This is a genomic window from Gloeothece verrucosa PCC 7822 (assembly GCF_000147335.1).
Classification (GTDB): Bacteria; Cyanobacteriota; Cyanobacteriia; order Cyanobacteriales; family Microcystaceae; genus Gloeothece; species Gloeothece verrucosa.
Genome location: NC_014501.1, coordinates 2,550,245 through 3,472,990, shown reverse-complemented (window position 1 = coordinate 3,472,990; position 922,746 = coordinate 2,550,245). Strand labels below are relative to the sequence as shown.

Genomic DNA, 922,746 nt, shown 5'->3' with positions numbered 1-922,746 from the left:
TTTCTCAGCAAGACATGGAAGAAAGTGCTAAACTGATTCCATGTCTTACATTAGATAAAAAAAAGTCAAAAAGACGGACTATGTAAAAAGACAATATATGCGAAATTGGCGAAAAATAGAGACTAAAATAGCCGCCGTAAATGTCGATGCAGATCATAAAAAAATTATTCTTTCATTAAATTATAAAATATTTAAAGCCGAGGAACCAAAGTTTAGTTAACTAAGAAAATACGCTATCAGGCAAGAGGCTATAGGTAACCTTGAAAGGGTTTGGGACTGTTGACATTCCCCTCTCCCTTGCCTGAACTTTATTGATGTCCAGGTACTTACTCCCTGTTATATTTATTGTTGTGTCTGTACTTAACCATTAAATAAAGTCTGTGTTTTTCAGCATCGTCATTCCTACTTATAACCGTAAACCGATTCTAGAAAAATGTCTGATCGCTTTGGAACATCAGCAATTGAGTGATCATAAAGTCCAAGGATATGAAATCGTTTTGGTGGATGATGGATCTACTGATGGGACACTCTTATGGTTAGCTGACCATAAAGATCAATTTCCCCATGTGCGATCTTTGTGTCAAGATCACCAAGGACCCGCAGCCGCCCGAAATTTAGGTGTAAACGAGTCTTTAGGTGATACGATTATTTTTATCGATAGTGATTTGGTCGTGACAGAACAATTCCTTCAGTCTCATGCAGATGCCCTCATTGAAGCAGAAAAAAAATTAGGCAGTGATCGCCTTTTTACCTACGGATGGGTAATTAATACTTGTAACTTTGACGATCCTACCTCTGAACCTTACAAAATTACCGATTTTTCTGCCGCCTATTTTGCCACAGGAAACGTAGCCATAGCCAAAAAATGGCTGTTAATGGCCGGATTATTTGATACCCGTTTTCAACTTTATGGGTGGGAAGATTTAGAATTAGGAGTAAGGCTCAAAAAATTACAACTCACATTAATCAAATGTCCTGCCGCCGTTGGCTATCATTGGCATCCTCCTTTTAAACTAGACCAAATCCCAGCTTTGATCGACAAAGAAATACAACGGGGACGAATGGGAGTATTATTCTATCAAAAGCATCCCCATTGGGAGGTTCGCTTAATGATTCAGATGACTTGGCTACATCGAATATTATGGGGGGTGTTGTCAGTGGGAGGACGACTCAATGAGCATACCATGGCCCCTTTGCTACAATGGTTAATCAACCAAGGAAAACCTCAGTTAGCTTTAGAGATAGCCAGAATTTTCCTGAATTGGTATAACGTTCAGGGAGTTTACGCTGCTTATAAGGAGATGCAACAGCAATCCTAAATCGTAAACATTTCTTGACATAAATCTAAAGATTTTCCTTATATTTACCTTCTCAGTTTACATTCTGCCAATATGGAAAATATACGGGCAGACGTGAACAGAGGTAAATAGTAACATCAATTAATTAAATCACCTGATATATAACTTGCACAATTTGGGCATATTAAAGACGAAATCATTATGAGGAGGCACTCATGAGTATAGAAATTGCGTTAATGTTAATAGGCGTACTTATCGGCGGCGCAGTCATAGGATATTTAATTCAAGGCAATAAGGTAAAGAAAACCAAAGAACAATTAGAACAAGCTAAACAAGCGTTGGATGAAGCTGAAGCTGACGTTCAAGATAAACAATCTCTTCTTCGAGAACTACAGCAAGGCCAAGATAATCAAAAAGTTCAATTAGAAGCTATCTATTCAGAGCAAATTAGAGAATTAGAAGCAGAGTATCAGGCAAAAATCAAGGATTTAGAGCAATCACCAGTTGATCAGCCAAATTTAGAGGAAATCAAAGCTCAACTTCAAGCTGAAATAGAAGCATCCTATCAAACAACAATAACAGAAAGAGAAAGCTCATATCAAGCAAAAATTGAGGAAATATTGCAGTCTCAAAGAGAAGTTCAAGATCTAGAGCGGCTCAAAGCTGAATTTCAAGAGCAATTAGAACAATCTTATCGAGGTCAAATAGAAGAAATTGAACAGTCTTACCAAGCTCAAATTCAACAGCTAAAAGATCTCCATCAAGAAGAAATTTTACAGTTACAAGGATCTTATCAAGCTCAGTTACAAGAAATTGAACAAGCTAATCAAGTTGTTATTGAAGAGTTACAAGCGGACCATCAGGCCCAGTTACAAGAAATTGAGCAAGCTTATCAAACCCGAATACAAGAATTTCAAATTCCACAACCATTAGAATCTCTCGATTTTGAAGCAGAAGAGTCCATAGCACCCCTAGACGAACCATTCGGGGAAATGCCGGCACAAGCAGCCGAAAACTTGTTAGCATCAGAAGCGGCTTTCGATTTTGAACCAGAAGAGGCTATACCAACTATAGAGGAGTCATTCGGGGAAACCCCAGCCAGTCTCGAAGAAGATTTCTTAGAATCATTAAGCCCACAAAGCACTCTCGATTTTGAAGCAGAAGAGTCCATAGCACCCCTAGACGAACCATTCGGGGAAATGCCGGCACAAGCAGCCGAAAACTTGTTAGCATCAGAAGCGGCTTTTGATTTTGAACCAGAAGAGGCTATACCAACTATAGAGGAGTCATTCGGAGAAACCCCAGCCAGTCTCCAAGAAGATTTCTTAGAATCATTAAGCCCACAAGCGGGTTTCGATTTTGAAGCACAAGAGTCCATAGCGCCCCTAGACGAACCATTCGGGGAAATGCCGGCACAAGCAGCCGAAAACTTGTTAGCATCAGAAGCGGCTTTCGATTTTGAAGCACAAGAGGCTATACCGACTATAGAGGAGTCATTCGGGGAAACCCCAGCCAGTCTCGAAGAAGATTTCTTAGAATCATTCAGCCCACAAAGCACTCTCGATTTTGAAGCAGAAGAGTCCATAGCACCCCTAGACGAACCATTCGGGGAAATGCCGGCACAAGCAGCCGAAAACTTGTTAGCATCAGAAGCGGCTTTCGATTTTGAAGCACAAGAGGCTATACCAACTATAGAGGAGTCATTCGGGGAAACCCCAGCCAGTCTCGAAGAAGATTTCTTAGAATCATTCAGCCCACAAAGCACTCTCGATTTTGAAGCAGAAGAGTCCATAGCACCCCTAGACGAACCATTCGGGGAAATGCCGGCACAAGCAGCCGAAAACTTGTTAGCATCAGAAGCGGCTTTCGATTTTGAAGCACAAGAGGCTATACCGACTATAGAGGAGTCATTCGGGGAAACCCCAGCCAGTCTCGAAGAAGATTTCTTAGAATCATTCAGCCCACAAAGCACTCTCGATTTTGAAGCAGAAGAGTCCATAGCACCCCTAGACGAACCATTCGGGGAAATGCCGGCACAAGCAGCCGAAAACTTGTTAGCATCAGAAGCGGTTTTTGATTTTGAAGCACAAGAGGCTATACCAACTATAGAGGAGTCATTCGGGGAAACCCCAGCCAGTCTCGAAGAAGATTTCTTAGAATCATTAAGCCCACAAGCGGGTTTCGATTTTGAAGCAGAAGAGGCTATACCGACTATAGAGGAGTCATTCGGAGAAACCTCAGCCAGTCTCGAAGAAGATTTCTTAGAATCACTAACCCCAGAAAGCACTCTCGATTTTGATTCACAAAGTCCCATCACCGCTCTTGATGAACCACTATGGCAACAACCAGCCAGCCTCGAAGAAGACTTCTTAGAATCATTAACCCCAGAAAGCGCTCTTGATTTTGATTCACAAAGTCCCATCACCGCTCTTGATGAACCACTATGGCAACAAGCAGCCACCCGCGACATAGAAGAGTTATTTGGAACAGATGAACAAGCAGTAGAATCTGACTTGCTCGAGATTATAGAAGCAACCCACGAAACAGAAGCAGAAATTTTCGCTCTAGAGGAGTTAAAGGAAACTGAAGAATTGTTCAACCACCCATCACCTCCTGATGCTGAGTTGCTCGATATGTGGCAAATAGAAGAAGAAAGCCAACAAGAATCGGCTCAATTTGAAGATTTAGCCAATTTTGCTGAAAATTTAGATGATTCTCAAAACCTAGATGCCGATTTAGATTTGCTCGATCCTTTTAAAATAGATGAATCCTACTCTAATCAATCAGAGGTTCTTAAAACGGCTTCTAACAATGGTGCTAAACAAGGTTCCAACTTAAGCCTAGATGATTCCGAAGGCATTGATCCTTCAGTAGACTTGTGGTTGGAAACTGAAGAAAAACATACCTCGAAATTGCCTGAAAATCAATCACAAGAAGCTTTCGATGACCTCTTTGAGTCAGGAATTTTTGACGAGGAAAATGCTCTGAAAATCGAACAGGCAGAAAAGAAAGCTTAAAAGTCAGTTCGTTGCTTATGAGCATAAAACCTAAATTAAGCTGCTTAGGTGAGAAGTTACAGGTGAGACTCTATCTTTAACCCGCCTTACTTTTCATCCTTATTACTAACCACCTAAGCCGCTATATTTGTATGATTAAAGCCTACCGTCCTAGATGAGAGCTAACTAGGGTAAGTAGTCGGACATAAATAAAGCACTCTATATAAAGAATTGTAAAATGGCTACAATTACCCGACACCCGACACCCTACGATGCTCCGCGCTACGCACAGTCGCTTGTGCTAGGAGGTCACCCTAACCTCACAGTCGGGAACTCGTTCCCGACCCCAGTTAACTTTATTTTTGTCCAGGTACTTAGGATGTTTATTTCCGCTTCTTAATGATAGGCAATTTACCCAAGTTGGACGGGAGACAGAAAAACCATTTTCGTGAGCAAAAAAAACTCAGACAAAAAACAAGACTCGTCCTAAAATTAGACGTTATTGTCAAAGTTTCAATCACCAACGAGCCACTAGAAGAGGCAAGACAACAGGCAATTGGCAACAGTCCAAAAGTAACTGTTTAAACTTATTCAGATCTTTCTAAAAACTATACTATCTTGGGACGGAAGTAGTTATCATTAATAGAACCGAAAATATAGCAACCGCTAAAGCGGCAACTTAAGTCAGTTAATCCGTTGCTCAAGAGCAAGAGCAATCCACTTAAGAGGGGCAATCTAAAAAAGAGGGGTTTGGCTTGTACTCACCCAAAAGCGGAGCAACGGCGTAGACTACACCATTAGTCTAACTGGGTATAAGTCTTAGACTCACTCAAACGCTCGCTGTCAAAATTATTTTTAATTAATTGCCAAATAATACTAAAAGTGATTAACATGACTAAACAACAAAAAATTGTGATCTATCTGTAGAAGAGGGGAAACAATCAATTATACTGGTAGTCTTAATAGTCGCGATATAACCATCGCCCTTTAACCAGCGAAGATACCCCTATTTACTCAACTATTAGACCTCCTAGCTCGTTCGTGGTAACAGGAATTCGGTTGCCTAATCACGATAGCTCAATATAGCTGTTGAGGATTTAAACAACTGCCTACGCCTGAAAAGTATAGAGTTTAACCAACTCATGCAAAAGGCCAAACAAACCATCAACATCTAGTTGTCAAGAGACTATGGGATCTGATAGCCTCATTCATGCTTTCGACCTTTAATAACATGACTGCTGTGCCCATTTACCGCCAGCCATCCTCCAATACAAGTGCGACTGACAGTAATAAACCTGCTGACACCAAACCGGTTTTGGCCTTAAAAGAACTGGTCGCTAGTTTGTATCGAGAACAAAATAAGATACAAAACCTTTTAAGTTCTTTGGGCTTTGCCTTACGTAGTTTTAATAACTTAAACCAGTTTTTAGAACTAACCCCCCTAATGGCAGCAAGGGTAACAGACGCAGATGGAGGAGCGCTGATTTTATTTAAATCGAATGGACGAATATCTCTAGAACAATTACATTGTCAGGATAATCAGGTAACAGGACAACTGCGACGAGAACTAGAACAGATCGTTCGCCAGTTAAATGTCTCAGATCATCAAATTTCCGATAATTTTCCCCTATCTTTGCCCGAGTATCTTGATCGTCAAATCCGGCAAGCTTTGGGCACGACCATTCAACTTTACAGCACACCAGTATTAGTCAAAAATACAGAACGAGGGCGACTCTATGTTTTTAGTAGTGATCCAGAATATATTTGGACACAAACTCGGCGGAAATTACTTCAATTAGTGGCTGATCAAACAGCCGTAGCGATCGCCAACAATGAATTGACGATTGAACTACGCTCTAAAGAACGCCAAGATCGAGAACTAGAGATTGCTTCAGAAATTCAGTTACGTCTATTACCCCGAAAATGTCCTTTAATTAAAGGGGTAGACTTAGCCGCCAGTTGTAAAACGGCCAATCGAGTCGGGGGAGATTATTATGACTTTATTCCCACCAATTACGATCAACTGAGTCAAACTACTGAAGGGAAGGTAGAATCCCCGGCGGCTTGTGTTCCTTGGAGTATTGTAATCGGAGATGTGATGGGAAAAGGCGTTCCTGCCGGTCTAATCATGACCATGACCCGGGGAATGCTTAGAGCAGAAGTTCTTAACCGTCACACACCCGCTCAAATCCTAGAACATCTCAATCGTGTCATGTTCGCGGATTTAGAAAATTCTCATCGTTTCGTAACTTTATTTTACTCAGAATATGATCCCCAAAGCCGAATTCTATCCTATAGTAATGCGGCACATCATCCTCCCCTATTATGGCAAGCATCTACTGGTGTGATTCAACGACTCGATACCGAAGGCGGAATGCTCATCGGATTAGATCCTGAATCTCAGTATGAAAATGCTCAGATTGAGTTAGCTCCAGGAGATACAATTATTTATTATACCGATGGCTTTACCGATGCGGTCAACCAAAGTGGGGAGCGCTTCGATGAAGAAAATCTTATTCGGGTGTTTCAGCAAGCTTGTCAGAATTACGAGCATCCTCAAGCCATATTGGATGATCTATTTGACAAAGTTAATGCCTTTACCGGTTCAGACAAGACTAATAGCGATGATATGACTTTAGTCGTTATGAAGGTAAAATCTCAGGAGTAAGTGATTAGAAAAGCCAAAACTCATGAGTCAACTACCCCAACAAATCTTTTCTGAACTGTTGCCACCTGAACAAATAGTTAGCAGTTTGAGGGATACTATACCCTCATTAATGTTCTGGTTGGCCAGATTAGACCCTAAAGATACTGATGTAATCGCTCAATTTCAACAGTCCTTTAAGCATTTTGTCCAAAGTGGACAAGTTTGGGCATTGTTGATCGGGGTAGTCATTGGTTATTTATTTCGAGGTTTTACCTCCTATTAGTTTGACTATTGATTGTTTACTATTTTGGATTAATTGTTAATCGTGGCAGACAAGAAGACTTGGAGCGATCGCTTTGAAGGAAGCTTACATCCTGCGATCGCCCTATTCAATGCTAGTATCGGATTTGACATCGAACTGATTGAATATGACCTCACCGGTTCGATCGCCCATGCTAAAATGTTGGCTCATACCGGCATTATTTCGGACAGCGAAGCACAACAATTAGTAAGCGGATTAGAACAAATTCGCAGTGAATATCGAGAAGGAAACTTTAACCCGGGTATTGACCAAGAAGATGTTCATTTTGCTGTAGAACGGCGGTTAACGGAAATTGTCGGCGATGTGGGCAAAAAACTACATACCGCTCGCTCTCGTAATGACCAAGTAGGCACAGATATCCGTCTTTATCTACGGGATCAAATCGAGCAAATCCGAGTCCAAATCCGAGAATTCCAGCAAGTGTTGCTCTTTCATGCTGAAAACCACGTTGAAACTCTAATTCCGGGTTATACTCATCTACAAAGGGCCCAACCCGTGAGTTTAGCCCATCATCTATTAGCCTATTTTCAAATGGCTCAACGGGACTGGGAACGCCTCGGAGAAATTAAAAAAAGAACCAATATTTCTCCTTTAGGAAGCGGGGCCCTAGCGGGAACAACCTTTCCCATTGATCGCCATTACAGCGCGAAATTATTGGAATTTGAAGGAGTGTATATTAATAGTCTCGACGGCGTGAGCGATCGAGATTTTGCCATTGAATTCCTTAATGCGGCTAGTCTAATTATGGTTCATCTGTCCCGCCTCAGCGAAGAAATGATCTTGTGGTCTTCTCAAGAATTCAGCTTTATTAGTCTGACGGATAGCTGTGCCACCGGCTCTAGCATTATGCCCCAAAAGAAAAATCCTGATGTGCCTGAACTGATCCGAGGTAAAACCGGGCGGGTTTTTGGGCATTTACAGGGCTTGCTGGTGTTAATGAAGGGATTACCCCTGGCCTATAACAAAGACCTACAGGAAGACAAGGAAGCCCTCTTTGACGCGGTAAAAACGGTTAAGGCCTGTTTAGAAGCTATGACGATTCTCTTACAAGAGGGGATCAAATTCCGCACAGAACGTCTAGCTCAAGCGGTGGCTGAAGATTTCTCCAATGCAACCGATGTGGCTGATTATTTAGCGGCTCGAGGGGTGCCCTTCCGAGAAGCTTATAATTTAGTGGGCAAAGTGGTTAAAACCAGTTTGGCAGCCGGTAAATTACTCAAAGACTTAACCTTAGAAGAGTGGAAACAACTTCATCCGGCTTTTGAAGCTGATATTTATGCGGCGATCGCTCCATCTCAAGTGGTAGCGGCTCGTAATAGCTATGGAGGGACAGGATTTGAACAAGTTCGCCGTGCCATAGAAACCGCCAAATCTCAGCTTGAGGAGCCTTAAGGACTCCCAAAAGGCGGGCAAATTTAATCAAGACCCCGTCTTTGGCGGGGTTTAAGTTTCAATCAAGCCCTAAAATCTTGCGCTTATTTGTGTATAATAAAACTTTGCCGTAACTATTGATCATCTATAATTTAGACACACGAGGAGGAGTTGAACGCAAATCAAACAACCCTCTGCTAAAATCTTCTCTGTTATGATTATCTTTAATCCTTCATCCCTTAAAGGCTGATTATGTTTCGTGCCTGGCAATTTTTAACAACTGTAATTGGTGTGATCTTTCGTCATCCGGTGACGGGAACAACGATTATCCCTATTTTACCTGATGGTCGTATTGTTTTAGTACGACGACAAGACACGGGGCAATGGGGTTTGCCAGGAGGAATCATAGATTGGGGTGAAGAGATTTCCACCACAGTACGGCGGGAGTTAGCCGAAGAAACAGGCTTAGAATTACTAAAAATTTGCCGTTTAGTAGGAGTTTATTCCTCTCCTGAGCGAGATCCGAGACTGCATTCAATTTCTATTTTAGTGGAAGCCGAAGTTCAAGGAGCGTTAGGGGTTAAAGATAATTTAGAAATATCTGAAGCTAGAGCATTTGCTCGAGATGAGTTACCTTTGGGCAATTTGTCTCATGATCATGACCGGCAATTACAAGATTATCTAAAAGGATTAACCGTTGTGGCTTAAAAGCCCGAATAAGATTCTATATCGTCACCTTGTCTTCCCCCAAAAGGATTATTTATAATAGGAGAAACCAATAAAATTATCTAACCTTTCTTTAACCATCAAAATTCAATGAGCTTCTTTAACAGCACTGAGCCGATTTTACGACGCAAGCAACAAGCTTTAGATTATCAAGACATCAAAGGATTATTACAAATAGATTGGAAAATTAGCAACCGAAGGCTGTTTTCAGGTTTTTATACCAGAATTGATCAGGCTTTTGTGCTGTGGGGATTAATTTCTGCTGTGATTTTTCTGACGGCTCAGTTCGCTCCCATTAGTTGGATTACTCAAGCAATTTTTTGGACAATTTTGACCGTTTTAGGCACCATCGCTATGATGGGATTAACTCAGTTTTGGGTGAGGGTAGAACGATTAGAATGGGTTCTCTACTGTTGGGGATTTTTAATGATCTTGGGGGTAGTGATAACTGACTGTGGCATCTTTTTAGGGTGGAGTTCGGTGTTACTGCATTTATCTCATCTGTGGTTAGGATTGAGTGGTTTGGGGTATTTATGTACTGCCTTGGGACTGCGTTCTCGTGCTTTTTTACTGTCTGGGATTTTTCATCTATTAGGCATAGCGGTTCTTCCTTATGTGATGGGTTGGCAGTTTTTAACAACGGGTTTATTGATAGTCGTTAATCTTTTTCTGTTAGCGGAAACTCAATGGGATATGTGTCCGCCCATTCATAATTATGCTCTGTTGACGGTAGAACAATGCGAATTTAATCAACAACAACACCGCTTGCGTCAACTTGAACACTAACCTTAATCTGTGGACTTTGATCAAAAGAAGATAAAATACAGTGGGCAACCCCCCTCTAAAATTTAGGCATTTGTAAGGAGAAAAAAATGCTTCAGTCTTCTTACATCAATGATCAAGAACTGATGTTACTTAGCCGCCAAAATCCTCAATTTCGTTTTGAGCGCAATGCAGACGGAACTTTAAAAACCATGACCCCCACCGGCAAAATTTCTGGTAATAGGGAAGCAAAAGCTATCGCTTATCTATTAACCTGGGTAGAAAAGAATAACTTAGGAGAAGTTTTTAGCTCAAGTTGTGGGGTAAAACTGCCCAATGGAGCGATAAGATCAGCAGATGCAATTTTTGTAGCTAGAGAACGTTTACCCGAGGGTTGGGACCAAGGAGAAGATGAATTTTTAAATATTGTCCCGGATTTTGTCATCGAAATTCGTTCTAAAAGTGATAATTTAGAAGACTTAAAAACTAAGATGCAGGAGTATATAGAAAATGGCGTTAAATTAGGGTGGTTAATAGACCGAAAAAATAAACAAGCTTTAGTTTATCGTGCTGATGGTTCAATGACTCAGTATCCAGAGGATAGTCTTTTAAGCGGCGAAGGGGTTGTACCTGGGTTCACATTATCCTTGCGGTCTATGCTTTAATAGCCGCCATAAACTACACTATAAAGAACAGCTACTAGGTTTAAATCAGCATTATCTTTCGTCAGATAACATCGTGGCATCAGCAACCCCCGAAATTCAACAGCGAGTCGAACAACTGCGATCCGAACTGCAAAAAGCCAGTTATGCTTATTACGTCCTCGATAATCCGATTATGGAGGATGCAGTTTATGATCAACTGTATCGAGAACTGGAAAACCTAGAAACTCAATACCCCGAATTAATCACCCCAGATAGTCCGACGCAACGGGTAGGGGATAAACTCTCTGAACAGTTTACCTCGGTTAAACACCATATCCCTCTTTACAGTTTAGAAAATGCCTTTAACCTAGAAGAGTTTACCCGTTGGCAAGAAAGATGGCAACGTATTGCCCCAGAAACGAAGCAATTTGAATATGTTTGTGAGTTAAAAATTGATGGATCAGCCATCGCCTTAACCTATGAAAATGGTCTTTTAGTGCGGGGAGTAACCCGAGGTGATGGAGTAGTGGGAGAAGAAATCACCCAAAATATTAAAACCATTCGTTCCATTCCCCTACGCTTACAATCGGATCATCCTCCTGCTAGAGTAGAAGTGCGAGGAGAAGCTTTTTTACCGGTGGAAGAATTTGAAAGAATTAATCAAGAAAAAGCCGCCACCGGTGAATCCCTATTTGCTAACCCTCGTAACGCCGCCGCCGGAACCCTACGCCAACTCGATCCAAAAATCGTTGATCGCAGGCGCTTACAATTTTTTGCCTATACGCTTTATATTGTTGATACTGAAAATCAGTCCTATCCTCAAACTCAATGGGAGTCGTTAGAATTTCTACAAAAAATCGGATTTTTAGTCAACCCTAACCGCAAACTCTGTCAATCTCTAGAAGATGTAGAACAATATTATCAACATTGGGATACCCGAAGACGAAACTTACCCTATATGACGGATGGGGTAGTGGTCAAAATTAACGACTATGATCTGCAAAAACAATTAGGGTTTACGCAAAAATTTCCCCGATGGGCGATCGCCTTAAAATATGCCGCCGAAGAAGCGCCCACAAGAGTGAAAAATATTACTGTGAATGTGGGAAGAACTGGTGCCGTGACACCGATGGCGATCATGGAACCGGTACAATTAGCCGGCACCACCGTACAAAAAGCGACGCTTCATAATAGTGATCGCGTGGCCCAATTAGATATCCGGGTAGGGGATACTGTCATTATCCGCAAAGCCGGAGAAATTATTCCCGAAGTAGTGCGAGTGATCAGCGAATTACGCCCTGCTAATACTCAACCCTATCAAATGCCTACCCATTGTCCCGAATGTAACTCTACCCTAGTTCGTCCAAAAGGAGAGGCGGTGACGCGCTGTGTGAATAGTTCTTGTCCGGCCATTTTACGGGGTAGCTTAGTACATTGGTGTTCTCGAGACGCGCTGGATATTCGAGGGTTAGGGGAAAAGGTTGTTATCTTACTGATTGAAAATGAGTTAGTTAAATCTATTGTAGATTTATATGGTTTAAAAGCCGAACAAATTGCCAGCTTAGAACGCATGGGCACAAAATCGGCTAATAATTTAGTCAATGCTATTAATAAAAGTAAGCAGCAACCTTGGTCACGGGTTTTGTATGGTTTAGGAATTCGTTATGTGGGTAATGTGACGGCGAAAATTTTAACCGATAATTTTCCGACTGTAGAGCAATTATCTCGGGCTTCTTTTGCATCGTTAGAATCCGTTTATGGCATTGGCTCAGAAATCGCTCAATCTGTTTCTGATTGGTTTAAAATTGAAGCGAACCTAACTCTAGTTAAGCAGTTACAGCAAGCGGGTTTACAGTTTGAAACAGCTACCGTTACCAAAAATACCTCTGAGTCTACACCAACTCCCTTAAAGGGTAAAACCTTTGTGATCACCGGCACTTTACCGAGTTTAAAACGAAATGAGGCGCAACAATTAATTGAAGAAGCCGGCGGAAAAGTTACCGGTTCAGTCAGTGCGAAAACCGATTATCTGGTGGTAGGAGAAGACGCAGGATCTAAATTAGCGAAAGCACAACAGTTAGGAATTATTCAACTGAGTGAAGAAGCACTTTTAGCGATGATCCAGGGAAAAAATCCCCCATAAGTTAACTCTTCTTGTGAGGGAAAAGAGAATTATTTCTCAATCTGTAAAGCCGCCATAGCCGCCTTAATCAACTGATAATAATGAGGTTGAGTCACATCAATCTTTTGAGCATTATCTCGACGGGTTCCTAATAACCCTATTCTCTGACCTTTATTAACCGCTAAAACCTTCCCCTGCTCATTTCTAATTCTCAACTCATTTAACGACTCCCAAAAACTACAAGCATAAGACCTTCCGTTAATTTCAAAAACAGCTTTTTTGGTCGCTTGTGCGGCTACCGGCACTCTTACCCCCACTAATTCTAACTCAATATTAGTATTACCATTCCAATGATTCTCCTTTAACTTATAAGCCACATCTAGACACATGGGTAAAGGAAAATACTGACTCCAACGCCAGGCAATCGCTTTTATTTCTGTTCCATCTTCTTGTGCTAAAATCAGCTTAAGATGCTTTTGTCCTACTACTTTTTGCTCAATTACTCTAACATTAGGAGTCCAAAAAATCGGGAAATCATTACCAATTCCCCAAGGTTGTAAACCGTCTATTTGCCCATACAAATAAGGGTTTAACTGATTAAAATCTGCTTGAGCATCAATCTTAACCAAAGGCTTCAAAAATTCAGGCTTAAGACATTGATGGGCAAAGGTACTCAAACGCTGTTTAAAGGCTTCTAAATTCTTGGCAGGGAAACTAAACCCACCGGCGGCTTTATGTCCCCCGTATTTTCCCAATAAATCATGACAAAATTCTAACGCTTCAAATACATGAAACTCTTCTATTCCTCTTGCTGAACCTCGAATTTTATCGGGTTCTTCTTCTTCATAAGTGCCAATAAAAACCGGAGCGCCGTAACGTTCCACTAAACGAGATGCTACAATTCCAATTACCCCATGATGCCAGTGAGGTTGAACAATGATTAATACCCGGTCTTGCTGCCAATTAATGGGAATTGTTTCTATTAAATTAACCGCTTCTTCTTCTATTTTACTACATAATTGTTGCCGCTTTTGATTAATTTGTTCACACTGCATAGCTCTTTCTAAGGCTAAACCTTCATCCTCAGTAGTCAGCAATTCAATCACCACTTGAGGATCACCAATTCGTCCCACCGCATTAATCCTGGGTCCCAATCTAAAGCCAATATCATCCGGTTTTAATTCCTTTTGCTCATCACTCACTCCCGACATTTGAATTAAGGCTTGCACCCCCGCTAATTGAGATTTAGGCAGCTTGCGGAGTCCTCGTTTTAACCAACGACGGTTAACCCCAATTAAAGGCGCTAAATCAGCAATAGTTCCTAATGTAAATAATTCCAATAATTGATCGGTTAACCCCTTTAATAAACCCATATTTTGAGCCGTCGTAACTGCTAAAATATAGGCAACTCCTACCCCGGCTAATCCTCGATAGGGAGAAGATGAGGGAAGTAATTTAGGATTAAGAATAGCATCAGCCGGCGGCAACTTTTCGGGTAAGTCGTGATGATCTGTAATAATGACACTGAGTCCTAAATCTATGGCTCTAGCAATAGGTTCATAGGCAGAAATTCCATTATCAACCGTTAAAATTAATCCTACCCCTGACTTAGCAAAATCTTCCACAATACGGGTATTAATCCCATAACCCTCTTTCATACGAGAAGGGATAGCATAGTCCACATCTGCCCCTAAATGCCTTAAAGCGCGTAATAATAGGGCAGTGCTAGTCATTCCATCAGCATCATAATCCCCACAGATGGCGATTTTATCTCCAGATGAGATGGCTTCTTCAAGTAATTCTACACTGACAGCTAAATCGGAAAATTCTTCTAGGGGTGAAGGAAGTAATAAAGATTCGGGTTCAAGATAAACTTGTGCTAATTCGGGAGTATTAATCTCTCGATTAATTAATACTTGAGCCATTATAGGTAACAGTCCGGTAGTTTCTACCAGTTGCTCAACAATTTCAGGCGCAGAAGAGGAAATTAGCCACCGTTGATTAGGCAGTCTCATAATAGGGTGTAGGGTGTAGGGTGTGGGGTGTGGGGTGTGGGGTGTAGGGGGAAAGGGGAATGACTAATGATTAATGACTATTGACTAATGACTAATTAGGCCAATTTTGATGGTCATTAAGAGAATTGAGAGCCACAGAATATTGATTAAATTTATCAAAGCCGCCTACTTCTGCTAGGGTGTATAGGGGTCTTCCTTTAATTTCTTCATAAATACGTCCGATATATTCTCCTAAAATTCCTAAACAAATCAATTGCACTGAACCCAGAAAGAAAATAGCAATCATAATTGTAGCTAATCCGGTCACCGGAGAATGGGGTTCATATAAACGCCAGTACAGCACTAAAATAGCCATCAACAGTGCAACGCCTGCGGAAAGTAAACCCAGATAACTCGAAAGACGTAAAGGAACTTTAGAAAAAGAAATTAAGCTATTAATCGCCAAAGATAAAGACTTACTAAATGTATATTTTACCTCTCCAGCAAAGCGCGGCTCTCGTTCAAAGGCAATGGCGGTCTGACGAAACCCTACCCATGCTCTTAAGCCTCTAATATAGCGGTTTCGTTCTGGCATGGCATTGAGTAAATCTACCACTTGCCTATCCATTAAACAAAAATCTCCCGTATCGGCTGGTATGTCAACATCGGCTAAGCGTCTCAGCAGTCGGTAAAAAATATAAGCACTCAAGCGCTTAAACCAACTTTCTTGTTTTCGCTTCACTCGTTGAGCATAAACCACTTGATACCCTTGTTGCCACTTCTCTATCATTTTGGGGATCAACTCGGGTGGGTCTTGAAGGTCAGCATCGAGAATAACCACCACTTGTCCGCGAGCAAAATTTAAACCGGCTGTTACTGCGATCTGATGTCCAAAATTACGAGCAAAGCTTAAATAACAGACTCTAGGATCACACAGGTGTAATTCCCGCATCAGGTTTAGGGAGTTATCCCGGCTTCCATCATTGATTAAAACTAATTCAACTGTATCATCTAGCCTTTCCATCACTGCACTGACGCGACGATACATTTCTGAAATAATTTCTTCTTCGTTATAGATAGGGATGATCAGGGAGTATTTAACACTACCATTTCGGCTATTCACGGGTTTAACTTATCCGTTGTTGAAGAATTTTTAAATTTATTATGGACGATTTTGGCCTGATTGTGATTTTTATTACAATTGAGATGCTTGAGTTTCTTTTGAGTGCTTTTGTTGCCAATCTTTTCCAAGCTGAATTGTCACATCTGAGGCTAAATTGCCGGTACTTTCCACTAAAACTTCTCCAACCCCTAAGTTAGCGCGTAATTGTGCCGCACCGGAGTCATCTCCTTTTTGTGCCACAATTCGAGTTACCGTTAAAGGTTCTGGCCACTGCTCACTGACATAAATTCTCCTAAACCCCTTTTCTTGTAAATAACGCACCATAGCTTGTACGGCTTCAGGGTCACCTGTGCTATCTTGAATAGCTATCCTCAAAGAAGTAGGGTCATTGACCACTGGCTGCTCCTCGTTATAGCCATGATCAAAGTATTGAGCTACCATCGTTTTAATCTGACGCTCGTAGGGTATCCAATAGCTTACTTCTTTTTTCCCATCGCCGCTAAATCCACCGGGTAACATTAACATTTGTATTTTTGAGCGTTGAGTTTGTCCGGCAAATCCGGCTAAGGCTACCAGTTCTTCTACAGATAAATTGGTATCAATATTAGATTGAATTACAGAAACAATATCGGGGATTTTTAAGAGAGTTTGAGGTTTAAGTGCCTGCTCAATTAAAGCTCGGAGTAGCATTTGTTGCCGTTGAATTCGCCCAATGTCGCCATATTCATCATAACGAAAACGCAAAAATTGAGCCGCTTGTTCACCATTGAGATGTTGTTCCCCTTTTTTAAGATTGACGTAAAAGTGCTGACTGTCGTCTCTATATTTCATATCTTTAGGAACATAAACTGTCACTCCACCTAAAGCATCAATCAGCTTTTCTACGCCTTGAATATTCACTCTAACATAACGGTCAATGGGCACTCCATCGAGCAAATTACTTACTGTTTGTGCTGTTAGGGCCGGACCTCCATAATAGTTCGCTTCATTAATTTTTTTCAAGCCATGTCCTTCGATTAAAGTTTGAGTATCGCGAGGAATAGAAAGGACGGCTAATTTTTCTTGAGTGGGTTCAAACCTCAATAAGAGCATGGTATCCGTCAATCCATGAAAGGAATTGACTAAGGCTTGATAGCCTAAATCTTTTTGATTTTCAGGAGGATTATCCAGGTCAGAGGTTAATACTTTTGTTCCTAATATTAAAATATTAACGGGGCGGCTCAACTCGGGTAAGTGTAAATTTTTATAGGCTACTGTCTCATCTTGATTAAAAACCGCTTGTTCTTGGGGAGATAATTTAGCTTGCCTGAGAGGAGTTGTAGACAAAGAAACAGCAAGAAGGGCACCTGCTGTAGCTGAAACAAGGGCGACTCCGGTTAATCCTAAGCCCACGAATAACCATTGGGCAAAGAATTTTTTAGGGCGGGGCTTTTTTTTGACGGGTTGTTTTTCTTCCACTGGTTGACTTTTTGGATAAGTCTTAAATTTTGACACAGGCTCCTCACACGTCCAAACAGTTGATTTTTTGTACTAAGCTCTCAGGAGCTTCCTTTAATTCCATTAAAACAGGCAGAAGGATTTTTCTGCCATGCTCAGGATTATTTTAATGAGTATTTTTCATTTTATATCCCAAATCTCTCATGCTGACAAGCTATTTTTCCCTATCTGCGCTTTTTATCATAGGCAACTGTTATACTACATTGGTTTGGGTTTCTTTTTAATAATTAATCAAAGGAATCCATTCATAACTATCGATAATTCCCTGAAAATAGGAGTTTATGGTGTCTCTTGAGTAGGGGACTTTGCCATTTTGCCCAAACCAGCGCTCATAGATAGCGACAGAGGACATTTGATCGCTGACAATACCTTCCATATACTGTACTAAACTATAATTAACTAAATCCCGCCATTGAGATTCGTCTTGAGGAATTACGCAAGCATAGGATTCATACATATAGGGATATTCGGGAACGATTTCTAGACTATTGCCATTCTTGACTGTTCGTTTTAATCCTTGTAAAACGATTCCATCACTCGCAAAGCCGTCTATTTCTCCTTTTTCTAATTTTTGTAATCCTTCAAAACGATCTTTAACGGTGACTAATTGTGCCGCCGGTTGTTGTAGTTTAATAGCTCTTTCGTTGGTGGTGTTGGGAATTACCCCGATTTTCATTCCTGCTAAGGATTCAATGGTTCCTAAATTACTGCCTTTTTTTACTAATAGTTGTGTGCCTGATGCAAAATAACTGACTGAAAAATCCACTTCTTTATCTCTAGCCCAAGTGACAGTTGTTGAGCCGCATTCAATATCAATACTTTGGTCTTTAATTTTTGCAAAGCGATTTTCGGGGGTGACTTCTACTAATTGAAGTTTGATCGGTTTTCCTAATTGTTTTTCGGTTTGTTGTCGAATGAGTTCTAATATATCGAGGGAGTATCCTACCCATTGTCCTTTCTCATTGACATAGCCAAAGGGAATAGCATCTTTTCTAGCGCCTGCGGTGATGACACCAGTTTGTCGAATTTTATCTAAGACTCTGCCGGCTAAACTTGGGGTTTGGCTGGTTATGGTTAATAATAGGGTTATGGCGGTTATGGCAAGTTGTTTGTACATAAGTACCTGGACAAAATTAAAGTTAACTGCGAGTTTGGGGAATGGGCAATGGGGAATGGGCAATGGAGAAGGGTTGTAGGCGTTTTACAATTCTTGACACAGTGGACTTTATTTATGTCCGACTACTTAGCTTCTCACACTTGTTACCTCTGCCTTAAGACTGATTGATGAGGAGTTGGGTTTCAATTGAAGCAAAGAGTGCCGCCCATAAGACAAAAATTAAAAATGCAATTGTTAATTCAGTTAAAAGACTCAAGGTTATTTGATGTTGTAAAGACAGAATAGAAAAAATAGAAAGGGAACTGTTAACTCAGCTAAAATTATTCCTACTGCTATTTCCCATTGTTTAAGTATTAATAAAATTATGGCTGCTGGTAAGGTCAAAAATGAGGTATAACTTAGAGTAAAAATACTAAATATACTTAAAATTGATAAAAGCCAAGGAGGAAGAAAATCCAAGTGAATAGATGAATATAAAGATATAGCAGCAGATCCAGATTCAGAATAAAGAATGATATTTATTGTTATAATAATTAAATAAGTCAAAAATATTTTTGTTAGACTCGATTTATAATTGTTCATTTGAGTTAATTTAATGAGTTAAAAGAGCGAAAATTATCCAAGCACGCCCCCACACAATAAAGCACCTAAAAATAACATTGTCAAATCAGCTAAGATTATTCCTACAGCTATTTCCCATTTTCGTAAAAATAATAATATTAAAGAGGCGGGTAAGAGAATAAACGATTGAGCAAATGCTAGAGTTACTAAAAAGGCAAATGGAACATATTTTGTTCCAACAAATATATTTTTTGAATCATTAATTATTGAAAATGAACTGTTTTTAATTTGATAAATTACAGTTATAATAATACTTATAATTAAATCAACTGCAATAACTATCAAATAACTCTTAAAGATTTTCTTAACGCCTGGGGGTACTCTTTCCATATCTTTAATTTCTATAAAAAATATTGTAAGTATCAAAGGGAATAATTCTTCCGTCAGGGTGAGCAATATGAATACAAGAGCGCTTAACCGAACGAACATCAAAATTATAAGGATCGAGAAATTGAACAATCAAAACTCGAAAAATATTTTCATAAGTTAACCCATCGGGAACTTTAACAAGCGGCAAACAACAAAGTAGCTGTTTTAAGGAAGCGGTAGCAGATTTAGGAGAATGAGCCGTAGAAAAAAGGTCAAAAAAATGCTTTTTAAACTCAACATTTTGCTCAAATTGAATACTATTGGGGATAAGTTTAATATAGTCTTCTGAAGAAATTAACCCCGTTAACGGGATAACTTTACCATTTAGTTTAAGCGCATAGCCCATCGCTAAACAGTCAGGATGACAAGGAATAGGTAAAATGTCTTCAGGTTTAAAATAAGGACTTTGAGTTAAAATATCTCGCCGCACCTCGGTTAAAGTATAGCGATCTCGTTTGACATCATAATTGTCTAATCTGCCAGCTATTTGAACCGGTTGAAAAGTTACTCCTCTAACACATTTTTGCTGTAAAGCATACTCAATAATATCACCAATCTCATGATTATTAAGTCCTTTTTTTAGAGTGACAACTAGAGTTGTAGAAATATTAAATTTATTGAGATTAGCAATCGCTTGAGAGCGAATGGTTTTTAAATCCACTCCTCGTAATACTTTTAACGCTTCTGAATTTAAACTGTCAAACTGAAGATATATTTCAAAATTAGGCATATAGTTAGACAGCCGCTCACAGAATTCTAAATCTTTGGCAATTTTAATCCCATTAGTATTAATCATTAAATGTTTAATAGGTTTACTTTTAGCCAAATCTAATATTTTAAAAAATTCTGGATGTATAGTCGGTTCGCCCCCACTAATTTGCACGACTTGAGGTTCTCCTTCATTGGCAACAATCGCATCTAACATAGTTTCTATTTGTGCTAAACTACGATGTACCCTAGGAAGATCCGAGCCAGTAAAAAATTCTTCTGTTCCTGATTCTGCATAACAAATTGGACAGGAAAGGTTACATTTATCTGTCACTTCTAAAAGGGTTACACAGCTATGTTGCTCATGATCCGGACATAAACCACAATCATAAGGACAACCGAATTTAATCGGAGTATTAAAGCGTTTTGGTAAGTCTCCAGGTTTAATAAATTCTAGAGATTTCTTATAATATTCGATATCATCAGCGATTAAAACTTCTTGGTTTCCATGTTCTGAACAATGCTTATGTAAATAAACTTTATCATCTCTAAAAATAATTTTTGCTTCAACTTTTTTAAGACAGTGAGAGCAGATGCTATTCGTCAGACTGTAAAAAAGATAATTTCGAGTAGTCATGATTTTTTGAGAATAGTTTCATGTTGATGAAATTCAAATAGACGCGGCATACTACGAAAATAATAAATTAATCCTAATAAACAGGCAATTTGAATACTACTTAAGCCTAAAACAGACAAAAAAGTCGGTTTAATAAAATCGATGAACAAACGAAAACCGAGATAACTAATCATAAAAAAATTAAATCTATCTCCTTGGCGGATTTTATACTGTTGGCGAACGAATAAAAACACCATTAAAACTATTAAAAAAGCAATTTCATAAAGTTGGGTAGGATGGCGAAGAATTCCATCACCAAAGTCAATTCCCCAAGGTAAATTAGTGGGCAGTCCATAAGTGCCATCTTCTAAACCCGTTAAAAAACAGCCAATTCTACCAATAGTCATTCCGACAATTAAGGGATAAACAAAAGCATCACCCGTTGAACACTTGACTGCTAAAATTTTTTTGGTTAATTCGACTCCAATTAATCCGCCTAGTAAACTGCCAACTAGCGTTTTACCAGGACTAACAAATAATAATTGTAATTTTTCTGGATTTTGAAGATAGACATCTAAATACTGAAATACTACTAAAATTTTTGTCCCTATTAAAGCACCAAACATTGCACCAATAGCAATAAAACTACGTTCTTTTAGGGGAATAACATCATTTTGTAAATTATGATAAAATAAAAGGCGAAAACTCACTATATAGGCAATTAACTCGAATACCAAGTGAGGATGAAGCTTAACGTTTCCAATTTCAAGATAAACAGGAAATTGCATGGCTTAAACTCTATTAAGTATTTTTGTTAATTCTAGCCTAGTGTATTATTAATCAACTATTAAATTTTGATAAGTTCAAGATTACCGAAAGAAATAACATCTTTAGACGCGCCTACTGTAATGACACCGGTTTGTTGAATTTGCTCTAAAACTCTCCTTATCGGGTTTGGGGTTTGGCTTGTTACTGTTAATATTAGGGTTATGGTCACTATGACAAGTGATTGATACAGGTAAAAATGTCAATGTTACACAGCAAAAAAAAATTTATACTCGCATGGTGTTACTTAAGAGCTTGATTTGGGAATTCTATAAATAGTCGATTCGGGACTGCCTATTACTCAATCAATTGTCCGGAGGGAGAATCAACTAATTCTTAATTTCAGTCTATAAATATGGAAGAAACAGTTCACGACAACTTCTTCAAAAATTTTACTGTGGTAACAGCAACTCGATCCGCGGCCGATTATCTTCCTGAAAAGTCGGGTGTTTATGCTTTCTATCATGCGTTTGATTTTTTAGAAGATGATTTGTTTAGCCAGATAAACACTCGCCTGCAAAATACGGTATTCAGAACCAAGTTTTCTGAGGAAAATAATAAAAGTAAGTTTATTATCGATACTTGTGGAGAATCAGTAGGTTTATCCCCAAAAATGGCTCAATTTATCAAAGCTGTTTCTCAGCCTAAAGAACGAAGAATTTTAAAAAATCTGCTAATTTCATGTAGTCTTTTTCAAAGCCCAGATTACATAGGCACTGCCAGCAATTTAAGAGATAGGTTTGTTCAGCATTTGGAGCGAGAAGATGGTTTTTTTTCAAAATACGGAAACTCAAGACTAAATGATGAATTTTTATTCGTTTCTTTCCCCTGTCCCAAAAATATTGCTAGAGAGTTAGAAAGCCTATTAATTCAACTATGTCAACCGAAATTTAATACCCAGAGGAGTTAGCAAATGGAATTAGATAATCAGTCTCCAGAGATTATTGAATATAAGGCCATTACTGGTACTTTTGGTGAGGTTAGGTACTTTCTAACAACTCTCGATCAAAGTGATGCTGTTGAAAACATTCAATTTGCTGATGAAATTCAAAACAGTTGGAGCTTCTCAGAACGAGTTCAGAGAAAACTAGATGAAAATAGAGCAAATATAGAGATATTTTCTTACCTAGCGCGAGATGGTATTCGTTTTTTTAATTCAATTGTAGTTGTGCTTTTACCCAACTCTAATACGCAAACAGAGTTTTGGGACTTTTCAGAAGTTAAAAGTCAGGGAAAACCGATAGAAAAATGGGTCAATTTAAAGCTCTATAAAAATGTATCTAGAATTGTAATTGATGGTCAACATAGACTTCTTGCTTTAAAAACATATTGGAATGCCCATACTGGAAAAGAGCCTTTAAGCCCTCAACAAATCAATGATAATTTTAATTGCTCAGAAACCTTTGATATACCAGTGGTTTATTTAGTATTTCGTGATTTGGGCAGGGTTGGATATGCAGACTCAAGCACAACGGTAAGAGATGAAATAATTCAAGCAACTCGCAATATCTTTACAGTTATAAACAAGACTGCTAAATCAATCGATAAACAAACTCAACTATTACTTGATGACAGTAAGGTATCAGCATTAATTCCTAGAAAACTTTTAGAGGAAAAAATGCTTGAAGAAAAATTCATTAGATGGTCTTCCCCCTCATCAAGCTTGACCCAATCAGAACCTTACCTAACGAATTTAGATTTGGTTAGTCAATGTATTAAGGAACTATTAAAAGATTATAAAAAAGAAGCTTTAGATAAATCATTTAATTCACCAATTGACCGTAATAAAGCTTTGAAAGATTATTATGAGTCTCATCCTAAACTTCCTCAAATAGGCACGAAAGAATTGCTTAAGTGGTTTTTCACTGAACTTCAGCCATTCAAAGATTGGATATCACAGATTGACTACCTAGGTATAGATATTCCTGTTCAACCCAAACAACCTCGATTAAGTGCAAGTCAAAAAAAAAGTATAAAGGAGTTACGCCATTCTAGTATTTTATATACTATTCTAGGACAAAAAATTCTTTTTTGTGCTGTTTCAAGGTTCTTGCTTAGGATACACGCAGAGTACCGTATTCCAGAAACTCTTAACGCCATTTCTGATAGTATTACCAAAATGGATCAAGATAGCTTTTTTAACCGAGATCAATCTCATTGGTCTTATGTTTTAGTCGAGCCAAATGCAAAACTAACCATGATAACTAAAGGCTCCGGGTCAGAAAAATGTATAGAGCTTGTCAAAATGATATTGCTTAATTCCTCTGAGGGCGTGAGAGAGTTGATAAGGCGTACTAAAGAAGAGGTCAATAATGATGTCAACTGGACTGAAACTTTAATTTCTAATTGGAGAAAAGAGTTTCATGTAAAATTCCCTGAAGTTGAATTGATTGATGAGCAGATCAAGGAATCTTCTGAATCAGATGACTTGTTTAGTGAAGTTCGAAAACAGCTTGACTTTTTGGAAGAAGATGAAGATGAATCTTCTGAAATTGAAGATGATGAGGGTATTTTTGAAGAAATCGAGGAAGTAACAGATTAAAGATAAAACAGTAAAATGATAATATGGGTAAAAATATCGATCAATTTACTGAAGATAGACCCGATGATTAAATAAATATTCTGTTTTTACATAATTTACTTTCATCGGGTTCAAGATTATAAAAACCCGCCTAATTATAAACTAAGGATGAAAGCTTATTACACCTCCATCCTTTATCTTTACACGATTATTCCCACTCGATCGTCCCAGGCGGCTTAGAAGTAATGTCATAAACCACACGATTTACTCCCCTTACTTCGTTGACAATTCGGTTAGAAATCGTTTCTAATAAATCATAAGGAACTCTTGCCCAATCAGCCGTCATTCCATCTTCACTGGTGATTAATCTTAAAACAATCGGATGAGCATAAGTACGCTGATCTCCCATGACTCCCACACTCCGCACGGGTAATAAAACCGCGAAAGCTTGCCAGAAATCGTGATACATTCCCTGCTTGCTAATTTCATCCCGAACAATAAAATCTGCATCCCGCAAAATTTTTAGCCGCTCAGAAGTCACTTCTCCGATAATGCGAATCGCTAAACCCGGACCAGGGAAAGGATGACGACGGACAATTTCTTCGGGTAACCCAATAGCACGCGCTAATTTACGCACTTCATCTTTAAACAGTTTCCGCAAGGGTTCAACCAGCTTAAAGCGTAGATTTTTCGGGAGTCCGCCCACGTTGTGATGGCTTTTAATTTTAACAGCCACTCGTTCTCCGGTTTGCGGATCAACATTACTATCAGCCGACTCGATCACATCCGGATAGAGTGTACCTTGGGCTAAATAATCAAAAGGCCCAAGACGATTAGATTCTTCTTCAAATACTTTGATAAACTCATGACCAATGAGACGGCGTTTTTCTTCTGGATCGGTTACGCCTTTGAGTTGCGTTAAAAAGCGTTCACGACTGTTAACATAGACCACCGGAATGTGAAACTGCTGATCAAAAATTTGTACCAGGCGTTCGGGTTCTCCTTTTCGCATGAACCCCTGATCAATAAACATACAAGTCAGTTGATCGCCGATGGCGCGATGTAATAAAAAGGCTAGGGTTGAAGAGTCTACCCCACCTGATAAAGCTAATAATACCCGTTTATCCCCGACTTTAGCTCGTATTTCTCGCACCGATTCTTCGACGAAGGCTTCGGTTGTCCAAGTGGGTTCACATTTACAAATATGATAAACAAAGTTACGGATCAGAGCAATTCCGCCCACAGAATGCACCACTTCTGGGTGAAATTGTACGCCAAACAGTTTCTTCTCATGATGGGCGATGGCGGCACAGGCGGTGTTTTCTGTGTGAGCGAGGTTTTCAAACCCTTGTGGCAATTCAATACAAGAGTCACCATGACTCATCCAAGCGGTAGAACCATTTTCTACATTCGTTAATAAATCTGTGGGATCATCAATATATAAGGCGGCTTTTCCGTATTCGGCCCGTTTGGCTCGTTCTACTTTACCCCCCAGTTGTTGTACCATCAACTGCATCCCGTAGCACACGCCTAAGATGGGAATGCCTAGCTCCCAGATGGCTCGATCACAGTGGGGGGCATTGGGGTCATAAACTGAGTTAGGACCGCCTGAAAGGATAATGCCTTTTGGGGCCAGTTGCCGCAGTTGTTCGGCAGTGGTGCGATAGGATAGAACTTCTGAGTAAACGTTTGTTTCTCGGATGCGGCGAGCAATTAATTCTGAATACTGGGAGCCAAAGTCAAGAATAACGAGCATTTGGCGATTAATTTTCTCTTTTAAAGACTCGTCGCTCATAGCCTCTAAAGAGCTTGGTTTTGATGGTATTTGTGTAGCCACTATCGGAGTCCTTTTTGATCAGGTAGAACTTGTAAACATTCGTTAAGATTACAGGGCTTTTTCTTTATCTTCTATTCGGGATGGAATAAAATAAAAAAGCCTTTTATTGTTTTTGATTCCTTTCAAAGATTCTGACTATTTTAGCACAATTTTTCGAATGGGTCTGAAGTTAACCTCAGACTGATGCTACGGTTTATCGTCTATGCTAACCCTTGGGGTGGGAAATGATGAAAGATTTCACGATTATTTAACGGTTTTCAATAGTATTAATGTTCTCAATCCCCCCGAGAGAAGTCGAGCCGAGGCTAATGGTAGCCAAGCCCGAAAAGGTTTGGCTAAATCCGCTAATGGCTTTCTCTAAAGCTGGTGACAAGATTTGAACTTGCGACCGGCTGATTACAAATCAGCTGCTCTACCACTGAGCTACACCAGCACTATTGCTAGAATAACAAATTTTGCCTCTTTTAGAACAAAATTTATGACTTTTTTTTCAACGTTTTTAAAAAATTGGACATAACTCATATAGAGTATATCACAAGTTGATGTCCAATCACCTTTAATATTGGCAAAATTTTAAGCCATCTTACTTTCAATTGCCCAACGGGCTAACTCGGTTCGGTTATGAAGATTGGTTTTGTTAAGCATATTAGAAACATGGCTTTCGATGGTGCGCTGGCTAACGTTGAGTTTGTCAGCAATGTCCCGGTTAGCCATTCCTTGGGCCACTAATTGAATAACTTTTAATTCAGTGGGGGTTAATTCTACATGACTCGGGACTTGAATGGTTGGACCACTCGTCGTTGAAAGTGATGGCGGAACTACTCGACTCAGACAAGCCTCTACTTGGGCAACCAGTTCTTCAGGTTCAAAAGGCTTGATCATATATACATCGGCTCCTGTTCTTAGCCCCTTAATGCGATCTTGGCTTTGACCTTTGGCCGAAAGAAATAAAAAGGGAATCCAACTGGTGCGGGCATCATCTCTTAGCTTTTCGACAAAAGCATAACCATCCATTTCTGGCATCATCACATCACAGATAATCATGTCAGGAATCTGCTGCTGCTCTAAAATGTCGAGAGCTTCTCGGCCATTTTCAGCCGTGATCACTTCGTAGCCTCTAAACTCTAAATAATCTTTTACTAACAATATTAAGTTGGGGTCATCATCTATAAGCAATAGTTTTTTGCCTTCTTTGCTGGTGTTGTCTTTCATCTGCAATACTTATTATCCGAGTGTCGGGTTAACGTTGGTTAAGCTTAATGTCTTTCTATTTTATCCCTAAGCCACAGATGCCAAACAGAATAGGGAACTTGATTCTGTAAAGAAGCTAACAATAGGGTAATTCATTGAATAAGATTTATGCTCTAAAATCTCATAAAAGTTTATTGTGTCGCTTCGGGTACTATTTCTGTTGTTAGTGGGGTTTGGGTTGGGTGGCTCAATTCCCAAGAAATTGAGCTAGGCTCTAACTCGGAGCTTGTCTCTGGCAAAGCATGAGTTAGAAAGGCATACTCTTCTACTATTTTATTACCAATTAGATGTTCTTGGATAATTCTCTCAATTACTTCTGGGGTGGCGTGGCGATACCAAACACCATCCGGATAAACCAATAAAATTGGTCCGTCCGTACAAACTCTTAAACAATTGGCTTTGGTACGGAAAATACAGCTAGGATTATCTTCTGTCGGCTGATCTAGCTTAAGTTCTTTTAAGCGACCTTTGAGATATTCCCAAGCTTCTAAGCCAACGAGTTTAGGACAACATTTAGGTTTAGTTTGATCGCTACACAAAAATACGTGACGCTGAATTTGTCTTAATCCTAAATTCTCGATGCTTTCCCTTAGAGGATCTTTACTTTGAGAGATAATAGCATTTTGTTCGTGAGACAATAGGGGTTGATTTTCGCCGCTTAATTCGTTCATAGAAGATTTAATCGCTCTAAGATCAGACCACATTCATAACTATAAACTCTTGTCAAAGAGATCAACTTTTTTTAATCGCACTACAATTTGAACAAGTTTTCCAGCCGGCAAACTATTGATCATCTTTTTTGCTTATATTAACACATTTTTGGGCTTTCCCCCTGAACCTTTCCTTTTTTTCCCTACTTTTTATTCCCCCTTAACGGTTAGCAAAAACCCCCCTGAGCCCAGGAGGGTAAGATAGACTTAGTAATATATGGCCTTTTTACAAATCGCCATTGCGAAAAGCTAACAAAAAGATGACTGCCGGACCGGCAAGCATAATCAAGGATACAAAGGTCAATTGAAAAATAGGTTCTAAATTGAGTGCGAATAAATACATATATTCTCCTAACTGTGCCCCGTCAATAAAAAGGCTAAACACCAAAAAAACCATTGTATATAATACCTGGGAACGAGAACCTAATTCTCAGTAAAGTTACAAAAATATATAAAGAATTGTTACAAAAATAGGGAGCGGCTTAACTTATGGCAACTTGGCGATGTGTAAAACAGTGTGGGGCTTGCTGTCATCTGGCTCCGGAGGAGCGTCCAGAATTAGATGAGTATTTATCTCCAGAGGAATTAAACCATTATCTAAGCCTGGTGGGGGAAGGAGGATGGTGTATACATTTTGACCATGAGACTCGAGAATGTAAAATTTATGAACAGCGCCCGATATTCTGTCGTGTCACCCCCGACAACTTTGAGCGGATGTATGGAGTCTGTGGCGAGGAATTTAATGAATTTGCCATAGAGTGCTGTCAGGAGCAGATAGAGGCTGTCTATGGAGCAGACAGTGCGGAAATGGATCGCTATAATCAATCCCTAGCTTAACAATTGACAAGGAAAGAGCGGCTCTCGACTTAGCTGTGCCCTTCGCTATAGTTTGTCGTCTAGAAATTTTACCAATCATCAACTCCGTCTAAGCTCTGTTGGAAGTCGGCACAAAAAATGATAGAATTATGAAAACTTAGCTTAGTTAGAAGTGCCAATGACAGCAACTCAGCCTCGTATCGGCAAACCCCAAGAACTGTCTCAGTTTTCAGGGACCCCTAAAACCGAACCAACCCAAGCCGCATTAACTACTGCCCATCAGACAAAAGACAAAAGTGAGCCTTCATGGAGTTTCTTTTCAGTATTTAGTTCAACATTTCTAACGATTTTTTTGGCTGAGATGGGAGACAAAACCCAACTAGCTACGCTATTAATGAGCGCACAATCCCAGTCTCCTTGGATGGTGTTTGCCGGTGCGGCTACCGCCTTAATAGGGACCAGTTTATTAGGAGTGGTGATCGGATACTGGATCTCCAGACGCTTATCCCCAAAAACTCTAGATTTTGCCGTCGCTATCCTCTTACTGGTGATTACCGGTTTGCTGATGGGCGACGTATTAGCCTCTTAAAATTATTGTAAATTTTTCTAAAAAAAAATGGATTGGCAACTTTTTGGACTAAGTTTTATCACCGTATTTTTAGCCGAAATTGGCGATAAAAGTCAATTAGCGGCCATCGCCCTAGGAGGCAGTGCGAAATCCCCTCGTGCTGTTTTTGTAGGAAGCATCACCGCTTTAATATTAGCCAGTTTTTTAGGCGTGATTGCCGGGGGAAGTATGGCTCAACTATTACCCACCAAAGTGTTAAAAGCGCTCGCCGCCATTGGTTTTGCTGTCATGGCTTTAAAAATCTTATGGCCACAGGAGGAAGATTCCCAACAAGATTAAAACAAACAGACGTTCAACCTAAGCTGATCAGGTAGGTATATTAAAATCAAAAGTCCTAGATCAAAAATAGGATTAAATTCGACTGGCCAGAGATTTTAACCTCCATGCCTACCTACACCGGAATTTCAAGCAATGCCTTTAGACATCCCCTAGATCAACAAGCCGAAGCCAGCTTGCGGAGTCTTCCGGGCTTTGATATTTTAGCCAAAAGCTTTTCTCAATATCTTTACGAACGTCCTCAACACATTTTTTTGTTGGGTAACAACATCAAAGTCACTTCCCGCCAATACCCTACCCTTTACGGAATCTATACTGACTGTATTAAAGATTTAGATATTGCGCCGGAACCCATTCTCTATGTGGGTCAAAGCCCCTATGTTAACGCCTATTCTCTCGGCAATGAACGGCCTTATATTGTCATTGACACAGCTTTACTGGATTTACTGCAAGAAGATGAAATCCGCACCGTTTTAGCTCATGAATTAGGGCATATCAAATGTGACCATAGCCTATTGACACAGATGGCCTTATGGGTAATGGGAGCCGCTTCTATGTTAGGAGATTTAACCCTGGGACTAGGAAAATTAATCACCACCGGCATGATTTATGCCTTCTATGAATGGCGGCGCAAAGCCGAATTATCCGCCGATCGAGCCGCTTTGCTGGTGATGGACGACCTTAACCCCATCATGAGAACCATGATGAAACTCGCCGGAGGCACTCAAAAATATGGCTCTGAGTGTAGTCTCGAAGAATTTATTCGCCAAGCCGATGAATATCAGAACTTAGATCAAGATAGCTTAAATCAACTGTATAAATTTCTGATCTATAACGGAGGTCAAGGCAGGTTTCTTACCCATCCCTTTGCAGTAGAACGAGTACACTATTTGCGACAATGGGCACAATCAGAACAATATTATCAGATCCGTCAAGGCAATTATGCTCGCTCACAAACCAACACCACAACTCCTGTAGAAACCCAACCCGATAACAGCGAAGTAGAAACCTTACGGCGACAAATAGAAGAACTACAAGCAGAAATAGAACGAGTTAAATCCGAAAACTCTCCTGAATAAAAAATTTGAGCCGCCTAGTGCCTAACTGTGCCACAAATAGCTAAAAGGTTCTCGGCAATTCCCGAAAAAATTTGTAAAGATCTAAGAAGATGCTATTTGGATGAACGATTATGTTTCCCTTTTTTGGCAATCCTTGCTGCACCAATGAATCCATATCTCGGAAAACTTATCAAGAACGTAAGCTTAAGTTTCTTAAAGGCATACGAGATGACCTCGAAGCCAGATTAGCCGGACTAAACGCCTCCATTGAAACCATCGAGCGTCAACTGTCTCAAGAAGAAGGCTAATCTCGCTCGAGATTACCATTAAACCCAAGGGGAAAAGGGCTGTCCATCGCTTTTTCCCCTAATTTTTTCTCGGGTCAAACCTTCCTTAGATCGCGTTAGCTTTCGAGAATCACTACCATTTGGCAAAAAAAGAGGTAATAATAGAATGTGATTAGGGGCTTGACTCTTGGCCAAATTCTAGTAAGCTACTAATCAATCCTAAAATACAACTAACCGATTAATGCCAATAGATCGGTTTTAACCTTTTGGAGTGAGGAAGTAACATCGCCGTGTCGTCTAGCGCCATTGGACAAAAACAAAAAAAGGAACAACCGGTTTCCCCAAGTTCCCAATTTAAACAAGGTGTGTTTAAAATAGCAGGAGGAACGGTTCTGGGATTTACCATGATCGCAAGTTCGGTGGTAGCTGGAGGACTGGTGGGTCTAGCCATAAGCTTTCGCAATCTCCCAGATGTTAGAGTATTAAAAGACTACGTACCAACGGAAACCAGTTATATCTATGATATGAAAGGAACCGTCCTCAGTAGTCTTCACGGAGAAGCAAACCGCAAAGTGATTAAACTTAATGAAGTTTCTCCAGAAATGAAACGCGCTGTAATGGCGATTGAGGATAGCCACTTCTATATCCACAAAGGGATCAATCCCAATAGTATTGGTCGGGCAATTTTAGCTAACTTAAAAAATGGAGAAGTGGTAGAAGGCGCTTCAACCCTGACAATGCAGTTAGTTAAAAATATTTTTCTTTCCCATCAACGGACCGTCAGCCGCAAACTTGCAGAAACCGTATTAGCGATCCGTGTAGAACAAGTTTTTAAAAAAGATGAAATTCTAGAAATGTACCTCAATAATATTTATTGGGGTCACAATAATTATGGCGTACAAACCGCCGCCGAAAGTTATTTTAATAAACCCGCGTCTAAACTCAATCTGGCTGAATCAGCCATGATGGCCGGCCTGATCCAAGCCCCTGAATCCTATAGCCCCTTTATCAACTACAAAGAGGCGAAAAAACGTCAGGAAATGGTATTAGACCGAATGGTAGAACTCGGATGGATCACCAAAGAAGAAGGGCAAAAAGCCAAAAAACAAGCTTTAAAAGTGGGAAAACCCACCTCTTGGCGCGGCAGTAAACTACCTTATGTGACCGATACAGTTATTCAAGAGTTAAATGAACGCTTCGGCAAAGAGACAGTCATTAAAGGGGGAATGCGAGTCCAAACGACCGTAGATTATAGAGTCCAAAAAGCGGCAGAAGAAACCGTACAAAATGCTTATAATGTTCTTAGAGGACGCGGCTTGTATACCCGAGAGTTACAAGTGGCTCTAGTATCAGTTGATCCGAGAACTCACTTCATTAAAGCGATCGTCGGGGGAGTGGATTACAAGAAAAGCCAGTTAAATCGCGCGATTCAATCTCACCGTCCGCCTGGATCGACTTTTAAACCCTATGTGTATTACACAGCGTTTGCCAGTGGCAAATATACCCCTGATTCCGTCGTGGTAGATGGTCCGATCAGCTTCCGAGATGGAAGCGGCTGGTATACGCCGAAAAACTACGGCGGTGGCTATTCTGGTGCCATGTCGATTCGCACCGCTTTAGCCCAATCTCGCAACGTTCCTGCGGTTATTGTGGGCAATAAAGTCGGCACGAGCAAAATTATTGAAACCTGTCGCACCTTGGGCATAAAAAGCCCCTTACAAGCAGTTACTTCTCTACCTTTGGGCGCGATTGGGGTTACGCCTTTAGAAATGGCCGGTGCTTATGCAACCTTTGCCAGTAATGGTTGGCAATCTAATACTACTATTATTGCTCGCATCACCGATAGCCGAGGCAATGTCTTGCTCGATAATACTCCTAAACCGCAACTGGTGCTAGACCCTTGGGCGGCAGCCTCTCTCACCAGTGTTTTAAAAGGAGTTATTGCCGGTGGAACCGGCACAGCCGCTAATATTGGTCGTCCCGCAGCCGGTAAAACCGGAACAACCGATAATGAGCGCAATGTCTGGTTTGTGGGTTATGTTCCTCAGTTAGCAACGGCTGTCTGGATCGGAGATGATGCTAACCGTCCTTTAGGAAAAGGGGTAACCGGTGGAGGTTTTGCGGCTCCCATCTGGAAGAATTTTATGCTACAAGCTCTTAACAATGAACCTGTGATGGATTTTCCCGCCGCGTCTAATTTCCCTCGTCCTAAGGCGAAATAACAGGGCGCTCCTCGGTGACAAAATTCTTGCCATAATTGACCACAGTGGCACCCACATAAGGAGCATATTGGTTGATCTTCTCTTGTCTAGCTAGTCTAGTAGGACTGTAGAATAGTTCTCCTACCCCAAGGCTTGAAACGATCACCGCCGTCATAGCAATGAGGTAGTTGCGGATCATTTGTTTATTAATGGTAGCTATTTCCATAAGTAAAAAATACTACTATTACTAATGACATACTACATAACCACTACAAAAACAGCAACCATCAATGGAGCGATCTCTGCTTCAGCCTAAAGTCGGGCTACTGTCTTTGGGTGTATCTAGTTGGACTGATACCAAGAACAGCAGATAGTTGTAAAATGTGTTATTAAGTAGTTGGACTTTAATTATTTATAGCCGTTAAGAATAATCACGCAATTCAGGACGAGTTAGAGAATTTGAAATTGATTCATGAGCGTAATCTTTATTGATGTCCAATGACTTAAAACCCTGAAATTTTCCAAGCATATTTATATTTCTTAAAAAGATGAAATTAGATCGCGATATTATTAGGCAATGGGCAAATTTTACCGCTATTTTAGCAGCCTTTGGAGTTAATGTTTACTCGAATTTATCTCCTCCTAACGGCTTGTCTATCGGCGCAATTTCTAATACTTATTTTAAAGAAGTTTTAATTATTCCCGCTAATTATGCTTTTGCCATTTGGGGACTCATCTATTTAGGATTAATTAGTTTAGCTATTTATCAAGTTTTGCCGGCCAATAAAAATGTGCCTCATCTTGAGCAAATGGGTTATTTTATTACTCTGAGTAGTCTAGCTCAAATAGTTTGGGTTTTTCTATTTCAGTATCAACTCTTTGCTCTTTCAGGAGTGGCTATGGTGGGAATTTTATTATCGTTAATAGCTCTCTACCTGCATTTAAAAATTGCTAAAAAGCCGGTTTCTAGACAACTTAAATGGTTGGTAAACTTTCCCATTAGTATTTATTTTGCTTGGATTAGTATAGCCACTATTGTGAATATGGCTATTATCCTCTATCGTGCAGGCTGGAATGGCTGGGGGCATCCGGTTGCTTGGACGGTGATCATGATGATGGTAGGAACAATTATTGCCCTCATCATTACCCTGGAACGTAGAGACTTAGCCTATGGTGGAGTATTTATCTGGGCGTTAGTCGCCATAGGCATTCGCAATTTAAATCAGATTTTTATAGCAGGAGTTGCAGTGGTATTAGTCATTTTACTGGTTTTAGCCATTGGTACATCCCTCAAACGGCGTAAACAGTTAACAGGCAACAGGCAACCGGCAACCGGCGAAAAGCAACAGGTAACTCATGACTCCTGACTAAATGACTAACCAAGTCGCCAGCCCTCCAAAAGGCACAAATCGAAGCCATCGAAATTTATGAGGAGCAGGGATGACTGCACCAAGGAGAATCACTTGAAAAACCCAGAAAAGCACAATATCAACCACAAAAGCAATGGTTAAACGATCACTGCTTAATAAAGCTAAAAAATATTGTCCTCTTTGAGCAAGATTCCCCGAGTCGGGAAAAGCGATCAATGTCCATACTACAGATATAGCCGCCACAGTAATAGCGATCCAACCCAATGACCTCTCGAGTAAACCTTTGTGATGGGGTAAAAGCTGAACGTCCGAGACAGAAGGACTTCGCAAAGCCATATAGGGAATTAGAAACACATTCGTGAGAAACATTGCCAAACCCCACAAACCCACTTTAGGCAGCTTACTTCCTGCCGGATCAGCTAACATCAGTGGCAGAAACATTAACATCCAAGCTTCAGCAAAGTTAAAAAGTCCTTGAGAGACAGGATGCACCAGAGGAGCAATCATTACATTGATCCCTAATGCGTTGAGAAAAGGCAAAATAAAAAAATAATTCGTAGATTCGTTTAGCGCTTCTTGTATCGTGTGAGGTTGAATTGCCCAAACCGGTTCTCCTCCTATAATCTGACCAGTGGGCGAGAACAAAAGAATATAAACATAGACTACCCAAAGAACCCATAACCCTATACTGGTAGTTGATAATCCTTTTTTCTCTTCAATCGGCTGTTGTAATAATGACTCAGAAAGGGGGTCTTTATCCCTCTGGGGCTTCAATTTTTCGCTTGCCATTGGAGCATAATTTTTTATTAAAAAATAGTTATTGAATTTCTAATTTCATCCGGTCTAGGGTCATCCGCATCTGATCAAACATTTGCTGAGGAGTCATGCCAAATTGACCTAACTGAGTTTTCAATTGCTGTATAGTCATTTGCGCCATAAAGTCCTCAGATAGCTCAAAACGTTTCATAAAGATTTTATAACGGTCCATGAGTTCCTCCATCTTATCGATGAAGATCTTTTTTCCCTCACGGTCAAATTTCCCGTACTCACTCCCCAACTGCATCAGGGATTGATAATCTTCAAATAGCTGTTTAGCTTCTTGCTGTACTACTTCAGAATCAAAGAAACCCATATCTCTCCTGCTTAACACTCATGCGATAAAGGCTTATCCCCTATTGTAAAGGAGCCTAAAGTTTAAGGGAAATACGGATTTCCGTAACAAGGAACTCCCAGGATCGCTCCTTGGTCAAAAAGGTTAAAGTGAGAATATAAAAATACTCTAATTAAGAGCCGCTTGACATCGAAGCATAATGTTTTGGGATTTATTTAAGTTACCTAAAAACCGTAAAATAGCCGTTTTCCTAGCTTTATTAGGAAGTATACTCGCTTTGCCTATTCCGATTGCTGGTATCCATAAGTTTTATTTAGGACAACCCTTGTGGGGAATTATTTACCTGTTATTGTGGAATACTCCTATCCCGAGAATTGCCTCTGCTATTGATGCGGTTTGGTATTTGGTGCAAGATTCTCAGCAATTTGAGAGCCGTTTTCAGGAGAATTCGGCTTTTACCTCGGTTAATTCTGCCACAATCGATCCCTCTCGCGTTAGTGCGATCGCCTCGGCTTTGCGGGAGTTAGATCAATTACGAGCCGATGGATTACTATCAGAATATGAATTTGAACAAAAACGCCGCCAATTATTAGAATGATCCGCTTCCAATGGTTATCTAATGCTAGAGAGTTTACCCAAAAACTCAACCCACATCATCAGGCAATTCGCCAAAAAATCAAAAATGATCCATACTATCGTTTTCAGTCGCTAGAAGAAATTGCCATTGCTGCCCAATTAGGACTTAAAATAGATGTTAATCAAGCTAGTGTCGATGATTGGCTAAAATTACCCGGAATTTCCATCAATCAAGCTCGGATTTTAGTACAACTTGTCGCCCAGGGGGTTGCGTTCCTCTCTATTGAAGATGTAGCCGCAGCCATTAGCGTTCCTACCCGACGACTCAAACCCCTAGAACCGATTCTCGATTTTTGTTACTATGACCCTGAGAGTCTTTTGGCTCCTCAACGGGTTAATCCCAATACAGCTACTTTAAAACAACTTGAACAAATTCCTTTTTTAGTTCCTACATTAGCCGCAAAAATCCTGAGTGAGCGTCAACAAAATGGCAATTATCAAAATTTAGTTGACTTTCAGCAGCGCCTTAACCTAAGCGGTGAATTTATTGCTCAAGTCATGCACTATTTAATATTTTAAGTAAAATAAAGTTAAAATAAATTTATGTTGAAATTTGAATATTCCAGTTTAATTAATGCACCAGTGGACATCGTTTGGAATTTTCACGAAAGAAAAGATATTTTAAAATTGCTAACGCCTCCTTGGCAACCGGTGCAAATTGTTCGAAGAGAAGGAGGATTAAAAGTAGGCGCAATTACTGAATTTAGGATTTTTCTCGGTCTTATTCCCGTGACTTGGATCGCGCGTCATATTGCCTGCGAACCCTATCAGCTTTTTACTGATCAGCAAATTCAAGGCCCGATGGAATCGTGGATACATCGCCATCAATTTTCTTCTCAAAATGGTCAAACGCGACTGACCGATTATATTACTTATGAACTTCCCGGGGGATTATTGGCTGAGTTGCTGTTAGGCTGGTGGGTCAATTCTCGTTTACAAGATATGTTTCACTATCGTCATCTTGTGACTAAACAAGAATGTGAAAAGTTAGCTAATTATCAATATAATTAAAGTAATTTATGAACAATATAATAATTTTTATTAGTAATCTTATAAATTTTTTGATAATAAAAATCAATAAAAACCTGAGTTAAATGAAGTGAAAATATCTTCAGTGTCCTAAAAAAGCAGAGAAGGCATTAAATTATAATTGAGAAAGACTTTTGTTTAACTATTAAGATTTGATACTATCGGCTCTTTTTAGGGGTTTTAGTCTGATATAACTAAAAAAATAAGTCAGTTGTCCTCAGACAATGCTACTTTAAATAAATCTCTACAAATAAATAGACCAGAAAAGGGCCTGTAAGGAGAAGTGATATGACATCAGAACTCATTTATGAAATAATCGGTTTTAGCGTGATTGTGGTAGGAACATTTAGCTATTTACAACTTAATAGCAGTAAAAGTAAACTAAAACAAGAAATGCTGACTTTACAGCAAAAATTAGCAGAAGATAAGGATTCGTTACAAAAGCGGCTAACTGAGGCTGATGAAACTAATCAATCTCTAACTGAAGAAAAAACGCAACTAGAAGCTAAAATTGAGCAGTTAGTAGCGAATCTAAAGGAAGCACAGCAAGCGGCTACCTCCCAAGAACAGGCAAAAAATGCTCTTGCACAAAATTTACAAGAGGAAAAAAGCCAAGTTTCATTACTGACAACTCAATTGCAACAGTTTGACCGCGAAAAACAAGATTTACACCAACGACTCAACCAGTCAGAGCAAGAAATATCTCAGGTTAAAACCCAACTGCAAAAACTCACCGCAGAAAAACAAGACTCGCTTCAACAACTCCAAAACGCTCAAGCACAACTTTATTCAGAACAAAGCCAAACTCAACAATTAACCCTCCAAAAACAAGATTTACAATCACAACTCGGCGAAATACAACAATCACTCCAACAACTAACCGGCGAAAAAGAACATTTAAACCAACAACTAGAACAAGCTTTAGCCCAAGTTTCAACACAAGAAACACAAGCTCAACAATTAACCCTCCAAAAACAAGATTTACAATCACAACTCGGCGAAATACAACAATCACTCCAACAACTAACCGGCGAAAAAGAACATTTAAACCAACAACTAGAACAAGCTTTAGCCCAAGTTTCAACACAAGAAACACAAGCTCAAGAATTAACCAGCGAAAAACAAGATTTACAATCGCAACTGGCCGAAGTTCAACAATCACTCCAACAACTGAGCAACGAAAAAGAACATTTAAATCAACAACTAGAACAAGCTTTAGCCCAAGTTTCAGCACAAGAAACACAAGCTCAACAATTAACCAGCGAAAAACAAGATTTACAATCGCAACTGGCCGAAGTTCAACAATCAATCCAACAACTGAGCAACGAAAAAGAACATTTAAACCAACAACTAGAACAAGCTTTAGCCCAAGTTTCAGCACAAGAAACACAAGCTCAAGAATTAACCAGCGAAAAACAAGATTTACAATCGCAACTGGGCGAAATACAACAATCACTCCAACAACTAACCGGCGAAAAAGAACATTTAAACCAACAACTAGAACAAGCTTTAGCCCAAGTTTCAGCACAAGAAACACAAGCTCAACAATTAACCAGCGAAAAACAAGATTTACAATCGCAACTGGCTGAAGTTCAACAATCACTCCAACAACTGAGCAACGAAAAAGAACATTTAAATCAACAACTAGAACAAGCTTTAGCCCAAGTTTCAGCACAAGAAACACAAGCTCAACAATTAACCAGCGAAAAAAAAGATTTACAATCGCAACTGGGCGAAATACAACAATCACTCCAACAACTAACCGGCGAAAAAGAACATTTAAACCAACAACTAGAACAAGCTTTAGCCCAAGTTTCGGCACAAGAAACACAAGCTCAACAATTAACCAGCGAAAAACAAGATTTACAATCCCAACTGGCTGAAGTTCAACAATCACTCCAACAACTGAGCAACGAAAAAGCCCATTTAAATCAACAACTAGAACAAGCTTTAGCCCAAGTTTCAGCACAAGAAACACAAGCTCAACAATTAACCAGCGAAAAAAAAGATTTACAATCCCAACTGGCCGAAGTTCAACAATCAATCCAACAACTGAGCAACGAAAAAGAACATTTAAATCAACAACTAGAAGCGGCTAAAATACAAACTCCTTCACCAGAAACACAAGCTCAAGAATTAACTCAAGAAAAAGAAGAGTTACCATCACCAATCGAAGCAACTGAAGCAGAAACCGTTACAGATTCAAAAACCGAAGAGGAAAACAAATCAGAGCCAGAAAAATTAGCTCAACCTGTCGCTGAAGATACCCAAGAAATAGAAGATAAAAAAGCCACTCCGCCCCAAAATCTATTAAAAGGGAAAAAATTTGTGATTGTGGGAACCTTATCCAAATTAAACCGAGATCAAGTGAAATCTATTATTCAAGAAGCAGGAGGACAGCTAACCAGTTCACCGAGTTCTAAAACTGACTATATTTTAGTGGGTAAAGCCCCTGGTACAAAAGCGAAAAAAGCTCAAAAAAATCGCGCGGCTACCCTTTCAGAATTACAGTTTATAGAGTTATTGAAAAATTCCGGCATATCTATTTAAGAAAAAACTTAGATAAGGAGGCTTGAAACCTTGCTGGTGGTAGAGGGACTTAAGTCTTACTTAGCTATCTGCTTCACCTTAGCCTATTGAGATCGACTTAGGTAATAATAAATAAACAGTAAGCGAGTAAGCTTTCTCGAGTAACCAAGATGATAGAAGTTGAACACCTCAGCAAAATCTACGGCTCAACAGCAGCAATACAAGATGTAGATTTCTCGGTTCAAGCCGGTGAAATTGTCGGATTTCTCGGCCCCAACGGCGCAGGAAAAACCACCACCATGCGAATTTTATCCGGATATATACCCGCTACCACCGGAACAGCACGCATCGCCGGTTATGATGTCCATGAACAGTCCATGCAAGTGAGACGGAGTATAGGGTATTTACCGGAAAATCCCCCCCTGTATCCCGAGATGACAGTAGAGGCATTTTTGGATTTTGTCGCTCGCATTAAAGGCGTTGCGGCTGGTGAGCGCAAAACTCGAGTAGATTGGGCCATTAAACGCTGTCAATTAACCGAAAAGCGCAAAGTGATCATCCGCAAACTCTCGAAAGGATATAAACAACGGGTAGGGATCGCTCACGCCATCGTTCACAATCCGCCGGTGATTATCTTGGATGAACCGACAGTAGGACTAGACCCTAAACAAATTACAGAAGTTCGTGATTTAATTAAAAGTTTAGCCGGAGAACATACCGTTATCCTGTCTACTCATATTTTGCCTGAAGTGAGTATGACCTGTGATCGCGTCATCATTATTAACAAAGGTAAAGTAATCGTGACTGATACCCCAGATAATCTTATGTCTCAACTAACGGGTAATGGGGGTTATGAACTAGATGTAGCAGGCGATATAACTTTAATTGAGCCAATATTACCGACAATTGCGGGTATTTTGAAGGTAGAAGTGGCGGATCATAGCCTAAATAGTAATCGCTATCTCATTCACATTACCACTGAATCAGACTTAGAATTAGGACAAGACCTTGCTAATTTAATTGTCACTCAAGGACTTGGATTATATGAAATGCGGCGCATCCGTCCTACACTAGAAGATGTCTTTATTGAATTGATTACAGAAGAAGCCCCGAATGAGTGAGCCGTAAAAACAATGATTATTGCGAATATAATTGCTATTTACCGCAAAGAATTACAAAGTTATTTTTTTTCTCCCTTATCTTATCTAATAGCCGCTTTTTTTTGGTTAATTTCCGGAGTATTCCTCAGTTTAATTCTTGACAATATCATTCAGAGTATTGCCAGTGCAGAACAACAGGGAATGACAGCACCGGTTGATGTAGCTGATACCTTTCTAAATGCTTTTTTAGGCGTAGTGGCTTCTCTGTTATTAGTTCTATTACCCGCTCTTTCTATGGGACTGTATGCCGAAGAACGCAAGCGAGGAACCTTAGAACTTTTGGCCACTTCTCCCCTGACTAACTGGGGAGTCGCTGTAGGAAAACTTTTAGGAGTCAGTACATTTTTTACGGTCTTATTAATTCCCCTAGTTATTTACGAAGCCATCGCTTTTAGTGCTTCTAACCCCCCGGTTCAACTGCCAGGAATTTTAGTCGCTCATGGAGCCTTAGTTTTACTAGCCGCTTCGATTCTATCATTAGGAATGTTCATTTCTTCTTTAACAGATAGTGTAATTTTGTCCTATATTTTAACCTTTATTTTGTCCGTTTTTCTCTGGATTATTGATGCCGTAGCCGAAAAAGCCGGCGGCGTGTTTGGACAAGTTTTGTCTCATTTTTCTTTGTTTAATAATTTTAATGATTTAGTGAGAGGAATATTTAACACCAGTAGTATAGTTTTATTTGTCAGTTATATTATCCTCGGAATTTTTCTAACAGCACAATCTATAGAAGCGTTAAGATTTCAGCGTTCTTAAGCAAAATGACAGCCAAAAAACTCTTAAAATATTTATTTATACCTGGATTAATTCTCATCACTGCCGGTATCACAGTCAGATTAACTATTACCACATTATTAAATTTAGCCACCGGCTTAATGATTGGAGGAGGAATTCTTCTCATTATTTGGATAGTATGGCTCTTAATTTCAGCCCAAGGATTTTGGGCAAAACGTTCCACTCAAGTAGGGACAAATGCCATCATTTCTACTTTATCCGTTATCGCCATTTTAGGAATTATTAACTTTTTAGCGGTTCGCTACTCGACCAAAATAGATTTAACTGAAAATCAACTTTTTACTCTCTCTCCTCAATCCCAAGAAATTGTTAAAAATCTAAAAGAACCCGTCAAAATTTGGTTATTTGATAATGACCCTAGCCCAAATGATAAAGAACTTTTAGAAAATTATCGTCGTTATAGCCCTAACTTTCAATATGAATATGTTAATCCGGATCAAAATCCAGGATTAGTTAGAAAAATAGGCGCTAAAGCTTTAGGAGATGTTTATCTTCAGTATAAAGATAAAAAACAGCAAATACAAACTTTAATCACCTTTGGCACCAGAGAACCTCTTTCAGAAATTAAACTCACCAATGGAATCGAAAAAATCTTAAGTGATCGCATTAGAACCGTTTATTTTCTTCAAGGACACGGCGAACACTCCTTAGATGCGGCTGAAGGAGGAATATCTCAGGCCGTAACCAGTTTGAGAGAAAAAGGCTATCAAGTCGAACCCCTTAATCTAGCTCAAAGTTCGGGAATTCCCAAAGATGCAGATGTCATTGTCATTGCAGGACCTAAACGGGATTTATTTAAACAAGAAGTAGAAGCCTTAGAAAACTATACGGCTAATGGCGGCAATCTGTTTATTTTACTCGATCCTACAGTTAATGCAGGGTTAACTCCTTTGTTAAAACAATGGGGAGTCGCACTTGATGAGCGTATCGTTATTGATGGTTCCGGTGCAGGAGAGTCAGTGGGGTTAGGTCCTGCTACGCCTATCATTACCACTTATGGGAATCATCCCATTACCAAAGATTTTAAAAACCAAATGTCTTTTTATCCTTTAGCACGAGCGATTGACACATTACAAACTAAAGGAGTCAATGCTGTGGCGCTATTAGTCACCAATAACCAAATGTGGGCCGAAAGCGACCTCACTGCTGATAACATTGCTTTTGATAAAACTAAAGATATTCCGGGGCCGTTTGACTTAGGGGTGGCACTCACTCGGACTTTCTCTTCCTCATCTCCTACAAAACCCGATGCTAACTCTTCATCCCCCTCTGAGAGCGAAAAACAACCCTTCCCTCAAACCACTCCTTCGCCTTCTACTACCCCCCTTGAGCAAGAAAAATCGCCAACCACAGGCGTTACACCTTCGCCGAATTCTCCACAAAAACAATCCACAAAGGTGACTCCTTCGCCTAACTCTCCACAAAAAGAATTAGCAGGCGTTATCTCTTTCCCTTATGAAATTGCCGCACAACCCGAGGCCCCAACACAAGCGGCTAAACCCTCTCCTTCCGAAAGTTCCCAGAAAAAACAACAAACCAAACAAAATCAACAACAGACAAAGGAAACCCCTTTACCCGATGTTCAAACTCCTCAAAGTCCCTCTCCTACCTCGTCTCCTCCCTCTAATTTCATCAATCCCGATCAAGAAATCTATGTCTCACCCTCAGCAAGTTCTCAAAGCGCTTCTCCTTCTGTAACCCCTCAAACCAACAAACAAGAGCAAAAACCCTCTCCTTCTCCCTCTGTTTCTCCCTCACCTTCTGCGGTAGTTTCTCCGTCGCCTTCTGCGGGAGTTTCTCCGTCACCTTCTGCGGGAGTTTCTCCGTCACCTTCTGCGGTAGTTTCTCCGTCACCTTCTGCGGTAGTTTCTCCGTCACCTTCTGCGGCGGTTTCTCCTTCTCCTACAAACACTAATAGAGTACCTTCAGACAAACCTATAGAAGCCAAAATGGTAGTGATTGGTAACTCCTCTTTTGCTACCAATGGGTTATTTGATCAACAATTAAATGGAGATATTTTTCTAAATTCTGTTCAATGGTTAGCTAATGGGAATGAACAACCTTTATCTATTCGTCCTAGAGAACCTCAAAACCGCCGGATTGTGCTTTCTAAATTGCAAGCGGGTTCAATTTTTTGGCTATCGATTATCGTGTTTCCCTTGCTCGGTTTTCTCCTAGCCGCAATTACCTGGTGGAAAAAAAGGTAAAAAAAGGGTAAATACCCAAATTTTCGCTTAATTATTAGTGATTAGTTAGCCGTGAAGCGCCGCTTATAAACCGATGAAATTACAAAAAACCACTTTGGGATTGTTAACTGTTGCCGTTCTTTTAGGTGCAGGGGTATCCTTTTATGAAATTGTTGGCAAACCCCATCAGCAAGAAGTTCAAGAAAAGCAAAAACAAATTTATACCTTTAAGGAAGAGGATGTTCAAACTTTAACGGTTGAAAAGGGCGGAAAAACTCTAAAATTTGAACGAACTAAGGATAATACTCAAGTTTGGCGCATGAAGCAACCCGAAGATACTAATGCAAGTGATGCGGCTGTCTCTTTTTTGTTAGACTTATTAGTCGAAAGACCACGAGATCGCACCATCACTGTCCCCATGCAACAACTCAAAGATTATGGATTAAACCCCCCTTTAGCGACGATTACCGTTCAATTAGCCAATCAGGAAACTCATAAACTCGTATTAGGTAATCCGAACTTAGAAAATTTGTATATTTATGGTCAAATTGATCCGCCTGAAAATGCCAAAGAAGTAGAAGTTGTCTTAATTCCTAAAGAGTTTCAATATGCTGTAGAACGAGATTTGGCAGAATGGAAACAACCTCAAGAAAAAGAAACTGATCAACCATCTCCTCAATCTTCTAGTCAATAACATTTTTTGAGGTCAAGGCAGAAAAATTTTATTAAAATAAATTTAAACCTTTTTGAATTTTAAAATCAAAAAAATTCTACGAGGGGCTAGATTTTGTGCGAATAATCGCTTTAGCAATACTCTATGCTGTCACCGCTAAACTCGGGCAAATTTTCTCTTTAGTGGGGGGTAGCGTCACGCTGATTTGGTTACCTGCCGGCATTGCCTTGGCGGCTATTTTAATCTTTGGTTATCGTCTTTGGCCTGGGATTTTTTTAGGAGTATTGATAGCCAATTTTAACCTTCCCATTCCCCTGTTATCGGTGTTAGGTATGGCTACAGGCTCATCTTTAGGAGCTATAGTGGGAGCTTACCTGACTAAAAAAGGAAATTTTCACAACAACCTCGATCGTATTGAAGATGTCTTTAGTTTAATTGTACGAGGAGCAATAATTAGTCCGGTAATTAGCTCCTTAATTGACGTGCCGAGTTTATTTTTAGGCGGCGTTATTCCCCCCAATCAATTATCATTATTCTGGTTCCAATTTTGCATGGGGGATGCTCTGGGAGTATTGGTAATTACTCCTGTGTGTTTAACTTGGATATCTCCTATTAAATGGACGTATAAGCAAAAAATAGAGGCGTTTATTTTCTTTTTATTATTGTTGTTGATCTCGGGAATTGTCTTTAACGGATGGTTAATTAAAGAGCAAGACTTGTTGCCGGCTTTTATTATTTATCCCTTTCTAGTTTTAGCTCCTTTACGTTTTGGTTCAAAAGGTGCGGCTACGGCCTTATTACTGGTTTCTATCATGGCGTTATTGGGTTTGGTTCATGATACTGGGCCATTTGTCGCCAGTTCACCGCTCAAAACCTTGGTTCTTCTCTGGTTATTTGTTAATGTAGCTGCGGTGGTAGGGTTAGTGTTGGCTGCCTCAATTTCTCAGCTAATTCAAGCTAAACAACATCTTGAGCAAATGGCTTTATATGATTCTTTGACGGGTCTTGATAATAGAATATTATTAACCGATAAAATTACAGCCGCTTTAGCACGAGCAAAACGTTATCAAAATTATGCTGTGGTGCTTTATTTAGACCTAGATGGCTTTAAACTCATTAACGATACAATGGGACATGATATGGGCGATCAGGTATTAATTGAGGTTGCCAAACGTCTTAAAATGTGTGTGCGACAGACTGATGCGGTTGCTCGCATTGGAGGCGATGAATTTGTCGTATTGCTGCAAGATGTGAATCATATACAAGGTGCAGAAAGAGTCGCACAAGAAATTATTCAGATAATTAGCCGCCCCATCCAGTTGCACAACAAACAAATGCACATCGGCGTGAGTATTGGGGTTGCAGTTGCTCCTGGTAATGGTACTAATTTAAATCAATTGCTCAGAAATGCCGATCATGCGATGTATCATGCTAAACAGAGCGGCAAAAATACCTATAAATTTTATTCAGTTCACGAATTTAGAGAATCTAGGTAAATTTTTTAACCTAATAGCAGCAATCCTAGCACTCCCGCCATAGCGGCTAACAGAAAACGCCAGAAACGATGATAACTATTAACAGTGGTATAAGAGTTTTTTAAGCGAATTAAATCCAAGCAAGGCACTAAACCTCTGTGAAACCACCCCACCGTTTTGACTTGTAATCCTATCAGTTGATCGACTTGTTTCCAACCAAATAAAAAGTTACCAATGGGGCCTAAACGAGAAGCATAACGGGCAAAAATCATCCCTGTAGAATCCTGGAGTTTTAACTCCGAACCAAAGCGATATCCTGCATCACCTCGACCGATTAATTCGCATTCGAGACGCACAGGTTTGCCTCTTAAAGGACTGGCATAAGGGTCTCTCATGAGAGTTAAAATATCGGTTTGGGGAGCTTGCCCAAAATTCGGATACATAATCAAAGTTTGTGCGATCATTCCGATGCCAAATCCCCACAAAGGGAAAGTAATTAATAAAGCATACATTCCGGTAGGAGGAGCCAAAATTGCCCCCAGAATAAAACCAATGATTACCCCAAGCCAAGGAGCATTAAGCAGTATCACATCTAGAAAGAAAGTTCCATAAAGTTTAGTTTTATTTAAACGTCGTCCTTCTCTAACCACTAAAGCCATATCAAATTCGGTCTCTAGTCCCAGGTGTTCGGCATAGGTGGTTAAAGCGCGAATTCGTTTGCCGGTTAAGGGGTGAGTTGAATTTAATTCCATCCACCATCCCCAAGGGTTGAACATATCCCATAAAAATACTTGTCCCACTTCACGAGGATTAGAGGCAATGCGATAAGCGGTTCCTGTAGAAGATGCCGCTTTAGGGTCGGCAATTCCTAGGGCCCGAGTTCCTTGAATCAGTTGACTCGGTTGTGCTGTGCGTTTTCCTTCTTCGACGATGCCATAAGCAATTTTTACTAAAGCGCGAGATAATCCATTAGGATTTCCTGTGGTTTCTGCCGCAAAGTGATCGGCATAATATTCCCGAGTACGGGATAAGTAAAGAATAAGGTAAGTTCCAATCAGATAAAAGATATAAGCCGCTAAAGCCGCTTGTCCTGCCGCCGATTTAATTTTGTTGTGACCGCCTCCCCGGCTGATGCGATTTAAAAACACATAAATTAAATAAGTAATTTGTACCAGAGTCGAAGCAACCGTCATCACGGCAAAATCCCAATGAACAATATGCCCTAATTCATGAGCATATACGGTGGCGGCTTCATCATCATCGAGGTAGGTAAATAATCCCTCACTGACTACTAAACGGGCATTATTGGGTAACGAACCATAGGTAAAAGCGGTAGGATTTTGGTCATCAATAATCCCTAAACGAGGTTGTTTGAGATTTTTTTCTTGGCAAACTCGCTCAATAACTTCTGCACTTTCTTTACTGTAGTGACGTAATTCTGTTAAAGATACCCAACGGGTACCATAGAGTCCTGCTTGAACCCAGTCCATGATCACAGGAGAGAGGAAAAAAGAGACTAGACTAAAAACAATGGTTAAAGTGATGGAAATAATTAATCCCAGTGCAGGATCGTTACTTTCTAAAATAAATATTAAGCTTAGACTGGTGACAAACAGCATCCCAAACAGTAAGGAGATGGTAACGGTAGAAGCAAGGGCAAGACCGCCCGCAAAGCCTTTCATCGTTAGTTTTATGCCTGTCTGAGCGGCTCTACCGGCTTTTTGAGCTATTTTTTTGGGATTAGCTTGTGGATTGTTTTTAGGGGTTAATCCCTTGAGAAATTCTTGCGCCCATTGACTCACTTGGGAATCAAGGTGATGGGTTAATTCTTCAGCTAGGGCTATCGCTTTGTCGGTTTGTCCATTGCTGTAATAAGCTTTGATCAGTGCCATTTGCCCTTGGCTTAAGGTGGGATCGTTAGCATTAGCGGCTTGTGTACAGAATTCTTCTAGTAATTCAACGGCTTGTGAGTAGCGTTGTTCTCTCAGTGCCGTTAATCCATCTTGAAGTAACATTTATTTGCCTCCGACGGTTAAAAATAATTGGTTTCTACAACGGTTTTTGATTGTCTCTAGGTATACTCACTCGGTAAATGCAAGTTTATGAATCAGTGAACAAACTTAAGCCTTGTAATGGCGGGATCTACTAGCATTCTGTTTTCAGTATGCCCATTTTAGAAGCAAAATTTTCTCATAAAATGCTTTTTTTCGAGTCCAATAGTAGACTCATTACTTGAACCTATTTTTATCGCGTCGCTTAACAATTTTTAAAAAACTTGGGAATTAGGAGGACAAGATTCAAGGTTCTTGCCCCCTATTGCCGATTTTCTCTTGCCTGTTCCCTTAACTGAGATCTTGCACCAATTTATTTAAAACCTTGTCAAATCGGGGAAAGGTTAAAGGGGAAGGGACAAAGGCTATTTTATCCTTTACCCATTCCCCATTCCCCATTCCCCAAGAAAGCGTGGATATCGAACTGCTGCAAGATGTGAGCTTAAGCTTCTGTTTCAATCAAAACAGTCACAGCCGCATTAGCAATTAACATTTCATCATTTTTATCCTTCAGTTCTGGGATGGCCCGCCCTTGAACAATCATTCCTCCGTCTGAGACGGTAAGGCTTTTTTTCCCAAAAGGTAAAACCGCTAAAACCTCGTCTTTTCGGACTTGTTCAGCATAGGGAACAGCCACTTGTACCTGTACAATCATTTGATCAGGATGACTTAGTCCGGCCACTTCCCAAACACCAGGCAAAGCATTATGAGCGATGGCATTTCGTACCGCTCTAGCGGCAGCAACGGTTGGGTCTTGGCCATGTTGGTCTATGCCCATTCCCATCTCAATAATTAAACGTTTTTGTACCACAAGCTTGCTCTGTGTAGAAATGAGGACAAGACCATTTTATCAAGTTAGATAAATTTATGTTAAATAATAATAAGTTGCTTTATCTATCTTGATAGAAACCATCGATCTAGACCGCTTACAATAAAAGCAGAAGCGATTAAGGAAGGCAATTGTTATGCCCAGTGCTAGTTCTGTCGAGCAAGTATATGCTGATCTAGATAAGATTGAGCAAGTGGATTCTGTGACCGGTGCTGTTTATCGAGAACGGGCACAGGATATTTTAGCCACACCAAGCATTGCGTTGCAACTGAGAAAAGCGATCGCGGATCGTCTTTGTCAGATCAATCAATTGCTGATGTTTAAAACGGTTGATGGAGAAGATAGTTATTAATGCTCATTAGTCATCAGTCATTAGTCATCAGTCATCAGTGAACTAGACTCAATCAACAAAAAATTGATCACGAATAACCTATAACCTATGACTAATAACTAATGACTCATGACTAATAACGAATGGCTAAAATTAAAGCCAATTCCCGAGTAAGACATAAGGGGCCCAATAAAAAGGATGTTGGTAACGCGGATTTTCTAGTAAATTTAATTGAGCTTGTTTGAAAGCCCCGGCTTTATTGAGGGTTTTAGAAGACAATTTTTGATAAAATTGCTGCATAAATTCGGCTGTAGCTTCGTCATTAACTGACCATAGCGTAGCTAAAGTGCTTCTAGCGCCTGAACGCACTGCCATACCAGCTAACCCTAAAGCCGCTCGTTTATCTCCTGATGCGGTCTCACAGGCACTTAAAACCAGAAGTTCGATCGCTGCTTGTCCTATATGGGTTTTTTGTTGTAAAAGACTTTCCAACTGAAGAATATTAAGTCTTTCATTCCAAGTTAAAATAAAAGTGTCTTCAAAGCGTGAACTAAATTGGCCATGAGTCGCTAAATGTAGAATAGAAAAATTATTATTTTCTAGATTTTGGTTTAAATCTTTTACGGTAAACTCTTGATTAAGAAGAATTCTACTAGGAACATAAGTCTTAATTTGCTCTAACTCTTGCGCGACAAAACGTAAAGGAGGAAAGCCAATTTTTGCTTGAGTTAAGCCGCCCGCTAAAGTGAATAGTTTTGTCTCTTTCAAAGGCAGAGGATTTAAAAGCTGTAATCCAGAGGTAATAGCAATATTGTAATTTTTCTGGATCAAATATTGTTGATTTGCACCATCATATAAAGCACTGATAGGAATATTTTGTAGCGCAGAACCCGAAACAAATACCAGAGTTTTCACACCGGATGCTTCTAAATCAGCTTCTATTGGTTGGATTATCCACTGATAAAGCTGTTGTCCGACCGTGAAAAATTCGCGTTGACTTCGAATAACTAGATTATAACGAAATAGAGCAATAACTCTTTCTAATTCTTGTGCTTTCACCCAACTAGCATAGTAACGTAGAGGTTGTTTAGGAAGACTGAGAATTATAGCCAGACGAGTGGGTAAGATAATCGTATAGACGACGGCGGCTTGGGGATCTATATCATCAATTTTTTTGGGATTACTCACTATACAGGATTGTTGAAAGAAATTATCTAATTCAGCTATTCTTAATAATTCAATTACATCTCTAGCTCTAGATAAGTTCTCTTGAGGAATGATTCCTTGCTGGTTAGGTTGTAACAATAGATCCACTAATTCTCGATAGACCGGTTCGACTTCTTCTTGAAAACTATATTGAATTTCTTGGCTATTGGCTACTAAATCATTTTTAATTAATTCTAGGGTCTTCACCGCATTCTCATAAGTATTAATAGCGGCTTGTTGTTGATTTTGCGCTCGATAAAGTCTACCTAATTGCCACTGCCAACGATAGGTAATTTCTGGAGCATTAATGGACTGAGCAATGATGAGAGCTTGTTCGGTTAAGTTCTGAGCGGTTGACCATTGTTGAGTGTGTTGATAAATTTTTCCTAACGTTCCTAAGCCGTAACTTTCTGTGCGTTTATCTCCTAAGTTTCTCGCTTTTTGAATCACCTGACCCACTAACTCAGCTATTGCTGACCAAGAAGGGAGATTGAGGGATAAATTTGAGTTTATCTCAGCTTCTTTGAGGATAATTAGATTATTGAGAAAATTGATCTGAGCGTAAAGATCAGTGTGATTAGTCGGTAATAGATGGAAAGTGGTTTCTATGCTAGGAACGAGAGCGGCGGCAGTTTTCCATTGTTCAGTTAATACTAAGACTCCTAAGAGCGCGAGTTGACTTTGAATTTTTGTTCTTACGCTTAAGGCTTTTTCAGTGGATTGTTGATAAAAATTTAAGGCCTTGTCTAAATTTTTTTGAGTTTGTTCTAGTTTACCTAAACTTAACAGGATACCCGCTTGGTCTTCTGGGGATGTTAGCCGCGACAAAATTGATTCTAAAATGCTTTGAGCTTCTTTGATTCTACCATTTACCCGTAAAATATTAGCCAGTCTGCGCCATCCTATTACTTGCATTTCATCAAGTTTTGGCGACAAAGCCGCGAGTTTTTGTTGAAGAATTTCTTGGTTTTGTATTTCCTGTTGTGTAGTTTCTATTTTGCGATTTTGGCAACTAAAAGGAGATAAGGCTAAAGCTTGGATGAGCAAATCACAGGCCCGGGGATATAAACCTAAGCTTTGTAAAGCTAAAGATTGATTGAGTTGAGCGCGTAAAATCCCGGTAGGGTCTTGAAGAGTTTTATAGGCGGTTTCAGCTTGTTCCCAGTAGTCAAAGGCGGTTTGATCCTCTCCTTTAGCAAATTCTAGCAGTCCTCTATTATTGAGAATTTGTCCGTAAACTCGTAGATTTTCTTTAGAAGAGGAAGGAGGTGGGAGAACTGAGAGACTTTCTGTAATGGCCTGTTGTGCTTGAGTGGATAATCCTACCTGCTGATAGGTTAAGGCAAGTTGACTTAAAATACTGGCTAAATTGAGCCATTTTTTCTGATTTCGGTAAGTGAGAGCGGCTTGTTGCCAAATCTCGATGGCTTCTTCAATTTTACCCTGTTGAAAAAATTCTTGGCCCTGTTGTTCTAATTGAGCAGGATCAATGGTGTTTTGAGCAATTGGCGCAACAATAGGAGTGTAGGCTATGGTGGGAGAAAGACTGGCAAATGATAAAGTTAGGCTGGCTAAAAAGCCAATCAATACTAAGATGGCTAGGGAAACAAAACGATGGAACATAGAGGTAGATTAAAAAGCTAATTTCTTAGCCATTGCTCATTATGACCTATCAGGGACGAGTTTTGCATAAAAGTTATTTATTTTAAGGCTGAGGGGTGTTATCTAAATATCTAAAAGTCAACTATTTCTTATATTATATAGCCCGCGTAGGCGGGCGAAGTTCCTTGTAGCTTAAGGCTGAAAGCCTGTAATAAATTTGCTAAACCTTTAATACTTCCTTTCCTTCGGCTCAAACATGGTAATTACCACAGGCATATAATTAATATCAATCCCTGATGGTGAATAATAAGCCAAAGTATGTTGTAAGAAATTGCCATCATCTCGAGAAGGATAATCTTCTCTTGAATGAGCGCCGCGACTTTCCTTGCGATTTAAGGCAGAAGTTAAAATCAACTCTCCGACCACCATAATACTCTGCAATTCCATCGCCTCAATTAACTCTGTATTCCAACAACTCTCCTGATCATCGATAAAAATTTGGGAATAGAGTTGCTTTAATTCCTGTAACTTAGCTATTCCTTGGGTCATCACTTCTTCTGTGCGGAAAACTCCACAATGTTCGCTCATGCAGTCTTGAAAATCTTGGCGTAATTTGGCGATGCGAATGGTTCCCTTTTGCGCCAATAAATTTTGGATACGTTCTTGAGCTTTATTAAGATATTTTTGAGCATCAAACTCCGGAAAATTTCGCTTTTGGACATATTGGGAAATACTTCTGCCGGTGCGTCGTCCATAAACTACACATTCTAACAGCGAATTACTCCCTAAACGGTTAGCACCATGCACTGACACACAGGCGCATTCACCAGCCGCAAAGAATCCTTCGACCAAACTATCTGCACTGCGCCGGACCTGTCCATCGGTATTGACTGGAATTCCTCCCATACAATAATGAACGGTTGGGCGTACCGGCATCGGTTCATTGACTGCGTCTACTCCTACGAGTCGATGCGCTTCTTCCCAACAAAAAGGAACCCGACTCATGATCTTTTCTTTCCCCATGTGGCGGAGGTCCAGATGAACAAAAGGACCGCCGGCAGTTCCATCCGCATGAATACCCCGTCCGGCACGAATTTCTAAAGAAATGGCGCGAGAAGTGATATCTCGGGGGGCAAGTTCCATCTGTTTAGGCGCGTAATGCTCCATAAATCGTTCTCCGTTACTGTTTCGCAGGTAAGCACCCTCGCCGCGCACCGCTTCGGAGATCAAAACTCCTACCGGATATAACCCAGTGGGATGAAATTGCACAAACTCCATATCTTCTAGGGGAACGCCGGCCAAAGCGGACATGGCTAACCCATCCCCAGTAGAAGCATAATCATTAGAGGTGGTATTGAAGACGCGACCATATCCCCCTGTAGCAAACATCACCACTTTAGCGCGAATAATTTCCAGTTGTCCGTCTCTGATGCGGTACATCACGACACCTTTTGCTTCTCCTTCTTCGAGGATCAATTGCATCACATACCACTCATCATAGATATTTACCTCGTGACGGCGTAAATTATTGACCAATTCGTGTAGCATCGCATGGCCGGTTTTATCGGCGGCGTAACAGGTGCGTTTATGGGAATGTCCCCCAAAGGCGCGTTGCGCTATTTTTCCATCTTCGAGACGGGAGAAAAGAACTCCCATGTGTTCTAAGTCAATGATGACCTCGGGTGCTTCTTTGGTGAGATATTCCACCGCATCTTGATCCGCTAAGTAGTCTGATCCTTTTACGGTATCGAAGGCGTGTGCTTCCCAAGAGTCTTCCGGGTCTACGTTTTGTAGAGTGGCGGCGATTCCTCCCTGTGCGGCGACTGAGTGAGAACGAATCGGGTGAGTTTTGGCAATAACAGCAACATCAATATTAGGGGTAAGGCGTTTAATTTCTAAGGCGGCGCGACATCCCGCTAAACCACCGCCAATTATAACGACATCATGTTGTAGCATTTTATATTTCAGTCAGGATAAGGGCTTCTTTTATATATGGTGACGCAACGGATAACTCTCTTGGGTAAAATTATTGAACTTCTTAACAGTTGGTTTCAGATTGCTTTCACAATTAGATTAAGACATATAACGAAGAATTGCCGGAACCCCTAAGATCTTTACCAGTTATTGGTCGAGCTATTCCCAAATTTCAGCAAATTACCCAAAATAAAAATAATTGATTTTAAAAAAAAATAGTGATCTGATATCAAGTTTAATGCTATCAATTCCCTTTCATTCCACAAAATTCTACTTAACTCTCTTTGTAACTCTCGTACCCAAAGAACAATATCTATATAATATGGGACTGACATAAACCCATGAAGAGACTTAAACTAAAACTATCAAGAAAACCTCAGTTAAGAGCTTTTTTGGCTTAAACTGGCGCTATCTTTAACCATCTACCTTAGAGAAGGATAAATTGCCTTGCTTGAGGAAGGGTACAGAAAAGTAAGATAACTTTTCCAACTCTTCCTCTATTTTATTGATAGACCTGATCAATAAATTGAAACACCGGCTCTAACTGTCCATCCCAAAAGCGATAATCATGGCCTGCACCCGCCACAGGATGATAAACTACCACCACCCGATTTTGATGATATTGTTTAATCGCATTATAAAACAAACGACTTTGAGACTCTGGCACAATCTTATCTGCCGTACCATGAGCTAAATATAACGGCATTTTCCACTCCCGCGCCCTAGCTTGAGGATTATCTTTTCCTTTCCAGCGCTCAGGAAACTGTTGATAAGCACCATAAACCGCCGTCATCAAGCGATCACTTTTCATATTTTCCTGACTAAAATCTCCTGAAAGACTGGCACCGGCCACAAATAACCCCGGATTTTCCAAAGCAATTAAAGCAACTCCTCGGCCTCCCGTCGATAACCCCAATAAAGTATTATGCTGTCCAGAAACAAGTAAATGATGTCGCTGCTGCATTTGTTCAATAAATAGCTTAATAAATTGCCCCCCCGGCATCGGATTCCATTTCATCGTTGTTTGGGGATAATAGCTACTTTCATAGAGAGTTTTTCCCATTTCTGGCAAAATTAAAGCATAGCCGTATTTATCCGCGTATTGGACTAATTTAGAATTTTCTATCCAGCTAGTGCGCTTAAAATTCCAACCCGGCAGCACTAGCACACAAGGTAAAATTCGATTAGGTCGACTGTTCGAGTTGGGAGGGATATAAAGATCGTAGCTAACATTATTAACCATCAAGTTTTTGTTCCATCCCACAGTAGCATTAGTCACTTTCCCAGCATTAGAAGAACGCTTGATGGGTTCTGAAGTTAATAAAAAAGATGATTGTTCTGGCCGTTGGACTAAATTATTTGATACCGTAGAATTGGATGTTATCGGCAACAATTGACCAGTCACTAGCACTCCTCCGGTTAGACAATACCTAACCCAGCTTAACCACAGCCTAGTTTTCATTTCCTTTCTCCCTAAATTCTCTCACACTAAAGCTGATCCAAGTAAACGTGAAAAAAAGGTTACTTTTAATCATACTTCCCTGTTTGGGAAGCTTGACTTTAATAGCTCTGAGCTATGGCAAAGAGCGAATTATTAACCCGGTTTCAGTAGCCACTGTCTCTCAAAAAAATCATCAGACTGAAAGTTTAAAAAATAGTATAGCTCAAGAGGAGAAAATTGACTCCGACATTAGCAATATAGTCAGAAAAGCGCTCGAACTAGGCTATTATCATTATGCTCGACAACAGATTAAACTGGTTGAGGATTTACCTCTTCAAGTGCAACTGCTGCGAGAATTGACTGATGCTTACCTTGCAGTGGGACAAACTGAAGAAGCTTATTCAATTGTTAATCAAGCGGTGACATTAGACAAGGAAAGCGGCTCTTTTGATCCTCTCACCTGGTGCAAAGATTGGCTATTAACTGGCCAGGAAGAAAGAGTCAAAGACCTTATTCAGAATTTAGATAAAACATCCGAACAAGCGGCGCAAATTCGTTTAAGTTTAGCTCAAAGTTATTTCCAAGTGGGAAACATCGCTAAAGCTTTTCAATTAGTCCAATTAATTCCGGTTGATACGGTCTTTGTTCCTGATGATTATCCGAATCCTATAAATGAGCTTTTACAAGGGATTATCGACCAAGCACTGCAAGAGAATAATAAGGATTTAGCCGCTCAGGTAGCTCTCAGTTTTCCCGGAAAAATTGAACAAGTTATTGCTTTAAGAAAAATTGCTCATCAGTATTTTCAAGAAAAAAATTGGACAAAGGGAAAAGAAAAATTATCTCAAGCTTTGACCATTGCTAAAACGATTGATGCGATTCCCGTCATTCAAGACCGCCATAGTTTTTGGAGTGAACCTAATGCTAATCTATTGTTACAACTAGCTCAAGATTATTACGAATTAGGAGAGCGGCAAAAAGCTTTAGAAATTTTAGCTCTAGCCCAAGAATCTATCCAAAATTTTAAAACTCAATTTACCTTTGATGTTGTGGTTTGGAACCGCAGTAAAGCCCTACAAGAATTAGCTGCCTATTATTTAAATTTTGGAGAAAATCGTCAAGCACTTGCTATCTTAGATTTAGCCACTGAAGAAGCCAAAAAATTTAGAAGAAAGCGAGAAGTTTTAATTCAAGAATTGCTGACTATTGCTACGACTTATGTTCAAATAGGTCAAAAAAATAAAGCTGAGTTACTTTGGCAAGATGCTTTTTATAAATTAGAGATTATTGACCCTAAATCGGCGGAATTGGTTTTAAAAACTGCCCGTGTAGCCATTTTAGTTGGGCATAAAGAAGAAGGCATAAAACTTGTGGAACAAACTCAATCTTTTTTGATGCAATTAGAAATAGCTGCCTTAGCTGAAGAAGAAAAATCAATGGAAAAGTTAGCCGAAAAAAAATTACAAGAAATTAATCAATTACCGTTTAATGATGATAAAATCATTAGTTTAGAGCAAGTAGCTTTAAGTCTAGCAGAAAATCCTAAAATCGCCTTGAAGTTTTCAGGAAAGATTAAAAATCCTCTTGATCAAGCCTATCTATTAGTGGCAATTGCTAAAAACTATGCTCAAAAAAATAATTGGAATATAGCCAATAATCTATTAAAGCAAGCTGTGGCGGCGGCTGAAACTATACCAGAACAACAACAGCGAGAAGAATGGTTTATAGAAACTACTAATAGACTCATTGCAATTAATCAGGTAGATGAGCATCTGGTTGATGAAGCACAAGGAACTATTCCTCTATGGCAATTACAAGTTGCTCAAAAAATTGTCGAAAAAAGTAATTTATCAACCCTGAGAGCTAAAGTTAATTTAAAATTACTTCAAACAAAAATGATGGATAATAATGAAGAATCTGCTTTAAATTCACTGAAAAAAAACCTGAAATATTTTCAGAAAGCTTCATTAAAAAAAGAGTTTAATAAAGAGTTTTTAAATTTATTTAAATTGGCGATTAAGTCGAATAAAAATGATGTGGCTTTATTTTTAGCTGAAAATATTTTTGACAAGGATTATAAAATTGTCGCCTTACGTCAAGCGGCTCAAAAATATGCTGTCAATGGTAACAAAGAAAAAGCTAAAAAGATTTTATCTGAAGTGATGAAAATCGCTCAAACCATCAATGATAGTAGTAGAAATCAAGAATTAATCAAAGGCATAACAGAGCAACAGGAGAAAATTGCCGGTCAGAGGCAACAGAGAACATAAGTAATAAGTAATAAGTAATAACTAATAACTAATGACTAATAACTAATTAGTGAAAAATCTATTTCTCCCATTAGCTTTAGCCTTATATAAAGCTTTATCAGCCAGAGAAATTAACTCTTCATAAGATAAATTAGGCCCAGGAATCATGGTTGCAATTCCCATACTGAGGCTAACATATTTTTCTAACCCTAAACCCTGATGAGGCAATTTGAGTTGAGCAATAGCCTGTTGAATCTGCTTGACAACATGAATCGCTCCGTCAAGATCAGTATTCGGTAAAATGACTGCGAATTCTTCTCCACCGTAACGAGTAACCAGATCGGCTGAACGTTTTAGATTGCTGGCGATCCCTTGAGCCACTTGCTTAAGGCACAAATCCCCTTGAGGATGTCCATAAAAATCATTATATTGCTTAAAATGATCAATATCACATAAAACTAAAGATAAAGGAAGTTGCTGTCGTCTTAATCTAAACCATTCTCGTTTAATTGTTAGGTCAAATTGACGACGATTAGGAATTTGGGTAAGACTGTCAAGATAAGCAATGCGTTCGAGTTCTTGGTTAGCGGTTTTGAGTTCTTGATAAAGTTTAGATTGTTGAATAGCGATGGCAGTTTGTTTGCTCAGTTGAGTGATAAATTGAGTTTCTTCCTCTTTCCACTGGTGAGAAGATTGACAATGATGAACGATTAAAACGCCCCAAAGCTTTTCTTGTTCGATTAAAGGACTAATAATTTGAGCTTTGACTTGCCAAGCCGCAAGGGCTTTGAGTTGTGATGAGGGAAGATTCGCTTCATTAATGTTGTCTATCAACTGAAATTGTGAGGATAAGTCTAAACTTTTATCTAATTCAATCCAAAACAAATCAAGGATTTTCTCTCTTAATAAAGGCTGCCAATTTCCCCTAAGAGATTCGGCGACAATTTCCCCCTCTTTTTGAGCATTAAAACGACAAATAGTCACTCGATCAGCGTCTAATAAATCCCGGATTCCCGAAACAGCATTGTTAAGAATCTGTTCTAAATTTGAATAGCTGAGAATCTTTTCGGTGAGATCGTTGATCAGATGCTCTTGTTGCACTTGATGGTTGAGGCAATCGCTATAATGTTTCAGTTGAAGATGAGTTTTAATTCTCGCTAATAACTCCGCTTTATTAAAAGGCTTATTGATGTAATCTACTGCTCCCTGTTCAAACGCATAAGTTAAGTGTTCTTCTTCTTGACTTGCCGTTAAAAAAATAATTGGAATATCCTGATACATCGGATTGCTATAGAGGGCTTGACATACCTGTAATCCATCCATATCTGGCATCATCAAATCTAATAGAATCAGAGCCGGTCTAACCCGCTCCACTCGTTCTAAGGTTTGTTTGCCACTGGTAGCAAAGGTAAGCTCATAGCCAATCGGCTCTAAAATTCCTCGTAACACTTTGAGGTTACTTGGGACATCATCCACAACTAAAATGAGAAAATCTTTGGGATTAATGAGTTGACGCATTATTGATTAATTGTTCAAGAGATTGCTGAATCACTAAAAAGTTTTCAATGGTTTGAGGAATTTTTTCCCAATCATACTCATCAAGCTGTTGTTGTAAAGACTTGGCATAATCTAATATTAGCTGAGAATTATATTCTTGGCCCCAGGCTTGTAAACGTTCAGTAAATTCTTCTAACTGGCCGATGGTCATTTTTTTACGCAATAGCGGCAAAGTATTTTCGGCTTCCTCACGAAGTAAACCGAGCAACTGTAGCAGCGATTCTCCAACAGGAGATTCTCTCAATGGCATTAGATTGTCTTGCTTATTGTCTGTTGGCAGTGCCTCATGGGTTTTCTCTTCAGGGACAACTGAGAGTTTTAAGACTTTTTTTAAGGCTTTCACCAGTTGGGCACGACTGACCGGTTTACGAATGAATCCTGCACAGATTTTTCGTAATTCCATTTCTTCTTGAATTTCCGAGGAAGCAGTGACAATAATAACCGGAATATTAGCAGTTTTTTCATCTTGTTTTAGGAGTTGGGCCGTTTCTTGACCATCTAAATTAGGCATCCGCAGATCGAGCAAAATTAAGTCCGGATGATCATTATGGGCAAGTCGAAGGGCTTGATGTCCTTCTTCGGCAAAAAGGAGTTTATGGGTTGTTGCCGCAAAGTATCCCGCAATTAAATTGCGATTTGAGGCCACATCATCCACCACTAAGATAGTTGAGGTGACAAACTGATCTAAATTCTCATCTAGGGCAACTTTAAGCATCTCTGGCGCTAATTGATTGACCGCTACCACCTTGGGAAAATAGAAAGTAAATTTACTGCCTTGTCCTTGCTGACTTTGTAAATGAACGGTTCCTCCCATCATTTGAACTAACCTTTGGGTAATGGCAAGACCTAAACCGGTTCCTCCATATTTACGATTACTTTGACCTTCGCTTTGAGTAAAGGCATTAAAGATTTTTGTTTGATTGTCGGGGGAAATGCCAATACCTGTGTCTTCAACCGAAATTTTGAGATCGATTTTCTCGCTGTGTTCGGGGTTGGCGCGACAGTTTACCGTAATTTTGATCTGTCCTGTGTCGGTAAATTTAAAAGCATTTCCTACCACATTTAAAAGAATTTGCCGCAGACGCACTTCATCAAGTTCAACCCCACAAGGCAGCTTAGGATCAATCTCGGACTTGAGGTTTAATCCTTTTTCTGTGGCCTGATGCCGAAAAATTTGCTCAATTTCTGCTATCAATATCCGTAGGTTAATCGGTTCATAGTGTAGTGTTAATTTGCCTGCCTCGATTTTTGAGAGATCCAAAATATCATTGATCAGTCTTAATAAGGTTTTTCCACTAGCACTAATCGCTTCTAAATACTCTTTGGCTTCGGGTTCAGTGATAATGTCCTGTAACAAATCGCTAAACCCTAAAACCGCATTCATGGGGGTGCGGATTTCATGACTCATGTTAGCGAGAAACTCGCTTTTAGCTTTGTTGGCGATGTCTGCTTCTTTTTTGGCACGGCCCAAGGCTTTATTTTTTTCTGAGAGTTGTTTTAAGCGGCGTTTTTCCCCTTCTAAAAGGCGAGCATGAGCGATGGCAATTCCTAACTGAGCGGCTACTGCCTCGATTAACTCTATTTCGTCTTTTGTCCAAGGACGATACCCATCGCATTGGTGCAAGCTAATGATTCCATTCGGCTTTCCTTGATAAAATGTGCCTACGGCTAACATGGATTTGAGTCCCATCCGACGACAAAGGGGTTGAATATTTTGCAGCAGGGGGTCTTCATCCACATAATCCGAAGCAATGGCCGTTTCTTGCTCGAGTAACTTCATGATATGAGGGTTATCAGCTACAGAAATTTCTACAGATAAAATCGACGGATATCCACCCCACAAGTATTCGGCCACCACAGGAACTTGATTCACAGAAGATTGGGTATAGGTGTGCAATAGACAACGGTTGACTTGAAAGGCTTCTCCTATCTGCCGCGCTGCTGTTTGAAAAATTTCTTTAGGATCAAGACTTTGACGAATCTTATCGGTAATTTTTTGTAGCAGGAGGGTTTTGTTTAATTGATGTTGCAGGGCATCTTCTGCGAGTTTTCGGGCTGTAATATCTTCAGCAAATCCCGGAAAGCGATAGATTTGTCCTTTTTTATCATAAGTGGGAAAAGACTGAGCATGAATCCAACGGATTTCTTCATTTAGTCCAATAATTCGGTAAATTTCATCAAATGGCTCTCCTTTTTTGATTTGAGCATCTAAGGCGGTGGCCACTCTTGATAAATCTTCGGGGTGAATCGATACTAGCCAGGAACCGGGGTCTTGATAAAGGCTTTCACAAGTCTTACCCCAAATGGCTTGATAGGCAGGAGATATATAAATTATTTCGCCATTTTTTCCCATTAAATAAAAGACTTGAGCAATACTTTCTGTTAATTCTCTAAATTTAGCTTCACTCTGTTGCAGGGCGGCTTCGGCCTGTTTACGCTCTGTTAGGTCTGCCGCTAAACCGACGTAGTGCTGCAATTGCCCTAGATCATTATAAATGGGAAAGGCACGACTTAAAATCCAGCGAACCTCTCCATCGGGGCGTATGATGCGATATTCTTCTTGAAAGGGTTCTCCCTGTTGTTGCCGCGCAATAGCCATTTCTACGTTTTGACGATCATCAGGATGCAAAGCGTCAAACCAAGTGCCAGGATTATCGTATAAACTCTGACAAGTTCTGCCCCAAATTTTCTCATAGGCAGGACTAATATAAATGATCTCACTGACATCGGCAGAATTAATAAAGAAAACTTCTTCAATATTTTCGGCAATTTGTCGGAAACGGGCCTCACTGGTAATTAGAGCGGCTTCGGCTTTTTGTTGTGCTGTAATATCCACCGCCATTCCTCCTATCCAAGGGTCTTGCTCTTCTAAAAAAATGGGAAATTTACGGACAAGATAATTTTTTGGGCTTCCATCTGGCTGTATAGCCGATTCAAGGGTTTCTAAAATTTCTCCTGTGCGGGCGACATAAGCGTTGTTGTCTTGATACTTTTGAGCGAATTCTTGCGGAAATAATTCTTGAAGAGTATGAGCGATCACCTCTTGCTCCGATTTGTCTAACAGGTTGAGCAAAGCTTGATTAGCATAAATCATCTTTCCTTCTAAACTGTTGATCCAGGCCAGCAGAGGGGCATTCTTCATAAAAGCTTGGAAACGAGCCTTAGTTTCTCTCAGTGCGGTTTCTGTGCGTTGGCGTTCTTCTAACTCTTGTTGTAGGCGTTGATTGGCTTGTTGAAGTTGTCTTGTTTGTTGGGCAACTTGGGCTTCTAGATGCTGCTGCACTTGCTGAACTAGGGTGGCTTGTCCAATGGCAATCTCTAGGTGAATGGCTAAATTTTCTAAAAAATTGACTTCTGTAGCCAGCCATTGACGTTTACTGCTGCAATGATGAATCCCTATGAATCCCCATAGTTTTTCTTTTCCTTTGATGGGGATAATTAAATTGGCTTTAATGTCAAATTGCTCTAAAAATTTAAGGTAACATGGATCTAAATTGGACTGATAAATATCATGAATGACTCGAGTTTGATGATATTGATTTGGGTTGATTCGCGCTTGAGCTAAGCAGGGATCTTCTATTAGGTAATCTAACATTGACCACTCGGATTTTTCTACCGATTCCACGATAACTTTTCCCTTTTTTTCGGTTTCAAAGCGATAAATAATCACCCGATCACTTTGCAGAAATTGACGAACTTCTTGAGTTGTTGTCGCTAAGATGGTTTCTAAATTGAGAGATGAGCGAATTCTGAGAACCGTATCGAATAGTAATTTTTCTTGTTGATTTAAAATATTGAGTTGGGTGTTTTTTTGAGCAACTTCCTGTTGTAAATCTTGATTGACACGCTTGAGCAGTTTAAGGTTTTCTTGTTGAAGATTCTCTAATTGATTTTGTAAAAGCAATATCAGTCGATTGAGTTCATGAGGATCAATCGCTTGTAGCAGCGTGGTTTGAGTTAAAATTCCCCTCAGTTCACCTTTTGAATTGACTACCACTAGCCGCCTTACGTGATGTTGCTCCATTTTCTGATGACCTGACCAAAGGGTTTCTTCTGGCTGAATCAGCAAGAGGGGGCGACTCATAATTTCCTCGGCTCGTAAATCTTGACTATTCAGTCTTTGCGCCTGAAATGTGACAATATCCCTTTCTGTAACCATTCCTACGGGGATAATCGAGCCTGTGGGGGTGGATTCTGCAATGACTACACAACTAACCCGATGATCGCTCATTAAGCGAGCTAAAGATAATACATCTGCATTGGGAGAAGCCTGAATAACATTTTCACTCATTACCTCAGCAACGCGACGATATTTTAATAAGTCTGTCGGTTGTAAACTCGCTCGAATGCTTTGGGGAGTGATGATGCCAACCGGGCGTTGTGCGAGGTCCACAATGGGTAAATGGCGAACCTGATGCTGCTGCATAAAATGAATCAGTTCACAACAGTCGCCAATTTCGGATTCAAGACGGGTGATTAAGTTTCGGGTCATGACATCCGCTACGCAGGTGTCTAGCGGTAATTGAGCGGCTGTTAATTTTACCGCATCTCTTTCTGTGAATAAACCGATTAACTTTTCCCCCTCTTGGACTAAAGCACAACTAACTTTTTTTTTCGGGGTGTTTTTTGGGTTGGTGTTTGGTGGTGGAGTCACGAGATAATTACCTGGGCTTTCCCCTCCACTCATTTGTTCAAGCACTTGCCCGACTAGCGTTTCTGGGGTTACGGTAAGAAAGTCTCGCTCAATATAGTTTTTAAGAATTGGCAAAGGTTCTTGTTCTAACATCAAAAACCATTACGGGAATAACTATTTTAATTTTACTAGGGAAAAGCCTGCTGTAGAAAACTTATACATCCCTAGACCTCTCTCTATATTTACACTTAATGAAAGCCCACCTACTGATATTTTTCATGATCGTTAAGAAAGTTCTTGATAAATTTTAACCATCGACAGCGCGATAGCATCCCAACTATAATTCTCCTCTACTAATTTTCGCGCATTGATTCCTCGTTGTTTTCTGCCTTGTTCATCCTGTAATACCCCCCTTAAGGTTTGAGTCAACCCCTCAACGCTGCAAGATGTCACCCAACCGGCGGCGGCTTTTTCTACTTCATCCCAAATATAAACCTGATTAGAAATGACCACAGGAGTGCCTATCGCCATTGCCTCTGCTACAGCAATGCCAAAATTTTCATAATAGGAGGGTAAAATAAACAAATCTGCGTCTGTGAGTAATTCGAATTTGTTTTCCCCTTGCACAAAACCTGTAATCGTGGTTCTTTCTCCTAATTTTGAGCTTTGTATTTTTTCTCGGATTTGCTGTTCATAAGCCGGCTCTTGAGGGTTACTCCCAGCTAAGACAAAATGAAAATCGAATCCCTCGCCTAACAAAATTTCTAAGGACGGAATTAATAAATCTAATCCCTTTTTCTGATCAATACGAGACATAAATAATAATAGCGGTTGTTCTTGGCTAATCCCCCATCGCAAGCGGCTTTTTCCTAATTCGGGTAATTTCTGTGGCAATTCTACCCCTAAAGGAATGACTAAATCATGGGTTTTCACACCATAACGTGAGGAAACTTTAGCTTCTTGTTCACTGGTAAAATGAATAGCGGCTGCCCCAGCTAAGTTAGGTTTTTCTAACAGTAACCCATAAATTTTTTTCAGGGTTTTTTTCTTTTCTAAATCGGCTGGGTCGAGAGTTCCCAGAGGACGTAAAATATAGGGTAATTGACAAGCCCTGGCCATCATGGCGGCTGCGGTACTCACCGGCGAAAATAAGGCATGAATATGGGCTAGATCATAGTTTTTTGCCTGATGAGCTAACCAACTCAATAAAGCTAGAGAAAATTTATAACGTCGAAAAGGGGAACAGCGAAAATAAATGATTTCATAGCCATCCTGTTTTACGGGTTGTCCGATGGGAACATTTAGCGGTGGTTGTCCCACATCTCCGTTAGAATCAGTCGTCACAATGGTGACTTCAACTCCTGATTTGGCTAAGGCCTTGGATAGTCCTAATACCATTTGAGATGGACCACCATACACTAAAGATATAGAGGGAATAATTTGCAGGACTTTCATTTTTTGATTGCTCGGCTATTGGGGGCTGAAATTAATTCCTGATAAAATTCTAATTGCTGTTTAGCTAAAGCTTTATTAGTATATTTTTCGATGACTCTTTCATAACCAGACTGAGCTAATTTTTGAGCGAATTCGGGTTGGGTAATGACTTGACGTAAACAAGTTTCTAGGGCGGCACTATCTCCTTCAGGAAAAATTAAGCCAGCTTCTCCAATGACATAGGGAATTTCTCCGGAATTTGACCCAATCACAGGCACTTGACAAGCCATAGCCTCAATTAAAACATGTCCGAATTGTTCTTTCCATCCAACGGCTGTTAAGGTTTTTACCTGATAATTTGTTTCCGAGGGTAACACCAGAACATTCATTAAATTAATATATCGAGGGACTGCGTCATGAGGGACACTTTCTGTGAGAATTAATCGGTCTTGAATTTCGTTTTCTCTCGCTTCTTTTAAAAGATTTTCTTTCAGTTCTCCTCGCCCTAAAAGCAATAGTTTCCACGACAATTCTTTTAAACCTGACAATGCTTTAATTAAGGTTAGTATTCCTTTTTCAGGCACAAAGCGACCAACAAAACCGATCACAAAATCATCGGATTTAATTCCTAATTCTGAGGCTAATTCGGCTTGCTGTTGCGCCTTAAATAAGTTTTCATCGACTCCTAATTGAGGCATCACTTTGACGGCCCCTGTGTAACCATGCTCTCTAAGAATATCTTCTGCATCTTGATTGCCGGCAATTAATCCGTCGGTATGACGAAGATTATAATTTTCCAGCCAAGAAATAGGAAATTTATTTTGATAGGGAAGATTCCACCAAGTAAAAAAACAGTTTTTGGCCTTGAGGTTTAATAGACGGTTAAGGGTAATTAACTGGGCATAGCCTAGAGATTTCGCTCCTTGTTCTACTTGAATAACATTTGGCTTAAATTCTTGCAATAAGCTTATTATCTCAGTGCCAAAACTTAATAAAGGTTGATTATTTTGACTTAAATTAGCAATAGGAATAACCCGAAAAGTACCATCGTACCAGGGTTGAGCTTTAATGATTTTATTTTGCACGCCTCCGGGTTTCCAACGTTGAGGAACAACAACTGTTACCTCTATTCCGTCTGCCAAATTGGCCAGAGTTCGCAGTTTTTCACAATTGAGTTCAACGATATAAGTATGACTAGCTACTAATATTTTCATGGTTTTTCTTTTCTTTCAACTCATCAGGGTTTGGGTTGGAGTCGGGAACTTGTTCCTCACGGCTGTAAATTTGTCCGTCATTCCATAAAGACATAATTTGAGTTTTCAACGCATCGAGAAAACCGAGACTATAAAAAATCCCTCGGCTGAAAACTTTGATAGGAGAACCGCTTTTATTACAGGGAGGATTTCCCAACACATGACAATCAAATAACTTAGCATAAAGACGCAATTGCTCATTAAAGGTTAAATTTTTCAGAGCCATCAGGAAATGATTGTGATAAAAGGTCAGTTGGTATTGAAGAGAGCGGGTACTGATATCATGACAGCCGCCGCTTTCTTCTCCTAAATGCACTAAATAAGCTTGTGGATCGTACCAGATTTTATAGCCGCTTTTTCTTATTCTTAAGCATAAATCCGATTCTTCTCTGACGGCATTTCCTCGAAATCGTTCATCAAACCCAATGCCGTATTTGGTAAATATTTCCCGTCGGAAAGACATATTACAACCTCGGGCTGAAATAACTTGTTGAGGTTTAATGGTATGGACTAAATCTATATAATACCAAGCGATGCCGGGGTCCATAGCTTGAGGGGGTAAATCTTCAATCACATAAGGAGAATCCGAAGAATTAACTTTTTGAGAATCTGCTAATTTCATGCGATCAAAAACTCGTCCTGCTACCCCTCCAATATCGGCATTTGAGAGATAGTTACGAGCGTGAGCATTTAAATATCCTTCGGGCAGTTGTACATCATCATCAATAAAGAGAATAATTTCGCCTTGAGCTTGTCTGATTCCGTAGTTACGGGCGCCCGGTAAACTCGCCCAATTGACTCGAAACCATCGAATTTTCTGATGGTTTGATAGCTGTTCTAAATAGGTTTGAATGTCGGGGGTATGGGTGGGAGTTTGATCCACTACTAGCACCTCAAAAGCTGGATAATCTTGTTTGAGAAGATCGCTGAGGGTATCTTTTAAGGGTTCTTCCCGTCTATAAGTGGGTACAATTACAGAAATATAGGGATAAGTCATAAAAAATTCGATTTTAGCTGTCAAAAATTTTAAGTCCAGGAAATTTTTTTTCTTTTAAATTTTAATTTTTTGCCTTGAGAATTTTCCTTGTCGGGTAGGGGAAGTTCAAGTTTATCAATTTCTGGTAACTTTAAAATTACTCCTGCAAAAAACCAATAATAGACTCCTACTGGATCAGTATCCATAGGATACCAGTAAGGCAAATAAGTAATGATCACCATAAATACCCAAAAGCTTGCACCATAACTGGCAATTCCTGGGTTGCGAACTGAACGATAAGCTTTAAAAGTTAGCATCAGTAAATGGGTTAAGAAACCCATAAAAGCGAAAAATCCTACCACGCCTATTTCATATATAATTTTAGCGTGATAAGTTTCGAGAAAATATATGTCGCCCAGAAAACGGGCTGAGGATGTGGCTTCTCCTAAACCTTTGCCGAAAATCCTACTATTATCTAAAACAAGATTGATTTGTTCAGACATAAAGTCTAAAGGGTTAGAAGCTGCCCAACGACTTAGAAAGCTCTCATAACGCTCTTGTATAAAGTCCGGGTTAAAAAATGAAAGTGCGGCGACTCCTCCTATAATGATAAATACTCCCACTCCGATCAGAACCGGAATCAGATGTTTAAGTTTAAGAAACAATTGTTTGAGATTGGAACCTTGGGCTGTTGAAAGGAGTAAAAAACTTAAAATGAGTAAAACAAGATAAATACTTGGCACTAAAATAAACGCCAGTCTTTGACCACAAATAATAGCATTAATTAAAACTAATATCATACTGATTAAGCCTGCAATTCCCCAAAATAGAGAGGTTTTTTGCAAGTTTTCTCGAAAAGAATTAATCATTTCACTAAAAGTAACCGTATAACTAATAGCCGCATGGGCAACGAGAAACCAACCCCAATGCCAAGGCGATACAAAAGTTCCAGGTAAACGAATTTGTCCAAACTCTGGGCTATATAATAAAGAGCCGCCGATAAAACATCTTGCCTCTAAACTGGCTTTATATAACTGAACACCTGATTCATTGCGTGTGCCCAGACATCGGCCACTTTTGAGCATCCAGTATTGGACTAATCCGAGGAGACAGCAGATAATTGTTAATACGACTAACAGCCGCCCGAGAAAAAACAACTTTTTTTTATCTTCGATTAAATAATAAGCACATAAGGCTAAAGGAAAATAACCGAGCAATACTTTCAAGCCAAATAATCCTTGTAAAAACGTTAGCCCTTTTCGACAGGGTGCTTTAATCAGTTCTCCTGTCAGGGGACTCTGAATTAAAACCGGGTTAGTTTCATCACAAACGGGAAGAAATTGCTGTAGTGTATTGACAGTCATGAGCGTCAGGAAACAGCATATTAGTAAAATTGTTAAGGTGGGCTTAATTTTTTTGGGGATTAATATTGGTAGTCTTTTGCGGCTACGTTCTTGGATAATTTTGATTAGGGCAGGAATATAAAAAACATCTTTTACAAGCTGTAAAACGACACTTCCACCACCGATTGAGTAAGTTATTGTTCCTCCAAAAGGTATATAAATTAAAAATACCCACAGGGCTTGACGAGGATATTTATAGCTGAGAAACAGTATAGGAATTCCTATTCCCACCATGATTCCTTCTTTCACTCCCACCGTAAGCATCAGGGGTATTCCGAACACAATCAAACAAAAAATCGAGGAAAATATGGCTCCCAGCAAATTTTTTCGAGCTTCTCTCGCCTGTCTTTTCTGGGCGATTTTTGTTTTGAAGTCCACCTGCTCGGCTTGATTTTTCGGATTTTTAGAAGAAGTTTTGCGTTTTTTCTTTTTTAGGGGTGCCATAACTAACGATTCAGCTAAAAATTGCGGCGAAAAATTAAGTAGGTGGAAGTGCTTTGCCCTGTTGGTTGGGGTTTTCCATGTTTGTTAGTTCGAATAGTTGAGATAAATAATTTTTAACTTTTGGGGGGTTCGATGCCCCTAAGACGGGCAATAATCTAACAAGCTCACGGATAACATCTGTCTTTGTCCTTTTAGTTTTTTGGCAATACCTTGAGAGCATTTTCATTTCTTCAGTCGAAAGTCTTACGTGCAAATCTTTTTCAGTCATATCTGTACCAATATGGTACAATAATTCTATCAGCTAACCACTGACCAGATTGAGAGTGAAAGGTAGGCGAAAGTCGGAACCTCCAAATTCTGGGGACGGTACAGTACCTTGACAACTCAAGTTATGGGGTTCCAAGCAGGAAACAAAACCAATGGTTGGTTTGCGGTGCTTGGGGAAAAACTTGACCGTAATTAGGTCTAAGTCTTCCAAAAAAAGATTGGTAGCCAGTACCCAGGGACTCTGGGGAAGCAAAACGTCTATGCAGTCGGGCTGTCGGGGTAACACTGTTGGGAGAAACATCTCTTTTCGTCTGTACCAAGAACTACTAGATAAGTGGCGAAAAACCCTAAAAAGGAAGTAACTAGAAATGCCTGATGCCGAAGGCACTGCGCTAGCGCAGACCGTGAGGTTGGGAAGCCCGCGCTGTACCCGATAGGGTCAGCGTCGGGAGGATGTCACTATAGGTGAATCCAGATTACCTTTAATAGAGATTATGACTGCCTTGAGGCAGCCGCCAAAAAGTTCGCGCCCCGAGTTAACCTAAGTTCCACAGAGCAACATTTGCCCTTGAGGAAAACCCAACCAGAGAAACGGGCAGGAGTGAACCTTGACTCCAATTTAACATAGAGTTTTGCTAGGCAGACTGTTTCTACCTAGCGTTAATAAAAATCAATAAAATTCTCGAGTGATCAAGTGAAATGGTGTTGAACCACCTTGACTAAGTGTTCTGTCCAATAGTTAGCTGATTGGGCACACTGGGATTCTACCATAACTCGAATTAACGGTTCAGTTCCTGAAGCCCGGACTAATACTCGTCCTTGTGTTCCCATTTCGGTTTCGGCAAGAGTGATCGCCTTTTGCAAGGGTTCACACTCTTTCCATTTAGAGCGGCGTTCTCTATCTTCTACCCGCACATTGCGAAGAATTTGAGGATACGGCTGAAAACTTTGTTCTACTAAGGCGGCTAAAGAGTTACCCGACTGATGGACTAAAGCCGCCAGATGTAAAGCGGTTTGAATTCCATCTCCTGAAACACCGTGATGATGACAAATAATGTGTCCAGATTGTTCGCCGCCTAACATGGCTCCAGTTTCCCACATTTGGGCTTGAACGTGCTGATCGCCCACCGCCGTGCGAATTAATTGACCCCCAAGAGAGCGCCAAGCGTTTTCAAAGCCTAAATTGGCCATCACTGTAGCGATAATTAAATTATCTGGCAATTGTTTTTGCGCTTTAAGGGTTTGACCCCAAAAATAGAGAATATAATCACCATCTACCACTCGCCCTAGGGAGTCTACTGCTAAAACCCTATCCGCGTCTCCATCAAACGCTACCCCTAAGTCGGCCTGATATTCTTTGACAGCTTGTTGTAATAACTCGAGATGGGTAGAACCACAGTTAACATTAATGCGATCGCCGTCGGGTTTTTCATGTAAACAGATCACTTCGGCTCCTAAAGCGCGAAACAGAGCAGGGGCAATTTCTACTGATGCTCCCCAAGCTAGGTCTAGCACTATTCGCATTCCTTGTAAATCTACCCCTACCGGCAAAGATTGCCTCAAGGTCTGCAAGTAATCTTGTATTAATTCGCGGCGTTGATAATGTTTTCCCCATCCTAAATGAGTTTGTGTTAACCCGTTTTGAGAATCAATAGAATTGTTTAAAAGAAGGTTTTCAATTTGTTGAGCTAAATCTTTAGGCAGTTTTAATCCTTGATGATCAAAAAATTTAATTCCGTTATCTTCAGGAGGGTTGTGAGAAGCCGAAATCATAATGCCGCCCATCGTCTCTAAGGTGCGCGTTAAGTAAGCCACACAGGGAGTAGGACATAATCCCAAATGCCACACTTCGACTCCGGCAGAGGTTAACCCGGCTGCCATGGCCATAGCCAACATATCGCTAGAATTGCGGGAATCTTGCCCTATAATAATGGGTTTTGTCTCTTTTACCGAGGCTTTTAAAACTTGCGCCGCACAAAATCCCAACTGTAGGGCAAAAGGGGCATTTAAAAGCTCACCCACTTTTCCTCTAATCCCATCGGTTCCAAAAAGGGGAATTTTTGGCAGCACTGAAAGATGATTGAGGGATTTAACTTTTCCGGGATCTTGGCTGGCCGCATTTAGACGACCATTTCCGTTATGATATATAGAAGTTACCATATTAAGTTTTCCTCACACGACGTATTTACCATCTAAGAATATATCTTTATTTCAGAGTTGGGATAAAAAATCTACTCTTTGGCACAATTAAACTTAGCGATTCTTTTGCCTCAGACGCTAAGTTGTGTCAAGAGTTCCTCCATTTGCGCTAGAGAGAGTCCGGCTTGGATATAACGAGGATTATTGGGATTATAAGGGCTTAGAAGACGGTCAATGCTGATAATTTCCGCCGTTTCAGGAATCAGAGGAACATCGGCATCGGCAGCCGTAGCACCCATTAAAGAACTGGAAAATCCTTTAAAGATTAAAATTTGGTCTTTTTCCTCAAGAATCTGAATATTGACTAGCAAAATTTCTTGAGGACGTTTAAGGGTGTATTGTTCTAGCCGCTTTTCAAGGGAATTATTCATTGTTCAAGAGCAATACGTCCCTGTTTGGCTAAACGAATAAAAACAAAATAGACAAAGTAAAGTAAATAAACCACTAATCCGAGCAAACCGAAAAAGCCTAACACTTCGGCCTCGGTATTAGGATGAAAAAATTCCCTAAATTGCCAGGGCGCTTCTAGCCAAACTCGACAGAAGGGGGTATCGACGGCTTTTTCATTAAAGGCACAAGAGAGAAAAGGAATCATGGCACTCGCACCTAAAGTAGTGTAAATAGTGATCGCCCAACGCCAAGAGGTGAGAGTGGTTTTTAATTTACTGGGTGGCAAATCTTTAATTTCATCATTTAAATCCACCCAAAACCACAAAGAAATAGGAATCAGAACCCGTGCGGCAAAACCGGTTATATAACTCACTTGCCAACCGGGAATCATCAAATACACAGTAATTAATAATAAACTCGCTACTCGCCAGTAAATAATTAATAATCTAGAAATCGATTCGAGTTTTTCTCTCCAAGACCAGATTAAAAGAATAATTGGCAGGATAAGCGTTAATAATACTGCCAAGCGATAATCAGTCCAAACTAAAGATTTAAACCAAACGTCTTGCATTTTTTTCGGCTAAATTCTTGAAAATTCATAATAAAAGCCTGCTGGAGCAGGCTCGTCTGTTCAGTGACAGATCAAAAAGTTAGAAGTATTAGTCATCATACATACGGCATTCATCCGCATCGGGGTTAGCATCACAGTATTGTTGAAAGTAAGTTTGCTGAGGATGCTTTTGACGCTGATGAGCGGCTTCTGCTTGTACTTCTTCTACTGCATCCCAGGCAGCAGCGCACTCAGCCGAGTTGGCCCCTTCAGTGCTGCATACGGCTCTAGCGTTTTCGCGTTCTTGATCGATTTGTTCTTGAATATTACTCATGTTTCCTCTAATGAATTTAATAATGCCGTGTCACACATTTTATCAATGTTAGTCGGTTTTGACCTTCCCTCGTCAGAACTGGCTCTACATTACACCCTACTTCTAGCTTCTAGACTGGCGTTTAAGTCATGAAATCCTGACAAGGGGAACTAGCGGCTCTAATGACCAAGCGGAGTGCCATGATAGCTGTTGAGCAAGGGAAAAGGTTCACTTCTCGACAAGACTATTTAACCATGCGACAATAGATATAGCTTAGATCAAAAAACCCTTATTGTCTGACTCGAAAATTTACGACAATTCATTCTAGAAAACCGTGCATCAGCAACTAGCTCTGGCTAATCGGTGAGTAAATGAGCCACCAGCAACCCCCAGCCGCGCTATAACTCCCGCATCTGGGATAAAACTCAAGCTACAGAAGATATGACTAAGCCAATGCAGTGGGCCAACGCTTTATCAACACGTCCTTCTTTAGAAGCCGCTATTACTGAAGTTGTGGAGAAGGTTACTCAATCCATAACTAATCCAAATATAGGGATAGTTTTTATTTCTTCAGCTTATGCGAGTGACTATCCTAGGGTACTTCCTCTAATTTTAGATAAACTTCCGCTACCGATTTTAATTGGCTGTGGAGGAGGTGGAATTATTGGGGTCAACTCAGGAGACGTTCTAGAAATAGAAGGTACACCCGCTTTAAGTCTCAGTGTGGCGGCTCTGCCGGGGGTGCAGATGCAGCCGTTTTACCTAGAAGGAGAGAATTTACCCGACTTGGATGCTCCACCTAAAGCTTGGATCGATTTGATCGGCGTTTCACCCGAACAAAATCCTCAATTTATCTTACTGTGCGATCCCTTCACCTCTAAGATTAGTGATCTGCTTGAGGGACTCGATTTTGCTTATCCAGGCGCGATAAAAATTGGTGGGTTAGCTAGTTCTGCCACTATGGGACTTCAACAGGCCTTGTTTTATCATCACTCAAAGGATAACAATACTTCTGTTTATCGAGAGGGAACGGTCGGCTTAGCTTTGTGGGGGGACATTATTCTAGAAACTATTGTCGCTCAAGGCTGTCGCCCGATAGGCTCTCCCTATCGGATTAGTCAATGTGAACGAAATATTATTGTTGAATTAACTGATACAGACGATGAATCAACATCTCGTCCGCCTCTAGCGATTTTACAAGATTTAATTCAAACTTTAAGTGAGCAAGACCGGCTCTTAGCCCAACAATCTCTATTTATCGGTATTGCTCGGGATGAGTTTAAGCTTAAACTCAATCATGGCGATTTTTTAATTCGTAATTTATTAGGTGTCGATCCCAGACAAGGGGCTATTGCTATCGCGGATCGGGTTCGCAATGGTCAACGCATTCAGTTTCACCTACGAGATGCTCAAACTTCGGCCACAGATTTAGAAATTCTTCTACAAGCTTACCAACGCGAAGCCGCTCAGTCTAGTCCGGCAGTAGGGGCCTTAATGTTTTCCTGTTTAGGGCGGGGAGAAGGGCTTTATGGAAAGCCAAATTTTGATTCTAGACTGCTGCGAAACTATCTGCCCAAGATTAGTATTGGCGGGTTTTTCTGCAACGGGGAAATTGGACCGGTAGGCGGCAGAACCTTTTTACATGGCTATACCTCAGCTTTTGCCATTTTTCGCCAACCTTGAGGCCGAATCTGATGAAAACAAGAGCTAATGTTTGGTGGAATTCTTTGCTGTGTTTATGTTTATGTATTAGCCTCTTGGTTTTATTTTCTCTTCCCTTTGATATTTTTCAATCGCCTCGCCATCTGTCGGCCTCCTCTAATACCCCAGAAGTCAGAGGAGTATGGCTAACTAATGTGGCCAGTGGGGTGTTTTTTGCTCCTTGGAGTATTAACCGCGCTATTACCAGTCTATCCCGTCTCAATTTTAATACTCTTTATCCTGTGGTTTGGAATCGGGGTCATACCTTTTACCCTAGTCAAATTGCTCTTAAAGAGACAGGACAATTAGAAGACCCTTTACTGCGGACTCTGCGAGCGGGTTCTGATGTTTTGGCAGAAATTATTGAAGTGGCTCATCGAGAGGGCTTAACCGTTTTACCCTGGTTTGAGTATGGGTTTATTGTGCCGGCTGATTCTGCCTTGGCGAAACGTCATCGCTCTTGGTTAACTCAAAATCAACAGGGACAATATTATCCTAAAAGTTCTAAAACCGATGAAGTGTTACAAGATGATGTTTCTTATCAACAAAAAAATATTTTATCAAAATGGTTATTCCAGAGCTATCAACAACGAGTCAAAAATTTTGTTTGGTTGAATCCTAATCATCCAGAAGTGCAAAAATTTATTAAAGACCTGATTGTCGAAGTGGTGACTAATTATGATGTTGATGGTATTCAGTTAGATGATCATTTTGGCTTACCGGTTGAGTTAGGCTATGATCCGCTAACGATTAAACTTTATCAGAAAGACCATCAAGGCAAAAAGCCGCCCCGGAATTTTCGGGATGGGGAGTGGATGCGCTGGCGAGCCGCTAAGTTGACAAATTTTATGGAAGATTTAGTCAAAACGGTGAGAATAATTCGGCCCGATGTCCGCATTTCTCTGTCTCCTAATTCTCATTATTTTTCTTATCAGAATTATCTACAAGATTGGAAGACTTGGGTAAAACGGGGTTTGGTCGATGAGCTAGTGTTACAAGTTTACCGTAGTAATTTACAGGATTTTCAAGCCCAATTGTCACAAGCGGCGGTGCAGTTCTCTCGCCAACGTATTCCGGTCAGTGTGGGCATTTTAACTGGGACTTGGCGTAGTCCTGTCAGCATCTTAAAAATTGAACAGCAGGTTAAAATTGTCCGCGAGCGTGGTTTTGCTGGTGTATCGTTTTTTTATTGGGAAACCCTATGGGGATATTTTACGCCAGAATCACCCCGTAAACGTCGACAAGTTTTTGAGAAAATTTTTGCTCAACCGGCTTTGCGTCCTGAAGTTGCCGCACTCACGAATTATTAGTTATTAGTCATTAGTCATTAGTTATTAGTTATTAGTCTTTAGTTATTAGCAATTCTCTAAATTATGAGCTATTTAAAATTTGATATTTTTAAACTTTATCGGTTTTTTCATTCGGGTTTTTGTCTCAAGTGGACTGGGGCGACTTTTAGCGGCTTTTTGTTTAGTTTGTTATTCATTGAAATCGGGCAAAGAGGAGAACTGAAAACTGTTGATGCCATGATCGGCGGCACAATTATCGGTTTAACTCAAGGGTTAGTTCTAAGCCAATTTTTTCCTAATACTTGGTTATGGATTTTTGTTAATTTGATGGCTTGGGGCTTATTGGCAGGAAGCCATATAGGGGTGATGGGTTGGGTGGCCCCTAATAGTATGTTTTTAAATGTTCGTTTGATGTACGGTGCAATTTTTGGGGCGATGGTTGGTCTTTGGTTGGGGTTATGGCAATGGATTATTTTACGAAATTATTTTTATCAAGCTTGGCATTGGCTTTGGATCATGTTAATAAGTTGGGGGTTAGGGTTATCTATAGGATGGGGTTTAGGGGGAATATTACGCTCCCTAACGCGGCTTTTTATTGGTGAGGTCATTGGTTTATCAGTTACTTGGCTTATTGTGGGTTTGATAACAGCGTTAGGAATGATTGCATTATCACAAACCAATTTATCTATTGATTAGTTATTAGTTATTAGTCATTAGTCATTAGTTATTAGTTATTAGTCATTAGTTATTAGTTATTAGTTATTAGTCAAACTAAATCCGTTTAGTTTAAATCTGCCAAATAGGTTGTAAATCTAAGTAACTATTAATCGATAAAAATAGAGACGTTAGCAACAACGCCTCTACAAAAATAGGTTTTTTTTAAATTCCGGCATGACCTAACGCTAGTCCTGCCACAAGCATACCCAAAACGAGAAAAGGTTGAGCGCTGGCTTGATATTTGACATCATTTTCCAACGGAGAGCGCAGGAAGTACATATCTTGGAAGGTAATCTGAGGAATCACCAGCAAGAGTAAAATCGTGGCATAGAGGTTTTCATGAATACTGATCAGATATCCAGCAATTCCGGCTTGAAAAACATCGATCATGATTACACAAATCCAAGCCGCCGTGCTTACCCCAAACATAACCGGTAGAGATTTTAATCCCAGTTGGCGGTCACCTTCAACACTTTTAAAGTCATTGACAACGGCAATGCCTAAGCCGGCTAAGCTATAAATCAAGGTCAATATGATAATTGTCAGGTTTAACTCTCCAAATAGAGCATGACCGGCCCACCAAGGTAGCGCAATATAGGAAGCACCTAGGGCATAATTGCCTAACCAGCCATTTTTTTTCAGTTTTAGGGGTGGGGCAGAATAAATATAGGCCAGAAATGAGCCGAATAGGGCTAGACAGGTGATATTGGGGAATTCATGACCGGCCCAAACATCTAAGCCATAAGCTACCCCATACCCAGCAAACAGAAGCACTAAAATTTGAGTGATGACTTGCGGAATGGAAATGGCTCCGGAAGGGATGGGGCGATAGGGTTCGTTGATAGCATCAATGTCGCGGTCATAAAAATCATTGATGGTTTGGGTATAACCGGCTAACAGGGGACCCGATAAAAGCATACAGGCAGCCGCTTTAAGGAGATTTTCTAGGGTCCAGGTATATCCTCCCGAAGAAGCCGCACCACAAACAACGCCCCAGATTAGAGGAATCCAAGTGATGGGTTTCATCAGTTGTAGGCGAATTTTCCAAATCGAGGTTTCTCCTGGAGAGGCTCCTTTCATTCCTAACAGTTGCCGGGTTTTGGAACTGCGATCGCTGTTGGCGGCTGTTGTTGATTCGCTGTTTTCTGACATAGGAGGATTAGACATCGATTATTTCACTGTGTAGTTAACCTATCTAGAAGGAGATAATTAAATAGCCCTCTAGAAATTTTGCTCCTTTTACTGGTTTTCCTCGCAAGGATTCTGGTACATCTATATTACGTCGTTGGTCGCCGGCTTCTATGGTTAGTTCCGGTCCGGATTGGGTTAGTTTAACTTGATTTTTGGCCAATCCTGGTAGAAAGACTCGGACTTGATTGCTGGCGATTTCTATGGTTAGAGGTTTGGGGGCGTTTACCCCTTCTTGGAAATTGGGTAAGGCATTGATCACCGCTTGCCAATCTTCTCCTATGCGGCTGGGAACACTCGTTAAGGATAAGGGGGCAAATTCGGCGGCTAGGGTGTCTGTTAGCTCGCTTTGATTGAGGATGACTCCTGCTACAGTTAAACCTATTTGTTGAGCACTGCCCCAAAGATATTTAGCTTGGGTGACGGCGACTGGATCGTCAGTAGTGACTAAATAGGCTCGAATTCGGTTAGGATTGGCTAAAGCTTTCCTTCCCTGGTCTAAAATATCGTTAGCTTCGTTAGAGGGTTTATTGACTAAATCATCTGCTGTCCAACTGACGTTGAGGATAGCCGAGGTGATGGGTTGAATAAAGGGAGATAGGATTTTCCCGATGTCTGATTCTGTCAATACTTGACGAAAACGGCGTATATACCAACTAAATACTTCTGGGATACCGAAGGTTCTTAAGGTTGCTAAGTCTCCGGAGCCATCATAGATAATGACATCATAGTCACCGGTTTTGTCGTATTCTCGGATGCTATTAAGGGCTAAAGCTTGATCCATCCCCGGCAATACCCCTAACTCTTGACCATAAATGTTTTTTAAGGTGGGGGAGCGCAGGTATTGTGATTCTAAGTCTTTGATTTCGTCCCAACTTCGCTCTAGTAATAGGGTGGTTTGCTGTTGAACCACGCTTAAATTAGCCGCGATTTGAACGGGAGAGGGACTAGGAGATGCTCCCACTAGCATCCCCCAAGAGGGACTAGGGTCTTGTCCGATTAAGAGAACTTTTGACCCGCTACTTGCCATTTTTTTGGCGGCTGCGAGCGCTATGGTAGTGCGACCACTGCCTCCTTTACCTAGAAAGGTTAGAATTAAAGACATTGTAATTTTTTTTCCTCTTTCCTCTCGCCACTTATATCTATATCTATTCTAGGGGTTTGAGTTCGTCTTCAAAAAACCAGGTCGCTGAACGGTCTTCAAATTGAACAAATGCGCCTACACCACTGCCATCAGTCATTTTGAAGGCGGTGATGATTCCAATTTTACCGAGTTTACTGACGACTGCTGGTGATACGCGGTCTCTTAGACGATAGACTTTTACTTTTTGCCCGATTTCCATTCCTGCTTTCGCTTTATAACTATGATCAACGCTTTCCCAGTTTACTACAACTTGGTTCTTTTCCCTTGAGCGGGCAATATTTCCCAGGGCTATTTCATTCTTTTGAAACACTCACAGGCTGAAGCCTGGAGCTATACGAACCAAGCCTGCCTACGCAGGCTAAAAGGATCATAATTCGTCAGATAGCCCGCGCCGGCGGGCTTTGTTCGTGTAGCCCAACCCTTCAGGGTTAGGGTGTTTGAGAGAATGAAATAGCCCTGAATATTTCCCGAGGCGGCAATTTTTTAAAGTCTCATGGGAGCAATTAAGTACAATTGTTCTGCTTGAGGATTTTTTCGCTGGCGACTGGAACTCTTAAAATTTTAAACGAGTCTTTTTCTGAAGATACAGATAGTTTAGGAGCATTTTAAGCTAATCGACATAGACAAAGAGAGTAAATTTAGTCTAAAATATTGCCTTAAACACTGGAAGTCTTTTACTTCTTTGTTATGACAATCACCCTAAAAAACAATTTCAAAACCACCCAGCGATATTTTTCCTTTCAGCGTTATTACGAGTTGCTCTCGGTTTTAGTAGAGCGCAATTTGAAAGGGCGATATAGAGGCTCATTCTTAGGAATTTATTGGTCTATGTTAAATCCTCTGATTATGACGGGGATTTATACTTCGATTTTTGGGACAGTTTTTGCTAAATATTATAATCATTCTACTTTAAATTATGTATTAGCCGCTTTTACGGGGTTGGTTGTCATTAATTTTTTTAGCGCCGCTACTAACCAAGCTTTGCCCAGTGTGGTGTCTAATGGTGGGCTTCTCAATAAGCTGAAGTTGCCTATGAGCGTTTTTCCGGTTTCTCTGGTAATGGCTAATCTTTTTCAATTTTTGTTCGGGGCCTTTCCCATTTTAGCTGTAGTAACGCTGTTTAATTCTAAAAATTTATGGAATGTATTAGCTTTAGGATTTCCTATTGTGGCGTTGATTTTAGTTAGTGCTGGGATTGGTTTTTTGGTCAGCACGCTCTATGTATTTTTCCGAGATTTGCCTTATTTTTACGAAATTGTTTGTTTTGTTTTGTGGATGACCAGTCCGATTTTTTATCCGGCTGAGATTGTCCCGCCATCGGTAAAGCCTTTTATTAGTCTTAATCCCCTACTTCCCATTATCGAAAGTATTCGACAAATTTCGTTATCAGGAGCCTTGCCGGATTTTCATCTGATTGGTCAGGCTTTTCTGAGTGGTATAATTTTTGTAGCTTTAGGGTGGAGTGTTTTTCGGTGGTCGCAACCCCTGTTTATGGATTTGCTGTAAATGACAGAAGTGATTCGACTTGATCAAGTATCTCTATGGCGAAGGACTCAAGAAGAGTTTTCTTATGACCTTAAGAAGACTATTTTCTCGGTTCTAGAGGGCAAATACACTCAACCAGCGAGAAAGTTGGTTTTAAATAATATTAATTTTAGTGTGAATGCCGGTGAGAAGGTGGGGATTATTGGGGCTAATGGTTCTGGTAAGTCTACTTTGTTAAAGGTCATTTGTGGCATTCTTCAACCCACTGAGGGCCAAGCTTGGGTGAGGGGACAAATTGCGCCTTTGATTGAGCTTGGTGCGGGTTTTGAGCCGGATTTGCCGGTGGTGGATAATATTGTTTTGTATGGGGTGATGTTGGGTTTTTCTCGCCAACATATGAGGAGTATTGTTGATTCGATTTTGGATTTTGCTGAGTTGAAAGATTATTTACAGGCTCCGGTGAAGTCTTTGTCTTCGGGTATGGTGGCGAGGTTGGGGTTTGCTATTGCTACTGAGGTGCAGCCGGATATTTTGATTTTAGATGAGGTTCTCTCGGTGGGTGATGAGAGTTTTAAGAATAAGTGTAAGCGTAGAATGCGCCGCTTTTGGGAAGCGAATGTGACGATTTTGGTCGTTTCTCATGATTTGAATTTGATTGAGGATTCTTGTGAGCGGGCAATTTGGCTCGATAAGGGTGTTATTAAGATGAGCGGCAAGGCGGATGAGATAGTGGACTTTTATTTGAGTTCTGTCGCTAGTCAAACTTGATTAATATTAAGTCCAGGTATTTACTGACACCCTGAAGGGTGCAGCTACACGAGCAAAGCCCGCCTGCGCGGGCTAAATTCTTTGTTTTTACGCAAGAGGTCTAATGAAGCCTGCGTAGGCAGGCTTAGTCCGTATAGCCCAACCCTTCAGGGTTAGGGAATTTGAGAGAACGAAATAGCCCTGCCCCGGGAGGGGGGTTGGGGGGATTCTACTTGTAACAAAGATTTAAAGAATTGGTATAAATTCAAGGTGTACCTCATTAATCTGAGAAAGGCTATAGGATTAATTTAATTTTTTGAGCCGCTTTTGTCCTGATGTACTATTTTAGGACTTACGCACCGTAACCAAATCATTAGGGTTTGAGATTGTCCGAGATCCTTCGCTGTCGCTCAGGATGACATAAAATCGTTGTTTTTAATTGGGAGTGCGTAACTCCTATATTTGATGTACTCACCCGCGCACCATTTTTTCACAGCCGCAAATGGCTCAAACTTTATCTAGGGAAGCTTTCAGGCGGCTTGTCACCCCGTCCTTGAGGAAATGGATGAGCAGATAAAAAAGGAAAAAGGAAGCCTTTTAAAACTTCCTTTTTTGATGTTTGTTAAATTTTTTCTGCTACTTAGAAAGTGCTGGAAATTACACTTTCTAAAACCTTTTTCCTACTTTTGAAAGAGATTTGAAAGGCTCTTTCTACTAGGCTAAGGGAGCGGCAACAATGACATCGCCAGCAGCTAGTGTAGCATTACCAATGTTGATCAGTATATCGGTCGTCTGAATACCGATGTTCTGGTCGTTAATTAAAACGTAATTACCACCAACGCTACCAGTTACATTTATCTGAGCAATTCGTATGTTGCCAGCACCTGTAGCTGAAGCAGCAATACCAGTAGCTGCATTACCCAAAGTAGTTGCCGCAAGTTGAGTGTACAAATCAGCGAAACTATTAGCGGTAACGGTAGTACCTGTTACTAAAGTTGCAGTAGTGCCGGCAGCAAACGTCACAGTATTAAAGACATCATTTGCTGTTGTGGATAAAACGATTTTATCAGCTTCATTACCTGCTTTAAAGTCTGTAATGGTATCCACATTATCGGCTCCACTTACTGCTGAAGCGGCGGCACCTTGATAATAGAATCCGTCAGCACCAGCACTACCAGTTAGGGTATCTTGACCCTGTAAGCCTACTATGCTGTCATCGCCGTCTCCACCGATTATACTATCATTACCTAAATTACCGAAAATAATATCAATGCCGGCTCCACCATCAATCGTATCAGCAAGGTCACCGGTTTGGTCTGCGGCCGCAGCCGAAGCCGAAAAACCGCCAAACAGGGTGTCTGCTCCGTCACCACCTGTGATGTTATCACCACCTGCGCCCCCGAAGATGCTATCATCACCTGCGTTACCAAATAAACTATCATCACCCAAATTCCCGTAGATAGTGTCATTGCCGCCTGCACCATCGATCGTATCAGCCGTGTCACCGGTTTGATCTGCACCGGTAGGCGACAAACCTCCAATCAGGCTGTCTGCTCCACTACCACCTGTAATACTATCAGCACCTGCGCCACCGAAAACGAGTTGATTGACACCCGCAGCCGGGTCATTAGGATTTATGGTATCATTGCCTGCGCCACCGTCGATGGTGTCACTACCTGCACCTCCAGTTAAATTATCATTACCCTCATTACCGAAAATGCTGTCATTGCCGTCTCCACCGAGAATACTGTCATCACCTAAATTTCCGTAGATAGTGTCATCGCCGCCTGCACCATCGATCGTATCAGCCGTGTCACCGGCTTGGTCTGCGGTTTCCAAACCTCCAAACAGGCTGTCTGCTCCACTACCACCTGTAATACTATCAGCACCTGCGCCACCGTAAACGAGTTGATTGACACCCGCAGCCGGATCATTAGGATTTATGGTATCATTGCCTGCGCCACCGTTGATGGTGTCACTATCTGTACCTCCAGTTAAATTATCATTACCTTCATTACCGAAGATGCTGTCATTGCCGGCTCCACCGAAAATACTGTCATCACCTAAGTTTCCGTAGATAGTGTCATTGCCGGCTCCACCATCGATCGTATCAGCAATGTCACCGGTTTGGTCTGCACCGGCAGCCGACAAACCTCCAATCAGGGTGTCTGCTCCACTACCACCTAGGATACTATCAGCACCTGCGCCACCGAAAACGAGTTCATTGCCAGCCGCAGCCGCGTCATTAGTATTGATAGTATCGTTGCCTACGCCACCGTCGATACTGTCATTATCTGTACCTCCAGTTAAATTATCATTACCTTCATTACCGAAGATGCTGTCGTTGCCGGCATTACCAAATAGACTGTCATCACCTAAATTGCCGTAGATAGCGTCAGCACCGCCTGCACCATCGATCGTATCAGCAAGGTCATCGGTTTGAGTAGCACCCGTAGCCGACAAACCTCCAATCAGGCTGTCTGCTCCAACACCACCTAAAATACTATCAGCACCTGCACCACCGAGAACGGTATCACCAGCCCCAGCACTAGCGTTTAGACTATCGTTGCCTGTACCACCGTCGAGGTAGTTAGTTCCTGTACCACCAAATAGACTGTCATCACCTAAATTTCCGTAGATAGTGTCAGCACCGGCTCCACCATCGATCGTATCAGCAAGGTCATCGGTTTGAGTAGCACCCGTAGCCGACAAACCTCCAATCAGGCTGTCTGCTCCAGCACCACCTAAAATACTATCAGCACCTGCACCACCGAGAACGGTATCACCAGCCCCAGCACTAGCGTTTAGAATATCGTTGCCTGTACCACCGTCGAGGTAGTTATTCCCTGCATCACCAACTAAAGTATCAACACCATCATTACCGAAGAGACTGTCATTGCCGGCTCCACCAAACAGACTGTCATTACCTGCATTACCGAAGAGACTGTCATTGCCGGCTCCACCATCGATCGTATCAGCCAAGTCACCGGTTTGATCGGTTGTTTGCAATCCTCCGAAAATGGTGTCGTTTCCATCACCACCTAAGAGCGTATCTGAGGCTTCTCCACCCACGAGGGAGTCATCACCATCCCCACCATTGATCGTATCGGCTTCTCTTCCGCCCAATATGGTGTCATTTCCCACATCCCCGACGAGAGTATCAGAACCTAAATTACCGAAGATTACGTCATTGCCGGCTCCACCATTGATCGTATCAGCCGTGTCACCGGTTTGATCAGTGGTTTGCAATCCTCCCACAAGGGTGTCGTTTCCATCACCGCCTAAGAGCGTATCGGTGCCTTCTCCACCCACGATGGAGTCATTGTCTGCCCCACCATCGATTACATCAGCCTCTCTTCCACCGAAGATGGTGTCATTTCCGGCATCCCCAAGGATACTATCAGAACCTAAATTTCCGAAGATTTGGTCATTGCCGGCTCCACCACTAATCGTATCAGCCGTGTCACCGCTTTGGTCTCCTGATTGCAAACCTCCGAAAATGGTGTCGTTTCCATCACCGCCTGTGATCGTATCGGTGCCTTCTCCACCCACGAGGGAGTCATCGCCATCTCCACCGATGATGATATCATTATCTCTTCCGCCGAGGAGCGTATCAGCACCTGTGCCTGTAGAGGTAGCATTGTCGCCACCCACAAGACTATCAGCACCTAAATTACCGAAGATTACGTCATCGCCGGTTCCACCACTAATCGTATCAGCCGTATCACCGCTTTGGTCGCCGCTTTGCACACCTCCCACAAGGGTGTCGTTTTCAGTACCTCCGTTGATCGTATCGGAGCCTTCTCCACCCACGACAGAGTCATTTTCTGACCCACCACTTAAGACATCATTATCTTTTCCACCAAAGATCGTGTCAGATCCGGCATCCCCAGTGATGGTATCATTGCCTAAATTTCCGAAGATTACGTCATTTCCGTCCAGACCCGTTAAACTATCTGCGGTATCACCGGTTTGATCGCTGGTTTGTAATCCTCCCAAAATGGTGTCGTTTCCTTCACCACCTGTGATCGTATCGGTGCCTTCTCCACCTACCAGGGAGTCAGCATCTGACCCACCATCTATAAAATCATTATCTCTTCCGCCGAAGATGGTGTCACTTCCTATATCTCCGAGGATAGTATCATTGCCTAAATTTCCGTAGATTACGTCATTACCGCCGCCCCCGTTGAGGGAATCAGCCGTATCACCAGTTTGATCGCTGGTTTGCAAACCTCCCAAAATGGTGTCGTTTCCTTCATCCCCTGAGATCGTATCGCCGGCTTCTCCACCTACTAGGGAGTCATTGCCTCCGGCACCACTAATAGTATCAGCGTCTTGTCCACCGAAAACTGAGTCATTTCCTGTGCCGCCAAGGAGAGTATCAGCACCTAAATTTCCGAAGATTTGGTCATTACCGGTGCCACCGTCAATAGAATCAGCCCCATCACCGCTTTGAGAAACGCCGCTTTGCAATCCTCCAAAAAGAAAATCATCTCCTCCACTGCCTACGATCGTATCAGTGCCTTCACTTCCATAGATCGTATCGCTGAAGTTACCGCCGATGAGAGTATCATTACCTTGTCCACCATAGGCTTCAATTGTAGTGGGAAAACCTCCAGCAGTGGAGACGAGGTCATCTCCTTGGTTAGCAAAGATGGTTTGAACCCCGGTAACCGCCCCACCTAGGGCCTGTATTGTATCGTTTCCCCCATTCCCATTAATTGTTCCGTCAATGCCTACACCAAACGACAGTAGGTCAGCATCACTCGTTCCGTCGAGAACACCGCCGTCAGTAGTTAACGTTAAAACAGCCATCGTTCACTCCTACGAAAAATTTAATTAAATTCAGAGTTAATCATAGCATAACTCTTAAGAAAGAAAGCTACCAACTGCCTGTCATAAAAACTATATATTTCTTAATTTTCCTTTATTTAAACATTGAATCATCAGGAACTTTTAGCCACTTTGCTCATCAATTCTATATGCTGAGAAAGTAATTGCTGAAGAGAGTATTTCTCAACAATTGTTTGACGAGCTTGAAGCCGTATATCCGCCATGCGAGTAGGATGCTTGATAACTTCTTCTACTCGTTCGGCGATTTCTTTAGGTGAAAAGAAATCAACTAATAAGCCATTTACACCATCTTGGATTACTTCTTTTACTGGGGGAGTATCTGACCCAATAATCAAGCAACCTGTGGACATGGCTTCTAACATTGACCATGATAAAACAAAGGGACGAGTCAAATAAATATGGGCAGTAGAAGCTTGAATGACTTTTAAATATTGCCCATAAGGTAAAGAGCCAACAAAATGAACTCTTGAGAGATCAAGCGGCACTTTTTCTAACATATATTGTTTGTAGGTTTTTCCATCCGGTAAAGACTTTCCATAAGCCACCCGATCTGAACCTACAATAACCACATGACAATTAGGAAGACGTTCTTGGATATAAGCCAGAGATTCAATCATTTGGGGAAAACCCCGATAAGGCTCCATTCCCCGAGCCACATAGGTTACAATCTCATCAACATGAGAGAGATCTAACTGCGGCAAGATTAATTTAGCTCCTGGATTGGGCTTAAAATATTCAACGTCAATCCCATCATGGACGACACTAATTTTAGGATGAAATGTATGAGGAAATTGAGAACGCTGCCAGTGAGTAGGAGAGACACCGTGATCGCAATGAACCAAATCCATTAAGATAGCGGCATTCTTGGTGCGAATCCTTAAATAATCATCCACTGATAGAGGATCACTCGGATCAAAATCGGCATCTGCCCCATAGGCATTATAATACCATTCAAAATAACACATCAAGGGAGTATGTGGAAAAATATCTTTCATATATAACGTCCCTCCCCAACCTGAGTGACCATAAATAATATCGGGGATAAAACCTTGTTTTTTTAACTGTTCTGCGGTGCGAAAAGCCGCTTGTCCCTGTAACACGGCCTCTTCAGAATTTCTTAAATAATGATGAGTTTCTCGGTTAGGCTGACGATGCGGCGCGTACATAGCACGGGTAACTCCGGGGATTTTCCATTCAGGATTTTCATTTTTAGTGGCGAAAATCACTTGATTTTGAGAATTACTGCCAAATGCTCTAGCTAAATGACGAAACTGAGCAGGAAAATTGGGATGGATAAATAAAACTCGCATTACTTGACCGTGAAGATAAATAAGGCTATTCTTAAAACTACATTTTAGATTATCTTATAACCTTACACTGCCCCACCCCTTTTTTGTTCCCTGTTTTGAGTTCCTTGCCCACCCAAGTTCAATTAAAAATTGTAATTAGTGACCTTAAAACCTTGACAACGGGAACAATTTTGATCTACAGCACTCATGGAAATTACTGGGGGAATAAATCTATGAGAACGTGGCTCAAACCACAAACAGGGATTAGGAAGTTCCTCTGCCTTTTAAACCAGGAGCTAATCTTGCTAACTCAGTCGTCAAGTCTTTATGGAATTTTCTATGTCAAGTTTTCAACAGCCGATTTTGATCATTACTGGAATGCATCGTTCAGGAACTTCCTTGACAGCCTCTCTATTGCAAAGTGCAGGACTAGATATTGGGAATATCTTAACTGAAGTAGCTCAAGGAAATATCAAAGGGCATTTTGAAAGTCAAGCTTTTTTGAAATATCATCAAACGGTTCTTGAAAGTGTGGGAATAACTCCCGACGGTTGGACAACTCAAAAGAATATTTATCCCCCTGAATATTATGTAGAAAAAGCCAAAGAATTAGTAGCAACTCAAGCCTCAGCCATCAGTCCTTGGGGATGGAAAGACCCTAGAACCACCCTATTTTTAAACTTCTGGTGCGAGCTTTTACCAGCCGCCAAATTTTTGTTCCTCTATCGTTCACCTTGGGAAGTGGTTGATTCTCTATATCGAAGAGGTTCAAGTAACGATAAAATTTTTCATCATAATCCAGAATTAGCCCTAAAAGTCTGGATGAACTATAATCAACAAATTTTAGAATTTATCCAAAAAAATCCCGAAAAAAGTTTACTAATCCATATTGATAAAGTCACGGAAAATCCCGAAGAATTAACAGCTAAAATCGTAAAAGACTGGGAAATGCCGCTCAACAGTCCAGACTGCACTATATATGAGAGTTCATTATTAAAAAGACAATCCTCCACTTCTGAGCGCCCAATTTTAATTAAACGCTTTTTCCCTGAAGTCTTTGATTTATACGGAAAATTAAATTTTGCCTCAGAATTCAAAGATGAAGTCATAGAGGAATTAGAATCGAAAAATTTATCCACAGCTTGGATTTTACAAGATTGGCTCAATTCACGGTTATTAACTAATGAATTAAAAATCGCTACAAAGCAAATAGACACCTATCAAAACGAGTTAGAGTATGTTCACGATGAGTTGCAGGTCGCTCATAAAGAATTACACCATGTGCATGATGAGTTACAAGTCGCTCATAAAGAATTACACCAGGTGCATGATGAGTTACAGCAGGCACATAGCGAATTACAGCACGCTCATAGCGAATTACAGCACGCTCATAGCGAATTACAGCACACCCATAGTGAATTAGACAACGTTAGACATGAGTGGTTACAAACACAATCTCAACTAGAACATTGTCAAAACCATCAGCGACAAACTCAACAAGACTTAGAATCTACCCAAGAGCAGTTGCGTCAGACTCAATTAGCTTTAGAATCCTCCCAAGGGCAATTACGAGGAACTCAAGGAGAACTAGAAACTTGCCAACGACAGTTGCGTCAGACTCAAGAAGAACTAGAAACCTCTCAGATAAACCTAAAAGAAGCCTATGAACAATGGGAACACACGCAAAATCAGTTAGAACAAGCCTTAGAAAAATGGGAAAACGCCCACACCATCATTCAAGCGATGGAAACCAGTAAATTTTGGAAAATGCGTCAATTGTGGTTTAAAATAAAACCATTTTCACCGACAAAAGCTTAACGGAGGAATTAATAGAGGAAATCGCTCATGATGATTGTTGACAGAAAAACTAACTTATTTACCAAAAGCCAACAGTTAAATAACTATCAAAATCGACTACTAAAAATTCAACATCAACTCGAACAAGAACATTTTATTCAAAATCAAGCAGACAACTCAGCTATAAACTCCCATACTCTGATTGAAAAGCTAAAACTATTGACACCCAAACGAGTGTTAAAAATTTGTTATTGGCTGATCACGCTACAATTCAAGCAAAGACTGCAAAGGCGAAAGACAGCACTCCTAATCATAGAAAGCGGCTTATTTCAGACCGGCTACTATTGGCAACAAAACCCAGAAGTAGAAAAAGCAGGGATTGATCCTTTAGGTCATTACTTAGATTATGGCGCGGCACAAGGACGCAAACCGAACCCATTATTTGATACTGCCTATTATTTACAGCAAAATCCCGAGGTTGCTCAGTCGGGCGTTAATCCTTTAGCTCATTACTATCAAAATGGGGCACGAGAGGGACGTAAACCGAACCCATTATTTGATACTAGCTATTATTTAGAGCAAAACCCCGATGTCGCCGAGTCGGGGCTGAATCCTTTAGTGCATTATCTTCAAGAAGGAGGCTATCAGGGACGCAAACCGAATCCATTATTTAATAGCGGCTATTATTTACAGCAAAATCCCGAGGTAGCGCAGTCAGGCGTTAATCCCTTGGTTCATTACTTAGAATGCGGGGCACAAGAAGGACGCAAACCGAACCCATTATTTGATAGCGGCTATTATTTACAGCAAAATCCCGAGGTAGCGCACTCGGGCCTTAATCCCTTAGCTCATTACTTAGAATGCGGGGCACGAGAGGGACGCAAACCGAACTCATTATTTGATAGTGCCTATTATTTAGCGCAAAATCCCGAGGTAGCGCAGTCGGGCCTTAATCCCTTAGCTCATTACTTAGAATGCGGGGCACGAGAGGGACGCAAACCGAATCCATTCTTTGATGGTGATTATTATTTAGAACAAAATCCCGATGTCGCTGAATGGGGAGATAACCCACTAGCTCATTACATAGACTATGGTGCTTATCAAGGGCGTTTAGCTTGGTCATTACCAAACGTAATGAGGATCATACAAGAAGAAAGCTCTGTCTTATCTCAAACTCAGAAACTAATTAATCAAACCCCAAATAGAGCCTTAATTTTTTCTAGCTATCGTTCTCATCCTAAAGTCGGAATTTATTGCAGTTCCATCGGTAATTATTTTATGGCAGAGATGGCTGACTTACTAGCAGCCGCCTTTGAAAAAATCGGACTAGAGGCGATTCGGCTCTCAGAATTCGATGTCTTTCGCAAGGAACTAGACTATGAAATTTTGATGGCTCCACAGGAATTTTTCTATTTAGGAGAAGGTCAAGCCTTAGCCAGACATAAATCTTGGTTATCAAAATTAGCCATTATTAATGTAGATCAGCCTCACTCGACATTTTTTTCCAAGAGTTTTCACTTTTTAAGACAGGCTCGGTTGATTCTGGATATTAATTTTAAATCGGCTGAATTTTTGGATCGTCTGGGATTTCCGGCTTATTTTTTACCGTTAGGATACTTAAGGAATTATGCCCCTTTTGAATTTTGTCAGACTAAACCCGACTTATTAATCCTAAAAAGTATCTCGGAAAAACACTGGAATCAAGTCTCAACTATTCATGATTTTAAAAACCGACCCATAGATATATTTTTTATTGGCACCTTGAGTGAAAAGCGAGAACTCTTTTTTGCTAACAGTGCTAAATGGCTAAGTCAGTATCGATGTTTTTTACATATTCCTCCCCTTGATGGAACCTTTATACAAGGACAAGGAAATGCCTTAACCACAGAAGCGGCTATGGGTTTAAGTCAGCGAAGTAAAATTCTTCTGAATATACATCGAGATGAATTACCTTATTTTGAGTGGCATAGATTAGTCCTTCAGGGTTTATGGCAAAAAACTTTAGTGCTAACAGAACCGTCTAATCCCATACCCGGCATCGTTCCCGGCGAACATTATCTCGAATGTGAGGCTAAAGCTATGCCTGAGATGATTGAATGGCTTTTAAAAACCGAAGAAGGTCAAGCACTGGCACAAAAAGTTAGGTTAGCTGGATATAATGTTTTGGCTGATTTATTTAATCTGGAAAAAATAGCCCTAAACATTATACAAATCTTGAAGGAAAAGACGAAAAATTAATCAGAAATTAATCATGCTCAAAATACAACCTTTTATAAAGATTTTTGAAAAAACCAGTGACTTAACGGCTAAAGTAACTGTCTGTATTAGCCTTTATAACTATGAAAACTATATTGTAGAAACTCTCGAGTCTGTAGCGGGCCAAACCCTAGAACTAATCGATTTAATAGTGGTAGATGATTGTTCGAAAGACCGTTCCCTAACAGTAACTTTATCTTGGCTAGAAAAAAACAATCAAAGGTTTAACAACGTCCAATTAATTAAGCATAAAAATAACCAGGGATTAGCTTATTCACGAAATACAGCCATAGGATTAGCGAAAACTCCCTACGTTTTTATTCTGGATGCTGATAATTTACTCTATCCGCGCTGTCTCATTCAATGTGTAGAGGCACTAGAATCATCTCAGGCAGCATTTGCCTATCCAATTATTGAAAAATTTGGTGCTGTTCAAGAAATTATGGGCAATCAAATTTGGGATCAGGATAAACTAGCTCATGGAAACTATATAGACGCAATGGCACTCATTGACAAAACATCCCTTGAGGCAGTAAGCGGCTATTCACACATTCAGTATGGCTGGGAAGATTACGACTTATGGTGTAAATTTTCCGAAAAAAATTTTTATGGAGTTCTTGTACCAGAAATTCTTGTGCGCTATCGTGTGCATCCTGAGTCGATGACCAAAACTATCACACAACAAAAACTAACATTAATTTTTCAAGAGTTAAAACAACGGCATCCTTGGCTAAAATTTGTCTAAGTTTTTTAATTTAAGTTTTTAATTTAAGTGTGCTTGTTAGGAGTGTTTTAAATGCTTGATCCCCACCGAACGACTCGATTAAAAAATAAAAACTTACAGTTAGATAATCGTTGTAATCAGTTATTAAATATTCAGTCAAATTTAGAAAATATATACTGTGTGAGCCTTCTCGGGAAAATTCTTTAAACAATTTATCTAGCTTTAAAAGTAATAATAATTTCAATAAAATTGTTAATAAAATAAAAATTAATCAAATTTTGAAAGTGGGATACTGGATTTTAACTTTCCAGCTAAAGGAACGTCTTCAACGTCGGAAAATAGCCCAATTAATCATTCATAGTAACTTATTTGACTCAGATTATTATTGCGAAAAAAATCCCGAAGTAAAAAAGTATAAAATTGATCCATTAGGGCATTATATCGATATTGGCTCTAGGGAAGGCAGAAACCCTCATCCCCTTTTTGATAGTGCCTATTATATAGAAAATAATCCAGATGTTGCTAAATCGGGAATTCCTCCTCTAATTCATTTCATTTATCATGGAGCTAGAGAGAAACGTAATCCCCATCCATTATTTAACACAGAGTTTTATTTAAAACAAATTAAAACGGATCTAGGGCAACAAAATCCCCTGGGACATTTTTGTCAGGTGGGTATTTTTGAAGGGCTAGATCCTCATCCTCTTTTTGATACCTCATATTATCTAAATCGATATTCAAAACAATTACCCCAAAACATTAATCCTCTGGTGCATTATTTACAAGAGGGGGCTAAACTCGGATATGATCCTCATCCATTGTTTGATACCTCTTTTTATTTAGAACAAAATCCCCAAATTTTAGCATCAGATATTAATCCCCTAATTTACTATATTAATAATGGGGTTAAAGAGGAACTTAATCCTCATCCCTTATTTGATACAAATTTTTATATCAAACAAATTAAATTAGATTTAGAAAAAACCCTGAATCCTTTAATTCATTTTCTTCAAATTGGCAGTTTTCAAGGGTTAGATCCTCATTCGCTTTTTCATACCTCACATTATCTAGAAAACAATCCGGGTTTAGATATGAATCCCCTGGTTCATTTTATCCAGTGGGGAGCGAGGGAAAAACAAGACCCTTTTTGTTATGCAAAACTTTTTCCAGAAAGGGAAAATGAGGATCAAAGCTTAAATAATTCACCAGATTTCTCTTGTCCCAAAAGCCTCGACTCAAATTATCAACAATGGCTACAGAAAAACTACCCGACAACTTGGGAATTGGAAAAAAAAGCTTACCTAGCAACTTGTTTTAATTATCAGCCGCTTATTAGTATCATCATGCCCGTTTACAATACGCCTGAAAAATACTTAAGGGAAGCGATTCAATCAGTTTTAAATCAGGTATATTCTAACTGGGAGCTTTGTATTGCTGATGATGCTTCTAGCCAACCTCATATAAAATTAGTTTTAGAAGAATATCTCAAGCAAGATTCAAGAATTAAAGTAGTTTTTAGAGAGAGTAATGGTCATATTTCTAACGCTTCTAATTCAGCACTTTCAATAGCCACAGGAGAATTTATTGCCTTACTCGATCATGATGATATATTAACTCCTCATGCTTTATATGAAGTCGCTTCACTGCTTAATAGTCATCCAGAAGCTGACATGATTTACTCAGATGAAGATTTTATAGATGATGATGGCCAGTTAAGTCATCCTTATTTTAAACCTGATTGGTGTCCCGATACTTTTTTGGCTAATATGTATATCTGCCATTTAGGCGTGTATCGACATTCAATTGTTAAAGAAATTGGCGGTTTTCGAGTTGGGTTTGAAGGCAGCCAAGACTATGATTTGGTCTTAAGATTTACTGAAAAAACCGAACAAATTTTTCATATTGCTGATATTTTATATCATTGGCGAACTCATGCGGCTTCAACCAATATCAATCCCAGTGCAAAATCTTATGCTTTTGTTGCCGCTCGCAAAGCCTTATCCGAAGCTCTCATTCGCCGAAAAGAACCCGGATTTGTCCTTGACGTTCCTAATTATCCCGGTTGTTATGTAATCCGATATGACATCAAAGAGCCGGATTTAGTCAGTATTATTATTCCTACAAAAAACCTAGGAGAAATGCTTGACAAATGTCTAACCTCTATCTTTGAAAATACAACTTATCCCAATTATGAAGTAATTTTAATTGATCATGGTAGTCGAGAAGCAGAAGCCATTGAAATCATTAATAAATGGAAAAAGCAAGAAGTTAAACGGTTAAAATATTATGATTTAGATATCCCTTTGAATTATTCAAAAATAAATAATTTTGGCGTAGAGAAATCTAGAGGAAAATATCTTTTATTTCTCAATAATGATACAAAAGTTATTACTGATGATTGGATTGAAAAAATGGTTGAACAAGCCCAAAGAGCTTCCATCGGAGCCGTAGGGGCATTATTGTTATATCCTGATAATAGGGTTCAACACGCCGGAGTATTATGGGGTATTAATGGCAGTGTAGGTCATACCCACAAACATGAGAAATATGGGACTTCAGGTTACTTTGGCCGACTGATATATGTTCATAATTATCTAGCGGTTACGGGTGCTTGTTTAATGTGTAGAAGAGAAGTATTTGAAGAAGTAGGAGGATTTGAAGAAAAGCTTGCCGTCAACTTTAACGACATTGATTTCTGTTTAAAGCTAATTGATAAAGGTTATCGCAATCTATGTCTCCCTCATGTGCTTTTATATCACTATGAATCTCAAAGTAGAGGCCATGACACTCAAGAATCCGCCAAATTTGCCCGATTCATTTGTGAAGAAAAGTATATCTTCAAAAAATGGCAAAAAATGATCAAACACGATCCCTGTTACAATCCTAACTTGACATCAGAAAAAGAAGATTTTAGCCTTAAAATATAGAAGACATAAAGCTCGGCAAATAATACTTAAAGGAAAATTTTAGCCGCTAAACCTTGCTGAATTTCCCTAGGTTGATGTCAGCCCAGATAAATCGGCTCATTTTCCCCCAAATAGCGGCAAGCGTAGCCATAAATCAGCAAATTTTCTCACTATTCCTCTTTCAGGCTCTAGATATGATATAAGGAGAAAAGTTGACAGTTCGTGCAACAATCAATAACAACCAGATGACTTATTGTTTAGGAATTATTAATCGCTTCGGCATTGTGATGGGGGCTGACTCTCGCACCAATGCAGGAGTCGACTACACTTCAGCCTATCGAAAATTGTTTGATTTTTCTCTTCCAGGTGATCGCGTCATCGTTATTTGCTCCTCTGGGAATCTGTCAGTCACTCAAGGGGTAATCATCGGACTACAGCGAGACATAAAAAACGGCGAGAACACCAACCTTTATACCCTCTCGAGTATGTATGATGTTGCTCACTACATCGGTAATAAAAGCCGCCAAATACAAGACCGGGACCGTGCCTGGTTAGAAAAAGACAAAATTAGCTACCAATGCAATTTCCTATTAGGGGGACAAATTAAAGGGGAACCGCCCGAATTATATATGATTTATCCTCAAGGGAATTACATTCAAGCCACTAAAGAGACTCCGTTTTTACAAATTGGAGAAACCAAATACGGCAAACCGCTTTTAGATCGAACGATTACCTATGATACCCCTCTAGAAGCTATGGCTAAATGCGCCCTCTTATCCATTGACTCCACGATGAAGTCTAATCTTTCGGTGGGCCCCCCCATTCATTTAGTCATGTATGAAACAGATAGTTTTCTTCTGCGTCATAAGTTAGAACTACGCTTAGGTGATCCCTATTTGGCCAAAATGCGTAAGCAATGGGAAGAATATGTCCGTCAATCTTTTGAAGCCATGCCTAACATACAATGGCAATACGAGGAACAACAAAGCCAAGAAGATATTCTAATTGATTAGTCATTAGTTGTTAGTCATTAGTTGTTAAGTACCTGGACAAAATTAAAGTTAACTGTTTGGTAAGGGAACACCGGATCTGGGAACAGGGAACAGGCGCATGCTTTCAAGGCTTTTACATTTCTTAACATAATCAACTTTATTTATGTCCAGGTACTTAGTCGTTAGTTGTTAGTCATTAGTGAATAATAACAGGTTAGGGATTATTGATTATTTATTTACTGGTTGACTATTGACCAATGACTATTGACTATTGACTAATGACTATTGACTAGCTTTAACGCAACACTCGTATTCTTACAGGAACTCGTCCTCCTCTTAAAGAACCGATTTGTCTATAGGCGGCTTGAGACAAATCAATACTGCACCGACAGCGATCAACAATTCGGACAATAACACTTTTTCCTGTTTTGGGATTGATCACTTTAACCCTTGTACCAAAAGGAAGATAGGGATGGGCGGCTACATGCTGATGTTGACTAAATCTTGCTCCTGATGCTGTTGTTCTACCATGATGACCAGAACTATAAAAAGTTGCTGTTTGTGCTGTTGCAGGGACTTCAGTTAACGCTATCATCAAAGTAGCTAGGATGAGTTTCTTAATCAAAACAACACTCCTCACGCTGGGTAAACACATCTAGGTTAATATACTCACTTATTTTCAATTTGTCTACCTTGGCACAAAAATTTTTTTCGGCTCAGTTGCTTCTAAGCTAACCAGAGAGGGGCTTTCCCCCACTAAAATTTTTCTTCTCACCTACAGGCTGCTAACAAGCCTAATTTTGATATGAGTTTAAAAATGTCCTGTCAAATCATCTATCTTGGTTATCGTTCTCGTTTAATTGTGTTGAGTCTGGTATTGGTGGGGATCACAGGAATCATGGCCTGTAATAGCTCGTCATCTTCCTTGTCTAATTCTCAAAGCAATAGTTCCCTAGTTTCAGCGAACTCGGTTGACTGGGTTGAACAAGGAGTTAATAATACTCAAGCTGGCAATTATCAACAAGCTTTAGAAAATTTTAACAAAGCTTTGAAGCTTGATCCCAATAATGTAGATGCCTATTACAATCGAGGTTTTGTTTATAGCTATTTAAAAGATTTTCCCAAAGCTCTAGAAGATTTTCAAAAAGCTCTCCAACTTGAACCGGATTTAGTAGAAGCTTATATTAATCGAGGTAATGTGTATTTAGAATTAGGAGAATATCAAAAAGCTATCGCTGATTATACAGCCGCTCTCAAATTTAATCCGAATGAGGCTTTTGCTCATAATAATATCGGACTTGCCTATCTAAACCTAGGCGAGCCAGTACGTGCTACATTAGAATTAACTAAAGCCGTTGAACTTGATCCCAACTATGGCGAAGCTTATTACAATCGAGGTTTAGCTTTTTCGGATGTGGGGGATCAACAAAAAGCCCGCAGCGATTTTCAAAAAGCCGCACAACTTTGGCGGCTAGACGGCAATGAATTTGGTGTTGAATCTGCCCAGCAACAGATTCGTTTACTTAAATAAGCATCAGCCAAGAAAATTTCTCTAAAATCCCTTTAAGGCTAACGATGAAAACTGCTTTTCTCACCCATAAATTCCTTTCATTATTTTTTAAGAAAAAGACGCCGCATGGGTTTACTCCATTAGGATTTTTAGTTCGAGTTTTTCTGTATAGTGGAGTTATAATCACCCTTGTTCTACCCTCTTCTGATATACTTGTATTGGCAAATTACGATCCAAGGGACCCACAACCTAAAAATCATTTGGGAGCCTTCAACCGCGCTCAACAGGCTTTCCATTTGGAAAATGGACAGTTTGCGGATTCTTTAACACAACTACAACTTTATCGGTTGGATCAAATTGATCAAAATTACCAATATCATTGGCTATCGTCGATGATTCCCGGCGATAATAATAACAATGACCGTAAATTTATTCACAGCAAATTTATGATGGCTCAACCAGTCCCTGAATGGTCTGGATATCACAAAACTTATATAGGCGCAGTTTTTTTTGACACCAATAAAGAGGAGTTTGTGACGGGTATTTGTGGCATGGATCAAGTGAAAACCTTACCCAAAACAGTTCCTATATTGAACAGCGATAAAACAATTCAATGCCCGGCGGGATCAACGCTAATTAGATAAAACAGTCACGTTTTTTTGAAGCACTTTTTGGTCATCTAGAACAAAAACAAATTGCCACTCTCCGGGTTGATCCTCTGTGGGATTAAATTGATAATTACAATCAGTCGTTACATGACCGCTCGATGTTTTCAGAACAGATTCACCCACAGCCGCTAATCTTCCTTGGGGATCAAACAGTTGACAGACCCCTACATAGTTAGATTTATCTAAACTCGACAAGCTTATTCTAAAATTAATCGCTTTTTGTCTTATAGAAATTTGATTGGGATTATCATAATCAGATAAAATACTAAGCCGCACTAAACCCTGAGAGGGCGTAACTTCTGTTAGTTGTGACTGAAAATATCGCCAACCCACAGGGATAAAAATCCCGACACTAGCTGCGGTAATTCCTAACTTCATCCATAAGCTTTTTGCCGTTTTAGGGCGAGGACGCAACACCTCTAAGGGAATAAGCTTTTCTAAAGCTTCCTCGGCATTGGCATAACGATTTTTATAATTAGGTTCTACGATTTTTTCTAACCATTGAATAAATTCTTCGCTCAGATGAGGGACTTTGGCTTTAAAGTTAATCTTACCTTGATCATCGATTAAACTACCGACTTCTGTAGATTTGATCTGAGTCAGTAAACAAATTAAAGTCGCCCCTAAACTATAAAGATCTGATGCGGCACTCAGTTGACGACCAAACATTTGTTCGGGCGGCATAAACCCTAATGTTCCTTTCACCACACTACTCACCGCCACTTCTCCTCCACCCATACGGGCAAAGCCAAAATCCACTAAACTAACATTGAGTTTGTCATCGACTAAAATATTCTCGGGTTTTAAGTCTCGGTGAATCACTGGAGGAATACGGTTTTGTAAATATTTGAGAATTTCTAAGACGGCGATGGCAATATGTTTAACTTGATGCGGTTTCCAGGGTTTGGGAATGACCAGAGAGGGAGCATTTTTATACTCCTGAATCATGCAGAAACCTGAAGGCGTTTGAAAAGAGTCGAGATAACGCGGAATACTGGGATGATCCAATCCTTTTAAGATTTCGATTTCTCGTTGATAAGCGTCATAGTCTGACCAACTTGAACCAGTACGGGCAAATTGAAATTGCTTGACAACAACGCTGGTTTGTGTATTAATTTCAGTGGCTTTGTAAGTAATACGTCCTCCGGCCCGGTTGTGGCCGAGTTCAGAGATGATTTGATAACCGTAGTTGCTAAAGTCTGGGTGAGTCATGAGTTTTTATTTTTAGGTTTTTTATTGGGCGTTGATTTTATATTTCCCTCTAAAACGCCAATTAGCTGCCTAGGGTTGAATGAATTTCAGCTTAGATTTTTGATAATGGGCAAAAATTTTATTGTGTTTTTTAGGAATAGCAATAGCCTGTTTATACCAAAGATAAAATAAAGTTCCCCCAGAAGCAATTGCCATCGCCGACATCCAAACCACCGCAAAAGAAAGGTTTAAATGATTGAAGACATTTCCTTGTAGTATTTGTATAATCAGCACTAACCAAATTCCTGATACTACCCCTACACCGCCAGTTAACAGAGCGATCATTCTTGATCTGATAGGTTCAATGCCTCGACTTTGTTGCACATCAGCGACAGGTAAAAATATCCCGGGTAGCAACAGAGCAATGGTTAGTGAAGTGATGCAATAGGGTAAAAAGATAATCCCTAAAATTATTTTACCTAAAAGGGTTTTCCAATCCTCCATTTTTTCAAACTCTTGAAGACGATTAATGCCTAACATCGCACCGCCTAAAATTCCCGACATAACCAAAATTATCCTGATGCCTATCCCACTTTGTCCCGACAAAAACAATCTCCCAAAAAATACAGTACAGATCGTTCCTGCAATGATACTACCCAAAACCGCAGATATAATTGCTGTAAAGGGATTTTTCTTGATCCCAGATTCAGTGCTTGACAGTAGCAAATCTACCACAGCGACTCCCGGTAAACCCAAAAAGAGTATCCACCAACTAATATTGAGTAGAGTCAACCCCGCCCCGGCACAACAGCAAAAAATATATAAAAACCACAGAGAACTATAATTTAATGATTGCCGTTTGGGTAAAATTCCTGTTTCAACTTCTAGGGAAATGATCTTAGTTTCTTCGGATGAATTGCTGTGTAAAATGAGTTGACGTTGATAAGTGACTGACGACAATAACTGAGCCGTATCTACCGTGATTTGACAGGCCACCTGATTTCCTTCAAACTTTTGGGGAGAAAAAGAAATCCAACTATGATCATAAGGCGTATGCGGCGGATCTGATGGATGGGGAGCCACTTCCCATCTTCCCGATAAAACTGTTTTTGGAATCGGGTTAGTGATGGTGATGGTTTCGGTTAGTTTTTCGGGCCATTGATTAGCTTTCAATAAGAGGCTATCCTGAGAAATTCTCACTTTGGGTAATTGATGTACATCAATGGGTTTTAAAGCCGCTAACGCCTCTTTTGCTGAAGAAAAACGCTCTTTAGGTAGGGGTTGTACCATCTTTTCTAACCAATTAATCCAACCCCTTTGTAAAGGCGGCACTAAATGACGGAAATGAATTTGGTAATCTGCATCAATTAAAGTGCCAATATCGTTAGATTTAACTCCGGTTAAAAGACAAACTAAAGTGGCTCCTAAACCATATAAATCTGAAGCCGCCGTTAACTCTCGGTTAAATAACTGTTCAGGCGGCATAAACCCCATCGTGCCTTTTACCACACTACTAACCGTCACTTCTCCCCCGCCTTGACGAGCAAAACCAAAGTCAATCAAATATGCTTTTAAATCTTCATCAACTAAAATATTTTCGGGTTTAATATCTCGATGAATGAAAGGCGGATTTTGCGACTGAAGATAAACTAAAATTCTTAATAAATTAAGGGCAATTTTTTTAATTTTTTCTAACTTAAATGACCGACTGGTGGCTAAAGATTGTGCTTCAATATATTGTTGAACTAAACAGAATCCTTGCTCGGTTTCAAAATTATCTAAATAACGAGGAATCCCCGGATGAGACAACCGCCGTAAAATTTGTGATTCTTGTTCATAAGCTTCATATTCTGTCTCTTTCCAAGTGCTACCTAAAAACTGAAACTGTTTAATCACAACTGTCTCATTGGTGGGGATATGAGTCGCTTTGTAAGTTACTCGTCCTCCGCTTAAGTTGTGACCGAGTTCTTCTAAAATTTTATAGCCATGCTTTTCTAAATCTTGAAAATTCATTTGCTCTAAAGTGATTAGTGGTTAGTCATTAGTGGTTAGTCATTAGTCACCTGTTAGAACTTATAACTGATTACTGTTAACTGTTGTCTACTCCCTGTTCACTCAGTAATTGCCCATAAATCAAGCCGGCGTTTGTTAATAAATGTAAACGAGCTACTAGCATCAGTCTCCTCCTATTGTTTAAGGCGCAAGCAAGAGCTACCCTATACTTCCTATCTTCACAGTTAACTTGATTTTTGTCCACCTAATACCCATTGGAGAATGTCGCCGCCTTAAAGAGGTTCTCGCCTTTGGCCTGTTGGCTACCGACTTAGGAGCAAATAGACTATACTAAAAAGCGATTATTAGCCATAGCGTTGTTAATTGTTCATCAGAAAGTACATGAATCCAGAAGAAAATTATATCCTACTCAACCAGCGAATTGCTGAACTAGAATCTCAAGTTGAATCTTTAAGTAAACTTTTCCCCTTAGTCGAAAAAATCGCTCAACTCGAGAAAATACAAGAGTCAATTAATAAAATTGAAAGCAATTTTACCCTGATAGAAGATATTGATAGATACTCCCCACTGCGAAATTTATTAAGCGTCGGAGACTTTAAAGCGGCAGATCTCGAAACCACTAGAGTCTTACTAGAAATAGCGGGTGAAGACCGCCAGTCTCTCACTCCTGATGATATAAGAAAATTTCCTTGTAGTGCAATTCGTGTTATTGATCGCTTATGGAAAATTTATAGTGATGACCGTTTTGGATTTAGTATTCAATTACAAATTTATCAAGAAATAGGGGGCACTCGTGAAAGTTTAATTGCTCAGGACATGGGCTTATTGATTAAATTTGGTGACCAAGTTGGTTGGCGAGAGAATGGAGAATGGCAAGGTTCTACTTACGAACAATGGAATTTTAGTTTATCAGCGCCTAAAGGCTGTTTCCCGGTTAAGTGGTGGAGTTCACCTTATGGAGCAAAAATGGTGAATTTTTTCTTTGTTCGATTATTAGAATGTCAAGTTTAACCCACAAGCCTTTTTAATTGTACGGTAATCCCGTCTTACTTGAGGAGAATTGAGGTCTTAATAAGAATTAACAATTAAGTGAACTTAACTATAGCTTAACGTCTTTAGGCTAATTGTCTAAGGGGATCAATCAAGATATGATCAGCTAAAAATTGACCATCTGAACCGGTTGAGCGTCATCCGATCATTAGCAATGTTATGAAAATAATACCTAAACAACACTGGCATCACTTGCCAATTTCAGAATTATTAAATCTTTTAGAAACCGATTCTCAACAAGGATTACACCCCTTAGAAGTAGAAAACCGTCAGCAACGATATGGGCCAAACGCCCTAACCCAAAAAGAAGGCAAAAGCCCCGTAGTTATATTTCTAGAACAATTTAATCAACCTTTAATCTATATATTAATGGCCGCCGGTGTCATTACAGGACTCCTCAGAGAATGGGTAGATATGGGGGTCATTTTCGCTGTAGTATTGCTCAATGCCATTGTGGGATTCGTACAAGAAGCTAAAGCCGTTGAAGCGATGGAAGCTTTAGCTAAAACCATGCAAAGCGAAGCTACGGTGGTGCGTGGCGGTGAAAAACAACGAATTTCCGCCGATGAATTAGTGCCTGGAGACCTCGTATTTCTTCAGTCGGGCGATAAAGTTCCGGCTGACTTGCGATTAATACAAACCCGAGATTTACAAATTGATGAATCTGCCTTAACTGGTGAATCTCTCCCAGTGGAAAAAGAATCTATTGATCAACTCTCTTCAGATATAGTTTTAGCAGACCGAAATAATATGGCCCATTCTTCAACCCTGGTGACCTATGGTACCGGCACGGGAGTAGTGGTGGCCACCGGAGACAAAACAGAAATCGGCCAAATCAATGAAATGATCGCTTCAGCCGAAGTTTTAGAAACCCCTTTAACCGCACAAATAGAACAGTTTAGCCTCACCCTCATGAAGGTGATTCTTTCCATTGCTGCGCTAACCTTCTTTGCGGGATTATTGCGGAGTCAAGTGGTCGATCGTGAAACCTTAAAAGAAGCGTTTTTAGAAGTGGTGGCCTTGGCTGTGGGAGCAGTTCCGGAAGGATTACCGGTGGTTGTTACCATTACCCTCGCTATTGGTGTGTCTCGCATGGCAAAACGCCAAGCCATCATCCGCAAATTGCCGGCAGTGGAAACTTTAGGGAGTACGACGGTGATTTGTTCCGATAAAACCGGTACCTTAACCCAAAATGCCATGACGGTTCAGGATATCTTCGCCGGTGATCAAGACTATCAAGTTTCTGGCATTGGTTATGGGTTGGAAGGAGAACTGACTCAACAAGGAATTAAAGCTGATTTTAACGCCAATTATGCTCTCAAAGAATGTTTAATTGCTGGACTACTCTGTAACGATACCCGTCTAGTCTTTAAAGAACAAAAGTGGCGTGTGGAAGGGGACCCCACAGAAGCGGCTTTAATTACTTCAGCCACTAAAGCTGGATTATCTAAAGAAACCCTAGAACAAGAATTGCCCAGAGTGGATACTCTTCCCTTTGAATCTCAACATCAATACATGGCCACTTTACACCAATTAGCCCCCGATCAGCCCCCGATCGCTTATATCAAAGGCTCAGTAGAAAAAATCCTAACTCGTTGTCATGATGGTTATAGTACCCAGGGGGAAAAAATCCCCTTAAATGCTGACCTCATCCATGCAAAAGTCGATGAAATGGCTCATCAGGGCTTACGGGTTTTAGCTTTTGCCCGGGCCGAATTTCCCCTTGATACGTTCTCCATTACCCATGAAAGTATTGAAAGCCGCTTAACCTTTCTCGGTTTACAGGCCATGATTGATCCGGCACGTCCTGAAGCTATTGAAGCGGTCAAAAATTGTCAGCGAGCCGGTATCCAAGTCAAAATGATTACAGGAGACCATATAGGAACCGCTACAGCAATCGGGCGTAAACTAGGACTCAATAACTCAATGGGTGAAGTCTTAACCATTAGTGGCAAAGAAATCTCAGAATTTACTGATGAAGAATTAATTGGCGTGGTAGATCGGGTTTCCGTCTTCGCGCGAGTCGCCCCAGAACAAAAACTCCGTTTAGTTAAAGCTTTACAAGCTAGGAAAAATGTGGTCGCTATGACCGGAGACGGGGTAAATGATGCGCCCGCCCTACGACAAGCTGATATTGGGACAGCAATGGGAATCACCGGCACAGAAGTAGCGAAAGAAGCCGCCGATATGGTTTTATTAGACGATAATTTTGCCACCATTCGCGCCGCAGTGGAAGAAGGCCGCCGCATTTACGACAATATTATTAAAAGTATTATTTGGTTACTGCCCACCAATGCCAGTTTAGGGCTAATTATCGTGGTTTCCTCGTTCTTTAACCTAGGGATGCCGGTTACTCCCCTACACATTCTCTGGATTAATACCGTAGCCGCCGTTTTACTCGGCACGACTCTAGCCTTTGAAGTGGCTGAACCCGGCATTATGGAACGTCCTCCCCGTCCTCCTCAAATGCCCCTGCTGCAAAGATCGACGGTTAGCCGCATTATCTTAGTGGGATGTATACTCTGTGTCATGGCTTTTGCCGTTTATTTCCTAGAAAAAACCAATACGGCCACTTCCCAGGCCTCCGCCCAAACCGCCGCCGCTAATGCGATCGTTTTCGGTCAAATTTTTCTTCTATTTAACTGCCGTTCTCGACGTTACACCATGTTTAGAGTCGGCGCTTTTTCTAACCGTTGGTTAATTGCCGGTGTCATCTCAATGATTATTGCCCAATTACTCTTTACTTATACTCCAATCATGAATGAAATCTTTACAACCGCTCCCATTGGCGTGACAGAATGGGCACTCATCCTAGGTTCTTCTGTTGGACTTTATATCTTTATAGAATTAATTAAACGAGGATTACGTAAACAAGAAAAAGCCAAACGAGCCAATAGTTAACTCATTTTTAGACGGCGTTGCTTTGACACATCCTCAGATCAGGCAACGCACCAAAATATTAATTAGGTGAAAGCGAGTTAAACTTAACTGTCAGCTACGATGAAAAGCGCAAGTTCAGGGTTTTTACATTTCGTAACACCCTGTGCTTTATTAGACCTCTTGCACAAATCATCATTTTTAAAGAAAACGAATAAAGGAGCAAGCCTTTCCCCTTTCCCCTTTTCCCGACTTCTGCAAGAAGTCTATTGATATCCAGCTACTTACCTATAGAAAGGGTTCTCAACCATACAGAAAAATTGTTGAGAAATATTAAACCTAATATTCCCCACTATTATTATACTTCTTTCCCCAACAGGTCATATTAAAAAAAGATAAGAAAAGCTCACGAAACGAAGTTTTTATTCAATGATCAAAGAGGGGGGAACTTGACTCTCTTCCCTGGCAAAAATCCTAAAAAAGCTTATGCTTCAAGGATTAAATGCTCAATGGCTACCGAAAAAAAACCAGAAAAAAAACAATCTTGTTGCTAAAGTTAAAGGAGTAAAAAGCCCGTTGCAAAATTGATTGTTAAGTTAGTTAAATTTATAAAGTTACAAAGGAGTACAAGTGAGTAGGGACAATCCCTAGGTGGTTGTCCAAGCGGAGTGTGAATTGAGATTAACGTAAAGTCCCTAAAAAAACCGAATGATTGAGGGAAAACATGAATACTAGAAATTATGCAACTATAGACGGAAATGAAGCAGTAGCCCGAGTAGCCTATCGTCTCAGTGAAGTTATTGCCATTTATCCGATCACCCCGTCATCACCGATGGGGGAATGGGCAGACAGTTGGGCCAGTGAAGGAAAACCCAACTTATGGGGCACAATTCCCTCTGTGGTAGAGATGCAGAGTGAAGGCGGAGCAGCCGGAGCGATTCACGGAGCCTTACAAACTGGCTCTTTAACCACCACATTTACCGCCTCTCAAGGGTTACTACTGATGCTCCCCAACTTCTACAAAATTGCCGGGGAGTTGACATCAGCAGTGATCCATGTAGCCGCCCGTTCTTTAGCGGCTCAAGGATTATCAATTTTTGGCGATCATGCGGACGTAATGGCAGCAAGAGGAACCGGATTTTCGTTATTATCCTCAGCGTCAGTACAGGAAGCACAAGATTTAGCCGCCATCGCCACAGCCACCACCCTACAAAGCCGCGTCCCCGTACTGCACTATTTTGATGGGTTCCGCACCTCTCACGAAGTGCAAAAAGTGGAATTACTGCCTGATGAAGTGCTGCGGAATTTAATTAAAGATGAATGGGTGATCCAACACCGTCAACGCGCTTTAACCCCAGATCGCCCCGTATTACGAGGAACCGCCCAAAACCCTGATGTCTATTTCCAAGCCAGGGAAACCGTAAATCCTTTCTATGAGCAATGTCCGGAACTTACTCAACAGGTAATGGATCATTTTGCCCAATTGACCGGGCGGCATTATCATCTCTTTGACTATCATGGACACCCAGAAGCCGAACAGATCATTATTTTAATGGGTTCTGGCTGTGAAACCGTTCACGAAACCGTAGACTATTTAACCGCCCAAGGGGAAAAAGTCGGCGTGATTAAAGTGCGGCTATATCGCCCCTTTGACAACAAGCGCTTTATTGAAAGCTTACCCGCCACAACCCGAGCGATCACCGTATTAGACCGTACCAAAGAACCTGGCAGCAGTGGAGAACCCTTATATTTAGATATCGTTACTGCGGTCCAAGAAACCCTCCTAGCCGGTAGTAGCGAACTTAAAGCGAAATTACAAAATCTTAAAGCCCTTGTAGGCGGACGCTATGGGCTATCCTCCAAAGAATTCACACCAGCTATGGTGAAAGGCGTATTTGATAACCTCAAAGCCGACACACCGAAAAATCATTTTACCATCGGCATCAATGATGACCTCAGTCATAGCAGTTTACCCTATGATCCTTACTTTTCTACTGAAGCGGATAATGTCGTCCGAGCGGTATTTTATGGCTTAGGTTCAGATGGAACTGTAGGAGCCAATAAAAACTCGATTAAAATTATTGGAGAAGATACCGATAACTACGCTCAAGGGTATTTCGTCTATGACTCCAAAAAATCCGGCTCAGTAACGGTTTCTCACCTACGCTTCGGTCCGAACCTGATCCGCTCAACTTATTTAATTACTGTTGCCAACTTTATCGCCTGTCATTTGTGGGGATTTTTAGACCAATTTGACGTACTAGAAACCGCCATCCCCGGGGCAACCTTCTTGATCAATAGTCCTTATGGACCTGACGAAGTTTGGCAACATTTACCCCGCCCCATTCAAGCAGAAATTATTGCTAAACAACTGAAAGTTTATGTGATTAATGCCTATCAAGTGGCCAGAGAAGCCGGTATGGGGGGACGGATCAATACCGTAATGCAAGTGTGCTTCTTTGCTCTATCAGGGGTATTACCACGAGAACAAGCGATCGAACAAATTAAAAAATCTATTCGCAAAACCTACGGCAAAAAAGGCGAAGATATCGTCAAGATGAATATGTTGGCGGTAGACTCCACTTTAGATCATCTCTATCAGGTGACAATCCCCGATACAGTGAGTGAAGATGCCGCCGAATGGAAACCCCTTATTCCTGATACAGCCCCCGAATTTGTGCGGGATGTATTGGGTAAAATGATAGCCCGCAAAGGCGACGAATTGCCGGTTTCTGCCCTTCCCTGTGATGGAACATTTCCCACCGGCACCACCAAATGGGAAAAACGCAACATTGCCCAAGACATTCCCGTTTGGGACCCCAATGTCTGTGTACAGTGCGGCAAATGCGTCATGGTCTGCCCTCATGCGGTCATTCGTTCTAAAGTGTATGAAGAACAAGAATTAGCCAACGCGCCGGACACCTTTAAGAGTACACAAGCCAAAGACCATGATTGGAAAGCCTTGAAATTTACCATCCAAGTAGCCGCCGAAGATTGCACCGGCTGCGGAATTTGTGTGGATGTTTGTCCGGCCAAGAATAAATCGCAACCGAAACTCAAAGCGATTAATATGGAACCTCAGTTACCCTTGCGGGAACAAGAGCGAGAAAATTGGGACTTCTTTAATCAATTACCTTGGCCAAATCGGCAGGATTTAAACCTCAAGAAAATCTCCCATCAACAAATGCAAGAACCCTTGTTTGAATTCTCCGGTGCTTGTGGAGGATGTGGAGAAACCCCTTATGTTAAATTAGTCAGTCAGTTATTTGGCGACCGCATGGTAGTGGCCAATGCGACCGGATGTTCTTCGATTTACGGCGGCAACTTACCGACGACCCCCTGGACCCAAAACGCAGACCACCGAGGACCCGCTTGGTCGAATTCCCTATTTGAAGATAATGCGGAATTTGGCTTAGGCTTCCGGGTATCCATCGATAAACAGAGCGAATTTGCCGTAGAGTTGTTACAATCCTTAGCCTCAGAAGTGGGAGATAACTTAGTTAATGACCTCCTCCACACCACCCAAAAAGATGAGGCAGAAATTTATGAGCAACGTCAACGGGTAGCACTTCTCAAAGCACGTTTAGCCGAATTAGCGGCGGGAAATTTAGACGAAACCGTGCGCTCGAAAGTGATCATGCTAGAATCACTCGCGGATTATTTGGTCAAGAAGAGTGTCTGGATCGTCGGTGGCGATGGTTGGGCCTATGATATCGGTTATGGCGGCTTAGATCACGTCTTGGCTAGTGGGCGAAATGTAAATATCTTGGTTATGGATACAGAAGTGTATTCTAATACCGGTGGACAAGCTTCTAAAGCAACTCCTCGGGGTGCAGTGGCTAAGTTTGCCGCAGGAGGAAAACCCGCAGCGAAAAAAGATTTAGGATTAATGGCCATGACTTATGGCACCGTATATGTGGCCAGTGTGGCGATGGGAGCGAAAAACGAGCAAACTATCCGGGCATTTTTAGAAGCAGAAGCTTATAATGGCCCATCGATTATTATTGCTTACTCTCACTGTATTGCTCATGGTATTGATATGAAGACCGCCATGACTCATCAGAAAGAAATCGTTGAGAGTGGACGTTGGTTGCTCTATCGCTATAATCCTGAGTTAGCAGTCGTCGGAAAGAACCCCTTACAGCTAGATATGCACCAGCCGAAACTGCCGGTAGAAGACACCATGTATAGCGAAAACCGCTTCAAGATGTTAGCTCGCAGTAAACCCCTTGAAGCTAAAGCCTTGTTAGAGTTGGCTCAAAAGGATGTCAATACTCGCTGGCAGATGTATCAATATTTAGCTGCCCGGCACTTGCAAAGCAACGGCGAAGGAAATGACGGTAATCAACCCCATCATCCTGAATTGAGACAGTCATCGCCTCGCTAAAAACTCAAGAGTCAATAGTCATTAGCCAATAGTCAATAGTTATTCAAGAGTTTTCATCATTTAAACAATTCCAGATATAACTCACAACTAATGACTATTGACTAACCACTCACAACTAATGACTATTGACTATTGACGAATAACTAATAACTAATGACTGATAACTGATAACTAATAACTAAAAAAGGAGAACATAACATGGATATAAGTACAACATATTTGGGCTTGAATTTGCGCTCGCCGTTAATCGTTGGGTCTGCCGGTCCCTTAACCGAAGATATCAATAATATTAAGCGCATCGAAGAGGCCGGAGCGGCGGCGGTAGTTCTCCATTCTTTTTTTGAGGAACAATTACGAGTCGAACAATTAGAATTACACCATCATTTAACTCACGGAACGGAAAGTTTTGCCGAAGCCTTAACTTATTTTCCCGAACCGGAAATCTTTCATGTAGGAGCCGAGGAATATCTTAACCATATTCGCCAAGCTAAAGAACAGGTTAAGATTCCCATTATTGCCTCTCTCAATGGCGTTTCTACAGGGGGATGGTTGGAATATGCCCGAAAAATTGAACAAGCCGGGGCTGATGCGTTAGAGTTAAATGTTTACTACCTACCTAATGATTTAGAGATGAGTGGGGCACAGGTAGAGCAAAATTATGTCGATATTCTTAGAATCATTAAATCTGAAATATCGATTCCGGTAGCGATGAAACTCAGTCCTTATTTCAGCAATATGGCTAATATGGCTAAACAATTAGCTGAAGCTGGAGCAGACGGATTAGTGTTATTTAACCGCTTCTATCAGCCGGATATTGAACTGGAACATTTAGAAGTCATTCCCAATGTCTTATTAAGTACACCCCAGGCGATGCGCCTACCGATGCACTGGATCGGGATGCTTTATGGCCGAGTTAATGTAGACTTTGCTGCTATTAGCGGCATTCATACTTCGCTAGATGTGCTAAAAATGCTGATGGTAGGCGCAAAAGCGACTATGCTGGTTAGCGTTTTGTTACGTCATGGTATTAATGAAATTCGCAAAATTGAGCAAAACTTAATTCATTGGCTTCAAGAGCATGAATATGAATCAGTTAAGCAACTGCAAGGCAGTATGAGTCAGATGAACTGTCCCGATCCAACAGTATTTGAACGGGTGCAATATATGAAGGCGATCCAAAGTTATGAACCGGTTTGGAAGCGTTTCCCTAATTTAGAGTCTCGTCAATCAATTCGATAAAACTTATTAGTTATTAGTCATTAGTTATTGGTCATTAGTCATTGGTCATTCGTCATTAGTACAGGTCTGTCTACTGACTAGGGTGACTCCTCACTACTCGCTACTAAGAACTGACCACTGAGTATCAATATTAAAGGTAATAGGAAAATGACAAAGAAAAAACGAGTTGGTATATTAACAAGTGGTGGCGATTGTCCAGGGTTAAATGCCATTATTAGGGCTGTGGTTAAGGCGGCTAATCGGAAAAATTGGGAAGTTTATGGCTTGCCCTACGGAACCGATGGATTTATTCACCTAGCCAAAGGAATTCGCACCCCAGAAGAATTGAAACTGGGTGAACATGGTTATGATCTGCCAGGACATTTACAGGGGTTAGATATTCTTCAGTTTCTCAGTGGCAGTATTTTGGGATCGCTGAGTAAGGGAAATCCTGAAGATCCAGAAGTCGCTCAGACAATTTTGGAAGGCTATAAACTATTACAATTAGATGCTCTGATTGCCATCGGCGGAGACGGGAGTTTAGACATTATCTATCAATTAGCTCAACAAGGTAATTGGAATTTCGTCGGTATTCCCAAAACCATTGATAATGATGTCCCTTTTACTGAACGCGCCGTCGGATTTGATACAGCCGTTGACACAGTGACCAATGCGTTGTATAATCTTACATTCACGGCGGCTTCCCATGAACGAGTCATGATTGCTCAAGTGATGGGACGTGATGCCGGACATTTAGCCCTTCATGCAGGAATTGCCGGCGGGGCAGATGTGATTCTGATTCCCGAATTAGCACCTCATCTATCAGATATGGTTGTGGATGGCTGTTGCCGCCAAATCGCTCATATTCGCGCATCGGGTCGTCAGTTTGCCCTGATTGTCATTGCTGAAGGGGTGAGAAATGATCATAACGAAAAAGAAAAGTATATCGGGGACTATTTAGCCCAAAGAATTGAACAGCACAGCCAAAAATTGTGTGAAACTGGACATAAAGAGTTCTGTCCTCTGAGTGCTATTGATGTACGGGTGACGGTCTTAGGACACTTACAACGCAGTGGAACTCCTTCCAGTAGCGATCGCTTGATTGGAACGGCTTTTGGGATTAAAGCTATAGAATTGATTGAACAGGAGGCTTATTCTCGCCTGGTAGTCTGGCAACATGGGGGAGTTTACAGCCAACCGTTGGATCAAGTGATTGCTGTGATTCGGCAATGTCATCGGGAAAACCGTTGCGCCTATCCAGTTGATCCTGATGGGTTTATGGTACAAACAGCAAGGTCATTGGGCATCTATCTAGGAGATCACAATTTGCCTTTAGATCATATCGACTCTAAACCCACTGTCGAGTTATCGATCTAATTATTTACCGAGATAGAAGACACCCAGACAGGAGACAGATAAACTTATTGTTCGTTTCCTGTCCCCGACTAATGACTAATGACTAACGACTAACATCTTAATTAATTAAGCATTAAGAATTAATAAATTCTCTCAGATAATCAGTTAATTTTGTAGGAAGAGATAAAAATCTTCCAGCTATGCTTTTTAACCCCAAAAAATCCTTTAAGGCATTAAAAGCGAAAGGGATCTGCCTAAAAAGCTCTAGATCGCCTTTTGAACGTTCTGTAATTGAGCAAATAGTGCTGAAATTATGGGGGCGCAATCAACTGCGTCAATATAAAGACAAAATTTATTTTCGGGTAGAAATTATCCACTACACAAGGAGCCAAAGGGTTTCAACGTCTTGGATTGCTTAAGTTCTGTTCCCTAGACAATCTATCAATTAGGATAAGAACAGAGATCGGAAAAAGGAGACAGACTGGCCTTGATCGCTTTGTAAAGATTAAAATCTGAAAGGGCGAGATAAGAACTTCTCAGACTTAGAGTCACACCCATCAAAAAAACTTATCCAATATATTTGGTCAGCTAAACCACAAGTAACCAATCACAAACAAGTAACCATGAAATTTGTCGATGAATACCGGAACGCGGCTCTAGCTAAACAATATGCACGGGCGATCGCCAAGCGAGTAACTCAACCTTGGACGATTATGGAAATTTGTGGGGGACAAACCCATTCTATTGTTAAATACGGCATCGATGAACTCTTGCCACCAGAAATTACCTTAATTCATGGGCCTGGATGTCCGGTGTGTGTGACTCCTATCCGCTTGATCGATCAGGCGATCGCCATTGCGGCTTTACCCGATGTGATTTTTTGTTCTTTTGGGGATATGTTACGAGTCCCGGGAACCCAAAAAGATTTACTCACGGTTAAAGCGGCTGGAGGAGATGTTCGTATTGTTTACTCTCCGCTAGATTGTCTCAAACTGGCTCAAGCTAACCCCGATAAGCAAGTGGTGTTTTTTGCGGTAGGCTTTGAAACCACTGCCCCGGCGACGGCGATGGCGGCTTATCAAGCTTATCAGCAAGAGATCGAGAATTTTTCTATGGTGGTTTCTCATGTGTTAGTGCCGCCGGCAATGGAGGCTTTACTGTCTTCTCCTGATTGTCTAGTACAAGGGTTTTTAGCGGCGGGTCATGTCTGTACGGTGATGGGATATGCTGAATATGAACCCATTGCCCAAAAATATCAGGTTCCGGTCATCGTCACGGGGTTTGAACCGATTGATATTTTACAAGGGATTTATTTGTGTGTTAAACAGTTGGAAGCACGACAGGCTTTTTGTGAAAATCAATATACCCGTTCTGTACAACCTAAAGGCAATTTAACCGCACAGCAGTTATTACAAGAAGTTTTTGAAGTGGTGCCCCGTCAGTGGAGAGGTATTGGCGAAATTTCGGGCAGTGGGTTGGGTTTACGGGAAAAATATGCGAAAATAGATGCTTTAAAACGGTTTTATCCCCTTAATTATTCTTCTCCTGAGTCGGGTTGTTCTCCTTGTATTAGTGGTCAGATTATGTTGGGGCATAAGAAACCTCATGATTGTCCGGCTTTTGGCACTTTGTGTAAGCCAGAACATCCTCTCGGTGCGCCGATGGTTTCTTCTGAGGGCGCTTGTGCGGCTTATTATCGTTATCGGAGTCAGCTTATTGCTAGTTAAAGATGACCTCTCCCCCAACCCCTCTCCTACAAGGAGAGGGGAGACGAGTTTAAATTTAAGCATTTGTAGGGTGGGTAAGGTCGCTTAAACCTAGAAACCTTGGCGGTTTAATTAATGATCTACCTTGCTCACCATTATTGAGTGTCCGCAGATAAACACAGGTAATATTTTCAAATTAGCTGAAAAATCTACAGATTAATTCCCCTGCTCCGTTAGCCTCGAATGGTACTAAAGTTCCATCTTTGGTGATTTTGATGCGATCGCGGCAGTTGTATTTTTCGATGGGGGTGGCGACTCCGTTAATCTTTACTGATGCTCTATACTCCCAATAGTATTTGGCACTCCGCTTGATGTAGGTGATACATATTTGTTTTCCCTCTAGGGTTCGACATAAGGCGGCTTGTGCAGGGCGTGTGATGCTTAAGCTTATGATGAGCAACAGTAGTAAGATAATGGGTTTCACTTCTGGATCGGTGGTGGATTACTGTTAGATTTTACATGATTATGGGGTTAAGTCTCGCGAAAGCCGCAAAGGACGCAAATAAGCCCGCAAAGAGGTTATTTGTCAGAAAATTCAATAATTGTAGCTTGGTTAAGGAACGAAACCCAACACCGATCATGTTTTCATCATTTATATGGTGTGTATTATATTTATGATAAATACCTTGACAATTAAACTTAATCTACATAAGATTTAAATTAATTTGTGATAAAATAAAAATTATAGAAAAGCCCTGCCTCATAGAGACAGAGCCTAATTCAAGGTTAATGAAATAAAATGTATTTCCTGCGTTAACTCATAAAGAGCCTAACGTAGTGTATCGCCAAAATGACATGGCCTAATGCAAACAAAGCATAAGCTATGCTCAATAACACAAAAATCACCTCCTGTATGGATCAATAATATTATCCATTATGGCATAACTTTAGCCTAACACAGCTAATGAGGTGTAATTTTTCATAACTATTTATTTTTCCAACCGCCTGCTCTTGAAACTAGCTCACGAGTGCCAACTACTCCGCAGCCACAAAAGCCGTTAATAATTTGTTTAAATAAATTATGCTCTCGATCGAAGAATTGATGCAAGAAGCCTTATCTTTACCTAGTGCCGAAAGAGCATTGTTAGCTGAGAAATTAGTTGAAAGTCTTGTGTTTGATGTCGATGGCAAAATTGAAACCCTTTGGACAACTGAAGCTAAAAGGCGGCGAGATGAAATTCGTAACGGTACAGTTGAGGTAATTTCGGGAGAACAAGCTTTAGCCGCGATAAAAAAAATTGTAAAAGAAACACTTCAAGAAGAAATTTCTAAGCTTGACTCTCAAAAAACAGAAAAATTTTTAGAAACTTTTGGCAGTTAGGAAGATAGCCGCACAGCCGACGAAATTATAGAGGAAATTTATTCAAGTCGTGGTGTAAATAACAATAAATTGTAAAAAATTATCTGTAGAAAATCACATGAGTACCTTACAAAACCAAAAAGAAATAATAAACAATGAAACAATGGCTACAGCAAACTTGTATGAAGAAGATTATTTACTTTGGTTAGAAACAACCGCTAATTTTTTAAAAGAAAAAAACTTTGCTCAACTAGACTTAATTAATTTGATAGAGGAGATAGAAGCATTGGGACGTGAGGAACGAAGAAAACTAGAAATTTATTTACGACAACTGCTAAAACACCTTCTTTTCTATCAATACTGGATTGTTCCAGACTGTAAACATCATTGGGCGACAGAAATTGCAAATTTTAGATTAGAACTTAAAAAGTTAATCAAATCAAAAACGCTTTATAATTATCTAATTCAAGTTATGGACGAAGTTTATAGCGAGGCTTTAATCCTAGCTAAAAAGAAAAGCGAATTAAAAAGTTTCCCTGAAAAATGCCCTTACACCATTGAGCAAATTTTAGACATAGATTATTATCCTGAAATAGAAAGTTAAATTATAAATAGTAAGAAGTTTTAGGTGGGCGATGCCTATCCTACTTTTGCATGAGTGCCTCTTGCCTATTTAATATTATGTGGCAAATCGACAAAATCCAACCCGAAGAACGGCAACAATGGCTAATAATGAGACATCAACTTTGGCCAGACAGTGACTTTACAGAACTCCAACAAGAAACCGAAGAAATCATCAAACAACCCGATATATTACCCGTATTCGTAGCCCGTAACTCAGAAAAAGAATTAATAGGATTTTTAGAAGCCGCCTTTAGAGACTATGTAGACGGATGTAACAGCACACCAGTACCTTATATAGAAGGACTTTACGTCAAACCCGAATATCGAAATCAAGGCATAGCAAAAGCCCTAATTCAAACAATGGAAAACTGGGCCAAACAACAAGGATATACAGAAATCGCTTCCGACACAACTCTTGAGAATATAATAAGCCAAACCTTGCATCAGCAACTAGGATTTGAAGCCGTAGAACGGATTATAATCTGGCGAAAATCCATTTAAAGCCGCCCTTCTTCCCCATCGCCTTGTAAAATAGATGGGCAGCAACACCCACCTCATTAAAAAACAAAATTAACATGGACGTAAAAGCCGCTATCGCCTTTGAAGCCGCCAAACCCCTCACCGTAGAAACCGTACAACTCGAAGGCCCTAAAGAGGGAGAAGTCTTAGTGGAAATAAAAGCCACAGGAGTCTGTCACACCGACGCTTATACCCTATCTGGCAAAGACCCAGAAGGCTTATTTCCCGCTATACTTGGTCATGAAGGAGCCGGAATCGTCGTAGAAGTAGGCCAAGGCGTAAAAAGCCTCAAACCGGGCGATCATGTTATTCCCCTTTATACCCCAGAATGCCGCCAGTGTGAATACTGCTTAAGTCAAAAAACCAACCTCTGTCAAGCCATCCGACAAACCCAAGGCCAAGGACTTATGCCCGATGGCACTAGCCGCTTTTCTGTAAACGGTGAGATGATACATCACTATATGGGAACCTCAACCTTTGCTAACTATACCGTACTCCCAGAAATCGCCCTCGCTAAAATTCGGGAAGATGCCCCCTTTGATAAAGTATGTTACATTGGCTGCGGAGTCACCACAGGAATTGGCGCAGTTATTAATACCGCTAAAGTAGAAGCCGGTGCCAATGTCGTCGTATTTGGGTTAGGAGGAATCGGTTTAAACGTCATTCAAGGCGCTCGCATGGTAGGGGCTAATATGATAGTAGGAGTAGATATTAATCCTGCTAAACGTCCCCTGGCCGAAAAATTCGGCATGACTCACTTCGTCAACCCTCATGAAATAGACGGAGATATTGTTAAATATATCGTAGATTTAACGCGAGGCGGAGCCGATTATAGTTTTGAATGTGTGGGTAATGTTAACTTAATGCGGCAAGCCTTAGAATGCTGTCATAAAGGATGGGGAGTTTGTACCATTATCGGAGTTGCCGGTGGCGGCGAAGAAATCCGAACTCGCCCCTTTCAACTGGTAACCGGAAGAGTTTGGAAAGGTAGCGCTTTTGGGGGAGCCAGAGGACGGACAGATGTGCCTAAAATTGTTGATTGGTATATGGAAGGTAAAATCAATATTGATGATTTAATCACTCATGTTATGCCGCTAGAAAAAATCAACGATGCTTTAGACTTAATGCATAAAGGTGAATCTATCCGCAGCGTGATTACATTTTAAATAATTTACGACTAATCACTAAAGAGTAATCTATAATACGCAAAAATTCTAGCCGCAAGCAGAGTAAGAAATATAAACCAAACCAGTAAGCTGACTAAAGACTCTATCCAAAACAGCAATGAATGAACATTTACATTCTTGATTTACTGGTTATAGGCTTACTTTTATTAGGGGTTAGTTTAGGTTCTCGGTGGATTGCTCGTTTACCTCTATCTTTTTCCTTAATCTATCTTATTTTTGGCTTTGCTTTAGGGCGCTATGGCTTAAAGCTATTTAATATCCGTCCCGATGCCGAAATTTTAGAAAGACTCTCAGAATTAGTGGTTATTATTTCCGTCTATGGCTGTGGGTTAAAAATGAATCGTCCCCTTAAATTTTGGGCTTGGAGAAGCACAGCAAGATTGATAGGGTTATTAATGCCGATTTCAATTTTTGGGTTGGCTGTAGCCGCTCATTTTATCTTAAAAATGAACTGGGGAAGTGCGATTTTATTAGGGGCAATTTTATCTCCTACAGATCCCGTTTTAGCTTCAGAAGTACAACTAGCTCACGTTGAAGATAAAGACGAATTACGCTTTGCTTTGACCTCTGAGGGAGGATTAAATGATGCTTTAGCCTTTCCCTTTGTCTATTTTGGCATTTACTGGCTGGAAAAGGGAGATTTAAATAACTGGTTGGCTCAATGGGTAGCCGTTGATTTCATCTGGGCGATCACGGCTGGTATTGTCATGGGAATTATCAGCGCTAAAATTGTAGTCTATCTAGAGCGAAGATGGCCTAGGCCAAAACAAGAATCTGAAGAAGATATTAGAGAAAACTTTCTCGGGTTAAGTACAATTTTGATTACCTATGCAATAACCGAGTTAGTTAATGGTTATGGGTTTTTAGCGGTGTTTGTCGCTGGAGTGGGAGTTTACAAAAGTTACAATTCTAAGCGTGACTCCCAAAAACACCTCGAGCAACTTGAATTTGCCGATCAACTGGAAAAATTGCTCGAAATAGGCATGATTTTGGTACTAGGTTCCCTAGTGCTGATGAAACCTTTGATTCATTACTCAGGTCAAGCTTTATGGATCAGTGGTTTGTTATTCTTTGTGATTCGGCCTGTGGGAACTCTTGTTAGCACGCTTGGCAGTTCTTTACCCATCAGTAACCGTTTGCTACTCGGGTGGTTCGGAATTCGTGGCGTGGGTTCTTTATATTATTTGGCTTATGCTTTGGGTCAAGGATTAGACAATAATATTCTCGAACAAATTTCCTGGATTACCATCACAACCATGATCCTTTCCATTATTGTACATGGGATTAGTGCTACCCCTTTGATGAATTTATATGAAAATAATTTAACTAAAGCCAATAAATTGGAGTAATTTTTTAAGATTTTTTTAAACTTCTTGCTTTTCACTTTTTGTTGTATTGTTGTATACTTAAATGAAATTTCAAAGTTAGTTTAAGTGAGAGTTTCTTAAAATTCTGAGTTCCTGAGAAACCCCGTTAATATTTATTAACAATTTCTGGAAAGATTGCCCAATCTAAGCTGGAGTATCCTGTACATACGAAGAAATCAAAGAATTCATCCCCTGTGTATAGAATAAAGCTATCATATTTATAGGTTTTATTGATTTAACTTTGTGGTGTCAAGAGTAGGACATAAGTATGCCTTATAAATCATCAAATCCCGTTCAAGTTGACGGCTATCTCTTGTGGTGGCGGTTCAGACAAGTTTTTTTGATAAGCTCATTTGTTGCTGTATTGGCTGTTGTTCTTTCAGGGATTATGTATTACCGTTTTCACAAACTACACCTCAACTATGAAACCTCTATTAAAGAAGTTTCAGGCAACATGGATAAGTAAAAAAGTTTTACATTTTAAACAGAAAATAAAAGCTAGTCAACTGCAATGGAAAAACAGCAAGAAAGCGAATTAGCAAATTTTCGGCTCTGGCTGTTTTTTTTCTTTGGCTTTAAGAATCTAACATTTAGCTAGGGGAGTGAATTCTGGGAAGTTCAAGACGAGGGAAAGTTTAATCAGTTGATTACCAAACGTTTACCTAAAAAGTGTAAAGTAGTAGCTGAATTAATGCTCATTAATCAAGCTGGAAGACTTGCTGAGATATGCTGCTTACTGAAAATGCAACTCAATTCCTTGCCAAGGATCAATTAAGTGATGGGCGTCGGCTACATTATTATGACAAAGGAGACAATATTCCCTTAGTAGAAGAAGGTGTGTGGCAAGTCTATCGAGGAGTCGCTCAACTCAGCCAAATTTGTACAAGCGGAGAAGAAGTTTTATTAGGTTGGGTTCAACCTTTTACTTTTTTTGGTTTGTGGCTAACTCACATTGAATCTTATCAAGTCAAAGCTTTAAGCGATCTCTACTTAAGATGGTATGCGCTCAATGAGATCGAAAATACCCCTCAATTATCCCAAGTGATGTTAAATCAGTTAGCGCGGCGGATGCGGCAGACAGAAGCCCTCTTGGCGATCGCGGGATTAAAACGGGTAGAAGAAAGATTACAGCAATTATTAATTTTACTCAAACAAGAACTCGGTCAACCGGGAGACAAAGGAACTCGCATAGGAGTACGTTTAACCCATCAAAACATCGCTAATGCCATTGGAACCACAAGAGTTACTGTCACTCGCTTACTAGGAGACTTTCAACGTCAAGGGATAATTACTCTCGATAGTGAGCGCCATTTCATTATTAAATAAAAACCGTCCTTGTTGTAAAACCGAGTAAAAAACGTCAAATTTTTCCACTAGGGGTCATTACTGATAGCGGTAAAATTATTAATATTAATTAATATTACTGGGATTTTACCACTATCAAGTATTTTTTCTCTTTCTGAAGAATTAGATGAATGGAAACGAAACTATTTAAATAGTTTAATACAAGACTATTTACCTCTATCTTGAGTAAGAGTAATATTGAGTAATTCTAGCTACAAAAAAGGCTAACAATTATTTCTAAAGTTTGAAGAAATCCTCAAAGTTTTATTGATAATTTAAGAGTATGAGAAGCTCATTAAAAGATTACTGGATGGGGGTTTTACCGTTGTGAACCATTGCTATTTGCCGAAGGAGAGCGACGACAAGCAAATAGACAGTAATCCGAGACGAGAAAAAATTTTAGACGGTGTGGAGTTTTTGTCGCTTCCTCCACTTAATCGTGACCCTAGGGAGGCTAAACCCTTTATCAGAACGGTCTAAGGTCATAAACGTCTCAATCTTTTTTCTTATGGTTTATAAAAATATTTTTTTAACCCTAGAGGTAATGATAAATGTTACTCGAAAAATTAGTGCGAGGGGGTTACTTAGCTAAAGGAATTATTTATGGACTCATAGGAATTTTAGCGATATTAGCCGCCTTTAATTCAGGGGGGAAAACCACAGATGCTAAAGGCGTACTGAATACCATTGCGGGTCAACCTTTTGGAAAATTTTTATTAATTTTACTGGCCATTGGTTTAATTGGCTATGCTCTTTGGCGTTTTCTCCAAGTCGCACTCGATCCAGAACAGGAAAATCGAGATAAAAAGGCTAACAGTATTTTACATCGCCTCAGCTATGGACTCAGTGGCCTTATTTATGCCGGATTAGGAATTCAAGCCATTCGATTAGTTGCTAATGCCGCTAATCAAAGTAGTGGTAACAAAAGGGCTGTAGATACCACCGCGCGGTTGCTCTCACAACCCTATGGTCAATGGTTAGTAGGTGTAATCGGAGCGATAATTATTGGAATGGGTTTTTACCAATTTTACCGAGCTTACAAAGCCAAATTTCGCTATAAACTTGATTTAAGACCCTTAAGACCACAGCAACAAAAATGGGTCATTCGAATAGGTCAAATGGGCATGAGTGCCAGAGGAATTGTATTTATGATCATCGGCTTTTTCCTAATACAAGCCGCTCGCCAGTATGATCCCCAACAAGCAAAAGGCCTCGATGGAGCATTACAAACTCTAGCACAACAGCCTTTCGGGAAGGTTGTCTTAGGGTTAGTGGCACTAGGGTTAGTCGCTTACGGAAGTTATGCCATCATTCAATCGCGCTATCGTCGCATAGGGGTGCCGTTGGTTTCACCTCATCTTCGTGTGTAATCAGATTGGATTACAGTTGATTAAGAGCCGGCTTGAGCATTATGTCTTGTTTTTTCCGATATAACCAGGCCACACTTTCCCTTGGTATATATTACACTGTTATCTGAACACAAAAAGCAACACCGGAAATAGGATAATAAAAATAGAATGAGTAAAATCTAGATTAATTATCTAGAGATCTCTTTCAAAAACCCCGTTCGTCTAGTGTTGCCTATTATCCGCAGCACTTCTAGAACCGAGGGGTAAAACCACACCAAAGTCAAAGTCGTTGCTGTTTTTCCGGTTCACTTCACAGAAGTTATGATTACAGTTCTTATCGTCGATGATAGTCCGAGTCTGCGACAAATTCTCATAGAGCTTCTCCAAAAACGAGGAATTAATGTCCTAGAAGCAGCTAGTGGCATGGAAGCTCAAGAACAAATTCAAAAAGAGGTTCCTGATTTAGTGATCACTGATTTGATCATGCCTCAGATGAACGGCTACGAGTTGTGTCGTTGGATTAAAAATAATCCATCTACCCAAGATGTCCCCGTGTTAATTTGTTCGACTAAAAGCGAAGAATTTGACCGTTACTGGGGAATGAAACAAGGCGCAGATGCTTATATTACTAAGCCTTTTCAACCAGCCGAAATGCTGCAAACGATCAAATTTTTGTTGCAAAATCGTCGAAAAAGTTAGTTAAATCCCTTTAAAATTGCCGCTATCCTTATGAATTAACTTAGGGATAGGTAAGCTTTATATTTATTTTCTGGGAAAGGGCGGTACTCTGCGCTCCTTACGTCATTTTTCCGGACCGAAAAGAAAACGTTTTCGGTTCAATTCAACTACACCAGTTGAGGAATTTTTCCGGATTCTCAGGACATTTTTGAGCATAAATCTATTAAAAATGATGAAATATTACCGCTATCTACCTTTGCTACTAACCCTAAGTAGTTTATCACTGGGCACAGACTTAGCCGCTCAAGGAGAAATTAGCCCCCCGTTGATCATAGCTCAGAGTGCGAGTTATCAAGGAATTGTTAAACAAGTGGATGATATTGCCCAACAAATTACCGTTAGAATAGATGGAACAAGCGGCAATGGTTCAGGGGTAATCATTGCTAAAAATGGGCAAACTTATTATGTGTTAACTGCCGCTCATGTGGTGAGCAACCCCGATACTTATCAAATTATTACCCCAGATGGTCAAAAATATCCCCTAAATAAGGCTAATATAACTATCCTGGAGGGAACAGATTTAGCAGTCATCTCATTTAATTCCAAACAAACTTATACAGCCGCTAAATTAGCTAATTATGACTTGAAACGGTCTTGGATTTTTGTGTCTGGTTTTCCCGCCACGAATAAACCGCCACAGCGACGTTTAACCGGAGGCAAAAACCGCACCATACAAGAATCCGATTTTCAAGTTAAAGATATTTATTCAGTTCAAGGTCAAGGTTTAGTTTATACCAATGTTTCTCAAGGGGGAATGAGTGGAGGACCCGTTTTAGATAGAAATGGGCGAGTAGTGGGCATTAATACAGGGGCAGAAAATGAATTGGTTTTTGAAAAAAATCAAAATTATGTTGAACTGAATTTAGGATTTAGTTTAGGGGTTCCTATAGCTACTTTTATCAAGTTGCTCAATAAAACAGGAATACAACCTCAATGGATAACCCTAGAAACCTCTTCAGCCGCCGCCTTAACTGAAACCGAAGTTAATTCTATTAGAAATCAACTATTTAACTTATATGTTCCTATTAAAAAAGAGGATGCTTTAGCTTGGATAAATTATGGTAATCAACTGTTTCGCTTAGAAGAATTTGAAAAAGCGATAACGGCTTTTGATCAAGCTATTACTGTTCTGAAATCAACACCTAATCCTTCTTCCCAGACTAAACAGGATTTAGCTAAAGCTTATTATGCCAAGGGATTAACTTTATGGTTTACGAGAGATTTATCACAATCTGCTCAGGAATTTATTCATGCAATACAGCAAGATGATCAGTTTTATTCGGCTTGGCGTTGGCTCGGGTATGATCTATTTTTAATGAGAAATTATACAGACGCTCTAAAAGTCTATAATAAACTTTTTGAAATGAATCCTAAAGGGGATTTTGTTTTATATACAGAACGAGGAAGTGTTTTAGCTTATTCAGGACATTATCAAGAAGCCATTGCTGATTATAACAAAGCGATTGAACTTAAACCCCATCCTTGGGCGTATAATAAACGAGGACTTGCTTATTCAGAACTAGAAGAATATCAAAAAGCCATTGCTGATTTTAATAAAACCATTGAGCTTGAACCCGATGCCGATTACGCTTATAATAATCGAGGAAATGTTTATAAGGACTTAAAGGACTATGATAAAGCTTTAGCTGACTATAATAAAGCGATTAGTTATAATTATGTCGGTGCTTATAATAATAGAGGTAATCTTTATTTAGATTTAAAAGAGTATCAAAAAGCCTTAGCAGATTTTAATAAAGGCATTGAGATAGATTCGGAAAATTCTCTTTTGTATGGTAATAGAGGGCGAGTTTATTCGGAGTTAAAAGACTATAAAAAAGCTTTTGATGATTACAGTAAAGCCATTGAAATAAATCCTAATCAATCTTTTTATTACACTCTTCGGGCGCGGGTTTCTCAGGATTTAAAAGATTACAATACAGTGATAAAGGATTATACAAAAGTTATTGAACTTAAGCCAGAGCAGGAAAAGATTGTTGAGGCTTATGCTAATCGAGCAGGAGCTTATCAAAATTTAAAAGAATTTCAAAAAGCCCTAGATGATGCTAATAAAGTTATTGAATTAGTTCCTGATCAATTCTATGGATACGTGGTCAGAGGAGGAATTTATGCTGAGTCTGGAGACTATCAAAAAACCGTTGATGATTATACAAAATCTATTGAAATTTATCCGAAATGGTTTGTTCTTTATAATAGAAGAGGACAGGCTTATTTTAACTTAAAACAATATCAAAATGCTTTAGCTGATTATACAAAATCCGTAGAAATTGAACCTAATATTGATGGGTATTTTGGTCGGGCAATAATTTATCATAAGCAGGGGAATTATGAGGCAGCAGTACAAGACTATAAACAAATTCTCAATTTAGATCAAAATAATCTTGCTACTTGGAATAATCTTGGATTAATTCTTTATGAAACCGGAGATATAGCCAATGCCATAAAACCTTGGACAGTGATAGTAGAAAGTAAAGCACCAATTGCCGAAACTCAACTCGCTTTAGCAGTAGCACTTTATAACCAAGGGGAACAAGAAAAAGGACTGGCTTTAGCTGAAAATGCTTTAACATTGGATAGAAGATATAGTGATGTCAAATATCTTCAAGAAAACTTGTGGGGGCAAAAATTAATTGCTGATACCCAAAAACTTTTAAAGCATCCTCGAATTCAAGCCTTTTTATCCCAGAAAAAATAAATGAGTTTTATTACTTAAATAAATCCCCACTTCTTGGGCGGCTTGGCGCGATAAATAACCCTTTAAAATTCCTAGAAAGGAACTTCATCAATTTCATCAATAGATTTCAAAATAATTTTTTCTGGCTTAAATCTCGATTCAAAAGCCGAATAATAAGGGCAACTGGTTTGACAACTAGAAAAATGAGGAAAATCCTTACCCTTATTAAAATAATTTTCTAACCATTGCTCTAATTGAGTTAACAAATAATTTAAATCTTGACGAGTTTTTTCATGTAGAATCTGACTATAAGAAAAAGTCAAACTTTCAGGGCGAGTGGGAAGCTTGACAAACCAATAAGTCATCGACAGTTGTTCAGGAAGATAATTAGTAGTTTCCGCTAAAACATATAAATATAGACGAGTTTGCCAGTTTTGAGCTAATTTGTGCGGGTTTTCGGGTTGTAAATAAGTTTTCCAATCTAAAATTTTTGCCTGAGAATTCCCTAAAATGAGCAAATCATAAACCACCGTCAATAAATAATTTTTAAAACCAAGAGTGCGAGAATGTTCCGCCTCTCGCCAAATATTTTGCTCACTTTGCCAAAGTTCTGGCGCAGTTTCTCTTAAAGCGATGATAGCCTGTTGCAGTTCTTGATCTTGTTCTAGGAGAGGATCAATAGGAAGTCCTAGTTCCTTCTGCTGCATTAACTGGTGAAATTGACTCCCCCAACGGAGTTTTAGATGTTGTTCGTATTGGAGGGGGGTTGTCAACTGTTCTAGGTAAATGCGTTGAAACTGTGGAGGACAGGTTTCTAGTAAATTGAGTTGTCCTTGAGACAAACGTATCAGAGGAGTTTTGATAGGGTGTTGAGGCAACGGTAGTTGTGTCATCACGATACAATTGAGATATAAATCAAGCTTAGATCACAAAGATTATGACCGCTAAGGTAGAAATTTATACTTGGAGTACCTGTCCTTTCTGTATTCGTGCTAAAGGTTTGCTCGATAAAAAAGGAGTAGACTTTACTGAATATTGTATCGATGGGGATGAAGAAGCGAGAGCAAAGATGGCACAACGATCTCATGGACGTAGAAGTTTACCCCAAATTTTTATCGATGATCAACATATTGGTGGATGTGATGATTTATATGCTTTAGATAGACAAGGAAAATTAGATCCTTTGCTTGGATAGTTATTAGTCATTAGTCATTAGTCATTAGTCATTAGTCATTAGTTATTAGTCATTTTTAAACGGCAAATAATGACCCCGAAAACTACTAACTACTGACCACACACCACTCACTCCTAACCCGTGATTAAGTTATGAAATTTGCCTTGATCATTGACCCATTAGCGAAATTAGACCCAGGCCATGATACCAGTGTAGCTCTAATGGAAGCCGCTCAAGCTTTAGGCCATGAAGTTTGGGTAAGTGAAGTTCATCAACTATGTGTTATTAATGGTAAAGCCTACGCTATTTTACAAAAAATTGAGTTAACACCGGTTGAATTAGGGGAAAATCGTTGGGTTGCTGTGCCTAATTGGTATCATGTCGGTGAAGGGATGCTGACTAACCTAGAAGAGATGGACGCGGTGTTTATGCGTAAAGATCCTCCCGTTACCATTCAATATCTTTATGCCACTTACATCCTAACTCTCATTGATGAAAACAAAACCCTAGTCATTAATTCTCCTCGTGGGTTACGGGAAGCGAATGAGAAAATGTATACTTTGCAGTTTCATCAGGTGATGCCGGAAACGGTGGTTAGTTTGGATAAAAAAATTATTCGACGCTTTGTAGAAGAGAAGGGCGCGGCAGTTTTAAAACCTTTAGGGGGGAAAGCCGGTGAAGGAATTTTGTTTTTAGAACCCGGTGATCGCAATTTTAATTCAATCATTGAAGTGAGTACCAAACAGGGACAAGAACCGGTTATGGTACAAGATTATTTGCCGGCGGCAAAAGAGGGAGATAAACGTATTATTTTATTAAATGGTGAACCCATCGGTGCAGTCAATAGAGTGCCTACCGGAGCAGAATTTCGCGGCAATATGGCGGTAGGAGGAAGAGTAGAAAAAACCGAAATAACCCCCAGAGAACAGGAAATTTGTGCCGTAGTGGGGCCAAAATTACGGGAAGATGGCTTATATTTTGTGGGATTAGATGTGATTGGGGGATATTTAACCGAAGTCAATGTTACCAGTCCTACGGGGGTTAGAGAAATTGATCGCCTCAATAATGTTAGTTTGGGTAAACAAGTGATTCAATGGTTAGAAAATTCTCGCTAAATTTCTAGTCCTGTAGGGGACTGAGAAAATCTAAGCACAAAAACCTAGTCCGTCAAAAAAGAGCCTACTCTTTTAGAGAGAATTGTTAACGTTTGGTTACTCGTCCAAGAATCTACTTTTGGGTAGACACTGAGTCCAGATGAGTACATAAAATACCTGACCCTAGCCGCTCCTTGAGAAGCGATAATCAAGAAATAGCAAAGGTTTCAAGGATTATCATCTGCCGGCAAAAGCGGCTTTTCCTCTTGCTAAGGGAAGCAAAATTACTTCCCCCGGTACAGGAGTGAGAAAAGATTTTAATCTAATTTTTACAAGCAGAGGCAAAAGATCGAGCTAACCTAAAAACAAATCGGATCTTCAAGTTGGTAAGTTCTTATGAAACGAACCTTTGGCGTAATTGGTTTAGCAGTAATGGGTGAAAACCTGGCCCTCAACGTAGAAAGTCGCGGGTTCCCCATCGCTGTATATAATCGTACCTACGAGAAAACAGAAGAATTCATGAATACTCGGGGTAAGGGTAAAGATATCGTAGGCCCCCGTACCCTCGAAGAATTTGTTCAAGCTTTGGAACGCCCCCGCAAAATCCTAGTCATGGTTAAAGCAGGCGGGCCTGTAGATGCCGTCATTCAGCAACTAAAGCCCCTCCTAGACGAAGGAGATATGATTATCGATGGCGGGAATTCTCTTTATGATGATACCGAAAGACGCACCAAAGAATTAGAACCCACCGGACTGGGTTTCGTGGGAATGGGTGTTAGCGGTGGTGAAGAAGGTGCTTTACACGGGCCCAGTTTAATGCCGGGTGGTACTGAGTTCGCTTATAGAGACCTAGAACCCATCTTAAAGGCAATTGCGGCTCAAGTGGATGATGGCCCTTGTGTAACCTATATCGGCCCTGGTGGTGCGGGTCACTATGTGAAAATGGTTCACAACGGTATTGAGTACGGCGATATGCAGCTAATTGCCGAAGCCTATGATATCCTGAGATACGGCTTAGGTCTCTCTAACGAACAGTTGCACCAAATTTTCGCCGAGTGGAACACTACTGATGAATTAAATTCTTACTTAATTGAAATTACTGCTGATATCTTTAAACAGAAAGACCCTGGTACAAATGAGTATCTAGTAGATTTAATTCTCGACTCGGCCGGACAAAAAGGAACTGGGCGCTGGACAGTGCTAAGTTCTCTAGAATTAGGCGTTCCTATCCCCACTATCTATGCGGCGGTAAATGCGCGGGTAATGTCTGCTTATAAGGCTGAACGGGTAGCCGCTTCTAAAGAATTAAATGGTCGTCCGATTCGTTACGATGGAGATACTGCCGGCTTTGTCAATAAAGTTCGCGATGCTCTCTATTGTTCTAAGATGTGTTCTTATGCTCAAGGGATGGCCTTAATTGCTAAAGCCTCCGCCGAGTTTAAGTACAATATTAATCTGCCAGAAACCGCTCGTATTTGGAAAGGCGGCTGTATTATTCGCGCTGGTTTCTTAGATAAGATTAAGAAGGCTTATCTAGAAAATCCCAATTTACCTAACCTGTTACTGGCTCCTGAGTTTAAGCAATCTATCTTAGACCGTCAGGAAGCTTGGCGAGATGTGTTAATCTTAGCCAATAAGATTGGTATTGGTGTTCCTGCTTTCAGCGCCTCTTTAGACTACTTCGATAGCTATCGTCGTTCTCGCCTACCCCAAAACCTCACTCAGGCACAACGCGACTACTTTGGCGCTCATACCTATGAACGTATCGATAAGCCTCTGGGTGAATTCTTCCATACCGAGTGGGCAGGCGTTTCATAGTTGTTGATTTGATTCATTAAAGCTGAATTAATCCTTCGGGTGGGCAATAGCCCACCTTAATTGATGGTTTGACCTTTATTTGTCAGTAGGGAGACATCAATCAAGCTTACTCGGTTAAAAAATGTAAAATACCTGAAACTCTTTTAAGAAAGTCTATGGCCTAGGCGTAAGCAAGAGCTAACCTAAACACTGAACTTGACTTTTGTCGGCGGTACTTAGGAAAGGGGTTAGAGAGAGGTCAAAATTCAGGAATTTTACGGTTGTAAAAAAGCGCATATTGTTAAAATTTTCATAGAATTACTGAGGTCAAATAAAACTTTTATGACCTATGATCCAAGGGTCAATTATTAGAGGTTTATTTATGTCCCTCTATTTTACAGCTATTAATAATCAAGACAAACTCATTACAAAAATTTTCCAAAAACTTGAAGAAGAAAATAATATTTATATAGATAAATTTGTTGATACAAACGGGAATATTTATTATGAAGTATTGGATCAAGAAGAAGTTTATTTCATTGACCTGGTAAAACATTTAGAAAAAATGGTAGAGCATTTTTATCAAATGCCCGTGTTAAAAATTAAAGCAAGCCTAAAGAAATAAAGCAAGGATAGCAAGCGGCAAAGACTAATAACTATAGGAGTTACGCACTCCTGATTAAAAACGACGATTTTATGTCCTAAGCGAGCCTTGCGAAGGATCACGAAGAATCTCAAACCCTTATAATTTGGTTACGGTGCGTAAGTCCTAGACTAATGACCAATGACTAATGATTAATGACCAATGACTAATGACCAATGACTAATGACTACTGACCATTAACTCTTAAGAATAGCAAGAGATTGTTCTAACCTAACAGCCGCATCTTGCATCGCTTCGATTTCTGCAAGGGTCCAAAATTTGACCCCTTGACAATGATGGGCAATTAATAAACCCCATAAACCTTGACGATTTAACAAAGGAACCACTAAATTCGCTCTAACCTTTAAACTTCTTAAAAAATCCCGATGGCATACCGCTATGGATTCGTTTTCAATATCACTAATCGCCCGGAATCTGCCGGCTTGATACCAATCCGCATATTCTTGATTAAAACACTCATCCGGCCCTGCCATGCCCATAATGGAAAATTCCGGCTGACTGAGGGCTTCAAAAGTTACCTGTCCTTTCCAGCAACTGTAAAAATAGTACAAAACGACCCGATCCACCTCTAGCCGCTTTCTCAACTCATTCACTGTTTGTTGAACGAGGATATCTCTTTCTAAACTCTCGGTTAATCGTTGAATGAACTGTTCACGAGAAGGAGAACTTGACAACCGCCGAATGACAAAATATATTTGTTCATCTTGAGCCAAATGCCAGTGAGAAACATGGGTTTTATAAATTTTTTGACGATACTGTCTAAAATAGTTTCTAATGGTTTGTCTAGCTTCCTCGGGCGGCAAGGTATAGGTTTCTTCTACCCAAATCATTGAAGGCTGCTTTTCTGGTTTTTTCACTCTCGAGTTGAAAAATAAAAATGAGCAATCTAGTTATTTCCTGGATCTTAACCTTTAATCCCCAGCAGGCCAAGTAAAATATACAGTTGTGCCTTTACCATCTTGAGATTGAATAGAAATCTTGCCTTTTTCACTTTCAACGATTTTTTTCACTAGCGTTAACCCGATACCGGTATTTTCTATCTTCCCTTTGGATTTTAGCGTTTGAAACATCCCAAACACTTTTTCATGATATTCCGGTGCAATCCCTGGACCATCATCCGACACGGCAAACTCATAAAACTTCCCTTTTCTTTCGGCTTGAATTTTAATCGTTCCTTCGGGAAGATGATGATGTTTAATCGCATTTCCAATTAAATTAGTAAAAACTTGCTCTAATAGCACTCGTATTGTAGATATAGTTGGCAGATCAGGTTCAATTTCAATCATAAAGCCAGGAGGTGGATCTAAAGCAATAATCACTTCTTTTAATAATCCGTGTATCTCTACATTTTCTAAGTCCATTTTAACTCGTCCGACACGATAATAATGTAGAAGACCATTAATCAGTTTTTCCATTCGCAAGACTCGCCCTTGCATCAGTTCCAATTGATGTTGAGTTTCTTCGTTTAACTTATCTTCAAGGTCTTCGGCCAACCATTGAGAAATATTAGCAATGGCTCTTAGAGGAGATTTAAGGTCATGAGAAGCCACATAAACAAATTGATCAAGTTCTTGATTCCGCTTTTCTAAGGTTATATTGGTCTGAGTTAAAACTGTAGTCAACCTTGCTAATTCTTCTGTTTGTGCCCTCAAAGCTTCTTCGGCTTTCTTGCTTTCGGTGATATCAATCATCAAGCCGCGTAATTTTTGCACAATCCCTTGATCATTGTAAACCGGATAAACCTTATCACGAAACCAAATTATTTCTCCGGACGCAGTAATACAGCGATACTCAAACTCACGCCCTTTATTTGGATAATTTGTTTGAGAAGAATTTAGAGACGTGGTATGTAAAGTCTGTACTAAATTTCGATCATCTGGATGAAGAATATTAGTCCAAAAATCCGATTCTGATAGCCAACGTTCTACGGAATAGCCGAGTAAAAATTCGGCACTTTGGCTGACAAAAGTAAATTGAAAATTTTCTGCATCGGCTTCCCAAAAAATTACATGACCTAAGCCGTTAATTAAATCTCGAAAACGCTGCTCGGCTGATTCAGCTTTAATTCTAGCTAGTTTTTCTTTTTTAAATAATTCGTCTTTTTGCCGATTAGCCGCTTCTAATTGGGCCGTTCTTTCTATGACTCGTTGCTCTAATTTAGTATTGAGTAGCGCAATTTCTTCGGCTTGTTGTTTGACTTGGGCTGTTTTTTTAAATAACTCAACAAACACACTCACTTTAGCCAGTAAAACTTCTGATTCTACCGGTTTAACTAAATAGTCCACTGCTCCCAAAGAATAGCCCTTGAATGCTTGAGTCTCATTTTTACTATAAGCGGTCAAGAAAATAATGGGAACGTGACGCGAGCGCTCTCTTTCTCGAATCAGCATAGCGGTTTCAAATCCATCCATTCCTGGCATTTTTACGTCAAGGAGAATGACCGCAAAATCTTGTTGTAATAAACGTCTGAGAGCATCTTCTCCGGATGTTGCCCTGACAAGATTTTGACCGAGGCTATTGAGTATAGCTTCTAGAGCCAGTAAATTATTGGGATTGTCGTCTACCAAGAGGATATTAACTTTTGGTTCTGGCTGCATAGATTTTTACCATAAAAAATAAAAGGATTAAAAATGGAATTATAGTTATCTGCTGAACGGGAATTTTTTATAGATTAGTGATTAAAAAATGATGTCAACCGGCTCGATTTTTCACCTCTTTACTGGGAAAGCCGCTAGGAGTCAGAAAACTGATGTTATTCGTTGATTATGGGCAGGCAAATGGTTATAGTGGTTCCCTGTCCCACAACACTATCAGCAGTAATTTTCCCTCCGTGAAGTTCTACAAGACGCTTGCTAATGGCAAGACCTAAGCCTGTGCCTTCGCTGTGACGAGAGGAGTCAGAGCGGTAAAATTCTTCAAAAATGTGAGACAGGTCTTCTTGGCTAATCCCCATGCCGCTATCAGTAATTTTTATTAGCATTTGGTTTCCTGCGATATAGCCGCTAATGGCAATTTTAGGAGGATAACGTGAGTATTTAATAGCATTTTCTAAAATATTTAAAAGAGCTTGCAAAAGTCTTTCTGAGTCAACCTGTAATTGGAGATCAGGAATATCATTATCAATTTTTAGCCTCAAAGGAAATGTCCTTAACTCCATCGTTTGTACAGCCCGGTTAATCAAAGAACGAATACTCACAGACTGTTTTTCTAGCGGAGTAACCCCGGCCTCAACGCTTCCTAAATAGAGTAAATCTTGAACCAGCCGCGAGAGACGGTTAATTTCCTGTTGTGCTGTTTGAATAAAGCGATCACATAATTCGGGTTCAGAGATCGCCCCTCTTTCGAGAGCTTCTAGGGTTACTTTAACGTTACTTACCGGAGTCCGCAATTCATGAGAAACATTAGCCAGAAATGTTCGCCTTTTGCGATCTACCGAAGCCAGTAACTCACTCATTCGGTTCAATTCATCTGCTAATTGTCCTAGTTCGTCTTTCCTCAAGATATTTAATTTTTCTCCTAAATGACCATTGCCAAGACGGACTGCGAAATTACGCATCGCTAAAATGGGCTGTGCTAGACTATTAGCCAAGCAAGCACTAATAAAAGCACACAGGACAAAGGTTAGCAACACTGTCGCTAAAATCGTTATCCACAGAGAACGAAACTGACGCTGAAATTGCCCTAGAGTGAAAGACATCCGAATAATTCCCACACGACGACCATTCTCGATGATTGGACGTACAGTATATAGTCTGTCTTCGTCAGAGAGAACCCCTTTAGCCACTCCATTAACTGTTTGATTTGAAAGAGCTATTTTCATTCCTGGAATGTCTGACCAATTTTTTACTTGCCTATCTATGTCAGGAGCAGAAGTCGCCAATAGATGACCGTTAGCACTAAAAATCCGTAAGGTAATGGTGTCTGGTGCGCCATAGCGCCGGACTAAAGCGTCTATTTTGACAATATTATTCTTTCTAATTGCCTCCGTCACATCTTGAGTAAAATTAGTAGTCCAAATTTCTAACTCTGCCTGTTTCATTTTCATAAAAAACATATAAAAAGACCATAACAAATACCCACCGAGAAGGAATGTACCTAGTCCAATTAACACTAGATAAGTCGCTAGTAGTTTGGCATGAATAGAATTCCATCTTAAGGGCATTGATTTATATCTTTTAAAGGTCATTGGTCATTAGTCGTTAGTCGTTAGTCATTAGTTATTAGTCGTTAGTCGTTAGTCAGAGCGTTTTTCCGGTTTACTCTTTACAGTTTCTTTAGGGGACAAGCTTTGCGCCCCTATCTCCGGGTTCGCAATTTCTTTTATGGGTACGTCTGAGAATCGCTTCAATTCTTGCAATCAGTTCTCGGGTGCTAAAAGGTTTGGTTACATAATCATCTGCGCCAGATTTTAAGCCCCACACTTTATCCGCTTCATGATCTTTAGCTGTCAGCATTAAAATTGGTACATCAGAAAAAGCTCTAATACGCCAAAACAATTCTATTCCGTCCATCTCCGGCAATAATAAATCTAAAATAATCAGGTCTGGCATATTTTTAGCAATTAGTTTTAAAGCCGTTATTCCGTCGGCGGCTGTGGTTACTTTGTAGCCTTCTTTAATCAAATAAAAAGATAGACTTGCCAGCAAGGGTTCCTCATCATCAATTAATAAAATATGAAACATAAAATAGTTAGCTGTTATGAATTAACACTCATTATTGTTCAGTTAACAGTCATCAGTTATCAAGGGTTATAAATTGTTAACTAATAAGCTGTTAACTGTTAAATATTCAAGAGAGCCAAACCCGCAGGATGGAAAGTAATTGCTCGGTATCTACAGGTTTAGTGATGTAGTCTGAAGCCCCGGCATCGAGACATTTATCTCGGTCACCTTTCATGGCTTTAGCCGTTAGGGCAATGATGGGGAGTGAGTGAAATTGAGGAATTTTTCGGATAGTTTTCATGGTTTCATAACCATCCATTCCAGGCATCATCACGTCCATTAATACAAGGTCTATATCCGGTGTGTTTTGTAAATAAGCAATACCAGCCGCTCCATTTTCGGCGGGAATAACCTGCATTCTATGCCGCTCTAATAAACTGGTTAAAGCGAAAATATTGCGAACATCATCATCAACCACTAACACTTTTTTGTCAGCCAAAATATTGCCTATAGTATTGTGTAATTGTTTGAGGATGACTTGCCCTTGTTCGGGTAAATCCGACTGTTTTCGATGTAACAATAGAGCCGTTTCATAGAAAAGACTCATCTGAGAATCGGCAACTTTAATGTGAAGTGTATGACTTAAACGCTCGATGGCTAATTTTTGCGGCTCATTTAACTGGTTATTTTGAGCATAAATAACAATGGGTAATTCTCGGTTTTTCAAGCTTTGTAACTGTTCTTCAAAAACGGCTAAATTATCCATCGCAGGTAATTTCGCATCCAAGACAACACAATCTATTTTGTCTTGAGTATTAGAAATCCGTTCAATGCCTGCGGCTATAGTATTAGCGGTGTCAATTCTCACATCAGAACTGCCAATAATGTCCCGCAGGTCTGTTAAAAGTCCCTCATCATTGCTCACAAGGAAAAGATTCTTAACTGTCCGCTCAATAAATTGTTTGAGGTCAACAATAATTTGAGTGAGCTTTTCTTTAATCATGGGTTTTTGGTAATAACGGTAAGCCCCTAATTTTTGACCGCGATACCGTTCATCTTTAACCGACATAATAATAGCGGGAATATGTCGGCTATAAGGGTCATGTTTAATGCGATCAAGTACCGTCCAGCCACTATCCCCAGGCAGACAAATATCGAGAATTACAGCACAGGGGTGATGTTTTTGGATCATGGCTAATCCACTCGAACAACGCATGGCAATTAACCCTTTAAATCCTTGCTCCCGAACCACTTCTAATAACAGCCGCGCAAAATTGATATCGTCTTCTAAAATCACAATCGTGCGATCGCCAGGCGCAATATTGCTGCGGTCATCACTCCAAGCGAGTCCAACACTAGGTGCATTGATGAGGGGTTCTTCAGTAAATACTAAGTGTTCTCTGTATTGTGTCCCCCCGTTTCCGTCCCGCGTTTGGGGATCAATTTGAGGTACTGTAACCGTAGTAGCCACTGTCTCTACAGTGATGGGTGGATTGGGGTTGACGGGTTGTTTCAGCAGTGGGTTAAGCGAGGGAGCAATCAGAGGGGTTTGTGATATATTCTCTTGCTCTTGATTTTTAGCGAGATTGTTACTCGGTAAGGTGTGAGAAATCCCCAGATAAGTTTGAGGTAAATACAGGGTAAAGGTACTACCATAACCGAGGCGGCTAATTACCGTTATTTCACCTCCTAAGAGTCGGGCAATTTCTCGGCTGATAGAAAGTCCTAACCCTGTCCCGCCATATTGGCGGCTAGTGGTGCCGTCTGCTTGTTGGAAGGCTTCAAAAATGAGCTTCTGTTTTTCGGGTGCAATGCCTATGCCGGTATCTGTCACCGCAAAAGCTAACACTAACTCGGCTGAGTTTAAAATCTCATTATCTAAACTCCACCCTCTGATAGCCGGTTCTAACGATAAGCTTACCTGGCCTTTCGCGGTAAATTTAAAGGCATTAGAGAGTAGATTTTTCAAGACCTGTTGTAGGCGTTTTGAATCGGTATAAATCGATGAGGGCAGTCTTGGGTCAAAAATAATACTAAATTCGAGTCCTTTATCATGAGCAATTTGTCGAAAACTGCGCTCAATTTGATGTCTGAGGTCTTCGAGTTGCATTTGCTCCACTTCAATCGACATGGTACCCGATTCAATCTTCGCCAGGTCTAAAATATCGTTGATCAATCCCAACAAATCGCTACCCGAAGAGTAAATAGTGGCGGCGTATTCTACTTGTTTTGGAGTCAGGTTATTTTCAATATTATCGGCTAAGAGTTTCGCCAAAATTAACAAACTGTTGAGCGGCGTTCTCAACTCATGAGACATATTGGCTAAGAATTCTGATTTATAGCGAGAGGTAAGGGCTAACTGTTCGGCTTTTTCTTCTAGGCTGCGTCTTGCCTGTTCTATTTCGGCGTTTTTGCGTTCAACTTCTTCATTTTGTAACGACAGTAAACGCGCTTTTTCTTCCAGGGCTTCGTTCGTTTGTTGTAGTTGTTCTTGTTGTTTTTTGAGCAGTTCTTCGGAAGCTTTTAAAGACTGCGCTTGTTGTTCTAGACGCTGATTGGTTTCTCGCAGTTCTCCCTGTTGGGTTTGCAGTTCTTCGGCTAAAGATTGAGACTGTTTGAGGAGTTCTTCAGTTCTCATGGAGGCGGCGATCGTGTTAAGAACAATGGCGATACTTTCTGAGAGTTGATCAAAGAAGGTCAGATGAATTTCCGAGAATCTCTGGAACGAGGCCAACTCAATGACTGCCGTCACTTGTCCTTCAAATAATACCGGTAGCACCACCACATTATTAGGACTTGCATCGCCTAATCCGGAACTAATTTTAATGTAATCTTCGGGGACAGAAGTGAGTAAAATTCGTTCTTTTTCTAGGGCACATTGTCCCACTAATCCTTCTCCTAAATAGAAGCGGTTTGAGAGATTTTTTCGTTCTCGATAAGCATAGCTAGAAAGGAGTTTGAGATAAGTTCCTCGTCCGTCTCGTTCATCCATCAAGAAGAATACCCCATGCTGTGCCCCCACTAAAGAAGCGAGTTCCGAGAGAATTAATTTAGAGACGGTTTCTAAATCTCGTTGACCTTGCAGCATTCGGGTAAATTTCGCTAGATTCGTCTTCAACCAGTCTTGCTCGGTGTTTTTCTGGGTGGTTTCTCTTAGGTTAGCAATCATCTGGTTGATGTTATCTTTCAAGACGGCTAATTCTCCCTCAGCTTGTACCGAAATGGATCGGGTTAAGTCCCCTTTAGCTACCGCGATGGCTACCTCGGCGATCGCTCTTACCTGAGTGGTTAAATTAGCGGCTAATTCATTTACGTTATCTGTCAGGTGTCGCCACGTTCCCGACGCGCCCGGAACCTTAGCTTGTCCCCCTAATTTTCCTTCTATTCCCACCTCTCGCGCTACAGTAGTGACCTGATCGGCAAAGGTTGCTAGGGTATCAATCATCTCATTAATGGTATCTGCTAGGGTTTCAATTTCTCCCTTAGCATCTAGCATTAATTTTCGTTTTAAGTCCCCATTTGCCACCGCCGTCACCACTCGCGCGATCCCTCGTACTTGTGCGGTTAAATTCCCCGCCATCGAGTTGACATTATCGGTTAAATCTTTCCAAATACCGGCAACTCCAGTGACTTGTGCCTGTCCGCCGAGTTTTCCTTCGGTTCCCACTTCTCTTGCTACCCGGGTTACCTCAGAGGCAAAGGAAGAAAGTTGATCCACCATCGTATTAATGGTATTTTTTAACTCTAAGATTTCCCCTTTTACATCTACGGTAATCTTCTTCGATAAGTCTCCACTCGCCACTGCTTTTGTTACTTCGGCAATGTTTCTTACCTGCGCGGTAAGATTTCCGGCCATCGAGTTGACATTATCGGTTAAATCTTTCCAGGTTCCCGCTACCCCTTTGACATAAGCTTGAACCCCTAATTTTCCTTCGGTTCCTACCTCCCTTGCTACCCGGGTTACCTCAGACGCAAAGGAGTTAAGTTGATCCACCATCGTATTGATGGTATTTTTTAACTCTAAGATTTCCCCTTTTACATCTACGGTAATCTTCCTCGATAAGTCGCCATTTGCCACCGCCGTCGTCACTTCGGCAATATTCCTCACCTGTGCGGTTAATGAACTCGCCATAGAATTGACACTATCCGTCAAGTCTTTCCAGGTTCCGGCTACTCCTCGGACTTCTGCTTGAACCCCTAATTTTCCTTCGGTTCCCACTTCCCTTGCTACCCGGGTTACCTCAGAGGCAAAGGAGTTAAGTTGATCCACCATCGTATTAATGGTGTTTTTTAACTCTAAGATTTCCCCTTTTACATCTACAGTAATCTTCTTGGATAAGTCGCCATTTGCCACCGCCGTCGTCACTTCAGCAATGTTTCTCACCTGTGCGGTTAACGAACCCGCCATAAAATTGACACTATCGGTTAAATCTTTCCAGGTTCCGGCAACGCCTCGAACTTCTGCTTGTCCGCCTAATTTTCCTTCTGCGCCGACTTCACGAGCTACCCTAGTTACCTCACTTGCAAAGGAGTTAAGTTGATCCACCATGATGTTGATGGTGTTTTTCAATTCAAAAATCTCGCCTTTTACATCTACGGTAATCTTCTTAGATAAATCACCCGATGCAATTGCTGTTGCTACCTCAGCAATATTTCTCACCTGTGCGGTTAAATTCCCCGCCATCGAGTTGACACTATCGGTTAAGTCTTTCCAGGTTCCGGCTACTCCTCGGACTTCTGCTTGAACCCCTAATTTTCCTTCGGTTCCCACTTCCCTTGCTACCCGGGTTACCTCACCCGCAAAGGAGTTAAGTTGATCCACCATCGTATTAATGGTGTTTTTTAACTCTAAGATTTCCCCTTTTACATCTACGGTTATCTTCTTAGATAAGTCGCCATTTGCCACCGCCGTCGTCACTTCGGCAATGTTTCTCACTTGTGCGGTTAACGAACCCGCCATAAAATTGACACTATCGGTTAAATCTTTCCAGGTTCCGGCAACGCCTCGAACTTCTGCTTGTCCGCCTAATTTTCCTTCTGCGCCTACTTCACGAGCTACCCTTGTTACCTCACTGGCAAAGGAGTTAAGCTGGTCTACCATTGTATTAACCGTGTTTTTAAGTTCTAAAATTTCTCCTTTTACATCTGCTGTAACTTTTTTGGATAAATCTCCCATCGCTACGGCGGTGGTTACTTCGGCAATGTTTCTCACTTGTGCGGTAAGGTTTCCCGCCATCAGGTTTACACTATCGGTTAAATCTTTCCACGTACCCGCTACCCCTGGAACTTCTGCTTGTACGCCTAATTTCCCTTCGGTTCCTACTTCCCTTGCTACCCTTGTTACCTCACTTGCAAAAGAGTTAAGTTGATCCACCATCGTATTAACGGTGTTTTTTAACTCTAAGATTTCTCCTTTGACATTAACCGTAATTTTTTTCGATAAATCTCCTAATGCAATTGCTGTTGCTACCTCAGCAATATTCCTCACCTGGGCAGTTAAATTCCCCGCCATTTGGTTCACCGAGTCGGTTAAATCTTTCCAGGTTCCCGCCACGCCGGTGACTTCTGCTTGTACGCCTAATTTCCCTTCGGTTCCCACTTCTCTTGCGACTCTTGTTACCTCACTTGCAAACGAACTCAACTGAGCCACCATTGTATTAACGACGGTAGCTGTAGCCAGGAATTCGCCTTTTAGGGGTCGTCCTTCGATTTCAGTGGCGATGGTTTGGGAGAGATCGCCGTTAGCTACTGCGCGGATCACTTTAGCGGTTTCGGCGGTGGGTTGCACTAAGTCGCTAATGAGATGGTTAACCGAGTCAATACAAGCGGACCACGAACCCGACGCATTCCCTACATCGGCTCTTTGAGCGAGTTGTCCTTCTTTTCCTACGACGGTACTGATACGTTCTAGTTCTGCCGCCATTTTTTCGTTCATCTCAATAATTTCATTGAGAGTATCGGCAACTTTTCCCGCCATGCCGGTGTGATCGATGGGAAGACGTGCAGAAAAGTCTCCTTTTTTGACAGCCACTAGGGTTTTGAGAAGTTCTTGGAGATCTAACGTATCGTTGTTGTAGGTTTGCTGTGAATTAGACATTGCTGTTTTCGGCGCGAAGCTTACAGAGAAAGGTTGGGAGGAATAAAGAAGCAGATGATAGTCAATAAGGGCGAGTTATAAAAATTGAAGAATTAGGACACGCTCGTTAATCAAAAGGCACTCAGGCAAAAGGCAAGAGGAAAACGTCTTGAGCCTTATTTTGTTACTTGCCTACCCCTCGCGGTGTCGAAGGAACCAGCCTTTGCTGCCACTGCTATAAATCCAGATTTAACCCAAATTTTTTGGCCGATTTTTTGGCTTTCAAGTGCCTGCATTAGCCGCACTCGTTTACCTCTTTAGTTTGGGTTAGTAAAAAGGTTATAGCCTTTTTTTATAATGTTTCCTACTTTTGTAAAAAGGTTTAAAACTTGATTACAGTAGGGACTGGTTTATTATAACCTGTCTTTATCGACAAATAGTCACCATAACTGTTTGCCGTTTTTGTCATCTCTCTTGAGAAATGTTTACTACTTTTTTATATCTATCTATAGGAATAGTTATTATTGATAAGTCGTTAGTCGGTAGGTAACTACGCTTATCACCCATGAGTCATCATGTTACTTTTTGCCAGAGGGTCTATTCCCTATTTCCTATGCCGTGATAATTTCTTATCGGAATACCGGTACGGTTTTTAACATCGATTAGGGAACGATAAAACCCATTTTTAGCTCTTTCCGAGACGATTTTTTGAGCAATTTCGGGATGGATTCCACATTCTATTAATTCCGTTTCTGAATAAGCATTTAATCGTCTCCAAGAGCTATCTACTTCTTTGTGTAGATAATAGCCAAAACTAATTAACGGTTCGATTTTATATAAATAATTTTCTGGTATACCAGCGATTTCATGCAATTCTTCTAAATGAGTAAACATATAGCCTTCTTGACGAGCGGCTTCAATATCATTAGCATAAACAATGGGTAAACCCAGTTCATAAACCAACTCATCTTTAGAACAAGTATTAATATCAATTTGACCTTTTTTACTGGCGATTAAAGCGGCGGTTTTTCGATCTGCAATAGCATAACCCCTCGAAGACTCAGAAGAATTCGCTAGGGAGTGTGTTTGTTGGTTTAAATAAAAAGCTGTAGCTATTTGGGCTAACCAAATCACTAAAACTAACTGGGTTGAAGAACAAACTATAGCGGCTGCTGTAAATCCTATCCCTAACCCTATCAAATTTTGATTATTAATTTTTTTGCCTCCGTAGGCAATTGCTAATCCTCCAAAAATTGGGATTATAGATAACCACATCCAACCAGGCATTTTATAAGGGGAAAGATTAGACATTGTTTTTATATAAAATATTTTTTTATAAAGAATCTAAAAATTTACGTCTTTTTTGTTCATATTCTTCAGCCGTAATTATCCCAGAATCATACAGCTTTTTTAGGTCAGCCAAAGCCGAGATTTTATCTTTTGATGATTCGTTATTGTTGCCCGCACTATCACTCGGGGTTAAATACTGAGCATTATACTGAGCATTAAAGGCTTGATCTGACATAAATAATAGGAAGAAAAATTCAAAAAAGGCAATAATTCCTGGAATCATTGTCCAACAAAAAAGTAAATAAAAGACACCTGCCACATTTTGCCCTAAATAAAATTTATGGATACCGAACCAGCCGCCAAACCAGGCTAATACAATCGCTACCGCTCTATTTCTCATGGTTTTTTTCTCCCTACTTCATTTCTCTTTACATTTAGCTTTTTAGCTACTGGTTACTTTAGGAATTTTACGTTTATTTCTATTTATTATTTTAGCAACAAGAAAATAAATCAGCACTAAGCCAAAAGAAGATTCTAGTAAGACTAAGTATCCCCGCAAAAAGTAATTGAGATCAGTCTGTGAGTTACTAATAAAAACAAATGTACCCACTAGCAGGTAAGGAAGGAGACGTAACCACTGGTTTATTTTATTGCTCATGAGTTTATCACTGGTCTTTATTCTTGTTGGTAATCGATAATTTTTATTTTGTCAAGTTATTTAGCAAATTTTAATTAAAATTAACATGATTTAACTAGAAGCACTGGTGTAAAACCGTAAAGCAAAATTCCAGAAATACTTAGCGGCTAAAAATAAGCAAATCGCTAAAACTGCGGCTCCAATTATCCAAATAAATTGACTTCTTCCTAACATGGCTTCGGCTGGAATTGTCGTCAAAAACGCTACAGGAATAACAAAAGTAAAAAAGAAACGATAGGCAGCAGGATAGGCAACCATCGGATAACGTCCGGCTTCTAATAAACCGCGTAAAACTTCTGTTACATTATAAATTTTAACAAACCAAATGCTAGTTGCTCCCAGCATAAACCAGAGGCTATAAAGAATAATAATTCCCCAAAAAATTGGAATAGCACTCAATAAATAATTACTCAAGGTCAAGTGTAAGCGCGAACCCGCATAAAAAATCATAATTCCTCCAAAAAATAAATCCGGAAAACCCCAAGGAGAAATCATGCGAGTGGACAACCAAAACTGACTACTAATCGGCTTTAGTAAAACAAAATCGAGGGTTCCTTGTTGAACTTGATCGACAATTTTATTTAAATTAGGCACCAAAAAACTTGCTGATACACCTTGTAAAAAGGTAAACATTCCTAAGACAATTAAGGCCTCTTGCCAAGACCAACCCTCAAAAGTATAGCCGGTACGATAAAACAAAAATAAGCCGAACAAACTGCCGCACAAATTAGCTAAACTCGTAAGAGTAGCAATTAAAAAATTGAGACGATACTCTAATTCAGCAGCAATGGCGGTACTCCAAAACAGTTTTAAGATTTTAAAATATCGCTTCATTTTTGATTTTTAAAGGTTGACTGTTTAATTTTATTAGGCATCCATTCAAAAACAATACTCGCGCGAGTTTGTTTATCTTCTCTTGTATTTTGTTGCTCAATATCAGCCGCTAATCGAAAATTAGAAGTCAAAGCATACCCAGCACTAAAAGTCGTCCTACCTACCTCATTATAACCACCAGGAGAAACAAAACTTTGAGTCAGAGATAGATCTGCCGCACCATTGCGCGATAAAGGAAGCATCAGTTTTAAGCCTACGTTCACGCCATCGGTAGAATAATCATTATTTTGTACATAACGATAACCCACCACAGGAGCAATATTGACATAGCTACCGAGCGGCAAGACATAATATTGTACATCGGCTCCCACTGATTCCCAAGCTTCATTAAACGATGTTTGATAGTTTCCACTGACAGTTAAACCCGTATGGCCGATAAAAACATCCTCCACACCCAAATTAATGCCGCCTGAATCATCGTCGCCTTGAAATTGGGAATATCCTACCCGTAAACGAGTGCGAAAACTGGGGTCATGGCGAATATCATGGAGGACATTAGGAATTTTTTTTAGCCAGCGCTGTAAAACCGGACTATCCTTAATCGTTTGTGGACTAACATCTATAGAGTCTGGCGGCGGGGGTTCATTGGCTCGTACAGGAGTGATGAGCGTTAAACTAGAAGCGAAAACCCAGAATATCAAATAATGGGGTAATTTTATCATGATAAAGCTTTTTTAAATCTTAAAATTCGGCAACAGTTATTATTTTTAGCAATAAGTAGGCCCAGATAAATCAACTTTATCATGAATTAATTGTCTGACAGATTTAACAAGAAACTCTGACCATAAGGAGCTACAAGGAGCCGTGTTCATGTAACAATTTATGGAAGACCACTAAGAAACTGTTATCGCAAACGATTATGGCAGGTAAGATAAAGAAAGGTGCTTTGGTTCGTGTTGTTCGGGAAAAATTAGAAAACAGCCTGGAGGCGAAAGCGAGTGATAGCCGTTTTCCCTCGTACATCTTTGACAGTAAAGGTGAAATAGTGGATATAAAAGACGAGTATGCTTTACTCAGGTTTTATACCCCGACACCGAACGTCTGGTTACGCATCGATCAAATAGAACTTGTCGAATGAGCATTGGCTCATAGATAGAAACCATGACTAATTTATATGATTCGCTCCCTACTTGTCGCTCTCCCCAAGTTACTATCGTTGGTGCTGGTAACGTGGGGCGAACTCTAGCCCAGCGTGTCGCGGAAAAAAATCTGGCCGATGTTGTTCTTATTGATATTGTTGAAGGTTTACCTCAAGGGGTAGCTTTAGACTTAATAGAGGCCCAAGGAATAGAATCACACGATAGTCAGATTATCGGCACTAATAACTACGAAGATACAGCCGGTTCTGATATTGTCGTGATTACCGCCGGTTTAGCTCGTAAACCCGGCATGAGTCGGGATGATTTATTACAAGTTAACGCCAAAATTGTCTACGAAGCCGCTCAAAAAGCGGTTAAACAGTCTCCTAATGCCGTGTTTATCGTCATCACTAACCCCTTAGACGTGATGACCTACTTAACTTGGAAAGCCACCGGACTACCCCATCAACGAGTTATGGGAATGGCAGGAGTGCTTGACTCCTCGCGTTTGCAAACCTTCATTGCTATGGAGTTAAAAGTCTCTACTGCCGATGTCACCACAATGGTTTTGGGGGGTCATGGAGATTTAATGTTGCCGTTGCCTCGTTATTGTACCGTTAGCGGGGTTCCTATCACTGAATTGATGGATGCGGCAACCATTGAGCGCTTAGTAGACAGAACTCGCAACGGTGGCGCAGAAATCGTTAAATTGCTGCAAACTGGCGGGGCTTATTATGCGCCGGCTTCTTCGGCTTCTCTGATGGTTGAGTCTATTATACGCAATCAATCTCGTCTACTCCCCACAGCCGCCTATTTACAAGGACAATATGGGTTAAATGATATTTATCTGGGTGTTCCTTGTCACTTGGGATGTCGAGGTGTAGAAAAAATCTTTGAAGTGAATTTAACCGAGGAAGAAAGAAGCGCTTTACACGTCTCGGCTGAATCAGTTCGCGAGAATTTAAAAATAGCCTTAGCTGGTGTAGGGCTAACTCCAACAACGGTTGGATAATTTAACAGATTAGATAATCTACAATAGGTAATGGGGAATCATTTTTCGCTCATTACCTATTATTTTATTAACTCGGTTTTTTATAAAACTAATATTGACAAAAACTGAAGGCTGATGTTACTTAAATATGACCCACGCCTATGTTTACCCTCTGCGGAGGATTTACCCGACTCCGATGATACGCCTGTGGATAACGAACTGCAAGACCTAATTCCGGGTTTATTAAAAGCCATCTTAGCCCTACTTTGGCCAGATCGAATGGATTGGTTTTTTGGGGTGGACATGGGCATCTATTACGATCCAGAAGAACCCGCCATCGTTCCTGATGGGTTTCTAAGTATCGATGTTCCTCGTTTTATTGATGAGGACTTACGTCTGAGTTATGTTCTTTGGGAAGAACAAAAAATTCCTATTTTTATTTTAGAGGTCGTCTCTCACAAGCGGCGAGGAGAGTATTCTAAAAAGAAACTGTTTTATGCTGAGATGGGGGTACTGTATTATGTCATTTATAATCCCCAAAGACGCAAAAAACAAACCCTAGAAGTTTATCGCCTAGAAAATGGGCAATATAGTTTACAGTCAGGTCAACCGGTTTGGATGCCAGAAATAGGGTTAGCCATAGGGGCAGAAAGAGGCACTTATCAAGGGATGACCCGAGAATGGTTATACTGGTATGATGCCGCCCGAAGCCGCTATCTCACCCCAGAAGAACGAATACAACAAGGAAGACAACAAGGAAGACAACAAGGAAGACAAGAATTGATTTTACAGCAGTTGCGGCTAAAACTCGGTCAACTTGAGTCATCCCAAGAAGAACGCATCAAACAATTGAATATTAGCCAGTTAGATCATTTAGGTATAGCACTCTTAAACTTTTCAACTGTTGAAGATTTAGGAGATTGGTTAAACACGGGAAAATAGACATTAGTCATTAGTTATTAGTCATTAGTCAATTTTTTATTCCCTACTTTTTATTTTCACCGTTAACTTTATTTAAAAAAGACCCGCTTAGATAATGCAGATCATTAACAAAATTCTTGAAATTGAAACTGATGACAACATTGGGATTTACAATGTTACTCCTCAAATAAAAGATCTTCTAGCCGAGACAGGAATAAAAAACGGTCAAGTCTTAGTGAGTTCTCGTCATACCACTACTGCATTAACCATCAATGAGTATGAAATCAGATTGCTAGAAGATATTAAAGCTTATCTGAGAAAATTAGCCCCAGAAAATGAGCAATATTTACACAATGATTTGCATTTAAGAGTTGTGCCGCCTGATGAACCGATCAATGCACATTCTCATCTAATGGCTATGACAATGGGCAATAGTGAAGTGATTCCTATAGTCGAGGGAAAATTGGGGTTAGGGACTTGGCAATCTGTGTTATTTTTGGAGTTAGATGGCCCAAGAAAACGAACTTTAAGCGTTCAATTAATGGGAATATAAAAGAGAAATTGAGCTTAAAATTTTGATGGGCATTTGCCCACCGGATAATTAAATTGTTCCTAAGCGATTTAACGGCCAAAAACGCCAAACGGCACGGCCAATCACGTTAGTTTCTGGGAGAAAGCCCCAAACATGAGAATCGTTACTATTATTACGGTTATCTCCCATAACTAATAATTTGCCTTCAGGAACTTTTACCGGCAACAAATTATAGTGGGGGGGTTCAAAAATATAATCTTCTTTAAGCGGCTGATCATCGATATAAACTACCCCTTGTTGCACCGCAATAATATGGCCCGGCGTGCCAATAACTCGCTTAATAAAAGCTTGTCCTTGATCATAACCTTGTTGTTGTAATACTTGAGGCGGTTCAAAAACGACAATATCGCCGCTTTGAGGCGGATGAAAACGATAAGAAACCTTTTCTACCACTAAGCGATCACCGGTTTCTAGGGTAGGAAACATGGAGTCGGAAGGAATATATCTCGGTTCAGCGATATAAGCCCGAATAGCAAAAGCTAAAACTAAGGCTATGATTACAATCTGCACATTTTCCCAAGTTGATTTCCAAAATTGAGATTTTTCTGGGGGCTGAATTTTAGGTTCGCTTTTGGTTTCTTTTAAGTTTTTTTCCTGAGTCATGTTAATTAGATAGGGGATAAGGCTTGACAAATTGTCAGTAGAAAGACAATTCAATGATTTAGCTGTGCTTTTGCCTGTTTCCAAAAAGCTTCCAACTCTTCTAAGTTATATTCGTTTAGAGGGCGTTTTGCCAAGGCTTCTACCTTTGAAAAGCGTCGAATAAAGCGATGATTGGTTTCCTCTAAGGCTTCAGAGGGATCTAAGCCATACCAACGCGCGATATTAATTAAAGTAAACAACAAATCACCTAACTCGGCACTCTGATGAGTTTTATCATCGCTTTGTAATGCTTCTTTAAATTCGCCTAATTCTTCTGAGAATTTTTCCCACACACCCTCTACATTTTCCCATTCAAACCCGACGGCGGCGGCGGAATGAGAAATTTTACTTGCTGCCATCAAAGGCGGTAAACTACGGGCATAACGACTGAGTTGGCTACTCACTAACTGAGACTGTTGAGGGGTTTCTCCTTTTTCGGCGGCTTTAATTTTTTCCCAATTCTGGCGAACAGCTTCAGCATCCTCGAGTTGTACCTCTCCAAAGACATGAGGATGGCGGCGAATGAGTTTTTGAGTAATTCCTTGCGCTACATCTTGAAGGCTAAAGTGTCCGTATTCGCTGGCAATTTGCGCTTGTAACACCACTTGTAAGAGTAAGTCCCCTAATTCTTCGGCGATGCGGGTTTGATCTTCGCTTTTGATCGCATCAACCACTTCATAAGCTTCTTCTATGACGTAAGGGATAAGGGTTTGGGGGGTTTGGGCGAGGTCCCAAGGACATCCACCATCCGGTGATCTTAATTTGGCTACGACTTCGATCAAATGATTTAATGCTTCTAATATGGCTTGGTAAGTCTGATTTGTCGTTCCTTGGGAATGGGACATATCAATCAAAATACAACAGTTAATGGTTATCCTGATTGTATTCTATTTCTCGTTGACCCAGACGAGCGACAGCCGCAACTCTCCTGTATAGGATAACCCCTTATCCGCCTTTAAATCAATTAATCAAGCAATCATAGTCTATTTTTGGGTTTTTTTGGGGGGCTTTTTCCGCTCTTTTTGCCCTTATTTTTCCTCTTAGCCTGATTCATGCGTTTATAAGCCGAACCCAACCAATCACTGATAGAATGACTCATTGCTCCTAATTCTAGCCCAACGAATAGGGCGATCACTTCTTGGGAATATTCCCCTTTAACCGAATAAATAACCTTTTGAACGAATATGTGCCAATTCCAATCAAACCCTAAGAATAATTGAGTGATCGCCACTGCTGGTATAGCGATTAATAAAATTAAAGTGAGTAAATAGATAAGTCTTACCACAGTCCCAAGCAAGAAGCCATGAGAAAATAGGGAACGATGGCGCAAGCATTTCTGATAGGGAAGCCAGATAATACTCAATTTACCCCAACGTTGAAATTGTCTTGAGTAAATATCGAGATCAGGCCCAAACATTAACCCACTGAAGAGAAACCCACTAGCGGCGATCAGGGTTAATTCTCCGTTACCCGTCAGCAGGTAAGAAAGTCCGATGATCCAGGGGAGACACCAAAGAGTAATGCGATCGTGAGTCCGACCAGAAGGCATGAAAAAAAATGTTTGCTTTTTTTTTAGTTTGTGTTATTATACATAAACGTGAGAACAAACGGGCGGTTAGCTCAGTGGTAGAGCGCCTGCCTTACAAGCAGGATGTCATAAGTTCGACCCTTATACCGCCCATTTTCAAGAAAAGCATAAATTTCGACCATTCTAGAACTAAGCTTCTAGAAATTTTTTTAAATCGCGCTTGACTTGGCTATAGTTTAAAATCCTTACAGGATAAACAAGTAGAAATTTATCGGCCCTTACAAGCGGCTGAAGTGTTAAAGTCTCCTCAAACCCTATCGGGCGAAAGTGTTTTACCAGGGTGGGTTTTAGATTTAGAAATGATTTGGTAAACGGGTTTTACTCGTTGATAATTTCTTCAAGAGAAAAGGGGGGTGTCTCGGGTATTCTGTTAATAGGAAAATTATCCATAGCTGCTAAAATTTTTACGCTACTTTTATAACAACTCAAAAACACTTCATCTAGATAAGACCGTAAACTAGGGCTATCTTGTAATAATACTAAAAGTTGATATTTTTGTTCTGTGACCGTTATCTTCCAGCCTCTTTGGTTGTATTCTCTTTCTTCATCCCAAAACATTAATTTCAACAAATGTTCGATGATAACAACTAATCTAGTTTTTAATTCACGTTTTTCACTTCTCCCCATAGCGGCTATCTCTTCTAATAAATTTTCTAAGTCTAATTCATCGAATTTTCTATTTTTAAGGAGTTCATGAGTTTCTTCTATCCATAAATAAAAATCTTGATCGTATAGCTGTGCCATAATTAGATGTCCTATACTAGAATTAATGTATATTATAGCTAAAAAAAGAAAGATGAAACCCCTTTATGAGCAAGATTTTTTACTTTGGCTAGAAAAAACAGCTTATTTACTAAACCATAAACAATTTGAAGAATTAGATATAAAGAATTTAGTAGAAGAAATTGAAAGCATGGGGAGAAGTGAAAAACAAGAACTAGAAAGCCGCTTAACAACGATTATTGAACATTTATTAAAATTGATTTATTGGACTGAGGAACTAGAGTATAATTCCAGAGGTTGGCGAGGTACAGTGATTGAACAAAGGCGGCAGCTTAAACGGTTGTTGAAAAAAAGTCCTAGTCTTCAATCTTATTTAAATGAAATGTTTTTGGAGTGTTATCAAGATGCCAGAGAAGATACATTACAAAAATATGAGTTACCTCAAGAAATGTTTCCTACTGTTCCAGCTTTTACGGTTGAAGATATTTTGAATTCTGAATATCTGCCGCCTAAAAGTTGAATAACGCCTGCCGCCCGCACCCTGAAGGGTGAGGCTATACGAACAAAGCCTGCCTACGCAGGCTTTAATAGTGTATAATATTATGTTTAGGTATTAATTAGCTATTACCTATCTGTAGGGTTAAGTTATAAAAATAACAAGAATGGCAAATAAAGACATTATTGAACTAATCAGTGTTTTGGGATTTCAGCTACAAGAAAATTCACAATCTATTTATATAAAAAAATATCCTCAACATAAAAATTATTTTCTCAAGCTAGATTTTGAGCAAAAAAAAATAGATTATGGCAATAAAATTAAAAAAGGTGATGAGACTACTTCCAATTTTAGTCAACCTGAAAATTTTATTGTTTTAGAATGTGTTGATCGATTATTAACAAAAGGTTATGCTCCCGAATCTTTATTTCTTGAGAAAAAATGGTCTTTAGGTCGAACTGCTAAGGGAGGTAAGGCAGACATTACAGTTTTTGATCGAGAAGAGAAAGTTTTATTAATAATTGAATGTAAAACTTATAAAAGTGAATATGAAAAAGAAAAAAATAACATGATAACTAATGGTGGACAATTATTTTCTTATTTACAGCAGGATAGAAATACAAGATTTTTGTGTTTATATACTTCAACCTTAAAAGATGGAAGTATCATTTATGAAAATGCAATTGTTCAAATAAAAGATAGAGAAGAAACTTTAAGATTATTAGAAGAAGATAACAAGCAGATAAAAACCTATAAAACCGCGAAAACTAAGGAAGAACTCTATGAAGTTTGGCAAGAAAATTTTAACTGTTATTTTGCCCCTAATGGAATTTTTGATCATGAAATACAGGCATATAACCCTGAGTTTATAGCTATTAAAAGCAAAGATTTGAAACCTTTTAATGAAGGAGAAGGGCGTAAATTTTTCAATTTATTTGAAGAAATATTAAGACATAATAATATTTCTGATAAATCTAATGCTTTTAACCGCATTATGTCTCTCATTCTCTGTAAATTAGCAGATGAAAAAAGAGGTAAAGATGAGGTAACAGACTTTCAAATTATTGAAGGAAAAGATACACCAGAAAGCATACAAGAACGTTTGCAAAGTTTATATGCCAAAGGAATGAAAGAATTTTTAAAAGAAGAAATTGTCAACTATTCTGAAGAAGATATTGATGAAATTGTTAAACGCTTTCCTAGACAACAAGCACAAGAAGAAATTAAACACATTTTGAAAGCATTAAAGTTTTATAGTAATAATGAATTTGCTTTTAAAGAAGTTCATAATGAAAAATTATTTTTAGAAAATGCTAAAGTTTTGAATGAAATTATTAGCCTTTTACAGTTTAAACGCTTTCGCTATAATTACAAAGATAATTATGAAGCTAAGTTGCAAAAACGTTATTTAGGAGATTTTTTTGAATTATTATTAGATGCAGGCTATAAACAAACAGCAGGACAGTTTTTTACCCCTTTACCTATAGCTAGATTCATTGTTAAATGCCTCCCTCTAGAAAAAATTGTCATTCAAAAATTAAAAAATAGAGAATCCAATTTTTTACCCTACATTATTGATTTTGCTTGTGGAAGCGGTCATTTTTTAACAGAAGTCATCGAAGAAATTCAACTTATTCTTGATAGATTAAAACCTGAATATGATGAAGAAACAAACGCCATGATTGAAATAGCCCAAAAAAGTACACAATGGACTGGTGAATATATTTATGGCATTGAAAAAGATTATCGTCTAGCACGTACTGCCAAAGTAGCTTGTTTTATGAATGGGGATGGTGAAGCAAATATTATTTTTGTTGATGGTTTAGAAGCTTATAATAATTCTGAGAAACGTTTAGCAAAAAGTTATGATTTTGTTATAGCTAATCCTCCCTATTCTATACATGGGTTTAAACCTCATTTAAAAAAACTTGCTGATCAATATAGTTTGTTTCAATATTTAACGGATACTTCATCAGAAATTGAAGTTTTATTTATTGAAAGAACTCTAGATTTGTTAAATGTAGGAGGAATTGCAGGTATTATTTTACCAAGTTCGATTCTCAGCAATCCAGGTATTTATACAAAAGCAAGAGAGTTAATTTTAGAAAATTTTTTGATTAAAGCAATTGTTGAATTAGGCTCAAATACTTTTATGGCTACGGGGACAAATACTATCATTTTATTTATGCAAAAACGCGATTCCCGCTATCAAAAAGATTACCGTTATGTAGCTGAAGATTATCTAATAAATAATACTTTTAGAAAAGATGATTTTGAGGATACGTTAATTTTATTTCAGGCTTATGTATCACACTTGAATTTAGAATTTACTGATTATCAAAGCCTAGTTAATCTTTAGTAGTCCTATTTAAACGCGGCTATATTATTAAAGGAATTAATTTGGTCGGTGATATACTGCTTCTTACTCCTCATAACTTATCCTCGGAGGGTATTCAATTAGATAATGTTCGTTATCTGTCGTTAGATGAACATCAAAAATTAGAAGCTACCCAACTTAATAAAGGTGATGTAATAGTTAGTCTTCTCCAACGTTCCACCCTGGCGGCTGTTTATAATCTTGAGCCACCAGCGAATATTAATAATTATTTAGTTAAATTACAACTAAAATCAGAAATAGATTCAGATTATTTGGTTGATTATTTAAATTCTGAAATTGGACAGTCTTTGTTTAACTCGATAAAATCAGGAACGACAATTCCCATCATTACTTTAACTCATTTAATGGAAATTCCTATTATTCTTCCTCCTTTAGAGAAACAAAAAGAAATCATCAAGCCATCATGAACAATATCAACCCTAGTTTAATATCATCAAATCCCTTTCTAGACCTTCCTTATCGGTTGCGTTATCAAGCTTCTTTTCAAGGTTCACCCGGAGAATTGCTAATGGTTATTAAAAAATTGTTAGATGAGCTTGAGGTTAAGTATATTGATGCAGTCCAAGAAAATTATTTTAATCCGGCTTATGAACGATATGAATTAGAATGATTAATTAATTTAGACATTGAATTACTTATTAAAATCTATTGGCAAAAAAAACCTTGGGATAATTGGCAACTCACTTTTGAGCTTGACAGTCCAATTCCCATTGATAATAACTGTCCTGATGCTTTATTTAGTCCGAGCGCAAAATCTTACTTTCCTTCTCTAAAACTTGTCTATAATTTCTTACATTCTCCTAGTATTGCTACAGGGCTATTTCATTCTTTTGAAACACTCACAGGCTGAAGCCGCTAGCTCTACGAACCAAGCCTGCCTACGCAGGCTAAAAGGCTCATAATTCGTCAGATAGCCCGCGCAGGCGGGCTTTGTTCGTGAGCAACTACCCTTCAGGGTTAGGGTGTTTGAGAGAATGAAATAGCCCTAGTATTGCTAAACTCGCAGGGTTTACGCCAGAGCAAACTATTGAAGAGAGTAAGTTATATATCCGAGGAATAAATATGTCTGGCAGTTTAACCCGATTGAATATTAATTTACTAGCCCAAGAAGGACAAGATTTAACAGTTGATTCAACGGTTTTTATTCCTGATGATAATTTTAGCGATATTTGGAATAATTTATTTAATTGTTCAGTATTAGGTTTAGGAGGTTTTTTAGAACGTTTTCGCTTTGCGATTGATTTTGGTTATGATAGAGATATCTTTTATTTTGGTTCACTATAATCTAATTTTCACTTATTTAGTTGATCCGTAAATTGTCGTGCTTGCTTAGGAGAAAAAACCCCCATTGCTCACCCTACAATAACTTTTTCTCTCCTCTCCTTGTAAAAGAGGGGTTAGGGGAGAAGTCTAACCTCATTGATGTTAAGAAATATTACAGCCTTTCCAACTCTAAAAATAGGTTACGGAAAAAAGGTTAGGATTTCCGTACATGATTCGGCAGATCTGATAATTTCCTTAAGATCTGCATAGTACAAGCTTGACTCGTTAGAAAATTTGACTATCTGGAGTTAATTGCTTTTGTATCTCTAGACAATAATACCATACCTTCTTAACCACTAGACTAGAGTAGGCCCATAAGAATGAACAACGATAAATTACAAATCAAACAAGGCCTATACGATCCACAGTTCGAGCATGATGCCTGCGGTGTGGGCTTCATCGTACACATGAAGGGGAAGAAATCACATGAGATCGTCGAGCAAGCACTGACGATTTTATTGAATCTCGACCACCGGGGTGCGTGCGGTTGTGAAACCAACACCGGCGACGGAGCAGGGATCTTGATGCAAGTGCCGCATAAATTCCTTAAGAAGGTAGCTGCGGCTTGTGACATCTCTTTGCCCGAACCGGGTCAGTATGGCGTAGGAATGATTTACACTTCCCCAGATCCTGCTGTAAGAGAAAAAAGCCGCCACGTTTTTGAAGAAGTGGTGGCCCAAGAGGGCCTTAAGGTGATCGGTTGGCGCGATGTTCCCACCAATAACGCTTCTTTGGGCAATACGGCGGTGGCGGCTGAACCCTTTATGCAGCAGGTATTCATCGCCCGTAACCCAGAATTAACCGATGACCTGGCTTTTGAGCGGAAACTCTATGTGATCCGCAAGCTTTCTCATAATGCTATCCGTAAACCCAAAATAGATAATTTTTGGTATCCCTCGAGTATCTCCTGCCGCACCATTGTCTATAAAGGGATGTTGATGCCGGTTCAGGTGGGAGACTATTACCCCGAACTCCATGACCCCGATATGGAAAGCGCCCTGGCGTTGGTACACTCTCGCTTTAGTACCAATACATTCCCGTCGTGGGAGAGGGCACACCCCTATCGCTACATTGCCCACAACGGCGAAATTAACACCATGCGGGGCAATATCAACTGGATGCACGCCCGACAGTCTTTGTTTGAGTGTGACAAGTTCGGCGAAGATATGAAAAAAGTTCAGCCGGTCATCAATATCGAGGGGAGTGACTCTACTATCTTTGATAATGCCCTAGAATTACTGGTTCTGTCTGGGCGATCGCTGCCTCATGCGGTGATGATGATGATCCCTGAACCTTGGTCAGGCCACGAGTCGATGAGTGATGAGAAAAAGGCTTTTTATGAATATCACTCTTGTTTGATGGAACCTTGGGACGGTCCGGCGAGTATCGCTTTTACCGATGGGACGATGATGGGGGCGGTACTAGATAGAAACGGGTTGCGCCCTTCTCGTTATTATGTGACTAAAGATGATCTGGTCATTATGGCAAGTGAAGCCGGAGTCTTACCCATTGCACCGGAACGAGTGGCCCTTAAAGGTCGCTTACAACCGGGTCGGATGTTCCTCGTCAATATGGAAGAGGGACGCATTATCAGCGATGAGGAGATTAAAAACCAAATTGTTGGAGAACATCCCTACCGAGAATGGTTAAATCAACATTTGGTTAAACTGGCAGACCTCAAACCGGGTGCAGAAATCCCCCAAAGCGAACCGATGACGTTAAAAGCGCGTCAGATGACCTTCGGTTATACTTTTGAAGACCTACGCTTGCTGTTAACCCCGATGGCGCGAGATGGGGTTGAGGCCGTCGGTTCGATGGGGACTGATACCCCCCTGGCGGTGTTGAGCGATCGCCCCAAACTGCTTTATGATTACTTTCAGCAGTTATTTGCTCAGGTCACTAATCCGCCGATTGATTCTATTCGCGAAGAGATTATTACTTCTGCGACTACCACGATCGGTAGTGAGCGAAATCTCCTCAAACCGGAACCGGAAAGCTGTCATTTAATTGAGTTAAAAACCCCGATTTTGACAGATGAAGAGTTAGCGAAACTGAAAAATATTTCAGAAGGCTCTTTTAAATCTATTACTATTCCGATTCTCTTTAATGCTAAAGAGGGGGTAAAGGGTTTAGAAACCCGAATGGAAGAGATTTTTGAAGCGGCCAATAAAGCTATCACGGAAGGAATTAGTATTATTATCCTCAGTGATCGCAGCGTTAGCACAGAAAAAGCCCCTATTCCGGCATTACTGGCGGTGTCAGGACTGCACCATCATTTAATCCGCAAAGGAACCCGTACCCGGGTCGGCATTGTCCTAGAATCCGGTGAACCGAAAGAAGTTCATCATTTTGCCACTCTCATCGGTTATGGTTGTGGTGCGATTAATCCCTATTTGGCGTTTGAAACTCTCGAGGAAATGATTCAGGAGGGTTTATTGGTCAATGTGGACCACAAAACCGCTATCAAGAATTTTATTAAAGCGGCTACTAAAGGGGTGGTTAAAGTCGCCAGCAAGATTGGTATTTCCACCATCCAAAGCTATCGCGGGGCGCAGGTTTTTGAATCGATTGGCTTAAATCGTTCTGTGGTGGATAAATACTTCACTTGGACGGCTTCTCGGATTGAAGGGGCAGATTTAGAAGTTATTGCGGCTGAAACTATCCAACGTCATACCCATGCTTATCCGGACCGTCAAGTGAATGGTCATGTTCTCGATGTGGGTGGGGAATATCAATGGAGAAAGGCCGGAGAAGCGCATTTATTTAGTCCTGAAGCGATTCATGCGCTACAAAAAGCGGTGAGAACGGCGAATTATGAAGCCTTTAAGCAATATGCTAAGCTGATTAATGAGCAGAATAAAAAGTTCTTTACCCTGCGGGGACTGCTAGAGTTTAAGCCGCGTGAAGCGGTACCCCTTGAGGAAGTGGAACCTGTAAGCGCGATCATGCGGCGCTTTAAGACAGGGGCCATGAGTTACGGGTCTATTTCTAAGGAAGCTCATGAAACTTTGGCGATCGCCATGAACCGCATCGGGGGTAAATCCAACACCGGGGAAGGCGGAGAAGACCCAGATCGCTATACTTGGACCAATGAGAAGGGCGACTCGAAAAATAGCGCCATTAAACAGGTGGCATCGGGACGTTTTGGGGTAACGAGTTTATATTTGTCTCAAGCGAAGGAACTGCAAATTAAGATGGCCCAAGGTGCAAAACCGGGTGAAGGCGGTCAACTGCCTGGGCGAAAGGTGTATCCTTGGATCGCTAAAGTGCGGCACTCAACTCCTGGAGTGGGTTTAATTTCACCCCCACCTCACCACGATATTTACTCTATTGAAGATTTAGCCCAGTTAATTCATGACCTCAAGAATGCTAACCGTTCTGCCCGAATTAACGTTAAGCTGGTGTCTGAGGTAGGAGTGGGAACGATCGCGGCGGGTGTGGCCAAAGCTCACGCGGATGTGGTGTTAATTTCGGGTTTTGATGGCGGAACGGGCGCATCTCCCCAAACGTCTATTAAACACGCGGGTTTACCTTGGGAATTAGGACTGGCGGAAACCCATCAAACCCTAGTGTTAAATAACCTCCGTTCTCGCATTGTGGTAGAGACAGACGGACAGTTAAAGACGGGGCGCGATGTGGTCATTGCGGCTTTGTTGGGTGCTGAAGAGTTCGGTTTTTCCACTGCTCCTTTGGTCACGTTGGGCTGTATTATGATGCGGGTGTGTCATCTCAATACCTGTCCGGCGGGAATTGCTACCCAAAACCCAGAACTTCGGGAAAAGTTTGTGGGAGATCCGGAACATACCGTCAATTTTATGAAGTTTATCGCCACCGAAGCGCGGGAATTAATGGCGCAACTGGGTTTCCGCTCCCTCGATGAAATGGTGGGACGGACGGATGTGTTAGAACCCAAAAAAGCGGTGGATCATTGGAAAGCGAAAGGGCTAGATTTTTCTAAGATTCTCTATCAGCCGGAAGTGGGACCGGAAGTGGGGCGTTATTGCCAAATTCCCCAAGATCACGGATTGGAAAAATCCTTAGATATGACGGTATTACTGGATTTGTGTAAGCCGGCCATTGAAAGAGGGGAAAAAGTGAGCGCGACTTTACCGATTAAAAATATTAACCGCACAGTGGGGACAATTTTGGGCAATGAAATCACTAAGAATTTCTGGAATGGGTTGCCGCAAAATACAGTACAATTGCACTTTGTTGGCAGTGCTGGTCAAAGTTTCGGGGCGTTTGTGCCTGCGGGTGTCACCCTGGAATTAGAAGGGGATGCTAATGATTATTTAGGTAAGGGTCTGAGTGGCGGCAAGATCATCCTTTATCCTCCTGTAGAGTCTACCTTTGTCGCTGAAGAAAACATCATCGCGGGGAATGTGGCGCTGTATGGGGCGACTTCTGGTGAGGTGTATATTCGCGGCATAGCGGGTGAACGCTTTGCTGTGCGGAATTCTGGCGTGAATACAGTAGTGGAAGCGATAGGCGATCATGGTTGTGAGTATATGACTGGCGGTAAGGTGATCGTCTTGGGAGCAACCGGACGAAACTTTGCGGCAGGAATGAGCGGCGGTGTTGCCTATATCCTCGATGAAACGGGAGATTTTGCAACGCGATGTAATACTCAGATGGTAGGACTGGAAACCTTAGAAGATCCTCAAGAGATTAGTGAGGTTTATCAGTTGATTAAAAATCATGCTGAGTATACTAAGAGTACAAAAGCGGCTTCTGTTTTGGCGAACTGGGTGGATATGTTGCCCCTTTTTGTTAAGGTCATGCCGAAAGATTACAAGCGGGTGCAGGAGTGTATTAAAAATGCTGTGGCATCTGGTTTGAGTGGCGATGAGGCGCTTTCGGCGGCCTTTGAAGAAAATTCCCGTGATGTTGCCCGGATTGGTGGCGGCTAGGGTTTAGTTTTTCTTACCAAGAGGCTTAAGAAGAAAAAAGTCAATTTGGGAATGATTGTTAAAATGATATTGCCGAATGATTTTCTACTTCTCAAAGCCTCTTATTATTCCTTTTTTGAAAAGAAAAATTGAAAACGAGAGCAATGAATAAACCATAAATTTTGTCAGATAAAATCAAAAAAATAAGCTTGTTTTGGCGGCGTTGGAGGGCAATCATAAATGATACAGACACCATCTAAAACTATAACATTAGAAGAGTTTCTAAAACTACCAGAAACCAAACCAGCTAGTGAGTATATTGACGGTCAAATAATTCAGAAACCAATGCCACAGGGAAAACACAGCACAATTCAAGGTGAACTTACAGCCGCACTCAACGCTATTTTGAAGCCTAAAAAAATTGCTCGTGCTTTTCCTGAACTTCGCTGCACTTTTGGAGGAAGCTCAACTGTACCTGATGTGTCTGTATTTCTCTGGGAGAGACTTCCTAGGGATGAAAACGGTGAGATTGCCAATACATTTCTGATTGCTCCTGATTGGACAATAGAAATTTTATCACCAGAACAAAGACATACAAAAGTCACAAAAAATATTCTTCATAGCCTAAATTATAATACTCAAATGGGCTGGCTTATTGATCCAGATGAGAGTGCAGTTATTATCTATCAACCTAATCAACAAATAGAATTATTTGATGAACCAGAAGCTATGCTTCCTGTGCCATCTTTTGCCAGTGAAGTTAAACTGACAATAAAAAATGTATTTGATTGGCTATTGGAGTAAAAGTAAAAGATGGACTATAATTTTAATGATAGTAAGAAAAATATTCGGTTTTTATTAAAAAAATTATGATTAATTAATTGATAAAGACTACAAGGAAAAGTTAGCCTATAAAAAATAGAAAGTCAAGCTAAATAATCACAGTCAATCAATTAATCAAATAAATCATAGTTATTAACGATTTTCAATTATCACAACTGAGAGGAACACTAATGGGAAAACCAACTGGCTTTATAGAATTTGTTCGTGAATTACCCTCTGAACTCGCCCCCCTAGATCGCATCCGCAATTGGGACGAATTTCATCTCCCCATGCCGGATGACAAACTCCGTATCCAAGGCGCTAGGTGTATGGACTGCGGCACACCTTTCTGTCACACCGGAACCCTGATCAGTGGGATGGCAAGCGGCTGTCCGATCAATAATTTAATCCCCGAATGGAACGACCTGATCTATCGTGGACTTTGGCGTGAAGCCCTGGATCGCCTCCATAAAACCAACAATTTCCCAGAATTTACTGGCCGGGTTTGTCCCGCACCTTGTGAAGGTTCCTGTGTGTTGGGTATCCATAACCCCCCCGTAACCATCAAAAACATTGAATGTTCCATCGTTGATAAAGGGTGGGATGAAGGCTGGATCACCCCCGAACCCCCCACCAAACGCACCGGTAAAAAAGTGGCCATTATCGGATCGGGACCTGCTGGACTTTCTGCGGCGGCACAACTAAACAAAGCCGGTCATACTGTAACGGTATTTGAACGGGCGGATCGTCCAGGCGGCTTGCTGATGTATGGTATCCCTAACATGAAACTGGATAAAGAGCAAGTGGTTCTGCGGCGAATTAAACTCCTTGAACAAGAAGGGGTAAAATTTGTCTGTAACACCGAAGTCGGGAAAGATTTACCGGGCGAAACCCTCTTAAAAGAATTTGACGCAACAGTTCTCTGTGTTGGTGCAACCAAACCTCGTGACCTTCCTATTGAAGGAAGAGAATTAAAAGGTATTCACTTCGCGATGGAGTTTCTAACCGCCAATACCAAGTCGGTACTAGATGGGCACAAAAATGGCGATTTTATCTCTGCTGAAGGCAAAGACGTGATTATTATTGGTGGCGGTGATACGGGAACTGACTGCGTAGGGACATCTCTGCGTCATGGATGCAACAGCGTTGTACAGTTAGAAATTATGCCCAAACCCCCAGAAACCCGGGCGACTGATAACCCCTGGCCAGAATGGCCGAAAATTTACCGCATGGACTACGGACAGGAAGAAGCGGCGGCTAAATTTGGCTCAGATCCTCGGGTTTATTTGACTACAGCAACTAAGTTTGAAGGCGATGAAAACGGACATATAAAAGCCGTTCATACGGTAGAAGTGAAATGGGAGAGAAACGAAAAAGGTCAGTTTATTCCTCAACATATCCCCGGCACGGAAAAAGTTAGACCCGCACAACTCGTCTTGCTGGCGATGGGATTTCTCGGACCTGAACAACCTTTACTCGACTCGCTTGGACTGGAAAAAGACCCTCGCAGTAATGTAAAAGCTGACTATGGTAAGTATTCTACTAGCATTCCCGGGGTTTTTGCGGCGGGTGACTGTCGTCGCGGTCAAAGTCTTGTGGTTTGGGCCTTTAATGAGGGTCGTGGTGCGGCTCGTGAATGCGACCTCTATCTGATGGGTAGTACAGAGCTACCGTAATGGGGTGTTCTTGATCCCTAAATAGAGACCTACCAAGGCTTACCCCTCGCGGTGTTGAAGGGGTTCAGCTACAGGAACTCGGCCCGCCTGTGCGGGCTTGAATATTTATACAATTATTTTCTTAGATGAGATGGGAGTTCAATTTCTGGTAAAATAGAACGCAAATCATCCACCGAAACCGTCCCAAAATTAAGGATAGTCGGGGTAGGTAATGTACAATCAATTAAAGTCCCTTTAGAATCATATTTACAGTCTCCTCCGTCAACAATAAGCGGCACTTGTCCGTCAAAAAGTTCTATAGCTGTGCGGTACTTTCTCGCTTTATACTCATCAGAAAAACCCGCCGTTGTACAGACCATAGGAAAAGGAATCTGAGCGACTAAATTGTAAATAAATTCATCGGGACAAGAAATAAATAAAGCCGAATGTTGAGCGGTAATTGTATCAGGAATAGTATTTTTTTTGGGAATAATTAGGGTGATGGGATAAGGGAAGTGATTGATTAATTTTTGAGAAGCGGCACTAACCACCCCAAACTCTTCTACTTTTTCGCGTCGAGTCAATAATACCAGTGGTTGAGGCGCATTCCACCGCTTGAGTTGAGCAATTTTACGGATAGCTCGGGGTTTGAAAGCATGAGCAACTATGATATAGGAAACTTCTGTCGGTACAATGACTAACTCCCCAGATTCTAGAATATTTTGAATATTATTGACTAGCTTAGGAGAGCGTTGTGCCGTTTGTGTAGCCATCATGTAGGTCACTTGAATACATCTTTTTCAAAATATACGGATTTCCTGACATTGGCATCATCCCTTTGATATATAAGCTGTCAGGCACTTAAGAGGGCGGGGTTTTAAGCTGTGACGCATCATCAACTTTTACCTCTTGTGCCTCCTTTTGTAACAGTTCTTGACAAACCTACTAAATCAAGTGGGACTCAGTGGTAGGATTCCCTAAAACACCTTGTTTTAAAAACGCAATCCTATGACAGAACTTTCTGGAAAACCCCCTAAATTTGGTGGTAGCACCGGTGGCTTACTCTCGAAAGCTAATCTAGAAGAGAAATACGCCATCACCTGGACCAGCCCCAAAGAGCAAGTATTTGAACTGCCCACAGGTGGCGCGGCTATCATGAATGAAGGCGACAACCTCCTTTATTTAGCTCGTAAAGAGCAATGTATCGCCCTAGGTGGTCAATTTCGCTCTAAATTTAAGCCGAAAATCGACAACTACAAAATCTATCGCATTTTCCCCAATGGAGAAATCGAATATCTCCATCCTGCTGATGGCGTATTCCCCGAAAAAGTTAACGAAGGACGCGCTTACAACGGCAAGAAAGATAGAAGCATCGGCAAAAACCCCGAACCGGCTACCCTCAAATTCTCAGGTAAGAAACCTTACGACGTTTAATTAAAATTTTGTTGTAAGGATGACCAGTAACTGGTATAGGGTAAAGAGTAAGCTATACTCCTAGAAGGCTCAAAGCTTGCCCGATTATCCAACCGGTAACTGGTCATTACATTTGTTGCATTGTTTGTAGTAAAAACTTTAACTATGATCTCGCCAACCTTTACAGAATTCGAAGCCCTAGCCAAACAAGGGAATTTTGTACCAGTCTATCAAGAATGGGTCGCTGATTTAGAAACGCCCGTTTCGGCTTGGTATAAAGTGTGTGCCGGACAGCCCTATAGTTTTCTCCTAGAATCAGTGGACGGAGGAGAAAGACTTGGACGCTACAGTTTTTTAGGCTGTGAACCGGTCTGGGTGTTAGAAGCAAAAGGCAATAAGACGACTCAAAGCTATCGAGATGGAACGACTGAACAATTTGAGGGCAATCCCTTCGATATTTTAGCCCGTTGTTTAGAACCCATTCATCCGGTGAAATTACCCCAACTGCCTCCTGGAATTGGCGGCTTATTTGGTTATTGGGGTTATGAGTTAATTCGCTGGATTGAACCACGAGTCCCCATCCATAGCGCTACAGAAGACGACTTGCCGGATGGAATCTGGATGCAAGTAGATCATTTAATTATTTTTGATCAGGTAAAACGGAAAATTTGGGCAGTGGCCTATGCCGACTTACGGAATGAAAATGTTAACTTAGAAGATGCCTATCAACAAGCCTGTGATCGTGTCACCAAATTAGTCTTAAAGCTACAATTGCCCTTACCGAATGAAGCAAAAACCCTAGAATTATCTACTGGGGCAAAAACGGAATCTGCCAAATTACTCTATCAAAGTAATACCTCTCAAGAACAATTTTGTGCCAATGTCCTCAAAGCTAAAGAATATATCCGGGCCGGAGATATCTTTCAAGTGGTGCTATCCCAACGCCTCAGCGCCCCCTATAAAGGTTATCCCTTCGATTTATACCGTTCTTTGCGGCTGATTAACCCTTCGCCCTATATGGGATTTTATCAATTCAAAGATTGGCAAATTATCGGGTCATCTCCTGAAGTAATGGTCAAAGCAGAACTCAATGAAGACAGTACCCTCAAAGCCACCTTACGGCCCATTGCCGGCACAAGACCCAGAGGAAAAACGCCCACAGAAGATAATGCCTTTGAGGAAGATTTATTACAAGACCCTAAAGAAATTGCTGAACACGTAATGTTAGTGGATTTAGGACGCAATGATTTAGGGCGGGTTTGTGTAGAAGGAACGGTTAAAGTCGATGAATTAATGGTTATTGAAAGATATTCTCATGTGATGCACATTGTTAGTAATGTGGTGGGACAACTAGCACCCAATAAGAGCGCATGGGATTTATTAAAAGCTTGTTTTCCGGCGGGAACCGTGAGCGGGGCCCCCAAAATACGGGCCATGGAGATTATTCAAGAACTAGAACCCTCACGCAGAGGGCCTTATTCAGGGGTTTATGGCTATTACGATTTTGAAGGGCAACTCAACAGCGCTATCGCCATTCGCACGATGATTGTACGGCCTGACAATCTTAATCAATATCTAGTCTCTGTGCAAGCCGGAGCCGGACTGGTGGCTGATTCCATCCCAGAGAAAGAATACGAAGAAACACTGAATAAAGCCAGAGGATTACTAGAAGCGATTCGGTGTTTAAGCTGAGATCAGAGATAGATTAATTAATATGAGTATAAACTCCACCGAGATTCTCAGGAATTTTGCGACACAGTATTACTTTGTTTTGAAAAAAAGGTTATTTTAGAAAACAAAGGAGAAGGGAAAAAGACAAAACGTCTTGCTCAAGTCAATGACAATCTCCTCATGTTCCTACGCACCCAAATAACCTTTAACTTGATATGACCACTTCCTCCACCGAAAAAACTAAACCTCTGGGTCTAATTTTACAGGAAGCTGATTTAATCTCAGTTCCACAAATCGAATTAGCCTTAAAAGATCAAGCTCAATTTAAGTATTTACGAATAGGAGAAATTTTAGCCTTACGTGGATGGATCAAGCAACAAACGGCTGACTTTTTTGCCGAAGAATGGCCGAAACTGTTAGCTAACCCAACTTCAAAACGCCAGCCCATCGGTTATTATCTTCAAGCCGCAGCATTGTTAAATGAGCAACAAATTGATAATATCCTGATTGACCAACAACTATTGGGCACGAAATTTGCCTCAACGGCTATTCTCAAAGGTTGGATCAGACAAAAAACCATGAATTTTTTTCTCAAAAATCTACACCGTAGGCCAGAAAAGAATAATTTGTCTCAATTAATTGAATATTCAGAAGATTTTCGCACAGAAAACCCAAAAACTAACAAAATTATTTACGCTGGCGAACCTCATATCACCACCCCCGAAACTTGTATAAGCGTTTGTGATGAATTAGATTTTGAATGGATTGAACTTTAACAAAATTAAATCCATTTGAGTAATTGGGCTATTTGTTCGGCTATCGAAAGAGGATTAAACGGTTTAACCAGTACCCCGGCTACTCCTAACTGGGAAAATAGGGCGGTTTCAGAAGGTTGAACTCTAGCAGTTAATAAAACCACAGGAATAGATTTTGTGGCGGGATTTTCTTGCAGCTTTTGCCAAGTTTCTATTCCATCCATCCCCGGCATAGAAACATCGAGTAAAATTCCATCAAAAAACTCAGAAGCCGCAATTTGTAAGCCTTGTTCTCCAGAACCTGCTGTAACCACTTCCCACTGCGCTAATTCTTCTAGACAACCCTGTACAACTTCCTGTATCGCCTCATCATCATCAATAACTAAAATTTTTTTGGGTTTCATATAATTGCAAGGTAAAATAAAAACTACTTCCTTCTCCTAATACACTCTCTGCCCAAATTTGACCTCCCTGTTGCTCAATAATTAGACGACAAATAGCTAACCCTAAGCCGGCTCCTCCCTTATCTCGAGAATCCGTTGCATCAACTTGTTGAAATTTTTCAAAAATGAGTTCTAATTGATTGCGGGGAATACCTCTACCTTGATCTTTAACTTGAAATAAAACATAAGGAACAGACAAGGAAGCGAGAGAGGGCCTTTTTTGTTGCCATATTGCTATTTTATCATGCGAACTTATCAATTCTGCATTAACTGAAATGGTGCTTTTAGGGAGAGAAAATTTGATGGCGTTGCTTAATAAGTTAGTCAAGGTTTGCATAATAGAATCAAAATCTGCCCAGACTTGAACATCTATAGGGGTAACCGACAAGGTAATTTGGTTCTCTGCCGCTTTTGGGCGCATCAGTTCTGCGGCTTGTTCTAGTAATTGGGCGACTTCACAAGGTTGTATCACTAAGTGCAGTTTGCCAGATTCTAAGCGCCCTAAATCGAGAATATCATTGACTAATTTAACCAATCGTTCCGTTTGAGTAGCAGCAATTTGAAGCATTTTTTTTCCCTTTTCAGGTTTGTTGTCATAGACTCCAGCCGCTAATAATCCTAGAGAACCATGAATAGCCGTTAAGGGAATCCTTAATTCATGACTGACAACAGAAATAAAATCTTTTTTCATCTGTTCGATCAATCGGCGTTCGGTAATATCTTCTACTGTTCCCACAAAACCAGTTAATTGACCTCTCTCTGTAAAAATTGCGGCTGTATGAACCTGTGTATAGCGGATCTCAGTATTTTTATGACAATAACGCACTTGTGGATAAAAACTGTTCTTTTGTTTTTCTAGATGAGTCAACCATTCAGATACAATATTTTCCAGGTCTTCTGGATGAATAAATTGCTTCCAACCTTCTCCTAATACTTCCTCGGCTGTACCCCCGACTATTTCTTGATAACGAGGGTTAGTATAAAGCACTCTGCCATGAGTATCAGTTAAAAAGATGCCGATGGGAGAAGATTCACTCAGCGAACGAAATTTAGCTTCATTATCCTGTAAGGCTTCTTCGGCTCGTTTGCGAAGCGTAATATCATTGTTAATCTCTAAAATTTTGCTCGGGTTGCCGGCTTTATCCCGTTGTAATACCCAACGACTAGCAACGATAATCTCTGTTCCGTCTAGCTTTTGATGACGCAGTTCTCCTTCCCAATAGTCTTGAGCAAATAATTGGCTTAAAATTTGGCTGTAGGGTTCAGGAAATACCGTATTTAACAAAACATTGCTATGTTGACCGACGGCCTCCAGCGATGAAAAGCCATACATTTTTTCGGCCCCTTGATTCCAAAATAGAATTGTCCCTTCTAAGTCTCGCGTCAGAATGGTATCATGCGCTAAGTCCAACAGTTGAGCTTGTTCAGCCAAGATTTTTTGAGTTTGTAGTTTTTCAGAGAGTTCTTGTAGCAGTTGTTCATTAGCCTGTTGTAGTTCTGTGGTGCGTGCGGCAACCCGAATCTCTAGGTTTTGTTTAGCTTGTTTTAACTGTAGTTCTACCTTTTTACGTTCAGTCACATCTAAAGCGGTACTAATCACAGTGCGGCGACCATCAGAAAGCCTCCCTAAACCAGTAGAGTAAAATTCCCAAATTCGAGTTACTCCGTTTTTTGTCGTGATGATATATTCTCCCTCCGCAATGGGTTCAGTTAAACCGTAGAGGCGTTCAACATTGGCTTGAATCTTTTGTTGGTTAGTGCGGTAAGCTTTTTCTATCCAATCTGCAACGGTAGGAATATCTTCTAAGGTATAACCAGTAATATCGCTCCAAGCGCGACTAATTTGCAACACTGTCCCATCTTCAGCATGTATGGCTATGGGTACAGGCGCATTCAGTACCGCTTGACGGAAGCGTTCTTCACTTTGGCTGAGGGCCAATTCTGCTTCTTTTAGGGTGGAGATGTCGGTAATGGTGCCAATATAACCTAGCACTTCTCCTGATGGGGTGATTTGTGGAATTGCTTGACCCACGACCCAAGTAATCTTTCCATTAGGATTCTGAAAGCGATACTCTAGGTAAAAAGCCGTATTTTTGGCTACAGCACGAATCCAAGTGGCTGTTACTCGCTGTTGGTCTTCTGAATGCAAGGCTTTTAGCCAACCGGTGCCCATCGCTTCAGCCGTGCTTAAGCCAGTGATCGCACACCAATGTTGATTAATATAAATACAATTGCCCTCAGAATCGGTATGAAAAATTCCCACAGGGGCCAATTCTGTTAAAGTCGCATAGCGGGCTTCACTGGCTTGGAGGGCCATTTCGGCTTCTTTGCGCTGGGTAACATCAAGGGCCATGGTAATTCGCACTCGGCGACCATCTGATAAGGTTTTTAAAGGAGCAGAATAATAATCCCAAATTAGGGTTTTTCCTTGACGATTGATGAGAGTATGTTCTCCTTCATTCACCCGTTGATTTAACTGGAATAATTGACGAATATAGTTTCTAAATCTTTCATAATTATCGCCATAAACTTTTTGAACCCAAGCGGAAAGGGTAGGGATTTCTTGGGGTTGATAGCCAGAAATTTCTGACCAAGCCCAGTTAATTTGTAAGATCTCTCCGTCTTCTGCATGAATTAAAATCGGCAAAGGAGCCTCATAAATTGCCTGGCGAAAGCGTTCTTCACTTTCCCGCAGCAATTGTTCTAGCTGTTTACGGTCTTCTATTTCATTTTCTAGATTAATATTTAACTGAGTTAACTGTGCAGTTCGCTGTTGAATTCGGGCTTCTAATTGTTCATTAGTTTGTTGTAAATCCTCTTCTGCTTGATAGCGAGCTTTTATTTCTTGCTTGATTTGCCGATAAATAGTTAACAAAAGAAGAAAACTTAAAAAATAGCCAATCCCCACTAACAAGCTAATAGAATGCAAGCTCTTTGATGCTTCCTGTTGCCGCTTTTTCAGCAACCCTCGTTCTATTTCCTCTATTTGCTTTAATTTGACTTCTATTGGCTCTTGAAATTGTTTTACTTGATGGGTTATGGAAATTTTAATTTGTGGGTTTGATGGATTTTGCTGTAATAACTTTAGAGAGTTTTCAAGAAGTGAGAAATGTTGGTAAAGGGAATTTATTAAAACTTTAATTTGCTTTTGTTGTTCGGGATTCTCTTTCGTCATCTTCTCTAGCTTTTGGACAGCCGCGTGAGCGTGATCAAAACCTTTAGTATAAGTGGAGATATAATTCTGGTCTTGGCTGATCATATAACCTCTGTGTCCCCATTCAGCCTGACTAATTTCATATAATGTATCGTCAATTTGCTCTAAGACTTTATAGGTATGCTCCACCAAGTTCTGCTTTTCTTTTACTTGTTCAATACCGACATAAAACCCAAGTGTTGCCCCAAATAATAATAACAAAGCTAATCCAAAACCACAGTTGATTAGTCGATTATTCAATCTCCTTTTCCTTAAGGGCTTAGATGGCACTTGTGGCTCTTGAGAGTGCCCTTGCTTCTTTTCAGCAATAGATTCTCGTGTGGTTGTGTCTTGATCTAATGGCTCGATTGAATTGTTGCTCATGGGAATAAATGGCTTTTAATCGGTTTCATGAGAGCTTTAATCGTCGGATAATGTGATTGATTAAGTCTGTGTGATCACTCTGTTTACTAATATAGTCGTCTGCTCCGGCGGCAAACATTTGCTGTATCATTTCTTCATCAGTATATATTGATAAAAAGAGAATCGGTAGGTCGTTCCAAGTGGGGTCTTGACGAACCACTTGACACAATTCTAGCCCGTTAAATTGCGGCATTTCCAGGTCTAGCACTAATAGATTAGGATGATAAGTGGTGAGCATTTCCCAAAATTGGTTAGGGTTATGACAAGTTATTACTTCTATATTCAAGGGTTTTAACAAGTTAACCAAAGTGGTTAGCGTGAGGAGATCGTCATCTACTATCATGACGCGATTTTTTGAGCATAAAGGATTTTCATGTAAGATATCCGTTACGGTTTTTAGAATTTGATGAGCCGCTAGAGGTTTATGTAAAAAAGCTTTGGCTCCCAGACGGGCTACCTTAATGCGATCGTTTAAACTTTCTCGTCCAGTAAAGATAATGATCGGTAAGTTAGGCCGACTTTGGTTAAGTTCTTCTAAAAGCGTAAATCCATCTTCGCTGGCACTGTCAAAGTTAAGGTCTAAAATAATAATTGCTGGTGTTTTTTGCAAGATAATCTGCCGAGCAACGGTCAAATCTGTCGCTATTTCTAAGTTTAAATTCCACGTCTGTGCCTCTATTCTAACTCGTTCGGCTAAGGCTAAATCATCATCAATCATCAAAATCGATGCTGTTTGACTGAGTTCCGTAACCAGTTCCCCACTCTTGCTCATCGGTGGAAGCCCTGAAAAAATTCCTGACTCGGATGATAGACTTGTTGGGTTTTCTGAGAGAGGATTAGGAGAAGCTTGTTCTATTTCTTTTCTTAATTGAGTGAGCAATTCCGTTAGTTTTTGATAGTTTTTTTGGGGTATTTTTGTTTCTAATTCTAAGAGTTCCTCGAGTTTTTTAGCTATTCTGGAACCCTTGTGTAAACCAAATACTCCTAAAGAGCCTGCTAATTTATGAGCATTGTCTGCGGCTTTTTTACTCAAGTCTTTCTGCCCGATGTTTTTTTCTATATCGAGAATTAATTGCTCTAATGCTTCTATTTGCTCCTGGTATTTTTGTTTAAATTTATCCCAGGTTTTTAAAGTGGATTTAACGACTTTTTTTTGTTTGTTTTTTAAGGTTTGTTGTTCTTTTTGCTTGAGCTTTGTTTGGGTAGATAAGTTGGGAGAAGTGTCAATCTCATCAGCTTTTCTCAGACGATATCCTAAGCCATAAACGGTTTCAATTGGGTCGCTCACTCCGGCATTTTTAAGTTTTTGGCGTAAACATTTGATATGAGTGCTGACTGTTTCTTCCCCCGGAGACTCGCCAATATCCCAGAGCCGCTCTAAAATAACACGACGATTAAAAATTCGCTTAGGATTCACCAAAAAAAGCTCTAATAGAGCATATTCTTTCGCGGTTAAATGGATTGGTTCATTTTCACAGTTTACTTCACAGTTACTCAAGTTTAACTGTAAATTTCCCCATTCAATAACTGATGATAATGAGGCATTTTTCCGCCGTAATAAAGCTCGAATTCGAGCCATTAAAGTCTCTAAATTAACGGGTTTAATAATATAATCATCGGCTCCAGCATCTAAACCAATGATTTGATCACTACTACTATCCTTGGCAGTCAGTAAAACAATCGGCTCTTGTAATCCCTGAGAACGAAGCTGTTGACAGACGCTAATTCCATCCAATACAGGCACAACCACATCTAATAGAAATAAATCATAGTTGTAAGTTTGAGCTAGTTGTAACCCCGATTTTCCGTCTTTGGCTACATCAACATTGTAATGATGATTACTCAAAGTTTGAGTCAAGACAGTCCTGGTCAGGGGATCATCTTCCATTAGTAAAATTCTCATCATCTCTGCTGGAATATTGTATTTCTATTGTCACATTTTTTTTTTAGCAAATTTACAAATTATTTTGATAGGCCATTTCCTGAACATCTCCCTTCTTGAGAAAGAAGATGGATAATTGATCCAGGGGGTTTAATAGCTGTATTAAGTATTCTCACTCAGAAGCCGGAAAAAAATAGATGAGACTTAGACAAACAAATTTAAAGCCATTTCAACTCCTGCACTGTAAGAAACAATTTTTGCCTGAGCGAGCGCCTAAAGTAACTCTTAGAAGGCTAAATCCACAGAAACGATGGCTAGTTTACCTAGTGCTAGGGGTATTTTCTGCCCTCATTAGCACGATGCCGGTCACGGCGGCAGAACGGATTTATTTTATTTATAGTCCTCTAAGTTTATCGCTGCGAGTGCAGTCTTTAGAACTGTTTGCTAAACAAGGAGAAGTCAATCAAGATTTGCAGTTTTATTTTGATCGCATCGGAACATCCCAACAGGAGCAAGAAGCATTTCGTCAGGCCTTATTGGAAAAAGCCCAGCTAGAGCCGGTTTTATTATCTCGCTTGTTCAATAGCGATATCGGAGAAGCACTTTTAGACAATTTCGGCAAGATTATTAATATTCAAGGGGGAAGAAACGGAAAATATGCCTTGCGAGCGGCTTTGATTCAGGCGGCTTTTGAGCCTGAAGGGCTAACCTTGCTCAATTTTCTGAAAAAGCTACCTGTAAATATGCAGATTGATCTATCTCAGGCTCGGGCTTTGTCTAAGGCGTTTAAGACGGTTGTTCGGGCCACCACAGAATTTACCGCAGATATTGCTGAACTTTCTCAACAAGAAGCTCTTGCTACCCCGGCGCTCAATTTCTCGACCCTAACAGACCTTCGCCAGCCCGGCAGTTACGGAGTACAAAAAAAGGAAACTTGGCAGCTATTTGATCAAAGCCGCAACCGGCATTTTTATGTCGATGTCTATAAACCTCAACGCTGGCTACCAGGTAAAACCCCTGTGGTGATTTTTTCTCACGGGTTAGCGTCAAGACCTGAAGATTATGCCGCACAAGCTCAACATCTGGCTTCTTATGGCTATGTGATTGCCCTTCCGGACCATCCAGGGAGTGATTATAACCGGGTTACAGCTTTAATCGAAGGTTATCAGAGCGATATATTTGACAAAAATGAATTTATTGATCGCCCCAAAGATATCAGCTATGTGATTGATGAATTACAGAGGCGTAATTTATCAGAGTTTGGCGGCAGACTAAACTTAGATGCTGTGGGAGTCGCTGGACATTCTTTTGGCGGTTATACGGCTTTAGCGGTAGCAGGAGCAACCTTTGACTTTAAGTATCTCAGACACGAGTGTCAAGCTCAGTTTAGCTATCTCAATATCTCCCTTTTACTGCAATGTCAGGCCCTAAAGTTGCCTCAAATTGATTATAATTTTCGAGATGAGCGAGTTAAAGCGGTCTTTGTGGCTAATCCAGTCAACAGTGGCGTTTTTGGCCCCCAAGGGCTGGCAAAAATCGCTATTCCTGTGTTTCTGGCTGCTGGAACTTATGATCCAGCCACTCCCGTCATCTTTGAACAAGCTCGTTCTTTCCCCTGGCTCTTGGTTTCTCAGAAATATTTTCTGGTGATTGAAGGCCAAGCCCATGTGGATTTTTCTCAATTGGATGCTGGAATTACCGATCTGATCGAGTCTGTTGAAAATCTGACTTTACCTTCTCCTTATTTAATTAATAGCTATGCTAACGCCATGTTTACCGCCTTTTTTGAAGTTTATTTACAAAATAATTCCTCTTATCTTCCTTACCTCCAATCGGATTATTGCCGCTATTTGAGTGAGGGAGAGCAGTTTAAATGTTATCTAATTACGGCTGCTTCATCCAAGATATTAGCTAAGGAAATTGAGCAATTTTATGCTAAAAATTCCTTTTTAAACGGGTTACAACTCCGGTAAAGTCGGGATTTTTTCCCTAAAAACATAATATTCGTGATCATCCATGAGGAGACAGGATTCTCAAGTAAGAAATAGCTCACTCAAGTATTTGTTTCTTGCCCTATTCAGCTTATTAATAACGATCTTTCCGCTTCAAGCCGCAGAGCGAGTTTATTTTTCCAATAATTCCTTAAGATTATCTTTGGGAGTTGAAGCTTTAGAAATTTTTGCTCAAGATGGAACTATTAATAAAGAACTAGAGTTTTATCTACAGGGAATTAGTGCTGAAGAACGAGATAAGTTTCGTCAAGCTCTGACTAAATCTTATAAATTTAATCCTGTTCAATTGTCTCGCTTTTTCCGGACTCCTACCGGAGAAGCTATCTTAAAAAAAATTGGTACGATGATTCAAATTCAAGGGGGACAAAATGGTCAATATGCTATTCGAGGAGCCTTAATTCAAGCGGCTAGTGATCCCCAAGGATTAACCATTCTTAATTTTATCCGTAAGTTTCCTACAGATTTACAGCTAGATACTAACAAAATCTTGCAGGCTTTTAACTGGATTGAAGAATTAGTTAAGGCTAATCAACTGATGGTGGAAGCCTTAGATAAATTATCGGATAAACAAGCGGCTACCGAAAAATTTATCGATTATTCTACTTTGCCAGATATGGATAAACCTGGGCAATGGGGTTATCAGTACCAAAGATTAACCCTCCAAGATCAAAGCCGCCATCGAAGTTTTTATGTGGATTTATATTATCCTCAACAATGGCCAACGGGAAAGGTTTCTGTGATTATTATGTCTCATGGGTTAGCCTCTAGGCCCGAAGATTATGATTCATTAGCAAAACATTTGGCTTCTTATGGCTATTTGGTGGCCCTTCCTCAACATCCAGGCAGCGATTTTTACCAAGTTCAAGCTATGTTAGAAGGCTATTCTAAGGAATTGTTTAATCTGGAAGAATTTATTAATCGACCTAGAGATATTAGCTTTCTGTTGGATGAACTAGGAAGACTTAATCAATCTCTTTTTGGAGGACGGCTAAATCTGGAAACGGTAGGAGCGATCGGACATTCTTTTGGGGGTTATACGGTTTTGGCTTTAGCGGGAGCTACCATTGATTTTGAAAATTTACAGAGAGAATGTAATCGCACTCTTTGGAATCCTAATCTTTCTTTATTAATTCAATGTCGAGCCTTGGATTTACCTCAACAAGTTTATGATTTAAGAGATCCACGTATTAAAGCCGTAATCGCTGTTAATCCTTTTAATAGTGGAATCTTGGGAGAGAAAGGTCTCAGTCAGATTTCTATTCCCGTTTTTATTGTGGCTGGAAGTCAAGATCCGGCCGCGCCTTTAGTTCTTGAACAAGGACAAGCCTTTGTTTGGCTAAAAACACCAGAAAAATATTTAGGCTTGGTCAAAGGACAGGCTCATATTAATTTTTCTAAATTAGATGCAGGGACTCAATCTCTAATTAATTCTTTTACTGATCTCACTATTGCTGATCAGCGATTAATTGATAAATATGATAATGCTATAATGCTCTCTTTTTTTGAGGTCTATTTAGATAAGAATCCTCAATATAAAGTCTATCTTCAGTCTTCTTATGCTGATTATATTAGTCAAAAACCTTTTGAATTTTACCTTGTTAATGCTTCTTCATCCATCGCTTTGAAAAAGATTCTACAAGAGTTGAAGTTGAATTTTTAAAGTTGACTAATCTGGGCTTAATTTATGTTTGGGGAGAAGTGAGAGTTAGGATATTAATATCTTAATAACTCCACTTATGCTAAATCAATATAACGTCGAACAATTGCGTCTATTTTCGTTTTCGGAATAATGACTAAAACCTGCGGTTTACTCCAATTTTTTTGATTTTGGTTAGAGATTGTTTTAGATTTATATATCATGATTATGCTCCTTACAGTTGAACTTCGATAACATTATTATTAGAAAGATAGATCATGATATCTTCAATTTCAGTAAAAAGATTGTCGTTTGGCTCTATTGTATATTTTTCTTTAGCCAAGGCTGATAAATCTTCCAATGAAACAAATTCTGACATCATCGATAATAACCATGTAGCTGTTTGATTGACAATATAACAAGTTTCTTTTTTGTTGTCAATGACTATACCTAAATCCTCGATTCTCACAATTTTTACATCTGAACGACATTTAAATAGCATGATATTTTTGAAAACAATGTCTAAAAACAGGTGAATCCTATTTGGCTTTTTCTAACTTAAATAATTGTTGTTTTTAAGCTAAAAGCCAAATTTTTCTTGCATTATATTTATTATCTAAGATAGATGTTACTTATCATGATATTGTTTGTATAACATCTTGCTGTTTTTCGTATAACTTAATGTTTGTTTTTGTTTTAAGATAATACCTATGTTCTGATTGTGTCCAGAAATTAAAATTTTATAAAATGAGGCAAGGGAAAAGCCAAAAATCTTAAATCATCCCGAGGGGTAAAATTTTTTGGAGACCTGGAACTGATACAATAGAATAAAGTCCCCCAGCTAAAAGCGGCTTTGTACGTCGCCATCTACAATTGATCGCGTGAGGATACGCAGATTATCAAGACAATGGCTTCTACAGAAGCCAGCAATATTTGTAGTATATTGAAGTCATGCAAGGGAAAAATTAGCCAGTATGCCACAGTCACACATAGCAGACGCTCTCACAGCACGCCTAGAAGTCACTAGCAACCCAGATATTAACCAACGTTACAAAGGCGATCAACAGGCGCAACCCCTTCATCAAGAGCGAGAATCTGTGCTAAAGCCTCAAAAGAGCCAACTAAATTTAGATTTAGCGGCAGTTAATGAGCAATTCAACAATGCCAGTGCCCAGCAATTAGTCGAATGGGCCGCACAAACTTTTGGCGATGGGTTAGTGATGAGTACCAGTTTTGGCATCCAAGCCGCCGTTATGCTTCATTTAGTGAGTGAAATTATTCCCGATATTCCGATTATTTGGGTGGACACAGGCTATTTACCCGCAGAAACCTACCGCTTTGCCGAAGACTTAACACGACGCTTAAATCTCAATCTCAAAGTTTATCAGTCTTCTGTGAGTCCTGCTCGGATGGAAGCTCTTTATGGCAGGCTTTGGGACCAAAAAAATGTAGAAGCGCTCAATCAGTATGATAAACTCCGAAAAGTTGAGCCTATGCAGCGTGCTTTGCGAGAATTAAAGGCGACGGCTTGGTTAGCTGGACTTCGCCAAGATCAAACGGATCACCGCAAAAATTTACAACGAGTCGCCCTACAAAACCCCTATTATAAAGTACACCCGATTCTATATTGGAACTCTAGAGATGTCTATCAGTATCTAACCAATCATGATCTCCCTTATCATCCTTACTTTGATCAGGGATATGTGACAGTGGGAGATTGGCATTCAAGTCGTCCTTTAACAGCCGACGATGAAAGTGAGCGTGATACTCGTTTTCATGGTCTCAAGCAAGAATGTGGTATTCATCTATCTATGACTCCAGCAGAAGCTAAGAGTTTAGATTCTAGTACATTGTAATTTAATGAACAGTTAACAGTGAGCAGTTATTCGCTGTTCTCTGTTCCCTGTTCGGGTGTTTCCTTTTTCCTTTACAAAGGAGCCACTTGAATTTCAATTTCAGCCGTTACCTCTGGATGTAGCTTAACTTGAGCTTTGTAGAATCCGGTTTGGCTGATTTCGGGTAAAGTAATGCCGCGACGATCTACCTCTTGTGAAGTATTTTGCTTGATAATATCAGCCACTTCTTGAGTGGTAACGGTACCAAAAATGGCCTCTCCTTCCCCAACTTGTTTACGGATCACAAAGCGCCCAATAGTTTGTAGTGCAACTTTGCGAGATTCGGCTTCTTGTTTTTCGGCTAGGAGACGTTGGCGTTCTTTTTCTTTTCTCTGTTCCACTTGTCTAAGGATGCCTGGGGTAGCTATAGCCGCTATGCCTTGAGGCAGTAAATAATTACGAGCATAACCCGGAGCAACATCCACCACATCTCCGGTTTTTCCTAACTTATTGACCGTCTTACTGAGGACAACTTGTATTCGTTTTGCCATTGTGTCTCCTATTCGAATGACGCTAGATTCTTTAGAAATTTAAATAGTCCAGAATTATCTATAATACAATGTTTTGTGTTGTCTGAGCAATGAGGATGTCTAGTCGACTTATGAGTATTCAATCATCAGATCAAATCGGTGTAGCAGTAATTGGCACAGGATTTGGAGAAAAGATTCATATTCCGGGATTTCAACATCATCCCCGTACAGAAGTGGTGGCCGTTTATCACCGAGATTTAGAGAAAGCTAAAGCGATCGCCCTGCGTCATAACATCCCCATTGCTGATAACCGCTTAGAAAACATTCTCTCATTAAAAGAGGTTGCAGGTGTTAGCATTGCCACGCCGCCATTTTTACGCTACGAGATAGCCAAGTTGGCCATCGCTGCCGGCAAACATCTGCTTTTAGAAAAACCCCTCAATCTGCGTGCCCAAGAAACGAAGGAACTGTATCATCTGGTACAGCAAAAAAACTTAATAGCTATTGCAGACTTTGAATTTCGCTTTATTCCTGCTTGGCAACTGTTAGCCCAATACTTACAACAAGACTATGTGGGTAAGATTCGTCTAATTAAAATAGATTGGTTAGTGGCGAGTCGGGCGAACCCCGAACGAGAATGGAATTGGTACTCTCGCCAAGAGATGGGAGGCGGTGCTTTAGGGGCAGTGGGTTCTCATGCTTTTGATTATATTAGCTGGTTATTCGGCCCGATTAAGCGGCTAGTTGCTCATTTAAGCTGTGCCATTCCCCAACGCCCTGATCCTAATTCGGGTGGGGCGTTAAAATCTGTAGATGCCGATGATACGGCTATGCTTTTGTTAGAGTTGGCTGATGGAACACCCATTCAGTTGTCGATTAGTTCAGTAACTTATGGAGGAAGAGGACACTGGGTAGAAGTCTATGGAGACAAAGGCACATTAGTTTTAGGAAGTGATAATTTAAAAGATTATGTGCATGGATTTCGCTTAATGGCAGCCCCAGCCGCTAAAGCTTTTTCAGAAATAGAAATTCCCAAAAGTTTAGCCTTTCCTCAAGTCTTTACGGATGGACGGTTAGCGCCTTTTATTCGAGTGGTAGATCGTTGGGTAGAAGCGATCGATAAAAATCAATCTTTAGTGCCTTGTTTACGAGAAGGGGTGTATTCTCAATTACTCATGGATTTAACTCATCAATCTAATGACAATAAATGTTGGGTAGAGGTTCCAGATTTAGACGAATTTTTGGCGAGTCAATAGGTTTTTAAGTTGTTTGGGTTTTGACTCTTAAACGACAATTAATCTTGAAAGGAAAACCGTCAAAAATTTTTACATAGACTAATTATTTGAAACTATAATGGGAAACGAATATAGAGACACTTATTAGTCCAATGAAAAATCTTTTAAAACTGGCTTCTATTTCCCTCAGTGCTACTTTGATCGGGGGAGCATTGACTGTTAAACCGGTACAAGCGGCGATCGTGGGTGGTGGAACATTCACCTATACCGCAACGCCTTTCCAAGGGATTTATGCAGGAGGACTCCCACCCGAGTTTAATATATACTATTTTCCCGATCCTTATAATCCTCCTGAATATATCTATGATCCTCTTTATGGGAATGTGAGTTTTAGTGATTATGAATCAGATTTTATCTTCCCTAGTGAAAATAAACGCCTAGTAACTAACTTAGACATTTATATTTTAGGGAACCAAATTTTTGCTGATTACGAGGATCGATTTTGGACTCCTCCTGAAGGAAATTCTGGAGGGAGAGGAAGTTTATACCAAATAAGTACAGGAGATCCCAGAGATCCAGGTTTTTACAGTTTTGATCAGTGGTTTTTTGGCGAGGTATTTGATTCTTATTTGTTCATGGCAAGTGACGGTTATTTCGAGTTTGTATCAGGAGTTGGAGATTATATAACCGGACAATGGAGTATTGAAAAAATCTCTAATACAACAGCCGCAATAACTTTTAATAGCGATGCTCCTATCTTTGTTCCTGAGCCTTTAACCTTTCTCGGCGTAGGTACAACCCTAGCTTTTGGCAGCTTCTTCAAGCGAAAATCTTCTCGTTCAGCACTCAAAAAAGCTAAATAAGCTGGGGGACCGAACGAGTTCCGCACTCGTAATTTACTAGATGCTTAAGAATAATTATAATGATCCTCAAGGTGAGAAATATTCTCACTTTTTTTTATTTATTTAACTGGTTAAGCTCTAAATGAAACTTTTTATCAAAAGCCTTGGAAAATCAACTAATCAAATAGCTAATTCTTCTCAATAGGTATAGATGAGCTTATAATTAATCAATCTTTTTTTGAGAAAGTTATATAAAATAAAAACAGATTAACTCTTTATTATTTAAGTTCCGTGCTACAAGATAATCGTTCCGAAGTCCGCAAAGTTTTACTGATCACCCTATTTCTGAATCTCTTGGTGATGGGACTAAAAGCAGGAGTAGGAATAAAAATTGGTTCTTTAAGTCTACAGGCAGATGCTCTACATAGTGTAACTGATAGCGCTAATAATATTTTAGGTTTAATTGCTAATCGCTTCTCTTCACCCCATCCTGATCGAGAACATCCCTATGGACATCAAAAATATCAAGCGGTGGGCGCTTTAGGAATTGCCGCTTTTTTAGCGATCGCTTGTTTTGAAATTATCCAGGGGGCAATAGAGCGTATTTGGCGAGGGGGTAAACCGGTTGAAGTATCAGGACCTGAGTTATGGATCATTTTAATGGTTTTGGGCATTAATATTTTTGTCGCTTATTATGAACGAAGTGTAGGAAAACGCCTGGGGAGTCCGATTTTAATTGCAGACGCTTACCATACCATGAGTGATATTTGGATTACTATTACTGTGATGGTGGGATTGATAGGCATTTGGCAAGGAAATATTTGGCATTTGCCGCAATTACAATGGTTAGATGTGATTTTAGCTTTTCCGGTTGCCTTTCTAGTTTTTTATAGTGGGCGAGAAGTCATTAAAGAAAACTTACCCTGGTTAGTGGATGAAATGGCAATTGATCCAGAAAAAATTCATCAAATTGTGATGGAAGTTCCTGGTGTAATTAACTGTCATGATATAGCTTCTCGAGGGGTATTAGGGCGACAAGTTTTTATGGAAATGCACCTAATTGTAGATGCTAAAGATGTAGACAGTGCCCACATCATCACTGAACAAGTAGAAAGTCGTTTAGAAAAGCAGTTTAGTCCTGTACGGATTATCATCCATGTGGAACCGCCAGATTATCAATCTGATCATATTAGTTTTGAGGCAGAACCATCTTAAGACTTGCCTTTTGCCTTGTCAAACCGTCCATGTTCACGGGTTTTGCCCTAGTTAATATTCTTGTCCTCGATAGCGAAGTTTCTTTTTTCCAGGTGGATTATAATTCATATTATCAGGGTTTTCTTGTGGTATTTCTGCTCCTCTATATTTAGTCGGTTTTCGATTAATTATTGGCGAATTTTCTTGAGAAAAATCTGAAATATTTTTTTCAATCTCTACCCCTCTATATTTACTAACTACGGGTTTTGCGTCAGAAGAATTTTCCGTTAAAACTTTTTTAATTTTTCCATTAATTACGGTAAGTTGGTCTTCTTGAAAAAGCTGTTTTAACGTCACCCAATTCTCTTCTGGATGTTCATTAAACCAGTTTTTCACTATTGTTATAGCTTGTAATGGCTGAAGATTAAACCGCATTAAAAAAATACAATAAACAGCTTCTTCGTTAGTCATTGGAGATTAAGTTCTGATCTTAAAGGACTCAATTTGGGATTTTATCTATTTTTTTTATAACTATATTTTTATCAGTCGGATGTGACCTAAATCTTAATGTTAAGTGATTCAAGTCACATCAACTATTATAAAGGCTCAGGCCTTTTAATGGTTGTTTTTAGCATGAAGAATGTCAAGCAGAGCTAAATTGCTGTCAGCTAATAATGATAACTTACGAGCTAACTCAGAATGATTGGGATTAGGCTGTTTTAAAAGAGTATCTATATTTACTAAATAACTATTAATTTCTCGGTAGGCTTCAGGAGAGGTTTTCTGAACAGGATGTTTAATTTGCTGCCAATTTTTTTGGAGTTGGGCAAACTCTTGTTGAGCCGTCTTGAAATCGCCAGAGTGAACAGCACTTAAAGTATTACCTGCCTGGGTTGACATTTCCTCAAGTTGAGTCTTAAGGGTTATGACATCATTGACGACTTTTGAAGCAGATTTAGCAGTTTTATTGGCTTGCTCCAAAACGGCTTCCATCTTCTGAGAGGCTTTTTCGGTGGCTAATTGAGCTTTATCCAAGGCCGATTGAATATTTTTTGTGGTTTTTTCGGCAGTGGATATAGATTCATCGGTTTTTTGTGCTTCAGATGATTCAGTGATAGAATTCTCAGTATTAGAAACTGTGGGATTGCTACAAGCACTAAATAGAACACAGATACTAATAACCGGAATTAAATACAAGCGAAGCATGATTTTTTACCTTTCTAAACAGCTAAAGAGAGAGTGGTGCGGAACTCGTTCGGTCCCCCAGTCAATTGTTCATGGCTTGACGAAACTATCTTTATTTTTTATCCCAGAGCCAATCTTTGCTGTTAAGAATGTACCCATTTAACAAAAATCCCCGCCCTTTCGGCAAGCCTTGAGGACGAGGAAAACTATTAATTCAGGTTAACTTAAACTATTTGATCAGGTGCCCAACAATCTCTGCACTCGCTCTCACTTAAGCTTGTTGCATTTGACGCTGTAACTCTTGTTTCGCTTGTTTGAAGCGGCTTGCCAGTTGTTCTTGCTGCTCAGTGGACAAGTTGTCTCGAATAGAGGCAAACAAGGAATTTTCCTCTTCACGAGTATGCTCATTAACCAAATTTTTCGCTTCTTGAAGTTTAGCCTTAAAATCTGAGGACCCAGGGCTGTAAGACTTCAATTGTTCGAGAACAGATTTTAGTTGAGCTTGTTCGTCATAGAGTTCTTGGGTGTCTTGTTCGCCGTAGTAAGGGCGTAATTCTGGATAAACAGTTTGCTCTTCTGCTTCAGAGTGAACCAGTAAATCAGCATACAGTTGAGAGAAATACTCCCGAATCTTTTGCTCGTCATTGGTTCCTTCAATTTCAGCGAATAAAGTTTTCGCTTTTTGATGATCCATGCGGATAACATCTTGAATATTCATATCCGACTTGTCGGAACTTTGGGTAACGGCACTACCCACTACACCCGTGATAGCACCGACGGCATCCACGACTCGTGCCCATACGCTTTGATCAGCTTTTTGACCGGTTAGTTCTAGAGTTCCTAAGACTTCTAGAATACCTTTGAGTTGCTCTTGATGAGCGCGGTTTTCAAAATTAACAGTATGTAAGGGAGCGATCGCCGCTTCTACGTCTGCTCCGACGAGTTGTCCGGCTTTATGAACGATCAACCCAGACATCACTTGTCCATGTTTAAGGAGTTCGTGTTGAGCGACTTTTTCGTACATATTCAGTTCTGAACCTTGCATCATCTGCTGCACTTGCTCAATCAATTTTTTAACTGTTTCTTTAGGTTCAGCTTGAATACCATATTGAGTGATGGCAGTTTCGAGAACGCCCAGGTTTTTTTGGTCATCTTCGAGCATATCTCTAAAACGTTTATTTATCTCTTCGTCGTTGCCTTCAGAGATAAACTGCTGCTCATTGGCAATCAGTATGTTTTGAATAGCTTTCATAGCAGCTAATTTTTCGGCGATGGCTTGCCGCTTTTGATCAGGAACAGTAGAAACCATTCTTTGTTCTCCTCTAATTAGAATTTTAATTTTAATAGGTGTGAACTGATAGGAATTAAAAAACAGGCAAATGTTTGCCCCAGTAGAGCTTGACTGAAAAAAATTATTTCATGCTACTGAAATCGACATAATCGCAAAAAACATCAATTTCATCTCATTTTGTTTGAGTTTTACTCAAGGCTTGTTTAAGACCTGCTATCTAAAAACAGAGACTAAAACCCAATTGCCTATTTAAAACTCCTATTCGGTCACTCTTCTAATTAAAAAACTTAACACGTTGGCTAAATTAGCTTGATCACTCTAAAGACTGAAAGTAAATATTGAAGGATTTGTTCCTCTAGATGTAAGTTTTTGAGCATTTTGTTTTGTATATTGTTTTTATAAGAATTTTGGCTAAAGAATAACTTAAAATAACTTAATCTTTTGCTAAAATTTTGTTGACTAAAATAGAATTTTGTGTATTAAAGGGAAAATTTTGGCATTGTACTGCCTAGAGGGAAAAAGTTCTTGATCTGCCGTTGGGCGTAAGTATTTTTTCTCAAAGATCTAACATTTTTTAGAAATTTACGCTAGATTAAATGTTGAGTTACAGATCAACCCACCCATTGACAAAATACCCATGACCGGACAAGAACTACACCAATTGTTACTCAACAAATGGGGACGTTCCTACGATGTGCAGCTAAGGCAGATTAAGGGACGAATCTTCGTCCAGGTAATGTGGAAGTATTTAGAACAGGCTTCTTTTCCCCTTTCAGAACAAGAATATTTAGAACATCTCAATGGAGTGGCCAGCTATCTCAATGCCTGGGGAGGCGAGTCGCAGATCAAAATGTTTCTTGCAAAAACTCGGGAACGGCCTAGAGTGGGTAAAGCGGTGAGTATTCCCCTAGATTTAGGAGAAGTGGCATCCGAATGGATTTTAGATGACATTTGAGCTTTTATTAGAGAAAAAACGTAACGAGCAACATAATACTAGCGGGAGCGAGCAAAAATCTAAGTCCATAATAAATGGATAAAGATGAAGATAACCTGCCAATGAGATAAGGAAAAATGGTGGCTCCTCCCATGCCTACCGAAGCCAGTAGAGTATATATATTACCTGACAAAGCCGCATCAAACTTAGCAAAAATTATTGAGATCAGGGTTGGAAAAATGGGGGCACAACAAAATCCTAAAACAAAGACAGATAGAATGCTACTCCAGGGAGTAATCAAGCTAGTCATGAAGATCAATGTCATCATTAAAAGCACAATAGCGACCTGAATAACTAAGGCTCCATTATCGAGAGTCACTACAGTTCCAGCGAATAATCGACCTAACATTAAGGCTAACCAGAAAAAGGTCACAAGACTTGATGCTTTTATCTCATTCCAACCCGCAGATTTTAAATAAGTAGTTGTCCAGATCGCTAGAGAACTTTCTATTCCAATATGACAAAAAGAAGCGATTAAAGCTAACCCGATGGTTTGATTCCCAGAAAGAACTATCGGTTTTGTAGAACCTGATAAAGTGGTAGATTCTGGATAAATTGCTGTCAGAGCGGCTCCTGTAGGAATGAGCAGGATAACAGCAATGATTTTTAATGCCTTTCTCCAGCCAAAATTTTTCAGTAAATAAGTAAAGAGAATTGGCAAAACTAGCGCACCAAAACCGTAAGAAGCATGAGCTAAATTGGTAATGGAAGTAGGGTTATTATGGTTCAGAACAGGCAAGAGCGCATTACTGCCAGCATTGAGAAAACTTCCCCCTAATCCTAAACCAGAGAAAGCTAGAGCAAAGGCTAAATATTTTGGCTCGGTTCCGATTAACCAAATCGAAACAATAATCATTAAAAAACCTGAGCCGAGAACCAGTTTATAATGTGTCGAGAAAAACCCCGAACCAGCGATCACTAATCCGATTAAACAGGAGAACTGATTTAGGGAGAATAACTGAGCCATTCTAGCATCATTTAAAGAGAGCTTGTCAGCTATATAAAGTTTAGCCGCTCCCAAAAATGCCACCACAATTCCAAAAATAAAGAGCGCAACAAATACATTGATGAATGCTAGATTCATAAAAATAGTTAGTTTTGTTCTTAATGCTAGTTAAGGTTAGCATTACATAATTATGGGCAACTCATCCGCATCGGTCATCACCTATTCCTCCTTGCCCCGATTGATTAGTAAAACTTATAATTGATAAAAGTAAAAATATTGTTAAAGTTCTTTACAAACCGTTACAAAGTCACTAAGATAGAAACATCATAAACAAGCAGCAATCGGCGAAAGCTGAAAGCCGCAAGGCGAAAGCCAAACATTATATCTGTACCTAGAAAACAACATAGCAATCATCTCTCACATGACTACTACATTACAGCAACGCGAAAGCGTTTCCGTATGGGAACAGTTCTGTCAGTGGATCACCAGCACCAACAACCGTTTATATATCGGCTGGTTCGGTGTCATCATGATCCCTACTCTGTTAACCGCAACCACTTGCTTCATCATCGCCTTCATCGCCGCTCCCCCTGTGGACATTGATGGAATTCGTGAACCCGTCGCTGGTTCTTTACTTTATGGAAACAACATCATCTCTGGTGCAGTTGTTCCTTCTTCCAACGCTATCGGTTTACACTTCTATCCCATCTGGGAAGCCGCAAGCCTTGATGAGTGGCTGTACAATGGTGGCCCTTACCAGTTAGTAGTATTCCACTTCTTACTCGGAGTGTTCTGCTACATGGGTCGTCAGTGGGAATTAAGCTATCGTTTAGGGATGCGTCCTTGGATCTGTGTAGCTTACTCTGCACCCGTATCCGCAGCTACCGCAGTATTCTTAATCTACCCCATCGGACAAGGTTCCTTCTCTGATGGTATGCCTTTAGGAATCTCTGGTACTTTCAACTTCATGTTCGTATTCCAAGCAGAACACAACATCTTAATGCACCCCTTCCATATGTTGGGAGTAGCTGGTGTATTCGGTGGAAGCTTATTCTCTGCAATGCACGGAAGCTTAGTAACCTCTTCTTTAGTTCGTGAAACAACTGAAGTTGAGTCTCAAAACTATGGTTACAAGTTCGGACAAGAAGAAGAAACCTACAACATCGTAGCCGCTCACGGATACTTCGGACGTTTAATCTTCCAATATGCGTCCTTCAACAACAGCCGCAGCTTACACTTCTTCCTCGGTGCATGGCCTGTAATCGGTATCTGGTTCACCGCAATGGGAATCTCTACCATGGCCTTCAACCTCAACGGATTCAACTTCAACCAGTCTATCCTTGATTCTCAAGGTCGTGTAATTAGCACCTGGGCTGATGTATTAAACCGCGCTAACTTAGGTTTCGAAGTAATGCACGAGCGCAACGCTCACAACTTCCCCTTAGACTTAGCTAGTGCAGAGCAGATGATTGCTCCTTCTATCAATGGCTAAGGTTCCAAAAACTGAATAATTACTAAAAAGCGTCCTCTGCAATATGGGGGCGCTTTTGGCTTTTATAGCAAAACTTAAACATAGGAAACTAAAGAATGCTTTTTCATCCATTGATAAGCGACAATATTAAGAATTAAGCCAATGCCAAATAGAATAGCCATTAAAGCAATTTGATACCAAGCAATGGGAGTAACAAACAAATCCATAACTAAATGAGTCAAGTTCAAGACTGAATAAATAACGGTTAACCCAAAATGGACAACTCGATATCTATGGGATTCATTGAAGATACAACCTATCATAGCCAGCATAGGCAAGAGAAAAAATAACAACATTAACCACAAAATCCAAGATATAGAACCCGCTTCATGGCTGTGGACTATAGTTTGACCATGAAAGAGCGGCATTAATCCAAGTTGGGTATGAAACAAAGTCCCTAGTAAAAAAATCGTCCATAAAGTAACAATTTTATTTTGTAACTTAGCCATTTTATTTATTCCTTTTAGTTGAAAAAATGAACGAATGAGCCTAATTAAAAAAAAGTTAATAAAAAAAATCAATCCTCGTCCCAGGTTTCTGACTCGACTAAATCTGCAATGGAATCTCTAAGTAAAAAATCATTTCTTTCCAACTCACATTCAAGTTCTACCCACTCACGACAAGGAATGTATTCACACAAACATAAAAGAGGCTTTCGACGCTCTAAGCAGCCGGTAGCGATGAGAAAACGGGCTTCTTCTTTAATAGATTCCAAACTCAAGGAAGTGGTTAATTTTTTCATAAAGCTCACCTCCTGATCAGCCTAATATTTTTTGGCTTAAGCTTTTGCCTATTTTTATTATTACTCAAAAAAATCCGATCAAATCTTTCTAGTCAAGTTATTTTAACAAATCTTAATTTTAAATCCCGTGTAATCTTCTGTGATCCGAAAACGAAGAGAGCAGTTAAAAAAATAATAATAAGCGTAATATAATTTAATTATCCCTGTATCGAGAGGATAGCATTTTTAAATTTTGGTTATGCGATTAATCCACAGGGGCCTCCTTTTTCGTAATAAATCAATAAAGCTTTAAAAATATCTTCTGGCCAAATCTGAATAATTTTTCCTCCAATTTCATCATATTCAGAATGATTTTTTTTTCGCCATATAGGCTGAACTTTAATAATAACTTCTGGGATGTTGTCAGCATGAGTAGGTTTAAGAATTACAAAAAAATTTATTTCTGATGAAAAGGAATTAGGAAGGCTTAGGCAAATTCCTTCCAAGGTTAAATCAAAAGTAATTCCTAAAAAATTATGGTCTAAATCTAGAACTTGACAAAAGGCTACAGTTCGTTTTACTATACGCCTTTCAGAGGTAGAATTCATAAATTTACTAAAATAATAATTCCATCATTCTAGAATAAGCTAGTGCTACTACTAAATGGTGTGATTTAAATCATCATCCTATAGTGACTTGACGACTGCTGCACAGCCGCGAAATTTAGCTCAGAATAAAAAGCATCCCAATTGGCGCTGCAATATGCTAAGAACAGTAAACACAGGAAAAAAGGCTTAAGGAGAAAGGGGTGCATGGTTACATAATCTTGCCTTGCCGACTTACCCCTTGCCCTTTATTCTAACTAATTTCTTTTAACAACTCCTGGAACAAGAGACGGGTAACATAAAACAGTAATCGAGTTTGAATGTCATTCCCCCTGACCCCAGCGCGGTAAATCTTTAGAGTCTTCTTTGCGATCATGTTCCCTAATTCTCCTTTAATGTTGGGATACTCAATAGTAAATTCGTCAATCTCGTCATTAGTCAATTTAGGATCGTCGATCAGGTCTTGGTAATTTGTTTTAAAACCCTTAAGAACTACGCTCGTTACCCACATAAAGAGCTTTGCTCTACACATGGACGAACCGTGAAACTTTTTCTTATTCTTGTCCCCTGACTGCTCATAACTATAAGCCAATCCCAAGTAAGCTTGGAATTGCCTTAAGCTATGGTTTACCTTTTTTCTTTTCCATTTACCATCCTTTTCATGCTCTATCCACTCAATCCACTGTTTACCCTCGATTAGAAATTTCTTGAATGGGTAGCACTGAATTAATAACAATATGCAATTGTCAAAGCCGAAACTAAAAAGATTGAAAACTTTTAGGCAATCTTGAAACTCTTGATTATTATTCAATTGCTCTTTCAGTTCACTTAAGTTGTGTGTGATGATTAACTCTAAATCGGTGATGTGTTTCGCCTTGAGGCGACTTAGTCTTGAAATGGGAATACCCAGCCTCTTAGCACTACTCTCCTCATATCTTCTGTTAGCCCAAGTATAGGAGTAATCCCCAGCCAGCCAACCCCAGAAAGGGGAAAAGCCTTTTTTTTCGGAAATTTCTATCCGTTGGTCTGAAGCTTCGGGAAATTCTAGTGATAGTCGCTGGCGGTTCCCGTTGACGTTAGCCGTGCGGAGTTTTTCACATTGAAGGATATCAAGGTATAGACGACGGATGGTCAATATTTCCGAAGTGTAGAAAGTCAACCACTTCTTTCGGTCAAACTCATCGATCCAGGTCGGGTCAAAATACACGGACGCTAAGGTCAGTGCATCATGTTCATCGCTTTTATTGGTAAACCCATAATGTCCCCTTGACTTACTTAGATCGGCATGACCCACCCAGTAAACCGGGATGTGATAATAGTTTGCCCAGGCGACCCAAATGCTTGAGTACCACATTCCCGTCGGCTCTAGTACAATCCCGTCAATTGTTAGCTGCTCTAAATAATTAAAATCCTTAAATCCTTTCTCAATAAGCTTTTGAGATAGATGGGATACGGGTTTAAGCCGCATAAAGTCTTTACGATGCTGATTGAAATAGCGTTTAATGTTATTAGGGAATTCGGTCAAAATTATGCCCACAGCAAAATTTCGACCAACATCTAAACCCAAAATGTTGACCATAAAATTTCCTTAACTTTTTGAGGGAGATAACCACGCTAAGCTAAAACCCTTCTCGGTATGCTTACAAATCTCCCGGAAGCCCTCACAACGGACATCTCACGGTGAGCCGTGCGACGGCTCACTCGTGTCCTCCTCAAGGGGGCTTAATTTATTCTGGAAGCTTTTAGAAGGGGGGCTGCTCCTAGATTGAAAAGGCTTAGGCTTATAAAGAGCAAAAGGCGATAAGAGCCTACTTTAGTTTCGAAGCCACTAGCCTATCTAAGAGCGGGAATGATAGCTAATCACTCCCCTATGCTCACCGATATTTCTATCAGTAAGCATCGGGGAATGATTAATTACACATCGTTGTTATCATTATCATAATAATATTCAGGTTCTTCAACCTCTTGTTCTTGATTGTCAACAACAAGTGTGGGAATTTGGGCAGCCGCCAAATAACCGGCAATGGGATTTTGGACATGAGGTAAATCGGGAAATTCAGCAAAATCTTTTTTGATTCCCGCAGCTTTGCAAAAGGTCACCAATCTTTCATATTCTATTTTTGCCTCGCTGTAGTATTTACTCATTTTTTCCATAGCGTATTTTGCCTTCCGGTAATCTTCTTCCCACCGTTCTACATCCTCTCTACTTTTTAAGCGAAAGTGAACTTTTTTTTGAAGTAGTGTTAGGGCGACTTCGGGGTCTTCATCTTCAGCTACTACGGCTTTTAACTCAATCGTATGGTTGGCATACTCGTAAGTTGGAACCGTCGCACTGTATTTGATTTCTGTGATTTTTACCATTAGTTATTACCTTTATGTATTAATGGGAGCTAATCACCCCCCTATGCTCACCGATATTTCTATCAGTAAGCATCGGGGAGAGACTAACAGTATTTCGCTTGTGCCTCTACTAGGGCTTTAAGAATCTCTTTGGCCTGGTTCCCTCGATAGGCTTTAGATTTTCCGTTGACAAAAGTGACGAATACTATGTCATCTTTTTCTTCTTGGTTACACTCAACCGTTAAGACATTAGCTAAATTAATCCAGGTAGAGTGACTACCAGTAGTTTGAGGTAGATGAACGGGGTACATTGCTATTTTCGTCTGTACGATAGTGGTCATGGTATGATGATTTAAAATGCGTTATTGGTTTTGAAACACCTTGAGGGGTGTTTTTTTTGCTGCTATTTTTCTGTCAGTCACAGATCTCTAGAGGCTCCAAGAATTTTCTCTCATAGAAGTTTTTAAACTTCCTAATGTTTTTGACACACTCAGGATCTATGGAAACTCCTCTCGCTCCATCCGCTATTTCAGCCATCGTCATGTCATAGGAAATGATTGACGGGATAACTTGACATAGTTTAAAGATGAGCAGGTTTACATCAACCCCGTTTGCGGTGAGGGAAAATTGGATCTCTGATGCCGCACGGATGGTTATGTCAAAATAAGTTAAATTATTTTTACTTGGAGCCACACATTTTTTAAGTGAAATCAATTCACTTGCTATATTTTCCATGATTACCTATCCTTGTTAAAGCTAACAATAAGTTGTCTATCAACAAAGAATTTCAAGACATTTTGTAAATCTTCTACACGAGACTCGTAAGAAGATTTTTCGTTGGTCGCCAACCCTAAACCACGACCCTCCATAGCCTTAGCAATAGCGATGGCTTGTCTTAATATTTCAATCAACTCGGTTAGTTGTTGGTCTGTTTTATCCATTGTTCTTCCTCATTTTCTGGTGGAATTAAAACTTGATACCCTAACAGGGTTGAACCGCAGCTATAGCAATATTTTTGTATTTCTCTAAGGGTTGGAGATAAAATAGTAAATTCTACAATTTCAACTTTATCTGACCCGCAGTTGCCACACCTTCCTTTATAATCTGCCTTATCGTTCATGTTATCCGAGATTCAAAGTTGGTTTTTGAGGATGATACATCTTGGGGAAATCCTTAAACAGTTCCTGATAAATTTCCTCAAGCTCAGGCGCGACATGAAGGAGTCTTTGAGCGATGTTCTGGGCGATCATTAAATGCCTATGTTTGGCATCAAGCGGAACTTCTTCAAAAGTGCATAAGCATAACATGGAACTAACACACATATGTAGGTATTCAATAGGGACAATGGCAAAAGACGCTTCATGTTCCTCCATAATCTCTTTGGTAATCTCTAGGAGATATCGGGCTTTATTTGCTGCTTCATTGTTCATAAGCTTCTAACCATTTTTGAAAATCAATCAACTGCTGATGAGTGAGCATGGATAAATAGGGGAGTGAGTAGCGTTGGTTTAGGATCACTGATACATTTTTAATCCCCTTGGCTCGGGCTAATTGGGCACATTCCCCGATTAAGTTTAAGAGGTCTTTTTGTCCCATTATTACGAACTCCATCCTTGAGATTCCAGATTTTTCCAACCGCCATTAAGCCAGCAAAAAAAGTCTCTAGCTTCATCAGAAGGAAAATCAATTAAACTTTCATCACCAAAAGGGAAATACTCACTAATTGAAGCCCCTAGACAAAATAACTGAAGTCTTTGTAATGAGGTGATTTCATGGGGGGCAAATACCCCACACCCCTCGGAATATTCCCGCCAAAATTCAAAGCGGATTAAGAGCCAATGACCCAACGGTTTTCCTCGGTATTCAAAATTCATTGTTTACACTCCAAGAAACTTGTCATAGATACGATAGCTTGTTCTAGAGCCGCATCAATATCATCAAGATGAAGGGTTTCTAATTTAGATGAAGCGACAATCGTCAAGATTCTCTTCTTCATTTCGGTTAATAGTTCAATGTCTTTTTTGATTTGTTCTGTGTGGTTCATAGTGTAATTACTCCTCAATAACAACTACACCTTTTTTGAGCAACTCCTCTATGAGATATCGGTGATAAGAAAAGACAAAAACCAGTTCCCCTATGGTGAGTTCGCCGCCGTGATGTCGCAGCATCTCAACTATTGGTCGTTCTTCTCGCTCTAAATTATTAACGGATTGGGCTATTAAAGTAACTTTTTGTTGGTATTTTAGGGAGGCTTGATGCGCCTCTTGCCCGATTTCTTGAAAAAGAATTTGAGTTTTAGTCAAACGAGTTTCTGTTTTCATGATTCCTCCTCATCAAAATCATCATCAAAGTAATAATCATCATCGTCATATTTTTTACCTGGGTCGAGCGAGACATAATCCTCGTGACCACAGTTTTGACAGTATCCATATCCTTCGAATGAGTTGCTTTTAGACAACACAAAGTTATTTGAGTGACAATTTGGACATTGCATTTTTAATCTTTAGTGAGTAGTGAAGCCTGGGTAATCCCAGGCATGAAATTATCCTGATCAACAATTATTTGAGTTGTAGTCTCTAAGAATGGTTGTCTAGGGAGAGCAACTATTAAGTGCCCGCTAAGGATGGTGTTATAGAGCCACGACGGGCGAGAAGTTTTCTTGATGAAGCCCTGGAAGAAACGCGCACGGGTTTGTACAAGAGACTTTGAAGAGTTCAATGTCGACATCGATGACCTAACTGATAAAAGCATCCAGCTTGAATTGCCTATTGGGGAAAAAGAAGCTGTGCCGCCCGATGGCCACCTACCTGATGGATGGACAATCAGCGAGAAGGAGTGCCCCGTTAGGGCACCGGACGAGATTAAACGACAAATGCTCCAGGGGAAAAAACAAACCCTACAGAAACGAATACTCAACTATAACCAGCAAATCAAAGGCAAGCTGCCGCCCTACCCATCAGAGGCTACTAAGAAAAAAATTGATGCCAATATCAAGCAATGTCGAGACCTGATAAAGGAAATTGACCAAAAACTAGCCGCCTACATCGAGGTAGCTGTAGGGAACGACGAGCCGCCAACCCCATTCCCTACACAAAACTCTGTAGGGAATGACGAGCCGCCAACCCCATTCCCTACACAAAACTCTGTAGGGAATGACGAGCCGCCAACCCCATTCCCTACACAAAACTCTGTAGGGAATGACGAGCCGCCAACCCCATTCCCTACACAAAACTCTGTAGGGAATGATGAGCCGCTAACCCCATTCCCTACACAAAACTCTGTAGGGAATGACGAGCCGCCAACCTCATTCCCTACACAGAATTCTGTAGGGAACGACGAGCCGCCAACCCCATTCCCTACACAAAACTCTGTAGGGAATCCCCCTGGGACTAAGCGATTCCCTACAGGAGAAGTGATCCAGATCCCATCCTCGGATGATGGAATGGATTGCTTTCTCGTGAGCGTGAGTTTAGATGAACTGCCAAACCTATTCCCCAAAGCTACTATTGACGAGCTTTACGAGTCCCTCGAGGGATTGCCCCTGGACTATCTAAGGAAGCTAAGTCAAGCTGTTAACGTGCGCCTTTCTGAGATGGAAGATGATAGCGTTCTTGGTGGTGATGATGGTGATGATGATGAGCCGCCGTCGGAAATTCCCGAACTCTACATCGAAGCAAAAAAACTGCCTTACACAAACAAGCAAGGACTCAAGTCTTATAGAGGCCCTTACTACTACCTGATCACCAAAGAGGGGAAGCGCAAAAGCTCAAAATACCTCGCCTCCAAGCGGGAAGGGATTCCCGAGCAATATCAAGGGTTGCCCATTTACGGGGAGAAGCTTCCATTTTAACCAGGAAAAACATACTACAAATTTTTGCATACTACAAAGATGTCAACAGAATTCCAAGGGTTTGAACCCTTAGCCGGCCGGAAGATCTGGCGAAAAGTTGTAGTATTCTCTAGTCCGAATATTTGATAATTTTCATAAGTAAGCTCCCTCGAGGGCGAGTCTGCATCTGTGTGGATTAGAATCAGCATAGCGAATAACATTTTGGATTGAAGAGTGTCCGGTGATAGCCTGAACGGTTCTCAAGTCAACCCCGTTACTAATCAGATTACTAATTAATGAGCGCCTGCCCGAATGAGTTTTGATGGCCTTGTGGGATAATCCCGCATTGGTCGCACACTTCATCAAATAATCCCTAACCGCTTCATAAGACAGGTGACCGCTACTGGTTCGGTCACTGGGAAAAAGATAACCATCTGTTGGGGGCTTGTAAGCCGCGAGGTAAGAGTGAAGAGCGTTAGTAACAGGGACGCTATGATTTTTATCCTTTCCTTTGCGGGTTTCTTTTCGGTAAAGGATATAGTCGAAAGGCCTTCCATTATTATCATAGACATCTGAAACTTTTAAATTTAAAACCTCATTGACCCTTGCTCCCGTAAAACGAAGCAAAGCCCAAATTAATTTGTGTAAATCGCTCTGGCAATGTTTTTCTAACTTTGCCCAATCTGAATTACTTAAACTAGCCGCTTGTCCTGTCATAGTTTCCAGCTTTTAAAATAACTACAGAATTTATTTGCTATTAATATAAATTCTGTAGTGGTCAACATTGGTTGATAACTCCTATGACTCAAGAATAGCTCAGGGGGTGGGTTTGACTCATCCGAATAACGACAGAAAATATCTATTTTCTGTCGTTGCGACTGTTAATTTTTTAAGAGATTCTAGATATATAGAGATTTATTTAGCAAAGGGAATAAGTGCTTATGGCTGTCTATGATCAATTTCCTAGCTCGTGTAATACAGTTGCCCGCTCTACTGATTTTGCTTGCCGCTATTATCACAGAATGTACAAGCACGTAAAGATAGACACGGCTGATGATAAGGGGATAAATTTATTGTTCCCACTCGTACAAATGGATGGAGACTCGAATGATGCCTATGGGAATGTTTGGGATAAGTTCGTTATCATGATTCCCAAGACTTCGGACTCGGTCTCTGGAGGAAATAAACCTTGGACATACGTAACTAACCCAGATAGCACAGTATCTTCTACAATTAGCGGCGAAACCTGGCTAGTTTCGTCCTCACCCCAAAGCACTTTCGCTATTCCAAATACTGTTGATACTCCCGCTAAAGCCTGTGATTTTTGGTGTCGGCTTTATCGTCAGATGTTCAGCTATAGAAAAATCTGCCTCCTCGATACCGCAGGGGAACGCCCTTTTTCGATAGCAACGCAAAACAGTGAAGCGCAGGACAACAATGGGAAAAACTACGACCTCTTTTATATTTATATCCCCAAAGATGTAAGCGTTCTTGCTGGAGGCGCGAACCAATGGACATACGCCACCAGTCCGGCCACCGTCGATGTTCCCCCTGGATACTTTAACTAGGAATAAAATTTATGTTTATTGGATTTGTGGGGTTTCCCCCAATCATTGCCCCACCGCCCAGTGCGATAGGGCATATTCCAGGCGCTCCTAACGGAACCGTTCAACCGCCGAATAACCCCCCGCCTGGAGGATATAAGCCATCAGGGGGGGGAGGAGCCTGGCGAGCAGGAGCAAACGCAGCCGCCGTTGCTGCCGGCAGTTATTTGGGCTGGCAGGCTTCTAAATGGCTACTGAAGAAATTCTTCAATCAGTCCTCGGAGATCACCCCCGAGGCTCAAGAGCGAGCCGCGATCGCTAAAGCGAGGGCTGCCCAGAATCAGGGGGGGATTCAGGACGGGCCCCGCGAAATTTCGCCCCCTGAATATCCTTTTAGGGGAGGGCAATCAGCCGGAGTTGCCTATAATATTGAATTTTTGCGGAATGACAACGGCGCAACGACTGGCTCTCCCTATATACCTGGCTCAACCTGGGTCTATGGTCCCGTCAAGCTAATTGCCCAGCCTGCCGGTGGGGTTGACCCAACATACGGCAGACTATATTTGGGTTACATCAACAACCGAGATATTATTTATTTTTACGAAAAGGTTGGATTGGGGGGAGCAATACAGATAACTAAAGTCACCCGCGCCGACGGGTTGCCTGATACTGGAGGAGATCCCGAACCGACAAACCCACCCTCAAAATATTCCCCTAATCAACTTTTTTTTCCACCACCGGAGGGGGCAACTCCATCTGTACCAGAAAATCCACCTTCTCAAAATAAATCTCCTAACCCAACAATCAACCCTAGCAATTTTCAAAACCCAACTATTACCCCAATCCCTACCATTACCCCTACCCCAACAATAAACCCGAGCAAAAAACCAGCAAAAAAGCCGACCGAAGACCCAGAGCGAAAGCCGACCAAAAACCCTGATCTTCCCCCAATCATCCCCAACCCCCAGCCAAGAATCCCCACTATTAGACCAAGTAACGCGGTGGCTGCCCCACCGGCCCCGGAATCTCCCACTGCACCGGGGCGAACAACAACCCGCAACCCTAACCCGAATCCCAACCCCAAACCCAATCCAGACCCAACCCCTGAACCCCCTATTCCTGATGCCCAATGCGACATCATGAACCAATGCTCAGCGCCTATTAAAAAGGGGATTGAAGATAACAGCAAAAAACTTGATGGACTAGCCGCCGGTTTATCAGGATTAGGAGATTTAGGAATAGCCGATGTGTTGGCTCAAATAGAGGCTTTAAAAAGCTTGATTACAGGGAAATTTACTAAATTATTTCAACACCGAATAGTCGATAGAGCCTTAGCCACATTTAATTTTATTCTAGCTCTCCATAACGCCGCCCAATTATCAGCCAATTTATCTCAAAGTCTTGGACAAACTCTTGATACTGTTATATCCATCTTTTTTAAGGATGTTGACGGGAACCCCTTCCCCGTCTCGCAAATTATTGGACAGACTTTTACAAGTTGGATTAAGGCATTAATCGGCGAACACAATTACCAAACCTGTGCCACTGGCTTTATCAAAGCTAACAGGATATTAACAGCTACTACAAATTTATTTGATTCCGTAAAAGCAATGCAGAGCGCAGTTCAAGACGGATTAGAAACTATTGGGGGATGGGTTGGAAAACTCAATAATGATTTAGTTCGGGAAGGTATCCTATCAGAAGGCGTGGGCTACCATGACGAATCCCCCCATTTTAGGAATCATCTAGGACGCGCTCAAGAGGTTTTAGAAAGTTTAACAGAGGCAACGGAATCAATAAATCAATTAGCCTCTGCCGTTGTCGAAACTCAAGAGTCAGTTACCCAAATTAAGCAAAATTGGGAAACCCTCAAAACTGAAATTTCAACCAATGAAAATACCAAAAAAACCGAGGAGGAACAAAAGACAACTGAATCTAGTACAAAGGCAGATATTACACCCGTGGATTTAGTAGAAGGAAGACAAAACAATGGCAGTTAGTAAAGAGTGGGATTTTTTAAAAAGTTTCTTACACAAAACCTATAATCACGAGGTAAACAAATTTTTTAATGATATTCCCGACGAGGTTCTAGAAGAGATTGACGAGCCTCGAAAAGCGGCAAAAAGAGCCTGTCTGATTCTGCCCAAAGAAACAATGATTAGGGCTTTACATAAACGAATGAATTTTTATTATATTTGCCAAAGAGTTCAAGATAGACCCGACTACGTGGGCGGCAAACCCAAGCAAGAGATGGACGATTCTTACCCTTATGCCCCTCACGTTTATTTATTTTTTAAGCAAGATAAAGACGCATCACCAGAAGGATTTGAACCCTTAGAAATTGAATGTAGTTTTGTTTTAACAGATGAGACTTCAGAAACTATAACTGAAGCAAATCTTAAAACATTAGCAAATAAAATCAAAGCTGAATTTGCTACTAACGATGGGTATCTGTGGAAAAAAGGTTCGTATTTATACACTTATAAAGACCTTAAAAAAGGACTAAATTTACAGATATATTCCATTAGTGAAGCGGAAGCGAAAGAAGTAATACACAAATTATGCTCAATTGTAGGTGCGACATACGACGATGAAAAGCTAACAGAGCATAACCCCAAAAAATCAACCGTAAACAATCCCCCAACACGCCATATACTAGGCGAATCAAGAAAAGGACGACGCTACAGACCTACTGGAAACTGCCGATTTAGAAACGCGAAAATTAGCATTAATGGCATCCCTCGTCTAATGACCCTAGTCGACTTGTCGGGACGCAAAAACAGCTTAGTCTAAGATCCTTGATTCATCTTGGTTGCAAATTTCTTTTAATCTGTGGCCGACTTGGGGAACCTATATAGGTTCCAGGCTGCCGGCGATAGTCCGAATCGGTGCCAAGATTAAGATAACAACTGTAAAACATCAACTGAGTACAAATGGCAACAGTTTCTCGAAAAATTCTTAAGCCTCATAGCTTTACCGAGGGAAATCAAACCTACCTAATTAGGTTGCCCGATATTTACGACGGCAATGGAAGCACAATAGGGGCGGCACTTGGGATTAAAAAACTTGCAGATAACTATGAACCTAAAGCTGGAGACATTTCCATATCTGTTTGCGAAGGACAAAAACAAGGAAAGCTTGTCAAAATGAGAATTTCTTATCTCCAAGGGACAAAGAAAAAAAATTCTATAATTACCTGCCCTGTTGACAAGGCGGCTACCGCAGTAACTCAAATTCTCAGCAAAAATTTTGAGGGCAATAACATCGTGGGGGCTGGCTTTCCGCGCCGCCGCCGCCGAGGATAAAAAGATTTGAATAAAGGATAAAAAGATTTAAATAAAGGAGAAATAGCAAAAAATGGCAAGAATTTTAGTCAAGCACAAAATCACCGTTAGCGACCCCGCCGACAATAGTAAAACGATGATTTTGGCATTTTATGCTCCCCCTGATGCTTACACAGGCATCGAAACAGAAACAGGAGTAAAAGCGCCCGCATCTGATAAGCCAGATGAATTCGGTGATTTCCCCGCTTGCAGCGTTGAGGAACTTCTCTCTACTGGTACGGCTGTTCGCAAAGTGGTGGATGTTCTTAAGGGGGGAAAAACTTACCGACATAAAATTATTGTGGCTGATGTCAAGGCGGCCGCGTTCGATAATGCCGTTAAAGCAAAAACTTATAGAGGCGGAACTATCAAAAAAGTTGTCAACCCCTTAGATGACATTTTCTCATGATAAGTGACGGTAACTGGCAATTGGTAGCCGAGGGGGTAAGTCCCCCGGGCTACTACGGATGGGAGCTTAATTTTTTAATAGAAAATGCGGCTGACTACGCGCTTATTTCCTTAAAAATACCTTCCCGTCCTGACTGGGTAAACATCGGTTGGTTTAGGCAGATAACTTTAGGAACATCCCCCTATGTTTTGACTCGTCGGAAACTCTATCAAGAAGGAAGATTGATTAGGTTAGAGCCGATTGATTTAAGCCAGTTTTCTTTTAAAGCTCTGTCCTATATTTCTGATTATCAGTTTAATATACAGGTCAGGTATCTATGAATCGGATTGAATATTTAGACCTTTTAAGAAATTCTTCAGTTAAATTGGCAATTCCTATAATTGCCCTCCAGTATGCCTTGGAGCTTACTGTTGACAAAGCCATGAGCGAGCAAAATCCTTATTTAAGAGGGTTTTACCTTGCGAATGCTCAAACACTTTTACATTCTATGGTTGCTCAAGTTCCTGAAATAGAAACCTATTTTAAAGAACAGCAAAACCCTTTAGTAACCGCTTTGCTAGAAGTTAATTTGCAACCTTATGAGGTAGTGAAGTGATGATTATTATCTCAGTTGATGAGCGATGGACAACTGTCCGAAAATTCACTAAGGAAGAAATCTCTAAAATTTTGCAAAGCTTACCCAAAGACTTTGATATCTCCATCAAAAACCGATTGCTACAAGTAATTAACTCTTAAGTAGTAAGCCCCCAACTAGGGGGCTGGTATTCTCTTCTATGAACAAGTATAAATCATCTCTATTGGTGGTTGTTTTTCTGACTGCCGTATTTTTCAGTGTTTTTTTTTCGCCAAAAGATGTGATGGCCGAGAGCCGGTCGTTGACAGCCATTATCTCTACTACGGCTTACAAGCCAGACGGCTCTAGAACTTTATCTGTGTCCAGGGGCAAAACCTACGGGGTCAACTTGGTCGCCAACGCCGGCGATTATTGGATAGTAGATCTTGCTGGCGGCGCGGGTCGATGGAAATTTAAAAAAGCTGACATAGACTTTCACATGGGCGCTTATCCTCTAACCTTAAGCAACTTTAAGGGAGGAGATAGGGTCGCCACCATTAAAGCGATCGTAAGCGAATGTCATCGGTTTGGTTTACTAAAAAATCAATGCGCCTATGTTCTGGCAACGGCCGAACATGAATCAAACTTTCAGCCCATAAAGGAAGCTTGGTGGATGGGGGAAAACTGGCGGCGGCAAAACCTTAGATACTGGCCTTGGTATGGGCGTGGCTACGGTCAGATGACCTGGGATTTTAATTACCGTCTCTATGAGCGTCTGACCGGCATCAAGCTTACTAAAAACCCAGACTTGGCATTACAGCCCAACCTAGCTTTATACATTCTGGTACACGGGATGAAAAGCGGCGCTTTTACTGGTTACTCGCTGGAGAATTGGATCAACTCCAAACAAACTAATTTTTATAAAGCACGGATGATAGTTAATGGCTTGGACTGCGCTGGTCAAATAGCGGGCAGGGCATCTTATTGGTACCGGCAGCTAACCGTTTATTGAATTTGTAGGGAATAGGTTTTGCCGCTCAAGCGTTCCCTACACAAAATTACCCCTCAACCATTGAGGGGTTTCTCTGTAGATTTTAGTGCTTTAATGCAAATGTCCGTACTACTGAATTAGTTGGGGATTTAGTTTAGCTAAAACCTATTACAGAGATGAGCAAATTAGAGAATTAATGAATAACGAGAGTCTAAACTAACATCTAGGTTTTTTATCGCCTAATAGATTAACTCCAAGAGCAAATCCAAAAATTAGGTACGGAGCGGCCACAAAAAGCATCCATTCTAGAGGTGTCATGGTTATAAATCCTAATTTTCAAATGGGTGTGAGGAAAAAAAATTGATACTTTTAACTACAAAGAGAGAGAAAATTTTACGAAATTTTTTTCAAATAATCTCAGCTAGTTCGAATACAAGATCAGTGAGCCAATGTTCAATTCTTACTAACTTTGACTCTTTTTTGTAGCATAAATCTTCCTGAAGGCGGATGTCAGTCCCAGAAAATATGGAAATTATGAGATTTTAGGCCAGATGAGACAGGGAATTAAGTGGAAAATGAGAGAAAAAAAGAGGAATGTTTCGGATTTCTTCGAGGGCAGTCAAAGAATTTGCTATCATTTAGAGTAAATAAGGCTAGGAAAAACTTACCCGTCTGCGTCACTATGCTGTGTTTAACTTCTCAAGAAATCAGTCAATATCGTTCCCAACTCGCAGATTATCCCGAAGCTATAATTGCTCTATCAGAAATTGAAAACTGTGAGGGAGACGTAGAAGATGCTACCCTTAATCTCGGGATTCGAGTAGGACAACAGCCTGATCGAACAGATTGGTTACTGGGATTAGCGAAACGTTGCCGGGTCGAGATTTGCCAAGATAACCTTCAACAAGAATTAGAAAACGGTAATTTAATTGCCGTAGTGGATGCGCTGATCAAAGCTAAAATCTGTCACCCGGTTTTAGTGACTCCGGTGGCGCTTTATGTAATGAAACAAGGGGTGAGAGAGTTTTGTGAACCCCTTAACTATAAAATCGATTTGTCTTTAACCGATGAACAGGGATGAGTGTTAAGAAGGGGAGGAGATAGGGCAAGAATCCTCATAAATCATACAGGGTAATCCTAAATCACTTAATTCGGGTAAGGTCGGTATGGGAGGAAATAAAGCCACCACATGAGGAACCGGGCGAGGAGTAAAAGGAACAACAGACTCTCCTTTGTAAGCTAGAGAGGTACTCGCGCCAGAATCTACCATAACTGCGTCTCGTAATCCCAATTGTTGTAAAATTTTTCCTAATGAAACAGAATCAATCATCGTTTTACTCACTCCCACTACAGGTTGTCCCGCTTGATTAATCCCCCAAAATGCCCGATTACGAGCAATATCGAAACTATATAAATTGCCAAACGCTTCTGGCGGCTGGGCTTCATTATCCTTGACTAACCAGGCTGCCGCGACAAAAGCATCTGTGATGGTTTCTCCATTGGCGGCTTCTGACATAATTCCGTCAAGGGTATTATGTTTATCTGAGTTAAAGGGGATAAATTTTACCCAATTAGCAGTAATTAAAACTAAAGGACGACCTTTAATGATGGGAATTTCCCACCCACTCCCGGGAATAAATTTTCCGGTATTGTGACTTAAAACAGGACCAATCATCACGTTAGAATTGAGAGATTCTAAAGAGAAAAAGCCGCCATCCACTGCCGCTTCGGCCCCGGTGCCGGCGATAATCTCTGGCACTTGATAGCGACTGTCTGCATGAAAAGTGGTAGGTCGTCCGCCGCTAATCAGAGTTAACTGATGATTATCTACCGTAAAGTCTTGTTTATGAATGGGACTATTAAAATTAAAGCCGCCATCTGTTCTAGGTAAGGGACTACCCCCCCAAGCCACTTCAATAACTTCTGATAAACGAGACTGTCCAAAACGTCCAATCGTCAGTAAATCCGGAGATTCTCCGGCAAAATGTTCATCAAGGTCATTCATCGATAATGCACCTCGATAACCGGCGGCAATCACCCACTGTTTCACCCTAGCATCGGCTTTCCCTTCTGGATAGGTAAAGTAATCAATGGGAATGCCTAATTCTTTTTCTAAAATGTGTTTTGAATCGATAATTTCTGTGCGTAACTCATCGTCAGATAATACTGTTAAATCCCTCGGATGAGTGACACTATGAGAGACGATGGTCACTAAAGGATCGCTGGCCATTTCTTTTAACTGTTCCCAAGTAACGCTTGTGCGTCCGGTTTTTCCCTCCATTTTTTTGATATAAATGGAAAAAATAGCCGGGTAGCCGTATTTTTTCATCAAGGGATAAACATATTGATAATGTCCTCCATAACCATCATCAAAGGTCAGTAAAATTGGCTTTTCGGGTAAGGGAATGCCACTTCTCAAGTGAGCAATTAATAAATTTAAACTAATGGGTGTTAGTCCCTGGTCTTGGATTAATTGAAAATGGGCTTCGAGTTCTTCGGGAGTAACATCAAAAAAGACTTCTTTTTGGGGCAAAATGTCATGATACATAATCACTGGCACTTTGGCTAACCTAGCGTTAGCATTAATTTCTGGCCAAGGACTCAATTGAAGGGTTGTCTGGTCTTGCCAAGTTTTAAGAGTAATATCGATTAGATCTAGGGGTTGGTTTGACTCGGTGTTAGCATTAATAAATTCTTGTTGCTGTCGATAAAATTCTGAACAGAGGATGTTTTTGGTGTTGGTTCCCGACTGTTGTGTCTCAGTTTTTAGGGATGGGGTAGATGACTGTACTTCAGCATTACAAAATTGCTGTAAATGACTAAAGCTTGGGGCTAAAGGAAATTGTGAATAGATGGCCGATGACGCTTGCTGCGCTTCTGAAGTTACTGATTTATTGAGGAGTATCACACTAGCGGCAATTACCACTATAATCGCCACAAACCCGAAAAATTTAGATTTATAAGCATTTTTTTGGCTAAATATCGTTTTCATAATTTTAATCACCTTGTCCTCACACAACCTACATAAATTATATAGACTGAGTTTTAAGAAATATAGCAGAATTCAGGAGACACCGAGTAAAATAAGCTTAGTATCTAACTTTAAGAATAAAGCAAAAAAAGCGCCATTCAAGCCAGAGTATCTGTTTAGGCTTAAATGACACGATTACTGTTGTTCAAAAAAACATTAACCCCAACAACAGCTATGGGCACAAAGTAGCATCAAATTTTGAAGATTTTTTGAAGACGGGATTTTTTGTTCCGACAGTCAGCGAAGTATACTTTTACGAACTATGATTGATCCAGTAAACTGAGCAATCACCGAGCAGATGATGAACTTGTTTAAGTTAGATATTGGCTATATACCCTGTCATCCCACCATTGTCTCCGCCATGCTAGATTTAGCAGAAATTACCAAAGATGATGTACTTTATGATTTAGGCTGTGGCGATGGGCGTATCGTGATTACAGCCGCACAAAAGTATCATATTCCTGCTGTGGGAATTGATCTTGATCCCCAACGCATAGCAGACGCTAGGAACAATGCCATACAAGCTGGAGTCAGCCATCAAGTTAATTTTTTGTCTCAAAATCTATTTGAGAGTGATTTTAGTCAAGCAACGGTTATTACCCTTTACTTACTCCCACATCTTAATTTAAAACTTCGCCCCCTTTTATGGCAACAGCTTAAACCGGGTTCTCGGATTATTTCTCGGGATTTTGATATGGAAGATTGGCCACCGTCGAAAATTGTGGATTTACAAGTCGAGGAAGAGGATATCAAGCTTTATTCTTGGGTTGTTTCCTAATAGGAATTTAAATTATTCTCAAGAATAATGAGCCACTACCTTTTGAATTTTTCCCGAGTAACTAATTTCCATATATTCGGCTGTTTGAGTTCCTTTGTAATTAATATAATAAATTACTAGACTGTTGATTCCGGTTAAAAATTCTAGAAGTTTAAAGGTTAAATTAGGACAAGTTTGTAACCCTTTTAAAAAATAATCTCTAACCTTTTCTTTTCCTTTAATTTTTCCCGCTTCATCTCCTAATAATTCCACAATAATAGGAGAAATAAATTGGACATCATCCTCATAATGAATCATTATTTTGTCAATATCATGGTCATTCCAGGCATCAATCCATTCTTGAGCTATTTTTTGAGCTTCTTGTTTATCAAGCATTTTTTCTAACTATTAACCCTTAAAAGTCTGGCTCTTCCTCTAATTTTTCAATCAACAAATTCATGCGCTCTTTTCCTTGATTGAGAAACTCTTCACATTGTTGCAGACGTTCGACAGCAACCTCAAACTGTTTAAAGACTTCCTCTAACGGCAAAGAACCCAATTCTATTTGCTGAATAATTCCCTCAACTTCAGCAACCGTTTCTTCATAATTCCAATTTTTAGGACGTTTAGAACGAGAAGGCATAGATAATTAAAAATTATTTCCTGAATTAGGATAAAATATCAGTGACTTTAACCTTGAAAAACCCTTGACCTAACTGTATTGTCAATTCTTGCTCTGGGTGTAACTCGTCAGTAGAACGAACAATCTGAGCATCGGTTTTTCTCACCACAGCATAACCTCGTTTTAGCACAGCTTGAGGGTCAAGTGCTATTAATTTTTGTTGCAGAAGTTGACATTTAGCCGTAACTTGTGCTAGGGAACGAGAGGTAGAAGGAAGAAGCGTTAAACGAGTGCGTAATTGTTCTACATAAGTTAATTCCCCTTGCAATCTTTCTTTAACAGCCTCCACCACCCTATTAACGCGCTCTCTGTGTTCTAAGACTAATTGATGATAATCTGGAACCACTCGTTCTGCGGCGGCGGTTGGGGTATGAACACTGACATCAGCAACTAAGTCCGCTAAAGACTCATCCCGTTGATGACCAATACCCGTGATCACCGGAATCTGACTGAGGGCGATCGCTCTAACCACTCGTTCATCATTAAAACAAGATAAATCTTCTACAGAACCACCTCCCCTAGCTAAAATGATCACCTGTGCCCGGCCATCGCGATTAACTCGTTCCATTGCTGCCACAATAGACATAGGAGCCTCCTCACCCTGTACGGTTGCCGGCGATAACAAAAGATGTAACCCCGGATAGCGTTGTGATAGGGTTCGTTGAATATCTCCCCAAGCCGCCGCCGTCGGAGAAGTGACAACCGCGATAGTTTGGGGATGAAGAGGAAGAGGGCGCTTTCTCTGTGCGTCAAATAACCCTTCGGCTTGTAAACGGGAGCGCAATTGTTGATAACGTAGAGCTTGTAACCCTTCTCCTACGGCTAAAACTTGAAAAACCGTTAATCGATATTCACCCCGTTTAGCATAGATCCGAATACTGCCTAAAACTAATAGTTGTTCTCCGGCTTTGGGTTCAGTTACCAGCCGCAAACGTTGAGAATTCCAGACGACACAACTAATAGCGGCATCCACTTGAGGATCACTGAGGGTAAAAAATAAGCCTTTAGGATGATCGTGAAGACTAGAGACTTCCCCAGTCACCCAAACCTGTTGTAATTGTTCGTCTCCCTCTAATAAGTCTTGGATATAGGTGGTTAAACCCGAAACTGATAGCGCTGTCTCAGAAAAAGTGATGCTCATGAACTGAAAAACATAAAAAATAGTGAGCGAGGGTTAGCCATCCGTTTTAACGGGTGGCTGTCGAGCGAACGGAGGGGTTTTAACAAGAGCGTATCTATTTACCCCTCTGGGTTTCAATATATCTCTTGACGGTTTCAGTCGATACATTGCCGGCGGTGCTTACAAAATAGCTCGGAGTCCACAGAGTAGGAATTTTTAATAGCTCAGGAAATTCTTTTCTTAAGATATGAGATGAACGTCCTTTGACCTTCTTCATGATAGCACTCGGAGCATGAGTCGGATCTGTGTTAAGGAAAAGATGAACATGATCTGGCATTATTTCTAGTGCTATCAACCTCCAATCATTTTCTTGACATAACCCAAAAATAACATCCTGCAATCTTCTAGCAACATCTCCCACTAGCACCGGCTTCCGCCTCTTGGGACAGAAGACGAAATGATAATTGATAAGGCTTACCGAATGAGGGTTTCGCCTATACTCTTCTTTTTTGTCATAGGTTGCCATTTGTTTCTAAATAATGTATAATAGACTAATTTTAATACACTTTACTATGTACGGATGCCAACAAGTTTTAATTAACTCACCTCCCGATGTGATGGCAGTTTTAGAATATGTTTGCTCGGAAGCCAATAAACTCTATAACTGTGGACTTTATTACGCGAGGCAAATATATTTCAAAACCCATCAATATATCGGCAAATACACGCTAGATAAACAACTCAAATCAAATCTACACTTTAAAGCCTTGCGTTCTTGTGTGGCTCAACAGACGCTTAGAAGCGTCTATGAAGCATTTGTGTCTTATTGGAAACTTCTGTCAATGTGGAAAAGAGGCGAGTTACCCGATAAACCCAGAATTCCTAAATACAGAAAAAAGGGATTTTATCAATTTGTTTACCCGAAGCAATGGCTTAAGTTAATCGGTAACGAGATTAAATTCTCGCTAGGAAAGCAGGTAAAAACATGGTTTAAATTAGATAGTTTTTCTCTCCCAATGCCATCTAATTTACGCTTTGAAAATATCAAAGAAGTTAGAATCATCCCTAGAAATCGATGTTTTTATGCTGAATTTGTTTATCAATTAGAAATCCAAGATCAAGGTTTAAATCAAGACAATGCACTCGGTATAGATCCAGGATTGAATAATTGGTTAACTTGCGTTTCTAATGTAGGCACATCTTTTATTCTTGATGGTAAGCATTTAAAATCAGTTAACCGTTGGTATAACAAGCAGGTATCAACAATTAAAGAAGGAAAGCCTCAAGGATTATGGTCTAATAGATTAGCTAAAATAACCGAGAAGCGCAATAGACAGATGAGGGATGCTGTCAACAAAGCAGCGAGAATAGTGGTTAATCATTGTTTAGATAACCACATTGGTACTATTGTTTTTGGTTGGAATGATGAGGTTAAAAAGGAGATAAATCTAGGTAAGAAAAATAATCAGTCTTTTGTCTCAATTCCCACTGCTAGACTCAAGAATAGAATCGCTCAACTGTGTGAACTATACGGTATTAGGTTTATTGAGACAGAAGAAAGCTATACCAGTAAAGCAAGTTTTTTAGATGGTGACATTATTCCCGTTCACGGTGCAAAACCCGAAGGTTGGAAGTCATCAGGTAAAAGAACAAAAAGAGGATTATTTCGCACTGGTAATAATTGGTATATCAATGCTGACTGTAACGGTGCGGCGAACATTATCCGAAAAGTAGCCACAACGCTCAATTTAGATTTGAGTCCAGTGAATAGGGGCGTTTTGACTCGTCCCCAGAAACTAAAATTCTGGTCAGCTAAGAAGACGCTTCGCAACGGTGTTTTAACCCGTTGCGAAGCATCCGCTTAGAATCCGCGTTGTTTTAACACGCGGAGAAGTCAATTATAGCTTATTATTATTTTATATCTCGCGCCAAGTCGAGGCCGCGCGGTCTTGGGGGAACACCCAGTAGAGCGACTCCCGTGCAAAGGACGCAAAGAAGTGTAGGTTAGGTTGAGGCAAGGAAACCCAACACAGGGGATAATAGCAAATCTGGGTTACCTACTGCGTGAGCGATAACAGTATTTCATCGATGTTGCCTGCTTTTGTCTCTTCCGTTGGGAGGTTATTAAATTTTAGGATTTTCTATTTAGCAATTACTTGATAGGTAATGGCATGAGGATAGGTTTGTGTGTTAGGGTCAGAGGAAGCAAAAATTTCTAGTTGATAAGTTCCTGGATAAGGCAATTTCGCTGTTACCCTAATGTATTCGTCTTGTCGTTGTACTCGGGTATAAGTATCTTTTAAAATCCTTCCTTCGGAGCTAAGTCTTGCTATCACTCTTGTCGAGTTGGGAGCTTGTAAAATTACTTCGGTGTTTCCTTGTGCCAGGATAGTGTTGTTTGTTTGATTAACCAATTTTAGTCCATCTTTAAAAAATTCTGGAGAAACTTGCGGTAAGGAATCAAACTGTTCTTTTGTATAGGGACTACTGAGGAGTTGCCAGACAGATTCAGCCGGCAAATGATCATAAATAAATTCGGCTGGAGATGTGGCAAAATAGTGAGGTGTAAACTGAGGTAAAAATTGAGTCCCGTTTACGGTTCCTGCTCCCCAAGTGGAGTCGACTAAATACCAAGCCTTGTCAATTTTTACAGCATTCCAGGCATGATTAATTTGGCTAGACTCACCGACAATATAATTCAATCCTTTGGCATAACCTTCAATTACTACTGTTTCTAATCCCATTGCTTTTGCTAAAGCTTGGTAAAGATTGGCATATCCCGAACAAACTCCTCTGCGGTTTTTTAGAACTCCTTGTGCAGATACATCTCCATAGTCGCCACTGAAGTAAGCAGAAACATCATAAGCAATATTATGAGTAATCCAAGCATAAATAATTCTAGCTTTTTCGGCTTGGGTAGTAGCATACTGAGAGAGAATAGCGGCTAATTCAGATACAGATGAGCCGTCATAACTGATAGAAAAAGCACTTTGATCTATTGTGTCGTAGTTAAGAGCATTGACGGTCTGACTTGAACCCGCAATAACATGATTATATTGTCGTTGCTTGTGAGTATGAATCAGTACAGGTTGAAGCGAAACTGATGAATAACCTTTTGATTGATAATCTTTCCAACTAATCCAGGCTGATAAAATAATTAATGCTAATGACAACATGAAAGGAAAATTATTTCTATTTCTTCGGCGACGAAAGCGAGGAGATTTTTTTTGTTTGCGTTGCCACTCTCTAAATTCACGCTCAGTAGGCATAAAAATTCTTATATTAGGGATTTGAAGTTACAGTTCTATATTTCCCGTTTTTTTGCCTAAAATTAACACAAAATAACTAATAAATTTGATTATACTCCTCTGAGAGAGCAAAAAAAGAATCTTCCGCTTTTCCCCCTCAAGTAGGAGAGGGGGTAGACGGAGAAGTCAAATTACGCCTAATCATCCCTTAAAAAAGCCGCATCCTCTTCGGGTATGGAGGGGTTAATACTAATACCAGCCCCCAATTCAAACCCTGCCGGTGTAGTTAAACGAGGTAATATTTGACAATACCAGTGTAGCTGAGGTTCTTCGCCTTTGTAGCGGGAGGCTGTATTAATCACATAATTGTAAGCCGGGTTATCCAGTTTCCGATAAAGTCGACATAAAATACTCTGAAAAATCACGGCAAAATCGGCTTTTTCTAGTTCAGAAATATTACCAAAATCTGCCTTATGCTGTTTAGGCATGATCCAAACTTCACAAGGAACTTGGGCGGCATAAGGAACAAAGGCTACAAAAGAGTCATTTTCCTCAATAACCCGTTTGCCTTCTTCGCTTTCATAAGCCAACATATCGCAATATACACAACGATGCCAACGATCAAAATAGCGTAACGCTTCTTCTTCTTGCCAGCGACGATGACGAGGCACAAAACTGGTGGCAATAATTTGGGAATGAGGATGGGGTTGAGAAGCTCCTGCTTCTTTTTTATGATTACGAAAAATGATCGCCATCATCGTTTTAGGGTCTGCCATCAGGGCTAAATAACGTTGATGATAAGTTTCAATAATAGCGGCGACTTCTTCAACAGTCATGGTACCAGGGGTTTGATCGTGATCGGGACTTTCGATAACTACCTCATGCTTCCCATAACCCTGCATCGACAAATAAATGCCTTGAGAAATTCGCTCAGTGTTGCCGCAAGGCATTAAGACCGGATATTTATTCGGGATCACTCGGGTTAGCCAGCCGCTTTTGGAGGGGTGAGGCAAATCAAAAATCACCGGTTCAGAGTAGTTTCCGTTGTCACAAAAAGGGCAAGCCTGCGAAATAGAAGGATTTTGTTGAGTCTGTTGACAAAGTTCTTGAGGACGTTTGCGCCGAGTGGGGGCATAAATAACCCATTCTCCAGTAGCGGTATTTAAGCGAAGTTGACCTGATGACATTATTGATCTCCTCAAACTGATTTGATTTTTTAGAGCTTAAAAATTATGTATTTATCCCCTAAATTATCCTCCTGAAATACTTATATTTTCCCGAATCCAACGGCGAAAGTTTTTTAAGGTGGCCGTGTCCCCATCGCTTAAGCTTTGTTGAATCAATTGAGGAATTTGCTTTAAGTCTAACCAAGAAAAAATCCTGCTATTTTTAGATTGATGGTAAGTTAGAGTAACCTTATCTAATATAAAAACATTTAATTGATTGCCATTATATCGCCAAATTTCTGTTACTCCTAAAGCCCCATAGATGGGCAATTTATCTAAAGAGCCGCTAGTAATATCAATTTCTAGAACTAAATCTGGAGCCGGATCTATATTTAAATCGATAGTTTGTTTATTTCTGACTAGGGGTTCATTTTTTAAATAATAGCAAGAATCGGGTTCTACTCCCTGTTTAATATTATCTTTTTTTAAGGTTAGGGAACCCATTTTTTTAAGATTTAAGTTTAATTCATCGGCAATTGCCCGAATTAAGTCATCAATAAAACGGTTATTATGTTCATGTTCTCCCAGAGGAGTCATAATCTCAATAATGCCTTGATAATAAGCTAAACGGCTTGCTCTTTGATTGCCTAAATCATTTAAAAGGTGATTAAAAGTCTCCCAGCTTACAGGATTTAAAATGACTCGGTTTTCGGCTATAGATTGATTAAGGGTTTTCATAATTTCTAGTTTTAAGAGGCCGGGTTTGATTTAATTGTAAGTGTTAGGATTGAATATAAACGGCTAAGATTTATCGATGAAAGACCAAACCGATAGGGGAGATCTAATCTCAAACACTCCCATCTATAGTTAGTAGACGAGGAGGTCAAGGCATAGCTTAAGATAAAGGATAACCAAAACTTGGCTTGCAGTTGGTTTAGTTTGTTGCATTTTGAGGTCCCTTATGTCATCTCCCCGTGTTCTCTGTTTAGGTGAAATTCTCTTTGATTTGTTGGCAGATCAACCGGACCGCAATGTAGATCAAGTGGAGTCATGGCAAGCCTATCCAGGGGGTGCGCCGGCTAATGTAGCCTGTGGACTGGTAAAGTTAGGAACATCGGCGGCTTTTATCGGTTGTGTGGGGCAAGATGCGCCAGGAAATGAGTTAGTATCTTTATTAAATGAGATTGGGGTGGATACTTCGGGAGTTCAACGACATCCAACTGCCCCCACTCGACAAGTTTATGTTACCCGTACCGCATCAGGGGAACGTCAATTTGCCGGGTTTGGGAATATGGCTACAGACAAGTTTGCGGATACTCGGTTATCAGCCGAAAAGCTACCAGAGTCTTTATTTATTGGTGCAGATTATTTGGTCACGGGAACCCTAGAACTCGCTTATCCCGCCTCCCAAAAAGCGATTGATCGGGCTTTAGAATTGGCGAAAAAACATGGGGTAAAAGTGTTAGTGGATATCAATTGGCGGCCCGTGTTTTGGCTGGAGCAAAATTTAGCCCCTTCTCTCATTTTAGACCTATTAAAACAAGCGGCATTAATCAAGTGTTCTGATGAGGAAGCACAATGGTTATTTAAAACTGATAATCCTGAAGAAATCTATCAACAATTCGACTCTGTTAAAGGGGTTTTAGTCACAGGCGGCGAAAAGGGGTGTAGTTATTGTTTAGGAAAATCAACGGGTAAATTAGCGGTTTTTCCAGTAAAAGTCATCGATACAACCGGGGCTGGTGATAGTTTTGTTGCTGGTTTCCTACATCAGTGCTGTCTTAATGGAGAGCAGATTTTTGTAGATGAAAAAACCTCATATTTTGCTGTAAAATATGCCAGTGCGGCAGGTGCATTAACGACTACAAAACCTGGGGCAATCGCTGCTCAACCTACTGCTCAAGAGATTAATGATTTTTTAGAACATAACTAAAATTACTAATAAATTTTGTGTGAATTTTTTTTAAAAGCAGATTTGTTTTAACTACTGTGTTGGCTCACCAAAAAGATAAGTGGGTGGGCATAAATAAACGTATAATTATTAACTCTTAAAAATGGGGGAAACTTTTACTTCTTCCCTGTTGCAAGAGTGTATTTTTCCATTTTCAACTTAATTATGCCTACCTCTACCTGCTTAGATCCTTGAATTGACTGATATTTTTGTAACCCAATCAGAAAAAAATTCAAAGATTTATAAATATTTTAAAACAAGTTAACTTGGCCAAAATTAACAGAGGATTAATACTTTAATATGACACTTCTGGTTCCATCACAATCAGCATTACCAGTAGTAGCAGAAACTTGACCAAAATTAGGTGTAACACCTGCATTAGAGTTTAGACTTTCTTCTCTACAAATAACCTGAGAGAACTCACCATTTATAGTTAGTCCAACAGCAGCACCGTAATCTAAAATATCATTTTCATATTCGGTTTTAGCTTGTGTCCAGTAGGCAACGCCTTTTATGAGAGAAGTCGCTGAATCGCTTCCTGGACCAGGAGATAAAGTATAATATTGCATATTATCAAGCTTTATGGGAAGGTTGGTGAGTACCTTAGTAAACCTTAAATATTCTAGACGATAACTCTGTTCGGCGCGGTTCAATGCCCCCAAATTATTTATTGCCTCAGCTTGTCTAGCTTTAGCCACTTGTCCTAATAAATTAGGTACAGCGATCGCCGCTAAAACACCGATAATAATAACTACTACTAATAGTTCGATTAAGGTAAAGCCTCGATGGGCTTTGTGGTTGTGGATATATTGGAGAAATTTAATTTTAAATTTACTATTCATAAGTTTTGCCTTGTCCTGGTGGTTCGATAGAATTTAATACCTCACAAATAAAACATACCCATCTGAGTCAAAAAAACTATCATCTGTACACCCTACAGGCAGAAGAGATAAAATTGAGCAAGATGCACTCTCTATAGAATGTAAGTGACTGGGGTATAGAAGTTGCCTCAGCACTAAGCTACTGTAGCAAGACCGCTATAAATTTCTTGGGGCACTCGCTTTTTAATCCAATGCTGAATAGAAAATGATAGACTCTTTTGCTTCCAAGTCTTCTGATGCCGTCATTTGGAAAGGCCAATGGCTAGGATGGCTAGTCTTAGGGATACTTGTTCTTTTTACTTGGCTACCGAACAACTATTATCTGGTAGTCGCTTGGCCTTGGATCGTGGTTTGGCAAACAGGCTTTTTATTGCTAGGTGTCTGGTTAATTTGGATGCTACGGCAGTTTCAAATCCCTTTTAGATGCGTCGGGTATGGGTTTGATGGGTTTGTTGTATGGACGGCAATAACCCTGATCTTATCAGCAATTTTTTCTCAATTTGTTGGGGTGGCGGCTTGGAATGTCAGCATAGGTATCTATTACGGGGTGTTACTTTATGTTCTCCGTAACTGGTTAGGAAAGGGTCAACTGAGTTTAAGTCGCCTCTGGATAGGATTATCTTTCACTGGGGTGATAGCGAGTGTCATCGGTTTAATGGTTTGGTGGCAAAATTATACCCCAGAAGATCCCCGTAATGGCTGGCCTATAGGACACCCGAATTTTTTAGCGGGCTATCTGTTATTAGTTTTACCCCTAACTTTTTATTGGGGCGTTGATCAAAAAGGATGGCGGCGACTAGCCGCATGGGGAGCGAGTTTACTGTTATTATTCGTGCTTTATACCACCAGTTCTAGGGGTGGGTTTTTAGGTTTGTTCGTCTTGATAGTGGTGAGTATCCTGTTTTGGCTCCTTCAAAGTCACCCCAGTCAAAGAATACGGCGTTTGCTAATGGTAGGTGTGGCTCTAGTTGCGGTGGTGGTAATCCTTTTAAGTAATCCTAGAGTACAACAAATTATTCATCTTTCTTCTCCTCAAAATACCCCGGCTGTGCAAGTTACAGTGGATGGAGAAAGTCAAGAACGTCTGTATATGTGGCGATCAGCTTGGCAGATTTTTAAAGCACATCCTCTTTTGGGGATTGGTCCCGGCAATATGGCCAGGGTTTACGATCTTTATCGTCCCGTTGAAGCCGGTTTACTGCTCATCAATTTACAAGAGTTACATAGCACTCCTATACACATTACCGGAGAATTGGGGCTGATGGGATTGGCGGCTTATCTGCTCTTTTTAGGCTGTTGTACTCGATTATGGATTCGTTTATATCGTCATTGCACGGAACCGAAAAACCGTTATTTGCTTTATGGTATCGGGAGTAGTTTATTGGCTTATACGGTTTCTAGTTTGACCGATTATCAACTCGATAATATAGCCATCTGTGTGACGTTAATCGCCTTAATTGCACTGTTAATCAGATTGGCAGATCTTCATCAGTTGTCTATTAGTAAAGAATTTACTTCCTTGAGTCGGCGTTGGTACAGTTTAGGGGCAATAACGGTGATGGTAATCTCTATTATTCTTTGGATACCGGTTAGTAGAGCGATGAGTTTAGCGGTTGCCTCAGAGCGCAATTTTAATGCGGGAAAGATTGAGGAAGCTTATCAACAAGCATCTTTAGCCGCTACCTTAGTGCCTTGGGACCCTATTTATCATCTGCAAGCTGCCTATGAAGTTCTTAAGGTTCGAGATACCATTCAGGATGGTAAACTCTATCGAGATTTAACTGAAGATGCTATTAATAATTTTCAAAATTTGATTAATCAAGCGGCTCCTAATGATATTGCTTTTAACCAAGTTTTAGGAATGCTCTACCGAGATGTTAATAAGAGTGATCAAGCTATTAAATATCTGAGTAGAGGAGTTCAATTATTACCCCGTAGCCCCCTTTATACTTACTATTTATTAGGCAGAGAGTATCTCCAGTTGCAACAACGAGAAAAAGCGATTACTGCCTTAGCTTTACAAGGACTAATTCAACCGTCTTTTTTCTTTTATCCTTTATGGAATCAACCCGGTTTATCTGAAGTTAAAAAACCGGTAGCCGAAGAAACTATCCGATTATTTTCAATCCTCAAACAAAAAACGGATTCTCCAGATATTACTCAACAGATTGATGAAATTATTACTTTGATTAAATGGGATTCAAATTTTCCCTTAGAAAAAGCCGAAAAAAAACACCTAAATCCGTTAGTCAAAGCTTTATTATTGGCCAATTCTTCTCCTGAAGAATCCTTAACTATATTAAATCAAGCTCTTAAAGCCGAGCCAACTGCTGAACCTTTATTATTACTGCGGGCATGGATTGACCCAAAACAGTATTTAGGAGCTTATTTTCAGCAATTTTCTAATCAGTTAACAACAAGAGATAAAGAATTTTTAGAAAATAGTATTTATCGAAACCGAGACATTAAAACTTGGTTATCTAGTTTGCTACAACAACCCAAATCGGCTCCCAAAATTGCTTTAATATTAACCTATCGAAATTATCAGGGACGGAATTTAGCTTATATTCCTTTGCCTTCAGAATTACAAATTCCTATTATTGTGAATAAATTAAGTTTATTTCCGGAATTTTCTCGACTATATCCTCAACTAGATGAATTAATTAATCAAGTGAAAACTGAGCGGCTTAATCTTCCACATCCTCCTGATAATAAATACCAGTTACTATCAGTTATATTTCCCCCTTACCCTTATCCTAATCTTCTTTCGGAGCGGTAGCGGTTACTCTTCCATCAGCATATAGCGTTAATTTTCCGCCTAAATTTTCAATTTTATTTTTAGCAAATATTTTGGTTTTGAGATCTGAACTATTAACAAAAACCATAAACCAAGCCCCAACTTGAGCCGTTTTACTATCAGGCTTTTTGCTTAAAAAATTAACCGTATTTTCTGCTGATAGTGCTATACGTTCATCTCCAGCAATTTTAGCCCAGTTAGCCGCCATCTGATAAGACTGTTTAGCGGCTTTTGTATCTCCTAAAAATAAAAGTTCATCTACACCTTTATAAAGCCAGACTAAATAAGCCTCTGGAATATTAGGATTAAGGGATTTTAAACCTTCATTCATAATAGCAATAGTACGGTCTGGACGACCAGCATTAATAGAAGAAGCCGGAGAGATTCTCAGATAAGCCTGACTAAATTTAGGGTCATTCTGACTAATAATTTCTAGATAGTCAGGGCTTAAACTATATCCCGTGACTTTTCTAGCATCTTCATCACCGTAATACTGAATAAATTGTAAGAGACTCCAATCGGCTAATAAATTATCAAAACCCAAAGCGGGTAATTTTTTTAAAATATCTAATTTAACTTTTTCTAATCCTTCGGCTTGTTGATAATCAGATGCACTTAATCCAGATTTAGTCAAGGCTTGGAGTTTAGGTTGTTGGAGAGAGGTAATGCCGAAAAGACAACCGAGAATAACTACCGCTAATGTTAGATAGCTTTGAATTTCTTTAAAGTTTTGTAAAAGTCGGAAGTCGAAAGTCAAAGAGCGGGAATTGGTGATCCTTTTGCTGCCGGCAGTTGGTATTGGAGTTTGAAGTTGTCGGTACTCCTCACTTCCTTTGTCCGTGCTGAAGTTGAAAATCGGAAGTTTCATTGTTTTAATTTTTTAGTTATTATTACTAAAACTTTTTCAACTTAAAAAATTTTTCCCCCCTTGAGGCAAGAGGAGAATAGAGTAGGTTAAAAACCATCGCAAAATCATCTGGCCAACTTGCCTTAGCTTTTATTTAATGGCTTTGGTATCAGTAGGACAAGCGGCTTGAGCAGTGGCTGTACCAGCAGTAGCATCACCAGGAGTAGCAGCACTAGGATTAGTGGTTTGTTCGCAAATAACAGCACTAAATGTACCATCACTCATTTGACCTACAGCCGATTTGTAATCGAGAATATCGTTGTCGTAAGCGGTTTTGGCACTAGCTTTTTGGTTTGCACCAGTGGCACTCGCAGCAGTAGCTCCATCAGAAAAATCATAATATTGCCCTGTAACTTTGATGGGTAAGTTGCTTAGAGCCCCAAAAGTCGCTTCTTCTAAACGGTAAGCTTGTTGAGCGCGGTTGATAGCACCGAGGTTGTTTTTAGCTTCAGCTTGTCTGCCTTTAGCTACTTGTCCTAATAAGTTGGGTAATGCAATAGCGGCAAGAACACCGATGATAATAACAACAACCAATAATTCAATTAATGTAAAACCTTTATTATTTTTTTTGTTGAGGTGGTTAAGAAATTTAATTTTGAATTGAGAGTTCATACGCTTTTCCTTGGGGGCAGAAATAAAATTTTTTGGTTCTACATAGAACATACCCACTTTGGGAAAATTTCATATCACTTTATTTAAATTTTATCTAAACTTAATATTTTTCCCGAAAATATACTTAAGCTAAGCCCCTGAACATCAATAATAAATAATCAAAACTACCGTTTAGTTATTCCCTTTAAGAGAAAAGTTTGGGAGGGGTGGAGGAGTGTAGTCTTTTAATTTGAATAATGATAAAAATATATCTCCCCTTGAGGCAAGAGGAGAATAGAGTAGGTCAAAAACCATTGCAAGATTGTTTGTCTAACTTGCCTTAGCTTTTATTTAATGGCTTTGGTATTAGTAGGACAAGCGGCTTGAGCAGCGGCTGTACCAGCAGTAGCATCACCAGGAGTAGTGGCGCTAGGATTAGTGGTTTGTTCGCAAATAACAGCACTAAATGTACCATCACTCATTTGACCTACAGCCGATTTGTAATCGAGAATATCGTTGTCGTAAGCGGTTTTGGCACTAGCTTTTTGGTTTGCACCAGTGGCACTCGCAGCAGTAGCTCCATCAGAAAAATCATAATATTGCCCTGTAACTTTGAGGGGTAAGTTGCTTAGAGCCCCAAAAGTCGCTTCTTCTAAACGGTAAGCTTGTTGAGCGCGGTTGATAGCACCGAGGTTATTTTTAGCTTCAGCTTGTCTGCCTTTAGCTACTTGTCCTAATAAGTTGGGTAATGCAATAGCGGCAAGAACACCGATGATAATAACAACAACCAATAATTCAATTAATGTAAAACCTTTATTATTTTTTTTGTTGAGGTGGTTAAGAAATTTAATTTTGAATTGAGAGTTCATACGCTTTTCCTTGTGGTAGGGGTTAATTTTTTTCTTCTAGATAGAACATACCCACCTTACTCAACTTTCATATCACTTCTGAAAAATTTTTTTTTATTAAGAACTTCAGGTCGTTTTCCGAAAATATACTGAAGTTATGAAAAGACAGAAAGAAAAGCCCTCCCAGACTCACGAATAGCCGCTTAAGTTTACTATAGATATAGAGACAGCCTCTCAACAAATATAGGCTATGGTTAATTCATCAGTGATATTGGACAAATTAAAATGATTTGGCATCCACAGGCATATCAATCTCTCATCAATGGTGACTACAGTTTAGTACAGCAGTTTTATGAACAATTAATAGAAGCTGAACCCGAAAACGCCTCTCATTACTGGTATTTAGGGTTAGCTTATTTACTGACTCGACAAGAACCCGAGGCGCAAGCTACTTGGCTACTGGCCATGAGTCAAGGAGAAGAACAAGAACAACAAGAGTGGACAAGCCAATTAATAGAGATTTTGGATAGCGAAGCCCAACGGCAGCAGGAGCAAGAAAATTATCAGTTAAGTTGGCTAATTCGGGCACACCTTCGAGAAATAGTGCCGACGCTAATCAATAATTTATTAAACCTGATTCACCTTGAAATTTGCCTGAACTGCTACAGTCCAAAACACTTAGAAGATTGGGATGTGGTAGAAATTTTACAGTCAACTCCGACGGAGACACTCAACACAGACTTACTCTTGCAGGTATTATCGGAAGTTTTAGAATTTCCTGCCTTGCTCACTGTGGCATTTGTCAAAGCCAGTCAGCATCACATTCGTAAGTTTGATATATTTTTTACCACTGTCAATCAGGTGGTGCTTAAAATAGCATACGATCGTTTACAAGCCGCCTATGCGGCTGATCTCACTGAAATATGTTTAGAAGCACAACCAGACAATATATATTTAGTTGATCAACTTTTTTGGTTTAATTTCATGGCTAAACGATATCCTCAAGCTAGAAAAGCGGCCGAAAAATTTTATCAGCAAGCCGAATCCTTGTCTTTAAAGGTTTTTGGACAATATAAATTGTTACAAATTTTATTGCATAGTGGAGCTTGGCTAGAAACACAGTCAATGACAAAAGACTATATAGCTTCACTGCAACAGATGCTTAAAGCTGGGCTTGAGTCTATTGATTCAGTGGTGAAAGCCGCTCTACAAGGCATGGCCATGCCTTTATATTATCTTCAAGATAATCCAAGGGAAAATCGCGCTTTACAAAATCAACTCTCTCGTCTTTTTCAAGACAATGTGCAGAATTTGCAGGGGATGCCCAATCGAATTGAGGTTAAAAGACTTCAACCCCATCGTTTAAAAATTGGTTATATCGCCCACACCCTTAGAAGACATTCTGTCGGTTGGTTAAGTCGCTGGCTACTGCACTATCGAAATCGAGACTCTTTCGAGGTAGCACTTTATCTAGTCAATCAACCAGAGGATGAATTAACCGAGGCTTGGTTTCGTCAAAAAGCGGACCTGACCTATAATTTTTCTAACGAACGAGCAATCGCTCTCCAGATTGAAAAAGATGAGATTGATATTCTCGTTGACCTCGACAGTATTACCAATGTTATCACTTGTCAAGTCATGGCCTTAAAGCCCGCACCCCTACAAGTGACTTGGCTTGGGTTAGATGGTTCGGGGGTACCGGCGATCGATTATTACATCGCCGATGATTATGTTTTGCCCCAGGAAGCGCAAGACTACTATCACGAAAAGATTTGGCGTTTACCTCATTGTTATCTGGCTGTGGATGGGTTTGAAAGTGGAGTTCCTACTCTTCGACGAGAACATTTAAATATTCCTAGTGAGGCGATCATTTATTTAAGCGTCCAAACCGGGCTTAAACGTCATCCCGATACGATCCGCTTACAGATGAAAGTCCTCAAGGAAGTTCCCAATAGCTATCTGTTGGTTAAAGGAGCAGGACAAACCGAAAAAATTGAACAATTATTTCTTAGTATTGCTTCAGAAGAAGGAGTTTCACCAAACCGAATCAGATTTTTATCTACTGTTGCCAGCGAAGAAATTCATCGAGCTAATTTAACCATTGCTGATGTGGTTTTAGACACCTTTCCCTATAATGGAGCAACCACCACCTTAGAAGTTTTGTGGATGGGAATACCTTTAGTGACCCGTGTCGGTCAACAATTTGCCGCCCGCAACAGTTATACTTTTATGATTCACGCCGGGTTAACTGAGGGCATTGCTTGGACTGATGAAGAATATATACAATGGGGAATAAAACTGGGAACTGATGAAAGGTTACGACAACAGATTGCTTGGAAATTGAAAAACGGCAGAAAAACCGCTCCTTTATGGAATGCTCAACAATTTACTCGAGATATGGAGAATGCTTATCAGCAAATGTGGGCTAAATTTAATACATAAGTAATAGGGGGTAGGAAAATGAGTTGGCATCCACAAGCATATCAATCTCTGATCGCAGGTGACTACCTATCAGTACAAAATTGTTATGAACAATTGGTAGAAACTGAACCCTCTGAACCTTCTCATTATTGGTATTTAGGACTAAGCTATTTACTGACAACAGAAGAAGAACAAGCACAAACCACATGGCTACTGGCTATGAGTCAAGGAGAAGAAGAAGAAATACAGCAGTGGACAAGGCGATTAATTGAGATTTTAGAGACCGAAGCTCAACGTCAGCAAGAGCAAGAAAATTATGAGTTAAGCTGGTTAATTCGGGCACACATTCGAGAGATTGAACCGAGTTTAATTAATAACCTGCTAGAGCTTATTGATTTAGAAATTGAGTTAAATCGTTTTAGCCCGGAATTGTTAGAAGAATGGGAAATTGTCGAAGGGTTGCTACAAAGCCGCCCAGATTTAGTTAATACGGAATTACTTTTAAAAGTTCTTGCTAAAATTCTCTATTTTCCCGCTCAACAAATTATCGCTTTCACCAGAGCCTGTGGCCATCAGATCAAAAATACTGACGACTTGATCAAGATAGTTATGTCAGTAGCTAACCTGATGGCTCATGAAAATAAACGCCCTTCTTATGCTGTCGATCTTACCAAAATTTGTTTAGAATTAAAACCTCAAAGTCTCGACCTACTCGACCATCTTTTCTGGTTTTATAATATTGCTGAACGTTTTTCCGAGGCTCTAAATTTAGCCTATCAGTCTTATGAAATGGTTAGCACTGTTGGGTTGAAATTGTATAATAATTATAAAATTTTATCGATTCTTTTGCAGACAGGTGCTTGGCTCGAAATCGATGATATCGCTCAACGTCATAAGCAATTACTTAGAGATTTTATTCAAACTCAACCAAAGTCTCTAGAGCCGCTCGTCAGTGATTTTTTGCAAAATATCACGATGCCTTTATTTTATTTAGAAGATAACCCTTCAGAAAATCGTAGTTTAATTAATAAAATTTCCCAACTCTTCTCAAGAAATTTAGAAAATAGTTTGGCGACTTCTCAGCCCTTATCTCCTAAAATTGCTTCTGGACTATCTCAAAAATTAAAAATTGGTTACATTGGGCATACTTTTAGAAGGCATTCTGTAGGCTGGTTATGTCGCTGGTTATTCAATTATTATAACCGAGAAAATTTTGAATTTATTATTTATTCTCTTAGCAAACAAGAAGATAACTTAACCCTACAGTGGTTTAAACCTAATGCAAAATTAATCTGTTTTAGCTCACCAAATCCTCAAGCTATTGCTCATATAATTGAAAAAGATAAAATAGATATTTTAGTAGATTTAGATAGCTTAACTCATAATATCACTTGTCAAGTTATGGCTTTAAAACCGGCACCTGTACAAGTAACTTGGTTGGGATTAGATGGATCTGGACTACCGACTATTGATTATTTTATTGCTGATCCTTATGTATTACCGCCAGATGCTCAAAACTATTATCAAGAAAAAATTTTCCGTTTGCCAACCACTTATTTAGCTGTTAGTGGATTTGAAGTCGGCGTGTCAACTCTAAAACGCCAACAGTTAGACATTCCTGACGGAGCTTTTGTCTACTTAAGTGTGCAAACGGGGTTAAAACGTCATCCTGATACGATCCGCTTACAGATGAAAATCCTTAAAGCCGTTCCTGATAGCTATTTGTTGATTAAAGGAGCAGGAAATTTCGAAAAAATTCAACAATTATTTGTTAGTATTGCTTCAGAAGAAGACGTTTCTCCAAACCGTTTAAGATTTTTATCACAAGCTCCCACAGAAGAGATTCATCGAGCTAATTTAGCCATTGCTGATGTGGTTTTAGACACCTATCCCTATAATGGAGCAACCACCACCTTAGAAGTTTTGTGGATGGGAATACCTTTAGTGACCCGAGTTGGTGAACAATTTGCCGCCCGCAACAGTTATACTTTTATGATTAATGCTGGCTTAACTGAGGGCATTGCTTGGACTGATGAAGAATATATACAATGGGGGGTAAAACTGGGAACTGATGAAAGGTTACGACAACAGATTTCTTGGAAATTGAAAAACGGCAGAAAAACCGCTCCTTTATGGAATGCCCAACAATTTACTCTAGATATGGAGAATGCTTATCAGCAAATGTGGAGAACATATTTAGAAAATAATAGTTAACTTTTTGAACAAAAAATAATTTAAATTTTAGGGGTTGAAACAGTAGGATTGACAGGAAGAACTACTGTAAAAGTTGTTCCTTGATGCAGTATACTTTCCACAGTAATTTGTCCGTGATGATTTTCCACAATAGCACGAGCGATGGCTAATCCTAATCCCGTGCCACCATTCATGCCATTTTGATTGTGATAACGGGATGGATCGACGCGATAGAAGCGATCAAAAATATGAGCTAAAGCCGAGTCAGGAATTCCATTTCCCGTATCTTTAACCTTAACTTGTAAGTAAGTTTGGCGCTCACGTTTCACCTGTTTTAATTGTATTTCAACCGAAGGGCTTTGTAAATTTTCCCTTGTATTTTTTTGTTCTTGCTCAGGCTGAAAGTTTAAGTCAGAATTTTTTTTAGCATTAGAGCCAGTATGTTCTAACGCATTACTAATTAAATTAGTAAATAAACGCGCTAACTGATCCCAATCTCCCTGTAAAGTAAATACCTCATCTGTAACATGAAGCGCTCTATCTTGAGGTTCCACTAAATGTAAAGATAAGAAAATTTCCTTTTGTTGGGCATAAATCCGTTGTTCTTCAATTACCTCAATCAACAAAGCATCGAGAGGCACCGGCTTATAATTGGGTTGAATGATCCCACTATCAGAACGCGCCAAAAATAACAAATCATTGACTAAATTTCCTAATCGTTGTGTCAGACGTTCTATCACTCTCAATTGTCGTTGCTGTAATTGAGGTTCAGCTTCAGGATAGGCTAATGCCATCTCAACATTGGTTTGAATCATAGCGATAGGATTTCTTAATTCATGGGAAGCATCAGCCGTAAATTGTTTCAAACTTTGATAAGATTCTATGACGGGTTGAATAGCAATTCCTGATAGAAACCATCCCATTGCTGCCACACAAATTACCATTAAACTTGTGCCAATCGTTAAATCTAAAAATAATTGGCGAATCGGTTTAGTGACTTCAAACCAAGGATGACTGACTCGAAGATATCCTAAAACATGATGATTAATTTCTACGCGCTCTGTTACCTGCCGCAATAGGTGATCTCGAGATAAATAAACAGTTTTTCCATTGCGGTTAGGGTGAAGAGGAATACTCAAGGGTTCGGAAAAAGTTGACCAAATTAACTGCCCTTGTGAGTCAAACCATTCTAAGTCAATATGGTCATCTTCTACTGCACTAGCATTATCATGAAAACTGGCTTCTACATTGACCCAATAACGTCCTTCAGACACAGGAACTTGTTGAATGACTAAAGAACGGTTGACCACTTCTATCACGTGATTGAGGGTATCATCAATTCGATCAATGAGGGTAGTCCGAACATATAGATAAACGCCCGTAGCAAATACCAGCAGTAAAATTGCTGTAATGGTGGTGTACCACAAAGCTAAACGCCGGCGAGTGGCTTGAAACATAAGCTTAATTAATAATTGATCATTGACTAAGTCCCACCGACTTAATGACTAACGAGTAATGACTAATGACTCAAGTTGAGACAGGCAAAGCCTATCTTAGTTTTCTTCTTGAGAAATTCCCGCATTTTTGAGTAATTCTTGCAGTCTGACTATTTCTTGTTGAGCGATTTCCGCCCGTTGACGTTCTTGTTCGGCCCGTTGATGTTCTTGTTCGGCCCGTTGACGTTCTTGTTCGGCTTTAACTTCAGCTTGCTGAATTCGTTGTTGATCTTGGGCAATGCGTTCAGGTCCCCATAATAATAGATTTCCCTGTTCATCCCACCACCTTAACCAATGGGTAGTTAAATTTAATCGTGTTCCATGCCAAACCCCTAAATATAATCCTATCGACTCGATAAAATATCGTCCTTGACCATCAGGAGATTGTATTTCATAGTCTTGTTGTCCGAGTTGCCGGACTTCGAGTCTTCCGGAATCTGGCTCAAAAATGACATAAGTTGGCACTTTGATAATTTTTTCATAAAACCACAATTTGCCATAAGGGTAAATGGGTCGAATCGAATATTCTCCCCCTTCGGTTTCTGAAAGAAATTCCATGACAATAGCGGGAACTTCTCCCTCTGTATGAGGAGTATAACTACGGCGAATTGTCCCATCTGCTACTGGGAAGACTCGAGGCACAAAAAACCAATCAGGGGCTTTCAGTACAATTTTACTGTCTACCTTCACACAAATGCCCATGTTAACTGCAATGAGCATTTCAGGGGTAACCAGTCCAGATAATTCGAGCGCTTCTGTGAGAGCAGATGCCAGCAGAGGTTGACTAATATTATCCACAGGGTCATCCGGTAAGATGTAGTCATCTGGTAGCTTTTCCCAGATAATTCTTGGTGTTTTTTGTAATTCTACCGTTGATGTCATTGTGTTTTTCGCTACTCATCTTTTTTTTAGCTTAACCGATGGTAGCCCACTGGGTTATGACCTTACCCTCTGGTCAGATGAATTTTCTCTTGCCAAAATAGAAGTAAAAAGAGGCTTAAAAATTCTTAGGAGACAGCTAGTATGAAAGGAAATTTAATTATCGGGGGTATTGTCTTAGCTGTAGTGGGTATTGTCATGGGAGTCACCAACCCTAAACCCTCAGCTTACAAGGAATATATATCTGAAAAATTGCTTCTTGAAGGAGAAAAAGCTCTTTGTAAGCAAACCGAGGTTTGTCACGACCAATCAACTCCAGCTATCTTAAATCCTTTGATAAAAAGGGTTAAAGATAAAATCGCCAAGCCAGCTATAGAAAAAGTGATCGAAGAAACAACGACTCGTCAAAATTTAATCTTTTTTAGTATTTACACAACAGAAATATCCGATATAGAAACCATAAAAACCCTAGGAGCTTTTAATTATTTTTTGACTTATTCAAGTTAAATATCTTTAAATTTACTGTTTTTTTTAAAATAAAGTAAATTGATTATTTTTAACTGAATTAAATATCCATAAATATGAGGATTTACTTGTTTATTTATTTGCCAATAATAATATTATAGTTATTGAATAAAAAAGGGTATTTGTTCTTAATTATTTTGCCGGAGGATAAGCTCCTAGGAGTGCCTTTTTTACCGAGAACTGGTGAATTGTACAACCAGTTTAGTTTTTCTACTCATCTGCTGAGTCCCCCGGCCGGAAGCTTGGGGAAAAGTTAGAGACAATAATTTTTTAACAATTGAGATCAAGGTGATCCCCAACTCTGATAGACTTTTGACTGAAGTAGAAGACCACTCAGCCGAAAATTCGTGACTCATTTGGGAGGAAAAATCCGTGGAAAATACGCTAGGTTTAGAGATTATAGAAGTTGTCGAACAAGCGGCGATCGCTTCGGCAAAATGGATGGGCAAGGGCGAAAAAAACACTGCTGACCACGTAGCTGTAGAAGCTATGCGGGAGCGGATGAATAAAATTCATATGCGGGGACGCATTGTCATTGGAGAAGGGGAACGGGATGAAGCTCCCATGCTCTATATTGGCGAAGAAGTAGGGATCTGTACCCGAGAAGATGCCAAAGACTATTGTAACCCCGATGAATTAGTGGAAATTGACATTGCTGTTGACCCCTGTGAAGGAACAAACCTAGTTGCTTACGGACAAAACGGTTCAATGGCTGTTTTAGCCATCTCCGAAAAAGGGGGATTGTTTGCGGCTCCTGACTTTTATATGAAAAAATTAGCGGCTCCCCCAGTCGCTAAAGGTCATGTCGATATTAATAAATCCGCTACCGAAAACCTGAAAATCCTTTCTGATTGCATGAATCGCTCCATTGAGGAGTTAGTAGTGGTGGTGATGGACCGTCCCCGTCACAAAGAACTGATTCAAGAAATTCGTCAAGCCGGGGCCCGAGTTCGACTGATCAGTGATGGGGATGTGTCTGCTGCTATTTCCTGCGCTTTTTCCGGGACAAATATTCATGCTTTAATGGGAATAGGGGCTGCTCCTGAAGGGGTGATTTCTGCGGCGGCTATGCGCTGTCTGGGGGGTCATTTCCAAGGACAGTTAATCTATGATCCCGAAGTCGTGAAAACAGGCTTGATCGGCGAAAGCAAAGAGGGTAATATTGCTCGACTCAAAGAGATGGGCATTAACAATCCTGACCGGGTTTACAATTGTGAAGAGTTAGCCAGTGGAGAAACAGTTCTGTTTGCCGCTTGTGGGATCACTCCTGGAACTTTGATGGAAGGAGTCCGTTTCTTTCACGGTGGAGCCAGAACCCAAAGTTTAGTTATCTCTACCCAATCTAAAACGGCTCGCTTTGTTGACACAGTACATTTGTTCGACGAACCCAAGACCCTACAATTACGATAGAAGATAGTCATAAGTCATTAGTCGTTAGTCTTGCACTAATGGCTACTGACTTGTCTCTCAAGAGTATATAAAATTTTTTTTATAAAGTTTGTTTGCGAAACCTTTTTTTAAGAACCGATTGCGTCTAAATTGCAACAATTAGAGACATCAGCAATTATCTCGTGCATGTAATTTTTATTACCTTACATTAGAAGACAAGAAACGTTAGGAGAACACAATGAATATTGTTGTAGTGGGCCTGAGCCATAAAACAGCCCCGGTCGAAGTCCGTGAAAAATTGAGCATTCCAGAAGCCAAGCTCGAAGAAGCCTTGGCTCATTTACGTAGCTATCCCCATATCACTGAAGTTGCTATCCTCAGTACCTGTAACCGTCTAGAAATTTATGCGGTGATTAGCGAAACGGAACAGGGTGTTATAGAAATTAGTCAGTTTTTATCAGAGAAAGGCCACATTCCTCTTCATCATCTGCGCCGACATCTGTTTATCTTGCTGCACCAAGACGCGGTGAGACATTTAATGCGAGTAGCCGCCGGACTAGAAAGTTTAGTCTTAGGCGAAGGACAAATTTTAGCCCAAGTGAAAAATACTCACAAGCTGGCTCAAAAATATCAAGGGATAGGACGACTTTTAGACCGTCTGTTTAAACAAGCGATGACGGCCGGCAAACGGGTTCGTACTGAAACCAGTATTGGCACTGGGGCAGTTTCTATCAGTTCGGCGGCAGTAGAATTGGCTCAAATGAAGGTGATTGATATCTGTCTTTGTCGGGTGGTGATTATTGGGGCCGGTAAAATGTCCCGTCTGTTGGTCAAGCATTTGTTGTCAAAAGGGGTAACAAAAATTGCCATCGTTAACCGCTCTCTACGACGAGCAGAAGAGTTGGCCAGTTTGTTTCCTGAAGCACAACTACAGCTACACCCCCTAGAAGAGATGATTAGTGCTGTTTCCGTGTCGGATATCGTTTTTACCAGTACAGGGGCAACAGAACCCATTCTCAACCGCGCTCTTTTAGAACCGGTGATCGAGATCAATCAGTCTTTAATGCTAGTGGATATCTCTGTCCCTCGTAACGTGGATGCAGATGTTCATGGCTTAGAGCCTATTCAGGCTTATAATGTTGATGATTTAAAGGCAGTGGTGGCGGCTAACCAGGAAAGTCGCCGTCGCCTAGCTCAAGAGGCTGAAGGGTTGTTAGAAGAAGAAGTAGAATCATTTGAATTGTGGTGGCGATCGCTTGATACCGTCCCCACGATTAGTTGTTTACGAGATAAGGTGGAGACGATCAGAGAACAGGAATTAGAAAAAGCACTCTCCCGTTTAGGGACAGAATTTGCTGAGAAACATCAAGAGGTTATAGAAGCGCTCACCCGAGGGATTGTCAATAAAATTCTTCATGAACCAATGGTACAATTGAGGGCGCAGCAAGATATAGAGGCTCGCAAACGATGTTTACAGTCGTTGCAAATGTTGTTTGATTTGGATGTAGAAGAACAATATATCTAGAAAAAATTTAGAACAGATGTAGAGACGTTGCATAGAGCGTCTCTACTAGAGTTATGGGTTTAGATGCTACAACTGTCATCCACCATCTGTATATTTTTATTAATCAATTTGCCAAAGATTGCCGCTTTTGTGTTAATTTTTTTCCCAAGCTATTCTATTATAGATCTTGCTAATCCTACCCTGATTGACAATATCCGTATAATTATCCGCCTATACAGGTATTAATTTATACCTGAGAAAGCTCTTAAAATTCGGATGGAAAAATTACCCGGGTCTGTTATTCTGTAATACGTGTACCTCTCTACACACATTTCATCTTTACTGTGTCACAGTTAAACGTCTGCTTCTGCTTATTGAATGAGTGTTACGGCTCAAGATTTTTAGATTAACTCCCTAGCTCAAAGTCAGGGTCAGTATTTTTTCTGAAACCGAGAGCGTAATCTCACATAAATTCAGTGATTTTGCTCACACCATTTTTTCTTAATTGGAGTGATCATAATAAAGTAACGAAACATGAATCGCTGTTGCTATTTGAGCCACCGCTAATCCTAGGTTAATTCGTGTAGCTCATCATCATTCATCTCTTGGCCTAATCGTGCCACTTGTTCCTCAAAGGAGGTGTTAATACGCTCATAAGGATCAGTCATAGCAACAGACTCAGGTATGCACTCTAAAAGCGCTCCTTTTCGGAAAATGGGCTGTGCAATTTGTAGATACAGATTAAGCACCTGTGTCTAGCCCTCTTAGAAAGTCAGAAAAATCATGGATGTAACTTATTATACCATAAAACACCTAATTCTCTGCGATTGGTTTGAATCTCCCTCTAAAGATAGAGTAAAGGCCGTTAAAAAAATCCCTTTTTGGAAAAAGTTGACTCCTTTGAAATGGCTTCGAGTCCGTATTGATCAGATTCAAGTGTCTGATCCCGCCTTAGCTCATCGAATCTGTCAATTAATTCCGGCTCAGTGCCCTTTTGCTCGTGATCTTAAGTGGTTTGGACAGACTTTAGTCACCATTCCTCCACTATGTAAGATTAATCCTCTTTATGAGGAGTTAATGGCACTGCGTTGGCGTGCATTGTGTTATTTAGCTGATGAATGTGGTCAAGATATCAGTGCTTACTGCTAAGATGGTAAGTCTACCTTTCTGATTCAACGAGAGGGACAAGCCTCAATTATGGCAATTATTGCACTGAAAGCCTGGTATCTACCCGACTACGAACCCATCACAGAAGTTATTAAACGTCCTCACGATTTACGCTTGAGTCGTAGTAGTTTGCTCAAGTCAGGATTACGGGCTGATATCTTAGATGATAATCAACTCATCCGAGAGTCAACTTGGTTTCAACGTTACCTTGAAGGAGAAAGCGTTGAATTTTATATCGAGGGAAGTGGCGGCTATGTTGTTTCTAACTTGGATTTAATTTCTCAGGAAGTTTATTTGACCAAACTCGATTTTAGTGCCATATTAGACCCGGTTATTTATTTTAGTCCCCAAAGCCAATATCCTGAATCGAGTGAAATTTTACGGGAAGTTTTAACGGAAGTTATCAGCACCCTCAATAAGAAATCCCGTTTACCCCTCACTCTAGAAGAAACGCCACGTCCGAGTGAGACTCCAGTACGCTTAAGTGATGCTCAACTGCGGAAAATTCGTAAGAGTTTGTTGTTTATTGCTGATGGAACCGCTATTAATGAGGTAGAATCAGTTTTATTGCTCAGTTCGAATGTTTGTGTAGAATTAGGTTATGCTTTAGGTTGTAAGCGTTCAGCCCAAATTTTATGGGTTTATCAAGAGCGGCAACAAATTAGTGGACAATTGCCTTTTGATTTATCTCAACATCAACAACTCCCCTTTACAACCAAAGCGCAGTTAAATAAAGTTCTGCCTGATGTAATCAAAAATTTATTGCAACGGTTTAAGTTGTTCTCCTAGTGGCAGATAATAGGGAAAGATTTAAAAGGATTATAGAGCTATGGCTAGAAAACCCGACGAATACGCAATATATTTATTTTTATCCAGTGGTCATCGAGAAGAGGTCCGGTTTCCGACTATTCAAGATTTTCAAAAATGGTATACGAGTGAGATAGTTCCGAAAGCCGAGTCTAAAGATTTTATTAATGTTCCCATCAAAAATATTCAGGGTGAGTATATGGTTGTTCGCCCTGCTAATATTGTAGCCATTCGGGTAGAACCTGTCTATTTTGGCAGTGTAGATCGAGAACCGGATCTGTAATTAAGCTGGCACGCATAAAAATTCTCTATTGAGACAAGGGAACACCGGCTCTGGGATCGGCAAGCAGGGAAGGAATTTGAGCTTTAGAAGGCGTGAGGGGGAAATAAGAGCTTAAATATTTTATAAGTCTCTTATTTTTAGTTGAATTAACTAAACCAAAAAACGGCTGTATTACCTGCATCTAAGTTAGAACTAATATTAGCGGCACTAAATCCAGTAGTTGAATTTAAAGTAACTAAAAGTGTGCCTGTACCAAAACCCGTATTGCCGCTAATTCCATCACCCACACGGAATAATGTCTTAGTGCCAGAGGTAACAACATCAATGTTAGCAATATTCGTAAAACTCAGTTGATCACCACCAGTGCGGGAAAATTGATTGACGGTATCGCTGCCATCACCTGAGTTATAGCTAATGAGATCAAAAGCATTATCACTATTGCCTAAATTGAGAAGATCATTACCCGTACCGCCAATTAAAGTATCACTACCCAAGTCGCCGCTAAGAGTATCATTCCCCCCATCACCTTTGAGTATGTCATTACCTGTAGCGCCGTTTAGGATATCATTCCCTGCACCACCGCTTAGCGTGTCATTCCCCGTACCACCAGTTAGAGTATCATTCCCTGTGCCGCCCGTAAGATTGAGACTAGCTCCAAATTCAAAGGCCCCGCTATCTATGCGCCCGTCTGCGCGAAAAGCCCCCCTTCCATCCGTCGTTAAGCCGGTATTTACCCCATTATTGATCGCTGGACTGTTAGTCAGCAAGGCACGGGTTAAAAAGCCGCCGCCATTATCTTGCAATGCTCCCAATAGAGGATCAGCGAGAGTGACACTGTTGGTAACATTTAAATCACTCGGATCATTAGGATTTTTAGGCGGCCATTGAAAATTGCCGCCACCATCAGAAAATTGTGCCCCTGTATGGTTTTTAATATTCCAGTTATTACCGCCATTAGCCGCCGTATTATAGGCAACAATGGTATTGGTAAGCTTGGTACTAGCACCACCACCCCAAAAAGCTCCTCCCTGAAAACCCGCTTGATTATTAGCAAAAGTGCTATTAATAATATTAACGGGATTAGAACCATTAATCAGGGCAGCCGCACCCCCTAAACCGCCGCCTAAACCATCATCGGCTTTGTTATCAGAAAAAGTGCTATTGATAATACTACCGGGTGAGGTTTCTCCAACCCATAAACCCCCCCCTTGACTCAAGGCTAAATTGTTAGCAAATGTCGTATTGCTAATAGTAAATTGACCATTTCCGAGCCGTAACCCACCACCTAAAGCGTCTCCTTTACCATCCTTAATCACCTGATTATTAATAATTTGGGAACGGTCAATAAATATCTTATCTGGGGCATAAGTAAAGAGAAATAATCCTCCTCCTTGTCCTGCGCCTTTATTCCCTTCAAAGCGGCTGTTAGTAATAGTAATATTGCCGCCGATAGAATCATTAGTATAAGCACTCGCTCCATCAGTATAAATAGCCCCACCATAACCCTTAGTTCCGTTACCTGAAGCACCGGCAGTTGTATCATTATTCGTGAAGGTAGAATCAGTGACCGTTAATGAACCTAAAAGACTATTAATTGCTCCTCCATTAATTCCTTTATTATTAATAAATTGGGAACTTGTAACCGTCAAACTGCCTTCACTTTTAGTGGCTATCGCGCCGCCGCCTCGTTCGCTACCAGCCGATGTGCCGTCATTGGCATTAAATGTACTATTAATGACTGTGGTATTGCTGCGCCATCCCGTAAAAATGCCCCCACCAAAGGCGGCAACATTGTTATTAATTTTGCAATTCTCTACCGTTAAAGTGGTGTAGGTTGCTGTTTTAATGCCTGCTCCTGCGCTAGACTCGTTGTTGGGGTCTGTTCCGTTCAGTTTGCCGTTAGCAATGGTTAAGTTCTTAAATTTTACATTTGTTGCTTGATAGTTCGCGTCGTTGAATACCTCAAAAACGCGGCTAGTATTATTGCCACTGATAATTAAATTGGCAGCTTGTGTTCCGTCAATGATTATATTTTTATTAATGTTTAATTGTCCACTCGTTAGGCTGATAGTTTTATTAGCTAAAGTCGAGGAGAATGCAATGGTATCTCCGGCTTTAGCATCTGCTATAGCTTGCCTTAATGAACCGACTCCACTATCTGCATTATTGGTTACTGTAATGATTGACATGACTCAAGAATAGTTGTAATTCTATCTGGATTATATGATAAAATTTTACTCGATAAAAAATCAAAATTCACAGCAGTAAACCTACTAAATTTATTAAAAAAAATTATTGTTTTTGTATTTTTTTGAGAAAAAACCTATTTAAATTTGAACTCTATATAGCGGATTTTATAGCAAACCGAGTTTGACATTGCCTGACGAGTAGAGACATGGCAGTCAAAGCCTTTACAGGGATGTGGTATGGTCCGCATTTTCATGAATCGTGATCCGTATTTACTCTCTTGAATAAAAGTCGCAAGAGTCAGGTATTGATAGTAATATTGTTTTAAATAAATCTTAAATTATTGACTCAAAAAAAATCTATTTTTAATTCATTAAAAATATTTGAGGAACAATTAATGATAAAAGTTAATCATAGCTTATAATGATGTGAGTTTTCAGTTAATCTTTTAATTGAGATTAGGACGGATGAAAAATAAAATAATTGCTTCTCTTTTTTGCTTAGGAATCCTTGGTTTACCGGCTAGTCTAATGATGGCTCAAAATATCAGCTTGTTCCCAGTGGAACAGGTGACAGATATGACATTAGGACTCGATGAGCAACTGTGGAACAATATCGGTAAACCTGGAGATAAACAGGCACTATTAGCGGCAGTCGATCATAGTTTAAGATATCTCAATACCCCTAGTGCAGAGAAAGCTTATGCTAATTATCCCGTCCCTGGAATTACCCGCGATCGCGTCCGTCGTTCTTTGATTCGTTTTCGCACCTTATTAGTGAATTCTAGAACTCCTCAAGAGCTACAAGCCGCCGTACAACGGGAGTTTATATTATATCAATCAGTGGGCAATAATAGCCAAGGAACGGTACATTTTACAGGGTATTTTGAACCCATTTATCGAGCCAGTCGTGTCCCGACTGCTGAATATCGCTATCCGCTTTATCGTAAACCCTCTAATTTTAATAGTTGGAAGAAGCCCCATCCTACTCGTTTAGAGTTAGAAGGAGAAGACGGATTATTAGGTAAAAAAAGTCCTCTGTCTGGGTATGAATTAGTTTGGTTAAAAGATCGTTTAGAAGCCTATTTAGTACAGGTTCAGGGTTCAGCTAAGTTAATTCTTCCTGATGGAAAAATGATGACAGTGGGATATGATGGGATTACTGATTATCCTTATGTGAGTCTGGGAAAAGAGTTAATTAATGATGGGATTTTTCAGCCTGATGAGTTGAGTTTACCGGTATTAATTGATTACTTACAAAAAAATCCTGAGAAACTGAATGTTTATATACCGCGTAATAACCGTTATATCTTTTTTAGGGAAACAAATGGCGCACCCGCACAAGGGAGTATCGGAGTTCCAGTAACAGCAGAGCGATCAATTGCTACTGATAAATCTATCATGCCGCCTGGAGCATTAGCTTTAATAAATACTCGTATTCCTTATTTAAATAATGGGGTAATGGAGACTCGCCAAGTCAGTCGTTATGTATTGGATCAGGATACCGGAGGCGCGATAAAAGGAGCCGGAAGAGTTGATATTTTTATGGGTACTGGAAAACAAGCCGGAGATAGAGCAGGTTTAATTAGTAATACAGGGGAGTTGTATTATTTGTTGTTGAAGAATTAAAACCTCGAGCTTCTTGTTTTTTTACGCTTTTATTAGATGAGTTTTAGCAATATAGTTGTGGCTAAGTCCCGATGGCTAGAAGCAAAAGTTATCAACCGGATTTATCAAATATTTAACGATTTACAAAAGTGTCCTTTCATAGTACCCTAGTTGGTTTCCTATTACAAACGTAGAGGACTGGATTAATGTTATTCGAGGAGATTTGAAACAACATACAACAGCACCAATTGTTAGATTTGATTATAGCGATTTAATTTATGACAATGCTTGGGAACCTCAAATTGTATATTCCAGCTTAACAGATATAAAAATTAATTTTTGTAAAAATTTGGCTCATTCTTCTTTTATTATTGCGGAAAACCTCTATAAATGTAAAGAAACGACCGTTTTTTTATTCCCTAGAATAACAAGAAGGACATTGCATAGTTCCTATGCTGCCATTGATTAGTTCATTAAGCAAGGTAATAAAACATAAGTACCGACCGCTTCTAGCTTTTTTGCTGGCCATTGTCCTCGTGGTTCTGCCAGCTTTTCCCCTCCGGAGTCAATCTGAGAAACTTACTCCTAATCCGGCGAACCCCTCGGTCGTGGCGGATGGTAGTACCTACAAAGTTGTGCCCTGCGACCAGTTGAGCAAAATTCCCGGTGAGGACAAAAAAGACGACCTACTGACTCAGATCCTAGGTGACAATCTCTTTGCTTCAGGGAATCAAGAAGGCAAGGACTATGAATGTGGCTATCTGACCGTACCGGAAGTCCACAGCCAGCCTGGGGGCAAAACCCTCCAAGTGGCTATCGCAATCATCAAAAGTACCAACCCAAAGCCCGGTGAGCCGTTGATTCTGTTTCAGGGCGGACCGGGTGGGTCGAGTCTGGATTTGTTTCCCCGTCTGTTTACCTTAAAGGGCGATGAATCGGTGCAAAAGCTCCGGGCACAGAGGGACTTGATCGCCTTTGAAAAGCGGGGGAATCACTATTCTAAACCGAGATTAAACTGTCCAGAATACAAGGAATCCCAGACCGCAGGGACACCAGAGGAACAAGCCAAGGAACGGGCCGGTCTACAAGCCTGTCGGGATCGTCTGACCCGTCAAGGAGTCAATGTTGCCGCTTTTAACAGTGTCGAAAGTGCCCATGATGTAGCCGCTTTAGCAAAAGCATTAGGGTACAAACAGATCAACCTCTATGGCGTGTCCTACGGAACCGAGTTAGTACAGCACGTTATGCGGCAACATCCCGAAATCATCCGCAGCGTGATTCTAGATGGAATTGTGCCTGCCGAGCCGGCTATCGAATCGCAAACGGCGGTCATTTTGGATCGGCTGATTACCCAAGTCGATGTTGCCTGTGCCGCCGACTCCGACTGCAAAGCCCTTTACCCTGATGTTAAGGGCACTTTTGCTGCCACCTATGATCGCTTGAATCAGACACCGGGGTCGGTCAAATTACTGAATTCAAAGAAACAAATAGAGACTCAGAAGGTCACTGCCGATGACCTCGCCTCAACCATTTTTTTGATGGCCTACGATAGTGGTGCGCCCTTTGTCCTCCCGGCTCTGATTTATCAGGCAAGTGAGGGGAACTTTACGTTGATGGCTCCGTATGTTTACTTAGCGATGCTCTCCGGCGATAGCATCACCCAAGGCACTTACTTTTCCGTAAAATGCTCCGAAGATGTTCCTTTTGCAAAGGGCTTGGAGGTGAACGGAGTTGCCCCTTACGCCAAGCAGTGGGGAGGCAAAATCTATGAGGAAATGGTGGCAAAATGTAAGGTCTGGAACGTGCCCGCCATTGCTCAGTCCGCACACAAACCCGTCGTCAACGACATTCCGGCGTTGCTGCTCAACGGTCACTTTGACCCCATTACCCCGCCGATCTTTGGCCGGACGGTAGCTAAAGGCTTACGTCACCATTTCTTTGTCGAGTTTCCCGCTAATGGACACGGGGCGATCGGTACTCTCTGCGCGACTAGCATCATGGCCCAGTTTTTGGCTAATCCTCAACAAACTCCGAATACCTCCTGCACCAATGAGCAAACGGTGAAGTTTATTACCGAGAAAAACACGCTGATAGCACCCGGAACCCGTTGGTTGGGCAAATCTCTATTCGATCTAAGCTGGCAGACGATTTTTCGGCGACTGGTTCTGCTGGGACTGCTGATCCTATTTCCTTTTGTCTGGCTGGTGATGACGCTTGCGACTACTTTGAGCGGCTCGAGAAAATCCTCTCTTGAAATCAAGTCCGGCGCACGTTGGGCCCCAGTGTTGGGGATTTTATTGGCGGTTTTCAGTGTGGCTTGGCTAGGGGTGCAGGTGTATGAAGTGGGCGCAACGCTCCTATCGTTCGGGTATGGCAGCTATAGCTTCGCTCAACTTCTCGTTGGTGTCGATCGTCAGTATGCTTGGATCTATTTCTTCCCCATTGCGATCGCACTTGTCTCCATCGGAATGCTGCTCTTCGCGGTTCTCTCCTGGAAACATTCTTACTGGGGTAAAGCTCGTCGATTCTATTACTCCTTTACGGCGGGGGTGGCGCTCGTCTATAGTCTGTTCCTAGCAACGGCGGGACAATTAACCGTGTTCTTCTCAGATATGATCCTTTGAAATTTGATAATAGGAGTCTACAATTATGGAAGTCGAGTTAATGTATCAATCTGCCTACACAATTGGGCGACTGCGCCTCGTTGGGGGCGAACAGGTGCGGGTAGAGTCCGGTTCGATGGTGGGTATGTCTGCCGGAGTTACTCTGGAAACCACCACGACTGGAGGGTTTATGCAATCTCTGCGGCGATCGCTATTGGGTGGCGAGAGCTTTTTCCAAAATGTTTTCACCGCTCCGGCTCAAGGGGGCGAGGTGCTGGTTGCCCCCTCCCTACCTGGAGATTTAAAGGTATTGGACATGAGCGAACCGATGCTATTACAGTCAGGCTGCTACGTAGCTTCCGACATGGGCATCGCCCTTGATTCAAAATGGGGTGGATCGAAGTCGTTCTTTGGTACCGGGGGAGGACTGTTTATGCTGCGAGCCGAGGGACAGGGGCAGATAGTGGTATCTTCCTACGGGGCAATTCATGAGATCACCCTCGACAGGGGTGAATCCTACACGGTGGATACTGGGCATCTGGTAGCCCTGAGCGAATCGATGCCCTTTAAGACTCGCTCCATTGGGGGTATGAAGACCTTTATGTTCAGTGGCGAAGGCTTTGTGATAGATCTGACCGGTCCGGGTAAGTTTTTGGTGCAAACGCGGTCACAGGATCAATTTTTGTCCTGGCTAATTCCCAAGCTGCCCAAATCTAGCAGCAGTAGTTAATGCAACCCTCGGCACGACTAAGCTGCTACGCAGCTAAACTGCATAAACAGAATTTCCTTTATTTTTAATCTTGCGTCTCCATTTAATAATAAGTTCTCCTTGATTTAATAATTGATCTAATAAAAGTTTTAATTGTTCAACCGACTCAAATAATTTATTAGCAATATATTCCTTAGTCGAATGCCACACTAATTCAATTAAATTATAATCTGGACTATAAGGAGGCAAAAACTCTAAGGTTATATTGGGCATTTCAATTTTTATTCTCTTTAAAATTTCTTTTTTTTTATGAAAAGAAGCATTATCAAGAACAATAATAATTTTTGGACCTAGTTGATTAAAGTTTAAACCTTGATTTCCTTGTTCAATCCATTCATTTAAAATAAAATTATTTAAAGCCGCTAGTTGTTCATAAAAGCTAATAGCATTTCCTCTCTCAATAAAATAAACTAATCTTTTTTTGTCGGTATAGCGTAATCCTCCCATTACATTTACTCTACCTCTTCTTCTGTGCCCTGTGACTTTTTTTCTTGTTCCTTTTTTAGACCATTGTTTCCTTCGTATAACTCGTAAACTAAATCCGGCTTCATCCCAAAACCATACTTGGCAACAGTTAGGATTTGTTTGAGCTATTTCTATATATTCGTCCAATTTTTTTTTAAACGCTTCTCTTAGAAGAGGATTTTGTTTATCTTCTAAGCTATATTTAGCCCAAAGGTAAACGTATTTTTTTTTTCTAATATCCGCCTTACTTGTGAGCCGCTTAACGAAATTCCCGTTTCTATTTCTAAATAATTAGCTAATCTTGCTGCTGTCCAGCGACCAAATTCATAGCCGAATTCTCCAGGACTTTTTTCAATCACTTCTAAAAGCAAATTAATATATTTATCGGTAACTTTTTTTAAATTTCCTTGATTTCTTTTATCAATAAAACTTTCTAGATTATCGGGATCGCCATGCACAGCCCAGTAAGCTACTGTTCGATAAGCTAGTCCTAAAAATTCACTAATTTCTTGATAAGTCTTACCGTCATTCATTAATAATATGATCAACACTCGTTCTCTCACATGATAACATTGACTTTCTCGTAAAGTTTTTTGTAGCTGCTCTTTTTGTTCAAAAGATAAAAATTTTTTCACTGGCACTTACGGCTCTCCATTGGCTATCGTTATTATCTGACTACCTCTATTATATGCTACTAAGCTGCGTAGCAGCTTATCTTCCAGCGCATTTATAGTTTAGCAGTGGAATCGCAGCATTAGCCGCATTTGTCATCATCATAGTAGCGATCACCAAAGAGCTAGTTAATAATTTTTTCATCTGTTGATATTTTTGAGTCAATGAAATTATCGTCTATAAGTATATAAGTATCTGGACATAAATAAAGATCACTATGTTGGCGTAAAAGTAGCCAAGCTACTATGAGCCGCCACAAAGTTCTTAAAACTACTGTTGTAAAAGCATTACAGAAAAAATTACAGTTTTGGAAACACGCGCAAAATTTTAATCTAAGGGCACAATTTAATAGTGAGAGCTTGCACCTCGCAGAGCCGAAGTGTTCCCTGTTCCCTATTCCCTTGACAAACCGTTAACTTTAATGAAAGTCCAGGTACTTAGAACAAGCTTTAGATGAAGATTGGCTTCCTAGCACTAATAATAGATAAAATACTAATATTAATTATCAACGATTGCTTATGCTAGACATTTCAAAAGTTCCTAAATCTCTATATGATGCTGACTTTAACCGATGGGTTGAAGAAACGGTTAAGCAATTACAAGCGAAAAATTATGAGGCAATAGACTGGGACAATTTAATTGAAGAGGTAGCAGATTTGAGTGGACGGGATAAAGATAAATTAATGAGTCTGTTAACTCGACTGTTTGAACACTTATTAAAAGTAGCTTACTGGGAATCTGAAAGAGAGTATAATCTAAATCATTGGAATGGTGAGATTCAAAACTTTCGGATTCAGATTTTAAGATTGCTAAAAAAAAGCCCCAGTCTTAAACCTTATTTAATTGAAGTATTTGACGAGTGCTATCAAGATGCCCGAGAAATAATGATTAAAAAAACAGGATTAAATTCGGGACTTTTGCCAACTGAAGTAATAGCTACTGTAGAGGAAGTTTTAGATAAAGATTGGTTTCCTATAGTATCTAATGAATAATAGACTTAATGAAAAAGCAAGTTATTAACCTTATGATAGACAAAACTCAAATATCTCAAAAATCCTCGATCCAAAAAACTCCTGGAGTTTGTGGAGGAAATGCTCGGATTCGTGATACAAGGATTCCTGTATGGACGTTAGTTTCTTTTCGTGAGCAAGGAGTATCCGAGGAAGAATTGCTCAAAAACTACCCAGAGTTAAATCAAGAAGACTTAGAAGCGGCTTGGACTTATTACGCTAATAATAAAGCGGAAATTGCTCAAATTATTGAGGCTGAACATTCTAAATCTTTATATGATTCTGACTTTAATCTATGGGTTGAAGAAACGGTTAAGCAATTGCAAGCGAAAAATTATGAGATGATAGACTGGGATAATTTAATTGAAGAGGTAGCGGATTTGAGCCGAAGCGAAAAGAGAGCCTTGAAAAGCTTATTAACGAGACTTTTGGAACACTTATTATTAATAGCTTACTGGGACTCTGAAAGAGATTACAATCTAGGGCATTGGGCTGGGGAAATTCAAAATTTTCGTAATGATATTTTAGAATTACTGGCAACAAGCCCCAGTCTCAAGCCTTATTTAATTGAAGTATTTGACGATTGCTACCAAAACGCTCGAAAATTTGTTATTAAAAAAACAAGATTAGCTCCTAAAGTTTTCCCAACTGAAGCAATAGCCACCGTAGAACAAGCTTTAGATGAAGATTGGCTTCCTATAGGATCTCATGAATAACATTATTAATTAAAAAGCAATTTACTAATTTTATGATAGACAAAACTCAAATAACTCAAAGCTCATTCATCCAAAAAACTCCTGGAGTCTGTGGAGGAGATGCTCGTATTCGTGATACAAGGATTCCTGTATGGAGGTTAGTTTCTTTTCGTGAACAAGGAATATCCGAGGAAGAATTGCTAAAAAACTACCCAGAGTTAAATCAAGAAGACTTAGAAGCGGCTTGGACTTATTACGCTAATAATAAAGCGGAAATTGCTCAAATTATTGAGGCTGAACATTGTAAATCTTTATATGATGCTGACTATAACCTATGGGTTGAAGAAACGGTTAAGCAATTACAAGCGAAAAATTATGAGATGATAGACTGGGACAATTTAATTGAAGAGGTAGGAGATTTGGGCAGAAGTGAAAAGAGGGCATTAAAAAGTTTATTAACTAGACTCTTTGAACACTTACTAAAAGTTGTCTACTGGGAATCTGAAAGAGAGTATAACTTAGATCATTGGAACGGTGAGATTCAAAACTTTCGGATTCAGATCTTAGAATTGCTTAAAACAAGCCCTAGTCTCAAACCTTATTTAATTGAAGTTTTTGAGGAGTGTTATCAAAACGCACGAGAAATTATGATTCAAAAAACAAGATTAGAACCGAAAACTTTTCCAGATGAAGCGATAGCTAGTGTAGAGGAAGTATTAGATAAAAATTGGTTTCCAAGGCTAAAAGATGGATAAAAAAATATCACTGTGTTAAGAAAAGTTAAACGGCTGAAATCCTTTGCTGTTCCTAGAGCCGTGTTCCCCTGCGCTGCGCGCCACTCCGTGTGCAGCAGTTTCTTTATTAAGGGCGCACTACGTTGGCGGACCTCGCCAACAGAACTGCTTCACCTGTTTCCATGTCACACAGTTAACTAGACTTTTATCCACCTACTTAGCAATATATAGCAATATAAACTATCAAACATCTAAAAAGTTTTTTAGCCTTAACGTGGTTTTTGTTACTCTTGCTATTCAAACGCCAATAAGTAATATAATACTATAGGTATTATGTATTTATTTTATAGCAGAGATGGCACGTAATGCAACAACCAACAGACTCTCCTAATCAAGAGCCGCACTTAGCTCGTTCCAAAATTATTAATTCTTACCTTACAACAATTGAGGATAGTTTTCTAGAAAACCGTTCCCAACTCAAACTGATTAATTATGGTACAGGCTCAGGAAAGACTCACCAACTGTTTGAAGCAATATGTAAAACGATTAAAGAGCATCCACAAAAGTGGTTTTAAAGCAATGGTTGAGGAAGAAGTATCACTTTGTGAGGCAATCCGACAAGAGCGTGAAGCAAAGCCAAAGCGGCAGATTACTATAGATTTTTTCAACGAAAATTTATCATCTCTTCCCAATCAAGAAACTAAAGAAGTTGCAGAACAATTTGAAAAAAATATTTTAAAAAATTTTATAAAATCTTCGGATGTACCTTGGTTGAATGCTTACAAAAAACAAGAGTTAAACAATTTTATTCGTTTCTTGTTTTACCTTTTTGAAGATAACCAAATTCAAGAAACTATTGCTTTTACTCAAACTCTAAGCTGGATTAAAAAATTGATCGATAATTGCCAAAAAAATGAAAATTTTGTATTTGAGGCATCACCCGCTCATCCAAATATATATTATGTAAAACTAAACCATAAAAAATATCAGAGTAAGATTCGTGTTAAACTCATTTTATATAAGGCAGATTTTAATAACGACTACAAAGATAAAACAAGCCAGAAAACATATCTAGATGAGCTTGTTGAAGAAGAAGGACAGAAAATTTTCTTTATATCCGCTTATCAGTCAGCCTCAAAAGGATTAAATCCTATTATAAAAAGTCGCAATGGCGAGGATAAAGATTTTGACTCTTTGGTTTTGTTAATGGACAGTTACTATACAGTAATGAAACGACAAAATAAAAAGTCAAATGATTCTGAAAAATCTACTACACTTTATCATTTCGCATTAATGAAAAGTATTGTAAATGTGAGTGACTCTAATCTTGAGATCAAAGATTTTAATAAATACCTGAACCAACCTGAAGCATTAGCATTTCGAGAACAGCAACACCAAATTTTATTAGGCAAAGCAATTTTACAAGCTATTGGCAGATCTGAAAGACGTGATTTTCCTAACCAAATGGTAAAGATTTTTATCAATGAAGAAACCCGAAAAAATTTAGTCAATTTTTACAGATATTTAAATCGGGAAGAACCGAAGGAAATTCGCAAACTTTCCGTCAACAACCACAAAGTTTATTTAAAGGTTCAAGAGGAAGAGAATAAACGAGCGATTAATCATTATGAAAATCATGTCTATGATGAGATCGATGCTTATTTTGCTTTTCAAAATTTTAGAGACAAAATGTTAAATGATATTGAAAATTTTCACCAGAATAAAAAGGCTTTTGCAATCACAAAAGCGTGGGAAGCATTACGTGATCCTGTGGTTTTTAAAGAGCCAGAAACTTATTTGGAAGAGTTACGAAAATCCAAGTTATTTCCTGATAATTTTATTGAGTCATTATTTTATCATAAATCGGAACAATCTAAATTTACACCATATTTAAAATTAGAAGAAGAAGATGGCAAAAAATTCCTGATTATCAGCGATAGTATACATGGCGATACTATCTATTCTTACCAGAATCGATTATATCCTGAATCTCTAAAAGCAAATTCTGGAGGCTATGACTTGGAAGGCAATGAAATTAGCTTACTAGATCCTAAAACTGATTCAATCTACAAATTATACAATCAGTTGCTCCCAGAACCAGAAATTTTTAATACTTATATTCCACGTCGGGATTTCTTTTATGATGTTTTATATCCATCACTCGCTGAAAATTTTGTAGCGCGTTGGATTCGAGATATAATTTTTGAAGGCAAAGACTGGAAAGCGATAAAGACTTTCTATGGTTTTGAGCGGTTGTTAGATTTCAAAAAATATAACAAACTATATGAACGGTTTGACTTGTACTATATCAAAGGCAATACCTTATTATGTATTGATGTTAAAGCATGGAGTAAAACTTCAGGAAATCGCCTTTCCAAGGAGACGGTTGAAAAAAGCAAAGACAAGTTGAATATCATTGTTTCAGACTATCCAGAGTTTAGCAATGTAAGAGGGTTACTTCTAAATTTGCACGCCAGACAAGAAAAAGATAACCAATACCCGCCAATGTTATATTCTGGAAATTTAATTTACTTTGATAATCATAATTTTCCCGTTGAATCAGATACACTCAGAAATTTTTTGTTTCAAAAGGAGAAATAAAAAGATGGATAAAATGATTAAAGCATTATCAGATATATCAAGAACAAACCAGCTAAAGATATTACCAACTTTAGAAGATGAATATGAGGACAAGAAGATAGTGAACAATGGGAAAGTTTCTGCAATAAATACAAGATTAAAATTTCACCAGAATTTCAGAAAATTTTGATTGAACTAGGAATTAAAAGCTGGGTCAGAAAAAGTCTTGTAAATCCTAACTTTGGCTTGCCTATTACTCCTCAATCATTTACTGAAAAAGAATTCTTTACTATATATGTACGCAGTCCTAAAAATGAGGAAGCTAAAGCAGTGGCGATAAAATTTCTTTATAAAGAGGGTTATATATATATTAAAAATGTCATGCGTGATACACAAGAGATTAGAAAACAATTTAAGTTTTTAAAACAAAGAAGAAATCTCACTCAAAATGTTTTAAAGATCAGTGATAATAGTCAATCATCCTTACTACAAAAAGCCGCAAAGGTATTAATTGAAAATTGAGCAACAGGCTTGTGTTAAATAAGTAATACCACTTCCATCTTTTTCCGCCCAGGTCCCAAATTGCACCGCTAAATTAAAATAATGAAAGAACAAGTATCGTAAAGTATGCCAACAACTGCCATTAGGCTACAGTTAAAACCAGGCCAAAAAGTGACCCTACAACCCGTTTCTTGGCAAGGGTTTGAAGAAATTATGACTGATTTAGGAGAGCGGCGCTCGTCTCGAATTGCTTATGCTAACGGGATTATGGAAATTATGACACCCCTACCAGAACACGAGAGAGCAAAAATTTCCCTAGCAGATTGGGTCAAAACTCTACTGAGAATCCAGAAACGTCGATGGGAACCTCTTGGCTCTACTACCTTTAAAAGAGAGGACATGGCGGCAGGAATCGAACCGGATGAATGCTTCTATATCCAAAACTACAAGGCTGTAATTGGTAAGGAGCGATTGGATTTGACGGTAGATCCACCTCCAGATCTAGCAATTGAAACCGATCTCACCTCGAAGACTGAACTTGCCGCTTATGAAGCCTTAAGAGTACCAGAAGTCTGGATCTACGAGAGAGGCAATCTAAAAATCAATGTTCTGCAAGGAAATAGCTATGTTGAGTCCCAAGATAGCCCCACATTTCCCAACATAGCCGTTGTAGAGATTATTCCCGAATTTATGCAACGAGTTAGAGAGGTTGGAGTCAGCCAAGCTTTGGAAGAGTTTGAGATATTTATGGGGGAAATAATAAAAAAATAAAAGAAACGGCAAGCAAATTTGTTAAGAGAATCTACACTGAAAACCCCACACCCAAAAAGGGCGGGGGCGAGAAATCTACCAAATTAGTAGAACTTAGAAACGACCAGTGTTAGGCTTGTGAACGATAAAGCTCATGGTTTGACATTGTTTGATATTGTCAAATCCAATCACGCGAATGTAGTAGCTAGGATACTCAGAACGACATTCCCGAACTTCAGCTAAAACATCTTGAGGAGTAGAAGCGCTAAATAAAGGCAGCTTCCACAGAGTCCAGTAGTGATCAGTAGGCTTGGGATTTTCTTCAAATTCAACGGCAGGAATAAACCCTTGATCCAAAATATATTGGATTTGCTTAACGATTTGCTGATCGGTTAGAGGGGGTAAGTAAGAGAGAGTTTCGTAACGACGCTCTTTAGGTAAAGTTTTCATGGGTTTTATCTTCCTGTCAAATGAATGCTGTATCAGTTATGGGGATTATCAAGGTCTAATTCAGACTCAGATGTCTCGACTTGAGGGGTAGAATTTGCGGGTTGGGACTGGGTAAGACGTTCTAACAGTTGGCGGCGGTGTCCTATATTAGCCTGAGTTATTCCTGTCTTGACCATCTCCGGCAAGAAATCCAGCACCGTTTCCGCAAGATGTTCTCTTACCGTCATGATCCTCAGCACTAATTCTTTATTCTCTGCCATTAACTCTTCTAAGTAAGCTTCTCCATCCTGTATTCTATGGGTTGAAGTATACTGAGTCAGCCAAATAGCCTGAGTCGGATTAGTTTCTGATAATTGATCAATGATGGTGCGGACAGCCTGATAAGTCAGGTAACTTTGTAAAACCTTAGCCGTATCTGCTGCTATCTTTTTTGGGTACATTTATACCTACCTGTCCCAACTGGAACAATGTTGTTAGTTTATTAAGTGTTTTTGCTTACCCTCCAAACTAACAACTCGCCACAAATTACAGTGTATCCATTGCCTCAAACTCGAACTTAATTTCTTTCCACAGTTCACAAGCTGCGGCTAATTCAGGACTCCAGCGAGCGGCTTCGCGGATAACTTCGTTACCTTCACGAGCGAGGGAGCGACCTTCGTTACGAGCTTGGATACAAGCTTCGAGAGCGACACGGTTAGCAGTTGCACCAGGAGCATTACCCCAGGGGTGTCCGAGTGTACCACCACCGAACTGTAAGCAAGAATCATCGCCGAAGATTTCAACGAGGGCGGGCATATGCCATACGTGGATACCGCCAGAAGCAACGGGCATTACACCAGGCATAGAAGCCCAGTCTTGGGTGAAGAAAATACCGCGTGCGCGATCTTCTTCAACGTAGTCCTCACGCATGAGGTCAACGAATCCCATCGTGATACCGCGTTCACCTTCGAGCTTACCGACAACGGTTCCAGAGTGGAGGTGGTCACCACCAGACATCCGTAAACATTTCGCTAAGACACGGAAGTGGATACCGTGATTCTTTTGACGGTCGATAACGGCGTGCATCGCGCGGTGGATGTGGAGTAATAGGCCGTTGTCACGACAGAATTTTGCCAGAGTGGTGTTAGCGGTAAAACCACCCGTCAGGTAGTCGTGCATGATGATGGGGGTTTTGATTTCTTTAGCGAATTCAGCCCGCTTCATCATTTCTTCGAGAGTACCGGCAGTTACGTTGAGGTAGTGCCCTTTGATCTCGTTGGTTTCAGCTTGTGCTTTTTCGATCGCTTCTTGTACGAAGAGGAAACGATCGCGCCAGCGCATGAAAGGCTGAGAGTTAATATTTTCGTCGTCTTTGGTGAAGTCTAAACCACCACGAAGACACTCATAAACTGCACGACCGTAGTTTTTAGCGGATAAACCGAGTTTGGGTTTGATGGTACAGCCGAGTAAAGGACGACCATATTTGTTTAATTTATCGCGTTCAACGGTAATCCCGTGAGGAGGTCCTTGGAAGGTCTTGAGAAGTGCAACGGGGAAGCGGATATCTTCTAAACGCAGTGCCCGCAGAGCCTTGAACCCGAAAACGTTACCCACAATAGAGGTGAGAATGTTGGTAACAGATCCTTCTTCAAATAGATCTAGAGGATAAGCAACAAAACAGAAATATTGATTATCTTCGTTGGGAACTGGTTCGATGTCGTAGCAACGTCCTTTGTAACGATCTAAGTCGGTTAACCCGTCTGTCCAAACGGTGGTCCAGGTTCCTGTAGAAGATTCAGCCGCTACTGCTGCGCCAGCTTCTTCAGGAGGAACACCGGGCTGAGGTGTTACGCGGAAGCAAGCGAGAAGGTCGGTATCTTTGGGGGTATAGTCGGGGGTGTAGTAGGTTAGGCGGTAGTCCTTAACTCCAGCCTGAAACCCTCCTTTAGCTTTAGATTGCACCATCTGGTCATTCCTCCATTAACTGTTTGATTATTTGCTCACATCGGTAAGCTAGAGAGTTTTAACCCTCGAATTCTGTTTGTGCTAGAAGCTTATTTATAATTTCATCTGCCTCTAGATAGTTCAGAAGCTGATCGTCTTATGTGACTATCTGTTTTTTCGAGTTTTCATCTTAACCTAAATCTTATATTATCCCGTTACATTTTTTTCGTTTTTTTTCTCTATCGAAAGATTTATTTTTTTATTCTACTATATTAATTTTTCTAATCTGTATTTTCTTTAAAAAATTGAAAGCAAAATTTGAACAAGACTCTTTTAAATCTTGCTCAATTTTAGTAGTTAATTTTGAGTAAAACCCTTATATAGCTTGAGTCTGATGGCTTTTATGGCTCTAAAATTATTCCGACTAAAGCTAGTTTCATGGGTTAGTTAAATAAGTCTAATTACTCAATTCAATTCAAAATTTTTCCTCCTAATTTTGGGATTTTTTCATGAATCAATGACCTATTAATTTTGGCCATTGGCTTTCGAGTTGAGCCGACTTAAACTGAATTGAGTAAAAATTTTTCACCCCTCACGAAATTACTGTGAGTTTTCCTCGGAATGTAAAGATTGATTTTTTTGGTCAAGATTTTGAAAAAACCGACGTTCTGGAAACAAGGTCAACAAAAGTTGATTGATATAGATTTGACCGACGACCGGCGCTTGTTTTGACTGTTCAGTAGGTTCGAGATCTGGCGGTTGGGGTGTGACCTCAACTCGTGTTTCGGTTGCCGGTTCAGGTTCATGGACTTGAGTATTACTCAATACACTATCAGATTTTGACGACGATTGATCATCATCTATAGGATCTATAGTCCAAGGATCAGATTCAAGTTCTACAACTGATGGATGTTCTTTGGGTGGTGATGCCACTATTGGGGGTAATTCTTCCTGTATCTTTTCTGGTCGGTTGAGCTTAGAAAAGTCGGGTTGTTTTGCTCCATTACCATTAGTTGTTTCGGGTTCAGGAGTAAAGGATCGAGTTGTGTCTCCTATCAGTGAACCAGCAGTAATGACCGCCATTGGTTCAATTGAACTATTTAAAAGGGTGGTCAAAGAACCCACACAGGCATTTTTACCGATTTTTCCGGTTCCAAGGATTAAAACGCCTGACCCTAAAACAGCACCACTTTCGATTTCGATCTCCCCTCGGTAAGCATTTAAGACGACTCCCATACCGATACAAGCACCTGCTCCTATGACAATACGGCTATTGGGGGCGGCTTGTAAAATGGTTCCTGGAGCTACTACCGCACTGTCATGAATGATCACATCACCACTCACATAAATTTCGGAAACGCTAACAGGTTGAACAGGCGGTAAGTGCATAATTTAGTTAACCGTTAAAAATTATCAGTGAACAGTTCGGGTGCTTTTGCTGGGGTGCGGAACGAGTTCCGCACTTGCGCCCGTTATCAGTTGTTAACTGTTCACTGTTTCCTATGCCTAGGGGCGTTGAATAATAGTTTCTATGACTCGCCGTTTGGCTTGGGCATCAATCCCTAATAAACGGACATATTCTCCTTCATGTTCTTGTAAACAAGCTTCTAAGGCAGCTAAGACTTCTGATTCTCGGTTGCTGTCAATGGGGCTGCAAGATTGCCAAGATTTGGTCTTAAAGCGACGCTTATCAGCGTGTTCTGTGCCAATGGTTAAACCTTGGGAGATAATCGAGCGCACTTGGCTAATAATGTCAGAACTTAGGCTGCTATTGCTCGATTTAGCCGCACTACTGGGCTGACTGGCTGTGGAAGAATAGGGAGAGTAAGTGCTTTGAGTGGCGGCGGGTTTTGTCGCATTTTGGGTTTTATCCCCCGGACGTTGAATGATGGTTTCTACTACCCGCCGTTTAGCCTGGGCATCAATTCCTAATAAACGGACATATTCTCCTTCATGTTCATTCAAACAATCTTGGAGAGCCGCTAAAACTTGTGATTCGTTGCGGCTATCAATGGGGCTACAGGTGTGCCAAGATTTAGTTTTAAAGCGACGTTGATCAGCGTGTTCTGTGCCGATGGTTAAGCCTTGGGCGAGCAGGGAGCGCACTTGGGCAATGACTTCAGGCGTTAAGCCGCCACTGCTAACGGTTGCACTCGCTTGTCTTCCGTTGCTTGAAGGAGCGGTTTTCGCTTTTCCATTACCGTTTCCATTGCCATTGGTGTGAACTGTTGTATCTCCGTCTGGGCGTTGGATAATGGTTTCCATAATGCGGCGTTTTCCTGTCGGATCAACGGCGATCAGACGAACATATTCTCCTCTGTGATCAGCGAGAACGGATTCGATTTCTTGTAGTGCTACAGTGTCTTTTTGGGTTTCAATCGCGGGACCCGTGATCCAAGATTTAGTGCGAAAACGGCGCTCATTGGCAAATTCTGTGCCGATTTTATAGCCTTGTTTGAGGATTGAGCGTATTTGACCGACTAGCTCTGTGCCAATATCACTCTGACTGTTAGAAGCGGGTTTACTGTAGCTCACCGTTGCTCGAGCCGCACTGGGGGCAGCTTGAACGGGGGTGTCGCTGGGGCGTTGAATAATGGTTTCACTAACCCGCCGTTTAGCATGAGCATCAACTCCAATTAAACGGACGTATTCCCCTTGATATTCTTGTAACCAAGCGTCGATTTCTCGTAGCACTTGGTCTTCTCGATTTGAGTTAATTTGTCCGCAACTGAGCCAAGATTTGGTTTTAAAACGACGCTGATCTGCGTGTTCGGCTCCAATGATACAGCCTTGAGACAGCAGAGAACGGACTTGAGATCTAATGTCTGGATTTACACTCATAGTTTCCACCGAATTTTTATAGTTAGTCTCTTTAATGCCTTCTGTAACTTCGTTGAGATTTTCTCGAATGGGATTAATACAGGCTAAATCCTCGGCACATCGATAGCCGGCCCTTAAAGCTTCATTGATTTCTACGACATGATTGGCAAAAGCGCGATCGCTCTCGTTCACATCGGGAAGACGGTCTGCCTGTTGTTGGTTGGTAATAATTGCTCCTGAAGGAACATATTTTCCGGGCGGGATTTCTACATCTTGAATTAAGGCGTGCATCATAATAATGCAGCCTCGTCCGACTCGAGCGTTAAATACGGTTGAGCGAAAGCCGATGAAGCATTCATCCCCGATATAAGCTGGTCCATGAATCAGGGCCAGATGGGTAATACAACTCTGTTTCCCGATCCAGACCGAATATTCTTTGCTATCATCCCCGACTACCCGACCTTTTTCTAACCCATGAATGACCACCCCATCTTGAATATTGGTACTTTCTCCGATGTAGAAGGGTGTTCCTTCATCTGCACGGATCGAAGTTCCTGGGGCGATCAGGACATTTGGGCCAACTTTAACGTCGCCAATGAGGTTTGAAAAAGAATGTACATAAGCACTCTCATCAATTTGCGGTTCGGCTAAGTTTTTTGACCAGGGAGTCGGAGGAGCCGCTATGGTGCGGACTGCCATTTTCTTTAACCCTCCTGTATTTTTCTGGCTAATTAGGTCGATATTCGTCTTTTTTGCTATATAGCAAACGATTATCAACGTTGATAGTATCTATAATCCCCACGACCATAGCATCTAGGGGTTTTTCGCCTTGGCCGCTTTCTACACGGGCGGCTCCACCTCTAGAAACTAGCACCCATTCATTGACCCCCGCTCCGACTGTATCGCCGGCTACCTCATATTTGGGCATTAATTCTCCTTCAGCATTAATATACTGAACGAGTAAAAATTTTACCCCTGTGAGACTGCGGGATTTGTGGGTGCTAACAACTGTGCCTCGAACTTTGGCAATTTGCATGGACTGGTTTATTTAATCCTTAGATTCTTCTTAGGGGTTGGGGGTTTACGCTTTCCCGAAATTGTTCAACCGCTTCTGTATATCGAATGGGCAGTACATATTCTAGGTTTTCGTGGGGACGGGCAATGATATGGGTTGACAGAACTTTTCCTCCGTTGACTCGTCCGGCGTTAGCGATACCGGCGGCTACGGATGCCTGTACTTCTGATACATCTCCTCGCACAATTACGGTAACACGTCCGGTACCGATTTTTTCATAGCCCACTAGGGTTACTCGTGCGGCTTTTACCATCGCATCTGCCGCTTCTACTACGGCAGGGAACCCTAATGTTTCTACCATTCCTACTGCAATTGACATATAATAAACTCCTAGGCAGTTTTACTCAATTTACTCTTGTTTTAGTTCTTAGTTTTTAGGGATGTTGTTGTGTCAACAGCTATCACTAATCACTAAGGGCTTTTTGTTTTAGTAAGCTCGGAATTGTTCTACTTCTTCGGTGTAGCGAATGGGTAGTACATATTCTAGATTTTCATGAGGGCGAGCAATAATATGAGTTGACAGCACTTGACCTCCGTTCACTCTTGCCACGTTTTCTACACCGGCGGCTACGGATGCCTGTACTTCTGATACATCTCCTCGCACAATTACGGTAACTCGTCCACTGCCGATTTTTTCATAGCCCACTAGGGTTACTCGTGCGGCTTTTACCATCGCATCTGCCGCTTCTACTACGGCAGGGAACCCTAATGTTTCTACCATTCCTACTGCAATTGACATATAATAGACTCCTAAGCAGTTTTACTTAAATGACTTTTTTTCTAGTAAGCTCGGAATTGTTCTACTTCTTCGGTGTAGCGAATGGGCAGTACATATTCTAGGTTTTCGTGAGGGCGAGCAATAATATGAGTTGACAGCACTTGACCTCCATTAACTCGGTTGGCTGCTTCTATGCCCGCAGATACTGAAGCTTGTACTTCAGAAACATCGCCCCGGACAATTACGGTAACTCGTCCACTGCCGATTTTTTCATAGCCCACTAGGGTTACTCGTGCGGCTTTTACCATAGCATCCGCCGCTTCTACAACAGCCGGAAAACCCAGGGTTTCTATCATTCCTACTGCAATTGGCATATTTGATTTCCTCGCTTGTCAAGGCCTTTGATTTAGTGTGTTTTGAAAGATTTAGTCCAATTCCTTTCTGCGAAAGTCCTCTCGCTTTTAATTTAAGTGAACTGTTGGCTCTCAGGATCGCGGTAGACCATTCCGTATTTTACCTCGAGAGTGTCCCCTCTCATTCACTCAATTTTGAACATTAGCAAGATGGGTTTCTTTTTTTGACGAGAGTGGCTAATTTAACTCACCCTAAAAAATAGCATAGGAAACCTTGGCCCCTTTGACAATATAAAACATGATGATGATTTTTTATCTTAGAGTTAACGAAAATTAATGCGTTAAGCGAACGGCTAACTAAAATCTGTCTGGGAGTTCTTAGCGAGAGAGGTTCACACTGTTTTATAATCTTTTCATACTATTGTTTGATGACGAAGCTAAACCGATGGGAACTTCTGAGCAGAAGCTTTACTGATGAGCCGTCAACTTTCGCTAAAAGTCAGATTCTACTTTGGTTTCATGGACTAAAAAAGAATTTGACGGATCAATGCTCTTGTTGGCTAAAAGTCAATCAGTCAATCGACTGCAAAAGCTCTCTTTGGGCTAAAAGGTCATCTCTGTGTTGCTCAAATTCCCCGTTAAATATTAGGAGCTTGACTGGCTCAATTAAAACTTACAAAAGCAGAACCCGAGGGCGAGAGCCTCCGTTGGAGTCTCAAAAAATCAACTCAACTCTTAAGGGAAATTTTTCAGTCTCCTATTAGCAGTTGCTAGTGATGGGGGGACTTGGTTTAAGATAACTGTAAATTAAAGGTCAACTATAAATGAGTGCTTTTTTTCTACAAAGCTGTTGGATTATTCCATTCTACGGCTTATTTGGCTCATTATTGAGTCTTCCTTGGGCTTTAGGGATTATTCGACGAACAGGACCTAGACCAGCCGCTTACATTAATTTGTTGATGACTGTCATCAGTCTGATTCATGGTTCGATTGCTTTTAGTGCGATTTGGCAACGACAAACTCAACAACAGGTGTTTCATTGGGTCACAGTGGCTGATCTAGACTTATATTTATCCATCGAACTTTCGCCGGTCTCACTAGGGGGACTCGCTTTAATCACGGGGATTAGTTTACTGGCCCAACTTTATGCCCTAGGATACATGGAAAAAGACTGGTCTTTAGCTAGATTCTACGGACTAATGGGAGTCTTTGAAGCGGCACTAGGGGGAATTGCGCTGAGTGATTCTTTATTACTGAGTTATGGACTCCTAGAAATTCTAACCCTATCAACTTATTTGTTAGTTGGATTCTGGTATGCTCAACCTTTAGTGGTAACGGCGGCTAGAGATGCTTTCTTAACTAAGCGGGTTGGAGATATTATTCTCCTGATGGGGTTAGTGGCTTTATCGAGTTATGGAGCCGGATTAACTTTTTCTCAGTTAGAATCTTGGGCAGGAACCTTTCCTTTGCCTCCTTTGACCTCAGCCTTATTAGGATTATCCCTGATTGCAGGTCCGACGGGTAAATGTGCCCAATTCCCTCTTAATCTGTGGTTGGATGAGGCGATGGAAGGCCCCAACCCTGCGGGGATTATGCGAAACTCCATTGTGGTTTCTGCCGGGGCTTATGTTCTGATTAAATTACAGCCAGTTTTTAGCCTCTCTCCGGTCTCTTCTGATGCGTTAATTATTCTGGGGAGTGTAACGGTGATTGGCACTTCTCTGATGGCCTTGGCTCAAATTGATATTAAACGGACTTTATCTCATTCCACCAGTGCCTATTTAGGATTAGTCTTTATTGCGGTTGGATTAGGACACGTTGATATCGCTTTTCTATTACTGTTTAGTCATGCTATCGCTAAAGCTCTCTTATTCATGAGTGCGGGCGCAATTATTACCACCACCAGTAACCAAAATATTACCGAAATGGGCGGATTATGGTCAAGAATGCCAGCGACTACCACCTCCTTTGTGGTGGGTTCTGCTGGATTAATTGCTTTAATGCCGATGGGTATGTTTTGGACTTTTCAGCGTTGGTTTAATGGTTCTTGGGCAGTAGACTGGTGGTTACTGGCTATTGTGATCTTTGTTAATTTCCTCAGTGCCTTAAATTTAACTCGGGTGTTCCGTTTAGTATTTCTGGGACAACATCAAAGTAAAACCCGTAGAACGCCGGAAGTTCCTTGGCCGATGGCTTTTCCGATGGTCAGTTTGATCATTGTGACTTTAATTATTCCCATCGCACCGATTAAATGGCCCTTGTGGCTGAGTCCCACTGCTCCTTTATTGGATAATAATAGTCTGGTGATTCAATGGGCAGTTCCCCTTTTAATCGTTTCTGGGTTATTGGGTTGTATTATAGGGGCAACGGTAGGATTACGACGGGCCTGGGCAAGACCAACCTTACTTTCTTTAAGATTTTTACAGGACTTATTTGCCTACGATTTTTATCTAGACAAAATCTATCAATACACGGTGGTTGCGGTAGTGGCCAGTCTATCTAAATTGGCTTCTTGGTTTGATCGCTATATTATTGATGGGCTGGTAAATTTGATCAGTTTAGCCACCATTTTTAGTGGCAATGCTCTTAAATATAATGTTTCTGGTCAATCCCAGTTTTATCTTCTCACCATTATTTTTGGTGTGGGTTTTCTAATTTGGTTTGCCCTTAATGGTCAGTGGTCAATTGTAACTAATTATTGGTCATCATTAATCGGTCAATAATTTATCGTCATTAGTCATTAGTCGTTAGTCAATAGTCTTTAGCAATTCGAGGGTCTGTCAAGGGAGTTAATGCCAAAAAATATCCCCATTAACTATTATCAATCATGAGTTATCAAGGAGAAATAATAACGGTTTTTCAAGCTCTGACTAATGACTAATGACTAATAACTAATGACTAATGACTAATAATTCATTTAATTTATGTAAGGAGCTAAAAATTTAATGATGCTCAGTGCTTTTGTCTGGGTTCCTTTCTTAGCAGCGATTGCCATTGCCTTTTTACCGATGAAAGTCGATGGAAGTCAAACTCGTTTAATCACTTTAGTGATTGCTGGTGGGATTTTATTGCTAAATATCATCTTGGGATTTCAATTTGACCCAACCAACCTACAATCGCAATTTTCAGAAAATATCCCCTGGATTAGTAGTTTAGGCTTGAACTATCATCTAGGAATTGATGGTCTATCTTTTCCTCTGCTGTTTATTAATAGTCTGTTGACCTTGATCGCTATTTATAGCAGCAGTCAATCCCTTGAGCGACCTCGTTTTTATTATGCTTTATTGTTGATCCTCAATGGTGGGGTATCAGGGGCATTTTTAGCTCAGGATTTGTTACTGTTTTTCCTGTTTTATGAACTGGAAATTATTCCTTTATATTTTTTAATCGCTATTTGGGGAGGACAACGACGCGGTTATGCGGCAATGAAATTTTTGCTGTATACTGCCCTTTCAGGCATTCTCGTTTTAGTATCTTTTTTAGGCTTGGTGTGGTTGAGCGGCGCTTCAAGTTTTGATTATGAACCTTTGCGTTCTCATACTTTACCGGTTGAAACTCAAATTATACTGTTAATTCCTCTGTTGATTGGGTTGGGAATTAAAATTCCTATCTTTCCTTTTCATACTTGGTTGCCGGATGCTCACGTAGAGGCTTCTACTCCAATTTCGGTCTTATTAGCGGGTGTTTTGTTGAAATTGGGAACTTATGGCTTATTACGCTTTGGAATAGGCTTATTCTTAGAAGGTTGGGTAGCGATTGCTCCCTGGATGGCCACATTAGCCGCCATTAGTGCTTTGTATGGGGCTTCCTGTGCTATTGCTCAAAAGGATATGAAGAAGGTGGTGGCCTATTCTTCCATTGCTCACATGGCCTATATTTTATTGGCGGCTGCCGCATCTACCCGCTTGAGTATTCTGGCAGCAATTTATCAAATGATTAGTCATGGCTTAATTTCTGCGATGTTGTTTTTGTTGGTGGGGGTAGTGTACAAGAAAACAGGTAGCCGCGATGTCAATTATTTACAGGGTTTGTTAAACCCAGAAAGAGGGTTACCCGTTACAGGTACTTTAATGATTTTAGGGGTGATGGCTAGTGCCGGAATTCCGGGAATGATCGGATTTATTGCTGAATTTCTGGTTTTCCGAGGAAGCTTTCCTATATTTCCCCTACAAACTTTATTCTGTTTAATTGGGAGTGGATTAACGGCTGTTTATTTCTTGTTAATGGTTAACCGCGTCTTTTTTGGTCGTCTGACGGCTGAATTATCGAAATTACCTCGGGTTTTGTGGTCTGAACGAACTCCGGCTATGGTTTTGGCAATATTAATTATCCTTTTAGGAATACAACCCAATTGGATGGTTCGTTGGAGTGAACCGAGTGCGGCGATGTTACTCACCGGCAATGATGAGATAGCTTTAGTGAGTCATTAGTTATTGGTCTTTAGTCCTTAGTTCTTAGTGAGTAGTAAACTTTACTCAAATAACAAACCATCGAAAACTGATAATAAATAACATAAAACTATTCGCTAATAACTCGGTGACTAATGACCAATAACCAATCACCAATGACTAATAACTAATGACCAATAGCAATTAAAATTATGGTAAGCACAAAAATCGATCAATCTAAACATTCTTTAGCGGCGTTCATTTACCGCTTAGAAAAAGGAGAGGCACTCTTGAAAGATTCTCCTGAGAATGTCACCGAGGTGGTGGGTATTCTCAAAAGTTACGGTGTGGTTTTAGATGCCTACTCTCGGAATTTAATTTACATTGCAGACAATCAATTTTTAGTTTTGTTTCCCTTTTTTAAATATTTTAATGGCAAAATTTCCTTTCAACAATTGCTGAAACATTGGTGGCATGACCGCATTAATTTTGAGTATGCGGAATATTGCATGAAAACGATGTTTTGGCATGGGGGAGGAGGGTTAGATAATTATTTGGATTCTCCTGAATTTGACCACTTAGTAGAAAAGGCGATTCAAGCTAAGTTAAAAGGCAATATTTTGATGTTGGGGTTACATAAAGCTTTCCCTAACTTTTTACCAGAACAGGTAAGACAGTCGGCTTATTACAGTGGACTAGGGCAATTTTGGCGAGTGATGGCGGATATTTTTCTCAGTTTATCTGACCGTTATGACCGAGGAGAAATTAAGACAATTCCCCAAGTTGTGCAGCATATCTTAGATGGGTTGGTTGCCGATGCTAATCGTCCCATTACTTATCAGGTAAAAATTAAAAATCAGATTTATGAAATCATTCCTAAATCTGTGGGTTTAACCTTTTTAATGGATACTGCTGTACCGTATGTTGAGGCGGTTTTCTTTCGAGGTACGCCCTTTTTGGGGACGGTTTCTTATAATGCTCAAGCTTATCAAATTCCCTATGATCAGGCGATGTTTACCTATGGGGCATTATATGCAGATCCTTTACCGGTAGGAGGTGCTGGTATTCCCCCAACCCTTTTAATGCAAGATATGCGACATTTCCTTCCTGAATATTTGCATGATATTTATCGCAAAAGTTTTCGACAAGAAGATGATTTGTTAGTGCAAATATGTGAAAGCTTTCAAAAGTCTATGTTTTGTGTGACAACTGCGGCGATAAAAGGATTAGCCCCCTATCCTTTAGATAGTACAGACCCTGAACAGAAAAAAGCCAATAGAATCTATTTAGAAAAATGGATGAATCGCTTTACAACATCTCGTTTAGTTGAGGTGAATCAGTAGTTTTTATGGGTGCGTTTATGTCTGCGTAACGCACCTTTTTATTAATCATTTATTAAACGAGTTTTAAACATAGATTTTTATCAACAATTAATATAGAAATAAAAAAAAGTGAGGCAGTAAATAGTTCTGCCTCAATAGTATTGATAGAAAACTGTCACCAACTCGAAGATTATTCTGACTGAGATTGTTGTTTAGCTTCGGCTGTTTTATCTCGGTCCAACTTAAGCACCAATACCGCCAAAGGAGGTAAGCACAAATCAAGAGAATAAGGTAACCCATGAAATGACCATTCATCAGTCCACTTACCACCTAAATTCCCCATATTGCTGCCGCCATATTTTTTAGCATCACTATTAAACAACTCCGTATAGAATCCGGATTCAGGGACTCCTATACGATAATGACTGTGGGGTTGCGGGGTAAAATTACAAATTACCACGACAAAATCAGTGGGGTCTTTTGCTCGACGAATAAAAGAAACGACGCTATGACGATTATCGCTACAGTCAACCCATTGGAACCCTTCCTGCTCAAAATCTCGTTCATAAAGGGCAGGCTGACTCTTATAAAGAGCATTAACATCACTAAAGAACTGTTTTAACCTTTGGTGGGGTTCATACTGCAAGAGATGCCATTCTAAATCACCCCAAACATTCCACTCACTCCATTGTCCTATTTCCATGCTCATAAACATGGTCTTTTTACCGGGGTGAGTAAACATATAGGCGAATAAAGTGCGGACGTTAGCATATTTTTGCCATTCATCCCCAGGCATTTTGCCCATGATACTACTCTTACCATGAACCACCTCATCATGGGAAAGAGCCAGCATATAGTTCTCACTGTGGTGATACCACATACTGAAAGTAATATTATTTTGGTGGAACTGGCGGAACCAAGGGTCCATACTGAAATAGTCCAGCATATCGTGCATCCAACCCATATTCCACTTGAGATTAAATCCTAATCCCCCCATATAAGTTGGCCAAGAAACCATCGGCCAAGCGGTGGACTCTTCAGCGATGGATAATGCTCCCGGATGATACCCAAACAATACACTATTGACTTGACGTAAAAAATCAGCCGCGTCTAAATTTTCCCGTCCGCCGTACTCATTAGCTACCCATTCTCCTTCTTTACGAGCATAATCGAGATAGAGCATAGAGGCTACGGCATCGACTCGAATTCCATCAATATGATATTTATCGAACCAGAAGAGAACATTAGCCACTAAAAAGTTTCGGACTTCATTGCGTCCATAATTAAAGACTAGAGTTCCCCATTCTTTATGTTCTCCCTTGCGAGGATCGGCATGTTCATAGAGATGAGTTCCATCAAAAAAGGCTAACCCATGACCATCTTTAGGAAAATGACCGGGTACCCAGTCGACTAAAACGCCAATGCCATTTTGATGACACTGATCCACAAAATACATGAAATCTTCGGGAGTTCCATAACGGGAGGTGGGCGCATAATACCCAGTCACTTGATAACCCCAAGAACCATCAAAAGGATGTTCTGCAATGGGTAATAATTCTATATGGGTGTAGCCTAGTTCTTTAACATAGGGGATGAGTTTGTGGGCTAACTCGTAATAGCTTAAAAACCGGGCTTGGGTATTCCATTCTGATACTTGAACCGGTTCTGACTCTCCACTGAGTAATTGTGTCTTTTCGGCTGAGGAAGCATGAAGCCAAGACCCCAAATGCACCTCATAAACAGAAATAGGTTGGCTCAGAGGGTTACTATGGCGGCGTTTTTCTAACCATTCGTCATCGTGCCACTGATAGCTATTGAGATCAGCGACGATCGAGGCCGTTTTAGGACGAACTTCTTGCTGAAAACCATAGGGGTCAGATTTTTCATAAATATGACCTTCCCAATTTTTGATCTCGTATTTATAACTGCTGCCAACGCCAATGTCAGGAATAAACAGTTCCCAGACACTATTATCGCGTTTCCGCATTTGATGAAGTCTGCCGTCCCACTGGTTAAAATCTCCTAATACAGAGACATTACGAGCATTTGGGGCCCAAACGGCAAAATAAACGCCTTTGACTCCGTCTATTTCTACGGGATGGCTCCCGAGTTTTTCATAAATCCGATGGTGATTTCCTTCTCCGAATAAATGTATATCGAAATCCGTTAAGATTGCGGAACGAAAAGCATAAGGGTCATGAATAACTTGTTCATGTTCTCCGGAGCGAATACGTAATTGATAATTGGCTAGTTCTGGTGTATCAATTAGACATTCAAAAAAGTTGGGATGATGCACCGCTTGCATGGGGTATTCTTTCCGGTCTGTAGGGAAAACGACCCAGGCTTCTTGTGCTTTAGGTAAGTAGGCGCGGACAACCCATTGCTTAATTTTTCCGTTATCTTCTACTGGATGGCCCCCGAGGATTTCAAAGGGGTCATGGTGGAGGTTATAAACAATTTGATTGACTTGTTCTGGAGATATGGTTGTGGACATTCGGCTATCAGCTTTATATTAATACCGAAGGCAGAAGCGCCTTTATTAACTTATACACATTATTTAAGATTTCTTACATATTTAAGCAGATAGGAATCAAATAGGGAATAGTCTCTAGGTATAAAGACTACTCACCAATGGGTAGAAAAGAGAGATATTTTTACAAAATCGGGATAAATGTCTTTAACAACTTACGCACCCGCAACAGAAAAATTAACTGTTGTACTTTAGGTGTTAATTGTGGTGGGTAGGGGCTTTGAGCTAATTGTTGCTCGAGTTGTAAATACTCAGAAGCGGTCAGAGGTTGTCCATTGACTGGCGAGCGCCCTTCTAAAATGATTTCTGTCCTTAATACCTCTTCTGGTATATCTTTTGGCGGCGGTAAAGCGAGACTGAGTTGGGTTCCACTCACCGTTAATCCTACTCCCAGATAAATTCCCAATTTGAATAATCTGCTGTTCATGGTGAATTGGCTAATGAGTATTATTTTAGAGTTAATGGTATCAAAAAGTTAAAAATCACTCGGGAAAGGCACAAGGGGCCGACAACAGGTGTTAAGAAAAATTCTCACAATAGGTTTTGAGAATTGTGATACAATTAAGAATTGCCCCTAAATGAGCAATTTCATAACCATGTGTATTTTGGGTGGGAAACCCTAAACAAGCCGCTCGAGAAATATGACCAAACTTCATGGCGATGGAGGCATCACTCCCAAAGCCGCTAATCACCGCTAATTGTATCGTTATATCCGCCTTTTCGGCAGCTTGTAATAAGTCTCTATTCAAATACTCGTCATAAATTCCGTAACCATCCTGAGACAATAAGACGGGCGCTTCTCCATCTTCGATAGTATACTCCGAAGATAACGGACAAATTTCTAAAGCAATTAAAGCATCTAAGTTATTATTTTGAGTAAAATAAAGTGCCCCCACTGCCCCGACTTCTTCTTTAGCTGAAGCGACTAAATAGACATCTATTTTGGGCTGTTTTAATTGTTGTGCTAAGGCGAGTAAAATGGCTACAGACGCTTTGTTATCTAGGGTATAGCTGGCAATATAATCTTTGAGGCGGAGCGGACGTTTACGGTGTTTTCCTACGACTACCCGAGTTCCTGGACGTATTCCAGCCGCTTTTAATTCTTCTGGGGTTAATTTAGTTTCTACCCAAACATCTTCCCAAACTAGAGGTTTTTTTTCTTGCTGGGCTTTTTGCGGCGACTCGTGGGAGACATGACGAGAACCAAAAGAGAGGATGCCGCTTAGCGTTTTTTGATCTCCTAAAATATCTACCACTCCCTCCCCGTAAACCCAAGGAAATGCGCCTCCTAATTTTCGCACTTGTAAACGGCCATTATCCTCCATTGACTTGACAATTGCCCCAATTTCATCTTTATGTCCAGTAATGGCGATTTTTCTGGTGGAGTCAAGGCCCGGAATTTTAGCAATAATATTTCCTGCCGCATCTTGCCAAGTTTCTAAACCTGTCTCATGGAAGCGAGTCAGAAGGAAGCTATCAATTTCTTGTTCCATTCCACTTGGGGAATGATGTAAAACTAACTCTTCAATAGTTTGAAATAAATCGTCATAATTCATGGGCTACGGGCAAATTCAATTATTCCAGAATTACTCAGAGCTTACCATAAATTATTTATAAGAGTGGAAACCAAGGCGTTTGACCTGTTTAAAACCTCGCCTTAAAGTAGAGACTCTACCTACCATGTCTCTACTTTTAACCTCTGCTTTTAAGTACGGTTCATTAGTCCCCAGAGATAGATAGCAATAATGGCTCCAATTACTGCTACAAATATGCCCGGAATACTCAGACTTGCTCCCGTTAGCAAAAATCTGCCGGTTTGAAGCAAAGTGACGATAGTTCCTCCAATAAAAGCGCCGATAATTCCCAACAAAGTTGTGGCAAAGATTCCTCCTCCTTGACGACCCGGATAGATAGCTTTAGCAATCGCTCCGGCAATTAATCCTAAAATAAGCCAAGCAATAATGTTAATCATTGGTTCTTTCCTGATATATGGTCTTGCGTATCTCTTGACTATGCTATCAAGAATGCCCCTTTTTCTACATCTGCCTTTCAACAGTATTGATGAGCCAAAATGAATGTTAAGATTTTTCTCTGTCTTTAATCACTATTGTTGTCTATTTTTTGCGATTCTTTCTTAATCTTTTTTAAAGAAAAATTCGGTCGCTCAATAGGTTAAATTTTGTTTATCATTATATCAAGAAGTTTTGGGCGACAGAGTATTTGTACTTAAGGTAAAATTTCTGGCCAGAAAACTTAACATTTCTTAAAGATTTTCGTTATAGTTTTAAATACACCTAATTTTCAGGAGGTTGAGGTGGCTTTATACGCAGATTTGCATCGTCATTTAGGAGGATCAGTTGTACCAAGAATTCTCTGGCGCTATTTCCAACGGCATGATGACCATTTGGCTCAACGGTTTCCAAAATATAATGAATTTGAGGAATTTTATACTCGGGAACGAAGTAGTTTAGATGAATATTTAGAATTACACACATTAGTAGAAAGTGTCCAAACAGCCAAGACACTACCCTATTTTATCTACCGTTTAATTCGCGGAGCTTATATTTTTGAAAATTTAGCCTATTTAGAACTACGGTACACACCTTATTATCGAACGGCTGAACATTTGAGTGAATTTGAACGCATTGAACAAATGGCGGAAATTGTAGAAATTGTGGGGAAAGCATCTCAAGTTAAAGAGTACCCCATGATTACCTCACAAATTCTCTGTATGCACACCCGTTTACCCTATCAAGTCAATAAAGCTATCGTAGACCTAGCGGCTAGTCGGCCGGATTATGTTTGTGCGATTGATGTCGCTGGGGGAGATTCTCATCTAGCGCAACGGTTAGATGAATTTGTGAGTTTGTATAAATATGCTCGTTCTCTAGGGATTAAAACCACCGGACATCTGTTTGAAACGACTAACGGTTGTTACCCAGAACTTTTGCCTTATTTGATGCGTATTGGACATGGGATTCAAATTCCGCTAAAATATCCCGAATTATTAAAAGAAGTCGCTCAACTTCAGCAATGTCTAGAAATTTGCCCGACGACTTATTTTAAAACGGGGACGTTAGAAGAGATCTCTCAACTGAAAATCGTCTTTGATCGTTGTTTTGAGGCGGGAGTAGATATCGCTATCTGTACTGATAACGCTGGACTCCATAATGTTCGTTTACCTTTTGAATATGAAAATTTATTGACTCAAGATGTGATTGATTTTGCTCAACTAGAAAGTTGCCAGGATGCGGCTTTCCGTCATGCTTTTGCTTGGCCATACCAACAAAGACCGGCTTCTTTGTTAACGGGTTTGCTCAAAGAAACCTATCCAGATGAGCAATTAGTTAATAGTCATTAGTCAGAGCGCCTGTTCTCTTCTGTTTCTTTACACAAAGTTATAAAAAATGAGTAGGCCCTTGACGACAAGTAAACTTTAATAACAATTAGTCTTTATGTCAGCAAAAAATGATAAATTAATAATTGAAGCTAAATAAGCTTCCCTGGCAGAAAAAACAGCCATGTTCACAATAGTCAAAAAAGAAGAGGTAAATCTAGCTGTTTAACTTAATATCTGTCTCGCTATCTAAGGCTATCACCCGAACCGAAAACGAACAATTCCTATCAGTAGATTAGCCGGGAGTTAAACCAACGAATAAACATCTTGAACAAGATGGTTGGCACTCTGAGTAAGCTCAAGAAAAGCAGGAATTAAAACGCGACTAGGGCTTGGGTGATATAGTCTTGAGCATAAGTTTTAAGGCATGGGTGATCAATTTTCAATTCAGGCACTAAAATAGAAAAAAGTGAAGGAAAAGCAGAAGATTGAACAACTCAATGCCAGAAACTCAATCTAGCCAGGGAAAAAAAGCACCAAGACCAGAAAAAATTCAAAAAGATTTGTTGAGTAAACAGGTCGCTCAACAAAAAGCTTTATTAGGGGTTGTGACAAAAATTCGAGAATCTCTAGACCTAGACAGTATTTTTAACTCTACCGTGACAGAAGTTCGTCAACTTCTAGAGAGTGATAGAGTGGGAATTTATCGGTTTGAATCGCAATCCAATGGCAGCGAGGGAAAATATGTCGCCGAATCAGTGCTAATTCCCTATCAATCCATGCAGGAAATAAAGATCGATAATAAATGTTTTGAACACCACTGTAAGGTTTACTCTCAACAAGGGAAAATTTGGACGGTAGATGACTTTGACAAAACCTCGAACCGAGAATGTTCTGATTGCATCTTAGAAGCTCTAAACATTAAAGCCTCCTTAGCTGTTCCTTTGCACCAAGGAAAAGAATTATGGGGCTTATTACTGATTGATCAATGTAGTCATCCGCGTCGCTGGAGTAAACAAGAAATAGAATTTGCTGATCAGATCGCCGTTCATTTAAGCATCGCCATACAGCAAGCTCAACTATTAGTTCAACAAGAACAACAAACAGATATTCTAGCCACCACCATTGAACAAATAATCAAAAGGGAACAAGCGGTAGCGGCTATTATTGATAAAATTCGGCGTTCACTAGACCTCAATAGCATTTTCAAAACAAGTACAGCAGAAGTTCGCCAACTATTACAAGCTGATCGGGTAGCCATCTATCGTTTTAATCCTGATTGGAGTGGTCAGTTTATTATAGAATCAGTAACCCATCCCTGGAATTGTTTAATTGAACAACAACTATCAATCCCTGAAATTAAGCAAAACATCAGTCGATGTAGCGTCAGAGAATTAAAAAATCCTCAAATCACAGATACTTATCTAGAAGAGACTGAGGGAAAAATATTTAGTAAACAAAATCTCTATAAAGTTTGTGATGATATTTATGAACAGAAATTTTCTCAATGTTATATCAATATTCTAGAACACTATCAAGTTAGAGCCTACATCATTGTCGCTATTTATGAAGGAGAAAAACTCTGGGGATTATTAGCGGCTTACCAAAATTCAGCACCCCGCCAATGGTCAAAAAATGAAATTAATTTCTTAACTCAAGTGGGCGTTCATTTGGGAGTTGCACTGCAACAAGCAGAATTATTAGCCAAAACACAGCAACGTCAAGACGAACTGCAAACCGCATTAACCCTTGAACTGGAAAAAAGGGCGCAAGAGTTCACTAAAGAAGCCCGAAGAGAACGTTCTTTATCTCTAGTGATTGATAAAATTCGTCGCACCCTAGACATTAATACAATATTTCAAACAGCCGCCCTAGAAATTCAAAAACTCCTAGCAGCAGAACAGGTCTGTATTTATAAATTTGGAACTGAGGGAGCGGGTCATTTTATTTGTGAATCTAATCCCCTCAATTTTTCTTCTTTATTAAAATATCAATGGAAAGATGAAGAGTTGAAAGCGGCTTTTGGGGCAAATTTAGAGCAATTTAAGCCCTACATTTTGGATAAAATTATCGATCCAAAAAAAATTGAGCAACCTTTTCTGATTAGCTTAAATAACATAGGCATTAAATCAGCCGTGTTTGTTCCCCTTGTGCAACGAGAAACCCTTTGGGGAGTATTAACTGTTTTTCAAAACAGTGCTTACAGAGAGTGGACTGCCGATGAAATCAATTTACTGCAAAAATTAGCCACACAACTCGAAGTCGGGTTACAACAGACAGACTATTTAAAACAAATTCAAATATCTGTGGAACAACAAGCCAATGCTGTAGAACAACAGAAAGCCTTATCTCAAGTCATTGATAAAATTCGGCGTACCTTAGATTTAGAAATAATTTTTCAAACAACAGTCACAGAAGTGCGTCAACTGCTCAAAGTGGATCGGGTAGCCGTTTTTCAATTTGAACCAGACTCTAATCATACAACCGGAAAATTCATCTGCGAAGATGTTTCATCCTCGTTTGAATCAGTCTTATCAGCGAAAATTAAAGATAGTTGTTTTGCCGAAAATTATGCTAGGGACTATCAACAAGGAAAAATCGGAGCCGTAGCTAATATTTATGAGGCGGGATTTTCAGAATGTCATATTGCGCTGTTGGCCAGATTTCAGATCAAGGCTAATTTAATTGCTCCCCTATTAAAAGGCGATCAATTGTGGGGGTTTTTGTGTATTCATCAATGTGTTGATTTTCGGGAATGGAAAGAATCGGAGATCGAGTTTGTCAGCAAAATAGCCGCTAATTTAGGAGTAGCGATTCAACAGACTCAATTATTAGTTCAAGCTGAAAAACGTTCTAGTGAATTACAACAGGCATTAGCACAAGTTCAGTTTCAAAAAGAACAACAGGCAACGGTAGCCGAACAAGAAAGAGCTTTATCTCAAGTCATTGATAAAATACGTCGTACCTTAGATATTAATACAATTTTTCAAACGGCGGCTGTAGAAGTGCGGCAACTCTTACAAGCGGATCGGGTAGCCGTTTTTCAATTTAACCGAGAGACTGAATATATAGAGGGAAAATTTATCTCAGAAGATGTTAAAAGTGAATTTGAATCCGCATTAGCTGTTAAAATCTCTGATCACTGCTTTGGAGAAGTTTATGCCAACCAATATCAGCAGGGAAAAATTCTGGCTATTGCTGATATTTATCAAAGTCAATTACAATCTTGTCATCTAGAACTGTTGGCACGCTTTGAAATTCGAGCGAATTTAATTATTCCCTTGCTTAAAGGAGAACAACTCTGGGGGCTGTTGTGTATTCATCAATGTCGCGGCGCTCGTCAATGGCAAGATGCGGAGATAGAATTTTCTCGAAAAATTGCGATCCATTTAGGAGTAGCCCTACAACAGGCAGAATTGCTAGAGCGAGCCAACCAACGCTCAGAACAACTACAAGTCGCACTCGCCGAAGTTCGCGCTCAGAAAGAGTTACAAGCTCGCATTGCCGAACAAGAAAAAGCCCTATTTCAAGTGATTGAAAAAATTCGTCTTACCCTCGATTTAAAGACGATTTTTCAGACTACGGCTACCGAAGTTCGTCAACTGTTGCAAGCGGATCGAGTCGCTATTTTTAAGTTTGATATTAAAAGTAGTTATACCCAAGGGACATTCGTCTCAGAAGACGTTTTGCCCGATTTTGATTCCGCTATGGAGGCGAAAGTTGAAGATAGCTGTTTTGGCAAACAATATGCCACTTATTATCAACAGGGTCGAATATTTTCCCTTGAAGATATCGACAAAGCGGAAATATTAGATTGTCATCGCCAAATTTTAAGTCGCTTTCAGATTAAAGCTAATTTAGTGGCTCCTCTGCTCAAAGGACAAGAATTGTGGGGATTATTGTGTATTCATCAGTGTAGTGTTTCTCGTCAGTGGAATGATTTAGATAAACAATTTGTCAGCAAAATTGCTGTTAATTTAGGCGTGGCGTTGCAACAGGCAGACTTATTAGCCCAAAGTGAAAAACGTTCCAGCGAACTGCAAATTGCTTTAGCTCAAGTGCAGGCACAAAAAGAACATTTAGCTCAAGTGGCGGCTCAAGAAAAGGCTTTAGCACGAGTCATAGAACGAATTCGGCAAACCCTCGATCTCGAAACAATTTTTCGCACCACCACTCAAGAAGTCCGAGAAATTCTCAAATGTGATCGCGTCGTCGTCTATCGTTTTTATGGCGACTGGAGTGGTGAGTTTATGTATGAATCTGTAGCCCCCGGTTGGAAGTCTTTAACCTGGAAAAAAGGCGTAAAAACAGTTTGGGAAGATACCTTTTTACAAGAAAATAAAGGAGGACGCTATCGCTATCATGAAATTTTCGCCATTGATGATATCCACCAAGCCGGATTAACAGACTGCCATGTAGAAATTTTAGAACATTTTCAAGTCAAAGCTTTTGTCGTTGTTCCCGTTTTTGTTGGGGAGCAATTATGGGGATTGTTAGGCGCTTATCAAAATTCTCAAGCCCGTCATTGGGAACAGCGAGAAATTAACTTACTCACTCAAGCCGGTAATCAGTTAGGAGTAGGCGTTTATCAAGCTCAACTGCTCGAGCAAACTCAGCAACAATCGAATATTTTACAGACTACCTTAGCTGACTTGAACGCCATTGTGGACAATTTAGCGGATGGCTTATTAGTAACCGATATTCACGGTTTTATTACTCGTTTTAATCCCGCTTTGCTCTCTATGTTTAATTTAACAGACAATCTCAAAGGCAAGCATCTATCTGAAGTATTATCTCTAGACTTGGCCAACTTAGTTAGAAAAATAGGACGACAACAAAAAGAAATCGTAACTGCTGAGGTAGAATTAGGAAGTGGTCGCTCAGGACAAGCTTTAGTCAGCAGTATTTTTCAAGAAAATTTTGGGGATGAAGAAGAGCCATGTCTCGGTTCAGTAATTTTAATCCGAGATGTGACCAGTGAGCGAGAAGTTGATCGGATGAAAACGGAATTTTTGGCGACAGTTTCTCATGAACTGCGGACTCCCCTCACTTCAGTGTTAGGGTTTACTTCTTTAATTCAAGAAAAGTTAGAAGAAGTGATTTTTCCGGCCATTAGCAGCGATGAGACGAGAGTTAAAAAAGCGAGAAAAAAGGTTGGACAAAATATTAAGATTATTATCTCCGAAGCCGAACGACTTACGGCTTTGATTAATGATGTCTTAGATATTGCTAAAATGGAAGCAGGACGAATGGAATGGAATATTAAGTCTACTTCTGTTGTGGAGATTTTAGAAACAGCGAGCGCCGCAACCTATCCTCTCTTTGACAAGAAAAAAATCGACTTAATTAAAGACTTTCCCTTAAATTTACCCAATATTTGGGTTGATAAAAATCGGATGATCCAGGTAGTGATTAATCTTTTGTCCAATGCTGTGAAATTTACTGATGAAGGATCGGTTACCTGTTGCGCTAAATTAGAAGATGATCAATTAGTGATCAGCATTACTGACACAGGAATAGGAATCGCCGAAAATGAGCAGAGTAAAATTTTTGAACGCTTTCAACAAGGCGGAAATATTCTCACCGATAAACCCACAGGAACCGGCTTAGGTTTGCCGATTTGTAAACAAATAGTAGAGTATCATGGCGGAAAAATTTGGGTAATCAGCGCCCCTCATCAAGGGAGTACCTTCTTTTTTAGTCTACCCCTCTCTGGGCAGGAACATGAGCCGCTTGAAAAAAGTAACGAAGGTTAATTAGTCATTTGGAGAAATAAATGAATAAAAAAATTTTAATCGTTGATGATGAGCCAAATATTTTAATTTTGATGGAGCAGGTTTTGGAAAAACTGGAGGATGATTATCAAGTAGAATTATTAACGGCAAATGACGGAAAAAAAGCTTTAGAAATTATCCAAGAGGAAAAACCCAATTTAGTTTTTTTAGATGTAATGATGCCTAAAATGAGTGGTTTAGAAGTGTGTCAATTTGTTAAAACTAATCCTGAAATTAACAATGTTTATATTATTATGCTAACAGCCAAAGGACAGGAATTTGAGAAAAAAACTGGCATGGCGGTGGGAGCAGACTTATATATGACAAAACCTTTTAAACCGAAAGAAATTCTGATAAAAGCAATGGAAATTCTTGAAATAGAAATATAGAGAATGGTGAAATTAAGCCTAAAAAAAATATTAGCAAAGCCAGACTTATTATTGATGTTAGAAAACTGGATAAATGGCTTGCATATTTCTATTAATATTCTAGATAAAGAAGAAAAAATAATCATGGGAGATGGTGGCTTTCTCTCCTCAAAAAGACATCCGATTCAAGCTGGACTCGAGGTTATTGGTTGGGTAGAAGGAGATGAAAAAGCCGCTATTATTGCAGAAAGTTTAAGTTATATAGCTTATCAAGAGTTAGAAAAAAAATTACTAGCCATTGAAACCTTAGATAAATATGAAGAAATTAATTTTTTATATGATTTATCTGCTAAAATTTCTACCTGCTTATCCATTGAAGAACTGGGAAGTTTAGTAATCAATGAAGTAAAAAATTTAGTAGAAGCTGAGCAAATTTGGTTAATGTTAATCAATCACAAAAACGGTCGATTAAAAATCGTAGCCGATTCTCATTACCCCTCAAATCAAAAATTATCTAACTCCCTTATCATTAGTCATGTACTGAAGACAGGCAAAGCAGAAATTCTTAATGATGTTTGGGAAAATATTGCAGATGGAGAAGGAAATCAAAGGATTTGTTCTTTGATTTGTCTGCCTTTAACCATACAAAATAAAACCATTGGAGTGGTTAATATTACTCACTCAAAACCCATCAACTATAGCGCCGAAGATTTAAAACTTTTGACGGCTCTAACTGCTCAAACGGCGGCGGCTATTCAAGTAGCTCAATATTACGATAAACTTAAAGAATATTCTTATACCCTAGAACAAAAAGTAGCTGAAAGAACGCGAGACTTAGAAAAAGCTAAACAAAAATTAGAAAAACTCGCCACCACTGACCAACTAACTCAATTAGCAAACCGTCGCAAATTTGATCAATATTTACAATATGAATGGCGACGCTCCATTCGAGAAAAAATTCCTATATCATTAATATTATGTGATGTCGATCATTTTAAACTTTATAACGATTGCTATGGGCATTTAGCCGGAGATAAATGTTTAAAAAGAGTAGCAAAAGTTATGGAAACAATCGTCAAACGTTCAGCCGATTTAGTGGCACGTTATGGAGGCGAAGAATTTGCGATTGTACTATCTAATACTAATCTTGAAGGAGCGCAAAAAGTGGCTGAAGATATCCGTCTAGCGGTAGCCAAGCGAAAAATTCCTCATGGTGTATCGGGCGCTAATCCATATGTGACAGTCAGCTTAGGCATCTCTACCACGATCCCGAGTCTCGAGAGTTCTTCCAAAACTTTAATCAATACAGCCGATAAAGCTTTATATCAAGCTAAAGAGCGTGGCCGCAATTGTTGTTGTGTTCTTTGATTACAGTAACTCAAGAGATTTTTCTTGTATTCTAAGGGAAGATTAGGTTTGAGCGATTAAAATAAACGAAAAAAGCGTTAAAATGTATCCCCTGTTACTTTATCCTAGATCCCTATATGAGCCAACCCACTCCCAACCCTTTACTTAATCTTGACTACGAAACAGCTATAGAAGACTTAGGAAACGACTATTATGATGAAGTCGCCGCAGCCGAGTTTCCTAAGCATATTTTACGGTTTCGTAATGATTCATTGCTCCCGTTATTAGGGTTGAATCCCAACTCGGTCAGCGATGACCATTTTCGCGAAGCCTTTGGTAAATTTCAGGGAATTCGTCCCTTTTTAGCACTACGCTATCATGGTTATCAGTTTGGAGAATACAACCCTTATCTAGGAGATGGCCGTGGGTTTCTTTATGGGCAAGTACGGGGAATTGATGGAAAATTGTATGATTTTGGCACAAAAGGGTCGGGAAGAACCCCTTATTCTCGCAATGCTGACGGAAGATTAACCCTCAAAGGCGGCATCAGAGAAGTTTTAGCCGCAGAAGCTTTACATTATCTCGGGGTTAAAACCTCTCGCTGTTTGAGTTTAATTGAAACCGGAGAGTCTCTGTGGCGCAATGATGAACCCTCACCTACCCGTTCATCGGTGATGATACGTTTAAGTTCCTCTCATATTCGCTTTGGGACTTTGGAAAGACTACATTATATTAAGCGCACAGATTTACTAAAAAAATTGCTAGACCACGTTATTAATTGTTATTATCCTGAAATCAAACTGGGTGAAGACGCTTATTTTCAATTTTATGCCCAATTGGTCAAGCGGGTTGCAAGCTTAGTGGCCCAGTGGATGGCAGCCGGTTTTTGTCATGGCGTTCTCAATACCGATAATATGTCCATCACTGGGGAAAGTTTTGATTATGGTCCTTATGCTTTCATAACCAATTATAATCCTAATTTTATCTCGGCTTATTTTGATTATGGGGGACGCTATAGTTATGGAAATCAACCCTTTATCTGTCGGTTGAATTTAGAGATGTTACACTTACCTCTGAGTTTGCTGATTTCGGTTTTTGATTTAGAAACAGCACTCTCTCAGTTTGATGATTGTTATTATTCAAACTATTATCGCTTAATGCTGAAAAAGCTGGGCTTTGAAGTTGAAAAATTATCCTCGACTCAAGGGATAGATTTAGTCGATAAAACCCTTCAACTATTCCAAGAAACTGGCATCGGTTATCATCAATTTTTTGCGGATTTAGCCGCCGAGTTTAATTGGGGATGGCGAGAAGAACCATCAACCATTTTAGAAAATAGTGAGCTACCTAAAGGAGATTGGGAAACTTTTAGACAACTTTATCATAAACTTTTAAATCAGTTGCCGCTTGAAGAGATGGAAAAAGTGCCTCTCCGTTTAGAATTTTATAATCCTAAAACCGCATTACTCAGACCCTTGATTGAGTCGGTTTGGGAACCGATTGCTTATGATGATAACTGGCAGCCTTTCCAGGAATTAATTCAAAAAATTCAAACTAAACAGTAAGTAGCAACAGACAAGAGGAAATAGAGCATCAATCTTTCACTGGACCATATTTAGTGGGATCAGCCTCATAACGAGGTGCAAAAATCTTAATGCCTGCTTCCGTGCAACAAGTTCTAATATTTTCGTGTAATTGTGAGCGAGCTTCCTCAAACTCTTTTAAACTTTTATTCTGCTCACACTGTCGAATTACAAAAATGGGATGCTCCCTTATAAATTGAACTTCTTTCTTGGAATTTTAAATTACTTTCGCCAACAAAGTCATATCGTCCGCGAATCACAGATCCCGTGAAAAGTAAGATAAGCCGAGGGAGTCATATTAGTCTTCCGACGATGGATTCTTGCCGATCGCAGCGCGTAAGGAATTAGAGAGTTGATCGGCCGTCCGCGCAGCTATCAATCCCGAAAGAGTAGCGACCCCGACCGTCGCGAGGCAAGTTAGCGTGGCACCAGCCGGGCCACCGACCCCCAGCACCATCGCCATGGCTGTCAGAGGTAGGCGATAGCCACCGGCGATACCGGCCGCTGCCCCGGCCGCCCCCGCCAGATCCGATGGCACCCCGAAGGGGGCTGCGAACACCCGGCCTCCCAAATCACCGATCGCTAGGAAAGGTACAAACACACCACCACACCCCCCCGCCACAACGGTGGCCGTGGTGGATGCCGCTCGGAGCAAAGATACGGCCAGGAGGTGGTAAGGGGTCGGATCGACGGTTTCGGCCCAGACGATGGCCGCTCCCCCCGGGCCGAAAGCGGCCGCCGGAGACGCGATCCCCGCTATCACGCTCGCCAGCACCAGCATGGCCGTACCCCCGAACAGCAGACGAACGGCCGGACGGGTCTGTAACCCTCTAGCCCAGTAGATCGCCTCGCCCGATAGCGATGTAATAACACCCGCGAGCGCTCCGATGAATAACGCGGCCGCCACCGCGTCCCACAAGTCATCGGGTGGAACCCTAGGCACGACCAGGCGGATCAGACTGAGATTGAAGACAAAGTTGACCCCCCAACCCATCAGTCCCCCCGCTAACATCGCGGCCGCCCGCTCCGGGGTAAGGGGAATTTTCCGACGCCGACTCAACTCGAACATGAAGAAGCTACCTACCAGAGGGATACCCATTAAGGCTGACACCGCCGCCGCACCACCACCGATCGCGGCGGGACGTACCAGCCAGCCTAGTGCTGGATTTCGGCTACCCAGCCAGACTCCTGTCGCGACACCGATATGGGCCGCCGGGGATTCGGTTCCCATCGCCGCTCCCAACCCGACCGAGGACAGGATAGCGAGGGCGCGCAACGGTGCCCGCTTCCAGGGGAACCGCTCCTCTGCTCCGGCCGTGTTCACCACGTCACCGGTCAGATCGGCCCGGGCAACGTCATGAGGGAAAGTGTACCAACTCAGTTTAGGCCTGTGATCGAGATTTTCGTCCCTTAGCGGGGCTAAGGTTTGTACGGGCGCGCCCTTACCCAGTACATACAGTACCAGTACCGCTAACGTAACACCGAGCAATGGCAGGAGTAGCATCCAGAGGCTACCCAGCCCGGAGACGAAATCAAGAACTTGCTTGATCCCCTGAGTCAGCATCACCGCAGTCAGGGAGCCGACCAACCCTCCGAGCGAACCACCGAGCGCCCACGTGCCGACTCCTGTCAACAGGGGTAGTAATTTACCATTTGCCATCGTGTTCAATCCTTATATAAACGTTGAAAAACTTATCCGTTCCGATTCCCCGAATTAATTCCAAAGGTCGGCGTTTGATAATCCTTCGGTAGATAATTTTCGGGAATTGTCGAATGATTGCCATCTCGTAGAGCTAAGTAATTGGGAGACAGGATCTCGATCCCCACTTCGTTACATTTATCCTGCATATTCTGATGTAGTTCCGAATAGATAATTGGAAACAATCGCGGTTGATCGGTGTACGCGTTTAACTGATAAGCCACCGAGAAATCATCAAGGCTCGATTGCAGGACGAAAGGAGCGGGATCGGCGAGAATATGTTCTGTCGCTAGTGCCGCGTCGATGAGGACAGCGTGAACCTTTCGCCACGGCACATCGTAGCCTAGAGTTATCGTGGTTTGGAGGATTAGGGGTTGATCGAACTCTCGATACGATACGCTCAAATTCACCACGTTGGTATTTAAAAGAGCCGAATTCGGGATCGTGATAATTCGATTCGTAGGGGTACGGATTCGGGTGACTAATAAAGTCTTCTCGATCACGTCTCCCGTCACATCGCCGATCGAGATAACATCCCGCAGTTGAAACGCGCGGGTATAGATTAAAATCACTCCCCCGACGATATTGGCGATGGCCGAAGTGGAACCGAGGGAAAATAAAACCCCGAGAAAAACCGATATCCCTTGAAACGCCGGAGAATAAAACCCCGGCAAGTAGGGAAACGCGAGGATCGCGGCTAGCGCTATGATGAGTAATTTCAAAATATTATAGGTCGCCCCCGCCCAGTCGGGATAAAAACCCTGCACCCGAAGATTTCCTCGCTCGATCGCCGTAAAAAACGGTCGGATCGTTTTCAGAAGATAATAAGTAATCGCGGCGATGATGGCGACGATGAAAAGATTGGGAAGATAGAGCGCGATCTGTTTAGCTACCAGATCCATCGTGTCGAGAAAAGTCGTTAGAAACTTATCGCCGAATTGCCGCGTCCACGGAAATAAGCGGAGAACGAAAGTTAAATAGAAAAAAACTAGCGTTAAAATTACCAATAAACGCAGAAATTTAAAAATCCATAGGAAAATATTCTCGATTCTGACCGGCGAGAGTATTTCAAAACTCTGAATCCGCCACCCTGGAATCAGCGAGACGATCATCCGTCTGAGCGCGGGAACAATTCGCCTGGATAGCAACACGATCACCGCGATCGTGACGAACAAAATTACCGTGGCGATCGCCGTAGAGATCGCGTTCCGTAATAAATTATCGGGTTGTCGATCGATACGGTAGCGATCAATCGCCGTTTTAATTTCCTGTAAGGTGAGTTTCGCCTCGTCGATCTGGGTTCTCCGATAGAGTTTGGCATCTTGGGGGGTAACGGTGAGGATCACCTTATCTCCTAAAACGATCGAGGGGGAGCGATCATCCGGATCGACTCGAATCGTCAGATCTTTCGTGGAAAGACTTTCATCTCTAGCGATTCTCTCGATCCGATCCGTGATCGCCCGCGCTCTGACCTCCGGCGTAAAAGAACCGATGCCGTGACGCGCGAGAAAAAGAACGCGTCCGTCGAGGGTTACCGGAAAACCTTCGCCGAGGGTTTCTAGGGTATCCCCTGGTGACGGGCTAGGATTCGGGGTTTCTTGCCGCGCGTATCCCGTTATCGAAAGACCCAGTACGAGGAAAAAAGCGAGACAAAAACCGATAAGAACGTCGCGGAATCTTTTCATGGCCTAGTGAAGTAGGGGGTGACGATTGATCGGCAGGAACGACAACAAGGCAAAAAGCGACGACAAACCACGGGAGAAAGACCCGTAGAATTTTCTTCATTCGGAAAAACTATTATTTATTAATATAAGCGATTGTCGTCGGTAAAATGATTAATACTTTGTAAAACTCTCGGTTTTCCAAGTTGAAGTATGCTAACTGACCCCAGGGCAAACGCATCTAAATTTTATTGATAAAATGTAATTAATGTGCATTGATTTTCCCTAGCGTTCTGAGGATCTTTTTCATGGCTTTTTAGTTTTTCACGCTTACCTCAAATCTAATTGGCGTAGTCGGGTTTCTAAAAACAGTTTCCCTTGTTTTTCTCCATCGTCAATTAGCCGCTTAAGACTTTCAGGACAGCGATCAAGTTTACTTTCATAGTTGAGGCTATCGGCCAACTCTTTAGACATTTCGATCATCGGAATGTAATAATCTCTGTCAGGATCATCAGCAAAAGATTTGGGAATTTTGATCGGTTCTCTAAGTTCGGTTTCTGCCAGAAACTCGTCTTTAAAAGCGTTTCTGAGAAACAGATCATTGATCAACTCCACTTGATCTAGACTTTGAAATAAGGAGACATTTCCTTCTACTTCATTGCGACGATCAGCAATATCATCGGGTTTTTCTGGGATTTTATCAGTTGCAGTGGGATTAATTTTAATTACCCAAATTTCCTGGGGGATATTCTCAAGTCCGACAAATTTGGGCCTGATCAAAGAACGAATGGGCGGGTTATCAGAAAATAATCCATCCCAATAGGCCATTTCTTCAATAGATACGGCCGGAAAAATATTGGGCACACAGGCAGAAGCGAGAAGATGTTCAACTTTAATTGATTCTAGACGGGAGACAAATTTATGCAATTTGCCGGTAATGATGTTACAAGACCCTAAAACTAAAATAGGTGCTTCTAGTTGGGGTCCCCAAGTTTTTAATTCTGAGAAATCAATATGAGTTTCTAGTAATTCCTTTAAATCGGTAAATCGGCTCCGTAAACCTTGCGTAGCAAAGGAAAACCAGATTTTAGCCGCAGGAGAATAGGGGCTGAGAGCATATTGGGGCAGTAGTCCTTTGCTTACCCATTCCAGGGACTTAATGACAAAATCGTTGAAAAATCTTTCTTGATAAGTTTGGGCGCTATTATCCTGCCAAAAATCTATCATTCTTTTCCAGATAATCTCATCGCCTTTTTTGAGAGAATACCAGATGAGAAAAGCACAGATCGCTCCCCCAGAAGTGCCGCTTAGGCTGACGATATTAAAATAGTCCTGAACCTTATTTTCAAATAGGGCTTTTAAAACACCAGCCGTAAAAGCGGTTTGGCTGCCTCCTCCCTGACAAGCGATGGCAATTTTCGGTTTCATAAGATCTTTTTCTCCTAAACAGGTTAATTCTATCTTGTATTCAACCTATTTTTCACTATTTAAGCAAATAATAATAACCGAAAAAAATCTTAAAAAACCTTAAATTTTTGTTGATGAAAAATCGAGCAATTTAAGTAAAATTTAAACTATTTTTAATATTAATCACTATTATTTGTGCTAAAATATTATATGTTAATTATAATTTTTGACTCAAACTATCAAGTCAAAAAAGTTAAAAATTATTGCTCTAAAGAAATAGAATTTTTTTCGATCTTTTCAGGGTTTTTCCCGTTTATTGAGGTGTTATCAGCAAGCTTAGTTAATTTCTTTTAGTTAAGAAATAATCAGGTTTTTTGGCTTGTAGAGACAATTTTTGATGAATTGAGAAGCCCCAACCGGATAGCTTGCGCTTAGTTGGGGGAGTTCTCCGCTTAATTCAAGCTAAAGCCGCCGCCACTTGTGACCAACGACCCACAGCTTTACCCACTACGGCTAATTCTTGGACAAGACGCTCAAAGCGTTCAGGCGTGAGGGACTGAGGTCCATCAGAAAGTGCCTTAGCCGGATTGGGATGCACTTCAATCATCAACGAATCAGCCCCACCGGCAAGAGCGGCTTTAGCCATTGTGGGGACATATTCCGCCCGACCTGTTCCATGAGAAGGATCAATCATGACCGGGAGATGAGTCAAGGTTTGAAGCACGGCTAAAACCGATAAATCTAGGGTATTACGGGTATATTGACTATCAAAGGTGCGAATTCCCCGTTCACAGAGAATCACATTCTGATTTCCCGCCGCCAAAACATATTCTGCCGCCATCAACCATTCATCAATAGTGGCCGACATTCCACGCTTAAGCAGAACGGGTTTATTTTGGGCCCCGACTTTTTTGAGCAGAGAAAAATTCTGCATATTTCTCGCACCCACTTGAATCACATCAGCCACCTCGGCGATTTTTTCCAGGTCAGCCGCATCCATCACTTCAGTAATAATGCCTAAGCCGCTTGCCTCTCTAGCCGCCGCCAGTAATCCTAAAGCGCTTTCTCCGTGGCCTTGAAACGCATAGGGAGAGGTACGGGGTTTATAGGCCCCGCCGCGTAGAAAATGGGCACCGGCTGCTTTAACCCGTTTAGCGGTTTCCACGATCATCTGTTCATTTTCCACCGAACAGGGCCCTGCCACTAGCACTACGGGATGATTACGTCCAAAAGTCACGAAACCTTCTGGGGTAGAAACAGCTACCTCACTGTATTCTCCATGACGGTATTCAAGACTGGCTCGTTTAAATGGTTTTTCTACCCTTAGCACTGTTTCAATCCAAGGACTCACTTCCTGTATTTGTAACGGATCTAGAGCGGCTGTATCACCTACTAATCCAATCACGACTTTATGTTTCCCGACGATTTTTTCTGGTGCTAGTCCCCAGTCCTTGAATTCTTGACTAACGCGGACAATTTCCTCCTCTGGGGAACCAACCCTCATTACAATAATCATGTCAAAGTTCCTCGAGCGATTTAGTTATCTATATAGCGAACAAGATTAATTTCCTTTAGCTTCTTTAGCTGCTTTGCGAGCCTCTTTCCAAGCCTCGGTTGTTCTGGCAAAATTGACTTTAATCTCTTCAATACCTAGCCAACTCCCGGTTCTTTCTTCATCCCATGAGGTGGAGAAGATGCCAAAGCTTAATCCTAAAACCCCTAGTCCAAACAATCCCAGACTTACCGCTAAAACGACATAAGTGGGAATTTTCACCCAATCATGGCTCACTATCCAGTAAAAGATAAAAAAGGAGGACATTCCCAAGGCTGTAGGAATGCCGCTAAATAGGGCCATCCGGCGGATCATTCGTTTACTGACTACATCGGGTATAGCACTTGATTGACGCTCTTTTGTTGTGGCGGCTTCAGTTGTTTTACGAGGTAAAGGAGGCTGTTTTAGCGGTTTTTTCTTTTTTTGGCGGGGTTCAAAGGGGAGGTTTTCCCGAGACTTAGATGAAGGCATAGTTCGTGAAGAAAGTTATGTTTAACGGCGAATACCCAGACGTGCAATTAATGCTTGATAACGGGGATAGTCTTTCTTTTGAATATAAGCTAATAAGCGGCGGCGGCGACCAATTAATTGTAGAAGTCCCCGTCTTGAGGCATGATCTTTGGGATTGGCTTGTAGATGGGTTGTCAATTGATTAATACGTTCTGTCAGTAGGGCTACTTGTAAGTCGGCTGAACCGGTATCGGTGCCGTGAGCCTGGTATTGATTGATGATTTCCTGTTTTTCGGTTTGTGTTAGAGTCATTGCTTGTTACTTAATCTATATTTACGTTGCAGACTACTATGTTACCATTTTTATCCGAGGTGATGAGTAGATTTGATTTGAGGTTAATGATTCCTTGATGCTCGGGTTTTTGTATTCGTTCCACCCTTCCCAAGCGAGGATACAGATGCTCAACCAAATTAAACCCACTGCATAACCGGCTAACACATCTGTGGGCCAATGGACTCCTAGATAAAGCCGACTAAAACCGATTCCAAGGATTAAAATCAGGCTTACTGTGTAAATTTGTCGCCGCCATTGAGGGTATTGCCTTCCTAAAAGATAGCCTAGTAACCCGTAAGTGATCATGGACATCATGGCGTGACCGGAAGGAAAACTGTGGTGACTGACGTTAATGAGTCGCTCCCATAGTGCAGGACGTATGCGGCCAAATAGCACTTTTAACCAATAATTTAAGCCGATTCCTCCGAGAGTGGCTATGCCTAACGTTGTGGCTTTTTGGGAGCGTTTCCATTGGCGGCTGGGACTGATAATTATTCCCATACAAATCAATAATATGACTACAGGTTCACCCAAAAATGTCAACCCTAACATGATGCGATCTAGAAGGGGTGTGTGTAGTTTTTGAATCAGCAATAATATTGTCTTATCGAGTCCTCTAACATATAATAAGGAGCTTGCTATGCCCAGAAGAGAAACTGCTGCCCATACCGAGATGAGCGGCTGACTAGCTCGCTGAATTTGTTTGTCTAGAAGCATCTTCATTACAAGCCATGAAGCGGCTTTATTTTGTCCATTGGCTACTGATAAGTGAGCCGGTGTGGGGTTGGTCGGGTTAGGGTTTAAAATAGGGATTAATGGGGCTTGTTCTTTGACTTGTGAGAGGGAAGCGGCTTGGGGGTGAGGATAATTTAAAACAATCTCTTTGAGAACTAAAGTTAGTCTTTCATGACTCCACTTTTTTGAAAAAGTAATTAAAATATTGCCGCTCCAGGGATTAGCCCGAACCTGTTTAATTCCTTCGGTTTGTGAGAGTTGGTCTTCTAAATAGGTTTTGAGGGATTTTGAATGATAGAGCTTAGGGATTTTATATCTTGCTCTACCTTTGATGGCGGTATGTAGTGACTGAACTAAAAGATTTTCCTGAGATTGTATTTTAAAATAGTTGATCATTAGTCTATAAGGACGAGGCACTGCCAAGGCAATTCGATAAAAAGTTTGTCGTAGGGATGAGCACCAATCCCCACTCGAATTTTAAGTTTATTATACCTCGCCCTTGAGACGGGTAGGCTTGTCTCATTTAAGGGGTTTATCTTGAGGGGGAGCCGCTTTTGGCAAAATTGAACTATCTTTATCTAGGGTTTGCTTAGGTAAACCTAAATGTTGTCTGGCCTGTTCTTCAGCGATTTGCTGGTCTTGCTCTGTTTCAAACTGACTTTCATCTAATAAATTTGTCTCCCGTGCGGAAACATCTCGATTCGGCGGTCTGCCATTTTTCCATTTATATTTAAAGTCCATAAGCGGGGGCAGCTTCTGTGCTGTTTTATTGATACAATTTTCATCTTAAGCATGAATAAATCTTTTAGACTCTATCCAAAGTTCAAATCCGAAAATTTTCAGTAAGACTGATGTTTTGATTGATGATTTGAAGACTAAATTGGTCTTCGGGTTCTCCTCGGAAGTAAGGTAAGACCAGCAAAGTTTCCTTTTGTTTACAAGCTAATTCCCGTAAAATTTCGCCATTTCCATTAATTAAGCGAATTTTCAAAGATTCTGGTAATAGGGTTTCTGGGACTATGGGCAACACCTGCACTTGACAGCCGATTTTACCATTAGTTTCTTCGGTAATAGCCACCAATAAAGCTAATAATTCAGGATGCTTAGGAGTACCTACATTAAGGGTTTTAAATCGCTTAATAATATTGTCACTCCTGAGATAATAAAAGCTCCGCAATTTAGATAAGCAATGTTTAGCAGGTCTCAGCAATATATCTAAAGATTGCCAGCCCTGTTCAAAGTTTTGCTCAAACCATTGACTTAATTTAACCGCTTTGGGATGATTTGGGCTTAAATCAATAATCTCTTCTGATACAGATATGGGGTAGTTTTTGCGCGATTTTTTTCGGCTTTTACTGCTCAGTTGTTCGATCAGTTTTTCAATCATTAACTCTTGGATAAAACCATTGATTTTAAATAATGAGTTGCCGTCAAACTCGCTGATTTCTATTAGAGATCGTTCTTTTAAAGACACCATTACTTCGAGTATTTCCGCTTCACATATTGGGTATTTAAGCCGATTGATTAAATTTAAAAATGACAGGGCTTCTGGTTCAATGGCTAACCCGTATAAAACCTCTTTTTCCCTTTCAGATAATCTGTTTATCAAAGGATCTAAGAGCTTATTGATATCACTTAAAACCTGACATTCTTGGGATAAAAATTCATGAACATTCCCGTTAAAGACTTCCCCAATCAGTTTTGCAACAATTCTTAAGGCTTCTGGATGACCATGATAATTCTCGATTAAGATTGACCAACTCTCGGCATCTTTCAGCGCATCAGATTGCAATAAAGCATAAGCATGGGGTTTTTCTAATCCCCATAAAACAAGAGAACGAACTGAAGAGACAGCACCGGTTTTTAGAATAATTTCTTTGGGAATTTCTACCCCTGTAACTAACAAACAACTTTGATGAGATTGCTCGGCGATGCTTTTAAATAAATCTGCATAATCTTGATAGCTTTCTCGATATTTACCCACCAATTCACCGGTTTGTAAAATTGTCTCTATTCCATCGAGAACCAGCAAACAGCGTTTTTCTCGTAATAGTTTGATGATGTTGGACAAAGAACAGTGATTGTCGCAATTTAACCCAGGAGAAAGCGTGTTAAGCCAGTTGTCCAATAAGATCTTTATAGGAGGAGCCGATCTTAGGGAACGCCAGATGATCTGATCAAACTCTTGACCAATCTCTTGAACTAGCTTACCGGCCAGAGCCGTTTTTCCTATGCCACAAATGCCTTGTAATGCCACGATGCGACAATTATCGTTTAAAATCCATTGTTTTAAGGTAGTTAATTCAACACTACGGCCATAAAATTCCGATAGATCAGGAATTGCTTCCCAGTCGGGAACCAGTTGGCGACCCCACTCTAAATGGAGATTTAAGGAACTAATTAATGTGTCGGGTTGTTCTTGAATAAGGGTCAGGTTATGGCTTGTGTTTTGATGCAGGGGTGACTCGATTTCTGAGGTTTGAAGATTTAATTGGGACATTTCCCAAGGAGAAGACAAATAATATTTTTCCGAGAGTGTTCGTCTCTCTAAAACTCCTCTAAAGTTAGTTTTACCAATTTCTTCTCCTAACACTCCTGATAGTAGTCTCCACAAACGCGGACCGATATCACGCATTAGATAGTTTAGGCTGTATGGAGAACTTTCTGCCATCTGATCGTATGTGATACCCTCCCAAGTTCCTCGCAAAATAATTATTTCTGGAGAACTTAGATGTCTTCCTTCCTGATTTAATACGACTCGATCAAGTAATGCGATGACTTCTTGAAAGTTCATAGTCATTTGGGGATTTTAAAAATAGAGATTTTTAATAAGTTTTTTAATTTATTTTTAGCCTAACTAATTTTCCCTAATTGTATTAATAATTTATGCTGTCTAAAATTAAGTTTTATTAAGCTTAAGACCATTTTGCGCTCAAGTGCCCTAAAAATAGGCTTGTCCCGAGAACAGGTTAAAGGGTTTATATCCATTATGCTTTAGCCGTTTATCCTTTACCTAAGAGAGCGATTTGTCGTTTTAATTGCTCAAATTCCTGTCACACCTGTTTAAATTTTTGTCAAAAAGCCGCCTAGACAACCCCTTAGCATGAATTAAAATCTGTTAGAAATCCGGCTGATGTATTAATAATATTAATCTGACGGAACTAATTAGGATTTCGACGAATATTAAAACAACACCAGTCTTGACGTTTCCATAAAGCCGCCACCACCCAATCATGTTGTTCTAGGGTATCAGCAATAGGTTTAGCCTGCTCTAAAAGAATGCCACTTAAAATTGCCCAACATTGAGGTTTAGCTAAAGCACTAAATTGAGGAATCATCTCAATAATAACTTCTGCTAAAATATTACAGACAAATCCATCAACTCCTTGGGGAACCAGTTCTAATAACTCTTCAATACTGCCTTGATTAATCACTAGATTCGCTGGATCAATCTGATTGAGTTGACGATTACTTCGAGCCGCTTTAACGGCCAAGGGATCATTGTCAACTGCGTAAACTTGTGGCGCTCCCAGTAAAACAGCCCCAATAGATAAAATCCCCGAACCACAGCCAATATCAGCAATCACCCGACTATTAGCATCGGTTTCCAAACGCATTTCTAACGATTCTAGGCATAATTGGGTAGTAGGGTGGGTGCCAGTGCCAAAAGCCATACCCGGATCGAGACGGAGAATAATTTTATCATCATCACTTGCAGGCGTTAACCAAGCGGGGTAAATAATAAAGCGATCTCCTATGCTAGTGGGTTCCCAGTGTTGTTTCCAACTACTAGCCCAATCTTCTTCATCAATTAAACGCCAACGAGTAACTGGATGGGATAAATTCAGGAGCAGGGCATCTTGAACTAACCACAGGGATAGAGCCGCTAAATCTAATAATTGTGCTTTAATTTGGGGAATATAGGCTCGAATTAAAGAAGATTGCCCTTTAATCTCTGTTGCCGTTCCCGAACAACCAAACTTATCCAGCCGCCAAAAGATCGACTCTTCCAAATCTGGATCACAAAGCACTCGAATTTCCCACCAACTATTTGCCATCCAAAACCTCGAGAAAGGAAACACCGGAGCGGGGAACAGGGAATAATAGGCAAACCTAATACTTTATAATTAATTCCCTGTCCTCTATTCCTAATATTTATAGTTTGACAGTATAGGCATCCCGAATGCCAGCAACTTTAGTAATTTCCGATAGTATCCCTTCTGGTAAAGGATCATCTAAACTAAGAGCCATGACAGCATCTCCGCGAACAATTTTTCGGCCTACCTGCATACTGGCAATATTGACGTTAAAACTACCCAGTAATGAGCCAATTTTTCCAATAATCCCCGGCATATCCCGGTGTAAGGTAAACAGCATATAGTTACTGGGAGGAACGTTAATAGGAAACTCATCTAGATCGGTGATGCGAATTTCTCCGTTACCCAAGAGGGCACCAGTTACGGAATGTTCTCCCATTGAGCCTTTAGCTTCTAGGTGTAGAGAGCCTGAATAACCTCTTACTGAAGCATCTTTAGTTTCAATAATGCGAATCCCTCGTTCTTTAGCCTCAATCGCCGCATTAACATAATTGACTCGTTCTCGTAGAGCTTGGGATAATAATCCTTTAATAGCCGCCACCACGATCGGTTGAGTTTCGTTACTGGCTAAATCTCCCTGAAGTCTGATGGTTAACTGTTCAATTCTCCCACCGGCCAATTGAGCGACTAAATTCCCCAAGGTTTCGGCTAATTGTAGATAGGGTCGCAGTTTTTCCATCACATCCGGCGTTAAACCTGGAATATTAACGGCCGATCTCGCGGGAAGTCCGAGTAATACATCGCGAATTTGTTCAGCTACATCAATGGCCACATTCACTTGTGCTTCGGCGGTAGATGCTCCCAAATGAGGGGTTAAAATGATATTGGTGAGTTCTCTAAGTTTAGATTCTCCTAAAGGTTCCTGTTCAAAAACATCTAAAGCCGCACCGCCAATTTTACCGGCTGCTAAAAATTCGGCCAAAGCATCTTCATCGATGACACCCCCTCTAGCACAATTAATAATGCGGACGGTGGGTTTCATTTTCGCTAAAGCTTCTCGGTTGATTAAATGAGCCGTTTCTTGGGTTTTGGGTATATGGAGTGTAATATAATCAGCTTCCGAGAAGAGTAAATCGAGGTCTACTAGGGTACAGCCTAACTGATCTGCCCGTTCTTTGGAAATGAACGGATCATAAGCCAGCAATTTCATGCCTAATGCTTTCCCGACACTGGCAACATGAGAGCCAATTTTACCTAAACCAACAACTCCCAAGGTCTTTTTATAAACTTCTGTGCCGATAAACCGTTTACGGTCCCATTTGTTTTCTTTGATAGACAGGTTCGCATCAGGAATGTGGCGAGATAGGGATAACATCATGGCTAGTGCGTGTTCAGCCGCAGCAATGGTGTTACCTTCCGGAGAGTTAACCACGACAATTCCCTGGCGAGTGGCGGCTGGCACATCAATATTATCTACCCCTACGCCGGCTCGTCCAATAATTTTCAGGTTTGTACCGGCCTCAACCACTTCTTTCGTTACCTTAGTTTCAGAACGAAGCATTAAAGCATCATATTCAGGGATAATTTTGATCAGTTCTTCGGGGGGTAGCTTTGTTTTAACATCAACTTGGGCAACTTGAGAGAGAATATCAATGCCTACTTGATCAATTGGATCGGATACAAGAACTTTTGCCATAGTCTTTATCGTAGAAGGTCAACAGTGGGGCAAAACTGATTGTTTTGTCTTGCTCAGATTTTTACAGTTTGCCGGCGTGTCTCTAGTGCAGAGCTTATTGTAACGGATAATGTACCTCGAGGCTTGGAATTCCCTATAGATTTTAAGATTAGTCATTAGTCATTAGTTAGTAGTCAACAGTCATTAGTTAGTAGTCAACAGTCATTAGTTAGTAGTCAACAGTCATTAGTTAGTAGTCAACAGTCATTAGTCATTCCCCCACCCCGCCCCTGTTACCTGTTCAGGTGTTTCCTGTACTAAGATGGTTGATGAGTGTTAAAAGTGGCTGATAATAAATATGAACTATTTGATTGCGGTACTGTCTGATCGCCTACAAGCAGAAGAAGCTTATACCGCCCTAGAAAAAGAGGGAATTCCTCTGGCTCAAATTACCATTCTGGGGAAAGGGTATAAAAGTGCTGATGAGTTTGGACTGATTGATCCCAATGAGCAAGCCAAAAAAAGAGCGATTTGGATGGCTTATTGGTTAGTTCCTTTTGGCTTTGGTGCGGGTTATGTATTTAATGCTATCACTGGTCTAGATACCTTTGATTGGGCAGGAACTCCTTGGAATCATGTTCTCGGGGGTTTTGCTGGTGCTATCGCTGGTGCGATGGGGAGTTTGTTTGTCGGTGGCGGTGTCGGGTTATCGAGTGGTAGTGGAGACGCTTTACCTTATCGTAACCGTCTTAATGCGGGTAAGTATTTGATTGTGGTTCAAGGTTCTGAGTTAATCAAAAACCGAGCAACCGCTATCCTAAGTCAGCTTAATCCCGAAAATCTCCAAGGTTATGTCCAAGAAATTAACCGTTAGCCTAGACTCTAACTAATGACTATTGACTAATGACCGATGACTATTGACTAATGATCAACCATGTTACCAAGAGAAGAATTATTAAAAGGAGTTGAGAATCGAGAAGAAATTGCTCGAATCATTGATAAAGCCGAAACCGCCATGAGAACATGGGAAGTCACTTTAACAGATTTTCTTTCCCCCCCTGTTCTCGCTGAAGTTCAACGGATTTTTCAACGGTTGACAGAAGTCGATTTAATTCCTTGGGGGGGTTATCCTCAAGCTGAACGTCAACGCTTAGGAATATCTCGTTCTGAGGTTCCTTTTGATCTGTCTGGTGTAGCTGTGGCGGCTGTGGATATTGCCGGCAATTTTCTCTTTGATGCGGCTAATCATCGAGATTTTTTAGGCGCTATGTTGGGGACGGGCCTTGTTAGAGAAAAGGTGGGAGATATTATTGTTTTAGGGGAACGGGGAGCGCAGGCCATCGTTGTGCCTGAGTTGGTGGAATTTTTAGAAACCTCTTTAGTACAAGTGCGCTCTGTACCGGTGAAAACAGAACGAATTGAGTTAACTGATTTAAAAGTGCGTCCTCCTCAGAAAAAGGAAATGACCACAGTAGAAGCATCGATGCGTTTGGATGCCATTGCATCAGCAGGGTTTGGGATGTCTCGCTCGAAAATGGCTGAGGCCATTTCTTCTGGAGATGTTCGGGTCAATTGGAAGGAAATTACCCAGGCGAGTCACAATGTCTCTAGCGGCGATTTAATTTCTATGCGGGGAAAAGGGCGTTTAGAAGTGGGAGAAGTCGCTGTTACTAAAAAGGAACGCTATCGAGTTCAGCTTACCAGATATATTTAACTCGTCCCTCCACTGAACTAAAAGCCATTCTCAGCCAAAGTGATCTCCTCCACAATACGCGCAAGCAGTTCGCTTTGGCTCAACATGACATGGGGAGAACAATTATGAACCTCTAGGTCGGCTTACATTTGGTGTTCCCACTAAGCGATACGAAGGCTTAGACTACCAATGTTTTTTCTTCACCGAGATACCCCGGACGACCCACGTATCTGTAGAGAACTCGACAACAGATACTTTACTCAGGTTTACGAGACTCGCGCTGTTCTCTGTCCTACTGCTTAATTGTTTACTCCTGAGTTCGCGATGTGCCTTTGCGTTTTCGGACTATAATAAGTGTATCAATATGGTACACATTATGTCAAGAGACGAACAGTTAAAAGTTAGACTAACTAAAGAAGAAATGGAACGTCTAGAAGCTTACGCAAAGTCTAAAGGATATTCAAAATCAGAGATTATTCGAGATTACATCAAACGTTTACCAAAGCTTGACGGCTAATTTATTAGCCGAGTCGTGCTTCCTCCCTGGTTTAAAAACACAGGGCACACCAAGCTCCCGTATTGCCTACGGTGAAAGTAGAAAACAAACGGTCAAGCCGCTCTCTACTCTATAACCTCACAGTTAAATTTATTGAAACTCTACCTACTTATAAGTAAATATTGTGCTTCCTAGTTAACCTGAAAAGCGGCAAACTATGCCAGTTTAACTCCCTTAATTGGTGAGATTAACTTTAAGAATTTACTTATTTTATTGTGCATATAATCACTTTAAGGCTGTTGAGTTAAAGAAAAAAATATCTGAAATAAAAGAAAAATCTTATTGTATTAATTATAGCCTTGACTTATAATCAACATTGCTACTCGTTTACAGCTAATTACAATCTACTCCTTTTTTTTAATAAGGATAATTTAACTATGGCTATTCACAAAACTTTAGCAACAGTTGCGACTCTTTCTTTAGTTCCCTTTCTTCTGGTAAGTTTTCCTTCGTTTGCAGGAACAACAACAACACACAAAAATCAAAGCTCAACACTTCAAGCTTCCTCACCGTCGCCCTCACCTAGTAGCAGCCCAAGCCATTCTAAAAAGAAAAAACCATCCGCCAGTCCAAGTCCAAGTCCTAGCTCAACGATGAGTCCACACTCAGGTTCTAGTAGTGGCTCACACACAGGTTCAGGTTCAACTCAAAAGAAATAGATGATCAAACACATCGATAGATAGGAACACAATGATGATATGGGTTGTTGAAACCGGTAGGTAATTTGTCAGGTGAGCAAGGAAGATAATTGTTTCTCAGCGTTATGTTGAAAACTTTAAAAAACCCTGCTCACCCTTACTACGATCCGAAGATTTTAATGAGTAAAATAGCAATCAAAATATAGATTAGGATTATCCATTACTCGAAGTTTCTTGTTATCAAATTTTCCAATCGTCCCAAGTGCGGCTAATTCTCCTTTTAACCCACAAGCAAAAAACCGCAAATTCGCGTATATCGATTTTCTCTTCAAGCCTTAAAATAGGAGAATGCGCTTCTTTGGCACTCAAGACATGATGTACCAGTTAAACAGCCTCGAAACAGCCCTAAAACAGTATTTTGGCTATGATAACTTTCGTCCAGGACAACGGCAAATTATCGAAGAAGCCTTACAGAATCGAGATTTACTGGTCATTATGCCCACTGGTGGCGGAAAATCTCTCTGCTTTCAACTCCCCGCTTTACTCAAACCCGGATTAACTGTAGTCGTCTCTCCTCTAATTTCCCTGATGCAAGATCAAGTGGACGCGCTACTCGATAACGGCATAGGAGCCACTTTTCTTAACAGTAGTCTCGGCCTCTCTGAAATCCGTTCCCGGGAAATGGCCATTCTCAAAAATAAAATTAAACTGCTTTATGTGGCCCCAGAACGGCTACTGAGTGAAAAATTTACGCCTTTTCTCGATAAAATAGCTCTTGATGTCGGGATTTCAGCCTTTGCTATTGATGAAGCCCACTGTGTCTCAGAATGGGGTCACGACTTCCGGCCCGAATATCGTCAACTGCGACAGCTAAGACAACGTTATCCTAGCGTTCCGATGTTTGGTCTAACCGCCACAGCAACCAAACGGGTACAAGAAGATATTATTGTACAACTCGGATTAAAAAACCCTGGGGTACACATCGCCAGTTTTAACCGTCCTAACCTTTATTATGATGTCCGTCCCAAACAACAACGCAGTTATGACCAATTACTAAAATATATTCGCACCCAAAAAGGATCAGGGATCGTTTACTGTCTCAGTCGCCGCAATGTAGATGAAATTGCTTTTCGTCTCCAAAAAGATGGGATTTCAGCTTTACCTTACCATGCTGGCATGACAGATGAAGCCAGAACCCTCAATCAAACCCGTTTTATTCGGGATGATGCACAGGTAATGGTAGCGACGATCGCCTTTGGTATGGGAATTAATAAACTAGATGTACGGTTTGTGGTGCATTTTGATCTTCCCCGTAACCTGGAAAGTTATTATCAGGAGTCAGGAAGGGCCGGCAGAGACGGAGAACCGGCAAAATGTACTATATTTTTGGGTTTCGGGGATTTAAAAAAAATTGAATATATTATCGAGCAAAAATCTAACCCCCAAGAAAAAAAAATTGCCCAGCAACAGTTAAGACAAGTGATCAATTATGCTGAAGGAACAGAATGCCGGCGCACCATTGTTTTAAGATATTTTGGGGAAAGATTTCAGGGAAATTGTGATAATTGTGATAATTGTCGTCATCCTCAGCCGGTTGAAGATTGGACCATTGAAGCCCAAAAATTTCTCTCTTGTGTTGCTCGCTGTCGAGAAAGATTTGGCATGAGCTATATTATTGATGTCTTACGAGGCTCTAATAGCCGCAGAATCGAACAAAATGGTCATCATTTATTATCCACTTATGGCATCGGCAAAGACCGCACCAAAGAGGAGTGGAAAAATTTAGGCCGTTCTTTAATTCATCAAGGATTAGTGGATGAAACCAGCGATGGCTTACCTGTATTAAAACTCAATAGCCGCAGTTGGGAAATTTTACGCAAACAACGGTCAGTGCAAATTGCTATTGCTCAAAAATCGGCTGAAAATGTCTTAGGAAAATATAATCCGAGAAAAGCGGAAACAGAACTGCTTCTGGAAAGACTGCGACAGCTACGAAAATATATTGCTGATGCTAATTCGGTTGCTCCTTACGTCATTTTTCCGGATTCTACTCTGAGATTAATGGCAGAAAAAAAGCCACAAACTCGAGAGAGTTTTGCCAAGATTTCTGGGGTGACAGACTATAAAATCAACCAGTACGGGGATCAGTTTATTTCGGAAATTCGGGATTTTTGTCAAGAGCAAGAATTGCCGATAGCTTTACCAAAACACACTCAAATGATCACCTTACAACTCTATCAGCAGGGGTTATCAGTAGAAGAAATTGCCAAAGAAAGGAGCCTTAAAGCCAGTACCATTTATGAACATTTGAGTAATTTAATTGCCACTCATCAACCGGTAGATATTAATGAATTTGTCTTGCCAGTCAAGCAAGATTTAATTGTTCAAGCTATTCAAAAACATGGAGCTAATTCTTTAAAAACGTTGAAAGAAAATTTAGGAGAGAATTTTAGTTATGAGGAAATTAAATTAGTGGTTGGCTGGTGGAGAAGAGAAAATTAACTTAAAAACCCGATTCCCTCATGGTCATCCTTTCGCTGTTCTCCTGACTCCTTGGCAAAACCAACTAATTGCTTACATTCATGTCAGGTTTTATTAAAATCCTTTTCAAAAAGAGCAAAATAGGCTATTTTATGCTAATCAACCAATGTAGTGACGACTTCGATGAAAAATCTAACTCTACTATCAGCTACCGCCTTTGTGACTACATCCGGATTAGTTTTCGGGGCAATGAAACCTGCCTCGGCTTTAATTTGGAACTGGAGTTACTCGGGTCCTGGCTTAGTGGCAAGCGGCACTTTGACCACCAACGACATTCCTGATGATTTGGGTTTTTACCTGATTACTGGCATTACTGGGACAAGAAATGGTGAAACTATTACAGGTTTGCAACCTGCGGGAACTCCCATACCCGGCAACGAACCTTTCGAAGTTGACAATTTAATTAGCCTTAATGCCATACAGTTAACCGGTGATGGTTTTGGCTATTCTACTGCTAGTGGTAGCTATGCTAGTCCGTTTTATGCTAATTTTTTGTCAACTCCGGGTTATTTAGAACTTTTTTCTGCGCCCCCATTGACAGAAGGCTTTACAAATTTGGGACCCGAAGATAGTGAGTTACTGATTACTTTTTCTGCAACTCCAGTTCCTGAACCCCTGACTATTTTAGGGTCAGTTACTGTCTTAGGATTTGGAACTTTCTTTAAGCGCAAACGGAAGCCAATTAATCACCTATGCTCATCGATAGAAAAAATTTAGCTGGTATTTCCTAGGACCAATTAAAGTTTTGAAGATTAGCTAATTTTATCCGGGAGCCTCTCAATGGAAGCTCCCAAGTGATGCTTCCCTAACCGGTGTTTTTTAATGCCGGTTCTCGAGTTTGCGCCTCTAAACTGGTAATTTAGAGGTGAAAGCAGTTTATCTTTTTCGTTTAAGATAACTCAACAACCTGGAAAAGGAGCATTAATGGACGCGATTAAAATTACAGAAATTAAATGTTATGGCTATACCGGCTACTTACCCGAAGAACAAATTCTCGGACAATGGTTCGAAGTCAGCCTTACCCTTTGGCTAGATTTAACCGAGGCGGGGAGTAGTGATGACATCGAAAAGACTTTAGACTATCGTCAAGCGATCAGCATTGTAAAAAACTTAATAAAAAATTCTAAATTTGCCCTCATTGAAAAATTAGCCACCGTCATCGCTGATGAACTTTTGCAACTTCCGAGAGTCCAACAAGTGCGAGTAGAACTCTCTAAGCCGGCTGCCCCTATTCCTGACTTTGGAGGCAACATTACCATCGATATTACTCGCCCCTTTAGTCATGAAAAATAAAAAATTAATGCGAAAAAATTGGTAAATCTTGAAGTTATGTCAAAGATTACGAAAATTTGTAATCTTTATCAAAATTTCCAAATCGGCGTAATCACTTACCTGGCGGAATCAAGCAGCAAATCTTCAGTAAATATGACTAGAATAATCCCCCCTAAATTTGGCAAATTATTAGTAGGAGGCTACTCCTCACACGAGTCTAAATTTTGGGACTTGATGAAATAGTCTAGTCTAACCTTTACCTTTCCCTGGAGATTGTCTACTTATGATGTGGAAAATAAGACATTTTTGCTTCGCCTTCTGGCTCTATCTAAACCAGCCTCTAGAAGGGAGCGAATCTCAATCAGTCTGGCACATGAGTCGGTTTTGGTATCTATACAAAATCCAATTTTTAGAAACTTGCTTAGAAAAAGACATTAATTCAGAAAGCCATTATACTCAATGATTAGGACTATTTAACCCTGATCGATGAATCTAGAATCTGAAATCAGCCGTTTACTTGATCTAATGCCCGCCTCTGGGCGAATGTTAACTAAGCTTGTTAGCAAACCACAACAGGCTAAAGTGATTGATACCCCTTTTCCTTTGCCTTGGAAGCAAGGCAGCCGCTATATATATATTAATTTTGATTTATGGCGACGGTTGTCGAGACCTCAACGAGATTTAATTTTGTTACGAGCGGTTAGTCTCTTAACCAATGTTCAATGGTTTAAACCAGATTTATATCAAGGGGTAACTCTAGCCGCTTTGCTAGGATTAACCCTAGAATTGATGCAGGCTGATGCTATTGGTATTGTAATAGCGGGAGGATTGACAACCTTAGCGGCACGCCAAATCTGGCGTAATAATCGTAGTGTACAACGTGAAATAGATGCCGATGAGGGAGCGATTAAAGTTGCCACCAGACGCGGCTATACAGAAACAGAAGCGGCTAAACACTTGTTATCGGGTATAGAAACTGTTGCCCAAATTGAGGGACGTTCCAGTTTAAATTTTACTGAGTTAATCCGTTGTCAAAACCTCAGAGCGATGGCTAATATTTCCCCTGTAGGGGTTCCTGATAGCGTTAAACAAGAATAATTCCCTCACGGGGTGACAACGGTGCTTAAAAAAGAATCCCCATCCCTGTTAGGGTGGGGTGACTCAAAAGAGTAGATGATTATCTCTGCTCAATCAGGGGATTGGCATCTCCTTCTATCTTTATTTCCTCACGGCGTAGATACTCTTCTGCCGTTACTAAGCCGCGCTCTACTACTTTTTTAACGGTTACTTGACCACTGACGAAAGCTTCTTTACGTATATTGGCTGTTTCTTCAAAAATTTCTATATAAAGTTCACCTTCACCGAAGTTAGCTTGATACTCAGGCACAGTTTGTCCGCTTTCACTCAGACGACTGTGTTCAATAATGGCTCGTTCTTTTTCTACAGGAACAGAAACACGAGCTACTTCTGTGATTACTGATTTGCCAATCTTGACTTCTCCGACTTTCTGACGATTTTTTTCAGCTAATAAGCGTTCTCCGTAAAGGTTAATTGAGCTATAATCTACTTCTCGAATACCATAAAGTTCGGGTTCGCTTTCGTAGCTGTAGTTAGTACGATCATAAGGTGTAATTTGTCCGCCATCAGTTCGATAATTTGACCTGACGCTTTCTTCATAATTGTAGTCTACCACTAGATCATCAGTATATTCGGGAAGAAGTTTGACCTGCTCTTTGGTTAAATCAAGAGCATAGATCCGTTGATTGCTATAGTCAATGCGGGAACGACCAATAGGGAGCAAGACTTTTTTATCAAATCCCCAGGATTTAGCATCAATCACTAAATAACGTAATTGTCCCGATTCATCAACTAAAATGGCATAAATTGTACCAACTTTTTCATGATTTTTGCTTTCATAAACTGAAAAACTTTCGATAGAGTTTCCTCGAAATATTTCATTTTTGTAATTAGAATTATACTTTTCTATTTTTAAAAGAGGCATGACAAAAACCCTCGAATGACTTTGCTTTTAACTTTAATAAATGACCATTATTGTTTGCATCTCTCCCGAGATATACTTGTCAAAAATAATGATTTACTGTGATCTAAAATACGTTAAAAATTATAACTTTCTCATAAATTAATTTTATTAAAATCGCCTATTTTTTAATATTAAACAGCATAATCAAACAAGATTGACGACTTTTGATTTGACTATGCTGCCTTGAATTTATCAATTAGATTATTTGGCAGAAACCGGAAATTCCTCTAGTTTAGCTAAGGAAGGAAATTCTTCTAGCTTTGGTGAGGGGTGGGATTTCGGCTTGGGTTTTTGAATGCCGTTATTCTGTCCTTGCAAGAAATCAAAATAGTTATCCCAAAATCTCTTTTGAGCATCTAAACTCCTTTCAACCGATTTTTCTTCAACTTCTAGAAATGACTGAACCAATTTTTCTTGAATAGCCAGCGATTGTTTAGTAAAGTTTCCTCCAAATATCGGAAATTGTGACCAAATATCAGACCAATTTCCCCATAAACTTCGTTGCCAATTTAGCCACAGGTAGGGGGAACCAAAAATCCAACTTGAGTAAGAAGGTAGCTTGTTAGTGGTCTTCATTAAAATTCGCTCCTTTGGCTATATTTTTTCGTTAAAAACTCATGATAAATTTTAAGTTATTGTCTGAACTGCCGCTTTTGTCTACTGCCTGATTTAAAAATTTAATAAGCGGCATACTCAGCTAATTTTAGACTTTAATAATTTTTGCTTTCTCTCTCCTGAGACAGAAAAAATGAATTGCTTGATACAAAATTATTTTTTTTTATCAGAAATCCTTAAATTGAGTTAAGTCAAGTTAATAAAAAAATTAAAGGTTGCTGAAAAAGCTTAAAATAGGTTAAACTTCGCCCAAGGATATTAAAATCATCTAAAAGACCTAATTAATAACTAATAACTAATGACTACTGACTAATGACTACTAACTAATGACTAATGACTAATAACTGCTTTAGCATCAAATCACTTAAAATAAAAAAGAATATTGAGATAAAGTAGCCAATTGAAGGTCCTGTGAGCAGCCAAATAGAAGCCGTCGAAGCGATTTTACAGCAAGCCAAACAAGGAATTGATCTATCACTTGCAGAAGGAGTCATCTTACTGCATCAAAATGAACCCGAAGCGATCGCACTGATCCGAGATACGGCTGATCATCTTCGCTTTAAACGGGTAGGAGACACGGTGACCTATGTCATCAACCGAAATATTAACTTTACTAACATTTGTGAGCAACATTGTAACTTTTGTGCATTTCGTCGAGATGAAGGACAAGAAGGAGCTTTTTGGCTCAATACAGAGCAAATTTTCGCAAAAACAGCCGAGGCAGTGCAACGAGGAGCAACGGAAATTTGTATGCAGGGAGGGTTAAACCCCAAAGCTAAACTGAAGGGGTCTTCTTTAGCTTATTATTTAAACTTGGTCAAAACTATTAAAGATCAATTTCCCCAAGTGCATCTTCATGCTTTTTCTCCTCAAGAAGTGCAGTTTATCGCTAGGGAAGATCAAAGGAGTTATACAGATGTTATTATCGCTCTTCGAGATGCCGGATTGGGGTCTATGCCCGGAACGGCGGCAGAAGTATTAGATGATCAAGTAAGACGGGTGATCTGTCCTGAAAAAATTAATACAGAGACTTGGTTAGACATTGTTAGCACTGCCCATCGGTTGGGTGTACCGACTACCAGTACCCTGTTATGTGGGCATATTGAAACCCCTATTCAACAGATTAGACATTTAGAACAACTGCGTTCACTTCAAAAAACTGCCATTGAAAAAGGGTACCCTGCCAAAATTACAGAATTTATTCTCCTTCCCTTTGTGGGACAACAGGCCCCCCCATCTTTACGTAAACGAGTCGGACGCGATCAACCGGTATTAGAGGATACTTTACTTTTAACCGCCGTGGCCCGTATTTATTTAGATCAATGGATAGCTAACCATCAACCGAGTTGGGTAAAACTGGGATTAAAAGGCGCAACTGTTGCCTTGACATGGGGATGTAATGATATTGGAGGAACATTAATGGAAGAACATATTACCACTATGGCCGGGGCGCAAGGAGGCACTTGTATGGAAGTAGAAACCCTACAAGAAGCGATTTTATCCCTAGGTCGTTCCTATCAAGAACGAGGGACGCTATATTCAAGCTTATCTTCTTCAAAAAATTAATTTCAAAAAATAATAAAATGAAAAGAGGCGGCTAGATTAGTTACTAGCCACCCTTGCTACTCTTGGCATTCAGATGCTGTTCAACCAGGGCATCTAGGAGGTTAAGCAGTGCCTCCGGTCAATAACCTTAATTATATATTACTAAAAATATCAAAAATAAAATCTTAAATTTTAGTCAATTTTATGTAAAGCTACGCACTTTTTTTAAAGATTTGATAAATTTTTAGAAAAAACTGATTATGGAGCCGTGAAATTGAGTAGAGTTACAAAAAATTTATACTATCAATACTAAGAAATAATTGAAAAAATATCATTACACCTTGAGCTTTTTTAGACCTAGAAATTTTTTTTCTGAAGGCTTTTTCCTGACAATGGCTTAGGGATGATCCTTAGCTTAGATCGATCATTGAGCAAAGCGGCACACTAATTTGTCTTGCTCCTAAGCTTTAAACTATCTCGGTTTCTCTGTCAATAAATACACACTTTAGATAAATTGTCAAACAAATAATTGTAAATATTTATAAATAATTTTTGAAGTAAACACTCACAAAAAATGTTAATATTTGTAACATAATTTTTCATCATTCTTTGCAAATTGTGTCAAAACCAAGAGTAAACGCTCATGGTAGGGTCATTTTCTGATACCTTCCACAAAGGAGCGATTATTCACCAGACAGTTATTAGCGACTGTGCCTAAGCTGTTACCGCAATTATTTAAGGAGATACACCATATATGTTCACTCACGTCAAGTCCACCATCCGCCATATTGTTCCGCATGACCTCAATGGGCGCTCATTGTTAAAGGTGGTCTATGTCGTGCTAGAACCTCAGTATCAGAGTGCATTGTCCGCCGCCGTCAAAAGCATTAACCAAAATAACCCGAAAATAGCGGTAGAAATAAGCGGCTATCTTATAGAGGAACTGCGCGATCCAGAAAATTACGAAGATTTTAAACGAGATATAGCCCAAGCCAACATTTTTATCGCTTCTTTGATTTTTATCGAAGATTTAGCCGATAAAGTGGTGGCAGCAGTGCAACCGGAACGGGATAGACTAGGGTGCATCGTGGTCTTTCCCTCTATGCCCCAAGTCATGCGCTTAAATAAAATGGGCAGTTTTTCGATGGCGCAACTGGGTCAGTCAAAAAGCGTAATAGCATCTTTCATGAAAAAGCGCAAGCAAAACTCAGGCGCAGGTTTCCAAGATGCGATGCTGAAGTTATTGCGAACCCTTCCCCAAGTTTTAAAATACTTGCCGGTCGAAAAAGCCCAAGATGCCCGTAATTTTATGCTCAGTTTCCAATATTGGCTAGGGGGATCTTCCGATAATTTGGAAAACTTTCTGCTAATGTTGGCGGATAGATATGTCTTTAAGTCAGAAAACAAAACCCAAAAGTCCGAAGGAATAGACTATGCTGAACCGGTTGTCTATCCTGACTTGGGAATTTGGCATCCTCTATCTTTAAAAATGTTTGAAGATGTCAAAGAGTATCTCAACTGGTACAACAGTAGGACTGATATCTCAGATGACTTAAAAGATCCTTTAGCCCCTTGTGTTGGTTTAATTTTACAACGGACTCACTTAGTCACCGGCGATGATGCCCATTATGTCGCTATGGTACAAGAATTAGAAGCTATGGGCGCAAGAGTGTTACCGGTTTTTGCCGGCGGGTTAGACTTTTCTAAACCCGTAGATGCTTATTTCTATGATCGCACTCTCAAAGGGGTTGAACCGGTTCCTATTGTGGATACGGCGGTATCTTTAACGGGGTTTGCTTTGGTGGGAGGACCCGCAAGACAAGACCATCCAAAAGCGATCGAGGCCTTAAAACGGTTAAACCGTCCCTATATGTGTGCTTTACCCCTGGTATTCCAAACGACACAGGAATGGGAAGAAAGCGACTTAGGGTTACATCCGATCCAAGTAGCATTACAGATCGCTATTCCCGAATTAGACGGGGCCATAGAACCTATTATTCTATCAGGACGCGATGGCACCACCGGTAAAGCGATCGCCCTACAAGACCGGATCGAAGCGATCGCCCAACGCGCCTTAAAATGGGCTACCCTACGTAAAAAACCTAAATTAGATAAAAAAGTTGCCATAACTGTCTTTAGTTTCCCTCCCGATAAAGGAAATGTGGGAACTGCCGCTTACCTCGATGTTTTCGGATCGATCTACGAAGTGATGAAAGCATTAAAAGGTAACGGGTATGATGTACTAGACTTACCCGAGTCTCCTAAAGACTTGATGGAAGCAGTCATTCATGATGCCCAAGCACAGTATCATAGTCCTGAGTTAAACATCGCCTATCGGATGTCGGTGGAAGAGTATGAACGTCTTACTCCCTATTCTGAAAGATTAGAAGAAAATTGGGGACCGCCGCCAGGACATCTCAACAGCGATGGACAAAATTTACTGATATATGGGAAAGCGTTTGGCAATGTCTTTATCGGAGTTCAACCCACTTTCGGATATGAAGGTGATCCCATGCGGTTACTCTTCTCACGGTCCGCTAGTCCTCATCACGGGTTCGCCGCTTACTATACTTATTTAAACCAAGTTTGGCAAGCAGATGCGGTTCTTCATTTTGGGACTCATGGATCGTTGGAATTTATGCCCGGTAAACAGATGGGAATGTCTGGGGAATGTTATCCAGATAACCTCATTGGCAATATTCCTAACCTCTATTACTATGCCGCTAATAACCCCAGTGAGGCCACTATTGCTAAACGCCGCAGTTATGCAGAAACTATTTCTTACTTAACTCCTCCGGCTGAAAATGCCGGGTTATATAAAGGGTTGAAAGAGTTAAGCGAGTTGATCGGATCTTATCAAACCCTCAAAGATAGCGGACGGGGTATTCCTATCGTGAATACGATCGTCGATAAATGTCGCTTGGTAAACTTAGATAAAGATATCGAGTTACCCGAAACAGATGCGGCTAATTTAACCTCAGAAGAACGAGATAATATTGTCGGGTTAGTCTATCGCAAGCTGATGGAAATTGAGTCACGCTTGTTACCCTGTGGACTTCATGTCATCGGACAACCTCCCACTGCTGAAGAAGCGATCGCAACTCTCGTTAATATAGCCGGTTTAGATCGAGAAGAAGAAGAGATCTTATCGTTACCTCGGATCATCGCCAATAGTATTGGACGTAATATCGAGGAGATCTACAAAAATAGTGACAAAGGCGTATTAGAAGACGTTGAGTTACTGCAAAAGATCACCCTAGCAACTCGCGCGGCAGTATCTGCTTTAGTGAAAGCACAAGTAGATGCAGATGGTCGAGTTTCCATGATCTCTAAACTGAACTTCTTTAACATCGGTAAAAAAGCGCCTTGGATCGAAGCATTACACAATGAAGGTTACACCAAGGTAGATCCAGATGCTTTAAAACCCCTGTTTGAATATCTCGAGTTCTGTTTAGAACAAGTTTGTGCTGATAATGAATTAGGGGCACTCCTAAAAGCATTAGAGGGAGAATATGTCTTACCTGGGCCAGGTGGCGATCCGATCCGCAACCCCGATGTATTACCCACCGGTAAAAATATTCATGCCTTAGATCCCCAGTCTATCCCCACGACTGCCGCCGTACAGTCAGCTAAGATCGTTGTAGATCGCTTACTGGCGCGTCAAATGATGGAAAATGGCGGTAAATATCCCGAAACCATCGCCTGTGTCTTGTGGGGAACCGATAATATCAAGACTTATGGGGAGTCCCTCGCGCAAATTATGTGGATGGTGGGGGTTAAACCGGTTCCCGATGCGTTAGGACGGGTAAATAAGTTAGAATTGATTCCTTTAGAAGAGTTAGGACGGCCTCGCGTCGATGTTGTGGTTAACTGTTCGGGGGTATTCCGCGACTTATTTATTAACCAAATGAACCTCTTAGATCAAGCGGTGAAACTTGCGGCAGAAGCAGATGAACCCGTTGAGATGAATTATGTCCGCAAACACGCTTTACAACAAGCGGAAGAAATGGGTATTAACCTCCGTCAAGCGGCAACTCGGATCTTTTCTAATGCTTCTGGTTCCTATTCTTCTAACGTCAATTTAGCGGTAGAGAATAGCAGTTGGGAAGAAGAAAAAGAGTTACAGGAAATGTATCTCAAACGGAAATCTTTCGCCTTTAATTCGGATAACCCCGGTATTATGAATGACAGTCGGGAAGTGTTTGAAGCGGCGTTAAAAACGGCTGAGGTAACCTTTCAAAATTTAGATTCTTCGGAAATTAGTTTAACTGATGTTTCTCATTATTTTGACTCTGATCCGACGAAAGTGATCTCGAGTTTAAAAGGAGATGGAACCAAACCGGCGGCATATATTGCGGATACAACTACCGCTAATGCACAGGTTCGGACGCTTTCGGAAACCGTTCGTTTAGATGCCCGTACAAAATTACTTAACCCGAAATGGTATGAGGGAATGTTGCGGCATGGTTATGAAGGGGTACGAGAGTTATCTAAGCGCCTCGTCAATACAATGGGATGGAGTGCAACTGCTGATGCGGTAGATAATTGGGTTTATGAAGATGTGAACACGACCTTTATTAAAGATGAGGAAATGTGTAAGCGCTTGATGAATTTAAACCCGAATTCTTTCCGTAAGATAGTGGGTACTTTGTTGGAAGTAAATGGCCGAGGTTATTGGGAAACTTCTGAGGAGAATTTAGAACGGTTACAAGAGTTGTATCAGGAGGTTGAGGATCGCATCGAAGGAATTGAGTAGAATAGAAGGATAAGCTTGGGAGACTGGTGTTATGCCAGTCTCTTAGGTTTAAGGGGAAAAGATGAAATATAGCTTTTGGGGGTTAATATGGGCAAGCTTTTGGGAAATTCAAACCTTTTGGATAGGATTTCTCTCATTGTCATTAACTATTCTTTTTTCGTTTTTGGCAGGAAAAACACCCATTCCTTTATATTGGGTTTTAATTTTTGGAACTATAGCTTTATTATTAATAGCTACTCTTGTGAAGGCGGTTAATACAGCTTTTAAAGAATATCAAAACCTTAAAACTTTTGTAATTCCTCGAATTTTAGCAACCAAGAAAAAATCAACTGCAACCGGATTACAAATAGAGTTTTTATTAGATGCTTCTAATTTATTTGCTAATGATATGTATGTCTCATTTTATTATATAGATGATTATGGCTATGAATTATTTATAGGACTAGGTTATATTTTAACAATACAGAGTAATGGAAAAATACAAGCTTTACTTGAGCAACCTAATCTAGTTTATCAAGAAATTTTAGAAAAATTAGCAAATAATAATTCTGTCATTCGAGAAAAAACTGTAGTCAAGCCTAGTTTTACCCGAAATATTTTAACTATTTAACTATTGTTCAAGAGGTTAACTTATGGAAAATACAACAGAAGATTTTATAGGAACTCGTAAAGGAACATTTCCCGCCAGTGTAGCAGAAATTATTGATGATTATAAGCTAGTGATTAATAAAGGAGAAAAAGATGGTATAAGGAAAGGCCAAAGAATGCTAGTTTATCGGGTAAGTGAAGAAGATATTAAAGATCCGGAAACCGGGGAATCTTTAGGATATCTGGAACTCGTTAGAGGAACAGGTAAAATTATTTATATTCAAGAAAAAATGTCTATTCTTGAATCTGATAAAACTCCAATTAATTCTTATTGGTCAGCTTTTCCATCGCAATTAGATAAGTATATTGAAAAACTTTTAGAAGGTAAATTATTACCTTTTGAAAATCCTCAAATTGGAGATAAAGTAAAACCTATTTAATAGAGTTAATTTTGTAACACCATCGCTTTTTTGTAAGATGGATGAGTTTATAGGAGTTGTCTCAGGAGGTTGAGGATTGTACTCAATTCTTGAGTACACCGTGTAAATACCGTTGATCTAGAAACAATCTCAGTATAATTAAGTATATCTTTTTTATTTTTTAAATATTTCTATCATCAAATATGCGTAAAATTACTGTGGCTTAAGTATTATTAGTAATACTATTATTCTAAGTAAATTAGTTCGTTCTATTTGTATGACAAAACCTTCCGCCGATCAAAATCCGGAGTCGAATAATCCTTTGCAACAAGAAGTTAACCAAGATGTTCAAATCAGTGAAGGAGATTTACAATGTTCAACTGCTGTAAACAATGTTAGTAATATTAATCTGAGACTAGAAATTATATTTATTAGTTTTGTTTTTATTTGTAATTTATTTTTAAGTATTTATTTTCCTTTAACTGTTATTATATTATTAAGTATAATTTTAGGTATAATTTTAGTCATCTATTTGAGATTGAGATGGAAATGGAGAAATTTTAGAAAAAAAATACTATCTGTTTCATTAATCTTGTTAATAGTTTTTATCTTTTTATTGTTTTTAATAGATAATTTTTACAAAGACATAGATCAAGAAGAAAAAAAATATTTAGTTTATATGCTTGATAATTCTGGTAGTATGGGATGCTATGAAGAGCGACTTAAAAATCCTACACTAATAGATCCATCGACAAAATTGTGTAAACATAGTGCAAAAACAACATATAAAATAGACGAGGTTAAAAATTTTATCAAAAAAGATCTAAGAAATCGCTATTATAACGGAAAAAGACCAGATTTTGGTGCAATATATGAGATTGGAGGGGCAACTTTAAAAACAGGAGTTTGTCAAAAAAGATTTGTAAATCCGAAGAAAATGCAAGCAAAAAGCCTTGAAGAGTTTGAAAAAGACATAGATAGAATACAAGCAAATGTAAATGGTGCAAGCGATCTTGGAAATGCGATAATTGATGTTATTAAAGAGCTTCCCAATCCTCAAAAATATCCTGATAGAAAACCTGAAATTATTTTAATTACAGATGGGGATGATAACTGTAATAAACCTGGTAATACATTTAGGGATGTAATAGAAAAACTAGACGAAGGAAAAATTTTAAAGCCTGAGACTCAAAAAGATTATAGTAATTTAGTGGAATATTTAACTCATGTTACCATAGTTTCTACAAACAATTCTTGCGATAGTTTTGATTTTTTAACTCAGAGAAAAGCAAAATGTATTGAAAGCAATTATTATTTTATAATTTTGTCTATTATTTTTCCTCTTCGTCACACTATCATATCATTAATTATTCTATTATTAATAATAGTAATTTATAATGGGTTGTGTTTGTTGAAAAAGTTAAACAAACTTCTCTGAAAGTTAAAGAAGTCTGTAAACGTGCTGATGCTGTAATTTCAATCTTAGATGATTTAATTGCCGAATTAGATCAGCAAATTAGAACTTCATCTTTGTATCATTATCGATTAAATAAGGCAAAAAATTTATTAAACATTAGCGAATAGGCTCAAAATAAGTTGCGTTTAAGTTCTTTTGAAGACACTCCGAGATCTCTACCTGTTAAATAATCTTGCCACGCCGCATCACTTTGAGCTATTTCTTGTGGTGAGATAATTTCCTCATCTCCTTCTACTTCTACAGGTTGACTTACCAGTGCTTTCAACTCATCTAACAATCTGAGTTTATCTGTAAGAGTAAGAGATTGAACTTGATGCGCGTACCTCATTATAAGTCGTCATATTGATGCTTAGATTGTATTACCCAAGGTCTAACCTACATTATATAATCAAAAAAAGAAGGAAAAAATATTATGAGTATTTCACCGAAGCGGCTTGCTGGAAATTAATGATATTCCCGATGAAGCAATTGACACCTCCGATATTCCAGAATTTGTTTTTAATTTAGAATCCATTTTGTAATACTATTGTTCTTTCTGCCCTTGTGATAGTAGGAGAGCCGGTTAGAGAAAGAGACAAAATTTTTGACAGTATGCTTGTATTAAAGGCAACTTATATAAGTTAATCTTATCGAAAGAGAGCGCAAGCCTGGCGCTACAGTAGAGACATTTTCCCATCATGTCGGTTGCGGTAAAAATGTAACAAGAGCAAAAATTTTACCCATGATATCGAGAGAGTCTTAATGCGAGAAACACTAGCCGCTAGATATCCATCAATTAAAAAAATGGCTGGGTTAGAAAAACTCAGTCATCATTTAGAGTACAAAAGTTTTAAAATTTTTATGATTGAGGTTTTATTGCCTATAAGCCCCCCAAATCACTAAATAAATAAAAACCGCAAGGCTCAACCAGATTATAAAACAGGCACGAGTCAATTTTAGGGCTTGATCAATAGTCTCAGGAGTAATCAGCGATATGGGGTCACCCAGCAAAGGCTTTTTTTTAATTATACCTTTATATATATTGGTTCCTCCCAACTGAACTCCTAGGATAGCCGCATAAATACACTCACTCCATCCAGAATTAGGACTAGGATCAACAGGGGCATCTCGACGACAGATTGATAAAACTTCTCTTGGTTTTCCGGAAATTAATGCTAAAGTTAATACGGTTAAACGACAGGGAAGCCATGTTAAACGATCTTCTAATTGGGCACTAAACCATCCTATATCACTGTAAGGTTCTCGGTGATAACCGATCATCGAATCTAAGGTACTAGCCGCTTTATACCCTAAAGTAAGCGGGACAATTCCTATTCCTGGTAATAATCCCCCAACAATAGCATAAAATAAGGGGGCGGTGACTCCATCTGTCGTATTTTCGGCCACCGTTTCTAATACTGCCCGCAGAATTTCTTGCTCAGAAAGATTGTCTGTATCTCGTCCTACATATAAACTTAATTGATGGCGAGCGAGTTCTATCTCTTGAGAGGCTAATGGTTGTAAAACATCTTCGGCTGCTTTTCTTAAACTTCGCCCAGCAAAACAACTGGCTAAGAGGATGATCTCTAGCCCCATACTTAGCAAGAAATTAATCTGACTGCTAAGGGAGATAATTAACCATCCTACCCCCCCACTAGCGATAATTAATCCTAGACCTAAAATGACTCCCCCAAGACGACGAAGCCAACTTTTTTGATAGTAATTGAGAATCACCTCAGTTAAATGAGAAATCCACCAACCCATCACTTGCACAGGATGAAGCCAACCCCAAGGATCACCGATGAGATAATCTAAAGTGGCGGCTAGAAGTAACGCGATCGCTTCTCTTGAAAAACCGGTAATATCCCCCACTGATCTTTACTCAAAATAAGATACAATAACCCTAAAAAATTGCTCACTCTTGCCTAAGTTCATCGATGTTTTTCTCCCAATTGGCCCCATCAAAATCCTTGATATCAAAGCGCTCTAGCACATCTTCATCGAGAGTACGGACGTTAACATCGAACCAGCCAGGATGAGAACGGGGATGATAAAAAGGGTGTATTCCACAGATGCGGCAAAAAGTATGTTTAGCAGTACCTGTATTAAAGGTATAGGTCGTTAACTCATTACCTCCTTTCAATAAAGTAAATTGTTCAGGAGGAACAATCAAGTGTATAAAGCCTTTTTTACGACAAATCGAGCAATTACAATTGATCGCTTCAGGTTTATTAACTCGAACTCGAAAGCGGACAGCACCACAGTGACAACCCCCTTCATAAATAGCCGATTCGCTCTTGTTTGTCATCAAAATTCTCCTCAATTAAACAACAAAACTGCTTTGTTCTCCTTGAGCGGCTTCCCAGCTACGGGCATCATAGTAAAGATCAGCTAAAGTAATGCTATGGAGAGCGTCTTTGAGTTTAAAGTGAAGCCGTTTCCATAAACTAAATGTTACCCAATCTTCGGCTTGTTGTGCAACGGGATTATAACCCGGTAAAGGTTGAATAGTTTCTCCCACTGCTTCTAAAATTTGTCCTAGAGAAATTTGACTCGGTTGATAGGCTAATTGATATCCACCAAGACATCCTCTGACTGACTTAACTAAACCGGCTCGACGCATTTCAATCAACAGTTTTTCTAGATAAGGTGCCGGTAGATCTTGTCGAGTTGCGATCGCTTTTACTGAAGTCGGACCATAACCCGGCTGTAAACTTAGATCTAACAATGCTTTAACGCTATAGTGACCTCGGGTTGTTAGCAACATTTAACTGATGTTTTTGCTTAGACAGTTTGATTGTAGGTAGCTCAATTAAGTTAGAGTGCCTCTCCATCAGATGTTACAACACTTACAAGCATAACGAAGATCACCAACCCCCAAACCTTTGTAAACTTTTTAAAGAATATTCGAGTATAGATGCCCAAGAATCAGTTAAGATTGATCTCATAAAAAAGTGAATATTTTTTGCTTTTTTTATGTAAGATAAGGATAGAGACCAATAGCAACCTAAAATTTTTTTGCCAAGCGCACTATCCCGCTTCGGCCAAGAACCTGTAAACTGTTGAATCATTAGTAAGCGAAAAAAGTAAATGAGTAAAGCTTTAACTGGAACAGACTTACTTGAAAAAGTTAGAGAACTAGGCAACCTCAGCAAAGAGGAAAAAGCTAGAGCCTGTGGTTACTATACCGTTACAAAAAACGGGATCGAACGGGTTAATATGATGAAATTCCTCAATGCTTTAATTGATGCTGAGGGAATTGAGTTAGATAGCACTTCCGATGGACAAGGACGTGGTGGACGTTCAGCCAGCTATCGCATTAGTGTACAGTCTAATGGAAATTTGTTGATTGGATCAGCCTATACGAAAAAGATGGGCTTACAACCCGGAGATGAATTTGAAATTACTTTAGGAAGAAAACATATTCATCTCAAACAAGTTGGTGCCTTAGATGATGAAGATTAGAGGATCGGCCTACCCGAAGCCTTTTGGCTAGAAAAAAATTTGTCCTCTCCTCTGTTTGAGAGTCTCTATTGACTATCATTAAGGTTTTTGGGGTTTATCCTCGAAAGAAATAGGCTTTGTTTAGTTTAAAACTAGGCAATGCCAAATTCTCATAACTATTTAAGTGGTCATTAAAGGACATTGATGGAGTCGAGATTAACGCTCGACTCTGAGCAAATTTTCTCAGGCATAAAGCCGCCTTGCTCCATTCCTAGATTAAGAATGAGTAGCCTGGGGTTTAGGGTGAGGAGGATGAGAAGGATTTAATTTCAGAGTAATTAAATACCAATCTCCAGAGGGAGCTAATTTTTGACGAGAAGCTAGAGTCACTTGATGAGCAAGCGGCTGAAGTTCCTTTTGAAAGGTCTGCCAAGTTTTTCTATCTAATAAATAAACTTGTTTACCTTCCCGTAAAGGATTTTTTTGCCAATGCTCCACTAAATTGTTAGCATCAACTGGAATAATGCGACGCTCACTGTAAAAATTTAAAGAAGGACGTTCATAAGGAAAAGAAGTATAGACAAATTGTTGAGGGGGAAGGTCTAATTTTTGAATCATTTGAGCAACCGGCTTAACTGGATAAGCCTCATTTAACTCCCAGATCCAATAGGGAGAACTACAAAAAACAAGCATTGACACATACATTCCCCAAAAAAGAATCGAAATAAATTCTTCAGAACGTCGTGCCATTAAAATAGAGGTGACGGCAAAAGTTAAAATTAAAGAAATTAAAATGAGCCATAAAGAAGCATGGGGAGGTTGCGCCCAGTGAATTAAACCATAGTAAAGACTTAAGAAAATAACAGCCATTACCACCGTAGATAACCCTAAGAGAATCATCCAAGAGCGAGGATAAGGGCGTGAACGCGGAGAATTACGAACCTCAGCTAAAATTGCTCCCCCGGCAAGTGCTAAAGCCGGATAAATAGGCATAATATACCAGGGCAGTTTAGTCGCCATCAGGGAAATAATGGCAAAATAAGCCCCACTCCAGACTAAAACCAATTTAGCCCAACTATAACTGCGTTCATTCCAGGCTAAACGTAGTCCATAAAAACTAAATAATAACCAGGGCCATGAATATTTGAGAATTTCTCCTAAATAATACCAGAAAGGCTCTTGATGATTATCTAGAGAAGTGCCAATGCGCTCAACCTGTTGATCCATTAAAGAAAAAAGAAACTGATTGCCATAATGTAACCCTTGTGCCGCATACCAGGCTACAGCCGGTAGACTTCCTAATAACCAACCCGACCAAAAATAGCCAGAGGTTAACAATCTTGGCGTATCCCAAGCCAAAAAAGCTAAGGTGATCCCCGCCAAAAGTAAGCCCATAATCCCTTTGGTTAAACAAATTAAAGCAAACCCTAGCCCTGCCCCTAAAGACCAGCGCAAATCTCGACGAGAACGCAAAGCACAACCGATCATCAAAATTTCAAAACAGAGTACAGCGCCATCCAACATGGCTAACCGTCCGTGACGAATCACAGGCAAAAGCGTTAAATAAATCAAAGCGGCAAATAATGACGGCAGACGACAGGGAAAAATTTCTCGCCCAAGAAGATACAATAAGGGAACCGAACAAGCCGTTAAAAAAGCTCCAGGCAAGCGAGCCGTCCATTCATTAACACCACCCACAGCAAAAGACAAAGCCATTAAATCATGCACCAGAGGAGGCTTATTGAGGTAAGGTTCTCCCCAGAGAGTAGGAAATAACCATCGACTATCATGAAGAGAATTTTGCCAAATTTCTCTGGCCACTTGAGCCACTGTGCCTTCATCCCAGTCTCGAAGGGGCAAATTGCCTAAATTCAAAGTTAATAAAACCATTGCGGCCAAAAACAACCCTACCAGGCACAGGAATTGAGTCCATTGTTCTTCAGTCCGCAGTTGATTTCCCGAGCGACCCCAAGTAAACGTTTGACGATTCATCTTTTTTGAATTAACCTTAACTTTATGGTATTAGTTATTTCCCCTCATGCTGTGGAGATTTCTTAAACTGGTTCTCAACCCCCAACTGACGAGTTGGCGGATATAGATGCTAAAATACGCATGCACGAGTATAACTTTTATGATTTCAGGAATCTCCTTGTAAAACTGATTTTCTTAAACTCTTTTTTGCTCAATAGGATGCTACTGTCCTGTCTATGACAGCCTCCGGTAATCCCATTGCTCATGCTGATGTCCCTCTTACTTCACTCTTTATGAATTATATAAGTATTGTTAAAAATCTTAACGACTTATCCAGTCTTCTGAGGAATTTTCCGAGAAATTTTCTTGGCAGGAGTTTAAGACGATTGAGATAAATAGGGGAAAAATCTTATTGAAGTAGGAGGGTACGACAGATGCAATTAGTCCACAAATATATCATTAACACAAATCATCCTGACTGGTCTAAGTTTGACCAGCAACCTTTTGTGTCCAATCATTTTTTTTATTGGGCTGAGGCTGAGATCACACAGCCATTCTTTAAAAGAATAATAATGAAATTTACGCCTTGTGCCCTGAAACTCCCATCAGAACTCAAAAAAATTGATGAGGTCAGGTATTCTCCGAATAGCCAAGTAAGAGCAAGCCTATGGAAGGATCTTTTGAATTAACCTTGCAGATAGTCATTACCGTGATTGCAGGTATTAGCGCCCAAGTCATCGCTGAATATCTTAAAGTTCCCAGTATTGTGTTTTTGCTAGTGTTTGGCATAACTCTGGGTCCCGATGGCTTAAATTATTTGCATCCCCATCATCTCGGGGTAGGTTTAGAGGTGATGGTCGCCCTTTCGGTCGCTATTATTTTGTTTGAAGGAGGACTTAATTTAGGGTTACGAGATTTGGGGCGAGTGTCTGGGAGTTTACGAAATCTCGTGACAGTGGGGACACTCATTACCTTAATTGGCGGTGGGATGTCTGCTCACTGGCTGGCAGAATTTCCTTGGTCGATCGCTTTTCTTTATGCCTCTTTAGTGGTAGTGACCGGACCAACCGTGATCGGACCCTTACTTAAACAAGTTCATGTGGACCGACAAGTGGCAACGTTGCTGGAAGGGGAAGGGGTGCTGATCGATCCGGTGGGGGCCATTTTAGCCGTCGTGGTCTTGGATACGATTATCAATAGTCATGCGAGTCCAGTAGAAATCGTCAACGGCCTGATGTTACGCTTGGGAATCGGAACCCTTATCGGGGCCGGGTGCGGCTGGTTACTAAGTCTGTTTCTCAAACGCGCCACCTTTGTTTCAGAAGACCTGAAAAATTTAGTCGTGCTGGCTGGGGTTTGGGGACTGTTTGGATTATCCCAAATGATTCGCAGTGAATCGGGGTTAATGGCCACTGTGGTGGCGGGAATTGTCCTAAGAGCCTCGGCTGTTCCCGAAGAACGCCTATTAAGACGATTTAAGGGACAGTTAACTATTTTGTGTGTTTCGGTTTTATTCATTCTCCTATCGGCTGATCTGTCCATCGCCAGTGTTTTTGCTTTGGGATGGGGTAGTGTACTCGCTGTGGGGGTATTGATGTTCGTGGTTCGTCCCCTTAGTGTAGCTTTCTGTACCCTCAAGAGCAGTTTAAACTGGCGACAGAAGCTATTTGTGGCCTGGGTAGCTCCCAGAGGGATTGTCTCGGCTTCTGTGGCTTCTCTGTTTGCGATTTTATTGACCAGTGCGGGGATCAATGGTGGAGATTCCATTAAAGCGATGGTCTTTTTGACGATTATGATGACGGTGTTTATTGAAGGATTAACCGCGAGATGGGTAGCTCGCTGCTTAAAGATTACCTCAGATCAAGCTACCGGAGCCGTGATTATTGGCTGTAATCCCTTGGGACGTTTGATTGCTCGTCTGTTCCAAGAACGCGGAGAATCTGTGGTTCTCATTGACACAGATCCTGAAGCTTGCCAAAAAGCGAGTGAAGAAAACTTACCCGTCTATCAAAGTAGTGGATTAGATGCAAATGTATTAGAAGAAGCGGGTATTAGCTCTATGGGAACTTTTATGGCTTTGACCAGTAATGGTGAGGTAAATTTAGTCTTAGCCCAAAGAGCCGTTGAAGAATTTGAACCGCCTCGGGTTTTAGCGGTATTTCCTCAAAACTCCAGTAGCAGCCCTACCAATAATAAAACTAAGGTCAACCAAGCTTTTATTGAACAAGCTTCGATTAAAACTTGGAATCAGTATTTAACTGAAGGACAAATCAAATTAGGAAAAACAGTGCTTAAAGAGCCGGAATTGTCTCTACAACAAGCTCATTTACAAGCTTTAATTCGCGCCGGGGAATTGTTACCTTTATTGCTCAAACGGGAAAATAATCTTCTCGTGGTTACCCCTTCAGAATCCTGGCAACCGAAAGATGAACTGATTTATCTGCTGCACGACCCTAGACCTAAACTGCTCAAGCGGCTTGGGGGTGGCCTTCAATCCTCTCGTTTAGCTTTAGAAGAGCTTCCTGAAGTGGAAGAGTTACCCATTGCGGCTCCTTCTGCCCCCTCGGAGTTAAAAACCATCACAGAAACAGCAAAAAGATAAATAAACCGGCAGACTTATCTCAAGAATCGCTCGTAGGCTTCTGGCTTTTATTCCTGATCGGGAATCGGCTTTTTTTCCTTTAACCGTAAATTTTGCTATAAGTATAGTAACGAGACGTTTGATCGAGGAGTAACCTCTGTTATGGATGCCAAAATAGTCATGATCATTTTAACTGGGTTGTTTATCATTTCTTGCCTGTTCTTCGGCACGAAAAATGGCTTTTATGATTCGGACAACTATCATGGAAACGGTTCTGCTCACTAACTTGATGACTCTTTCACCGATTTGTTAACAGCTATCCATGACCATTCACTAATGACTAATGGGGCACTGTGCAAGCCACTCATCTGTTGTGCTTTAGTCCCTTAATTCACCCCCTTGACCCGCCTTGACCCATTAGAAGCGGGTTGCCTTTGTTGAACTAACTGGTAAAACTTTGCCGCCTTAAAACTCCCCACTGACCCCTGACCCTTGAGCATGAGTCAATCTCGTCGAGCATCTTCTGAGCATCAAAACCCATTATTCTGTTTTCCCTACGGTGTTGGGCATGAGAATGAAGGAATTTGTTTATCTGTTGATATGGGTCCTTACCGTATTCTTCTTGACTGCGGTTTAAGGGATATCCAACCCCTACAAACAGATGCTACTCCACCCGCTCATCTGGTATTTTGTAGTCATGCTCATGGAGATCATGCTCGAGGTTTGCTTTCATTACACCAGGCTTTTCCTCAAATGCCTATCTATGCCAGTGAAGTGACGCTTGAGCTATTGCCTCTCAATTGGTTAGACCATTCACATACTTCAATTCCTGCTTTTTGTCAAGGGCTTCAATGGCGTACCCCGATTAATTTGTTTAAAGACCTCAGTGCAGAAATTTTTCCGGCTGGTCATTTACCGGGTGCGGCAGCTATTTTACTGACCTATAAAACCGCTAAACGAACTTATAAAGTGTTTTATACAGGAGATTTTTCGCTGTCGAATTTCCAGTTAGTTGAGGGGTTATCGGTAGAACTGCTGCGGGGATTGGCACCAGATGTTTTAATTATTGAGGGAACTTATGGAACGATGCGGCATCCCCACCGCCGTCAACAAGAGAAAAATTTGATGCTGAGAATTCATCAAGCTCTTGCCAATGATCAGAGTGTTCTTTTGCCGGTGCCAACCCTAGGTTTGGGTCAAGAAATTTTGAAGCTTTTACGCTCTCATCATCAGTTTACCGGTAAAGATTTAGATATTTGGGTAGATGGAAATGTGGGAGCGGCTTGTGATGTTTATCTTCAGCTATTGTCGGAGTTTCCTCCATCAGTACAAAATTTTGCCAAACATCAATCGTTATTTTGGGATGAGCGTATCTGTCCACGAATGCGCCGTCTGACAAGTCTTGAAGAGTTAGCCAACAGTCCTGCTGTGGTGGTGACAGATAAATTTGATGAACTCGGCCAATATTGTCTTGATCATCAGCGCTCGTGGTTGATTTTAGTGGCTAATTATGGCCGGAATCGCCTTGAGCAACCCCCTCTTAAAGATTTAAAACGTTTTCCGAACATTAGCCTTGAAACATATCTGTTAGCCGAACACAGCGATAGCCGCAACACCACTCAACTAATTCATAATTTACGCCCACAGCACGTAATTTTTGTTCATGGATCTCCCACTTATTTGGCAGACTTGACGAGCCTAGAGGAATTACAAAACCGTTATCAACTGCATTCTCCTCGGGTGGGAACAGGAGTGGAATTACCGATGGTGGATAAATTTATTCAACCGGCCGCCCCCACTCCCAGCCAATACGAAGGAGAGTTAAATGAACAGGGGACTTCTGTGACGATTAGTTTATCTGATGCTATTACACAAGACCCTCGCTGGAGCCATTTTGCCGATACGGGCTTAGTTGAGGCTCGTTGGCAAGGTGAAGAATTGTTATTGCGCGGCTTATCCCAGCGAGAGCTTTTAAGTCAGACTAATGCGGCTAAACGCTCAAGTGATATTGACTGTTGTGGAACTTGCTGCCATTACAAAAGTCAGCGTTGTTGGAATCCCGCTTCTCCTTTGTATGGCTTTAAGGTAACACCGGAGGGATATTGCCCCGTCTTTGAACCTCAACCTTTTTCACAGTGAATTTTTTAACTTTAGCTAGAAAAGACCGCAGTCAAATCAAGCGGATGGACGATTTATTCCTGATTAGAATCCGGTGAGCGAGGGCGAATTTGTTCGGCTTCCGGACAATCATCAGCGACCAAAATTTCAGAATTGACTCGGGAGACAGAGGCCAGTTTTTGACTGACAGCGCCGATACTTTCAAGGCGAACCATCTCTTCCCAAGAACTAATTTCATCATCTTCTTCGGTTTCATAGCGGATGGTGACTAAATCACCTTCTAGAGCAACGATCCGAGCATTATCGATCCAGCGTTGCTGATCCCGCAAGAAAATACTAACTTCACGACCATCTGTACAGAGTTGATAAATCTTGCGGTGTAACATGGGCTTCTCCTCGGCAGATAACTCGTTCTAACAGGTTTATCAAGGTTCAGTAAGGTTTGAAAAAATTAAGATGTATTTTACCATTCCCAGAAAGCACAACTTTTAATTAACTAATTGTGATACCCAAGGAAACTATGTAACTCAATTAGTTGAAGCTTGCTCATGGTGTGATCGCTTCGGAATTTTGCGGAGCCGGCCCGCATCCGACTACAGTAAACAAGTAAGAACCATTAACATAATTACAGAAAACTAACAAATTTTTGAGGTCAAGTTGGACAGAAGGCAGAAACAGTTCCGCACTACTTGCTATTGTGACATACTTTTTCCCAGAAGACGATTCCCCATTAATCAGTCCCCCTTAACTATGATTGAGCAAAATCTCAATGATTTTGTCTACTACGATTTCGGGTTGTTCTAGCATGGATAGATGCCCACAATTGGGAATTTCAATGACATTGTTTCCATTCAAATCAAAAGAGGGATGAAAACTGGCTAAATGACGAACATATTTAGATTCCATGACTCGGTCTTGACTACCGGCTAGAAAATACAGAGGTTGCTTGAGTCGGGAGACGACTTGAGGCAACAAATGAACTTCCGCTTCTGTAGTCGACTCTAGTAAAGACCCTAGGGCGGCTTTTCCATCAGCTTTGACAAAATCAATGACTCGTTGCTTTCCCCAGTGAGGCTCCAAAGGACGAGCAACCATCATTCTAGCAAAAATCCAATCAATTAGAGGAACATTGGGCAGCCAACGGGGTCGTTGTTTAATTAACTGCTGTCCTAGGTTTCTAAATCTTTCAAATTCTTCTTTGAGATAAATGCCTCCTCCAGAGTTTAAACAAATGACTCCTCTAATCCGTTCACTACATCCGTCTGCCCCTCGGATGGCTATACTTCCCCCTAGAGAATGACCAATGACCCAAGCTTGTTCTATTTCGAGTTTTTGTAACAAAATTTTCAAGTCATTGGCATAAGCGGCCAAGGTATAGCTAGAATAACAATTATTCTCATCACACTCATGATGAGCATTAAACAGTTCTTCAGGTTGGTTTATCGCTTGTTTCCCTTGAGGGGCTACTGACTGAGAATCACCAAATCCCCTTAAATCATAAATTAGACATCGATAATTTAGGGATAGGGGTTCAATCAGGGGTTGCCAATAGTGACGGCTCAACAACCAGCCATGAATAAATACCAGGACAGGATTAGAAGATACGGGAGATTGAGCAATTAACTCGTAAGTATGTGGGACTCCCAAAATATCAATGGTTGGCATATTTTGATCCTATCCTAAAAAGATGCAATTTGCGATTGTAAAATAGATTAAGTCAAAAAATTATGTTAAAAGTTAATCTCTAGACAAATAAATCTGACTATACCCAGTATAAATTACTGAACAACATCAAGGGTGATCCCTATAGGCATGGTTTTCTGGAAAAAATTCTTCAATAGTTCTGATGTCCCGTCAAGCACTCCTTCTCCGATATTTCCTGGAGAAGCCTTAGAAATTAGCCGTGATTCTCATGGACAGTTTCGCATTTTTTTTAGCACAGAGCGAGAGATCGATCTGTACGAGTTAGAAGAACTTTGTGATGCTGTCGGATGGGCCCGTCGTCCTTTACGTAAAGTCAAGAAAGCGCTTGAACATAGCTTTTTAGTGGTTTCTATGTGGGAAGTTCGAGGAAATAGACGACGATTAATTGGTTTTGCACGTGCTACTTCAGATTACGCCTTTAATGCCACTATTTGGGATGTGGTGGTTCATCCCAGTTTTCAAAATCAGGGACTAGGTAAGGCGTTAATGAAGTATATGATTAAAAAATTACGGTCTGAAGATATCAGTAATATTACTCTGTTTGCCGATCCGCAGGTGATAGATTTTTATCGCCGTCTGGGCTTTGTCTTAGATCCGGAGGGGATTAAGGGAATGTTTTGGTATCCTGATTAATCTTATCTCTATTTCTCACCACTGGAGAGCTAGAAGCGAAGGAGATCAGATCATTCGCCATATGGTTGACATTTACGTGTTGTTTTGATAAGTTAGTTAATAACTATGGAAAATGAATAAAAAATACTAACTCGAAAACGGGATGTAGCGCAGCTTGGTAGCGCGCCTGCTTTGGGAGCAGGATGTCGCAGGTTCAAATCCTGTCATCCCGATTCAAAAAATTGGCTATTAAGCATAAGCAAGAGCAATGGCGGTAATTTTACAATTCGTTAGATCTCAAGGGCTTTGAGGTTTGACGATTGATCTCAAATAGCGTATTCAGTATTACAGCAACTGCCTTGGAGATGAGTGCATGAGTGCCTCTTACTACACCTGTTAAATCTGCTGCGGGACCTTGATTGTTTGCTATTCTATAAGAAAAATTATCAAGCTAGGGAAGTAAGGTCTTAGTTAAACAACTTTAATGAAGTAATGTAAAGGATCATGATGCTCAACTCTTTAATTCGCAGGGGGATTAGGATCGCATTAGCGGTAGGGATTACAGTTTCATCTTGGCTAGGATTTTATCAGTCATCTTTGGCCTTACCCGAACCACAAGTTCTTCAAAAGCTTGAACAAATTCCTATGTTTCTTATTGTTGCTCAAGATGGAAATTTAGTTTTAATTAACACTCAAACTCCCCAAGGATCTGATACTTCCTCCGGTAGACTTGTCATATTTGGAGCTTATAGTGATGCCGCCAAAATGTTAGACCTTCTCCAAAAGAATAGCTCGGACTTAGCGGGAAAAATAAAAATTATTCCTCTGGCTTTTAGTCGAGTTTATGAAATGCTCAAGAAAATGAGTCAAGAGGAAAAGAAGATGCCTCCTATTACTTTTTTTTCTCAAGAAGAAGATATGAAAGCCGCCACAGATATCCTGCAACAAAGTGGAAAAAAAGTCGATAATCTCCAAAAATTTGGCATTCCTTTGTTTTTTGTTACCATTGGAAAAAATGAAGAATTCATCGTCAAAAAAAATGATCAAGGCAATACCTTTATTCCTTTTTACATGACTTTAAAGGATGCTCAAGCTGAGCTAGAGGAATATAAAAAACAATTTCCTGACCGCAAGCCAGAAGAAATTAAAATAGGAGTAGTCCCTTTATTAGAATTGGTTCAAGTGCTACTCCAAAAAGATGAAGAAGCCTTAAAAATAATGCAAATTATTCCTTCAGAACAACAAATTAATGAGGCGAATAGATTATTGCAAAATACCAAGGCGAATGGGTCTCAGTGAAACGGGTTAAAACCCCTCAAAAAATTAACTCCAAAAAATAAAATATTTTTTAGGACATTAATTAAAATGATTAAAAGTTTAAATAAAAACCTATTGACTTTAACAATCATTACTCAAGTGTTTCTCTTGTCAGGATTAACTTCAAACAGAAAAATTTTAGCATTATCTCAAGAAGAAGTTCTGCAAAAATTAGCCCCGATAACCCTGTTTACCATTGGCAATCAGAAAGGAGATTTAATATTTATTCAAACCCCCAACAAGCCCGACGTGGCTTTACTATATATTAGTCAGCAGCAAGCGCAAAGAGCCGCTCAACAACTTAACCAAACAAAACCCGGAAATTCTTATCAAGTTATTCCTGTATCTTTAGCGGATATGTATAAATTTTTTAAAGAAAAGAGCGGACAACCAAATGCTCCTGTATTGCAGCTAGTGCCTGTGCAACAAGAAGTTGAGGCGGCCAAGGGAATATTAAGTCAACAAAATCAAGTGGTTAAGGATTTTCCCGGTGTGCCTTTGTTTTATATAACTTATGAACAAGATAAGAAAGAAGTGTTTTTAACAGCTAAAAATGGGACAGAAAATATAATTCCGCTATCTTTTGAAAAAGATTTTGTGCAAAATCAGATTCAAATAGCTAAACAGCAACAACCGGACCTGGCTGGCACATTTAAAATCCGAGTGATGACATTACAAAGTTTAATTCTTCTTTTTGAACAGAAAGATAACGACGGTATCCGAAAAATGGTGGTGATTCCCTCTCAAGAAACAATAGAATTTAGCCGCCAACTTCAACAACAGCAAAAATCGCCATAAACTAACTCTGGCTCAAATGACTCAGATGAGAGGCTGAGGTAACCTTGCAAAACCCCATATAGCGGCGATGACAGGGAACTTAGAACCGACCACAAGAGTCATGAAAAATCGAGCAAGTATAAGCGTTAGCAAAAGCCTAAACTCCAATTAAAGCTTAGGCGAAGGTAAAAATTTTAGTCATATCAGTAAAAAAGATGTTAACTTACATCAAAGTAAGTTAAATCAAATAACAGAGAATATAACTAAAATTACATAAGAACTCTAGAGGTGTAAAAGTAACCATGATGAAATTATTTCGCCGGACTGCTATTGTTGGATTAGTTGGAAGCACTATCTTCGCCTCTGGACTAGGGGGAAATTTCAGAGCATTAGCGTTACCCGAACAACAGATTCTCGAAAAACTACAGCCAATTCCCGTGTTCACTGTTGCTGACGATCAAGGTGTGCCGCTAGTAGAAGTGGTAGAAAACGATAAAAAAGTAACAGGGGTATTTATCAGCCGCCAAGATGCTCAAGCCTATTTGGCTCAAGTTCAAAAACAAAACCCCGAAATTGGTAAAAAAGTCAAAGTACAACCTGTATCTTTAGGACAAGTTTACAAGCTGCAACAATCTCAAAAAGAACCCAATGCGTTAATTGTAGATTATGTGCCCACCCAGACAGAAGTAGAATCAGCCAAAAAACTCTTAACCGACAATGGGCAAGAATATAAGGGAGGAGTTCCTTTGTTTGTTGCCAAAGCTGGAAAAGAAGAAGGTTATCTGATGATCAATCAAAATAACCAGCCGGTTATTCCTATGTTTTTTGAAAAATCAGCCGCTACAGCACTAGCTGAAGAATATAAAAAACAAAAGCCTGAACTAGCATCAACGGTGAAAATAGAAGTTGTGCCTTTAGAAGGTGTCATTGGCGCTTTAAAAGAGAGTAACGATCAAATGTTAACTAAAATTGTTTTAGTTCCTTCTAAAGACACCTTAGACTTCATCCGGGCTAATCTTCCCAAGCAGGCTCCCCAGCAGGCTCCCCAACAGGCTCCCCAACAACAACCCAAAAAATAAGGAAAGGGTGAAAACTCTGAAAAATTTTTGAGTTTTAGCCGACAAAAAATTTCCTGAAAATTATAGCTCAAAGCAGACTTGTTAGGGGATCTCTGTGTATAAATAGAGCTACGGCTGGTCAAACCAGCCTATTTTTATGGGCCCGGCCAACTTGTTCCCGACTAGGCCCAACAATAACCAATTTTTCAGAATTTAAGAGACTTTAGCCGTAGCCGCAATAGTTTTAAGATATTCAGTATTAACGCCAGATTCTCTAACTAGGGCAACTTTGCCGGTACGGGCAATTTCTTTAATGCCAAATTTGTTAAGCATTTGGACGATGGCCACCATTTTACCCGGATCGCCTACCACTTCCAAAGTTAAAGTATCTTCAGAAATATCCACAACTCTAGCCCGAAAAACTTGAGCTAACTCAATGACTTCTGCTCGAAAAGCCGCACTCGCATTAACTTTCACCAACATTAATTCTCGTTCTACGCAGGGAATTTGGGTGATATCTTGGACTTTTAGAACATTGATCAGCTTGTAGAGTTGCTTAGTAATTTGCTCAATGATGCCATCATCTCCAGGAACAACCATCGTAATTCGAGAAATACCTGGTTGTTCAGCAGGACCGACGGCTAAACTTTCGATATTAAAACCACGACGGGCAAATAATCCAGCAATTCGGGTTAAAACCCCGGCTTCATCTTCGACTAAAACGGAAAGGGTGTGTTTCATGATGAGCTTACCAACTCAGTTGATTTGCTTTTTGCTATTAGTTTAAAGGACTGATGACCTCGATCAAACAGTTAACAATAAATACTTAAGCTTTCCATCTTATCACACTCATTCCTCTTCATGGAGACCGGCTTCTAACTCCGCCCGAGGTCAAATAAATTTTAAGTCCTAATGATCTGAAGAACTTCTGCCACAAGTTGCTCAGGTTCAATGGGTTTTGAAAGGTAGATTTGAAAACCTGCCGACAAAGCGCGGTTTTTTTCTTCTTCACTGACATAAGCCGTCAGAGCAATGATTTTTAAATCGAGATTATCTGTTGCTTGAAGCCGCTTAAGCAGTTCATATCCATTCATCCCAGGCATCGCCAAATCGCTGATCACTAAGTTAGGATTCCAATGATTAATAAGTGTAAATGCTTTTTCGGCAGTGTCTACTGCCATGACATCAGAACCATAAGCTTTAAGAGTCACTTCAGCGAGTTTAAGGGTGTCCGGCTCATCGTCTACAATTAAAATTCGATATCCTTTAAGGGCATCTTTGACCACTTGAATTGATAATAAATTGCTCTCTGAAAAAATCTTAGAAATTGGTTTAGACTGTACGAGAGGAAGCAATACAGTAAAGGTAGCTCCTTTTCCCTCCCCCAAACTTTCAGCAATGACTTGACCTTGGTGTAACTCCACTAAACGATGAACGATCGATAGTCCTATTCCTAACCCTCCTGCCATGCGTTGGCTAGAACTATCTGCTTGCCAAAAACGGTCAAAAACAAAGGGTAACAGTGCAGGTTTAATGCCAATTCCCGTGTCAGTTATGGTTATTTTTGCCTGCTCCTGTTCTCTTTGAAGCTTAATCGTAATTAAGCCGCCCGCTTCAGTAAACTTAATCGAATTGGAGACAAGATTCCAGAAAATTTGTTGTAATCTTCGTTCATCTCCCAAGACCTTAAGTTTTGGTGATTCGATCATGATATTAATGGGAATTTCTTTAGCTTCGGCTGTCAGTAAAAGTGAATCTACTGTCAGTTTAATTAGAGATTCTAGATAAACAATATCCTTTTTAAGCTTGAATTTATCGGTTAAAATCTTGGTTATATCTAGCAAATCATCAATTAATTGAGATTCTAACTTAGCATTTCGTTCAATAGTTTCAATAGCTTTTTGGCAAGAATTTTGCTCATGAATTAAGCGTTTTTTCAGCAGTTGTGACCAGCCCAAAATAGCCGTTAAAGGAGTTCGAAGTTCATGAGACAGCATCATCACAAACTCATCTTTGATGCGGTTCAATTGTTCGGCTTCTTGGCGTGCTTCTCGCTCTTTGAGCAAAAGTTGATTTCTTTCTTCGTCCATTTTTTGCCGCTCGATGGCAATGGCGGTTAAACTTTGCGCTACTTCTATTAATTGAAGGTCATATTCACTGGGATGACTCGGCTGTCGATAATAGAAGGCAAAAGTTCCGAGGACTTCTTTTTTACTGCTGAAAATGGGTACAGAAGTACAAGCTCTTAGTTCATATTTTAAAGCCAGATTTCGGGCAGAATGCCAAAGGGGATCACGAGCAATATCGGTTACAATAACCATTTCTCCTCTATGTACTGCCGTTCCACAAGAGCCATTACAAGCGCCTACTTTTAGTCCATCTACATTTCTGTTATAGTCTTCAGGAAGACTAGGCGCAGACCCCCAACGCAGTTGAGTCCCATCTTTTTCAAGCAAAAGCACTGAACAGAGTGCCAAGCCTGATTCTTTTTCCATAAAATTAATAATATTATCCAGTATCTCTAATAATGGTCTTCCAGAGGCGATCATTTTGAGAATTTGGTTTTGCTGTGTTAAAAGAACTTCACTGCGTCCTGACCAAGAAGACTGTAAAGATTGCTTATTTATATCAGATGAAGAAGAGTAATAGTGGTTCATAGCCTACTTATCTTTTTCGGGATTGATTTAAATTTGAGTCGGGTTTTAAGTAGGTAGTTCTCAATAATTATAATTTCTCTATTTCTATTTATTATAGATTTTTCATAAATTGTCATCTATCTTAGGAGATTTTTTTAACAATATTCATGAAGTTTTCTACAGATTTGCTCAACGCTTTAGTGGAGATGTCTGGGGCCAAGAGGTCAACTGTTCGCCTCTTTAAACGCCCCATCCCACTTAACTCATCTAAACTGCGCCTGTCAAGCCAAGGGGCGGGGTCTGTATTAATAATAACTTCCCGTCTTACGGTGATGCACAGCAGTTATGCCATCGTGTAATACTTTACCTCGTTGAGCAATGGCATAAATCACCCAATGATCGCCACATTCCATGCGGTCATTGACCTCACATTCGACATAAGCTAAAGCATCTTTTAAAATGGGAGAACCATTTTCTGCCTCTTCGGTTTCTATCCCCTGAAAACGTTCTTCTCCCGGTTCAAAAGGCTTAAGAAAATGTTTCATTAAGGCTGAATGTTTACCTTCTTGTAGGATATTCAGCACAAACGAATTGCCGCTATGTAATAAAGACTCGACGGCGCGTTCTTTGGCGACTGCTATGGTTAACCCAGGCGGCGCAAAGGTTGCTTGAGATACCCAAGAGGCTAACATTCCCCCCCTGACTTCGCCTTTTTTCGTGGTGAGGACGCATAGAGAACCGACAATTCGTCCTAAAGCTTGTTCTGTGCGGTCTGTCTGAGACTGGGTTACAGTAGCTTTTGGTTTGCGAGATTTAGCCGCTTTTTTAACCGCTTGAGCAAAATCTGTACCGGCTTCCTCACAGGTTTTGAGAACCATATCAGTGGGTTTAAATTTAACCCGAATGGGGTCAAACCCTAAACGATATCCAGCATCGGTGAATTTACTTTCGAGTAAGTCGATGGCTTCCCCACTCCAACCATAAGACCCAAATACACCCGCTAGTTTAGTTTTATCCGCATTGGCTAAGGTAATTCCTAGGGCAGTTTGAATAGGGGTAGGCGCGTGTCCGCCAAGGGTAGGAGAACCAAAAATAAACCCAGAACATTGATCAATAGCGGTTTTAATTTCTTCAGGGTCAGCAAATTCGGCGTTAATTGATTCTACAGCTACGCCGGCTTTGGTTATGCCGCGTGCGATCGCTTGAGCCAATATACCTGTATTGCCATAAGCCGAGGCATAAATTAAGGCCACATTGAGGGCTTGAGATTGTTGAGCGTTGAGCCATTGCTGATAGGATGTGGTTAATTCGGTTAAGCCATATTTGACTAGAGGCCCATGACCGGTGCCATAAATTTTAGCCGGTTTGTCTTTGAGTTTTTCGATGGCGTTAGCGACTTGTTTGGCATAGGGAGCAATGACACAATCAAAATAGTAGCGACGGTCTTCGGCGTAAATTTTCCATCCCTCATCAAATACTTGATCGCCACAAACATGAGCCACAAATAGTTTATCAGTATAGAGGATCTCGGTTTTGGTGTCGTAGGTACAGAGTTGATCCGGAAAACGGGGGTTAGGAGTGAGGATAAATTCCAACTGATGACCAATTCCTAGATCGAGGGTATCTTCTCCTTTAACAATTTTTGTATTGAGGTTTTGGCGGTCTAATATTTTGCATAAGGAAATTACACCCGGGTTAGAACAAACAAAAACAATTTGAGGGGCAATTTCTAGTAAGGCGCTGAGGGTAACACAACGGTTTGGGTTAACGTGGCCTAGGATAACGTAGTCGATGGTTTTGGGGTCAATTCTTTGAGTTAAAGTATGAAGGAAAATTTCTCTAAAGGACTCCCCTGGAGGGTCGATCAGGGCAATGTTATCCCCTCTAATTAGATAAGTATTGGCAGTAGTTCCTTTTTGCAGGCCGTATTCAATCTCAAATTTGAGTCTATCCCAGGTACGGGACCGATAGACGGTGGTTTCGGGTGCAATGGGGTAAACTTGTACGTCACGGGGTTTGATCATTGCTGTTATTCAGTTGATGGGGTGTATGGTTAGGAGTCGAGTCTATAACTATGATTTTAATGATTAAATGACTGCTATGATTGACTGTTATGATTGACTTCCCTGTTTCCAAATTTTGATAGTGTTGTCATTGCTTCCACTGACGCGAGCGCTTATTTGGGTAATACTGGTAACTGGGTGAGTATCACCATCTACTGTGGTAATTGTATATTGTCCTTGGATGTTAACTGGGCACTGCCCACCCTACTCAGGAAGATAATCAATATCTAAAGTTTGTTCAAAAGTAAAAGGACATTGTTCAGGAATTGTATTTTTAGGTAATCCGGTTTTTAGTAAGAATAGTTTTTTGGCTTTTTCATAAGCGCTATCGAAACAAGTTTGAGCATAGTTATAGAGAGTTTTAGATTCTAATAATAAATTCAACTCATCTCTAAAGTTAAATATTTCTTCTTTCCAGCCATTGGCACAATAGGCTTTTTCCGATTCCCAATAACTATACATCAGTAAATGTTTTAGCAATTGTTTTAAATAACTCGCTACTTTGTGCTTTTGTTCATTTCCCAAGGTTTCTATTTCCTCGATTAAATGTTGCCAATCTAAGTTATTTATGTCTTTTTCTTGGATTTGCTTAAGAGTGGTTTGTAGCCATAAATAATAATCGGTTTCATAAAGGAAAGGTTTAGCTAATTTAATGTTCATAGTTTTAACATTGCCGGCTATAATATTAAAATTAATCTTGTTCCTGTTCAATATATTTTTGTAAAGCTTTATTGATTAACTCATGATCATCGCCTCCTCCTTGTTCATTAACTTTAGCACGAAACCAATCAAGAATATCTTTATCAAGAGGTAAATTCACTCGTATTTGATCGGGAAAAATAGGAACTACAGCACCTCGTTTACCTTGAGAAAAATCATAATTATCTTTCATAAGCTTTGATTTAGATATTGTTGACACTCACGTTTATTAGCTTTTCTGGCTGAGATAATCCTGTATTTATTATGTCGTAAGGTATAGACAACTACAAGAATTTGATTAAAATCATTTATTCCAATAGTAATATATCTATCTTCATATTAAATAAAATAAAAAATTTAGCCCGCGCAGGCGGGCAAAGTTCCGTGTAGCTGCACCCCTTCGATAAGCTCAGGGCAAGCCTTCAGGGTGTTAGCTTATTAATAATAATTCCCCACTTTGCGATGATGAACCGCCGTCAAACCATCAAGGTTAGATACACGACCATTGGTCACTTTGCTATAAACGACCCAATGATCGCTACATTCCATGCGGCTAACCACCTCACATTCTAAGTAGGCTAGAGACTCGGTTAAAATCTTAGCTCCATTGCTGGCCGGTTGCGTTTTAACACCCTCAAAACGATCTGCACCCGGGGGGAATCGTTTGAGAAAATGCTTCATTAAAGGCTGATATTTGCTCTCTTCCAGCACATTTAAGACAAAGGTATCCCCAACGTGCATTAAAGACTCGATCGCCCGGTCTTTTGCCACTGCGATGGTGAAACCAGGTGGTTCAAAACTGGCTTGAGATACCCAAGAGGCTAACATCGCCCCTGATAAATCTCCTTTAGTGGCCGTGATAATATATAAACCGCCGCTAATACGTCCTATTGCCTTATCCAAATCACTATCTAAAGACTTTCGTTGTTTGATCTTGGTATCCTGAGATAAAATTTGCCCTAAGTCTGTGCCGGACTCTTCACAGAGTTGATAAGTTGCTTCTGTGGGTGTATCTTTAATGCGGATAGAGGTAAACCCTTTAATTAAGCCAATTTCTCGGAACTTGGTTAATAATGGGTCGATGGGTTCATCATTGCCCCCATAAGACTCAAAAAACCCAACATATTGCTTCTCATGGGCGGCAGCAATAAGGGTTCCTAAACTGGTGGTAATACCCTTGTTACTACTTCCGGATAACGGAGGCATCCCGATGACAAGCGCCGCCGCACGGTTGACTAATTCTTGCACATCTTGAGGGTCAGCCGTTTTTAGGTCCACCATTTCTACTGCGATACCGGTTTTCGTGATCCCTCTAGCTATGGCTTGAGAAAGGCGATCACTATATCCATAGTCAGAGATATAAAATACGGCGGCGGTTTTTTCAGCTTGGGCTTGCGCCTGTGACCAACTGCGATAACGTTCTAATAATTCATTGACATTGTAACGTAACAGAGGCCCGTGACCATTAGCTACCATCGTGATTTCGGCTAATTGATCCATCCGTTTCATGGCGGCTAGGACAGACCGAGCATTAGGACCCATCAAACACTCATAATAGAAGTGATAGTCTTTTTCGATGGCGGCTAAATCTTCATCAAACAGGTGATCGCCACAGTAGTGCATCCCAAACACATCACAAGTAAAAAGGGTGCCGGTTCCGCGATCATAAGTCAACATGGTATCAGGCCAATGTAAATTCGGGGCGCTGACGAATTCTAAAACATGGCCTTTCCCTAAGTCTAGCGTATCTCCATTTTTAACCTGTAACCGTTCAAAAGGTTGATGCACAAAGTTTTCTAGAAACTGGATCGCGACTTTTGAACCTACGACGATCGCTTGGGGTGCCAGACTGAGAACGTCTTTGACTAACCCACTATGATCGGGTTCAGTATGACTAATAATCAGATAATCGATCTCTTTAGGGTCAATTAGCCCCAACAGAGTATCCAGATATAGCTGACGGAATTTTTCATGAGAGGTATCGACAAGGGCGATTTTTTCCCCGCGAATGATGTAAGAGTTGTAGGTTGTTCCGTTTTGTAGTCCAAACTCAATATCAAAACGATCTCGGTCCCAGTCTAGGGAACGGATGGCGGTGGTATCTACTGTAATCTCGGATGTTTGTATAGTGAGACGTTTTTCAGTTTTTACGGGCGTTGCTACCATCACCCCTCCCTTTTAAGATTTTTTTATGTTTTGTTTCTTTTATTTTGACACGGCTCGCCCGTTGTGATAAGAAAAAGTTCTCCGCTTTCTCTAGGGTCGTTGTTTACAGAAAAAAAGGATTTTAGGACACTATGGTCGCTGTGTTTTCTGTTGAAGTCGTGCTGTTATCTTCTGATGTTATCCATTCACTCACCTGAGTAAGAGAGTATAAATTCCCGCACAGTAACAAGTGATCGCCCCCTTGGATATCCTTACTACCCTCGGGAAATCGAATATATTTTCCTTCTCGTCTAATGGCTTGGATCAATACCCCAAAGCGTTGAGGAATATCGAGTTCGGCTAAGGTCTTACCAATAACAGGACTGTTTTTTGAGACTAATAGCCACAGACAACAAGCATTTTCCGTAGGAATCGCCACATCTCCTTTAGCTAAGTCCTCAAATCCGGCTAGTTCGTCTGGTTCTCCCACTAGCAAGAGATTATCGCCTTCGTTGATCACGGTTTGGCTATTAGGATAATCCATCTTTTCCCCGCTTGAGCGCTCGATCGCCATCAGACTCACCCCCGTTAAATGACGAAGGTCAGTTTCTTGCAAGGTCATACCCACCAGAGGCGAATTGGCCGGCAAGGGATACCACTTGCTGTTGAGTTCTTGAGCCGCTTTTTGTAGCTCCCGGGACACTTGACCCGCAGACAGTTCAGGACGTAGGGTTAAATAGTGAGAATAGCGTATTTTTTGGATTTCTTCTTGTATACCGAGTAAGGGAAGTCCGAGTCCGACAAACAGATGGGCACAAAGTTCTAGACTCGCTTCAAACTCCGGCTGCACCACTTCTTTAGCCCCAAGTTGATACAGGAGTTCGATGTCTTTGTCTTGATTGGCTCGTACTACAATATCTAGTTCCGGACTCAGTTCTAAGGATCGCTTCAGACAGAGGCGGGTACTCATGGGATCGGGAAGGACAATAGCCATCCCTTTTGCTTGGCTGATTTCTGCCTTTTCTAGCACTTGTAAACTGGCAGCATTGCCATAGATATAGGGAATTTTGGCTTCTCTTAGCTTTTGAATCTGCTGTTCCGACTGATCGATCACTAGCACTGAATAACCGTATTCCCGCAACAGCCGCACAATATTGCGTCCTACTCGTCCATAACCACATACTATGACATGGTCCCGAGAAGGGATATCCTCTGCTATTTCTAGTGGCACATTTCCTTGATCAAGCCAGGATTTCAGCCAGGGTAAAGACTCTGCCCAAACAAAGATCACCGGTAATAATCGTAGTACAAAAGGGGTAAACAGTAGAGTAACTGCTGTGGTACCTAATATCAGTGAGTAAACTTTTTGGGAAACTAAGCCTAATTGTTGCCCTTCACTGGCCAGCACAAAGGAAAATTCCCCGATTTGGGCGAGTCCTAAACCGGCTATTAAAGAGGTTTTCAGAGGATAGCGAAATAGTGCCACTAGCGGCGTAATAATCAGGAACTTTCCCACAAACACCAACGCCACTAATCCTAAGATTAGTTCTAGATGATTCCACAGAAAGAGCGGATCTATTAACATCCCGATGGCGGCAAAAAACAGCGCCGCACAAAGGTCGCGTAAGGGTTCTACATAAGCGAGGGTTTGGTCAGCATATTCTACCTCTGAAATAGTTAGCCCTGCTACGAAGGCTCCCATTTCGATCGATAGTCCCATCCATCCGGTTAGTACGGCAATGCCTAGACAGAGGGCGACTACTCCTAATAAAAAAAGTTCGCGGCTTTCTGTTCGCGCCAGCAACCGCAATAGGGGAGGAATTAACCATTTACCCACTAATATGGCTCCTAGGGCAAATATGCCGATTTGGAGCAAGGCTATCCCCACGCTTAAACCGATTTCTTCTAGGGGTTTATTCAAAGCCGGCAATACCGCCAACATCAAGCCCAAGGCTAGGTCTTGTACAATTAATATTCCTAGCATGACTTGCCCGTGAGGGGTTGCAGTTTCATTGCGTTCCATTAAGGCTTTAAATACTACTGCGGTTGACGAGAGAGAGAGAATTGCTCCCAAAAATATGCCTTGAGTGGGAGAACTTACCCATCCCATCGTCAGAGAAACCAGAACGGTCATTAAAATCGTTAGGATGATTTGTAGTGCCCCTCCTCCCAAACTGATAACCTTGACTTTTTGCAGTTCGGAAAAGGAAAACTCTACTCCCAGGGTAAACAGTAAAAAGGCTACCCCTAATTGCGCTAATGTCTCTACTTGAACCAGTTCTTTTATTAATCCTAGTCCAAAGGGTCCGATAATGATACCTGCCAGCAAGTAGCCTAAAAGAATTGGCTGCCTTAATAAAGCCGCTAACACACCTCCGATACCTGCTGCTGTCAAAACTGATACTAAATCGATAATTAATCTATAGTCTTCCTGCACAGAAATTACTCAATCTCTAAACTTAAACGGCTCTAGAACGGTTGTTAACTGTGCATTTTACTGCATTCTTAAAAATGATGCAGGGGGAAGTAACTAAATTTTCCCGAATCATGTATTATACTTGTAATATGTTAACCGAGGCGGGATGTTCCCTATTCACCATTTGCCCACTAGGGACGAAGAATGAGGGTTATCGTTGGATTACGCACAGCAATGTGTTAGTGGGTTCGATCCCCACTCCCGCCGCTTACCGTCTTCTACCTTGTAGTTTGCGGTAAACGTCCCGTAATTCTACTTTATGATGAGCTAAAGCCACCAAAGTATGATAAAATAGGTCGGCAACTTCTCCGGCAATAGCATCAGGGTCATCATCTTTACAAGCCATGACTACTTCTGCGGCTTCTTCGCCGATTTTCTTGAGGATTTTATTATCGCCGCCTTCGAGTAATTTACAGGTGTAAGAACCTTCAGTAGGGTTATCTCGGCGATCTTTTATAACATCAAATACTCCCGATAAAGTGTCTGCGGGTGGGGCGATTTTTGTGGAGTCTACCTGATGGAAACAACTTCTTTGTCCGGTGTGACAGGCAATGTCGCCAATTTGTTCTACTGTGACTAAGAGCGCGTCACTATCACAATCATAGCGAATGGATTTAACTTTTTGAATATGACCCGAGGTTGCGCCTTTATTCCATAATTCCTCTCTTGAGCGGCTCCAATACCAAGTTTCTCCGGTTTCTAGGGTTTTTTGCAGAGATTCTCGGTTCATCCATGCCATCATTAAGACTGTCCCATCTAGGTAGTCTTGAGCGATCGCCGGGACTAACCCCTGTTCATTGTAGCGGATTTGATCGAGTGGGATGGCATCGATGAGAGATGATACAGACATAGCTAGTTTATGATTTACCAACAATACAGATGATGAGACTTACCATTTTATATTTTACTGTAGTATTGCCTTCGAATCTCTGAGTTAAGAGCTTGATCAGCTATGCAAAAATTTAATCAAGTCTTTTTTTCAGAAAAATTACCAAATTAACTCAAGATTTAAAATCAAGCCAGGTAAAATATTTTCTCCTGATAAAGTTGTAGGATTATCTAAAATTTCTACATCTTGATTTTGACGATAAATTTCTATTTTGCGGTCTTGACGATTGATTAACCAAGCTAAACGAGTTCCATTATTTAGATACTCTTGCATTTTTTTTTGAGTGGCTGATAAACTATCACTTGGCGAGCGTAATTCAACCACAAAATCCGGACATAAGGGCAGAAACTTTTCTTGTTCAGTTGAGGTTAAATTATTCCATTTTTCTAAGGGTATCCAGGCGGCATCAGGAGAACGGTCAGCACCATTAGGAAGGGTAAATCCTGTTGAAGAATCAAAGGCTATTCCAGTTCCGTCAAGATCTGACCAATTAAACAACTGTTGGGTTAGTCTTCCGTTACGATTCCCCGATGCTCCGCCAACTGGGGGCATGATAATTATATCTCCATTCGTATTGCGTTCAATTCTTAAGTCTCGGTTATCTTGGCAAAATTGAAAAAATTGCTCATCACTCAGATTAATAGAATCAGCGTTGATTGTTATAGCAGTCATATCTAAAACTTATTGATATCTCTCTATATTTTCTACAGTAACACCGAGTAGCAGCCATAAATAAGATTAGGGTGAGCATCGCCCACCCGATAATTTTAAATTCTTCTATAGATATTGAATAACTTCTTCAATTGGATAACGAACTTTTGGCAGAACAGCGTACTTGTCATCACTCGCCCGATAGCCGGCAGGACAAACCACAACTGAAGCATATCCTAGTGGTGTCAATCCTAAAATTTCATCATATTTAGGCGGATTAAATCCTTCCATCGGACAAGTATCAATTCCTAATACAGCCGCACTGGTCATAAATTGTCCTAGGGCAATATACACTTGTCGGGTTGACCATTCATTAAGATTGAGAGGATAGGGAGGTTGCTTTAAAAAGTTTTTAACAACATTGCTAAAACCTTCTAAGCTTTCTACACTTTGCTCTCGCACTTGGGCCATTCTTTTTATATAACGATCTACATCGTCGTCGTTGATGTCTTTTTTAATGGTTAGTACCACTAAATGAGACGCTTCTACAACTTGTTTTTGTCCCCAGGAATGCTCTAGTAATTGTTGACGAGTTTCTGGGTTGGTGACGACAAAAAATTTCCAAGGCTGTAGACCAAAGGATGAAGGACTCAGCACTAAACTCTGTTCTAATACGTTCCAAATTTCGGCAGGAATCTTTTTGGTGCTGTCAAACTTTTTAGTAGCATATCGCCACTGAAGTTGTTCGAGCAGTTGAGGGGTTGAAAGTACAGAGCTATTCATGCTGTATTGTTTGTTAATTGGTGTTTAATTACTGATATTATCTCTTAATTGTCGGCCATTGGGAATAGGGAGTAAACAATAGAAAAAAGGGGAAAGGCAAAGCTAGAAAGGGAATAGGCATTAGACTTGATCAATTAGGGATTTAAACAAAAAAATTTATTGATCCAAGAGATATGATTATTAAAATCCTGTAGAGATGTTGCGGAGAACACCTCTACAAAGCCCGAAGAATTAACTTTCAGCTACGTAAGGATGTACCATCTTACTTGGGTCAACAATGCGATCATATTCTTCCTCAGTGATTTCCTGACACAGTTTTAATGTGGCATCTTTTAAGGTTAAATCGTGATCTAAAGCATAATGAGCCACATAACCTGCTTTATCATAGCCAATTACCGGACTCAAAGCCGTTACTAACATTAATGATCGCTGCAAGAAATAATCAATTTGTTTAGTATTCGGTTGAGTTCCTTCTACTAAGAATTGGCGGAAATTATGACAGCCATCTTGCAGTAAGCGGATAGATTTAAGAATGTTAAAAATCATCAACGGTTTATAAACATTCATCTCTAAATAGCCGCCACCGCCGCCAAATGTCACAGCCAGATCATTAGCCATAACCTGCACCGCCAACATTGATAAAGCTTCGCACTGAGTCGGGTTAACCTTACCCGGCATAATTGATGAACCGGGTTCATTTTCGGGAATATGCAGTTCATTAAACCCGCAACGCGGACCACAACTTAACAAACGAATATCATTAGCAATTTTGTACAAAGAAGCGGCAAGGGTTTTTAAAACACCACTGAGCATCACTAAAGCATCATGGGAACCTTGCACGGTAAACTTATTAGGAGCAGTGACGAAAGGCAGTCCGCTAATTTCTGCAATGGCGGCAGCCGCTTCCACATCAAAACCCGGAGCCGCATTAATACCAGTTCCTACTGCTGTCCCTCCTAATGCTAATTGATAAACCCCTTGTAGACTGTTTTCAAGCCGCTCGAGATTATCATCTAACATCCCCACATAACCAGAAAACTCTTGTCCCAAAGTTAGGGGGGTAGCATCCTGCATATGGGTACGCCCAATTTTAATAATATCTGCCCATGCCTGTGCTTTAGCATCCAGGGCATCCCGTAACTGTTGAATACTGGGGATAAGCCGCTCTTTGACTCCTTGTGCTGCGGCGATGCACATGGCAGCCGGAAAAGAATCATTCGTAGACATAGCACAGTTAACATGATCGTTGGGATGCACGGGTTTTTTACTGCCGATGGGTGTCCCGGCTATCTGACAACATCGGTTAGAGATGACCTCATTAACATTCATGTTAAACTGAGTACCACTGCCGGTCATCCAAACTTTGAGGGGAAATTGATCTTGATGTTGTCCAGCTAAAATCTCATCACAAACCTGACAGATGAGGTCTTTTTGCTCGTCTCCAAGACGACCACCCCGATGATTAACGATCGCGGATGCTTTTTTGAGGATAACATAGGCGGTAATCATTTCTCGCGGCATGAGATCATCGCCAATGTTAAAGTATTCTAAAGATCTCTGGGTTTGCGCTCCCCAGAGTTTATCGGCAGGAACTTTAACTTCTCCGAGACTATCGGTTTCAATTCGAAATTGGTCCATAAACTTTCGGCTACCTTATACTAGCAAACATCAAGATTCTTTATGAAGGGGCTTCAGTCTAACTGATCATTCATAGGATAATAAACAAGCAACACACTATTCACTCAGACTAACGCTTAACAAATAAAAATCACCCACAACCATAATTATAGGCAAGGAGACAATATTGGTTAGCACAACTTCCTTTACAACCACTAAATCTGAAGAAATCTTTACGGCTGCTCAAAAGTTAATGCCCGGCGGGGTAAGCTCTCCAGTACGTGCTTTTAAATCTGTTGGCGGACAACCCATTGTTTTTGATCACGTTAAAGGGGCTTATATTTGGGATGTCGATGGCAATGAGTATATTGATTATGTAGGAACTTGGGGACCGGCAATTTGTGGTCATGCTCATCCGAATGTGATCGCCGCTCTCCATGAAGCTTTGGAAAAGGGAACCAGTTTTGGCGCACCCTCTCTACAAGAAAATTTGCTCGCCCAAATGGTCATTGATGCGGTTCCGAGTATTGAAATGGTGCGCTTTGTCAATTCGGGAACCGAAGCTTGTATGTCTGTGTTGCGGCTGATGCGGGCTTTCACTAATCGGGAAAAGATTATTAAGTTTGAAGGCTGTTATCATGGTCACGCGGATATGTTTCTGGTTAAGGCCGGTTCAGGGGTAGCCACCTTGGGTTTACCCGACTCTCCAGGGGTTCCCAAAACTACTACCAGCAACACGTTAACGGCTCCCTATAACGATTTAGAGGCGGTTAAGGCACTTTTTGAGGAAAATCCCGATCAGATTGCTGGCGTGATTTTAGAGCCTGTGGTGGGCAATGCGGGGTTTATTCCGCCGGATGCGGGTTTTCTGGAAGGGTTACGGGAGATAACCAAAGAACATAAGGCACTATTGGTTTTTGATGAAGTGATGACCGGTTTCCGCATTGCTTACGGTGGGGCGCAAGAAAAGTTCGGCGTAACTCCAGATTTAACCACTTTGGGTAAGGTTATCGGTGGCGGGTTGCCGGTGGGAGCTTATGGGGGTCGTAAGGATATTATGGCTTTAGTTGCCCCAAGTGGCCCCATGTATCAAGCAGGGACGCTTTCCGGAAATCCTCTGGCGATGACAGCCGGTATTAAGACTCTGGAGTTGTTGCAAAAGCCGGGCACTTATGATTATTTGGACCGAGTAACTAAGAAACTGACTCAAGGTCTGTTATCTTTGGCCAAAGAAGCCGGTCATGCTGTCTATGGCGGCAGTATTAGCGGGATGTTTGGTTTCTTTTTTACGGGGGAAACGGTTCATAATTATGAGGATGCAAAGAAATCCGATGTCGCTAAATTTGGTCGTTTTCATCGGGGGATGTTAGAAAGAGGGGTTTATCTGGCTCCTTCTCAGTTTGAAGCGGGCTTTACTTCTTTGGCTCATACGGATGAAGATATTGATAAGACTCTAGAAGCGGCTAAAGAAGTGTTTTCTAGTTTGTAATCATTAAGCCCCCCTTATCAAAGAAGGTTTGGGGGATCAAAATTACCGTCACCCTGAAGGGTTCGGCTATAAGTCCAAAGCCTGCCTACGCAGGCTAATTAATATGTAGGGTGCTATCTTGCGGTTTCTTAGTCTTCTGTATTTATTGTTTGCATAAACCAATGTAAAATTTGTTCGCCTACCATTCGGCTAACACTTAAAACCTGATTATTGCGTTCTGTACAGTAGGTTGTATGAATACAAGCGGGGCAGCCATCATCATCGTGGCATATTCGCTCTTCTTCTTGTTGAGTATTTACGTGACGCTCTGCTTCTGCTTCTTGTACAATTCTAACAATAAGCTCATGATCTTCTGCTAAACCCCAACGTTGAGCTAGTTCGGAGCATAGCTGCTCAGGTGATGTCCAGTTGGGATTTTCTGCTAAATCTACAGGACAAAGGACAGACGCTAATAATTCTTGATAAACTTCCACTGCATTAGTCCTTAAGGTATTTTCAAAGACCTCGGAAATTCCTGCGCCTCCTTCGTAGCGCTCCCAAACTATTACTTCATGATTGGGGATATCACACCAGTATTCTAATTCTTGTTCGTTAACACCACTAATAGAAGCGATCGCTCTATGTAAAATATGAGCGGCAGTGTGTAAGATTAGTTCCTCATTTAGATTTTTATGTTGACCATTAATAACAGGTTGCTCTACTTGTTGACGTAAACTATTGTCCTGTAATAACTGCTCAACAATTCCTGTTAAACTCCAAACAATTCCTTTAGTGGGAATACTATATCGAACAGGGATGTCGTATAAAGCATTAAAATTATAAGCTTGAGTATGGCGTTGAGGTCTGTAACAGCCATCTTGAGGATGCCAAAATAGCCGTTTAGCTACAACTGAAGAGCCTCTTACAGTTGTCGTTCCTTGCATTTTTTCTAGAATATTAAAACTTGCTCTAATTTGCCGAGGTTCTACTAAAGCTTCATAGCTTCGTTCAACAATTGGTTCAGCATAAAGCTTAACTGCTTGTAAGTCTTGGTGGCAGCTACATCGACTACGACTTATACTATAAATTGCATAACATTGAGGGCAAAACTTAACTGTTTGATTACCTTGTTCATCACTATATAGGGGCTTTACATAAACTTTTTTAGGAAATTGAAAATTTTCTTGTTTGACTCCTTCACAATTAAGGCGAACCGTTACAGTTTGTCTATCATCGCTCACCCAATTAGGATGATGTTCGATATCCAAAACAGATAAAAAAGGGGCAGGGTGATAACGATAAACAGTTTTATAAGGAATGAAAGTCGTTGATAATTCCGTCAAACTTTCTTGATGTAAATCAGGAGTACGCTTATTTTCTTCAGCATCTTTAATTTGAGCAGTTAACCTACCCGCCATATCTAGAGAATCAGAGAAAACAATAGCACGGTCATCATTAGATAAAACACCATGCCCCATTGCCATAACACTTTGAATTAAAGTTGATGCTGCTCCTATATTCAATTCTTCGGGAGATTGCAAAAAGTAAAGAACTTCTAAACCAGCAGGTTCTTGTTCATAATTACTAGCATCGTGAACCAATACAGAATTATGGGAATTTCCGTAGAAAAAGTTCCTGATAAAACCTCCTGGGTCAGAAATTGTAGCACTCGAAGCGATTCGAGTTAAGCACTGACCATTTTTTAACTCTTCAAGGCGACGAACAAGATGATAGATATGAACACCATAAACAGAGTGATATAAATGGACTTCATCAAAAACGATACCTGTTAGTTGTCGTAGATAGTTCTCAAAGTCTGGTTTTGGATTGAGATAAAGACGATCTAATGATTCAGCCGTAGTAACTAAAATATGAGGGCGAGTTATTGCATGATCATTTTTAGAAATGGAGGTGCGAAACGTTGCCATACACTCAGAATTATCACAGTAAAGCAGTGTAACCCCACTGGGTAAATTTCTTGAGTGCTTTCGTCTGCGATCTCTGCCGGCTTTTAGTTGACCTTGATTACAAATAGGACAGCGATCTAAAATTTTGAAAGAACCGTTTTCCTCAAAAATATCTCGATTATTTAAAGTATCAGGGGTGGCAGAACAAATTCCACCTCAAGAATAGGTTTATTAACTCTAGTGTTCGGTTCTAAGTACCTTAAAGATTTAGCCTCTTGAATATAGGTGCTAGAATCAAAAGTATCTATTCCTAAATAAGCCAAAATAGGAATCAGAGTACCTGTTATACCAAATACATGAATAGGAATATTAGAACGCTGCTTATGAGGAATATTTTCTTTTAATCCTCTAATTAAATTGATTATTATTTCATATTTATGTGCCCCACGCAAAGGAACTAAAGAACCAACTGCTAAACCAAAACGATAATCTTTTAATTTTTTTTTTCTCTTAAATTTTTCAAATATTTGCTGAACATAATCGCCTATACTTTCACGAGTTTGTCCGTGTACAGCCACATATAAAAAAGGCGACCAATCTTGATTTTTTTGAAGTGTATAAGCAGATTTAACAGCATTCTCTAAGCTTCTATTCATGCGATCTTCTGCTTCAGATTTAATTAATTTTGGGGGAAGAGGATAATCTAAAGTAGCTATTATATCGCCGCCAAATTCCTCCTGTAAGCGCAAAATTGATTGATAACCCTTGCTGCCTTCAAGAGATAAATTATAAGCAGATAAATCTATGCTTTTTTTTGAAAGCAATTGAAAACCTCCTGAATCAAGAAATAAGGGTGCTTCGTACTTGATTTGAGGCACAACATCTTCAAAGTAACGTTGCTTGATCCCTAGCTTACGCCATTTTTCCACTGATTTAAAATTGTTAGGAGCAAAATCTAAAAAATGAAGAACTTGAGACATAACTGGCAAATTACGGCGCAATAAACCATTAGCCTGATCAGCTTGTAGAACATATTTCCACAAACCTCCTCCTCTTGCTGTTGTTCCAGTTACTAGACAAACTACTGGAAACAGAAGAGGAGTAGAAAAGTTTTTTTCCTTGTTAGTAAGTTGTCCTATACGTCCATATTCTGAAGATTTAATTACTGAAAACATATTAGAGAGAAAAAATTTGGGGATATCGTTAATCAAGACATCTTTTGAGCAAGTTTTTCTAGAAAGTAAGTAATCTTATAAAAGTGCCAAATGCAATTTGATAGCACTATCTACTGACTGCATTAATTGCTCACTTAAACTACCCACTACATCACCTTGAATACGCTGTTTGGAAATTGTTCGTATCTGTTGCGCCTGAACTTTAGACGGTTTTGGTAAATTACTGTCTGATGGCAATACTAACACCTCAAACGGATAAACTCTCTCTACATTTGAGGTCATTGGTAAAATCGTTACTGTAGAAGCCGCACGGTTATTAATATCATTACTAATTATTAATACTGGACGATTTTTAGCAATTTCTGAACCGATAACCGGACTAAGGTTAGCATAATAGATTTCACCACGTCTCATCTTTTAGCCCATCCCCTACCGTTACCTCCCAAGCATCCTCAACTTCAAAAGACGCTTCTCGATAAGCTTGTTCTAATTCTCTTTCCTGTAATAATTCCAATGCCTCTAAGATAACTTGAGAGCGAGATTGACATCCTTTTGCTACTTTATAATCCTCAATAAATGTCAGTAAAGAAGGTGGCAAAGAAATTGATATTTTTTGCGACTGCATGGTATGACTAGAAACTCATACTTATAATATACCCTGTTATGCTTGGAATAAAAATTGATGATACTAAATCTTGAGCAAAGGTTGTCTACATTGCCCACCCTACTACTTCCACTTTTTCCCCTTCTGTAGAATAGGGGTAGGGGGAGAGGTCTATTTTTTAAGAATTATCTGAAGTAGATGCGGCTTTTTGTGCTTCTTGTTGTACCACCTCTACAGGCAACTGTAACACTCTAGCAATTTGTTCGATACTTAAACCTTCCTTGACTAAGCCGCCTATCAGTTCCAGTTTAGCGGCTTGCTGTCCTTCTTGATAGCCATCTTGATAAACTCTAGTTTGTTTTAACTCTTCTAACCCAAACATAGCTTTAACTTCCTCCCAAGTTTTACCAGGTAATTTGTAAACTAAAATTGTTTCAACTAAATCAATAAAATTGCGTTTAACCGCTTCCTCGGTTAACTGTTGTTTAGCTTGTTGGACTAACGCCCTAGCCTTTTGCCCCAAGTTTTCCTCAGATTCTATTACTAGCTTAACAACTCCTACCCCTAAAGATGATTCTGCGGCTTCTCCGAGTTCATCTAAATAAATACGCTTAACTCTATTCCTGAAATAAACGATAAAAAATACTGTCAGTTTTCATATTTTTATGATTAATTTTACCCCAATTATAGGATTTTGGTGGGCAATATCAGATGCTCCTAAATCTTGAACAAAGGTTATCACTTCGGCTATAGTATCTATATACTAATTCCGCCGAGAATATATGCTGCATATAACAAATGGTGATTGCGCCGCCAATCTAATCAAACAAACCGGCTTACCTGGAGACATTTTAGCTTGGCGAGATATGCTCTATGAAGGGCCTGTTCCTGCCGCCTTATCATCCTTTGAACTGCTTAATGTTAGAGCAGAATTTCTTGCTCAGTGGAACGGTTGGGTAACAAAAGAAGAGGTTTTAACTCAGTTTATCACTAGAGATGAAACCTTAGCCAATTTTCACAAATACTCTCATATAATTCTTTGGTTTGAACATGATTTATATGACCAACTACAACTGATTCAAATCCTAAATTGGTTTCAAAAACAAAGTTTAGACTCAACCGAACTGAGTTTAATTTGTATTAATCATTTTCCAGGTATTGAATCATTCAAAGGTTTAGGACAGTTAAATCCTGAACAGATGCGCTCTCTTTACGAAACCCGACAACCCGTATCAACCGAACAATTATTATTAGCCGCTTCTGCTTGGGTGGCTTTTTGTTCACCGAATCCCAGTGCTATTGAAGAGTTTCTTAAAAGAGATATTAATGCTTTACCTTTTTTGAGAAATGCCCTCACGAGATATTTAGAAGATTTCCCCTCAATATTTAATGGACTTTCCCGAACTCAAAAACAAATTCTTTCTGCTGTAGAAACAGGAATTAAATCTTTTTCAGAAATATTTAGGCAAAATATCGATATTGAAGATTATTTTTTTCCGGGTGATATTGATGTTTGGAATTATCTTTATCAATTATCCTCAAGTGATGACCCTTTATTAATAGGAGTTGATAGAGAATTGCTTGCTTTTCCTTGGCAATGTCCAACAAAAGAAGAATTTTTAAGACAAAAAGTTCAGTTAACTTCTAGCGGACGTAATGTTTTAAAAGGTCAAACTGATTGGATTAATATTAATGGGATAGATTGCTGGAAAGGAGGGGTACATTTACAAAATAAAACCCATCTATGGCGATGGGATGAACAAAATCATCAATTAAAATCTGATTAGACCATAATGAATAGATTTGGTAGGCAATAATAGATACTCTTATTATCTTTATCAAAGGTGATCTACATTGCCCACCCTACCGAATAAGTCTAATTTAACCCCCTAAGCCATTATCGGAAATGGGGTTGCGTTTCTTAATTAAAGAAATAGTACGAGTAACCGTTTCGGGAAAAATAACCACTAATCCATTGCGTTGTACTTGATTTAAACCCTCTTCAATTGCTGTCACTTCGTTGAGGATAACATCATAACGTAAATTAGGATTTTCTTGAATAATTCCCTTGACAATTAAATCAGCCACTTCTCCTCTCTCTCTACCCCGAGTATCGTCATCTTCCTTAACAATAATACGGTCAAACATTTGCGCGGCTAATTGTCCTAAAAGAATCAAATCCTCATCTCGACGATCTCCCGGTCCGCCGACAACGCCTAAGCGTTCTCCCTGCCAATTGCGAACAAAACCGCCCACTGCTTCATATCCGGCCGGATTATGGGCATAATCCACTAAAGCATGATAAGACCCTAAATTAAATAGATTCATCCGTCCGGGAGTTTGCGCTGCCGAGGGTTTAAAGGTTCTTACCCCTTGGCGAATCATTTCTATATCAACTCCATGAGCAAAAGCGGCTAGACAAGCGGCTAAAGCATTAGCGATCATAAAGGGTGCCATTCCTCCCATCGTCACGGGCACATTTTTGGCCTCTTCCACTCGTAGGGTCCATTTTCCTTCCATAATCGAGAGGTAGCCGTTTTCATACACAGCCGCTAATCCATTGCGACGCACGTGGTCATGAATAATGGGGTTTTCAGGGTTCATGGAGAAATAGGCCACTTTTCCTTTGACCCGTTTGGCCATCTGGGCCACTAAGGGATCATCGGCATTGAGAACCGCATAGCCATCTGCGTTGACAATTTCTGCGACAACGCTTTTTACTTTAGCCATTTGTTCAACCGTTTCGATATCACCGATTCCCAAGTGATCGGCTGCCACATTTAAAACCACACCGATATCACAAGTCTCAAAGGCTAATCCTGAGCGAAGAATTCCCCCTCTAGCCGTTTCTAATACAGCGATTTCTACGGTGGGGTCTTTGAGAATCATGCTGGCACTATAAGGCCCGGTATTATCGCCTTTTTCTACCAAAAACTCTCCCACATAAACCCCGTCAGTGGTGGTATAACCGACGACTTTACCGGTTTGTCGATAAATATGAGCCGTTAAGCGGGTTGTGGTGGTTTTCCCGTTGGTGCCGGTGATGGAGATGATAGGAACTCTAAAAGGGGTTCCCGGGGGGAATAACATATCTAGCACTGGGGCGGCTACATTACGCGGCAATCCCTGGCTAGGGGCTACGTGCATCCTGAATCCGGGGGCGGCATTGACTTCTACTACTACTCCGTCCATTTCCCGTAGGGGTCTGGTGATATCTGGGGTTACCACATCTAGCCCGGCAATGTCTAAACCGATGGTTTTCGCCACTCGTTCGGCAATCCAGATGTTTTCGGGGTGAATATCGTCGGTGCGGTCTATGGCTATGCCGCCGGTACTTAAGTTCGCGGTTGCTCGTAGATAGGCAATTTCCCCTTCTTTTAGCACACTTTCTAATGTATATCCTTGGCGGGATAATACTCCTAGGGAGGTTTTATCAACGGTTATTTTGGTCAACACTTTATCGTGACCTTCGCCTCGGTTGGGGTCTTGATTGGTGATCTCGATTAGTTGTTGAATGGTGGAGTGTCCATCGCCAATAACTCGGGCGGGTATTCGTTCTGCTACCGCTATCAATTTGCCGTTAATTACTAATATTCGGTGATCGCTTCCTTTGTAGTAACGTTCTATAATCACAGAGCGGTTTTTTGATGCCGCACTAGCGAGGTCATAAGCTTCTTCTGCTTGTTCCCAACTATTGATATCAATGGTGATTCCTCGTCCGTGATTTCCATCTAGCGGCTTAATGACAATAGGGTAGCCTCCCACATCTTTGATTGCCTCTTCTAATTCATCCAAATATTGAATGACTGTTCCCTTGGGTACGGGGATACCGGCATCTTGGAGGATAGTTTTGGTGCCTTCTTTATCACAGGCCAGTTCTACCGCTAAGATTCCCGAAGAAGTGGTTAGGGTTGCTTGTATTCGTTTTTGGTAGATCCCATAACCGAGTTGTACCATTGCCCGGGCGCTCAGGAGAATCCAAGGGATTTTTCGGGCTTCGGCTTCAGTGATAATGGTTTCTGTCGAAGGACCTAGGGCGGCGTTAGCATGGAGGTCTTTAATATCGGCTAAATCTTGGGCTAATTCTTCGGCGGCATAGGTTCCGGTATCGACGATTGAGCGACAAAGTCTGACTGCCGCTCGTCCGGCATAGCGTCCCGCTTGTTCTTCGACATATTCATAAACCACATTATAGACCCCGGGGGTTGAGGTTTCTCGGGTACGACCAAATCCTACTGGCATTGCCGCTAATTCTTGCAATTCTAGGGCTACATGTTCCACAATATGCCCCATATAAGTGCCCTCTCGCACTCTCTCTAAAAAACCACCCCGTCGCCCTGGAGAACAAAAATGCTCTACTAGACTTGGCAACACCTCTACTAATCCTTCGTAGAAACCCGGAATTTGGTTAGAGGGCTTCTCGGCCAAATCTTCCAAGTCTAGGCGCATGATGATGAGCTTGTTGCGTCGAATACTCCAATAGTTGGGCCCACGTAGGGTCTGAGTTTTGAGGATTTTCATATAGATAAACTCAATGATCCGAATTCGGAAGCAAGAAGAAGCCGTTTGTTATTGTCTCTTTTGCGAGGTTCTCTCAACTGTTCGTGATGAACAATTTTTTAGAGATTTAGATTTTGTTCGTTTTTAGCAATAGCTTGATGCTGATACATATGATAACAGTCTCCATAGGATAGGATATGTATCCGCAAGTTGTGAAGGCTAAGAGGATCTGACGTTCCTACTTCGGCTTGATTGGTGTAAGACATTTCTCTTGCATCCACAATGGTAACAGTTCCCCGGCCGATTACTTGAATTGTTCCATCTTTTTCAAATAAAGCACAAGTGTCTTCATCTATTCCTATGCCTAATCTTTCAGGATATCCTGAAATCGCACTGAGCAAACGAGACATACGGTTACGATTGTGGAAGTGTTGATCGACAATGACTTCAGGAATGATTGCCAATCCCATAGCCATATCCACTAAGGCGCGATTGGGACATTCTCCACTACTGCCACCAGCTATCATGTGATGACCCATTACTGCCGCTCCGGCACTGGTGCCAGCTATACTCATCTCTCCTAATTGTACCCGTTGGCGAATGCGTTCCATTAACGGGGTATCAGCTAATAAGCCGCATAATCTTAACTGATCTCCGCCGGTTAAGAAAATGCCTGTACATTCCTCCACGTATTCTTGAAAGGCGGGGTCTTCCCCTTGAGCGCGATCACGGATATCTAATACCTTGACAAATTTCGCTCCCATTTCTTCAAAAATTCGCTGATAGCGTTCGCCAATCAGCACGGGTTCTCTTGATGCTGAAGGGATAATACCAATAATCGCCTCTGAGCCACCAGCACGATTCCAAAAGGTATGGAGGATTTCTCGCCCATGAACCTTATCTTCAGCACCGCCAATCACTAAAATGGCTGTTTTTGTCGATTGGGGCATTTTGGTTTCTTGTATTTGTTTCTCTAGTTGGAGCATAATATCGCTTACGAGCATAAATGATATTTTATGGTGATTATCACAGGAATCGTGCAGTTTTCATCAGTTAAGGGCTTTGTTTTCTCAATGTAGGGGTTGAGAATTTTCGGCTCTGTCGTGATGGAATCTGCCTTCGTCTGGCTGGCGTATAAATTAAGGTTTGGGGTTGACTCAACAACGTTTCTCACCAATCTAGATCAACTGTCTATAATTTTCCTGCCAAAGGTAGCACCTTGTCAGGAGTTTTGTGGTCAAATGACCTACCATTTTATAAAACTTAATAAAAGCCTTACAACATTAAACAATATCATTTGCGGTAATGCAAGCTCTATTAATATATAATTAATAACCTAGTCTTATGGGCTACCAGAGTTCTGCGAGGTTTTAGGTGAGATTTGATCTGATTACTCTGTTCCCTGATTTTTTCGCCTCTCCTCTTGAGTCAGGATTGTTGGGGAAAGCCTTAGCTAAAGGAATTGCCAGGGTTAATTTAGTTAATCCCCGAGATTTTGCCCTCGATAAGCATCGACGTGTGGATGATGAGCCTTATGGGGGTGGAGTGGGAATGTTGCTCAAACCTGAACCGATTTTTGCGGCAGTTGAATCTTTAGAGGTTTTACCCCGTCGAGAAATTATTCTGATGACTCCTCAAGGTCAACCGTTATCTCAATGTTTGCTCAAGGAGTTAGCCACGAATTATGACCAATTAGTGCTGATTTGTGGTCATTATGAGGGGGTAGATGAACGAGTGACTCAATATCTGGTGACTCGGGAAGTGTCTTTAGGGGATTTTGTGCTGACTTGTGGCGAAATTCCGGCTCTGACGATTATTAACGGCGTGGTTCGCCTTTTGCCGGGAACTGTGGCCAAACAAGAGTCTCTTAAAGCAGAAAGTTTTGAAACTGAGTTATTAGATTATCCTCAATATACTAGACCGGCTAAGTTTCGGGATTGGGAAGTGCCGGCGGTGCTGCGATCAGGAAATCATCAGTTGATTGAACAGTGGCGCAAACAGCAACAAATTGAACGCACTAAAGAACGCCGCCCGGATTTATGGGCAAAATGGTGGGAAAAAATCGAACAGAGGGAGTAAGTTAGCCGGTTTTTTTCAGGCAAAACCACAAGTAACCGAGGTGGGTTGTCCCCACCTAAGCTAGTTTTAGATGATTAGCGGCTTGGATTAGCTGAAACATCCATTTGTTGAATTTCTGCCGTTACTTTTGTGCGATCATAATTAATCGCTTTAACCACAGAGGGGGGCAGTTGATTGATTTTTTGAGAAGCTTGATCAAAGTAGTTTAACGCTTGCTTAAGCATCGCTACGTTCTTTTCTTGATTTCCTCTTTTACGGAGAATTTGACCCATTAAATATTGCAATTCGGGATTATCCGGCGAGGCTTTTAGGGTTTTATCCATAAATTCTGCGGCTTTATCATATTTTTTCATGTCCCGATAAGCCATAGCAATACCCCGATCCGCTAAATATTCTGGACCGGCATAATTTTCTAATCGTTCAATGGCCTGCTCAGGACTCGAAAAGGGTAAATTAACCGCTAACATTAAATCTAAGAAGCCTTTAACTAAATTTAACTCAGGATCGTTAGGAGCGGCTTGTTCGGCTGTATCTAGATACTGAAAAACTTTTTGTAATTGGGGAATGGCTGAAACCGGCCCATCTTTTTCATAAGTATAAGCTCCTTGTAAAAAGCTTCCTACTGCTAGATAAAGATTTCCTCGAACGGGATCTTGAGATTTTATATCGTTGGCAGCTTGTATCGTATTAGCCGCATAAATTTTTACATTGTCCCAATCTTTTTCAGTATAGGCCAAAGAAGCTAACATCGCGTGAGCTAAAGGCTCTTTGGCTTCAGCTTTCGTCGCTTCCATGAGATATTGTTTAGCTTGTGGATAATTTCCTTGTTTAAATAGAGCATTAAAAGCTGCTTCGGTTTTATCCCCGATGGGGCGAGGGTTACTAGCACGGAATGGATCGCCTGCAAACGTTGGAGTTACCCAGCCGCAACAGGTTACGGTAAAAGCCATAGAAGAGGCGATCGCAATTCGCTTAAGAACAGTTAGCTGTAATATCATAATTTTCTCCAGAGCTTACTAAAAAATCTGTCAAAATAAAGACAATGCGTACTAAAAATGGTTAGTTAAGTTTGACTTGGCGTTATTAATGCTCTATCTCAAAAACGTAGTTTATCACCCCCCCGCCACTGTAACTCCTATCCTTAAAGGGGTATCCTTGGAGTTAGCCCCCCAAGAGTTAGGATTGATTATTGGGCCGAGTGGTTCCGGAAAAACAACATTGCTTGAAATTTTAGCAGGCTTTGCAGAAAAGACGGCAGGAGAAATTTTTTGGCGGGACCAAGAATTAACGCCTTTACATTTGCAACAGTTAGGAGGGTTGGTGTTCCAGTTTCCTGAACGACATTTTTGTGGCAAAACTATCTTAGAAGAGTTACGCTTAGGACATCCTGAGTTAGGTCTCACCCGCATAAAAGAAGCTCTAAGGGAGGTGGGTTTAGACCATATTCCTAATGACACTTCTCCTCATGACCTTAGCGGCGGACAACAAAGACGTTTATCTTTAGCGGTACAGTTAATTCGTCAACCTAATTTGTTGTTGCTTGATGAACCTACCGCCGGATTAGATTGGTCAATGCGTTCTCAATTAGCCAAATTATTAGCAAAATTAAAGCTTCATTGGACTTTATTAGTTGTTAGCCATGATCCCGGAGAATTACTTAATATTGCTGACCGATGTTGGAAAATTAATCAGGGAGAATTAGAATCAATTGTTATTTAAGCGATCATGACTGAGCTACAGCAATTACCGCTATTTAAGCAAATTTGGCAAGAAAGTTTACACTGGCAACCTAATGAGCAACAACAAGCTAAATTTCAACGTTTATATACAGAAATTTTGTTGGCTAATCGTCAGTTGAATTTGACTCGCATCATTGAGCCTGAAGAGTTTTGGGAAAAACATCTTTGGGATTCTTTATCTGGGGTTGTTCATTTAGGTTTAAAAACTGACAATTTGTCAGTAATTGATATTGGAACTGGAGCCGGTTTTCCTGGGGTTCCTGTAGCCATTGCTTTTCCCGGTTGGACAGTGACTCTATTAGACTCTGTTCAAAAAAAGATGGTTTTTCTTAATAGTTTAGTCTCGGCAATGGAACTAGAAAATACTTCCTTATTAACCGAACGAGTAGAAATGATTGCACAGGATAAAAAATATCGAGAAAGCTATGATATTTCTCTAATTCGCGCAGTGGCTTCAGCTTCTATTTGTGCTGAGTATGCATTACCTTTATTAAAATTAGGAGGACTGGCAATTTTGTATCGAGGACATTGGAGTGCCGAAGAGAATTTATCTTTAAAAACGGTTGTTGAGCAATTAGGAGGAAAAATAGAGGAAGTGAAACAGTTAACGACTCCTATTACTAAAAGTATTCGCAATTGTGTTTATATACGCAAAATTTCTGCAACTCCTAAACAATATCCTAGAGCCGTCGGAATTCCTCGACAAAAGCCTCTTTGAACTGAATTAAATTGATTAAATGAGAGACGATGATTAAAATGATTAAAAAGATAGTTATATTAGCAATGGTTTTATTAATTCAGTTGGGAAGTTTACCCGAGGTAGGATTAGCCAGTGAAATAGGAGAGGGAGCAAAAATATTTAATACCCATTGCGCGGGATGTCATCCCAATGGAAATAATATTATCAGACGAGGAAAAACCCTACAAGCTAGAGCTTTAAAAAAATATAAAATGGATTCCCTAGAAGCCATTTCTAATTTAGTCGCTAATGGGAAAAATAATATGTCAGCTTTTAAAGAACGGTTAAGTGAACAAGAAATCAAAACAGTCGCTCAGTATGTTTTAGAACAAGCCCCAAAAAATTGGCGTTAATAGGGTAAAATAAATTAAGAAAAACATCATGGTTCAGTTGCTATGTTTCCCTTTCCTAGTTTAGTTACGGCCTTAAGTTTACTTGTTTATCTAGTTTTAACGATTAATGTAGGTCGTGCTAGAGGAAAGTATAAAATATCTCCTCCAGCTACTACAGGAGACCCCAATTTTGAACGAGTATTGCGGGTTCAACAAAATACTTTAGAGCAATTAATCTTCTTTTTGCCGCTTTTGTGGTTGTTTTCTTTTTATGTTAGTCCTTTATGGGGAGCCGCCATAGGTGCAGTTTGGTTGGTCGGCCGTATTTTATATGCTTGGGGATACTATCAAGCCGCCGAAAAAAGAGCGCTCGGATTTGCGATCAGTTCTTTAAGTAGTATGGTATTACTCGCCGGTGCTATCGTAGGCATTATTATAGAGTTATTCAATTCTTTTAAGGGATAAAGAAAATTATTCTGGTTAAGGTAATGACAGATAAAAACAATGAATTTTTAGGAGCAAAAGTTCCTCAAGAATGGATCAATCAATTTGAAAAACTCGCCCAACAGTCAGGACGTTCTGTAACTGAACTGGTGAGAGATGCCTTAGCGCAATATATCGGAATTGATGCTAGTTCATCTAAAGTGGTTTCTCAGCTAGAACAGGTACAAATTGAATTGAAATTGCTCAGACAAAAAATTGCTGAGATGGAATTATATAAAACTCAGATTAGAGAATTATCCGTTAGATTAGCGGCTGTTGAACAGAGTAGAGGAAAAGAGCGAAGTCAATTTTTGTCTCCTAATTCTCTATCTTTTTCTCAATCTTCATTAATTAAAAGCGAAACAGAAGAAGATGAAGATTATGAAGATGAACCGGATGAAGTTCTAACGGATTTTTTGCCCTAATCAGGTAAAAAATAATCGGTTTTAACCGCTATCAAATACAAGAGAAAGACTCAGGGATTTTAAGGGATTTTCTAACTAAAAATTTCAGTAAAATATTGCTTCGCAAGATCTTGTTGTTTTCGACGTACATCAGCGATTTTTTGTTTCCACAAATTAATATCTTTTGAAAACGCGAGGATTTGTTGGTCTTCAACAGTATCCTTGCCGATATCAATAAGTAACTCCTCCAGGCCTGCATCATTAAAGATTCCAGTAATCTTATCATGATTTACCTTGTCTATAACACCTACAGGTAAACTACCACAGCTAAGTGAAAAGAGCAAAACATGAAGACGATTGCTAAAAACCATATAGGCATTAGAGTATAAATCATACATTGATGATTCGTCTAGTATCTGTTCTATAAATGTCACATCAATTGAAGTTTGATAACGTTGTGCAATGGTTTTACAAAATTGATAATCTTGATCTACTTGATAAGAAATAACGAGTTTTTTAGACCATTGTAACCGTGCTATTTCAACAATTTTATCCAAGACGTTGAAAAGCTGTTTTTGGTAATTTTCTGATGGAGCAAAAGCATGAGTTGATGAACGATAACTAAATATTATGTAGTCACTTTCTTGTCCGTCCTTATGTAAATATTTCTGAGAATCAACTTCCATTAACCAAGCTAAATCTGGAAATAGATAAACATTTTTAACACCTATTTTATGAGCATATTCTTTTGAGATATTATCTCTAACTGAGTAAAAATACATTAATTTAGATTTCCAGACTTCATGAATCATCAATGGCTTTGAAAAAGGCCCTATAGAAATTCCAAATTGACAGAGCCGAATTCCGAATATTCTAAGAATACTATTAATCAAGATAAATTTTAGTAAGGGAAGCGATTGAAAAAACGAAGGTTTTGCGTAGCGATGTCCAGGAGTGAAAACCTGATATATTTTTTGATTGTTTGGCTGATGAAATAAACTTTTTATCCTCAGCAAGATCATTAAATAATTAGGTTTCAAAGTAAATTGACTAATTTTTTCATCGGGTTCTATTCCCAAGTTTTTTAAATAATCATCAGGAACTTCTCTACTATCCACTAACAATTTTCCGTATTTCCTAAGATAAGTCAACAGAATTTTGTTAATCATCAAATCGCCTAAATTATTATAAGCAGTCTGAGCAGAATAAAAAATCAAGTTTTGGCTATTCTGATTCATCTAACACTAACTCCATAATTAATAGCTTAAATTTAAGTCTGTAATATTAAAATGTATTTCATTATACATTTTAAAGAATTAGTAGCTTAAGATTAAGTCTGTAATATTAGTTTATATACTAGGATACACTCTAAGTTTATCACTTAATATGAAAGACTTAGCAGTTAAATTGGGTTTTCAAAGCGGATAGGGGCGGAACTTGTTGTGACGACAGCGAGAATGATGCCGAAGCAGTTCGAAATCCGTGATTTCCTCTTGAAAGGCCCCGTCTCAGATTTAAAAATCTTGCTCTGAGCGGTAGAGAAGGGGCGGGCCCACCACCCTGTCCTATTCCCTAGGATATAATCTTGTTAAAGGTCAAACGAGTATTTAAACTTAGAAAAAATGTAAACGATGCCAACTAACCCGAAGGGATCGCGTTACTATTTTTAACAGTAGTCTAGAATACATCGAACCCTTATGGACGACTCATTACCAACGGAGATTATACTGACGCATCCACGTCAGTCTCTCGGAAAAATACAACTTGACTGGATGCCTCAACCCGGAAGTTATTTAGAATTAAAAGGAAAAACTTACGCGGTTTTAGAACGCCACCATCACTATCAATACGTGCGATTCGTTGGTTAAGAAATCAACCAAAATCCTTACCGGATATAGGTTTGAGGGATTAGCCTTCAAGGTCAAAACCAAAACTTAACGAATATCCTTTGTTAAGAAAGGTAACGAAAAAGTGATGCGGATATCCGAACACTGAAGTAGAAATAACCGAACCTTGAAAACTGTATAACCATGTAGGTGAGAAAGTATCCTAGAAATCAAGTCCTACCCTCGCGTGTATCGAGTGAAAGCGTATCCCCCAAGGTAGCGACTAGCCATCAATCCTTGACGCGGGGAAATATGGGGTTAAGTCTTAGTCCTCACAGACGACACCCCTAGCAGGAATCTATGGAGAGCGAAAGCAAAGCTTCATTCAATGCCATCGAAAAGTGATAAAAATTGGTAGCGAAAGAGGAATGACACGCTGCGTTCAAAATGAACAAGGGAAAGTCAGTAAAGAAGAACAAATTTACTGAATACACAGATGAACTTAAACGTATTGATTAAGTTTATACACATCCAAAATCCCCGGTGGTTCAGAAGCCTCCTAACGATTCAAAACCTGGTAGAAATACTAGATGGTTATACGGAACGAAGTAACTTCCTTACAAGCTCTCTGAGAGGTCGAAAACTCAGAGTAGTCAGCTAAGACGCAAAATCTAGAGAAATCTAGGCTGTAGGGAAGGGAGATTGAGTTAGAAGCCAACGCCTTACGGTAATGGTAAGGATATGCTGACGAACTCACGATTAATTGGAAGATAAAGCTGTAAGTAGAGGTTAATATGCCTAAAACAGATTCAACTAGGAATACTGTGGGATGTGGACAAACCAAACCAGCAATCAAATGGGAAGACATTCCCTGGAGAGAGTTGGAACGGCGAATCTATAAGCTTCAGAAGCGGATTTATCAAGCTGCTAGTCGTGGCGATGTTAGAACAGTCCGAAGACTCCAAAAGACCCTTTTACGCTCTTGGTCAGCGAAGACGTTAGCGGTAAGAAAGGTAACTCAAGACAATCAAGGCAAGAAGAGAGCAGGAATAGATGGAATAAAATCCCTCTCCCCGTCCAAACGCCTAAAACTTGTAAACCGACTAAAACTAACGGACAAAGCAAAACCCACGAGAAGAGTTTGGATACCCAAACCCGGAAGGGACGGGGCGTACAAGCCCCCGAATCGAATTCGGGGGACAGCCCCTCACGAAAAGCGACCTCTAGGAATTCCTTGTATGTCCGACAGGGCACTACAAGCCCTAGTCAAGTTAGCATTAGAACCCGAATGGGAAGCTTATTTTGAACCCAACTCATACGGTTTTAGACCAGGGCGCGGATGTCACGATGTCAAAGAAGCAATATTTAACCAAATCCGATATAAAGCAAAATATGTGCTAGACGCGGATATAACTAAATGCTTCGATAAAATTAACCATGAAAAGCTTCTCCAGAAACTAAACACCTTTCCAACCTTGCGAAGACAAATCAGAGCTTGGTTAAAAGCAGGTGTAATGGATGGAGGAAAGCTATTTCCAACCGATGAAGGCACACCACAAGGAGGAGTGGTGAGTCCATTATTAGCCAATATAGCCCTTCACGGCATGGAAGAAATCATAAAATCGTTTGCAGAAAACCCAGGAGACTTCAAAAAGGAATTCTCCCGAAATGACAGAAGAGAGAGAAAAAAATCAATCTCCCTAATCCGATACGCAGACGATTTCGTCCTAATTCACGAAAGCCTAGCAATAGTGAAAAAGGGTAAAGAGATAATAGAAACATGGTTAAAGGAACTAGGGCTAACATTAAAACCCGAAAAAACAAGAATCACACACACCCTCGATAAACATCAAGGCAATGTCGGATTCAACTTTCTAGGATTTAATGTAAGACAATATCGATGTGGAATCCACAAGGACATGAAAAACCCAAAAGGAAAACATTTGGGATTCACCCTAACAATTAGACCACAAAGAGAAAAAATCCTAGAACACTACAAAAAACTAAGTGACATCGTAGATGCCCATAAAGCAGCCCCACAAGCTGCCTTAATATCCAAGCTCAACCCAGTAATAAGAGGATGGTCAAACTACTACAGAACCGTAGTAAGCAGTGAAGAAAAATCGCTATTAGACTTCCTATTATTCAAAAAATTATCAAGTTGGGCAAAAAGTAGGCATCCAAACCAAGGGGTCAAAGAAATAATGGAAAAATACTGGCACAAAAAGAAGCTTGGAAAATGGAACTTCTGCACAGTAAAAAACGGAAAACCAGAATTTGAGCTTCTCAAACATTCCGAAATCCGAAAAAAAATACATAAAAAGGTGGAAGGAAAAGCCAGCCCATACAACGGAGATCTAATCTACTGGAGTACAAGAAAAGGTGAAAATCCCTTAATGCCCACAAAGTATGCAAAACTACTCAAAGAGCAAAACGGGAAATGTAACCAATGCGGACTGTTCTTTAAAGACGGTGACAACTTCGAGATTGACCACATTATTCCGAAATCCCTAGGAGGAAAGAATAATAAGGAAAATAAACAACTATTACACCGTCATTGCCACGACAAAAAGACTGCCTCTGACGGAAGTCTCGGCAACAAATCTGACTGTAATAGTGTCAAGCCAAAATCACAATCAAACACCCTTAAATATAAATGGGTAGATGATATGTTGGTGACGCAGTTCTAATGACAAAGACCAATTAATTGAGGAGCGGTATGAGGTGAAAGTCTCACGTACCGTTTTGAAGACGAGTCGGAGAGGCGACTCTCCGGCTTAGTTTAATAAAATAGGCGGCTATAGTCTACACAAAATTTCCCTTTATGTACAGTCTGCCAAATGTCCCCAAGAACGAACGCTAGTGGATGGACGATGGATCATTGGGGATAGTAATTGTCGTTTTAATGCTAACTCAGAAATTCTACGCTGTGCCGTAAATCCTGAAGGCCCTTGTCAAGGTTGCCGCTTTTATGAATTTCAGGAGATCGGGACAAGTGAAAAGCCAAGGAATAATTCTTAATCTCAACATAGCGCGATCGCCCCTAAACTTGATTTATGGGGCGGCTTGTGTAAGTAGCGGCAATTCAAAATTATTTTAGGGAAAAACTTAATTATTAAATTCATTTTTACTAACCTTAACATTAGGAAATATAAACAAGTGGCATATATAGCGTAAATGTTCCAGCTTGTGCGCTAAATATGCCGTATAATGGAATTTTTATAAATAATAAAAAATTAGTATAATAACTAAATAATTTGTGATTTTACACAAATGAATTTAAAATCAATTTGGAGAAATTACTATGCTGATAGAATTCAGCGTTGGAAATTATTTATCATTTAAGGATACTGTTACTTTGAGTATGGTAGCTTCTGAAGTAGCAGCCAAAAATGAAAAATTAAATGAAAATAATGTCTTCAAGGTTGATGATGAGCTAAGTTTGCTGAAGAGTGCGGCTATTTATGGAGCTAATGCAAGCGGCAAAAGCAATTTAATAAAAGCTCTTAAGTTTATGCAAAATTTTGTCATAAATTCATCAAGAGGAACTCAAATAACAGACCCAATTGATGTAGAAGAATTTAGATTAAGTACCACAACAGTTGGGAAACCTTCATTTTTCCAGATCGTTTTTTATTTAGAAGAAAAAATTTATAGATATGGGTTTGAAGTCGATAAAAATCAAGTTATTTCTGAGTGGCTTTTTCAGACACCCAAAATTGCAGAGAGAAAACTCTTTGAACGAAAGTTAAATAAATTCAAAGTCACAAAAACTTTTAATGAAGGCGAAGGATTAACTGAAAAAACTAGAAAAAATGCACTGTTTCTTTCAGTTGCTTCTCAATTTAATGGCAAGATTTCTAATAAAATATTGTTTTGGTTTAATAATATTCATATTATATCTGGATTACACAGTAATAGAATGTATAGAAAAGATGCAGTCGAGTATTTTAAAGATAATGAATATCAGCCCCATATTATTAAATTAATTAAAAAGCTTGATTTAGGAATTAATGATATTAAACTTGAAACAATAAAAACAATAGAAAAAGACTTTCCTCTATGGCGAGAATTACCGGACGAAGAAAATTATAGTTTGCTCAGAAGATTATTAGTAGCAAATGAAGCTGATGTTTTTAAAACTATTCATAAAATATATGATGAAAATGGTAATGCTGTGTCACGAGCAATTTTTGATATGGATAAAAATGAATCAGAAGGAACCCAAAAAATATTTGCTTTTGCCGGAATTATTTTAGATGGTTTAAAAAAAAGAAAAATTTTGTTTATTGATGAATTAGACGCTAGACTTCATCCATTAATGACTAGAGAAATTATTACTTTGTTTAATTCTAATGAAACAAATTTTAATAATGCTCAACTTATTTTTATTACTCATGATATTAATTTACTAAGTTGTAAATTTTTCCGAAAAGAGCAAATATGGTTTACAGAAAAGAATAAAAAAGAAGCTACAGATTTATATTCTTTAGTAGAATTTAACATTAACGATGAAGCTCAGAACTCCTTGAAAAGTGATTATATCAAAGGAAGATATGGGGCTATTCCCTTTATTGGTGATTTGGTTCAAATCATAGGAGATGTTTAAATGTCTCCTAAAAGATCATTAGTAAGTTCTAAAAATACATTATATCGTGGTTATCAAAATAGACGAGAAAAAACCAAAGAAATTCGTCAACGTTTTTTAATTGTTTGTGAGGGAGAAAAAACAGAGCCTAATTATTTTAAAAGTTTTAGAGTTCCTAAAGAGGTTATGGATATTCGTGGAGTAGCACACAATACAGTTAGCTTAGTCAAAAAAACAATCAAAATCCAAAAAGAAGAAAATGATTATGATCAGGTTTGGTGTGTATTTGATAAAGATGATTTTCCAGCAGAAAATTTTGAGCAAGCTATTGAACTGGCCAAACAACATAATATTAAAGTTGCTTACTCAAATGAAGCTTTTGAAATTTGGTATATCTTACATTTTTGCTATCGAGATACTCCCATGTCTAGACAAGAATATCAAAATGCCTTGACTAAGCAATTAAAAAATGCTGGATTAATGAATAATAAAGAGAAATATCAAAAAAATAGTGTTGATATGTATGAAAAATTAGAAAACTTACAGGCTACAGCTATAAGAAATGCTAAAAAACTTCTAGAAGAGTATTCTTATCCGAATCCAGCTTATGATAATCCTTCAACAACTATTCACTTGCTAGTTGAGGAACTTAATAAATTTATAAATTAATTAAACTTGCTCTTTCTTCTTCAGTTATTTCTCGTTTACCTTCTAAAATTTTTTTAACTATAGATTCACTTTCAAATATATTTACTAAATCTTTTGGATGTAAATTTTACTCTTCCATTACCGCTTTAAGTAAATCCACTCCCTCAAGCTTAGGCATAGGTTTATGTTTCTCTTCATACTCATAAACCAGCATCCCAAAAACTCTTAAATAATCTTTTTCATCTTCGTTTAACAGACCTTTATCCAAAATGAAATTAATTCTGTTTTGATTAGCAATTAACTCCTCTTCATTGGTAATTGGACGAGGAGGAAAACTTGTAACTAACTCAAGATAATAATTGCTAGGTGTTTTTAAACCACTCATCATTTTTCCAATTCTCCTTATCGTACTCTGAATGAGTTAAATTTGTGGTGGGCAATATAACAGTAGATAAAACCTCAATCAAAAATTATCTATATTGCCTACCCTACAGTTTCTTTGCGCCCTTTGCGCCTTTGCACGAAACAAAAAAACTGTATTCATCTGCCGACAATTATCTTTAAAGACCGGGTGCGTTACGCTGCGCTAACACACCCTACAAAAGAAATGAGTTAAGTTACTTCAAACTATCAGCTAACTGTTTTTTAGCCGCACTTAAAGCATCCTTTAACTTACTGGGATCACGTCCTCCGGCTTGTGCCAAATTCGGGCGGCCACCTCCACCACCGCCGCAAATCTTAGCGACTTCGCCGATAAACTTACCCGCTTGTAACTTCTTCTCCTTCACCACTTTAGGACTAAAAGCCGCCACCAAACTCACCTTACCTTCAGCAGAAATTGCGCCCAAAATAACGGCCCCTTCGCCTAATTTTTGCTGTAATCTTTCCGCCGCCGTCATCAACCCATTGGGATCAACTCCCTCCATTTCTGCCACTAAAACCTTAAACTCTCCCACAGCATCAGCATTCGCTAATAACTGATCCGACTTAGCAATAGCTAACTCTTGTTGTGCCGCTTCTAACTGCTTGAGAGTCGCTTTTAATTCAGACTGTAAGGCCGTAATTCGATCACTAATCTCATTTGGTTTCACCTTAAAGCGATCGCATAAATCCTTAACCACTGTATCCCGTTCATTGAGATATTCCAACACCGCCGGACCCGCAACCGCTTCTATGCGCCGCACCCCTGAAGCAATACCACTCTCAGACATAATCTTAAACAGACCGATCTCAGCCGTATTTTTCACATGAGTACCACCGCACAACTCCATCGACACCCCAGGAACATCTAAAACGCGAACCTCAGCGCCGTATTTCTCCCCAAACATGGCCACAGCGCCCTTAGCTTTTGCCTCTTCTAAGGCCATAATATAGGTGTGAGCATCGTGTGCTTCTGCGATCCAACTATTAATTAAATCCTCAATTTGTTGTAACTCCTGTGGGGTAACTGCACGAGGACAATTAAAATCAAATCTGAGACGATCAAAAGTTACTAAAGAACCCGCTTGAGAAACCGACTCATCAACGATCTTTTTCAACGCCGCTTGTAATAGGTGAGTCGCCGTATGATGTGCTTGAACTCGACGACGACAAGCACGATCAATAGTTGCTGTTATTGTATCTCCTACGCTAACAGTACCCCGTTCAACTCGTCCAAAATGCACAAAGAAAGCTGATTCTTTTTGCACATCTTCTACCCGAATAACCAAATTCTCACCGGTAATATAACCTTTATCCCCAATTTGTCCCCCAGACTCGGCATAAAAAGGCGTTTGGTTGAGGACAATTTGAACCTCTGTGCCGGCTTCTGCTGAGTCTACGGTTTTTCCATCCACTAAAACCACTTCTATTTGAGCAACAGAGGCCGCATCTTGATAGCCTAAAAATTGGGTAGGATGAATATGTTCAGCCAGTTTATCTAAGCTACCCTGTACCGTTAAATCTATGGTTTCATGAGCGGCTTTTGAACGTTCCTGCTGTTTCTTCATTTCCTCATTGAATTGATCCTCATCCACCGTTAACCCCTGTTCTTCGGCAATTTCTTGGGTGAGTTCAAGTGGGAAACCGTAGGTATCATAAAGGGTAAACGCATCAACGCCGGAAATCTGTTTTTTCTTACGACGTTTGACATCAGCAATGATTTCTGAAAGAAGTTTTTCACCCCTTTCTAAAGTCACTAAGAAAGCGGCTTCTTCTTTTTGCAATTCTGCTTTAATGGGGGTTTCTCTGACTCTAACAATTGGATAGATATCTTCAGAAAGGGAGATGGCGACTTCTGCAACTTTATTAATAAAGGCTCCGTCAATTCCAATTAAGCGACCATGACGTACTACGCGACGGATGAGACGGCGCAGGATATAACCCCGTCCAACATTGGAAGCGGTAATCCCGTCTGCGATCATGTGAACGACTGCACGAACATGATCCCCGATAACTTTTAAAGAGATTTTGGTCTTCTCATCCGCCTTTTTGTAATCTATACCGGCAATTTCTGCGGCTGATTGGATGATGGGAAAGATCAGGTCGGTTTCGTAATTATTAGGGACTTTTTGCAGAATTTGGGCCATTCTTTCTAACCCCATCCCCGTGTCTATATTTTTGTTTTGTAGGGGGGTCAGATTTCCTTGGGCATCCCGATTATACTGCATGAACACCAAGTTATAGAACTCTATGAAGCGGGAATCATCTTCTAGGTCAATGTTTTTATCCCCTAATTCAGGATGAAAATCATAATAGAGTTCTGAACAGGGCCCACAGGGGCCAGTAGGGCCAGATTTCCAAAAGTTATCTTCTTCTCCCATACGTTTGATGCGGTGAGGAGGGATGCCAATTTTATCGCGCCAGAGTTCGAACGCTTCATCATCTTCTTGAAAAACGCTGACGATAATACGATTAGCCGGTAAACCGAAAACTTTTGTCGATAATTCCCAGGCCCATTTAATGGCCTGTTCTTTAAAATAGTCTCCAAAGCTAAAATTGCCTAACATCTCGAAAAAAGTGTGATGTCTGGCGGTTCGTCCCACATTTTCGATGTCGTTGGTGCGGATACACTTTTGGGAAGTGGTGGCGCGAGGATAGTCAGATTTTTGCTGTCCGAGAAAAATCGGTTTAAATGGGAGCATTCCCGCGATCGTTAGCAGTACGGTGGGATCTTCGGGGACTAGAGACGCACTCGGTAAAATTTGATGTTCTTTTTTAGCATAGAAATCTAGAAAATAAGAGCGGATCTCGCTTCCGCTAAGATGTTGAGGGGTGTCTGACATAAGATTACCAATCAGTCAATTTAATAAGTACCTATCTTTATTGTGACATTAAGTCATTAGTCATTAGTCATTAGTGATTAGGGAACACGGCGGCCGCCAAGCACTAGGCACAGGCTATCTTTTGCCTGACAGGGAACAGCGAGCAACTAATAGACCTCTTGCACTAATCATCATTACTAATCTCACCAAGGACTAACGACTAATGACTAATAACTAATGACTGATGACTTATCAAAAACTGTTATAATTAACGATTGTGTCTTTTAATGTCTAGGCGCAGTATAGTTTATGAGATAGGAGGTTAGAAGGTCGTGACGAAACGTACATTAGAAGGAACTAGCCGTAAACGTAGAAGAGTCTCAGGTTTTAGAGCTAGGATGAAAACCATAAATGGCCGCAAAGTCATTCAAGCTAGAAGACAAAAAGGCCGTCATAAATTGAGTGTATCCGAAGGTTAAGTAGTATACTCGTAGCAAAAAACGGATAGCTGTTGATTTGGGATTACCTCAAGAACATCGACTCAAACGCCGACAAGACTTTCAAAAAGTCTATAAACAGGGGGGGCGCTACTCTAGCCCTCATCTAATTATCAGAACCCTGTTTGAGGCGTACCTTGAAAACTCCATAGGGAGTCAACCCAGTTGTTTTGGAATCTCTGTCAGTCAAAAAGTCAGCAAAAAAGCTGTGGGGCGAAATCGTCTTAAACGGCTCATTCGCAAAGCTATTCGTCAACTTCTCCCTGAAATTGCTCCTGGTTGGAAGGTAGTTATCGTGGTCCGTGCCGGATCACTCGAGTGCAAATACGAACATTTTTTGCGAGAATTAAAGCAGTTGTTAATTAAAGCCGAGATAATCCATGGGCATTAAAGAGAATACTTTTTATGAAGGCGGTCCTCACATTGGCGATCTGATCATCAATATTTTACTGGGATTCACGGTTATTTGTTTACCTTTGACCGTCGGAGCAATTGTTCGTGCTATTTGGTTGCGCTATCGTATTACTGATCGTCGAGTTTCAGTCACAGGGGGATGGATGGGACGTGATCGCACGGACATTATCTACACTGATATTGTGAAAATTGTCACAGTCCCTAGAGGCATTGGCCTATGGGGAGATATTGTGATTACACTCAAAAATAGAAGTCGTCTAGAATTGCGTGCTATGCCAAAATTCCGAGAAATTTCTGACTATATGGCCCAAAAAGCTGCCGATAAAACCGGTAAATCTGTAGAAGCAATTAAAGCCTAGTCAAAGTTTTCTGGGTTACTTTACCCATCAACAAGGCATAAATTTTAGATAAATTAGACAACAGAAAACCCAATAAATAAGCAAACTCTAAACTTTAAACGAATGGACTTTGGTGTCGGATTTATTTCTACAAATATCATGTTGCCGATCCTGGACTTTTTCTACAGGATTGTGCCTAGCTATGGTTTTGCGATTATTGCCTTAACCTTAGTAATTCGTTTTGCCTTATATCCTCTCAGCGCTGGACAAATCCGCAATATGAGAAAAATGCGGATTACTCAGCCTTTGATGAAAGAACGGCAAGAAGAAATCCAAAAACGTTATAAAAACGATCCTCAAAAACAACAAGAGGAAATGTCGAAGATCATGCAGGAGTTCGGCAACCCCTTAGCCGGTTGTTTACCCCTGCTGCTGCAAATGCCTATTCTGTTTGCTCTGTTTGCTACTTTACGGGGATCGCCGTTCTCGGATATCAACTACACAGTGGACGTACAGATCCTGCCCCGCGAGCAGATTGAACGCATTGAACCTCAAACCTTTGCCACCAAACCCCAAAATATTTACATCAGCGATGGTGTTCATTATCCTATTGCTGCCCTCTTGCCTGGGGGAAATAAGTTAGGAGTTGGTGACACAACAAGGGTGGAGCTTCAAACCCCTGAAGGCAAAGCATTAGCTCAATTAGCCACTGATGCCCCAGAAACCCAACTGAAGCCCAAGTATACAGTTACTAAAGGCGCAGAACGGTTACAAGTAAACGAAGATGGAACAATTACAGCCTTAGCAGCCGGAGATGCCACCATTCAGGCTACTATCCCAGGCATTGCGGCTAATACCGGTTTCCTCTTTATTGAAGCTTTGGGAAGAGTGGGCGCTGTCAACGATGATGGCTCCATCAATTGGGATATCCTTGGAATGGTTCTGTTTTTTGGTATAAGCATTTATATCAACCAGGAATTATCCGGTTCTCAAACTGGAGCCTCTAATGCACAGCAACAACAACAGGCCGTTAATAAAATCACCCCGGTTATTTTCAGTGCTATGTTCCTCTTCTTCCCGTTACCGGCTGGGGTATTAATGTATATTGTGGTAGCTAACATTTTCCAGACGATTCAAACCGTCATTTTAATGCGGGAACCTTTACCAGAAAATCTCCAAAAATTAGTTGAGCAGCAAGAAAAAACCGAAAAAGGACGAGAAGCACTGCCCTTTGAAAAACGTTCAAAGAAGAAAGAGAAAACATCGGGATAACACAGAATGAGGGATCAGCAAATTGAAAGAGGAAAAGAATGGTTAGAAACCTTACTAGAACTAATGGGCATCTCAACGGAAGTTAAAGTTGGAGAAGATATTATCGAAAGCTCTCAACCGAGTTCTTGTTGGCTAATTGTAGATCATACCCAACTGAGTCCTGAACAAACTGAACTTTTAGTCGGGTATCGAGGAGAAGGTATAGATGCCATTCAATACTTAGCCAATACTATACTCAATTTGGGTACAGAGTCCGAAGAACAACAAGCCTTTACCGTTGAAATTAATGGCTACCGTCTTAAACGACAAGCTGAACTTTTGGCCTGGGCTAAACGAGTGGCTGATCAAGTGCGTCAAACCGGTCAAGAAGTGGAAATGAAATCCCTTTCTTCGGCTGAACGTCGCCAAATTCACACCTTTTTGAAAGATGCTGAAGACCTAGCCACCGAAAGCCGAGGACAAGAACCTGATCGCCGCTTGGTGGTGCGCCTCCGATAGTCTCTGGAAAATTATATTTGGCTAAATCCTCTCTTGGTCCGCAAGCTGCGGACTTTGTTTTTTATCTTGGGAGTAGGAGAAAAGCTTGCTCCCGGCAATAAGTAGATTTGCTCACTTTTGTCTAGATTTTTCAATAAAAATTTACAAAACTGAAAATAATTGTTACCTTACGAAATAAGCAATGTTAATAAGATAGAAAAGTTTATGAGTGTTTTAGCTGGAATACCTATTCCACGAACGTTGAAAGCGAAGTCTCGAATTTACGACTTAAAAAACCGTCTTGACTGGGGAGAACCTGCTTTAACCATCATTGATGTTAGAGACAGAAAAGACTATAACATTAGTCATATCACCGGGGCGGTATCTATGCCCATGAATGAACTGGTCAGGAGATGTTTAACCTCTCTCGAACTTAGCCGCGACATTTATATTTATGGCTATACCGATGAAGTCACTACTGAGGCCGCCGCTTTATTGCTTGAAGTTGGTTATATCAATGTTACAGAATTAGAAGGAGGTTTGGCTGCTTGGAAGGCAGCCGATTTCCCGGTAGAAGGAATTAACATCGCTATAATTGCCTAATTCTAGCAAAAGCAAGCATTGTCTATTGTGTTTTTTTATTGAAGTATTACCCCTTGTGACTATAAGCAGGGGGCTTTTTGATCATATCCTATTTGGTTACGGTTGAGCTTGCTGTCCTAGAAGCGACACAAAAACAGCCTCAATGCAGCTAAAGATAATTTTATTAACCTTTTCTTTTGCCCAAAAAACCGACCGAACTCAAGCTGAGTAATCCTAAAATTATTGAGGGTTCAGGAACAGGTGTTGGTGTAACTGTAATTTTAGAAATGTTAAATGCGCCCTGGACATCCATAATTCCTGAGCTTTCAAACAAACTTATAAATGTGTTGGTATTAACGAAAATATCAGTATCATGAGTTCCTAAACCAGTGGAAAGATGGGGGACAGAACCGATGCTAAGAGACTGTCCTCCCTTAGCAAATTGCCCGTTGGAATAGCTAATCGTATAAGATGTGATGGTTACTGATTCACTAAATTTAATCTTTAGAGCCGACATACTATTATAGGGATTGTCGAAAAGTAATCCATCCACATCAGCATCAATTAAATTATTATTATCACTCGTGGCATTACTAAGGGTTAAAGACAATCCTTCTTGGGAAAAAATTGCTGTTTTTTTACCCTTAAGAGAACTGGGGAAAGTAAAAGTAACCGCTTCAGCTACACCAGCTAAACAGAAAAAAGTAGCGGTTAAAATTATGCCCGTCAACAATTTATATTTAAACTTTAACATAGTCTTTTACGTCTTTTGTTATTAACTATTATACTTTCAAGGCTATGGAATCATTTCCGTATTTTTACTAATTTCTGAGAATTTTAGCGAAAATAGCTATTTTATAAATATTATGTCAATTGCCTACACAACCCACCAAAACTCAAAATCTTATAAGTAAGTGGAGCTTAATTAAAGTTAACTGTAAAGTAGGTAGCTTTTGCTTGTGACCCAGGAAATCAGGAGTCAGCCGTCAGAAGAGAGCAAAAAATTTTACATTTATTTACATCGTCAACATTTCTTGATTGCTTGACAGAGATTGTAAAATTGTTCGCCAGTTAATTCTCCTGTGTCCAGGTTGAAAATAATCTAAACTTAATACAATTCATATTTCAATAAAGTACAGGGTAAGCCACCATTATCAAGCGGAATCCGCCGAGAAGTTTTCAGCCCAACTTGTTTAGATAACTCTTTATTTCCAGTCAGAAGATAAGCCGTCCAACCCTTAAAACGCTGTTTAAAAATATCCCCAAGTTGCTTATATAAAGACCCTAATTCTTGAGGATTCCCCACGCGCTTACCATAAGGAGGATTACAAATAATAATTCCCTCACTGGCAGGGGCTTCCACTTCTGATAATTCCCTTTGAATAAACTGAACTTGATCACTCACGCCGCAAGCTTGAGCATTACTATAAGCTTGTTGAATGACTTGGGCACAACGATCACTACCGATAATGGGAGCCGATAAAATCGAGGTGCGGCTTTCCTTGGCTTCCCTCAGTAAATCTTGCCACAACGCTTGATCAAAATCTAACCAACTTTGAAAGCCAAAGCGTTGACGAAATAAACCGGGGGCAATATTCAAGGCTTTTAAAGCCGCTTCTAATGGTAATGTACCCGAACCACACAAAGGATCAAACAAAGCTAACTGAGGAGTCCATTGTGCCAGTTCTAGCATAGCCGCCGCCAGGGTTTCTTTTAGGGGAGCTAACCCCATAGCCGCACGATAGCCGCGACGATGTAAACTCTCACCCGAACTATCTAAACTGAGAATACAATTATTTTGATAAATATGAGCATTAATTAAAAGATCCGGCTGTTGAACATCTACACTAGACCGTTTACCAAACTTCTCGCGCTGTTGATCGATGATAGCATTTTTAATTTGTAGAGCCGTAAAATGAGAATGATTCAAATGTTGATTGCTGCCGGTACAATGAATAGCTAAAGTTTGCTCGGGCTGTAAATAATTCTCCCAATCAATTTTTTTAACACTCTTGTAAAGTTGTTCAGCATTAAAACTTTTCACCTCAGCAATAGGCAACAACACTCTAAAAATAGTTCTCGCCCAAAGATTAACTCGATAGAGTAACTTTTTGTCTCCTTGAAAACGAATTCCGCTCACCTCGGGCATAATTTCTTTAGCTCCCAGTTGTTCTAATTCTTGTAGAGCGATCATTTCTAACGAAGGAGCCACAGTGGCAAAGTAATTATAAATCATGAGATTAGATACGTCAAAAATCCCACCACCATCATAAAACAATAATAGCCCGCCTAGGCGGGCTGAGTTTCTATCGCTTCAGACTTTAACCTGTAGGACTATTCTTGCACCAACGTTAACTCAACTGGTTGGCTGGTTTGATTATTATTATTCGCCACTGCTTTAACGTTATAACGCAAACCTGAAGTGACAGGAGACGGGGGAGGGACTTGAACCTCAAAATAGCCATTATTATCGGCTTTCACCGTTTGATCAATTAAAGTAGATTGACCAACTTTTACATTAAAGACACCGCCTAAAACGGGTAACTCGGAGGTAACTTTAACATCCACTGTGGCATTAGGTTCAGTTTGGCCTTGTAAGGTAAAGCCTCTAGTATTAATTTCGTCGCCGCTACGGTGGCTAGTAAACAAAGGCCTTAAAGATTGGTTAGTTGCGGTTGGGTAGCCGCTTGTCTGTTGAGCATTATTTTGGTCTACTGTAAAATTCCAGCTTACTACTCGATTTTGTCCCTGAGTATTTTGATATTGCACCCGAACCGTATTAGTTCCCGCCGGTAAATTTTGCTGAGGACGATAGCTAAAGAAGCTGTTAGTAATGGTACTGTTTCTCGTGACATCTTGATTATTGAGGAAAATTCTAACCGTCCTAGGATCAATTCCCACGCCGTTAGTGGGTTCAAATACGCCATTAATGGAAGTGTCTGAAGGGACACCTTGGTCGTCTAAACTGGGGTTAATATTAACGACGCGCTGAGACAAAGCGACTTGAGAACCCAGTCCTAAAGCAAGGATAGCACCGGTTACAGCAGCAATACTGTACTTAATTGGATTTGATAACCAAGCCTGTTTCATAACCCACCTAATAGTTTTTTAAAACTTGATAACTGAAGTGTTTTTAATCTAAAATTTTGCTTTTACTTTTCAAGACTAATTAATATTTTATTCTGTCAACACCTATCTCTAGGCTTAATTTCACTCTTGCTCAATCTGTAAAACTAGCTAGACAAAATTAGTTATACCATTAGGAAGAGTCAAATACCCGTTAGCACTCAACAACTAACATCTGACTAATGACTAATGACTAAAGAAAACTCTTGCTTAATCTGCCATTTTTTTTCTTGATGAATTAATAAAGTGATTTGAGGAACGGTAAATTCAAAGTGTAGAGAACGTTCGGCAAATTCTGGCCAAGCCTTATAAAAATTCGCTTTAGTTAAATCTTTGTAAGCCACCGTAAGATGAGGGGAAAAAGGACGATTTTTCGAGGGCAAATGGACAATATTTAAAGATGACTCCAGATAATCGCTTAAATTTTTTTGTAGTGCTAACAATTCTGGAGTTTTAAGCACGTTAATAAATATTACCCGAGGTTTAAAGGCGGCAAAGCCATCTAAAACCAAGGGAATAGGGGCATGATTTTGAGCAAATTCGGATAAATGTTCGCTTAGTACCGTTAAATTATCTGTTGCCCACTCAAAGGGAGGTTGTAAAGTAATATGAGGGGGAGACTTGAAAGCGGCACGACTATGATAGACCTCAGCGAAGTGGTGTTTAATCTCATTAGCGGCTTGTTGTACCTCATCAGGAGGCAACAGAGCAATAAAAAATAATTGTGTTCCAGGCTTCATCTTAAATTCATAACATAACCTTACATTATAGCGTCATTTTCCCAGAAAAAGCCCTAAACGCCTTCACAAAAAAACCCAAAATATGAGAAAATAAAAAAGTATCGATAAGGATTCATGTTCAGAGAGCGGCTATAAGCTTGTTAATAAGAGAGATTAAAATTTCCCTCGAGTCTGCCTTTAGAGGTAAAAATACGAACTAATAGACCATTGAAAATCAGTAAAACTGGGAATTGTGACTATGCCTTGGTTTGTGAAAATAGAACGCGGAATCGTTGAAAAAAAGACGTTTGATCAATATGTGCCGGCTCATAAGGCTTACGTAAAAAATCTCATCGATAAAGGTCATAAAGCGAAAACCGGCTATTGGGGAGAATTAGGGGGCGGAATGTTGCTCTTTGAAGCAAATTCATTAGAAGAAGCACAAAAGATTGTCAAGCACGATCCTCTGATAGAAAATAAATGTGTTGAGTATGAAATCCATGAGTGGCGTATTGTTGTAGAATAGCTAGACCCTTGTTTAAAACTCCTTTTTTTCAAGACCGGGTTGATCCTCCTTTTTTTCAAGAAAAAATCGTCTTGAGATTTAGCTACAATTTATAAAGAGTATTTTTTAATTGTTAATTGCTTATGCCTCTTCCTATAGTTGCTATTATTGGTCGTCCTAATGTAGGGAAATCGACCTTGGTTAATCGTCTGGCCGGAGATCAACAGGCGATCGTTCACGATGAACCGGGGATTACCCGCGATCGCACTTACCGCCCCGCATTTTGGCAAGACCGTGACTTTCAAGTGGTGGATACCGGCGGGTTAGTGTTTGATGATGATACCGAATTTTTGCCCCTGATTCGAGAGCAAGCGATGGCGGCTTTAACGGAAGCGAACGCAGCCATTTTTGTCGTAGATGGACAAAGCGGACCCACCGCCGGAGACCAAGAAATTGCCGATTGGTTGCGTTCTCAATCCGTACCCGTTCTTTTAGCCGTTAATAAATGCGAATCGGTAGAACAAGGAATTATTCAAGCCTCTCAATTTTGGGAATTAGGACTAGGAGAACCTTACCCGATATCGGCTATTCATGGCAATGGAACAGGGGATTTATTAGATCAATTAATTACCTATTTACCTCTCAGTGGAGAGGTACCAGAAAACGACGAAATTAAAGTGGCAATTGTGGGCCGTCCTAATGTGGGTAAATCAAGTTTACTCAATGCCTTTACGGGACAACAACGGGCAATTGTTAGCCCCATTTCGGGAACAACTCGAGATACAATTGATACCATTATTGAGAGAAATGGGCAGCATTATCGCTTAATTGATACCGCCGGTATACGTCGCAAAAAAAATGTCGAATACGGAGCCGAATTTTTCGGCATTAATCGGGCTTTTAAAGCGATTCGCCGCTCAGATGTGGTTCTCTTTGTGGTGGATGCCCTCGATGGAATTACTGACCAAGATTTAAAATTAGCCGGACGGATTATTGATGAAGGACGAGCCACCATTTTAGTCGTTAATAAATGGGATGCTGTAGAAAAAGATTCTTATACCATTTATGAGTACCAAAAAATCTTAGGTTCCCGCTTGTATTTTATGGATTGGGCAGAAATGATTTTTGTCAGTGCCTTAACCGGTCAACGGGTAGAAAAAATCTTAGATTTAGTGGATCAAGCCGCCGAATCTCATCGTCGTCGGGTTAGTACCGCCGTGATTAATGAAGTCATTCAAGAAGCCGTCAGTTGGCATACACCCCCTACCAGTCGTCAAGGAAAACAGGGAAAAATTTATTATGGAACTCAGGTAAAAAGTCAGCCGCCAACGATTACCTTATTCGTGAATGACCCACAACGATTTAATGAGAATTATCGCCGTTATATTGAGCATCAATTTCGACAACAATTAGGATTTAAAGGTACACCTATCCGCCTGATATGGCGAGGGAAATCGGCTAGAGAAGTAGAAAGAACAGGAAATCGAGCAACGAGGGTTTAATCATTAGTTATTAGTAGCCTTTTGCCTCCTACCTCTTGCATTTTCGCTGTTTCCTAAATAATAAATATGGATTTATTGCGTTCACTTCCCATCGGACTTTATCTAGAAAAACCGGTTACTTGGTTACATAAACTAGACCCTAGAGTAAAATTAGCCTGGTTAATGTCTTTTTTAGCCGCTCCTTTATTAGCGAATCCTGAATGGCGTTTAGTCTTGGTGGGAATCCTTTTATTATTAACCGCTTTTGCGGCTATTCCTACGCGAGTGTGGCGGCAACAGATGGGCTGGTTATTAGCTTTAAGTATTTTGGTTTTTATAATTACAACTCTAACTCCTGATGGGTTAGCCACTAGCTCTCAACCTCGTTTTCCATCCGCCGATTTAAACTTACCTCAACCTACATCCTATCACTATGTTGTTGCTCACTATGTTTTACTTGATAAATTTACGTTCACCATTACTCGCCGCTCTTTAGAATTGGGAATAAGAGTGAGTACCTTAATTTTTACCTTAATTTATAGTACCAATCTCTATCTATTAACCACTGCGCCAGAAGAGATTACTGCCGGATTAGATGAATTAATGAGTCCTCTACGGCGATTTAAAATTCCGGTCACAGAAATTGTTTTGACATTAACCCTTTCTCTCCGTTTTATTCCCTTAGTGCTAGAAGAAGTCCAAAATTTAGCGCGTTCAATTCGAACACGGGCGATTAATTGGCAAAAATTGGGAATTAAACGTAGTTTGCAGGTGTGGTTGATGGTGGTAGAACGATTATTAGATAATTTACTCATGCGGGCTGAACAAATTTCTATTGCTATGGATATTAGAGGCTTTACCAGTGCCAATGAGCATCGAGTCGAGTGGCATCTGTTACGCTTAGGTAGAGGAGACTGGATTGCTATGGGAATTCTAATGCTGTTTTGGTGGGGGCGCTTAACTTGGGGAAATGGAAATTAAGGTGTAGTCAAAAATTTTAGGATTAATAACTGAAAATAAAGGTCATTAATTAAAAATGCGCGTAGTCTTTTTCGGAACTCCTGAATTTGCTGTACCCAGTTTAGAACGTCTGCTGCAACATGCGGACCTAGAGGTGATCGCTGTCGTTACCCAACCTGATAAACCTCAAGGAAGAGGAAAGCAATTGCTGCCTTCTCCGGTCAAAAAATTAGCCCTAGACCATAATCTTCCCATCTGGCAACCTAAACGGGTTAAAAAAAGTCAAGCTACCCTAACAAAACTTAGAGAAACTGAGGCGGATGCTTTTGCGGTGGTGGCCTATGGTCAAATTCTCTCGCCGGAAATTTTACAAATGCCTAAACTGGCTTGTATTAATGTTCATGGCTCAATTTTACCCCAATATCGAGGTGCCGCCCCGATTCAGTGGAGTGTCTATCATGGGGATACTCAAACCGGTATTACGACAATGCTGATGGATGAAGGAATGGACACCGGGGCGATGTTACTGAAAGCTTATACCCCCATAGGATTGTTAGACAATGCCGTTGAAGTTGGTGTTAAGCTTGCTCAAATAGGGGCAGATTTATTAGTAGAAACCTTACTCAAACTCGCAAAAGGAGAACTTGAACCCGAGGCGCAAAATTCACAAGCCGCAACCTATGCCCCCCCGATCCAAAAAACCGACTATTTTATAGATTGGACTCGTCAGGCGCGACAAATTCATCATCAAATCCGAGGATTTTATCCCAATTGTCTAACCACTTTTCGCGAACAACCCTTAAAAATTCTCGCTACTGCGCCGCTAGGAGAAGCCTATTGGTCACAACTTCCCCCGGCTCTGCAAAAACTCCAAGCCCAATGGGCAAGTTTATCATCTTTGGCAGGTAGTCCTGGGGAAGTAGTGAGTATTATTAAAAAATTCGGCCCAGTGGTGCAAACTGGTGAGGGACTGTTGTTGTTGTTACAAGTGCAATTAGCCGGCAAACGTCCTCAGTCAGGTCAAGATTTTGTTAATGGGACACGCTTATCAGTGGGAGAAAAATTGTTAACGGTTTTTTAACTCAATTTCCTTTTTTATCAATACAGCTTAAATTAACTTAACATGATGATTGTCCCCCTTGAGGAGATTTACTATGTTCTTCGATGAATTACAGCCCTTGATTAAAGAAGCCATTGGACAACCCATCGCTTTTCTAGGAGGCTTTGTCTCAGGAGTATTTAGGTTAAGACTCTCTGAAGATCCCCTCAAAACCTGGTTAGAGAAACAGGGAATCTCGACTTATTCTCAGGATTCTGATACGCCTGCGGCCAATGGAAGCGGACCTCAATCGATTACCATTGAGTAATGTCAATAGTCAATAGTCAATAGTCAATAGTCAATAGTCGTTAGTAGCAAACCGTTAATAGTTATACAAATGAGATTTAATGACCAATGACCAATGACTAATGACTAATGACTAATGACTAATGACTAATATTTAAAAGTCTGCGCTTAAAGGAGTGCGAGGGAAAGGAATCACATCGCGGATATTGCCCATGCCGGTCATAAACTGGACTACTCGTTCAAACCCTAAACCAAAACCGGCATGAGGAACCGTACCAAAACGCCGCAGATCTAAATACCACCATAAATCCTCGGGCAACATCCCCATTTGTTTGATTCGTTCTTCGAGGACATTTAAGCGTTCTTCCCGTTGAGAACCTCCAATAATTTCACCAATTTTAGGTGCTAAAACATCCATCGCCGCTACAGTTTTATTATCATCATTGAGACGCATATAAAAGGCCTTAATATCTTTAGGATAATTCGTCACAATGAGCGGCTTTTTAAACAATTCTTCGGCTAAATATCGTTCATGTTCTGATTGTAAATCAATGCCCCATTCGACCGGATACTCAAATTTACGGTCAGCTTTTTCGAGTAATTCGATAGCTTCAGTATAAGTAATGCGTCCAAATTCATTGTTAATGATATTCTCAGCAGTTTCTAAAACCGTATTATCAATACGTTGGTTAAAAAACTCCATATCCTCGAGGCAGCTATCGAGGACAGATTTAAAAATGTATTTAAGAAAAGCTTCTGCTAAGTCTTGATCCCCATCTAAGTCACAAAAAGCCATTTCCGGCTCAACCATCCAAAATTCAGCTAAATGGCGGGAAGTATTCGAGTTTTCTGCTCGAAAGGTAGGGCCAAAGGTATAAACATTTTGAAAGGCCAGGGCCATAATTTCCGCTTCGAGTTGACCACTAACGGTTAGATAGGCGCGTTTACCAAAAAAATCTTGACTAAAATCAATCCCTTGTTGTTCGTTGCGGGGGAGTTTTTTTAAATCTAGATTGGTTACGGTAAATAATTCTCCTGCCCCTTCACAGTCATTGGCGGTAATAATGGGGGTATGGACCCAGAGAAAGCCTCTCTCTTGAAAAAAGCGATGTATGGCATTAGCACAAGCATTGCGAACCCGCATAACTGCCCCGAGGGTATTGGTACGTCCTCGAAGATGAGCGATCGTTCGCAGAAATTCAAAGGAATGACGTTTTTTTTGTAGAGGATAGGTTTCGGGGTCAGCTTCGCCGTAGAGGGTGACTGAGGTGGCTTTGAGTTCTATGCGTTGTCCTTTTCCGGGGGAAGGGACTAGAGTGCCTGTCACGACGACAGAAGCCCCCGTGTTAATTTGTTGTAATAAACTGTCATAAGAGGGGACTTGTGGGTCTAAAACCACTTGCAAATTCGCCATAGAAGAACCATCATTAACTTCCATAAAGGCAAATCCTTTTAATTCCCGTTTTGTCCTTACCCATCCGCCAATAGTAACCGTTTCATCGGGTTGTGCCTGTTTTAAAATTTCTGCGATTCGTCTAGTTTCCATATTTTTAAACAACCAACTCAAAAATTCTGCGGTGTTTCGTTTAATGAATTTGTATAATTCTATCAATGGGAGTCCCCCCACCCAACAGATAGCGGCCCATTAAAACTACGCTCAAGACTGTTATGAGTAACATAGTAGCCAGGATATCTTGCTTTAAAGCAAACAGTTTTTCTCGCCACAGGCCATAATTCATAACAATATAACTCGGTAAATCGTTAAAAGCAATAATCAAGATCGGTCCGACAATTCCTAACTTATGAAAGGCAAGGGGTAAACCAATAGCCATAAACATAAACTTAGAAAAGTCACCAGCCGCGTTATAAAAGGGTTTTCCAATGGCAATTAAAGCTGGACTCATAGATTGGTTTAAGACAGCCGGCCACATTCCTAAAGCCAGAATTGGCAGCATCCAAGCCGCGTCATAATAGGCTTTTTTATACAAGTTCAGGACGAGTAAATCTCCAAAGCAAGTTAGAGGCAAAAGAACCGCTATCATTCCTACTAGAATCAACCAACGTTTCTGTAAAATTTTAGCTCGAAGAACTTGACGGGGTAAGTCTTTTTGTGCTGAAATTACCGGAAAAATAATTTGGCCGCTGATAGCGCCTAAGATCTGTCTTGGCATTTCAGAAAATGTTGCAGCAATGGTATAGACACCTAACATTTTTGTAGAAAATAATTTCCCCATGAACAGTTTGTCAGATTGTGAAGCCAAAAAGGTCATCATGGTGGAAACAAATATCCATTTGCCAAAAGAAATAAGCTCTTTAAGAGATGTTTTATCCCAGGCAAAGCGATTACCGGTTCCGGGAATGATCCTGTAACTGAGTACCAGCCCCAATATTGATGAGAAAAAATTCCCGACTACCAGTGCCCAGATGGTAGGCTTAAAAAAAGCCCAAACAATCGTAACTATCAGGCTAATGGCTTGTACTGTTAAATTAAAAATGGTTAGCTTACTCACCATTAAATGGCGGTTAACTGTTGCCAATTTAGTAGAACGAAAACCGTTAATCAATACGTTTAGGGCTACCAGAGGCAACAGCCAGAGTAGTCTTGGTTCGTTATAAAAATGAGATACAGGAACACAAATTCCTAAACTGAGTAACCAAATGGCACAACTACGGATTACTTGTAAAGTCCAGGCTGTATTAAGAAAGATTGGATCATCGCCACGTTTATTTTGAATAATGCTAGGCCCAATTCCAATGTCGGAAAATAAGGCTATACCCATGATAAAGGTATTAACTAAAGCCATCAGTCCGAATAACTCCGGAACTAGCAGACGAGTCAAAATTAAGTTACTGGCTAGTCTGAGGATGTTAGCCCCTCCATAACCCATTATGGTCCAGACTGTTCCCTTGATGGCTTTTTGTTTTAAAGATGACATAACTGAACCTCAGTCCCTTTAATAGTAGAGTTGTCACAAATTGATAAAAGCATCTTCTACTCGTTCTGATAGCATTAGCTTAATGTCATGAATTGATTAAGTCATAATTTAAAAACTCACGGGTTTCTTTTTGAGAAATTATTGAGCTTAAATTAGGCTAATTAAATTAACTATACACTTTTATTTACCCCTTCCAATAACAAAAAACATAATTTTTTTTTATTTAAAATACTTATATTAGCTAAAAATACTTGACAATATTCATAAAAAGCCCCTCAAAATAAGGGTCCATAAAAATATTTTAAGGGGACTATAGCAGACAGAATATTCAAAGTAAGTTTTTCAAACTTCAATTAAAATTGACTCAAAAAAGTCGGTAAAACCCCGAAAATTTCTCAACTTGATCAAATAAGTTTTAAGGCACTGTTCCGGAGCCATGAAAAAATCGATATAATAAAAGCTTCTTGCAGCAAAACCACAACATACATAAGTAGGACAAAGAAAATGAGTCTGAAAGCGTTACAGGGAAAGGATATCTTAAGTATTGCTGATCTCAGCACCAAGGAAATAAGCGCGTTGTTACAACTGGCTAGGGATTTGAAGAAGGGAGAGAAAAAGCCAATCTGCCAGAAAATTTTAGGACTACTCTTTTACAAGGCTTCTACTCGCACTCGCGTGTCTTTTACCACAGCTATGTATCAACTCGGGGGTCAAGTGATAGACCTCAACCCGAGTGTTACTCAAGTGGGTAGAGGAGAACCGATTTCTGATACGGCTAGGGTACTTGCTCGCTATCTGGATATATTAGCCATACGTACTTTTAAGCAAGAAGACCTGCAAACTTTTGCCCATTATGCTGATATTCCTATTATTAATGCCTTAAGTGATTTAGAACATCCTTGTCAAATTTTAGCAGATTTATTGACGATCCAGGAATGTTTTGGCACCCTTGAGGGCATCACTTTATCTTATTTCGGAGATGGCAATAATGTGGCTCATTCGATTTTATTAGGTGGGGCATTGATGGGAATGAAAGTCTGTATTGCTACCCCAGATGATTATAAACCCGATAGTGGCGTGGTTGAGCAGGCTCAAGCATTGGCGGCTAGTCATGGCGGCGAAATTTTCCTCACTAAAGACCCGGTTGAAGCGGCTAAAGGCTCTCATGTTTTATATACTGATGTCTGGGCTTCTATGGGACAAGAAGCATCGGCTGATGCTAGAATTCCAGTCTTTCAGCCTTACCAATTGAATGAAAAATTGTTAAGTTATGCTGACAAAGAGGCAATTGTTTTGCACTGTTTACCGGCTCACCGAGGAGAAGAAATTACCTCAGAGGTCATTGAAGGGAAACAGTCCCGAGTTTGGGACCAAGCCGAAAACCGTATGCACGCTCAAAAGGCTTTGATGGTTAGTGTATTAGGGATTGAATAGTTTTGTCGGGTGGGCATGGCCCACCTAGCGTTAAGTCGCTTATCGGTTAATCGAAAATATTATCGAGTGGGACATGAGTATAATAAGTCCAGCATTGGGCGAGAAAACTTTCGGCTTCTGGAGTACCATACACAATGCCATCAGGGAGTTTCACGTCTGTAGGAGACTTGGGCAGAGGTTGGTAACCATAAATTTTAAACGCTTCATTTTCCCAAGATAAATCCCCTTGAGGATCGTTTTTATAGTATTTAGTACCGTGAGCTTTTTTTAAGTGGGTTAAGTTAGCGGGTGCATCTGTATTACCGTAGGGTTTTAAGCGAATCACTCCACCGTGATTGTCTTCATAAAAAATTTGAATATAGGGGGTAATAGATTTTCCTTGCCGGTTTTGAGTGGTAACTTTTACGGTTTTTTTCCATTCCCCATCTACAGAGTTATAAGTTTGGGAAAACCCATCAGAAACAGCCGCTAATCCGTTGCTGGTACTGGCTACAAAGTAGTTTGATTGATTATCGGTAAGAATTTGTTCTATCTCTTCTATGGATTTTCCGTCGATGTTAACTTCAAAAATACTATCAACATTGGTATCGGCGACAAAGGCATTGGCTTCTTCTAAAAAGCGGCTTTTCACTTGTTCAAGTTGAGGTGATAGCATTTGCTCTTTAAATAGAGATTGCCCACATTCGGCGGCTAGGGTAGGTATAGGTTTGATTAGAAGGATACTTATTAGTAAGGATATAAATATTAATGTATGGAGAAAAAGTCGCTTTTTTAGCATAATTGTTTTGGGTTATTATTTTTCCGAATGCAACATCCGCATTATATCCTGTTGGGCTAAGTCCCGAACCGACAAAATACAGCATTCATCTGTCCCTTCATTTTGTTCAGGGCAAGGTTCATCTGCGGACAAATATTCTATGATTAAAGGTGAGAAGGAATGAAGTGGCACTGGTATTATAAATACTTATCAATAACTTGAGTAAATTACCAAAATCAAAACGTAAAGCTGAAGATTTTTCCGATTAACTCCCCGAAAAATAAAAAACTCTCGAACCTATTTACAAGCTTTCAGCCATTTGGTATCATCGGTGTACCGTAATAAATTGCTCTTTTTATAACCAATTTTTTCTCTCCTCTCTCTACAACCTTAATAAATCGGTTTAAGTTGCCGCTCAAAAGAACTTTTTAGCCAAAGCCAAAAATCCCAGCAAGACATTCTTAAAAATAGTCCTTTTGAATTGAGTTGACAAAATTCAAAAAATGTGCATAAGGGCGAAAAAAAGTAAATCCTAAAAATTTTCTGCCTGAAGAAAAAGTATGTTAGCACTTTAGTAGTCCTAGCAAAGCAGATAGACCTTACTTGAATAACAGGAGGGTAAAAGTAGATTGAATATGGTAGCCAAAACAAAAACAGAAGCGTTAATAACCCTGCAAAACACAGGTAAATCCTACATCCAACCGAATAGGCAGGCGATCAGCATCCTAGAAAACATCAACTTAGAATTACGAGTCGGAGAGATTGTTGCTTTATTAGGTCCTTCAGGCTCAGGAAAATCAACGTTGATGCGGATGATTGCAGGATTAATCCCCCCAAGTGAAGGCAAAATTTTATATCACAATCGCCCTTTAAGCGGCTTAAATCCGGGAGTAGCCATAGTATTTCAAAGCTTTGCGCTATATCCCTGGCTCACGGTGCTAGAAAACGTAGAACTCGGCTTAAAAGCGAAGGGAGTCCCCACAGACACCAGACGACCAAAAGCCTTGCAGATGATCGACGTCATTGGCTTAGATGGCTTTGAAAACGCCTATCCAAAAGAATTATCGGGGGGAATGCGGCAACGGGTGGGTTTTGCAAGGGCTTTAGCCGTAGAACCCGAACTCTTGTGTATGGATGAACCCTTTTCGGCCTTGGATGTCTTAACCGCAGAAAACCTACGGATAGAACTATTAGATTTATGGTTAGAACGGCGTATTCCTACGAAAGCGGTTTTAATTGTGACTCACGGGATAGAAGAAGCGGTATTACTAGCAGATAGAATTATCGTCTTAGGGCGTAATCCCGGGCGTATCCGGGCTGATTTTCCCGTCACTTTAAAACACTACCGGGACCGCAAAAGTGCGAATTTTCAGGCCATTGTTGACCGGATTTATACCATTCTCACTAACCCAGATTTAGACACATCTGAGTCGGAAACCCCAAGCGTTGCTCCCGAAAAATCTACCCAAAAAAAATATCAATCATTACCGGCGGTTCGCATTGGTTCAGTTGCGGGGTTATTGGAACTTTTAGAAGACCGTCACGAAAAAGATCTCTATCGTCTCGGGCAAGAATTGCAGTTAGAAGTGGATGATTTATTGCCGATTGTAGAAGCGGCTAAATTAATGGATTTTATTGACTTAGTAGAAGGAGATATTGGCTTAAAACCTTTAGCACTAGAATTTATTAACGGCGGCATAGACGAACGAAAACAAATCGTGCGTCAGCAATTACTTAATCATATTCGTTTAGTGCAGCAGATTTATAACTTGTGTCGTTCTAAGCAAAACCAGCGCATCCCCGAAGAATTAATGTTAGATCTTCTGGAAAATCATTTTGGTACTGAAGAAGCCCAAAAACAATTAAATACTGCTATTGACTGGGGACGTTATGCCGAACTTTACAGTTATAATGAACCAGCCGGAGAGATCTTTCTAGAAGAAGATGCTTTATTAGAGAACAGTGAACAGCTAACCGTAAACAGTTAATAGTTAACCCTGAACAGGCAACTAATGACTAATGACTAATAACTAATGACTAATGACTAATAACTAATAACTAATGACTAATAACTAATATGACTCGTCCTCTTACACCTGCAAATAAACTTTTACAAAGAGTAGGTTGGTCATGGCAAGATGGTCTATTGATTCTCGCTATTATTGCCCTACTGTTAGGTATTGTGAAAACCGCCGCTCAGTTTAGTGGCGTATATGACCCGAAGTTGGTAATTAATACTAATTTGAGTGAGTTACCAAGTTATACGGCTCAAACGTTATTAAGAATGACTGTAGCCTATTTTTTATCCTTGGGATTTACCTTGGTGTATGCTTATACGGCCTATCGTTCTGCCGTAGCCGCACAAATTCTTTTACCGTTACTGGATATCTTACAATCTATTCCGGTATTATCATTTTTACCGGGAGTAGTATTAGCCCTGATTGGTTTATTTCCGGGGCAACGAATCGGCATAGAAATTGCTGCGGTTATCTTAATTTTTACCGGCATGACTTGGAATATGACCTTTAGCTTTTATCAGTCTTTATCGAATATTCCTAAAGAACTGTTAGAAGCGGCGCGTATTTACCGCCTGAACTTTTGGCAACGATTTTGGACATTAGAATTACCGATAGGGGCCATTGGATTAGTGTGGAATAGCGTCATGTCCGTTGCCGGGGGATGGTTTTTTTTAATAGCTATCGAATCTTTTACCTTGGGTAAACGGAGTTTTCGCTTACCGGGGCTAGGGTCATTTTTAGCGAAAGCGGCTGATGAAGGAAATTATCGTGCAATCTTTTGGGGGTTAATGGTTTTAATTGGGGTTATTGTGCTGTTAGATTTTTTAGTATGGCGACCATTAATTGCTTGGGTAGAACGGTTTAAGTTTGAGATGGTGACCTCAGAAAATGCTCCCCAATCAGAAGTATTAGATTTCTTGCGGCGCTCACCTACTTTACGGGCTTTTTCCCAACAAATTTTGCAACCATTTTGGCAAAATGTGGACCGAGGATTAAATCAAACCCTGACTCGTTTTTCTCGGAGATCTTTTTCGGGAAAAACTTCTTCTTTAGGACGATGGTTTAATGGGTTATTTGTAAGCGGCTTTGCGTTTATTGTGATTTGGGGAACTTGGGAGGCAGTATTGTTATTAAGGACGTTAGATTTATCCGACTGGCGGCAGCTAATGATTGGCGCAATTGAGAGTGCTTTACGAGTGATGACGGCTTTAATTTTGTCGCTGCTGTGGACGGTGCCGGTGGGAGTGGCCATAGGACGTAATCCGAAACTAGCGCAAATTTTACAGCCGATTGTGCAAATAGTGGCTTCTGTACCAGCTACGGCATTATTTCCAGTTTTGTTATTATTTTTAGCCAGGTTAGGCGGCGGATTACAAATTGGTTCGGTGGCACTGATGATGTTGGGGACGATGTGGTATATCCTGTTTAATGTCATCGCCGGAGCGCAGTCTATTCCCTCAGAATTGTTTGAAGCGGCTAAAATTTATAAACTGTCTTTGATTGAACGCTGGCAAACGGTGATTTTACCGGGTATTTTTCCCTATTTAATTACGGGAATTATTACGGCGGTGGGGGGCGCTTGGAATGCCAGTATTGTGAGTGAATATGTTCATTTTCAAGGACACACCCTCACCACTACAGGATTAGGAGAAACCATCTCGGTTGCCACAGCATCAGGGAATTTCCCCTTATTATTGGCGGCAACTGGCGTGATGTCATTACTGGTGGTCTTGACTAATCGTCTCGTTTGGCGCAGACTTTATCAATTAGCCCAAGAAAAGTATCAATTGATGTAAATAGGGAGGCAAGAGGTTTTTATGCAGGAGTTAGAAGTTAGAATTTATAGATTATCGCTCACCAGTTATAACGGTTGACTATTAACTGTTAACTGTTAACCTATCCCCCCTATTAAAAATTTATGAATTATCCCTTTCCGTCAATTCACTCTCAACAATTTCAGGATGATTTATTTGATTACTATTACAATCAACCGGGTACTATGCCGGGAACGATTAAAATAGATTCAACGGCAAAAGGTTCTGAAATAGTGCTAATTGACTATGATGCTAATCAAGCGACTCGTTTAAGTAATTTAACCCCCTCTGATTGTGCGGCTTATTTAGAAAGTCCTTCAGTTTCTTGGTTTGATGTCTTAGGATTAGGAGATGAAGAACGCTTACTCAGTTTAGGGGAAATTTTTCATATAGACCGTTTAATGTTAGAAGATATTGTTAATGTTCCCCAACGGCCAAAAGTTGAAGAACATCCTCAACAATTACTGATTATTACGCAAATGGTCATTCCCAAAGAAAAAGGAATAGGATTTTGGCAAGAACAAGTCAGTATAATTTTAGGACAGAATTATGTCCTGACTGTACAAGAAGAACCCGAAAGAGATTGTTTTAATTTAGTGCGTGATCGCATTCGTCATAATAAAGGAATAATTCGGAGTCGAGGCGCTGATCATTTAGCCTATGCTTTATGGGATGCCATCATTGATACTTATTTTGTAGTCTTAGAAACTTATCGAGAGAGAATAGAAGAGTTAGAAGATGAAGTGATTTTAAGAGCAAGCGATAAAACCCTAGGAAAAATTTATACCATTAAACGAGAATTAATCGCCTTACGCCGCGCAATTTGGCCCCAACGAGAAGCCTTAAATTATCTCCTGAAAGACAGCGTACCTCTGATCAGTAAACCAGTAAGAAGAGACTTAAAGGACTGTTACGATCATGCTGTTCAAATTATTGACCTCATTGAGGTGTATTCCGAATTATTGGGAGAATTGATGAATGTTTATTTATCTTCTTTTGCTAATAAAACGAATGAGGTAATGAAAATTCTTACCGTTATTTCCACCATTTTTATTCCCTTGACTTTTATTGCTGGTATTTATGGGATGAATTTTAATACAGATGTTTCACCTTGGAATATGCCAGAATTAAATTGGTATTGGGGTTATCCGGCTTGTCTAGCGGCTATGGGGGGGATTGCCATTTCTCTAGTGATCTTTTTCTGGCGACGAGGTTGGTTTAAGGATATGACTATGACAAAAATTAAACAATCTGACTCATAGCGTTGCTAAAAAATCTCAAATGTATTAAACCGAATAAAAGACCATTATTTTTCTCATCATGTCAGACCTTAAAACCCAACTGAGTGAACAACTTGCAGATATTGAATGGAATGACCTAAAACCTCATGCCGGAAGAGATGCGTTAATTATAGTTGCTAATTCCCTCAACCTGGTAGAAGTAGCAGAAGCGATCGCTCTAGATAATGTTCCTCTGGTGCAAGAGTGGATGAGTCAACAGTTAATTTACAAACCTTCAGCACAACAATTGATGAGTTGGAATGAAGACCCTAAAAAAACCTTTAGTGCTTTGATTGTACAGCCTTTTGTCTTAGCCTGTCCGGTTTGATTTTTTTGTAGGGTGGGCGTTGCCCACTCACTAAAACCCAATGGTTCTTTGGGCATAGTGGAGAAAAATCTTCATCTTGATACAAAATACTCCCTGGAGGCTTACGGTGCGGCTTAAAACTTACCCGTTTATCCTCAAATTTATCTGGTAATTAAGGCACTGCTACAGGCAATTATCTAATTAATATTGCCAAAAAATCGGATAAAATGGGAACATTTACAGCAATATAAGATAGATAAAATGGCAGTTGAACGTTGGAATGATGAAATGCTCGACGGGTTGGCTTTAAGCGTTAGTGAGATAAAAGATAGCATTGATGGCTTAAGAATAACCGCACAAGCTTTGCTACAAGTTGTCGCACAAAATCAACAAAGAATGGATAGATTTGAAGAAAGGATGGATAGATTTGAATAAAAAATGGATAGATTTGAAGAAGAAATGGAACGAAGTAAACAACGCCAAGCAGAAACCGATGAAAGATTTAATGTATTGCTTGAAGAATTACGCCATCTGATTCGAGAAAATCGAGACAAGTAACATCTGTGCCGCCTCTTTTGCCTCTGCGTCTCTGCGTGAAAAAAAATTAAAACAGATATAGACGTGAAACCTTGCTTTTAATCTCGAAGTCGATTACCCTAATCTTTGGCTGGATGGACGAAAGGAGTTAAGGCACTGATGGGAAAAACTTGGGTATCACGATGGCGAGAGGATGAGCAACTAAAACCCGTTATCATCGCCGCAAGTCTATTTTTTAGCTTAACCCTCTTTTTTGCCGTCCATCGTTATTACAGTTTCTACAGCAACACGGATCACGGTATCTTTAATCAGGTATTTTGGAATAGTCTTCACGGTCATTTCTTCGAGAGTACCCTTTCCTCTTCCCTCTCAGCAAACGTCATTCATAATGGAGAAATTCCCTCCGTCAGTTACCATCGCCTCGGACAACATTTTACCCCCGCCCTCCTACTCTGGCTACCCCTATACGCCCTTTTCCCCTCTGCCGCTACCCTCAATGTCCTACAAGTGATTTTAATGACGGCTGGAGGTATTGTTTTATATTTCCTTGCTAAACATTATCTCCCGCCCCAAATAGCGGTTATGATTGCCTGGAGTTATTATGGGGCAAATGCGGTTATCGGGCCCACATTAGGCAACTTTTTTGATTTATCTCAACTGCCTCTATTTGCTTTTGGACTTCTCTTAGCCCATGCTAAACGCTGTTGGTGGTTATTTTGGGTACTAGCGGCTTTAATACTAGCCATCCGCGAAGATGCCGGGGTGATTTTATTTAGCTTAGGGGTGTATTTTGTCTTCCGAGATAAGTCTCCTCAGATAGGGTTAGCCGTGTGTACCATCAGTTTAGCTTATATGCTGGCTCTGACTAACCTGATTATGCCCCTATTTTCTGACGATATCTCAAAACGATTTATGATTGAACGCTTTGGTCATTTTGCTACCCATGAACAAGCGTCAACTTTAGAGATTATCTGGAGTATGATTTCTAACCCCTGGCGGCTATTGGTAGAATTGGTCAGCCCCATCGGAAAAAAGTTAGATTATTTATTGAGTCAATGGTTGCCTTTAGGACTCATTCCGGCTGTAGCATCGGCGGCGTGGCTATGTATCGCTTTTCCCCTAGCACAGCTATTCTTACAACAGGGTGATGAGCGCTTTGCTATTACTATACGCTATGCAGTGGCTTTAATTCCTGGGTTATTTTTTGGGGCAATTATTTGGTGGTCAGGTCATCAAGATAAGTTTAAACCGAAAATTCGCCGCTTTTGGAAAATTTGTCTCGGTTTGTCTCTGCTGTTTACTTTCACGGGTAACCCCCATCGTGCCTGGTTTTTCCTGATGCCGGACTCGTTTAGTCCTTGGGCTTATCGTCCGCTTACGGTACAATGGCATCATGTTGATCAGGTTAATACTCTCCTGGCTCAAATTCCCTCAGATGCGAGTGTTTCAGCCAGCCGCTATCTTGTCCCCCAAATGTCGGCAAGACGCGCTGTACTCAGATTTCCCGATGTTCAATTTCGCGATGACCAAGGCAATGTTCAATCGGTAGAATATATAATTGTTGATCTATGGCAATTAAATCCCTCTCAGTCTGTGATAAAAAAGGAACGCCGAGAAGTAGCTTATTCGGTTGAACATTTGGATAAACTGATTAATAGTCGGGAATATGGGGTTATGGGTTTTAAAGATGATGCTCTGTTGATGAAAAAAGGGGTTGAGTCTGAAAGTCAGGCTATGATGGGGTGGTTGGAGTTTCGTCAAAAAATTGATACTTTGGTTAAGGGGTTAGTTGAGGGTTAGAAGGTTTCGCCCCATAGCGCAAAGGACGCAAAGAGGAGGCAAAGGGCTTTTGGGTTTAGTATTGGTTTAGTGTTGGTTGTTAAGTGTATGTCTGTTAGTTTAGATTATCTGGGTCAACTTAATCCTTCTCAGCGTCGGGCAGTTGAACATTATTGTGGTCCTTTGTTGGTAGTGGCGGGGGCAGGTTCCGGTAAAACTCGCGCCCTGACTTATCGTATTGCTCATTTAATTCGCTACCATCAAGTGGAACCGGAACATATTTTGGCGGTAACTTTTACCAATAAAGCCGCTAGAGAGATGAGAGAAAGACTCGAAAGGCTTTTTGCTGATGAGTTGGCTCAAGAAAAATATGGGCAACGCTTTAGTTTATTATCAGAGTATGAACAAAAACAGTTACTCTCAAAGGTTTATCGAACGGTCACGAAAAAGCTTTGGATAGGAACGTTTCATAGTCTTTGTTCCCGCATCCTACGCTACGATATTAATAAGTATCAAGATGAACGGGGACGGTCTTGGAAAAGTAATTTTTCTATTGTGGATGAGTCGGATGCCCAAAGTTTGATTAAGAGTATTGTGACTAAAGAATTGCAATTGGATGAGAAAAAGTTTGAACCTCGAACGGTTCGCTATAAGATTAGTAATGCTAAGAATTTAGGCCTGTCTCCTCAACAATATGCTAGAGAAAATCCTAATTATCAGGGTAAGGTGGTGGCTGAGGTATATGAAGAATATCAAAAACAATTGGCGGCTAATAATGCTTTAGATTTTGATGATTTGATTTTAATCCCTGTGCGCCTGTTTGAACAAAATGAGACAATCTTGGGCTATTGGCATAACCAATTTAGACATATTTTGGTGGATGAATATCAAGATACTAACCGCATTCAATATGAGTTTATTCGTTTGTTAACGACCAATGGTGAAACCCGCAAAAGTGAATGGAATTGGCAAGACCGCTCAATTTTTGTGGTGGGAGATGCGGATCAATCAATTTATAGTTTCCGCATGGCGGACTTTACCATTCTCTTGAATTTTCAAGCTGATTTTGGGGATGGGTTGCCGGATGAGATGACTCGCACAATGGTAAAACTTGAGGAAAATTATCGCTCTCGAGAAAATATTCTGCAAGCCGCTAATCAATTAATTGAAAATAATCAACAACGGATCGAGAAAATTTTAAAAGCAACCCGCAGTATCGGCGAGGATATTTTTTGTTATAAGGCCGATGATGAACGAGATGAGGCGGGTTTTGTCATCCGAAAAATTAAACAGTTAAAGCAGGAAAATCCCGAATTAGATTGGGGGAGTTTTGCAATTTTATATCGCATTAATGCCCATTCTCGCTCATTTGAAGAGGCGTTAATTGAAAGTAATATTCCCTATACGATGGTGGGCGGCTTCCGCTTTTATGACCGTCAAGAAATTAAAGATTCACTAGCATATTTAAAGTTGATTGTCAACCCTTCAGACACAGTTAGTTTATTAAGAGTAATCAACACGCCGCGTCGCGGAATTGGAAAAACTTCTCTGGAGGCTTTACAAGGAGCGGCTAAAGAATTAGGTGTCCCTTTGTGGGAAATTATTAGTGATGAAACCTCGGTGAATACCTTAGCTGGACGAGCCGCCAAAAGTGTCAATCAATTTGCTAAAATGATCCAACAATTTCAAGCACAAACCGAGTTTTTATCGGCGGCTGAGATGCTAGACCGGGTGATGCAAGAAACAGGATATATTGCCGAATTACAACAAAAAGGAACCGATGAAGCTGAAGACCGTATAGCTAATATTAATGAGTTGTTAAATGCTGTGCAACAGTTTCAAGAAGAGTATGAAGAAACCAGCTTACAAGATTATCTAGAAAAAGCTTCTTTAGCTTCAGATTTAGATCAGCTAAAAGAAGGGGAGCAAAAAGTGTCTTTAATGACTTTACACTCGGCTAAAGGGTTAGAGTTTCCTGTGGTCTTTTTGGTAGGATTAGAAGAAGGATTATTTCCTCATATTCGTAGTTTAAATGACCCGTTATCCCTAGAAGAAGAACGCCGTTTATGTTATGTGGGTTTAACTCGTGCCCAAGAACAATTATTTTTGACCTTTGCTAAAGTGAGGTTTTCTTGGGGAAACCGAGAAGATAAAATTCCCTCTCGATTTTTACAAGAATTACCCTCAGAATTAATAAGCGGCAATGGCATTAAAAAACGCACAAGTAAACAGCAAAAAACTCAAAATAAAGGGCAAATAATTAATAATTGGTCAGTGGGAGATCGCGTTTTTCATTCTGCCTATGGAGAAGGCAAAGTTACCCATATTTTAGCGGGAGGAAAAAGCACTAATTTAGCCATTTTATTTCCAGGGTTAGGACGAAAAATTTTAGACCCTACCCTCGCCCCCATTGAGCGGCTAGAATAGAGGTGTGTGGGGAACAACTGACTAATGACTAATAACTAATAACTAATGACTAATAACTAATGACTAAAAACTCCGATAAAACCTTATAAAAATGAGCAATACCGAGTTCTCTCATCCTGGCTAAATGACTAACTTGATAAGCCATTGAGTGAGCATTTTTCTGTAGATTCCGACAAATTGCGAAATCTTCTTGCAACACTTGGTCAAAGATAATTTTCCATTTTTCGGAGGCACGAAAAGAGTTTGAAAGCTGCATTTTTGTTTGATAAATAATAATTTCAAGCCGCGTACTAATAGGGCTAATAGGTACAACTCTCCAAAGCGAAACATGATGATTATCAGTATTAACCATCAAATTAGGAAAAATATAACCTTGATAAGAAAAATTCTGAGGTTCCCAGGGCAAAGAAAGTTTTAGATCAGCGAATTCTTCCTGAGTATAAGGAACTTCTATCAGACAGTGACGGCCGCTTGTAGTTGTGTAAACATTTTTAAAATCAAATAAATCTAAACTTTTTGGATGAAGAGTATTAAAATGGTAGTCTTCCACATAATTTTCCACAATAAATTTCCAATTAATGGCTTCAGTATAAGACCAACGGGCAACCTCAATCAAATCTTCCCAAGGATGATTATACTGTTTTAAATAATCGGAAAATCCCGCCAAATAATCACTTAAAGATTCAGAACTATTTGCCAGATTAACAAAAATAAACCCACCCCAAGTATCCAGTTGTACTGGTTGAATTTGAATCGTGGAAAAGTCTAAATCTTCAAAAAGGTTAGCTTGAGGAATATTCTTCAGTTGACCTTCTAGGTTATAAACCCAAGCATGATAAGGACAGACTAATTGATGACAGTTTCCCTTTCCCTGCACTAAACTGGCTCCTCTGTGGGGACAAACATTGTGCATTGCTATTAATTGGCCATTTCCCTGATTAATTACTATTATAGATTGTTCTCCTGCTTCGTAAGTCAAATAATCCCCTTTCTTGGGTAAATCTGAGACTCTAGCCACCCATTGCCAACTATTACACCATATAGTTTTCATCTCTAATTCAAAAATTTTTGGGTCATAGTAATAATAACCAGGCAATCCCATATTCATAGCTTATAAAAATATACTTTTTCAAGGTATTTTATCTGATTAGCTGCCAAGATGGAAACCCAATTCTGTAAATTGGGATTTATTACCCCTTTATCAAACGTTAAAGACCTGATTCAGTTTTTCTTGATTGTCATAGAAATCTAACAAGTAAAGGACAGTTAAGACAGTTAAGACAGTTAAGAAAAAACTTAATTACAACTGGACAAAAAACTCTCTTTATAGTTAATAATATACACAACAGAAAAAAATTTTACTGGGTAGAAAGCTGAGAAGGGTAATAGGCAAATTCGGTAATGGTAGCTTCTGAACCTTTAATCAATAATATTTCCTCATAGAGCGAAGTACCAAAATACTCTCTGCTTTATGTATCTTCCGAGCCAAATTGCTATCAAGTCAAGATTGTGGAATTAGATGTCTAATAGGGGGTTAAATTGTTATATTACTGGAAAAAAAGGCATATTTTTGGGATAAAATCTTCAAAAAAAATTCTAGATATGATTTTCAGCAGATATCATCGGTTTACTTAGAGAATAATCTCTTTCCCAAAATAAAAGATAAGAGGCGCTTAAGAGACGGCTTATCTTAAACACCTCTAAAGTCGTCAATATACTCAAAATTTTACAATAAATTCCTCAAATTTTGATGAAATTAAGATGAATTTTTGCCGAGTTTTAACAAGATTTGATAAAGTAATCAACCAAAAATCTTGTCTATTCTTTATTAATTAGGTAATTTTACTGTTTACCTAAGAAGGCTATGGAAACGAGGCTTTATAGTACAAAAAAACTCATAAAAGTCCGGCTACAGGAATAGCTAATTTGGCTATCCAGGTTCTGGAGTGATAGTAAAATAGAGAGAGGTTCAAAAATGTTTGATGTCTTGAGCGATGTCTGAGCCAGATCACAGAAACATTTTTAATTAAATATTTTTGGCTTTTTTCTTAAGTATTTTCTGAGTTATTGATGGAATTAATTACTAATAATTGCTCAAATCAAATTGGAATTAGTGGCGACAAATCTTGTCCTCAGTTAAAAGAGGTAATTCACTGTCGTAACTGTTCAGTCTATTCATCCATTGGGCGGGCTTTATTTCAACGAGAAGCACCAGCAGGGTATTTAGAAGAATGGGCAGATTTACTAGCACCACCTTTTCCGCAAGATGCTCAACAAACTAACACTTCAAAAGAAGCCGCTACTTCGGTCATTATTTTTCGGTTAGAGGAAGAATGGTTAGCTTTACCCGTTGATATTATTAAAGAAATTACGCAAATTTTGCCGGTTCATACTTTACCTCATCGGAGTAATAGTATATTAAGAGGGATTGTTAATATTCGAGGAGAACTTATTACTTGTATGGCTTTAGAGAATCTTTTACAATTAAAAAGAAGTCAGGATAAAAATCAAGATAATTTATCTAAAATAAAGCAAGACTCTGTAATTTATCAACGAATGATCGTGATCAAAATTCAAAATTATCGTTGGGTATTTAAAGTAGATGAACTAGATAGAATTAACCGATTTGATTCTAAGGATTTTGAAAATTCTCCCACTGCCCTAGCTAAAAATCCCAATATTTATACTAAAAAAATTATTAGCTATAAATCTAATAAAGTCAATTATTTAGATACAGAATTGTTATTTTATGAATTATTATTTCATACATATTCTAAACCTCAATCAAATAAAAATAATGAATAAATAACTATGGATAGTGGCTTTGATACGAGTAAATTTTCTATGTTAGATTTATTTAGCATAGAAGTAGAAACGCAAACAGAAATTTTGACGGATAAGCTGTTAGCACTGGAAAATCATCTGCGACAGTCTCAGATACCATCTGATCTAAACCTTATTTTAGAAGCTTTAATGCGAGCATCCCACTCTATAAAAGGAGCCGCTAGAGTAGTACAAATAGAAGTGGCTGTCAAAATAGCTCACCTAATGGAAGACTGTTTTACCACAGCCATGAATGGAACAATCCCTCTAAATTTATCCCAAATTGATCAATTATTACAAGGGGTAGATTTTTTACAGCAATTGAGCAAAGTTAGAGAGAAGAATTTAGAAAATTGGTTATCACAACATCAACAACAAGCAGAAAACATCATTAATGCTCTTGTAATTGCACCTGTTGCTCCACAAGAACAAAAACAGTTAAACCCGGCTCCACAACAAGAAATTTCCCCAGCCATCATAGAAGCGAAAGCTTACCCGGTTTCATCCACATCAGAGGATGCAATCGTGATTGACACCGTCTTATCTAATGAAGTTGAAACTGATGAATTAGAACCCAAGGTATTCTCGAGTTTAGCACCACAACGAGAAGAAGATCAAAGTTATCTAGATTTATCTTCACTATTTTTAGATCAAGAAACCCTTCCCACAGCACAACAAGTTAAAGAAACGCTCTCATCTGCACTCTCGTTGATTTCTACAGCCCCCCCTGACAAAACTCGCTTTGTGCGAGTCAGTAGCGATAACTTAAACCGTTTGATGGGGTTAGCTGGAGAAGCATTAGTAGAAGCAGGTTTTCTAAACCCTTTTGCCGATTCTCTGTTAAATCTTAAGAAAAAACAACTGGAACTCTCTCAACTTTTAGAAAAATTAGACAGTGTTTTATCGAAAACTCACTTAACAGTAGAAACAGAAACTTATTTAAAAGCTATCCAGCAAAAAGAACGAGAATGTCGGGAAACATTGGGGGAGCGGCTGGTAATTTTAGAACAGTTTGCCTATCGTTCACTCAACCTATGTGATCGTCTGTATCGAGAAGTAATCGCCTCTCATTTACGTCCTTTTTCTGAGGGAGTACAGGGGTTTCCTCGCATGGTACGAGATATTGCCAAACAACTCAATAAAAGTGTGAAATTAGAAATTATTGGCAAAGGCACTTTAGTAGATCGAGATATTCTCAAAAAACTTGAAGCTCCCCTCACTCAAATGTTGAGAAATGCCATTGATCATGGGATAGAATTCCCTGATGAAAGAGCGGCTCTCCTAAAACCTTCTCAAGGAACAATCCGGCTTGAAGCCGCTCATCGGTTTGGTATGTTATGCATTACTTTAGCCGATGATGGGAGAGGAATAGACTTAGAGCAAATACGCCAGAGAGTCATAGATAAACAATTAGTTAAACCCGATTTAGCCCAACAATTAACTGACAATGAACTGCTAGAGTTTATCTTTTTGCCAGGTTTTTCTACCTCGGCGGCTGTGACGGAAATTTCCGGGCGAGGTGTAGGACTAAATATTGCTAAAACTATGGTAGAAGAAGTTGGAGGTAATCTTCAAGCTACCACAAAACCCGGTAAAGGCATCAGTTTTCATTTTCAACTGCCCTTAACTTTATCAGTAATTCGCACACTTTTAGTGGAAATTTCTGGAGAACCTTATGCCTTTCCCCTGACTCGGATCGAGCAAGTTGTCATGCTCAATGCCCATGAGATTTTTTCCCTGGAAAACAGGCAATATTTTAGTTTAAATCTACAAAATATTGGGCTAGTTAGAGCCGATCAAGTTTTAGAATTATCTCCGTCTAAAGTTCCCTCTGAAGTCTTATCAATTATTATTTTAAGTGACCAATTCAACCGATATGGCTTAATCGTTGATCGATTTTTGGGAGAGCGTAATTTAGTGATCAGACCTCTCGATACTCGATTAGGAAAAATACAAGATATAAGCGCGGCCGCCTTGTTAGAAGATGGGTCTCCTGTGCTAATTTTAGACGTTTTAGACCTCATGCGTTCTATTGATAAATTATTCAGCAGTAGTGAGATTAAGCAAGCTCAGTATGATTTTGAGAATAATATTCTTGAAAAACCGAAAAGAATTCTCGTGGTGGATGATTCAATTACCGTTAGAGAGATGGAAAGAAAACTTTTAGAAAATCACGGCTATCAGGTTGATTTAGCGATGGATGGGATGGAAGGATGGAATGCTGTAATCAGTGGGGACTACGATTTAATTATTACCGATGTAGATATGCCTCGGATGAATGGCATTAAATTAGTGGCCCAAATTAAAAAACATCATCAGTTACAAAAAATTCCGGTCATTATTATTTCCTATAAAGAACGACAGGAAGATCGTCTTCAAGGTCTAGAAGCGGGAGCCGATTATTATTTAACTAAGAGTAGTTTTCATGATGATACTTTTATTAATGCGGTAGTGGATTTAATTGGTAAAGCTTAAGAAAAATTCACTAATCGCCAATTATGATAAACTCAAATTAATTTATCTATCTGATGCCATCCCTATCAAACTCCTAACTCTAGTATGAAAACTGAACAAGAAAAAGGAATTACTGACATTTCTTATCAGGAATTTATTAATAGAGAACTAACAAAGGATATTCTTAATGATGAAAATCCTTTAGTAATTGATTTATTTGCCGGTTGTGGAGGACTGGCTTTAGGTTTTGAAGCGGCAGGTTTTAAAACCACAGGTTATGAAATGTCCGAGGAGGCTTGTGCTACCTATCAATACAATTTGCACGGCAGATGCGAGAACATAACCTTAACTCGTTATCCGACTCTAATAGATAACCCTAAAGTAATTATTGCTGGTCCACCTTGTCAACCTTTTAGTAAAGGGGGATATCAGCTTGGACTTTTAGATAGCCGAGATGGTTTTCCTATTTTTCTTGATGCTGTGGAACGCTACCATCCTAAAATCGCTTTATTTGAAAATGTGCAAGGAATGTTGTACCGCAACAAGAGGTATTTTGAGGAGATTGTAGCGACTCTTTCAACTAATGGTTATTTCGTAGAATGGAAAATTTTAAATGCCTCTGATTATGGTGTACCTCAACGCCGCCAAAGACTATTTTGTGTTGCTCATCAATCTGTTTGGAAATGGCCCGCTCAAACCCATTTGCACCATCCTTATACAGCAGGAGAGGCATTAGGAGAATTAGCATTGATTGTACCAGCAAAGGCCAAATTTCTTACCCTTAGTCAAGACCAATATATACAGAGATACGAAGCCGCATCTAAATGTATTAACCCTAGAGATATTCATTTAAATGCGCCTTCTAGAACCGTTACCTGCCGTAATTTAGCCGCAGCTACTGGAGATATGTTACGTATTCGTTTAGCCGATGGACGGAGAAGGCGGCTTACAGTACGTGAAGGTGCTAGACTGCAAAGTTTTCCAGATTGGTTTGAATTTTTTGGCACAGAAGACAGCCAATATCAGCAAATTGGTAATGCAGTGCCTCCTCCTATTTTAGCTAAGGCTTTGGCTCTTTCTGTGAAAGCTTGTCTTAAGGCAGAGGAACAAGGATTAAGAACAGAAATTTCGCCAAGTTATCAGCCTCAGCAACTCACATTAAATTTTATACGGGAAAACCCTCAAATCTCCTCAAGAAAAACCCAAAAAACTCGCCCACGAATCGCGCAAAAAAAATATATGGAACCTAAAATAGAAGAAGCTTTACAGATTCTTAAAGCGGTAGGAATACCAGTGGATTCCCAAACTCCAAAACGAAAGCTACGTTTAGCATTAACTCTTCTGGCTGTCGCCAATCTTAAACCAGAAAGTAGTTGGACTGAAGCTTGCTATTGGCAAGGGACAAAATCTTGGGCTTTAACCACAAGAGAAATTATCATTTTTTGGAATAATAACTATTTAGAAGTTTTAGGAAAACCTCTTTCGAGTGGTTCCTATGATGATGTTCGTCGCAAAGATTTAGCGCTTTTAATCCCTTCGGGTTTAGTGCTGCGGAGTGCGGCTAACCCAAATGCTAGTACCAATGACCCGACTCGTCGCTATGCAGTTTCAGAAGATGCTAAAGATATTTTACTGACGTTCGGAACACCTCAATGGCAAGAAAATATCAATGCTTTTCGGGAAAAATACGGCGTTTTAGCAGAGCGATTATTTAGAACTCGACAACAAAATCAAGTGCCTGTAACACTCCCTGATGGAACTTATATAGAACTCTCTCAAGGAGAACATAATCTTATTCAAAAAGCTATTATTGATGAATTTTTGCCTCGTTTTGCTCCGGGTGCTGAGGTACTATATATTGGGGATTCTGCTAAGAAAGTTTTAGTCAGAAAGGATGAAAGATTATTGCAACTAGGTTTTTTTGAATTAGAGCGTGATTTACTTCCTGATGTTGTCGCTTATGATCCAGTGAGAAATTGGCTATTTTTAATAGAAGCAGTACACTCATCTAATCCTATCTCTCAAATTCGACATTTAAATTTAGAAGAATTAACCCAAAACTGCACAGCACCGAGAATTTATGTAAGTGCATTTAAAAATCGAGCCTCATTTCGAGAATGGGTTTTAGAAATTAGTTGGGAAACGGAGGTTTGGTTAGTAGAATCTCCAGATCATTTAATACATTTTAATGGAGAAAAATTTTTAGGCCCCTACAATCAACCAAATTCATAGATTGATGTTTCAATTTCAAATAATTAACCACAAGGTAGCACAGATCAACTAGGCTAAAAGATAAGACTGCCTATTGCTATAGAGTATCACCCACCTTGAGTAACCCTCAGATTACCGTTCTACTCATAGACGATCAACCCATCATCGGCGAAGCGATCCGCCGAATACTTGCCGCAGAAATTAATATTGCCTTTCACTACTGTAGCGATCCTACCCAAGCCCTCAAAATTGCTCAAAAAGTCCATCCAACCGTGATTTTACAAGATCTCGTCATGCCGGATATGGATGGGTTGTTGCTGGTGCGTTTTCTACGCGCTAAAGATGCCCCCACGCGAGATGTTCCTTTAGTTGTCCTTTCTAGCAAAGAAGACCCTACCATCAAAGCTAAAGCCTTTGCCCTAGGAGCCAATGATTATTTAGTGAAATTGCCGGATGCGGCAGAATTGATTGCTCGCATTCGCTATCATTCTAACGCCTATATTAACTTTCTTAAACGCCAAGAAGCCGAAGAACGCCTCAAAGAAGAAAATCTCCGCCTCTCGGCTGAACTGGATGTTACCCGAAGAATTCAACAGATGATCCTCCCTAAAGATACTGAACTTAATCAAATTGAAGGTTTAGAAATTGCCGGATTTATGGAACCGGCTTCTGATGTAGGAGGGGATTATTATGATGTTCTTTATCATAACGGTAGCGTTAAAATCGGCATTGGAGATGTAACCGGTCATGGGTTAGAAAGTGGTATGGTGATGCTAATGGTACAAACCGCTATCCGAACTTTATTAAATCAAAATGAAACCAATCCCATTCAATTTTTACAAGTTCTTAACCAAACCATCTATGACAATGTACAACGGATTAACTCAGATAAAAATTTGACGTTGATTTTACTTGATTATCAAAATAATCGAATCCGTTTCAGTGGACAGCATGAATTTATCATCGTCGTGCGTGCTAGTGGTAAAGTAGAATTAATTGATACTTTCGAGTTAGGATTTCCCGTAGGACTAGAAGAAGATATTACCGACTTTATCAGCGAAGCCGAAATTTACTTAAATCCGGGTGATGGGGTTGTTCTTTATACTGATGGAATTACCGAGGCAGAAAATGAATGGGGGGAGTTATATGGAATAGAACGATTATGTGAAATCATCAGCGAAAACTGGCAAAAAACCGTTAATGAGATTAAAGAGATGATTATTAATGATGTCCGTGAACATATTGGCAAACAGCAGGTTTATGATGATATTACTTTGCTGGTCTTAAAACAAAAATAAGATGAGAATAGCGATTGTTAATGACACAGCAAAGATCGTGGAATCTCTGCGGCGAGTGATCGCTAAGGTTCCAGATTATCAGGTTGCTTGGGTAGCTAGAGATGGACGGCAAGGAATCAATCAGTGTATTACTGATCCGCCCGATGTAATTTTAATGGCTGTCCTCATGCCGCATCTAGATGGCGCTAAGACGACTCAAGAGATTATGATAAAATCTCCCTGTGCAATTTTAATGATCACAGAAAATTTAAAACGGGATTCAGCTAAAATTTTTGAAGCGATGGGTTATGGAGCTTTAGATGTGGTTCATCTGCCCATGCTAGGAACTGAAGTAGAGCCAGAAATGACTGAGATTTTACTGGATAAAATTGCTATGATTGGCACTTTAACAGGAGTCAATAAAAAGCGTAGGAGATATTTACCCCCTCATCGATCTTTGAGTTTAACTTCTGTTCCTCTGTTAGTGGTTATTGGTGCATCCACTGGAGGACCAAAAGCGCTCGCTTGCATATTATCTCATTTACCGGCTAATTTGCCGGCAGCGATCATCATTATTCAACATTTAGAGCGTCAATTTGTGCCTAATTTCGTTGAATGGTTGGATCATCAAACTCCTTTAACGGTATTAGAAGCAGGCGAAGGAAGCCGCCCAGAAATGGGTAAAGTTTTGTTAGCTGGTACAAACGATCATCTATTATTGCTCCCCGATTTGACGGTAACATACACTAAGGAGCCACAAAATTATCCTTACCGTCCAAGTGTAGATGTCTTTTTTAAAAGTGTTGCTCAACACGTTCAAGGTAAAGGAATTGCTATACTTTTAACGGGAATGGGGAAAGATGGGGCCCAAGGGTTAAGTCAGTTACGTTCTCTGGGATGGCATACCATCGCACAAGACCAAAAGACCTCTGTGGTTTATGGAATGCCAAAAGCGGCTGTACAGTTAAATGCGGCTACTCATGTGCTACCCATTGATGAGATCGCGCCAATGATCACAAAACTGACTCAGGTGTGGAACTCGTTCGGCACCGCGTATCCTTAATATTTGTGCATGGCCAAAAAATGAGACAAATTTTTGGTGATTTTAGGGAAGATTTACCAGAAAAGTGTTTAATGATTAGCTTTTCACCTTGTTCTGTTCCCCTACAGCAGCGTTGGTGTAATAATGGGTTAGCGGCAGATTTTGTTGCTAATTATTTGGCAACTTTTTTCCCTCCTAGTGAGGATGACCCCAAGAGTGTTCAACGGCAAGCTAATCTAAAAAGTGCTATTAGTTATATTGCTAATGAATTATTGGAAAATGCTACTAAGTTTCATGATGAAACCTCAACGCTTCCCATTCAGTTTGGCACTTATTTACTGCAAAACCTTGTGATTTTATTTGCTACTAATTGTACTTCTAGTTCCGTCGTGCATAAGTTAGAATCAGTGATTGAAACCTTAATTAATTCTGACCCAGAAGAATTGTATATTCAGCATTTGGAAAACCTAGCTGAGGATGAAAATTCGATGAATTCTGGATTGGGATTTTTGACGATAATTCAGGATTATTTAGCTAAAATAGGATGGAAAATAGAGCCACTTCAACCGGATTACAATTTAGTGCTTGTAACAACGATGGTTCAAATTACGGTCTAAATCAATGATTTGAATCATCTCTTCAGCCGCCGAGCGCTCGATGAATTAGGAGATATACACAATGGAAATTCAATCGGAAAATTACCATATTGATTATGATCCCCAAACAATGGTTATCAACTTTAGAGGTTCATTTAGGTTAAATGGAATGAAGGATTATGGGCCGATCATCGAGTTTTTAAATAAAGTGGCAGCCGAAGAACCGCCGCTCATTATTCTGGATTTACAAAAATTGGAATTTTTAAATAGTTCGGGAATCAGTATGTTATCTAGATTTATTATTAATGTGCGAAAAAAACAAAAAAGTAATATGGTAGTTAAAGGGTCTAAAAAAATTGATTGGCAAAATAAATCTTTAAAAAACTTACAGCGTTTAATGCCTAGTCTAGTTCTCGAATTAAATGAGTTGTAAGCCAATGGAAAATAACGAGTTAAATCAAGAAGAATTAACTAAAAAAGTCGAAGAACTTCAGCAAGAAATAGAGTCTTTAAAGATAGATAAAGCTGATTTAGAAATTGTCTTGGAAACCATTACCGAACATTCCACTAATTTAGAAAATGAAATTTATGGCAAAAATGAAATTTTAATGAAATATTTGAAGCAGGTAGAAAAAATTACTCGGGCGGCGGCGGCGATCGAACAAGGAACATTTGAAATAGAAAGTTTAAACGAAGTGGCGGCACGCGATGATCAACTAGGGCAACTAGCCCGGGTATTTCAAAATATGGTAAAGCAAATTAAAGAGAGAGAAGAAAAGTTAAAACAACAAGTTGAAGAGTTAAAAATAGAAATTGATAAAACAAAAAAGGATAAACAGGTAGCTGAAATTTTAGAGACGGATAATTTTAAAAATTTAAAACGTAAGTTGAACCGGCTTAAAAACAAGCAGAACAAAGATTAATGGAAAATAACTCTATCTCGCGCCAAAAAAGCAATTTTTTTGCATGGGTGAGATTCACTGAATAATTTCTGTAAAGACGTTGTAGGCTGGGGTGCGGAACGCTTTCCGCACAACGTCTCTAGGGTTCAATTTGAGTTCGCTAAAAACTCCACTAAAGGTTTAAATACAGGCACTAATTCTTCACGACTGACCACTAGACAAGGAAATGAATTTTTACCATAATTTTGTCCTACAGTCAAGGGAAAAATTTCCGTTTTGTCTAAAGCAATAAATGCTCCGCCTGCGGCTTGGAGAATAACCCAAACGGCGGCAATATCCCAAATTTTCGGCGTAGCTTCCACCCCACCTAAAGCCGCACCAACGGCCACCAGCAAAATATTATAACTGGCTACCCCAATCATGCGAATCTTACAAGGAAAAGGCTGTTTTAGAACATCAATACTACGAGCGCAGAGATTAAACAGATGACTTTTTGAAGGCGCATCTGTACTGGTATGAATGGGTTCTCCATTTAAATAAGCGCCTACAGGTCCAATTAAACCCGAATTCTCTAACCAATAGCCATAATAAGAGTGATTTAACAGAGGCAAATAGACATATCCAAAAACGGGAGTACCTCGATACAATAATCCTAGCGATATTCCCCAAATGGGCACACCTCGGGTAAAGTTAGTGGTGCCATCAATGGGATCAATAATCCAACACCAATCATTAGCGGGGAAAATATGGCTAGTTTCTTCGCCCAAAACACCATGATCTTTAAATGTAGCTGTGATGGCCTGGGTAATTTCTTCATCGGCCCAACGATCAGCTTTAGTGACTAAACTGCCATCTTCTTTTTTAGTAGCCTGTAATTTGCCAAAATCAGCGATTAACTGACTACCTACTCTTTTTGTGGTCGTCTCGGCTAATTGTAATACCTCTGTCCAAAAATTTTCCATCGATTAATCTGTTTTGAGTATATGAATGATGAACAGTGCGTCCCTTTTCCCATCTTCTGCTGTGGAAAACTTAGACAATTATAGACACTCGTCTATTTTTGATGTTTCCTACCTGTATCATCGGGAGCATAGGAGCGGTTATCCCTCAAGCAGGCTTAGTCGTCTCAGCCAAACGACTTATATTAATCGAAGCGTTTAAATCACGATCTATTGAAAAGCCACAACTATCACAATTAAAAACTCTATCAGATAGTAAGAGTTTTTCTTTCTTACAACCGCAATTTGAGCAAGTTTTTGAACTAGGGAACCATCTAGAAGCTAACAATAACTCCGAACCAAACTTATCAGCTTTATAGGTCAATTGCCTTTTGAATTCATAAAATCCACAATCAGCAATAGATTGCGATAGTTTGTCTAATGATAGCATTCCTTTAACGTTTAAATCTTCCATTACTATAAGCTTGTGGTTTTTAGCGATATAAGTAGTAATTTTGTGAAGATTATCATGTCGAACGTTCTTAATCTTAGCGTGATATCTTGCTAGTTTGATTTGGGCTTTAAGAAGGTTATTACTTCCTTTAACTTTACGAGAATATGATCTAGACAGCTTTTGGAGCTTATTTAAATTTCTTTTGTAATGCTTTTGATTGGGGAAAACCTTGCCCGTGCTTAAGGTAGCAAGAGTTTTCACCCCCAAATCTACACCTACTACCTCATATTCCTTATTTGTTGGCTTTTTATCTTGTTCATATGTAAAAGAAATAAACCATTCATCGGCCGTCCTAGAAATAGTGAACTTTTTACAAGTCGTGTGGGGAAGCGCTTCATAAGTTTTAACCCAACCAATAGTTGGTAGTTTTAAAGAACGTCCTCCTACATTTAAAGGCTTACCACCATTATCGAGCGTAAAAGAGTCATGTTTTCCCTTTTTCTTGAATTGGGGTTTTTCTCCAATTCCTTGAAAAAATCGGCTAAAAGCCTGGCCTAGGTGTTCAAAAGCATACTGTGTTATCTTTTGGCAAATTCCTTTTTCTTTTATCCAAGCATATTCGGCTTTTAAATGCTTGTTGAAAAACTTTTTAAGTAGGTATATATTAGGCTTCAATCGGGATTTATACAAGTCATTCCAAGTAGCCAACCCCCAATTATAGGTAAAACGCGCTATGCCAGCGTGTTTAGCCATAAGGGTTTTTTGACGCTTATTTAGTTTGAGCTTTGTTTTGATGGAAAGAAGCACCCCGCGACCTACCTATTTATTAAAAATTCTATTTTGACACAGATCTCCCTAAAAGTTGAGCAAATCATCTGGCTTGTACATTTTGCTCGTCGGGTAGGATTATCGATAATTGTACCAGATTATCTATAAAAAAGCTTTCTTAAGAAACCTCACCAATAGAGTACAATTAAAATTAGCAAGCTTTGCTGGAGAGGTGGCAGAGTGGTTGAATGCGGCAGTCTCGAAAACTGCTTTGTCTTTTCGGGCAACGAGGGTTCGAATCCCTCCCTCTCCGTACCAAAATCAATACATATATATCAATATTTTCAGCTTTCTCATCTGTGCTTCTAACTTTTCACGAGATCTCTAAAAGCAGTTATGAGAAAGAAAAATTTAAAGGTTAAAAAGAGGTTTTTCGGCGATTTTGGCGATTTTTTAGCAATTAATTCGAGTTTTATAGATTTTTAACTCGGATTTGTGCTTACAAGTTGGATTGTTGGTACAAGATAAGTTATTTGTCCATGCGGGAGTAGTGGGATGGCGAGGACGAGCAATAGTTATTCCTGGCCGTAGTTTTAGCGGCAAAACTACCTTAGCCGCAGCATTGGTCAAGGCGGGTGCTATCTACTATTCTGATGAGTATGCAGTCATTGACCGAGATGGCTTAGTTCATCCTTACCCAAGACCGTTGTGTATTCGGGAAGGAGTAGGAGAGCAAATTAAGCGGCGAAAATGCTCTGTAGAGGAACTGGGAGGTCAAGCGGGAACGGACCCAATACCAGTGGGGTTAGTGGTTCATACTAAGTACCAATTAAATGCACAGTGAATTAAAGAGTATGTAGCGCGACCCGTTGGGATATCTGGTGTTTCACGGCGGAAAATACTGAAAACGGCAACCTTAGCGGGTGGGTTTGCCCTTGGTTCTTTATTTCCTTTAGTTAAGTCGGTAGTTGCTCCAGCACCGGCTATGGCGCAATCAGGTCCAACACCCCCACCAACTCCAACACCCCCACCTCCAACTCCAGATTTGAGAACAAAACTAGGGTATACATTTGAAAATGTAGATGGCAATATTGTAGGCTCTTTTGAAACAACACCACTACCTCCAAATGATTTTTTTGGTGATTCTAAATTTGGAGGCGATATTAGCTTTCCTGATGATTTATCTGAGGGAGAGTTTAACTTTGAATCTACCTTAGAAAAAACTGGTGATACGTTTTCAAACTTGACTTCTTTTACAGCCGATACACTGTTTGGTCCACTGACGTTCAGCCCACTAGTTAATCTTGAAAACGTAGTGCCACAAAATTTTCCCGCTAATGGACTGGGAATTAATCTAAAAACACCAGATGGTGGTATTGAGATAAACGTTGGACTTACAGCAAATTTTCGTTTGGATGGATTTGAACCAAAGATAGATTCATTTGCAGCCGGGTTTAAAGTTTCAATTAAGTATTGAACCCAGTCTCATGTCCTGTTCCTGAGTAAACACTGTCCTTGAGGATAACTTAAGGGTAGTTTAATCATTTTCTTTCAGTTCATAAAAAACAAAAGTCATGGACACGATTTTTATTCAAATCGCTTCTTACCGAGATCGTGAACTCGTTCCTACTGTATTAGATGCGCTCGCACAAGCCGCACACCCCGAACGTCTCAGTTTTGGGATTTGCTGGCAGTATCAAACCGAAGAGGAACTTCAATATATAGAACCCCTTAAAAACCTTAAAAATTGTCGAATTGATGCAGTCAGTGCGGCTCAATCTCGCGGAGCCTGTTGGGCACGTTCGAGAACTCAAAAATTATGGCGAGGAGAACGATATACCTTGCAAATTGACTCTCATATAGTTACTAATTTTCTAGTCAAATCTTACACTTGACTAATCCACTAGCTTTGTACGGTTTGACCCGTACTGGATGAACTACAACACCACGCCAGTTGCTTTAAGTCGGGGAACCCGCCCAACGCACTGGCTCCTCTATTGGATGAGGTCTATGACCATTTCCAACTACTTGCTCATATAGACGGCCGATATTTAAACTGCCATTGATATCAGCATTGATTTTCTTGCCTGTGGCGGTTCTAAACAAGCCTCGATGAACTCTTTTTCCCTTGTAGATAGAATGTTTTTTAATGGGTTCGTTATCTAAGGCCGAGCATTTTGACGTATAAGCTTCCTCAGTTAAAACCACTTCTATTCCTAGTAAGGAGCCTTTATATTGGAGTTGTTCTATCAATTTTTTATGGGGGATAGATACAAATTTCTGATTGCTGACTCGACCTAGATTAATGCTATCTTTAAAGCCTTGATTCCAACCAATAACTAACACCCCTATTTGATTGGCTACCAAATCGTTGATTATGGCTCGACTGGTGGTGTGGAGGTAATATTCCACTTTTAAGTTGCGCTTCAACCACAAAGCATCTAATCTCTTGCTCCTGTATTGATTAGATGGCAGTAGTGAGCGTAGTTGGGCGTTCTTTTTATTAGCATATTGGTTAGCTGATTTGATGGCCCTTCCATCATAAATTACTGGCTTTAAACCTGGCACATTATAGGTCATGGTAGCTAGGTTATTTAAGCCTAAATCTATGGCGGCTATGCGCTGAGGATTTTTGCACTTAGCGGGTTGGGAACCCTCCTCTACAGGATAAACCACTTCAATAACATAACAACCGGTTCTAGGTACTATACGAATTTCATCAATTGAACTGGCTTTTGTGGGTAAATAGATATTGGTTCCACTTGGATGAGCAATTTTTTTCTTGAAAAATTTCTTACTGATGGCTTGATGATTGTAACCCACCACATAACGACCATCCTCTCTGTTAAGAGAGATTGTCCCACGATAACGCGGGATTTTCGGTTTCCCTAAAAATTTTTCGGGCGTGATTTCATAAGCTTTTAAAGCTTGATAATAACTGATCCAATTTTTCAGCACTAATCTTAAAACATTTTGAGCAACTTTAGCCGGTAGTGCTTGATAATCCGGACAAGTTTTGAGTTGATGATAAACTTCTATGGCATTGGTTCCCACTCCCCGAAAAAAATTCTGACGATAAATGTAGTTAGCGCAGTTGTATAAATTTTTAGCCAGGAAGCACAGGCGGTCGGCCTCATGGTAATATTTGTGTCCAGGTTTAATAATGTGTCTCTCGACCAACTGCATTGGGGTATATATACTTGATTTAAGCCAGTTTTCACTCTAGCACGCCACTGAACGCTTTGTCAATCCTGTTAGAGGTGATTAGATTTGACTAGGTTTGACTACAGTTACGGCAAAGTTTTATTATACGCTTTGCCCCCAGATGGGACACACTATTAATTGATATGCTTGCTATGTGTCCCAGTAAAAAAGCTATCCTGACTGCGTATCCTCCTGGCTACGAACCTCCAAGAACTTTGCTATCAAATATCCCTTCTCGCGTCGTTCCTGCTAACTTTGATCAATCAGGCGTTCTTGTTCTTATGTCAGAGGGAGATTTAACCGAGTGTTCTACCCCTCAACTCGGGGCATTTATAGCGGCTGGATTTATGTTTGCCGATGCGTCTATTATTCAACAAGTGCCCTATGATCCCGAGATCTACTTCTATGGTGAAGAAGTTCTCTTTTCAGCGAGAGCATGGACGCGAGGATGGGACATCTATCACCCTCATCAAGCAGTGTGTTGGAATTATTACAATAGCACTGAGAAGCAGACACGACCCGTACATTGGGCAGATCATCAAAATTGGTGGACTTTTAATGGAGTCTCCGAACAGCGCTTTAGAATTAATGTAGATTTACATAAACAAATAACGCCCAGCTATTGCCCTCTAGGATTAAAATTTGAGACTTTATGGGCACGCCTTGAACCCATTGACCTTATGGGAACAGAGGTACTTAATCTATCCCCAGAAGATTTACTTCTAATTCTCTGCGCTCAAGCCGCTAAAGACTTTATGGAATATGGGGAACAATTAGCCCAAATATGTGATCTCGCCCAACTCCTCCACTCTCATCAAAATTTGGATTGGAAATATATTATTAAACAAGCCAAATTATCAGGAAATTGGCGTTTACTTTTGCTTTACCTTTTCCTAGCAAATAACGTTTTAGGTGCCCCTCTACCTGACGAAGTTTCCAGTTATATAAAAGCCGAGCCAATAATAAAATCACTAGCCGTAAAAGTTCGTGAAAGATTGCTTAATAAAAAGCAACATCTATCTTCACTGCTTATCGATCCTATTTTTTATATTCAAGTAAGAGAACGTTTACAAGATAAATTACTATATTTTCTTAACTATATCAATCCTTTATATTATTTAAAGGGAAGAAAACGCATTGGTATAAAACTTAATTGCTTAATTAAATTAAATTACCCCAAATTATCTTTTTTATCTGGGATAAAATCAATTAAAGATAAGTTTTCTTCTTTCTCTAAAGCATTTTCTTTAGAATAAATTTTTTAAATGGTTAATTGTATTGCGGCTAAGAAACAAAAAATTGAGCCGCTTCACTCTTTTTCAAGCCGTCTAGCGATGGGGGCTTGAATTACTTTTTAAAGTAGATCCTAACTGTATTGGTCATTAATGATTTTCCACTCAACATCATAAACTAAGGCGCATTGAATTTTTATAAGTTTAATTTTGGAAAAAACGTTGAATCCTTTTCCCTTTCCCCCTTCTTTATCTCAACTAATAATTTAGATGCGTAACAGCTTATCACCCATCTGTTCTGAGGCCTTGGCGGTTGCTATATAGGCAGTCTAAAAAACGACTTTCGCTCTCAAAACCGAGGCTTTCACGCTCCCGCCTTATTTGGGTAGGGCATCGATCCCGCCTGTTCCTTTATAATAAAAGATTGACCCAACACAAACAACTATGCACGCTCTATCAATTCCTACTTGGATTATTCATGTTTCTAGTGTTATAGAATGGTTAGCTGCCACTTGGTTAGTCTGGACTTATGGAGAAGTAAGCGGTGATCGCGTTTGGCGTGTTTTCTCCTATGCTATGTTACCCTCTTTGGTAGGAGCCTTAAGCGCTTGTACTTGGCATTTTTTTGATAATACTCCCTCCTTAGATTGGTTAGTCACTGTACAAGCATCCATGACAGTTTTAGGAAATTGTACCCTCTGTGCTGCGGCTTGGTGGATTTGGCGTTCTTCTCAAAAAAAACCTAATTAAGTTTCCCATTTTGACGGCTTATGCTTCCTAAAGATACTTTATTTGCAGTTTCTCTCTTTCCCTATCTCGGTTTTTTGTGGTTTCTTACCCGTTCTGGTAAAATGCCGCGTCTCGCTTTAATCGGTTTTTATGTTCTGTTAGTGTTTGTTGGTGTGACGATTCCCGCAGGTATATACGCTAGGGTTCATTACGGCGAACAGTTGGCTAATATAGATTGGTTACATGGGTCAGCAGAATCTTTTTTAACCCTCTCTAATATTTTAATTGCTCTAGGTTTTCGGCAAGCCATTGTTGAACGTCGCCAACAAGTTTCTGACTCCAGTCAAACCCCTATTCCATCCATAGCCTACGCCAAAAAAGAGCCGACAAAATAACCTTTATGATGGGAGACGTTGCTCTTTACGTCTCTAAAAAATATTATTTTCAACTTATTGAGAAAGATTATTATTTAATTTTCTGATATCTATTGACAAAATACTTGAAATGGTGTATTGAAAAAAAAGCCTGTAGAGATAATTTTCCACAATTTACCTAACTTTTAGCCATAACTAATTTATATATAGCGTTCTTGACAATTGAAAAAAGTTATCAAGATTAGTGAGAATATATTGCAAAAAGATGTAAGATATAATCTTCAGAAGTGCGGAACTTGTTCCGTATCCTAACTCAAGTTAGCTGACCATTAGTGGAGAGCCGCATCATTATATAGCGATGAACAAAATTACCAGACGAGTCTTTATTGGAGCCGGAGCCGCCACCGCAGCAGTCGCCGCTAGTCAACTGAGTAAATTAACCCTAATCTCAGCGCAGACTAGGGAAGTAAATCTCTATTCATCTCGTCACTACAATACTGACCGTCGTCTATACGACAACTTTACCAAGCAAACCGGCATTAAAGTTAATCTAATAGAAGCCGAAGCAGACCCTTTAATCGAAAGAATTAAAAGCGAAGGGCGCAACAGTCCAGCAGACATTTTAATCACCGTAGATGCCGCGCGTTTATGGCGGGCTTATCAAGCCGGACTTTTTACGCCAGTAAACTCAAAAATTTTACAGCAAAAAATTCCAGCCAACCTGAGAGAACCCAAAGGTCACTGGTTTGCTTTTAGTGAGCGCTTGCGGGTAATTATGTATAACAAGAACCGGGTTAAACCCTCTCAACTCTCTTCTTATGATGATTTAGCTAACCCGAAATGGAAAGGTAAAGTAGTAAGCCGCTCCTCGAGTAGCACTTATAATCAATCTTTTGTCGCTTGGTTAATTGCCACACGTGGAGAAGCCGCAGCCGAAAAATGGTGTCGGGGGTTCGTGGCTAATTTTGCTCGCCCTCCTCAAGGAAATGATAAAGGACAAATCGAAGCTGTAGCCGCAGGAGCGGCAGATTTAACCCTAGCGAATACTTATTATTTAGCCAGTTATGCCAATGATAAAGACCCGGCTAAACGAGCTATCTATCAACAAGTGGGTGTATTTTTTCCCCCTAAAGGAGTTCATGTTAATGTCAGTGGGGCGGGTGTTCTTAAAACAGCGCCTAACCGAGATGCCGCTATTAAGTTTTTAGAATATTTAGTCACCCCAGAAGCCCAAAACTTTTTTGCTCAGGGAAATAATGAATATCCCGTCGTTCAAGGCGTTACATTGACTCCCGCTTTAGCCAAGTTTGGTGCCTTTAAACCCGACCTAGCGAATGTCGCCAGTTATGGACCTAACTTAGGAAAAGCCGTACAAGTGATGAACCGTGCCGGCTGGAAGTAACAAAAACTTAAGTCTTCTCTTAAAGAATCCTCAAAACTTTAATGAGAATTTTTCCTAAAGATTACCTGTCATAAACTTTACAGACTTAAAGGAGAAAAACTCTTAAGTTTTTTCTTAAGAAACCCGCCAAAACTTTAATAAGAATTTTTCTTATTTGTCCTTTTTTTTGAGAAAACCTGAAAGGATAAAGATTCTTTTGAAAAATGTAAACTAATAAGCAAAAATTCTTAAGACCAGTAAAATATAAATAGAACAACCTCTAATTTTGGTGTGAGGGCAAATGTCAAATCAATATTGGAAACTTCTGCCAGTAACTTCAGCTATGGTAATGGCTCAGTTGCTGACAGTTGACATTAAGACTTCTGTGGCTCAAGAAGCCTCTCCTATGGCTAGTCAAACAGAAGCATTACAATTTCTTCAACGCCGCAATCAATTAAAACAAATTAACGTTGATAACCCTAACGAACCCATGTCTCAAGTGACAAACGTTAATCAATTGCGGGATGTATCTCCGAGTGATTGGGCTTATGAAGCTTTGCGGAGTTTAGTAGAAAGATATGGCTGTATCGTGGGCTATCCGGACCGCACCTTCCGAGGAGACCGGGCCTTAACCCGTTGGGAATTTGCGGCGGGATTAAATGCCTGTTTAACCCAGTTAGAAAGAATGATCCAAGAAGGAGTTGCCGTAGTCCGAGAGGACCTCGAAAAACTCAGAAGATTAGCCCAAGAATTTCAGGCAGAGTTAACCGCTTTAGGCACTAGAGTCGATAACTTAGAATCTCGTGCTGCCTTCTTGGAAGACCATCAATTTTCCACCACCACCAAATTAAATGGGGAAGTGGTTTTTGGCATATCTGGAGTAGCCACAGGACAGAGAAACAACGGAAGCGAACAGATCCCCAAAATCACCACCTTTGGACATCGTACCCGTTTAGAACTCAATACCAGTTTTACTGGGGAAGACAACCTTTTTACTCGTATTGCCACAGGAACAGTACCGGAATTAGAAGAAACCGCCGAAACGCCTCAAGCTAACCTGGCTTTTGCTCAACCCGAAGATAGTAAGGTTTCCATCGAAGTTCTCTACTATAACTTTCCCATCAATAAGAATATTTCTGCCTGGATAGAAGCCAATGGCGGGGCATGGGATGATTTTACCAATACCTTAAACGCGCTCGATGGCGATGGTGGCGCAGGAGCGCTCTCGGTGTTTGGCACTCGTAACCCAATTTACTATCAAGGCGAAAACGGCGGGGTAGGTTTTCAGGGAACGATCGGTCCTTTTCAATGGAGTGCGGGTTATTTAGCCTCTTTAAAAGAAAGCCCATTACCTGGAGAAGGTTTATTTAACGGTCCTTTTGCGGCATTGGCTCAGTTCGGCTATGTACCTAATGATGATTTTGGGGTAGCGTTGATTTATAATCACGGCTACAATACCTTATACGCGGGTAGTAATAGCCGTTTACGAGGACTGGGGCGACTTTTCACTGACAGCATTGTGGGCACTAATCATGATACCTACAGCTTAGGCTTTAAATGGAAACTGATGGATCATTTTATCGTGAGTGGATGGGGCGGCTATAGCGATGCCAAAACCCTCAAGTCTTATGAAGATCCTGACACGGGCGGCACAGTTTCTCGAGGATATTTAGACATTTGGAATTGGGCAATCACTCTCGGTTTTCCCGATATCATTAAAGAAGGCAGTTTGGCAGGTATTGTTATAGGACAACCCCCCTGGGTAACATCTTCCAATATTAATTTAGGTGATGGCTCTCGTTTGCGGGAAGATTCTCCTTTTCATGTAGAAGGGTTTTTCCAATTTCCGTTTACTGACAACATTCAGATTACTCCAGGGATCATTTTTGTAGATTCACCCGATAACAACAAGAGTAACTCAGGATTAGTGATCGGTGTGATTCGCACCACCTTTACTTTTTAGAGGGATAACTAAGGGGATGACTTCCGAGAAACGGGCTAAAAAATGGAAATTTGATTTTATCGGAGGAAGCGAAGGAAGCTTACAAGTCAATGATGAATTGGGGGAAGACTCTTTTTTTCCGTTGACTCAAGCTAAAGCCGGTGACCAAGTTTGGATCACGGGTTTAAGCAATACCCAAGATATTAAACCCTTGCTTGTTTTGGGTTTACAGCCTGGGAATAAATTAGAGATTCTTCCGCCTACCTCTGGGGGTTCAATTATTGTTAGTTGTGAAGGGAACCGTATTGGGTTAAGTGTAGAGATTGCTCGTCAGATTATGGTGACTGATAATTCAAGTTTACTAGAAGAAATTTAATGAATAACTTTTCATTAAGCTGGTACACCTAATTATTAATTTTTTCTAAAAACCGAGAAGGACAATAATGAACCAAATTTACAATTAATGGCTGAAAATCAATTATTCCTCTAGCTAAAAACCAAATATGAAACTACAGCCACGTTCATTATTTTCGATCGGGCTTACCTTGTTGTTGACAGGGACATTTTTTATCGCTAATGTCCTTAACTTATGGAGTCAACAGCCAGCTTTCGCTCAAGAACTTGTCTCTTCATGTCCTTTATCCCAAGACATTGCTATCACCTTTTTAAACGCTGAATGTCAAGCCATTCAACTGACAGAGCCTAAAGTTTACTATCGGTATTATAATAACGATGGTAGCTATAAATATGGCAGATATTTAACCACTGATCGCTACGGAACGAATACAGATGTCATCACTAAGTTAGCCTTAAACCAAAACTGGGGAAATAAAGCTCGCATGATGGAAACTGTAACCGTTCCAGCCGGGACGATTATATATCAGGGGATAGTCGGGCCACAAGACCCACCATTGTGTTACCCAGGAGGAGGACAGCAAACATTCATTACAGATTCAAAAGACCCCAATATCCAATGGTCTGAAGGTATGCCTATGATAGTGAATGAGTTTCAATGTCCTTAAGCAACTCCAGACAATGGAAAGTAAAAAAGAAAAATTTCTTGAGCTTATAGACCAAGCAATTCAGATTGGTCAACAGATGATTAACCAGAAAAATCTGACACAAGCTGATGATTTTTCCCTAGAACGGTTAAATCCTGTTATTGATCAATTAGAAACGCTCAGGAACAACACGCTCAACGATCAACTCGGGCCTTCCCTAGGTAAGCTAACTTTTGGATTAGCACGAGAACTGGCAGATTGGATTGACCTAGATTCACCGTTATTAAAGGCCGTAGGAGCCATAGAACGGTATTATCAACAACAATTCTAGTTATCAAAAAGATGGGCATTGCCCATCTTACCCTTTAGGAATTGGCTGACTGTAATTCATCTAGACGCGCCAATACTTCCGCACTATGAATAGCCGGACGAACCCCGAGAAAAATCTCTCTTAAAATCCCATCTGGATCGATTAAATAAGTATGGCGTAGTGACATGGGACCTAGCAAAGAACCGTAAGCTTTGCTGACATTACCGGCGGTATCGGCTAATAAGGGATATTTTAACCCTTCTGAATCACAAAATTCGGCATGAGAAGTGATATCATCCCTGCTTACTCCCAAAATCTGAGCATTTTTAGCCGCATATTTCGCTAAATCTTGCTGAAAGCGGCGGGCTTCTAGAGTACAACCGGAGGTAAAATCTTTGGGGTAAAAGTACAACACTACCCATTTACCCCGATAGTCAGAGAGGGAAATTTCACCATCTCCGCTATTGGTAGGGAGAGTAAACTCCGGTGCCGGCTGATTTAAGGAAGGTTGCGCCCCTCCTAATGCAGCCGCCGTATAAGTCGTATTAAACCAAGTTAAAACGGCTAAAACCAAGGCTAGTAAAACACTTAAGACAGTACGACGAGACATAAAGGCGACCAATTCTGAGATGACTTTACATAATTTTACATAATTTTACAATTGTTTGTCTTCCTGGGGAGAGAGGGTTGCTCATGGAGTTAAGGTAACAATAAATATTAAAGTAACGATTAACCTAAGCATAATTTATGGCTAACATTGTAGACAGTGCGGCTAAAGCGGGAAATCTCACCAGACTGTTACAAGCCCTCGAAGTCACTGAACTTATTGAAACCCTTAAAAATCCTGGTCCGTTTACAGTTTTTGCGCCTACAGATGAAGCCTTTGAAAAGCTTTCAGAGGAAACTCGAGATGCTCTCCAAGATCCCATTAAGCTGAAGCGAATTATTGCTCATCATATTGCCTTTGGAGACGTTAGAAAAGAAGATTTATTACAAACCGATGAAGTGACAACCTTTGAAAATTCGGTGATCGCTGTTGATGCGTCTTCTGAAGGAATTAAACTCAATAATGCTAATGTGGTGGCTCCTGAAATTGTGGTAGATAATGGAGTAATTTATCTCATTGATCAAGTGCTATTTCCAGCCTTAGTTTTGAGCGAATAGTGTTGTCAATTAACGGATAAAATAAGTTAAGAGCAGGCTTTGCCGCACTGCTCCTGATTATCAGATTTTTTCTCTCCATTTAGCCATTAACAACTTCGCCGCCATTGGGGTGTAGAATTTGGCCACTGAAGTAAGAAGAATCATTAGAAGCTAAAAAGACATAACTCGGTGCCACTTCATCGGGTTGGGCAGGACGTTGCATGGGCACTTGCGCCCCAAAACTTTCTACTTTTTCCTCGGGAAAGGTAGAGGGAATTAAAGGAGTCCAAATTGGCCCAGGTGCTACCCCATTCACGCGAATTCCCTTTTCTACCAAGGCCTGAGAAAGAGAACGAGTAAAAGCAACGATGGCTCCTTTCGTGGAAGAATAATCTAGTAAAGTTTGATTGCCTTTATAGGCAGTGACAGAGGTTGTATTAATAATCGTGCTGCCTTTTTTAAGATGAGGTAATGCCGCTTTTGTCATAAAGAACATTGAGAAAATATTGGTGCGAAATGTGCGTTCTAATTGCGCGGCACTGATATCTTCTATGGACTGTTGCGGATGCTGTTCGGCAGCATTGTTGACTAAAATATCGAGTTGCTTGAATTCATCTACGGTTTTCTGTACCGCCTTTTGGCAAAATTGCTCATCTCCGATATCACCGGCTAGGGTTACACAGCGTCTTCCCAACTCCTCAACTCTTTGCTTGGTTTGATTGGCATCCTCATGCTCGTTGAGATAGACAATGGCGATATCTGCTCCTTCTTTAGCAAAAGCAATGGCTACTGCTCGACCAATGCCGCTATCACCCCCAGTAATCAATGCTACCTTATGATTGAGCTTTCCACTGCCAGTATATTGTTCATTCTCAGACTCTGGCTGAGGTGTCATTTCTGATTCGAGTCCTGGACGAATTTCTTGATGTTGTGGGGGTTGTAATTCTTGCGTCTGAGTCATTTGTCTTCCTCTGTCTGATGGTTTTTTGTTCTCTGGGTGGCGGTGATTTGTGATTGCCTATCCTGTGGAATGCCTTTCAACCATCCGCCCGCTAAGAGCTTACCTCTGTTTGTTAATTACTCTTTAATCGGTTAGTTCTAAATTAGCGATTGAAATTTTTAAGTTCCCCCATCTCAAGAAATATAAAACCTCCTCGAATTTCTCTCTTAAGAGAGATCTTTTTATCATCAAAATATGTTTTTATTTTCTCTAATTTTGGAGAGGTTTCTTAACTTTTCTTTACATTAATTCCGAATTTGATTGAGTAAAAATGCTTAATTACCTTTAATCGTCTTCCCCTGAGCTTGATCCCAAGCTTAAGTCGAAAATTATGGTAGCCTTAAATACTTTTTTAAATAAGCTGAATAATACTATTAGTAAGACTTTTGGAAAAAAACTTTAGATAATCTTCCACTTCATTTGACAGGCTCATCAGTTATGATGATGTTATGTTCAACTTATGAATATTTAGGGATAATTTTCCTAACTTTTAAGCATCGGAAATATAAGGGTTCAATTATTGTTATTCTTAAATAAGAGTCTTTATTGGCGATTATGTCTTGCTAATACTCTCTGAGATAATTTGTCTTTATTCTCACTAAAAAAATGTTGATAGCTTCTAGCCCAAAACTTGATCGACCAACCCGGGAAACCTAAGTAAATACCGAATTGATCAGAGGTTTTCCCGTTAGTTGATTATCATGAAAAACCAATTCACCCAAAGGGGTGAATCCACGATGCTAATTGTCTGAGTATCGTGTAAGAAGAAAGACTCATCGAGCTAGTTACATTTTTGGTCAACAAGCCATGACAACTCACACCACCTTTCACTCACTCCTAGCTAGGGGTACAGGATTAGTTTTAGCAATTACCCTAGCAACCCTAAATGGTTTACCCGTCTTAGCTTCTCAACAAAGTCCTAAACAAAATCCTCAAAGGTCACATAGCAGTATTAATATAGCGCAAGCTGCGACCCCTCCTTCACCTCTAGCGGACGGAGTATATTTGTACGGTCAATCTCCTGAACCTGAACAACTTGGCCAAGAATATCTTGTCATAAGAGTTGATCGAGGTCAAGTGGTAGGCGCTTTCTATATGCCGCAATCAGAGTTTAATTGTTTTTATGGTAGCGTTAACGCTCGTGCTTTAAACTTATCAGTGGTTGATCCCTACGATCAATCGGTTCATCCTTATAGCATAGCCCTACAAACAACCGCGCCGGTAGCGGCTCAAAATGCCAGTTCAGTGACTTCAACTTTAGAAGGATATCATCAAATATCTAAACTGAGTGAAAACGATCAGCGTATTCTTAACGTCTGTATACAACAGCATCGATAACCCCAACCCAGACTGACTAAAATTCAATTCCCGGTTGCGCTTTCACCCCTTGCTCGTGGAAAGGATGCTTAAGCAGTTTCATTTCGGTCACTAAATCCGCTTTTTGAATAAGTTCTGGTGGTGCCCCTCTGCCAGTTAAAATCACATGAGAATCCTCGGGTTTTTCTGTCAATCCCGCTATCACTTGATTAACATCTAAATACCCTAATTTAAGAGCCACATTAATTTCATCTAACAAAACTAGCTTATAATCAGGATTATTAATAAATTCTAAGGCTTTAGACCAAGCTTGCTCGGCTTTTTCTCTATCTCGTTGACGGTCTTGCGTTTCCCAGGTAAACCCCTCTCCCATCGCTAAAAATTGCAGTTGTCCTTCCCAACGACTCAGCACAGCTTTTTCAGCCGGTTCCCAAGCGCCTTTGATAAATTGAATAATAGCCACTTGATAACCATGACCTAAAGAACGCAAAACCATCCCTAAAGCGGCTGTAGTTTTTCCCTTTCCATTACCCGTATGAACAATAATTAAACCTTTTTCTTGGTTTCGTTCGGCCACTCGTTGCTCTTGAATGGCTTTGCGTCGCTGCATTTTCTGCTTATAAGCTTCTGAAGTGGTGTCAGACGGAGTTGTCATAAAGCTCTGAGGGTTTTTAAAATTAAGTAGCTCGACTTTTTATTATAGGCAATTGTGTTATGACTTTTTTCACTCAATCTAATCTCTCCTCACTAAAAATTAATATTGGTGGAAAAATAGAGCAATATAAATGGAATTGGAAAGGACAACCCTTGACAGTGGTTTATGAAACCCTAGGCCAAGGACTACCTATATTACTGCTACCAGCTTTTAGTACCGTTTCGACGCGCACCGAAATGGGCAAAATTGCTCAGAGTTTATCGGCTCAATATCAAACAGTTGTCTTAGATTGGTTGGGTTTTGGCGCATCGGAACGACCTTTTTTAGAGTATCAGCCGCCACTTTATCATCAACTTTTACAAGATTTTCTGCCATCAGTATTTACTCAACCAGTTATCATCATCGCGGCCGGTCATGCGGCGGGTTATGCTTTAGAATTCGCCAAAAATTGCCCCAGTCTAGTATCAAAATTAATTTTAGTGGCTCCCACTTGGCAAGGTCCCTTAAAAGTGATGGGACTTCCTGAAGAAATGAGAAATTTCGTCAGAGAGACGGTGCGAACTCCCTTACTCGGAGAATTTCTTTATAGCCTCAATACCGCTCCCCCATTCTTACATTTTATGTATAGCCGTCATGTCTATACCGATGAGAGCAAACTCACCAAAGAATTTATTGAGCAAAAATGGCAGATTACTCAACATCCTAATGGGAGATATGCGCCGGCGGCTTTCGTTACGGGAACCCTTGATCCCGTCAGTGATCGCGCTCAATTCCTCAGTCTGTTAGAATCTTTGACTATTCCTATTTTACTCATTATTGCTCAACAAGCACCTCCCTCATCCAAAGCTGAAATGGAAGCGATGGCGGCTATTCCCCACCTAAAAACCGTCTCGTTACCAGGAGCTTTAGGCATTCATGAAGAGTACCCAGAGGCAGTTGTTGAGGCAATTGAATCTTTTTTATTGCCCATTGCTAGTTAAAATAAAGTAATACATTTGCTTTACTGAGTCCGACAGCATTCGTTTATGAGCTTGATACCGCCCTCGATCCATCAACAAGAAGAACAACTAAAATTATTACGGGATAGCTTACGTATTGGACAACGAAGTTTAGCAGACTGGAAGGGCGGAAGAATGGCCGTTTCGGCGGTGCCGGGGGCCGGCAAATCTCATAGTTTATCAGTAGCCGCCGCTTTAGCGATCGCCGGTTATCAACTCCACGCCAGAAAGCAGTTAGTCATCGTAACTTATACCCGTTCAGCCGCCTCCAGTATTAAAACGAAAATTCGAGAACGTCTCAAAGAGTTAAAATTGCCTCAAAGCGGCTTTACTGTTCAAACCTTACACGGGTTAGCCCTACAAATTGCCACTCGCCATCCGGACTTATCAGCATTAAATTTAGACACTTCTACCATTATTATCCCAACCCCGAGTCATCGAATCATCCGCGCTTGTGTAGAACAATGGATCGCTTCCACGCCTGGGCGCTATCAAGTCTTATTAGAGGGGTTGCAATTTGACGGAGAAGAAACCGAAAGATTACGCCGTCAGTCCGTGTTAAGAACAGAAGTATTACCGAGTTTGACCTATACCGTCGTTCGAGAGGCGAAAAGTTCAGCAAGATCACCCCAAGATGTCTGGGAATTAAGCTCTTACACTCAAGATCCCTATCAAACTTTAGCCGTAGCCGCCGGTTTATATGAACAGTATGAGCGATTAATGCGCTCACGGGATTATATTGATTATGATGATATGATTTTAGCCGCTTTACGGGTACTTGAAGACCCTGGTATTCGTCAACATTGGCAAAATTTAGTTTTCGGGGTATTCGAAGATGAAGCCCAAGACTCTAGTCCGCTACAAGAAAAACTGATTACTCTACTAGCCACTGACCCCAAAAATCCCCATGCACCTCCTAATTTAATCCGAGTGGGTGACCCTAATCAAGCGATTAATTCCACCTTTACGCCGGCTGATCCGGTGTATTTCAACTGGTTTTGTAGCACCTGCCATACAGAGGGCAAACTCGCGACGATGGACCAAGCCGGACGAAGTAGTGAAATTATTATTAAAGCCGCTAATTTTGTCTTACATTGGATTTGTCAGACATGGCAAAAAGGGGCAAAAACTCGAGGGAATACACCTCAAGTCTCGATGAATAATTCTCAATTACCCTTTCGGCTACAAGATATTAATCTTGTTACGGCTGATGATCCTCAACCCGATGCTAACCCTCAACCTGTAGGCCAAGGATTAGAAATTTATACACCAAAAGATATTTTTGAAACGGTTAAGTTAATTGAACAACGAGTCGTTGAATTATTGGAGGCTAACCCTAAACATAATGCCGCTATTTTAGTCAGAGAAAACCGTCAAGGACGATTTTTAGCCGAACAATTGGCCCATTTACCGAAACAACATCAAATCCGAGTTTATGAAGTTTCTGAGGTAGATCGTTCTTCTCAAATTCCCCTAGAAATGCTAAAACTCCTGCTGTTTTTAGATCGCCCTCATTCACCAGATAATTTAAAAGCGGCTTTAGAAATTTTAGAACAACGCGGTCTAATTCCGGCTCAAGATTTAAATGCTTTAGTCACTTATCCAGAACAATTCCTTTATCCCAGTCCTTTAGAACCTCCCCAAAAACCGCCGGTAGAACAAGCGCGTCGTTATTGTTGTAATTTACTGCGCTCTAAAATAGAATTGCCGCATTATTATTTGATTACTTTTTTAGGAATGACTTTAAAGTATTCGGGTTCAGAATTAGCTACGGTGCAAAAATTAGCCGATAGAATTAATCAAGAAATTGTGGGTAATAGTTCTCTTAAAACTATTTTAGCCGCTCTCAGTGAAATTGTCAATTCAGAGCGATTTGAAGCCATAGAAGAAGATAATGATGATCAATATACTCGTGCCAAACAATTAACCATTATTACCATGCACAAAGCTAAAGGATTAGATTGGGATTATGTGTTTATTCCTTTTTTGCATGATGATGTTTTACCCGGTAAACCTTGGGTTCCCACAGCCGCCAAATTTCTAGGAGATTTTACTTTAGCTGAAGTCGCCCGGGCGCAAATTCGAGCAGCCGTTCATTCTCAGTATCAAAACCCAGATATTTTACCGCGTATTCCCGACCCCCTCAAGGCTTGGGAAGAAGCCAATAAGCTCAAAGAGGCCGAAGAATTTCGCTTATTATATGTGGCGATGACGAGAGCTAAACGATTATTATGGATGTCTGCGGCTAAACAAGGGCCCTTTCGTTGGAGTGTTTTTCGCACTGGACAAACTAACAATTTACAAGACAAAACTCCCTGTCGTGTTTTACCCGCTTTGATGCACCGTTTTCCTGCTTCTTTCATGAATTATGACAATTTTTAAGGGTAAAAATAAAATCTTAAGTTTAACTTAATTTTTAGGGATCAGTATCCTTATTTTAACTTTACTTTCAGTTTATAAAACTACACTTATTTTTAAGTTTTATCCCCAATTTCCTTAAGGTCTGCTCTAAAGGCAATACTTGTTTCGTCCCCCTTATTAATTAAGGGTTTACAGGAAGCTATATTAGTCATGACTTATAGTAAATGATATAAAAATAAATTTTTAAATAAAAATATATATTGCAATTTTTTAATTTATATTGATTATTAAGATTTATACCTAGTTAGCAGTATAGCCTTGACATTCAGAGACTTGTATCGAATATAACTGATAGTAGGAAGTCCCTTTTATTGAATAAAATTTTATTGGGGATAATACGCAAAAATGTTAACTATAACTGGATTATCAATAGTCAATTCTACCCTGATCACCATATTACCAATCTTCCTGGCACAACAAAATTATAGTAGTGGTAAAACAGAAGTAGTTCCAGAAATTTTATTTTATATTATTTATATCATAGATTACATAATTGTTAATTTTTTACGTTGGAAAATTTTTCAGAGATGTAAAGTTAAAAAGGCTTGGTTTGCTTGGATTCCTATCTTAGGACAGTACGCAGCTTTTAAAGCAGGAAATAGAAAAAATCCCGTGTTATTGACTATTTTATTATATTCCAGTCCTGTGATTTACATTATTTCGCCGTTTATGTTTTCGCCATCGCTGGTTGTACAGATTTTTATTCTGGCGATGCTGATTTTTCTTTTTACACTGTTTCAGCTACTTTCTGCCTGGATTAACATTTGTAAAAAATTGAAAAAGTCTGATTTCTTACTGCTGCTTTGCCTGATTCCTTTGGGAAATTATGCAGTTTTGTCGTATTTAGCATTTGATAAAAAAATAATTTTTTGGCTTCTTCTTGCTGTATCCGCAGAGTTTTTAACGACAAGTTTTTCAGTAATATCAGTATCGGCAGCAGATTTTGTGGTTAAACAGATAATATTAATTACTTCGGCTCAGTTAGCAACAGTGGGAATTTGCTTTATCTTTTTAAAGCAGAATTTGTTTCGGAGCCAAGCATAGATTGATAAAGTTCATCAAAGCCATGCAATGATTGACTAAGTAGGTGGACATTCATTAAAGTTATGTGTCTGATAAGGAGTGATCGCTCTCTAAGATTTTTTTCTAGCCTTGGCATAGCTGAGGCTCTATGTAAATTAAAAAAAAATAATATTTGAGAGCGAACAACCTATGAGATCCTAGAAACAGTGAATAAGGTTATTAAAAATCTGTAGGAGAATGGAACAACAACGTAAGTCAACGGCGATCATTACTGGAGCCTCTTCCGGGGTGGGTTTACAAGCCGCCAAAGCCCTTGCTGATTTGGGGTGGTATGTGGTGATGGCTTGTCGGGATATCGAAAAAACCAAACGAGTCGCCCAAGAAGTGGGAATGCCCGCCGATAGCTATAACATTATTTATATTGATTTAGCCTCTTTACAGAGTGTTCGAGAGTTTGTCAAGTATTTTAGGGCACTCAGTCGTCCTTTAGATGCTTTAGTCTGTAATGCCGCCATTTATATGCCTCTGTTAAAGGAACCCTTATGGAGTCCGGACGGATATGAATTAACGATGGCAACTAATCACTTGGGGCATTTCCTGCTGTGTAATCTGATGTTGGATGACCTCAAGCAATCCGCAGTAAAACCGGCAAAATTGGTTATTTTGGGCACTGTTACCCACAACCCGAATGAACTAGGCGGCAAAATTCCCCCTCGCCCAGATTTAGGAAATTTACAGGGTTTTGCCGCAGGTTTCAAAGCGCCTTACTCAATGATTGATGGTAAAGCATTTGAGCCAGTCAAAGCCTATAAAGACAGTAAAGTGTGTAATATCTTGACTATGAGAGAATTACATCGTCGTTATCATGCCTCCACTGGCATTATATTCAATTCTCTCTATCCGGGATGTGTGGCAACCACTGCCTTATTCCGCAATCACTATCCTAAGTTTCAAAAGTATTTCCCTCTGTTCCAAAAGTACATTACTGGGGGATTTGTTTCTGAAGAGTTATCCGGTCAAAGAGTTGCTCAGGTCGTGGCCGAGCCGGATTTTGCTCAATCTGGTGTCTATTGGAGTTGGGGAAATAGACAGAAAAAGAATGGTCAAGCCTTTGTGCAAAAGGTTTCTACGCAAGCCGGAGATGATGCAAAAGCCGTGCGGCTGTGGGAATTAAGTGAACAGTTGGTCGGACTTAAGACACCTGTAATGGCTTGGTAACGAGGGTTTCCGCTTTTCCCCTGGGATGATACTCCCCTACCCCCCCGGCAGGGGGGGAAAGAGAAAAAAATTGCTCAAGCGGCTAATGTCGATGCTTATTAAAGGTGGATATTTTCTAAAGCACTGACATTTCTCAAAAGGATATCAGGACAGTCTCTTTTAATTAAACCCGTCAATACTTTACCGGGTCCCACTTCCACCACCTGAGTAACTTCTTGAACAGATAACTGTGCCATAATTTCGCGCCAGCGTACTGAACCAGTCATTTGCGCTCTTAAGCGCTGTTTTAAAATTTCTGCATTAGTAGCTGGGGTAGGATCGACATTAGATAACACAGGAACTTTAGCATCAGCAAAACTAACAGATTCCAAAACAGCTTGAAACTGTTGAGAAGCCTCGTCCATAAAAGGAGAGTGAAACGCCCCACCCACTTTTAAAGGCACGGCTCGTTTTGCCTTAATTTGAGAGCAAACCTGATCCACCCCTGCCGGGATTCCGGAAATGACTACCTGTTGCTCACTATTATCATTAGCTAGGACGACATCCGGTGTATCTTCAATGATTTGATCTAAAGAAGGGCGATCAAATTTCATCAAAGCCACCATTTTTCCACCAGAAGCAGAACTCATCAGTTCGGCTCTACATTTGACTAGATTTAATCCCGTTTCAAAATCGAAGACTCTAGCCGCATACAAAGCCGAATATTCTCCTAAGCTGTGACCGGCCACGATCTGGGGAAATTCTCCATTTTCTTGCAGCAAGTCGGCCAAAATTGCCTCGATCACATATAAAGTCGGCTGAGTATAAAGGGTTAAAGATAATTCTTCTTCGTTACTAACAGATTTATCTAATACAGACCAGCCTAAGATCTTTTCTGCTTGTTCAAATTTCGTTTTACCGGTGAGAGTATCTTTTAAATCTACTCCCATCCCTACTGTTTGTGAACCTTGTCCGGGAAATACCCAAGCGATTTTAGTCATTAGTGATTAGTGATTAGTCATTAGTGATTAGTCATTAGTGATTAGTTATTAGTTAAAACTGATTACTGAGGGTGGCTAACTATTAACTATTCCCCGTTAACTGTTAACTATTAACGATTAATTTCCCCATTGAAAAATGGCGGCTCCCCAAGTCAGTCCAGCACCAAACCCAGAAATAGCAATAATATTGCCAGGTTGGATTTTTCCATTGCGGACAGCCTCATTTAAAGCCAGAGGAATAGAAGCGGCGGAAGTATTTCCATAGTTGGCTACATTACTAATTACTTTTTCATCGGGAATATTTAAACGGCTGGCTACGGCATCCATAATGCGTTGATTAGCCTGATGTAAAATCAACCAGTCAACATCATCTGTACCAAGTTCAGCCCGATATAAGGCTTTTTCTATAACTTCTGGGACTTTAGCAACGGCAAAACGATAAACCTCGCGTCCGTTCATAGTAATAAATTCATAGCCGCCCTGAGCGATAGACACCTCATGAACAAGGGATTTAGATTGGGGTTGATAGGCTAAATTCAGAAAACTATTGTAATTTCCATCGCTGCACATCTCAAACCCTAATAGGCCATCGCGGCTTTCAGTGGCTTGACACACCACAGCACCAGCGCCATCTCCAAACAAAACACAGCTATTTCTATCTGACCAATCTACCCAGCGAGAGAGAATATCTCCTCCTATCAACAGGACATTTCGATAAACTCCCATACGAATAAATTGAGCCACAGTGATTAAGCCAAACACAAAGCCCGAGCAAGCAGCAGTTAAATCAAAGGCCACAGCGCGAGAGGCACCGAGTAGGCTTTGTATTTGACAAGCACTGCCAAATAAATCATCCGCAGTAGAGGTAGCTAAAACAATCAGGTCAATTTCGCTGGCTTCTAGTCCCGCCATTGAAAGAGCTTGACTGGCGGCTTTAGCACCTAATTGACTCAAAGAATTATCTAAAGAAGCCAAATGTCTTGTGGATATTCCTGTGCGGGTTTTAATCCATTCATCAGAGGTGTCGACCATCTGGGAAAGGTCTTCATTGCTGAGAATTTGTTTTGGTGTTGCCGAACCGCAGCCAGTGATAGCGATTCCTTGCTGAGTATATTTCAAGCCTTTTTCTCCCTTGCTTAAGATTTAATTGTCATAACCAATCAAACTGATATGGCAGCTTGTCAGAGATCAAGTCTCTAATACATCTGTATGGTCAACAGACGTGGGAGCCGCTTGAAGTCAGTTTTTGATTTTTCTCTGCTTATTATTTATTATTCCCTGTTTACTGTTAATTATTCACTGGTTTACGGTTTCTGTATTAGTTTGGGTTTCTTGTTGATGTTCTTCATTGTATGCCTGAATACGTTCTAAGACTTGATTATCAATCGCGTCTTTAGCCTGGCGAATCGCATTAAAAATAGAGGGAGCTTGTGAACTGCCATGACTAATAATACAGACTCCGCCTACACCAAACAGTAAAGCACCTCCATGTTCTGCGTGATCAATCCGTTGCTTGAGTCGTTTGAGATTAGGTTTTAATAAGGCTGTACCGAGTTGACCCCGAATGCCTTGGGGTAACTCTTCTTTGATGATTTGTAGCATCACTTCGCCCACCGCTTCTGCGAACTTAAGCAACACATTTCCCACAAAACCATCACAGACAATCACATCGAAACGACCTGATAAAACATCTCGTCCTTCTGCATTGCCGATAAAAGGAATTTTTTCATTAGCTTCTAAAAGTTGATAGGTTCTTAGCGCTAAATCATTTCCCTTGGAAGATTCTTCGCCAATGTTGAGTAAACCGACTTTGGGGTCTTCTACTGCCATGACGTATTTGCTGTAAATTGTCCCCATCAGGGCAAATTGCTCAAGATATTTGGGACGACTATCCACATTTGCGCCAACATCCAAAACAATCACTGATTTTCCAGCTAAGATGGTGGGAAAAACAGCACCGATAGCCGGGCGATCAATGCCTTTAAGACGACCTAAACGCAGTAAGGCCGATGCCATAGCTGCCCCAGAGTGTCCGGCTGAAACCACAGCATCAGCCCTTTTGTCTTTAACTAAATCCATTGCCACGTTAATCGACGCATTCGGTTTACGTCGAATAGCGGTTAAGGGTTCTTCGTCCATAGTGACAACCCCGTCCGCGTGGACAATTTCTACATTGCTCGGATGATGATGATGCTGAAGATAAGATTCAATCTGTTGTGAATCTCCGACTAACAGTACATCTACATCCAGTTCGGCTGAAGCTCGGATCGCTCCAGCGATGATTTGATTGGGGGCAAAATCGCCACCCATAGCGTCTACTGCAATTCTTGCGCGAGTTGATGCCATTGCCTAAAGTGATATGAAGCCTTAAAGATTTTATCATCCATCTATAAAATAATGATGACGTGAGGATGTTAAAGATGCTAGAGAGTCTTAGTATAGGTTTACTTAGCTTTTTTTTACAATTGTTTGGACATTCACCGACCCCTTTACAAGCTATGCCCTTGATGGACTGGCAGCAAGAGGCCATTTTTGCTGTACCCACTCAAGGTGATCCCGTCGTTGAAAAAATTGTGGCTGACTATTTGCAAAAACTATCCGAGCAGGGAATTAATCCTGAGCTTCAAGGCATCTGGATTCAATCTATGTGGGCAGAATTAGCCAATCACCGCAGTAATTTGGCGGCTTCTGCTGCCTCTTTAACCAAAATAGCCACTACTCTAGCGGCTTTGGAAACTTGGGGACCGGCTCATCGTTTTGAAACCCGTATTTATCATACAGGAGCAATCCAAAAGGGGATTTTACAAGGAGATTTGATCATCGAAGGTAGCGGCGATCCGTTATTTGTTTGGGAAGAGGCGATCGCTCTCGGCAATGCTCTCCATCAGTTAGGAATTACTCAAGTCAAGGGAAATTTAGTAATTACTGGTGATTTCTCTATGAATTTTCAGTCCTCACCTCAAGTATCTGGGGCGCTGCTCATGCGGGGTGTAAATAGTTCTCTATGGCCTTCTGGGGTTGAACAAGAATATCAAAAACTGCCTCAAAAACCTAATCGGCCTCAATTGGTGATCACCGGCAAAGTTCAAGAGAGTGCTACTGTTCCTACGGGGGCGCAGTTACTCCTACGCCATCAATCATTAACTGTCGTAGAACTGGTTAAACAAATGAATATTTATAGTAATAATGCTATGGCGGAAATGTTAGCTAAATCAGTGGGGGGAGCCGAAAAGGTGGCTCAAATTGCCATTCAGGTGGCTCAAGTTTCTCCTCAAGAAATTCGTTTAATTAATGGCTCGGGTTTAGGCGTAGATAACCGAATTTCTCCTCAAGCTGTTTGTCAAATTTTAATGGCGATTCAACGCAAATATGAACCACAATCTATTACTCTCGCTGATTTATTTCCTGTAGCTGGACTAGATAAAAAAGGAACGATGAAATGGCGACATCTTCCTCAAGGAGTGGCTATCAAAACCGGAACTTTAGCTCAGGTCAGTGCTTTAGCCGGAGTGATTCCCACTCAAGAACGAGGATTAGTCTGGTTTTCTATTCAGAATTCCGGCTCGCCTCAGATTGATAAGTTTCGGGCCGATCAAGACCAACTTTTACAAAGTTTGGCCAGCCATTGGCAAGTTTTACCCTCTCTCCTAAAATCTTCCGCTAAAGAAGTTTTTTTAGGTGATCCTACCCGCAATTTAAAAGCACAAAGTTAACCGGATTTTGGGAAAACAAATCTCTCAGTACCAAGACAAAAAATCAGTTCACACTTTACCAAGGGAATTGAAAAGCGCGGCAGCAGGCAATGCTCTGCGCTTCGCTATTGTTTGCGGCATTTTGTTTCACGAATATAGCAACCGCTAAGGAGGATAGGAAAGTTTTACCAGTTACTTCTCTTTTGTAATCAGCGTTTCCATTCTGATTTCTGAAAACAGTCATCTTGATTTATACCTAGGTATTTATTACACAATCTTTTTTAATTGAAAACATCAAATATCTTTGTTAATAAGCAGACATTAAACTAACTGCTATAGCGTTTTTATTGAGAACGATAGATAATTTTTTTTAATTTTTTTAAATAAAAAAAAGCCTTTTTTTTATAAAAAGTCGTACAAAAAAAATATATAAACAAATATTACAAATTTTACTACTTGAGTTTTAAAAAAGCTAAAAAAGAAATATCGATTTTTGCTTTTCCTCACACATATTAAAAAAAAAACAACCATGAATAAGTTATTAAAACTTACTGCTGTGGGTGCTTTGGCTACTATTGGTTTAGTAGGATTAGCTAATAGTGCAAAAGCTCAATTAGACGAATCACAATTGATCCCTCAACAACCTCGGGAGATTTTAGCCTGTGTAAATGATGGATCAGGGGGAGTCGCTTTAGTCCCTCAACAGATTCAGGAATATGCCAGCGCATACAATTCTTTATATATCGTTACCGATCAAACAAAAGTCCTTCAGCAGGGCGAACCGAATATAGTCTTTACAAAAACCCTTCATTCCGCTAACCCTAAAGGAGCTTACACTCCCGAAAGTCGCTGTCAAGCTATCCGAGACCGTGTCACTAATCTAAAAAATTCTCTAGGAATAGAAAGCTTTGCAGAGCTAAGTCGAATCGGAAAAGTGAACGGACAAAAAGTGATTGCTGTCAATAAAGTTTCTCGTCAAACAGTGGTGATGACACTAAGCGGAGAAAATGGGAAGTGGAAAGTAGCAAAATATGAAGTTTTACCTAAGTTCCAAGCTTTTGTTAATTCACCATTTACGCCTGCCGCAACAGGTCCTATTTTAGAATAGTTAAAAAGTATTATTTATAAGAGAGATTACCGGGAAAAAGGTAAAATAAAACCCTTGTTTGCCTTTTTCCTTTTTGTTTGTTATCTCTTTTCAAAAACCCAAACTAGAAAACTGCCGCAACTGAGAGATTTTATCGATGGGAATGCCCCAATTAAGAGAGAGTATTTCTTGTGCTTGCTCTAGTGAAGCCCTTGTTCCGTCACTAAATGTAATAGATTTGTGACCTTGGGTGAGTGATTTCATCAATCCGTTGATTCCCACTAATTTTCCCTCTCGATTAAAAATCGGCCCCCCACTCATACCCCCTTTAATATCGTTGGTATAACCCAGTTGATAACCTCGCTCTATATTTCTATTAAGAAGCATCCCAACAGTTCCCCAACTGCTTGTAAAGGCTTTATTTCCCCAGGAACGAGTATTTTCAATGCGATTAGGGTTAGGATAATACCAATTAGGAAATCCCACAGCTAGTAGAGGTTCTCCTACCGATAACTGTTGACTATTACCCATCTCAGCCACTTGATAGGAACGATCACTGGTAAATTGTAAAAAGGCAACATCAAGAGAATTAGCTGAGGAAGCAGATAATAAAGCCGCTTCATGAGTCACTCCATCAGAACTCAAGACCTTATAAATCTTATCAGCACTACTGGCAATCACATGGTGGTTAGTTAAAACTAGATAAGTTTGCCCTCTGCGCCCAATAATAACACCAGACCCGGAATTTTTGTCAGTAAAAATTCTCACGGTAACTTGTCGAGCTATCTCTAAAACTGATGAATTGATAGCCGAAACCTGAGACTCCACTGCTTTGCTTTCATGGGGAGTTGCTTCAAATTGAGTTTGTGTATAGCCATTAGCCGCAAAAAATGCTAAAAAGACTAATGATAGTCCTCCTATTTTACTCCCACGCTTTAAAGCAGATTTTTTCATGCTGTTACTTTCCTTGATTAATTGAGGCATAAAAGTCTCCAAGCTAGACGCTAAAGCCTCTGCAAAAGTTTCCCGGCTCATAAAAAGTAGAGCAGTAACTCTTCAATAATTAAGGTTATTGCTGTTAGTAATAATCTTTATAAATTAAGATCTAATATCTTGAGATTATCAATTTTATATCTCAGTTTTTTCTAACTTAGGATGGGTTTTTTAATCGAAATTTTTACCAAAAAGGACTATAAAATTGCAACCGTCCTACGCCTAAATATATACCTTGACTTTTTTCTCCTTGAGGATAAGCGGTTACACCAAAGATATAAACACCACTAAACCAAGGATTTTGTCTAGGTTTTAATCCGATGGTAATTGTCTCTCCAGGTTGCACAGGCGGATCAAATTTTACTTTGATTATTCTCCGGTTTTCTTCATCAATACTAGCTGTAACAAATAAGGGTTGTTGTTCCTTTTTTTTAACGCCTTGAAAGGCAAAAGTTTTGTTTTCTAGAAAAACTATTCTTTCACTTCCTTCCCGTTCCTCAATGGCGACTTCAGATAAGTTTTCTCCGGCCTCTTCTGGAATAAAGATAGTTACATAATACCTAGCACTCCAAGACAGAACATTATTCTGAGTGGTGACAAAATCTAAAAGAAGTGGAGACTTAGCAAAAGCCACTGTTCCATCCCTTAACTGTACAGCTAAAGCCGGCTCAGGAGCCAAAAAAGAAAAATAATTTAGCCCTATACAGGTTGTGGTGAAAATAAATCCGATTAGAGATAGATAAATGGGTTTCATTTTGATTTAGCTTGTCTAGCTCTAATGTTAGATTGAGAATTGTAGGGATACTTGGGTTAATTATAAGGGGATTATTCCCGCTCAAACTCTGTCGATAGGGCCATATATAGATGAATTTAGGTTGATTTTAAATCATTAACTTTTAAAAGGTTTAACCCATTGGCGATCAAGCGCCACATCTAAAATCAAACGAGTAATCGCAAAACAGACAATACTCTCAACCCCAAGCAAACTCAACAACCAAAAATCATCCAGTAAAAAACTACCGGCTTCTATGGGGGCGAGTCCCCGTACTAACCCAAAAGCTAACACCGCACCATCTTTTAAATGAGAATTTTCATCACTGCGGATAATATAGCGGTAAGTGATGCCAAAGAGAAACCCACTCAAAAAGGCGATCGCCACTTTTAGCAGAGGACTTACCCCAACGAAAACCACCTCCACGCTAAAGCTGAGACTATTAAGCAGAGTAACCAGAAGGTAAGCACTCGTAAAGGTAAAACCGCCAATAATACCCGCTTTGATCGATTCTATCCGTTCTAAATTTGACACAGGACTAACTCCCAATCCAAAACCTCTTCCAATATGAAGTATCATAATTGGAGTAGTTTAGATCGACGTTCAATAATAAAAGCACACTATGGATATTTTGGCACTTGGTTGGGTTGGACTTTTGGCTTTGTTTACTTGGTCAATTGCTATGGTGGTATGGGGCCGTAACGGTTTCTAGAACAGTGGAAACAACTTCTATCCTTAACATCCTCGTGATCGTTGCTGCGGCGCTTTTGGTGCTGGTCAGTGGCGGTATTATCTATTTAACGGCCTTAGAGTGGCGCGATCGCCGTCTCCAAGAGAAAGATAAAAAAAACAATCGTTAATCAGTAGTCATTAGTTGTTAGTCATTAGTAATAACAGCTAAAAAGCTAAGAACTGACAATGACCAACCAATCATAACTAATCAGTTACGACCATCAATGACTAATAACTAATGACCAATGACTAATGACTAATAACTAACGACAATTATCACAATGGCCACATTTAAACCCCGTCGCTTCTTCAATAAACCCAAAAGCATTAAGTAAAAATTGCCACCGACATCTTTTTGTATTTAAATATCGCTTCATTTCAAATTGGGTTTGTTGAGAATTATTTTTAGATTGATTCAAAGCCGAAGAATTTTTAAATTTTAGCTGATATTGAAAAGGGTCTAACCATTCCACTTGACCTAAACTATGGAGTAAACCGAGAGAGATATCTCCTGCCGCCAATGCTTCTGCAATGGTTTGTATCTCTCCTTGGGCAGGGATTTTGTTAGCAATTTGTTGTGCTTGTTGATATTGTTTAGCTAATTTATTCGCAAAAAACCGCCATTGTTGTTGATCAGTAGGATCTAACCATCCTGTAGGTTCACTCATTAAAGTTAATGCTTCGGTTGATTTTCCATCTCTTCCCCCTCTTCCCACTTCTTGAAGATATTCTGATAATAATTGCGGCGCTTGGAAATGAATGACCCACCTAACATTACTTTTATTTATCCCCATGCCAAACGCGCTCGTACAAACGACAAATTGTAGATCATCGTTTAACCATCCTGTCTCAATATAGCGTCTTTCAGACGAACTTAACCCGGCATGATAAGCCGCCGTTGAATAATTTAATGTCCGTAACCATTCGCTTAAGTTTTCACTGTCTTTACGGGAACGAACATACACTAAACCGGCTTGTTTTCCTTGACTTTGAATAAACTTTAAGAGTTGATGACGACGACACCCAGGAGAGACAGTTATTTTAACTCTCAGATTTAAATTATTTCTATAGGGACTAATTAAAAAAGTTTCAGGGGTTTGTAATTGCAAAACTTCCGTAATAATGCCTTGTGCTTGGGGGTTTGCCGTAGCCGTAAAGGCAGCAATTGCTATTTTTGTTCCTGGGGGTTTAGACTGTAATAAAGCCGGTCTTACGGTTCCTAAACGACGATAGACTGGCCTAAAAGTATCTCCCCAATTGACTAAACAATGAGCCTCATCTAAGATAATTCCATTAATTTTAACTTGGGGATGAGATAATCTTTCCCAGATGGGGGTACTAAGTAAGGTTTCTGGAGAAAGGTAGAGTAATTTAAGCTGTTGTTTTTCGAGTGCTTGTAAGGTTTTTTTCCGTTGGCTGCGCGGAATTTCATTATGTAATAAAGCGGCACTTAAGTTAAGTTGCTGTAATTCTTGTACCTGATTTTCCATTAAGGCAACTAACGGAGAAATGACTAACGTTAAGCCGCTTTTAAGTAAGGCGGGAAGTTGAAAACAAATCGATTTTCCTCCGCCGGTTGGCATGACAATTAATGCGTCTTTAGCGTTTAATAAGGTTTGAATGATTTCTCCTTGAGGGGGGCGGAAATCTTCATAGCCCCAAATTTTTTTAAAGGTGGCTCGGACTTGATTCCAATCGGCGGCCAGGTCATTCATGGGTTAATTAAGTAAAATAAGAATTATAGCTCAGTTTTAAACCTTTATCCGCTCATCCTGAATGCTCTCAAAACCCTACCTTAAACAGATTTTCATCTATCCGATTAAATCCCTTGATGGCATTAGTCTTAAACAAGCAACAATTTTAGAAAGCGGCGCACTTAAACATGACCGAGAATTTGCCCTCCTAGATCAAGAAGGAAAATTTATTAATGCCAAACGCTATGCTAAAATTCATCGATTACGTACAAGCTTTGAGTCAGATTTAAACCTGGTTTCTCTAAGAATTGAAGGCACAGAGAAAGCGGTTATGTTTCATCTTGAACAGGGACGAGTCGCTTTAGAAGCGTGGTTAAGTGCTTATTTTAATTGTCCTGTGAAACTACAACAAAATACTCTCACCGGCTTTCCTGATGATCTTCAAGCCAATGGTCCGACGATAATCAGTACAGCTACCCTAGAAACTTTAGCCGCTTGGTTTCCTAACATAACCGTAGAGGAAATGCGACGGCGACTAAGAGCTAATTTAGAAATCGATGGAGTTCCGGCTTTTTGGGAAGATCAATTATTTGCTGAAACTGGCGAAACCGTTCAGTTTAAAATCGGCGATATTCTTATAGAAGGAGTTAACCCCTGTCAGCGTTGTATCGTTCCCACAAGAGACTCAGTTACAGGAGAACAAACCCCTAACTTTCAAAAAGTTTTTGTCAGCAAACGGCAGGAATTTTTTCCCTCTTGGGCAACCCCAAGTCGTTTTAATCATTACTATCGAGTTAGTGTCAATACTAAGATTCCCGCTTCAGAAACTGGAAAAATCTTACATCAAGGAGATAAAATATCAATAGATTAATCATTAGGAGAGCCGAGTCTCTTACTCAAAAATCAACATAGACAGAAACTTTTGTAACTTAACCCCTTACCCTTTCCCCTTAACCCTTTAACTTTACCCCTTTCCCTGCTTCGTACTCCCTACTCCCTGTTAATGATAGGATTACAGTTAAACAAAGTTTACATAGAGCGGGTAAGCAAAATGGCAGAGACTTTAATGTATAACGCGCTAAGGCAAGCCATAGATGAAGAAATGGCTAGAGATGAGGCGGTTTTCGTCCTAGGTGAAGATGTGGGGCATTATGGCGGCTCTTATAAAGTAACAAAAGATTTATATAAAAAATATGGGGATTTACGAGTCCTGGATACCCCCATTGCCGAAAATAGTTTTACCGGCATCGCTGTAGGAGCGGCTATGACCGGCTTACGTCCCATTATCGAAGGGATGAACATGGGCTTTTTATTGCTGGCATTTAACCAAATCGCCAATAATGCCGGGATGTTACGCTATACTTCAGGCGGAAATTTTAAAATTCCTATGGTTATTCGCGGACCCGGCGGGGTAGGAAGACAGTTAGGGGCCGAACATTCCCAACGCTTAGAAGCCTATTTTCATGCTGTTCCAGGTTTGAAAATAGTTGCCTGTTCCACAGCTTACAATGCTAAAGGTTTACTCAAAGCCGCCATTCGAGATAATAACCCGGTTCTATTCTTTGAACACGTTTTACTTTACAACTTAAAAGATAATCTGCCCGACAATGAGTATATTGTCCCCTTAGATAAAGCCGAAATTGTCAGACGGGGTAAAGATGTAACGCTGTTAACCTATTCTCGGATGCGCCATCATTGTACACAAGCTCTTAAACAGTTGGAAAAAGAAGGCTACGACCCCGAAATTATTGATTTAATTGCTTTAAAGCCCTTTGATCTAGAAACTATCGGCGAGTCGATCCGCAAAACTCATCGAGTTATCATAGTAGAAGAATGTATGAAAACCGGAGGCATAGCGGCTGAGTTAATTGCTCTAATTAATGAGCATTTCTTTGATGATTTAGATGCCCCAGTAGTGCGCCTATCCTCTCAAGATATTCCCACGCCTTATAACGGGATGCTCGAGAGAATGACCATTATCCAGCCCCATCAAATCGTAGAAGCTGTTAAAGAAATAATGGCTTAACCACAATTGAGTTAGTAGTCAGTAATCAGTGAACCATAACCAAAAACGGATAACTCACAACTGACTACTGACTATTGACCACTGATTCGTGACCACAACCATGAAACAACAACGTTGGATTTTATTATTTATTTTTGGATTGCTGGTGGCAGCAATCATCATAACAAAAACCCTGGGTCTTCAACTGGGTTTAGACTTAAGAGGAGGGGCACAACTCACCATAGAAGTTCAACCCACAAAAGAAATCACCACCATTACTGGAGAAGATTTAAACGGAGTTAAAACCGTTATTGAAAATCGGATCAATGCTTTAGGAGTATCCGAGTCCCTGGTGCAAACGGTTGGCGGCAATAAAATATTAGTTCAACTGCCTGGAGTAACTGACCCTCAACAAGCCGAACGAATTTTAGGCGGCACCGCTCAGTTAGAATTTAGAGAACAACGAAAAGGCACAGAAGGACAATTTCAAGCCGTATATAGAATTACTAAAGCATTAGAAGCTGAATTAGAAGCCGCCAAAAAAGAGGGAAATAATGCGGCTGCTAAGCAAAAAATCGCTGAACTAACCCAATCAATTCAAAGAAACAATCAAGACATTTTAAAACTGTTTGATTCCGTAGATTTAACCGGAAAAAACCTTAAAGATGCTCGGCCTTCTCCCACTCGCTCCGGCAATCAATGGGAAGTGGCCATCCGCTTCGATCAAAATGGAGGAGAAAAGTTTGCTCAACTAACAAAACAGTTAGCCGGAACCGGACGCAGTATAGGCATTTTCTTAGATGAAAACCTCATTAGTGCCCCAGTCGTTGGGCCAGAATTTGCCGCAACCGGAATTACTGGCGGTTCTGCCGTGATTACTGGCAATTTTACCATTGAAACAGCCAATGACTTAGCCGTCCAATTGCGCGGAGGTTCCTTACCTTTCCCCGTCGCCGTCGTAGAAAACCGCACAGTAGGAGCAACTTTAGGGCAAGATAGTATTAAAAGTAGCATTTATGCAGGGATTGGCGGCTTAATTTTAGTATTGCTCTTTATGGCACTTTATTATCGACTGCCAGGGATCATCGCTGATATTGCTTTAATTATTTACGCTATTCTAACCCTAGCGGCTTTTGCCTTATTAGGAGTTACCTTAACTTTACCGGGTATTGCTGGATTTATTCTCAGTATTGGAATGGCAGTGGATGCTAATGTGCTGATTTTTGAACGAACCCGAGAAGAAATACGAGCCGGTCAAAGCCTTTATCGTTCCGTTGAAGCAGGATTTTACCGCGCATTTTCTAGTATTCTAGATAGTAATGTGACAACTTTGATCGCCTGTGGAGCCTTATTTTGGCTAGGTTCAGGGTTAGTTAAAGGGTTTGCTCTTACTCTCGCTGTTGGCGTATTAATCAGTATGTTTACCGCTTTAACTTGTAGTCGGACTCTGTTAATATTGACTGTTCTCAATATCCCAGGTATCCGCCAAAAGCCGCAATGGTTCTGTCCTAATTTACCGAGTTTAGCAGACAGTAAATAGTTAACACTTAATAGGCAACAGGCAACTAATGACTAATGACTAATGACTAATGACAACAATGAAATTAAATGTAACTAAAAATAGAGGGTTATGGTGGACAATTTCGGGCGTGGCGACGATTATCAGCATCATTGCTATGATTGTCTCATTTGCCACCATTAAAGCCCCTTTACGTCCTAGCTTAGACTTTGTTGGAGGAACAAAAATACAACTAGAACTCGATTGTTCTGTTCCTAATAACTGCACTCAAGCCATTTCAAGCGGCTCTGTACAGGACATTTTAACGGCTCAAGGACTGGGAAATAGCAGTGTGCAGGTGATCGACAAGTACGCCCTCTCCATTCGTACTCAAGATTTAAACGTTGAACAACGCACTCAGTTACAAAAACAATTAAACGAGAAAATAGGCACATTCAATGTAGAAACCATTCAAATTGATACAGTAGGCCCAACCATTGGACGAGAGCTATTTACGGCGGGTTTATTAGCTTTGCTAGTGTCATTCTTTGGCATTACCGTTTATCTGAGTTTCCGCTTTCAATTTGACTATGCTGTGATTGCGGTTTTGGCTTTATTTCACGATACCTTTATTACTACAGGCGTATTTGCTATTTTAGGGTTAGTGTTGGGCGTTGAAGTGGATAGTCTATTTTTAGTAGCACTTTTGACTATTATCGGGTTTTCAGTTAATGATACCGTGATTATTTATGACCGGATGCGGGAAATTGCTACCAAAAATCCTGAGTTGTCCATTAACCAAGTCGCTGATGATGCTGTGGATCAAACCTTAACCCGCTCTATTAATACTACATTGACGACCTTACTGCCTCTGACCTCTATTTTCCTTTTTGGAGGACCAACCCTCAAATATTTCGCCTTAGCTTTAATTGTTGGCTTTATTTTGGGAGCTTATTCCAGTATCTTTCTTGCTAGTCCCCTCGTGGCTTGGTGGCGAGAACGTCAAGAAAAAACTCGTGTTGCCAAATATCAAACTTAAATTCAACTAAGTTTACGTAAAAACCCCATCAAGCCTGGAAATCTTTCTTAAATATTCAGAATTTTTAACGAGATCGATAACTATAGGCTTTGAGTATGATTATAAATAGAGCCACTTGCAGCAAATTTCAACTTGATTAGTTAGGTCCAGTTTCTGAGTCTAAAAGTTAGTCCCCTAGTCAGTTGCATCCCTAATGCCTAGCTCCTAAATTGTGCTGTATTAAGCGCCTAACAGACTGTAGGCAACTCTATTGTCTTCAGTCTACAATCTACTTTAAATAGAAGCTTTCCCCTCTCAAATAATTTAGAGGTGTGGTATGCAATTTTCTCCAGAAAATTTCGATAAAGTTGTTGATTATTTAGAAAATCATGAAGAATCATTACGAATCAAAAAGTTAGTTTTTTGCATCTGCAAAAAATACTGGGAAAATGATCCTACAATCTTAAATGGGGTTTCCTGGGAAGAATTAATTCAAGAAATAGTTCGGCTAAAACCTAGTAATGAACAATTAACTTTTTCCATTTATAAACTGATAAAAACCCTCAACAGACCTAAAGTTTATGCTCCTTTAGGAAAAACCATTGTAGCTCAAATAAGTCGCTTATATAAGGCTCAGGTTAGCCAGGCTGATGAATCTGAACAAACCGCCATTATTGCTGTAAAAAAAGAAACTAGCTCGCCGCTTCAAAATTCTCAATTAGTCATTGATCAAGTGGTGGCTAACTTAGCCAATCATCGAGAAGAAAGCCGCATTAAAAAACTCATTTTTGCCGTCAGTAAAAAACAATGGGAAAATGACACAAATATTATTGATGCTTATGGATTAAAAAACTTAATTTTAGAACTTCGTCAAAAATATCAAAATAAAATTAATTTGAGGGAAGCCTTTAATAAACTTGTGGAAAGTCTCAATAAAAAAACCGTTTATTTAGCCATAGCCACCTTAATTTTAAATCAAATCGAAATTCTCTACGATACCGAGGTAGAATATGAAGAAGAAAAAAGCAGCAAAATCGACACAAATATTATTGAAACTCAAATCATCCATTTGGATAAAACAGAAATTCAGTCGGCTCATGAATTAACTCAAATTTCTTCAATAAACTCCCCAAGGGACTTATATGCTGAAGAGGTATATCCCACAGTTATTAGTGCCAAAAACTCGCCGGCTTCACATACTTTAACTCAAATTAACTTACCCGAGTTTCAGCCGGTACAAGAAACTAATAAAGAATATAACCTGTTTGAAGTGCGGCTGGAAATCCTCCAATATACTAATCCATTAAGAGCCAAAATATTATTATATTCTCTCCTCTTCCAGCCTTGGGACCAAACGGGACAAGATTGGTCAATTTTAAAAGGTTATATTTTAGAAGATTTTCTACAACAACTAATTGAGAGTAGAAAAAGTGTACAAGAAATAGAAACAAAATTAGTGAATATTGCTAGAAAGCAAAACGATGTAGACTCAAATTTACAAACCGTCAATGTTATTCTTCAAGCCGTTGGGCATATTTTATAAATCACAAGACTTTTAAAAAAAATCTTTGGCTCAAACAGTTAATATGAAACCAAAAGAACTAATTGAACGCTATTCAAACGGAGAAATTAACTTTAGCGGCTTGAAAATTCCGGGCGCTAATCTGGTAGGGGCTGACTTAATTGGTATTATCCTCAACGAAGCCGATCTTCATGGTGCTAATCTGATCTTTGCTTATCTCAACCGAGCCAATTTAGCCCAAGCCAACTTAGTAGCTAGTGATCTCAGTGGCGCAAATCTATCTCAAGCCGATTTAACAGGGGCAGATTTACGTAGTGCTATGCTTCATGGCATTATTTTGAGCGGCGCAATCTTGCAAGAAACAGACCTGACTTTAGCTATGCTTTTAGATGCTAATCTAATTGGTGCCGATCTCAGAGGCTCAGACTTAAGTGGGGCAAACTTAACAGGAGCCTGCCTTAGAGGCGCGAATATGCGTCAGGAAAAGAAAAACTTTAATACGAATTTGCAAGCGGCTAACTTATTTAAAGCCGATTTACAAGGCGCAAATATGAAAGGGGTAGATCTCGCTAGAGCCAATTTAAGCGGCGCTAATTTAAAAGAGGCTAATTTACGAGATGCCGATTTACGAAAAGCCGATTTAAGCAAAGCAAACCTTACAGGGACAATTCTTTCAGAAGCTAATTTAGTGGGAGCTAACTTGACAGGAGCCGACTTGAATAATGCTAATTTAGTCAGAGCAAAAATGATGCAAGCCGAAGCCGGTGGGGCCAATTTTAAGGGAGCTATTATGACTCATATTAACCTGAATGCTACTAATCTTAGCGGCGCTAATTTATCTTTTACTCGCCTGAATCACGCAGATTTGACGAGAGCTAATTTGTCGGGGGCATATCTTAAAGAAGCTGAATTAATCGAGGTTTTCTTTGCCAAAGCCAATTTAACCGGGGCCGACTTAAGCAATACGAATCTAACTCGATCCGATTTGATGAGCGCTAATTTAAGCCGGGTAAACTTATCTGAAGCGATTATGCCTGATGGAAAAGTTTATAATGCCAGAAGATAGACGAGTCTAATTCTTGACTTTTTGTCTTAAATTCCCTCGCCGTCCACTTACTGATGTAGATTTTGGCCATCAAACACTTTTAAATGCTAGACCAAATTCTTGACTCTTCCTTAAGTCTGAGTCTAAAAACTCCCTTAGTGCTGCTGATTCTGATTGCCCTAGAAGCGGTACTCTCTGCCGATAATGCCATCGCCTTAGCCGCTATCGCTCAAGAGATAGAAAATCCTAAAGATCAGCGTTACGCACTTAATATAGGCTTATTGATCGCTTATGTGCTTCGCATGATTTTAATCTTTACCGCTACCTGGGTGATTAAATATTGGCAATTTGAGTTATTAGGGGCAATTTATCTGCTGTGGTTAGTTTTCAAGTATTTTACCTCTCAAGAAACCGATGAAGAAAAAGCCCATCGCCTCGGCTTTTCCTCACTGTGGCAAGCCATTCCTATGATTGCTGTAACAGATTTAGCCTTTTCTCTCGATAGCGTCACAACCGCCATCGCCGTAGCTGATGATCTTTGGCTAGTGCTAGTAGGTGGAACCATCGGCGTAATTACGCTGCGATTTTTGGCTGGATTATTTATTCGCTGGCTAGAGGAGTTTACTCATTTAGAAGATGCTGGATTAGTTACGGTGGGTTTGGTGGGATTACGCTTACTCCTGCGCGTGATTAATCCCGAAGTGGTTTTACCGGAATGGGCGATGATCCTTTTGGTGAGTGCTTTATTTGTCTGGGGATTTTCTGAGCGCAAGCCATCCAATCCTAATATTGAAAAAACTAGGGACTAGAGAATAAATTAAAGACTTGGCATCTTGCCTTATTTAAAAAGATAAGGTATGATAATAAATTGTGAGTTTTTGCAACAGCCATGAACGCCGAACAAATCATTAAATCAATCGAGGCAGAATACCTCAACTCGGACTTACCAACCATTCACGTTGGTGACACAATTCGGGTGGGTGTAAAAATTGTCGAAGGCGGTAAAGAACGGATACAACCTTACGAAGGCACCGTGATCGCTATGGGCAATAGTGGAATCAACAAAACAATGACAGTGCGGCGGGTATTTCAAGGCGTAGGAGTAGAAAGAGTATTCTTGCTCCATTCTCCTAGAATTGCCAGCATTAAAGTGATCCGTCGCGGTAAAGTTCGCCGAGCCAAATTATACTACTTGCGCGACCGGGTTGGAAAAGCGACTCGCATTCAACAGCGTTTTGATCGTCCACTTTAAAAAAAAGCAGCGCACCTGTTTGATCTAGTTGGCATTAAAGCAGATTATGCTATGATAAGAAAAGTGTAAAGCCAAGCATAAGACTAGCTTACTAACATTCCCGTGCGCTCTTAGTTCAGTTGGTAGAACGCAGGTCTCCAAAACCTGATGTCGGGGGTTCAAGTCCTCCAGGGCGCGTTAGGCACAAAAATGCCAATAGCTGCTGAAACAGGGTGAGGCGAGTGCTGCTTAAATTTCAGTTAACTAGGAAATCAGTACGAGCTTGAAAGTAAACTAATATAAATAGATAACTGAAAAACTGGTACTGATAACTGGTAACTGATAACTGTTAACTGAAAAGGGGAGAAGCAGCCATCGTGGTTAAAAAAGAAGCGCAAAAAAAAGAAACCAGCGAAACCAAAGAAGAAACTCAAAAATTTCAACTCACAGAGTTTACCAAGGAAACCAAAGAGGAACTCGGAAAAGTTGTTTGGCCTTCCAGACAGCAATTAATCAGTGAATCGGCGGCAGTAATCTTAATGGTGACTTTAGTAGCTACCATAATTTATTTGGTGGATAACTTCTTCGCTTGGGTAGCAGGGAAGGTATTTTAAATGACATTTACAGACGATCAATCACAAGAACTTGAGGAGTTAGAACACTTAGAACAAGAGCAAAGAAAAAAGAACGCACGCTGGTATGCGGTTCAAGTGGCTTCGGGATGTGAAAAGCGGGTTAAGACTAATCTAGAACAGCGCATCCACACCTTAGATGTGGCTGACCGTATTTTACAAATCCAAATTCCCCAAACCCCAACGGTGAAAATCCGTAAAGACGGCAGTCGTCAACACGGAGAAGAAAAAGTTTTTCCAGGATATGTCCTAGTTCAAATGATCATGGATGATGATGCCTGGCAGGTGGTGAAAAACACCCCGAATGTGATCAACTTCGTCGGAGCCGAACAAAAACGTCGTTATGGGAGAGGGAGAGGTCACGTCAAACCCATGCCCCTAAGTTCCTCAGAAGTAGAGAGGATCTTTAAAGTTGCCCAAGGTCAAGAACCTGTGGTCAAGGTAGACTTAGAAGTGGGCGACAAAATCATGGTTCTCTCTGGACCCTTTAAAGATTTTGAAGGGGAAGTGATAGAAGTTAGCCCAGAAAGGAGTAAATTAAAAGCACTACTCTCGATTTTTGGGCGAGAAACACCAGTAGAGTTGGAATTTAATCAGATTGAAAAACAAGGCTAACCTATGGCAAAGAAAATAGTCGCAATTATTAAATTAGCCCTTCCTGCGGGAAAGGCTAACCCCGCCCCTCCTGTAGGTCCCGCATTGGGTCAACATGGGGTCAATATTATGGCTTTTTGCAAAGAATACAATGCAAAAACGTCAGATCAAGCCGGAATGGTAGTACCGGTAGAAATATCAGTCTTTGAAGACCGCAGTTTCACTTTCATTCTTAAAACTCCTCCCGCTTCAGTTTTAATCCGTAAAGCCGCAGGAGTAGAAAGAGGTTCTAACGAACCCAACAAAAAGAATGTCGGCTCAATTACCAATGACCAACTGCGAGAAATAGCCCAAACAAAATTGCCAGACCTCAATGCTAACGATATTGAGGCAGCCATGAAAATTGTGGCCGGAACCGCCCGCAACATGGGAATCAGCATTAAAGATTAATGCCCTTAACACTCATCAATTAACCTTATTTACTGTTTACTATTTTTCGGGGAGAAGCAAGCGCTTCGTTATCAACCCAAGGAGAAAAAATGCCTAAAAAAATATCCCGCCGCTTAAAAGAGGCACTGGCTAAAGTCGATGAAAATAAGGCTTATGAGCCGCTAGAAGCCCTCAATTTACTCAAAGAAACCGCAACAGCCAAATTTGACGAAACAGCCGAAGCTCATGTGCGTCTAGGCATTGACCCCAAATACACCGACCAACAATTGCGGACAACCGTTACCTTTCCCAAAGGCACCGGCCAAACCGTTCGCGTGGCCGTCATCGCCAGAGGCGAAAAAGTCCAAGAAGCCAGTAATGGAGGGGCTGACATTGTTGGCTCAGAAGAATTAATTGACGAAATCCAAAACGGAATGATGGATTTTGAGGTATTAATCGCTACACCAGATATGATGCCGAAAGTCGCTAAATTAGGGCGTTTATTAGGTCCGAGAGGCTTAATGCCATCCCCTAAAGGCGGCACCGTCACCACAGATTTAGCCGCAGCTATTCAAGAGTTTAAAGCAGGGAAACAAGAATTCCGGGCTGACCGAACAGGGATTGTTCATGTTATGTTTGGAAAAGCTTCTTTTTCTGCCGAAGACCTGTTGGTTAACTTAAAAGCTTTACAAGAAACCATAGACCGTAACCGTCCCTCTGGGGCAAAAGGTCGTTACTGGCGTACAATTTATGTTTCTGCTTCGATGGGTCCCTCTATCCAAGTAGATGTCAACAGTCTCCGTGACTTGAAAGCAGAAGCCTAAATTTAATTTTAAATTCAATTAAGGCCATAACCGAAGACAGTAGGTGCATTTCGCTTAATATCCTGCCGAGGTACTAGCCAAAACAAGAAAAAAGTCAAACCCGAGTCAAGAGTTATTCTTGAGCTTTATCCTTTTATCCTTGTGGCTTTTAACCCCGGCAAAACGCCAGGGGTTTCTTTATGGTCTTCATGCAAAAGTGTTTTTTAACCCTTAAGGAGGTGACAACCCAATGGGAAGAACCCGAGAAAACAAAGAAGAGGTGGTAGCGGATTTCAAAGGACTCCTAAAAGAGTCTCAACTAGCCGTCGTCATCGATTATCAAGGGCTAACGGTTGCTGAAATAACCGACCTACGCAGGCGGCTACGCCCCCTAGGAGGAACCTGCAAAATTGCCAAAAACACCCTTGTTCGCATCGCCGTTGATGGGGATGAAAAATGGCAAGTCATGCACGAACATCTCAAGGGGTCCTCTGCTATCCTGCTCGTGCCTGAAGATGTGGGCGGAGCCGTGAAAGCTTATAAAGCCTTCCAAAAAGACAGCAAAAAAACCGAATTACGCGGTGGTGTCATGGAAGGGCGCAGCTTGACTAAAGATCAAGTAGAAGCTTTAGCCGATTTGCCCACCAAAGAGCAATTATATGCTCAAATCGCTGGCGCTCTCAACGCTCTGGCTACCAAGATTGCTGTGGGCATCAAAGAAGTTCCCTCTTCTATTGCACGCGGTATCCAAGCTTATTCCGAAAAGGAAGAAGGCTAATTAGTGCGGAACACAGTGAAGCACCCCAGTCAATAGTCAGTAATCATTAGTCATTAGTAACTAGCATACTCGCTTTTTTACGACTAATTAATCAATGATTAATTAATGACTAATCACTAATGACTAATCACTAATAACTAACCATCTATTACACAATAAGGAGTAACATTCATGTCTGCTGCAACTGATGAAATTTTGGAAAAGTTAAAAAGTTTGACCCTCTTAGAAGCGGCTGAACTGGTTAAGCAAATTGAAGAAGCTTTTGGCGTTAGCGCGGCTGCACCTGTTGGCGGTGTAGTCATGGCTGCTCCTACGGCGGCGGCTGCTGCTGAACCTGAAGAAGAGAAAACTGAATTCGATGTTATTCTCGAAGAAGTTCCGGCTGATAAGAAGATTGCAATCCTTAAAGTGGTTCGGACTATCACTGGTTTGGGTCTTAAAGAAGCTAAAGACCTTGTTGAATCTACTCCTAAACCCATTAAAGAAGGAACTAACAAGGACGACGCTGAAGATACCAAGAAGAAATTGGAAGAAGCTGGTGCTAAAGTCAGCGTGAAGTAAGTTTGATTTAAAGCTGAGTTTGGGCAGGCTTAATTGACCTGCCCTTCTTTTATCATTAATTATCAAAATTAATAATGTTGCTCATTCTCCCTTAAACACTAATTTAAATTCCTGATGGCTTAATCTTATTGCCGATTAATTTGAATTAATTCCGTCAAAATACTATCTAAACTCCCATTCACTTGAATATGATCAATCTTTTCAGCAATGCGTTCTAAAACCTCCAGTTCTTTGAGCCGCAATGCCACAGGGTTATCCTCCATTACTTTTGCAGTATTCAACATACTACGAGTCGCTGCGGTTTCTTCTCTACGTCTAACCACATTAGCTTGAGCCGCTTTTTCAGCTTCTACTACTTTGCTCAAAATCGTTTTAATCTCGCCAGGTAAAATTATATCTTTTACTCCGACAGAATCGACTTCAATTCCATAGTCTGCGGTTTTAGCGCGAATGTATTCGGCTACACTTTGATCGATCACGCCTTTATCTTCCAATAAAGCATCTAAAGTCTTTTCACCGACTGCCGCCCGTAAAGCAAATTGTAATTCTTTGTACAAGAAATCAGAAACATTTGATAAACCATTTTTGGCTCTAAGGGCATCTTGAATGCGGAAACCCGCCGTTAAATTCAACCGCAAAGGCACTTTATCTTTTGAGAGAATATCTTGACCCGATACTTCAATAGATTGTAAACGTAAGTCAAATACTTCAGTTTGAAATGAGCGTCCAAACACCCACCAAGCATGAGTCCCTGGCTGTAATTGGGCTTGAAATTCTTGGTTAATATACAACAAACCTAGGTGCTGTGATGGCACTTCTCGAATATGTAAACTGTTGTGACTCAGTAATAAAACCTCTTTAGAACCTGCCAGCAATTCGGCTACTAAATTAGGCGGCAATTTTGCCTCGCTGCTAATATCAATAATTTCCACTTCAACCCCCTGCCAAAATAACTTGCGGCTGGTGGGTGGCAAAATAGAAATAACCTTACCTAAATATCTTATGATTGCCACTTGGTTACTTTCTAATTGAACAATTTGGCAATAAGTTTGTACAAACTCAGGATGTTTTTCAATTAGGACATCTTCAAGAGGAAAATCAGGATTAGGCACAATGCGGCTGAGAGTTCGCACAGCCACGTCCTTATTTACAACCCAAAAAGCATATTCTCCCTGTTCGAGAGGCCGCACAAAATTATTTTGAACGTACAGCAAACCAATCTCATATTCTGTGACTTGAAATTTTTTCAATCCGTTTAAAGTTATGCCCCGCACTTGCTCGACAAACTCAGCCGGTAATTCCAAACTTTCGTCTAAATTGAAAATATGAGATTCTACCTCAATAAAACCCCGCCAAAAAGCACGAAGTTGATTAGGAGCAATGCTGATCCAGTTTTGACCGTAGCGTACTAAAGCGGTTTGATTAAAGTTTGTTCTAACAATTAACAGCTTATCACTCAGTTCGGCTGAGTGAGTTACTAGCAATAATTCTAGATTTTCTATCTTAGCTTCTGCCTGGTTGAGGTCATAGGTTTTAAGATTCCAATGGCGACCAAAATAAGTATAGGTTCCTGGTGACAAAATTTTCTTAAAATCGCTGCGGTGATATAAAATTCCGATTTCATTGGGTTTAATATAAAAGGTTTTCCACATAGAGAATAAAAGAGGCAACTGTAGCCACCGGAAAAGTTTAGATAAAAACATTTGTTTGTTTGATAGCTTTAACGACTAGCTGGAGTTGGTAACCTCTAGCCGAAGCATATTTCAATATACTACATATAATACACAACTTTTTTTACTCTGACCATACAGATGTTTAACTGTTCAGGTGCGGGCAAAAGTTTCTCCAAAACTGGATTAAGAGGGCTGAAATTTTCCTCTAGTTAGCCAAAGGCTTCCTTGAAAAAGCAAACAGCACTCAAATACGCCGTTCGCTTTGCCAATACCACAATCTCCCTAGAGAAAGGGATTAGGAAAACGAAGGGACATACTCAAGTTAGGGAAAATGGCTTTTGCTCTGGCTCCTTCACAGGGATCAAACATCTGTACTACAGAGTAACCGATACTAATCTAATGGGTTTGTCACCCACTAAAAACTACGTTGTTGCGAAGTTGCCTTGTCCCTAACAAGGTGTCCTTTAACCTGGACGAGGTTGCTGGTTGAAAGTATAGGAATCGAACCTACTACCAATCGGCGATACACCGATTGCTCTAACCAAATGAGCTAACTTCCGGGGGTTTGATACAGGATTCGAACCTGTGACAAGCCGCGTGTCAGGCGGTTACTCTTCCAACTGAGTTAATCAAACAGTGAAATAGTTAAAGCACTATGACGGTATACGCTCAGACTACAAGTCGGCGCACCAGTTGGGCATACAGAACCTATACTACAGTCTTATTACTTTATTACTACTTCTGTTCCAATCTAACACAAGCTCACCAGTATTGACGAGGGGGAGGTCACTGATCATATTTGTGTTTATTGTGCAATAAATGTTTATCCCCTCTCCTTGTAGGAGAGGGGTTGGGGAGAGGTCAGACCTAACTTAATACAGCAAATTAGCTATATCACGCCACTAGGAGCTTAAAAAACGAATCGAATACCAATTTTTAACCGTTAACCAAATTACCGACAACAACCCCGCTAAACTTAAGGTTAGTCCACTGTAGGGAATTAATAATCCTAAAACCGGTAAAATCGCCCCCGAAATGGTACAGATAACCGCCGCTAAAGACGTTCTTATATTGGTACCTAACCCCCAAACTAAAATTAACCAGATCAAAGAAATTCCTGCAAGAGCTAATTTTACTTCTATAAGGCGGCTAAGATAAGTTAGTGCCAGTAAACCCGCAAAAAATAGAGCCGCTATGATAGCTAAATCTCGTTCTTTTAGCGGCAAAGAAAAATATAACAACAAAATCCACCACAAAAATATTCCAGGGGCTAACATTAATAACCGAGGAATAACCCCAGTATTTTTAATGGATTCTGTGGCAGTAAACACCCCAAAAGGATTAGCAACAGAGACATTTTCCTCAAAAATCCAAGTAAAAACTGTTCCTTGACCCTCAGTTTTAATTTCAGAAGGAACAATGCCGCTTGCAAAATCAGCTTTAGGAAAATTTGCCGTAACTATCAAGCGAAAATTAGACAATAAATCTCCCCCGGCATTGTAAACCCAACGCGGTGCGCCTTGAACTTGATAAGTCACTTGAAAAATACTCGTTTGATTGGGATCTAAACTGATGGGAAAACTATACTGATTAGGCGTAACCGGATTCAGTTTATTTCCCTCTCGTTCTACTCGAAAATTTTTTAAAAGTGTATAGCCATAAGGCGGAGAAATTTCAAAAAATAATTCTTTATATTCTGGCAGAGAATTAGTCACTTCATAGACTCCTTTAAAGTCTACTTTATAATTATTCCCTTGGGTTTGTAAATTTTGAGTCTGGTTAATATTAACCTGAATATCTGAGCGATTGAGAGCTAAAAAACGATCAACTTTTCGAGTTTCCTGAACTTGAACAACTTTCCCGTCTACTTGAGTGTAATACTTGTAAGGTTCTTCTACTACGTAGCGCACTCTAGGGGCAGTTTGTTCTAATCTTTCTCCCGCTACACTAGCCGCTAAAGAAGCGATTTTACTCTGTTCCCAGTAATGATAACGATTCGCTAAAGTTGAACAGAAGAAAAAACCAATGACAATTAAAATTAACAATAAAATACTCTGTTGAACTTTCTGCAACAGAGAAGAATAGGCAACTTCCCATTCACGAAGAAAGCTTGTCCCTTTAGAGTTTGGGCGGTTTAAACCCCAACTAAAGACAGCCAAAACTAGCCCTAACCCCCCGATTAAAACTATTAAAATTAATAAGGGAATAAAAAAATGTTGACCTAAATTAATTAATTCTTGAGGATGAGTAAGATCGGGTAAATTAGGAATTCCTTGAGGCGTTTGATCCATAAGCTGATAAAGCGGATGAGTTACCCTCATCTTAGCCTATAGCCCTATAAAAACGGGATGCTCAAGTCTTATTAAGGATTTTATTCTGCCTATGCCTAATAGCCGTAATTGTAAGGATTATAACCCCTATAAGGCGAACCCGGAGAGTAGATAGGTGCCCTATTGTTATAAGGTCCAGGAGAGCCATGATAGCCGCTATAACCGTTATAACGATTGTAAAAACTATAAGGCGAATCGGGGTAGTAGAAAGGTGCCGTATTATAAGGTCGAGGAGATCGATAATAACCGTTATAACCCTGAGAAGGAATTGAGCAATGATAGCAATTATCATAACCTCCTCTTCTCTGGATGATTACCCCTCTTTGCTGATAATAGTAAGAGTCGTCACCCCTCGGATAGTCGTTAGATGGTCTATAATAATCCACGCCATAAGAAGAGTTTCCTCTTTGATGAGTACGCATGGGATAAGCTTGTGTGGCTAATTCTATCCCTACCCAAAGTAAAGCGGCAGTGGCGAGTAGTCCTAGTGTTCTTTTCATGCTCAGATGTTCCTCCTAGTCTAGGGGAATCTACCATTATTTTACCAATAATTCAGGGGTATTACCTAGCTAGACCTGGCACTTGAGCCTTACCATAACAGAGCCAAGAGTTGAGCAAACGACTAAAAGTTGCTAAAATAAAAAAATGTCACAATTTGTTAATCCTTGGAACTATAAACCCTGGTGGTGTCAGCCTTGGTCGATCTTGCTCACAGGAATCTTAATTGTAGGAGGTTCTTGGCTGATATTTAAAATCATCTGGCTAACTCTGTTAGTTGCCATCCCAATTGTGCTGTGGTGGGTTTATTTTTTGCTCATCTGGCCTAAACTTGTACGCGAAAGCTTAATGCAGGCTAAAAACAACGCCACAAACCCATAAGCACAGTCAGGATTTTCCGTTCTTAAAACTCTTCTCGAGGCTTAGGATAAACAACTGTCCCTATACCTGTAAAATAAATAGAGCAATTGGCTGGTTCAAGGTAAGAAACATGGTCACAACAGATGAAAAAATTGCTCAAGAGAGAACCTGCTTTGATCTAAAAGCCTATCTTAAACAACAAAAAGACTTGGTCGACCAAGCATTGGAAGGTTCTCTCCCGATCACTAAACCCGAAAAAATTTATGAAGCCATGCGCTACTCCTTACTGGCAGGAGGAAAGCGACTACGCCCAATTCTTTGTTTAGCCACCTGTGAACTGATGGGCGGTACAATCGAGATGGCGATGCCTACCGCTTGCGCTCTAGAAATGATTCATACTATGTCATTGATCCATGATGATCTGCCAGCTATGGATAATGATGACTATCGGCGGGGTAAATTAACCAATCATAAAGTTTATGGTGAAGATATCGCCATCTTAGCCGGTGATGGTTTATTATCCTACGCATTTGAATTTGTGGCTACCCAAACCCGAAATGTTCCCCCCAATCAAGTTTTACAAGTCATTGCTCGTTTAGGGCGCACCGTTGGGGCTGCCGGATTAGTGGGAGGTCAGGTACTTGATTTAGAATCAGAAGGGAAGTTGGATATTACCGCAGAGACTCTCACTTTTATCCATACCCACAAAACCGGTGCCTTATTAGAAACTTCCGTCTTGTCAGGAGCTATTTTAGCCGGTGCCACCAGTGAGGATCAAAGAAGGCTAAGCCGCTATGCTCAAAATATAGGTCTAGCTTTCCAAATCATCGATGATATCTTAGATATCACCTCCACTCAAGAAGAATTGGGCAAAAGCATAGGTAAAGATGTGCAGGCACAAAAAGCAACTTATCCGAGTCTGTGGGGCATAGAAGAATCAAAAGCTCAAGCGCAGAAATTAGTGGATGAAGCCATTGCACAATTAGTCCTTTACGGTGAAAAAGCCGAACCAATAAGAGCGATCGCTCAATTTATTGTCAGCCGTACCCACTAAAACGCCAGAACACATCTACTATGCAGGAGTTTCAGCAAATATTTGAGAATCGGGTTTTACTCGTTTCAATTCTAGCCTGCTTAACAGCCCAAGGGCTAAAGGTTATTATTGAATTAATCCGTGATGGCAAAGTTAATCTTCGCTTTCTTTTTACCACAGGGGGAATGCCTAGCGCCCATTCTGCCTTAGTAGGATCATTAGCAACAGGGGTTGGATTAACCGTCGGATGGGCATCTCCGGATTTTGCTATCGCTAGTTTATTCGCGGTGATTGTTATGTATGATGCTGCTGGTGTTCGTCAAGCGGCAGGCAAACAGGCGCGAATTTTAAATCAAATTATAGATGAGTTTTTTCAGGATGGTCATAACTTTAATGAGGAAAGACTTAAGGAATTACTAGGACATACTCCCTTCCAAGTATTAGTGGGTTTAATTTTAGGAATAGGAATTACCTTGATGGCTTTACCGACTTTTTAAAAATGACAATTAAATGGTTATTTTTAATAATAACAACAATTTATCATGGGTTAGCTAGTCTATTAGAAAACCGAATAGAACAACCTCCAGGACAACTGATAGATGTGGGAGGATATCGCTTGCATTTGTATTGCCAAGGCCAGGGAACTCCGACGGTGATCATTGACCACAGTTTAGGCGGACTGGATGGTTATTTTTTAATTGACAAAATAGCTGAAATTACTAGGGTTTGTATTTATGATCGGGCGGGATATGGATGGAGTGATATCAGCCCGAAAAAACGTTGTAGTGAAGAAATAGTTAAAGAACTAAATATATTACTAGAAAAAGCCAATATACAGCCGCCTTATATTTTAGTTGGAGATTCTTTTGGCAGTTATAATGTCCGTCTTTATGCTCATTATTTTCCCGAAAAAGTTCTAGGGTTAGTTTTAGGTGATGGACTCCATGAACAAGAAATGTTAAAAATGCCTTTGGCTCTCAGATTTCTTAAATATTTTTTTTTATCGGGATTTATTTTTTCAATTTTGGGAGCGATATTAGGGTTAATTAGATTACTGGGAAATCTGAAAGTCTTTGAGTTAATTAAGCCAGAACTAAAAAAATTTCCGATTCAGGTGACCCGAAGAGTCAAACATTTTTTTTACCGTCCTAAGCATTGGTTAACGATGGGGCGAGAAATGGGGAATTTAGAAGAGAGCGCAAAGCAGGTAAGTGCGGTTAAGGATTTAGGAAATTTGCCCATTGTAAGTGTTAAATCAAAAACTTTTTTTAACCCTTCTATTTTTAATTTTTATATGCCCATTAGAACGGTTAATAAGTTTCGAGATAAAATGCACAATAAATTATTGAAATTATCGAGTAATTGTCAGCAGTTAGAGGCTTCTAAAAGTAGTCATTTTATTTGGATAGATCAACCTGAGATTATTTTAGAAGCCATTCAACTTTTATTGGTTAGAAATGAATAATCAGTAACTTAGCTAGTTATTATATTCCGACCGATTAAGTGTAATAGTTGTGCGAGATACAGATCGCTAAAAGAGTCAGTTTCGCCTAATTGATAGTATTCGTGTTCTTCTTGCCTTTGTATTACCACCTGATTTCCGGTTTTAACCAGCAATATTCCACCTGAACGCAAATCTCTAGCCAAAATACTTTCGGTTTCAGTGGGATCATCTAAAATAATCATGTCACTGCCTTCATACATCATCCCCTCGGTTTCAAAAATCTCTTGAGAATACTCAGCAATTAATAAATTGAGTTTAGGATGACGAAGCAAGGTGAGAACTGCTGTATTATAGTCTTTAGGCAGGGGTTTAGGACTATAATTAATCCACATTCCATCCCGACAGATCACTCCTATTGTCCAGTCAGGATAATAACGTAAAACTAAATCAACCAGATATAGTAAAGATTGTTTCGGTAAATGATTAAAGGTAATAATGGGTAAACGCGACGGGCGATGAGAGGGAAATAAATGATCTAAAATTTTACCCGGAACATCAATACTCTCACCAATAGCCGGTTTTAGGTGCATCAATATCCCCGGCGCGGCATTAATTTCAATAATGCCAAATTCCCCCTCTTTCCAAGAGCGAGATAAATCTGTACTAATCACATCAATCCCAAAACAGACAATGTGAAAATATTGAGCAATCTCCTCAGCCAAAATAATATTATCAGGGTGAACAGTGGGAGTCACATCAATACTAATACCCCCCGCAGAAATATTAGCCACTTTCCGTAAATACACTCGGCGATCGCGCTCAAGGACACTATCTAAACTCAATCCCTGCTGATCCAAATAGTTTGAGAGCGCATTATCAATCAAAATCGGACTAAGGGCAGAAGTAGGAGTATCTTGACGTGCGGGAATTTCATTTTCATCTTGTATTAACTCTTCTATGGTAGAACGTCCATCTCCAATCACATAAGCCGGACGACGTTCCACAGCCGCCACAAACTTACCCCCGACACATAATAAGCGAAAATCCGCTCCCGGAATATATTTTTCAACGATAATGTGTTCTCGTTGGCGGGGAGAAGCTTCCACCGCGCGATCATAAGCAAATTCTAACTCTCTATCATTGTGAATATTAGCGGTAACCCCAATACCTTTATGTCCAATGACGGGTTTAATGACCACCGGATAACCGAGTTCATCTGCACTGGTCAAAGCTTCTTTAAAAGAATAAACCACATAACCCCGAGGAACCGGAAAACCGCAATTAGCTAAAAAGCCCTTACAATCATCTTTAACGGTAGTAAAGTCTAGATCAACATGGCTATCACAGTTAAAGGTGGTACTGACTCCTCGCACTTGATACATTCCATAGCCATACTGGATCAACTTTTCTTCAGGGAGATAAAAGGTAGGAATGCCGCGTTTATAGGCGCTTCTGAGGATAGCATAACTGCTAGGCCCACCATAAGCCGAAAAGCGGAAAGTCTCTTGAGCTTTTTTGAGCCGCGACTTATAGTCAAAATTTTTATCTAAAGTGATCGCTTCCCACCAGTCCCAAACTAAATCAACCACTTCAATACTGGTAGGATAATCGAGAGATTGTACAGCAATACGCTCATCTTTAATGCTGTAGCGATCTAGATGTAGGTCCATCTCAAGTTGATTAACTTGTACCACAGTTTGAGCAAACAGTTCTGTATAAGTCGTCAGAGGGTATTGCCGAATTTGGGGAAATTTATCACTAATTTCTGCTTGATAATCTTCTAGGGGTAAAGGATCAACTCGACTAGAAATTGTAAAATCAAAAACGATCGCACCAGTATTGAGATAAGGGTTAGGGCCTGAAAAATATTTAAAATGAGTCAAATAAAAGGGATCGAAGTCAGTTTTACTCATGGTTTAATCCTTAATATACGTTCGAAGGAGCAATAGTGACAATCAATACTAGAAGCCGGGGATTATTGCCTATCTAACATTTCAATAATGACCACCGACCAACGCCATTTGAGTGTAATACACAGATTTACGGCCTGACTTCTGCCTAAAACGATAAATGTACCTCTGCCAATTGATATAATATTGCTATGAAAAAACAGGAGTTACTCGTCATTGGTTGGCGAGAATGGTTAGATTTACCAGAATTACAAATTAAACAAATGAAAGCCAAAATAGACACAGGCGCTCGTTCATCTGCCCTTCACGCTTTTCATATAGAGCAATTTCAAGACGAAGGAAAGCCAATGATCAGTTTTTCCGTGCATCCTTATCAGCGAGATACTCATCATACCGTCATCGCACAAGCACAGGTATTAGAATGGCGCTTAGTTCGTAATTCAGGAGGAGTTGCTCAATTACGTCCTGTGATTCAAACACGGGTAAAATTAGGGGAAAAACAGTGGCCAATTGAATTAACCCTAACCAATCGAGATGTGATGGGGTTTCGGATGTTGTTGGGACGAGAAGCGGTACGTCAACGCTTTTTAGTTGATCCGGGTCATTCTTTTGTCTTAAGTCATCCTCGAGCTTGATAGACTAGACTAAGTTACCAATCACACTAGAATCATGACTACTCATTTTATTAGCGCCGAAATCGACCTTAAAGAAACACCGATTAAACTAAGCCAAGCCATTGAAAGCGAATTACAAAAACAAGGTGAACCCCTGCGATGGGCTATTACTAAAGTAGACACCGACAAACAAACCGCCCAAGTGGAAGCTATTGTTACTAAACAAATGACTAATAACTAATGACTAATGACTAATAACTAATGACCAATGACTAATGACTAAACCTTTTACTGTTGTTTTAATCGTTCCTACGGGCATTGGTGCAACAATTGGGGGTTATGCTGGAGATGCCTTACCGGTAGCCAGGGCTATAGCCTCCATTTGTGATCGCCTCATTACTCATCCCAATGTTCTTAACGGGGCGCAATTATACTGGAATTTGCCTAATACCTTTTATGTAGAAGGTTATGGTTTGGATCAATTTGCCAAAGGAGAATGGGGATTAGAACCGGTACATCAAAACCGCATAGGATTAATCTTAGATCGAGCTATAGAACCCGAATTGCGCTTGCGCCATCTACAAGCCGCCGATGCTACCCGGGCAACCCTAGGACTTAATTTAACCGATTACGTGATTACCGATGCCCCTCTAGAAGTAGAACTACGGATGTCTGAAAGTGGGGCAAGTTGGGGCACCATCGGCAATTCCGGCAGCTTATTAAGAGCCGCAGAAACTCTAATTCAACAAGCTAGAGCAGAAGCTATAGCCGTTGTTGCCCGTTTTCCGGATGATCCCGATAGCGAAGCTCTACAAAACTATCGTTATGGTGGAGGGGTAGATGCTTTAGCCGGCGCAGAGGCAGTCATTTCTCATTTAATTGTTCGACACTTGAGAATTCCGGCGGCACACGCCCCGGCCTTAATGCCTTTACCCTTAGATGAAAATATTTCCCCTCGTTCAGCCGCCGAAGAATTAGGCTATACCTTTTTACCCTGTGTATTAGTTGGCCTTAGCCGCGCTCCTCAATTTGTTCGCAAAAGCGCGATTTCTTTTACAAGCGGGACAGTTTGGGCAAATGATGTTGATGCCGTCATTATACCGGCTGATGCTTGTGGTGGGAGTGCTATTCTCAGTTTTAGCCAAGAAAAAGCGCAAATTATTGCCGTCCAAGAAAATAAAACTCAGATGCAAGTTGCTCCAGAAGCATTAGGGATCAAAGCAATTAGGGTAAACTCATATATAGAGGCGTTAGGGTTATTAGTCACTCTTCGGGCTGGAATTAGTGCTGATGCCTTACGTCCTACCTTGTCATCACTTCGTTGTTTATCTCAAACCCGTGACGAATTCTAATAATCCTGATCTTGAACCTCTCACTCGCACTCAAATTCTAGTGGTTATGGGAGTCACAGCCATAATTTTATTGGTTGTGGCCAAAGTTTGGCAATATTTAGGCTCCATTGCCATTGTTGACATTCAGTTTAATCTGTTAGCGGTATTATCTGGCTTAGCGATGGCAGCAGGAATTATTACTGCTAGTAGTATTATTTATCGTCTTTGGCCTGCCTATCGTCGTAGTGCCGACGCTTATTTAGAATTGGTGATTCGGCCTTTAGTTTGGCCGGATTTAATTTGGCTAGGACTGCTGCCCGGGTTAAGTGAAGAGTTGCTGTTTAGAGGGGTAATGTTACCGGCTTTAGGGAATAATTTATTAGCGGTGATTCTCTCAAGTTGTTTATTTGGTATTTTACATCTGAGTGGGATACAACAATGGCCCTATGTTGTTTGGGCGACGATTGTGGGTTTTGCTCTTGGGTATGCTACCCTAATTACCGGCAATTTATTAGTTCCCATTGTGGCTCATATTATTACGAATTTAGTGGCGAGTTTTTTGTGGAAAATTGGTCAAGCTAGTTCGGTAAACAGTTAAATTTAGAAAATTGGAAATTAATGCAAGTAGAATTTCGTGAGTTTGATCCGTTTGATCTTTGGATTTGGTTAGAGTTTAGCTCGGTTCCTTCCCCAATGGAAAAGCAATATATAGAAGAATTGTTTAACTCCTGGTTCTATTTGGGAAAATTAGGCGGCTTCAATGCTGAAAATCTTCAGGTTCAAGATACAGGAATTGAGATCAGTTACATGGATTATGATAATTCTGGCACGGATTCTACTCTCATGTCGGTTATGCATAACATGGCTGAGTTTGAGTATAAAGGAACCTGGGGACGCTGTTGGTTTGATTTAGGAACGAGCGATTTAATTGGTTTAGATGTGTTGATTAATTCTTTGAATCAATTGAGTAAAGAGTATGTAGAAATTAAGCGGCTTATTATTGGCGGAGAAAACGAAGATTGGAAAGTAGACAGTAAAAAAGGTGCTAAGTTTTCCGAAAATTAATCAGAGGAAAATCAGATGACCCAATCAAATCAATCTCCAAAAATTACCTATTCTTTAGAAACCCCATAAAAATAGAGACGTATAAAAGCCACGTCTCTAGGGAAAAAAATCACTATAAATAAGAACAACTAATTAGGAATTACGAGCCAATTGTGTCGTTTTAACGGTCACATCAAAAACGCGATCACCTCGTTGAACACTCAAGCGAATGTCTTGATTAATACCGGCATTTTCCACCAATGACTGTAATTGACCGCCATCTTTAATCGGTTGATTATTAACCTTAAGAATCACATCACCGCGACGAAGACCGGCCTTTTGTGCCGGTGTATCTGGTAACACTTGAACCACTAAAATTCCTGTTACTTCAGGAATCAAAAAAGGAGAATTAGGATTACGATTATTTTCTTGAGCCAGTTGAGGATTTAAATTCACCATCTGAACCCCAATATAGGGATGAGGAACTTCTCGTCCGGCGGCTAAAGTGCTTTGTAAAGACTTAGCTCTATTGATCGGAATCGCAAAACCGATGCCGGCAGCATCAGCGCGAATGGCTGTATTAATGCCAATCACTTCTCCTTTAGCATTTAATAAAGGACCACCTGAATTCCCCGGATTAATGGCCGCATCAGTTTGAATAAAATCAATTCGTTTATCGGGGATACCCGCTTGAGCCGCACTTCGACCAATTGTACTAATAATTCCTAGAGTAACGGTATTATCTAAACCCACCGGGTTACCCACTGCGATCGCCCAATCTCCTACTTGAATGGCGGTTGAATCTCCGAGAGGGGCCACAGGTAACTGTTCCCCTTTAGGCTCAATTTTAACCACCGCTAAATCAGTCACCTCATCACTACCTCGGACTATTCCATTAAAGGTTCGTCCATCTTTGAGGGTAACTGTTACCTTATCCGCATTGTCAACTACGTGAGCATTGGTTAGAATAATGCCACTTTGATCGACAATAAAACCGGAGCCTTGTCCACTAATGCGCTGTTGTTGAGGGTTTTGTGGAATCTGTCCCCCAAAAAACTGACGGAAAAACGGATCTTCAAACACAGGGTCTAATTGACGGCTGACAACGGCTTCAGTATCGATTCGAACAACTGCCGGACCCGTACGGGTGACGGCGGTAGCCACAAAACTATCTGAATCTGTAGACACAGGAATTTTTGCCAAATTAGCGGGAATAGTATTATTCTCAGCCGATTTAATGGTTTCTGCCGCTACAGAAGAGAACATTTGGAAACCCCCAAAACTCAGTAAGACTCCCAACAGGAGTGCTATCAGATGGGTACTCAGTGGACGCATCGATTTTGAGAACTTCATGGTGTTACCAAGGGTTAGATTAACTAAGCAATGTTTAATAAAGTCTAAAATTTGTCCTTATCCTATCCTAGCAAAAGCACGCTTTTTCATTGATGTTTAACTTGCTCAGTAAAATTGATGAGAAAAATGACTTTGAACTTTATTGTAATAACTAAGGCATTAGTGATCACTTTAGGCTCCATTAAGGGCATTCTAAAAATGTGACCTAAATGCTTAAACCTTAACTGTATTAACCCGCAAAGGACAATTAAGAGAATTTACTTATTTTCAGTGAATTTTCTGAAGCATAGCTGAATAGCTAAAAATTAGCTAAAATATCGACAAAATTGATTCTTTTCCCTCAGATGGGAACTGTTAAGGGATCTCAGCCCCTAGGAGAACGCACAAATGACCGTTGTTTTACAAATTGGTGAGCAAAAAATCACAGAATCTGACTTATATAGCTTACTAGCCCAGTATCGGCTCCTGCCTCAGTTAATCAAAGAAATTATCATTGATCAGGCGATCGCTCCTATCGAATGTACTCCAGAAGAAATTCAGATGGCGCGGAATTTTTTCTATCAACAAAACCAACTAACCAACGAAGCGCAAGTTCAAGCCTGGTTACAACAACAGCGAATGACCCAAGAACAACTCGAGCATTTATCAGTACGAGACCTAAAGCTAGAAAAATTTAAACAAGCCACTTGGACCAATAAAATCGAACCGTACTTTCTGAAAATCAAAGGGAAACTAGACCGAGTCATTTATTCTTTAATCCGCACCAAAGATGCTGGAATTGCTCAAGAACTGTACTTTCGGATTCAAAACGAAGAAAATACCTTTGAAGAATTAGCGAAACAATATTCTCAAGGTCCAGAAGCCCAAACGGCAGGATTAATTGGTCCCGTAGAACTGAACGTTCCTCATCCAACTATTGGTCAAATTCTCATGGGGAGTCAACCCGGGCAATTATGGCCGCCAACACAAGTGGGAGAATGGATCATTATTGTCCGACTAGAAAAACGTATTTCTGCTCAATTAGACCAACAAACTCAGCAAAGAATTCTCAATGAACTATTTCAAGAATGGTTAATAAACCAAATGCAACAAATTGTCTCTTTAGATCCGTCTTCTCAAACAACCTAACGCATAATAAAAGCTAGGGAGAGAGACTTTTTTCCTGATATTTAATCTCTGTTATCTATGACCCTTCTCTGATGAGCTACACAACCATTGACTTTCAACAATTTTTGACTCAAGTTCCCCCTTTTGATCAACTGCCAGAAAAGGTGGTGAACCAACTGACGGAAAAATTTCAGCCTTGGCGTTACCGCATGGGCCAAGTCATTCTAAGAAAGGATAAAATTCCTTCACATTTGGTTATTCTTTACGAAGGACAAGCCCGTCTATTGGGCTACGATCCCCGCACTCAAATGCCAACGACCCTGGAATTACTCAAACCCGGGGCGGTATTTGGCTACATCAATTTTCTCCGGGCAACCTCTTGTGAAACCGTAATTGCTTCTACAGAAGTGGTTTGTTTAGCCCTTAAAAAACAAGATTTCTTAGAACTGCTAGAAAAATATCCTGAGTTTAAGTCCACCTTTGAAGAAAAACCTACTTTAATAGAAGTTTTTGATCTGATTGGCTTATACTTTAACCAACAAGCTCAGGGACAAGGAAACCTGAAAAAAATTGCTCAAAATCTGATTGAAGGAACAACGGTTACTTATCTTCCTCCGGGGAGAATTACGCTAAATAATCAGCCGAGTTTGTCAGATCCTGAAAAAGTTTGGTTAGTCAGTGGCGGAGAAAACCTGATTAATTATTCCATTGGAACTCATCTTCAATTAACCAACTCACTCGACATCATCGAAGTGAGTAACCGTAGTCCAGTTCGCCTCATTGGATTGCCGGCTCGGGAATTACAATTATCAATGGAACAGGCACAGCAAGAGTCTCAAATTCATCAAGGGGCGATCATTCCGGTTGAGGCAGTCGATCCCGTTGTTGAGATTGCCACTTCCGAATCAGAAAATGCCCTGATTTCACAAGAGGCCATGGAAACTGAGCCTGTGGATGAAGAGATTCCCTATGCTCAAGCCGCTTTGGTTGAGATGGGAATTCCCGAAAATATTAGTGAGACAAAAGGTAGAAAAAATTATCCTTATATCCGAGGAAAAACGCCTCTAGATGCCGGCATCGCTTGCTTTCAAATGATTTGTCAGTATTTTGGTATGCCCTTCCGTAAAGATATTATCCGCCGGGTGGTGTCAGATCAAATACAGCGTATGGGGGCTTTATCTCTGCCTCTGTGCGGCGCGATCACAGAATTAATGGGGCTTAATAGTCAATTAATTACCATTAACGCCGAATCTTTTGTTCAAATTAAAGCTCCTGCCTTAGTACGTTGGCAGGATAGTCTGGCCATTATTTACGAAATTAGCGCGAAGCGAATTGTGTTGGCGGTGCCAGAAATTGGCATCTTGCGCCGAAAAACCCCAGATTTTTTAGATACTTGGGGATCACAGGGAGAAGTTTTACTGCTCCAGAAAAGTAAAACCACGCCTGAACAACGATTTGGCCTCAGTTGGTTTCTGCCTTCTTTGGTGCAATATCGTCGAGTCCTCATCGAGGTGTTCGTCGCCTCGTTCTTTGTTCAACTGTTTGCTTTAGCTAACCCCCTGATGATTCAGGTGATTATCGATAAGGTAATTGCCCAAAATAGCCCTGACACCCTACACGTGCTAGGCATTTTCTTGCTCCTGATGGCTCTGTTTGAAGCTTTACTCGGGGCAATGCGAACGAATCTATTTGTCGATACCACTAACCGCATCGACATGGCTTTAGGCTCAGAAATTATCGATCATTTGCTACGCCTGCCATTAAGATATTTTGAACGCCGCCCAGTTGGGGAAATTTCGACCCGGGTTAATGAATTAGAAAATATTCGTCAATTTCTCACAGGAACCGCCTTAACGGTTGTATTAGACGCGCTTTTCTCGGTCGTTTATATCGTGGTCATGCTCATCTATAGCGTGGTGTTAACCGCCTGGGCCTTAGCCGTCGTCCCGCTTTTGGTGATTCTCACAGCCGTTTTTTCTCCTATTATTCGCAAACAGTTACGTAATAAAGCCGAACGAAACGCAGAAACCCAGTCCTATCTGGTGGAAGTTATGTCAGGCATTCAAACGGTTAAAGCGCAGAATATTGAATTGCGCTCCCGTTGGCAGTGGCAAGAACGATATGCTCGTTATGTTTCGGCTGGATTTAATACAGTTATTACTTCTACTTTTGCCAGTTCAGTGAGTAATTTCTTTAACAAGCTTTCTGGGCTTTTGGTGCTTTGGGTAGGAGCTTATTTAGTTCTCAATGGAGAGTTAACTTTAGGACAATTGATCGCTTTCCGGATTATTGCGGGTTATGTTACTTCTCCGATCTTACGCCTGACTCAACTGTGGCAAAATTTCCAAGAAACCGCTCTATCTTTAGAACGCTTAGCCGATATTGTCGATACCCCACAAGAAGCCGAACAAGACCGCGATAATATTCCCATGCCTTTGATTAAAGGGAATGTTAAATATGAAAATATCTGTTTCCGCTTTCAACGTCACAGCCCTCTACAACTGTATAATGTAAGTCTAGATTTTCCTGCCGGAACTTTTGTCGCAGTGGTCGGGCAAAGTGGTGCCGGAAAAAGTACCCTAACCAAACTAATTTCTCGTCTGTATGAACCTGAATCAGGACGAATTCTGATTGATGGCTATGATATTAATAAAGTAGAACTCTATTCTTTACGTCGTCAGGTGGGTGTAGTTCCTCAAGAAACTCTGCTGTTTGACGGAACTGTACAGGATAATATTGCTCTGACTAATCCAGATGCCAGCATAGAAGAAATTATTGAAGCCGCTCAAGTAGCCGCCGCCCATGAGTTTATTATGAACTTGCCCAATGGGTACAATACAAGAGTAGGAGAAAGAGGAGCCTCGCTTTCAGGCGGACAACGCCAAAGAATTGCCATTGCTCGCTCAGTTCTGCAAAGACCGCAAATTCTGGTACTCGACGAAGCCACCAGTGCTTTAGACTACGCCACTGAACAGCAAGTTTGTGTGAATCTTTCTGTCGCCTTTAAAGACCGCACAGTCTTCTTTATTACTCACCGTCTGGCCTCTATTAGAGGTGCTGATGTGATCGTGATGATGGACGCGGGGACAGTCGTAGAACAGGGAACCCATCAAGAATTGATGGCCCTTAAAGGACGCTATTTCTACTTATATCAGCAACAAGAAGCTAATCTATAATCATCCTAAAACCAGCTTGAAAACATTTATTAATTGAGAAGAGATCACGGTTTATGAGTCAACTGAATGGACATAATAATAATGGTCATCACTCCAATGGTCATTTGACTAATGGAAACGGGAAAAAGTCAGGGGTGATCACAGCTACACCTGAGTCAAAACAATCGCCGGCCCCAACCAATTCTTCATCCGGCTCGACGAATAATTTTCCCCTTTTTGTGGCTCCCGAGCAAGGGGTCGTCTTACGTCAATCTCCCACTTGGTCTAGAGGCGTAATTTGGACGATCTTGACCGTAACAGTAGCCAGTATTGCCTGGGCGGCTATCGCTCCGATAGAACAGGTCGTTCAGGCGACAGGACAGCTAAAACCCCAAGGCAAGGTTAAAGAAATTCAAGCACCTGTTAATAATGGGGTAGTCAAAGATGTATTAATTAAAGATGGAGACCGAGTAGAAAAAGGAGAAGTGTTAGTTATTTTTGATACTGATGCTTCTAAGGCCGAATTCCAATCCTATAAAAAGATTCGTCAAGCTATTGTGCAAGAAAATGAGTTTTACGAAAAGTTGATGAGTGAAGATGTAGATCCCTCTCAACTAGAGGCAGCCATGAATCAGCTTAAACTGCCAAAAGAAGTGACCACTTTAGCCAGAAATCGTATCGCCTTAATGACGGAAAATCAACTGTTTCGCTATCAATTGGGGGAAACGGTGGCTAATATGAAACTTAATAGCGAACAACTCGCTCGCCTCGATGCGGCTAGGAAAGAATTAGGCTCTCGGGCCTTAGCCGCTAAACTCGAGATGGCTCAATTGGGCAAACAACTCACTCAAACACAAGTTCAGTTAGCTGATGCTAAAAGTCAGTTAATTAATGACCGCCGAGTTTTAGAAGAGATTAAAACCCGTAATCAGGATTACTTAGTTCAAGCGAAATCAAGCTTAGACATTGAACAGAAAATTTATAATCAGATTGCTCCGTTAGCCGACGAAGGAGCTTTAGCCAGTTATCAAATTAATAAACAGCAACAGTCAGTCAATGACCGTATCGCTGATATTACTGAAAAACAAGGTAATGGACAGATTGAGTATAAAAAACAACTGCAACAAATCGAAACTCGTCTAGCCGATATTGGGCGTTATCAAGAAGAAGAAAAACGACTACAAGCCGCTATTGAGCAAGCCCGCGAAAAATACAATAACACCCAAGATATAACCGAAAAAGAAGTGCGGGATAAAATGGCTGAAAATCAAAAACAAATTGCCGCCATTGATAGTCAGTTAACCAAAAATTTAGTAGATAATAGAAACAAAATTTCTGAATATGATAGCCAAATTAGTCGAGCGGCACAGACGTTAAAATATCAAGTCATCAAAGCCCCTATATCAGGGACAGTCTTTGATTTACAAGCCTCACCGGGTTATGTTCCTCAAGCAGTTAGTAAACCAGAGCCTTTGTTAAAGATTGTTCCCGATGATTATTTTGTGGCTGAAGTGGATGTGATTAATAAAGATATTGGGTTTGTTCGTAAAGGAATGAAAGCCGATATTAGAATTGATTCATTCCCCTTTAGTGAATATGGGGATATCAAAGGAAAAGTGTCATCTGTAGGATCTGATGCTTTGCCACCGGATGAAATCCATAAATACTATCGATTTCCTACCGAAATTAAACTGGATAAACAATATCTACAGATTGAGGATAAAAAAATTCGGCTACAATCAGGGATGTCTATTAGTGCTAATATTAAAATCCGTGAAAATCGGACGGTGTTGAGTCTGTTTACAGAGCAATTTACTAGGAGCGTAGAGTCTCTCAAACAAGTGAACTAAACTTTGTAGTAACCTTAAATTCAATCTGTAGGATTTTTGATTAGCCTATCCTACAGGTTTTCATTTTTTTAGGCAACAGGGAGTAGGAAACCCGAACAGAAGAAGAGGAAAGGGGAACGGTGACCAATGACCAATGACTCCTTAAATGTAAAGATTAGTAAAGTTATGGATGATCTTAAGTTATCAATGATATATTAAAAGTAGGCACAAGGAAGTTCACCAAGCTTCTAAAAGGCGATGAGATTGGAGTTTGTGTCTCCGGCTCTAATCCAACCAACATCTTTAAATAACAACCTCGAATCGCAATATGGTGGTATCAACCACACAATGTAAGGAATGTCTTCTATATGAATGTAGTGGAATGAGCCGCAATCAACACCTGAGTCGGCAAGGAGGTAAGTTAAAGCTAAGAATCTCTAAAGATGTTGGATAGATGTTGTCCACCTTAGTTGTTATCTAACTAAATTACTATTTTTAGGAGTCCATATCGTTAGTACACCATTTTAGGCCCGCCTCCGTAGGCGGGCAAACTGTTATATAAGGATTTAGGGTGGTATCTGGGTTGTAAATTAAACAGTTGTCTTACCCTCGTAGCGCATCATTTTAGCAAGGTGACGGCAGTTTGTTGTAGTTGAATCAGTTCGTCTCGATGAGCAGTAATGGTAATACGGCTTTGTCCGGGCCCTGGGGTAGGTTCTAATTTTAAAGAGATTTTCTCAACTCGTGCGGCTCGCTTCCAATAAAAAATCCCTGCTAGAGGGGCTAAGAAGGTTAAACAAAGAAATAAGCCTGTTAAGGGAGGATAGAGTAAAGACAAGACGAGGGATAAACTCAGTAACCCGAGAGCGGCTAGAAAGGAAAGAAAAATGGCTAAAAAGCGGCTAGGACGGACAAAACCTTCTAAAGTAACTTGTTTATTTTGAGGTTCACTAGCGGCGACTTGATAAGCTCGTTTTTCAAAATAAGTTTGTAAGCGAGTGAGAAGGTCATCTTCAGGCATCTGAAAATTTAATGTCACTTGTTCGGTACGGTCCTTAACGGATGCTCGAATGAAGAAGAATAAACCTATCATCATCAATAGGGTTAAGACGAAGGTTGAAGAAAGGGTTGATGTATCCACGTTTGAGTTAAAAATTAGAAAGCAGTTACCAGTTATTAGTTTATCTGTTTGTGAAAGGAAAAGGTAAGTGATTCCTCAAAAGTGTAGAGACCTTATATGTTCGGTGTAAAAAGACTCAATCCTATAAGTTAATCATTCCCTATATCCAACTCCCCCCAACTCGCGGGGGGTAAGAGGGAAAGGCATGAAATACTGTTAAAATAAGAAATAACGCTGAGTCATGGGTAAATGAGCCAGAGGCTCACAAGTTAACAATTCACCATCGGCCCTTACTTCATAAGTCTCGGGATCAACTTCCATTTTTGGGGTAGCATTATTAAGTTTTAAATCGGTTTTTCTCACGGTACGAGTATCAAAAACCGCCGCTACCCGAGAGGTTAAACCTAGCTTTTCTGGGACACCTTCCTCTAACGCTTTTTTAGAGACAAAAGTTATCGAAGTCTCCCCAATAACGCCGCCAAAACTGCCAAACATGGGACGCATATAAACCGGACCCGGACTCGGAATACTGGCATTCGGATCACCCATTTGGGCCCAAACAATTGCCCCTCCTTTAATTACCATTTCCGGTTTTACCCCAAAAAAAGCCGGTTTCCAGAGACATAAATCTGCTAATTTTCCCTCTTCAATAGAACCGACATAAGTCGAAATTCCATGAGCTAATGCAGGATTAATAGTATATTTAGCAATGTAGCGCTTGGCTCTGAAATTATCACTATGTTGGGGATTAGAAGGATTATTAAGCGTTCCTTTTTGGACTTTCATTTTATGGGCAGTTTGCCAAGTACGAATAATCACTTCTCCAATTCTTCCCATCGCCTGAGAATCAGAAGACATAATACTAATCACACCCAAATCATGCAAAATATCTTCAGCCGCTATGGTTTGGGGACGAATTCTCGAATCAGCAAATTGAACATCTTCAGGAATCTTAGGATCGAGGTGATGACACACCATCAACATATCCTTATGTTCGGCTAAAGTATTAATGGTAAAAGGACGAGTCGGGTTAGTAGAAGCCGGTAACACATAGGGATATTCGCACACTTTAAGAATATCCGGCGCATGACCTCCCCCTGCTCCCTCAGTGTGGAACGTATGAATTACTCTTTCTTTAAAAGCCGCAATGGTATCCTCCACAAAACCCCCCTCATTGAGGGTATCGGTGTGAATGGCAACCTGTACATCATATTCTTCTGCCACACTCAAACAGGTATCAATAGCAGCCGGCGTTGATCCCCAGTCTTCATGAAGCTTTAAACCGAGTGCCCCGGCAGCAATTTGTTGTCTTAGCGCTTCGGGTTTACTGGTATTTCCTTTCCCCAAAAAACCTAAATTAATGGGAAAAGCATCTGCCGCTTGTAACATACGATGAATGTGCCAAGGTCCAGGGGTGCAAGTGGTGGCATTCGTTCCCGCAGCCGGACCTGTACCCCCCCCTATCATGGTAGTAATTCCAGAAGCAAGGGCGGTTTCGATCTGTTGAGGACAGATAAAATGAATATGAGTGTCAATGGCTCCGGCGGTGACAATGCGCCCCTCTCCGGCAATGATTTCTGTGCCTGGACCAATAATAATATTGACGTTACTTTGTGTATAGGGATTACCCGCTTTACCAATTTTGAAAATTTTGCCGCCTTTAATACCGATATCAGCTTTAACAATACCCCACCAGTCGAGAATTAAGGCATTTGTAATCACTGTATCGACGGCGGTATCTGGACCGTCACCATTAACGATAGGAGATTGTCCCATCCCATCACGGATAACTTTGCCGCCGCCAAATTTAACCTCTTCGCCGTAGGTGGTGTAATCTTGTTCTACTTCGATCACTAATTCGGTATCTGCAAGACGGACTTTATCCCCTACAGTTGGGCCAAACATAGCCGCGTATTTTTGTCGATCTATATAGTAACTCATGACTATGATTAAAACATTAAACTAAATAATTAGAATACAATTAAACTAATCAACTAACGACAATTAATCTTAATCATTTAATCTAACTAGCAAATGAACGGTAAGCGAGTTTTTTATGTCGCATTTGGGCAAGATCGATCGCTGGAGTACAAGACCACATTTGATCGAGATTTAATTGAGCCGCTATTGGGTATATTGCTGCTAGATCGGGGGCTAATTGCCGTAAAATTTTTTGTGCTTGTAGATGTCCCACTACATTTAAGCGAATAGCCGCTCCTAACAAACCCGTTACAAAACTATGTGAAAATGCCAATACAGTATTTTCTTCACTTAATCCGGCTACTCTACCAACCACAGCAAAAATCACGGGATGTAAAGCGTAAATTTTACCATTTGTCGCCTCAATTTCTAGGGTTTCTAGTTGAGAATCTGGCCAAGTTTGGCAGGCTACCATCAGCAAAGCGCGTCCACTTTTGCGTCCCATTTCTCGAGTTTTTTCAATTAAAGTTTGAGCAAAAAGTTGAGCATCTGCCGCTCGTACCGCATCTAAATCATCCTTCGCACTGCCTCGATAAGCATGAATTAAAGCCACAACATCCGCCGTAGCTATCTTATTGAGCAACAACAGCCGCAAAAAAACCAGTACATCTTCCCATGAATGCAATTGGCCTTCTTGCACCAAAGCTTCTAATCCATGAGAAAGCGTAAAAGAACCAGAAGGAAAAAAAGAATCCGACAACTGCATCAAAACAAATAATTGAGACAAAGAAAAATTATTCATCTGTATTCATCTGTTATTAATGATGATGATCTTTATTTTCACAAAAAACTAATTTATCACCACTTCTTCGCCATTCATAACTAATCTCTAAACCCGGAATGGAAAAATTACGGATAGTTTTCTCTATCACCTCCTCATCAGCCGCTAAATGAACATAGAGCTTATCATTCTGTACGATAATTGGCCAATGATGATTTCCCAAAACATGGCCCAAATGAACTAAATTAATCGGATGATTTACTGGTAAATTAAAACGAATTACCATTAACTTTTGCTGTTCTAGATGAACCAACAATAATTTACCCTGTTGAGTTTCAAAAACATCCCCTTCCTGTAAACTCCAATCTCGACTTTTAACAATGCCAATTTCCTTGCCACAGGTAGTATGAGTATGTATACGACCTTTGCCGCTATCAGTGTGATTGAGATAAACTTTTAAACAATTTTCATCAGACAGAGCTTTTTCTATCCGTTGAGATAGGCTACTATTCTCTGTGATATTGCCGAGGTAAGTTTCTGCTAGTTCAATCATCGGTAAATAAAACATTAAGTAGTAGGATTATAATCAAGGGTTTTTAAGCTAAGACGCATTTAAATTTAATATAATTAACAGGAACGGGTGCGTTACGCTCCGCTAACACACCCTACAGTAGTCTCTTAAATGTCGCAGGCAGTTTAAAACATCTTGCAGATAGCTTTTTAGTTGGGGTGTGCTATGAGCTATAATTCTAATTAATAAGCCTTTTTGTTGAGGTAAAATTGAGGTTCCAATCATTAGATCTGATTCGATTTTTTCTAAGGTTTTTAGGATTAATTCAAGGTTTATTTGAGGTATAATTATAATTATATTACCTAAAATAGGGGCTGAGGAAAATAGATGATTATCTTTAAAAAGATTATTTTTTCCTTCTAAACGCATGGCATCAGTAAACCATAGCTCTCCAGATAGGGACCTAACTTCTAGGTGATTAAAATAAGAATTAAATTCATAATATTCTTCTCGTGCTAGTCTTCCAGGGAGAATAATTTCACTCCAAAAAAGTTGGGCTGTTGGATGACATTTGATGCGTATTTTTTGTTCTAAGGTGGCATTTTTAAACAAAATGATGGGTTCAGGGACAAATTCTAAAGCGGCTTCTTCTAAGATTTCCACCTGATAATTAGTAGTGGCTTTTGATCCCAGAGTCTGCATCGGATGAACTTTAGTAGCAGATTGATCCGTTAGATACAGTTCACTATTAGCGCCCAGTTCTAAGGATATATTTAACTGATCATTGGCTAATAATCCCGGTGAGATACTCGTAATATAGAGATAAGCGCGGTTAAGATTAGTCCGATCCAAACGAAAGGCTCTAGAAATGCCCAAGGGATAGCGGGTGTACTGATGAGCAACTATTGTTTGACCGTTGCGATCACATTGGGTTTTGATTTCTAGGTTTTTCCCGGTTAGCACAGATTATCCTCCTTAGTGTAGCCGCACCCTTGAGAGTGACAGTTTTTGTTAGTTTTCCAAGCTTGAAGGGCTACGAAACAGAACGGTTTTAAGAATAAAATCCAGCACACTTTCTAATCCTTCTCCGGTTTTGCAATTAGTATAAGCAATCGGTTTTCCTCCACGATTTAAGGGGGCTTCTTTACGGATTAAATCTAAATCTGCTCCTACATAAGGGGCGATATCTATTTTATTAATGACCACAAGATCAGCTTGCAGAAAACCGGGGCCTTTTTTGCGAGGAATATCATCGCCTGCGCCGACATCAAGCACAAAAATATAGGAATCTATCAAATCGTAGCTAAAGGTAGAAGCTAAATTATCTCCCCCACTTTCAATAAAGATTAGGTCTAATTCTGGGTAGCGTAATTCTAAATCTTTAACGGCTAATAAATTCATGGTCGGGTCTTCCCTGATGGCCGTATGGGGACAGCTACCCGTTTCTACGCCGATAATGCGTTCAGCCGCTAAAAATCCTTTCCGTTTCAGGCGATCTGCGTCTTCAGTAGTCAGTAAGTCATTGGTAACTACTGCGATCTCAATTCCTCTTTTGATTAATCGGGGAATTATACACTCTAAAAGTGCTGTTTTGCCGCTTCCTACGGGTCCCCCTACTCCTAGTCTTGCTACTGATTTTGACATGGCTATTTTTTTAGTCTAATGGCCCGTTAAGGAGTCCTTTAAACCCATAAATTTTTCGCTCTCCCCCAAAAGGCACTAATTCTACTGCTTTGATATCCCCGGGTTCAAATCTGACGGCACATCCAGCAGGGATATTTAAACGCATTCCTCGAGTTTTATTGTGAAGGTCCGAGCGGTCAATGTAAATGAGGTTTTTTGTATTGGGATCAATTTCGTAGAATTCAAGGGCAAAATTAACCTCGAAAAAGTGGTAATGTGACCCCACTTGGATCGGGCGATCTCCTCGATTGGATACCATTATTTTTAGGGTTTCTTGCCCTGCATTGAGTTCGATTTCGTCGGGTTGGGTAATAATTTCGCCTGGAATCATAATTTTAAGTTTCTACTGAACTGACAAGAGGCACTGCCGATAAACGGATAGGTTCGTGTACGGTGACTAATTTTGTTCCATCTGGAAAGGTCGCTTCTATTTGTACCTCGTGAATCATTTCTGGAATTCCTTCCATGACATCATCTTTTCCTAGAAGAGTTGTCCCGTAACTCATTAATTCTTCTACGGTTCTACCTTCTCTTGCTCCTTCTAAAATAGCCGCAGAAATATAGGCCACTGCTTCAGGATAATTGAGTTTTAATCCTCTTGCTCTGCGTCTTTCTGCCACTAATGCCGCCGTAAAGATGAGTAATTTATCCTTTTCTTGTGGTGATAGTTGCATAAATGTTTTTCTTTTGGATGTTTTTGAGCCTATCAGAGTCGGGAGTGAAGGGAGCGATCTTTAAACAAATCTTTATGCGATCGCCGGCAGTCCTTGAATCAATGAAGTGGGATTGCTTCTGACTTGTTGAGATTTTTTTGCAAGATTATTGACATAAATTCTTAATAAGGCTATAGTAACCTTACAGTGTTCTCCTCTCAAGGATCGGCAGGTGGGACCGCTTGGCAGTCAATAAATGCGGCTCCCCTGTTTTTTTATTCATTCGGGAAGAGAGGGAAGGGAACAAAAAAATGGCAAATATATCTGATATATGGAAAAAAGAGTCTATTTTTGTCTAAGGACTTGATAGCCTTAAATCGCTCAAAAATCAGAGCAGGTGAGAAAAATGGGGATAAAAATCAATAAAATTCGTTTTCAAAAGTGGGTGGCTCTTTTTTTACTTACGTTCGGTCTGATTTTTTTCTTATTTCCTAGACCCCAATCTCACAGCCTATCTGTTTCTAACTATGCTATTAGTACGAGAGCGTCTTTTAATCAGCCGAGTTACTATCCGGTCCCACAAACCCTTAACCCAACAATCTACAAACCCATTGCGCCTTGGGTAGGACGTTTGATTTTACCTAGCGTCGAACAGCTTCAAGCGCCCGATGCTCAATCTATTGGTTCAGATTGGGTGTGGCTAGAAGTGTATCATGCTCCTCCTTCTTCTGAAAATTTAGTTGGCTCGATCGTGCGATTAAGTTGGGAGCAAAACCCGCAATTAGAATTTTATCGGCAATTAGTCACTACTAATGTTCAGTTTAGCCAGCAGGCGATTAAGTCACAACAAGAGGGTTTAGTGCTTCCTTCTCGTCTCAATGGTCGTTCTCTTGTGGGCCCTCTTCAATCTTTAGCGGGTGCTAGACCTAATGATGATGTTATTGTGGGTTTTGATGGGGTTCAGGTGACTCAAAAGCCGCAAGCTTCTGCGGTGCTTCTCCTGGAACAAGTCCCTATAGAAGTTACTGGTCAATATTATGGCTTAGTTAAAATTGAAGGAACTGATGCTCAACTGAAAAATATTCCTTCCTCCTGTCCGGGAAATTCTCTTTGTCCTAACGAATTTTTCCGCGTTCGTCATTATAATCCCAATTCGGGACAATTTGATGGAGCGGCTGAAACGATTCGCATTCCTCAACAACCGGTCTTAAAAGAGGGCCGTTTTGCTTCTACTCCTCGAGAACTAGAAAAATCACCAGTTGGTCAAGCCGGTTGGTATATTTATGGCGCAAAAGATCAAAAAGGAATTTTTACAGTACAAGCGCTCAAACCTCGCGCTCTTTTTCAATTGAAACCTGAACAAATTATTTTAGGCCGACAAAATGGCTTAAGTTATCTATCTAACTCTCAATGGAAAGATACACCCCAATTAAAAGGGACGGGCCAAAGTATCCTGATTTCTCCAAATGCGACTAATAGCCAAGAAGCTTTGCAACAATGGAAAGAGGGTGATTATGGTTTAGTAATTCATCTATTTGGGGGTATTGGCGGCAAAAAAGGAGAATCTTTTGTTATGGATACAGTAACCGGTCATTTTGCCTATGGCATTGCCCGGGTTATTCGTGATCCTTTTACGAACGAGTTACAGTTTGATATTACCTATGAACAAGTTTATGCCCATAATACTGAGGGCATTATCGCAGGAGAGCAAACTTGGACGACTTTTATGGGGAACTTAGAGCGGGGTTGGTTAAATACTCGCCCAGTTTCCGATATTATCCTCAAGTTAGAGGCCATTACCACTGAATATAATTTTGATGGTATTCGTTTATTGCCGCTTCAAGAACTGGTGCGACAATTACAAATTATGGCGGCTCGTTATCGTACAGGAGACGGGACAGGATACGCGGCAGTTACGCCGGCTACTTCTTGTGTTCAAGATTCTAATCAAGCGCTTTATATTGCTATTGAAAAGATCAAAAAAACGGTTAGTTCTACTCAAATTAAAGATTGGCTCCCAAAAAATCCTGATTCTGAAACCAGCCAAAAATTTAAGCAGCTAACAGGGTTAGGAAAAGCGTTAGAAGTTGTCCTTACTCCTCAAGGGGTGGTGCGGACTGACTGGAAAGATAATGCTCAGTTTTTATCGGGAATTCAAAAAAATCAATACTTTGTTAGCGATCAATCTTTATTGAGTATTTTATTAAGTTGGCGCTCCATGTTACCGAAACGCTCCCACGAGGAAATTTCGCGGATTTTCCTTGAGCAAAATGCACAACTTTGGGTGATTCGCACGAATCAAAATGGCGGTTGGAATCCTGATATTTTTCCGGTAGCACCGACTCTCTTATTTGGCAATATTCCGATTATTTCTACTGTTCTACGTCGTATTCTGGTGGCGGCTGTGACTATTCCTCGTCCTCAAGATTGGTTAATTGGGTTAGGCATTTTGTTACTTTATGCCGCTATTGCTCTTCCTTTAGGGTTCTCAAAAGGGTTTTTACAGTGGAGTCCTTTTCAGGGATCGAAGAGTTCACTTTTATTAAAAATAGCGATTACTTTTGTTTCTCCGGCTGTCATTGAAGAAATATTATTTAGAGTGGTTTTCTTGCCTCATTTTGTCGAAAATTTTTCTATTTGGCAATGGTTAGCTTGGGGTTTGATTAGCTTATTTTTGTTTGTGATTTATCATCCTTTAAATGCTAAAACTTTTTATAAACAGGGCTATCCAACTTTTTTTGAGCCGACTTTTTTAATTTTAACGGGTATTCTAGGACTGTTCTGTACTATAGCTTACGGGTTGACAGGTTCTTTGTGGATTATCGTTATTATTCACTGGATTGTGGTTATAACTTGGTTATTTTTATTAGGAGGTGAGGGCAAATTAGTCCCTAGTGCCGATCCTTTAACGACTTCTCTAATTGTTGAGAAATAAATACAAGTTATCTGATAGCAATTTTTGAGTTATATTCAACTTAGTGAGGTAAACTGATGCTTAAAAAAGGGGACAGTCGCTCTATCCCCTGTTCTCTATGGGTCAAGCCGCAATTTTTTTAAGCTTTAATTTTTGAAGGGAGTCTGAAAGGGTGACGAATGATGAAATTTTCTGGCTGACACTGTTTGATCACAACTTTAATTTCTTCAGGTTGGTCTATCACTGTATCTTCCATGTAGTGACAGTGAAATAAAGCTGCTTCTTCCCACTCAGTAAAAGGCCCAAAATAATAGTTATAATTAGAAAAATGATTGTTAATAACTACCCACCAAGGAAGCTGGCTGTCTTGAGATAAAGCACCTGCAATAGCTGGGGCTGAGTCGAATTGATTTAAAATACTCAATTCACGACTATTTTTAAAATTTGAAGCCATATATTTAGACAAGCGTAATGTTTTTTTCTTCATAGTCAATAGCTTACTTGATTTTACCTATTTTGGGCTAAAATTACCTTTATTTACGACCTATTAGTTAAGCAAATTATAAAAGTTATATGAAAATCAAATCATTTTTTATATTTCTAGTTTTTGGAGATAATATATCTACAATACAGGGAGATAATTCGCCTTCTTGTAACATATAAAAGCAGCCTGTCATTCCTTGATCATTAATCATGGTACCCTTGATTAATTGATCTTTTCGACTACCTATGTAAGTGGTTTTTGAGTCATTAAATTCTAGCGTAAATGTTCTGTCTGATTGATTCCATAAACCGTTGTAATTTTCTGCTGTCCATGTTCCATCACTATTGAGTATGATGGTGATTTTGCTGTAGATTCCCTCGGCTTTCCAATCATAGCTAAGTGTCCAAATTTCGCTTGTACTCATGAGAAATTTATCCCTATTTTTCTCAAGGGTCTTTAACAATTAATATAGCTAGTAATTTTGAAGATTTTATGAAGTTGCCGCCCTGTCGCTTTTGGGAGTGTAAGTACCTAAACATTAATAAAATCATGCCAACTGAGTGATAGACTTGATCTCCAAAAATAAGAGTTTTATCACAAAGTTGGCTCGAGGAAAATTAATTAAAATGAGTACAAGTCATCATCGGTTTATGGTGGCCAGGAAATCTCACGGCTTTATACTGCGTCGATCTCAGTTGGGAACCCCTTATGTGTCTTACCCCGACTTCTAGATACTTTTTGCTATACCAACTTGGTTGGAACTGGTCAAGAATTTCCTCTTCTGTGACTTCCAAAGACAGTGGAACTTGCTCAATGGCTGGAGTATAAGAGGATTTAACCTCATGAGTGTCGACAGATTCACTTTTAAGTTCTGAACTGAGGCGACTTAACAAAGATAACTGGCGATGTAAAGAACGTAGACGTTGGCGAGATTGCAAAAATCTAGCTTGTTGTTGAATACTCATAGTTCCCTCTCCTCCCAGTTGAATTAACCACTGCCTTTAGCTAAAACCCAGAAAAAAATCTGTAGCTAATACTACAAATCCCTCTTAAAAAAATCATAGCTTGTTGACATAGTCAAAAGGTTAAATTGTTGCAAAATATTTATTAAGCTCTGTTCGATATAAAGAATTGGCTCTCTGAGCGAAGGAGGTAAGAGCCAGGATAAGAATTCAGGATATTTAGCCATAATAAAAAATAATTATACTCTTGAAAGTCAATTGATGGCCATTAATATATCCCCTCCCCAGAAACAAAAATCTTCCACTTTCCCCCTCAATATAAAAAGATCTTCCACTCTCTCCCCCAGTATAAAAAAATTTTCTACTTTCCCCCTCCTGTAGGAGGGGGTTGGGGGAGGTGGAGAGGGGGCAAAGGAGGGGTCAAACCCGATTAATAACTCGAATAAACTCTAACGGTAACCCATCGGGATCGGCAATAAAAGCGACTTCATAAACTTTATCACCGATCATTTGCTGCATGGGGTCTAATAAGATCTTCAACGGTTTAATCTGTTGGGGGTTGAGCCGTGCTGCATCAGCATACTTGGCGGTTAACTGATTTAACCAATTAGGTAAATCGCAAGCCAGATCCGTTAGATCGAAAGAAACGTGGTAATACCCTACATAATGTTCATCAGCAAAGGCATCAGGAGCGGGTTTAGGTTCAGGAATTTGGATTAACTCGATACGTCCCCCTAACCCTTCCATCCAACAGGCGAGGGTATAACCTGTGGTAAAACGCTCGTTTACCGTAAATCCGAGGATTTCATAAAAGGCGATTGCTCGGTGGATATCGGCAGTCCGAATAGAAGCATGGTGCATCAATTCAGTTAAAAGTGAACTTATTCAAAAAGACGGAAGTAAGGATAACGTTTAGGAACGCCGGGTTCTTTTTCCAGGTCAAAGTTAATCACCTCCCAACAGGGTTCATTAGGAGGATCAGCACTAAATTCTACAGGAAGACCGTAGAGTCTGGGCAGTTGGGATTCCCCGTTACCACGCCAAGGGGTATTACGTTCTAAATAGGCACTAACTAACTCCTTATAACGACTGGCAATAATGACTTTAGTCGCGCGGAAACCTTGAGTATAAAGCCGGTCTAAGGCTTCATGGATTTCAAAGCGAATGCCATCAGGATGAGTATGTTGTCTATACCATTCGCCATTCCAACGTCGCCAATGTCTTCCAGATTGAAGATGAATTAATTCTCCGTTTTCCGGATTGGCTTCAAATGCACCATGACGCGGACACAGATAAGTATCCGTCAAAGTCAGGGCTGGAATAGTTTGGCGACAATGGGGACAATGGATTTCGGGACCGAATATAGGGTATTGTAAACTTGAATTCATTTTGAGTGTTTTTTGATATGATTTCGCCTTATAAGCTGCAACCCTGGATATATTATATCCACTCATTTTTATTCCCTCTAAATTTAAGAAGATAGATTTAAGATTTGAGATGCCTTATGCAAGATAAATTTTTCCAACAGCCGACGTTTTGGCCCCCTGTGGACCTCAAAAGGGCAGCTTTTGTTGCGCCTAATGCTGTAGTCGTGGGCCAAGTTTCTCTGGAGCGTGGCTCTAGCGTTTGGTATCATGCAGTGATCCGGGGCGATGTAGAACGCATTGACATTGGAGCTTATACCAATATTCAAGATGGAGCCGTCTTACACGGAGATCCTGGCAAAATTACCAAATTAGAAGAGTATGTTACCATTGGACATCGGGCAGTGGTTCATGCGGCTCATGTGGAACGGGCTAGTCTGATTGGAATTGGTGCTGTAATTTTAGATGGCGTTCGCATCGGAGAAGGCAGTATTATCGGAGCCGGCTGTATTGTCACAAAAGATGTGCCGCCGCGCTCGCTGATGGTGGGTGTGCCGGCTCGACGAGTGCGAGAAGTTTCGCCCCAAGAGGTAGAAGACTTAATCGCTCATGCCCTGCGTTATGAGAAACTAGCTTTAGTCCATGCAGGCGTTGGTACAGATACCGGATTCACAGGAGTTACAGATTAAGATATAACTATAAATGTGAAAAAACTATAAACAATCTCAACAATTGAAATAGGGAAGGTAAAACTATGGACTGGAGAGTTTTAATCGTCGTAGCACCCCTGCTGATTGCTGCTAGTTGGGCACTCTTTAATATTGGTGCGGCTGCTATTAGACAAGTTCAAGAGTTCTTAAATAGAGATAAGTTAGCTTAATTATCCACCCTAAACCGACTGTTTTTTCGCCGAGGGAAGCAGTCGGTTGGTTTATTCTCATTAATCGGGGATTATTGCTCAATAGTCGGGAACAGGACAAGCTGAAAACTTGTTACATTTCTTAATACTGCAAGAATTATAACCAAAAGATTAAGTCAGGTCTGGGATAGGTGTCCTGAAGGCTACATTAAATAACATAACAAACGATAATGAGGCCATTCATGACATCTGACGGCAAATTAGTTAAAGCGCAAAAACGAGTGATACAACGCTTGGAAGAGGAGCGCATAGAACAAGAACGAGTTGATGATATTGTACTACTTTTACAAAACCTATTTGAGCGAGAAGAGGCCACCACCAAAGTCATCTTAGATTGCCTCTATGATATAGGCTCTGTCAATCTGATTAACAAAAAAGTGCCCTTTCAAGCTTTGAGAGGTATGCTCAAGTCGATCGCGCAAATGTCTAAGCCGGCTTTTAGGACTGTTGCTCTTTACTGGTTTAAAAAAAATTGTCCTAAATTAATTACGGATTGGCTATATTCACAGGTGACGTTTTAATGAGATGGCAGAGAAAAGAAATGAAAAAAAAATTACTAATTTTTATAACCCTTGTTATTTTTACCCTGGGATTAATTGTTATTTCTCCGTTGGCTTATTCTCAAACTAAAGGTCAATCAGGAGATAAAATTGATGGGTTTCCCGTTGTTTTGAATGATTCTAAACTTTTTATAATCCAAAAAGGGGTAGGATCTTTTACCGCCCAAGAAAGAGCAGAAACCATTAGTAAAAGATTAGAAAAAATTGCTCAAGATAGCTCTATTACTATTGATAAATTTACGGTAGAACAACAGCCAGATGCCACGAATATTGTCGTTAATAACAAAGTTTTGCTCACCATCACTCAGAAAGACGCTAGAGCCGCTCGCGAACCTGAGCTAGAACTCGCTGAACATTACTTAGAAATCCTCAAAAATGCGGTGGAGCAATATCGCAAAGAACGAACACCAGCCTATATAATTTTGGCTTTAGTTCATAGCATTATTGCCACCCTATTGATTGTGGTAGTTTTTTGGGCTATTAATCTTCTTTCTCCTCGGTTACAAACTTTAATCAATTCTTGGCGAGAAGAACATATACCGCCTCTAAGATTTCAAAACCTAGAACTAATTTCTGCTCAAAAAATGACTGATATAATTATCAGTTTTATTAAATTTATACGAAGTTTAATTTTTTTAAGCCTGATCTTTATTTACATCCCGTTTGTTTTTAGCTTTTTTCCTTTAACTCGCCCCTTTGGACAAAGATTCATTAGTTATTTTTTCAGAGCCATTCAACTAATAGTTGACTCTTTTATAGGGTATTTTCCTAATGTTTTCATTATTGCTGTCGTGGCGATTACAACTTTTTATACCAATCGGTTTTTAAACTTTATTTTTGATGAAATAGAAAGAGGAAATATATCTTTTCCCGGTTTCTATCAAGATTGGGCACGACCTACCTATAATATTTTAAGATTTTTAGTGATCGCCCTAGCGGCTGTTTTCGTTTTTCCCTATTTACCTGGCTCGAATTCTCCGGCTTTTCAAGGAATTTCAGTTTTCTTAGGGATTCTATTTTCCCTGGGTTCTACTTCGGCAGTAGCTAACACCGTAGGAGGAATTATACTGATTTATACTCGTGCATTTCAAATAGGAGATCGGGTAAAAATCGGAGAGATTATCGGAGATATCGAAGAAAAAACCCTGTTAGTGACTCGCATTCGCACACCTAAAAATGTATTAGTTACTCTTCCTAATTCGACTTTACTCAGTAGCAACATTATTAATTTTAGTGCCTCGGCCAGAGAAACCAAAATTCCCTTAGTATTAAACACCACCATTACATTAGGTTATGACGCGCCTTGGCGTAAAGTGCATGAGACTTTAATTCAAGCGGCTAAAGCAACAAAACATATTCTAGAAAATCCTGCACCATTTGTCTTACAAACTGCCTTAAATGATTTTTATGTCAGTTATGAACTGAATGCTTATACTCATACCACCAGAGGACTTGATCAGATTTATTCAGAACTTCACCAAAATATTCAAGATAAATGTAATGAAGCGGATATTGAAATTATGTCTCCCCAATACACAGCACTGCGAGACGGAAATCATACCACAATCCCTGCCAATTATTTACCTCAAGATTATACTGCCCCCGGTTTTCACATCGAGTCCGACAATCACTCTTCTAAAAATTCATAAAAAAGTCAAAATTGAAGATGTGGCGTTTTTCAAAGGAGTCAGACTCTATGTCTAAATTTAGGATTAAATTGCTCACTTTTAGCCCTTTGATCAACTTTATGACCTTTATGATCTTTAACCCCCTCAAAATTTAAGTTATAATGATAGCTAAATAAAACTCGAGCAATCATCAAAAATTTAATGAGCCGGAAAGTCTTAAAAAATAATGCCAGAAAAAACTAGAATAGAAGAGTTAGTAAATTTAAGCGAAAGTCCAGACAAAATTTTAGCAAATTTATTACCCATTTTAGTAAATCTACTTCATTGTGATCGCTGTTTTCTTTATCTGAGAGACCCTGAAACAAAACTTGGAAAAACCGCTTTTTGCTGGTGTCGTAGCCAAGAAATTCCGGACGTAACTCATCTTCAAATAGAAAAAGAACCCGTGTCTTTACCCGCAGAAGATCCTTTATTTGCCGCCGCATTAAGAACTGAACCCTCAATTTTTGTGGAAGATGTAGAAACAGCTTCTCGAGATCAAGTGAATCGAGATTTTGAAGCAAAAAATTTTGGACATCGCGCCCTGATTCACGCTCATCTATGTGAAAATAATCAGTTATGGGGAATTTTACAACCTTGTGTTTTTGGACAACCTCGCCATTGGAGTGATTTTGATCGTGAACTCATTGATCAAGTGGTGAAACTGATTACGCCGGTAGCTATAACTTATGTTAAATCAGAAATTCGGGGGTCTCTTTAAGAAAAAAATTCTATTAAAATCTATCCAGGTTTTACTATGCCACGCAAAAATAAAAAATCCAATGGCTGTCTCAATTTTTTGATGACTTGTGCCATCTTGGGGGGAGGTTACTGGTGGTTTATTGTCAAAGGCAATTTAAATCTTAATAGCCTTCTCCCTGAACTTCAAAAAATTATTACGCCTATTTCGGCTTATATTCCTATTTCTATTCCTAGTCCGAGTTTACCAACTACGGCTAATCCTACTCCCATAACCAGCAAATCTATACCGAGTTTTCCCTATCCTAAAACCGTCCCCAATGGTACAACAATCAGAATTAATGGTTCTACCAGTATGGTAGAGATTAATAAAGCTTTAAAAATTGCTTTTCAAAAAACCTTCATCAATACTACTGTTAATACTGATGCCAAAGGTTCCGATCTGGGAATCTTAAATCTTTTAGCGGGAAAAACGAATATTGCCGCCATTTCTCGACCTCTGACTCCAGCAGAAAAAAAACGAGGTTTAGTGGCAATTCCGGTGACTAAAGATGCTATCGCTGTTATTATCGGCGTTGATAACCCTTTACGTCGAGGGTTAACCCAAGAGCAAATTAGGGACATTTTTGAAGGAAAAATTACCAATTGGTCAGAGGTAAAAGGGGGAAATGCTACTATTAGAATTATTAACCGTCCTCCTGAAAGTGGAACTCGCCAAAGTTTTCAAGAATTAGTATTAAATAACGGGAATTTTGGTAATGCTGCTAATTTTACCACCCTTAAACAAGACTCTACCACATTAATTTTAAAAGCATTAGGTAAAGATGGCATCAGTTATGCAACCTATTCTCAAGTAGTCAATCAATTTACCGCGCTAACTGTTCCTATTGATGGTCTTATTCCAGAAGCCGCGACTTATCCCTATCAACGGACTTTATATTATGTTTATAAAGAACCAGCAACGCCGGCTGTTCAAGCCTTTTTAGGTTACGTTACCTCTCCTCAAGGACAACAAATTATTGAGGCGGCTAAATTAGGTACTAAAGAAACACCAATTGCTAAATCCCAACCTTCTCCTAATAGCATAAACCCAGAAAAAAAACAGGCTGATGCGACTAAAGCCTCTTGGGAAAAAAAAGAAATTAGAGGGATTTATTTAAGTCGTTATCAAGTCACCAATAATGCTGACGAACAAACCATTCGACAAAGAGTCCGTTATTATCATTCTCAAGGAATTAATACTATTATTCATGGAGTCTGGGGCAATGGCTGTACGATGTATAACAGCAAAGTGATGCAACAAACTCTGGGTTTTAAAAGTTGTCCCAATGAATTTAACGATCAATGGTTAAACTGGTTAATTGATGAGGCCCATAAACAAAACATGAAAGTTTATGCTTATTTTGAGAAGGGAATAAAAATAGATAAAAATAGTCCGATCTTTGATTTAGCGATTCGGCGAAAATGGATTGTGCCGGGAGTGGATAGAACCTACTCGGGGATTGAGCATTATGTTTTGGATGTAGAAATTCCTGAAGTGGCTCATCTTTTTCGGGATATCTCAGTAGAATTTGTCGAAAAATATCCAAATATTGATGCTGTGCAATGGGATGATTATCTGGGTTATTATGCTGATTTACCTGGTAACGTTGATCGCACTAAAAATTTAACCAACTTTGTTAATCAAATGATTACTGCCATGAAAAAAGCTAACCCTTCAGTAAGTTTTGATATTTGTCATCATAATCCTTACTGGGCTAAAAAATATTTTGCGGCCGATTGGCAAAATTGGAAAGTCGACCGAGTTTTTATTCAAGCTTATAATCAAGCTAACTTTGCTACTGAGTTGATTTATGCCAAAAAATATAATGGAGTTGCGATTACTGATAAACAATTAAGCCGCTTAAAAGAGTTAATTAAAAACCCACAAATCAAAAGTATTTTAATTTTTCCGCTTTCTGGACAACCTGAACAAACAGCTTCCAGCGTAAAAAGTCTCGTATCTCCGTAAACGCCTACAACCTTTCTACGACAAGCAAGACTATATCATAAGTTAGAAATAAATTTATTTCTCTAGAGAGAGCAATAAATAGACGAATTTTGTTTTAATTTAATTGTTGAACTTTGTTTTAATTTCTAAAAATCCACAGTCAAATTATCTTTTTATTAATTTTTTGCAGAATGAAAAATATTATTAATTGGACAAAAAAAATAAAATTTTTGCAACGGTTGTTTATTGTAGGATTAGAGATAATTTTAGTTTTGGCTACTGTCAACTTACCCTTAGCAAATGCAGAATCTTTAAATCCTGAAAAAGCCGCTCAAAAAAGCGAACAAGCCGCAGATACTATCGTTCAGAATGAGCAAAAAGAGAATGTTAAACAAAGATTTCAGGTAGGAGAAGAAGGCTCACAATTAATAGATAAAGCGCGAGAACACGCACAGGATAAACTAAAATCCCTAGCTGATGAAACGCGAGAAAAGAAAAAGAGCGGTGAATCTTTGCCTCCTGATAAATATTTATTCATGAAAAAAATGCAACGATAAATTGGCTGTAATAATAGTAACTGGATTAAGAGGAGAAAAACGGGTAAACTTTCCCACCGCGACCGAGCGAGAAATAGAAACTTGTAACAGCCTATAATGCCAATTATTTTGACTAAACCACTGAACACTTTCATTAATATGTTCTACAGTAGCAAAGGCTAAAACCACTAACCCATTAGCCGCCAGTTTATCCCCACAAACCTCTAATATATTTCGTAAATTGCCGCCACTGCCGCCAATAAAAATCCGTTGAGGTTGAGGTAATTGATGCAAAATTTCTGGGGCAGTTCCCGCAATAGGAATAACATTATTGACTTGTAAACGTTGACGGTTTTGTTCAATTAGGGTAATACCCATCGCCGTTTTTTCAATAGCATAGACTTGAGAAGTCGGACATAAACGCCCAATTTCTAAAGAAACTGAACCCGTTCCCGCCCCAATATCCCAAACAATTTGACCGGGTTGTAAAGCCAATTCTCCTAGGATCATTAGGCGAATTTCTCGCTTAGTCATCAGTCCGGGGCGATCACTAAAACTAATAAAGGTTTGATCGGACAGTCCAATTAAAGGTAAATTGTTCAGGAGTAGGGGATTTTCTGAGAGATTATGCTGACGAATTAGGATAACCACATTTAAGGCGGCAAAGTGATTATCTGATAAACTCGCCAGGGTAGCAATTTCTTCTGGGGAAAACTGATAAATCTTTTCTTGGGCGGCTTCTAAATTTTCACAGACCCAAAATTGATAGGGAATAGGTAACGCTAAACTCTGATAAAATCGAGCGATAGCACTAGGACTATTATCTCCATCCGTTAAAATAGCAATTTTTTCCTCACCCTGTTGTAGCAACAAACTTAACTCATCTAAAGAACGTCCGTGTGCGCTAAAAATTTTTGCATCTTGCCAAGGAATTTTTAGGCGGTTAAAGGCTAATTGAACACAATTAAGATGAGGATGAAAGTTTAATAGATCTGAGGGAAATTTTTCTAAGAGTAAGCGCCCCAAGCCAAAAAAAAGCGGGTCTCCACTCACTAAGATAACGATTCTTTTTCCTTCTTGGAAAGCGCGACGAATATCAACAATAGCCTCTAAAAAATTCCCTAAAATAACTTTTTGGGCGGGATGATGAGGAAAATAACTGAGGTGGCGCTGACTTCCCACTAAAAAAGTCGCTTCTTCTATTAGTCGTCGTACTTTGTCGGTTAGTCCTAGTGATCCATCTAATCCTATACCAACGACATGAATTTTATCTTGATGATTGATCATGGTCCCATGCTAAGACTAATAAGGCATTGAGAATAGCGGCGGCGACAGGGGAACCGCCTTTGCGTCCTTGTACTCGTATTTGAGGCACATCTAAGGCGGCTAATGCCTGTTTTGACTCTACCACAGATACAAATCCTACTGTAGCACCGATGATTAATGCAGGTTTAATGGGGGACTCGGCGACCTGATCACAGAGGGCTAATAGGGCAGTGGGGGCATTTCCGATGAGATAAACTCCTTGGGGGTATTGTGAGTAAGTGCGAAGGAGTCCGGTTTCAGTGCGAGTTTTGCCGCTATCTGCGATAGAAGCTTGTTCTACTGCGGCGATAATGGGGTTTTGAAAGGTTTTTGACACAAGGGTGATAATGCCCTGTTTAATCATGGTGACATCGGTGATGATGGGGGTGCGCTGACGGAGGGCGTTAATGCCGCTTGCGATGGCGTTGGAACTAAACTGTAATAGGTTCAGGTAGTCAAAGTCTGCGGTGGTATGAATAACTCGGCGGGCGATGGCGTATTCTTGGGAACTTAAATGATGTTCCCCAACTTCAGCATCAATGATGGCAAAGCTTTTTTCTAGAATGGGGTGGTTTAATTGAGTCATTAGTGGTTAGTTTGTAGGGTGGGTTAAGCACTGCGGATGATTTTTAGGAAAAACCAATAAGTTGATGGGTGCGCCGTAACCCACCAAGCATTAGTCATTACCGTAAATTATTTAAATACCCCTTGTCAAATTGGGGGTAGGTTCTGCTATAATTGAAGACGGTGCAAAAATCGCGGATGTGGCGGAATTGGTAGACGCGCTGGATTTAGGTTCCAGTGTCTCTGACGTAAGAGTTCGAGTCTCTTCATCCGCATTTAACCCTAAAATACCCGAACCCTGAAGGGAAACAATCTAGGAACTCTCGCCCACCTGCGCGGGTTAAAGATGTTAATTTAAAATGGTTTGAGGAAATAATAAAATTGCTCAACAAAACACATAGCATTTAGCCTAAACCGTGATCGCCAGTTATGGAATTAGATACTTTACTTGAAAAACTTGAGATAGGCGAAGGCCAAGATTTTGAATGTAAAGCGGCTGAAGACAATTTACCTAAAGACCTATGGCCAGGAAGGATTAACTATAGCTGGTTTATTAATGTTCGGTCGTGAACGTAGTATTCAAGATGCTATTCGTCACTATCATTTAGACTATCAAGAAATATTATCTGACGATCCAGAGCAACGTTGGACTTATCGCGTTACTCTTGATGGTAAATGGGAAGCTAATCTTTTTAACTTTTACTATCGGGTTTATCAACGTTTAGTTAGTGATTTGAATGTTCCCTTTCAACTCGATAAAGATGCAGTTCGTAAAGAAGAAACTCATGTCCATGAGGCACTTCGAGAAGCATTAGTCAATACTTTAATTCATGCTGATCACTCATCAACTCGATCTTTAAAAATTATCAAATATAAAGATTTATTTATATTTTCTAATCCTGGCCGCCTGAAAATATTGAAAAGGAATTACGAGAGATTGTAGGAGATAACTATTGCTATCTTTCTGAATTAAAGCGAATGATTTTGGTACTAGCGCATTACCTTGGAGAAATTAATAACGGCGATGTTCAATGTTACAGTAACAAACATCCTAGAGACATTGGAGACTGTCTTAAACATTTGGTGGATAATGGATGGTTAGAAAAATTTGGTCGAGGTCGTGGAACACACTACAGTCTGCCAACCTCAAACCGCAAAAGTCAAATGTCACTGTTTTCAATGCTCCCAGACAGAGAATTTTCTCAACCTAGCTCCGATCATTTGGCCACTAGCTCCGATCATTTGGCCACTAGCTCCGATCATTTCAGTGATAACTCCGATCATTTCAGTGATAACTCCGATCATTTGACTGATAGCTCCGATCATTTCAGTGATAACTCCGATCAGTTCGAGAGTCTTAAAGCACTCGCTGCACCTGTGAGATATAAAAAGAAAGTTCAACCACAACTTATGCAGGAAATCATCTTAAAAGTTTGTCAAGGCAGATTTTTAACTCAGCAACAACTAGCTGAAATTCTTAATCGTTCCCCTGACAGGTTGAGAACGAGTTATTTAAGTAAAATGGTAAAAGAAAACTTGTTAGAACTACGATATCCCGATCAACCTACACATCCAGATCAAGCTTACCGTACTTTCATAAACTGAAAAATAGCTACTATCTAACTCCTAAAACCCAAATACCTTACCGCTTGAGCTTTATACATTTCTTGCAAAACTCAAGCCGCAGCAACAAATTGATGGCTTAATTTTTATTTAATTTTTAGACTATCTTCAACAAAATCATCCTCAAAAGTTGTCAAAGATTCTTCAAAATACTTCAGAATCACTTTTTCAGTATGAGTCACCAATTCACTTTCATTTAACGGTCGTCCGAAGCGAAACAAACCTTCTGACTCTTCATGGTCAACTAAAGGTAAAGACTCCCCTGGCGGGAAAAATTTATCACCAATATCCTTGGGAGTATGAAAAGAAAAAGTTTCCTCAATTCCTGTAACTCTTAAACACAAATAATACAGACAATAATAATTTTTTTGGCGATTAACTTCTACTTCCACCTGCACTTTTCCATTATCTCGATAATCAACGATACGGTAAAAGCGTTCTTCATTGATTTCATTGGGATAAGACCAATAATAATAATAAGAAATTTTATCCGGTTCAGAGGGTATATAATATCCTAGCTCCGCATAAGGGGAGCGAACTAAAATAGCGATAGCCTTATTTTTTAGTTCATAATAATCCTGAGATTTTTGACGATAAACATCCTCATATTTAATAGCATTTATAGCCTTGAACTGAAAATATTTAGCTAATCTAGATAAATACATCGTCCAATAAGCCAGTTTTAGCGTACCTATCGCGTCAGCCGCTCGACTTTTCCAATTGGTGATCGCCTCTTCATACTGAAACTTAAAAATTTGCTTTTTGACTGAATTCAGTTTGTGAGTTTCTTGTGCTTTTTTTGCGCCTCGACTTCGGTTGCCAGCCACTTTCTCTTGATAGTCCTTTCGCCATTGCTCTACAGTTTTCGGCGTAATTAATAGACTATCTAAACAATCATAAACCGGAAACTCTCCATAATCAAACTCACGGTACTCGATAATTTTTAACTTTCCTTCTTCTTGCCAACGTTTGCGCTCGTTGTGTGAGCAACCTAGAAACTCTTCAAGCTCATTAGGATAAAGAGCAAAAACATTTTTATGTTTTTCAGTAAAATAAATTAACTGATTTGAGGATAATTGACAAATAAAATTCAATAATTCTTCTTTTTTAAGCTTGCTATCTATCTCAATGCCTAGCTCAGTGATAAATTTTAATAGCTCACTTTTGTTAACCCGACTAGCTACTCGATAAAAGGATTTTTTTGCCGTTTCATTCGCGTTTATTCCTAGGGTATATTCGCCGCTATTTATCCGATCATTCATGGGTATTTTCCCCTCTTTTCAAAAACTTTTTTGATGAGCCTAAAAGCCCAAAAGAGCGAAGATTATTTTTTCAAGATAACAAAACTTGGCTTAATAGGCTATTTCTAATTTATCATATTTAGCGGTTGACTTTGTAAACATAGTTAAAAAAAACTTGTATTTTAGAGATTATAACAGTTATAATTTTTATAAAAAACGCATCTTAATATATTCTCGATTTTCTCACCTTAGAGTTCACACAAAAGTCAACAGACTGAGGAAAAAAATCAATGAAACCTCCAAAAACCGAATTAATCCCCGAAGAGCATGGTATTGTTAGAATTCATGTACAACCTCATTATCAATTAGGAGTAGTGGACCTAAAAGCCGGTACAATTTTAGAAATTTTTACCCCTAATATAAAAGTTCAAACGGCTAATAAATGGGGCAAGGAATTATCAACCACTTTTGGAGTTAAGTATTTTCGGAATACGAAAAAAGTGATTAATCCCCAAATTCAACGTCAAATGAAAGAACAAAGACGCAAAGAATGGGCAACACTTCAAGAAAAGCGCTGGCATCAATGGCAACAACAATATCCTTCTGAAGCTTTAGCTATCGCGCATGGAATTAGAACCATGAATTCTTGGATCAAAGAGCTAGGAACCATACAGCCAAGCTATGATACTATACATGGTACTCCTTATTTTTATAAAGAATATCCCGATGGACGGGATCGAGCTTGTGTGGTTTTTGCTTATGACATTAAAGAAAAGTGGCTCAAAGATAATCAAGAAAATATCACAGAAACTAAGAAAGTTCGTCGGGAAAACAAGAGATGGCTGTATGAATATCAATTACACATAAAAGGAGAAGAATTTAATTTTCATGGCTATTTTGAGCCGCCCTCGATCAGTGATGAGCAAGGTATATCGCCGCCGCAATTTAAATCCGGTAAGCTTTTAACCGAGCAAGAGAAAGAAACCATCAAAAAAATTTGTAATATAGATGGTGCTAGAGCATTTACTCAGATGATAGGTTGGAAATACCTTTCTAAAAGAGGATTTTAATTCTAAAAGCTAACTCCAATCTATACTCCTAACTCATCCATTAATTTCTCTCTTTCTTTTTGGAGATTCAGCCGAATTTTTTCATTAGGTTGATTGGGGGACCGAACGAGTTCCCGACGATTGTCTTTGACTTCGATCATGGGCGCAGTTGAATAAACATAATTTAACAACTGTTCGATTGTATCTTGTCCCGAACCTGACCATTCTCTTCTAATATTATCCAGCATTAATTCAAGAGACATAGGTAAGTCAAGCTTTTCTAATCTATCTATATTAGAAAGTATAAATGTTCTCTCACGAAAAAGAACGATAGCCAATCAATAACCCAACTACCTTGCGGCTCGATCTTTATACATTTCTTGCAACACCAAAGCCGGATCAAGATACTGATTAGCATACATTAAACCCCAATGAAGATGAGGGCCTGTGGTATTACCCGTCATCCCCACTCGGGCAATTCTGGCACTTACCGGAATTTCTTGACCTAGCCAAATAATAATACCCCCTTCACGATCAATTAAATAAGTCCCTTGGGGTGAAGACTCTACCTTTCCCATCAGATGACAATAGATGTGAGTCCACAGACCGGATTGAATTTTAATCATAGTTCCACAACCCGTATTATCCGATAACTCTACCACTCGGCCAGACCACCAACTGCGAACATAACTCCCCAAAGGTGCGGCTATATCTAACCCGGCGTGAAATTGTTGTTTGCCGGTAACCGGAGAAACTCGATAACCGAAACCCGAAGTATAAGTTTGAAAGTTTTCTACCGGAAAAGAGGCATATTGCCAAGGATTTTGACCTGGAACCGACCGAAGCGCCACATCTTGAGCAAAAAGAGGAAACGGTTTAAAACTCCCTATAGATAGGCCAAATAAAAGACTCACCAAAGTGAGCAGAACAAAGCGATCACAACGGAAACGAGAAAGAATAAATTTCTGTCTTAATAAGTTGAATTTACCCATAAATACACTCCTCACAGGGAATTGTCGCGGCCGGATTAACTCTTTTTTCTGGTTGAACTGACTCATTTAAAATCTCCTCACTCAACTGAGGAGGTTCTTGAAGAAATACATTGAGCAATGATAACCGCTTTTGCCGTCGATGGGGAAATTCTTGAGAATAATTGTTAAAATTCTAAAAAGTAGATTCTTCCCCCTGACAACTGACTGAACATGATCAATGAAATCATCCCCTTCCAAATAGAATTTGATACTGTCATGATCGCAGGTGCTTGTCTGTGGTCATTGGCGTTATATATTGGATTATCAAGCTTTAAAGATTGGATCATTGAAGGGTTGAATCGTTGGTTTAATTTTGCTGAGAGATCGTTATATATCTCACAAGAAGAATTTGAAAAGACCCGTCAAGCAAGAGAATCTCAAAACGCCTTTTATGCTTCGGTTTTTAGTATAGTCCCTTTTTTAGCCATCGGCAGTCTTTGTAATTGGGGAGTAGAACTGGGTCTAGGGCGCAGTTGGTCAGTTAGCATGGGGATAATGGCCTGTATTGCTTTTGGGGTTTATGAACTGGGACGACGAGATAGTATTAAATAGTTACCCGTCACCCGTCAGTCGTTTTTCATCAGCTAAATTTTACCTCAATGAAACTTCCTAACTTTTTTCAAAAAACATTAACTCGGTGTATTATTTTAACCTGTGTTATTGTCACCTGTTTTTCTCTAGCCGCTTGCGCTCCCCCTACCGATAAAAATCAAGTGGTGCAAGCTATCTTAAGCGACCCAAAAACCTTTAATGCTGTGCTTTCTCAAGAATCTCCTAATGTGTTTGGGTTGATTTATGAAGGACTGATTACGGAAAATCCTTGTACAGGCAAAAAAGAACCTGCTTTAGCTGAATCTTGGACCGTTTCTGATGATAAATTAAAAATTACCTTCACTCTTAGAGAAGGTTTAAAATGGTCTGATGGTCAACCCTTGACTGCTGATGATGTTATATTTAGCTATAATAAACTTTATTTAAATCCCAAAATTCCTAACAATTACCGAGATTCCATGAGAATAGGTAAAAGTGGGGAATTGCCGATTATTCGCAAGCTGAATGATCGTCAAATAGAATTTATTATTAAAGAACCCTTTGCCCCATTTTTTGATATAGCCGAAGTGCCCATTTTACCGGCTCATATTTTAAAAGAAACAGTAGAAAAAACCGATGCACAAGGCAATCCCACTTTTCTCACCATTTGGGGAGTAGATACGCCTCCGGAAAAAATTGTGGTTAATGGAGCTTATAAACTTAAAGAATATTCCACAAGTCAGCGCATACGATTTGAAAAAAATCCCTATTACTGGAAAAAAGATGCAGACAATAACCCCTTACCTTATATTGATGAAATTGTCTGGGCAATTGTGGAATCTCAGGATACCTTCTTATTACAATTTCGCTCGGGTAGTTTAGACTCAATTGGCGTTTCTCCTGAATATTTTTCTTTACTGAAGCAAGAAGAAGGGCGAGGAAATTTTGCCATTTATAATGGAGGGCCTGCTTACGGAACCACTTTTTTAGGCTTCAATCTCAACAAAGCCAAACGAGATGGTAAACCCTTAGTTGATCCCATTAAATCTAAATGGTTTAATAATGTTAATTTTAGACGAGCCGTTGCTTATGCTATCGATCGACCTCGAATGATTAATAATATTTTTCGCGGCTTAGGAGAACCCCAAAAATCAGATATTTCTGTTCAATCTCCCTATTATGATCAAAACTTAAAAGGCTATGACTATAATCCTGAGAAAGCCAAAGAATTATTACTAAAAGAAGGATTTAAATATGATAGTCAAGGTAAACTGTTAGATGCTGACGGAAACCCAGTTAAATTTAGTTTAATTACCAATGCCGGCAATAAAACCCGAGAAGCTATGGGAGCGCAAATTAAACAAGACTTGGCTAAAATTGGAATTCAAGTGGATTTTAGTCCTTTAGCTTTTGGGGTATTGGTGGATAAATTGAGTAACACTTTAGACTGGGAAGCTCATCTTCTCGGTTTTACTGGAGGAAATGAACCTCATTCGCCTAATCTTTGGTACACCGATGGTCAATTACATACGTTTAACCAACAAGGTAAATCCTTAACTGGTTGGGAAGCGGCAGATTGGGAAAAGCAAATTGAGCAGTTATATGTACAGGGTTCACAAGAATTAGACCCCGAAAAACGTAAAGCGATTTATGCCAAATCTCAGGAATTAATTGAGCAATATTTACCCTATATTTATTTAGTGAATCCCTATTCTATGTCGGCAGTGCGAAATCGCTTTGATAAGATTGATTATTGTGCCCTTGGCGGTGCATTCTGGAATATTGATGAAATCAAAATTAGTGAGCAGTGATTTTGTCGTCTCGGTTAGGCACGGGGATAATTTTTCTGATTAACGAGTCAGTTTTGCTCTGCGTCGTAACCTGCCGCTCAAACTTTGGTAACATCTTATAAGTACCACCGACATAAATCAAGAAGCACTTCGCGCCACTAGGTTTCGCCTCACTTTGTGCGCGTGAACACGATGTTAAGAAATGTAAAAAGAAATAGCCAAACTTTAAAATTATCTCCGTACCTAATCCATCCTACGAATGCTCAGCTTTTCTTATCGCCACAGGAACGCGAGAGTCATGATATAAAGATATATCTCGCTTAAACCTCATAAAATCTTTAAATTTTTTTGATACTTTAATTAAAACATAGCTTATTGATTTAAGCTCTGCTATTCATATAGGACAAAATAAGGTCAATATAATGAAGAAAAAATTAAAGGTTTTACTCATCATAGAACAATGTAATCCTGAATGGTCATCTGTTCCTTTAGTAGGATATAATTATTACAAAGAAATTAGCCAGCTAGTAGATTGTACATTAGTCACTCATGGGAGAAATGAAGAAGCTTTACAGAAATTTCCCGAACATAAAAATATTATTTATATACACGAAGGTTCCTTCAGCCCCATTTATCATAAGCTCGTTTCTAGTATAACCTTTCAAGGCCGGGTAAACTGGCCTTTATATAACGCTTTATGTTATCCAATTTATGAAGAGTTTAACAACCAGGTTTATCAACAATTTCATATTTCAGTATCTAAAGGAGATTATGACATTGTTCATGCCATAACGCCAATGATGCCAAGATATCCAGTTAAAATTATTAAGGCTTGTCATAATACTCCTTTTCTTTTAGGGCCAGTAAACGGCGGCGTTCCCTTTCCTCCGGGTTTTCAAAAAGTAGCTAGGCAAGAATTTGCCTATTTTAACTTTTTAAGAGCAGTGGGACGAGCCTTAATACCCGGTTATGTAGAAACTTATCAACAAGCCGACAAGGTATTATCCGGGTCAACTTATACGCTAAATTGGCTTAAAGATACATTTTCAATACCAGATAACAGAATTAGCCTCTTTTATGAAAATGGCATAAAACAAGAATTTATAGAAACTCAAAATGCTCCTAAAAATTTGAATTATATCAATTTACTTTTTGTCGGACGATTGGTGCCCTATAAAGGAGCCGATATGTTGCTCGAAGCGATCAGTCAACTCGATCAAGAAATCCAAAATAAAATTCGTTTAACTATTGTGGGTGATGGGTCAGAAAAAAAACCTTTAGAACAACAAGTAAAAGAGCTTAAGCTTGAAAGTTTGGTCAAATTTACTGGCTGGGTCAAATCACAGGATATTGTCCAATATTACAAAAATTCAGATATTTTTTGTTTTCCTTCTATCAGAGAATTTGGAGGAGCCGTCGTTCTAGAAGCTATGGCTTGTGGCCTTCCTTGTATTGTGGTTAATAACGGAGGAATTGGTGAATATGTAACTGAAGAAACCGGATTTAGGATAGAGCCAAGCTCTAGAGAATATGTGGTTAGAGAAGTAGCTGATAAAATTCAAATATTAGTGAATGATCAAACTTTAAGAAATCAAATGTCTTTCAAGTGTGTTGAAAGAGTAAAAGACTTTGAATGGGGAAGAAAAGCCGAAAAAATTAGGGAAATATACGAAGATTTAGTCAAGCAAAAAGCAGATAAGACTTTAAACTCAGATCTTGCACTAAAAAAAGTTGAGGCGTAAACTAAAGGCTAAAGTTATGGGTACACTCAAAAGTGGTTGGTCACGAGAAAGAGCGAACATTAACTGTCGCTCGGTGTTGGCCTTCCCACTCGCCCAAAAGTCAACAGGAACGTTGTTTAGAGAGAAGCGGAAAACGGACGCACAGCGTATAATTATAATTTTCCCTTATCTGTGGATCGGCGTTCTCTCTAGACAATCAAAGTGCATACCTAAGGTTTCTGTGCATTTGCCACTAAATTGTCTCGCCACAGAGGACGTATAAACAAGGGGCTTATTATTATTCTAGCTAACTTTGTTAGGAGAGTTGCGCCAGAAAAATCAAGCTGTCTATATTCAATCTGAACAGATTTAAATCCAGCTTTTTCTAAAGACCATTGCAAATTTTCTTTACTATATTCGATAAAATGTCCAATGGCTTCCCCCCGGCGAGGTTGAAAGAAAGGACAAAAAATTGGTGTCCCGGTTATCATCCTTACCAAATTTCTGAAACGATAGAAGTTTGGAGTTGTTAGAATAAGCCACCCACCCGGTTTCAAGTATTTTTTTAGTTTCTCTAAAATTAGGTTGGGTGGAACTGGTAAATGCTCAATAACTTCACACATTACTATTAAATCATAGTAGCTTTCTACAAGAATATCGTCATGCAATAAATCACAAACTAAAAAATTTATACCTTGGTCTATTATTCCCTGTTTATATTGATCATTAACATCGGCAACAGTACAATCAAAATTAAACATTTCTTTTAAGAGGAGACTAATCTGTCCTCCGCTTATTTCTAAAATTTTAGGGGATTCTGGTAAAGTGAATTTCTCTATAAATTTAAGTGTATTGAAATATCGAGGACGATAATTTTCATAATAAGAACTTACTTCAAAAAAATTATTTTTTATTACAGTTTGTTCATAAGCCTTATTAAACTCATCTTTTTTGATAGTAATCTTAATGGGTGAATTAGTCATAAGTTTGTCAAGCCCTTTGCCTTCTTAAAAAAACAGTAAATCTATAGGATTTATTATAACTCTTATGAGCAAAAAATTACAATAATTATTGTTGAAAAATTTTAAGTCTAGTAAATTTAAAGAAAAAAAAAGCGAAAAAAAACCCTTCGGCAGTGGGAAAGATTGACGACTAAAAAGATAATGGCAATCTGAGGTTTCGGCTTAATGACCTCTTCATTGCTCTTTACACTTTTGACAAGCGTGAACTTTATATATATCCACAATTTCCTTAAAAGTCCGCCAGAAGGGGAATTTAGGGAGATCAAAATTACCAATAATTAAACAATAGTTTTCCCTCCATCTACTAACAAAGAAGCGCCGTGCATCAATTGAGGTGCATCACTGGCTAAAAATAGCGCCACTTGAGCAATTTCTTCGGGTCGCCCTAAACGCCCTATAGGAATAGTAGCAATGCTTTCTGTTCTTGCTTTTACTGGATCTGAATCAGCATTAAATTCAGCATTAAGCATCGGAGTATCAATTGGACCCGGACATAGTGCATTAATGCGAATATTATCAGCCGCATACTCGAGGGCCAGAGAACGAGTGAAAGCCAAAACGGCTCCTTTACTAGCACAGTAAGCCGTAAATAACGGTTGAGCAACAAAGGCTAATTCAGAGGCAGTATTAATAATGACCCCTCCTCCCTGCTGTTTCATCACCGGAATCACTTGCTGACACAGGTAAAAAGTCGCCATAAAATTAACCGCCATGATGCGCTCTAGAGAGGACTGGCTGACGCTTGTAAAAGCTTCTACCGTAGAAATACCAGCATTATTATAGAGAATATCCACTCGCCCATAGGTTTGCCCACAGTTCGAGACAATATCTCTAGCCGCAGAAGAATTAGCCACATCACAGGCAAAAAAATGAAAACTAAGCCCCAGTTGTCGTAATTCCTCCTCTAAAGCTTCACCGGCTTCTGTATGGCAGTCAACGCCAAAAACAGCCGCGCCTTCTGCGGCAAATAATTTTGCTGCGGCTGCACCAATACCTGAACTGACTCCTGTGATCAGTGCTACTTTCTGGTTGAGTCTTCCCATACTGACGATCAATAATAAATTGATGAATAGAACATTTAGCTAAATTTATGCTCGAATATATCACCTTATCAGATACTTTACCTCCCGTTGGCCCCTATTCTCATGCCGTACGTGCGGGAGATTTTTTATTTGTCACCGGACAGTTGTCAGAAAACCCCGAAACCGGTGAAATTCATCGAGGAGCGATCGCCGATCAAACCCGCCAAGTAATGGAAAATTTAAAAATCGTATTGGCGCACGCGGGGACTAGCTTTGAGCGAGTAGTCATGGCGCGTATTTTTCTGACAGATTTTAGAGATTATCAACAGGTTAATGCAATTTATCTTTCTTATTTCCCTCAAAATCGGTTGCCGGGGCGCACAACTGTCGGGGTTTTAGCTTTAGCTGGAGGAGGCGATGTAGAAATTGATTTAATTGTTTATTGTGGGGAATAAAAATACTCATATAGTCTTTAACTCTTAAGCCGCTTTATTCATGACATGAAAGGAAATTTTTGTCAAGTTATCGGGTGACCAGATCTCAAGGTATAACAACAGCAGAAATCCCCGAAAATTCCTTACTAAAAGTTTATTTATTCAGCCTAGCGAGGGATTAATAATCATTGCTAATTCGTCCATTTTTTTCGACTTGTATTCTATAAAATTCCCTTTATAGACCCTAAATTTTGGGACTGACATCACTCAGTTTCTCCTATTACTCTAATAGTAGAGAAAGTTCAGCTAACGAGTAAAAAACACAGGAGAAAAATCATGGCGAAATTATATCAATCAAACTCAACAATATCCCGATTAATCGCCTTATTAATGACCACGACGGTTATAACTCCGATGCTTCCTTTAATTCCGGCTAATGCTCAACCCGTCTATCATCAGAGAAATTCCCTGATAGGACAACGGCAGATAGCCATTCCCGCAGGCACTCGAATTGCCGTCAGACATGAAGATGCTAAAAAAATCATTGTTAGTAAAGACGAAACCGTGCCTGTAACTCTTCAAGTGGCCTATAACATAACAGATAATAACGGTGCAGTCCTAGTTCCTGCGGGCAGTGAAATAAAAGGTCAAATTGAACCGGCTGGCAACGGGTCACAATTTGTTGCTCAAGAATTAATCATCAACAATCAAAGCTATGAGATCGATGCTACCTCTCGTGTAGTCACCAAAACCGAAAAAATCTCCAAAGGTGCCAATACCGAAGACATCTTAAAAGGCACATTAGCCGGTGCCGGTGCGGCAACCATCATCGCTGGAGTAACCGGTAATAGGCGCATAGAAGCCTTAGAAGTTCTCGGCGGTGCAGCCGTAGGAACCTTAGCCGGTTGGGCCTTACCTCAGTCAGGCGTACTTGGCGGAGGTAGCAAAGAAGTGATCTCTATTAATCCTAACCAAGACCTAACCTTAACCCTGCAAACACCTCTAACCATCAGCAGTCGAGTTAACCCAACCCAAAACGGCAGATACTATTAGACCACCTGAACCGAAAGTCATCCAAGCAGGTATCATAAGAACTATCAACTTTGGACTTTTACACTAGCAGTGGCAAACCCAGACCCATCTTCTCAACCCCTCCTACGCACTCCCCTCTATACCCTCACCCTAGAACAAAAAGCCAAATTAACAGCTTTTGCCGGTTGGGAGATGCCAGTACAATTTAGTGGCCTTAAGCAAGAACATCAGGCAGTACGCACCCAAGCCGGTATGTTTGACATCTCCCACATGGGAAAATTTATCTTTAAAGGCCAAGACATTATTAAACAGTTACAAGAGTTAGTCCCCTCTAACTTAAGCCGCATCCAAGCCGGCCAAGCCCAGTATACTGTTCTGTTGAATCCCCAAGGCGGTATCATCGACGATATTATCGTTTACTATCAAGGCGAAAAAAATGGTCAGCAAGAAGTCACCTTAATTGTCAATGCTGCCACCACCGAGAAAGATAAAACCTGGATCTTAGAGCATATTTCCCAGTCAGTAGAATTTGCCGACCTTTCACAAGAAAAAGCCTTAATTGCTGTTCAAGGTCCACAAGCGGAATCTTTTTTACAATCCTTCGTCAAAGAAGATTTATCTGGCGTTAAACTATTTGAACATTTGAAAGCAACCCTATTAGATCAACCTGGGTTTATAGCTAGGACAGGATACACCGGCGAGGATGGGTTTGAGATCATGGTAGATCCAGAGATTGCCCAACAATTATGGCGTAAGTTGTCAGATGCGGGTGTAACCCCTTGCGGGTTGGGCGCTAGAGATACCCTTCGCCTAGAAGCCGCCTTAGCCTTATATGGACAAGATATCGATGATACCACTACGCCGCTAGAAGCCGGTTTAGGCTGGTTGGTGCATTTAAAGACCCTAAAAGAGGATTTTATTGGTAGATCCGTATTAGAAAAACAAAAAGCTCAAGGAGTCAGTCGCCGCTTAGTCGGGGTGGAAATGGAAGGACGATATATTGCGCGTCATGGCTATCCCGTGATCTCTAATAGCAAAATAGTCGGAGAAGTGACGAGCGGCACATTATCCCCCACTTTAGGAATTCCGGTGGCATTGGCTTATGTTCCCACAGAATTAAGCGAAGTCGGACAGAAATTAGAAATAGAAATTCGCGGAAAAACTTACCCCGGAAAAGTGGTTAAAAAACCTTTTTATCGTTCACCGAATAAAGCTAGTTAAAAGATAAATATTCATCTGTATATACTTTTAAGTTGAGCAAATATTAAATGAAATCTTCCTAGGCTGTTAAGCTGTTGTGCATTTAAACTGGATATTATGATCTTAGGAAACAAACCCTAAAACTCTTCCCCCACACCCCGCACCCTACCCCCTACACCCCCCCACAAAGAACAAATTAAATGCGTGACAGCTTATCAAGCCGCTAGGGAAGACACGATTAAAAAATATCACTTACCTTTAGATTAAATATTAATTAAAATCTAAGAGAGCCTCTTGGGAAAATTATAAAATAAGTAAAAACACTTAAAAGGGTACTGGCCCTGGTGCTGGTATGAAGTTTTTTAGATTCAGCTAGTCTTTAAAAATAGCTAATGAGTTAATCAACATAGTCTTAAACTTTTATGAATAAAATTTTTCCCAAAATCGTTTCATCAATAGAGCTTACAGACATTATATACATTCCCTACTATGTTGATCAACGAGCTAAACTTTTGCGTCAACGCTATATTGACAATTTTGTCTTTATTCATATCAATAAGACCGGTGGAAGAAGTATTGAAAAGGCTCTAAATTTAGCTTTTCAGCATAAAACTGCTTTAGAAAAAATCGACGAAATAGGTCAACACAAGTGGGATAAAGTATATAAATTTACAACGGTTAGAAATCCCTGGGACAAAGTTGTTTCTCACTTTCATTATCGTGTTGAAACAAATCAGACAAATTTAAGGGCAAAACCAATAAAATTTAAAGAGTGGGTTAAATTGGCCTACGGGTATAAAGATTCCTTCTATTATGACAGCCCTAAAATGTTTATGCCTCAGTTGGATTGGATTACAGACCATGAAGGAAAAATTTTAGTAGATTTTATCTGCCGTTTTGAAAATCTTAGTCAAGATTTTGGGGCAGTCTGTAAAAAAATTGGTAAAAATGTTACTTTACCTCATATTAATTCCTCAAAACATGGCAACTACCGTGAATATTACGATGATGATACTATTGAGATCATCGCCAAATGGTTTAGCAAAGATATAGATAATTTTGGCTATCGATTTTGATATGGGAGCGTTTCTTTAGAGTTCAACGTTCCCAGATCCGGTGTTCCCTGTTCCCTAAAACCAAGAACTTTGTACCTCACTAGACTGAAAAACGCTATAAATGTTTTTACTTATTTGACAATTTCTCAAACACGCTCTCTAACAATTCCAGGGTCAGGGAGCAAAAAGCCCCAGACTCGTCATATTCAACGATCAATTGTTGCTTTTGGCTAGAGGTAACGAGCCAACTGGCGGCTATAACAAAAGATTTTCCCAGGCTAATCTTATCTGGGCAACTAATAGAAACCCCGTCAGGTAAAAAGAAAACTTGATGGTCTTTCCAACCCCAATGTAGCTCAGTGCGGAACTCGTTCGGTCCCCCAGTCGGTATAGGGTCAGAAATGTTTAAATCTCGAGTCATGGTAACAGATGTTCCTTGCCAATTACCTGAATCACTTCTTTGAGGCAATTGCTCGAGTTGCGTTGACCAATATTGACTAGGAAAACCGGTGGCATCTTCACGAATATTGGCTGTTCTGAATAAATTTCCCTGCTTATCATAAATAATCCCTACACTATGGCGTAATTTCTCCTGTTTAAAAAATAGTTCAACTGCCAAATAAGAGTCTAGGGCTAACTGGGTTGTTATCCAAGCCGCAGGACCTGATGAAAAGAAGATTCCCCTCATCAATTCATTGTCTGGATGAAATAGACCATCAGACAAATTATTTGACTGCTGATCAAATTTCCAGGTTTTTTCGAGGATTTTACCATCAGCGTACTGATAACGATTGGTTTGGGTAATTTCGTTCTGTTCTGGATTAGCACAAAAGCCTCTAAGACTTTGAAAAGATTCTGTAATTTCTCCTTGAGGAGAATATCTTGTCCAAATTCCGTGCCAGTTAGACAAATGGTTAGCAATAAAATTATTCCAGTTTTGTTGTTTAAGTTCCATAAAAAGCCGCACTAAAAACGCTGCATCTGCCTTTATCCTAGAGTATTCTCAGCCGCAGACACCACGCTCGCCGATTGGGCAACCCCTCAAGTTCTTAGCGTCACCAAATCACAACCAACCCCAGATTTATTCTTGCCCAATCAACACAGACTGCTAAAATTAAGCTGATCTACCTAAGATCTATATTGTTAAGATGCGAATACTAGCTCTTGTACCTGGGGGAATTGGCGACCAAATACTCTTTTTCCCCACCCTCGAAGACCTTAAGCAGAAATATCCTAACTCCACGCTCGATGTGATCGTGGAACCCCGTGCTAAATCTGCTTATCGGATTTGTCCTTATGTTCATGAAGTCCTGCTTTTTGATTTTAAAGACCGCAATGGCTTGGCAGATTATCTTAACTTATTAGGGGTGATCCGCGATCGAGAATATGATGTCGCTATCTCCCTCCCACAACGTTGGACTATCGGGTTACTGCTTTGGTTAAATGGTATCCCTGTACGAGTCGGTTACAAAACCAATACCTCGGTGCGGAAGGAGTTCCGCACCCCAATCTTTTTAACTAACGCTGTGCCTCTGAAAACGGAACAGTATGCGGCTTATATGTATCATGACTTACTCCAAGGGTTGGATATTCAAACACCTACCCCACCCCTAAAAGTCACCCTGCCTAAAGATGATATAGACTGGGCCGAAGCCGAACAAAAACGCCTCGAGATCAAAGATACTGGCTACATTATCATTCACGGCGGTTCAAGTACATCAGCCGCCATTAAAGGAGTAGATAAAAATTATCCTCTTCCTCAATGGCAAAAAATCGTCGATGAGATTCTCGCTAAACAGCCAGACCTTCCCATTGTTTTATTACAAGGGCCTGAAGACCCTCAATGGGTAAAACAGTTGCTCGAAGGTCATCCTAATCTTAAGGTGACAAAACCAACGGATGTAGGGAAACTAGCCGCGATCATTGCCGGGGCGAATCTAATGTTATGTACTGATAGCCCTCCCATGCACTTATCGGTAGCCGTCGGAACTTATACCATTGCCTTGTTTGGTCCCACAGTTGCCGAAAAACTTTTACCCCCCGATCCAACTCGTTATATTGGAATTCAATCCAAGAGCGGCAATCTTGCCGATATCAAACCAGAAACTATACTTGAAGCAATGTGGCGTGGCTAAACGGGCTGTTTTTTTAGATCGGGATGGGGTTCTCAATGTAGAGGCGGGTTATATTCGCCGCGTTGAGGACCTTCACCTCATTCCCAAAGTCGCCCAGGCAGTTAGAAAACTTAATAATTTAGGCATCTTCTGCTGTCTGGTTTCTAATCAATCCGGCCCGGCAAGGGATTATTATCCTGTCTCTCATGTCGAGGCCCTTCATCAACGGTTATCTCAACTTTTATTTGAGCAAGCGGGTGCAAAACTCGATGCTCTCTATTATTGCCCTTATTTGAGTCCGGCAGCCGGCGGGGTTAACCCAGAATTTACCGCTTGGAGTAGCTGGCGCAAACCGAATACCGGTATGCTAGTAGCCGCAGCATGGGCTAATGACCTTGATCTTAAACAAAGTTTTATGGTGAGCGATAAGGTCACCGATGTGGATATGGCTCATAATGCTGGTTTAAAAGGCGTTTTGGTGAGTAAGAATGCAGGTAAGCCGGTTATAGGCGGCTATCTCCATCGCACTAAACCCGATTATCTTGCTAAAGATTTAAATGAGGCGGTAACATGGATCTCTAAACAAATCAAAAAAAATCTTGAGTAATCAGGTAAAAATCTGAAAAATTAGAAACTTAGACCCTTGATTATTAGATTTTGTATGTTGAAGTGCTAATTTATGCGCTCTCCTCGCCATTCTCCTCCTTCTAAGCCGAATCCTAAGTTTTTTAGGATGATAATTATGGTGTCGCTGTTGGTGGCTGTGCCTCTGGTGAGTCTCCCTATGGCGGCTAGATACTATCTCATGCAGGGCGATCGCTTTTTGCAACAACAACAAATTTCTCAGGCGATCGAAGCTTATTCCACCGCGATTAGATTTCAAGCCAATTTTGCTACAGTTTATTTACGCTTAGGAAAGGCTTTACAGAAAAATCAACAGTTCCAAGAAGCTTTAATCGCTTATGATAAGGCTTTTTTAATTAATCCTCGTTTAAATGTTGAACCCGAGTTAGCAAAAGATTTAAATCGTTTAGGAGTTGCCCTCTCTAAAGAAAATGATTTATTAGACGCTATTACCGCCTATCAAAGAGCCGTTTCTGTTGATCCTTTGTTAATAGAGGCTCAGAATAATTTAGGAGAGGCTTTACTTTCTCAAGAAGAATGGCAAGAAGCTAGTCAAGTTTTTGCTCAAATTATTCAATTTGACCCCGAAAATGCGGCTGCTTATACTAACTTGGGAAATGCTTTTTTCCAAGGAGAACAATGGTCACAAGCCAGTGAGGCTTATGAAAAAGCTCTCGAGCTTAAGCCGCAAAATGCTACAATTCTTGACCGTTACGCCCAAGCCCTCGTCAAACTAGAAAGGTTTCAAATAGCCGAAAATATTTATCTCAAAGCCATTACCCTTGCTCCTAATCGAGGAGATTTATATAATGGGTTAGGAGAGGTTTTATATCAACAACAAAAAATTCCTGAAGCTATAGCGGCTTATCAACAAGCCCTGCGACTTGGCCCTAAAAAGGCTGTTATTTACAAAAATTTATGTTATGCTCGCCACACTCAACGACAATATGAAGAAGCTCTGAAATTATGCCGTCAAGCGAGGGCTTTAGATCCTTCTGAAGGCGGCGCTAAATTTTATATACAGGAAGTTGAGCGCACTTTAGCGATCTACAAAAATCCACAACTGTTAAAGATGCCTGAACGCATCCCGAGCCGCCAACGCGATCCACTCATAGCATTAAAGCGTTCTATTGTCAAGATTATTGTTAAAACTCATAGTTATCGGGGCATTGGCACAGGATGGCTGGTGAAACGAGAAGGAAAAAAAGGGTGGATAGTGACTAACCGTCATGTGATTACTAATTCAGAGCAAAAAGAGGAGGAAAACTCTCACATTGAGGTAGAGTTTTATAGTCAACCCTTAGCGGGTGAAGTTCGTCGTCGCAAAGCGGCTAAAATTTGGCAAAAAACGGCTCCTAATGATGGGTTAGATTTAGCGGTGCTAGAAGTTAGCAATATTCCCCAAGATATACAGCCATTGTCTTTGTCTGGTGAGCCGCCACCTATCGCTAGTAAGATTACGGTAATTGGAAATCCCATTACAGGGGATGATTGGTCAGTGGCTTTAGGTGCAGTACAATCAACCACAGACCAAGCATTATTTTTATCAGTCAGTCTAGCACCTGGAAATTCTGGAGGGCCTGTTTTAAACTCAAATGAACAGGTTATTGGGGTGGTGGTTAAGGCGGGTTTATTTTGCCCTCAACCGGCGGTGAATACTCCCATGAATCTATCCTTGAATAAGTTGGGTTGTGGTGTGGCGTTTCCGATGCCATTAGTGCAAGCAAGATTGAAAAATTGGGGTCTTTAACTGGGGGTTAACCGACAAAAATTAAAAATCGTGCCGAATTTCCCCCGGTTTGGGGATAGTAAAATAAAAAGTAGCACCTTTCCCTAACTGAGATTGTACCCAAATTTTCCCACCATGACGTTGAATAATACGCTGGCAAATAGCTAATCCGATGCCGGTACCGCTATATTCTTCTTGAGTGTGTAAACGTTGAAAAATTTGGAAAATTCTTTCTGAGTATTGCGGCTCAATTCCAATCCCATTATCCCGAATAGAAAATAACCAGACATTTCCTCGCTGTTGGCAAGCAATATCAATGACTGGTGGAAGTTCTCCATGATATTTAATCGCATTACTGATTAAATTTTGCCACAATTGTATTAATTGAGAGCCATCAGCCATCAAAGTTGGTAAAGAGCTATTAATATTAATGGTTGCTCCATTTTTTTTAATCAGAATTTCCAGGTTATCTATAGCCTGTCTCAAACACCAGTTTAAATCAACTAATTGAAAGGTTTTTGTTCGAGTTCCCACCCGAGAATAGGCTAGTAAATCGTCAATTTGTTGACGCATTCGATTAACTGATGTGAGCATTTGGTTGATATATTTTTCGGCTTTAGCATCTAATTGTCCTTGACAGTGGCGTTTCAATAATTGTCCATAGCTGGCGATAATTCCCAAGGGTTCTTGTAAATCATGAGAGACAATATAAGCAAACTGTTCTAAATCCTGATTAGAACGAGCCAATTCTTCTTTTTGTGCGATTTCCTGTTGTCTTAATTGGGCTTGTTTAAGGGCAATACTTAACTGCTCAGAAATTTGTCTAAGCAGAGCAATTTCATCGGCTGTCCATTCACGGGGATGGCTACATTGTTGTACACATAAAAGCCCTGATAATACAGTGGTAGAAGATTCGGCTAAGGATTGCTCAATAATAATAGGAAAAATCAAATAAGACTGAATTTGAGCTTTTTGTAAAAATTCTCGGTAACAGTCTTTAAATTCGGCACTAGCAACGTTAGAACATTCTTTGATTTGTCCAAAATCGTATCGCGTTTGATAGTGATTTAGAAAACATTCATCTTCATAAACCTGATTCAACAAACTGCAATAACCATAGCCAACTGATTCATGAGTCACTTTAGCCGTTGTCCGAGAAGTAATTTTTAGAAATAGCACTCTATCCGCATTTAAAGTTGCTTGAATTGCACTGACTGCTGTTTCTAAAATTTCCTCTATCTGTAAAAATTGGCGAATCTTTATGGTTAGAGCCGCTAATAATCGATGATATTTAGCATGGCGAATCTGTTCATCAAGGGCTTTTCGTTCTTCTGTAATATTCTTTGAACTCCCTTGAATGGCAACAATGTTTCCTTGAGCATCAGCAATGGGTACTAAATTGGTGCGCCAAATTCGTTTCCCGATGGGTAATTCTAAGTTTTCTTGATAATATAAAGTTTCTTTAAGCCTAACACAGGTTCTATACCATTGTTCGGTCTGAATAGCCGTATTAATGGGCAAAATTTCTCTCGGACTTTTTCCGACAATTTGGTCTAAAAAAAAGCCGCTTTCTTGCTCATAAGCCGGGTTAACCGTTTCATAAACAAATTCATCATTTCCTAAAACCTTAACCAGAAAAATCGCATCCGCAGAATGATTAAAAATACTCGAGTAAAGAGATTCCGAAGCTTGCAGTTTTTCTTGGGTGACAATTCGCTCATGATAGCGATAAATAATATCTCCTACCACCTGTAATAATTGACCATCTTCTTCTGGCCCAACTTTAGGATTATTCTCTGTGCTATCAAACCCTATTAGCCCCCATAATTTGCCAAATTTATTATAAATTGGAATGGCTATACCACCACTAGGCTGTTCAGAAAACCAATTATTTTTAGGGGCTGTAGTAGTGGCAAATAAAATATCTAAGCTGGCATGAATTATGCCTTTATATTGTTTTAATTTTTTGACCCACCAAGTAGAGGGGGATAAATTTATAGTTTTAAATTGTTCGCTCACAGGTTCAGTGGAATTATTGCACCATTCATGAGTCATGCTCGCCTGTGTAGCATTATGGTAAAAGCGTAGTAAATAGACGCGATTGGCATTAACCGCTATACCTAAAATTTGTAAAATTCGTTTAAGATCAACATTTTCATAAGTGGCTAACTCTTTAGAAACTAAAGTAATTGCCGTTTCTAAAACGAGACGATAGCGTAATTTGTCTTCTATTTGTTTACGGTCACTAATATCTGTAATTAAAGCATAATATCCTTTGATTTTCTCATCTTCTCCCCGCTCAGGAATTAAATTTCCTAAAACATGGCGAATCCCTCCATTTTGGTAAGACAGAGTTGCTTCGTAGGTTACGGATTCCCCTTTTAAGACTCGTTCCACATTATCCTTAACAAGTTTATAAGCTTTTTGTCCTATAACTTCTTCAAGAGTTTTACCAAAAATGTCCTCTTTTTTTTGCCCAAACCAATACTCATAATTTTTATTAATAAATTGATAACGTTGTTCCGCATCAGTGTAGGCAATACACACAGGTAAAGAATCCATTAGCAAGCGCAGTTTTTTTTCCCTTTTTTCTAAGGCTTCTTCAGCTTTTTTGAACTCAGTGATATCGCGTATAAATCCTAGCATCTGCACCAATTTATCCTGACTATCTAGAAAAAAATTTCCTCGATTTTCTACTAAAATATAGCTCCCATCTTTCCGTTGTACTCGGTATTCTAGAGCCATCGCTTCTCGAGTTTCACGGATGCGTTCAATTAATAGCGAAAATTGGCTTTGATCTTCAGGATGAATTAATTGATACCACCAATCTAAATGATTCACAATTTCATCTCGAGCATAACCCAAAATTTTCTCAATATTCCCACTCCAGATAATCTCATTAGTTTGAGAATTCCAATGATAAAAAATCTGTCCATTCGCTTCAATAGCCGCTTGGAATTCGGCGGTTGGCTGTTCCTTTTTTGGCTCCTTTGCCGTTTTTTCTTTATAGCTGCTCAATTCTTGCTGCATTTGCATATTTTTGACAATTAAACGGAGCGAACGCTCTACTACAGCCATTTTTAACGTTTGTTTTTGCCAATAATCTGTTATTCCTAGCTCTAGGGCCGCTATTCCTAGGCGACGATCCTCGGTCAGTAAAATGATGGGATCAGGACTCACTTGACGAATTAGAGGAGATAAATATTCTTGTAAAGTGGCGAGCGGCTCTAATTGCTGAGGGGAATTTTCAAGCCATAGATCAGCATCTACTATATAGATCTGCTTTGTTTGAGAAACAATTTCTATTAATGGCTGATCTGGAATCATCCACTGCAATTCAAATAGATTATTCTCTATCTTAGCCATCAGATCATTTAAGTAATGGAAACTCTTGTGATCCTTTCCAAGCAATAGAACTCTGGTCTGAGTGTTCATCGGGGGTTCAGCATTAGGAGTTGGCTTTGAAATATTAAGATGGGGAATCAATATGAATTGTCTCTGATTTTCCTAGTGTAGTACGACTTTAGGGATTATTGCTGGTTCTGCATAAGAAGAATTCTTAACACTCTTCACTTCACCAATTCCTAAAAATTTTTGTTCATCTTGAACCACTTGAACCTTGTCAGATGAGGATAAATTTATTTGATCAGATAAATTAACGGCTTGTCCTTGACACCAACGTTGAGCGGCTTGCTCAGACAAAGTAATAGTTAACAAATGCTTAAGAGCCGTCTGGGGAGGGATCACAGATAATTGTCCTTGATTTTGTAGGGCCTCAATTTCTTGTAAGGATAAAGAATTAACTAAATTCATGCCACAAGATAAAGTGCGTGTTAAAGCGGCTAAAGTTCCGCCCACAGCGAGCAAATTTCCCAAATCCCGAGCCAGCGAACGGATGTAAGTCCCTGGTCCACAACTAATATCTATTTCTAATTCCGGATATTCTCCAGGGTACCAAACCCAATTATCGATTTGGTCAATTTCAACCCTACGAGTAGGAACCTCGACTTGTTCTCCTTGACGGGCTAATTTATACAAACGTTTTCCACCAACAGAAATAGCACTATAAGCGGGAGGAATTTGTTCAATGGTGCCAATAAACTGAGGCAATAGGAGTAGAATTTCTTCTAAAGTTAAATGGCTACAAGGACAAGTTTGTATAATTTCTCCTTGCAAATCATCGGTAGTGGTGATAACTCCAAAACGAATGCGGGCCCGATAAGCTTTTTTATCTGGTAAAAAGGGTAATAAACGAGTCGCTTTTCCTACGGCAATGGGAAGCACTCCAGTAGCGGCTGGATCAAGCGTTCCCCCATGGCCCACTCGTTTAATTTTTAACAGTCGCCGAATTTTAGCCACACAATCATGAGAAGTCCAACCGGCGGGTTTGTTCAGATTGAGAAAACCTAACATAATGAGTTAACTTTTGAGTGTCTTTCTGCTGTCCAATGTCGCTCAGAGGACTGATATAAAGATAATCCTTCTAAACCGGAGCGAGCGATTAACTGTTGAATTTCTTCTAGAGTAAAAGCCGCTTGTAGGGAATCATGAAACAGTTGTTTTTGATGCTGAGAATACTCTGGTCCGATTGCTTCTACCATCTGGTTGATCATTGTCTGGGTTGGGGGACGAAGCAAGTCTCGAAGCAAAATTGCACCCCCGGGTTTTAAAACTCGCTTTACTGAGAGTAAAAAAGGTAACGGATCGGCTAAATGATGGATTAAGCTGTTAGATAAGACCACATCAAAATAATGATCCGGATAGGGCATTTGTTTAGAGTCTACTAATTCTAACTGAATGCGTTCGGTTAAATTGGCTTGTTCTATATTTTTGCGCCCGATATCTAACATCGACTGGGCTAAATCTATAGCCACCACTTGCCAACCTGGGCGTTGTTGACATATTAAAATAGGAATCCGGGCTGTTCCTGTACCAGCATCTAAAACTTTAGCTATATTAGGAGCAAGTTCCATAGCTCGTTGAGCAAAGGCATTATTAACTTCTGTAAAGTCCATTGCGTCATACTCAAGAGCTTCTTCCTGGGTATCCATAACTTCGGGTTCTAGGATTCGCTGCATTCCCTGTCTCCTGTTTAAGCGTTTTATAGTAGCCTTAAATTGAAAATGTCCGAGTCAACCAACATACCAATACAAGTGATTGATACTCCTATTATGTTATTTGATGGAACTACTGTCAGTAAAGCCACAGCAGGAGCGGCGGCGGCGGTGCTTCTGATGCCTAATGGCAGACGCTACACTGTTAGTCAATTTCTCTCTAAAGCAACTCAGGAAGAAGCCGACTATCAAGGTTTGATTATCGGACTGCAAAAAGCTCAAAAACTCGGCATTCGCAAGTTAGAAATTAAGGGAGATAGTCAAGCAATTTTTTATCAGATCAAAGGCTTAGCCAAGGCCCAAGAGCCGCCAATTCAGAGATTACATGAGCAAGTTATAAAACTTATCAATCGCTTTGAAAAAATCTCTTTCGAGTTAATCGCCCCTGAACAAAATCGTTCCGCTATTACCGCCGTTAATCGTTGTATTGCCGAAGCTTTAGGTAGAGAGTCTCCCTCCAACACCACCTCATCAAAAGCCGCAAGCATTACTCCCAATGTAACGCGGCTGATCAAATTAGGCTCTAATGCTAGGGACGAGGATTATAAAAATCTAACCCCCGAAGATGATGATTTTAGTTCAAAATCCTTAGCTCAATTACGACAATTAGTTCCCAATAGTATTCGAGATGAAATTGCTCTTTATTGGGATGGACAAGATGACCATTTAACCGAGATATATCGTTGGTATCTTCGGGGTTTATCTCCCGATATGGCCATCCGTAAAGTGCAAATTGATACAGATAATAAAGAGCCAAAACAAGAGGAAGAAAAATTACCTTGGGAAGGAGAACTCCTGGTTAATTCTGACTTGGAAAGCCCGGCTTTTGAACCGGTTAATCCTTTTATCTCTTCCCCTAAATCTGACTCTTTAGAAATAACGGAAACACCAGATTTAATTTTTCCCTTTACTGAGGAAACTGAAGAAGATGAAGACTTACCACCGATGGATGAGTCGGGAACAAGTCCCCAACCCCAAGCCGTGCCGGCTGATTCCACCCTCAATAAACCTGAGCCTTCCTTGATTACTTTAATAGGAGACTACAGTAAGGATACTTTGCCCTCCGATGCCAAAGTGATGCACATTGTTGAGTTGGTTCGTAATCTATCTTTAGAAGAAAAAACTCTTTTAGTGCAAGAGTTAGTTAAAAGTGGTGAGCTAGTGAATCTCATGCTTAAAGCGATCGCCGAGCAAATGTCTAGTGGACAAGGATAATTTGGTGTCATTGGTGATTGCTGGTTGGTCATTAGTATTCAACGATCTCTACGATATCTTCAATCATTACATCAAAGGTACGTGCTAATTTATCTAAAGCGGTATAGTCAACTGTGGCTAACCCTGGTGAGCGGGCATAGGTTCTTAATGTACTATAAACAACTCCCGAACGTTCTGCTACTTCTTTGAGGGTCCATCCCCTTTCTGCCGCTAGTTCCCTCACACGTAATCTTATTAATCCCATATTTTTGCTGAAACAATTGAAAGAAATTGACTAATATTAGTCATTAAATCGAGGATTTCATTACTTTTATATTACCAAGATAAGCTGCACTTTTGTTATTCTCTATTGGGATAAATAAGCCTCTTTTATAGACTTAAAAAAGCCATCTATACTTGAAAAAGAGCATCAAGGTGAAAAATTTAATATTTTCTTAGTTGCTAAATAATTATTCACAAGAAGCTATCACAGCTTTATTCTTTGGCTATGGTTAGGGCACTTTCCCCGATCTATAGTCATCATAAATGATATGCTCAGTAAATTTAATCAATCGAAAGGAAGAAAGAGTAAAATCGGGTTTTAACCACTCACAAATGCAGGAGGACTCCTATATAGAGCCAATTTCTTTAGTATAATCAGACAAAGCATAATACTTTTGTGCTAAGGTGAGCTAGAACAGAGGCTCCGCACTAGAGATAAGTCATCAATATGGTAGAATATAAGTCGCAAATTTCAGACCATTCCTTACCCCCACAAAATGTTGAAGCAGAAGAACTGATTTTAGGAGGGATTTTATTTGATCCCAGAGCGATCAGTCGAGTGGCGGACCTTCTTAGTGCTGAAGTCTTTTATGCTCAAGCTCACGGCGACATTTATCAAGCCGCCCTAACTCTCCACCAACAAGGGAAACCCACCGATTTAATGACTGTATCCGCCTATTTAGAAGACCAACATTTATTAGAAAAAGTGGGGGGGGTGAATCGGTTAGCCCAATTAATTGAACGCACGGTATCGGCGGCTAATATTGATCGCTATGCAGCCATTATTATTGATAAATATTTACGTCGTCAGTTAATTAATGCCGGTCAAGATATTGTCACTTTAGGCCACGATACCACCACTGAGTTAGAAACAGTTTTTGAAGAGTCAGAAAAGAAAATTTTTAATCTGACTCAAAAGCGCCCTCAAGAAGGTTTAGTTCAGATTGCTCAACCCTTGATGAATGCTTTTACAGAAATGGAAAAGATGCAGCAAAAATTGTTACTGCCGGGAATTTCATCAGGATTTTATGATTTAGATGCCATGACTAGCGGCTTTCAACGTTCCGATTTAATTATCGTAGCAGGAAGACCGTCAATGGGAAAATGCTTAAGTGCCGCCAGTGAAATCGTTTTAGAAGATGGAAGTATAGCAACAATTGAAGAGATTTATCATCGTCGTCAAGGAAAATTATTAACATTACAAGATAACTGGGAATTCGAGTTAACTGAACCTTCAAATTTTATTGACGATGGGATTAAGCCGGTATTCCGTTTAACAACTAAACTGGGCCGATCTATTGAGACGACGATTACTCATCCTTATCTGACCCTTGACGGATGGCGACAGTTATCAACGCTTAAACCCGGGGTAAAAATTGCCGTTCCTCGTCAACTTAATCTATTTGGTCGCCAAAACTTGCCGGATTATCAGATTAAGGTATTAGCTTATTTGCTCGGCGATAGTAGTTTAACCGGTTTTTATCCACAGTTTACTCATGAAAATGGACTTTTTCAAGAAGATTTTAAGAGCGCGGCTAGTCAATTTACAGGTAATAAAGATGAGCTTTCATTTTTCAGAAAAAATGACAATAAAACAGATAATATAGGGTTAAAAAAAATAGTTTTTTTTGGAAAAAATACTCAAACAAAAACGATTCCTTCCATTATATTTAAATTAAAACGTTCATTAATCTCTCTATTTTTAAATCGTCTTTTTGCTACCAATGCTGGGGCAACTGTTCTTAAAACCGGTCAATTCCAAATAGGCTACTGTACCCTTAGCGAACGATTAGCTAGACAAATACAACATCTCCTGTTAAGGTTTGGCATAATAGCCGCTTTAAAACGGCGTAAAATTAAAGATAAAGAAACTGAAAAAATGGCTTTTCAGCTAGATATTACTGATGCTCAGTCTATCAAAACTTTTATTGAAGAAATAGGAATTTTCGGCCAAGAAAGCCCCCAGCAAAAAGTTCAAGAAGCTTTAGCTCAACCCAGAAATAAAACTAATCGGCATTTAATGCCTGCAAACATTTGGCAAACCCTAGCTGAAGTCCAAGACAAGGAAAGCTGGAATTTAGATAACCTTCCCTTGCAACAGTTAGCCGTATATTGGGATGAAATTGTCAGTATTGAATACATAGGGGAACAACAAGTTTATGATTTAACGATTCCCAAAACTCATAATTTTATCGCCAATGATATTTGTGTTCATAATACAAGCTTTGCTCTAAACATTGCCCATAATATTGCTAAAGAACAAAAAGGTGTTGTAATTTTTAGTCTTGAAATGTCGAAAGAGCAATTAGCCCAAAGATTATTAGCCAGTGAAGCCCAAATTGATAGCAACCGTTTACGCGCCGGAAGATTTGGGCAAAATGAATATGAAAAGCTGGCTAGGGCACTAGGGTTGATCTCGAGTTTGCCCATTTATATTAATGATCAAGGGAATATATCTGTTGCTCAAATGCGCTCTCAAATTCGGCGATTACAATCGGAACAAAAGGGAGAATTAGGCTTAATTCTTTTAGATTATTTACAATTAATGGAGGGCGGCACTGATAACCGAGTTCAAGAATTATCGAGAATTACTCGTTCTCTTAAAGTTTTAGCCAGAGAAGTTAATGCCCCAGTTATTGCCCTATCTCAATTGAGTCGTGCGGTGGAAGCGCGGACAAATAAACGCCCTATGATGTCGGATTTAAGAGAATCAGGCTGTTTGAGTGGTGATAGTTTGATCGCATTAGCTGATAGGCGCGTTCGTGTGCCGATGCGGAATTTAGTAGGTCAGTCAGGATTTGCTGTTTGGGCACTCAATGAAAGCACGATGAAATTAGAAAAAGCAATGGTCAGTAAAGCTTTTTGTACAGGAATTAAACCTGTTTTTCGTTTAACAACTGCTCTTGGCCGTAGTATCAAAGCAACAGCTAATCATCAGTTTTTAACGATTGGCGGCTGGAAGCGATTAGATGAATTAAAAATTAATGATCATATTGCTTTACCTCGATACTTATCTAGTCTTTCCTTACAAAGCGTGAGTGACCCTGAACTGGCTTTATCTGGAACAACACTTGCTCAAGAAAATCTAAGCCGTAAAAGAGCGAATCAAGCCGCCCAAATTGGGCAATTAACAGCAGAAAATTTAGCTAATAGTGATGTTTACTGGGATAAGGTTATTTTTCTTGAAGCTGATGGAGAAACCGAAGTTTACGATTTAACAGTTTCTCGTCTCCATAACTTTATAGCTAATAATATTATTGTTCATAATAGTATAGAACAAGACGCTGATTTAATCATTATGTTATACCGAGATGAATATTATCATCCTGATAGTCATGATCGCGGCGTAGCTGAAGTAATTATTGCTAAACATAGAAATGGCCCGACAGGACAAGTTAAACTTTTATTTAAACCCGAATTTACTCAATTTCTCAATCTCCAGCAAAGCCGTTCAAATTATTAAATAGATGACGAATAAACTGGATCACAAATTTTGGAATTATGGACTAATATTAATCATCCTAACGCTAGGGATTTTTTTCCGCTTTGTCAATTTAGATAAAAAAGTTTATTGGCATGATGAAGTATACACGAAATTACATATTGCTGGATATACTTATAATGAATGGCAACCCGTTTTATTTAATGGACAAATACAGAGCATTGAAAACCTACAAAAATATCAACGCCTAACTCCCCAAAAAGGTTTATATGATACCTTAAAAAGTCTAGCCATTGATGACCCTCATCATCCCCCTTTCTATTATATTATCTGTCGTTTTTGGGTTCAGCAATTTGGGAATTCTATCACTACCATTAGAAGCTTATCAGCTTGTTTAAGCTTACTGGCTTTGCCGGCAATTTATTGGCTATGTTTAGAGCTATTTTCTTCTCAAAGTGTCGGAGAGGTTGCCGTATGCCTTCTGGCTATTTCTCCTTTATTCGTTCTTTATGCTCAAGAGGCTCGTGAATATAGTCTCTTGATTGTCATTATTTTAGTATCTAGCGGCGCATTCTTGAGAGCCATCCGCTTAACTTCTTCTACTTCCCATACTATCCTGTCTTGGGGACTGTATACCCTCACGTTAATTATGGGATTATATACTTCTCTAACTACCCTTTTATTAATCCTCATTCAGGGACTATATCTGCTCATTCGCGAACCCATTCGCCTCACACAGACAGGCATCAGTTATTTAATTAGTGTGATAGCATCTGGGTTAATTTTCTTGCCTTGGATCATTGTATTGATCACTAATTATGAAAAGTATCAGAGTGCTAATCTTTGGATGAAATTTATCAAAATTCCTTCTCGACTTTTATTCGAGTTTTTAGGACTAAATATCAGTCGCATTTTTGTTGACTTGGGGGGAGAATTTGAAAATCCTTTAATCTGGGTTGTTATGGGGATAATTTTAATCGTGGTGGGATGGGGATTATGGATTCTTTATCGAACAACATCAGTCAAAATTTGGGGGTTTATTTTTACTTTAATCTCTGTTCCAATTTTATCTCTATTGCTCCCTGACTTACTCTGGGGAGGAGTACGCTCGCTGTCTTCTCGCTATTTATTTTTCTCCTGGTTAGGAATTTTATTAACAGTTGCTTATTTATTAACCACTCTAGCGCATCAAAAGAGAAAAATTTGGCCGGTGATGGCAACAATAGTTTTCTCTGCCGGGATCATTTCCTGTGCAGTTAACGCTCAGTCTAATACCTCATGGATGAAAGTAATTAGTTATAGTCTTCCTCAAGTCGCAAACATCATTAATCAATCTTCAAATCCTCTTTTAGTGGGAAATCAAAGCAGTTATAATCCAGGAAATTTAATCGCTTTAAGCTATCTGCTCAAACCCGAGGCAAAGTTTCAATTATTATCGGATGAAAAAACATATATTATCCCCAAGGGATATAGAAATATATTTTTACTCAGTCCTTCTGAACAGTTGAGCGAAAAATTAGAAAAATCCGCAGGGGTAAAGCTTGAATTTGTATTAGGCGACAACCATCTTTGGTTATGGAAGGTTAAGTTTTTAGGACTTACGCCTTTTAAATAAAAATTTCGGTTTGAACAAAACTCGTACAAGTAACCAAAGACAATTTAGTTCTCCTGGAGTTTTAATCAGCTTCCACTGGTTGGGAGTACAGAATAACATCTCAACTATATTTCGATAGTCATTTAAACTAACTTGTTCCCATTCTACTCGAGTTTGACAAGAGTTTTTATTTAACACCGTCTCTTTAACTCTTGCTTTTAGCTTCAATTTATTTTCAAGAATTTCCATTTCAATTAATGTATCTTTTTTTAACAATTGAGGGAGTTCAATTTCTGCCGCTACTTCAGAAATTCGTCTTGTTATCCCTGTGATCACATTCTCATCACTATAAACTTTAACCGCTTTTTGCAAATCGAACGATGGATAAACATCTGGCTGAGGTGCATCGATCATAATTAATATGCTAACAGCAAGCACGATTAAATTATATATGGTCAAAATAAAAAGCAAAATATTACTATTGATGAATTGTTGATTGAGCAAAGCATTTATTCCTAGTTTTGGCTGAAAAAATATATTAAAATTATTCACAAAGCTAATCAGGTTAATTCCCAATAAAATTAAAATTGGTGTCGCCAACTTAGCGTTAAATATAAAATCTTTTTGAGAAATTCCTTTAGGGGTAACTTTAAATCTTTCAGAAAAAGGATTCAGCAACACTTCTATGGCTTTAATAGAAGCAGGAACACACTGACTCACTGAATAAATATCAGAAATTAAGGCAGAGCGAGCGTGGTAATTTAACCAAGCAAAAGTGAGAATATTTAAAATATAATAAGGCATAAAGAAGTAGATAAAATCCGAAGAACTAACTTGATAAGGCTCAAGGTTAAAAACGAAAAAAAGGAAAGGAGTAATAAGCAGGATCAAACGAGGAATAGGAGTTAACCAAAATAAAATTCCCTCCAAATTAGCTAATCTTTGTATAGGCAATAATCCTGGAATAGTCAAAGGATTAGAATTAACGAAAAAGGCTTGAAGTGTGCCACGACACCATCGCAAACGCTGTATCATATAACAACTCATATTTTCAGCCGCTAACCCTGCACTTAGTTTTTCATTTAAATAGATTAATCGATATCCTTTAGCCGTTAAACGAATTCCCGTAAAATAATCTTCACTGACAGACTCAGTTACAAAACCCCCAATTTCTTCAAGATGGCTTCTTCTCACCACAAAAGAACTACCATTACAAATTGTTGCTCCTACCGTATTTCTCAGGCGTTGATAATATCGATAAAAATTTTCGAGTTCTTCAGGTAAAATGTTTTCTACCCCTAAATTTTTGGCAACAGGATCAGCATTATAAAAGCTTTGATTAGTCTGTACTAATCCCATTTTTTCATCTTGAAAAAAGCCAACTGTTCGCCGAAGAAAATTTTTGGTAGGAACAAAATCTGCATCAAATACAGCAATTAATTTTCCCGTAGTTTGAACTAAAGCATTATTTAAATTTCCGGCTTTAGCATATCTATTATCCAATCGAGTAATATAATCACAACCTAATTCGCGGGCCAGTGCTTTAATTTCTGGTCGATTTCCGTCATCGAGAACATAGACATTTTTATGAGGGTAGTCTAAAGCTTGACAACCGACAACTGTTCGCCGAATAAAAAAAGAGGGTTCATTATAGGTGACAATAAAGATATCAACTAACGGAGTAAATTCAGTATTTTTCCCTAACACTGGACTGGGGTGCGGAACGAGTTCCGCACTATGATCTTTGATTTTTAAACTGAGACAGAGTTGCACCGTAAGACTAAAAATAAAAAACAGTTCAATTCCATAAATTACTATACTGAATACTCCATCTAAAGGCGTTGCTAAATTGAGCGTTGATGTGGCTCGCCAGACAAGATAACGCCCTGTAATCCCTAATAAAATTATAATAATTAATGCCCGTGACCAAGATTTAGGCTCAGGAGATATCTTCATGATAATTTGGGCAATAATTGCACTCATAAAAGTGGGGAGCCACAAGCGATATAAATTAGTCCACTCCATGACTTCAAGCCCGAAAAAATGAGTAATGTTTCTTGTTTCTAAAAACGCCTCTATTCCCAGGCTGCTTGCCAAACCACCGATTAACAGCACTCCCAAAATAGCAGCTTTTAATTTAAATTTTGTCAGAAACGTTAACCCTTTTTCACTAAACTTTTTAATAAGATAAAAAATTATCATAATTTTAGGATAAATACATTAGTAATGAGATGGAAACAATCTTAGCACAAAGTTTCGACTAACTATTGCTTAACGACCCAGTTGTCAACTCTTGAGTCATCTTACCTAGCTGAACCCTCAAGACCTCTCCATACCTCGCCTCGCGACTTCTAGGTTCGGAGTGGGGTTTAAATAAGTCAGTACCTGGAATCAATAAAATTCACGGTAAACCCTCTTTTCTCTTGCCCATTATTCACCCGTCTTGATGCTTTTTTTTACTACGATAGAACCAGCCATCCAATCATGTAATGCTCGTTTTCTGGGTGTCCATCCAGCTAACATAAAACCCAAATATAAAGGCATAGACGATAAAATTTTACTCCAATATCTTCTATTTATTTGTCTCAAAGATAGCCGTTTATTCTGTAAATTTCTGACTTGCAAACCAAAGAATAATTTACCAAAAGTACCTTGAAAAAGCCACTCTAATACAAGATAATAAAGCCATTTAATTATAGATCCTAATAGAATCGGAACCAGCCAAATAAAATGGGTTTTCAGCAAGAAGAAAAAATCTAAAAAATTTTTTGTATTAAGAAAAACAGGAATAAATTTACTCAAATATTCAGGAGTAAAACTCATCACCAGAATTCCCAATAGGATTAAAATTAATCCGAGAATAGTAGTTCCTAAAGCACTGGCTATGGATGAGGCAATAATTAACTCTTTAATTGTGCCGCTCCAATGAATTCCCCATCGGTCTAACAGTCCTAGTGTTTCTAATTTATAGCTTAAATATCCTGCCACGAAAGCCGCTAAACTCATAACAATGATTTCATCAATCATCGCGGACTGAAAGCGTAGCCAAAACCCTCCATATTCCATCATAGTAAGCTTAGGAGACGCTTTAACAGGAGTCGCTCCCTTCGCTTTTTTTTGTGTGATCGTCTTATTTTGAGAAACGGTAGGAGGTGAAGGAGGAGTAGAAGGTTGTAATAAGTCTTGTTTGAGTCTGTTAATTTTTTGTAAAATAACGCTGGTATCAGTCGGACGTTCAATGACTTTATTCGCCATCAATTCATCAATAAAATCTGCCAACTTTTTATTGATATTAGGAGCTAATTTACGCCAATTTAATTCATTGTTATGATAATCATAAATCGCGGCATCATTAGGTTCTTTACCCGTTAATAAATAAACAAATGTTCGACCCAAAGCATAAAAATCTGATTGGGGAACAGCATAACCCCTCTCTTGTTCTGGGGGAGCATAACCGACGGTATAAATGCCTGTATTTTGTCCGCCACTGATAATCGTACCGGTGACTTGACGGGCGGCTCCAAAATCAATTAAGCTTAACTGTCCATCGGGTTTTAAAATAATATTAGAAGGCTTAATATCTCGATGAAAAAAATGGCGGCGATGAACTTCATGAAGAATACTAGCGATCTGGGATAACCATTCTAAAGCTAATTCCTGATTAATCGGATGGAAATCATGTTTTCTCTGATAGTCTTCTAAATCTATTCCCTCAATTTTTTCCATCAATAGACAGTGTAGGGGAGTGGGGTTATTGCGAATAAAGTATTTAAAATGCCCTTCTCCCTTGGGAATTCCTGGATGGGATAGAGTGCATAAAACCTCTGCTTCTTGCTCAAATAGTTCTAGGGCATGGGGATGGTCGTTAATTAACACTTTTAAGACTTTTGAGGTATCATGATCCATCACTTCGTAAGTATAGCCAAAACCCCCTTTATTACTGAGTAAACGGGTTACTCGATAACGTCCTAGCAGCACTAATTCCGAGCCGCAGGCTTGGCAAAATTTGCAAGGGTCTGGATTTTCAGGCTTTGAGCATCCCGGGTTGATACAGAGACTCATGAGGGTTCACGATCAGGAAGAGTCCTAGAACAATGCTCTTTATTCTAACAGTCTCAGGTTCGTCATCGCTTTGTCACCGTAAGATCATAACTCATTGAGATGATAAGAAAAATGAGACGAATTTGCTAAATTTTATCATGAAGATAAATTATTTTAGATTTACCTATCGCTTACTATTTGTTCTAGGGTTTCTTTATCTGTTGTACCTGATTAAATCTGCTCTAGGGATTAATATTTCTGAGAAATATCACGCCGCCGATATATTTAAATTACCCATTAAAATAGTTACTCAAAAAATTGTTTCTCATTAGAAGCATCGCTAACGATCAGATGGTAGAGACGTTGTCGGTAACGCCTCTAATTAATAATACTAACTCAGTCCATGATTTTGAACGCTTGCCCGGCTAGGAAAACAAGCCCCAAAGTTCCGGCTAATGCCCCCCATTTGGCTAGTGGGTGAGTATCCAACCAATCAGAAACACTCACTGACAAGGATTGATTGCTAAAATCTCCCTCCACGCGATTAAAATCCGGAATGGCTTCATCAAAACTATTAAGATCATTTTCGGTTTTTGGTTCAGAGGTACGCTGAGCATCAAATCCAGCACTCACCAAAAAAGCATCCACCAATTCTGGAGACAGTCTTTGTGAGGTTAGCAGTATCCTAGCCGCATCTCCCACCGGCATTTCACGGGTAGGATGGGATGCCGCATAAATAATTGCCTCAGCCACAAGACTCGGTTCATAAATTGGGGGAGCGCCCATCGGTTTAACCCCGATTTTCGTCCTTGCTTTGGTAAAAAACGGCGTATTAATCGAAGTCGGTTGTATTTCGGTCACACTAATGGGAACGCCTTCGTGCATTAACTCAACCCGCAAAGATTCTAAAAATCCATTGATCCCATGTTTAGCCGCACAATAGGCACTTTGAAGAGGAAAACTCCGTTTGCCTAAAACCGAAGAGATATGAATTAATGCCCCACCTCCTGATCGTCTTAAATGAGGTAAAGCCACCATTGCGCCATAGACTTGTCCCATCAAATTGACATCAATCACTCGCTTAAATTCTTCGGGAGTGGTTTGTTCAAACGCCGCATAGAGAGCAACCGCCGCACAGTGAACCCATGTATCGAGTCGTCCGTATTGTTCAATGGCTTTGTCTGCAATCGCTTTGACTTGTTGAAAATCTAATACATCTGCTCTAATAGCAGTGGCTTGACCGCCAAAACTTTCAATTTCCTTGACTAACGAGTCTAAACCCGATTGAGAACGAGCGGCAACCACCACCTTAGCGCCCCTTTTGGCAAAAGAGAGAGCCGTTTCTCGGCCAATGCCGCTAGAAGCGCCAACAATGGCTACAGTTTGCTGATTAATGGGTAAAAGTTGCATTCTTGATTCTTCCCTCTAATAACTGATCAGACCTATGCCTACAACTTATCGATGCTATCTAGGTTGTTCGTCTATCATCAGAAAGAGTCTAGGATGTATAAGTTTTCTACTCAGATCTTGCACCAGCCGATTTCTTTATTGAGATAGGGTGTAAAGGGTGGGGTGTAGGGTGTAGGGAATAGGTAAATTAAAGAGATTTTACAATTATTAAAACATTGTTCGAATTTATATGATTAATACTCTTTCTTTTTATTATTTTTTCGCCCAATCTTCCACTACACCCCACCCCCTACCCCCTACCCCCTACCCTCACTAATACCATTAGACACAGGTGCAAGATCTGAGTCTACAGCAGTTGTACTCAAACAGGCCAAACCCGAAGGCATTAAGGGGTCTTGAGGGGTCAACCGAAGGGCGAGGTTTAACTAAAACTGCCCAGAGTTTGTCCATCAAGAACTCTAGGCAATCAATTTTACATCAACCAATGTTCAACTCAGAATTAGCCCGGCCAAGCTTTGGCCGTTTTTGTCGTGATTAAACCTTTTAAAACCTAAATTAAAAATATTGTTGATATTTTTAATTTCAATTTGAGTTTAATCTCTAGTTTACCACATTATAATTTTTTTTCAAAAAAAGCCTCTTTCTTTAGAGGTAAATAAAAAAAAATCAATTTAACGGCTAAAGCCAGTGATAAATTCAGGAAAAAAAACCTTTAATTAAAAGATATTTGAGTTTTCAATTAATTTTAATTAGCTGATGAGTTGTCTATCGAAAGTTAGACTAAGGGAGAAAATTTACCAATTCCTCCCGTTGATGGATTTATTCGCCTTTCCTAAAGTTTTATATAGAAAATATTGTCGATATAAAATTCTCGAGTAATTATGACTAAAGTAAACATAGGATTAACAGACGAACAACGCCAAGGAGTCATAAATCTTTTAAATCAAGATTTGGCAGATTTCTATTTACTGCTCATCAAAACCAAAAAATATCATTGGGATGTAGTCGGACCTCAGTTTCGCTCGCTCCATCAACTTTGGGAAGAACATTATCAAACTTTAACCGAAAATATTGATGCCTGTGCTGAAAGAGTTCGCACATTAGGGGGCTATCCGGCAGGAACAGCCCAAGAATTTTTGAATTTATCAAGTATCCAAGAACACGCCGGCGATTTACCTTTAGCCACCGAAATGGTTGCTCGTTTAGTGCAAGACCACGAGCAAATTATTCGCAATCTTCGAGAACATATCGATCAATGTGCCGAACAACTGCATGATGCAGGAACAGCCGACTTTTTAACCGGTTTAATGGAACAACATGAGGAAATGGCTTGGATGCTTCGTTCCTTTATAGAAGGAGAAGACCTTAAACCCAGTGGTCAAAGAGAAAATGCTGCAAAAACTCCTGCCGGTGTCAATTAAAGGAGATATTTATGGCAGAAAATAATCAACAACTTGGCACAGTTACCGCCGTATATAAGAGCCAAGAACAAGTCGAACAAGTGGTTCGTCGCTTGTTAGATCGTGGCATTGATCGAGAGCATATTTCAGTAATGGGCAAAAATTTCGAGTCTCAAACTCGTATTGCTGGATTTATTAGCAAAAGAGACTTGATTTTTGGGGGATTGCGTTCAGGGGCAATTTTCGGATCTTTATTTGGGTCTTTATTAAGCTTGTTTACTGGCGTTGGTGTTTTATTTATTCCCTTTGTTGGGACAGTGGTAGCGGCAGGGCCCATCAGCGCTCTTTTACTCGGAGCCGCCACCGGAGCGATCGCCGGTAGTGCCGGAGCCGGACTCGCTTCGTTTTTAGGAACATTAGGAATGCCAGAAGACAAAGCGGCGGTCTATCAAACCCGCTTACAAGCCGGAGAATATTTGGTTATGGTAGAAGTGCCTAGCGATCAATCTGGAGAATATAGTCTGTTAATGGAAAGTGCAGGAGGGGAAGAAGTTCATGTCTTAAATCAAGCATTATCTCGCCCTTGTGCTGGTCGCTGTAATAGTCCTGAAGATTTATCTCCTGAAATTCGCGCTCATCTATCCCAGGAAGCTCAACAAACCTTTATTGAAGAGTACAATAAAGCCTTTGATGAGGCTAATGATGAAGCTAAAGCCGAACAAGCCGCCATTTCAGCCATTCATCAAAAATATGGTGAAGATGAAAACGGGGTTTGGTCTAAGGTTAAAGTTGAAGCCTAAATACTCTACTAAAACAGCTTGATCCATAGGGGACTAGATAGCTAGTCCTCTATTTTTGATTAGGGTCACTGGTAAAGGCAACTAATTCTACTTTTTTCTACTTGTTTCCACTTTGAACAAGGGCTAACACGGTTAATTGAGGCGGCTTTTGGGACTGACATAACCCTGATTTTTCCAGTATTGTAAAACTAATCCGTTAAGGAGACACCCTAGATGGAATCGGCCACCACTGCCAACCCTTTTTGAGAGCTACGCATCATCAAGTGCGACTGCTGTCATGGGTTGCCAGAATGAGGGCAGCTAAATGTTTAACAGCCTTGCCAGTATAGAGAGGACTAATGTCATAACCCTCTCTTTCTTAGTTGAATTTTATGATTTACTAGAGATAAGTTAAAAGTTAATCATTAACTCCTAAAAAATTTATGTCCCGTCCATCTAACGGTAGTCCTACCCTCTGGTTAAGTTTACTAACTAGCCCATTTTTACTATTTTTGATAGCTTTTCAGTCAATTATAGAAGGATTAATTGAACTGGGGCAAACATCCGAAGAAATATTCCGAGGTTCGCGTCTTCCTATCCTCAATATTCCCGAAGAACAACAAAAGCAAGAATGAAGCCCCCACCCTTCAAGGTTTGTCGTGCGGAACGCGTTCCGCACCCCACTGAGTTTGCCGAAGGGGCAAAATTTAAATCAACAAAACGGAATCCATGTCTGTGTCCTTAAAAACGGCTCAGATTTTTGATTATTAGTAAAATAGTAAAATGGTCAGAAGCTCCATTGAGGTTTCTATGAGTTCGCTAGTTCAAGTCCCCACAACCCCATTACAATTCTTCTCCACATCAGACTTATTTTTACAAGCTAGACTAAAATTAGTCGAAGATTTATGGGAAGCCGTGCTAAAGGCAGAATGCGGGCAAGATTTGGTGGATCTGCTCATAAAACTGCGTGCAATTTGTTCTGAACAAGGACAAGCCCAAAAAGCGTTAGAAGACTCCATTACCCAATTGATTGAAAAACTCGACCTCAATGAAGCAGTAAGAACGTCTCGCGCTTTTGCTCTCTATTTCCAACTCATTAATATTGTTGAACAACACTACGAACAACGAGACCAACAACTCTCACGACGGGCCACCTACAATGAAGGAGAGTCCAGTGCCAAAAATGGCATTAACGGCGAGCAAACCAGTATATTCTCCTCGGCATTTGGAGCAAATTGGTTAGAAAGAAGTTTGAACGATGAAAAACAAAATGATCAAAAAATAGGAACTTTTCACTGGCTATTTCCCTATTTAAAACAATTAAATGTTCCACCTCAACAAATTCAACGCCTACTCGAACAACTAGATGTGCGCCTGGTTTTTACAGCCCATCCCACCGAAATTGTTCGCCACACCATTCGACGCAAACAACGGCGTATCGCTCATATTTTACAAAAGTTAGACCAGGCAGAAGAAACCTTTAGAGGAATGGGGCTAACCAACTCCTGGGAAGCAGAAGAAGCTAAAGAACAGCTTAAAGAAGAAATTCGCCTCTGGTGGCGTACCGATGAGTTACACCAGTTTAAACCCACCGTGTTAGATGAAGTGGACTACTCCCTACACTATTTTAATGAAGTCCTCTTTGAGGCAATTCCTCAATTAGCCCTTCGTCTCAAACGAACTCTAAAAAGTGCCTTCCCCAGACTACGCCCACCGAAGAATAATTTCTGTTATTTTGGCTCTTGGGTGGGAGGCGATCGAGATGGGAACCCCTTTGTTACACCAGAAGTGACTTGGGCCACGGCCTGTTATCAACGCAATGTCGTTATCGAAAAATATATCGAAAGGGTAGATGAGTTATCGAATATCCTTAGTCCTTCCCTCCATTGGTGTAACGTCCTGCCGGATTTGTTAGACTCCCTAGAAAAAGACCGCGTACAAATCCCACAAGTTTATAATCAGTTAGCCATTCGTTACCGTCAAGAACCCTATCGTCTTAAGTTAGCTTATATTAAAAAACGCCTGGAAAATACCCGCGACCGCAATAGCCGCCTAGCTAACCCAGAAGAACGCCTTTTAGTGTTCAAGACAACCAACGCCAACAATTACCAAAATAAAGAAGAGTTTATAGAAGAACTCAAATTAATGCGGCGTAACCTAGAAAGCACTGGCTTAAGTTGTCAAGAATTAGATAGCTTAATTTGTCAGGTAGAAGTTTATGGGTTTAACCTCACGCAACTAGATTTCCGCCAAGAGTCGAGTAACCACTCAGATGCGATCAACGAAATAGCAGAATATTTACAAATTCTGCCTAAACCCTACAACCAACTGACTGAAGCCGAAAGAACCGCCTGGTTAATCGAAGAATTAAAAACTCGTCGTCCTCTCATTCCCCAGGAAATGCCGTTTTCTGAGAAAACCTGCGAAGTGATAGAAACCTTGAGGATGTTGCGGCAGCTACAACAAGAATTTGGTTTAGAGATCTGTCATACCTACATTATCAGTATGACTAATGAGGTCAGCGATGTCTTAGAGGTTCTTCTCTTGGCACAAGAAGCCGGACTCTATGACCCGGCCACTTGTTCCAGCACGATCCGCATTGTACCCCTATTTGAAACCGTAGAAGACCTTAAACGGGCACCCGAAATCATGCGGGCGCTATTTGAATTGACTCTTTACCGCGCCACTTTGGCAGGAGGATATGATCATTTAGCCTCTTTACAGGGGGAAAATGTGGGCGAACTTAAACCCCCCCTCTTAGAACCCACTAACCTACAAGAAATTATGGTCGGTTATTCCGACAGTAACAAAGATTCTGGGTTTTTAAGCAGTAATTGGGAGATTCATAAAGCCCAAAAAGCTTTACAAAAAGTCGCTAAAAGATATGGCTTAGATTTACGCCTGTTTCACGGACGCGGGGGTTCAGTAGGACGAGGCGGTGGACCCGCTTATGCCGCTATTCTCGCTCAACCGACAGCGACGGTTAATGGCAGAATTAAAATTACTGAACAGGGAGAAGTCCTCGCTTCTAAATATTCTCTCCCTGAATTAGCCCTTTATAACCTAGAAACCATTGTTACTGCCGTTATTCAATCGAGTTTGTTAGGCTGCGGCTTTGATGATATTCAGGTTTGGAATGAGATCATGGAAGAACTCGCCAGTTGTTCTCGTAAAGCCTATCGTGCCTTGATTTATGAAGAACCGGATTTTGTGGATTTCTTCATGTCTGTCACCCCCATTCAAGAAATTAGTCAACTCCAAATTAGTTCTCGCCCGGCTAGACGTAAAAGTGGGAAAAAAGACCTCAGTACCCTACGCGCAATTCCTTGGGTCTTTAGTTGGACTCAAACCCGTTTTCTGTTACCCGCTTGGTATGGGGTAGGAACCGCTTTAGAACAGTTTATTAGCACCGAACCTGAAGAACATTTGAAACTGTTGCGCTATTTTTATCTCAAATGGCCCTTCTTTAAAATGGTCATCTCAAAAGTGGAAATGACCTTATCTAAGGTAGATTTGCAAATTGCCTATCATTATGTAAAGGAATTGTCTCAACCGGAAGATAGAGAACGCTTTGAGCGGCTGTTTGAGCAAATAGCCCAAGAATATCATCGCACTTGCCGCTTAGTCTTAGAAATTACCGAGAATAAACGGCTCCTAGATGGCGATCCCACCTTACAGCGTTCTGTTCAGTTACGCAATGGAACAATTGTTCCTCTAGGATTTTTGCAAGTATCTCTCATCAAACGCCTACGTCAGTACAACGCACAAGCTGAGTCTGGAGTCATTAATTTCCGTTATTCTAAGGAAGAGTTGCTCAGAGGAGCGCTATTAACCATTAATGGAATTGCGGCAGGAATGAGAAATACCGGTTGAGGCAATAGGACTCGGTTAAGGGATATTCTAGGTTGGGTTAAGGTAACGCGCTCGAATTGCAGCGACGAAGTCTAACCCAACATAACTTAACCCGGGTGTCGAACTCACCTTAAAAAAGACTTTCAGACCTTTTCATTAGAATTTTTTGTCGGAGTGTCGCTAACCATCCACTGGGTTGATTTCAACCCTGTCTAACTGACTTTAGAATTATAGATATCAAGATCCACACAGCTTCACTCGACTTTCTCGCTTGATGAACCTGTTTACCATACGTTAATGAGAAAAGACAGTGATTTGTGTTTAGATCAACTTAAGATCTGTTGATTCACGACTTACTCAGCTACCGAGGACTTACTGTGCTGTTATCCAAAGGGTTTGAAATTGAAATGTATACCGGCACGCCTTTTGGCGATGTCATTGGTTTATCAGACCAAATAGTCAGAGATTTAGATGGGTTTGTTAGAGAACCCGATACTCGTAATGTAGAGTATACAACCGCTCCGATCTGTAATTACGATCGTTTGCTGTGTGCTACCCTCAAACCGAGAATACATTTAAGACAGTATTTAAAACAGCTTGGAAATTATACCCTGATTCCTGGTAGTACCTTATCACTAGGACACAGCGATCACTTCTACCGCTCTGATCCGAATAATCCTTATCATACCTATATTGAGCAAACCTACGGAACAAAAGTTGTTACCGCCAGTATTCATATTAACATCGGCATTAGTGACCCAGAAATTTTAATGCAGGCTTGCCGCCTGATTCGAGTTGAAGCCCCTCTATATCTTGCTTTAAGTGCATCTTCTCCCTTTTTAGATGGGCAGATAACCGGCTCTCATTCTACACGTTGGCAGATGTTCCCGAAAACCCCGGCTAATGTTCCTTTATTTGAGAGTCATCGCCATTTTATTCAATGGACCGAAGAGCAATTAAAATTGGGAACAATGCAAAATGTCCGTCATTTGTGGTCATCAATACGCCCTAATGGGGATAATCGCCCTTATAATCTCAATCGTGCAGAATTGAGAATTTGTGATTTAATTACTAATCCGATTAGTTTATTAGCAGTGGTTGCCCTATTAGAAGCTCGTTTAACTCAATTGTTCTCGGATTCTAGATTAGATCCTCTGGTGGGAAGTCACTTACCCAGTTCAAATCGAGCAGAAGATTTAGTGGCCATTACCAACGACAATGAAGAAGCGGCGGCTCAAAAAAGTTTAGAAGCCACTTTAAAACATTGGCAAGATGGAAGAACAATCACGGCAAAAGATTGGATAGAAGAAATTTATCAAGAAGTTTATCCCATTGCTAAGGCACGCGGATTTAGCTGTTTTCTTTCTCCTGTTAAAAAAATTCTTCGAGAGGGAAATCAAGCCCAAAAATGGTTAAAACAATATGAACAAGGTCAAGATATTCGCTCTATCCTCATGCGAGGAATTCAAGAGTTAGAACAAGAGGAGAGCGAATTAGAAGATAAATTATGTCAGCCGCTTTTAGTGGCGTAAATAAGACTTGATCTTTTGACAGTAGGGGCAGTGTTCCCCTACAATTATGATGAATTTAGATTATTATTCTCAGATGAACCTTGCCCTAAACTAAGTGAAAGAACAGATAAATATAAATCTATAAATGATGCAGCTTCTTGAAAATAATCTCACCCGCTCGGCAACCCTGAAACAACGACGTGAAAAACTGGCTCAACTACTGGAACATCCGGTCATTCTTTGGTCCGGAGCCGCTCTTTCTCGAAATTTTCCGGCTAACCGTTATCCTTTTCGCGCTAGTAGCCACTTTCTCTATTTTGCCGGTTTACCGCTAGAAAAAGCGGCGATTCGTCTTTACCAGGGTAAATTAGAATTATTTGTCGATGAATCATCACCAGAATCGGCCTTATGGTATGGTCAAATGCCCACCCGAGATGAAATAGCCGCTTATATAGGAGCGGATGCGGCTTATCCGTTTTCAGAATTAAGTGTTGTTACAGCCGAGGCGGCTACTATAGCGGTGGGGGATATTAAAACTTATCAACAGCAATGTCAATTGCTCCAGCGTCAGGTAGCCCCGGCTAATGCTCCTACAGGCATAGATTTAGAGTTGGTAAAAGCCATCATTCGCCTCAGATTAACTCATGATACAGAAGCCTTAAACGAGTTAAAGAAAGCCGCCAGCGTATCGGTTAAAGCTCATCAGGCGGGAATGCAAGCGACTCCCCACTCAAAAACTGAAGCTGAAGTTAGAGGAGCCATCGAAAGCGTTATTCTCGCTCACAATATGCAGTGTGCTTATGGGAGTATTGTCACGGTTCATGGGGAAGTGCTACATAATGAACAGTATGATTATCGGCTAGAATCCGGGGATTTATTATTAGCCGATGTAGGGGCTGAAACCGAGACGGGATGGGCTTCTGATATTACCCGAACTTGGCCTGTCACGGGCAAATTTTCCTCCACGCAACGCGATATTTATGACCTAGTTTTGGCTGCCCATGATGCTTGTATCGAAAAAATTCGTCCAGGGGTTGAGTATCAAGATATTCATCTCTTAGCCGCCTACGTGATGGCTAGTGGATTAGTGGATTTAGGGATTTTAAAGGGAAATCCAGCCGATTTAGTGGAGATGGATGCTCACGCCCTCTTTTTTCCTCATGGAATCGGGCATCTATTGGGGTTAGATGTACATGATATGGAAGATTTGGGAGATTTAGCCGGATATGAAACGGGTAGGTCTAGAAGTCAGCGCTTTGGGTTAGGATATTTACGTTTAAATCGTCCTTTAAAGGCGGGAATGTTGGTGACTATTGAACCCGGATTTTATCAAGTTCCTGCTATTTTAAACCATCCTCAGTTTCGTGCTAAGTATGAACAAGTGGTCAATTGGAGTCGTCTAGCAAAGTTTGCTGATGTAAGAGGGATTCGCATTGAAGATGATGTGTTAGTTACCGAGTCAGGCACAGAGGTTTTAACGGCTTCTTTACCGAATAAAGCTGACGAAATTGAAAATTTAATGGCTTAAATAGCGATTACAAAAGGTTTGAGCGGGTCTGAGTCCCTTTACCTTTCAACTTAATCATTGTAATATCTCTTTAATCAATCATTTTCTGCTAAATAGACTCTAAAATTACTAACGATTAGGGGATCGTTGGCGGAGTGATTAAATTAAGGAAGGCAATGTCAATGATCACAATAACAAACCTTGAGCAAACAGAAAAATTAGCAGAAATCGCCGAGGTTCTTCGTTCAATTGGATGGGGAGCATCAGATATTCTTCGCGCCTATTATCGGGGTGAGGCGGGGTATGGAAATTTGAATGTACAGGAAGATAAAAAAGATGGGCCGGTAACGGCGGCTGATCTGGCCACAAATCATTATATTTTAGCAAAACTTCAAGAGGTTTTTGCCCCCGAAGAATACGGCTACCTCAGTGAAGAAACTCATACAGGGACTGATCCCCTGCCTCAAGATTGGGTTTGGGTGATAGATCCGCTTGATGGGACTCGGGATTTTATTGATAAGACTGGAGAATATGCCATTCATATTGCTTTAACTTATCAAGGTCGGCCTGTGGTGGCTTTGGTCGCTATACCTGAAGCCAATAAAATTTATTATGCCACTAAAGGCGGTGGGACTTTTGTCGAAGATCGCTCTGGGGAAATTAAACCCTCAAAAGTTTCACAACGGAATCAAATAGAGGAGTTATACTTAGTGGCTAGTCGTACCCACCGAGATGAACGCTTTCAAAAATTGTTAGAAAGAATGCCTTTTAAAGCACGCAACTATGTGGGGAGTGTGGGCTGTAAAATTTCCACCATCTTAGAGCAACAATCTGATGTTTATATTTCTCTGTCGGGTAAATCTGCACCTAAAGATTGGGATTTTGCGGCTCCCGAGTTAATTTTAACCGAAGCCGGCGGAAAATTTACTCATTTTAGTGGAGAGCCTTTGATTTATAACAAGGGCGATGTCAGACAATGGGGTGGGTTAATGGCTAGTCATGGTGTTTGTCATCAAGAGTTATGTCAGTTAGCGACCTCAATTTTGGCAGATATTGATGGGCTATCTTTGCCGAAAAAATAAGACTGAACTTTTTCAGTTCGGCGAAAACGGGATAAAGGGAACGGGGAAAGGCGCAAAGTCAAGGTTCCTTTAAGCTTGACCCTTGAACCTTTTTCTTTTTTAGATAACCTTTTTTAAAGAGATTCTCAAGCATAAAGCATTAAGAATTTATAAGTTTTTTTCAGTTATTACTGTTAAAACGACAGATAATTCAGTAAGATTGACTATAGACAGCCCAGGTAAAGATCGGGTTAACTAGATAGTAGAATAAAAAGTATAAAAGTTTTTCTCGAATTTTTGGCGAATTTTTTAACTAAGCAAGTAAGTGGGCATAATTAAACGTCCAACAGAGAGGAAACAGAGAACAGGTAAGACAGTTCTGTTAACCGGTTTCCGGAAATAAAAAAACTATCGCTTCCTGACTTTTGAATTTCTGAGTTTATAGTTAATCTGTGAGTAAACTACAATTGCTACTGTTAAAAAGTTTCCTCTTCCCTTCTCACAACAGAAATTGTAATTATCAAAGCGATTAACTCAAGTTAATTAAAAGCTAGGAAATTATGATTAATATGAGGTAATAAATGATTGAAAATCAGGCAGTTATAGACCTTAAAAATAAATACGATGCAGGAGAAAGAAATTTCTCTAAAATTGAGTTAAGACGAGTAGATTTACGAGGATTTAATCTCAGTCAAGCAAATTTTAAAGGGGCAGATTTCAGTTATGCTAATCTTAGAGAAGTCGATTTTAGCGGCGCAGACCTCAGTGAAGCTTTTTTTAATGAAGCTGATTTAACGGGAGCAAATCTTCAAGAAGCCAATCTGCAAGGAAGCTATTTAATGAAAGCTTACCTCATGAAAACGAATCTACAATCTGCTAACCTAAGTAAAGCCTATTTAACTGGGGCCTATCTGAGTAAAAGTAATTTAACTAATGCTAATTTAACTGGGGCTTATTTAAATGGCTCTAAACTGAATGGCGCAGATTTAACGGGACTAATTTATGATGCGACAACCCGCTTTGATGTTAACTTTAATCCCAACAAAATAGAGAGCAAAAAAAATATTGCTCGTTCCACTTCTTTACTAGATTTAAAAGTAACTGTTGAAGATTTACTAAATATGTTCAATCATCTGAGTCAAATCAGTAATCGCTATTTAGGCAATACGATGACGGTTAGATATTGGGAAAATGCCCGCCCACAAAGCGAATGGTTAAATCACTTTCAGGTGAAACCATCAGCACAAATTCAATTTGTAGGCACTCACAAAGGCTATTTAGATGTTTCTCAGTTAAGGTTGGCACAGGAATGGGTAAACCGTTTTATTAAAGTCTGCTCTCAAATTATTCAAGACTATCCCAAAATGATTGATCGCAAACAATTTGTTTTCAATCTTAGCTTGTTATCCTCTGATCCAACCCAAACAGAAAGTGATGACTCTGATGAATCTATTTTGACCTTTTCATCCTCAAATGAAGACACTATTGGATTATTTTAAAAAAAAGTCGGGTAGAGGGTAAAGGTAAGGGGGAAAGCAATAGGCAACAAGACTAATGGGCGCTTTTCAAGTGCGCCCCTAATGACTAAAATTGATTAAGCCACCCGTTCTTCGATGACTTTATCAATTAAGCCGTATTCTTTGGCTTCATAGGGAGACATAAAATAGTCTCGGTCGGTATCTTTTTCAATCTGTTCGATGGATTTGCCGGTCCGATCAGCCAGCATTTGATTAAGCTGAGTACGGATACGCAGAATTTCTTTAGCCTCAATTTCAATATCGGTAGCTTGTCGGCGGCCAGTTCCTCCCATCGGTTGGTGAATCATAATCCGCGAATGAGGAAGTGCTAACCGTTTTCCTGGCGTTCCGGCGGCTAAGAGGAAAGACCCCATCGAAGCGGCTAAACCAACACAAATGGTAATCACTTCGGACTTGATGTACTGCATGGTATCGTAAATCGCCATCCCCGCCGTCACCGAACCCCCAGGAGAATTGATATACAGGTAAATCGGTTTATTGGGGTCTTCGGAATCGAGATAGAGTAAAAAAGCGACGATACGGTTAGCCAGTCCGTCGGTGACTTCTTGGCCGAGGAAAATAATTCTTTCTTGACTCAGACGGGTATAGATATCAATCCATCGTTCGTATTGACTACCCGGAAGACGATAAGGAACACTAGGAACACCTATAGGCATAGTTCAAACTTCTTTGCTAATGAGGGTTAAAACAATGATTAAATCACACCGGTTAGCGGCTTGGGTAATTCTTTGCGACTTTCTAAAACTCTGTCAATTAAGCCATATTCTTTAGCTTGTGCAGGAGTCAGATAAAAAGTCCGATCCAAATCCTTAGCCAATTTTTCAATGGCTTGCCCCGTATTTTTGGAGAAAATTTCTAGCATGGTTCGTTTATTGGCTAGAACTTCTTTAGCGCGGATTTGAATATCTGTAGCTTGACCTTGCGCCCCTGTGCGGTTTTGGTTAAGGACAATTGTTGCATGGGGGAGACTCGCGCGGCAGCCTTTTGTTCCAGCAGAGAGGATCATGGCTGCGGTTCCCATCGCTTGACCAATACAGATAGTATGAACCGGGGGCTTAATGTAGTTGATGGTATCGCAAATCGCAAAGGCTTCGGTTTCAAAGCCGATGGCATCTCCGGTATACCAAGAAGTCCCGGTAGAGTTGATATAAAAATAAATCGGCTTATCTGGGTCGTCAAATTGGAGAAACAAAAGTTGAGCGATAATGAGTTGGGTAACGTCTATGCCTACCTGCTGTTTAATGTCATCAGAAGAAAATAGCGGCATTCCCAGATAGACGATTCGCTCTTTGAGTAAAAGCGATTCTAAATCCGGTGGCGGAGTTCTAAAGCTTGCGTCCCCATAGTATGCAGTTTGTACCATCTTGTCAGTCGTTTGTGGTTTGCAATGTGAATGCAGGACTGAAAAGTCCTAAGATCGGTAAGTTGGATTACCTTGGGCTGGTTGTTGAACTTACGGGTGTTTATAGTTCTGCTTTTGATTGTAACGCATTCACAGGATTGCTATTTTTACTTCGCTCTATATCTATGAGGTTATCGCACCTTGACAGTAAACAGAGGTTTATCTCGCAACTAAAAACGAAAAAAGCTAATAACCGTATAAACACAAGAAACTGTCAACAAACTTGTTCTATAAAAATAGGTGTCCAGAAGTTTTGCCTAATATTGGCTCAGAGAACGGAGAGGGTGGGATTTGAACCCACGGGACGCTATTAACGCCCATCCGATTTCAAGTCGGACGCGATCGACCACTCTGCCACCTCTCCTTAGTGACTAGATATTTATTCTATCAAAGCCTGAGCTAGTTTGACGAGTAATCTTAAACCGCTTGGGGAATTTTCGCCGCATCTTGATATAAAGGTTGTCGAGATACTATCCTAAAATCCTCTCCCACCCAAACTAGCTCAATTTGGGTTACTTTTCCCTCTTCTAAAGAGACAAAAGAAAAATTTCGTAACTTTTCGCCATTTTCTTCTTTAATTCGGGGCACACTAGCCGCATTCAAGTAAACTGTTCCATAGGGGTCTGTTTCTACCATCGTCCGTAAGTAGGCCTGGGTATGACGGAGGCGATGGTGCATATGGCCAAAAGTAACAAGAGAAATGGTTTTGCCTAACTGGCGGCTCAGAGTTAACGCCTCGGAAAAATCAGGATCGCCATGATCTCCCCCCAAAGGCGGCCAGTCTTGTCCACAGATAGAGTGGGGTTCTTCTCCTAACCCCAAGGGCCCATTATGGCCTACAAAAATAAGGGTATCATAAGCGGCATCTTGGGCTTGGGCAACGATTTTTGCCGTAGACTGTTGGAAATTGGTTATACCGTATAGTTCGTTTAAAAATTCCTTATTTTTCCAATCTTGACCACCCCAACTAAAGGGGCGACTCCCCACCACTGATAAATTAAATTGAGGTAAGTCTAATTTTCCATACCCGACATGAGCTTCCCCTAATAGATCGAGTTGTTCTTGTACGCGGTTTTCCAGTTCGTGATCATAGGGAGACTTGGCGCGACCCCAAGCAGAGGCAGTATACCAAGCGTCATGATTTCCCAGGATAGCGGCTTTGGGTAATTCCAGGGCAGCAATAAGGCCGACTACGGCTAGGGATTCATTGCCAAAATCCCCCACAAATAGAGCTAAATCCACATCTAGATGCTGGAGAGCCTGGTTATCTTCTTTTTCCCATTGATCGTGGATGTCACCTATCACAGCGATTTTTATCATGGTTTTTAAGGAGTTGCTCATCTCAAATTTTTGCGAAGTGTACGCTTTTTTGACAAAATAATCCTAAGCGAGTAGGTTTTGCCAACACAAAATAAGTTTTATACTAAAAACTGATGATGACATGACCAACGACTGAGGACAATAAGCATGAGTATGGATGTTGTAATAACTTGGGGTTTAAGTCTATTGTTGATGTTGATGACTATTTTATTTATCTTTCGCATCGTTTTGACTTGGTATCCTCAAGTAGACTTAAATCGTTTTCCCTTCAGTTTGGTTAGTTGGCCAACCGAACCGTTTTTAGTGCCTGTACGTAAAATTGTACCGCCTTTAGGCGGTGTGGACATCTCCCCGATTATCTGGGTAGCAATTGTCACTTTGCTACGGGAGGTACTTCTCGGACAACAAGGAATTTTAACAATGGCACTTCGTTAATTAATCAGTGATGAATTCTATTTTATCTCCTTTACAAAAATTCTTGATTACTTGGCTACTCATTTTAATCACGAGTTGGCTAACGGTAAAAACGTTGTCTTATGTGGGTGAATTGATCAGCATTCTTTTAACGGCTGCCCTGATGGCTTTTTTACTCAATTATGCTGTCATGGCCCTGAAACTTATTTTACCTCGTCCTATTGCGGCGGTTTTTGTTTATCTAGGGGCGGCGTTAATTTTTATTATTGTTGGTGTGACTTTATTGCCTCCTGTTGTAATTCAAGGGCGGCAATTGTTGATCGGTCTGCCGGAATTAATAGCCCAAGGACAGCAGCAATTAAACACTTTTCAGGCTTGGAGTGTGGATCATAATTTACCCTTTGATTTACAATTAATTACTTCGGATTTATTTAACCGCATTCAAACTCAAGCTAGAATTATTGCTTCTACCGGTTTAGGATTAGTTTTAGGGACTTTTAACTGGTTTCTGGATGTAATTTTAATCCTGGTTATTTCTTTTTATATGCTCATTGATGGGGAAAGACTTTGGGATGGGTTAACCAGTTTCTTTTCTCCAAAAATTCAAGACCAACTTACCATTAGTTTAGAGAAAAATTTACAACGATTTGTGACAGGGCAGTTGATTTTAGGACTGTTTATGTCTGTCTCGCTAACGGTGGCTTTTCGCTTGCTCAATACGCCTTATTTCCTGTTGTTTGCTGTTTTTATTGGGCTGATGGAGTTATTGCCTTTTATTGGGGCCACATTAGGCATAGGAATTGTGGTGATTATTCTGGCTTTTATTAATTGGTGGTTGGCGGTAAAAGTTTTAATTGTATCGGTGATTATTCAGCAAATTAAAGATAATCTGATTAGCCCTAGAATTATGGGGAATTTAACGGGTTTATCGCCGGTGATTATTTTTATGGCTTTGTTACTAGGGGCTAAAATTGGCGGATTTTTAGGCGTGATTTTGGCTATTCCGCTTACTGGGGTGGTGAAAGGGTTAGCTGAAATTGTGGGCGATCCGGATTCTCCGCCTCAAACGGGTTCTTTTTTTAATAATCCTTTTAGAAAAAATCATCCTCAGTTAATCACCACTGAGATTAAACAACAGGATTAAATAAAGGGGGAAGGGGGAAAAGAAAAAACTGAGATTATAGAGAATAGTAGCTCAAGGCTGACATAATCAGCCCTTTCCCCCTTATTTCATTTCATTAAATGTTGTTCGATGAAATTGGTATAAACATCGCCTTCAATAAAGGCAGGGGTTTCTAAGATTCGTTGATGGAATCCAATAGTCGTAGGAACTCCTGTAATAGCACATTCTTTTAAGGCCCGTTTCATGCGCCGAATGGCTGTAGGTCGATCTGGCCCCCAAACAATTAATTTTCCAATTAGAGAATCATAGTAAGGGGGAATTTCATAGTCAGTATAAACGTGAGAATCCATTCGGACTCCAGGGCCCCCAGGTGGAAGATAAGCGCTAATTTTGCCCGGATGAGGACGGAAGTTATAATCGGGATCTTCAGCATTAATGCGGCATTCGATCGCGTGACCCCTCAGTTGTATATCTTTTTGGGTGACAGAAAGTTTTTCCCCTTGGGCGATGCGAATTTGTTCGGTGACTAAATCTAAGCCGGTAATCATTTCGGTGACGGGATGTTCTACCTGAATCCGGGTATTCATCTCCATGAAATAAAAGTTACCGTGTTTATCGACTAAAAATTCAACGGTGCCGGCCCCGACATATTTAATCGATTGAGCGGCTTTAACGGCGGCCTGTCCCATTTTTTCCCGTAATTTAGGGGTTAGAAAGGGGCTAGGGGCTTCTTCTAATAATTTTTGATGTCGCCGTTGAATCGAGCAATCTCTTTCTCCTAAGTGAACCACATTACCGAATTGATCGGCAAAAATTTGAAATTCGATGTGACGAGGACACTCAATAAATTTTTCTAGATAGACTCCTGAATTACCAAAGGCGGCCCCGGCTTCTCCTTGGGCGGCTTGTAGGAGGGCGGGCAGTTCACTTTCACTTCTAACCAGCCGCATTCCTCTACCCCCCCCGCCGGCTGTCGCTTTAATTAAGACCGGATAACCAATTTGGGCGGCGATCTCTTTAGCTTGTTTTTCTGAGTCAATTAAGCCGCCACTACCGGGGATGGTAGGAACTCCTGCACGTTGCATAGTTTTTTTGGCGGTAGACTTATCCCCCATAGCCAAAATGGCTTCAGGAGAGGGGCCAATAAAAGTTATTTTATGATCGGCGCATATTTCAGCAAAACGGGCGTTTTCGGCCAGGAACCCATAACCAGGATGAATGGCGGTGGCGTTGCGAGTCAGGGCAGCAGAGATAATATTAGGGATATTCAGATAACTTTTGCCGCTTGGCGGGGGGCCAATACATACACTCTCATCAGCCAACTGTACATGAAGGGCCTGGCGATCAATGGTGGAGTGAACTGCTACTGTAGCAATGCCTAGTTCTTCACAGCTATGTAAGATTCGTAGGGCTATCTCTCCTCTATTTGCAATTAAGATTTTGGAAAATTCCATGTGCTAAGAGATCAAATATATCTGAATTATATGTAGGATATCTGTTTTTGATACCGGTTTTACTCTTCGGCTTTAAATAAGTCTGATGGGGGGCGATCGCTACTCCAGGCCCACCACCCTTGCTCACACTCGCATAGATAGAATTCTTGCCATTTTCGCCGATAATCTTCGCTTATGACGGGGGCGCGGCGATTGATCCAAACTTTTTGGGCGGCTGTGGCACTAGCGCGGCAACGGGGACAACAAAATTGTGTGGCGTGAACCGCTTTTTCTATCCAAGGGGGAGGAGTGGGGCTAAAGGCTTCCATAGGACTAGGGTTTTTTGTTTTGGTTCTTGCATTATTTTGGCATATTACGCGGCTTGCCCTCTACGAGTTTGGGGGGAATGGTAAGGTCAGGATTATAAAAGAGACAAAAAAACCATATTTATGTCTTTAATAGAGATATTATAGGAGTTTTTTTGATTCTTTGCTAATTTATTATTGGATCTAAATTAGAGTATAAAACAATGGACCCTATTTCTCTGATTCTGAGTGCGTTAGCGACTGGTGCGGGTACGGCGGCGGCGGAAAAAGGTTTTAAAGATGTTTACGATAAGTTAAAGGAATTGATTAAGAAAAAGTTTGCTGATAATGAAGCGGCAAAAGTTGTGTTAGATGAACACGAAAAAGACCCGGAAACATATCAAGCCGCTTTGAAGAAAAAGTTAACTGAAGCGGGGGCTGATAAGGATGAAGAAATTAAAAAAATAGCTCAAGAAATCCTGAAAAAACAAGACCCTCAAGGGGCAGCCGCAGGTAAGTTTAATAATCAAGTTGCGGGAGATATGAAAATTGGTATTCAGGGAGAGGTAAGCGGCGAAAACATTACTCAGACATTTTAAAACAATCGTAGGGTGTGTTAGCGTAGCGTAACGCACCTCAACCCTCAGACATTTTAAAACAATCGTAGGGTGTGTTAGCGTAGCGTAACGCACCTCAACCTCTAGGCCTGTATCAACAGAAAATAGTTAAAGATATTAAATTTATGATGCTAATTACTGTTAGTGAAGATCGGTTAATGTTAGCACCTGGTAATGATGTTATTTTCCCTCATCAAACCTGGGAAGATTATGAAAGATTACTTAATTTGCGTCAAGATAAAACCTTCCCAAAACTCTATTTTAATGCTAAAATCCAAGAAATTAGGCTTATGTCACCTTTACCGAGTCATGGAAATCGTGTTGCTCCTTTAAGCGATTTAGTGAAAAGTCTTTTACGTCGTCAAGGAAAAGATTGGCAATGTTTTGATCCAATTACACTTAAAAAACCTTTGATCCTCCTCCTGATTTAGCGATAGAAGTTGATCTTACCTCGATAACTGATGTAGGCGCATATCAATTGCTTAAAATTCCTGAGTTGTGGGTTTATCGTCGGGAAAGCTTAACTATTTATCTTTTGGAGGGGGAAAGTTATCAGGAAAGTCAAAAAAGTCCTCTATTTCCCGATATAAATATTAAGGAAATTTTACCCTTTTATGTTGAGTTAGGGTGGACTCAAGGCGCTAGTGTTGCTTTACGTCAATTTGAAGCTTTAAAATATTTGAATTGTGAAAAGGAGTAAATTGTGTCTGACAATAAAGGCTTTAAATATAATCAAACTAACACCTCTTACTATTCAGAAATAGGCGGGGATTTTAAGGGGATACAGGGTGATATTACTGCAAGAAATATTACTCAATATATTATTACCCAACAGTCGGGGATTGAAATTACACAAAGAAAATTAATTGAAGCATCGCCTTATGTGGGTTTAGAAAAGTTTAAAGTAGAAGATAAGGATAAATTTTTTGGTCGAGATAGTTGGATTAGAGATTTAACAGCGCATTTAAAACAAAATAAAGTTCTTCTGCTTTTGGGCGCTTCGGGAAGTGGTAAGTCATCCCTGATTCAAGCGGGGTTAATTCCAGCTTTAAGAAATGAAACAATTTTTATTTCTTTGAATATTTTTTGTTTTGTTCCTGATAAAAATCCTTTTGAATCTTTTTATGGTAGCCTTCTGACTAAATATAGGCAATCAGAAGCGAAAGCGGCTAAAATTGTTAAACAAGATACCCTAATTCAAGTCGTTAAGTCTTTAAAAAATGATTCTCAGTGGCTTATTTTTATCGATCAATTTGAGGAATTATTTACCCTAACGCCGAAAACCGAGCAGAGTATTTTTATAAACAGTCTGACTCAATTGATTGATAAATTAGATGAGTCGGTTAGAGTTGTGATGACTATGCGGGCGGATTTTCTTGATAAGTTAAGTCCTTATCCTGACTTGGGAAAAATCCACAATCGCTATAGTCGGATGTTAACCAATATGGATGATAGTGAGTTAAGATTGGCGATAGCTGAACCTGCCGCGAGAAATGGAGTCATATTTGAAAAGGGATTAATTGAAACAATTATTGCCGATTTTCATGAACAAGCGGGGTCTTTGCCGCTCCTACAATATACGCTAGATTTATTGTGGAAAAAAGATGATCTTCAAGACAGAGTTTTAAAGACTAAAACTCATCTACAAGATATGCTAGATTTATTGTGGAAAAAAGATAATGTTCAAGACAGAGTTTTAAAGACTAAAACCTATCAAGATTTGGGCGGGGTAAGGGGCGCACTTCAGAAGCAAGCTAATACAATATATGGTAAATTTGATGCTCGGCAACGAAAATTAGCAAAGGAAATTTTTCTAGAGTTAATTAGCTTAGAAGGGGGGAAAAACGTTAGCAGAAGGGCAGATAAAGCTATTTTTGAGCAGGATGAGATAGAAAAAGAAGTTCTCTATCAACTCATTGATAATCGTCTTTTAGTCAGTCGGGGAGACGATGGGAAAGCAACGGTTGAAGTGGCACATGAAGAGTTGATTCGTTCTTGGGAAGTGTTACAAGAGTTAATCCGAGAAAACGAACAAATTATTATTTTGAGAAATCGGTTATATGCTGATGCCAAGGAGTGGGATGAGTTACGCAAGCAAGATGCAGTAAAAGCTAGGGGTGATCTTTGGAGTGGTTCTAAGTTAGCCCGGATTGTGGAGTTGAGGAGAGAACATTCTTTGCCTAATTTGGATGATTTAGCCAATGAATTCATTGATGCTAGTGTTAAAGAAAGAGAAGAACAACAGCAGCGAGAGTTAAAAGCAGCACAGGAGTTAGCAAAAGCTAATAAAAAAGCCCTTCAAGAGTCTCAAAAACGAGAAGAAGAACAAAGGAAAGCTAATAAAAGACTTCGTCAAGTAAGTGTAATTTTGGGAGTTCTCTTAATTGCCGTTGGTGGTTTCGGTTGGGCGGCTTGGAATCAGAAGAATCAGGCAGAATATAATCAAGCTGAATCTCTGGGTAGATATGCTTCGTCTCTCTTTGATGAACATAAAGAATTAGAAGCTTCTGTGACAGCAATTAAAGCAGGAAAAATTCTACAAAACCAACACACAACTAACCCAGAAGTAACGAATGCTTTACACAAAGTTCTCTTTGCAAACGAATATAATCGTTTAGAAAGGCATAATGATTCTGTCACGAGCGTGAGTTTTAGTCCTGACGGTAAGATTTTGGCTTCTGGTAGTTGGGATAAGACTATCAAACTGTGGGATGTGCAGACCGGTCAAGAAATTCGCACCCTTTCTGGGCATAATGATTCTGTCTATAGCGTGAGTTTTAGTGGTGACGGTAAGATTTTGGCTTCTGGTAGTAGGGATAAAACTATCAAACTGTGGGATGTGCAGACGGGTAAAGAAATCAGCACGCTTTCTGGGCATAATGATTCTGTCTATAGCGTGAGTTTTAGTCCTGACGGGAAGATTTTGGCTTCTGGTAGTGGGGATAAGACTATCAAACTGTGGGATGTGCAGACCGGTCAAGAAATTCGCACCCTTTCTGGGCATAATGATTCTGTCTATAGCGTGAGTTTTAGTCCTGACGGGAAGATTTTGGCTTCTGGTAGTGGGTATAAGACTATCAAACTGTGGGATGTGCAGACCGGTCAAGAAATTCGCACCCTTTCTGGGCATAATGATTCTGTCTTGAGCGTGAGTTTTAGTGGTGACGGTAAGATTTTGGCTTCTGGTAGTAGGGATAAGACTATCAAACTGTGGGATGTGCAGACCGGTCAAGAAATTCGCACCCTTTCTGGGCATAATGATTCTGTCTTGAGCGTGAGTTTTAGTGGTGACGGTAAGATTTTGGCTTCTGGTAGTTGGGATAAAACTATCAAACTGTGGGATGTGCAGACCGGTCAACTAATCCGCACCCTTTCTGGGCATAATGATGGTGTCTCGAGCGTGAGTTTTAGTCCCATCCCCCCCTCCCCCGTTACTAAGGGGGGCGCAGGGGGGATTTTGGCTTCTGGTAGTAGGGATACGAGTATCAAACTGTGGGATGTGCAGACCGGTCAACTAATCCGCACCCTTTCTGGGCATAATGATGGTGTCTCGAGCGTGAGTTTTAGTCCTGATGGTAAGATTTTGGCTTCTGGTAGTGGGGATAAAACTATCAAACTGTGGGATGTGCAGACCGGTCAACTAATCCGCACCCTTTCTGGGCATAATGATGTTGTCTGGAGCGTGAGTTTTAGTCCTGACGGTAAGATTTTGGCTTCTGGTAGTGGGGATAAGACGATCAAACTATGGGATGTGCAGACAGGTCAACAAATCCGCACCCTTTCTAGGCATAATGATTCTGTCTGGAGCGTGAGTTTTAGTCCTGACGGTAAGATTTTGGCTTCTGGTAGTGGGGATAAGACGATCAAACTATGGGATGTGCAGACAGGTCAACAAATCCGCACCCTTTCTAGGCATAATGATTCTGTCTTGAGCGTGAGTTTTAGTGGTGACGGTAAGATTTTGGCTTCTGGTAGTAGGGATAAGACGATCAAACTATGGGATGTGCAGACAGGTCAACAAATCCGCACCCTTTCTAGGCATAATGATTCTGTCTTGAGCGTGAGTTTTAGTGGTGACGGTAAGATTTTGGCTTCTGGTAGTAGGGATACGAGTATCAAACTGTGGGATGTGCAGACCGGTCAACTAATCCGCACCCTTTCTGGGCATAATGAGTATGTCAGGAGCGTGAGTTTTAGTCCTGACGGTAAGATTTTGGCTTCTGGTAGTAGGGATACGAGTATCAAACTGTGGGATGTGCAGACAGGTCAACAAATCCGCACCCTTTCTGGGCATAATGATGTTGTCTGGAGCGTGAGTTTTAGTCCTGACGGTAAGATTTTGGCTTCTGGTAGTAGGGATACGAGTATCAAACTGTGGGATGGAGAGTATGGTTGGGGTTTAGATGCTTTAATGGCAAAGAGTTGTGATAGAGTGCGGGCTTATTTGCACAATCCTAATTCTGATGTTAGGGAGGAGGATAAAGGTTTGTGTGATGGGATTGGTGGGAAGAAGTAGTATTTAGAGGGGATTTATCGACCATATCCGCTTAAAATAAATGTAATGGACGGAATCGGTCAGGAAAACTATGAACGAAAACCACGCGCTACTTTGAAGAACAAGTCTTAGTTAAAAGATCCTATCTTAAGCGAGAATGGTGTCAACAGGGTATTCAGAATCCCGTAAGACGAGAAATTGAACCGAGTGGGCGCATTCGTCATTGGTTGTACATTTCCGAATTAGGAAAATATTTGCGAGTTGTCACCTTAGATGATGGAGAAACCATTCATAACGCTTTCTGTGATCGTAACTTTAAGGAGTAAAAATGAAATTTAATTATTATCCTGAAACCGATTCTCTTTACATTAGCTTATCCGACAAAACAAGTACCGACTCACAAGAAATAGCCCCTGATCTTGTCTTAGATTTTGATAGCGAAGGAAAATTAGTCGGAATTGATATCGATCAATCAAGTAAAATTGTTGACTTAACTTGTTTAGAAACTGAATCATTACCCCTTAATTCTGTTATCTTAACTCAACCCAAATAGCCCTCTAATGGAGATGAAAACGATGACACCAATTGAATTAAGACAAAAAGGTTATCAAGCTTTAGTTAAAGAGTTAGGACAAGTTGATGCTATTCGCTTTTTACAAGATGTAGGAGGCGGCTTTGGTGACTACACTCAAGAACGTCAACAGTCTTTAAAAAATGTCACAAGAGCCGATTTTTGGCAAGATATTTAAGAGATTAGAGCAAAATAACGGGTGTTGGGTTTCGTGCCTCAACCCAACCTACAAAATAAAGATTATTTTTAGGGATATCTATTTGCCTCCATTAATATTTGTCTTTCTAAAATCCTTTCAGGGTCATTAAATTGAAAAATTCGTGCTGTTACTTCCCCAATATCTGTTAAAGTTTGAATGATAGCGCCCTCAAAATTAAAATGCTCTTTCCATTGATCGCGGCGGGGATTAAAAAATCTGATTAATTCTCCTGTTCGCCAAATAATTGAGCCTAAATCTGTTCCTTTATTAAGATTGCAAAACATACAAGCATAGGCTAAATTTTCGGGGGTTGTTTCTCCCCCATGCTTAAGACTAATAATGTGATCGACGTGACAACCAGAAAGACGATCACGGGCGAAAATAAGACAATATTCACATCTAAAATTAGCCCTTTGAGCAACTAACCGTCTTAGTTCTATCGCTATATAAGTTCGAGACATAGTTAATATTTTAGTGAGATTGTTCTGATTGAGTTTGCATGATGATGTGTGCTTTAGCTTTAGCTAATGTAACAATATGTTCCAATACTAACAATTTATCCAGTTCTTTTTGTTCTTCTGGCGTTAAATTTCCCATTTTTGCTCGATAAATCAGGTCTTCTATCTGTTCTTGGGCGCTGTCGGAATACTGGAACTTGACTAAAGTTTCTGGTGTGACTCCTGCCGCCAAAAAATCGATAAACTCGTCATAAATTTTACGTTGATTTTGAATTGATGTAGTCATTAATTTTTTCCGAAAATAAAAGCTTTTTATGTTATTATTGTATCACCCCTAACGGTTTTAATGGGAAATAACTTAACTTCAATTTATGGAGGTTAGCTAAAAATTGTTTTATGCCGCAATATAATCTCTATCACGATCTTGTCAAGAATGGACTATAACAATGAATAACTCTACAGATCAACCCATTTGGCAACCCCAACTCGAACGGATAAAAAATAGTAACATGACCGCTTTTATCCACAAATTTAGTCAACGTTATAACCGTCACTTTAACAATTATGCCCAACTTCATCAATGGTCAGTAGAACATCTAGAAGACTTTTGGCTGGCCATTTGGGATGATGCTGAGATTATCGCTTCCCAAACCGGTGAACAAGTATTAATCCCCAATAATTCTATAGAAAAAGCCGCCTGGTTTCCTGACGCTAGACTGAATTTTGCCGAAAATCTCTTGCGGCATAAAAATAATAACCTGGCCATTGTTTCCCGCAATGAATTAGGACAACGCCGCACTTTAACCTATCAACAACTCTATCAACAAGCCGCACAACTAGCGGCAGCAATGCGAACTTTAGGCATCAAAACAGGTGACCGAATAGCGGGTTTTTTGCCCAATATTCTCGAAACTGTTGTTGCTATGTTAGCCGCTACAAGTATCGGGGCCATTTGGTCGAGTTGTTCCCCAGATTTTGGCATTAATGGAGTCTTAGATCGTTTTGGACAAATTGAACCGAAAATTTTATTTACCACTGATGGTTATTTTTATAAAGGTAAACCCATTGATTCTCTCGAAAAAATCCGTAATATTCAGCCGCAGATTCCCTGTTTAGAAAAAATTATTGTCATTCCCTTTATTCAAGAATATCCCAATATTGCTCAACTGGATAAAGCCGTTTTATACCCAGACTTTTTAGTCAGCGAAAATACCCCAGAACTATTATTTGAACAACTACCTTTTGATCATCCCGTTTATATTATGTATTCTTCCGGCACAACCGGAAAACCCAAATGTATTGTACATGGGGCAGGAGGAACCCTATTACAACATTATAAAGAATTAAAATTACATACTGACTTAAAACCCGAAGATAAAATTTTTTATTACACAACCTGCGGCTGGATGATGTGGAATTGGGTTGTCAGTAGTTTAATGATAGGGGCGACGGTTATTTTATATGATGGTTCCCCGTTTTATCCGGGTGCAGATAGTCTGTTTAATTTAATCGATGAAGAAGAAGTTAGTATATTTGGTACCAGTGCTAAATATATCGCCACCGTAGAAAAAGAAGGAGTAAAACCCAAACAAACCCATCAATTAACCGCCTTAAAAGCCATTCTTTCCACTGGTTCTCCTCTCACTCATGAAAACTTTGAATATGTCTATCGAGATATTAAAACAGACCTCTGTTTATCTTCTATTTCTGGCGGCACAGATATTGTTTCTTGCTTTGCATTAGGCAATCCCAATTTACCCGTATATCGAGGGGAATTACAATGTATTGGGTTAGGGTTAGCGGTGGATATTTTTGATGAAGGAGGAAACCCTTTAAGAGGAGAAAAAAGCGAATTAGTTTGTAAGCGGCCTTTTCCTTGTCGTCCGGTGAGTTTTTGGAATGATCCAAGCGGCGAAAAGTTTCATAATGCTTATTTTTCCCGATTTGATCCCGTTTGGAATCACGGAGATTATGCCGAAATTCGAGAACATGAGACTCATTGGGGTTTAATTATTTATGGTCGTTCGGATGCCGTTTTAAATCCGGGTGGTGTTCGCATTGGAACCGCAGAAATTTATCGCCAAGTGGAAGCGCTTGAAGAAGTCAAAGAAAGTATTGTTGTGGGGCAAAATTGGGAAGATGATGTGCGTGTTGTTCTCTTTGTAGTTTTGAGAGAGGGTGTTACCTTGGATGAATTTTTAAAGAATAAGATAAAAACCACGATTCGTAATAATACTAGCCCTCGTCATGTGCCGGCAAAAATTATTCAAGTTGCCGATATTCCCAGGACAATTAGTGGTAAAATAGTAGAGATAGCGGTACGAAATATTATTCATGGTGAACCCGTTCAAAATCGGGAAGCTTTAGCGAATCCCCTCGCTTTAGAATATTTTCAAGACCTAGAGGAACTCAAAAATTAAATGGGTTCATAACCCTTAAAAATTCAAGCTTATCCCTGTGTCTAGACTTGGCCTGCAAGGTTTCTAAAGGGGATATCCATCAAATTTCGGTTGCAGATAAGCGATAATTTTATCAACCATTTCCTGGGGAGATAAAGAAATATCAACAACGATAGCATTGTGGGGAGTTTCTAACGTTTCTAATTGAGAATTTAAGAGATTTTCTTTCATAAAATGCCCTTCTCGATGCAGTAATCTTTTTCGAATTGTCTCAAAACTCCCTTGAAGATAAATAAAAATAATATTATCATCATTTCCTTGTAACAATTCTCGATAATTTTCCTTCAGGGCCGAGCAAGCAATTATGCCATTTTCCTGTTGGGTTTGTAAGTTATCAATTAAACGCCGCAGCGCTTTTAACCAAGGCTCTCTATCCGCATCATTTAAAGCAATTCCCTGCTTCATTTTTTCAACATTTTCTAAAGGATGAAAATCATCTCCATCATAAAATTGCCAACCTAATTCTTGACTCAAAAGCTTGCCTATGGTGGATTTACCCGACCCGGAAACTCCCATGATAATACAAATTTTTGAGGATTGTTCTTGAGCCATCATTAACAATATGGGTTTTGATTTAACTCGGCTTTTCTAAATTACCTCAAATTAAAAATATTTGTAAAGCATAAAGGAACGGGTTCGGCAATACTATAACCCTGTACATAATCAATCCCCATGCTTTTGAGCGGCTCTAAAATCCCCGGATGCTCAACAAATTCTGCTATCGTCTGCATTCCCAAAGCATGGCCAATGCGATTAAAACACTCAACAAAAGTATAGTCAACCGCATCTGTAATCAAACTCATATTAATTTTTAAATAATCCACCGACAGATTTTTCAGATAGGTTAAAGAATTTATCCCAGTGCCTACATTATCTAAAGCCAAGCGACAACCTAATTGTTTAAGAGTATCCATGAAGAGTTTAGCTTGACTAAAATTAGCGAGCGCACTACTTTCTGTAATTTCAAAACACAAAGATTGAGGAGGTATGGGAGGACAGGCTAATTGTTGTCTTAAAAAATCAAGAAACTCCTGATTATTAAGACTCACCGCCGACAGATTAATATTATAGACAATATTTTCTTGTCTAGCAGTTTGAAAACAGGAGGTTTTATTATGTTGGGCGTAGTGATTAAAAAAATTTTTAATGACCCATTGATCAATCATGGGCATCAAGTGGTAACGTTCAGCCACAGGCAGGAAATTTCCAGGCAAGATCATATTACCCTGCTCATCAACTAATCTCAGTAACACCTCATAATGATTTGTCCCTATTGCTGAAGTGATAGGCGCTATTCTTTGGGTATATAAACAGAACTTGTTGTTTTCTAACGCTTGATTTAAGCGCGAAACCCAGAGTCTAGCTTGGCCTTGTTGATTAAGTTCTTCCTCATCGAGGCTAAAGGTATGAATTCGGTTACGGCCTCGACTTTTAGCCACATAACAAGCTGTATCAGCCGTATCTAGAAGCGTGGTCACATCTGCGCTTTCAGCATCTATGGGCACCAAACCAATACTAGCCCCTATACTAAACCTCTGTTGCTCCCAAATAAAGCGGAAATCCTCAAGTGCCTGTCTGAGTGTTTCGGCAATTTTTTTCCCCTCTTCAATGGGACAATTGAGCAGTAACAAGCCAAATTCATCTCCCCCTAAGCGAGCTATGGTATCACTAGAACGGATTTGCTGTTGTAGTAAAAAAGAGATTTGACGCAGCAAATGATCACCGGCCACATGACCACATGAATCATTAATCATTTTAAACTTGTCCAAATCCAGATAACCGAGGGTATGGGTCATATTCTGGCTTTTGACATTTTCTAAGGCTTTTTCTACTCGTTGTTCAAATACCTGTCGATTGACTAATCCTGTCAAGGGATCATGACTTGCTTGCCAGGATAATTGGCGAGTGAGTTGACGCGCTTGAGAATGATCACTGATAATGACCACTACTCCCATCAGTTGACCTTCCCCTGAGCAAATTGGGGAAGCCGTAAGGTTAATGGCGTATTCTTTCTCATCTCGAGCGACGAAGGTGAGCGAATTTTCTAAGCGAATTATCTGTTTTTGCTGTAAAACTTTATCGATGGGGTTTTCTACCGCTTCTCCTGTGACTTCATCGAACAATCGTAAAATCTCGCCGGAGGGTAGTCCTCGAATTTGATTGATCGTCCAACCAAGCAAACGTTCAGCCGCCGAGTTACATTGAGTGATTTGACTGCTTGTATCTGTGGTAATGACTGCCTCCCCAAGACACTGTAGGGTGGCTAGTGCTAATTCTTTTTCTGAAAATAAAGCGACTTCTATCAATTTAGAATCTGTTATAGGGGGTGCCTGAGCGATCATCTTTTGCCACAAACTTTGAGCCATTTTCAGGACGAATTGAGATGATAAGGGTTCTTTGCACTCAGGGTTTTTCTGAGCGGCTTTCGGTCGCCTGTTATCCCGGGGTCGCATTGCTATCTGTGATTTGGTTTACTTTAGCTTATCAGATGAAGCCGAGAGCGAAAACTCCTAAGCGCAAAGCGGGCAAGAAAATCGAAAATTAGCCCTTGAGCATAGCTCGTTGTCTTTTCTTATGATAAAAGTATTTATTCAAAACTAAGTTTTTTAAAATACAGCCTAATCATTTAAGTATTCAATTAATAACTTGACAACTATCTTAAGATATATTTTAAGTTTTCTAGATTACATTTTTTGAGGAAAAAATTGTGATGATAAATACTTAATCTCTCTTAACATCAACCCGGAAGCTCTTTAACTTTATCTTTGAGAATTAACGCTCAATTGATGATTGTAATTTTTTAGCCGCTTAACCGAAACTTAATTCAAAAAATCCCAAAAATGATGGCATAATATAAGCACAATTAACATTGTTTGCGGAACAAGAGTTATGACTAGCCAAACCTTTGAAGAAACCCAAAAACAGTTTACTGAGCTTCCTCAAAAACTATATTATACCTGGTTATCAAACTTCCCCAGTATCATTAACGCTTTCAACATTCCTGAGAACCTAGATAAATTGCTCGAACTACAATACGAGTTAGCCAAAAATTATATAGCCGCCGAAGAAATCGCTCTAAATTTAGTTTTAACCACTCAGAAGCAATGGTGGGATAGCTATTTTGATGTGTTGAAAAAACTATCAGAGCCGAAACCCCAGCCTAAAGTAGATTAGTCGATAAGATACAAATAGTAGGTTAAAATCTACAAACCCTGTAGAGGCGCTATAAGTAACGTCTCTACTGTTAATATCAATGGGCTTTAGCATTGCTATAGATAACCTCTGTATTTAGCAAAATGCTATAACCTTCAGCCCTGCTGCCGATGGCTATAATAGGCTATTCCTGAGAATTGGTTTGATGTTTAATCCAAGCGGCTAAACTTTGAGATAACTCAGTTAAAGAATTAATTAACTCAGGAGAAATTTCAACTTGCAACTTTCCCGATTCAATATTTAAATCTTGCTGAGGAAAAGGAATATTGATACCCCGTTTGCGAAAAATAGAATCAATAATAAAGTATAAATCACTTTTAATCTGAAATTGCTTATTCGGCTTAGAAATCCAAATCAATAATTGAAAATCTAGACAACTATCTCCAAACCCGACAAAACCCACTTTAGGCGGCGGATTCGTTAAAACTTCTTTATGTTGTTTAGCCGCATCTAACAGAGCATTTTTCACTAAAGATAAATCCGAACCGTATGCCACCCCAACCGCTAATTTTAGCCGAGATACAGGAGTTCGATGATTCCAATTAATAACTTCTGATTCTAAAAAGCGAGAATTCGGCAAAATAACTGAGATTTGATCGAGCGTTTTAATTTCGGTAGAGCGTACACTAATTCGTTCTACAGTTCCCATTAATTCCCCAACTTCTACAAAATCACCCACTTGAATAGGACGCTCAAAAATTAAGACTAAACCACTGACAAATTCTTTAGCAATGCCCTGAATACCTAAGCCAATACCTACACCTAATACGCCGGCAAAAACGGTCAGAGAACTAATATCTAATCCCCACAGTTGTAAAATAATAATCGCGCCAATAAATACCATCGTATAATTAGCCATTAAGGCAATGGTTTCTTGAGCGGCTCGACTAAGGCCAGTAAAACTCAAGACTCGTGATCGCAGCACAACGCCTAGGGTTCTGGCGAAGAAAACGAGGGCGATCAACACAGCAATTAAAAAAACAAGGTCTAAAACCGAATATTGCTTATCGCCTAAAGTAACAAGATCAGCCACTAAACTATTGACAATAAGATTAACAAAATCATAGCTTAACTGGCGAGTTTGAGGAAAAAGACGAGTCACATAAATAATACTAATAAACCCAATTAGCCCTTTAATTAAATTGAGAAAAACTTCCGAAAACACCTGTATTTTAGGTCTGGGCTGAGTGGGAAGTTGAGTTAAGGGTTGGCCGGTTTCTGTTAATAAAACCTGACTGTTAGCTCGTTCTAATAAAGGATCAATCCAACGATGCCAAAGTTTTTCTAGTTGGTAGGTAATGAAAAAAGCGACTAACAGCACTGCTAAAGAGATTAACGTTGCTGTCATTAAATAGCTTAAAGTCCGTTCATATTGCGCTTGTTCAATAGCTTGTGCGAGTTGTTGTTGCCAAATTTTGGCTTGTTCTGTAATACTTCTGCCTTTGGGGAGATCATTAGAAGTTACCGAAAGTATATGAGAATTATTAACCAAAATAACCGGTAAATCTCGGTTACTATCGATCTCAACCCGCACAGGGCTTTTAGAATCTTTAATAATTTCTCTTAATATACGGTTAGCTTCGTCGGCGCGTTGACTGGCGGTAAATTGTCCTGATGGACTCACCTCAAAAATGGGATTACCATCAACGATAATGGGGGCTGTTTGCTGAGGTTGTGCAGACACTGAACCTGTGCTGAAAACACAACTTAACACCATTAAGATGATAATAATCCAATGAATACAACCAGAACGGCTTTTTCTCCAGAAACGGGAAGCCCCTGGTTGTTGTGGCGATTTTTTTGGCAAAATACAACCCCCACGAATCTTTGAGTTGATAACATCTCTATTTTAGCCGCCAAGAGTCAGGGTGGAGGGTTAGACAGGAGAAAGGGAAAGGGTAAAGGGTAAAGTTGTAGAGTGGGAAATGGTAACTATGACTATTGAAACCCATACAATAGAACTAATTAGCGACATTGCCCACCCACTGAGAATGCGAGGTTGATTGGGGTGCTTCACTGTGTTCCGCACTAGATTGATGTGTACAGGATTATTTTTAAGCTCTTGGCAAGTTTTGGCTGGTGTAAGCGTCAGCCGTAAAACCGGGGATACGATCGCTATCAGTATCTTTTCCTGTCACGGACTTAGCAATGGCTTCAAAAGAATCTGAGCGCCAGTTACGAGCATGAATTGGCTTGCTTTGCTCTCCTCTAAAATAGGCTTGGGTGCCAATCAGTGCAGCCGCTACCCAACCGACAAGCATTACAGCGATTAATAGACTCAGCATTTTGGTGTCCTCTTTTGTTTATTAACTTTTGTTTCGCTTTATGTAAATAAATGTAACAATTAATTGCAGAGCTTGTCAACTTGTGTTTAGTACGGTTATCTCACCATGCGCGTTAGCTAAAACCTTATAGCAGAAGTCAGAAGTCAGAAGTCAGGAGTCACAAGTCAGAAGTCAGAAGGAAAAAGCTTATTGCTATTAGGTTTGAGGTTTAAAAGATGTCCTAAGCACAGGAGCGGTTGCTATATTTACCGTTTCACGGTTAAAACAATCTCTGCGGTTAAATTACGGTCATTTTGACCCAGAATTTTGACACGATAGACAGATCCATCATAAGGAGAACGTACAGCCACTATCTCTTGAATTTGCTCATTAACTTCTTGAAGTTGGCTTCTTAAAGACTCTAACTCATACTTTTGTTTAGAGAGATTCGTCTGGTAAGTCGTCAATTGTAGAGAATGCTGAATTTGAGCCGCATTAAGCCGGGCCAAGGCTTCCTTAACCGCCACAGTAGCCAGGATCTGTTTTTCTTTTAAGGCGGCTAATTCTTTGACTTTTTCGGGTTCGAGAATCTCGCTTAACTGGGGATCTTTAAAAGCAAACCCTTGATAATGATCAATTTGTTGGGTAACTCGTGTTAATTCTGATTGGGCTTTGTGTAAAGCCATCCGTTCCTGTTGAAATTGGGATTTAGTGATTGGTTCTGTTTTAGTCAAAGGTAAACTCGCCTTAGCCATCGCAATTTCTAACTGACGCTTTTTGGTTAGGAGAGAGGAACGTTCAGAAATGCGATCACTAATAATATCTCCTTTTTTAACCTGCTGTTTTTCCTTGACTTTGATATCTTCTATATGAGTCACTGTAATTTGAATCGTATGAAGAAAACTGGCTGATTCAGTCTTTTGAGCTTGAGTAGGCGATAAAGAAAAAATATTGCCCCGCGTTAAGATTTTAGGTTTGGAATCAGCCAAACCGTTAGAAGGTCCCGTATGAAAAGTTACAGCAGCAATCAGTAGCCCTACACTAAGAAAGGGAAAACTATCCAATAATATTCTCATTTTCAAAACTCCGGTATAGGGGTAATCATTTTAACGCTGAGACTGCCGCTTGCATATTGATGCTCAAAGTCAGAGAGGGCTAAGGCTAAAGGATGATAAGTTAAAGTGGCTGTTTTCCCTGAAACGGTAAGGGTAGGAAATTGATCAACTCCCTGTGTAGGAACCATTTCATCAGCAAAAGTTATTTCTAACTCTCCACTCAGAAGAATCACCGCATTCGGATGAGCGGCAGCAATTTGTTGAAAAATAGGAGTGACTGGTTCATGGTTCATGGTTATTTTTTGCACAACAGTTGTGGCTATTTCGCCGACACTGGTAGTTAAGCGTCTGGGAATAATTTGCTCCCAAGTTTTGTAAATTCCTTGCCCATCAGTAACAATAAATTCATCCCCATCAGCCGCTAAAATTAAATATCGTCCGTTAATGAGAGATCGATCACTGGCTTTTGCTCCCTGAATGTTGGCCCAGATATGATGACGATTAGCATTTTGATCATACATTTTTAGTAAACTGCTTTTAATTCCCAGTTGTTGAGAGGCAGTTTGTACTAAACCCCCAGATTGTACTAAGTAGTAATTCGAAACTAATAAGGCAATGGCACCGGCTAAAACCCAATATTCTCCTAACCCCCCTGTCCTGAGACGACGGTTCGGGTTGCTTCCATGTACACACCAAGCGGGTAAGGGATAAAACCACTGTACACCTTTTTTGGTAAACATATCTGCATAACAGGAAAACAGATGCCCCACAGGAAGAGCTAATGCAACCTTCCAGCCCAAATGCAACCATCCTTGAGCCAGGGCTATAGATGCAATAGCTGTAGCGGCTGTTGCTAGTAAGGAATGGGTGATACTGCGATGAGGGAAATGGTCTTCTAGATAATGGGACACCGGAAAGCAGATTTGACCGACGTAGCTGTTACTCAGGTCAAGATCCGGGAGTTGAGAACCGATAGCGGCTAAAATTAAAATATTAGGAGAAAAATCAGCAAAACTAAATGATACGACGGCTGTGGCAATAGCCGCATGGGTTAAACTCATCATTGTCCTAGTTTCCTCTTAGCACCTTGAATTTTTCCCAATTGTTTTAAAATCATGATCAGGATTAAAATGCAACTTCCCACCACATATAAACCCCGATCACCAGTTCCTAACCCCACAAAGCGAAAGATACCGATAAATAATAAGACACTGTAGGTGATGGGGCTAATATCGATATACTGGGTATGTTCAAGATTTTGCTCAAGTCCGAGGGCATAAGCCGCCACTTTTTTTCGGGCTAAAAACGGGTTTCTGCCGCAACTGGCTAATAATTCGGCAATTTCCGAACGAGTGAGGGTAATTCCCATTTGTCTAGCTTGATCATGAATAATAGCGCGCATCTGTTGATTACTGACTAAGGGTAATTCCAACTTTTGCAGTTTAAGAAAGACATCTCGCTGGGGGTTAGCTACCATAAAGGTTACTATTTTTACTCCTTGGTTAAGAAGAGAATCTAACCAATAACGTACACTTGCAGGAAGACGTTTACTTTCAGGAAAAATAAATAGGGTCCGAGAATTGGCATTGAGGGTTATTTCTTCTTTGAGAACTTCACCACTAAGCGGCTTATCTTTTTCGTTGGTGGTGGGAATATTCAAAGCTTTAGCGATAGCGGTATAAAATTGTTTAGTGGTTTGATAAATGACCAAAGCGCAGTTAAATTGATCACTGAGGCGATCTACAATGGCTTGTGCCAGTTCATCTTGCCCTGTACCGTATTCCCCTAAGATTAAAAGGGATTGTCCATTGATGAGAGTATTGCAAGCTTTTTCTAGGGTTTCTGATAGCCCAACGAGACGATCTAGGGTGTGTTGATGGGTTAGACTTTGAGTGCTGTTGGGCCTAGGGCTTTTGGGAAGTCCTGGACTATATAGTCCGACTCTAAAACGTGGGAACTCGCCAACTCGGAGACATTTTTAAGTTCTTGTTCGCCCTTGTCAAAGCCGATCATAGATCCGTGTTTTTGGATATAGATATGAAGTTGATCAAATTGGCTCACTTGTTCCTCAGTGAGATAGACTTTGTTTTGCTCATCTTTTTGGGTTGTGATTTGTAAATAGCGTATCCGTTTATAATACGTGCTTTTGCCAATTTGATATTTAGCCTGTAAATCTTCTGGCCGCGTTCGTAACTCGCTGGAAACGGCAATTATATTTTGATTTTTGGGCTTATCTAACATATAAAAACTTTAGGGAATAATAGCGATTATAAGGAATATTATGCTTATTTTTAGGCAAATTAAATCCGAATTTTTACTGATTTTTTTCTCTTAAGTGAAGAGGGGATGCAGTATAATTACAGCCTTTTTACTTCTGCCCCTATTTTTCTGCTACAAGACAAGATAGATAAGTGTTCGAGCATTTGAACTCTTTGCCGCTCTAATTCAAGTCTTTCATTCTGATAAAATTATTACCAAATATTAATAAAGTTGACTACTTTGTTTTCGTCTTTACTCTCTAGGTTTGGCTATCACATTAGATAACACCTCAAGGGTTTAATTTAATCATCAGTCATCATTTCTCTTGGTCAGGGTGGGTATGGCAAAGGCTAACAAATACGATAATATTGTAATCAGACTCTAACTGAAGGTTAATCATGCTGTCATCCATAGAATTATCTAACCCTTGGTTAATTGGCATCGCCCTCAATACAATTTTAGTTGCTATCGCTTTTATCCTTCCTAAAAAGTTACTCACACCGGCAGGATATATTCATGCTTGGATCTTAGGCGTTCTCATTTGGGGGACTCTCCAATGGCGCGGCTATTTAATCGTTTTATTTTACTTTTTTGTCGGATCAGCAGTCACTCGTATTGGCATGGAACAAAAGGAAAAAGAAGGTATTGCAGAAAAACGTTCCGGACAACGAGGCCCTGAAAATGTCTGGGGGTCTGCCCTTATTGCGGCTATCTGCGCTATTCTTACCTTATGGGTTGATCCTTTTTGGCAAAAGTTATTAATCTTAGGTTATGTGGCTAATTTTAGTACCAAACTTGCCGATACTACCGCCAGTGAAGTTGGTAAAGCTTACGGAAAACGAACTTTTTTAATTACCACTTTACAACCTGTGGCTAGAGGAACTGAAGGCGCTGTTAGTTTAGAGGGAACATTAGCCGGAGTAGCCGCTTCTGTTGTGATTGCCGCTTTAGCTTGGGCTATGGGTTTAATTGATGAAATAGGAATAGTTTGGTGTGTGATTGCTGCCTTTATTGCTACTAATTTAGAGAGTTTAATTGGGGCAACTCTTCAGTCTAAATGGGACTGGTTAACGAATGAATTAGTTAATGTCATTAATACTTTGATCGGGGCTGTTGTAGCTATTTTATTAGCTTATTTAATTTCCTTTTGATCACAAGTCAACTTTGAATAAAATTAAGCCGCCGATATTTGATAGGTTTTCATTTCTAGTGCCCACACTTTCAACTGAACCAACTCATAAGCCCCAAAAGAAGTCATGAAAGCTGTATCGGTAGCATCTCGCCCTCGTACCATTAATATACGTCCTATACGGGGTCGATTATGACGAGCATCAAAAGCATACCACTGCCCGCCTAAAAATACTTCAAACCAGGCATGAAAGTCCATCGGAGTTGTCAGAGGTTCTACCCCGATATCCCCTAAATACCCTGCACAATAACGGGCAGGAATATTTAAACACCGACAAAAAGTAATGGCAAGATGGGTAAAATCTCGACAGACTCCCGCCCTTTCGGTATATACTTGATACGCCGTTTTATGAGGATAGGTATATTCGTAGCCGTAGGTAATATTAGAATGTATCCAGTCACAAATAGCCTGAACTCTAGCCCAACCGGGTGTCGTTTCTCCAAAAAGACTCCAAGCTACCTCACTAAGAAGATCTACTTCACAATATCGACTCGCTAGAAGATACTGTAACGTCTCAGAAGGTAATTGAGATATAGGATATTGTATAGCTTTCCAGTTAAGGGGGTCGGGTTTTCCATTATCATTGATTATTATATCATTATAGAGCCGCAACTGTCCAACAGGTGTCAAGATACGGGCACATCGGTTACCGAAACTGTCAATAAACTCCTCAATAGGAATATTTGGCTCAAGTTTGAGTTTTTCAGGGGTTTTTAAATCTTTTGCTCGGGAAGGATGAGTATAGAGCAATAAGAGCATTCCCACAGGGGTAGGAGAATTAATAACAATGTCGTAACCAACTCGAATATCCATTTTTAAAAGTTAGGAATAGGAAATACTCTAACAGACTTTTCATAAATTAACTCTAACAATCTCAAAACCGTGAATGAGTCATACTCAAGAAGGAATCCCCTTCAATCTTTAGAAGGAAATTTTTGCTAAACTAAATCCCCAACTAATTCAGTAGTACGGACATTTGCATTAAAGCACTAAAATCTACAGAGAAACCCCTCAATGGTTGAGGGGTAATTTTGTGTAGGGAACGCTTGAGCGGCAAAACCTATTCCCTACAAATTCAATAAACGGTTAGCTGCCGGTACCAATAAGATGCCCTGCCCGCTATTTGACCAGCGCAGTCCAAGCCATTAACTATCATCCGTGCTTTATAAAAATTAGTCTGTTTGGAGTTAATCCAATTTTCCAGGGAATATCCTGTAAAGCTTCCAGTCTTCATCCCGTGAACGAGAATATATAAAGCTAAGTTTGGTTGAAGCGCAAGGTCTGGCTTTTGGGTCAATTTGATTCCGGTGAGGCGCTCATACTTCCGATAGTTAAAGTCCCAAGTCATCTGACCATAGCCACGCCCATACCAAGGCCAGTATCTAAGATTCTGCCGCCGCCAAGCTTCACCCATCCACCAAGCCTCACGCACTGGCTGAAAGTTTGATTCATGTTCAGCCGTCGCCAATACGTAAGCACATTGAGATTTAAGCAGTCCCCACCGATGACATTCGCTTACGATCGCTTTAATCGTTGACACCCTATCTCCTCCCTTGAAATCACTCAAGTTCAGAGGGTAATCCCCCATGTGAAAATCCACATCAGCTTTTTTAAATTTCCATCGACCCGCGTCGCCAGCAAGTTGAACATCCCAATAGTCCTGCGCGTTGGCGACCAAGCTAACCCCGTAAGTTTTGCCCCTGGACAAATTTAAAACCTTTGAGCCGTCGGGCTTATAAGCTTTCGTTTGAACGATAGCTGTTAAGGATCGGCTCTCGGCCATCACATCTCTTGGCCAAAAAAAAACACTAGAAAATACGCCAGCTAAAAAGACAAGCGTCAACAAAAACGTTTTATACTTATTCATAGAAGAGAATACCAGCCCCCTAGTTGGGGGCTTACTACTTAAGAGTTAATTACTTGTAGCAATCGGTTTTTGATGGAGATATCAAAGTCTTTGGGTAAGCTTTGCAAAATTTTAGAGATTTCTTCCTTAGTGAATTTTCGGACAGTTGTCCATCGCTCATCAACTGAGATAATAATCATCACTTCACTACCTCATAAGGTTGCAAATTAACTTCTAGCAAAGCGGTTACTAAAGGGTTTTGCTGTTCTTTAAAATAGGTTTCTATTTCAGGAACTTGAGCAACCATAGAATGTAAAAGTGTTTGAGCATTCGCAAGGTAAAACCCTCTTAAATAAGGATTTTGCTCGCTCATGGCTTTGTCAACAGTAAGCTCCAAGGCATACTGGAGGGCAATTATAGGAATTGCCAATTTAACTGAAGAATTTCTTAAAAGGTCTAAATATTCAATCCGATTCATAGATACCTGACCTGTATATTAAACTGATAATCAGAAATATAGGACAGAGCTTTAAAAGAAAACTGGCTTAAATCAATCGGCTCTAACCTAATCAATCTTCCTTCTTGATAGAGTTTCCGACGAGTCAAAACATAGGGGGATGTTCCTAAAGTTATCTGCCTAAACCAACCGATGTTTACCCAGTCAGGACGGGAAGGTATTTTTAAGGAAATAAGCGCGTAGTCAGCCGCATTTTCTATTAAAAAATTAAGCTCCCATCCGTAGTAGCCCGGGGGACTTACCCCCTCGGCTACCAATTGCCAGTTACCGTCACTTATCATGAGAAAATGTCATCTAAGGGGTTGACAACTTTTTTGATAGTTCCGCCTCTATAAGTTTTTGCTTTAACGGCATTATCGAACGCGGCCGCCTTGACATCAGCCACAATAATTTTATGTCGGTAAGTTTTTCCCCCCTTAAGAACATCCACCACTTTGCGAACAGCCGTACCAGTAGAGAGAAGTTCCTCAACGCTGCAAGCGGGGAAATCACCGAATTCATCTGGCTTATCAGATGCGGGCGCTTTTACTCCTGTTTCTGTTTCGATGCCTGTGTAAGCATCAGGGGGAGCATAAAATGCCAAAATCATCGTTTTACTATTGTCGGCGGGGTCGCTAACGGTGATTTTGTGCTTGACTAAAATTCTTGCCATTTTTTGCTATTTCTCCTTTATTTAAATCTTTTTATCCTTTATTTAAATCTTTTTATCCTCGGCGGCGGCGGCGCGGAAAGCCAGCCCCCACGATGTTATTGCCCTCAAAATTTTTGCTGAGAATTTGAGTTACTGCGGTAGCCGCCTTGTCAACAGGGCAGGTAATTATAGAATTTTTTTTCTTTGTCCCTTGGAGATAAGAAATTCTCATTTTGACAAGCTTTCCTTGTTTTTGTCCTTCGCAAACAGATATGGAAATGTCTCCAGCTTTAGGTTCATAGTTATCTGCAAGTTTTTTAATCCCAAGTGCCGCCCCTATTGTGCTTCCATTGCCGTCGTAAATATCGGGCAACCTAATTAGGTAGGTTTGATTTCCCTCGGTAAAGCTATGAGGCTTAAGAATTTTTCGAGAAACTGTTGCCATTTGTACTCAGTTGATGTTTTACAGTTGTTATCTTAATCTTGGCACCGATTCGGACTATCGCCGGCAGCCTGGAACCTATATAGGTTCCCCAAGTCGGCCACAGATTAAAAGAAATTTGCAACCAAGATGAATCAAGGATCTTAGACTAAGCTGTTTTTGCGTCCCGACAAGTCGACTAGGGTCATTAGACGAGGGATGCCATTAATGCTAATTTTCGCGTTTCTAAATCGGCAGTTTCCAGTAGGTCTGTAGCGTCGTCCTTTTCTTGATTCGCCTAGTATATGGCGTGTTGGGGGATTGTTTACGGTTGATTTTTTGGGGTTATGCTCTGTTAGCTTTTCATCGTCGTATGTCGCACCTACAATTGAGCATAATTTGTGTATTACTTCTTTCGCTTCCGCTTCACTAATGGAATATATCTGTAAATTTAGTCCTTTTTTAAGGTCTTTATAAGTGTATAAATACGAACCTTTTTTCCACAGATACCCATCGTTAGTAGCAAATTCAGCTTTGATTTTATTTGCTAATGTTTTAAGATTTGCTTCAGTTATAGTTTCTGAAGTCTCATCTGTTAAAACAAAACTACATTCAATTTCTAAGGGTTCAAATCCTTCTGGTGATGCGTCTTTATCTTGCTTAAAAAATAAATAAACGTGAGGGGCATAAGGGTAAGAATCGTCCATCTCTTGCTTGGGTTTGCCGCCCACGTAGTCGGGTCTATCTTGAACTCTTTGGCAAATATAATAAAAATTCATTCGTTTATGTAAAGCCCTAATCATTGTTTCTTTGGGCAGAATCAGACAGGCTCTTTTTGCCGCTTTTCGAGGCTCGTCAATCTCTTCTAGAACCTCGTCGGGAATATCATTAAAAAATTTGTTTACCTCGTGATTATAAGTTTTGTGTAAGAAACTTTTTAAAAAGTCCCACTCTTTACTAACTGCCATTGTTTTGTCTTCCTTCTACTAAATCCACAGGTGTAATATCTGCCTTTGTACTAGATTCAGTTGTCTTTTGTTCCTCCTCGGTTTTTTTGGTATTTTCATTGGTTGAAATTTCAGTTTTGAGGGTTTCCCAATTTTGCTTAATTTGGGTAACTGACTCTTGAGTTTCGACGACGGCAGAGGCTAATTGATTGATTGATTCAGTGGCTTCTGTCAGGTTTTCAAGAACCTCTTGAGCGCGACCTAAATGGTTTGTAAACTGGGGGGATTTGTCATGGTAGCCGACTCCTTCCGATAGAATACCTTCACGAACTAAATCATTATTGAGTTTTCCAACCCATCCCCCAATAGTTTCCAGCCCATTCGTGACAGCGCTCTGCATCGCTTTTACAGAGTCGAATAAATTGGTCGTAGTCGTTAAGATTCTATTAGCTTTAATAAATCCTGTAGCACAGGTTTGGTAATTATGTTCCCCGATTAAAGCTTTAATCCAATCCGTGAAGGTTGTCCCGATAATTTGCGACACAGAGAAGGGATTCCCGTCAACATCTTTAAAAAATATAGAGACTACAGTATCGAGAGTTTGCCCAATACTCTGACCAAAATTCGCTGATAGCTGGAGGGCATTATGGAGAGCCAAAATAAAATTAAATGTGGCTAAGGCTCTATCATATATCCGATGCTGGAATAATTTAGTAAATTTGCCTGTAATCAAGCTTTTTAAAGCCTCGATTTGAGCAAGTACATCGGCTATTCCTAAATCCCCTAATCCTGACAAACCAGCCGCTAATCCATCAAGCTTTTTACTATTATCTTCAATCCCCTTTTTAATAGGAGCGGAGCATTGGTTCATAATGTCGCACTGGGCATCAGGAATAGGGGGTTCAGGGGTTGGGTCTGGGTTGGGTTTAGGGTTAGGGTTGGGGTTGGGGTTTCGCGTTGTTGTTCGTTCTGGTGCTGTTGGTTTTTCTGGTGCTGGGGGAGCTATTACTGAATTGCTTGGCTTAATAGTAGGTATTCTAGGCTTTGGATTCGGGATGATCGGGGGATGATCGGGGTTTTTGGTCGGCTTTCGCTCTGGGTCTTCGGTCGGCTTTTTTGTTGGTTTTTTGCTCGGGTTTATTGTTGGGGTAGGGGTAATGGTTGGGGTTGGGGTAATAGTTGGGTTTTGAAAATTGCTAGGGTTGATTGTTGGATGAGGAAATTTATTTTGAGACGGCGGATTTTCTGGCTCAGATGAATTTGCCTCTTCCGGTGGAGGAAAAAAAAGTTGATTAGGAGAATATTTTGAGGGTGGGTTTGTCGGGGTAGGATCACCGCCGGTATCTGGTAACCCGTCGGCGCGGGTGACTTTAGTTATCTGTATTGCTCCCCCCAATCCAACCTTTTCGTAAAAATAAATAATATCTCGGTTGTTGATGTAACCCAAATATAGTCTGCCGTATGTTGGGTCAACCCCACCGGCAGGCTGGGCAATTAGCTTGACGGGACCATAGACCCAGGTTGAGCCAGGTATATAGGGAGAGCCAGTCGTTGCGCCGTTGTCATTCCGCAAAAATTCAATATTATAGGCAACTCCGGCTGATTGCCCTCCCCTAAAAGGATATTCAGGGGGCGAAATTTCGCGGGGCCCGTCCTGAATCCCCCCTGATTCTGGGCAGCCCTCGCTTTAGCGATCGCGGCTCGCTCTTGAGCCTCGGGGGTGATCTCCGAGGACTGATTGAAGAATTTCTTCAGTAGCCATTTAGAAGCCTGCCAGCCCAAATAACTGCCGGCAGCAACGGCGGCTGCGTTTGCTCCTGCTCGCCAGGCTCCTCCCCCCCCTGATGGCTTATATCCTCCAGGCGGGGGTTTATTCGGCGGTTGAACGGTTCCGTTAGGAGCGCCTGGAATATGCCCTATCGCACTGGGCGGTGGGGCAATGATTGGGGGAAACCCCACAAATCCAATAAACATAAATTTTATTCCTAGTTAAAGTATCCAGGGGGAACATCGACGGTGGCCGGACTGGTGGCGTATGTCCATTGGTTCGCGCCTCCAGCAAGAACGCTTACATCTTTGGGGATATAAATATAAAAGAGGTCGTAGTTTTTCCCATTGTTGTCCTGCGCTTCACTGTTTTGCGTTGCTATCGAAAAAGGGCGTTCCCCTGCGGTATCGAGGAGGCAGATTTTTCTATAGCTGAACATCTGACGATAAAGCCGACACCAAAAATCACAGGCTTTAGCGGGAGTATCAACAGTATTTGGAATAGCGAAAGTGCTTTGGGGTGAGGACGAAACTAGCCAGGTTTCGCCGCTAATTGTAGAAGATACTGTGCTATCTGGGTTAGTTACGTATGTCCAAGGTTTATTTCCTCCAGAGACCGAGTCCGAAGTCTTGGGAATCATGATAACGAACTTATCCCAAACATTCCCATAGGCATCATTCGAGTCTCCATCCATTTGTACGAGTGGGAACAATAAATTTATCCCCTTATCATCAGCCGTGTCTATCTTTACGTGCTTGTACATTCTGTGATAATAGCGGCAAGCAAAATCAGTAGAGCGGGCAACTGTATTACACGAGCTAGGAAATTGATCATAGACAGCCATAAGCACTTATTCCCTTTGCTAAATAAATCTCTATATATCTAGAATCTCTTAAAAAATTAACAGTCGCAACTACAGAAAATAGATATTTTCTGTAGTTATTCGGATGAGTCAAACCCAGCCCCTGAGCTATTCTTGAGTCATAGGAGTTATCAACCAATGTTGACCACTACAGAATTTATATTAATAGCAAATAAATTCTGTAGTTATTTTAAAAGCTGGAAACTATGACAGGACAAGCGGCTAGTTTAAGTAATTCAGATTGGGCAAAGTTAGAAAAACATTGCCAGAGCGATTTACACAAATTCATCTGGGCTTTGCTTCGTTTTACGGGAGCAAGGGTCAATGAGGTTTTAAATTTAAAAGTTTCAGATGTCTATGATAATAATGGAAAGCCTTTTGACTATATCCTTTACCGAAAAGAAACCCGCAAAGGAAAGGATAAAAATCATAGCGTCCCTGTTACTAACGCTCTTCACTCTTACCTCGCGGCCTACAAGCCCCCAACAGATGGTTATCTTTTTCCCAGTGACCGAACCAGTAGCGGTCACCTGTCTTATGAGGCGGTTAGGGATTATTTGATGAAATGTGCAACCAGTGCAGGATTATCCCACAAGGCGGTTAAAACTCATTCGGGCAGGCGCTCATTAATCACTAATCTGATTAGTAACGGGGTTGACCTGAGAACCGTTCAAGCCATCACCGGGCACTCATCGATCCAAAACGTCATCCGCTATGCGGATTCCAATCCTCACAGATGCAAACTGGCCCTCGAGGGGGCCTATAGCTAGAATGGCAATTTCTCCTCACAGTAAATGGGCAATGCCTGGTACTGCTCGGGAATCCCTTCTCGTTTTGCCGATAGATACTTTGATGTCTTCCTCTTGCCCTCTTTGGTGATCAGGTAGTAGTAAGGTCCTCGAAAAGTTTTAATACCTTCTTTGTTCCTGTAAGGGAGTTTTTTAGCCTCAATGTAAAGCTGTGGTATTTCCGACGGCGGCTCATCATCCACTTCATCATCACCAAGAACGCTATCATCTTCCATCTCAGAAAGGCGCACAGCTACGGCTTGACTCAGCTTCTTTAGATAGTCCAGGGGCAATCCCTCGAGGGATTCGTAAAGCTCATCAATAGTAGCTTTAGGGGATTGGTTAGCTGCGTCATTCCCTACAGAGTTTTGTGTAGGGAATGGGGTTAGCGGCTCGTCGTTCCCTACAGAGTTTTGTGTAGGGAATGGGGTTAGCGGCTCATCATTCCCTACAGCTACCTCGATGTAGGCGGCTAGTTTTTGGTCAATTTCCTTTATCAGGTCTCGACATTGCTTGATATTGGCATCAATTTTTTTCTTAGTAGCCTCTGAGGGGTAGGGCGGCAGCTTGCCTTTGATTTGCTGATTGTAGTTGAGTATTCGTTTCTGTAGGGTTTGTTTTTTCCCCTGGAGCATTTGTCGTTTAATCTCGTCCGGTGCCCTAACGGGGCACTCCTTCTCGCTGATTGTCCATCCATCAGGTAGGTGGTGGCCATCGGGCGGCACAGCTTCTTTTTCCCCAATAGGCAATTCAAGCTGGATGCTTTTATCAGTTAGGTCATCTATGTCGACATTGAACTCTTCAAAGTCTCTTGTACAAACCCGTGCGCGTTTCTTCCAGGGCTTCATCAAGAAAACTGCTCGCCCGTCGGTCTTGAGATAGTATTTGTGCCCTATTTCTAGGGCTAATTTCTTCGGTTCCTCTTTTTCTGTAGGGAATGGTTCAGCCGCGCTTTGATTCCCTACAGGATTTTGTGTAGGGAATTGGTCAGCCGCGTCATCATTCCCTACAGAGTTTTTTTGGATAAGTTCAACCTCTCCAATGGGAGCGGTGATCGTTTTTGCCTCAGTTAATGACAACAGCTTCAGCGAATTTCTTAAAACCCTAAAAACAGTTGCCTCTTGACCTTTATACGCGACGCGGTCACCTTCTTCGATGAGCTTGAGCCAGTCATTTTCTATGACCGTAGGGGAAGGCTCGTCAGCTTCTTGTTGCCCTACAGAGTTTTGTGTAGGGAATTGGTCAGCCGCATCTTGATTCCCTACAGAGTTTTGTGTAGGGAATGGTTCTGCCGCGCCGCTATTCCCTACAGGGGAGGGGGGTAATGCTAATCCTAAGTCTAGTTGCTGCATAATAATTGGTTGATACTAAACTACTAAGATGGGCACGTTAAGGGTGCCCACTGTTTACTTAAAATGGTGGGTCGTTTTGATCACTCGGCTGTCGGGTTACGGGTTGAACTTCTTTTGTTGCCGGTGACTGAGGCGGGGGTTTGATAAGCTCTAATGCGCTTGACACTATCTCTTTAAGATTTTTAGCCTCAGCTATTGGGTCCTCGCCCGGTTCGAGTTCGCCGTACATCTCTAGGTGTTCAGAGTTATAGTTCCCTAGATTGACTATTCGCTTGTATGAAATGGTTTTAATCTGCATTTTTTTACCTACCCGTCGGCTCATGAACGTTTACGTTGTCGAGATAAACGGAAAATCTTCCAGGCTCTAGGCGACGGGGGTAGAATTTCCCGTTAGTGGTATAGCTGATCAGCCCTTTTTGAGGAGCAGCCAAAACAGCAAAAATCGCCATCATGACTTCTACCTCTAGTTGTGTTCCTGTGATCCGAATCTCCATTGTTAGTCTCCAAAAAAAGGTATAACTATAGCGGGATTGGGGGCGAGTGACGGGACTCTACCCTTACACCGGTGCCGAATTCCATCAAGTCCAAACGGTAGCCAGCCCGCCGCACCGTTGGCCCAGGTGATAGGCTCATGGCAAAATCGGCAAAATTTCTTGGGCTTGGGGGTGGGGGGGAATAACTCCTCAAGCAGCCATTCCTCCTGGTTTAAGAATTCCCAAGCCTCCCGTAAATTTTTAAATTTCCTTTGTAGGTTGCCCAGGGTCACCAAGACTTTCCCCCCAGATCGCTTTAGTCCCAAGCAAGCCTGACGAGCTAGTTCAAGCAATCGTTTAAAAGAAACTCGCTCAATGGGGCTTGGGTCTTTAGCGTTGCGAAGTCTTTTTCTTAGATGGGCAACTTCTTCGCCTAGGCGCTCGTTGTCTCGCCTGAGCCGTTCTAGTTCTTGTTGTAGGTCATTTGCATTCATAATAAAGATAGATGTAGTTGAGTTGACCACTGCACTTGAGAGAAAATGCAGTGGTTGAATTTTTAGTCAGACGATGAGCCTTCATCATCTGGGATATTATTCACATCAATCCCAAAAGCCTGAGCTAAAACTTTAAAACTCACGCCTAACTCACGAGCGAGCAAAGCAGCATTGTCAAGACTTGGCATTCGACGACCCGCAACATAGGCGCGGATAGCATCTCTAGATAGTCCTGTTAGTTCTGCTAGTTTGACTTGTTTAATGTCTGCTCGTTTGAGAAGTAAGCGCAAAGTTATCTCCGAAGTATCTTTTTTTTCGATCATACCTAAAAGAGTGACAATCGTCACGCTATGCGTTACAATTGTCACTATGAATAAAAACAACATCCTTACCCCTAGGGAGGCGGGTAGGCACTCATAGCAGGGGTTAAGGCTGTTGTAATCGTAATGCTTAGGTGTTTGGCTCTATAACACCATCCTTAGCGGGCACTTAATAGTTGCTCTCCCTAGACAACCATTCTTAGAGACTACAACTCAAATAATTGTTGATCAGGATAATTTCATGCCTGGGATTACCCAGGCTTCACTACTCACTAAAGATTAAAAATGCAATGTCCAAATTGTCACTCAAATAACTTTGTGTTGTCTAAAAGCAACTCATTCGAAGGATATGGATACTGTCAAAACTGTGGTCACGAGGATTATGTCTCGCTCGACCCAGGTAAAAAATATGACGATGATGATTATTACTTTGATGAGGATGATTTTGATGAGGAGGAATCATGAAAACAGAAACTCGTTTGACTAAAACTCAAATTCTTTTTCAAGAAATTGGGCAAGAGGCGCATCAAGCCTCCCTAAAATACCAACAAAAAGTTACTTTAATAGCCCAATCCGTTAATAATTTAGAGCGAGAAGAACGACCAATAGTTGAGATGCTGCGACATCACGGCGGCGAACTCACCATAGGGGAACTGGTTTTTGTCTTTTCTTATCACCGATATCTCATAGAGGAGTTGCTCAAAAAAGGTGTAGTTGTTATTGAGGAGTAATTACACTATGAACCACACAGAACAAATCAAAAAAGACATTGAACTATTAACCGAAATGAAGAAGAGAATCTTGACGATTGTCGCTTCATCTAAATTAGAAACCCTTCATCTTGATGATATTGATGCGGCTCTAGAACAAGCTATCGTATCTATGACAAGTTTCTTGGAGTGTAAACAATGAATTTTGAATACCGAGGAAAACCGTTGGGTCATTGGCTCTTAATCCGCTTTGAATTTTGGCGGGAATATTCCGAGGGGTGTGGGGTATTTGCCCCCCATGAAATCACCTCATTACAAAGACTTCAGTTATTTTGTCTAGGGGCTTCAATTAGTGAGTATTTCCCTTTTGGTGATGAAAGTTTAATTGATTTTCCTTCTGATGAAGCTAGAGACTTTTTTTGCTGGCTTAATGGCGGTTGGAAAAACTTAGAATCTCAAGGATGGAGTTCGTAATAATGGGACAAAAAGACCTCTTAAACTTAATCGGGGAATGTGCCCAATTAGCCCGAGCCAAGGGGATTAAAAATGTATCAGTGATCCTAAACCAACGCTACTCACTCCCCTATTTATCCATGCTCACCTATGAGCAGTTGATTGATTTTCAAAAATGGTTAGAAGAAACTTATGAACAATGAAGCAAATAAAGCCCAATATCTTGTAGAGATTACCAAAGATATTATGGAGGAACATGAAGCGTCTTTTGCCATTGTCCCTATTGAATACTTACATTTGTGTGTTAGTTCCATGTTATGCTTATGCGCTTTTGAAGAAGTGCCGCTTGATACTAAACATGGACATTTAATAGTCGCCCAGAACATCGCTCAAAGACTCCTTCATGTCGCGCCTGAACTAGAAGAAGTTTATCAGGAATTATTTAAGGATTTCCCCAAGATGTATCATCCTCAAAGACCAAGTTTAAATCTCGGATAATTAACAAGGACAAATAGTCATGAGTACAGCAACGGTATGCGAGTTAGTTTCAATAAAAGAATGTGTCAATATAAATCAAGATAATATGGTTTATTTTGACGTGACCATTAGTTCCGCATCGGAAATTAATTTCTCGGTTAGAGCCGCTAACCTTGACACAATATTGTTTATTTATGAATTATGTCAAGTTATCCCTTCGATCATGAAATATGACATGACCATGATGCAGATAGCAGACGGGGTAAGGAACTTAAAAATAGAACCCAATTGGGTGCATCAGATAAAACGGTTTAAGAGGCTGTATGGTGACCATTTTTTAGTTCCCCTAGAAATTTGTGATCAATAAAAAAACAAAAACACCCCTAAAGGTGTTTATTCGGTACATATTCAATTTATTTAATTCTACCATGACCACTATCGTACAGACGAAAATAGCAATGTACCCCGTTCATCTACCTCAAACTACTGGTAGTCACTCTACCTGGATTAATTTAGCTAATGTCTTAACGGTTGAGTGTAACCAAGAAGAAAAAGATGACATAGTATTCGTCACTTTTGTCAACGGAAAATCTAAAGCCTATCGAGGGAACCAGGCCAAAGAGATTCTTAAAGCCCTAGCAGAGGCACAAGCTAAATACTGCTGTTAATCATTCCCCGATGCTTACTGATAGAAATATCGGTGAGCATAGGGGAGTGATTAGCTACCATTCCCGCTCTTAGATAGGCCAGTGGCTTCGACATTAAAGTAGGCTCTTAACGCCTTTAGTCTTTTATAAGCCTAAGCCTTTTCAATCTAGGAGCAGCCCCCCTTCTAAAAGCTTCCAGAATAAATTAAGCCCCCTTGAGGAGGACACGAGTGAGCCGTCGCACGGCTCACCGTGAGATGTCCGTTGTGAGGGCTTCCGGGAGATTTGTAAGCATTGCCGAGAAGGGTTTTAGCTTGTGGTTATCTCCCTCAAAAAGCTAAGGTAATTATGGTCAACATTTTAGGTTTAGATGTTGGTCGAAATTTTGCTGTGGGCATAATTTTAGACCAATTCCCTACTAATATTAAACGATACTTTAACCAGCACCGCAAAGACTTTATGCGGCTTAAACCCGTATCCCATCTATCTCAAAAGCTTATTGAGAAAGGATTTAAGGATTTTAATTATTTAGAGCAGCTAACAATTGACGGGATTGTACTAGAGCCGACAGGAATGTGGTACTCAAGCATTTGGGTCGCCTGGGCAAACTATTATCTCATCCCGGTTTACTGGGTGGGTCATGCTGACCTGAGTAAGTCGAGGGGACATTATGGGTTTACAAATAAGAGCGATGAGCATGACGCGCTCACCTTGGCTGCTCTATTTCATGACCCAACATGGATTGATGACTTCGATCGCAAGAAGTGGTTAACTTTCTACACTTCGGAAATATTGACCATCCGTCGTCTATACCTTGATATCCTTCAATGTGAAAAACTCCGCACGGCTAACGTCAACGGGAACCGCCAGCGACTATCACTAGAGTTTCCCGAAGCTTCAGACCAACGGATAGAAATTTCCGAAAAAAAAGGTTTTTCCCCTTTCTGGGGTTGGCTGGCTGGGAATTACTCCTATACTTGGGCTAACAGAAGATATGAGGAGAGTAGCGCAAAGCGGTTGGGTATTCCCATTTCAAACTTAAGTAAACTCAAAGCCAAACACATCACAGACTTAGAGTTAATCATCACACACAACTTAAGTGAACTGAAAGAGCAATTGAATAATAATCAAGAGTTTCAAGATTACCTAAAAGTTTTCAAGCTTTTTAATTTCGGCTTTGACAATTGCATATTGTTGTTAATTCAGTGCTACCCATTCAATAAATTTCTAATCGATGGTAAACAGTGGATTGAGTGGATAGAGCATGAAAAGGATGGTAAATGGAAAAGAAGGAAGGTAAACCATAGCTTAAGGCAATTCCAAGCTTACTTGGGATTGGCTTATAGTTATGAGCAGTCAGGGGACAAGAATAAGAAAAAGTTTCACGGTTCGTCCATGTGTAGAGCAAAGCTCTTTATGTGGGTAACGAGCGTAGCTCTTAAGGGTTTTAAAACAAATTACCAAGACCTGATCGACGATCCTAAATTGACTAATGACGAGATTGACGAATTTACTATTGAGCATCCCAACATTAAAGGAGAATTAGGGAACATGATCGCAAAGAAGACCCTAAAAATTTACCGCGCTGGGGTCAGGGGGAATGACATTCAAACTCGATTACTGTTTTATGTTACCCGTCTCTTGTTCCAGGAGTTGTTAAAAGAAATTAGTTAGAATAAAGAGCAGTGCTTGGAAAAAAATTTATTTTTATGGTTAAGATCATCAGTCGTCAACTAGCCGGAAATCAAACCGTTTATGATCTCGGGGTAGAAAAAGACCATAATTTTCTTTTAGCTAATGGATTAATTGCCTCAAATTGCTTTAATAAATCTCACTCAACTGCTTATGCTTATGTAACTTATCAAACAGCTTATTTAAAAGCTAATTATCCCGTTGAATATATGACAGCCTTATTAACGGCCAGTAGTGACAGTCAAGATAAGGTAGAAAAATATCGGGAAAACTGTAAAAAAATGGGCATTGATGTAGAACCCCCAGATATTAATCGCTCTCAAAAAGATTTTACCCCTGTAGGTGAAAAAATCCTTTTTGGATTATCGGCGGTGCGAAATTTAGGGGAAAATGCCATCGAGAATATTCTTAAAGCTAGAGAAGAAGCCAAGGGCAAATTTGAATCTTTAGCGGATTTCTGTTTACGGGTAGATTTACGAGTCGTCAACCGTCGCGCCTTAGAAACATTAATTTACTGTGGAGCCTTTGATAATATTAATAATAATCGTAACCAATTAATACAGTATTTAGATATTGTTATTCCTTGGGCACAAAAAAGAACCAAAGAAAAAGAAAGCGGACAACTGAGTTTATTTGATTCTCTGGGCGGATTAACTGTTGATGAAGAAAATTCCGAATCAAAATTTGATTTAGTGCCTAGCTTGCCTTCAGTGGAGCCTTTTTCGTTAGACCAAAAACTCAAATTAGAAAAAGAGCATTTAGGATTTTATGTATCTGAACATCCTCTTCAATCTATTGTCGAAGCGGCGAAATTTTTATCACCGATTAATTTAAATGAATTAGAAAATCAAAGTACCCGCAAAATGATCAGTGCTGTAGTGATGATAAATTCGGTCAAAAAAATAACGACAAAAGAAGGAAAACCAATGGCTTTTGTGGGACTAGAAGACATAAGCGGACAAGTAGAAGGAATTGTTTTTCCTAGTGCTTATCCTCAAATTCAAGACATTTTAACCAATGAATGTCCGTTAATTATTTGGGGGAAAGTCCAAAAAAATAAAGATGACGACAAAATACAGATCATCATAGAAGATGCTGAACCTGTAGAAAAAGTCAAAATGGTGATGATTTATCTAAGCCCTAAAGATGTTGCCGATGCCGGCAGACAAATCAAATTAAAAACCATTTTACAAGGCAACTTAGGCGACAAAAATCTCGGAAAAATTCCTGTCATTGCCATTATTGGCCAGGGGAACCAACGTCAAACGGTTCGACTCGGACAAAAATATTGGGTACATGATGACTACTCAGCCGTAAAAGCCCTCCAAGATGCCGGATTTTCCGCCGATCCACAATCTTTACTCGTCAGTCGGTAGGATAGGTTAGGCGGGGGGATGATTTTTAGTTATTGCCTATCCCCATTCCCCCTATTTTCTATTCCCTGTTAAGATAGATGTAGTACGATAGCATACGCACCCAGAAGTTGACTTTGATTCAAGAAGAAACACTAGAACTATTAGAATGGCATCGTCTTTGTCAGCACCTATCAACCTTTGCTGCGACAAAACTTGGTGCTATTGCCGCAGAATATATGAAACTGCCTGAAACTCAAGAGGAAAGTAGTCAACTCCTCGCCCAAACCGAAGAAGTTTACGACCTAGAACAACGTCTAAATACAGCATTATCATTTGAGGGAATTACCGATATCGGAGATGCCTTAGAAAGATCAGACTTAGGTGGCGTTCTCTCAGGAAAAGAATTACTCAGTATCGCCACTACCCTAGCCGGAGTCAGACGCTTGCGCCGCCTGATCGAAGAACAAGAAAAAATACCCGTCCTCAAAACCCTAGTGGCTAATGTGCGAACCTATCCCGAAATAGAACAAGAAATACACCGTTGCATCGAAGAAGACGGTGAAGTCAGTGATCGCGCGAGTCCCAGACTGCGAGAAATCCGGGGACAAATGAAAGTCGTACGCGAGAGAATCTACCGCAAACTACAAGATATTATGCAACGGCAAAGCGGAGCCATGCAAGAATCCGTGATTACTCAACGCGGTGATCGCTTTGTGCTGCCGGTGAAAGCCCCCCAAAAAGATCAAGTTCCGGGCATTATTCATGACAGTTCTAGTACGGGCGCGACTTTATATATAGAACCCTCATCAGTAGTAGAATTAGGTAATCAACTGCGGCAATATCATCGCAGTGAACAAATTGAAGAAGAAACCATTCTCAGAGGGTTAAGCGCAAAAGTAGCCGAAGTAAAAGAAGATTTAGAAGACTTATTAGCCGCCGCCACCATTCTAGACTTAGCCGTCGCAAGGTCCCGTTACAGTTGGTGGTTAAAAGGTAACCCACCGAGATTTATTGAACCCCATGAACACATCACCCTACGACAGTTACGCCATCCTCTGTTAATTTGGCAGCAACAACACGAACAAGGTCCCGAAGTGGTTCCCATTAACGTACAAGTAGACCCGAAAATTCGCGTCGTGGCTATTACCGGACCCAATACAGGAGGAAAAACCGTTACCCTCAAAACCGTTGGGTTAGCCGCTTTAATGGCCAAAGCCGGTATTTTTATTCCGGCTAAAGTGCCGGTAGAATTGCCCTGGTTTGAGCAAATCTTAGCAGACATCGGCGATGAACAATCTCTACAACAGAGTTTATCGACGTTTTCCGGGCACATTCGCCGAATTATTCGCATTATCGAGGCTTTAAACCCAACCTCAGAAGCACCTACCACAGCATCCTCTTCATTAGTATTACTCGATGAAGTCGGTGCCGGAACCGATCCGGCTGAAGGCAGCGCTTTAGCAACTTCCCTATTAAAATATTTAGCCGAGGCGGCGGGGTTAACCATCGCTACCACCCACTACGGCGAGTTAAAAGCCCTAAAATACCAAGATGAACGCTTTGAAAATGCCTCTGTAGAATTTAACGATCAAACCCTTTCTCCAACCTATCGTCTATTATGGGGTATTCCCGGACGGTCTAATGCCCTAACGATAGCAGGGCGCTTAGGATTACGACCCGATATTATAGAAGATGCTAGAACTCGAGTGGGTGGGTTTTCTGAAGATATTAATCGCGTGATAGCCGGTTTAGAACAACAGCGCCGCGAACAAGAAGAAAAGGCTAAAGAAGCGACTCAACTATTAAAGCAAACAGAACGTTTTTATGCAGAAGTTTCCCAAAAAGCGAACGCCTTACAACAACGAGAAAAAGATTTAAAACAGCAACAAGAACAAGAAATTCAAAAAGCCATTATAGCCGCTAAAGCCGAAATTGCCCAAGTCATTCGGCAATTACAGCAAGGAACACCCACCGCCCAAAATGCTCAAAAAGCCACCGAGGCACTGGGCAAAATTGCCGAAAAACAGCTACCGAAGCAAAAACAACCAGTAAAAATTTATCGTCCTCAAGTCGGGGAAAAAGTGAGAATTCCCAGTTTAGGACAAACCGCAGAGGTGTTAAATATATTAGAAGAATCTGAGGAAGTTTCGGTGCGTTTTGGCATTATGAAAATGACTGTACCTTTTAGAGATATTGAGTCTCTTGATGGGAAAAAAGTCGAAGTGCCAGAAAAAGCGAAAACTGCACCACCGGCTAACCCTTCGCCGCCTCCTGCCCCTAAATCTTCTCCGGTTATTCGTACCTCTTATAATACCGTTGATATACGGGGAAGTCGGGTAGTTGAAGCAGAAAGCGATGTGGAAAAAGCGATCGCCCGTGCCACTGAATCGGGGGTATTATGGATTATTCATGGGAAAGGTACCGGCAAACTCCGCCAAGGGGTTCATGAATTTTTGGAACGTCATCCCCAGGTAAAGCGCTTTGAGTTAGCGCCGCAAAATGAGGGAGGGGCAGGCGTGACTGTTGCTTATTTGACGTGACATCCTACCTCACAATTGTCGGACAAGATTAGATAACACAAACTCAAAAATTTCCCAAATTAATGTGTCAAAACGTCTTAAGAGTGTATAGACAACAAATAAAACATTAATGAACTCTGCAAGGCTTCGTGCTGATCTGTTGTAAATTTTGTGTATTTATTGTTGAGAGTTTAAACAAAATATTTAGCTTATATAAATTTATTTTTTAATCAAAATATGTTATTATAGAAACCATCTAAGTCTAAGAATTTAAGCACAAGAATAATACCAAGTCGGATTCATCCTTAATAAAAGTCAGCTTGGGCTAGATAACAAAGTTAAAAATATCAAAGTTTTGTTTAAGGCCTGAAAAACCGGTGTCAGAATAAATAGAATCTACTGTCTAGTTTCTAGAATGCTCGATTCTTTTGTTGAAATTCTAAATCAACGGCTAGTCAAATATGGAAATCAGCCCCTTAACTCGGCTGAAATTTTACTTTTGCAGGGAATTTTATTAAAATCTTATATTGAATCAGATCTCAATGCACCAACCCCAAAAAAAACCGTGAGTAAATCTAGCGATAATCAGCAAATTCTATCTCCTCCTTACCCAAATGGTTCAGTACCCCTAGACTCTCCTTTTTATCTCCAACGCTTATCAATTGAGGAGCAAGTTTACCAAGAAATCGGCAAACCCGGTGCTTTAATCCGAATCAAAGCGCCTAGAGAAATGGGTAAAACTTCACTGCTTTTAAGAATTCTCGACTATGGCGAGAAATTAGGTTACTATACCGTCAGCATTAACTTACAGCAAACCGATCAGTCTATTTTAAATGATTTAAATCAACTTTTACGCTGGTTGTGTGCTAACATTGCTCGCCAACTTCAGCTTAAACCTCAACTAGACGAATATTGGGATGAAGACCTCGGCAGCAAAATTAGCTGTACTCTCTACTTTCAAAACTATTTATTACAGTCTATAGAAGCTCCGCTAATCTTAGCCTTAGAGGGTGTTTATAAAGTAAATCTAAAGACAAGAAAAAAATAGGCCAAAAACGATTAATCTAATCTGGGTAATTGTTCGCAATCAAAAGTGAGGAGCGATCTGCTTGTATCCAAGTGATTTATCTGATGCCGAATGGGAATTGCTTGCCCCACTTATTCCAGCCGCTAAATCCGGGGGACATCCGCGTACTACAGATATTAGACAAGTCTGTAATGCGATATATTATCATTTGAAGACCGGATGCCAATGGAGATATTTACCCAAAAATTTTCCTCCTCCCTCCACAGTCTATAGTTATTATCGCAAATGGGTCAAAAAGGGGGTTTGGGAAAAAATCAATCACACCCTCCGGCAGATGGTTCGTCAACAGGTAGGGAAATCTCCGCAAAGTAGTGTAATCATAGCAGACAGCCAATCGGTGGAAACAACCGAAAAAAGGGGGATGTGTATGGCTTTGACGGTGGAAAAAAAGTCAAAGGCCGAAAAAGGCAATTATTAGTTGATAGTTTAGGATTAATCTTGAAAGTAATTGTAGCTGAAGCTCATGGTCAAGAAAGAGTCTTAGCGGCGACGGCGGTAATGGAACTATTAGAAGAAAATCCCAAACTGCTTGAAAAAGTGGCTTTAATGTGGGTAGATGCTGGTTATAGTGGTGATAAATTTGCTCTGGCTATTTGGTTGATGATTCAAGCAAGAGTAGAAGTAATAAAGCGTTCAGACAAAAAATTTAAAGTTTTACCGAAAAGATGGATTGTGGAACGAACGTTCGGCTGGTTTAACTGGTATCGTCGTTTGAGTAAAGATTATGAAAAATTATCAGAAATGAGTGAAGCCGCTATTTATGCAGTTATGACAAGGATAATGTTGCGTCGCCTCGTTTCTTAAGATTGACTTTATAAATAGCCTCTTAGATGAGGTTCATGAAATTTTTGAGCATCCTCAAGTGGCAAAAGATTTTTTTCCTCTACTGCGGTCCTGGTACGAAGAGGCTAAAAGATTACCTATTTGGCAAAAACTTCGTCTAATAGTAGTTCACTCCACAGAGATTTATGTTCCTCTACAGTTAAATCAATCTCCTTTTAATGTGGGACTACCCATTCAGTTAACAAGCTTCTCTTTAGAGGAAATACAGCAGTTAGCCCAATGTTACGGACTCAACTGGAAAGATGGAAAAGAAGCTCAACAACTGATAGAATTGACCGGCGGACATCCGGCACTCGTGCAAATTGCTTTTTATCATCTGAGTCGCAAAGAGTTAACTTTCTCAGAACTCCTTAAAACGGCTGCCACATCAACCGGAATTTATAACCCTCATTTGCAGCGTCATTGGGTGATTTTAGAAAAACAACCTGAATTAGAAAGCGCTGTTCATAAGGTCATGAATACTACTGAAGGGATTCCTTTAGAGCCTATCATAGCTCATAAGTTAAGCAGTATGGGTCTAATCTCCCGAGTGGCCGACCAAGTATTACCCAGTTGTGAATTATATCGACAATATTTTAAAAATCAGCACCAACTCACTCAGCAACAAAAAACTATCCGCCGGCGAGGAGTGGTTCTCACTGCCACAGGCTTAAAAAAACTGAAAACGGCTATAGAAGAAGTCAAATGGCAAGAAAACGCCGGCAAGCGTTATACCCTAGAAAAACTCAGTGAACGTACAGGTTTATCCATCGATACTTTAATGAAAGTATTAGCCGCAGAAACTGGGGTGGATAAGCAAACGCTCAAACAGTGTTTCGACGCATTCAATTTAAATCTACAATCTAATGATTATGATTTTGCTAAATTTTCTGAAAACAAACCCGAATAAATATTTCCTAAAAGCATTACTCTAATATAAAGTATGGCTTTAACAGCAATGGTCATGAAGCGTCGTCATTTTTTTAAATATACAGCACTCTCCACAAGCGGCTTTGTGCTGGCGGCTTGTCGCGGGTTTAACAGCCAAAACTCACCACAGCAAGAAGTGAGCAATTTTGGCAAATTAGAAAAAACCTATTTAACCCTTGGATATGTTCCCACTTTAGATGCTACCCCTGTCATCATTGCTCAAGAAAAAGGCTTTTTTGCCCGCTATGGGTTAACAGTAGCCTTTAGTAAACAACTCACCCCTAATGACCTAGAAAAAGGGTTGAGTAGCGGAAAATTAGATGGTGCCGTTGCGCCTTTTCCGCTTCCCTTGCTCTCCCAAGTTAACAAAAATGCAACCCCGATAGTATCATTGATGACTCTTAATCTCAATGGAAGTGCTATCACTTTAAGTCAAAAAAGTTGGACAGGGGGAATTCATCCTATCACCGATTATTATAACTTTCGAGAATTTGCTAACACTTATCGCCGCTATATCCGTAGTTTTAATACACCTCCGAGTTTAGCGATAGCTTCTAACTCTTCTATGGATAATTATCTCTCTCGCTATTGGTTAGCGGCTATGGGCATCGACCCCCATCAAGAGATAAAATTAACTGAGGTGGCCCCCTCACAGATGCTCTATAAATTGCAATCTGGCAATATATTAGGATACGCGGTGGCCGATCCTTGGAATCAAAAAGCCGTCTCAGCAAAAGCGGGCTTTATTGCTGATATTAGCCGCAATATTTGGCGAGGTCATCCCAGTCAAATTTTAGCGGTGAGCGAATCTTGGGTTAACAATAATCCTGTTACCGCTAGGGCATTAGTAGCGGCTTTATTAGAAGCTTGTCAGTATTGTGATGTTCCCAAAAATCGACCAGAAATTGCCCAAATTCTCGCTCAAAATAAATATCTCAATACCAGTTTATTAGCGATAGAACCGGCTTTATTAGGAAAATATAATTATGAACAAATATCTGAAAATCGCTTAAAAAATATTCCGGATTTTAATATTTTTCATTTTCAAGAAACCAGTTATTTAAAAGCCCCGAATCATGTTAATTATCCTTGGCGCTCTCATGGAGTTTGGTTATTAACTCAAATGGTTCGTTGGCAGCAAGCTGATTTGTCAGAATATCCTGTAGACGCTGATAAAATTCTTGATAAAACTTATCCGCTAAAAATTTATGAAGAAGTGGCAAAAGCCCTCAAAATAAAATTGCCGACAGAACCCATGAAAAAAGAACCAGCAACCGCATTTATTGATCAACGAGAATTTGATCCTAGTCAACCTGTAGCTTACCTAAATCGGTTTGAATTGCGAGCGGCTAATCCACAAATTTTGATCTAGTGGCTCTCTCGTACTTGCGGTGATAAGAAAAGGTTATCAATTGTAGGGTGGGTTAGGCGCAGCGATGATTTTGATAAGAAAGTGATAACTTTTGATCCGTGCCGTAACCCACCATAGACTATTTTGTATTTCGGTGAACATTTTTCCCACGATGCCGAAAGAGCCATTAGTCATTAGGTTATTGCCTCTTACTGGCCAGAAATTTCAATAATTCTTCAGGTTTAATTGGCTTACTAATATGGTGTTGAAAACCTGCTTTGAGTGCTTTTTCATGGTTTAAATCTCCTGCATAAGCCGTCAGAGCAATAGCCAAAATTGGCTTTTCTCCGCTTTGATTTTCCCAAATTCTTACTTGTTTGATGAGCATATAGCCGTCTATTTCTGGCATACCAATATCACACAATAAAACATCGGGTTTTGAGCCGGCCAAAACTTGTAACGCTTCGGTTGCTGATGCTAATGTAACCACTTTCGCTCCTGCCTCTCTTAGTAAAAACCCCAAAAAGTCACGGGTATCAGCATCATCATCTACCACGAGAATATCCATCCCTGAAAGCTGTAAAATAGACCTCTGTTGATGACTCTCTGTAATGTCTGTTGAGTCAGTCTTGGGAATTGTATCTTGATTAATTAACGGTAATTTGACACTAAAAGTTGCTCCTTGATTTTCCCCTGGACTATTCGCCGTCACTGTCCCTCCGTGCAATTCTACTAAATGGCGCACGATGGCTAATCCTAATCCTAATCCCCCGAATTTTCGAGTAGTTTTACTGTCAGCTTGACGAAAATAGTCAAATACATAAGGAAGAAAATTAGCGCTAATTCCTTGGCCTGTATCGCTTACAGTAATGACCGCTTCGTTGCCGCTTCCCTCTAATTTAACGTTGACTTGTCCTCCGGTTGGGGTAAATTTCACCGCATTAGAAAGAAGATTCCAGACGATTTGCTGTAAACGTGCTGTATCTCCCAAAACTTTGCCCACTGTTAGATCAAGATCTTTTTGAATGTTAATGGTTTTAGCTTCGGCTGCCAAACGCACCGTTTCTAATGCGGATTCAATAATAAAAATTAAGTTGACAGGAACGATCTTCAGATTTAATTTACCCCGCATAATTCGAGAAATATCGAGTAAATCTTCGATTAATTGAGCTTGTAAAGCCGCATTTCGTTCAATGGTCGATAAACCTTTTTGGTAAGTTTCAGCATTAAAGTTCTGGGTTTGCAACAGTTTAGCCCAACCTAAAATCGGGTTGAGGGGTGAGCGCAATTCATGAGATAGCACCGCTAAAAATTCATCTTTAATACGGTTGGCTTCTTCAGCTTGCTCTCTGGCGGCTCGTTCAAGCGAGAGGAGGCTTTCTCGTTGCGCTTCTAGTTGTTTTTGAGCATCTATATTAGTAGAAGTCCCAAACCATTTGACAATCTTGCCTTGCTCATTTTTTAAAGGAATAGCTCGGCCTAAATACCACTGATATTTTCCCTGAGCATTTCTGAGGCGGTATTCCATTTCATAATAGCCATCCTGTTCCACTGCTGCCATCCACTTTTGGTAAGTCTGTTCAATATCCTCGGGATGGATAATCTCTCGCCAGTCAAACTGCAACAGTTGCTCAAAGGTTAATCCTGTATACTCACACATTTGCTGATTGACATATTCATTGTACCCCTGAGAATTGGTAATCCATACCAGTTGAGGAATCGCTTCTGCTAAGTAACGATAACGTTGTTCGCTCTGGCGCAGAGCTTCTTCTGCTTGCTTGCGCTCAGTAATATCGACAAAAGCTCCAATGACTCCCCGAATTTGTCCGGATTCATTCGTTAAAGGTATTGCTCTACCGTAAATAAATCGAACGGTTCCATCTTCAAAAACAAATTCTATTTCATCGGTGATCTCCTGTCCGCTTCTGGCAGCAACCTGCATGGGAAGATCATCAGGAGTAATTTCTTTTCCGTTTCTTCGCTGCTTAAAGTTTAAGGGATAAGTGCCATCAGGAGGGGTTGCTGTGGCGATATCTCCAGGTTTTGCCTGCATTAACTGGTAAGCCGTTTGATTAGCGCTCATGCTGTGACAGTCTGGATCATGAGCAATCCAAAGCCCCACCGGTGTAATTTCCATCAGGGTTTCGAGTTCTTGCGCTCGCTCAGTTGCAGTGGCTTCACTCGCTCGCAATGCGGCTTCAACCTGCTTGAGTTGAGTAATATCCATCACCGTCACCCCAATTCCTAACACCTCTCCATCGGGTAAACAGACGGGAAAATGATTGGCTAAACAATGGCGAAAATTGCCGGGGATAATCTCACCCATAAACTCATGATTTAACAAGGGTTGCTGAGTTTGTAGAATCTGAGTCAGGAGTGGCCTAAATTCAGCCGCCATTAGGGGGAGAACCTCTTCTAAGGAGCGGCCTAAATGCTCATTGAGCGGCACTCCGTTAATGGTTGCCAGTGCTTGATTAACGTAAAGATAGCATAAGTCTTGATCAAAAAATGAGATCCCGATGGGAGAACTGGCAATCAGCGCATTCAGCAGCGATTCTTTTTTTCTGATACACAACTCTGCTTGCTTGTAGTCATCAATATCGGTAGAAGTTCCGTACCAGGCGATAATTTCTCCTTGAGGACCTTTAATCACCACAGCACGCCCTAAGAACCATCGGTAGCTCCCATCTCTTCCTCGTCTCAAGCGGAATTCTGATTGATAGGGGGTTTGGTTAGTGAAGGCCGTTTTCCACGATTCTACAATGGTGCTTAGATCATCCGGATGAATGGCGCTGCGAATCTGCTCTGGGTTGTAGCTATTTTCATTTTGAGGCAATGCGGTGTAGTCGAACCACTGTTGGTTAAGGTATTCTACCTTGCCGGCTGCATTGGTAATCCAGACAATTTGCGGCATTGCGTCTGCCAGTTGACGAAACTGGGTTTCGCTTTGAGAGAGTGCGGCTTCTATTTGTTTTCGCTGGGTGATATCTCGCCAGTATACCGCCAGTCCATTTTGATGAGGATAAATATGCACTTCGCGCCATAGCCGAGCATAGAGGGAAGGGGATTCAAAGTGAACCGAGATTTTTTGACTAGCGGCTCTCCTAAGCTGTTGATCAAACTCTGAATTAATTAATTCGGGGTAAACTTCCCAAATGGAGTGCCCTAAAAATTCTTCGCGCGTTTTTTGGCATAATCTTTCCGTTTCTTGGTTGACATAAGTAAATCGCCACTGATGATCTAAAGAGAAAAAGCCGTCTGTAATAGTTTCGAGGATATTAATCACCTCTTTTCTCGCTTCTTCGGCTTCTATTCTCAATTGTTGTTCTCGATGGGCATTTTCTTCTCGTATCTGAGCCATTTTTAAATGAGTTTCCACTCTGGCTAAGAGTTCTCTTGCCGAGAAAGGCTTGATTAAATAATCATCGGCTCCCGCTTTTAGTCCTTCGACTCGGGATGGTTCCCCGGCCCGGGCAGAAAGCAAAATGATGGGTATTTGTCGGGTGTTGGGATTGGCGCGTAGTTCTCTTAATAACTCAAAACCGTCCAAGCCAGGCATCATCACATCTGTTAACACTAAATCCGGTAATTCTCGCGCTAAAGCCTCTAAAACCGCTATTCCATCGCTAACTGTCTCCACTTCATAGAGATCCGTGAGCAATCGTTTGATGTAATCCCGCATATCTGCGTTATCATCGGCTAAGAGAATTCGAGGGCGAGAGCCGAACACAGTTGCTATGGCGGCTCTATCAGGTACCGTCTCTGTGGGTTTATCTTCGGGTAACCCACCTAGGGCTTCTTCTCCGAAGCAATTACCATTATTTTTGTTAAATGTCAACCCCCCTTGGTGAGATACTTTATCTTTAGGAAGATGAGCCAATCCTGTGGGAAGGGAAATCATGTCGGTTTCGTAGGCTTCGGCATTGGCAAGCGCGTAGCTCAGATGATGGGAAACTAAATCAAAAAACCCTCGGTAGTGATCATCTAATTCCCGTCGAGGGCTAATACCCACAATTAACCAGCCTAATTGGGCCAGGGGCATGACTAAAGCCGAGTGGGCTTGCTCTGGCCAATTGCCGCCAGGAAGTGCCCCCCATCGCTCAGTTAGATCGCTGATGTGCAGAAGGGTTTTAGTACGATGAACCTCTGTCAGATGCCAGGGATCTCTCTCATTTTGCAAATCTACATCAAGGGGACTGATGAGGGTTCCGGCTTCAAGGTTGGTGGTGGTGCCTGCTAAATAAGCACTTTTTCCCTCGGCATCTATGAGGTAGAGCAAGGCAAAGGGAATATCATACTGATTACTCGATAAGGTTTTAGTGGCCATTTGACAGGCTTGTTGCACGGTTTGAGCTTGTGCCCTATTGTCTCCTAATTCTCGCAGGGTACGCAGTCGTCGTTCTCCGATAATGCGTTCTGTGGTTTCGATGACGGCACAAAAGACTCCGCCGACTTCGCCGCTTTCATCTCGGATAGGGCTATAAGAAAAAGTAAAGTAGGTTTCCTCATCATAGCCATTGCGGTCCATAATCAGTAATAAATCTTCAGACCCAGCCGGTTGTCCTGTAACCAAAACGCTATCGGCTAAGGGGCCTACCACATCCCAAACCTCTGCCCAACAGTCTTTCGCCGATTTTCCTAAATATTGAGGATGCTTGCTTGCTCCTAAGAGCGGACGGTAAGCATCGTTATATAAATTAGCGTATTGAGGCCCCCACCACACAAACATGGGATAACGGGAGTTTAAGATGATGCTTACAGAGGTTTTTAAGCTTTGGGGCCATTCTGATACTGGGCCTAAAAGGGTTTGTGACCAGTCAAGCGAGCGCATCAGTTTGCCCATTTCTCCACCCTCGGCAAAGATGTTTTCAGAAATCGTCGCTTTTGTTTGCTGAGTCACCGTTTGTACTCCTGATTTTAGGGTTTTAAATGTTTGTTAGAGGACACACAGCCGCTCAAAAGAATATTTTTAACTTATGGTTATAGTTAGCCGCGAAAGTTAATTACAATTTTTGTTGGTGGCAAGGCAGGAAGCAGAAGAGTTTTTGTAAATTACGCCCATGATTAAGGATAATCGCTTTACAAGGGCCATCTGGCAGAGAGAACAGGGCGGGACTTCCCCCTTCGCTATCTTTTGCCTGACACGATGATTTGTAATTTAGGCTCTAGATTAACTCGCTTTAAGTTTGACTTTGAGTCTTTCTTTCTTGAGTTTACTTGATCTGAACCATATTTGATAGCTTATGGCTTGTCTACTGCCTCTAGAAAGATTTAGGCATTTTCTAATGGGTCTACCTGTTCTAGTGAGATTTCTTGTTCCATCGGCACCACCGAGACTAACACTTTATCTACTCGGGTACCATCCATATCCATCACTTCAAATCTCAGTTCTTGCCATTGAAAATGTTCGCCCGATTGAGGAATGTGTCCCAAAAAAGTAATCACCAGACCGCCTAATGTATGATAATGCCCGGTTTCCTCGTGGGGTAACGTGGTTTTAGAAAATAACTCTTTGATTTGATCCACCGATAGTAATCCATCCAGCAACCAAGAACCATCTTCACGTTGTACGATCATCGGGTCTTCTAAATCTTCAGTGGTGGCGATATCTCCTACAATGGCTTCTAAGATGTCATTCAAGGTAACTAATCCCTCAATACTGCCATATTCATCAGTAATCACGGCCATGTGTATGCCGGTGACCTTGAACTGTTCTAAAACTTTCAAGGCTTTAGTATTTTCAGGGATATATAGGGGCGGCTGAAGTATTGTTTCTAGATTGATCTCTCCTCCGGCCAAACGAGCCGCCAAAAAGTCACTCCCGCGCAAAAATCCGGCTAATTCATCTAAACTTCCTCGACCGACTAAAAAGCGTGAGTGGGAACTTTCCATAATTTGACGTTGGGTTTCTTCGGGTGATTCTTCGAGGTCTAACCACACAATTTCAAAACGAGGAGTCATTAAGGCTTTAATTGGGCGATCACTGAGGCGAAAAACTCGCTCTACCATTTCCTGTTCGGATGCTTCAAACATACCCGACTGTGTGCCCTGTTGGATCAGCACTTTGATTTCTTCTTCTGTGACGGGGGGGTCGTCAGAGGCTTGAATCCCTAGCAGTTGTAAAGTTTTGTCTGTGGAAATACTTAATAAGTGAACTAGGGGCGCGGTCACTTTTGAGAGGGTACGCATGGGTTTAGCTACTGAGCAAGCGATTTGCTCGGGATTATTTAAGGCGATACGCTTGGGAATCAGTTCTCCTAAGACCAAGGATAAATAAGTAATAATGGTGACGACGATGACAACGCTGAGTCCTTGACTATAGAGATTGAGCCAGGGAATAGCGGCAATAAGCGGCTCTATGCGTTGAGCGAGGGTTGCTCCTCCCACTGCACCACTGAGAATCCCGATTAAGGTTATGCCGATTTGTACACTACTGAGGAAATCATTCGGAGAATTGGCTAATTTTAGGGCAGCCCGTGCTTTTAAATTGCCTCGATTTGCCATTTGCTCTAAGCGTATTTTACGAGCGGAGACAACGGCAATTTCTGATCCTGAGAAAATTCCGTTGGCAATGATCAACAGTAGGACGATAACTATTTCAATGGCCATGTTAGACATTTAACGGTTCCTTGGCTGTACCGGTTTCCTCATGATGTTTAATTAATATGATAATGTTTTGCTGGACAATGCCTATCTATCTTTAATATCCCCTTGGTCAAGCTTATTAGTCTTCTAAGGGCAACCCATTAATACAAAAGATCTTAAGGCTTTAAAGTTTTGAGGAAATTTGCTATAATTGTCAAAACTAAGGGGCTGTAGCTCAGTAGGATAGAGCGAGCGCCTCCTGAATCATCGGGCCTCATAGAGGAAACTTTATGAGTGAATGTGGTCAAATTCAAGGAAGCCTAAGTCTATCAATAGATAAGGTAATCTTGAGCCAAGCTCTACTTCCCTGGTAGAGAAGGTGCAGAGACTGGTTGTAGGGAGAAAGGGATTTTGGGTTCATCAGTGGTATGGTCCCCTACAACATAACGGCCACCACCTACGGGAAAACCTCCTATGGTGAAGGAATAGTCCAGAGAGTGGGGAAACTCACACAAATCTGAAGCGCTAGGTCGCCGGTTCGAATCTGGCCAGTCCCGTTTTTAGCTCTATCACTCTCCTGTTAGGCTTTAGCTTCCCCCGCGAGAAGCCCTTGGAGTTAATTTTCGATAAAAATACCCACAAATCACCGTCGGACGGAGCTTTTAAAGGGGCGAAGTAATTCGCCCCACAGCCCCTCATGAATCGCGGAGTAGAATTGTGACACACACCAAGAATTATATGCTATACTGTTTTATAGAAAACCTATGTTCACTCTAAATATGTTAAGAGTTGTCAAAGTAAGGTTATATCCAGATACAGACCAGCAACAATCGTTGGAGCAATCTTTCGGTAACTGTCGCTGGTTATGGAATCATTGCCTTAATTTGATGAATCAAACATATAAGGACACAGGTAAAGGCTTATCTGGGTATGAAGTCAAAAAGATAATCCCTCAACTCAAAAAAGAGTATGAGTGGTTATCCCTTGCTTACTCAGCTTGTTTACAGCAGGTTTGTCTTAATCTAGGGGTTGCTTTTAATAATTTCTTTGAGAAACGAGCCAGATATCCTAGATTTAAATCAAAACACGGTAAACAGTCTATCCAGTATCCTCAAAATGTCAAGGTCTTTGATAATTACTTGGAAATTCCTAAAATAGGAAAAGTTAAAGCGGTTATTCATAGACCCATTGAAGGGAAAATTAAAACTGTTAATATTTCAAAAAACTGTTCTCAGCAATATTTTGCTGCTGTCTTATTTGAAGACGGCAAAGAAAAACCATCTTTATGTACAGAAGGAAAAGCAATCGGTATTGATGTAGGGTTGACCCATTTCTGTATAACGAGCGAAGGATCTAAGTTTGATAACCCTAGATTTGGGAAAAAACATGAAAAGAATTTAAAAATCAAGCAACAGCAGTTATCTAGAAAACAAAAAAGTTCTATTAATCGTAAGAAGTCTAGATTAAAACTTGCTAAGGTTCATAGAAAAATAACGAATTGTCGTGAAGATTTTTTACATAAGCTATCACGTAGGATAGTTGATGAAAACCAAATCATTATTGTAGAAAATCTAGCTGTAAAAAATATGATGCAGAATCCTAAACTGTCCAAAGCTATCCATCAAGTCGGTTGGGGAATGTTTATGACCATGCTTAAATATAAGGCAGAACAAGAAGGGAAAGTCTATCAAGAAGTTGATAGGTTTTTCCCTAGTTCTAAAACTTGCCATGTCTGCTTAAATCAAGTAGGTAGTTTACCTCTTAATGTCAGGACATGGACTTGTGAAAACTGCCAAACAACTCACGACAGAGACGTTAATGCAGCTATTAACCTCAGAGATGAGGGACTACGAATCTTGACCTCTGGAACGGGGGGCAAAGCCTATCGCCAAACTGTAAGACGTAGTGGTGGACGTAAAAAATCTACTGTTCCGCTTGTTTCTGGGTAAGGAAGAAGCCCACAGCGTAATCTTTGATTTGCTGTGCGGTAGTTCACTCTAAAATAGCCCGAAGGAGAGCATTAAGTTGTTTAATTATTGACAAGCTTTGACGGAAATTTGGTAAGATTTTCCCACTGATTCCGCATCCCCGACAAAGACATTTACTTGATAAGGTTGCTCATTAGCACGGGGTTTTCCTGAAATCACTAACGGCTTGTCTGAGGAAAGTTTCGGTTTATTGTGGTAAATTTCATCGGCCGTTCCATTATTATATTTCAGATAAACTTTGACTGAATAAGTGCCATCAGAAAGAGGATTTAAAGTAGCCAAATATCGCTTGGCTTTGATGTTACTTTTGACCGCAAAATCCGTATTCCAATTATCTCGTTTTAACCTAGCAACTCCCACAGGAACACTGGGAGCCGTGACGGTTTTTTTAATGATGGTTTCGCCGGCTTTTCCGCCAACGGGTTCTAAAAAGGAGCAAGTCTCAGCCGAAAATGAGGAATGAGGTAACGTTAAAGTGATAGCTGATGAAATTAAAAGGGTTGTTGTTAACAATCGAGATTTTTTCATAACCTTTTTCTATCTGTATAAACTTAACTGATGATTGTTGTGAGGAGAGAATAACTACAAACATAAATAAAGTTTACTAGGGGAGCCAAAAATAAAATCCCCCAAAGTTTTGCCGATGGCAAGATTGTTTAATCTCAAGGAGATATAGCTCCGTATTTAGCTCTAAAGTTGTTGATCGCTTCTTGTAAAGCTGGTTGAGAGTCCACACCAATCATATAGACTTTGAATTTTTGATCTTGACTGAGGTAAGCATCATAAGAAGCGGTTAAATAAGGACGATATTGCGGGTTATTGACAATATGAACCTCAAAAAACGAAAGCACTGTGGGATAAAGATAGCTTTTCAGCAAACTCGGCTCAGGTAAAGTCAGATTAGGAACAGAATTGACAACTTGAGTAATGCCGGCATCAAGTTTAGAAAAGTCAACGTGCGCCTGTCCTTCTGCAAGCACTAAATATTTATTCGGCGTAGTTAACCAGACAAAAGAGCGCAGTTGCTCAAAAACAGCAGGTGTGGCTGGATCGTAATTGCCGCTAACGAAAAAAATCGGTATTTGAATTTTGCTCAGCCCTTTTTGTCCGAAAATGGCGCTATTGACGGGATTGGCTCCTAGCACAGCCTTAACTCTCGGGTCCCGGAAATTGTAGGTTTGACGGGGCAGACTCAACGCCCGACACTGAAGCAACAAAGCGGTATTCAGCCCTCCATAGAGGCGATCGCAAATTTTTTGTAGGTAGTCAAAATCAATCTCCGCACCTGCCACAGCTAAAGCGGTGTATCCACCAAAAGAATGTCCAGCAACGCCAACATTTTGCAAATCTAGCCGCCCGCCAAACTCAGAGGCATTACGTCGCTCTAGTTCATCAATAACATAGCTGATATCTTTAGGACGATTGATAAATTCATTTAAGTCAAAAACTTCCCTAGAATATCCTTGAAGTAAAGCTTTTGCTTGTTGGGTATCGCTGCCGGGATGTTGGGGGAGAGCCACCACATAGCCGTAGGAAGCCAAAAATTGGGCGACATCTTCCAGGCTTTCTGGGTTAGAGGCTAATCCGTGAGATATAATCACTACAGGGGTTTTTCCCGTGCGCCACTGTTGCGGCTTGTAGACAATCACATAAAAGCTACGATTGCGACTACTATCGGTGAGGGTAAAGGTTTCTTTTTGAAAGCCTAAAGTTCCCGGCTGGCGGATATCAGGAAGTAGAGAGAAATTAACGGGCGTTTCTGCTTGGGATTGCAGCGCTGAGAGTTTAGCCATTTCGGCAGTATAGGCGGTGGTGGCTTTGACGACTTTATCAATCTCTTGGGCAAGTCCTAGAATTATCTCCCCTTGTAACTGCATATTGGTGGGAAACTTACGCAAGACATTGAGTAAAGTTAGTCCCTCTGTATCGAGAGCGGATTGAATAAGAGCGGCTCTGAGAGCATATTTGCCATTACGCCCTCCTTCAATGGTGATTCCCTTACCGAAACGAGTCAGAATATCTTCTCCTATTTCAGTATTAAAAAACCGAGATAACAAGACCGGATCAATATCAACCCGTTTAGTCAAAGCTTCGCGGAATTGGGCTTGCTGCTCTGGAGAGGTTCTTTTCAGATAAAATCCTAAATCGTTATTGATGGTGCCGTCTTTAGCAAAAGTTTCTAAAGAGTCTACTTTGAGTGACAATTTTAGAGGCCCATAAGTTAAATAAATTTGTTCAGCCGCACTCACTGGCAGGCAAGTTGCCATAGCACAAAACAGGCCAAACATTAGCGGACGAATCGAAATATTTAGTCTTCTCATATTCTTCGCCAATTATTTGTTAATAAATTTTTATTTTTGTTACATAAATTTATTATTTGACCCAATCTTTTGACGAGTTTTTTTTTAATTATACTATAATTGAGATATAATTCACAGAGCTATTTTATGAATAAAATTAAAAATTTTAATTTAGTTAAAAAACTTAAAAAAACTTAAAATTATTCTGTTTTTTTCGCCCATGTTAAAACCCAAATTCAGTGCCATAATTGTAAGCGTGGCGATAGCTTTTCCTGCTTCAATTAGCTACGCTCAAACTGCTGTAAAGATTGACCCCAAAGCCGAGCAAACTCTACAGCAGATGACCAATTTTTTGAAACAGCAAAAATCTTTTCGTTTTCAAGCAGACATTACTATAGATGAAGTTCATTCTTCGGGTCAAAAAATTCAATATGCGGCTAAGGCCGATTTTAGGGTATTACGACCCAATCGGATACGAGCCGATTATCAAGGTGATCGGCGGCAGGTGAATTTTTATTACGATGGGACTAATTTTACCATGCAGGAGGTCAATAAAAATCTTTATGCGACGGCTGCCGCGCCTTCCAATATTGATTCATTAATTGATGAGCTTCAAGACCGTTATGATATTAATTTGCCGATGGGTGATTTAATTTCCACAGATATTTATGAAACGGCGGAGAAAAAATTCACCAGTGCTTCTTTTATTGGTTTATCTTCGATAAATAATGTGGCTTGTAATCACTTAGCGTTTACCACAGAAGAGATAGATTGGCAAATTTGGATTAAAGCCGAGGGGGAACCCCTTCCTTGTAAGTTTATTATTACGTATAAAAAAGAAGCCCAATCTCCTCAATATACAGCTATTTTATCAAACTGGGACTTCAGTGCGCTTTCAGCCAATGACCCACAATTTAGCTTTACTCCTCCAGCTAATGCGGTGAAAATCCAATTTTTGCCCAATTCGGCAGCCTCAAGCAGTAGTAAAACAACCGGAGAAAGCCAATGAAAAAGCCGATTTTAGCGAAAATTCAATGGGGGATTCTAGGTTTGATCTTAGTCTTCCTCTTCAGTATATTGTCATCATTTGAAGCGGTTAATGCTCGTGGTCAATTTGGTGGTGGTCGTGGTTCTGTTCGTGGTGGTAGTGGCGGTGGCGGAAGAAGCGGCAGTATCAACCGAGGGGGAGGGGGAAATTTTGGAAACCGAAGTAATAATCAAGGTTCTCGACAAATTAATCGCGGTGAACGACAAACCAACCGCAGCACCAATCAAGACAACCGTTCCTCTACTCGTACTCAACGACAAGACACTCGTTCCACAAATCGCAGCACCAATCAAGACAACCGTTCTTCTACTCGTACTCAACGACAAGACACTCGCAGCACCAATCAAGACAACCGTTCCACAAATCGCACTGAACGACAAGACACTCGCAGCACCAATCAAGACAACCGTTCCACAAATCGCACTGAACGACAAGACACTCGCAGCACCAATCAAGACAACCGTTCCACAAATCGTACTGAACGACAAGACACTCGCAGCACCAATCAAGACAACCGTTCCACAAATCGTACTGAACGACAAGACACTCGTTCCACAAATCGTACTGAGCGACAAGAAAACCGGACACAGCAACAACAAAATCGTCAAGACAACCGCACAACTCGAAACGAAAATCGTCAAGAAACTCGGCAAGATAGGATTGACAATCGAGAAGATATTATCAACGAACGCTGGGATAATTTTGATGATTGGTACGGATGGAATAATTGGAATGACTGGGATGATTGGGCACAAGCTAACTTTTGGTTTAATGTTGGCTATAGTTTATTAACTTTACCCGCTTATTATTCCACCATTAAAGTTTCTGGAACCGACTATTATTATGCTGATGGAGTGTATTTTGAACCTCAAGGAAACCAATATGTGGTAGTATCTGCACCCGTAGGGGCATCTATAACGACTCTTCCTAAAGGTTATGTCGCTGTTTATGCAAAGGATGATCCTGTGCCTTATTACTATCATGGCGGGACATTTTATGAAGAAGGAAATAATGGATATGTGGTGGTAGAGCCGCCCGTTGGGGTAGTGGTTCCTTTCCTACCCAAAGGTTATACTACCGTTCAGGTTGGCAATACAACTTATTATGAATACGGAGGAGTTCGTTATGAAGCCTATTATAGTGGAGGGGATTTAATTTATGTGGTTGCTGGTTCCTGAGTCTTATTTTCTATAAAGCTCAGTCAAGTAATTCTTTTGCCTGGGAACACAGACAAAGAGATAAAAGGAAAAAACGGCTTCTCAGTCAGAAGCTTTTTTTCTTAACATGGGGATAAAACAAAACAATAATTAACAACAATGAAAAGCGGCTGCCTGCAAATTTTCCTTAATAATCCCTATCAATACCTTCTTTTTTGTTTAATCATTTTTTTGGTATCTTTTCCTTTTGTTGACAGTAGTATTGTTTTGGACTTTCTTTTCTCTAAAGCTATTTTTTTGATGATCATATTTTCCGTAATAGCCACTTTTGAATTAACGATTAAAACTCGGTATATTTTGAATATTATAGCTTTTACTGCTTTTATTTTTAATACATTTTCTCATTTTATAGATCATTATCAATATTTTCAAGCTTTTGGTCAATCGATCAACTTTCTTTTTATGTCCATAGCCGTTTTAATTATTGTCAAAAAAATTTTTCGAGATAAAAAAATAACGGGCGATACGTTACGAGGAGGAATCAGCGTTTATTTAATGCTAGGCATTCTCTGGTTTCAAATATATACCATGATTTATACCTTAGACTCAAATGCTTTTTCGCGTCCTGTCAATTCTCATCAATTGCTATATTTTAGTTTTGTCACTTTAACAACCGTCGGTTATGGTGATATCAGTCCTATCAATCCAGTGGCGATGAGTTTCGCTAATTTAGAAGCCATTGTGGGTCAACTCTATCCAGCTATTATTATTGCGAGATTAGTTTCTTTATATAGTTCCTCAAATTCTTAATCTCTTAATAGGTTTAGGTGCGTTACGCTCGGCTAACACACCCTACTGTAACCTACCGATTTACTTGAGCATACTTATTTTTTTTAGGTTACAATGATAAATTATCTCAAAAAAAATTCGGCTCGCTCTTGCATGAACGAAGGATTAACAGCCACCAAACCGAAGAAAGATACAGCCACCTCATCAACAATAGAGGGGGATATACCGCGCTCGGCTTATATTCATATACCCTTCTGTCGTCGTCGCTGCTATTACTGTGATTTTCCCATTTCTGTACTGGGAAATAACACAGATATTAATACCTCTGGGAGTATTCAAGAATATGTACAAGCACTCTGTCAAGAAATGCGCGTCACTCCCTCAAGGGGACAACCTTTAGATACTGTCTTCTTCGGTGGCGGAACCCCTTCCCTATTACCCGTCAAATCTTTAGAACAGATTTTAACAACCCTTTCTCAACAATTTGGTATTACCTCATCGGCAGAAATTTCTCTAGAAATGGACCCGGGTACATTTACCAAAGAACAACTTAAAGGATATCTAGAAGCCGGAGTCAACCGAGTCAGTTTGGGAGTACAATCTTTCGAGGATGAATTACTCAAAATTTGTGGACGATTTCACTCGAAAAAAGATATCTTTATCGCCATTGATCACATCCGCGCTTTAGAAGTTCCTAACCTCAGTTTAGATCTGATTTCAGGTTTACCTCATCAAACCCTTCAACAATGGGAAACTTCCTTATTAAGTGCCATTTCTCTTGCGCCTAACCATCTTTCCTGTTATGACTTAGTGTTAGAACCGGTGACGGTCTTTGGCAAAAAATACCAACCCGGAGAAACCCCTCTGCCTACTGATGAAATTACCGCCCTTATGTATCGCACGGCACAGAAATATTTAACGAATTCTGGATTTGAGCATTATGAGGTGTCGAACTATGCTCAACCCGGTTATCAATGCCGCCATAATCGAGTTTACTGGGAAAACCGGGCATATTATGGGTTTGGGATGGGAGCCGCTAGTTATGTGTCGTTGCAACGATTTAGTCGTCCTAGAACTCGTAAAGACTATTATAGTTGGGTAACTCAATTAATTGAGTCAGGGGGAAAAATTGATTGTCCCCCAACCGGAGCCGTTGATCAATTATTAGAGACGTTAATGTTAGGACTACGATTAGCTGACGGGGTGAATTTATCCCAATTAAATCACCAATATGGTGAAAAAGTTTTACATGAGATTGGTAAGACTTTACAGCCTTATTTTCGTCAAGGATGGGTAGAAGGGATTACTCAACAGGGAAATAGGGTTAATTTTCGAGAAACTCAAGATATTTTTGCTCTAGAAAGACTTAGGTTAACTGATCCCGAAGGCTTTTTGTTTTCTAATACGGTTTTGGCGGCTTTATTTAATACCAATTTTTCATGAAGGGGCATCTATAGCAAAAGGCACTCTTAATCCCAACATCGAAAAGAAAAAATTCATGTCTAGCACAAAAGCAAACTAAAATAAACACATTATCCGACACCCTTATAAAGACCGGCATTTCTCACCAAGAGAGTTTTAGGGGCTATAACCAAAATCTTGCAAAAGTGTGTGTTTTTTTGGCTTCTTTTTTATCGGGGTTGACCCCTGATTAAATAACGCTTTCAGTCACTGCAATCGCCAAGTTTGTCAGAAAAAGGGGGTAACCAGACTTTTCCATACTTGGTTTCAATAAAACCTGATTTTTAAACGAGAAAACACCTGATTTTTTCCAATTTTACATCACGGGAATTCTAATTATAATGTTGGTCATCAAACAGCGCAGATAGCTAAACAGTTAAAAACTCAATAGCTATTCTCTAAATACCTGAATTTTAGAGAAGTAACTTTAATTTTACCGATAATGTCTAATCAAGTTCCTGATCAAAATCGTTCAATATACGTTGGTAATGATGTAACTGGCAGTGCTATGGTCACAGGCGACAGCAATACTGTATCCGTGGCCTTTCAGCAGGCATCCTTACCTCAGCCGGAAACGGTTGATATTAAGGCTGAACTTATTGCTTTGCAAGAAATTCTGGCAAGTTTAAACGATCCTGTTGCGACAGGCGTTGCTCAAAAGCTCAAGGAAGAGGCAAGCAAACCAAAACCCGATAAAAACATCGTTGCGACAACTCTCGAAACAGGCTTAACCTATGGAAAAAATCTTTCTAACTTTGCAGAAACCATTGATAAGTTGCAACCTCGAGTCACGGCGATCGTTGCATGGTTAGGAAAGCACGGTCATAAATTGCTGCCTTTAGTTGGTTTAGCCTTGTAGCTTCTTGAAAATTTATGTTATTCACCAGAGGACACAAGAGCAAAGAATGTGGCAGTATTTGGCTGCTCCCTCCAGAGAAATTTTTGCTAATCCCTAAGTAAGTGGACAAAACTAAAGTTAACTGTGTGATCGCCCGAATAGCGAATAGAAAGGCTTTGCGGGCTTTTAAATTTCTTAACTTAATAGACTTTATTGATGTCCAGGTACTTATAACTTACAGGTAATAGAAAAATGAAAAAAATCGTCAACTTTCTTGATAACGTCCGTGCGACAACATTTAGATGGAATTTCGTTATTTGTGTATTTATAGGTTTGATGATTACATTTCTCATTCCTTTCAAATCAAATAGCTATCCAACCCAAAATAGCTATCTAATTGAATTGGGTAGTGAACTAAGTGATTATCCTGATAACAAAGCCGAAGACATTCAGTTAGCCCAGTATCAGGTAAATCTAAGCAATTCTAGCTGTGCTAGACATTTTATGAACACGCTCGCAAATTTTATGGAACCGTCTTATGTTGATGCTGAATGGAGCAGTGGTGGTAGAACCTACTCTTTTTACTGGTCACCTAATAGCGATAGTCAGCCATCACAAGAGAAAATTGCCATAAATACTTCTTCAATTGATTCTGCATTAGATAGCTCAGCTAATCTCAAAGAAGATAGTCCTAAGCTTGTTGCACAAACTAATGAGGAAAGAAGGGCACAAGCGGCTTTGGAAAGAGCAGTTAGTAATGAAAGAGCACAATTAACTCGCTATCGTGTTCAGGGAAGAAGTCGTCAAACTCGAAGACGTTGCGATTGGCAGTACGGACAGATAAGTTATTGAAAGATTAAGCTGTTGTTGCATTACTCCAGAAAAGAACAGGCTCAATAGCTGTTTTAGGGAAGTCAAACGGACAAAAAGGCTGAAATGCTTTGTTGACTAGGGGCTTAGCTATCTAAGATATCGTTAGAGTAAAAGTAATAAAAGTCAGGCTTTCAGTTTTTTTCCGCGATAATTCCCTAAAATTACTATATTGTCAGAGAATTTAGCTATTTGAAGAGATATAAATGACTCCACCATTACCTCCTAATAATCGTCAAATTACAATTCAGCGTGATGTAATAAGCAGTACAATCATTTCAGGGGATAACAACACAGTCGTTGTTTACTATCAAAAACAACAAACTGAAGTTAATTTAGGCCCTAACCCATATCGGGGATTAGCTTCGTTTCAAGTTGAAGATGCCGATGTGTTTTTTGGACGGGAAGAACAAGTTAAGCGATTATGGAGTCGGTTGCAGGCTCTATACAACGGTAATGTTTCCACCCGATTACTACCTATTTTAGGGGCATCTGGTTCTGGTAAGTCATCATTGGCACGGGCAGGATTACTCCCAGAGCTAGCTCGTCTACCCTTGCCAGGACACAGATCAACCGATGTGATAATTATGAAGCCGAGTTCAAAGCCCTTGGAATTACTGGCAGTCGAGCTATCTCGAATTGCCACTGGAGATCCATTCGGTGATGGAGCAAAAATAGATGAGTTCAAGCAGGTTCTGGAGAAGAGAGCTAAACAGGGAACTAATGATGGACTCAGTTCATTAGTGATGAGATTGCCTCAGAAAAACTCTCCCCTAGTAATACTCATCGATCAATTTGAAGAAGTTTATTCCCTTTGTGAGGATGTTGAACAGAGAACTACGTTTATTAATACTCTTCTTGAAGCCGCAACAATCAAGGATGGACGAGTCTCTGTAGTCATTACTCTCCGAAGCGATTTTTTACGAGAAACCCAACAACATCCACAACTTAATCAGATCATTGGCTCGGATCAAAGTATTATCCTTCCCGTGATGACTTCAAAGGAACTGCGCCTCGCAATTGAGAAACCTGCTGAACAAGCTGGTCGTCCCTTAGAAAACGAAACTGTTAAGCGACTAATTGAACAAGCAGAAGGACGCGAAGGAGCATTACCGTTGCTTCAATCCGCTCTGACTCTCATTTGGGAAGAATTAAGTCAAAGCAATGGCAAGTCATCTTTAGACATTTTGAGAGACATTGGTGGAGTTGGAGGTGCTTTAGCAAAAGAGGCAGAAAATCTCTATAACAACAATTTATCTGCTCAAGAAAAAGAAATCACGAAACGAATATTTTTAGGATTAGTACAGCCGAAAGAAGGTACTCTCTACAGCCGAAGACGGGCGAAAGTCAGTAATTTAATTCCCCGTAAGAATGAACAAGAACAAGGGCGAAAGATACTTAGAATGTTTTCAAAAACTACTGCTCGACTCATTACCCTCTCGAGTGTAAAGAAGGTCCATAGTCAAGGTGAAGAGATTGAAGAAATTGCTGAAGTGACTCATGAGGCATTGTTTGAACATTGGGCTGAGTTAAAGAAATGGCTCAATGGACAGCAAGATGTCATCCGACAGAAGATCAGAATCGACAATGCTGCTGAAGAATGGAATAATAATGATCGAAAAAGAAGTTATCTGTTGCAGGAGAGAGACTTAACAGGCGCAGAACTCTTTCAAAAAAATCATGAAGAAACATTTCAACTATCTGATCTGGCGAAAGAATTAATTCAAAAAAGCCTAGAACACAGACGAAATAATCGTATAAAAAATGGCTTGCGTTTTCTTGTTGTGGTATTACCACTGTCCGGATTTGCCCTGTATCAATTACAGCAAGCCCAGCGTTATAGCGTCCGACAGTTAACCGCAACCGCAGAATCCTTTCTAACGAGCCAACCAGTAGAGGCAGAAATCAACGCCATTGCAGCATGGGATTTAAGCCGTTCAGCCTTTGCTCGAGTTTCCGATAATGATCGCTTGGCAGCCGACAACAGTTTGCTCAATGCCCAGCGAAATAATTGGGAACGGCAGCGATTTTTGCCTGATTCTACTGATTCTATGATTCTGTCCGTCGCCTTTAGTCGGGATGGCCAAACTATTGTTGGTGGCAGTAGAGACGGGAGTGTGTGGCTGTGGAATGTCCGAACTGGAAAAGCTAATAGGAAGCCGTTGACTGGACACAAAGACATGGTTACGTCCGTCGCTTTTAGTCCGGATGGACAAACGATTGTTAGTGGTAGTTATGACCATACTGTGCGTCTGTGGGATGCAAAAACTGGCTTACCCAAAGGAAAGCCCTTGACTGGACACGCGGATGTGGTTACGTCCGTCGCTTTTAGTCCGGATGGACAAACGATCGTTAGTGGTGGTTATGACCATACTGTGCGTCTGTGGGATGCAAAAACTGGCTTACCCAAAGGAAAGCCCTTGACTGGACACGCGGATGTGGTTACGTCCGTCGCTTTTAGTCCGGATGGACAAACGATCGTTAGTGGTGGTTATGACCATACTGTGCGTCTGTGGGATGCAAAAACTGGCTTACCCAAGGGAAAGCCCTTGACTGGACACGCGGATGTGGTTACGTCCGTCGCTTTTAGTCGGGATGGAGAAACGATTGTTAGTGGTAGTGAAGACACAACCGTGCGTCTGTGGGATGCAAAAACTGGCTTACCCAAGGGAAAGCCGTTGACTGGACACACGGATGCGGTTACGTCCGTGGCTTTTAGTCGGGATGGAGAAACGATTGTTAGTGGTAGTGAAGACACAACTGTGCGTCTGTGGAATGCTCAAACCGGAATCCCCCAGGGGAACCCATTGATTGGACATTGGAATCGGGTCAATTCCGTCGCCTTTAGTCCAGATGGAGAAACGATTGTCAGTGGTAGTCATGACAATACTGTGCGTCTTTGGGATGCCCAAACCAGATTGAAGAAGCCGTTGATTGGTCATAGAGATTTGGTTCAATCTGTCGCTTTTAGTCGGGATGGAAAAACGATTGTTAGTGGCAGTTGGGACAATACCGTGCGTCTGTGGGATGCAAAAACCGGAGTATCCAAAAGGAAAACCGTTGATTGGGCATACGACTCAGGTCAATTCCGTCGCTTTTAGTCCGGATGGAGAAACGATTGTCAGTGGTAGTCATGACCATACTGTGCGTCTGTGGGATGCAAAAACTGGCTTACCCAAGGGAAAGCCCTTGACTGGACACACGGATGTGGTTATGTCCGTCGCTTTTAGTCGGGATGGAAAAACGATTGTTAGTGGTAGTTTTGACAAGACCGTGCGTCTGTGGGATGTCAAAACTGGAAAAGCCAAGGGAAAGCCGTTGATTGGACACACGGCTCGAGTTATGTCCGTCGCTTTTAGTCCAGATGGACAAACGATTGTCAGTGCAAGTGAAGACAAGACTGTCAGGCTGTGGAATGCTAAAACTGGAAGACCTCAAGGGAATCCGTTGATTGGGCATACAAAGCGGGTCAATTCCGTTGCTTTTAGTCCAGATGGACAAACGATTGTCAGTGCAAGTGAAGACAAGACTATCCGGCTATGGAATGCTAAAACTCGAAGACCTCAAGGGAATTCGTTGATCCTACCTAATATGTTTCAGGTCAATTCTGTTGCCTTCAGTCCAGATGGCAAAATCATTGTTAGTGGAAGTAGTGACGGTAGTGTGCAGTTGTGGGATGCCCAAACTAGAGTACCCAAAGGGAAACCTTTAACTGAGCATACGCCTATTATATCTGTCGCCTTCAGTCCGGACGGAAAAAGGATTGTCAGTGGTAGTTATGACAAGACCGTGCGTCTGTGGGATGCTTCTGTTGAAAGTCTTGAAATAGCCTGTAAACATTTGCAGCATCATTCTATTCTGGCCACTCCCACCACTGACCTAGCCAAAAAAGTCCAAGCAATCTGTCACTGCACTGACTTTTCAAATTAAATTTTGCTTACAAAAAAAAGAGCATTGGTATAACGTAATTAATCCGATTCTTCAGATTTCAGTATGCTAAGATAAATAATCAAGATATCGTCATTTAAAAGCAATTTCCAAGCACAACAATTCTCAAGAGCCGCTTTCTAAACTTCTATTCATGCTGACGTTGCCTGCAACATCTCTACGAAAATTGGATAATTTTATAAAGAGGAGGTAACCAAAAAAGAATTTGCTATGAAATTTTTATTACATCTGTTGAAAAATTCCCTTCCCCCTTTCCCTTTCCCTTCCCCTTTCCCTTTCCTTTAAAAATTCCGTCTTATGGCACTTGTGTTTATTGTAGCGGTTGCTACTAAATTTCATTTAACTCTTGCCAAGACGATACATTTTACTGTAAGAACATAGAAAAGTAAATTTTTGTTAACTACGAGGTAATGATAAATGTATATAGTACAAATAGCTTCTGAATGCGCCCCTGTAATTAAAGCAGGGGGTTTAGGAGACGTAGTTTATGGGCTTTCCAGGGAGTTAGAAATCCGAGAAAACTGTGTGGAGATTATACTACCCATGTACGACTGCATGAGGTATGACCAAATCTGGGGGATGCACGAAGCTTACCGGGATTTGTGGGTACCTTGGTATGGCGGAGCGATTCATTGTTCTGTGTTCTGTGGTTGGGTGCATGGACGCTTATGCTTCTTTATTCAGCCGCACTCGGGGGATAATTTCTTTAATCGGGGTTGTTATTATGGCTGTCTAGACGATTATATGCGCTTTGCTTTCTTTAGTAAGGCAGCAATGGAATTTTTGCATAAAAGCAACAAGCGCCCTGATATTATCCACTGTCACGACTGGCAAACCGGTTTAATTCCCGTGATGCTCTATGAAATGTATAAATGGCATGGGATGTGGAATCAACGGGTTTGTTACACCATCCACAACTTTAAGCATCAAGGGGTAGCCGGGGCTGACGCGCTTTGGGGAACCGGTTTAAATAATGATGCTTACTACTACAATTATGATCGCCTGCTCGACAATTTTAACCCCACAGCCATCAACTTTATGAAGGCGGGGATTGTCTATTCCAACTATGTCAATACCGTTTCACCTCATCACGCTTGGGAAGCTCGCTATGAGAATGAAGGCTGTGGTTTAGGTCATACCCTCAATATGCATCATTATAAATTTGGCGGTATCCTCAACGGCATAGATTACAATATTTGGAACCCAGAAGTCGATCACTTAATTCCTTTCAACTACGGAATCGAAAACTTTAAAGATAAAATCCTTAATAAAAAAGCTTTACGTGAACGCTTATTACTACGAGAATCTGATAAACCTCTGATTGCTTATATTGGTCGCTTAGACCAACAGAAAGGCGTTCATTTAGTGCATCATGCCATTTACTACGCTCTCTCACGAGGGGCACAATTTGTTATGTTAGGTTCTGCAACCGAACCATCGATTAATAATTGGTTCTGGCATGAAAAAGGCTTTTTAAATAATAATCCTGATGTTCACTTAGAAATCGGATTTAACGAAGAATTAGCGCACCTGATTTATGCCGGTGCTGACATGATTATTGTTCCCAGTAATTATGAACCTTGCGGCTTAACTCAAATGATTGGCCTGAAATATGGAACTGTGCCCATTGTGCGGGGTGTTGGTGGGCTAGTCAATACGGTTTTTGACCGAGATCATGATAAGCTTCATCCCCCTGAAGAACGCAATGGCTATGTATTCTTCCAAACTGATAACCGCGCCCTTGAATCAGCCATGGACCGCGCCATTGGGTTATGGGAGCAATATCCAGATGAGTTCCGTAAATTAGCTCTCCAAGGAATGAATTATGACTATTCTTGGAATAATCCTGGACAGAAATATCAGGAAATTTACGAGTACATCCGTCATAGATAAAAAAAAGTTTAAAACCCTTTTATTTAGGACTTAACAGTGCGTAAGTCCTATTATTTTTAGAGGCGTTGCCGGCAATGTCTCTACAGGGTATGATTAGCGGCTGTTTTATTTTTCTTTTTGAGACATCTTTCCTTTAAACAAAGCGCCAAAACCCATAGCACATCCTGCACCTAGGAGGGTTAAAGGTTCAGGAACAGCCGCAGGACGAACCTCAAAAGCCAGAAATTGAGTAAACTGGGTAGGGCTAAAGTTATTATCACTAATTAGAATCAGTGATCGCGCTCCATTAGGCAGATTTGGGCCAAAGGTTAAGCCTTCAACATTATCAATGGGTATGCCCAAGCTAGTCAAATCAAACACTAAAGTTTTTTGAGCCGCGACAATCCCATTAACTCCATTAATACTGGAATACCCACTAATATTAGTTGCGCCTTCTAAAGACACTTCAAAAATTTTAATTGTATTGCCTGTATTGCCGGGGGTTCCTATGGCTCCTGCTGAGAAAGAACGCTCCAAAGCGAGGAAATGTTGGCCGCTATTGTCTAAAGCGAGTAAATCCACTAATCCATTAGTATTAAAAGCATCACTAGGATTAGGCGCTAAAGCCACCGGTTCGGTATTGTAAAGGTACTGAGCAACTGCTTGTCCTGTGGTTAAATCGTACTGTAGGATACGCGAAGGAGTCCCATTATGGATAGTTGCCGGGGGGCCATCTTGAACTAGCGCGTTTTCAGAAGCGGTAAATAGATATTTTTGATCAGGAGTAACGGTTAAGCTTTCTAAGGCTAAATTATTACGAACGCCGCTTGTGGTTGGGGGGGGAGATTTAGGTGCTGGGATAAATTGAGCAGGAATGGGTAAAGCTTGAATTTGTTGTCCAGTGGCTAAAGAGAATTGATTAACAAAAGGATCGATAATGCGAGTGGTAGAAACTTCCCCCTCAGAAGAGACATAAACCGTTGAACCAACTAAAGCAATCCCTTCTGGATCAAGGCTCAAAGGAGCAAAGGTTTGCCCATTAGGTTGTTTGAGAAAAGTTACGCCTGTAAAAGTCACGCCGTTATTTAGCCCACTAGCATTGAATTGATTGATATCTAAAGTGGCAGTATAAAAACGAGCGGGATTATTCTGACTGCGATCATCAGAAATCGCGTAAAAAGTATTAAGATTGGGATTGTAAGTAATGCCTGATAAGCCCCCTACTAGCGTGTTTCCATATTGGGTTGCCGTAGGTAAAGTCGACTGACCAATAAAGCTTAAAGATAGGGAAGAAGCTTGCGCCGGCAAAGACATTAGTAAGCCCAAAGAAAGGCTACTCAATAATCCTAAACTTAACCCTTGCCAGTTGAAAAATAGTTGCTTTAGACAGTACATCGTTAAGGATCTCCTGATGGGAATTTTATTTAACCTTCTCTTGACCATTCAAAAGGCTTAAGTTACTAAGTAAATTAGCAAAACTAGATTAAGATTTGATTAGCAAAAAAAAAAGAATTAAGTTGATAATTAATGCTATATTGATTAGATTATGGTGGTTAGAGTATTTTAGAATACCCTCAAACAATCTCTTTCTTTATAGCCTTTACCATATTAGTGAGGTACATTAAATTTTATTTCCTATTGCCATAGCGTATGAGCAACTAAAAACCAGTAATTTTTACCTCATCCCATTGAGAAAAGCTATGAGAGTGGTAAGAGCCGCTCTTGCACTCTTGCAAAAAGGTTATCAAGATGTTTAATTAATTTTACCTACTTAAGTACCTGGACAGTCTATAGAGCTTCTCTGTACCCGCGCTCCGGTAAAACTCTCCCAACCTTACCCATTGCCCTTTCCCCCTTCCCCAATCTCAGTGTTAACATTATTGGGAGTCCACCTACTTACTGATGCTGATACTCATCAAATTTTAATCTTTTTATCAGAAAAAATTTAGAAGAAAAGCCTAAAGTAATATTAATCAATCCTAAAATCAAGGGGATAATTATTAATTACTCAACCATGAAAAAACGGCATTTTTTAAAAATGAGTCTATTGGCAATAAGTACAGCCTGGTTATCTTCTACTTTACTTGGAACTAAAAAAGCGATGGCTAATTCAAGCCAAAAATTTGAAGTTACCAAAACCGAACAGGAATGGCGTAAAATTTTAACTCCTCAACAATTTTATGTCTTACGTCAACAGGGAACAGAAAGAGCTTATTCTAGCCCACTGGATAAGCAATACAACAAAGGCCTTTATGTCTGTGCCGGCTGCGCCTTACCGGTATTTTCTTCAGAAACTAAATTCAATAGCGGTACAGGTTGGCCGAGTTTTTATGCTCCCATTAGAGGCGCAGTGGCAACTTCTGTAGATAAATCATTTTTGATGACCAGAACTGAAGTACATTGTCGCCGTTGTGGTGGTCATTTAGGTCATGTCTTTAATGATGGTCCACCACCCACAGGGAAACGTTACTGTATGAATGGCGTAGCCTTAAATTTTAAGGCCACATAAACAGTGAATTATTTTACGCTTGTCGTCCACTTTCTCCCTTAATAATAGCCGCACCAATTAAATGAGCTAACCGCAAAGCCTCTGGGACATTTCCTCGATCAGTTATTCTCGCTAAAACTTGAGCAATAACTTCTGGCGTTTCTCCACAAACTTGAAAATAAAACGGGGGATATGGATGAATAACTCCTGCCTGCCGCATAATTTCTAAGCGTTTTTCGGCTTGTGGAAGTCGTTTAAGGGCGGCTTCAATTTTCTCAAAATTTGGCATCCGCCGCATAAGGGCCACACAGGGACGGTTTAATCTCTGGGATAATAAGGCTAAATTAATCACATTAAATCCCCCCAAACATATTCCATCTAATAGAATTAAATGTAATTGCGGCAGAAACTTACCTGCTAAAAGTAGTTGAGATAACTGATCAGTTGCATCCCAACCATCCGCTTGTATTTGCGTGCAAACCATCCCTTCAAACCTTGTCGCCGCACAAACCACTCCTACCACCGTAGGTAATACGGGAGCGCGTATCGTTCGTATTTTTAAATCGAAGAGGAAGCGCGACTCGGCTAATTTATTAGCCGTTAAATTAAACCGCATAATTATAACCATCTGCTTTATGAATTGCTTTTAAATATTTAGGGTGGACATCAAAAATTTCCGTTGAGTTTAACTTAAAACTTGGACGAGAACGAACCGAAATTCTCCCTATCCAACTGCCAGCAAACTTTCCTTTTGGCACTTCGGCTTTGACTAGATCTCCAGTTTTAAATCCCCACCAAACTTTTTGGTTGGTACGGTGACGAATAGGAAACCCGAATTTGTCCGTTCCGCACATTTGTCTATTTCCGTGTCCTGTTGCTTGAATTAACAAAGGTTGTTTTGTTAATAACTTTAAGCCTTCAATATTTCCGACGCATCCAGCATCAATAAAATGGCGTTTTTCTAGGTTTAATCTATATCTGTTATATTTAGTTCTACCTCCTGTTCCTGTTTCAACGGGTAATCCCATTTCTTTAAGTTTGTTAAATAATGCCCATCTAGGAGAATTTACGGCAGCAGCATCGTTTAATGGTTGTTTGGCTTGTTTTAAGATCTTATTAAGTAAGTTAGGCTTACTACTCAAAAAATTTTTTATGTCTTGATTACCTTTTAATTGATTGCATTTTTGACAAGCGATTGTCAGGTTATAAACTCTATCTGAACCTCCTTTTGAACGAGCGACAATATGCTCAATCTCCAACGGAACATCTTTAATATTACAGTAAACACATTGTCGTCCCCATTTTTCTAACAAGTATTCTCGAACCTCATAACCTGCTAATTCCCCCTGTTGGTACTGGACTCCTGAGATTTCTGGGTTTTGAATTGCTTGTGTGTCAAATCTAACAAGCTCGGTTGAAATTCCAGTAATAGGAGCAAACTTAATAATTTTGTTTACCCAAGTTAGAGTAGTTTCTACTCTGTGTTGGAGACTAGGAGCAAGCCAACCTATAGGTCGAGTACGATTAAGAAATCGCGCTTGCCGATAACGAGTTTTTCGATTTAATTATCCGCGACAGGGAGCAACAAACTGGAAAGCATTTGTTGGTGTCATAACCCTAAAAACGTAGTCAGTTAAGACTTAGGCGGGTCAGCTAACTGAAACTGGGGCACGGGCGCGCAGCGAGGCGTAGCCTAGCCCTGCTACGGAGAGTGCGGGGTGCTGACTTCTACAGGTAACGGAGAATGACGTTCAAACGGTGCATCATCAAACCCAAGAACCCTGATTGTCCGCTTTTGTTGCAGAAGTTGTTCTAGTTTCATTTTATGTGTTGAAGGGCTTCTAGAACCATCTGCTCAAACTCTCTTTCGGGTAAGGTAGGAGCATAGTTAATCGTCATTGAACAAGCCTGTACATTAATCGTCACTCTTTGCACACCCGTTAAAGATTTCATTCGGGTTTGTAGGAGTTCGGCATAAGCTGAATCTTTATGTAAACGAGGAATTCGCAGCCGCATTCGCCCTTCTGTTTGATGAATAATGGTGGGAGTATTTCCCATGTGTTGCAATTGCTTCAAGTTGCGCTCTATAGAGATGGCTCTTGGGCGGGGTTGCAAAGTCACCGAAAAGCCCTCTTGACCTTCTAAATAAATTAAAAGATCAACTAAGTAATCTTGTATTTGTTTGAGCCGCTCTCGTCCTTCTAATTCGTTAAGCGATTTGGCTTTCTGGATAGCTTGAAGAGTGATAGCAATATTTTGATACAAAGGTGTGTTTTGATTTTTTGCCTCGGTGATTTGTGTTTCAAATTCATAGAGTGGGATAGCTTCCAATTCAGGGTAAATATTATCTATACTGATAAAAGGTTTGACAAACATTTGCCCCAGCGATCTCTGTTCAGCAAAAGAAAAGCGGAAAGCCTCATCAGTAAAATTTGTGCGGTTGGCAAACGTTTCTGAAATCTTCCGGCCCAGGGCGATCGCTTTTTTATCTCTAGTGTAGGGTCCATAGCGATAGATGTACCATTGCCAGCCAAAGAATTTAAAGATAACATAAAGCAATTCTAAGGCTTCGAAGTAACTCGCTTCTTGTTGGTCCAGATATTTTTGCTCGTTAATCTTTAACTCTTGCCCATTGACAATATCATACAGTCGGCGTTGTAATTCCTCGGCGGCTAAAAGAAAGGGATTGACGTATAAAGCCGAGATCTGATCTCGTTTTTGTTCTCTTTGCTTTTCCTGCTCCTCTGACCAAGTCCACACTGTCCATACGGCTGTGGCTGCTGCTGACAAGATTGATAAGATGATTCCGATTGATGCTGTTTCCATTGCAATTATTTGCTAAATCTTGTTTATTCTGAATGGGTTGCAAGAAGAATGAAATTGATTAGTTAGTCTTGAGAATTTATCTTACATGATTAAATTCTAACTTTTGGTAAACAAGTCTTCAATCTTCTGGGAGATGTAAAAGGTTGTTTTGCTATGGGAACTTAAAAAATAAACCTATTCGCTTTTTTTAGATTAACAGGAAAAAAAACTATGCCAGACGAAGTATTAGATAAAAGCCTTCCTGAAATTGATCCCACAGAGGTTGAAGATTCTAGAGCAGTTATCCCAGAGGAGCATCACGGCTTTCTTGATAAAGTAATGCGTCAAGGAGGATTTGCTGATCCCTATGATGCCAGAGATATTAGTGAACTTGTCTTTCGTATTATGCGAGATGTGATGACCACCGAAGCGGCTGATCGAGTTGAAGGGGAATTACATGAAGAGGCTTTCGAAACTGATGAAAAAGCCTTACAAATGGAAGTTGCTGATCTTTGGAAAGATAGCAACCCGCTTGTGAGATTTCTCAGTCGCATACGTCCACCTTTACGGCAAGGTCCCGGTCACTGGAAAATTAATTCTGATAATTTCCTTTTCCGAGTGGCTAATGAAGGCGGATTATCTCCCTCACAAAATCGGGAACAGGTAGTTAAAGCCGTATTTTCCGCCACTAAAGACGAACTGTCTGAGGAGCGAATTCAAGAAATTGCTGGTTGGCTTCCTGAAGGTGCAGTGCGCGAACTTTGGGAACAAGCTTAAAGTCAATTTAGACTATTTTTGTTCAGGTTATCGACTGAAGTTTTTGTTTTTGGCAAGCTTCAGTTTTTCGTTTATTTATGTTTAGAGTATTATTCTTGACAAATTACAGATTATCTTTATACTTAAGACAAAATTAAAAATATTATTATTTGATCCACCATTCTGAGAAAATAAAATCCCTTAAACCATGATCAAAAAAATTCATCAATGGTTAATTACTTACCCTGAAAAAATCTCTAAAAATCAGATGAGTTTTTGGTTGAGCTTGAGCTTAACTTTTGCCGCTAGTTATGCCTTTTTGGCGTTACAAGAAGCATTTAGTTCAGCTTATGTGGCTCAGGATGACGCTCGTCAGCACGTCTTTTGGATGAGACGGTTTTTAGACCCGGATTTGTTTCCTCATGATTTGATTGCCGATTATTTTCAGTCAGTTGCGCCACTAGGATACAGTTTCTTTTATCGAGCCGCAACCCTGTTTCATATCGATCCAATGTTGTTTAATAAACTGTTGCCTCTGTTTTTAGGACTAATTACCAGTGCCTACTGTTTTGGGGTAACCCTGCAAATTTTGCCGGTGCCATTGGCCGGCTTTTTCGTGACAGTGTTGTTCAATCAAAATATATGGCTCAAAGATGATTTAGTTACCGCTACCCCGAGAGCTTTTTTTTATCCTCTATTCATGGCTTTTTTATATTATTTGTTGCGGCGCTCTTTTTGGCCAACTTTAGCCATGATCGCCCTTCAAGGTCTTTTTTACCCCCATTGTATGTTAATCTCGGCAGGAATTCTACTGATTCGATTATTGGATTGGGAAAATGGTCAATGGCGGTTATCGGCTGATCGCAGAGATTATCAGTTTTGTGCGGCTGGATTAGGACTTACCTTTTTGATCTTATTGCCTTTTGCCTTAGCGACTTCTGAATATGACCCGGTAATTACAGTACAACAAGCTAGGCAAATGTTAGAGTTTGCGGCTAAGGGTCGCACTTCCTTTTTTGAAGCTGATCCGGCCCGATTTTGGCTGTATCATGAGCGTAGCGGCATGATTCCGGATATCTGGCGGCCTTCTCTACTACTGGTCGGATTAATTTTACCCTTGCTTCTTCGTTTGCGTCGTGTGCTTCCTCTGGGCGAGCAAGTGAGAAAAACGGTCTATCTATTGCCTCAAATTATTTTAGTTTCTCTGGGTTTGTTTTTTTTAGCTCACGCGGTTCTGTTTAAGCTACATCTGCCAAGCCGCTATACTCATAATACTTTTCGTATTGTTTTAGCTATCGCGGCGGGTATTGTTCTGACTTTGTTAATTGATGCGCTTCTTCGATGGAGTCTCCGTTGGGGAAGGTCTTCACTATCCCCTCAACAGGGTTTAGCTTTGGGGTTAAGTTTATATTTGATCATCACTTTGGTTTTAGCACCGACTACTTTTAAAAAGTTTCCTAAAACTGGGTACAAAGTAGGAGAATTGCCGACCCTTTATCAATTTTTTGCCCAACAGCCGAAAGATTCTCTGATTGCCTCTTTGGAAGAAGAAGCGAGTAATTTACCTAGTTTTGCTCAACGTTCAGTTTTAGTAGCTCCAGAATATGCTATTCCCTATAATTTGGGCTATTACCGCCGGTTTCGAGAGCGTGTTGTGGATTTGATTAAAGCGCAGTTTAGTCCGAATTTGACAGAGGTGAAACAATTTATTGAAAAATATGGGATTGATTTTTGGTTGATTAATCCTTCATCCTTGAAAGCGGATTTTGTGGCTAATAATAAATGGTTGAATCAGTACCAACCTATCACAGGAGAAACTCTAGAAATGCTTAATCAGGGACAAATTCCGGCTTTAACGACAATGGATGAGCGTTGTAGGGTTTTTGAGGTGAATGATTTAGTGGTACTGAAAGCAGCTTGTATTCTAGACCAAGAGAAGCGGCTAAGTAGTCGGACACCGATTAAAGTTAACTGTGAGGTTAGGGTGTAGGGTGTAGGGTGTAGGGTGTAGGGTGTAGGGTGTAGGGTGTAGGGTGTGGGCGTTTTACAATTCTTAATACATAGAGCTTTATTTATGTCCAGGTACTTAGTTAATTAATTATAATGATAAAAAAAAGATTCTGTTTTATTCAGACAGAATCAAAAACAATATTTACTCTTAATTGAGAAAAATACTAACAAATAATTAAAGTAAACATAATGCTGTTTTACTTTTCTTGTTTGTTAGCCAGTTTGCGCTTGAAGAAACCGCCAAAACCTAAAGCGGTACCTACACCTAAGAGGGTTAAAGGTTCCGGCACAGCGAAAGCGGTCAAGTTAGCCGACCAAGAGCGAACAGTAATTGAGCGATTTGAACTGGCAAGGAATTGATTAAACTGAGCCAAATTGCCAATATTTCCTACAGGATTGGTGACTCGAACAGGGAAAGTGATTTCCGCGCCAAAGGTTCCAATTCCTTCGTATTGAGAACTACCTTGCTTAAATAGCCCTGTTACCCCAAAGGAAACATTAACGCCGTTGAGGCTTGGAGTGTAGGTAATGCTGTTAATACTATTGAGATCGAAGGTAGTGGAGATCGGGAGGTTTATCTTCAAGAAGTTAGTAATGACCGGTGGAGGAAAAGGAGGAAGGTCTTTAATTGTGCCTATGGCAAAAGGAATCGGAGCAGGGTCGTAGCTACTAAATATTCCATTAGCATCAGTAACAACGAACTGACCTGTTCCGGCAGGGTTAGTTCCACCAAAATTAGCAAAGTTCAGAGTGGTGATATAATTGCCACTGGGGTCTTTGAGCCCAGTAGAGACGGCAGTTACAGGTGCGCCACCCAGGGATATACTTCCAACAACAGTTGCTGCCTGGGCTGATGTAGTAGTTCCAACTATGCTAGTGGCGGCAACCCCTACAGCCCCAAATAGAACTATTGTACTCGAAAGATTAAAATTCACGCTTTCATTCTCCATTTGGATAGGTAAATTTATTTAAATCTTATTATTACAGGCAAATGTATATTTTAATGTTAGTTTTATTTAAAATACTCTATTTTTGCGATTTAAAATTCATAAATCCTTGAAATAGAGCCTAACTAAGAGTTAATTAATTATAAAAAAGATGGGTCTGCCTTATTTAAACAGACCAATGAACAGTATCTGGTTTGATTGTACTATAACTACTTAAGTAAGCTAGACAACAATAAACAAGCTTGATGAGAGCGGGATTTATATTACATCTATCTTTGTCTTACAAAGAACGAGTATTTTTCCCGCTCCAACATCGATAAAGCTATTTTTTTAAGTTAGACTACTTAGAAAAACCTTTAAATGGTTAATAGTAAAGATAACGTTATTGCTTATTTTTCTTGTTTGTTAGCCAGTTTGCGCTTGAAGAAACCGCCAAAGCCTAAAGCCGCACCAGCACCTAACATGGTCAAGGGTTCAGGAACATCCGTTAAGTTAGCAGACCAAGATTGAATAGTAATTGAAGCACCTTGAGTTTTCAAGAATTTTTCAAACTGAGCTTTATTGCTAATTCCATTAACGGGGAAAGTGATTTCCGCGCCAAAGGTTCCAAATCCTTTGTGTTTAATACCTTGGTTATATAGAAATAGCCCTGTTACCCCAAAGGAAACATTAACGCCGTTGTTAGTATAAGTATAGGCAACGCTGTCGATGCTCTGTAGATCAAAGCTAGTACCGGGTAATTGGAGGAAGTTAGCTACTGTTGTACCGATCGGTGCAGGGAAAGGAGGAACGTCTTTAATGGTACCGACGGTAAAAGGAAGGGGATCATAAGCACTGAAGATTCCGTCACCAGCAGTAACCAGGAACTGACCTGTTCCTACAGGGTTAGGACCAGAGCCGAATTTACCAAAGTCAAAAGTGGTAATGTAATTACCACTGGGGTCTTGCAGTCCAGTAGCTACCGCCGTTACAGGCGCACCAGAGATAGATAAAACTCCTGCCTGGGCTGATGTGGGAGTTCCAATTACGCTAGTGGCGGCAATCCCTACAGCCCCGAATAGAGCTATTGTACTTGAAAGATTAAAATTCACGCTTTCATTCTCCATTTGGATAGGTAAATTTATTGATAGCTCATTATTACAGGCGCATATATATTTTAAGGTTAGTTTTATTTAAAATACGCTATTTTTGAGATTTAAAATCTATAAATCCTTGAATTAGAGCCTAACTAACAGTTAATTAATTATATAAAAGATGGGTCTGACTTATTTAAAAAAACCAATGAAGAGTATCGGGTTTGATTTTACTATAACCATTTATAGCAGAAGTCAGGAGTCAGAAGGGAAAAGCTTATTGCTATTAAGTTTGAAGTTTAAAAGATGTCCTAAGCACAGGAGCGGTTGCTATAAGTAAGCTAGACAACAATAAACAAGCTTGATGAGAGCGGGATTTATATTACATCTATCTTTGTCTTACAAAGAACGAGTATTTTTCCCGCTCCAACATCGATAAAGCTATTTTTTTAAGTTAGACTACTTAGAAAAACCTTTAAATGGTTAATAGTAAAGATAACGTTATTGCTTATTTTTCTTGTTTGTTAGCCAGTTTGCGCTTGAAGAAACCGCCAAAGCCTAAAGCGGTACTTACACCTAAGAGGGTTAAAGGTTCCGGCACAGAAGCGGTCAAGTTAGCCGACCAAGAGCGAACAGTAATTGAGCGATTTGAACTGGCAAGGAATTGATTAAACTGAGCCAAATTGCGAATATTTCCTACAGGATTGGTGACTCGAACAGGGAAAGTGATTTCCGCGCCAAAGGTTCCCACTCCTTGGTATTGAGAACTACCTTGCTTAAATATCCCTGTTACCCCAAAGGAAACATTAACGCCGTTGCCGCTTGGAGTGTAGGTAACGCTGTTAATACCATTGAGATCGAAGGTAGTGGATTTCGGGAGGTTTAACTTCAAGAAGTTAGTAATGGCCGTGACCGGCGTAGGAAAAGGAGGAAGGTCTTTAATTGTGCCTATGGCAAAAGGAATCGGAGCAGGGTCGTAGCTACTAAATATTCCATCCGCATCAGTAACAACGAACTGACCTGTTCCGGCAGGGTTAGTTCCACCAAAATTAGCAAAGTTCAGAGTGGTGATATAATTGCCACTGGGGTCTTTGAGCCCAGTAGATACGGCAGTTACAGGTGCGCCACCCAGGGATATACTTCCAACAACAGTTGCTGCCTGGGCTGATGTAGTAGTTCCAACTATGCTAGTGGCGGCAACCCCTACAGCGCCAAATAGAGCTATTGTACTTGAAAGATTAAAATTCACGCCTTCATTCTCCATTTGGATAGGTAAATTTATTGATAGCTCATTATTACAGGCGCATATATATTTTAAGGTTAGTTTTATTTAAAACACTCTATTTTTGAACTCTAAAATTCATAAATCCTTGAAATAGAGCCTAACTAACAGTTAATTAATTATAAAAAAGATGGGTCTGCCTTATTTAAACAGACCAATGAACAGTATCTGGTTTGATTTTACTATAACCACTCAAGTAAGCTAGACAACAATAAACAAGCTTGATGAGAGCGGGATTTATATTACACCTATCTTTGTCTTACAAAGAACGAGTATTTTTCCCGCTCCAACATCGATAAAGCTATTTTTTTAAGTTAGACTACTTAGAAAAACCTTTAAATGGTTAATAGTAAAGATAACGTTATTGCTTATTTTTCTTGTTTGTTAGCCAGTTTGCGCTTGAAGAAACCGCCAAAGCCTAAAGCCGCACCAGCACCTAACATGGTCAAGGGTTCAGGAACAGCCGTTAAGTTAGCAGACCAAGATTGAATAGTAATTGAAGCCCCAGGTGTTGCCAAGAATTGCTGAAACTGAGCCGCATTGTTAATTCCTGAAACGGGGAAAGTGATTTCCGCGCCAAAGGTTCCAAATCCTTGGTATTGAGAACTACCTTGGTTAAATAGCCCTGTTACCCCAAAGGAAACATTAACGCCGTTGTTAGTATAAGTATAGGCAACGCTGTTGATGCTCTGTAGATCAAAGGTAGTACCTGGTAATTGGAGGAAGTTAGCTACTGTTGTACCGATCGGCGCAGGGAAAGGAGGAACGTCTTTAATAGTACCGACGGTAAAAGGAAGGGGCTCATAAGCGCTAAAGATTCCTTCACCAGAAGTAACCAGGAACTGACCTGTTCCTACAGTGTTACCACCACCGAAATTACGAAAGTCAAAAGTGGTAATGTAATTACCATTGGGGTCTTGCAGTCCAGTAGCTACTGCGGTTACAGGCGCACCAGAAATAGATATATTGCCGACAACTGCTGCTTGGGCTGAACCTGCTGTGCCAACCATCCCGGTAGCAACAATTCCGACAGCACCTAATAAACCTAATGTAGTAGATAAATTAAAAGTCATGTTTTTGTCCTCTGTTAATGTGAGCAAATGTCCTTAAAAATAATTATTGCAAGCCCATGTATATTTTCATGTTCGTTTTATGTTTTTATTATGTATAACTTTAAAAAAATTTTTCTTTTACGATCAATTACCGGATTTACATCTTCATACAATCTTCACAGAATTCAAACTGATTGGGTAAAATTCTAATCTATCTTATGATAAAATTTTAGAACATCTATCTTAAGATGATTAGATCACTAAATTTTGCTTGATTAAAAACAATAGCCAATCAATCACTTAATTATTTCAACCTAGCTCCGCCTATCCAGGCTTATGCAGAGCGGAATTATTATCTTAAGCTATAGTTTCAAAAAATCATTTCCTGATTATCTTTCCTTTAACTGTACCCAACGATTAAAGGTATTCATGCTCGAAGAAATTACTAAATTAATAATCAAGTAAGTTCCCATAACCACTAAGATCATTTCTACTGCCCTGCCGCTCTTTTCTGCAACGGTATAAGAAACAGCGTAGATATCTTTGTATAAAGTCGCACTCGCTAAACTAGAATTTTTGGCTAAATTGAGAAATTCACTCGTTAAGGGAGGAATTATAACCCGCAACGCTTGAGGAAAAATCACCAACTGCATTACTAATGAGGGTTTTAAGCCTAGCGCAAGAGCGGCTTCCCGTTGTCCTTTATCCACAGACTGAATCCCCGCTCGCACAACCTCTGCAATAAAAGCGGCTGTATAAAAGGTTAAACCCATTAAAATACTCGCAAATTCGGGGGATAAAGTCAATCCATGCTCAATTAAACCTAATTTTGCATTTAATTGGGGTTTTTGCCAATCTAGCCCGATCATCAAAGCCCATAAAGAAGCGATGATAATGGCACTAAAAATGACGACAAAAATTGAGCGCGTTTTCCCCTGTTGAACCCTTAATTGAGTATGCCAATGCCATAATTTAACTGAACTAACAACACTTAAAAGTAAAAATCCCGCAAATAACCAAGATAAAAAATTACCCGATGGCCAAGGGATAGCTAGACCTCGGTTACTCAGAAAAATCCCCTCAAATAAAATCAAGGGATTATTAATTTTCGGAAATTTTAAGAATACCGCCGTATACCAAAAAAATAATTGTAGCAATAAAGGAGTATTGCGAAAGATTTCTACATAAACAGTAGCAATGTATCTGACTAACCAATTACTTGATAACCGACTTATCCCTAAAATAACACCTAAGATAGATGCTAAAATAATTCCGAATACTAGGACTTTTAAAGAGTTAATCAACCCCACTAAGAGTGCTACTATAATTGGATCAGTTGGTTTGTAAGGGATAGGGGCATTACCAATACTAAATCCTGCGGGTCGCCTGGAATCAAAGATAAAATCAAAACCAAAACGCAGATGCAATCGTTGAAAGTTATTAACTAAATTATTGGCTAAAAAAAATCCAATGGCTAAGACAACCAAAACCACGAGGGTCTGTCCTAGTAGGCTTAAAAAACGGGTATCACGCCAAAAAGGAGTTTTTTCTTGATTAGTCATTAGTCGTTAGTCGTTAGTCATTAGGCTTCTTGCACCATTCACGAGTTTAGATAAAAAAGGCACTCATGCAAAATAATTGAGAGAAAAATTAATTATGCAAGAACTATATTGGCCTTTTTCCCTTCGGGTTTCCCCTTCCCCGGTTTTCTGTTGTTTTTACCTAAAAGGAGGAGAGTACAACAAACCGCCATTAGTCCAGAGTCGATTTGGGCCTCGTTCTAATCCTAGTGGTTTACCAATGTTACGCTCATAAATTTCGCCATAGTTTCCTACGTGCTTGATCACCCGCGCCGCAAAATCATTGGGCAGTCCCATATCCTGGCCTAACGTGCCTTCTAAACCTAGAAAACGCCGAACATTTGGGTCTTGAGACTTGTCAAAGTTGGCTATATTTTTAGAATTAATGCCCAATTCTTCCCCTTCAATCACCGCATAAGTGATCCATTTAACGGTATCAAACCATTTTGAATCCCCGTCTGCCACCAGAGTCCCTAAAGGTTCTTTCGACATTACGACATCTAAGACAATATGGTCTTGAGGTTTTGGTAACACCGAACGTCTAGCTACCAGTTGAGAACGATCTGAAGTAATCCCTTCACAACGTCCTTCTTGATAAGCCGCATAAAGTTGATCCACATCATCGGAAGCTACAGGCGTGTATGCTGTTACACCTCGTTTACGCATTTGATCGGCTAGATTTTGTTCGGTGGTGGTTCCCGAAAGCACACAAATGGATTTTCCTTTTAAGTCTTCTAACTTAGTAATGCCACTGGCTTTAGTGACCATCATCCCTTGACCATCATAAAAGGTGGTGGGGCCAAATTCCATCCCCGTCGAAGTATCGCGGCTCAGAGTCCAGGTGGTATTACGGTTGAGGATGTCTACTTCCCCGGATTGTACAGCCGTAAAGCGTTGCTCGGCCGTCAGTTTGCGAAATTCGACTTTATTGGGGTCATCAAATAAAGCCGCCGCTACGGCGCGACACATATCTACATCTAACCCCTCAAATTGTCCCTTTTCATCGACAAAACTAAAACCCGGCACTTCTCCATTGACACCACAGATCAATGTTCCTCTAGCTTTAATGGTATCTAAGCGGCTGGTTTCCCCATTGGCAGGACTTGCTTGTGTATTAGAATTTCCTGCGTTATTAGTTCCCTCTCCACAAGCGGTTAAGGAAGTGACTAGGAGTATAACGGCAACTAATAAGTAACGCGGATGAGGCATAGACAAATTTCTTGAGAGATTAATAATAATTAAGAATTATCTTTTTGTTTTTGAGTAGGGTCTATGGCGGACTCTTGTCTATCAAAATACAAAGTGACTAAATATAGCTAAACCTTGCCTATATTAACACGCCTAGTCAAATCCTCACTCAATTTTCTTTGGGTCTTATGGTAAAAAATTTTTCCAGTAGCAAAATCCGAAATTTTCGCCAGTTCATTTGCATCAGTAACCTACACCATACCTTCTGGTTGGTGTAGGACTGGCTTTGTTAGTATTCATTAGTCCTGAGCGATCAAGATCACCGTAATATTATCAGAACCTCCTCCCTCTTTAGCCGCTTCTATCAGTTCTTTAGCGATGTCTTGAAAAGATTTTCCCGAGTTAAGGATCTCAGCAATTAATTCATCTGAGACTTCTTCTGTCAATCCATCACTACATAACAACAACGTATCACCGGTTTGCACATCCATCGGAAAAACATCTACCTGTCGTAAATCTTTTCTTCCTAAACATTGGAAAAGAACGTGTCGCCAGGGATGAACTTTTGCCTGATCTCGGGTTATATCACCCATTTTTAAAGCACGGGCGACCCAGGTGTGATCTTCAGAGACTTGTTGTAACTCCGACTTGCGAAACAGATAAAGGCGCGAATCTCCAATGTGAGCATACCAACTCTCATCTTTACGAAAAGCCACCACGACGGCGGTGGTTCCCATGTCCCCCCGTTCAGGATGATCAGATTGGTCTTCTAAAATTCCTTCATTGGCTTGTTGGAGTGCTTCTTGTAGGAGTTGTTCGCAAGGAATTTCGCTATCCCAATGTTCTGCTAGATAAGCTTGTATGCGCTTAGTAGCAATTTGGCTGGCTTCTTGTCCCCCTGCATGGCCTCCCATCCCATCGGCTACTATGAAAAAACGCCCCTCAGGATCTATATAGTAGCTATCCTGATTGACCGAGCGGATCAATCCTGGATCAGTAAGCCCTGTAGAGCGAAGATTCTTCATTTGTATGCTAATATCCACCACTTTACAATTGTCTTGGCATTAGAACATTCGATCTAGGCGATCGAGTTGTCTGAGTAGGCGAAACAGTGCCCAAGCAGGAAAGATTGCCACCAGCAGAACAACTACTGCTATTGTCACATATTGATGAACAAAAAGCAGAGTCGCCGAGATCATTAAGGAGCATATAAATAAAGTATAATTAGTTCCCAATTGAATTGCACTCAAACGCCGAAAAGTTCGCTCAGATTCGAGTGAGCGCACTCGTACTCGAATGTCTCCTCGCTCTAATTTATCAAGGGTATCCTCAAGTCGTCGAGGCAATCCTAGGGCTGTATTGCTCATTTGGGCGGCTTGTCGTCCGAGTTCATCTAAAATGCTACTGCTGTAGTTTCCGGCATCATTAGTCATAAGCTGTATGGCAAAGGGTTGTGCCACCTCCATAAAGTTAAAATCGGGGTCTAATCCTTTTCCTACTCCCTCTAAGGTAGAAAATGCCCGCATAACAAAAGTAAAAGTAGCTGGAAAACGAAAAGGCTGATCGTAGGCAATTTCATAAAGATCCTCGCTGATGGCAGCCACTGATTGGTCCTCAAAGGGTTTATCCATAAAGTTATCCAGCATATACTGGACAGAGCGCCGTACAGGTCCCATATCATTAGTGGGGGCCAAAGCTCCTAGCGCAATCAAAGAATTAACTACCCGTTCGGCATTTTTTTCCGCAATTCCGAAGAGGGTTTCCATTAAATCCTCACGAATATTGCTGGTAATTTTGCCCATCATCCCGAAGTCATAGAAAATTAACGCTCCGTCAGGACTTACAGCAATATTACCCGGATGGGGATCGGCATGAAAAAACCCATCATTGAGCAATTGTTGTAAATAAGCTTTTGCGCCCAGTCTAGCCAAGAGTTTACGGTCTAAACCAGCCGCTTCTATGGCTTCATAATGACTAATTTTAATGCCGGGTAGATATTCTAACGTCAATACTTGGGGTGAAGTATAACGCCAATAAACCCGAGGGACTTTAACCCAGTCAGCCGCACGAAAATTCCGCCGAAAGGTATCCGCATTGCGCCCTTCATTGAGATAATCGGTTTCTAGCCAAAGAATACGACAGCATTCTGCATAAATTCCTAGCCAGTCTCTTCCTCTTCCCCATTTAGGATGATTCTGAAAATACTGAGCAATTCGTTTGAGAATGTCTAAATCGATGGTAAAAAGCTTTTTCAGCCCAGGACGCTGAACTTTAACCACCACTTCTTCTCCGCTATGCAGTTGGGCCTTATGAACTTGACCTAAACTCGCTGCGGCTATCGGAGAAGGATCAAAACTGCGGAACAGTTTAGAAATCGGTTTGCCTAAATCCGCTTTAATAATTTTTTCAACTTGTTCATAAGTAAAGGCGGGAACTTGGTCTTGTAGTTTGGATAATTCTTCTACATATTCCGACGGAAACAAATCGGCCCTTGTCGAGAAGAGTTGACCGACTTTAATAAAGGTTGGGCCTAACTCTAATAAGCTTTCTCGAATCCAAACCGCTTGCTTTTTTCGTCTGTCGGTAAATTTTTCTTCGGTGTAGCCACCGATATAACTCCACTTTTTCCCGTTAAGCGTGAGTTTGAGCAGCAACAGCAACACAAACCGCCAAATGTCAAATCGACGGCGATTTACTGAGTAATTTTCCCGATTCCATCGATAGGAACTTTTAGCGGCTTCTGGGCGCATCACACTGGCTGTAGTCACGGTAGAAGTAGAATATCCAAAAGAGTTGTTGGCGTTTTCAGAAAGGGCAGTCACTCGAATTTTTTGATTCTATGTTTACTAAAGACAGGTTACAACAAACATTCAGCCAGAAATTTAGGTAGATCAGTGGCCAGATCAAACAGACTGATCCCGATAATTTTTTAACTCGGCTTTTAATCGGGCAATATCTGCTCGCAGTTCGTCAATTATCTCTTGTAAATCTCCTTGAGAATTGCTGTATCCTGCGTAATTCCCCTCTGTGTATGGCGTTTGCTCTGCTTGTTTGTCGGCTCTTAATTGAACTTCTTCGATGAGTTGACGCAGATTTTCCCGCGTTTGAGCATCAAATTTTCCCACTTCGCTTAAAGCGTTAGTAAAAGCTTCTTCAACTTTCTCGGTGAGAACTTCGGCTAAGGCTCTACCAAAAAAAAAGGCGTGAATGACCGGGTTGCTCATAGCAATTTTTCTTAATACTACTTCACATTTGATTTTACCTGAAAATTTACAAAGCGTCTCTCGAACTATGGGCTAAAACTCGGGTCAGGGGAAGGGAAAGATGAGTGATGACCCATGACTAAAGACTAATGACTAAATATTAATCCCGATCTCTTTTAATCCTTCTGTGAGTTTTTGAGCTTCTTGAGGACGATTTTGGGCTTCATGAAGCGTTACAGCTACCTTAAAGGTTTCTATACTTTCTGGAACGGCCCCGATTTTGAAAAGCACAATGCCTAAATTTTGATAGGCCCAAGCATAATCAGGCGCAATGGCAATAGCTCGCTTATAAGCGGCGATCGCATCCGGCAGTTTTCCCATCGCTTTGAGCGTCATGCCTAGATTGTAATAACCCACCGCAAAGCTAGGATCAATATTAATGGCGGTTTGATAGGCTTTAAGCGCGGCCTTTAAGTCTCCCATCGACAATAATAAACTGCCGCTATTATTGTAAGCTCCGATTTTTAATTGAGGTAAGATGGGCTGACTGATCGCTTTTTCATAATGCTTAGCGGCTACTTCTAATTTGTTTTGACGACTATAAGCATTGGCTAAATGATAATGTAATTCAAATAAAACTTGTTCGCTTCCCTTGTTGGATTTTAAACCCTGTTTTAAAAGCTTTATTCCTTCTTTTTCTTGACCGATTTGTAAATATAATGCTCCCAATTTACTACAGACATAAGGATCATTGGGATGGTTAGCTAAAAAACTTTCCATAGCTTTTTTAGCTCTATTGGCTTTATCTAAACTGGCAATTATTTCAGGTTTATAACCCGAATGAAAAATGGCAACTTCTCCAATCTCAAGGATTTGCCAATGTTTTTCTATTTTTAATAATTTTTCTACACTATCATCAATAATCGCATGATAGGGGCGATCAAATTTAATCGCTGGATGCCGACGAAATAAACGAGAAATTAAAGAATAAGGCGATTGACTTGCCCCGATTTCTTGCCGAATTAAATTCACCACTAAACTATTTTGATGGCTAATGGCCTGTTGAAGCTGATTAACAATTTTAGGGTTTAACACTTCATCAGCATCTAAAACTAACACCCATTCTCCGGTTACATATTTTAAAGCTTCATTTCGGGCGGCTGAAAAATCATTACACCAGTCAAAATAAAACACTTTAGCCCCAAAGTTTTGAGCTATTTCAACAGTTTTATCGGTGGAACCTGTGTCTAAAATGATTATTTCATCTACAACATCTTTAACACTACTCAAGCATGGCGGCAGAGAAGCTTCTTCATTTTTAACTATCATGCAAAGTGTCAGTTTAGTCATGGGTTATTAGTCATTAGTTATTAGTTATTAGTGATTAGTTATTAGTTAGCTCAGGGCAAGCTTTTGTCTATTCTCTATTTTCTCAACAAATATCCCACACTCAATAAAAGTGTGGGGTTTTTTACAGGGAAGCAGAATGTAAGGGACAAGGGTCATCCCGAAGCCCCACATCAGCTAACGAATATATTCTTTCAAAATGCTATTACGATTAGGATGGCGTAATTTACGTAAAGCTTTAGCTTCAATTTGACGGATTCTTTCCCGAGTGACATTAAAAATTTGTCCGATTTCCTCTAAGGTTTTCATCCGTCCATCATCTAATCCATAACGTAATCTCAATACATCTCTTTCACGAGGACTGAGGGTATCGAGAACGTTTTCTAAATCCTCTCGTAATAAATTTTTAGAGACTTCATCTTCAGGGGTTTCCCCGTCTGCTTCGATGAAGTCTCCTAAGCGTGAATCCTCTTCTTTTCCAATGGGAGTCTCTAGAGAGATGGGTAACTGGGCTGATTTGGCTATAAATCGCAGTTTTTCGATGGTCATTTCCATGCGAGTCGCGATTTCTTCCTCGGTTGGTTTACGCCGCATTTCTTGAGACAGTATTTTAGTGGTCTTTTTAATGCGGGAAATGGTTTCGTACAAATGTACTGGCAGTCGAATCGTCCGAGATTGATCGGCGATGGCCCGAGTAATGGCCTGACGAATCCACCAGGTGGCATAAGTGGAAAACTTATACCCTTTTTCATGATCAAATTTTTCGGCGGCCCGAATTAACCCTAGAGATCCTTCTTGAATTAAATCTTGGAAGGATAAGCCACGATTCATATATTTTTTGGCAATGGACACTACCAGACGCAGGTTAGACTGCACCATTTTGTCTTTTGCCCTTCGCCCCAAATATAATCGGCGCTGAAAAGCAGGTAATTCCATACCTACCTGTTGGGCCCATTCTTTATCACTAGGATATCGACCTAAATTCCGGCGTAATTTTTCCCGAAGCCGCTCTAACTCTAATAAATCAGCGATTTTACGAGCTAGTTCGATTTCCTCTTCGGCCCTCAAAAGCCGAATACGGCCTATTTCTTGTAAATAAATGCGAATAGAGTCCTCGGTGTAGGGCTTTTTCTTCCCTGCATCTCGACGGCGAGTAGCACTGAGTTTTCGTGTTTTTTTACCGTTCTCTTCTACTACTGCCTCTTCTAGTTCCTCTTCGCCGGTTTCGTCAATATCATCGATGAAAGCGAAAGCGTCCCAATCCATTTGAGGCTCAGTAATGGTTGCGAGTACGTCATTGGCCTGCGTCATGCCGTTTTCCTCTTGCTCCTTATCGTCAAACTAGAAGAATGAGTCTAATTGAATATAGTTTGGTTGGTTTGATCCGTGCTGCTTCAATTGTCTTAGTTATTTTTTTGACTCAGCTTAAATGATGCTTACATGACAGATTATGTCACCAAAGCAATCGACAGGTGAGTCATTTTTGGCATCTAGATAATTGAAGACTTTTCCGATTGTAGCCTCGTTTACAACAAATTGGTTGAGGCTTTTGTGAAAATTGCAATGTATCAAGGTCGAATAATTGCCGATAGCTGTTGTCGGTCGATATTTCCATATTAGCTGATCTTCAATAGAGACAACCAAAAACTCTCGTAAGTTAGTTGACAATAACTCATTTATCCTTACCCCATCTCCTCTAAAAAACTTTGCTTGTTACTCTATTTGTAGAGTAGGCATTGCACCATAACTACTACAATTAGGGTTTTAAACCTCATGAACCGGCAATTTTCCAGGGATTGGGTTAGAGAGGGAAATCCAATTAGAGCTTAAGGGGGAATTGATCACCTAGTCGGTACTGAAATGAGCGGCGTTATAGCGGCTTACACCATCAACAATCTGATCGGCAACGCTATCACACCAATAACTTCAGTCACAAGCTCCACTTGAAAATCATTCGTTATTGTAATGAATTTCATTTAATAATTGCAGCCCTAATTTCATAAAAATTCATTCCCTAGCTAGGGGAGTTTTACAGTACATAAGTTCTGAACCCGAGATGGGTTCTCTGCTTACTAACTTAACAACAATTCTCAATGGCTGAGAAATATTAAGCTAATCATCTGTTGTTGACTTTTCAGGTTCTCGCTGTTAACTTTCGTTGCCAAAAGTCGTTCACGCTTACAAATTGATAACCTTTGTCTAACAATTGGGGAATTAAATTAGCGGTGGTAGCAGTGACATCCCTTCCTCCATAATAACCATCATGTAAAACAATCAGCGACCCCCCTTTAACTTGGGCCATCGTTCGCTGACAGACTAGAGAAATTCCTGGACACAGCCAATCTTCAGGGACTACTGTCCACATAACAACTCGATAGTCCCATTCTTGCAGTTGTCGTAAAATAGCGGGAGTGAATAAACCATTAGGCGGCCTGACATCCCGTATTTTTTTAGGTTCTATTTGAATGGCATCAGCAATTAGCTCTCGGGTAATCCGCAAACTGTTTTTAAGTTCATTTGTATTTAATCGAGGAAAGGATTGATGGGTATAGCCATGTAATCCAATCCAATGACCTCTTAGAAAGACTTCTTTGGCAAGCTCTGGGTTTCTTTGAACACAAACTCCTAACCAAAAAAAACTGGCTTGAATTTGGTATTGCTCCAAAACGGCTAATAATTTTGGAGTATATTGAGGGTCAGGCCCGTCATCGAAAGTTAAAGCAATCGCCCCTTCATCAGTTGGCCCATGCCAAAGACAGTTGGGAAACAGAGGATTGAGAAGGCGATAAATTACTGGATAGACAGGAGCCAACTGCACAAGTTTTTTTCCTTTAAACTAGATAGGGTTAACCCGGCTAGACAGACTCTTATATATCATATTAAGCCATCAGCAATACATTTTATTCATAAAATTCAGTGGAAATTAACAAAACGTAAAATATTGGGCCGCTCCCTGTGGAGGCCACAACCAAAAAATCGGCTTAATTTCTGCCATACTAAAGAGAATGTTACAAATTGTAAAATTTAAAAGTATGGCTGAATGGATTGCAAATTTAATGGAATCTCTGGGCTACATGGGGATAGCTTTATTAATGTTTCTCGAAAACCTGTTTCCACCGATTCCCTCGGAGCTAATTATGCCTTTAGCAGGGTTTACCGCCGCTCAGGGTAAAATGCAGTTAATTCCCGCTATCGCCGCCGGGGTAATTGGTACGATTTTGGGAGCTTTTCCTTGGTACTATCTCGGGGTTGTTTTTGATGAACAGCGCTTAGAAAAATTAGCTGATCGCTATGGGAAATGGATTACAGTTTCTGCCACCGATGTTAAAAAAGCGAATAGTTGGTTTACTCGTCATGGAAGCAAAGCCGTATTTTTTGGTCGCTTAGTCCCTGGAATTCGCACCATTATTTCTTTGCCAGCAGGCATGAATAATATGCCTTTAATTCCTTTTGTTCTTTACTCGACTTTAGGCACTTTATTATGGGTATTATTTTTAACGATCGCTGGCTATCAATTAGGGGATAAATATGAGATAGTAGAGCAATATATAGACCCGATTTCTAAAATTGCACTGTTGAGTGTAATCATCTTTTTTATCATTTGGATTGTTAAAAAGAATTTTCGCGCTAAAACTTAAAATATCTCACCAATTTAGGATGATAAATTAATACTTTAAAAGGGAAAGAAGGAACAGGAAACCAAGAAAATTAAAAAGTTTAAAGGTCAGCAATAACTGATTGTCAAAAATTTTAGCCGGGGTTGGGTTTCGTTCCTCTTCCTAATTCCCTTACCAAACAAAAGGAATAAGCTTATATTTTACCTTCATTTTATAATCTTCATATCCTTCCAATTCGGTGACTAACATTTGTTCTTCTCCTCTGATTCTGACTATCAGCAACAATGACATTAATACACCGATGAGAAGACCATAGAGAGAACCCAGTAACATCGGGGTCCCTAAAAACAGACAAATTGCGCCAAGATACATAGGATGTCTCACAAAACCATACAGGCCTGTTGAAACCACTTTTTGATGTCGTTCGCTTTGGATTCTCACCAAGGGCGATAAAAAGGTATTATCAGTAAATGAGCGATATAAAAAGAAAAAAGAGCTTAATAATACCAGTCCACCGAAAATTTTTAAGCCGTTGGGAAAAGCAGGACTCCATTCATATCTTTTAGCATCTAAAGGCATAATAAAAAACCAAGCCCAAAATCCGATGGCAAGTAAATAGACCACATATTTATCCCAGGTTTTTTGATTGCCGCTTCCGGGTTTTCTAAACCTTTCCACCAGTAACGCCGGATCGTGACGATACAGATAAATAAAGCTCGAAACAGATACTATAATCAACCCAAGATCAAAAATCCAGCCTTCCACCCATCCCCAATCGCCTGACAGAAATAGAATTAATAGCGGACCGATTATCAGATAGATAATTGAAGCAATAATTTGACCGCTTGTCAGTTGTTCTTTTTCCCCTAGCATAACTTTACACAGAGCTATGATTTATGTCCAGGTACTTACTTGACTAATTTCACAGTAAAGATTAATCAGAAAATTTAACAGAGCCGCTCACTAGATTTATGAGAGCAATTCTTGTGGTATAATAACAAAAGGCTTTTGTCATATCACGGATTTTTAGGCCAAGTAAAGCTAAAGGTACTTCCTTGGCCCTCTTGGGAAGCTAAAATAATATTTCCGCCTTGGATTTCGACAATTTTTTTAACAATTGATAAACCAATTCCTGTACTTTCTTTTGTCTCTCGAGTTTTTACAGTTTGAAAGATAGCAAATATTTTTTGCTGATATTGTGCCGGAATTCCTTGTCCATCATCACTGACAAAAAATTGATAAAAGTTTTTTTGTTCTTGAACAGAAATTTCCAGCTTACCATCAAGGCGACCATGATGTTTAATTCCATTGCTAATTAAATTAGTCAACACTTGACTGAGGAGAACTTTTTGAGTAGTTACAGTGGGCATTGAAGAAGCAACATTTATGGTAAAACTTGGAGGAGGACTCAGAGAATCAATAATATCGTCCAACAAATTTTTTACATTGACATCCTCTATTGTCTCTTCAGTTCTGCCGATGCGAGAATATTCTAATAAACTATCAATTAAATTGTTCATACGATAAACTCGTTGCCGCAATAATTCCAATTGTGCTTGATTTTCTTGAGGCAATACATCCTCTAAATCTTCTTGTATCCATTGAGAAAGATTAGCAATGGCTCTCAGAGGTGCTTTAAGGTCATGAGAAACAACATAAGCAAACTGATCTAATTCTTGATTACGCTTTTGTAAAAGTTCAGCCGTCTGAGTCAACGCCTCATTTAATTGAGTTAATTCTTGCGCTCTTTCTTGTAACATCAGATTCGCTTCTTTTTGCTCAGTAATATCCACACAAGAGCCAATATAACCGGCAAAAATTCCTTCAGGCGTAAACAAAGGTTTACCTCGATCAAAAACCCAACGATACTCTCCATCAGCACGCCTGAGACGATATTCCATTTGAAACTCAATTCTTTGCTCAAATGCTGATAAATAAGTTTGTAAACAAGAGTCAAAATCTTCAGGATGAACCCCTTCAGTCCATCCATTGCCAATTTCTTGCTCTAAAGTACGTCCCGTAAAATTTAACCAAACTTGATTAAAAAAGTGACATGATCTATCTGTTCCTGACATCCAAATTAAAACCGGGGCACTATCGGCCATCGTCCGAAATCTGGCTTCACTTTCTCGCAAAGCTTGTTCAATGTATTTTAATTCTGTAATATTTACCGAGGCCCCAGTTAACCCGATAATTTGTCCTTCGCAATTCTTCAGAGGTTCCAGGGTCAAATCAAAATAGATTTCTTGGTCTTGCCAATTGATTTTAACTTCTTTTCGTTGCCCAACTCCACTATCAAGCACTGCCGTTTTAACTTCGCTCAAAGCCTGGGCATTTTCCGCTCCAAATAAATCCTCATCTGTTTTGCCTATAACCTCGCTAATTTGATAGTTAAAAGTAAAATTATAAATCCAAGTGTATTTTAATTCTCGGTCTTGATTAAATAAAGCAATCGGGGCACTTTTAAGCGCGATCCGCAACCTTTCTTCACTCTTCCGTAAACGCGCCTCATTCTCTTCTCGAATCAGTTGCTGATTTTTACTTTCAGTAATATCTCGAAAATAAACAGAAACGCCTTCTGATGCCGGATAAACATCGAGCAGAAACCAACGAGATAAACGAGCATAAAACGTTTCAAATGTCAGGGAAACTTGCTCATTGATAGCTTGTTGTAACTGTTGATAAAACGGGTGATTAATGGCTTGTGGAAATAACTCCCAGATATTATTACCGAGTAACTGTTCTCGAGAGATATCAACCATCAAAGCGGCTTGTCTATTGACATAAGTAAACCGCCACTGAGAATCAAAAGCTACAAAACCCTCCGTAATTCTTTCGAGAATATCAATAGTCTGTTGACGCGCTGTCTCAGCTTGTGCCCTTAATTTCTGCTCTTTTTGAGTAGCTTGTTGGCGTAGTTGAGCCATTTTCAAGTTAGCTTCAATGCGGACTAAAAGTTCTCTAGCACTAAAAGGTTTGACTAAATAATCATCGGCTCCTGCTTCTAGCGCTTCGACTAAATATTCTTCCCCTGCGCGGGCAGACAGTAAAATAATGGGTAACTCCTGAGTTAAAGGATTACTGCGTAGTTGTTGCAGCAACTCAAACCCATTTAGCTGCGGCATCATCACATCAGTCAGCACTAAATCTGGGGGATGACGACGAATCGCTTCTAGGGCCGCCATTCCATCTCCAACCGCTTCTACTTGGTAAAGTTTGTTTAAGAGACGCTTGACATATTCCCGCATATCGGCATTATCATCGGCGAGAATAATACGGGCGTTAGGAGTGGTGAGGCGAACCGATGAGGGAGTATCAGTAGCGACATCTGGAGTTTGGGGCAACCAACTTAAAGCTTCTTCCACAAAAACCGCCGTCGTTGGCGAAGTAGCCGGAAAAGGACAGGCTAATCCGATTTGCTCTGGCGGCAGATGACGCGAACCTGTGGGCAGATAAATCCTAAAACAAGTGCCTTGAGCGGGAATGCTGTTTACTTCAATGGTTCCGCCATGCAGATGAACTAACTCTTGTACCAAGGAGAGTCCAATGCCCGAACCCTCATAAGTGCGGCTGGGTGCCCCTTGTATTCGGTAAAATCGGTCAAATAAATAGGGAATTTCTGCCTCAGCAATGCCTATGCCGGTATCTTGAATTTCAAATTTAACGCGATCACCTGCCCAGGTTAAAGAAACCTTTATTTCTCCTTCAAAAGTAAACTTAAAGGCATTGGAAAGTAAATTAAGGACAATCTTTTCCCACATTTGATGATCAACATAGACAGGTTGAGGCAAAGGAGGGCAATGAACCACGAGCCGCATACCGGACTGTTCAATAGCTGAACGAAAGACACTTGCCAACTCTTGAGTAAAAGTCCCTAAATCAGTGGGTTGATAAAAAGCGCGTATGCGTCCGGCTTCGAGGCGAGAGAATTCTAGAAAAGTATTGACCAATTTTTGTAAACGCAGTACATTGCGTTGAGCCATGACTAATGAGGCGCGAGTGCTTGGGGCTAAGGGTGACTCAGTTTGATGTAAAACTTCTTCAAGCGGCCCTTGAATGAGGGTGAGAGGCGTGCGTAACTCATGACTAATATTGCTAAAAAATACGGTTTTTGCTCGGTCTAATTCGGCTAAGGCTTCAGCCCGCTTGCGTTCTTCTTCATAAGCGCGGCAATTAGTCATGGCTAAAGCAATATGATTGACAATCAACTCAAAAAATTGACGATAATGCTCATCTAGTTCTCGTCTGGGGCTAATTCCCACCACCATTACTCCTACAGACTGCTTTTGTGCCGGTAGGATAATCGGTAAGATGAGGGCACTATCGGGAGACTCTCCCCAAGGTTCGCCAGGTAAACTCGGCCATTGTTGTTGAAGATGATTAATAATTTGTATTTCGCCGCTTTTGACGGCTTTAACCATCGGTTCAAGGGAAGCCACAGGCTTATTGAGATTAATATTGACAAGAAAGGGCAAATCAGATAGATGATTTTCTAATCTTACAGAGTTGACTAATTTCGCTCTGTGATTGGTGTGATCTAACTCGTAAAAAAGGGCAAAAGGAACATCGGCGGCATTATTAACCAGGGTAGCGGCGACGACGGAACAAGTTTCTTGAGGGGTTTTGGCTTCAGCCAGATGAGTCGCAATTGCTGCAAGGGTTTGCTGTCGTCGTCCTTGAATAACTCGTTGAGTCGTTTCATTCACCGCGTTAAAAATACCGGCAACTTCCCCTGATTCATCGAGTACAGGGGTATAAGAAAAGGTAAAATAGCACTCTTCTAGATATCCATGACGATTTAAAAGCAATAATTGATCGTCTGACCAACTGGCTTCTCCGGTCAGTCTTACCCTATCCAATCGAGGTCCGGCAAAATCCCATACTTCAGACCAACAATCTTGACCTCGCTGACCTAAACCTTTGGGGTGTTTACTACCGAGAATAGGGCGATAAGCATCATTATAAAATTGAATATAATCGGGACCCCATAAAATTTGGATCGGGAATCTAGAAGCTAACATAATACTGACGACCGTTTTTAAGCAAAGCGGCCATTGATTTATGGGGCCGAGGGGAGTTAAGGACCAGTCAAAGGCTTTTATGAGTGTCCCCATTTCCCCACCAGAGGTAAATATATCCTCATTAACAGTCTTATTAACAGACATTAGGCAAAATTTTTTCGCTTCGAAAAACTTTTTTAGCCAAAATATAAACAAATTTTAGCTTATTTTAATTAAATCCGGAGTAAGTTTCTACTAACTGACTGACTCTTGTCGGCAAACTGACGCTAAAAGTAGAGCCAACGGCAACTTCACTGTTTACGCTAATACTTCCTCCCATCATTTCACAAAAACGCTGACAAATTGATAATCCTAAGCCGGTTCCGCCGTACTTTTTCGTTGTGGAACTATCAGCCTGTACAAAAGGTTGAAAAATCTTGTTCATTTGTTCTGTAGTCATGCCGATGCCGGTATCAGATATAGAAAAAATGACCCAATCTGAAGATGCACTAATGTCACTAACAGTGGCCTGAGTAGGGGGTGAAGCGTAACCGTTAATCTGATTCATTTTCGGGGATTGATTTCCATTGGTTTGAGGAGAAGATTCTGCTGTTATTAAATGATCTTTTTCTTGACGAGTTACTGTCAAAATAATTTGTCCATGATCAGTAAATTTAGCCGCATTACTCAGGAGATTTAATAAGATCTGCTTGACTCTTTTGCGGTCAGCTACCATAGCACCAAGAGCATTGCTCAATTTCACTTCTAGAGTATTATTATTTTTTTTGATCAAAGGTTGAATAGTATTTTTAACCTCGTTAATTAACACCGGCAGATCAAAGGTTTCTGGATAAAGAGTCATTTTGCCGGCTTCAATTTTAGAAATATCGAGAATATCCTCAATTAAAGACAGTAAATGAAGACCCGATTGATGAATTTGCTTTAGGTCATCAATAAACTCTATATAGCCCTCTTCTTCAGCATCTTCTAGCAATAGCTGACTTAAGCCGAGAATCCCATTTAAGGGCGTGCGTAACTCATGGCTCATACTGGCCAGAAAAGCACTTTTAGCATGGTTAGCCGCTTCGGCGGCTTCTTTAGCCTGTTGCCATTGGGCCTGGGCTAATTTGTTTTTGGTAATGTCGCGGATGAGAGTGAGTACCTCTTTTCGACCACTCACCATAATTCGGGCTTCATAATAATGTTTTTTATCTTTGAGCAATTGTTCATACTCAAAAATTTGTAGTTCATCATTAATGAGAGCATTATGGGTATAGTAAAGTAATAACTCAGCGATGGATGGGGCAAAGACCTCTTGGACAGTTTTCCCAATAATCTCTTCAAAATTAGCGGGCAAGGAATTTTCTTTAAGACTTTTATATTTACAATCTAGCACAATTCCTTGTTGATTTAACAACAGAATTAAATCCGGAATGGCATTGAGCAAAGCTCGATTTTTTCCCTCACTTTGTCGTAACTGTTCTGCCCGATGCTGAATGCCGTCAATTAAATTTCTCAACTGAAACGTCATACTATTAAAAGAATCAGCTAAGACAGCCAGTTCGTCATTGGTATTAATGGAGATGGTTTGACTTAAATCTCCCCCCGCTAAACGTTGTGTTGCTCCTGTCATTTGTTTTAACGGTTCTGTGATCGAGCGGCTTAAGAGCAAAGAAATGAAAGTCCCGATCAAAGCGGCGGCTAGGGCTACAGCAATTCCTTGGTCTCGCACAGCATTCATTTTCGCTTTTAATGGTTCAGTGGATAGCCCTACACTCACAGCCCCCACTGTTTGATGTCCCAAAAAAACGGCTTTCCCTGCTATTAATCGATCTTGTTGCCAGAAAAACTGTATATGTGGACTTTTGACGAGTTGTTGCCCAAAAGCATTGGGTTTAACGCCATAGGTTAAAATGCCTGCATGATGAGCATCCGCCAAAATCCGGCCATCTTTGTCATAAACATAGCCAGCGACTAAAACCTTATCTTCTCCGAGTTCTCCCATTAATTCCTTGAGAAAAGAAACATCTAAAAAATAAAGGGGATCGGCACTGGTTACCACTAAGGTATTTAATAAAATTTCAGCTTGCTGTTGGAGTTCTGCCTGAAAGGTTTCTTGCTGACGACGAAGGGATAAAAGGGTAACACTGGTTATAGCAAAAATGACTAAAGTCGTCATAGCTATAGTCAGGCGCGTGGCAAGAGAACCGTTTCTAGGATTTCGTTTCCTCATAGAAATTATTGGGCTTTAATCCGATCATATAGCTGTTGCATCTTATCTAGATCAGCTTTAACGGGATATTCATCAAATTTAGTAGTCTTCTCAAAGATATTTAAGATTTTTTTGCCTTCCTCAGTTTTATCCATATTAATTAGTATAGATTTTATAGCTGCCGCCTGTTCGGGTTTCATTTTAGGCTTAATCAATACGATATTTCGAGCTATTTTATCAGTTTTTGCCAGAATTTTCATCGCCTTACGGCTTTCTTCGGGAACAGTTTCGAACAGAACTCCATCAGTAGCGCCTGCGTCAACTTTGCCATTAATCACCCATTGAATGGTATTTTCATCATCCTCACTAAAAACATAGCCAACTTTATTGGCTGGCACGGACTTGTCCAATGATTGTTTTTGTACTACATTAAGACCTGATTGAAAAAGATAACCTAATTGCAAAAAGTATCCTGATGTTGAGACCGGTTCTTCAAAGGCAATGGTTTTTCCCAGCAAATCTTTGACAGAATAGATGCCACTGTTAGCCCTGATAATGATGATGCCGAAGTAGCTATCTTGTCCGTTCTTCCAACGCCGCAAGATGGGTAAAGCACCAGACAATTGTTTAACTCTCATGGCCGGATAAGGGCTATCAAAATATATATCTACGTCACCTTTTTTGATCCAATTAGCCACAGTTTCAAAGTCTTGAGCAATTCTGACTTCTCCCACACCGATGCCAAATTGATGTAATTGGCTGGCTATATAGTCGGCCATCGGTTGAAATCTTTCAAATTTTTTTGAGGGAGTTTGAGAAACATCGGCAATGACGATTTTTCCTTTAGGAACCGTCAAAGAAGCAGGAGAAGGAGAATTTAGGGGAGTTGCTGAGGGAGATTGTTGATTACAACCGACTAAAGCTATTAAACAAGCTATAGCGCAAAGCTGATTAAGTAATCTAGCGAACATTGTCTTTTTCCTCATTCTAATGTTATGGTTTGACCACGAAACCCAAAAAGCTGACAGCTATAAGGGTTAAAAGATAAAATTCTTTCAGATTATGACCTGATCATAATCAAAACCAATCTTGTGATCAAAAATTTTTAGGAGCTACCCACATGAAACCGAGAACCTCACCAAAGGAGCAGCGTATTTTACAAAACACTCTGTCAAAATGGCTACCGGCCCTAGGACAATCAGCGATTTTACTGGGAGTATTGACGGCTCCCGCTTCAGCGTTTAATCTGAAGGTACTTGGCACCTACTCTTCTGGTTATTTTAATCAGGGGGGTTCGGAAATCTCAGCTTACGACCCAAAGAACAATCGTCTTTTTGTGACTAATGCGGCTACCAATACCATCGATATCCTCAACATTAGCAATCCCACTACACCCTCTAAAATATCACAGATCAATTTTGATACAAATGCTGGCAGACTCACCAGCGTGGCTTTTAACAGTACCACAGGAATGTTAGCCGCATCGCTGAAAAATGTAGGGACTCAACCGAATAGCACGGTAAAATTCTTCAACACCAATAACTCCTTGCTTAACCCGGTTAGCGTCGTTAGCGTCGGTGCAGGAACAGATATGATCACTTTTACGCCTGATGGGAGCAAATTGCTAACGGCTGATGAAGGAGAACCGAACAATGACTATACAGTAGATCTACCCGGTTCTGTCAGTATCATTGATGTTTCTACTTTTCAGGTCAAAATTGCTGGTTTTAATGGGGTGCCTTTATTGGGACCTGTGCGAACCTTTGGACCCAATGCCGCCCATCCCGAGTTAGACCTTGAACCGGAATACATTGCGGTTTCAGCAGATTCTAACTACGCTTGGGTGACGTTACAGGAGAATAATGCGATTGGTTTTCTCAATCTGGGTACAGGACTTTTTGAGAAAGTGGTAGGACTCGGTTATAAAAATCACAACTTGCCTGGAAACGGTTTAGATGGCAGTGATAAGGATGGTAAGATCAATATCCAGAATTATGCTCATCTGTTTGGGATGTATCAACCCGATAATCTGGCAACTTATACCGTCAATGGTAAAACCTATCTCGTTACCGCTAATGAAGGGGATGCCCGACAATATGATCCAGGTTTTAACGAAGAGGTGCAAGTTAAAAATTTAAAGCTTGATCCAACTGTTTTCCCCAATGCGGCACAACTTCAATCCGACTTAGAAATAGGCCCTTTACTGGTTACTAATACTCTCGGTTATACGTTTAAAGATGTTGATGGAGATGGTCAGTTAGATAAAGTTTATAGTGAACTTTATGCTTTTGGTGGACGCTCTTTTTCGATTTGGCAAGTTCCAGACACTCTAAACTCTAACAGTCCACTGCCTCAAGAGTTTGATAGTGGGGATCAGTTTGAGAAAATTACTGCTAACCCTAAAATTTTCGCTCCGGCTAATTCTTTCTTTAACTCTAATAACACTGCAAACAACTTTGATAATCGTAGCGACAATAAAGGTCCTGAACCTGAAGCACTTACCATCGGAACATTGGCAGGACGTACTCTGGCTTTTATTGGTTTAGAACGCATTGGAGGAATAATGACTTATGATATTACTGACCCAAAAAATCCTGTGTTTCTCAACTACGTTAATAACCGCAATTTTTTAGCCGATCCTAAATCAGTGGCGGCGGGCGATTTAGGTCCTGAAGGATTATTGTGGATCGATCCAAAAGATAGTCCTAATGGCAGGGCTTTGCTGGTAGCTACGAATGAGGTTAGTGGCACAACTACTATCTATGAAGCGGTGGTTCCGGAACCTTCAATTATGTTGGGAGCTTTAAGTGCTGCCGCTTTTTTATTCGGCAATAAAAGGAGAAAAAAATAAGTATTAATTAATGCGACTCTTTTCTAAAATCAGACGCTGTTCAGCACGGCTAATACTATGATAAATTTTTTCTACGGCTTCCGGTTCTACAGAAATAGAAGTGATTCCCCAACTGATGAGATAATCAATCAGTTCGGGATATTGTACCGGTGCTTGTCCACAAATAGAGCAAGGGATTCCTCCTGTTCTAGCTTGAGTAATGATTTGTTTTAAGGCTGCTAACATGGCAGGATGAGTTGCATTATACTCTTGGCTTAATTTTCCTTCTTCTCGATCTACTCCTAAGACTAACTGAGTTAAATCATTCGTTCCGATGGCAATTCCTTGTACTCCTGCGGCGATATATTCCGGTAGTAAAAAAATCACAGAAGGAACTTCTGCCATAATCCAGAGTTGAAAAGATTGTTGTTGTGTTAACTGGGTTTTTTCTATCCGACTCCGACAAAATTTAAATTCTTCTACACTCCTCACAAAAGGCAAAATTAGATTTACATTTTTATTTCCAGACTCATATACTTGTTCTAAAGCTTGTAACTCTAAATCAAATAAAACCGGATCTAAGCGATAGCTTAAAGTGCCTCGGTTTCCTAATATTGAGTGGGGTCGGGAACTCTTTGCCGACTGCATGATTGTTTGTTGAAAACGATGATATTTAAGAGTGGTCAAGTCGCCCACTGCTTCGCGGCCCCAGTGCGGAACGCGTTCTGCACCCCAGTCTAGAGAACGGTAAAATACAGGACGGGGTGCAAAAGGAACCGCAAACTGATTAATTAATTGACTCCATTGTTCAATCAAGCGTGTTTTTTGCTGAGGATGTAACCAGGTTTCGAGAGGTTGTTCACTCAATAATTCTAATAACATTAAATCTGAGCGTAATAATCCTATTCCATCAACCGGTAAGCTGACGGCTTTAGTAATAGAAGTCGTTTGACTCAGGTTGACCATTAATCGAGTGCCAATAGGATAATTAGCAATAAAGGATTGTGTAATTATTTGGGTTTCTTTTTCATTTTTTCTCGGTTGTTCTTTCAGCTTGGCTGACTCACGATAAACTTCTCCTCGCTCTCCATCAAGCTGAATAAATTCGCCGGTTTTCAGTAATTCAGTGGCTCCGGTGGCACTCACGAGGGCAGGAATCCCCAATTCTCTCGCGATAATAGCCGCATGACTGGTTAGCCCTCCCTCTTCCACAATAATTCCTACAGTTTGTTTTAAGCCGGGTAGCCACTCTGGGCTAATGTTTTTAGCAACTAAAATTTTTTTTTCGGGAATATTTTTCCAAGAGCTTTCCAGGTCGGTTAACACATAAGTCAGAGCATAAATTATTCCTGTTGAGGCTGGCAATCCTGTTAAAATAGGGGCTGAATCCGTCATTATTAGCTCAGAGTTAGCTAGATTATTTAATAAAGTTTCCGATCCATTTAAATCGGCTTGATTGATATAAAATTGTGGCTCAAAATCCTGTGGTAATTGAGTTAATGTCCATTCTATAACTTGATAAATTTTGGGGTTTATTTGTTGTAAAATTTGATTTAATTTTACGATTAAATTTTCATTTAAACAATAATTTGTTTGTTCTTCCTGACTCAGTTGGTAAGCTTCTAAACAACTGTTGGCTGATAAAGCTGATGAAGGTTGAGTGCTTAAACGATAGCCGCGAGTTTTATTGCCTAACTGCTGACTTTGTACTCTTGCTGTTGAGGCAATAATCTGATAAAAATCGGGTAAGACTTCTCCTTGTAAAAGGCTATGGCCTAGACCCCATGAAGCTTGTACCCTGTAGTAATCAGCTTCAAGATAGGCGACACCGGCAGCGATCGCATTGGTAATGGGTTGTACTAAAACAGCAAGATGAACCTTCTCTAATCCTACCCCCATCCGTTGCCAATAAAATAAACTTTTAGAGCTAAATAATTGAGACCAAAGTTTTTTAAGGGCTAATTCTAACTCTTCTGAAGTATTGCAGCAGACTTGAGAAGGCAATAGACCGGTTGCTCCTGAAGAAATTTCTAGAGGAATAGCAATCGAAGCCCTTAAAATCAGCGTCGGAGAGTTTAACCCGTCGGCGGCTCTTTTTAAAGAAGAAAGCCATTGAGCCGACAAATTTTGACGGAGAATGGTTTGACGACTTTGTCTAGCCACTAATTGTAAAGCTTGGGGGTTATCTACATTAAGATAAAGCGAAGACGCGGGAAAATCCGCTAGGAGGGATGCTGAGTCATTGAGTTGTTCTAAGAATTGATGAAAGGCCATAGAACTGATAACAAAACCTGGCAGAACCGGAAATCCTTTTTGATGAAGTTGGCTCAAAATAAAAGCTTTTTCTCCAACAAGAAGACGTTCTGACGGTGCAATGCGATCTAGCCAGTAAATAGAGTCATCCAAAACTTAACCCTAAGCTAAGTGGAAATTAAAACAAGTAGAATGGAAATCCCAAACATATAGGAAGTATTCTAACGATCTCTTAGGGCAAAATTCAAGTTATTCTTGAGTTAAAACTCCATGCAGAAAAATATCAGCGATCCCTTCGGCCATTTCTTGGAGGGCCGCCGGAGAAGCATCTGGTTGGATAATGGTTTGATTAGAAAAGCCGGCGATCGCAAACATTCCCAAAAACACTTGAGCCACAATTTTAGGATTCATCTGACGATAAATTCCTCTGTCCATGGCCGTTTGAAAAAACGCCTCAGCCACATCAGTCATTTTAGCAATCACTTCAGACTGAATACGCTCGCGTAATTCCGGATGAAATTGAGCTTCAATAAAACAGACCCGCAATAAATTACTATTTTCTCGAACTCGTAGCATACGTCGTCGCATTACCTGGGCTACGGCTTTATAACTGCCCATCTCACTCAATTCCGTCAGTAAATCGGTTAAAATATCTACCCAGCCCTTGGTGGCTATTTCAATGAGAATGGCTTTTTTATTGGTAAAGTGACGAAACAAGGTGCCCTCAGCCACCCCGGCCGCTGTAGCTAAATCTTTAGTGGTGGTTCCCTCGAAGCCTTTTGAGGCAAATAAGCGCAGTGCTGCGGTTAAAATACGAGTACGAGTATCATCTTCTGTCATTGTTGGGTTATCCAACTCTAGTGGTCGTATGGGAATCCCTGGCATAGCTTTAAATGGAAATTAATTTCCCTAAATACCGTAAAGTTATTTTCTCTGATTAATCTCTCCTATTACAGAGATTCTTCATAAAATGTTGTTCTTATGATCACAATAGGGAATAGGAGCAATATCAACCTAAATAAAATTTATCATTAATCACCATGACTAACGCCAATTTAGAAACACCCACAGAAAATCAACCCCAAGACTCTGAAAGCTTACAAGCTTATATTGATGAAGAAATTGCTGAGACTAGCCATCAAGAGGTCATTGAAACGGTGATTTCTAGTCTAGAGCAAAATGAGAGCGCAATGGTGAGTCATACTGAACGAGGCCCCCTGTGGCGGTTTCAGTATGGCAGTGTCGAGGTTTTTGTCCAATTATCAGGAGAAAAAGACGAAGATTTATTGACGGTCTGGGCTAATGTGTTGAAATTACCGGCCTCCGATGAACCCGGACTCATGCGTAAGATACTGGAAATGAATTGGTCAGAAACCTTTGAAACCCGTTTTGCTTTAATCAATGACCAGGTGGTAGTTCTCTATCAGCGAACGGTGGCTGATCTTTCCCCCGGCGAAATTTCCCGCGCCATTACCTTAGTGGCTACTATTGCTGATGATCATGATGAAGCTTTAAAAGAAGAGTTTGGAGGCAATGCTTAGTAGTCATTAGTCATGAGTCATTAGTCATGAGTTGCTCGATTGTGAAGAAAAATTACAGAATCAGAGCCTAGAAGCTCATCCCAAAGTAGCCGAACGCTCTTTTAATGCTGAGTTGGTGACTCCACCTGGCTTAGAGTCTTAGGAGACACCCATTAAGCTTCTGGGCACACAGTTGTCTAGATAGACCTCAACTCAGGATAAACTACATAATGTTATTAAATTGATCTTGATAGTATGAGCGTAGTTAGTCAAGTTATTCTCAAAGCAGACGACGAACTCCGGTATCCCAGTAGTGGCGAACTGGCAGGCATCGAGAAATTCTTAGCAAGCGGACAACAACGCATCCGCATTGCTGAGACGCTGGCAGAAAATGATAAGAAGATTGTTGACCAAGCCCAAAAGCAGCTATTTAGAAAGCGCCCTGATTTTAGAGCGCCTGGTGGTAATGCTTATGGTCAACGTCAATACAACCAATGTTTACGGGACTATAGCTGGTACTTGCGCCTGATTACCTATGGAATTCTCTGTGGGAACAAAGAACCCATTGAAAAAATCGGGTTAATTGGGGTTAAAGAAATGTATAATTCCCTCAATGTTCCAGTGCCCGGCATGGTTGAAGCGATCCGTTGCTTAAAAGATGCGGCTTTAGGCTTACTCAACTCTGAAGATGCAACGGAGGCGGCTCCCTATTTTGATTACATCATTCAAGAGATGTCATAGTCTATTATTCCCCACTTATGGAGTCTGAAGTCTGAAAAGGGGTAGATGATCTCTTTCGGAATTCAGACTTCGGTGTTTATTGGTTTTAAACTAAATGTTTTGGTTGAAAAAGTTTCCTTGGCTCTCTTTGATCTTACTTTTTACTACCTATTCTATTTTCGGGTGGTATGTTTCTGAATTTAGCGTTGCTTGGAGTCATTGGTTAGCTGAACAAGGAAAAGGGTTGGGATGGGGAGTCCAAGAAGAACTATACTCAATTTTTCTGTATATTTTCTCAGCGATTATTATTTTATTGATTACCTTTGGCTTGACGGCACCCGTAGCCATCATTACTTTTTTTGTGGGGAGTCCGCTAAAATCTGATATTAGAGCAATGTTTTCTGTTTTAGCTTGGTCTTTTGCTGTGGTGATGGTGGTTGTCTTCCTACAGTATTTTCTTCACTTGTTGTTGTTGGTATCTGCGGCTATTCTCGCTAGATTAGGGCTTCAAGACGCAGGTTGTAACACTTGGCAGTCTTATTTGCTTTTGTCTTTAATGAGTCTTGGTAGTTTTCTTGTGGGTATATGGCTATTTACTCAGTTGGGACGACCCCTTAGTCTATAAAGGTTCTGCTTATTTCTTTGAAAAATTTATGTTGGAAAAATTAAAATCAAAGGTTTTTTTACGGATTTTTGCCATCGTTTCAGGATTGGCTCTTGTGTCTTTTATGGTATTTCCTATGCTCGATATGTTTAAAGGCAATAAGTCCTCAACACAAACCACATCCAAGGTTTCTGGGCAAGCACAACAGTTAAAACAAATTGCTCAAGGTTATGAGGAAGTTTTAAAACGAGAACCTAATAATGTTAGTGCCCTTCAAGGATTGGCAGAAGCACGACTGGGTTTACAAGATTTTCCGGGAGCCATTGAACCGGTTAAAAAACTTCATACTATAGACCCTGCTAATCTACAATATATAGGCGTTTTAACCCAACTTTATCAAAAAATAAATGACATATCAGGGGCGGCAGAATTACAACCTAAAGTGGAAAAATTGGCTCAATCAGACCCAAAAAATCCACAATATTTAATTATTTTGACCCAACTTTATCGACAAACTAATAATGTGTCAGGCTCAAAAAATTTAGAAAAACAAGTGGAAAAATTGGCTCAATCAGACCCAGAAAATCCTCAATATCTTCAAATATTGGCACAACTTCATCTTCAAACAAATGATTTACCCGGCGCTCTAGAAGTGATGAAAAAGTTACAAAAGTTTTATCCGGATGATGAAAAGTTAAAATTAGCCATTAGTCAGATTCAACAAGCAACGGCACAAAAAAATCAGCCGCTTCCCGTTCCTGTTCCGAGTTCAAGTCCTCAAAGTAATCCAGTGATTCCGGCTCCTCTTCCGGGTGAAAGTCCTCAAAATAATCCACTCATTCCCAATCAAAATAATCAAAATTAGTGTTAGCCGCCTATTTTAGACGATTGACTAACCACTAATGACCAATGACTAAAGCTAGAATAAAAAGGAAGTTAGAAAAATTAATGTTTAAATTTTGCGTTGTGTTGTAATAGGCGGTGGTGCGGCTGGTTTTTTTGGAGCAATTAGTTGTGCTGTAAATCATCCTCACACCCAGGTAATTTTACTGGAAGCGGGGCGTAACCCGTTAACCAAGGTGAGTATCTCCGGCGGGGGGAGATGTAATGTCACTCATCACTGTTTTGAGGCGGCTCAGTTAATTCAATTTTATCCTCGAGGGGGTAAGGCGTTACGGAGTTGTTTTACCCGTTTTCAACCCAAGGATACAGTGGCTTGGTTTGCCGCTCATGGGGTAAAGTTGAAAACTGAGGCCGATGGGCGAATGTTTCCCGTTACAGATGATTCTCAGACCATTGTAGATTGTTTAATTGAGGCGGCTAGAGAGGCTGAGGTTATTGTCCGCACGGGTACGCCGGTTAAGGCTATTCGCCGCGAGGAGGGGTATTTTGAGGTAGGATTAAAAACGGATCAGGAAATCCCCTGTGATCGGCTTTTAATTGCCACAGGAAGTAACCCGTTGGGGTATCGTTGGGCAAAAGAGTTAGGGCATACTATAGAACCGCCGGTTCCTTCTTTATTTACCTTTAATATTCCTGACCCTCGCTTAAAAGATTTAGCGGGAATTAGTGTAGAGAATGTTCATCTAAAATTACTGGAGACGGGTAAAGAAAAGTTTGAACAACAAGGCCCTTTATTGATTACTCATTGGGGACTGAGTGGCCCTGCGGTATTAAAGTTATCGGCTTGGGGAGCAAGGGTTTTACACGATCATCGTTATAAGTTGTCTTTGATGATTAATTGGCTACCTGAGTATAATTCTGAGACGCTGCGGCAGGCTTTATTGAAAGTTAAATCTTCTGAGCCGAAGCGGAAGGTTTTTAGTTATTGTCCTTTTAATTTACCTAAGCGTTTCTGGCAACGGTTGGTTAGTTTTTGTGAGATTAATTCGGAGGTTCCTTGGGCTGAGTTATCGAAGAAGGGGTTAAATTTATTGGTGCAAGAATTGACTCAGGGGGTTTATAAGATTGAGGGGAAAGGGGTTTTTAAAGAGGAGTTTGTTACTTGTGGCGGGGTGAGTTTGAAAGAGGTTGATTTTAAGACGATGGAAAGTAAGGTCTGTAAAGGGTTGTATTTTGCTGGTGAGGTGTTGGATATTGATGGGGTGACCGGTGGGTTTAATTTTCAAAGCGCTTGGACTACCGCTTGGTTGGCGGGTCAGGCGATGGGGGTTAAGTAATTGTAGGGTGGGCACAGGAGTTAAATTTTAATATCATACGGAAAAATCCTGATTGTGCCGACCACAATCTTTGTTATTGAGAGATTATTCTTTGATGTTCCCTCACCCTGAAGGGTGGGGCTATACGAACAAAGCCCGCCTACGCGGGCTAAATCAATCAATAAGCCCCCCTTATTAAGGGGGGTTGGGGGGATCACCACCTTAAGATAAGTTCGAGGGTTCATCATTCCACGCATACCTTTGACAAGTGAGAAAAGCCGCCGCTTCAGGAGTTCCTGGTTCGGGGTTTTGGAAGACGGGATGATGCCGCAAGCGATCGCAGCAAATCTTGAGATTGTCCTGCCAACGGACGCGCCACACCCGCACAGTTTTATCCTCACTCCCACTAACGACGAACTGACCATCCTCACTGATAGCTACTGAATAGACAGAACTTTGATGACCCGTAAAAGTGTGAACTAAAGAGAGGGTATGCAAGTCCCACACCCGCACGGTTTTATCCCAACTCCCACTAACGACGAACTGACCATCCTCACTGATAGCCACTGTATCGACAGAACGTTCATGACCCGTAAAAGTGTGAACTAAAGAGAGGGTATGCAAGTCCCACACCCGCACGGTTTTATCAGAACTCCCACTAACGACGAACTGACCATCCTCACTGATAGCCACTGAATAGACAGAACTTTCATGACCCGTAAAAGTGTGAACTAAAGAGAGGGTATGCAAGTCCCACACCCGCACGGTTTTATCAGAACTCCCACTAACGACGAACTGACCATCCTCACTGATAGCTACTGTATCGACAGAACGTTCATGACCCGTAAAAGTGTGAACTAAACAGAGGTTACGCAAGTCCCACACCCGCAGGGTATTATCCTCACTCCCACTAACGACGAACTGACCATCCTCACTGATAGCCACTGAATAGACAGAACTTTCATGACCCGTAAAAGTGTGAACTAAAGAGAGGGTATGCAAGTCCCACACCCGCAGGGTATTATCAGAACTCCCACTAACAACGAACTGACCATCCTGACTGATAGCTACTGTATCGACAGAACGTTCATGACCCGTAAAAGTGTGAACTAAACAGAGGTTACGCAAGTCCCACACCCGCACGGTTTTATCCTTACTCCCACTAACGACGAACTGACCATCCTCACTGATAGCCACTGAATAGACATAACTTTCATGACCCGTAAAAGTGTGAACTAAAGAGAGGGTATGCAAGTCCCACACCCACACGGTATTATCAGAACTCCCACTAATAACGAACTGACCATCATCACTGATAGCGACTGAATAGACAGCTCTTTCATGACCTGTAAAAGTGTGAACTAAACAGAGGGTATGCAAGTCCCACACCCGCACGGTATTATCCTCACTCCCACTAACGACGAACTGACCATCCTGACTGATAGCCACTGAATAGACAGAACTTTGATGACCCGTAAAAGTGTGAACTAAAGAGAGGGTATGCAAGTCCCACACCCGCACGGTTTTATCCCTACTCCCACTAACGACGAACTGACCATCCTGACTGATAGCTACTGAATCGACATAACTTTGATGACCCGTAAAAGTGTGAACTAAAGAGAGGGTATGCAAGTCCCACACCCGCACGGTTTTATCCCAACTCCCACTAACGACGAACTGACCATCCTCACTGATAGCCACTGTCTTGACATAACTTTCATGACCCGTAAAAGTGTGAACTAAACAGAGGGTATGCAAGTCCCACACCCGCATGGTTTTATCCCAACTCCCACTAACGACGAACTGACCATCCTCACTGATAGCCACTGAACAGACAGAATTTTCATGACCCGTAAAAGTGTGAACTAAAGAGAGGGTATGCAAGTCCCACACCCGCACGGTTTTATCCCGACTCCCACTAACAACGAACTGACCATCCCCACTGATAGCCACTGAATTGACAGCATCTTCATGACCCCTAAAAGTGTCAACTAAACAGTGCTTATGCAAGTCCCACACCCGCACAGTTTTATCCTCACTCCCACTAACAACGAACTGACCATCCCCACTGATAGCCACTGAATTGACAGAATCTTCATGAAGTAAACAACCGGGCATTTCCATCGCCTCCCGCAGTCTCGTTTGAACCGTAGGCAGCAATTTCTCCGGCAATTTATCTAAATTATCCCCCATCAATTTAATAGCCGCTACCAACCCCTGTACAGGTTCACTCTTCAGCAAATCCGGAATCTCAGCCGCTTGCTGTTCCAACTGTATCTCCTCGAACGCTTGTAACTTCCGAGTCTTGCCTTGTTCATAGCGATCACTTTCTTCAAAAAACTGCCTATCCTCATCTGGAGACAACAAATAAGGCTGTAATTCCTCCCATTGCTGTCGAACCTGCGCCAACAGTCCCCCCATCATCAAATTGTCATCTATAAGGTTTTTTTGCCACTCTCGGAATTGCTCTCTTAAGCGATCGCATAACCTGCGTAAATCTCGGTCTTGCTGTCGCCACCCGGCAAACCTGCGCCATCCTTCAATTAACGCCTCATGCACTAAATCTATCCAAGGTTGAGGATCGGATAACTCTTTACCCGTCACTAACAAACGCGCTTTAATTAACCCTCTTTCCCCTTCGATCAATTCTGTTAATGCTTCTCGCTGTTCAAGATTAGAACCAGCAATATTGAGAATTGTTGCCTTAGTTTGGCGCTGTCGGGTGTCTTTTTCCTGTTCTCCTGTGCGTACTAGCCGCAGGAATATTAATCTGATCCATTCTTTTTCTTGAGGGTTTCGGGGTTGAGTGGGGTTTTCTTGGCTAAAATCTCGATAATGATAGACTTTTTCGGCGTAGAGGTCTAAGGTCTGTTTTAAGCCGCTATTTTGTTTCTCTTGGGGTTCGTCGAGTGATTCTGATCCCCCCCTACCCCCCTTAATAAGGGGGGCGATATTAGTCTGTTCTAAACTCTCATATTGTTTTAGGGTGAGTAAGGGTTGCTGGCGATCTCGTTTTTCCCAAAGTTGAGTTAAGGCAAATTCTAACAGAGGCAAAAACCCTGATTCTTTTCCCACATCGTCTAATAATTTCTCTAACAAGTTTTCCTCGATATTGTATCCCTGACGTTTAGCGGGTTGGGTAATGATTTCTCTTAACTCTATTCCCCTTAAAGGCGGCATATAAACCGCTTGCTCTTGAATTAATTTATATAAGGAATCATATTCTAAACATCGGTCTAAAAAATCAGCCCTCATGGTCGTTACTACAACTAACCGAGGGTTATTTAATTCTTTGACTCCCGTAATTAATTCTATAAATCTCTTCCTCTCCAGTTCATTCTCGCAAACTGTAAATATTTCTTCAAACTGATCCACCACTAATAATTTGATCCCCCCAACCCCCCTTAATAAGGGGGGCAATGAGCTATTTTCAATTAAGTCTTTTAATTCTTTTTCACTTCCAGAAAAAACAGGTTTAAGGGTTCGTCTTAACTCAACTAGCGGCTCAAAACCGGGCTTAATAGGCGTTAAGACTTCCCATCTTTTGCCCCCATTCTCTAACTTTTCCTCCTCCAACCAAGGAATTAAACCCGCTAACACAACCGAAGATTTACCACTGCCTGAAGCCCCAATTAAAGGAACAAAGCTTTTTTCTTCTAGCGTTTGTTTAATCTTTTCTACTAGCCGCTTACGTCCAAAAAAGAAAGGTTTAGATTCCTTGGTAAATGCTTCTAACCCTTGATAGGGGCAAATTACCTCACCGTCTTTTTTAAGGGGTTCTAGGATTTCTTGTAGCGGCTTATGATTAACTAAAATAATTGACCCTCCAACCCCCATCCGCAACGGTTCTTGTAACTTTCGTCCGATTTCCCGTCCAATAAAATCAAACAAGCGGTCACAACTTATTTCACCCTTTGGATCGGCATTTTCTTGAGACAGTCCCCGAATTAATGCCCCAGAAAATACGCTATGGTCTTGACTTCTAACGGTTTTTGCTGTTTCAAAAGAGCGGCAGGCAGTAATTAAATAATAATCTTGTTTGGTTTTAAATGTGCTTAAACTGGCTTCGAATAATTGACGTTCTATAAAATAGCCGCTATGACAACAATCTAAAAATAAAACTAAACTACTTAAATTGGCTTTGGCAATTAACTCATTGAACTCTTCTAAATTAATTCCTTGCTCTTGTGTAATGATGTTATTACTTTGAATTTGTACAGAACAATCAGAAGTGGCTAAAAATCCTATTTTTTTTTCCACCCAAGAATTATATAGAGTAAAGCCATGACCTGTAAAATAAATTAAAGCATTTTTATTTTTTGCTCTTTCTAAAAGAAAAATGCTGATTTCTCTTTTTAACTCTTCACAAGTGACTTTACCGGATTTCATTTCATAGCCATCTTTATTAAGATTAGCTTTTTTCGGAACTCTAGTTACCTGAAAACCGCCGTAACTTTCCAGACATTTTGCGACTTCTTCAGCATCATTAGTGGTTTTAGGAAGAGGGGTAAAATTATTATATTCGGGAATACCAATAACTAGGGCATATCTATCCATAGGAGTTAATTTAAGAACTCAAGAAAATTTAGGGATTATTGGAGAAAAATAAATATTTAATTAATCCGGCCAAGGCTCCGGCAAGAATAGTCGCAAAAGCTGTGCGGCTAATTACCTCCTCATTGCCCAATCTCTTATCAAGTCCATTCATTTTTTCTTCTAATTGAGCAAATCGAAGATCAATTTTTTGATCGAGTTGAGAAAATCGACTATCTATTTTTTCATCAAGCCGCTTAATCTCTCCTCTCACTTCAGTTAATCCGGTTTCAATTTTTTTATCTAACCCATCAACTTTTTTATCCAAGGCTAGTAATATTTCTTTAATTTCCTTAATATCTTGTTCACTCATGGTCTTGAAATCCGAAAAAAAATCAAGTTATAATCAATTATAGCAAAATTAGAGTAAACAGATGTCAAAAGTAAAATTATATTTCCAAAGAGAGCAACAACTTGAAGAACTTGATGTTAACTTAGAAACCCTTGCCGAACCATCAGAAATAGATGAAAATGATATTGATGAAATGGGATGGGAGCAAATAACAATAGATAAAACTCGTCAACTGATTCGAGATTATACAGAATATGCTTTAAGTGCATTTAAAAACTTTCCCACAGCAAACGTCAAAGAAGTTACCCTAAAATTCGGAATTAAAATAGGAGGAAAAGCAGGCATTCCTTTTATTACCGAAGGAACCGCAGAAGGAAATTTAGAAATAGAAGTAAAATGTGAATTAGACAAATAGCCTGAAACCCATAAAATTGATAGGATTAAACAATATAGGTGAACGACAAGGAGTAAACAGACAGTGGATGCAATGCAATTTTTTCAAAAGAGTGCCGGAATGTGGCGATCACAACGGGCAACCCATCATCTAGCTTTCAGACGCACCGAAACCGGAGACTCTAAGATTTATGTAGAAGCCTTAGCCGCCGATCACCCAAAAATACTAGAAATTTGCCAACTGCATCAAGTAGATCCAGCTTTAGCGGTTGGGGGAGCCTTTGTCAGTTGGGATGGCTCAATGGCTTGGGACAAAGAAGACGAAAATCATGAAGGAACCACCATTTTTGCGCTAATTCCTGAAGCCGATAACCCCAAAAAAGGATTGCTGTTAAGAGATAGAGGCTATGCCGAAACCGTACCCGTAGCCGGACAATATCATATGGACGAAGAAGACGGGTTAGTTTTAGTCACCGAATATGAAACCATGACCTCTATTGAGCGCTTTTGGTTTGCCAGTCCTGATGTACGCATGAGAACTAGCACCGTCAATTGGTTTGGGGGGGCAAACAAAACCACATTCTGTATAGAAATGCGCTCCCAACAGGGACAAGAGGACAATACAGAGTTAACCCTATCCACTGAAGCGGCTACCCCTTCCTGTGCGATCAGTGGGTGGTAAGAGTGGGGTGTCGGGAAAAAAAGGGGAGAGAGGGGAAACACCTGACCCCTGACAGACCATTAAAAATTGTAAGAAATTTTAACAATAGTCAGAACATAGACACCAACTCCCTTATGATTTTATGATGACAGTTTAAAAAAAAGACTAAGACGGAGGTTCTAACTTGGCTATTCCTCTATTACAATACGGACCCAAATCTCAGAATGCACGGGTTGCCGGATATGAAGTTGGCTCAGAAGAGCAGCCTAAAATCTATACCACAGAAAATATCCTCTCTCCAACCGATATGGACGAGTTGATAGAAGCTGCTTATCGTCAAATCTTCTTCCACGCATTTAAGTGGGATCGTGAACCCTTTTTAGAATCTCAAGTACGTAACGGGCAGATTACGGTACGGGACTTCATCCGAGGACTGTTGCTGTCCAAAACATACAGAAACAGCTTTTATGAAAAGAACAGCAACTACCGTTTTGTTGAGCAGTGTGTACAACGGGTTCTAGGCCGTGACGTTTACAGTGAACGCGAAAAAATTGCTTGGTCAATTGTCGTAGCCACCAAAGGAATCAAAGGTTTTGTAGATGAACTCCTCAACTCTGATGAGTATCTAGAAAACTATGGTTATGATACCGTTCCCTATCAACGTCGTCGTATCCTACCCGGACGCACTGAGGGCGAACGTCCCTTTAATATCAAATCTCCCCGCTATGATGGTTACTATCGTGGCGTTTTGGGCTTCCCTCAAATCCTCTGGCAAAACGAAATTCGTCGTTTTATTCCCCAAGAACAAAAGCCCAAAGCCGGCGATCCTTCTGCATTCTTAGGAATGGCTCGTAGCATTAATGCTCAAGGTACTGCTGTGCCTCGGGTTTCGGCGTTGAATATCGATATTGAAAAATCTGTACCTCGCCGCCGTTAATAGTCGTTTTTTTAACCCTAAAATTCTCTAAGCTAGGGGCAGTCGTGGATGGGCAGGATGATTTGAGCGATAAATTATCTTGTGGATCTGTGGCTGCCCCTTATTAGTCAATAGTCATTAGCTAAAGATCATGTAATTATTCTTTAAGTCAGCGTTTCATTTTAATTTCCCTTGACATTTACGGGTTGAAAGTGGTCAAATCACGATAGAGACTCATCAGAGAGCGTAACGAATATGAGAGACCTCGATCGAGAAAAAACCATTGAAGTGCTGAACAGAATTATGGAATATGAATTAGCGGGAGTAGTGCGCTACACTCATTACTCGCTGATGGTGACAGGACCTCATCGTATTCCTATTGTGCAGTTTTTTCAAACCCAGGCGACGGAATCCCTCACCCACACTCAACAAGTGGGAGAAATCTTAACCGGTTTAGAAGGACATCCCAGTTTGAAAGTGGCTCCTATTGAAGAAAGCTATGAACATAATCTCCATAGCATTTTGACAGAAAGCTATAATCACGAAAAACAAGCCCTAGAGCTATATAAAGAGCTATTGGAGGTGGTCAAAGATGCCAGTGTTTATCTAGAAGAATTTGCCCGAGGAATGATAGGACAAGAAGAAATCCATCAGCTAGAACTGAAAAAAATGTTAAGAGATTTTGTATAATTGAACCGATAACGTTCATGAGGCAGCAATGGATTTTAGCGCAGCTTTACCGACTTTTTTCATTACTTTACGGGAAGGATTTGAAGCCGCTTTAGTTGTGGGTATCGTCCTAGCCTGCCTTCAAAAAGCCCATCAGAATCAGTTAAATCGCTGGGTTTATCAAGGAATTGGGGGCGGAGTGGTGGCCAGCATAATGTTAGGATTGCTTTTAGGAGGAATTCTTCAAGGGCTTAATCATTATCAAAGCCAATACACCCCCATCATTAAAGAAATTTTAGAAGGAATATTTGGCTTAATTGCCATAATCATGTTGACTTGGATGTTGCTGTGGATGACAAAGCAAGCTAAGTCCATGAAAGCTGAAGTAGAAGGAGCAATACAAACAGCATTAGCCCAAAATCAACAAGCCGGAAAAGGGATTTTTTTGCTGGTGTTTATTGCGGTTGTACGAGAAGGATTTGAAACAGTATTATTTATAATTGCTAAGTTTGAACAAGGTCTGCTGCCTACTAGCCTAGGAGCTATAGCTGGATTATTATCGGCAACAGCATTGGGAATATTGCTATTTAAATGGGGCATTAAAATTAATATTCGTCTGTTTTTCCAAATGATGGGAATTTTATTAGTATTAATAGTAGGCGGATTGGTGATTAGTGTCCTAAAACACCTAGATGTTGCCGTTGCTTTTGTCGCTCAGTTAAACTGGCAGTATGCTAAATGGTGTTTTTACGGTAGGGAATCTTGTCTATTAGGACCACAAGTGTGGGATGGCTCGGAAATTTTACCTGATCGCCAGTTTCCAGGCATAATCCTAAAAGCTCTGTTTGGCTACCGGCAAACTCTTTATTTAGGACAGGTGATCGCTTATATGATTTTTCTCCTAATAATCGGTGGTGCTTATTTTCAGAGTATAGGACTCGGTAACAATAATAAGGAAGCATCTGTCACTAAAGCTAATTAGACCCATTCACAGTTAATATAAAACCTAAATGAAAAACTCAGGTAGCACACAAGCTGATTAGGGAAGGAGAATAAAACAAATGCCTTGGACCTGTGACGGAGTGCCAAAGGATGGAAAAAGCTACCCCCAGGCAATACCCGGAGGCCATACCCCTTATGAAAATAATGGCCCTGACTGTAACATCTGTGGATTGCCCCAAGAAGCCATGAATGCGGCTAAAGGAGGAGGAAACTCTCCCACCACCATAGTCTCCCCAAACACACAATTTGGCCCCAAGAACAAATCTCAATGGTTAATTCCGGCCTTGATCGCTGGTGTCCTTTTACTCCTAGGGGCGGGAGGATATGGATTATACAACGCTTTATTGGCTAACAAACCTGACCCACAACCCACCGATACATCTACAGTTACCCCAAGCCAAAACGGCAACTTTATTAGTTCTAATGCCCAACAATCTTTACTGATGAGTCAAGGGGAAAAAATTCTCCTGGGGCAAACACCCGACAAAGAAAACGGAGCAGATGCCTTTAAAGGGCAAAATTGGGATGGGGCCATTAGTGCTTATCAACAAGCCTCAACTAATGATCCTAATGACCCAGAAGCTAAAATCTATCTCAACAATGCTCAAGCTCAAAAAGCCGGAAATCCTTTAACCATAGCCGTAGTGGTTCCCATTAACTCGGATGCGAATTCAGCTAAAGAAGTGCTTAGAGGTGTAGCCAAAGCTCAAGAAGATTTTAATAACAATGCTAAAAATGCTAATCAAAGTCAATTACAAGTGGTGATCGCCGATGATCCCGGCGGTTTAGCCTCTAAAGACCTCGCTCAACATTTGGTTAACTCCCCAGAAGTCATTGGAGTCATTGGTCACGGGATCGATCCTCTCAGTAAATCAGCCATCGAACAATATGAAACAGCAGGGTTAGCCATTCTTTCTCCTCGCACCACTAGCGTCAGCGATGGCCCTCAACCGATGTTAAAGACGATCCCGACGGCTCAAAAAAATAATGAGTTATTGGGAAGCTATCTACAAGCAGTAGGAAAAACTTTAAGTCAATATGCCGCTAAAAGTAATCCTGCCCCTAAATCGGTGATTTTTTACAGCAGTGATAGTGCTTATAGTCAACAACTTAAAGATGAGTTAGTGAAAGCTTTACCCGCAGTTCAAGGAAAAGTGGTTAAAGACTTTGATCTCAAAAGTCCGGTAGATGCCGCTTCAGCCATCAGTCAGGCCAAAGCAGCAGGCGCAAAAGTGGCCTTTATTGCTTTAAATAAAGCTAAACTCAATGATGCGCTCGCTATTGCCAAAGCTAATGCTGATGCCGGTTATCCCTTAACCTTATTAGGCGGAGATGAACTGTACAGTCCTGAAATTTTGATTCAAGGTGGAGATACCATCAAAGGCATTGTTTTAGCTGTCCCCTGGACTTTCGAACCGAGTGATCCTTTTGCCATCGATGCTATCAAAAGTTGGAAAGGACGGGTCAGTTGGCGCACCGCCACCGCTTATGATGCTACCAAGGTCCTTGCAGACGCAGCGAGTAAAAATTCTAATCGTTCTGGAGTATCCAGTGCCCTAAATCAAGGAGTTCCTTTAACCGGTCAAAATACTGACTTTAAAGTGTTTAATGAAGTGCCCTTAGTACAAGCTAAACCCGGTAGTAACGGACCCCCCGGCTCACAATATGAATTCTCGCCCATCCAATAATTAAAAATAATAATTTGCCCTTTGGTAACTGTGGTAAACGCTTATCGTCGTCCCTTCTGGTTATATCCTTTGTTCCAAATACCCCTCATTTTTTTGGGGCTATGTTTGTTGATGGCTGTGCTGTTCTGGTTGCTGGGGTTTGGAAGACCATCTGTCGCTGTAGCGATCGCGCTGGATTTGAGTAGCAGCACTTATCAGAGCGAATTTAACGCCCCAGGCACCACTATGGCTCAAGAAGTCCAAGCCGTCAAAGATTATGTCGATAAAAATCTGGCTATTTTAAAACAACCTAATCAAATTAAGATTTTGGGTTTTGCTGATCAAGTAAAGCCGCTAACGGTCAATTTTACCACTGACAGTCAACAGATTAAACAGCAATTAGAGAATACTTTAGATGTTTTAAAATCTAATCCCGAAGATCTCGGTGGAGGGACTAATATAGATTTAGCTATTTCAGAGGGAACTGATGCTCTAGCCGCTATCTCAGATCGCTGTCGAGAATTATTAATTGTTACTGACGGGCAAGCAACCATTAATTCTGAAACTATTACACAAGCTAAAGAAAAAAATGTCAAAATTAATGCAGTGGTAATTGGTCCCGATTCTCCGGATATTCAACAAGCCACCCAAGATACGGGAGGGGTATATTTAATCAGCAATCAAGCCAGCAATTTAAGTCCACTTTTTACCGAAAAATTATTTAAGCGTTTTAATAATAATTTGCGGTGGGTGCTGTTTTGGTTAGCCTTAGCTTGGATGAGTTTGATGTGGACATTAACTATGCTTTTAGACCGTTGGATTTTCCAAGGTTTATTAAAAATGCGGATGGATGTAGCCGGAAAATTGGCTTTAGGAAATGCTTTTTTTTGGACGGTATTAACCCCCTTGATTTTATGGAATATTTATCAGTTATTAAATTTAGCCGCCCCCTTTTTAGGGCAATGTTAAGTCAAAGCTGTTCGCTCAATAGACCTCTTGCATAAATCATCATTTTTGAAGAAAACGAATAAAGAATAAAGCCTTTCCCCTTTTCCCTTTTCCCGAATAAAAGCAAGAAGTCTAATATAGAGATGTTATGGGCGAGGTTTCTCCTGAATACTATCCCTAGCCGCACTGGTTAAATGAAAAATGATATCCAGACGAAAATTTTCAACTAAATCGTTTAAATTTTTCGCTAATATTGTTTGACTAGCGGGAATTTCTTCAATGAGTTCGAGAATTTTTACATCGTCTAAAGCCATAGCCGCTTCATGGAGTTTCCCGAGCCATTTGTCCGACATGACGGTTAAATCATTAGGCTTTAATTCCGATAAATCAAAAGATTCTGAAACCTCATTAATGGTCTGTTCCTCTTCGTAGCGGTAGCGCACTCCCAAATGTTGAGCAATTTTTTCAAATAAGATTTGTTCTCGAAAAGGTTTAGTGATAAAATCATCACAACCCACCTTGATAGCGGCTAATTGATCATCAGAAAAAGCATTAGCCGTAATGGCAATAATCACAGTTTTTTCGCCTTCCTGAGTCGCTTTAATTTGTCGAGTCGCTTGAGAACCATTCATCACCGGCATCAACATATCCATTAAAATGAGGTGAGGGTGCCATTGTTGCCACAAGCTAATCGCTTCAACCCCATTATCGGCCGTTCGTACCTCAAAACCCACTTGCGCTAAAAGTTCAAAGAGCAAACGCCGGTTGTCTTCGACATCTTCCACGATTAAAATACGGTAATGAGGCTGATTCCCTTGTAAACCAATCACTCGCTGATGGCTATTTGATACAAATATACTAGCTCGATCCGCTAAAGTCACTGAAATATCAAAACTAAAAGTTGAGCCGCTACCCAATTGAGTATTAACCGTAAGTTCTCCCCCCATCAACTCGATAAATTGCCGGCTAATGGGTAACCCTAAACCGGTGCCCTGCATTGACTTAAGACCGGCTTGGGTTTGGACAAAGGGGTCAAATAAAACAGACAATTCAGATTCAGCAATTCCCGGACCCGTATCAGAGACAGAGAAGAAAATTTTTAGACAAGGCGCTTCTTTAGTGGTTACCCAGAGGGTAACATTACCTGTTTGAGTAAATTTAATCGCATTATCTAAAAGATTAAACAAGACTTGGCGCAATTTACTTTCGTCTGTAACAACGAACTGAGGAACATCCTGAGAACGTTGAAAGATTAGCCCTAATTTTTTAGCTGAAGCTTTCAGTTGAAAGGTTTTTTCTATAGAGTCTAATAGGGCGTATAAATCAAAACTATTTTCATTGAGGGTTTGCTGTCCTGCCTCGATTTTAGACATTTCTAAGACATCATTAATGAGGCTGAGTAAATGTTCTCCACTACGGTTAATAATCTCAATATATTCTTTTTGTTGTGGGGACAAAGAGGTATTGCGATTCATCAGTTGACTATAGCCTAGAATTGCATTAAGAGGAGTCCGTAATTCATGACTCACTCGGGAAAGAAATTCACTTTTAGCTCGGTTGGCGATTTCGGCACGTTCGGCGGCTTTTTGTAGGGCAGTTTGAGAAAATTCTAAAGCCGCTAATAGTAATGTATCCCGTAATTGATAAGCCGCATCAATTTCTATTTGTTGCCAAGGTAAAGATTTTTGGCTAACGGTTTCTTTCCATAATTCAAAAGAACGACGGGGCGATAAACGCAAATTTCCGTCATCTGTCACCAGAACGGCTTTATGAGGATTTCCTCCCCAATTAACTGTGTAAATGAGTTCGGGCCTAAAACAGAAAATATGATAAGATGTTTGTTGAAGAAATACAGAAATCGCTAATAAACCACTGGCTTGTGCTTTAAATTGTTGAGCGGCTGGATAGACTTGAGATAAGGAATTGGTAAAAAATATTTCTTCTCGAGTAGAGCTTAAAAACCAATTAATTAAGTCTTTAACAGCTTCTAGAGAAGGCGTTTTACCGAGTAGGGTGATTTCATCTTGAATATAAATGGCTGCCCCTTGAGCATTCACTAATTCTAAAATGTTTAGACTGTTTTGCTTAAAAACCGTATGAATTAATTTTTTGTGTTCTTCTATACTTTCCTTAATTTGGTTTTGGATCAATTTGATTTTTTCTTGATGTTTTTCTGCTTCTTGCTCCTGCCGCTTCACTAGCTCTAAAGACATCAGTTGTCCCAAAAATTCACAGTAATTTCTTAGTTTATAATCCACATATTTAGGAGAGTAATGATGACAAACAATTAGCCCCCACAGTTTTTTATCATCGATTAAAGAGATAGAGATACTAGCTGTAACTCCCATGTTTTTTGCATATTCTACATGAATGGGAGAAATACTTCTTAAAAAACAAAAACTTAAGTCTGTGGGTAAGTTAGTTAAAGGATTATTCAAAGGGATAATTTCTACAGGTTGATAATTAAAATCTACAATTAAGCGTAACCAATTTGCATAATAAAGTTTTCTAGCTTGTTTAGGAATATCTGAGGCTGGATAGTGTAAATCTAAATAAGATTCTTGGACTTTTTCGTCTTTGTCTTCTGCGATAACCACGCCTGTACCATCGGGTTCAAACCGATAAATCATCACTCGGTCATAGCCGGTGATTTGCCGAATTTCTTTAACAATTAATTCGGTGGTTTCCTGAAATGTTGAGGCTTGCTTTATTTTTAAAATAGATTGTTTAATTAAATCATAAAAATCTATGGATAAAGAACGGTTAATAGTTAAAGGTTCTAATTCAAGAATGATGACCGGTTGGTTTCGATGAATATAGCAGTTAAAATTAAAGTTTTGATGAAAGATTTTTTTAACTAAAATTGGCGAAGTTAAATTGATGTATGGCTGCTTAAATATATGATTTTTAACTCGCTGGATCTGGCGTTGAGAAAATAAAATATTTAAAGGTTTACCGATTAATTGATCAACCGAAATTCCTAAAAATTTTTCAGTATTATTACTGGCTTGTAAAATGGTAAAATCGGTTTCTTGTAAAACCAATAGAACCCCATGCGGCTGAATAAAGCCTGGTGTATGAATGGCTTCTCGATCACAATTATTTAAATCAACTTCTTCGGGTCTTATAAACTCTATATTATTCATAATTTTTTATTCCCTATTCCCTACTCCCATCAGACAATTAATCATCATTAATCCTTTAATTATAGTTTCTATTCCCTACTCAAATCAGAAGATTAATCATTATTCATCATTTAATCATAGTGAGTATTTTCAAATTCAAAAGGAGAAGGGCGTGCTATTTCATAGCCTTGAGCATAATCTAAGCCAATCGCCTGTACTTTTTCTAAAATCGCGATATTTTCAACAAACTCAGCGATCGTTTTCAGATTCATTACATGGCCAATTCGATTAAAACTTTCAACGATAGCTATATCGATGGAACTATTAACCAGATTTTTGACGAAACTTCCGTCAATTTTAAGATAATCAACCGGAAAATTTTTGAGATAATCAAAGGAATTCATTCCATGCCCAAAATCATCGATCGCGAAACAACAGCCCAGTTTTTTGAGTTCGTTAATTAAGTGTATAGCTTGCTGAAAATTGGCAATAGCGGTGGTTTCTGTAATTTCAAAACAAATGGTATGGTAAGGCACGTTAAATTGATTAAATTGTTCTTTTAAAAAGTCGAGAAAATGCTCGTTATTAATGCTGGCTCCAGAAAGATTAATCCCATACAACTTTTGACTAAAATCGATCTTACCAAGATGTTGCTCATAGAACTGTTGATATTTTTGGAAAAATGTACTAATTACCCACCGGTCTATCGCTGGCATTAATCCATACCGTTCCGCAGCCGGAATAAAAATTCCTGGAGACACGATGTTTCCTTGTTCATTCAAAAGCCGTAATAAAATCTCATAATATACCGGTTTGACAAGAGAATTAATCGGAGCGATTTTTTGATAATAAAGACAGAAACGGTTTTCTTCTAAAGCTTGATTAATTTGAACCACCCATTGTCTTTCTCGACGTTGCCTCAGTAGCTCATGATCATCGGCTTGATAAACTTGAACACAATTACGTCCCTTACCTTTGGCGGCATAGCAGGCGGCATCGGCCACACTCAAAACACTATTTTTATCCTTACTGGTATAATCAATCGCTACCACGCCAATACTAACACCAATACTAAAACTTTTATTATTCCAAGAAAAGCGAAACTTATCAATCAGTTGTCTAAAAGTCTCGGCTATTTCGGTTGCTTTCTCAAGGGAGCATTGATTCAATAAAACTGCAAATTCATCGCCGCCTAAACGAGCTAAAATATCACTAGAGCGGACTCGTTGTTGCAAAAGAGAGGTCACCTCCCGCAGTAGCTCATCTCCGGCGGCATGACCACAAGTATCATTGACCACTTTAAACTGATCTAAATCCAAATAGCACAAAACATGATGCTGATGCTCGTTTTTGGCAGATTTGATCGCCGCTTCGAGTTGCTGTTCAAATCCCAGACGGTTGATTAACCCTGTCAGGGAATCATGACTCGCTTGCCAGGAGAGTTGACGGGTGAGACTACGGGATTCAGTAATATCACGAAAAACGATCACGGCACCAATCACCCGGCCTTGACTATCTTGAATGGGAGCGGCTGAGTCATCAATGGGGTATTGTCGGCCATCACGAGCGATCAAAAGGGTATTTTTCGCTAAATTGACAATTCTAACTTCGTCTAAAGCTTTTGTCGCGGGGTTTTCTACTGGCTTGTTGCTTTCTTCATTAACAATATAAAAAACTTCAAATAAAGGCAAACCTTGAGCATCTTGGTGGCTCCATCCGGTGAGTGCCTCGGCCACAGGATTGATATAACTAATATTTCCTTGAGCATCTGTGGTAATAACCGCATCGCCAATGGATTTAAGCGTCACTTGAGCCAATTCTTTTTCGATAAAAAGGGCTTCTTCAATGCGCTTACGTTCTTCTATTTCTTGAATAAGCTGTACATTTTGTGCTTTAAGGCTTTTTTGTAGCCGCACAATCGATAGATGAGTAGCCACACGTGCTAAGACTTCTTCGACTTGAAACGGTTTAGTAATATAGTCGGCTCCGCCAAAGGTAAATCCTTGTACCTTATCGAAGGTATTATTAAGGGCACTCAAAAAAATAACGGGGATACTGGCGGTTTGCTCATCAGCTTTTAATTGCCGACAGATTTCATAGCCATCCATATCCGGTAGCTTGATATCGAGTAATATTAAATCGGTAACAGCCGCTTTTGCACCTCTCAAAACCATTGCCCCCGTTGTGCAAGAACGTACTTTATAGCCCTGTCCTTTTAAAGTATCTCTTAAAAGACGTAGGTTATCGGGTAAATCGTCAACGATTAAAATACTGCCTTTACAGTCAGCTAGGGGGTCTTCTTTCATACGCAGTTTTATCAGTTCTTTTTTAATTATAAAAGTCAGTTATGAAAAAAACTTTAAAAAAGAAGTTAAAATTAAAAAATCAACATAAAAGTTAAAATTACTGAGAAACCTAGAAGCGCAAAGAAAAAATCTATAAGTTGTGGCAATAAGTGATTTAACTGAAGTTTTTAATTTTGAGTATTTATTATTAAATAAAACCCGAGAGTTATTCAAGCGACTGTGCAATTAGAGGTCGAGTTAATTCCAGAATGCGCTCAGTTTTAAAATTATCCACTAATTGTTTTAACCCATGAGCTAGAGCGGCGGCAGAAGAGGGTATTTGCTCAATTAATTCCTCGATCAAATCTGCATCTAAACAATAAGCAGCTTGATACATTTGCTCTAGCCACTGGGGAGACATGATGGAGAGGTCATGGACTGACACCTCAACGAGAGTAGGGGTATTTTGAGTGATGGAGACTGTCTCATAGAGATATTGCACGCCTAAAAATTGAGAAAGCTTTTTAAAAATAACCGCTTCAGTAAAGGGCTTACTAACGATATCATCACAACCTGCCGCGATAATTGTCTCTCGTTGATCCTCAAACACACTAGCCGTTAAAGCAATAATCACGGTTTTTTGGCCAAAAGGATGTTGTTTAATCAATTTAGTGGCTTCGTAGCCATTCATAACCGGCATTCTCATATCCATCCAAATCAGATGGGGTGACCAACTTTCACATAAAGTCAGTGCTTGGGCCCCATTGCTGGCTTCTGCTACTTCAAAACCAACAGACGAGAGCAGTTCTACTAACAAGCGGCGACTTTCCCACACATCCTCAACTATCAGAATTCTATAAATAGGTTGCCCAGGAGCCAACCCCACCACTTTTTGAGCGGGCAATTCTTCTTGAAAATAATCGCCTGAAGCGAGTTCTACCTCAATCTCAAAAGAAAAAACACTGCCTTTTCCCAAGGTACTTTTAACCTCAATTTCTCCGCCCATCAGTTGTACGAATTTTTGACTAATGGCTAAACCGAGTCCTGTTCCCTGATTTAACTTTTTGCCGGCTTCTGCTTGCACAAAAACTTTAAATAACTGATCAATATCATCAGGGGCCATGCCTACTCCTGTATCTTCCACTTCAAAAACTAGACGCTGAGGGGTGTTTTCTGCGGCTTTGGGTTTTACCCTTAAGATGACAGTTCCCTCCTGGGTAAATTTAATCGCATTATTTAACAAATTAATTAACACCTGACGTAGCTTTTTTTCATCAGTTTTGATGTACTGAGGCAGGTCAAAAGATTTTTCTATGATTAGTCTTAACCCTCGAGTTTTTGCTTTCGGTTGCAACATTTCTTCCACTGTAACCAGCAAGTGATATAAATCAAAACCCGTCAGAAAAGCCGCTATTTTTCCGGTTTCAATTTTAGATAAATCTAGAATGTCGTCAATCAGTCCTAATAAATGTTCGCCACTGCGATTAATGATCTGTAAACGTTCCAGATGTTCAGGTCTTAAACAATGATCGCGTCCTAAAAGTTGAGTAAATCCTAAAATCGCATTAAGCGGCGTGCGGAGTTCGTGGCTCATATTGGCCAGAAATATACTTTTAGCTCGGTTAGCGGCAATGGCTTCTTTTTGGGCTTTTTGTAATTCTAATTCTGCTTGTTTTCGCTTAGTAATATCAAAAATGGTAGAGCGACTTATTAAATAATTTCCTTGAGAATCTTTAACGGCGGTAGCATTTAACATCACTGGCATCACTGTGCCATTAGCGCGTAACAATTCAAACTCTAGAGCTTTTACCCAACCACGCTGTTTAAATCTTTCAAAATTTTGAGAAAAAACTTCTCGACTTTCGGGAGTGAGTAACTCATAAAACTTGACTTTACCAAGCAATTGTTCACGAGTATAACCGAGCCAATTCAATTCAGTATCATTGATTTGAACTAATAGTCCATTTTCATCTAATGAGTGATAGCCGCAGGGGGCATGGTTATATAAATCCGTAAAATCTTGAGCATATTTTTTCAGGATTTCGTCTGCTTGTTTGCGCTCAGTAATATCTTTAGCAAAGCAGTAATGCCCAATAAATTGCTTCTGTTGGTCATAAGCCGAGATCATCGTTACTTGTTTATAAAAAACCGATCCGTCTTTACGGACTCCTTTTACCTCGGCTTCTACCTTGCCTTGGGTGAGCATAGTTTGATAGGCAAGCTTCATTTTATCTTGCTCAGAGGGGTGTATTGTGATTTGCCACTCTTTTCCGATAATCTCTTGGGGTTGATAACCGAGCAGAGCCGCATAAGCTTTATTCACCATCAGGTAACGTCCCTGAGTATCTAGGCGTGAAATTCCTTCTACAGCATTTTCTAGGGCACAGTTGATTTGATTTAATTGTTCTTGGGCCTGTTTGCGTTCGCTAATGTCTTGTAAAATCACTGTCAGGATGATTTCGCCGCCAATTTCTAACCTCGAGATCGAGGCCTCAGCCGGAAACTCACTCGCATCTTGACGACGGCCCCAAATCTCGAGGCGTTTTCCCATTGGACGTTTTAGGGTACCAGACTGAGCAAAGTTGTTAACCCATTGATGATGCTTAAGCTGAAATTTTTCTGGTAGCAATAAGCTTAGGGGTTTTCCTAAAACCTCTTTGACGCTATAGCCAAATACCTTTTCTGCCTCTTGATTAAAGAGAATTATTTTTTGCTGATGGTCTACTGAAACAATAGCATCACTGGCGATTTTTAAAATGCCGCTTAAACGAGCTTGAGATTTTTTTAAGGCTTCTTCTATTAGCTCACATTTTAAGAGTTGTTGTTTCAGTTGGTTGTTAATGGTTTTTAAAGCGGCTGTTCTTCTCGTGACGCGCTTTTCTAAAGTTTCGTTGAGTTTTTGTAAGTTGAATTCTGTTTGCTTACGATGAGTAATATCTTTAATAATGCCTATCATCTGCACCGGCTCGCCGGTTTTGTCGTACAAAAATTTTCCCAATGAGGTGATCCAACGCCAACTCCCATTAGGGTCTAGGATTTTATGGTCCATTTGCCAGCCGGAAGCCTTCAACAGTGCAACTTGTAGCGAATTGCTCAAAGCATCGAAGTCATCACCATGTAGTAAGTTAACAAATGCTTCGTAAGTTCCCGGGAAACTACCTGGTTTTAAGTTTAAAAGCCGTTCACCTTGAGGCGATAAAATCACTTTTCCTGTGACTACATCCCAATGCCAGGTGCCTAAATTGGCGGCTTCTACAGCTTGCTGGAATTGCTGTTGACTCTGGTTAAGGGCTTTTTGTACCAAGGTGCGGTCGCTTTCTATTTTATTGAGTAAGTAAGCATTCCACCACACCAGAGCAAAAAAGAAGACGATGGTTAGGGTTATTTGAATCCCAAAAGCCGCCTTGAGATCGTACCAACCCATTTTAGTCCCCTGAAGGGCAAATCCATTGAGAATCAGAGGCAGAATGATCACCCCAGGGATTAGCTGACGTGCCATCAATCCCCCGATGAAAGGGCTGGTGATCACCTGCATCAGTCCTTGTTCTGGTTGGGCCCATAAAATTCCTCCATAGAGGACGAGAAAGGTTAGTGCGGTATGTGGTGCCTGAGTGGTGGTATACATGATTAGTTCAGCAAGAACACTAACCCCGAACAGATGCCCCAATAAGGCCAATAGGGAAATGATCGCCGCCACACTACTGAAAATCTGAGCCAGCCATATCTCTTGCGGCTGATTGCGCCTGAGCCATAATAGGGCAATTCCCATTAAAATAAAATTAATTGCCGTATTGACTCCCATCCGTCCAGGATAAAAGGTGTTGACTGAGCCAACATCCCTAAAAAATAACTGATCAATCCCTAAATCCCGATTAAAGAAATATTCACTGAGGGTTAACAACCCAATCATCACTACTAATAAGGCTGTTGTTTGAGCGATACGATAGCCTAGCCGCCTTATTCGCCTACCTTGTAACAGCCTCAAAGACACTCCTAGCAGCAAAAAACAGAAAGCGCTGTTGACTTTCATGGTGGAAGAATTACCCGGCAAGCCGCTTTTGAGTAGTGGAATATTCCCATACCAACCTAGCAGCACTAGACAACCCATCCCGATAACAAAAAGACTAGCCGCTTGACAGTTACGCTTGCTCATAAATCGATAAATTTATTGGATTGCCTACATTTAATCACGTTTGCTCATCCCATTCGGTGATTAACCCGGAACCCTCGCGGGGACTAATGAGGATGGATGCTAGATGATGAAAAATTAGAAAGATAGCTAAAACAATTTATTAATTATAAACTTGATGCTTTATCTATTAATTTTATCCTTGATAATTGAGGCTATCTACTTTAAGATTTATTTTGATAAAAAAATTAACTTCTGATTGGTGTAAGCTACGGATGATTAAAGAAATTGAATCCGCTAAAAAAAGCAGCAGGGCACAGTGGACAATGTAAATAATCAGTTACAAAATCGCTTGTCGTTCGCCTAAAACTTTTACAATGGTCTTGTGATAAAAACACTTAAACCAGCCCCACAAAGGAGTTAGATTTTTTTGTGTCACCTTCGACCAATGGTTCCTCAAGCCGCATCTAATCGTTCACCCCCAACCCTCCCGGACTCGCGCGGAGGATTAAAGGAACATTAATTGCATGATTTAAGCCAAAAAAGTCTTAACCTAGAGTCAGCCATAAGGAGAAATAGAAGTTTATGCCTGCAAACGTTGAAGAAAAAAGTATGGTCCCCACGATCATTGTGGGTATTGGGGGAACTGGTCATGAGGTATTGGCGCGAGTCCGAAGATTAATAGAAGAAACTTATGGAAATTTGCAGAATTTTCCCATTATTAGCTTTTTAATCGTTGATACAGATAAAGATTATAAAATTACCAATCCCGAAGCCGGAGGTTCTCCTTTTAAAGATATCGAAAAACACTGGGCGAGAGTCAGTGGTAAACAAGTGCGAGAAATGGTATCCGAGATGGAGAAATTTCCTTGGATTAATAGCTGGTTTCCCAATGAACTCGAACGCAATATCACATCTTTAGAAGCGGGTGCCGGACAAATTCGTGCCTGTGGACGGTTTGCTTTTTTCTGCAACTATCACGAGATTGCTACTAAATTTCTCGATGCCCTTAAACGGGTAAAAGGTCGGGAAAATTATATGTTAGATCGTTATGGGATTAAAGTAGCAAATAATGCTGTCAATGTCTTTGTGACGGGTTCCCTCAGTGGGGGGACAGGAAGCGGAATGTTAATTGATATTGGTTATTCTATCCGCAATTGGCTACGAGGAGAAGGCAGCCCCTTAATTACCGCTATCGTTCCCTCACCCCAAGCTTTTGCTAATATTAATGTGGGGGATCGGGTTTTGTCTAACGGTTACGCGGCCTTAATGGAATTAAATTATTATTCAGATTATCGGACGGAATATATTCAACAATATAGTGCGGGATTAGTGGATGAAGTCCGCAGTAAATTACCCCCCTTTGATTTTACCTATTTAGTCGGAACAAAAAATGGGGAAAGTGACTTTAAATTAGAGCAAATTCGAGAGATGATTGCTCAAAATATTTTCTTAGATATGACCTCAGATTTCGCTCCTCATAAACGGTCAATTCGAGATAATATTAAAGGTTCTTGGGCACAAGCCGATCCTGGCGGCAGAGGCTATCCTAAACAATTTATGAGTTTTGGTTTGTCTACTATTGAGATTCCTATCGCTCAAATTCGCGCTTCATTATATTACCGATTAGCTCAAGATTTAGTCAATTGGTGGATCAATGAACAGGCAGTTTTACCCGCCCAAATGATGGAATTAGTCAGGAATGATACCTTAAAAAGGATGCGGCTGACAGAAGCAGAATTAGTGATGGATTTGGCGGCGGCTCAAGATAAATCAATTTTAGCGCTGATTTCTGAGTGGCTCAATCATCTTCGCCAAGATATCGTAAAAGAAGATTGGCTGAGTTGTACCCAACAAGGGGTGAATATGATGGGGGCAGAAAGGGGAAAAATTGTTAAATTTATTGATGAATATTTAGCCCCCAATGTTGAAACTTATCGCAATGACCACTTTATAGAAATGAGTCCTGATGAACGACTTCATGGAGACTATTTCAAGAAGATTTATAATAATCGGGACGAGATTATTCAACAGGGAAAAAAAGCCCTAGAACAAGAATTGTATCGAATTTTAGAAGATAGAAATCTCGGTCCGAAATATGCTGATGCCTTTCTCGTGGCTGTGCGACAAATTTTAGATACGATGGCCGAAAAATTTCGTCGAGATATTGATAAAGTTTGGAGTCAAAATGAAATTAACCGTCAAAAACAGTATGAACAGGGTTTAGCCGAAATTCAAGAATTTAAAAATAAATTCGGCATCACCAAAAAAGAAAAAATGGAGGAATATTGTAATCAAGCTTTGATGGGGTTAGAAGGCAGTTTAATTGCCACCATTCAAAGAAAATCTCGCACAGCAGGATTAGATGTGATCTCTCGCTTAAAAGAACATCTGACTTTATTAGAAAGGCGGTTTAATCGCTTCAAACAAAAGTTAATTACAGCCAGAGATTTATTTAAGCTTAAATCCCAACAACAGGCAGATAGTGCAGATGCTTTAGTGGTGAATGGCATTAAACTATATGATCGACAAGAACTCAATCTCCTTTATCAAGACTTGATCGAACAATTTGCCGGTGGAAAAGGCGGCGCAAAAAGTGAATATGAAATAGGACTAGATGCCCTTTGTAGTACCCTGTCTGAAGATGTTTTAAAAACCGCCAGTCCTCTCTGGAAAGAAACCCGCATGGCTAATGAAGTGATGCGTCTGTTTGATGTTACTGAAATTCCTGATGTACGAGATGAAGATTTTCGGGAGGTAATTTCAGATAGAACCAAAAATATTGCCATTAATGCCCCAGAAAGTAGCCGATTGAAAAGAGAGTTAGCCGCTTGTGATCGCCTTTTCAAAATCCTTAATGATGATGCAGAAATTGTGAATAATCTTCGCATTGCTTATCAAAAATCTAGCCCTCTGGTTTTACTTAATAAAGCGGTATTACAGGGAAGAGATGCCGGTTTTACCCCGGCGAGAAACATCAATATTGCTTTATTAGGCGGCAGAAATACTAGCGATCCGGCGGCGCAGAAAATTTTACCCAAATTACAGGAATTAGAAGGAATTAATGATGATAATATTAAGCCGCTAGGCAATCCTGAAAGACACCGTATTGTATTTGTGCAAGAAATTGGCGGGTTTTCTTTACGCTGTATTGATGGAATGCGCGACTTGAGACAATCTTATCAAGATTGGAAAGGAGATTTTATCACCGCTAAACGAGCGCAACAAGTGGGAGAAAGTCGGGACCTTCCGATACCTGTTCATATACAAAAAGAGCCGCCTTATTGGGATATTTTTCCGGAAGATCCTACCTTGTTTAAATTGGTGGTAGAAGCAAGAGCGTTAAAAATACTCTATGAAGATAAAAACCGCGCTACTAATGAAAAGACCATTCGCTATGATGTTAAAACAGCCACAGGGTTAAAAAGAGTTGATGTTGCTGGAACTTGGGAAGAAACCGTACAAGTTTTAGAGGTGAAAGCTTGCCGTTCAGATCGAGAAGAGATTCAGCGACAAATTACGGCTCTTATCAATAATCTCAAAACCCCTGAACAAAAACAAGCTTTATATCAGCAATTGTTAGAGTATTTACGAAAAAGAGCCATAGATTTAGATGAACAGGGAGGCGAAGAAAGTCCAGAATATAAACGAGAAGATAAAATTATTTTGGATTTAATTACTACTTGTAAGTTAAAAATACAAACGGTTTTAAATCTATCGGATGAACCTGAACCTGAACCTCCACCGAAAAGAGTGTATCAAAGTGTTGCTCCCCCTCCTCCTCAATCTCAACCCATTCAAGCTGAGATGATTTTCTGTACTAATTGCGGCCATAAAAATCCAGCAACAGCTAATTTTTGTTCTAAGTGCGGCACAAAGTTGGTTAAATAATATAATATAAACTCAAAAACTCCCTAGCTATAATGGCAGCAAAATCATCATCAGCAAGGGAGTTTCTTGATTAAGATTGGAGCATCAGTTTACCATTTAAGCAAGTTAAACTGTTCCATATCGATGGTTTCACGGTTGCGGTAAATCGCCAAAATAATTGCTAAACCCACTGCCGCTTCGGCCGCCGCTACTGTAATCACAAATACAGTAAAAACCTGCCCTTTAATGCCGGCGGGATCTAAAAAATTAGAAAATCCCATTAAATTTAAATTCACCGCATTAAACAGCAATTCTATTGACATTAAAACTCGCACAGCATTGCGGCTAGTCACTAGACCATAAATTCCAATGCCAAATAGGGCAGCCGCTAACAGTAAACAGTATTCTAATTGCAAGTGCATAAATCTTCGCTCTCGTTAAGGGTTAATCATTGATAATAGATTTAGATTACTCCTGAGCCGATCCACTTTCTAAAGAAATTAATTCCCGAGGACGTTCGGGTAAAGTTAAAGCGGTAGTGCCCGGTTCAGATGACTTAAGTTCAGGAATAAAATCACGACGGGCAAGAATAATTGCTCCTACCATTGCCATTAACAATAGGATCGAGGCTAACTCAAAAGGCAATAAAAAATCACTAAAAAAGTGTTTACCAATCTCCACCAAAGTATTTTCAACCACTGCCGGAGAAGTAGAATTAATCGACCAGGGAGTAATTAAAATCATCGTTCCTAAAAGAGCAAATAAGCCAAGACAGACTAACCCCGTCGCTATTTGCCGAATCCAACGTCTAGGCACAGTTTTAAAATCTTCTTGCTTATTCACTAGCATAATAGCGAAGAGAATTAAAACATTCACCGCCCCAACATAGATGAGAATTTGTGCAGCCGCCACAAAATCGGCATTGAGTAAGATATAAATCCCAGCAATGCTTAGAAATACACCGGCTAACAAAAAAGCCGAGTAAACAATATTAGAGAGTAAAACCACTCCTAAAGCCGCCGTAATCAAGAACCCGGCTAAAATCAAAAATGAGACTATTTGAACACCTTCAGCGATATGCACTTTTTTCTCCTTAGTCAGTAGTCATGGGTCATTAGTCAGTAGTCATGGGTCATTAGTCATGGGTCATTAGTCATTCAGTGATCTGGGGTTATTTTTGACTTTTATACTGATAACTAATAACTTGGGACTAATGACTAGGAACTAATGCTAATAACTATTGTGCAGTTTCCGTTTCTTGGATAATTTCTTCAGGCCGTTTACCTGCGCGTTGACTGCCTTTTGGTAAGTCGTGAGGACTGAGGACTCCTTTAGGTAAGTATCCTAATTCTCGCAACGGTGTGACCATTGGATCTTGAGTGACCTTATAGGGTAAGCGTCCAAGGGCAACGTTATCATAGTTTAGTTCGTGCCGGTCATAAGAAGCGAGTTCATATTCTTCGGTCATCGATAAGCAATTTGTCGGACAATATTCGACACAATTGCCGCAGAAAATACAAACTCCAAAATCAATACTGTAGTGTTTGAGTTCTTTTTTCTTGATCGCTTTATTAAATTCCCAATCTACCACAGGCAGATTAATCGGGCAAACCCGCACACAAACTTCACAAGCGATACATTTATCAAATTCAAAGTGAATTCTACCCCGAAATCTTTCTGAGGGAATTAACTTTTCATAAGGATACTGTACAGTAACGGGACGGCGACGCATATGGTCAAAGGTAACAGCAAGTCCTTGACCAATATATTTAGCCGCTTGTACACTTTCCTTGGCGTAATCTCCAACTTGTTTGAGAATGTTAAACATAGTCCGTTGTTGGTTGTCAGTGGATTAACGATTAACTGTTCACTAATTAGCCGCCAAAAGCGATGGGAAAAGCCAGTTTTAGGGCGGCGGTAAGCAGCAAGTTCACTAAAGAAACCGGCAGAAGAAACTTCCAGCCTAAGTCTAACAATTGGTCAATGCGAACTCTCGGGACTGTCCAACGTAAGAGAACCGCAATAAAGATGAGAAAATAAGCCTTTAGCAGGGTCATTATAATCCCCAAAGAAGCAGTGATCACCTGCAAAATGGCATTATCTTCATTCACACCCAACCAACTCGCTAACTTATCTAAAGGAACGGGAGATTCCCACCCCCCAAGATATAAAACCGCAAAAACTAGCGCTGACAGCACTAGGTTAACGTAAGAACCCACATAGAATAAGCCGAACTTCATCCCTGAATATTCGGTTTGATAGCCGGCCACTAATTCTTCTTCAGCTTCGGGTAAATCAAAAGGTAAACGTTCACACTCCGCCAAGGCAGAAATCCAAAAGATTAAAAAGCCGGCCGGTTGCCGCCAAATATTCCAGCCTAAAATTCCATAACCGGATTGTTGCTGTACGATGTCGATGGTACTGAGGCTATTAGACATCATCGCAATGGCCAACACCGATAAGGCGAGGGGAATTTCATAACTAATAGACTGGGCAGCCGCCCTTAAACCTCCTAGAAGAGAATACTTATTATTGGAGGCATACCCCGACATCAACAACCCAATAGGGGCGATGCTAGATAAAGAAATCCAGAGAAATATCCCTACATTGAGATCAGTGATGACTAAATTCTGTCCAAAGGGAACGATCAGATAAGAGACAAATACCGGCAAAACGACTAAGACAGGTCCAAGAGTAAATAACCAAGGATCAGCCTTAGTCGGTATAATGTCCTCTTTAAAAACTAATTTCAATCCATCTGCTACAGGTTGTAAAACTCCTAAAGGCCCCGCATATTCTGGGCCGATACGTTGTTGGGCACCCGCAGAAATCTTTCGTTCTAACCAGACTACTACCAAGACTCCTACTGTCGCCCCAATAATCATTAAAACCATCGGCAAGGGCATCCAGAGAACTTTGGCGACATCGGGGGCAAGTCCCAAGTCTGTCAAACTCTCTATAAAAGTCCCTTGTAGGTCTATTCCTCCGTTCATAGTTGCCGATCTCAATTAAGTTATGAAGATTTTTCTACTACTTCATAGTTAGTATATCGTTGTCTGACTCCTACACCGGTCAGGAAATGAGAAAATTTGCTTATAATTTCGATAGTTAATAACACATCCAAAATATATACTCTAAAGCGGGTAGTTAATTAAACTCAATGCGAGTAAGAGCAATATTGATAAGCTTTAAGTTTGCTACAGTTCGTTCTTTAGCCGCGCCCTAACCCTTCTGGGAGTGCTAAAGGTCAAACTTTTAGAGGGGCAACTATAAACCTAGATAGGCCCAACCCGCCTATTGACCCATAGATAGGTAAAAATTGGCGAAAAAAAAAATTTTAGAGTAAAATAACCTGTTTAGCGGCTTTTTCAACCGACATAATCTTGTAAAATGTTCGGTGATGTTATATTTGGGGCGAAAGTCGGGGCGAGATAACCGCCTCCTGTTTTGATATACTTTACGGCAATCACCAATCAATAGTTTAAAATTATTGACAATCTAGATGATGAAAAATAAATTACTTAATCGTTTATCCATCCCCCCATCAAACAAGACAGAAATACAGGCTATTTTATTCATTATTTTCTGTTGGCTTGGGATGGTATTATTAGTTAATCCTTGGGGAAATTTTCCTCTAAATGATGACTGGGCTTATGCAAAAACTGTACAGTCTGTTCTAGAGAAAGGTGACTTTGAACTTTCAGGATGGACAGCCACGAATTTGTTTTCACAAGTTTGGTGGGGAGCTTTATTTTGTCTGCCATTTGGTTTTTCTTTCACGGCCCTGCGCTGCTCAACCTTAATTATAGGATTAATCGGTATTCTCGCTACTTATGGATTGCTCAGAGAAGCTAATACCAGCCGAAAACTTGCTTTTTTGGGGACTTTGCTCATTGTTGTAAACCCAATTTATTTTGCTCTTTCTAATACTTTTATGAGCGATGTTCCCTTTTTTGGCTTTGCCGCTAGTTCTTTATACCTGTTAATACGGGGTTGGCGGCGTGATTCAACTTTTGAGTTGGTAATGGGATTACTTCTTGCTATTGTCGCTCTTTTGACACGTCAAGTAGGACTGGCAATTTTTTTAGCTTTTGGGTTAGCTTATTTGAGTAAAAATGGCATAAATTTTCAAAATTTATTAAAAGCATTTAGTGTTATATTTTTGGGTTTATCTACTCAAATTATCTATCAAAAATGGTTAGAATTAACTTTTAAAACCCCGAAACTATATGGCAATCAAATTAATATGCTTTTGAGAGGATTGCAGAATGATTGGGGTTTAATCCTGGGAAACTTTTTTGAAAAAACTTTATATAGTTTAATTTATTTAGGATTATTTATTTTTCCTTTTATTATCATCTATTTTTTAGCAGAATTTTCGAATTTTTCTCCTAAAAACAAAAAAACTATCCTCTTCATAATTTCTGGCTTTTGTATTTATTTAATGACATCTTTTTTAGGAAAAGGGGTACAAATGCCATTAGTCACCAATATTTTAGACCCATTTGGAATAGGCCCTTTAACATTGCGTGACACTTTTTTGGGCTTCAATCAGCTACCCAGGCCCCTGAGTCTGAAAATATTTTGGTTAGTTTTAACTGCTATAGGGCTAGTGGGTGCGGCTTTATTGATTTACTATTTTTTCTTGACGCTCAAAAAAATGCTTGGTCATGCTCATAAGTTTAAATTTAAAGAAAATTGGTTAGGGGTTTTGATTTTTTCTACTATCATTATTTATGCTCCTCCAATATTGTTGCTACAAGAAGGTTTTTTTGATCGTTATCTGATAATTTTAATGCCTTTATTTTTAATGCTTGTTGCAAATTATCAAAAACATTTTAGAATTCCCAAATTGAGTTCCCGAACTATCGCATTTTTTCTAACATTTTTGTTCATCTCTGGAGGATTGACAGTTGCCTCTACCCATGACTACATCTCATGGAATCGAGTTCGCTGGCAAGCATTAGATTATTTAACACAAGAATTAAAAATCTCACCGAATAATATTGATGGCGGATTTGAGTTTAACGGTTGGTATTTATATAATGATGAATACATACTCACTCCTAGCAAAAGTTGGTGGTGGGTTGACAAAGATAATTATATAATCTCATTTGGACTTTTAACGGGTTATAAAGAAATCAAACAATACTCATTGAGTAAGTGGCTTCCCATTGGCCCAAAAAATCTTTTGATATTGCAAAAAGTTCCCTAGGCTTCTGGCACAATTCACCTATTCTGGCTACAAAAAACGCTTATGTGCTTTAATATTCAGGTTCAGGGGAAAAGGAATAATGATCTAAAGGGAGCATCCCATTTTTGTAAAAACGTAACTAAAAGCCAAGTCCTGCAAAGGTTTCAGCCTCCTAAAAAAAGTTAAAGTGCAAAAATGGGATGCTCCCGATCTAAACCTTTCCCCTTTAATTTTTTCCCAATATTTATTATTATCTATGCTAATAATAGTTTTAAGCAACTATCACAAAATCGCTGGCGGCTAGATTAGTCCCATTAGCCACCAAATTAGCCAGATAGGCAAACTCAGCGCCGCTTCCTAAACCGGCTGTTGCACCGTTTTGATTGTAGAAAAGGCTACCACTACTACTACTGTAAACGATCACAGCATTGCTCGTAGCGGCGGCTTGATCATCATCCACTATGGCAAAGTCACCTGTGACAAGTCCATTGCCTACAGCACTATTGAGTACACTAAAAGTAGCTTTGCTCAGCACAATTTTATCGGCCACACTGGTAAAGTCATTGATAGTATCCACACCGAGGTCACTACTGACAAAAGCGCGTCCTGTTTGGTAAAGGTAGCGATCATTACCCGCGCCGCCTGTTAAGTTATCATTGCCGGCAGCGCCATCTAAACTATCATTACCGCCCCCGCCACTGAGGTTATCATTGCCATCCCCCCCAGTCAAAGTGTTATTGAGACTGTTGCCAATGAGGCGATCACTTCCACTGCCACCGATGATATTTTCTATCACGTTATTGGCAGAAAGAGTGAGTTTTAAATTATTGGTGACTACTGTTTGGCTGGTGGTAGTGCCTAAGTTAACTTTGACATCCACAAGAGTGCCACTAAAGTCGAGGGTATCTGTGCCGCCTGTAGCAGTTTCACTAATGGTATCGCTGCCTAATTGGCTGATGACGCTATATTTGTAAGAATCGTTTCCATTACCCCCGGCTAACACATTATTGCCACTGTTGCCGATCAGGAGGTTATTGCCACTGTTACCAGTGCCGTTAATATTACCTGTGCCGGTCAATTTCAGGTTTTCAACGCCGCTAGGTAAAATTGTACTAACACTGCTGCTGAGAGTATCGGTAATGGTAACAGTACCTACGCCGCTTGCTATATTAACATTGACGGGGTTAGAAAAAGTCACCTTAAAGGTTTCATCAGCTTCACTAATGTTGTCATTGACAATGGGAATGAACAGACTAGCAGTGGTAGAATTAGCCTCTATAACGAGGGTGTCACTGATGGGTGTGTAATCAAGCTCAGGAGTGGCTGTAACCGGAGTGGTAGTATAGTTGACGCTGATGTCTTGAGAGCTTGCTTGGTTCAGGGTTACGGTAAGGATAGCATAAGCTTCATTGTTCTCAAGCACCGTAACATTGTTGACAGAGAGGATAGGATAGAAGTCGTCATTACTAATGGTACCTGTGACCGGTGTGGAGGTGCCAAGGGTGTAATTAGGGTTAGTGTTGAGGTTGAGGGTAACGGTTTCATCCTCTTCTTTGTTAATATCTGCGGTGGGATCTATGATTAATGTGGCCTTAGATGAACCGGCGGCAAAGGTTACACTTCCTGTAGAAGCACTAAAGCTGGTGGCTCCGGTTTGAGTATAATCATCGTTGTAATTAGCCGTTCCACCTACAGTAAAGTCAACGGTTAAAGCATTCTGTTTGGGACCAATACGGGTAAAGGTATAAACTAGGTTACCGGTTCCATCTTCGGTTACCTTGCTAGGACTAACCGCTAGGGTAATTTCGGTAGTCAGAAAATCGCTGACATCAAGAATTTGTAGTCCCGATTCATCATTAGCTAGGTAAGCAAAATCATCCACGATTTGTATGTCATTTATGAAGCCGCTTAAGTTATTATAAGTCGCTTTTGAAATCGGGGAGGAAGGATTGGAGATGTCTATGATTTCTAGCTCTTGGTTACCACCAACAAAAGCTAATTTGCCCACCACTTGTAAACTTGGTTGAGGGCCAAAAAAGCGATTATAAGTCCCCTTTAAAACTGGGGATAAGCCATTGCTGACATCGATGATTTTTAGTGTTGAATCACCGGCAACATAAGCTATATTGCCCACCACTTGCAAACTTTTTTGAGTTGGAGGAGGACCAAAAAAGTCATAATAACTCGATTTTAACCAGGGAGAGGAGGGATTGCTAATGTCGATGATATCTAGTCGTGAATCACCAACAACGTAAGCGCTCTGGCCCACTACTTGCAAATCGGGTTGAGGACCAAAAAAATTATTGTAAGTGCCTTTTAAAACTGGGGACGAAGGATTGGTGATGTCGATGATTTGTAGTCCTTGGTTACCAGCAAGGTAAGCCCAATTGCCCACAACTTCTATATCTGATGGAATACCAACAAAATTATTGTAAGTGCCTTTTAAAACTGGGGTGGTGGGATTAGAAATATCGATGATTTCTACTGCTGAACTTTCAGTTACATAAGCAAGATTGCCCACTACTTGTATATTTTGTGCCCAGTTAGCGGTACGATAACTTCCTTTTTTAACCGGGGAAGAAGGATTAGTAATGTCTATAATTTGTAGTCCTGAATCCCCATCAGCCAGATAAGCGATTTGGCCCACCACTTGTACATCTTTTGCCGAGCCAGAAGGATCATAATTACTTGTTAAAGTTGGGGAAGAGAGATTGGAGAGGTCGATAATTTGTACTCCCCGGTTCCCATCACTAACATAAGCCATCTGGCCGACCACTTGTATACCTCGTGCCCAGCCAAGAGTATCATAACTCCCTTTGAATATAGGGGCGGAAGGATTAGTGATATCGATGACTTGTAGTCCTGAATCTCCATCAGCAACATAAGCGATCTGGCCTACCACTTGTACACCCACAGCATTGCCAGGAGTATCATAACTCCCTTTAAATATAGGGGCGGAGGGATCGCTGATATCGATGATTTGTAGTCCTGAATATCCATCAGCAACATAAGCGATCTGGCCTACCACTTGTACATCTTGTGCCCAGCCAGGAGTATCATAACTCCCTTTAAATATAGGGGCGGAAGGATTAGTGATATCGATGATTTGTAGTCCTGAAAATCCATCAGCAACATAAGCGATCTGGCCTACCACTTGTACACCTTGTGCCCAGCCAGGAGTATCATAACTCCCTTTGAATATAGGGGCGGAAGGATTGCTAATGTTGATGATTTGTAGTCCTAAATAATCATCAGCAACATAAGCCAAATCGCCCGCTACTTTTACTCCCCAAGCAGAGCCGGGAGTATCATAAGTGCCTTTTAATACTGGGGCCGAGGGATCGCTGATGTCGATAATGTATAGTCCCCAATTCGCATTAGCAAGGTAAGCGAAATTCCCCACCACTTGTATATCTAGTATGGAACCAGGATTATCATAAGTGCCTTTTAACACTGGGGCCGAGGGATTGCTAATATCAACGATATCCAACGTATCACCCACAATATAGGCGTAGTTTCCCACTATAGTTACATCATTTGCAGAACTTATGGGATTCCATGCTCCTACTTTGGTAATGGCTAAAACTGAGGCATACTCGGCTAGACTTTCATCACTAAAAGCAAGGGAAGCGCTAGAATTTTGTCCTACAGTAACCTCTAACTGCCAATTTCCTCCTAAAGCCGCATTTCCTGTGCGGGTTGCTGACGCGCGAATAGTTGCCCCCGTCAACTGATGCAGTTTCTCTATCAATTCCTCTCCGGCATCACCGGCTGCCACATTACACCCATATAACACTAAAGTCGGCTTAGTGACACCAAACCATTCTTTTAGAGAATTTTCATACTTAGCCAAGGTTGCTAAACTCAATTGACTATTACCCAGATATAAACAACCCGGTGAACCATGAGAAACAAGATGAACTGTACTAATGTCTTGACGATGCCGCAACACCTCAGTTATTTGTTCTATCCCATCGGTATCTGTATCGATCAAAACCGCCTCGATATCTGGCAAAACATTTGCTATTAAACCTTGATAATCCTCTATGCCGGCATCGATAAAAGCGAGTGCCCCTTGAAAGCTGACATCATCTAAACTTTTCACCATAACTTTTTTATTTGTGGTTGTTTGAGCAGTTGCCATTTTGCACCTCTTAATTACAAGACAAAGGAAAGTTCCGTAAACAATATCAATTACGGCAAGAATTTTTTATGACAAAAACAAACAACTGATGAAAATTTTCAGGGAGAATAATTTAATCAATAAGCGATTGACAAACTAACTCTATAGCTGCTTGTTGCTGCTCATCAAGACAGGCATAGGGCGTAAAATCTCCTCAATTGTAATCGGAATGATTATAATTGAGCATATTTACGGAGAAAATTTACAATAGTTTATAAAGATGCCATAAGCATGATTTAAAATCGATTTAATCTTGTTTTAATTGACAAATTATAGCAACCGCTCCTGCGCTTAGGACATCTTTTAAACCTCAAACTTAATAGCAATAAGCTTTTAAGTAGTCGGACATAAATAAAGCACTCTATATAAAGAATTGTAAAATGGCTACAATTACCCCACACCCGACACCCGACACCCTACACCCTAACCTCACAGTTAACTTTATTTTTGTCCAGGTACTTACCTTCTGACTTCTGACTTGGGGACTTCTGACTTCTGCTATAACCGCTTTACTTTCCATCGTTAACTAGAGATAATCCAACGCCAATACACTTCATAAGCTGTACTGCATTTAAACTGGTTATTATGATTTTAAGAAAAAACCCTAAAACCATTCCCCATTCCCCTTTCCCCATTCCCCTTTCCCCTTATAACCAACCCCTGACTTCTCAAGCCCTCCACAGCTAGAAGTTTATGATAGACTAAGCACAAGAGCCTCTATGAATGTAACCATCTCTAATCAAGATTTTTGTCCAAGCCATTATGACAACAAACAATCAAGCCCTCTCTCCAGAACTAAAAGCCCGCATTGACAAACTCATCAAAGACAACAAAATTATAGTATTCATGAAGGGCACTAAATTAATGCCCCAATGTGGTTTTTCTAACAACGTCGTTCAAATCATCAGCAGTTTAGGTGTTCCCTTTGAAACCGTTGATGTTTTAGCCGATTTTGAAATCCGTCAAGGCATTAAAGAGTATTCTCAATGGCCTACCATTCCTCAAGTCTATATTAACGGAGAATTTATCGGCGGCTCAGATATCATGATTGAGCTATACAAAGAAGGGAAATTACAAGAAAAGGTTGAGGTCGCTTTAGCTTCCTAATCCACCAGACATCATAAAGGGTAGGCTCAACCTACCCTCCATCATTCTTACAACAACATGGCTAGTAATAATCGGGTTCAGGTTGCGGCAAAGCCATTTCAAAATTAGAAGGATCTCTAAGAAAACGATAAGCGTCCTCTTCTAGACGATGGATAAGATAAGGCTCTAGAATGTTAGTAAGACGCAAACAAGCAAAGAAACCGTCCATATAAGCACGCATTTCCTCAAACCGATGACCTCTGTTCCACATATCCACTAGATCATCAGTGAGCTTTTGGTAATAACGGATCGTTTGAGTATCTTGAAGCATGGATGACAAAAAAATTAAAGAGGACAGGTAAGTAAGAGGAGCTTTTTTAGACACAAGGCGATAGTGTAAACTATACAGTCAAACTAACGCTACTGAACAGGCTAATAAGCAGTGAAATGATACACACTTTACACTTTTATTGTATCGTTGAAATCACGAAAATTTAACCCCGCCAGCAGACTCAACCTAGAAAAAGCTCCCTAAAGGAAGTTTGTTGAAGATTTTAGCGCCACACTACGTAGCGAATGTTACAACATCTTGACATGAGCTTCTGATAGCCTAAATGCTATGAGTTTCAGAAGGATAAAACTAAGGTGGGATTGGTTTATATATCTATTGTTGAGGGCAACCCCCATTTAAGATCGTTACTAGCTTGGCATTTGCAGCAATCTGGTTATTTAGTACAACAATTTGCCAATCTACAACAGGCTAAACAAGCCTTTTCTAATCGTCAACCAACCCTAGTCATTATAGATTCTGACTTGCCCGATGGAGACGGACTAGAACTATGTCAGTGGCTATATCAGCAACGACAATCTTTAATTTTGGTTCTCTCAGCCAGAAATGGAGAAAAAGACGTAGTTGCTGGCTTACAATCAGGAGCCGATGACTATTTGAGAAAACCGTTTGGGATGCAAGAATTTATGGCAAGAGTTGAAGTCTTAGTCAGACGTTTGAGGGTTTCTAGCGCCCCCTTGCATTTAGATTACGGTTGCTTAAAAATTGACTTGGCACAGCGTCGAGTTCAATTTAAAGGAGAATTTATCGAGTTAACTCCTCAAGAATTTAGTTTACTCTACGTTCTTGCTCAAGCTGACGGCGCACCCCTATCCCGTTCAGAATTGTTACGCCGCGCTTGGCCTGAGGCTATTGATAATCCTCGTACCATAGACACTCACGTCCTCTCTTTGCGAAAGAAAATCGAAACTGATCCCAGACAACCCAGTCTGATACAAACCGTTCGCAACGTAGGATATCGATTTAACATCGAAAGTCTCGAGGAACTTAATTCTACCCCAACCCCTCCGGCTGCGGTCATCTCCTCCGCTCATCATCACCAAAATAATGGGCATCAGATGGCTAGAATGATGGTAAAACAGTCTTAAGCGGCTACATACCTAGAAGGCTAGTTGAGATTAGGTAACAGGCAACAAAAAAAGGATAGATGATTTGTTGGCAAATTTAATCACACTTTAAATGGGCCCTAGCTGAATTCATCAAACATGGCCTGACTTTGAGCTTGTTTTAATTGTTCGTGTAAGTTCTCCCAATTCAAAGAAGCGGCTGTATTTTTTAGCTGGATTTGTCCTTGATGTAAATACATCACCTCCGTAGCAAACTGTCGCACCAGATCCAACTGATGATTAACCATGATAATAGCCGTTTCGCTGCTGTGGGATAAATTAATAAGAACCTCCATCAAATGATTTCCATTACCCACATCTAAGGCAGAGGTCGGTTCATCGAGCAGTAAAACTTGCGGCTGCATCATTAACCCTCGAGCGATCGCTACTAATTGGCGTTGTCCCACAGACAACTGTAACTCCGAACGCTCAAACCATTCAAAGGGAATAGATAAACGAGAAGTCCAAGTCTCTATCCGTTGTTGAATTTCCCCTTTTGACAACTGCTGCAACCGCAACGGATAAGTTAACGCTTTCTCCACCGTCATTCCTAACAATTTGGGTTCTTGAGGCACTAGCACCACTCGTTGACGCAGTTGAATCACAGGCAGTTGATTTAAGGATTGCTCTTCGAGTTCAATTAATCCGGAAGTTGGGTCATCAAGTCGGTTAAGAAGTCGTAGCAAAGTAGTTTTCCCGGCTCCTGATGGGCCCACAATTCCCAAGCGTTCCCCCTTTTCAAGCATAAAAGAAATATCTTGTAATAGAAATTGAGAACCTCTCGATAAAGCTAAACTAACTTGTTTGAGTTTTAATAGATTAGTCATTAGTCATTAGTCATTAGTTATTAGTCATTGGTCATTAGTCATTAAGTACCTGGACATAAATAAAGCACTCTGTACCCGCGAATTTTAAAACGCCCACAATTCCCCCACACCCCACACCCCACACCCAAGATAAGGAGTACAGCCCTATTCGGGTGTTCCCTTTCTTTGATAGGATCAAACAAGACAAAGATTGTAAAATTTCCCATGACATCACAAACCATCTCGAATTGGTCAGATTTACTGCAACAGCTACTGGCAAAACAATCCCTCAGCCAAAACCAAGCAGCCCAACTCATGCAGGGATGGTTAAATGAAGAGATTGAACCTGTTGTCTCAGGAGCTATTTTAGCCGCCATTCAAGCCAAAGGGGTAAGTGCTGAAGAATTAGCGGGAATGGCACAAGTTTTAATGGCGCAATCATTATACCAAAATCCTATTAACCACAACCAACCGGTTATTGATACTTGCGGAACCGGTGGCGATGGGGCCTCTACCTTTAATATATCTACTGCCGTTGCTTTCGTTGCCGCCGCCGCCGGGGTAAAAGTGGCCAAACATGGAAATCGTTCGGCCTCTTCTAAAGTGGGGTCAGCAGATGTGTTAGAGTATTTGGGCATTCATCTGGCTGCTCCGGCTCCACAAGTAGAAGCCGCTTTAGAGGAAGTCGGCATAACCTTTTTATTCGCACCAGGTTGGCATCCGGCTCTCAAAAGTGTGGCAGCCATGCGAAAAAGTTTGAAAATCCGAACCGTTTTTAATTTATTGGGCCCCTTAGTCAACCCCTTACGTCCTACCGGTCAAGTGATTGGCGTATATGATCGACAATTTTTAGCTTCCATTGCCTCAGCACTCAACCAATTAGGCATCGCCAAAGCGATCGTCGTACATGGGCGAGAAAGATTAGATGAGGCGGGATTAGGCGACTTAACTGATATTGCCTTACTCGAGCGAGGTCAAGTAAATTTAAGCAATCTCAACCCCGAAAAATTGGGCTTGACAACCGCTCCCATTAGTGCCTTAAAGGGAGGCAATGTACCAGAAAATGCCGAGATACTAAAGAATATTTTACAAGGAAAAGGCACTCTTGCCCAACTCGAAGCCGTCGCCTTAAACGCGGCTTTAGCCTTACAGGTCGGTGAAGTCGTGCCTTTTGAGGCGCATCAGCTAGGGATCGAAAAAGCCAAAGAAATTATTAGCAGTGGTGCGGCTTGGGAGAAATTACTGGAGTTAGTCAAGTTTCTCTCTCAGTAAATTTAACTAAAATTGTTTCCTTTGTCTCAAAAGAAATTTATATTTTGTCCTTGAAAATTTTAGGCGAAATTTGGGTACATTGACTGTAAAGGGACACAGCAGTCAAGAAATGAAAACTCAACCTTTTTTAAAAGTGCATCGGCTCTTAGCATTAGCTAGAGACATTTCCGTAAACACTAGACCTCAGTCGATCGGGTCTGGCTAAAATACTGTCTGTGCGTGAGTATCTCTTACCCTATCCCCTTCCATTCCCCATTGGTTGATTTAAAAGCAAACTTGACAGGAAACCATTATGCTACGCCATGACCCTGACAATTTATTTGAGGATGATCTAGCTGAATTTTTAGATAGTTTTGACGATAAAGACTCTTCATCTTTTATTGATGTTTACAGAGAGAAGAAGATTGAAACTTCCTCTGAAGATGAGATGGAGGATTTAGCGAGTTTTTTTGAAGATAATTTTGAGGATCTAGACGACAATTCAACGGAGGTAAACTTGTTTTCTAGCCTAGCTGATTCAAGCTCAGACGAAGAAATAACAAGTGTTCCATTGCCATCAGACCAAGAAATTCAAGAAATTTTTAGTGAAGATCATGAAGGGGAAAAAGATAATCATTCAGGAGTCATCTTAAGTACAAATGAAATTATAGATGTTGAGGATAATCTCATTAATGCTCATACGTTAAATTTATCCGAGCCGAATGAAGATGATCAAGCAATTCTCAGCTTATTCACCGAAAACTTAACGGATGAAGATATTAATTATCCAGAAACCCTCAAACAAAAACAAGACCCCTTCTTTTTCGAGCCAGAAGAATCCGAACCAGAGAATCCTTGGGATGAACTAGAGCAACTACTCGCTGACGATAATAGATCCTCAAGCCTTTCAGTAGAAATTCCTCCAATATTAAAAGTTCCTATAGAAAATAAAGCTGATAACTCCCTTCCCGACTTCTACGAATCCTTAGAAGAACTGGATCACCTGTTGGAAATACCAGCAACCCATTTAGCAACAGAACTCAATAGCCGAGTGGATATTGAGCAGTTAGAAGCGATAATTAATGCTCCTTGTGGCACAGAAATTGACCAGTTATCTAAGACTTCAGTATCTGGAAAGGTAGAACCCAGATCGGGATTGTCAAAAGATAGTGAGATTATCGACGATTTAGATAAAGAGATCAACGAACTATTCAGAAAAACCGTCAATCAAAGTATTGGCTCTAAGCCGGCCGTTAGTCAAAAGAAACCTGCCAAGCAAAAAAGTATCGAGCAAACCATGCGGGTTCCCATCAAACAACTCGACAATCTTAGTAACTTGATCGGGGAATTGGTGGTCAAACGGAATCGACTCGAACAAGACCAAGAACGTCTGAGATTATTCTTAGATAACTTACTCAATCAGGTACAACAATTGAGTGATGTCGGCGGCAGAATGCAAGACCTCTACGAACGAACTCTGCTAGAAGGTGCTTTGCTCGCCAGCCGCAATCGTGCCAGACAAGATAATCAGACAAAATCCTTAAACAGCAATACTTCAACCTCTGAGGGAAACTCACTGTTTGATCAAGACCTGGATGCTCTAGAAATGGATCGTTTTACCGACTTCCATTTACTATCTCAAGAAATGATTGAATTAATTGTCAGAGTCCGAGAATCAGCCTCAGATATTCAATTTATTGTCGATGAAACAGACCAAGTCGCTCGCAGTTTACGACAAGTCAGCACTCAATTGCAAGAAGGCATGACCAAATCCAGAATGGTTCCCTTTGCTCAAAGTGCGGATCACTTGCCGCGAGCCATTCGAGATATTTCTGTCAAACTGAATAAACAAGCCAAATTACAGGTAGAAGGACGCGATGTTTTAATTGATAAAATGATCGTCGAACATCTGTCATCCCCGATGATCCATTTAGTCAATAATGCCATGACTCACGGGATTGAATCGCCTGAAGAAAGAATACAAAAAGGAAAACCCCCAGAAGGTCGAATTTTAGTGCGAGCTTTTATTCAAGGGAATCAAACGGTTATTTCTATTTCAGATGATGGGGCCGGCATTGATGTCAACCGAGTCAAACGCAAAGCCATCGAAAAAGAACTCATCACCCGAGAAGAAGCCAATATCCTCACTGAGCAAGAGGTGTATGATTTTCTCTTCCATCCAGGTTTTAGTACCAAAGACAAAGCCGATGACTTTGCCGGTAGAGGGGTAGGACTCGATGTGGTGCGAAAAGAAATGATTGAGGTGCGAGGCACTGTAACTATTGATTCGGCCCTAGGTAAAGGAACAACTTTTACCATCCGCCTGCCTTTAACCCTCAGTATTAGTAAAGCCCTCTGTTGTTTGAGCAATCATTTCCGCATAGCTTTTCCGATGGATGGGGTAGAAGATATGAAAGACTTCCTACCGGGTGAAATCAAAACCAATGCCCAAGGAGAGCCTTGTATTCCTTGGTATGAGGGAACAATCCCTTTCCAACCCCTCAATAAATTACTCACCTTCAACCGTTATCTCAGTCGAGGCAATGTTTATGGCGGCAGACAAGAAGAAGATACTGTTTCTATTGTGATTCTTCGCAGTGGGGGCAATTTTTTAGCGGTTCAAGTGGATCAGGTATTGGGAGAACAAGAAATTGTTATTAAACAAATAGAAGGCCCCATTCCCAAACCCATTGGTATTGCTGGTGCAACCGTGTTAGGAGATGGAACGGTAATGCCCATTGGTGATGTGCTAGAACTGATTGAAATCGCTCAAGGAAAAATTAAACCTGATGGTTCTGGTAGTCCTTGGCATAAAGTGGCCATGGCGATGCAGATTCCTTTAGAAGCGAAAACAGAACCAACCGTTCTCATTGTGGACGATTCGATTACGGTTCGGGAAATACTCTCTTTAAGTTTTAGTAAGTCCGGCTATCGGGTGGAACAAGCGCGAGATGGACAAGAAGCTTGGGAAAAACTGCGTTCAGGTTTACCCTGTGATATCGTTTTCTGTGATATCGAAATGCCGAGAATGAATGGGTTAGAATTACTCTCTAATATTCAAAAAGATGAAAAACTTGCTCATCTGCCTGTGGCGGTTTTAAGCTCTCGCGGGGCAGAAAAACATCGTAAAGTCGCCGCTAAATTAGGGGCTAGTGGTTATTTTACCAAGCCTTACACAGAAAAAGATTTATTGGATGCGGCTAAACGGATGATCGCCGGCGATGTTCTCTTAGCAGGTAGTATAAGACCCAAGAGAAAGCCTAAAGTGGCCACTAAAACCATTCCTCCTACCCCTATTGGTCAAACCCAGTCGAAAAATCCCCGTCTGACTGTTCCTGGAACTTCGCTACCTCCATCCAACTATCGCGTTTTAATTATTGATGATTCGGTGATGGTACGAGAAATGCTATCTATGACTTTTGGTAAGGTCGGATACGAAATCGAACAAGCCCGAGATGGACAAGAAGCTTGGGAAAAATTGCGCTCGGGTTTGACCTGTGATTTAATTCTCTGTGATATCGAAATGCCGAGAATGAATGGGTTAGAACTGCTTTCTCGTCTTCAAGAAGATGCAAAACTCTCGGCTATCCCCATCGCTATGATTACCTCTCGAGGAGCGCAAAAAATGCAGAATATAGCGGCTGAACGCGGGGCTAAGGGCTATTTTGTCAAGCCTTATATTGATTCGGTTTTACTCGATTCGGCCAAGCGGCTGATTGCCGGGGAAGTCTTGCTAGAAAGAGACTCTAAAGTGGAAGGGTAATCTCAGATCTTGCACCTGTGTCTAATGGTAAATAAATTGGTGCAAGATCTCTTGAAATTCTAAAAACAAAGTTAAAGCAGGAAACAGTTTTAGCATTCTCTTAGTCAGACAGGCAAGATAATTAAGATAAATCTTTATTTTTAATCACGCAAGGCAAGAGTAGCTTAAGATGTCAATACTGACAACCAAAACACGCCAAGGTAGAAAACCCCTTTTCTGGGTTGGGTTAACTTGCTCTTTTTTGCTGAGCTTTACCCCTTCAGCTAAGGCCAAAGATGTCGAATTAAAAATCGGTATTATACAACGTTTTGGCGAAGAAGTCAATGATAAATTAACTATTGCTAGTGTCAGTGGCGATAGCCTGACTTTACAGTTTCAGGGTGCCAATGGTCAACCCCAAAAGCTACAAACGAATCAGGTGGTACTAGAAATCGTTAATGAGCCATTATCGAGTCCGGTTTTAGAAGAAAGGGTAGTATTAAGCGATCATGCGACCTTTGAAACGGCTGAAGACAGCGCCCAAAGATGGAAAGCATTGGGCATTCAAGTAGAAGTCACCCAACCTGAACGTTGGCAAGTATGGGCTAAACGGAGTGTTTATCAAACGCCACTACTACGTCGTTGGTTACTGCAAAGTTTAAAGGCAAAAGGCTATCAAGAACCTTATTTAGACTCTGCCGTCGTTTCCCAAAAACCCCAAGCCGCTTTTAAGCTCAATGGGGTTCGCTATGCTTTAAGTCAATTAGATATTACCACTAATACCAACCAGGTTAGACTGACAGATCAAAGCAATCAAACTCGGGTTTATGCTGGGAATTTACGCTTACAACCCAATGCTTATGGAACTTATACTTTAGTCAATCAAGTTCCTATAGAAACTTATTTAAGAGGGGTAGTGCCTTATGAAATTGGGCCCGGTGCGCCGCCAAATGCCACCAAAGCTCAGACCATCATCGCCCGAACTTATGCTTTAAGAAACTTGCGACGCTTTGAGGCAGATAACTATGAACTCTGTGCCACTACCCACTGTCAAGTCTACTATGGACTGAGTGGAACCATCTCGAAAGTAGATCAGGCAATTGCAGAAACTAAGGGTTTAGTTTTAACCTATAACAATGAGTTGGTAGATGCGCTTTATTCTTCGACCACAGGGGGAATTACGGCTCCGTTTAGTGATGTTTGGAATGGGGTAGAACGTCCCTATTTACGAGCTATTATTGATTCTCCCAATCAAGTTTGGAACCTCTCACAACAGTCTTTAGCAGATGAAGCGGCTTTCCGAAAATTTATTAGTTTAAAAGATGGGTTTAATGAAACCGGTAGAAATGTTTTTCGGTGGAATAAACAAAGTAGTATTGAACGGTTAAATGCTGATTTGAAAAAATATCTAACGCGGCGTAAAGACCCGAGTGCGAATTTTAATACTATTGTGGGAATGCAGGTGACAAAGCGCTCTCCTTCGGGTCGGGTATTAGTTTTAACGGTTCAAACCGATAAAGGCGTGATCGAGTTATATAAAAATGAAGCCCGTAGTGCTTTCGGGCCTCCTCAAAGTACCCTATTTTATGTTGATCCAATTTATGATGCTAATAAGAAATTACTCGGGGTTTCCTTTGTGGGAGGCGGCTTTGGTCATGGGGTTGGTTTAAGTCAATATGGCTCCTATAATTTAGCAAATTTAGGTTGGTCTGCCGAAAAAATATTAGAATTTTATTATCCTGGGACTGTTATTCAGCCGTTGAATGATTCTATTGTATTTTGGAAAGAGGAAAAACCCTAAAACCTAATCTGAGTTCCATCACTGTACTGACCTTACAGTTAGCAGCCGCAACCCTTGCAGGTATTGCCGCTTTTTTGCTGGATATTCCTGGAGATTGGTTACTGGGTCCTCTACTGATAGGAGTCTTGGCGACTTTAAACCCGGACAAGGCCCAACCCTTACCCCCCAGTTTAGCCACCGCCGCCCAAGTCATTATCGCCCTGGGGACAGCAGCTAGTTTTTCTCTGTCCACCCTTTTTCAAGCCGCTCATTATACTTTAGCGATGCTGATGTGTATTGTGCTTACGGGGGGTTTGTGTTTAGGCAAGGGTTATTTATTATGGCGTTGGGCGGGTATTGACATTAAAACAGGCTTTTTAGGTTCCATTCCTGGGGCAGGACATAGTATTGTCGCCATGAGTGAAGAAATGGGAGCAGATGCCCTTGCGGTTGCTGTATTTCAATATCTACGGATTTTATTAGTTCTCATTCTTATCCCCCTCCTTGCTGGCTATTTTTTCCCGGTTGACTCTGTATCAGTGAATGTTCCTTCTGTCATTACCCATCAGTTTTCTCTAACTGAATTTAGCGTCAATTTGGCTCTCTTAACTCTGTTGGGTGCTTTGGGAGTTTTAGGAGGGCGCTGGTTACGTTTACCGCAGGCTGTATTTATCGGTCCTCTTTTAACGGGATTACTGGCTTTTTGGTTTTTTCCTTATCCGCTATATCTTCCCAAATTAGTATTAAATATAGGCTTATTATTACTAGGGCTTTCTATAGGCTTAAAATTTAATTGGCAAGCGGCTCAGAAGTTGATCAAAGCCGTTTTGATTGAGCTAATTTTAGTGATAATTTTGATTCTTGGTTGTCTCGGGGTTGGGTATGAATTTCACTGGCTAACTGGAGTAGATCTGATCACCGCTTTGTTAGGTTCAACGCCTGGGGGACTAATGGCCGTGATGGCGGCAACCATTCAGTTAGGCGGAGACTCGGGGTTAGTTTTAGGGATGCAAATGAGTAGAATGTTTCTGATTTTATTAATCACTCCTTGGTTGGCTAGTTTTTTGTTAAAAACGCCTCAAAAAGTTGATGAGGATTTTTCTGAGTAATTTTTAAGTGTTAATCTATTAACCGGAGCAGTGTCTAAATACCTTTAGTAGGGAATGCGTTCCCCAGTCCAATTGATCCAATTATTTTGAGCTTGAGAAGGAGAACAAATTCCTACTAAAACTTCTTCAGCATGGCATTGTTTAACTAAATCAATACCAAGCGCAGTCTTGATCATGTAAATAATGAGTAAAAAAATGAGGCTGTTGTTGATCCAGTTTCCTAAATTCATGGTCTGTCTCTGCATTTAAGCCTCCAGTTTTGATTAGGCTTTGAATCTACTTTAAGTTTATCGATAAGCTCAAGTATTATCCTTCATGCAAAAAGGTGAAGTGGAACCATCCTAATAGGATGAAATTTTAAACAGTTAACGATTATTTTGTCCAAGGAGTGAGTTTGAGAGAGCAAAAATTTTGAGCAAAACCGCTTTTATGGAGCAATGGGAAAGCTTAATTTAAGACTCGTTGTAAAAAAGTGGTTATTTCTGTCCAAGCTAAGTCAGCCGCAGCCGGATCATAACGGTGTCCATCATCTCGCATAAAGGTATGATCGGCCTCATAAATCAAGATTTGATGAGAAACTCCTGCTTCTTGAAGAGATTTTGCAATCACCGTGCGACCCTCTTGAGGCACATGGGGATCAAACGAACCAAATATCATTAACACTTTTCCCTTAATTTCTTTCATGCGCTGTTGTGTATCTGCTATGCCTTTACCGAGTTTCCCGCTATGAATACCGGTGGGATAACAACAAACGGCGGCTTTAATATCTTTTTGTAGAGCCGCGCGAAAGGCCAAATGACCACCAATACAAAACCCCATCGAGGCGATTTTTTCAGGAATAACCGTACTCTCACTTTTAAGAAATTCGATCACCGCAGTGGTATCAGCGTCATACTCGCGAATCTCGGTGCGTCGTGCATCATCATTCCCCCGCATTCGGCCAAGGTCATCTGGTTCAATGACGGACCCTACCGGTTCTAGGCGATGAAAAATTTCCGGCGCGGCTACAACATAACCATATCCGGCCACTCTATCAGCAAGCCGCGTAATTGGTCCCCCTAATTGATAAATGTCTGAGTAGAATAATATTCCGGGATATTTGCCTGTGGTTTTGGGAGCGGCTAGATAAACCCGCATTAAACTGTCGTCTACTCTTAATTCGACATTACGTTTAGTAATTTGCACTGGTTAATGACTCCTGGGGTTGCTTTATCTACCTACACAATAGCGGCTAGGTTCAGAAAGATCTGTTCATTTGCTGTTATTTATCGGAATTTTTGCTAAAGATATTCTTAATTATGGGATTATAAACAAGGGTTTTGCGGAGCGCCGTAAGGCAGCAAAATTAACAGGAATGGGTGCGTTACGCTCGGCTAACACACCCTACTTTTAGCTCTTAAAGAATGCCCCAAATGTAATATTGAGGAAGATTTTACATCCTTATGTTGAGAGACGTTGGCAAACTAAAACCGTCCCTTTTTCTCCGCGAGTAATTCTTAATTCTTCATCCACATAAATAATGTCTAGGCTGCCTTTTGGTGGACGGCGCATACTAAAAGAAACTTCGCCGGTTTTCGGGTTCATTTGCTCAGGAGGAACTAGACCAAACATTATCTTCGCCATAACCGCACCGACTTTTTCTTTCCAACTCTTGTTAGAAGATTTAGATTGTTGGTTAAATAGGGATTTCCAAACATCTAAATTTTGCTGTTCTTGGGGTTTCATCATACTGCCTGTAAATTGAACCTGTAAGCTACTATCGGTTTTCGGCTCACAAATCCCAAAATTATGAACAATTCCTTTTATTTCAGGTAAATTATCTTCTATTGTGGTAAATTCTACGATGATATCGTGACTTCTTTGTTGTCCATTGTTGACAGGAAAAACGGGCTGTAAAACTCGATCAATAACCAGTTTCAGTTTTACCGGTTGAAACATATTAAAAGCCAAACGACCAAGTGTATAGCTATATTTACCATGTTCAAGCAATTCTCCACCAGGAAAATTGGGGGCACTAATTAATAACCAATTTCCGTCTAATAGGTTATTATTACGGCTTGGGGCTGTAGTGGGGTTTACTGCCTGTAATTTTTCGATAGCATTGATAACGACTTCATGTTTTGTATTGCCGCCATAAGTGGCAAGTGCTTCTCTTAATTCGGTTTTAAGTGCTTGTTTTTCTCCAGTTTGAGTAACCATCTTATTAGTGAGTGAACAATTAACTTGTCTTTTCTACTTTACAAAATTAATAGCAAGATAAGCTACTATCAAGGTGAGCAGGGTTAGCGGGAAACCAAAACGCAGATGTTCTTTAAACCCTAACGGATAACCTAATGATGAAGCCGCTTCTGCCACAATGAGATTAGCCACCGAACCAAAGAGGGTTAAGTTGCCGGCTAAAGTCGAACCTGCGGCTAACAATAACCAAGCGGAAATATCAGTCTTTTCAATTAACGGATGTAATACCAATACCGCCGGCACATTAGAAATTAAATTTGATAAGATTGCTGTTACTGCTAAAAATTTTAAAGGGCTATTTGAAGGTGGTGTTAAGGCGGCTAAGAGCTTGAGTTTTTGGGTAGCATAAGTTAGCACAAATAAACCCGAAAACATAATTAATAAATTCCAATCAATTTGTAAAAAAACTTTTTGCGGTTTGATTCGTCGAGTAATTAATAATAATGCGGCTGCGGTTAGAGCGGATTCTCCTAAAGGCAATCCCAAAGCAAAAGCGATTAATAATCCGATGGTAATGATAAGGGTTTTTCTTAATAGAGGTTTATAAATTCGATAACGAAATAGGGGAGAATGAGGTGAGGGTTTAGTTGAGCGAACTTCGGGATATAATAAACAGAGTAATCCGATTTGTAACCCTAAACTGATCACAGCAATAGGAGTTAATGCTCGAGCAAATTCTAAATAGCTAATAGGAGCAAAAGAAGCGATTAAAATATTTTGAGGATTGCCGCTCAGGGTAGCCACTGAACCGCAATTTGTCGCGGCGGCTAAAGCCAGTAAATAAGGAATTGGATTAAGATTTAATCTTTGGGTTAACTGTAAAACTAAAGGGGTAAAAATTAACGCAATAGTATCATTAAGAAACAAAGCCGAAAGCAAGCCAGAACCAAAAGTTAAAACACAGAGTAAGCCGAAGGGACTACGGGTTAAATGCAACAGAGAATTTAATGCTAATTGAAAAAAACCTGAGTAAGCCAGATTAGCATTTAAGATCATCATACTAAGCAGAAAAACAATGGTATTGGCATCTATGGCTTTCCAGGCTTCTTCTAGTGTTAAAACTTGTAAAGTAATTAACGTTGCCGCACCGACTAAGGCAATGGTTGCTCGGTTCATGCGTAAACCGGGAAAGTTGCCTATTCCTAACCCTATATAGGTTAAGATAATGACTAAATCAATCAAAATTTGTTTAAGTTCCATCTAATTTATTGTAGATTAAAAGTTTTCTACAACTTTTTCAAGCTGTTAAAAACCCCTTTTTGTAGGGTTTGTGAAGGCAGTTCCCCGAACATTTTTTTATAATCTCTAGCAAAATGGCTAAAACTCCAAAACCCCCATTGTTGCGCTACCTGCATGACTGTTGTTGTCTTGGGATCTGCCCTTTTTAAGAGGCGGCGTACCCCGTTAAGACGTTGAATTTTAATATAAGCTATTGGGCTAAGGCCAAATATATCTTGAAAGCCATAAGCTAAAGCACTACTACTGGTTTCTAATTTGTTGCATAGTTGTTCAAGGGTTAAAGGCTGTTCAGGGAAAGATAGAGCAATCTCTAGGGCTTTTTTAACCAGAGAATAACGGCGAAAAGGCTTTTTGACTTTCTGGTTTCTGCGGGAGATCGCGCCTAGGGTATCCAGCAGCAGTGGCAAGAAATCTTGCCTAATCAGGGCTTGAAATGGTGCTTTACCTATTAATTCTGGTTTTTCAGCCAATAATTGGGATATTTGCCCGTAATACTCTCTTAGATAACGGAAAGTGGCCGGATGGGCACTGACTAAATTATTTTGCATAAACTCAAAACCTTCATATCCCATTTTCTCGGCTAAAGACTCAAAGGCTTGCAGATTCACATTAGCTAGGACAATTTGAGTATCTTTCTCAACAATGACATCGACTGGGCGAACTAAATCAAAACCAAATAGATCCGATTTTTTGACGGCTATACCATGAGCAATAACAGATGTTTGCCTAGATTGAAATGTGATCGCAAAAGTTCTATCGCAGCTAGACTTGGGTCCCTTGGCGTAGAGGGATTGATTCTGGCTAATAGAGGTAAATTGTAGCCCAGAAAAACGAAAATGATTAATTTTGCCTTTAAATAAACCTGGGGAGGTTTGGTTAGCAACAATCGTTAATGGCTTTAAGGCTTCAGTGAAAAGATCAATGTCATCAAACTCATGAGTGACGACGAGAGAGTTTTTGTTAGGGTTATGATGTGATTTTAGAGACATATTGGGATGATAGCTTTTAAAAACAAACTTAAATTGAGATTTAAAGTGAATATAGCCTATTTTACCTAAATAAGATATATTATCTTTATTCTTGAACTTTAGAAAAGTTGGAATTTTGGTATATTCTCTCTTGAGAAAAAATACCATAATGTTGGTTGTCAAAGTTTAATAACTTGACTATTTGATTAAAATTCAGCTTTTGAGTTTTTTAAAAGCTTAATAGCTCATGTTTACTGGCGTAGTTTTCTGATTGTGCCCAAAATGATCACGAGTTGACATCAACTCTAAACAGCTTTTTTTTAACGGTCAAAAAGATATGAACCATTTCATCAAAAAAGTAGTCACTGTAGTGGCTACCATCGCCCTAGCGATCAATTTCGCGCTGGTCAATGTTTTTCCCTGGAGTATAGGGAATATTGCCCTTGCTCAAACCATCAGCCCAAAAAAGCCTAATATTCTAGTCATTATGGGTGATGATGTCGGTTGGTTTAACATCAGTGCCTATAATCGAGGCATGATGGGCTACAAAACCCCAAATATCGACCGTATCGCCTCAGAAGGGATGCTTTTTACCGATGTTTATGCTGAACAGAGTTGTACAGCAGGTCGAGCCGCTTTTATCACGGGTCAGAGTCCCGGACGCACGGGGATGACTAAAGTTGGCTTACCGGGTGTTCCCATCGGTTTAAGTGGTGAAGACCCAACACTCGCCGAGTTGCTCAAACCTCTAGGTTATGCTACTGGTCAATTCGGGAAAAACCACTTAGGAGACTTAGACGAATTTCTGCCTACTGTTCATGGTTTCGATGAATTTTATGGCAACCTCTATCACCTGAATGCTGAAGAAGAACCAGAAAACCCAGACTATCCAAAAAACGAAATATTTAAGCAAAAATTAGGACCTAGAGGAGTTCTTCATAGCTATTCCCTTGACTATGTGACACAGGAAAATCCTGAAATAACTTGCCCAGAGGAAAATCTATCTAAGTACGAAGATGAGAACATACCCGGCTTAGGCCAAGTCATTTGTAACACCGGTCCCCTGACTATTGAGCGGATGAAAACGGTAGATGATGAATTTCTGGATGCTTCACTAGAATTCATCAACAAAACCCAGCAAGAGGGCAAGCCATTTTTTGTTTGGTTTAATACCACTCGAATGCACGTCTTTACCCATCTCAAAGATGATTCCTATAATCCTGACCTAGAAAAATATGATGATATTTATGGTGAAGGGATGGAGGAACACGATCAAGATGTAGGAATACTGCTTGATTACCTAGATGAGCAGGGATTAACTGATGATACGATTGTCATCTATACCACTGACAACGGTGCAGAAGTGTTTAGTTGGCCTGACGGTGGTACAACGCCTTTTCACGGTGAAAAGAACACTAACTGGGAAGGGGGTTTCCGTGTGCCGGCTATGATTCGTTGGCCAGGTTATATCGAAGCAGGTCAAATCTCTAACGAAATTATCTCTCACCAAGACTGGTTGCCAACACTTTTGGCGGCGGCGGGAGCGCCTGATGATATCGCAGAACAGTTAAAGAGCGAAGACGGTTACAACGCCGGTATTAAGACTTTCAAAAAGATTCATTTAGATGGTTATAATCTCTTGCCTTATCTAACGGATCAAGAATACCATTCGCCTCGTCGTTGGTTTGTCTATTTAACCGACGATGCTTATCCGTCCGCCATCCGGGTTGATGATTGGAAAGTCATTTTTAGTGAGCAGCGAGCAGAAGGCTTTGAGGTTTGGTCTGAACCCTATGTTAATTTGAGAGTTCCTATGATTCTCAATCTGCGCCGAGATCCGTTTGAAAAAGCCCCAGAAGAGTCAAATAATTACATTGACTGGCGCTTCCGACATACTTTCGTCATTGCTCCTGCCCAAATAGTAGCCCAAGAATTCTTAGATACTTTTAGAGAATATCCTCCCCGACAAAAGCCTGCTTCATTTAGCATTAATCAGATGCTAGAAGATTTATTGAAAGATCTAGAAGCCGGGGCAGGAACAACCAATTAATTTATTTTTGGGATAAGAATCTCTTATTGTATTCTCCTCCTTTTTCATAAGGGGGGGATCACTCCAAAGAATGATCTTTTAAGTAATCCTCAGTGACCAGAACTATTTAACTCACCATGAAAATCTTTGCTATTAAACGTCTTATTTTCCTATTTTTCTTAGCTTTATTAACTGGGTATCTCTGGGTTGACATAGCAACAGAAGTTAAAGCCGCATCAACCGATAATAGTTGTCCAGATGGGATGGCTTTTATTCGGGGTGGCACTTTTAATATAGGTTCAAATGAATATTACCCTTCAGAACACGCGGCTGAAGATATTACGGTTAGTAGTTTTTGCATCGACAAATATGAAGTGACTAACCAAGAATTTGCGAAATTTGTCGAGGAGACGGGTTATCTTACTGTAGCAGAGCGTCCCCTTTCCCCCGTACAATTTCCCGACTTGCCAGACGAGCAACGAGCGCCAGGTTCGTTAGTTTTTCAGATGCAGGATAAAGATATTATGCAGATAGGTTATTTAAGCTGGTGGAAATGGACACCCGGCGCTAACTGGAAACATCCTTTTGGCCCTGAAAGTGATATTAAAGGAAAAGACAATTATCCTGTGGTTCATGTCGCTTATGAAGACGTTGAAGCTTATGCTAAATGGGCAGGTTTGTCTTTACCCACAGAGGCTCAATGGGAATATGCGGCGCGAGGTGGATTAGATGATAAAACTTATAGTTGGGGCGATCAATATTCGGCTAAGAAGGCTAATACTTGGCAGGGAATTTTCCCTATATTTAATCTTAAAGTAGATGGTTATAAGGGCACTGCCCCTGTGGGTTCTTTTGAACCTAATGGCTATGGATTGTATGATATAACTGGCAATGTTTGGGAATGGACTTCAGACTGGTATCGCATTGGTCATGATAACAAAGCTCATCAAGTTAATCCTACAGGGCCTTCTGTTGAGGAAAGCTTTGATCCCAGAGAACCCGGTATCGCTAAACACGTCATTAAAGGAGGGTCTTATCTCTGTGCCCCTAACTATTGTAGCCGCTATCGTCCTGCCGCTAGAGAATCCCAATCTCCAGATACAGGAACGACTCACATTGGATTTCGATTGATAAAAAATTTAGGTTCTTCAGACCTAAAGACGACCGCTATGCCTTAATCGCATATACGGATTTATTATCGAAGGAAATGTTAGTTGAATAACTTTTTTTAACATTCATCTAATAATTTTTCCTTTCCCCGTTTGATGGGGCGCGGAGGTGGTTCTCCGCATTACCCTAAAGTTTAACCAAAAGTAGAGCCATTCCAACCCCATAAAGCGCCTACTGCATCGGCAAACTCAATATAGGTGCGATTTGCAGGAACACCGAGAGTGCTTTCAATTTCCTGAGAAAAATCTTGACTCATGGCTTTTGTCTGTTCAGGTTTCATTTTACCGATGTTTTTAATTTCAACATAACAAACCGGCTCAAAAGTGCCACCAAAGGTCATTTTAACCCCTGGTTCAAAAGCCGTCATTACATAAGACTCGGGTTTTCCGAAATGTTTTGCTAACTTTGATGAGAGGGTTTTGAGTAACTCTTTAACCACTGTTTCATCGGGTGCGGCTACAGAAGATTGTATTTTAATTAAAGGCATAAACGTTTATTGCTTGATTCTATCATTTTCTAGTTTTTAGTTTATTATCCTCCATATTGCCAACCTGTGCTTTCTAGTAACAGAGGATCTCCCTGACGATGAACACCAGAACCGATCACTTGGGCGACATAAACTGTATGGTCTCCTTGTTCTACTGTCCCTACGACTTTACACTCGATATAACCTAATGAGTCTTTAATGATCGGACAGCCGGTTTCTTGTCCTTCATAAAATTCTACTTCCTCAAATTTGTTACCCACACGTCTTTTAGGTTTAAAAAAGTTGGCGGCTAAGTCTTTTTGCCCGGCTTCTAAAAAACTAATGGCAAATACTTCACTTTTTTTCAACATTTCATGAGAAATTGAATCCCGTCGTACACAATTCACGATTAATGGGGGTTCAAAGGAAGCTTGCATCACCCAACTGACGGTAAACCCGTTTAATTCTTCTCCATCTTTAACCCCACAGATATAGAGTCCGTGTGGGATTTTTCGTAACATGGTTTTTTTGGCTTGTTCGTCTAACACAATTACACCCCTCCTTAAATTATGCGAGAAATTATACGAAGTAGGATGCGTTGCTGATGCACATCCTACCCCTTATGATAACTATCTTTGTGCCAGAGCGGTTAAGGCGATTTATGACGAAAAGCTGAAAGCGTGCGGTTAATGGCTCCGCGAGGTCGGAAATTCTGTTTATAACGTTTAAATTCTCCAGCATCTAACCACACTCCGTGACATTTAGTACATTTTTCATACCAAATTGTATATAGATCAATGTCCAACATTCGCAACATTTTGCCTCTACATTTGGGACATTTAATTTCTTGCAAAACTCGATCAAAGCGGCTATTAACGGCTGGATCACCTAAATCTAATGTTTCAGATCCCTGAATGGCTTTCAGTTTTTCAGCTTCAAGGGAGTCAAACCAGAGTCCCGCGCACTGACGACAGCGATCAATTTCTATATTATCAAATATAAGTGATTCCAAAGTGCTGTTACACTTAGGACAAATTGTTGCTTTCATGATTGACACCTGGGGTTAGATCTTTACTTCTAGCTTATCGAAGATTATAGACTAAAAAGCAAATATTTTTGTTAATAGGTATTAATAACTGATCTAAAAATTATTAAAAAGGATGTATTGTTACATCTATTTTCAGACGATTGAGTTAAGCTAGTCATGACATCTATCTACTAAAATAAGAAAAAGTTATTTAAGGTTAACGAGATGTCAAAGACCCGACGACGTTTAATTGGTTTAACTGGTGGTATCGCCACAGGCAAATCTACGGTTTCCCGCTATTTGGCTGATGCTTATGGACTTCCTATATTAGATGCTGATATTTATGCTCGACAGGCCGTTCAACCCGGTTCGCCGATTTTAGAGACAATTTTGGCTCGCTATGGAAATCAAATTTTGTTAGCCGATGGGTCTCTTAATCGTAAGCTTTTAGGAGAAATTATTTTTAATAATATTGATGAGAAAGTTTGGTTAGAAAATCAGATTCATCCTTATGTTATTTCTTGTTTTGAATCTCAGATTGAACAAAGCACAAGTGATTGTTTAGTTCTGGCTATTCCCTTATTATTTGAAGCTAATCTGACTCATTTAGTGACGGAAATATGGGTGGTTTATTGCTGTATTGACATACAGATTAAACGATTAATGGAGCGAGATCATTTAACTGATGAACAAGCGACTGCCAGAATTAACAATCAGTTACCCATTGAAAAAAAAGTCGCATTAGCTGATGTAGTTTTAGATAATTCTTCGGATTTAAATCACTTATTCCAACAAATTGATCGCGCCATGAGTTTGAGACAATAGGGTTTACCTACCCTGACAATTCAACGTCGCTAAATAGTATATTAGTATTATATCTGGTCTTCACTCAATGAGACTCGATTTCGCCCTAGCATTTTACTTTTATACATTTCCCTGTCTGCCCGTTCTATTAATGATTCTATTGTGTCTTCTTTCTTAGCCATTGTGCCGCCAATCGAGGCAGTAATTCCTACCTTTTTGTCATTAATAATCAGCCAACTTTCTTTAATAAAAGAGCTTATTCTATTGGCAATTATTTTTAAATGTTTTGAATCTATATTGGGAATGATAACCAGAAATTCATCTCCTCCCCATCGAGCTACAATATCCATATTACGTAATATATTAGATAGGGTTTTAGCCGCCATTATTAAAATTTTATCGCCGATATTATGCCCATAGTTATCATTAATTTGTTTGAAGTCATCAAGGTCAATAAAAAGAATTCCAAACGGGATAGAATAAGAGTATAGATGTTCAAATTTATGTTCTAATTCTATGCGAATTAACTTTCGGTTGCCTAGATGAGTTAAGGGATCAAAAAAAAGTTCGCCTTTGATAGACTCAAGCTCTTTTAAAAGTGCCAATTTCGAGGAATTTTCTAAAAATAATTCTACCGCGCCGACAATCACTCCTTGCTCGTCAGTAATAGGGGCAATTCTCACAGATACAGGAACTCGATATCCTTCTTGATGATGTAAATATACATCTAATTCTCGAATTTTTCCATCTCTTAAAGTTTGTACCAGAGGACAACCGATAATACAGAGTTCTCTTCCTTGCTCATCAATATGTCTTAAAATATTATCAGAACATTTAGAACCTAAAACTTGTTCTCGAGTGTAACCTGTTATTCTTTCAGCCGCTTGATTCCAATAGGTGATATTTTTTTTTAAATCTACATAATAAACACCATCGTGAAGATTATCGACTAATTTTTCATAAAAATCTGGAGACATTTCTTGACCTCGCTGCTAATTGTCTTGCCGCCCAAAATTTTAGCTTACACTTTTGGAGTCAGTGTACATACTTAAGATCACAGCCAAGCCTTCCCTGAACTTTCAACAACTCCTGTATATTTTTTGTTGTATCACATTTCAAAGACTTCAGGCTGTTATTGACAACATTCTTATAATAACCTTTAATCAACAGCCGAAATTAGATTGATTTTATGGGGAGGATTTATGGCTTTTCCATCCAATCTATACCATTATCTAACGCTTGTTGCATTTTTTCAGCATTAGCATGATATCGTCTGCCATGTCCCGGTAATACCCACTCAAAGCGGTAAGCTTTTAATTTTTTCGTCGATTTAATTAATTCTGGCCAAGAATACCAACAGACATCCCGAAAACCTGCTAACTGATGGCGAGATTCTGACCAAGCTAAATGATCTCCTGTAAACAAAAATTTGTTATTATAAAGTAATATGGTATGTCCTTTAGTATGCCCAGGAACCGGAATAATTAAACAATCCGAAAGAAAAGCAATGGGTTCAACTCCTGTGAGTTTTATTTCTACATCTTCAGTATCAGTATTAATTTCATCTTGATGTAGAATCCGCTCACAGTTAAAATGTTGATGATACTTGCGATGATCGGCTACATCGTCTCGATGGGTTAAATACAGCCAACGGACTCCTCCCATCGCTTCTAATTGTTTGACTAATGGAGGAGTAAAACGCGGAGAATCCACTAATATATTGCCGTCAGGATGTTGGATTAAATAACTGGCTGCACCATAAGAAGATTCTGAATGGTAGCCGCAGTGATAGATATTGTCTTCTATCGGAATAGGAAAAGTCTGCTGTATGGCTAAAATATCTTTTGGTTTTTCTACTGTACCTATAGAAGCGGTGGGACAGGATAATAAAGCTTGTAGCGCTTGTTGACGTTCTAATTCATTTTCGGGTTGATGATAGACGGCTGACTGTTCATCGATGCGGCTAAATACTGTTTGACTCATCCAGCGACAAGTATCACAGTCAATACAGGTGCTATCGACATAAAAATCTCCGTCGATATTTTGAGAACGTCTTTGTTTTAATTTTGCCATTGTTTTAGCAGTTTTTTATGATCATTTTATCAACAGCAAGACTTATTAAAGCTCATTCCTGAGACATAAAAACATTTACCCTGCCGCTATCATTTCAGTAGAACTGATGCGCCATAACTGATCTAACTTCGTCGCCGGCATAGTCAGATATAACACATCTCCAGGTAATAGATAAGTCTCTAGTAAATTCCAACTGTGAATGGTGTCTTGCTGTCTTTCTAAATATAGAGGCACAAAATCCGTGTCCATGGCCACATTTTTAACGCTTTTTCCACAAAAAGAATGATTAGGGGTAATCATCGTTGCTAAAGCTACCCAGAGTAAATTATCTGTCATGCCATTGCCTAAAATTTTCCCTCCTAAAGCGGCTGCCGCAAAAGAATGGGTCGCCAATTGGGATGGACACAAAACCGTGTCAAATTCAAACACTTGTTGACAAGATTGACCTAATTGAGCATCAGATGTCCGCAAGACTACCAATAATTGAGGCGAAATTCCTTTGGCGGTTAAGGCAATCTCCACATTTACCATATCATCACTGGTAACCACTAAAATAGAGGCAGCTTTGTCAATATTGGCGGCTTTTAGAGTGGCGGGGAGTCTGGCATCTTCTTGAATGACTGGTACACCCAAGGAACGCACAGTATAGATAAAGCGGTTTTGTAAATCCGATTCAATCACCACTACTTCAAGACCTTGATGGTGAAGTTGCCGCACAATTTGCATTCCTATACCCCCAAGTCCGCAGATCACATGGTGATGACGAGTGGGAACTCTAGCCGCATCCCAAAACTGTTTTAAGCGGCTACCTAAAATAAAATCGTTAAGCAAAGCGTAACAAATGCCGATGACACCTGCACCGACAATCATCATAATGGTGGTAAAAAGTTTAATACTATCTGGGGCTGATTCTACTACTTGTTCATTTCCCCCTGTCCCGCTAATCATACCAACGGAAAAATAAAGCGCATCGATTACTGTAATCTTAAAATTCACACTCAGATAAGTAAAGGTGGCTAGGGCGATCATCAGCATTAAGGAAAGACAGACTAAGGCCACTGGACGCACATAATGTTGATATTGCTGCAAATTAGCGATGGCTTTTTGGATTTTTGCTAATAAAGAATGTCGTTTGACTTGGATAGTGGGTTGAGTTCCAACGATGAGATGATCTCCAATTTCAAGCGGTTGTCCTTTAATCACCGCCGAGACTAAATCCATTTCTCCATGAGCCGGCAAATAATAAATTAGCATTCTTGCGGGATTATCCCAGAGTTCACTCAATTTTAGCCCTAGCCAAGGATGATCTTCATCGATCACGATTTCTTGAATGGGCCAGGTTTGATTATACAGTTGTAATTGTCCGATGGCTTTATTCCCCAAGGCGGCAAAAGAAAAGATAGGCGCGGCAAGGCCAGAAACACTCATACTGACATGATCGGGTAAGGTTTGATCCAAGCGTTCTCCCAAAGTCTGATTAAATAAGCGATTAATGATGCGAATACGGGGATTAAGCAGCCGCGCCCCGGTCAAAACCGCTAAATTGACAGCATCATCGCTGCTGGCTAATACAAGAGTATGAGCTTGTTTTATTCCTGCACTGATTAGAGTATTGGCAGAACGTAATTCACCAATAACGATTGAATCAGCATATTCACCGCCGACGGCGCGATCACTAATTCCCGTCACTGCTGCTCCCTGCTGTTTGAGCAAGCAGAAGATCTTGTAGCCCGTCAGACCTAGACCGCAAACAATTATTCTGGGTTTCATGGCAACCATCTTAATGCAGTTACACCACTGCCTACTGTTTAGTAGTGTTCTATTATTATCATTTATGTTGTTTATATCTGTAGCTATTCATACCAGAGTATTTCTTGATACTATTTTTTATTCTATTTTTATCTTTTTATCGCTGATTTTTTAGGAGTTTTTCTCTGTTCTTTGGGCTTGAGTATTTTTGCAGTTTTTTGGCAGAACTTTAGCGTAATTTTACTGATAAAAAATTTAATAATATTATGGAAAAGCCGCTTTAATTTTTAAAAAATTAGTGCTATTACATAAAGGGTTTTTGTAAAATTTACTGATGACTTTTTTGTTCTGGATTTATACTGATAAAAACAGGCAATACTCATTAAAATATAGTAAATACTCGAATTTTTTTCTCGAATTCAAATCCTTAAAATTTAGATAGAATAGAAAAAAATTTGACACTCATCCTTTTTTTTGCTATATTTTCTGTGTTTTTACTGATAAATTCATCGGGTTTTACAGATTTATGTATAATAACTTGCCCAACTTGTTAAATCTAAATGCACTTAGCGACAATCCTTCTCTTGGTCATTTATCCTGCTCTTGTTCCTCCTGTTTAAAACTTAAAAATAAATTAGAATTAGACAGAGAAACATTAAAAAAAGTTGATATAATAAATGTAAATCAGCCATTCTTATCAACTGATAATTTAAATCGGCTTGAAAATCCCAATGACAAAAATAGTTTAAGTAGAGGAAATTTAATCGCAAATGCTACCACTCAGGGAACAATAGGCTCGAGTAGCGTCGTAACAGCAGCAACAGTCGTAAGCGGCTCAGGAGATCCTCAAATTGAAGGCATTCGCTCAAGTTATCAGTGGGGTTTTTCTTGGGGAAGCCGACAATTAACTTACAGCTTTTACAACGATAGTGTATTTGGTGGCTCTTATTATGGTACTGAAACAGGAGTTAAAGAAGTCAGTGAAGGGATAAAAACTAATGTTCGCTCTATATTAAACTGGCTAGAAAATGTCATTGATATTGATTTTGTAGAAGTCGCAGAAAGCCAAAATAACTATGGCCGTATGCGTTTCATGCTATCTAATGACCCCACTTATGCCTATGCTTATTATCCTTCATCAGACGTGATGGACAGTGAGGCGGGTGATGTTCATCTCAACCCAAATTATGACCGCCTAGGAGATACTAACGGTTTCCAAAATCTGGCCGGTAAACATGGGTATATGGCATTGGTGCATGAAATCGGACATGCTTTAGGCTTAAAACATCCTTTTGATGATAGCCCAAATTTACCGCCACAAGAAGATAACACCACCAATACGGTGATGACCTACAATTTCACAGGCAACTCGGCAGGCACATACATGGGGTTTGATATTAAAGCTCTACAGTATATGTATGGTGCTAAAGCCTACAACACTACTGATACTATTTATAAATTTACTACCAAAGTTGATCAGTTTTCTGTGGGGGGTCAACTATCTTTAAATACTTCATATTCAACTAAACAATTAATCTGGGATAGTGGCGGCAAAGATACTTTAGACTTTTTCAGTTTAGCGGCTAATAGTACAGGGTATCGCTTTGATTTAAATCCCGGTGGCATTTTAACGACTCAAAGTGCCTATAATGGAACCTCCTATACGGTAAATGGAACAACCTACAAAACCACAACTTTTGGCACAGAAATTGCCTACAATGTTTTGATCGAAAACCTGATCAATTCCAGCAGTAACGATGAGGTCTTTGCTAATAGTGCGGCTAATACCTTTGCCGGTTACAGTTCCACTCGTAAGACGGGTAACGATGTTTACTGGAATACCACTTCAGCAGATATTTTAGACTTATCTTCTTACAATCTGGGGGCGGTTACTCAAACTCAAAGCAGTAATGATCTCGTGTTGGGTTTGGGGACTAACGGAAAGATTACCGTAAAAAACTATTATCAAGGTAATCCTATCAGTCTTCTGTTCAAAGGCACGGTTAGTGCATCTATTAGCGATGTTACTCTCACAGAAGGCAATAGCGGCATCCAACAAGCTGTATTTACCGTTAGCTTATCGGGTCCTAGCAGCCAGACAATCAGCCTTAACTATAGTACCGCAGACGACACCGCAACCGCAGGCAGCGACTATAGTGCTATCTCTAATGGGTTACTGACCTTTGCTGCGGGTGAAACCTCCAAAACCATTGCGGTTGATGTTATGGGAGATTTTAATTATGAAGCGGATGAAACTTTTAAAGTTAATTTAAGCAATCCTAGTAATAGTAATGTGATTCTCTCAAAAGCTCAGGGATTAGGAACCATTAATAATGATGATACTCCACTGCCCAATGTTTTGATTAATGATGTGACGGTTGATGAAGGGAATAATGCTGTTTTAACCGTTAGTCTCTCATCAGTCAGCAATCAGACTGTAACCGTTAATTATGCTACGGCCGATGGCACCGCGATCGCTCTTAAAGATTATAATACTGCTACAGGAACCCTTACCTTTAACCCTGGGGAAACCAGTAAAAACATCAGTATCAGCACCATTAACGACACGATTTATGAACCGAGTGCCGAGACTTTTTCGCTTAACTTAACTAATGCTCAAAATGCTGTTATCAGTGATAGTCAGGGAATTGTTACCCTCGCGCCTAGTGATACTGAACCGGTAATTTCTATCAATAACGTTACCCTCGAAGAAGGTTCTAGCACCACAGCTAACGCCACTAAGACCCTTAAGTTTACGGTAAGTCTTTCTAATGCCAGTAGTCAAAGCATTAGCGTTCAATATGCTACAGCCGATGGTACAGCCGTTGCCGGCTCAGATTATATCACTAGAAAGGGAACTGTGACCTTTAATGCAGGACAAACTATTCAAACCTTCAGTGTGCCAATTTATACTGACACCGTAGTTGAAGAGGATGAATACTTTTTTGCTAATTTAAGTAATCCTACCAATGCGACTCTCAGTGTCAGTCAAGGCAAGGCTACCATTACAAATGATGACCTGACCACTACTGCCAGCAAACCTAGTGCAAATCTTGCTTTGAGTCATGCTCTGCTGGGTAGTTCATCTACATTAACATCGAGCATCCCTGAAGATTTGTTAAGTAGCCAATTGCAACCGATGTTTGCGGCAAGCTCTGGACATTTCTGAGTAGATCATCAAGAGTCGATCATCCAGGTTATACGGTGAGTATTCGCCTTGAAAATGGCAATTTACCTGAAATTGTCAATTATATTCATGTCAAGCTACTTAAGAGACGCTAAGGCTTTGGCTATCTGCCAAAGAAGTTTCGGCTTTGCGAAACTTTACTGGGTTTGCTTGGTCGTCATTAATGTTAAGTTTTGTAAACTTTTTGCTCTCCGCCTCAGTGAATATTCTTATTATATGATAGTATATATATGTAACATCTCCGAGATTCAAACTAGACTTAGTAATCATCTTCGAGGAGATTTCCTTATCGTTAAGTTCAACTATTAATCAATAATCAAATTGATAAAAAACTCTATTGATATCCATCTGATGACATAAGCCTAAATTGTAACAATATAGTTAATCATTTCTTAAGTAATCTGTAGGGAAACACTTTTCACTGAATACCTTACAGGACATTCAGGAATCAGGTTTTAGCGAATATCCTAAGCATCGCTACGACCAATATTAATGTGCTTAAGTTTTTTTACTTCTATTATTTCGCTCAAATCTCGAGGGACGCAGAATCTTAATTATAACTTCAACTTTAGCGTTATATATATGATAAGTCCTGAACTATATCCTGTCAAGCCACTGGAAGAAAAATTTGCCGACAGTTCATTATTAAAGACGAATAGTGCCTATGTTGGGTCTATTTCAGATGGGTTGTTATCCTCTAAGCATGAGCTTGCTTTGGGATCAGGTTCGGAAACAGAGTTTGTTAATCATCAAGCCGCCAGGCTCTCTCTTGGTCGTTCTTGGGTTAATAATTCTACATTAACTCCTATATTTAATACTCCCTTAGACTTTGCTGGTAACAGTTTGGAGACAGCCAGAGACATTACTGTTAATGCTGTATCACAAATTTATACGGACTGGGCGGGTTATACAGATCCTAATGATTATTATCGCTTTTTTGTCAGTGATCGAGGCAACTTTAACTTAAGCCTGAATGGAATGAGCAACGATGGGGATGTGCAATTGCTCAATAGTGCCGGTGCTGTCATAGCGGTTTCTCAGGCAGAAAGTCAATTATCAGAAAGGATTTCTACGCCATTAGAGGCAGGGACTTATTATATTCGGGTTTATCCCTACAATGGAGAAACCTATTATAATCTACAAGTATCATTAGATTCTAATCAGTGGTACGATCAAACTCTGGGAGACTCTCAACTGCTCAGTTTGACTCGTTCTTTAGCCAGTGATGGCAACTTAAGTCGTAATGACATGATTTCGATTTTGCGTAATAGCGAAGATGGCAATGTGATAGACGCTACTGAATTAAAGGATTTAAGAACCATCCTCAACAATCACAGCCGCTTTAATATGGAAGGTTATGTCGTTAATCTGGCCAATAAAATTGTCAATGGGAACCTAGCCAATATTAATGCTGGATTTGGGAACTTATACGCGGGTAGCAGTGGATTTGTCATGGAAAACTTGATTGGTAAATGGTTTTTAGGCAATGATCGCCCAGATGTAACCAGTGAGGGTTTGAGCTACCAATATACCAGTGGTTCTCTGTTCCAAAACAATATTAATGCCAATGATATTAGACAAGGGTTGGTAGGAGATTGTTATTATTTATCCTCTTTATCCTCCATTGCCCAAGAAAAGCCTTCTAATATTCAAGATATGTTTATCGACAATGGTGATAATACCTTCACCGTTCGCTTCTTTAACAATGGAGTCGCGGATTATGTGACAGTAGATCGCTATTTACCCACTAATCAGTATGGCTATGTAGTCTATGCGGGTTTGGGCAATCTTTATAATAATCCAGCTAATGAATTATGGGTATCTCTAGCTGAAAAAGCTTATGCACAATTGGCACAAGAAGAAGGTTGGTCTCGTCCGGGTATGGCCGAAAATTCCTATGCCGCTATAGAAGGGGGATGGATGGATGCCGCCATTCAAGAAATTACCGGCTTGACGACCACTTCTACAGACGTTAATTCCATGACTCAAAGTGATCTGATCAATCTGGTTAACTCTAATCAGATTTTAACGGCTGGATTTATCTATGGTAGCGGATATGGGGTGATTAACGATCATGCTTATACCATTACTGGATACGACGCACTGACCGGCAGATTTCATTTACGCAATCCTTGGGGATTCTATCATGCCGCTCTCAGTTGGCAAGAACTCTTAGATCTCAACACCATTATTCAATACTCTAATGTGTAACGTAGCTTAATCATTTAATTCTCAAAAATATTCAGTGTAATTGAGAAAACAAACAATTTGGGCAATCCTTGTCATTGCCCGACTTTTCTATGTCAAACTAGAATCAGCAGAAAAACTGCCCATATTTATCAGGTGCTAATGGAAGTTAAACCGAAGCGCGATCGCCTAGTCGATCCCAATCAACCCCCAAAACCAACATCAGTCCATCAATCCCTTCATGAAGACCATTCCCATACTCATGAATCCAGTGTCACGCCTCATGTTCACAGTCATGTTCATAGTGAAGAGTCTTTGCGTCATATTATCAACCGACTCTCCCGTATAGAGGGACATATCCGAGGCGTAAAAACGATGGTACAAGAAAGCCGCCCCTGTCCTGAAGTTTTAGTGCAAATAGCCGCCGTTCGGGGAGCCATCGATCGAGTAGCCCGCTTAATTTTAGATGAGCATTTAAGCGAATGTATTGCCCGTGCTGCCGAAGAAGGCAATATAGATGTTGAAATAGAACAACTCAAAGCGGCTTTAGACCGATTTCTTCCTTGAAATCCCCGACACGGTTTGTCCCCATCCAAATATATGATAAATATAGAGACTTATGGCTGAAGATTAGTCAAAAAAATTACTTATTTTATTATCATAGGAGGTGAATAAAGTCAACAATGACCCAAGTCGTCGTCGGTCAAAATGAAGCAATCGAGTCAGCATTACGTCGGTTCAAGCGCCAGGTGGCCAAAGCCGGAATTTATGCAGATATCAAAAAACATCAGTTCTTTGAAACTCCCCAAGAAAAGCATAAGCGCAAAGCCATAGCACGTAGACGGCAACGCTCACGCCGTAGATAATTAAGGAGTAGGGAGTAGGGAATAGGGAATAAACAATAGAGAACTAATGACCTATGACCACTCACTCCCGACTACTGATGATAACTGACTGAAGCTGAATGTCTCTAAGGCAGATTCTACGGTATTCTGGACACAATAGTATAATTAACTAAATCTCATGGCAACCGTAGAAGAAAAAATGAAATCCCTTGCCGGACAAAGCGCCCCCGCCGAGATTTTAATCAATCTTGAGCAACTGCTCCAACAATACTATAGTGTTCATCCCGATCCCGAAAATTCTCTACAAAAAGTTAGTTTTGGGACATCCGGACACCGAGGATCATCAAGCAACGGAACATTTAACGAAGACCATATCTTAGCCGTTACTCAAGCTGTGGCTGAATATCGTAAAACCGCCGGCATTAATGGACCTCTTTATATGGGAATGGATAGTCATGGCCTATCCGAACCCGCCCAAAAAACGGCTCTAGAAGTCCTAGCCGCCAATGAAGTAGAAACCTTTATCGCTTGGGATGAAGGCTATGGCAAATACACCCCAACCCCGGCGGTATCTCATGCTATTCTCACTTACAATCGAGGAAAAACAGAAGGATTAGCCGATGGAATTATTATCACCCCTTCTCATAACCCGCCGGCTGATGGAGGGTTTAAATATAACCCGCCTTCCGGGGGGCCGGCTGAACCGGAAATTACCAAATGGATTCAACAGCGAGCTAATGAACTATTAGCCAACAAGCTTCAAGGAGTCAAACGCATTGACTATAAAGCCGCTCTTGAAGCGTCGACAACCCATTACTTTGACTTTATTACCCCCTACGTCAACGACTTAGAAAATATTGTAGACCTTGAGATTATTCGCGCCTCGGGTATCCGTATTGGTGCAGATCCCTTGGGAGGTTCCAATATTGGCTATTGGGAACCCATCGCCGAACGTTACGGCTTAAATATTACAGTAGTTAATAAGACTGTAGATCCCACGTTTAAGTTTATGACCCTCGACTGGGATGGTAAAATCCGCATGGATTGTTCCTCACCATTCGCGATGGCGAATTTAGTCAAACTTAAAGACCAATATGATATCGCTTTTGGTAATGATACCGACTCGGACCGTCACGGAATTGTTACCCCTAGTGTGGGGTTAATGAACCCTAATCATTTCCTAGCGGTGGCTATTTGGTATTTATTCACCCATCGAAAAGATTGGTCCCCTAACAGCGCTATCGGTAAAACGTTGGTCAGTAGTAGCATTATTGATCGCGTTGCTAAGGAGATTGGACGACAATTGTGTGAAGTGCCGGTTGGCTTTAAATGGTTTGTAGACGGACTATTAAATGGTTCGTTAGGGTTTGGCGGAGAAGAAAGTGCCGGAGCTTCTTTTTTACGTAAAGATGGAACCGTTTGGACCACCGATAAAGATGGAATTATCATGGATTTATTAGCGGCAGAAATTACTGCCCGCACCGGTAAAGATCCTGGCTTACATTATCAAGATTTAACCGCCCGTTTAGGACAATCTTTTTATAATCGGATCGATTCTCCGGCTACCCCTGAACAAAAAGCCCGTTTAGGAAAATTATCCCCCAATGATGTCAAAGCCTCTTCTATGGCCGGTGAGTCAATTATTGCTAAACTCACGAATGCACCCGGCAATGATGCGCCCATTGGCGGGCTAAAAGTGGTCACGGAAAATGGTTGGTTTGCGGCTCGTCCTTCGGGTACAGAGAATGTTTATAAGGTTTACGCTGAGAGTTTAAAGAGTAAGGAACATCTAGAACAAATTATTACAGAAGCTCAACAGATTGTTTCAGATGCTCTCTAAATTGTAGTCGGGTCGGGTGGGCATTGCTCACCCTTGAAATTCCCTTGAATTGTAGTTTTAATTAAGTGACTCTCATCGCCTCTAGGTAAAAACTGTATAATAAGCTACAATATTTCGGTTGGTGAGTTACAGCATACATCAAAACTTATAGGTTTCTCATAAAAAACAGTCTTTAGTCTAACCAACTCTGGGATTTAATAGTTGGTTAGCTTTTCATGTTATTGACTTCTTTGATGTAACTATGTTACATTGTAACAAGTAAAATAAGCAATTAATAAGCAAATGAGCAAAGAAAGCAGAGTGATCAGAATATCTGAATCAATTTTTACTCGTCTACAAAGCCATGCAGAACCATTAGTTGATACTCCCGCAACAGTTATAGAAAAATTATTAGATTATTATGAAGAATTTAAAAAAAATAATCGGCGGAATAAAGAAATTAATTTAACTCAAGAAAATTCAATAATTAAAAAAATTAATCCTGATTATCCTCCTGATTTAAGATATACAAAACCTAAAAAGATTATTATAGACTGGGACAAAGCCGAAGACTATTATGATGAACATGAAATTGAAAATTGGCATCAAATTGTAGCCATAATTAATCGGATTGCAAGAGAAGAATTCAATTCATTTGAGGCTCTTAAGAAACTAACTGCTTTTCAGATTAAGCCGGGTATATTTACAAATAACGGATTTGTCTATGATAAAAAGTGGGGAGATGAAGATTTTCCATTTTCTATACAAAGAGTAGAAGCAAATAAGGCTTGGTTAGGATCACTAGAAATGGCTAAAAAATTGAATAGAAAAATTGAAATTCATTTTAAATGGTTAGATAATGAAAAAGCCGCTTTCCCTGGAGAAGAAGGAATATTAAGCTGGAGTCCCGATGAGAACTCTCAACCTTTAGCCTGGGAATAACTATTAAACTCAATTTAAAACTTTAAATATGCTCAACACAAACCGCCGAAAAATACCTCATGGAAGTAGAATTCATCCTGAACATTCTTCTTTATCACAAGAAGAAATAGACAGACGTAATATTGAAAGTAAAAATTTTGCTGATCGCTGTCGACTGATTTTTCAGCAAGTCTACCCCCAATTAGTAGATCAGCATAAAGACTGGTTTATTTACATAGAACCAGATAGCGGAGATTATGTGATTGATCCAGAGGAAGAGATATGCTTTCAGAAAATTCGTCAAAAGCATCCTCATGCAAAAATTATGGCAATGCGGCTTAATGAAACAGGAACCTGTGGCAGAATATGATTAATGGTTACTTTGGTAGTGAGGGTGAACTATTTTTTGAAATTGATTTGATCGCTGCTGATGGTTCAATTATTACTGTTGATGCGTTGCTAGATACTGGTTTTACAGATTGGTTAGCGATGAATATTCAAGATGCGGAAAGCTTAAATTGGTCATTTGAAGGGGAAAGAGAGATGAAAACCGCACGAGGTACGGCGAATTTTAATCTTTACAGAGGTAGCATTAGCTTTGAGGGAGAACCATTAAATATACCCGTCTTAGTCGGAGAAGATATTTCTGAGATTTTAATAGGTTTACCTTGGTTGGAAAGATGGCGCTTAGTTGTTGATAAACCAGCAAATTTATTAACTCTAGGAAGTTAGAACTATAAATAAATTTATCATATAAATTCTAGCTGATTTGTCCAATTAAAGATTCTTCTACTACCGTTAAACTTAAACCTTGTTCTAACAATTGATTTTCGATTTGCTGTTGCCAACTTTCTAACTCTTGTTTAAAACTCGGATAATGTAAATCACCTCGCCACAACACTAAAGCATCTTCTCCCGTTTGTTGATAATAACCTTTGCGTCGTCCTGCCGTTTTAAAGCCAAACTTTTTATAAACAGATAAAGCCACCTGATTAGCTTCTCTCACTTCTAAAGTTGCTCGTTCCAATTTACGTTTCACCGCATTTTTTAGTAAGGCGTAAAGTAATAATTTGCCTAGTCCTCGTCCTTGGTACTCAGGATGAATCGCTAATAGCGTGATGTGAGCTTCTTCTAAAATAGCCCAAAAACACCCACAGCCAATAATTTGTTCTGGGTCTGTTGTGCTAGGATCTACAACAGATAGCACTAATAACTCACTGTTAGGGCTTTCTAGTTCTCGCCGATAGCCTTCTAATGTCCACAGTCCCCCCAAAGTGAGTTGATCGAGTTCAACAACTTGTGGCAGTTGAGTGGCTATTGCTGATTGTAACTTGAGTTTGACGAATGACATAGCTTTACGATTGTTTATAGAACAAAAATACTATAAATAAGCCGCTTCTGTCAAGTTTTTTTCAGTTACATCGCTAAAGCCAACCCATCAGCGCGAGGTTCACTAGCCGCTACTAATATCCCTTGGTGACGTAAAATCATTTGACCTTTACCAAACATAAATTCTGGCGCAATTTCTACCTGATGACCCCGTTGAGCCAATTCGGCTACTACTTCAGGGGGTACACCCCTCTCTAAAAGTACGTTATTCCCTTCTAAAAATCGCCATCTAGGGGCATCTAATGCTGTTTGAGGATTCATTTGATAATCAGTGAGATTAACGACCATTTGCAGGTGTCCTTGAGGTTGCATCGGTGCCCCCATTACCCCAAAAGGGCCTAAAGGTTCTCCCTCTTGGGTCAAAAAGGCAGGAATAATGGTGTGAAAAGGACGTTTAAAAGCCGTTATCCGGTTAGGATGTTCAGGTTCTAGAGTAAAGCCGGCGGCGCGGTTGTGTAAAGCAATTCCTGTCCCTGGAATAACAAGCCCACTGCCAAACCCTTCATAATTCGATTGAATAAACGACACCATTAAATCTTGATCAGCCGCACATAAATATACTGTACCTCCTTTAGGTAAACCCGAGGCAGCAAGGGGAATAGCACGCTCAGTAATTAATTGTCGACGTTCTCTAGCATAGGTTTTATCTAAAAGCTGATGGACTGTTAATTTCATGTGTTCTGGATCGGCCACATGACGATAGACATCAGCAAAAGATAACTTCATCGCTTCGATTTGCCGATGGAAACTTTCAACCGAATCTCGGGTATATTTTTTCATCTCAAACCCTTCTAAAATATCTAAAGCGATTAAGGCAGCAATTCCTTGACCATTAGGGGGTAGTTCCCAAACTTGCAAGTGACGATATTCAGTAGAGATAGGATCTATCCAGATGGGTTGATGGGATGCGAGATCTTCTCGACTTAAATAACCACCCGTTGCCTCGGCAAAAGAGGTGATCTCAGCGGCCAGTTTTCCTCGATAAAAACTTTCTCCTTCAGTGGCGGCTATTTCTCTTAAAGTTTTTCCCTGATCCGGATTGGCCCAGATTTCTCCGGTTTCGGGGGCGCGGTTATGGGGAAAAAATACTCGTTTAAAGGATTCAAATTCTGGACTGATCAAGGGTAAATAAATACTTTCGCTACGTTTCCAAGCTTGTGCGGTGATGGAGGAGACGGGAAACCCTTCTTCTGCATAACGAATCGCCGGGATAAATAATTCTTCAAAGGGTAGCTTTCCCCATCTTTTCGATAAACTAGACCATGCTGACACCGCACCCGGAACGGTTACGCTTAACCATCCTAATGTTGGCATCATATCTAGTTCTGCAAAAGCATCTAGCGGCAGGTTTTTAGGACTTTTCCCTGAAGCATTCAGTCCATGTAATTTCCCATCCCAAACCATAGCAAAAGCGTCAGATCCGAGCGCATTAGATGTAGGTTCCACGACAGTCAAGGCAATGGCACTAGCTATGGCGGCATCGATAGCATTTCCTCCTTTGCTAAACATTTCCATGCCAGCAAGGGTGGCTAAATGTTGACTGGTAGCGACAGCGCAACGTTTACCGAGAATCAGACGACGTTGGGAAGGATAAGGATAATAGTTGAGATCAAAGTTCATTAGGGATCAATTGATTTAGCTTCTGCCATTGTTTATGATAATCCATCCGATAGTTTTATTACTTTATTTATGTCCGGCTACTTAGGCAAGCTAGTTTGATTCTAGGGGAATTGCACAGAGGCAAAACGTAAGCAGTAGTTGGTTCAGACGAATAGAACTTAAGCTAACGTGCATTACTAATTACATCTGGTATAAAGATGTTACAGGCAACGTCTTTACAAAGAAATAACTTTTTGACAACTTCTAAAGAGATTATATGAATTACCGGGTAGATATATTTAAGTAATTTTTTTATTTAAGAGTTTTTATTTAAGTATAATTTATGAAAAATAGAAGAAAAAATAAAACTAAATTGATTGTTTTTTTGACAATTTTTTTTAGCCTCAAGTTTTTCAAGGAAATCACCTAAATTTATCTAATTTTCATTAAATAATCCAGGAATTTCTTCGATGACATTTATCCCACAAATTTTATAACCTAAAAACAGATTTTTGATGAATATTGAAACTCTATTAGCTGAATATCATAACAAGCATTTTTAGTTTTTTCTTTATAGGAGTATTGAACCAATGATCCTACAAGACAATCAGCTTCAGCCTTTTGATCAACAGAGTAATCTCTCATCTTCCAATGTTATAACCTCTGGGGGAGGAGATATCATCTCAAGCACTCCGTCATCGACATCAGGTTTGGCTTCAAATTCCCAGTTAAGTGCTGAGTCTATTAATCAACAGCTACAGAACGTATCACAAGCTTTAGCCGCTCAAGCTAGTGAGTATCCTTCAGCCGATTTAGTCATCAGTAGTGTCAGCGCACCCACTACTATTAATCCTGATAGTTATTTCAATGTCAACTATACCATTAACAACAAAGGTAATGCTACCGCCGCCGGCAGCTATACCCGTTTCTATTTGTCTAAAGACCAAACCTTAGATAGTGCTGATATTACTTTAGGTTATGACTACGTCAATTCATTAAGTAGTGGGGCTTCTTCTTCTGAGATCGGTTATTCTCTGTATTTGAGTAGTGCTAATAATCTCGCCGCCGGCACTTACTATCTGATCACTCAAGCTGATGGTTATTACAATTATGTGGCCGAAAGTGATGAAAACAATAACCTCTTGGTGTCTCAGGTCAGCGTTGCCGCACCTGCTAAACCGGATTTAACTATCAGTAGTGTGAGCGCACCCACTACCATTAATCCTGATAGTTATTTCAATGTCAACTATACCATTAACAACAAAGGTAATGCTACCGCCGCCGGCAGCTATACTCGTTTCTATTTGTCTAAAGACCAAACCTTAGATACTGCTGATATTACTTTAGGTTATGGCTACGTCAATTCATTAAGTAGTGGGGCTTCTTCTTCTGAGATCGGTTATTCTCTGTATTTAAGTAGTGCTAATAATCTCGCCGCCGGCACTTACTATCTGATCACTCAAGCTGATGGTTATTACAATTATGTGGCCGAAAGTGATGAAAACAATAACCTCTTGGTGTCTCAGGTCAGCGTTGCCGCACCTGCTAAACCGGATTTAACTATCAGTAGTGTGAGCGCACCCACTACCATTAATCCTGATAGTTATTTCAATGTCAACTATACCATTAACAACAAAGGTAATGCTACCGCCGCCGGCAGCTATACCCGTTTCTATTTGTCTAAAGACCAAACCTTAGATACTGCTGATATTACTTTAGGTTATGACTACGTCAATTCATTAAGTAGTGGGGCTTCTTCTTCTGAGATCGGTTATTCTCTGTATTTAAGTAGTGGCAATAATCTCGCCGCCGGCACTTACTATCTGATCACTCAAGCTGATGGTTATTACAATTATGTGGCCGAAAGTGATGAAAACAATAACCTCTTGGTGTCTCAGGTAAGCGTTGCCGCACCTGCTAAACCGGATTTAACTATCAGTAGTGTGAGCGCACCCACTACCATTAATCCTGATAGTTATTTCAATGTCAACTATACCATTAACAACAAAGGTAATGCTACCGCCGCCGGCAGCTATACCCGTTTCTATTTGTCTAAAGACCAAACCTTAGATACTGCTGATATTACTTTAGGTTATGACTACGTCAATTCATTAAGTAGTGGGGCTTCTTCTTCTGAGATCGGTTATTCTCTGTATTTAAGTAGTGGCAATAATCTCGCCGCCGGCACTTACTATCTGATCACTCAAGCTGATGGTTATTACAATTATGTGGCCGAAAGTGATGAAAACAATAACCTCTTGGTGTCTCAGGTAAGCGTTGCCGCACTTGCTAAACCGGATTTAACTATCAGTAGTGTGAGCGCACCCACTACCATTAATCCTGATAGTTATTTCAATGTCAACTATACCATTAACAACAAAGGTAATGCTACCGCCGCCGGCAGCTATACCCGTTTCTATTTGTCTAAAGACCAAACCTTAGATACTGCTGATATTACTTTAGGTTATGACTACGTCAATTCATTAAGTAGTGGGGCTTCTTCTTCTGAGATCGGTTATTCTCTGTATTTGAGTAGTGCTAATAATCTCGCTGCCGGCACTTACTATCTGATCACTCAAGCTGATGGTTATTACAATTATGTGGCCGAAAGTGATGAAAACAATAACCTCTTGGTGTCTCAGGTAAGCGTTGCCGCACCTGCTAAACCGGATTTAACTATCAGTAGTGTGAGCGCACCCACTACCATTAATCCTGATAGTTATTTCAATGTCAACTATACCATTAACAACAAAGGTAATGCTACCGCCGCCGGCAGCTATACCCGTTTCTATTTGTCTAAAGACCAAACCTTAGATACTGCTGATATTACTTTAGGTTATGACTACGTCAATTCATTAAGTAGTGGGGCTTCTTCTTCTGAGATCGGTTATTCTCTGTATTTGAGTAGTGCTAATAATCTCGCCGCCGGCACTTACTATCTGATCACTCAAGCTGATGGTTATTACAATTATGTGGCCGAAAGTGATGAAAACAATAACCTCTTGGTGTCTCAGGTCAGCGTTAGTGGATCTCCTAAACCGGATTTAACTATCAGTAGTGTGAGCGCACCGAGTACCATTAATCCTGATAGTTATTTCAATGTCAACTATACCATTAACAACAAAGGTAATGCTACCGCCGCCGGCAGCTATACCCGTTTCTATTTGTCTAAAGACCAAACCTTAGATACTGCTGATATTACTTTAGGTTATGACTACGTCAATTCATTAAGTAGTGGGGCTTCTTCTTCTGAGATCGGTTATTCTCTGTATTTGAGTAGTGCTAATAATCTCGCCGCCGGCACTTACTATCTGATCACTCAAGCTGATGGTTATTACAATTATGTGGCCGAAAGTGATGAAAACAATAACCTCTTGGTGTCTCAGGTCAGCGTTGCCGCACCTGCTAAACCGGATTTAACTATCAGTAGTGTGAGCGCATCCACTACCATTAATCCTGATAGTTATTTCAATGTCAACTATACCATTAACAACAAAGGTAATGCTACCGCCGCCGGCAGCTATACCCGTTTCTATTTGTCTAAAGACCAAACCTTAGATACTGCTGATATTACTTTAGGTTATGACTACGTCAATTCATTAAGTAGTGGGGCTTCTTCTTCTGAGATCGGTTATTCTCTGTATTTGAGTAGTGCTAATAATCTCGCCGCCGGCACTTACTATCTGATCACTCAAGCTGATGGTTATTACAATTATGTGGCCGAAAGTGATGAAAACAATAACCTCTTGGTGTCTCAGGTCAGCGTTGCCACAGCCAAACCGGATTTAACCATTAGTAGTCTGACCACACCGAGTACAATTTCTCTTGGTGGCTCCTTTAGTGTCAGCTATACCATTAATAACAAAGGTAGTGCGACCGCCGCCGGCAGTGATACCCGTTTCTATTTATCCAAAGACCAAACCTTAGATAGCAGCGATACCGCTTTAGGCTATGACTCTGTAGCTTCTTTGGCGGCTGGAAGTTCTTCTAATAAGGCTTACTCTTTGTCTGTTAGTAGTGGTTTAGCAATAGGAACTTACTATCTGATCACTCAAGCTGATGGCTATAGTTCTGTTACCGAAAATGACGAAACTAATAACATCTTTGTACAAGCCATTACAGTATCTAATTCTTCTAGTGATTGGTATAGCCAAAATCTCAAAGATGCTGGAGTGATTGAATTAACTCGTTCTTTAGCGGCTGACGGGAATTTGAGCCGTAATGATATGATCAATATCTTCCGCAATACCAAAGATGGAAGCGTGATAGATGCTAATGAATTAACTGACTTAAGAACAATACTCAACAATTCCAGCCGCTTTACCCTACAAGATTATGTGCTTAATCTTTCCAATAAAATTGCCAATGGAAATGTCGCCAACGTTAATGCTGGATTTGGTAACTTATCTGCTGGCAGCAGTGATACTCAAATGGAAAATTTAATTGGGAAGTGGTTTTTAGGGAATAGTCGCCCAAGTTTAACCAGTTCTTCTTATAGTTACAAGGCTGCTAGTGGTTCTTTATTCCAAAATGGCGTTAGTGCCGATGATATTAAGCAAGGCGCTTTGGGAGATTGTTATTATTTAGCCACTTTATCTTCGATCGCCCAAGAAAAGCCTTCCTACATCCAAAATATGTTCACCGACAATGGCGATAATACTTTCACCGTTCGCTTTTACAACAATGGAGTAGCCGATTTTGTGACGGTAGATAATTATTTACCCACTAATTCTAGTGGAAATTTAGTCTATGCTAATTCCGGCAGTAGTGCGACTAATTCCGCTAATGAATTATGGGTCGCCTTCGCAGAAAAAGCTTATGCTCAATTAGCTGAAGAAGGTTGGACCCGTTCAAGTAGCACCAATTCCTATGGTGCTATAGAAGGCGGCTGGATGGATGCTGTCATCAAACAAGTTACAGGACTAAGTACCACTTCTCAATCCGTTAGCAGCATGAGTAAGACTCAACTAATTAATCTCGTTAACTCCAATCAAATACTCACGGCTGGATTTGTTTCTGGAGCCAATTATGGGGTAGTTAACTCTCATGCTTATACTATCACCTCCTACGATTCAACCAATCAAACCTTCCACTTACGCAATCCTTGGGGTTATTATCATGCGGATGTGACTTGGGAGCAACTGCTGAGTCTGAACGCTAGAATTCAATACTCTAATACCTAGTTCAGAACGGTTTCCGTCTCCTGGCTTAATATTTCTTAATAATGGCTGATTTGAAAAGACTTTTCTCTTCTTATTCGATTTATCTTATAAAATATAGAAGATGGAAAGTCTTTCTTTTTTCGGCAATTTCTCTTTTCAATTATGCCTTTTGATCTAGCAACCACCAAGGATCAAAAGAGCGGCCTTAAAGCAAGGATTTGCCTATTGCCTCTGACTAGATTTATGCTAAAACAAACCCTAGTAGTTTTTTGTGCCTTAATTGTCTCAGGTTTTGGTTTTTCTGTATGGATAGCTAAAAGTCAACCTCTTTCTGAAACGAGGCTTTCTCAAATGTCTAACTCAGGTCAAATTGCGGTAAAAAGTGTCAAGCTAATCTCTAGAGAGGAAGAACTTCCTCCTTTAGGAGTTCCACAAGACCCTAATCGAGATATCGGATTTGCGACTGTCTTTGTGCAACTGGAAAATCTCAAAGAAGAAAAAGCAACTTTGTTGATTAAAAGTATAGAAATTCTGAATGTCTCTGATGGAAAACCCATAAACTTTAGTTACCCGTCAAAAGAAATACATTTAAATCCTTTAGAAAATGCGGAAATAGCTATTCAATTGACCAATAAAACTGGATATAGTGGACAACATCTAGTCAAAGCTAAGATTGTTTATCAACTCAGCAATCAGATTTACACCCTTGAATCTAATCCTACCGAAGTGAGTCGGTAACCTTTTGATAGCCTTTGTCTGTTGTTGTGCAATTTCAACGGCTGATTAGCAATTCCGTGCTGTTAGAAACAGTATAGTTTTTAAAATTTAACTCAGTGAGCGAGTGGCGAAGTCAATCGCCATTTTTTATTAGCCATCAGTTGATTTAGCTTCTGCAATCATTATTATCGAAGGATCAACCATCGTTCAACCAATTCAGCTATCATGGTTTTAACTATAACCACCCCATCGGAGTTGCACAGATGCAAGACTTAAGCGGCTGTTGGTTAGGGACTTATTGGCAAGAAGAGATCCCCACTCGTTTTGAATTAACCTTGGTACAGGGGGGCAATACAATCACGGGTAATATCTTGGATGATAGTCATTTAGGAGAAGCCTCTCTAGTAGGAGAAGTCATCGGGCGTAAAATTAGGTTTATCAAACAATATTTGCTCGCTTCTCGTCATAAAGTTCATTATATGGGAACCATCTCTGTCGATCAGAATTTTATGCAGGGACAATGGCAAATTGAGTGGCTATCGGGGACTTGGGAGGCTCATCGTCAAGAGGATCACCTAACCCTCAATTTAGAAACTCGTCGTCAACAAGTGCTAGATAAGGTACCTAATTGACATCCCGACATTTTAGTTAAAATGATAAACAGCCCGATTAACCTACCATAACCCATGTTGCTCAAAAACATCCTCAATCGCCCTCAAAATAAATGGCAACCCCTTATTAAACAATTTGAAACTATTGTCGGTAAAGATGGCGTAGTTCAACGCAAGGATGAATTATTGACTTACGAGTGTGATGGGATCACCGGTTACCGTCAGCGCCCGGCTGTAGTCGTTTTGCCTCGCACCACCGAACAAGTAGCCGCAGTGGTAAAAATTTGTCATGAGCAAAATATTCCTTGGGTGGCCCGAGGGGCAGGTACCGGCTTATCCGGAGGTGCCCTACCTTTAGAAGATGGGGTTCTCATTGTGACCGCCCGCATGAAACAAATTTTAAAGATAGATTTAGAAAATCAACAAGTGGTGGTACAACCCGGCGTGATCAATAATTGGGTAACTCAAGCAGTTAGCGGCGCAGGTTTTTATTATGCCCCAGATCCTTCTAGTCAAATTATCTGTTCCATTGGGGGTAACATTGCAGAAAACTCCGGCGGTGTCCACTGTCTTAAGTATGGGGTGACGACTAATCATGTTTTAGGATTAAAATTAGTCATTCCTGACGGGTCGATTATCGATGTCGGGGGAGTGGTACCAGAAATGCCAGGTTATGATTTAAGAGGCGTATTTGTGGGTTCAGAAGGAACATTAGGCATCGCTACAGAAATTACTTTACGCATCCTCAAAACCCCTGAATCGATATGTGTGTTGTTGGCAGATTTTACCACAGTGGAGGCAGCCGGGCAAACGGTAGCCGATATTATCGCAGCCGGGATTATTCCTGCGGGAATGGAAATCATGGATAATTTGAGTATTAATGCTGTCGAGGATGTGGTAGCAACCGGCTGTTACCCGAGAGATGCAGAAGCGGTTTTATTAGTAGAATTGGATGGGTTACAGGTAGAAGTAACGGAAAATAAGCGGCGAGTGGCTCAAATCTGTAAAAATAATGGAGCAAGAGAGGTTACCACCGCCAATGACCCAGAAACCCGCCTCAAGTTTTGGAAAGGAAGAAAAGCCGCCTTTGCCGCAGCCGGTCACATGAGTCCTAATTATTTTGTGCAAGATGGGGTCATTCCGCGCACTCAATTAGCCAAAGTTCTCCAAGAAATCAACCAATTGAGTCAAAAATACGGCTATCCCATTGCTAATGTTTTTCATGCCGGAGACGGAAATCTTCATCCTTTGATTTTGTATGATAATAAAGTAGAAGGAGCCTGGGAAGAAGTTGAAGCATTAGGCGGCGAAATTCTTAAGCTCTGTGTGCGTTATGGTGGCAGTCTATCCGGAGAACATGGTATTGGTATTGATAAAAATTGTTATATGCCTGAAATGTTTAATGAGATAGATTTAGAAACGATGGGTTATGTGCGAGACTGTTTTAATCCTAAAGGATTAGCGAATCCTGGTAAATTGTTTCCCACTCCTCGCACCTGTGGAGAAGCGGCTAATGCTAAAAAACAAGACAACATTGAAGGAGCAGATTTGTTTTAATTGAAAGAGAAATGACACAAGAAAATGATGCTCAAACTCCCCAAGAACTAACGGACGAGAAAATATCTAAGCCGGATAATACTTCTTGGCAAGCTCGCTTTATTAGTGCTTGGAACGACGCGACAAAACGTCTCAAAAAAGTTAGTCCTGCACCTGAAGTGACTAAACCCCATAATCCCTCTTGGCAAGACCGTTTAGGAAGTAGCTGGAATCAGACTACAGAACGAATCAGGCAAGTTTTACCGCTAGAACAAGTCGCCCTTCAGTTAGTTCAATGGTTTAGTGTTAATGAGGAGCAAGTCGCTACAATTTTAGAAACCGTTCGCCGTCAATTGCCCACCACAGAAGCCATTTTAATTGGTAAACCTCAAGCCGGAAAAAGTTCAATTATTCGAGGATTAACGGGAGTTTCTGCGGAAATTGTTGGGCAAGGTTTTCGCCCCCATACTCAACATACACAACGTTATTCTTATCCTTCAACTGACCTACCTTTACTGATTTTTACTGATACGGTAGGGTTAGGAGATATTAATCAAGATACTCAAGCGGTTATTGGGGAATTAGTGGGGGATTTGCAAAAACAAGTAGGCCGCGCTAGAGTGTTAATTCTAACCGTTAAAATTAACGATTTTGCAACCGAAACGTTACGGCAAATTGCTCAACAGTTACGCAAGCAATACCCGAATATTCCCTGTTTACTGGCAGTGACTTGTCTGCATGAAGTTTATCCCCCAGAGGCGGCGGATCATCCGGTTTATCCTCCCCAGTTTGAGGAAGTTAATCGCACTTTTGCCGCTATTAAAGAGGATTTTTCCCAACTGTGTGATCGATCTGTGTTGATTGATTTTACTTTAGAAGAAGATGGTTTTACACCCGTATTTTATGGGTTAGAAGCGTTTAGAGATAATATCGCTGAATTGCTCCCTGAAGCTGAAGCTAAGACGATTTATCAGTTATTAGATAATGTGGCTGGTGAACGGTTGGGGAATTTATACCGAGATGTGGGACGGCGTTATATGTTATCTTTTTCCATTATGGCAGCTACTCTAGCCGCAGTGCCGCTTCCTTTTTCCACGATGCCGGTATTAACCGCTTTGCAAGTGTCGATGGTGGGATTATTGGGCAAGTTATACGGACAGACGATCACCCCTTCTCAAGCCGGTGGTATAGTCAGTACCATTGCCGGGGGATTTTTTGCTCAGGCGGTAGGACGGGAGTTGGTTAAGTTTATTCCGGGTTTGGGTAGTGTGATTGCGGCTTCTTGGGCGGCGGCTTATACTTGGGCTTTAGGGGAGAGTGCTTGTGTGTATTTTGGGGATTTAATGGGGGGTAAAAAACCTGACCCTCAGAAAATTCAGTCGGTGATGCGGGAGTCGTTTAAGGCGGCGCAGGAGAGGTTTAAAAAAAAGGAATTGTAACAGCAGAAAACAGCACAATTATCACTGATCACTGTTGACTGTCAACTGCCATAACTATCCTGTTGCCGAATAATTAATTAACTGATTTAACCACTCTTGTACCTTCTGTCTGTAAGCCCTATATTTATCCGTCAACGGTAAGGCAGACAAAGCGCGGTGATAATCGGCGATGGCACAATTCCAGTCTCCCCGCAGATAATAAGTATAACCCCTTTCTGCATAAATTCTTCCTTGTAACCGATGGCTAATCGTTAAGGTTAAATCAAAATTTTCTAAGGCTAAATCATATAATCCTAATTCCCTTAGTGTTATTCCTTGATTAAGCCAGGCTTTCATATTAGCCGGATTTAAGTCTATCGCTGTTTCATAATCGGTTAAAGCCTCAGCCCAATTCCCTTGAGCCATATAACAATTCGCTCGGTTATTATAGGCTTGGTCTAATTTTTTATTTAATTCAATCGCTTGATTATAATCTTTAATTGCTTGAAAAAATTGTCCTTGCCAAAAATACATTAAGCCACGATTATTATAATCAATCGCACTTTCCGGATGACTTTCAATTAATTGATCCAATAGCGCGATCGCTCCTGAATAGTCTCCTTCTTGAGCCTTCTGTTTCACCGAAATCCGCAGTTTTTCTTCAGACTCAACCACCACGAGACGAATGTTTTCCTCCCTTAACCGATAAAATAGGCTGATTTCAATCGATAACGGATGATTTTCAGCATTATTGTTCATTTTTTCATCTTGGCTTTCCCTCATTTTACCCTACTCCCTGTGCTTTGCTTTTCTATGGCTTGTATATGTCAATTCTGTGACGGTTTTTTAGATTACAGATTGCTCAAGGCTTTCTAGGAGAACACTACACCTCATCCCTGAGCCATTCCTGATCATTTTTTAATTTGTTACAAAATTTTAATTGATGACTTGTGGAACTCCCTAGAAATTTAATGCTGCCAAACTTGAGAACCTGTCAAGTTCAAAAAAACAATAGATGTCCATTGCTAATCTTTATTCTTATTGTACATAAATGAGGTGATTTTTGTCTATACCTACCCTCAATACTTCTTAATATCATAACGATTGATTCAGATAAATGAAATCAATTTAGAATTACATAATTTTGCGGAAAAGATTGCTAGAAGAGGTCAACAAGTGGGCTTAAGATTCACTTTGGATAATGCGATTCCGTCCTTGGGCTTTCGCTTGTTGTAGGGCTTGATCGGCAAGATCAATTAAAAATTTTGGCTCTCTATCCAGAGAAGGAATTTGGGTGGCAATCCCTATACTGAGGGTGACATATTCACTGACAGCAGAATTGTCATGAGGAATTTGTCGCTGTTTAAGGGCAGAATGGATCTTATGAGCAACTGTTAAAGCCCCTTGCTCATCGGTATCCGGCAAAATGATGGCAAATTCTTCTCCCCCATAGCGAGCCGCTACATCAGATGCTCGTTCACAAGCCAGTTTAATCACGTTTGCCACTTGTTTGAGACAGTCATCTCCTCCTAAATGGCCATAAAAGGTATTATAATTTTTAAAGAAGTCTACATCACACATAATTAAAGACATACAAACAGGTATTTTTTGAAAATTCTCTTGGGCGGCTAAACGTTCCCACTCTCTTCTTAGCACGAGATCAAATTGACGACGGTTAGCGATGCCGGTTAATCCATCTAACATGGCTTGATTTTGTACTGTTTGATAGAGTTCCGATTGTTGAATAGCGATCGCCAAGGAATTGCCCAATTGAGTTAAAAATTCGATCTCCCAATTTTGCCACTCTCGATTACCACTATAGTCTTGGGCTAAAAGTTGTCCCCATAAACTAGCTTCTCCTTCAGGTTGATTTTGCCAGATGGGAACCGTTAAAACCGAATTAATTAGAGAGTTCAGTATTTGATCAATTTCTTGGTTTTGTTCTGGGGTTAAACTGTAATGATATAAATTTGTCTCTAGTAAGTGGGAAACCCTGGCTAAAAGAGGGACTGGCTTTTCCTGTTGTGGGGCTAAAGATTCCGCTACAATTCTTGCTGGTGATCCATCTCGACAGCAATAGATCATCACTCGATCAGTATTGAGAAAGTAGCGAACTTCACTTACCGTTGTTTTTAAAATATCTCGTAATTCAAGGGATTTACGAATGCGTTCAATCATACGTCCCATCAATTGCTCTCGTTCTATCTGTTTTTGCAGTTCCTCTTTTTGTCGTTGCAGTTGGAGTTTTTGCTGCTTTAATTGTTCTTCAATTTGTTGACGTTCAATGGCATATCCGATGGCACGACACAGCAATTCACTGTCAAATTGCCCCTTATAAAGATAATCCTGTGCCCCTTGGCGAACCGCTTCCACAGCAATATTTTTATCTTGAATGTTACTCAATACGACGATGGGAGTAGTGGAGGCTTGTTGTTTGATTTGATTAATCGAGCTAAGGTCTTGATTATCTGGCAAGCGGATATCCAATAAGATAATATCATAGTTATTCTGTTGGAGAGATTGAATTCCATGCTTTAAATAACTGTGGTGAGTTAAAATTACAGGAATCTCCAGCACTGACTCAATCATATCCTTAATTAACTCAGCTTCGTAGGAATTATCTTCGATTAAAAGTATATGGAGACTAGGGTTGTAAATAGGCACGATTTTAACGTAATCAACTAGAATTTTTGAGAACGTTATTTTAATAATAACTTAAGAATTTGGTTAAGGAATTTTAATTAAAACGTCAAGGAAAAAGCTGGCAAAATTTGTCTTTAATGAGAACCCGAGTTTTTCTGTTTATTATACAATAAACTTGATTCAAATAAAAGAGTTAATTAGATAAAAATATTAACTTTTTTCTTTAATTAATCGATGTTCTGAACTTTTTACCTAACCCTATATTTTTAAAAAGCCTCCCGCATATAGGGAAGCTTGACACCCATTATTTTCCGTCAGCGTCTGAGTAGTCCCACCAACCAAATTAACATCATTCCCAGCATCCAATAAACCACAATACCCACTACCAACCCTCCATCAAATAAATTATTTCCATTTCCAGGATTGAAGAGATTGGCAAAGGGCGCGGCTAAGGGGTTAGATAACCCAAATACAATACTAGCAAATAAATTTTGCGGATTCGCTTGTGCCAAGTGCAACACAAAACGGAATCCTAACATCACTTCTACCGTCACGACCACAAAGTAAATAGCATTGATGATCTTATCGATGATCAGATCAAATCGCAATTGTGCTTGACGGCGTTGTTCCCGGGTTAGTCTTAATTGTTCTTCTTTGAGTTCCAGTGTTTTAGAAGATACTAAATATTCACCCGTCGAGGGGGTTTCGTGAGCGTTCTGTTTGTGATTGGGATGATTCATGATAGTCTCCTTTACATCGTTAAGCTTTTTTTCCTAGCTATTTATGCTCAACAGTCCGCTCTTTGGGTGTATTAAAACTCTCTATTTCTATTGTGAATGCTTTTCTTATTACCAATGCCAAAAAAATTCTTAAAAACTTTGTTGAAGCTTAATCCCTAAAGACTATTTTTAACAATTTTTCTGAGGTGTCTCAACTATAAATCTCAGGATTGACACAATAAGGCAAGGGTTGGTTTAATAGTCCGGCCAGTAAATTATTAGCCGCCATCGTGGCCATTTTTAAGCGTGTTTGATAACTGGCACTGCCTATATGCGGCGTAATAATCAAGTTTTTCAGACTCAGTAAAGGACTATCGAGGGGTATGGGTTCTGGTTCAGTGACATCTAGGGCAGCCCCGGCAATCTGACCACTTTTTAAAGTTTGATATAATGCCTGTGGGTCAACAATGGCTCCTCTGGCTGTGTTGATTAAAATGGCTGATCGCTTCATGAGGGCAAATTGTGCATAACTGATTAAATGATGGGTTTCTTTTGATAAGGCTGTGTGAAGGGTTATAATATCTGATTCTTGCAATAAGCGATTAAACTCTACATATTCCACACCTAATGCCGCTTCTATCTCTTTTGAGCGACGATGGCGACTGGAATAAATGACCCGCAGATTAAATCCTGATGCACGACGAGCAACTGCTTCTCCGATACGTCCTAACCCGACTATGCCTAAAGTCGCGCCGGATAAATCTGTGCCTAATAGTAATGTCGGTTCCCAAGTCTGCCAAGAGCCGGCTCTGACGTATTGCTCAGACTCGATAATTCGTCTGGCGGCACACATTAATAAAGCCCAGGTTAGGTCGGCGGTGGCATCGGTTAATACGCCTGGGGTGTTTCCTACCGGAATTTTTCTGTTAGTAGCGGCTTTGATGTCGATATTATCGTAACCGACAGCCATTTGACTAATAACTTTTAGCGATTTTCCTGTGTTAATAAGTTGCTCGTCAATACGGTCCGTTAATAAGCACAGTAAGCCATCGATTTGTTGGACTTTTTCTAACAAGATTTCGTAAGCTGGGGGTTGACGTTCTGGCCATATTTCTATTTCTGCATGGGAGAGTAAAGGATTAAGTCCTCTTTCGGGAAGCTGACGAGTAACAAATATTTTAGGGAGTGACATAATTTTCAAGTTTTGTTAGGACAAAAAGCGGGAGAATATCGGTTTTTTATCAAGGGTTTATGGGAGCATAAGACAGTATCAAAGCCCATAACGCACCTTGTTTACTGCCTTTTTTTATTCCTTCAGCAGTAACTCAATTAAACTATTCACTAAACGCTCTTCAGACATGGGCATAATTTCTTTGCCATAAAACATTTCTTGTGTCAGGATATAATGAATCAGCGAACCGACAAAAATTCGGGCTGTGGCTTCTGCATCTACAATCTTTAGTTCTGGGTTTTCTGTTAAATACTCAGTCAAGATTTTAATTGAAGGTTGAGCGATATTGCTCAAGAAAATATGAGCTAAATCGGGACGTTTTTCTGACTCGGAAACCACTAGCCGCATAAAACATATATGGTCTTTATCTTGGGCTTCTTCCAGTAACCGATAGGCTAATTCTTTTAAGACTTTTTTCGGTTCTCCTTTTAACGGTTTAGACCAAACTAAACGGAATTTTTCACCGGCCATCCGTTTCACTAGGGCCGTAAAGAGTCCATCTTTATCTAAAAAATGACTGTAAAGGGTTTGTTTCGATACTCCTGCGGCTTGGGCTACTCGGTCCATACTGGTAGCGGCATAACCATTTTTGAGAAATTCGGGTAATGCTCTTTGTAATATTTGTTCCGCTTTTTCTTCTAAACGAGTCGTCACGGCTTTTTCTCCTGACTCTATCTGTATTCTCTATATATTCCTATATTCCCTATTTTAAGTTTGACTAAACTAAACTGTACAGTCTAGTTTTATTTTTGCACTGGCTGTATTCAAATATCATAAATAATGATTTTTGTCAAAAAAAGTTTTTTTGTCTTAACACAACTTCACTAAAAAAAGGATTTCCTATTTGGGTTTCTGGTTCGATTTTGAGGGGGGGTTAGGGGAAAGTGTTTTTAAAAAGCTTATTAGATAAGGATTTTGCTCTATGGGTTAAGTAGGTTTTGGACAAAAGAATATAATAAGCGCTATTATGAAATTCTAGCAAATCCCCAGAAAGACGCAACCTCGTAGGCAAATAGGAATTTTTCTCAATTAATTGTAAACTTTTGTAAAGTTTGAAGTTTTGTTACGTTTGAATTTTAAAAGAGTTATGAGGAGTAATATAAGTTTTTTTTAGATAAAAAATAGCATAAGGCGGGCAGTGCCCACCCGAGAAAGACTAGATAGCAGCCAATTCTAAATGCTCAATTTTAGTCCCCAAAACTTGGAGAAACAGAGCTAACCACTGGGGATGAGCGGGCCAAGCCGGAGCCGTGACTAAATTGCCATCGACGATCGCCTCATCAACAGCAATATCAGCATATTCCCCGCCAGCAAGGCCGACTTCAGGACTACAAGCCGGATAAGCCGAACAGCGTTTACCCTTAATGACATCAGCCGCCGCCAACAACTGGGCCCCATGACAGATAGCCGCAATAGGCTTATTAGCCTGAGCAAAATGTCGAACCAGATCAATTACGGTAGGATTTAAACGGAGATATTCAGGGGCGCGACCACCCGGAATCACCAAAGCATCATAATCGGCGGCACGAAGCTCATCAAAAGTAGCATTAAGGGTGAAATTGTGACCCGGTTTTTCGCTGTAGTTAAACTAAGCCGATAAGTCGCCTTATCGACTCGTCTTCAAAACGGAACGTGAGACTTTCACCTCATTCCGCTCCTCAATTAATTGGTACTTGTCACGTACACTGCACACCAACATATCTTTTATCCATTAGTAATTCTCTGCTAATGTAGATTGTGGTTTAGGCTTGGCACTATTACAGCCAGATTTTATGCCAATACTGCCCTCTAGGACAGATTTTTCATCATGGCAATGACGATGGAGCAGTTGTAGATTTTCATATTCATCTCTACCTCCAGAGGATTTAGGGATGATGTGGTCAACTTCTAATTTATCCCCTTCAGAAAAGAACAGTCCGCAATGGTTACACTTCCCTTTTTGTTCTTTGAGTAATTTTGTGATTCTCTTCGGCATTAAGGGATTTTCACCTTTTCTTATACTCCAATAGATTAATTTCCCATTGTAAGGACTGGCATTCCCTTCCACTTTTTTATGTTTTTTATGGTGGATTTCTGAGTGTTTTAAAAGTTGGAATTCGGGTTTTCCGTTTTTTAATGTACAGAAGTTCCATTTTCCAACTTTCTTATTATGCCAGTATTTTTCCATTATCTCTTTGACCCCTTGTTTGGGATGCCTACTTTTTGCCCAACTTGATAACTTTTTAAATAGAAGATAGTCTAGGAAGGATTTTTCTTCACTACTTACTACTGTACTGTAGTAGTTTGACCACCCTCTTATTACTGGGTTAAGTTTAGCTATTAAGCTAGTCTGTGGGGCGGCTTTGTAGGTATCTATGATGTCACGAAGCTTTTTGTAGTGTTCTAGGACTTTTTCTTTTTGTGGTTTGATTGTTAGAGTGTAGCCTAAATGTTTTCCATTTGTGCTTTTCATATCTCTATGTTGACCACATTTATGGTGTCTTATATTAAACCCTAAAAAATTGAATCCGACGTTTCCTTGATATTTTTCCAAGGTATGAGTGATTCTGGTCTTTTCAGGTTTTAATGTGAGTCCGAGTTCACTTAACCATGTTTCTATTATTTCCTTGCCCTTTTCCACTACAGCTAGGCTTTCGTGGATTAGGACAAAATCGTCTGCGTATCGGATTAAGGCGATAGATTTCCTTCTATCCCTTTTGTTATTTACCGAGAATTCCCTTTTGAGTTCTTTGGGATTTTCCGCAAATGATTTGATAATTTCTTCCATTCCGTGAAGCGCAATGTTGGCTAATAGTGGACTCACCACTCCTCCTTGTGGTGTGCCTTCTTCGGTTGGAAAGAGTTTTCCTTCATCCATCACTCCCGCTTTTAGCCAAGCTCTGATTTGTCTTCGCATGGTGGGAAAGGTGTTTAATTTTTGAAGGAGTTTTTCATGGTTAATCTTATCGAAGCACTTAGTAATATCTGCATCTAGTACATATTTGGCTTTACCGCGTAGATGTAAATAAATTGCTTCGATAGCATCGTGACATCCGCGTCCTGGTCTAAATCCATACGAATTTGTTTCAAAATACGCTTCCCATTCGGGTTCTAAAGCGATTTTTACTAGAGCCTGTAATGCCCTATCGGACATGCAAGGAATACCTAGAGGTCGCTTTTCATTCCTTTTGGCTTTGGGTATCCAAACTCTTCGTGTAGCTTTTGCTTTGTTTGTTAGTCGTAATTTCTTCACAAGTTCTAGGCGTTTTGACGGGGATAAGGATTTTATTCCATCTATACCTGCTGTCTTTTTGCCTTGATTATCCTGTGTTACTTTTCTAACAGCTAACGTTTTTGCTGACCAGGAGCGTAAAAGGGTTTTTTGGAGTCGTCGAACTGTTCTAACATCGCCACGACTAGCAGCTTGGAAAATGCGCTTTTGGAGTTTATAGACGCGCCGTTCCACTTGTTTCCAGGGAATTTGATTCCACTGGAGTTTTGGTCTGGGTTGTCCACATCCCACAGTATTCTGTTGTGAATCTGTTTTAGGCATATTTGCTCCTAATTGTCCCTTTTCCTGCCAATTAATCGTGAGTCTGTAGGCATATCCTTACCATTACAGTAAGGCGTTAGCTTCTGACTCAATCCTGCTTCCCAGAGTGCCTAGATTTCTCTAGATGATGCGCCTTAGCTGACTACTCTGAGTATTCGACCTCTCAGAGAGCAAGGAGGGAAGTTAATTCGTTCCGTATAACCATTTGTTTGAATCGTTAGGAGGCTTCTTTATCAACGGGGATTTAAGATGTGTATAGGTTAACCAAACCGTTTAACCTAATCTTTTTAGGTGTATTTCTCATCCGATCTTTTTATGAGAACTATCCCTTGTTCTTTTTGAACGCAGCGTATCAGACCTCTTTCGCTACTAAGGAGGTTTTCGTTGACCTTAATCGAAGCTTCACTTGCGTTCTCCATAGATTCGTGCTAGTCGGGATTATCCATGAGGGCTAGAACTTACCGCCGTTCATCCCCGCTTCAAGGATTGATGGCTAGTCGCTACCTTGGGGGAAGTGCTTTCACTCGATACACGCGAGGGTTGGACTTGATGTTCGTTTGATACTTATCTCACCAACATGGTTATACAGTTTTCCAGGTTCGGTTATTTCTAATTAGATGTTCGGTAATCCGTTTCATCTTTTCGTTACATACCTTAGCAATCAATTTTGCTAAGTTTTTCCCTTTACCTAGAAGGCTAATCCTTCAAACCTATATCCTATAAGGATTACGTCTGATTTCTAGCCAACGAATCGCACAGTTTGGTCTCCTTCAAAATCATGAACAGCAGTGCGAACCTTGTCTCCTGCTTTCTTATTGGGACAGACAGCATGAACAGTATGACCCACCATTTGCAACGCTTGAAAAGGAACCATTACTTCGTAGTCTTCCACAAAGTCACCCACAAGCATGAGAATTCGTTTTCCACTCATTAGTTAACCTCAACTCCTGCATGACTGTTTGATTTCTAGAATAGTTTATTTAGGGAACAGGGAGAATAAAGGGGGAAAGGCAACTAATGACGCTCTGACCAATGACTAATGACTAAAATAAAATCCGCCTTGAAGGCGGACTGTAGGAGTTTTTGTGAACGAGGTAAGGGGAAACTGGCTTCTTTGAGATTGAAGGGTCAAGAAATTTTAAGCGGCTTGAGGTCGCAAAAGAGCGATCAATTGTTCAAGACCTTTTTGGAGGTGTCGAGTGACGGTCATGGGACTAATACCAATTTGTTTAGCGGCTTCTTTGCGGGGTAAATCCCATAAAAATACACATTCAATGGCGGCTTTGGTCTTATCTTCTAACTGACTCATGGCTCTTTGTAATTGTAGCCGGTCTTCTTGCATTCTTTGTTGACCTTGAGATTTAGGGTCAGGCAGAGTATCGCCAAAAGTAATTACACCATCATGAACCTGATTAATGGTGGCATCTAAACTGACTAATAAGCGATTTTGTAAGGCTAACTGACATTCGTTCCACTCTTGATAGGATACACCTAAAGCTTGAGCAATTTCTGATTCTTTGGGCTGACGGCCTAGGGTTTGAGCCAATTGTTTCCGCAACTTTTTGCCTTTAGTATAGAGATCTTGCCAACGACGAGGAATTCTCATGACACTGCCTCGGTCTCGTAAATAGTGTAAAATCTCTCCTCTAACATAAGGTATGGCAAAAGAACTAAAGGCACATCCTTGTTGAGGATTAAAGCGTTCTATCGCCCGAATTAAGCCTAAATAGCCAACCTGTTCTAAATCTTCGTAGGGTTCACAACATTGGCGACTAATTCGATGGGCAACTTGCCGTACTAGCCCTGCATTTAATTCTACTAATTGATTACGCAGTTTTAAACTAGGATTGCGCGAGTAAGCAATCAGCACTTCCATTATTTGAATACCTAGCGAGGGAGATTGAGTAGTCATGGTTTCTTCTGTTGTCAAGCAGCGAATGATGGAATAAAGAAGCTCAGTGGGTCTATCTATCTTTCTATTTTCCGTATCAGCAATATTTCGTACTAGCGTTATTCCACCGAACTTTTTAAAACTTTTTGTGTTAGCCTCCGAGCAAGTACCTACATTCGGGCAAACTCTTGTTGCTTGATAGTAATGTTATATTTACTGAGTTTTTCAGCCGGCTTGCTCTGTAAAATACTGAGAGGTCAGATTCGCTGATATTTGCTCAAATGCGTTATAACTTCAAGTAGAGCGATCACGCTTAAGATCTTAAACCGACTCGTAAAATATAAATATAGCCTTAACAAATCGCAATACACCCATGAGTAGTACGAGCAATTTTCGTCAAGCCATTCAAGACCTTAAAGGTCAGTCCTTAATCGGACCCAATGTCATTGCTAATGCCCTTCCCTATTTGGGCGGTGGACTGATTTTAACCGCCGTAGGAACCTATGGAGGACTTGGAGTCATTAGGTCCCACCCTGAGCTATTCATGCCCACTTTTTTCGCCGCTATTGTGGCAGAACTGGTTCTGTTTTTTGTCGCTCAGAATGTGGCCGAAAAAGGCAACAATAGCACTGCACTACCCCTATTAGCCCTGTACAGTCTCCTGTCAGGATATACCCTAAGCGGCTTAGTTTATGTAGCCCTAGGCACTTCTGGGGTGGGTATCCAAGGCATTGCTATTGCCGCTTTAGGTTGTGGAATTACCTTTGTTGTAGCCCGTAGCATTGGTTCTAATCTTTCTGACCAAGATGGGTTAGCCTTAACCAAGACCGTTAGTCTCGGGATTATTGCCTTATTCGTGGTAGTCTTGGTTCAATTTGTCTTTGCCTTATTTGGGGGTGGTACTCCTACTTGGTTAGAAATCGGGATTTCTGGGGTAGGTGTTTTTCTGTTTGCCGGCGCGGCAGTAGTAGATTTTTATATCTTACCCCGTAGCTATCGTGATGATCAGTATCTGCCGGCGGCACTATCGATGTACTTAACCTACATCAACCTATTTATTTTTATCCTCCGTCTGCTGATTGCTCTTAACAGTCGTGACTAATGAGTTAACAGTCAACTGTTAAAAGTGGTAAGTGGTTAACTTCTATTTGCCCTTACCCTTTCCTCCTTACCCTTACCCTTTCCCCTTACCCTTTCCCCCTTACCCTTTCCCCCTTACCCGACTTTTTCTTGCTCATTCCCCACTCCCTATTGACAAATCACCTCCCTCGCTACAATAAATAGTAAAGAAATGTAAATTTTATCAGTAAGGATACTCAACCCATGATGAGCGAAACTCAACAGCAACCTAGCCAAACCCCTAAATTAGAAGAACCGAAATTTGGCTTTAATGAATATGCAGAACGCTTAAATGGTCGAGCGGCTATGATTGGCTTTGTTCTGACCTTAGTCATTGAATATGTCACTGGGCAAGGATTATTATCTTGGCTAGGTTTGCAATAGATGTGACAAATCCCCACGCACTCTGAATGCGGGGGATAAGAGTATATTAAAGGGCTAATGGGTAACTCAGGTTAAAGCACAATAATCCTAAATATCCGAGAACCTACTGAGAAACGTGCCATTTTCAGCTAAGTAAGATAAGCTGAAATTAGAAAGTGATATTACTTAATACTAGAGCTAAGTTAATGAATATTTTATTGCCTCGATTTTTAAAAACTGCTTACCGCAAAGAACCGATTTCCGCCTTTATTTTAATTGTTGGAGCAGTGGATACTGTGATTGGCGGCGTGGGTGAACGTTGGACTCTGTTATCTCTGGGAATATCCATTGTTTTGTTAGCGACAATTTTACGCTGGTGGAAAACCCAACAAACTAAAACCGTTTTTTCAGAAGAAACCCCTAGATATTATTTGCCGCCGAGTTCTTCAAAGAGGCCATTACCCATGTTAATTAATGACAAACAGCGCCGATGAGTTCTGATGATGTAGTGACTTTATCTCGGCTAAAAATTGGTGAGGTAGCCAGTGAAACCGGCATACCAATCAAAACTATTCGTTACTATGATGATTTAGGTTTACTCGCCCCTTCAGTCAGTCGTTCTCATAAAGGATATCGTTTGTTTGATGAGACGGTATTTAATCGCTTAGCCTTTATCAAACGCGCTCAATCTTTGGGACTTAATCTGAGTGAAATTCAAGAAATTTTGACCGTACATGACCAGGGAGATCTCCCCTGCGGCGTAGTCAAAGAACGATTATTACAAAAGCTTAATGCTATTGAGGAACAAATAAAAGCATTAACTATACTGAAAATAGAGCTACAAGGCATTCTCTGTGGTTGGCAAGAAATGCCTAAACCCGATGAAATTGACCGCACAATCTGTCCGAATATTCAGATAAATGTATGAAAAAAGGGGGAAAAGGAGCTAAAAATAGGCTCGCATTGGGAGCGGCTATAGGCATTGTGATACTCAATGGTAGTATCCTATTAGCTAAGGCTCAAATACCCCCTTTGCCCAAAAAAACGCTACCCGATAGTCAACCCATTACTCCACCAAAGGAAGAAACTTCTCCACAGATAGAATCTTTTCCCAGTCCTGAACAGTGGCGTTTAGCTCGATTAGTACGTACTCTCAAAGGACAACAGTCCACCCCTGAATCGCTCATTTTTACCCCCGATGGTCAACATTTGATCACAGGAGGCAGTTTTACAGACCCTCAGCTTAGGGTTTGGTCATTCAAGAGCGGCCAAAAACTCTCTGACATTAAAGCGCAACGCACCGGCGTACAAGCATTAGCGATTAATCCCAGTGGCACCATATTAATTAGCGGCGGTCAAGATGGGGGGATTAATATGTGGGACTGGAGAAGCGGCAAATATTTAGGCATCTGGTTAGAACACCAAGGTCAAGTGATGGCTTTGAGAGTGACTCCCGATGGGGAAATTTTAGTGAGCGGGGGTTTAGATGGGATTAGAATTTGGACATTAAATCCTCGTCGGCCTCTGTATCGATTAACCGGTTTAGGCCATCCGGTTTATGCGTTAGCTATCAGTCCAGATGGCGTGATTTTAGCCAGTGGTTCGCTTGATGGAGAAGTCAAATTTTGGAATATTAAAGAGGGAAAATTACTCTCAACTTTTTATCCCCATCAAGCAACAATTACGGGTTTAGTTTTTACCCCCGATGGAAAAAAGTTAATTACCAGTAGTCAGGATAAAACCATTAAAGTGTGGGATTTAGCAACAGGACAACTCATCTATACACTGGCCGGACATACAGGAAGAATTCGCGCTATAGCGCTTAATCCTGATGGTAAAATTCTCGCCAGTGGGGGGAATGATGGGATTCGGATCTGGAATATTGAAACCGGAGAACAATATAATCAAATTATTGAAAACTATGATTGGGTACAGTCTCTTGCTTTTAGTCCAGATGGGCAATTTTTAGCGAGTGGTAGTTTTGATTTTCAAGTGAAAATTTGGCAATGTTTTCCTACGCCAATTTTACAAGGACCTTCCCGAGTCGATCAATTATTTAATCAGTAAATATGAGTGAACTTCAAGAGCAAAAACATCCTCAAGAAAAAAAAGACCGAGATACTGTGAATCTTCTTCTCAGTGGAGAAGCGACTGAGGAAAATTTGCTAGAATTAGCTCGATTAAAAATTCGTTATGGCAACTTTCCAGGAGCAAGAGATATTCAAAAAGATTTAGAATTATTATTGATGAAATGGCACTTGACAGAAGAAGAACTTTATGCTAAAAGTCGTCAAATTTACGCCACCAATCAAGCTTATCAACCTCGCCTCGATAATCAGGAAGAAGATTGGAGTTAACAGATAACAAAAGGCAAAAGGTAAGAGGTTTATAAACATAAAACAGCCCTGTGTTATTTAAACCTCGCCCTTGAAGGGCGGGGTCTTCATTAAGGGGGGTTGGGGGAGATCTTTTGTTTGTATTTTACTCAGATATATTCAGCAAATAGGAAACAAACTTTGAAGCATCCTCCCCCACTCTCCCTACATTAGTAGATAAAATGAGTTAGAGGGATTTAATTAATTGCTGGAGCTTATTTTTCAGGGGTTGATGTTGGATTTTATCCACTAATTTTTGTCCATTCCAATAACAGGATAAAGCCAACCATTTTTCATCAGTCACCGAATAAATACAGCCCATATTTAACCAAGTGGTGATTTCTCCTAAATGATCCCCTAATTCTTGATAAATACAAATAGCTTGTTTATAAAATTCGAGGGCTTCTTTAGTATCACCCAGATTACTGTATGTATATCCGAGGTTATTAAGGGTTGTCGCTTCTCCAGAACGATCATTAATTTGCCGACGGGTTAAAAGAACCTGATGGTAAAGCAGTAATGCTTGTTTGGGTTGTCCTAAATCGCTGTAAACTGAGGCAATATTATTTAAAGTTGTGGCTTCTAGGGCTAAATTTTTAACGGCTCTAGCAATTTTTAGGGCTTCACCAAAGAATTCTAACGCTTGTTCAAATTTTCCCAAGGTATTGTAAGCAAAGCCAATGCCATTGAGGGTTGTTGCTTCACCAGAAAAGTCTCCGAGTTGGCGACGCATCGCTAATATTTGATGTTGTAGCAATAGTGAGCGCTTGGGTTCCCCTAATTTGCTATAAATCAAGGCCACATCATTAAGGGTGGATACTTCCCCTTGAGCATCTTCTAATTGTCTAAAAAGGGGAAGGGCTTGATGATAATAGTCTAGCGCCCCGGCAAACTGTCCCTGACGACTGAGGGTAGAACCTAAATTGCTGAGTATGGTGGCAATTGAACGCTTATTATCTAACTCAGTGGCGATGCGAAAAGCCGCATGAAAGGTAGATAAGGCTTCATCGAGTTGCCAGTTACTCAGATAAGCTAAACCGATGTCATTGAGGGTATGACCTTCTCGGTTGCGGTCTCCAATGGTTCTGGCTAAGTGTAAATTTTCGGTGGATAGAGTCAGAAATTCTGATATTTGTCCCTGTTTATAACAGCAATTAGCTTGATTACGACGCTTTTCCCACTCTTGAATGTGATTAACTTGATTTAATAAATGTGTCATCAGACCTCAGTAGAACTAGAGCTAGTTAGACGAAACCTTGCCGGCAAATTAGGCCCTCAAGGTTTTTTAAATCTTAAATTAGAGTTAATCACTATTTTCTATCTTTAGATACAGGACGTAAAGAGCTAATTGTGCTTTTCTTAAATAATAGAGAATTTAATTTCTATCTCGAGTAAGATGCTGTTGTATCCAGATGGAAACCCATAAATTCTCGCTTTTGAGACGATTTGTGTAATCCTTAAAAATATTTATAGACTGTCTATAGAGTTTTAATTTATTGCTGAGTTCGCTTAAATTTATCAAGATTTATAAGTAGGTGGGCATAAATAAATGAACATGATTAATTGCCGCTCTTTAGCTGGAAATAAATAAAGCACTCTGTATAAAGAATTTAAAACTTACGCACCATAACCCAATTTTATGGGTTTGAGATTGTCCGCGATCGGGAGCAAGGCTCGCTTGGGACATAAACTCGTTAGTGCGCGTTTCTGAGTGCGTAACTTCTAGAATTGTAAAACGCCCACAATTCCCCCACACCCGACAGGCGACACCCGACACCCTAACCTCACAGTTAACTGTAATGAGTGTCCGACTGCTTACTCTCCTAAAAAACCCGAGTCTTTACTACAATTTGGGTGGGATACCGGTCTGAGTTAAGGTGAATAATAAAGCCATTAAAATAGTCAAGAGAAAACTAATCATTTTGATGAAAAATTTCTCATCATATTTGTTTTGTGCTTTTTTCCTTTTGTTTAACTGGCTCACTTGCTGGTCAATGGCACTGACATATTGATGCACTTCGTTAAATTGTTCGGGGATTTTTCGCAATTTTTGCTCAACTCGCTCAAACATGAAGTCAATTCTGCGATGAGTCCTGTCTAACGTTTTTATCGTCGTAGTGACTTTCTCTAGTTTGTGGTCTAGTTGCTCTAACTGCGTCTGTTGTGGATGTTCAATGTCATTTAAAAGTATTGAAAAGTCGCCATCAGTAGTAGTAATCATCGGCTCGACTCCCAAAAGTTGAAGACCTGATAAATTTATTATGGCAACTTTAAGCAAGCACAGGCAAAAAAAGGCTAAGATTTATCAATCTAGACCTTGTCCTAAGCTAAGGCCCCGAGACATCGAGGAATCAACCCAAGGGATAGGGACAGTTCAGAGCTTCGCGCTTAGTAAATATGACCCATGACCGCGTTATTGTTCCCTTAGATGTCCCGACTTTAGAAGAAGCATTGGCCAGAGTGGATCAACTCCCTCAAGTCAGCTTCTGGAAAGTCGGGTTAGAGTTATTTGTCGGTGCAGGACCGACCATTTTAGAAGTTCTCAAAGAACGAGAAAAACGGATTTTTTTAGATTTAAAGTTTCATGATATTCCCAATACCGTAGCCGGTGCTTGTCGAAGTGCGGCTAAATATGGGGTTGACTTACTGACGCTGCATACGACGGCGGGAAGAGAAGCCTTAAGTGCCGCCATTAGAGCCATTAATGATGCTGATGTGCCCCCGAAACTACTTGCCATTTCCTTACTAACCAGTATAAACTCACGAGAGTTAGCCTTTGATCTTAAAATCCCCTTAGAGCTTCCGGAATACGCTTTACAAATGGCGCTATTAGCACAGGAGTCAGGGATAGATGGGGCAGTGTGTTCTCCTTTGGAGGTGAGTCAATTACGACAGGTTTGTGGAGAGGATTTTCTGCTAGTCTGTCCTGGGGTCCGTCCGGCTTGGTCCGAAAGCGGCGATCAACGTCGAGTGATGACACCAGCATCAGCACTGAAAGCAGGAGCGAATTATTTAGTGATCGGTCGTCCAATTACAGCCGCTTCAGATCCAGTAGAAGCATGGGAAAAAATTTGTCAAGAGTTAGCTACGGTTTAATTTCCATCGGAGTGTTAACCGGTTTCTGGGGAGTTAACACTCAAGGGTTAGTGCTGGGTTTGCCGGCAAAACAGACGCAGGTTCAAGTAGCACCAACTCCAACTAAACGCACTTCTCGTTGCCCAAGTGACCTCCAAACCTTAACCGATATGTTGCTCAAGGATATACCGAGTTATGCTAACCGAGTCATGCAGCGAGCCAGACAAATTGATAAAAATATTTCTTCGACTTATGTGCTGGTAGCAGGGCGACCTGAATTTGAACCGTTACCTTTAACTCAAGGTCCAAGTCAATATGCTCCTGTTTTTCCCAATTCCACACAGCAAGTTTTTTTTACCACCCTAGAACGGCAATATAGTCATAATAAACCCGTTCAAATGCAGCTTTATCACTGGTTATTTCTGACTTTAACGGATCAGGGTTGGCAGTTAAATACAGTTTTTACTCGCATCGGGTCTTCTGTTGCCGGACAACCGCCACTTCCTCCTAGGGAAAGCCGCGACGGCATCATAGGTCAAGCGGTTACTCTCTGGTTACGAGACTGTGAGCAAGGATTTATTCAAGACCACAGACAACAAAACCCCCGGAACAAATAAACTACTGATTAATACTTTTATTGAGAATTTTTCTGGAAGTTTGGAGACGATTTTCTAAGTTATAGGCATAGGCTAAGAATTTTTCGTCAATATATTCTTTAATACTTTGCTCTAGATGTTTTTGGTATTGCTGTAGAATTTGATTAACTTGGTCTTCTAACGGAAGTTCCTGGGATTCTTCACAGGAGTGGTTAGTTAAAAATTCCTCAATAGCATCCAAAATGACTTGAGAACGATTCGGATTTTTGCCGCGACGACGGGAAGGGTACAATTTCTGAGCTAGATCATCAAGACGTTCTAACGTTTCGGCAGGAATACGAATAGAAACCAGTGGAGAATTTGCCATCAAAATGATTCCTCCCAAAGTTATATATTACATTGTATAACGAAAACGAGACAAATGACGGACAGTGTATGGTAGAATTGGGGTCTATTCTTGTCTGTAAAGTACATTGATGAAGAGAGAAAAAGTTTTTTAACTTTTCAGTTGCGACTATTTGCCGTTGAATTTTCCCCGGTGGCATCATCTCAAATAGGAGCAATTTTTCCATCTGTGTTGTTAGATCAGTCACTGACCTTCAGGTTGCTGTGTAACCTACAGGCAAATTTTTGAGTTAAGGGCTGTTTAGTCCTAAAATTCGAGTAAATATCTTTGATAAGTATTTCTCTATTATCTCACAGGAGCGATATGTTTAACATTGATGAATCTACTTTTTTTTTAAGAGAAAATGAACTTGTCTTTTAAGAAAATAAAAAAGGTGAATAGTGATCAGACGTGATCTATTCACTATTCACACATGGAGCAAAGATTATGGATTATACATCAAAATTCTAACTCAAAACCTTTCTAAAAGGGGGAACAAGTTAGGAATTAATCATCAAGGTGAGCAATTTCCTCTATTTCCCGATAAGCTTCTTTTATGCGGGCATAACGTGCTTCTTTGAAAGCTTCAAACGCTTTTACTTCTTCAGGATGGCGTGAGGTTCCGCTACCAATGTGAGCGTTGACAATTTCATACCAAACAGGAGGAACATTTTCCGGTTCTGTCATTCCCTGGTGGTGATCTTCATGGCCTTGGAACTGCTCAACCTCAGTAGATGCTGACATAGCGGTGGTGGAAGATTGTCCGCCGGAGATAGCAACGGAAACGGCATCAAAGTAACCGGTGCCGACCTCGCGTTGATGACGAGTAGCGGTATAGCCCTGTTCCTCGCTCAAGAATTCGGCTTCTTGCAGTTGAGCATAAGCTTCCATACCACTGTGAGCATAATGACGCGCTAATTCAAACATACTGTGGTTGAGGCAGTGGAAGCCGGCTAAGGTGACAAACTGGAATTTATACCCCATTGCGCCTAGTTCTTTTTGGAATTTGATGATGGTTTCATCGTCTAAATTGGTTCTCCAGTTAAAGGAAGGAGAACAGTTATAAGCGAGGAGTTTACCAGGATACTCTCTATGAATGGCTTCGGCGAAGCGGCGGGCTTCTTCGAGGTTGGGTTTGGAGGTTTCCCACCAGAGTAAGTCAGCATAGGGGGCATAAGAAAGTCCCCGAGCAATACAATGGTCTAAACCTGAACCTTCCCGTAAGCGGTAGAAGCCTTCAGGAGTACGCTCACCGGTGATGAAGGGGCGATCGCGTTCATCAATATCGCTGGTGATTAATTTAGCGCTTTCAGCATCGGTACGAGCCACAATTAAGGTAGGAGTGCCCATGACATCAGCAGCAAGACGAGCAGCATTAAGGTTACGAATATGAGCCGCCGTAGGAATTAAAACTTTGCCACCTAAATGTCCGCATTTCTTTTCAGAAGCGAGTTGATCTTCATAATGAACCGCAGCCGCCCCGGCTTCGATATAAGCTTTCATGATTTCAAAGCTATTGAGGGGGCCGCCAAAACCGGCTTCAGCATCAGCGACAATGGGCGCAAACCAGTGAACCCCATTGCGTCCTTCTGAGTGGTTGATCTGATCGGCCCGTTGAAAGGTGCGGTTAATGCGGCGGCATAATTCAGGGCCACTGTTGGAGGGATAAAGACTTTGGTCCGGATACATGGTACCGGCGAGATTAGCATCGGCGGCCACTTGCCAACCTGATAAATAAATGGCTTTGAGTCCGGCGCGTACCATTTGCATCGCTTGGTTGCCGGTCACTGCGCCCAGAGCATGAATATAATCTTCTTTATGTAAAAGTTCCCAGAGCCGGTTTGCTCCAAGTTCGGCTAAAGTATATTGAATTTTGATAGAGCCGCGTAATTTTTGTACATCCTCGGGGGTATAGTTTCGCTCAATTCCGTTAAAACGGCCTTGGGGAACATGGGAAACTAATTGTTCAAAGGTCAGTGAAGTCATGGTATGCTAATCTCCAAATAGACAATCTAATACAACGACAAGAACAAGTAGGCGGGTATACCAAAGGTTGGTTATCTGCCTTTATTTATGAGCGAACTCAAGGAAGCTTAATTGTCAAATTCGACAATTTTCCGATAGGCGCACAGGGTTAAAAAGTCTTCAAATTCATCAGCCATAACTAGCTGTACGAATAATTCCACAGCTTTGTTAAAGTTAGGGGACTGGTTTTGATTCTCTTGACGCAAGGCGACTGTTTCCTCGTTAAGAAGAGACTGGAACAGGGCTTGATCGATATTGCGTCCGTCTTCTAATTTAGCATGATGGTGTAACCATTGCCAAATTTGTGCCCGACAGATTTCGGCGGTAGCTGCATCTTCCATTAAATTATATAAGGGAACGCAGCCGATACCATCTAACCAAGAACTTATATACAAAATTCCCACGCGAATATTGTTTCTGAGTCCGGATTCGGTGATGGAACCGTCAGGGACTTCTAATAAATCTTTTGCGGTTACCTGTACATCTTCGCGCAGTACCGACAGTTGATTAGCTCCTTTGATTTTACTGTCAAATACTTCTTTAGCCAGGGGAACTAAAGCAGGATGAGCGACCCAAGTGCCGTCATGACCATCGCTTGCTTCGCGTTCTTTATCAGCACGGACTTTAGCCAGAGCAAGTTCATTAGCTTGTGGATCAGATTTAATGGGAATTTGTGCCGCCATCCCTCCCATCGCCAAAGCACCGCGACGATGACAAGTTTGAATGGTGAGTAAGCTATAGGAACGCATAAAATGGCGCGTCATGGTGACAACCGAGCGCTCTGGTAGCACAAATTGGGGACAGAAGCTCAATTTTTTGATAAAGCTAAAGATATAATCCCAGCGACCGCAATTGAGAGCGACAATGTGATCTTTGAGATGATAGAGGATTTCATCCATCTCAAAGGCGGCGAGAATGGTTTCTATTAAAACTGTTGCCTTAATGGTTCCCACAGGTAAGCCTAGGGCTTCTTGGGCAGCGATAAAAACCTCATTCCAGAGGGCAGCCTCTTGACGGTTTTCTAGCTTGGGTAAGTAAAAATAGGGACCAGTGCCTTTAAGGAGTAATTTTTCGGCGTTATGAAAGAAATAAAGCCCGAAATCAAATAGCGATGCTGAGATGGGTTGATCGTCTATTAAAAGATGTTCTTCTAAAAGATGCCAGCCTCGGGGACGAACCAGGAGAACTGCCGTTTTTTCCTTGAGCCGATAGACTTTATTTTTTGTCGGATCGATATATTCGATGCTGCCGACAACGGCATCTCGCAAGTTCAGTTGACCCGATACCATATTATCCCAAGTGGGACTGCTGGAATCTTCAAAGTCAGCCATATAGGCATTGGCACCGGAGTTAAGAGCGTTGATAATCATTTTCCGATCTACTGGACCTGTAATTTCAACGCGCCGGTCTTGTAAGTCTACAGGGATAGGAGCAATTTGCCACTGGCTGTTACGGATGTCTTCAGTTTCTTCAGAAAACTCAGGCATCCATCCGGCATGAATTTGTTGTTGGATGTTTTGTCTGAGTTCCAAAAGATGGGAACGACGAGCGCCAAAGCGGCGCTGTAACATGGCCAGAAAGTTAAGGGCAGAATCTGAAAGAATCTCAGCATATTTGTCCAACATCCGGCCACGAATGCGAACCCCTTGAGTTAATGGTGTTTTGTTTGTAGCAGTAAGAACCATGCTTGCTCCTACGGGTAAAGGTTAAGGGTAATCGAAAGGGATTCAAGAGAGGTGATTAGGAGAGCCATAAAATTGAGAGTTGGGCACTGGGACTTATTAAGTTCAGTTGTTAAAGAATTTTTTTAAGCTCACCTTACATCAGATAAATGTCTCTCTTTAGTGTAATGGTTTGAAATTTTTTTCTTTGCTAATTGGTTTTTAGTGGGAAATTTATTTGTCTATGTATATCGCATTCTATCTAAAAAAATCCGTTAAATGAGAGAGCTTAATAATTCTTAATAAGTACCCGGAGGCTTACTTTAATTGTTAATTTTTTGCAATATTTATATTAAGTAATATTAAAAATATGATGAAAAAATCGCCTTGATGCTCAATTTACCCCTAGTTTTGTTCAGATTTTTGTTTATATTTCTTTACATTAAGCAAAAATGTATAACATTATATAACTATGTTTTCACCAAAATTTCTTAATATTTTACAGAATAATACACTGTAACAGCCGTTTGAAGTACATAAAATTACACTGTATTTTTAAGCTTAAGTAGCGATATTGATTAAAGTTATTAAATAATAAATCATACAAATTTTTTGAAACAAAAGTTATAGAAAACTTTTTCCTCATGAGAGCAAACCTTTCTGAAAAAGACTAAAGCTTATCTAAAATTTATAGATAGAGTCTCGTTGTGGGCAAACCCAACCTAGATAAGGCTTTGAGCAGGGTTTCATCTTGTTCAATTTAATTGATAAAAATTTTCAGGAATTCATGAGCGAGCGTCTGAAAAATTGCATTACAGTAGATAACAGTGTATTTAAATGCTGCCCTCCATAGGGTGACCTCAGATCTTGCACCAATTTATTTAAAACCTTCTCAAATCGGGGAAGGGTTAAAGGGGAAAGGTTAGAGGGGAAAGGTTAAAGGGGAAAGGTTAAAGGGGAAAGGACAAAGGCTATTTTATCTTTTACCCATTTCCCATTCCCCAAGAAATTTAAATTTAATATGCTCAAGTTAAGAAATAAATCTCTAACCCTTTCCTCACGCCTATTCCCCTACCCCCTACACCCTTCTTAATTTTGTCCACCTACTTATAACTTTTTAAGCAATAAACACGAGAGCCGAATATTCCGGCAAACCTAGGCTCAATTGCTGATTATTCACCTCGACATCCCAATTCATTGTCCACTCATGCCAAGTGCCATCAGAGGGGAAATTCGGCACAGTATAACCCCCTAAATAATTATCGGAAAAATTCACGACAACCACCACTCTATTTCCCTGTTCATTCCATCGGCTATAGGCAAAAACTTGGTGGTCTGGATTCTCATGAAAAAACTCTATATTTGTGCCATAAAATACAGAATTATTTTTTCGGAGTTCAATTAATCCCCGATAATATTCAAACAAACTTCTATTCGGCTCATTGTTTAATAAAGTCCAATCAATATTAGGCAGTTGATTAGTTTCTTTTCGCTCACAATTGCCAAACTCTTCCCCCATCCAAATCTGGGGAATACCAAGAGCCGTCATTAACAAAACCGCCCCTAATTTAGCCCGTTTAAAAGCCGCTTTATCAAAAAGATTATGATTAGCCAACCCGACCATCAATCTTTCTTGGTCATGATTTCCTAAATAATTGACCACATTGGTGACTCCCATATAGCCTTGAATCTTACAATCAATTGCTTTTTTAAGTTCTTCTAAATTGAAAGATGCTCCGCAAAGTTGAGCAATAACCAAATGATAAAAAGCCTCATGCCAGCACCCATCCATCGGGCCATCAATATTCGTAATTGTAGGAGTATCAGGAATATGTTCAGCAATGTTATAAAAAGGCTTTGAACCGGCAGCTTTTTTAGCTTCTTCAACTATCCAGTGCATAAAATCATAATTAGCCAATTGCCGCGCCGCATCATAACGAATACCATCAATATGATATTCTTGAATCCAGAAGCGAACCACATCACCACTAAATTGCCAAGCGGGTTTTATCCCTAAATTTTCATCATAATGCTCATAATTAAATTCCGGCCCCCAATAATTCTTCGGATCACGGGCTTCATGATAATACCAATAATCATGATCAATTTGTCTCAGAGGGCATGACTCTTCTGAATGATTTAACATCATATCCAGAATAACTCGTATTCCTCGAGCATGACATTCATCAATCAATTGTTTTAAGTCTTCTGTGGTTCCGTAGCTCGATTCGGCGGCAAAAAAATAACGCGCTTGATAACCCCAATTTTTTCGCCCGGGATATTCGGTAACGGGCATCAGTTCGATAGCATTAATCCCTAAGTCAGAAAGATAATCTAACTTTTCAATCACTTGTGCATATTGGTCGCCGCCAAAAGCGGTAATGTGCATTTCATAGATGACTAATTGCTCATTAAAAGGCAGAGGTTTATCATCATGTTGCCAAACATAAGTATCAACAGTATCAACAATTTTTTGCCCATCTTTGATACGAATAATGCCTTTTTGCTCGCTATCATCAATCACATAGGTAGCGTAAGGGTCAACGATTTCAACCCATTGATTGGGTTCTAGAAACCCACTTTTTGAGCGAATTCGGAATCGATATTGATACTCTCCATCCTCTAATGCAATTTGAGTTCGGAAATAGCCACGCTCATCTTTTTCCATTGAAATCGGTTGCCAATCAGAAAAAGAGCCGATTAAAGCGGCTTCTTGATTATAAGGAGCCAATAATTGAAAGTCTATTAACTGGGACATAAATTTAGCTTAGAAAGTTGTGCAATACAAGTCCCTAGGGTTGAGGATCGTAACTGGTGGGAAGATCACTAGCATGGGGATCAGAGCGGCTAGGAACATGATCTTCTGCGCTAGAAGGTGCAGTGGAACCGGCGGCATTAGGAGTCTCTCCCGCAGCAGCGTTAAGAGCTTCTTCTTCACTAATAGAGGGATTACTATTGGTTGCGGCTGTTCTAGCTCCTGCATTCTCTGCTACATCTTTAGAGAGGGTTTCGGGATTATCTGGGGTGGGTTCTGCCATAGCTTAATTTTCAACGCTTAGAAGCGCGAGATGGTTATGTCTTTATTGTTCAAGCTATCGACAACTGTTGAGTAAGCCTTCTGTCTGAAGAAAGGTTTTGCGAAAAAATACCCTTTTCCCTTGTAAAGTTTAAACACAAATATTACTCAGTTTAGGTAAAAACTTGTAGACCACCTATTGCTCAGAAAAAGAAGGGATAATTTGGCAACTTGGGGAGAATAGCGAATAGGTTGAACAAAAAATGTCTCGACAAATTGCTAAAATTAAAGATGAGTAAAGCTGGACGCTAAAAAAGTATGACGATTAAAAATAAATGGCAACCGCCTCGAATTCCACCCCTCGGCAGCTTGATCCTGATTCTGGCTGGTGTATCGTTCGTTGCCTATTTATTTTGGCCCCGTTCTGCCAGTGTTTCAGATATTCCCCTGAATCCTTACAGTACCTTTTTAGAACAAGTGGACAAAGGAGAAGTAGAACAGGCAAGAATCGGGGATGAGATCATTCTCTACAAGCTTAAGCCTTCTCCTTCTGATCTTCCAGCACTAGAAAATGTCATCCCCAGTAATCCGATCACGCCACAAGATAGCGGCAATCCTTTTTATTCATCTGGCAGTCGCTCCGAAGGCACAACCAATACTCAACCCGGCAAAATCCTAGCCACCATTCCTCTGAGTGATCCACAACTTCCCCAATTTCTTAGAGCTAAAGGCGTTGTCTTTGAAGCCGCCCCCCCGCCTAAATATGGCTGGTTAACCACTCTATTAGCCTGGGTTGTGCCTCCGATAATATTAGTGGCGGCGATGCAGTATTTTGTCTATCGCAATGATGATACTCGTCATTCTCTTCTGTTTAATAAAAATAAGGCCAAAGTTTATCTAGAGGGAGAAGCCGATCAAATTACTTTTGCTGATGTAGCAGGAGCAGAAGAGGCGAAAACTGAATTAGTAGAAATTGTCGAGTTTCTCAAAGATCCAGAACGTTTTAAGCGTATTGGGGCACGTATTCCTAAAGGAGTGCTATTAGTGGGACCACCGGGGACTGGTAAAACCTTATTAGCCAAAGCCGTAGCCGGAGAAGCCGGAGTCACCTTTTTTAGTATTTCTGCCTCAGAATTTGTAGAATTATTTGTCGGAACGGGTGCGGCGCGAGTCCGAGATTTATTTGAACAGGCTAAACAGCAAGCGCCCTGTATTATATTTATTGATGAATTAGATGCCATTGGAAAATCCCGCGCCAGTGGGGGGACAAGCAGTGGCGGTAATGATGAACGCGAACAAACCCTCAATCAGTTATTAACCGAAATGGATGGGTTTGGTGTGGGAGAGGCGACCGTCATTGTTTTAGCCGCTACCAACCGCCCAGAAACCCTAGATCCAGCCTTGTTACGTCCAGGCAGATTTGATCGTCAAGTCTTGGTAGATCGTCCGGATTTATCAGGACGCTTAGCCATTCTAGAAATTTATGCCCGCAAGATTCAGTTAGCCGAGGATGTGAATCTAAAAGCGATCGCCACTTCGACTCCCGGTTTTGCCGGTGCAGATTTAGCCAATTTAGTCAATGAGGCTGCCCTATTGGCTGCCCGTAGGCAACAGGAAAAAGTTTCTCAGCAAGATTTTAAAGAAGCCATCGAACGAGTCATCGCCGGATTAGAAAAGAAAAGTCGAGTTCTCAGCCAAGAAGAAAAAGAGATTGTGGCTTATCATGAAGTCGGTCATGCAATCGTGGGCGCTGTGATGCCTGGCGGCGGCAAAGTTGAGAAAATTTCCATCGTGCCTCGGGGGATGTCAGCTTTGGGTTATACCCTCAAACTTCCCACCGAAGACCGTTTTTTAATGACTGAAGAGGAATATCGCCAACAAATTGCCATGTTACTAGGTGGCCGGGCGGCAGAAGAAATCATCTTTGGCCATGTAACGAATGGTGCTTCTGATGATTTACGACGGGCGACTGAAATTGCTGAACGCATGGTAACCACTTATGGAATGAGTAAGGTACTGGGACCTTTAGCCTATGATAAGGGAAATTCCAGTAACTTTTTGAACTACGGCAATGGAAGTAACCGCCGTCCGGTTAGCGATGAAACCGCTAAAGCGATTGATGAAGAGGTCAAACAAATTGTCGAGGGCAGTTATCAGCAAGCGTTAATCATTTTAAACTATAATCGGAGTCTACTTAATCAGATTACTCAACAATTATTAGAAACTGAGGTCATCGAAGGAGAAGCACTTCACAATCTTTTAAATCAGGTTGCTTCTTTACAAGAATCTTTACAAAACTTTCAGACTCATTCCCCAACTGTTCAATCTTTTGTCTAAAGGCGGTCTAAATATTAATAAACCTCATCGAAGAGACAAGACTATTAACCTTGTCTCTTTTATATTATGAGCGTTAAAACCACTAACATAATACAAAAGTAATCTAACCTGAGTTCGCGTTAAGCAGAGTCGAGTAGTCAGTCCATAATTAAGTAGGTTTTTTTACCATTGAGGTTCAAATTGTTGACAAAAATAATCGACATGGCAAAATTAAAAATTTATACTAAGCATAGAGCGAGGTGGCTGAATGGTTTTCGGTTTTTCAGTCGATCACCTCTCCCTTTCCTTATCCCCAACTCAGGTTAATCTATCTGTACGGAGCATTATGAATTTTCCAACCTGTTCTCTCTGGATTTTTGTAGCACGCACTGATGTAGCGTTCATGATGCACACCATACCTCATATACTCAGAATGAGTCACTTTCCCTTTGAGGAACGGGTGTTAGCGATAGATACGGCTCCTTTGAGTGGTGATAAACTGTTACGTCCTGGTATTGGGACAATGGAAGAACTCAGAACCCTAACTCAAAAATTATTAGAAGCGAAAGTTATTGATCGAGTCGTGGATTTTAATTATGATCCTAGCTATCGCCAACGTATATTTAACAAACATTTTGGGAGTCCGCTTCGTGCTACTCATAACTACAAAGGTTATCCAATTTTAGGTTCTATTTTTAAGATTGAAGAATGTAAAAGCGATTATATGGTGCATTTTGATAGCGATATGATGATGTACCAACAGCCGGATTTTAGTTGGATAAAAGAAGGGATAGAGTTAATGGACAAGCATTCTAAGATAATGTTTGTTAGACCTCTTGCGGGACCGCCTACAGCCGATGGAACGATCTTTCAAAAAGCCTCTTATCAATTACATCCTGATGGTTTTTATCAATTTAAATTCTTTGGCAGTCGTCTATATTTAATTAACCGTAAACGTTTTGAGCAGTTGCTTCCTTTACCGATTATTTGGCGTTCTTATCGGCAATCGTTCCTCAATCGATTTCCTCTATTTATAAAAAATTATTTGAATATTTATGCAGGGAAAGGTAAATTAGAATCTTGGGAAATCATGGTATCTAAAAAACTAGAACAAACTGATTATATACGAGCAACTTTAACAAATCCCAAAGCTTGGACTCTACATCCTATTGATAGAAGTCCCGCTTTTATTAAAGCTTTACCTCATATTATTGAAAAAATAGAAGCCGGAGAATTTCCCTCTGAACAAGCTGGTCATTATGACCTTATTCCGCAATTATGGTATTAGAAGGCAAAAAAAACGATAAAATAGGGGCCAAGCGGCTATACTTGCCCCTAAATAGAGTTTTTTAACTAACCTTACTAAGGTGCTAACGCATAACCCCGTAGTAAACTACCAATGGTTTTGGCAGTAATTTTCATTTGAATGAGGGGGTTAGCCGGCACAACAGTCTTATATAGATAACTGTCAAAGGTTAAACGTTGAACATCCTTATCCGAACACATTTCTACAAAAGCTTCCCGGGCGGCATCAGACCGATAGAAAACCCGTTGTAAAATATCTAGGACAAGGTAAGTCATGCCATATTTCTTATCCCAACGCTTGAGATAAAGCTTGAGGTCATCTTCGGTAGGAATGCGCTGTCCGCCGTTAGAGGTTTCCACAATGGTTTCAGCACACATCCGCGCCGACTTCGCCGCAAAGTAGATCCCTTCTCCAGAAGACTTCGTTACAGTACCCGCAGCATCCCCCACTAACGCCACGCGCCCAACCACACGACGAGGACGGGGATGTTCTGGGATCGGGTGTGCCTCAACTTTAATAATCTCTCCGCCTTCTAATTTGCGAGCGGCGCGGGTACGAATGCCGGCTTGCAAATCTTTAATCATGGCCTTATTAACCTTCATGGTGCCGGTTCCAACGGCCACGTGGTCATATTTGGGGAATACCCAAGCGTAAAAGTCAGGAGAAACATCTTTTCCGACATACATTTCTGCCATGTCTTCGTAATAGGCCATTTTATCTTGAGGCAGACGAATGCGTTCTTGAAAAGCGATCGCATAATTATAGTCTCCTGCATCAATGGCCTTGGCGATGCGAGAATTTGCCCCATCTGCACCAATAACCACATCGACTTTTAGGGTTTTCTTAATCCCTTCTATACTGCCATCGGAGTGATCCGCGTAATGAATGGTATAAGGGTCTGTATTATTAGTGGGGATATCTAATTTATAAACCGTTGCATTGATTAAGGTCGCCCCTAATTTAGCCGCGCGGTTACGCATATAGCCATCGAGGACTTCCCGACGACACATTCCTATATATTCTTCTTGGTTATCTAGATTTATGTCAACTTCAATATTAGAGGGGGAGATCATTTTCATCTTTCTCACCCGTCTATCAATAATTTCCGGCGGGAGATCAAATTCGCTCACCATGCACAGGGGAATAGCCCCACCGCAGGGTTTAGCATTATCTAGCTTCCGTTCAAACAGATAAGTTTCAATTCCAGCTTTAGCTAGTGTTTCCGCCGCCGAGGAGCCGGCCGGACCTGAACCAACAACAGCAACCCTTAACACCAAGGTCTTTCTCCTAAACTTTGAGCGAGTACGAATGGCATCCTACCATAGAGTTCTACTATCTATGATCGAGATCCCTCTAGTTTGTCCAAAGTTGAAATAGAGCTTAACAAAATTTGTAATAAAACTTAAAGTTAACCCAGACTGAAGGGTTAAAGTTATCATGACTATTGAGTTTTGCTTGTTGATTATTCATTGTAGATACTGAATGTCATCCATAAACCGTAAACAATGAATTCTCAATCATCCAGAAAAATCAGGAAATGATAACAAAAGTCAAGAAGCCAATTGACAAATAGACGATATGTTAAACACCTATTTCGACAGCGAAGACAACAACCGTAAACCCTTTGAACTCCCAGGCGCGAAACCCCACTACAACCCTGATCGCCCTGGACAAGTTAATCATATTTTTTTAGACTTATCTTTAAATATTCCTAATAAAAGTTTTCAAGGAACTTGTACCATTAGGCTGACTCCTGTTCGCCGGGGAATTACTCAATTAACGCTAGATGCGGTCAAGTTACAAATAGAATCGGTTTTGGTCGATAGTGTGAGTCAACCCTATGATTATGATGGAAATCAGTTAATCATTAATCTGCTTAACCCCACCGAAGAAAGACCTATTAATATTGCTATTAATTACCAAGCTATTCAACCTCAGCGCGGCTTATATTTTGTCGGTCCAGAAGAATATTATCCCCATAAACCGGTTCAAGTTTGGACTCAAGGAGAGGATGAAGACTCTAGGTTTTGGTTTCCCTGTTTTGATTATCCCGGACAACTAGCCACTTCAGAAATTCGCGTAAAAGTTCCTAAATACTATTTAGCCATTTCTAATGGGGAATTGATCCACACTGAAGAAGTCGGAGAAGAAAAAATTTACCATTGGCTACAAAAGCAAGTGCATCCTACCTATTTGATGACTTTAGCGGTGGGAGATTTTGCCGAAATGCGAGATCAATGGCATGATGTCCCGGTTCTCTACTACGTGCAAAAAGGCCGAGAAGAAGATGGGTGGCGGAGTATGTCGAAAACGCCGCGCATGATCGACTTTTTTAGTCAAAAGTTTGGCTATCGTTATCCCTTTCCTAAATATGCTCAAGTTTGCGTGGATGATTTTATCTTTGGGGGAATGGAAAATACTTCTACCACCTTACTCACTGATCGCTGTTTATTGGATCAAAGAGCCGCTATTGATAACCGTAGCACAGAAAGTTTAGTGGCTCATGAATTGGCTCATCAATGGTTCGGGGACTTGGTCGTTATTAAACATTGGTCCCATGCTTGGATTAAAGAGGGAATGGCTTCTTATTCTGAGGTATTATGGACAGAGCAGGAATATGGTCCAGATGAAGCGGCTTATTATTTATTAGGAGAAGCGAGAAGTTATTTAGAGGAAGATGCTTCGCGTTATCGTCGCCCTATTGTGACTCATGTTTATCGAGAAGCCATCGAACTTTATGACCGTCATTTGTATGAAAAGGGCGCTTGTGTTTATCATATCATTCGCACAGTTTTAGGGGATGAATTATTTTATAAAGCGATTCATACTTTTGTGAATGATAACGCTCACTCTACCGTAGAAACCATAGATTTATTGAGAGCGATCGATAAAGCCACCGGCTATAATCTTTCTTTCATTTTTGATCAATATGTTTTTCGCGGAGGACATCCCGATTTAAAAATTGCCTATTCTTGGGATGGAGATAGTAAATTAGTTAAGTTAACGGTGACTCAAACTCAAGCCAAAGATAACGAAAAAGAATTATTTGATCTAAAAATACCGGTGGGCTTTGGCTATCTTAAACACAAAGACGATACCGAAAAAATCAAACTCAAAACTTATACATTTCGCCTCCATGAAAAAGAACAAACTTTTTATATTCCCCGCAAGAAAAAACCCGATTTTATCAGTTTTGATGTGGGCAATAATTTCTTAAAAACGGTTGAGTTAGACTATCCCCTATCAGAACTCATAGCACAGTTAAAATATGACCCTGATCCCATCTCTCGGATCTATGCAGCCATTACTATTGCTAAAAAAGGAGGGCTAGAAGCCATTGACGCGCTATCTGAATCTCTGAGAACAGATCGATTTTGGGGAGTTCGTTTTGAGGTCGCTAAACAGTTAGGAAAAATACAACTCACTCAAGCGGCAACGGCTTTAATTAAGGGCTTAGAAGATGAGAATGCCAAAGTTCGCCGCGCTGTAATAGAAGCATTAGGAGAGATAAAAACCTTTCAAACTTATGAAACGGTAAAAGAATTTTTGTGTCGAGGTGATGCGAGTTATTATACAGAAGCATCGGCCGCGCGAGTTTTAGGTGGGATGGTTTCTGGCAATTTAAAAGAGAAAGAAGGAGAAGTGATTGATGTATTAAGATGGATTTTACATGAACGGGGCGGATGGAATGAAGTAGTAAGGTCCGGTGCTATTGGCGGGTTAAGTCAATTGAAAACGTCTCCGGTGGCGGCTGACTTGATTTTAGAATATACAAAACCCGGTGTTCCTCAAGCTTTACGGTTATCGGCTATTCGCGCTTTAGGGGCTGTTTCTACGGGTCAAACTCCCGATAAATTAGCAACCATTTTAGAGCAATTAGAGATTCTTTCTCAAGAAGGCTTTTTCTTAATTCAAGTGGCAGTGGCCAATGCTTTAGGACAAATGGAAACCCCAAAAGCGATGGGAATTTTACAATCTTTAGCCGAACAAACCCCAGATGGAAGAGTTCGCCGCCTGGCTGAGGAAGCGATAGAAAATGTACGGAAAAATTTAGGTTCTGATAAGGCAATTAAGGAGTTACGGGAGGAATTAGATCAGATGAAACAGGAAAATCAAGACCTAAAAAGCCGGGTGTTGAAGTTAGAAACTAAGGGAAAAAAATAGAGGTTTTACCTCTCCCCCAACCCCCTCTAATACAAGGTGAGGGGGCTTAAATATATAGATCCAAGAAATCAAACTAGAGTGGAGACTACCATGAGTAATAAACCAACTATCCCCGATCCTTCTGTCAATGCAAGATTAATTAATAATTTACGTCGCGCAGGTCTAGATTTTGAGGAAGTGGGATTACAGTTAGAAGAAGTTATTGCTAAATTCGATGCAAATTTACGTCAGCAAAAGTTACAACGGATCAAGCAAAAGCAGCAATCATAGTTGACCTTTCTAAGCCAACATTAGTTTTCCTTTTGGTTTAGGAATTTCTCGGCCTAATTCTTGAGCCGTTTCAATCCATTGTTTAATAATTATCTCGGCATTTTGTACCGCTTCTTGATAAGTTTCTCCATCTGCCATACATCCTGCTAATTCGGGAACTTCAACGATAAAGGCTTGATCTTCTTCACTCCAATAAATAATCAGTTCATAGCGAATTTTCATCTTGCTCTCCTAATTGATATTTGAGAAATATATTGCGAATTTGCTTAACTTTATAGATTTTAGCTTTTCCTTGTTGAGGTTGTAGGTTTAAAATTTCTTCAACTTCATCTTTGGTAAAAATATGATGACTGCCTCGTATTCGCTCATAAATATGTTGTTTTAATCTGTTTTTTAGCTCAAGATCAACTATACTAAAACTATCCTACCCAATTCATATCCCTGGATAGATGGCTCAACCCCCAAACCCACAACGCCCTAAAACATCTTGGGGTCAACGAATTGAATCGATATTAGAAAATATTCTAGAACCATTAGATCTAATTGGTCAGCGTTTAATGGGGGGACTGTGGCGAACTTTTTATGAGTCGGTGCAAGATGCTATCGCCCTTAGTCTTCTGCTTCAGATTCCTAGTTTAATTGGCCGTATAATTATAGGTAAAGAATTCTCTAGTTATGATGTTTGTCTGCAAGAAAATGCTTTAGGGTCTTCTCGTTATGCTTGTTTTATTATAGTGACATCAGATTTTTTATTGTGGATTGTTTTAGCGGGTCGAATTCTTGCTCGTTTTTTAGTTGATTTTAAGAGTCTTTTGCCGAAAAAGGGAGGGTCTGGCCATGGTTCCCAACCGTAACAGGATGAGTTTATATCAGGATGCTAAGGCGAGTTTTAAGTCATTAGTTGGGCAAAGTGTGATCGTCTTTGTTGGGTTGATCGTGATGTTGCTGTTGACGGGTAGGAAACCTTCAGGGTTTATTGTGGGGTTAAGTTTTGTTGTAGGAGTAGGGTTTGTTGCTTGGAGTGAAGCTAGACGGTTAACAGAGTTTGAGTCGGCAGAGGAACCAGAAGATTTAGAGCCGCCTCAAAGACAACAGACGCAAACTGTCAAACCTTCAACTGTAAAAGAACTTTTAAGGTTATGCCAGTTAGATAAGTCACGTATTGATGTTAATCAACAATCAATTTTGAGAGTGCTTTTATCTAAAAATATTTCTGATAAAGAACTTCAAAGACTAACTCTAGAGGTGGTACAAGCTGATCAAGCCAATTTTGTAAAGTTGGCTGAGATTGCCGGTTTAAGTTTAGCTGAAGATTTAAAAGGTGCTAACCTCAGCTGTGCTAACCTCAGCGGTGTTAACCTCAGCGGTGCTTACCTGATCGGTGCTTACCTGATCGGTGCTGACCTGATCGGTGCTGACCTCAGCTGTGCTATCCTCAGCGGTGCTGACCTCAGCCGTGCTATCCTCAGCGGTGCTGACCTCAGCTGTGCTATCCTCAGCGGTGCTTACCTCGGCGGTGCTAACCTCAGCGGTGCTAACCTCTTCGATGCTTACCTCTTCGATGCTTACCTCGGCGGTGCTGACCTTAGCGGCGTAAATGTTGAAAATGCTCAATTTGGCGACAATGAAGGAATTGACGAAATCTTAAAACAAGATTTAATTAGAAGAGGAGCAATATTTATAGATTCGCCCGGCTATCGCTCTAGGGTCACAACTTCACGATAATAATTCGCCATGAAACCTAGTAAAATCCTCTATTTAGACCTTAAAAATTTACTTTTAAAACTAGGATTTTTTTCTGAAACCATTACAGGTAATCATCAACTTTTTCAACACCCATCAGGCGCTTTAATTGTTTTACCCAGTTATCAAGACAAAGATTATGTTTATTTAATTCATTTAGCCGCTATCCATCATATATTAAAAAAATATTCAGAACGGGCTTTTTTGCTATCAATGGCTAAAGCAAGAGGCACATTATAATCCAAAGTCTCCTTAAGAAAACTACTCGGTTCAAGGTCAGGAATATCGGCAAAAAGATCAAAGCGATCACAAAGCGTTAAATTAAAAGCTTTTTTGACTCCTTCTAAAGTAAATTGACTATAAGGCATTGATTTATACTTTTTAAAGATCATTAATTGAGGATTAATATGTTATTTTAATCAACATCAATGATAAATTAAATAAAGAAAAGGTACATAGATAACGAATCAATGGTCAGCACCGAAAAAGTCAAAGGATTAATTCAAGAGGTTGAGGGAGCCGACTCTTCTGATAAACTTTTAGATGCCGTTAAAGCATTAGCTGCGGTACGCCACGAGGCAGCTATTCCTACCTTAATTGATGTATTGAGATACAACAACCCCGGAGCCGCCGTAGCCGCAGTCGATGGTTTAATAGACATCGGTCAAGCGGCTGTTACCCCACTTTTAGACAACCTGGATGGTTATAATTATGGTGCTAGAGCTTGGGCCACTCGTGCTTTAGCCGGTATTGGCGATCCTCGTGCTTTAGGTCTTCTCGTAGAAGCCGCCATAACAGATTTTTCTTTAAGTGTACGCCGCGCTGCGGCTAGAGGGTTAGGGAATATTATTTGGTCAAAAGTTCCTGATGAGGAGATAGAATCAAAACAAAAACAAGTCTTAGATACCCTTTTACAAGTAGCTCAAGATCCTGAATGGGTAGTTCGTTATGCGGCTGTTGTTGGGTTGCAAAATTTAGCCTTATCGGTGGTTTCTTCTAATTCAGGACTGGTACAACAAATTATTGGACAATTCAGTGAAATGAGCATTAATGATCCAGAAATTGCCGTGCGTGCTAGAGTCAAAATGGCTTTGGAGGGAATAGGCAATAGAGGAAGGGAGAAAGAGGAAAAATTAATGACTAATAACTAATGACTAACGACTAATGACTAATACTAATGATTAAAATTTTACACCTATCAGATATTCATATCGGCAGTGGTTTTTCTCACGGGCGCATTAACCCAGAAACCGGCTTAAATACCCGGTTAGAAGATTTTGTTAAAACCTTAAGTTTGTGTATCGACAAAGCCATTAATGAGCCAGTAGATTTAGTATTATTTGGCGGCGATGCCTTCCCGGATGCCACACCCCCTCCCTATGTTCAAGAAGCATTCGCGGCTCAATTTCGTCGTCTTGCTGATGCTGATATTCCTACCGTTTTATTAGTGGGAAATCACGATCAACATTCTCAAGGAAATGGGGGCGCTAGTCTATGTATTTATCGTACCCTAGCTGTCCCTGGGTTTATCGTGGGAGATAGTTTAGAAGTCCACAAAATTTTGACGAAAAATGGATGGATTCAAGTGATTACTCTTCCCTGGTTAACCCGTTCAACACTCCTGACTCGTCCTGAAACAGAGGGGTTATCTTTAGAAGAAATTAATTATTTATTAATCGAAAAACTCGAACCCGCTTTAGAAGGAGAAATTCGTCAACTTGACCCGAATTTACCGACGGTTTTATTAGGGCATTTAATGGTAGATCGGGCCACGTTAGGCGCGGAACGTTTATTAGCAGTGGGAAAAGGTTTTACTGTGCCGATATCGCTTTTAAGTCGTCCAGAATTTGATTATGTGGCTTTAGGCCATGTTCACAAACATCAAAATCTTAATAAAGATAATAACCCGCCGATTGTTTATCCGGGTAGTATTGAACGAGTGGATTTTAGTGAAGAAAAAGAAGATAAAGGTTTTGTGTTAATTGAAATAGAAAAAGGTCGGGTAAACTGGGAATTTTGCTCTTTGCCGGTGCGGCGTTTTTGTACGATGGAAATTGATGTTTCTACACAAGCAGATCCAGAAGCATCGATTTTAAAATACCTGGCCAAAAAAGACATTAAAGATGCGGTCGTGAGACTGATTTATAAGATTCGTTCAGAACAACTGGATCTCGTTAATACCGCAACCATTCAAGAAGCTTTAAAAGCGGCTCATAGTTATACCATCCGTCCTGAATTAGTCAGTCAATTGGCTCGTCCTCGCTTACCTGAGTTAGGCGTGGGAAGTAATTTAGGCCCCATAGATGCTTTGAAAACTTATCTCAATAATCGTGAAGACCTTAAAGATATTGAATTAGAATTATTAGAAGCGGCTCAAAAATTGTTAGAGGGAGTCTCCCCTAAGTGGGAAGATTTAGAAACGCCCGAAAACGCCTCAACTAAAAATCAATTAACTCTCTTAGAATTTTGACTAGGATTAGCTTATTTTAAATTTCCCCTGGGACTCAGGGGAACGGAAACGGCTTAAGAGTTAATTTGGGAGAATGTTAGGCTTTGATCATCCCTCGGGCAACTTGTAACCAGTTTTCCAAGCGTTCAGTATCCTGAATAGCTTTAAAATTAATCAGCAAACAGGTTATCCCCAAGCCTGAGAGAATAAAAGTAGGCATCATCACAACCCCGATAATTAACCAGGTAGCCACATGGAAGAAAAGAGTTAAAGCGAAAAATCCCGCTAGGGTAGCCGAAAAGCGCACTTGTGGACGAGGTTGCCGCCAAAACAGCAATAATAAAGTGGAGGAAGTCGCCAATAAGTTAAGGGGAACCAAAAAAGCGCAGATGGCAATACAGTTAGTGCGGGAGAATTCGCAAACAGAGGCAAAATCTAACATTATTTTTTGCTGTCCACTATCTATAAGTATTTCTAGCATATCGAGAAATCAACGATTTGCAGACCTTTGATCGCCGCTCATGCGCCGCCTGATTTATAAGCTTCTAAGAATCGTTTACAATAATCTAGAGTTAAACCCTATATTCAACTTCTTCTATGTCCACCCGGGAAAACAATTTACCCCCAGTCACTCCTTTGACCATATTTCGGTTAGGGTTATTTAACCTTGGCATAGGATTAATGTCTGTTCTAACGCTGGCGGTACTCAACCGGGTGATGATTTCTGAATTAGGTATCCCCGCCACCGTGGCCGCCGGAACCTTAGCCATCTCTCAATTAGTCGCCCCGGCTAGAATTTGGTTTGGCCAAATGTCCGATGCTAAACCGCTTTTTGGTCTTCATCGCAGCAGTTACGTTCGTCTAGGCACTCTGGTTTTAGGGATAGCCGCCTTCTTGTCGGTGCAAGTGGTTTGGCAACTGGGAAGCGCGATCAAAAACTCCGGACAATGGCAATGGAACGCGGAAATTCTCGGCTGGAGTACCTTACTCGCCGGGGTTTTTGCCATTTATGGGTTAGCGGTTAGCGCGAGTTCTACTCCTTTTACAGCCTTATTGGTAGATGTTTCTGAAGAAGAAAATCGCTCGAAAATAGTGGCCATTGTTTGGTCAATGTTGATGGTTGGGATTGTTATTGGCGGCATTACCGGTAAAAAGTTATTATCTCCTTTAGAACAAGCTAATGGATCGATCTCCCTGGAAGTTTTAAAAGGGCCCATAAACTTGATTTTTACGGTAATTCCTTTGATTGTTTTAGTTTTTGCCCTTATAGCCACTTGGGGAATCGAGAAAAAATATTCCCGTTACCGATTACGTTCTACCGTAGCCGAGCGCGAAGATAGTATTACCCTAGCTACAGCCTGGAAAGTTTTAACGGCAAGTCGTCAAACCGGATTCTTTTTTAGTTTTTTAGTGATGGTTAGCCTCAGTCTGTTCTTGCAAGAGGCGGTGCTAGAACCCTATGGCGGTCAGATTTTTGGGATGGCTGTGGGAGAAACCACGATGCTGAATTCTTTTTGGGGCATCGGGATTTTAATTGGCTATGGAACTACTGGCTTTTTGGTGATTCCTCGTTTAGGTAAAACCTTGACGACAAAAATCGGTTGTATCGCGGTGGCAGTCTGTTTTGGTTTAATTATTCTGGCAGGGTTTACGAGCGAACAAATCGTTCTTAAAGCGGCTGTTCTATTATTTGGCATTGCTGCCGGCGTGACCACCATAGGTGCAATTAGTTTAATGCTCGACCTCACCGCCGCAGAAACCGCAGGAACCTTTGTCGGTGCATGGGGACTCGCTCAATCTATGTCCCGAGGAATTGCTACCTCCGGTGGAGGCGTGATTTTAGATCTCGGGAAATATTTGTTCAAAAATCCCTTATTAGGCTATTGTCTGGTGTTTGGCCTAGAAGCCTTAATAGCTTTGTTAGCGATTAATGTCCTTAAACAGGTCAATATCAAAGAGTTTCAAAGCAATACTAAACAGGCGATCGCATCGGTAATGGAAGGAGAGTTAGATGGGTAAGGAGCCGCACTTTGATCAGGGTAGCGGCTTACAGAGGGATAGGAACCTTTTGAGTAGTTTTTGATGCAAACAGAGCGCATATTTGAGTTATAGATGACTTGAGGTTTTACGATTTTTTCAGTTTTCTCTTTTCTCAATTTTCACTTTTGAGATGTTATCATCTAAAGCATAATGATGTTCGGTGATTAGGTTTGCACTTTAAGGGTAGCTAGGCTCTTCTCCGGATTAACATTTGTAAACCGTTAAAAAAAGGAGAAGTGTCATGTTATTCAAAAGCCAGAAAAAGTTCCAAAAAAAAGCCGTGACCACTATCAGTGTGATGATCGCATCCTGTGCATTTTGTTGGCTCAATCCGGCTCAAGCTCAAACCGTTGTCTCTCAAACACACATAGCTCAGGCATCAGCATCTAATATTAGCAACGCTGAACTTGAACAATTTGTTAAGGTTCATGCACAGTTAGTGGCCATTGATAAGCAAACGACACAACAAATGATTGACGTTATTCAACAAGAAGGAATGACGATAGATCGTTTTAACGTTATTGGGAATTGGATCATAAATTCTACAGATTCTAAAGAAGCCCCCACCCCTCCGGTCAGTCAAGCAGAAATGGAAAGTTTTAAAAAAGTTGTCGCAAAAATTACTCCACTTCAAGAACAAGCCGAAGCTAAGATGAAACAAGTTTTTGCCACAGAAAAATTCGAAGTTGAAAGATATAAACAAATTTTTGAAGCCGTTCGGACTGACCCTAAGCTTCAAAATCAAGTTCAGCAGATGTTACAAAAATAAAGGGTATCGCTTCAGGCAAATCACTTAGGTGAAACTGTGTTAAGCTAATATATTGAAGAGATATTTTCGGAAGAGTAAACCGTTTTGCAGTTTGAGTTAGACGTTTCTCCGAAGCCATATCTCGAAATTAATCAAGTTCGGAGAGGCGTTATGTCAATCTATGTGGGAAATCTTCCCTACCAAGTAACTCAAGATGATATTAAGGAAGTCTTTGGAGAATATGGAACAGTAAAACAAGTCAAACTGCCAATAGATCGAGAGTCGGGGAGAGTCCGAGGCTTTGCTTTTGTAGATTTAGACTCAGATGCAGAAGAAACCAAAGCAATAGAAGCCTTAGATGGCGCAGAATGGATGGGGCGAGAATTAAAAGTCAGCAAAGCTAGACCTCGTCAAGATAAACGCCCTTCGTCAGGAGGAAGCTTTAATAAAGGAGGTTATTCCGGTGGTGGCGGAAGTCGCGGCGGTGGCGGTGCTGGTGGTGGTGGCGGTCGTCGCTATTAAATTTAACCTTAATTGCTACAATTTTAGGAATGTCAACCAGATGTTGAATGGTTGACTCTGAATAATTTTTGTTCATGATGAAACAGTTTCCGGAGTAATTAGAGTGGCCCAAATTATTGTTGGACAAAACGAAGGCATAGAGTCAGCGTTACGTCGATTTAAAAAGGAAGTTTCCCAAGCCGGCATTTTTCCTGATCTAAAAAAACATAGACATTTTGAAACGCCTATTGAAAAACGTAAACGAAAAGCGATCGCCAGACAAAAAGAACGTCGTCGGTTCTCTTCTCGCTATCGCAAAAAAGGAACTCGCTAATAGTCTTTTAAGTTAACTAAGATAGAAGTAAATTTAATTCTTAGTTCTTGAAGATGATTCCAACCGTTGTACTTGGGTTAGTTTTGGGAATTATCATAACCTTTATTTGGGGAAAATCTCTGCTAACTCGACTACGACGCGAGAGTCTCAAAAAGAAACCTTTTCCTTTAGATTGGCTAGTTTTTTTGCAAACCCATTCTCGAGTTTATCCTGAGTTGTCAAGCTCTCTACAAAAGCGGCTACAGGGACATATACAGGTTTTTTTAGCAGAAAAACAATTTATAGGCTGTCAAGGGTTTAAAATTACTGAAGAAGTTAAACTAACGATTGCGGCTCAAGCTTGCTTGTTGTTACTTAATGAAAGGGGAGAATATTATCCTAAGCTCTATTCTATCTTAGTGTATCCTAGCATTTTTATTGTCAACAGAACTAGCTCACCTTACGATTATATACAAGCAGAACAAAGACAAATTTTAAGCGGCGAATCCTGGGGAAAAGGCGGTCAAGTGGTGCTATCTTATGAGCAGATTCGATGGGACCTTGACCATTGGCAGGATGGACACAATGTCATTTTACATGAATTTGCCCATCAACTCGATCAAGAAGACGGGCAAACTGATGGTGTACCAATTTTATCGCATAAGTCGGATTATATCACTTGGGCAAGAGTTTTTAGCCAAGAATATCAACAATTATGCCAACAAATAAAGCAAGGAAAAAAAACTGTCATTAATGAATATGGAGCAACCCATCCTGCCGAATTTTTTGCAGTTGCTACCGAAACTTTTTTTGAAAAACCGCAACAACTCTTGAGGAAACATCCTCGGCTTTATGAAGTTCTCAAAAACTATTATCAGCTAGACCCTTTACTATGGTGTTAAGATTCTAGTAGAAGCAAAGATTTTTTCTTTGATTAACTTAAAGCCAGTTTGACCGACAATAGCAACGGATATTAGCATAAATATTTCAGGAACTCCAAACACTAATAAGCCAGAAATACTGGTTTTCCAAGCAGTAGACCAATGGGATAAAGCAACCAGAGGAACAAATAAAGGACATAACTGCCCGAATAAAAATATAACTCCCCCTAACAGGAGAAGACCTGTAGATAATTGCTTGCTGTCTGGCTCGTTGGTGTTAATCATAATTTTATGAGTAGCTAGGAATTCTCGAAAAAATCGCCAAAAATTTGCCCTTGCAATCTCTTTTTAAGACAACAAAAGCGGCGAATAATTTCTTAATATAAATATGATATATGTTCGACTTCAATAAAGCATCAGAGAATTTACGGCTAAATGTTTGACGGATTATCACAATTTTTTTCTGGTCAGAAAAAATAGATTTTAAGGGTTGGTAGTCAAATAGGGCGTTTTTAATCTTTTTACCCTGTAGAGACGTTACCAGCGCACGCCTCTACAAAGATTTGATGATTTAGATCAAATTATTCAAAATTAATAATCGGCCCAGTGGGAACAATACCACTCGGATTAATATGAGGATGACTTCTGTAATAGTGCTGCTTGATATGGTCTAAATTACAGGTTTCTTTCACCCCGGGATAATGATACAGTCGTTTGAAATAATTCCATAAATTAGCATAATCCCATAAATGATGTAGATTACACTTAAAATGAACATAATACACAGCATCAAAACGTAACAAAGTGGTAAACATACACCAATCTGCTTCGGTAATAAAATCCCCACAAAGATAAGATTGTTTTTCTAAAATCTTGTCCCAATAATCTAAGGCCTCAAATAGTTCACCAACCGCTTCTTCATAAGCTTCTTGAGACTTGGCAAATCCGGCTCGGTAAACGCCATTATTGATCGGATTGTAAATTGCATCAATCGTTTGATCAATCTGTTCCTTGAAGTCCAGTGGGCAAAAGTTAACTTGATGTTCAGCTAACCCATCAAATTCTAGATCAAATATTCGGATAATTTCACGAGATTCATTATTAACAATTGTCTCGGTTTGCTTATCCCACAAAACCGGAACAGTTACCCGTCCTGTATATTTTGGATCAGCTTTAGCATAAACTTCCCGCAGATAGTTTGTGCCATTAATCTCATCACCTGTAGAACCTTCAAACGCTTCAAATGTCCACCCATCATTTAACATGAGAGGATTAACAATGGATACACTAATCACATTTTCTAATCCCTTAATTTTTCGCATGATCAGGGTACGATGTGCCCAAGGACAGGCATAGGAAACATATAGGTGATAGCGGTCAGGTTCAACCTTAAATTGACTGGTATTATCAGCACTAATCCAATTCCGAAAAGTGGTAGGATTTCTCAAAAAGCGGCCTTGAGTATCTTTTTGATAGCCTTCTGTTGTCCACTGTCCATCGATCATCATTCCTGTGGCCATGATAGTCACCTTGCTATTGACTCCAGATTAAATTATATAAGATTGTTAGATATAATCCTTAAGATAGTTGTTTGATGAGAATGAGCCGTTTAGACTCGAAGAAAAATTGTCTAAAAGAGTTTAAAATGAGTGAAACTACTCAAAAACAACCGCAAGAAAAACAGGAGCAAGCCCAAGAAAATGCCCCTGTAGAAAGTTCTGATAATCCTCAAGACACAACGGTCGTGGTAAATCCTAGAGAGCTTCTTGAAAATCCCGCAGTCGCTCCTCCTCCTTTAGATCCACCCGAAGATTTAAGAGTCGATTTATTTAAAGATTAAATATTTGAATCGGTTTTTAAAGCAAGTTACCCTAATGTCAGCTAAAAAGCTCCATCTAGGGTGAGTTTTGTTTTCATAGTTTTCGCCTCAAATAGCCGCTTTAAGCTTATAGTTATTCCCTGTTTAGGGCTTGACTAAGAGATTAACTATATACTTTCGATAGATGTATCAATCTAATTTAACTTTGCTCAATGTAAAGTAATTAAATTCATCCCACTAGACCATGACTAACGACCAGAATCAAAAAGAATCCTTTTCAGAATTAAAACGCCGTCGGTTTCTGCAAGGATTAAGTTTTATTGGAGTAGGAACAGGAGCCGCCCTAGCCGAACATATTTTATTTAACAGCAATTCCAAAACCGAAGCCGCTAATATTCCTCAAGAAACTATCATTACTCAACAAGCCGCTACTGGTGAGATTCCTTTGCGTCCTCTCGGCAAAACCGGCGTGCAAGTATCAGCCATTGGTCTAGGGGGGGCTAGTTTGGGTCAAGTGAAAACCAAAGAAGAAGCCATGCGCGTTGCTCATGAAGCCATTGATAATGGGATTACTTTTATGGATAATGCCTGGGAATATAACCAGCACAAAAGCGAAGAATGGATGGGGGAAGCTTTACAGGGACGACGGGATAAAGTCTTTTTGATGACGAAAGTTTGTACTCATGGACGTGACCGCAAAGTAGCAATGCAACAACTCGAAGAATCTCTTCGCCGCCTGAAAACCGATTATTTGGACTTATGGCAAATTCATGAAGTGGTTTATTATAATGACCCTGAAATGATTTTTCGAGAAAATGGAGCCATTGAAGCCCTGACTCAGGCGAAAAAAGAGGGTAAAGTCCGTTTTGTCGGTTTTACGGGTCATAAAAACCCTGCAATTCATCTGAAGATGCTGTCTTATAACTATCCGTTTGATACCGTACAAATGCCGCTCAACTGTTTTGATGCAACCTTTGAAAGCTTTGAGCAGCAAGTTCTACCGGTCTTGAATCAACGAGGCATTGCAGCCATTGGGATGAAAAGTATGAGCGGCAATGGAGAAGCGATTAAAAAAGGCATTATAACCCCACAAGAAGCCCTCCGCTATGCCATGAGTCTACCCGTTGCAACCACAGTGAGCGGCATTGATTCTTTGGCTATTCTGCGGCAAAATTTAGCCATTGCTAAGGGTTTCCAGCCCATGAACGCACAAGAAATGCAAGCCTTGCGTTCTAGAGTGGCTGAATATGCCGCCGATGGGCGCTTTGAGTTGTTTAAAAGCTCGAAAAAATATGATGCTGATGAAGGCAGATTACAGCATGGTTTTCCACCTCAGCGCGAAGTGCCAAGCTAAGGGTTTGACAACTGATAGATTTAAGTAAGGTAAGTCTCAAAGAACCGAAACTAGACAAGGGAGTTTTTTGTAAACTTCCTAAATTCTGCTAAGATGAGATGAAATTCTTAAAAAAAACTAAAGATTCATCAATGACTGAAAAAACTTTAAATTTCAATAGCCTTCAGATGCTCTTATCATTAGTTCTTCCTGCTGGTTGCCAGACTGCTTGTGTCAGTAATTCGACTTACCGCATCAATTGTCCCAACTACAAAATTGCTTGTCAAGTTTGGGAAAAATTTCGACTATGTGTTGAGCCGCTTCTTGAAGAGGGGGCAGTGGTAGAAGTGATTGCTTATGATTTTTATGCCAGAAGCAATCCCAAATTTAGGGCTTGAAATTTTGATAAATCTTTACCGTAATACCGATAATTCCTACTGCCAATAGGTTAATGACAGAACTGGGTTCTGGAACTGATACTGTTGGCGGTAATTCGGCGCGGCTAAAATAACTTGTTTGACCTCTATAGCTGTAAGGAAATAAATTTTTTTCATTCATCAGTAATTCTATCTCAGAAAAAAGATCCGCTTCACTAGCTGACTGTATTAATTCATCTAAACTTAAACTGTCCCTCCCTCCCTCTGTTCCAAATAGGAAAAGATCAAGCCAAGTTTGCTTGAGTTCTTGAGTGATTTGGTTCGATTTACCTAGGTTTAAACTTTGCGAAAAACTCTCTTGAACAATTTCTGTTATTGAGGGGGTAAAATAAGATTCTGTATTCAAATAAAAGATGCCCATGACTATTTGATTTACCTGTTGTGTAACTTGGTTTTCCTCCCCATCAATGAAGACTTTTTGAGAGCTTAGTTGCTCTGTTATAATGGGTTTATTATTCTCGCTTATATCACTGATATTATCTAAAAAATGTAAAATAAAATTGCTGTTTTTTGAATTATTTTTTGGTAAATTTAAAAGAGAAATATTAAAATAATTAATTTGAATTTGCTGGTTTTTTTGAATTACTTTATTCTGACTGCCGCTAATAAAAGTTTCTTGTTTTGATGATTGTTTAATCCTTAAATTATTGTCAATTTCTGGCAAGCTAATAATCTGAAAATTTTGACTGTTTAAATCATAATTAATAGCAAAATAATTTGAGAGAACTTGATTAACCTCTTGTTTGACTTGATTATCAGTACCAACCACCATAGCTGATTGATTTGTCTCTTGAAGAGTCAAAGATTTAGCGGCAACTGGAGTGATGCTTAATCCCATTATAGCAAGTCCAAATACTGCTATTTTTCGAGAAATTTGCAACATATTTTTTAAAGATAAAAGTTTTTAACGCATCTTCCACTTTAAACAATTATTTTTTAGATGTCAGTCCCAATTTAAATAGAATTCTAGGGGAGAAAAATCGAAAAAAATGAGCAAAAAGTAAATATACTTAAGCCAATAGGAAGAAGACAAATAAGAACTTACTTATAGAATATTGATTAGGGTTCTTACCTAATTGGATTTTAACTAAAGAGTTTTATCTTGCAATTTTTTTGTCCAAAAGTCGTCAATTCTGGGACAAGAAATATATAGGGCTTACGCACTGTAACGAAAAAATCGCAGTTTTAGATTGCTTCGCATCTCCTGAGCAATGACATAAAATCGTTTTTTCAGCTTCTGGGTGCGTAATTCCTAATATATTGAGAGTATTTCAAACAATTTAACTTGCATAAACTAGATAAAAAAATGCTTAAACAACTTGTCAAATTTAGTCCAGTTTTAGCTATTTCTTGCTCTCTTTTAGCTTTGTCCCCCATAAAACCTATCCAAGCGGCAGAAGTGACCAAGCAAGCTTATTATCAATTTTATTTTTTTTCTGATTTCTTTAGGGACTCAGGCAATGGGTACGTCAGTTTTTCCTATACTAATCCTCAAGGACCCTATACGGATGTATCCTCTTATTTTCAAGCTTCAGTTATTCCGTCCGTTTCTTTTCCTGACCCTGAAATAGTTGACTTACAGGGCGAGGTTTCATTTAATATCGATGAATCAGGTTTTTTAGTAGGCGTTTATGGTGAAAGTAGTGGTTCTTTTGGTTTTGGTGATGGTCGTTATTGTAACGAATTCGGCGGTTGTTTTTCAGGATACGGAAATTATACTCTTTTGCTCAACGGTGATCAATATGATCTAAGTGGTGTAATTTACTTTGAAGAATATAACATTTTCGGTGAGCTAGTTCGCCAAGACTCAGACTCATTAGACTATGGTTCGGAACCAATATATTTTGATCAAATTCAACCTGTTCAATCTGTCCCTGAACCGCTAACGCTTCTTGGTGTAGCAACAGCCCTCAGTTTTGGGACTGTGTTTAAAAGCAAAAAACTTGCCAAAAAAGCCTCTAAATAGACCCCTTTTGCCAAACAAAATTAGGCTGCCTAATGATTTTTAAACCGGTTGATCAAAGTGCCTTGGATGAGTTGTGTCTCCATCCAATTTTTTAAGTTTCAATCATTTTTGGCGGGTGTTGTTTTAAAACAGTATGCAAAAATTGCCCAGTATAAGAGCTATCATTCAGTGCCACTTCTTCGGGGGTTCCTTCGGCAATAATTTCTCCTCCCCTATCTCCTCCTTCTGGACCTAAATCGATAATCCAATCTGCACAACGAATCACATCTAAATTATGTTCGATCACAATAATCGAATTGCCTTTGTCTACTAATCTCTGTAATACATTTAACAAATGATGCACATCATAAAATGATAATCCTGTGGTGGGTTCATCAATTAAATATAATGTTTTTCCTGTGGCGCGGCGCGATAATTCTGAGGCTAACTTGACTCGTTGCGCTTCTCCTCCCGATAAAGTCGGGGCACTTTGTCCTAATTTAACATAACCTAATCCTACATCTACTAAAGTCTGTAAACGGTTGACTGCCCTGGGAATATTTTGAAAGACTTCTAACGCTTCGTCTACCGTCATATCTAACACATCCGCGATAGAATAGCCCTTATATTTCACCTGTAAAGTTTCCCGACTATAACGCGCACCTTTACACACTTCACATTGCACATAGACATCCGGTAAAAAGTTCATTTCAATCACATTTACCCCTTGTCCGGCGCAAGCTTCACATCTTCCTCCTTTGACATTAAAAGAAAATTGTCCGGGTTTATAACCTCTAGATTTGGCTTCTACTGTTAGGGCAAATATTTCTCGAATGCTATCAAATACGCCTGTATAAGTGGCAGGATTAGAACGGGGAGTTCTACCAATGGGAGATTGATCAATCACAATGACTTTATCAACTTCTTCTAATCCTTTTATGACTCCTAACTGTTTCGGTAAGGGAACTGTGCGAGATAAATAATGCTGTAACGCGGGATATAATAATTCATTAATTAGGGTAGATTTTCCCGAACCCGATACCCCCGTAATACAGACCAATTTCCCGAGAGGAATTTCTACATCAATGTGTTTAAGGTTATTCTGATAACAGTCTTTTAACAGCAGAAATGAGCCATTTCCTTGTCTTCTAGTCGGGGGAGTTTCTATTACCCTACGCCCCGATAAATAAGCCCCGGTTAAAGAGGTTTCTGTATTGAGTAAAGTTTCTAGATTGCCTTGACAGACAATTTCGCCGCCATGTCTTCCCGCTTTTGGGCCAATATCCACCAAATAATCAGCAGTGCGGATGGTGTCTTCATCATGTTCCACAACGATTAAAGTATTGCCTAAGTTTCGCAGTTTTTTCAGCGTATTTAATAACCGTCCATTGTCCCGTTGATGGAGTCCGATACTGGGTTCATCTAAGACATATAATACTCCGGTTAATCCTGAACCGATTTGAGTCGCTAATCTGATGCGTTGCGCTTCGCCGCCAGATAAAGTCATAGCCGCTCGATTTAGGGTTAAATAATCTAAGCCGACATCCATGAGAAATTGTAGGCGTGCAATGATTTCTTTGAGGGCGAGTTGTCCGATAACGGCCTGCCTGGGGCTGAGTTTTAAATCGTTGATTCTTTCTAAACAGTCTCGAATCGAAACATCAGTTAAATCAATAATCCGATATTGTCCTAATCTGACGGCCAAGGCTTCAGGTTTGAGTCGTTTTCCTTGACACACTTCACAGGGTTGATTAACGATATATTTTTCCAGTTTTTGTTTAATTAAATCTGAACCAGTATCTTGATAAGAACGATCTAAAATGTTGATGATTCCCGAAAAATTCAGGAAATGACCTTTACTTTTATGGCGAGACTCTCCCTCAAACCAGATCGGCTCATCTCTTCCATACAATAAAATAGTTTGTTGTTCTTCGGTTAATTTATTCCAAGGGGTTTTGATCTCAAAGCCGCAACTTTTCCCCACACTATACAACAGGGAAAGATAATAAGAATTGTCTTTATCTGACCAAGGGGCAATGGCACTATATACGGGTTGCTTGGGGTCAGGAATAATTAGCTCGGGAGAAAAGGTTTTTAGACAGCCTAAACCATGACAATGAGGACAAGCTCCATAAGGGGAATTAAAGGAGAATAATCTCGGTGATAATTCCTCCATGACTGCGCCATGTTCCGGACAAGCGAAGTTTTCTGAAAAGATAATTTCTTGGGGTTTTTTGGTTGTAGCGGCTTGCGGATTTTTTCCGTTTGTGGTATGATTTTCTTCATAATGGGAAAAGTGCGCGTCTTGCGAGGGTTCCTCTAAGATTTCAATAACAGCAATTCCTGTAGAGTGCCGCAAACAGGTGGTTAAAGAATCTACTAAGCGTTCCTCTACCCCTGGCTTTTTGATTAAGCGATCAACAACAATCTCGATATCGTGTTTGTAATTTTTATCTAATTCAATATCATCGGTTAATTCCCGCACTTCCCCATCAATTCTAATGCGGACGAACCCTTGAGAGACGAGACTAGATAAGAGTTGCTTGTGAGTGCCTTTTTTTCCTCGAACCACAGGAGAGAGTATTTGAAAGCGGGTGCGTTCTGGGAGTTCCATCACCCGATCACACATTTGATCGATGGTTTGGGGGGCAATATTGCGATCACAGTGGGGACAATGGGGTTCTCCTGCGCGTCCGAAAAGGAGTCTGAGATAGTCGTATATTTCGGTAACGGTGCCTACTGTGGAACGTGGGTTATGGGAGGTGGACTTTTGATCGATGGAAATGGCCGGACTGAGTCCTTCAATTGCGTCTACATCGGGTTTGTCTAATTGTCCTAAAAATTGTCTTGCATAGGCGCTGAGAGACTCAACGTAGCGGCGTTGTCCTTCGGCAAATATGGTGTCAAAGGCGAGGGATGATTTTCCTGAACCGGATACCCCAGTAAAGACGATCAGTTGATCTCGGGGGAGTTCGAGATCGATGTTTTTGAGATTGTGTTGTCTTGCGCCGCGAATGCGAATACGATTGGGGTTAGACATGAAGCAAGCAAAACTTAACAGTCCTTCATATAATAGCGTTTGCCATAGGGTTTTGGGGTGTTTGTGTTTCGCGCAAAGGTGCAAAGGCGCAAAGGGAATATATTGTCAAAAGGTCTTCATCCTGTTCCTGCCGCTCTATTTTTCTACCAAAAGGGGGATGTCAACCATTGCAACGGTCATTGTAAAGGCTATAGTTATTATAACTTTTTGCAGATTTTTTGGGTTTTGAGGTTGGTAGGAGTTATGCACTCTCGATTAAACACAACGATTTGATGTCCGAAGTTAGTCCTGAACCTTTGACACTTTTAGGCGCGGCAACAGCACTGGGAATAGGAACCGTTTTTAAGCGTCAAAAATCCCCTAAAAATAACCATAAACTTTAGTCAAATTTAAACAGAAACTTCGCCCAACCTTCGGGGTTAGGGCGTTTGATTAATATATTAATACTACTCCCAGCCCAAAGGCGGCTCAACAAGGTTGATATCAGATTTGCCAACATTCGCACCCGGTTTATCGACAATTTGTACTGTGGTAGCTCTGGGCCCTTGATCATCTTCGATGGCCGAATATCGTACACCAGTACCAACCGCTAAACGCTCAAAGTCATTATGAAGGACACTATTGCGATGGAAGTAAATTTCTTCACCGTCTAAAGTTTTTAGAAAGCCATAATCTTGCTCGGGAAATAGCCTAACCACTAAAGCTTCTGTATCTTGGGCTGCACCGGATTTCGCTTGATCACTGTCGCGTTGTTGTCGGGAAAGTTCTTTAACTTGCCGCTCGGCTTTACTAAAAGCATCCCGAATGACTCTATCTAGTTCAACATATTGATTTTGCTCGGCGGGATTACTTTCCGCCACCAGTTCATGACTTGGAGGTACAGTTATATCAATGCGAACACGATAGGGGGAACCACTGCGGGGACGGTCATGAATTTTTTCAACAGCTATATGACAACTATTTAGATAATTACAAAATTTTTCGAGTTTAGCAACTTTTTCGTCAATTAAGGTTTCAATAGTATCGGTTTTTTCTACTCCTCGATAACTGATTTCGACAGGAATTTTCATGGGTGACTTCTCCGTTTTTTTTGAGCTATGAAACTTCTATAGGAAGGAAATTTGTTAAAAGTAAAATATTAAACAATAAACAAGAGTTGGATTGATTATGCTTCTTCTGGAGCTTCCGTAATGTCTTGTGAAGAGTAATCCCGTCGTTCAGTGGACGAGCGGCTATATTGTTCTTGTTGTTCTTGTTCATCATAAGCTCCTTCTTCAGGCTGATAAGATTGAGACAGGTCTTGACTGTCAGGATTAAGTTTATCTCGGCTGTTCTGGCTGGTTTGGCTACTACTCATTTTTTATCCTCAAAGCAGTAATTCATTAGTAGTATTACTTCTTAAATTAACGGTTTTAATGCGGCGATCCCTCTTCTTAAAGGTAGGTTTATATTAGGTAATTAAAATTCCCCACAGTGGAGAGACTGTTTGTAAAGTAAATCGCTAGGCTACTGTAGGGTGTATTAGCATAGCGTAACCCACCCTACTTAATGTTTTATTGATCAACAGTCTCTAAGAAACCCCGCGAATTTTGCGAGTATTATCCACTAAACTTTGAGCAAATTCATCAAAGCGTTGAGAGAGTTTCTCATCCAACAACTTACCCTCATCATTAAACGCCTTCCAAGCTTGTCCTAGGGCAATTTGTTCAGGAATGACCCAACCATGAACCCACCGGACAATTATTCTCAAATCATTAAGCGCATTACTATTAGATTGCCCACCTAAAACACTGATTAAACCTGTAACTTTACCCGCTAAATGCTCAAAACTCATGAGATCTAGCGCATTTTTCAGCACGCCGCTTACACTCCCATGATATTCCGGTGTTGCCAAGATTAACCCATCCGCGTCTTTAACAGCATTGCGAAGCTTTTCTACATCTGGATAGGTGGGGTATTCATCTTCACCATTACAAAATGGCAGTGACATCTTTCGTAAATCCAAGACTTCTACCTCTGCCCCTAACGCTTCAATTCTTGTGGCAGCTAGATCTAAAGCTTTAGCCGTGTAAGAACCTGTACGCAAACTTCCATTAATTCCCACTATTTTAACCATTTTTAACTGTCTCCCTTGAGCCTGGATTAACTCAAACTCATAACGACTACGTATAAGCTACCAAAAAAAAACCCAAAATGTCAACAGTCATTAGTCATTAGGAGATAAGAGAAAATACTCACCCGTAAAGGTTTAAAATTCTAACCCTAGACTATTGACTATTGACTATTGACTATTTTCGATCGCCCGAATAGCAACCTGAATCGCTTTATCAACGGCGGCATCTTTTTGAGCGAAGAGCAGGTCTTCGGTTTCTGTGCGTTGAGCTATCACAGCACAAACACATCCCGCCGCAAACCCATATACCCCTGCCATTTTAAACAGCGTGCCGGCCTCCATTTCATAATTCAAAATGTTTAAGTTGCGATATTCTTGGGTAATGCCCTCTAGCCACCTCTGTAAGCGCGGGTTAGCTGAAGAAGCAAAGCGTTCCTGTCCCTCATAGAAAGTGTCCACAGAAGCCGTAATTCCTAAGTGATAGCTCACTTGTAACTCGGCGGCGGCCTCAACCAAAGCAACCGTCACAAAAGGATCAGCAACAGCAGGATACTCCACTGGAGCAATATCCAGGGCTGCCCCTTGTCTGCACAAAGCCGCGCTGGAAATGACGATACTACCGACTGAAACATGAGGTTGTATAGAACCACAAGTTCCCACTCGGATGATTTTTCGAATGCCAACCTGAATTAACTCATTAACAACAATACTGAGGGAAGGAGAGCCTATACCACTGGTAGCGGCTAATACCGGCTTACCATTAGCTAAAAGACCGAGGTAACTTGATAACCCGCGAGAATCTGACAACAAACAAGCATTTTGAAGATAGGTCTGGGCAATGTAGTGTGAGCGTTGTGATTCGCCCGATAGTAGGGCAATAGTGGGAGGGTTAGCTCCTAACTGTGTTTTGTCAAAATTAAGATGATTAAGTTTCATTCCCGGATGGGGAAGCGGTTAAACCAGGGTAGTCAAAATCTCAAAACTCGTCAACTAGCTAAAACAGTTTGTTCGCTTTTAGCTAAAACATTTCCCCATTGTTCCCAAATCTCGCCGATGAGGAGCAATTCCTTTTCTGTCATGGTTTTAGCCGCTTGAGTGGCTTTATGAGGATCTACGCCGGCTTTAATCAGTTCATTGCGATAAACGTACTCTAGTTGATGAGTTTTACTATTTAATTCCATAATGTTATACTCTCCGGTTGAATGAGTTCTGTCTGATCTTTGACCTTGATATGATACCTATTATTAACTACGTCTGTTTTTCTTGATGTAAAAGTAACGTTAATGTAACGTATAACTTGGTGTATAACTTTTAAAATTTTCTTAGGAAGTAGCGATTGTATCATTGATTACAGAACGTTCTGTAATATTACAGATATAAATTACCTTTGCCAAAGTTAAAAAGCCAAGCTCTTAACAAAAATTTAAAGTCTTGAATAATCCCTAATGACAGACTGCCTTGTTTTATATTCCAGAGCAATTTAATGAGATTGTCTTTAAATGTCAAAATAGCTCAGTGGGTAAATTGTTACCGAACGCGCTATACATACACACTTGTGCCTTATCTAGTTTAGATAAAGTCTTACAAGAATATGAACGTCTGGCTCGAATAACTGAAATTATTAATAGAGCAACTTTAATCAAATTTAGCATTGACAAACCGAAAATATCCTATCTTTTTTATCCTGACTTCGACCAAAATCCGCATCCTGCTTTAAAACGCAGTATCGTAGTGGATATGGAAACATTGTTATTTAACGAATGGGACTATAGCAACTCAGATAATCCTCCCATCCTTCATCGTAAAGAAACTTTTGTTACACCTTCTTATCCCCATTATCAAGAATTTGCTCACCTCACCCGTTCAGAGATCGCCTTGGGATTGTTAGATAATTCTCGTTATATTGGAACCCTTCAAGACTGGGAAAACCGCCTCAATCATCACGCCATTGCTTTTGAAGGACATTATTTAGTTTGTCCATTATCCAATAAACCCGGCAAACCGGTTTTTATAGAACGTCACAAAGCCGCCATTGTTCGCAAAACCCTCTCCCGTCCAGTACGTTTGGCCTTAGAGTCGGGTTTATTTACTCCTGGGGTGACTACGTTTTTTGATTACGGATGCGGCTATGGGGGAGACATCGAACGCATCGCTAAACAAGGATATGAAAGTCAGGGATGGGACCCCTATTATCGTCCTGAAAGCCCTTTGATCGCCGCAGATATTGTGAATTTGGGCTATATTATTAATGTGATTGAGGACCTTGAAGAAAGACGTACAGCCTTAATCAAAGCTTGGGAATTAACTCGTCAAGTTTTAATTGTAGCGGCTCAAGTGTTAATTGATGATTGTGATCGCGGGATAGTGGTTTATGGAGATGGCATCATTACCCGTCGTAATACATTTCAAAAATATTATCAGCAAGAAGAACTGAAAATTTATATAGATCAAGTGCTTAATGTGGATGCTATACCCCTTGGATTAGGTATTTATTTGGTATTTCGCTCAGCATCTGCCGCAGAAGCTTTTCGGGTATCTCGCTTTCATTCGCGTGCCACCACACCTCCTATCCAAAAACAGCTAAAACACTTCTATGATTATGAAGACTTGTTAACTCCCTTAATGAAATTTTTCACCGAAAGAGGCCGTCTTCCAGTAAAAGGAGAATTAGAAAATGAATCTGAGTTAAAAGACGAATTTAAAACCATACGTCGTGGGTTTGAGGTGGTGTTACAAGTGACTAAATTAGAAGACTGGGAAGCAATCACAGAAAAGCGTCGTCAAGACTTATTATTATATTTAGCCTTAAGTAAGTTTACTCATCGCCCCAGTTCGCGAGAACTAGCTACTCATGTCAGAGAAGATTTAAAAGGTTTATTTGGGGGATATCAGCAAGCTTGTTTATTAGCTGATCTCATGTTAACCCGTTTACGGGATTTAGACAAAATAGCCCAACTATGTCAAAGCAGTCCCGTTGGCAAAAAGTTAAAAAATTCTCTATTAATTCATATTAGTGCCTTAGAAAGTTTACCGACTTTACTGCGGCTATATGAAGGGTGTGCCTCTCGGACAGTAGGACGGTTAGAAGATGCAAATTTAATACAATTTTCTTATCGTCATCCCAAAATAACCTATCTATTTTATCCCGATTTTGATCGGGTATCTCATCCAACTCTACATACATCTATGCAGATTTATTTAAGTGATTTACAAGTTCATTATCGGGATTTTTCTGAGGAGCGTAACCCGCCAATATTATCCGAAAAAGATTTATTAGTAAATTCGGATTATCCTCTCTATGAAAAGTTTGCTAGATTGACTCAACAAGAAAAAGATTGGGGCTTATTAGATGATTTTAAAACTATTAGCCGCCTTCAAGGATGGTTAAATTGTTTAAAAGAACACTGTGCCACGATTAAAGGCCATACTCTTCAATGGGCCAAAGATGCCGATCCTTACAAAGTTAAATTATTACGTGCCCAAATCAAAACTCGACAACGGGAAAGGAAAAGAAGAGAAACCGAAGAAATAAACCCAAATGAGTCCTAAATAAATAGCGGCTATGTACCTCAATTATGAATTTTAAAGCTTAATCATTTTAGCCAATTTAACCCAATCTTCAATGCCTTTTTTGGTCGGTTGTCCAGTGGCAGTAAAAGCCCAAATATCTCGTTTATGTTGAGGGCCATAACTAATATGAATGGGTCTATTTTCCCCATAAAAATAGAGAGAATCAAAAGGCAACTGTTGCTCTAAAATCCAGTCCACCAGATGACCGCTCTTAAAGTCAACAATTAAAAAATCACAAGCCGCTCCTAATCTTTCACAATAATATTTACCATTTTTATTCATTTCATGAGCGATATGTTGATCTCGACTGGGGTCTATTCGACCATTTTTTTTACCCGTGATAGGATCTTTTTGATTTAAGTATCGTTTTAAATCTGCCGAGCAAAACCCATAAGTTAATTTAAATTTATCTATACCAAAATGATCTATAATTGGATCAAGGATTTTTATAGTTAGAGATTTTAACGCTTCAAGACTAGCCGGGTTTTTAGGTAAAATATCTATTTTATCAGCATAATTTTTATAGGTTATACTACAAGTACAAAAATCTTCTAAATATAAATACTTGCCGAGGGCTATTTGGGGGATAAGTTGAACCATTTGCATTTCACCAATCAATCAATGATCACCAGCAAAATATTTAATTTTTATTAAATTACAGGCAGGTAAAAATATTATAGAATATTTCAAAAGATTATGAAACAACTATTCAAAATTTTATGTTTTTTTATTTTTAGTCTTATCCTATGTGTCGGATGTCTCCCTGAAAATAAAGTTTATTTGTCAAACCATCCACTCGTTCTCAATATTTATAATTGGTCAAGCTATATTGATCCAGAAATCCTCCAAGAATTTGAAAAACGCTATCAGGTTAAAATTAGCTACGAAACCTTCGACACCAACGACGAATTGTATAAAAAATTACATCAAGCAAACACAAAATATGATTTAGTTTTTCCCAGTGATTACATGGTGTCTATTTTAGCCAAAGAAGGTTATTTACAACCCATAAATTTAACAAAAATCGTCAATCTAAAACATATTAATCCGAAATTTCTTAATCAGGATTTTGATATTAATAATCAATATAGTCTGCCCTATCAATGGGGAACTATGGGCATAGGCTATAATATTGAGAAAATCGGTAAAATAAAAACCTGGTCTGAAATTTTTAATTCTCACTCAAAAAATAAAATAGCCTTAGTTAACGAGTCAAGAAGTATGTTAGGAGTAATCCTGATTTATTTAGGCTATAATCCCAATACCAGTAACTCTGATGAAATTGCTCAAGCCAAAAATTTTTTAATTCGCCAAAAAGATTTAATTGAGAGTTTTTCAGAAAAAGGAGAAATTTTACTAAACCAAGGAATAGTCGCTCTAGCAGTGGCCTGGAATGGAGATATTTTAAAATACCAAACAAAAAACCCTAATTTAGACTACGTAATTCCTCAAGAAGGTTCTCTAATTTGGATTGATAATATTACCCTGTTAAAAACTTCTCCCCATAAAGCCTTAGCTGAAAAGTTTATTAATTTTGTTTTTGAACCAGAAATCAGTGCTAAAATAGCTAATCATACCAAATATGGTAGCCCTAATCAAACATCAGTGAATAAAAAATTGATCAATCTAGAAGATTTGAATAATCCCGGCATCTATCCTTCACCTGAAATATTTAATCGATTGACCTATCTTAAAGATGTAGGTGAAGCAACAAAATTATATGATCAAGCTTGGCAAGAAGTTCTGATCAAAGTTGGTAAGTTATGATTTTTGAGCGAGGAATTTTTCGGGTTACCCTTTTCTTTTTTAAGCAAGGCGATCAAACCTCACTAAACCCCCTTCCTCTTTGAACGGAGATAACATGAAAAAAATCTTGTTTATTGTCATGGTACTGATGGTTACCGCTCTACTGATGGTAGGCTGTACAAATCAAAATTCAACGATCACCAATAACGCTAAAACAGCCGCCCTGAGTATTTATAATTGGTCTACTTACATAGATCCCGAAATTCTCAGCGAATTTGAGAAAAAATTTGGCGTTAAAATTAAATATGATACCTTTGAAAGCGTGGATGATCTCTATGCCAAACTCAAACCCGGTAATCCTGGCTATGATCTAATTTTTCCCAGTGATTATATGGTAACTATCATGAGGAAAGAAGGCTTATTAGAAAAACTGAATTTAGCCAATATTCCCAACGTTAAAAATCTCGATTCAAAATTTTTAAATACTCCATTTGATCCCGGGAATCAGTATAGCTTACCCTATCAATGGGGCACAATGGGGCTAGGTTATAATCTCAAAGCAACTGGCAAAGAGCTTAACAGTTGGGAAGCAATCTTTGATTCTAAATATCGGCAAAGAGTGGCCCTAATGGATGAATTACGGAGTATGCTAGGAGCCGTATTAATTTATTTAGGTTATGACCCCAATACCACAAATCCTAAAGAAATCAATCAAGCTAAAGATTATCTGATTAAACATCGAGATACTATAGCCGCTTTTGCCCCAGACACAGGACAAGTATTACTGGATCAAGGGCAAGTTGATGTAGCCGTAGAATGGAGCGGCGATATTTTTCAACTGATGGAAGAAAACCCAAACATTCGTTATGCAATTCCCCAAGAAGGCTCTATTATTTGGATTGATAACATAGCCATAGCCAAAAATGCCCCCCATAAAGACACAGCCGAAAAATTTATTAATTTTCTTTTTGAGCCAGAAATCAGTGCCAAAATTTCCAATTTTATTAAATATGGAAGTCCTAATAAAGTAGCCATTGAAAAAGGACTTATTCATGAGTCAGAATTAAAAAATCCCAATATTTATCCTCCGCCAGAAATTTTAAAAAAATTAACCTATATTAAAGACATAGGGGATGCAACCAGGTTATATGATGAAGCCTGGACAGAAGTAAAAATAGGTGTAGGTAAATAGCATTAACCGAGGGGAAACACATGAAAGCTGTGGAGTTAGTCAATGTTTCTAAAAGTTTTAAAGGAACTCAAAATCGAGAATTCTTAGCGGTAGAGCAGATTAATGTAGAAATAGCTCAAGGAGAATTCTTCTCTTTGTTAGGCCCTTCTGGGTGTGGAAAAACCACCACTTTACGCATGATAGCAGGATTTGAACTGCCCACCTTTGGAGAAATTTATATAGAGGGACAAGCGATGGAAAAACGCCCGCCTTTTCATCGCCCTGTGAATACCGTCTTTCAAAATTATGCTCTTTTTCCCCATTTAACCGTCGCTGAAAATGTCGCCTTTGGCTTAGAAATGGAGAAGATCCCCCGTGCAAAAATTCGGACACAAGTCACAGAAGTATTAGAAATGGTGAAATTAGTCGGATATGAAAAACGCTATCCCAGGCAATTATCCGGAGGACAACAACAAAGAGTCGCCTTAGCCCGAGCATTAGTAAAAAAACCCAAGGTACTGCTATTAGATGAACCTCTAGGCGCATTAGATTTAAAACTACGCAAACAGATGCAGCTAGAACTAAAACAGATGCAGCAACAGGTAGGAATTACCTTTATCTACGTCACGCATGATCAAGAAGAAGCTTTAACCATGTCAGACAGAATTGCCGTAATGAATAAAGGAAAAATTTTACAGGTGGGAACACCAGTAGAAATTTATGAAGAACCGACCTCACACTTTGTTGCTGATTTTATAGGAGAGACTAATATTTTAAGGGGGCGGGTGGTGAAACAGCAAGAAGACGAATTGCTCGTTTTAATAGATAATCAGTTAATGATCACAGTGCCCTATGGCGAAAAAATAGCAATAGATCAAGCAGTTAATTTAGTGATCCGTCCTGAAAAAGCCACCCTTTATCCTGCTAACCATGAAGATCAGTTCGGAACTCGTTCCGCACCCCAATCTAGTTGGTTAGGAAAAGTAGAAGAAGTCGTTTATATAGGCACAGATACTAGATATGTTGTCCGACTGGGTGAACAACATTTGATTACCATTCGCCAGCAGAATATTCATCGGAGTTATCTTCAGCAATATCAAGCGGGCGAAGCTGTTAAAGTCAGTGTATCGGCTGATAGTATCCGCCTTTTGTTAGATTATTGAGACTCTTTAGGTCGTAGTCGGGGAATTTTCGGCTTCAGTGGCCAATTTAAGGCAGTAACTTCCTAAAAGTAAAAGCGGCCATCCTGGAACTAAAGGAAGAGGGACTAATATCCCCCCAATAACTAGACTGGCGGTGCCAATGCCGCTTAAAATTTGTTGCTTATTTTGGTTCCAACTGTCGGTCAAAAAGGCTGTAAAATCAGTATTGTTATCTAAAATCAGCTTACGCTTTTCTAAATTTTCCAGATAAGCAGATAGCCAGCTTGTAGGAGTCAGGGAAGCAAAAATTTTAAAGAGCTTTATCCGAAAAAGCTGTGGGGAAATTTTATCACTGTTGTAATGAATAATAATTGAGTTATTGATCAGACTTAAGCGTACTTCATCAACAAAATCTAGATTCTTGATCGCCGTTTCAACCGGTTCATGTAAAGAAGGATATTCTTGTAACCAAAGAAGACGTACTCTCATTCTTCCTGGAATTTCATGAATAACTTCCCATAGAGGGATTTCCGAAAACGGCTCGGTAGAATTACTCAGTTGTTCAACAGTAATCATTTTCTGTTTGTGTTAATGAAAATTTAATGAATGATTGTTATTTTAACAAAACTTATTCAGGGAATAGAAAGTAGGGCAATTTCTTCTTACCTCTTGCGGAAACTTTTAAACGAGTGTTACGCTAAGATAATATAATTTAAGAGAAATTACCTAAAACTCCCCTAGTAGCATAGCCAGCTTCAGGAAATCTACTAATGCATACCAGGATTTTCAGGAATTTTCTTTTAAATCAAAAAACATCTAGACTAAATAATTTTGACATCTAAAAGAATATAGAGGTAACCGTTATGTGGCAATTTTTAGCAAAATTCAGCAGAAAAATGTTCAAAAAATCCCAAAACCCCCAGCCATCTGCTCATACCTCTCAAATTGAAGAAGCAAGCTTGTCTTATCCTGGGATTATCGGACTCGGTGCCATTTGGGAAATCTATGATATGTGGATATAGTGGATATAAACGTATACAGATCACAAAAACCCTGGGAGTCTTGCCGTGTTTCGACCCCAAGGTTTTTGTACTGCTCGTTCTTGCTCCTCACACACACCCCGTATGATATCTAAGTATAGTTAAAATTAATGGCCTCTTAAGGACAGTTTTTAAACTGTCACACTCCAAGTGTGAGCAAAATTTATGAGAACTATCTAGTATTTTATCCTGTAATTCGCTCAAAATTAAGAAAATTTTAAGATTTGGGCACAGTCCATTGTTCAGAGTGTTGGATCAAGTTAATCAGCATTTCTAAAATACAGTTGTAAGTTCTGTATAGTTCTCGGCCTGCTTCAACATTTATATAATTACATTTAACAGCAAATTCAAGCCAGGTTTGCGTTTCTGCGGCTTCGACTTGTGAATCATTTAATTTAGCCACAAAACCATTGTGAAAGCGGCGTTTATGCCAAGCTTTGGCCAAATTAGTACAGACACAACGAGAAGATCGACGTATGGGTTCAATGAGTGCCTCTTTCTCTTCAAGAGGAAACTGCTTAGATAACTCAAAAATTTGCATCGCTGCTTCAAAAGCCTTTTGATAGACTTGTAAATCTTGATAACGTTTAATAGCCTCGTTATTCATATCATTGAAGTCAGTATTTTTTACTATAATGCCCAAATTTACAATTTTTCTATCACCACCCCATAGGCGGCAAGCTAAGATCATCAACATTATTTAATTTGGAGCGAAAAAAAGATGAATATATTAGAAATTCTCAAAGACGACTATCAGCGTTTTCCCGTGAACCAGACTTATCACATTTATGGGGCTAACGTCTATTTTAAAGACCCAGTGAACGAATTTCGGGGAATTAAGCGCTACCAAGAAATGATTCAGTTCATGGCCACTTGGTTTAAACAAATTAAAATGGATCTCCATGATATTTATCAAAAACAGAACATTATTTATACCGAATGGACTCTCCATTGGACAACTCCCCTACCTTGGCAACCCCGTATTGCTATTCCCGGTAGAAGTGAGTTAACGCTTGATGACAATAATCTGATTATTTCTCATGTAGACTATTGGCATTGCTCCGGATGGGATGTGATTAAACAGCATTTTGCCCTAAATAGGAAATAGGGAACACCCCAACAGGCAACAGTAGGAATTGTAGTTTACTCACAGATTAACTATAGCCAAGAACCACTGCCGCCTGCCTTCTCTCCCCAGAAAATATTATTGCCACAAATGTTGTAAAATCAAAGAAAAAACCTCTATAGCTTCAATTTTATTAGCATTAACTAATCCTGAATTTTGAGTAATAAAAACCGGACTATCGCTCAACAACGAAGGTAAACAGCCATGAGAACCCCTTACTAAAGAAGCATCTAAAGAAATAACATCCATTAAATAACGAAAACCAAGCCGCTTCTTCAACAAATTTAAACCCACTTTTAACTGAGGAAACTTAAGGCGAGGATCGATAAATAACTCAACCGGATCATAACCCGGTTTCCGGTGAATATCCACCGTTGTCGCAAAATCCGGCGCACGCTTATCATCCAGCCAATAATAATAAGTAAACCAAGCATCAGACTCAGCAATAAGCACTAATTCTCCGGCTCGAGAATGATTAAGATGATAAACAGATTTCTCTTCTTTATCTAATACCTTTGCCACCCCATTAGCCGACTCCAGCAAATCGCGCACTTTATTAATATAACTGGGATCATTCACATAAACATGAGCCAGTTGATGATCTGCCACAGCAAAAGCAATACTCGCCCCAGCGTCTAATAATTCTTTGCCCATTTCCTCCCGTACCGTTAATAAACCCGCCTCTCGTAAAATACGGTTTAAATGAATCGGTTTAGATACGTCCGTAATGCCATATTCAGACAATACAATCACCTCAGCATCACGAGCCGCATAAAAATTAATTAAATTTTGGCAAACCCCATCAATCTCTTCTAAATCTTCTTTAATCTGATTTAAATCATTACCAAAACGCTGTAAACAATAATCTAGATGAGGCAAATAAATTAAAGTTAAACTAGGATTGTAGCGTTCCTCCATCCATTTAGCACTATCAGCAATCCATCGAGTAGAATCAATAGAAGTATTAGGCCCCCAAAACTTAAAAAGCGGAAATTGGCCTAACTCAGATTGAATAGGTTCACGAATATCAATCGGTTTAGTATAAATATCAGGAATCTTTCTTCCATCGGCAGGATACATCGGTCGTGGTGTAATTCCATAATCTGCCCCAGAATACATATTATACCACCAAAAAAGATTGGCACAGGTAAAACTGGGGTCAACACCACGAGCCACATCCCAAATTTTTTGCCCTTGAATCAGTTTATTAGACTGCCGCCAAAACTTCACCTCACACTCGGAACGAAAATACCAACCATTACCCACAATGCCATGCTCATCAGGCCATTTGCCGGTTAAATAAGTCGCTTGTACCGAACAAGTTACAGCAGGTAATAGGGGCTTAACCATAGCCAATTTTCCCCTAGATGCCCATTGTGATAAAAACGGAGTATGTTCTAATAACCTCGAAGTTAAACCAACAACATTAAGAACAACAGTTTTTTGCATTATTTTAAATCCTTTAATTTTATATTTTAAATAGATTTTATTCCCGAATATACTTAATCGGTGAGTAAACTACAATTCCGAATTTCACCTTTTTCTATAATTGAATTTACCCACTGATATTCCCGTTCAATAGAAGTCAACAAATCCAATTTCATCTCAGTGGGCAATACATCCCAAGTATAAGTCTCAATTTCAAGATGCTCACAAACCGGATTATTTTGTAATAACATTAAAACCTGAATAAGGTCATCTTGAGTAGACTCTAAAATATTATAATTGCCAATAAAAATAGGCACATGAAAATGAATCCGCCACTCTTTAGCCGCCGACTGTTCTAAATATCGCATTGCCATTGCTAAATCCGGATAATGATGTAAACTCCCATCAGCCCATTGTTCAATCACTTGATGTAAATAAGTTGATTCAGCAAAAGGTTGTAATCTTTCCTTTACCTTAACTCGATTTTCTTCCCCTAAAGTGGCACGAATCGCAGCACTTAATTGAATCTTACCAATATTAATCCCCGCCGCTTGACAACGCTGAAAAACCGATAGTGGCTCCTCATATTCTACCGCAAAATGACAAGTATCATAACACAAACGTATATGTTTCCGCAGCATAGATTCAGCCGCCAAGCGAGAACACCCCTGACGAAACGATAAATAATCCGTCCCAATCGGTAATAACCAATCTTCAAAAAAATTAATAATTTCTGCCGTATTTTCTAACAAACCATCGGGTTCAGGTTCCAAATTTAAATGAATCAACTTACCGGTTTTATTATAAATATCTGCCATTTCAGCCACAAGTAAAGCCAAATTAAGACTACTTTCTTTAAAAAGTGAATCCCAAGCCGCTTTATAATTTCTCCACCAAGGCTTATAAGATAGCGGCAAAGTGGAAATACTGCCCTCTATCCCCTCCGGTAAAAGAGACGCGAGAATATTAATTAAACGTAACGTATAAGTCAGACGGGAACGCTTTGACCAATCTGGGCTATAAACTTGATCTTTAACCACTTGATGATGAAAGCCGCCAAAAGGAAAACCATTCAAAGTAAACACATATAAATCCTCTTGGCTTAACCAACACTGAAACTGTTTTAAATTATCCCCCTCCAACAATTCCCGCGCAGCAACATCAGCCAACCTTAACCCAATACCAAAACAAGCATCAGGAGACAACCTCGCTTTTAGAGTCGGAATATACTCTCTTAAATTTAAATCAACTTGCCGCCAAGATTCCCCCGGATGAATATTCGTACAATAAGTTAAATGAAAATTCTTATTTTTTCCAACCTTCATAGACTCCACCAAAAATTATCTTAAAAAAACCCTTAGCGTCTCTGCGCGAAACCAGAAGAGCGGAAACTCTGTAACAAACCAATGGCTTGTCGATACAAATCAAGCTCAACCTCATGAACTTCAACGCCTAACCCAACACCTTGTAACAGAGTAATCGTTAACTCTCCTCCCAAATGTTCTTGAAACTCAGTTAACCCTAAAAACAAATCCTTATCTAAAGCCAACTCAGGTACATACAAATCAAAACCAATAGCCACCAAAGTGCTTAAAATCTGCATCCAATCATCTTTCAAAAGCAACCCAGACAAATAAGAATAAGTACAATCAAGAGCCATCCCAATAGCCACCGCTTCACCATGACGGAGACGATAATCCGTTAAATGTTCCAAGCGATGGGCAGCCCAATGACCAAAATCCAAAGGACGAGAAGAACCCTTTTCAAAAGGATCACCACTATTAGCAATATGTTCTAGATGCAACTGGGCACAACGATAAATTACCTGTTGCATAATATCCATATCTCGATGAGCAATTGCTTGGCTATAACTACTAATAAACTCAAAAAAATTAGCATCTTTAATGAGAGCCACCTTAATCGCTTCTGCAACCCCTCCTCGCCAGTCTCGCTCATCAAGAGTGGTCAAAAAATTAGCATCATTTAACACCGCATAAGGAGCCGCAAAAGTGCCCAGAAAATTCTTTTTTCCAAAGGCGTTAATGCCGTTTTTAACCCCAATACCCGAATCATTTTGAGCTAAAACAGTGGTGGGAATTCTAATTAAACGAATACCTCGGTGAGCCGTAGCCGCAGCATATCCCACCAGATCCAGCACCGCTCCGCCACCAATGGCTAAAATATAAGAATGGCGGCATAATCTGGCTCCATTAATATAAGCCTGTAAATTATCTATTAATTTGGGTGAGTTTTTGGCGGCTTCTCCCCCTATGACGATGACGGGTTGAGCCGCTAGGGTAAATAATTCTTCATAGCGTTGGCTATAGGTTTCGAGTTTTTCTATTAAGTTTCGATGATGTTTTAAGACTCCTGAATCGATGATAACCATCACTCGTTTGATTCTCGATTGGTTATCGGCTGCTATGATTTGTGCTAATAAGGGATTGTCTAATTCAAATAATCCTTTAGTAAAGTGAACATCATAGTGGAAGGTAACAGGGACACTCTGATGTATCGGTTGGAGAGTTAATAGAGGTTTTTTGGATAGACTGATGGTCATTTGAGTTTAGATGTTTAGAGTGATTTTCCGCAGATGAATAGGGATGTGTTTTTGCTTTGGTACGAGTCAGATATTCTTCTGTTTAGGTGACGGCAAATCGTCGTGCTAATAGAAGAGACAGAGGGAGTAAGCTTAGTATGAGTAAGCTGTTGATGATGGCTCCGAAACTGGCGGCTAGGGTTGCATCTAAGAGAATTAGAGAGATTACGCCGGCTTTTACAGCTTTACCAATTAATTCCGGTTGCGGTGTCAGAGCGGCTTTAATCCAAGCGGGTACTACTCGAATGGCGAATAATAGCCAAAAGGGTAAGGTATTAAGGATGTTTTTAGCTCCAAGCCACCATAAGCTCCCTAGCACGACGCTTAACATCAATAAGGCTAAGATGCCGGTGCTATGTTTACCTCCATGCACTTCTCCCCTAGACATGGCGGTGATGGCGGCTATATAGATTACGGGAATAAGGGCGATATACCACTGTTCAACTAATAACTCGGGTACGATACTGACTCCTAAGAGTAAATTACCGCCTCGACATAATCCCATATTCAGAGGACTGATGAGGAGGCGATGTTTACCCCAAGCATCGTACAGTAGAGCCGCTAAAGCAATTCCAGTGGCTAATAAGAAACTAGATAGAGAAACTTGTGCCGCCGCCCCAATTCCTAGGATTAATAATGCAGTTCCTAAATAAATGGCTCCCAAACGATTCGCACGTCCGCTAGGAATAGGGCGCTCCGGTCTTTCTTGGGCATCTAAATCTGCATCAAAAACATCGTTAAAAACGATCCCTCCTCCATAAAGCCCGGTTGTAGCTAGTAATAAAAGACCTAGTGAGGAAAAATTTGAGTGAGTTAAGGTTCCCGTCACTGTAAAGCCGGCTAAAATGTCTGCCCAAGCGGTAATAATATTAGCCGGACGCATCAGTTGCAGATAAGCAAAAATCCGATGTTGAATGGAAAAAGTTTTGATCCCTTGAAGCTGCATAGTTTTTGTCTATTCAATTAAAACATAATCACGGGCTGAGGTTTCTATTAGCGGCTTCTGTCCCCGTAAAACCGAATTACCACTAAATAACTGTCGCTGATCCACCGGTTGAGGATTTAGCCAGTCTTGCTCGTTCATTTGACCACTTTGGCTATAGGCGGCTAGGGCATTTTCATAACATACGGCTCTAATATGTGCCTCGGGAATGCCTCTTTCTTTCATTAACTGAGCGGTTTTCGGTACGGCTAGAGGATCGCTGATGCCCCAATCTGCACTACTATCGACAATAATGCGCTCACATCCATATTGACGAACAATTTCTACCATTCGAGCATTGCCCATCTTGGTATGAGGATAAATGGTAAACGCCGCCCAAAAGCCCCGGTCTAGCACTTCTTGCACGGTTTCTTCGTTGTTGTGGTCTACAATCACTTGAGAGGGTTTTAAACCATGTTCTAGACATACATCCATACTGTAGCTGGTGCCGGCTTTTTTATTGCGGTGAGGCGTATGAATTAACACCAGCATATCCAGTTCTTTTGCCAATTCCAACTGAAGACGGAAATATTTGTCTTCTGCCGGGGTCATATCATCATAGCCAATTTCACCAATAGCCACTACGCCTTCTTTGCCGAGATATAGCGGTAACAGTTCCATAACGGCTTCGGCGAGGGGTTCGTTATTGGCTTCTTTTGAGTTTAGCCCAATGGTGCAATAGTGACGAATCCCAAATTGCCCGGCTCGAAAACGTTCCCACCCTACCAGACTGCTAAAATAATCTTGAAAACTCGCTACGCTTGTACGGGGTTGTCCTAACCAAAAAGCGGGTTCAATAACTGCTACAATTCCCGCATCTCGCATGGCTTGATAATCATCAGTAGTACGAGAACTCATGTGAATATGAGGATCGATATAGTTCATAAAATTACTCCTTAGTCATTAGTCATTGGTCATTAGTTATTAGTCCTTCCCCTTACTGGCTATCCGAATAAGCTAACATTCGCTCTAATTCTGCAATAATGGAAGCGTTACCATAAGGTTTGATCACTGCCCAAATTTCAGAAGGCACTGAACGATTAGCCGCCCATCTTTCTTTGGCATAATCAATTAACATTTGAGATAGTTGGGGGTTAGATCTTTTCTCAAGTCCTTGAATTAAATTCAGTGGACTCCCGATAAATAAAGCTTTTAATACCATCTGATTCCAGGCAATATCATCAAAATATTCGGCAGGATAAGGATTACATAAAGCAACCGCATTGAAAACGGCCGTCATGTTGCTACGAATTCCCTCAGCCGCACGCAGGCGATACTGTTCAGGATAAGGTAACAAGGGTAAAGCTTGATAAAGAGCAACTAATTCACTCACATCAGCCGCCGTAAATACTTTTTCTAACGTTTGTACATACTCTTGGGCGTTATCCTCCGGAACTGATAAAGCTAGGAGTGTGCGAGCGGCTTGATCGATGCTCCAATTGTAGGGACACCAACCCGAACGCATCACCTCAATGGTTTGCCAATCATCAAGGGTTAATTTTAAATCTTCTTTGCCGGTATGGCGAGGCACTGCGCTAAAAGCCAGAAAAAATACTTTCGCTGAAGATCCTTGAGCAATTTGTTGCCGCTTTTCTTCTAGCCAGGTTAAAGCCTTTGTGTCAACCTGTCGTGAAAGCCATTTATTAAGTAACTTGATTACATTAATTCGATTAGAATTCATCGTCATAATATATAGATTTTTTAAGCCGATCAACAATATAGCAATCGCCAAGATGGTTAGAAAGCTTGGTCATCTCGGGTGCTGGCTTTTTCGTATGCTGACATAAGTTAATTGTCTTGCGACTCAGTGGAAAGATTTGATCCACTTCAATCTTCTTCATGCCATCTAGATCAATGGCTTGAATGATTTTTTGACGTAGCTCGGAAATGTAGGGTTTGGGCATTAGATTATTAATGGTTTTCCACTCGATATCATATCAGTTATTTGTCTTAGCCGCCAAGGCAGTTGCTATAAATCCCATTAAAAGTAAGGTTAAAGCTAATACCGGTGAAGATTCCGGAACGGCAATAATTTCTACTTTTGAATTAATGCCATTGATTAAATATATATTATCCTTGTCGTTGACTTGAAGGTCTTGCCAGTATTGAATCTGGTTATTGATGCCATCGATAAAATAAATATTCTTCGGGCTATCTGAATAAATATTTTTGACCTGGTAAGAATTAAAATTATCTTTTGATTTTAACAAATCCAGCCAATTATTAGGCAGAAAATCATTATAAAACTTACCGTTTTCCAGACTTGCCAATGAATTAGCTTGAGATAAATTTTCCAAAAGATCGGCAAACCCATTAATATCTTGATCAATGGAAAAATTAGATTCCCAATCCCAATGGTAATTATAAGTCTGCTTAAAACTATTTAAAAAATCTACGATTTCGGAATTATTTGGCAAAACATTTAACTGATTATTAATCCCGTCTATGAGATAAAAATTATCATTTTTCTTAACCCGTGTTTCACTTACATGAGCTTGAAATTGTTGATTAATACCATCTAGGGGATAAAAATTATGATTAGCATTAGTAAAATGAATTTGATTAGACTGCTTAGGCTTACCCGTCTGATCTAAACTTAAAGTTTTAAGCCAGCTAAATTGACTAGGGGGGTTATTATTCTCTGACGAATCTGACAGGTTACTAGCAGGATTAAACACACTGATGCTGTTGTTGATCCCATCCACTAGATGAAGGTTCCCATTGCTCAAACTCAAAGCTTGAAGCTGGTTATTGATTCCATCAACAACATAAACATTATTAGCATTACTAGAAGTAATTTGACTAGAACGATAAAGATTGCCCGATTTATCTATACTTAAATATTTTTGCCAACGAAACTCTCCGTTATTGCTACTAGCCGGCGAAAGGCTGTTGTTAATAGAAAAAAACTCAGAGGAGGGATGTAATGCCTGTAAACTATTATTAAATCCATCCACAGCATAGATGTTGCCGGCTCCCGTTATCTCTAAACTTGAGCCTACGATAAGCCCCTCATCTGTATGGCTGGCAAAACGAACAAAAGATAAACTTAATGAATGAGCTTTATCGGGTATTACTAAACATATTAAACCCCAAACTAAAAAAGAAAAGGATAAAACTTTTAGAGGCTTTTTCATTAATTTAATGACTCACATAAATCCTGATCACTAAGCATAATTTCAAGTAGTAGAGACGTTATTTGCAACGTCCCTACAAGCTATTTACCTAGGACTTACGCACTCTCCACGAAATCATTAGGGCTTGAGATTGGTCCGCGATCCTTCGCTTCGCTGGTGGATGACATAAAATCGTTGTTTTTATTTGGGAGTGCGTAACTCCTATTACCTTTTCTTAAGCGCTCTACGAAAGAATCTTGTTCCTACTCCAAATAGCACGACACCTAATAGGGTGTTCGGTTCCGGAACGGCAGTAGTGTTAACGTTCAATACCTGAACCCGACCTTGGAAGAAATCACCCACATAAAGCTTGTGATTATCGTAGTGTAATCCGGCAGTCCAGTTAAAAGTACCTGGTGTGAGGTCTAAGGGGTTGCCAAAAGGAGGTTCTCCTAAAGCCGGTGGAGGTGCCGCCGCCGCTTGACCAAAGCTAGTCAGGAAATTCCCGTTTTGATCAAAAACTTGAACCCGACTATTCTGAGAATCTGCTACATAAATATTCTCATTCTCGTCTACTTCGATGCCAATGGGTTCCTTAAATTGTCCAGGTCCGTCACCGCGAGTACCAAAAGCAAACAAGGTATCACCTTCAGCATTGAGAACTTGAACTCGATTATTGTATTGGTCATTGACATAAATATTCCCAGTGTTGGGAGAGATAGTGATGCCCGCAGGACCGAGAAATTGACCAAGTCCGCTACCACTAGAACCAATGGTGTTAATTAACTCACCGTCTCTACCATAGACTTTAATCACGTCCTCGCTAAAATCAGTCACATACAAAATACCATTTTTATTAAATGACATTCCTCCTGGACCAAAGAAAAGCCTTCCATCTACCGGGCCCCCAAATGAACCAAAAGAGGTAATAAATGCCCCTGTATTGGGATTATAAACATCTATTTCACTGTTAAAAACATCGCCGACGTATAGGTTACCGGTCAGGGGATCAAATTTGAGGTCGGCGGGTTCATCAAGCCCTTCTCCGTGTCCCTGTCTCCCACTTCCCACTGACCGAAGATAGTTACCCTGAGCATTGAATACATCGACCCGGTTACCCACATTCGGGTTAAAAGAACCGTCCGGATTCAGTCCTCGACCATTACTGATAAAAATATCACCCGTTGAGTCTTGTACTCCTATCCCTTGGGGAACAAATAACTGTCCCGGAGCAAAACCGGGTTCGCCAATTTGACGATCAAAGGTTAAGGTTAAGGCCTTAGCGTTGCCTGCTGTGAAGCATAGCATCAATCCGCTACTGGCGACGGCTAAAGATATATGTTTGACTAATTTCATCTTAAAACTCTTGTGTAAATTGGTGGTGATAACTCTACTAAAAAGAATAGGGAAAGCCAAGAGAAACTGTAGGGGCGGGGAAAAATTTTCAATTGATTGAATCATTTAAAGTTAATCTAATGGTTTTTACCCTACTCCCTACAATGATTAATCAGTTAATGATTCAATCGTTTAATCCTTGTCAGATTCCTGCTTTTTATTGAGACTATGGCGGAAAAATCTTGCCCCTACGCCGAATAGCACTACACCCAATATGGTGCTAGGTTCCGGTACGGCTGTAGGATCAATAGCCAGTATTTGTCCCTGTCCTGCCAGTCGAGAAAAGTTTGAGGTATATAAGCGACCATCAGGTCCAAAAGTTAGCCCCGATGCGGCAGCTAACCCATGACCACTAAGCACCGTTTTGCGAGTTCCATCAGGGGCAATTTTAATGATCGAACCACTGATATCACCAATGATATTACCGCCTTGCTCAATGGCTTTCCATTCTGACTGATTGATATGTTGCAGAGCATATAAATTGCCTTTGTCGTCGTAGGTGACACCCGTCAGTTGAGTAAAGCCATTATAAAGGACTTGCGTTTGTAAGGTAGTGGGGTCCACTTTAAAAATACGGGCATCCCCTTCAGGATAAGGGAAAGCTGAGTATTCTGACACCGTTAAACTGCCATCAGGCGCGAAAGCGATACCGGTGGGAACTGATTGTAAGGTTGGCTGAAAAGGCGGCGCGCCTTCACCGGGTGGCAAGGGAGGAAACTCCGCATCACTCGGTAGAGGTTGGAGCGGGAAGGCAGCTACCCCTTTACCTTTAAGTCCGCTTCCGTCGAGTCCGATAGAATAGATTGTATTTCCCCCTCCATCAACAACATAAGCCAAATCGTCTTTAATACCCAATGCGTAAGGGTTAGTAATTAGATCAGTTCCATCAGGATTATGATCGATTTCATACTGGGCAAAGTCAAAAATACTGCTTAAAGCCTTGGTGTTTGTGTCGTATTTGTAGAGTTGTCCCAAAGTAGGCTCTTTTAACGTCGTATTCCGTAGCTTCGGGTCGCCAGCATAGCCAAATAATAAGTAAGCATTACCCAGACTATCAAATTTAATATCTGCTGGCCCAGCCGCTTGTTCTCCAGAGGGGGTTAGGGCTAAAGAGGGAAGATTGGAAATTAGGGTTTGTTTTTGACCATCTAGCGTAATGCGGCTTAATTTGCCGGTATGACCCGCACACAGAGGAATATATTGGGCACTCGGAGAAGGAATACATCTTCCGTCTGCACCGTCGCCTCCTTTGCCACTCTCTGTGACATAAATACTGCCGTCGGGAGCAAAGGCAAGATTGCGCGGGTTATCTAAACCGGTGGCAATGACTGAGATGGAGGCAGCTTGTGCGGCAGCACCGGTTACTAGAGAAAAACCAAAAGTAACTAGGGAAATTGTGTATTTTAGTGATTTCAGTTTCATTTCTGTGATTGATGGAGTTATGAAAAAAATTATGGGTGTTTGTTGTTGGAAAGATTGGCTTTTTGATTTCGCGCTCCAGAGCCAAGAGGCGAAGAAATGAGGTTTATACTAAAGCCGCAGTAGTGTTTTTATTGCTGGGGCGATAGCTCATTCCTTGGGCAAAACTTTGGGTGTTGCCGGCTTGCGCTTCGAGTAATCGTTTTATGTTCATACTTTCAGCGCCAAAGTCTTGTAGTTGCAGTTTGCCGTGTTTTAAGGGATGATCTACAGGCCAGAAGGTAATCTGGTGTAGTATAAATCCTTGTGCAGAAGGATCACCGAACGCATAAGAGCAGGGAATAATTACGACTGCACAACGCTGGATAAAGTTATGTTCGGGATAAAAATAATTTTGCTCGATTAAGTAATATTTATTGAGTGCATGGGTTCGCAAGGTGACGGTTACTTTCTGAGCGTATTCGTCTAAAAATTCGCCTCCTTCAGGGTTAAGTTTCCCTGTTGAACGCAATAAATGCGCCCAGTCATCCATATTACGTAAGTCTCTTAGGTATTCAAATCCTAATTCAATGGGTGCATCGACAAACATTGTATTGGTGTCAATTTTATAACGCCCAACAGCAGCAGAGGTATGACCGGCTTTTCTTTCTAAAATTGCTTTGAGTGAGCGACATTCAGAAGTATGTACGGTTTCAATTCCCTCCATGATCATTGGTGTTCGCCGTTTAGGATCGACAAAACTTAGCCAGTGAAAATAAACGCCGCTTTCATCTGAATTGGGGTCTATATATTGAGGTGTAAATAGAAAAACTGGATAAACTTGAAAATATTTTTGATATTCTATGCCACAATGCCATTCAATCCCTTTAATGGTTGGATGCTCGATTTTTTTTACGTGATAGTAAAGATTGTGCTGATAGCCTGATGCTGTTCCTAACCAAGTATTGTCATCGACTTGTTCTAGCATACGGCTGTATAGCGTCCAATCATTTAGGTTTTCTAAACTACAAAGGTAGTCATGAACCGTTTCGGGCGAATTATCAATGTAGGCAGATGTGGCAAATGTATTTTGTTCCATAAAAATCCTCTATTTTACACCTAAAGGTTGAGCGTTCATGATTCTATTTTCCGCAATTTTTTGCGCGGCTTCATAAGGGGTGATTTCTTGAGATTTGGCTAGGGAAAAAATTTGTAGAAGAGTATTATAAATACTGTTTAAGTGAGTGAAGGCTTTTTCTTCTTCGTAGCCTATCATCTCATGATAAACATTAATTAACCCTCCAGCATTAATGACGTAATCTGGACAATAAAGAATGCCTTTATCTTCCAGTAATCTACTATGAAGCACTTCATTTTCTAGTTGATTATTTGCCGCACCCGCGATAATTTTTGCTTTGAGTAAGGGAATAGTTGAACTATTAATAATCGCCCCTAAAGCACAAGGTGAGAAAATATCTACATCGAGATTATAAATTTCTTTTGATTCTACCACAGTAGCCCCATAAAGCTGTTGCATTTTTTCAGCTTTTTTAGCATCAATATCACTAACAAAAAGCTTGACTTTATGCTCGTGCAGGTGCTTACAAAGATTTTGACCCACATTTCCCAGTCCTTGAACAGCGACTGTTAATCCTTCAAGGTTGGTTTGCTGCATCCTAAACTCTACTGCGGCTTTGATTCCCAATAAAACACCCATTGCTGTCATGGGAGCCGGACCGCCGGATTTTTCAGAGCGGCCGACGACATATTGAGTCTCTTTATAAATTTGCCGCACATCTTCGGGAGAAAGATTGACATCTTGTCCGGTAATAAACCGCCCGTTTAAACTATTAACAAAACGTCCATAAGCTCTTAAAAGCTCATCATTTTTGTCTTGAGGATTAGCAATAATTACAGCCTTGCCACCGCCCATAGGAATATTAGCACAAGCGGCTTTATAAGTCATGCCACGACTGAGACGTAAAACATCCCTTAAAGCATCGGCTTCTGATAGGTAGGGCCAAAGGCGGGTTGCTCCCATCGCTGACCCTAAATTCGTATTGTGAATGGCAATAATTGCTTTTAAGTTTCGCGCTTTGTCATGGCAAAAAAGCACTTGCTCATGGCCCATTTCGCTTACTGTTTCAAAGAGTTTCACTACCTAAACACCTCGACAATAAAGGTTTTATTAATGCTTTAAACTAAGGGAAAAGAAACTTGATGGTCTTGTTTTTTAGGATTAGATTTAATGCCTTGTGCAATTAAACCTTTGTTGCGTCCTTTGGAAGGAGCCAAGCAATGACGATCAATCGCTATATCTACAACCACCGGACTTGTTGCAGCCATCGCTTCTCTAAGTGCGGCTTCTAAGTCAGATTCTTTTTCTATACGAATTCCTTTAGCACCGACAGCAGAGGCCATCAGGGCAAAATCCGTGAAGGGAAGATTTGCATCTCCGTTGAGTCCTAATAAGGACATCCCTTGGCGACACATATTGTAGCAACCATCATTGAGAACCAGCCAGACAGCAGGAATTTGGTATTTTACCGCCGTGCTTACTTCACTGTTCATTAGCATGGCTCCATCTCCAACAATGGCAACCGCTTTACCTTGGCGACCCCAAGCCGCACCGATCACTCCGGTCACATTATGACCCATAGAACCTACGCCTGTACTGACTCGGTAACGTAAGGGTTGGCTAAATCTTAACAGGTGAGTTGCCCAAGTAAAGGAATTGCCGGACTCGGCTAAAACCACTGCATCGCTGCCTTCTACAATAATCCGTTGAATCGCTTGCATTAATACTTGAGGACGCACTAAATCGCTCTGTGCTGGCTCAATTTGTCCCTCTTCTGGATTAGGGAATAAGATTTCTTTTTTGCTATGAGAATTGTCCGGCCAGTTTTTTAATAAGGCAGAAACGAAAGCCGCTATATCAGAGACAACCGGGAAAGTCTCGGCGTAAGGATAGGAAACTCCAGGTACACTGGGATCAATATCAACATGAACAAATCCTCTAGAAGGAACTATCGAGTCACTCCAAAAAGAAGTCGGTTCCCCTAAACGAGTACCTAAAACTAAAGTACGTAGGGGAGGATACTCCTGCATATACTGACTGACTGATTCGTGACCCCCTAACCCAGTCACGCCGACAAACTGAGGATGATTTTCTGGAAAAATGCCTTTAGCCCGAGGAGAACACATGACCGCCGCCCCGGTTTTCTCAGCCAGTTCAAGAATTTGCGCGGCTGCACCACGAGCGCCAAAACCTAACCAAATGGCAAACGGACCTTCTGTGAGTAATTTGATTGCTTGTTGAATTGTCTCTGGGGAAGGAGCCGGTACAATAGGAGTCAACTCTAGATTAGGTAAAGATTCTTCTACTAAAGTGGTTTGGATAGCTGTTGGAATACTAATGTGAGCCACATAGCCGCCCGGATGTGATAACCCTAGAGCCAGTTTTTTCGCTAACTGTGGTAGTTGCTTGGGAGATTCTAAAACAGTTGCATAATTAAATAGTACCCCAGGGGTAAAAATGCCTCCTTGAGGAATAGAGTTACTACTGGTTTCCTGAATGGCCCAGCGTCCTCGCTGCGGTGCTGAAGTGCAAGCAGACAGTAAAATCACTTTAGCACCTTCATCACGAGCGGCTAATAGCCCAGTCAAAGCATTGGTAATTCCTGGCCCTGCGGTTGTAAAGATGACAATGGGTCGATTGCTGGCAAAATAAGCCTCTGTAGCGGCAAAAGCGGCTCCTCCTTCATGACGGCAATGGATCACATCAATCACAGGGCTATCGGATAAAGCACCCCAAACAGTAGCCATTGCGCCTCCAGATACGCCAAAAGCCTCGCGAATTTGCAGGTTTTCGAGAATTTTGACAATGGCTTGAGCTACCGTAAAGCGAGTAGCCCCAGGGTCATTTTTAGGGGTTGGGAGAGAAATTCTTGCTTCAATCTTGGAATGATGACCATTACTATAATCATTAGAAATAGTCTTTGTTAAGGTAAGATTGCCAGAATTTGATTGTAGAGATTTATCAGTCATAGCTTTTTTAATTTGTGAGTTTTTGAGTATTAAAATATGATCATTTATTGTGAGAGAAAAGAGTAGTATATAGCAAAGTTTGCCCAAACAAAAAACAGTAGACAGTAAGAATAAAATAAGCATTTTATCCAACTTTGAGAGTGTTCTACTGTAACTCATTCAACCCAGAATTGCTATATATTTAAACTACTCTTGGATCGGTTTAACCAAAAAAACTTGATTTTTCATTGAACAAACAGCTATCCAAAAAGGCTACTGCCACCAGCAAAGGGATTAGTTCCTCCTGTAAAAGGGTTGCCGCCTTCAAAAGGGTTGCCGTTTCCAAAAGGATTACCACCCGGGAAAGGATTACCGCTTCCAAAAGGATTACCACCTTCAAAAGGGTTGCCACCTTCAAAAGGATTGCCGCTTCCAAAAGGATTGCCAGGATTCCCTCCGCCAAAAAGTAATTGATCATCTGTATCAATTACGTTATCGCTGCTTAAATACCATTTGCCTTGATCATCTTTGAGTAAATAACCATCTCCAGATACGGGGATGACTAAATCATCGTTCTCAAAAGGATTACCTACACCAAAAGGATTACCATTATTGTCTGTAGAGTTTGTAGTACCCGGATAATTGCCTTCAAAAGGATTGCTGCCGCCAAGTCCAGGATTGCCATTAGTTCCAGGTTCATCGCCTTGAATAAAGGGATTTCCATCTTTAAGAGGGTCCCAACGTTCAAAGGGATTACCTGTTGGTATTCCTCCACCGGTGCCACCTCCTGGTAAACCGCCTCCTAAATTTCCAAAAATATCTTCTGGTCCATCAACCCCAGGAATATCTAACAGAACGCCAAAAGGACTCTGTCGCAGTAGTTCTTCTAAATCTGAAGAAGTAGAGTTAGCGCCTCCTTGAGTGGTAGTCGTATTACTAACTACACCATCGAAATCATAAAATTGATTGCTAGGAGTTTGTTCGCTATTTGTAATTAAAGAAATTTCACCATTATTAGCCATGACGTAGTATAGATCACTATTACCAAGGATTATTTGATTATTATCAGAAGTATCAATGCGATTGCCAGTGATTGTATTACCGCTACCGGTTGGCCTATTGCCATTACCTCCAATAGCATTGTTGCTGCCACTGGGTCTATTACCGTTGCCGGCTATAGTATTACTGTCACCTATATACCAATTTCCATTACCACTGGTGACATTTCCACTCCCGAAGTACCAATTTCCGTTACCACTGGTGACATTTCCACTGCCGAAATACCAGTTTCCGTTACCGGTGGTTTGATTACTGCTATTGAAATACCAGTTCCCGTTACCAGTGGTTTGATTATGGTTAGCGCCGTTTGTTCCAGCTTCAAAAGCAGGAGTATCATCGCCAATAAAGGACGGTATACCCTCTCCTGCAAACGGAGGAAAAATACTCACTCCAAAAACACCACCAGCAAAAGGGTTTCCATTGCTTTGAGCCATGAATACCTCTAACATTGTTCAATTGAGCAAGCCTGATTTTGTCTGCAAGGGATTTTAATTGCATGAATGCAAATAAAGAGCAGATACAGCCGTTGAACCTTTTGCCACTCGACAGATGCAAGAGACGTTTTAGATTGTAGTTAATTGGATAAAGGAAGTTTAATTCCAATCCCATTCAACTTTTGCATAGTATGAAGTCTATAGAATTCGCTCAGTAAGGACAATCAACTATTTTTTGCTTGAGGTTACTATTCTTTCGTTTTGAAATGGAGAGATGAAAGGGAAAGGGAAAAGGGGAAGAGAAAAGGCGCAAAGACGCTCTCACTAATGATTAATCACCCATCACTAATCACTATTACTATCTAAAGATTGTTCATTGCTACTTCTGAGTGGGCACCCTTAACATAGGCAGTAATCGTAAAGCATAACTTTAACCTTTAGTCTTTTTCCAGTTTGTATACATTTCTTTACTTGAAGCCTGGTGTGGGAGGTCCTCCTTCTGCATCAATTCTAAAACATTTGTATGGCAGTTGGCCGGTTGCCGTCACCAAGCAATTATTGAACCAAAATAAATGTATTTTCTACCCTTTACTCTTGAATATGAGGACCTTCTATGACTTTAAAATCCCATCGCTATACAACTACTGGCGGCATTCGTGTATCTCGCTCCACCGAGGAGATTTCTCTTGAGACAGCTTATGCCAATATCTTATCCCGTATAGACAAAGAACGAGGCGGCTTACTAGCCAGCAGCTATGAATATCCAGGTCGATATAAAAGATGGGCTATTGGCTTTATCAACCCTCCCCTAGAATTGGCAACTCGGGATCGAACTTTTACCCTAACAGCACTCAATAAGCGAGGTCAACGCTTGCTGTTGACTCTTGGTGAACGTTTAAGCGGACATTCTCAAATACAAAAACTAACCGTTAATAAAAGTTATATCGCCGGGGAAGTAGTAGCAACCACTGAGTTATTTCCCGAAGAACAGAGAAGCAAGCAGCCCTCTGTCTTTACCATTATTCGAGAAATTCAGCAGATTTTTTACAGTAATGAAGACGAGCATTTAGGGCTTTACGGTGCCTTTGGCTATGATTTAGTCTTCCAATTTGAGCCAATCAACAAAACCCTGCAACGAGCCATTGATCAGCGAGATTTAGTCTTATATCTGCCTGATGAACTGGTGATAGTGGATTATTATCTTCAGCAAGCTTACTGTTCTCAATATGAATTTGAGACAGATCGAGGCACCACACACGGGTTACCCCGTACAGGAGCCATCATTGATTACCGGGGATTACGTCGCACACCCGAACAAATCTCTGATCATTTCCCTGGGGAATATGCCCAACAACAAGTAGAAAAAGCGAAAGAATACTTTACTAGAGGCGATTTATTTGAAGTCGTTCCCAGTCAAAACTTCTTCCAAACTTGTGAAAAATCACCAGCACAATTATTTCGCACGCTACAGCAAATCAACCCCAGTCCTTATGGCTTCATCTTCAATCTAGGGGGAGAATACCTCATTGGGGCTTCACCTGAAATGTTCGTGCGAGTGGAAGGTAAATGTGTAGAAACTTGCCCCATCAGTGGAACCATTAGTCGGGGACAAGATGCCATTGATGATGCGGCTAAAATTCGGACATTGCTAAACTCTCTCAAAGACGAAGCCGAATTAACCATGTGTACAGATGTTGACCGTAATGACAAATCTCGCATTTGTGAACCCGGCTCAGTAAAAGTCATTGGTCGTCGTCAGATCGAACTCTACAGCCACTTAATCCATACCGTCGATCATGTAGAAGGAATTTTGCGACCCGAATTTGACGCTTTAGATGCCTTTTTGAGCCATACTTGGGCAGTTACCGTCACCGGAGCGCCCAAACGAAAAGCCATCGAATTTATCGAACAGCATGAAAAGAGTCCTAGACGTTGGTACGGCGGTGCAGTAGGTTATTTAGCCTTCAATGGAGACTTAAACACCGGTCTAATTTTACGAACCATGCGGCTCAAAGATTCTATTGCCGAAGTGCGAGTAGGAGCAACCGTGCTTTATGATTCCATTCCTGAAGCTGAAGAACAAGAAACCCTCACCAAAGCCGCAGCCTTATTTCAAACCCTCCGTCAAGCACAAGAAAAGCCCGAGCAGCTAGACAGTCTCAACCCAACCTTAACAAACACCGCTCCTAGCAAAAAAGTCTTACTCATCGACTATGAAGATTCTTTCGTTCACACATTAGCAAACTATGTTCGTCAGACAGGGGCACAAGTCAAAACCCTGCGTCATGGCTTTAGCGAAAACCTATTAGAGCTAGAATCCCCCGATTTAGTCATTTTATCTCCCGGTCCCGGTAAACCGAGTGAATTTAACATTAGCGCCACCATAGCCGCTTGTATTGAACGAAAAATTCCTATTTTTGGCGTTTGCTTAGGATTACAGGCCATTGTAGAAGCCTTCGGCGGTCAATTAGGCGTTCTCAAATATCCTCAACATGGCAAATTATCTCAAGTTCAGGTGATAGACCCCGAATCAGTCCTATTTAAAGGATTACCATCCTTTTTTGAAGTCGGCAGATATCACTCCTTATATGCCCTACCCGAACACCTACCCCCAACTTTAAAAGTCACAGCCGTTTCATCCGATGGGGTGATTATGGCCATCGAACATAAAACTTTACCCATAGCCGGCGTACAATTTCACCCAGAATCTATTATGACCCTAGCGGGCGGCGTTGGCTTGGCAATTATCAAAAACCTGAATCAATATTTAACAAAAACCCCAGAATTATCAACAGTATCAACAACTTTACAAGCCCTAACATAAACTCAGGTCAATCTATCTGCGTTAATCTATGTTTATCTGTGGATAATTATCAAAAAATATGCAAGCTTTTTCCCCCTTATCATCTCAAACATCCCCCCAAAAAACGCCTAATATATTAGCCAAAATAGTCCGACAAAAAAAGCAGGAAATTGAACAACTGTACTCTCAACATTCCTTAAAAGAATTAGAGTCATCTATTCATCAATATTCTCTGCCCAAAAATTTCCGACTTGCCCTCCACCAAGGGGTCATGCAACCTAGCTTAATTGCCGAAGTCAAAAAAGCTTCCCCAAGTAAAGGCATCATACGAGAAGATTTTGACCCTGTAGAAATTGCCACAGCTTATGAACGAAACCAAGCCGCTTGTTTATCAGTGCTAACCGATGAAAAATTCTTCTGTGGAAGTTTTGAAAACTTGCTCAGAGTGCGGCAAAATGTATCATTACCTTTACTGTGTAAAGAATTCATCATTGATCCCATCCAAATATATTGGGCAAGAAAGCATGGTGCTGATGCAATATTGCTAATTGCGGCGATTTTATCAGACCAACAAATTCAATCTTTTCTGAAACTGATTCATCGTTTAGGAATGGAAGCCCTAATTGAAGTACATACTTTAGGCGAATTAGATCGCGTCTTAAAGCTTTCTGAAGTACGATTAATAGGAATTAACAATCGTAACTTAGAGGATTTTTCTGTAGATCTTAAAACCACACAGCAACTTATTGCTCAAAGAAAAGAACAGATCGAAAATTTAGGCATAACCCTTGTAAGTGAGTCGGGTATCCATACAAAGTCTGATTTGGATTTTGTCCTAGCTTGTGGAGCGGATGCTGTTTTAATCGGAGAATCTTTAGTCAAACAGATTGATATCAAAACAGCCATTAAAAACCTTTATAGTCATTAGTTATTAGTTAAGGCTCAATTTTTAACTCTGAATTAACCGATGAATAACTCTATTGCCAATCGTTTTAAACTCTTAAAATCCCGTAATCAGTGTGCGATGATCCCCTTTATCACCGCCGGCGACCCTGATTTAGAAACCACCGCAGCCGCACTAAAAATATTAGATCAAAACGGGGCTGACTTCATAGAATTAGGAATACCCTATAGCGATCCTCTGGCAGACGGACCCATTATTCAAGCGGCAGCAACCCGTGCATTACAAAAAGGCACACAACTAGAACAAGTTCTAGAATTAGTCAACGCCGTCAGTCCCAGCTTAACAGCCCCCATTATTTTATTCACCTACTACAACCCCATTTTAAATCGAGGAATCAAAACCTTTCTAGCTCAAATCGCCGCAGTAGGAGTCAAAGGATTAGTGATACCCGATCTCCCTGTCGATGAAGCATCAGAAATTCTTGAAATCGCTGCCACCTACGGCATAGAAATCATCTTGCTAGTGGCTCCCACCTCTTCAAGAGCCAGAATAGAAACCATCGCCCAAAAATCCCAAGGATTCATCTACCTCGTCAGCGTAACCGGAGTAACCGGAATGCGCTCACAAATCCAAGCAAGAGTCAAAAATTTACTATCTGAAATTAGAGACATTACCGACAAACCCATCGGTATAGGCTTCGGAATATCCAATACTGAACAAGCAAAAGAATTAAAAAAATGGGGTGCCGATGCGATTATTGTCGGTAGCGCCATTGTCAAACGTTTAGCAAACAATAACCCAAGCGAAGGACTCCAAGAGATAGAAAAATTTGTTCGTGAACTCAAAACAGCAATAACTGATGAGTCATTAGTTGTTAGTCATTAGTTATTAGTCATCAATACCTTTGCGCTATTTGCCCGAAATCAAAAAAACTTTAGTAATTCACCCCCCATGATTAGCATCATCAATAACGAAAACACCACTTTTCAAACAAAACAGCGACCCGATCATCTAGGACGATTTGGAAAATTTGGCGGCAAATACGTCCCAGAAACCTTAATGCCCGCCTTAGACGAACTAGAAACCGCCTTCAATCAATACAAAAACGATCCCGACTTTCAAAACGAACTACAACAACTCTTACAAGACTACGTTGGACGGCCCAGCCCTTTATACTTTGCCGAACGTCTAACCGAATACTATAAAAAACCCGACGGCACAGGGGCCCAAATATACCTCAAGCGGGAAGACTTAAACCATACCGGTGCCCACAAAATTAACAACGCATTAGCCCAAGTCCTACTCGCTAAACGCATGGGGAAACGGCGTATTATTGCCGAAACTGGAGCCGGACAACATGGAGTAGCCACAGCTACTGCTTGCGCTCGTTTTGGTTTAGAATGCGTGGTCTATATGGGCATTCATGACATGGAACGGCAAGCCCTCAATGTGTTTCGCATGAAATTAATGGGAGCTACAGTCTCTCCGGTATCGGCAGGTACAGGAACCCTCAAAGATGCCACTTCTGAAGCGATCCGAGATTGGGTAACGAATGTCGAAAATACCCACTATATTTTAGGTTCTGTTGCCGGACCTCATCCCTACCCCATGTTAGTTCGGGACTTCCACGCTATTATTGGCCAAGAAACTCGCGCTCAAAGTGCGGCAAAATGGGGGGGTTTACCGGATATCCTTCTCGCTTGCGTGGGTGGCGGTTCTAATGCCATCGGATTGTTTCATGAATTTGTGAATGAGCCTACAGTACGATTGATCGGTATTGAGGCAGCAGGGGAAGGCGTTGACTCAGCAAAACACGCGGCGACGCTAACGCGAGGAAGAGTTGGGGTTTTACATGGAGCCATGAGCTACCTATTACAAGATGAAGATGGGCAAGTGATAGAAGCTCATTCTATTAGTGCTGGGCTAGATTATCCCGGAGTCGGGCCCGAACATAGTTATTTAAAAGAAATTCAACGGGCGGAATATTACAGTGTTACTGATGAGCAGGCATTAGCCGCCTTTGAGAGGGTTTCTCGCTTAGAGGGCATTATACCGGCTCTAGAAACGGCTCATGCTTTTGCTTATTTAGAAACCCTTTGCCCGCAACTCGAAGGCAGTCCCCGCCTTGTGATTAACTGTTCTGGACGGGGTGATAAAGACGTGCAAACTGTCGCTAATCTATTCAAAATAAAAAATTAAAAATATGTCCTTGACAATTACACACTCTTACCCATTAGCCGATTCAGTTACCCCTGATGCACAGGTTTGGTCAGACTTGCTCAAACAATTACTATCTGGTGAATCCCTGTCAATTCCTCAAGCGGCGGATTTGATGCAAGGATGGTTGACTCAAAGCATTTCTCCGGCCCTAGGAGGCGCAATTTTAGCCGCACTCACTGCTAAAGGAGTATCAGCACAAGAGTTATTGGGAATGGTACAGGTTTTGTACGCCCAACCTACTATACTTCATAGCCCTTTAGCCGGGGCATGGCCTGCTCCTGTCATTGACACCTGTGGCACAGGAGGGGATGGGGCATCAACCTTTAATATTTCTACGGCAGTGGCTTTTGTCGCGGCGGCGGCAGGGGTTAAAGTGGCTAAACATGGTAATCGTTCAGCCTCTTCTAAGGCAGGTTCGGCAGATGTATTAGAAGTGTTAGGCGTTAACCTTAATGCTAGTCCTAATCAATCCATGGCCGCCGTCGATGAAGTGGGTATTACCTTTTTGTATGCCCCTGGTTGGCATCCTGCCTTAAGAAGCGTTGCCGCCCTGCGAAAAGAATTGAAAATCCGCACGATTTTTAATTTGATTGGGCCTTTGGTTAACCCTTTTCAACCAACCGGGCAAGTTGTGGGGGTTTGTGATGCGGCTTTAGTAGAGACATTTGCTCAAGTTCTGCGACAATTGAGCCGCAAAAGAGCGATCGTAGTTTACGGACGGGAAAAACTCGACGAAGCCGGGTTAGGAGATTACAGTGATCTAGCAATTTTGTCAAATCAAACCATTGAAACGATCAAATTAGGTCCCTGTTCTCTAGGTATTGAACCGGCACCGATTACGGCGCTACGGGGTGGGAATGTTCAAGAAAACGCCGAAATCCTAAAAGCTGTGCTACAAGGTAAAGGCACTAAAGCGCAGCAGGATGTCGTAGCTTTAAATGCGGCTTTAGCGCTGTTCGTGGGTGAAGCTATCCCAGGTGAAGCGGACCTGCACAATTTGGCTAATGGGTTTGAATTGGCACAAACTATCTTAAAAAGTGGAGAAGCTTGGAGCAAGTTAGAACAATTAGCTCAATTTTTAACAAATGAATAGGGAGTAGCAGATAGCGGCTACTCTTAACTGTTGCCTTTTGCCTTGTCAAAGAGTTAGGGGCGGGGTTATTAACGGTAACCTCCCCTACTTTTTTCCACGTACTTACACAAAAGAGGTTTTTAATCATGATTATCGTTATTAAAAGTGGTACACCATCTGTAGAAATTAATCGCCTGAGTCAAGAAATCAGTAGTGTATGGGGAATAACACCGGAAATCGTTCCCGGAAAACATAAAGTCATTATTGGTTTAATTGGTGATACAGCGACTCTCGATCCCCATCGTATTCAAGAACTTAGCCCTTGTATCGAGCAAGTGTTAAAAATCGAAAAAGACTACAAACGGGTTAGCCGCGAATATCGTCACGGACAGGCCAGCGAAGTAGCTGTTCCTACCCCTAATGGCGTAGTTTATTTTGGTGAACATCATCCGGTGGTTTTAATTGCTGGACCTTGTGCAGTGGAAAGTGAAGCCGCCATTGTCTCTACAGCCAAGCGTATTAAAGCCGCAGGAGGTTCATTACTACGAGGAGGCGCTTATAAACCTCGCACTTCTCCCTATGCTTTTCAAGGTCATGGCGAGAGTGCTTTAGAAATGTTGGCTATTGCTCGAGAAGCCTCGGGTTTAGGCATTATTACAGAAGTCATGGATACGGCTGATGTGAGTCGAGTGGCTAAGGTGGCTGATATTATTCAGGTGGGCGCTCGCAATATGCAAAATTTTTCGCTCCTAAAAAAAGTTGGGGCGCAAGATAAACCCGTGTTGCTCAAACGGGGACCTTCTGCCACGATTGATGAGTGGTTGATGGCGGCTGAGTATATTGTGGCTGCGGGGAATCCTAATGTAATTCTTTGTGAGCGAGGAATTCGGACATTTGACCGTCAATACACCCGTAATCTTTTGGATCTATCGGCTGTACCGGTTTTGCGCTCCCTGACTCATCTACCCATTGCTATTGATCCCAGTCATGGTACGGGTAAGTCCCAGTTAGTACCAACAATGGCGAAAGCCGCTATGGCAGTGGGAGCAGATTCTTTAATGATTGAAGTCCATCCTAATCCCGCTAAAGCTTTATCTGATGGACCTCAATCTCTAACGCCAGACCAATTTGAGGCACTCAGCAAGGAGTTAGAGATGGTGGGAAAAGTCCTTAATCGTTGGCCTCAACCGGTTGCGGCTTTAGTTTAACCGTTAAAAGTAAACAGTGATTAGTGATTAGTGATAGCTCACCAAGATCGAGAAAGGCTATATTGACTCTTCACTGTTTAGTATTAACTGTTTAGGGTTCACTGTTAACTATTCACCGTTGACTGATGTGGGAATGCTGAAACAAATTGATCGAGATTTAATTGAATTACTCGCTAAAAAAATAGCCCTTTTGAAAGCGGAAAAACAGCCAGAAACCCATAACGAGGAAATCGCCGATGTGTCTCAATTATTAGCCGAGATGGAGGTTCCGGAATTTGTTTGGAAAAGTATTACTCTTAATTGTGTTGCGGCTAGTGGTGTGATCAAGCAGCCAAAAACACCAGTAAAATCGAGGCGAGTGACGATTATTGGCGGTCATGGTAAGATGGGACGCTTTTTTACTGTGGCGCTTCAAGCGGCGGGACATCAGGTCAGTATTCTAGAACATTCTGATTGGGATAAGGCACCGCAATTAATTACCAATGCAGAACTTGTCTTAATTTGTGTCAATATTGAACATACTTTGTCGGTAGTTAGGCAAGCCGCACCCTATCTGAGTGCCTCGACGATTGTGGCCGATATTACTAGCTTTAAAAGTATGATCGTTCCATCAATATTAGAACTTCATTCTGGCCCTGTTTTGAGTTTACATCCGATGTTTGGGCCTGGTGTTCAATCCTTTTTATCTCAAAATATTATTGTCTGTGAAGGTCGTCACTTAGAAGCTTGTCAATGGTTTTTGGACTTCATGGAAAAGGAAGGAGGAAAATTGACATTTTGTTCCCTCGCCGAACATGACCGAATGATGACGATTGTTCAAGTAATTCGACATTTTGCTATGTTTGGTTTAGGGGTGTTTCTAGCCGAGGAAAATGTCAATTTAGAGCAGAGTTTAAATTTTGCTAGTCCTTTGTATCGCCTACAGCTTGATCTGATCGGTCGTTTATTTGCTACGGATGGTTCTTTATCTTTAAAGATTATGCTATCTCAGTGGGAAGGACGACAACTTATCGAAAAATTCGCCAAGACTTATAGCCGTTTAGCTAGGTTAGTCAATGATGAAGAACGAACCATCCTAGAGCAAGAATTTGAATCTACTCGTGGCTTTTTTCAGGAACAGATTGAGCGTACTTTGACCGAAAGTGATCATATTATTGGAAGTTTAAGCGTGTTTTTAGCCCAAAAAGAAGTTAGAGGCGGCTTAAAACCCAAAAAATCTCTTAAAATCAAGCAAGCTGCTTAATTTTGTCAATAGCTAGTCAGATTGGATGATTATTTATTACAGGGACGTTCGAAAAAACGTCTCTATTTTTCATTGATTTATGTTATAATATCTTCCTAATCTTGAAATTTTTGTCTGTGCTTGTCTAAATTTCAAGTCTCAGGTTTTTAAAAGTATTTTAATTTTGAAACTTTCAAGGAAAAACCCTTGACTTTTGCTTTAAAATAAAGTAAAAGATAATTAGTTTTTACCTTAAGAGTTTTTTAATAAAATATTATTATTTTTAAAATAAATAAAATGGATGATGCTTATTATTTCCAAAAAAACAACCAACTATTAGAAAGTATCATTTCAGCAAATTCGGGTTGGAAAGTCGTTTATTGCATAAATGAAACTTACTATATCGAGGATATAATCGCTTACGCTTGTATAAAAACTGGTCATTATTATGAACTTATTCCCTTAACTTTAACCGATCTTCATTTATGTCAAACCCTTCAAGAATATACCTTGAAGGATGGCTATATAGGATTAATAAATCCTGACAATGAATTAATTTTGAATGAATATTTAGCAGAGGAAATAAAAGATATTAATATTCAAGAAATTAAAAAAGCGTTAAAAAAAAATAGAATTAAGTTAGACTAACTTAATCTGGGCAGTTAACGCTAATTGAAAATTTAGGGAATTAATAGGCAGACTGCATCTCTTTTTCTCTCCAAGCTTTCGGTGTCGTTCCCTTGTATTGACGAAATTGGCGAAAGAAATAACTAACATTTAAATAGCCAACAGTGGTAGCAATTTGTTCTACCGACCAATTAGTATTTCTCAGTAAAGCACAGGCTTCTACCATCCGTCGCTCAATAATCCACCGGTTGACTGTCCGTCCGGTTTCTCGTTTGAGCCGATTGGTGAGGTAAGCGGGAGAATAACCCACTGCTTGCGCTACCTCGGATAAAGTAATCTCTCGATTATAATTAGCCTCTATAAAATCAAAAACTTCATGAAAAATAGACCTAGCTGGAAAAATAGATTCTGGTTCTTGGTCTTGGGGGTTTTGAGTGGATATGGGGTCTAAAATATTGTGACATTTGGCAAAATAACAGCGTTCTAGCATCGCCTTTCTTTCAAGCCGCGCCTCTACGGCTGCGATGACTTCTTCGGCTGTCAGAGGTTTAGTGAGATAATCATCTGCTCCGAGTTCCATTCCTCGGCGCTGCTCGGCCTTGGTGGTTTTCGCCGTCAGAAAAATAAAGGGAATAAACGCTGTAATGGGGTCTTGTCGCAGTTGAAGCAACACACTATAACCATCTAATTCTGGCATCATGATATCGCACAGAATCAGATCAGGCAGGTGTTGTCTTGCTTGCTGAAGTCCTTGTAAACCATTTTCTGCACTAATAATATGAAACCCTTCAGACTCAAGACATTCTTGTAATAAAGTACAATTGAGATCATCATCCTCAATTAACAAAATTCTAGTCATAATTTTCAAACTTTAGGGAGTCAATTTTTAAAAGTTATTGTTGGGTTTAAATATTACAATCAAGCTTTAACCTGTTTTTAATCCTAAGTTTCTCTAGTTAGTAGTAATTGCTAAAATCCGCGTTTTTAGCTGAGATATAGGAGAAACTACTTATCAGTTCGTTTACATTTTATATTTTTTTGAAGTTTTGTAAAACCATCTTAAGATAGATTTTGTTGTATAGCTCTATGCTGATGTAATCTCTACATAAAGATAGACCTATTATGCAAAGTCATTAATATTATAGTGAGTAAAGTAGGGACACTGTACCGCAGTGTATCCAAAAGTTTTTGAGCAAGCATCTTCTCGGATCAGATGTACTTATTGCTCATCAGTTATTTCTCTAGCTCTGTGGTTCTTAGCCCTCAAATTTCAACTTTTTTTAGGGTAAGGTAACCCTGAATACAATCAGGGAAAGCATTGCACAGGGCATCTATCTTTTTATAGATTTTTAAAATAACAGAGATTAGTTATTGTAAAGAGATGTAAAAAAAATGAAAAAAACTTTTTTTAGTGACTCATTGGCTAAGATTGTTGTTCTATGAATTTCCAATTACCACAGAAGGCAGAAGACGAGGCTTTTTTTTCTAAGTATCTCGTTAACTTCATCAACGAGGCTGTGTGTTGTTTGGGAGAAAATGCTCAGTTTATTTATGTCAATGAAGCAACTTGCAGATTACTGAGGTATTCTCGACAAGAATTGCTTTCTATGAGGCTAAAGGATTTAATAGAAGGTTATAGCTCCGAAACGATAGATCTATGGCAAAGCGAACAGCAAGACGCTTTGAACTGCTTACTTCGGACGAAAGACGAGCAAATTTTATCAGTGACGATTAATATCGCTTATATTCAAGAAAGTGAGCGAGAATTTTGTTGTGCCTGTATTAGAGAAACTGAAAAAAATACCACCAGCGATACAAGCGATAGAGGAAAAATTAGCGACTTCAAGCCATTACAACAGAAAAACCTACAAACCGAACTAACAAAAACAGTTTCTTTATTACAAAAAGCTTTTGATTCAGCCGCTTACGGAATTATTGCTGTTAGTTTTGAGGGAGAAGTTCTCAGCTACAATCAAAAATTTTCTCAAATGTGGCAACTGCCAGGGTCTATGATTTTATCTAAAGATTCTCAGGATTGTCAAAATTTTTTTGCTAACAAGCTTAAAAATCCCGAAAGTTTCCGTTCTTCTGTCTGGGAAATCTCTAGAGAATCTGCTGAAGAAACTTTTGATATTCTAGAGTTAAAAGATAGCAGAACTTTTCTCCAAGAATCTAAACCCTTGTTACAGGGAGAAAAAATCATTGGCCGAGTATGGAGTATTTGGGATATTAGCGAATTTAGACAACAAAGCTCACAAATATATGGGCAATTACAGGAAAATCAGCCACTGATTTCCGACGAGAGCCAAAAACCTGTAAAAATTGAGCAATCTCTCGAAGAAGAAAATCAACAACTCAGCGAACTAAGAGCGCGTTTTTTTTCGACAATGTGTCACCAGTTTCGCTCTTTTTTAAATATTATTTCATTTTCTAATAGTTTACTCAGACGTTATGTAGACAAAGGGGAAGACAAGAAAAAATTACCCTATCTTGATAATATTCAAACGGCAGTGGAACAGATCAGCAATTTATTAGATAGACTCATCTTTTTAGGAAAATCCGAACTCGGACAATTAAAATGTGAGCCAACAGTGGGAGATTTAGACAAATGGTGTCAGAATTTAATAGCACAAATCAAGCCGATGACTGATAGTAAACAACAAATGATTAAATATAGCTGTGCGGAACTCGTTCCGCACCCCAGTCAAGGCAATTTTAATTCTGCACAGGTAGACTGGGAACTTCTCAGCCAAATTTTGACGAATTTACTCTCAAATGCCATCAAATATAGTCCCAACTCTAGCACAATAGAATTTAAACTTTTTTCTCAGAAAACTAAATACATTTTTGAAATTAAAGATCCCGGAATTGGTATTCCTAGAGAGGAACTGGCAAGAATTTATGAGCCATTTTATCGTGCCACCAATGTTAATAGTATATCGGGGAGCGGCTTAGGGTTAGCCATCGTTAGAAATCTGGTACAGGTTTATGGGGGTCAAATTGAGATAGAAAGCATAGTCAATCAAGGCACTACAGTTATTGTCACTATTCCCTCGGAATTTTAAAGAAAATTAAAATATTTTAACCCTTCTAAAATCCCATTGGCATAGTGACTTTTGGCTAAATAACGGTAAGAAGTTTGATTGTTTTGATACCATTGGCGCAGTTCGGTTTTAGCATTGCCGACGATAATACCCCGTTCTTCCCCCCGGAATAGCGCAATATCATTGCCTGAATCTCCACAAACGACGGTTTTTTCGGCTTCAATTGACCATTGTTGCCTTAAATATTGTACCGCTAGTCCTTTGTCTCCTTTTTCTGGTAGGATGTCAAGGTCTTGACTGCCACTGTAGATGACTTGAGTTTTTAAACCGCTATCGGCTAAGGCGGCTTCTAATTGGGGGAGGACTTGTGTGGCGGCTTCTTCACTGAGATAATAACTCACTTTAAAAAAGTTTTGTTCGCTTTGGGGTTGGGGAATCAGTGATCTAAATTGAGAAGCAATGCCAAAGACTTGCTCTCGATTCCATCCTAGAGATAAAGTATCAGCATATTGAGGATCGATCACCTCATCTTTAGGGTTAAAGTAGATCTCAGTTCCCACTGAGGTAATTAAGGCATCTGGAGATAACAGTTGCTTTTCTTGTTCGAGTTGTCGATAGAGATACAGTGATCGCCCGGTAGCATAGACAATTTTAGTCCCATGTTCTTCTCGATGTTGACTTAACTGCTGCTGTAGGGTTTCTAAAGCGATGTCATCCCCCACCAAGGTGTAATCTAAATCTGTGATGAATAAAAAGGCACTCATCTTAATTATCTCTTGAGAACTGTTAATCTTAACTGTATTATCACTTTGTTAGGTTAACTCTGTTTTAACTCTATGCTTTTCGGTAGATTTTTTGCACAATGAACAATAGACCCCGTAAACGTTTTGCTCAACACTGGTTGCGTAGTGAACAGGCACTCTCTGAAATTATACAAGCCGCCCAACTTAAAAATACTGATCGCCTTCTGGAAATTGGTCCAGGTACAGGGATTTTAACCCGTCGTCTTTTACCTGAAGTAGAATCTGTAGTAGCCGTTGAAATTGATCGGGATTTGTGTAAAAAATTGGTAAAAAGTTTAGGGCAATTAGACAATTTTCTCTTGCTACAAGGCGATATTTTATCTTTAGATTTAACCACTGAACTGGCTCCTTTTCCTAAATTTACTCCTTTTAATAAAGTTGTGGCTAATATTCCCTATAATATTACAGGGCCAATTTTAGAGTATTTATTAGGAACGATTTCCGAACCGGGCCATCAGAAATATGAATTAATTGTCTTGCTGATGCAAAAGGAAGTCGCCGAAAGATTAACCGCTAAACCCGGAACAAAAGCTTATAGTGCATTATCCATCAGAGTACAATATTTAGCCGCTTGTGAATGGATTTGTGAAGTGCCAGCCCGGGCTTTTTATCCTCCTCCAAAAGTGGATTCTGCTGTGGTTCGTCTGCGTCCGCAACGGGTAGCGCGTCCAGCCAATAATCCCCGACAGTTAGATACTTTGGTGAAATTAGGGTTTGCCAATCGACGCAAAATGTTACACAATAATTTAAAAGGAATTATTGAGCTTGAGCGCTTAACAGAATTATTAGAAAAATTAGAAATTAATCCTCAATGTCGTGCTGAAGAATTGAGTTTAGAACAGTGGATAGAGTTGAGTAATCAGTTAACGATCAATACTAATCATGACCTATCACTCTAACTCTGAATCTTGCCTTACCATTGCAGCTAGTCGGTTCCACTGTTCATCAGTCGTTGCTTTAAAGCGAGTTTCCCAGACTTGCTCATCTTTAAGTTCAGCTAAAAGACGAGTTGCGATAGCATTTTGCTGATCATCGGGAAGTTTTTCAATTTCTGCAATAGCGCGGCGAAGTAATTCAGTCATATTTCTTCAGGACGAGTTTAACGATAAGTTTATAAATTGTTATTAACTTATACATTAAATTATACATTAACTTATACATGACTATGATTTAATTTGTATTAATAGTTGTTATTTTGACTAAAAACAATGAAAAATAATCGCATTTTTAAGTTAGTTGCTGTTACTTCTAGCTTGTTAGCATTAAATGTTTTATTCTCTAGTTCTCAAGCTCAAGCTGCTAACTTAGTTATTAATAGTGGTTTTGAGCAACCAGCAATAAATCCTGGAACTTTTATTATTAGTAATAGTGTTCCTGGATGGACTCGTAGTAGCATTTCTAGTGGAAGTGGAATTGAACTTCAAAATAATGTTGCAGGTTCTCCTTTTGAAGGAAACCAATTTTTAGAGCTAGATAGCAATGGGACAACAAACATTTATCAAGATATTACAACATCTATTGGAAGTATTTACAATTTATCATTTGCTTATTCAGCACGACCCACAGTATTGAATAATTCAGTTGATGTCTATTGGGGCGGTAATCTTGTTACTAAGCTAAATGCTAATGGGACTCTTCTTTCTAAGACTAATTGGAATGTTTATAACTTTAGTCTACAAGCTAAGGGAACGACTACTCGTCTAGAATTCAGAAGCCAGGGACTACAGCCGTCTGATGGCTTAGGTGGATATATTGATGATGTTAGTGTTGTTCCTGTAAGTGTTCCTGAACCCTCAACAACATTAGCATTAGCAATTGGGATTGCGTTTGCTAGTGCATCCAAAAGTAAATTTTTTAAGAAACAAGATCATGATCAAACTTAAATTAGTTTCTATCAAGCAATACCGATGAATTCGGTTCTATCTTAGCTAACTCTACTAAAAATAAAAATACTTCCTTAGCCTTCTTACTTAGCAAAAATTTTAGTACATCCTCGCTCTGTAAGGTTTCTAATAAATTTAGCAGACTCTACATTATTGAGTCTGCTTACTTATCTCCTAATCCTTAGTCTTTGTTCTATCATTAGTCAGAAAAAAACACACAGCCACAAAACTTAATTAACCCTCTTGACAGATTTAGCTTGCTCGGTTGCAGGAAATCATAAATATAGACAACTCAATAAACCCAAAAACCATTAAGAAAAAAATGGATATGACTCAACAATTGCAAGATAAAAAAGTCGCTATTCTAGTAGCAGAAGGCTTTGAACAAGTAGAAATGACCCAACCCAGACAAGCCTTAGAAGAAGTCGGGGCACAGACACATTTAATCTCACCCAAAGGCGATAAAGTCCAAGGTTGGAATCATTTTGATAAAGGCGAAGAATTTCCCGTAGATGTGGTATTAGATGAAGCTGATCCCAGTAACTATGATGCCTTATTGTTACCTGGCGGCGTTGCTAACCCGGATCTACTTCGCACACAAGAAAAAGCCGTTCAATTCGTCAAGTCATTTTTTGAAGCCGGTAAACCCGTCGCCGCTATTTGTCATGGACTGTGGACATTAATCGAAGCCGATGTCATTCGAGGACGTACCGTTACCTCATGGCCTTCCCTAAAAACCGATCTTAGAAATGCGGGAGCCAACTGGGTAGATCAAGAAGTCGTAGTAGACCAAGGCTTAGTCAGCAGTCGCAAACCTGATGATATTCCTGCATTCAACCGTAAATTAATCGAAGAAATCGCCGAAGGGCAACACGAACAACAACGTTTATCAGCTTAGTCATCAAAACAGAAGCCTCAATAGCCAGTAACAAGTTACCGGCTACTGAGTAAGAGTGATCACACCCTAAATTGCTTCCTGATTCTTTTCTCCTGTGCGAATGCGAATAATTTGCTCTACAGGAGAAATGAAAATTTTGCCGTCACCAATTTCGCCGGTTCTAGCCGCCTTGATGACTTGGTCGACCACCATATCAACTTGGTTGTCTTCTACGACAATTTCCACTTTGAGCTTTTGCAAAAACTCCACCGTGAACTCTGAACCGCGATAGCGTTCAGTCATCCCCTTTTGACGACCAAAACCTCTAACCTCACTGACGGTCATACCCACGATACCGGCATTGACCAGAGCGATTTTCACCTCGTCAAGCTTAAAAGGTCGGATAATGGCTTCTACTTTTTTCAAAACATTACTCCTAATTAAATCACTGGTATCTGTCTTTATATTTATAAAGCCAGCCTGTCACTTTCTATCACTATCGAACTAGAAATTTTTGTGAAAGCTAGTGCCTATATGTCTACTGCTTCAGGGGTGGCACAATGATCAAGCCACTGTACCATTAAATCAGGAAGGGGGCTTCTCCGTCTAGGGTTTGGATGGATACAAACATGACGAGTCTGTGCTAGGGCGACCTTTTCAGCGTTTGGGGCCACCTTGACAAGCTCGTATTTTATCTCGAATTCGCTATCAGTTAACTGTTTAGGGAAAAGATTAATTTCTAGCTGATCTCCAGAATACAGAGGGGCAAAAAATTTGATCTCGCCATAAACAATAGGAATTGCCACATTAGGATCGCTAAAAAACGTCCTCATATTAATGTAAGATTGTTCCAAGGAAGCTTCGTAAGCTTCATGACAAATAGACAAAGCCGCAGCAAAATAAACAACACCGGCTGCATCTGTATCCGCTAGACGAATAGTACGATAATAGGTCATAATCCCCCGAAAACTCATAACCAACGATGACGAATAAGCATCAACAAAAAAGTCGAGAACCCCTATCTAGTCTATTTTTATATAATCTCGCCAAATGGTCTATTATTAGCCCAGCGCTGCACATCTACTTTCGTGGGCGGATTTATGGAGCCGAAAAAGTCCCCTCAAAAGGTCCTCTAATCATTGTCAGCAACCATGCCAGTTATTTTGATCCTCCCATTCTCTCGAGTGCAGTAGGCCGTCCTGTAGCCTATATGGCCAAAGAAGAATTATTTCAAATCCCTTTATTGAAACCCTTGATTGAATTATACGGAGCCTATCCGATCAAACGGGGATCAGGAGACCTGAGTGCTTTCCGCGCAGCCCGAAAAGCTTTAGCTCATGGGTGGGCGGTGGGAATTTTTTTAGAAGGTACGCGCACCCCTGATGGTCGCATTAATAATCCTAAACTCGGAGCAGCCATGATTGCTGCCCAAGCACAAGTTCCTTTATTGCCGGTGAGTTTAATAGGAACTGAAAAAATCTTACACAAAGGTTCGCCTATGCCCCGTCCTAGTCGGGTTATCGTTCGAATAGGGGATTTAATTGAGCCACCCCGTTCAACTCAACGAGATGGTTTACAGGCAGTAACCGACAAATGTACCAACCTGATCAATGAAATGCACGGGTTACGCGGATAAACACTTTTTAAGCAGATTGTAAAGAGTAGTCAACCATCAATCCTTTTAAAGAACGTTTAAACTCTTCTCTTCCGTGAAAACCTTCTATTCGTTGAATAGGCAAACCTTGATCAAATAAAATCAGGGTGGGCAAATTGCGAAGACGATAAGCATTAGCCAATCTGAGATTGTCATCTGCATTAATACTGACTAATGTCAAATCTCCGCCCCATTCTGATTGAAATTGGAGTAAATTTGGCACGACTAAGCGACATAAACCACACCAAGGGGCCCAAAAATTGACTAAGACGGGACAAGGAGATTCTAAAACGATTTTTGAAAAATTTTTCTCGTTGACCGATAGCATCATGATCCAGGAGTATTTTATCAGCGTTTAATATTAGGCATGGCATTATGCTACACCAATTAGGATCAGGTGGGATCATCTTATTAGGAAGTAAGGGGCCAATAACTAACGACTAATGACTGATGACTAATGACTCTTGACTAATGACTAATGACTAACGACTAATGACTAATGACTGACTTAACCAAGGATGTCCCCACCACAGCAACACCACAAACCCTAAAACCCCCAAATAAGCCGGACGCACAAACTCTTCCCATTTAAGGGTTTGACGACCATCCAACACCGCTAAAAAAGGAATTACGCTCGTTCGCTCTTTAACCGCCCGAAAAGCTTCCCCATAACGTTGTTCGAGACGATGATCCCCGTGCCAAACTGCAAACAGATGATGAGCAATTAGTCCTAGGGAAGTCACCAAAGTAAAACTTGTCCCTATCCAAAGAGTATGAGCAATACACCATATCACTTGTCCCACCATTTGAGGATGGCGGCTAATACGAATGATTCCTGTTTCATACAAATGCACTTGGGGCTTTTGGATAGCCGCAATTTCAAGAAGATTAAAAGTAGCAGGGTAGAGAAAAATAAAAGAAATCGCCGAAAGCAGCCAAACAGTCTCTTTAATACCAGCTATGCCTTGAACCTGCCACAAAACCACCCCATCATAGCGATGACTGATAAAATAGATAATCAAAGCCGCCGCTAAAGGCAGGCTAACTAAAGCAAACAAAACGCGATAGAGTCTTGCTCCAATTTTTGTTTCTCCCCAAGAACGTAAGGCCGCTAAACCACTGTGAGCGATCGCAAACCCTAACAACATTGCCAACATGATCCAATGACTAGATGTTAACAACGAATCACTTTCCATAAAATCAAATCAATAAGCACATAGGTAAGCCTTCACCATCGTAAAACAATTATCGAAACAGTTGAACAATCCCATCGCCTCAGCGCCCACGAGCGTCAAAGTGATCCCCTTATTATGCTACTGTCAATTCAGGATCAGTCAAAACCACTTCTTAGTCTGAGGATTTTCTGTCTAATTAACATCTTCCTCATTAGAAGTGTTCATCATCTGACTCCTTACACTTGTGGCATTAAAAAACTATGTCTGACATTCCTTTTACTTTAGATCAACTCCGAATTCTAAAAGCAATCGCTGCTGAGGGAAGTTTTAAACGAGCCGCCGATACCTTGTTTGTCTCTCAACCGGCCGTGAGTCTACAGGTACAAAATTTAGAAAAACAACTGAATGTTCCTCTTTTTGATCGCGGAGGACGCAAAGCTCAATTAACTCAAGCCGGCTATCTTCTTCTAAGCTATGGCGAAAAAATTATTACACTTTGTCAAGAAACTTGCCGAGCGATTGAAGACCTACAAAATCTTCAAGGAGGAACATTAATTGTCGGTGCTTCTCAAACCACCGGAACCTATTTACTGCCTCGCATGATAGGTTTATTTCGACAAAAATATCCTGATGTTTCTGTTCAACTCCAAGTTCACTCCACTCGCCGCACTTCTTGGGGAGTTGCTAATGGACAAGTAGACCTAGCCATTATTGGCGGTGAAGTTCCTCCCGAATTACAAGAAACTCTCAAAATCATTCCCTATGCTGACGATGAATTGGCACTAATTATGCCAACTTCTCATCCTTTATCTCGATTAGAAATGATTCAAAAAGACGATTTATATAAGCTTCAATTTATTACTCTTGATTCTCAATCAACTATTAGGAAAGTCATTGATAAAGTTTTGACCCGTTATGATATAGACACAAAACGTTTAAAAATAGAAATGGAATTAAACTCAATTGAAGCGATTAAAAATGCTGTTCAGTCAGGATTAGGAGTGGCTTTTGTATCAGTAACTGCCATCGAAAAAGAATTACAAATGGGCGTTCTTCACCGGGCCCACATTAAAGATATAGAAGTGACTCGGACTCTGAGCGTGGTAATTAACCCTAACCGCTATCGTTCCAAAGCCGCAGAAGCATTGATCAAAGAAATATTACCTCAGTTCTCCACTTATCCAGATCATTTAGATATGGAGTTTTTATCAGGTAATAGTAATCGCGCCAAGGACATTAGTGCCAGTCCACTCAATAGTTCCTTACTTTAGTAAACGAACCAACTCCTGAGCGCAGATTAGTTATCGAATTTTTCCTGTTGACTTACTGATGTTTACCAAGAAGTAAGGTTACAATCAAAACGGAGAAGGCTTTCAACAATGAATCCCTAAGCCCTAAATAATCGAACCATGGAAATTCTATGTACTCGTCCAGGTTGTCCTCGGCCTCTAAATATTTTTCCTGAACTCGATGATAAATCTATCTTAACCAGCACTCAGCAAAAATATTGTACTAGCTGTGGAATGCCACTCATTTTAGGCGGCCACTATATGCCTTTTCGCTTACTCGGAAGAGGCGGTTTCGGTGCGGCTTTTCTGGCCTGCGATCGCTACACTCCCAGTCTACGGCAATGTGTCGTTAAACAATTTCAACCTTCAGCCGACTTATCGGAACAGGCCTTAAAAAAAGCACTGGATTTGTTTGAAAGAGAAGCAATGGTTCTCGATACCCTGGGACGACGACATGAGCAAATTCCTGAATTATATGCCTTTTTCCCTTTGATTGTTCCTAATCGTTTAGAAAACAAAGAGGAACAGTTTTTTTATATCGTTCAAGAATACATTGATGGCAAAAATTTAGAGCAAGAATTAGAAGAAAAAGGAGCTTTTTCGGAAAAAGAGGTGCTTTATGTCCTCAAAAAAATGCTCAAAGTTCTTCAATTTGTCCATGAAAATCCTGACCATCCGTCAATTCATCGGGATATTAAACCCTCAAATATTATGCGTGATCGCTTGTCGGGGCGATTATATTTACTCGATTTTGGAGCGGTAAAACAAGTAGCTGTCGGTGCGGCATCTGCTAATACTCAACAACCCAGTGGTTCGACAGGAATTTATTCGATGGGATTTGCTCCCCCCGAACAAATGAAAGGCGCAGAGGTTTATCCATCAACTGATTTATATGCTTTGGCGGTGACTTGTTTGATGTTACTGAGCGGTAAACCGGCCCATGAGTTATATGATTCCTACAACGATTGTTGGAATTGGCGCTCTCATGTTCCCCAAATTAGCGAGCAGTTAGCCGCCGTTTTTGAGCGAATGCTGCTACCTACTCCCAGAGATCGCTACCAAAGCGCCTCTGATGTCCTCAAAGCACTTGAAACCACCACTATTCAACCTCAACCCCCTACTCCCCCTTCACCTCAACCCTCTCCCCCTCCTACCCCTTCACCCACTCCACGCAGACAGTTTTCTCTATTAGAAATTTTAGGCGGCGCGGCTTTTAGCGGCTTTGAGGGTTCTTTATTAGTGATTGCTTTTAATAGCTTATTATCCACTGGTGGTATGATTTTAGGGTTAATGTTACTGGGTGGCCTGATTTTTCTTCAGTCCCGTCGGATCATTGAAGGAAAAGATTTACCTATTATTGCTGTTATTACTGCTGTTTTAATTGTCGCACTGCCTTTTTTAAGAAATAATTTGCCTACCCCAACTGTGTTAATTATTGCTGGCTTTATGACCCTAGTGGCTGTAGCTATAACCTCATTATTCCGTTTGATTTATCAACTTCTTTCTAGATAAAATTTCCTGGATTGAATTAAAATAATGTCTCAAAAAAATGACAATCTAATTTTAATTCTCGCATTAGTAATTACCCTGTGTTTGGTAGGGCTAGGATTAGTCTGGCTCATACCAATATTGATCAAAAATCTGAATCAAAACAATCCTAATTCAGTGTCAATCACTTCTTCTAACACGGGAGCAAGTTCTTTACCACCATCTCCCTCTGAAAATTCTATTTTTAGCCGCTTCAGTTTTGGAGATAAACTATTAATCCCAACCCTAAAAAATACAGACAAAGAAACAGCAGCAACAGCCTTTGCGGCTCAAAATTATCCCATCGCCATTCAATCTTTAGAAACATCTTTAAAGAGCCAAAAAAATGACCCTGAAGCCCTCATCTATTTAAATAATGCTAGAATAGGCGATAAAAAAGCCTATACCGTCGCCGTAGCGGTTCCCATAGGCACTGATGTCAATGCGGCGCAAGAAATCTTGCGAGGAGTGGCACAAGCTCAAGCAGAAATTAACACCACTGGCGGCATCAAAAGCATACCTTTAAAAGTCCTCATAGCTAACGATGATAATAATTCAGAAATTGCTCAAAAGCTTGCTGAAGAATGGGCTAAAACGCCAGAAATAATCGCTGTTATCGGTCATTTTGGCAGTAGTACAACCATTGCCGCCGCTAAAGAAGTTTATCAACCTCAAGGGTTAGTGATGATTTCTCCCACTAGCACCAGTACAGAAATATCAGGAATCGGTCCCTATATTTTTAGGACAGTACCAAGTGATCGCTTTGCCGGCGAAGCATTAGCTAAATATATGCTCGAAACCCTCAAAAAACAAAAAGCGGCAGTTTTTTTTAACTCCCAAAGTAGCTACAGTAAATCCCTCAAAGATGTTTTTACCTCTGCTGTCTATGGAGATGGCGGAGAAATCGTGGCTGAAATTGATTTCGTCGAAGCCAATTTTAATGCAACAGAAGCCGTCAAAATCGCCAAGCAACAAGGCGCAGAAGTTTTAATGTTAGCCATGAATACAGAAACCCTTAAGCAAGCACTGTGGGTTATTCAAGTTAATCAAGGTCAATTAGCTCTATTAGGCGGAGATAGTGCTTATAAACCAGAAATTTTACAACTGGGAGGCAAAAATGCAGAAGGAATGGTTATTGCAGTGCCCTGGCAGATCTTAGCCCACAAAGCGGCCAAGTTTACTCTAGAGTCTGGCAAATTATGGGGCGCAGATGTGAACTGGCGCACAGCCATGAGTTATGATGCGGCTAAAGCTTTGATCGCGGCCATGAGCGTTAACCCGACTCGCAAGGGAATACAAGAAACCCTAGCCACTCGGGGTTTTTCAGCAGAGGGTGCAGGGACAAAGATTCGCTTTTTACCCTCCGGGGATCGTAACCAACCGGTTCAGCTAGTACGAGTTGAACCCGGAAATCGTTCGTCTTATGGTTATGATTTTGTGCCCATTGGGATACCGAACAACTAACTAACTCTAGGGGCAATCTAGCTACCCCTACTCTACCAATAGCGGTTAGCTGTGGAAAACTCTCATTAGGTTTGTGCAGTAGGTTAAAAACCGATAATGACCTAGAAGAATGGTTATTTCAGCGATTGGGAAATGGTTAATCGAAAAATTTTATTAAAAAGTTAAATTAGTTTTCCACAGGTTTTCCACAAGCTAGGGTTAAGGAAGAAACGGGTAATTTTAAAAAAAGGCAAAATTTTATATTTCTCTTGCCCCATTAATAATACAATTGACCTGGCCGTAGACTAATGTCTTTACTTGCCGATGAAATTTACTTGTAGCCAAAGCGATCTAAATGCTAACCTCTCACTGGTTAGGAGTGCAGTACCCAATCGTCCCACTCATCCGATTTTAGGAAATGTGTTATTTGTTGCTGATACTGAAAAAGGATTGATCAGCTTAACGGCCTTTGACCTTAGTTTAGGAATTCGTACCAGTTTTAGTGCCAATGTGGAAGAAGACGGTAGTATCACCTTAGCCGCTAAACTTCTCAATGATATTGTTTCTCGACTTCCTGAAGGAGAAATCACCATCACTCTAGAAGAAGAGGACGACGGGGAAGAAGAACAATCCAAAGTGACTATTGAGTCGGTTTCTGGGCGTTTTCAACTCAGGGGAATGAAAGCCGATGATTTTCCTGAACTCCCAACCATCGAAAATGTCGAACCCGTGAGATTACCCGTATCTGCTTTAACCGAAGGGTTACGAGGGTCTTTATTTGCCGCCAGTACCGACGAAACTAAACAAGTATTAACCGGAGTTCATTTGTCCGGCTTGCAGGATAGTTTAGAATTTGCCGCCACAGATGGACATCGTTTAGCTGTGGTTCAAACCCCTACCCAACAAACAACAGAAGAAGAAGACAGCACACCTCAACCGGAGAGTAATTTAGAAGGTTTTGCTATTACTATTCCGGCTAAAGCCCTACGGGAATTAGAACGAATCATGACTATGCACAAGGAAACTGAAGCAGTCGCCCTCTACGTTGATGAAGCACAAGTGATTTTTGAGTTAGGTTCTCAACGCCTAACCAGCCGAAAATTAGAAGGTGCTTATCCCAACTATGAGCAATTAATTCCCCATCAATTTTCCCGTTCGGCTACCTTAGAACGTAAACGATTGTTAAGTTCTCTCGAGAGAGTCGCCTTATTAGCCGATCAAAAAAATAATTTAGTAAAATTTACCCTAGCAGAAGAAAAGGGACAATTAATTCTATCGGTAGAATCTCAAGATTTAGGGAGTGCTAGAGAATCTATGGACGCGCAAATCAGTGGAGAAAGCGGAGAAATTGCTTTTAATGTCAAGTATTTAATGGATGGATTAAAAGCTCTGGGAGCGGCTGAGATTCAGATGCAACTCAATCAGGAAAAGCAACCGGTGATTTTTACTCCCCTTGGAGGCCTAAAAATGACTTATTTGGTTATGCCAGTACAAATTAAAGATTAATTAGGGGGGTTGGTGACCGACAAACTGGTCACTAGCCTCTACAATAGATCTAAATTTGATGCTATAACAAAACCAAACTTACTATAAAGATTATGGCTTCCGCAGTTATATTTGAGTCTCCAATAATCAAGCCGCTCAATAGCTCCAATACAGCCGCTATTGTTGCCTCTGTTGGGATTCATGCTTTGGTATTAGGAGTGGCTTTTCCTTATTTCTCAGCCGCTAATAAAAGTGCATCCGACTTAACTGATGTCAAATTGATTGAGTTAACCCCGGCTGAACAGAGCCGCTTACCGAAGCTATCCACTCCCACCCCAAACTTAACCCAATTTTCTAGTCCTTCGGTAGAAAATACCCCTCTAGCAGATACGCCTACCATTGATCCAAACCAGATTCCCCCCTCAATTGATTCCTATTCATCCATTCAAACTCCCTCTTTACCTTCCTTACCTCCCTTAGAAGGACTGCGTTCGTCGCCGTCTTTGCCGCCTGTTTCCTCGCTGCCGCCAATGAATATCTACTCCCCACCCATTGCGTCAGTGCCTCCCCTTCCGCAAAATTTACCCGCCCCACCTGAGCAACTTCGTACCCCTCAACCTTACCAACAACCCCAGGAATCACCCTTTAAAGATGAGATTCCTAGACCGAATTTTCCGGATGCGGGCAATGATTTTGGACTCGATCAGTTAAGAAGGTCCCCGATCGATCAAGGTAAACTACGAGAAGAAGAGGTCAAGCAACCCGAGCAAACAGCCGCTCTGAATAATCCTAGAGTGATTGATCCTCAACTTGAAGAAGCGCGTCAAAGCCGCTTACGAGAAGAATTAATTGCCCGAGCTAGAGAGCTTCAGGCTTCCCTGCAACCCGATGGGGCTAATACCAGTGATGAAGAGGCCTTGAAAAATTATGTTAGCTGGCTCAGTCGCGATCAAGTGCGACAAAAAACCCTCAAACCGGAAGTCATTAGTCTAGCTGGAAATACTCCCTCTATTGCGACAAACTTAGAAGGAACCAGCGAGTATGGGGTTGTGGTAGATGCTTCTGGAAGAGTTGTGGATTTGACCTTAATTAAAAGCGCCGGCTATCCTGTCTTAAATGAACAGGCAAAACGAGATATTCTCGCTCGTAGTTTTCCCAACGCCACAGGAGGCAACCAACCCTATCGCATTACGGTAAGCTTTAAACCGGCTGCTAATCCCACCCGCAACTTACCGGAACTGCCATCTGAAAATAATCAAAGACAAACAGCACCAGCACCCCAGACAAGGCCGACAACCCCGGCTCCGGCTGCTGTGCCATCTCCTCAAGCGCCTGTGGTTCCCCCCACTGAAGCCACCAATAAAAAACCTGAAACCCCCATCACACAACCTTCTAATAACCGAGACAATCAAAAGCCAAACACACCCCCAGTGGTTGAACAGTCTCCTATTCCCAATAATATTAAGCCAGAAACTCAGGTACAAGAATCTCCTAAACCCCAACAAGAGCAACAACCCCCAGTGGTTGAACAGTCTCCCATTCCTCAAAACATTAAACCTGAGCCGATTTCTGAGCCGCCAAAATCTCCTTCAAACCTACCGAGTCCTGATGTAACCCAAACTGAACCCCCTGCTGGCCCCTCCAGCAAAAAGCCTAATCTGCCTCCTGAAGAAGCGCCTGTGCCTACCAGCCAGAAACCCTCTAATTCAGATGTTGCTCCTTTAGGTAATGCGGCTCCCAAAAAAACCTCTACTCCCGGTCCTGAAGCTCAAAATACGACTTCTAATCCTGGGACTTAATGGTTAAACGTCAAAACACTTCAAGGTTAGAGATTAGCACTTTTTTAGAAGCCCAATAATCTCATCAATAACCTTTGATTTAGTGCGGGTGTGTTCACATTTCACAGCCGAGGATAGTCATTTGGGAATTAATATGGTCTTTCCCTCGCTTTTTATAGCAAGACTTTAGACTTTTTCTTTTCTTTTGTATATACAAAAACATATTTATTTAACATTGATTCAGACAGAGGACAGAGGCAACTAAAAAAATTAAAAAGCTATTCTTTTTAAAGAAGCTTCTTCTGTTAAATTATAATCCTTTTTTTAAGGAGAAATCCTGTCGAGAATATGTTGCCCTCACGGGCGACAATTTTTTTTATAGGCTTTCACTATATAACTTTTATTTAATTAAATTTAACATTTTCTTGTATCTTAAGATAGAGTTTTAAGTTTTTTTTATTCACTAAGATATTATTAACCTAACTCCTTAACCTACCTAATTGCTGTAACAGAATAAAATAGTAAAGTTAAGCAATTAAATATTGTCGCTCTCCCTGAGCGGCTTTTTTTACGCCTCTTGTATATCCCCCAACATTTATAATTAATATTAATTAAAACATTAGGCAGATGAAAAATAAGATTATAAAATTTTTTATAATAAAATTAATCCTATTTTTTGCCGCACTATGCGTGAGTATTGTTTTGGTTATGGCCGTGCTTGGTTACCTATTAGGTAACTTTTTTTTTGTCTAATACCTGATGAACAATAATTTGATAAATTAAAATAAATCTAGAAAAATTTTTGTCTTTTACTCAACAGAAAACGGCGATAAAAAAATATTCTTAGTGAAGAAAAATTTTTTTTAACTTCCAGCTAACGGAAGAAATAAATAGTCGTCTTCCTGCTTGAAAACTATCCCTGTTGATAGAGGGATACCCAAACCCAGTTCGTTAATTTGTGAAAATAGAAACAGAGTAATCAACTCGTTGGAAATTCAGATGTTTCACCACGTAAAAGAATTAGAATTTAATGCTCGGGTTTCCGCTCCCGATCCCCGCTTTGCCAGTTTACTTCTAGAACAATTTGGCGGTGCTAATGGAGAACTTAAGGCCGCTATGCAATATTTTCTTCAAGCCTTTGCCGCTCGTAAACCTTTCCCCGACAAATATGATTTACTGATGGACATTGCTACCGAAGAATTGAGCCATCTCGAAATTGTCGGAGCAACAATTACTATGTTGCTGGATGGGGTCAATGGAGAGCTTAAAAATGCGGCAGAAAATAGTATGCTGTTTAATTTACTTTCTGGAACCCAGCAAAAAGAACAGATGATCCATGAAGCCATGACAAATCCTCAGTTTTTGGGGTTATCGGGTGGAACTCCTACCCTAACCAACAGTCAAGGCGTACCTTGGACGGCGGCTTATGTCAATGCTAATGGAGACCTGACAGTAGATTTACGTTCAGATCTGGCCTCCGAGTCACGGGCTAAGATCGTCTATGAATATGTCATGCAATTTACCGACGATCCCTACGTCAAAGAGACTCTAGGCTTTTTAATGACTCGCGAAATAGCACACTATAAAATGTTTGCTGCCGCATTAGAAACCATTGAGCCGAATTTCCCACCAGGGGTATTACAAGGCGATCCACGTTACACTCACCTTTACATGAATATGTCTAATGGTTCAAGTGTACGAGGCCCTTGGAATGAGGGACAGGGTCCTTGGGAAGCCGGAGAACAATGGGAATATATACATAATCCTTACCAACAGGTCGTCGATACTCACGGTTTAGTAGACCAACCCGTAAAAGGAACTCAGCGCACTCCAGAAGAAGCAAAACAACTCGAGAAAAAGCTGAGTATCAAACGAAGTCAAGAAATTGAAGCCGTCACCAAGAGCGGCTCAACTCAATGGTCAACCTATCCTCAAACTAACGTTGTCAGTCCCAGTCAAATGAAAGACCAACAGTTATAACAGGAGGTTCTCTTGCCATAGGCAATCGGTAAATTAACTGGAGGAAGTCGTCAACATGGAAAAAAAGATCGCCCAACCGAGCCTTATGCTGGCCGGTTCGCCAATGAACTTACTCACGGAATATTTAACAGCAGGTGAAGGCCCGCCTTTACTTCTGTTACATGGTGTCGGCGACAGTGCCGATTCTTGGAAATGGGTGATCCCTGCTTTAGCCAAGAGTTATCGAGTTTATGCCCCCAGTCTTCCAGGTTTTGGCGGCTCAGCTAAACCTAACGTTGAATATTCTTCAGAGTTTTATACCAGTTTCCTCACAGCCTTTTTAGATACTTTAGGACTACAACAAGTAAGCTTTGTCGGCAATTCTCTCGGCGGGCTAGTGGGAATACGCTTGGCACTGGCTACCCCAGAGCGGGTTAAAACTTTGGTATTGGTGGACAGTGCAGGACTTGGGCGAGAAGTAAACCTCATCATGCGGCTACAAACCTTGCCAGGAGCCGCCAAAATGATCGACTTGATGGGACAAATGCCGATGGGTGGAAAAATTTGGGCCAAGGCATTCTGTATGCTGACTTTGGCTAAACCGAATCGAGCTAAACCCGAGTGGTTTGAGGGAATTTCTCGGATGGCAAAAGACCCTGGCTATAACGAGGCCACAGTATCGGCCCTGAAAAACTTAGCCACCTTGGCCGGACAGCGTGATCATCAAATCATGCTTAATGAGTTGTCTCGTCTAACCCCACCCACCTTAATTATCTGGGGAGAACAGGACCGCATTTTGCCAGTGCGGCAGGCTAAAATGGCCATATCTCGACTTAAAGAAGGGCGGCTTGAGGTGTTATCTGATTGTGGTCATATTCCTCAAATTGAACAGCCAGAAAGATTCCAGACTGTGCTGAGTCAATTTTTAGAGGAGAGCGTACCTTTACCTCAACATTAGACTTCTTGCAGAAGTCGGGAAAAGGGGAAAGGGGAAAGGGGAAAGGCTTGATCCTTTATTCGTTTTCTTTAAAAATGATGATTTGTGCAAGAGGTCTATTGAGCCTGAGTTTTTCCTGGACAATCCTCCGGCCTGTAGCCGGGGGTGTTTTTGTACTAATTATCAATTAGTGAACTCCTTACTTATTAAGAGATTTATAAGCCAAATTCATTAAGTCAAATAAATCTGAAAAATTAAAAGGTTTATTCAGAAAATAAGTAATGCCTAAAGAAGCGGCTAATTGTTCTAAATCTGGGTAAGCTGTAATTAAGATAATGGCTAAATTCGTATTTTTTTGTCGCAGATATTGATAAACTTCTGTGCCGCTAAGTTCGGGCATTCGGTTATCTAAAATCAGGATATCTGGAGATTCCTGACTCACTTTTGAGAGGGTTTCTTGCCCATCTTTTGCTTCGCAAACTTGCCATCCTTCTTCACTTAGTAAAACATTGAGAAGTAGGCGAGAATCTTCGTCATCATCGGCAATTAAAACTTTTCCTTTAGGCGAATGAGTCTGGTTATTCATGGTTATTTTTCTTCTACAGGTAGAGTTAAAGTATAGAAAATAGGACTTAAAGAGGCACTATTACTCCCTCTCATAATGATAAAATTGACTTGTGCAAATGATGTATAAAACTTTCTTTTTACTTCTAATTTGACAACTCCTCCGGCTCCTGCCGTTTCAAAAGCATGAAGAAAATAGCGAAGTAGTTTTCGAAAAAAGCTTTTCTCGAGTACAGTGATTTTAATAATATCTTCAAAAGGGGGGGCAATGACTTGAACTTTACGAATGGCCGCTTCAGTGGATAAAACCTCAACTAAATTACGGATAGTCTCGGTAAGAGATAAAGATTTAAGCTGATCTTTTTCTGTTGAAGCCAACTCACGCCAAAAGTTAGCACGACGACGAAATATTTCAATAGATTGTTCTGCCTGTTGTAATAATTGTTTCGCGTAGTCGATACGGTTGCTTGCTACCATTCGAGAGCTAAGGTCCATCCGTAAACGGGCTGTATAATGGGCTTGAACAATATCTTGACGCAGTTTTTCTAATACCTCGTAATCATCGGGATGAGAGACTAAAACCGAGCGTAAATCGGCTTGTAAATTGGTTAAAATTAATTCAGCTTCGATACCGGCTGAGGCACAGAGTAACAGTTCTTTCAATCGATGACTAGCATCAGGAGATTGTAGAGAAATACTCAGCACCCCAAGAATTTCTTGCTTTTGGTTTCGCAGAGGAATTCCCTGACAGGTAAAATCATGAAACCCCTCGATAAAATGCTCGGCTGAGACAATTTCGCTATAATTTTCTTCGGCTAAAGAAGTCCCGATACCATTAGCACCTGCTACCCCTTCAGACAGTAATGATCCTGGTTGAGGAAATGATTCGTTTTCTACGGTTTGTTCATCTCCTAATAGATCTATTAAAACCGCATGGGGATCAGCTAACATCACCGCGTGATGTTCTTTCCCTGCCGCTTGGGATAATATTTGTGCATAAGGCCGAACAACTTTAATAAAGTCGCTTTGCTGTTCTAAGAGCCGCTCCACTTCTAAGGGAGATAGCTTTTCAGCTTGCATAGCGCGAGGGTTAGCTCCTTGTAGATGGGACCTTTCCCACGCTCGATAGATTTCTTGGCGTAATAACTTTGTTGCAATCGCACCAGTCGATCTATATATTCGCCCTGCTTCCAATATTTCACGGGTTAATAGGGACATATTAAATTTATTTCTGGCTCTAGCTAAGACAATTCTAGCTTAGTGGTACATTTACCAGGTAAATTTGATGCAATTTAAAACATTACCATCAACGAAAAACCCCGATCTGACGGGGTGACAAATGCGGCTTGAAAATGGTTACTCAAGAAAATCCAAGGGTGGGAACAGTCCACCCTAGCATCAGAGCAATTAATCCACAACGCCTAAAGCTCCCGCAGTAGCAGAAGCGATGGCAGAAATAAAAGCCGTAAAGAATAACCACCAAGAAGCCGCCTCTGCCGCTTTTCGGGTTTCTTCCACTTGACGTTGAGCCTGTTCTTTAACTTGTTCAACACGCAATTGAGCTTGTTGTTGAATACGTTCTGCTCTTTGTAAAATGCGGTCGCGGATGCGTTCGATATTACTGATAATCCGTTCTGCATCAGCTTGAGAAATATCTTCCCGAGAACTCAGCACAGCCACCAGAGTATCGCGATCCAATTGTGAGAAGCGATCACGCAAAGATTCAAAACCCGCTTTAGGGTCGTCAAACAATTGACGAATATCATGGGTCAATCCATCATAATTGAGTTCAGGGCGCTTTAATCCATTGAGATAATCTCGAATTCTATTTAAAATCCCGTCAATAATATCTTGAATCTTATATTGTATGTTTCTCACCTGTTGTACAAAGCGTTCCCGAACAGAAAGAATATTCTCGATAATCACCTTAGCTTCTTGCTCACTAATATCTTCTCGTTGAGACAGCAAAGCTACCAGGGTATCTTGGTCAAACTCAGAGAGGCGTTGTTGCAAACTCTCCATTCCTAAACGAGGATCATTGAGCAATAAGCGGATATCCCGTTGAATGGCTTCCGGATTGAGTTCTTCTCGCTCAGTAGAGCGTAGATAGTCGGCGAGGGCATCTTGAAAACGGTGTACTTGGTGTTGAGTACGTCGTGCCAAGTAGCGAGGAGCATTCACCACGCTTTTGAGTACACTTTGTACTTCATTGATAATTTGGTTGACTTGTTGCTCACTGAGGTCTTGTCGTTGGGAGAGCAATTTGACTAAAGTATCTCTATCCATCATGGCCAGTCGTTGCCGAATGGCACTCGCTCCGGCTCTAGGATCTTCGAGAAGTCTGCGTAAATCTCGCTGAATGCCTTCGGGGTTGAGTTCTTCTTTGCCGGTATTGCGTAAATAATCGGCGATGGTGCTGGAAACTTGAGTATACTGTTGTTGCAGTTTGCCGCTTAGTTCCCCAGGAGCATGAACCAGACGACTCCAGGTTCTTTCTAAGTTGTCGAGAATCTCATTAACTTGTTGTTCGCTGAGGTCTTCACGAGTGGAAAGTAATTTGACTAAGGTATCTCGATCAAAGCGAGAGACTCTCGATCTCAATACCGCCGCGCCCACTTGAGGGTCTTCTAGTAATAATTTCAGTTCTCGCTCAATAGCTTCGGGATTGAGTTCATCTTTGCCCGTATCGCGCAGATAGGATTCTATTCTTAATTTTACCTGTTCTCCTTTAACTTTGAGTGCCGCTTGCCAATCGTGGGCTTCTTGGAGAACGCGATCACGAGCCGCTTCTAAAGCCGGAATCAACTCAGCCGCTATTTCTGGGGTAAGATCTCCGCGTTGATGAAGCATGAGTCTTTGCAGCGTAGGACGGTCTAAGAGGGCTAGACGACTACTGAGGGTATCATAATCCGCATCTGGGTCTTCTAAAACCGAGATAAAATCCGCTTGAAGTCTTTCAGGATTGACGAGGTCTTGACGGGGAAGTCCGAGAGAAAAATTGCTCTATATCTTTAAACAGGGCAAGTCTGCGTTGTTGTTCTTGTTGCTGGTAAGCAACTTCTAAAACTTCGAGCCGAATTTGTTCTAGGATATTAGCGGTTTCTTCGATTTTGTTTTGGGTTAATAACCCTTTTTGCCGCAACAATTCGCTAAAATCTGAGCGAGTAATTAGTTCTAACTCTCTAGCCATAAGCGCAGGGTTGGCTAAGGGATCATAGAGTAAATCTCTAAATTCTCGATTGAGATTTCTCGGTTGCAACTGCCAGGGATAAGCATTGAGTAGAAAATTTTCGATATCAGAACGTACCGGACTGGGTGAGGGGGGTTCTTTTAAGCCGACCTTAGTGGAAAGTTTATCGCTCTGTTCGCTAAATTGATCTTTTAGCTGTTGAAATTGACCGACTATTTTGTCTACATCTATATCGCTGAGGTCTGTGCGTCCCATCACTAAACCTACTAGGGTATTTAAACTGGTACTGAGGGTTTGAGCGAGGGGACTGGGATGGTCAGATTTTCTTTGTTTCCGCATCTCATCCACTAGAGAACCAATTCTATCTCCTAAATCAGGGCCTAAGAGTTGTTCACGAGTGGCATTTCTAATGTATTCTCCGATATCTGCCAAGGGGTCTTTTTTTTGAAACTTGGCAGTGGTGTTTTTCCAAGCGGCTTCGAGTTGTTCAGCTAGGCGGTTAACATCTCGTTTTGACAAATCCGTGCGATCGCTAATGAGATTGACAAAGGCTTGTCGATCAATTTCTAATCCGTTGTCGGTGCTGAAAACTTCTCGCAAGTTGGGGTCATTGAGTAAACTTTCAAAATCTGAGCGGATTTTTTGCCAATCTAGACTCGGAAGCGGTAAGGAGCTTAAGTAATCTTCTAAATTCTCCCGTAAAGTGACTGGATCAATCGCCGATCCGATTTCACGACGAACGGCTGCTGCTGCGGCTTCGGCTGTTTCTACGACCTGTCTATTGACGGCTTTAGCCCCAATGACTGATGCGGCTGTTCCCCATAAGGCTTGAAAACTCGAGGTAGCGGTGTTAATGACTGAACCAATTAAAGAACCGACTGTAGTAGAACTGGCCCAAACTAACAAACAAAAATAAGTTGCCCAGATGACTAAACCGACGATAGCACCTGACCAAGAAGAGGTAAATAAACTGAGTTTGACAGCTAATAAACAGGCGATAAATAAGGCAACGGTTACACTAATTAAAGTTCCGAGTCCCAGAGTCCAACCGATTTTGCGAATGGTACTGCCAAAACTTTCCTGGCTGGTGTGCGTGTATGAGTCATCGGATTTAACGCCAGCCCTAGAAATTCCTATAGCTACTCCCAAATTAGTTAACAATAATTGTATGGCAAAAGCTAGAACGACTCCTGCAATTAAAGCTGAGAAAAATTGGGGACCGCTAAACACTAGGGCTGCATTTTCTGCTGTTTCCCTGGTGTTATCTGCGGCAGGAACTTGTACCAGCCAAAAATCCGGGAGTCCTAATCCCATAAAATTTAATGGAGTTGAAAACATATTATTTAACAATTTACCTTTCAAATTGCTTTAGGGTTCAGAAATATCGCAGAGAACTGGGCTAAGAAGTCTTTCAATTTCTATTTACCCAGTTTAATCCCAAGTTTCCTCAAAAATGAGACTTTAGACATCTATCTTTAGCCTGAGTTTAATCCTTTGCCCAGTAGGGTTTAAAGCCTGTTGGCTATCCCAAAAGGAAGAGATCAGTTGAAAGGGCACAAGCCAAGAGGATCAAGGCAAGAGGCACAGAGGAGGCGGGATGAAAGAAAATATATAATTAATTGTTCGGGTGACACTTATGGGCTGTTTTATAAAACGATACTTTTGGAGGTTTTGCCGCCAACCTCTCTAGGTATTTGGGGGAAAGAAATGCAAATTTAATCTCAGTAGGGAGCAGAGGGAACAAAAAATATTTTATTGAATATTTAAATAATAATTTCAAATTAGGATTGATCCCTTCAATTAACATCTCTCTCAAGTTAGATTTAAGCAAAATCTGTCTAAGGCTCCTGGATAAATTTCTATTTCTTTAGATCGAAGTGGTTTATTTTTTACTTTTGTACTTTGTGAAATAAAGATAAACGGAGGTGTGAAATGACAGTTAGTACATCGTCTCAATCTAATACAGGAACACAAAATCCTCACTATAATTTGATTAGTGTACTCTATCACTTGCTGCAAGGCGCAGAAACTTACGATCAGTATATTCAAGATGCTGAAAGAGAAGGGGATCAGGAATTAGCTGATTTTTTCAAAAATCTTAAACAAGCTAGTAGTTCTACTGCTGATAAAGCTAAAGATTTACTGCGTCAACGTCTGCAATAATCCTAATTCATTAGGAGAAAAAGAGGCTTTAAGACGGATTTTAAGATGAATTAGTTCTGTAAATTGTGATTTATTGCCTAACCCCCCTAACCTCTAGCACTGTTTGATTTTCCCAAACTCTGATACCTTAAAAGCTTGCCCTGAGTTTGTCGATGGGGTGCAGCTACATGAGCAAAGCCCGCCTGTGCGGGCTAAACTTTTTATTAATAATAAATACTAATGTTTTTTAAGCCAATTGACCGCCTTGTTGTTTGAGAATTTCTGTTACTGTCTGTACTTGTTCTTCATTCCCTTCAACCACAAGTAAATAATTATCAGCCGCTTTATCTCTATAAGCATTGGGCACATTTTTAGGCACATTAATCCCTGTTATTGCACCTATTAATCCAAAACCGGCTGCGCCAATGATACTACCAGCCAGGGTGATCAAAAACATCAATCTTTCCGAATGATCAGCCACAAATGTCACACTACCAGGAACATTACTGTTAACTAAGCTTAAAAAAAAGCCGATCATGCCCCCTAATACGCCTCCCGTCACTGCCGCAGTAGAAGCATTTTTTAGGGTTTGGGTTTGACGAATTTCAGTTCTAGGGATAAATGACTGGGTTTCAAGACTGATTTTTTCTAGAGGTAATCCGGCTGATTGTATGGCATTTTGGGCATTGTGAGCCGCTTCTTGGCTGGTAAATTTGGCTTCTACTTTCATAAGTTAAAATTAGGTTTGATTTGATTTTTTTTGAATTTCTATTATCTCTATACCTTGGTTTAGTTACTAGGATATAGATAAATTTTTTAAAATTACTCTGCCAATGATTGTATGATAAATAATTTTTATTTTGCTCTGACTTAAGAAATAGGTAGCTTTTCTCAAAGTATTTCTTCGGTAAGAGGTTAAGAGAATTCCTCGCTAACTCAGCCGTAGAAAATCTGAAAAACTCGGTACTAGGCTGGCAAAATCATCAATTTATCTATTACTTTTGAGGGATGGGAACCAGACAAAACTTGATTAATCTGGTTATTAGTAATTGTTTCAAAAGCATAATTAATGCTAAGGTCAAAACAAGCAAGTTGCAGAAAGTCCAAAACTTAGATAGTTAAAAATTTAAACTCAATAGTGTTGCTCAAAAACTTCTAAATGCTAGTCGGGAACTTGTTCAGTTCTCCAGTTAATCTGCACTGCTCAATTGATCAAACAGCCTTAAATTATCTTTTAGTTTATCGACGGAGTTTGAAAATGAAAATCAAAAAACCTGTTTCTTTATATCGAGTAATTGCTGTTTTTGTAGCAGGATTATTCTTATTTGTGCTTACCGCTTGTGGTACTAGCTCTAAAGTGCTTGCTACTAATGCACCCACTTCTCGCTCAAATAAACCGGCTGATGTGATGCAACCGAGTGATATTCCTCAACGTCAAGATGTATCAGGCGTTAACGAAAAAGCTGAAACACTCATTAACGGATCTAGACAAAATCTAGAAAGACACGGTGTGTATCATGGAAATGATAAACCTCTCCTACCTAAAAAAGATATTTCTGATATAGCAGGAGATGTACAAGATAAAGCTGGACAAGGCATTAAAGATCTACGAGAAAATATCGAAAATTCTGCACAAGAAGCTGCATCTGCTCTCAAAGGAGCGGCTAAAAATGCTAGAACAGCCGCCGATGATGTTTCTGGTAAAGCTCAACGAGCCGCCGATCAAGCACGTTATAGAACTTTTGACAATGACTAATACTAGATTGTTGACAAAGTTGTAAGGTTAATTCAAAAAGACTAGAGGGACTCCCTCTAGTTTAGTACAAGATTAAATGTCTGTTGTTATCCTCGGTTTTCGGTTCTCATCCGAGAACTTTATTAATTTTAATCATATCTATTCTACTAGAAGGCAAATTGTGCTAAATTATACAATCTATTGCCTAATTTTTATCTCTTTAGAAAGATGTAGTAAGCACCAATAACCTAGTATTATATAAGTAATAATATTAAACTATTAAAAAATGCGTCACTGCCCTATTTGCTCCGGAAAAACTTTACGTCATATTCGAAATAGTAAAATTTATTGGTATTGTTCTCACTGTTATCAAGAGGTTCCTAACTTAAATATTATATCGGCTCTGAATCTAGATAAGAGTAATATTCTCGAGTTTAAATCTGGGTACATATATTAATTAATGCTCTAAGAATCCTTTGATTTTTAGGTGCGTTACGCTCTGCGCTCGATACTTTTAGGTGCGTTACGCTCTGCTAACACACCCTACTCGACTTAAATCTTTTATAAGTGCCGAAAATACCGCCGAACAATCTCTAGCTTACCGATTTACTTTATAAACAGCCTGTAAAACTTTCCAGAAGCCACGTAGGATAAGCATAAGATTGTTTAGCGGTTAATTCCTGTCCTGAGTAAGTCTGACTAAATTCTGAGATGACTTGTTTAAAGTGCTGTAGATTATTTCTAGGGTTTTCTTTCATTTCAGCCGCCATTGTCCACCAGAAATTTTGTGCTATTTGAAGATGGCAAATTTCTAAGTTAACTTTTTTGTAACAACGCTGCCATCTTTTTTTCTTGACTTTGATCCAAGTCTGCTGTTTATAATTATCGAAATTGTCAATATTTTTGAGGATATCTTGATTATATTCTAATTTTATCCATCTTTCAATGTTTCCTTGACTCGTGGCAGGATCACTATTTTGAGCGTTGATAAATTCATTGACTCGAAATTTTATTTCTAGATTTTGTTCACGCCTTTTAAAGCTTAAAATCTGACAATTCGGTAAATAAAGATAATCATCTTCTCGTTCTTCGGGAGAGTCTAAACTCTGCTTTTTTTTACCGAGACAGTCAAGATCAAACCACTGTTGAATATTTGCCGGTAGTTTCCCTTGATTAAACCAGCGAATTTCTAAGGTTTGTTGAGTCCGCATAGTTTTAGATTTTTTTAAGTTTATCTCGAGGTCACCTGTTACCAATATATTTTAGTTTATAGCATTTCCTAAACTACTAAGATCCCTATTTAAATTACTCCCACTTTCTTAACAGAGATAAAGCCGCCGCGACTTCTTTACCTTTTGTCTCAATTAAGTCTAGTAATTCTTTGGGTCTGCTTTCATCTTCAGAGGCTTTAGCATTAGGGTTAACGGCTTTGAGGTCGAAGTTTTTAGACTCTATTTCCTCGCGGGTAACTGTCCAACTTTTATCGGTATCTTCCCGACTGGGTAAAAGTTCAAAAAATTCATCAAAATCTGATAAGCTTAAGGGTTTGCGTTTGGTTACGCTGACATCTTATAGGTCATAATACCATATTTTTTCGGTGGGTTTGCCTTTGCTGAAAAAGAGGATATTGGCTTTAACTGCTCCTCTGGCGGCTTTAAATGTTCCTGCTGGCAAACTGACAATACAATACAAATTACAATCATTTAATAGTTTGCGTTTAGTTTGAACAAAGGCTTTTTCATTAGTCCGAAATAATACGCCTTCATCTAAAACTATGCCGCATCTTCCCCCAGCAATAAGCTTTTCCCTTCAGACTTCTGACTTCTGACTCCTGACTTCTGCTATATTATCGGTTTTTTATCAAAATCATCCCCGCGCCTAACCCACCCTACGATTTATAATTTTTTCTTATCACCCTAAGTACAGGAGAGCCGGTTTTTTATCGTTAGCTATGGCTAATGGGGGAGAAGATACCTCTACTTTGGTTGGAGTAATCCTGTCAGAGCAAGCATATAAAAGTGAACCAAGAATCCCCATCTATATTACGAAACAAAGTGTAGTAATTAGATGGGGAGTGTCAAATTTTCATGAATTTGTCATCTCCACTATTGGAGAGTAACTTCCGAATGATAAAAGGCTTAATGCTTTATTTTTGATCCTTGGGCTTATACAATTTATAGCAGTCGAAGCTAAGAATGGGAAACTTTTTTGCCTAACCTATTAATATGACAAAAGTTTTTCGCCGAGTGTCTCCTGTCTCGATGTCTCCTAACTTACTGCCATAAATGCTCTTTAGCCTAGTCATCAGTTGTTTATGATCAAAACTTTTCTGACTCAATCTCTAGCAATAATAGTTATTGCTTTGCAAAGCTTAAAATGTTTGCCAACTCAGGCAGAATCAATTAGTCATAGTAATAGTTTTCCTAATGACAAGATTATCTATTTTCTCGCTCAACAGAGGAAAAATGCCACTGCTGAGGTGCGTAGCTTTTTTGAAACGGGACGTTTGCGATCGCAAGACCGCATTTTATTTCAACGTCCTCCTAGTGATGTTATTCCCGTTCAGTCTCAAGCCAATGCTTGGCAATTTGTTATTTTTAGGGAGGGAAATAGTTCTTTTTGGATGCCTCCGGGCATTTTAAGTCAAGAAACCGTCAACTTAAATACGTCTTTGGGAGTCTTGAGTTTTCGCACTCTAGCCTCTAATGCCGAAGATCGTCGTTATGTTGTGGCCTATGCTGAGTCCCTAACCCAAGAACAATTGCAAAATCGTGAAGTTTTATTTAGAGCCATAGTGCAAAAATTGGCTCCAAATAGCGAGTTTACCTTAAAAGATGATCGCGCTATTGCCATCAAAGAATTTCCAGGTCGAGAAATAACCTTCGAGAGTGGTGAAGAAATAATTGTCATGCGAGTTTATTTGGTTGAGCAACAAGTTTACGCTTTAGGAGTTCGCTATCCCAAAAATAATCCTCTCCCTAGACAAACAAGAGCCTTTTTAAATGCTTTTGAGCTTTTAGAAAAATCTTGATCTCAAAGAGGGAGTAGTAATAAATATGTAGGGCGTGTCTGAAAACCTGCTATACTGAGTAAGATTACTCACCGCTAATTGTTTATATGTCCGCGAACGCGCAGCTATAACTATTTGGTTGTAATCCCTGTTTGCAGACACGCCCAAATCTATTGTCCGTCCGTCTTCTATAAATTCCGTGTCAATAAAAATTTTCATAAATCTCCTTTTACTTTTTGCAGAGGATAAAACAGGAATAATACAATTAACCGAAGACCATCATTTAGGCGGCAAAACAGTTAACACCATATCAGACTTAGCCGCTAACCCCATTTACGGGCAAATTCAAAAAGTAATTGCCAACGATAAATATTATGAATTTGACAATGAAGCCAAAACAGGAGATATAGCCGCACAAAACGGCTATTGGATAGAAACAGGAGGATGGGATTGTTACATTAGCTCAACCGTTGATGGATGCGATAGATACATTAACGAACTAAACACGGCTGATAAGCTAAGACGCATTTAATTTTTATAACTTTATTTTTGGTACAAAAGTTCAATCCTTTCCCCTTTCCCCTTTCCTCTTTCCCCCTTCTTTATCTGGACTAATAATTTAGATGCGTAACAGCTTATCACATTACTCCCCCTTTATAATCCCAACGGTAGCCAATCAACCCCCTTAAAAATTTGGTTACTCAACGGACTTGAAGAAGACAACGAAGCAGAAATCGGCATCGGGCATGAAATCGCCTTATATAACAAAGTCGATGAAGATCCCAGTTGATCAGCCGCATTATCAGGAGGAATTTTAATTGATATTTTGGGATTAGTGCGCCGCGAAACTGGAGAATTAGACGAAAATTTTCCCGACGTAGGACGCTACATTTTCACGGCGGGAGAATACTTATTTGCTTTAAATGCCGCCATCCCTAGAGGATATGCCCTAGCTTGTCAGATTATCTATAAAATTAGTGCCGCACAACTAACCTTTGCCCGAATTTTCTTAGGTTCAACCATCAAATCTTGGATTTATGCCCGAAAACCATTAGGAATCATTGTGCCGGGTTTAGCCGCCATTGCTGGAGATGCAGTTTTAGCCGCAGGTTCTAGGTGCCGGATTGTCCCTGATAGCATGGGAATATCAAGACTTGATGGCGTAGTCTTGGCCAAAAACTACGTCACCCCGCAATTAGGCATAGAAAACTTCATCTATAATTTAGCGGCTGATACCCCTAATCAAATATGCGCGATAAACACCGCCGCCGGGGGATGGATAGAAATCAAACTCAATAATCAATTAACAGCCGCCGAAGCCGTGCGGGCCCTAATTAGCACCGAAGCCGGAGAAACTAACCCCAGTAGCTGGAGCAACTCTATTTCATTAAAGTCTAATCAAATGCTACAAATTCATCTAAGCCACCCTTGCGATAGTAATGGGTATGGAACCATTAGAGATGATTATCCGGCTCTAGCCATCGCAGGAAATAAACAAGGAAAATTTAATCAGCCCAAAATCAGAATTTATCTGAAAATAGAGGGAAAAATATATCGGCTACCCCAAGAACCCATCGCCATAGCCGCTACTCAAACCCTAACAATTCTCACGTTTAGCGGCGCAGAATTACTCCAACAACTCCCAAGTCAATCTGACTATTGGTTTAACTTATGGAAAGTCGCCACTCCCAAAATTGAAGCGGCGAACGGAATGGCCAACATTCCTACAAATAAACTGATTCAAATTGCTATTACCTATTATTATTCTAGCCCCAATATTAAGGTCACTAAAATAGATCATCGTGAAAATTTAGAGCGCGGGGGAGGACTATACTGTCTCCCAGAGATTGACTTAACACTGGCTCAAATGGCGCAAAAAATTAAAGCCGGAGGAAGCGGCAGTTTTAAGCTTGCCAATCAATCACAAAATTTTCCTGCTCAACCCCTGTTATTTTTATCAGAGGAGTTTTTAATTTTTAATAACTCTTCTCGCTCTAGACTAGAGATGAGCCTTAATTTAGATCTCTTAAAAGAAGAATTAGAATCAATGCGAAAATTATTAAAAAGTAACCAACATTTTTGGGTGTTAAATTCGGGAGATGACTTGGATAATGCAAGTCAAGAAACGCCTTTTAAAACCTTGCAAAAAGCTGCGGATATTGCCGCTTTATTAGATTTAGGACTTTGCGATTGTTACATTCATTTTTCAGGAACGCTAGATTTAAAATATCCTCTCATTATTAGACCCCCTTTAAGTAGTGGTGGGAAACTAATCTTTAAAGGCTCAGGAATAGACACGAGTTATATTACCAGTAGCCAGACACTTAGCTTGATTAAACAAGAAGGAGAGGTAAGCATCTGTCTTTTAGAAGATTTTACCCTTTCTTCTTCTTCATCCGCCACTACGAAAGGAGCATTAATAACCTGCTCAAAAGGAGAACTGCAATTTCAGAATTTAAAATTTGCAGGTGGCGCAAATTCAAACACCGGGCAATATCAAATATTCGCCGAAGGAGGAATTATTAAACCCATAGGAAATTATCAAATTACTGGTGATGGATTTTATGCGCCTTTATGATCGCCAAGACGTGCGGTTGCGGCGGCAAAATATTACTGTCTTATCCTCCGTCAAAAACCTTCCCTCAATACTATCTTCTTGCTTGACAGACCGTTTGTCCTCGGTTCGTCCTATTCAACCAAACTTTATTAATGGTGCCGTTGAAGCATTCGAGTTGATCAACGGCTTAACGAGCGGCTAACCACGCGCCTTTTAGCCCCGTTCAAATATTTTTGTCACTCTGGTTTGCCGCAAATCCGACCAATTTAAATAAATCAGTTCCCCTTTCACTTTCTAGCTCTATAAAAGTTCAATTGATTAATTTAAGAATTTTTGAAAAACTGCATTTTTATAAAAATGATTATCATTATATTTTTTACTCAAAAAAGCAGTAATTTAGGATTAAATTAAGAAATTAAGTTAGAGAAATATTTAAACTTAAAAAAATTACCAGAGCGCTATTTATTTATGTTCAGGTACTTAATTGTAGAGACGAAATATTGCAGGTATTGTCTCTACAATTCAAATATTATTAAACTGAATTTAGATTTTTTTTCTTGAAAAAACTTTTAAGGTTTAAGAACAATCTTAATACAGTTATCTTTTTTGTGCTTAAAGATGTCGTAACCAGTAGGCGCATCTTCTAACTTTAGGCGGTGGGTAATCACAAACGAGGGATCGATCTCGCCATTTTGAATGCGCTCAAGCAGCCGTCCCATATATCGATGAACGTGGGTTTGTCCGGTTTTAAAGGTTAAGGCTTTGTTCATCGCCGCCCCCATAGGAATTTTGTCCACAAAGCCGCCATAGACACCGGGAATAGACACTGTACCCCCTTTACGACAAGCGACAATTGCCTGTCTGAGTACATGAGGGCGGTCAGTTTCCAGGCGCACAGCTTGTTTGGCTTTATCATAGAATCCTTCAAGCCCCAAACCGTGAGCTTCCATGCCCACTGCATCCATCACCGAATCGGGCCCGCGCCCCCCAGTCATTTCTTTGAGGGCTTCACCTACATCAACTTCCTCGAAGTTGAGTATTTCTGCTCCGCCCTTTTGGGCCATCTCTAAGCGTTCAGGAATGCGATCAATGGCGATAACGCGCCCAGCACCGAGCATCCTTGCACTGCGAATGGCAAATTGACCAACAGGCCCGCAGCCCCAAATAGCAACAATATCACCGGCTTTAATATCGCAGTTCTCTGCTGCCATATACCCGGTGGGAAAGATATCCGAAAGAAACAATACCTGTTCATCGGCCAATTCGTTGGGAATTTTGAATAAACCGACATCAGCATGGGGAACACGGGCATATTCAGCTTGACCCCCCGCATAGCCTCCTAGCATATGGGAATAGCCGAAAAGACCTGATGGTGAATATCCCATGATGGCTTCTGCCATAAAAGCATTGGGATTAGTATTGTCGCACAGTGACGTTAAGTCTCGTTGGCAGAAGAAGCAGTGACCGCAGGCGATCGGGAAGGGATTGACAACGCGATCGCCAACCTTAATCCGCTTGACTTCACTACCAACTTCAACCACTTCTCCCATGAATTCATGCCCTAAAATATCGCCCTGCTCCATCGTGGGAATAAAACCATCATAGAGGTGTAAATCCGAACCACAAATTGCTGTTGAGGTAATTTTGATCACAGCGTCTCGTGGGTTAATAATTTTGGGATCGGGGACGCTTTCAACGGTAACTTTATTCGTGCCTTGCCAGCAGACGGCTTTCATGATTTTTTCTCCATTGTTTATACTTAAGTAAACCCACAGTTAACAAAACATGAAGGTCCAAGTAATTAGTCAGGCTGCAACATCACTTTGATACATTGATCTTTCTTGTGCTTAAACATTTCAAAGCCCTGCTTAGTCTCACTTAAAGGCAAGCGATGACTCAGCACAGCCGAGGGATCAACCTCACCCTTCAAAACATGATCTAAAATCCTGGGGATATACTTGGGACCAAACATCTGTCCCATTCTAAAAGTGAGGGCTTTGTTCATGGCTGCACCCATAGGTAGCTTGTCCACAAAACCCCCATAAACTCCCATAATGGATAAAGTCCCCCCTTTACGACAGGCGAGCATCATTTGTCTGAGGACATGGGGGCGATCGGTTTCTAAGCGTATGGCTTGTTTAGCTTTGTCAAACAACCCCTCTGGACCTGTACCGTGTGCTTCCATCCCTACTGCATCAATACAGGCATCGGGTCCCCTTCCTCCTGTCATTTCTTTGAGTGCCTCGATTACATCTACTTCTTCGTAGTTGATAATCTCAGCTTTGGCAAAGTCTCTTGCTAGTTGCAATCTTTCAGGAAAGCGATCGATGCCGATGACGCGCTCTGCACCTAGTAGGTAAGCACTCCGCATCGCAAATTGTCCCACAGGGCCACAGCCCCACACAGCAACGATCTCACCCGGTTGAATGTTGCACAAATCCGCTCCCATATAACCTGTGGGAAAGGCATCAGAGATCGGCAGTAATTTCTCATCGGGAATGTCTTTGGGAACACCGATAGCGGTGAAATCGGCAAAGGGAATGCGGATGTAATCGGCAAAGGAACCCGCATAACCTCCAAAAGCATGAGAGTAGCCGAAGATTGCCCCTGTTCCATGGCCGTAAATTTTTTCCTGCATCCAGGTATTGGGATTGGAGTTATCGCACAGTGACCACTGCTGCTGGTGGCAGTACCAGCATTGACCACAGCCTATCGCCGAAGAAACCACTGCTCGATCGCCTTTCTTGAGACGCTTCACTTGAGAACCAACTTCAACAATTTCTCCCATAAACTCGTGACCAAGAATGTCGCCGGGTTCCATTGTCGGGATGAAGCCATCGTAAATGTGTAAATCGGAACCACAAATCGTTGTGGAGCTTACTTTGAGAATCGCATCGCGGGGGTTGAGAATTGTGGGATCGGGCACGGTCTCTACCCGCACATCTTCTGTACCATGCCAACATACTGCTTTCATTTTTATTAGTCCTTTGAGTTAGTGCGTCCCGATGGTTGACCATCGTTTGTGGCAATTTCCCCAGCTTCCATGAGCATTTTAAAACGAGCAAGTTCATCTCCGATTTGCTGTTTCGGGTTTTCGCCAAATAGCTTGGTTAGGGTTTCTCCTATAGCACCTGCGGGTAGATTATACTCGATTACTACTTTAACTTCGGTTCCTTTATCGCCGGGTGCCGGTTGAAAACGAACAAAACCGGAATGTTCTATTTGGGAGTCTTCAACCGATGTCCAAGCGATTAAGCGATTCGGTTCATCTTTAATGATTTGAGCGTCCCATTCAACAGTATTATCCAGAGGAGCTTTAGTTACCCAATGAGAACGGTTATTATCATAAAGGGTGACTGATTGAAGATGCTTCATGAAGGTAGGCAGATTTTCAAAATTATGCCAAAAATTATAGAGATATTCAGTCGGTTTATTGATAGTAACTATTTTTTCAGCTTTCATCGTTTGTCTTACTCCTAGAGTCCGTTTTATTGTGTCTTGAGCTTGTTTAATCGTGCTTTGTCTAGTAAGCCCTTGATCAATTAAATCCCCTCCGGCGACTGCCATTAATGCTCCTATTGAGCGAGCGTTGCTGTAAACCCATTAAAACTAAAGCACTGCCACCAATAATAGATGCCCAACGTTCTTTTTCACTGGCTTCATTGCTATTAAGTTACTTAGCTTTTGTTCATAATATACCTTTCTAAAGAGTTAAAAATTTAAGGGGGGTTTTAAGCCTTTAGGAGGGGTAAAGTTGAAGTCTAGAAGTATAGCAGTTATCAAATCAACTATTTTTCGTCATGTATTTCTTAATTCCTTAATAATAAAATGCAAAAACTCGGGTCTATAGAGTTTTTAGGCGATATTAGTCCCTCAAAAAAAGGTTTTATTAAAAAGCAAAACCTGAATTAAATTAACAGATTTTATTAAAAAAGGTCTTAAATTAATCAATTAAACTTTCGGAAAACGACAAACGTATTAATTAAAATTAATACGCCTCAAATAATAGCCGCTATCGTTGCAGTCAACTATCAAAATCAAATTTATCAATTATCAAATTCTTCTACTCCTCAACAAGGAGAATTTACTTTTAAGGATAATCAATTAAATCTTAATCCTTTAGGAAAAGTAGAAAAAACCGCAGTAACAATTCTTGCAAAACCCAATGTTTTAGCAACCATTAATCAAAGCACAAAACTTATAACCACAACGGAATCAAACTCAAAAATAACGCTCAATACCCCTAATATACCCACCTCAGTAACCATTAATCAACAAAATTATATTTATACTACCAACAATCCCACCGCCGGTGAATTTAGTTACAAAGATGAAGTATTAACAATAATATCATCCTCTTCAATTGAAAGCCGCTCACTAATAATCATTAACGAAATTTCTATTAATGATATCGCTATCCCTAGCAACGAAATTAGAGAAGATATTCCTAAAATCATTAAAGACTACAGTATAGAAACTTTAAAAATTAAAAGAGAAGTAGAAGGACATCACAGTACAGATACCATAGAAATTCTATTATCAGCGCATGAAGTTGAAAAGTTTAAACAAGAATTTATTCCTGGGAAAACCTTTGACTTATACGGATTAAAATATCTGTTGAGCGATCAACCGTCTTTAACTTATCATAAACGGGTTGCACAAATTTTAGCTAGTTTTTCTCTTCAAGGAAATCATGCCCCTTTAGGACAAATTAGAAATCCCTTAGACCAACCGGTAAAAGCTAAACCGCTTGCTCCTTTAACCAGTTTAGGACAATTATGTGCCGCAGTAGGGGTTGGATATGAGGGCCCTTTAATTAAAATTCCCATCCCTAAAGATGTAGATAATTTAACAACATTGACCCCTCGACAAGAATTAGAAAATAGGCCAATTACCGCCCAAGGCTTTTTAGATTACTCAGGAGAAAAAGTAAAACTGAGAAATTTTTACCAAACCCCCATTCACATTTTGAATTATAACGACATAATAGAAGATGGTTGGCAATTGGATTTTAAAGGAAGTGGGGCAACTATTGAAGGAATTTCTTTAGCTTATGAATATCACAATAAGTACCTGGACATAAATAAAGCTTTCTGTATTAAGAAATGTAAAACTCTCCTAACTCTTACCCATTGCCCTTTCCCCCTTCCCCTTTGCCCAATCTCACAGTTAACTTTAATTTTGTCCACCTACTTACTCGATTAGATGTAACGAATGAGAAAGCCCAAGAAGAAGAAGGAGAAGATCAGGTTTTACGACTATACACAGGCGACAAAAACTTACAATACCCACCCGATAATATCACCCCAGAAGCCCTGCGTTCACCTTCAATGTGTTTTGATGCCGGTGGGCCGACAAAAAAAGGAACTTGGGTGACAACCCTAAACGGCGAAACGATTTTAGAAGAAAATAAATTTTTATTATATTTTGCTTTTTGTAAAGTTCTTGATCAACTTCAGAAAATCTTCAAAATTGTGTCTTATTTAGATGAATTATAAGAGTAAAAAAGATTTTATAATTTAGTTAGGAGGTGGAAAAATGCCCGTTTTCTCCTAGGTTATCTCATACTTTTCTAACTCTAAATACACTTAGAATCATACTAGGTCATATATATGTACGAGAGAGGATTTAGCAAAACTTCAGCTAGAAAAATTTCTAGGAAATTGTTAGTAGGTATGTTCACTCTTTGTGCAGGGGACTAAAACAATACTTATTTCCACATCTACTTGAGGAAAGTTTTGGGTAAAGGCACGCTCTCCAGAGCTAAAAATTAATCGACACAAGACAAGGGTTTAAAGGTGAAGATTTTTCTTATCCCTTGAACAAACTGCATCCCCCGGTTGCATATAAAAACACATTTTATATCACCTATTCCCCTTGCTCATCAAAAATAATTTTGTCCAAAGTCTAATTATGTAGCTTTTAAGGAGTTTTAGTTATGACAGAATCTCAAGAGAATCCCAGCAATTCCGAAGCAAATCCTACAAATTCAGAGCAATTGCCAACAGAGCAACCGGTTTCTGGTGAGCTAACGGCTTCGCAATCAGAAACAGCAGCACTGGCGCAAAATGTCAGGGAAACAGTTGTGCTGTCACCTGGGGAAACGCTTTCAGTGACAGCAGAACCTGTAAATAGCGAGAGGACTTTAGTTAGGGCTGCCGGTCTAAGAGGTGGTGAGGAGCAAAAACAGGCTACTCAACTTCTGAGTGATATCCCCTTTGAACATATCATTGGCGGTCCGTTGGTGGCGGCTGTAAAAGCCCAAGGTCTTGCTTCAACCGCTTGTGCCCAGTTCATCCAAGAGATCGCTATAGAGCGAGACAATGCCGGAAAAACCACAAACAAGGTAAGAACAATTCAGTTCATTTATCAAAAAAATGACAAAAATGTGACGTTGACAGTTCCTCTGCTGACCATTGTGCCGATTCCGTTTCTTCGTATTGATAACATGAACATTAATTTTAAAGCCAAAATTAATGCAGGTAGTAAATCTGATGAGCAAACGAGTGCAAGCTTGGCAACAGATTTAAACATTAAGAGTTCTTGGTTGGAGAGTGCTTTCGGGCTAAACTTCACCGGCGGAATATCATCGAAAAGAGATTCAACCTCATCGAGTCATTCCGAATATAGCGTAGAATACACAATGGATGTTAATGTTCATGCTCTACAGGATGCTATGCCAGCAGGCTTACAGGCTGTACTGAACATTCTGACGGCGAGCATTACTGAGAATACTGAAAAGAAATGACTCCTAACCCCCCCACTTCTAACTCTTAGAGGAAAAACTGTAATTTTTGGTGTTTACTCTTAATGAGAGTGTTCTGGCATCCTAGTTTTGTCAATTATTCGGGAAATAACTTAGAATCAAGCGAGAAAATATGAACCTACGCCGGATTGTTAGAAGAGTTATCAGGGAAATTGGCAAAGCGATCGCCCAAGCGAATGCAGTCTCTCACTCTATTAGTCAACGTCCGGATCTAATGATGACCACTTCCTCAGTGCGCTATACAAACCTAAAAAGGCTAGATTTGCGGCTGCCGCGTGGTCTGGCAACAGTGCATCAGGAATGGAAATTAGGGAATCGAGTTATGCTTACGGTTGTACCCGATGACTATTTTGATAGTGGAAGAAGTGGCTATCAATCCCCTCGTTATTCTGGTATTTGTGATCTGCATCAGTTTTTGGGTGGGATATTGGCATCTCTGGTTAGAGGTGAGGCAATTGCAGCTAAGGAGATGATTAACTATGTTTTAGAGGTAGGGGGTGATCAAAACAACGGTCTGACTAAGTTGCGGATGGTGACTTTTGAGTATGAAAAAATTGAGCCAAAAGGTCGTAAGTTTAGGCAAATTGTGCAAATTCCCTTGCTTTCTTTGATGCCTATTCCGATGATTCGGATTAAGGATGCTCAACTTAATTTTGACTTAGAAATTGTTCGGGGTAAGAGAGAGTCTAGGGTAAGGAGTAAAACTGAGCCAAATTTACAACAAACTCAAAGTCATCCTTCTATGACAGAGGAAACAGAGACGGACCAAAACATCAGGGAAAATTACGAGGATGAACTTCAACTACAGGTGATTCTTCCGATGACTGGTCATCCTCCTACTGATTTACAATCGCCTCATACTGGCCTATCTGAGGGTGAACAAAACACGGTTGACACTGACCAAATTCCTGTTTATGAGTCATTACGAGTGGGAGTACAGGTTACGGTTGAACGCTCGGATATGCCGGAGGGAATTTCTAGGTTACTCTCTTTGGTTAATGATAATATATCTTTTGTTTCCCAACCCTTAAACAATCAAAATCAATCAGGAGACTAAAAATGCAGCAAAATGGTGGTTTTCCCTGTCCTGAGTGTGGCGAGATGATTTCTGTGTCACGGGAGTTACTCTTAGGTTTTTTATCCGGTTCTCAAGATAGTATTTATTGTTCTCGCTGTGGACTGAAATTAACGATTAACCCAGAAAATTCACAGGAAGCTTTAGAACAATACCGTCAATTAGATGAGGTGATTCAGAAATCACAACAGAACGTGGAACAAGCTCAAAAGGGACATTTTTAATGATATTCTGCTCAATTGGTTCGTGTTTATTTACTTAGGAGGGTTAAATCAATGGCACAGGCATCTTTTCAACCTCGACGATCTGGCGGAGCTTACGGTCGCAAGCAAGTCTATGCGGTTATAACACAGGGGAATGATATTATTATCACTCAAAAAGCACTACAAAATGCTGCATTTCAATCGCATGGCGGTAATCCAAACAACATTGTCAATCAAGCGGGACAATATGCCCTTCCCGGTGGGGGAATGGAGCCGAAGGATAACAACGATCCAATAACTACTGCTATTCGAGAAACATTCGAGGAAACAGGAATACAACTGATAGACATAAACAACAGGCAACAAAGTCCACCTCTTAATGCAGCTTATTATCAAAATGCTCAAGTACATAACAAAAAAGACTATTCTTGGGTCGTTTTTGAATTGGAGCAGAGTCAAGATATTTATCAAATAGTAGTTAACATGAATCAGCATATTAAAATACTACTTAATCAACCTTCACCGCATGCAGAACACGCTAAAATATTCGTGCAGGGCAAAGGGATGGCAAAAAAGCTTTTGGGAAATTATCTGGAGATAAATAACAAGACTCATCCGAATGCACCGACAAATATTATAGAAGAAATTAAAAAAAGAAAAAACTCTGGATCGACTCAATTGGTTGATTGGTATGCTGAGATTGCTAACCAATTGTAATATCTTCTTTAAAATCTGCCAATGGCATCCGGAGTACGACTGACCTTGCTTATACTCTTCTAAGATTTTGTTCATCTGATCAGCAGTAATGCACCTTGTTGATTTTTAACTTTCATAACTACCTTAATGGGAGAAATCATAGAAAAAGCCGACAAGACTTTTCAGCTTTTTAAACAAAGCTTCGAGAGTTGAGCCATCTGCTATCCAAATTTTTTTAAATCTAGTTAAAGAGAATTGAACACTTTTGTTAATATTAATGAAAAATTATAACTTTGTCTTAATTTAAAAAAGTGAGCTAAAAAATGAGGAGTTAAGACAAAAGTTTAAGTGTTTATCTTTGCTAAAATTATTCTTATAAAAGGGAGAAAAAAATGAGATAGTTAACCAATGAAAACTGGATTTTTCCTTATATAGCAACCGCTCCTGTGCTTAGGACATCTTTTAAACTTCAAACTTAATAGCAATAAGCTTTTCCCTTCTGACTTGGGGACTTCTGACTCCTGACTTCTGCTATAATGCCGCACGGTTCCATATTTTCTAAGGCGCTCCTATCGACAACGATCATCCTGAGTTGTTTAGTGATCAACAATGGATAGAAGCCGTTAATTATTACATTCCTTATTAGGAAGAATATAAAAAACAGCTTGCTTGTCAAGATTTAAAGGTTGGAGATTATATGCTCGGCGCTATCCGTATGCCAATACCTAAAAATGAAGATGAAGCCGCCTACCCCACTGTAGATTTTTTGGGCAAAGTTTTCGGTAAAGTCACAATGAACCCAAAATAACTGATAATATAACCCTAACGCGCGAATTAGCGGCTTTTCCAGCTATCAATTAAATCTTGTTCTTGGATGTGCTTGAGATTCTGTATCTACCCCTATATTTTTCTAAAGCCCAAGGAATACCCGCAAAGACTGCTAAAGCTTTATAGGCTTTGTAGTATCTTTTTGGGTAGGGTCGCTCTTAAATAAAGACAGGTAGAATTACTTTTTGCTCGGATGGTTACAAAGTCGAGTTTTTCGTTAGCGGCTTTGATCGCCTCTTCTAAGTTAAAAGTGCTTCCCACTTTCTTCCCACCAATTCTGACCAAGAATGACTAAAATATACTACCATAGATAGACACAAGATAGACGGAAGAAAAAGTCTAAAAGTTTTACCCGGTAACATTTTCAGGGAATTTTAGGGATGGGGGCAGAGAGACTCGAACTCTCACGACCGTTTAGGGTCAACGGATTTTAAGTCCGTAGCGTCTACCATTCCGCCACGCCCCCGAATATAAATTGTCTGGGCTGTTTTAACCCACGATTATTAATCTTAGCATAACTTTTAGATAATGCAACAGGTAATTGACACTTGGGCAGAAATTTTTTTTAAACCCCAAAATGAGTTAAAGTTAGATAAGTTTCTTTCCCTTGAGTCAGCAATATATTGACAAAAAGCACTAGCTATGATCAGCAACCTTCTAGCAGACGAAACAATACTCGTAGCCATTCTCTATCTGGGTCTGAGCGTTCTTTATCTGTTAATCATTCCCGCCGTCGTCTATTTCTATCTTAATAGTCGCTGGTATGTAGCCAGTTCGATCGAAAGGACTTTTATGTATTTTCTCGTCTTTTTCTGCTTTCCGGGAATGTTGCTACTGAGTCCGTTCTTAAATTTTCGTCCCTCACGTAGAGAGCTAAAAGCTTAAGCAAACGCTAATGAGACGAATCGATATTATAGGGATTGGAATAGGCTTATTTGTTGCAGGGGGGGCACTGTATCTCATCCTGCTAAAAGCCGGTCTAGATAGTAGCGATGCTGGAATCTGGAGTCAAGCCCTATTAATTGGAGGGTTAATCGGGTGGGTGTTGACTTACTTATTTAGAGTCGTTACGAAAAATATGACCTACAATCAACAGGTCCAAGACTATAAAGATGCAGTTCTTCAAAAACGTCTCGAAGAAATGACCCCCGAAGAACTCGAAAAACTTCAAGCTGAAATCGAACAAGAGCAGCAATCCTCGAAAAATTCTTAATTCTACCAGAGATAACCTATAGCATGACCTCGGTTTCTGACTGTTTTAAAGCTCTGCGCGCTCGCAACCAATGCGCCTTTATTCCTTTTATCACTGCCGGAGATCCGGATTTAGAAACGACAGCAAAAGCGTTACAGGTTTTGGCCAAATCGGGCGCAGACCTGATTGAATTAGGCGTTCCTTACTCAGATCCCCTAGCAGATGGCCCAGTTATCCAAGCGGCAGCTACCCGCGCGTTAAACCGAGGGGTAAAGCTAGAAGATGTATTAGGGATTGTTGAACAGTTCTCAAAAGAAAATTCCACCCCGATTATTCTCTTTACTTACTATAATCCGATCTTTTATCGGGGAGTAGAGTCTTTTCTGGAGACCATCGCCCAAGCAGGGGTTAAAGGCTTAGTCGTTCCGGATTTACCCCTAGAAGAAGCTGAAAGCTTACTCAAACCCGCCTCGAAAATCGGGATTGAAGTGACTTTGTTAGTAGCTCCCACCAGTCCCATTGAGAGAATTCAAGCAATAGCGGCTCAATCTCAAGGGTTTATTTATTTGGTCAGCGTAACAGGGGTGACCGGAGTCCGCTCCCAAATTGCTACCCGAGTAGAAGATTTATTATCCTCTTTACGCGCTGTAACCGATAAACCGATTGGTGTGGGTTTTGGCATTTCTACCCGCGAACAGGCGCTACAGGCTAAACAATGGGGCGCAGATGCGGTTATTGCTGGTAGTGCCATTGTTAAGCGGCTGGCCGAAGGAACACCCGCACAAGGATTAAAATCGATCGAAGAATTTTGTCATAATCTAAAACAAGCACTTGTTTAGTTGGGAATTATGGAAAAGTTTACGCCTCTTGTTGCGCGGATATTCCTTTCAGCAATTTTCCTCAAAGCCGGCATTGATAAGGTCCTTGATCCGGCATCGACTCAGCAATATATGGAATCTAAAGGCTTACCCTTTGCCGGTCTGTTACTCATCCCGACTATTATTGTGCTTTTAGTTGGGGGTTTATCAGTTTTATTAGGTTTTAAAGCTCGTCTAGGAGCCTGGTTATTAATTGGTTTTTTAATTCCCGCAACCCTTATTTTTCACACGGATTTTTCAGCGCCCGGTCAAGATATTCAGTTTTTTAAAAACTTGGGATTAATGGGAGGGTTGCTGATGATTACTTGTTTTGGGGCAGGTTCATTCAGTTTTGATCAAGGTAACCGTTTATTCAATAATGTTCCCTAACCTTGATAGTTAACTGTAATTTTGTTCGATTACTTAATTTACAATTTCAATTAATTTATTTCTAGAAGATAACCCAGACTGAATTGAAATCTGGGATTTAGAGACCTGATATTTTTTCGCCAACAGCTTAATTAATTCTTCATTGGCCTTTCCATCAACTGGAGGAGACTTTAAGGAAATAACTAAACTCCCATCCTCCAACTCTTCTATTTTTTGCTGTTTGGCATTAGGTTTAACTTTAACCTGAATTTTCATATTAGTTATTAGTTAGTCATTAGTCATTATACTTTTTGCCTCTTGCCTACTCCCTAACTTTAAACCCAACAATAAATGTTGTCCCCGGACAAGAAGCTTTTTGACTTTTTCTATTGGGACTGATAAACTCAATTTTTCCCTGCATTTGTTCCACTAAATCTTTAACAATTGCTAACCCTAATCCGGTCCCCGGAATACTGCCCTCTGCTTGAACCCCTCGATATCGCCGCTCAAATATATGCTGTTGATCTTCTTGGGGAATGCCATAGCCTGTATCACTAATTTCAATGGTTTCCCAATTATCTTCCTTTTTAAATTTAACACTTACATCAACCTGTCCACCAGCCGGAGTATATTTAATAGCATTATCAATCAAATTTGTTAAAACTTCTCTTAAAGCGGCAAAATTTGCTTTTATAGCCGGTAAATTAGTGGGAATGGTTGAAGTGACCCCAATCTGTTTTTCTTGAGCTAATGCTTGAGCAGAAATTAATAAAGGCGTTAAAACTTCATCTATAGCTATGAATTCTAAGCTTAAAGTTATACTCGGTAACAATAATGGCGAATTAGCTTGAGCTTCAGGTAAGGCCAGGGATGTTGATTTGCCAATATTTTCGCCTTCCAAGTGGTTTTCTTCCTCGAATTGACGCAATAAATCTTGTATGCGATCACTTTCTCGGATAATTCCTTTAACCACATTTTGATCCCGTTCATCGGCTAATAAACGCTTCAGTAAGAGTTTTCCAAAGGTTCGTAAAGCGGTTAATGGGTTACGTAACTGATGCAACAAATTATCAAGGCGATCCCGTTGGTGGGCACTTTTGGCGTATTGTTGCTGTAACTGTTGTTTGTACCATTCTTGACGCTGGTCTAAAAAACAACCCAGAGCTAAGGTTTTAACAATTTTTTCAATTTGAGTCAATTCTGTCTCACGCCAGGGTAAGTCTTTACGTACCGTTACCAATAAACCCATGACAATCTCTTCATAGATTAAAGGTAAAATAAGTTGGTTATTTTGCCCCGCCACTTCCTGCTTATGCAAATAATTAAAAGACTCTATTTGAGTTTCAGCATCATTGAGCCTTTCTGGAAGGGTTTGCCACAAAGAGGGAAGCATTAACTTTTCCTCATCCCCAGACCCCGGTAAACTCGTCATCTTGCCGTTTTGCCAGGAAAATTGCTCAGGATAGCTAACCACCGGCAATAACTCGCTACTGGCATTCTCCTCCCATTTAGCGGTTAAATATACAGCAGTCCAATCTGCCTTAAATCCTTCGCTTAACAATTCTACTTGCGATTGACACAAGCTCACTAATTCCGCACTAGGGCTAATTAATATCGATAAAGAATTAGACATGAAAGCTGCTCTCTGTTTATTAAATTTTATTACGAAATAAGAAGTTTTGTATAGCAGTTATCCAAGGGGTTTGGGAGACTCACAGCCAGACTCACTCACTAGCCTACCTTACAGAGGCAACCCTTAACTTCTATCTTACGGCTGTACGGTTGATTTTTTAATTTAGAACGGATATAATGCCAACGGCTTTTGTAACGATGATTACAGCGATTAGCCGAAATAGGAGGTAATTGGGTTGGCAAGAAAACGGAAACGGAAAAGTCGTCGTCGCCAAGAAGGGCGCAAAATTTTAGAGTTAGTACCCCAGTATAGTATCGAAAGTGGCGAAGATAAACCGGTAACAGCCGCCAGGAAATATATCCAAGAGCAAAAAATTGCTCCCCCGGCAGTATTAACGGTAAGACGCAATGAACATACCACTGATCGGTACTTTTGGGCAGAAAAAGGACTATTTGGCGCTCAATATGTAGAAGAGAATCATTTTCTCTTTCCGAGCTTAAGAGTGTATCAACCTCCAAGCAAAACTCCTGTTGCAACGGCGAGTAAACGCGGTTAGACAGTTTAACTAGGATAGGGCTTACAAACAGTCCCCATTAATCATAACTCTTAATGGTAGAGTTACGACAAGGGAAAATGTAAGCCCTTGAAATTTTTTTTAACAGGGAACAGTGATCCTTTGTAGCGCTCAGGAGCGAACAGGGAACAAGACTAATGACTAATCACTATCTTCCAATACCTTCCTTCTTTAATCCCCATCAAGTGGGAGGCGTTTGGCGAGTACCTTATCAACAAAGAGCAACTCAAGCCGCTCATTGGGCAAAATCTCATCAGATTAAACCAGCCGCCAAGGATCAAACTCGAATTTGTTTACTCCTGATAGATGTTCAAAATACCTTCTGTATCCCTGAGTTTGAATTATTCGTAGGCGGAACCTCCGGCAACGGAGCAGTAGAAGATAATATCCGTTTGTGTGAGTTTATTTATCGAAATTTAAATGTTATTACCCAAATAGCTTCCACAATGGATACTCACACGGCTATGCAAATTTTTCATCCGATTTTCTGGATTAATGATGCAGGCCAACATCCTGAACCTATGACATCTATTACTCTAGAAGATATTGAATTAGGAATCTGGAAAATTAATGCGGCTGTGGTTCATAGTCTGGCTCAGGGAAATGAAGAAATTTTAACCCAGCACGCTTTACATTATGCTCGACAATTGAGTCAAAATGGAAAATACTCTCTCATTATTTGGCCCTATCATTCTATGTTGGGCGGCATTGGCCATGCTTTAGTCTCTTCAGTCGAAGAAGCTCTCTTTTTTCACAATATAGCTCGCTCGAGTCAGACTCATTTTGAAATTAAGGGAGAACATCCTTTAACGGAAAATTATTCGATTTTTCGTCCTGAAGTGATACAAGGGGTAAGCGGCAAGATACTCGCTCCGAAAAATACTCGTTTTTTAGAGAAAATATTGGCCTTTGATGCTGTTATTATAGCTGGACAAGCTAAAAGTCATTGTGTGGCTTGGACAATTGATGATTTGTTAACTGATATAAGGGAAAAAGACCCCCGTTTGGCTAAAAAAGTTTATCTGTTAGAAGATTGTACTTCGCCGGTGGTGGTTCCTGGTGTGGTTGATTATAGTGATGTGGCTGATGCGGCTTTTAAACGTTTTGCTGATGCGGGTATGCACATCGTTAAGTCGACGGATTCTTTTTTAATTGAGCGCTCATGAGCAAAGAAAAAGGTTAAGCTGTGCGTTTTTTGTTATAATCCTGTTGATTAGATAGGCTTCCTAATTTGTCGGTGAAATGGGTTTATTTGATGTTGTTAAAGGGGAAAAAGTTATTAGATATATTGATCTGTTTTGCGGCATAGGGGGGTTCAGGATAGCGGCTAGTCAAGTTTGTCTTGAATATAATATTAAACCTCAATGTGTTTTTTCTTCAGATATTGATCCAGATGCTCAACAAGTCTATAGCAAATATTTTGGAGAAAAGCCGGCAGGAGATATTACTAAAATTCCGGCTGATAGTATTCCTGATCATCATCTTTTGTTAGCGGGTTTTCCTTGTCAACCTTTTAGTATTTGTGGAGTTCTTAAGGGGTTTGAAGATACTCGAGGAACTTTGTTTTTTGAGATTGCTCGGATTTTAGAATATAAAAAACCCTTAGCTTTTGTGCTTGAAAATGTTAAACAACTTTTCGGACATCAACAAGGAAAGACATTAAAAGTTATTATCGATATTTTGGAAAAGTTAGGATATAATGTCACTTATAAAATTTTGAATGCTTTAGATTTTGGATTGCCGCAAAAACGAGAACGGATTTTTATTGTGGGTTGTTTAGAGCCGATTCCTTTTGAATGGCCGATGCCGGTAAGAACGATTAAACCTTTAAAAGAAATTTTAGAAACGACGGTTGCCGCTTCTTATTACGCTTCAGAACAAATTCGTCTGAATCGATTAGCTAAATACCAGGGAAAAAACGATAATGAGCCGACAATTTGGCATGAAAATAAAGCCGGACATATTAGTGCTTATCCTTATTCCTGTGCGATGAGAGCAGGGGCATCCTATAATTATCTTTTAGTGAATGGAGAAAGAAGACTCACTGAGCGGGAAATGCTCCGTTTACAAGGCTTCCCTGAAGACTTTCAACTCCTTACCTCTTATTGTGCCAACCGCAAATTAGTCGGTAATAGTGTGGCTATTCCTTGTGTGGCGGGGGTGATTCGTTCTCTTTTTGAGGCGGTTGAACATTAAAAGTACAGAACTATTCGCAGTAATGAACAACCCCTGAAGAGACGAGAAATGAGATATCGTAGTCTATGGTGATCATTTATACCTTAAGCACCTATGCTTTTACAAACTACTCCTGCTGTACAACAATTTTTAGGCTCTGAAGCCATTACCCCTTACGAGTCAGCAAAAGTTGTCATATTACCCATACCCTACGAAGCCACCACCACCTTTCGCAAAGGATGTGAAAATGGGCCAGATGCTGTCTTAGAAGCCTCCCAACAACTAGAAGCTTATGACGAAGAATTACAGCAAGAAACCTGTATTGATGTGGGAATTTATACTCATGCTGCCATAGCTGATACTCGCTCTCAAGCAATCTCGGCTGAAGAAATGTTACAAGTCACCCGCGAAACGGTTTCTGAGTTAATAGCCGATCATAAATTTGTGATTGCTGTCGGGGGAGAACACGCCATCACCACAGGAGTCGTGAGTGCTTATCAACAGGCAATCGATGAACCCTTTACTGTCATTCAAATCGATGCTCATGGGGATATGCGCTCGAGTTTTGAAGGTTCCATCCACAATCATGCTTGTGTGATGAGACGAGTATTAGAAATGGGTTTACCGACTTTACCGGTAGGAATTCGCAGTATTTGTGCAGAAGAAGCTCAATTAATTCGAGAAAAACAAATTCCGGTGGTTTGGGCTAGAGAAATCGCGGCTCAACCGGATTGGATTGAAAAAGCACTCGCTCAGATTACGACAAAAAAAGTCTTTATTACCATTGATGTAGATGGCATTGATCCCAGTTTGATCCCAGGGGTGGGAACTCCTGAACCTGGCGGTATGGGATGGTACGATGTCCTGCACTTCCTCAAACGAGTTTTTCAAACTCATCAAGTGATCGGCTGTGATGTGATGGAATTAGCCCCTGTAAGAGATTCAGTGGTTTCCGAGTTTACTACCGCCAAATTAATCTATAAATTAATTGGATATCAAGCCCTGAGCCAAAATTGGTATTAATCTCTAATAATTAATGTCAAAAACCTGCTATGTTATGTGGAGATTAATTTTTAACAGTAGTAAACAATTAAAATTACGGCAGTAGAATGAGTTACCAACGGGTATTACTTAAACTGAGTGGTGAAGCTTTAATGGGGAATTTAGGATATGGTATCGATCCTAAAGTCGTTGCTGATATCGCTCAGGAAATCGCTGATGTCGTCAAGATGGGAATTCAGATTGCTGTTGTCGTCGGCGGTGGAAATATTTTTCGTGGAGTCAAAGCCGCATCGGCAGGAATGGACCGAGCAACGGCCGATTATGTCGGTATGATTGCTACAGTCATGAATGCGATCACCTTGCAGGATGCTCTAGAACACATTAATATTCCTACACGAGTCCTTACTGCTATCGCTATGCAGGAAGTCGCAGAACCTTATATTCGGCGGCGAGCCATTCGTCACTTGGAAAAAGGGCGAGTGGTAGTCTTTGGGGCGGGTTCTGGAAATCCCTTTTTTACCACTGATACAACGGCGGCCCTGAGAGCGGCTGAAATTGAGGCTGAGGTAGTCTTTAAAGCCACTAAAGTTGATGGGGTTTATGATAGTGATCCCCATAAGAATCCTGAAGCGCGGCGCTATCGTAGTTTAACCTATGGTCATGTGTTAACCCACGACCTGCGGGTAATGGATGGAACAGCGATCGCCCTCTGTAAAGAGAATAATATTCCTATTATGGTGTTTGATTTGTCGGTTCCTGGGAATATCGTTCGAGCTATCCAAGGAGAACCGGTGGGAACTTTAGTCGGTAGTTTCTGTGAAGTTAGCTAGAGCTTCTGTTTAGAAGGGATTTAATATATTATCTCGAGGGGGTTGAATGAAACCCCTTTATCAGTTTTTCAGATTTTTTTTTCTTGTTCTTAAACCCGTTCTGAATAGGGATGAATTTTTGCTAGATCAGAAGCTTCTAGTTGCTCTATGTGATAGATATCCCAGCGCAACTGGAGATTAAGCCAAAACTCAGGAGACATCCCCCAAAATTTAGCCAAACGCAAAGCTAAACGCGGCTTCATTCCCTGAGTACCTTTGACCAATTCCTTGATTTCTTCAGAGGAAATATAGAGTTTTTCGGCTAATTCTTCCTGAGTGATTGCCAAAGGTTCTAAAAATTCTTTTAAAAGCATTTCACCTGGATGAGTAGGAATTCTATGAGTAGGAATATTAATCATTAAATACTCTCTCCTTAACTAAAGTTAATGATAATCAACGATTTCTACATCGGTAGGACTATCATCAGTCCAAGTAAAACAAACTCGATATTGATCATTGATTCTAATACTATATTGTCCTAAGCGCTCTCCTTTTAAAGGTTCTAGTTTGTTTCCAGGAGGAACCCGGAGTTCATCTAAAAATTTTACAGAGTCAATTTGATCGAGTTTTCTAGCTACTACATCCCACAAATTTTGAGGGCAGATTTTTCTGGCTAGTTTAGTATCTCTCCCATTAAAAATATCTTCAGTTCCTTGATTTTTGAAAGAGCGAATCATCTAAGTTTATTATTGACTTTTTACTGTGATCAGTTCTCCCATCCGTTTCTCAAGTTTTTCTATTAAGCCGCTTAGATCTTCCCCAACTTCTTCAAAACACTGTGGTGGTGTTGGTTGAGGTTTAAAATAAATTAACTTAATTTGTCCTTCTCCAATGCCAACAATAGCCACCTCCTCAGCCGCATTATATTTCTCCAAAATTCCCAAAATTTCTTGAATTTTCTGGTCTAGCTGACGATTCAACTGATCTAAAGATTCCTTTGAACAACGAACGAAATGGGGTGAGGGTTGTAAATCAATTCCTAAAGCGTCTTGATTGGGGGAGAATGCGAGTTCCGCACTGTCTCCCCACTCTTGCAACAACCCCCAAGCTAACGCGGCTAAATCTTTTTCATTTTCCTTGACGAACTGGTTTAATTGATGCCGCCATTGATTGGCTTCATCTTTTGGTAAAGGACTTCCAAACATGATTATTTTTTCTTACTCTCTCATAAAATCATAACAGTGAAGTGCCTTTTACTGAAAACCTGGCAACCGTTCATGGTATAACTGGTCACCAGGCTTTTTAGGTCAAATATCAGACAAGATTAACAATTAACTCCAATCCGAGAATTCCTCGCTGAGAACTCCATCGAGTCTCACCCTGTTGAAAGATTCCCTATTGGCGACTTCAAATGTCTTCCACTTCCAATTTAGCCACTGCGATCGCATCAAAAGCAAATGCCAATACTAAAGGCATCGGGCTTTTTAGTAAAAAACTCAAAATTATTGCGCCTACGCTAACCACACTCAATAAACTTAACCACGCTTTCTCTTCAATACATAACCCTTTTTCTGCCTTAATCAATCTCAGAACCTTTGAAGGAATCGGTTCAGGCATGACTGCATGGGGAGGAAAAGCCCAATATTGATTGTAACCACCTACCACTAAATCGGTCCAACCATTGTTTTGACACCACTCTTCAATCCATTGATCACAATAATGCTTCATAGTCTAATTTCGATAATCCCTATAGTTTTCTTTTTATAATTAATTATTTATAGCTTAACTTCGCTATTCATCATAGCTAAGGTTGTATAGAAAACCGCTTAGAATTAATAAATCTTAATAAGATTCATTAGATAAATTTACTTGAGTATAAATACTTTTTCCTATCTGGAGGTAATCATCAGAAATTCATTTTCGGTACAAATGCCATCTAAAGGTTGGTCCCAAGATTCAATCGGTAAGTGCGGCAAAAAAGCGAAATCGAAGACTATGCCAATAGAGGGAATATTTTGCCATTGAGGATCGGCTAACATCCGGTCATAAAAGCCGCCACCATATCCCAAACGATAGCCAAAACGATCACAAGCAACAGCAGGTACAAGAATCAAATCAACTTCGGTAGGAATTAATTGGGGAGCATCAGTTAAAGGTTCTTCAATGCCATAAATTCCCTTTTGTAGCGGCTGGCCAAACTGCCACAGATGCCACACTAAAGATTGCTCGACACAACGCGGAAAACCCCATTTACAGTGATCAGTAAACAAGGGACTGAGGTCGGGTTCTTGCCGAAAACTGAAATAAGCAAGAATCGTTTTTGCTTCCCTAAATACAGATGAAGACTGAAGACGTTGAACGAGGCGATCACTTTTTTCTCTCCAGACAGCGTGAGCAAGGGACCGCCGCTTTGATAATAATTGTTTGCGTAAACTCGTTTTACTTAAAGGAGGATTCATCGAATAAAAACTAAGAAGTTAGCCAAGGCTGTCTTCAAGATTCTAGCAGAGCTTGAGTCTCTTAATCTTGATGCTTTCTAAAACTTATGAGACTTGCTTGGGAACTTTCTTGTATAATTTTTATGGCATGAATTAATTTACATCAATAAGCAAGAGGTTTAACGATGAATTTGTCCGTAGTTTTAGATGTGATTATTAGTTTTAGCTTTATTTACTTACTTTTAAGTTTAGTTGCTTCCGAGATTCAAGAGCTTATCGCAACGCTATGGCAATGGAGGTCTAGACATTTAAAATATTCTATTGCTAAGTTATTTGGTTTAGAAAATAAGGAAAAAACCGATAAGGTAGAAGACAATAAGGCGTTAAAACTGACCGAAAAAATTTGGGAAAATTCTTTAATTAGAGGTTTATACCAAACGGGAAAGTACAGAATGGTTAAATTTGATGGACCTTCCTATATTAAGGCTAAAACTTTTTCTGAAGCTTTTTTGTCGACTCTTTCTGAAACAGAAGAAAATTTTCCCAAAGACATAAAAACCTTGAAGAACAATATTGAACAGTCACCGCTCATCAATAAGTCTTTAAAAGAAAGTCTTTTATCCTTAGTTAAAATTGCTGAATTTAAAGTTAAAGAAGGACAAAATGCCGTGCTTCAATTTCAAAAAGAACTAGAAATTTGGTTTGACGATTCTATGGCAAGGGCGGCTGGTGCTTATAAAAGAAATGCTAAAGGAGTAGCCTTGATCATCGCTTTGGCTTTAGCTGTGGCAGTTAATGCCGATACCGTATATATCTTTAATAGTCTGTCCAAAAATTCCACCTTGAGAATGACGATTAATCAACTGGCAGACGAAGTAATTCAATCTAACTATCCAAAGGTTTCTGATTGTTTAGACAATGCCCAAGAAACGAGCGATACAAATAACTGTTTCAATCCCGTAAAAGAGCAAATTAACACAACTTTTAATGACCTGTCTACTCTCCCTATAGGTTGGGATTTATCCCATCCTTGGGATAAACAATTTTTGCCCTTAACCCAGAAAAATGTATTTAAAGCGATTATTGGTTGGGTGGTTAGCGCCATAGCAATTTCAATGGGCGCCCCCTTCTGGTTTGAATTTCTCAATAAATTTATTAACATTCGCAATACCGGTAAAAAACCCAGTTAGTAGGTGCTTAAAATTGGATAAATATATTACCCAGTTAGATGAAAAAAGCTATCTCAAGCATCAACAGTGGATGAGTCGAGCGATCGTACTTGCACAACAAGCGGCATTAGCAGGAGATGTTCCTGTTGGTGCTGTTATTCTTGATAGAGAAGGTCGTTTAATTGCTGAAGCGTCTAACCGAAAAGAACGAGACCAAGACCCAACGGCTCATGCAGAAATTCTCGTTCTTCGCCGTGCTAGTCAAATCTTAAAAACTTGGCATTTAGAAGCTTGTTATCTTTATGTTACCTTAGAACCCTGTCCTATGTGTACAGGAGCCATTATTCAGGCCAGAATAGGGTTATTAGTTTATGGGGTAGATGACCCAAAAACGGGAACTATTCGTACTGTTGCTAATTTACCCGATAGTAGTTGTTCTAATCATCGATTATCAGTTCTGTCTGGTATTATGGAATCTGCTTGTCGGGAACAGTTACAAACTTGGTTTGCTCAACGAAGATAGGGAACAGGGAATAGGTACTCGTGCAAAAGGCAAAAAGGAATAGGCAAAAACCAGTCTCTTAACTAACAACTAATGACTAATGACTAATGACTAATGACTAATGACTAATGACTAATGACTTAGACGCTTTACTAAAACCTTATCAACATTTTGGGGTTCATCTGGGTTTAGAACGTATTCAACGTTTATTATCAGCACTGGGTAATCCTCATCATCGTGTTAAGATTGTTCATGTTGCCGGAACTAATGGCAAAGGCTCCGTTTGTGCTTATCTTTCCTCTGTATTAACACAAGCCGGCTATACTGTTGGACGTTATACCTCTCCTCATTTAGTCCATTGGAATGAAAGAATTTGTCTTAATGAACAACCTATTCCCACAACGGTTTTAGCCGAGATTCTACAACAAATTCAAGCCGCTATCCCTAGTGCGGAACGAGTTCCGCACCCCACTGAATTTGAAAGTCCCACTCAGTTTGAAGTCATTACCGCCGCCGCTTGGTTATATTTTGCTCAAAAAAGGGTAGATATTGCCATTATGGAGGTAGGATTAGGAGGACGCTTGGATGCAACTAATGTCTGTGACCATCCTTTGGTTAGTGTTATTACTTCTATTAGTCGAGAACATTGGCAAGTGTTAGGCCCTACAGTTGCTCACATTGCTGGGGAAAAAGCCGGTATTTTAAAACCTGGTTGCGCGACTGTCATCGGAAATTTGCCGCCAGACGCTAAGGCGGTGGTAGCAAGTCGTCTCCAACTACTAAATTGTCCGGCTGTTTGGGTAAGTCCTTCTTCTCCCATGAAACAAGGGTGGGCAAAATATACGGGAAACAGAACCATCGAGTATCCTTTAGCGTTACTCGGGGATATACAGTTAATGAATTCAGCTATCGCTATAGCAGTTTTAGAACGTTTACAAGAACAAGGGTTTGAGATTTCTGATGCGGCAATTGTAAGCGGAATGGCTAAAACTCGATGGTCGGGGCGAATACAGTGGATCGAGTGGCTTAATCGCTCAATTTTGATTGATGGGGCCCATAATCCTGCGGCTGCCCTCAGTTTACGTCAATATGTGGATAGCCTCAATCAACCGGTTAGTTGGGTAATGGGAATACTATCCACTAAAGACCATCAAGACATTTTTGAAGCTTTATTGCGTCCTGGAGATCGTTTGTATCTGGTTCCGGTTCCGGAGCAAGCGACTGCTGATCCGGCAGTTTTGGCGGCTTTGGCTAAAGAGGTTTGTCCGCATTTAGACTTAGTTAAACCCATGTCTGATCTGTTTAGCTGCCTAGAAGTTGCTATTAATGAAGACCCCGCCCTTGAAGATTTAAATAAGTCTTCAGAGCGAGTGATTGTTTTGTGTGGTTCGCTTTATTTATTGGGCTATTTTTTCTCTAGTTATAACCAGAAACTATCAAATATCTAAACTCCGAAATACTTTAACTGGATGCGAATATTGGTCTGTTGACCACTGACTATAATGGCAGACTCTCCAAATTTAGGCGGGCCTGTTAGTATTTTGGGATTATTAGAAAAGCCAAAGCCTTCTATCGGAATTCCGAGTAGGTTACGGTTCAGTTTACCGTCAATGTTAGCATCATGAATAACGGCAACTGCATAGCTTCCTGGGTCTAGATTCTCAAATGAGATTGTTTCTGAAGCCCCTGTAACGCCCAGACATCGAGCTTGTACCGCTTGATTTTTGCTGCTTGGAAAACCTTTACTACTCGAAAATACGCTGATACAAACTTGACCTTTTAGGCTTTTAAGTCCATCAATGGTGATATTTAATTCTGTTTTGGCGTTGGCTTGTGCTTTGACAATGAATAAACCACTGCTTACCATTGCCAGTAAGAGTCCATTTATTAACCAGGGTTTCATAATAGTTCCTTTTAGTTTCAATAATTAGTTATTCAAACACAATAATAGTTTTGGCTTACTCAAGATAAGCGCATTTATGAAGAATTTTTTTTGTCATGAATCCTGAACACAATGGTCACAACATTATTGATTATTCTCCACTGCGTAAAATTCTATCTTTAGGTTAATTGACATTGGGAGCAGGCTAACCCTGCAAAGATAGCAAAATATCTCCAAGATTGCTCTTGAGTATTTTTTTTCTACGGTTTTTTAGGGGCCTTAATTGAACAACATTAAAGTTAATGTAACATATTTTTTACATTTTTTCTAAAGATTTTTTTAAGCTTTTTAGCAGATGCCCTTCTTCCCTGTCTCCTAGCGAAAAAGCCTTGTCAGCCGCGAACTTTTGTTCGCCCGTAGAGCCGCTTTGAATTTTTTAAAAAATAAATATTAATTGAACTGCCCAATCATCGGGTTGAAGACGAATAATTTCCACCTGACGAATAAACTCACGAAAATAAAACCGCCGTTCTGCTTCGGATAAATCTAACCAAAACTGAGGAATGGTGACCGCTTTGGTAATAATTTTTAAATCTCCGGGCGGTAATTGATCGAGTTGGGTTTGCAATTGAGCTATCTCAGTTTTTAATTGATAACTGCGTAAATCCGAGGTTTGCTGCTCTAAAATTCCTTGCTCTTGTAACTGGGATAATTGATCAATGATCGCTTTTTTTTTGCTGATATTTTCGGTTAATTTTAGCTTAATAGCTTCTAAATTAGGTAAATTTAACTGAGCAACAGCCAAAGGCAAATCTTGACAAATTTTCAGAATAGTTTTGTTTAAAACCTCTTGATAAAGAATCGCTTGACACTTGGGCTGTAAAGGACAATTCATCGGTCGTAAATAAAGATATTCAGTTTTTTTATTGCGGGTAGTGACGCGGGTAATGGTCATCTGAGATTGACATTGGTTACAACTGACTAAGCCGGCTAAAGAACGCGGTGCGCTGGCTGTTCGAGGGGCTAAATTACTATTACGTCTTAATAAGCGATCAATTTGAGCGGCTTCTTCGCGAGAAATAATAGGCAGATGGGTATCAGGAATAATATCCGAATTTTGGTAAGCTAAGTCTCCCCGATAAACGGGATTAGTTAACCATTTTCGAGCAGTAGAAACCGAAATTTTTTTCCCATAGCGTTTTTCTAAATAGCGCACGGCTCCCCGTAAAGAACCAAAGAGTAAAAAACGTTCAAAAAAATCCTTAACCACCGGGGCGGTACTGCGATCAAGGATGTAGCGATCTTTGCCTCGGCGATATCCATAAGGGGCTTTTCCGGGTGGCGGTAAGGCTTTAATTCGGTTGCGGGCATGTCCTTTTTTTAAGCGTTGGCGGCGTTGATTTTTTTGGATCTCTTGTAAAAGTTTGGTTAAATGAGTACGGATATCTTTAGGGCTATTTTTGTTGAGTAGAGAAGAACTATAAGGCTGTTCTGTGGCGATAATTTCGATGCCAAGGTTTTCCAGTTGATTGAGGCGTTCGCCGACTTGTTCTACTGTATCGCCTAATTCTTCTAAGCGGCGAATTAATAAATAAGTTGGGGGATCGATTTGCGCTTGGGTTAAGAGTTCTTGTAACTGAGGACGTTGTGGGTCTAAATCTTGATAAACCTGATCGACTTCTAAGCCCCAAATTGAGATATTAGGCGGCGATTCTAACAGGGGATCACTATATAGATAAGCGATGATTTTCATAAAATCGGCACTATTATTAAGACTAGGCAAGAAGCCAGAAAAAAAGACGCTCTGACTAATGACTATTGACTAATTTCTATAATGTTCCCGTCAGGGTCTTGAGTAAATAAAGCGGCTCGTCCAGAAGCGCTCATTTGGAAAGGATAACCGTAACGTTGTAACTGTTCTTTCATGGCTTCTAAATCAGCTACAGCTAAAGCAAAGTGAGGATTGCGGCCCCATTTTTCTTCGTTTTGATGAGTGATGGTTAAGTTAGAGTCAACAATTAAATGGATTTGATAATCTCCAATTTGATACCAGATGCCAGAATATTTTAAGCTTCTATCCACTTGGGTTAATCCTAAAATATTGCTGTAAAAGTGTGCGGCTTTTTCTAAATCTGATACTAAAATTGCTGTGTGAAGACATCGGGTTATCTGCATAGTTACTATTTTTATTTTTCAATATATAGTGTTGATCATATAAGTAAGTAGGTGGGCATAATTAAACGTAAAACGGAGAGAGGGAATAGGGAACAGGGAACAGGCAACAAATAAGGAATTGAGGCATTTTTAAGAGTTAATCCATTGTTCATTTATTTTTGCCCACCTACTTAAGTTTATCTCGTAGAGCCTTTCTCTTTAGGGTTAGGGCCGTTACTCCCTGCTCCCGCGCGAAGAAATGTGAAACATCATCTCTAGCTTCAGAGTTAGGGCACTCATCTTGCTAAACTGGTTGAAAAAGCTAATGATGGTCCCCAACTCAATAAATCCCTTTAACTAGGAAGACTGCTGTTGTCACTGTTAATGAATAACGAAACTTATTTAAATCACCCGACCTTTGGTTTACTCTATAGAGTGTGCTTAGTGGAGGAGAACCAGGAGATTTTTACCACCCTTTACGCGCAACGTCTATTTTTTTTGGTTAAACTTAAGCCAAACGGTGTTGTTTCTTTTGAAACCATTAGTCGCTCAGATGCTCGTGTACTGGTAGAAAATCGTCTGCGTCATATGCGGCGTACTGCTTCAGTAGAAGACTATCAAGAGTTACATAATATATATCAGCGCACTTTTGTCTAGCTTTTATGACGATCGCTCAACGGATTGACCAAATTCGCTCTTTTATTCCTTCCCACGTCCGTCTTATCGCCGTTACTAAACAGGTACCCACTGAAGCAATGCGCGAAGCTTACCAGGCGGGAATCCGAGATTTTGCCGAGAATCGTCTGCAAGAAGCTTTAGTCAAACAAGAACAACTCCAAGACTTACCTGATCTTTGTTGGCATTTTATCGGCCATTTACAGAGTAACAAAGCAAAAAAAGTTTTGGAAAGTTTCGAGTGGATTCACTCGGTGGATAGTCTCGAACTCCTTCAACGTCTAGATCGTTTGGCCAAAGAATTATCCAATGTGCCGCGAATCTGTCTCCAAGTTAAAGTGTTACCTGACCCGAATAAATATGGCTGGCCGATTCCTGAATTCCTCCAAGACATACCACAAATCGAGAAATGTTGCCAGTTAAAAATTCAGGGTTTGATGACAATTTTACCCTTGGGATTAAATGAAGCAGAAATTAAAGCCGCCTTTGAAACCACTCGAAAATTAGCTCTCCAAGTTAATGGGCAGTCACAGCTAGAGATTCGAGAGTTATCAATGGGAATGTCAGATGATTATCAATGGGCTGTGGGTGAAGGTGCTACCATGATTCGCTTAGGGCGAATTTTGTTTGGAGAGAGAGCCTAAAAAATTTCTTAAAATTTTTTTTAGAGTTTGTCAACTTTGATCTAAAATTGGCTAGTAAATCAACTTCAGTTCCAGCGTTAAAGATGGAACTAAAATTTAGGTTAACACGACTAAAAGGGGAAAGTCTCAATTCGTTGTTACCTTAACCTAAATAAGCCAATTAAGTCAGTTTCTTTGTACTAAAGAGGCCGATTTAGGAAAGCCAGAAGAGGAAATGGTAAATTAACCATTAAAACTCGGATTTTTCAATTCCGTTCATCTTTAACTTAAAAACCAACTTGTCGCAAGGCATTAACCATAAACTAAAGTCGTTAAGGGAACTGGACTGTGAATACAATCTTAACAAAGTTAAAAGATTTCGTCGGTATTACAGAGCAAGAGGACGAATATGAAACCGACTATGAGGAGATGGAATATGATAAGAGATATTCCAAAAACAATCAATCAGAGTTGGTAGAACCAGAAGAAGAAGAACCTATTAAGAGTCGTCGGACTCGGGAGAGTTTCAGTCTAACATCAGATACAGGCATGGGAACAACAACCACGAGGAACAATGTAATTGGTATGCCAGGAATCACCAATGGGATTGCGGAAGTCGTTGTCATCGAGCCGCATTCTTTTGAAGAAATGCCTCAAGTGATCCAAACCCTTAGAGAGCGCAAGTCAGTCGTCTTGAATCTCAATGTTATGGACCCCGAGGAAGCTCAAAGAGCAGTAGATTTTGTTGCGGGTGGAACCTATGCGATTGATGGTCATCAAGAGCGCATTGGCGAAAGTATTTTCTTATTTACTCCTAATTGTGTAAAAGTAAGTACATTAACAGGAACGGTTCATGATGTTCCTGATGCTCCTAAAACCTCAACTCGTTCTAGTATGTCCTCTCCCATTTGGGGAGCCGAAGCGAGTCGCATTGCTCAGTAATAGAATGAGTCATTAGTCATGAGTCATAAGTCATTAGTTAATAGTTAAAGCATAAATAATTCAATAAATAACAATGACAACTGACTGGATTTGAGCCATGATCAATGACTAATGACTGATGCCCCCTAATCAGTAACCATCAATTATTATAAAAGTGTCTATTCGCTTAGGAATTATTGGGGGTGGAGTGATGGCAGAAGCTATCCTCTCCCGTCTAATTCAAGAAAAAATTTATGATCCTAACGCTGTATTGGTCAGTGAACCTCAACCCCAACGGCGTGATTTTTTGCAGAAAACTTATCAGGTACAAGTCACTTCAGATAATCGAGAGACTGCCACGGCCGAAGAAGTATTATTATTAGCCATTAAGCCGCAAATTTTAGATAAGGTCGTCGAGAATTTAGGACTGTTATTTCCTAGGCGCTACCCGCCCTTAATCATTTCAATTCTGGCAGGTGTAACCTTAAAGCGTTTAGAACAAGCTTTTCCTGAACAGGCAGTTATTCGAGTAATGCCGAATACGCCCGCCACAGTAGGAGCCGGTATCAGTGCCATCGCCTCTGGGAAACAAGTCCAATCTCAACATCTTTCTTGGGCACAGTCAATTTTTGGTGCAGTGGGAAAGGTGGTGGAAGTATCCGAGTCTTTAATGGATGCTGTGACCGGTTTATCCGGTTCAGGTCCGGCTTATGTAGCCATTATGATAGAAGCTTTAGCCGATGGGGGAGTCGCTGCCGGTTTGCCCCGTCCGATAGCTCTACAATTGGCAATACAAACTGTTTTGGGGACGGCTCAGTTATTGGCTGAATCGGGTCTTCATCCAGGAGAATTGAAAGATAAGGTGACTTCCCCAGGTGGGACAACCATAGCGGCTGTTGCTCAGTTAGAAAAGGCGGGTTTTCGTTCAGCACTCATTCAGGCGGTGGTGGCGGCTACAAGGCGCTCTCATGAGTTAGGCGCTTAATATTTAATTCAAGTAAACTTGACCATTTTTTTGAATTCTCACCACCCCTTGAGTATCATTAAAATTGGGATTTTCCTGCAAAGTAATATTTAATAAATCAGACTCAGAACTAACAGGAATAATCTTTAAAAACCCATTATCTGGACGAACAAGCGTAATAGTGACAGGCAGAGGAATATCTTGAAGCTCTATATTTTGCCGCCCCAATAATTGCCGTTGATTAGTATGTCCAATCACTTCGTAAGTGACCACCGTATTAGTCGTATTATTTAATTGAATATTGACATAACCTTGTTTAGGAATAACACTAGCCACTGCGGGAGTGGTATCCTCCGGTAAAGGAGGAGTCGCCTGAGTGCCCGATTCTACAGGCTTAACATATTCAATTCTTGATGTTCCAGATAGATTTGTATCATTAGCGGGACATCCAGCAGGAGGAGTTAAAAGAGTGGCCCAAGGCGCTTCATAATATAGTCTGGGACAAACAGGAGATGTTATCACTTCTTGAGCAGATGCGCTTAAAGCCATTAAAGGAATTCCTAGCACCAAACTGCCGCCTATCCCGAAAATGCCAGCATATTTAAACATAATAAAAAACCTCCTTTTACTCTTTTGTATTTAGCCTAATAAGATCTAAGTTTCAACTCATTAGACTTGATCACTTTTTTCTTTTTCTCCCCTTTATTAAGAGAAGTTGGGGGAATATATTAGATGCCGCTTCAGGGCAAATTGGGATGAGAAAATTATTTAAAGATTGGTTAGGGAATTTTTACAATTTTTAGAAATAAAAGCGTCTTTTGAGCAGCCATTGAGCGGCTCATCTCATCTATGAGTTAGTCATCAAGCTTTCTCTTTTTATTTCACCTTAAAATACGGCTAATATCATCCTACTTTCGATAGGTTCGCTTCTCGGTCAAGAGTTTAAGGTATTATCAAATTTAAAATCAACTTAAACTAACCCGGTCATGAGTCAATCCTCGCTTTCTTCCTGGGCAATCTCGCGGCGAACTGCCTTAAAAATGCTTGGTGTTGGTGCTGTAGGAGCAATAGTAAGCTATTCCCGTTTTTCTAAGCCTCAACCCTTTATATTTCAGAAAGATTCTTTAAACTTACCTCTCAATCTAAGTGCCCCTAAATCCGTCGTAGTGATTGGTGCCGGGTTAGCCGGGTTAGCTTGTGCCTATCAACTGAGTCAACGGGGGTTTCAAGTAACACTCTTAGAACGCTCCCCCAATTTAGGCGGAAAAATTGCCAGTTGGATCATTGAAGTAGGCGACGAACAATTTAAAATGGAGCATGGCTTTCATGGCTTTTTCCCCCAATACTACAACCTAAACAATTTAATACAAGAACTAGAAATTAGCGACAATTTTCAATCTCTAGACTTTTATTCTCTACTGTTTCGCCAAGGAACTTATCACGAAGAAGTCTTTCGCCCTACGAACACTGCTTTTCCTTGGAATATCGTTGATTTAGCCATTTCTTCTCCTAACCGCTTACGTTGGGGAATTAACCTAGCTAATCCTGGCCATTGGCAGGTTTTTAGGGCAATTACAGGTTTTCAAATTCCCAAAAGCTTTAATCATCTCGATGAAATCTCTGTGGCAGATTGGGCGGCTAAAGATTTCCCGAAAGGATTATATGATCTTTATTTCCTTCCCTTTGCCAAATCCAGTCTCAATGCGCCTGAGCATTTAAGTACAGGAGAACTCTTACAATTTTTCCATTTTTATTTCTTTGGGAATCCTGAAGGATTAGCCTTTAATGGAACTAAGGATGACATGGGAACAAGCTTAGTAACACCCATTGCTCAAGCCATTGAAAATCGAGGCGGTAAAATCCGCACACAAGCAACCATTTCTGAAATTGGCTTGTCTGAGGGGAAAATTGAGTTTCTGGCTTATCAACAGGGAGATGCTCTCACAGATATTCCCTTTTGGGTAGAACCGAATCGAGCAATAGAAGATGACAAGCTATTATATTATGGGGCAGGAGATCGAGTTTTTGCCGCCCAACCTGGAAGCACTCAAGCCATTTCTCTGACTTGTCCTCATGAGGGTTGTACTGTATCAAAACAGGCTGATGGTAACTTTTTATGTCCTTGTCATGGGGCATTATTTGATGTAGAAGGGCGAGTCATGCGAGGTCCAGCACAACGAGATTTAGCGCAATTTAAAATCTTGCAACGAAAAGATGAACAAATTCAGTTAGTCGCCCATGCACCCAATTTATCATTAATGCGGGAAAAAATTGAGGCTGATTATTATGTAATTGCCACAGATGTACCGGGCGTGAAACAGTTGTTAAATTTAATGACCGGAGAAATTAACCCGAGCCTAAAACAACAAATTGAGCAATTAGCCATTGCCGATCCTTTTGCCGTTGCTCGTTTCTGGTTTGATCAAGATTTTACCTGGCAACATAGTTATTTTACTTCCCTATCTGGCTATGAACTAACTGATAGTATTACTCTGTATCATCGCCTTCAAAAACAATTTATTGACTGGGCTAAAAAGACAGGAGGAAGTGTCGTAGAACTACACGCTTATTGTTATAGTGAAAAAAAATTTCCCACTCAAGAAGCACTCTTAACGACCTTTGAACAAGAACTTTATCAAATTGTGCCTCAATTAAAAAATGCTACCGTTTTACATCGAGAGTTAGTCAATCAAAAAAACTTTTCTGGATATCCCCCCAAGAGCTACCGCGAACGTCCAGAAACCACGACGGAAATTTCTAATTTAATTTTTGCCGGAGATTGGGTGAAAATGCCTTTTCCTTGTGGTTTAATGGAACGAGCAGTAAGTAGTGGATTATTAGCGGCTAATGCCATTCTTCAACAAGAAGGTTTACAAAGAAGAATCCTATTTTCTGTAGCTCCTGAAGGAATGCTCAAGATTTAAGCATTTTGCTGTTACCACACTCACGTTTTAATTCTGCCTTACGCCATCAACCACAGGACGAATTAAAGTTCCTTCAAACAATCCGGGGTTACCTGTCCAGTTAAAGTCACTGATCCGTAAATTAATAGAACCTAATTCTAAAACAGGATTATAACGTAGGAGAATACTATAAGTTCGGCGGCTCCATTCTATCACCAAATCTGTGCTAATTTCTTTTGATTCATCGAGACTGTAGGAAGTTTGAAAACCCACGCGAATCGGACCATAAACTTGCTGAGTAATGCCATAAGAAATAATTCTTTGATCCACAAAACGATCAAAGTAAAAAGGAGACTCATCACCCCGTAATCCTTGACTATAGCTGAGATTAAACCCAGTATAATCCCAAGCATTTCGGGAAAAATGTCCAAATTGTCCAGAAAAGCCCACAGTAGCCGTTAGAGAAGGCTGTGTACTGCCATCACCATAAAAACTAGCCACACCGGTAATGCCGGTGTTAAAGACAATATAAGGTAAAACCGGGGTAGGGGTAAATCGTAATCCTTGCTCAGGAGTTGGGGGTAAAGCTTTCCCATACCAAAGTAAAAAAGGACGAGTCATTGTAGCCGCGCCTTGGGTACGGGAGAGAGTAACTAAATTATTCTTAGGTTTATTGCCTAGCAATTCTTGTCGATCAGTGGGAGCTTTGATACTTTGAATAGAACCTTGATAAGTTAATAAAATACCGGTATTACCAATATAAGTACGAGGAGAAGTAATCACAAAACCCAGACTATCTTCTACGGTTTGGTAGCCCAAAGACCCATTATATAGACGTTCTCGATAATTATATTCAAAATTAAAACGAAAAGGATTACTTAACTCACCGATTTTGTGCTGAACTCTGAGTTTAGTTCGTAGGTGGTTACTCGTATCGTCAAGCTTAAGACTCGACAAAGAAACCGTCGATTCAAAAGAGGTTCGTTTGCTGAAGTTGAGATCTAATTCACTGACTAAACCAAACACTTCAGGACTGAAAGCACCAACTGATTCATCATTAGGACGTGAGGTAGGAAAAGTATCAGGAAACAGAGCTTTTTGAATCAAATATTGGGGAGTAATACGAAGACTAATAACAGGGTTATCAATAAGAGGAAAACCACTCTCAACGTAAAGGCCCCCTCTTTCCTCTCCATCATATCCAAAACCAATAATACCGGGTTGGCGATTGCGGCGATCTAAAACCACTCGATCAGTAGTAGGAATAGATACCCTTTGATCAAAAACAATGCGGGAACGAGTGAGGTTAATTTCCTGCACTTGAGGAGAAACTTTTCTTAACTGAGCTTGTGCCGCTCGGACTTCTAATTCTGGAGGAGAAAAAGGATCATTGGTAAAACGGATATCAGTAGCATCCCAATTAGGGCCTTCAAATTTTAATTCTTGAGCTTGGAAGCGAATGCGATTAATTTGTCCGCCACCACCTTGTATAGATTGACTATTAGGTGTCCCTAATCTTTGAGTACCAAAAACGAATTGATAGCCGCCTGCTGTGGTGACTCGTTGTAGAGGTTGGTTATTGGCCAGACGATCATTTAAATTGCTATAAGTGGCTCCCCCGGCGCTGACATCGTTGGACACATTAGCCGAAAAATCTTGACCGGTGGTAGGTTGATAAATTTCCCCATTAGCATTAAAAACCACGCCGCTATCTTCGACAAAATAATACTCAAAACGATCACCACGAATAACTTGTTCTCCGCGTTTAAGAATCACTTGTCCTTCTGCCACAGCTAAACGCTTAGGAATATTCACCTGTAGGCGATCGGCCGTTAGGTATCCGTTAGTTAACTGCATCGAAACATTCCCTCTGGCCGTGACAATTTTTCGCACCGAGTCATATTCTTGTTGATCGGCATCGAGTTCAATCACATCCTCTTGTTCAGGAGGCGTTGAGGGGGGAGTGGTACTGGGTTCAGTTTGAGGCGTTTTAGGGGAACGGGGTGTTTGGGCAAGAGGATCGTCGTCTTCGGCGGCAGTCAACGGCAGCTTATAGACTCGTTGTTGTCCATTCTGTTTAGAGGTGACTCTCACGGTGGCTATAGCACTTCTTTCGAAACCCTCTTTACGCTCTAAACCAAAAATAACTTGTTGAGGAGAAGCCGCTCTTGGTGAGGCAATTTCAGTGCTTGGGGTTTTCGTGGGCGCTTGAGGGTTTTTCGGTGAATTAGCATCAACAGAAATGGGTTCGCCTAATTGCTCCGCGCTCTGTGCTGTGGTTTCATTGGACTGATGAGGGTCTATCTTAGGAATTTCTTGGGGATCAGAGTAATAAAATTCTACAACGGCCGGAATCGTTTCAACAGATGTTTGTTGTCTCTTTTGAGATAAGCCTTGTCCCTCCCTGATAACAGTATTTTTTTCGGTGGTAGTCGGTTGAAGATTTTGAGCTAACTGGGTAGATTTCTGGGGTTCGCTTTGGGGAGTAAAGGGTTGGATTAAAGCAGGGGGGGATAATAGAGTAACAAATGGGAGCATTTTATTACAATTAGGCGAGGGCAGAGTCGTTCATTGCTCGAACCTCAGCTTCGATTATCACATAGAAGCCTAGAGACGAGATAATGCGGCTTAGGTTAGGATTGTCCATTTTTAGAATTTAACTTTCCCTCCAGAGTGCCTATAGGCTCTCTTGATTATCTTAACTAAAGACTAAAAATTGATGAGCATTTGTTCCTGAGCCGTAGCCGTCTCGAATCTCTAGGTTACTTCAACGACTGATTATTCGAAGTCTTTACGTCCTGGATTACGAGTTGGGTCGCTAGATAAGAAGCCAAACACGAACAGGGCGATAAAAAAGGTAACAACGATATATACAACGATTTTAAGGGTTAACATTCTAGTATCTCCTGATCAACTTTTGATTAAGATTTTGGGGGTTTCATGATATCTTGACTTACTTTACCTTATTTTGGGTTCGATAGAGATCCCATTACCTTGATAATAGATAATGGAGGATAAGTTTATACTGAGGGTTCCCTTGCCATTTTGGAGTTCACTAAAACCTAATTTAGACTTTACTAGCAAAGTGTGAGAAATGAGCCACAAGTCAAGTCACGATCATTTATTCTGACAATTGTCGATTCTTAAGTTGCAACTCTTATCAGTCAGCACTCCCCACTTCAAGCCGTCGCGCCTGAAGTTCAAATGCTTCTTTCTATCTCCTTTTGATGGGAACGGCCCTGTAGCACTTCCTTTTTGAGGGAAAAAAAGAGCCGGCACCGCTCCGGTACTCCCGTCCGGTGAAGAAAGAGACATCACATCCACATTAAACAGATGGACGAATGACGAATATGGAGAATACTTACCTTTCTCAAACCGCCACCAATTTTAGCCAAGATGGAATACAATCTGTGGCGGGCAACATTCAAATTGAAGATGACCGTACAGGCATGAGTCCAGATACACTCAAACGTGCTTTTCTGGATAATTTATTCTATATTCAAGGAATTGCTCAAGAACAAGCTGCCCCTTATGATTACTATCTCGCTTTAGCCTATACGGTCAGAGATCGTTTATTGCACCGCTTTATCAAAACGGTAGAGACTTACAAAAAAAGACAAGAAAAACTCGTGTGCTATTTGTCAGCCGAGTTTCTGATGGGTCGCTACTTGGGCAATAATATGGTTAATTTGGGAATGTATGAAGAAATGCGTTCCACTTTAGCCGATTTAGGCTTGGATATTGATGAAATATTAGAACAAGAACCGGACCCCGGTTTGGGAAATGGCGGTTTAGGCCGTTTAGCCGCTTGTTTTCTCGACTCTTTAGCCAGCTTAGAAATCCCCGCCATTGGTTACGGAATTCGCTATGAATTTGGGATTTTTTATCAGGTCATTAAAGATGGCTGGCAAGTGGAAATTCCCGATAACTGGCTGCGTTTTGGCAATCCTTGGGAACTTCCTCGCCCGAATGAATCAGTAGAAGTGAAGTTAGGCGGCTTTACCGAAACCTATCACGATGATAAGGGCAATCTCAAAGTGCATTGGGTTCCCGAACGCACCATTTTAGCGGTTCCCTACGATACGCCGGTACCCGGCTATAAAACCAATACGGTTAACCCCTTAAGGTTATGGAAAGCCGAAGCGTCTGAAACCTTTAATTTTGAAGCCTTTAATGCGGGACAATATGACCGCGCGGTGGCTGAAAAAATTGATGCTGAGACGATTTCAAAAGTTCTCTATCCCAATGATAATACCCCCGCCGGACGTGAACTGCGTTTGGCACAGCAATATTTCTTTGTTTCTGCTTCTTTACAAGACCTGATTCGGATTCATCTACGTACCCATAACAATTTAGATGATTTCCATGAAAAGGCGGCGATTCAACTGAATGATACTCACCCGGCTGTGGCTGTAGCGGAGTTAATGCGGCTGTTAGTGGATGAACATGGGTTAGATTGGGCAAAAGCTTGGAATATTACCCAAAAAACCCTAGCTTATACCAATCATACTCTGATGCCCGAGGCCCTGGAACGTTGGTCTGTCAGTTTATTTGAAAAACTTCTTCCTCGACATCTAGAGATTATTGGTTTAATTAACTTTTTCTTTTTAGAAGATGTTCGGACTTGGTTCCCCGAAAATGATGAATTAGTAGGAAAGTTATCTATTTTTGAAGAGTTGGTCCATAAACAAATTCGTATGGCCAATTTAGCCTGTGTGGGAAGTCATGCCATTAATGGAGTAGCGGCTTTACACTCAGATTTGCTCAAAAAAGATACCCTACGGGAGTTTGCTTTACTGTGGCCGGATAAGTTTTTCAATAAAACCAATGGGGTGACTCCTCGTCGTTGGATCTTACTCAGTAACCCGAAATTATCCGCACTCTATCATGAAAAAATTGGCGATGGCTGGCTTAAAGACCTGAATCTGTTGCGACAATTAGAGGGTTATGTAGAAGACTCGGAGTTTCGCCGTCGTTGGCGGGACATTAAACAGGATAATAAGCAGAGTTTGGCCACTTATATCCTCAAAACGAGAAATATTGAAGTGGATGTTAATTCTATCTTTGATGTTCAAGTTAAGCGGATTCATGAATACAAACGTCAGCATTTAGCGGTGCTGCACATTATTACTCTTTATAACCGCATTAAACAGAATCCCAATCTGGATATTGTGCCGCGTACTTTTATTTTTGGCGGTAAAGCGGCTCCCGGATATTTCATGGCTAAGTTAATCATTAAATTGATTAATTCTGTGGCTGATGTGGTCAATAAAGACCCTGATGTACGCGGGCGTTTAAAGGTGGTTTTCCTGCCGAATTTTAATGTTTCTCTCGGTCAACGGATTTATCCGGCGGCTGATCTGTCTGAGCAAATTTCTACCGCCGGTAAGGAAGCTTCTGGGACAGGAAATATGAAATTTGCCATGAATGGGTCCTTGACGATCGGAACCTTAGACGGGGCTAATATTGAGATTCGTGAAGAGGCCGGTTTTGAGAATTTCTTCTTGTTTGGGTTAACCGCAGAAGAAGTTTATGCACTCAAACGCGACGGTTATGATCCGATGAAATATTATCTACTTAACCGTGAGTTGAAGGGCGTTATTGATCGCATTAAGAGCGGTTATTTTAGTCATGGTGACCGAGATTTATTCCAGCCTATTGTTGATTCTTTGTTGTATGACGATCAATATCTCTTGTTAGCTGATTATCAAGCTTATATTGAATGTCAAGAACAAGTTAGTAAGGCTTATACTGATCAAGAATCTTGGACAAGGATGTCGATCCTAAATGCGTTACGCATGGCTAAGTTTTCCTCTGATCGCACCATCTGGGAATATTGTCAGGAAATTTGGAATGTTAAGCCGGTTCGCATTGAGTTAAATGATTAATGCTCTTTTTCGGATTCGGGTTAGGGCGTTTCGTCTTGTAAAATTTGCCCTCTCCTGCCGGTGATCCCCTCTAACCCCCCGCAGATTCGGGGGGAATAATTTTTTTAGGAGTTACGCACCCCCGATTAAAAACTTAAATAAAATGAAAAAACCCGGTAAAAACCGGGCTGCACTAGCTTGGTGATAAGTCTTTTATTAAAAATTATCCCAATTTGATCAACTGGATTACTGTTGCTTTATAGGGTTATCGAGTTAAACCACAAGTTAAAGGACAAGATGCGTAAATAGCACTATGAGAAGGGGTTTCTTCGCCGTGCAGCCACCGCAGCCAACTCACCTCTTGAGGATGAATTCCTTTCATTGTTAGTGCTGCTGCCCCAATAATCACTGCTAAAAGATTCGCTCCTATAATACTTCCAGCAACTAATAAAACTGAACTAATGGGTAAAACTGATTGTAAAACTACTGCTGATAAAGCTCCTATCGTAGCCATTAATACTACTAACGGAAATCCAACCACCAACAAGCAAACTGTTAGGGTGAAACTCCAAATTAAGAAACTTTTGATTGTTGCTAACCAATAGCCTTTATCCCAATTGTTTCTTTGAGTTAATTCCATAATCTTTGCTCCTCGGCGATGTTAGTGATTTTTAGTATAAATAAAAAAAATTGATTCTGAGCATTTTGTAAAATAAATTTACATTCATCGGGAAATTTTTATGCTAAATGTTGCGAATTATTACGAGTTGATGACGATTTGGGGAATAACCGACCAACCTAAATCCTTCTCAAGGCAGAGGCAAAAACAAAAGATTTTTTATTGATCCCCTAAATTTTGTTGAGTGACAAAAGTTGATTGAGCAAAAAGAGTCTAAATACTTAGGGCTTAACTTAATATTTATTTACAAACACGCTGAAAATTTCTCAGAAAAAAGTTCAATCTGAACATTTAAGACGAAAGGGTAAAGGGAGTAGAGAACAACTGTTAACGATTAACTGTTAACTGTTAACCGTGTTTTGGGCATACTGACCATAGAGAGGACTTGCTCGTCAGTAGGAAACAAGTTCAACATTCTTTGTCAGTTTTATTAAAGTTTCATGAATTGATATGACCGAAACACCACGCCCTCCAGTTCAACCGGTTCCGCCTCTACCTGTTCCTCCGATCCCCACGGCCCCACTGCCGGCAGGAAAACAGCCCCTTCCAGCACCTCCCCCTCCACCTGCGGCCCAAGCAACCCCTCGTGCGGCGGCTCCTCCACCTGCGGTCCAAGCAACCCCCCGTGCGGCGGCTCCTCCACCTGCGGTCCAAGCAACCCCCCGTGCGGCGGCTCCTCCACCTGCGGCTCAAGCAACCCCTCGTGCGGCGGCTCCTCCACCTGCGGTCCAAGCAACCCCCCGTGCGGCGGCTCCTCCACCACCGCCTTCTAACCCAGGCCGCGCACCTGGAATGCCGAGTTTAGAGGAATTAATTCGTTTAGCCTATGATGAGGGTTATTCTGATGTTCACCTTGGGGTGGGAGAACAACCCCGTATGCGTGATCGTGGACAAATGATTATCCTCGACTATCCGGAAGTGGATTACAACACTTTTATGAGTTGGTTAAGGGAAATTCTTAAAGAAGACGAAATCCTCAAATTTAAAAGAGAATTAGAATTTGACGGAGCGACTCAATACGAATTTGCTAGAGTACGGATTAATGTCTTTGATACCCTGCGGGGTCATGCTTTAGTGCTGCGTTTAATTCCCATCAAAATTCTCACGATGGAACAGTTAAGACTGCCGATCATTTTTAGAGATGTTTCTGATGCTCATAAAGGATTAATTTTGGTCACGGGGCCAACGGGTTCAGGTAAATCTACTACTATGGCGGCTATGGTGGATTACATTAATAAAGAACACCCTAAACATATTATTAGTATTGAAGACCCAGTAGAATTTGTCCATCAAAGTCGCCGTTCTCTGATTAAACAACGGGAAGTAGGACAAAATACTCACAAATTTGATAATGCTCTTAAAGCCGCTTTACGGGAAGACCCAGATATCATTCTAGTGGGGGAAATGCGGGACAAAGAAACTGTCAATACAGCTTTAAAAGCGGCTCAAACGGGTCACTTAGTCATGGGAACTTTACATACTAACAGTGCCATTAAAACCATAGAACGGATTCTTACCCTTTATACGGCTGAAGAACAGGATGCTATGCGGGTAGCGATTGCTGAATCTTTGGTTGCTATTATTGCTCAAGGGTTATGTCGAACAACTGATGGTAAACGAGCGGCTTTTCATGACATTTTGATTAATACAGAAACGGTTAAAGATTATATTCGCCAAGGAAAAAATGATGAAATTGCCGAATTAATGAAAAATGGTGAATATGATGGCATGATTACCACTAATCAATCTTTATTTAACCTTTATCAAGAGGGACGCATTACCGAAGAAACTGCGATGGAAATGTCGCCCGTTCCTAATGAATTGGCCATGATGTTGCGGGGAAGAGTTTAGCCCAAAAATCGGGTTAGGTGGAGACTCCGAGTCACCGAGCCAGAATCGAGGAATTTTGTGAAGAATGTTTGACAACTGAAGCCCTTTCCTTTTGCCTGTTGCTAGAGTGTCTATTGCAAGAGTGCCTATCCCCTAACTCTTATCTTCTCAAGGGAAATTTAAAAAAAGCCGATTATTGCTTTTTTCTTGAAAAGTCAGAATAAAATTATATAAGGCTTTATTGTTGAGTAAGTAATTTAGTGAACCTTGAACCGTACCTCTATAATTTTACCTCAGCTATTTAAAGGCATTGCTCTATTTACTCCTGGTGGAGATTTAATTTACTGTATCGATCCGAGTAAGCAAGGTCAGTGGCATTTAAATTTATGTACCGCTTTACAAGAAATTTTAGCTTTACCTGAACCTCCTCATTTTTTAATTCCCGGATATACGGCGACTGTAGATCGGTGGTTTGATACCAGTAGCCAAGACTATAAAACGGTGGCAGAAGTTTACCCGGCTGTTCAACGCTATCAACCTCTCCTGAATGCGATTTTTGCTACCGGAAATTTAGTCTGGCAGACGGCTTCATGGCAAGAACAGTGCTGTAACCCTGCTATTGTTGAAACTTACCGTGATCAGTTTCCTCAACTGTGGGAAAATCACGATTTAATTGTCGGTTTTGAAAAAAAAGAATTACTCGATCAGGTCATTTCTGACTTGTACCGGCAAGAGTCGGTTTCTTCTCCAGTCGAAGAAGATCAAAGCAGTTATGTTTTACGGTTATTTGTCTCAGGAAATAGTGTGGCTACTAAACAAACTTTAAAAACCATTCATCAACTTTTAGAAGAAGGGTTACGTCATCCTTATACGCTGAAAGTGATTGATATTTCTAAATATCCCGAACAGGCAGAAAATAATCAAGTCTCAGCCATTCCTACTTTGATGAGAGTGTGGCCGCAACCTGTGCGCCGTATTGTGGGAGAATTAGGAGACCTTCAACGGGTTTTACAAATTTTAGCAACTCGCTGATTAGTCATTAGTTATTAGTCATTAGTCATTAGTCATTAGTCTTGTTTCTATTCTTCATTCCCTACTCCCAATAACCCATTTCCATAAAGGATGACGGCTTCCGATAGATTTAATTCGTTGTACTTGTTTTTCTAAACGTCGTTGTTGGGAGGTAGGGATGCCATACAAAATATTGCGGCTTTGCCAAACTAATACTGCACTGGTAACGGCAATACAAAACAATAAACAGATTGAAGGTATTATATTATAAGCTAAACCATAGCGTACAGCAGTCCATGTCAAGTGTTGTTGCCACAGCTTAATTTCTTCGCGCAACCCCCAAAGACCAAAACTTCCTAAACTTAGCCAACAGACAATGACAAACCCCCATCGACCATAAACTGTCAATTGATAGAGTCGTTTAATTTCCAGGTTCAAGTTAGGGTCGTGGTTAGTCATTCGTTATGGATAGGTTGATTGCTTTAAGTACCCAAAATCTCAAAAACCACAATGATTAGCTCACAAAATTGGTATATTGTCAAGACTCCATCGGGTTATTGCCAGATTATTAATCTTGAAAATGAAGAAACCCCAGAAGCCGAACAATACTGGGGTCCTTTTGTATCTCAATCTGAGGCGATCGCTCGTCGGGTTGGACTGATTCGTGCTGGCAAATGTCAACCCCAATAAACCTTAGAACAATTCTTTTCGATTCGCTCAGCCTACTATTTTAATGAGTGGCTGTTCTTTGAGTAGAGGGAGACTTAGCAACTTCTTGTGAAAGAATTTCGAAGGCTTTGTTAAATTGGGGATCATCAAAAGTTCCGATTTTATTGCGGTCTTGTTGTAATGATTTGCGAGCTTCATCAGTTAAATTTATTTCCACATCTGGCTTAATGCCTTGTTTGTTGATATCTCGTCCACTGGGAGTTAGATATTTAGCAATGGTTACAGCTAGTCCTGAACCATCTCCTAAGCCGCGCACAGATTGGACTAATCCTTTCCCGAAGGTTTTAGTGCCCACTAACATCGCTCGCTTATGGTCTTGTAAAGCTCCAGAAAGAATTTCACTGGCACTAGCACTTCCTCCATCCACCAACACCACGAGGGGTTTATCGCTTAAAGCACTATGATTAGCTTGTTGACGATCTGTAACGCCTTGACGATCTACCGTTGAAACAATTGTTCCATCATCAATCCACATTCGAGCAATTTCTACACTCGCGTAGAGCAGCCCACCGGGGTTAGAACGTAGGTCTAAAATATAGCCTTTAACGTTTTTCGCTTCTAAATCATTAATGGCATTTCTCATTTCTTGTCCGGCTTGGGCACTAAATTGATTTAAGCGAATGTAGCCCACTTTTCCGATTTTAGTATCTTCAACCCGAGCGCGCACTGGATGAATTTCGATCAGTTTTCGGGTTAAGGAATAATTCATTTCTTTGTCGCCGCGTCGAATTGTCAAAGTGACTTGAGTCCCTGCCTTGCCGCGAATCATTTTTACAGCATCTTCTAGACTCATTCCGTCGGTGGTTTTGCCATCAATTTTGACAATGACATCTTTGGCGAGAATCCCGGCTTGATAAGCGGGAGTATCTTCAATGGGAGACACCACTAGGAGTTGTTTTTTTTCTTCATCTTTAGTAATTTGAATTCCCACCCCAGTCAATTCTCCAGATGTATCGATCTGCATATTTTTGAATTCATCTGGGTCCATAAAGCGGGTGTAGGGATCTTCGAGCTTTTTGAGCATTTCTCGAATCGCTGCATAAGCTTCTTTTTTGTCTTTGTATGAGCGTTCGAGGTATTGATTTCGAACCGATTGCCAATCGATTTGGTTAAAAGTGCCGTCTACGTAGGTTCGATTGATGATTTGCCAAACTTCATCTACGAGTTCTTTTGGGCTTTCCTCAAAAAATGCTTGACTTTGGGAAAGACGAAGTCCTGCCCCGGTTACAGCGACGGTAGTTAGTATAACTGCAGTAGCACTAAGAACAAGCCCGCGTTTCGATATGACCATAAGCTGATTGTTGCTGGTGGAACAATTGTTTTCAACTTCTCTTAAGGTTCACTTTAGCACAGGAACTTGTTCTGGGGGAGTTAATCAAGTATGATACTGCACTAAAGTCACGCTTTTAAGATTAGCCTTTAATGTTTATTGGAGTCTTATTACAGTTATAGCATCAATTCCCCTTAACCCGTGCAGGTTCAAAATTTCCTTGGCTGAAAGTATCTAAAATTAGGAATTTTTTTGAAGATTTGTTTTAATCTCTTATTAAAGATTAATGATTAGCGTAAATCTTGAGGTAAGCTATGGCGATCGCATCTGAGTCTCTTTCTCCTTCCACCCTAAAAAATCGAAGACACGAACTTTTACAACAACGACGTTGGCAAGCTTTTCAAAGACTCTGGCGTTTTTTCTTCATCAGTGGTTTAGCGGGGAGTTTATGTTGGTTAATGGCTACCCCCTCTTGGGAAATTACTGCCCCTGAACAAGTGGAGATAGAAGGCAATCAATTAATGTCAAAAGAGAAAATTCGCAGTCTATTGTCCATATCATATCCTCAATCTCTCTGGCAACTGAAAACTCATTCGTTAAAAGCCAAGTTAGAAAAATTACCCCCTGTGGGTGACCTTTCAATTACTCGTCAAATTTTTCCTCCCTTATTAACCGTGCAAATTAAAGAACGTCGTCCCGTCGCCATTGCTTCTTCAAGTCAAGGGATGGGTTTCGTAGATCCTGAAGGTATTTTTATTCCTAAAAGCTTTTACTCTCAACAATCTTTAGCACTCAAACAACTTCGGCTGAAAATTACAGGCTTTGAAAGCCAATATCAGTTTGACTGGAAAGAACTTTATCCTTTAATCGAGTCTTCTGCGATCAAAATTTTTGAGGTGGATTGGCGCAATCCCAGTAACATTGTACTGAAAAGTGAATTAGGGATAGTTTATTGTGGCCCTTATACGCCACAGTTTTCCGAAAAACTCAAAGTATTGGCCAAGATGAGAAAATTATCATCTCGGGTGCCCGTCAACAGAATTGTGTATATTGACTTAACCAACCCACAGGCCCCTTCGGTGAAACTCAAACCGCAACCGGTCGAAGCTTCTAAACCTTCAGAGGCAACAAACGACTAAGCAATCCCGTGAATTTTAATCGGCAGAACTAAAATTTTAGTATCCTAGATGGAAAAAAGTTAGTACAATTGAAATCTCTTATCGTCTACAAACAGATGTATAAAATTGATGCTCAGACAGACATAATAATTATAGTCTAGATTAAATAAACTCCTAACCGGCAAATAGATACAAAATAAAATAGAGTAATAACCTATCCCAGTTACAATGACACATAATGATGAAATCAGACTTAGCTATCCAAGCTTAAATAGCACAGAATACGCTGACCCCTCAGCGATTGAGGACAGTTATCACGCCCTCAACAGTGCTGGAATCCCTTTTCATCGAAGTAACGAACCCCAGGTCAATCCTAGGGACAGAGCCAGGAGTAACACAATCGTGCACAGTAACGTTGCCCAGATCAAAGTTATCGGGGTTGGCGGGGGTGGCTGTAATGCTGTCAACCGCATGATTGCCAGTGGCATTGTCGGAGTAGAGTTTTGGTCGATTAATACAGATGCTCAAGCTTTAGCTCATTCCGCCGCACCTCAACGATTACAAATCGGACAAAAAATTACCCGAGGTTTAGGAGCCGGAGGCAATCCCGCTATTGGACAAAAAGCCGCCGAAGAATCTCGGGATGAAATTGCTCATGCCCTGGAAAATACAGATTTAGTTTTTATCACTGCTGGGATGGGAGGTGGTACAGGAACGGGTGCTGCTCCGATTGTGGCAGAGGTGGCTAAGGAAATGGGTTGTCTAACAGTAGGTGTTGTCACTCGTCCTTTTACCTTTGAAGGTCGTCGTCGAACTAATCAAGCCGAAGACGGAATCAGTGGTCTTCAAAGTCGAGTGGATACCTTAATTGTGATCCCCAATAATCAACTATTAGCGGTCATTCCTCAAGATACTCCCTTACAGGATGCTTTTCGGGCGGCCGACGATATACTGCGGCAAGGGGTACAAGGGATCTCAGATATTATTACGATCCCCGGTTTAGTCAATGTGGATTTTGCCGATGTACGGGCTGTCATGGCAGATGCCGGCTCGGCTTTAATGGGTATTGGCGTTGGTTCAGGAAAATCCCGTGCTAAAGAAGGCGCGATCGCTGCTATTTCTTCTCCTTTATTAGAACACTCGATCGAAGGAGCTAAAGGGGTGGTATTAAATATTACCGGCGGCAGTGATTTAACACTTCATGAAGTCAATACGGCAGCAGAAACGATTTATGAAGTGGTTGATCCCAATGCCAATATTATCTTTGGGGCGGTCATTGACGAAAAAATGCAAGGAGAAATCCTGATCACGGTCATTGCTACGGGCTTCACGGGAGAATCTCTCTCTAATAGCCCAGCGAAAATGACCGCGGCCCCTCGTCAACCGGTTGCCCCGCCACCCCCAACTCAGCCCGAACCGCCGCCGCCAAATAAACCGCCAGGATTAGATATTCCCGATTTCCTCCAACGCCGCCGGCCTCGATAACCTAGCCACTCGGAAAAAATAATGACTAATGTTGCTGTAGCTTTAACCATTGCCGGTTCAGATAGCGGGGGAGGAGCAGGAATCCAAGCGGATTTAAAAACCTTCGCTTTTCACTGTGTGCATGGAACCAGCGCAATTACCTGTATAACCGCCCAAAATACCCTAGGAGTTAAGCAAGTCCAAGGGATGAGTCCTGCACTGGTAATGGCTCAAATAACGGCAGTGATGGAGGATATAGGCACGTCCTCCGTAAAAACCGGAATGCTGCTCAACCGGGAAATTATCGAAGCGGTGGTGCAACAAGTAGACCAATGGGGATTAACAGAGCTTGTGGTTGATCCCGTCATGGTATCTCGAAGCGGAGTACAGCTAATTGACGAGGCGGCGATCACGGCTCTAAGAGATGACCTGATTCCTAGAGCGCGAATTGTCACGCCTAACCGCTTTGAAGCCCAATTGTTGAGCGGGAGGGAAATCAATAGCCTAGAGCAGATGCAGCAAGCGGCGAAAATAATTCATTCGCAAGGGGCAAAAGTGGTCTTACTCAAAGGCGGAGGGATGAGCGGAGATAACCGAGGAGTAGATGTTTGGTTTGATGGAAAAAATTGGGAACTTTTGAGAGGCGAATACGTCGATACTCATAATACTCATGGGACGGGGTGTACCTTGTCAGCGGGGATCGCGGCTAATTTAGCTAAAGGACTGGATTTATTGAGCGCAGTTAAAGCGGCTAAAACCTATGTTACCACTGCTCTTAAATCGGCTTTAAACATCGGCAATGGAAGCGGGCCTGTAGCTCACTTTTTCCCGTTACAATTACACGACAATTTTCATCAATGACCACTAATAGCCTTAATGAAGCGGTTTTTCTCTCAAGCACTGAGCCTTTTCCCTCCAAAAGTTCCTATCGGGCTTCTGTTCCTCTATCGGTTTACCGCGAACTCGCACAAGAGTTAAAGGGAACTCAGCAAAAAATCAAAAGGCTAGAATTTCAAAATCAAAACCTGGTTCAAGAAAATCAGCAATTACGACAACAGATTGCCGCCATTACCAGGGCAACAGAACAACTCAATCAAGTTGTCGAGCAGGCCGACTCACCAAAAAGAGTCTCTTCTGAGATAGATTTAAGACAAAAAAACTTAAAATCTTCAACAAAAAAGCTTAAATCAACTGAAATATTCCCCTTATCTTCTCGAAATCTCACTCAAATTGATATTCCTCCTCATGCTCAAAGATCGCTGACCCAGATGGAAGGGGAGAAGACGATTAACGGTTGGGTCTTGGCACTGGGAATTTTTTTAATTGTTTTAACCACTTGTACGGGGGCTTTTTTAATTGTCAACTCCCGCGTAGGGCACAAATTCCCCATCTCAGTCCGTTGAGCTTAACCTTTTAATTGCGGCTCCTACTAAGACCTTCGCCCCCCCTCGCTTTTTGATACTAAGTCTCACGGATAGGTCAGTAGTTATATCATACATAATCTTTTGCGTGGGTTTTTTGCTGGTAAAATCTTTGAGAAAGGGTAAGCCAATTTACCCATCAGCCCATGCTCAGTTGTTAAACAAAGATAAGCTCATCCGCTTTTGCCTTTACATTTTGTTACAAATTGCTCTAAAGCTCACTAGATAAAATCTCTGGATTTGGCAACTCCCAAAAGAGAGAAATTTTAGCTTAAGTAAATTTACAATTTTCTGTGTAGCTGGTACTATGTTTTATGAAGATTGTGTAAAGTTAAGCTAAACAAGCTGCTGTAGTCGTCAAATTCTTAAGAAATATGAAAAAATTGCCCTTTTTTAAAAATTTTTTACAAACACTCCTGTACTTGCTACATCTGAAATCTAGACTTGCCATCTATCCAAAGATAGATTATACGGTCTAAGTAAAATTAAAATTTTCTGAGTAGCTGATAAGATTGCTGTAAATTTATTGTTAAGTTACACCCAATTCACCACCAAAGCCAGATTACACGAACAATGAATAAATTACGTTTTATAATTCCCACACTGATACAGATAAATGTTGTTGTTGCCATTTTATCGATAGTATTCGTGATCATTATGCGCGAACAACAGGCTCAGATGAGTGCCCTCACGCAGGAATCTGTTGAGCCGGTACTAACGAGTCCGCCGAAAGAAAAAGAAAATAAAGGGGAATACTCAGCAAAAACTCAGCAAAATAAACAAAAAACCGAGAGTTATCAACAACAACTCCAAGGGCTGAAAGCCGAATTACAAGAATATAAAAATCAAAATAAGTTATTAATGCAGGCTAATAGTTCCACAAAAGCCGAGTTAACAGCCTTAGTTTCCTCTGAGATAGGTCAATTACTGAGTCAGCAACAAAGGATCGCCCCCAGAAAAGAGAACACAGGGAACACTGAGGTGGTTCCTGCCCAAGAAAAAAAGCCAATAACTGTTAAACCGGTTAAATCCACCACTGATTCCCCTATTACTGAGCCTCAATCAAATCATTCGGTTCAACCAAGCCAACCCACAAAAAAAGTCGCGATCGCTTCTTCTGAGTCAGGAAGCTTATGGGTTCAGGAGTCTTCAAAACCCTCTAATATAAGCTCTCAGGAAAACCCTCACAACGAAGAGAAGACTATAGAGGCCAACGAATCCAATGGCGAGCAAGTGGCCATAGCTCCCGATAACGATCCTGAAGAAATTTTAACGAGTGCATCACCATCAGCTAATATCAAAGCAGTGAGCAAGACATCCGATGCTCCTCTCAAATTAGATAACAAAATAGATATTGCTGTCTACTATGCCAACAATGTCGCTTATGGATTAGCCATTGCTGCTGACGCAGGACATATCAATCCTAACACTAGAATGTATAATCAAGTACAGACCGCTATTGCCCTTCTCCGTAAAGGAGAAACTAAAGAAGAAGCTATTCGTAAAGCCAAAGTTCCACCATCTGTGATGAATCAACTGATGAAGTGGGGAGAAGACCGCCCAGTCAATCGACTCATGAAATGGGAAGAAAAGCGTCCGGCATTGGCAAAGCAAGAATAGCGTCTTTGTCATTAAAAAATTAACTCTAAATGAGCAAATTGTCATGGTCAAACCAAACTATTAAACGACAATTGCTTAAAAAGCGCATACTTTTTAAGCAACGAGCAATTTTATGCTTGATTTTAGCGGTCATAGGCTTGGCAATAAGTTGGTTAATTTTTGTTAAAGTCGAGCCGGTGGTTTTTTTGCTTGGTGAACTTCAGCCAATAGAGACTGTCGAGAGAATAGAATTACCGCAAGATAGTGTTATTGAAGAAATTTACGTGCAGCCGGGAGAACAAGTGCAGCAAGGACAAGAACTGTTAAGTTTTGATGTTGCCAATAGTTTTCCTAAATTGAAAAAACTAGACGATCTAGAAAAAAGTTTAAAAAAAGAAAATAAATTTTTACAAGATGTGAGCAATAGTTGGATTAACAATGATCAAATTGAGGGGGATTTTGATGATATAAATCTTTCTCCACAAAAAATTATTTTGGTCAAAAATATAATTAGTTTATTAAAAGAAAATCAAACAATACAAAAAAAAATCTTTGAAGATAAAGCTAAATTGCTGCTAAAAATAAGACAAGGAGAAGATCATGAAAGCGACATAGCGGATGAAATCAAAAGCCAACAAAAGGCTATTATTTATCAGCAAAAATATCTGATCAGTATCGAAGAAAAACTCTCAGAACTACAAACAAGAATCAAGGTCATTATTAGCGAAAACGAGAATTTCATTAATCAGATTGAAAAGAAAAAAGAAAAATATCAAAAATTCAAAAAAAATATTTTTTTAAATTCTCCCATATCGGGACAAGTCAAAGAGATTAATATTCAAAACAAAAGATTAGAAATTCTGCCCGATAAAAAATTGATAGCCTATCTTTTTATCGCTTATCAGGACCAAAAATTAATTCACAAGAATATGAAACTAAAAGTAATGGTGAATAACTCAGAGCAAAACAATAATTTCCTCCTAACTGGACAAATCATTTTAATAGGTTCTGATATCTTACCGCCTAATGACGCTTATCCTTTTTATCACTTGCCGGTACAAATTAGCCTAGAAACTGAGGAAATGACGACTAAAGAGCAAGAAATTTTCTTAAAACCCGGTATTCCAGTGAAAGTTGAGCTTCCATCCCCTCAAAAGAAGAGTCTATTAGAAGTGTTATATAGAAATGTATTATGGTAAATTGCTTAAATTAACAAAGGAAAGAATATGAAGATTTTATTGGTAGAAGACGATGTCAGTATTGCTGAAGCCATTGAGGAAGACCTCAGCGATCAACATTATTTAGTAGAAGTGGCTTATGATGGTCAAGAAGCCTGGGAATTAGTGGATGTTTTTGAATATGACCTCATTTTACTCGATGTCATGTTACCGAAAATAGACGGAATTAGTTTGTGTCGAAAATTTCGTTCTCGGGGTTGCCAAACACCTATTCTGATGATTACGGCTCGAGATACTGTCACTGATCGCGTTTTAGGGCTAGATGCAGGTGCTGATGATTATTTAGTGAAGCCTTTTGCGCTACAAGAGTTATCCGCTAGGGTTCGCGCTCTAATGCGTCGAGGGAATCCTAGCTTACCGCCAGTGTTAGAGTGGGGAAATATACGTTTAGATCCGAGTAGTTGTCGAGTTTACTATCAACATGAAGAAATACCTCTTAGTCCAAAGGAGTACAAATTGTTAGAATTTTTTTTACGTCATGAGCGTCGGGTATTTAGCCGCTCTCAACTTTTAGAGCATCTTTGGCCATTTGAGCGTCTTCCAGAAGAAGCAACCGTCAAGGCTCATATCAGAAGTTTACGGCAGAAATTAGAGGCATGTGGGGCACCTTCAGATGTTATTGAAACCGTCTATGGATTGGGCTATCGCTTAAAAGAAAAGCCCGAATAAAACAATTAATCTCAATGTAATGTAGTGCAATGTTTCAAGGTTTGCGCTTTCGTCTTCTTGCTTCTTACCTCTCGGTAATGGCAGCAATTTTAAGTTTTTTTAGTTTATGGGTATCCATTCGTTTTACCTATGGTCTTTTCCAACAATCTCAACAACTCGATGACAAATTAAAATTAATTGCCCAAACGGCGGCAGCCGATTTTTCTGAAGTAGAAACCAAAGGCAATGATTATTTGAAAAAATATGAACTTTCAGAAGAACAAAGTATAGAATGGTTTGACGAAGACAAACAAATGATTGCCAGTAAAGGAGGGTTTACGCTCTCTTTTCCTCCTCAAACTGAACACAGATTAAAGGTGATTAATCTTGACCGCAAATCTTTGCCCATTAGATTTTACACTCTTGCGGTCTTTAATCATGAAAAAATTTCCGACCCATCAACTCCAGATGGTTATATTCGTGTGTCACAAACCACAGAGAATATTACAACCGTTCAAAATCAACTGCTATCCCAATTAACCACTGGCATATTATTCAGCTTAATTTTAAGTGGGGTGGGAGGATTTTGGCTGACAAAAAAAGCCACAACACCCGTAGAGGAAACTTATCAAAACCTCAAACAGTTTACAGCCGATGCTTCTCATGAATTAAGAAATCCTTTAACAGCTATTTCTACCTCCATCGAAGTCATGCTCAACCATCCTGAGCGCATACATCCTAAAGATGTTAAAAAATTAGCCGCTATTGCCAAGGCCACAGAACACATGACTCGCTTAACCCAAGATTTGCTCTTTTTAGCGCGAACAGATGGGGAAATTGCCCTTGTTGAGAATCCCTGGCAATCGATTTCTCTTAATCAAATTTTAGAAAACTTAATTGATTTATTAGAGCCATTGGCTGAAGATAAAGAAGTTAAACTTAACTATGAAGCTTTAACCACTGTATCTGTCATGGGCGATCCAAGTCAACTGAGTCGTTTATTTTCTAATCTATTACAAAATGCCATTCAATATACGCCGCCAAAAGGTCAAGTGACTCTTTCTTTAACTAAACAAAATCGCCTTTGCTATGTTAGCGTTCAAGATACAGGGATTGGCATTGCTCCAGAGGAATTGCCGTTTATATTCAATCGCTTTTGGAGAGCCGATAAAGCTCGTACCCGTCGAGAAGGAGGAAGCGGATTAGGGCTTTCTATAGTGGCGGCAATTGCACAACGTCATGGAGGAAAAATTACTGTCAGTAGCGAGGTGGGTGTGGGAAGTTGTTTTAAAGTTCAATTACCGATTTACTATGGCACTTAAGAGCGTAAAAATAGCCGATTTAAAACAAATAGCTATTTTAATTATTATTATTGTTTTATTGATTTTGCCGGTAATTTTAATTCAAAACGCTATTGCGGAAATTACCACCGTTTTTTATGGGATTAAGTTCCCTAGTGGGGTTATCTCTTTTGCTGATGAAGTGGTTACTTACCAACCCATAATTTATTTTAACCAAGAGGGCTTACCTAATGTAGCCGCACCTTTTAATAATCCTAAAACGGCTCTAAAAATTCCTAATTCTACTGATGATAAACATCCTTTTTTGCCTTTAAATAAACGGAATGATGTCTCTTTGGGAATTGGCGGGAGTATTACCTTACAGTTTAAAGATAATTTACTAACGGCTAGTGGTGATAATAAGTTCGATTTATGGATTTTTGAAGCTGGAGAAACAACGGAAACGGTTATGGTCGAAATTAGTAAAGATGGAGTTAATTGGTATTTTGTCGGAAAAACTAATCAAGAAGAATCCGGACTAGATATAGATCAGTTTGGCTGGAAATCTGATGATTTTTTTGCTTATGTCCGCTTAACCGATGATCCTTTCCAAGGACAGCATAGTGGCATTTGGAATGAAAGACAATGGATCGGATGGGGAGGCGCAGATATTGATGCTGTGGGAGCCATATCATCAGTATCTCTTAATTATTTTTCTTCAAATTGGCTAGTTTTATTTTTTCCAATTTTCAAGTGGAGTTTATTGATGTTCTGTCCTTTCGTGATCGCTTTTGCCGTAACTTTCTATTGGAAAAAAATTTAGTGATCTTCGCTGAAGCCTTGTGGCTTCGATTTTAAACCCAACCCTTAAACGACAGGGTCTTATTAAGTTTTATTACTTTCTCAAGTATCAGGTAGAACCATCTCTACCTCTCTAGGAAGAAAAATCAACGATTACTCTTTATCCTTAAAGTAGAGACGTTAAAGTAGAGACGTTTTGTTCCGCCTTTGTACTGTAGTGACAGTCTAGAGAGTCAAACGAGAGACAAGAGGATTGTGGTAAACAACTAACCGCTTGGTAAATTGAGAAATTTTTCCATTATAACTTGAAATTAGCCAAAATTTTTAGCGACTCATTATCAAGTTTTTTACTTTTTTTCCTTAGTCTACTTAATACTGGTTGGGGAATATATTTATGAGGATTCACAATGAAAGGCGACAGTCTAGTCAGCATCGAATAATGTCATCAAATAACACAGATTTTAATTTAAGTATTAAAATTTATTTATCTAAAGAATTAGCCGAAAGAGTGGTAGCAATTTTTTTGACCATTGTGTTCGGGTTACCCCTGTCTTTTGCCACCGCCTGGTATGTTAGTAAGCAAGCTTTAACCATCGCCCCTAGTCATAAAAATCATGAGCATCCAAATTTAAAAAATAATATCCATTAGTTAAAACTAACAATCTCTTGATAATACTAATCTATTTAATAGAGGAAAATAGACCTGTTTTGCCTGCTTAATGAACTTAAAAAAAGTTTTAAATCAAGTTTATTAACTAAACTTTTTCAAAGTCTATCAGTAAAAAGTAAAAAACTCGGTAAAATCGCTTACAAACAATCTTTAAAGAATATTAAAAATCTGCTCAGGAGTGGGACACCAATAAACTTAGCTGTCCGTCTCCCCACAACCGTTTAAAATCGCCGGTCATTGATCGGTGGGTTAACTCAAGCTATCCTAAATCTTTGAGGTCTATTAAAGATAATCTCTCATGGGCGCAATTCAAGCACTACGAGGAACACGGGACATATTACCCCAAGAAGTGAGCTATTGGCAGCAAGTGGAAAGCGTTGCTGCACAAATTTTAAGTCGGGCACTTTATCAAGAAATTCGCACTCCAATTTTTGAGCAAACCTCTCTGTTTGAAAGGGGGATAGGAGAAGCGACAGATGTAGTCGGAAAAGAAATGTATACCTTTAAGGATAGGGGTGATCGTTCTATAACCTTACGTCCTGAAGGAACTGCCGGGGTAGTTCGTTGTTTGATTGAACATAACCTTTATGCAAGCGGAGGCGTTCAACGGCTTTGGTACAAAGGCCCGATGTTTCGTTATGAACGCCCTCAGGCCGGCCGTCAGAGACAATTTCATCAAATCGGGGTAGAGTTATTAGGCAGTGCGGATTATCGGGCAGATGTGGAAGTAATCGCCTTAGCTACCGACATTCTACAGGCTCTAGGCTTAAAAAATCTCAAGTTAGACCTAAATTCTGTAGGCAACCGAGAAGACCGGCAAAACTATCGACAGGCTTTAGTCAATTATTTAACTCCCTATAAGCCGCAATTAGACCCAGATTCTCAAGAACGTTTAGAACGCAATCCTTTACGGATTTTAGATAGTAAAGATGAACAAACTCGGGCAATTTGTAGCGGGGCCCCCAGTATTATTGATTACTTAGGAACAGAGTCTAAACGCCACTTTGAACAAGTTCAGCAATTATTAACAGACCTAGCTATTCCCTATCAAATCAATCCCTGCTTAGTGCGAGGTCTAGATTACTATACCCACACCGCTTTTGAAATTCAATCCGATGAGCTTGGGGCACAAGCCACCGTCTGTGGCGGTGGTCGCTATGATGGATTAGTGGCCGAATTAGGCGGACCTGAAACTCCCGCCGTCGGATGGGCCATTGGCATGGAACGCCTGATCTTACTCCTGCAACAGCTACAGCAAGCACCTAATTTTAACCTAGATTTTTATATCGTTTCCCGAGGCGAAACAGCCGAATCACAAGGGTTAATTCTAGCCCAAAAACTACGCCATGCCGGGTTAACGGTGGAATTAGACCTCAGTGGGAGCGCTTTCGGGAAACAATTTAAACGAGCAGACCGTAGCGGTGCCGCCGCCACTCTGATTCTGGGAGATGAAGAAGCGGCTAATCAAACCGTTCAACTTAAATGGATGATGACCAAAGAACAGCAAACCCTTACCCAGGAGGAATTACTCACTCAGTTACCGGAACTTAAACAGTCTCTAGACAGACATAAACAATCAAGGGGCCACTGATTACTCAGCACCCCGCTCTATAGAGATGGAGCCTATCGGCTCGCGGTTTCCGTTCTCCCGTGAGGTTTTAGATGGAACGTTGGCAATTTCTCATTCAAAAAGAAGGCGATCGCCTCTGGACTCCGATCAATCAATCAACCCCGCCACTCGTTGAAGGACGATACCGAATTGTGGCTCATGGGAGTAAACCCAATTTTGCGGTGGAAATTCGCATTACTCACCAGTCTGAGGATGGCCATCGCTCTCGCATTGAGAGTTGTTCGCGTCGCACCAACGCACAAGGACTAATGATGATACTCCCTTTTACCTACCTTGAAGCCGGTATTTGGGAGTTACGCTGTTCTTGTGATGTACTGTCAGAATTATTAGGGCGAGGTTGGCAAAAGCAAATTCAATTGCAGGTAGCGGCTAAAGTTAAACAACCACAGATCCCTCCTGTAAATTGGCCGCCAACCCATCAAGCTTCCTCGCTCATCAATCCTAAGACTCAAACCGAGCCGGAATTTGAACAAATCACCCATCAAGATCAGGCTACCTATTATTTACAAAAATTAGAGCAGTTATTGCGGCAAAAAATTGAGCCGGTTTTATTCTCGTCTGAAACTCAGGTTATACCCCCTGCCACCACAAATCCTACTCATGTCTCTCTAGATTTTCCTACCTCCCTATTGGCAGGAGGAGCATCTCTAACTCCGATGGATGAAAATTATCTCAACCTTTGTCAGCAAGAGACCGAACCGACGAACAGACTCTTAACTTCTCCCTCAACCTCTGTGTTAGAAAACAAGGAAAATCTAACTCCCTCAACCTCTGTGTTAGAAAACGAGGAAAATCTAAGTCCCTCTATAAATATAATTCCTTCAACCTCTGTGTTAGAAAGCGAGGAAAATATAACTCCCTCAACCCCTGTATTAGAAAACGAGGAAAATCTAACTCCCTCTATAAATATAAATTTCTCAACCTCTGTGTTAGAAAGCGAGGAAAATATAACTCCCTCAACCCCTGTATTAGAAAACGAGGAAAATCTAACTCCCTCTATAAATATAAATTTCTCAACCTCTGTGTTAGAAAGCGAGGAAAATCTAAATCCCTCAACCCCTGTATTAGAAAACGAGGAAAATCTAAGTCCCTCTATAAATATAATTCCTTCAACCTATGTGTTAGAAAGCGAGGAAAATCTAAATCCCTCAACCCCTGTATTAGAAAACGAGGAAAAATTAACCTTCTCTATCAATATAAGTTCCTCAACTTCTGAGTTAGAAACAGAAGAGAGACATACTCCCTCATTCTTTAGAGAAGAGAAGTTAATGAAGGAAGAGGTAACTTGGTCTGATGCTCACTGTATTGAACAAGAAGGAATTGTCAAACTGATTTTAAATCAAGATCAGTTTTCCAGAAGTGAAGGAGAACCGATCCTCATTTCTGGAACCGTTGAAGCAGCAAAATTAGAGGATAAAACCCTCTCAATATTTCAAGGTAATTTGCGTTATGAACTCCTTGACCCTGAGACAGAGCAAGTTATCGTCTATTTTGAGGAATCAGTAGTAGAAGAAACCTTTCCTTTTATCTTCAGCTATGCGTTAGAGATTCCGCCAGAATGGGAGAACAAATTTTTAATTGCAGAAGTAATTTTAGAAACTGAAACAGGAATCGAACTAGATCGTCAAGCTGTGACAATTATGACAGATGTAGTTGATACTATTGCCAATCCTGTCAATTATACTATTACTTTATCAGACACTAAAGACAAATATTCTTTTGCCTTTGATTTGTTATTAGATGAGGAAATCCTTAGCTCTCCTCTGAATATTGATTTACCTCAACCAAGTAAAATGGAAAGGTTCAATAAATCCTGTCAGCCATCACAGGGACAAATTTTACCGCCAAAAATTACTCGCACCCTTGATAGTTCAAAAGCTAAGATTCCTCAATTACCGCAAATTTATAAACCTCGCCCTAACTCAACAGAATTAGTTCAGGTAGAGGAAGTTAAAAAAGACTCACAAATATCTGTCCCCGTTGAGCCGGATGTTCAATCATTAGAAGTCAAAGAGCGTTTTATGGAACGCTTGAGTTCTTTAGCCGGCAAAGTTAAGTAAAATAAAGACTTAACCCCCTAACCTCTTTTCCTACAAGAGAAGGGGAAATATATCCATGAGCCGCTATAATTAAATCAAAGCCTTGATTAGTTCCCATGACTAAAAAGATACTGTTCACCTCTTTTGAAACTTGGCTACCTCATCAGTCTTCTAACGCCTCAGATGACTTATTAGTAATTTGGCAAAAAGAAAAAAAAATTGTCACAGATAGAGATATTACTTTTTTACGACAACTGCCGGTCGATATAGTAAGAGCGAGTGAAAGAGCGATCACAGCAATTAAAAACTTAAGCCCAGATTTAATAATTTGTTGTGGAATGGCAGAATCTCGTTATCAATTAACGCTAGAATCTAACGCCACTAACTCAAATTCTCAGCTAGAAACTTTGATTGACTTACCTTCTTTAATTTCTCAGTTATCCCATACTGCTATTAGTCATAATGCGGGTAAATTTGTCTGTGAAGGATTATATTATCAAGTCCTGCAACATTTAAAACAAAATCATCTTAAAACTCCCTGTTTATTTGTTCATGTTCCTGTAATTAATACCACCCATAGCTCCCAAATTCTCTCAGATTTTCAGCTTATTGTTGACAAAGTACCTGTTCAAGAGTGGGGTGCGGAACTCGTTCCGCACTAAAAAAATTCCCCGCAACTTGTGCAGGGATTACTACTTAAAATAAAGGTTTTCCATCTTGATCTAAATATTTTTCCTCAATTAAAAAAGCCTTCAAAGCTGTGGGATAATCAACATATTTATCAATCACTTTGCCATTACTATCATACCTCACTAATCCCCAATCCGAAATTCGATCATAATTAGCTAACATAAATTGCCAGCCTTCTTCATACTCTCCTAAAAGAATTTTTTGGGCGACATAACCCGCTAAAATCCCATTAATTTCATAATTCTTTTTTTGTCCTTCTCGAATAGCTTTGTACATTTCTTGAAGCGTTTCTCTCAACTTTTTAGGATACTTTCGAGTTACCGTTTGAAAATGTCCATTTTGAAAACTATAAATTAGAGTAGGAGGAAAAGAACCCGCATAAGAACTAAATTTATAAAGAAATGAATTATCGTAAGATAAAAATTCTAATTTTCCATCTCCGTTAAGGTCTTCAAAAGTCCCGCCGCTACCATCCATTAAATCGGTTTCTGTTTTAATAAAATTCGGCTCTTGCCAAGTATAAATAATAGTATTTGTACAACAATGTGCCCCACCAGTAAAGACTCTAACAACGACTTCATCAACTCCATTATTATCTAAATCTTTTAAATACACTTCGCCAGTAAACTGAGTAAAATCACTGGCTTCTACTTTTTTTTGATCCTGGTAATAAATTTGATAGAAAAAATTTTTAGGATCGGCTGATTCAGAATTATTATTTAACGGGTTATAAGTAACAACAACTTTAATGGCTCCAGAATTGAGTTCTTGAGCAGTAAAGGGACTATCTCCTTCAATTTTTATATCAGTATTAGCAATGGTTAATTGAGCTAGTCCCAAAAGAGAAATGTTAACTAAGCCAATGATTAAAAATGATCTCCAGATTTTCATGATATTTTAAAATTTATCTTGGCGAGAATTGGCTAAATCTTGAGCAAAATTTAGAGCTTCATCTACTGTACCAATTTTTTGTTCGATTTGAGCAATTTGAATTTCAGTTAAAAGTTGGCCAATCAGAGGACTAGGATTAAGGTTAAGATCCCGCATTAGATCGTTACCTGTCACTAAGCATTGAGGATGGGCTACTGGATCTGAAGGATCTAAATAACGTTTAATGATAGGAAAAAGGCTTTTTTGTTCAACTCCGTGAGCCATAGCTAAGATAGCAATAATAGGAAAAACCTTGCCACAGTGCAAAAAGAAAAAATACTGTTCCCTTAGACTCATTAGGTGAGGAGTTTGTTGAAGTTCGGGAAGATACTTTAAGGCAGTGGTAACAGTGCGAATTTCAGCGCGAGAATATTTTAAGTCCATTAATTCTAATTCTGCTACTTGTGAGTCACCAGAAACTAGACAAGTTAATTTGGCTAAGATTAAATCTTGGTTACGGTCGAACTGTCGATTAAAATGTTTTTGTAAGGCTTGGGCAGACGGTTCAATTTGAGTGAGTAACTGAACTTTTTCAGAAGTAATATTTTTTAACCAGGGTTGGAGTATTCCATCTTTCCAAGCTTCTATTAACCAATAAGTCCCTTGAGGATGACTCAATAAATACCCTAATTCCGTTTGTACCCTTTCTGCGGCAACCTGACTTAACAAAGGAGCTAAAAGGGCTATGGTTGAACGAGTAGTAGGTTCAATGGTTAAATGAAGTTGAGCCGCTTGACGATAAGCTCTTAATAAACGAAGAGGATCATCTTCTAAATTTGACTGAGATACCATTCTCAGGATGCCTTGTTCTAAATCTTTTAAACCATTAAGAGGATCGATTAATTCTGAGGTATGAGGGTTATAAGCGATGGCATTAATGGTAAAGTCTCGTCTATGGAGGTCAGATTCTACCGTTTCACCTTCTTGGAGAGCAAAGTCGACAGTAGCATCAGTAAAAACGATTCTAGCAATTTGTCGCTGCTGATCCAAAATCACAAAACCCGCATGACAAGTCTTGGCAATTTCACGTGCTGTTTCTACCGCCAACTGGGGAACCACAAAATCTAAGTCGAGATAGTCTCGCTGTCGGTTTAATAAGGCATCTCTAACCGCTCCACCCACTAAACAGGCATGAGGTGGTAGTAAATCTAGATTAAAAGGTAATTCATGGGTTAACAGGCAAGATAAGCGATTTTGCCAAGACATAGTAAAAAAGTCAAAATTCGTCAATACTGTAACAAAACTCTACACTTTGATATTAGCCATCTTCGTTGAGTCTAAGCTAGATTAACAAAAAGGCACGATTGAGACTAGGGCTATGTGTATTTGTGTAAACTGCTATTTTGTTGATCGTTGCATAACCTACAACGCAGTAGAAACCCAACATCAACAACCCCACTTAACCGAAAATCCCGACTTTGAACCGACTGAACCCAGCATTAACGTTAATATTCGTCCAAAACAAGATTATATCGAAATGGAATGGGATGTAGTGGGTTGTCAGAGTTTCCTGCGAGAAACCGGCAAATGGGCTAAACTTCGTCCGGGTGAAGCCGTCCCAACTTAGTTAAGCGTCATTAGGCAGTAGACAATGACTAACCACTAACCACTAATGACGAATAAGCAATTGACACTTTTACTCTTTTCGCGTCAAGATTAAGATAGAACGTAAATCTTTGTAAAGCTTAGGCTAAATGTCTGTAGAGCTTCTATCACTTGACAACCTTCAGGAAATTGCTAGTCAATACGGTTATTGGGCTGTATTTATTGGCATTGCCTTAGAAAATACAGGAATACCTCTCCCGGGAGAGACTATCACTATCGTTGGCGGGTTTCTCGCCGGTAGCGGGGAACTTAACTATTGGATAGTGTTAGCCAGTACCATCGCCGGGGCAGTCCTGGGCGATAACTTTGGTTATTGGATAGGTAGAACAGGCGGCTGGCCCTTGTTACTGCGTATAGGAAAATTCTTTAAAATTTCAGAAAAACAATTAGAAGAAGCCCGACGGCAGTTTAGTAAGAATGCCGCTAGTGCTGTCTTTTTGGGTCGCTTCGTTACTCTGTTAAGAATTTTTGCCGGGCCCATGGCCGGAATAGCTCAAATGCGTTATTCCCATTTCTTATTGTGTAATTTCGCAGGAGCGGCACTTTGGGCAGTTACGATTATCACGTTATCCTTTTTCTTAGGACGAATTATTCCTTTAGCGCAAGTAGTCCATCTGATCGCCGAATTTGGCTTTTTAACTTTATTGGTGGTCTTAGTTGGGATTATTATTGCTCTCTGGTGGGAATCGCGCAAACCTAAGTTAAAAGTAGAAGAATAATCAGTCGTTTTTGATAAACTCTGGTTAAGGGGGAATCTACATTATCCTCCTTTTTTGTTGGAATCAGTAGCTGATAAGTACCTGGACAAAACTAAGTTAATCATAATCTAAAAAACTTTTATCTTCGCCCCTTGATTCACTCATCTGAAGGGGTTGACTTTTTCAATGCGCCTAAACATTTATATACTCTCGCGGCTAATTAAAGCGGCTTGGCTATTAGACGAAAGTTTCCTGATATAGTAAAGGTAATTTAAAACAAATTATATTCACCTATTTAACTGAAATCATGGAATGGTTAGCAATAATTTTAGCTGCCGTACTGACAGGTCTTTCTCCGGCAGGATTAGTGTTAGATCAAGTTGTTGCCAATAGAATACGCGCTTCCTTAAAAGATGTAGAACAATTAGCGGTGCGTATTGATAATGTCCCTACCACTCAAATTTTAGGCGGAAAAATTGACCGAGTTCGCATTGCTAGTCGTGGGGTTTATCCCATAGAGGGTGTGAGAATTGAAGCCATCGAGTTAGAAACCGATGCTCTCGATGTTAGTTTACAGCGCTTTAGGAAAGGGGGTAAAGATGCCTTTGTAGAAGCTCTGCGTCAACCCGCTCAATTGGCGATCAAACTCATTATTAATGAAACCGATATTAATCAGGCTCTCGAGTCTCCTAAAATTAAATCCCAGTTACAAAAATTAGTCAATCGTTTAGTTCCCAATCAAGATGATGTACAACTTCAATTTGCTCTAAGCAATGTTCATCTAGAGTTTTTAGACAATAATCGTATCCGAACCGAGATTAAACTCCAAAAAGCCAATCCTGAAAATGAAGACCCTGCCCTTCAAGGAGGAAGTTCAAATCAACCGGCGGCAAATCCGGCTCTAGATTTAGTTTTAGAAGCCGGATTAAATGTCATTTCAGGACGCACCCTACAAATCACTGACCTGACAGGAAGCCTTAATGGACGAAAACTTTCCACAAGATTACTCAGTGGGTTTGTGGAGGGGTTGAACCAGCAATTAGACCTTGGTAGACTAGAAAAAAAAGAAAATATTTTAGCTAGAATTCTACAACTGAATATCACAGACTCCGAAATCACTATAGCCACTTTTATTCGTGTAAATCCCAAAGAAACTAGGGGTGCCAGCAGAGTCCCCTAATAATTGCTCTGATAGCAATTTGCCGCCAGGCGCGGAACAGTTTTCTGAGTGTGATAAGTCTATAGTAAAGGGCCACATGGAGGAAGGACTTATGAAAAATCTACGCGATAGCCATAATTTATCTTTTGCGTCACTAGCCGCAGTCGGTTTAGCTTTAGTGGTAACAGGAGGGACTTTCGCTTGGGTTACCATCAATAAACTCACCTCTTCCACCTCTAACCCCAATACCCCGATCGCGACTAATACATATAAACCGGTTAAACCTGCGGTTGTGGAATCCCACCTCTCCACTCAAAAACAGCTACAGCAAAAGACTGCCAAACCTCAACAACACTCAGTGGCCGTTTATTGGCTCAAACTTACCCCAACCGAAACCAAATTACAACCGATGCCGGTTTCGCAGCAAAAATCCAACGATAAAAATCAACTTTTAACCGAGGCGTTTAAAGAGTTATTAGCCGGACCGAATGACCCTAACTACACGACAACCATTCCCGAAGGAACCAAGCTATTAGGCTTAAAAGTCGATAAAAAAGGGGTTCATGTTGACCTTTCTGAAGAATTCAACGCTGATGGGGGTTCAGCAGAAATGATAGGACGTTTAGCTCAAGTGATCTATACAGCAACTAGCTTTGATCCTAAAATTCCTGTTTGGATTTCAGTAGGGGGAAAACCTTTAGAACTGTTGGGAGAAGGACAGGGGTTAATGGTAGATCAGCCTATGACTCAACAACTATTTATAGAAAATTTTCAACTTTAGTCATTAGTTATTAGTTATTAGTCATTTTTCTCTATATTTATGACCAATTACTGGTTAATGAAATCAGAACCGAATGTCTATAGTATTACCGACCTCAAAAAAGAGGGTAAAACCATCTGGGATGGGGTACGTAATTATCAAGCGAGAAACTTTTTGCGGCAAATGCAACCCGGAGATTTATGTTTTTTTTATCACTCTAATGTCACGCCTCCTGGCATAGTTGGACTGATGCAAGTGGTAGAAAGTGATGTTATTGATCCGACTCAGTTTGATTCTCAAAGTCCTTATTATGATGCACAGTCTTGCTTAGAGTCTCCTCGATGGCAAACGGTTATTGTGGAGTTTGTTAAGGTATTTCCTGAAATGATTTCTTTGACCACTCTTAAGCAAATGTTTCATCAGGAAGAATTGTTACTTATTCGCCGAGGAAATCGCTTATCTGTGATGCCTGTTGCCAAAAAAGTTGCTGATCAAATATTGCAAATTGCTCAACAATAATGTTACTTTTTGCAACGTAGATGAGAAAAACTCGATATAAAAATTGATATAATAAGAATATAAGCTTCAGCAACAAACACCCACACTTGTTAACCTGGAGGGTGACAACATGACAACAAATTTAAGTGATGGTTTATTAGTGATTGCCGTAATAACCGTCGCCTGTGCGGTTTTATCGCCAATTTTGGCTTGGATCTTGCCCCAAAAAACGGAAATGCTCTAATTACTAACCCGCGCAGGGTAGTGTCTCACAGACAGAGCAAACCTACGCGGGCTAAATTACCTATTAATGCACTTTCAACAGGCCATCAGCTTGAACATAATCCTTCATTTGAATAGGAACCGGCGACGTGTTCCAAATTTTGTCACAGTATTCTCGAATAGAACGATCTGAGGAAAATTTCCCCATCCGCGCTGTATTGAGAATAGACATCCTTGTCCAATGTTCCTGATCTTTATATGCCTGAGAGACTCTTTCTTGACAGTCTAAATAAGATTGATAGTCAGCAAACAGCAGATAATGATCCAAATACAGTAGAGAATTAATTAAAAGTTGGAATAATCCACCATCTCCATGAGAGAAAAATCCAGAATTAATTAAATCAATCGCCGCTTTAAGTTCAGGATTAGAATTGTAATAATCCTGCGGATTGTATCCCTGCGCGCGTAACTGATCAATCTCTTCAGTTTTTAAGCCAAACAAAAAGAAATTTTCTTCCCCAACTTCTTCACGAATTTCGATATTAGCACCATCAAAAGTTCCGATAGTTAAAGCCCCATTTAGGGAAAATTTCATGTTTCCTGTGCCCGATGCTTCCTTACCCGCCGTAGAAATTTGCTCCGATAAATCGGCGGCTGGATAAACTCGTTGACCCAAGGTAACATTATAATCCGGCAAAAATACTACTTTTAATCGCTCCCCGATTTCAGGATCATGATTGACGATATCACCCACCGAGTTAATCAATTTAATAATCAACTTAGCCTGATGATATCCGGGGGCGGCTTTTCCGCCAAAAATAAACGTCCTAGGGGTAATATCTAAATTCGGATTTTGTTTGATGCGGTTATAAAGCGTGATAATATGTAACACATTTAAATGTTGACGCTTATACTCATGAAGACGTTTAACCTGAACATCAAACAAAGAATCGGGAGAAACAATTATACCTAATTTATCGTGAATATATTGCGCTAAATCTTGCTTAACTTTCCGTTTAACCTCGCGCCATTGTTGACGAAAACCGCCATCATCTATAAACCCCTCTAACTTTCTTAACTCATCCAAATTTTTAATCCAATTTTCGCCTATTTTAGAGCTAATTAATTGCGACAATTCCGGGTTACTCACCACCATCCAACGGCGAGGGGTTACCCCATTAGTAACATTGGTAAATTTTTCGGGCAAGAGTTCATAAAAATCTTTTAACAGAGTTTTTTTCAGCAGTTCAGAATGTAATTGTGCTACCCCATTAATTTTATGAGAACCGACACAAGCTAAATGGGCCATGCGGACATATTTATCACCTCTTTCATCAATCAAAGACAAACTAGATAACTTCTCATTATTGCCAGGATATTTCAGCCGCACTTGATCGAGGAAACGTTTATTAATTTCGTAAATAATTTCTAGATGTCGGGGGAGAAGATGACCAAAAAGACCTAAAGGCCATCTTTCTAAAGCTTCAGGTAAAAGAGTATGGTTAGTAAAACCAAAGGTTTTTTCCGTAATCTCCCAAGCTTTTTCCCAAGGGTAATAATGCACATCGATTAACAAGCGCATCAATTCCGCCACGCCAATAGAAGGATGAGTATCATTGAGTTGAACGGCAAATTTTTCAGCGAAATTATCTAAGGTATTTCCTTCATTTAAATGAATTCTAATCATATCTTGTAGAGAACAAGATACAAAAAAATATTGCTGCTGTAAACGGAGTTCTTTGCCTTTGATCGGTTCATCATTAGGATAAAGAACTTTAGTCAAATTTTCCGAAAAGACTTTTCTATCTACTGCGCCGTAATAGTCGCCCACATTAAAGCGTTGAAAATCAAAAGATTCACAAGCTTCTGAGGTCCAAAGCCGCATACTATTAGCGGTATTAACTTTATAACCTAGAATAGGCGTATCATAGGGAATACCTTTAACAATATATTCAGGTAGCCAACGCACTCGATAGTTACCCTGATCATCTAAATAAGATTCGGTATGTCCACCAAATTTAACCGAAACAGCCGCTTCCGGACGAGCAATTTCCCAAGGGTTCCCATCTTGTAACCATTTATCGGTGATTTCAACTTGCCAACCATCTTTGATTTCTTGATCAAAAATTCCAAATTCGTAGCGGATACCATATCCAATCGCAGGAATTTCTAAACTAGCCAAAGAATCCATATAACAAGAAGCTAAACGCCCTAATCCTCCATTCCCTAACCCGGGTTCTTCTTCTGTATTAATTAATTGTTGTAAATTCAGTCCAGACTCTTCTACTGCTTGGCGAATTTGCTCATAAATTCCTAAGTTAATTAAATTATTAACTAAGTGAGGCCCAACTAAATATTCTGCCGAAAGATAGCAGACTAATTTTACATCTTGCTTTAGATATACTTCAAGAGTATTGAGCCATCGGTGCAGTAGGCGATCTCGTACTGTGTAAGCTAAAGCCATATAATAATCATGTTTTGTAGCTATCGCCGGAAATTTGCCTTGGATGTAAAATAAATTATCGGCTATTGCCCGTCTGAGGGTTTCAATGCTTAATCCGGTACGATCATCCTCGATTTGAATTTGGGATTGCAGCATTTGATTGAGCGGTGGATTCATGATTTTTCTGGGTTTATGGATCTTTTTTTTTACGATAGTCTAAAAAACATGATGTTACTCATATCTAGCTAAATTTTAAATTTTTCTTTAATTTCTTAATCTTATAATAACTTTTGCAACCTTTGTTGACTACTTTGATGAGCAACATTGCCGCCCAAACATCAGGCTAAGGCTAACGAAAGGAGAAAAGAGCTTAAAAACGCTAGTCAACGACCTTTTTTCCTAACTCCTTACTTTTTTTATCAGATTTGTTTTCTTTTTACTTTTCTAGGAAAAAGCTGATAATTGGTATTAAAGACAAATTATACACCAGATTACCAACTAAGTTGGTATATTATTATGCCAAGGAAACAGCAAGGTTGGATTACATTTCAGTCATCAACGGCAGAACGGGAAATTCTAGAGCAATACTGCCAGCAAGTTCAGCGTTCAAAAACGGAGGTGCTTAGAGACTTTTTGCGGAGTCTAGGACAAATGTTGGCTTTCTATGACAAGGAGGATGCAGCATTGTCACTAGATGTTAGAGAATTAGTAAGGCAAAAATTGGAGAATCAAATCATGAAAGTTAGTGCCCGCAACGCGCTTAAAGGAACTGTTAAAAAAGTTATCGAGGGTTCAGTCAATGCAGAAGTTGTCATTGAAATAGCCCCAGGCGTTGAAGTCACTTCGATTATTACCATTGATTCTGTTAAGAGTCTAGGATTAAAAGAAGGTCAAGAAGCTTATGCGGTCATTAAGTCTAGTGATGTAATGGTAGCTGTAGCCTAGCAATATTCAGTAAAATCTCTTTTTTTAGCGGCATAGTTTCTTTAAAGCTAATTTTTGATGGATTTTAAAGAGGCTGTGCCTTTAACCTTTTTGCCGCTTGCCTTTAAAAATGTTGAAATCCTTCAGATAAACTCAACAAACGAGTGGGGTAAACTCCTCGGGAATCAACCAACTCAATTTTTTTCTCCTCAATAATCTCTCCGATAATCGCCGCACCTTTGCCCAACTGTTTAACCAAAGGCAAAGCTAACTCATAAGGAAGACATAACACCAACTCAAAATCCTCCCCGCCATACAACACCCACTCTAACATCTCCTCAAAAGAACCCAAAAGTTTCAAATCTGGCGAGAGAGGAATTTTCTCAGAGGCTAAACGTGCCCCAACGCCGCTAAAACGACAAATCTGTACTATAGCATCAGCTAACCCATCACTACTATCCATCCCCGCCACCGGAGTAGGACCGCTAAATTCCCATAATAACTCGAGAACATCTAAGCGGGGTAACGGGCGCTGATGAGCTTGAATCAACCTTTTAACCGCGTCTATCGGTAAATGTTCTCCTTTTTCCGGATGTAGCAATAATTCTAACCCGGCTCGGGAGCAACCATGATAACCCGTAACCACGATGGCATCGCCTTTTTGAGCCGCACCACGACGGATCACCCGTTGCGGTAACACTTGTCCTAAAGCCGTAATACTCACCGTAACCACAGAAGAACGACAGACATCACCCCCAAGAATCACCGTTTGATACTGCTGTAAACAGTCTCTCATTCCCTGATACAACCCCCGAACCCAGTTCACTTGTACTTCTGCCGGTAAAGCCAACCCCACTGTAATACCCAAAGGAGTTGCCCCCATAGCGGCTAAATCTGATAAATTAGCGGCCACAGCACGCCATCCCACATCCTCACTAGAAGTGGTGACATCACTAAAATGGACACCATCCACCAACACATCAGTGGTTATTACCAAAGAATGACCCTCAGCAACCCCCAAGACTGCCGCATCATCCCCAATAATTTCCGCCGGACAAAAACTTTTAACAATATTTAAAAGTCCCTGTTCTCCAACATCTTTAACTTGCTTACCCAACAGACTCATAGCTAACTTTCCTCATCCCAAAGCCGCTCTAACTGATATTTCCAAGCGGCTAAAAATTGCTCCCGTTCTTGAGGTGCTTGAGATAACCCTCCTAGCATTCCTTCTGCATAAAGACGATTTAAACTCTGTAAAGTCGCCTGTAAACTTTGTCCTTGCTGTTTAGCGGCCCTAACAATCAAACGAATTTGCTTTTCAATAAATAGATTAAACCCTTGGGAAAGACCTTCTTCATTTAACCGAATTAATTCAGAGAGCGCATTTTTAAAATCTTGGGCAGTTAAAGAGGCTAAGGGATGGGAAAAAACGCCCCAAAGCACTTCTTGATGCAATCCATAATAAGCCAATTGAGAGGAAGAAAAATTGGCCTCTAACAATTGCTCAAGATAAGGTTGAGCTTGAGAAGCCGGACAAATAGGAAGGAGTAGCCGTATTCCTGAGTAATCCGAGGTGATAATTACTAAAAGGCGAAATTCAGGGGTATCCACTTGCCAAGTATCCTCGCTGGGATGTTCCACAAGCGGCTCACCAAACTTATCAATGAGAATTGTCGTAATCTCTTCTGGAGTCATGGGAATTTTTTGCTCGTTATTAACGGGTTTGAAAAATATTTTGTACCATTTTTCTATCTAGATTAGCAGCAGTGCGATCAAGTTCTGTCATTTCCCCATCACTGAGTCGCCACCCTAAAGCACCGAGATTATCTTGGGCCTGTGTGAGGCTTTTTGCACCGGGTATGGGTATAGTTCCTTTACAGATACACCAATTGAGGGCAACTTGGGAGAGAGTTTTACCTCGATATTGCGCTACTGCTTGCAAGCATTGTAGTAGAGGACGAATGCCCGGCAATAACCTCTTAAAGAGTAAACCTCTTATTCCTTTGGGTAGAGGTCCTTTTTCGCAATATTTGCCGGTGAGGAGTCCCAACCCGAGAGGACTATAAGCAATGAGTGTTATTCCCAGTTCATCGCAGACTTGCTTGAGTCCTAATTCGGTCACCGGATAGGTGGAGAGTAAGGAGTATTGTACTTGTAGGGTGAGTATGGGAACGCCACGCTCAACAAATTTTTGATAGACTTTTTTGAGCCGCTTCGGTCCATAATTAGACAGTCCTACTCCTTTAACTTGTCCTTGTGTATAAAGATCTGCTAAACCGTTTAAAAGTGCCCCTTCTTGCCAAGGTGCATAATTGGCGGTTGACCAGTGCATTTGCACCAAATCGACGGGTTTACCGAGTCGTTGAGCGGAAGCTTGACAAGCGGCTATCATAGACTGACGAGTTAATCTCCAGGGGTAGGCGGCTAGTTTAGTAGCAATACAGATATTTTCTCGATTAGCTCCTGCATAGTTGCGAGAAAATTGTCCTAAAAGGGATTCGCTTCTGCCGGAGAGTTTGCCGGTTCCGTAGGAGTCACCGGTATCAAAGAGGGTAACACCATTAGCCACACAGTAGTTAAAGACTTCTTGTAATTGACTATCTATACTGGGATCGTAGCCCCAAAGTAGCTGATTTCCCCAGGCCCAGGTTCCGCAACCCATGAGGGGAAGGGTTAATTTTTCGCTCATCTTTTAACTTTATATTTTATAGTTTATTATTACTTACTTAAGTAGGGCGTGTTAGACGGCGACAATCTTTGTTAGATAACAATCATCTAAAAATCCGTCGTAACGCACCCTTTTACTCAAAACTCAAATGAGTTATTTTTATAACGAGGAAAAAAGCTCACCCGCTTTGAAGGATAAATTATCAAAACTGGGCTTAAGAGAAACATAAATATTCGGCGGCGCATTAGGCACAACATAAGTTTGCCCTTGGTTTTCGCCGGGGGCTGTCTTAGTATCTACTTCTAAGTGCAGAGGTGTTTCGGGGGAAAAGTTGGGTTCAGCGAGATTGATAGCCGCTACTAAATCCCAAACCGGGTTAGGGTCATTGCCGCTTTGAATAACGGTTAAGGCAAAGTCTAAAAATTCAGCAGCCATTTCACTTTCGGGGGTTTTTGTTGCTAACCAAGCTTGTTGATCTTCTCTGGAAAAGGAGATTTCATGGGTAGCATCGAGGGGAGTCAACTGAATTTTTAAGCCTTTTTCTCCTGCTTTAAAGACTTCTTGAGCCGCTACAGGGTCAACCCAGATGTTAAACTCAGCCACTTTATTAGTAGAAAAAGGAGGCTCCGGCACAACGCCGAGATTACCGGGTAGATACACTGAACCGCCCATAATTTCGATGACGGAGATGTTTTTAATAATGCCCGGATCGAGTCGCAGTGCTTCGGCAATATTGGTTAATGAGCCGGTTGCCAAGATAGTGACAGGTTCGGGAGATTTTTTGATGGTCTCAACTATCAGTTTGGCGGCTGGTTTGGTTTTATAAGTGGGAGCGGTTTCGGGTAATTTGACAAAAGGAGACCAAAAAGTAACGGCTCCGTCACGGATGAATTGGGGATAAGTATTGTGTCCGGATAAAGCTTCAGACCGGCCAATACCCAAAGGAATATCGGTGCTGACTCCTAAGCGTCCTAGCATCCGCTCAAAATTGCCGACAAAAGTGGCAGGATCGGCAATACCTTGACAGAGGGTAATGGCTTTGATGTCAAATTTAGGATTGGCTAAAAGATAACTTAAGGCGGTCATACCATCTTGGCTGCCATCATCATCAAAAATTAGAGGTGTACGGCCTCCCGAAGCACTGGCTACCAATTGGTTAACACCCTTCCCAGTCGGAGAGTGAATTAATTTGTTTTGGGAGGAATTGTTCTTGGCACTGGCCGGGAAAACCGCAACCAACAGGGACAGAATGATTGCCAAACAAGAAACGATTAGTTTTTTCATGCTGATTATAGGGATAAATTTACACTGTTTTCAACACCAAGATTGAGCCTTATTTGTAAATCAATCGTCCTTCGATTTGACGATCAAGAAGCTGATGAGCAACTAAGTATTCTTCTAGGACATTCTGAGCCGATGTTGTCAGGACTTTCTTTTCACCGAATTGGGTTAATTCTTCAGGAGTTAAGCTTAGACTAACCACTGAATTTTGGTAATGATATTCCTGCAAAGCAAGGCTATAGTGAGCATCATCTTCCACAGGATTACCCTTAATTGTCAAAGATTCAAGCTTTTTCTCAGCATCGTTGTAAATTGCCTGGATTCCTTGGTTAATTTGGAAACAATTCCCTTCACCGGGTCGTCGGTTTTCTGGTCTCATAATATAACTAAAGACCTTCTTCAGTTGTGCCCCAGTCACGATAACTTTATAAAGAGCGCCGTCATAGGGGTAAACTTTTTTGAGATCAGCCAAGGTAACTACAGGTCCCATTTCGGTTCCCCGAATTGAACCACTACCTATCAATACGATATCCGGTGCCAATTGTTCGGCAAAGACATCAGTAATTAAATTGCCTAATTCGGTTTCGATTTCACGTCTGGGATGGGTGAGTTGGCGCACTAATCGAGTAATAATGCGATTATATTTGCGATCTACCTGTTCTTTGAAGGTATTAATAAAATTTTCCAGATCAGTGTCGGGTTCAGCCAAATTTTTATCTACTGGAAGAAGTTCCCACTTCCATTCAACAATACTGTTAGTATCGTCATCGACTACTATGTCGAAACGTCCAATCTGATCTGTCCCTACTCCCGCCTGGGTAATCAGAATATTGTTCACTTTTTCGGGTTGTTCTAAAAAAGTATGGGAATGTCCGCCAATAATAATATCTACTCCCCATTCTGGGTCTAGCATGGCGGCTAATTTTTTATCTTCTTCAAAGCCAATATGAGTTAAAAGAATGGTGAGGTCAATGTCTTCGGTTTTGTAGGCATTGCAAATTTTACCCACTTCGGCGGCGGCATCTTCCAGACCAACAAATGTACCAATACTGGTATCGAGTTTTAATGCCTTAAGCACTTCTTCGGTTACAATCCCGATGAACATAATATCAAATCCGTCAACATTGAGGATTAAATAAGGATTCATCAAGCGTTTATTGTATTTTTTGATATACAAATTAGCATTGACGATGGGGAAGTTAGCCATCTTTTCTAGGAAGAGTAAATGAGGAAAGCCATAATCTAATTCGTGGTTTCCTAGAGTCACCACATTAGGGGCTAAATAATTCATAATTTCTATGGTTGAAAGCCCTTTGTATTCGGTATCAATCATCGAACCTTGGAGCATATCACCGGAAATGACAAACAGGGTATTTGGCTCTTCTTGCCGCACTTTATTAATATATCCTGAGAGAATGGAGAGTCCACCAATTAGATTTCCTTCTCCACTTTTCACCTCGGCCAAAAAGTCTCCGTGCATATCATTTGAATGCAAAATCGTAAACTTTTTACAACGCTCTGTAGTGACCATAAATTGTTACTCCTTGTGGTTAATTGGCCCTAAAAAAAATTTCTCAATAACCCTTTAAGAGATATTATTATCTTTGTCTGACTCATGCAAGGACAGTTAAGACAGTTAAGAGATTTAATAAAAATTTAAGCATTTTTTCAAAAAGCAATAGGATGCGTGATCAACACATCCTACTTAAACGTCACTGATAATATTTGTTCATTAAGATTGATTAAGCGGGCACTTCTACTCTTTCCTTACCCGCCAACTCAAAGGCCGCATGAACCACTTTTAGGGCCTTTTCCCCTTCTTCTTTACTCACCACACAACTAATTTTAATTTCCGAAGTAGCAATCATCTGAATATTAATTTTTTCCTGGGCCAAAGCCGCAAAAAACTTAGCCGCCACCCCGGGTTGTCCCACCATTCCCGCGCCGACGATACTAACTTTAGCGATATCGGTATCTACTATCACTTCACCATAGCCGAGGCTTTCTGCCACCTTATCTAATACGGCTTTAGCCACTAAGGCATCCCCAACGGCTACGGTAAAAGCAATATCGCGTCTAGGTTGTCCTTCCACAATGCGACAGCGTTGAGACTGAATAATCATGTCTACGCTAATATTTTTCTCGGCCAGGAGACTAAAAATTTTCGCCGCCATCCCCGGACGGTCCAGAACATGACGAATGGCTACCCGGGCCTGATTACGGTCTAAGGCCACGCCGCGCACAGGGGGAGCATTTTCAGCTACCGGTTTTTCAGTATCGACGGGTGAACTATTCACCTCAAAGGCTTGACACAGGGCTTGAATTGCCTTATCTGCGTCCTCTTGAGCGATCACACAACTGACTTTGACTTCCGAAGTGGAGATCATTTCAATATTGACTCCGGCTTCGGCTAGGGTGGTAAACATCTTGGCGGCAATCCCCGGACGACCGATCATTCCTGCGCCAGCAATCGCTATTTTAGCCACTTGTTTTTCCACTAATACTTCAGCTTCTTCACTATTTGCATGGATGCGTAAAACGGGGGCGATGGCTTCGGCGACAGCTTCGGCTTTGGTGAGAACATCACTCACCACCGTAAAAGCAATATCATTAGTATTGCCTTCATGGATCGACTGAATAATTAAGTCTACATCGACTTTTTGATGGGCAATTTCGCTAAATAAACGGGCTGCCACACCGGGGCGGTCGGGCACTCGTAATAAAGCCACTTTAGCCTGATCGGGGTCACATTCTACGGCATCGACGGCGCGTGTAATTTCTAACCCCACTAAAGACCGGGGTTTAGGCATCGGGGAAATAACGCGGGTGCCTGGGTGATCACTCCAACTCGAACGAACCACCAAGGGAACGCCAAAATTACGGGCAATTTCTACGGCCCTTGGATGTAAGACTTTTGCCCCTAAGCTGGCTAATTCTAGCATCTCATCACTGGTAATTTCGGCCATTAACTGGGCTTCTGGCACCAGGCGAGGATCAGTGGTTAAGATGCCGGGAACATCGGTATAAATTTCGCAAACATCAGCTTTGAGGGCGGCGGCTAAAGCGACGGCAGAGGTATCTGAACCCCCTCGCCCCAGAGTGGTGATTTCTAACTCATCGATATTGCTGATGCCTTGGAAACCGGCTACGACGACGACTTTACCCCCGTTGAGGTGGCCTTCTATACGGTCCGGTTTAATTTCCAAAATGCGGGCGCGGCTGTGTTCAGCTTCGGTAACAATTCCCACTTGGGCCCCGGTCATTGAGATAGCGGGTTGTCCTAACTCTTGCAACGCCATACTCATGAGGGCAATAGACACTTGTTCCCCAGTCGATAGAAGCATATCCATTTCCCGGCGTGAGGGGTTAGGGGAAATTTCTTTTGCTAAACTGACTAAACCGTCGGTTGTTTTGCCCATCGCCGAGACAACCACCACCACTGTATTGCCGCTATCAACCGTTTTTTTAACTCGTTGGGCAACAGCTTGTATACGTTCTACTGAACCGACAGAGGTACCACCATATTTTTGAACAATTAGAGCCATAGTCTTGCTTGTTTTCCGACTGGGAAATCAGACGTTAATCATAATTTAAGGTATCAAAAATTTGGCCGAAAATCTGGATATCTTTAGATTCTTTTTTGAGTGTCTGTTGACATCGGGTTTTTCGCTGGATGCGGCTAGGGGGAAGCGATTTTCGCGAGTTGTAACTCATAGTGATACAAACTGACCGGAGAACGGGCGGCTTGAAAATATTGGGGGTCTTTTGGCGATAAATAGATGGCGGTGACTTGTTGGGCTTTTATATCCCCTGACTCGAGTAATTGATAAGCGGTAGTTGTTTCTACTTCGTTTAAGTAAATACTACTTTCGCTGCGAAACATCTGCTGAGTCAGTTCGCTGCTGATAAATTGATGGGGAGTTGGGGTTTGGCTGTCTCGTTTGGTTATACTATAAATAATCTGGCGGTTTTCGGGTAAAAAGATGATTTGACGATTGGGATTGTTGGGATCGACTTTAACTTTTAACACTCCTTGCCCTCCTAAGTAGGCTTTGGCTATATTTAATGAGTTAAATTCTCGATCAGCGACGATGGAAGCTTTTTTGTTCGCAATTTTTGGTAAGAATGACTTATAATTATGATAAGTATGATTTTTTTGAAAACGTACCTCAAACTCAATGGGTTGATTTATATATTGGCGGCTATTTTCAAATCCGGGTGTCACAATTTCTGGGGCTAATGGGGCAATTTGATCCACTAATATACTGCTAACTTTCCAGGTTCCCTCCATCCAGTCAGGATAAATTAAATCTTCTTTGGCTTCTTTTAGGGTGGGTTTAGTTGTCCATTGGGGATATTGAAGCAAGCGTTCCTTTAAGCTGGCGGCTTGGCTTGGGATAGGATGACTGATTAGGAAAAAGATTGTTAATATTATTGCTAGAAAAAATTTCATCGGTTTTGATTAGGGTTATACAAAACTTATTTTTTTGAATAAAGCTTATGATCGGGATCTAGCCAAACAATATAAAATATTTCTTCAATAAAAAATCCATGAATTCTTCCATATTGGTTAGCAGATAATGAAAACTGGTAAGGTTGATCTACCAGTTGTTCTTCGCCTTTTATACCAAAGCCTGACTCGGTAGTATCTTCCCAGTTAATTTCATGACATCTAAGAGTTTTATTCGGATTATTTCTTAACTCTTGAGCCGTTAATTTAGACAAATCCCTCAACCTTTCCAAAAGAGTCGTTAAATATTTAATATCCTTGTGCTTAATAGTAAATTTAATGTGTTCAGTATCTAAATATTTATAAGAGAAACTAAGTCCTTCAGGGGGGTTAAGTTGATAAGCTTTAATCCCAGAATGTGATTTTGGGGAAATTTGTGTAGGCTTAATTTTTGACTTCTTCTTCGAGTTCGGCACGAGTTGCGTAATAGGTTTTCATAGATTCCTTTGTAATTATGGCATTAGAAGGCTCATCAATAGGAATTGCTCCTCTAGCTTCAATCCAAGGAGCTTCACAGTGAGTCATTCGTTCTAATTCATAGGCATCATAAGAAAAATATACATCAATAACTTCTTCAAGAAACTCTTCTAATTCCTCAGATAAGACGGGTTTATCAACGTCTTCACTAATAGGATTCCATTTATATTGTTTATATTTTTGATAAAGTTCAGGAATGACTGGTCCGTGTACCCAAGCTTCAAAATCTTCTTCAAATAAAGGACTACCATGAATAGCTAAATGCCAAGCTTGAGCATAGTAAACTAACTTTTGTAGCTTAAGATTAGTCAGAAGTGAGCCTGCTTCATGAGCATAACGAATAAAAAATTGTGCTATTTTATAGCAACTTGGCATACCTGTCCTCCGATAATAAACTTATCTAAGCATACATTTATATTATACAACTTTCATAAAGCGATCAGATTTCTCTTTTTATCTTTCAATACAACCCATAGATGATTATTCATCCTCAACAGAAATATAACTGCTCAGGACTTTCCCCCAAACCTGTAAGATTTATTTTATACTTGCCGTTAGATTAAGGGGTAAACATGACTATAGGTACAGCAATTCCCGAATTTTGTCAAGGGGTAAAACATTTTGGGCAGCCATTACCCGAATTTGAAAAGTATGGAAAACAAGCCGCGATAAAAGAAGGACAAAGTGCGGTAGCTTCTGCGGATGACCCAGTAGCAGTATATCAAACCCTATTAGCGGCTGATGCTTTACGTTATCTAACCCTACAAACCACCGCCACAAAAGAGTCAGGACACCCCGGGGGTTTTGCTTCTATTGCTGAGGCCATTGCTTCCTTGGTCATGCTAGGGCACAAAAATATTATCACTGAAGTGGGACACCATGCCCCCGGATTTTACAGTACCATGTTCCTTGACCGCTCTCTAGAAGACATGGGAATTCATACCGTGCAACAGTTGGGGGAACGTTTCCGAGAAATGCACGGACTCCTAGGACACCTCTCGGGACAAATTCCGGGACTCCTCAACCCAGCCGGACCCCTTGGACAAGGACAGCATTTTGCTATGGCCGGGGCGAAGTTACATCGGGATGTGCTTTTTCCGGTCACTATTGGGGATGGCGGCTTAGGAGAACCCTATATCATGAGTAGTTTTGCTCATTTCCATACTGCCTATCCGGATGTGACCAATTTTCTGCCTATTTTGGTGTGGAATGGATACTCTCAAGAACATCACAGTATGGTATCCACGAAACCCAACGAAGAGATGATTAAATATTGGCAAGGGAATGGTTTCCAAGAGGTTATCTTAGTCAATGCGAAAGACTTTGATAATGCTAACCAACCCGGGGAATATGTAGATAGTACCAAGTTTTCTTTTAGTCAACGTTTAGCCTTTACCCAAGCAG

At 40.3% G+C, this 922,746-nt stretch carries 824 protein-coding genes, 10 tRNA genes, 9 pseudogenes and 1 other annotated feature (1 of these 844 running past the window's edge); of the genes and pseudogenes, 454 read left to right on the top strand and 389 right to left on the bottom strand.

Going from position 1 to position 922,746, the window contains the following annotated elements:
- The first annotated feature begins 380 nt into the window (after nt 1-380).
- From CYAN7822_RS15245 to ligA, 9 genes are all read left to right on the top strand, one after another.
- Nucleotides 381-1,319, top strand: coding sequence for a glycosyltransferase family 2 protein (locus CYAN7822_RS15245; protein WP_013323166.1), 939 nt, complete (start codon nt 381-383; stop codon nt 1,317-1,319).
- Between the two features lie 194 nt (nt 1,320-1,513).
- Entirely contained in the window at nt 1,514-4,315 is a 2,802-nt protein-coding gene (locus CYAN7822_RS15240) for a coiled-coil domain-containing protein (protein ID WP_013323165.1), read from the top strand.
- A gap of 1,210 nt (nt 4,316-5,525) precedes the next feature.
- A complete protein-coding gene (locus CYAN7822_RS15230; protein ID WP_041933263.1) occupies nt 5,526-6,962 on the top strand; it encodes a PP2C family protein-serine/threonine phosphatase in 1,437 nt (478 codons plus the stop codon).
- A gap of 22 nt (nt 6,963-6,984) precedes the next feature.
- Nucleotides 6,985-7,224 (top strand): hypothetical protein, encoded by a 240-nt coding sequence (locus tag CYAN7822_RS15225; protein WP_013323162.1) that lies wholly within the window; start codon nt 6,985-6,987, stop codon nt 7,222-7,224.
- A 42-nt stretch (nt 7,225-7,266) separates the two neighbouring features.
- The gene (argH, locus tag CYAN7822_RS15220; protein ID WP_013323161.1) at nt 7,267-8,655 is read left to right on the top strand and encodes an argininosuccinate lyase; all 1,389 of its coding nucleotides are present in this window, start codon (nt 7,267-7,269) and stop codon (nt 8,653-8,655) included.
- A gap of 231 nt (nt 8,656-8,886) precedes the next feature.
- Nucleotides 8,887-9,342, top strand: coding sequence for an NUDIX domain-containing protein (locus tag CYAN7822_RS15215; RefSeq protein ID WP_013323160.1), 456 nt, complete (start codon nt 8,887-8,889; stop codon nt 9,340-9,342).
- Nucleotides 9,343-9,450: 108 nt separating this feature from the next.
- On the top strand, nt 9,451-10,146 hold the full coding sequence (locus tag CYAN7822_RS15210) for a hypothetical protein (protein ID WP_013323159.1): 696 nt from the start codon (nt 9,451-9,453) through the stop codon (nt 10,144-10,146).
- A gap of 86 nt (nt 10,147-10,232) precedes the next feature.
- Nucleotides 10,233-10,787, top strand: coding sequence for a Uma2 family endonuclease (locus CYAN7822_RS15205; RefSeq protein ID WP_013323158.1), 555 nt, complete (start codon nt 10,233-10,235; stop codon nt 10,785-10,787).
- 73 nt (nt 10,788-10,860) lie between these two features.
- Nucleotides 10,861-12,909, top strand: a complete 2,049-nt coding sequence (gene ligA, locus CYAN7822_RS15200; protein WP_013323157.1) for an NAD-dependent DNA ligase LigA — start codon at nt 10,861-10,863, stop codon at nt 12,907-12,909.
- A 29-nt stretch (nt 12,910-12,938) separates the two neighbouring features.
- Here the strand turns inward: ligA and recJ are convergent, their stop codons facing one another.
- The 7 genes from recJ to CYAN7822_RS15160 form a co-directional block, all read right to left on the bottom strand.
- Entirely contained in the window at nt 12,939-14,903 is a 1,965-nt protein-coding gene (gene recJ, locus CYAN7822_RS15195) for a single-stranded-DNA-specific exonuclease RecJ (RefSeq protein ID WP_013323156.1), read from the bottom strand.
- Between the two features lie 91 nt (nt 14,904-14,994).
- A complete protein-coding gene (locus CYAN7822_RS15190) occupies nt 14,995-16,005 on the bottom strand; it encodes a glycosyltransferase family 2 protein (RefSeq protein ID WP_013323155.1) in 1,011 nt (336 codons plus the stop codon).
- A 72-nt stretch (nt 16,006-16,077) separates the two neighbouring features.
- Nucleotides 16,078-17,499: an LCP family protein gene (locus CYAN7822_RS15185; RefSeq protein WP_013323154.1), complete on the bottom strand. Its 1,422-nt coding sequence runs from the start codon at nt 17,497-17,499 to the stop codon at nt 16,078-16,080.
- 223 nt (nt 17,500-17,722) lie between these two features.
- Nucleotides 17,723-18,619, bottom strand: a complete 897-nt coding sequence (locus CYAN7822_RS15180; RefSeq protein WP_013323153.1) for an amino acid ABC transporter substrate-binding protein — start codon at nt 18,617-18,619, stop codon at nt 17,723-17,725.
- Between the two features lie 615 nt (nt 18,620-19,234).
- The gene (locus tag CYAN7822_RS15170) at nt 19,235-19,570 is read right to left on the bottom strand and encodes a hypothetical protein (protein ID WP_013323151.1); all 336 of its coding nucleotides are present in this window, start codon (nt 19,568-19,570) and stop codon (nt 19,235-19,237) included.
- A 4-nt stretch (nt 19,571-19,574) separates the two neighbouring features.
- Nucleotides 19,575-20,954 carry a radical SAM protein gene (locus CYAN7822_RS15165; protein WP_013323150.1) on the bottom strand — a complete coding sequence of 460 codons (1,380 nt, stop codon included), beginning with the start codon at nt 20,952-20,954 and terminating at the stop codon, nt 19,575-19,577.
- On the bottom strand, nt 20,951-21,721 hold the full coding sequence (locus tag CYAN7822_RS15160) for a prolipoprotein diacylglyceryl transferase (protein ID WP_013323149.1): 771 nt from the start codon (nt 21,719-21,721) through the stop codon (nt 20,951-20,953). The genes CYAN7822_RS15165 and CYAN7822_RS15160 overlap by 4 nt, the downstream gene beginning before the upstream one ends.
- Before the next feature lie 392 nt (nt 21,722-22,113).
- Here CYAN7822_RS15160 and CYAN7822_RS15155 point away from each other — a divergent pair, with 392 nt between their 5' ends.
- A complete protein-coding gene (locus tag CYAN7822_RS15155) occupies nt 22,114-22,668 on the top strand; it encodes a GIY-YIG nuclease family protein (protein WP_013323148.1) in 555 nt (184 codons plus the stop codon).
- A gap of 3 nt (nt 22,669-22,671) precedes the next feature.
- Nucleotides 22,672-24,300, top strand: a complete 1,629-nt coding sequence (locus CYAN7822_RS15150; RefSeq protein ID WP_013323147.1) for a DGQHR domain-containing protein — start codon at nt 22,672-22,674, stop codon at nt 24,298-24,300.
- Nucleotides 24,301-24,487: 187 nt separating this feature from the next.
- On the opposite strand, the gene guaA is transcribed toward CYAN7822_RS15150, so the two are convergent.
- The gene (guaA, locus tag CYAN7822_RS15145) at nt 24,488-26,074 is read right to left on the bottom strand and encodes a glutamine-hydrolyzing GMP synthase (protein WP_013323146.1); all 1,587 of its coding nucleotides are present in this window, start codon (nt 26,072-26,074) and stop codon (nt 24,488-24,490) included.
- Nucleotides 26,075-26,318: 244 nt separating this feature from the next.
- Between guaA and CYAN7822_RS37725 the strand changes: the two genes are divergently transcribed.
- Nucleotides 26,319-26,477, top strand: a complete 159-nt coding sequence (locus CYAN7822_RS37725; RefSeq protein WP_157871814.1) for a hypothetical protein — start codon at nt 26,319-26,321, stop codon at nt 26,475-26,477.
- Here the strand turns inward: CYAN7822_RS37725 and CYAN7822_RS15140 are convergent.
- The 4 genes from CYAN7822_RS15140 to psb30 form a co-directional block, all read right to left on the bottom strand.
- Nucleotides 26,478-26,549, bottom strand: a tRNA-Thr gene (locus tag CYAN7822_RS15140). It lies immediately after the preceding gene.
- 140 nt (nt 26,550-26,689) lie between these two features.
- Complete coding sequence (locus tag CYAN7822_RS15135) at nt 26,690-27,328, bottom strand: response regulator transcription factor (RefSeq protein ID WP_013323145.1); 639 nt, start codon at nt 27,326-27,328, stop codon at nt 26,690-26,692.
- A gap of 170 nt (nt 27,329-27,498) precedes the next feature.
- On the bottom strand, nt 27,499-28,038 hold the full coding sequence (locus CYAN7822_RS15130) for a (2Fe-2S) ferredoxin domain-containing protein (RefSeq protein ID WP_041933259.1): 540 nt from the start codon (nt 28,036-28,038) through the stop codon (nt 27,499-27,501).
- A 265-nt stretch (nt 28,039-28,303) separates the two neighbouring features.
- Nucleotides 28,304-28,420, bottom strand: a complete 117-nt coding sequence (gene psb30, locus CYAN7822_RS15125) for a photosystem II reaction center protein Ycf12/Psb30 (RefSeq protein ID WP_071881442.1) — start codon at nt 28,418-28,420, stop codon at nt 28,304-28,306.
- Nucleotides 28,421-28,566: 146 nt separating this feature from the next.
- Between psb30 and CYAN7822_RS15120 the strand changes: the two genes are divergently transcribed.
- The 6 genes from CYAN7822_RS15120 (at nt 28,567) to CYAN7822_RS15100 (ending at nt 33,364) form a co-directional block, all read left to right on the top strand.
- On the top strand, nt 28,567-28,914 hold the full coding sequence (locus tag CYAN7822_RS15120) for a YkgJ family cysteine cluster protein (protein ID WP_013323142.1): 348 nt from the start codon (nt 28,567-28,569) through the stop codon (nt 28,912-28,914).
- 157 nt (nt 28,915-29,071) lie between these two features.
- Nucleotides 29,072-29,482: a TMEM165/GDT1 family protein gene (locus tag CYAN7822_RS15115; RefSeq protein WP_013323141.1), complete on the top strand. Its 411-nt coding sequence runs from the start codon at nt 29,072-29,074 to the stop codon at nt 29,480-29,482.
- A 27-nt stretch (nt 29,483-29,509) separates the two neighbouring features.
- A complete protein-coding gene (locus CYAN7822_RS15110) occupies nt 29,510-29,800 on the top strand; it encodes a TMEM165/GDT1 family protein (protein WP_013323140.1) in 291 nt (96 codons plus the stop codon).
- Between the two features lie 104 nt (nt 29,801-29,904).
- Entirely contained in the window at nt 29,905-30,876 is a 972-nt protein-coding gene (locus tag CYAN7822_RS15105; RefSeq protein ID WP_013323139.1) for a M48 family metalloprotease, read from the top strand.
- A gap of 110 nt (nt 30,877-30,986) precedes the next feature.
- On the top strand, nt 30,987-31,163 hold the full coding sequence (locus CYAN7822_RS38680) for a hypothetical protein (RefSeq protein ID WP_013323138.1): 177 nt from the start codon (nt 30,987-30,989) through the stop codon (nt 31,161-31,163).
- 269 nt (nt 31,164-31,432) lie between these two features.
- Nucleotides 31,433-33,364, top strand: a complete 1,932-nt coding sequence (locus tag CYAN7822_RS15100) for a transglycosylase domain-containing protein (protein WP_013323137.1) — start codon at nt 31,433-31,435, stop codon at nt 33,362-33,364.
- Here the strand turns inward: CYAN7822_RS15100 and CYAN7822_RS15095 are convergent.
- Nucleotides 33,351-33,569 (bottom strand): hypothetical protein, encoded by a 219-nt coding sequence (locus CYAN7822_RS15095; RefSeq protein ID WP_013323136.1) that lies wholly within the window; start codon nt 33,567-33,569, stop codon nt 33,351-33,353. The two genes, CYAN7822_RS15100 and CYAN7822_RS15095, sit on opposite strands and share 14 nt — an antisense overlap.
- A 322-nt stretch (nt 33,570-33,891) precedes the next feature.
- Here CYAN7822_RS15095 and CYAN7822_RS15090 point away from each other — a divergent pair, with 322 nt between their 5' ends.
- Nucleotides 33,892-34,710, top strand: a complete 819-nt coding sequence (locus tag CYAN7822_RS15090; RefSeq protein WP_013323135.1) for a tryptophan-rich sensory protein — start codon at nt 33,892-33,894, stop codon at nt 34,708-34,710.
- Here the strand turns inward: CYAN7822_RS15090 and CYAN7822_RS15085 are convergent, their stop codons facing one another.
- Together CYAN7822_RS15085 and CYAN7822_RS15080 are read right to left on the bottom strand one after the other, a co-directional pair.
- Entirely contained in the window at nt 34,711-35,502 is a 792-nt protein-coding gene (locus CYAN7822_RS15085; protein ID WP_013323134.1) for a hypothetical protein, read from the bottom strand.
- Between the two features lie 28 nt (nt 35,503-35,530).
- Nucleotides 35,531-35,845 (bottom strand): DUF1825 family protein, encoded by a 315-nt coding sequence (locus CYAN7822_RS15080; RefSeq protein ID WP_013323133.1) that lies wholly within the window; start codon nt 35,843-35,845, stop codon nt 35,531-35,533.
- Between the two features lie 178 nt (nt 35,846-36,023).
- Between CYAN7822_RS15080 and CYAN7822_RS15075 the strand changes: the two genes are divergently transcribed.
- The 9 genes from CYAN7822_RS15075 (at nt 36,024) to CYAN7822_RS15035 (ending at nt 46,328) form a co-directional block, all read left to right on the top strand.
- The gene (locus CYAN7822_RS15075) at nt 36,024-36,422 is read left to right on the top strand and encodes an SHOCT domain-containing protein (protein WP_013323132.1); all 399 of its coding nucleotides are present in this window, start codon (nt 36,024-36,026) and stop codon (nt 36,420-36,422) included.
- On the top strand, nt 36,419-36,979 hold the full coding sequence (locus CYAN7822_RS15070; RefSeq protein ID WP_013323131.1) for a ComEA family DNA-binding protein: 561 nt from the start codon (nt 36,419-36,421) through the stop codon (nt 36,977-36,979). Before CYAN7822_RS15075 ends, CYAN7822_RS15070 begins: the two co-directional genes overlap by 4 nt.
- A 24-nt stretch (nt 36,980-37,003) precedes the next feature.
- Nucleotides 37,004-37,471: an SRPBCC family protein gene (locus tag CYAN7822_RS15065; protein WP_013323130.1), complete on the top strand. Its 468-nt coding sequence runs from the start codon at nt 37,004-37,006 to the stop codon at nt 37,469-37,471.
- A gap of 306 nt (nt 37,472-37,777) precedes the next feature.
- Nucleotides 37,778-40,039, top strand: coding sequence for a BRCT domain-containing protein (locus tag CYAN7822_RS15060; RefSeq protein WP_013323129.1), 2,262 nt, complete (start codon nt 37,778-37,780; stop codon nt 40,037-40,039).
- Nucleotides 40,040-40,188: 149 nt separating this feature from the next.
- Nucleotides 40,189-41,139 (top strand): ABC transporter ATP-binding protein, encoded by a 951-nt coding sequence (locus CYAN7822_RS15055; RefSeq protein WP_013323128.1) that lies wholly within the window; start codon nt 40,189-40,191, stop codon nt 41,137-41,139.
- A 12-nt stretch (nt 41,140-41,151) separates the two neighbouring features.
- Nucleotides 41,152-41,934: an ABC transporter permease gene (locus CYAN7822_RS15050; RefSeq protein ID WP_013323127.1), complete on the top strand. Its 783-nt coding sequence runs from the start codon at nt 41,152-41,154 to the stop codon at nt 41,932-41,934.
- A gap of 5 nt (nt 41,935-41,939) precedes the next feature.
- Complete coding sequence (locus tag CYAN7822_RS15045; RefSeq protein WP_013323126.1) at nt 41,940-44,180, top strand: Gldg family protein; 2,241 nt, start codon at nt 41,940-41,942, stop codon at nt 44,178-44,180.
- A gap of 73 nt (nt 44,181-44,253) precedes the next feature.
- Entirely contained in the window at nt 44,254-44,853 is a 600-nt protein-coding gene (locus CYAN7822_RS15040) for a DUF4340 domain-containing protein (protein WP_013323125.1), read from the top strand.
- Between the two features lie 95 nt (nt 44,854-44,948).
- Complete coding sequence (locus CYAN7822_RS15035; protein ID WP_013323124.1) at nt 44,949-46,328, top strand: diguanylate cyclase domain-containing protein; 1,380 nt, start codon at nt 44,949-44,951, stop codon at nt 46,326-46,328.
- Nucleotides 46,329-46,333: 5 nt separating this feature from the next.
- Here the strand turns inward: CYAN7822_RS15035 and CYAN7822_RS15030 are convergent, their stop codons facing one another.
- Both CYAN7822_RS15030 and CYAN7822_RS15025 read right to left on the bottom strand, forming a co-directional pair.
- Nucleotides 46,334-48,322 carry a M48 family metalloprotease gene (locus CYAN7822_RS15030; protein ID WP_013323123.1) on the bottom strand — a complete coding sequence of 663 codons (1,989 nt, stop codon included), beginning with the start codon at nt 48,320-48,322 and terminating at the stop codon, nt 46,334-46,336.
- A gap of 478 nt (nt 48,323-48,800) precedes the next feature.
- Nucleotides 48,801-49,169 (bottom strand): Lin0512 family protein, encoded by a 369-nt coding sequence (locus tag CYAN7822_RS15025; protein ID WP_013323122.1) that lies wholly within the window; start codon nt 49,167-49,169, stop codon nt 48,801-48,803.
- 154 nt (nt 49,170-49,323) lie between these two features.
- On the opposite strand from CYAN7822_RS15025, the gene CYAN7822_RS15020 reads away from it, so the two are divergent.
- A complete protein-coding gene (locus CYAN7822_RS15020) occupies nt 49,324-49,539 on the top strand; it encodes a hypothetical protein (protein ID WP_013323121.1) in 216 nt (71 codons plus the stop codon).
- Nucleotides 49,540-49,671: 132 nt separating this feature from the next.
- Here the strand turns inward: CYAN7822_RS15020 and CYAN7822_RS15015 are convergent, their stop codons facing one another.
- The 3 genes from CYAN7822_RS15015 to CYAN7822_RS15005 all read right to left on the bottom strand — a co-directional run bounded on the left by CYAN7822_RS15015 (nt 49,672) and on the right by CYAN7822_RS15005 (nt 55,705).
- The gene (locus tag CYAN7822_RS15015; protein WP_013323120.1) at nt 49,672-52,347 is read right to left on the bottom strand and encodes a CHAT domain-containing protein; all 2,676 of its coding nucleotides are present in this window, start codon (nt 52,345-52,347) and stop codon (nt 49,672-49,674) included.
- Nucleotides 52,348-52,554: 207 nt separating this feature from the next.
- Nucleotides 52,555-54,282, bottom strand: a complete 1,728-nt coding sequence (locus CYAN7822_RS15010; RefSeq protein ID WP_013323119.1) for a succinate dehydrogenase/fumarate reductase flavoprotein subunit — start codon at nt 54,280-54,282, stop codon at nt 52,555-52,557.
- A gap of 520 nt (nt 54,283-54,802) precedes the next feature.
- The gene (locus tag CYAN7822_RS15005) at nt 54,803-55,705 is read right to left on the bottom strand and encodes a prolyl oligopeptidase family serine peptidase (RefSeq protein WP_245602576.1); all 903 of its coding nucleotides are present in this window, start codon (nt 55,703-55,705) and stop codon (nt 54,803-54,805) included.
- Between the two features lie 149 nt (nt 55,706-55,854).
- Here CYAN7822_RS15005 and CYAN7822_RS15000 point away from each other — a divergent pair, with 149 nt between their 5' ends.
- Nucleotides 55,855-58,011 (top strand): tetratricopeptide repeat protein, encoded by a 2,157-nt coding sequence (locus CYAN7822_RS15000; RefSeq protein WP_245602575.1) that lies wholly within the window; start codon nt 55,855-55,857, stop codon nt 58,009-58,011.
- A 42-nt stretch (nt 58,012-58,053) separates the two neighbouring features.
- On the opposite strand, the gene CYAN7822_RS14995 is transcribed toward CYAN7822_RS15000, so the two are convergent.
- The 12 genes from CYAN7822_RS14995 to CYAN7822_RS14940 form a co-directional block, all read right to left on the bottom strand.
- The gene (locus CYAN7822_RS14995; RefSeq protein ID WP_013323116.1) at nt 58,054-59,508 is read right to left on the bottom strand and encodes a diguanylate cyclase domain-containing protein; all 1,455 of its coding nucleotides are present in this window, start codon (nt 59,506-59,508) and stop codon (nt 58,054-58,056) included.
- On the bottom strand, nt 59,492-64,333 hold the full coding sequence (locus CYAN7822_RS34630; protein WP_013323115.1) for a PAS domain S-box protein: 4,842 nt from the start codon (nt 64,331-64,333) through the stop codon (nt 59,492-59,494). The genes CYAN7822_RS14995 and CYAN7822_RS34630 overlap by 17 nt, the downstream gene beginning before the upstream one ends.
- A 132-nt stretch (nt 64,334-64,465) precedes the next feature.
- The gene (hpsP, locus tag CYAN7822_RS14985; RefSeq protein WP_013323114.1) at nt 64,466-65,635 is read right to left on the bottom strand and encodes a hormogonium polysaccharide biosynthesis glycosyltransferase HpsP; all 1,170 of its coding nucleotides are present in this window, start codon (nt 65,633-65,635) and stop codon (nt 64,466-64,468) included.
- Entirely contained in the window at nt 65,632-66,828 is a 1,197-nt protein-coding gene (gene hpsO, locus CYAN7822_RS14980; protein WP_013323113.1) for a hormogonium polysaccharide biosynthesis glycosyltransferase HpsO, read from the bottom strand. Before hpsO ends, hpsP begins: the two co-directional genes overlap by 4 nt.
- A complete protein-coding gene (hpsN, locus tag CYAN7822_RS14975) occupies nt 66,809-67,864 on the bottom strand; it encodes a hormogonium polysaccharide biosynthesis glycosyltransferase HpsN (protein ID WP_041933258.1) in 1,056 nt (351 codons plus the stop codon). The genes hpsO and hpsN overlap by 20 nt, the downstream gene beginning before the upstream one ends.
- A 29-nt stretch (nt 67,865-67,893) precedes the next feature.
- A complete protein-coding gene (gene hpsL / locus CYAN7822_RS14970; RefSeq protein WP_013323111.1) occupies nt 67,894-69,690 on the bottom strand; it encodes a hormogonium polysaccharide biosynthesis protein HpsL in 1,797 nt (598 codons plus the stop codon).
- 34 nt (nt 69,691-69,724) lie between these two features.
- Nucleotides 69,725-69,958 (bottom strand): hypothetical protein, encoded by a 234-nt coding sequence (locus tag CYAN7822_RS39065; RefSeq protein WP_013323110.1) that lies wholly within the window; start codon nt 69,956-69,958, stop codon nt 69,725-69,727.
- Between the two features lie 33 nt (nt 69,959-69,991).
- Nucleotides 69,992-70,258, bottom strand: a complete 267-nt coding sequence (locus tag CYAN7822_RS14960; protein WP_041933257.1) for a hypothetical protein — start codon at nt 70,256-70,258, stop codon at nt 69,992-69,994.
- Between the two features lie 389 nt (nt 70,259-70,647).
- Nucleotides 70,648-72,117 (bottom strand): phosphoglucosamine mutase, encoded by a 1,470-nt coding sequence (glmM, locus tag CYAN7822_RS14955; RefSeq protein ID WP_013323109.1) that lies wholly within the window; start codon nt 72,115-72,117, stop codon nt 70,648-70,650.
- Between the two features lie 110 nt (nt 72,118-72,227).
- The gene (locus CYAN7822_RS14950; RefSeq protein WP_013323108.1) at nt 72,228-72,527 is read right to left on the bottom strand and encodes a DUF7734 family protein; all 300 of its coding nucleotides are present in this window, start codon (nt 72,525-72,527) and stop codon (nt 72,228-72,230) included.
- The gene (locus CYAN7822_RS14945; protein WP_013323107.1) at nt 72,524-73,117 is read right to left on the bottom strand and encodes a DUF3177 family protein; all 594 of its coding nucleotides are present in this window, start codon (nt 73,115-73,117) and stop codon (nt 72,524-72,526) included. Before CYAN7822_RS14945 ends, CYAN7822_RS14950 begins: the two co-directional genes overlap by 4 nt.
- Before the next feature lie 88 nt (nt 73,118-73,205).
- Nucleotides 73,206-73,430, bottom strand: a complete 225-nt coding sequence (locus tag CYAN7822_RS14940) for a Calvin cycle protein CP12 (RefSeq protein WP_013323106.1) — start codon at nt 73,428-73,430, stop codon at nt 73,206-73,208.
- Nucleotides 73,431-73,850: 420 nt separating this feature from the next.
- Here CYAN7822_RS14940 and CYAN7822_RS14935 point away from each other — a divergent pair, with 420 nt between their 5' ends.
- The 3 genes from CYAN7822_RS14935 (at nt 73,851) to CYAN7822_RS14925 (ending at nt 77,095) form a co-directional block, all read left to right on the top strand.
- Entirely contained in the window at nt 73,851-75,092 is a 1,242-nt protein-coding gene (locus tag CYAN7822_RS14935) for an FIST signal transduction protein (RefSeq protein WP_041933256.1), read from the top strand.
- 11 nt (nt 75,093-75,103) lie between these two features.
- Nucleotides 75,104-76,420, top strand: a complete 1,317-nt coding sequence (locus CYAN7822_RS14930; protein WP_013323104.1) for a glycoside hydrolase family 10-like protein — start codon at nt 75,104-75,106, stop codon at nt 76,418-76,420.
- A 63-nt stretch (nt 76,421-76,483) separates the two neighbouring features.
- On the top strand, nt 76,484-77,095 hold the full coding sequence (locus tag CYAN7822_RS14925) for a hypothetical protein (protein WP_013323103.1): 612 nt from the start codon (nt 76,484-76,486) through the stop codon (nt 77,093-77,095).
- Between the two features lie 183 nt (nt 77,096-77,278).
- Here the strand turns inward: CYAN7822_RS14925 and chlG are convergent, their stop codons facing one another.
- From chlG to petP, 3 genes are read right to left on the bottom strand one after another with little or no spacing between them, the layout of a single operon-like run.
- On the bottom strand, nt 77,279-78,283 hold the full coding sequence (gene chlG / locus CYAN7822_RS14920) for a chlorophyll synthase ChlG (RefSeq protein WP_013323102.1): 1,005 nt from the start codon (nt 78,281-78,283) through the stop codon (nt 77,279-77,281).
- Between the two features lie 28 nt (nt 78,284-78,311).
- Complete coding sequence (locus CYAN7822_RS14915) at nt 78,312-79,409, bottom strand: Get3/ArsA fold putative tail anchor-mediating ATPase NosAFP (RefSeq protein ID WP_013323101.1); 1,098 nt, start codon at nt 79,407-79,409, stop codon at nt 78,312-78,314.
- A gap of 43 nt (nt 79,410-79,452) precedes the next feature.
- Entirely contained in the window at nt 79,453-79,647 is a 195-nt protein-coding gene (gene petP / locus CYAN7822_RS14910) for a cytochrome b6f subunit PetP (RefSeq protein ID WP_041933761.1), read from the bottom strand.
- A 488-nt stretch (nt 79,648-80,135) separates the two neighbouring features.
- Here petP and CYAN7822_RS14905 point away from each other — a divergent pair, with 488 nt between their 5' ends.
- Together CYAN7822_RS14905 and CYAN7822_RS14900 are read left to right on the top strand one after the other, a co-directional pair.
- Nucleotides 80,136-80,954, top strand: a complete 819-nt coding sequence (locus CYAN7822_RS14905; protein ID WP_013323099.1) for an ABC transporter permease — start codon at nt 80,136-80,138, stop codon at nt 80,952-80,954.
- Entirely contained in the window at nt 80,955-81,701 is a 747-nt protein-coding gene (locus CYAN7822_RS14900; protein WP_013323098.1) for an ABC transporter ATP-binding protein, read from the top strand.
- 693 nt (nt 81,702-82,394) lie between these two features.
- Here CYAN7822_RS14900 and CYAN7822_RS14895 read toward each other — a convergent pair.
- Together CYAN7822_RS14895 and CYAN7822_RS14890 are read right to left on the bottom strand one after the other, a co-directional pair.
- Nucleotides 82,395-86,495 (bottom strand): beta strand repeat-containing protein, encoded by a 4,101-nt coding sequence (locus CYAN7822_RS14895; protein ID WP_013323097.1) that lies wholly within the window; start codon nt 86,493-86,495, stop codon nt 82,395-82,397.
- 131 nt (nt 86,496-86,626) lie between these two features.
- Complete coding sequence (locus tag CYAN7822_RS14890; protein WP_013323096.1) at nt 86,627-87,844, bottom strand: glycosyltransferase family 4 protein; 1,218 nt, start codon at nt 87,842-87,844, stop codon at nt 86,627-86,629.
- Nucleotides 87,845-88,162: 318 nt separating this feature from the next.
- On the opposite strand from CYAN7822_RS14890, the gene CYAN7822_RS14885 reads away from it, so the two are divergent.
- The 5 genes from CYAN7822_RS14885 to CYAN7822_RS14865 all read left to right on the top strand — a co-directional run bounded on the left by CYAN7822_RS14885 (nt 88,163) and on the right by CYAN7822_RS14865 (nt 96,519).
- On the top strand, nt 88,163-89,641 hold the full coding sequence (locus tag CYAN7822_RS14885; RefSeq protein WP_013323095.1) for a sulfotransferase: 1,479 nt from the start codon (nt 88,163-88,165) through the stop codon (nt 89,639-89,641).
- A gap of 27 nt (nt 89,642-89,668) precedes the next feature.
- Nucleotides 89,669-91,858 carry a hypothetical protein gene (locus tag CYAN7822_RS14880; protein WP_013323094.1) on the top strand — a complete coding sequence of 730 codons (2,190 nt, stop codon included), beginning with the start codon at nt 89,669-89,671 and terminating at the stop codon, nt 91,856-91,858.
- A gap of 13 nt (nt 91,859-91,871) precedes the next feature.
- On the top strand, nt 91,872-92,621 hold the full coding sequence (locus tag CYAN7822_RS14875) for a glycosyltransferase family 2 protein (RefSeq protein ID WP_013323093.1): 750 nt from the start codon (nt 91,872-91,874) through the stop codon (nt 92,619-92,621).
- A gap of 263 nt (nt 92,622-92,884) precedes the next feature.
- Entirely contained in the window at nt 92,885-95,527 is a 2,643-nt protein-coding gene (locus CYAN7822_RS14870) for a glycosyltransferase family 2 protein (RefSeq protein WP_013323092.1), read from the top strand.
- Between the two features lie 224 nt (nt 95,528-95,751).
- Nucleotides 95,752-96,519: a proteasome-type protease gene (locus CYAN7822_RS14865; protein WP_013323091.1), complete on the top strand. Its 768-nt coding sequence runs from the start codon at nt 95,752-95,754 to the stop codon at nt 96,517-96,519.
- Nucleotides 96,520-96,793: 274 nt separating this feature from the next.
- Here CYAN7822_RS14865 and CYAN7822_RS14860 read toward each other — a convergent pair whose 3' ends face one another.
- Nucleotides 96,794-97,093, bottom strand: a complete 300-nt coding sequence (locus CYAN7822_RS14860) for a septal ring lytic transglycosylase RlpA family protein (protein WP_173362891.1) — start codon at nt 97,091-97,093, stop codon at nt 96,794-96,796.
- Between the two features lie 222 nt (nt 97,094-97,315).
- Here CYAN7822_RS14860 and CYAN7822_RS14855 point away from each other — a divergent pair, with 222 nt between their 5' ends.
- Nucleotides 97,316-98,029, top strand: a complete 714-nt coding sequence (locus tag CYAN7822_RS14855) for a tetratricopeptide repeat protein (RefSeq protein ID WP_013323089.1) — start codon at nt 97,316-97,318, stop codon at nt 98,027-98,029.
- 44 nt (nt 98,030-98,073) lie between these two features.
- Complete coding sequence (locus tag CYAN7822_RS14850) at nt 98,074-98,652, top strand: type IV pilin-like G/H family protein (RefSeq protein WP_013323088.1); 579 nt, start codon at nt 98,074-98,076, stop codon at nt 98,650-98,652.
- Here CYAN7822_RS14850 and CYAN7822_RS14845 read toward each other — a convergent pair.
- Together CYAN7822_RS14845 and CYAN7822_RS14840 are read right to left on the bottom strand one after the other, a co-directional pair.
- On the bottom strand, nt 98,641-99,888 hold the full coding sequence (locus tag CYAN7822_RS14845) for a serine/threonine protein kinase (protein WP_013323087.1): 1,248 nt from the start codon (nt 99,886-99,888) through the stop codon (nt 98,641-98,643). The genes CYAN7822_RS14850 and CYAN7822_RS14845 overlap by 12 nt on opposite strands.
- Nucleotides 99,889-99,957: 69 nt before the next feature.
- Nucleotides 99,958-101,880 carry a serine/threonine protein kinase gene (locus CYAN7822_RS14840; protein WP_013323086.1) on the bottom strand — a complete coding sequence of 641 codons (1,923 nt, stop codon included), beginning with the start codon at nt 101,878-101,880 and terminating at the stop codon, nt 99,958-99,960.
- Between the two features lie 381 nt (nt 101,881-102,261).
- On the opposite strand from CYAN7822_RS14840, the gene CYAN7822_RS14835 reads away from it, so the two are divergent.
- The 6 genes from CYAN7822_RS14835 to hypD all read left to right on the top strand — a co-directional run bounded on the left by CYAN7822_RS14835 (nt 102,262) and on the right by hypD (nt 114,495).
- On the top strand, nt 102,262-102,891 hold the full coding sequence (locus CYAN7822_RS14835) for a GUN4 domain-containing protein (RefSeq protein WP_013323085.1): 630 nt from the start codon (nt 102,262-102,264) through the stop codon (nt 102,889-102,891).
- A gap of 198 nt (nt 102,892-103,089) precedes the next feature.
- Entirely contained in the window at nt 103,090-105,831 is a 2,742-nt protein-coding gene (locus CYAN7822_RS14830; RefSeq protein ID WP_013323084.1) for a cation-translocating P-type ATPase, read from the top strand.
- Between the two features lie 700 nt (nt 105,832-106,531).
- Nucleotides 106,532-110,194 carry a pyruvate:ferredoxin (flavodoxin) oxidoreductase gene (gene nifJ, locus CYAN7822_RS14825; RefSeq protein ID WP_013323083.1) on the top strand — a complete coding sequence of 1,221 codons (3,663 nt, stop codon included), beginning with the start codon at nt 106,532-106,534 and terminating at the stop codon, nt 110,192-110,194.
- Nucleotides 110,195-110,392: 198 nt separating this feature from the next.
- A complete protein-coding gene (locus CYAN7822_RS14820; RefSeq protein WP_013323082.1) occupies nt 110,393-111,433 on the top strand; it encodes a dihydroorotate dehydrogenase-like protein in 1,041 nt (346 codons plus the stop codon).
- 147 nt (nt 111,434-111,580) lie between these two features.
- Nucleotides 111,581-112,789: an ATP-dependent 6-phosphofructokinase gene (locus CYAN7822_RS14815; RefSeq protein WP_013323081.1), complete on the top strand. Its 1,209-nt coding sequence runs from the start codon at nt 111,581-111,583 to the stop codon at nt 112,787-112,789.
- Nucleotides 112,790-113,391: 602 nt separating this feature from the next.
- Nucleotides 113,392-114,495: a hydrogenase formation protein HypD gene (gene hypD, locus CYAN7822_RS14810; RefSeq protein ID WP_013323080.1), complete on the top strand. Its 1,104-nt coding sequence runs from the start codon at nt 113,392-113,394 to the stop codon at nt 114,493-114,495.
- Nucleotides 114,496-114,670: 175 nt separating this feature from the next.
- On the opposite strand, the gene CYAN7822_RS35745 is transcribed toward hypD, so the two are convergent.
- Complete coding sequence (locus CYAN7822_RS35745) at nt 114,671-114,958, bottom strand: hypothetical protein (protein ID WP_013323079.1); 288 nt, start codon at nt 114,956-114,958, stop codon at nt 114,671-114,673.
- 597 nt (nt 114,959-115,555) lie between these two features.
- On the opposite strand from CYAN7822_RS35745, the gene CYAN7822_RS14805 reads away from it, so the two are divergent.
- The 9 genes from CYAN7822_RS14805 (at nt 115,556) to CYAN7822_RS14765 (ending at nt 125,675) form a co-directional block, all read left to right on the top strand.
- Nucleotides 115,556-115,855 carry an addiction module protein gene (locus CYAN7822_RS14805; protein ID WP_013323078.1) on the top strand — a complete coding sequence of 100 codons (300 nt, stop codon included), beginning with the start codon at nt 115,556-115,558 and terminating at the stop codon, nt 115,853-115,855.
- Nucleotides 115,856-115,952: 97 nt separating this feature from the next.
- A complete protein-coding gene (locus CYAN7822_RS14800) occupies nt 115,953-116,438 on the top strand; it encodes a DUF29 domain-containing protein (RefSeq protein WP_013323077.1) in 486 nt (161 codons plus the stop codon).
- A 77-nt stretch (nt 116,439-116,515) separates the two neighbouring features.
- Entirely contained in the window at nt 116,516-116,959 is a 444-nt protein-coding gene (gene aac(6'), locus CYAN7822_RS14795) for an aminoglycoside 6'-N-acetyltransferase (protein ID WP_013323076.1), read from the top strand.
- A 74-nt stretch (nt 116,960-117,033) separates the two neighbouring features.
- Nucleotides 117,034-118,143 carry an S-(hydroxymethyl)glutathione dehydrogenase/class III alcohol dehydrogenase gene (locus tag CYAN7822_RS14790; RefSeq protein ID WP_013323075.1) on the top strand — a complete coding sequence of 370 codons (1,110 nt, stop codon included), beginning with the start codon at nt 117,034-117,036 and terminating at the stop codon, nt 118,141-118,143.
- A 122-nt stretch (nt 118,144-118,265) separates the two neighbouring features.
- Nucleotides 118,266-119,513: a cation:proton antiporter gene (locus CYAN7822_RS14785; RefSeq protein WP_013323074.1), complete on the top strand. Its 1,248-nt coding sequence runs from the start codon at nt 118,266-118,268 to the stop codon at nt 119,511-119,513.
- A gap of 744 nt (nt 119,514-120,257) precedes the next feature.
- The gene (locus CYAN7822_RS14780; RefSeq protein ID WP_013323072.1) at nt 120,258-120,857 is read left to right on the top strand and encodes a Crp/Fnr family transcriptional regulator; all 600 of its coding nucleotides are present in this window, start codon (nt 120,258-120,260) and stop codon (nt 120,855-120,857) included.
- Between the two features lie 569 nt (nt 120,858-121,426).
- Complete coding sequence (locus tag CYAN7822_RS14775; RefSeq protein ID WP_013323071.1) at nt 121,427-122,245, top strand: DUF1206 domain-containing protein; 819 nt, start codon at nt 121,427-121,429, stop codon at nt 122,243-122,245.
- A gap of 300 nt (nt 122,246-122,545) precedes the next feature.
- On the top strand, nt 122,546-122,923 hold the full coding sequence (locus CYAN7822_RS14770) for a response regulator (protein ID WP_013323070.1): 378 nt from the start codon (nt 122,546-122,548) through the stop codon (nt 122,921-122,923).
- Between the two features lie 208 nt (nt 122,924-123,131).
- Entirely contained in the window at nt 123,132-125,675 is a 2,544-nt protein-coding gene (locus tag CYAN7822_RS14765; protein WP_083786865.1) for a serine protease, read from the top strand.
- Between the two features lie 71 nt (nt 125,676-125,746).
- Here CYAN7822_RS14765 and CYAN7822_RS14760 read toward each other — a convergent pair whose 3' ends face one another.
- Complete coding sequence (locus CYAN7822_RS14760; RefSeq protein ID WP_013323068.1) at nt 125,747-126,547, bottom strand: PD-(D/E)XK nuclease family protein; 801 nt, start codon at nt 126,545-126,547, stop codon at nt 125,747-125,749.
- Nucleotides 126,548-126,591: 44 nt separating this feature from the next.
- Here CYAN7822_RS14760 and grxC point away from each other — a divergent pair, with 44 nt between their 5' ends.
- From grxC to CYAN7822_RS14740, 4 genes are all read left to right on the top strand, one after another.
- Nucleotides 126,592-126,849 (top strand): glutaredoxin 3, encoded by a 258-nt coding sequence (grxC, locus tag CYAN7822_RS14755; protein ID WP_013323067.1) that lies wholly within the window; start codon nt 126,592-126,594, stop codon nt 126,847-126,849.
- A 131-nt stretch (nt 126,850-126,980) separates the two neighbouring features.
- Nucleotides 126,981-127,943 carry a glutathione synthase gene (gshB, locus tag CYAN7822_RS14750; protein ID WP_013323066.1) on the top strand — a complete coding sequence of 321 codons (963 nt, stop codon included), beginning with the start codon at nt 126,981-126,983 and terminating at the stop codon, nt 127,941-127,943.
- 375 nt (nt 127,944-128,318) lie between these two features.
- The gene (gene gnd / locus CYAN7822_RS14745) at nt 128,319-129,740 is read left to right on the top strand and encodes a decarboxylating NADP(+)-dependent phosphogluconate dehydrogenase (RefSeq protein WP_013323065.1); all 1,422 of its coding nucleotides are present in this window, start codon (nt 128,319-128,321) and stop codon (nt 129,738-129,740) included.
- 361 nt (nt 129,741-130,101) lie between these two features.
- On the top strand, nt 130,102-130,344 hold the full coding sequence (locus CYAN7822_RS14740) for a hypothetical protein (RefSeq protein WP_013323064.1): 243 nt from the start codon (nt 130,102-130,104) through the stop codon (nt 130,342-130,344).
- A 215-nt stretch (nt 130,345-130,559) separates the two neighbouring features.
- Here the strand turns inward: CYAN7822_RS14740 and CYAN7822_RS14735 are convergent, their stop codons facing one another.
- From CYAN7822_RS14735 to CYAN7822_RS14690, 10 genes are all read right to left on the bottom strand, one after another.
- Entirely contained in the window at nt 130,560-131,240 is a 681-nt protein-coding gene (locus tag CYAN7822_RS14735; RefSeq protein WP_245602573.1) for a GAF domain-containing protein, read from the bottom strand.
- Nucleotides 131,241-131,294: 54 nt separating this feature from the next.
- The gene (locus CYAN7822_RS14730) at nt 131,295-132,980 is read right to left on the bottom strand and encodes an ATP-binding protein (protein ID WP_013323062.1); all 1,686 of its coding nucleotides are present in this window, start codon (nt 132,978-132,980) and stop codon (nt 131,295-131,297) included.
- A gap of 155 nt (nt 132,981-133,135) precedes the next feature.
- Nucleotides 133,136-134,569 carry a sensor histidine kinase gene (locus CYAN7822_RS14725; RefSeq protein WP_013323061.1) on the bottom strand — a complete coding sequence of 478 codons (1,434 nt, stop codon included), beginning with the start codon at nt 134,567-134,569 and terminating at the stop codon, nt 133,136-133,138.
- A gap of 88 nt (nt 134,570-134,657) precedes the next feature.
- Complete coding sequence (locus CYAN7822_RS14720; protein WP_013323060.1) at nt 134,658-135,065, bottom strand: response regulator transcription factor; 408 nt, start codon at nt 135,063-135,065, stop codon at nt 134,658-134,660.
- A gap of 106 nt (nt 135,066-135,171) precedes the next feature.
- Nucleotides 135,172-141,141, bottom strand: coding sequence for a HAMP domain-containing protein (locus CYAN7822_RS14715; RefSeq protein WP_013323059.1), 5,970 nt, complete (start codon nt 141,139-141,141; stop codon nt 135,172-135,174).
- A 576-nt stretch (nt 141,142-141,717) separates the two neighbouring features.
- The gene (locus CYAN7822_RS14710) at nt 141,718-142,431 is read right to left on the bottom strand and encodes a helix-hairpin-helix domain-containing protein (RefSeq protein WP_013323058.1); all 714 of its coding nucleotides are present in this window, start codon (nt 142,429-142,431) and stop codon (nt 141,718-141,720) included.
- Nucleotides 142,432-142,453: 22 nt separating this feature from the next.
- Nucleotides 142,454-142,810, bottom strand: coding sequence for an NINE protein (locus tag CYAN7822_RS14705; protein WP_013323057.1), 357 nt, complete (start codon nt 142,808-142,810; stop codon nt 142,454-142,456).
- Between the two features lie 42 nt (nt 142,811-142,852).
- Nucleotides 142,853-143,068 carry a hypothetical protein gene (locus tag CYAN7822_RS14700; protein WP_013323056.1) on the bottom strand — a complete coding sequence of 72 codons (216 nt, stop codon included), beginning with the start codon at nt 143,066-143,068 and terminating at the stop codon, nt 142,853-142,855.
- A gap of 90 nt (nt 143,069-143,158) precedes the next feature.
- Nucleotides 143,159-143,941, bottom strand: coding sequence for an ABC transporter permease (locus tag CYAN7822_RS14695; RefSeq protein WP_013323055.1), 783 nt, complete (start codon nt 143,939-143,941; stop codon nt 143,159-143,161).
- Complete coding sequence (locus CYAN7822_RS14690; RefSeq protein WP_013323054.1) at nt 143,938-144,663, bottom strand: hypothetical protein; 726 nt, start codon at nt 144,661-144,663, stop codon at nt 143,938-143,940. The genes CYAN7822_RS14695 and CYAN7822_RS14690 overlap by 4 nt, the downstream gene beginning before the upstream one ends.
- A 197-nt stretch (nt 144,664-144,860) precedes the next feature.
- On the opposite strand from CYAN7822_RS14690, the gene ndhO reads away from it, so the two are divergent.
- The 4 genes from ndhO to CYAN7822_RS14670 all read left to right on the top strand — a co-directional run bounded on the left by ndhO (nt 144,861) and on the right by CYAN7822_RS14670 (nt 147,545).
- Complete coding sequence (gene ndhO, locus CYAN7822_RS14685) at nt 144,861-145,079, top strand: NAD(P)H-quinone oxidoreductase subunit O (protein WP_013323053.1); 219 nt, start codon at nt 144,861-144,863, stop codon at nt 145,077-145,079.
- A gap of 23 nt (nt 145,080-145,102) precedes the next feature.
- Nucleotides 145,103-146,092 (top strand): malate dehydrogenase, encoded by a 990-nt coding sequence (mdh, locus tag CYAN7822_RS14680; protein WP_013323052.1) that lies wholly within the window; start codon nt 145,103-145,105, stop codon nt 146,090-146,092.
- 114 nt (nt 146,093-146,206) lie between these two features.
- Nucleotides 146,207-147,013, top strand: a complete 807-nt coding sequence (locus tag CYAN7822_RS14675; RefSeq protein ID WP_013323051.1) for a DUF4351 domain-containing protein — start codon at nt 146,207-146,209, stop codon at nt 147,011-147,013.
- Between the two features lie 94 nt (nt 147,014-147,107).
- Complete coding sequence (locus tag CYAN7822_RS14670; protein WP_013323050.1) at nt 147,108-147,545, top strand: secondary thiamine-phosphate synthase enzyme YjbQ; 438 nt, start codon at nt 147,108-147,110, stop codon at nt 147,543-147,545.
- A gap of 48 nt (nt 147,546-147,593) precedes the next feature.
- Here CYAN7822_RS14670 and lepB read toward each other — a convergent pair whose 3' ends face one another.
- The 3 genes from lepB to CYAN7822_RS14655 form a co-directional block, all read right to left on the bottom strand.
- Nucleotides 147,594-148,187, bottom strand: a complete 594-nt coding sequence (lepB, locus tag CYAN7822_RS14665) for a signal peptidase I (protein ID WP_013323049.1) — start codon at nt 148,185-148,187, stop codon at nt 147,594-147,596.
- A 50-nt stretch (nt 148,188-148,237) separates the two neighbouring features.
- A complete protein-coding gene (gene mazG / locus CYAN7822_RS14660) occupies nt 148,238-149,071 on the bottom strand; it encodes a nucleoside triphosphate pyrophosphohydrolase (RefSeq protein WP_013323048.1) in 834 nt (277 codons plus the stop codon).
- A 131-nt stretch (nt 149,072-149,202) separates the two neighbouring features.
- Complete coding sequence (locus CYAN7822_RS14655; RefSeq protein ID WP_013323047.1) at nt 149,203-149,775, bottom strand: metal-binding protein; 573 nt, start codon at nt 149,773-149,775, stop codon at nt 149,203-149,205.
- Nucleotides 149,776-149,835: 60 nt separating this feature from the next.
- Between CYAN7822_RS14655 and CYAN7822_RS14650 the strand changes: the two genes are divergently transcribed.
- Nucleotides 149,836-149,907 (top strand) — tRNA-Val (locus tag CYAN7822_RS14650).
- A gap of 225 nt (nt 149,908-150,132) precedes the next feature.
- Here the strand turns inward: CYAN7822_RS14650 and CYAN7822_RS14645 are convergent.
- Nucleotides 150,133-150,558 (bottom strand): DUF29 domain-containing protein, encoded by a 426-nt coding sequence (locus tag CYAN7822_RS14645; protein ID WP_013323046.1) that lies wholly within the window; start codon nt 150,556-150,558, stop codon nt 150,133-150,135.
- Nucleotides 150,559-150,610: 52 nt separating this feature from the next.
- Here CYAN7822_RS14645 and CYAN7822_RS14640 point away from each other — a divergent pair, with 52 nt between their 5' ends.
- From CYAN7822_RS14640 to gltD, 8 genes are all read left to right on the top strand, one after another.
- Nucleotides 150,611-151,057 carry a DUF29 domain-containing protein gene (locus tag CYAN7822_RS14640; RefSeq protein WP_013323045.1) on the top strand — a complete coding sequence of 149 codons (447 nt, stop codon included), beginning with the start codon at nt 150,611-150,613 and terminating at the stop codon, nt 151,055-151,057.
- 142 nt (nt 151,058-151,199) lie between these two features.
- Entirely contained in the window at nt 151,200-153,392 is a 2,193-nt protein-coding gene (locus tag CYAN7822_RS14635; RefSeq protein ID WP_049802563.1) for a type I restriction-modification system subunit M, read from the top strand.
- Nucleotides 153,393-153,433: 41 nt separating this feature from the next.
- On the top strand, nt 153,434-153,838 hold the full coding sequence (locus tag CYAN7822_RS14630; protein WP_041933252.1) for a restriction endonuclease subunit S: 405 nt from the start codon (nt 153,434-153,436) through the stop codon (nt 153,836-153,838).
- Nucleotides 153,835-154,041, top strand: coding sequence for a hypothetical protein (locus CYAN7822_RS14625; protein ID WP_013323044.1), 207 nt, complete (start codon nt 153,835-153,837; stop codon nt 154,039-154,041). Before CYAN7822_RS14630 ends, CYAN7822_RS14625 begins: the two co-directional genes overlap by 4 nt.
- A gap of 452 nt (nt 154,042-154,493) precedes the next feature.
- On the top strand, nt 154,494-154,715 hold the full coding sequence (locus CYAN7822_RS14620) for a hypothetical protein (RefSeq protein ID WP_013323043.1): 222 nt from the start codon (nt 154,494-154,496) through the stop codon (nt 154,713-154,715).
- A 359-nt stretch (nt 154,716-155,074) separates the two neighbouring features.
- Complete coding sequence (gltB, locus tag CYAN7822_RS14615; RefSeq protein ID WP_013323042.1) at nt 155,075-159,664, top strand: glutamate synthase large subunit; 4,590 nt, start codon at nt 155,075-155,077, stop codon at nt 159,662-159,664.
- Nucleotides 159,665-159,883: 219 nt separating this feature from the next.
- Nucleotides 159,884-160,447, top strand: a complete 564-nt coding sequence (locus tag CYAN7822_RS14610) for a Uma2 family endonuclease (RefSeq protein ID WP_013323041.1) — start codon at nt 159,884-159,886, stop codon at nt 160,445-160,447.
- A 209-nt stretch (nt 160,448-160,656) separates the two neighbouring features.
- On the top strand, nt 160,657-162,141 hold the full coding sequence (gltD, locus tag CYAN7822_RS14605) for a glutamate synthase small subunit (protein ID WP_013323040.1): 1,485 nt from the start codon (nt 160,657-160,659) through the stop codon (nt 162,139-162,141).
- A 113-nt stretch (nt 162,142-162,254) separates the two neighbouring features.
- On the opposite strand, the gene CYAN7822_RS14600 is transcribed toward gltD, so the two are convergent.
- Entirely contained in the window at nt 162,255-162,896 is a 642-nt protein-coding gene (locus tag CYAN7822_RS14600) for an L-threonylcarbamoyladenylate synthase (protein WP_013323039.1), read from the bottom strand.
- Between the two features lie 232 nt (nt 162,897-163,128).
- Between CYAN7822_RS14600 and psaD the strand changes: the two genes are divergently transcribed.
- The 3 genes from psaD to CYAN7822_RS14585 all read left to right on the top strand — a co-directional run bounded on the left by psaD (nt 163,129) and on the right by CYAN7822_RS14585 (nt 165,980).
- The gene (psaD, locus tag CYAN7822_RS14595; RefSeq protein ID WP_013323038.1) at nt 163,129-163,554 is read left to right on the top strand and encodes a photosystem I reaction center subunit II PsaD; all 426 of its coding nucleotides are present in this window, start codon (nt 163,129-163,131) and stop codon (nt 163,552-163,554) included.
- 144 nt (nt 163,555-163,698) lie between these two features.
- The gene (gene trpE / locus CYAN7822_RS14590; RefSeq protein ID WP_013323037.1) at nt 163,699-165,225 is read left to right on the top strand and encodes an anthranilate synthase component I; all 1,527 of its coding nucleotides are present in this window, start codon (nt 163,699-163,701) and stop codon (nt 165,223-165,225) included.
- Nucleotides 165,226-165,419: 194 nt separating this feature from the next.
- Complete coding sequence (locus CYAN7822_RS14585) at nt 165,420-165,980, top strand: hypothetical protein (RefSeq protein ID WP_013323036.1); 561 nt, start codon at nt 165,420-165,422, stop codon at nt 165,978-165,980.
- A gap of 5 nt (nt 165,981-165,985) precedes the next feature.
- On the opposite strand, the gene CYAN7822_RS14580 is transcribed toward CYAN7822_RS14585, so the two are convergent.
- From CYAN7822_RS14580 to CYAN7822_RS14570, 3 genes are read right to left on the bottom strand one after another with little or no spacing between them, the layout of a single operon-like run.
- Complete coding sequence (locus CYAN7822_RS14580) at nt 165,986-166,363, bottom strand: response regulator (protein ID WP_013323035.1); 378 nt, start codon at nt 166,361-166,363, stop codon at nt 165,986-165,988.
- On the bottom strand, nt 166,335-169,979 hold the full coding sequence (locus CYAN7822_RS34625) for a PAS domain S-box protein (RefSeq protein ID WP_013323034.1): 3,645 nt from the start codon (nt 169,977-169,979) through the stop codon (nt 166,335-166,337). Before CYAN7822_RS34625 ends, CYAN7822_RS14580 begins: the two co-directional genes overlap by 29 nt.
- 25 nt (nt 169,980-170,004) lie before the next feature.
- Nucleotides 170,005-171,906, bottom strand: a complete 1,902-nt coding sequence (locus CYAN7822_RS14570; RefSeq protein ID WP_013323033.1) for a response regulator — start codon at nt 171,904-171,906, stop codon at nt 170,005-170,007.
- 191 nt (nt 171,907-172,097) lie between these two features.
- On the opposite strand from CYAN7822_RS14570, the gene CYAN7822_RS14565 reads away from it, so the two are divergent.
- Entirely contained in the window at nt 172,098-173,873 is a 1,776-nt protein-coding gene (locus CYAN7822_RS14565; RefSeq protein ID WP_013323032.1) for an alpha/beta hydrolase, read from the top strand.
- A gap of 43 nt (nt 173,874-173,916) precedes the next feature.
- A complete protein-coding gene (locus CYAN7822_RS14560; protein WP_013323031.1) occupies nt 173,917-175,572 on the top strand; it encodes an alpha/beta hydrolase in 1,656 nt (551 codons plus the stop codon).
- Between the two features lie 74 nt (nt 175,573-175,646).
- Here the strand turns inward: CYAN7822_RS14560 and CYAN7822_RS40190 are convergent, their stop codons facing one another.
- Nucleotides 175,647-175,772 carry a hypothetical protein gene (locus CYAN7822_RS40190; protein WP_013323030.1) on the bottom strand — a complete coding sequence of 42 codons (126 nt, stop codon included), beginning with the start codon at nt 175,770-175,772 and terminating at the stop codon, nt 175,647-175,649.
- A gap of 11 nt (nt 175,773-175,783) precedes the next feature.
- Nucleotides 175,784-176,050: a hypothetical protein gene (locus CYAN7822_RS14555; protein ID WP_013323029.1), complete on the bottom strand. Its 267-nt coding sequence runs from the start codon at nt 176,048-176,050 to the stop codon at nt 175,784-175,786.
- A gap of 472 nt (nt 176,051-176,522) precedes the next feature.
- Between CYAN7822_RS14555 and CYAN7822_RS14550 the strand changes: the two genes are divergently transcribed.
- Nucleotides 176,523-177,404 carry a phosphoadenylyl-sulfate reductase gene (locus CYAN7822_RS14550; RefSeq protein ID WP_013323028.1) on the top strand — a complete coding sequence of 294 codons (882 nt, stop codon included), beginning with the start codon at nt 176,523-176,525 and terminating at the stop codon, nt 177,402-177,404.
- 71 nt (nt 177,405-177,475) lie between these two features.
- Here the strand turns inward: CYAN7822_RS14550 and rplI are convergent, their stop codons facing one another.
- A complete protein-coding gene (rplI, locus tag CYAN7822_RS14545) occupies nt 177,476-177,934 on the bottom strand; it encodes a 50S ribosomal protein L9 (RefSeq protein WP_013323027.1) in 459 nt (152 codons plus the stop codon).
- Nucleotides 177,935-178,044: 110 nt separating this feature from the next.
- On the opposite strand from rplI, the gene CYAN7822_RS14540 reads away from it, so the two are divergent.
- The 3 genes from CYAN7822_RS14540 (at nt 178,045) to cdf31 (ending at nt 181,205) form a co-directional block, all read left to right on the top strand.
- A complete protein-coding gene (locus tag CYAN7822_RS14540; RefSeq protein WP_173362890.1) occupies nt 178,045-179,169 on the top strand; it encodes a Gfo/Idh/MocA family protein in 1,125 nt (374 codons plus the stop codon).
- Between the two features lie 131 nt (nt 179,170-179,300).
- Nucleotides 179,301-180,011 carry a PEP-CTERM sorting domain-containing protein gene (locus CYAN7822_RS14535; RefSeq protein WP_013323025.1) on the top strand — a complete coding sequence of 237 codons (711 nt, stop codon included), beginning with the start codon at nt 179,301-179,303 and terminating at the stop codon, nt 180,009-180,011.
- Between the two features lie 270 nt (nt 180,012-180,281).
- Nucleotides 180,282-181,205: a CDF family zinc efflux transporter Cdf31 gene (gene cdf31 / locus CYAN7822_RS14530; RefSeq protein ID WP_013323024.1), complete on the top strand. Its 924-nt coding sequence runs from the start codon at nt 180,282-180,284 to the stop codon at nt 181,203-181,205.
- Between the two features lie 51 nt (nt 181,206-181,256).
- Here cdf31 and CYAN7822_RS14525 read toward each other — a convergent pair whose 3' ends face one another.
- The 3 genes from CYAN7822_RS14525 to CYAN7822_RS14515 form a co-directional block, all read right to left on the bottom strand.
- Entirely contained in the window at nt 181,257-181,655 is a 399-nt protein-coding gene (locus CYAN7822_RS14525; RefSeq protein WP_013323023.1) for a DUF4278 domain-containing protein, read from the bottom strand.
- 144 nt (nt 181,656-181,799) lie between these two features.
- Nucleotides 181,800-182,390: a hypothetical protein gene (locus tag CYAN7822_RS14520; RefSeq protein WP_013323022.1), complete on the bottom strand. Its 591-nt coding sequence runs from the start codon at nt 182,388-182,390 to the stop codon at nt 181,800-181,802.
- Between the two features lie 250 nt (nt 182,391-182,640).
- Nucleotides 182,641-183,678, bottom strand: a complete 1,038-nt coding sequence (locus CYAN7822_RS14515; RefSeq protein ID WP_013323021.1) for a hemerythrin domain-containing protein — start codon at nt 183,676-183,678, stop codon at nt 182,641-182,643.
- A 619-nt stretch (nt 183,679-184,297) separates the two neighbouring features.
- On the opposite strand from CYAN7822_RS14515, the gene CYAN7822_RS14510 reads away from it, so the two are divergent.
- Nucleotides 184,298-184,615: a DUF3067 family protein gene (locus CYAN7822_RS14510; RefSeq protein WP_013323020.1), complete on the top strand. Its 318-nt coding sequence runs from the start codon at nt 184,298-184,300 to the stop codon at nt 184,613-184,615.
- 7 nt (nt 184,616-184,622) lie between these two features.
- On the opposite strand, the gene CYAN7822_RS14505 is transcribed toward CYAN7822_RS14510, so the two are convergent.
- Entirely contained in the window at nt 184,623-185,738 is a 1,116-nt protein-coding gene (locus CYAN7822_RS14505) for an MFS transporter (protein WP_013323019.1), read from the bottom strand.
- A 283-nt stretch (nt 185,739-186,021) separates the two neighbouring features.
- Here CYAN7822_RS14505 and psbA point away from each other — a divergent pair, with 283 nt between their 5' ends.
- Nucleotides 186,022-187,092, top strand: coding sequence for a photosystem II q(b) protein (gene psbA / locus CYAN7822_RS14500; protein ID WP_013323018.1), 1,071 nt, complete (start codon nt 186,022-186,024; stop codon nt 187,090-187,092).
- Nucleotides 187,093-187,166: 74 nt separating this feature from the next.
- Here the strand turns inward: psbA and CYAN7822_RS14495 are convergent, their stop codons facing one another.
- The 14 genes from CYAN7822_RS14495 to CYAN7822_RS14440 all read right to left on the bottom strand — a co-directional run bounded on the left by CYAN7822_RS14495 (nt 187,167) and on the right by CYAN7822_RS14440 (nt 193,118).
- Nucleotides 187,167-187,580 (bottom strand): hypothetical protein, encoded by a 414-nt coding sequence (locus CYAN7822_RS14495; protein ID WP_013323017.1) that lies wholly within the window; start codon nt 187,578-187,580, stop codon nt 187,167-187,169.
- Between the two features lie 68 nt (nt 187,581-187,648).
- Nucleotides 187,649-187,873: a DUF4327 family protein gene (locus CYAN7822_RS14490; protein WP_013323016.1), complete on the bottom strand. Its 225-nt coding sequence runs from the start codon at nt 187,871-187,873 to the stop codon at nt 187,649-187,651.
- A gap of 236 nt (nt 187,874-188,109) precedes the next feature.
- Nucleotides 188,110-188,460, bottom strand: coding sequence for a hypothetical protein (locus tag CYAN7822_RS14485; RefSeq protein WP_013323015.1), 351 nt, complete (start codon nt 188,458-188,460; stop codon nt 188,110-188,112).
- Nucleotides 188,461-188,710: 250 nt separating this feature from the next.
- Entirely contained in the window at nt 188,711-190,036 is a 1,326-nt protein-coding gene (locus tag CYAN7822_RS14480; protein WP_013323014.1) for an IS110 family transposase, read from the bottom strand.
- Between the two features lie 335 nt (nt 190,037-190,371).
- Nucleotides 190,372-190,818 (bottom strand): hypothetical protein, encoded by a 447-nt coding sequence (locus CYAN7822_RS14475; protein ID WP_013323013.1) that lies wholly within the window; start codon nt 190,816-190,818, stop codon nt 190,372-190,374.
- 83 nt (nt 190,819-190,901) lie between these two features.
- Entirely contained in the window at nt 190,902-191,138 is a 237-nt protein-coding gene (locus CYAN7822_RS14470) for a hypothetical protein (protein WP_013323012.1), read from the bottom strand.
- A 73-nt stretch (nt 191,139-191,211) separates the two neighbouring features.
- The gene (locus tag CYAN7822_RS14465; protein ID WP_013323011.1) at nt 191,212-191,532 is read right to left on the bottom strand and encodes a hypothetical protein; all 321 of its coding nucleotides are present in this window, start codon (nt 191,530-191,532) and stop codon (nt 191,212-191,214) included.
- 2 nt (nt 191,533-191,534) lie between these two features.
- On the bottom strand, nt 191,535-191,738 hold the full coding sequence (locus CYAN7822_RS14460; RefSeq protein WP_013323010.1) for a hypothetical protein: 204 nt from the start codon (nt 191,736-191,738) through the stop codon (nt 191,535-191,537).
- A complete protein-coding gene (locus CYAN7822_RS14455; protein WP_013323009.1) occupies nt 191,714-191,917 on the bottom strand; it encodes a hypothetical protein in 204 nt (67 codons plus the stop codon). The genes CYAN7822_RS14460 and CYAN7822_RS14455 overlap by 25 nt, the downstream gene beginning before the upstream one ends.
- A gap of 1 nt (nt 191,918) precedes the next feature.
- Nucleotides 191,919-192,227, bottom strand: a complete 309-nt coding sequence (locus CYAN7822_RS14450) for a hypothetical protein (protein WP_013323008.1) — start codon at nt 192,225-192,227, stop codon at nt 191,919-191,921.
- Nucleotides 192,217-192,393 (bottom strand): hypothetical protein, encoded by a 177-nt coding sequence (locus CYAN7822_RS38675; protein ID WP_013323007.1) that lies wholly within the window; start codon nt 192,391-192,393, stop codon nt 192,217-192,219. The genes CYAN7822_RS14450 and CYAN7822_RS38675 overlap by 11 nt, the downstream gene beginning before the upstream one ends.
- A 2-nt stretch (nt 192,394-192,395) precedes the next feature.
- On the bottom strand, nt 192,396-192,671 hold the full coding sequence (locus tag CYAN7822_RS14445) for a hypothetical protein (protein WP_013322671.1): 276 nt from the start codon (nt 192,669-192,671) through the stop codon (nt 192,396-192,398).
- Entirely contained in the window at nt 192,668-192,841 is a 174-nt protein-coding gene (locus CYAN7822_RS37715; RefSeq protein WP_013322672.1) for a hypothetical protein, read from the bottom strand. Before CYAN7822_RS37715 ends, CYAN7822_RS14445 begins: the two co-directional genes overlap by 4 nt.
- Before the next feature lie 7 nt (nt 192,842-192,848).
- On the bottom strand, nt 192,849-193,118 hold the full coding sequence (locus CYAN7822_RS14440; RefSeq protein WP_013322673.1) for a hypothetical protein: 270 nt from the start codon (nt 193,116-193,118) through the stop codon (nt 192,849-192,851).
- 341 nt (nt 193,119-193,459) lie between these two features.
- On the opposite strand from CYAN7822_RS14440, the gene CYAN7822_RS14435 reads away from it, so the two are divergent.
- Nucleotides 193,460-194,647, top strand: a complete 1,188-nt coding sequence (locus CYAN7822_RS14435; RefSeq protein ID WP_013323006.1) for a hypothetical protein — start codon at nt 193,460-193,462, stop codon at nt 194,645-194,647.
- A 132-nt stretch (nt 194,648-194,779) separates the two neighbouring features.
- On the opposite strand, the gene CYAN7822_RS14430 is transcribed toward CYAN7822_RS14435, so the two are convergent.
- Nucleotides 194,780-195,343 (bottom strand): tyrosine-type recombinase/integrase, encoded by a 564-nt coding sequence (locus tag CYAN7822_RS14430; protein WP_013323005.1) that lies wholly within the window; start codon nt 195,341-195,343, stop codon nt 194,780-194,782.
- A 224-nt stretch (nt 195,344-195,567) separates the two neighbouring features.
- Here CYAN7822_RS14430 and CYAN7822_RS14425 point away from each other — a divergent pair, with 224 nt between their 5' ends.
- The 10 genes from CYAN7822_RS14425 (at nt 195,568) to CYAN7822_RS14385 (ending at nt 202,527) form a co-directional block, all read left to right on the top strand.
- The gene (locus CYAN7822_RS14425; RefSeq protein WP_013322680.1) at nt 195,568-196,194 is read left to right on the top strand and encodes a hypothetical protein; all 627 of its coding nucleotides are present in this window, start codon (nt 195,568-195,570) and stop codon (nt 196,192-196,194) included.
- 11 nt (nt 196,195-196,205) lie between these two features.
- Nucleotides 196,206-198,170, top strand: a complete 1,965-nt coding sequence (locus CYAN7822_RS14420; protein ID WP_013323004.1) for a hypothetical protein — start codon at nt 196,206-196,208, stop codon at nt 198,168-198,170.
- Nucleotides 198,160-198,963, top strand: a complete 804-nt coding sequence (locus CYAN7822_RS14415; protein ID WP_013322683.1) for a hypothetical protein — start codon at nt 198,160-198,162, stop codon at nt 198,961-198,963. The genes CYAN7822_RS14420 and CYAN7822_RS14415 overlap by 11 nt, the downstream gene beginning before the upstream one ends.
- A 140-nt stretch (nt 198,964-199,103) precedes the next feature.
- Nucleotides 199,104-199,475: a hypothetical protein gene (locus tag CYAN7822_RS14410; protein ID WP_013322684.1), complete on the top strand. Its 372-nt coding sequence runs from the start codon at nt 199,104-199,106 to the stop codon at nt 199,473-199,475.
- Between the two features lie 52 nt (nt 199,476-199,527).
- Nucleotides 199,528-199,902 carry a hypothetical protein gene (locus CYAN7822_RS14405; protein WP_013322685.1) on the top strand — a complete coding sequence of 125 codons (375 nt, stop codon included), beginning with the start codon at nt 199,528-199,530 and terminating at the stop codon, nt 199,900-199,902.
- Entirely contained in the window at nt 199,899-200,222 is a 324-nt protein-coding gene (locus tag CYAN7822_RS14400; protein WP_013322686.1) for a hypothetical protein, read from the top strand. Before CYAN7822_RS14405 ends, CYAN7822_RS14400 begins: the two co-directional genes overlap by 4 nt.
- Complete coding sequence (locus CYAN7822_RS14395) at nt 200,219-200,497, top strand: hypothetical protein (RefSeq protein ID WP_013322687.1); 279 nt, start codon at nt 200,219-200,221, stop codon at nt 200,495-200,497. The genes CYAN7822_RS14400 and CYAN7822_RS14395 overlap by 4 nt, the downstream gene beginning before the upstream one ends.
- Nucleotides 200,497-200,637 carry a hypothetical protein gene (locus CYAN7822_RS38670; RefSeq protein ID WP_013322688.1) on the top strand — a complete coding sequence of 47 codons (141 nt, stop codon included), beginning with the start codon at nt 200,497-200,499 and terminating at the stop codon, nt 200,635-200,637. The genes CYAN7822_RS14395 and CYAN7822_RS38670 overlap by 1 nt, the downstream gene beginning before the upstream one ends.
- A 140-nt stretch (nt 200,638-200,777) precedes the next feature.
- Nucleotides 200,778-201,467 (top strand): lysozyme family protein, encoded by a 690-nt coding sequence (locus CYAN7822_RS34620; RefSeq protein WP_245602572.1) that lies wholly within the window; start codon nt 200,778-200,780, stop codon nt 201,465-201,467.
- Nucleotides 201,468-202,128: 661 nt separating this feature from the next.
- A complete protein-coding gene (locus CYAN7822_RS14385) occupies nt 202,129-202,527 on the top strand; it encodes a hypothetical protein (RefSeq protein ID WP_013323001.1) in 399 nt (132 codons plus the stop codon).
- 3 nt (nt 202,528-202,530) lie between these two features.
- On the opposite strand, the gene CYAN7822_RS14380 is transcribed toward CYAN7822_RS14385, so the two are convergent.
- On the bottom strand, nt 202,531-204,438 hold the full coding sequence (locus CYAN7822_RS14380; protein WP_013323000.1) for a polysaccharide deacetylase family protein: 1,908 nt from the start codon (nt 204,436-204,438) through the stop codon (nt 202,531-202,533).
- A gap of 337 nt (nt 204,439-204,775) precedes the next feature.
- Between CYAN7822_RS14380 and CYAN7822_RS14375 the strand changes: the two genes are divergently transcribed.
- Nucleotides 204,776-205,255, top strand: coding sequence for a class I SAM-dependent methyltransferase (locus tag CYAN7822_RS14375; RefSeq protein ID WP_245602571.1), 480 nt, complete (start codon nt 204,776-204,778; stop codon nt 205,253-205,255).
- An 18-nt stretch (nt 205,256-205,273) separates the two neighbouring features.
- On the opposite strand, the gene CYAN7822_RS14370 is transcribed toward CYAN7822_RS14375, so the two are convergent.
- The 4 genes from CYAN7822_RS14370 to tnpA form a co-directional block, all read right to left on the bottom strand.
- On the bottom strand, nt 205,274-205,630 hold the full coding sequence (locus tag CYAN7822_RS14370; RefSeq protein WP_013322998.1) for a YybH family protein: 357 nt from the start codon (nt 205,628-205,630) through the stop codon (nt 205,274-205,276).
- A 19-nt stretch (nt 205,631-205,649) separates the two neighbouring features.
- On the bottom strand, nt 205,650-205,877 hold the full coding sequence (xseB, locus tag CYAN7822_RS14365) for an exodeoxyribonuclease VII small subunit (RefSeq protein ID WP_013322997.1): 228 nt from the start codon (nt 205,875-205,877) through the stop codon (nt 205,650-205,652).
- 25 nt (nt 205,878-205,902) lie between these two features.
- Entirely contained in the window at nt 205,903-207,057 is a 1,155-nt protein-coding gene (xseA, locus tag CYAN7822_RS14360; RefSeq protein ID WP_013322996.1) for an exodeoxyribonuclease VII large subunit, read from the bottom strand.
- A 94-nt stretch (nt 207,058-207,151) separates the two neighbouring features.
- Nucleotides 207,152-207,562, bottom strand: coding sequence for an IS200/IS605 family transposase (gene tnpA / locus CYAN7822_RS14355; protein ID WP_013322995.1), 411 nt, complete (start codon nt 207,560-207,562; stop codon nt 207,152-207,154).
- A 46-nt stretch (nt 207,563-207,608) separates the two neighbouring features.
- Here tnpA and CYAN7822_RS14350 point away from each other — a divergent pair, with 46 nt between their 5' ends.
- Nucleotides 207,609-208,901 carry an RNA-guided endonuclease InsQ/TnpB family protein gene (locus CYAN7822_RS14350; RefSeq protein ID WP_013322994.1) on the top strand — a complete coding sequence of 431 codons (1,293 nt, stop codon included), beginning with the start codon at nt 207,609-207,611 and terminating at the stop codon, nt 208,899-208,901.
- A gap of 276 nt (nt 208,902-209,177) precedes the next feature.
- On the opposite strand, the gene CYAN7822_RS14345 is transcribed toward CYAN7822_RS14350, so the two are convergent.
- The 3 genes from CYAN7822_RS14345 to CYAN7822_RS14335 all read right to left on the bottom strand — a co-directional run bounded on the left by CYAN7822_RS14345 (nt 209,178) and on the right by CYAN7822_RS14335 (nt 212,188).
- Complete coding sequence (locus tag CYAN7822_RS14345) at nt 209,178-210,305, bottom strand: transglutaminase domain-containing protein (protein ID WP_013322993.1); 1,128 nt, start codon at nt 210,303-210,305, stop codon at nt 209,178-209,180.
- Between the two features lie 176 nt (nt 210,306-210,481).
- Nucleotides 210,482-211,471 carry a galactose-1-phosphate uridylyltransferase gene (gene galT / locus CYAN7822_RS14340; protein WP_013322992.1) on the bottom strand — a complete coding sequence of 330 codons (990 nt, stop codon included), beginning with the start codon at nt 211,469-211,471 and terminating at the stop codon, nt 210,482-210,484.
- A gap of 63 nt (nt 211,472-211,534) precedes the next feature.
- Nucleotides 211,535-212,188 carry a Uma2 family endonuclease gene (locus CYAN7822_RS14335; RefSeq protein ID WP_013322991.1) on the bottom strand — a complete coding sequence of 218 codons (654 nt, stop codon included), beginning with the start codon at nt 212,186-212,188 and terminating at the stop codon, nt 211,535-211,537.
- A 223-nt stretch (nt 212,189-212,411) separates the two neighbouring features.
- Here CYAN7822_RS14335 and CYAN7822_RS14330 point away from each other — a divergent pair, with 223 nt between their 5' ends.
- Entirely contained in the window at nt 212,412-213,383 is a 972-nt protein-coding gene (locus CYAN7822_RS14330; RefSeq protein WP_013322990.1) for a carbohydrate kinase family protein, read from the top strand.
- Between the two features lie 305 nt (nt 213,384-213,688).
- Here CYAN7822_RS14330 and CYAN7822_RS14325 read toward each other — a convergent pair whose 3' ends face one another.
- Entirely contained in the window at nt 213,689-214,243 is a 555-nt protein-coding gene (locus CYAN7822_RS14325; RefSeq protein WP_013322989.1) for a type IV pilin-like G/H family protein, read from the bottom strand.
- A gap of 244 nt (nt 214,244-214,487) precedes the next feature.
- On the opposite strand from CYAN7822_RS14325, the gene CYAN7822_RS14320 reads away from it, so the two are divergent.
- Entirely contained in the window at nt 214,488-217,061 is a 2,574-nt protein-coding gene (locus CYAN7822_RS14320; protein ID WP_013322988.1) for an O-antigen ligase family protein, read from the top strand.
- Here CYAN7822_RS14320 and CYAN7822_RS14315 read toward each other — a convergent pair.
- The 3 genes from CYAN7822_RS14315 to CYAN7822_RS14305 form a co-directional block, all read right to left on the bottom strand.
- Nucleotides 217,039-217,947 carry a hypothetical protein gene (locus CYAN7822_RS14315; protein ID WP_013322987.1) on the bottom strand — a complete coding sequence of 303 codons (909 nt, stop codon included), beginning with the start codon at nt 217,945-217,947 and terminating at the stop codon, nt 217,039-217,041. The two genes, CYAN7822_RS14320 and CYAN7822_RS14315, sit on opposite strands and share 23 nt — an antisense overlap.
- Nucleotides 217,948-218,076: 129 nt before the next feature.
- Nucleotides 218,077-218,598, bottom strand: coding sequence for a type IV pilin-like G/H family protein (locus tag CYAN7822_RS14310; RefSeq protein WP_041933743.1), 522 nt, complete (start codon nt 218,596-218,598; stop codon nt 218,077-218,079).
- 326 nt (nt 218,599-218,924) lie between these two features.
- Nucleotides 218,925-219,446, bottom strand: coding sequence for a type IV pilin-like G/H family protein (locus CYAN7822_RS14305; RefSeq protein WP_013322985.1), 522 nt, complete (start codon nt 219,444-219,446; stop codon nt 218,925-218,927).
- 264 nt (nt 219,447-219,710) lie between these two features.
- On the opposite strand from CYAN7822_RS14305, the gene CYAN7822_RS14300 reads away from it, so the two are divergent.
- Complete coding sequence (locus tag CYAN7822_RS14300) at nt 219,711-221,867, top strand: O-linked N-acetylglucosamine transferase, SPINDLY family protein (protein ID WP_013322984.1); 2,157 nt, start codon at nt 219,711-219,713, stop codon at nt 221,865-221,867.
- A gap of 18 nt (nt 221,868-221,885) precedes the next feature.
- Nucleotides 221,886-224,060: an O-linked N-acetylglucosamine transferase, SPINDLY family protein gene (locus CYAN7822_RS14295; RefSeq protein ID WP_013322983.1), complete on the top strand. Its 2,175-nt coding sequence runs from the start codon at nt 221,886-221,888 to the stop codon at nt 224,058-224,060.
- Nucleotides 224,061-224,080: 20 nt separating this feature from the next.
- On the opposite strand, the gene CYAN7822_RS14290 is transcribed toward CYAN7822_RS14295, so the two are convergent.
- Both CYAN7822_RS14290 and CYAN7822_RS14285 read right to left on the bottom strand, forming a co-directional pair.
- A complete protein-coding gene (locus tag CYAN7822_RS14290; protein ID WP_013322982.1) occupies nt 224,081-225,496 on the bottom strand; it encodes a sensor histidine kinase in 1,416 nt (471 codons plus the stop codon).
- 96 nt (nt 225,497-225,592) lie between these two features.
- Nucleotides 225,593-226,417 carry a Uma2 family endonuclease gene (locus CYAN7822_RS14285; RefSeq protein WP_013322981.1) on the bottom strand — a complete coding sequence of 275 codons (825 nt, stop codon included), beginning with the start codon at nt 226,415-226,417 and terminating at the stop codon, nt 225,593-225,595.
- A gap of 141 nt (nt 226,418-226,558) precedes the next feature.
- On the opposite strand from CYAN7822_RS14285, the gene CYAN7822_RS14280 reads away from it, so the two are divergent.
- The 3 genes from CYAN7822_RS14280 to CYAN7822_RS14270 all read left to right on the top strand — a co-directional run bounded on the left by CYAN7822_RS14280 (nt 226,559) and on the right by CYAN7822_RS14270 (nt 229,853).
- Complete coding sequence (locus CYAN7822_RS14280; protein WP_013322980.1) at nt 226,559-226,921, top strand: DUF4359 domain-containing protein; 363 nt, start codon at nt 226,559-226,561, stop codon at nt 226,919-226,921.
- A gap of 390 nt (nt 226,922-227,311) precedes the next feature.
- Nucleotides 227,312-228,349: a class II fructose-bisphosphatase gene (gene glpX / locus CYAN7822_RS14275; RefSeq protein WP_013322979.1), complete on the top strand. Its 1,038-nt coding sequence runs from the start codon at nt 227,312-227,314 to the stop codon at nt 228,347-228,349.
- Nucleotides 228,350-228,566: 217 nt separating this feature from the next.
- Nucleotides 228,567-229,853, top strand: a complete 1,287-nt coding sequence (locus CYAN7822_RS14270) for a glutamyl-tRNA reductase (RefSeq protein WP_013322978.1) — start codon at nt 228,567-228,569, stop codon at nt 229,851-229,853.
- A 548-nt stretch (nt 229,854-230,401) separates the two neighbouring features.
- Here CYAN7822_RS14270 and CYAN7822_RS14265 read toward each other — a convergent pair.
- The gene (locus CYAN7822_RS14265; protein WP_013322977.1) at nt 230,402-230,581 is read right to left on the bottom strand and encodes a hypothetical protein; all 180 of its coding nucleotides are present in this window, start codon (nt 230,579-230,581) and stop codon (nt 230,402-230,404) included.
- A gap of 34 nt (nt 230,582-230,615) precedes the next feature.
- Here CYAN7822_RS14265 and CYAN7822_RS14260 point away from each other — a divergent pair, with 34 nt between their 5' ends.
- From CYAN7822_RS14260 to CYAN7822_RS14250, 3 genes are read left to right on the top strand one after another with little or no spacing between them, the layout of a single operon-like run.
- The gene (locus tag CYAN7822_RS14260; protein ID WP_013322976.1) at nt 230,616-230,981 is read left to right on the top strand and encodes a Mo-dependent nitrogenase C-terminal domain-containing protein; all 366 of its coding nucleotides are present in this window, start codon (nt 230,616-230,618) and stop codon (nt 230,979-230,981) included.
- Nucleotides 230,982-231,029: 48 nt separating this feature from the next.
- Complete coding sequence (locus tag CYAN7822_RS14255; RefSeq protein ID WP_013322975.1) at nt 231,030-231,788, top strand: hypothetical protein; 759 nt, start codon at nt 231,030-231,032, stop codon at nt 231,786-231,788.
- 40 nt (nt 231,789-231,828) lie between these two features.
- Complete coding sequence (locus tag CYAN7822_RS14250; RefSeq protein ID WP_013322974.1) at nt 231,829-232,089, top strand: hypothetical protein; 261 nt, start codon at nt 231,829-231,831, stop codon at nt 232,087-232,089.
- Nucleotides 232,090-232,235: 146 nt separating this feature from the next.
- On the opposite strand, the gene CYAN7822_RS40185 is transcribed toward CYAN7822_RS14250, so the two are convergent.
- Nucleotides 232,236-234,278, bottom strand: a complete 2,043-nt coding sequence (locus CYAN7822_RS40185; RefSeq protein ID WP_013322973.1) for a calcium-binding protein — start codon at nt 234,276-234,278, stop codon at nt 232,236-232,238.
- A 465-nt stretch (nt 234,279-234,743) separates the two neighbouring features.
- On the opposite strand from CYAN7822_RS40185, the gene mltA reads away from it, so the two are divergent.
- From mltA to CYAN7822_RS14225, 4 genes are all read left to right on the top strand, one after another.
- Nucleotides 234,744-235,904 (top strand): murein transglycosylase A, encoded by a 1,161-nt coding sequence (gene mltA / locus CYAN7822_RS14240; protein WP_013322972.1) that lies wholly within the window; start codon nt 234,744-234,746, stop codon nt 235,902-235,904.
- Nucleotides 235,905-236,106: 202 nt separating this feature from the next.
- Complete coding sequence (locus CYAN7822_RS38415; RefSeq protein WP_041933247.1) at nt 236,107-236,352, top strand: hypothetical protein; 246 nt, start codon at nt 236,107-236,109, stop codon at nt 236,350-236,352.
- A complete protein-coding gene (locus CYAN7822_RS14230; protein ID WP_013322971.1) occupies nt 236,336-238,507 on the top strand; it encodes an alpha/beta fold hydrolase in 2,172 nt (723 codons plus the stop codon). The genes CYAN7822_RS38415 and CYAN7822_RS14230 overlap by 17 nt, the downstream gene beginning before the upstream one ends.
- Before the next feature lie 25 nt (nt 238,508-238,532).
- A complete protein-coding gene (locus CYAN7822_RS14225) occupies nt 238,533-239,216 on the top strand; it encodes a TIGR00266 family protein (protein ID WP_013322970.1) in 684 nt (227 codons plus the stop codon).
- Between the two features lie 33 nt (nt 239,217-239,249).
- Here CYAN7822_RS14225 and CYAN7822_RS14220 read toward each other — a convergent pair.
- Nucleotides 239,250-240,361 (bottom strand): annotated as a pseudogene (locus tag CYAN7822_RS14220) (IS630 family transposase).
- A gap of 70 nt (nt 240,362-240,431) precedes the next feature.
- Nucleotides 240,432-240,557, bottom strand: a complete 126-nt coding sequence (locus tag CYAN7822_RS40180; RefSeq protein WP_280988548.1) for a hypothetical protein — start codon at nt 240,555-240,557, stop codon at nt 240,432-240,434.
- 353 nt (nt 240,558-240,910) lie between these two features.
- Here CYAN7822_RS40180 and CYAN7822_RS14215 point away from each other — a divergent pair, with 353 nt between their 5' ends.
- The 8 genes and pseudogenes from CYAN7822_RS14215 to CYAN7822_RS14185 all read left to right on the top strand — a co-directional run bounded on the left by CYAN7822_RS14215 (nt 240,911) and on the right by CYAN7822_RS14185 (nt 246,683).
- On the top strand, nt 240,911-241,384 hold the full coding sequence (locus tag CYAN7822_RS14215; RefSeq protein ID WP_013322969.1) for a DUF29 domain-containing protein: 474 nt from the start codon (nt 240,911-240,913) through the stop codon (nt 241,382-241,384).
- Between the two features lie 32 nt (nt 241,385-241,416).
- Nucleotides 241,417-242,118, top strand: coding sequence for a DUF29 family protein (locus tag CYAN7822_RS36850; RefSeq protein WP_157871910.1), 702 nt, complete (start codon nt 241,417-241,419; stop codon nt 242,116-242,118).
- A 32-nt stretch (nt 242,119-242,150) separates the two neighbouring features.
- A pseudogene (locus CYAN7822_RS39465) lies at nt 242,151-242,342 on the top strand (DUF433 domain-containing protein); the annotation flags it as partial.
- A gap of 42 nt (nt 242,343-242,384) precedes the next feature.
- Nucleotides 242,385-242,852 (top strand): DUF29 domain-containing protein, encoded by a 468-nt coding sequence (locus tag CYAN7822_RS39460; RefSeq protein WP_049802703.1) that lies wholly within the window; start codon nt 242,385-242,387, stop codon nt 242,850-242,852.
- A 344-nt stretch (nt 242,853-243,196) separates the two neighbouring features.
- Entirely contained in the window at nt 243,197-243,406 is a 210-nt protein-coding gene (locus tag CYAN7822_RS14200) for a hypothetical protein (RefSeq protein ID WP_013322966.1), read from the top strand.
- Between the two features lie 4 nt (nt 243,407-243,410).
- Complete coding sequence (locus CYAN7822_RS14195) at nt 243,411-245,432, top strand: hypothetical protein (RefSeq protein WP_013322965.1); 2,022 nt, start codon at nt 243,411-243,413, stop codon at nt 245,430-245,432.
- A gap of 165 nt (nt 245,433-245,597) precedes the next feature.
- Nucleotides 245,598-245,933, top strand: coding sequence for a hypothetical protein (locus CYAN7822_RS14190; RefSeq protein ID WP_013322964.1), 336 nt, complete (start codon nt 245,598-245,600; stop codon nt 245,931-245,933).
- 105 nt (nt 245,934-246,038) lie between these two features.
- The gene (locus CYAN7822_RS14185; protein ID WP_013322963.1) at nt 246,039-246,683 is read left to right on the top strand and encodes a Uma2 family endonuclease; all 645 of its coding nucleotides are present in this window, start codon (nt 246,039-246,041) and stop codon (nt 246,681-246,683) included.
- A 93-nt stretch (nt 246,684-246,776) separates the two neighbouring features.
- Here the strand turns inward: CYAN7822_RS14185 and CYAN7822_RS14180 are convergent, their stop codons facing one another.
- The 9 genes from CYAN7822_RS14180 to CYAN7822_RS14140 all read right to left on the bottom strand — a co-directional run bounded on the left by CYAN7822_RS14180 (nt 246,777) and on the right by CYAN7822_RS14140 (nt 254,022).
- Nucleotides 246,777-247,112, bottom strand: coding sequence for a ribulose bisphosphate carboxylase small subunit (locus tag CYAN7822_RS14180; RefSeq protein WP_013322962.1), 336 nt, complete (start codon nt 247,110-247,112; stop codon nt 246,777-246,779).
- A 32-nt stretch (nt 247,113-247,144) separates the two neighbouring features.
- Nucleotides 247,145-247,552 carry a RuBisCO chaperone RbcX gene (gene rcbX / locus CYAN7822_RS14175; protein WP_013322961.1) on the bottom strand — a complete coding sequence of 136 codons (408 nt, stop codon included), beginning with the start codon at nt 247,550-247,552 and terminating at the stop codon, nt 247,145-247,147.
- 85 nt (nt 247,553-247,637) lie between these two features.
- Entirely contained in the window at nt 247,638-249,056 is a 1,419-nt protein-coding gene (locus CYAN7822_RS14170; protein ID WP_013322960.1) for a form I ribulose bisphosphate carboxylase large subunit, read from the bottom strand.
- Nucleotides 249,057-249,635: 579 nt separating this feature from the next.
- Entirely contained in the window at nt 249,636-250,424 is a 789-nt protein-coding gene (gene ccmN, locus CYAN7822_RS14165) for a beta-carboxysome scaffolding protein CcmN (protein WP_013322959.1), read from the bottom strand.
- A gap of 117 nt (nt 250,425-250,541) precedes the next feature.
- Nucleotides 250,542-252,554: a beta-carboxysome scaffolding protein CcmM gene (gene ccmM, locus CYAN7822_RS14160; RefSeq protein ID WP_013322958.1), complete on the bottom strand. Its 2,013-nt coding sequence runs from the start codon at nt 252,552-252,554 to the stop codon at nt 250,542-250,544.
- A 28-nt stretch (nt 252,555-252,582) separates the two neighbouring features.
- A complete protein-coding gene (gene ccmL / locus CYAN7822_RS14155) occupies nt 252,583-252,891 on the bottom strand; it encodes a beta-carboxysome shell vertex protein CcmL (protein WP_013322957.1) in 309 nt (102 codons plus the stop codon).
- Nucleotides 252,892-252,910: 19 nt separating this feature from the next.
- On the bottom strand, nt 252,911-253,249 hold the full coding sequence (locus CYAN7822_RS14150; RefSeq protein WP_012598761.1) for a carbon dioxide-concentrating mechanism protein CcmK: 339 nt from the start codon (nt 253,247-253,249) through the stop codon (nt 252,911-252,913).
- Between the two features lie 108 nt (nt 253,250-253,357).
- A complete protein-coding gene (locus tag CYAN7822_RS14145) occupies nt 253,358-253,669 on the bottom strand; it encodes a carbon dioxide-concentrating mechanism protein CcmK (protein ID WP_013322956.1) in 312 nt (103 codons plus the stop codon).
- Nucleotides 253,670-253,710: 41 nt separating this feature from the next.
- Nucleotides 253,711-254,022 carry a carbon dioxide-concentrating mechanism protein CcmK gene (locus CYAN7822_RS14140; protein WP_012598763.1) on the bottom strand — a complete coding sequence of 104 codons (312 nt, stop codon included), beginning with the start codon at nt 254,020-254,022 and terminating at the stop codon, nt 253,711-253,713.
- An 803-nt stretch (nt 254,023-254,825) separates the two neighbouring features.
- Here CYAN7822_RS14140 and CYAN7822_RS14135 point away from each other — a divergent pair.
- The 3 genes from CYAN7822_RS14135 (at nt 254,826) to CYAN7822_RS14125 (ending at nt 259,732) form a co-directional block, all read left to right on the top strand.
- On the top strand, nt 254,826-256,724 hold the full coding sequence (locus CYAN7822_RS14135; RefSeq protein WP_013322955.1) for an NAD(P)H-quinone oxidoreductase subunit F: 1,899 nt from the start codon (nt 254,826-254,828) through the stop codon (nt 256,722-256,724).
- Nucleotides 256,725-256,949: 225 nt separating this feature from the next.
- The gene (locus CYAN7822_RS14130; RefSeq protein ID WP_041933246.1) at nt 256,950-258,431 is read left to right on the top strand and encodes an NADH-quinone oxidoreductase subunit M; all 1,482 of its coding nucleotides are present in this window, start codon (nt 256,950-256,952) and stop codon (nt 258,429-258,431) included.
- Between the two features lie 170 nt (nt 258,432-258,601).
- The gene (locus tag CYAN7822_RS14125; protein WP_013322953.1) at nt 258,602-259,732 is read left to right on the top strand and encodes a CO2 hydration protein; all 1,131 of its coding nucleotides are present in this window, start codon (nt 258,602-258,604) and stop codon (nt 259,730-259,732) included.
- A 169-nt stretch (nt 259,733-259,901) separates the two neighbouring features.
- Here CYAN7822_RS14125 and glgB read toward each other — a convergent pair whose 3' ends face one another.
- From glgB to CYAN7822_RS14105, 4 genes are all read right to left on the bottom strand, one after another.
- A complete protein-coding gene (glgB, locus tag CYAN7822_RS14120; protein WP_013322952.1) occupies nt 259,902-262,205 on the bottom strand; it encodes a 1,4-alpha-glucan branching enzyme in 2,304 nt (767 codons plus the stop codon).
- 160 nt (nt 262,206-262,365) lie between these two features.
- Nucleotides 262,366-262,668 (bottom strand): hypothetical protein, encoded by a 303-nt coding sequence (locus CYAN7822_RS14115; RefSeq protein WP_013322951.1) that lies wholly within the window; start codon nt 262,666-262,668, stop codon nt 262,366-262,368.
- Nucleotides 262,669-262,759: 91 nt separating this feature from the next.
- Entirely contained in the window at nt 262,760-263,797 is a 1,038-nt protein-coding gene (locus tag CYAN7822_RS14110; protein ID WP_013322950.1) for a M42 family metallopeptidase, read from the bottom strand.
- A gap of 149 nt (nt 263,798-263,946) precedes the next feature.
- Nucleotides 263,947-264,210 carry a GlsB/YeaQ/YmgE family stress response membrane protein gene (locus tag CYAN7822_RS14105; RefSeq protein WP_041933740.1) on the bottom strand — a complete coding sequence of 88 codons (264 nt, stop codon included), beginning with the start codon at nt 264,208-264,210 and terminating at the stop codon, nt 263,947-263,949.
- Between the two features lie 345 nt (nt 264,211-264,555).
- Between CYAN7822_RS14105 and CYAN7822_RS14100 the strand changes: the two genes are divergently transcribed.
- The 5 genes from CYAN7822_RS14100 to CYAN7822_RS14080 all read left to right on the top strand — a co-directional run bounded on the left by CYAN7822_RS14100 (nt 264,556) and on the right by CYAN7822_RS14080 (nt 274,632).
- Nucleotides 264,556-265,602 carry an adenosine deaminase gene (locus CYAN7822_RS14100; protein WP_013322948.1) on the top strand — a complete coding sequence of 349 codons (1,047 nt, stop codon included), beginning with the start codon at nt 264,556-264,558 and terminating at the stop codon, nt 265,600-265,602.
- Between the two features lie 476 nt (nt 265,603-266,078).
- On the top strand, nt 266,079-271,334 hold the full coding sequence (locus CYAN7822_RS14095) for a GAF domain-containing protein (protein ID WP_013322947.1): 5,256 nt from the start codon (nt 266,079-266,081) through the stop codon (nt 271,332-271,334).
- 20 nt (nt 271,335-271,354) lie between these two features.
- Nucleotides 271,355-271,741, top strand: coding sequence for a response regulator (locus tag CYAN7822_RS14090; RefSeq protein ID WP_013322946.1), 387 nt, complete (start codon nt 271,355-271,357; stop codon nt 271,739-271,741).
- A 3-nt stretch (nt 271,742-271,744) separates the two neighbouring features.
- Entirely contained in the window at nt 271,745-273,088 is a 1,344-nt protein-coding gene (locus CYAN7822_RS14085) for a sensor domain-containing diguanylate cyclase (RefSeq protein ID WP_013322945.1), read from the top strand.
- 116 nt (nt 273,089-273,204) lie between these two features.
- Nucleotides 273,205-274,632: a protein adenylyltransferase SelO gene (locus tag CYAN7822_RS14080; RefSeq protein ID WP_013322944.1), complete on the top strand. Its 1,428-nt coding sequence runs from the start codon at nt 273,205-273,207 to the stop codon at nt 274,630-274,632.
- Nucleotides 274,633-274,948: 316 nt separating this feature from the next.
- Here the strand turns inward: CYAN7822_RS14080 and CYAN7822_RS14075 are convergent, their stop codons facing one another.
- The 11 genes from CYAN7822_RS14075 to serA all read right to left on the bottom strand — a co-directional run bounded on the left by CYAN7822_RS14075 (nt 274,949) and on the right by serA (nt 288,220).
- Nucleotides 274,949-276,310 carry a chloride channel protein gene (locus CYAN7822_RS14075; RefSeq protein ID WP_013322943.1) on the bottom strand — a complete coding sequence of 454 codons (1,362 nt, stop codon included), beginning with the start codon at nt 276,308-276,310 and terminating at the stop codon, nt 274,949-274,951.
- A 32-nt stretch (nt 276,311-276,342) separates the two neighbouring features.
- Nucleotides 276,343-278,034, bottom strand: coding sequence for a mechanosensitive ion channel family protein (locus CYAN7822_RS14070; protein WP_013322942.1), 1,692 nt, complete (start codon nt 278,032-278,034; stop codon nt 276,343-276,345).
- 306 nt (nt 278,035-278,340) lie between these two features.
- Nucleotides 278,341-279,438, bottom strand: coding sequence for a patatin-like phospholipase family protein (locus CYAN7822_RS14065; RefSeq protein WP_013322941.1), 1,098 nt, complete (start codon nt 279,436-279,438; stop codon nt 278,341-278,343).
- A 436-nt stretch (nt 279,439-279,874) separates the two neighbouring features.
- Nucleotides 279,875-280,933 (bottom strand): 3-deoxy-7-phosphoheptulonate synthase, encoded by a 1,059-nt coding sequence (gene aroF / locus CYAN7822_RS14060; protein ID WP_013322940.1) that lies wholly within the window; start codon nt 280,931-280,933, stop codon nt 279,875-279,877.
- A gap of 45 nt (nt 280,934-280,978) precedes the next feature.
- Nucleotides 280,979-281,440, bottom strand: a complete 462-nt coding sequence (locus CYAN7822_RS14055; RefSeq protein ID WP_013322939.1) for a PAM68 family protein — start codon at nt 281,438-281,440, stop codon at nt 280,979-280,981.
- 21 nt (nt 281,441-281,461) lie between these two features.
- Nucleotides 281,462-281,731, bottom strand: a complete 270-nt coding sequence (gene rpsO, locus CYAN7822_RS14050; RefSeq protein WP_013322938.1) for a 30S ribosomal protein S15 — start codon at nt 281,729-281,731, stop codon at nt 281,462-281,464.
- Between the two features lie 36 nt (nt 281,732-281,767).
- Complete coding sequence (locus CYAN7822_RS14045) at nt 281,768-282,883, bottom strand: phosphatase PAP2 family protein (RefSeq protein WP_013322937.1); 1,116 nt, start codon at nt 282,881-282,883, stop codon at nt 281,768-281,770.
- 123 nt (nt 282,884-283,006) lie between these two features.
- Nucleotides 283,007-283,228: a hypothetical protein gene (locus tag CYAN7822_RS14040; RefSeq protein ID WP_013322936.1), complete on the bottom strand. Its 222-nt coding sequence runs from the start codon at nt 283,226-283,228 to the stop codon at nt 283,007-283,009.
- A gap of 82 nt (nt 283,229-283,310) precedes the next feature.
- On the bottom strand, nt 283,311-285,281 hold the full coding sequence (locus CYAN7822_RS14035; RefSeq protein WP_013322935.1) for a DUF1822 family protein: 1,971 nt from the start codon (nt 285,279-285,281) through the stop codon (nt 283,311-283,313).
- Between the two features lie 367 nt (nt 285,282-285,648).
- Complete coding sequence (gene prmA, locus CYAN7822_RS14030) at nt 285,649-286,545, bottom strand: 50S ribosomal protein L11 methyltransferase (RefSeq protein ID WP_013322934.1); 897 nt, start codon at nt 286,543-286,545, stop codon at nt 285,649-285,651.
- 97 nt (nt 286,546-286,642) lie between these two features.
- On the bottom strand, nt 286,643-288,220 hold the full coding sequence (serA, locus tag CYAN7822_RS14025; protein ID WP_013322933.1) for a phosphoglycerate dehydrogenase: 1,578 nt from the start codon (nt 288,218-288,220) through the stop codon (nt 286,643-286,645).
- 337 nt (nt 288,221-288,557) lie between these two features.
- On the opposite strand from serA, the gene CYAN7822_RS14020 reads away from it, so the two are divergent.
- From CYAN7822_RS14020 to CYAN7822_RS13995, 7 genes are all read left to right on the top strand, one after another.
- Nucleotides 288,558-289,073, top strand: a complete 516-nt coding sequence (locus CYAN7822_RS14020; RefSeq protein ID WP_013322932.1) for a hypothetical protein — start codon at nt 288,558-288,560, stop codon at nt 289,071-289,073.
- Between the two features lie 60 nt (nt 289,074-289,133).
- Entirely contained in the window at nt 289,134-289,913 is a 780-nt protein-coding gene (locus tag CYAN7822_RS14015; protein ID WP_013322931.1) for a photosystem II electron transport protein, Sll1252 family, read from the top strand.
- Nucleotides 289,914-290,268: 355 nt separating this feature from the next.
- Nucleotides 290,269-290,409, top strand: coding sequence for a ribbon-helix-helix protein, CopG family (locus CYAN7822_RS35730; RefSeq protein ID WP_071881441.1), 141 nt, complete (start codon nt 290,269-290,271; stop codon nt 290,407-290,409).
- A gap of 1,052 nt (nt 290,410-291,461) precedes the next feature.
- A complete protein-coding gene (gene recQ / locus CYAN7822_RS14010; RefSeq protein ID WP_083786858.1) occupies nt 291,462-293,588 on the top strand; it encodes a DNA helicase RecQ in 2,127 nt (708 codons plus the stop codon).
- A gap of 162 nt (nt 293,589-293,750) precedes the next feature.
- A complete protein-coding gene (locus CYAN7822_RS39455; protein WP_013322928.1) occupies nt 293,751-294,344 on the top strand; it encodes a PEP-CTERM sorting domain-containing protein in 594 nt (197 codons plus the stop codon).
- A gap of 207 nt (nt 294,345-294,551) precedes the next feature.
- Nucleotides 294,552-294,920 carry a dihydroneopterin aldolase gene (gene folB, locus CYAN7822_RS14000; RefSeq protein WP_013322927.1) on the top strand — a complete coding sequence of 123 codons (369 nt, stop codon included), beginning with the start codon at nt 294,552-294,554 and terminating at the stop codon, nt 294,918-294,920.
- Between the two features lie 465 nt (nt 294,921-295,385).
- Nucleotides 295,386-295,997, top strand: coding sequence for a DUF3318 domain-containing protein (locus CYAN7822_RS13995; protein WP_013322925.1), 612 nt, complete (start codon nt 295,386-295,388; stop codon nt 295,995-295,997).
- A gap of 79 nt (nt 295,998-296,076) precedes the next feature.
- Here the strand turns inward: CYAN7822_RS13995 and CYAN7822_RS13990 are convergent, their stop codons facing one another.
- Entirely contained in the window at nt 296,077-296,901 is an 825-nt protein-coding gene (locus CYAN7822_RS13990; protein ID WP_013322924.1) for a DUF2382 domain-containing protein, read from the bottom strand.
- Nucleotides 296,902-297,141: 240 nt separating this feature from the next.
- Entirely contained in the window at nt 297,142-297,516 is a 375-nt protein-coding gene (locus CYAN7822_RS34615; protein WP_013322923.1) for a hypothetical protein, read from the bottom strand.
- Nucleotides 297,517-297,966: 450 nt separating this feature from the next.
- Between CYAN7822_RS34615 and cofH the strand changes: the two genes are divergently transcribed.
- From cofH to CYAN7822_RS13960, 5 genes are all read left to right on the top strand, one after another.
- Nucleotides 297,967-299,121 carry a 7,8-didemethyl-8-hydroxy-5-deazariboflavin synthase subunit CofH gene (gene cofH / locus CYAN7822_RS13980; protein ID WP_013322922.1) on the top strand — a complete coding sequence of 385 codons (1,155 nt, stop codon included), beginning with the start codon at nt 297,967-297,969 and terminating at the stop codon, nt 299,119-299,121.
- Between the two features lie 733 nt (nt 299,122-299,854).
- Nucleotides 299,855-303,856: a magnesium chelatase subunit H gene (locus CYAN7822_RS13975; RefSeq protein WP_013322921.1), complete on the top strand. Its 4,002-nt coding sequence runs from the start codon at nt 299,855-299,857 to the stop codon at nt 303,854-303,856.
- A 61-nt stretch (nt 303,857-303,917) separates the two neighbouring features.
- Nucleotides 303,918-304,466: a hypothetical protein gene (locus CYAN7822_RS37710; protein WP_013322920.1), complete on the top strand. Its 549-nt coding sequence runs from the start codon at nt 303,918-303,920 to the stop codon at nt 304,464-304,466.
- A gap of 22 nt (nt 304,467-304,488) precedes the next feature.
- A complete protein-coding gene (locus CYAN7822_RS13965; RefSeq protein ID WP_013322919.1) occupies nt 304,489-304,884 on the top strand; it encodes a hypothetical protein in 396 nt (131 codons plus the stop codon).
- 256 nt (nt 304,885-305,140) lie between these two features.
- Nucleotides 305,141-306,301 carry a vWA domain-containing protein gene (locus CYAN7822_RS13960; RefSeq protein WP_013322918.1) on the top strand — a complete coding sequence of 387 codons (1,161 nt, stop codon included), beginning with the start codon at nt 305,141-305,143 and terminating at the stop codon, nt 306,299-306,301.
- 148 nt (nt 306,302-306,449) lie between these two features.
- Here CYAN7822_RS13960 and CYAN7822_RS13950 read toward each other — a convergent pair whose 3' ends face one another.
- The 4 genes from CYAN7822_RS13950 to CYAN7822_RS13935 form a co-directional block, all read right to left on the bottom strand.
- On the bottom strand, nt 306,450-306,668 hold the full coding sequence (locus tag CYAN7822_RS13950; RefSeq protein ID WP_013322916.1) for a hypothetical protein: 219 nt from the start codon (nt 306,666-306,668) through the stop codon (nt 306,450-306,452).
- Between the two features lie 524 nt (nt 306,669-307,192).
- Complete coding sequence (gene cbiB / locus CYAN7822_RS13945) at nt 307,193-308,191, bottom strand: adenosylcobinamide-phosphate synthase CbiB (protein WP_013322915.1); 999 nt, start codon at nt 308,189-308,191, stop codon at nt 307,193-307,195.
- Nucleotides 308,192-308,234: 43 nt separating this feature from the next.
- Entirely contained in the window at nt 308,235-308,627 is a 393-nt protein-coding gene (locus tag CYAN7822_RS13940; protein ID WP_013322914.1) for a GFA family protein, read from the bottom strand.
- 15 nt (nt 308,628-308,642) lie between these two features.
- On the bottom strand, nt 308,643-309,086 hold the full coding sequence (locus CYAN7822_RS13935; protein WP_013322913.1) for an Rrf2 family transcriptional regulator: 444 nt from the start codon (nt 309,084-309,086) through the stop codon (nt 308,643-308,645).
- A 323-nt stretch (nt 309,087-309,409) separates the two neighbouring features.
- Between CYAN7822_RS13935 and CYAN7822_RS13925 the strand changes: the two genes are divergently transcribed.
- Nucleotides 309,410-309,784, top strand: a complete 375-nt coding sequence (locus CYAN7822_RS13925) for an AbrB family transcriptional regulator (protein ID WP_013322911.1) — start codon at nt 309,410-309,412, stop codon at nt 309,782-309,784.
- A gap of 255 nt (nt 309,785-310,039) precedes the next feature.
- Here CYAN7822_RS13925 and CYAN7822_RS13920 read toward each other — a convergent pair whose 3' ends face one another.
- Entirely contained in the window at nt 310,040-311,755 is a 1,716-nt protein-coding gene (locus tag CYAN7822_RS13920) for an ArnT family glycosyltransferase (protein ID WP_013322910.1), read from the bottom strand.
- 646 nt (nt 311,756-312,401) lie between these two features.
- Between CYAN7822_RS13920 and CYAN7822_RS13910 the strand changes: the two genes are divergently transcribed.
- Nucleotides 312,402-314,336 carry a cation:proton antiporter gene (locus tag CYAN7822_RS13910; RefSeq protein ID WP_013322908.1) on the top strand — a complete coding sequence of 645 codons (1,935 nt, stop codon included), beginning with the start codon at nt 312,402-312,404 and terminating at the stop codon, nt 314,334-314,336.
- Between the two features lie 477 nt (nt 314,337-314,813).
- Nucleotides 314,814-316,454, top strand: a complete 1,641-nt coding sequence (locus tag CYAN7822_RS13900) for an MBL fold metallo-hydrolase (RefSeq protein ID WP_013322906.1) — start codon at nt 314,814-314,816, stop codon at nt 316,452-316,454.
- Between the two features lie 53 nt (nt 316,455-316,507).
- Here CYAN7822_RS13900 and CYAN7822_RS13895 read toward each other — a convergent pair whose 3' ends face one another.
- Nucleotides 316,508-316,819: a DUF6679 family protein gene (locus CYAN7822_RS13895; RefSeq protein WP_013322905.1), complete on the bottom strand. Its 312-nt coding sequence runs from the start codon at nt 316,817-316,819 to the stop codon at nt 316,508-316,510.
- 358 nt (nt 316,820-317,177) lie between these two features.
- On the bottom strand, nt 317,178-318,098 hold the full coding sequence (locus CYAN7822_RS13890; RefSeq protein WP_013322904.1) for an alpha/beta fold hydrolase: 921 nt from the start codon (nt 318,096-318,098) through the stop codon (nt 317,178-317,180).
- Nucleotides 318,099-318,245: 147 nt separating this feature from the next.
- Between CYAN7822_RS13890 and CYAN7822_RS13885 the strand changes: the two genes are divergently transcribed.
- The 5 genes from CYAN7822_RS13885 (at nt 318,246) to CYAN7822_RS13865 (ending at nt 321,922) form a co-directional block, all read left to right on the top strand.
- A complete protein-coding gene (locus tag CYAN7822_RS13885) occupies nt 318,246-318,770 on the top strand; it encodes a GNAT family N-acetyltransferase (protein WP_013322903.1) in 525 nt (174 codons plus the stop codon).
- Between the two features lie 138 nt (nt 318,771-318,908).
- Nucleotides 318,909-318,982: transfer RNA gene (locus tag CYAN7822_RS13880), tRNA-Pro, on the top strand.
- 271 nt (nt 318,983-319,253) lie between these two features.
- On the top strand, nt 319,254-320,048 hold the full coding sequence (locus CYAN7822_RS13875; RefSeq protein WP_245602569.1) for a Tic22 family protein: 795 nt from the start codon (nt 319,254-319,256) through the stop codon (nt 320,046-320,048).
- Nucleotides 320,049-320,114: 66 nt separating this feature from the next.
- The gene (locus CYAN7822_RS13870) at nt 320,115-320,864 is read left to right on the top strand and encodes a Tic22 family protein (RefSeq protein WP_013322901.1); all 750 of its coding nucleotides are present in this window, start codon (nt 320,115-320,117) and stop codon (nt 320,862-320,864) included.
- Between the two features lie 281 nt (nt 320,865-321,145).
- Nucleotides 321,146-321,922: a Tic22 family protein gene (locus CYAN7822_RS13865; RefSeq protein WP_013322900.1), complete on the top strand. Its 777-nt coding sequence runs from the start codon at nt 321,146-321,148 to the stop codon at nt 321,920-321,922.
- 192 nt (nt 321,923-322,114) lie between these two features.
- On the opposite strand, the gene ilvN is transcribed toward CYAN7822_RS13865, so the two are convergent.
- The 12 genes from ilvN to fumC all read right to left on the bottom strand — a co-directional run bounded on the left by ilvN (nt 322,115) and on the right by fumC (nt 335,881).
- Nucleotides 322,115-322,642 (bottom strand): acetolactate synthase small subunit, encoded by a 528-nt coding sequence (gene ilvN / locus CYAN7822_RS13860; RefSeq protein WP_013322899.1) that lies wholly within the window; start codon nt 322,640-322,642, stop codon nt 322,115-322,117.
- Nucleotides 322,643-322,803: 161 nt separating this feature from the next.
- The gene (locus tag CYAN7822_RS13855; protein WP_013322898.1) at nt 322,804-324,558 is read right to left on the bottom strand and encodes a hybrid sensor histidine kinase/response regulator; all 1,755 of its coding nucleotides are present in this window, start codon (nt 324,556-324,558) and stop codon (nt 322,804-322,806) included.
- Nucleotides 324,559-324,842: 284 nt separating this feature from the next.
- On the bottom strand, nt 324,843-326,561 hold the full coding sequence (locus CYAN7822_RS13850; RefSeq protein WP_013322897.1) for a diflavin flavoprotein: 1,719 nt from the start codon (nt 326,559-326,561) through the stop codon (nt 324,843-324,845).
- 243 nt (nt 326,562-326,804) lie between these two features.
- Nucleotides 326,805-327,260 carry a DUF29 domain-containing protein gene (locus CYAN7822_RS13845; RefSeq protein ID WP_013322896.1) on the bottom strand — a complete coding sequence of 152 codons (456 nt, stop codon included), beginning with the start codon at nt 327,258-327,260 and terminating at the stop codon, nt 326,805-326,807.
- A gap of 31 nt (nt 327,261-327,291) precedes the next feature.
- Complete coding sequence (locus CYAN7822_RS13840; RefSeq protein ID WP_013322895.1) at nt 327,292-327,492, bottom strand: hypothetical protein; 201 nt, start codon at nt 327,490-327,492, stop codon at nt 327,292-327,294.
- Nucleotides 327,489-327,623: a BrnT family toxin gene (locus CYAN7822_RS35720; RefSeq protein WP_083786929.1), complete on the bottom strand. Its 135-nt coding sequence runs from the start codon at nt 327,621-327,623 to the stop codon at nt 327,489-327,491. Before CYAN7822_RS35720 ends, CYAN7822_RS13840 begins: the two co-directional genes overlap by 4 nt.
- A 114-nt stretch (nt 327,624-327,737) precedes the next feature.
- Nucleotides 327,738-329,465, bottom strand: a complete 1,728-nt coding sequence (locus CYAN7822_RS13835; protein ID WP_013322894.1) for a diflavin flavoprotein — start codon at nt 329,463-329,465, stop codon at nt 327,738-327,740.
- A gap of 121 nt (nt 329,466-329,586) precedes the next feature.
- Nucleotides 329,587-331,881, bottom strand: a complete 2,295-nt coding sequence (locus CYAN7822_RS13830; RefSeq protein WP_013322893.1) for a monovalent cation:proton antiporter family protein — start codon at nt 331,879-331,881, stop codon at nt 329,587-329,589.
- Between the two features lie 247 nt (nt 331,882-332,128).
- Nucleotides 332,129-332,770 (bottom strand): bifunctional phosphoribosyl-AMP cyclohydrolase/phosphoribosyl-ATP diphosphatase HisIE, encoded by a 642-nt coding sequence (gene hisIE, locus CYAN7822_RS13825; protein ID WP_013322892.1) that lies wholly within the window; start codon nt 332,768-332,770, stop codon nt 332,129-332,131.
- Between the two features lie 138 nt (nt 332,771-332,908).
- Nucleotides 332,909-333,481 carry a Uma2 family endonuclease gene (locus CYAN7822_RS13820; protein ID WP_013322891.1) on the bottom strand — a complete coding sequence of 191 codons (573 nt, stop codon included), beginning with the start codon at nt 333,479-333,481 and terminating at the stop codon, nt 332,909-332,911.
- A 105-nt stretch (nt 333,482-333,586) separates the two neighbouring features.
- Nucleotides 333,587-334,243 carry an NAD(P)H-dependent oxidoreductase gene (locus CYAN7822_RS13815; RefSeq protein WP_013322890.1) on the bottom strand — a complete coding sequence of 219 codons (657 nt, stop codon included), beginning with the start codon at nt 334,241-334,243 and terminating at the stop codon, nt 333,587-333,589.
- Between the two features lie 231 nt (nt 334,244-334,474).
- The gene (fumC, locus tag CYAN7822_RS13810; RefSeq protein WP_013322889.1) at nt 334,475-335,881 is read right to left on the bottom strand and encodes a class II fumarate hydratase; all 1,407 of its coding nucleotides are present in this window, start codon (nt 335,879-335,881) and stop codon (nt 334,475-334,477) included.
- A 166-nt stretch (nt 335,882-336,047) separates the two neighbouring features.
- Between fumC and hemL the strand changes: the two genes are divergently transcribed.
- Nucleotides 336,048-337,349: a glutamate-1-semialdehyde 2,1-aminomutase gene (gene hemL / locus CYAN7822_RS13805; protein WP_013322888.1), complete on the top strand. Its 1,302-nt coding sequence runs from the start codon at nt 336,048-336,050 to the stop codon at nt 337,347-337,349.
- 128 nt (nt 337,350-337,477) lie between these two features.
- Here hemL and CYAN7822_RS13800 read toward each other — a convergent pair whose 3' ends face one another.
- The 5 genes from CYAN7822_RS13800 to CYAN7822_RS13780 form a co-directional block, all read right to left on the bottom strand.
- The gene (locus tag CYAN7822_RS13800; RefSeq protein WP_013322887.1) at nt 337,478-339,256 is read right to left on the bottom strand and encodes a DEAD/DEAH box helicase; all 1,779 of its coding nucleotides are present in this window, start codon (nt 339,254-339,256) and stop codon (nt 337,478-337,480) included.
- A gap of 161 nt (nt 339,257-339,417) precedes the next feature.
- Nucleotides 339,418-340,410 (bottom strand): tRNA-guanine transglycosylase, encoded by a 993-nt coding sequence (locus CYAN7822_RS13795; protein WP_013322886.1) that lies wholly within the window; start codon nt 340,408-340,410, stop codon nt 339,418-339,420.
- A gap of 75 nt (nt 340,411-340,485) precedes the next feature.
- The gene (locus tag CYAN7822_RS13790; protein WP_013322885.1) at nt 340,486-340,824 is read right to left on the bottom strand and encodes a type II toxin-antitoxin system PemK/MazF family toxin; all 339 of its coding nucleotides are present in this window, start codon (nt 340,822-340,824) and stop codon (nt 340,486-340,488) included.
- Nucleotides 340,811-341,035 carry a hypothetical protein gene (locus CYAN7822_RS13785; protein ID WP_013322884.1) on the bottom strand — a complete coding sequence of 75 codons (225 nt, stop codon included), beginning with the start codon at nt 341,033-341,035 and terminating at the stop codon, nt 340,811-340,813. Before CYAN7822_RS13785 ends, CYAN7822_RS13790 begins: the two co-directional genes overlap by 14 nt.
- 157 nt (nt 341,036-341,192) lie before the next feature.
- Entirely contained in the window at nt 341,193-341,651 is a 459-nt protein-coding gene (locus tag CYAN7822_RS13780; protein WP_280990143.1) for a DUF2887 domain-containing protein, read from the bottom strand.
- A 145-nt stretch (nt 341,652-341,796) separates the two neighbouring features.
- Between CYAN7822_RS13780 and CYAN7822_RS13775 the strand changes: the two genes are divergently transcribed.
- Nucleotides 341,797-342,801 (top strand): DUF1835 domain-containing protein, encoded by a 1,005-nt coding sequence (locus tag CYAN7822_RS13775; RefSeq protein WP_013322883.1) that lies wholly within the window; start codon nt 341,797-341,799, stop codon nt 342,799-342,801.
- A gap of 94 nt (nt 342,802-342,895) precedes the next feature.
- Here the strand turns inward: CYAN7822_RS13775 and cphA are convergent, their stop codons facing one another.
- Both cphA and CYAN7822_RS13765 read right to left on the bottom strand, forming a co-directional pair.
- On the bottom strand, nt 342,896-345,535 hold the full coding sequence (cphA, locus tag CYAN7822_RS13770; protein WP_013322882.1) for a cyanophycin synthetase: 2,640 nt from the start codon (nt 345,533-345,535) through the stop codon (nt 342,896-342,898).
- A 98-nt stretch (nt 345,536-345,633) separates the two neighbouring features.
- On the bottom strand, nt 345,634-346,500 hold the full coding sequence (locus tag CYAN7822_RS13765; protein WP_013322881.1) for a cyanophycinase: 867 nt from the start codon (nt 346,498-346,500) through the stop codon (nt 345,634-345,636).
- 388 nt (nt 346,501-346,888) lie between these two features.
- Between CYAN7822_RS13765 and trmD the strand changes: the two genes are divergently transcribed.
- Nucleotides 346,889-347,593, top strand: coding sequence for a tRNA (guanosine(37)-N1)-methyltransferase TrmD (trmD, locus tag CYAN7822_RS13760; RefSeq protein WP_013322880.1), 705 nt, complete (start codon nt 346,889-346,891; stop codon nt 347,591-347,593).
- A 74-nt stretch (nt 347,594-347,667) separates the two neighbouring features.
- Here trmD and CYAN7822_RS13755 read toward each other — a convergent pair whose 3' ends face one another.
- Entirely contained in the window at nt 347,668-348,591 is a 924-nt protein-coding gene (locus tag CYAN7822_RS13755) for a Sll0314/Alr1548 family TPR repeat-containing protein (protein WP_013322879.1), read from the bottom strand.
- 88 nt (nt 348,592-348,679) lie between these two features.
- Between CYAN7822_RS13755 and CYAN7822_RS13750 the strand changes: the two genes are divergently transcribed.
- The 5 genes from CYAN7822_RS13750 to CYAN7822_RS13730 are packed head-to-tail and all read left to right on the top strand — an operon-like array spanning nt 348,680 to nt 351,311.
- A complete protein-coding gene (locus CYAN7822_RS13750; protein WP_013322878.1) occupies nt 348,680-349,312 on the top strand; it encodes an ABC transporter ATP-binding protein in 633 nt (210 codons plus the stop codon).
- Nucleotides 349,313-349,318: 6 nt separating this feature from the next.
- The gene (gene rsmG / locus CYAN7822_RS13745; protein ID WP_013322877.1) at nt 349,319-350,050 is read left to right on the top strand and encodes a 16S rRNA (guanine(527)-N(7))-methyltransferase RsmG; all 732 of its coding nucleotides are present in this window, start codon (nt 349,319-349,321) and stop codon (nt 350,048-350,050) included.
- Between the two features lie 38 nt (nt 350,051-350,088).
- Nucleotides 350,089-350,424 carry a cytochrome c6 PetJ gene (gene petJ / locus CYAN7822_RS13740; protein WP_041933730.1) on the top strand — a complete coding sequence of 112 codons (336 nt, stop codon included), beginning with the start codon at nt 350,089-350,091 and terminating at the stop codon, nt 350,422-350,424.
- Between the two features lie 42 nt (nt 350,425-350,466).
- The gene (locus CYAN7822_RS13735; protein ID WP_013322875.1) at nt 350,467-350,868 is read left to right on the top strand and encodes an MAPEG family protein; all 402 of its coding nucleotides are present in this window, start codon (nt 350,467-350,469) and stop codon (nt 350,866-350,868) included.
- A 23-nt stretch (nt 350,869-350,891) separates the two neighbouring features.
- Entirely contained in the window at nt 350,892-351,311 is a 420-nt protein-coding gene (locus CYAN7822_RS13730) for a ribbon-helix-helix protein, CopG family (RefSeq protein ID WP_013322874.1), read from the top strand.
- Nucleotides 351,312-351,382: 71 nt separating this feature from the next.
- On the opposite strand, the gene CYAN7822_RS13725 is transcribed toward CYAN7822_RS13730, so the two are convergent.
- Complete coding sequence (locus tag CYAN7822_RS13725) at nt 351,383-352,528, bottom strand: polysaccharide pyruvyl transferase family protein (RefSeq protein WP_013322873.1); 1,146 nt, start codon at nt 352,526-352,528, stop codon at nt 351,383-351,385.
- 459 nt (nt 352,529-352,987) lie between these two features.
- Between CYAN7822_RS13725 and CYAN7822_RS37705 the strand changes: the two are divergent.
- The 5 genes and pseudogenes from CYAN7822_RS37705 to CYAN7822_RS13710 form a co-directional block, all read left to right on the top strand.
- A pseudogene (locus CYAN7822_RS37705) lies at nt 352,988-353,140 on the top strand (DUF6464 family protein); the annotation flags it as partial.
- Nucleotides 353,141-353,910: 770 nt separating this feature from the next.
- On the top strand, nt 353,911-355,806 hold the full coding sequence (locus CYAN7822_RS13720; protein WP_013322871.1) for a group II intron reverse transcriptase/maturase: 1,896 nt from the start codon (nt 353,911-353,913) through the stop codon (nt 355,804-355,806).
- A gap of 97 nt (nt 355,807-355,903) precedes the next feature.
- Nucleotides 355,904-356,137, top strand: a pseudogene (locus CYAN7822_RS35715) (DUF6464 family protein); the annotation flags it as partial.
- Nucleotides 356,138-356,420: 283 nt separating this feature from the next.
- On the top strand, nt 356,421-357,725 hold the full coding sequence (locus CYAN7822_RS13715) for an AAA family ATPase (RefSeq protein ID WP_013322870.1): 1,305 nt from the start codon (nt 356,421-356,423) through the stop codon (nt 357,723-357,725).
- Complete coding sequence (locus CYAN7822_RS13710) at nt 357,726-358,373, top strand: RloB family protein (RefSeq protein ID WP_013322869.1); 648 nt, start codon at nt 357,726-357,728, stop codon at nt 358,371-358,373.
- 106 nt (nt 358,374-358,479) lie between these two features.
- On the opposite strand, the gene CYAN7822_RS13705 is transcribed toward CYAN7822_RS13710, so the two are convergent.
- A complete protein-coding gene (locus CYAN7822_RS13705; RefSeq protein WP_013322868.1) occupies nt 358,480-358,740 on the bottom strand; it encodes a transcriptional regulator in 261 nt (86 codons plus the stop codon).
- A gap of 229 nt (nt 358,741-358,969) precedes the next feature.
- Nucleotides 358,970-361,615: an alanine--tRNA ligase gene (alaS, locus tag CYAN7822_RS13700; RefSeq protein ID WP_013322867.1), complete on the bottom strand. Its 2,646-nt coding sequence runs from the start codon at nt 361,613-361,615 to the stop codon at nt 358,970-358,972.
- Between the two features lie 311 nt (nt 361,616-361,926).
- Between alaS and rpmH the strand changes: the two genes are divergently transcribed.
- From rpmH to CYAN7822_RS13675, 6 genes are all read left to right on the top strand, one after another.
- Nucleotides 361,927-362,073 carry a 50S ribosomal protein L34 gene (gene rpmH / locus CYAN7822_RS35710; RefSeq protein WP_013322866.1) on the top strand — a complete coding sequence of 49 codons (147 nt, stop codon included), beginning with the start codon at nt 361,927-361,929 and terminating at the stop codon, nt 362,071-362,073.
- 37 nt (nt 362,074-362,110) lie between these two features.
- Nucleotides 362,111-362,482, top strand: coding sequence for a ribonuclease P protein component (gene rnpA, locus CYAN7822_RS13695; RefSeq protein ID WP_013322865.1), 372 nt, complete (start codon nt 362,111-362,113; stop codon nt 362,480-362,482).
- Nucleotides 362,472-362,864, top strand: a complete 393-nt coding sequence (locus CYAN7822_RS13690) for a PH domain-containing protein (RefSeq protein ID WP_013322864.1) — start codon at nt 362,472-362,474, stop codon at nt 362,862-362,864. The genes rnpA and CYAN7822_RS13690 overlap by 11 nt, the downstream gene beginning before the upstream one ends.
- A gap of 102 nt (nt 362,865-362,966) precedes the next feature.
- Nucleotides 362,967-364,115, top strand: a complete 1,149-nt coding sequence (gene yidC, locus CYAN7822_RS13685) for a membrane protein insertase YidC (protein WP_013322863.1) — start codon at nt 362,967-362,969, stop codon at nt 364,113-364,115.
- 6 nt (nt 364,116-364,121) lie between these two features.
- Nucleotides 364,122-364,613 carry a Jag family protein gene (locus CYAN7822_RS13680; RefSeq protein WP_013322862.1) on the top strand — a complete coding sequence of 164 codons (492 nt, stop codon included), beginning with the start codon at nt 364,122-364,124 and terminating at the stop codon, nt 364,611-364,613.
- Between the two features lie 204 nt (nt 364,614-364,817).
- A complete protein-coding gene (locus CYAN7822_RS13675) occupies nt 364,818-365,195 on the top strand; it encodes a rhodanese-like domain-containing protein (RefSeq protein ID WP_013322861.1) in 378 nt (125 codons plus the stop codon).
- A 163-nt stretch (nt 365,196-365,358) separates the two neighbouring features.
- On the opposite strand, the gene CYAN7822_RS13670 is transcribed toward CYAN7822_RS13675, so the two are convergent.
- The 4 genes from CYAN7822_RS13670 to CYAN7822_RS13655 all read right to left on the bottom strand — a co-directional run bounded on the left by CYAN7822_RS13670 (nt 365,359) and on the right by CYAN7822_RS13655 (nt 369,040).
- Nucleotides 365,359-365,928, bottom strand: coding sequence for a PEP-CTERM sorting domain-containing protein (locus CYAN7822_RS13670; protein WP_013322860.1), 570 nt, complete (start codon nt 365,926-365,928; stop codon nt 365,359-365,361).
- Nucleotides 365,929-366,282: 354 nt separating this feature from the next.
- A complete protein-coding gene (locus CYAN7822_RS13665; protein WP_013322859.1) occupies nt 366,283-367,410 on the bottom strand; it encodes a THUMP domain-containing class I SAM-dependent RNA methyltransferase in 1,128 nt (375 codons plus the stop codon).
- 98 nt (nt 367,411-367,508) lie between these two features.
- Nucleotides 367,509-368,264: a hypothetical protein gene (locus CYAN7822_RS13660; RefSeq protein ID WP_013322858.1), complete on the bottom strand. Its 756-nt coding sequence runs from the start codon at nt 368,262-368,264 to the stop codon at nt 367,509-367,511.
- A 215-nt stretch (nt 368,265-368,479) separates the two neighbouring features.
- Nucleotides 368,480-369,040 (bottom strand): 2'-5' RNA ligase family protein, encoded by a 561-nt coding sequence (locus CYAN7822_RS13655; RefSeq protein WP_013322857.1) that lies wholly within the window; start codon nt 369,038-369,040, stop codon nt 368,480-368,482.
- A 238-nt stretch (nt 369,041-369,278) separates the two neighbouring features.
- Here CYAN7822_RS13655 and CYAN7822_RS13650 point away from each other — a divergent pair, with 238 nt between their 5' ends.
- From CYAN7822_RS13650 to CYAN7822_RS13630, 5 genes are all read left to right on the top strand, one after another.
- On the top strand, nt 369,279-369,545 hold the full coding sequence (locus tag CYAN7822_RS13650) for a YciI family protein (protein WP_013322856.1): 267 nt from the start codon (nt 369,279-369,281) through the stop codon (nt 369,543-369,545).
- Between the two features lie 122 nt (nt 369,546-369,667).
- Nucleotides 369,668-371,026 carry a ribosome biogenesis GTPase Der gene (gene der, locus CYAN7822_RS13645; protein ID WP_013322855.1) on the top strand — a complete coding sequence of 453 codons (1,359 nt, stop codon included), beginning with the start codon at nt 369,668-369,670 and terminating at the stop codon, nt 371,024-371,026.
- Between the two features lie 66 nt (nt 371,027-371,092).
- The gene (locus CYAN7822_RS13640) at nt 371,093-371,986 is read left to right on the top strand and encodes an energy-coupling factor transporter transmembrane component T family protein (protein WP_013322854.1); all 894 of its coding nucleotides are present in this window, start codon (nt 371,093-371,095) and stop codon (nt 371,984-371,986) included.
- A 55-nt stretch (nt 371,987-372,041) separates the two neighbouring features.
- Nucleotides 372,042-373,046 (top strand): methionyl-tRNA formyltransferase, encoded by a 1,005-nt coding sequence (fmt, locus tag CYAN7822_RS13635; protein ID WP_013322853.1) that lies wholly within the window; start codon nt 372,042-372,044, stop codon nt 373,044-373,046.
- 73 nt (nt 373,047-373,119) lie between these two features.
- Nucleotides 373,120-373,332, top strand: coding sequence for a ssl0294 family protein (locus CYAN7822_RS13630; protein WP_013322852.1), 213 nt, complete (start codon nt 373,120-373,122; stop codon nt 373,330-373,332).
- 132 nt (nt 373,333-373,464) lie between these two features.
- Here the strand turns inward: CYAN7822_RS13630 and asnS are convergent, their stop codons facing one another.
- Nucleotides 373,465-374,856, bottom strand: a complete 1,392-nt coding sequence (gene asnS, locus CYAN7822_RS13625) for an asparagine--tRNA ligase (RefSeq protein ID WP_013322851.1) — start codon at nt 374,854-374,856, stop codon at nt 373,465-373,467.
- Nucleotides 374,857-374,896: 40 nt separating this feature from the next.
- Nucleotides 374,897-376,246 (bottom strand): oligosaccharide flippase family protein, encoded by a 1,350-nt coding sequence (locus CYAN7822_RS13620; RefSeq protein ID WP_013322850.1) that lies wholly within the window; start codon nt 376,244-376,246, stop codon nt 374,897-374,899.
- A 504-nt stretch (nt 376,247-376,750) separates the two neighbouring features.
- Between CYAN7822_RS13620 and argF the strand changes: the two genes are divergently transcribed.
- Nucleotides 376,751-377,680 (top strand): ornithine carbamoyltransferase, encoded by a 930-nt coding sequence (argF, locus tag CYAN7822_RS13615; RefSeq protein ID WP_013322849.1) that lies wholly within the window; start codon nt 376,751-376,753, stop codon nt 377,678-377,680.
- Nucleotides 377,681-377,726: 46 nt separating this feature from the next.
- Here the strand turns inward: argF and CYAN7822_RS13610 are convergent, their stop codons facing one another.
- Both CYAN7822_RS13610 and CYAN7822_RS37700 read right to left on the bottom strand, forming a co-directional pair.
- On the bottom strand, nt 377,727-378,458 hold the full coding sequence (locus tag CYAN7822_RS13610) for a hypothetical protein (protein WP_013322848.1): 732 nt from the start codon (nt 378,456-378,458) through the stop codon (nt 377,727-377,729).
- Nucleotides 378,459-378,473: 15 nt separating this feature from the next.
- On the bottom strand, nt 378,474-378,629 hold the full coding sequence (locus CYAN7822_RS37700) for a hypothetical protein (protein ID WP_157871813.1): 156 nt from the start codon (nt 378,627-378,629) through the stop codon (nt 378,474-378,476).
- Nucleotides 378,630-379,072: 443 nt separating this feature from the next.
- Here CYAN7822_RS37700 and CYAN7822_RS13605 point away from each other — a divergent pair, with 443 nt between their 5' ends.
- From CYAN7822_RS13605 to pcrA, 7 genes and pseudogenes are all read left to right on the top strand, one after another.
- On the top strand, nt 379,073-380,425 hold the full coding sequence (locus CYAN7822_RS13605; protein ID WP_013322847.1) for an ABC transporter ATP-binding protein: 1,353 nt from the start codon (nt 379,073-379,075) through the stop codon (nt 380,423-380,425).
- An 89-nt stretch (nt 380,426-380,514) separates the two neighbouring features.
- Entirely contained in the window at nt 380,515-382,251 is a 1,737-nt protein-coding gene (locus CYAN7822_RS13600; RefSeq protein ID WP_013322846.1) for an ABC transporter permease, read from the top strand.
- A gap of 122 nt (nt 382,252-382,373) precedes the next feature.
- Nucleotides 382,374-383,531, top strand: a complete 1,158-nt coding sequence (corA, locus tag CYAN7822_RS13595; RefSeq protein ID WP_013322845.1) for a magnesium/cobalt transporter CorA — start codon at nt 382,374-382,376, stop codon at nt 383,529-383,531.
- A 58-nt stretch (nt 383,532-383,589) separates the two neighbouring features.
- A complete protein-coding gene (locus CYAN7822_RS13590; RefSeq protein ID WP_013322844.1) occupies nt 383,590-383,877 on the top strand; it encodes a DUF2288 domain-containing protein in 288 nt (95 codons plus the stop codon).
- A gap of 240 nt (nt 383,878-384,117) precedes the next feature.
- A pseudogene (locus CYAN7822_RS13585) lies at nt 384,118-384,414 on the top strand (hypothetical protein).
- Nucleotides 384,415-384,552: 138 nt separating this feature from the next.
- Nucleotides 384,553-386,193: a DUF2079 domain-containing protein gene (locus CYAN7822_RS13580; protein WP_013322843.1), complete on the top strand. Its 1,641-nt coding sequence runs from the start codon at nt 384,553-384,555 to the stop codon at nt 386,191-386,193.
- Nucleotides 386,194-386,280: 87 nt separating this feature from the next.
- A complete protein-coding gene (gene pcrA / locus CYAN7822_RS13575; protein WP_013322842.1) occupies nt 386,281-388,599 on the top strand; it encodes a DNA helicase PcrA in 2,319 nt (772 codons plus the stop codon).
- Nucleotides 388,600-388,648: 49 nt separating this feature from the next.
- Here pcrA and CYAN7822_RS13570 read toward each other — a convergent pair whose 3' ends face one another.
- Nucleotides 388,649-389,707 carry an aromatic ring-hydroxylating oxygenase subunit alpha gene (locus CYAN7822_RS13570; protein WP_013322841.1) on the bottom strand — a complete coding sequence of 353 codons (1,059 nt, stop codon included), beginning with the start codon at nt 389,705-389,707 and terminating at the stop codon, nt 388,649-388,651.
- 962 nt (nt 389,708-390,669) lie between these two features.
- On the opposite strand from CYAN7822_RS13570, the gene CYAN7822_RS13565 reads away from it, so the two are divergent.
- The 8 genes from CYAN7822_RS13565 (at nt 390,670) to CYAN7822_RS13530 (ending at nt 399,925) form a co-directional block, all read left to right on the top strand.
- Nucleotides 390,670-391,404, top strand: a complete 735-nt coding sequence (locus CYAN7822_RS13565; RefSeq protein ID WP_013322840.1) for a chemotaxis protein CheW — start codon at nt 390,670-390,672, stop codon at nt 391,402-391,404.
- Nucleotides 391,405-391,410: 6 nt separating this feature from the next.
- Complete coding sequence (locus CYAN7822_RS13560) at nt 391,411-393,897, top strand: hybrid sensor histidine kinase/response regulator (RefSeq protein WP_013322839.1); 2,487 nt, start codon at nt 391,411-391,413, stop codon at nt 393,895-393,897.
- 84 nt (nt 393,898-393,981) lie between these two features.
- Complete coding sequence (locus CYAN7822_RS39055) at nt 393,982-396,108, top strand: BsuBI/PstI family type II restriction endonuclease (RefSeq protein WP_013322838.1); 2,127 nt, start codon at nt 393,982-393,984, stop codon at nt 396,106-396,108.
- A 95-nt stretch (nt 396,109-396,203) separates the two neighbouring features.
- Nucleotides 396,204-397,385: a PP2C family protein-serine/threonine phosphatase gene (locus CYAN7822_RS13550; RefSeq protein ID WP_013322837.1), complete on the top strand. Its 1,182-nt coding sequence runs from the start codon at nt 396,204-396,206 to the stop codon at nt 397,383-397,385.
- A 1-nt stretch (nt 397,386) separates the two neighbouring features.
- The gene (gene cheB / locus CYAN7822_RS13545) at nt 397,387-398,427 is read left to right on the top strand and encodes a chemotaxis response regulator protein-glutamate methylesterase (RefSeq protein WP_013322836.1); all 1,041 of its coding nucleotides are present in this window, start codon (nt 397,387-397,389) and stop codon (nt 398,425-398,427) included.
- A 20-nt stretch (nt 398,428-398,447) separates the two neighbouring features.
- Nucleotides 398,448-399,023 carry a slr1658 family protein gene (locus tag CYAN7822_RS13540; RefSeq protein ID WP_013322835.1) on the top strand — a complete coding sequence of 192 codons (576 nt, stop codon included), beginning with the start codon at nt 398,448-398,450 and terminating at the stop codon, nt 399,021-399,023.
- A gap of 61 nt (nt 399,024-399,084) precedes the next feature.
- A complete protein-coding gene (locus CYAN7822_RS13535) occupies nt 399,085-399,435 on the top strand; it encodes a slr1659 superfamily regulator (RefSeq protein ID WP_013322834.1) in 351 nt (116 codons plus the stop codon).
- 4 nt (nt 399,436-399,439) lie between these two features.
- A complete protein-coding gene (locus CYAN7822_RS13530; RefSeq protein ID WP_013322833.1) occupies nt 399,440-399,925 on the top strand; it encodes a HAMP domain-containing protein in 486 nt (161 codons plus the stop codon).
- 125 nt (nt 399,926-400,050) lie between these two features.
- On the opposite strand, the gene CYAN7822_RS13525 is transcribed toward CYAN7822_RS13530, so the two are convergent.
- Together CYAN7822_RS13525 and CYAN7822_RS13520 are read right to left on the bottom strand one after the other, a co-directional pair.
- Complete coding sequence (locus CYAN7822_RS13525) at nt 400,051-400,866, bottom strand: inositol monophosphatase family protein (protein ID WP_013322832.1); 816 nt, start codon at nt 400,864-400,866, stop codon at nt 400,051-400,053.
- A gap of 145 nt (nt 400,867-401,011) precedes the next feature.
- Nucleotides 401,012-402,103, bottom strand: a complete 1,092-nt coding sequence (locus CYAN7822_RS13520) for an RNA-guided endonuclease InsQ/TnpB family protein (RefSeq protein ID WP_041933245.1) — start codon at nt 402,101-402,103, stop codon at nt 401,012-401,014.
- Nucleotides 402,104-402,290: 187 nt separating this feature from the next.
- Between CYAN7822_RS13520 and CYAN7822_RS13515 the strand changes: the two genes are divergently transcribed.
- From CYAN7822_RS13515 to CYAN7822_RS13500, 4 genes are all read left to right on the top strand, one after another.
- Nucleotides 402,291-402,377 (top strand) — tRNA-Ser (locus CYAN7822_RS13515).
- Between the two features lie 201 nt (nt 402,378-402,578).
- Nucleotides 402,579-402,908, top strand: a complete 330-nt coding sequence (locus CYAN7822_RS13510; RefSeq protein WP_157871812.1) for a phosphoenolpyruvate carboxykinase (ATP) — start codon at nt 402,579-402,581, stop codon at nt 402,906-402,908.
- Nucleotides 402,909-403,049: 141 nt separating this feature from the next.
- Nucleotides 403,050-403,541: a hypothetical protein gene (locus CYAN7822_RS13505; RefSeq protein ID WP_013322830.1), complete on the top strand. Its 492-nt coding sequence runs from the start codon at nt 403,050-403,052 to the stop codon at nt 403,539-403,541.
- A gap of 97 nt (nt 403,542-403,638) precedes the next feature.
- Nucleotides 403,639-403,959 carry a GlcNAc-transferase family protein gene (locus tag CYAN7822_RS13500; RefSeq protein ID WP_049802551.1) on the top strand — a complete coding sequence of 107 codons (321 nt, stop codon included), beginning with the start codon at nt 403,639-403,641 and terminating at the stop codon, nt 403,957-403,959.
- Nucleotides 403,960-404,023: 64 nt separating this feature from the next.
- Here the strand turns inward: CYAN7822_RS13500 and CYAN7822_RS13495 are convergent, their stop codons facing one another.
- Complete coding sequence (locus CYAN7822_RS13495) at nt 404,024-405,250, bottom strand: RNA-guided endonuclease InsQ/TnpB family protein (protein WP_013322829.1); 1,227 nt, start codon at nt 405,248-405,250, stop codon at nt 404,024-404,026.
- A gap of 119 nt (nt 405,251-405,369) precedes the next feature.
- Between CYAN7822_RS13495 and CYAN7822_RS34610 the strand changes: the two genes are divergently transcribed.
- The 8 genes from CYAN7822_RS34610 (at nt 405,370) to CYAN7822_RS13455 (ending at nt 412,258) form a co-directional block, all read left to right on the top strand.
- Nucleotides 405,370-406,524 carry a GlcNAc-transferase family protein gene (locus tag CYAN7822_RS34610; RefSeq protein ID WP_342635706.1) on the top strand — a complete coding sequence of 385 codons (1,155 nt, stop codon included), beginning with the start codon at nt 405,370-405,372 and terminating at the stop codon, nt 406,522-406,524.
- Between the two features lie 420 nt (nt 406,525-406,944).
- On the top strand, nt 406,945-407,250 hold the full coding sequence (locus tag CYAN7822_RS13485; protein ID WP_013322828.1) for a DUF2499 domain-containing protein: 306 nt from the start codon (nt 406,945-406,947) through the stop codon (nt 407,248-407,250).
- A gap of 20 nt (nt 407,251-407,270) precedes the next feature.
- Nucleotides 407,271-407,624: a DUF3593 domain-containing protein gene (locus CYAN7822_RS13480; RefSeq protein WP_013322827.1), complete on the top strand. Its 354-nt coding sequence runs from the start codon at nt 407,271-407,273 to the stop codon at nt 407,622-407,624.
- Between the two features lie 337 nt (nt 407,625-407,961).
- Nucleotides 407,962-409,005 (top strand): Fe(3+) ABC transporter substrate-binding protein, encoded by a 1,044-nt coding sequence (locus CYAN7822_RS13475; RefSeq protein ID WP_013322826.1) that lies wholly within the window; start codon nt 407,962-407,964, stop codon nt 409,003-409,005.
- A gap of 280 nt (nt 409,006-409,285) precedes the next feature.
- Entirely contained in the window at nt 409,286-410,947 is a 1,662-nt protein-coding gene (locus CYAN7822_RS13470) for an iron uptake porin (protein ID WP_013322825.1), read from the top strand.
- A 16-nt stretch (nt 410,948-410,963) separates the two neighbouring features.
- Nucleotides 410,964-411,302: a FeoA family protein gene (locus CYAN7822_RS13465; protein ID WP_013322824.1), complete on the top strand. Its 339-nt coding sequence runs from the start codon at nt 410,964-410,966 to the stop codon at nt 411,300-411,302.
- Nucleotides 411,303-411,429: 127 nt separating this feature from the next.
- Nucleotides 411,430-411,948, top strand: a complete 519-nt coding sequence (locus CYAN7822_RS13460) for a hypothetical protein (RefSeq protein WP_013322823.1) — start codon at nt 411,430-411,432, stop codon at nt 411,946-411,948.
- 13 nt (nt 411,949-411,961) lie between these two features.
- Nucleotides 411,962-412,258, top strand: a complete 297-nt coding sequence (locus CYAN7822_RS13455) for a hypothetical protein (protein ID WP_013322822.1) — start codon at nt 411,962-411,964, stop codon at nt 412,256-412,258.
- A gap of 34 nt (nt 412,259-412,292) precedes the next feature.
- On the opposite strand, the gene CYAN7822_RS13450 is transcribed toward CYAN7822_RS13455, so the two are convergent.
- Nucleotides 412,293-412,847, bottom strand: coding sequence for a peroxiredoxin (locus CYAN7822_RS13450; protein WP_013322821.1), 555 nt, complete (start codon nt 412,845-412,847; stop codon nt 412,293-412,295).
- 137 nt (nt 412,848-412,984) lie between these two features.
- Here CYAN7822_RS13450 and CYAN7822_RS13445 point away from each other — a divergent pair, with 137 nt between their 5' ends.
- Nucleotides 412,985-413,401, top strand: coding sequence for a fasciclin domain-containing protein (locus tag CYAN7822_RS13445; RefSeq protein ID WP_013322820.1), 417 nt, complete (start codon nt 412,985-412,987; stop codon nt 413,399-413,401).
- A gap of 79 nt (nt 413,402-413,480) precedes the next feature.
- On the opposite strand, the gene CYAN7822_RS13440 is transcribed toward CYAN7822_RS13445, so the two are convergent.
- Nucleotides 413,481-414,341: an SDR family oxidoreductase gene (locus tag CYAN7822_RS13440; protein ID WP_013322819.1), complete on the bottom strand. Its 861-nt coding sequence runs from the start codon at nt 414,339-414,341 to the stop codon at nt 413,481-413,483.
- Between the two features lie 783 nt (nt 414,342-415,124).
- Between CYAN7822_RS13440 and CYAN7822_RS13435 the strand changes: the two genes are divergently transcribed.
- A complete protein-coding gene (locus CYAN7822_RS13435) occupies nt 415,125-415,718 on the top strand; it encodes a hypothetical protein (RefSeq protein WP_245602566.1) in 594 nt (197 codons plus the stop codon).
- A 16-nt stretch (nt 415,719-415,734) separates the two neighbouring features.
- On the opposite strand, the gene cobO is transcribed toward CYAN7822_RS13435, so the two are convergent.
- Entirely contained in the window at nt 415,735-416,352 is a 618-nt protein-coding gene (gene cobO / locus CYAN7822_RS13430; RefSeq protein WP_013322817.1) for a cob(I)yrinic acid a,c-diamide adenosyltransferase, read from the bottom strand.
- Between the two features lie 59 nt (nt 416,353-416,411).
- Between cobO and CYAN7822_RS13425 the strand changes: the two genes are divergently transcribed.
- The 4 genes from CYAN7822_RS13425 to CYAN7822_RS13410 all read left to right on the top strand — a co-directional run bounded on the left by CYAN7822_RS13425 (nt 416,412) and on the right by CYAN7822_RS13410 (nt 422,012).
- Complete coding sequence (locus tag CYAN7822_RS13425) at nt 416,412-417,332, top strand: alpha/beta fold hydrolase (RefSeq protein WP_013322816.1); 921 nt, start codon at nt 416,412-416,414, stop codon at nt 417,330-417,332.
- A 45-nt stretch (nt 417,333-417,377) separates the two neighbouring features.
- Nucleotides 417,378-419,732, top strand: coding sequence for an ATP-dependent helicase (locus CYAN7822_RS13420; RefSeq protein ID WP_013322815.1), 2,355 nt, complete (start codon nt 417,378-417,380; stop codon nt 419,730-419,732).
- Between the two features lie 384 nt (nt 419,733-420,116).
- A complete protein-coding gene (locus CYAN7822_RS13415) occupies nt 420,117-420,815 on the top strand; it encodes a hypothetical protein (RefSeq protein ID WP_013322814.1) in 699 nt (232 codons plus the stop codon).
- Between the two features lie 216 nt (nt 420,816-421,031).
- The gene (locus CYAN7822_RS13410; protein WP_013322813.1) at nt 421,032-422,012 is read left to right on the top strand and encodes a protochlorophyllide reductase; all 981 of its coding nucleotides are present in this window, start codon (nt 421,032-421,034) and stop codon (nt 422,010-422,012) included.
- A gap of 98 nt (nt 422,013-422,110) precedes the next feature.
- Here the strand turns inward: CYAN7822_RS13410 and fabD are convergent, their stop codons facing one another.
- The 3 genes from fabD to plsX all read right to left on the bottom strand — a co-directional run bounded on the left by fabD (nt 422,111) and on the right by plsX (nt 425,338).
- Nucleotides 422,111-422,992, bottom strand: a complete 882-nt coding sequence (gene fabD, locus CYAN7822_RS13405; RefSeq protein WP_013322812.1) for an ACP S-malonyltransferase — start codon at nt 422,990-422,992, stop codon at nt 422,111-422,113.
- A 117-nt stretch (nt 422,993-423,109) separates the two neighbouring features.
- A complete protein-coding gene (locus CYAN7822_RS13400; RefSeq protein ID WP_013322811.1) occupies nt 423,110-424,111 on the bottom strand; it encodes a beta-ketoacyl-ACP synthase III in 1,002 nt (333 codons plus the stop codon).
- A 177-nt stretch (nt 424,112-424,288) separates the two neighbouring features.
- Complete coding sequence (gene plsX, locus CYAN7822_RS13395) at nt 424,289-425,338, bottom strand: phosphate acyltransferase PlsX (protein ID WP_013322810.1); 1,050 nt, start codon at nt 425,336-425,338, stop codon at nt 424,289-424,291.
- Nucleotides 425,339-425,412: 74 nt separating this feature from the next.
- On the opposite strand from plsX, the gene CYAN7822_RS13390 reads away from it, so the two are divergent.
- Complete coding sequence (locus CYAN7822_RS13390) at nt 425,413-426,705, top strand: D-alanyl-D-alanine carboxypeptidase/D-alanyl-D-alanine-endopeptidase (RefSeq protein WP_013322809.1); 1,293 nt, start codon at nt 425,413-425,415, stop codon at nt 426,703-426,705.
- 508 nt (nt 426,706-427,213) lie between these two features.
- A complete protein-coding gene (locus tag CYAN7822_RS13385) occupies nt 427,214-427,792 on the top strand; it encodes a COP23 domain-containing protein (RefSeq protein WP_013322808.1) in 579 nt (192 codons plus the stop codon).
- 90 nt (nt 427,793-427,882) lie between these two features.
- On the opposite strand, the gene CYAN7822_RS13380 is transcribed toward CYAN7822_RS13385, so the two are convergent.
- The 3 genes from CYAN7822_RS13380 to CYAN7822_RS13370 form a co-directional block, all read right to left on the bottom strand.
- Nucleotides 427,883-428,725, bottom strand: a complete 843-nt coding sequence (locus tag CYAN7822_RS13380) for a S1 family peptidase (protein ID WP_041933719.1) — start codon at nt 428,723-428,725, stop codon at nt 427,883-427,885.
- 223 nt (nt 428,726-428,948) lie between these two features.
- Nucleotides 428,949-429,518, bottom strand: a complete 570-nt coding sequence (locus tag CYAN7822_RS13375) for a DUF2808 domain-containing protein (RefSeq protein ID WP_013322806.1) — start codon at nt 429,516-429,518, stop codon at nt 428,949-428,951.
- A gap of 135 nt (nt 429,519-429,653) precedes the next feature.
- Nucleotides 429,654-430,115 (bottom strand): hypothetical protein, encoded by a 462-nt coding sequence (locus CYAN7822_RS13370; protein ID WP_013322805.1) that lies wholly within the window; start codon nt 430,113-430,115, stop codon nt 429,654-429,656.
- Nucleotides 430,116-430,158: 43 nt separating this feature from the next.
- Here CYAN7822_RS13370 and petN point away from each other — a divergent pair, with 43 nt between their 5' ends.
- Together petN and CYAN7822_RS38665 are read left to right on the top strand one after the other, a co-directional pair.
- Nucleotides 430,159-430,248 carry a cytochrome b6-f complex subunit PetN gene (gene petN / locus CYAN7822_RS35700; protein WP_071881422.1) on the top strand — a complete coding sequence of 30 codons (90 nt, stop codon included), beginning with the start codon at nt 430,159-430,161 and terminating at the stop codon, nt 430,246-430,248.
- 4 nt (nt 430,249-430,252) lie between these two features.
- Nucleotides 430,253-430,396 (top strand): hypothetical protein, encoded by a 144-nt coding sequence (locus CYAN7822_RS38665; protein WP_173362889.1) that lies wholly within the window; start codon nt 430,253-430,255, stop codon nt 430,394-430,396.
- A gap of 135 nt (nt 430,397-430,531) precedes the next feature.
- Here the strand turns inward: CYAN7822_RS38665 and CYAN7822_RS13360 are convergent, their stop codons facing one another.
- Nucleotides 430,532-431,983 carry a RecQ family ATP-dependent DNA helicase gene (locus CYAN7822_RS13360; protein ID WP_013322804.1) on the bottom strand — a complete coding sequence of 484 codons (1,452 nt, stop codon included), beginning with the start codon at nt 431,981-431,983 and terminating at the stop codon, nt 430,532-430,534.
- 61 nt (nt 431,984-432,044) lie between these two features.
- Between CYAN7822_RS13360 and CYAN7822_RS13355 the strand changes: the two genes are divergently transcribed.
- From CYAN7822_RS13355 to rplL, 15 genes are all read left to right on the top strand, one after another.
- Nucleotides 432,045-432,833 (top strand): MOSC domain-containing protein, encoded by a 789-nt coding sequence (locus CYAN7822_RS13355; protein ID WP_013322803.1) that lies wholly within the window; start codon nt 432,045-432,047, stop codon nt 432,831-432,833.
- A gap of 180 nt (nt 432,834-433,013) precedes the next feature.
- Entirely contained in the window at nt 433,014-433,988 is a 975-nt protein-coding gene (locus tag CYAN7822_RS13350; RefSeq protein ID WP_013322802.1) for an alpha-ketoacid dehydrogenase subunit beta, read from the top strand.
- A gap of 100 nt (nt 433,989-434,088) precedes the next feature.
- Nucleotides 434,089-435,507, top strand: coding sequence for a protein translocase subunit SecD (secD, locus tag CYAN7822_RS13345; RefSeq protein WP_013322801.1), 1,419 nt, complete (start codon nt 434,089-434,091; stop codon nt 435,505-435,507).
- Between the two features lie 58 nt (nt 435,508-435,565).
- Nucleotides 435,566-436,504 carry a protein translocase subunit SecF gene (gene secF, locus CYAN7822_RS13340; protein WP_013322800.1) on the top strand — a complete coding sequence of 313 codons (939 nt, stop codon included), beginning with the start codon at nt 435,566-435,568 and terminating at the stop codon, nt 436,502-436,504.
- A 316-nt stretch (nt 436,505-436,820) separates the two neighbouring features.
- Nucleotides 436,821-438,026: a hypothetical protein gene (locus tag CYAN7822_RS13335; protein ID WP_013322799.1), complete on the top strand. Its 1,206-nt coding sequence runs from the start codon at nt 436,821-436,823 to the stop codon at nt 438,024-438,026.
- A 43-nt stretch (nt 438,027-438,069) separates the two neighbouring features.
- Nucleotides 438,070-439,071 (top strand): pentapeptide repeat-containing protein, encoded by a 1,002-nt coding sequence (locus CYAN7822_RS13330; protein ID WP_013322798.1) that lies wholly within the window; start codon nt 438,070-438,072, stop codon nt 439,069-439,071.
- Between the two features lie 83 nt (nt 439,072-439,154).
- Nucleotides 439,155-439,859 (top strand): TerC family protein, encoded by a 705-nt coding sequence (locus CYAN7822_RS13325; RefSeq protein WP_013322797.1) that lies wholly within the window; start codon nt 439,155-439,157, stop codon nt 439,857-439,859.
- Between the two features lie 80 nt (nt 439,860-439,939).
- On the top strand, nt 439,940-440,302 hold the full coding sequence (gene rplS / locus CYAN7822_RS13320; protein ID WP_013322796.1) for a 50S ribosomal protein L19: 363 nt from the start codon (nt 439,940-439,942) through the stop codon (nt 440,300-440,302).
- Nucleotides 440,303-440,406: 104 nt separating this feature from the next.
- Nucleotides 440,407-440,479 (top strand) — tRNA-Trp (locus tag CYAN7822_RS13315).
- A gap of 179 nt (nt 440,480-440,658) precedes the next feature.
- Nucleotides 440,659-440,895: a preprotein translocase subunit SecE gene (gene secE / locus CYAN7822_RS13310; protein ID WP_013322795.1), complete on the top strand. Its 237-nt coding sequence runs from the start codon at nt 440,659-440,661 to the stop codon at nt 440,893-440,895.
- Nucleotides 440,896-441,528, top strand: coding sequence for a transcription termination/antitermination protein NusG (nusG, locus tag CYAN7822_RS13305; protein WP_013322794.1), 633 nt, complete (start codon nt 440,896-440,898; stop codon nt 441,526-441,528).
- A 3-nt stretch (nt 441,529-441,531) separates the two neighbouring features.
- Entirely contained in the window at nt 441,532-441,957 is a 426-nt protein-coding gene (rplK, locus tag CYAN7822_RS13300; RefSeq protein WP_013322793.1) for a 50S ribosomal protein L11, read from the top strand.
- Nucleotides 441,958-442,046: 89 nt separating this feature from the next.
- Nucleotides 442,047-442,760 carry a 50S ribosomal protein L1 gene (gene rplA, locus CYAN7822_RS13295; RefSeq protein ID WP_013322792.1) on the top strand — a complete coding sequence of 238 codons (714 nt, stop codon included), beginning with the start codon at nt 442,047-442,049 and terminating at the stop codon, nt 442,758-442,760.
- Between the two features lie 12 nt (nt 442,761-442,772).
- Nucleotides 442,773-442,947: a sequence feature (ribosomal protein L10 leader region), on the top strand.
- Nucleotides 442,948-442,989: 42 nt separating this feature from the next.
- Nucleotides 442,990-443,517 carry a 50S ribosomal protein L10 gene (gene rplJ, locus CYAN7822_RS13290; RefSeq protein ID WP_013322791.1) on the top strand — a complete coding sequence of 176 codons (528 nt, stop codon included), beginning with the start codon at nt 442,990-442,992 and terminating at the stop codon, nt 443,515-443,517.
- Nucleotides 443,518-443,688: 171 nt separating this feature from the next.
- The gene (gene rplL / locus CYAN7822_RS13285) at nt 443,689-444,078 is read left to right on the top strand and encodes a 50S ribosomal protein L7/L12 (protein WP_013322790.1); all 390 of its coding nucleotides are present in this window, start codon (nt 443,689-443,691) and stop codon (nt 444,076-444,078) included.
- A 125-nt stretch (nt 444,079-444,203) separates the two neighbouring features.
- Here the strand turns inward: rplL and CYAN7822_RS13280 are convergent, their stop codons facing one another.
- The 5 genes from CYAN7822_RS13280 to CYAN7822_RS13260 all read right to left on the bottom strand — a co-directional run bounded on the left by CYAN7822_RS13280 (nt 444,204) and on the right by CYAN7822_RS13260 (nt 448,581).
- Entirely contained in the window at nt 444,204-445,781 is a 1,578-nt protein-coding gene (locus CYAN7822_RS13280; protein WP_245602743.1) for a slipin family protein, read from the bottom strand.
- A 453-nt stretch (nt 445,782-446,234) separates the two neighbouring features.
- Nucleotides 446,235-446,311 (bottom strand) — tRNA-Ile (locus CYAN7822_RS13275).
- Nucleotides 446,312-446,313: 2 nt separating this feature from the next.
- Nucleotides 446,314-446,386, bottom strand: a tRNA-Val gene (locus tag CYAN7822_RS13270).
- Nucleotides 446,387-446,653: 267 nt separating this feature from the next.
- Nucleotides 446,654-448,042, bottom strand: coding sequence for a hypothetical protein (locus CYAN7822_RS13265; protein ID WP_041933242.1), 1,389 nt, complete (start codon nt 448,040-448,042; stop codon nt 446,654-446,656).
- A 95-nt stretch (nt 448,043-448,137) separates the two neighbouring features.
- A complete protein-coding gene (locus CYAN7822_RS13260; protein ID WP_013322787.1) occupies nt 448,138-448,581 on the bottom strand; it encodes a hypothetical protein in 444 nt (147 codons plus the stop codon).
- 145 nt (nt 448,582-448,726) lie between these two features.
- Here CYAN7822_RS13260 and CYAN7822_RS13255 point away from each other — a divergent pair, with 145 nt between their 5' ends.
- The 4 genes from CYAN7822_RS13255 to CYAN7822_RS13240 all read left to right on the top strand — a co-directional run bounded on the left by CYAN7822_RS13255 (nt 448,727) and on the right by CYAN7822_RS13240 (nt 451,437).
- Nucleotides 448,727-448,960 (top strand): DUF6737 family protein, encoded by a 234-nt coding sequence (locus tag CYAN7822_RS13255; RefSeq protein WP_013322786.1) that lies wholly within the window; start codon nt 448,727-448,729, stop codon nt 448,958-448,960.
- 109 nt (nt 448,961-449,069) lie between these two features.
- The gene (gene crtE / locus CYAN7822_RS13250) at nt 449,070-449,993 is read left to right on the top strand and encodes a geranylgeranyl diphosphate synthase CrtE (RefSeq protein ID WP_013322785.1); all 924 of its coding nucleotides are present in this window, start codon (nt 449,070-449,072) and stop codon (nt 449,991-449,993) included.
- 20 nt (nt 449,994-450,013) lie between these two features.
- Nucleotides 450,014-450,469: a divergent PAP2 family protein gene (locus CYAN7822_RS13245; RefSeq protein WP_013322784.1), complete on the top strand. Its 456-nt coding sequence runs from the start codon at nt 450,014-450,016 to the stop codon at nt 450,467-450,469.
- A gap of 2 nt (nt 450,470-450,471) precedes the next feature.
- Nucleotides 450,472-451,437 (top strand): alpha/beta fold hydrolase, encoded by a 966-nt coding sequence (locus tag CYAN7822_RS13240; RefSeq protein ID WP_013322783.1) that lies wholly within the window; start codon nt 450,472-450,474, stop codon nt 451,435-451,437.
- Between the two features lie 8 nt (nt 451,438-451,445).
- Here the strand turns inward: CYAN7822_RS13240 and CYAN7822_RS13235 are convergent, their stop codons facing one another.
- Complete coding sequence (locus CYAN7822_RS13235) at nt 451,446-453,329, bottom strand: ATP-binding protein (RefSeq protein ID WP_013322782.1); 1,884 nt, start codon at nt 453,327-453,329, stop codon at nt 451,446-451,448.
- Between the two features lie 188 nt (nt 453,330-453,517).
- Between CYAN7822_RS13235 and CYAN7822_RS13230 the strand changes: the two genes are divergently transcribed.
- The 5 genes from CYAN7822_RS13230 to CYAN7822_RS13210 are packed head-to-tail and all read left to right on the top strand — an operon-like array spanning nt 453,518 to nt 456,336.
- A complete protein-coding gene (locus CYAN7822_RS13230) occupies nt 453,518-453,961 on the top strand; it encodes an ATP-dependent zinc protease family protein (protein WP_013322781.1) in 444 nt (147 codons plus the stop codon).
- A 34-nt stretch (nt 453,962-453,995) separates the two neighbouring features.
- Complete coding sequence (locus CYAN7822_RS13225; protein ID WP_013322780.1) at nt 453,996-454,181, top strand: hypothetical protein; 186 nt, start codon at nt 453,996-453,998, stop codon at nt 454,179-454,181.
- A gap of 34 nt (nt 454,182-454,215) precedes the next feature.
- The gene (locus CYAN7822_RS13220; protein WP_013322779.1) at nt 454,216-455,292 is read left to right on the top strand and encodes a DUF3326 domain-containing protein; all 1,077 of its coding nucleotides are present in this window, start codon (nt 454,216-454,218) and stop codon (nt 455,290-455,292) included.
- The gene (locus CYAN7822_RS13215) at nt 455,279-455,869 is read left to right on the top strand and encodes a CPBP family intramembrane glutamic endopeptidase (protein WP_041933241.1); all 591 of its coding nucleotides are present in this window, start codon (nt 455,279-455,281) and stop codon (nt 455,867-455,869) included. Before CYAN7822_RS13220 ends, CYAN7822_RS13215 begins: the two co-directional genes overlap by 14 nt.
- A gap of 20 nt (nt 455,870-455,889) precedes the next feature.
- On the top strand, nt 455,890-456,336 hold the full coding sequence (locus tag CYAN7822_RS13210) for a DUF3531 family protein (protein WP_013322777.1): 447 nt from the start codon (nt 455,890-455,892) through the stop codon (nt 456,334-456,336).
- Nucleotides 456,337-456,468: 132 nt separating this feature from the next.
- On the opposite strand, the gene CYAN7822_RS13205 is transcribed toward CYAN7822_RS13210, so the two are convergent.
- Nucleotides 456,469-457,668 carry an HhoA/HhoB/HtrA family serine endopeptidase gene (locus CYAN7822_RS13205; protein WP_041933240.1) on the bottom strand — a complete coding sequence of 400 codons (1,200 nt, stop codon included), beginning with the start codon at nt 457,666-457,668 and terminating at the stop codon, nt 456,469-456,471.
- Between the two features lie 387 nt (nt 457,669-458,055).
- Between CYAN7822_RS13205 and CYAN7822_RS13200 the strand changes: the two genes are divergently transcribed.
- The 3 genes from CYAN7822_RS13200 (at nt 458,056) to CYAN7822_RS13190 (ending at nt 463,780) form a co-directional block, all read left to right on the top strand.
- A complete protein-coding gene (locus CYAN7822_RS13200; protein WP_013322775.1) occupies nt 458,056-458,796 on the top strand; it encodes a peptidylprolyl isomerase in 741 nt (246 codons plus the stop codon).
- A gap of 71 nt (nt 458,797-458,867) precedes the next feature.
- Entirely contained in the window at nt 458,868-461,951 is a 3,084-nt protein-coding gene (locus CYAN7822_RS13195) for a peptidase domain-containing ABC transporter (RefSeq protein WP_013322774.1), read from the top strand.
- A 53-nt stretch (nt 461,952-462,004) separates the two neighbouring features.
- Nucleotides 462,005-463,780, top strand: a complete 1,776-nt coding sequence (locus tag CYAN7822_RS13190; protein ID WP_013322773.1) for a beta-barrel domain-containing protein — start codon at nt 462,005-462,007, stop codon at nt 463,778-463,780.
- 598 nt (nt 463,781-464,378) lie between these two features.
- On the opposite strand, the gene CYAN7822_RS13185 is transcribed toward CYAN7822_RS13190, so the two are convergent.
- The 8 genes from CYAN7822_RS13185 to ureA all read right to left on the bottom strand — a co-directional run bounded on the left by CYAN7822_RS13185 (nt 464,379) and on the right by ureA (nt 470,448).
- Nucleotides 464,379-464,900, bottom strand: a complete 522-nt coding sequence (locus CYAN7822_RS13185; protein ID WP_013322772.1) for a cofactor assembly of complex C subunit B — start codon at nt 464,898-464,900, stop codon at nt 464,379-464,381.
- A 195-nt stretch (nt 464,901-465,095) separates the two neighbouring features.
- Nucleotides 465,096-466,820, bottom strand: a complete 1,725-nt coding sequence (gene ureC / locus CYAN7822_RS13180) for an urease subunit alpha (RefSeq protein WP_013322771.1) — start codon at nt 466,818-466,820, stop codon at nt 465,096-465,098.
- 82 nt (nt 466,821-466,902) lie between these two features.
- Nucleotides 466,903-467,601, bottom strand: coding sequence for an urease accessory protein UreF (locus CYAN7822_RS13175; RefSeq protein ID WP_013322770.1), 699 nt, complete (start codon nt 467,599-467,601; stop codon nt 466,903-466,905).
- Nucleotides 467,602-467,617: 16 nt separating this feature from the next.
- Nucleotides 467,618-468,133 carry an urease accessory protein UreE gene (locus CYAN7822_RS13170; RefSeq protein WP_041933716.1) on the bottom strand — a complete coding sequence of 172 codons (516 nt, stop codon included), beginning with the start codon at nt 468,131-468,133 and terminating at the stop codon, nt 467,618-467,620.
- 102 nt (nt 468,134-468,235) lie between these two features.
- Nucleotides 468,236-469,054: an urease accessory protein UreD gene (locus CYAN7822_RS13165; protein ID WP_013322768.1), complete on the bottom strand. Its 819-nt coding sequence runs from the start codon at nt 469,052-469,054 to the stop codon at nt 468,236-468,238.
- 48 nt (nt 469,055-469,102) lie between these two features.
- Entirely contained in the window at nt 469,103-469,735 is a 633-nt protein-coding gene (ureG, locus tag CYAN7822_RS13160; RefSeq protein ID WP_013322767.1) for an urease accessory protein UreG, read from the bottom strand.
- Nucleotides 469,736-469,745: 10 nt separating this feature from the next.
- The gene (locus CYAN7822_RS13155; protein ID WP_013322766.1) at nt 469,746-470,105 is read right to left on the bottom strand and encodes an urease subunit beta; all 360 of its coding nucleotides are present in this window, start codon (nt 470,103-470,105) and stop codon (nt 469,746-469,748) included.
- A 4-nt stretch (nt 470,106-470,109) separates the two neighbouring features.
- Nucleotides 470,110-470,448 carry an urease subunit gamma gene (ureA, locus tag CYAN7822_RS13150; protein WP_013322765.1) on the bottom strand — a complete coding sequence of 113 codons (339 nt, stop codon included), beginning with the start codon at nt 470,446-470,448 and terminating at the stop codon, nt 470,110-470,112.
- A gap of 385 nt (nt 470,449-470,833) precedes the next feature.
- Here ureA and CYAN7822_RS13140 point away from each other — a divergent pair, with 385 nt between their 5' ends.
- Nucleotides 470,834-473,362, top strand: a complete 2,529-nt coding sequence (locus CYAN7822_RS13140) for a CPBP family glutamic-type intramembrane protease (RefSeq protein ID WP_013322764.1) — start codon at nt 470,834-470,836, stop codon at nt 473,360-473,362.
- Nucleotides 473,363-473,480: 118 nt separating this feature from the next.
- Here the strand turns inward: CYAN7822_RS13140 and CYAN7822_RS34605 are convergent, their stop codons facing one another.
- From CYAN7822_RS34605 to CYAN7822_RS13115, 5 genes are all read right to left on the bottom strand, one after another.
- A complete protein-coding gene (locus CYAN7822_RS34605; RefSeq protein WP_013322763.1) occupies nt 473,481-473,828 on the bottom strand; it encodes a DUF1816 domain-containing protein in 348 nt (115 codons plus the stop codon).
- 82 nt (nt 473,829-473,910) lie between these two features.
- Nucleotides 473,911-474,249: a hypothetical protein gene (locus tag CYAN7822_RS13130; RefSeq protein WP_013322762.1), complete on the bottom strand. Its 339-nt coding sequence runs from the start codon at nt 474,247-474,249 to the stop codon at nt 473,911-473,913.
- A 193-nt stretch (nt 474,250-474,442) separates the two neighbouring features.
- Entirely contained in the window at nt 474,443-474,790 is a 348-nt protein-coding gene (locus CYAN7822_RS13125) for a hypothetical protein (protein WP_013322761.1), read from the bottom strand.
- A 417-nt stretch (nt 474,791-475,207) separates the two neighbouring features.
- Nucleotides 475,208-475,648, bottom strand: coding sequence for a VOC family protein (locus tag CYAN7822_RS13120; protein WP_013322760.1), 441 nt, complete (start codon nt 475,646-475,648; stop codon nt 475,208-475,210).
- A gap of 20 nt (nt 475,649-475,668) precedes the next feature.
- Nucleotides 475,669-476,175, bottom strand: coding sequence for a TIGR02652 family protein (locus CYAN7822_RS13115; RefSeq protein WP_013322759.1), 507 nt, complete (start codon nt 476,173-476,175; stop codon nt 475,669-475,671).
- A gap of 116 nt (nt 476,176-476,291) precedes the next feature.
- Here CYAN7822_RS13115 and CYAN7822_RS13110 point away from each other — a divergent pair, with 116 nt between their 5' ends.
- The 8 genes and pseudogenes from CYAN7822_RS13110 to CYAN7822_RS13080 all read left to right on the top strand — a co-directional run bounded on the left by CYAN7822_RS13110 (nt 476,292) and on the right by CYAN7822_RS13080 (nt 482,543).
- On the top strand, nt 476,292-476,840 hold the full coding sequence (locus tag CYAN7822_RS13110) for a gamma carbonic anhydrase family protein (protein ID WP_013322758.1): 549 nt from the start codon (nt 476,292-476,294) through the stop codon (nt 476,838-476,840).
- A 65-nt stretch (nt 476,841-476,905) separates the two neighbouring features.
- On the top strand, nt 476,906-477,031 hold the full coding sequence (locus tag CYAN7822_RS13105; RefSeq protein WP_013322757.1) for a photosystem II protein Y: 126 nt from the start codon (nt 476,906-476,908) through the stop codon (nt 477,029-477,031).
- 221 nt (nt 477,032-477,252) lie between these two features.
- Nucleotides 477,253-477,591 (top strand): hypothetical protein, encoded by a 339-nt coding sequence (locus CYAN7822_RS13100; RefSeq protein ID WP_013322756.1) that lies wholly within the window; start codon nt 477,253-477,255, stop codon nt 477,589-477,591.
- Between the two features lie 20 nt (nt 477,592-477,611).
- Entirely contained in the window at nt 477,612-479,279 is a 1,668-nt protein-coding gene (locus CYAN7822_RS13095) for a mechanosensitive ion channel family protein (RefSeq protein WP_041933713.1), read from the top strand.
- Nucleotides 479,280-479,484: 205 nt separating this feature from the next.
- Complete coding sequence (locus tag CYAN7822_RS13090) at nt 479,485-480,018, top strand: GAF domain-containing protein (protein ID WP_013322754.1); 534 nt, start codon at nt 479,485-479,487, stop codon at nt 480,016-480,018.
- A gap of 36 nt (nt 480,019-480,054) precedes the next feature.
- Nucleotides 480,055-481,017: pseudogene (locus CYAN7822_RS40500) on the top strand (phosphate ABC transporter substrate-binding protein); the annotation flags it as partial.
- Entirely contained in the window at nt 481,012-482,007 is a 996-nt protein-coding gene (locus CYAN7822_RS40495; protein ID WP_216701604.1) for a family 10 glycosylhydrolase, read from the top strand. The pseudogene CYAN7822_RS40500 and the gene CYAN7822_RS40495, both read left to right, overlap by 6 nt.
- Nucleotides 482,008-482,177: 170 nt before the next feature.
- Nucleotides 482,178-482,543 (top strand): hypothetical protein, encoded by a 366-nt coding sequence (locus CYAN7822_RS13080; protein ID WP_013322752.1) that lies wholly within the window; start codon nt 482,178-482,180, stop codon nt 482,541-482,543.
- Here CYAN7822_RS13080 and CYAN7822_RS13075 read toward each other — a convergent pair.
- A complete protein-coding gene (locus CYAN7822_RS13075) occupies nt 482,517-483,809 on the bottom strand; it encodes a bifunctional cobalt-precorrin-7 (C(5))-methyltransferase/cobalt-precorrin-6B (C(15))-methyltransferase (RefSeq protein WP_013322751.1) in 1,293 nt (430 codons plus the stop codon). The genes CYAN7822_RS13080 and CYAN7822_RS13075 overlap by 27 nt on opposite strands.
- Complete coding sequence (locus tag CYAN7822_RS13070; protein ID WP_013322750.1) at nt 483,790-484,413, bottom strand: cobalt-precorrin-8X methylmutase; 624 nt, start codon at nt 484,411-484,413, stop codon at nt 483,790-483,792. The genes CYAN7822_RS13075 and CYAN7822_RS13070 overlap by 20 nt, the downstream gene beginning before the upstream one ends.
- Before the next feature lie 172 nt (nt 484,414-484,585).
- On the opposite strand from CYAN7822_RS13070, the gene CYAN7822_RS13065 reads away from it, so the two are divergent.
- From CYAN7822_RS13065 to CYAN7822_RS39035, 3 genes are all read left to right on the top strand, one after another.
- Nucleotides 484,586-484,666 (top strand) — tRNA-Leu (locus tag CYAN7822_RS13065).
- Between the two features lie 281 nt (nt 484,667-484,947).
- Entirely contained in the window at nt 484,948-485,334 is a 387-nt protein-coding gene (locus tag CYAN7822_RS39040; RefSeq protein ID WP_049802548.1) for a hypothetical protein, read from the top strand.
- Nucleotides 485,335-485,369: 35 nt separating this feature from the next.
- Nucleotides 485,370-485,996, top strand: a complete 627-nt coding sequence (locus CYAN7822_RS39035) for a hypothetical protein (protein WP_049802547.1) — start codon at nt 485,370-485,372, stop codon at nt 485,994-485,996.
- Between the two features lie 104 nt (nt 485,997-486,100).
- Here the strand turns inward: CYAN7822_RS39035 and CYAN7822_RS13055 are convergent, their stop codons facing one another.
- Complete coding sequence (locus tag CYAN7822_RS13055) at nt 486,101-487,276, bottom strand: hypothetical protein (protein ID WP_013322749.1); 1,176 nt, start codon at nt 487,274-487,276, stop codon at nt 486,101-486,103.
- 269 nt (nt 487,277-487,545) lie between these two features.
- Between CYAN7822_RS13055 and CYAN7822_RS13050 the strand changes: the two genes are divergently transcribed.
- Nucleotides 487,546-488,325 carry a hypothetical protein gene (locus CYAN7822_RS13050; protein WP_013322748.1) on the top strand — a complete coding sequence of 260 codons (780 nt, stop codon included), beginning with the start codon at nt 487,546-487,548 and terminating at the stop codon, nt 488,323-488,325.
- Nucleotides 488,326-488,345: 20 nt separating this feature from the next.
- Here CYAN7822_RS13050 and CYAN7822_RS13045 read toward each other — a convergent pair whose 3' ends face one another.
- Together CYAN7822_RS13045 and CYAN7822_RS13040 are read right to left on the bottom strand one after the other, a co-directional pair.
- The gene (locus CYAN7822_RS13045; RefSeq protein ID WP_013322747.1) at nt 488,346-488,567 is read right to left on the bottom strand and encodes a hypothetical protein; all 222 of its coding nucleotides are present in this window, start codon (nt 488,565-488,567) and stop codon (nt 488,346-488,348) included.
- A gap of 87 nt (nt 488,568-488,654) precedes the next feature.
- The gene (locus CYAN7822_RS13040) at nt 488,655-489,296 is read right to left on the bottom strand and encodes a M23 family metallopeptidase (RefSeq protein WP_013322746.1); all 642 of its coding nucleotides are present in this window, start codon (nt 489,294-489,296) and stop codon (nt 488,655-488,657) included.
- Nucleotides 489,297-489,506: 210 nt separating this feature from the next.
- Here CYAN7822_RS13040 and CYAN7822_RS13035 point away from each other — a divergent pair, with 210 nt between their 5' ends.
- The 3 genes from CYAN7822_RS13035 to CYAN7822_RS13025 all read left to right on the top strand — a co-directional run bounded on the left by CYAN7822_RS13035 (nt 489,507) and on the right by CYAN7822_RS13025 (nt 493,398).
- Nucleotides 489,507-489,887, top strand: a complete 381-nt coding sequence (locus CYAN7822_RS13035; RefSeq protein WP_013322745.1) for a hypothetical protein — start codon at nt 489,507-489,509, stop codon at nt 489,885-489,887.
- A gap of 47 nt (nt 489,888-489,934) precedes the next feature.
- The gene (locus tag CYAN7822_RS13030; protein ID WP_013322744.1) at nt 489,935-491,677 is read left to right on the top strand and encodes an ABC transporter substrate-binding protein; all 1,743 of its coding nucleotides are present in this window, start codon (nt 489,935-489,937) and stop codon (nt 491,675-491,677) included.
- Nucleotides 491,678-492,078: 401 nt separating this feature from the next.
- Nucleotides 492,079-493,398, top strand: coding sequence for a glycosyltransferase family 4 protein (locus CYAN7822_RS13025; protein WP_013322743.1), 1,320 nt, complete (start codon nt 492,079-492,081; stop codon nt 493,396-493,398).
- 209 nt (nt 493,399-493,607) lie between these two features.
- On the opposite strand, the gene CYAN7822_RS13020 is transcribed toward CYAN7822_RS13025, so the two are convergent.
- Nucleotides 493,608-494,360 carry a class I SAM-dependent methyltransferase gene (locus tag CYAN7822_RS13020; protein WP_013322742.1) on the bottom strand — a complete coding sequence of 251 codons (753 nt, stop codon included), beginning with the start codon at nt 494,358-494,360 and terminating at the stop codon, nt 493,608-493,610.
- Between the two features lie 317 nt (nt 494,361-494,677).
- On the bottom strand, nt 494,678-495,442 hold the full coding sequence (locus tag CYAN7822_RS13015; protein ID WP_013322741.1) for an SDR family NAD(P)-dependent oxidoreductase: 765 nt from the start codon (nt 495,440-495,442) through the stop codon (nt 494,678-494,680).
- Nucleotides 495,443-495,489: 47 nt separating this feature from the next.
- Between CYAN7822_RS13015 and CYAN7822_RS13010 the strand changes: the two genes are divergently transcribed.
- The 4 genes from CYAN7822_RS13010 to CYAN7822_RS12995 all read left to right on the top strand — a co-directional run bounded on the left by CYAN7822_RS13010 (nt 495,490) and on the right by CYAN7822_RS12995 (nt 499,163).
- A complete protein-coding gene (locus CYAN7822_RS13010; protein ID WP_013322740.1) occupies nt 495,490-495,876 on the top strand; it encodes a RidA family protein in 387 nt (128 codons plus the stop codon).
- Nucleotides 495,877-496,191: 315 nt separating this feature from the next.
- Nucleotides 496,192-496,908, top strand: a complete 717-nt coding sequence (locus CYAN7822_RS13005; RefSeq protein ID WP_013322739.1) for a hypothetical protein — start codon at nt 496,192-496,194, stop codon at nt 496,906-496,908.
- A gap of 69 nt (nt 496,909-496,977) precedes the next feature.
- Nucleotides 496,978-498,108, top strand: a complete 1,131-nt coding sequence (gene gcvT, locus CYAN7822_RS13000; RefSeq protein ID WP_013322738.1) for a glycine cleavage system aminomethyltransferase GcvT — start codon at nt 496,978-496,980, stop codon at nt 498,106-498,108.
- 401 nt (nt 498,109-498,509) lie between these two features.
- Entirely contained in the window at nt 498,510-499,163 is a 654-nt protein-coding gene (locus tag CYAN7822_RS12995; protein ID WP_013322737.1) for a sulfotransferase family 2 domain-containing protein, read from the top strand.
- Between the two features lie 106 nt (nt 499,164-499,269).
- Here CYAN7822_RS12995 and CYAN7822_RS12990 read toward each other — a convergent pair whose 3' ends face one another.
- Nucleotides 499,270-500,097, bottom strand: a complete 828-nt coding sequence (locus CYAN7822_RS12990) for a DUF3598 family protein (protein WP_013322736.1) — start codon at nt 500,095-500,097, stop codon at nt 499,270-499,272.
- Between the two features lie 193 nt (nt 500,098-500,290).
- On the opposite strand from CYAN7822_RS12990, the gene CYAN7822_RS12985 reads away from it, so the two are divergent.
- The 3 genes from CYAN7822_RS12985 (at nt 500,291) to CYAN7822_RS12975 (ending at nt 503,630) form a co-directional block, all read left to right on the top strand.
- A complete protein-coding gene (locus CYAN7822_RS12985; protein ID WP_013322735.1) occupies nt 500,291-501,277 on the top strand; it encodes a glycosyltransferase family 9 protein in 987 nt (328 codons plus the stop codon).
- Nucleotides 501,270-501,863, top strand: coding sequence for a D-glycero-alpha-D-manno-heptose-1,7-bisphosphate 7-phosphatase (locus CYAN7822_RS12980; RefSeq protein ID WP_013322734.1), 594 nt, complete (start codon nt 501,270-501,272; stop codon nt 501,861-501,863). Before CYAN7822_RS12985 ends, CYAN7822_RS12980 begins: the two co-directional genes overlap by 8 nt.
- Before the next feature lie 135 nt (nt 501,864-501,998).
- Nucleotides 501,999-503,630, top strand: a complete 1,632-nt coding sequence (locus CYAN7822_RS12975) for a tetratricopeptide repeat protein (protein WP_013322733.1) — start codon at nt 501,999-502,001, stop codon at nt 503,628-503,630.
- A 21-nt stretch (nt 503,631-503,651) separates the two neighbouring features.
- Here CYAN7822_RS12975 and CYAN7822_RS12970 read toward each other — a convergent pair whose 3' ends face one another.
- The 3 genes from CYAN7822_RS12970 to CYAN7822_RS12960 all read right to left on the bottom strand — a co-directional run bounded on the left by CYAN7822_RS12970 (nt 503,652) and on the right by CYAN7822_RS12960 (nt 508,687).
- Nucleotides 503,652-506,975 (bottom strand): PAS domain-containing sensor histidine kinase, encoded by a 3,324-nt coding sequence (locus CYAN7822_RS12970; RefSeq protein WP_013322732.1) that lies wholly within the window; start codon nt 506,973-506,975, stop codon nt 503,652-503,654.
- Nucleotides 506,976-507,116: 141 nt separating this feature from the next.
- Nucleotides 507,117-508,022, bottom strand: coding sequence for a tRNA pseudouridine(55) synthase TruB (gene truB, locus CYAN7822_RS12965; protein ID WP_013322731.1), 906 nt, complete (start codon nt 508,020-508,022; stop codon nt 507,117-507,119).
- A complete protein-coding gene (locus CYAN7822_RS12960; protein WP_013322730.1) occupies nt 508,016-508,687 on the bottom strand; it encodes a class I SAM-dependent methyltransferase in 672 nt (223 codons plus the stop codon). Before CYAN7822_RS12960 ends, truB begins: the two co-directional genes overlap by 7 nt.
- A gap of 45 nt (nt 508,688-508,732) precedes the next feature.
- Between CYAN7822_RS12960 and CYAN7822_RS12955 the strand changes: the two genes are divergently transcribed.
- Nucleotides 508,733-509,938: a reverse transcriptase-like protein gene (locus tag CYAN7822_RS12955; RefSeq protein ID WP_013322729.1), complete on the top strand. Its 1,206-nt coding sequence runs from the start codon at nt 508,733-508,735 to the stop codon at nt 509,936-509,938.
- Between the two features lie 31 nt (nt 509,939-509,969).
- Here CYAN7822_RS12955 and CYAN7822_RS12950 read toward each other — a convergent pair whose 3' ends face one another.
- Complete coding sequence (locus CYAN7822_RS12950; RefSeq protein WP_013322728.1) at nt 509,970-510,182, bottom strand: helix-turn-helix domain-containing protein; 213 nt, start codon at nt 510,180-510,182, stop codon at nt 509,970-509,972.
- Between the two features lie 465 nt (nt 510,183-510,647).
- Here CYAN7822_RS12950 and dnaB point away from each other — a divergent pair, with 465 nt between their 5' ends.
- Nucleotides 510,648-513,662, top strand: coding sequence for a replicative DNA helicase (gene dnaB / locus CYAN7822_RS12945; protein ID WP_013322727.1), 3,015 nt, complete (start codon nt 510,648-510,650; stop codon nt 513,660-513,662).
- Nucleotides 513,663-513,666: 4 nt separating this feature from the next.
- Nucleotides 513,667-515,256: a glycosyltransferase family 39 protein gene (locus CYAN7822_RS12940; protein WP_013322726.1), complete on the top strand. Its 1,590-nt coding sequence runs from the start codon at nt 513,667-513,669 to the stop codon at nt 515,254-515,256.
- On the opposite strand, the gene CYAN7822_RS12935 is transcribed toward CYAN7822_RS12940, so the two are convergent.
- The 3 genes from CYAN7822_RS12935 to CYAN7822_RS12925 all read right to left on the bottom strand — a co-directional run bounded on the left by CYAN7822_RS12935 (nt 515,233) and on the right by CYAN7822_RS12925 (nt 520,686).
- Nucleotides 515,233-517,437: a glycosyltransferase family 2 protein gene (locus tag CYAN7822_RS12935; protein ID WP_013322725.1), complete on the bottom strand. Its 2,205-nt coding sequence runs from the start codon at nt 517,435-517,437 to the stop codon at nt 515,233-515,235. The genes CYAN7822_RS12940 and CYAN7822_RS12935 overlap by 24 nt on opposite strands.
- Before the next feature lie 228 nt (nt 517,438-517,665).
- A complete protein-coding gene (locus CYAN7822_RS12930; RefSeq protein WP_013322724.1) occupies nt 517,666-519,297 on the bottom strand; it encodes a protein kinase domain-containing protein in 1,632 nt (543 codons plus the stop codon).
- A gap of 375 nt (nt 519,298-519,672) precedes the next feature.
- The gene (locus CYAN7822_RS12925; protein ID WP_013322722.1) at nt 519,673-520,686 is read right to left on the bottom strand and encodes an SDR family oxidoreductase; all 1,014 of its coding nucleotides are present in this window, start codon (nt 520,684-520,686) and stop codon (nt 519,673-519,675) included.
- Nucleotides 520,687-521,567: 881 nt separating this feature from the next.
- Here CYAN7822_RS12925 and CYAN7822_RS12920 point away from each other — a divergent pair.
- From CYAN7822_RS12920 to CYAN7822_RS12885, 8 genes are all read left to right on the top strand, one after another.
- Nucleotides 521,568-522,107, top strand: coding sequence for a Dps family protein (locus tag CYAN7822_RS12920; RefSeq protein ID WP_013322721.1), 540 nt, complete (start codon nt 521,568-521,570; stop codon nt 522,105-522,107).
- 11 nt (nt 522,108-522,118) lie between these two features.
- The gene (locus CYAN7822_RS12915) at nt 522,119-522,886 is read left to right on the top strand and encodes a ChaB family protein (RefSeq protein ID WP_013322720.1); all 768 of its coding nucleotides are present in this window, start codon (nt 522,119-522,121) and stop codon (nt 522,884-522,886) included.
- A 422-nt stretch (nt 522,887-523,308) separates the two neighbouring features.
- The gene (locus CYAN7822_RS12910) at nt 523,309-523,500 is read left to right on the top strand and encodes a hypothetical protein (protein WP_013322719.1); all 192 of its coding nucleotides are present in this window, start codon (nt 523,309-523,311) and stop codon (nt 523,498-523,500) included.
- Nucleotides 523,501-523,675: 175 nt separating this feature from the next.
- Nucleotides 523,676-526,738: a phosphoenolpyruvate carboxylase gene (gene ppc / locus CYAN7822_RS12905; protein ID WP_013322718.1), complete on the top strand. Its 3,063-nt coding sequence runs from the start codon at nt 523,676-523,678 to the stop codon at nt 526,736-526,738.
- 356 nt (nt 526,739-527,094) lie between these two features.
- The gene (gshA, locus tag CYAN7822_RS12900; RefSeq protein WP_013322717.1) at nt 527,095-528,249 is read left to right on the top strand and encodes a glutamate--cysteine ligase; all 1,155 of its coding nucleotides are present in this window, start codon (nt 527,095-527,097) and stop codon (nt 528,247-528,249) included.
- A gap of 127 nt (nt 528,250-528,376) precedes the next feature.
- Complete coding sequence (locus CYAN7822_RS12895; protein WP_013322716.1) at nt 528,377-529,756, top strand: aminopeptidase P family protein; 1,380 nt, start codon at nt 528,377-528,379, stop codon at nt 529,754-529,756.
- Nucleotides 529,757-529,917: 161 nt separating this feature from the next.
- Nucleotides 529,918-530,817, top strand: coding sequence for a 3'(2'),5'-bisphosphate nucleotidase CysQ family protein (locus CYAN7822_RS12890; RefSeq protein ID WP_041933237.1), 900 nt, complete (start codon nt 529,918-529,920; stop codon nt 530,815-530,817).
- A 560-nt stretch (nt 530,818-531,377) separates the two neighbouring features.
- Complete coding sequence (locus tag CYAN7822_RS12885) at nt 531,378-532,295, top strand: pentapeptide repeat-containing protein (protein WP_013322714.1); 918 nt, start codon at nt 531,378-531,380, stop codon at nt 532,293-532,295.
- Between the two features lie 95 nt (nt 532,296-532,390).
- Here CYAN7822_RS12885 and CYAN7822_RS12880 read toward each other — a convergent pair whose 3' ends face one another.
- The 4 genes from CYAN7822_RS12880 to CYAN7822_RS12865 form a co-directional block, all read right to left on the bottom strand.
- Complete coding sequence (locus CYAN7822_RS12880) at nt 532,391-532,990, bottom strand: ATP-dependent Clp protease proteolytic subunit (RefSeq protein WP_013322713.1); 600 nt, start codon at nt 532,988-532,990, stop codon at nt 532,391-532,393.
- Between the two features lie 38 nt (nt 532,991-533,028).
- Nucleotides 533,029-533,697 carry an ATP-dependent Clp protease proteolytic subunit gene (locus CYAN7822_RS12875; RefSeq protein ID WP_013322712.1) on the bottom strand — a complete coding sequence of 223 codons (669 nt, stop codon included), beginning with the start codon at nt 533,695-533,697 and terminating at the stop codon, nt 533,029-533,031.
- A gap of 315 nt (nt 533,698-534,012) precedes the next feature.
- Nucleotides 534,013-534,100, bottom strand: a tRNA-Ser gene (locus CYAN7822_RS12870).
- Nucleotides 534,101-534,153: 53 nt separating this feature from the next.
- A complete protein-coding gene (locus tag CYAN7822_RS12865) occupies nt 534,154-535,077 on the bottom strand; it encodes a TIGR04168 family protein (protein WP_013322711.1) in 924 nt (307 codons plus the stop codon).
- Between the two features lie 126 nt (nt 535,078-535,203).
- Here CYAN7822_RS12865 and CYAN7822_RS12860 point away from each other — a divergent pair, with 126 nt between their 5' ends.
- Nucleotides 535,204-535,491, top strand: coding sequence for a YggT family protein (locus CYAN7822_RS12860; RefSeq protein ID WP_013322710.1), 288 nt, complete (start codon nt 535,204-535,206; stop codon nt 535,489-535,491).
- Nucleotides 535,492-535,501: 10 nt separating this feature from the next.
- A complete protein-coding gene (locus CYAN7822_RS12855; RefSeq protein ID WP_013322709.1) occupies nt 535,502-536,614 on the top strand; it encodes an AI-2E family transporter in 1,113 nt (370 codons plus the stop codon).
- A gap of 86 nt (nt 536,615-536,700) precedes the next feature.
- Here the strand turns inward: CYAN7822_RS12855 and accC are convergent, their stop codons facing one another.
- Nucleotides 536,701-538,047, bottom strand: coding sequence for an acetyl-CoA carboxylase biotin carboxylase subunit (gene accC, locus CYAN7822_RS12850; RefSeq protein WP_013322708.1), 1,347 nt, complete (start codon nt 538,045-538,047; stop codon nt 536,701-536,703).
- 59 nt (nt 538,048-538,106) lie between these two features.
- Nucleotides 538,107-538,355, bottom strand: coding sequence for a hypothetical protein (locus CYAN7822_RS12845; protein WP_013322707.1), 249 nt, complete (start codon nt 538,353-538,355; stop codon nt 538,107-538,109).
- 200 nt (nt 538,356-538,555) lie between these two features.
- On the opposite strand from CYAN7822_RS12845, the gene CYAN7822_RS12840 reads away from it, so the two are divergent.
- From CYAN7822_RS12840 to CYAN7822_RS38660, 5 genes and pseudogenes are all read left to right on the top strand, one after another.
- On the top strand, nt 538,556-538,930 hold the full coding sequence (locus tag CYAN7822_RS12840; RefSeq protein WP_013322706.1) for a hypothetical protein: 375 nt from the start codon (nt 538,556-538,558) through the stop codon (nt 538,928-538,930).
- Nucleotides 538,931-539,073: 143 nt separating this feature from the next.
- Nucleotides 539,074-539,648 (top strand): annotated as a pseudogene (locus CYAN7822_RS12835) (PDDEXK family nuclease).
- Between the two features lie 3 nt (nt 539,649-539,651).
- Nucleotides 539,652-543,464, top strand: coding sequence for an nSTAND1 domain-containing NTPase (locus CYAN7822_RS12830; RefSeq protein ID WP_013322705.1), 3,813 nt, complete (start codon nt 539,652-539,654; stop codon nt 543,462-543,464).
- Nucleotides 543,465-543,771: 307 nt separating this feature from the next.
- Entirely contained in the window at nt 543,772-543,996 is a 225-nt protein-coding gene (locus CYAN7822_RS12825; RefSeq protein WP_013322704.1) for a DUF2283 domain-containing protein, read from the top strand.
- A gap of 22 nt (nt 543,997-544,018) precedes the next feature.
- Nucleotides 544,019-544,192, top strand: a complete 174-nt coding sequence (locus CYAN7822_RS38660) for a hypothetical protein (protein WP_013322703.1) — start codon at nt 544,019-544,021, stop codon at nt 544,190-544,192.
- A 68-nt stretch (nt 544,193-544,260) separates the two neighbouring features.
- On the opposite strand, the gene CYAN7822_RS12820 is transcribed toward CYAN7822_RS38660, so the two are convergent.
- Both CYAN7822_RS12820 and CYAN7822_RS12815 read right to left on the bottom strand, forming a co-directional pair.
- Nucleotides 544,261-544,674 carry an HNH endonuclease gene (locus CYAN7822_RS12820; protein WP_013322702.1) on the bottom strand — a complete coding sequence of 138 codons (414 nt, stop codon included), beginning with the start codon at nt 544,672-544,674 and terminating at the stop codon, nt 544,261-544,263.
- A 10-nt stretch (nt 544,675-544,684) separates the two neighbouring features.
- Nucleotides 544,685-544,957 carry a hypothetical protein gene (locus tag CYAN7822_RS12815; protein WP_013322701.1) on the bottom strand — a complete coding sequence of 91 codons (273 nt, stop codon included), beginning with the start codon at nt 544,955-544,957 and terminating at the stop codon, nt 544,685-544,687.
- A gap of 160 nt (nt 544,958-545,117) precedes the next feature.
- Between CYAN7822_RS12815 and CYAN7822_RS12810 the strand changes: the two genes are divergently transcribed.
- Entirely contained in the window at nt 545,118-547,091 is a 1,974-nt protein-coding gene (locus CYAN7822_RS12810) for an acetoacetate--CoA ligase (protein WP_013322700.1), read from the top strand.
- A gap of 63 nt (nt 547,092-547,154) precedes the next feature.
- Here CYAN7822_RS12810 and CYAN7822_RS12805 read toward each other — a convergent pair whose 3' ends face one another.
- The gene (locus CYAN7822_RS12805) at nt 547,155-547,685 is read right to left on the bottom strand and encodes a gluconokinase (protein WP_013322699.1); all 531 of its coding nucleotides are present in this window, start codon (nt 547,683-547,685) and stop codon (nt 547,155-547,157) included.
- Between the two features lie 38 nt (nt 547,686-547,723).
- Nucleotides 547,724-549,583, bottom strand: a complete 1,860-nt coding sequence (locus CYAN7822_RS12800; protein ID WP_013322698.1) for an EAL domain-containing protein — start codon at nt 549,581-549,583, stop codon at nt 547,724-547,726.
- A gap of 436 nt (nt 549,584-550,019) precedes the next feature.
- Between CYAN7822_RS12800 and CYAN7822_RS12795 the strand changes: the two genes are divergently transcribed.
- Entirely contained in the window at nt 550,020-550,304 is a 285-nt protein-coding gene (locus CYAN7822_RS12795) for a hypothetical protein (RefSeq protein ID WP_013322697.1), read from the top strand.
- A 163-nt stretch (nt 550,305-550,467) separates the two neighbouring features.
- Here CYAN7822_RS12795 and CYAN7822_RS12790 read toward each other — a convergent pair whose 3' ends face one another.
- From CYAN7822_RS12790 to CYAN7822_RS12765, 6 genes are all read right to left on the bottom strand, one after another.
- Nucleotides 550,468-552,150 (bottom strand): mechanosensitive ion channel family protein, encoded by a 1,683-nt coding sequence (locus CYAN7822_RS12790; RefSeq protein ID WP_245602741.1) that lies wholly within the window; start codon nt 552,148-552,150, stop codon nt 550,468-550,470.
- Nucleotides 552,151-552,397: 247 nt separating this feature from the next.
- A complete protein-coding gene (locus CYAN7822_RS12785) occupies nt 552,398-552,628 on the bottom strand; it encodes a photosystem II protein, Psb35-related (RefSeq protein ID WP_013322695.1) in 231 nt (76 codons plus the stop codon).
- A 245-nt stretch (nt 552,629-552,873) separates the two neighbouring features.
- Entirely contained in the window at nt 552,874-553,683 is an 810-nt protein-coding gene (locus CYAN7822_RS12780; protein ID WP_013322694.1) for an HlyD family secretion protein, read from the bottom strand.
- A 2-nt stretch (nt 553,684-553,685) separates the two neighbouring features.
- Nucleotides 553,686-554,726: a metal-dependent hydrolase gene (locus CYAN7822_RS12775; RefSeq protein WP_013322693.1), complete on the bottom strand. Its 1,041-nt coding sequence runs from the start codon at nt 554,724-554,726 to the stop codon at nt 553,686-553,688.
- Nucleotides 554,723-555,373: a hypothetical protein gene (locus tag CYAN7822_RS12770; protein WP_049802543.1), complete on the bottom strand. Its 651-nt coding sequence runs from the start codon at nt 555,371-555,373 to the stop codon at nt 554,723-554,725. Before CYAN7822_RS12770 ends, CYAN7822_RS12775 begins: the two co-directional genes overlap by 4 nt.
- Nucleotides 555,374-555,543: 170 nt before the next feature.
- Entirely contained in the window at nt 555,544-555,903 is a 360-nt protein-coding gene (locus CYAN7822_RS12765; protein ID WP_013322692.1) for a hypothetical protein, read from the bottom strand.
- Nucleotides 555,904-556,319: 416 nt separating this feature from the next.
- Here CYAN7822_RS12765 and CYAN7822_RS12760 point away from each other — a divergent pair, with 416 nt between their 5' ends.
- Nucleotides 556,320-557,072, top strand: coding sequence for a TIGR00297 family protein (locus CYAN7822_RS12760; protein ID WP_013322691.1), 753 nt, complete (start codon nt 556,320-556,322; stop codon nt 557,070-557,072).
- A gap of 23 nt (nt 557,073-557,095) precedes the next feature.
- Here the strand turns inward: CYAN7822_RS12760 and CYAN7822_RS12755 are convergent, their stop codons facing one another.
- From CYAN7822_RS12755 to CYAN7822_RS12710, 11 genes are all read right to left on the bottom strand, one after another.
- Complete coding sequence (locus CYAN7822_RS12755; RefSeq protein ID WP_013322690.1) at nt 557,096-557,923, bottom strand: transglutaminase-like domain-containing protein; 828 nt, start codon at nt 557,921-557,923, stop codon at nt 557,096-557,098.
- Nucleotides 557,924-558,185: 262 nt separating this feature from the next.
- Nucleotides 558,186-558,977: a hypothetical protein gene (locus CYAN7822_RS34590; RefSeq protein WP_013322689.1), complete on the bottom strand. Its 792-nt coding sequence runs from the start codon at nt 558,975-558,977 to the stop codon at nt 558,186-558,188.
- 38 nt (nt 558,978-559,015) lie between these two features.
- Nucleotides 559,016-559,156 (bottom strand): hypothetical protein, encoded by a 141-nt coding sequence (locus CYAN7822_RS38655; RefSeq protein WP_013322688.1) that lies wholly within the window; start codon nt 559,154-559,156, stop codon nt 559,016-559,018.
- Nucleotides 559,156-559,434, bottom strand: coding sequence for a hypothetical protein (locus tag CYAN7822_RS12745; protein WP_013322687.1), 279 nt, complete (start codon nt 559,432-559,434; stop codon nt 559,156-559,158). The genes CYAN7822_RS38655 and CYAN7822_RS12745 overlap by 1 nt, the downstream gene beginning before the upstream one ends.
- Nucleotides 559,431-559,754: a hypothetical protein gene (locus CYAN7822_RS12740; RefSeq protein WP_013322686.1), complete on the bottom strand. Its 324-nt coding sequence runs from the start codon at nt 559,752-559,754 to the stop codon at nt 559,431-559,433. Before CYAN7822_RS12740 ends, CYAN7822_RS12745 begins: the two co-directional genes overlap by 4 nt.
- Entirely contained in the window at nt 559,751-560,125 is a 375-nt protein-coding gene (locus CYAN7822_RS12735) for a hypothetical protein (protein ID WP_013322685.1), read from the bottom strand. The genes CYAN7822_RS12740 and CYAN7822_RS12735 overlap by 4 nt, the downstream gene beginning before the upstream one ends.
- A gap of 52 nt (nt 560,126-560,177) precedes the next feature.
- Entirely contained in the window at nt 560,178-560,549 is a 372-nt protein-coding gene (locus CYAN7822_RS12730) for a hypothetical protein (RefSeq protein WP_013322684.1), read from the bottom strand.
- A gap of 140 nt (nt 560,550-560,689) precedes the next feature.
- A complete protein-coding gene (locus tag CYAN7822_RS12725) occupies nt 560,690-561,493 on the bottom strand; it encodes a hypothetical protein (RefSeq protein ID WP_013322683.1) in 804 nt (267 codons plus the stop codon).
- Nucleotides 561,483-563,045, bottom strand: coding sequence for a hypothetical protein (locus CYAN7822_RS12720; RefSeq protein ID WP_157871811.1), 1,563 nt, complete (start codon nt 563,043-563,045; stop codon nt 561,483-561,485). The genes CYAN7822_RS12725 and CYAN7822_RS12720 overlap by 11 nt, the downstream gene beginning before the upstream one ends.
- Nucleotides 562,967-563,446 (bottom strand): hypothetical protein, encoded by a 480-nt coding sequence (locus CYAN7822_RS39440; RefSeq protein WP_013322681.1) that lies wholly within the window; start codon nt 563,444-563,446, stop codon nt 562,967-562,969. The genes CYAN7822_RS12720 and CYAN7822_RS39440 overlap by 79 nt, the downstream gene beginning before the upstream one ends.
- Before the next feature lie 11 nt (nt 563,447-563,457).
- Complete coding sequence (locus tag CYAN7822_RS12710) at nt 563,458-564,084, bottom strand: hypothetical protein (protein ID WP_013322680.1); 627 nt, start codon at nt 564,082-564,084, stop codon at nt 563,458-563,460.
- Nucleotides 564,085-564,308: 224 nt separating this feature from the next.
- On the opposite strand from CYAN7822_RS12710, the gene CYAN7822_RS12705 reads away from it, so the two are divergent.
- Nucleotides 564,309-564,872, top strand: a complete 564-nt coding sequence (locus CYAN7822_RS12705; RefSeq protein WP_013322679.1) for a tyrosine-type recombinase/integrase — start codon at nt 564,309-564,311, stop codon at nt 564,870-564,872.
- Here CYAN7822_RS12705 and CYAN7822_RS12700 read toward each other — a convergent pair.
- The 5 genes from CYAN7822_RS12700 to CYAN7822_RS12680 form a co-directional block, all read right to left on the bottom strand.
- Complete coding sequence (locus CYAN7822_RS12700; RefSeq protein WP_013322678.1) at nt 564,869-566,242, bottom strand: hypothetical protein; 1,374 nt, start codon at nt 566,240-566,242, stop codon at nt 564,869-564,871. The genes CYAN7822_RS12705 and CYAN7822_RS12700 overlap by 4 nt on opposite strands.
- A 58-nt stretch (nt 566,243-566,300) precedes the next feature.
- Nucleotides 566,301-566,564: a hypothetical protein gene (locus CYAN7822_RS12695; RefSeq protein WP_157871810.1), complete on the bottom strand. Its 264-nt coding sequence runs from the start codon at nt 566,562-566,564 to the stop codon at nt 566,301-566,303.
- The gene (locus tag CYAN7822_RS12690) at nt 566,545-566,736 is read right to left on the bottom strand and encodes a hypothetical protein (RefSeq protein ID WP_013322676.1); all 192 of its coding nucleotides are present in this window, start codon (nt 566,734-566,736) and stop codon (nt 566,545-566,547) included. The genes CYAN7822_RS12695 and CYAN7822_RS12690 overlap by 20 nt, the downstream gene beginning before the upstream one ends.
- Nucleotides 566,737-566,738: 2 nt before the next feature.
- The gene (locus CYAN7822_RS12685) at nt 566,739-567,209 is read right to left on the bottom strand and encodes a coiled-coil domain-containing protein (protein WP_013322675.1); all 471 of its coding nucleotides are present in this window, start codon (nt 567,207-567,209) and stop codon (nt 566,739-566,741) included.
- A 62-nt stretch (nt 567,210-567,271) separates the two neighbouring features.
- Entirely contained in the window at nt 567,272-567,577 is a 306-nt protein-coding gene (locus tag CYAN7822_RS12680; RefSeq protein WP_245602583.1) for a helix-turn-helix domain-containing protein, read from the bottom strand.
- 413 nt (nt 567,578-567,990) lie between these two features.
- On the opposite strand from CYAN7822_RS12680, the gene CYAN7822_RS12670 reads away from it, so the two are divergent.
- The 14 genes and pseudogenes from CYAN7822_RS12670 (at nt 567,991) to CYAN7822_RS12605 (ending at nt 579,593) form a co-directional block, all read left to right on the top strand.
- Nucleotides 567,991-568,260: a hypothetical protein gene (locus CYAN7822_RS12670; RefSeq protein ID WP_013322673.1), complete on the top strand. Its 270-nt coding sequence runs from the start codon at nt 567,991-567,993 to the stop codon at nt 568,258-568,260.
- A gap of 7 nt (nt 568,261-568,267) precedes the next feature.
- Complete coding sequence (locus CYAN7822_RS37695) at nt 568,268-568,441, top strand: hypothetical protein (RefSeq protein WP_013322672.1); 174 nt, start codon at nt 568,268-568,270, stop codon at nt 568,439-568,441.
- A complete protein-coding gene (locus CYAN7822_RS12665; protein ID WP_013322671.1) occupies nt 568,438-568,713 on the top strand; it encodes a hypothetical protein in 276 nt (91 codons plus the stop codon). The genes CYAN7822_RS37695 and CYAN7822_RS12665 overlap by 4 nt, the downstream gene beginning before the upstream one ends.
- 2 nt (nt 568,714-568,715) lie before the next feature.
- Nucleotides 568,716-568,895, top strand: coding sequence for a hypothetical protein (locus tag CYAN7822_RS12660; RefSeq protein WP_013322670.1), 180 nt, complete (start codon nt 568,716-568,718; stop codon nt 568,893-568,895).
- Nucleotides 568,885-569,190 carry a hypothetical protein gene (locus CYAN7822_RS12655; RefSeq protein WP_013322669.1) on the top strand — a complete coding sequence of 102 codons (306 nt, stop codon included), beginning with the start codon at nt 568,885-568,887 and terminating at the stop codon, nt 569,188-569,190. Before CYAN7822_RS12660 ends, CYAN7822_RS12655 begins: the two co-directional genes overlap by 11 nt.
- Before the next feature lie 19 nt (nt 569,191-569,209).
- Nucleotides 569,210-569,536, top strand: a complete 327-nt coding sequence (locus CYAN7822_RS12650; RefSeq protein WP_013322668.1) for a hypothetical protein — start codon at nt 569,210-569,212, stop codon at nt 569,534-569,536.
- 61 nt (nt 569,537-569,597) lie between these two features.
- Nucleotides 569,598-569,837, top strand: coding sequence for a hypothetical protein (locus CYAN7822_RS12645; RefSeq protein WP_013322667.1), 240 nt, complete (start codon nt 569,598-569,600; stop codon nt 569,835-569,837).
- A 327-nt stretch (nt 569,838-570,164) separates the two neighbouring features.
- Entirely contained in the window at nt 570,165-571,490 is a 1,326-nt protein-coding gene (locus tag CYAN7822_RS12640) for an IS110 family transposase (RefSeq protein ID WP_013322666.1), read from the top strand.
- Nucleotides 571,491-571,525: 35 nt separating this feature from the next.
- Nucleotides 571,526-572,884 carry a trans-splicing intein-formed DNA polymerase III subunit alpha C-terminal partner DnaE-C gene (locus CYAN7822_RS12635; RefSeq protein WP_013322665.1) on the top strand — a complete coding sequence of 453 codons (1,359 nt, stop codon included), beginning with the start codon at nt 571,526-571,528 and terminating at the stop codon, nt 572,882-572,884.
- A 113-nt stretch (nt 572,885-572,997) separates the two neighbouring features.
- A complete protein-coding gene (locus CYAN7822_RS12630) occupies nt 572,998-575,403 on the top strand; it encodes an endonuclease MutS2 (RefSeq protein ID WP_013322664.1) in 2,406 nt (801 codons plus the stop codon).
- 394 nt (nt 575,404-575,797) lie between these two features.
- Entirely contained in the window at nt 575,798-576,430 is a 633-nt protein-coding gene (locus CYAN7822_RS12625; protein WP_013322663.1) for an AAA-like domain-containing protein, read from the top strand.
- Between the two features lie 61 nt (nt 576,431-576,491).
- Nucleotides 576,492-577,273 (top strand): IS5 family transposase gene (locus tag CYAN7822_RS36830; protein WP_173362888.1). Its coding sequence is split into 2 segments (ribosomal slippage): nt 576,492-576,819 and nt 576,819-577,273, totalling 783 coding nucleotides; the frame shifts between segments, so codons are not numbered across the junction.
- A 22-nt stretch (nt 577,274-577,295) separates the two neighbouring features.
- A pseudogene (locus CYAN7822_RS39435) lies at nt 577,296-577,889 on the top strand (AAA-like domain-containing protein); the annotation flags it as partial.
- 345 nt (nt 577,890-578,234) lie between these two features.
- Nucleotides 578,235-579,593: a CmpA/NrtA family ABC transporter substrate-binding protein gene (locus CYAN7822_RS12605; protein WP_013322660.1), complete on the top strand. Its 1,359-nt coding sequence runs from the start codon at nt 578,235-578,237 to the stop codon at nt 579,591-579,593.
- 36 nt (nt 579,594-579,629) lie between these two features.
- On the opposite strand, the gene CYAN7822_RS37690 is transcribed toward CYAN7822_RS12605, so the two are convergent.
- The 3 genes from CYAN7822_RS37690 to CYAN7822_RS12595 all read right to left on the bottom strand — a co-directional run bounded on the left by CYAN7822_RS37690 (nt 579,630) and on the right by CYAN7822_RS12595 (nt 586,190).
- Complete coding sequence (locus CYAN7822_RS37690) at nt 579,630-579,767, bottom strand: hypothetical protein (RefSeq protein WP_157871809.1); 138 nt, start codon at nt 579,765-579,767, stop codon at nt 579,630-579,632.
- Nucleotides 579,768-579,771: 4 nt separating this feature from the next.
- Complete coding sequence (locus CYAN7822_RS39030) at nt 579,772-584,472, bottom strand: PAS domain-containing protein (protein ID WP_013322659.1); 4,701 nt, start codon at nt 584,470-584,472, stop codon at nt 579,772-579,774.
- 371 nt (nt 584,473-584,843) lie between these two features.
- Nucleotides 584,844-586,190 carry a hemolysin family protein gene (locus tag CYAN7822_RS12595; RefSeq protein WP_013322658.1) on the bottom strand — a complete coding sequence of 449 codons (1,347 nt, stop codon included), beginning with the start codon at nt 586,188-586,190 and terminating at the stop codon, nt 584,844-584,846.
- Nucleotides 586,191-586,936: 746 nt separating this feature from the next.
- Here CYAN7822_RS12595 and CYAN7822_RS12590 point away from each other — a divergent pair.
- Complete coding sequence (locus CYAN7822_RS12590; RefSeq protein WP_013322657.1) at nt 586,937-588,106, top strand: RNA-guided endonuclease InsQ/TnpB family protein; 1,170 nt, start codon at nt 586,937-586,939, stop codon at nt 588,104-588,106.
- An 84-nt stretch (nt 588,107-588,190) separates the two neighbouring features.
- Here CYAN7822_RS12590 and CYAN7822_RS12585 read toward each other — a convergent pair whose 3' ends face one another.
- On the bottom strand, nt 588,191-588,673 hold the full coding sequence (locus tag CYAN7822_RS12585) for a hypothetical protein (protein WP_013322656.1): 483 nt from the start codon (nt 588,671-588,673) through the stop codon (nt 588,191-588,193).
- A gap of 134 nt (nt 588,674-588,807) precedes the next feature.
- On the bottom strand, nt 588,808-590,466 hold the full coding sequence (locus CYAN7822_RS12580) for an alpha/beta hydrolase (protein ID WP_013322655.1): 1,659 nt from the start codon (nt 590,464-590,466) through the stop codon (nt 588,808-588,810).
- Between the two features lie 199 nt (nt 590,467-590,665).
- Here CYAN7822_RS12580 and CYAN7822_RS12575 point away from each other — a divergent pair, with 199 nt between their 5' ends.
- The 9 genes from CYAN7822_RS12575 (at nt 590,666) to glgA (ending at nt 602,449) form a co-directional block, all read left to right on the top strand.
- Complete coding sequence (locus CYAN7822_RS12575) at nt 590,666-591,454, top strand: DUF2092 domain-containing protein (RefSeq protein ID WP_013322654.1); 789 nt, start codon at nt 590,666-590,668, stop codon at nt 591,452-591,454.
- Nucleotides 591,451-592,671: a DUF6515 family protein gene (locus CYAN7822_RS34580; protein WP_013322653.1), complete on the top strand. Its 1,221-nt coding sequence runs from the start codon at nt 591,451-591,453 to the stop codon at nt 592,669-592,671. Before CYAN7822_RS12575 ends, CYAN7822_RS34580 begins: the two co-directional genes overlap by 4 nt.
- Before the next feature lie 279 nt (nt 592,672-592,950).
- Entirely contained in the window at nt 592,951-593,460 is a 510-nt protein-coding gene (locus CYAN7822_RS12565; protein ID WP_245602740.1) for a potassium channel family protein, read from the top strand.
- A gap of 132 nt (nt 593,461-593,592) precedes the next feature.
- On the top strand, nt 593,593-594,882 hold the full coding sequence (hemW, locus tag CYAN7822_RS12560) for a radical SAM family heme chaperone HemW (protein ID WP_013322651.1): 1,290 nt from the start codon (nt 593,593-593,595) through the stop codon (nt 594,880-594,882).
- A 460-nt stretch (nt 594,883-595,342) separates the two neighbouring features.
- Nucleotides 595,343-595,759 (top strand): hypothetical protein, encoded by a 417-nt coding sequence (locus CYAN7822_RS12555; RefSeq protein WP_013322650.1) that lies wholly within the window; start codon nt 595,343-595,345, stop codon nt 595,757-595,759.
- Between the two features lie 231 nt (nt 595,760-595,990).
- Nucleotides 595,991-596,590: a hypothetical protein gene (locus CYAN7822_RS12550; protein WP_013322649.1), complete on the top strand. Its 600-nt coding sequence runs from the start codon at nt 595,991-595,993 to the stop codon at nt 596,588-596,590.
- 224 nt (nt 596,591-596,814) lie between these two features.
- Nucleotides 596,815-599,709, top strand: a complete 2,895-nt coding sequence (locus tag CYAN7822_RS37685; protein WP_013322648.1) for an NACHT and WD repeat domain-containing protein — start codon at nt 596,815-596,817, stop codon at nt 599,707-599,709.
- Nucleotides 599,669-600,538, top strand: a complete 870-nt coding sequence (locus CYAN7822_RS34570; protein WP_013322647.1) for a WD40 repeat domain-containing protein — start codon at nt 599,669-599,671, stop codon at nt 600,536-600,538. The genes CYAN7822_RS37685 and CYAN7822_RS34570 overlap by 41 nt, the downstream gene beginning before the upstream one ends.
- Nucleotides 600,539-600,973: 435 nt before the next feature.
- Nucleotides 600,974-602,449, top strand: coding sequence for a glycogen synthase GlgA (glgA, locus tag CYAN7822_RS12540; RefSeq protein WP_013322646.1), 1,476 nt, complete (start codon nt 600,974-600,976; stop codon nt 602,447-602,449).
- A 105-nt stretch (nt 602,450-602,554) separates the two neighbouring features.
- On the opposite strand, the gene CYAN7822_RS12535 is transcribed toward glgA, so the two are convergent.
- Complete coding sequence (locus CYAN7822_RS12535; protein WP_013322645.1) at nt 602,555-603,823, bottom strand: PEP-CTERM sorting domain-containing protein; 1,269 nt, start codon at nt 603,821-603,823, stop codon at nt 602,555-602,557.
- Between the two features lie 619 nt (nt 603,824-604,442).
- Between CYAN7822_RS12535 and msrB the strand changes: the two genes are divergently transcribed.
- Nucleotides 604,443-604,937, top strand: a complete 495-nt coding sequence (gene msrB / locus CYAN7822_RS12530) for a peptide-methionine (R)-S-oxide reductase MsrB (protein WP_013322644.1) — start codon at nt 604,443-604,445, stop codon at nt 604,935-604,937.
- Between the two features lie 13 nt (nt 604,938-604,950).
- Here msrB and CYAN7822_RS12525 read toward each other — a convergent pair whose 3' ends face one another.
- The 3 genes from CYAN7822_RS12525 to CYAN7822_RS12515 form a co-directional block, all read right to left on the bottom strand.
- Entirely contained in the window at nt 604,951-605,532 is a 582-nt protein-coding gene (locus CYAN7822_RS12525; RefSeq protein WP_013322643.1) for an endonuclease dU, read from the bottom strand.
- The gene (gene iscB, locus CYAN7822_RS12520; protein ID WP_245602760.1) at nt 605,522-606,427 is read right to left on the bottom strand and encodes an RNA-guided endonuclease IscB; all 906 of its coding nucleotides are present in this window, start codon (nt 606,425-606,427) and stop codon (nt 605,522-605,524) included. Before iscB ends, CYAN7822_RS12525 begins: the two co-directional genes overlap by 11 nt.
- A 307-nt stretch (nt 606,428-606,734) precedes the next feature.
- Nucleotides 606,735-607,742 carry an HMA2 domain-containing protein gene (locus CYAN7822_RS12515; RefSeq protein WP_013322641.1) on the bottom strand — a complete coding sequence of 336 codons (1,008 nt, stop codon included), beginning with the start codon at nt 607,740-607,742 and terminating at the stop codon, nt 606,735-606,737.
- 210 nt (nt 607,743-607,952) lie between these two features.
- On the opposite strand from CYAN7822_RS12515, the gene CYAN7822_RS12510 reads away from it, so the two are divergent.
- Nucleotides 607,953-608,498 (top strand): DUF2267 domain-containing protein, encoded by a 546-nt coding sequence (locus tag CYAN7822_RS12510; RefSeq protein WP_013322640.1) that lies wholly within the window; start codon nt 607,953-607,955, stop codon nt 608,496-608,498.
- A 187-nt stretch (nt 608,499-608,685) separates the two neighbouring features.
- A complete protein-coding gene (locus CYAN7822_RS12505; protein WP_013322639.1) occupies nt 608,686-610,467 on the top strand; it encodes a hypothetical protein in 1,782 nt (593 codons plus the stop codon).
- Nucleotides 610,468-610,684: 217 nt separating this feature from the next.
- Here the strand turns inward: CYAN7822_RS12505 and CYAN7822_RS12500 are convergent, their stop codons facing one another.
- From CYAN7822_RS12500 to CYAN7822_RS12445, 12 genes are all read right to left on the bottom strand, one after another.
- Nucleotides 610,685-611,422, bottom strand: a complete 738-nt coding sequence (locus CYAN7822_RS12500; RefSeq protein ID WP_245602738.1) for a PEP-CTERM sorting domain-containing protein — start codon at nt 611,420-611,422, stop codon at nt 610,685-610,687.
- Nucleotides 611,423-611,823: 401 nt separating this feature from the next.
- On the bottom strand, nt 611,824-612,540 hold the full coding sequence (locus CYAN7822_RS36820; RefSeq protein ID WP_013322637.1) for a PEP-CTERM sorting domain-containing protein: 717 nt from the start codon (nt 612,538-612,540) through the stop codon (nt 611,824-611,826).
- A gap of 475 nt (nt 612,541-613,015) precedes the next feature.
- Nucleotides 613,016-613,756, bottom strand: coding sequence for a PEP-CTERM sorting domain-containing protein (locus CYAN7822_RS36815; RefSeq protein WP_245602736.1), 741 nt, complete (start codon nt 613,754-613,756; stop codon nt 613,016-613,018).
- Nucleotides 613,757-614,157: 401 nt separating this feature from the next.
- A complete protein-coding gene (locus tag CYAN7822_RS36810; protein WP_013322635.1) occupies nt 614,158-614,862 on the bottom strand; it encodes a PEP-CTERM sorting domain-containing protein in 705 nt (234 codons plus the stop codon).
- A 368-nt stretch (nt 614,863-615,230) separates the two neighbouring features.
- Nucleotides 615,231-616,403 (bottom strand): amino acid ABC transporter permease, encoded by a 1,173-nt coding sequence (locus CYAN7822_RS12480; protein ID WP_013322634.1) that lies wholly within the window; start codon nt 616,401-616,403, stop codon nt 615,231-615,233.
- A gap of 156 nt (nt 616,404-616,559) precedes the next feature.
- Nucleotides 616,560-617,630, bottom strand: coding sequence for an amino acid ABC transporter substrate-binding protein (locus CYAN7822_RS12475; protein ID WP_013322633.1), 1,071 nt, complete (start codon nt 617,628-617,630; stop codon nt 616,560-616,562).
- Nucleotides 617,631-617,908: 278 nt separating this feature from the next.
- A complete protein-coding gene (locus CYAN7822_RS12470) occupies nt 617,909-618,634 on the bottom strand; it encodes a Stp1/IreP family PP2C-type Ser/Thr phosphatase (protein WP_013322632.1) in 726 nt (241 codons plus the stop codon).
- Nucleotides 618,635-618,673: 39 nt separating this feature from the next.
- Nucleotides 618,674-620,359, bottom strand: a complete 1,686-nt coding sequence (locus CYAN7822_RS12465; protein WP_425365341.1) for an ABC1 kinase family protein — start codon at nt 620,357-620,359, stop codon at nt 618,674-618,676.
- Nucleotides 620,360-620,512: 153 nt separating this feature from the next.
- Nucleotides 620,513-620,833, bottom strand: a complete 321-nt coding sequence (locus CYAN7822_RS12460; RefSeq protein ID WP_013322630.1) for a DUF6825 family protein — start codon at nt 620,831-620,833, stop codon at nt 620,513-620,515.
- 132 nt (nt 620,834-620,965) lie between these two features.
- Nucleotides 620,966-622,162: a glycosyltransferase gene (locus CYAN7822_RS12455; RefSeq protein WP_013322629.1), complete on the bottom strand. Its 1,197-nt coding sequence runs from the start codon at nt 622,160-622,162 to the stop codon at nt 620,966-620,968.
- Nucleotides 622,163-622,336: 174 nt separating this feature from the next.
- The gene (gene rpoD / locus CYAN7822_RS12450; RefSeq protein ID WP_013322628.1) at nt 622,337-623,470 is read right to left on the bottom strand and encodes an RNA polymerase sigma factor RpoD; all 1,134 of its coding nucleotides are present in this window, start codon (nt 623,468-623,470) and stop codon (nt 622,337-622,339) included.
- An 823-nt stretch (nt 623,471-624,293) separates the two neighbouring features.
- Nucleotides 624,294-624,977 carry a polysaccharide deacetylase family protein gene (locus tag CYAN7822_RS12445; RefSeq protein WP_013322627.1) on the bottom strand — a complete coding sequence of 228 codons (684 nt, stop codon included), beginning with the start codon at nt 624,975-624,977 and terminating at the stop codon, nt 624,294-624,296.
- Nucleotides 624,978-625,191: 214 nt separating this feature from the next.
- Between CYAN7822_RS12445 and CYAN7822_RS12440 the strand changes: the two genes are divergently transcribed.
- The gene (locus CYAN7822_RS12440) at nt 625,192-625,797 is read left to right on the top strand and encodes a DedA family protein (RefSeq protein WP_041933690.1); all 606 of its coding nucleotides are present in this window, start codon (nt 625,192-625,194) and stop codon (nt 625,795-625,797) included.
- A 150-nt stretch (nt 625,798-625,947) separates the two neighbouring features.
- Here CYAN7822_RS12440 and CYAN7822_RS12435 read toward each other — a convergent pair whose 3' ends face one another.
- The 4 genes from CYAN7822_RS12435 to CYAN7822_RS12420 all read right to left on the bottom strand — a co-directional run bounded on the left by CYAN7822_RS12435 (nt 625,948) and on the right by CYAN7822_RS12420 (nt 633,959).
- On the bottom strand, nt 625,948-626,649 hold the full coding sequence (locus CYAN7822_RS12435) for a methyltransferase family protein (RefSeq protein ID WP_013322625.1): 702 nt from the start codon (nt 626,647-626,649) through the stop codon (nt 625,948-625,950).
- 143 nt (nt 626,650-626,792) lie between these two features.
- A complete protein-coding gene (locus CYAN7822_RS12430; protein WP_013322624.1) occupies nt 626,793-630,941 on the bottom strand; it encodes an ATP-binding protein in 4,149 nt (1,382 codons plus the stop codon).
- Nucleotides 630,942-631,005: 64 nt separating this feature from the next.
- On the bottom strand, nt 631,006-633,009 hold the full coding sequence (locus CYAN7822_RS35670; RefSeq protein ID WP_013322623.1) for a sensor histidine kinase: 2,004 nt from the start codon (nt 633,007-633,009) through the stop codon (nt 631,006-631,008).
- A 5-nt stretch (nt 633,010-633,014) separates the two neighbouring features.
- Nucleotides 633,015-633,959: a phosphate/phosphite/phosphonate ABC transporter substrate-binding protein gene (locus CYAN7822_RS12420; RefSeq protein ID WP_013322622.1), complete on the bottom strand. Its 945-nt coding sequence runs from the start codon at nt 633,957-633,959 to the stop codon at nt 633,015-633,017.
- A 149-nt stretch (nt 633,960-634,108) separates the two neighbouring features.
- Here CYAN7822_RS12420 and CYAN7822_RS12415 point away from each other — a divergent pair, with 149 nt between their 5' ends.
- Nucleotides 634,109-635,839, top strand: coding sequence for a choice-of-anchor I family protein (locus CYAN7822_RS12415; protein ID WP_013322621.1), 1,731 nt, complete (start codon nt 634,109-634,111; stop codon nt 635,837-635,839).
- Nucleotides 635,840-635,842: 3 nt separating this feature from the next.
- On the opposite strand, the gene CYAN7822_RS12410 is transcribed toward CYAN7822_RS12415, so the two are convergent.
- Nucleotides 635,843-638,224 carry a putative PEP-binding protein gene (locus CYAN7822_RS12410; protein ID WP_013322620.1) on the bottom strand — a complete coding sequence of 794 codons (2,382 nt, stop codon included), beginning with the start codon at nt 638,222-638,224 and terminating at the stop codon, nt 635,843-635,845.
- Between the two features lie 96 nt (nt 638,225-638,320).
- Complete coding sequence (locus CYAN7822_RS12405; protein WP_013322619.1) at nt 638,321-638,956, bottom strand: TetR/AcrR family transcriptional regulator; 636 nt, start codon at nt 638,954-638,956, stop codon at nt 638,321-638,323.
- 155 nt (nt 638,957-639,111) lie between these two features.
- On the opposite strand from CYAN7822_RS12405, the gene CYAN7822_RS12400 reads away from it, so the two are divergent.
- The 5 genes from CYAN7822_RS12400 to CYAN7822_RS12380 all read left to right on the top strand — a co-directional run bounded on the left by CYAN7822_RS12400 (nt 639,112) and on the right by CYAN7822_RS12380 (nt 643,095).
- Complete coding sequence (locus CYAN7822_RS12400; protein ID WP_013322618.1) at nt 639,112-639,612, top strand: YbjN domain-containing protein; 501 nt, start codon at nt 639,112-639,114, stop codon at nt 639,610-639,612.
- A gap of 234 nt (nt 639,613-639,846) precedes the next feature.
- Entirely contained in the window at nt 639,847-640,332 is a 486-nt protein-coding gene (locus CYAN7822_RS12395; RefSeq protein WP_013322617.1) for an allophycocyanin subunit alpha-B, read from the top strand.
- Nucleotides 640,333-640,426: 94 nt separating this feature from the next.
- Entirely contained in the window at nt 640,427-640,936 is a 510-nt protein-coding gene (locus CYAN7822_RS12390; RefSeq protein WP_013322616.1) for a hypothetical protein, read from the top strand.
- Nucleotides 640,937-640,964: 28 nt separating this feature from the next.
- Nucleotides 640,965-641,780 carry a tetratricopeptide repeat protein gene (locus CYAN7822_RS12385; protein WP_013322615.1) on the top strand — a complete coding sequence of 272 codons (816 nt, stop codon included), beginning with the start codon at nt 640,965-640,967 and terminating at the stop codon, nt 641,778-641,780.
- 91 nt (nt 641,781-641,871) lie between these two features.
- Entirely contained in the window at nt 641,872-643,095 is a 1,224-nt protein-coding gene (locus tag CYAN7822_RS12380; RefSeq protein WP_216701602.1) for a BaiN/RdsA family NAD(P)/FAD-dependent oxidoreductase, read from the top strand.
- Between the two features lie 201 nt (nt 643,096-643,296).
- On the opposite strand, the gene CYAN7822_RS34565 is transcribed toward CYAN7822_RS12380, so the two are convergent.
- Both CYAN7822_RS34565 and CYAN7822_RS12370 read right to left on the bottom strand, forming a co-directional pair.
- Nucleotides 643,297-647,631: an nSTAND1 domain-containing NTPase gene (locus CYAN7822_RS34565; protein WP_013322613.1), complete on the bottom strand. Its 4,335-nt coding sequence runs from the start codon at nt 647,629-647,631 to the stop codon at nt 643,297-643,299.
- A 28-nt stretch (nt 647,632-647,659) separates the two neighbouring features.
- A complete protein-coding gene (locus CYAN7822_RS12370; protein WP_013322612.1) occupies nt 647,660-647,980 on the bottom strand; it encodes a hypothetical protein in 321 nt (106 codons plus the stop codon).
- A 61-nt stretch (nt 647,981-648,041) separates the two neighbouring features.
- Here CYAN7822_RS12370 and CYAN7822_RS12365 point away from each other — a divergent pair, with 61 nt between their 5' ends.
- From CYAN7822_RS12365 to CYAN7822_RS12335, 7 genes are all read left to right on the top strand, one after another.
- Nucleotides 648,042-648,374 carry a CU044_2847 family protein gene (locus CYAN7822_RS12365; protein ID WP_013322611.1) on the top strand — a complete coding sequence of 111 codons (333 nt, stop codon included), beginning with the start codon at nt 648,042-648,044 and terminating at the stop codon, nt 648,372-648,374.
- Nucleotides 648,375-648,437: 63 nt separating this feature from the next.
- The gene (locus CYAN7822_RS12360) at nt 648,438-649,034 is read left to right on the top strand and encodes a phycobiliprotein lyase (RefSeq protein ID WP_013322610.1); all 597 of its coding nucleotides are present in this window, start codon (nt 648,438-648,440) and stop codon (nt 649,032-649,034) included.
- Nucleotides 649,035-649,197: 163 nt separating this feature from the next.
- Nucleotides 649,198-649,950: a phycobilisome rod-core linker polypeptide gene (locus CYAN7822_RS12355; protein WP_013322609.1), complete on the top strand. Its 753-nt coding sequence runs from the start codon at nt 649,198-649,200 to the stop codon at nt 649,948-649,950.
- 234 nt (nt 649,951-650,184) lie between these two features.
- Nucleotides 650,185-650,619, top strand: a complete 435-nt coding sequence (locus tag CYAN7822_RS12350) for a ferritin-like domain-containing protein (RefSeq protein WP_013322608.1) — start codon at nt 650,185-650,187, stop codon at nt 650,617-650,619.
- 28 nt (nt 650,620-650,647) lie between these two features.
- On the top strand, nt 650,648-651,580 hold the full coding sequence (locus tag CYAN7822_RS12345; RefSeq protein WP_013322607.1) for an FTR1 family iron permease: 933 nt from the start codon (nt 650,648-650,650) through the stop codon (nt 651,578-651,580).
- A gap of 79 nt (nt 651,581-651,659) precedes the next feature.
- Nucleotides 651,660-653,288 (top strand): ABC transporter substrate-binding protein, encoded by a 1,629-nt coding sequence (locus CYAN7822_RS12340; protein ID WP_013322606.1) that lies wholly within the window; start codon nt 651,660-651,662, stop codon nt 653,286-653,288.
- Between the two features lie 30 nt (nt 653,289-653,318).
- On the top strand, nt 653,319-654,236 hold the full coding sequence (locus CYAN7822_RS12335; protein ID WP_013322605.1) for a vWA domain-containing protein: 918 nt from the start codon (nt 653,319-653,321) through the stop codon (nt 654,234-654,236).
- A gap of 125 nt (nt 654,237-654,361) precedes the next feature.
- On the opposite strand, the gene CYAN7822_RS12330 is transcribed toward CYAN7822_RS12335, so the two are convergent.
- The 3 genes from CYAN7822_RS12330 to CYAN7822_RS12320 all read right to left on the bottom strand — a co-directional run bounded on the left by CYAN7822_RS12330 (nt 654,362) and on the right by CYAN7822_RS12320 (nt 663,778).
- Entirely contained in the window at nt 654,362-657,361 is a 3,000-nt protein-coding gene (locus CYAN7822_RS12330) for a response regulator (protein WP_013322604.1), read from the bottom strand.
- A 110-nt stretch (nt 657,362-657,471) separates the two neighbouring features.
- Nucleotides 657,472-659,646 carry an EAL domain-containing protein gene (locus tag CYAN7822_RS12325; protein WP_013322603.1) on the bottom strand — a complete coding sequence of 725 codons (2,175 nt, stop codon included), beginning with the start codon at nt 659,644-659,646 and terminating at the stop codon, nt 657,472-657,474.
- Between the two features lie 205 nt (nt 659,647-659,851).
- Nucleotides 659,852-663,778, bottom strand: coding sequence for a PAS domain S-box protein (locus tag CYAN7822_RS12320; RefSeq protein WP_013322602.1), 3,927 nt, complete (start codon nt 663,776-663,778; stop codon nt 659,852-659,854).
- Nucleotides 663,779-664,339: 561 nt separating this feature from the next.
- Between CYAN7822_RS12320 and CYAN7822_RS12315 the strand changes: the two genes are divergently transcribed.
- The gene (locus CYAN7822_RS12315; protein WP_013322601.1) at nt 664,340-667,645 is read left to right on the top strand and encodes a tubulin-like doman-containing protein; all 3,306 of its coding nucleotides are present in this window, start codon (nt 664,340-664,342) and stop codon (nt 667,643-667,645) included.
- 89 nt (nt 667,646-667,734) lie between these two features.
- On the opposite strand, the gene nuoK is transcribed toward CYAN7822_RS12315, so the two are convergent.
- The 4 genes from nuoK to nuoH all read right to left on the bottom strand — a co-directional run bounded on the left by nuoK (nt 667,735) and on the right by nuoH (nt 670,617).
- The gene (gene nuoK, locus CYAN7822_RS12310) at nt 667,735-668,040 is read right to left on the bottom strand and encodes an NADH-quinone oxidoreductase subunit NuoK (protein WP_216701601.1); all 306 of its coding nucleotides are present in this window, start codon (nt 668,038-668,040) and stop codon (nt 667,735-667,737) included.
- Between the two features lie 52 nt (nt 668,041-668,092).
- Nucleotides 668,093-668,707 carry an NADH-quinone oxidoreductase subunit J gene (locus tag CYAN7822_RS12305; protein ID WP_013322599.1) on the bottom strand — a complete coding sequence of 205 codons (615 nt, stop codon included), beginning with the start codon at nt 668,705-668,707 and terminating at the stop codon, nt 668,093-668,095.
- A gap of 154 nt (nt 668,708-668,861) precedes the next feature.
- The gene (gene ndhI / locus CYAN7822_RS12300; protein WP_013322598.1) at nt 668,862-669,452 is read right to left on the bottom strand and encodes an NAD(P)H-quinone oxidoreductase subunit I; all 591 of its coding nucleotides are present in this window, start codon (nt 669,450-669,452) and stop codon (nt 668,862-668,864) included.
- A 46-nt stretch (nt 669,453-669,498) separates the two neighbouring features.
- Nucleotides 669,499-670,617: an NADH-quinone oxidoreductase subunit NuoH gene (gene nuoH, locus CYAN7822_RS12295; protein WP_013322597.1), complete on the bottom strand. Its 1,119-nt coding sequence runs from the start codon at nt 670,615-670,617 to the stop codon at nt 669,499-669,501.
- 509 nt (nt 670,618-671,126) lie between these two features.
- On the opposite strand from nuoH, the gene CYAN7822_RS12290 reads away from it, so the two are divergent.
- Nucleotides 671,127-672,839 (top strand): ArnT family glycosyltransferase, encoded by a 1,713-nt coding sequence (locus CYAN7822_RS12290; protein WP_041933227.1) that lies wholly within the window; start codon nt 671,127-671,129, stop codon nt 672,837-672,839.
- Between the two features lie 250 nt (nt 672,840-673,089).
- On the opposite strand, the gene CYAN7822_RS39430 is transcribed toward CYAN7822_RS12290, so the two are convergent.
- Nucleotides 673,090-676,962, bottom strand: a complete 3,873-nt coding sequence (locus CYAN7822_RS39430) for a DUF4347 domain-containing protein (RefSeq protein ID WP_013322595.1) — start codon at nt 676,960-676,962, stop codon at nt 673,090-673,092.
- Between the two features lie 801 nt (nt 676,963-677,763).
- Between CYAN7822_RS39430 and grxD the strand changes: the two genes are divergently transcribed.
- Nucleotides 677,764-678,108 carry a Grx4 family monothiol glutaredoxin gene (grxD, locus tag CYAN7822_RS12275; RefSeq protein WP_013322594.1) on the top strand — a complete coding sequence of 115 codons (345 nt, stop codon included), beginning with the start codon at nt 677,764-677,766 and terminating at the stop codon, nt 678,106-678,108.
- 61 nt (nt 678,109-678,169) lie between these two features.
- Here grxD and CYAN7822_RS12270 read toward each other — a convergent pair whose 3' ends face one another.
- Entirely contained in the window at nt 678,170-678,418 is a 249-nt protein-coding gene (locus CYAN7822_RS12270) for a DUF6761 family protein (RefSeq protein WP_013322593.1), read from the bottom strand.
- A 314-nt stretch (nt 678,419-678,732) separates the two neighbouring features.
- On the opposite strand from CYAN7822_RS12270, the gene CYAN7822_RS12265 reads away from it, so the two are divergent.
- Nucleotides 678,733-679,524: a response regulator transcription factor gene (locus CYAN7822_RS12265; protein WP_013322592.1), complete on the top strand. Its 792-nt coding sequence runs from the start codon at nt 678,733-678,735 to the stop codon at nt 679,522-679,524.
- Nucleotides 679,525-679,622: 98 nt separating this feature from the next.
- Here the strand turns inward: CYAN7822_RS12265 and CYAN7822_RS12260 are convergent, their stop codons facing one another.
- Nucleotides 679,623-680,369, bottom strand: coding sequence for an ABC transporter ATP-binding protein (locus CYAN7822_RS12260; protein WP_013322591.1), 747 nt, complete (start codon nt 680,367-680,369; stop codon nt 679,623-679,625).
- A 204-nt stretch (nt 680,370-680,573) separates the two neighbouring features.
- On the opposite strand from CYAN7822_RS12260, the gene trpD (CYAN7822_RS12255) reads away from it, so the two are divergent.
- The 4 genes from trpD (CYAN7822_RS12255) (at nt 680,574) to CYAN7822_RS12240 (ending at nt 688,230) form a co-directional block, all read left to right on the top strand.
- Nucleotides 680,574-681,620 carry an anthranilate phosphoribosyltransferase gene (gene trpD, locus CYAN7822_RS12255; protein WP_013322590.1) on the top strand — a complete coding sequence of 349 codons (1,047 nt, stop codon included), beginning with the start codon at nt 680,574-680,576 and terminating at the stop codon, nt 681,618-681,620.
- Nucleotides 681,621-681,912: 292 nt separating this feature from the next.
- Nucleotides 681,913-685,362: a hybrid sensor histidine kinase/response regulator gene (locus CYAN7822_RS12250; RefSeq protein WP_013322589.1), complete on the top strand. Its 3,450-nt coding sequence runs from the start codon at nt 681,913-681,915 to the stop codon at nt 685,360-685,362.
- Nucleotides 685,363-685,531: 169 nt separating this feature from the next.
- Nucleotides 685,532-687,142 (top strand): SpoIID/LytB domain-containing protein, encoded by a 1,611-nt coding sequence (locus CYAN7822_RS12245; RefSeq protein ID WP_013322588.1) that lies wholly within the window; start codon nt 685,532-685,534, stop codon nt 687,140-687,142.
- Nucleotides 687,121-688,230 (top strand): AbrB family transcriptional regulator, encoded by a 1,110-nt coding sequence (locus CYAN7822_RS12240; RefSeq protein ID WP_013322587.1) that lies wholly within the window; start codon nt 687,121-687,123, stop codon nt 688,228-688,230. The genes CYAN7822_RS12245 and CYAN7822_RS12240 overlap by 22 nt, the downstream gene beginning before the upstream one ends.
- Nucleotides 688,231-688,274: 44 nt before the next feature.
- Here CYAN7822_RS12240 and CYAN7822_RS12235 read toward each other — a convergent pair whose 3' ends face one another.
- From CYAN7822_RS12235 to CYAN7822_RS34555, 5 genes are all read right to left on the bottom strand, one after another.
- Entirely contained in the window at nt 688,275-688,475 is a 201-nt protein-coding gene (locus CYAN7822_RS12235) for a hypothetical protein (RefSeq protein WP_013322586.1), read from the bottom strand.
- A gap of 202 nt (nt 688,476-688,677) precedes the next feature.
- Nucleotides 688,678-689,415 (bottom strand): dienelactone hydrolase family protein, encoded by a 738-nt coding sequence (locus CYAN7822_RS12230; RefSeq protein ID WP_013322585.1) that lies wholly within the window; start codon nt 689,413-689,415, stop codon nt 688,678-688,680.
- A 255-nt stretch (nt 689,416-689,670) separates the two neighbouring features.
- Complete coding sequence (locus tag CYAN7822_RS12225) at nt 689,671-690,429, bottom strand: PAP/fibrillin family protein (protein WP_013322584.1); 759 nt, start codon at nt 690,427-690,429, stop codon at nt 689,671-689,673.
- Between the two features lie 33 nt (nt 690,430-690,462).
- Nucleotides 690,463-691,668, bottom strand: coding sequence for an anion transporter (locus tag CYAN7822_RS12220; protein WP_013322583.1), 1,206 nt, complete (start codon nt 691,666-691,668; stop codon nt 690,463-690,465).
- Nucleotides 691,669-691,694: 26 nt separating this feature from the next.
- Nucleotides 691,695-692,696 carry a helix-turn-helix domain-containing protein gene (locus tag CYAN7822_RS34555; RefSeq protein ID WP_157871808.1) on the bottom strand — a complete coding sequence of 334 codons (1,002 nt, stop codon included), beginning with the start codon at nt 692,694-692,696 and terminating at the stop codon, nt 691,695-691,697.
- Nucleotides 692,697-693,012: 316 nt separating this feature from the next.
- Between CYAN7822_RS34555 and CYAN7822_RS12210 the strand changes: the two genes are divergently transcribed.
- Nucleotides 693,013-694,725 carry an arylsulfatase gene (locus tag CYAN7822_RS12210; RefSeq protein ID WP_013322581.1) on the top strand — a complete coding sequence of 571 codons (1,713 nt, stop codon included), beginning with the start codon at nt 693,013-693,015 and terminating at the stop codon, nt 694,723-694,725.
- Between the two features lie 116 nt (nt 694,726-694,841).
- Nucleotides 694,842-695,882 carry a formylglycine-generating enzyme family protein gene (locus tag CYAN7822_RS12205; protein ID WP_013322580.1) on the top strand — a complete coding sequence of 347 codons (1,041 nt, stop codon included), beginning with the start codon at nt 694,842-694,844 and terminating at the stop codon, nt 695,880-695,882.
- A 125-nt stretch (nt 695,883-696,007) separates the two neighbouring features.
- On the opposite strand, the gene CYAN7822_RS12200 is transcribed toward CYAN7822_RS12205, so the two are convergent.
- The 3 genes from CYAN7822_RS12200 to CYAN7822_RS12190 form a co-directional block, all read right to left on the bottom strand.
- Nucleotides 696,008-696,361, bottom strand: a complete 354-nt coding sequence (locus CYAN7822_RS12200) for a phenylpyruvate tautomerase MIF-related protein (protein ID WP_013322579.1) — start codon at nt 696,359-696,361, stop codon at nt 696,008-696,010.
- A gap of 44 nt (nt 696,362-696,405) precedes the next feature.
- Complete coding sequence (locus CYAN7822_RS12195) at nt 696,406-696,888, bottom strand: flavin reductase family protein (protein ID WP_013322578.1); 483 nt, start codon at nt 696,886-696,888, stop codon at nt 696,406-696,408.
- A 101-nt stretch (nt 696,889-696,989) separates the two neighbouring features.
- Nucleotides 696,990-697,388 (bottom strand): zf-TFIIB domain-containing protein, encoded by a 399-nt coding sequence (locus CYAN7822_RS12190; RefSeq protein WP_013322577.1) that lies wholly within the window; start codon nt 697,386-697,388, stop codon nt 696,990-696,992.
- A gap of 204 nt (nt 697,389-697,592) precedes the next feature.
- Between CYAN7822_RS12190 and coaE the strand changes: the two genes are divergently transcribed.
- The gene (gene coaE / locus CYAN7822_RS12185) at nt 697,593-698,192 is read left to right on the top strand and encodes a dephospho-CoA kinase (protein WP_013322576.1); all 600 of its coding nucleotides are present in this window, start codon (nt 697,593-697,595) and stop codon (nt 698,190-698,192) included.
- Nucleotides 698,193-698,239: 47 nt separating this feature from the next.
- Here the strand turns inward: coaE and CYAN7822_RS12180 are convergent, their stop codons facing one another.
- The 3 genes from CYAN7822_RS12180 to CYAN7822_RS12170 all read right to left on the bottom strand — a co-directional run bounded on the left by CYAN7822_RS12180 (nt 698,240) and on the right by CYAN7822_RS12170 (nt 702,014).
- Nucleotides 698,240-699,148: a sensor domain-containing diguanylate cyclase gene (locus tag CYAN7822_RS12180; protein WP_013322575.1), complete on the bottom strand. Its 909-nt coding sequence runs from the start codon at nt 699,146-699,148 to the stop codon at nt 698,240-698,242.
- A 223-nt stretch (nt 699,149-699,371) separates the two neighbouring features.
- Entirely contained in the window at nt 699,372-700,244 is an 873-nt protein-coding gene (locus CYAN7822_RS12175) for an MBL fold metallo-hydrolase (protein WP_013322574.1), read from the bottom strand.
- Nucleotides 700,245-700,319: 75 nt separating this feature from the next.
- Nucleotides 700,320-702,014, bottom strand: coding sequence for a potassium channel family protein (locus CYAN7822_RS12170; protein ID WP_041933682.1), 1,695 nt, complete (start codon nt 702,012-702,014; stop codon nt 700,320-700,322).
- Nucleotides 702,015-702,519: 505 nt separating this feature from the next.
- On the opposite strand from CYAN7822_RS12170, the gene CYAN7822_RS34550 reads away from it, so the two are divergent.
- The 8 genes from CYAN7822_RS34550 to CYAN7822_RS12125 all read left to right on the top strand — a co-directional run bounded on the left by CYAN7822_RS34550 (nt 702,520) and on the right by CYAN7822_RS12125 (nt 711,684).
- Nucleotides 702,520-705,162, top strand: a complete 2,643-nt coding sequence (locus tag CYAN7822_RS34550) for a M10 family metallopeptidase (protein WP_013322572.1) — start codon at nt 702,520-702,522, stop codon at nt 705,160-705,162.
- Between the two features lie 600 nt (nt 705,163-705,762).
- Nucleotides 705,763-707,391 carry a C2 family cysteine protease gene (locus CYAN7822_RS12155; RefSeq protein WP_013322571.1) on the top strand — a complete coding sequence of 543 codons (1,629 nt, stop codon included), beginning with the start codon at nt 705,763-705,765 and terminating at the stop codon, nt 707,389-707,391.
- A gap of 138 nt (nt 707,392-707,529) precedes the next feature.
- Nucleotides 707,530-707,934 (top strand): metal-sensing transcriptional repressor, encoded by a 405-nt coding sequence (locus CYAN7822_RS12150; RefSeq protein ID WP_013322570.1) that lies wholly within the window; start codon nt 707,530-707,532, stop codon nt 707,932-707,934.
- Between the two features lie 116 nt (nt 707,935-708,050).
- Nucleotides 708,051-708,233 carry a 30S ribosomal protein S21 gene (gene rpsU / locus CYAN7822_RS12145; RefSeq protein ID WP_013322569.1) on the top strand — a complete coding sequence of 61 codons (183 nt, stop codon included), beginning with the start codon at nt 708,051-708,053 and terminating at the stop codon, nt 708,231-708,233.
- A 157-nt stretch (nt 708,234-708,390) separates the two neighbouring features.
- A complete protein-coding gene (pgm, locus tag CYAN7822_RS12140; protein WP_013322568.1) occupies nt 708,391-710,052 on the top strand; it encodes a phosphoglucomutase (alpha-D-glucose-1,6-bisphosphate-dependent) in 1,662 nt (553 codons plus the stop codon).
- A gap of 282 nt (nt 710,053-710,334) precedes the next feature.
- Nucleotides 710,335-710,973: a T4SS efffector SepA family protein gene (locus tag CYAN7822_RS12135; RefSeq protein ID WP_013322567.1), complete on the top strand. Its 639-nt coding sequence runs from the start codon at nt 710,335-710,337 to the stop codon at nt 710,971-710,973.
- A 28-nt stretch (nt 710,974-711,001) separates the two neighbouring features.
- Complete coding sequence (locus CYAN7822_RS12130; protein ID WP_013322566.1) at nt 711,002-711,322, top strand: hypothetical protein; 321 nt, start codon at nt 711,002-711,004, stop codon at nt 711,320-711,322.
- Nucleotides 711,319-711,684, top strand: a complete 366-nt coding sequence (locus CYAN7822_RS12125; protein ID WP_013322565.1) for a hypothetical protein — start codon at nt 711,319-711,321, stop codon at nt 711,682-711,684. The genes CYAN7822_RS12130 and CYAN7822_RS12125 overlap by 4 nt, the downstream gene beginning before the upstream one ends.
- A 28-nt stretch (nt 711,685-711,712) precedes the next feature.
- Here the strand turns inward: CYAN7822_RS12125 and rimI are convergent, their stop codons facing one another.
- Together rimI and CYAN7822_RS12115 are read right to left on the bottom strand one after the other, a co-directional pair.
- A complete protein-coding gene (rimI, locus tag CYAN7822_RS12120; protein WP_013322564.1) occupies nt 711,713-712,303 on the bottom strand; it encodes a ribosomal protein S18-alanine N-acetyltransferase in 591 nt (196 codons plus the stop codon).
- Between the two features lie 65 nt (nt 712,304-712,368).
- Nucleotides 712,369-713,961, bottom strand: coding sequence for a gamma-glutamyltransferase family protein (locus CYAN7822_RS12115; protein ID WP_013322563.1), 1,593 nt, complete (start codon nt 713,959-713,961; stop codon nt 712,369-712,371).
- A gap of 569 nt (nt 713,962-714,530) precedes the next feature.
- Between CYAN7822_RS12115 and CYAN7822_RS34545 the strand changes: the two genes are divergently transcribed.
- The 5 genes from CYAN7822_RS34545 to CYAN7822_RS12090 all read left to right on the top strand — a co-directional run bounded on the left by CYAN7822_RS34545 (nt 714,531) and on the right by CYAN7822_RS12090 (nt 723,405).
- The gene (locus CYAN7822_RS34545; RefSeq protein ID WP_013322562.1) at nt 714,531-719,123 is read left to right on the top strand and encodes a CARDB domain-containing protein; all 4,593 of its coding nucleotides are present in this window, start codon (nt 714,531-714,533) and stop codon (nt 719,121-719,123) included.
- A 222-nt stretch (nt 719,124-719,345) separates the two neighbouring features.
- Nucleotides 719,346-719,840: a hypothetical protein gene (locus CYAN7822_RS12105; protein WP_041933224.1), complete on the top strand. Its 495-nt coding sequence runs from the start codon at nt 719,346-719,348 to the stop codon at nt 719,838-719,840.
- Nucleotides 719,841-720,082: 242 nt separating this feature from the next.
- Nucleotides 720,083-720,451 carry a hypothetical protein gene (locus tag CYAN7822_RS12100; RefSeq protein ID WP_013322560.1) on the top strand — a complete coding sequence of 123 codons (369 nt, stop codon included), beginning with the start codon at nt 720,083-720,085 and terminating at the stop codon, nt 720,449-720,451.
- 54 nt (nt 720,452-720,505) lie between these two features.
- A complete protein-coding gene (gene glcD / locus CYAN7822_RS12095) occupies nt 720,506-721,987 on the top strand; it encodes a glycolate oxidase subunit GlcD (RefSeq protein WP_013322559.1) in 1,482 nt (493 codons plus the stop codon).
- 11 nt (nt 721,988-721,998) lie between these two features.
- Nucleotides 721,999-723,405, top strand: coding sequence for a YcjF family protein (locus CYAN7822_RS12090; RefSeq protein ID WP_013322558.1), 1,407 nt, complete (start codon nt 721,999-722,001; stop codon nt 723,403-723,405).
- Nucleotides 723,406-723,459: 54 nt separating this feature from the next.
- On the opposite strand, the gene CYAN7822_RS12085 is transcribed toward CYAN7822_RS12090, so the two are convergent.
- The 9 genes and pseudogenes from CYAN7822_RS12085 to CYAN7822_RS12045 all read right to left on the bottom strand — a co-directional run bounded on the left by CYAN7822_RS12085 (nt 723,460) and on the right by CYAN7822_RS12045 (nt 733,421).
- Nucleotides 723,460-724,167, bottom strand: a complete 708-nt coding sequence (locus tag CYAN7822_RS12085; protein ID WP_013322557.1) for a tetratricopeptide repeat protein — start codon at nt 724,165-724,167, stop codon at nt 723,460-723,462.
- Nucleotides 724,168-724,566: 399 nt separating this feature from the next.
- Entirely contained in the window at nt 724,567-726,048 is a 1,482-nt protein-coding gene (locus CYAN7822_RS12080) for a diguanylate cyclase domain-containing protein (protein WP_013322556.1), read from the bottom strand.
- Nucleotides 726,049-726,341: 293 nt separating this feature from the next.
- Complete coding sequence (locus CYAN7822_RS12075) at nt 726,342-726,767, bottom strand: YggT family protein (protein WP_013322555.1); 426 nt, start codon at nt 726,765-726,767, stop codon at nt 726,342-726,344.
- Nucleotides 726,768-726,957: 190 nt separating this feature from the next.
- Nucleotides 726,958-727,938 (bottom strand): 2-hydroxyacid dehydrogenase, encoded by a 981-nt coding sequence (locus CYAN7822_RS12070; protein WP_013322554.1) that lies wholly within the window; start codon nt 727,936-727,938, stop codon nt 726,958-726,960.
- Nucleotides 727,939-728,052: 114 nt separating this feature from the next.
- The gene (locus CYAN7822_RS12065; RefSeq protein ID WP_013322553.1) at nt 728,053-728,631 is read right to left on the bottom strand and encodes a TetR/AcrR family transcriptional regulator; all 579 of its coding nucleotides are present in this window, start codon (nt 728,629-728,631) and stop codon (nt 728,053-728,055) included.
- Nucleotides 728,632-729,133: 502 nt separating this feature from the next.
- Nucleotides 729,134-729,547, bottom strand: a pseudogene (locus tag CYAN7822_RS12060) (DJ-1/PfpI/YhbO family deglycase/protease); the annotation flags it as partial.
- 141 nt (nt 729,548-729,688) lie between these two features.
- A complete protein-coding gene (gene ltrA / locus CYAN7822_RS12055; RefSeq protein WP_013322552.1) occupies nt 729,689-731,509 on the bottom strand; it encodes a group II intron reverse transcriptase/maturase in 1,821 nt (606 codons plus the stop codon).
- A gap of 739 nt (nt 731,510-732,248) precedes the next feature.
- Nucleotides 732,249-732,440, bottom strand: a complete 192-nt coding sequence (locus CYAN7822_RS12050; RefSeq protein ID WP_041933222.1) for a DJ-1/PfpI family protein — start codon at nt 732,438-732,440, stop codon at nt 732,249-732,251.
- A gap of 207 nt (nt 732,441-732,647) precedes the next feature.
- Nucleotides 732,648-733,421, bottom strand: a complete 774-nt coding sequence (locus CYAN7822_RS12045; protein WP_013322551.1) for an RNA polymerase sigma factor SigF — start codon at nt 733,419-733,421, stop codon at nt 732,648-732,650.
- Between the two features lie 352 nt (nt 733,422-733,773).
- Here CYAN7822_RS12045 and CYAN7822_RS12040 point away from each other — a divergent pair, with 352 nt between their 5' ends.
- The 6 genes from CYAN7822_RS12040 to CYAN7822_RS12015 all read left to right on the top strand — a co-directional run bounded on the left by CYAN7822_RS12040 (nt 733,774) and on the right by CYAN7822_RS12015 (nt 737,239).
- Complete coding sequence (locus tag CYAN7822_RS12040; RefSeq protein ID WP_013322550.1) at nt 733,774-734,502, top strand: Bax inhibitor-1/YccA family protein; 729 nt, start codon at nt 733,774-733,776, stop codon at nt 734,500-734,502.
- A 224-nt stretch (nt 734,503-734,726) separates the two neighbouring features.
- Entirely contained in the window at nt 734,727-734,903 is a 177-nt protein-coding gene (locus tag CYAN7822_RS36770; protein WP_041933221.1) for a chlorophyll a/b-binding protein, read from the top strand.
- A 185-nt stretch (nt 734,904-735,088) separates the two neighbouring features.
- Nucleotides 735,089-735,376: a hypothetical protein gene (locus CYAN7822_RS12030; RefSeq protein ID WP_013322548.1), complete on the top strand. Its 288-nt coding sequence runs from the start codon at nt 735,089-735,091 to the stop codon at nt 735,374-735,376.
- Nucleotides 735,373-735,810, top strand: coding sequence for a heavy metal-responsive transcriptional regulator (locus CYAN7822_RS12025; RefSeq protein ID WP_013322547.1), 438 nt, complete (start codon nt 735,373-735,375; stop codon nt 735,808-735,810). Before CYAN7822_RS12030 ends, CYAN7822_RS12025 begins: the two co-directional genes overlap by 4 nt.
- Nucleotides 735,807-736,949: a WD40 repeat domain-containing protein gene (locus tag CYAN7822_RS12020; RefSeq protein WP_013322546.1), complete on the top strand. Its 1,143-nt coding sequence runs from the start codon at nt 735,807-735,809 to the stop codon at nt 736,947-736,949. Before CYAN7822_RS12025 ends, CYAN7822_RS12020 begins: the two co-directional genes overlap by 4 nt.
- Nucleotides 736,950-736,951: 2 nt before the next feature.
- Entirely contained in the window at nt 736,952-737,239 is a 288-nt protein-coding gene (locus CYAN7822_RS12015) for a DUF3288 family protein (RefSeq protein ID WP_013322545.1), read from the top strand.
- A 205-nt stretch (nt 737,240-737,444) separates the two neighbouring features.
- On the opposite strand, the gene CYAN7822_RS12010 is transcribed toward CYAN7822_RS12015, so the two are convergent.
- Complete coding sequence (locus CYAN7822_RS12010) at nt 737,445-738,476, bottom strand: tetratricopeptide repeat protein (protein WP_013322544.1); 1,032 nt, start codon at nt 738,474-738,476, stop codon at nt 737,445-737,447.
- Between the two features lie 624 nt (nt 738,477-739,100).
- Complete coding sequence (locus CYAN7822_RS12005) at nt 739,101-739,478, bottom strand: hypothetical protein (protein ID WP_013322543.1); 378 nt, start codon at nt 739,476-739,478, stop codon at nt 739,101-739,103.
- 176 nt (nt 739,479-739,654) lie between these two features.
- Between CYAN7822_RS12005 and pyrF the strand changes: the two genes are divergently transcribed.
- Both pyrF and CYAN7822_RS11995 read left to right on the top strand, forming a co-directional pair.
- The gene (gene pyrF, locus CYAN7822_RS12000; protein WP_013322542.1) at nt 739,655-740,353 is read left to right on the top strand and encodes an orotidine-5'-phosphate decarboxylase; all 699 of its coding nucleotides are present in this window, start codon (nt 739,655-739,657) and stop codon (nt 740,351-740,353) included.
- Nucleotides 740,317-740,949, top strand: a complete 633-nt coding sequence (locus tag CYAN7822_RS11995; RefSeq protein WP_013322541.1) for a hypothetical protein — start codon at nt 740,317-740,319, stop codon at nt 740,947-740,949. Before pyrF ends, CYAN7822_RS11995 begins: the two co-directional genes overlap by 37 nt.
- Before the next feature lies 1 nt (nt 740,950).
- Here CYAN7822_RS11995 and CYAN7822_RS11990 read toward each other — a convergent pair whose 3' ends face one another.
- From CYAN7822_RS11990 to CYAN7822_RS11970, 5 genes are all read right to left on the bottom strand, one after another.
- A complete protein-coding gene (locus CYAN7822_RS11990) occupies nt 740,951-741,295 on the bottom strand; it encodes a ribbon-helix-helix domain-containing protein (protein ID WP_013322540.1) in 345 nt (114 codons plus the stop codon).
- Between the two features lie 525 nt (nt 741,296-741,820).
- Entirely contained in the window at nt 741,821-743,299 is a 1,479-nt protein-coding gene (gene aceA, locus CYAN7822_RS11985; protein ID WP_013322539.1) for an isocitrate lyase, read from the bottom strand.
- 107 nt (nt 743,300-743,406) lie between these two features.
- Nucleotides 743,407-745,023, bottom strand: coding sequence for a malate synthase A (gene aceB / locus CYAN7822_RS11980; RefSeq protein ID WP_013322538.1), 1,617 nt, complete (start codon nt 745,021-745,023; stop codon nt 743,407-743,409).
- Between the two features lie 1,093 nt (nt 745,024-746,116).
- The gene (locus CYAN7822_RS11975) at nt 746,117-747,757 is read right to left on the bottom strand and encodes an alpha-amylase family glycosyl hydrolase (protein ID WP_013322537.1); all 1,641 of its coding nucleotides are present in this window, start codon (nt 747,755-747,757) and stop codon (nt 746,117-746,119) included.
- A gap of 34 nt (nt 747,758-747,791) precedes the next feature.
- Nucleotides 747,792-748,037: a hypothetical protein gene (locus CYAN7822_RS11970; protein ID WP_013322536.1), complete on the bottom strand. Its 246-nt coding sequence runs from the start codon at nt 748,035-748,037 to the stop codon at nt 747,792-747,794.
- Between the two features lie 296 nt (nt 748,038-748,333).
- Between CYAN7822_RS11970 and ftsH the strand changes: the two genes are divergently transcribed.
- Nucleotides 748,334-750,352 (top strand): ATP-dependent zinc metalloprotease FtsH, encoded by a 2,019-nt coding sequence (gene ftsH / locus CYAN7822_RS11965; protein WP_013322535.1) that lies wholly within the window; start codon nt 748,334-748,336, stop codon nt 750,350-750,352.
- 325 nt (nt 750,353-750,677) lie between these two features.
- Nucleotides 750,678-751,619, top strand: a complete 942-nt coding sequence (locus CYAN7822_RS11960; RefSeq protein ID WP_013322534.1) for a hypothetical protein — start codon at nt 750,678-750,680, stop codon at nt 751,617-751,619.
- 74 nt (nt 751,620-751,693) lie between these two features.
- Here CYAN7822_RS11960 and chlP read toward each other — a convergent pair whose 3' ends face one another.
- A complete protein-coding gene (gene chlP, locus CYAN7822_RS11955; protein WP_216701576.1) occupies nt 751,694-752,914 on the bottom strand; it encodes a geranylgeranyl reductase in 1,221 nt (406 codons plus the stop codon).
- A gap of 301 nt (nt 752,915-753,215) precedes the next feature.
- Between chlP and CYAN7822_RS11950 the strand changes: the two genes are divergently transcribed.
- Both CYAN7822_RS11950 and CYAN7822_RS11945 read left to right on the top strand, forming a co-directional pair.
- Nucleotides 753,216-755,801 (top strand): M1 family metallopeptidase, encoded by a 2,586-nt coding sequence (locus CYAN7822_RS11950; protein WP_013322532.1) that lies wholly within the window; start codon nt 753,216-753,218, stop codon nt 755,799-755,801.
- 90 nt (nt 755,802-755,891) lie between these two features.
- Nucleotides 755,892-756,071, top strand: coding sequence for a hypothetical protein (locus CYAN7822_RS11945; RefSeq protein WP_013322531.1), 180 nt, complete (start codon nt 755,892-755,894; stop codon nt 756,069-756,071).
- A gap of 9 nt (nt 756,072-756,080) precedes the next feature.
- On the opposite strand, the gene CYAN7822_RS11940 is transcribed toward CYAN7822_RS11945, so the two are convergent.
- Nucleotides 756,081-756,293 (bottom strand): type II toxin-antitoxin system HicB family antitoxin, encoded by a 213-nt coding sequence (locus tag CYAN7822_RS11940; RefSeq protein WP_013322530.1) that lies wholly within the window; start codon nt 756,291-756,293, stop codon nt 756,081-756,083.
- 227 nt (nt 756,294-756,520) lie between these two features.
- Here CYAN7822_RS11940 and CYAN7822_RS11935 point away from each other — a divergent pair, with 227 nt between their 5' ends.
- From CYAN7822_RS11935 to sbcD, 5 genes are all read left to right on the top strand, one after another.
- The gene (locus CYAN7822_RS11935; RefSeq protein ID WP_013322529.1) at nt 756,521-756,925 is read left to right on the top strand and encodes a hypothetical protein; all 405 of its coding nucleotides are present in this window, start codon (nt 756,521-756,523) and stop codon (nt 756,923-756,925) included.
- The gene (locus CYAN7822_RS11930) at nt 756,909-757,796 is read left to right on the top strand and encodes a pentapeptide repeat-containing protein (protein ID WP_013322528.1); all 888 of its coding nucleotides are present in this window, start codon (nt 756,909-756,911) and stop codon (nt 757,794-757,796) included. The genes CYAN7822_RS11935 and CYAN7822_RS11930 overlap by 17 nt, the downstream gene beginning before the upstream one ends.
- Nucleotides 757,797-757,805: 9 nt before the next feature.
- Complete coding sequence (locus tag CYAN7822_RS37655) at nt 757,806-758,054, top strand: hypothetical protein (protein WP_071881421.1); 249 nt, start codon at nt 757,806-757,808, stop codon at nt 758,052-758,054.
- 230 nt (nt 758,055-758,284) lie between these two features.
- The gene (locus CYAN7822_RS11920; protein WP_013322526.1) at nt 758,285-758,965 is read left to right on the top strand and encodes a C-phycocyanin alpha-cysteine-84 phycocyanobilin lyase subunit CpcF; all 681 of its coding nucleotides are present in this window, start codon (nt 758,285-758,287) and stop codon (nt 758,963-758,965) included.
- A gap of 26 nt (nt 758,966-758,991) precedes the next feature.
- Entirely contained in the window at nt 758,992-760,284 is a 1,293-nt protein-coding gene (gene sbcD / locus CYAN7822_RS11915) for an exonuclease subunit SbcD (protein ID WP_013322525.1), read from the top strand.
- A 76-nt stretch (nt 760,285-760,360) separates the two neighbouring features.
- On the opposite strand, the gene CYAN7822_RS11910 is transcribed toward sbcD, so the two are convergent.
- Complete coding sequence (locus CYAN7822_RS11910) at nt 760,361-760,705, bottom strand: hypothetical protein (protein WP_013322524.1); 345 nt, start codon at nt 760,703-760,705, stop codon at nt 760,361-760,363.
- A 155-nt stretch (nt 760,706-760,860) separates the two neighbouring features.
- On the opposite strand from CYAN7822_RS11910, the gene CYAN7822_RS11905 reads away from it, so the two are divergent.
- The 5 genes from CYAN7822_RS11905 (at nt 760,861) to CYAN7822_RS11885 (ending at nt 764,767) form a co-directional block, all read left to right on the top strand.
- Entirely contained in the window at nt 760,861-762,282 is a 1,422-nt protein-coding gene (locus CYAN7822_RS11905; protein WP_013322523.1) for a BCD family MFS transporter, read from the top strand.
- Between the two features lie 262 nt (nt 762,283-762,544).
- Nucleotides 762,545-763,072, top strand: coding sequence for a DUF4168 domain-containing protein (locus CYAN7822_RS11900; RefSeq protein WP_013322522.1), 528 nt, complete (start codon nt 762,545-762,547; stop codon nt 763,070-763,072).
- 150 nt (nt 763,073-763,222) lie between these two features.
- Entirely contained in the window at nt 763,223-763,573 is a 351-nt protein-coding gene (locus CYAN7822_RS11895) for an RNA recognition motif domain-containing protein (protein WP_013322521.1), read from the top strand.
- Nucleotides 763,574-763,676: 103 nt separating this feature from the next.
- On the top strand, nt 763,677-763,886 hold the full coding sequence (gene rpsU, locus CYAN7822_RS11890) for a 30S ribosomal protein S21 (protein ID WP_013322520.1): 210 nt from the start codon (nt 763,677-763,679) through the stop codon (nt 763,884-763,886).
- 53 nt (nt 763,887-763,939) lie between these two features.
- The gene (locus CYAN7822_RS11885) at nt 763,940-764,767 is read left to right on the top strand and encodes a M90 family metallopeptidase (protein WP_013322519.1); all 828 of its coding nucleotides are present in this window, start codon (nt 763,940-763,942) and stop codon (nt 764,765-764,767) included.
- Here CYAN7822_RS11885 and CYAN7822_RS11880 read toward each other — a convergent pair.
- Complete coding sequence (locus CYAN7822_RS11880) at nt 764,756-765,031, bottom strand: hypothetical protein (protein ID WP_013322518.1); 276 nt, start codon at nt 765,029-765,031, stop codon at nt 764,756-764,758. The genes CYAN7822_RS11885 and CYAN7822_RS11880 overlap by 12 nt on opposite strands.
- Nucleotides 765,032-765,327: 296 nt before the next feature.
- Complete coding sequence (locus tag CYAN7822_RS11875; RefSeq protein ID WP_013322517.1) at nt 765,328-766,266, bottom strand: glutathione S-transferase family protein; 939 nt, start codon at nt 766,264-766,266, stop codon at nt 765,328-765,330.
- Nucleotides 766,267-766,391: 125 nt separating this feature from the next.
- Between CYAN7822_RS11875 and CYAN7822_RS11870 the strand changes: the two genes are divergently transcribed.
- The 3 genes from CYAN7822_RS11870 (at nt 766,392) to CYAN7822_RS11860 (ending at nt 768,296) form a co-directional block, all read left to right on the top strand.
- Nucleotides 766,392-766,586: a hypothetical protein gene (locus CYAN7822_RS11870; protein ID WP_157871807.1), complete on the top strand. Its 195-nt coding sequence runs from the start codon at nt 766,392-766,394 to the stop codon at nt 766,584-766,586.
- 223 nt (nt 766,587-766,809) lie between these two features.
- A complete protein-coding gene (locus CYAN7822_RS11865) occupies nt 766,810-767,919 on the top strand; it encodes an aldo/keto reductase (RefSeq protein ID WP_013322515.1) in 1,110 nt (369 codons plus the stop codon).
- Between the two features lie 131 nt (nt 767,920-768,050).
- Nucleotides 768,051-768,296 carry a hypothetical protein gene (locus CYAN7822_RS11860; RefSeq protein ID WP_013322514.1) on the top strand — a complete coding sequence of 82 codons (246 nt, stop codon included), beginning with the start codon at nt 768,051-768,053 and terminating at the stop codon, nt 768,294-768,296.
- Here CYAN7822_RS11860 and CYAN7822_RS11855 read toward each other — a convergent pair.
- Complete coding sequence (locus CYAN7822_RS11855) at nt 768,286-769,218, bottom strand: hypothetical protein (protein ID WP_013322513.1); 933 nt, start codon at nt 769,216-769,218, stop codon at nt 768,286-768,288. The two genes, CYAN7822_RS11860 and CYAN7822_RS11855, sit on opposite strands and share 11 nt — an antisense overlap.
- A gap of 423 nt (nt 769,219-769,641) precedes the next feature.
- Here CYAN7822_RS11855 and CYAN7822_RS11850 point away from each other — a divergent pair, with 423 nt between their 5' ends.
- Nucleotides 769,642-770,301 carry a PEP-CTERM sorting domain-containing protein gene (locus CYAN7822_RS11850; RefSeq protein ID WP_013322512.1) on the top strand — a complete coding sequence of 220 codons (660 nt, stop codon included), beginning with the start codon at nt 769,642-769,644 and terminating at the stop codon, nt 770,299-770,301.
- Nucleotides 770,302-770,392: 91 nt separating this feature from the next.
- Here CYAN7822_RS11850 and uvrA read toward each other — a convergent pair whose 3' ends face one another.
- Nucleotides 770,393-773,320, bottom strand: coding sequence for an excinuclease ABC subunit UvrA (gene uvrA / locus CYAN7822_RS11845; protein WP_013322511.1), 2,928 nt, complete (start codon nt 773,318-773,320; stop codon nt 770,393-770,395).
- A 272-nt stretch (nt 773,321-773,592) separates the two neighbouring features.
- Here uvrA and CYAN7822_RS35655 point away from each other — a divergent pair, with 272 nt between their 5' ends.
- Nucleotides 773,593-773,703 (top strand): PEP-CTERM sorting domain-containing protein, encoded by a 111-nt coding sequence (locus tag CYAN7822_RS35655; RefSeq protein ID WP_071881420.1) that lies wholly within the window; start codon nt 773,593-773,595, stop codon nt 773,701-773,703.
- A gap of 63 nt (nt 773,704-773,766) precedes the next feature.
- Here CYAN7822_RS35655 and CYAN7822_RS11840 read toward each other — a convergent pair whose 3' ends face one another.
- From CYAN7822_RS11840 to CYAN7822_RS11820, 5 genes are all read right to left on the bottom strand, one after another.
- Complete coding sequence (locus tag CYAN7822_RS11840; protein WP_013322510.1) at nt 773,767-774,390, bottom strand: HPF/RaiA family ribosome-associated protein; 624 nt, start codon at nt 774,388-774,390, stop codon at nt 773,767-773,769.
- A gap of 95 nt (nt 774,391-774,485) precedes the next feature.
- A complete protein-coding gene (locus CYAN7822_RS11835; protein ID WP_013322509.1) occupies nt 774,486-774,677 on the bottom strand; it encodes a hypothetical protein in 192 nt (63 codons plus the stop codon).
- A gap of 213 nt (nt 774,678-774,890) precedes the next feature.
- The gene (locus tag CYAN7822_RS11830; RefSeq protein ID WP_013322508.1) at nt 774,891-775,436 is read right to left on the bottom strand and encodes an NADPH-dependent FMN reductase; all 546 of its coding nucleotides are present in this window, start codon (nt 775,434-775,436) and stop codon (nt 774,891-774,893) included.
- A gap of 165 nt (nt 775,437-775,601) precedes the next feature.
- Entirely contained in the window at nt 775,602-776,369 is a 768-nt protein-coding gene (locus CYAN7822_RS11825; RefSeq protein ID WP_013322507.1) for a nucleoside phosphorylase, read from the bottom strand.
- Nucleotides 776,370-776,419: 50 nt separating this feature from the next.
- Nucleotides 776,420-776,614, bottom strand: coding sequence for a hypothetical protein (locus CYAN7822_RS11820; protein ID WP_013322506.1), 195 nt, complete (start codon nt 776,612-776,614; stop codon nt 776,420-776,422).
- Nucleotides 776,615-776,900: 286 nt separating this feature from the next.
- Here CYAN7822_RS11820 and CYAN7822_RS11815 point away from each other — a divergent pair, with 286 nt between their 5' ends.
- Nucleotides 776,901-778,982 (top strand): DNA phosphorothioation-associated putative methyltransferase, encoded by a 2,082-nt coding sequence (locus CYAN7822_RS11815; RefSeq protein ID WP_063820738.1) that lies wholly within the window; start codon nt 776,901-776,903, stop codon nt 778,980-778,982.
- A gap of 33 nt (nt 778,983-779,015) precedes the next feature.
- Here CYAN7822_RS11815 and CYAN7822_RS11810 read toward each other — a convergent pair whose 3' ends face one another.
- Nucleotides 779,016-779,582, bottom strand: coding sequence for a hypothetical protein (locus CYAN7822_RS11810; protein ID WP_216701600.1), 567 nt, complete (start codon nt 779,580-779,582; stop codon nt 779,016-779,018).
- Between the two features lie 201 nt (nt 779,583-779,783).
- Here CYAN7822_RS11810 and CYAN7822_RS11805 point away from each other — a divergent pair, with 201 nt between their 5' ends.
- The 3 genes from CYAN7822_RS11805 (at nt 779,784) to CYAN7822_RS11795 (ending at nt 783,083) form a co-directional block, all read left to right on the top strand.
- Nucleotides 779,784-780,770 carry a polyamine ABC transporter substrate-binding protein gene (locus CYAN7822_RS11805; protein WP_342635700.1) on the top strand — a complete coding sequence of 329 codons (987 nt, stop codon included), beginning with the start codon at nt 779,784-779,786 and terminating at the stop codon, nt 780,768-780,770.
- A 94-nt stretch (nt 780,771-780,864) separates the two neighbouring features.
- Entirely contained in the window at nt 780,865-781,941 is a 1,077-nt protein-coding gene (locus CYAN7822_RS11800) for an ABC transporter substrate-binding protein (RefSeq protein ID WP_013322502.1), read from the top strand.
- A 20-nt stretch (nt 781,942-781,961) separates the two neighbouring features.
- Nucleotides 781,962-783,083 carry an ABC transporter ATP-binding protein gene (locus CYAN7822_RS11795; protein WP_013322501.1) on the top strand — a complete coding sequence of 374 codons (1,122 nt, stop codon included), beginning with the start codon at nt 781,962-781,964 and terminating at the stop codon, nt 783,081-783,083.
- Between the two features lie 6 nt (nt 783,084-783,089).
- Here the strand turns inward: CYAN7822_RS11795 and CYAN7822_RS34540 are convergent, their stop codons facing one another.
- The gene (locus tag CYAN7822_RS34540) at nt 783,090-783,638 is read right to left on the bottom strand and encodes an HMA2 domain-containing protein (RefSeq protein WP_013322500.1); all 549 of its coding nucleotides are present in this window, start codon (nt 783,636-783,638) and stop codon (nt 783,090-783,092) included.
- A gap of 320 nt (nt 783,639-783,958) precedes the next feature.
- Here CYAN7822_RS34540 and CYAN7822_RS40175 point away from each other — a divergent pair, with 320 nt between their 5' ends.
- Entirely contained in the window at nt 783,959-784,084 is a 126-nt protein-coding gene (locus tag CYAN7822_RS40175; RefSeq protein ID WP_280989998.1) for a hypothetical protein, read from the top strand.
- A gap of 235 nt (nt 784,085-784,319) precedes the next feature.
- Here the strand turns inward: CYAN7822_RS40175 and CYAN7822_RS11785 are convergent, their stop codons facing one another.
- Nucleotides 784,320-784,709, bottom strand: a complete 390-nt coding sequence (locus CYAN7822_RS11785) for a four helix bundle protein (RefSeq protein WP_013322498.1) — start codon at nt 784,707-784,709, stop codon at nt 784,320-784,322.
- A gap of 114 nt (nt 784,710-784,823) precedes the next feature.
- Here CYAN7822_RS11785 and CYAN7822_RS11780 point away from each other — a divergent pair, with 114 nt between their 5' ends.
- A complete protein-coding gene (locus CYAN7822_RS11780; RefSeq protein ID WP_013322497.1) occupies nt 784,824-785,210 on the top strand; it encodes a C6orf136 family protein in 387 nt (128 codons plus the stop codon).
- 96 nt (nt 785,211-785,306) lie between these two features.
- On the opposite strand, the gene CYAN7822_RS11775 is transcribed toward CYAN7822_RS11780, so the two are convergent.
- The 14 genes from CYAN7822_RS11775 to CYAN7822_RS11710 form a co-directional block, all read right to left on the bottom strand.
- Nucleotides 785,307-786,677, bottom strand: a complete 1,371-nt coding sequence (locus CYAN7822_RS11775; RefSeq protein ID WP_013322496.1) for an alkaline phosphatase family protein — start codon at nt 786,675-786,677, stop codon at nt 785,307-785,309.
- Between the two features lie 53 nt (nt 786,678-786,730).
- Complete coding sequence (eboE, locus tag CYAN7822_RS11770; RefSeq protein ID WP_013322495.1) at nt 786,731-787,981, bottom strand: metabolite traffic protein EboE; 1,251 nt, start codon at nt 787,979-787,981, stop codon at nt 786,731-786,733.
- 32 nt (nt 787,982-788,013) lie between these two features.
- Nucleotides 788,014-789,216, bottom strand: coding sequence for a 3-dehydroquinate synthase (locus CYAN7822_RS11765; protein WP_013322494.1), 1,203 nt, complete (start codon nt 789,214-789,216; stop codon nt 788,014-788,016).
- Nucleotides 789,217-789,298: 82 nt separating this feature from the next.
- A complete protein-coding gene (gene eboC / locus CYAN7822_RS11760; RefSeq protein ID WP_013322493.1) occupies nt 789,299-790,201 on the bottom strand; it encodes a UbiA-like protein EboC in 903 nt (300 codons plus the stop codon).
- Between the two features lie 9 nt (nt 790,202-790,210).
- Nucleotides 790,211-791,122 carry a TatD family hydrolase gene (locus tag CYAN7822_RS11755; protein WP_013322492.1) on the bottom strand — a complete coding sequence of 304 codons (912 nt, stop codon included), beginning with the start codon at nt 791,120-791,122 and terminating at the stop codon, nt 790,211-790,213.
- 52 nt (nt 791,123-791,174) lie between these two features.
- Complete coding sequence (locus CYAN7822_RS11750; protein WP_157871806.1) at nt 791,175-791,918, bottom strand: EboA family metabolite traffic protein; 744 nt, start codon at nt 791,916-791,918, stop codon at nt 791,175-791,177.
- The gene (locus tag CYAN7822_RS40490; protein WP_013322490.1) at nt 791,908-792,141 is read right to left on the bottom strand and encodes a hypothetical protein; all 234 of its coding nucleotides are present in this window, start codon (nt 792,139-792,141) and stop codon (nt 791,908-791,910) included. The genes CYAN7822_RS11750 and CYAN7822_RS40490 overlap by 11 nt, the downstream gene beginning before the upstream one ends.
- Before the next feature lie 33 nt (nt 792,142-792,174).
- Nucleotides 792,175-793,374: an NHL repeat-containing protein gene (locus CYAN7822_RS11740; RefSeq protein ID WP_013322489.1), complete on the bottom strand. Its 1,200-nt coding sequence runs from the start codon at nt 793,372-793,374 to the stop codon at nt 792,175-792,177.
- A 204-nt stretch (nt 793,375-793,578) separates the two neighbouring features.
- Nucleotides 793,579-794,709: a scytonemin biosynthesis PEP-CTERM protein ScyF gene (gene scyF / locus CYAN7822_RS11735; RefSeq protein WP_041933666.1), complete on the bottom strand. Its 1,131-nt coding sequence runs from the start codon at nt 794,707-794,709 to the stop codon at nt 793,579-793,581.
- Between the two features lie 171 nt (nt 794,710-794,880).
- A complete protein-coding gene (locus CYAN7822_RS11730; protein ID WP_013322487.1) occupies nt 794,881-796,170 on the bottom strand; it encodes a ScyD/ScyE family protein in 1,290 nt (429 codons plus the stop codon).
- Nucleotides 796,171-796,273: 103 nt separating this feature from the next.
- Nucleotides 796,274-797,245 carry a scytonemin biosynthesis cyclase/decarboxylase ScyC gene (gene scyC / locus CYAN7822_RS11725; protein ID WP_013322486.1) on the bottom strand — a complete coding sequence of 324 codons (972 nt, stop codon included), beginning with the start codon at nt 797,243-797,245 and terminating at the stop codon, nt 796,274-796,276.
- Nucleotides 797,246-797,254: 9 nt separating this feature from the next.
- Entirely contained in the window at nt 797,255-798,304 is a 1,050-nt protein-coding gene (scyB, locus tag CYAN7822_RS11720; RefSeq protein WP_013322485.1) for a tryptophan dehydrogenase ScyB, read from the bottom strand.
- A gap of 38 nt (nt 798,305-798,342) precedes the next feature.
- Nucleotides 798,343-800,193: a thiamine pyrophosphate-dependent enzyme gene (locus tag CYAN7822_RS11715; RefSeq protein ID WP_013322484.1), complete on the bottom strand. Its 1,851-nt coding sequence runs from the start codon at nt 800,191-800,193 to the stop codon at nt 798,343-798,345.
- Between the two features lie 239 nt (nt 800,194-800,432).
- Nucleotides 800,433-801,665, bottom strand: coding sequence for a hypothetical protein (locus CYAN7822_RS11710; RefSeq protein WP_013322483.1), 1,233 nt, complete (start codon nt 801,663-801,665; stop codon nt 800,433-800,435).
- A 613-nt stretch (nt 801,666-802,278) separates the two neighbouring features.
- Between CYAN7822_RS11710 and CYAN7822_RS11705 the strand changes: the two genes are divergently transcribed.
- From CYAN7822_RS11705 to CYAN7822_RS11670, 8 genes are all read left to right on the top strand, one after another.
- The gene (locus CYAN7822_RS11705; RefSeq protein ID WP_013322482.1) at nt 802,279-804,489 is read left to right on the top strand and encodes an anthranilate synthase; all 2,211 of its coding nucleotides are present in this window, start codon (nt 802,279-802,281) and stop codon (nt 804,487-804,489) included.
- 58 nt (nt 804,490-804,547) lie between these two features.
- Complete coding sequence (gene trpC / locus CYAN7822_RS11700) at nt 804,548-805,396, top strand: indole-3-glycerol phosphate synthase TrpC (RefSeq protein ID WP_013322481.1); 849 nt, start codon at nt 804,548-804,550, stop codon at nt 805,394-805,396.
- A 39-nt stretch (nt 805,397-805,435) separates the two neighbouring features.
- The gene (trpA, locus tag CYAN7822_RS11695; protein ID WP_013322480.1) at nt 805,436-806,257 is read left to right on the top strand and encodes a tryptophan synthase subunit alpha; all 822 of its coding nucleotides are present in this window, start codon (nt 805,436-805,438) and stop codon (nt 806,255-806,257) included.
- Between the two features lie 66 nt (nt 806,258-806,323).
- Nucleotides 806,324-807,571 carry a tryptophan synthase subunit beta gene (gene trpB, locus CYAN7822_RS11690; RefSeq protein WP_013322479.1) on the top strand — a complete coding sequence of 416 codons (1,248 nt, stop codon included), beginning with the start codon at nt 806,324-806,326 and terminating at the stop codon, nt 807,569-807,571.
- Nucleotides 807,572-807,575: 4 nt separating this feature from the next.
- A complete protein-coding gene (gene trpD, locus CYAN7822_RS11685) occupies nt 807,576-808,685 on the top strand; it encodes an anthranilate phosphoribosyltransferase (RefSeq protein ID WP_013322478.1) in 1,110 nt (369 codons plus the stop codon).
- A 125-nt stretch (nt 808,686-808,810) separates the two neighbouring features.
- Nucleotides 808,811-809,872 carry a 3-deoxy-7-phosphoheptulonate synthase gene (gene aroF, locus CYAN7822_RS11680; RefSeq protein ID WP_013322477.1) on the top strand — a complete coding sequence of 354 codons (1,062 nt, stop codon included), beginning with the start codon at nt 808,811-808,813 and terminating at the stop codon, nt 809,870-809,872.
- A 133-nt stretch (nt 809,873-810,005) separates the two neighbouring features.
- Entirely contained in the window at nt 810,006-811,115 is a 1,110-nt protein-coding gene (gene tyrA / locus CYAN7822_RS11675; RefSeq protein WP_013322476.1) for a bifunctional chorismate mutase/prephenate dehydrogenase, read from the top strand.
- A 276-nt stretch (nt 811,116-811,391) separates the two neighbouring features.
- Nucleotides 811,392-811,742 (top strand): hypothetical protein, encoded by a 351-nt coding sequence (locus CYAN7822_RS11670; RefSeq protein ID WP_013322475.1) that lies wholly within the window; start codon nt 811,392-811,394, stop codon nt 811,740-811,742.
- 40 nt (nt 811,743-811,782) lie between these two features.
- Here CYAN7822_RS11670 and CYAN7822_RS11665 read toward each other — a convergent pair whose 3' ends face one another.
- On the bottom strand, nt 811,783-812,580 hold the full coding sequence (locus tag CYAN7822_RS11665; RefSeq protein ID WP_013322474.1) for a response regulator transcription factor: 798 nt from the start codon (nt 812,578-812,580) through the stop codon (nt 811,783-811,785).
- Between the two features lie 580 nt (nt 812,581-813,160).
- Here CYAN7822_RS11665 and CYAN7822_RS34530 point away from each other — a divergent pair.
- On the top strand, nt 813,161-814,786 hold the full coding sequence (locus tag CYAN7822_RS34530; protein ID WP_013322473.1) for a sensor histidine kinase: 1,626 nt from the start codon (nt 813,161-813,163) through the stop codon (nt 814,784-814,786).
- Here CYAN7822_RS34530 and CYAN7822_RS11655 read toward each other — a convergent pair.
- Nucleotides 814,783-815,529, bottom strand: a complete 747-nt coding sequence (locus CYAN7822_RS11655) for a sucrose-phosphate phosphatase (protein ID WP_013322472.1) — start codon at nt 815,527-815,529, stop codon at nt 814,783-814,785. The genes CYAN7822_RS34530 and CYAN7822_RS11655 overlap by 4 nt on opposite strands.
- A gap of 98 nt (nt 815,530-815,627) precedes the next feature.
- Between CYAN7822_RS11655 and rsmA the strand changes: the two genes are divergently transcribed.
- On the top strand, nt 815,628-816,467 hold the full coding sequence (gene rsmA, locus CYAN7822_RS11650; protein WP_013322471.1) for a 16S rRNA (adenine(1518)-N(6)/adenine(1519)-N(6))-dimethyltransferase RsmA: 840 nt from the start codon (nt 815,628-815,630) through the stop codon (nt 816,465-816,467).
- On the opposite strand, the gene CYAN7822_RS11645 is transcribed toward rsmA, so the two are convergent.
- The gene (locus CYAN7822_RS11645) at nt 816,459-816,650 is read right to left on the bottom strand and encodes a hypothetical protein (protein ID WP_013322470.1); all 192 of its coding nucleotides are present in this window, start codon (nt 816,648-816,650) and stop codon (nt 816,459-816,461) included. The two genes, rsmA and CYAN7822_RS11645, sit on opposite strands and share 9 nt — an antisense overlap.
- Before the next feature lie 126 nt (nt 816,651-816,776).
- On the opposite strand from CYAN7822_RS11645, the gene CYAN7822_RS34525 reads away from it, so the two are divergent.
- Nucleotides 816,777-817,451, top strand: coding sequence for a DUF642 domain-containing protein (locus CYAN7822_RS34525; protein WP_013322469.1), 675 nt, complete (start codon nt 816,777-816,779; stop codon nt 817,449-817,451).
- Between the two features lie 328 nt (nt 817,452-817,779).
- The gene (locus tag CYAN7822_RS11635) at nt 817,780-818,349 is read left to right on the top strand and encodes a type 1 glutamine amidotransferase domain-containing protein (protein ID WP_041933662.1); all 570 of its coding nucleotides are present in this window, start codon (nt 817,780-817,782) and stop codon (nt 818,347-818,349) included.
- 66 nt (nt 818,350-818,415) lie between these two features.
- On the opposite strand, the gene CYAN7822_RS11630 is transcribed toward CYAN7822_RS11635, so the two are convergent.
- Nucleotides 818,416-818,754: a P-II family nitrogen regulator gene (locus CYAN7822_RS11630; RefSeq protein ID WP_013322467.1), complete on the bottom strand. Its 339-nt coding sequence runs from the start codon at nt 818,752-818,754 to the stop codon at nt 818,416-818,418.
- Nucleotides 818,755-818,858: 104 nt separating this feature from the next.
- Nucleotides 818,859-819,284 (bottom strand): acyl-CoA thioesterase, encoded by a 426-nt coding sequence (locus tag CYAN7822_RS11625; RefSeq protein ID WP_041933218.1) that lies wholly within the window; start codon nt 819,282-819,284, stop codon nt 818,859-818,861.
- A 26-nt stretch (nt 819,285-819,310) separates the two neighbouring features.
- Between CYAN7822_RS11625 and CYAN7822_RS11620 the strand changes: the two genes are divergently transcribed.
- Nucleotides 819,311-819,964, top strand: a complete 654-nt coding sequence (locus CYAN7822_RS11620; RefSeq protein WP_013322465.1) for a lysophospholipid acyltransferase family protein — start codon at nt 819,311-819,313, stop codon at nt 819,962-819,964.
- Between the two features lie 7 nt (nt 819,965-819,971).
- On the opposite strand, the gene CYAN7822_RS11615 is transcribed toward CYAN7822_RS11620, so the two are convergent.
- Nucleotides 819,972-820,313: a thioredoxin family protein gene (locus CYAN7822_RS11615; RefSeq protein ID WP_041933217.1), complete on the bottom strand. Its 342-nt coding sequence runs from the start codon at nt 820,311-820,313 to the stop codon at nt 819,972-819,974.
- A gap of 151 nt (nt 820,314-820,464) precedes the next feature.
- Complete coding sequence (locus CYAN7822_RS11610) at nt 820,465-821,163, bottom strand: NnrU family protein (protein ID WP_173362911.1); 699 nt, start codon at nt 821,161-821,163, stop codon at nt 820,465-820,467.
- 254 nt (nt 821,164-821,417) lie between these two features.
- Here CYAN7822_RS11610 and CYAN7822_RS11605 point away from each other — a divergent pair, with 254 nt between their 5' ends.
- The 7 genes from CYAN7822_RS11605 (at nt 821,418) to CYAN7822_RS11575 (ending at nt 831,596) form a co-directional block, all read left to right on the top strand.
- Nucleotides 821,418-822,428, top strand: coding sequence for a LysR family transcriptional regulator (locus CYAN7822_RS11605; RefSeq protein WP_013322462.1), 1,011 nt, complete (start codon nt 821,418-821,420; stop codon nt 822,426-822,428).
- Between the two features lie 138 nt (nt 822,429-822,566).
- Nucleotides 822,567-823,958: a serine/threonine-protein kinase gene (locus CYAN7822_RS11600; RefSeq protein ID WP_013322461.1), complete on the top strand. Its 1,392-nt coding sequence runs from the start codon at nt 822,567-822,569 to the stop codon at nt 823,956-823,958.
- Between the two features lie 24 nt (nt 823,959-823,982).
- Nucleotides 823,983-825,437: an ABC transporter substrate-binding protein gene (locus tag CYAN7822_RS11595; protein ID WP_013322460.1), complete on the top strand. Its 1,455-nt coding sequence runs from the start codon at nt 823,983-823,985 to the stop codon at nt 825,435-825,437.
- Nucleotides 825,438-825,740: 303 nt separating this feature from the next.
- On the top strand, nt 825,741-826,922 hold the full coding sequence (gene dnaN / locus CYAN7822_RS11590; RefSeq protein ID WP_013322459.1) for a DNA polymerase III subunit beta: 1,182 nt from the start codon (nt 825,741-825,743) through the stop codon (nt 826,920-826,922).
- A 92-nt stretch (nt 826,923-827,014) separates the two neighbouring features.
- Nucleotides 827,015-828,700, top strand: a complete 1,686-nt coding sequence (locus CYAN7822_RS11585) for an energy transducer TonB (RefSeq protein WP_013322458.1) — start codon at nt 827,015-827,017, stop codon at nt 828,698-828,700.
- 978 nt (nt 828,701-829,678) lie between these two features.
- A complete protein-coding gene (locus tag CYAN7822_RS11580; protein WP_013322457.1) occupies nt 829,679-830,659 on the top strand; it encodes a manganese catalase family protein in 981 nt (326 codons plus the stop codon).
- A gap of 55 nt (nt 830,660-830,714) precedes the next feature.
- Nucleotides 830,715-831,596 (top strand): alpha/beta fold hydrolase, encoded by an 882-nt coding sequence (locus tag CYAN7822_RS11575; protein ID WP_013322456.1) that lies wholly within the window; start codon nt 830,715-830,717, stop codon nt 831,594-831,596.
- 178 nt (nt 831,597-831,774) lie between these two features.
- Here CYAN7822_RS11575 and CYAN7822_RS11570 read toward each other — a convergent pair whose 3' ends face one another.
- From CYAN7822_RS11570 to CYAN7822_RS39020, 4 genes are all read right to left on the bottom strand, one after another.
- Nucleotides 831,775-832,161, bottom strand: coding sequence for a response regulator (locus CYAN7822_RS11570; RefSeq protein WP_013322455.1), 387 nt, complete (start codon nt 832,159-832,161; stop codon nt 831,775-831,777).
- Between the two features lie 2 nt (nt 832,162-832,163).
- Complete coding sequence (locus tag CYAN7822_RS11565) at nt 832,164-833,357, bottom strand: GAF domain-containing protein (protein ID WP_013322454.1); 1,194 nt, start codon at nt 833,355-833,357, stop codon at nt 832,164-832,166.
- A 189-nt stretch (nt 833,358-833,546) separates the two neighbouring features.
- A complete protein-coding gene (locus CYAN7822_RS39025; protein WP_216701575.1) occupies nt 833,547-834,989 on the bottom strand; it encodes a hypothetical protein in 1,443 nt (480 codons plus the stop codon).
- A 106-nt stretch (nt 834,990-835,095) separates the two neighbouring features.
- Nucleotides 835,096-836,643, bottom strand: coding sequence for a hypothetical protein (locus CYAN7822_RS39020; protein WP_216701574.1), 1,548 nt, complete (start codon nt 836,641-836,643; stop codon nt 835,096-835,098).
- A 618-nt stretch (nt 836,644-837,261) separates the two neighbouring features.
- Here CYAN7822_RS39020 and CYAN7822_RS11555 point away from each other — a divergent pair.
- Entirely contained in the window at nt 837,262-837,492 is a 231-nt protein-coding gene (locus CYAN7822_RS11555; protein ID WP_013322453.1) for a hypothetical protein, read from the top strand.
- Between the two features lie 226 nt (nt 837,493-837,718).
- Here the strand turns inward: CYAN7822_RS11555 and CYAN7822_RS11550 are convergent, their stop codons facing one another.
- On the bottom strand, nt 837,719-838,201 hold the full coding sequence (locus CYAN7822_RS11550; RefSeq protein WP_013322452.1) for a hypothetical protein: 483 nt from the start codon (nt 838,199-838,201) through the stop codon (nt 837,719-837,721).
- A 528-nt stretch (nt 838,202-838,729) separates the two neighbouring features.
- Here CYAN7822_RS11550 and CYAN7822_RS11545 point away from each other — a divergent pair.
- Nucleotides 838,730-839,227, top strand: coding sequence for a hypothetical protein (locus CYAN7822_RS11545; RefSeq protein WP_013322451.1), 498 nt, complete (start codon nt 838,730-838,732; stop codon nt 839,225-839,227).
- A 265-nt stretch (nt 839,228-839,492) separates the two neighbouring features.
- Complete coding sequence (locus tag CYAN7822_RS37650) at nt 839,493-839,663, top strand: YgiT-type zinc finger protein (protein WP_013322450.1); 171 nt, start codon at nt 839,493-839,495, stop codon at nt 839,661-839,663.
- Nucleotides 839,664-839,817: 154 nt separating this feature from the next.
- Here CYAN7822_RS37650 and CYAN7822_RS11540 read toward each other — a convergent pair whose 3' ends face one another.
- Together CYAN7822_RS11540 and CYAN7822_RS39420 are read right to left on the bottom strand one after the other, a co-directional pair.
- Nucleotides 839,818-840,417 carry a hypothetical protein gene (locus tag CYAN7822_RS11540; protein WP_013322449.1) on the bottom strand — a complete coding sequence of 200 codons (600 nt, stop codon included), beginning with the start codon at nt 840,415-840,417 and terminating at the stop codon, nt 839,818-839,820.
- Between the two features lie 358 nt (nt 840,418-840,775).
- Complete coding sequence (locus CYAN7822_RS39420; protein WP_083786850.1) at nt 840,776-841,003, bottom strand: N-6 DNA methylase; 228 nt, start codon at nt 841,001-841,003, stop codon at nt 840,776-840,778.
- A 517-nt stretch (nt 841,004-841,520) separates the two neighbouring features.
- Here CYAN7822_RS39420 and CYAN7822_RS11535 point away from each other — a divergent pair.
- The 4 genes from CYAN7822_RS11535 (at nt 841,521) to CYAN7822_RS37640 (ending at nt 844,975) form a co-directional block, all read left to right on the top strand.
- A complete protein-coding gene (locus CYAN7822_RS11535) occupies nt 841,521-842,237 on the top strand; it encodes a hypothetical protein (RefSeq protein WP_013322448.1) in 717 nt (238 codons plus the stop codon).
- A 178-nt stretch (nt 842,238-842,415) separates the two neighbouring features.
- Nucleotides 842,416-842,748: a hypothetical protein gene (locus CYAN7822_RS11525; protein WP_013322447.1), complete on the top strand. Its 333-nt coding sequence runs from the start codon at nt 842,416-842,418 to the stop codon at nt 842,746-842,748.
- A 303-nt stretch (nt 842,749-843,051) separates the two neighbouring features.
- Nucleotides 843,052-844,794, top strand: a complete 1,743-nt coding sequence (locus CYAN7822_RS11520; protein ID WP_013322446.1) for a hypothetical protein — start codon at nt 843,052-843,054, stop codon at nt 844,792-844,794.
- The gene (locus CYAN7822_RS37640; protein ID WP_157871805.1) at nt 844,772-844,975 is read left to right on the top strand and encodes a hypothetical protein; all 204 of its coding nucleotides are present in this window, start codon (nt 844,772-844,774) and stop codon (nt 844,973-844,975) included. Before CYAN7822_RS11520 ends, CYAN7822_RS37640 begins: the two co-directional genes overlap by 23 nt.
- A gap of 367 nt (nt 844,976-845,342) precedes the next feature.
- On the opposite strand, the gene CYAN7822_RS11515 is transcribed toward CYAN7822_RS37640, so the two are convergent.
- From CYAN7822_RS11515 to CYAN7822_RS11505, 3 genes are all read right to left on the bottom strand, one after another.
- Nucleotides 845,343-846,509: a zinc-dependent alcohol dehydrogenase gene (locus CYAN7822_RS11515; protein ID WP_013322445.1), complete on the bottom strand. Its 1,167-nt coding sequence runs from the start codon at nt 846,507-846,509 to the stop codon at nt 845,343-845,345.
- A gap of 65 nt (nt 846,510-846,574) precedes the next feature.
- Nucleotides 846,575-847,747: a zinc-dependent alcohol dehydrogenase gene (locus CYAN7822_RS11510; protein WP_013322444.1), complete on the bottom strand. Its 1,173-nt coding sequence runs from the start codon at nt 847,745-847,747 to the stop codon at nt 846,575-846,577.
- 5 nt (nt 847,748-847,752) lie between these two features.
- A complete protein-coding gene (locus tag CYAN7822_RS11505) occupies nt 847,753-848,340 on the bottom strand; it encodes an SRPBCC family protein (protein ID WP_013322443.1) in 588 nt (195 codons plus the stop codon).
- Nucleotides 848,341-849,390: 1,050 nt separating this feature from the next.
- Here CYAN7822_RS11505 and CYAN7822_RS11500 point away from each other — a divergent pair.
- The 6 genes from CYAN7822_RS11500 to CYAN7822_RS11480 all read left to right on the top strand — a co-directional run bounded on the left by CYAN7822_RS11500 (nt 849,391) and on the right by CYAN7822_RS11480 (nt 853,534).
- The gene (locus CYAN7822_RS11500) at nt 849,391-849,978 is read left to right on the top strand and encodes a hypothetical protein (protein WP_013322442.1); all 588 of its coding nucleotides are present in this window, start codon (nt 849,391-849,393) and stop codon (nt 849,976-849,978) included.
- Nucleotides 849,927-850,271 (top strand): hypothetical protein, encoded by a 345-nt coding sequence (locus CYAN7822_RS37635; RefSeq protein ID WP_013322441.1) that lies wholly within the window; start codon nt 849,927-849,929, stop codon nt 850,269-850,271. Before CYAN7822_RS11500 ends, CYAN7822_RS37635 begins: the two co-directional genes overlap by 52 nt.
- Before the next feature lie 440 nt (nt 850,272-850,711).
- A complete protein-coding gene (locus tag CYAN7822_RS11495) occupies nt 850,712-851,521 on the top strand; it encodes a DUF2589 domain-containing protein (RefSeq protein WP_013322440.1) in 810 nt (269 codons plus the stop codon).
- A gap of 130 nt (nt 851,522-851,651) precedes the next feature.
- Nucleotides 851,652-852,596 (top strand): DUF2589 domain-containing protein, encoded by a 945-nt coding sequence (locus CYAN7822_RS11490; protein ID WP_013322439.1) that lies wholly within the window; start codon nt 851,652-851,654, stop codon nt 852,594-852,596.
- 2 nt (nt 852,597-852,598) lie between these two features.
- On the top strand, nt 852,599-852,838 hold the full coding sequence (locus CYAN7822_RS11485; RefSeq protein WP_013322438.1) for a hypothetical protein: 240 nt from the start codon (nt 852,599-852,601) through the stop codon (nt 852,836-852,838).
- A gap of 51 nt (nt 852,839-852,889) precedes the next feature.
- A complete protein-coding gene (locus tag CYAN7822_RS11480) occupies nt 852,890-853,534 on the top strand; it encodes an NUDIX domain-containing protein (protein WP_013322437.1) in 645 nt (214 codons plus the stop codon).
- Between the two features lie 927 nt (nt 853,535-854,461).
- On the opposite strand, the gene CYAN7822_RS37630 is transcribed toward CYAN7822_RS11480, so the two are convergent.
- Both CYAN7822_RS37630 and CYAN7822_RS11475 read right to left on the bottom strand, forming a co-directional pair.
- The gene (locus CYAN7822_RS37630; protein ID WP_157871804.1) at nt 854,462-854,602 is read right to left on the bottom strand and encodes a hypothetical protein; all 141 of its coding nucleotides are present in this window, start codon (nt 854,600-854,602) and stop codon (nt 854,462-854,464) included.
- 120 nt (nt 854,603-854,722) lie between these two features.
- Nucleotides 854,723-854,807 (bottom strand) — tRNA-Leu (locus CYAN7822_RS11475).
- 176 nt (nt 854,808-854,983) lie between these two features.
- Between CYAN7822_RS11475 and ndhL the strand changes: the two genes are divergently transcribed.
- The 4 genes from ndhL to CYAN7822_RS11460 are packed head-to-tail and all read left to right on the top strand — an operon-like array spanning nt 854,984 to nt 856,780.
- Complete coding sequence (gene ndhL / locus CYAN7822_RS35645; protein WP_013322435.1) at nt 854,984-855,226, top strand: NAD(P)H-quinone oxidoreductase subunit L; 243 nt, start codon at nt 854,984-854,986, stop codon at nt 855,224-855,226.
- A gap of 10 nt (nt 855,227-855,236) precedes the next feature.
- Complete coding sequence (locus CYAN7822_RS11470; RefSeq protein WP_013322434.1) at nt 855,237-855,554, top strand: DUF3007 family protein; 318 nt, start codon at nt 855,237-855,239, stop codon at nt 855,552-855,554.
- A gap of 23 nt (nt 855,555-855,577) precedes the next feature.
- Nucleotides 855,578-856,372 (top strand): tryptophan synthase subunit alpha, encoded by a 795-nt coding sequence (gene trpA, locus CYAN7822_RS11465; protein WP_013322433.1) that lies wholly within the window; start codon nt 855,578-855,580, stop codon nt 856,370-856,372.
- A gap of 9 nt (nt 856,373-856,381) precedes the next feature.
- On the top strand, nt 856,382-856,780 hold the full coding sequence (locus CYAN7822_RS11460; RefSeq protein WP_013322432.1) for a DoxX family protein: 399 nt from the start codon (nt 856,382-856,384) through the stop codon (nt 856,778-856,780).
- A gap of 33 nt (nt 856,781-856,813) precedes the next feature.
- On the opposite strand, the gene CYAN7822_RS11455 is transcribed toward CYAN7822_RS11460, so the two are convergent.
- A complete protein-coding gene (locus CYAN7822_RS11455) occupies nt 856,814-857,035 on the bottom strand; it encodes a DUF167 domain-containing protein (protein ID WP_013322431.1) in 222 nt (73 codons plus the stop codon).
- 46 nt (nt 857,036-857,081) lie between these two features.
- Nucleotides 857,082-858,392: a GAF domain-containing sensor histidine kinase gene (locus CYAN7822_RS11450; RefSeq protein ID WP_013322430.1), complete on the bottom strand. Its 1,311-nt coding sequence runs from the start codon at nt 858,390-858,392 to the stop codon at nt 857,082-857,084.
- 235 nt (nt 858,393-858,627) lie between these two features.
- On the opposite strand from CYAN7822_RS11450, the gene CYAN7822_RS11445 reads away from it, so the two are divergent.
- From CYAN7822_RS11445 to pyrH, 5 genes are all read left to right on the top strand, one after another.
- Nucleotides 858,628-858,948 (top strand): DUF3155 domain-containing protein, encoded by a 321-nt coding sequence (locus CYAN7822_RS11445; protein ID WP_013322429.1) that lies wholly within the window; start codon nt 858,628-858,630, stop codon nt 858,946-858,948.
- Nucleotides 858,949-859,103: 155 nt separating this feature from the next.
- Complete coding sequence (locus CYAN7822_RS11440) at nt 859,104-860,132, top strand: cysteine hydrolase family protein (protein WP_013322428.1); 1,029 nt, start codon at nt 859,104-859,106, stop codon at nt 860,130-860,132.
- Nucleotides 860,133-860,208: 76 nt separating this feature from the next.
- Complete coding sequence (locus tag CYAN7822_RS11435) at nt 860,209-861,162, top strand: DNA cytosine methyltransferase (RefSeq protein ID WP_013322427.1); 954 nt, start codon at nt 860,209-860,211, stop codon at nt 861,160-861,162.
- Between the two features lie 93 nt (nt 861,163-861,255).
- Nucleotides 861,256-862,164 carry an agmatinase gene (speB, locus tag CYAN7822_RS11430; protein WP_013322426.1) on the top strand — a complete coding sequence of 303 codons (909 nt, stop codon included), beginning with the start codon at nt 861,256-861,258 and terminating at the stop codon, nt 862,162-862,164.
- Between the two features lie 86 nt (nt 862,165-862,250).
- The gene (gene pyrH / locus CYAN7822_RS11425; RefSeq protein WP_013322425.1) at nt 862,251-862,973 is read left to right on the top strand and encodes a UMP kinase; all 723 of its coding nucleotides are present in this window, start codon (nt 862,251-862,253) and stop codon (nt 862,971-862,973) included.
- Nucleotides 862,974-863,062: 89 nt separating this feature from the next.
- On the opposite strand, the gene CYAN7822_RS11420 is transcribed toward pyrH, so the two are convergent.
- From CYAN7822_RS11420 to CYAN7822_RS11400, 5 genes are all read right to left on the bottom strand, one after another.
- Nucleotides 863,063-863,371, bottom strand: coding sequence for a HigA family addiction module antitoxin (locus tag CYAN7822_RS11420; protein WP_013322424.1), 309 nt, complete (start codon nt 863,369-863,371; stop codon nt 863,063-863,065).
- 24 nt (nt 863,372-863,395) lie between these two features.
- Nucleotides 863,396-863,689 carry a type II toxin-antitoxin system RelE/ParE family toxin gene (locus tag CYAN7822_RS11415; protein WP_013322423.1) on the bottom strand — a complete coding sequence of 98 codons (294 nt, stop codon included), beginning with the start codon at nt 863,687-863,689 and terminating at the stop codon, nt 863,396-863,398.
- Between the two features lie 9 nt (nt 863,690-863,698).
- Complete coding sequence (gene ccmS / locus CYAN7822_RS11410; RefSeq protein WP_041933213.1) at nt 863,699-864,160, bottom strand: beta-carboxysome assembly chaperone CcmS; 462 nt, start codon at nt 864,158-864,160, stop codon at nt 863,699-863,701.
- A gap of 199 nt (nt 864,161-864,359) precedes the next feature.
- Nucleotides 864,360-864,680 carry a slr1957 family protein gene (locus CYAN7822_RS11405; RefSeq protein ID WP_013322421.1) on the bottom strand — a complete coding sequence of 107 codons (321 nt, stop codon included), beginning with the start codon at nt 864,678-864,680 and terminating at the stop codon, nt 864,360-864,362.
- Between the two features lie 161 nt (nt 864,681-864,841).
- Entirely contained in the window at nt 864,842-865,411 is a 570-nt protein-coding gene (locus CYAN7822_RS11400; RefSeq protein WP_013322420.1) for a 5-formyltetrahydrofolate cyclo-ligase, read from the bottom strand.
- A 164-nt stretch (nt 865,412-865,575) separates the two neighbouring features.
- Between CYAN7822_RS11400 and CYAN7822_RS11395 the strand changes: the two genes are divergently transcribed.
- The 3 genes from CYAN7822_RS11395 (at nt 865,576) to CYAN7822_RS11385 (ending at nt 868,509) form a co-directional block, all read left to right on the top strand.
- On the top strand, nt 865,576-866,580 hold the full coding sequence (locus tag CYAN7822_RS11395; RefSeq protein ID WP_013322419.1) for a hypothetical protein: 1,005 nt from the start codon (nt 865,576-865,578) through the stop codon (nt 866,578-866,580).
- A gap of 13 nt (nt 866,581-866,593) precedes the next feature.
- Nucleotides 866,594-867,082, top strand: a complete 489-nt coding sequence (locus CYAN7822_RS11390; RefSeq protein WP_013322418.1) for a nucleoside deaminase — start codon at nt 866,594-866,596, stop codon at nt 867,080-867,082.
- A gap of 107 nt (nt 867,083-867,189) precedes the next feature.
- A complete protein-coding gene (locus CYAN7822_RS11385; protein WP_013322417.1) occupies nt 867,190-868,509 on the top strand; it encodes a bifunctional folylpolyglutamate synthase/dihydrofolate synthase in 1,320 nt (439 codons plus the stop codon).
- Here the strand turns inward: CYAN7822_RS11385 and CYAN7822_RS11380 are convergent.
- The 3 genes from CYAN7822_RS11380 to CYAN7822_RS11370 form a co-directional block, all read right to left on the bottom strand.
- Nucleotides 868,506-868,964, bottom strand: a complete 459-nt coding sequence (locus CYAN7822_RS11380; protein ID WP_013322416.1) for a DUF2141 domain-containing protein — start codon at nt 868,962-868,964, stop codon at nt 868,506-868,508. The two genes, CYAN7822_RS11385 and CYAN7822_RS11380, sit on opposite strands and share 4 nt — an antisense overlap.
- Before the next feature lie 415 nt (nt 868,965-869,379).
- Entirely contained in the window at nt 869,380-870,696 is a 1,317-nt protein-coding gene (locus CYAN7822_RS11375) for a recombinase family protein (RefSeq protein WP_013322415.1), read from the bottom strand.
- Nucleotides 870,697-870,758: 62 nt separating this feature from the next.
- Entirely contained in the window at nt 870,759-871,118 is a 360-nt protein-coding gene (locus CYAN7822_RS11370; RefSeq protein ID WP_013322414.1) for a VOC family protein, read from the bottom strand.
- A 363-nt stretch (nt 871,119-871,481) separates the two neighbouring features.
- On the opposite strand from CYAN7822_RS11370, the gene pipX reads away from it, so the two are divergent.
- The 4 genes from pipX (at nt 871,482) to proC (ending at nt 874,301) form a co-directional block, all read left to right on the top strand.
- The gene (gene pipX, locus CYAN7822_RS11365; RefSeq protein WP_013322413.1) at nt 871,482-871,754 is read left to right on the top strand and encodes a transcriptional coactivator PipX; all 273 of its coding nucleotides are present in this window, start codon (nt 871,482-871,484) and stop codon (nt 871,752-871,754) included.
- A 5-nt stretch (nt 871,755-871,759) separates the two neighbouring features.
- A complete protein-coding gene (locus CYAN7822_RS11360; RefSeq protein ID WP_013322412.1) occupies nt 871,760-872,416 on the top strand; it encodes a YggS family pyridoxal phosphate-dependent enzyme in 657 nt (218 codons plus the stop codon).
- A 327-nt stretch (nt 872,417-872,743) separates the two neighbouring features.
- Entirely contained in the window at nt 872,744-873,337 is a 594-nt protein-coding gene (locus tag CYAN7822_RS11355; RefSeq protein ID WP_013322411.1) for a cell division protein SepF, read from the top strand.
- A 154-nt stretch (nt 873,338-873,491) separates the two neighbouring features.
- Nucleotides 873,492-874,301, top strand: coding sequence for a pyrroline-5-carboxylate reductase (gene proC / locus CYAN7822_RS11350; RefSeq protein WP_013322410.1), 810 nt, complete (start codon nt 873,492-873,494; stop codon nt 874,299-874,301).
- Nucleotides 874,302-874,304: 3 nt separating this feature from the next.
- Here proC and CYAN7822_RS11345 read toward each other — a convergent pair whose 3' ends face one another.
- Nucleotides 874,305-874,889 carry a hypothetical protein gene (locus tag CYAN7822_RS11345; protein WP_013322409.1) on the bottom strand — a complete coding sequence of 195 codons (585 nt, stop codon included), beginning with the start codon at nt 874,887-874,889 and terminating at the stop codon, nt 874,305-874,307.
- 377 nt (nt 874,890-875,266) lie between these two features.
- Between CYAN7822_RS11345 and CYAN7822_RS11340 the strand changes: the two genes are divergently transcribed.
- Nucleotides 875,267-877,204 carry an FAD-dependent oxidoreductase gene (locus CYAN7822_RS11340; protein ID WP_013322408.1) on the top strand — a complete coding sequence of 646 codons (1,938 nt, stop codon included), beginning with the start codon at nt 875,267-875,269 and terminating at the stop codon, nt 877,202-877,204.
- Between the two features lie 27 nt (nt 877,205-877,231).
- Here the strand turns inward: CYAN7822_RS11340 and CYAN7822_RS11335 are convergent, their stop codons facing one another.
- Both CYAN7822_RS11335 and CYAN7822_RS35640 read right to left on the bottom strand, forming a co-directional pair.
- Nucleotides 877,232-879,721, bottom strand: a complete 2,490-nt coding sequence (locus tag CYAN7822_RS11335; protein ID WP_013322407.1) for a DUF3769 domain-containing protein — start codon at nt 879,719-879,721, stop codon at nt 877,232-877,234.
- Between the two features lie 240 nt (nt 879,722-879,961).
- Nucleotides 879,962-880,078 carry a photosystem II reaction center protein I gene (locus CYAN7822_RS35640; RefSeq protein WP_013322406.1) on the bottom strand — a complete coding sequence of 39 codons (117 nt, stop codon included), beginning with the start codon at nt 880,076-880,078 and terminating at the stop codon, nt 879,962-879,964.
- Between the two features lie 554 nt (nt 880,079-880,632).
- Between CYAN7822_RS35640 and CYAN7822_RS11330 the strand changes: the two genes are divergently transcribed.
- Complete coding sequence (locus CYAN7822_RS11330) at nt 880,633-883,071, top strand: glycogen/starch/alpha-glucan phosphorylase (protein ID WP_245602758.1); 2,439 nt, start codon at nt 880,633-880,635, stop codon at nt 883,069-883,071.
- A gap of 244 nt (nt 883,072-883,315) precedes the next feature.
- Here CYAN7822_RS11330 and CYAN7822_RS11325 read toward each other — a convergent pair whose 3' ends face one another.
- A complete protein-coding gene (locus tag CYAN7822_RS11325) occupies nt 883,316-883,690 on the bottom strand; it encodes a hypothetical protein (RefSeq protein WP_013322404.1) in 375 nt (124 codons plus the stop codon).
- A 489-nt stretch (nt 883,691-884,179) separates the two neighbouring features.
- On the opposite strand from CYAN7822_RS11325, the gene CYAN7822_RS11320 reads away from it, so the two are divergent.
- Both CYAN7822_RS11320 and CYAN7822_RS11315 read left to right on the top strand, forming a co-directional pair.
- Nucleotides 884,180-885,580 carry a PilT/PilU family type 4a pilus ATPase gene (locus tag CYAN7822_RS11320; RefSeq protein WP_013322403.1) on the top strand — a complete coding sequence of 467 codons (1,401 nt, stop codon included), beginning with the start codon at nt 884,180-884,182 and terminating at the stop codon, nt 885,578-885,580.
- Nucleotides 885,581-885,826: 246 nt separating this feature from the next.
- The gene (locus CYAN7822_RS11315) at nt 885,827-886,591 is read left to right on the top strand and encodes a circadian clock KaiB family protein (RefSeq protein ID WP_013322402.1); all 765 of its coding nucleotides are present in this window, start codon (nt 885,827-885,829) and stop codon (nt 886,589-886,591) included.
- Between the two features lie 54 nt (nt 886,592-886,645).
- Here the strand turns inward: CYAN7822_RS11315 and CYAN7822_RS11310 are convergent, their stop codons facing one another.
- Nucleotides 886,646-887,029 carry a hypothetical protein gene (locus CYAN7822_RS11310; protein ID WP_013322401.1) on the bottom strand — a complete coding sequence of 128 codons (384 nt, stop codon included), beginning with the start codon at nt 887,027-887,029 and terminating at the stop codon, nt 886,646-886,648.
- 51 nt (nt 887,030-887,080) lie between these two features.
- Between CYAN7822_RS11310 and CYAN7822_RS11305 the strand changes: the two genes are divergently transcribed.
- Nucleotides 887,081-887,260 carry a hypothetical protein gene (locus tag CYAN7822_RS11305; protein WP_013322400.1) on the top strand — a complete coding sequence of 60 codons (180 nt, stop codon included), beginning with the start codon at nt 887,081-887,083 and terminating at the stop codon, nt 887,258-887,260.
- Nucleotides 887,261-887,300: 40 nt separating this feature from the next.
- Here the strand turns inward: CYAN7822_RS11305 and ctpC are convergent, their stop codons facing one another.
- On the bottom strand, nt 887,301-888,590 hold the full coding sequence (gene ctpC, locus CYAN7822_RS11300; RefSeq protein ID WP_013322399.1) for a carboxyl-terminal processing protease CtpC: 1,290 nt from the start codon (nt 888,588-888,590) through the stop codon (nt 887,301-887,303).
- Nucleotides 888,591-888,883: 293 nt separating this feature from the next.
- Here ctpC and CYAN7822_RS11295 point away from each other — a divergent pair, with 293 nt between their 5' ends.
- From CYAN7822_RS11295 to CYAN7822_RS11235, 13 genes are all read left to right on the top strand, one after another.
- Nucleotides 888,884-889,708 carry a cell division protein FtsQ/DivIB gene (locus tag CYAN7822_RS11295; RefSeq protein WP_013322398.1) on the top strand — a complete coding sequence of 275 codons (825 nt, stop codon included), beginning with the start codon at nt 888,884-888,886 and terminating at the stop codon, nt 889,706-889,708.
- 207 nt (nt 889,709-889,915) lie between these two features.
- Nucleotides 889,916-891,172, top strand: coding sequence for a cell division protein FtsZ (gene ftsZ / locus CYAN7822_RS11290; RefSeq protein ID WP_013322397.1), 1,257 nt, complete (start codon nt 889,916-889,918; stop codon nt 891,170-891,172).
- A gap of 21 nt (nt 891,173-891,193) precedes the next feature.
- A complete protein-coding gene (gene thiD / locus CYAN7822_RS11285) occupies nt 891,194-892,012 on the top strand; it encodes a bifunctional hydroxymethylpyrimidine kinase/phosphomethylpyrimidine kinase (RefSeq protein ID WP_013322396.1) in 819 nt (272 codons plus the stop codon).
- Entirely contained in the window at nt 892,009-892,554 is a 546-nt protein-coding gene (locus CYAN7822_RS34520; protein ID WP_013322395.1) for a hypothetical protein, read from the top strand. Before thiD ends, CYAN7822_RS34520 begins: the two co-directional genes overlap by 4 nt.
- 591 nt (nt 892,555-893,145) lie before the next feature.
- Nucleotides 893,146-894,192: a hypothetical protein gene (locus tag CYAN7822_RS34515; RefSeq protein WP_013322394.1), complete on the top strand. Its 1,047-nt coding sequence runs from the start codon at nt 893,146-893,148 to the stop codon at nt 894,190-894,192.
- A gap of 281 nt (nt 894,193-894,473) precedes the next feature.
- Entirely contained in the window at nt 894,474-895,370 is an 897-nt protein-coding gene (locus CYAN7822_RS11270) for an HlyD family secretion protein (protein ID WP_157871803.1), read from the top strand.
- Nucleotides 895,371-895,397: 27 nt separating this feature from the next.
- On the top strand, nt 895,398-896,078 hold the full coding sequence (locus CYAN7822_RS11265) for a response regulator transcription factor (protein WP_013322392.1): 681 nt from the start codon (nt 895,398-895,400) through the stop codon (nt 896,076-896,078).
- Between the two features lie 29 nt (nt 896,079-896,107).
- Entirely contained in the window at nt 896,108-897,379 is a 1,272-nt protein-coding gene (locus CYAN7822_RS11260) for a sensor histidine kinase (RefSeq protein WP_013322391.1), read from the top strand.
- Complete coding sequence (locus CYAN7822_RS11255; RefSeq protein WP_013322390.1) at nt 897,369-898,160, top strand: hypothetical protein; 792 nt, start codon at nt 897,369-897,371, stop codon at nt 898,158-898,160. Before CYAN7822_RS11260 ends, CYAN7822_RS11255 begins: the two co-directional genes overlap by 11 nt.
- Before the next feature lie 417 nt (nt 898,161-898,577).
- Nucleotides 898,578-898,787, top strand: coding sequence for a hypothetical protein (locus CYAN7822_RS11250; protein WP_041933211.1), 210 nt, complete (start codon nt 898,578-898,580; stop codon nt 898,785-898,787).
- A 319-nt stretch (nt 898,788-899,106) separates the two neighbouring features.
- On the top strand, nt 899,107-900,399 hold the full coding sequence (gene hisS, locus CYAN7822_RS11245; RefSeq protein ID WP_013322388.1) for a histidine--tRNA ligase: 1,293 nt from the start codon (nt 899,107-899,109) through the stop codon (nt 900,397-900,399).
- 71 nt (nt 900,400-900,470) lie between these two features.
- Nucleotides 900,471-902,498: a hypothetical protein gene (locus tag CYAN7822_RS11240; protein ID WP_013322387.1), complete on the top strand. Its 2,028-nt coding sequence runs from the start codon at nt 900,471-900,473 to the stop codon at nt 902,496-902,498.
- A 95-nt stretch (nt 902,499-902,593) separates the two neighbouring features.
- Nucleotides 902,594-903,139, top strand: coding sequence for a pyroglutamyl-peptidase I family protein (locus CYAN7822_RS11235; protein ID WP_013322386.1), 546 nt, complete (start codon nt 902,594-902,596; stop codon nt 903,137-903,139).
- Nucleotides 903,140-903,173: 34 nt separating this feature from the next.
- On the opposite strand, the gene CYAN7822_RS11230 is transcribed toward CYAN7822_RS11235, so the two are convergent.
- Together CYAN7822_RS11230 and CYAN7822_RS11225 are read right to left on the bottom strand one after the other, a co-directional pair.
- A complete protein-coding gene (locus tag CYAN7822_RS11230) occupies nt 903,174-904,058 on the bottom strand; it encodes a hypothetical protein (RefSeq protein ID WP_013322385.1) in 885 nt (294 codons plus the stop codon).
- A 6-nt stretch (nt 904,059-904,064) separates the two neighbouring features.
- Entirely contained in the window at nt 904,065-905,303 is a 1,239-nt protein-coding gene (locus CYAN7822_RS11225; protein ID WP_013322384.1) for a tRNA nucleotidyltransferase/poly(A) polymerase-related protein, read from the bottom strand.
- A 112-nt stretch (nt 905,304-905,415) separates the two neighbouring features.
- On the opposite strand from CYAN7822_RS11225, the gene CYAN7822_RS11220 reads away from it, so the two are divergent.
- From CYAN7822_RS11220 to CYAN7822_RS11200, 5 genes are all read left to right on the top strand, one after another.
- Entirely contained in the window at nt 905,416-905,664 is a 249-nt protein-coding gene (locus CYAN7822_RS11220) for a Ycf34 family protein (protein WP_013322383.1), read from the top strand.
- Between the two features lie 127 nt (nt 905,665-905,791).
- Nucleotides 905,792-906,421, top strand: a complete 630-nt coding sequence (locus CYAN7822_RS11215) for a DedA family protein (protein WP_013322382.1) — start codon at nt 905,792-905,794, stop codon at nt 906,419-906,421.
- A 286-nt stretch (nt 906,422-906,707) separates the two neighbouring features.
- On the top strand, nt 906,708-907,580 hold the full coding sequence (locus tag CYAN7822_RS11210) for an LmeA family phospholipid-binding protein (protein WP_013322381.1): 873 nt from the start codon (nt 906,708-906,710) through the stop codon (nt 907,578-907,580).
- 91 nt (nt 907,581-907,671) lie between these two features.
- The gene (locus CYAN7822_RS11205; protein ID WP_013322380.1) at nt 907,672-908,340 is read left to right on the top strand and encodes a GerMN domain-containing protein; all 669 of its coding nucleotides are present in this window, start codon (nt 907,672-907,674) and stop codon (nt 908,338-908,340) included.
- A gap of 39 nt (nt 908,341-908,379) precedes the next feature.
- Complete coding sequence (locus CYAN7822_RS11200) at nt 908,380-908,838, top strand: EVE domain-containing protein (RefSeq protein WP_013322379.1); 459 nt, start codon at nt 908,380-908,382, stop codon at nt 908,836-908,838.
- 286 nt (nt 908,839-909,124) lie between these two features.
- Here the strand turns inward: CYAN7822_RS11200 and CYAN7822_RS11195 are convergent, their stop codons facing one another.
- On the bottom strand, nt 909,125-911,659 hold the full coding sequence (locus CYAN7822_RS11195) for a glycogen/starch/alpha-glucan phosphorylase (protein WP_013322377.1): 2,535 nt from the start codon (nt 911,657-911,659) through the stop codon (nt 909,125-909,127).
- 339 nt (nt 911,660-911,998) lie between these two features.
- Between CYAN7822_RS11195 and CYAN7822_RS39415 the strand changes: the two genes are divergently transcribed.
- On the top strand, nt 911,999-912,427 hold the full coding sequence (locus CYAN7822_RS39415; protein WP_013322376.1) for a TOBE domain-containing protein: 429 nt from the start codon (nt 911,999-912,001) through the stop codon (nt 912,425-912,427).
- Nucleotides 912,428-912,530: 103 nt separating this feature from the next.
- Here the strand turns inward: CYAN7822_RS39415 and thiL are convergent, their stop codons facing one another.
- The 9 genes from thiL to CYAN7822_RS11145 form a co-directional block, all read right to left on the bottom strand.
- Nucleotides 912,531-913,523 carry a thiamine-phosphate kinase gene (gene thiL, locus CYAN7822_RS11185; protein ID WP_216701598.1) on the bottom strand — a complete coding sequence of 331 codons (993 nt, stop codon included), beginning with the start codon at nt 913,521-913,523 and terminating at the stop codon, nt 912,531-912,533.
- Between the two features lie 11 nt (nt 913,524-913,534).
- On the bottom strand, nt 913,535-914,101 hold the full coding sequence (locus CYAN7822_RS11180; RefSeq protein ID WP_013322374.1) for a type III secretion system chaperone: 567 nt from the start codon (nt 914,099-914,101) through the stop codon (nt 913,535-913,537).
- A gap of 19 nt (nt 914,102-914,120) precedes the next feature.
- The gene (locus CYAN7822_RS11175) at nt 914,121-915,095 is read right to left on the bottom strand and encodes an aldo/keto reductase (RefSeq protein ID WP_013322373.1); all 975 of its coding nucleotides are present in this window, start codon (nt 915,093-915,095) and stop codon (nt 914,121-914,123) included.
- A gap of 138 nt (nt 915,096-915,233) precedes the next feature.
- Nucleotides 915,234-916,358, bottom strand: a complete 1,125-nt coding sequence (locus tag CYAN7822_RS11170; protein WP_013322372.1) for a nucleoside hydrolase — start codon at nt 916,356-916,358, stop codon at nt 915,234-915,236.
- 49 nt (nt 916,359-916,407) lie between these two features.
- Nucleotides 916,408-917,886: a bifunctional metallophosphatase/5'-nucleotidase gene (locus CYAN7822_RS11165; protein WP_013322371.1), complete on the bottom strand. Its 1,479-nt coding sequence runs from the start codon at nt 917,884-917,886 to the stop codon at nt 916,408-916,410.
- 211 nt (nt 917,887-918,097) lie between these two features.
- The gene (locus tag CYAN7822_RS11160) at nt 918,098-919,900 is read right to left on the bottom strand and encodes an aspartate kinase (protein WP_013322370.1); all 1,803 of its coding nucleotides are present in this window, start codon (nt 919,898-919,900) and stop codon (nt 918,098-918,100) included.
- Nucleotides 919,901-920,034: 134 nt separating this feature from the next.
- A complete protein-coding gene (locus tag CYAN7822_RS11155; protein WP_013322369.1) occupies nt 920,035-920,808 on the bottom strand; it encodes a DUF6816 family protein in 774 nt (257 codons plus the stop codon).
- Between the two features lie 26 nt (nt 920,809-920,834).
- A complete protein-coding gene (locus CYAN7822_RS39410; protein ID WP_245602731.1) occupies nt 920,835-921,080 on the bottom strand; it encodes a hypothetical protein in 246 nt (81 codons plus the stop codon).
- A 169-nt stretch (nt 921,081-921,249) separates the two neighbouring features.
- Nucleotides 921,250-921,717, bottom strand: a complete 468-nt coding sequence (locus CYAN7822_RS11145) for a Panacea domain-containing protein (protein ID WP_013322367.1) — start codon at nt 921,715-921,717, stop codon at nt 921,250-921,252.
- A gap of 197 nt (nt 921,718-921,914) precedes the next feature.
- On the opposite strand from CYAN7822_RS11145, the gene CYAN7822_RS11140 reads away from it, so the two are divergent.
- Nucleotides 921,915-922,746, top strand: the start of a protein-coding gene (locus tag CYAN7822_RS11140) for a phosphoketolase family protein (RefSeq protein WP_013322366.1). The gene runs 1,367 nt beyond the window's last position; only the first 832 of its 2,199 coding nucleotides appear in the window; its start codon is at nt 921,915-921,917; its stop codon lies off the right edge, out of view.

What these genes read in the sequence shown, in the direction of transcription:
- CYAN7822_RS15240 (WP_013323165.1), top strand. Translation starts at nt 1,514, where the DNA reads ATGAGTATAGAAATTGCGTTAATGTTAATAGGCGTACTTATCGGCGGC.
- CYAN7822_RS15230 (WP_041933263.1), top strand. Translation starts at nt 5,526, where the DNA reads ATGACTGCTGTGCCCATTTACCGCCAGCCATCCTCCAATACAAGTGCG.
- CYAN7822_RS15225 (WP_013323162.1), top strand. Translation starts at nt 6,985, where the DNA reads ATGAGTCAACTACCCCAACAAATCTTTTCTGAACTGTTGCCACCTGAA.
- CYAN7822_RS15215 (WP_013323160.1), top strand. Translation starts at nt 8,887, where the DNA reads ATGTTTCGTGCCTGGCAATTTTTAACAACTGTAATTGGTGTGATCTTT.
- CYAN7822_RS15210 (WP_013323159.1), top strand. Translation starts at nt 9,451, where the DNA reads ATGAGCTTCTTTAACAGCACTGAGCCGATTTTACGACGCAAGCAACAA.
- CYAN7822_RS15205 (WP_013323158.1), top strand. Translation starts at nt 10,233, where the DNA reads ATGCTTCAGTCTTCTTACATCAATGATCAAGAACTGATGTTACTTAGC.
- recJ (WP_013323156.1), bottom strand. Translation starts at nt 14,903, where the DNA reads ATGAGACTGCCTAATCAACGGTGGCTAATTTCCTCTTCTGCGCCTGAA.
- CYAN7822_RS15180 (WP_013323153.1), bottom strand. Translation starts at nt 18,619, where the DNA reads ATGTACAAACAACTTGCCATAACCGCCATAACCCTATTATTAACCATA.
- CYAN7822_RS15170 (WP_013323151.1), bottom strand. Translation starts at nt 19,570, where the DNA reads ATGGAAAGAGTACCCCCAGGCGTTAAGAAAATCTTTAAGAGTTATTTG.
- CYAN7822_RS15165 (WP_013323150.1), bottom strand. Translation starts at nt 20,954, where the DNA reads ATGACTACTCGAAATTATCTTTTTTACAGTCTGACGAATAGCATCTGC.
- CYAN7822_RS15160 (WP_013323149.1), bottom strand. Translation starts at nt 21,721, where the DNA reads ATGCAATTTCCTGTTTATCTTGAAATTGGAAACGTTAAGCTTCATCCT.
- CYAN7822_RS15155 (WP_013323148.1), top strand. Translation starts at nt 22,114, where the DNA reads ATGGAAGAAACAGTTCACGACAACTTCTTCAAAAATTTTACTGTGGTA.
- CYAN7822_RS15150 (WP_013323147.1), top strand. Translation starts at nt 22,672, where the DNA reads ATGGAATTAGATAATCAGTCTCCAGAGATTATTGAATATAAGGCCATT.
- guaA (WP_013323146.1), bottom strand. Translation starts at nt 26,074, where the DNA reads ATGAGCGACGAGTCTTTAAAAGAGAAAATTAATCGCCAAATGCTCGTT.
- CYAN7822_RS37725 (WP_157871814.1), top strand. Translation starts at nt 26,319, where the DNA reads ATGCTAACCCTTGGGGTGGGAAATGATGAAAGATTTCACGATTATTTA.
- CYAN7822_RS15135 (WP_013323145.1), bottom strand. Translation starts at nt 27,328, where the DNA reads ATGAAAGACAACACCAGCAAAGAAGGCAAAAAACTATTGCTTATAGAT.
- CYAN7822_RS15130 (WP_041933259.1), bottom strand. Translation starts at nt 28,038, where the DNA reads ATGAACGAATTAAGCGGCGAAAATCAACCCCTATTGTCTCACGAACAA.
- psb30 (WP_071881442.1), bottom strand. Translation starts at nt 28,420, where the DNA reads ATGTATTTATTCGCACTCAATTTAGAACCTATTTTTCAATTGACCTTT.
- CYAN7822_RS15120 (WP_013323142.1), top strand. Translation starts at nt 28,567, where the DNA reads ATGGCAACTTGGCGATGTGTAAAACAGTGTGGGGCTTGCTGTCATCTG.
- CYAN7822_RS15115 (WP_013323141.1), top strand. Translation starts at nt 29,072, where the DNA reads ATGACAGCAACTCAGCCTCGTATCGGCAAACCCCAAGAACTGTCTCAG.
- CYAN7822_RS15110 (WP_013323140.1), top strand. Translation starts at nt 29,510, where the DNA reads ATGGATTGGCAACTTTTTGGACTAAGTTTTATCACCGTATTTTTAGCC.
- CYAN7822_RS15105 (WP_013323139.1), top strand. Translation starts at nt 29,905, where the DNA reads ATGCCTACCTACACCGGAATTTCAAGCAATGCCTTTAGACATCCCCTA.
- CYAN7822_RS38680 (WP_013323138.1), top strand. Translation starts at nt 30,987, where the DNA reads ATGTTTCCCTTTTTTGGCAATCCTTGCTGCACCAATGAATCCATATCT.
- CYAN7822_RS15095 (WP_013323136.1), bottom strand. Translation starts at nt 33,569, where the DNA reads ATGGAAATAGCTACCATTAATAAACAAATGATCCGCAACTACCTCATT.
- CYAN7822_RS15090 (WP_013323135.1), top strand. Translation starts at nt 33,892, where the DNA reads ATGAAATTAGATCGCGATATTATTAGGCAATGGGCAAATTTTACCGCT.
- CYAN7822_RS15085 (WP_013323134.1), bottom strand. Translation starts at nt 35,502, where the DNA reads ATGGCAAGCGAAAAATTGAAGCCCCAGAGGGATAAAGACCCCCTTTCT.
- CYAN7822_RS15080 (WP_013323133.1), bottom strand. Translation starts at nt 35,845, where the DNA reads ATGGGTTTCTTTGATTCTGAAGTAGTACAGCAAGAAGCTAAACAGCTA.
- CYAN7822_RS15075 (WP_013323132.1), top strand. Translation starts at nt 36,024, where the DNA reads ATGTTTTGGGATTTATTTAAGTTACCTAAAAACCGTAAAATAGCCGTT.
- CYAN7822_RS15070 (WP_013323131.1), top strand. Translation starts at nt 36,419, where the DNA reads ATGATCCGCTTCCAATGGTTATCTAATGCTAGAGAGTTTACCCAAAAA.
- CYAN7822_RS15065 (WP_013323130.1), top strand. Translation starts at nt 37,004, where the DNA reads ATGTTGAAATTTGAATATTCCAGTTTAATTAATGCACCAGTGGACATC.
- CYAN7822_RS15060 (WP_013323129.1), top strand. Translation starts at nt 37,778, where the DNA reads ATGACATCAGAACTCATTTATGAAATAATCGGTTTTAGCGTGATTGTG.
- CYAN7822_RS15055 (WP_013323128.1), top strand. Translation starts at nt 40,189, where the DNA reads ATGATAGAAGTTGAACACCTCAGCAAAATCTACGGCTCAACAGCAGCA.
- CYAN7822_RS15050 (WP_013323127.1), top strand. Translation starts at nt 41,152, where the DNA reads ATGATTATTGCGAATATAATTGCTATTTACCGCAAAGAATTACAAAGT.
- CYAN7822_RS15045 (WP_013323126.1), top strand. Translation starts at nt 41,940, where the DNA reads ATGACAGCCAAAAAACTCTTAAAATATTTATTTATACCTGGATTAATT.
- CYAN7822_RS15040 (WP_013323125.1), top strand. Translation starts at nt 44,254, where the DNA reads ATGAAATTACAAAAAACCACTTTGGGATTGTTAACTGTTGCCGTTCTT.
- CYAN7822_RS15030 (WP_013323123.1), bottom strand. Translation starts at nt 48,322, where the DNA reads ATGTTACTTCAAGATGGATTAACGGCACTGAGAGAACAACGCTACTCA.
- CYAN7822_RS15020 (WP_013323121.1), top strand. Translation starts at nt 49,324, where the DNA reads ATGCCCAGTGCTAGTTCTGTCGAGCAAGTATATGCTGATCTAGATAAG.
- CYAN7822_RS15015 (WP_013323120.1), bottom strand. Translation starts at nt 52,347, where the DNA reads ATGTTCCATCGTTTTGTTTCCCTAGCCATCTTAGTATTGATTGGCTTT.
- CYAN7822_RS15010 (WP_013323119.1), bottom strand. Translation starts at nt 54,282, where the DNA reads ATGCTACAACATGATGTCGTTATAATTGGCGGTGGTTTAGCGGGATGT.
- CYAN7822_RS14995 (WP_013323116.1), bottom strand. Translation starts at nt 59,508, where the DNA reads ATGCGTCAACTCATTAATCCCAAAGATTTTCTCATTTTAGTTGTGGAT.
- CYAN7822_RS34630 (WP_013323115.1), bottom strand. Translation starts at nt 64,333, where the DNA reads ATGTTAGAACAAGAACCTTTGCCAATTCTTAAAAACTATATTGAGCGA.
- hpsP (WP_013323114.1), bottom strand. Translation starts at nt 65,635, where the DNA reads ATGAAAGTCCTGCAAATTATTCCCTCTATATCTTTAGTGTATGGTGGT.
- hpsO (WP_013323113.1), bottom strand. Translation starts at nt 66,828, where the DNA reads ATGAAAATATTAGTAGCTAGTCATACTTATATCGTTGAACTCAATTGT.
- hpsN (WP_041933258.1), bottom strand. Translation starts at nt 67,864, where the DNA reads ATGACTTATCCCTATATTTCTGTAATTGTACCCACTTATAGACGGGAA.
- hpsL (WP_013323111.1), bottom strand. Translation starts at nt 69,690, where the DNA reads ATGGCACCCCTAAAAAAGAAAAAACGCAAAACTTCTTCTAAAAATCCG.
- CYAN7822_RS39065 (WP_013323110.1), bottom strand. Translation starts at nt 69,958, where the DNA reads ATGACTGAAAAAGATTTGCACGTAAGACTTTCGACTGAAGAAATGAAA.
- CYAN7822_RS14960 (WP_041933257.1), bottom strand. Translation starts at nt 70,258, where the DNA reads ATGTTTCTCCCAACAGTGTTACCCCGACAGCCCGACTGCATAGACGTT.
- glmM (WP_013323109.1), bottom strand. Translation starts at nt 72,117, where the DNA reads ATGGTAACTTCTATATATCATAACGGAAATGGTCGTCTAAATGCGGCC.
- CYAN7822_RS14950 (WP_013323108.1), bottom strand. Translation starts at nt 72,527, where the DNA reads ATGAATAATTCCCTTGAAAAGCGGCTAGAACAATACACCCTTAAACGT.
- CYAN7822_RS14945 (WP_013323107.1), bottom strand. Translation starts at nt 73,117, where the DNA reads ATGCAAGACGTTTGGTTTAAATCTTTAGTTTGGACTGATTATCGCTTG.
- CYAN7822_RS14940 (WP_013323106.1), bottom strand. Translation starts at nt 73,430, where the DNA reads ATGAGTAATATTCAAGAACAAATCGATCAAGAACGCGAAAACGCTAGA.
- CYAN7822_RS14935 (WP_041933256.1), top strand. Translation starts at nt 73,851, where the DNA reads ATGACTAAGCCAATGCAGTGGGCCAACGCTTTATCAACACGTCCTTCT.
- CYAN7822_RS14930 (WP_013323104.1), top strand. Translation starts at nt 75,104, where the DNA reads ATGAAAACAAGAGCTAATGTTTGGTGGAATTCTTTGCTGTGTTTATGT.
- CYAN7822_RS14925 (WP_013323103.1), top strand. Translation starts at nt 76,484, where the DNA reads ATGAGCTATTTAAAATTTGATATTTTTAAACTTTATCGGTTTTTTCAT.
- chlG (WP_013323102.1), bottom strand. Translation starts at nt 78,283, where the DNA reads ATGTCTAATCCTCCTATGTCAGAAAACAGCGAATCAACAACAGCCGCC.
- CYAN7822_RS14915 (WP_013323101.1), bottom strand. Translation starts at nt 79,409, where the DNA reads ATGTCTTTAATTCTAACCTTTCTAGGTAAAGGAGGCAGTGGTCGCACT.
- petP (WP_041933761.1), bottom strand. Translation starts at nt 79,647, where the DNA reads ATGGAAATCGGGCAAAAAGTAAAAGTCTATCGTCTAAGAGACCGCGTA.
- CYAN7822_RS14905 (WP_013323099.1), top strand. Translation starts at nt 80,136, where the DNA reads ATGACAATCACCCTAAAAAACAATTTCAAAACCACCCAGCGATATTTT.
- CYAN7822_RS14900 (WP_013323098.1), top strand. Translation starts at nt 80,955, where the DNA reads ATGACAGAAGTGATTCGACTTGATCAAGTATCTCTATGGCGAAGGACT.
- CYAN7822_RS14895 (WP_013323097.1), bottom strand. Translation starts at nt 86,495, where the DNA reads ATGGCTGTTTTAACGTTAACTACTGACGGCGGTGTTCTCGACGGAACG.
- CYAN7822_RS14890 (WP_013323096.1), bottom strand. Translation starts at nt 87,844, where the DNA reads ATGCGAGTTTTATTTATCCATCCCAATTTTCCTGCTCAGTTTCGTCAT.
- CYAN7822_RS14885 (WP_013323095.1), top strand. Translation starts at nt 88,163, where the DNA reads ATGTCAAGTTTTCAACAGCCGATTTTGATCATTACTGGAATGCATCGT.
- CYAN7822_RS14880 (WP_013323094.1), top strand. Translation starts at nt 89,669, where the DNA reads ATGATGATTGTTGACAGAAAAACTAACTTATTTACCAAAAGCCAACAG.
- CYAN7822_RS14875 (WP_013323093.1), top strand. Translation starts at nt 91,872, where the DNA reads ATGCTCAAAATACAACCTTTTATAAAGATTTTTGAAAAAACCAGTGAC.
- CYAN7822_RS14865 (WP_013323091.1), top strand. Translation starts at nt 95,752, where the DNA reads ATGACTTATTGTTTAGGAATTATTAATCGCTTCGGCATTGTGATGGGG.
- CYAN7822_RS14860 (WP_173362891.1), bottom strand. Translation starts at nt 97,093, where the DNA reads ATGATAGCGTTAACTGAAGTCCCTGCAACAGCACAAACAGCAACTTTT.
- CYAN7822_RS14855 (WP_013323089.1), top strand. Translation starts at nt 97,316, where the DNA reads ATGTCCTGTCAAATCATCTATCTTGGTTATCGTTCTCGTTTAATTGTG.
- CYAN7822_RS14850 (WP_013323088.1), top strand. Translation starts at nt 98,074, where the DNA reads ATGAAAACTGCTTTTCTCACCCATAAATTCCTTTCATTATTTTTTAAG.
- CYAN7822_RS14845 (WP_013323087.1), bottom strand. Translation starts at nt 99,888, where the DNA reads ATGACTCACCCAGACTTTAGCAACTACGGTTATCAAATCATCTCTGAA.
- CYAN7822_RS14840 (WP_013323086.1), bottom strand. Translation starts at nt 101,880, where the DNA reads ATGAATTTTCAAGATTTAGAAAAGCATGGCTATAAAATTTTAGAAGAA.
- CYAN7822_RS14835 (WP_013323085.1), top strand. Translation starts at nt 102,262, where the DNA reads ATGAATCCAGAAGAAAATTATATCCTACTCAACCAGCGAATTGCTGAA.
- CYAN7822_RS14830 (WP_013323084.1), top strand. Translation starts at nt 103,090, where the DNA reads ATGAAAATAATACCTAAACAACACTGGCATCACTTGCCAATTTCAGAA.
- nifJ (WP_013323083.1), top strand. Translation starts at nt 106,532, where the DNA reads ATGAATACTAGAAATTATGCAACTATAGACGGAAATGAAGCAGTAGCC.
- CYAN7822_RS14820 (WP_013323082.1), top strand. Translation starts at nt 110,393, where the DNA reads ATGGATATAAGTACAACATATTTGGGCTTGAATTTGCGCTCGCCGTTA.
- CYAN7822_RS14815 (WP_013323081.1), top strand. Translation starts at nt 111,581, where the DNA reads ATGACAAAGAAAAAACGAGTTGGTATATTAACAAGTGGTGGCGATTGT.
- hypD (WP_013323080.1), top strand. Translation starts at nt 113,392, where the DNA reads ATGAAATTTGTCGATGAATACCGGAACGCGGCTCTAGCTAAACAATAT.
- CYAN7822_RS14805 (WP_013323078.1), top strand. Translation starts at nt 115,556, where the DNA reads ATGCTCTCGATCGAAGAATTGATGCAAGAAGCCTTATCTTTACCTAGT.
- CYAN7822_RS14800 (WP_013323077.1), top strand. Translation starts at nt 115,953, where the DNA reads ATGAGTACCTTACAAAACCAAAAAGAAATAATAAACAATGAAACAATG.
- CYAN7822_RS14790 (WP_013323075.1), top strand. Translation starts at nt 117,034, where the DNA reads ATGGACGTAAAAGCCGCTATCGCCTTTGAAGCCGCCAAACCCCTCACC.
- CYAN7822_RS14785 (WP_013323074.1), top strand. Translation starts at nt 118,266, where the DNA reads ATGAACATTTACATTCTTGATTTACTGGTTATAGGCTTACTTTTATTA.
- CYAN7822_RS14780 (WP_013323072.1), top strand. Translation starts at nt 120,258, where the DNA reads ATGCTGCTTACTGAAAATGCAACTCAATTCCTTGCCAAGGATCAATTA.
- CYAN7822_RS14775 (WP_013323071.1), top strand. Translation starts at nt 121,427, where the DNA reads ATGTTACTCGAAAAATTAGTGCGAGGGGGTTACTTAGCTAAAGGAATT.
- CYAN7822_RS14770 (WP_013323070.1), top strand. Translation starts at nt 122,546, where the DNA reads ATGATTACAGTTCTTATCGTCGATGATAGTCCGAGTCTGCGACAAATT.
- CYAN7822_RS14765 (WP_083786865.1), top strand. Translation starts at nt 123,132, where the DNA reads ATGATGAAATATTACCGCTATCTACCTTTGCTACTAACCCTAAGTAGT.
- CYAN7822_RS14760 (WP_013323068.1), bottom strand. Translation starts at nt 126,547, where the DNA reads ATGACACAACTACCGTTGCCTCAACACCCTATCAAAACTCCTCTGATA.
- grxC (WP_013323067.1), top strand. Translation starts at nt 126,592, where the DNA reads ATGACCGCTAAGGTAGAAATTTATACTTGGAGTACCTGTCCTTTCTGT.
- gshB (WP_013323066.1), top strand. Translation starts at nt 126,981, where the DNA reads ATGAAATTTGCCTTGATCATTGACCCATTAGCGAAATTAGACCCAGGC.
- gnd (WP_013323065.1), top strand. Translation starts at nt 128,319, where the DNA reads ATGAAACGAACCTTTGGCGTAATTGGTTTAGCAGTAATGGGTGAAAAC.
- CYAN7822_RS14740 (WP_013323064.1), top strand. Translation starts at nt 130,102, where the DNA reads ATGTCCCTCTATTTTACAGCTATTAATAATCAAGACAAACTCATTACA.
- CYAN7822_RS14730 (WP_013323062.1), bottom strand. Translation starts at nt 132,980, where the DNA reads ATGCAGCCAGAACCAAAAGTTAATATCCTCTTGGTAGACGACAATCCC.
- CYAN7822_RS14725 (WP_013323061.1), bottom strand. Translation starts at nt 134,569, where the DNA reads ATGACCTTTAAAAGATATAAATCAATGCCCTTAAGATGGAATTCTATT.
- CYAN7822_RS14720 (WP_013323060.1), bottom strand. Translation starts at nt 135,065, where the DNA reads ATGTTTCATATTTTATTAATTGATGATGAGGAACCCTTGCTGGCAAGT.
- CYAN7822_RS14715 (WP_013323059.1), bottom strand. Translation starts at nt 141,141, where the DNA reads ATGTCTAATTCACAGCAAACCTACAACAACGATACGTTAGATCTCCAA.
- CYAN7822_RS14710 (WP_013323058.1), bottom strand. Translation starts at nt 142,431, where the DNA reads ATGTCTAATCTTTCCCCTTATAAAATGCCTGGTTGGATGTGGTTATCT.
- CYAN7822_RS14705 (WP_013323057.1), bottom strand. Translation starts at nt 142,810, where the DNA reads ATGAGAAATAGAGCGGTAGCGATTGTATTAGCCTGGTTTGGCGGCTGG.
- CYAN7822_RS14700 (WP_013323056.1), bottom strand. Translation starts at nt 143,068, where the DNA reads ATGAGCAATAAAATAAACCAGTGGTTACGTCTCCTTCCTTACCTGCTA.
- CYAN7822_RS14695 (WP_013323055.1), bottom strand. Translation starts at nt 143,941, where the DNA reads ATGAAGCGATATTTTAAAATCTTAAAACTGTTTTGGAGTACCGCCATT.
- CYAN7822_RS14690 (WP_013323054.1), bottom strand. Translation starts at nt 144,663, where the DNA reads ATGATAAAATTACCCCATTATTTGATATTCTGGGTTTTCGCTTCTAGT.
- ndhO (WP_013323053.1), top strand. Translation starts at nt 144,861, where the DNA reads ATGGCAGGTAAGATAAAGAAAGGTGCTTTGGTTCGTGTTGTTCGGGAA.
- mdh (WP_013323052.1), top strand. Translation starts at nt 145,103, where the DNA reads ATGACTAATTTATATGATTCGCTCCCTACTTGTCGCTCTCCCCAAGTT.
- CYAN7822_RS14675 (WP_013323051.1), top strand. Translation starts at nt 146,207, where the DNA reads ATGTTACTTAAATATGACCCACGCCTATGTTTACCCTCTGCGGAGGAT.
- CYAN7822_RS14670 (WP_013323050.1), top strand. Translation starts at nt 147,108, where the DNA reads ATGCAGATCATTAACAAAATTCTTGAAATTGAAACTGATGACAACATT.
- lepB (WP_013323049.1), bottom strand. Translation starts at nt 148,187, where the DNA reads ATGACTCAGGAAAAAAACTTAAAAGAAACCAAAAGCGAACCTAAAATT.
- mazG (WP_013323048.1), bottom strand. Translation starts at nt 149,071, where the DNA reads ATGTCCCATTCCCAAGGAACGACAAATCAGACTTACCAAGCCATATTA.
- CYAN7822_RS14655 (WP_013323047.1), bottom strand. Translation starts at nt 149,775, where the DNA reads ATGCCTTCTGGTCGGACTCACGATCGCATTACTCTTTGGTGTCTCCCC.
- CYAN7822_RS14645 (WP_013323046.1), bottom strand. Translation starts at nt 150,558, where the DNA reads ATGGCACAGCTATACGATCAAGATTTTTATTTATGGATAGAAGAAACT.
- CYAN7822_RS14640 (WP_013323045.1), top strand. Translation starts at nt 150,611, where the DNA reads ATGAAACCCCTTTATGAGCAAGATTTTTTACTTTGGCTAGAAAAAACA.
- CYAN7822_RS14635 (WP_049802563.1), top strand. Translation starts at nt 151,200, where the DNA reads ATGGCAAATAAAGACATTATTGAACTAATCAGTGTTTTGGGATTTCAG.
- CYAN7822_RS14625 (WP_013323044.1), top strand. Translation starts at nt 153,835, where the DNA reads ATGAACAATATCAACCCTAGTTTAATATCATCAAATCCCTTTCTAGAC.
- CYAN7822_RS14620 (WP_013323043.1), top strand. Translation starts at nt 154,494, where the DNA reads ATGTCTGGCAGTTTAACCCGATTGAATATTAATTTACTAGCCCAAGAA.
- gltB (WP_013323042.1), top strand. Translation starts at nt 155,075, where the DNA reads ATGAACAACGATAAATTACAAATCAAACAAGGCCTATACGATCCACAG.
- CYAN7822_RS14610 (WP_013323041.1), top strand. Translation starts at nt 159,884, where the DNA reads ATGATACAGACACCATCTAAAACTATAACATTAGAAGAGTTTCTAAAA.
- gltD (WP_013323040.1), top strand. Translation starts at nt 160,657, where the DNA reads ATGGGAAAACCAACTGGCTTTATAGAATTTGTTCGTGAATTACCCTCT.
- CYAN7822_RS14600 (WP_013323039.1), bottom strand. Translation starts at nt 162,896, where the DNA reads ATGATGGCTACACAAACGGCACAACGCTCTCCTAAGCTAGTCAATAAT.
- psaD (WP_013323038.1), top strand. Translation starts at nt 163,129, where the DNA reads ATGACAGAACTTTCTGGAAAACCCCCTAAATTTGGTGGTAGCACCGGT.
- trpE (WP_013323037.1), top strand. Translation starts at nt 163,699, where the DNA reads ATGATCTCGCCAACCTTTACAGAATTCGAAGCCCTAGCCAAACAAGGG.
- CYAN7822_RS14585 (WP_013323036.1), top strand. Translation starts at nt 165,420, where the DNA reads ATGACCACTTCCTCCACCGAAAAAACTAAACCTCTGGGTCTAATTTTA.
- CYAN7822_RS14580 (WP_013323035.1), bottom strand. Translation starts at nt 166,363, where the DNA reads ATGAAACCCAAAAAAATTTTAGTTATTGATGATGATGAGGCGATACAG.
- CYAN7822_RS34625 (WP_013323034.1), bottom strand. Translation starts at nt 169,979, where the DNA reads ATGAGCAACAATTCAATCGAGCCATTAGATCAAGACACAACCACACGA.
- CYAN7822_RS14570 (WP_013323033.1), bottom strand. Translation starts at nt 171,906, where the DNA reads ATGGAAGATGATCCCCTGACCAGGACTGTCTTGACTCAAACTTTGAGT.
- CYAN7822_RS14565 (WP_013323032.1), top strand. Translation starts at nt 172,098, where the DNA reads ATGAGACTTAGACAAACAAATTTAAAGCCATTTCAACTCCTGCACTGT.
- CYAN7822_RS14560 (WP_013323031.1), top strand. Translation starts at nt 173,917, where the DNA reads ATGAGGAGACAGGATTCTCAAGTAAGAAATAGCTCACTCAAGTATTTG.
- CYAN7822_RS40190 (WP_013323030.1), bottom strand. Translation starts at nt 175,772, where the DNA reads ATGATATATAAATCTAAAACAATCTCTAACCAAAATCAAAAAAATTGG.
- CYAN7822_RS14555 (WP_013323029.1), bottom strand. Translation starts at nt 176,050, where the DNA reads ATGCTATTTAAATGTCGTTCAGATGTAAAAATTGTGAGAATCGAGGAT.
- CYAN7822_RS14550 (WP_013323028.1), top strand. Translation starts at nt 176,523, where the DNA reads ATGCCACAGTCACACATAGCAGACGCTCTCACAGCACGCCTAGAAGTC.
- rplI (WP_013323027.1), bottom strand. Translation starts at nt 177,934, where the DNA reads ATGGCAAAACGAATACAAGTTGTCCTCAGTAAGACGGTCAATAAGTTA.
- CYAN7822_RS14540 (WP_173362890.1), top strand. Translation starts at nt 178,045, where the DNA reads ATGAGTATTCAATCATCAGATCAAATCGGTGTAGCAGTAATTGGCACA.
- CYAN7822_RS14535 (WP_013323025.1), top strand. Translation starts at nt 179,301, where the DNA reads ATGAAAAATCTTTTAAAACTGGCTTCTATTTCCCTCAGTGCTACTTTG.
- CYAN7822_RS14525 (WP_013323023.1), bottom strand. Translation starts at nt 181,655, where the DNA reads ATGACTAACGAAGAAGCTGTTTATTGTATTTTTTTAATGCGGTTTAAT.
- CYAN7822_RS14520 (WP_013323022.1), bottom strand. Translation starts at nt 182,390, where the DNA reads ATGCTTCGCTTGTATTTAATTCCGGTTATTAGTATCTGTGTTCTATTT.
- CYAN7822_RS14515 (WP_013323021.1), bottom strand. Translation starts at nt 183,678, where the DNA reads ATGGTTTCTACTGTTCCTGATCAAAAGCGGCAAGCCATCGCCGAAAAA.
- CYAN7822_RS14510 (WP_013323020.1), top strand. Translation starts at nt 184,298, where the DNA reads ATGACCGGACAAGAACTACACCAATTGTTACTCAACAAATGGGGACGT.
- CYAN7822_RS14505 (WP_013323019.1), bottom strand. Translation starts at nt 185,738, where the DNA reads ATGAATCTAGCATTCATCAATGTATTTGTTGCGCTCTTTATTTTTGGA.
- psbA (WP_013323018.1), top strand. Translation starts at nt 186,022, where the DNA reads ATGACTACTACATTACAGCAACGCGAAAGCGTTTCCGTATGGGAACAG.
- CYAN7822_RS14495 (WP_013323017.1), bottom strand. Translation starts at nt 187,580, where the DNA reads ATGGCTAAGTTACAAAATAAAATTGTTACTTTATGGACGATTTTTTTA.
- CYAN7822_RS14490 (WP_013323016.1), bottom strand. Translation starts at nt 187,873, where the DNA reads ATGAAAAAATTAACCACTTCCTTGAGTTTGGAATCTATTAAAGAAGAA.
- CYAN7822_RS14485 (WP_013323015.1), bottom strand. Translation starts at nt 188,460, where the DNA reads ATGAATTCTACCTCTGAAAGGCGTATAGTAAAACGAACTGTAGCCTTT.
- CYAN7822_RS14480 (WP_013323014.1), bottom strand. Translation starts at nt 190,036, where the DNA reads ATGGTCAACATTTTGGGTTTAGATGTTGGTCGAAATTTTGCTGTGGGC.
- CYAN7822_RS14475 (WP_013323013.1), bottom strand. Translation starts at nt 190,818, where the DNA reads ATGGTAAAAATCACAGAAATCAAATACAGTGCGACGGTTCCAACTTAC.
- CYAN7822_RS14470 (WP_013323012.1), bottom strand. Translation starts at nt 191,138, where the DNA reads ATGACCACTATCGTACAGACGAAAATAGCAATGTACCCCGTTCATCTA.
- CYAN7822_RS14465 (WP_013323011.1), bottom strand. Translation starts at nt 191,532, where the DNA reads ATGGAAAATATAGCAAGTGAATTGATTTCACTTAAAAAATGTGTGGCT.
- CYAN7822_RS14460 (WP_013323010.1), bottom strand. Translation starts at nt 191,738, where the DNA reads ATGGATAAAACAGACCAACAACTAACCGAGTTGATTGAAATATTAAGA.
- CYAN7822_RS14455 (WP_013323009.1), bottom strand. Translation starts at nt 191,917, where the DNA reads ATGAACGATAAGGCAGATTATAAAGGAAGGTGTGGCAACTGCGGGTCA.
- CYAN7822_RS14450 (WP_013323008.1), bottom strand. Translation starts at nt 192,227, where the DNA reads ATGAACAATGAAGCAGCAAATAAAGCCCGATATCTCCTAGAGATTACC.
- CYAN7822_RS38675 (WP_013323007.1), bottom strand. Translation starts at nt 192,393, where the DNA reads ATGGGACAAAAAGACCTCTTAAACTTAATCGGGGAATGTGCCCAATTA.
- CYAN7822_RS14445 (WP_013322671.1), bottom strand. Translation starts at nt 192,671, where the DNA reads ATGAATTTTGAATACCGAGGAAAACCGTTGGGTCATTGGCTCTTAATC.
- CYAN7822_RS37715 (WP_013322672.1), bottom strand. Translation starts at nt 192,841, where the DNA reads ATGAACCACACAGAACAAATCAAAAAAGACATTGAACTATTAACCGAA.
- CYAN7822_RS14440 (WP_013322673.1), bottom strand. Translation starts at nt 193,118, where the DNA reads ATGAAAACAGAAACTCGTTTGACTAAAACTCAAATTCTTTTTCAAGAA.
- CYAN7822_RS14435 (WP_013323006.1), top strand. Translation starts at nt 193,460, where the DNA reads ATGAAGCCCTGGAAGAAACGCGCACGGGTTTGTACAAGAGACTTTGAA.
- CYAN7822_RS14430 (WP_013323005.1), bottom strand. Translation starts at nt 195,343, where the DNA reads ATGACAGGACAAGCGGCTAGTTTAAGTAATTCAGATTGGGCAAAGTTA.
- CYAN7822_RS14425 (WP_013322680.1), top strand. Translation starts at nt 195,568, where the DNA reads ATGGCTGTCTATGATCAATTTCCTAGCTCGTGTAATACAGTTGCCCGC.
- CYAN7822_RS14420 (WP_013323004.1), top strand. Translation starts at nt 196,206, where the DNA reads ATGTTTATTGGATTTGTGGGGTTTCCCCCAATCATTGCCCCACCGCCC.
- CYAN7822_RS14415 (WP_013322683.1), top strand. Translation starts at nt 198,160, where the DNA reads ATGGCAGTTAGTAAAGAGTGGGATTTTTTAAAAAGTTTCTTACACAAA.
- CYAN7822_RS14410 (WP_013322684.1), top strand. Translation starts at nt 199,104, where the DNA reads ATGGCAACAGTTTCTCGAAAAATTCTTAAGCCTCATAGCTTTACCGAG.
- CYAN7822_RS14405 (WP_013322685.1), top strand. Translation starts at nt 199,528, where the DNA reads ATGGCAAGAATTTTAGTCAAGCACAAAATCACCGTTAGCGACCCCGCC.
- CYAN7822_RS14400 (WP_013322686.1), top strand. Translation starts at nt 199,899, where the DNA reads ATGATAAGTGACGGTAACTGGCAATTGGTAGCCGAGGGGGTAAGTCCC.
- CYAN7822_RS14395 (WP_013322687.1), top strand. Translation starts at nt 200,219, where the DNA reads ATGAATCGGATTGAATATTTAGACCTTTTAAGAAATTCTTCAGTTAAA.
- CYAN7822_RS38670 (WP_013322688.1), top strand. Translation starts at nt 200,497, where the DNA reads ATGATTATTATCTCAGTTGATGAGCGATGGACAACTGTCCGAAAATTC.
- CYAN7822_RS14385 (WP_013323001.1), top strand. Translation starts at nt 202,129, where the DNA reads ATGCTGTGTTTAACTTCTCAAGAAATCAGTCAATATCGTTCCCAACTC.
- CYAN7822_RS14380 (WP_013323000.1), bottom strand. Translation starts at nt 204,438, where the DNA reads ATGAAAACGATATTTAGCCAAAAAAATGCTTATAAATCTAAATTTTTC.
- CYAN7822_RS14375 (WP_245602571.1), top strand. Translation starts at nt 204,776, where the DNA reads ATGATGAACTTGTTTAAGTTAGATATTGGCTATATACCCTGTCATCCC.
- CYAN7822_RS14370 (WP_013322998.1), bottom strand. Translation starts at nt 205,630, where the DNA reads ATGCTTGATAAACAAGAAGCTCAAAAAATAGCTCAAGAATGGATTGAT.
- xseB (WP_013322997.1), bottom strand. Translation starts at nt 205,877, where the DNA reads ATGCCTTCTCGTTCTAAACGTCCTAAAAATTGGAATTATGAAGAAACG.
- xseA (WP_013322996.1), bottom strand. Translation starts at nt 207,057, where the DNA reads ATGAGCATCACTTTTTCTGAGACAGCGCTATCAGTTTCGGGTTTAACC.
- tnpA (WP_013322995.1), bottom strand. Translation starts at nt 207,562, where the DNA reads ATGGCAACCTATGACAAAAAAGAAGAGTATAGGCGAAACCCTCATTCG.
- CYAN7822_RS14350 (WP_013322994.1), top strand. Translation starts at nt 207,609, where the DNA reads ATGTACGGATGCCAACAAGTTTTAATTAACTCACCTCCCGATGTGATG.
- CYAN7822_RS14345 (WP_013322993.1), bottom strand. Translation starts at nt 210,305, where the DNA reads ATGCCTACTGAGCGTGAATTTAGAGAGTGGCAACGCAAACAAAAAAAA.
- galT (WP_013322992.1), bottom strand. Translation starts at nt 211,471, where the DNA reads ATGTCATCAGGTCAACTTCGCTTAAATACCGCTACTGGAGAATGGGTT.
- CYAN7822_RS14335 (WP_013322991.1), bottom strand. Translation starts at nt 212,188, where the DNA reads ATGAAAACCCTTAATCAATCTATAGCCGAAAACCGAGTCATTTTAAAT.
- CYAN7822_RS14330 (WP_013322990.1), top strand. Translation starts at nt 212,412, where the DNA reads ATGTCATCTCCCCGTGTTCTCTGTTTAGGTGAAATTCTCTTTGATTTG.
- CYAN7822_RS14325 (WP_013322989.1), bottom strand. Translation starts at nt 214,243, where the DNA reads ATGAATAGTAAATTTAAAATTAAATTTCTCCAATATATCCACAACCAC.
- CYAN7822_RS14320 (WP_013322988.1), top strand. Translation starts at nt 214,488, where the DNA reads ATGATAGACTCTTTTGCTTCCAAGTCTTCTGATGCCGTCATTTGGAAA.
- CYAN7822_RS14315 (WP_013322987.1), bottom strand. Translation starts at nt 217,947, where the DNA reads ATGAAACTTCCGATTTTCAACTTCAGCACGGACAAAGGAAGTGAGGAG.
- CYAN7822_RS14310 (WP_041933743.1), bottom strand. Translation starts at nt 218,598, where the DNA reads ATGAACTCTCAATTCAAAATTAAATTTCTTAACCACCTCAACAAAAAA.
- CYAN7822_RS14305 (WP_013322985.1), bottom strand. Translation starts at nt 219,446, where the DNA reads ATGAACTCTCAATTCAAAATTAAATTTCTTAACCACCTCAACAAAAAA.
- CYAN7822_RS14300 (WP_013322984.1), top strand. Translation starts at nt 219,711, where the DNA reads ATGATTTGGCATCCACAGGCATATCAATCTCTCATCAATGGTGACTAC.
- CYAN7822_RS14295 (WP_013322983.1), top strand. Translation starts at nt 221,886, where the DNA reads ATGAGTTGGCATCCACAAGCATATCAATCTCTGATCGCAGGTGACTAC.
- CYAN7822_RS14290 (WP_013322982.1), bottom strand. Translation starts at nt 225,496, where the DNA reads ATGTTTCAAGCCACTCGCCGGCGTTTAGCTTTGTGGTACACCACCATT.
- CYAN7822_RS14285 (WP_013322981.1), bottom strand. Translation starts at nt 226,417, where the DNA reads ATGACATCAACGGTAGAATTACAAAAAACACCAAGAATTATCTGGGAA.
- CYAN7822_RS14280 (WP_013322980.1), top strand. Translation starts at nt 226,559, where the DNA reads ATGAAAGGAAATTTAATTATCGGGGGTATTGTCTTAGCTGTAGTGGGT.
- CYAN7822_RS14270 (WP_013322978.1), top strand. Translation starts at nt 228,567, where the DNA reads ATGAATATTGTTGTAGTGGGCCTGAGCCATAAAACAGCCCCGGTCGAA.
- CYAN7822_RS14260 (WP_013322976.1), top strand. Translation starts at nt 230,616, where the DNA reads ATGGATGTAACTTATTATACCATAAAACACCTAATTCTCTGCGATTGG.
- CYAN7822_RS14255 (WP_013322975.1), top strand. Translation starts at nt 231,030, where the DNA reads ATGGCAATTATTGCACTGAAAGCCTGGTATCTACCCGACTACGAACCC.
- CYAN7822_RS14250 (WP_013322974.1), top strand. Translation starts at nt 231,829, where the DNA reads ATGGCTAGAAAACCCGACGAATACGCAATATATTTATTTTTATCCAGT.
- CYAN7822_RS40185 (WP_013322973.1), bottom strand. Translation starts at nt 234,278, where the DNA reads ATGTCAATCATTACAGTAACCAATAATGCAGATAGTGGAGTCGGTTCA.
- mltA (WP_013322972.1), top strand. Translation starts at nt 234,744, where the DNA reads ATGAAAAATAAAATAATTGCTTCTCTTTTTTGCTTAGGAATCCTTGGT.
- CYAN7822_RS14230 (WP_013322971.1), top strand. Translation starts at nt 236,336, where the DNA reads ATGCTGCCATTGATTAGTTCATTAAGCAAGGTAATAAAACATAAGTAC.
- CYAN7822_RS14225 (WP_013322970.1), top strand. Translation starts at nt 238,533, where the DNA reads ATGGAAGTCGAGTTAATGTATCAATCTGCCTACACAATTGGGCGACTG.
- CYAN7822_RS14215 (WP_013322969.1), top strand. Translation starts at nt 240,911, where the DNA reads ATGCTAGACATTTCAAAAGTTCCTAAATCTCTATATGATGCTGACTTT.
- CYAN7822_RS36850 (WP_157871910.1), top strand. Translation starts at nt 241,417, where the DNA reads ATGATAGACAAAACTCAAATATCTCAAAAATCCTCGATCCAAAAAACT.
- CYAN7822_RS14200 (WP_013322966.1), top strand. Translation starts at nt 243,197, where the DNA reads ATGCAACAACCAACAGACTCTCCTAATCAAGAGCCGCACTTAGCTCGT.
- CYAN7822_RS14195 (WP_013322965.1), top strand. Translation starts at nt 243,411, where the DNA reads ATGGTTGAGGAAGAAGTATCACTTTGTGAGGCAATCCGACAAGAGCGT.
- CYAN7822_RS14185 (WP_013322963.1), top strand. Translation starts at nt 246,039, where the DNA reads ATGCCAACAACTGCCATTAGGCTACAGTTAAAACCAGGCCAAAAAGTG.
- CYAN7822_RS14180 (WP_013322962.1), bottom strand. Translation starts at nt 247,112, where the DNA reads ATGAAAACTTTACCTAAAGAGCGTCGTTACGAAACTCTCTCTTACTTA.
- rcbX (WP_013322961.1), bottom strand. Translation starts at nt 247,552, where the DNA reads ATGTACCCAAAAAAGATAGCAGCAGATACGGCTAAGGTTTTACAAAGT.
- CYAN7822_RS14170 (WP_013322960.1), bottom strand. Translation starts at nt 249,056, where the DNA reads ATGGTGCAATCTAAAGCTAAAGGAGGGTTTCAGGCTGGAGTTAAGGAC.
- ccmN (WP_013322959.1), bottom strand. Translation starts at nt 250,424, where the DNA reads ATGCACTTACCGCCTGTTCAACCTGTTAGCGTTTCCGAAATTTATGTG.
- ccmM (WP_013322958.1), bottom strand. Translation starts at nt 252,554, where the DNA reads ATGGCAGTCCGCACCATAGCGGCTCCTCCGACTCCCTGGTCAAAAAAC.
- ccmL (WP_013322957.1), bottom strand. Translation starts at nt 252,891, where the DNA reads ATGCAAATTGCCAAAGTTCGAGGCACAGTTGTTAGCACCCACAAATCC.
- CYAN7822_RS14150 (WP_012598761.1), bottom strand. Translation starts at nt 253,249, where the DNA reads ATGTCAATTGCAGTAGGAATGGTAGAAACATTAGGGTTCCCTGCCGTA.
- CYAN7822_RS14145 (WP_013322956.1), bottom strand. Translation starts at nt 253,669, where the DNA reads ATGTCAATTGCAGTAGGAATGGTAGAAACATTAGGGTTCCCTGCCGTA.
- CYAN7822_RS14140 (WP_012598763.1), bottom strand. Translation starts at nt 254,022, where the DNA reads ATGCCAATTGCAGTAGGAATGATAGAAACCCTGGGTTTTCCGGCTGTT.
- CYAN7822_RS14135 (WP_013322955.1), top strand. Translation starts at nt 254,826, where the DNA reads ATGAGTGCTTTTTTTCTACAAAGCTGTTGGATTATTCCATTCTACGGC.
- CYAN7822_RS14130 (WP_041933246.1), top strand. Translation starts at nt 256,950, where the DNA reads ATGCTCAGTGCTTTTGTCTGGGTTCCTTTCTTAGCAGCGATTGCCATT.
- CYAN7822_RS14125 (WP_013322953.1), top strand. Translation starts at nt 258,602, where the DNA reads ATGGTAAGCACAAAAATCGATCAATCTAAACATTCTTTAGCGGCGTTC.
- glgB (WP_013322952.1), bottom strand. Translation starts at nt 262,205, where the DNA reads ATGTCCACAACCATATCTCCAGAACAAGTCAATCAAATTGTTTATAAC.
- CYAN7822_RS14115 (WP_013322951.1), bottom strand. Translation starts at nt 262,668, where the DNA reads ATGAACAGCAGATTATTCAAATTGGGAATTTATCTGGGAGTAGGATTA.
- CYAN7822_RS14110 (WP_013322950.1), bottom strand. Translation starts at nt 263,797, where the DNA reads ATGAATTATGACGATTTATTTCAAACTATTGAAGAGTTAGTTTTACAT.
- CYAN7822_RS14095 (WP_013322947.1), top strand. Translation starts at nt 266,079, where the DNA reads ATGCCAGAAACTCAATCTAGCCAGGGAAAAAAAGCACCAAGACCAGAA.
- CYAN7822_RS14090 (WP_013322946.1), top strand. Translation starts at nt 271,355, where the DNA reads ATGAATAAAAAAATTTTAATCGTTGATGATGAGCCAAATATTTTAATT.
- CYAN7822_RS14085 (WP_013322945.1), top strand. Translation starts at nt 271,745, where the DNA reads ATGGTGAAATTAAGCCTAAAAAAAATATTAGCAAAGCCAGACTTATTA.
- CYAN7822_RS14080 (WP_013322944.1), top strand. Translation starts at nt 273,205, where the DNA reads ATGAGCCAACCCACTCCCAACCCTTTACTTAATCTTGACTACGAAACA.
- CYAN7822_RS14075 (WP_013322943.1), bottom strand. Translation starts at nt 276,310, where the DNA reads ATGGCAAATGGTAAATTACTACCCCTGTTGACAGGAGTCGGCACGTGG.
- CYAN7822_RS14070 (WP_013322942.1), bottom strand. Translation starts at nt 278,034, where the DNA reads ATGAAAAGATTCCGCGACGTTCTTATCGGTTTTTGTCTCGCTTTTTTC.
- CYAN7822_RS14065 (WP_013322941.1), bottom strand. Translation starts at nt 279,438, where the DNA reads ATGAAACCGAAAATTGCCATCGCTTGTCAGGGAGGAGGCAGCCAAACC.
- aroF (WP_013322940.1), bottom strand. Translation starts at nt 280,933, where the DNA reads ATGATTATTGTAATGAGGGTTGGTTCCCCAGAGGAGGAAATTGTCCGC.
- CYAN7822_RS14055 (WP_013322939.1), bottom strand. Translation starts at nt 281,440, where the DNA reads ATGCCTTCATCTAAGTCTCGGGAAAACCTCCCCTTTGAACCCCGCCAA.
- rpsO (WP_013322938.1), bottom strand. Translation starts at nt 281,731, where the DNA reads ATGACTCTAACACAAACCGAAAAACAGGAAATCATCAATCAATACCAG.
- CYAN7822_RS14045 (WP_013322937.1), bottom strand. Translation starts at nt 282,883, where the DNA reads ATGATCAACTATTTTAAAATACAATCTCAGGAAAATCTTTTAGTTCAG.
- CYAN7822_RS14040 (WP_013322936.1), bottom strand. Translation starts at nt 283,228, where the DNA reads ATGGACTTTAAATATAAATGGAAAAATGGCAGACCGCCGAATCGAGAT.
- CYAN7822_RS14035 (WP_013322935.1), bottom strand. Translation starts at nt 285,281, where the DNA reads ATGAACTTTCAAGAAGTCATCGCATTACTTGATCGAGTCGTATTAAAT.
- prmA (WP_013322934.1), bottom strand. Translation starts at nt 286,545, where the DNA reads ATGGCAAATAGTTGGTGGGAAATTCGAGTGCTTTGTGATCCAGATTTG.
- serA (WP_013322933.1), bottom strand. Translation starts at nt 288,220, where the DNA reads ATGGCAAAAGTTCTTGTATCCGATCCAATTGATCAAGTAGGCATTGAT.
- CYAN7822_RS14020 (WP_013322932.1), top strand. Translation starts at nt 288,558, where the DNA reads ATGAACTATTTGATTGCGGTACTGTCTGATCGCCTACAAGCAGAAGAA.
- CYAN7822_RS14015 (WP_013322931.1), top strand. Translation starts at nt 289,134, where the DNA reads ATGTTACCAAGAGAAGAATTATTAAAAGGAGTTGAGAATCGAGAAGAA.
- CYAN7822_RS35730 (WP_071881441.1), top strand. Translation starts at nt 290,269, where the DNA reads ATGTCAAGAGACGAACAGTTAAAAGTTAGACTAACTAAAGAAGAAATG.
- recQ (WP_083786858.1), top strand. Translation starts at nt 291,462, where the DNA reads ATGTACCAGTTAAACAGCCTCGAAACAGCCCTAAAACAGTATTTTGGC.
- CYAN7822_RS39455 (WP_013322928.1), top strand. Translation starts at nt 293,751, where the DNA reads ATGAAAAATCTAACTCTACTATCAGCTACCGCCTTTGTGACTACATCC.
- folB (WP_013322927.1), top strand. Translation starts at nt 294,552, where the DNA reads ATGGACGCGATTAAAATTACAGAAATTAAATGTTATGGCTATACCGGC.
- CYAN7822_RS13995 (WP_013322925.1), top strand. Translation starts at nt 295,386, where the DNA reads ATGAATCTAGAATCTGAAATCAGCCGTTTACTTGATCTAATGCCCGCC.
- CYAN7822_RS13990 (WP_013322924.1), bottom strand. Translation starts at nt 296,901, where the DNA reads ATGCCTCTTTTAAAAATAGAAAAGTATAATTCTAATTACAAAAATGAA.
- CYAN7822_RS34615 (WP_013322923.1), bottom strand. Translation starts at nt 297,516, where the DNA reads ATGAAGACCACTAACAAGCTACCTTCTTACTCAAGTTGGATTTTTGGT.
- CYAN7822_RS13975 (WP_013322921.1), top strand. Translation starts at nt 299,855, where the DNA reads ATGTTCACTCACGTCAAGTCCACCATCCGCCATATTGTTCCGCATGAC.
- CYAN7822_RS37710 (WP_013322920.1), top strand. Translation starts at nt 303,918, where the DNA reads ATGAAATATAGCTTTTGGGGGTTAATATGGGCAAGCTTTTGGGAAATT.
- CYAN7822_RS13965 (WP_013322919.1), top strand. Translation starts at nt 304,489, where the DNA reads ATGGAAAATACAACAGAAGATTTTATAGGAACTCGTAAAGGAACATTT.
- CYAN7822_RS13960 (WP_013322918.1), top strand. Translation starts at nt 305,141, where the DNA reads ATGACAAAACCTTCCGCCGATCAAAATCCGGAGTCGAATAATCCTTTG.
- CYAN7822_RS13950 (WP_013322916.1), bottom strand. Translation starts at nt 306,668, where the DNA reads ATGAGGTACGCGCATCAAGTTCAATCTCTTACTCTTACAGATAAACTC.
- CYAN7822_RS13940 (WP_013322914.1), bottom strand. Translation starts at nt 308,627, where the DNA reads ATGACAAACAAGAGCGAATCGGCTATTTATGAAGGGGGTTGTCACTGT.
- CYAN7822_RS13935 (WP_013322913.1), bottom strand. Translation starts at nt 309,086, where the DNA reads ATGTTGCTAACAACCCGAGGTCACTATAGCGTTAAAGCATTGTTAGAT.
- CYAN7822_RS13925 (WP_013322911.1), top strand. Translation starts at nt 309,410, where the DNA reads ATGAGTAAAGCTTTAACTGGAACAGACTTACTTGAAAAAGTTAGAGAA.
- CYAN7822_RS13920 (WP_013322910.1), bottom strand. Translation starts at nt 311,755, where the DNA reads ATGAATCGTCAAACGTTTACTTGGGGTCGCTCGGGAAATCAACTGCGG.
- CYAN7822_RS13910 (WP_013322908.1), top strand. Translation starts at nt 312,402, where the DNA reads ATGGAAGGATCTTTTGAATTAACCTTGCAGATAGTCATTACCGTGATT.
- CYAN7822_RS13900 (WP_013322906.1), top strand. Translation starts at nt 314,814, where the DNA reads ATGAGTCAATCTCGTCGAGCATCTTCTGAGCATCAAAACCCATTATTC.
- CYAN7822_RS13895 (WP_013322905.1), bottom strand. Translation starts at nt 316,819, where the DNA reads ATGTTACACCGCAAGATTTATCAACTCTGTACAGATGGTCGTGAAGTT.
- CYAN7822_RS13890 (WP_013322904.1), bottom strand. Translation starts at nt 318,098, where the DNA reads ATGCCAACCATTGATATTTTGGGAGTCCCACATACTTACGAGTTAATT.
- CYAN7822_RS13885 (WP_013322903.1), top strand. Translation starts at nt 318,246, where the DNA reads ATGGTTTTCTGGAAAAAATTCTTCAATAGTTCTGATGTCCCGTCAAGC.
- CYAN7822_RS13875 (WP_245602569.1), top strand. Translation starts at nt 319,254, where the DNA reads ATGATGCTCAACTCTTTAATTCGCAGGGGGATTAGGATCGCATTAGCG.
- CYAN7822_RS13870 (WP_013322901.1), top strand. Translation starts at nt 320,115, where the DNA reads ATGATTAAAAGTTTAAATAAAAACCTATTGACTTTAACAATCATTACT.
- CYAN7822_RS13865 (WP_013322900.1), top strand. Translation starts at nt 321,146, where the DNA reads ATGATGAAATTATTTCGCCGGACTGCTATTGTTGGATTAGTTGGAAGC.
- ilvN (WP_013322899.1), bottom strand. Translation starts at nt 322,642, where the DNA reads ATGAAACACACCCTTTCCGTTTTAGTCGAAGATGAAGCCGGGGTTTTA.
- CYAN7822_RS13855 (WP_013322898.1), bottom strand. Translation starts at nt 324,558, where the DNA reads ATGAACCACTATTACTCTTCTTCATCTGATATAAATAAGCAATCTTTA.
- CYAN7822_RS13850 (WP_013322897.1), bottom strand. Translation starts at nt 326,561, where the DNA reads ATGATCAAACCCCGTGACGTACAAGTTTACCCCATTGCACCCGAAACC.
- CYAN7822_RS13845 (WP_013322896.1), bottom strand. Translation starts at nt 327,260, where the DNA reads ATGAACATTAAATTAGCTAAACCTTTCCTTTATGAAACCGATTATTAT.
- CYAN7822_RS13840 (WP_013322895.1), bottom strand. Translation starts at nt 327,492, where the DNA reads ATGAAAGATAATTATGATTTTTCTCAAGGTAAACGAGGTGCTGTAGTT.
- CYAN7822_RS13835 (WP_013322894.1), bottom strand. Translation starts at nt 329,465, where the DNA reads ATGGTAGCAACGCCCGTAAAAACTGAAAAACGTCTCACTATACAAACA.
- hisIE (WP_013322892.1), bottom strand. Translation starts at nt 332,770, where the DNA reads ATGTCTGTATCATCTCTCATCGATGCCATCCCACTCGATCAAATCCGC.
- CYAN7822_RS13820 (WP_013322891.1), bottom strand. Translation starts at nt 333,481, where the DNA reads ATGACTGCTATAACAATCAACGCTGATTCTATTAATCTGAGTGATGAG.
- CYAN7822_RS13815 (WP_013322890.1), bottom strand. Translation starts at nt 334,243, where the DNA reads ATGAATAGCTCTGTACTTTCAACCCCTCAACTGCTCGAACAACTTCAG.
- fumC (WP_013322889.1), bottom strand. Translation starts at nt 335,881, where the DNA reads ATGGACCAATTTCGAATTGAAACCGATAGTCTCGGAGAAGTTAAAGTT.
- CYAN7822_RS13800 (WP_013322887.1), bottom strand. Translation starts at nt 339,256, where the DNA reads ATGGCAACGTTTCGCACCTCCATTTCTAAAAATGATCATGCAATAACT.
- CYAN7822_RS13795 (WP_013322886.1), bottom strand. Translation starts at nt 340,410, where the DNA reads ATGTTTTCAGTAATTAAATCTTCAGAATATGGACGTATAGGACAACTT.
- CYAN7822_RS13790 (WP_013322885.1), bottom strand. Translation starts at nt 340,824, where the DNA reads ATGAGACGTGGTGAAATCTATTATGCTAACCTTAGTCCGGTTATCGGT.
- CYAN7822_RS13785 (WP_013322884.1), bottom strand. Translation starts at nt 341,035, where the DNA reads ATGCAGTCGCAAAAAATATCAATTTCTTTGCCACCTTCTTTACTGACA.
- CYAN7822_RS13775 (WP_013322883.1), top strand. Translation starts at nt 341,797, where the DNA reads ATGCTGCATATAACAAATGGTGATTGCGCCGCCAATCTAATCAAACAA.
- cphA (WP_013322882.1), bottom strand. Translation starts at nt 345,535, where the DNA reads ATGAAAATCCTCAAAACTCAGACCCTACGTGGGCCCAACTATTGGAGT.
- CYAN7822_RS13765 (WP_013322881.1), bottom strand. Translation starts at nt 346,500, where the DNA reads ATGCTCCAACTAGAGAAACAAATACAAGAAACCAAAATGCCCCAATCG.
- CYAN7822_RS13755 (WP_013322879.1), bottom strand. Translation starts at nt 348,591, where the DNA reads ATGATATTACAGCTAACTGTTCTTAAGCGAATTGCGATCGCCTCTTCT.
- CYAN7822_RS13750 (WP_013322878.1), top strand. Translation starts at nt 348,680, where the DNA reads ATGCTCTATCTCAAAAACGTAGTTTATCACCCCCCCGCCACTGTAACT.
- rsmG (WP_013322877.1), top strand. Translation starts at nt 349,319, where the DNA reads ATGACTGAGCTACAGCAATTACCGCTATTTAAGCAAATTTGGCAAGAA.
- petJ (WP_041933730.1), top strand. Translation starts at nt 350,089, where the DNA reads ATGATTAAAAAGATAGTTATATTAGCAATGGTTTTATTAATTCAGTTG.
- CYAN7822_RS13735 (WP_013322875.1), top strand. Translation starts at nt 350,467, where the DNA reads ATGTTTCCCTTTCCTAGTTTAGTTACGGCCTTAAGTTTACTTGTTTAT.
- CYAN7822_RS13730 (WP_013322874.1), top strand. Translation starts at nt 350,892, where the DNA reads ATGACAGATAAAAACAATGAATTTTTAGGAGCAAAAGTTCCTCAAGAA.
- CYAN7822_RS13725 (WP_013322873.1), bottom strand. Translation starts at nt 352,528, where the DNA reads ATGAATCAGAATAGCCAAAACTTGATTTTTTATTCTGCTCAGACTGCT.
- CYAN7822_RS13720 (WP_013322871.1), top strand. Translation starts at nt 353,911, where the DNA reads ATGCCTAAAACAGATTCAACTAGGAATACTGTGGGATGTGGACAAACC.
- CYAN7822_RS13715 (WP_013322870.1), top strand. Translation starts at nt 356,421, where the DNA reads ATGCTGATAGAATTCAGCGTTGGAAATTATTTATCATTTAAGGATACT.
- CYAN7822_RS13710 (WP_013322869.1), top strand. Translation starts at nt 357,726, where the DNA reads ATGTCTCCTAAAAGATCATTAGTAAGTTCTAAAAATACATTATATCGT.
- CYAN7822_RS13705 (WP_013322868.1), bottom strand. Translation starts at nt 358,740, where the DNA reads ATGATGAGTGGTTTAAAAACACCTAGCAATTATTATCTTGAGTTAGTT.
- alaS (WP_013322867.1), bottom strand. Translation starts at nt 361,615, where the DNA reads ATGTCAGACACCCCTCAACATCTTAGCGGAAGCGAGATCCGCTCTTAT.
- CYAN7822_RS13690 (WP_013322864.1), top strand. Translation starts at nt 362,472, where the DNA reads ATGGGCATTAAAGAGAATACTTTTTATGAAGGCGGTCCTCACATTGGC.
- yidC (WP_013322863.1), top strand. Translation starts at nt 362,967, where the DNA reads ATGGACTTTGGTGTCGGATTTATTTCTACAAATATCATGTTGCCGATC.
- CYAN7822_RS13680 (WP_013322862.1), top strand. Translation starts at nt 364,122, where the DNA reads ATGAGGGATCAGCAAATTGAAAGAGGAAAAGAATGGTTAGAAACCTTA.
- CYAN7822_RS13675 (WP_013322861.1), top strand. Translation starts at nt 364,818, where the DNA reads ATGAGTGTTTTAGCTGGAATACCTATTCCACGAACGTTGAAAGCGAAG.
- CYAN7822_RS13670 (WP_013322860.1), bottom strand. Translation starts at nt 365,928, where the DNA reads ATGTTAAAGTTTAAATATAAATTGTTGACGGGCATAATTTTAACCGCT.
- CYAN7822_RS13665 (WP_013322859.1), bottom strand. Translation starts at nt 367,410, where the DNA reads ATGATTTATAATTACTTTGCCACTGTGGCTCCTTCGTTAGAAATGATC.
- CYAN7822_RS13660 (WP_013322858.1), bottom strand. Translation starts at nt 368,264, where the DNA reads ATGAAACAGGCTTGGTTATCAAATCCAATTAAGTACAGTATTGCTGCT.
- CYAN7822_RS13655 (WP_013322857.1), bottom strand. Translation starts at nt 369,040, where the DNA reads ATGAAGCCTGGAACACAATTATTTTTTATTGCTCTGTTGCCTCCTGAT.
- CYAN7822_RS13650 (WP_013322856.1), top strand. Translation starts at nt 369,279, where the DNA reads ATGCCTTGGTTTGTGAAAATAGAACGCGGAATCGTTGAAAAAAAGACG.
- der (WP_013322855.1), top strand. Translation starts at nt 369,668, where the DNA reads ATGCCTCTTCCTATAGTTGCTATTATTGGTCGTCCTAATGTAGGGAAA.
- CYAN7822_RS13640 (WP_013322854.1), top strand. Translation starts at nt 371,093, where the DNA reads ATGGATTTATTGCGTTCACTTCCCATCGGACTTTATCTAGAAAAACCG.
- fmt (WP_013322853.1), top strand. Translation starts at nt 372,042, where the DNA reads ATGCGCGTAGTCTTTTTCGGAACTCCTGAATTTGCTGTACCCAGTTTA.
- CYAN7822_RS13630 (WP_013322852.1), top strand. Translation starts at nt 373,120, where the DNA reads ATGTTCTTCGATGAATTACAGCCCTTGATTAAAGAAGCCATTGGACAA.
- asnS (WP_013322851.1), bottom strand. Translation starts at nt 374,856, where the DNA reads ATGGAAACTAGACGAATCGCAGAAATTTTAAAACAGGCACAACCCGAT.
- CYAN7822_RS13620 (WP_013322850.1), bottom strand. Translation starts at nt 376,246, where the DNA reads ATGTCATCTTTAAAACAAAAAGCCATCAAGGGAACAGTCTGGACCATA.
- argF (WP_013322849.1), top strand. Translation starts at nt 376,751, where the DNA reads ATGAGTCTGAAAGCGTTACAGGGAAAGGATATCTTAAGTATTGCTGAT.
- CYAN7822_RS13610 (WP_013322848.1), bottom strand. Translation starts at nt 378,458, where the DNA reads ATGCTAAAAAAGCGACTTTTTCTCCATACATTAATATTTATATCCTTA.
- CYAN7822_RS13605 (WP_013322847.1), top strand. Translation starts at nt 379,073, where the DNA reads ATGGTAGCCAAAACAAAAACAGAAGCGTTAATAACCCTGCAAAACACA.
- CYAN7822_RS13600 (WP_013322846.1), top strand. Translation starts at nt 380,515, where the DNA reads ATGACTCGTCCTCTTACACCTGCAAATAAACTTTTACAAAGAGTAGGT.
- corA (WP_013322845.1), top strand. Translation starts at nt 382,374, where the DNA reads ATGAATTATCCCTTTCCGTCAATTCACTCTCAACAATTTCAGGATGAT.
- CYAN7822_RS13590 (WP_013322844.1), top strand. Translation starts at nt 383,590, where the DNA reads ATGTCAGACCTTAAAACCCAACTGAGTGAACAACTTGCAGATATTGAA.
- CYAN7822_RS13580 (WP_013322843.1), top strand. Translation starts at nt 384,553, where the DNA reads ATGGGAAAAACTTGGGTATCACGATGGCGAGAGGATGAGCAACTAAAA.
- pcrA (WP_013322842.1), top strand. Translation starts at nt 386,281, where the DNA reads ATGTCTGTTAGTTTAGATTATCTGGGTCAACTTAATCCTTCTCAGCGT.
- CYAN7822_RS13570 (WP_013322841.1), bottom strand. Translation starts at nt 389,707, where the DNA reads ATGAATATGGGATTGCCTGGTTATTATTACTATGACCCAAAAATTTTT.
- CYAN7822_RS13565 (WP_013322840.1), top strand. Translation starts at nt 390,670, where the DNA reads ATGGAATTAATTACTAATAATTGCTCAAATCAAATTGGAATTAGTGGC.
- CYAN7822_RS13560 (WP_013322839.1), top strand. Translation starts at nt 391,411, where the DNA reads ATGGATAGTGGCTTTGATACGAGTAAATTTTCTATGTTAGATTTATTT.
- CYAN7822_RS39055 (WP_013322838.1), top strand. Translation starts at nt 393,982, where the DNA reads ATGAAAACTGAACAAGAAAAAGGAATTACTGACATTTCTTATCAGGAA.
- cheB (WP_013322836.1), top strand. Translation starts at nt 397,387, where the DNA reads ATGAGAATAGCGATTGTTAATGACACAGCAAAGATCGTGGAATCTCTG.
- CYAN7822_RS13540 (WP_013322835.1), top strand. Translation starts at nt 398,448, where the DNA reads ATGAGACAAATTTTTGGTGATTTTAGGGAAGATTTACCAGAAAAGTGT.
- CYAN7822_RS13535 (WP_013322834.1), top strand. Translation starts at nt 399,085, where the DNA reads ATGGAAATTCAATCGGAAAATTACCATATTGATTATGATCCCCAAACA.
- CYAN7822_RS13530 (WP_013322833.1), top strand. Translation starts at nt 399,440, where the DNA reads ATGGAAAATAACGAGTTAAATCAAGAAGAATTAACTAAAAAAGTCGAA.
- CYAN7822_RS13525 (WP_013322832.1), bottom strand. Translation starts at nt 400,866, where the DNA reads ATGGAAAATTTTTGGACAGAGGTATTACAATTAGCCGAGACGACCACA.
- CYAN7822_RS13505 (WP_013322830.1), top strand. Translation starts at nt 403,050, where the DNA reads ATGGCGCAATCAGGTCCAACACCCCCACCAACTCCAACACCCCCACCT.
- CYAN7822_RS13500 (WP_049802551.1), top strand. Translation starts at nt 403,639, where the DNA reads ATGGACACGATTTTTATTCAAATCGCTTCTTACCGAGATCGTGAACTC.
- CYAN7822_RS13495 (WP_013322829.1), bottom strand. Translation starts at nt 405,250, where the DNA reads ATGCAGTTGGTCGAGAGACACATTATTAAACCTGGACACAAATATTAC.
- CYAN7822_RS13485 (WP_013322828.1), top strand. Translation starts at nt 406,945, where the DNA reads ATGCACGCTCTATCAATTCCTACTTGGATTATTCATGTTTCTAGTGTT.
- CYAN7822_RS13480 (WP_013322827.1), top strand. Translation starts at nt 407,271, where the DNA reads ATGCTTCCTAAAGATACTTTATTTGCAGTTTCTCTCTTTCCCTATCTC.
- CYAN7822_RS13475 (WP_013322826.1), top strand. Translation starts at nt 407,962, where the DNA reads ATGAACAAAATTACCAGACGAGTCTTTATTGGAGCCGGAGCCGCCACC.
- CYAN7822_RS13470 (WP_013322825.1), top strand. Translation starts at nt 409,286, where the DNA reads ATGTCAAATCAATATTGGAAACTTCTGCCAGTAACTTCAGCTATGGTA.
- CYAN7822_RS13465 (WP_013322824.1), top strand. Translation starts at nt 410,964, where the DNA reads ATGACTTCCGAGAAACGGGCTAAAAAATGGAAATTTGATTTTATCGGA.
- CYAN7822_RS13460 (WP_013322823.1), top strand. Translation starts at nt 411,430, where the DNA reads ATGAAACTACAGCCACGTTCATTATTTTCGATCGGGCTTACCTTGTTG.
- CYAN7822_RS13455 (WP_013322822.1), top strand. Translation starts at nt 411,962, where the DNA reads ATGGAAAGTAAAAAAGAAAAATTTCTTGAGCTTATAGACCAAGCAATT.
- CYAN7822_RS13450 (WP_013322821.1), bottom strand. Translation starts at nt 412,847, where the DNA reads ATGTCTCGTCGTACTGTCTTAAGTGTTTTACTAGCCTTGGTTTTAGCC.
- CYAN7822_RS13445 (WP_013322820.1), top strand. Translation starts at nt 412,985, where the DNA reads ATGGCTAACATTGTAGACAGTGCGGCTAAAGCGGGAAATCTCACCAGA.
- CYAN7822_RS13440 (WP_013322819.1), bottom strand. Translation starts at nt 414,341, where the DNA reads ATGACTCAGACGCAAGAATTACAACCCCCACAACATCAAGAAATTCGT.
- cobO (WP_013322817.1), bottom strand. Translation starts at nt 416,352, where the DNA reads ATGACAACTCCGTCTGACACCACTTCAGAAGCTTATAAGCAGAAAATG.
- CYAN7822_RS13425 (WP_013322816.1), top strand. Translation starts at nt 416,412, where the DNA reads ATGACTTTTTTCACTCAATCTAATCTCTCCTCACTAAAAATTAATATT.
- CYAN7822_RS13420 (WP_013322815.1), top strand. Translation starts at nt 417,378, where the DNA reads ATGAGCTTGATACCGCCCTCGATCCATCAACAAGAAGAACAACTAAAA.
- CYAN7822_RS13415 (WP_013322814.1), top strand. Translation starts at nt 420,117, where the DNA reads ATGTTAACTATAACTGGATTATCAATAGTCAATTCTACCCTGATCACC.
- CYAN7822_RS13410 (WP_013322813.1), top strand. Translation starts at nt 421,032, where the DNA reads ATGGAACAACAACGTAAGTCAACGGCGATCATTACTGGAGCCTCTTCC.
- fabD (WP_013322812.1), bottom strand. Translation starts at nt 422,992, where the DNA reads ATGACTAAAATCGCTTGGGTATTTCCCGGACAAGGTTCACAAACAGTA.
- plsX (WP_013322810.1), bottom strand. Translation starts at nt 425,338, where the DNA reads ATGGCATCAACTCGCGCAAGAATTGCAGTAGACGCTATGGGTGGCGAT.
- CYAN7822_RS13390 (WP_013322809.1), top strand. Translation starts at nt 425,413, where the DNA reads ATGCTAGAGAGTCTTAGTATAGGTTTACTTAGCTTTTTTTTACAATTG.
- CYAN7822_RS13385 (WP_013322808.1), top strand. Translation starts at nt 427,214, where the DNA reads ATGAATAAGTTATTAAAACTTACTGCTGTGGGTGCTTTGGCTACTATT.
- CYAN7822_RS13380 (WP_041933719.1), bottom strand. Translation starts at nt 428,725, where the DNA reads ATGAAAAAATCTGCTTTAAAGCGTGGGAGTAAAATAGGAGGACTATCA.
- CYAN7822_RS13375 (WP_013322806.1), bottom strand. Translation starts at nt 429,518, where the DNA reads ATGAAACCCATTTATCTATCTCTAATCGGATTTATTTTCACCACAACC.
- CYAN7822_RS13370 (WP_013322805.1), bottom strand. Translation starts at nt 430,115, where the DNA reads ATGATACTTCATATTGGAAGAGGTTTTGGATTGGGAGTTAGTCCTGTG.
- petN (WP_071881422.1), top strand. Translation starts at nt 430,159, where the DNA reads ATGGATATTTTGGCACTTGGTTGGGTTGGACTTTTGGCTTTGTTTACT.
- CYAN7822_RS13360 (WP_013322804.1), bottom strand. Translation starts at nt 431,983, where the DNA reads ATGAATGACCTGGCCGCCGATTGGAATCAAGTCCGAGCCACCTTTAAA.
- CYAN7822_RS13355 (WP_013322803.1), top strand. Translation starts at nt 432,045, where the DNA reads ATGCTCTCAAAACCCTACCTTAAACAGATTTTCATCTATCCGATTAAA.
- CYAN7822_RS13350 (WP_013322802.1), top strand. Translation starts at nt 433,014, where the DNA reads ATGGCAGAGACTTTAATGTATAACGCGCTAAGGCAAGCCATAGATGAA.
- secD (WP_013322801.1), top strand. Translation starts at nt 434,089, where the DNA reads ATGAAACAACAACGTTGGATTTTATTATTTATTTTTGGATTGCTGGTG.
- secF (WP_013322800.1), top strand. Translation starts at nt 435,566, where the DNA reads ATGAAATTAAATGTAACTAAAAATAGAGGGTTATGGTGGACAATTTCG.
- CYAN7822_RS13335 (WP_013322799.1), top strand. Translation starts at nt 436,821, where the DNA reads ATGCAATTTTCTCCAGAAAATTTCGATAAAGTTGTTGATTATTTAGAA.
- CYAN7822_RS13330 (WP_013322798.1), top strand. Translation starts at nt 438,070, where the DNA reads ATGAAACCAAAAGAACTAATTGAACGCTATTCAAACGGAGAAATTAAC.
- CYAN7822_RS13325 (WP_013322797.1), top strand. Translation starts at nt 439,155, where the DNA reads ATGCTAGACCAAATTCTTGACTCTTCCTTAAGTCTGAGTCTAAAAACT.
- rplS (WP_013322796.1), top strand. Translation starts at nt 439,940, where the DNA reads ATGAACGCCGAACAAATCATTAAATCAATCGAGGCAGAATACCTCAAC.
- nusG (WP_013322794.1), top strand. Translation starts at nt 440,896, where the DNA reads ATGACATTTACAGACGATCAATCACAAGAACTTGAGGAGTTAGAACAC.
- rplK (WP_013322793.1), top strand. Translation starts at nt 441,532, where the DNA reads ATGGCAAAGAAAATAGTCGCAATTATTAAATTAGCCCTTCCTGCGGGA.
- rplA (WP_013322792.1), top strand. Translation starts at nt 442,047, where the DNA reads ATGCCTAAAAAAATATCCCGCCGCTTAAAAGAGGCACTGGCTAAAGTC.
- rplJ (WP_013322791.1), top strand. Translation starts at nt 442,990, where the DNA reads ATGGGAAGAACCCGAGAAAACAAAGAAGAGGTGGTAGCGGATTTCAAA.
- rplL (WP_013322790.1), top strand. Translation starts at nt 443,689, where the DNA reads ATGTCTGCTGCAACTGATGAAATTTTGGAAAAGTTAAAAAGTTTGACC.
- CYAN7822_RS13280 (WP_245602743.1), bottom strand. Translation starts at nt 445,781, where the DNA reads ATGTTTTTATCTAAACTTTTCCGGTGGCTACAGTTGCCTCTTTTATTC.
- CYAN7822_RS13265 (WP_041933242.1), bottom strand. Translation starts at nt 448,042, where the DNA reads ATGGATCAAACGCCTCAAGGAATTCCTAATTTACCCGATCTTACTCAT.
- CYAN7822_RS13260 (WP_013322787.1), bottom strand. Translation starts at nt 448,581, where the DNA reads ATGAAAAGAACACTAGGACTACTCGCCACTGCCGCTTTACTTTGGGTA.
- CYAN7822_RS13255 (WP_013322786.1), top strand. Translation starts at nt 448,727, where the DNA reads ATGTCACAATTTGTTAATCCTTGGAACTATAAACCCTGGTGGTGTCAG.
- crtE (WP_013322785.1), top strand. Translation starts at nt 449,070, where the DNA reads ATGGTCACAACAGATGAAAAAATTGCTCAAGAGAGAACCTGCTTTGAT.
- CYAN7822_RS13245 (WP_013322784.1), top strand. Translation starts at nt 450,014, where the DNA reads ATGCAGGAGTTTCAGCAAATATTTGAGAATCGGGTTTTACTCGTTTCA.
- CYAN7822_RS13240 (WP_013322783.1), top strand. Translation starts at nt 450,472, where the DNA reads ATGACAATTAAATGGTTATTTTTAATAATAACAACAATTTATCATGGG.
- CYAN7822_RS13235 (WP_013322782.1), bottom strand. Translation starts at nt 453,329, where the DNA reads ATGAGTAAAACTGACTTCGATCCCTTTTATTTGACTCATTTTAAATAT.
- CYAN7822_RS13230 (WP_013322781.1), top strand. Translation starts at nt 453,518, where the DNA reads ATGAAAAAACAGGAGTTACTCGTCATTGGTTGGCGAGAATGGTTAGAT.
- CYAN7822_RS13225 (WP_013322780.1), top strand. Translation starts at nt 453,996, where the DNA reads ATGACTACTCATTTTATTAGCGCCGAAATCGACCTTAAAGAAACACCG.
- CYAN7822_RS13220 (WP_013322779.1), top strand. Translation starts at nt 454,216, where the DNA reads ATGACTAAACCTTTTACTGTTGTTTTAATCGTTCCTACGGGCATTGGT.
- CYAN7822_RS13210 (WP_013322777.1), top strand. Translation starts at nt 455,890, where the DNA reads ATGCAAGTAGAATTTCGTGAGTTTGATCCGTTTGATCTTTGGATTTGG.
- CYAN7822_RS13205 (WP_041933240.1), bottom strand. Translation starts at nt 457,668, where the DNA reads ATGAAGTTCTCAAAATCGATGCGTCCACTGAGTACCCATCTGATAGCA.
- CYAN7822_RS13200 (WP_013322775.1), top strand. Translation starts at nt 458,056, where the DNA reads ATGACCGTTGTTTTACAAATTGGTGAGCAAAAAATCACAGAATCTGAC.
- CYAN7822_RS13195 (WP_013322774.1), top strand. Translation starts at nt 458,868, where the DNA reads ATGAGCTACACAACCATTGACTTTCAACAATTTTTGACTCAAGTTCCC.
- CYAN7822_RS13190 (WP_013322773.1), top strand. Translation starts at nt 462,005, where the DNA reads ATGAGTCAACTGAATGGACATAATAATAATGGTCATCACTCCAATGGT.
- ureC (WP_013322771.1), bottom strand. Translation starts at nt 466,820, where the DNA reads ATGAGTTACTATATAGATCGACAAAAATACGCGGCTATGTTTGGCCCA.
- CYAN7822_RS13175 (WP_013322770.1), bottom strand. Translation starts at nt 467,601, where the DNA reads ATGAATAATTTTTCTTTGTCTCAATTATTTGTTTTGATGCAGTTGTCG.
- CYAN7822_RS13170 (WP_041933716.1), bottom strand. Translation starts at nt 468,133, where the DNA reads ATGATTGAACTAGCAGAAACTTACCTCGGCAATATCACAGAGAATAGT.
- ureG (WP_013322767.1), bottom strand. Translation starts at nt 469,735, where the DNA reads ATGTCAAAATCAGTAGCAAGACTAGGAGTAGGGGGACCCGTAGGAAGC.
- CYAN7822_RS13155 (WP_013322766.1), bottom strand. Translation starts at nt 470,105, where the DNA reads ATGATTCCAGGCGAAATTATTACCCAACCCGACGAAATCGAACTCAAT.
- ureA (WP_013322765.1), bottom strand. Translation starts at nt 470,448, where the DNA reads ATGCAACTATCACCACAAGAAAAGGATAAATTACTCATCTTTACGGCG.
- CYAN7822_RS13140 (WP_013322764.1), top strand. Translation starts at nt 470,834, where the DNA reads ATGGGGATAAAAATCAATAAAATTCGTTTTCAAAAGTGGGTGGCTCTT.
- CYAN7822_RS34605 (WP_013322763.1), bottom strand. Translation starts at nt 473,828, where the DNA reads ATGAAGAAAAAAACATTACGCTTGTCTAAATATATGGCTTCAAATTTT.
- CYAN7822_RS13130 (WP_013322762.1), bottom strand. Translation starts at nt 474,249, where the DNA reads ATGAGTACAAGCGAAATTTGGACACTTAGCTATGATTGGAAAGCCGAG.
- CYAN7822_RS13125 (WP_013322761.1), bottom strand. Translation starts at nt 474,790, where the DNA reads ATGAGTATTCAACAACAAGCTAGATTTTTGCAATCTCGCCAACGTCTA.
- CYAN7822_RS13120 (WP_013322760.1), bottom strand. Translation starts at nt 475,648, where the DNA reads ATGCACCATGCTTCTATTCGGACTGCCGATATCCACCGAGCAATCGCC.
- CYAN7822_RS13115 (WP_013322759.1), bottom strand. Translation starts at nt 476,175, where the DNA reads ATGAATTCAAGTTTACAATACCCTATATTCGGTCCCGAAATCCATTGT.
- CYAN7822_RS13110 (WP_013322758.1), top strand. Translation starts at nt 476,292, where the DNA reads ATGCAAGATAAATTTTTCCAACAGCCGACGTTTTGGCCCCCTGTGGAC.
- CYAN7822_RS13105 (WP_013322757.1), top strand. Translation starts at nt 476,906, where the DNA reads ATGGACTGGAGAGTTTTAATCGTCGTAGCACCCCTGCTGATTGCTGCT.
- CYAN7822_RS13100 (WP_013322756.1), top strand. Translation starts at nt 477,253, where the DNA reads ATGACATCTGACGGCAAATTAGTTAAAGCGCAAAAACGAGTGATACAA.
- CYAN7822_RS13095 (WP_041933713.1), top strand. Translation starts at nt 477,612, where the DNA reads ATGAAAAAAAAATTACTAATTTTTATAACCCTTGTTATTTTTACCCTG.
- CYAN7822_RS13090 (WP_013322754.1), top strand. Translation starts at nt 479,485, where the DNA reads ATGCCAGAAAAAACTAGAATAGAAGAGTTAGTAAATTTAAGCGAAAGT.
- CYAN7822_RS13080 (WP_013322752.1), top strand. Translation starts at nt 482,178, where the DNA reads ATGAAAAATATTATTAATTGGACAAAAAAAATAAAATTTTTGCAACGG.
- CYAN7822_RS13075 (WP_013322751.1), bottom strand. Translation starts at nt 483,809, where the DNA reads ATGATCAATCATCAAGATAAAATTCATGTCGTTGGTATAGGATTAGAT.
- CYAN7822_RS13070 (WP_013322750.1), bottom strand. Translation starts at nt 484,413, where the DNA reads ATGACTCAATTAAACCACCCCATTCTAGAAAAAAGCTTTGCCATCATT.
- CYAN7822_RS39040 (WP_049802548.1), top strand. Translation starts at nt 484,948, where the DNA reads ATGTTCGGTCGTGAACGTAGTATTCAAGATGCTATTCGTCACTATCAT.
- CYAN7822_RS39035 (WP_049802547.1), top strand. Translation starts at nt 485,370, where the DNA reads ATGATTTTGGTACTAGCGCATTACCTTGGAGAAATTAATAACGGCGAT.
- CYAN7822_RS13055 (WP_013322749.1), bottom strand. Translation starts at nt 487,276, where the DNA reads ATGAATGATCGGATAAATAGCGGCGAATATACCCTAGGAATAAACGCG.
- CYAN7822_RS13050 (WP_013322748.1), top strand. Translation starts at nt 487,546, where the DNA reads ATGAAACCTCCAAAAACCGAATTAATCCCCGAAGAGCATGGTATTGTT.
- CYAN7822_RS13045 (WP_013322747.1), bottom strand. Translation starts at nt 488,567, where the DNA reads ATGTCTCTTGAATTAATGCTGGATAATATTAGAAGAGAATGGTCAGGT.
- CYAN7822_RS13040 (WP_013322746.1), bottom strand. Translation starts at nt 489,296, where the DNA reads ATGGGTAAATTCAACTTATTAAGACAGAAATTTATTCTTTCTCGTTTC.
- CYAN7822_RS13035 (WP_013322745.1), top strand. Translation starts at nt 489,507, where the DNA reads ATGATCAATGAAATCATCCCCTTCCAAATAGAATTTGATACTGTCATG.
- CYAN7822_RS13030 (WP_013322744.1), top strand. Translation starts at nt 489,935, where the DNA reads ATGAAACTTCCTAACTTTTTTCAAAAAACATTAACTCGGTGTATTATT.
- CYAN7822_RS13025 (WP_013322743.1), top strand. Translation starts at nt 492,079, where the DNA reads ATGAAGAAAAAATTAAAGGTTTTACTCATCATAGAACAATGTAATCCT.
- CYAN7822_RS13020 (WP_013322742.1), bottom strand. Translation starts at nt 494,360, where the DNA reads ATGACTAATTCACCCATTAAGATTACTATCAAAAAAGATGAGTTTAAT.
- CYAN7822_RS13015 (WP_013322741.1), bottom strand. Translation starts at nt 495,442, where the DNA reads ATGGGAAGACTCAACCAGAAAGTAGCACTGATCACAGGAGTCAGTTCA.
- CYAN7822_RS13010 (WP_013322740.1), top strand. Translation starts at nt 495,490, where the DNA reads ATGCTCGAATATATCACCTTATCAGATACTTTACCTCCCGTTGGCCCC.
- CYAN7822_RS13005 (WP_013322739.1), top strand. Translation starts at nt 496,192, where the DNA reads ATGGCGAAATTATATCAATCAAACTCAACAATATCCCGATTAATCGCC.
- CYAN7822_RS12995 (WP_013322737.1), top strand. Translation starts at nt 498,510, where the DNA reads ATGAATAAAATTTTTCCCAAAATCGTTTCATCAATAGAGCTTACAGAC.
- CYAN7822_RS12990 (WP_013322736.1), bottom strand. Translation starts at nt 500,097, where the DNA reads ATGGAACTTAAACAACAAAACTGGAATAATTTTATTGCTAACCATTTG.
- CYAN7822_RS12985 (WP_013322735.1), top strand. Translation starts at nt 500,291, where the DNA reads ATGCGAATACTAGCTCTTGTACCTGGGGGAATTGGCGACCAAATACTC.
- CYAN7822_RS12975 (WP_013322733.1), top strand. Translation starts at nt 501,999, where the DNA reads ATGGTGTCGCTGTTGGTGGCTGTGCCTCTGGTGAGTCTCCCTATGGCG.
- CYAN7822_RS12970 (WP_013322732.1), bottom strand. Translation starts at nt 506,975, where the DNA reads ATGGCTAAGATAGAGAATAATCTATTTGAATTGCAGTGGATGATTCCA.
- truB (WP_013322731.1), bottom strand. Translation starts at nt 508,022, where the DNA reads ATGTTAGGTTTTCTCAATCTGAACAAACCCGCCGGTTGGACTTCTCAT.
- CYAN7822_RS12960 (WP_013322730.1), bottom strand. Translation starts at nt 508,687, where the DNA reads ATGCAGCGAATCCTAGAACCCGAAGTTATGGATACCCAGGAAGAAGCT.
- CYAN7822_RS12955 (WP_013322729.1), top strand. Translation starts at nt 508,733, where the DNA reads ATGTCCGAGTCAACCAACATACCAATACAAGTGATTGATACTCCTATT.
- CYAN7822_RS12950 (WP_013322728.1), bottom strand. Translation starts at nt 510,182, where the DNA reads ATGGGATTAATAAGATTACGTGTGAGGGAACTAGCGGCAGAAAGGGGA.
- dnaB (WP_013322727.1), top strand. Translation starts at nt 510,648, where the DNA reads ATGGTAGAATATAAGTCGCAAATTTCAGACCATTCCTTACCCCCACAA.
- CYAN7822_RS12940 (WP_013322726.1), top strand. Translation starts at nt 513,667, where the DNA reads ATGACGAATAAACTGGATCACAAATTTTGGAATTATGGACTAATATTA.
- CYAN7822_RS12935 (WP_013322725.1), bottom strand. Translation starts at nt 517,437, where the DNA reads ATGATAATTTTTTATCTTATTAAAAAGTTTAGTGAAAAAGGGTTAACG.
- CYAN7822_RS12930 (WP_013322724.1), bottom strand. Translation starts at nt 519,297, where the DNA reads ATGAGTCTCTGTATCAACCCGGGATGCTCAAAGCCTGAAAATCCAGAC.
- CYAN7822_RS12925 (WP_013322722.1), bottom strand. Translation starts at nt 520,686, where the DNA reads ATGCAACTTTTACCCATTAATCAGCAAACTGTAGCCATTGTTGGCGCT.
- CYAN7822_RS12920 (WP_013322721.1), top strand. Translation starts at nt 521,568, where the DNA reads ATGACTAAAGTAAACATAGGATTAACAGACGAACAACGCCAAGGAGTC.
- CYAN7822_RS12915 (WP_013322720.1), top strand. Translation starts at nt 522,119, where the DNA reads ATGGCAGAAAATAATCAACAACTTGGCACAGTTACCGCCGTATATAAG.
- CYAN7822_RS12910 (WP_013322719.1), top strand. Translation starts at nt 523,309, where the DNA reads ATGTCCCGTCCATCTAACGGTAGTCCTACCCTCTGGTTAAGTTTACTA.
- ppc (WP_013322718.1), top strand. Translation starts at nt 523,676, where the DNA reads ATGAGTTCGCTAGTTCAAGTCCCCACAACCCCATTACAATTCTTCTCC.
- CYAN7822_RS12895 (WP_013322716.1), top strand. Translation starts at nt 528,377, where the DNA reads ATGCAGCTTCTTGAAAATAATCTCACCCGCTCGGCAACCCTGAAACAA.
- CYAN7822_RS12890 (WP_041933237.1), top strand. Translation starts at nt 529,918, where the DNA reads ATGATCACAATAACAAACCTTGAGCAAACAGAAAAATTAGCAGAAATC.
- CYAN7822_RS12885 (WP_013322714.1), top strand. Translation starts at nt 531,378, where the DNA reads ATGATTGAAAATCAGGCAGTTATAGACCTTAAAAATAAATACGATGCA.
- CYAN7822_RS12880 (WP_013322713.1), bottom strand. Translation starts at nt 532,990, where the DNA reads ATGCCTATAGGTGTTCCTAGTGTTCCTTATCGTCTTCCGGGTAGTCAA.
- CYAN7822_RS12875 (WP_013322712.1), bottom strand. Translation starts at nt 533,697, where the DNA reads ATGGTACAAACTGCATACTATGGGGACGCAAGCTTTAGAACTCCGCCA.
- CYAN7822_RS12865 (WP_013322711.1), bottom strand. Translation starts at nt 535,077, where the DNA reads ATGAGCAACTCCTTAAAAACCATGATAAAAATCGCTGTGATAGGTGAC.
- CYAN7822_RS12860 (WP_013322710.1), top strand. Translation starts at nt 535,204, where the DNA reads ATGAGTATGGATGTTGTAATAACTTGGGGTTTAAGTCTATTGTTGATG.
- CYAN7822_RS12855 (WP_013322709.1), top strand. Translation starts at nt 535,502, where the DNA reads ATGAATTCTATTTTATCTCCTTTACAAAAATTCTTGATTACTTGGCTA.
- accC (WP_013322708.1), bottom strand. Translation starts at nt 538,047, where the DNA reads ATGGAATTTTCCAAAATCTTAATTGCAAATAGAGGAGAGATAGCCCTA.
- CYAN7822_RS12845 (WP_013322707.1), bottom strand. Translation starts at nt 538,355, where the DNA reads ATGGAAGCCTTTAGCCCCACTCCTCCCCCTTGGATAGAAAAAGCGGTT.
- CYAN7822_RS12840 (WP_013322706.1), top strand. Translation starts at nt 538,556, where the DNA reads ATGGACCCTATTTCTCTGATTCTGAGTGCGTTAGCGACTGGTGCGGGT.
- CYAN7822_RS12825 (WP_013322704.1), top strand. Translation starts at nt 543,772, where the DNA reads ATGAAATTTAATTATTATCCTGAAACCGATTCTCTTTACATTAGCTTA.
- CYAN7822_RS38660 (WP_013322703.1), top strand. Translation starts at nt 544,019, where the DNA reads ATGACACCAATTGAATTAAGACAAAAAGGTTATCAAGCTTTAGTTAAA.
- CYAN7822_RS12820 (WP_013322702.1), bottom strand. Translation starts at nt 544,674, where the DNA reads ATGTCTCGAACTTATATAGCGATAGAACTAAGACGGTTAGTTGCTCAA.
- CYAN7822_RS12815 (WP_013322701.1), bottom strand. Translation starts at nt 544,957, where the DNA reads ATGACTACATCAATTCAAAATCAACGTAAAATTTATGACGAGTTTATC.
- CYAN7822_RS12810 (WP_013322700.1), top strand. Translation starts at nt 545,118, where the DNA reads ATGAATAACTCTACAGATCAACCCATTTGGCAACCCCAACTCGAACGG.
- CYAN7822_RS12805 (WP_013322699.1), bottom strand. Translation starts at nt 547,685, where the DNA reads ATGATGGCTCAAGAACAATCCTCAAAAATTTGTATTATCATGGGAGTT.
- CYAN7822_RS12800 (WP_013322698.1), bottom strand. Translation starts at nt 549,583, where the DNA reads ATGCGACCCCGGGATAACAGGCGACCGAAAGCCGCTCAGAAAAACCCT.
- CYAN7822_RS12795 (WP_013322697.1), top strand. Translation starts at nt 550,020, where the DNA reads ATGACTAGCCAAACCTTTGAAGAAACCCAAAAACAGTTTACTGAGCTT.
- CYAN7822_RS12785 (WP_013322695.1), bottom strand. Translation starts at nt 552,628, where the DNA reads ATGCTGAGTCTATTAATCGCTGTAATGCTTGTCGGTTGGGTAGCGGCT.
- CYAN7822_RS12780 (WP_013322694.1), bottom strand. Translation starts at nt 553,683, where the DNA reads ATGAGAATATTATTGGATAGTTTTCCCTTTCTTAGTGTAGGGCTACTG.
- CYAN7822_RS12775 (WP_013322693.1), bottom strand. Translation starts at nt 554,726, where the DNA reads ATGATGAGTTTAACCCATGCGGCTATTGCCACAGCCGTCGTATCATTT.
- CYAN7822_RS12765 (WP_013322692.1), bottom strand. Translation starts at nt 555,903, where the DNA reads ATGTTAGATAAGCCCAAAAATCAAAATATAATTGCCGTTTCCAGCGAG.
- CYAN7822_RS12760 (WP_013322691.1), top strand. Translation starts at nt 556,320, where the DNA reads ATGCTGTCATCCATAGAATTATCTAACCCTTGGTTAATTGGCATCGCC.
- CYAN7822_RS12755 (WP_013322690.1), bottom strand. Translation starts at nt 557,923, where the DNA reads ATGGATATTCGAGTTGGTTACGACATTGTTATTAATTCTCCTACCCCT.
- CYAN7822_RS34590 (WP_013322689.1), bottom strand. Translation starts at nt 558,977, where the DNA reads ATGAATAAGTATAAAACGTTTTTGTTGACGCTTGTCTTTTTAGCTGGC.
- CYAN7822_RS38655 (WP_013322688.1), bottom strand. Translation starts at nt 559,156, where the DNA reads ATGATTATTATCTCAGTTGATGAGCGATGGACAACTGTCCGAAAATTC.
- CYAN7822_RS12745 (WP_013322687.1), bottom strand. Translation starts at nt 559,434, where the DNA reads ATGAATCGGATTGAATATTTAGACCTTTTAAGAAATTCTTCAGTTAAA.
- CYAN7822_RS12740 (WP_013322686.1), bottom strand. Translation starts at nt 559,754, where the DNA reads ATGATAAGTGACGGTAACTGGCAATTGGTAGCCGAGGGGGTAAGTCCC.
- CYAN7822_RS12735 (WP_013322685.1), bottom strand. Translation starts at nt 560,125, where the DNA reads ATGGCAAGAATTTTAGTCAAGCACAAAATCACCGTTAGCGACCCCGCC.
- CYAN7822_RS12730 (WP_013322684.1), bottom strand. Translation starts at nt 560,549, where the DNA reads ATGGCAACAGTTTCTCGAAAAATTCTTAAGCCTCATAGCTTTACCGAG.
- CYAN7822_RS12725 (WP_013322683.1), bottom strand. Translation starts at nt 561,493, where the DNA reads ATGGCAGTTAGTAAAGAGTGGGACTTTTTAAAAAGTTTCTTACACAAA.
- CYAN7822_RS39440 (WP_013322681.1), bottom strand. Translation starts at nt 563,446, where the DNA reads ATGTTTATTGGATTTGTGGGGTTTCCCCCAATCATTGCCCCACCGCCC.
- CYAN7822_RS12710 (WP_013322680.1), bottom strand. Translation starts at nt 564,084, where the DNA reads ATGGCTGTCTATGATCAATTTCCTAGCTCGTGTAATACAGTTGCCCGC.
- CYAN7822_RS12705 (WP_013322679.1), top strand. Translation starts at nt 564,309, where the DNA reads ATGACAGGACAAGCGGCTAGTTTAAGTAATTCAGATTGGGCAAAGTTA.
- CYAN7822_RS12700 (WP_013322678.1), bottom strand. Translation starts at nt 566,242, where the DNA reads ATGCAGCAACTAGACTTAGGATTAGCATTACCCCCCTCCCCTGTAGGG.
- CYAN7822_RS12695 (WP_157871810.1), bottom strand. Translation starts at nt 566,564, where the DNA reads ATGAGCCGACGGGTAGGTAAAAAAATGCAGATTAAAACCATTTCATAC.
- CYAN7822_RS12690 (WP_013322676.1), bottom strand. Translation starts at nt 566,736, where the DNA reads ATGGAGATTCGGATCACAGGAACACAACTAGAGGTAGAAGTCATGATG.
- CYAN7822_RS12685 (WP_013322675.1), bottom strand. Translation starts at nt 567,209, where the DNA reads ATGAATGCAAATGACCTACAACAAGAACTAGAACGGCTCAGGCGAGAC.
- CYAN7822_RS12670 (WP_013322673.1), top strand. Translation starts at nt 567,991, where the DNA reads ATGAAAACAGAAACTCGTTTGACTAAAACTCAAATTCTTTTTCAAGAA.
- CYAN7822_RS37695 (WP_013322672.1), top strand. Translation starts at nt 568,268, where the DNA reads ATGAACCACACAGAACAAATCAAAAAAGACATTGAACTATTAACCGAA.
- CYAN7822_RS12665 (WP_013322671.1), top strand. Translation starts at nt 568,438, where the DNA reads ATGAATTTTGAATACCGAGGAAAACCGTTGGGTCATTGGCTCTTAATC.
- CYAN7822_RS12660 (WP_013322670.1), top strand. Translation starts at nt 568,716, where the DNA reads ATGGGACAAAAAGACCTCTTAAACTTAATCGGGGAATGTGCCCAATTA.
- CYAN7822_RS12655 (WP_013322669.1), top strand. Translation starts at nt 568,885, where the DNA reads ATGAACAATGAAGCAAATAAAGCCCAATATCTTGTAGAGATTACCAAA.
- CYAN7822_RS12650 (WP_013322668.1), top strand. Translation starts at nt 569,210, where the DNA reads ATGAGTACAGCAACGGTATGCGAGTTAGTTTCAATAAAAGAATGTGTC.
- CYAN7822_RS12645 (WP_013322667.1), top strand. Translation starts at nt 569,598, where the DNA reads ATGACCACTATCGTACAGACGAAAATAGCAATGTACCCCGTTCATCTA.
- CYAN7822_RS12640 (WP_013322666.1), top strand. Translation starts at nt 570,165, where the DNA reads ATGGTCAACATTTTAGGTTTAGATGTTGGTCGAAATTTTGCTGTGGGC.
- CYAN7822_RS12635 (WP_013322665.1), top strand. Translation starts at nt 571,526, where the DNA reads ATGGTTAAGATCATCAGTCGTCAACTAGCCGGAAATCAAACCGTTTAT.
- CYAN7822_RS12625 (WP_013322663.1), top strand. Translation starts at nt 575,798, where the DNA reads ATGCTCGATTCTTTTGTTGAAATTCTAAATCAACGGCTAGTCAAATAT.
- CYAN7822_RS12605 (WP_013322660.1), top strand. Translation starts at nt 578,235, where the DNA reads ATGGCTTTAACAGCAATGGTCATGAAGCGTCGTCATTTTTTTAAATAT.
- CYAN7822_RS37690 (WP_157871809.1), bottom strand. Translation starts at nt 579,767, where the DNA reads ATGACTAATGGCTCTTTCGGCATCGTGGGAAAAATGTTCACCGAAATA.
- CYAN7822_RS12595 (WP_013322658.1), bottom strand. Translation starts at nt 586,190, where the DNA reads ATGTCTAACATGGCCATTGAAATAGTTATCGTCCTACTGTTGATCATT.
- CYAN7822_RS12590 (WP_013322657.1), top strand. Translation starts at nt 586,937, where the DNA reads ATGTTAAGAGTTGTCAAAGTAAGGTTATATCCAGATACAGACCAGCAA.
- CYAN7822_RS12585 (WP_013322656.1), bottom strand. Translation starts at nt 588,673, where the DNA reads ATGAAAAAATCTCGATTGTTAACAACAACCCTTTTAATTTCATCAGCT.
- CYAN7822_RS12580 (WP_013322655.1), bottom strand. Translation starts at nt 590,466, where the DNA reads ATGAGAAGACTAAATATTTCGATTCGTCCGCTAATGTTTGGCCTGTTT.
- CYAN7822_RS12575 (WP_013322654.1), top strand. Translation starts at nt 590,666, where the DNA reads ATGTTAAAACCCAAATTCAGTGCCATAATTGTAAGCGTGGCGATAGCT.
- CYAN7822_RS34580 (WP_013322653.1), top strand. Translation starts at nt 591,451, where the DNA reads ATGAAAAAGCCGATTTTAGCGAAAATTCAATGGGGGATTCTAGGTTTG.
- CYAN7822_RS12565 (WP_245602740.1), top strand. Translation starts at nt 592,951, where the DNA reads ATGATCATATTTTCCGTAATAGCCACTTTTGAATTAACGATTAAAACT.
- hemW (WP_013322651.1), top strand. Translation starts at nt 593,593, where the DNA reads ATGAACGAAGGATTAACAGCCACCAAACCGAAGAAAGATACAGCCACC.
- CYAN7822_RS12555 (WP_013322650.1), top strand. Translation starts at nt 595,343, where the DNA reads ATGTCTAATCAAGTTCCTGATCAAAATCGTTCAATATACGTTGGTAAT.
- CYAN7822_RS12550 (WP_013322649.1), top strand. Translation starts at nt 595,991, where the DNA reads ATGAAAAAAATCGTCAACTTTCTTGATAACGTCCGTGCGACAACATTT.
- CYAN7822_RS37685 (WP_013322648.1), top strand. Translation starts at nt 596,815, where the DNA reads ATGACTCCACCATTACCTCCTAATAATCGTCAAATTACAATTCAGCGT.
- glgA (WP_013322646.1), top strand. Translation starts at nt 600,974, where the DNA reads ATGTATATAGTACAAATAGCTTCTGAATGCGCCCCTGTAATTAAAGCA.
- CYAN7822_RS12535 (WP_013322645.1), bottom strand. Translation starts at nt 603,823, where the DNA reads ATGTACTGTCTAAAGCAACTATTTTTCAACTGGCAAGGGTTAAGTTTA.
- msrB (WP_013322644.1), top strand. Translation starts at nt 604,443, where the DNA reads ATGAAAAAACGGCATTTTTTAAAAATGAGTCTATTGGCAATAAGTACA.
- CYAN7822_RS12525 (WP_013322643.1), bottom strand. Translation starts at nt 605,532, where the DNA reads ATGCGGTTTAATTTAACGGCTAATAAATTAGCCGAGTCGCGCTTCCTC.
- CYAN7822_RS12515 (WP_013322641.1), bottom strand. Translation starts at nt 607,742, where the DNA reads ATGGAAACAGCATCAATCGGAATCATCTTATCAATCTTGTCAGCAGCA.
- CYAN7822_RS12510 (WP_013322640.1), top strand. Translation starts at nt 607,953, where the DNA reads ATGCCAGACGAAGTATTAGATAAAAGCCTTCCTGAAATTGATCCCACA.
- CYAN7822_RS12505 (WP_013322639.1), top strand. Translation starts at nt 608,686, where the DNA reads ATGATCAAAAAAATTCATCAATGGTTAATTACTTACCCTGAAAAAATC.
- CYAN7822_RS36820 (WP_013322637.1), bottom strand. Translation starts at nt 612,540, where the DNA reads ATGGAGAATGAAAGCGTGAATTTTAATCTTTCAAGTACAATAGCTCTA.
- CYAN7822_RS36810 (WP_013322635.1), bottom strand. Translation starts at nt 614,862, where the DNA reads ATGACTTTTAATTTATCTACTACATTAGGTTTATTAGGTGCTGTCGGA.
- CYAN7822_RS12480 (WP_013322634.1), bottom strand. Translation starts at nt 616,403, where the DNA reads ATGACTAATCAAGAAAAAACTCCTTTTTGGCGTGATACCCGTTTTTTA.
- CYAN7822_RS12475 (WP_013322633.1), bottom strand. Translation starts at nt 617,630, where the DNA reads ATGCCTCATCCGCGTTACTTATTAGTTGCCGTTATACTCCTAGTCACT.
- CYAN7822_RS12470 (WP_013322632.1), bottom strand. Translation starts at nt 618,634, where the DNA reads ATGAAGAATCTTCGCTCTACAGGGCTTACTGATCCAGGATTGATCCGC.
- CYAN7822_RS12465 (WP_425365341.1), bottom strand. Translation starts at nt 620,359, where the DNA reads ATGCGCCCAGAAGCCGCTAAAAGTTCCTATCGATGGAATCGGGAAAAT.
- CYAN7822_RS12460 (WP_013322630.1), bottom strand. Translation starts at nt 620,833, where the DNA reads ATGAGCAACCCGGTCATTCACGCCTTTTTTTTTGGTAGAGCCTTAGCC.
- CYAN7822_RS12455 (WP_013322629.1), bottom strand. Translation starts at nt 622,162, where the DNA reads ATGACTAAACTGACACTTTGCATGATAGTTAAAAATGAAGAAGCTTCT.
- rpoD (WP_013322628.1), bottom strand. Translation starts at nt 623,470, where the DNA reads ATGACGCAGGCCAATGACGTACTCGCAACCATTACTGAGCCTCAAATG.
- CYAN7822_RS12440 (WP_041933690.1), top strand. Translation starts at nt 625,192, where the DNA reads ATGGCTGAATGGATTGCAAATTTAATGGAATCTCTGGGCTACATGGGG.
- CYAN7822_RS12435 (WP_013322625.1), bottom strand. Translation starts at nt 626,649, where the DNA reads ATGCTAGGGGAAAAAGAACAACTGACAAGCGGTCAAATTATTGCTTCA.
- CYAN7822_RS12430 (WP_013322624.1), bottom strand. Translation starts at nt 630,941, where the DNA reads ATGTCTGTTAATAAGACTGTTAATGAGGATATATTTACCTCTGGTGGG.
- CYAN7822_RS35670 (WP_013322623.1), bottom strand. Translation starts at nt 633,009, where the DNA reads ATGAGGAAACGAAATCCTAGAAACGGTTCTCTTGCCACGCGCCTGACT.
- CYAN7822_RS12420 (WP_013322622.1), bottom strand. Translation starts at nt 633,959, where the DNA reads ATGTTCGCTAGATTACTTAATCAGCTTTGCGCTATAGCTTGTTTAATA.
- CYAN7822_RS12415 (WP_013322621.1), top strand. Translation starts at nt 634,109, where the DNA reads ATGAAACCGAGAACCTCACCAAAGGAGCAGCGTATTTTACAAAACACT.
- CYAN7822_RS12405 (WP_013322619.1), bottom strand. Translation starts at nt 638,956, where the DNA reads ATGCCAGGGATTCCCATACGACCACTAGAGTTGGATAACCCAACAATG.
- CYAN7822_RS12400 (WP_013322618.1), top strand. Translation starts at nt 639,112, where the DNA reads ATGACTAACGCCAATTTAGAAACACCCACAGAAAATCAACCCCAAGAC.
- CYAN7822_RS12395 (WP_013322617.1), top strand. Translation starts at nt 639,847, where the DNA reads ATGAGCGTAGTTAGTCAAGTTATTCTCAAAGCAGACGACGAACTCCGG.
- CYAN7822_RS12390 (WP_013322616.1), top strand. Translation starts at nt 640,427, where the DNA reads ATGTTTTGGTTGAAAAAGTTTCCTTGGCTCTCTTTGATCTTACTTTTT.
- CYAN7822_RS12385 (WP_013322615.1), top strand. Translation starts at nt 640,965, where the DNA reads ATGTTGGAAAAATTAAAATCAAAGGTTTTTTTACGGATTTTTGCCATC.
- CYAN7822_RS34565 (WP_013322613.1), bottom strand. Translation starts at nt 647,631, where the DNA reads ATGGATAGATATGCCCTAGTTATTGGTATTCCCGAATATAATAATTTT.
- CYAN7822_RS12370 (WP_013322612.1), bottom strand. Translation starts at nt 647,980, where the DNA reads ATGAGTGAACAAGATATTAAGGAAATTAAAGAAATATTACTAGCCTTG.
- CYAN7822_RS12365 (WP_013322611.1), top strand. Translation starts at nt 648,042, where the DNA reads ATGTCAAAAGTAAAATTATATTTCCAAAGAGAGCAACAACTTGAAGAA.
- CYAN7822_RS12350 (WP_013322608.1), top strand. Translation starts at nt 650,185, where the DNA reads ATGAGAGACCTCGATCGAGAAAAAACCATTGAAGTGCTGAACAGAATT.
- CYAN7822_RS12345 (WP_013322607.1), top strand. Translation starts at nt 650,648, where the DNA reads ATGGATTTTAGCGCAGCTTTACCGACTTTTTTCATTACTTTACGGGAA.
- CYAN7822_RS12340 (WP_013322606.1), top strand. Translation starts at nt 651,660, where the DNA reads ATGCCTTGGACCTGTGACGGAGTGCCAAAGGATGGAAAAAGCTACCCC.
- CYAN7822_RS12330 (WP_013322604.1), bottom strand. Translation starts at nt 657,361, where the DNA reads ATGAATAATATAGAGTTTATAAGACCCGAAGAAGTTGATTTAAATAAT.
- CYAN7822_RS12325 (WP_013322603.1), bottom strand. Translation starts at nt 659,646, where the DNA reads ATGAAAGAAGACCCCCTAGCTGACTGTAAAGGCAGTATTTTAATCGTT.
- CYAN7822_RS12320 (WP_013322602.1), bottom strand. Translation starts at nt 663,778, where the DNA reads ATGAGCAAGCGTAACTGTCAAGCGGCTAGTCTTTTTGTTATCGGGATG.
- CYAN7822_RS12315 (WP_013322601.1), top strand. Translation starts at nt 664,340, where the DNA reads ATGCCTGCAAACGTTGAAGAAAAAAGTATGGTCCCCACGATCATTGTG.
- ndhI (WP_013322598.1), bottom strand. Translation starts at nt 669,452, where the DNA reads ATGTTTAACATTCTCAAACAAGTTGGAGATTACGCCAAGGAAAGTGTA.
- nuoH (WP_013322597.1), bottom strand. Translation starts at nt 670,617, where the DNA reads ATGAACGGAGGAATAGACCTACAAGGGACTTTTATAGAGAGTTTGACA.
- CYAN7822_RS12290 (WP_041933227.1), top strand. Translation starts at nt 671,127, where the DNA reads ATGATGAAAAATAAATTACTTAATCGTTTATCCATCCCCCCATCAAAC.
- CYAN7822_RS39430 (WP_013322595.1), bottom strand. Translation starts at nt 676,962, where the DNA reads ATGGCAACTGCTCAAACAACCACAAATAAAAAAGTTATGGTGAAAAGT.
- grxD (WP_013322594.1), top strand. Translation starts at nt 677,764, where the DNA reads ATGACAACAAACAATCAAGCCCTCTCTCCAGAACTAAAAGCCCGCATT.
- CYAN7822_RS12270 (WP_013322593.1), bottom strand. Translation starts at nt 678,418, where the DNA reads ATGCTTCAAGATACTCAAACGATCCGTTATTACCAAAAGCTCACTGAT.
- CYAN7822_RS12260 (WP_013322591.1), bottom strand. Translation starts at nt 680,369, where the DNA reads ATGACTAATCTATTAAAACTCAAACAAGTTAGTTTAGCTTTATCGAGA.
- trpD (WP_013322590.1), top strand. Translation starts at nt 680,574, where the DNA reads ATGACATCACAAACCATCTCGAATTGGTCAGATTTACTGCAACAGCTA.
- CYAN7822_RS12250 (WP_013322589.1), top strand. Translation starts at nt 681,913, where the DNA reads ATGCTACGCCATGACCCTGACAATTTATTTGAGGATGATCTAGCTGAA.
- CYAN7822_RS12245 (WP_013322588.1), top strand. Translation starts at nt 685,532, where the DNA reads ATGTCAATACTGACAACCAAAACACGCCAAGGTAGAAAACCCCTTTTC.
- CYAN7822_RS12235 (WP_013322586.1), bottom strand. Translation starts at nt 688,475, where the DNA reads ATGCAGAGACAGACCATGAATTTAGGAAACTGGATCAACAACAGCCTC.
- CYAN7822_RS12225 (WP_013322584.1), bottom strand. Translation starts at nt 690,429, where the DNA reads ATGGTTACTCAAACTGGAGAAAAACAAGCACTTAAAACCGAATTAAGA.
- CYAN7822_RS12220 (WP_013322583.1), bottom strand. Translation starts at nt 691,668, where the DNA reads ATGGAACTTAAACAAATTTTGATTGATTTAGTCATTATCTTAACCTAT.
- CYAN7822_RS34555 (WP_157871808.1), bottom strand. Translation starts at nt 692,696, where the DNA reads ATGTCTCTAAAATCACATCATAACCCTAACAAAAACTCTCTCGTCGTC.
- CYAN7822_RS12210 (WP_013322581.1), top strand. Translation starts at nt 693,013, where the DNA reads ATGAACCATTTCATCAAAAAAGTAGTCACTGTAGTGGCTACCATCGCC.
- CYAN7822_RS12205 (WP_013322580.1), top strand. Translation starts at nt 694,842, where the DNA reads ATGAAAATCTTTGCTATTAAACGTCTTATTTTCCTATTTTTCTTAGCT.
- CYAN7822_RS12200 (WP_013322579.1), bottom strand. Translation starts at nt 696,361, where the DNA reads ATGCCTTTAATTAAAATACAATCTTCTGTAGCCGCACCCGATGAAACA.
- CYAN7822_RS12190 (WP_013322577.1), bottom strand. Translation starts at nt 697,388, where the DNA reads ATGAAAGCAACAATTTGTCCTAAGTGTAACAGCACTTTGGAATCACTT.
- coaE (WP_013322576.1), top strand. Translation starts at nt 697,593, where the DNA reads ATGTCAAAGACCCGACGACGTTTAATTGGTTTAACTGGTGGTATCGCC.
- CYAN7822_RS12180 (WP_013322575.1), bottom strand. Translation starts at nt 699,148, where the DNA reads ATGTCTCCAGATTTTTATGAAAAATTAGTCGATAATCTTCACGATGGT.
- CYAN7822_RS12175 (WP_013322574.1), bottom strand. Translation starts at nt 700,244, where the DNA reads ATGGCAAAATTAAAACAAAGACGTTCTCAAAATATCGACGGAGATTTT.
- CYAN7822_RS12170 (WP_041933682.1), bottom strand. Translation starts at nt 702,014, where the DNA reads ATGAAACCCAGAATAATTGTTTGCGGTCTAGGTCTGACGGGCTACAAG.
- CYAN7822_RS34550 (WP_013322572.1), top strand. Translation starts at nt 702,520, where the DNA reads ATGTATAATAACTTGCCCAACTTGTTAAATCTAAATGCACTTAGCGAC.
- CYAN7822_RS12155 (WP_013322571.1), top strand. Translation starts at nt 705,763, where the DNA reads ATGATAAGTCCTGAACTATATCCTGTCAAGCCACTGGAAGAAAAATTT.
- CYAN7822_RS12150 (WP_013322570.1), top strand. Translation starts at nt 707,530, where the DNA reads ATGGAAGTTAAACCGAAGCGCGATCGCCTAGTCGATCCCAATCAACCC.
- rpsU (WP_013322569.1), top strand. Translation starts at nt 708,051, where the DNA reads ATGACCCAAGTCGTCGTCGGTCAAAATGAAGCAATCGAGTCAGCATTA.
- pgm (WP_013322568.1), top strand. Translation starts at nt 708,391, where the DNA reads ATGGCAACCGTAGAAGAAAAAATGAAATCCCTTGCCGGACAAAGCGCC.
- CYAN7822_RS12135 (WP_013322567.1), top strand. Translation starts at nt 710,335, where the DNA reads ATGAGCAAAGAAAGCAGAGTGATCAGAATATCTGAATCAATTTTTACT.
- CYAN7822_RS12130 (WP_013322566.1), top strand. Translation starts at nt 711,002, where the DNA reads ATGCTCAACACAAACCGCCGAAAAATACCTCATGGAAGTAGAATTCAT.
- CYAN7822_RS12125 (WP_013322565.1), top strand. Translation starts at nt 711,319, where the DNA reads ATGATTAATGGTTACTTTGGTAGTGAGGGTGAACTATTTTTTGAAATT.
- rimI (WP_013322564.1), bottom strand. Translation starts at nt 712,303, where the DNA reads ATGTCATTCGTCAAACTCAAGTTACAATCAGCAATAGCCACTCAACTG.
- CYAN7822_RS12115 (WP_013322563.1), bottom strand. Translation starts at nt 713,961, where the DNA reads ATGAACTTTGATCTCAACTATTATCCTTATCCTTCCCAACGTCGTCTG.
- CYAN7822_RS34545 (WP_013322562.1), top strand. Translation starts at nt 714,531, where the DNA reads ATGATCCTACAAGACAATCAGCTTCAGCCTTTTGATCAACAGAGTAAT.
- CYAN7822_RS12105 (WP_041933224.1), top strand. Translation starts at nt 719,346, where the DNA reads ATGCTAAAACAAACCCTAGTAGTTTTTTGTGCCTTAATTGTCTCAGGT.
- CYAN7822_RS12100 (WP_013322560.1), top strand. Translation starts at nt 720,083, where the DNA reads ATGCAAGACTTAAGCGGCTGTTGGTTAGGGACTTATTGGCAAGAAGAG.
- glcD (WP_013322559.1), top strand. Translation starts at nt 720,506, where the DNA reads ATGTTGCTCAAAAACATCCTCAATCGCCCTCAAAATAAATGGCAACCC.
- CYAN7822_RS12090 (WP_013322558.1), top strand. Translation starts at nt 721,999, where the DNA reads ATGACACAAGAAAATGATGCTCAAACTCCCCAAGAACTAACGGACGAG.
- CYAN7822_RS12085 (WP_013322557.1), bottom strand. Translation starts at nt 724,167, where the DNA reads ATGAGGGAAAGCCAAGATGAAAAAATGAACAATAATGCTGAAAATCAT.
- CYAN7822_RS12075 (WP_013322555.1), bottom strand. Translation starts at nt 726,767, where the DNA reads ATGAATCATCCCAATCACAAACAGAACGCTCACGAAACCCCCTCGACG.
- CYAN7822_RS12070 (WP_013322554.1), bottom strand. Translation starts at nt 727,938, where the DNA reads ATGTCACTCCCTAAAATATTTGTTACTCGTCAGCTTCCCGAAAGAGGA.
- ltrA (WP_013322552.1), bottom strand. Translation starts at nt 731,509, where the DNA reads ATGCCTAAAACAGATTCACAACAGAATACTGTGGGATGTGGACAACCC.
- CYAN7822_RS12050 (WP_041933222.1), bottom strand. Translation starts at nt 732,440, where the DNA reads ATGAGTGGAAAACGAATTCTCATGCTTGTGGGTGACTTTGTGGAAGAC.
- CYAN7822_RS12045 (WP_013322551.1), bottom strand. Translation starts at nt 733,421, where the DNA reads ATGACTACTCAATCTCCCTCGCTAGGTATTCAAATAATGGAAGTGCTG.
- CYAN7822_RS12040 (WP_013322550.1), top strand. Translation starts at nt 733,774, where the DNA reads ATGAGTAGTACGAGCAATTTTCGTCAAGCCATTCAAGACCTTAAAGGT.
- CYAN7822_RS36770 (WP_041933221.1), top strand. Translation starts at nt 734,727, where the DNA reads ATGAGCGAAACTCAACAGCAACCTAGCCAAACCCCTAAATTAGAAGAA.
- CYAN7822_RS12030 (WP_013322548.1), top strand. Translation starts at nt 735,089, where the DNA reads ATGAATATTTTATTGCCTCGATTTTTAAAAACTGCTTACCGCAAAGAA.
- CYAN7822_RS12025 (WP_013322547.1), top strand. Translation starts at nt 735,373, where the DNA reads ATGAGTTCTGATGATGTAGTGACTTTATCTCGGCTAAAAATTGGTGAG.
- CYAN7822_RS12020 (WP_013322546.1), top strand. Translation starts at nt 735,807, where the DNA reads ATGAAAAAAGGGGGAAAAGGAGCTAAAAATAGGCTCGCATTGGGAGCG.
- CYAN7822_RS12015 (WP_013322545.1), top strand. Translation starts at nt 736,952, where the DNA reads ATGAGTGAACTTCAAGAGCAAAAACATCCTCAAGAAAAAAAAGACCGA.
- CYAN7822_RS12010 (WP_013322544.1), bottom strand. Translation starts at nt 738,476, where the DNA reads ATGACACATTTATTAAATCAAGTTAATCACATTCAAGAGTGGGAAAAG.
- CYAN7822_RS12005 (WP_013322543.1), bottom strand. Translation starts at nt 739,478, where the DNA reads ATGATTACTACTACTGATGGCGACTTTTCAATACTTTTAAATGACATT.
- pyrF (WP_013322542.1), top strand. Translation starts at nt 739,655, where the DNA reads ATGACCCATGACCGCGTTATTGTTCCCTTAGATGTCCCGACTTTAGAA.
- CYAN7822_RS11995 (WP_013322541.1), top strand. Translation starts at nt 740,317, where the DNA reads ATGGGAAAAAATTTGTCAAGAGTTAGCTACGGTTTAATTTCCATCGGA.
- CYAN7822_RS11990 (WP_013322540.1), bottom strand. Translation starts at nt 741,295, where the DNA reads ATGGCAAATTCTCCACTGGTTTCTATTCGTATTCCTGCCGAAACGTTA.
- aceA (WP_013322539.1), bottom strand. Translation starts at nt 743,299, where the DNA reads ATGACTTCACTGACCTTTGAACAATTAGTTTCCCATGTTCCCCAAGGC.
- aceB (WP_013322538.1), bottom strand. Translation starts at nt 745,023, where the DNA reads ATGGTTCTTACTGCTACAAACAAAACACCATTAACTCAAGGGGTTCGC.
- CYAN7822_RS11975 (WP_013322537.1), bottom strand. Translation starts at nt 747,757, where the DNA reads ATGTCCCAGTTAATAGACTTTCAATTATTGGCTCCTTATAATCAAGAA.
- CYAN7822_RS11970 (WP_013322536.1), bottom strand. Translation starts at nt 748,037, where the DNA reads ATGGCAGAACCCACCCCAGATAATCCCGAAACCCTCTCTAAAGATGTA.
- ftsH (WP_013322535.1), top strand. Translation starts at nt 748,334, where the DNA reads ATGACGATTAAAAATAAATGGCAACCGCCTCGAATTCCACCCCTCGGC.
- CYAN7822_RS11960 (WP_013322534.1), top strand. Translation starts at nt 750,678, where the DNA reads ATGAATTTTCCAACCTGTTCTCTCTGGATTTTTGTAGCACGCACTGAT.
- CYAN7822_RS11950 (WP_013322532.1), top strand. Translation starts at nt 753,216, where the DNA reads ATGTTAAACACCTATTTCGACAGCGAAGACAACAACCGTAAACCCTTT.
- CYAN7822_RS11945 (WP_013322531.1), top strand. Translation starts at nt 755,892, where the DNA reads ATGAGTAATAAACCAACTATCCCCGATCCTTCTGTCAATGCAAGATTA.
- CYAN7822_RS11940 (WP_013322530.1), bottom strand. Translation starts at nt 756,293, where the DNA reads ATGAAAATTCGCTATGAACTGATTATTTATTGGAGTGAAGAAGATCAA.
- CYAN7822_RS11935 (WP_013322529.1), top strand. Translation starts at nt 756,521, where the DNA reads ATGGCTCAACCCCCAAACCCACAACGCCCTAAAACATCTTGGGGTCAA.
- CYAN7822_RS11930 (WP_013322528.1), top strand. Translation starts at nt 756,909, where the DNA reads ATGGTTCCCAACCGTAACAGGATGAGTTTATATCAGGATGCTAAGGCG.
- CYAN7822_RS37655 (WP_071881421.1), top strand. Translation starts at nt 757,806, where the DNA reads ATGAAACCTAGTAAAATCCTCTATTTAGACCTTAAAAATTTACTTTTA.
- CYAN7822_RS11920 (WP_013322526.1), top strand. Translation starts at nt 758,285, where the DNA reads ATGGTCAGCACCGAAAAAGTCAAAGGATTAATTCAAGAGGTTGAGGGA.
- sbcD (WP_013322525.1), top strand. Translation starts at nt 758,992, where the DNA reads ATGATTAAAATTTTACACCTATCAGATATTCATATCGGCAGTGGTTTT.
- CYAN7822_RS11910 (WP_013322524.1), bottom strand. Translation starts at nt 760,705, where the DNA reads ATGTTAGATTTTGCCTCTGTTTGCGAATTCTCCCGCACTAACTGTATT.
- CYAN7822_RS11905 (WP_013322523.1), top strand. Translation starts at nt 760,861, where the DNA reads ATGTCCACCCGGGAAAACAATTTACCCCCAGTCACTCCTTTGACCATA.
- CYAN7822_RS11900 (WP_013322522.1), top strand. Translation starts at nt 762,545, where the DNA reads ATGTTATTCAAAAGCCAGAAAAAGTTCCAAAAAAAAGCCGTGACCACT.
- CYAN7822_RS11895 (WP_013322521.1), top strand. Translation starts at nt 763,223, where the DNA reads ATGTCAATCTATGTGGGAAATCTTCCCTACCAAGTAACTCAAGATGAT.
- CYAN7822_RS11885 (WP_013322519.1), top strand. Translation starts at nt 763,940, where the DNA reads ATGATTCCAACCGTTGTACTTGGGTTAGTTTTGGGAATTATCATAACC.
- CYAN7822_RS11880 (WP_013322518.1), bottom strand. Translation starts at nt 765,031, where the DNA reads ATGATTAACACCAACGAGCCAGACAGCAAGCAATTATCTACAGGTCTT.
- CYAN7822_RS11875 (WP_013322517.1), bottom strand. Translation starts at nt 766,266, where the DNA reads ATGGCCACAGGAATGATGATCGATGGACAGTGGACAACAGAAGGCTAT.
- CYAN7822_RS11870 (WP_157871807.1), top strand. Translation starts at nt 766,392, where the DNA reads ATGAGTGAAACTACTCAAAAACAACCGCAAGAAAAACAGGAGCAAGCC.
- CYAN7822_RS11865 (WP_013322515.1), top strand. Translation starts at nt 766,810, where the DNA reads ATGACTAACGACCAGAATCAAAAAGAATCCTTTTCAGAATTAAAACGC.
- CYAN7822_RS11860 (WP_013322514.1), top strand. Translation starts at nt 768,051, where the DNA reads ATGACTGAAAAAACTTTAAATTTCAATAGCCTTCAGATGCTCTTATCA.
- CYAN7822_RS11855 (WP_013322513.1), bottom strand. Translation starts at nt 769,218, where the DNA reads ATGTTGCAAATTTCTCGAAAAATAGCAGTATTTGGACTTGCTATAATG.
- CYAN7822_RS11850 (WP_013322512.1), top strand. Translation starts at nt 769,642, where the DNA reads ATGCTTAAACAACTTGTCAAATTTAGTCCAGTTTTAGCTATTTCTTGC.
- uvrA (WP_013322511.1), bottom strand. Translation starts at nt 773,320, where the DNA reads ATGTCTAACCCCAATCGTATTCGCATTCGCGGCGCAAGACAACACAAT.
- CYAN7822_RS35655 (WP_071881420.1), top strand. Translation starts at nt 773,593, where the DNA reads ATGTCCGAAGTTAGTCCTGAACCTTTGACACTTTTAGGCGCGGCAACA.
- CYAN7822_RS11840 (WP_013322510.1), bottom strand. Translation starts at nt 774,390, where the DNA reads ATGAAAATTCCTGTCGAAATCAGTTATCGAGGAGTAGAAAAAACCGAT.
- CYAN7822_RS11835 (WP_013322509.1), bottom strand. Translation starts at nt 774,677, where the DNA reads ATGAGTAGTAGCCAAACCAGCCAGAACAGCCGAGATAAACTTAATCCT.
- CYAN7822_RS11830 (WP_013322508.1), bottom strand. Translation starts at nt 775,436, where the DNA reads ATGGTTAAAATAGTGGGAATTAATGGAAGTTTGCGTACAGGTTCTTAC.
- CYAN7822_RS11825 (WP_013322507.1), bottom strand. Translation starts at nt 776,369, where the DNA reads ATGAAACTTAATCATCTTAATTTTGACAAAACACAGTTAGGAGCTAAC.
- CYAN7822_RS11820 (WP_013322506.1), bottom strand. Translation starts at nt 776,614, where the DNA reads ATGGAATTAAATAGTAAAACTCATCAACTAGAGTACGTTTATCGCAAT.
- CYAN7822_RS11800 (WP_013322502.1), top strand. Translation starts at nt 780,865, where the DNA reads ATGAAAAAAATCTTGTTTATTGTCATGGTACTGATGGTTACCGCTCTA.
- CYAN7822_RS11795 (WP_013322501.1), top strand. Translation starts at nt 781,962, where the DNA reads ATGAAAGCTGTGGAGTTAGTCAATGTTTCTAAAAGTTTTAAAGGAACT.
- CYAN7822_RS34540 (WP_013322500.1), bottom strand. Translation starts at nt 783,638, where the DNA reads ATGATTACTGTTGAACAACTGAGTAATTCTACCGAGCCGTTTTCGGAA.
- CYAN7822_RS40175 (WP_280989998.1), top strand. Translation starts at nt 783,959, where the DNA reads ATGTTCAAAAAATCCCAAAACCCCCAGCCATCTGCTCATACCTCTCAA.
- CYAN7822_RS11785 (WP_013322498.1), bottom strand. Translation starts at nt 784,709, where the DNA reads ATGAATAACGAGGCTATTAAACGTTATCAAGATTTACAAGTCTATCAA.
- CYAN7822_RS11780 (WP_013322497.1), top strand. Translation starts at nt 784,824, where the DNA reads ATGAATATATTAGAAATTCTCAAAGACGACTATCAGCGTTTTCCCGTG.
- CYAN7822_RS11775 (WP_013322496.1), bottom strand. Translation starts at nt 786,677, where the DNA reads ATGCAAAAAACTGTTGTTCTTAATGTTGTTGGTTTAACTTCGAGGTTA.
- eboE (WP_013322495.1), bottom strand. Translation starts at nt 787,981, where the DNA reads ATGAAGGTTGGAAAAAATAAGAATTTTCATTTAACTTATTGTACGAAT.
- CYAN7822_RS11765 (WP_013322494.1), bottom strand. Translation starts at nt 789,216, where the DNA reads ATGACCATCAGTCTATCCAAAAAACCTCTATTAACTCTCCAACCGATA.
- eboC (WP_013322493.1), bottom strand. Translation starts at nt 790,201, where the DNA reads ATGCAGCTTCAAGGGATCAAAACTTTTTCCATTCAACATCGGATTTTT.
- CYAN7822_RS11755 (WP_013322492.1), bottom strand. Translation starts at nt 791,122, where the DNA reads ATGAACTATATCGATCCTCATATTCACATGAGTTCTCGTACTACTGAT.
- CYAN7822_RS11750 (WP_157871806.1), bottom strand. Translation starts at nt 791,918, where the DNA reads ATGAATTCTAATCGAATTAATGTAATCAAGTTACTTAATAAATGGCTT.
- CYAN7822_RS40490 (WP_013322490.1), bottom strand. Translation starts at nt 792,141, where the DNA reads ATGCCCAAACCCTACATTTCCGAGCTACGTCAAAAAATCATTCAAGCC.
- CYAN7822_RS11740 (WP_013322489.1), bottom strand. Translation starts at nt 793,374, where the DNA reads ATGAAAAAGCCTCTAAAAGTTTTATCCTTTTCTTTTTTAGTTTGGGGT.
- scyF (WP_041933666.1), bottom strand. Translation starts at nt 794,709, where the DNA reads ATGAAATTAGTCAAACATATATCTTTAGCCGTCGCCAGTAGCGGATTG.
- CYAN7822_RS11730 (WP_013322487.1), bottom strand. Translation starts at nt 796,170, where the DNA reads ATGAAACTGAAATCACTAAAATACACAATTTCCCTAGTTACTTTTGGT.
- scyC (WP_013322486.1), bottom strand. Translation starts at nt 797,245, where the DNA reads ATGGAACAAAATACATTTGCCACATCTGCCTACATTGATAATTCGCCC.
- CYAN7822_RS11715 (WP_013322484.1), bottom strand. Translation starts at nt 800,193, where the DNA reads ATGACTGATAAATCTCTACAATCAAATTCTGGCAATCTTACCTTAACA.
- CYAN7822_RS11710 (WP_013322483.1), bottom strand. Translation starts at nt 801,665, where the DNA reads ATGGCTCAAAGCAATGGAAACCCTTTTGCTGGTGGTGTTTTTGGAGTG.
- CYAN7822_RS11705 (WP_013322482.1), top strand. Translation starts at nt 802,279, where the DNA reads ATGACTTTAAAATCCCATCGCTATACAACTACTGGCGGCATTCGTGTA.
- trpC (WP_013322481.1), top strand. Translation starts at nt 804,548, where the DNA reads ATGCAAGCTTTTTCCCCCTTATCATCTCAAACATCCCCCCAAAAAACG.
- trpA (WP_013322480.1), top strand. Translation starts at nt 805,436, where the DNA reads ATGAATAACTCTATTGCCAATCGTTTTAAACTCTTAAAATCCCGTAAT.
- trpB (WP_013322479.1), top strand. Translation starts at nt 806,324, where the DNA reads ATGATTAGCATCATCAATAACGAAAACACCACTTTTCAAACAAAACAG.
- trpD (WP_013322478.1), top strand. Translation starts at nt 807,576, where the DNA reads ATGTCCTTGACAATTACACACTCTTACCCATTAGCCGATTCAGTTACC.
- aroF (WP_013322477.1), top strand. Translation starts at nt 808,811, where the DNA reads ATGATTATCGTTATTAAAAGTGGTACACCATCTGTAGAAATTAATCGC.
- tyrA (WP_013322476.1), top strand. Translation starts at nt 810,006, where the DNA reads ATGCTGAAACAAATTGATCGAGATTTAATTGAATTACTCGCTAAAAAA.
- CYAN7822_RS11670 (WP_013322475.1), top strand. Translation starts at nt 811,392, where the DNA reads ATGGATGATGCTTATTATTTCCAAAAAAACAACCAACTATTAGAAAGT.
- CYAN7822_RS11665 (WP_013322474.1), bottom strand. Translation starts at nt 812,580, where the DNA reads ATGACTAGAATTTTGTTAATTGAGGATGATGATCTCAATTGTACTTTA.
- CYAN7822_RS34530 (WP_013322473.1), top strand. Translation starts at nt 813,161, where the DNA reads ATGAATTTCCAATTACCACAGAAGGCAGAAGACGAGGCTTTTTTTTCT.
- CYAN7822_RS11655 (WP_013322472.1), bottom strand. Translation starts at nt 815,529, where the DNA reads ATGAGTGCCTTTTTATTCATCACAGATTTAGATTACACCTTGGTGGGG.
- rsmA (WP_013322471.1), top strand. Translation starts at nt 815,628, where the DNA reads ATGAACAATAGACCCCGTAAACGTTTTGCTCAACACTGGTTGCGTAGT.
- CYAN7822_RS11645 (WP_013322470.1), bottom strand. Translation starts at nt 816,650, where the DNA reads ATGACTGAATTACTTCGCCGCGCTATTGCAGAAATTGAAAAACTTCCC.
- CYAN7822_RS34525 (WP_013322469.1), top strand. Translation starts at nt 816,777, where the DNA reads ATGAAAAATAATCGCATTTTTAAGTTAGTTGCTGTTACTTCTAGCTTG.
- CYAN7822_RS11635 (WP_041933662.1), top strand. Translation starts at nt 817,780, where the DNA reads ATGACTCAACAATTGCAAGATAAAAAAGTCGCTATTCTAGTAGCAGAA.
- CYAN7822_RS11625 (WP_041933218.1), bottom strand. Translation starts at nt 819,284, where the DNA reads ATGACCTATTATCGTACTATTCGTCTAGCGGATACAGATGCAGCCGGT.
- CYAN7822_RS11620 (WP_013322465.1), top strand. Translation starts at nt 819,311, where the DNA reads ATGACGAATAAGCATCAACAAAAAAGTCGAGAACCCCTATCTAGTCTA.
- CYAN7822_RS11615 (WP_041933217.1), bottom strand. Translation starts at nt 820,313, where the DNA reads ATGATGCTATCGGTCAACGAGAAAAATTTTTCAAAAATCGTTTTAGAA.
- CYAN7822_RS11605 (WP_013322462.1), top strand. Translation starts at nt 821,418, where the DNA reads ATGTCTGACATTCCTTTTACTTTAGATCAACTCCGAATTCTAAAAGCA.
- CYAN7822_RS11600 (WP_013322461.1), top strand. Translation starts at nt 822,567, where the DNA reads ATGGAAATTCTATGTACTCGTCCAGGTTGTCCTCGGCCTCTAAATATT.
- CYAN7822_RS11595 (WP_013322460.1), top strand. Translation starts at nt 823,983, where the DNA reads ATGTCTCAAAAAAATGACAATCTAATTTTAATTCTCGCATTAGTAATT.
- dnaN (WP_013322459.1), top strand. Translation starts at nt 825,741, where the DNA reads ATGAAATTTACTTGTAGCCAAAGCGATCTAAATGCTAACCTCTCACTG.
- CYAN7822_RS11585 (WP_013322458.1), top strand. Translation starts at nt 827,015, where the DNA reads ATGGCTTCCGCAGTTATATTTGAGTCTCCAATAATCAAGCCGCTCAAT.
- CYAN7822_RS11580 (WP_013322457.1), top strand. Translation starts at nt 829,679, where the DNA reads ATGTTTCACCACGTAAAAGAATTAGAATTTAATGCTCGGGTTTCCGCT.
- CYAN7822_RS11575 (WP_013322456.1), top strand. Translation starts at nt 830,715, where the DNA reads ATGGAAAAAAAGATCGCCCAACCGAGCCTTATGCTGGCCGGTTCGCCA.
- CYAN7822_RS11570 (WP_013322455.1), bottom strand. Translation starts at nt 832,161, where the DNA reads ATGAATAACCAGACTCATTCGCCTAAAGGAAAAGTTTTAATTGCCGAT.
- CYAN7822_RS11565 (WP_013322454.1), bottom strand. Translation starts at nt 833,357, where the DNA reads ATGTCCCTATTAACCCGTGAAATATTGGAAGCAGGGCGAATATATAGA.
- CYAN7822_RS39025 (WP_216701575.1), bottom strand. Translation starts at nt 834,989, where the DNA reads ATGCTTCATCAACGCGGAGATCTTACCCCAGAAATAGCGGCTGAGTTG.
- CYAN7822_RS39020 (WP_216701574.1), bottom strand. Translation starts at nt 836,643, where the DNA reads ATGGGATTAGGACTCCCGGATTTTTGGCTGGTACAAGTTCCTGCCGCA.
- CYAN7822_RS11555 (WP_013322453.1), top strand. Translation starts at nt 837,262, where the DNA reads ATGACAGTTAGTACATCGTCTCAATCTAATACAGGAACACAAAATCCT.
- CYAN7822_RS11550 (WP_013322452.1), bottom strand. Translation starts at nt 838,201, where the DNA reads ATGAAAGTAGAAGCCAAATTTACCAGCCAAGAAGCGGCTCACAATGCC.
- CYAN7822_RS11545 (WP_013322451.1), top strand. Translation starts at nt 838,730, where the DNA reads ATGAAAATCAAAAAACCTGTTTCTTTATATCGAGTAATTGCTGTTTTT.
- CYAN7822_RS37650 (WP_013322450.1), top strand. Translation starts at nt 839,493, where the DNA reads ATGCGTCACTGCCCTATTTGCTCCGGAAAAACTTTACGTCATATTCGA.
- CYAN7822_RS11540 (WP_013322449.1), bottom strand. Translation starts at nt 840,417, where the DNA reads ATGCGGACTCAACAAACCTTAGAAATTCGCTGGTTTAATCAAGGGAAA.
- CYAN7822_RS11535 (WP_013322448.1), top strand. Translation starts at nt 841,521, where the DNA reads ATGATCAAAACTTTTCTGACTCAATCTCTAGCAATAATAGTTATTGCT.
- CYAN7822_RS37640 (WP_157871805.1), top strand. Translation starts at nt 844,772, where the DNA reads ATGGATTTTATGCGCCTTTATGATCGCCAAGACGTGCGGTTGCGGCGG.
- CYAN7822_RS11515 (WP_013322445.1), bottom strand. Translation starts at nt 846,509, where the DNA reads ATGAAAGCCGTCTGCTGGCAAGGCACGAATAAAGTTACCGTTGAAAGC.
- CYAN7822_RS11510 (WP_013322444.1), bottom strand. Translation starts at nt 847,747, where the DNA reads ATGAAAGCAGTATGTTGGCATGGTACAGAAGATGTGCGGGTAGAGACC.
- CYAN7822_RS11505 (WP_013322443.1), bottom strand. Translation starts at nt 848,340, where the DNA reads ATGGCAGTCGCCGGAGGGGATTTAATTGATCAAGGGCTTACTAGACAA.
- CYAN7822_RS11495 (WP_013322440.1), top strand. Translation starts at nt 850,712, where the DNA reads ATGACAGAATCTCAAGAGAATCCCAGCAATTCCGAAGCAAATCCTACA.
- CYAN7822_RS11490 (WP_013322439.1), top strand. Translation starts at nt 851,652, where the DNA reads ATGAACCTACGCCGGATTGTTAGAAGAGTTATCAGGGAAATTGGCAAA.
- CYAN7822_RS11485 (WP_013322438.1), top strand. Translation starts at nt 852,599, where the DNA reads ATGCAGCAAAATGGTGGTTTTCCCTGTCCTGAGTGTGGCGAGATGATT.
- CYAN7822_RS11480 (WP_013322437.1), top strand. Translation starts at nt 852,890, where the DNA reads ATGGCACAGGCATCTTTTCAACCTCGACGATCTGGCGGAGCTTACGGT.
- ndhL (WP_013322435.1), top strand. Translation starts at nt 854,984, where the DNA reads ATGATCAGCAACCTTCTAGCAGACGAAACAATACTCGTAGCCATTCTC.
- CYAN7822_RS11470 (WP_013322434.1), top strand. Translation starts at nt 855,237, where the DNA reads ATGAGACGAATCGATATTATAGGGATTGGAATAGGCTTATTTGTTGCA.
- trpA (WP_013322433.1), top strand. Translation starts at nt 855,578, where the DNA reads ATGACCTCGGTTTCTGACTGTTTTAAAGCTCTGCGCGCTCGCAACCAA.
- CYAN7822_RS11460 (WP_013322432.1), top strand. Translation starts at nt 856,382, where the DNA reads ATGGAAAAGTTTACGCCTCTTGTTGCGCGGATATTCCTTTCAGCAATT.
- CYAN7822_RS11455 (WP_013322431.1), bottom strand. Translation starts at nt 857,035, where the DNA reads ATGAAAATTCAGGTTAAAGTTAAACCTAATGCCAAACAGCAAAAAATA.
- CYAN7822_RS11450 (WP_013322430.1), bottom strand. Translation starts at nt 858,392, where the DNA reads ATGTCTAATTCTTTATCGATATTAATTAGCCCTAGTGCGGAATTAGTG.
- CYAN7822_RS11440 (WP_013322428.1), top strand. Translation starts at nt 859,104, where the DNA reads ATGACTAATCACTATCTTCCAATACCTTCCTTCTTTAATCCCCATCAA.
- CYAN7822_RS11435 (WP_013322427.1), top strand. Translation starts at nt 860,209, where the DNA reads ATGGGTTTATTTGATGTTGTTAAAGGGGAAAAAGTTATTAGATATATT.
- speB (WP_013322426.1), top strand. Translation starts at nt 861,256, where the DNA reads ATGCTTTTACAAACTACTCCTGCTGTACAACAATTTTTAGGCTCTGAA.
- pyrH (WP_013322425.1), top strand. Translation starts at nt 862,251, where the DNA reads ATGAGTTACCAACGGGTATTACTTAAACTGAGTGGTGAAGCTTTAATG.
- CYAN7822_RS11420 (WP_013322424.1), bottom strand. Translation starts at nt 863,371, where the DNA reads ATGATTAATATTCCTACTCATAGAATTCCTACTCATCCAGGTGAAATG.
- CYAN7822_RS11415 (WP_013322423.1), bottom strand. Translation starts at nt 863,689, where the DNA reads ATGATTCGCTCTTTCAAAAATCAAGGAACTGAAGATATTTTTAATGGG.
- CYAN7822_RS11405 (WP_013322421.1), bottom strand. Translation starts at nt 864,680, where the DNA reads ATGAAGCATTATTGTGATCAATGGATTGAAGAGTGGTGTCAAAACAAT.
- CYAN7822_RS11400 (WP_013322420.1), bottom strand. Translation starts at nt 865,411, where the DNA reads ATGAATCCTCCTTTAAGTAAAACGAGTTTACGCAAACAATTATTATCA.
- CYAN7822_RS11395 (WP_013322419.1), top strand. Translation starts at nt 865,576, where the DNA reads ATGAATTTGTCCGTAGTTTTAGATGTGATTATTAGTTTTAGCTTTATT.
- CYAN7822_RS11385 (WP_013322417.1), top strand. Translation starts at nt 867,190, where the DNA reads ATGACTAATGACTTAGACGCTTTACTAAAACCTTATCAACATTTTGGG.
- CYAN7822_RS11380 (WP_013322416.1), bottom strand. Translation starts at nt 868,964, where the DNA reads ATGAAACCCTGGTTAATAAATGGACTCTTACTGGCAATGGTAAGCAGT.
- CYAN7822_RS11375 (WP_013322415.1), bottom strand. Translation starts at nt 870,696, where the DNA reads ATGAAAATCATCGCTTATCTATATAGTGATCCCCTGTTAGAATCGCCG.
- CYAN7822_RS11370 (WP_013322414.1), bottom strand. Translation starts at nt 871,118, where the DNA reads ATGCAGATAACCCGATGTCTTCACACAGCAATTTTAGTATCAGATTTA.
- pipX (WP_013322413.1), top strand. Translation starts at nt 871,482, where the DNA reads ATGAATAACGAAACTTATTTAAATCACCCGACCTTTGGTTTACTCTAT.
- CYAN7822_RS11360 (WP_013322412.1), top strand. Translation starts at nt 871,760, where the DNA reads ATGACGATCGCTCAACGGATTGACCAAATTCGCTCTTTTATTCCTTCC.
- CYAN7822_RS11345 (WP_013322409.1), bottom strand. Translation starts at nt 874,889, where the DNA reads ATGTTTAAATATGCTGGCATTTTCGGGATAGGCGGCAGTTTGGTGCTA.
- CYAN7822_RS11340 (WP_013322408.1), top strand. Translation starts at nt 875,267, where the DNA reads ATGAGTCAATCCTCGCTTTCTTCCTGGGCAATCTCGCGGCGAACTGCC.
- CYAN7822_RS11335 (WP_013322407.1), bottom strand. Translation starts at nt 879,721, where the DNA reads ATGCTCCCATTTGTTACTCTATTATCCCCCCCTGCTTTAATCCAACCC.
- CYAN7822_RS35640 (WP_013322406.1), bottom strand. Translation starts at nt 880,078, where the DNA reads ATGTTAACCCTTAAAATCGTTGTATATATCGTTGTTACCTTTTTTATC.
- CYAN7822_RS11330 (WP_245602758.1), top strand. Translation starts at nt 880,633, where the DNA reads ATGAGTCCAGATACACTCAAACGTGCTTTTCTGGATAATTTATTCTAT.
- CYAN7822_RS11325 (WP_013322404.1), bottom strand. Translation starts at nt 883,690, where the DNA reads ATGGAATTAACTCAAAGAAACAATTGGGATAAAGGCTATTGGTTAGCA.
- CYAN7822_RS11320 (WP_013322403.1), top strand. Translation starts at nt 884,180, where the DNA reads ATGACCGAAACACCACGCCCTCCAGTTCAACCGGTTCCGCCTCTACCT.
- CYAN7822_RS11310 (WP_013322401.1), bottom strand. Translation starts at nt 887,029, where the DNA reads ATGACTAACCACGACCCTAACTTGAACCTGGAAATTAAACGACTCTAT.
- CYAN7822_RS11305 (WP_013322400.1), top strand. Translation starts at nt 887,081, where the DNA reads ATGATTAGCTCACAAAATTGGTATATTGTCAAGACTCCATCGGGTTAT.
- ctpC (WP_013322399.1), bottom strand. Translation starts at nt 888,590, where the DNA reads ATGGTCATATCGAAACGCGGGCTTGTTCTTAGTGCTACTGCAGTTATA.
- CYAN7822_RS11295 (WP_013322398.1), top strand. Translation starts at nt 888,884, where the DNA reads ATGGCGATCGCATCTGAGTCTCTTTCTCCTTCCACCCTAAAAAATCGA.
- ftsZ (WP_013322397.1), top strand. Translation starts at nt 889,916, where the DNA reads ATGACACATAATGATGAAATCAGACTTAGCTATCCAAGCTTAAATAGC.
- thiD (WP_013322396.1), top strand. Translation starts at nt 891,194, where the DNA reads ATGACTAATGTTGCTGTAGCTTTAACCATTGCCGGTTCAGATAGCGGG.
- CYAN7822_RS34520 (WP_013322395.1), top strand. Translation starts at nt 892,009, where the DNA reads ATGACCACTAATAGCCTTAATGAAGCGGTTTTTCTCTCAAGCACTGAG.
- CYAN7822_RS34515 (WP_013322394.1), top strand. Translation starts at nt 893,146, where the DNA reads ATGAATAAATTACGTTTTATAATTCCCACACTGATACAGATAAATGTT.
- CYAN7822_RS11265 (WP_013322392.1), top strand. Translation starts at nt 895,398, where the DNA reads ATGAAGATTTTATTGGTAGAAGACGATGTCAGTATTGCTGAAGCCATT.
- CYAN7822_RS11260 (WP_013322391.1), top strand. Translation starts at nt 896,108, where the DNA reads ATGTTTCAAGGTTTGCGCTTTCGTCTTCTTGCTTCTTACCTCTCGGTA.
- CYAN7822_RS11255 (WP_013322390.1), top strand. Translation starts at nt 897,369, where the DNA reads ATGGCACTTAAGAGCGTAAAAATAGCCGATTTAAAACAAATAGCTATT.
- CYAN7822_RS11250 (WP_041933211.1), top strand. Translation starts at nt 898,578, where the DNA reads ATGTCATCAAATAACACAGATTTTAATTTAAGTATTAAAATTTATTTA.
- hisS (WP_013322388.1), top strand. Translation starts at nt 899,107, where the DNA reads ATGGGCGCAATTCAAGCACTACGAGGAACACGGGACATATTACCCCAA.
- CYAN7822_RS11240 (WP_013322387.1), top strand. Translation starts at nt 900,471, where the DNA reads ATGGAACGTTGGCAATTTCTCATTCAAAAAGAAGGCGATCGCCTCTGG.
- CYAN7822_RS11235 (WP_013322386.1), top strand. Translation starts at nt 902,594, where the DNA reads ATGACTAAAAAGATACTGTTCACCTCTTTTGAAACTTGGCTACCTCAT.
- CYAN7822_RS11230 (WP_013322385.1), bottom strand. Translation starts at nt 904,058, where the DNA reads ATGAAAATCTGGAGATCATTTTTAATCATTGGCTTAGTTAACATTTCT.
- CYAN7822_RS11225 (WP_013322384.1), bottom strand. Translation starts at nt 905,303, where the DNA reads ATGTCTTGGCAAAATCGCTTATCTTGCCTGTTAACCCATGAATTACCT.
- CYAN7822_RS11220 (WP_013322383.1), top strand. Translation starts at nt 905,416, where the DNA reads ATGTGTATTTGTGTAAACTGCTATTTTGTTGATCGTTGCATAACCTAC.
- CYAN7822_RS11215 (WP_013322382.1), top strand. Translation starts at nt 905,792, where the DNA reads ATGTCTGTAGAGCTTCTATCACTTGACAACCTTCAGGAAATTGCTAGT.
- CYAN7822_RS11210 (WP_013322381.1), top strand. Translation starts at nt 906,708, where the DNA reads ATGGAATGGTTAGCAATAATTTTAGCTGCCGTACTGACAGGTCTTTCT.
- CYAN7822_RS11205 (WP_013322380.1), top strand. Translation starts at nt 907,672, where the DNA reads ATGAAAAATCTACGCGATAGCCATAATTTATCTTTTGCGTCACTAGCC.
- CYAN7822_RS11200 (WP_013322379.1), top strand. Translation starts at nt 908,380, where the DNA reads ATGACCAATTACTGGTTAATGAAATCAGAACCGAATGTCTATAGTATT.
- CYAN7822_RS11195 (WP_013322377.1), bottom strand. Translation starts at nt 911,659, where the DNA reads ATGAATCCACCGCTCAATCAAATGCTGCAATCCCAAATTCAAATCGAG.
- CYAN7822_RS39415 (WP_013322376.1), top strand. Translation starts at nt 911,999, where the DNA reads ATGCCAAGGAAACAGCAAGGTTGGATTACATTTCAGTCATCAACGGCA.
- CYAN7822_RS11180 (WP_013322374.1), bottom strand. Translation starts at nt 914,101, where the DNA reads ATGACTCCAGAAGAGATTACGACAATTCTCATTGATAAGTTTGGTGAG.
- CYAN7822_RS11175 (WP_013322373.1), bottom strand. Translation starts at nt 915,095, where the DNA reads ATGAGCGAAAAATTAACCCTTCCCCTCATGGGTTGCGGAACCTGGGCC.
- CYAN7822_RS11170 (WP_013322372.1), bottom strand. Translation starts at nt 916,358, where the DNA reads ATGAAAAAACTAATCGTTTCTTGTTTGGCAATCATTCTGTCCCTGTTG.
- CYAN7822_RS11165 (WP_013322371.1), bottom strand. Translation starts at nt 917,886, where the DNA reads ATGGTCACTACAGAGCGTTGTAAAAAGTTTACGATTTTGCATTCAAAT.
- CYAN7822_RS11160 (WP_013322370.1), bottom strand. Translation starts at nt 919,900, where the DNA reads ATGGCTCTAATTGTTCAAAAATATGGTGGTACCTCTGTCGGTTCAGTA.
- CYAN7822_RS11155 (WP_013322369.1), bottom strand. Translation starts at nt 920,808, where the DNA reads ATGAAATTTTTTCTAGCAATAATATTAACAATCTTTTTCCTAATCAGT.
- CYAN7822_RS11145 (WP_013322367.1), bottom strand. Translation starts at nt 921,717, where the DNA reads ATGCCAAGTTGCTATAAAATAGCACAATTTTTTATTCGTTATGCTCAT.